The sequence below is a fragment of the Pseudomonas sp. R3-18-08 genome, assembly GCF_003852065.1.
Taxonomy (GTDB): Bacteria; Pseudomonadota; Gammaproteobacteria; order Pseudomonadales; family Pseudomonadaceae; genus Aquipseudomonas.
Window position 1 is genome coordinate 4,342,474 of the sequence record NZ_CP027729.1, and the last position, 922,746, is coordinate 5,265,219.

The following is a 922,746-nucleotide window of genomic DNA, read 5'->3' on the forward strand; positions in this document are numbered from 1 at the left end:
CCCACGCCCCTTGGGCAGCTTGCGCCCCCAGCCGGCGGCCTTGGCGGCGGTTTCCAGTACGCCACGCAGGCGCGCGGTGTCGATCGGGTAACGATCGGGGGATTCGCCGTAGTTCCACTCGTCGCTCAAGGTTTTCGGATCGATCTGACGGTCCGGGCCGAGCAACTTGAGCTGGTACTGCAATGGATCCTGGCCGGCCTTGTGCGCCAGCTCATCGACAAAACTCTGGATGGCAAAACCGTGGGGAATGTTTGACACCGAACGGTACCAACCCACACGGGTATGCGCCGCCGCTTCAGGGTTTTCCAGGCGCACGTTGGGAATGGCGTAAGCCATATTGGTAAAGCCCATGCCCAGTTCGAATGCCGCTTCGTGGTTCATGTCCGGCGCGAACAGCGCGGTAATGCTCGGCGCTACCGTGCGGTGCAGCCAGGCGGCAGGCAGGCCGTCTTTATTCAGGCCGGCTTTAAGGTATTCGGCGGACACGGTATGAAAGTAGGAATTGTGGATATCGTCTTCACGGGTCCACTGTACGCGCACGGCTTTGCCCGGAAACTGCTTGGCCAGCACGGCGGCTTCGATGATGAAGTCCGGCTTGGATTTGCGCCCGAAACCACCGCCCAGCAAGGTCACGTGCACCGTGACGTTATCGAAGGGCACGCCCAGGCGCTCGGCGATGCGCTCGCGAGTGACTTGCGGTGCCTGGCTCGGCGCCCAGGCTTCGCACTGGCCCTTGTCGAAACGGGCGACGGCGACCATCGGTTCCATCGGCGACTGCGCCAGGTGCGGCAGGTAGTAGGCGGCCTCCAAGGTGCTGTCGGCAGCGCCCATGGCCTGGTCGAGGGTGCCGGTGTTGCGCACCACTTTGCCGGGCTGGCGGGCAGCGGCCTCCAGCTCCTTGCGGTAGTCGACGGAGTTGTAGCCGGCGTTGACGCCGTCGTCCCACACGATGTTCAGCGCGTCACGGCCCTTGATCGCCGCCCAGGTATTGCTGGCCACCACGGCCACGCCACCGAGGGGCTGGAATTCGGAGGGGATCGGCCGGCTTTCGATTTCCAGCACCTTGATCACGCCAGGGACTTTCATCGCGGCACTGGCATCGAAGGATTTGACCTTGCCGCCATATACCTTCGGCCGTGCAATGGTGGCGTAGAGCATGCCGTCGAAATGCACGTCGGCACCGTAGACGGCGCTGCCGTTGACGATGTCGACGCCATCAATGGCCTTGACGCCTTCTTTGCCGATATAGCGAAATTCCGTTGGCTGCTTGAGCCGCAGGCTGTCGCGTGCGGGAACGGCCAGCGCAGCGGCCGCAGTGGCCAACTCGCCATAGCCCAGCTCACGACCGCTCGGTTGGTGGATCACCTTGTGCAATTGCGCACGGCACTCGCTGACCGGGACCTTCCACTGCTCGGCAGCGGCCTGCTCCAGCATCGCCCGCACACTGGCGCCGCAACGCCGCATCGGCTCGTACCAATGGCGCATGCTGCGCGAGCCGTCGGTGTCCTGGTTGCCATAACGCACCTCATCGCCCGGCGCTTGCTGGACCTTCACCTTGGCCCAATCGGCCTCCAGCTCGTCGGCCACCACCAGGCTGAGACTGGTGCGCACGCCCTGGCCCATCTCCGAACGGTTGCAGACCACGGTCACCGTGCCGTCGGTGGCGATGCTGACGTAGACCTTGGGGTCGTCGATCAGCCCATTGGGCATTGCATCGCCGCCATATTGCTTGACCGCATCAGCTGCGAAAGCGTCAGGCAGGCCCCAGCTGGCAGCGATCACCAGCGCACCGGTGGCGCCCGCGCCTTTGAGAAAGCCGCGACGACTGAGGTTATTCAGCACGAAATCAGCGGGTAACCGGCTCATGCCTTGGCCCCCAGGTGCGTGGCCGCCTGACGGATCGCGGTCTTGATCCGGTTGTAGGTGCCGCAGCGGCAGATGTTGCCGACCATCGCCTCTTCGATCTGTTCATCACTGGGGTTGGGGTGGGTTTTCAGCAGCGCGGTGGCCGACATGATCTGCCCGCCCTGGCAATAGCCGCATTGGGCGACGGCGGTGTCGAGCCAGGCTTGCTGCACCACCTGGCCGACAGGATCGGTGTGCAGGTTGTCGATGGTGCTGATGGCCTGGCCTTTGACCGCGCCGATCGGGGTGATGCAACTGCGCGCGGGCGCACCGTCGATGTGAATGGTGCAGGCACCGCACAGGCCCATGCCGCAACCGAACTTGGTGCCGTTGTAGCCCGCCACATCGCGAATCGCCCACAACAGCGGCATATCTTCGGTGACGTCCAGTTGATGGTCTTGGCCGTTGAGTTTCAGGGTAATCATGGGCACGCCCGCCTGTTCATTGCATGGTTAGGGGCGAGCAATCTGTTGCATGGGGTCACGCGGTTCGGTGCGCACAGATTGGCTCAGGCTGAGGAGGCTCTCTTGTGAAGACAGGTCTTCACCGGGCCTTTGGTGGAGCATCCACGTAATGTAAACCAAAACGCTCGAAAGTCACCGCGCGCAAACGCAAACGCCCCGAACGGGTCGGGGCGTTTGCGGATAACCGAGCGGCGCAGGTTCACGCCATCAGTGGCTTACTTGATGACAGGTGCAGGGCCTTCGGCCACGCCCAGGTCGTCTTCCTGGCGGGTGTCGGAGATACCAGTACCGCCGGACGCCAGTTCGCTTTGCAGCTTGTCGGTGTCCAGTTCCTTGACCCACTTGGCCACAACGAGGGTGGCAACGGCATTACCTACCAGGTTGGTCAGCGCGCGGGCTTCGGACATGAACCGGTCGATACCCAGGATCAGCGCCAGGCCGGCAACTGGCAAGTGGCCGACGGCCGACAGGGTGGCAGCCAGTACGATGAAACCACTGCCCGTCACACCCGCAGCGCCCTTGGAGGAGAGCAGCAGCACCAGCAGCAGGGTGATCTGGTGAGTGATGTCCATGTGCGTGTCGGTCGCCTGGGCGATGAACACGGCGGCCATGGTCAGGTAGATCGAGGTACCGTCAAGGTTGAACGAGTAGCCGGTTGGGATCACCAGGCCGACCACGGATTTCTTCGCGCCCAGACGCTCCATCTTGATCAGCATGCGTGGCAGTGCGGATTCGGAAGACGACGTGCCCAGCACGATCAGCAGCTCTTCACGGATGTAGCGGATCAGCTTGATCACGCTGAAACCGTGGGCGCGGCAGATAGCGCCGAGCACCACCAGCACGAACAGCAGGCAGGTGATGTAGAAGCAGATCATCAACTGGCCCAACTGCACCAGGGAACCCACACCGTAAGCGCCGATGGTGAATGCCATGGCGCCCAGGGCACCGATTGGCGCGAGCTTCATGATCATGTTGATGATGTTGAACATCACGTGGGCGAAGCGATCGATGAAGTCCAGCACCGGCTTGCCGTAGGCACCCAGGCGGTGCAGGGCGAAACCGAAGATCACCGAGAACATCAGCACTTGCAGGATGTCGCCGTTGGCGAAGGCGCCGACGATGGTGTTAGGGATCACATTGAGGATAAAGCCGACGATGCTCTGGTCTTTACCGGCCGTCACGTAGGCGGCGACTTTGGAAGCGTCCAGGGTTGCCACGTCGATGTGCATGCCGGCGCCCGGTTGCACGACGTTGACCACGATCAGGCCGATCAGCAACGCGATGGTGGAAACCACTTCGAAGTACAGCAGCGCATAGCCGCCGGTCTTGCCGACCGATTTCATGCTTTGCATGCCAGCGATGCCGCTGACCACGGTGCAGAAAATGATCGGGGCGATGACCATTTTGATCAGCTTGATAAAGCCGTCACCCAGTGGCTTGAGGGCCACGCCGGTCTGCGGGTAGAAGTGACCAAGCAAAATACCGATAACGATTGCAACGATCACCTGGAAATACAGGGATTTGTAGATTGGCTGACGAGTCGTCATTGCAAAGTTCCTCAATCGTCCCGTGTGGCAAATATCCGCCATTGCCCACGACACTTGAATTGCGAACCCTCCTGCACTGGAGGGATTTGTTGTTTGCGAGACCTGTAGGAACAAGCCTGCGCTGCCATCCTTACTGCAAACGGCGCGCCACTTTACGCTAAACACCCTGAAGGCCTTTAGGCATCAGGCTCGAAGGCTTACCGGGACCTGCTCTGGACACCAACCAGGTGGCGGATTTCCGCCTAGCTGCCCCATCGCGTCCTACAATTTGGCGGATATCCGCCTTGTCGCCTCGACGGGTGATGACTACCATCGCCACTCCCATGGACGAGGCCCTGTCATGCGTGAACGCACCATCGCCAGTCACTTCGCCCGCGCCGCCCTGGAGGGCGCGCGTCGGGGCGGTTACGACTACTCGGGCCTGTTGCAGCAGGCGGGCATCACCCCCGAACTGCTGAGCGAACCCCGTGCGCGTATCGCTCCGGAGCAATTTACCCGGTTGCTGCAAATGCTCTGGCTGGCGCTGGATGACGAATACCTGGGTTTCGCCGACGGGCCAAGCAAGCGCGGCACCTTTGCCATGATGTGCCATGCGCTGATTCATTGCCGCACGCTGGAGAAGGCGCTGGAACGCGGCTTATTGTTTTATAGCCTATTCCCACACGGCCCGCGCTGGCAGCTGACACGGGAAGGCGACATGGCCCGCTTGAGCCTGGACGACTCGCAACTCTGGGACCCGCACCACTTTCTCAGCGAATGCCTGCTGGTAATCTGGCATCGCCTGGGCAGTTGGCTGATCGGCCAGCGCATCCGGTTGCACCAGACCACGTTCAGCTACCCGATGCCGCCACACGCCAATGAATATGACCTGTTGTTCCCCTGCCCCCTGGTATTCGGTGCACCGAACAGCAGCTTGGTGTTCCCCGCCCGCTACTTGAGCCTGCCGCTGTTGCAGGACGAGCGCACCCTCAAGCACTTTCTTGAGCGCTCCCCCGCCGACCTGTTGTCACGCCCGGATGAAGGCGACAGCTTGAGCAGCCAGTTACGCCGCCTGTTGAGCCGCGACCGCACGCCCTGGCCAGACCTGGAAGCCGTTGCCCAGCACTTGCATATCAGCCCACAGACCCTGCGTCGGCATTTGCGCGAAGAAGGCAGCAGTTTTCAGGCACTCAAGGACGAGCTGCGGCGGGACATCGCCATCTACCACTTGGGGCGAGCGGATTTGTCATTACAGGAGATCGCCGAACAACTGGGCTTCTCCGAGCCGTCGGCGTTTCATCGGGCATTCAAGAAGTGGACGGGGCTCACGCCGGGGGCCTATCGGGCGCATGAGAGTTAGAAGAGTGTTGTGGCAGAGGGCCTCATCGGGGGCAAGCCCCCTCCCACATTTAACTGGGTTCACACAGTTTGATTTGTGAATACATTCAAACTGTGGGAGGGGGCTTGCCCCCGATAGCGCCAGCCCAGTCACTACCGATCACACGGCCGGAAAATGAATCCTGAACGCCGCGCCACCCAGCGCCGAATCACCCAGGGTCAGTCGTGCGTGATAGCTTTCAATGATGTCCTTGACCACCGCCAGCCCGATCCCCTGCCCTGGATGCTGACGGTCGAGCCGCTCGCCCCGCTGCAGAATCCGCGCGCGCTGATCCGGTGGCACGCCGGGGCCGTCGTCTTCGATGCACAACTCAATGCCTTCAAGGTTTTCCACCAGGCTGATGCGCACTTCGCTCAGGCATAGGCGATAGGCGTTTTCCAGCAGGTTGCCGAGCATTTCGAGCAGGGCGCCTTTCTCGATGGGCACGTCGCACTCATCGGGCAGCTCGAGGGAGACGGTGACGCGCTTGTCCCGGTAAACCTTATCCAACGTGTCGCACAGGCTTTGCAGCACCGGTTCCAGGCGGACCTGGTGGCGTACCAGGCCGCTCTTGCGCAGGCTGGCGCGCTGCAATTGATAGCCGATCTGCTGGCTCATGCGCTCGATCTGCGATTGCAGCACCCAGGCCTGGCTGCGTTCTTCGGGGCGCTGGGCCATGTCTTCGCTGACCCCCTGCAGTACGGCCAGCGGGGTTTTCAGGCTATGGGCCAGGTCATCCAGAGAGTCGCGATAGCGCGCACGCTGCTCGCGTTCGCTGTGCAGCAAACGGTTGAGGGAACCGGTGAGGCGCAGCAGTTCCCGAGGATGTTCTTCGCTGAGGCTTTCGCGGGTGCCGCCTTCGATCTGGTCCAGTTCCTGGCTCAGCCGCCGCAAGGCCTGCAGGCCCCAGGTCAGGCCAAGCCACAGCAACGTCAGCAACACCAGCAACGCCGCGCCGAACCCCAGGTAGAGATTCTCGCGCAGGCCTTCGAGGGTCAATTGGTACTCGCGCACCGGTTGCAGGGCGACGATGCTGAAGGCCGCACTTTTGCCGCCCAGCAACCGGACCTCGACGTCGTAGACAAAAAATTCCTGGCCGTTGGCCTCGCGAATGCGCGCAAATTCGTTGCCGCGCCCATCGTAACGCGGCTTGTAGTTGATGTTTTCTTCCTGGGTCGCCCGCGAACGCCACACTAGGTGGCCCTCACGGTCGTAGATATAGCCGAGCAGGCGGCTGTCGGTCAGGTTGAAGCGTTCATCGGGCAACTGCGCCGGCATCAGCAGCCGGTTATTTTCCACGCGTGCCGCAGAGATCAAGGTGGTCACATCCGACGCCAGGCGCTGCTCGATGGAATCCTGCAACGCCAGGCTGAACGCCCCTTGCATGGCGGGCAGCAAGCCCAACATGAACAGCACCGCCAGGGTGGCGGCGGCCAGCATCAGGCGCACGCGTAGCGAGCGAATCAACGGCAGCGCTCATTGAACAGGTAGCCCAGGCCCCGCACGGTGTCGATCGGCTTGAACCCGGCCGGCCCTTCCAGCTTGCGGCGCAGGCGACCGACCAGCACTTCGATGACGTTCGGGTCGCGCTCGTCGTCATCGGGATACAGCTGCTCCATCAAGCGGTCCTTGGCCACCACTTGTTGATGATGGCGCATCAGGTACTCGAGGATCCGGTACTCATAGGCGGTCAGCGCCAGCGGCTGCTCATCCAGCGAGGCTTGCTTGCGATTGAGGTCCAGCAGCAGCGGGCCGGCAACGATGGTGGACTGGGTAAAGCCGCTGGAGCGGCGCAGCAAGGCGTTCATCCGCGCCTCCAGCTCTTCGAACTGGAACGGTTTGACCACGTAGTCGTCGGCACCGGCAGCCAGGCCTTCGACTTTGTCCTGCCAGTTGCCACGGGCGGTAAGAATGAGGATCGGAAAGGTCTTGGCCTGGGTGCGCAGTTGCCGGATCAGGTCCAGGCCGCCCATGCCGGGCAGGCCCAGGTCGATGATCGCCAGGTCATGATTGAATTGGCCGGTCTGGTACAGGGCTTCCTCGGCATTGGCCACAGCCTCGACGACGTGGCCGCTGTCGGTCAGGCGGGTAAACAGGTGATGACGCAACAACGCCTCATCTTCCACCACCAGCAATTTCATAAGGCTCTCCAAGGCAATTCAACAGTCCGAGCGAGGGATATCATAGCGGCCCTGCACGTCTTGCGGGCGCAGTTTAATGCCATTGTAGTGGCCCGACTCAAGCGCGTAGCCGGTGCGGTAGCCCGGTTCTGGGGCGCCAGCGCTCAGCGACTGGCCCCATGGGGCGGCCTGAATGCTCACCTCTTCGAAGCTGACACGCTGGATCAGGTTGCTGGATTTCCTGCTCTTCTCGCGGCCAAAGCCGGCAAAGCTGCTATCGCTGGCTTGCACGCCGGCGGTGGCACTGAGCATGGTCAACGCCAACATCAGCTTCTTGATCGCAGTCATGGTCGTTACCTCTTACGCGTTTAGGCTGTGACGTCCAGACTACGCAAGCGCCCCTGAACTCCCCCTGAACAGGCTCTGAACCTGGCCTTGACCGCAACGGGCTATGCACTGGCGCGCCAACTCGGCAAAATGTCGCGCATGATGCCCCTACCCGCCTGTTGTACCCCACTCGATGCCCATTGGCCGCTGCCTGCGCCTTTGCCCGGCACCGTATTCTTGAGCACGCGTTTCGACCCGGCCTTGTTGAACCCCGGGGATTTCCAGCGCAGCGCCGTGCCGCCACCGGCGAGCATCCAGCGCTCGGTGGCCAAGCGCCAGGCCGAATTCCTCGCCGGCCGCCTGTGCGCCCGCGAAGCGCTGCAACGACTGGATAATCTCGATTGCATCCCGGCCATCGGTGACGACCGCGCGCCGATCTGGCCAGGTCATATCAGTGGCTCCATTACCCACAGCACCGGGCACGCCGCAGCAATTGTCGGGCATAAGGCGCAATGGCGCGGGCTGGGGATGGACCTGGAGAACCTGCTGGCGCTGGAACGGGCGGAACGCCTGGCGGGGGAAATTCTCACCGTGGATGAACTGCAGCGCATGGCGGCCCTGCCCCGTGAGCAAATCGCCTTGCTGGTGACACTTACGTTTTCGGCCAAGGAGAGTCTGTTCAAGGCGCTCTACCCGATCGTGCAGAAGCGCTTCTATTTTGAGCATGCCGAGGTGGTGGAATGGTCACTGGCGGGGCAGGTGCGGCTGCGGTTGCTGACGGACCTGTCCAGTGAGTGGTGCCATGGCAAGGAGCTGGTTGGGCAGTTTGCGGTGCAGGGGGAGCAGTTGTTGAGCCTGGTGGCTGTCGGCGCTTGATAAGCCGCCATCGGGGGCAAGCCCCCTCCCACATTTGGAATGCATGGCAATATCAGGGTTTCTCCTGATCCCTGGGCCAGCTCAGACTGAAACACGCGCCGCCCAGGTTGTTGCTCTTGCTGATCAGCGCCCGCCCGCCATGCCAATGGATAATCCGCCGCACAATCGACAGGCCCAGGCCATGCCCGCCCGAGGCGCGGGTGCGGCTGTCATCCAGGCGCAGGAAGGGTGTGAAGATGCGTTCCCAGGCGCTTTCCGGCACGCCGGGGCCATCGTCTTCCACGTCGATACGGCAACGCACCTGCCCTACCTGATAACTGATCAATACCTGGCCCTTGGCGTGGCGCATGGCGTTACTCACCAGGTTCTGCAGCGCGCGATGCAGGTAGCGGGGTTCGGCATCGACCCAGGCATCCTGCCAATGCGCCGATGACAGGCAGGTACCCCGGCTGACGCTGACCTGCGGGCGCAGTGGCGACAATTCGCCGATCACCTGATCGAGCAATGCATCAAGGTCGACGCGCTGGAAGTTCAACGCCGGCGCGCCCTGCTCCAGGCGCGCATAAGTGAGCATTTCATCCACCAGGCCATCGAGGTCCTGGATATCCCCGTCCATGCCCTCCAGGTATTTGCGCCGCGCCTCGGCCGTGGTGGCATCGCCCAGCATCTCCAGGCCGAAGCGCAGGCGCGCTACCGGCGTGCGCAGTTCGTGGGACACCGCACGCACCAGTTCACGCTGAATCGCCAGCAATTGTTGCAGGTGCTCGGCCATGCCATTGAACGCGGCCGCGAGCCGCCCTACCGAATCGGCGCCACGGGCCGGTACGCGAACTTCCAGATTGCCCTTGGCGATCCGCGTGGCCGCCGCCTCCAGCCCCTTGAGCCGGCGCTCGAGCTGACGCACCAACAGGTAGACGATCAAACCGATCAGGGTCAGGCCGATCAGGGCGATCAGGACCAGCCATTGCGCGGGGTACGGGTTCATTTGATACAGCGGGCCGATCTCCAGCACCCACGGCGTGCCGACCATGCCGGCGAACACGCGGATCGAGTCGCCGCCCTTGCCGAGAGCCATCACCGTATCGCCCTCCGCCACGCGACGGCGCTGGTCGTCGTCCATATCGGCCTGGTCGAGGGCCATCAGGTGCATCTCGAAACCAAAACCCTTGGCCTGCTTGAGATCAGCCAAACGTTGCGGCTGCTCGGCCACCGGGAACCGCACCAGTTCGTCGGCCAGCAGGTAGATCGTGGCGCGGGCCAATTGCTCGCTGATTTGCTGCACCTCGCCGGTGAGCACCAATTGCTCCGGTTCGCTGACCAGGCGCACTACGCGCGCGGCATGGGGCCCGGTCTGTTCCACCAGGACCTGGCCACGTTGCAGGCGCTTGCGCTGGCTCAGGTCCAGCTGTGCGTCGGTGAAGGTGCGCAACTGCAGCGGGATGCCCAGCAATCGTTCCCACACCGCCAATGCACGCTGGCGCTCGAGGGCGCTCATGGGCTGCAGGTTGTCGCCCATCAGCGCAAAGGTGCCGTGCGCCAGGCGCTCGCGGTATTGGTCGCTGCGCACATCGTTGAGCAAGTGCAGCGCCAGTACGCCCAGCAGCGCGACCAGGATCAGCGCGGCGCACATGCCGCCGTAGATGCGCAGGAAGATCGAGTTCACAGGGGCATATCGGCGGCGGCTTCAGGCACGAACAGGTAGCCTTTGCTGCGGATGGTCTTGATCAGGCGCGGGTGGATCGGGTCATCGCCGATCTTCGGGCGAATACGTGAGATGCGCACATCAATCGAGCGATCCTGGCCGTCGTAGCCAACGCCACGCAGGGCAATGAAGATTTCTTCGCGCGAGAGGATGCGCCCGGCATTCGCCACCAACAGCCACAGCAGGTCGAACTCGGCACTGGTCAGTTCGATACCTTTTTGGTGCAACCAGGCCTCGCGCAAGGCGTTGTCCACCACCAGCGGGCCGAATTGCAGGCGGCGCTGGTTTTCCACCACAACCGGTAACGCCGGCTCGCTGCGCCGCAGCAGGGCCTGGATGCGTGCCAGCAACAAGCGCGGGCGCACGGGTTTGCACACGTAGTCGTCGGCGCCCAGGTCCAGGCCGAGCACCTGGTCCATCTCATCGGTACGCGCCGTCAGCATCAGGATCACGCCCTCATAGCGCTCGCGCACCTTGCGGCAGATGCTCAGGCCGTCTTCGCCCGGCAGCATCAGGTCGAGGATCACCAGGTCCGGTTGTTCGGCGATGATGCGCGCCGCGGCCTGGGCGCCGTCGTTCTCCACCGACACCCGCAGGCCGTTGCTCTCCAGGTATTCGCGGGTCAGCTCGGCCAGCCGCTCATCGTCCTCGACAATCAATATCTGCCAGGGTTCTTGCTCCACGCGGTGTCCTCATTGTTATAAAAAATGCTGATGGTCGACACGGTCGAGGCATACCCTGGTTGTCATGTATTGAGGGCATAACGAGGGTCGATTGTAGCCACGGGCCAACCCCTGAACACAAGCCTGGAAATCCATTCGGTCATGGCGTTTTTTTGTGATAGGGTTCGCGCCCTCAAAAATCCAACCGACAGTTTTTGTCTGGAAATATTCGGTGACAGGCGGCGTAATCCAGCAGTACTGCGGCCTACACGGGCGTTCCATGATTCATACACATTTTACCCACAGCGTTATCCACAGGTAGTGCGTTGCTAAGCCCCCAAAAACGCATTATCTTGTACCTCGGCTCTTCCAGAGACCCTACATGTAGGGTTTTGGAAATAAGCGCCCAACCACATAAGCAGCTCGAAATTCAAGCGTTTTATTGCTGGCACAGCGTGGAACCAACCGATTATCAGTAGACCAAACCGCTCACGCGGATGGCAGCTGTTTTTCATCCAAGTCATGGAAAACGGTACGGGTGTTGCAGGAAAGCCTGACACTCGCAATCAAATATAGAACGTGGAGACAACCCCCATGCAAACCGACACAACTCGCGAGAACCCGCAGGGCTCCGTGCCGCAGGCCGCTGATTCGAATATGGATCTGGCCGCCACTGCACCTGGCCAATTGCGCGTGATCAAGCGTAACGGCACTGTCGTTCCTTACACCGATGACAAAATCACCGTCGCCATCACCAAAGCGTTTCTTGCAGTTGAAGGCGGCACCGCTGCCGCCTCGTCGCGCATCCACGACACGGTTGCACGCCTGACCGAACAAGTGACCGCGACCTTCAAGCGTCGCATGCCATCGGGCGGCACTATCCACATCGAAGAAATCCAGGACCAGGTCGAACTGGCCCTGATGCGTGCCGGCGAGCAGAAAGTTGCCCGTGACTACGTGATCTACCGTGATTCCCGGGCCAAGGAACGTGCCGTGCACGCGCCGGCCGCCGAATCCGTCCAGGCGCATCCTTCGATCCGCATCACCCTGGCCGATGGCAGCTTTGCGCCGCTGGACCTGGGCCGCCTCAACACCATCATCACCGAAGCCTGCGAAGGCCTGGAAGAAGTCGATGGTGACCTGATCCAGCGCGAAACCCTGAAGAACCTGTACGACGGCGTGGCCCTGACCGACGTCAACACCGCCCTGGTGATGACTGCCCGTACCCTGGTCGAGCGTGAACCGAACTACTCGTTCGTCACCGCGCGCCTGCTGATGGACACCCTGCGCGCCGAAGGCCTGGGTTTCCTGGGCGTGGCCGACAGCGCCACCCACCACGAGATGGCTGACCTGTACGCCAAGGCGCTGCCCGCCTACATCGCCAAGGGTATCGAATTCGAATTGCTGAACCCGATCCTGGCCACCTTCGACCTGGAAAAACTCGGCAAGGCGATCAACCACGAGCGCGACCAGCAGTTCACCTACCTGGGCCTGCAAACCCTGTACGACCGTTACTTCATCCACAAGGACGGGATCCGTTTCGAACTGCCGCAAGTGTTCTTCATGCGCGTGGCCATGGGCCTGGCGATCGAAGAGAAGCACAAAGAAGACCGTGCGATCGAGTTCTACAACCTGTTGTCGTCCTTCGACTACATGTCGTCCACGCCGACCCTGTTCAACGCCGGTACCCTGCGTCCACAGCTGTCGAGCTGCTACCTGACCACCGTGCCGGATGACCTGTCGGGCATCTACCACGCGATCCACGACAACGCCATGCTGTCCAAATTCGCCGGTGGCCTGGGTAACGACTGGACGCCGGTTCGTGCACTGGGTTCGTACATCAAGGGCACCAATGGTAAATCCCAGGGCGTCGTGCCGTTCCTCAAAGTGGTGAACGATACCGCCGTAGCCGTAAACCAGGGCGGCAAGCGCAAAGGCGCTGTGTGTGCCTACCTGGAAACCTGGCACATGGACATTGAAGAGTTCATCGAGCTGCGCAAGAACACCGGTGATGATCGTCGTCGTACCCACGACATGAACACCGCCAACTGGATCCCTGACCTGTTCATGAAGCGTGTCTTCGATGACGGCAAGTGGACCCTGTTCTCGCCATCCGAAGTGCCGGACCTGCACGACCTGACCGGCAAGGCCTTCGAAGAGCGCTATGAGTACTACGAAGCCCTCACCGAGTACCCAGGCAAGGTCAAGCTGTTCAAGACCATCCAGGCCAAAGACCTGTGGCGCAAAATGCTGTCCATGCTGTTCGAAACCGGCCACCCATGGCTGACCTTCAAAGACCCGTGCAACCTGCGCAGCCCGCAGCAGCACGTCGGCGTGGTCCACAGCTCGAACCTGTGCACCGAGATCACCTTGAACACCAACAAGGACGAGATCGCCGTCTGCAACCTGGGCTCGATCAACTTGCCGAACCACATCGTCAACGGCAAGCTGGACACCGTAAAGCTGGAACGCACCGTCAACACCGCCGTACGCATGCTCGATAACGTGATCGACATCAACTACTACTCGGTGCCACAGGCGCAGAACTCCAACTTCAAGCACCGTCCAGTGGGCCTCGGCATCATGGGTTTCCAGGACGCCTTGTACCTGCAGCACATTCCTTACGGTTCGGATGCTGCCGTCGAGTTCGCCGACAAGTCCATGGAAGCGGTCAGCTACTACGCAATCCAGGCTTCCTGCGACCTGGCCGACGAGCGCGGCGCCTACGAGACGTTCCAGGGTTCGCTGTGGTCCAAGGGCATCTTGCCGCTGGATTCGCAACAGATCCTGATCGAGCAACGTGGCCAGAAGTACATCGATGTTGACCTGGAAGAATCCCTGGACTGGGCGCCGGTACGTGCCCGTGTGCAGAAAGGTATTCGTAACTCCAACATCATGGCCATCGCACCGACCGCGACCATCGCCAACATCACTGGCGTTTCGCAGTCGATCGAACCGACCTACCAGAACCTGTATGTGAAATCGAACCTGTCGGGCGAATTCACCGTGATCAACCCGTACCTGGTCCGCGACCTGAAAGCCCGCGGCCTGTGGGACTCGGTGATGATCAACGACCTGAAGTACTACGACGGTTCGGTGCAGCAGATCGAGCGCATCCCGCAAGAACTCAAAGAGCTCTACGCCACTGCGTTCGAAGTGGACACCAAGTGGATCGTTGACGCCGCCAGCCGTCGTCAGAAGTGGATCGACCAGGCGCAGTCCCTGAACCTCTACATTGCCGGTGCTTCGGGCAAGAAGCTCGACGTGACCTACCGCATGGCTTGGTACCGTGGCCTGAAAACCACCTACTACCTCCGTGCCCTGGCCGCAACCAGCACCGAGAAGTCGACCATCAACACCGGTAAGCTCAACGCTGTTTCCAGCGGCAACCACGGTGACGATTCGGTACTCGCTGCGCCAGCCGGCCCGGCACCAGTGCCGAAGGCTTGTGCGATCGATGAGCCGGATTGTGAGGCTTGCCAATAAGCTGAGGCATTTCCAGGTTTAACTATCTGAAATAGCCAGCCCTCTGTAAGCCCAGGATTTCAACCGGGTTGACAGGGGGCTTTTGTTTGCAAGAAATCTCATTTCTTACTTACGCATATCCCCGCTTGAAGCCCCAGGCAATCAAATTGGGATCAGTGCGTGTATTGCCGAATTTCGTACCCCACCGATCCTCACTACCGCCCATTACCGCCACCGAATGTGTCGAGTTGTCCAAGGTACCGGGCCTGCCACTGGCCAATTGAGAAGGACTGACTCTCTCTACCAAATTTTTATAGCCCAACCGATCAAAAGTCTCCTTAGCCCACTCCCCATTATTGATGCTATTAATGGCCTCGCTGAAACTTGTCCCGGAAATCCCATCGTTATGCTGCTTCATTGCCTGAACATTGTTCACGGCCAACATAAGATTCATAAACCCAAGCAACTTGGGGTCCTGTCCCTGTAGTTGAGCTTTTGCTGCTGACTCACGGTACTGCGCTTGCGTAACTTGGACATGATTGCCGTCTTTGAGCGTTACGTCATAATTGCCCGCCGAATCCCGCTTAACGTCTTTAAACACACCCGCCGGCCCATGCTGCGCAATCATGGCCTTACAAGCCGAGATAGCCCCGCAATTGCCTGTTTGTCCCTGATAGGCACCGGAAAAGAGATTTTTCGGCATTTCGCCAGGTTTGTAGCTACCCGGCTCGAAATTGGTTTGATAAGTTCCCGCCGTGACCGGCAGGTTCCCCACCTTCTCCCCTAACCCTAAGCCCCCACGGTCGATCCCCCCGCCCTCATAGCGACCGCTTCCACCACTGCCACCACCCGAACCACCGACACCTCCTCCTCCCCCGCCGCTTGTCTGCGATTCAGCATCAGTAGATACGTCATCTGCAAACAGCTCAGGAAACAGTGCCCTCATAAACTCAAGCCAACTGTTAGGCGCGTCTTTCTTTAGCTGCTCAATAATCTCCTTGAACTTGTCCTCCCCCAACCTTTTGCGCAAATCATTCAGCTTGTCACGCAAGTCTTGAACAGTTTGATTCTTGGAGGTTTTCTGAGCCTCCTCCAGTTCCTCGAGAAGTTTTAAAACTGCATCCCTATCTGTAGTTGTGCTGTCTTGGGTTTCCTCAGTACGCGGTGCACCCGTTCCACCATGCCAATACACCTGATCCCTGTTACCCGATATCAACGCGTCCCACATAGCTTTCGACCTTTACAATCCTATGGCTCAATGGGTGGAGCAAAAGGTGTAGGCAGTTCCAGCAAAACGGATTTCTTTGAGCAGGCAGCCTTTCAAAAAAATCAATGCAAAAAAAAACCCCTCGGCCGAGGGGTTTTTCTTCTGGGATCAGACCAACAGCATCACGTCATCTGAATGATGGTCTGCATGATGGTGCTCTGGGTGGAAATGGTCTTGGCGTTCGCCTGGTAGTTGCTCTGGGCCTTGATCAGGTCCACCAGTTCGTTGGTCAGGTTGACGTTGGAGTTCTCCAGGGAATTGGCCACGATCGAACCCAGTGTGCCGGCTTGCGGAGTGTCGTACCCAGGCTGGCCCGAAGCGAAGGTCTCTTTCCAGGTGGTGCTGCCGCCGGGTTGCAGGCCTTGTTCGTTATTGAAGCTGGCCAGCGAAATCTGGCCGATGGCCTTGCTCTGCTGATTGCTGAAGGTGGCGAACATTACGCCGTTGCCGTCGATCTTCAGGCCGGTGATCTGGCCGGTGGCATAGCCATCGGTGACCGGAGGGTTACGGTAGGTGGCCGAATTGTATTGGGTAATGTTGGCCATGTTGACGGCAATCCCGCCCGGGTTGGCGTTCGCGCCGTTAGCCTTCCACACACCATTAGTCACTGTGCCCGGCACCCAGCCCGCAACGGTGAGCGTCTTATCGGACACACCACCGGTTACCACGCTGGTGAGTTTGCCCGCGCCATCGAAGGTCAATGTCGACGCCACAGGCGGGGTCGACGGGGTGCCCGTCGGTGCCGAACCATCAGGATTGCGACCGTCGATCAGGGTATAGGCATTCCACTTGTTGCCGTCGGTTTTCACCAGGTACTGCACCATTGGGTGCGCGTTGCCCTGGGAGTCGTACAAAGTGGTGCTGTATTGAGTGGTGAAGGTATCGGTCTTGGTCGGGTCGAACGGCTTGGCCGTTTGGTCGATCACCGGCTCCGAGGAATTCAGGTTACTGGTGGAGTCCACCTTGGTGGACGCCTTGGGCGGCAGGTTAGTCAGGTTCAGTTGCAGGTCGGTGAGCCCGCCCTTGATGATCTTGCCGTCATCATCCGCCGCGTAACCCTGCAGGCGCGAGGTACCCGTGTTGTTGGTGATGAAGCCGTCTTTGTCGGCACGGAAGGCACCGCTGCGGGTGTACTCCAGCGAACCGTCGCTGCCCTTCTGTACGAAGAAGCCACCGCCCTGAATCGCCATGTCCAGGATACCGCCGCTGCCGTTAACGTCACCCTGGGTGAATTGCTGGGAGACCGCCGCCAGGTTCACACCATTGCCGATGCTGTTCTGGCCGGTGCCCAGTTTGGACGCTGCGTAGATATCCGCGAACTCTGCACGAGACGACTTGAAGCCCGTGGTCGCGACGTTGGCGATGTTGTTGCCGGTCACGTCCAGTTGTTTGTTGGCCGCATAGAGGCCGCTAAGGCCGATATTAAAAGACATGTTTCTCTCCCTCTGCCGTATTTAGCCGGCTCTATGTACCGATAGTCTGAATTTGCGACAGCTTGACGCTGCCCATGCCGCCTGCCAGGTTCAGCAGCATCTCGCCGCCGGTCTTGCTCAGCGTCACGCTGGTGACGGTTGCCGGCAGCGAAGTGGCCAGGGCAACCGCGTCGCCCTTGTCATTCTTGGTGGAGGCCGCGAAGGTGTAAGTACCAGCCGGGGCCACCTCACCCGCTTCGTTCTTGCCATCCCAGATAAAGTCCGAAGTCCCTGCGCTCTGGGCGCCCAGATCGAGGGTGCGCACCACGTTGCCGTCTTTATCGGTGATCTTGACCGAGACGTTGCCCGTCGCCGCTGTCACCGCCACCGAACCGGTCATGCTCTTGCTGGTATCGACCAGCGCCTTGTCGGTCTGGGTGATGATCGAACGTCCGACCAGCGACGAAGCCTGCAGCGCCTGGGATGAGCTGAAGTTGCTCGAGATGTTATTCACCGAGTCATTCAGGGTGTTGATGCCTTCCAGGCTGCTGAACTGCGCCAGCTGGGCCACGAACGCACCGTTATCCTGTGGCGACAAGGGGTTCTGGTTTTTCAGCTGGGTCACCAGCAGTTGCAGGAATGCATCCTTGCCGAGGGCCTGGTCGCCGGTGGCGGCCTTGGAAACATTCGCTACATTGTTTGAAGCATCCTTGACCTTGGAATTGAAGAGGTCCTGGACTGCCGTATTGTTCGACGTATCAACGATGGCCATTATTTGGCGCCCCTTATCACTGACCCAGGGTCAGGACCTTCTGCATCATGGTTTTGGCGGTGTTCATCATTTCCGCGTTGGTCTGGAACGAGCGACTGGCGGAAATCATGTCGGCCATTTCCTCGACCACGTTGACGTTGGGGTAATAGACATAACCCTTTTCGTTCGCCGCCGGATGGTTGGGCTCGTAACGCGCTTCGAGGTTGCTCTGGTCTTCGACCACACCCAGTACCTGCACGCCTTGGCCGGCGGCATCCTGGTTCTGGAACAGCGAATCACTGCCGCCGCTCTGGCCACCCTGGAACATGGTGGCGAATACCGGATGCCGGGCACGGTAAGTCTGGTCGATGCTCGAAGACACGGTCTCGGCGTTGGCGATGTTACTGGCGACGGTGTTCAAACGCGTGGTCTGCGCGCTCATGCCACTGCCTGCAATATTGAAAACACTGGACAGGGACATGGCTTATTCTCCACGCAGGGCTGACATCAGCCCTTTGAATTTGCTGTTGAGCAGGGTAAAGCTGGCCTGGAAATTCACCGAGTTTTCGGCGTAGTTCGATTGTTCCAGCTGGGCATCGACGGTGTTCTGGTCGATCGACGGCTGCATTGGCGTGCGATACAGCAGCGACTCGTCACCACTGCTCAGGCCTTGCGCTTCGATATGACGGCTGTTGGTCATGTTCAAGGCGAAGGTGCCGTTCTTGGTCTTGTCCTGCTGCGCGGCGAGCACGGCGGAGAAGTCCAGATCCCGAGCCTTGTAGTTCGGGGTATCGGCGTTGGCAATGTTGTTGGCCAGGACTTCAGCACGCTGGGCGCGGAAGCCCAGGGCTTGTTCGTGGATACCGAGCGCTTTATCGAAGCTGATGCTCATGGCGGAAACCTTTAGGCTGACCTGCTATTCGTTAACAGGGCTATAGCAAGGTGCATGCCAATCTGCGGGGCGCCCGTATATCAAGGGCTGGCGGGGAGGTTGCCGGCGGCAATGCCAGAAAAGCGGCAAGTACTTTCCGCGTGGCGCCAGTAAAGCGGCAATACGATTTGCCGCTTCCGGTCGGATGGTGGCAAAACAAATGTGGGAGGGGGCTTGCTCCCGATGGCGGTGTGTCATGTCATGAATAGCTGACTGACCCACCGCTATCGGGAGCAAGCCCCCTCCCACATTTTTACCGCGTACTTTGTTATTTGGCCTGGTAGATGATTCCCGGGCTGCATTGCACCATCTGGTAGTGATCCGGCAATCCGTTCAAGGCTTCCGAAGCGCCGAGGAACAGATACCCGCCACGCTTGAGCGTGCCATGGATGCGCAACAGGATGTCTTTCTTCACTTCGGCCGAGAAATAAATCAGCACGTTGCGGCAGAACACCATGTCGAACTTGCCCAGGCTGGCGTAGCTGTCGAGCAGGTTGAACGAGCGGAACTCCACGCGATTCTTGATCGGCGCCTTGATCGCCCAGCGTCCTGCCCCTTTCGGATCAAAGTAGCGCTGCAGACGCTCCGGGGACAAACCCCGGCCCAGGGCCAGGCTGTCGTATTCACCCGTCTTGCAGTTGGTGAGCATGGTGCCGGACAAGTCGGTCGCGACGATTTGCGCGCCGGCCTTCAACTGTCCCATGTTGGTCCGTTCGAACTCGTCGATGGACATCGAGATCGAATACGGTTCCTGTCCGGAAGAGCACGCCGCCGACCAGATACGCAGGCGCTGGCCCGGGCTGGCCTTGATGGCCGCCGGCAGCACTTTGTTCTTGAGCACCTCAAACGGGTAGGTATCGCGAAACCATAGGGTTTCGTTAGTGGTCATGGCATCGACCACCATCTCCTTGAGCCCGCTGCGCGGCTGCCCCTGGATCCGCTGGACCAACTCACCCAGGGACTTGATGCCCTGCTGTTCCATCAGTTTGTTGAGACGGCTGGATACCAGGTATTGCTTGTTTTCACCGAGCAATATGCCACAGGCTTTTTCCAGGAAGACCCGGAACTGTTCGAAATCCAAATTACCCGTAGACAATGATACCGCCTCTTAAATCGTGTGACCGCCAGGGGAAATCCCCCTAGCCGTGATCTGCTGCCTTGATCCGGGCGACTACCCGGGATGCGAGGTCATCAGGCCGGAATTTAGCCAGGAAGTCATCTGCCCCGACCTTCTTGACCATTGCCTGATTGAATACCCCCGACAACGAAGTATGCAGGATGATATGTAATTTTTGCATGCGTGGATCGTTGCGTATTTCAGCTGTAAGGGTATAGCCGTCCATTTCCGGCATTTCAATGTCGGAGATCATCATCAGGAATTCTTCTTCCGGCTTCTTGCCCTCATCGACCAACTTGCGCAGGTAATCCAAGGCTTGGCGCCCGTCATTGAGGGCCACCACGTCGACGCCGACGGTTTGCAGGCAACGCGTGACCTGCTTGCGGGCGACAGAGGAGTCGTCCACGGTCAACACGCGCAGGGATACCGCCTTGTGCGCTGTCTCGGCATCCACCACACCGACCGAGATGGTCTCCGACGTGGGCGCCACTTCGGCGAGGATTTTCTCCACGTCGATGATTTCCACCAACTGGTTATCAACCCGCGTCACGGCCGTCAGGTAATGATCGCGCCCGGTGCCCTTGGGTGGCGGATGGATCTCTTCCCAGTTCATATTGACGATACGTTCTACCGAGCGCACCAGGAACCCCTGGGTCTTGGTGTTGTATTCGGTAATGATGACGAACGGGCTCTGACGGTCCTGCAAACCAGCGGAGCCGGTGGCCATTGCCAAATCAAGAATCGGAATGGTCGCGCCACGGATATTGGCTACGCCGCATACCACCGGACTGGATTTAGGCATGATCGTCAGCTTGGGACACTGCAACACTTCCCGCACTTTGAACACGTTAATGCCGTACAGCTGCTTGCCGTCCAGGCGAAATAGCAACAACTCCAGGCGATTCTGCCCTACCAGCTGTGTGCGCTGGTTTACTGAATCCATTACTCCTGCCATGCCCAGACTCCTAAATCCCAGAGGTACGATGCGTACCCAACACTAAACGGCACGAGCTTTGCAATTTGCTTGGCTATGGATATTAAAATGACAGTTTCCCGACGTCCAAGCCGCCCAAAGTACCGCAGACTGCTCTGCGCCGCGATGGCGCTGCTTGTCTGGGGCGTGGGCGTTACGGCTCGTGCCGACAACGTCACCCTGCCTGATCTACTTATCGGCGTCACCCAGGGCTTTCTTGAATTCACTGTAGAAGATTATCTGGCAACCACCCAGACACCGGGGCGCTATGAAATCCAGGTCAACCCTTTGGACCCGCGCCTGCGCCTGCCAATGTGCGACAAGGAATTGACAGCCACCCTGGAAAGTCCCGCCCAGCCCATCGGTCGGGTAACCGTTAAAGTCCGCTGTGAGAGCGCCTCCCCCTGGACGGTGTTTGTGCCGGCCCAGGTCAAATTGTTCCGCGACGTGGTCGTGGTGGCGCGCCCTTTGAAGCGCACCGGCATTATTGGCTATGACGATGTTGTGCTGCGTGAGCGGGATATCAGCCTGATCAATCAGGGTTACTTGACCTCCCTGGACCAGGCTGTCGGGCAGCGACTCACCCGACCAATGGTCACCGATCAGGTGATCACGCTGGTGCATCTGGAGCAGGCGGAAGTGATTCGCAAGGGTGACCAAGTGGTGATTTCCGCCAGCAGCGGCGGGTTGAACGTAAGAATGCCGGGGGAAGCGCTATCCAATGGCGGTATGAGCGAACAGATCCGGGTCAAGAACCTCAACTCCAATCGTGTGATCAAGGCGCGGGTGACGGCCCCCGGCCAAGTCGAGGTGGCGCTATAGATGACTGGAATCAATTGCCCGCTTTTCCTACACTGTGGGTTGGATGCCGCGCCGTACAGGTTTATTGTCACTAAAGCCTAAAGTTTGTTTGGGTATGGCCGAAAACATGGCAAGCGTCCACTACCCAGAGGTTTTTTTATCATGGTCATTGATTTCAATCGTTTGAACAGCACTCAGCCCTTACCAGGCAACACGCGCACCAACGGTACCAAGGACAGCGTAGAAGCCAAGTCCCAGCCCTTGCCCGCCAAGGCAGAGCAAGCAAGCGCGAGCCAGAGTGGGGAATCGGTACACCTGAGCAATGAGGCTCAACAGTTGCAGAAGGTCACTGACTCGCTGCGCGATCAACCGATTGTCAATAAAGCCCGTGTGGCCGAGTTGAAACAGGCAATCGCCGATGGCACTTATGCGGTCGACAGCAACCGTGTAGCCAGCAAGCTGCTTAACTTCGAAGCCGAGCGCTAGGCAAAGGCCTGCGCTGGGCTTCTGGACGCTTAAAACCCAAGGCCAGCCATGCACCACGACGAACATTTGCTTCAACTGATCATTGATGATCTGGCGCCGACGCAGCAATTGCTCGAGCTGCTCAAAGAGGAATCCCTGGCCCTGTATGGCCGGGATATGCCTTTGCTCGAAGAAATACTGGCGCGCAAACAGTCGCTGATTGTGCTGCTCGAACAGCACGGCAAGAAGCGCAGCGAGATCCTCGCCAGCCTGGGCCTGCCCGCCGATCACGACGGCCTGGCACAGCTGGCGAGTCATTCTTCGGTCGGCGATCAATTGCTGGCGCAAAGCAAAGAACTCAATCAGTTGCTCGCCCAGTGCCAGGAAGCCAATCTGCTCAACGGCCAGTCGATCCAGCTTCAGCAAGCCACCACCGCCAACCAGTTACGCATCCTTCACGGCGGCGAGCCACCGGCCCTGTATAACGCCCAAGGTTCCACTTCACGCCTGGTCAAGCCAAGCACCCGCAGCCAAGCCTGACGCCGGTTTATAGCGCGAGCTATCCAAGGTGCGCTACATACTGGCAAAATGCCCGTTCTTGCGTGTAGTCGTATTTTGCCTGGAGATGGAACAACTGTGTTCAACGCCCTTAATGCGGAAGATGCACCGCAGCCACCGAAGGTCCTCACCACGCCTCTGGAAATCGCCAGCACTTTGCGAATGCTCCAGGAAAGCCATGATCCATTGATCATCACTTTCCACGAGCGCAGCCAACGCTTCCAAAGCTATCTGGTGGATATCGATCGGGATAACAAGACGCTGGCACTGGACGAAATGATCCCGCGCGATGGTGAACGTTACCTGGAAAATGGCGAGCCCTTCCGCATCGAGGGTTTTCATGATGGCGTGCGGGTCGCCTGGGAAAGTAACGGCACGCTGAGTGTCAGCGAAAAAGACGGCCACCGCATTTACACTGGCGGCCTGCCCGGCGAGGTGGTCTACCATCAACGTCGTAACGCGTTTCGCGCTGCATTGAAACTGGCCCAATTGGTGAGCATCGAACTGGGCGGCGAGAAGCTCAAGGCACCTTTCAATGGCAAGCTGCTGGATATCTCGGCCACCGGATGCAAATTGCGCTTTGAAGGCGACATTTCCGAGCGCTTGCAGCTGGGCCAAGTCTATGACCGCTTTGTCGTCGCGCTGCCGTTCGGCAACATGACCACCGCTGTCGAGCTGCGTTACCTGCATTTCGAAGACAAGATCAATACCACCTTCGCGGGTGTGCGCTTCCATAACATGAGCGGCCTGGTGCAGCGCCAAGTGGAGCGTTTTGTGTATCAACTGCAGCGCGAAGCTCGACGCTTCGACAAGGATGACGATTTTTAAGCCTTGGACGCAGCTGTAAAAAAACGGGCAGATCCTGATGGGATCTGCCCGTTTTTTCGTTCAGGGGCGTGCCCTGCTCAAATCATGGGGATGATCGTCCGGGTCCGTTGATTCCGGTGGCGTCTGCGCAACCGGCTCGCCCACCGTGGGTTCGGGCTCTGGCTCAGGAACAGTGGCCTGCATCTGCTCCTGTACCACCTGCTCATCTACCCGTGGGTCAAGGGCGGCCACCAACGGCGAACTGGACATGCTGTCAGGCATCGCCACGTGATGCAGCGGCGCATCGTCTACCTGGTGCAGGTTAGTCACCGCCTTCGGCCGAATACGCCATACCAGGATCAACGCACACAAACTGAAGAAGGCGTACAGCATCTGGCTGCCGAACAGCTTCATCAGCACGCCCGCCAGAAGCGGCCCGATACTGGCCCCAATGCCGTAAGTCACCAGCAACATAGCGGTCAGCGACACCCTGCGATCACCTTCCACATGATCGTTGGAAAACGCCACTGCCAACGGGTAAAGACAAAACTGCACGAGTGAACATAGGAAGCCCGCCACGAACAGCATTTCCAGAGGGACCTGGGTCATGATCGCTAAGGGCAGCGCGGCTACCGCCAAGCACAAGGCAAAGCAGCGAATCAGCAGTGCGCGGTCATAGCGGTCCGACAACCAGCCCAGCGGCCACTGCACGAGCAGTCCCGCGAAAATGCAGGAGCCCATGAACAAACCGACCTGTTCGGTCGTCAACCCCTGCTGGGAGGCATAGAGCGGTGCCAAGCCGTAGAACGAGCCGACGATCAGCCCTGCGCCCAGCACTGTGCTGAGCGACTGGGGCACACGCTTGATAAAGAAACGCGGCTCCATCGGCGCCGGGTGCAACGGCGCCGGGTGAATGCGGCGGGTCATGGCCACCGGCACCAGACAGAGGGCGAAGCACAGCGCCACCAGCATCAGCAGTTCAAGACCCAGGTGGGGATGCATGACCAGGATCAGCTGGCCCAGCACCAGACCGAGATAGGAGGCGATCATGTAGCCGCTGAACACTACGCCGCGCTGCTTGGCATCGGCCTGCTCGTTGAGCCAGCTTTCGATGACCATGTACTGGCACATCATTCCCAGGCCCACGATCACCCGCAGCACGATCCAGGCTGGTAGCCAATCGATCAAGCCATGACCCAGCACAGCCGCACCGACGATACCGGCGCAGGTAGCGTAAGCGCGTATATGCCCGACACGCGCAATCAAACGGTGCCCGATCTTGCCGCCCAGCACCAGGCCAAAGTAGTTGGCCGCCATCAGCGCACCGACCCACAGGCTATCGACGTTATCCGCCGCCAAACGCAAGGCCAGATAAGTACTGAGCAGGCCGGAGCCGATCAGCATCATCAGGGAAGCGAAATAGAGGGCTCGAAAAGATTTCCAGATTTGGCGCATCGGCGTTCCGAGCGGCTCCTTGCAGTGAGGGGACAGGGCTATCGGCATGATAGTCCGCAGTGGTCGGGTCCGGACAGGCGGCATGAGCAGTTTCCGGGATTATTTTGCTTAACCGTTCAGACGCTGTTTGCGTGTCTGCGAGGTACATGAAGTGGAGATAAATATACAACGCACCATCTGTGAACCTTGATCATAGCCAAGGTTCGACTGGTCTTTGGGTATCTGCCATAAAAGGCCAGAATAGAGCTTTCTATAGGATATAGAGCCTTACCGGTACATTCGCATTGGCGTCGGCGATCTCGCGAGCAGGCTTGCGTTTGCAAGAGGTGTGAGGGTTTCGACCGCCCAAAACAAAACCCCATCTGCTTTCGCAAATGGGGTTTCGGAATTTAATCTTGACGATGACCTACTCTCACATGGGGAAACCCCACACTACCATCGGCGATGCATCGTTTCACTACTGAGTTCGGGATGGGATCAGGTGGTTCCAATGCTCTATGGTCGTCAAGAAATTCGGGTACTGAGTCGTGGCCAGATGGCCTCGCTTCAGCAAATTAGGTATGGGATAGAAGTCGGTGTTTTGTGAGCCTCGAACTTTCGGTTCATTGCGTCTTCACACACCGCAATCTGATGCTCTTTCGAGTAGTCAAATTGCTTGGGTGTTATATGGTCAAGCCTCACGGGCAATTAGTATTGGTTAGCTCAACGCCTCACAGCGCTTACACACCCAACCTATCAACGTCGTAGTCTTCGACGGCCCTTCAGGGGACTCAAGGTCCCAGTGAGATCTCATCTTGAGGCTAGTTTCCCGCTTAGATGCTTTCAGCGGTTATCTATTCCGAACATAGCTACCCGGCAATGCCACTGGCGTGACAACCGGAACACCAGAGGTTCGTCCACTCCGGTCCTCTCGTACTAGGAGCAGCCCCTCTCAAATCTCAAACGTCCACGGCAGATAGGGACCGAACTGTCTCACGACGTTCTAAACCCAGCTCGCGTACCACTTTAAATGGCGAACAGCCATACCCTTGGGACCGGCTTCAGCCCCAGGATGTGATGAGCCGACATCGAGGTGCCAAACACCGCCGTCGATATGAACTCTTGGGCGGTATCAGCCTGTTATCCCCGGAGTACCTTTTATCCGTTGAGCGATGGCCCTTCCATACAGAACCACCGGATCACTAAGACCTACTTTCGTACCTGCTCGACGTGTCTGTCTCGCAGTCAAGCGCGCTTTTGCCTTTATACTCTACGACCGATTTCCGACCGGTCTGAGCGCACCTTCGTACTCCTCCGTTACTCTTTAGGAGGAGACCGCCCCAGTCAAACTACCCACCATACACTGTCCTCGATCCGGATAACGGACCTGAGTTAGAACCTCAAAGTTGCCAGGGTGGTATTTCAAGGTTGGCTCCACGCGAACTGGCGTCCACGCTTCAAAGCCTCCCACCTATCCTACACAAGCAAATTCAAAGTCCAGTGCAAAGCTATAGTAAAGGTTCACGGGGTCTTTCCGTCTAGCCGCGGATACACTGCATCTTCACAGCGATTTCAATTTCACTGAGTCTCGGGTGGAGACAGCGCCGCCATCGTTACGCCATTCGTGCAGGTCGGAACTTACCCGACAAGGAATTTCGCTACCTTAGGACCGTTATAGTTACGGCCGCCGTTTACCGGGGCTTCGATCAAGAGCTTCGCGTTAGCTAACCCCATCAATTAACCTTCCGGCACCGGGCAGGCGTCACACCCTATACGTCCACTTTCGTGTTTGCAGAGTGCTGTGTTTTTAATAAACAGTCGCAGCGGCCTGGTATCTTCGACCGGCATGAGCTTACGGAGCAAGTCCTTCACCCTCACCGGCGCACCTTCTCCCGAAGTTACGGTGCCATTTTGCCTAGTTCCTTCACCCGAGTTCTCTCAAGCGCCTTGGTATTCTCTACCCAACCACCTGTGTCGGTTTGGGGTACGGTTCCTGGTTACCTGAAGCTTAGAAGCTTTTCTTGGAAGCATGGCATCAACCACTTCGTCGTCTAAAAGACAACTCGTCATCAGCTCTCGGCCTTAGAATCCCGGATTTACCTAAGATTCCAGCCTACCACCTTAAACTTGGACAACCAACGCCAAGCTGGCCTAGCCTTCTCCGTCCCTCCATCGCAATAACCAGAAGTACAGGAATATTAACCTGTTTTCCATCGACTACGCTTTTCAGCCTCGCCTTAGGGACCGACTAACCCTGCGTCGATTAACGTTGCGCAGGAAACCTTGGTCTTTCGGCGTGGGTGTTTTTCACACCCATTGTCGTTACTCATGTCAGCATTCGCACTTCTGATACCTCCAGCAAGCTTCTCAACTCACCTTCACAGGCTTACAGAACGCTCCTCTACCGCATCACTTACGTGATACCCGTAGCTTCGGTGTATGGTTTGAGCCCCGTTACATCTTCCGCGCAGGCCGACTCGACTAGTGAGCTATTACGCTTTCTTTAAAGGGTGGCTGCTTCTAAGCCAACCTCCTAGCTGTCTAAGCCTTCCCACATCGTTTCCCACTTAACCATAACTTTGGGACCTTAGCTGACGGTCTGGGTTGTTTCCCTTTTCACGACGGACGTTAGCACCCGCCGTGTGTCTCCCATGCTCGGCACTTGTAGGTATTCGGAGTTTGCATCGGTTTGGTAAGTCGGGATGACCCCCTAGCCGAAACAGTGCTCTACCCCCTACAGTGATACATGAGGCGCTACCTAAATAGCTTTCGAGGAGAACCAGCTATCTCCGAGCTTGATTAGCCTTTCACTCCGATCCACAGGTCATCCGCTAACTTTTCAACGGTAGTCGGTTCGGTCCTCCAGTTAGTGTTACCCAACCTTCAACCTGCCCATGGATAGATCGCCCGGTTTCGGGTCTATTCCCAGCGACTAGACGCCCTATTAAGACTCGCTTTCGCTACGCCTCCCCTATTCGGTTAAGCTCGCCACTGAAAATAAGTCGCTGACCCATTATACAAAAGGTACGCAGTCACCTAACAAAGTAGGCTCCCACTGCTTGTACGCATACGGTTTCAGGATCTATTTCACTCCCCTCTCCGGGGTTCTTTTCGCCTTTCCCTCACGGTACTAGTTCACTATCGGTCAGTCAGTAGTATTTAGCCTTGGAGGATGGTCCCCCCATATTCAGACAAAGTTTCTCGTGCTCCGTCCTACTCGATTTCATGACTAAGAGATTTTCGCGTACAGGGCTATCACCCACTATGGCCGCACTTTCCAGAGCGTTCCGCTAATCTCAAAGCCACTTAAGGGCTAGTCCCCGTTCGCTCGCCACTACTAAGGGAATCTCGGTTGATTTCTTTTCCTCAGGGTACTTAGATGTTTCAGTTCCCCTGGTTCGCTCCATACACCTATGTATTCAGTGTAAGGTAACCATCTTATGATGGCTGGGTTCCCCCATTCAGACATCTCCGGATCAAAGTCTGTTTGCCGACTCCCCGAAGCTTTTCGCAGGCTACCACGTCTTTCATCGCCTCTGACTGCCAAGGCATCCACCGTATGCGCTTCTTCACTTGACCATATAACCCCAAGCAATCTGGTTATACTGTGAAGACAACATTCGCCGAAAATTCGATCATACTCAATTAAGAGCGACTCACAAATTTTACCTTAGCCTGAGCCGTTACCAGTGAAAGTAACGTCCAGTCTATCTTTCTATCACATACCCAAATTTTTAAAGAACGAACTAGTCAAAGACTAGAAATCAACATTCACCATCACAACGATGGAATGCTCATTTCTAAGCTTTCTACAAACAGAAGCAGTAGTGGTGGAGCCAAACGGGATCGAACCGTTGACCTCCTGCGTGCAAGGCAGGCGCTCTCCCAGCTGAGCTATGGCCCCGTATTTCTACAGGCGTTTCCCACACAAAATTGGTGGGTCTGGGCAGATTCGAACTGCCGACCTCACCCTTATCAGGGGTGCGCTCTAACCAACTGAGCTACAGACCCAATTTCGGGCTGCTTCTTTTCGTCTTCTTCAATGAATCAAGCAATTCGTGTGGGAACTTATGGAGCAGCTGATGTCGTCGATTAAGGAGGTGATCCAGCCGCAGGTTCCCCTACGGCTACCTTGTTACGACTTCACCCCAGTCATGAATCACACCGTGGTAACCGTCCTCCCGAAGGTTAGACTAGCTACTTCTGGTGCAACCCACTCCCATGGTGTGACGGGCGGTGTGTACAAGGCCCGGGAACGTATTCACCGCGACATTCTGATTCGCGATTACTAGCGATTCCGACTTCACGCAGTCGAGTTGCAGACTGCGATCCGGACTACGATCGGTTTTCTGGGATTAGCTCCACCTCGCGGCTTGGCAACCCTCTGTACCGACCATTGTAGCACGTGTGTAGCCCAGGCCGTAAGGGCCATGATGACTTGACGTCATCCCCACCTTCCTCCGGTTTGTCACCGGCAGTCTCCTTAGAGTGCCCACCATAACGTGCTGGTAACTAAGGACAAGGGTTGCGCTCGTTACGGGACTTAACCCAACATCTCACGACACGAGCTGACGACAGCCATGCAGCACCTGTCTCAATGCTCCCGAAGGCACCAATCCATCTCTGGAAAGTTCATTGGATGTCAAGGCCTGGTAAGGTTCTTCGCGTTGCTTCGAATTAAACCACATGCTCCACCGCTTGTGCGGGCCCCCGTCAATTCATTTGAGTTTTAACCTTGCGGCCGTACTCCCCAGGCGGTCAACTTAATGCGTTAGCTGCGCCACTAAGAGCTCAAGGCTCCCAACGGCTAGTTGACATCGTTTACGGCGTGGACTACCAGGGTATCTAATCCTGTTTGCTCCCCACGCTTTCGCACCTCAGTGTCAGTGTTGGTCCAGGTGGTCGCCTTCGCCACTGGTGTTCCTTCCTATATCTACGCATTTCACCGCTACACAGGAAATTCCACCACCCTCTACCACACTCTAGTCAGTCAGTTTTGAATGCAGTTCCCAGGTTGAGCCCGGGGATTTCACATCCAACTTAACAAACCACCTACGCGCGCTTTACGCCCAGTAATTCCGATTAACGCTTGCACCCTCTGTATTACCGCGGCTGCTGGCACAGAGTTAGCCGGTGCTTATTCTGTCGGTAACGTCAAAACAATCACGTATTAGGTAACTGCCCTTCCTCCCAACTTAAAGTGCTTTACAATCCGAAGACCTTCTTCACACACGCGGCATGGCTGGATCAGGCTTTCGCCCATTGTCCAATATTCCCCACTGCTGCCTCCCGTAGGAGTCTGGACCGTGTCTCAGTTCCAGTGTGACTGATCATCCTCTCAGACCAGTTACGGATCGTCGCCTTGGTGAGCCATTACCTCACCAACTAGCTAATCCGACCTAGGCTCATCTGATAGCGCAAGGCCCGAAGGTCCCCTGCTTTCTCCCGTAGGACGTATGCGGTATTAGCGTCCGTTTCCGAACGTTATCCCCCACTACCAGGCAGATTCCTAGGCATTACTCACCCGTCCGCCGCTCTCAAGAGAAGCAAGCTTCTCTCTACCGCTCGACTTGCATGTGTTAGGCCTGCCGCCAGCGTTCAATCTGAGCCATGATCAAACTCTTCAGTTCAAACATCTTTGGGTTTTTAAGAAACCCTAAACTTGGCTCAGCAATCGTTGGTTACATCTTTGATTTCTCGCGGAGTAACTTGTGATGCTGATAATCTTGTTGACTATCAGTCTGACTCCACAAGCACCCACACGAATTGCTTGATTCAGTTGTTAAAGAGCGGTTGGCTAAGAGCTATTCGTCTCAACCGAGGCGCGCATTCTACAGCAGCCTCATTTGCTGTCAAGTGGTTATTTTCAGAAGTTTTCGAAGATTTCTTCAATAACTTCAACCACTTGCGCTTGCGATCTCTCGTAAGCGGGAGGCGAATTCTACAGCTTTACGCAGGGGCGTCAAGCAGTTAAATCGAAAACCCGGGAATTCTTTTCCATCCCACCGCCCTTCTATATAGAGGAAACAAAAGGACGACCCAGGGACCATAGCGATTCGATTGCCCACCGACCAGCAACTGAATACCGCCGCACTTCTCACGGCTACAGTCAGGAAGCTAAGCGATTGATTTGATATTGACGAACGCAACAAGACAACAACTGAGGGATGGTGTCCCAGGGCCGGTTCGAACGGCCAACCTTCCCCTTAGGAGGGGGATGCTCTATCCAATTGAGCTACTGGGACAAATCGCAATCGACAAGCCAAAGGCTCAACGACGGACGGCGTGCATGTTAACGGGCAAGGTAGTTTTTGTCATGTCATCCCTTGGCTTTTTGATCGTAAGCCAATGCTTGCAAGCATGCGGTAGCGCTGCCCAATACAATCCGGGCGGCCGATGCCGTCGTGCAAAATGCACTCCCTCAAAGTGCCATCATTGCAAATTGCACTACACGACACCCCGCAAAACAAGATAACTCATTGATTATATTGAATAAATCAGTTGGCACGCGACCTGCAACACTTCTCCCACGACCCCATTTGGCCAAGGCATACGGAGAAGAAGACTATGAACAGCGCCCTACTACTCGCCCTCAATACAATGGCACTGGCTGCGCTGGTAACTTTTCATTTCTTCCCAGCCAAATTGCAAGACCCAGCCCAAATTACCCAGGCCGTACCGCACCACCTGCAGCAACGACCACAGCTGGCGGTGATGACAGCAGACCCTCAATCCCCTGTTCGTTTAACCCAAGGCACCCAAGCCACCCCAACATCCGAACACTGGGTTTTCTGAGAGCGCTACTCATGTCCAAACCTGCATGGCTTTTTTTGTGCCTGACGCTCGCAACCGCCTTACTGGGCTTAAGTAATGCCATGCAAGACACTCGCACCCTGGCATTCATCGCCAGTGCTGTTTTTGGATGCCTCCTGGTCGTGACGCTCGTCCTCGGGCGGCGGATAAAATTCGACCCCATACTGCGCTAACTCCCCCTCCAGCCCGACCTTATGTCGCTTAGCGCTAGCAAATCAGCAAACTGCCACTACCCTTACAGATGAGGGCAAAAGGCCATGTTGCTTAAGGCGTGCGCTCTTCACCCCGATTTCGGATAAGCCTTGCGCGAAGATCAGGAATACCCGATCCCACGCGAAAACTTTTCCAACCAGTCCGCAAAAATGCAAATCAGTGCTGGCATAAAGCCTTTAGGCGGTTCAATATTTGTCACAGAATTGACGCCAAGGAAATGTCAAATCTGAGGCATGATGCGGCCTCTTTGCAATTCGGGTTGAACTTTGGTCGTGAGCCTTGTCTTAACACTCATCTTGCGGCCAATTCCAAAAACCGCTCCCCTGAACTAACCGGTTAAATATATGCGCCCATTGAAACAGGCAATTTATTCCAGCCGTACGGCTGACAAGTTCGTCGTACGTCTGCCAGACGGAATGCGGGAACGCATTGCCGAGGTGGCTCGCAATCATCATCGCAGCATGAACTCCGAAATCATCGCTCGCCTGGAACAGAGCCTTATTCAGGAAGGTGCCTTGGGTGAAGAGTTGAGCATGCGCCTGGACAGCCCAGAGCTGTCACTGCACGAACGCGAACTGCTGCAGCGTTTTCGCCAGCTTTCCCACCGCCAGCAAAATGCTCTCGTCTCTCTGATCGCACATGACGTAGAGGCGGCCGCAGAAGCCAATTGATTTGCAGCTGAAAGCCGAAGCCAGCCATGTGCTGGCTTTTTTTTGCGTGGGATTTGAGCAAGAAAGCAATGCGAGGGCAGATTTGCCCCCGCAGGAAAGGTCAGAGCAGGAAGATCGTAGCCAAGCCCAGGAAGATGAAAAAGCCACCACTGTCAGTCATGGCCGTGATCATCACGCTGGCCCCCATGGCAGGATCGCGCCCCAGACGCGCCAGGGTCATAGGGATCAAAACCCCCATCAAGGCAGCCAAAAGCAAATTGAGGGTCATGGCAGCGGTCATCACCACACCCAGCGACCAACTGCCATATAGCAAGTAAGCCACCACGCCGATTACGCCTCCCCACACCAGGCCATTGATGAGGCCCACAGCCAGCTCCTTGCGCAGCAGGCGCGAAGAGTTGGCGGTGCTGACCTGATCCAGCGCCATGGCGCGTACGATCATGGTGATGGTCTGGTTACCGGAGTTACCGCCGATGCCGGCCACAATCGGCATCAACGCCGCCAGGGCCACCAACTTTTCGATGGAGCCCTCGAACAGCCCGATCACGCGGGACGCGATAAATGCAGTAATCAGGTTGACGGCCAGCCAAGCCCAACGGTTGTGCAGCGAACGCCAGACTGACGCAAAAATATCTTCCTCTTCACGCAAACCCGCCATGTTGAGGACTTCGGTTTCACTCTCTTCGCGAATAAGGTCGACGATTTCGTCAATCGTCAGGCGGCCGATCAGCTTGCCGTTCTTGTCCACCACCGGGGCGGAGATCAAGTCGTAACGCTCAAATGCCTGGGCTGCGTCGTAGGCATCTTCATCCGGGTGAAAGCTCACGGTATCGCTGGCCATCAGGTCAGCAACTCTCTTCTCCGGATCATTTACAAGCAGGCGCTTGATGGGCAATACGCCCTTGAGAATGCCTTCATAGTCGACCACAAACAGCTTGTCGGTATGCCCCGGTAGCTCTTTGAGACGACGCAGGTAGCGCAGCACCACTTCCAGGCTGACATCTTCGCGGATGGTGACCATCTCGAAGTCCATCAGCGCGCCGACCTGGTCTTCATCATAAGACAGTGCGGAACGCACACGCTCACGCTGCTGGGTGTCCAACGCCTCCATCAGCTCATGAACAACATCGCGCGGCAATTCAGGCGCCAGGTCGGCCAGCTCGTCCGCATCCATCTCCTTGGCCGCAGCCAGGAGCTCATGATCGTCCATGTCGGCGATCAGGGTTTCACGGACCGAATCAGATACTTCGAGGAGAATGTCGCCGTCGCGATCAGCCTTGACCAACTGCCAGAGCGTCAGGCGATCATCCAGCGGCAAGGCTTCAAGAATATAAGCAACGTCGGCGGAGTGCAGGTCATCGAGTTTGCGTTGCAGCTCGACGAGATTTTGCCGGTGAACCAGGTTTTCGACGCGGTCGTGGTGCGGACCTTCCTGGCGGTGCGTGAGGTCTTCGACCACGCGCTGGCGCTGCAGCAGCTCGATAACTTGAGCCAGACGATCCTGCAGGCTTTCTTGTGTTTTCTTTACTTCTACTTCGGTCATAGGCGAACTCCACTCCCAGCAGCGGAGCGCGCCGGAAGGATCAATCAGTCAATTCATGATTGGTAAAGCGGGATACTGAGTAACTACTGGGTAAGTCCATGGAGGCATTCCACAAGCCCCGGCGGGGCTGACCGGCGCATGATACACCGCTCGGCCGCTTTTAACGTCAAAAAAAACTGGAAAGAACAAGCGCTTGCAAGCCAAAGCTGAGTGTTGGCTATATATATGAATTGCGACGACGCAGCGGGAAGGGAAAACACACGGGAAACAGAAAAAGACGCACGTCAGGATAAAACCTACACAAACCCCAGACGGCAAAAAGCCCGCGCTAGGCGGGCTTTTTGTTTGTATGGTGCACTCGACAGGATTCGAACCTGTGACCGCTCGGTTCGTAGCCGAGTACTCTATCCAGCTGAGCTACGAGTGCAGAGTGTGTTTTTTAGACCAGATCACAACTGGTTGAAACCAAGCCATCTGCATTGCTGCAATTGACTCTTAAATGGTGCACTCGACAGGATTCGAACCTGTGACCGCTCGGTTCGTAGCCGAGTACTCTATCCAGCTGAGCTACGAGTGCATTTGTTGCCGCGCATTATAGGCCGTTCAATCTCTATGTAAAGCTATTTTTTCGATCAATTTCAACAACTTACCGAAAAAACCAGATTGCAACGTACTAAGCAAATAATGGCGGAGAACGGGGGATTCGAACCCCCGACACCCTTTTGAGGTGTACTCCCTTAGCAGGGGAGCGCCTTCGGCCACTCGGCCAGCTCTCCGCAACACGGGGCGTATATTAACCACGTTCCTCCCCGTTTGCAAACATAAAAAACGATAAAAATTAAAGGCTTGGTTCTTCGTCCTTCTCTTTCTTGATCCGCAGGTAGATTTCCTCGCGATGGACCGCTACCTCTTTCGGAGCGTTAACCCCGATACGCACTTGATTGCCTTTGACGCCGAGCACGGTCACGGTGATTTCGCCATCACCGATAATCAGGCTTTCTGCGCAACGACGAGTCAGAATCAACATACCTTTCACCTCACGCAATTCATTTCAGGAACAACAGTCTGCAAAAAAAAGGCATTCGACCTACAACCAAAAGGCCGTAGCCCTACCGCCTAAGTATTGTCGAGCCCACGCAAAAGAACATGCGCCCTACAAAAAAATGAAAGGCGCGGTAAGCCGCGCCTTCCTGGCATCGCATCACTCGCCCTGTCGGGCCGGAGCGTCCAGCTCAAAAGCGGTATGCAGCGCGCGCACGGCCAGTTCCAGGTATTTTTCTTCAATCACTACCGAGACTTTGATTTCCGACGTGGAGATCATCTGGATGTTGATGCTTTCCTTGGCCAGCGCTTCGAACATGCGACTGGCAACACCGGCATGGGAGCGCATGCCCACACCCACGATCGACACCTTGGCAATCTTGGTATCGCCGATCACTTCACGGGCGCCGATCTCGCTTGCAGTGTTCTGCAGGATACGCTCGGCCGCATCGTACTCGTTGCGGTGCACGGTGAAGGTGAAATCGGTGGTGTTATCGTGCGAAACGTTCTGCACGATCATGTCGACTTCGATATTCGCGCCGCTGATAGGACCGAGGATCTTGAAGGCCACACCCGGAGTGTCTGGCACGCCACGGATCGTCAGCTTGGCTTCATCGCGGTTGAAAGCGATGCCGGAAATGATCGGCTGTTCCATGGATTCCTCTTCATCAATAGTAATGAGGGTGCCTGGCCCCTCTTTGAAGCTGTGCAATACGCGCAGCGGAACGTTGTACTTGCCGGCGAATTCCACCGCACGGATCTGCAGCACCTTGGAACCGAGGCTGGCCATTTCCAGCATCTCTTCAAAGGTGATCTTGTCCAGGCGCTGGGCCACGGACACGACGCGCGGGTCGGTGGTGTAGACGCCATCCACATCGGTATAGATCTGGCATTCGTCAGCCTTGAGAGCCGCTGCCAGCGCCACGCCCGTGGTGTCCGAACCGCCACGCCCAAGCGTGGTGATATTGCCCTGCTCGTCAACACCCTGGAAACCCGCTACCACGACCACGCGCCCAGCCTTCAGATCAGCACGAATCTTCTGATCGTCGATCTGCAGGATGCGCGCCTTGGTATGTGCGCTGTCGGTAAGGATGCGTACCTGGCTGCCAGTGTAGGACACCGCTGGCACACCACGCTTGTTCAGGGCCATGGCCAGCAGCGCAATGGTTACCTGCTCACCAGTGGACACAATCACGTCCAGCTCACGCGGGAGCGGTTGTTGATCACCGCTGATGGCCTTGGCCAGGTCGATCAGGCGATTGGTCTCGCCGCTCATGGCCGACAGCACCACCACCAGGTCGTCGCCGGCATCACGGAACTTCTTAACCTTGTCGGCCACCTGCTCGATTCTTTCGACAGAACCGACCGAGGTGCCTCCGAATTTCTGTACGATCAAAGCCATTTCTAAGCCGCCTCAGCCCGTAAAGGGGCGCCCAATAAACGAATCTTCCAGCAACCGAGCGAGCCCACGACTTGACCATGGGCTCATTAACAGCGCCTTAAATACCTGCCTCGACAAACGGCACGGTCAAGGCCAGCGCCGCGTCCAGGGCGCCGGCATCTACACCGCCACCTTGCGCCATGTCCGGACGACCACCGCCCTTGCCGCCCACTGCCGCAGCGGCTTGCTTCATCAAATCACCGGCTTTGAGTTGGCCAGTCAGGTCCTTGGTTACACCGGCAACCAGCACGACCTTATCCTCATGGACACTGCCGAGCAGGATCACTGCGCGGCCGAGCTTGTTCTTCAACTGATCGACCAAGGCCAGTAACGCCTTGCCGTCCTGACCGTCCAGGCGCGCCGCCAGGACTTTTACGTCCTTGACGTCAACCGCGGAGGCCGACAGATCGTCGCCCGCAGCACTGGCCGCCTTGGCTTGCAACTGCTCCAGCTGTTTCTCCAGCGCACGGTTGCGCTCAAGCACGGCGGACAGCTTGTCGATCAGATTGTCGCGGCTACCCTTGACCAGGCCGGCCGCTTCCTTGAGTTGTTCTTCGGCTGCATTGAGGTAGGCCAGCGCCGCGGCACCGGTGACTGCCTCGATACGACGTACACCGGAGGCCACACCGCCTTCGCTGATGATTTTCAACAGGCCGATGTCGCCGGTGCGGTTGGCGTGGATACCGCCACACAGCTCCACCGAGAAACTGCCGCCCATGCTCAGTACGCGCACTTCATCGCCATACTTCTCGCCAAACAGCGCCATGGCGCCCTTGTTCCTGGCGGTTTCGATATCCGTTTCCTCGGTTTCAACCGGAGTGTTCTTACGGATTTCGGCGTTGACGATATCTTCCAGCGCCTTGATCTGATCAGGCTTGATCGCTTCGAAGTGGCTGAAGTCGAAACGCAGGCGCTGGCTGTCGACCAACGAGCCCTTCTGCTGCACATGCTCACCCAGCACCTGACGCAACGCAGCGTGCAGCAAGTGAGTGGCCGAGTGATTCAGCGCTGTTGCATGCCTTACGTCGGCATCAACTTGCGTGTCGACTGGCGCGCCGACGACCAGGTTGCCCAGCACCAACACACCATGGTGCAGGAACGCGCCACCGGTCTTGGTGGTGTCACGCACGTCGAAACGACCGGACGTCGAACTGAGGAAACCACAGTCACCGATTTGCCCGCCCGACTCCGCGTAGAACGGCGTCTGGTCCAGGACCACCACCGCTTCATCGCCCTCGTTCAGCACATCGACTGACTTGCCGTCTTTATAAATGGCAACGATTTTGGCCGCGCCGGCGGTAGCCTTGTAGCCGATGAACTCGGTAGGCACATCAACCTTGACCAGGGTGTTGTAGTCCAGGCCAAACGAGCTGGCGGAACGCGCACGTACACGCTGGGCTTCCATCTCACGCTCGAAACCGGCCTCATCGACGGTCAGCTCACGCTCACGGGCGATGTCGGCGGTCAGGTCCATCGGGAAGCCATAGGTGTCGTAGAGCTTGAACACCACATCGCCCGGCACCACAGTGCCTTTGAGTTCAGCCAGGTCCTGCTCGAGAATTTTCAGGCCGTGCTCCAGGGTCTTGGAGAACTGCTCTTCCTCAGCCTTGAGCACCCGTTCGATGTTGGCTTGTTGCTGCTTCAATTCCGGAAAGGCATCGCCCATCTCGGCTACCAGAGCAGCCACGATCTTGTAGAAGAAGCTGCCGGTAGCGCCCAGTTTGTTACCGTGACGGCAGGCGCGACGGATAATGCGGCGCAGCACATAGCCACGGCCTTCGTTGGACGGCAGCACCCCATCGGCAATCAGGAAGCCGCAGGAGCGGATGTGGTCCGATACGACCTTGAGCGAAGACTGGCCTTCATTGGCGCAGCCAATGGCCGCAGCCGATGCACTCAACAGATTGGTGAACAGGTCGATTTCATAGTTGGAATGAACGTGCTGCATGACCGCACTGATCCGTTCCAGCCCCATGCCGGTGTCCACCGACGGTGCCGGCAACGGATGCAACACGCCATCAGCGGTGCGGTTGAACTGCATGAACACGTTGTTCCAGATTTCGATGTAGCGGTCGCCGTCTTCATCCGGCGAACCCGGCGGGCCACCCCAGATGTCGGCGCCGTGATCGTAGAAAATCTCGGTGCAGGGGCCGCAAGGGCCGGTGTCGCCCATGGTCCAGAAGTTATCGGAGGCGTACGGCGCGCCTTTGTTGTCGCCGATGCGGATCATGCGCTCGGCGGGCACGCCGATTTGCTGGGTCCAGATGTCATACGCTTCGTCATCCGTGGCATAGACGGTTACCCAGAGCTTTTCCTTGGGCAGTTTCAGCACGCCGGTCAGGAAGGTCCAGGCGAAGGTGATCGCGTCTTTCTTGAAATAATCGCCGAAGCTGAAGTTACCCAGCATTTCGAAGAAAGTGTGGTGGCGCGCGGTGTAACCCACGTTTTCCAGGTCACTGTTCTTGCCGCCGGCGCGTACGCACTTCTGACTGCTGGTGGCGCGGGTGTAGGCGCGTTTTTCCTGGCCCAGGAAACAGTCCTTGAACTGGTTCATCCCCGCGTTAGTGAACAGCAGGGTGGGGTCATTGCCTGGGATCAAGGAGCTTGAGGCTACACGGGTGTGGCCTTGCTCTTCGAAGAAGCGAAGGAAGGCTTCACGGATTTCTGCGCTTTTCATTAGGTTCTTCCACGGAGGCTGCGGCCAAAGGCCAGTGCGCAACATCATCAGACGAAGCGACGGCAAAGGGCCGCATTATATCGGCCCTTTGCCGGTGGTACAGCGTGTTTATGTGATAGAAGCAGTCAATTAGACGGCCTGCACTGTCATTTCTGCGAAAATGCGACGAATGTCTGCACGACTTGCTCAATCTGCGCCCGGCTGACGTCCAGGTGCGTCACCATGCGCAGGCGCGGAGCGGCGCTCAACTTGATCCCGCGCTCGGCGGCAAACGCTTTCAAGGCCTGGGCCCGGTCACCGATCTGCACATAGACCATGTTGGTCTGTACCGGCTCCACCGTATAACCCGCCTGGCGCAACTCATCCCCCAGCCACTGCGCATTGGCGTGGTCATCGGCCAAACGCTGCACCTGGTGATCCAGGGCATACAGGCCTGCCGCCGCCAGTGAACCGGCCTGGCGCATGCCGCCGCCGACCATCTTGCGCAGACGCCGCGCCTTGGCGATCAATGCCGTGGAACCGCACAGCACCGAGCCGACCGGCGCACCGAGCCCCTTGGACAGGCACACCGACACCGAGTCGAAATGCCCGGCAATCTCCCGCGCGTCCACGCCCAGCTTGACCGCCGCGTTGTAGAGCCGCGCGCCATCCAGATGCAACGCCAGGCCGTGCTCACGGGTAAACGCCCGCGCCTTGGCCAGGTATGCAAATGGCAGCACCTTGCCTTGCATGGTGTTTTCCAGCGCCAGCAAGCGCGTGCGGGCGAAGTGGAAATCATCGGGTTTGATCGCCGCCAACACCTGGTCGAGGTCCAGGGAACCGTCTGGCTGCAACTCCAGCGGCTGCGGCTGGATCGAACCCAGCACGGCCGCCCCGCCCCCTTCGTATTTGTAGGTATGGGCCTGTTGCCCGACGATGTATTCCTCACCGCGCTCACAGTGAGCCATCAACGCCAGCAGGTTACTCATGGTGCCGGTGGGCACGAACAGCGCGGCTGGAAAGCCCAGACGCCTGGCCAACTCAGCCTCCAGTCGGTTGACGCTGGGGTCTTCGCCGTAGACGTCATCACCGCTGACGGCGCTGGCCATCGCATCGAGCATACCGGGGGTGGGTTGGGTCACGGTGTCGCTGCGCAGGTCGATCACGGTCATGAAGGGGGCCTCTAACGGAATGGATAAGTCCTTTTGTGAGTGATTACTGCGGGCAAAGCCACGCAATATCAAGTCCCCGCTGCATTCAATCGAATACCCACCAAACAAACCGATATAGCTTATCGATACGGCAACCGTGCAGTTTTTGAAAAAGCATGTTAAAAACTCTCCGCCGCCAGGGTTCTGGTGGCAACGTTCTCAGGGCGGGGTGCAATTCCCCACCGGCGGTAATTGCGCGCAATGTGCATAGCCCGCGAGCGCTTGGCGCCTCGAACTGCTCAGGCAGGACGGCGACAAGGTCAGCAGACCCGGTGTGATCCCGGGGCCGACGGTCATAGTCCGGATGAAGAGAGAACGGGATTGGCACCTAAGGGCCGCGCGTTGAATTCATGCCTGCATGAAAACAGCGGTGCATACCCTTAAATCCCATTCGATTCATAACGCCCTGTTTTTTTCTTAAACAGGAGTCAGAACATGCAACCCACCGCAATCGACAGCAAAAGCAAAAACCACCACGGCGAGCGCGTCGCATTTATCCAGGCCTGCTGGCACAAGGATATTGTCGACCAGTCGCGTAAAGGTTTCCTCGCCGAAATGATCGCCCAGGGCTACCAGGAATCGGATATCGACTTCTTCGAAGTCGGCGGCGCCTTTGAAATGCCCCTGCACGCCAAACTGCTGGCCAAGACCGGGCGTTACGCCGGTATCGTCGCCGCCGCGCTGGTGGTGGATGGCGGCATCTACCGTCACGAATTCGTCGCCCAATCAGTGGTCAGCGGCCTGATGCAGGTGCAACTCGAAACCGAAGTGCCGGTGTTCTCAGTATCGCTGACACCGCACCACTTCCACGGCGGCAGCGAACACACCACGTTCTTCTACGAGCACTTCGTGCACAAGGGTCAGGAAGCTGCGCGTACGTGTGCCGACACGCTGCACAAAGTGCGGGCGATCCGCCGCAGCGAGCCACGCGCCTTAGCCGTCTAAGCCACCCTGCAAAACCAATGTGGGAGGGGGCTTGCTCCCGATAACAGTGTGTCAGTCAGCTCATCTGTGACTGATACACCGCTATCGGGAGCAAGCCCCCTCCCACATTTTCATCTATGCCAGGTTGGCGTCCGTGGTAGGCACGATCAATATCCCCGCGCGCAAACCATTCTTCACCTTCGGGTTGGGGAAGATGATGCGTGCGCCCTCTTCCTCGATTACCCAGCGGGTCTTGGCTACGTCTTCGGCCAGCAGGTAGCCTTTTTCCAACTCCGAAAAGTTTTCCACATCGGCCGGCAGGTGCAGCAGGAAGGCGTCACTGTGCTTGATCACTTCACGCGCAACGGCGAACAGCTGCATACCGTCGAGGCTGTCCGTAGCAGGCTCGGTGCCCTCGATGATCTGCTTGAGGCGCAGCTCCAGGCGTGAAACATCCACGCCCTCGTTATGCCCGAACGGCCGCGCCTTGCCCAATTCCAGGGTGAAGGCTTCGGCGCCCAGTTGCTCGTAGGTGAACGCAGTGAAGGTGATCGAGGTTTTGTTTTGGAGCAGCGCTGCCTGCATGCCGGCAGCGCAAAGGCGGGCCAGTTCGTGGCGTGAATGCTGGCGCCCTTCCTTCCACGGGTACAGCGCAAACTGCTCGATCTTCGAGCCACGAATCGCGGTGTGCAGGTCGTAATGCAGGCGCGAACGGCCAGGCTGGCTGAAAAAGCTGCGGGCCAGCTGTTCCAGTTCGGCGGCGCGCATGGCTTCGGGGCCGATGTTGCTTTCATGCCGGCCGTTGAACAGCCGGTTGACGTCCAGTTCAAGGTAACGCTCGCCGCGACGCATGGCCTCGGGGTTGCCGAACAGGAACAGAATACGGGTGCGGGGTTTGATTTCCCCCCGGGCGATGCCATGCAACAGACGGTCGAGCAACTCGATCGGCGCGGTTTCGTTGCCATGGATGCCGGACGACAACAGCAGGTCGCTGCCATTGTCCCGTGCTTCAGGAGGACGCACTTCAAGCGCGCCCTCACTGAGCCAGCGCATCTGCACGCCGTCGACAGTCAGTTGAATTTTTTGCGCCGGTTCGCGACCGGCGAGGGTCAGTTCAAGCAGTTTGCCGAGGGCGAGCATAAGCAGCTTCCTTAGTGGTTGCAGCCAGGGCCATGGACGTGATCGTCGTCGCCTTCAACCTCGGCCGGTTCCATTTCCAGTTGCAGGCTCATCAGGTTGGTCGCCAATGGGCGCATCAGCAGGTTGGCGTACTCGGCGTCACCCTCCTCCACATCCACACCGATCAGCAGTTGGCCACGGCCGTCGTGCTGAATCCAGATCTCCTTGCCCTGCCAGACCACGGCAACGCGGGTGCAGGAGGTTTCCAGCTGGGTGCCGTCAGTGTCTTCAAGGATCAGCTTAAGGGTGTCGGTCATAAATAAAATATCTCAGCCGTAGGGCGTTAATGGGTCTGGAAAGGATAAACCGAGCCCAGTTTAAGGATTTGCGTCAGTTCATCCAGTGCCGTCCGGCACTCAAGCAGCAGTTGCGGGTCAGCCAGGTCGGTTTCGCGCAGGCTGTCGCGGTAGTGCTTGTTGACCCACTGGGTCAGCGTGTCGTACAGCGGCGCGGTCATGATAACGCCTGGATTCACCGCCGCCAGTTCGGTTTCGTTCAGTGCCACACGCAAACGCAGGCACGCCGGGCCGCCGCCGTTCTGCATGCTTTGCTTGAGGTCGAATACGTTCACTTCGCGGATCAAGCCGCCGGAGGCCGTGAGCTGTTGCAGGTACTGCCAGACACGCTCGTTGGCGCGGCATTCTTCCGGCACGATCAGCAGCATCGAGCCGTCAGGACGGGTCAGCAACTGGCTGTTGAACAGGTAGGAGCGCACCGCGTCCTCCACACTGACCTGGGCACGCGGCACGCAGACCGACTGGAAATTGCCGCCCAGCTTGCCCAGTTTGCCCTGCAACTCAGCGAGCATCTGTTCGGTATGGAGGAACGCGTCCTCGTGGTAGAACAGCACTTCGCCATTGCCTACCGCGATCACGTCGTTGTGGAACACACCGGCATCGATCACCGCCGGGTTCTGCTGGGCGTAGACCACGCCTTCATCCTTCAGGCCGTGCAGACGCGCAACCGCCTGGGACGCCTCGAGCGTCTGGCGCGCCGGGTATTTCTGCGGCGCCGGGTAACGGGCGTCGAACGCACTGCGGCCGAATACAAAGAACTCTACGCCCGCCTCGCCATAGTCACGGCAAAAACGCGTGTGGTTCGCCGCGCCTTCATCACCGAACTGCGCCACTGCCGGCAACGCGGCGTGGTGCGCAAAGTGCTGCTGATCGGCAAACATCGCCCCCAGCACGCGGCTGGTGGTCGGGTGTTCGATGCTGCGGTGGTATTTGCAGTTGAGGTTGGCAGCGGTGAAGTGCACGCGGCCGTCCGTCGTATCGGCGCTGGGGCTGACCGTGGCCGCGTTGGCCACCCACATGCTCGACGCCGAGCAACTCGCCACCAGCAATGGCATGGCCTGCTTGGCCGCCTGCTGAATGACCTGCGCGTCGGTGCCGCTGAAACCGAGGCTGCGCAAGGCGGCCACGTCCGGACGTTCCTGGGGTGCAAGCACGCCTTGCACAAAGCCCATGTCCATCAGCGCTTTCATTTTCTGCAGCCCCTGCAACGCCGCTTCCTTGGGGTTGGAGTGTTGCTGGCTGTTGCTCTGGGACGCGACGTTGCCGAAGGACAAACCGCCGTAGTTATGGGTCGGCCCCACTAGACCGTCAAAATTGACTTCATAGGATTTCATCGGCGAGGCTCCACGAACATCTGTTTTTATAGGCTTCAATTACTTGAATACACCACTGAACCCCTGTGGGAGGGGGCTTGCCCCGATAGCAATCTGCCTGTTAGTAAATCAGGTGACTGACACACCGCTATCGGGGGCAAGCCCCCTCCCACATTCAGGCCAGCGTAATGCCGGGGGTTAGTGTGGCTGGCACGACCAGGCTCGGAGTTTCCAGCGACGCCACCGGGTACGCGCAATAATCCGCCGCGTAATACGCACTGGCGCGGTGGTTGCCCGAAGCCCCTACCCCGCCGAACGGTGCGGTGCTGGCGGCGCCGGTCAGCTGTTTGTTCCAGTTGACGATGCCGGCGCGGCTTTCCAGCCAGAACTGCTGGTAACGCGCCTCGGAATCCGAGAGCAAACCAGCAGCCAAGCCGTACTGGGTGTTATTGGCCTCAGTAATGGCGGCGGCAAAATCCGCGTAGCGAATCACCTGCAACAGCGGGCCGAACAGTTCTTCGTCTTCGCGCTCGGCCACCGCCGTCACGTCGATGATGCCTGGGGTCAACAAGGCGGCCTGGTCCCGCGGCTGGGTCATTTCCAGCAGTGCCACGGCGCCATTGGCCAACATCAGTTCCTGGGCGTCCATCAAGGCTTTGGCGGCCGCCAGGGAAATCACCGAGCCCATGAACGGCGCCGGTTGCTGGTCGAACGCGCCCACTTCAATGGCCGCGCTGACGGCCACCAGACGCGCCAGCAACGCATCACCCCAGGCGCCTTGCGGCACCAGCAAGCGACGGGCGCAGGTGCAGCGTTGGCCGGCAGAGATAAACGCCGACTGGATGATGGTGTACACCGCCGCATCCATGTCGGCCACTTCGTCCACCACCAGCGGGTTGTTGCCGCCCATCTCCAGGGCCAGGATCTTGTCCGGACGCCCGGAAAACTGCTGGTGCAGATGGTTGCCGGTGCGGCTGGAACCGGTGAAGAACAACCCGTCGATGCCTGGGTTGGCGGCCAACGCGATGCCGGTTTCCCGCGCACCTTGCAGCAGGTTCAACACGCCCGCCGGTAAACCCGCTTCGACCCAACACTGCACGGTCAACTCGGCCACTTTCGGCGTGAGCTCGCTCGGCTTGAACAGTACGGTGTTGCCCGCCAGCAGCGCCGGGACGATATGCCCGTTCGGCAAGTGGCCAGGAAAGTTGTAAGGGCCGAACACCGCCACCACGCCGTGGGGCTTGTGACGCAGCACAGCGGTGGCGTCGCCCAGGGGGCCGCTCTTCTCGCCGGTACGCTCGCGATAACTTTGCACCGAGATCGCGATCTTGTTGGCCATGCTGGTGACTTCGGTGGCCGATTCCCACAGCGGCTTACCGGTTTCCTCACCGATGCAGCGGGCGATTTCATCTGCGCGGCTTTTCAGGGTACTGGCGAAGGTTTCGAGCACACTGATGCGCTCTTCCAACGAACGCCGCGCCCAGCCTGGAAATGCCTGGCGTGCGGCCTGCACGGCGGACTCGACCTGCTCGGCCGTCGCGCCGTTGCCGCTCCACAGCACCTGCTGGGTTACCGGGTTACGCGATTCAAACAGTTCACCCTGGCCGGCCAGCCAGCTACCTGCGATGTACAACGAATTCATTATTTCGACTCCCGGGCTGCGGATAACGGTACGGCACGCACTTGATCACCGACCACCAGCTGCAGACGCTTGGCGGTCAGCGGATCGACCACCAACGTGCCCGCCGCCAAGCGAGCCGGGGCAGCAGTGATGCGGCAGTCTTCGCGTTTGCGGTTATGGATCAGGAACGGCGTGGCATCGTCCCCCGGCGTACCGATGGCCAGCACCAGCGCCTGGCTGTCGCGCACCGCACGGATCTTGCTGGTTTCACACTCAACCGCCGGGCCGGCGTCGAAGATATCCACATAGCCCTGGTAGCTGAAGCCTTCGCTCTTGAGCATGCTCAGCGCCGGCTCGGTATCCGGATGGACCTTGCCGATCACGTTGCGCGCGTCTTCGGAAAGAAAGCAGCTGTACAGCGGAAACTTGGGCATCAGCTCAGCGATAAACGCTTTGTTGCCGACACCGGTGAGGTAGTCGGCCTGGCTGAATTCCATTTTGAAGAAGTGCCGGCCCAGGCTTTCCCAGAACGGCGAGCGCCCCGCTTCGTTGGACACGCCGCGCATTTCGGCGATGATCTTGTTGCCGAACAGTTGCGGGAACTCGGCAATGAACAGCATGCGCGCCTTGGCCAGCATGCGGCCGTTGAGGCCGTTGCGGTAATCGGCGTGCAGGAACAACGAACACAGCTCGGAGTTGCCGGTGAGGTCGTTGGCCAGGAACAGCGTCGGAATTTCGCGGTAGATGTTCAATTCCTGGGAGGCGCTGACCGTCAGGCCGACCCGGAAGTTGTACCACGGCTCGCGCAGGCCGACGGCGCCGGCGATGGCCGAAATGCCCACCACGCGGCCTTCGTCGTTCTCCAGCACGAACAGGTAGTCGGCATCGCCGCGCCCGGCTTCGCCGCGAAAGGTTTTCTCGGCCCAGCCCACGCGGTGGGTCAGGCGCTCTTCGTTGGCCGGCAAGGTGGTGAGGCCGGTGCCGGTGCTGCGCGCCAGATCAATCAGGGCCGGTAAATCGCTGCTGCGTACGGGACGAACGATCATGCTATCTCCTCGAACGGGCCGCTTTGCAGCCACCCGCGAAACTCTGTTTTATACCGGCTCTCACACTGCAACAAGACGCACGCTCGCGCCTTCGCCAACGCCCAGGGCTTCGGCGGCGGCGAGGTCGAGGGTCACCGGTTTGCCGGGCGCGTAGTCCAGCTCCAGCATCACCGCACGGTAATCCTGCAACTGCGCGTTGCTCACCAGGTACTGGCGGCCGACACCCTTGAGCATCTCGCCGATTTTCACCGGCACCACGCGGCTCTGGGCGATCGAGCGGATGCCCGAAACCCGCGCGTGCAGCGTTGGGCCGCCGTCGAAGATGTCGATGTAATGGTCGGTTTCGAAGCCCTCGCGCATGAGGATATCGAAGGTGATCTGCGCACGCGGGTGCACCTGGCCCATGGCTTCCTGGGCTTCGTCCGGCAGCAGCGGCACGTAGATCGGGTAATGCGGCATCAGCTCGGCGAGGAACGTACGGCTTTTCAGCCCGCACAGGCGCTCGGCGGCGGCGTAATTGAGGTCGAAGAAGTTGCGGCCGATGGCGTCCCAGAACGGCGAATCACCGTTCTCGTCGCTGTAGCCGACGATCTCGGTCACCACTGAATCGGCAAAGCGCTCGGGGTGGCTGGCGACGAACAACAGGCGGCCACGGGAGTTGAGCTCCGACCACGGCGAACCGACCAGCTCAGGCACCACGTAGAAACTGGTGAGCAGGCTGTTACCGGTGAGGTCGTGACACTGGGACAACACGTGGATCTTGTTGTGGATCTTCAGCTCGCGGGAGGCGTGCACGAAGGTTTCGTTCCGGAAACTGTAGAAGGGCTCCGAGTAGCCGGCCGACGCGACGATGGCCGAGCAGCCCGCGAGCTTGCCCGTCTCGGTGTCTTCGAGCACGAAGAAATAGCTTTCTTCACCGTTGAAACTCACCTCGGCCGCGAAGGACGCTTCGCTGGCCGCGATCTTGTCGCTCAGGCGTTCCACATCATCCGGCAAGGAGGTGACACCAATCGGGCTGTCCGCAGCCAGACGCTGTACCTCGCCCAGATCAGCCATTTGCGCGGGGCGCATCACCAGCATGGTGTCACTCCTTAACTCGAAAAATCATAGGGAAAAAATACCGCAAGGCCAGGCACACCATAGTTCCCAATGTGGGAGGGGGCTTGCCCCCGATGGGGGTGGGTCAGCTACAGATAAGCTGGCTGATACACCGCAATCGGGGGCAAGCCCCCTCCCACATTTTTGACCCAGTGCAGCCGGCAAAGGGTGTCGCTATCAGGCTTGGGTCAGCGTTTTTACGGCACGTTCGAAGCGATCCAGGCCTTCGTTGATGTCCGCCTCTTCCACCACCAGGCTCGGCGCGAAACGCACCACGTCCGGGCCGGCTTGCAGGATCATCAGGTTTTCTTTCTCGGCGGCGTTGAACACGTCCTTGGCCTTGCCCTTGAACGCATCGCTCAACACGCAACCGATCAGCAGGCCCATGCCACGCACTTGGGTGAAGATGCCGTACTGCTCGCCGATCTGCTCCAGGCGCGCCTTGAACAGGTCGTGCTTGGCATTCACGCCGGCCAGCACCTCGGGAGTGTTGATCACGTCGATCACCGCCTCAGCCACTGCGCACGCCAGCGGGTTGCCGCCGTAGGTGGTGCCGTGGGTGCCGACCACCAGGTGCTTGGCCAGGTCTTCACGGGTGAGCATCGCGGCAATCGGGAAACCGCCACCCAGGCTCTTGGCGCTGGTGAGGATGTCCGGCACCACGCCGTAGTGTTGGTAAGCAAACAGGTGGCCGCTGCGGCCCATGCCGGTTTGCACTTCGTCGAACACCAGCAGCGCGTTGTTCGCGTCGCACAATTCGCGAGCGCCTTGCAGGTAAGCCAGCTCGGCCGGCAGTACACCGCCTTCGCCCTGGATCGGCTCCAGCACCACGGCGCAGGTCTTGTCCGACACGGCGGCTTTCAAAGCCTCCAGGTCGTTATAAGGAACGTGGGTGATGCCGGTGATTTTAGGCCCGAAACCATCGGAGTACTTCGACTGGCCACCGACGTTGACGGTGAACAGGGTCCGGCCATGGAAGCTGTTCAGCGCGGCGATGATCTCGTACTTCTCGCTGCCGAAACGGTCGAACGCAACGCGACGGGCCAGCTTGAAGGCGGCCTCGTTGGCTTCGGCGCCGGAGTTGCAGAAGAACACACGCTCGGCAAACGTGGCGTCGATCAGCTTGTGCGCCAGGCGCAGCGCCGGCTCATTGGTGAACACGTTGGAGACATGCCACAGCTTGTTGGCCTGCTCGGTCAGTGCGCCGACCAGCGCCGGGTGGGCGTGGCCCAATACGTTGACCGCGATACCGCCGGCAAAGTCGATCAGCTCGCGACCCGCCTGGTCCCACACGCGCGAACCTGCGCCACGCACGGGAATGAAGGCGGCAGGCGCATAGTTGGGAACCATGACCTGATCGAAATCGGCACGTTGCACCGGGGCTTGCTCAACGGACATCGGAGTCTCCTGAAGAGGAACGCCTGCCTGGAACTGGCGGGCGATGCAGGGATTGTAAGGACAGTTTTCAGTGCGGCCTTGCCGCCAAGCGACAACTTCTTATAGCGCCAACCCGCGTTTTACGCGGGTTTACGCCAATGCGACAAATAGCGTCGCAATGGCGCAGTTTAAACCGTGCGCCCGCTCCGTGCGCAGGGGATCTTCGCAAATCGGCGCGGGCGTGGCGCACCACGTATTTACCGCCGTCGATCGGGCGTGGACTGGTCTGCTGGATAAATACCTGTACCTCAAGGACCGATCCAATGCGCCAACGCCCCGTCCCCGTCGCACCCGACATCCACCACGCAATCCTCACGCAGGCCATCCCCCACTGGCTGGGGGATGCCGCGCCCGCCAGGCGTTCGGCCCTTGGCGAACACGCGCCGAGTATTCCCGACTGGTACAAGCACGCCTGCGACGCCCAACACGCAGAACTCAAGCGCCTGAACGGCGAAGCCTGGACCCGGCAGAACCAAGTGGACAAGGCCCTGGCCGAGCTCAAGAGCCCGGAGACGTTTGGCGCCGAGTTGCTGCAAGCGGCGCTCAAGCGCCAATATGCGCTGGACCTGGATGTGCGCAGCACCTGGCTGCAACTCTACGTGCCCTTGACCCTCGCCGGGGTTCGCGTCAGGGCCGGGGCTTCGCGCACCTGGAGCGTATCGCTGCTGAAGGCCGCCCTGCACAACTTCGAGCCGGCTGAAGCCGAGCCCGATGCCTACGAGCAGAACTCCGGCTTCAGCACCCAGCCCAATGCCGCCGGGCACTTCCAGAGCCTGCCGGCGATTGCAGCGCGCATCAGCGTCGCGCAATTCGCCACACTGTGCCGCGAACTCGATATAGGCGGGCGCTACCAGCGTTATCTCGAGGATTACCTGGGGCTGGGCAACCCCGTGGCCGAAGCGGTGCTTCAGGCCCGCGTCGAGCAAAGCCAGGCCAGCGCGCTCAAGCTGTCGCTGTACATGGCGCTGCTCAAGGGCGACATCCCGCAGGCCGGGTATGACGCGGTGCACAGCCTGATCAGCCACGCCAGCCAGCGCCCGGCATTGATCGCCCATGAGCTGGTCATCATGTCCAGTCGCCTGGTCGGGATTGTGGTGTTTTCGCCGCACCTGGACTCAAGCCGCGCGGTGGCGCCGGTCATCGCCTATATCCCCGACGACCCGCAGCACCCGATCAAGCAATACCCCAGCGCGCAGGCGTTTATGCAGGCGCTCACGGCACGGCTGCGTTCGACGGACTTTCAACACTTTTTCAGCCGTTTTGTCAGCCATGCCGATATCGGCAGCTTCTTCGCCGACCTCAACCGCCGCTTGAGCGAAGTGACCTGGCACCCCCATACGCCGGGCGACCCGCTGCCGAGCTGGCGCGAGACCGAGGTGGACCGGCCGAAACTGGAGTTTCGTGGCCTGCCCATCAAGCAACCCCTGTTCCAGCACCTGTACCAGATGAAGTTGAGCAAGTTGCGCGATGACGCGAGCAGCCAGGCGGTGTCCACCGCCGCCGTCAACCGCAAGGCCCGTTGGGAGCGCTGGGATCTGGTGCAGAAAATCGGCTCGGCGCTGCTGCAAGTGGCAGCCCTGATTGCCAGCCCTTTTGTTCCACCGCTTGGGCTGCTGATGCTGGGCTACACCGCCTACCAACTGCTGGACGAGGCCTTCGAGGGCGTTATCGACTGGGCTGAAGGCCTGACGCGGGAAGCGTTCGGGCACACCATGGGGTTTGTCGAGCAACTGGTGCAACTGGGCTTGTTTGCCACCGGAATCCCTATCGCCCAAGGCTTGTTGCGCAAGGTACTGCCCGGCGAGTGCCTGGGTTTTCTCAACGGCCTGACACCCGTGACCACACCCGAGGGCGGTCAGCGCCTGTGGAAACCCGACCTTGCGCCCTATCGTGTCAAGTTCACACCGCCCAAGACAGTACGTCCCGACCCACAAGGCCTGTACCGCTATAACGGCAATATCCTGCTGCCCTTGGATGGCGATTACTACAGCCTGCAACAAGACCCCGCCAGCCTGCGCTATTCCCTACGCCACCCCAGCCGCCCAGCCGCCTACGCTCCACGGTTACTGAACAACGGCCAGGGCGCCTGGATCACCGAAATGGAGCGCCCGCTGAACTGGGACAATGCCACCCTGATGCGTCGCCTCGGCTACCGGGCGGACGGGCTCAGCGACGCCCGCCTGCGCCAGGCACATAGCGTCAGCGGCACCCACGCCAATGCCTTGCGCGAGATGCACATGCGCCAGCAAACGCTCCCCCCGCTGCTGGCCGACACCCTCAAGCGCTTCAAGATTGACCAGGCGCTGCAAGACTTCATCACGCAAATGAACAGCGATGACCCCGCAATTTACCGGCAGGCCGATATCCAGACTCAGTTGCAGGTACTGACCAGCGACGGTCTATGGCCGGTATCCAGGACACTGCGTCTTGTCGACTCCAGCGGCAATACCCAGTGGGAGTTCGCCGGGCAATCCGGTGCGCATGTGGTGCAGGTGCGCGAAAGCCAGCTGAAAAACGGTGAATTGCTGCGCATCCTGATCGACAGCCTGGATGAACCCGAGCGCAAGCTGCTGCTGGAGGAACCCGCCGGCCTGCCCGCCCCGCACACTCACCTGCGCGCCGGCGCCCTGCGCAAAAAAATCGCCCGGCTTGCCCACGACAAACGCTTCAACCTGTTCGACTCCCGCTACCGCAGCGAAGAACGCAGCCCCATTGCCTCGCTGCAAAAAATCATTGATGCCGCCCCGGAACGCGGGCTGCCCACCAGCGTGGCCGAGGAACTGCTGGCCAGTGCCAGCGGCGCGGAGTGGCGGGCCATTGACCTCGGCAAGGTGCCCACCCGTATCGTCGAGCAGGCCGCCTCGGCCCAGTTGGAGGTGCGCACCACCCGTGCCTACGAAGGGTTGTACCTGGACGCCGTCGACAACCCGGACACCTATCTGCTGGTCCTGCAGTCCCTTGAACGCCTGCCCGGATGGTCGACCGACCTGCGCCTGGAACTGCGCGAGTACCACGCCAACGGCCCACTGCTGCAAGCCATCGGCGCCGAAGGCGCCACACTCAAGAGGACCCTGGTGCGCACCGAAACGGGCCACTACACCCCGGTCGATGAAACGGGGCCGGTGTTCGCCGACACCGATTTCTACACCGCCATCCTCCAGGCTATCCCGGACAGCCAGCGCGACGCCCTGGACATCCATATCGGCCAGGGCGAACGCCTGCGCCAGGCGGTTGCCGAACATGTACTGGACCGCGAGCAATTGCGCGCCCTGCTCGGCAAGGACACCTATCGCGAACCCACCTATGATCCCGAAGTGATGCGCCTGCGTGGCGGCATGGAAGGCTACCAGGCCGCCGGACCGTCACAGGCGCAGCTCTCCCTCGAGCAGCGCGCCCACCACCTGCTGCCTCGGCTCAACCGCGAGCAGATCAGCGAACTGGTGCAAACCCTGGAAGACCGACCGGGCGGCGCCCTGCCCAGCCTGATCACGCTGCAGGCCGAGTACGACAAAATGGACACCGACCTTGCCGTGTGGGAGCACGCGACGCCGCCGTTCCACCCCATTACCGAGGCACCACTGACGACCCAGGAGTATCAATACGCCCGCCGCGATCGCGGGCTGTGGGCCGAGGAAATCAGGCGTAGCTGGCGTCAGGAAACCCAGATTGATGAGTTTCACCAACAGCCGGCTCTCAACGGCCATAAGCTGCAATTGACGATGCCCATCTACGGCGAACTGCCGGTACTCACCGCTCGTTTCGAGCACATCACCCTGCTGGAGTTGAGCGGTGCGCACACCCCGCTGGAGGTGGACAGGTTTGTGCAAATGTTTCAACGCCTGCGTCACTTGAACATCAGCAAATTTTCCCTCGGCCGCCTTGCGCCGAGCATCGCCCGACTGCCCGACCTCAACACCCTGATCCTGAGCGACTGCAACATTATCTTGAGCGAAGAAAGCCGTGCAGTCCTCGGCGGCATGACCCGCCTGGTGACCCTGGACCTGTACAACAACCCGCTGGGCCTGACCCCCAGCGTCGCCAATATGCCCCGGCTGCAGCACCTGGATTTAAGCTATACCGGCATTCGCGAGCTGCCGCCGGGCATGCTCGACCGCCCGGAGCTGGGACTGGCGGTGCTGTCGAACAACCAGATCAGCGAGCTGCCGGCAGCGCTTTTCGATATGCCGGTGGCCACCAGCCGCAAGTTCGACCTCAGCGCCAACCCGCTTTCGCGGGCGACCCTGCAGCGCGTCAAGGCTTACTATCAAAGGACCACAGGCCGCTGGGATATCGATGCGCCCAGTGCGGACATCGAGCAGGCCAAACGCCTGTTCCCGACCCTGAGCGACGATGACATCAATCAGCTCATTTTTGATTTTCCAGGTGTCCTCGACGCCACCGAGGCCGCGCTGGAGCAGCTTGGCGCCGATTACCGCAGCATTCGCCAGGACCTGAGTCCCTGGGCCGAAAACCCGCTGGCGTCGGTCCAGGCGCGCGCCGCCCGCGCACGGTTGGTGGACACCCTCGAGGCTGTCTGGCGCCGGGAAGCCGAGCAGGATGAACAGGCCCAGGGCGATCAGCCATGCTTCACACTCAGGCTGACGCACCCCGTCAGCGGCGAGCTTCCCGCCCTGAGCCGGCCACTCAAGCAGGTCTCATCCCTGCTGCTGAGCGGCGATGGTTCCGACCTGCTGTTGGGGGCGTTCCTACGCAGTTTTCCCAACCTGGAACGGCTGTCCGTTGAGCACTATGCCCTCAATCACTTTCCCAAGACCTTGCCGCACCTGCTGCGATTGACCCACCTGCGCCTGGACGACTGCGGACTCACCCTCAACCCCGTCAGCACCCAGGTGCTGTCCGGCATGGTTCACCTCAAGCACCTGGATCTGGCGAACAACCGCCTGAGCTGGCTGCCGGACTTCAACCGCCTGAGCAACCTCGCCAGCCTGTCGCTCAGTAACACAGGCCTGCGCGAAATTCCGCCGGCGCTGCTCTCCGGCAGTGTTTATCGAACACGGGTCGACCTGAGCCACAACGTCATCGAGGACATTTCCGATCAGGGGTTTGCATTGCCCGCCGCCTTCAGCGCGTCGTTCGACCTGGCGGGTAACCCGTTGTCGCGGCAAACATTGGCGCGTATCAAGACCTACTGCCAGGCTAGCGGCGAACACTGGAACGTCGAGGCGCCCCCGATGCACGTGCAGCAGCTCCAGGCACTGTACCCAAGCCTGGGCGCCCGCGAAATCAATCGCCTGTATTTTCAGTTGCCCGGCGACCTGGACGCCGCCGCGCTTGAAATCACGCGCCGGGGCGTCGAATACCGCCAGTTGCAACGCCAGTTGCTGGCCTGGGCCGCGGACATCCCGCAACGGGATCCGCTGCTCGACACGGTGCTGGACGAAGACACCCGCGCACGTGAACAACTGCGCCGACTGGCCTTCAAAAGCCTGCTCGAACGTTGCTGGCGCCGGGAAGGCGAACTGGACGACTCCGGCGTGTTTATCCGACGCAGCTTCAAGCTGGTGTTCGAAGGGCAACTGTTGGGGGACATGCCGACGCTGACCGCGCGCTTCGACCACGTCACCCTGCTGGAAATCATCGGCGACGGCACCAATCAACAGGTCGACGGGTTGCTCAGGTGTTTTCCCAACCTGATCAACCTGACTATCGAGAGCCACACGCTGGGCGACCTGCCCGCCTCGTTGGTGCACCTGGGACGCCTGCGCTACCTGAAGCTGGCGCAAAACCACATCCGCTTGACGCCCGCCAGCAATGAGCTGCTGTCGGGCCTGGTCCAGCTGGAATATCTGGACCTGAGCAACAACCCCCTGACCCTGACGCCTGACCTGCGTCATTTCGGGCGGTTGGTATCGGTTTACCTGCACAGCTGTGAGCTGACAAACGTACCGGAAGGGATCTTCAGCCTGCGCCGCCTGCGGGTCGTGGACCTGAGCGACAACCAGATCATGGAGCTGCCCAGCGACCTGCTGGAAATGCCCATGCCGCTGGATGACGACTCTGATTTGAGCGGCAATCCGTTGTCTGCGCAAAGCCTGGAACTGCTGCGCAGTTACTACCGCCAGACGGGCTACGAATTAGGCGTGGAAGACGCGATGTTCGACGGCGCCGGCGTTCCCCTGTCGGCGCCCGGCACGCCCCGGCCGATGGAGGAATAACGGCGCGACTCAACCGCGCTCGGACGGCACCGACGACAGTTCGAACGGGCTGCTGCTGCGCCGCTGGTTGCGGTCTTCACGCGGGGTGGCGCCAAAGAAGTTGCGGTAGGCGCTGGAAAAATGCGGCCCCGAGGAGAAGCCGCACGACAGGCCGATCTGGATGATCGACTTGCTGGTCTGCATGAGCATCTGGCGCGCCTTGTTCAGGCGCAGTTCCAGGTAGTACTGGCTGGGGACGCGATTGAGGTACTGCTTGAAGATCCGCTCCAGTTGTCGTCGCGACACGCACACGTGTTGGGCGATTTCATCGGTGGTCAGCGGCTCCTCGATATTGGCTTCCATCAGCAACACCGCCTGGGTCAGCTTCGGATGGCTGGAGCCCAGGCGGTTTTGCAGCGGAATGCGCTGGCGCTCGCCGCCTTCGCGGATGCGCTCCACCACCAGTTCTTCGGAGACCGCACCGGCCAGTTCAGCGCCGTGGTCACGGGCCAATACCGCCAGCAGCAGGTCGAGCACCGACATGCCACCGCAGGCGGTCAGGCGGTCGCGATCCCAGTCGAACAGATGGCTGGTGGCGATGACCTTGGGGAAACGCTCGGCAAAATCATCCTGCCAGCGCCAGTGCACGGCGGCGCGGTAGCCGTCGAGCAGGCCGAGCTGGGCCAAGGGGTAGACACCGGCCGACAGGCCACCGATCACACACCCTGCCCGCACCAGTTGCTTGAGCGCCGAACTGAGCTGGGAAGCGATGACGGTCGGCGGCTCATCGGCCAGCAGGAACAGTTTCTGGAAGCCTTCCAGCTTACCGGCCCACGGTTCGCCCGGCAGTTGCCAGGCGCCTTCGGTGGCCGGCTCTGCGAGCAAAAACGACAGCTCGTAGACCACGTCCGGATGCACCCGCTGAGCAACGCGCAAGGCCTCCTCAGCCAGCGCAAGCGTGAGGGCTTTTGTGCTGGGCCAAATCAGGAAACCAATTTTGTGGGCGGTCATGGAAGGCTATCCGAAGCGAGTAACGGTAATGAAGACAAAGGCCAATGCTAGCCGGTAAACCAACACAAATCTCAAAAACCATGAAGATCCCATGTGGGAGGGGGCTTGCTCCCGATAGCGGCGGATCAGTCAGCAAATGTGTATCTGATGTACCGCTATCGGGAGCAAGCCCCCTCCCACAGGGTGCAGCGTCTCCAGTGAAGTGGGTTATTTCAAGCTGCCGGAGAGGAACTGCTGAAGACGCACAGACTGCGGATTCACCAGCACTTCACGCGGGTTACCGCGCTCTTCGACGATACCTTTGTGCAAGAACACCAACTGGTTCGACACCTCACGGGCAAAGCCCATTTCGTGGGTCACCACCACCATGGTGCGGCCTTCCAGAGCCAAATCCTGCATCACCTTGAGCACTTCGCCGACCAGCTCCGGGTCGAGGGCCGAGGTGGGTTCGTCGAACAGCATCACCTCGGGCTCCATCGCCAGGGCACGGGCGATCGCCACGCGCTGCTGCTCGCCGCCGGACATGTGGCCGGGGAACGCGTCCTTGCGATGGCCCACGCCGACCTTGGCCAGATAATGCTCGGCCTTTTCACGGGCGTCTTTTTTCGACATGCCAAGCACATGCACCGGCGCTTCCATCACGTTTTCCAGCGCGGTCATGTGCGACCACAAGTTGAAATGCTGGAACACCATGGACAGGCGCGAACGCATGCGTTGCAGTTGTTTAGGGTCGGCGGCCTTCATGGCGCCATCTTTGTTCGCGACCAGTTTCAGCTCTTCGTTATTGAGCAGAATCTTGCCGGCGTGAGGTTGCTCGAGCAGGTTGATACAGCGCAAAAAGGTACTTTTGCCCGAACCGCTGGAGCCAATGATGCTGATCACATCACCGGCAGCGGCGGCCAGGGACACGCCTTTGAGCACTTCATGACTGCCATAGCGTTTATGCAGGTCTTGGACTTCAAGTTTGTACATGCGGTCGGTTCTCACAAAAACAGGTGGTCAGTCGTTGAGCAAGCGCCCGTGACGCAGCGCTTCGCGCCCCGCCACCTTGGCCAGCCAGAAACCCGCTTGGGCATAACGGAGCCGTTCAACGGCGAACAACACCCCGGACGTGCCCGCGCAGACGATGCTGACGCGGTCGGTCAGAGGATCAATCACTTCAAAAATCGGTTCGCCGGTTTCAACCCAGTCACCGGCTTTACGCAGGTAACTGATCACCCCGGCGTGGGGGGCGAACAGCAGCTCGGTGCCTTCGAAGGGCATGCCTTCACACGCCTCGTGCTGCGGTGCGGGCCATTCGCCCTTGATCAAGCCTTGTTCGGCGAGAAACGCCAGGATGCCCTCGGCGTGGAAGATCGCCTCGTCGCGGCCGGTGTCGGCCTGGCCGCCCAACTCCAGGGTCGTCGCCAGACAGGCCAGCGCAATCTGTGCCTCGGGGAACGCCCGGGACAAGCGCAGCCACGGCAGCGAACACGCCTCGTCAAACGAACTGCCACCGGAATCTTCCGCCAGCAGGCCGACCTTCACATTCAAATGCGCCGACAGCGAACGCCACTGCGGCCAGTGCTGGGGCAGCGCATACATGTGCAGCGCGGCTTCGGCGTCGCAATGCAGGTCGAGGACGATGTCGGCGGTGCAGGCATGGCTCAGCAGAATGCGCTGCATGCCTTGCAACTGGCTGCTCGGCGGCGGCAAGGCGCTGAGCACGTCGCTCATGGCCTGGCGGATCAGGCGCACATTGGCGTGGGGGTCATCGCCCAGCTTGCCGTGCAGACGCTCGGCGACGGGCGCGCTCAACTCGACGAAATCGCGGTTGAAATTCTTGCCGCTGCCGACCTCGAAACGCCCCTGGTGGCTGCCTTGCAGCAGCTGGCCCAGGCCCATCGGATTGGCCACGGGCACCAGCTCGATCACGCCATTGAGCGCACCTTGGCGTTCCAGGTCGGTAAGGCGTTTTTTCAGCTCCCAGGCGGCGCGCATGCCGGGCAATTCATCGGCGTGCAGGCTGGCCTGGATGTAGGCCTTGCGCTCGCCACTGCCGAAACGGAACACACTCAGCTGGCGCTCACAACCCAGGTGGCCCCAGGGCAACAGGTGATCGATACGTTCCATATCAATGCTTCCGTGGCGCCAGGTAGCTCAGCCAGCGGCGCTCGGCCAACTTGAACAGGCGCACCAGGATGAACGTCAGGCACAGGTAGAACGCGCCAGCGGTGATATAGGCTTCAAAGGGCAGATAGTACTGGGCATTCACCGTGCGCGCGGCACCGGTGATGTCGATCAAGGTGACGATGGAGGCCAGGCTGGTGGTCTGCAGCATCATGATCACTTCGTTGCTGTACTGCGGCAGCGCGCGGCGCAGGGCCGACGGCAACAGGATGCGACGGTACAGCTTGTAGCGCGACATGCCCATGGCCTTGGCCGCTTCGATCTCGCCATTGGGCGTGGCCTTGAGGCTGCCGGCGATGATCTCGGCGGTGTAGGCGCTGGTGTTGATCGCGAACGCCAGGCACGCGCAAAACGTGGCGCTGGACAGCAACGGCCACAGGAAGCTTTCCCGTACGGCCTCGAACTGGGCCAGGCCGTAGTAGATCAGGAACAGTTGCACCAGCATCGGTGTGCCGCGGATCACATAGGTGTAGAGCCATGCCACGCCGTTGACGATCGGCTGCTTGGACACGCGCATCAAGCCCAGGGGCAAGGCGGCGAGCAAGCCGAAGAACAGCGAAATGGCGAGCAGTTTCAGGGTGGTCAGCAAGCCGCCAAGGTACAGCGGCATGGCCTCCCAGATGACGTTGTAGTCGAAGATCATAGATCAGCCGCCCTTACGCCTACCGAGTAGCGCTTCTCAAGATAGCGCAGGGCCAGCAACGACATGCTGGTGATCACCAGGTACATCGCCGCCACTGCGAGGAAGAAGGTAAAAGGCTCGCGGGTGGCGTCGGCCGCCTGCTTGGCCTTGAACATCATGTCTTGCAGGCCCACCACCGAAATCAGCGCGGTGGCCTTGGTGAGTACCAGCCAGTTATTGGTGAAACCGGGGATTGCCAGCCGGATCATCTGCGGCACCATCACCCGGAAAAACACCTGAAAGCTGCTCATGCCATACGCCAGGCCGGCCTCGGCCTGGCCCTTGGGAATGGCCATGAAGGCGCCGCGGAAGGTTTCCGAGAGGTAGGCGCCAAAGATGAAACCCAGGGTGCCGATACCGGCGGCCAGGGGGTTCAGGTCAATATAGTCGTCAAAGCCGAGCATCGGCGCGACGCGGTTAAGCAAGTCCTGGCCACCGTAGAAAATCAGCAGGATCAGCACCAGGTCGGGGATCCCGCGGATCACCGTGGAGTACAGGTCGCCCAGCCACGCCAGCCAGCGCACCGGCGACAGGCGTAACGCGACCCCGATCAGACCCAGAACAATGGCCAGGGCCATGGACGACAAGGCGAGCTGAAGCGTCAACCATGCGCCATCGAGGATGACGGCCCCGTAGCCTTTCAACATGATTCAGGTCCTCGAAAAAGGGGATGAAAAAATGGCGCAAACTTCAGAGTGTTCTGTTGCTTGCGCCATTTCGGACAGACAGCTGCGACTATTTACTTGGCATCAGCGCCGTAAATATCGAAGTCGAAGTACTTGTCCTGGATCTTCTTGTATTCGCCGTTGGCGCGGATCGCGGCAATAGCGGCGTTGATGCGCTCCAGGTTTTCCTTGTCGCCTTTGCGAACCGCGATGCCTACGCCGTCGCCGAAGTATTTGACGTCGGTGAACGCGGGACCTGTGAACGCGTAGCCTTTGCCGGCGTCGGTTTTCAGGAAACCGTCCTGCAGCAGGGTGGCGTCGGCCACGGTGCCGTCGAGGCGACCGGCTTGCACGTCCAGGTAGATTTCGTTCTGGGTGCCGTAAGGAACGATGGTGGCGCCCTTCGGAGCCAGGACTTCCTTGGCGAAACGGTCATGGATCGAACCACGCTGCACGCCGATCTTCTTGCCTTTCAATTCATCCAGGCTGTCGCTGACGGCAGTGCCTTCCTTCATCACCAGGCGAGCTGGGGTCAGGTAGTAGCGGGTGGTGAAGTCCACGGATTTCTTGCGGTCTTCAGTAATGGACATGGATGACAGGATCGCGTCGATCTTGCGCACTTTCAGCGCCGGGATCAGACCGTCGAATTCCTGCTCGACCCACGTGCACTTCACGTCCATCTGCTTGCACAGGGCGTTACCGATGTCGTAGTCAAAACCGACAATGCTGCCATCCGGCGCCTTCGAGGCAAACGGAGGGTAAGCGGCTTCGATACCAATTTTCAGCGGTTTGCCTTCAGCGAAAGCCTGCATGGACAGCACGGACAGCGCCAGGGCGCCCAACAGCACGAGTTTCTTCATCTTGGGACTCCATCGGTATAGGGCAAAACAGCAGTATGAGCCATGGCCCACGATGCGGCGAAGGTGAAACCGAAAGCGGTGCAGCGTCCTGCGCCAGTGCGTGCCAGCGACGACGAGCGAGTGATCGGCATTCTAACGACAGGCTGGAAGCCGATATTTCCTCAATGCGACAACAATTTACAGAAGCACCGAGAAAGCGGTTCCAACTCATTGACAGTCTCTGAATTTTATGCAGAGACAAAAGATATTAAACCAGCTGATGCTGCAAATTGCGGGCCTATTATTCGCAAACCCTTCTAGCACGGCAAGTGTGGCGTTTAATCTTATTTCAAAGGGTGTCTGAAACGCGGTTTTTAGGGGGACAAGCGTAGCGCTTTGCCTCAGGTTTGGGTGATGGGTTACACATTCCGGAGTATCGGTAACATTCAGAAACGTCCTATGTAATAAACCGATATTTATTGGGCTGGGGCTTATGCAGGTGTGTAAGACCCTGCCCATATCCCCAATAAAATGCAGTCCAAAATGTGGGAGGGGGCTTGCCCCCGATGGCGGTGGATCAGTTGGCATATTTAGCACTGAACCACAGCAATCGGGGGCAAGCCCCCTCCCACATTGGATTTGTAGTGATTTCGAGATCCCACAAAAAAGCCCCACCCGGCTCACACCGAGTGGGGCTCTTTCCCACCAATCCCGCCTTACGCGACGTTCATGGTCTTGTGCGTCTCGATCAAATGCGCCACCACCCCTGGGTCGGCCAGGGTGGAGATATCCCCCAACCCGTCATACTCAGCCGTGGCAATCTTGCGCAGAATCCGTCGCATGATTTTCCCCGAACGCGTCTTCGGCAAACCCGGCGCCCACTGGATCACGTCCGGTGAGGCAATCGGGCCGATTTCCTTGCGCACCCAGTTTTTCAGCTCCAGGCGCAATTGTTCGGTCGGCTCTTCGCCACCGATCAAAGTGACATAGACATAAATGCCCTGCCCCTTGATGTCATGCGGCACGCCGACCACCGCCGCTTCCGCGACTTTCGGGTGCGCGACCATGGCGCTTTCGATCTCGGCCGTGCCCATGCGGTGGCCGGACACGTTCAACACGTCATCCACACGCCCGGTGATCCAGTAGTAGCCATCCTCGTCGCGCCGCGCACCGTCGCCGGTGAAGTACATGCCGCGGAAGGTCTTGAAGTAGGTGTCCACAAAACGGTCATGGTCGCCAAACAGCGTACGCGCCTGGCCCGGCCACGAATCGAGGATCACCAGGTTGCCCTCGGCCGCGCCTTCGATCAGGTTGCCGAGGTTATCCACCAGCGCCGGCACCACACCGAAGAACGGCCGCGCCGCCGAACCCGGCTTGAGCGCATGGGCGCCCGGCAGCGGGCTCATCATGTTGCCGCCGGTTTCGGTCTGCCACCAGGTGTCGACAATCGGGCAACGGGATTGGCCGACATTCTTGTAGTACCAGTCCCAGGCTTCCGGGTTGATCGGCTCGCCTACCGAGCCCAACAGGCGCAGGCTGCTGCCATCGGCGCCTTCGCAGGCGGCGGTGCCCGATGCCATCATCGCGCGGATCGCGGTGGGTGCGGTGTAGAGGACATTGACCTTGTGCTTGTCGACGATCTTCGCCACCCGGGTGATGTCCGGATAGTTCGGCACACCTTCAAACAGCAAGGTGGTCGCGCCATTCGCCAGCGGGCCGTAGACAATATAAGTGTGGCCGGTGACCCAGCCCACGTCCGCAGTGCACCAGTAGATTTCGCCTGGGCGGTAGTCGAACACGCGCTCATGGGTCAGGGCCGCATACAGCAGGTAGCCGCCGGTGGTGTGTTGCACGCCCTTGGGCTTGCCGGTGGAACCGGAGGTGTAGAGGATGAACAGCGCTTCTTCGGCGCCCATCTCTTTGGGCGCACACACGGTGCCCGCCACTTTCATCAGGTCTTCGTACCAGATGTCGCGATGCTGGTTCCACTTGATCGTGCCATTGGTGCGCTTGCACACGATGACCTTCTGGATGCTGCTGGTTTCCGGGTTGGTCAGTGCGTCATCGACGTTGGCCTTCAGCGGAATCTTCTTACCAGCGCGAATACCTTCGTCGGCAGTAATCACCACCTTCGACTTACAGTCGATGATGCGACCGGCCAGGGCTTCCGGCGAGAAACCGCCGAACACCACGGAATGGATCGCACCGATGCGGGTGCAGGCGAGCATGGCGACCACGGCTTCGGGGATCATCGGCATATAGATAGTCACCACGTCGCCGCGATGCACATCCTGGCCGCGCAGGGCGTTGGCGAATTTGCAGACTTGTTCATGCAGCTCGCGGTACGTGATGTTGCGGCTCTCGGCAGGGTCATCGCCCTCCCAGATGATGGCGATCTGGTCGCCACGCTCGGCGAGGTGACGGTCCAGGCAGTTGTAGGAAACGTTCAGGGTGCCATCGGCGAACCACTTGATGTCGACATGGTGATCGTCGAACGACGTCTGCTTCACCGTGGTGAAAGGCTTGATCCAGTCAAGACGCTTGGCTTGCTCGCGCCAGAAACCATCGGGATTGACCACCGATTGCTGGTACATCGCCTTGTAGGTCGCCTCGTCGGTCAGCGTGTTGGCTGCTACTTCGGGGCGAACGGGGTACAGGGAAGCCGCACTCATCTTTCTTACCTCGGTGACATAGTTGTTGTTGTATGGCCCCTGTTGTAGCCGGGGTGGGCCTATAGAACCATTCGACGATGGTAGTAACAAGACCCTACAAATTACCCAGCTATGCCCCGCTGCCGCTCTGGCCCGCGCCCCGTGGCGCTTCGCGGGTTTCTGAAAAAACCTTCATCGGGGGATTGTTACAAAAACTGCCAAAAGTGTTTATCAAAACCACGGGTATATGAATATAAGCCGCAGGCCTAGAATCAACCCCGTCAACACGACACCGAGATTAACACCGCAACAGCCCCCACGAAGGCAACGTTAATCCGAACTTCCCAACTCTCAAGTTACACACGCGGCCTCACATAGGGCCCCGTGACCCCTTTCGCCCTGAAGAAGGTAAATAGAGAAATGAAAGCGTTATTAGTTTTAGCCCTCAGCAGCCTGTGCGCCACCGCCGCCCTGGCCGACGAAGCCCCGACCGAGCTGGCTGGCCAGAACGCCCCGATTGTTGAGGACTATACCTACAGCACCCACTTGGACGTCGCTAAAGTAGTCTCCATGAGCAACATCCCGGAAGTATGCGAAGTTGTACCGGCGAAGATGGAATATGAAGATTCCCAAGGTCAGCGTCATATTCTTAATTATCATGTAATGGGTAATGGTTGCTCTAACGGCTGATTATTGGTTAGTGGATTCTTGTTCGCCGCAAGAAATCGTTCTTGCGGCAAAGAGCCGGTCCTTAATCCACCGCCCTCCCCTCCACAAAAAAACATCCCACCGCCCGTCAAAAACTTCCTACCCCGCCAACCCCCTGCAAACCCTCGCCCTGGCCCAAATAGCAGCCTTTTTGTCCGCTCACCGGGACAATCCGCCACAACACAAACCCGAATTTTTCCCTATAATGCGCGGGTAAATCGGGCCTGCAATATCCCTTTACACAGGGACGAAGAGCCAGACCTGAGGCCTCCGCTGGAGCAAGCCCCCGCCGCTCCGCACCTCAAGCCTCATGCAGAACCCGTAACCCAATTGCGTTTAATGCCTGCGCTAGCTGCTGCAACAAACGATTCCTTAAGATCCACCGCGGCCCGAGGGCCGTGTGAACACCCAACCATCCGGTTTCACACGGGCACCTTTGAGCCCTCACGCAGGAGACGACACGTCATGCTGAGCTGGGACGAATTCGACAAAGAAGAAGAAAGCGAAGTAGCCACCAAAGGCGCCAACGCCGGCCACGCCACCGAAGCCAACATGGACCGCCTCGACGGTGCCGGCGCTGCCGCCGCCATCGAAGCCCGCGCCGTCACCGCCAATGACTCCGCCGCCATCGTGCGCGCCAAGGCCGCCCTGGACAAACTCGACGTCGCCGAAGGCCTCGCCGAACTAGAAGGCGCCTCCGCCCGCGTCGCCGTCGACGAAAAACGCATGATCAACTGCCGCGCCGACCTCAACCAACTCGTGCCCTTCAAGTACGACTGGGCCTGGCAGAAATACCTCGACGGCTGCGCCAACCACTGGATGCCGCAAGAGGTCAACATGACCGCCGACATCGCCCTGTGGAAAGACCCCGAAGGCCTGACCGACGACGAGCGCCGCATCGTCATGCGCAACCTCGGCTTCTTCTCCACCGCCGACTCCCTGGTTGCGAACAACCTGGTGCTGGCCGTGTACCGCCTGATCACCAACCCGGAGTGCCGCCAGTACATCCTGCGCCAGGCCTTCGAAGAAGCGATCCACACCCACGCCTACCAGTACTGCATCGAATCGCTGGCCATGGATGAAGGCGAGATCTTCAACATGTACCACGAGATTCCATCGGTCGCGAAGAAAGCGGCCTGGGGCCTGAAGTACACCCGTTCGATCTCCGATCCGAAGTTCGAAACCGGCACCGTCGACACCGACAAGGAACTGCTGCGCAACCTGGTCGCCTACTACTGCGTGCTGGAAGGCATCTTCTTTTATTGCGGCTTCACCCAGATCCTCTCCATGGGCCGCCGCAACAAAATGACCGGCGTGGCTGAACAGTTCCAGTACATCCTGCGCGATGAGTCGATGCACCTGAACTTCGGTATCGATGTGATCAACCAGATCAAAATCGAAAACCCGCACCTGTGGGATGCCGAGATGAAGGAAGAAGCGACCCAGATGATCCTGCAAGGGACCCAGCTGGAGATCGAATATGCGCGCGATACCATGCCACGCGGCGTGCTCGGCATGAATGCAGCGATGATGGAGGATTACCTCAAGTTCATTGCTAACCGTCGTTTGTCGCAGATTGGGTTGAAGGAAGAGTATCCGGGGACGACGAATCCGTTCCCTTGGATGAGCGAGATTATGGATTTGAAGAAAGAGAAGAATTTCTTTGAGACTCGGGTGATTGAGTATCAGACGGGTGGGGCGTTGAGCTGGGATTGATTCCTAAGTTAAGCAACCTTGAGAAGCCCTGACTTGTTCAGGGCTTTTTTATGCGCTTATGATCTGAATAGGAACTGTCTTACGCAAGGATCATCCACAAAATGATTGATGCGAACTTCGATACTGATAGCCTCGTCCGCCGGTGCCTAAGAAACGCCCAACGTAGACGCTAGCCCTGATCGCACAGCAGAAATCCACCTGATCTTTGGTCATGGGGACGTGATGCTGCATGACGGGCAAGCCTGTTGGAGTTTCTTGAATCCGCTCTCTACGTTGGGCCCTGGCCCTCCTGAAAATCACGTAGAGGTCATAGGAAATGCCTAACCAATATCTGCTCGACTTACCGACGGCCAAGAATGCAGTAATACCTGAGCCTTCTATTGCCGTCGTGTTCACCAGACATCATCTTCCCCTACACGCCCTCCTTTTAGAAAACCAACCGTGGCTCTGTGCGCGCGACCTCGGGCGCTTGATGGGTTACTGCCTGGATGAAAGAACGACTCGTAAGCTCGATGCCGATCAACGGCAATACTTGAAATTGCTGTTCCACGGTCAACCGGAAGAGATGCTGATGGTCAGCGAGTCCGGTGCATATGCACTGCTGGTCTATCACTACGCCCCAGAGAACAGGCTGTTACGGAGTTGGCTCACTCATGAAGTCGTCCCGACGTTGCGTGACGAGCACCAACCCCGAACGGTGGAGCGACCGCTACTGAGCATGCTGGATTGGCCTGAGATGTCGTTGCACCTGCTGCACTGGCAGGATGAAGGCTGGATTCGCCTTCGAGACATGCCGTATCTGTTGGTCAATCGAACCTATCGGAAAGAGTCCGCAAGGACTTCATGGTGGCGCAAGGTCACTCAACCTTTCCGAATGAAGCAGCGAATCTACTAACTCTGACGACCGCCGAATCCTACCAATGCGTAGGAAATTTCGTAGACGCAATAATGGCTACTCAGTATCGTCCGAGGGTTTTCTACCCTCGGCGGCTGTATGGATATTACGAAAGACAAAACGGACTTGAGCGACGCGGAGCTGGCAGCTGCGGTCGAGGCATACCTAAAGATGTTGGCCTGGGAAAAGAATGGCCACCCTTTCAACAAAGCCCTCGAAAACCGCCTTCTACGTGAAGGCCCAGTGGCAGGCCGCGCGAAGGGCTCCATCGAATTTCGCATGCAAAATATCTCAACCGTTCTGGTACGTATGGGCAGGGACCGCATCGAAGGCTATAAGCCTGCGAAGAACGTGGGCACAGGCGTGGAGCAACGCATCCGCCAAGCGCTGGCCGCGCAGGGTGTATTCGAATCCGAAGACGCTGCCCAAACAGCAGACGAGCAAATGCTTATCCGCCGCGCGTCCAAACTGCAGCAACAACCTTTCACTAAGCTACCGGACGGCATTGCCCAGCCGCAGAAGGTCTCGACCATCAGCACCGCTTTTGTTCGCGACCCAAAGGTACGCGCCTGGGTACTGAAAGAGGCCGAGGGCATCTGCGAAGGCTGCAGCTCTAACGCGCCGTTTGAGGTCGACGGTTTGCCATTTCTTGAAGTACATCACGTCAAGCACCTGGCCCAGAAGGGTTCGGATCGCATCACCAATGCTGTAGCCTTGTGCCCCAATTGCCATCAGCGTTGTCACCGGTCGAGTGACCGGGAGGCGTACACCGAAGGGCTTTACGCCAAAATCGGAAGATTGGCACGGGAGTAGACTCCTGCTGTCACACCTGATGCACATTCAAAAAAATATTAGATAGGACCGAGGCCAACCCGTGAACCCAGACATGCTCGAAGCCGGCCCCGTTGACGCCAAAGTACTTTCCGTCTTTGACTTCGACGGCACCCTCACCCACCACGACAGTTTCGTGCCCTTCCTCAAGTTTGCCTTTGGCACCGGCGCGTTTTATGGCCGGATGGTGAAGCTGGCGGTGCCGGGGCTGCGCTTTTTGGTGCGGCAGATCAGCCGGGATGAGTTGAAGGCGCAGTTGATTCGCACCTTTATGACCGGGGTGGAGAAGGCGTGGGTGCAGCGCAAGGCCGAGGAGTATTGCCAGCGCAATTGGGCGCGGTTGATGCGCCCGGCGGGCGTGTTGTCGGTGGAGCAGGAGTTGGGCTCGGGGGCGGTGGTGACGCTGTGTTCGGCGTCGCCGGCGTTGGTGTTGCAGCCGTTTGCCGATCGGCTGGGGATCCGCTTGATCGGCACGGAGCTTGAGGTGGTCGACGGGGTGTTGACCGGTAAGCTCACCGGGAATAATTGCCGCTGTGAGAATAAGGTGCTGCGGCTTGAGGCGGTGTATGGGGATTTGGGCGAGTATCGGCTGCGGGCCTGGGGCGATACGCGCGGGGATCGGGAGTTGCTGGCGGCGGCGCAGGATGCGCATTTTCGGCATTTTCATGCGAAGAAGAAAAGGCGGGCCCGGTTGCAGCGGTGATGCGGGCACAGGGGTGGCTGGGAGGGTGAGGTGATCCCATCGGAGCCTCGCTAAAGCTCGACACCTCCCACATTTGATTGTCATCGGTCCGTTGATTTGCGTGTACCTGCTGATCAACGCCGCGCCGGCCAGCATGTTTTATGCCTTGGCGGCATTGACCGCAGCCGGGGGGAACACTGTGCTTCCTGAGTGGGCGACGGGATGCAAGTTCTTGCTGATATTTGCGCAGGTTCTCGCTATTAATAGCCAAACCTCCCACGGACCCGAGCCCGATGAAATTCGACACGGCCTACAGCCTGAGTCTCGATGACAAACTGTCAATCTATGACGTACGAGACCTGAATTTCGACGAAACCGCCGACTTCGATTCCGAGAAGGAGCGCTTTCTCTGCCCCAACGATGTGTGCCGTGCGGCGTTTGATACGGGCAATACACTGAGCACCTTCAACGCAAAAAACGTCACCTACCAGCGCACGCCGCATTTCAAGAACAAGACCAGCACCCGGCATATCGACGGTTGCCGTTACGCCAGCACCCATAAGAGCGCAACCGGTGAAAGCGATGACGAGCGCGAGGAAAATTTCCCGTCGGAGTTTGTGCTCACACCACGTCAATACACACGTAGGAGCCCCCTGACAGGCGCCGAGAACGTCGCCCTGCAAGACCCGGTGAAAACCCCCGCAGATCGCGTCTCCACATCCCACGCCAACAACGACACCACCCCGGATAAAACCAGCGTATTCGCCCACCCGGTGGAATGCTACGTGTCGAATATCGACGACAAGGACAAGCTCAAATCAATGCCGTTGAAAATCGGCGAGCACACGGCGACGTACTGGACGTTTTTCAAGAAAATCGAATACCTGCAAGACAACCAGGGCCTGATCTATTGGGGCAAGATCAAAGCCATCAAGGACTACACCAACAGTGTTCGCATCGATTTCGAAAAGAAGGTATGGCTCGACAAGAAGCCCTACTCCGTCAACGTCTACCTGAGCAAGAAACTGCTCGATAGCTACCGCAAGCGCACGGCATTCCTGGCGCAGATCAAGGCTGCGGCGGGCAGCGAACGACCGTTGTATTGCTTTTTCTATGGCGTGACGCCGCAGCTCAAGCAGGTACCGAGCCAGAAGAACCCCGAACAGACGTTCGGGGTATTCAGCGCGAATATTGAAAACCTGGATCATCTGATCATCCGGGAGGCGCCGGGGATGGAGTAAACGCACACTGAAAAACACCACCCATTGCCCTGAGTTGATGAGCGGTACAAACAACTGTATAAAAACACAGTATAGTTGTGCCTCCCCTGTCGAACCTGGAGAAATCCCATGTCCTCTCTGGCAATGAGCTCTTACGTAGAACAGCAGATCGTCCTTCATCAATTCACCGCCAAACACTGCGCCCAGGCGCGCATCATGTTGGGCTGGAGCCGCGAAGAGCTGGCCCGCGAGGCCGGCGTGGCGGTGCAAGCCATTCAACAATTGGAAAGCCACGGCGACGTGGATGATGACACTCGATTGGCCCTGGCATTTTGCCTGGAAGCGCAAGGGCTGGTGTTTTTCCCGGGGTTCGCACCGGGGTGGGGGATGAGTAAACGCCGGTTCGACAGCATATCGGCCGAACCGGCGGCGCCAGGCCTCCTCTCTCGGTTGCTGGGCTCACCCGCTGCATCAAATGAGTCACCCACTCCCCAACCGAATGGTGCGTAGAGTCCAGCCTGATCAGCGGCAACGCAATGGATTAACCCGCTTTCATGCTGCTTTCACGCAGAGGCTGAATCACATTCAGACGTTGCCTGCAGGCTCCTCAACCGCCTTATCTGCCATTACGGGTGCTGGCGTAAAGGGGGCGCCAGGGCGGAATGCCGGCTGTTTAATCGCCCGTGTGGCTTGCTCATAAACATAGGCCGCCGACAGCACTGTGGCATCGTTGTTAGCCGACCCGTAAAGGTAAAGCGCCGTTGGCATCCCCTCATCATCCAGCCCGGACGGAACGGACATTCCCGGGTAACCTGCCGCAGCGCTGAAAAAATAGTTGTTTGAGAGGAAGTTCGACACCATCGCATCGAGCCTGTGCTTGTTCATCGGATCATCGATGGTTTTCTGGAAAACCGGAATGACGGCCGCCCACAGCTTATCGCGCTGGTCCTGAGTGCTCACCAGGCCATTGATCAGCTCCAACAGTTTCTGGTCGGGCTCACCGGGCTGCTGGTGACGCTTATTGAAAGCAATAAGCTCCGAAAGCGATTTGACAGGCAAACCCTCGCGCCCGGCGAGATACTCTTCCAGTTGGTGCTTGACGTCTGAAAATAATGCTTCGTTGTAATCGGCGTAGGTTTGCTCAGCGACGCCATCCTCCAGCGTTCCCACGGGCACCAGGATCGCACCTTGAGACTTCAACACCTCAAGCGCATCCGCGTAATGCTTACGGTCCGCCCGCTTCGCGGGGTCTTTGGCCTCCTCTACGGACAATTCAGGCACAGGTGTGTAGCCAATTCGCTTGCCTTTCAAGGCATCGGAGCGCAGTCCCTCGGTGTAAAGCGTGGTCTCGGTCATGGCGTTGAGCGCTTCTGCCGCATCGCAGACATTGCGCGTGAACGTGCCAATCGTATCCATGCGTGAACTGGTCATGACACCCTTGGTGCTCAGCAAGCCCACAGAGGTTTTCAAGCCAAAAACGCCGTTGTAGGCCGCGGGAGTAGTGATCGATCCGTTGGTTTCCACCCCTAACGCCAGCGGCACATGCCCTTGGGCAACCGCTACGGCAGAACCTGAGCTCGAACCCGCTACCGCCCCGCCCAGGCGATGCGGGTTCAGCGTCTGGCCGCCTCGGGAGCTCCAGCCATCCACCGGTAATTCAGAGCGGAAGTTCGACAGCTCGCTCATGTTGGTTTTACCTACAACCACCACGCCGGCCTTCAGCAAGTTGTCCACGACCTTGGCATTTTGAGTGGCGGCCTTGCCCACCAGAGCCTTGGAACCGGCACTTGTCTGCATACGGTCCTTGGTTTCGAATACATCCTTGAGCGCGATCGGAACGCCGTGCAAATACCCGCGCACCTGGCCTTTTTCACGTTCAAGGTCCAGAGCCCTGGCTTGCTGGAGCGCATCCGGGTTGGTTTCTATGAACGCGTTACCGCCCTGTAGCCCATGATCAATATTGGCAATTTGTCGGAACGTGTCTTTCACCAGCGATTCTGAGGTGACCCCGCCGCGGCTGGACATCTCCACAGCCATTTGACAGGCGCCCTTGAAGCCCTGCGGCAGATTTGAAAGCGCTTGCAACAGGCCTGTCGCCCACCCACCTGCCGAAACTGGTCCGATCATGGAAATACCCCTAATTGACTGAAAGCGAGCTATCGGCCGATAACCCAACACGAGTCTAAGAGGCTGTTCCGGCACCGCTATCCAGGCGAATCCTGCTGCCCGGTATGATCATTCCGTACCCGTCGTAGGCGCGACAGGTGATAGTAGCTGGCGGTAAGTTTGCAGCAGGACCTGCACGCGATCAGCCGCCCAACGGGCCCCGTAAAACCAGAGTTGGGTGCCATCCTCCAGTGCCTGACAGGCGCTGGGGTATCCACTTCTGCGCGCCGCATGAAACGCCGCACTCTGAGCGTCTGACACCAGGGCATCCAAACGATGGCTGGCCACGAGCGCATCGATGGCCGTACCGGATTCGAGAGGGTCGTCCGTACGCTGCGCGTCCACTGCGACTAATTGCACACCCGCTTGGCCAAGGATAACGAAGGCACGGTGCAAGGTTGCACGCTGGTCCGTGGGTTCAACATGCCCACCGCGTACGTAGCGGATGGCATAGCCGATGCGCCACCCCGCCAGCACAGGGGAGGCAGTAAAAGCGCTGTTGTTTTGCACCAGGGGCACTTCAACCATCACGGGCCCAGTGGGGTCGACACCACTGAGGGCAACCAGTGATAACGCGGGGTCTCGTGTGGGCTTGATCATTGGAGGCAAGGCGTTATAGCCGGGTATGAGTACCGTCCCCTCAGCGCGTCCGGCACCGAAAACGATAGCACCGGGGCTGGCGTTATCGGTTCGCGTCTGGGTGACGGTTGAAGAACCAGGATCGGCATGCTCGCCTGATACGGCGAGCGACGATGCTGAGAGGCACGGCATGCCCAATCGCCAGAGTTTCTTGCAGTCCTCGTTCATTGCAACGCCCCTCGAAATTAACTTTCCGACGGATCATCGCACTCTCTTCTGACGTTTGTCGCAGAGCCGAAACACCCTGAAAAACACCTTTTTTACAGGCTCTTCAGCTAACCCGCAGCCTGTTCTTTCACATCCTGAGTCTCTACCTCCAACCACCACGCATGCCCTCGTTCGGGCTGGTTGAGCCGGAACGCTTGCCCCATCGCCGGCGTAGTAATCGACACGTTGCGCTCCCAGGCCAGCGCCATGATGCGGTCGAACGGCTCGTGCCAGGCGTGAAACGCCAGGTCGAACGTACCGTTATGAATCGGTAGCAACCAGCGGCCCCTGAGGTCGATATGCGCCTGCAATGTTTGCTCCGGCTGCATATGCACATGAGGCCAGTCGACGTTATAGGCGCCGGTTTCCATCAGGGTCAGGTCAAACGGTCCGTATTGCTCGCCGATCCGCTTGAAGCCGTCGAAATAACCCGTGTCGCCGCTGAAAAAGATCCGCCGCGCGTCATCGATCATCACCCAGGAACACCACAGGGTCTGATTGCCGTCAAACAGGCCACGCCCGGAAAAATGCTGCGCCGGCGTGGCAACAAAACGAATGCCATCGACCTCGGTGCCCTGCCACCAATCCAGTTGCCGCACCTTGGCGGCGTCCACCCCCCATTTGACCAGGGTGTCTCCCACCCCTAAGGGCGCAAGAAAGTACCGCGTCTTGGCGGCCAATTGGATGACCGCCGTGCGGTCGAGGTGGTCGTAGTGATTGTGGGAAAGGATCACCGCTTCCAACGGCGGCAACTCCTCCAGGCTGATCGGGGGTTGGTGAAAGCGCTTGGGGCCGGCCCAACTGAACGGTGAGGCGCGTTCGGCGAACACGGGGTCGGTGATCCAGAATTTACCGCGCATTTTCAACAACACGGTTGAATGGCCCAGGCGGAACACGCTGTGATCAGGGGCTGCCACCAAATGCTCGCGGGTCAGGGGTTGTACCGGGATGTTGCCCACAGGCCTTGTGGTGCGCGGCTTGTTAAACAACATGTTCCAAAAGATACGCAAGGTCTTGCCAAAGCCACCGTGGGGCACCGGCGCGTCGTTGGTGAAATGCCCCTGGTCGCGCTCGGCAGGCCTGGGCGCAGTGGATGTCGGGCCAACACGTGTTGAAATCGTAGCCATTACAGAGTGACTCCTGCGTCCGCTCATAAATTACACTGCACAGTGTAGTTTCTACATTGCAACAAAACCCGAAGCAAGTAAACTGCCGAGTGTAATTTCATTTTTGAGCCGAACGCCTTCCATGACTGCCTCCCAACGCCTCACCGACCGTAAACGCGAAGCCATCGTGGCAGCGGCCATCGCCGAATTTCGCGAGAATGGCTTCGAGGTCACCAGCATGGACAGGATCGCCGCCACGGCCGGGGTTTCCAAGCGCACGGTCTACAACCACTTCCCCAGTAAAGAAGAGCTGTTCGCCGAAATACTCCACCAATTGTGGGCCAGCAGCGCCGCGCAACTGGATGTGGCGTACAGCCGCGACCAACCACTGCGCAATCAACTGCGTGGGTTGCTGGAAGCGAAAATGAAGATGATGGCGGATGCCAACTTCCTCGACCTGGCACGCGTGGCCATCGCGGCCACCATTCATTCGCCGGAACGCGCCCAAGACATGGTCAACCGCTTGAGCGAGCGCGAAGAAGGCTTTACCCAGTGGGTTCGCGCCGCCCAGGAAGATGGCCGCCTCAGTTGCAGAGACCCGGCGTTCGCGGCTCACCAGATACAAAGCCTGCTCAAAGCCTTTGCGTTCTGGCCGCAGATCACCCTTGGCCAGCCTACCCTCGACGCAACGTCCCAGGCTCATGTGATCGAATCGGCGATTGATCTGTTCCTTGCAGGCTATGAGGTCAGTCCGCCGCAGTAGCACAATGCCGCCATTGGTCGCCTCGCTAGAAATGTGCCGCCCCGAAGGCGAACTTCCTGGCAGGCCGATCACTCTGAACCCGTTGTTCCACCCCCCTCTGTCAGCACAAGGAGCTGGCAATGAGCAAGTCAACCGTGAGGCCCAGGTGCCCTACGGGGTCAGGCGCATTTACATGGATCCCTCATACGCATGCCTGCTCGAGCTTCCGATCATGCTATTCAACGCTTACAAAAAAACCATCTCCGCCTTGCAACACACTACTGCGCAACAGGCCAGCCTGCTGGACGCCATCGAGCGCTCGATGGCGGTTATCGAATTCGATGTGCAGGGCACGGTGCTGCGCGCCAATGACAATTTCTTCAAGACCTTGGGCTACCGCGCCGAACAGATCCTGGGCCAGCCCCACCGGATGTTCTGCACACCGGCGTTTGCGCGCAGCGCCGACTACAACCAGCTGTGGACACATCTGCGCAACGGCCAATTCCAGTCCGGCACCTTTGAACGGGTAGGCGCCAACGGCGCATCGGTGTGGCTGGAAGCCAGCTACAACCCGGTACGCGATGAAGCCGGTCGCGTGGTCAAAGTGGTGAAGTACGCCATGGACGTCACCCCCCGCCTGCAAGCCGAAAGTGAAGCGAATGCCAAGCTGCAAGCCATCGACCGCGCCATGGCGATGATCGAATTCAACCTCGATGGCACCATCATCACCGCCAATGCCAACTTCCTGCAGCGCATGGGTTACAGCCTGGCGCAGATCCAGGGCAAGCATCACCGCCTGTTCTGCACCCCGGCGCTGGCCAGCAGTCCAGCTTATAGCGAGTTCTGGAAGCGCCTGAACCAGGGTGAACTGTTCAGCGGCCAGTTCGAGCGGGTGGACAAGCACGGCAATACGCTGTGGCTGGAGGCCAACTACAACCCGGTGTACGACGCCAGCGGGCGCCTGTGCAAAGTGGTGAAGTTCGCTTCGGACGTTACGGCCCGTGTGCAACAGCATGCGGCCGACGCGCAAAGCGCTGCGCAGGCTTATCACCTGTCGCTGAACACCCAGGACATGGCCGAAAAAGGCGCCGAGGTGATTCAGAAAACCGCCACCGGCATGCGCGACATTGCCGTCGATATCGACGCCTCTTCGCAACTGATCGCCAAGCTGGGCGAGCGCTCGCAACAGATCACCACCATCGTCAACACCATTCGCGGCATCGCCGACCAGACCAACCTGCTGGCCCTCAACGCCGCCATCGAAGCGGCCCGCGCGGGCGAGCAAGGCCGTGGCTTTGCGGTGGTGGCCGATGAAGTACGCCAATTGGCGGCGCGTACCAGCGGCTCCACGGCGGAAATTTCCGGCATGATCGCCATGATCCAGGACGAAACCCGCCAGGCCATCGACAGCATGGACGCCACCCGCGACCGTGCGGCCCAGGGCGTGGAACTGGCCAACCAGGCCGGTACGGTAATCCTGCAGATTCGGGAAGGCACCAGCGAGGCGGTACAGGCGGTGAGCGCGTTTGCCAACGAGCGGGGCAACCGCTGACGGCTTCTTCATGTGCGGGCCGAGGGCTGGGTCTATAGTGCGTGATGCCTCACGCCACCGACTCGAGTCCCGCCATGACCGATAAACCTGACCCAACCCCTGTCGACCCCTTGCGCTTCCACCGACATCACGCCCACCTGGCGCCAACCTTCGGCAACGATACCTTTGCCCTCAAGGCCGAAGCCTTTGCGCGGTTCTTTGGCACACCGACCTTCCTCGGCGCGCAAACCGCCATTGTGGTGCTGTGGGTGGTGCTGAACGCGACCGGCATCACCCACTTCGATGTATACCCATTCATCCTGCTCAACCTGGCCTTCAGCCTGCAATCCGCTTACGCCGCGCCGTTGATCCTGCTGGCCCAGACGCGCCAGGCTGCGCGCGACAAAGCCCAGTCCGACGCCGACGCACAACACCGCGAAGCCCTGGCCACCGCCAACACCGCCCGCCAGGCCCAGGCCGCACAAACCACCAAACAGTTGCTGGAGCTACTGGAACAGAACACGCGGCTGACGGAAATGACTAAACAGCTGACCGAACGGATCGAAACCCTGACGTGCGAAATACATGAGCAATTTGTGCGCAAAACCTAATTGCGCAACCCGCTTACATGTCGCCCCAGCTCATCAAACAGGGTCACCACTGAACGCAACGCCCGGCAATCAGGGCGCGTCAACAGCCATAGTGCAGTGTCATGCCCTGCCAGTGCGGGGCCCAGTGGTTGCAAGCCATCGCCTATCAGAAAATCCGGCAGCGCCGCCACCCCCAGCCCGGCGCGCACCAACTCGGTCACCGACTGCATGCTGTTGCAACGATAACCGGGACGCACGCCCGGCAGATGCTCACGGCGCCAGGCCACCGTGGGGTGCTCGGGCAAAAAGTCGTCCGGCGTGATCCAGGCCAGGTCAGCCAGCTCCTGGCCTGCATGCCGACGCGCATAGTCGGCGCTGGCGCACACCTGATACGTCACCGTCCCCAGGCAACGTCCGACAAGATGCTCCGGCGGCTTGCTGGTCAGGCGCAGCGCGATATCGGCATCGCGGCGGCTGAGGTTGGCGAAATCATTGGAGGTGCTCAACTCCAGGATCAACGCCGGATAATTCGCCATGAACCCGGCCAGGGCCGGCAGCAGCAGACCTTGCAGCACAGCGTCGGTGCAGGTCAGGCGCACCGTGCCGCTGATCACTTCCCCGCCCTGCTCCACACCGATGCGCGCGGCCTCCAGGGCAAGTTCTGCGCGCTCGGCCTGTTGCGCCAAGTGGGTGGCCAACTCGGTGGGCAGATAACCAGCACGGTTTTTTTCAAACAACGTCTGGCCAAGGGCAGCTTCCAGGCGCCGCACCGCCCGGAACACGGTGGACACATCCACCCGCAGCAGCCCGGCGGCCCGCGCCAGGGTGCCGCCGCGAACCAGGGCGAGGACCAGCGACAGGTCGTTATAGTCGACTTGATAGTGCACGGCTGCATTGAGCATGTGGGCAAATGCCAATATTGATTGCGTGAGCGCCAATCTATAGTGCCGCTGAGGACACCACAAGCCATGGGATCACACGATGAAAGACGCCCCGCTGCACCTCGCTCTGATCGGCGATTACAACCCTGACGTGATTGCGCACCAGGCCATTCCCGTGGCGCTGCAACAAGCAGCCCAAGTCTTGAAGCTGAGCGTCAAGGTGCAATGGCTCGACACCGACACCATCACCGCCACGGCCTCGCTGCACGGGTTCGACGGTTTCTGGTGCGTGCCCGCCAGCCCGTACCGCGACACCGAAGGCGCACTGCGAGCCATCCGGTTCGCCCGCGAACAGCGGCGACCTTTCCTCGGCACTTGCGGTGGTTTTCAACATGCGATGCTGGAATATGCCCGCAACGTGCTGGGCTGGGCGGATGCCGAACACGGCGAGTTGGTACCGGGCGCTAAACGTGCCGTCATCACGCCGTTGAGTTGTGCGTTGGTGGAGGCCGACGACACCGTGCGCCTGGAGCCCTACACCCGTATCGCGCAAGCCTATGGCAGCCTGGACATCCACGAAGGTTATCGGTGCCGCTACAGCATCAACCCCGCGTTCGCTCATGCACTGCTTGAAGGAGCAATGATTGCCAGCGGTCACGACGCTGCAAACGACCTTCGAGCGGTGGAGCTGCTGAACCACCCCTTTTTCGTCGCCACCCTGTTCCAACCCGAACGCGCCGCCCTCAAAGGCATCACGCCGCCGCTGGCGATTGCCCTGCTCACGGCGTGCCAGGAGGCCTCGGCATGATCGCCAAGACACCGGCGGCGCCCTACTACGCGGTAATCTTTAGCTCACTGCGCACCGCTGGCGACCAGGGCTACAGTCAGGCCGCCGCGCGCATGCTGGAACTGGCGCATGAACAGCCGGGATTTCTGGGCGTGGAATCGGCGCGGGAAGAAGGCCTGGGGATCACCGTGTCTTATTGGAGCAGCGAAGCGGCGATCCTGGCCTGGAAACAGCAGGCCGAACATCAGCAGGTGCGCGAGCAAGGGCGCTCCCTCTGGTACACAGCGTTTCATACCCGCGTGTGCAAGGTGGAGCGGGCTTATAGCTTCCACACTGAATGATTGTGCGTCTGCAAAATGCATAGGTATCTACACAAGTTTGTAGCAGCGGCCCACGGTAACCACGATGCGAAGCGAGTCGCTCTTGATCTGGCTCTTGATCTTAAGCGCCCCGTTAAACCACGCTGGCCGTAATCCGATAGTGATTTGGGGGGTAAACCGGCAGGGATGCCGGTTTAGCCGCCCCGCGCCATGGATGGCGCGTGGCGGCGGCCCCCCAAATCACTGTCGGATTACGGGCACACCGAGCCTAGGCGAGGTGCCGAGTGGTGGGGCAAGAGCCCTTTGGTTACTTTGGGGCTCTTTTCCAAAGTGACCCGCCGTCAGGGCGGAACCCTAAGCCGCCGTTACCGCAGCAACGGATATGTACTCGCTCTGATCCAACATCCTGGTCGGCCCTGAGGCCGCCATCGGGAGCAAGCCCCCTCCCACATTTTGGTCGCGGGGCGTCAGTTAGAAATGCATCGGCCCCGAGCCTCACAGGTTCAGGACCACGCCAAAGTTGTGTAGATACCTACGCTGCAAATGGCCTGCGCTTAACTGACCAAACTACGCACCGCACTGATCTGCGGGATCTCAACCCGGCGCATATACACCCGCAGCGGTTCGCTGATGTTGATGCGATCGTCAATGTTTTGTGCGAGCAGCAACTGAATGCGCGCGCGGGACAGGATCATGCTGTGGTCGGCAGCCGGTTCCCAGACGAACTCGGCTGTGGGGATGATGCCGTCATCGGCCACGTCCATGCCGAAGGCATCTTCGCTGAAACGTACGATGTACTGGCCCGTCTTGCGGTTCAGACCGACAAAACCGTGGAGTTGGTCGGCGGCCTGGCAGATAAGTTCGGAAGTGATGCGCATGGTAAACCTCACTGAAAAGTCCTACTGGGACTGGAAAGATGGTTTACACGCGTGGCAGAAAATACCGTCCTCTAACGGGGCAGCTTCGGCCAAGGGTACTGCAATGCATCACAAAAAAACCGACAAAATTGGCCCGCGCGCACGTTAATGTCGGTTTGGTGATAGCGCCTTTCGCAATCAATTGTTAAAAAGGACACCTTCTCAAAGTTACCTTCACGAAAGGACTTCGCATATGCCTGTCACGTTAACCAACGGCCCGGTACCCGCCACGCTAGGGAGTGCCTTGCTGCTGGCGCTGATGCTCGGCCTTGGCCCTGCACAGGCTGCCGACCCCATCAGCCCGGCTGAATTGGCGACAAACGAAGGCATTCCCTACCCTGCCGTGATCGCCCACCGTGGCGCCTCCTATGACGCTCCCGAGTCCACCGCCGCCGCTTACAAGGTCGCGCGCGACCTGGGCGCCGACTATCTGGAGCTGGACCTGCAGCGCAGCAAGGACGGCGTATTGTTCGCCCTGCACGACAACAACCTGCAACGCACCACCGACGTGGCAACCAAGTTCCCCGAGCGCAAAGACGCGCCGGCCAACGAATTCACCTGGAAAGAGCTGCAAACCCTCGACGCAGGCAGCTGGTTCAACGCCGCCTACCCGGACCGCGCACGCCCTGGTTTCGTCGGCCTGAAAATCCAGAGCCTGGATGACATCATCAAGATCGCCGAAGGCAATCCGCAACACAAACCCGGCTTGTACATCGAGACCAAGGAGCCCAAGCAATTTCCGGGCATCGAGGCCGACCTGAAAAACAAGCTGCTGGACAAGGGCTGGTTGAGTTCCGCCGGCTCCAAGCTGGGCAAGAGCAACACCGGTGTCGGCCAAGGCAAGGGCCGCGTGGTGCTGCAAACCTTCGAGGTGGCCAGCCTGAAAGAACTGCAGAGAGAAATGCCCAGCACGCCGAAGATCCTGCTGTTGTGGGTCGGTGAAGGCAGCATCGAACCGAAGTCCAAAGTGCCCTTCGCCGAATCCGGCGAGCCGACCAAAGCTGCCTATTACGCCAAGCAGGAACCGAAAGACGCGGCCGAGTTCGAAAAATGGGTCGACCAGGCCAAGAGCCTCGGCGCCATCGGCACTGGCCCTTCGGCGGAGCTGACCGACCACGGCGACCAAAGCTACACCGACCTGGTCAAGCCTGAAATGAACCAGCTGACCCACGACAAGGGCCTGCTGGTGCATGTGTACACCGTGGATGAACCGGTGGATTTCGACAAGGTGATGAAGGCCGGCGTCGATGGCATCTTTACCAACCGCGCTGCCGAACTGCTGAAGTTTTACAAGCGCTGGCCGTCGTCCAGCGTGCAGGACCTGCTGAGCGACCATAAGTACTGAGGCGTTTGTGGCAGTCAGCCATTAAGCATGAGTTAAGTTGCGCCGGTTAATCTGGCGCCACTTAAACAGTTCAACCAGAAGGACACACACCATGAAAACCTTGACCACTCTGTTCGCCGCCACTGCCCTGACTCTGACTGCCGGTTTGGCACAGGCTGATGTTCGTCCGGACCAGATTCCAGGCCTGCTCAAATCCGGTGACGTGATGGCGTTTGAAAAACTCAACGATGCCGCCGTCGCCAAGCATGCCGGCGCCACCATCAACGACACCGAACTGGATCACGAAGCCGGCAAGCTGGTCTACGAAGTGGACCTGACCGACACCACCGGCAAGAAGTGGGACGTGAAGCTCGACGCCAAAACAGGCGCCGTACTGGAAGACAAGCAAGACACCTGAGTTAAAACTCAAAAAACGCGCCACCTGCAGGTGGCGCGTTTTTTTATGGGCGCTCGCCAAACCGTCACATAACCGTCATCGCACCTTGCAATGATTCGCGCATGCGAACCTGTGAAACGTCCTACAGGCGCTTTGTCTGCGAGCCTCCATGAACCACAGCATCGATCACGCCCATCAGGATCCCGATCTGTTTGGCCTGCTTTACGGTTTCCGCTTTCTGCCCGGCGAAAAGGGCGAGCAGATTGACTCGGCCACCGCGCTTGCGTACCTGCAACAACCCGGCGATCCGCAAGCATTTCTCTGGCTGCACCTGAACCTGGCCCACGCCGCCTGTGAGCGCTGGATGCAGGCCCACCTGGAATTGCCCGAAGAGTTTTTCGAAGCATTGCACGAAGGCTCGCGCTCCACGCGCATCGAGCACGTCGATTCCGCCCTGTTGGCGGTGGTCAACGACGTGGTATTCAACTTCAGCAGCATGGTGTCGTCGGATATTTCCACGTTGTGGGTGTGCGCGCGCAGTCGCCTGCTGATCAGTGCGCGCCTGCAACCGCTGCATTCGGTGGATAAATTGCGCTCGTCGGTGAAGGCCGGCGAGCGCTTCCGCTCGCCGCTGGAATTGCTGGTGCACCTGCTGCGCGACCAGGGCGAAGTGCTGACGCAAATCGTGCGCAAGACCAGCCTCAGCGTCGACCAGATCGAAGACCAGTTGCTGTCCTCGCGCCTGTCCACCAACCGCGCCGAACTCGGTGCCGCGCGCCGCGTGCTGGTGCGTTTGCAACGCCTATTGGCGCTGGAACCGGGCTCGCTGTTGCGCCTGCTCAACCGGCCGCCGCAATGGCTGCAAAAGGAAGACGTGAAGGAGTTGCGCAAATCCACCGAAGAGTTCGCGCTGATCATCAACGACCTGACGGCCCTGGGCGAGCGCATCAAATTGTTGCAGGAAGAGATCGCCGCCAACCTCAACGAACAGAGCAACCGCACCCTGTTCACCCTCACGGTGGTGACGGTGCTGGCGCTGCCGATCAATATCATCGCCGGTTTTTTTGGCATGAATGTGGGCGGGGTACCGCTGTCCACCGACCCGGAGGGCTTCTGGATCCTGGTAGCGTTGGTGGCGACCTTCACCTTGATTGCCGGGCGCTGGGCATTCAGGAAGCGCAAGGATTACTGAATGACGATCGTTCCCACGCTCCCGCGTGGGAATTCAGCCCGTGACGCTCTGCGTCCCCGTGCGCGGTTTTGGCGGTGCCTAATAGACCAGCGGCACCCGCATATTCCTTAAACACTGACCTGCCGCAGCATCTCTGTAACATTCTGCAATGATCATGGGCGACATCCTCATCACACTGGATGCTCCGGCATGGCCACCCCTTCCCTGACTGCCTCGCCCCACGCCTCACCCACCGCCTCCACCCCCCGCCTGGACACCAAGCCCGGCCTGGTGACGGTGATCATGTTCTTCGCCGTACTCGCCATGGGCCTGTTGTTCACCGCCTATAGCCTTATGCATGACATGCACGAACTGGGCACGGTGGTTACCACCTGGACGCCGTTCCTGCTGCTCGGCGTGGCGCTGTTGATCGCCCTGGGCTTCGAATTCGTCAACGGCTTCCACGACACCGCCAACGCGGTGGCGACGGTGATCTACACCAACTCGCTGCCGCCGCATTTTGCGGTGGTGTGGTCGGGCTTTTTCAACTTTCTCGGCGTGCTGCTTTCCAGCGGTGCGGTGGCGTTCGGCATCATCGCCCTGCTGCCCGTCGAGCTGATCCTGCAGGTGGGTTCATCGGCCGGCTTCGCCATGATCTTCGCCCTGCTGATCGCCGCGATCCTGTGGAACCTCGGCACCTGGTGGCTGGGTTTACCGGCGTCGTCGTCCCACACCCTGATCGGTTCGATCATTGGCGTGGGTGTGGCGAATGCCTTGATGCATGGCCGCGACGGCACCAGCGGTGTCGACTGGAGCCAGGCCACCAAAATCGGCTACGCCTTGCTGTTGTCGCCGCTGATCGGCTTCGCATTTGCCGCCTTGCTGTTGCTGGCCCTGCGCGCCTTCGTGAAAAACCGCTCGCTGTATAAAGCACCCCAAGGCGATACGCCGCCGCCATGGTGGATTCGCGGCATGCTGATCGTCACCTGCACCGGTGTCTCGTTCGCCCACGGCTCCAACGATGGGCAAAAAGGCATGGGCCTGATCATGCTGATCCTGGTGGGCACCCTGCCGATGGCCTACGCGCTGAACCGCACCATGCCCGCCGACCAGTCGCTGCAATTCGCGGCGGTCGCCGAGGTAACCCAGGCCGCATTGGTGAAGGCGGTGCCGCAGCCGGCACCCGCCGACTCCCGCGCAACCTTGTCGACCTATGTGCGCACCAAGGAAGCCACCCCGGAATTGGTGCCCGCCCTCGCCGCAATCACCGGCCATATCGGTGCCGAGGTCAAAGGCTATGGCTCCCTGGCCGCGGTACCGGCTGAAGCGGTGGGCAACGTGCGTAACGACATGTACCTGACCAGCGAAACCATTCGCTTGATGGACAAGGGCAAGGTCGGCGGTTTCGACGCCGACACCCAAGACAAGCTGCAGCTGTTCAAGCAACAGATCGACAGCGCCACGCGCTTCATCCCCCTGTGGGTCAAGATCGCGGTGGCCATTGCCCTGGGGCTTGGCACCATGGTCGGCTGGAAGCGCATTGTGGTGACGGTGGGCGAAAAGATCGGCAAGACCCATCTGACCTACGCCCAAGGCGCCTCGGCCGAAACCGTGGCGATGCTGACCATCGGCGCGGCCGACATGTTCGGTCTGCCGGTGTCGACCACCCACGTATTGTCATCGGGTGTGGCGGGAACCATGGTAGCTAACGGCGGCGGCTTGCAGATGCGCACCATCCGCAACTTGCTGATGGCCTGGGTGCTGACGTTGCCGGCGGCGATTGTGTTGTCGGGCAGCTTGTACTGGCTGTTCACCCAATTGTTCTGACACAGCACGGTAATGTGGGAGCCAGCTCCCACATTGGTGTTGCTGTGTGTCAGAGGCTGAAGAGTCCAGCCATCGCCTTGAGCCGCTTCTTGTAAATCCGCCGCGCCTCCAGGGCTTGCTCCAGGGTGACCGCGACAAAGCCCGCCCGCTGGTTCGGCTGCATCTGCCCGATCAGGTCCAGGTCGGCGCTGATCACCGTGCCGATCATTGCATAGCCGCCGCCCGACACCGCATCGCGATGCAACACGATCGGCTCCAGCCCGGCGGGCACCTGGATTGAGCCGATGGGGTAGCAACTGTCGACGATGTTCGAAGGGTCGGAACCCGCGCCAAACGGCTGTTCCCGTGGCTGGAAGCTCAAGGCGCTGCCGCCTTTGAAGCGATAGCCGATGCGGTCTGCCTCCGAGCCCACGGTCCAGGGTTCAGCGAAGAAGCTGCTTTTGGCCGCTGCCGTCAGCCGCTCGTAATACAGCCCCGGCACCACGCGCAAGGTCACATCGCCGCCGACCGATTGGCGCAAGGCCATCGGCAGGCTGTTGCCCGCCCGGCCCTTGCCGCTGGCTTCGCCGACCGGCAGTTCATCGCCTTCCACCAGGCGCCGCCCATGAAACCCGCCCAGCGCACCGAGGGTGTAAGTGGAGCGACTGCCAAGCACCAGCGGCACATTGATGCCACCAGCCACTGCCAGGTAAGTGCGTGCGCCGGCCTTGGGGAATTCGAACCGCAGCACTTGCCCGGCGCGCACCTGGAATGCGGTGTCCTGGTGCACCACTTCGCCATCCAGGCGCGGCGACATCAGCGCGCCACACAACGCCACCAGCCCATCGCGCTGGAACTGCAACTGCGGGCCGATCAAGGTGCATTCCAGCCCCGCCGCGCCGATCAGGTTGCCCACCAGATGGTTGGCCGCGTTCAATGCGTATTGGTCCAGCGCGCCCGATGGAGGAATGCCCAAGTGGTAATAGCCTTCACGGCCAAGGTCCTGCACCGAAGTGGCAAGACCGGGTTTGAGGATCTTGATCATGCCAGCGCCTCCTGCAGGATTTTCGGATAACCGATAGGGTCGGCGAGAAATGCATCGAGGGAAAATTCCACCGGGCGGATGCGCAGGTCGAAACGTCCTGCATCCACCTCGGCCACCGCCAGGTCATAGGCTTCACGGTCGATGGGCTTGAACTGAACGATATCGCCGGGACGGAAGAACACCATGTGTTCCTTGAGGTACGCCAGTTGCTGCGCCGGGTCGTAGATCGGCGCCGGGGTCACGCCGAACATCTGGTAACCACCGGCGCCGCGTACCGAATAAATGCAACCGAAACAGCCGCCGTGGCCGAGGGTCAGTTTTGGCGTGTCGGTGCGCGGGCGCAGGTATTTGGGTACCTGCAGTTGCCGCTCGCGCTCCACCATCTGGAACATGAACGGCAGGCCGGCGACAAAACCGACCATCGACACAAACCACGGCGCGCCACTGTGGGCCGCGACAAAGGCGTCCACGTCCGCCAGGCCGTTGATCCGTGCGGCGTACTCCAGGTCGGTGCCACTCGGATCTTGGTGACGGTCGCGAAAACGCATCAGGGTTTCATGAGTCCAGGGGTCGTTGTACAGCACCGGAATCTCGATGATCCGCGTGTGCAGGGTGCGCTCGGCCACGGCCAGGCCTTCGGCGCTTTGTACCGCGTCGAGCAGCACCTGGGGCGCGATGCGGTCCGGATCGAACCGGATCTGGAACGACGCATTTGCCAGACACACGTCCAGCACACCCTCCAGCGCCAAGCGCTCTACCGCGCGGGTCACGGCCATGCCCTTGAAAAAGGCTTGCAGGGACATGCTCTCGCTGACCTCGGCAAACAGGTGCTCATCACCGCCAAAGCTGTAGCGGATCGGGGAAGATTCAGCCATGTCTGTTCCTCTTGGAATCATTGTAGAAAGGCAGGCAAAAAATCAGTCAAACCCGGTGTCTGTGCATCGGTGTCATTCAGCGCGGTGTACGCACCTCGATCCCCGCCTGGTCCAGTGCCTCGCGCGTGGCTTCCACCAGTTTCAGCGCGCCGGGGGTATCGCTGTGCAGGCAGATGGAATCGAACTCTATAAACAAGTCTTCCCCTTCGACGGTACGCACCAGCCCGGTCTGACAGGCACGCAGGACACGTGCCGCGACGGTTGCCGGATCGAGCGCGCGCACCTTGCGGGTAAATACGATGGAGCCGGAGAGATCGTACTCACGGTCAGCGTAAAATTCGCGCACCACCGGTTGCCCCAGTTCCCGAGCAACCTGCCAGATCACCGAATTGGGCATGCAGTACAGCAACAAGGTGGGCTCGACAATCTGCAGGTTTTCCACCAGCAGCCGTGCGGTTTCTTCGTCTTTCGCCAGGTGCATGTACAGCGCACCGTGGGGCTTGATGTGTTGCAGCGTCACCCCCTGCGCGCGGGCAATTTCGCGCAAGGCGCCGAGCTGATAGAGGATGTCGTCCACCAGTTCCTGGGCCGCCGCATTGATGTGCCGACGACCGAAACCAACCAGGTCACGAAACCCCGGATGCGCGCCGATGCCAACGCCCAACTGCCTGGCGCGTTCGACGGTGCGGCGCATGGTCCCGGGGTCGCCGGCGTGAAAGCCGGTGGCGATGTTGGCCGAGCTGATGTAGGCCATCAATTCGCTGTCGACGCCATCACCGATGGTCCAGGGACCGAAGCCTTCGCCCATGTCCGAGTTGAAATCCACTGCCTGCATCGAGGTCGCTCCGCAAATGTTCGTGGCGTCGAAATTAGGCTGCGGCTTGACCCCTTGGGAAGATCTATTATCAGATAGGTCATCTTCTGAAAATCAGATACCACCGCATCGTTCCTACGCCCAGATCCGATTATTCCCGCGCTCCGCGTGGGAATGCATCCCGCGACGCTCTGCGTCGCTTTGTCAGAGCGGACGCGGAGCGTCCCAAAGCGGCATTCCCACGCAGAGCATGGGAACGATCACCTTCACTGTGGAGAACCGCATGTCCCTCACCCTGCGCCAGGTTCGCTACTTCGTCGCCACCGCCGAGATCGGCCAGATCTCCCAGGCGGCGATTCACCTGAACATCTCGCAATCGGCGGTGACCACCGCGATCAAGGAACTCGAAGCCATGCTCGGCGCGCAGTTGTTCGTGCGCTCGGCCCAGGGCATGAGCCTGACCGACGCCGGGCGGCACTTTCTCAACCGCGCCTACGTGATCGTGCGCAGCGTCGACGACGCGCTGAACAGCCCATTGCCGGACTACCGCGCCAGCGGTGTGCTGCGCGTGGCGGCCAGCTACACGGTGCTTGGATATTTCCTGCCGCATCATTTGCAGCGTATGGAACACTGGCACCCGGACGTGACCATCGAGGTGTTCGAACAAGAACGTCAAGCCATCGAGCACGGCCTGCTCAACGGCCAGTTCGACATGGCCGTGGTGTTGACCGCCAACCTGACGCACGCGGATATCGTCTCCGAAACCCTGTTCAATTCCGAGCGCCGCCTGTGGCTGCCCAGCCACCACCCACTGTGCAATCAGCCGGCGGTGAGCCTCGCCGATGTGGCGCGGGAACCGTACATTTTTCTCACCGTCGACGAGGCCGAACAAAGCGCCATGCGCTATTGGGAACAAGCCGGACAAACGCCCAGGGTGCGCCTGCGCACCAGCTCGGTGGAAGCAGTGCGCAGCATGGTAGCCAATGGCAGCGGCGTGGCGATTCTGTCAGACCTGGTGCACCGCCCCTGGTCGCTGGAAGGCAAGCGCATCGAAACGGTAAGCGTGACTGACAAGGTCACCCCCATGAATGTCGGCCTGGCCTGGCACCGCGAGCGGGATTTCACCCCGGCGATGCAGGCCTTCCGCGATTACTTCCACGATGCGTTCCTCGCACCGCAACAGTTGTCGGCCCGCCGTTAAAGCTGGGCCTGCAAGGTCACGGCGAGCCAGTCCATGAACACCCGCACCCGCAGTGGCAGATGCCGTTGCCCGGCGTAGAGCAACGACACGTCCAGCGCCGGCGCCGGGTAATCCGGCAGCACCGCTACCAGCTCGCCGCTGCCCAACAATTCGCAGATGCCAAGGCGTGGCACTTGAATGATGCCAAAGCCCCCCAGGCACGCCGCCTGGTACGCATCGGTGCTGTTGACGGTCACGCGCCCGGCCATCGGCAGCCGCTGCACCTTGCCGCCTTGCACGTATTCGAACCCCGCCGAGCGGGCGCCCAGCGGGCGTACGTAATGCACCAGTTGATGGTGCTCAAGGTCAGCCAGGGTTTCGGGCCTGCCGTAGCGCTGCACATACGCCGCGCTCACACAGTTGACCATGGGCAGGCTGCACACCCGCCGCGCCACCACGCTTTGATCGGGCTGGGCGCCCACGCGCACGACACAGTCGAAGCCTTCGGCGATCAGGTCCACCTGGCGGTCCGAGCTGCTGATCTGCATGTCGATCAGCGGATGCCGCTCCATGAACGGGGGCAAGTTGGGCACGATCAAGGTGCGCGCCATCGCGTTGGGCATGTCCACCCGGATGCTGCCGGCCAATTGGGTTTCGTCCTGTCGGAACAGCCCTTCCAGTTCCTCCATATGCGCCAGCAAATCCTTGCTGCGCTCATACAACACCCGGCCGTCCTGGGTGGCCTGCACCCTGCGCGTGGTGCGTTGCAACAGGCGCGCACCGAGCAGTTCCTCCAGGGCCCGCACCTGCTCGGACACGGTGGAGCGCGGCAGACCAAGGCTCTCGCCAGCCTGGGTGAAACTCGACAGTTCGGTGACACGCACGAACGTGCGCAGCAGCTCCAGTTTATTCATGGGATTGTTCGCCTTGCCCGACCAGTGATTCCGATATAGCCATGTTTATCACGTTGCCGGCGTACAAATACACTCAGTCCCACCATCACCTTAGAGGACTGCAGCATGACCACACGTAAAATCGCACTGATCACCGGCGCCAGCCGCGGCTTGGGCAAAAGCGCTGCACTGCACCTGGCCGCCCAGGGCGTCGATATCATCGGTACCTACCACAGCAAGGCCGATGAGGCCCAGGCGTTAGTGGCGCAGATCGAACAACTGGGCGGCCGCGCCGCCATGTTGCAACTGGACGTGAGCCAGAGCGCGACGTTCGCAGGGTTCGTCAATGAAGTTACCGGCGCGCTCAAGGATGTTTTCGCACAGGACCGCTTTGATTTTCTGATCAACAATGCCGGTATCGGCCTGCATGCAAGCTTTGCCGAAACCACCGAAGCCCAGTTCGACCAACTGGTGGCGATTCATTTCAAGGGACCGTTTTTTCTCACACAGAAGCTGTTGCCGTTGATTCGCGACGGTGGGCGCATTCTCAATGTGTCCAGCGGCCTGGCGCGTTTCAGCCTGCCGGGCTACGCCGCCTACGCGGCCATGAAAGGCGCGATGGAAGTGCTGACCCGCTACCAGGCCAAGGAACTGGGCGCGCGTGGCATCAGCGTCAATATCCTAGCCCCCGGCGCGATTGAAACCGACTTCGGCGGTGGTGCGGTGCGCGACAACGCTGACATCAATGCCATGGTCGCCAACAACACCGCCCTGGGCCGCGCCGGTTTACCCGACGACATTGGCGGCGCCATCGCGCTGCTGCTGGCCGATGGCAGTCAATGGATCACCGGCCAGCGCATTGAGGCTTCCGGCGGCATGTTCCTGTAGGCGCCTGGCGCTCACAGGGAAATCGGGGTCTTGCTGGTAATTCTTTCGCGTATCACGTCATAGCCCCAGTGATAGACATAGGTGTACGGCAGGAAAAACAGCAGCACCCCGATGTCGAGGATGAAGGCGTCCAACAGGCTGATCTTCATCAAGGCGGCAATCAAGGGCACCGCCAGCAGGATCAGGCCACCTTCGAACAGCAGCGCGTGCAGCACCCGCGTCCAGCCGCCGCCGGGCAGTTGCAGGCGCACTTTAAGGCGGTCGAAGACGCTGTTGAAAATGACGTTCCAGCTCAGCGCCAGCAAGCTGATACCCAGGGTCACCGCGCCCATTTCCAGGGCCGGTCGGCCGGTCACCCAGACCAGCAAGGGCGTACAGATCAACAACGCCAAACCTTCAAAACCCAGGGCTTGGAGAACGCGTTCAGTAATCGACTTGGTAGGGTTCATGACCCGGCTCCGTGAAGGACGACGGTTGCCATGATTACCCCGTGAGTCGATACTTCATAACTAATAACCATCGATCAAGGCGATACTCATGGCGTCCCATGAAGTGCTCCAGGCGTTTGTCCAGGCAGCGACCCAAGGCTCGTTTTCTGCGGCGGCACGCAAGCTGGGCAAGAGCCAGTCCACCATCAGCGCGGCGGTGGCGAGCCTGGAGATTGACCTGGACGTGGTGCTGTTCGATCGCAGCAGCCGCAAACCCACGCTGACCCCGGCCGGCCAGGTGTTATTGCAACGTGCGGAGCAGGTGCTGGAGGCCAGCAGCCGGCTGGAGTTGGCGGCGAGCCAATTGGCCCAGGGCTTGGAGCCGAAGCTGAGTATCGCCATGTCCGATACTTACCAGTCCGACCACTTCGAGGTTGCCCTCAGCGCCTTTGAACAACGCTACCCGGACCTTGAGTTGGAATGCCTGATCGCTGAATGCGAAGACTTGATCGCGCTGGTGCAAAGTGGCCGCACACACATCGCGTTTATCGAACAGCAGGAGGTTTACCCGCCGGACCTTACGTTTGCCCCCGTTGAAGAACGTACCGAAATCGCGCTGTTCGTCTCGCGTAAACACCCGTTGGCAAGCCTGGCCAAGGTTCACCCGCAGACGCTGCAGCTGCACCGGGAGTTGCGCTTGGCGAGCATCATCAATCCCAATGAAAACCGCGGCACCCAGCGCGTATGGTCGGCCCCCAGTTACCTGATGTTGATGGAGATGGCGCAACTGGGCTTCGGCTGGGCTCCGATCCCGCGCTGGCTGGTGGAGCGTTTTGGCGGTGGGCAATTGGTCGAACTCAAGGTGCGCAGCTGGCCCCGCTCGGTGGCGGTGGATGCGGTGTGGTCGCGACAGAACCCACCGGGGCCGGCGGGCAGTTGGTTGCTGGGCAAGATGCTCGAGTGAGTCACTGTTGATGGGCTTGGAGTTCGGCCAGCCGCTGTTCGAGGAAGTGCTGCTCAGGGGTTTGCCGGGTCAACGTCAGCGCCCGCGCATAGGCGGCGCGCGCTTCATCAACCCGCCCCAACTGTCGGCAGAATTCACCCCGCGCCGAATGCGCCAAGTGATAATCCTGTAACTCACCGCGCTGCAGAATGCCGTCTACCAGCGCCAGGCCCGCTAACGGCCCCTGCCCCATCGCCACTGCCACCGCCCGGTTCAGCTCGATCACCGGCGACGGCACGGCCCGAAGCAAGACATCGTAGAGCCCGACTATCTGCGGCCAGTCGGTTGCCTTTGCATTCGGCGCCTCAGCATGTACGGCGGCAATCGCCGCCTGCAGGCAATACGACCCGAAGCGCGGTGTCGTCAGCGCCCGTTCCACCAGTGCGCAACCTTCAGCAATCAAGGACGCGTCCCACAGCGAGCGGTCCTGTTCATTCAGCAACACCAGTTCACCGCTAGCCGACGTGCGTGCCGACCGACGCGATTCATGCAGCAGCATCAGCGCCAATAAGCCCATGACTTCGGGCTCCGGCAACAGCTCCATCAGCAAACGGCCGAGGCGAATGGCTTCGCGGGTCAAGTCTTCGCGCGTGAGGTCGGCGCCGGTGGAGGCCGAATAGCCCTCGTTGAACACCAGGTAAATCACGCGCAGCACGCTGTCGAGGCGCTCGGGCAGCTCGGCCAGGGACGGCACTTGATAGGGAATTTTCGCGTCACGGATCTTGTGCTTGGCCCGCACGATGCGTTGCGCGATGGTGACCGGCGTGGCGAGAAACGCGCGGGCGATTTCTTCGGTGCTCAGGTCGCAGATTTCACGCAAGGTCAGCGCCGCCTGGGCGTCGGCCGCCAGGGCCGGGTGGCAACAGGTGAAGATCAGGCGCAGGCGGTCGTCTTCCACGTCTTCAGCACTCCAGTCAGCCGCCTCCAGCGCATCCGCCTGCTCCTGCAACAACGGGGTAAAACGCGCCTGGCGACGCAAGCGGTCGATGGCCTTGAAGCGCCCGGTCGACACCAGCCAGGCCCGTGGATTATCCGGTATGCCGTCGTGGGGCCAGCGTTGCACGGCGACGAAAAATGCCTCGTGCAAGGCCTCCTCGGCCAGGTCGAAATCACCGAGCAGGCGAATCAGCGTCGCGAGTACACGGCGTGATTCGCTGCGGTAAATACGTTCGACCTGCAGGTTATGCGTCATCACGCCAGGTTCAATTGACGCACGGGACGCACTTCCACACTGCCGACCCGCGCTGCCGGAATGCCACCGGCCACCTGGATGGCTTCATTCAAATCCTTGGCCTCGATCAGGTAGAACCCGGCGAGCTGTTCCTTGGTTTCGGCGAAGGGTCCGTCGGTGATCGAAAGCTTGCCATTGCGCATGCGCACGGTGGTGGCGGTGCTGACCGACTCCAGCGGCTCGGCGGCGAGCATGCGGCCGCTTTTTTGTATCGCTTCGGCGTAAGCGAAACACTCGGTGTCAGCCGGGCTCTCGGGCGAGGCGTGCAACTCCTGTTCGTTGCTGTAGATCAGGCACAGGTATTTCATGGCGTTCTCCGTGTTCGGATGACTGACTATAGTCCGCAACGCTCAAGGCTTGAGGTCAAACAGAGCAGTGCCGCTTTGCATATCGAAAGGCGCCGACCAGTGTTCATGCACCACCTTCCACTGACCGTCGATACGCTGATAGCCGGCAGTGACGCGCATCCAGCATGCCTTCACCTCGCCATCCGGCCCGGCGCCGCCGCAGTGGGCGAGCCAATGGGCAAACGCGCTCTCTTGCGCCTCCACGATGTGCAACTCATGAAACTCGAAAATACCCGGGCCGGGGCAATGCTCCATGCACGCTTCCCAGTGCGCGCGATAGGCCGCCTTGCCCTTGAATTGCAGTGCGGTCACGGCGTCGAACGAGACGATATCGTCGGCGTAAAAGCTGACAATCTTATCGATATCACGGCTGACGACGGCGTGCTTCCATTGCTCGATCAGACTATTAATTGCAGTGCTCATGGCGATGACTCCTTGGGTTGGAAAATCACGAAAGACACCCTTAGTCGAACGCACTGCAGGCAAATCGACAGTCCGCACAAAAATAATGTCGCCTCCGGCAAAAACGCTAGAATCCGCCCCTCTTTGTAGGATTTCGGATATGCCGCACATGGAAACCCGCCTCGTCCCCTATCAGGCGCTGAATGCTGTACAAAAACAGCTGCTCGACGGCCTGGAAGTCAATCCAGAACAACTGGCATTTTCGGGTGATATCTATTGCGCGCTGAACAGCCTGCTGGTCAACCCCAACCCCGACGCTATCAAAGGCTTCGCCCTGCTCGCCGACGAGCGGCCGGTAGCCTTCCTGCTCCTCAAACGCCCACCTTGCCTACCCCATTGGGCCGACGAACACAGTGCGACGCTGCATGCATTGCAGGTCGATCGGCATCAGCAGGGTCGTGGGTTTGGCAAAGCCTGTTTGCATGCGCTGCCGGAGGTGGCACTACAGGCGTGGCCGCAGATCAAGGCACTGGAATTGTCGGTGGATGCGGACAATGAAGCGGCGATGGGGTTGTATCTGGCAGCCGGTTGGGTGGATAGCGGTGAGGCTTACAGGGGAAGGATTGGGTATGAGCGCAGGTTGAGATGGGTGTTTAGTCAGCCCGGTGTTGACAACGCTAAAATGTAACGTATACATAACTTAACAACAGCAAAGTAATGTATACGCGACATGGACACTTCTGTAATTACTCAACGACTCGGCGTCCAGCTGCGCACCATGCGCTTGAATCGCGGATATAAGCAGGTGGATCTGGCGAAGTTGGCCGGAATTACCCGGCAAAAACTGATCGAAATCGAAAAAGGCAGCCTCTCGGTCTCGATGAATGCCTATGCTCGGGTAGTTGCCGCCTTGGGCAGCGAATTCAAATTGGTGCCTGTGACCTTGCCGACCCTGGAGGAACTGGAGGACTTGTTCAATGAATAGCCCCACGCTACGCGTTCATACGCCTCAAGGGGACAGCGGCAGCGTGCTGGTCGGTGCTCAAGACTATTTGTTCCGGTATAGCGATAACGCAAAAGCCGACAGCGCAATCAGCCTGTCGATGCCCGTCCGCGCGGAAGAATACCGTCGCCGGGACCTGCACCCTATCTTTCAGATGAATTTGCCCGAAGGCTACGTGCTGGAGCAACTGCGCAATCGCCTTGCCAAACACCACCGCTTACATCCCGGAGGACTCACTGGCATTGGACCTGGGCGGAAATAAATCGTTATTCGCCTCGCGCCTGGGCATCCTCGAGTTTGCCAGGACCTGCGAAGTCGAACATCCCGAGGAGCGTATCCAGGCGCTGTTGCAGACCCTTGAAATGGTGCTCAAGCGCGAAGATGACTACTGCCGGTTGGCACCTGAGGTGGCGAGCGCCATACGTCAATCCGCTCAAGGTTATCAAAATAGCTTCGGGGGCTGAGTCGCCCCCGGTTTTGGCTCTCAGGCTTTCTGTCCAACCGGCAGCCAGATTTCCACCGTCCCGGTGCCCTTTTTCCCGTCAAAGTCCGCACTGTAGCGCTCGAAATCCGCGCCCATCACCTTGTAGCCCGAATGCGGCAGCCATTCGAACATGATGCGCTCGTACGTCTGTTCCAGCGCCCGCACCGGCCCGTAATGCGTGAACACGGCGTAATTGAGCGGCGCAATTTCGATGAACTGGAAATTGCTCGGCACATCGCCCTTGGTCGGGACTTCAACACCGGCCATGTAGTCGAATTCGCCGTGCTTGGGGTTATGGCAAACACCATACGTCACGCCGCCGACGCGCTTTTTGATGTCCTTGATGCACGTGTCGAACAACTCCCACAGATTGGGGATATCGCCCACGGTAGCCTTCGAATAGCGCCCCTGAACGCCGGCGATCACCATGGCCTTGCCGGCTTCCATGCGTGGCTCCAGCGGTTGTTTTGTCTGCTGATCCATACGAACAGTCTCCTTCTTATGAGGGAACAAACCCGCATCGAGTATAGGGGCATATCCGTATCGCGCTCCATGTGGAAATTTTTCCTACGCATCTGGACAACTGGCCATCATCGACCGTATTGTCTGCCGCAGGCCACCGCAGTGGCCGACGTCGCTCGGACGGTTCCGGGCGCTTACGTACCTCGAGGCAACAATGGCAGACCAAGGTTCGCCGCGCCGCTTTGCGCGCATAGATCGACTCCCCCCCTACGTGTTCAATATCACTGCCGAGCTGAAGATGGCTGCGCGTCGGCGCGGCGAAGACATCATCGACTTGAGCATGGGTAACCCCGACGGCGCCACGCCCCCGCACATCGTGGAGAAAATGGTCACCGTCGCCCAGCGTGAAGACACCCACGGCTACTCCACGTCCAAAGGCATTCCGCGCCTGCGCCGGGCAATTTCGCGTTGGTACAAAGATCGTTATGAGGTGGACATCGACCCCGAGTCGGAAGCCATCGTCACCATCGGTTCCAAAGAAGGCCTGGCGCACTTGATGCTGGCCACCCTGGACCAGGGCGACACTGTGCTGGTGCCCAACCCCAGCTACCCGATTCACATCTACGGCGCCGTGATTGCCGGCGCCCAAGTGCGCTCGGTGCCGCTGGTGCCGGGCGTGGACTTCTTCGCCGAGCTTGAGCGGGCGATTCGCGGCTCGATCCCCAAGCCGAAAATGATGATCCTCGGCTTCCCGTCCAACCCCACCGCACAGTGCGTGGAGCTGGATTTCTTCGAGCGCGTGATCGCCCTGGCCAAGCAATATGACGTGCTGGTGGTGCATGACCTGGCCTACGCCGACATCGTCTACGACGGCTGGAAAGCCCCGTCGATCATGCAAGTGCCCGGCGCCAAGGACATCGCGGTGGAGTTTTTCACCCTGTCCAAGAGCTACAACATGGCCGGCTGGCGTATCGGCTTCATGGTGGGCAACCCGGAACTGGTCAACGCCCTGGCGCGGATCAAGAGTTACCACGACTACGGTACCTTCACCCCGCTGCAAGTCGCCGCGATTGCGGCGCTGGAAGGTGACCAGCAGTGTGTGAAAGACATTGCCGAGCAGTATCGTCAGCGCCGTAACGTGCTGGTAAAGGGTCTGCATGAGCTGGGCTGGATGGTGGAAAATCCGAAGGCGTCGATGTATGTCTGGGCCAAGATTCCCGAGCAGTATGCCGCCATGGGCTCGCTGGAGTTTGCCAAGAAACTGCTGCTGGAGGCGAAGGTATGTGTATCGCCGGGGATTGGCTTTGGTGAGTATGGTGACGATCACGTGCGCTTCGCGCTGATCGAGAACCAGGACCGGATTCGCCAGGCGGTGCGGGGAATTCGCGGGATGTTCCGGGCGGACGGGCTGGTAGCAAAACCCGGCGTCTGACTCGGTCAAAAAGTGGGAGGGGGCTTGCTCCCGATAGCGGTGAATCAGCCACCACATGCAGTGGCTGACACCCTGCTATCGGGGGCAAGCCCCCTCCCACAATGGATTGGGTTTCCAGCTTTTGGTGCGGGGTGTGGCTTAGACCGCCAACGACAGCAACATGCCGAAGATCAGCGCCCGACTCGGTCAAAATTGTGGGAGGGGGCTTGCTCCCGATGGCGGTGGATCAGTCACCACATGCAGTGACTGACACTCTGCTATCGGGAGCAAGCCCCCTCCCACATTGGATTGGGTTTCCAGCTTTGTTGGGTGGTGTGGCTTACACCACCAACAACAGCAGCATGATGAAGATCAGCGCCTGACTCGGTCAAAAAAATGTGGGAGGGGGCTTGCTCCCGATGGCGGTGAATCAGCCACCACATGCAGTGGCTGAAACCCTGCTATCGGGGCAAGCCCCCTCCCACATTGGGTTGGGTTTCCAGCTTTTGTTGCGGGGTGTGGCTTAGACCGCCAACGACAGCAGCATGACCAAGATCAGCGCCCGACTCGGTCAAAAAGTGGGAGGGGGCTTGCTCCCGATCGCGGTGAATCAGTCACCACATGCAGTGACTGACACCCTGCTATCGGGGGCAAGCCCCCTCCCACATTGGATTGGGTTTCCACATCTGCTGTGGTGGTGTGGCTTACACCACCAACGACAGCAGCATGATGAAGATCAGCGCCACCACCGACAGAATGGTCTCCATCGCCGTCCAGGTCTTGAATGTCTCGGCCACGGTCATGTTGAAGTACTGCTTGACCAGCCAGAACCCCGCGTCGTTGACGTGCGACAGGATCAACGACCCCGCCCCCGTCGCCAACACCAGCAGCTCGCGGTTAACCCCAGGAATCATGCCCACCACCGGCACCACGATGCCTGCGCCGGTAATGGTCGCCACGGTTGCGGAGCCTGTGGCAATCCGAATCACCGCCGCCACCAGCCACGCCAGCAGGATCGGGTTGATCTGTGCATTCACCGCCATGTGGCCGATCACGTCGCCCACGCCGCTGGTCACCAGCATCTGCTTGAAGCCGCCACCGGCACCGATGATCAGGATGATCGCGGCGGTCGGCGCAAGGCTGGCGTCGAGCAGTTTGAGGATCTGCTTGGAATGGATGCCCTGGCGATGGCCGAAGGTGTACAGCGACAGCAGCAACGCCAGCAACAGCGCGGTGATCGGGTGACCGATCATGTCCATCCAGTTGCGCACCACGTTGCCTTCGGCGAACGCGATGTCGGCGAAGGTCTTGAGCAGCATCAAAAACACCGGCAGCAGCACGGTGACCAGGGTGATGCCGAAGCTTGGCAGCGATTTGTTATCGGTCTCGCGGGCCAGTTGATCCACCAGTTCCTGGGACGGATTGCCCGGAATGTACTTGGCGATGAACGTACCGAAGATCGGGCCGGCAATAATGGCGGTGGGCAGTGCGACGATCAGGCCATACAGGATGGTCTTGCCGATATCCGCGCCAAACACGCCGATGGCCAGCAGCGGGCCCGGGTGCGGCGGCACCAGGCCGTGCACTGCCGAGAGGCCGGCGAGCAGCGGAATACCTATCTTGATCAGCGACACACCGGTACGCCGCGCAACGATAAACACCAGCGGGATCAGCAGCACAAAGCCAATCTCGAAGAACAGCGGGATGCCCACCAGGAACGCGGCGAACATCATGGCCCACTGGACCTTGTCCTTGCCGAAGGCGCGGATCAACGTCTGGGCGATCTGATCGGCGCCGCCGGACTCGGCCATCATCTTGCCGAGCATGGTACCCAGCGCGAGGATGATGCCGACAAAGCCGAGCACCCCGCCGAAACCGTCCTGGAACGCCTTGATGATCTTGTCCACGGGCATGCCCGAGGTCAGGCCGAGGAAACCGGCCGCGATGATCAGTGCAATGAACGGGTGCACCTTGAACTTGGTGATCAGAACGATCAACCCGATGATAGTGACTACTGCGTCTAGCAGCAGGTATGACTCGTGGGACATGCCAAACATGGGGGGTCTCTCCTGTTTGTTGTTGTTATTAAAGCGGGTGGTGAACTTCCTGCCGGGGATAGCGCTATCTTTCCGGCAAAAAATTACTGATTAGGTTCAAAGCCGTGCTTGCGCCACCAGGTGTTGGTCTGCTCGGCCAGCTCCTCGACGCTGTCTTCGCTGGCGTTGAGAGCCAGGGTCAGCGGCTCGCCCTTGGGCGATTCAAGGGTGGCGAACTGGCTGTCGATCAGGCTGGCCGGCATGAAATGGCCCGGGCGATGGGACACGCGGTCGGCGGCCACTTCACGGGTCAGCTCCAGGAATACAAAGCCCAGGCCCGGCGCGGCTTCGCGCAGGTGATCGCGGTATTTCTTTTTCAGGGCCGAACAGGTGAGCACCGGATGCTCCCCGGCCTTGAGCGAACGGCGCAGTTCATCGCAGAGGATGTCGAGCCAGCCGGCGCGGTCGTCGTCGTTGAGGGGGTGGCCGGCGCTCATCTTTTCGATGTTCGCGGCGGGGTGAAAGCTGTCGCCTTCAATGGCGGTGGCGCCGTTCAGACGGCACAGGGCCTCGCTGACGCTGGTTTTGCCACAGCCGGCAACACCCATGATGACCAGGGCAGTAACAGGTTGACTCATAAACACCTCAGGACGCAGATAGCGCTACCTTTGCACAGTGTAAGGCTAGTGCAAAAACAGGCTTTTCCCGCGCCGTCTTGTCTTTTTTTATGGAGTGACGCGTGCATCCGCTCCAATCATTTGAACGGGATCAGGCAACCCAACGTTCAAGCATTTGCAGCCGTTTGGAGACAGCGCTACCTTAGTGCCTCGATTTTTGTTTGGCAAGCCGCCTGATGACCTCCAAGAACGATAAAAATACCCGTACCACCGGTCGCCCCACATTGAATGAAGTTGCCCGTCTGGCCGGCGTCAGCCCGATCACCGCCTCCCGCGCCCTGCGCGGTATCAGCACCGTCGCCGCCGAACTGGTGGAAAAAGTCCAGCAAGCCGCCGCCGAACTCAACTACGTGGTCAACCCCGCTGCCCGTGCGCTGGCGTCGGCCCAGAGCCATTCGGTGGTGGTGCTGGTGCCGTCCTTGTCCAACCTGCTGTTTATCGAAACATTGGAAGCCATTCACCAGGTGCTGCGGCCCAAGGGTTTTGAAGTACTGATCGGTAACTTCCACTATTCCCGTGACGAAGAAGAAAACCTGTTGCGCAACTACATGGCCTACCAGCCTCGAGGTTTGCTGCTGACCGGGTTCGACCGCACCGAAAGCGCGCGACGGATGGTCGAGGCCAGCAACGTGCCCTGCGTATATATGATGGACCTGGACCCGAATGCCGGCGTGAACTGCGTGGGTTTCTCGCAGTTGGCGGCGGGTGAGACGGCGGCGGCGCACCTGCTGTCCCGGGGGTACAAACGCTTGGCTTACATCGGCGCGCAACTGGATCAACGCACGTTGCTGCGTGGCGAAGGTTTCCGCCGAGCACTGCAAAAGGCTGGCCTGTATGACCCGGCGCTGGAATTGCTGACCCCGCGCCCTTCGTCGGTCGGCCTGGGTGGCGAACTGTTTTTACAGCTGCTGGCGGCTCATCCCGATGTGGATGCGATCTTCTTCGGCAACGACGACCTGGCCCAGGGCGCCCTGCTCGAAGCCATGCGCCACGGCATCAACGTGCCGCAGCGCGTAGCGGTGCTGGGCTTTAACGATTTGCCCGCATCCTCCTTCATGGTGCCGCGCCTGAGCAGCATCAGCACGCCCCGCGAAGCCATCGGCCGGCGTGCGGCGGAGCATCTGCTGACGATCATGGCGGGTAACAAGATCGCCAAGCCGGTGGTGGATATGGGGTTTGAATTGCAGGTGCGGGAGAGTACGTGAAGGCTCGCGCTTAGTCGGACGGAGCAAGCCTGTAGCCGCCGCCCTCTGCGCCTTCGTGCAACGCTGCCTGGATACGCTCGTATAGCGCGTTGGCCTCCCGCGAACCGATGGATCGCGAGCAATCGCGTAACACGATACGAAGCAGGATGTTCTCTTGCCCAGGCAACAACCCCAGGCGAGCGATTGCTTGCGCTGGCAACTCATCTCGAGACCAGCGCCCCTTGATCTGCATTTCTTCCACCCACGCTGCGTCCTCACCTGCGGCGAGCAGCATCTTCTCAGTGATAACTTCTTCGCTTTGCCCCGGCGTCACCGCAAGAGAAATGTCTCGGGTAATCGAAGGCAATCGAGAAATCGGCTGCCACGGCTTCAAGTCGAACATTTGCGCCCTGACGCGGGGATGGGTATCACGCAGGAGTCGAATATCCGGAATGCCCTTGCGCAGCATGGTCAAACGATCCAGGCCCATCCCCAAAGCCAGGCCGCCGTGGTGGTGCGGATCGATATTCAAGCGTTCAAGTAACGACCGGGCGATGCAGCCGCACTCCAACACCTCGATCGGTTCTCCATCAAGGATCAAGTTCACCTCGATACCACCTTCGGTGTAATGGTGGGGGCTGTCCGAGAACACCCATTCCATGGCGGGCACCGCAATGTCCAGGATGTCTCCCACCAGGCGCAGTAGCTGGTCCCGCTCAGCAAGCTGCGGCTCGCCCAATACCCACAGGTCCATCTGATGCGGTTCCGCGCAATGCCAGCGATCACGGCTATCACGTCGAAATGTCATGCCGGGCGCCGCCAACAGCCTCATCTGCCCAGGCTGGCGGTTTTCACTGGCTCGCTGTAACGCTGCCGGAATCAAACTGGTGGTTTGAGTACGCAGCAGGCTGGTGTCATCGACCCAACGGGTGTGGGCACTGCCCAGGGTAATTTCGCGGGTGTCATAGCCGAGCAGCCCGTAGTTATCGTGGGCCGAAACCACACGCGGCCCTTCCAGCCACTGAGGGTCAGGCCAATGACGCGAGGTCAGACCTTGGAGAATTTGATCAAGCAATAGTCGCACTGCGTGCGGCTCGGGGCTGGGGTCGGTGAGATCCTCTAATGTCAGGGCTCGTTTCAGTTCGGCGGCACTTATAACTTTTCTGCTTGGATACATATCTGCATCTCCTGCACCGTAAAAGCCAGAAGTACAAAAACTACGCCTTGAAACTTTACGAGCGCAACAGCCAGACACTGAGAAACTATATTTTCAGATGCTACGTACAGACGTTACTTACAGACTTCGTAAAAAATCATAAAAACCTCTGACTTAAAATAAATACATATAAAAACCTTCATTCAATACTTTCAATCTGCCCCCTTTGGAGAGCTAATGTCTTCACCCCGCCCAACGGGGTGCTTACAAACAGAACCGGACCAATAAGGTAGGAGGCAAAATGAAAACCTTAGATCAATTGAACGAACAACAGCTCAATCGCAAAACGCCTGATTCAGAAGCGTTTACCTGGCCACCGCTGTCGTGGCCTTAATTGAAGCACTGAAGCGCCAAGGCTTAGGCTTTGGCGTCTTCGCATGTAGGAGCCCACCTATGATAGCGCCCAAAACCACAGTGCTGGACAAGGGAAACCTTGTGATCACTTCCGACTCACCACAGTTTCTTGAGTACTGTAGTCTTCAGCACTTTACGACAAAAAATATTATGCAAGCTCAGTCACTGGATCAAAATAGCCTGGTGTTTTCGTTTAGTGACTGCGCTGCAAAAAAGACATTTGACCTAGCTAGGCTCACCGCTAAAACGCGCTGTGTATTTTTCCCTATACATGTTTTTGAAAACACAATCAACAATGCACTATATAGCTTAGAGTGCTTTCTAAAAAGCGACATTACACAAGCGCTCAAGGAGCAGCGAAAAGCCTTAGAATTGATTAACTGTAAGTCCCCCCTTGCCCTGACAGGACCTTCAACCCAATCCACTGTAAACGTTTTATCCAGCGCGGTGCCCTATGCAATGCTTGACGGAGATTTAAAGGATAACTTCGTTCACTCAGCCGCCGAGTTTTTCGAAGTCCACCTTGCTCATATGCAGCCCCAAACGGCTTGCCCTTTCACTGTCAATGGAGAGTTCCGAGTGAGTGGAATTCTGACCGTTCTGAGAAAAGCGCAAAGCGCGCCTTCTGACATCACAAACTCACTCACTACACTGATTGGTGAAGTTGCTTCAAAACAGGCCAGCCTGAAGGTCGAAGGCAATAAGGTCATGTCATTCACCGTAGACAACCGAGATTATGCCGACCTGATTAAACGCGCGGCGGGAAAAAGAGGAGCACACCTCACCGAATTCGCCATAGGCGTAAATCAGGCAATTACGCCCATTATAGATTTCAGCATTAACTCTCAGATGAACGAGGGCGTCAGTGGCGTTCATGTGGCTGTTGGCGATGGTACTAATGGCTATCACATTGATTTTCTATGCCCGGATGTCGATGTTCGTAAAGCGTTCACATGATCTGTACCAAGCAAGGCGTAGGAACGATCACGGGCACGTAGGAAGGCTGTAGGAAGCGACTGACATCACGCCAAGTGCCTTGCTCCATTACCTACGGTTACGTCAGAATCCGCCGGCTTGTGTGACGGGGTGGCGGTCTTTAAGGTTTGCCGGTCGCTGAATTTCTCGGTGATCGGGTTTAGTAGCCCATTTTTGGACCTCCTAAACCAGGAGCATTGCAATGTTCAAAGAAATCGACACGCCGCCAAACACCCTCTTCACCGTCTTCCCCGATATTTCTACCGAAACCCTGCTGATCAACAGCTACGAAACCGTGTGCTCCGTCAGCACCTTGCTGCTCGACCTGTCCGATCACCTCATTGGCAAGCAACGCGACGTAGCCCTGGCCATCCACCAATTGAGCGAGCTGAGCGTCTTGCTGGTGGGCAAGGCCATGGACCAACACACACCACGCGCTTAAGTCCCTACTCGGTCAAAATGTGGGAGGGGGCTGCCCCCCCCATGCTAAACATGGCTGTTTTTCCTCCCCCTACCTGTCAACTTTGACAGTAGGCAAGCGCCGGTGGGCGCCTTATAAGTACATCGTCAAGGATATCTCCTGACACTTGATTCTCACTGAAAAGGATCTTGCCATGTACTCGCTCACCTCCAAGAAAACGCTGTTCGCCAAAGGTGTGATCGGCTGCAATATATCGATTTCCCCCCACCCATTCACCTCAGAGTCAGTGACTCTTCGAGACACGGGCGGTACCCGAGTTGTAATCGTTGGCCACAACAGAGCAAGGGGTCGAGCTGTATACATCTACCTAGATAAAGATATCTCCTGTGGAACTTTCAACATTGGGGAAGGCGAGAAAGTGTTTGCCTATTATTATCATAGTTACACGGAATTTGGATGGAACTACTATGCGGAGAGTGGAACCTTCACGCTATCCAGTGTTGATTTCGCCAACTCGCTATTGGAGGGGACGTTTAGCTTCAACGCGCCAGGCATGGAAGAAGGTGAACCGGAAATGAAGATAACGAACGGTGTTGTTAATCTGACTGGCCCTTCACGTTGAAGAAGTATTTTTTATTCATTTGACGCGCTAAGGGCCCTTCGCTCGCCAGAGAGCTCTTAACGCCAACGCCTGACAAGAACCTCGCCCCCCTACCCCATGCCTCTGCTAAATTGAACCCCTTGTCATCGCCAAGGAAGCACCATGGGACATTCACTGAAAATCTTGGGCCGCGCCTCCTCCATTAACGTACGAAAAGTACTGTGGACCTGCCAGGAACTGGGTATCGACTACGTGCGTGAAGACTGGGGCATCGGCTTCAAGCCCACCCAATCCCCCGAATTTCTCGCCTTGAACCCCAATGCCCAGGTGCCGGTGCTGATCGACGACCATGGCGTGCTGTGGGAATCCAATACCATCTGCCGCTACCTGGTCGGCCTCTATCAACGCACTGACCTGCTGCCCGTCGAGCCCGCGCCACGGGCGCGCGTCGAACAATGGATCGACTGGCAAGCGGTCGAACTCAACCGTGCCTGGGGCGATGCGTTCACCGCGCTGGTGCGTAACAATCCCGACGGCCTGGACGCAACACAGATTGCCGCCGCCGTGCAACGCTGGAACAGCGTGATGGGCATTCTGGAACAACAGTTGGCCAAGACTGGCGCTTACGTAGCCGGCGATGAATTCACCCTCGCCGATATCCTGATCGGCCTCTCGGTGCACCGCTGGCAGGTGACGCCCATGGAGCGTCCGCCCTACCCCGCCATCGCGGCGTATTATCAACGACTCGGCGGGCAGCATGCAGGCTTCAAGACCTTCGCGCTCGACGGCCATAATTGAACAAGGACACACCATGAACGGACTCAACGTACTGCTGACCGGCGCCTGCGGCAAAATCGGCAAGACCTTTTTCGAGGCGTCGAAAGACCGCTACCGCTTCACCTTGACCGACCGTGTCGAGCCGGACTTCGCGCTCGGCGAACACCGCTTCGTGCACGCTGACCTGAGCGACAAATCCGTCCTCGCCAGCCTGCTCGAAAACATCGAGGTGGTTGTACACCTCTCGGGTATCCCGGACCCCGATGCGTCGTTCGAGGAGCTGCTACCCAATAATATCCTCGCCACCACCTACCTGTTCGAGGCCGCCGTGGCCGCCGGCGTGCAGCGCCTGGTATATGCCAGCAGCGCGCAAGCTGTCGAAGGTTATCCGGTAGACCGTGAGATCACCCCCGACATGCATGTGATGCCGGCCAACCTGTATGGCGTGACCAAATGCTACGGTGAGGCGCTGTGTGGCTATTACGCGGCCAAAACCCCGCTCTCCACCATCGCCGTGCGCATTGGCGCGTTTGAGTTTCCCCAGCACGCAGACCTGAACAACGCCCGCGACCTCAGCGCGTGGCTCAGCCCGCGCGATGCGGTGCAACTGCTGCAGTGCGCGGTGGACACACGCGATGTGAAACACCTGGTCGCCCATGGCATTTCCAATAATCGCTTCAAGCGCCTGGACCTGAGCGAAACCACACGTGTGTTGGGTTACCAACCGGTGGATGATGCGTTTCAGGTCTTTGAAATCCCCATCACTTACTGAGTGTTCTGACCCATGCCTGCACGCTCTACCACTGACGGCATCGACCCGACCCGCGCCGCCCACATCAGCGCACGTATCGACCGCCTGCCCGCCGTCGCCAGCATCTGGCGCCTGGTGGCCTTGTTGTCGATCGGCGGTTTTTTCGAGCTGTATGACCTGTTCCAGACGGCCTATATCAGCCCAGGCCTGATCAGCGACGGGATTTTCCACACGGGCAGCCAAGGCGTGTTCGGCTTTTCCGACCAGGCCGCGTTCGCCTCGGCCACCTTCCTCGGCCTGTTCCTCGGCGCCAGCCTGCTGAGCCCCATCGCCGATCGGTTCGGGCGCCGGGCGATCTTCACCTTTGCGCTGATCTGGTACACCGTCGCCACGGTGCTGATGGGCATCCAGACGTCCGCACTGGGCATTATCTGCATGCGCTTTCTGGTGGGGATCGGACTGGGCATTGAACTGGTGACGATCGACGCCTATCTGTCGGAACTGGTGCCCAAGCGCATGCGCAGTTCGGCGTTTGCCTTTGCATTTTTCATCCAGTTCCTGTCGGTGCCGGCGGTGGCGCTGATGTCATGGTGGCTGGTGCCCCAGGCGCCGTTCGGGATCTCCGGTTGGCGCTGGGTGGTGCTCAGCAGTGCGGTGTTTGCATTGTTTATCTGGCAACTGCGCAAGCGCCTGCCGGAATCACCGCGCTGGCTGGCGCAGAAAGGTCGTTTCGAGGAAGCTGGCACGATCATGGACACCCTTGAAGCGCGCTGCCTGAAGGATCACGGCAAGCCTCTGGATGCGCCGGAACCCGAAGCTGTCAGCGTGCAGGGCAGCGGCCGTTTCGCCGATATCTGGCAACCGCCCTACCGCCGTCGCGCCTTGATGCTGATCGTCTTCCATGTGTTCCAGGCCATCGGTTTCTTCGGCTTTGGCAACTGGCTGCCCGCCTTGCTGTCGGGCCAGGGCGTCAGCGTGACCCACAGTCTGCTCTACGCCTTTATCATCACGCTCGCCTATCCGCTGGGCCCGCTGCTGTTCGTGAAGGTCGCCAACCGTTTTGAGAACAAGTGGCAGATTGTCGGCTCGGCCTTGGGCGCGGTGATCTTCGGCAGCCTGTTCGCCGTGCAAACCACGGCGGTGGGGCTGATCTTCTGTGGGGTGATGATCACCTTCTGCAACGCCTGGCTGAGCTTCAGCTATCACTCGTATCAGAGCGAATTATTCCCCACCAATATCCGTGCGCGGGCGGTAGGGTTCTGCTACTCGTTCAGCCGCTTGTCCACGGTGTTCAGCAGCCTGCTGATCGGTTTTATCCTCGAACACCTGGGCACACCGGGCGTGCTGGCGTTTATCGCAAGCAGCATGTTGATTGTGATGATTACCATCAGTTGGTTCGGGCCGCGAACGCGTAACCTGGCATTGGAGAATATCGCCCACTGACGGCAAGGGTTGGCCGTCGACGGGCCAGTGTTTGCCGCGACGGCGGCCACTACCCCAATAAAAACGGGCACGTCGTGCCCGGCATGCTAATTGCTCCAGCTGTCACACCGAACATTCCCCCAGGTGACCGATCATGCTGGTTAACAACGACACCCAAGCCGCGTCGACCGTCCAACAGCTCAAGCGCTCCGACATGGACCCGGCCAACGCCGCTGCCAGCGCGCTGTACAGCGGCGCCCTGCAAACGGCGCAGCAAAGCGTGACGGTGCCGGCCGCCCAGAAGGACCTGGACAAGGCGAGCGATCGCATCGACGAGGCCTTCGCCAAGACCCGCGTGCAGTTGCAAGCCACAGCGACGACCTCCGGGGCGCGGGCTGAACTCAGCGAATACATGAGCAAATCCCCGGCCGAGCGTATTCGCGAGCAGTTGCTCAAGGAGCAGGGGATGACAGAAGAGCAAGTGCAGGCCCTGCCGCAGCAACAACAGGACGCGATTGCCAGGCAAGTGGCTGAACGTTTAAAGGAGCAGCAACAGCAGCAGGTAGCGGCGAAGGCGGCTGCTCCACAGGCCCAGGCAGTGAAAGACACCCTGGCAGCAATCTAAGCCACACAGCTGAACAAAAAATGTGGGAGGGGGCTTGCCCCCGATAGCAGCGTATCAGCCACCGATTCATTGACTGATCCACCGCCATCGGGAGCAAGCCCCCTCCCACATTTTGAATTTCTTTCACATCAGGTCAGCGGCGTTTTCAGTTATCAGCCAGCATTGCCAGCAACGCATCGGCGGCCGCAGAAGATGAGCGGTTTGGCGAGCCGACCAGGGCGAACTCGCGGTGTATCGGCACGCTCAGGGGCAGCACGCGCAGGCCCTGGCACTGGGTCGGCAGGGTCGTTTCTGGCACCAGGGTCACGCCGATATCCTCGCGTACCAGGCTGAAAGCGCTGCTCCATTCACGCACTTCGGCACGCACATCGCGCAGCACCAGGCCGGCGTCGGCACTCAGGCTGCGGGCGTTTACGCTGCAGCCGCCGGTGGCGAGCACGAAGGGTTGCTCCAGCAACTGCGCAAGGGTCACCGTGACCTGCTGCGCCAGCGCGTGCCGGGCTGGCACCACCGCCAGCCAAGTGTCCCGCCCCAATAGCGTGGGGTTGCGCTCGGGTTCTGGGTTGAGCACCACGCCCAGGTCGACCAAGTCGGCGTCGAGCAAGGCATGCACTTCGTCGTCGGTGACCTCAAGGGTGGTGACCTCAATGCCCGGATACAGCTGCGCAAAACGCTGCAACCTGGGGCTCAGAAACTTCGCCAGTACCTGAGGGAAACACGCGATGCGCAGGTCCCCACGCAGCATGGGTCGGGCTTCCTCCACGCGGCAGCGTATCGCCTGCAAGGCACCGAGCATCACCCGCGCCTGTTCGATCACACTCACCCCCAAGGCAGTGGGCAAGGTCTTGCGCGGCTCGCGGGTGAACAGTTGCACCCCCAACGCGATCTCCATGGATGCCATGGCCTGGCTGGCGGCGGACTGGGTCATGCCCACCCGTTCGGCAGCGGCGGTGATGCTGCCGTGATCGGCCACGGCCACCAGCAGGCGCCAATGCATCAGGTTCATCATGGCAGTAGCTGTCCTTATGGATGGGGTATGAAGGTTTAATTTTACCCACGGTGCCATGCCCGCGAGACTGGCGCAAATCCCACACAGAAACCCTCCATGAAACTGTATTTCTCCCCGAATGCCTGCTCGCTCGCCCCCCATATCGTGCTGCGGGAATTGGCCTTGCCCTTCGACTTGGTGCGCGTGGACAACCAGGCCAAGACCACCGCCGACGGCAGGGATTTCCTGCAGATCAACCCCAAAGGTTACGTAGCAGCACTGCAACTGGACAACGGCCAGGTGCTGACCGAAGCCAGCGCGATCCTGCAATACCTCGCCGACCTGAAGCCCGATGCCCATCTGGCACCGGCCAACGGCAGCTGGGAGCGCGTGCGCTTGCAAGAGTGGTTGAATTTCATCGCCACCGAAGTGCATGGCGGGCTGGCGGTATTTTTCAACACGGCAATCCAGGGCGAGGTGCGGGCGATGTTCCTGGCGACGTTGTTCAAACGCCTTGCGGTGCTGGTGCAAACGTTGGAGCAACAGGATTATTTGCTGGGCGCGCAGTATTCGGTAGCGGATGCGTATCTGTTTGTGGTGCTGCGTTGGGCGGCGGTTCATGGGATTGAGCTGAATGAATGGCCGGCGTTGGCGGCATTTCAACAACGGGTGGGTAAGCGGCCCACTGTGGTTGCGGCCCTGGCAGCGGAAAATCCATGAGCGGTCAGGTAATCAAGCAGTGGCGAGGGAGCCGCTCCCTCGCCACAGGGCTTATGGACCTTTGAACACAACCTGCTGCACATCGACCTTTTTCGGGATCAAGCCATTGGCGAAAAACAAATCGGCGGTGCGTTGCTGATTGGCGATGTCGACCGCCTGCAGCGGCCGGATCGGCTCGGGCGAGCGGTGCTCGAAGTAGCGTTTGACCACCGCCGGTTGCAGGCCCAGGGTCTTGGCCATCAGCGCGATGCTGTCTTCGGGTTGGTCCAGGGACAGACGCTGCGCCTTGCCGAGGGTTTGCAGGATGGTGGCAATGGCCTGGGGATTTTGCCGGGCAAACGCGCTGCTGGTCACGAAGAAGCTGCCGGCCGGATTAAGGCCTTCACCAGTGCCCAACACGCGGGCGGCACCGTCGACCACGGCAGCCGAGTAGTAAGGGTCCCACACCACCCAGGCGTCCACCTTGCCTTGCTCGAATGCGGCGCGCCCGTCGGAGGGCGACAGGTACACCACGTTCACATCTTTCCACTGCAAACCGGCGCGCAGCAGGCTCTTGAGGAACAGGTTGTGCGCACTGGAACCCTTGAGCAGCGCCACGCGCTTGCCTTTGAGTTCGGCCACGCTCTGAATGGGGCTGGCTTGAGGCACCAGCACGGCTTCGGTTTTGCCCTCATTCGGCTCGACGGCGATGTACTGCAATTCAATCCCGGCGGCCTGGGCAAAAATGGGTGGGATGTCGCCGATATTGCCGATGTCCAGGCTGCCGGCGTTCAGCGCCTCGATCAGCGGCGGGCCACCGAGAAACTCAGTCCACTGCACCTGGGTGCCGGGCAGCGCGGCTTCGAACAGCTTGTGTTCACGGGCGAGGACCATGCTTACCGAGCTTTTCTGATAGCCAATGCGCAGCGTGGATGGATCGGCGGCCAGTGCCTTGGCGGCGACCAGAGAAAGAACAGCGACAGCAATCATTTTCAGCATAAGAGCGCTTCCTTGACCTTGACGGCGGGTGCGGTTGGGCACGGTATGTCGGGTGCTTCGAAGCAGCGATCCTAGCAAGCCCTCTTATTCATTAATAATATTAAAAAGTCATCTATTTATAACTTTATATACGGACTCGCAGGCCGATGTCTGCGCCCTGCCGGCAACGGCTACAATGCCCGTCTCGCCCTTTCATTGGTTTGAACATGCACATCGAACGCTTGGCAGCGCCGCTATGGCCGCTGCTGAACAAGTTTTACCGCAGCCACAACTCGTCGATGAAGGCGCTCAAGGACGGGCAGTTGTGGGTGGCGAGGGACACGCAGATCGTTGCCGGGTTATGCCTGACCCCCGTGGTCGGTGGGCAATGGCTGACCGGCGTTTTCGTTGACCCGGCTTATCGCGGTCAGGGGCTGGCGGCGCGTTTGATTCAACAGGCGGTGGCGGGTGTGGACGGCACGGTCTGGCTGTTGTGCCATCCGGACCTTGAAACGCTGTACCAGCGCATGGGTTTTTCCCAGGACACGGTGTTGCCGCAATCGCTCAGTGAGCGGTTGGTGCGCTACAAGCGCAACAAACCGATGATCGCGATGGGCCTTCGATAACCTGGATGGCTTGCGCCCGATAGCGGTGGGTAGGAGCGAGCTTGCTCGCGAAAAACTCACAGGCACCGCGTTCATTCAGCAAGCACGCGTTATCGTTGACGTTTTTCGCGAGCAAGCTCGCTCCTACAGAGGGCAAGCCCCCTTGCTATAGCCTGCTGATCATTCGTCGGCGGTTGGGTCCATTTCCGGGAACAGCACTTCGATAAACCCGAACTTGCTGAAGTCAGTAATCCGCGACGGGTACAACCGCCCGATCAGGTGATCGCACTCATGCTGCACCACCCGTGCATGGAAGCCGTCGGCGAAGCGTACGATCGGCTCGCCCTTGGGGTCGAAGCCTTCGTAGCGGATCTGCTGATAGCGGTCCACGGCGCCGCGCAGGCCGGGGACGGACAGGCAGCCCTCATACCCCTCTTCCAGCACCGGGCTGAGCGGTGTGATCAACGGGTTGATCAGGATGGTCTGCGGTACCGGTGGGGCCTCCGGGTAGCGTTCGCTGGCCTCGAAACCAAAGATCACCAATTGCAGGTCCACACCGATCTGCGGCGCAGCCAGGCCGACGCCGCCCACGTGTTCCATGGTCTGGAACATGTCGTCGATCAGTTGCCACAGCTCGGGGCTGTCGAACATTTCCGGCGGCACTGGCGGGGCGATGCGCAGCAGACGTTCATCGCCCATTTTCAGGATTTCACGGATCATTGATCAGGCTCAACGGTGAGAGGCTTGGAATGGTCCCGGCCCAGGCCTGAGACATGTTGTTTTTCACCGGCATGGCCCGGTTCGTCGATTTCTTTTTCGCCGGGGTCCTTGCCTTCGGCGGACATGTGTTCGATCACGGCGTTCATTTCCGCGCCGAGCAACAGCACAGCGGCGGAAATATAGAAGTACAAGAGCAACACGATGATCGCGCCGATACTGCCGTACATGGCGTTGTAGTCGGCGAAGGTTTTAACGTAGTAGCCAAAGCCGAGGGAAGCGACGATCCACACCACCACCGCCAATACGGAACCGGGGGTGATAAAGCGAAACTCCTGTTCGACATCCGGCATCACGTAATACATGAGGGCCACGGCAAACATCAGCAGGATCACGATCAGCGGCCAGCGCAGGATGGTCCACAGCGTGACGACAAATTCCTGCATACCGATCTGCCCCGCCAGCCATTCCATCACCTGCGGGCCGAGCACCATCAGCGCGGCGGCGGCCAGCAGCATGCCGGCGATGCCGACGGTGTAGAAAATCGACAGCGGGAAACGCTTCCAGATCGGCCGCCCCTCCACCACGTCATAGGCAGCATTCATCGCGCTCATCATCAGGCGTACGCCAGCGGAGGCGGTCCAAAGGGCGATCACGATACCTACCGAGAGCAGCCCGCCCTTGGATTGCTGCAACTGGTCGATCACCGGGTTGACCTGCTCCAGCGCCTGGGGCGGCAATACCAGCTCAGACTGCAAGCGCAGCCAGGTGAAGAAGTCCGGCAGATGCAGGAAACCGATCAGGGCAATCAGGAACAACAGGAAGGGAAACAACGAGAACAGCATCTGGTAGGCCAACGCCGAGGCGTAGGTGGGCATCTCGTCGTCGACGAATTCCGTAACGGTGCGCACCAGCACCTTGTGCAGCTTGAGACCATCGAGTACCGGAAAAATCATAGCGTCTCCTTTCGCCGCAAAGAGGGTGAGGTCGCGGGCGACTCAGGGGCCGTTTTCTACATCAAAGTAGCCCATTTGGCGACTTTGAAACAATTTCTAAACTTTAGTTGCAGCCTTGGATACAAAAACGGCCATCCGTAGATGGCCGTCGGGCTGCTGGGATGGGCCAGCCGGACCGTCTTACTCGGTCGCTTTTTTCACTGCGTCCTTGGTCTTGCCCACTGCCTGCTGAGTTTCGCCTTTCTTTTCCTGGATCACGCCTTCAGCACGCATTTTGTCGTTGTCCGTCGCCTTGCCGACACCTTGCTTGATGTTACCGACGGCTTCATTAGCTACGCCTTTTACCTTATCGGAAGTGCTGCCCATGGTATTACTCCTGATAACTATCAAATGGTTTGAGGTCACTACGTAGCGGTTGACTCGAAGCCAAGCGACAGAGTTTCAATTATTTTTCAGTGCGCATTTCATCGAAAGGGGCAGGTTTGCCTTTATGTTTTGCGGCCAACCCACGAGAATGCCCGGCAGATTCAGGCTCGAACGCTGAATAACAGATCCGTAGGAAGGTTATGAAACTCAATAAAACACAGGCCATCGCCCGCAGAAACCAGGAACTGGGCGGTGCCGTACTCGGCGTCAACAACTGCCATTTCACCGACCTGGACTCCAAACGCAACATCTGGTGGTTCGACTTGCCAGTGGCGCGGATTGGCGTGGGCCAGTACGAGTGGATCCACCTGTTGATGCACAACGCCGAGACTGACCGACTGCTGCACCTGAAAGTGCCAACGGCGTTCCTGCGCGAGAACCTCGAAGGGCTGGTGGTGCGCAATGCCGGCAAGCGCAAGCCGGAAATCACCCTGGAACTGAGCGCCGACAAGGACTCGTTCCTCAAGGACGTGCGCCCTGCCGGTGCGGGGATCAGCTTTGCGCAGTTCGCCCTGTAATAACGCAGTCATAAATGTGGGAGGGGGCTTGCTCCCGATAGCTAAGTGTCAGTCACGTTATCTGCGACTGGCCCACCGCTATCGGGAGCAAGCCCCCTCCCACATTTGAAGTGCGTTACTTTTTGAAACCGAGTTTCTTCAGTTCTTCATCGCGCAATTCACGCCGCAGAATCTTGCCCACATTGGTGGTCGGCAGCGCGTCGCGAAATTCGACGGCCTTGGGCACCTTGTAGCCGGTGACGTTGGCGCGCATGTGTTCCATCACCTGCTCCTTGGTCAGGGTGGCGCCTGGCTTGACCACGATGAACAGCTTGATGTGCTCCCCGGACTTTTCATCCGGCACGCCGATGGCCGCGCACTGCAACACGCCCGGCAGGCCTGTGAGCACGTCTTCCAGCTCGTTGGGGTACACGTTGAAACCCGAGACCAGGATCATGTCTTTCTTGCGGTCGACAATACGCATGTAGCCGTCGGGCTGGATGATCGCGATGTCGCCGGTCTTCAGCCAGCCTTCGCTGTCGAGCATCTCGTCGGTAGCGTCCTGGCGCTGCCAGTAGCCCTTCATGACCTGGGGGCCCTTCACGCACAGCTCGCCGGTTTCGCCCAGCGGCAGCTCGGTGCCGTCGTCGGCGATCACTTTACACACGGTGGATGGCACCGGGATGCCAATGGTGCCGATCTGGATATGCTGGATCGGGTTGACCGTGGCCACCGGGCTGGTCTCGGTCATGCCGTACCCTTCGCAGATGCCACAACCGGTCACGGCCTTCCAGCGTTCGGCCGCCGCCAGCTGCAGCGCCATGCCGCCTGACAGGGTGACCTTCAGCGCGGAGAAATCCAGCTTGCGGAAAGCTTCGTTGTTGCACAGCGCCACGAACAGGGTATTAAGGCCGACAAAGCCGCTGAACTTCCACTTCGAGAGTTCCTTGACCATCGCCGGCAGGTCGCGCGGGTTGCTGATCAGGATATTGTGGTTGCCGATCAGCATCATCGCCATGCAATGAAAGGTAAACGCATAGATGTGATACAGAGGCAGCGGCGTGATCAGTATCTCGCACCCTTCATTGAGGTTGGAGCCCATCAGCGCCTTGCATTGCAGCATGTTGGCGACCAGGTTGCGATGGGTGAGCATCGCGCCCTTGGCCACGCCGGTGGTGCCGCCGGTGTATTGCAGCACCGCCACATCGCCGCTGGCCGGGTTGGCATCGCTGACCGCCTGGCCCTGCCCCTTGGCCAGCACGTCATTGAACTTGATCGCTTGCGGCAAATGATAGGCCGGGACCATTTTTTTCACGTACTTGATCACGCTGTTGATCAACAGGCGCTTGAACGGCGACAGCAGGTCGGCCACTTCGGTCACGATCACGTGTTTGACCGCAGTCTTGGGCACGACTTTTTCAGCCAGGTGCGCCATGTTGGCCAGGCAAACCAGGGCCTTGGCCCCGGAGTCATTGAATTGGTGTTCCATTTCCCGCGCGGTGTACAGCGGGTTGGTGTTGACCACGATCAGCCCGGCACGGATGGCGCCGAATACAGCGACCGGGTATTGCAGGACATTGGGCAGTTGCACGGCGATTCGGTCGCCAGGCTTCAAGTCGGTATGCTGTTGCAGGTAGGCGGCGAATGCGCCGGACAATTCGTACAGTTCACCGTAGGTGATGGTCTTGCCCAGGTTGCTGAAAGCCGGTTTGTTGGCGAAGCGCTGGCAGGACTGCTTCAGTACCGCCTGAATATTCGGATACTCGTCTGGATTGATTTGTGCAGCAATCCCGGCGGGGTACTTATCCTTCCAAAAGTCTTCGTTCATGGAAGCCCACTCCTCAGCGACGCGAATTCATCATCGCATTTGATGCGATTATTATTGGTGTATGTTTTTTTAAGGTGAATCTGGCGCTTCAAGCAGGCCTAGACGTCACAAAGCGCGCCGAGAGTAGCAGCTTTGCCAAGGGCCGACTAGAGCCAAAAGAGGGCCCCACGGTCACTAACACGACTGTCCTACAATAATTGGTCACACTTTTAACGCAGGCAAAATAACCCACTGAAAGGCTCTGGAACAGGGCTTTGCGGGCAATACAAAACAATGTGGGAGGGGGCTTGCTCCCGATAGCGGAGTGTCAGTCACTGCATCTGTGCCTGAACACCGCAATCGGGAGCAAGCCCCCTCCCACATTTTGTAGCTATTCGGTTCAGGCGATGTCGCGCAGCTCCCGCCGCAGGATTTTCCCCACCGGCGTCATCGGCAACGAATCCCTGAGCACAATGTGCTTGGGCACTTTGTACCCCGTGAAGTTGGTCTTGCAGTAGGCCTTCAATTCCTCAAGGCTCACACCTTCGGCACGCGCGACCACAAACAGCTTCACCGCTTCCCCCGTGCGCTCATCCGGCACGCCGATCACCGCGCAGTTGGCCACGGCCGGGTGGGCCATCACCACGTCTTCGATCTCATTGGGGTAAACGTTGAAACCCGAGACGATGATCAGGTCTTTCTTGCGGTCGACGATGCGTATAAAGCCGTCGGTATCGATCACGGCGATATCGCCGGTCTTGAGCCATCCCTCGGCATCCAGCGCCTCGGCCGTGGCCGCCGGTTGCTGCCAATAGCCCTTCATCACCTGCGGGCCCTTGATGCACAGTTCGCCGCGCTCGCCCAACGGCAATTCAGCGCCCTCGTCGTCGACCACCTTCATGGCCGTGGCCGGCACCGGAATGCCTACTGTGCCCAGCCGCGATTGATTGCCATAGGGGTTGGTGCTGGCTACTGGTGAGGTTTCGGTCAGGCCGTAGCCCTCGCCGATTGCACACCCGGTGATCTGCTGCCAACGCTCGGCGGTGGCCTTGATCAGCGCCGTGCCGCCGGAATTGGTCAACTTGAGATGGGAAAAGTCCAGGCTCTTGAAGTCCGGATGCTCCATCAGCGCCACAAACAACGTGTTGAGCCCCAGCAGCCCGGTGAAGCGCCACTTCTTCAGTTCCTTGATGAACCCGCCGATGTCGCGCGGGTTGGTGATCAGCACGTTGTGGTTGCCGGACACCATCATGCACATGCAGTTCGCGGTGAACGCATAGATGTGGTACAGCGGCAGCGGCGCAATCATCACCTCCTGCCCTTCCTTGATCAGCGGATGGCCGTCATCCCCCAGTTGCGACATGCACGCCCGCGCCTGCTGCATATTCGCTACCAGATTGCCGTGGGTGAGCATCGCGCCCTTGGCCTGGCCGGTGGTGCCGCCGGTGTATTGCAGCACGGCGATATCCTCAAGGCTCACCGGATGTCGCGTCACGCCCAGGCCTGCGCCCATGTGCAAGGCGCGCTTGAACGACACCGCACGCGGCAGGTGGTAGGCCGGGACCATCTTCTTGACTTTGTCGACTACCGTGTTGACCAGCCAGCCTTTGGCGGCGGGCATGAAATCGCCCATCCTGGCTTCGATCAGGTAGTCGATTTCGGTGTCGGTACACACCTCCTGTACCCGCGAACCGAACAGGTTGAGGTAGACCAGCGCACGCACGCCGGCGTCCTTGAACTGATGGCGCATTTCACGCGGGGTGTACAACGGGTTGGTATTGACCACAATCAGCCCGGCGCGCAGTGCGCCAAAAACCGCAATCGGGTAATGCAACACGTTGGGCATCTGTACCGCGATGCGCTCGCCGGGCTTGAGGTCGGTGTGCTGCTGCAGGTAACCGGCGAACGCCGCACTCTGGCGCTCAAGCTCGGCGTAGGTCAGGGTAATGCCCATGTTGCTGAACGCCGGACGGTCGGCAAAGGTCTTGCAGGAACGCTCGAAGACTTCGATCACTGACTGATAGGCAGTAAGGTCGATGGCGTTGGGCACACCCGCCGCGCGTTTGTCATTCCAAAAATCAGGTTGCATTATTCTTGTCCTCTTTACCTGAGTGTGTCCGGCCGCTTTTCTATGCAGCTACAAAGAGCGGAGCTTTGAGGACGTTAGCAGTAATGACCAAACAGGCAATACACTGAACTGTGTCATTGATTGTATGAATCTTGTCGCTGAGGCGTAGGCAGATACCTCGCGCCCCACTAGATGAGCTATACACTGCAACGACCCTGCGCAAAGGAACCGCCATGAACCACAGCACTTTCTGGCTGACCGCGAACGACCAAACTCGCCTGTACGTCAATCAATGGATGCCCGCCGAGCCCCCCAGGGCCCTGGTGATGCTGTCCCATGGCATGGCCGAGCACAGTGGCCGCTATGGGCGCCTGGCGCAGGCGTTGTGCGCCGCCGGCTATGGTGTGTATGCGCTGGACCAACGTGGCCATGGCCGTACCGCCGACGAAGGCACCTTGGGGCTGTACGCCGAAGAGGATGGCTGGAACAAAGTGGTGGGCGACCTGGCCAGCCTTAACCAGCACATCGGCCAGCAGCAACCGGGGCTGCCGATTATTTTGCTCGGCCACAGCATGGGCAGCTATATCGCCCAGGCCTATCTGCTGCATCACAGCGCCAGCCTGCATGGGGCGATACTCAGCGGTTCGAATTTCCAGCCGGTGGCGTTGTATCGCGCGGCACGGGCGATTGCCCGTATCGAGCGCGCGCGCCAGGGTAAGCGCGGGCGTAGCGCATTGATTGACTTTCTGTCGTTCGGCTCCTTCAACAAAGCGTTCAAACCCAATCGCACCACCTTCGACTGGCTCAGCCGCGACCCGGTTGAAGTCGACCAATACATTCATGACCCGCTTTGCGGTTTCCGCTGCACCAACCAGCTGTGGGTCGACCTGCTCGGCGGCTTGCAGCAAATCAGCAAAGCGTCCAATCTCGCGCAGATCGATCCGGGCCTGCCAATTCTGATAATCGGCGGCGAATGTGATCCGGTGAGTGAAGGCAAGCGTCTCAAAAGCCTGGCCCATGCCCTGCGCGACGCGGGCTGCCAGCACCTGCAATTGACGCTCTACCCGCAGGCACGTCATGAAGTGTTCAATGAAACCAACCGCGACGACGTCACCGCGGATGTGCTGACGTGGCTCGAGCACGCCCTGACAGTGCGCAGGCCCACCCGCTGCGAATAATTTTTCGTTTAAAATCAGCCAATTAAATTATCGATTAGCCACAGGATGCACGTTTAGATGACCCAGGTAACCAACACCCCCTACGAGGCCCTTGAAGTCGGCCAGACCGCCAGCTTCAGCAAGACTGTCGAAGAACGCGATATCCAGTTGTTCGCCGCCATGTCCGGCGATCACAACCCAGTGCACCTGGATGCCGAGTATGCCAAGGCGACCATGTTCAAGGAGCGTATCGCCCATGGCATGTTCAGCGGTGCGCTGATCAGCGCGGCGGTAGCCTGCGAACTGCCCGGCCCGGGCACGATTTATATCGGCCAGCAGATGAGCTTTCAAAAGCCGGTCAAGATCGGCGACACCCTCACCGTGCGCCTGGAAATCCTGGAGAAGCTGCCCAAGTTCCGTGTACGCATTGCCACGCGCGTGTTCAACCAGCGCGATGAGTTGGTAGTGGATGGCGAAGCGGAGATTCTTGCCCCGCGCAAACAGCAAGTAGTGACCTTGACCGAATTGCCGCCAATCAGCATTGGCTGAAAATGACGCAATACAAATGTGGGAGGGGGCTTGCCCCCTCCCACATTGTTTTTACAGCATGTACAACCTAGGCTTACGACTGAGCGCGAGCCTGGTTACGCAGGGCTTTAACCTGGTCGTGGTTGCGCTGCACGCCGTGGTACTGACGCTCAACCAAGTCACGAATGCCCAGCAGGTTGTGCTTGTTGATCTTCTCGATCGCTTCCTTGTAAGCCTTCAGTGCGTGGTCTTCACCGCGCTCGGCTTCGTTCAGCACCGATTCTTCGTCCTTACCGGTCACCATCGACTTCACGTCAACCCAACCACGGTGCACAGCACCGGCCACGCTGCCGGATTCTTTCGGCTCGCCACCCAGGGCACGCACGGCGGTTTTCAGTTCGGCGGCGGCAGTGGCGCAATCGGCGGAACGCTTGACGAACAGGGCTTTGAGCTCTGGGTGCTTGATGTCTTCAGCGCACTCCTGGAAACCCTTTTGGCCGTCGATGCTGATTTCGATCAGGTCGTTCAGTACGGAGATGGATTCTTTATTGATGTCAGTCATTTTTCAATTCCTTATGTGGGTTGAGAAAGTTGTCTTAATGATTGCAGTGCCCGTGCCAGGTTTTGAAAAATTACTTATTTGTTTTATTTCAATGACTTACGAATTATTGAACCATCTGTATCGACGTTATTTGCATGATCTGTCATTTGGCCTTCATGCAGAATGCCTGTATTTTCCCGGCTATCGAATCAAACGCTGAAGCCCATGAACCCCGAAAAACTCGAATTGCTGATCATCCGCGAAATGCCCTTCGGCAAATACAAAGGACGGATCATCGCCGACTTGCCCGGCCCCTACCTGAACTGGTTCGCTCGTGAAGGTTTTCCCCACGGGGAACTGGGCGGCTTACTGGCACTGATGCAGGAAATCGACCACAACGGCTTGTCCGAATTACTTGAACCGCTGCGCGTTAAACACGGTAAACCCGCCCCTCGCCATTAATTAGGAGCCTCGCCATGCCAAGGAATGCAAACAACGAACGTCACTGGCAGGCCATCGCCCAGCGCTATGAGCTGGAGCCGGGCCCGATCAATCTGGAAAACGGCTACTTCGGGCGCATGAGCCGTGCTGTCCAGGCCCAGTACCTGGAACACGTTGCCTTCATCAACCGCAGCAACTCGGTGTATGTGCGTCAGCGTTTCGAGCAAGGGGAAAATCTGGAGATTCGTCGCCAACTGGCCGCTTTGATCGATGCAGACCCGGACTCGGTGGCCTTCACCCGCAACGCCACTGAAGCCTTGCAGTCGCTGATCCGCAACTACAACCGCCTGCAACCCGGCGACCAGGTGCTGATCAGTGACTTGGAGTACGACACGGTCAAAGGCGCGATGCGCTGGCTGGCCGGCGTGCGCGGTGTCGAAGTGATCGAGATTTCCCACGCTCACCCGGCCAGTTTCGACAGCCTCGTGCAGACCTATCGCGATACCTTCATTCAGTACCCGCGCTTGAAGCTGATGGCGCTGACCCATGTTACGCACCGCACCGGCCTGGTGATGCCGGTGGCGGCGATCGCCAAGGCTGCGCGTGAACACGAGGTCGATGTGATCCTCGACGGCGCCCACGCTCTCGGCCAGATCGATTTCAACCTGGCCGAACTGGGCATTCAGTTCGCCGGCTTCAACTTGCACAAATGGATCGGCGCCCCGCTGACCCTGGGCTTTCTCTACATCGCCCCCGAGCGCCTGGCGGATATCGACCCGGACATGGGTGAATTCCACTACCCTGCCACGGATGTGCGTGCGCGTACGTCCTACAGCACGCCGAACTTTCCGGCACTGATGAGCCTGCCGTTGGTGTTTGAAGAACACCGGCAATTGGGCGGCGCAGCGGCTAAAGGTGCACGGGTCAATTACCTGCGCAATCTATGGGTGAGCCAGGTGCGGGCTTTGCCGGGAATTGAAGTGCTGACGCCGGATGATCCGAGGCTGTATTGCGGAATTACCGCGTTCAAGTTCATTGGGCGCGATCAGCAGGTGATGGTCGACAGGTTGCTCAAGGAGTATGACGTGTTCACCACGACCCGCTCAGGCGCGGCGTTTGGCACCTGTATTCGGGTAACTCCGGGGTTGGTGACCACGGCTACGGACATCAATGTGTTGGTGCATGCAATTACCCAGCTCAACACAGATTAAACTGTGGGAGGGGGCTTGCTCCCGATAGCGGTGTATCAGTCACCACATGTATTGACTGAACCACTGCAATCGGGAGCAAGCCCCCTCCCACATTGGTTTTGTGGAGTTCTTCAGGTTTCTACAGGCAAAAAAAAGCGGTACACCGACCAAGTGCACCGCAAAAATGCCGTTAAGCACAGCAACAACGATTCGATAAATCAGATCAATCCAGCAGCGCCAGCGCCTCGGCGGTGACTTCCTGGATACGCGCCCAATCGCCGTTCTTGACCCACTCAGGATCAAGCATCCAGCTACCGCCCACGCACATCACGTTTTTCAAGGCCATGTAGCTTTTGATGTTGGCCGGGCCGACGCCGCCGGTCGGGCAGAATTTCACTTCGCCGAACGGGCCGCCCAAGGCCTTGATCGCCGCCACGCCGCCGCTGACTTCCGCCGGGAACAGCTTGAAGCGGCGATAGCCCAGGCCGTAGCCTTCCATGATGCCGGAGGCATTGCTGATGCCAGGCAGCAGCGGGATCGGGCTGTGCACCGAGGCTTCCAGCAGGTCGCGGGTGATGCCGGGGGTGACGATGAACTGCGAGCCGGCCACTTCTGCCGCTTCGAGCATATGACGGTCCAGCACAGTGCCGGCACCGGTGCACAGTTCAGGGCGCTGCTCGCGCAACACCTGGATGGCCTTGAGGCCAAACTCGGAACGCAGGGTCACTTCCAGGGCGGTCAGGCCACCGGCAGCCAGGGCATCGGCCAGGGGCAGGATGTCCTGCTCGCGGGCGATGGTGATCACCGGCAGGATCCGCGCCTTGGCGCAGAGGCTGTCGATCAGGGCAACTTTATCCGCCATGGACACGGTCGGTTGAGGGCTTTTCATAGCGGCTGATCCTTGGCTCATGGGCACCAGTAAATCTCTAAAGTAGGTTGCAAAAACGCGCGAATCGGCATGGCGGCGACATCGTCACCGGCCAGCGCGGCGCTCAAGGTAGTCAACTTCGAACTGCCGGAAATCGACAGCACGGTGTAGTGGGCCGTGGCCAGCAATGCACGACTCATGGTCAGGCGCTGGTGCGGCACGGTCGGCGCCAGCATTGGCCAGCAACGGCGGGTGCCGTCGGCCTGCAACGCCTGGGCGAGGTTCGGGCTGTTGGGAAACAGCGATGCGGTGTGGCCGTCATCGCCCATGCCCAGCACCAGCACATCGATCGCCGGCAGTTCGGCCAGCAGGCGATCAGCCTGCTCGGCCGCCTCTTCAAGGTTGGCGGCCGCGCTGTACAGGCTCAAGAATTTCGCCTTGGCTGCCGGGCCCTGCAGCAGGTGCTGCTTTAACAAGCCGGCATTGCTGTCGGCATGCTCCACCGGCACCCAACGCTCGTCGGCCAGGGTGACCGTGACCTTGGACCAGTCCAGGGCTTGCCTGGCCAGGTTCTGGAAGAACGCCACCGGGCTGCGACCACCGGACACCACCAGGGTGGCCGCGCCACGGGCGCTGATGGCCGCTCGCAATTGTTCGGCCACGTCATTGGCCAGGCCGTCCGCCAACAGCACGGGCGTACGATACTCATGGGCAGTGACGCCCTGAGGCAGTTTCAATTCAGATATCGCCATACCACGACCTCCCATCCCGCGTGATCAGTGCAATCGAGCTCATCGGCCCCCAGGACCCCGCCGCGTACGGCTTGGGCGCATCACCGGATTTTTTCCACCCGGCGATCAACTGGTCACACCACTTCCACGCGGCTTCAATTTCATCTTTGCGAACAAACAGGTTCTGATTGCCGCGCATCACTTCCAGCAACAACCGCTCGTAGGCATCGGGAATCCGTGCGCTGCGATAGGTGTCGGAAAAATTCAGTTGCAGCGGCCCGCTGCGCAGTTGCATGCCCTTGTCCAGGCCCTGCTCTTTGGTCATCACGCGCAAGGAAATACCTTCGTCCGGCTGCAGGCGGATGATCAACTTGTTGCTGATCTGCAAGCGCTGCTCGGGGGCGAAGATATAGTGGGACGGTTCCTTGAAGTGGATGACGATCTGCGACAGCTTTTGCGGCATGCGCTTGCCGGTACGCAGGTAGAACGGCACCCCGGCCCAACGCCAGTTACGAATATCGGCCCGCAGGGCGACGAAGGTCTCGGTGTCGCTCTGGGTGTTGGAATTCTCTTCTTCCAGGTACCCCGGCACGGCTTTACCGGCGCTGTAGCCGGCAATGTACTGGCCGCGCACCACTTGGGTGGTCAGGCCTTCCGGGCTGATCGGCGCCAGGGCCTTGAGCACCTTGACCTTCTCGTCGCGAATGCTGTCGGCGGACAGATCAGCCGGCGGGTCCATGGCGATCAGGCACAGCAGCTGCAGCAGGTGGTTCTGGATCATGTCGCGCAGTTGGCCAGCCTTGTCGAAGTAGCCCCAACGGCCCTCGATGCCAACCTGCTCGGCCACGGTGATTTCCACGTGGGAAATGTAGTTCTGGTTCCATTGGGTTTCGAACAGGCTGTTGGCGAAACGCAAGGCGATCAGGTTCTGGACGGTTTCTTTGCCCAGGTAGTGGTCGATGCGGTAGGTGCGGTTTTCCGGGAAAAACTGCGCGACGGCGTCGTTGACCTTGCGCGAGGATTCCAGGTCCGAACCAATCGGCTTTTCCAGCACGACGCGGGTGTTTTCCGCCAGGCCGACCTTGGACAGGTTTTCGCAGATCGCGCCATACACGGCGGCCGGGGTGGCGAAGTAGGCGATCAGGCGCTGTTCGCTACCGACCTTTTCGGCAAGGGCGACGTAGTCGTCGGCCTTCATGAAGTCGACATGCACATACGCCAGGCGCGCCAGGAAACGCTGGGCAACGGCTTCGTCCAGCTCCTTGCCGACGTATTTGCGCAGTTCTGTTTCGATATGGGCCAGGTGCTGCTGCTCGGAACCGGCTTCGCGGGCCAGGGCCAGGATGCGCGTGTCATCGTGCAGCAAGCCGGCGCCATCGAGTTGATAGAGAGCAGGAAATAACTTGCGCAGCGCCAGATCACCCAAGGCGCCAAACAGGGCAAAGGTGCAGGGTTCTACGGTTATCAAAGGCATGATGTTTGTTCTTTTATCAAGTTAAGCTACAAATACCTTTTTTCAAGGCATCACTCAAGGAAAAATGTAGTAATAACCACAACATTTTCCGCAAATACGCATTGCGAGTGGTGGTGTTCGGCTACCCTCAGTAGGATAGGCCACCGCGAAAAGCCACTCATCGATTGGTTACCGCCTTTTTATTTGCATCGTCGCCCGAAGGAAAGACTGAATGGACCGCGTGCGAAATCTTCTGGAACAGATCCGGAACCGCCTCGAAGAATTGAACAAGGCCGAGAAAAAAGTCGCCGAGGTCATCCTGCTCAACCCGCAGCAGGCCACCCGCTTCTCGATCGCTGCCCTCGCCCAAGCCGCCTCGGTCAGTGAACCGACGGTCAACCGCTTCTGCCGTTCGTTCGGCGTCAGTGGTTACCCTGAACTTAAATTGCAGTTGGCGCAAAGCCTGGCCAGTGGCGCGGCGTATGTCAGCCGTGCCGTGGAAGCCGATGATAACCCGGAGGCCTACACCCAGAAGATCTTCGGCAGCGCCATCGCGTCCCTGGACAGTGCCTGCCAGGCCCTCGACCCAGCCCTGATCAGCAAGGCCGTGGATCTGTTGATCCAGGCGCGGCAGATTCACTTCTTCGGCCTGGGCGCCTCGGCCCCGGTGGCCATGGACGCGCTGCACAAGTTCTTCCGTTTCAACCTGGCGGTAACCGCCCACGCCGACGTGCTGATGCAACGCATGATCGCCTCAGTGGCGCATACCGGTGAGTTGTTCGTGATCATTTCCTACACCGGGCGTACCCGTGAGCTGGTGGAAGTGGCGCGTATCGCGCGGGAAAACGGCGCGTCGGTGCTGGGCGTAACGGCCGAGAACTCACCGTTGGCCAAGGCCAGCACGGTGAGCCTGAACATTCCGCTGCCGGAAGACACCGATATCTACATGCCGATGACCTCGCGGATCATTCAGCTGACGGTGCTGGATGTGCTGGCGACCGGGATGACGTTGCGCCGCGGAGTGGATTTCCAGCCGCATTTGCGCAAGATCAAAGAGAGCTTGAATGACAGCCGGTATCCGGTGGGGGATGAGTTCAACTGAGCCAGGATGTGATCGTTCCCACGCTCCGCGTGGGAATGCCTCTTGTGACGCTCCGCGTCACGGCATCAAGAGCAGACGCGGAGCGTCAAGGGCTGCATTCCCACGCGCAGCGTGGGAACGATCACAGCAGCACCACTAAATCCCAGCCCGAGCCTGCAAACTCAGATGCGCCCGCTCCCCCGGCGCCAGGCTCGCCCCGGCCATCGCCGACTCCACGCACACAAACCCCGACGCCTCGTTGAAGCTCACACCCAGCAACGGCCGGCTGCCGGGATGCCACACCACGGTGTCGGCGCTGTCGCCGGTGTCGATACACAGTTCCCGCTGCCACGCATGGTCCTTGAGGTGCAACTCACCCTCATGCTGGAACACCCGCTGACAGCCGCCATCCACCCGCAGTTCGCCTTCCTGCTGGCAAGCCTGGCGGTTGAGCTGGTCGTAACCTTGCGCTCCGTCGAGCCCAGACAGCGCTACCTCGTCAACGTGACCGATACGCCAGTAGGCGTGCAAAGCATGGCTCAACTGGCACGGCAGCTCATCCTGATGCTCGGTGCTCAGGCGCAGTTCCAGGGTTTCACCCAAATGCGCGTGCAGGTCCACCTGCCAGTCGCACAGCTGCAACTGCCAGTGCAGGCGCACGCCATCGTCTTCGGTGCTGCTGTCGAGCAGCTTCCAATCGATCAAGCGCGCCCAACCGTGGGAAGGCCACGCGTTTTCGCTGGGGTGGCGGCCATACCACGGCCAGCACACCGGCACGCCACCCCGGATGGCACCGACTTGCGGCCACTTGGCGGCGCACCACAGCCAGGGTTTCTGGCCGGTGGGCTGAAAGTGCAGCAATTGCGCGCCCTGGCGACTGAACACCGCCTGGCACAGCGGATGGTCGATCACCAACACGTCACGCATCTGGAAGCGCTCCCAGGCGAACACCGGACGCTCGCGCAAGGATTTGAAAAAACGTTGCAGCGGTTGCTCATGCATGTGCCACGGTCCTGAATATCACAGTGCAACCCAAAAAAAAGCGGATAGCCATGGCTATCCGCAAAATGCGCACAGAGAGAAGGAGCTTATCGCAACAGCGTTAGAACGTAGACTGGATTTTCAGGCCCGCTACCAACGCGTTGTCGACTTTGTCCACGCCACCAGGCTGGACAACGTATTGCAGGTTCGGACGCACGGTCAGCCAGTTGGTGACGTGGAAACCGTAGTTGAGTTCGACGTTGTACTCAGTCTCACGAATGGGCGTGTAGAACGGATTGTCATAGTCGCTCACACCATTGGCGGCGTTGAGCAGTTGAGAGTTCTTCTTCACGTCATCGTTGACATGCAGGCGAGCGACGCCAATGCCGACGTCATCTTTTGGACGCGCGTCGAAGGGGCCTTTGTACACCAGCATCAACGACTGGTAGTTGTCGACCAAGTTGGTTTCCTTGTCGTGGAAGGTCGCGTTTGCGGCGATGTTCAGGCCACGGGTAGCGTCGCCGTTATGCGTGGTAAGTTGCTGTTGCGCAACGAACCAGTAGCCTTTCTTGCTGCTGTGGGTACGGTAGGCGGCGCCAGTGGTGGCGGCATCGTTGCCGTTGACGTCTTCGCGCACGTCAGACGCATCGGCAGCGCTTTTGTAGTAACCCACACGGTATTCGCCCGGCAGGTTGTTGACCTTCGGCGACCAGACCAACTCCACCGGAATCACGGTGCCTTTGGTACCGCTGCCGCTGAGTTTGAAGCCGTTGCCGTGCTCCAGTTGCGACGGGTTCTGGTTGTAGGCACCAATCTGCGCATACAGCTCAGGCGTGATGTTGTACTTCACGCGGATAGCGGCCTGGGCGACCGGCCAGTTGTACCAGGTGTTTACGTAGTTACCGACCTGGGAGCCGCAGAACGACAGGTTCTGGAAGTCGCACGGGAAGGTGTTGAAGTCTTCGCCTTCACCGAAGTAGCCGAGCTTCACGTCCAGCTTGTTGTCGAACATCTGGTGCTGAACCCAGAACTGGGTCAGACGCACCATGTGGCCACGGCCATACACTTCCTGAGACGAACTCAAGGTGCCGGCGCGCGGGTCGCCAATACGGTCATTGGAGATGTTCTGGCCATTACGATTGGTGAACTGGATCTTGGCCTGGGTGTTATCCCAGCCCCACAGCTTTTGCAGGTCCAGTGCCACGCCCAGACCGAACTGGTCGGAGTAACGACCGGTCTTGTCGTCGTTGTAGCCGCCGTGGGCGTTGTAGCCCATCTCACCTACGTAGTCGGCCTTGATGTCGATACCCTGCTCGATCAGCTTGGTACGCTCGCCGCCCCAATCGCCGGTCATCCACTTGGAATCGGCGCTGAACGCATCGGCCGCCATCGCATTGGCGGACAATACAAGGGCTGCTGCCGCTGACAGTTGGCAGAACAGCCGAGTGTTGTTGTGTTGCTTTTTCATCCCTACATCCTCGTCTTTATTGTTATTAAACTGTTTTTATCTAACGCGGGTTACATTTTTTAAGTAAAACAACCAGTTATCTCGATTAACGACCTTTGAACTGGGTCACATTGTCGGCATGCCCCTGTGCCGGCAATGCAGCAACGGTGCCCAATCGCTCACCGGTCGCGGCATCGAACAGCAATACCTTGGCCGGGTCGAACTGCAGGGTCAGGGTCTCGCCGACCTGCGGCGCCACGTCCGGCGCCAGACGGCAGCAGACCTTGGTGTCATTGAGCTGCACGAACACCAGGGTGTCCGGGCCGGTAGGCTCGGTTACCTGGACTTCGGCACGAATGCTCGAAGAACCATTGCCCTCGCCCGCCGCCAGCACGATCTGCTCCGGGCGCAGGCCCAGGATCACATCGCGGTCTTCCAACCCAGCGTCATTCATACTCAGCGGCAGCTCGCAACGGGCCTGGCCGCTGTCGAGCAGCGCCACCAGGCGACCGTCCTTACGTTGCAGACGCAAAGGCACGAAGTTCATGGGAGGTGAACCGATAAAGCTTGCCACAAACAAGTTGGCCGGGTCGTTGTAAATTTCTTTCGGCGTACCAAATTGTTGGATGATGCCGTCCTTCATCACCGCCACTTTGTCGCCCAGGGTCATTGCTTCGATCTGGTCGTGGGTCACGTAGACGGTGGTGGTCTTCAGGCGCTGGTGCATCAGCTTCATTTCGGTGCGCATCTCGACGCGCAGCTTGGCGTCAAGGTTCGACAACGGTTCGTCGAACAGGTAGATCTTCGGCCGACGCGCCAAGGCCCGGCCCATCGCCACGCGCTGTTGCTGGCCACCGGACAGCTGGCCCGGCTTGCGGTTGAGCAGGTGTTCGATCTGCAGCAGCTTGGCCACGCGCGCGACTTCGGCGTCGATGTCGGCCTGGGGCATCTTGCGGATCTTCAGGCCGAATTCGATGTTCTCGCGCACGCTCATGGTCGGGTACAGCGCGTAGGACTGGAACACCATGGCGATGTCACGGTCCTTGGGGCTCATGCCGCTCACGTCCTGATCACCGATCATGATCGCGCCGCCGGAGATGGTCTCAAGGCCGGCGATGCAGTTCATCAACGTGGACTTACCGCACCCCGACGGGCCGACCAGGATCAGGAACTCACCTTCCTTGATCGACAGTTCGATGTTCTTCAAGGTGTCGGGCAGGCCGGCGCCATAGGTCTTGTTTACATTGCGAAGTTCAAGCGTAGCCATGATTACCCCTTGACCGCGCCGGCCGTCAGGCCGCGCACGAAATACTTGCCTGCGATCACATAGACCAGCAGGGTCGGCAGCCCGGCGATCATCGCCGCCGCCATATCCACGTTATATTCCTTGGCGCCGGTGCTGGTGTTGACCAGGTTGTTCAGCGCTACCGTGATGGGCTGCGAGTCGCCGCTGGAGAACACCACACCGAACAGGAAATCGTTCCAGATCTGGGTGAACTGCCAGATCAGGCAGACCATGATGATCGGCGTCGACATCGGCAGAATGATCTGACGGAAGATGGTGAAGAAACCGGCACCGTCCAGGCGGGCCGCCTTGATCAACGCATCCGGGATGCTCACGTAGTAGTTACGGAAGAACAGCGTGGTGAACGCCAGGCCGTAGACCACATGCACGAACACCAGGCCGGTGGTGGTGCTGGCCAGGCCCATCTTGCCGAGGGTGAACGACGCCGGCAGCAGCACGGTCTGGAACGGCAGGAAGCAGCCGAACAGCAACAGGCCGAAGAACAGCTGCGAACCGCGAAAGCGCCAGAACGACAGCACGTAGCCGTTCAACGCACCGATGGCCGTGGAGATCAGCACAGCGGGCACGGTGATCTTGATCGAGTTCCAGAAGTAGCCGTCCACGGTGGCCCAGGCCTTGACCCAGCCAATGCCGCTGACCACGGTCGGCCAGCTCAGCAGGTTGCCGGTGCTGATGTCTTCAGGCGTCTTGAAACTGGTGAGCAGCATCACCACCAGCGGCACCAGGTACAGCAGCACCGCAAGGATCAGCACCGCGTAGATCGCGATGCGACTCAGGCTGATGGCAGGTTTAGCGGCGAGACTAGTCATTACGCTTGGTCCTCAGCTCGGAATACAGGTACGGCACGATGATCGCGAGGATCGCACCGAGCATCAGGATTGCACTGGCCGAGCCCATGCCCATCTGGCCGCGACTGAAGGTGAACGAGTACATGAACATGGCCGGCAGGTCGGAGGAATAGCCCGGGCCGCCAGCGGTCATCGCCGCCACCAGGTCGAAGCTCTTGATCGCAATGTGCGCCAGGATCATCACCGCACTGAAGAACACCGGACGCAGGCTTGGCAGCACCACGCTCCAGTAGATGCGTGGCAGGCTCGCGCCGTCGATCTGCGCGGCGCGGATGATCGACTGATCAACGCCCCGCAGGCCCGCCAGGAACATCGCCATGATAAAGCCCGAGGCTTGCCACACGGCGGCGATCACCAGGCAGTAGACCACGCGATCAGGGTCGATCAGCCAGTCGAGACGGAAGCCTTCCCAGCCCCAATCGCGCAATAATTTGTCCAGGCCCATGCCCGGGTTGAGCAGCCATTTCCAGGCGGTACCGGTGACGATCATCGAGAGCGCCATCGGGTACAGGTAAATGGTGCGAATGAAACCTTCGCGACGGATTTTCTGGTCGAGGAAAATCGCCAGCAGCACGCCGATCACCAGGGTGATACCGATGAACATCCCGCCGAACACGGCGAGGTTTTTGCTCGCTACCCACCAACGATCGTTGTCGAACAACCGTTCGTATTGCGCCAGGCCCGCCCACTTGTAGCTGGGCAGGAAGGTGGAGGTGGTGAACGACAGCACGAACGTCCACAGGATGTAGCCATAAAAGCCCACCAGCACGATGAACATGCTCGGCGCCAGCACCAGTTTAGGGAGCCAGCGCTGCAGTGCATCGAACGGCGAGGCCTTGCTGAACACAGCAACAGAACTCATGGGGAAATCCAATACAAGGAAAAGGACTGACAGGTGAAACCATGGCGCTCCCCTGTAGGAGCGAGCTTGCTCGCGAAAGTCTTCAACGATGACGCGGGCATCAGGGATGAACGCGGTGACCTTGAGTTTTTCGCGAGCAAGCTCGCTCCTACAGAAAAGCGCTTTTAGAGCGCGTTACTTGGCTGACTTGATCGCAGCGCCCAATTTCTTGGCGGTGTCGGCCGGGTCGGCTTTCGGATCGTTGATGTAGTTGGTGACCACGTCAAAGAACGCACCTTGTACCGCCAGGGTGGTGGCCATGTTGTGCGCCATGCTTGGCTGCAGGCCACCGGTCTTGGCATCGGTCAGGAAGTCCTTGGCCGCCGTCTGGGCGCAGGAGTCGAAACCGTACGAATCCATTTTGTTCAGCATGTCGTTGCGCACAGGGATCGAACCCTTGTTGATGCTGAACACTTTCTGGAAGTTTTCACCCAGCACGACTTTGGCGATGTCCTGCTGGCCAGCGGCAGTGCCTTTGTCTTTCTGCTTGAACACCGCCAGGGAGTCGATGTTGTAGGTAAAGGCTTTGTCGGTGCCCGGGAAGGCTACGCACTCGTAGTCCTTGCCGGCGACTTTCTTGGCGGCGGTCCATTCGGACTTGGCCCAGTCACCCATGATCTGCATGCCGGCCTTACCGTTGATGACTTTACCGGCTTCGAGGTTCCAGTCCTGGCCTTTGCCGTCGACGTCCATATAGGTCGCGACTTTCTTCAGCTCGGTCAGCGACTTGACCATTTCCGGGCCGGTCAGTGCGCCGTTATCCAGGTCGACCAGGGCTTTCTTGTAGCCATCGGCACCCATCACCGAGAGCACCACCGCCTCGAACACGGTGCTGTCCTGCCAAGGCTGGCCGCCGTGAGCGAGCGCAATGAAGCCCGCCGCTTTCAGCTTGTCGCCGGCGGCATAGAATTCTTCGAGGGTGGTGGGGTTCTTGGTGATGCCGGCTTTCTTGAAGACTTCCGGGTTGATCCACAGCCAGTTCACGCGGTGGATGTTGACCGGTACGGCGACGTAGTCACCGTCGTACTTCACGGTATCGGAGACTTTCTTGTCGAGCAGGGAGTCCCATTTTTCTTCTTTGGCGACGTCTTTGAGCACGTCGGTGTCGAGCAGGCCGGTGGACGCCCATTCCTGGATGTCCGGACCTTTGATCTGGGCAACGCCAGGTGGGTTGCCGGCGACCGCACGGCTTTTCAGCACGGTCATTGCAGTGGCACCGCCGCCACCTGCAACAGCGCCGTCTTTCCAGGTGAAGCCGTCTTTCTCGACTTGGGCCTTCAAGACATCGACAGCCGCTTTTTCACCGCCTGAGGTCCACCAATGCACCACTTCAACCGTCCCTTTCGAGTCGGCGGCAAATGCACTGAGGGGAAACAACGAGGCAACGGAAATAGCTACGGCGAGGCGATTAATCGCGTTCATCTGAATACCTTTTCTTGTTGTTATGCATGCAAGTCTAGAGCTTGCGCTGCACGGAGTTTAAACAGGGATTTTCCGGGCGCAGGTAACAAAGGGACGTACAAATGTCACCACTTGGTGACATAGCGTCCGCTGCCCAATGCACTGGCCAGGCTGGGTTCCAAGGGTAATGCAGGCAGCAACACGGCTTGCCAGGCATGGTACAGGTCCGGTTTGCCCGCCCAGACTTTGCTGCTGGGCTGGTTGTGCGGGCTGAGTTCGTGGTGCCAGCTGCCATGGAGCCGGTCGATGAAATGGGTTTCGCAAAACTCCCAGAACCGCCGGTACCAGATTTCATAATGCAACTCACCGGTACGCTTGAGCAGCGCCTGGGCCGCAGCGCTGGCTTCGGCATGGGTCCAGTGCAGGCGTTCGCGAACGACCGGGCGGTTGTTCCAGTCCAGGGTGTAGACAATGCCCGGCGCACCATCCACGGCCCAGGCATAGTCGCAGGCGCTGGCAAACAGCCCTTGGGCATCGCTCACCAACCAGTCCGGCGTTGGCAGCCCGGCTTGCAGGCGCGCCGCTTCCAGATGCAGTACCAGCCGCGCCCATTCGAAGCCATGGCCGGGGGTGATGCCGTAGGGACGGAAACCGTCGGCGGGGTTGTCTTCGTTGTAAGCGGGCAAAGGCTTCCACTGGGCGTCGAAGTGCTCGATCACCATAAAGTGGCTACCGGCGGCGTGGGTGTGGATAACGCGCTCGACGATACGCAACGCGCGGTCCAGCCAGCGCGTGTCACCGGTGACATCGGCCAGGGCGAGGAACGCTTCGGTGGCGTGCATGTTGCTGTTGGCGCCGCGATAGGCTTCGACGCCGCTCCAATCGCGGGCGAAAGATTCGAGCATCACGCCCTCCTCTTCGCTCCAGAAGAACTGGTCGATGATATGGACCGCATCGTTCAACAGGGTGTGTGCACCGGGTGCACCGGCCACCACCGCAGAGCTGGCGGCCAGGGCGACGAACGCATGCAGGTAAGCGGCCTTGCCGGTATTGCCATCGATGGCATCGGGCGCGGCGAACCAGCCACCGTGTTCGCTATCGTGCAACGGGCCACTGAGGGCCGCGACGCCGTGGGCTACCAGCTCGGCGTAACCGGGCAGCCCCATGGCGTGGGCCATGGCGAAGCTGTGCGTCATACGGGCAGTGTTCATGGTTTCGGCATGGGCATCGGCCGGCAGCTGGCCTCTATCGTCGAGGTTGCCGAAGCCGTGCGGCAGGCGCGACGCCTTGGCAAATGACAGCAGACGCTGGCCTTCTGCCGCGAGCCAGGCGTGATGGGCAGGTGCGTTCAGCCAACTGCTGGCAGGCAGTGGTTGCATGGTCATGGGGGCCCTTAATTGTTTTTTGTGGGGTGACCGGAGTCTAAACAAGGGCGCGGGAGTGGCAAGTAACGAAGGGGACAAGAAATGTCACCGGGCGGTGACAAAAGTGCGAGCGACATCGATTTACCTGATTAATACAGGTTTAAATGTGGGAGGGGGCTTGCCCTAATGCCAGTCAGTTAAGCGTACACCGCCGTCTGTAGGAGCGAGCTTGCTCGCGAAAAACGTTAACGATAACGCGTGCTTTCTGAATGAACGCGGTGCCTGTGAGTTTTTCGCGAGCAAGGGCTAGCCGCCCGCCTGAACTGGTCCAGTAATTTTGGACATTTTTTTCGGTTCTCACGCCGCTAGCTTTTCCGCCGCTATCGGTGAGTGGTAACCGTTGTAACTGTGGCGCCTTACGCTGTTGTAGCGCGCCACATATCGGTTGATGTCTACCTCGGCCTCGTACTCCGAGCTATAGCCCCCTTCGGGCACCCATTCGGACTTCAAACTGCCAAAAAAACGTTCCATCGGGGCGTTATCCCAACACTGGCCTTTTCGACTCATGCTCTGCTTGAGCTCGTGTGACAGCAGTTCAGCCCTGAACTTATGGCTGGTGTAGTGGCAACCCTGGTCGGAGTGAAACAGCACCCCTTTAGGTCGTCCTCTCAACTCCACAGCCATGCGCAGAGACTCACTTGCCAACGGCGCATCGGCGACCAGTGAATACGACCATCCCACCACTCGGCGCGCAAACAGATCCAGAACTACCGAGAAGTAGAGCCAGCGCTTACCGAGCTGGATATAGGTGATGTCCGCGCACCAGACCTTGTTGATGTCAGCTACGTAGAACTCGCGCTCCAGCTCATGCTCAGCCACCAAGGATTCAGCGCCTGACGATTTGTACTTATGGGGCCTGCGTTGGCGGCTGGCAATCCCGGCTTCCTTCATCAAGCTGCGAGCCATGTAACGCCCCACCTGATGGCCTGCGCCTCGTAGGTCTTCAGAGAGGGTTCGCGCTCCAGCCGATCCTCTTGAGGCCTTGTGGTACTTAACTAGAACAACCTTGAGCGCTTCGCGCTCAAGGTTGATTTTTCCCTGGCGCTGACGCCAGGCGTAGTAGCTGCTGCGGTTGACTTCAAAAACGCGGCAGCAATCTGTAATGCCGTACTGTTCGCCTAGCTCGCTGATCAGAGGAAATGATCTTTGGAGTCCAAAAGCAGGAGAACACTGGCCTTTTTTAGGATTTCGATATCCCGATCTTTCTGCCTGAGCAGGGCCTGCAATTCCTGAATTTGCTTCTGGTCGGTAGTAATCGCCTTTGTTCCAGCCATCGTGGATCCAGTGCGCTCTTTACGCACCTGCTCGACCCAGCGGCGCAGAGCCGTGGGGCCGATATCCAAACTGGCGCAAATCTCGGGAACAGGTTGGTTTTGATCAAGCACCATCCTTGCGGCTTTGAGCTTGAACTCGCTGGAATAGGACTTTCGCATCATGTGCATACCTTTGGTTTGGGCGCCATCATAGCGCCCTTATGATGTGTCCAAATTCATTAGGCCAGTTCAGCCTCGCTCCTACAAAAAGCCTTAACTGACTGGCATTAGGGCTTGCCCCCTCCCACAGTTTGGCCTCATTCACAGTCCACAGAACGAGTCATTGACCCAGTGGCGTCGCCGCCGCCGGCGCATTGAGACGTTGATTCAGGTTCTGCACCTGGCTTTGCAAGGTCGTGATATTGCGCGTGGTCTGGATGCGGAACACGTCAAACTCTTTATTGGTCGGTGCATCCGTGGTGGTGGGCTGATTCTCCTGCGCGCTCTTGAGGACCAGCACGTCCTGCTCAAGACGGGCGATGGCCGCCGTCGGATTGCCTTGCTTCTTCAAGGCCGCCACGTCGTTAGCCAGGTCCTTGGTCTCAACCTGTGCCGCCTTGAGGCTGGCGACCGCATCGGTCAGGGCCTGCACCTGGCCCTGCAATTTGGCATTCGCATTCGCAAGCTCAGTGGTGCTGGCGCTCATCTGTGCCAGGCGCTGGTCCAGCGCGGTGGCTTGGCCGGCCACGCCCACTTGTTGCTTGCCCTGCTCGAGCAACTGGGCTTCCAGCTGCTTGATCTGCAATTTCAGGGCTTCGCTGCCGTTGTTCACATTGGCTTCGCTGGCCACGACCTTGCCGGAAATATCCTGCAGGCGCCCCGCCGCTTCTTCGCTGATACGCGCAAAGCTTTCCTGGGTAGCGACCAGTTGCTGGCCCATCAGGGAAATCTGCTGGAAGCTCCACCAGGCAAGGCCGGCAAAGGCGATCAGCAATGCGCCGACCAACGCCCACAACGGGCCGGTGTTGGCCCGTTTAACCTTGACCACAGGCGTCGTCCGCGAGCGCACCGAGGTGGCGGCAGTCGGCACGAAATCATCATCGTCCCCGAGATCAGCCCGCAGGCTGGGAACGTTGTCGAAGTCGTCTTTAGCATCGTTACGCATGAATCTATCCTGAATCAATGAGATGGCCGGCTGGAAAGCCGAGCGGCGCGAGTATAAACCCTGCGCTCGGCGCATGGGTCGACACGCAACCCTCAATACGGTTCCCGATGTGTTGTTGTGAGCTTAAGCGTGGCCCGGGGCCTGGGCCTTCCACCAGGTACAGAACTCGTCGAGGGCGCTCCACAGGCTGACCTTGGGCTCATAGTCGAGATAATGCCGCGCCCGGCTGATGTCGAGGGTGAAATCTTTGTTCATGACCTGCATGCCCAGGCGCGACAACGACGGCTCCGGCCGCCCCGGCCACATTGCGCAGAACGCTTCATTCAAAGCCGCCATGCTGTAGGACAAACCATAGGAGCGATAGCGGGTGACCTGCGGCAGGTCCATTTGTCGCATCACGTAGTTGACCACATCCCACACCGGCACCGGCGTGCCATTGCTGATGTTGTAGGCCTTGCCCAACGCCGAACCAGGCGCCAGCAAACTGCTGAGCAGCGCCTCGTTAAGGTTGTGCACGCTGGTGAAATCGACCTTGTTGAGGCCGTCACCGACGATGGCAAGGCGGTTCTTGCGCTGCATCTTCAACAGGCGCGGGAACAGGCTCATGTCACCGGCACCGGTGACGAAACACGGGCGCAGGGCCAGCACTTCCAGACCGAATTCCTGGGCCCCGAAGACCTTCTGCTCCGCCAGGTATTTGGTCGCCGCATAAGGATGCTTGAAGCGCTTGGGCACTTGCTCTTCGGTCAGCCCCAAGTGGTCGCGCCCATCGAAATAGATGGAGGGCGAGGACAGATGCACCAAGCGCCCGACCCGCTGCTTGAGGCACGCTTCGACAACGTTCTCGGTGACCAGCACATTGCCCTGATGGAAATCCTGATACTTGCCCCACAGCCCGACGGCACCGGCGCAATGCACCACGGCCTCGACGTCACGGCACAGCGCGCGCACCAGGTCGGCATCGTTCAGATCACCCTGGATAAACTCGGCCCCGCGCCGCACCAGATGTTCCACACCCTCGGCACGTCGCCCGTTGACCCGCACGTCCAAGCCCTGCTCCAGGGCGAAACGCGCAAAGCGCCCGCCGATGAAGCCGCTTGCGCCGGTGACCAGAATCTTCATGGTGTCTCCTACGGATACAGCTGCAAGCCTCAAGCTGTCAGCTGTAAGTTAAATACGGTCCGCAAGCTCTTCTCTTGCCGCTTGCAGCTTGACGCTCGTCACTGCTGATAGGGCACCAACCATTGCCCACAGACCTGTGCCAGATGCTCGGTCAACAGGCCCAACAGTTGCCCGCCGCTGCGCCAATGATGCCAGTACAGCGGCACGTCGATGGGCTTATCTGGCAGCAATTCGACCAACAGGCCGTTCTGCAGTTGGTCGCGTACCTGCAGTTCGGGTACCAGGCCCCAGCCCAGGCCGGCTTCCGTCAGGCGGATAAAGCCTTCGGACGACGGGCATAAATGGTGCTCGAAACCACCGTTCACCCCGAGCGAAGCCAGGTAACGGTGTTGCAGGAAATCATCCGGCCCGAACACCAGGGCCGGGGTACTGGCCAGTTGGTCGGCCTGCACGCCAGCGGGGAAGTGCCGCGCGATAAACGCGGGGCTGGCCAATGCGCGATAACGCATGGCGCCAAGCGCCAGGCTGCGGGCGCCGGCCACCGGGCGCTCGCTGGCGCAGATGCAGGCCGCCACTTCACCGGCGCGCATGCGTTTGAGGCCGACAGTCTGGTCCTCTACCACCAGGTCCAGCAGCAAGTGCTGTTCGGCGCAGAAATCACTCACCGCCAGCGCCCACCAGGTGGCGAGGCTGTCGGCGTTCAGCGCGATGCGCAAGCGCTCGGGCATGCCTTCTTCGTCCAACGCAGGCACCTGGCTTTGCAGGTCGCGCTCCAGCAGCCGCACCTGTTGCACATGGTTGAGCAAGCGCCGGCCGATATCGGTGGGGGTCGGCGGCGTAGCCCGTACCAGTACCGGTTGGCCGACGCGCGCTTCCAGTAGCTTGATGCGCTGGGACACGGCCGACTGCGACAGCCCCAGCACCTGCGCGCCGCGCTCGAAGCCCGCCTGTTCCACTACGGCCGCCAACGCGGAAAGCAATTTATAGTCGAACATCAGTTTCTCTAATGAGAGATCAGCAATATTGATTTTTCTTATACAGCCTGTACCCAGAGAATAGCCAGCATCGCTTCTCTCTTTATAAGGAACTCCCATGGTTGGCGAAACTGCCCTGGCAACCCTGTTGCGCAGCATGAGCCCTCAGCTCAATGAAGGTGACTACGTGTTCTGCACCCTGCCCGATCACCGTATCCCGGCCGGTTGCGAGGTGATCGGCAGCTTTCGCGAGCAGGAAGGCCTGACGCTGATCCTGGAGCGCCGGCACGCCGAGCAGGCCGGCCTGGCCTTCGACTATGTGGCGGCATGGATCACCTTGAATGTGCATTCGGCCCTCGAAGCGGTGGGCCTGACCGCCGCGTTCGCCAGCGCGCTGGGCAAGGCCGGTATCAGCTGCAACGTGATCGCCGGTTATTACCACGACCACCTGTTCGTCGGTCGCGCGGATGCCGAGCGCGCCATGCATGTGTTGCACCAATTGGCGGCGGACGCGGAGTAAACCTTATGTGGCAAAGCTATCTGAATGGGCTGTTGGTGTCCCTCGGCCTGATCATGGCGATCGGCAGCCAGAACGCCTTCGTCTTGGCGCAAAGTCTGCGCCGTGAACATCACCTGCCGGTGGCCGCGTTGTGCGTGGTGTGTGATGCATTGCTGGTGGCCGCCGGCGTATTCGGCCTGGCGACGGTTTTGGCGCAAAGCCCGCTGCTGCTGGGCATTGCCCGTTGGGGCGGCGCGGCGTTCCTGCTGTGGTACGGCACCCTGGCGTTGCGTCGAGCGTTTTCGAAACAGAGCCTGGAGCAAGGCGCACACCTCAAGGTGCGCTCATTGCGCGCGGTGTTGCTCAGCGCCCTGGCGGTGACCCTGCTCAACCCCCACGTGTACCTGGACACCGTGCTGTTGATCGGCTCACTGGGCGCGCAGCAAACCGAACCGGGCGCGTATGTAGCGGGCGCCGCCAGCGCTTCGTTGCTGTGGTTCGCAACACTGGCCCTCGGCGCGGCGTGGTTGGCGCCCTGGCTGGCGCGCCCGGCCACCTGGCGCCTGCTGGACCTGCTGGTGGCCGTGATGATGTTCAGCGTGGCCTACCAATTAATCAGTGCGCCATGAACTTATTCCAAAAGGCTCTGGAACCTCTATCCCACACAGTTGTTGCGTGGTTTTGCCGCACCCCCGGTGCTATGATCCCGAACTTGCGCCGCAAAGAGTACAGACTCGCCGGCGCTTGTTTGGCCGCCCGTGATCGGCCTTGCGCTCACCGCAACTGACCTGATTAGGAGAATCATCATGGCTTTCGAATTGCCGCCGCTGCCCTACGCACACGATGCCCTGCAGCCGCACATCTCCAAGGAAACCCTGGAGTATCACCACGACAAGCACCACAACACCTATGTCGTGAACCTGAACAACCTGGTGCCAGGCACCGAGTTCGAAGGCAAGACCCTGGAAGAAATCGTCAAGTCTTCCTCGGGCGGTATCTTCAACAACGCCGCTCAGGTCTGGAACCACACGTTCTACTGGAACTGCCTGGCGCCAAACGCCGGCGGCCAACCTACCGGTGCACTGGCTGAAGCCATCAACGCTGCATTCGGTTCGTTCGACAAGTTCAAGGAAGAGTTCAGCAAGACGTCCATCGGCACCTTCGGTTCCGGTTGGGGCTGGCTGGTGAAGAAGGCTGACGGTTCCCTGGCCCTGGCCAGCACCATCGGCGCAGGCAACCCGCTGACCAACGGCGACACCCCGCTGCTGACCTGCGATGTCTGGGAGCACGCCTACTACATCGACTACCGCAACGTGCGTCCGAAGTATGTAGAAGCGTTCTGGAACCTGGTCAACTGGAAGTTCGTGGCCGAGCAGTTCGAAGGCAAGACCTTCACTGCCTAAGCAACGCTTGCAGTAGAAAGAGCCCGGCGATTGCCGGGCTTTTTCATGGGCGCTGGAAAGTAGCGAGTTGGTTGGAATCGTGGAACTCGCCGAAGGGAATTTGCCACGCACTGAGTGAGAGGAATAACCCTCTCGCGCTCTTCTGGAGAAAAAAAGATGGAAGAAATCGGAAAAGCAGGCGGGCAGATGGCGATGCAACTCATCAGCGGCCTGATGAAAGGTCTTGCCGGTGGTGCAGGTGGCGGCGGCGATGAAGGTGGCGCGAAAGCACCAGAGCGCCCCGGTGAGGACAACATGCCACCGCCACCGCCGAAGATTGATTTTTCAGTCAGTTAATCAATGCGTTTGAAATGCCAAGCTACCGTTGGCATGCAGCGCGTTAGTCAAACAGTCAGACGGCGGAACGAATCCGCCGTTTTTCTGGTTTTTTCCTTTCTGTCAGGTGTGAAGTCGCCTTGCGCGCCAATGTTCCTTTGACTGCCATCGCCCGATTGCCAATACTCATGGCATATTGAAGGCCACCCGCATGAGACAAGGAATGCCCCTTTGAAGCTGGAACTCAAAAACAGCTTGTCGGTGAAGTTGCTACGGGTTGTCTTGCTCTCGGCATTGATCGTGGGCGTAGCGCTGAGCGTGGCGCAGATCGTGTTCGATGCCTACAAGACGCGCCAGGCCGTGGCCGGTGATGCCCAACGTATTCTCGACATGTTTCGCGACCCCTCGACCCAGGCCGTGTATAGCCTGGACCGCGAAATGGGCATGCAGGTGATCGAAGGGCTGTTTCAGGATGACGCCGTGCGCGTCGCGTCCATCGGTCATCCCAACGAAACCATGCTGGCGGAAAAAAGCCGCGCCTTGCAGCACTCTTCCAGCCGCTGGCTGACCGACCTGATTCTCGGGCAGGAGCGCACTTTCACCACCGCACTGGTCGGCAAGGGCCCCTACAGCGAGTACTACGGCGACCTGAGCATTACCCTCGACACCGCGACCTACGGCGAAGGCTTTATTGTCAGCTCAGTGATCATCTTTATTTCCGGCGTGCTGCGCGCCCTGGCCATGGGCCTGGTGCTGTACCTGGTGTATCACTGGCTGCTGACCAAACCGCTGTCGCGGATTATCGAACACCTGACGTCGATCAACCCGGACCGGCCCAGCGAGCACAAGATCCCGCAGCTCAAGGGGCATGAACGTAATGAGCTGGGCCTGTGGATAAACACCGCCAACCAGTTGCTCGAATCCATCGAACGCAACACCCACCTGCGCCACGCGGCCGAGTCCAGCCTGTTGCGCATGGCCCAGTATGACTTTCTCACCGGCCTGCCGAACCGCCAGAAGCTGCAGGAGCAACTGGACAGGATCCTGACCGATGCCGGCCGTCGTCAGCGCCGCGTGGCGGTGTTGTGCGTGGGGCTGGATGACTTCAAGAGCGTCAACGAACAATTTACCTACCAGAACGGCGACAAACTGCTGCTGGCGCTGGCCGATCGTTTGCGCGCCCACAGCGGTCGCCTCGGCGCGCTCGCACGCCTGGGGGGCGACCAGTTCGCCCTGGTGCAAGCCGATATCGACCAGCCCTACGAAGCCGCCGAACTGGCGCAAAGCATTCTGGATGACCTGGAAGCGGAGTTCGCCCTCGATCAGGACCAAATTCGCTTGCGCGCCACCATCGGCATCACCTTGTTCCCGGAAGACGGCGACAGCACGGAGAAATTGCTGCAGAAAGCCGAACAGACCATGACCCTGGCCAAAAGCCGCTCGCGCAACCGTTATCAGTTCTATATCGCCAGCGTCGACAGCGAAATGCGTCGGCGCCGTGAGCTGGAAAAAGACCTGCGCGATGCCTTGAGCCGCGACCAGTTCCACTTGGTGTACCAACCGCAGATCAGCTATCGCGACCTGCGCGTGGTCGGTGTAGAGGCGTTGATTCGCTGGCAGCACCCGGAACACGGCCTGGTTCCGCCGGACTTGTTCATCCCGCTGGCGGAGCAGAATGGCACCATCATTCCCATCGGCGAATGGGTGCTTGACCAGGCGTGCCGCCAACTGCGCGAATGGCATGACCAGGGCTTCACCGAGCTGCGCATGGCGGTCAACCTGTCCACGGTGCAGTTGCACCACACCGAGTTGCCGCGGGTGGTCAACAACCTGATGCAGATTTACCGCCTGCCGCCCCGCAGCCTGGAGCTGGAAGTCACCGAAACGGGCCTGATGGAAGACATCAGCACCGCCGCCCAACACCTGTTGAGCCTGCGTCGTTCGGGGGCGTTGATCGCCATCGATGACTTCGGCACCGGTTATTCATCCCTCAGTTACCTTAAAAGCCTGCCGCTGGACAAAATCAAGATCGACAAGAGCTTCGTCCAGGACCTGCTGGACGTAGACGACGATGCGACCATCGTGCGGGCGATTATCCAATTGGGCAAAAGCCTGGGCATGCAGGTGATTGCCGAAGGTGTGGAGACCGCCGAACAGGAGGCCTACATCATTTCCGAGGGCTGCCATGAAGGCCAGGGTTACTACTACAGCAAACCGCTGCCGGCCCGGGAGTTGGCGGCTTACTTGAAGCAATCGGAACGCAATAACGCGGCGATTCTTTGAGCGGGCCGAACGATTCCAAATATTTCCCGCGTATAAGCCTTTACACAAAATGCAAATCTTTCGCATTATGTCGCAGCTTTTGCGCCCGCGCGCGCGCCCTATCAACAACCGAAGCAGGATGTTCGCCATGATTCGTATGCCCCTGGCCACCGCCAGTCTGCTGGCTATCGCTATTTCTCTCGCCGGTTGCGGCGAAGGTAAAGACAAGGCCGCCGCGCCTCAGGCGCCTGCCGCTGCCAGCACTACCGCCCCAGCGCCAGCCGCGCCTGCGGGCCAGGTCGACGAGGCTGCCGCCAAGGCCGTGGTCGCGCATTACGCAGACATGGTGTTTGCGGTGTACAGCGACGCCGAGTCCACCGCGAAAACCCTGCAGACCGCCATCGACACCTTCCTGGCCAACCCGAACGACGACACGCTCAAAGCGGCCCGTACCGCCTGGATCGCTGCGCGCGTACCTTACCTGCAGAGTGAAGTGTTCCGCTTCGGCAACACCATCATCGACGACTGGGAAGGCCAGGTGAACGCCTGGCCCCTGGACGAGGGGCTGATCGACTATGTCGACAAATCCTACGAACACGCACTGGGCAATCCAGGCGCCAACGCCAACATCATCGCCAACACCGAGGTCCAGGTCGGCGAAGACAAGGTCGACGTCAAGGAGATCACCCCGGAAAAACTCGCCAGTCTCAATGAGCTGGGCGGTTCCGAAGCCAACGTCGCCACCGGCTATCACGCCATCGAATTCCTGCTCTGGGGCCAGGACCTCAACGGTACCGGTCCAGGCGCGGGTAACCGCCCGGCCTCGGATTACATGACCGGTGACGGTGCCACCGGCGGCCACAACGAGCGTCGTCGTACCTACCTGCGCGCCGTGACCCAACTGCTGGTCAGCGACCTGCAGGAAATGGTCGGCAACTGGAAGCCCAACGTCGAAGACAACTACCGCGCCACCCTGGAGTCGGAACCGGCTACCGACGGCCTGCGCAAAATGTTGTTCGGCATGGGCAGCCTGTCCCTCGGCGAGCTGGCTGGCGAACGCATGAAGGTGTCCCTGGAGGCCAACTCGCCGGAAGACGAGCAGGACTGCTTCAGCGACAACACGCATAACTCGCACTTCTATGACGCCAAGGGCATCCGCAACGTCTACCTGGGCGAGTACACCCGCGTCGACGGCAACAAGCTGACCGGCCCGAGCCTGTCGTCCCTGGTCGCCAAAGCCGACCCGGCGGCCGATGCAGCCCTCAAGGCTGACCTGGCGGCGACCGAAGCGAAGATCCAGGTGATGGTTGACCACGCCGCCAAGGGCGAGCACTACGACCAGTTGATCGCAGCCGGTAACGATGCGGGTAACCAGATCGTACGTGACGCTATCGCCGCGCTGGTCAAGCAGACCGGTTCAATCGAAGCCGCTGCGGGCAAACTGGGCATCAGCGACCTGAACCCGGACAGCGCTGATCACGAGTTCTGATCAAGGCGCAGTTGAATGAGGCGACCTTTGGGTCGCCTTTTTTGCGCCATCTTCACCACAAAACCTATGTGGGAGGGAGCTTGCTCCCGATAGCGGTGTGTCAGTGACAAATGTATTTGCTGACCCGCCGCCATCGGGAGCAAGCCCCCTCCCACAATTTGCTCTATGTCGCTTCCAAACCCTCGGTTTACAAGACCGGCACCGCAGGTAGAATGGCGCCACCCCCACACCTGAGCGAACTTCATGGCGTTGCCGACCCTGCGCATCATCGGTTTCATCATCGGCATCTTCCTGATCACGCTGGCGATCGCCATGGTCGTGCCCATGGCCACCCTGGTGATCTTCGAACGCACCGGCGACCTGCCGTCTTTCCTGTGGGCCAGCATGATCACCTTTATCGCCGGCCTGGCCCTGGTCATTCCCGGTCGCCCCGAGCATGTGCACCTGCGCCCGCGGGACATGTACCTGCTGACGGTGACAAGCTGGGTGGTGGTGTGCGTGTTCGCGGCGCTGCCGTTTTTGCTGACCCAGCACATCAGCTACACCGACTCGTTTTTTGAAAGCATGTCCGGCATCACGGCCACCGGGTCCACGGTGTTGAGTGGGCTGGACAGCATGTCGCCGGGCATCCTGATGTGGCGCTCGCTGTTGCACTGGCTCGGCGGCATCGGCTTTATCGGCATGGCAGTGGCGATCCTGCCCCTGCTGCGCATCGGCGGCATGCGCCTGTTCCAGACCGAATCTTCGGACCGCTCGGAAAAGGTCATGCCGCGCTCCCATATGGTGGCGCGGCTGATCGTTGCGGCGTATGTGGGCATCACCATCCTCGGCAGCCTGGCGTTCTGGTGGGCCGGGATGGGGTTGTTCGATGCGATCAACCACGCCATGTCGGCGATTTCCACCGGTGGGTTTTCCACCTCCGATGAATCCCTGGCGCACTGGAAGCAACCGGCGGTGCACTGGGTGGCGGTAGTGGTGATGATCCTCGGCAGCTTGCCGTTCACCCTGTATGTGGCGACATTGCGCGGCAACCGCCAGGCGCTGATCAAGGACCAGCAGGTGCAGGGTTTGCTCGGCCTGTTGCTGGTGACCTGGCTGGTGCTCGGCACCTGGTATTGGTGGACCACCAACCTGCACTGGCTGGACGCCCTGCGCCATGTGGCGTTGAACGTCACCTCGGTGGTAACCACCACCGGTTTCGCGTTGGGGGACTACAGCCTCTGGGGCAATTTCTCACTGATGCTGTTCTTCTACCTGGGCTTTATCGGCGGCTGTTCGGGCTCGACCGCCGGCGGGATCAAGATCTTCCGCTTCCAGGTTGCCTATATCCTGCTCAAGGCCAACCTTAACCAGCTGATTCACCCACGCGCGGTGATCAAACAGAAGTACAACGGCCATCGTCTCGATGAAGAAATCGTACGCTCGATCCTGACCTTTTCGTTTTTCTTCGCCATCACCATCTGCGCCATCGCGCTGGCCCTGTCACTGCTGGGGCTGGACTGGATGACCGCGTTGACCGGCGCGGCCAGCACTGTATCCGGCGTCGGCCCCGGCCTGGGTGAAACCATCGGCCCGGCCGGCAACTTCGCCAGCCTGCCGGATGCGGCCAAATGGATTCTGTCGCTGGGCATGCTGCTGGGGCGGCTGGAAATTATTACGGTGTTTGTGCTTTGTATTCCGGCGTTCTGGCGTCACTGACGCTCGACGCTTGCAGCAACCGCGCCCGGTATTCGCCGGGCGTGGCGTCGAACCAGCGGCGAAACGCGCGAAAGAAGTTGCTCGGGTCGGCGAACCCCAACAGGTAGGCAATTTCCAGCAAGGTCATGCTCGGCTGCGCCAGGTATTGCTCGGCCAGCTCGCGGCGGGTGTCATCGAGCAGGGTCTGGAAGCTGGTGCCCTCCTCCTGCAAACGCCGCTGCAAGGTACGCTGGGACAGGTGCAACGTCTGCGCCACCACTTCGCGCTTGGGTTCGCCCTGGGGCAGCAGGCGGCACAGCACTTGCCGTGCCTTGTGGGTCACGCGGCTTTCGGAAAAGCGCGCCAGGTATTCTCCGGCAAACCGATCATGCAGCAGCGCCATGGCCTCGTTGGCCGTGGGCAACGGGGCATCCATGTCAGCCTGTTCGAAAATCAGCGCGTCATAGGGCGCATTGAATTCCAGCGGCGCATGGAACACCTCTTTATAGGGCGCCAGGTCGACCGGCTGAGCGCCTTGCAACAGTACTTTACGCGGTTGCAGGGTTCGCCCGGTGAGCCAGCCGCACAGCGCCAACGCGCTGGCCAGCGAGGCTTCGGCGCTTTGCCGGGTGGGCGGCAGATGGTCACCGTGCACTGTCAGAATCAGCGCATAACCCTCGGGTAACAAGCGGAAGCTCAAGTCGGCGCTTTCGGCGATGATGCGCTGGTAACGCACCAGGCGCCCGAAGCCTTCGGCCAGGGTGTTGCTGGACATCAAGGCATAACCGGCCACATGAAACGATGCCGGGCGCACCACTTTCCCCATGTTCAGGCCAATTGCCGGGTTGCCCGACACCTCCACCGCGCGCTGCCACAAACGGGTCATGGCGTCTTGCGCAAACCGCGCGTCGGGATCACTGAGGGCGGCGTAGTCCAGCCCCAGTTGTTGGAACAGGGCCCGGCAATCCAGGCCGTCCATTTCCAAGGCCTTGACTATCCCCATCGCCCAGCTTGCAGAAGTTGTTCGTTCGCTCATGGCGTCTTCTTGAATAAAGCGGGCCTGAATGGCAGGCCAGGAAGGCAAGGATACTAAAGTGGCATCTATTGTCACTGGCTGTAACCATCGATCACTCTAGACTCCAATAAGCTCCCCGCCGAACATCTGTTGGGCGGCATAACAATCAAAGGGCCGGCCACAGTGGAAAATCTCAAGCGATTCAACAGCTTCGCCGAGTTTTACCCGTATTACCTGGCAGAGCATGGCAACAGCACCTGCCGGCGCCTGCACTTTATCGGCACCACCCTCGTGATCGGCATTCTGGCGTATGCCGTGGGTCGAGGCTCGCTGGGCCTGCTGCTGGCCGTGCCGATTGCCGGCTACAGCTTTGCCTGGATCGGCCACTTCTTCTTTGAAAAAAACCGCCCGGCGACCTTTCAGCACCCGTTTTACAGCCTGCTGGGTGATTTTGTGATGTACCGCGACATGATCCTGGGCAAGGTGCCGTTCTAGTTTTCGTGGATATAAAAGTCTATTTGTCATTTACAGTGCTGTATCCTGCCAAGGCTTTTTGAGAGCGCGCAATCACCCGCGATTTAAAACAGACCTTGCGAGGAGCGACGACGATGCACGAGATACCTAATCTCCCCTTCCCAAGCCTGCACCCAACAGAGCAGCCAACACCGCAGCAGGCCAGCCCAAAGCAGCCTGAGGCCAAACAAGCCAAACCAGTCGACAGCAAACGCCAGGACTGACGCCGTACCAGACCGTGTGGAAAGCGCCACTTCAAGCGTTTTCCACACTGCCTGAACCCTGGGATACCCGCCATGACCGACACCCTTCCCGATTCCCCGGACACCGACGTCCTCGACGCCGCCCTGCAAATGGTCGAGGTGTGGAACCGCCTCAGCGCGGACAAACAAGCCACCTTGCTCAAGCGCTTCGGTACCCAGGAAAATGCTCTGGCCGCCCTGGTCACCACCCAACTGCTGGCCCCTGCGCAAACTTGAGGTCTTCCCGATCTGAGGTTTTTGCGCTTTAGCGCCCTACGCGAGCCAAACCACCGGTATCATTAGCAGCCTATCTTTACCTGCTGCGACAGTGGACCTCTCCCATGCCAGATACCCAGCGCCCCATGGCGGTCACGCTGCAAGTCGTTTCCATCGTGCTGTTCACCTTTATCGGTTACCTGAATATCGGCATCCCCCTGGCTGTTTTGCCGGGCTATGTGCATAGCGAACTGGGCTATGGCGCGGTGATTGCCGGCCTGGTGATCAGCGTGCAGTACCTGGCCACCCTGCTGAGCCGCCCGTACGCGGGCAAAATCATCGACAACCTGGGCAGCAAGCGCGCGGTGCTGATCGGCCTGGCGGGGTGTGGCTTGAGCGGTGTGTTCATGCTGCTCGCGGCGTGGTTTTCAAGCCTGCCGGCCTTGAGCCTCGCCAGCCTGCTGATCGGCCGCCTGGTGTTGGGCAGTGCTGAAAGCCTGGTGGGCTCGGGCGCCATCGGCTGGGGCATCGGCCGGGTCGGTGCGGCGAACACCGCCAAGGTCATCTCCTGGAATGGCATCGCCAGTTATGGCGCCTTGGCGGTCGGTGCGCCGTTGGGCGTATTACTGGTAAGAAATTTCGGACTGTGGAGCATGGGCGTCAGCATCCTCCTGCTGGCGGCGATCGGCCTGTTGCTGGCCTGGAACAAGGTCGCCGCGCCCATCGTGACCGGCGTGCGCCTGCCGTTCATGAACGTGCTGGGGCGGGTGTTACCGCACGGCTGCGCGCTAGCGTTGGGCTCCATCGGCTTTGGTACCATCGCAACCTTTATCACTTTGTATTACACCACCCAGCATTGGGATAACGCGGTGTGGGCCTTGAGCTTGTTTGGCGCCAGCTTTATCGGTGCGCGCCTGCTGTTCGGCAACCTGATCAACCGTATCGGCGGGTTTCGCGTGGCGATTGCCTGCCTGTCGGTGGAAATCCTTGGGCTGTTGTTGCTGTGGCTGGCACCGGACGCCAACCTGGCCCTGGCGGGCGCGGCGTTGAGCGGGTTTGGCTTTTCCCTGGTATTTCCGGCGCTGGGGGTGGAAGCGGTCAACCTGGTGCCCGCCTCAAGTCGCGGTTCGGCGGTGGGGGCTTATTCGTTGTTCATCGACTTATCGCTGGGTATCACCGGGCCGTTGGCCGGGGCTGTGGCGGCAGGCTTCGGCTTTGCGTCGATCTTCCTGTTCGCCGCCCTCGCCGCCCTGGGTGGCTTGCTGCTGAGTGTGTACCTGTACCGCCAGGCGCCCAAGGCCCGCGAAGCACGCGAGGCCTAGAAGTCGACCTTGCCGCGCCCGGCCTTGATGCTGCCGCGCTTGGTCTTGGATTCGAGGCGACGCTTTTTCGAGCCCAGGGTCGGCTTGGTCGGGCGGCGTTTCTTCTCGACCTTGGTGGCGCTGAGGATCAACTCCACCAGGCGCTCCAGCGCATCGGCGCGGTTCTGTTCCTGGGTGCGATATTGCTGGGCCTTGAGCACCAGCACGCCTTCACTGGTGATGCGGCTGTCACGCAATGCCAACAGCCGCTCCTTGTAGAATTCCGGCAGCGACGATGCCGGAATATCAAAACGCAGGTGCACCGCACTTGATACCTTGTTGACGTTCTGCCCCCCGGCGCCCTGGGCGCGAATGGCGGTCAGCTCGATTTCGGCGTCGGGCAAGTGCACGTTGTTGGAAATTACCAGCATTGGAACAGGTCCGTGATTCAGGCCGACCAGCATACGCCACGCGTCCCGCCAGTCCAAAAAAAACCGGCGATACGCCGGGTTCTTTATTCAGGGTTAACGAGGTTACTCAAGCACCGTCTGTGGCGTGACCAGGGCGGTTTGTGCCTTACGCTTGTTTTTCAACCAATAGCACAGAGCCATAAACGCCACCCACACCGGGATCGCATACACCGACACCTGGATACCCGGAATCATCAGCATGATCACCAGGATAAACACCACGAACGCCAGGCAGACGCAGTTGCCGTAGGGGTACCACAGCGCCTTGAACAGCGGCACCTGGCCGGTGCGGTCCATGTGCTGACGGAATTTGAAGTGGGAGAAGCTGATCATCGCCCAGTTGATCACCAACGTGGCCACTACCAGCGACATCAGCAACTCCAGCGCGTGTTGCGGGATGAAGTAGTTCATCAACACCGCTACCAGCGTAACGGCCGCCGACGCCAGGATCGAACGCACCGGCACCCCACGCTTGTCGATCTTGGCCAGCGCTTTCGGCGCGTCACCCTGCTCGGCCATGCCCAACAGCATGCGGCTGTTGCAGTAGGTCCCGCTGTTGTAAACCGACAGCGCCGCCGTCAATACCACAAAGTTGAGAATATGCGCGGCGGTGTTACTGCCCAGCATCGAGAACACTTGCACGAACGGGCTGCCGCTGTAGGCATCGCCCGACGCATTAAGGGTAGCCAGCAGGCTGTCCCACGGCGTCAGCGACAACAGCACCACCAACGCGCCGATGTAGAAAATCAGGATGCGGTAGATCACCTGATTGATCGCTTTGGGGATCACGGTGCGTGGCTGGTCCGCTTCGGCGGCGGTAAACCCGAGCATTTCCAGGCCACCGAAGGAAAACATGATGATCGCCATGGCCATCACCAATCCGCCCACGCCATGGGGAAAGAAGCCGCCGTGGTCCCACAGGTTGCTCACCGAAGCTTGCGGACCTCCGCTGCCACTGACCAGCAGGTAGCTGCCCAGGGCAATCATGCCGACGATGGCCACTACCTTGATGATCGCGAACCAGAACTCGGCTTCACCGAAGACTTTGACGTTGGCCAGGTTGATCAGGTTGATCAGCACGAAGAACGCCGCCGCCGAGACCCAGGTCGGAATCTCCGGCCACCAGTAGTGCACGTATTTGCCGACTGCGGTCAGCTCCGACATCCCCACCAGGATGTACAGGATCCAGCAGTTCCAGCCCGACAGGAAACCGGCGAAACCGCCCCAATACTTGTGGGCAAAATGGCTGAAGGAACCGGCGACCGGCTCCTCGACGATCATTTCGCCGAGCTGGCGCATGATCATGAAGGCGATAAAGCCGCAGATGGCATAGCCCAGGATCATCGATGGGCCGGCGGACTTGAGTACCCCGGCCGAGCCGAGGAACAGGCCGGTGCCGATGGCGCCACCGAGGGCGATCAACTGGATATGCCGATTTTTCAGGCCGCGTTTCAGCTCGCCTGAAGAGGAATGGGGTCCACTCATGAAAAAGGTCTCACGCAAGGTTTGAAGAGGTTGAATGCAGGTTGCTGCCTTGAATTACCGACTCAAGCAGCGCCGCTCAAACCCCAGCGCAGGCACCAGGAGTACAGCGTCTTTCTAGCGGTCATGCGTCACCTGTTTGTTTTTATCTGTGACGAAATCGAACCCGTCTGGCTCGTGGCCGGACGGAGTGATCAGGGCGGATACACCCTGGGTCTTGGCCTTTGCGTGGATACGCAAGAGGGGGTCACAGTAAAACGCGGCGCATTGTACACCGCTCGACAGCTTCGGCACGCACCACGAACGTGCACCCGACAATCTGTCAGGTATTCCTTACAGGGGATTTCCACCCAAAGCGCGCAGGCCGACAACGTAAACTTAACGTTACGCAGCGGAAAATTGGCTTTACGGTCAGGCTTAAATGACGGTTTACGGAAAATTGTCAGTCAGACTCATCTGAAGAATCGGTTCAGCCAATCCGCTGTTTTACTTGGATAAAAAATAACGTCAAAAAAACGGAAGAAAAAATCCAAATGAAACCGTGTCAATAAATATTTTGCATTTTGAAACACTCTCTCCTAGGTTCTCTTCACTTGCCTGCGAGCCGCTGGCAAGCCGTTCTCAAACAACGTCCTCTAGGAGATACACCATGCAAGCACTGGAAAAAGACCTGGAAACTGAACTGCAACTCGACGATTGGTTTGAAGCGCCGACCCATGAGGCCGCCGTTGAAATGATGCAAGCTGATGCCGTTGTGCCATTTGGCACCGCGATGTGGCCTTTCTAACACCCGGCAGGCATCCGGCAGGTGTCGTGCACGGCACCTGCCCCCTTACCCAAGGCACAGAAGGACACTCGTCATGGACAAGGCCCGCGCTGTCGAACATTTTCTCTACTATCTCGCTCACCACCCGGCCCTTCAGGGCGTGAACCGCCCTACCGTGCTGCTGGGCCATACCGAACGTTACGATGCCATCGCCCAGGCAATCACCCAGGGCAGCGCCGCCCGTTTCAATTTCCAGGTGCAGCGCCTGGACCTGAGCGCCAGCGAAACCCTGGCCCAGGCCATCGAAGCCTGCGACCTGTACCTGTTTCTCTACGATTCCTCGACCCTGCCCAACCCGCGTGCCGAAGGCCCGGATTTTATCCGCGCGTTGCACGGCGTCATGGCCGAACATTGGAAAAAGTCGCTGCTGTTCAAGGACTACGGCGATTATTTCTACGACACCTTCAGCGTCGAACCGCAACGCATCGCCGACCTCAACGCCACGCTGATCCGGCGCATGTCCGAGGCCAGCGTGCTGAGCTTCACCGACAAGCACGGCTCACGCCTTGAAGCACCGATGAGCAGCATCAAGAAGTGGACCAATATCAACGGCGTCGGCAACCACGACCTGGCCCCTGGCGAGATCGCCACCCACAGCGAAGCCATCAACGGGCAAGTGCGGTTTGTCGGCACCTTTCTCAGCACCATCCCCTTTGCGCGCAAATACGGCGTGCTGGAGTCACCCCTGGAACTGTGGATCGAGAACTCCACCATCTGCGGCGTGGCCAGCGACGTGCCGGGGCTGGCGGATGACTTCAACAAGTACCTGAATGCCAACCCGTCCAACCGCCGTGTGGAGGAATTGGGGATTGGCACCAATGAAGGCGTGAAGGATTTGTATGCGCGCAACGCAGGCTTTGAAGAGCGCCATTGCGGCTTGCACCTGGGGTTGGGTGGCGGGCAGAAAGGCAGCCATCACCTGGACTTGATCTTTGCCAGCGGGGTGTTGGCGCTGGATGACAAGCCGGTGTTTGATGGGACGTTTGCGTTCTGAACACTGGTCTCGAAAACACCGGAGACCCAAATGTGGGAGGGGGCTTGCTCCCGATTGCGGTGGTTCAGCCGATGCTTATGCAAGCTGATACGCCGCTATCGGGAGCAAGCCCCCTCCCACAATTGAGCGCATTTCAAATTTGAATCAAAAAAAAAACGCCAACCCGTAGGTTGGCGTTTTTTTGTGCAGCGCTTAAGACATCACTGCGGCTTCTTGCGACCAAACCCAGGACGCTGACCGGAACCGGCCGGCGCGCCACGGCGCTTGCCCGACGGCTCGTCCGCTACCAGTTTCGGGCCAGGGCGCTTGTTAGCCGCTGGCTTGGCTGGACGCTTGGTGCTGGCGTTGTCGGCGGGGCGCTCCGCTTCACCACGGTTGCTGCGACCACCGGTCGGCGCTGGGCGCGGCGTACGTGGCGCGCGGTCACCTTCCTGACGCGATGGCGCGGTTGGACGACGCTCACCTTCGATCTGCGGCTCACGCGAGATGCGACCACCAGTGGCCGGAGCGTTCAACGCCGGGCGCACGGTGCGCGCAACACGTTCGGTACGGGCCACCGGGCGCGACGACTTACGCTGCATACGCTCGAGCTTGTCTTTGCTCTTGGCGTTCATCTGCGGCATGGCCACCGGCGTCAGGCCAACTTCGGCACTGAGGATGTCGACTTCGTACTGGCTCATTTCGCGCCAGCGGCCCATCGGCAGGTCGGAGTTCAGGAACACCGGGCCGAAACGCACGCGCTTCAGGCGGCTGACCACCAGGCCCTGGGATTCCCACAGGCGACGCACTTCGCGGTTACGGCCTTCCATCACCACGCAGTGGTACCAGTGGTTGAACCCTTCGCCACCTGGCGCCTGCTTGATGTCGGTGAACTTGGCCGGGCCGTCTTCCAGCACTACGCCGGCCTTGAGGCGTTCGATCATCTCGTCATCGACTTCACCGCGTACACGCACGGCGTATTCACGGTCCATCTCGTAGGACGGGTGCATCAGGCGGTTGGCCAACTCACCGTCGGTGGTGAACATCAGCAGGCCCGTGGTGTTGATGTCGAGGCGACCGATGTTGATCCAGCGGCCCTCTTTGGGCTTGGGCATCTTGTCGAACACGGTCGGACGGCCTTCCGGGTCGTCACGAGTGCAGATCTCGCCATCGGGCTTGTTGTACATGATCACGCGGCGTACCGATTCGGCCGCCTCTTCACGCTTGATGACCTTGCCATCGATGGTGATTGCATCGTGCAGGTCGACGCGCTGGCCAAGGGTAGCCTCGACGCCGTTGACCTTGATGCGCTTCTGGGTGATCCAGGCTTCGACGTCGCGGCGCGAGCCCACGCCGATACGCGCCAGCACTTTTTGCAGTTTTTCGCCTGCTGGGCCGATTTCCTGGCTGTCGTTCTGGTCTTTGTCGTTCATCTTAAGCACCTCCCGGTGGGTCGATTCAGGCGTGGCCTGAAGAGTGTTGAAAGCGGGGCTTTGGCCGAATAGCTCGGCAAAGGGTCGCGAATCATACGCGCATGCCGCGCGTTGCGCATCAGAGACTAGCCGATCCAGGCACAATCATTTGCTTTTCCGCCGGCCGGTGGCACCCAGGGCCAGCAGGCGCAGCTCGGCTTCGGCCAGCACCGTGCGCTTGTCGACTTTGTCGAGTTTCTTCCAGGCACGGATTTCGCGCTTGCTGCGGCCACAGCCGACGCAGATGTCGTCGTTGAACTTGCAGATGCTGATGCAGGGGTCTTTGGTGGAGCTCATATTTTCTCCCAAGCGATGCAAATCAAATGTGGGAGGGGGCTTGCTCCCGATGGCAGTGGGTCAGTTGATGCATAGGTTGGCCGACACACCGCTATCGGGAGCAAGCCCCCTCCCACATTTTGATCCGCGTCAGTCTTCGAATTGGCGGCGTTCGTTTTCGATGGCCTCGGCCAGCGCCCGGGCTTCGTCTTCCTCATCGCTCAACGGCGGCTGTTCGAGGGCGGCGACGGCGGCCAGCAGTTTTTCCCGGGCATCGGCAACACCGAGGATGTCTTCTTCGACGTCAGGCTCGGGCTCAACGTTCACCTGGGTTTCAGGCTCAACGGCGCCATCGCGCAGCACATCGTCAAAATCGGTCTTGATGCCCTGCTCCATGTCGTCCAGTTCCAACAGCAACGTATGGAAACTGGTTTCGTCTTTCGGCTCTTCCGGCTCGGCGCTGGCGTCGGCCAGTTCCTGCAAGCTGGCCGGTACCGGCGCGTCGTCGAAGTCGAGCACCGGTTCGGCTTCCATCTCGCGCAGTTCGGCCAGCGGCGGCAGGTCGTCGAGGTTCTTCAGGTTGAAGTGGTCGAGGAACACCTTGGTGGTGGCGAACATCGCCGGTTTGCCGGGCACGTCACGGTAGCCGACGATGCGGATCCACTCGCGCTCCAGCAACGTCTTGACGATATGGCTGTTGACCGCCACGCCCCGCACATCTTCGATCTCGCCCCGAGTGATCGGCTGGCGATAGGCGATCAACGCCATGGTCTCCAGCATCGCCCGTGAATAACGCTGCGGGCGTTCTTCCCACAAGCGCCCCACCCAAGGGGAAAATTTCTCGCGGATCTGCAGGCGATAACCCGACGCCACTTCACGCAATTCAAAGGCGCGACCGTCACAGGATTTGCGCAGGATCTCCAATGCCTTCTTGAACACCGGCGGTTCGGGACGTTCGGCCTCTTCAAAGAGTTCGAACAGGCGCTCCAAAGATTGCGGCTTGCCCGAGGCCAGGAGAAAGGCTTCCAGCAAGGGTGCCAGTTCGCGGGGTTCAGTCAGATTCATCGATTCAGCTCGTTATTCGGCTCGCGCCCGCACATGGATAGCCGCAAACGGCTCATTCTGGACCAGCTCGACCAAGGACTCCTTGACCAGCTCCAGGATCGCCATGAAAGTCACCACCACGCCCAGGCGCCCTTCCTCTGCGGTGAACAGCTCGACAAACGGTACAAATCCGCCGCCCTTGAGACGCTCCAGCACATCGCTCATGCGCTCGCGGGTGGACAGGGCTTCGCGGCTGACCTGGTGGCTTTCGAACATATCGCCACGGCGCAGCACCTCGGCCATGGACATCAGCAACTCTTCCAGGCTCACGTCGGGCAACAGTTTGCGCGCGCGGGCTTCCGGGGCATCCAGCTTGGGCACCACCACATCGCGGCCTACGCGGCTCAAACCGTCGATCCCTTCGGCGGCCGCCTTGAAGCGCTCGTATTCCTGCAGGCGGCGGATCAGTTCGGCGCGCGGGTCATCTTCTTCGGCCTCGACCGTCTCCGCACGCGGCAGCAGCATGCGCGACTTGATCTCGGCGAGCATGGCGGCCATCACCAGGTATTCGGCGGCCAGCTCCAGGCGCACCGACTGCATCAATTCGACATAGCCCATGTACTGCCGGGTGATTTCCGCCACGGGAATATCGAGGATGTTGATGTTCTGTTTGCGGATCAGGTACAGCAGCAGGTCCAGCGGGCCTTCGAAGGCTTCAAGGAAGACTTCCAGGGCGTCCGGCGGGATGTACAGGTCCAGGGGCATTTCCAGGACCGCCTGGCCATAGACCATCGCGAAGGGCAGTTCCTGCTGGGCCCCCGCCTGGGAGTCGACGGTTTCCACGACCGACATTCAGGCCTCGACCATGAACGGCGTCGGGTCGCCGCACCCTACACGCACCACTTGCGGCTCGCCATCGGCCAGGTTGATCACGGTGGAGGCCTTGTTGCCGCCGTAGCCGCCGTCGATGATCAAGTCGACGTGTTTTTCCAACAGGCGGCGCATTTCGTAAGGGTCATACAGCGGCTCGGTTTCGCCAGGCAGGATCAGCGACACGCTCATCAGCGGCTCGCCCAGTTCGGCCAGCAGCGCCAGGGCGATCGGGTGCTCCGGCACGCGCAGGCCGATGGTGCGTTTTTTCGGGTGCAGTAACAGGCGCGGCACTTCGCGGGTGGCGTTGAGAATGAAGGTGTACGGCCCAGGCGTATGGGCCTTGAGCAAGCGGAAGGTGCCGGTGTCGACCTTGGCGAACAGCCCAAGCTGGGACAAGTCGCTGCAGATCAGCGCAAAGTTGTGCTTGTCATCCAGTTGGCGCAGACGTCTTACGCGCTCGACCGCACCCTTGTCGCCGATCTGGCAACCAATGGCGTAGGACGAATCAGTTGGATAGATCACCACGCCGCCGGCGCGAATGATTTCCACGGCCTGTTTGATCAGGCGCGCCTGGGGGTTTTCCGGATGAATCTGGAAGAATTGACTCACGAGCTCTACCTGTTCAGACGGTGGCAATAATGGGGTCATGCTTGAATCGCCCCCACAACAGCGGCAGGTCTTGCGGAACCTGGCGATACTCGCCGATCTCGGACCAGCCGCCTGGGCCATGAAAATCACTGCCGGCACTGACCAGCAGACCAAATTCGCGGGCAAGGATCGCCAGGCTGCCGACCTGCTCGGCGGGTTGATGCCCGTTGACCACTTCGATCGCGTGGCCGCCCGCTCCAATATAGTCACTGATCAGCTTGCGGCGCTTGCTGCGGGTGAAATCGTAATGCCAGGGATGCGCCAGGCTGACCCAGGCCCCGGCGGCCCGCAGGGTCTCGACGGTGTCCTCAAGGGTCGGCCAATGTTGCTTCACATCGCCCAACTTGCCCGCGCCCAACCATTTACGGAAGGCTTCGGCGCGGTCCTTGACGAAACCTGCTTGCACCATCCAGTCGGCGAAGTGCGGACGGGCCGGTGCATTACCGCTGTCGCCCAACGCCTGCTGGATAGCCCGAGCGCCGTCGAGGGCGCCAGGCATGCCTTTGAGGCTGAGCTTGCGGCTTATTTCTTCGGACCGCAGCCAGCGGCCATCGTGCAATCGGGCGATGGCAGCCACCAGGGCCGGGGCGTTTTGCTCGAAACCGTAGCCGAGCACATGAATGGTGGCGCCGCCCCAGGTGCAGGACAATTCCACGCCGTTGACCAGCTGCATGCCCAAGGCCTCGGCCGCCGCGCGGGCCTCATCGAGGCCTTCGAGGGTGTCGTGGTCGGTCAACGCGAGGACTCGCACGCCTTTTTCAAACGCACGCGCAACCAGTACCGCAGGCGCCAAGGCGCCGTCGGAGGCCGTGCTGTGGCAGTGCAAATCAACATTCACGGGAGTGTGTAACCTCAAGTCAGCTGGCGCTATCGCAACCAAGGATGTTTGTTATTATGCCGCCACATCCAGCTTCTGGCTCTTACTGTGAAACAATTCATCGACTTCATCCCGCTGTTGCTGTTTTTCATCGTTACCAAACTCGACCCCAGGGTCATCGACATCGCCGGTCACCAGCTGTCGTTCGGCGGCATCTACAGCGCCACCGCCGTGCTGATCATCAGCTCCATCGTGGTGTACGGCGCCATCTTCATCTCCCAGCGCAAGCTGGAAAAAAGCCAATGGCTGACCCTCATCGCCTGCCTGGTGTTCGGCGGCCTGACCCTGGCCTTCCACAGCGAAACCTTCCTCAAATGGAAAGCCCCGGTGGTCAACTGGCTGTTCGCCCTGGTGTTCATCGGCAGCCACTTCATTGGTGATCGCCTGCTGATCAAGCGGATCATGGGCCACGCGCTGACCCTGCCGGACCCGATCTGGGTGCGCCTGAACGTGGCCTGGATCGTGTTTTTCATCTTCTGCGGTGCCGCCAACCTGTTCGTGGCCTTTACCTTTCAGGAATACTGGGTCGACTTCAAGGTGTTCGGCAGCCTGGCCATGACCCTGCTGTTCCTGGTCGGCCAAGGTATCTACCTGTCGCGCCACCTGCATGACTCTGCCGCCACCACGCCGAAAACCGAGGACTGACATGCTCTACGCCATCATTGCCACCGATGTTGCCAACTCGCTGGAAAAACGCCTGAGCGTGCGCCCGGCCCACGTCGAGCGCCTCAAGCAGCTGCAGACCGAAGGCCGCATCGTACTGGCCGGCCCGCACCCGGCCACCGACAGTAACGAGCCGGGCGAAGCGGGTTTCACCGGCAGCCTGATCGTTGCCGAGTTCGCGTCCCTGGCCGATGCCCAGGCATGGGCCAAGGCTGATCCTTATGTAGCGGCGGGCGTCTACGCGGATGTCGTGATCAAGCCGTTCAAGCAAGTCCTGCCTTGAGCCCGGTGGCGCCGGGCCAAAACGCTTCGGCGCCATCCCAATGGCTCATCATTCCCGGCAACCTGCCGACAACGTTCTGAATATCCGTGTGGAATCAGGAGTTCCGATGCGCTTACGTCAGTTGTGTCTGTTGGCAGTGTTTACGATCGGGGCGACGGCCCACGCTGAAGAGTCCTCAAGCAGCGGCAGCTCCACGCCGCTGTCCTTGAGTGCCGGCAGCCAGATCACTGAATTGCAGCAACGCTTGAAAGAAAGCGAAGGGCTACGCGAAGCGCTGAGCAAGCAACTGCAAGGCACGCAGGCTACCCGTGAAAGCGCGCAACTGAGCCGTTTGCGCCAGGAGAACCAACGCCTGGCCCAGCAACTCAAAGAGACACAAGGCGGTGCCTTGACCCGATGGCTGACCGAGCAGCAGCAATGGTTTGTCACCGGCGCGGGCGTCGCCCTGATCGCCTTGCTGTGCGGCATCTTTGCCAGCGGTGGGCACCGTCGTCGTCGACAATGGCTAAATTGAGTGAGTCATGAGCGAGCTGTTACTGATAGATGATGACCAGGAGCTCTGTGAGCTGCTGACCAGTTGGCTGAGCCAGGAAGGTTTCCAGGTACGCGCCTGCCACGACGGCTCCAGTGCCCGCAGGGCCCTGGCCGAAACCGCCCCGGCGGCAGTGGTGCTCGACGTGATGCTGCCCGACGGCAGCGGCCTGGAGTTGCTCAAGCAACTGCGCAACGACCACCCGGAGTTGCCGGTGCTGATGCTCTCGGCCCGGGGCGAACCCCTGGACCGCATCCTCGGCCTGGAGCTGGGCGCCGACGATTACCTGGCCAAGCCTTGCGATCCGCGCGAACTCACCGCTCGCTTGCGTGCCGTGCTGCGCCGCAGTCATCCGGCAGCCGTGTCGACCCAACTGGAACTGGGCGACTTGTGCTTCAGCCCGGTGCGCGGCGTGGTCAGCATCGACGCACAGGAATTTACCCTGACCGTCTCCGAAAGCCGCCTGCTCGAAGCCTTGCTGCGCCAGCCCGGCGAACCGCTGGATAAACAGGAGCTGGCGCAAATCGCCCTGGGCCGCAAGTTGACCCTGTACGATCGCAGCCTGGACATGCACGTCAGCAACCTGCGCAAGAAAATCGGCCCACACCCGGACGGCCGTCCGCGGATCGTGGCGCTGCGCAGCCGTGGTTACTATTACGCCCCTTGAATAATCGTTCCCATGCTCCGCGTGGGAACGCCGCCCGGACGCTCTGCGTCCCGCCTTGCGCTTGGGTGACGCGGAGCGTCACGGGATGCATTCCCACGCAGAGCGTGGGAACGATCGGGGCCGCCGCCTCACCCTTACCAAACCTTTACGCTCCGCTGACGGCCGCTGACCTTGTCCTGGGTAATCTACTCACATCCGGACTCACCGGAATAGAGACAGGAGAATCCCCATGCGCAAGACCCTTATCGCTTTGATGTTCGCCGCTGCACTGCCTACCGTCGCCATGGCCGCCATGCCCGAAGGTCCAGGCCCGATGGGCGGCCCCGAAGGCCATATGATGGGTGGCCCGGGCCACGGTGAACACGGTCCGCGTGGTAAAGGTGGCCCGTTCAGCCAGTTGGATTTGAGCAAGGAACAACGCGAGCAGATTCGCAAGCTGATGGGTGACCAATGGCACGCTCGCAAAGACCTGACCCAAAAGTACCTGGCCAAACTGCCGGCTGCTGATCAGAAAGCCATGCAGGACGAGATCGCCGCCGGCAAGCAGAAAACCCAGGCCGACATCCGCGCCGTGCTCAAACCCGACCAGCAGAAGAAGTTCGACCAGATCGTCAAGCAGCAAGAGCAGCGTCGTGCCGAATGGAAAGAATTCCAGGCCTGGAAAGCGCAACAACCGCAAAAAGCGCAATAATGCCCTCGCGTTAATGCTCCCAGCCCAGTGGCCCCGCCACTGGGCTTTTCCTATTTGAGGGTTTCCCGTGCGTTCATTGTTCTGGCGCATCCTGGCGAGTTTCTGGCTGGCCATCGCCCTGGTTGCCGGATTGTCGATCCTGCTTGGGCATATGCTGAACCAGGACGCCTGGATTCTCAGCCGTCACCCCGGTCTCAACAACCTGGCGCAAGAGTGGACGCAACTCTACGAAGCCCAAGGCGAAGATGCTGCCCAGGAGTTGCTGCAGCAACGCAAGCGCCAGTATCACATTGACGTGCAAGTGCTGAACGAAGGCGGCGAGCCGGTGGTACGCGGCACCTTCCCGCGTCGCGCCGCGGCCTTCGAAGCCCGGCAGAATGACAGCCAGGACGGCCACCTGCCCTGGCGGCGCCTGACCGCCGAGTACACCAGCGAAAAAACCGGCGACACCTACCTGCTGATTTACCGCATTCCGCATCCGGAACTCGACGCCTGGCACCGCAGCAGCCTGCTGTGGCCGTTCAGCGCCCTGGCCATTGCCCTGGTGGTGCTGACCCTGTTCAGCCTGTTGGTGACATTGTCCATCACCCGTCCGCTGAGCCGACTGCGCGGCGCGGTGCATGACCTGGGCCAAGCCACGTACCAGCAGAACAGCCTGGCGCAATTGGCCAACCGCCGCGATGAATTCGGCGTGCTGGCCACCGATTTCAACCGCATGGGCGCACGCCTGCAAAGCCTGATCGCCAGCCAGCGCCAACTGCTGCGCGACGTTTCCCACGAACTGCGTTCGCCCCTGGCCCGCTTGCGTATCGCCCTGGCCCTGGCCGAGCGCGCCAGCCCCGAAGAACGGGAAAAACTGTGGCCGCGCCTGACCCGCGAATGCGACCGTCTGGAAGCCCTGATCAGTGAGATCCTGGTACTGGCCCGGGTGGATGCCGACAACGCCAGCGCCGAAGAGGTCGACCTCAACCTGTTGCTCCAGACGCTGCAAAAGGACGCCCAGCTCAGCGCGCCCGAGCAGGCCGTGCAACTGACGGCTGAACCCGACCTGCGCCTCAAAGGCTGGCCGACCATGATCGAACGCGCCGTGGATAACCTGCTGCGCAATGCCCAGCGTTTCAACCCGGCCGGCCAACCCATCGAGCTGCAGGCACAGCAGCGCGGCGAGCGCATTTTGATCAGCGTGCGCGACCATGGCCCCGGCGTTGAAGCCGAGCACCTGAGCCAACTGGGCGAGCCGTTCTACCGCGCCCCCGGCCAGACAGCGCAAGGTCACGGCCTGGGCCTGGCGATCGCCCGTCGCGCCGCCGAACGCCATGGCGGCAACCTGATCCTGGCCAATCATGCCGACGGCGGCTTTGTCGCCAGTATCGAGCTGCCGTTGGTGCCGGGGGTTGTCACACCGGCCTGACGATCTTCTATAGTGGCCCTTCTCTCACGGAGGGCCTTAGATGACTGACCTGCTGACACCCATCCAAGCGGCACTCGATCTACCGCACACCCCGCTGCCCCTGAACGAGCCCGGCGCCCTGCCCTCGGCCTTCGCCGTGACCGACCTGGCCGCCGCCAGCATCGGCGCCGCCGGCCAGGCCGTCGCCGAACTTATCCGGCAACAGACCGCGCGCTTGCCAAGCGTCAGCGTGGACCGTCGCCTCGCCTCATTCTGGTTTGCCTCATCGATTCGCCCGCTGGATTGGCAGGTGCCCCCGCTGTGGGACCCGATAGCCGGTGACTACGCCAGCGCCGACGGCTGGATTCGCTTGCACACCAATGCGCCCCATCACCGCGCGGCGGCCGAACGGGTGTTGGGCAAGGTCACTGAGCGTGCGCAAATGGCGCGTCACGTGGCCAAATGGAACGCCGCCGAACTGGAACAGGCGATTGTCGACGCGGGCGGTTGTGCGGCGCAGATGCGTTCGTGGCACGCCTGGCAAAGTCACCCTCAAGGCTTGGCGGTGAATGCCGAGCGACTGGTACAGCGTCAGGCCTGCGAAACCACCCGTGACACACCTTGGCTCGGCACAGCGGCCCGCCCACTGGCCGGCATCAAGGTGCTGGACTTGACCCGCGTATTGGCCGGCCCCGTCGCCAGTCGTTTTCTCGCGGGTTTAGGTGCGGATGTATTGCGCATCGACTCGCCGACCTGGGACGAGCCCGGCGTGGTGCCGGAAATGACCCTGGGCAAGCGCTGCGCGCGGCTGGATCTGAAAAGCCCCGAAGGCCGCCAGGTCTTCGAAGCGTTGCTTAAGGACGCCGATATGTTGTTCCACGGTTACCGCGCCGATGCGTTAGAGCAGTTGGGCTATTCGGTCGACGCACTGCAACGCATCGCGCCGGGTCTTATTGACGTCAGCCTCAACGCCTATGGCTGGAGTGGTCCGTGGCGTAACCGTCGCGGCTTCGACAGCCTGGTGCAGATGAGCAGCGGCATTGCCGATGCGGGCATGGCCTGGAAGCACGCGGATAAACCGCTGCCGTTGCCGGTGCAGGCGCTGGATCACGCCACCGGGTACCTGATGGCCGCCAGTGCGATCCGGGTCTTGACCGAGCGCCTGGCCTGCGGCCGGGGTGGGTCGGCGCGCCTGTCGTTGGCACGCACGGCGAAATTGCTGGTGGAGGCATGGCAAGTGCCGGAGCAACCGCCGCTGCGGGCCGAAGATACGCGTGATCAAGGCCTGGTGGTTGAGCAGACAGCGTGGGGCCAGGCCCACCGGTTGTTGGCGCCGCTGAGTATCAGCGGCGCACCACTGCAGTGGGATTTGCCCGCCGGAGAACTGGGGGCGCACCGGCCTCAGTGGTGACTTGAAGCCGCCATCGGGGGCAAGCCCCCTCCCACATTTGAACTGTGAATGCATTCAACGTGTGGGAGGGGGCTTGCCCCCGATGAGGCCCGAACAGCCTGCCCTCACAACGACAACACCCCGCTATACAGCCCATAGGCCGCCAAGCCGGCCCCTGCAACCACGCAGCCGAAAATGCCTTTTTCCACAAAGGTGAACAACGGCTGGCCCTGTTCGCGCTTGGCCTGGGCGAACAGGATCACCCCTGGCGCATACAACAGCGCCGACAGCAGCAGGTATTTCAGGCCGCCCGCATACAGCAGCCATACGGCGTAAACCAGGGCGATCAGGCCCACCAGCAAGTCCTTCAGGCGCCGACGCGGGGCGCCTTCGTAGGTTTCGCCACGCCCGCTCAACAGCACCGCATAGGCCGCCGACCACAGGTAGGGCACCAGAATCATCGACGAGGCGAGGTAAATCAGGGTGGTGTAGGTGCTGGCGGAAAACAGCGTGATCACCAGGAACGCCTGGATCATCAGGTTGGTCAGCCACAGGGCGTTGACCGGCACCTGGTTGGCGTTTTCCTTCTTCAGGAACGCCGGCATGGTCTTGTCGTGGGCGGTGGCGTAGAGGATTTCCGCACACAGCAGCGCCCAGGACAACAGCGCGCCCAGCAGCGACACCGCCAGGCCGAGGCTGATCAATATCGCGCCCCAGCGCCCGACGATATGTTCCAGTACCCCGGCCAGGGAGGGGTTTTGCAATTGCGCCAGTTCCGGCTGGCTCATGATCCCCAGGGACAGCACATTCACCAGCACCAGCAGCGCGAGCACGCCGAGAAAACCGATCACGGTGGCCCGGCCCACGTCCGCGCGCTTCTCGGCCCGCGCCGAGTAAACGCTGGCACCCTCGATGCCGATAAACACAAACACTGTGACCAGCATCATGTGGCGCACCTGGTCCGTCACACTGCCCATTTGCGGATTGCCCAGGCCCCAGATATCGCGGCTGAAGATATCCGCCTTGAACGCCACGGCGGCAATCACGATAAACAGCAGCAGCGGCACAATCTTCGCCACGGTGGTCACCAGGTTGATGAACGCCGCTTCCTTGATCCCGCGCATCACCAGAAAATGCACAGCCCACAGCAACAGCGATGCACAGCCGATGGCCAGCGGCGTATTGCCCTCGCCGAACGCCGGAAAAAAGTAGCCGAGGGTGCTGAACAGCAGCACGAAGTAACCCACATTGCCCATCCACGCACTGATCCAGTAACCCCAGGCCGAGGAGAACCCCATGTAGTCGCCAAACCCGGCCTTGGCGTAGGCATACACGCCAGAGTCCAGCTCGGGCTTGCGGTTGGCCAAAGTCTGGAACACGAAGGCCAGGGTCAGCATGCCGACCGCCGTGATACCCCAGCCGATCAACACCGCGCCCGCGCCAGCGCGTGCAGCCATGTTCTGCGGCAGTGAGAAGATGCCACCGCCAATCATCGAACCCACCACCAGGGCGATCAGGGCACTGAGCCGAAGTTTCTGTGCAGGGTGGGACATGACGATTCCTTGATTTAAATTTTTCAGCTGACAGCGGCTCACTCAACTAATTCAGTTTAATGAACATAGCCTTCATAACATAAGGGCATGTAATAACAGGAACTTTAGGCGTATTTATAATTTAAATAAGTGCGGCATAAACCAGTCGTCAGACCTTATTCAAAAAGTTTGCACATTGGCGAATACCAACTAGCGTCATACATCCATGACCACCAAATGATTAACCAGGAAGGAGGAAGCGCTCTGCAAAGCGCCTCTTCGGGATTTTCATCGCCCGCGAACCTTCCTCCTTAAGTCATTAATTCACAATGAAATGTGCCGATGATGTGATCTAAGTCAGCTGTTTGATTAGCCCACGGAATTATTCTGTGATCTCTCTCTCCTGCATTGGAGTCACGCAATGTCTGATTCACCTGGAAAACTGAGGCTTGGCGCGTTAGTGGCGCTGGTCGTGGGCTCGATGATTGGCGGCGGGATCTTCTCACTGCCGCAAAACATGGCCGCCAGTGCCGATGTGGGCGCGGTGTTGATTGGCTGGGTGATTACCGCTGTCGGCATGCTGACCCTCGCGTTCGTGTTCCAGACCCTCGCCAACCGCAAGCCGGACCTCGACGGCGGTGTCTACGCCTACGCCAAAGCCGGTTTCGGTGACTACATGGGTTTCTCGTCGGCCTGGGGTTACTGGATCAGTGCCTGGCTGGGCAACGTCGGTTACTTCGTGCTGCTGTTCAGCACCCTCGGCTATTTTTTCCCGATCTTCGGCGAGGGCAACACCCCGGCCGCCGTGATTGGCGCCTCGGTGTTGCTGTGGGCCGTGCATTTTCTGGTGCTGCGCGGGATCAAGGAAGCGGCGTTCATCAACCTGGTGACCACCGTGGCCAAAGTGGTGCCACTGGTGCTGTTCGTATTGATCGCGCTGTTCGCGTTCAAGCTGGACATCTTCACCGCTGACATCTGGGGCGTGAAAAACCCGGACCTGGGCAGCGTGATGAACCAGGTGCGCAACATGATGCTGGTCACCGTGTGGGTGTTCATTGGTATCGAAGGCGCGAGCATCTTCTCGTCCCGGGCGGAGAAACGCTCCGATGTGGGCAAGGCCACGGTGATTGGCTTTATCACCGTGCTGCTGTTTTTGATGCTGGTGAACGTACTGTCCCTGGGGATCATGACCCAGCCGGAACTGGCCAAGCTGCAGAACCCGTCGATGGCCGCCGTGCTGGAGCATGTGGTGGGCCACTGGGGCGCGGTGCTGATCAGCGTCGGCTTGATCATTTCGCTGCTGGGGGCACTGCTGTCGTGGGTCCTGCTGTGCGCGGAGATCATGTTCGCCGCCGCCAAGGACCACACCATGCCGGCCTTCCTGCGCAAGGAAAACGCCAACCATGTGCCGGTCAACGCCCTGTGGCTGACCAACGCGATGGTGCAACTGTTCCTGGTGATCACGCTGTTTTCCGCCAGCACCTACCTGTCGCTGATCTACCTCGCCACCTCGATGATCCTGGTGCCGTACCTGTGGTCGGCGGCGTATGCGCTGTTGCTGGCGGTGCGCGGCGAGACTTACGAAAACGCCCTCAAAGAGCGCAAGAAAGACCTGTTCATCGGCGCCGTCGCCCTGATCTACGCGATCTGGCTGCTCTACGCCGGCGGCACCAAATACCTGCTGCTGTCCGCCCTGCTCTACGCTCCCGGCGCGATCCTGTTCGCCAAGGCCAAGCGTGAACTGGGCAAACCGATATTCACCAACGTCGAGAAGCTGATTTTCGCCGCAGTGATCGTTGGCGCCCTGGTGGCTGCCTATGGCCTCTACGACGGCTTCCTGACGCTGTAATTGCATGTCCACTGGAGGATCTGAAATGACCACGGAAAAAGTGAAGTACGGCGTTCATTCCGAAGCCGGCAAACTGCGCAAAGTCATGGTGTGCTCCCCAGGCTTGGCCCACCAGCGGCTGACCCCCAACAACTGCGACGAACTGCTGTTCGATGACGTGCTGTGGGTCGCCCAGGCCAAGCGCGACCATTTCGACTTCGTGACCAAGATGCGCGAGCGGGACATTGATGTGCTGGAAATGCACAACCTGCTGACCGACATCGTCGCCATCCCCGAAGCGCTGGACTGGATTCTGCAGCGCAAGATCACCGCCAATACCGTCGGCCTGGGCCTGGTTGACGAAGTCGGTTCCTGGCTGCGCAGCCTGGAGCCGCGCAAGATCACCGAGTTCCTGATCGGCGGCGTGTCGGCCGATGACTTGCCGAGCAGCTTCGGCGGCCGGACCATCGAGATGTTCCGCGACTTCCTCGGCCACGCCAGTTTCATCCTGCCGCCGTTGCCCAATACCCAGTTCACCCGCGACACCACCTGCTGGATCTACGGCGGCGTGACGCTCAACCCGATGTACTGGCCGGCGCGACGCCAGGAAACCCTGCTGACCAGCGCCATCTACAAATTCCACCCCGAATTCACCAACGCTGAATTCCAGATCTGGTACGGCGACCCCGACCAGGACCATGGCGCCGCCACGCTGGAAGGTGGCGACGTGATGCCGATTGGCAACGGCGTGGTCCTGATCGGCATGGGCGAGCGTTCGTCGCACCAGGCCATCGGCCAACTGGCGCGCAACCTGTTCAAGAACAACGCCGTGGAACGCGTGATCGTGGCCGGCCTGCCCAAGTCCCGCGCGGCGATGCACCTGGACACGGTATTCAGTTTCTGCGACCGCGACCTGGTCACCATATTTCCCGAAGTGGTCAACCAGATTGTGCCCTTCACCCTGCGCCCGGACGACAGCAAACCCCACGGTATCGATATCCAGCGGGAGACCACCAACTTCCTCGACACCGTCGCCGCAGCGCTCAACCTCAAGGCGCTGCGCGTGGTCGAGACCGGCGGCAACAGCTTCGCCGCCGAGCGCGAACAATGGGATGACGGCAACAACGTGGTGGCCGTGGAGCCGGGCGTGGTGATCGGCTACGACCGCAACACCTACACCAATACCCTGCTGCGCAAGGCCGGGGTGGAAGTCATCACCATCAGCGCCGGTGAACTCGGCCGGGGCCGTGGCGGCGGCCACTGCATGACCTGCCCGATTATCCGCGACCCTATCGACTATTAAGGAGATTCCATCATGGCTTTCAATATGCGCAACCGCAGCCTGCTGTCGCTGATGCACCACACCACCCGCGAGCTGCACTACCTGCTGGACCTGTCCCGCGACCTCAAGCGCGCCAAATACACCGGCACCGAGCGTCCGCACCTCAAGGGCAAGAACATCGCGCTGATCTTCGAAAAAACCTCGACCCGCACCCGCTGCGCGTTCGAAGTGGCGGCCCACGACCAGGGCGCGCACGTCACCTACATCGACCCGGTGTCGTCGCAGATCGGCCACAAGGAAAGCATGAAAGACACCGCCCGTGTGCTTGGGCGCATGTTCGACGCCATCGAGTACCGGGGCTTTGAGCAGGAAATCGTCGAAGAGCTGGCCAAGTTTGCCGGCGTGCCGGTGTTCAACGGCCTCACCGCCGAATTCCACCCGACGCAAATGATCGCCGACACCCTGACCATGCGCGAACACAGCGACAAGCCGCTGCATGACATCAGCTACGCCTACCTGGGCGATGCGCGCTACAACATGGGCAACTCGCTGCTGATGATCGGCGCCAAGCTCGGCATGGACGTACGCATCGGCGCGCCGAAAGCCCTGTGGCCTCATGACGATTTCATCAAGCAGTGCCAGGCGTTCGCGCAAGAAAGCGGCGCACGCATCACCATCACCGAAGACCCGGCCGAGGCGGTCAAGGGCGTGGATTTCATTCACACCGATATCTGGGTGTCCATGGGCGAACCCGTGGAAGCGTGGGACGAGCGTATCGAGCAACTGCTGCCGTACCAGGTCAACGCCAAGATGATGAAAGCATCGGGCAACCCGCGCGTGAAGTTCATGCACTGCCTGCCGGCGTTCCACAACAGCGAAACCAAGGTCGGCAAAGACATCGCCGCGCGCTATCCGCACCTGGCCGGTGGCGTGGAGGTCACCGAGGAAGTCTTTGAATCGCCGGCCAACATTGCCTTCGAGCAGGCGGAGAACCGCATGCATACCATCAAGGCGATCCTGGTGTCGGCGTTGGCGGATATCTAACTTTTTAAGGCTGGAACACAGTCAATGTGGGAGGGGGCTTGCTCCCGATAGCGGTGGCTCAGTTACAGATCAGTTGACTGACACACTGCCATCGGGAGCAAGCCCCCTCCCACATTGGGCCGGTGTTCACACATCCAGAGGATTTGCATTATGCGCATCGTCGTAGCCCTGGGCGGCAACGCCCTCCTGCGCCGTGGTGACCCCATGACCGCAGACAACCAACGCGCCAATATCCGTATCGCCACCGAACAAATCGCCAAGATCCACCCCGGCAACGAGCTGGTGATCGCCCACGGCAACGGCCCGCAGGTCGGCCTGCTGTCGTTGCAGGCCGCGGCCTACACCAGCGTTTCGCCGTACCCGCTGGACGTACTCGGGGCCGAGACCGAAGGCATGATCGGCTACATCATCGAACAGGAACTGGGCAATCTGCTGGACTTCGAAGTGCCCTTCGCCACCCTGCTCACGCAAGTGGAAGTCGACGCCAACGACCCAGCGTTCCAGAACCCGACCAAGCCAATCGGCCCGGTGTACGCCAAGGCCGAAGCGGAAAAACTTGCCGCCGAAAAAGGCTGGGCCATCGCCCCCGACGGCGACAAATACCGCCGCGTGGTCGCCAGTCCGCGCCCGAAACGCATCTTCGAAATCCGCCCGATCAAATGGCTGCTGGAGAAGAAAGCCATTGTGATCTGCGCCGGCGGCGGCGGTATCCCCACGATGTATGGCGAAGACGGCACGCTCAAAGGCATTGAAGCGGTGATCGACAAAGACCTCTGCTCATCGCTGCTGGCCGCGCAACTGGACGCCGATTTGCTGGTGATTGCCACCGACGTCAATGCGGTCTTCATTGACTTCGGCAAACCCACCCAGAAAGCCATCGGCCAGGCTCACCCCGACGCCATGGAACAACTCGGCTTCGCCGCCGGTTCCATGGGCCCCAAGGTGCAAGCAGCCTGCGAGTTCGCCCGCCAGACTGGCAAAACCGCGGTGATCGGTTCACTCTCGGACATCGAAGCCATCGTCCAGGGCAGCGCCGGCACCCGCATCAGCACGGCAACCCCTGGCATCAGCTATCTGTGAAGTAGAGGAGATTTGCCTATGGCTACCTTTGAACCGGGACACTTGCACGTCGAACGTCACGCGCTGAACAAAGACGACTACAGCTACAACCTGTGCATCGACTATGAAGTCAGCCAGGACCCCAAGGAAGGCAAGGGTATGCTGTTCAAACTGCACGGTTCGGTGCAGGGCAAGGACCTCAAGGAGGAGTTTTTCCTGCCCAAGGACCAGGCCTTCGACTTTGCGCGGCATGCGATGAATATCGCGCAGAAATACGGCATGCCGAAAGTGGCCGTGTTGAATGGCTCGATGCACAAGCAGTACGACTTGATGTTCGAAGATGTGCGGCATCAGCTGGATGTGAAATCGGGCGACCCGATCAAGCCTGAACACCTGGCATAACGCGCCTGCACTGACACAACACTGTTCAAATGTGGGAGGGGGCTTGCTCCCGATGGCGGTGGATCAGCTGATAAATCTTTGGCTGACACACCGCTATCGGGAGCAAGCCCCTCCCACATTTTGATCTGCATCTGCTCCAAGGCATACTTGCCGTCTCTCGCACGTCAGAACCCAACACCATTCCATGCGTATCCACGTCAGCTTCATCGACCGCGTCGGCATCACCCAGGAAGTCCTGGCCTTGCTCGGTGGGCGCAATCTCAACCTGGATGCGGTGGAGATGGTGCCGCCCAATGTCTATATCGACGCGCCGACCTTGAGCGCCGAGGTGCTCGAGGAACTGCGCGATGCGTTGTTCAGCGTGCAGGGCGTGCAGGCGGTGACCGTGGTCGACATCCTCCCCGGCCAACGCCGCCACCTGCAACTCGACGCGCTGTTGGCGGCCATGACCGACCCGGTGCTGGCCTTGGACAGCGCGGGCAAGATCCTGCTGGCCAACCCGGCGCTGATCGCGCTTTACGGGCGCGAACCGGCCGGGGAAAGCATCGCCGAGCTGTTAAACGATCCAGGGCTGCTCGACACCTTGCTGGAGCATGGCTTTCGCCTGCCATTGCGCGAGATCAGCGTGAACGGCCAGACCCTATTGCTGGACGCTACGCCGATCACCGATGCCGGCGCCCTGCTCACGCTTTACCAGCCGAACCGCATCGGTGAACAACTCTCGGCGCTGCACCACGACCATGCCGAAGGTTTTGATGCGCTGTTGGGCGAATCACCGGCGATCCGCACCCTCAAGGCGCGTGCGCAACGGGTGGCCGCACTGGATGCGCCGCTGTTGATCCAGGGTGAAACGGGCACCGGCAAAGAGTTGGTGGCGCGGGCCTGTCATGCGATCAGCGCGCGTCACAGTGCACCGTTTCTGGCCTTGAACTGTGCCGCGCTGCCGGAAAATCTCGCCGAAAGTGAATTGTTCGGCTACGCCCCCGGTGCTTTTACCGGCGCTCAACGGGGTGGCAAGCCGGGGCTGATGGAGCTGGCCAACCAAGGCACGGTATTTCTCGACGAGATCGGCGAAATGTCGCCGTACCTGCAGGCCAAGTTGCTGCGTTTTTTGAATGACGGCAGCTTTCGCCGGGTGGGCGGCGACCGCGAAGTGAAGGTCAATGTGCGCATCCTCAGCGCCACCCACCGCGACCTGGAAAAGATGGTCAGCGAAGGCACCTTTCGCGAAGACCTGTTCTACCGCCTCAACGTCCTCAACGTTGAAGTGCCGCCGTTGCGCGAGCGCGGCCAGGACATCCTGCTGCTGGCCCGCTATTTCATGCAGCAGGCGTGCGCACAGATCCAGCGCCCGGTGTGCCGCCTGGCGCCGGGTACCTACCCGGCCCTGTTGGGCAACCGCTGGCCAGGCAACGTGCGCCAATTGCAAAACGTGATCTTCCGCGCCGCCGCCATCTGCGAAAGCAGCCTGGTGGATATCGGCGACCTGGACATTGCCGGCACCTCCGTCGCCCGCCAGAGCGATGGCGAAGTCGACAGCCTGGAACAGGCGGTGGAAGACTTCGAACGCGGCCTGCTGGAACAGCTCTACACCAGCTACCCCTCGACGCGCCAACTGGCCAACCGCTTGCAAACTTCCCACACGGCGATTGCCCATCGTCTGCGCAAGTACGGCATCCCAAACAAACCCTGATTCCAGTTGGAATACAAAACCCCTGTGGGAGGGGCTTGCTCCCGATAGCGGTGTATCAGTAACAGATGAGCTGACTGATAAATTGCCATCGGGAGCAAGCCCCCTCCCACATTTGGAATGCATTTCAGATTTTGGTCTGGAAACGACATCCACTGTACTGAAAGCGCTACAGTGGAACGATATCGCTACAACCCTGCTTTTTGCGCGCCATGCAAGGCTTTGATCCACATAGGCTTTTTTTCACGCGCCCGACTGTAGCGAAATCGCTACAGCCTCAGCGCATAAGCTCAGAACCAATTTCACTAAGTGCCTGTTTTGTAATGACTTAATGACATTGGCCGCAATATTGCTAAGCAACTCCCCATTATTCCAATCCCGTCCACCAGACGAATCTGGCCCCCGAGGAGTTTCCATGAGCGAGTTGCGTTTCACTGAAGATCACGAATGGCTGCGCGCCGAAGCCGATGGCAGCGTCACCGTGGGTATCACCGCTTTTGCGCAGAACGCGCTGGGTGATGTGGTTTTCGTGCAACTGCCGGAGTTGCAGGCCTACGACAAGGGCGCTGAAGCCTCCACCGTGGAGTCTGTAAAAGCCGCCAGCGGTGTGTACATGCCGTTGGACGGTGAAGTCCTCGAAGTGAACGACAAACTCGATGGCAGCCCGGAGCTGGTCAACGAAGACCCGATGGGCGAAGGTTGGTTCTTCCGCTTTAAACCGGCCGATGCCGCAGCGGTCGCTAAACTGCTGGATCAGGATGCGTACGACCGCCTGATCAAAGCCAACGCCGAAGCCTGAGGAGCGCGCCATGACGATCAACTTGAGCACCGCCAACGAATTCATCGCCCGTCACATCGGCCCGCGCCAGGAAGATGAGCAGCAGATGCTCGCGAGCCTGGGCTTCGATTCCCTGGAAGCCCTGAGCGCCAGCGTGATTCCGGAAAGCATCAAGGGCACCAGCGTGCTCGGCCTGGAAGATGGCCTGAGCGAAGCCGAGGCCCTGGCCAAAATCAAAGCCATCGCCAGCCAGAACCAACTGTTCAAGACCTACATCGGCCAGGGCTACTACAACTGCCATACGCCGTCGCCGATCCTGCGCAACCTGCTGGAAAACCCGGCCTGGTACACCGCCTACACCCCGTACCAGCCAGAGATTTCCCAGGGCCGCCTGGAAGCGCTGCTGAATTTCCAGACCCTGATCAGCGACCTCACCGGCCTGCCGATCGCCAACGCCTCCCTGCTCGACGAAGCCACCGCCGCCGCCGAAGCCATGACCTTCTGCAAGCGCCTGAGCAAGAACAAGGGCAGCAACGCCTTCTTCGCTTCGGTACACAGCCACCCGCAAACCCTCGACGTGCTGCGCACCCGTGCCGAGCCGTTGGGCATCGACGTGGTAGTGGGCGATGAGCGCGAACTGACCGACGTCAGCCCGTTCTTCGGCGCCCTGCTGCAGTACCCTGCCAGCAACGGCGATGTGTTTGATTACCGCGAACTGACCGAGCGTTTCCACGCCGCCAATGCGCTGGTCGCCGTGGCCGCCGACCTGCTGGCCCTGACCCTGCTGACCCCGCCGGGCGAGTTCGGCGCCGACGTGGCCATCGGCAGCGCGCAACGCTTCGGCGTGCCACTGGGCTTTGGCGGCCCGCATGCGGCGTACTTCTCCACCAAGGACGCGTTCAAGCGCGACATGCCGGGCCGTCTGGTCGGTGTCTCGGTAGACCGCTTCGGCAAACCGGCCCTGCGTCTGGCCATGCAGACCCGCGAGCAACACATCCGTCGCGAGAAAGCCACCAGCAACATCTGCACCGCCCAAGTGCTGCTGGCCAACATCGCCAGCATGTACGCCGTGTACCACGGCCCCAAGGGCCTGACCCAGATCGCCCAGCGCATTCACCAGCTGACCGCGATCCTGGCCAAGGGCCTGACCACTCTGGGCCTGAAGGTCGAGCAGCAACACTTCTTCGACACGCTCACCCTCAATACTGGCGCCAACACTGCCGCCCTGCACGACAAGGCCCGTGCCCAGCGCATCAACCTGCGCGTGGTGGACACCGAGCGTGTCGGCCTGTCGGTCGACGAAACCACGACCCAGGCGGATATCCAAGCCTTGTGGGCGATCTTCGCCGACGGCAAGGCGCTGCCTGCCTTCGCCGCCACTGAAAGCACCTTGCCAAGCGCCTTGCTGCGCCAGTCGCCGATCCTCAGCCACCCGGTGTTCAACCGCTACCATTCGGAAACCGAGCTGATGCGCTACCTGCGCAAGCTGGCCGACAAGGACCTGGCGTTGGATCGCACCATGATCCCGCTGGGCTCGTGCACCATGAAGCTCAACGCCGCCAGCGAAATGATCCCGGTGACCTGGGCCGAATTCGGCGCCCTGCACCCGTTCGCCCCGGCCGAACAAAGCGCCGGCTACCTGCAACTGACCTCGGACCTGGAAGCCATGCTCTGCGCGGCCACCGGCTACGACGCGATCTCCCTGCAGCCGAACGCCGGCTCCCAAGGTGAATACGCCGGCCTGCTGGCCATCCGCGCCTATCACCAGAGCCGTGGCGAAGCGCGTCGCGACATCTGCCTGATCCCCTCGTCGGCCCACGGCACCAACCCGGCGACCGCCAACATGGCCGGCATGCGCGTGGTGGTCACCGCCTGCGACGCGCGTGGCAACGTGGACATCGAGGATCTGCGCGCCAAGGCCATCGAACACCGCGAGCACCTCGCCGCGCTGATGATCACCTACCCGTCCACCCACGGCGTGTTCGAAGAAGGCATCCGCGACATCTGCGCGATCATTCACGACAACGGCGGCCAGGTGTATATCGACGGCGCCAACATGAACGCGATGGTCGGCCTCTGCGCGCCGGGCAAGTTCGGCGGCGATGTGTCCCACCTGAACCTGCACAAAACCTTCTGCATCCCCCACGGCGGTGGCGGCCCGGGCGTTGGCCCGATTGGCGTCAAGTCGCACCTCACGCCGTTCCTGCCTGGCCATGCGGCCATGGAACGCAAGGAAGGCGCCGTGTGCGCAGCGCCTTTCGGCAGTGCAAGCATCCTGCCGATCACCTGGATGTACATCAGCATGATGGGCGGCGCCGGCCTCAAGCGCGCCTCGCAGTTGGCGATCCTGAATGCCAACTACATTTCCCGTCGCCTGGAAGAGCACTATCCCGTGCTGTACACCGGCAGCAATGGCCTGGTGGCGCATGAATGCATCCTCGACCTGCGCCCGTTGAAAGACAGCAGCGGCATCAGCGTGGATGACGTAGCCAAGCGCCTGATCGACTTCGGCTTCCATGCGCCGACCATGTCGTTCCCGGTGGCCGGCACCTTGATGATCGAGCCGACCGAAAGTGAATCCAAGGAAGAACTGGACCGCTTCTGCGATGCCATGATCGCCATCCGCGAAGAAATCCGCGCGGTGGAAAACGGCACGCTGGACAAGGACGACAACCCGCTCAAGAACGCTCCGCACACTGCGGCGGAACTGGTGGGCGAGTGGAGCCACCCGTACAGCCGCGAGCAGGCGGTGTACCCGGTTGCGTCGCTGATCGAAGGCAAGTACTGGCCGCCGGTGGGCCGGGTCGACAATGTGTTCGGCGATCGCAACCTCGTTTGCGCATGTCCATCGATTGAAAGCTACGCGTAACCTGAGGGTGTATTCGGTCTGAATGTGGGAGGGGGCTTGCCCCCGATAGCTGAGCATCAGCTGATAAATCTGTTGGCTGACACACCGCCATCGGGGGCAAGCCCCCTCCCACATTTGACCGCGCATGACCTCAGGAATAATAAGAAACCGGAGAACAACTCATGTCTTTAAGCGTGTTCGACCTGTTCAAGATTGGCATCGGCCCTTCCAGTTCCCACACCGTCGGCCCGATGCGCGCCGCCGCTCGTTTCGTCGAAGGGCTCAAGCGTGACAACCTGCTCAGCGCCACCCACAGCATCAAGGTGGAACTCTATGGCTCGCTCGGCGCCACCGGCAAAGGCCACGGCAGCGACAAGGCCGTGCTGCTCGGCCTGGAAGGCGAACACCCAGACACCGTGAATACCGAAACTGTGGCCGCACGCCTGGCGCAGATGCGCAGTGACGGGCGCCTCAACCTGCTCGGCGAACACAGCATTGCATTCAACGAGAAAGCCCACCTGGCGATGATTCGCAAACCCCTCGCCTACCATCCCAACGGCATGATTTTTCGCGCCTTCGATGCCGCCGGCATCCAGGTGCGCAGCCGTGAGTATTACTCGGTCGGCGGCGGTTTCGTGGTGGATGAAGACGCGGCCGGTGCTGATCGGATTGTCGAGGATGCCACCCCACTGACCTTCCCTTTCAAACATGCCAAGGACTTGCTCGGCCATTGCGCCACCTACGGGCTGTCCATCAGCCAGGTGATGCTGACCAACGAAAGCGCCTGGCGTCCGGAAGCGCAAACCCGAAGTGGCCTGTTGAAGATCTGGCAGGTCATGCAGGATTGCGTGGACGCCGGCTGTCGCAATGAAGGCATCCTGCCCGGTGGGCTGAAGGTCAAGCGCCGAGCCGCCGCGCTGCACCGGCAATTGTGCAAGAACCCCGAGTCGGCCCTGCGCGACCCGTTGTCGGTGCTCGACTGGGTCAACCTCTATGCGCTGGCGGTCAACGAAGAAAACGCCAACGGCGGGCGCGTCGTTACCGCGCCCACCAACGGTGCGGCCGGGATCATCCCCGCCGTGCTGCATTACTACATGCGCTTTATCCCCGGCGCTAACGAAGACGGCGTGGTGCGCTTTCTGCTCACCGCCGCCGCCATCGGCATTTTGTACAAGGAAAACGCCTCGATCTCCGGCGCCGAAGTCGGTTGCCAGGGCGAGGTCGGCGTGGCCTGTTCCATGGCCGCCGGGGCACTCTGCGAAGTGCTGGGCGGCAGCGTGTCACAGGTGGAAAACGCCGCCGAGATCGGCATGGAACACAACCTCGGCCTGACCTGCGACCCGATTGGCGGGCTGGTGCAGGTGCCCTGCATCGAGCGCAATGCCATGGGCTCGGTCAAGGCGATCAACGCCGTGCGCATGGCCTTGCGCGGGGATGGGCAACACTTTGTGTCCCTCGACAAAGTGATCCGCACCATGCGCCAGACCGGCGCCGATATGAAGAGTAAATACAAGGAAACCGCCCGTGGCGGTTTGGCGGTCAACATTATCGAGTGCTGACGCCTGACCGCGCCGGCACGTTTTTCAGGAGCTGAACATGTCCACCGAAACCCTGTTGAAAACCCCATTGCACGCCCTGCACATCGAGCTGGGCGCGCGCATGGTGCCCTTCGCCGGCTACGACATGCCGGTGCAGTACCCGTTGGGCGTAATGAAGGAACACTTGCACACCCGTGAACAGGCCGGGTTGTTCGATGTGTCGCACATGGGCCAGATCCGCCTGACCGGCGCCAACGCCGCCAAGGCCCTGGAAACCCTGGTACCGGTCGACATCATCGACCTGCCGGTGGGCATGCAGCGCTACGCGATGTTCACCAATGACCAGGGCGGCATTCTCGACGACCTGATGGTGGCCAACCTTGGCAACGACGAACTGTTCCTGGTGGTCAACGCCGCCTGCAAGGATCAGGACCTGGCACACCTGCGCGCGCACATCGGCGACCAGTGCAGCATCGAACCGCTGTTCGAAGAGCGCGCGCTGCTGGCCCTGCAAGGCCCGGCGGCGGTGAAAGTGCTGGCGCGCCTGGCACCGCAAGTCACCAAGATGACGTTCATGCAGTTTGCCTCCCTGCGGCTGTTGGGCGTGGACTGCTACGTCAGCCGCTCCGGCTACACCGGGGAAGACGGGTTTGAAATCTCCGTACCGGCTGAAAACGCCGAAAGCCTGGCTCGCAGCCTGCGGGCCGAGGCCGAAGTACAGGCGATCGGCCTGGGCGCTCGTGACTCCCTGCGCCTGGAAGCGGGCTTGTGCCTGTACGGCCATGATATGAACACCGACACCACCCCGATTGAAGCCAGCCTGTTGTGGGCCGTCTCCAAGGCCCGCCGTGCCGATGGCGCGCGTGCCGGCGGCTTCCCGGGCGCAGACCGGATCTTCACCCAGCAGCAAACGGGCGTGACCCGCAAACGCGTAGGCTTGTTGCCCCAGGAACGCACCCCGGTGCGTGAAGGTGCGCAAATCGTTGATGAACAGGGCACGGTGATCGGCAGCGTGTGCAGCGGAGGCTTTGGCCCAAGCTTGGGCGGCCCGCTGGCGATGGGGTACCTGGACAGCGCGTTTGTCACACTGGATACCGAAGTCTCTGCGTTGGTGCGTGGGAAAAAGGTGCCATTGCGTGTAAGTAAAATGCCATTCGTGCCGCAGCGTTACTTCCGCGGCTGAATGTTTGTTTCAATAAGTAACGCGCTTGCGTGCCGTGCACTAAACTGTAACGCAAGCGCCATATAACAGTGCACGCGTGATAGTAATTGTTAGGGGTTCTTCCCTATAACAAGTGATCGAATCTATCGAATAAGACAGCTGTGCAACTTCAACAAAACTGTCATCAGCCCGAGCAATCCCGGGCTGTTTGGCAGGGCTTGTTTTTTTCATATTAGTTGGCGTAGAGTTTCTCCACTGTGTTTGCATGGGTCGCTTGGAACCTGGACCTGGGCAGTAGCTGAAGTAGTAGTGCTACAACCCGTTCGACGTCTCTTACTTTCCTGCAACCCAGCCCAGTACTCTTTCATGTGAAAGGGGCTGTCATTAATTTTTAGCGTCAAAGGAAAGAAGAAAATGTCTGATCGTCAGAGCGGTATCGTCAAGTGGTTTAACGACGAAAAAGGGTTTGGTTTTATCACCCCAGAAAGCGGTCCGGATCTGTTCGTGCATTTCCGCGCTATTCAGGGCAACGGCTTCAAGAGCCTGAAAGAAGGCCAGAAGGTCACCTTCAAGGCCGTGCAAGGCCAGAAAGGCATGCAAGCTGACGAAGTACAAGCAGAAGGCTGATCCATCCTGCGACAAAAAGCCCCTGATATGACATCAGGGGCTTTTTTATGGGCGCCATTGCGTAAACTGCAGTTTTCCCCAGAGAGCCCTGCCATGCCCAAAGCCCTGTTGAGCCCCCAAGGCGAGTTCCCCGCAGTTGGCCTGGGCCGTCGCCTGGCAGCGATGTTCTATGATTTTCTTTTATGCACCGCGCTGCTGATCGTCACCGCGTTTATCTACAAGCTGGTATGGATCGCCTTCGTCGGCGAAGCGAAGATGCGCAGCCTTACCGAATCCGGCGCTCTGGACGGTGACCCGCTGCTATCGACCCTTCTGTTGTTTGTGTTGTTCGGTTTCTTCGCCAAATTCTGGACCCATTCGGGGCAGACCCTGGGCATGCAGGTGTGGGGCGTGCGCGTGCAGAACGCCGATGGCTCGCGCATCAGTCTGTGGCAGGCGCTGTTGCGCTTTGTGGTGTCGATCGCCTCGTGGCTGTGCGTAGGGCTGGGATTTATCTGGTCGCTATTCGATAAGCACAAGCGCAGCTGGCATGACATCTATTCGGACACGCAGCTGGTGCGGATCCCGAAGCAGAAAAAATAATCCCTGCCAAGTGAATATCAAAATGTGGGAGGGGGCTTGCTCCCGATAGCGGTGTGACAGTCACCCGATACATTGACTGATCCACCGCCATCGGGAGCAAGCCCCCTCCCACATTTTTACCAAGTCAGCCTCAGGTCAGGCGTTGCCGGCCAGTTTGAGGCGCGCCGCCTGGGTGAAGTCCAGCATGCGCTTGAGCGGGCGTACCGCATGCGGGATCACTGACGGCTCGACGAATATCTCGTTACTGCCCTCGCGCAGACATTGCAGCGTGCGTTCCAGGGTATTCATCGCCATCCACGGGCAGTGCGCGCAACTGCGGCACGCGGCGCCGTTACCCGCGGTAGGCGCTTCGATGAAGACCTTGTCCGGGCATAGCTGCTGCATCTTGTAGAAGATGCCGCGGTCAGTGGCGACGATGAACGTCTTGTTCGGCAACCGTTGTGCCGCGGCAATCAGCTGGCTGGTGGAACCGACGGCGTCCGCCAATTCGATGACCGCTGTCGGCGACTCCGGGTGCACCAGGATCGCGGCGTCCGGATACAGCGCCTTCATGTCTTCCAGCTGCTTGGACTTGAACTCTTCGTGGACGATGCACGCACCGTCCCACAGCAGCATGTCGGCACCGGTCTGGCGCTGGATGTAGGTGCCCAGGTGTTTGTCCGGGCCCCAGATAATCGTCTCGCCGTTATCCATCAGACTTTCGACGATCTCCAGCGCGCAACTGGAGGTCACCACCCAATCGGCGCGGGCTTTGACCGCCGCCGAGGTGTTGGCGTAGACCACCACCGTGCGCTCGGGGTGTTGATCGCAGAAAGCGGAAAACTCCTCCACCGGGCACCCAAGGTCCAGGGAGCAGGTGGCTTCCAGGGTCGGCATCAGGATACGTTTTTCAGGGGTCAGAATTTTCGCGGTTTCGCCCATGAACCGCACCCCCGCCACCAGCACGGTCTTGGCCGGGTGAGCAGCGCCGAAGCGCGCCATTTCCAGGGAGTCGGAAACGCAGCCACCGGTTTGTTCGGCCAAGGCCTGAATCACCGGGTCACAGTAGAAGTGGGCGACCAGCACCGCGTCCTGCGCTTTAAGCTCGGCGGCGATGGCGGCCCGCAGGCTCGCCTCTTCATCGGCGCTGAGGGCCTTGGGCTGCTTGGCGTCGAGGTGGGCTTGAACCAGTAGGCGTTCGGAAATGTGCGTCATGTTCGCAAGACCTGCAGGCGCAGTAGCGCGAAAGTCGAGTGTACCACCGGCTCAGGAGCCCTTCGGGCGCCGCCGGACGAAGTGTGTAGTCATCAAGCACGGGTAAAGCTGAAGCTGCGCAAGGCTACAGAATATCGAATGGATTCAAAAGCCTAATCTGGCCTTGCACGGGGCATTTTGCGGAGGGGATGACGGCGGGATTGGTGCCCCGCGAATACACAGGTATTCGCGGGGTGGTGCAAGTGGTCAGGCAAACAGCTTCTGGACATTGCTCATCGCATCATCGGCGAACCCTTGCAGGAACGCCTCGAACGCCGGCACGTCCTCCGGGACACCGGTGTAGGGCTCACCGATGATGGTCCAGGTCGCCAGGCTTTGATTCGGGCCTTGGGGCACCACTTCCATGACGGCCCACAGGTTGCCGATATTCAGTGAGGTGTAAATCAGCGACCAGGTCATGGTCATGCCGTCGTCGTCATGACTGTTGAGTTGCTCGATCACCACGTTGCCGTCCTTGAACAGCTTCTTGCGTACCGAGCGCACGCCCTCCCCGGTCATTTCGATGTGGGACAACGCCGGAATGAATTTTGCGAAACCGGAAAAGTCCCCGACGATATTCCACACGCTGCGCGCGTCGCCATTGACGCTGACGCTGGCGACCACAGGGTTGCCTACGGGGTTGCGCACCAGGGTATCGGGTTCAAAATGTTGCATGAGACAGCTCCTTGTTTTTGCTTTAGATGAAATCGATTTGCTTGAGGTAGTCGCAGCCTTTTTGCAGCAGCGCACTGTTCTTGGCTGGGTAGTCTTCACCCATGCTACGGATGCCTGAGAGCGCATTGCGGTATTCGATCATCGAGATATCGCCGATGTCTTCCTCAAACCCATTGAGGTAAAAGCCGACTACACCGAATAACGCGTTGTCACTGTCGATCGCCGACAGGCGCTGCTGCCATTGTGTCACCGGGACCATCTGGAAATCGTGACCAGCGGCGCGAAACGCCTCCAGGTAGTGCGCCCAGCTCAGGGGCAACGGGTTGTGCAAGTTGAAGACCGCCTTGGAGCGGTTATGCCGGCTGGCATGAAACGCAATGAACCGAGCGAGAAAGTCCACCGGCATCAGGTCGAAGTTCAGCGCCAGCTCAGGCACTTCCTTAAGCTGCAATGAGCCTTTGAGCATCAGCATCAACCGGTTCTGATGGGGCTGGCACACACCGGTCCGCGTATTGAAGGCAATGTTGCCGGGACGATAGAGGTTGACCCACACCCCCGACTCACTGGCGTTCCACAAAATGCGCTCAGCCACCCACTTGGAAAGGTTGTAGCCATTGCGAATGTAGATCGGCGGCGTGAACGCCGGCGGTTCTTCCAATACGCGCCCCTGCGCATCCACCGTGCTGGAAGCCGACAAGGTGGAAATGAAATTGAACACCTTCTTGCTGCGCCCTTCACACAGCTGCAGGCATTCCAGCACGGGGGTGACGTTGTCCTTGACCAGCGACTCATAGTCGAGCACATGGTTGACGTTGGCCGCGTTATAGATCAACACGCCGTATTCACGGTCCAGCCACTCATAATCAGCCTGCGACAGCCCCAGTCGAGGCTGGCTGATATCCGCCGCCAGCACCCTTACGCGGCTCAAGTCCAGGTGCTCCAGACGGTTCTGAATCAAGGCCTGCTCGAAACGCTGCTGGGCGCTCATTCCTGCTGATTCGCGCACCAGGCACGCCACTTCGGTGCTGCCCAGTTCCAGCAGCGCTTCGACGATGTGCACCCCAGAAACCCATTGGAACCGGTGACGATGACCTTGTGCAGGTTGCCCAGGCGGCTGATCGGCAACACGTCCAGCTCGGGTCGCAGCATCGCGTCACGCAAGGCCTGAGGGCTGACCGTGGCCGTGGCCTCCACGTCCTGGTCGATGAGCTTGGCGAGGTTGATCAGGGTCGGCTGTTCGATAAAACGGTTGATCGAAACGCCCTTGCCGAACTTCTCGCGAATGCCCATGAGCATTTGCGACAACAGGATCGAGTGGCCGCCGAGGTTGAAGAAGCTGTCATCCACCGAGATGTCGGCACCGGGCATGTCGAGCAGTGTGGCCCACAACCCGAGCAACGTTTCCTGGGTAAGGTTCTGCGGCGCCTGGCGTGGCCCCTGGGTTTTGTAATTGACGGGAAGACTCTTCAAGGCCTTGCGGTCGACTTTGCCGTTGGCCGTGGCCGGCAGGCGGTCCAGCAGGCAGTAGGCGCTGGGGCGCATGTAATCGGGCAAGTGCTTGAGTGCGTAAGCCTGCAACTGTTCGCTGGCCGCGTGTCCGTCACCGCCGTGGGGCTGGGAGAAAAACGCCAGGATGCGCCGCTGCTGATCGATCACCACTGCCAATTGGCGAAACAACTGGCTCGATTGCAGCAAGTGTTCGATTTCTTCCGGCTCGACACGAAAACCGCGAATCTTCACCTGGTTATCCAGGCGCCCGATGATCTGGATGCCGTCTGACGTCCAGCGCGCCAGGTCGCCGGTGCGGTACAAACGCAACAGCTGACCATCGGGCAATTCGTGCAGGCGGTAGCGCTCGGCAGTCATTTGCACGGCGTCCAGATAACCCAGGCCCACCCCTGGCCCGGCGATGTGGATCTCGCCGCTGCCAGTTTGCCCTACCGGCTGCCCCTGCTCATCGAGCAGGTAAATCGCGGTATTGGCGATCGGCACGCCAAGGTTGCGATTGTTGTCGCCGGGCAGGAAAGTGCGGCATGTGGCAAGCACGGTCGTCTCGGTGGGCCCGTAGATGTTATGCAATTGGCACTGCCCCGCCAGTTGCTCGATGACATGGGGCTCGCACACATCGCCGCCCGTCACCAAATGCTGCATGCCGTACAGCGATTCGAGCGCAAGGATGCTGAGCAAGGCCGGTGGCAGGAAGGCATGCGTCACGTGCTCCTGCTGAATCAATTCGGCCAGCGCCACAGGATCACGGCGCTGATCCTCGGTGGGTACGATCAACTCCGCGCCCTGGATCAGCGTGGGGAAAATGTCCAGCAACGAGGCATCGAAATTGATCGTGGAAAACTGCAAGGCGCGGCTGTGGCGATCCAGTTCCACATAACGGGCATACCATGCGCAAAAGTGGCTCAGGTTGTCGACCGTCAGCAATACGCCCTTGGGTTGCCCGGTGGTGCCTGAGGTGTAGATCGCCACACAAGGCGCCGCCCCTGCCAGCGGCACGCGCAGCAGGCTTTGATGCGGAGCCAGGGCCACGCGGCTGTAACCTTTGGCGCCATGATGGAAGAAATCCAGGTGGCTGATGTCCAGGATCGCCAGGCCCGGGAGCGGGTTGCCAGCGTCGGTGTCCTGGATCAGCAAGCTGGCTTTGGCATGCTTGAGGATCGCCCCGCGGCGCTCCTCGGGATGGTTCGGGTCCAGCGGCAGGTACACGGCCCCACAGCCAATCACTGCGAGAATCGCGGCATACAGCGCCGTTCCTTTGGGCAAGGAGATGCCGATCACGGTCAACTCCCCGGCCTGGGATTGAAGCAAAGACTGCAGGCGCTCCTGGATGGCCACGCTGTAGGCGTGCAATTGCGCATACGACATGCCTTGCCCATCGACTTTCAAGGCAGTGCGCTCGGCATTGGCCAGCAGACTGTCGGCCAGCCGCTGTACGAAGGGTTGCCGGGCTTCCTGCAACACCCCGATGGCGGCAGTGGCATTGTGGCGATGCTGCCAGGCCAATTGATCAAGCCGGGTCAGGCTCAGCAGGCGGTCGAGCGCCTTCACTGGTTCGCGCGGCGCCTCAAGGTAGTCGGCACTGCGCGAGTAGCGGCCAATGTGCACGCTGGCCAGTTCCACCATTTGCACGATGGCTTCGTGCGCCTGGTCAGCACCATTGCCGGCCGTATCGGCGCCGACTTCACGACGCCCCAGCGTCATCCAATCGCCCTCCCCCGCACGCCACAAGCATTCGAGGTGCAACGGCGCGGACACATCGCCGGCATCGTCAGACTGCATCCGTAACGATAGACGGTGACACGCCGGATAGTGAGGGACCCCTGTCGTGCTGGCATCATCGATCAGCAAGTCCGGCGACGGTAACCGGCAGTGCTCATTAGCATTATCAGTGGGCAGCAGATGCGTCGTATGGCCCATCTGCTCCAGCTCTTGCGTAAGGCGGGCGAGCGCATGGCTGCGCCCGCACAGAACGATATCAAGGTGTCTCATGGCAGTTCTCCTCTAGCGCAGATAATCGGCGAGCGCTTCCTGCATGCAGGGAGCGTCGAGCATGGCGCTGTGTTTGAAGAATCGGACGATGTTGCCCACCAGCGGATGCGTCGGGGTGATCGGAAAACTCATGCCTTCGACCTCCTCACGCAACGCCGCCTTGACCGAAGGGCTCACCGGCAACTGCTCGATCAAGGCGAAATCGAACCCCTGCTGGATGTCGTTGGTGAGGTACTCGGCGAGGAACACCGGCATGATCGCGGCCAGCGCGCGCTTGTCCTCCTCGCTCGCCGTGCTCCAGTAAATGCGCGTCAACTTGGCCCAGAAGCCGGAGTGCCGCCCCTCGTCCGCCAGATGGTCTGCCATCAGCCCCTTGACCGATGCCTTGACCGAATCGTCCCGGGCAAATGCCGCGACATCATTGGTCAGGGTATTTTCGGCAACCGCAACGCAGATCAGCTCAACCGCTGCCTTGAGGTGCTCGGGCGCCATTGCCAGGGCCTTGGGAATCGACCGGCTGAGTTCGATTTCCGCAGGCAAGGTAATGGGCTCGATCCCGGTCAGTTCGATGGTTTGTTGCATGTAGTCCATCGCCACCAATGCGTGGTAGTCCTCATCGACTACCACCGTCATCGCGTCATACCGACACGCAAACGGAAAGCGGATGGCGAAGTTATCTTTCGCAATGCTTCTGGCCGTTCTGTCGACAATTTCCGTTTCGAAAATCACTACATCGTTAATGAACTTGTACAAGCTTTGAACGAGCACGAAGTGCTGCAAGTGAGCACACTCGCGAATAAACGTTGCCCCCATTACCAGCGGTTGGCGACTGATCGGGAATATTAACTTTTCATCATCTTCCAAACGGCGCCTCGGTCGCGTGCGAATCGTCGCCCGCTCCTCCCACGCCTCGGAAAATGATTGATATTCTTCAGCTCTCATGAAGCGTTCCCTTTGTTCATGATGATCAGTAGTAGTGCACTTCAAACAACAAACAGCCGTCTTCGGAATGGAACGGCCCGTGTTCGGTATGCGCCGCCCTGAAGAAGTAACCGCCATCGCGATAGGTTTTCTCGGGGCGATCTTTACTGGCTGACTCTGTCTGGTCGCCTTCAATCAAATACACTTCTTCGTGATAATCGTGCGTGTAAATCTCACGGGTGCCACCGCCCGGATGAAAGCGCACCAATCGCGTGCGAATACCGGTTTTATTGATAGGGTCCAAGGTGTCCTTGAATACCGTCAGGGTAATACCGCGCTCGGACGTCACCTCGACCCATTGGGCCTGGTCAGCTTCGATGACTGCTACGTTCATGCCACGCACTCACTGACATTTTCACGCATGGCGACACGCAAGTTGTCCCACAAGGCCAGACGGCTTTGCACGGCAGCGATGGCCGACTCATACACTTCTTCCTGGCGTTGCGCATCACCGTTGACCAGGCGCGCGAGCAGGCTTTCCGCCGCCGGGCCGTGGTCTTCGGAGTCGACTTCAATATGGCGTTGCAGGTAGTAGCGGAACGTCGGGGCATCGTCGGCAGTGATGTCCCAGTCATCGAGAATGCGCTGGAACATCTCGGGAATCACGCTCTCGCGACCATGCAGGAACGCGGCGGCGACACTGTGCGTCGACGCATTGATTGCGGTTTCGATGGTATCGGTCACGAACGCGGAAGCCGCCAGGCCTGCTCCACAACGGTCCAACGCGGTCTGCAGATCGACGCCTTCACGCATCAGCTTGACGAAGAATTCGATCTTGTCGGTGCTGGCGCCAACTTCACGCATGGCATGCAGGTAGAGTTCGAAGTGGCTGTAGTGACCGCCCTGCAGGTTCTGGTCGGACTCTTCGCCGAGGATGATTTCGTTGATCAGGTGAGCTGCCGCCGGGTCCAGCGGTGGGAGCCAAGGCAGGCGAGTACACGTCAGGTCCTGTTGCAGGCGCTTGGCCAGGGACATGAAATCCCACACGGCAAAGACATGGGTTTCCATAAAGGCGCGCAGGACCGGCAATGAATTGATTTCAGCAAAAATCCGATGATTGCCCAGTTCCGTTTTCTTTGCGTTCAATAGCGACTTTTTATCGTCCATGGTGCTTTCCTTATCAGGCTTAGTTGCGTTCAGGCCACGCGACATATACCGACCTGCCTTTTTTTCAGGCATGAGCAGGCTTATCTCGCCATTACCGGCCAGCACGGTATATATGTTAATTAAGTTACACGGTGAATCTTAGGCAGACCGAGCGGTCACCCGCCGAAGCAAGACGAAACTTAGAGGAAGTTCATAACGATCGGCAAGTGTTTTCTGGAAAAATAATACTAAATATTTCCAAACTACAAAACACACAACAACAGAAGCCCGAGCAAAGTTTTAAATATCAACTTTGTCGGGCAATAGTTTACCTACTCGCTTTACGCGAGCATTAGCAAACTGCATGTCATTGCTAAGTTAGCAATCCGCTAAACCGTCAACAGGCCTGTCGCCTTTTTTCCATTCAAGTTCCCTCTTGTTCGCTGAGAAGTGCCGCGCATTATTTGCCGGCTATGTGCATTCAATTCTTCGCTTGCTGACGTAATGCCAATGCCGCCACACCACACAGGATCAAGGCGATACAGGACACGTAGAACGCATCGCTGTAGGCCATCAGGTAGGCCTCGCGGCGCACGGTACGCATCAAACCCTCGAGGACTTGCTGCTGGGCGGGCAGCAGTTGGTTGAAGACGAAGGCCTCGCTGTCTGCCATGCCGGCGCGCAGGCGCTCCTGGAATGACGGGGAAAACAAGGTGATCGACTCGCCGACGCGCTCTGAATGAAAGCGCTCGCGCATGGCGACGATCTGCGTCAACCCGGCAGTGCCCACGGCGCCGCCCAGGTTGCGCAGCATGGAAAACAGAGCGGAGGCAGAACCGGCTTCATCCTTGGCCAACCCGGACACGGCCAGCACCGAAAGCGCCACCATGATCAACGGTTGCCCGATGCCCCGTACCACAGTGGACGGGATGATCACGTTGGCGGCGCTGTCCATGTCCAGATGCGCGCCGAGATAGCAGCCCAGGGCCATGATGAAAAAGCCGCTGGCAACCATCAGTTTCGGGTTGAGCCACTTCATCAGGCGCGGCATGAACGGCGCCAGTACCAGTTGCACCATGCCGTAGGCAATCAGGCTGATCCCGATTTCCCGGGCGTTGTAGCCCTGCAGTTGGGACAGGTAATTGGGCACCAGAAAGACCAGGCCGAACGTGGCCCCGCCAAAAATGAACATCGCTGCGCTCGCCACGCCGAAGTTGTAGCTCTTGAGCAGGCGCAGGTTGATGAATGAGCGGCTGCCGTAGAGCTGTGACAGCACGAAATACACCAGGGCGACGCCGGCGGTGAGCGACATCCATACGATGAAATCGGAGCCGAACCAGTCCTTGCGCCCGCCTTCTTCAAGCACGATCTGCAACCCGCCGAGGCCGACAATCATGGCCAGGATGCCGCCCCAGTCGCCGCGCTTGAGCAAGCTCAACTGCATGGGTTTGGCATCGATGGACCACGCCACCGCCAGCAGCAGGAGAATGCCGGGGGCCAGTTGCAGGTAGAAAATCCAGCGCCAGGAATACGCATCGGTCAGCCAGCCGCCGATGGACGGCCCGGCGGCCTGGGCCACGCTGTTGGACAGGGCGAACAGGGCCATGCCCATGGCGATCTTGCTGGGCGGCAGTTCCGTGATGATCAGTTGGAACGACAACGGGATCAGCACCGCGCCGGCGGCGCCCTGGATCACCCGAATGATGATCATCACTTCCAGGTTGGGTGCCCAGGAGCAGGCAATGGAAGCCACTAGAAATACAAACGAGCCCACCAGCATCACCCGGCGCAGAGAGAACACCTGCACCAGCCAGGCGGTCAGCGGGATCATGACGATTTCCGCAACCAGATACGCCGTGGAAATCCACGAGCCTTCTTCAAAGGTCGCCCCCAGCGAGCCTTCGATTTCCGGCAGCGCGGCGCTGGTCACGTGCACGTTCATGCCGGCCATGAAACAGCCGAACAACCCGCCGATCACGGCCACCCAGGCGCGAAAGGAGACGGTTTTCTCGCCAATCTCAGTCATGCGCGGCGCCCTGGGCAGTAGGACGGGTATCCACCGTCGTGATCACCGACATGCCCGGCAGGATGGGGCCGCCGTCATCGTGCTGATCGATCACGATCTTCACCGGAAAACGCTGCACGATCTTGGTGAAGTTGCCGGTGGCGTTGTCCGACGGCAGCAGCGCAAATACCGCACCCGAACCGGGTGAAAAACTCACCACATGGCCCTGGAGCTTGCGCCCTGAATAGCTGTCGACGCTGATATCCACCGTTTGCCCGGCGCGCATGTCACGCAATTGGGTTTCCTTGTAGTTGGCCACCACGTAGGCCTGCTGCAAGGGCACCACGGCCAGCAGCGGCAGGCCCGGCGCGACATATTGGCGGGTGCGCACCTTGCGCTGCCCCACTACCCCGTCGATCGGCGAGCGGATCAGGGTGTCTTCGAGCGCATGGGTCGCCAGTTTCAACTGGGCCTCGGCCTGGTCGCGCCGGGCTATCTGCTGCTGCAGCGAGGCATCGGCCAATTGGCGGCGGGTAGTGGCGACATTCAGCCGGGTTTCCTGCTGGCGCTGCATCGCCCGGGCAATGTCCACCGCGGCGCTGGCCTGGGTGTAACTGGCCGCGGCGCTTTCCAGGCGCTGGGCGCTGGCGGCATGCTCGCGGACCAGGCCTTCATAGCGATGTTGATCCAGACTGGCGCGGCGCAACTCCGCCCCCACGCTGCGGGTATGCGCCTCGGCCTGGGCGACGCCGGCCTTTTGCTGTGCGATCAGGCTGTCGGTAACGTGCAGGTTGGCCTGCTCGGCGGCAATCGAGGCTTGTGCTTGCGCCAACTCCGCACGGGCTTGGGCCAAGCGCGCCTGGTAGTCACGGTCCTCGATGCGCACCAGCACATCCCCGGCCTTGACGGGCTGGTCATCCTCCACCAACACCTGGGCTACGTACCCGGACACCCTTGGGCTGATGGGAATCCAGTCGGCACGCACGTAGGCGTCGTCAGTCTGTTCCAGGTAACGCCCGACGGTCATCCAATACACGCCGAACGCCACCGCTGCGATCAACAAGGCAGCACCACCGAGCAGGATCAGGTTGCGTTTGCGGCGTTGCTTGCGGGCGTGCATGAGCTGCTCGAGCACATGCTCCTGCTCATCCTGCACAGCGGTTTTTTCATCAACAGCGATATTCATGGCTGGGTACCGGAAAAATGGGCGGAAGCGTGGGTAAGTGCAGCGGCCGGAGCCTGGGCGGAAGCGGATTGCCAACCGCCCCCCAGGGCGCGAAACAGGCTGATCTGGCGCTGCAGCAATTGGCCATCGGCATCGGCGCGCGTGGCTTGCAGGCGGATCAGCTCACGCTCGCTGTCGAGCACATCGAGAAAGTCGATGGAGCCGGCGTTGTAGTTGAACTGCGCCAGCTTGTAGGCATGCCGACTGCTATCCAGTGCCTGACTCAAGGCGGCGTGGCGCTGGCGCTCGCCGTCGTACAGCGCCAGGGCCTGGCGTACGTCCTTGAGGGCCCTGAGCACGCTGTTTTCGAATTGCGCGACTTCCACCTGCTCAAGCGCGCGCGCCTGGTTGACCCGCGCACGGTTGGCACGCCAGTTGGGGAACTGCCAGGTAATCAGCGGACCGATGCCAAACATCACCGCGCTGCTGTCCCCCAGTTCATGGGGTTTGCTGGCCGAGGAAGACACGGAGGCGCCAAAAGTCACCTTCGGATACAGGTCGGCCTGGACGATATCCACTTGCAAGGTGGCGGCTCGCAATGCTCGCTCGGCCTGACGGATATCAGGGCGGCGCGCTAGTAATTGCCAGCCATCGCCCACCGGCAGCGCGGCACTGAGTTGCGGTACCACTTCGCACGTCGCCGCGCCTGAACCCTGCTCCAGGTCAGCCACGCCGGTCAGCATCGCCAGTTCATACAACGCCGACTCGCGGCGCGCCTCCAACATCGGCAACAGGGCCAGGGTTTCGCCCTGCAGGGCCTGCATGCGGCTGTATTCAAGGTCTGTCACCACGCCGGCCTGACGCTGGCGATCGGTCAGCGCCAGGCTGCGCCCGACCACTTCCAGTGAATGGCGCTGCACTTTGGCGCGCGCGCCCAGGGCGCAGGCATTCACGTAGGCGCGGGTGGTTTGCGCGGCGACGGTGATGCGCAGCAAGTCTTCGGCGTCCTGAGCCGCCGCCGCTTGCACCTGCGCTCGCTCGATGCTGCGCTGGACCTGGCCCCACACATCCACTTGGTAAGCCAATTCGAAACCAGGATTAAAGGCCCACTGCGACGGTGCGTGGCTGTCGGTGGCCTTGGCCAGGGTCTGATCGTCGGCAGTCTTGCCGTAGACGGCGCCCAGTGACGCCTGGGTGGACGGCCAACGCTCGGCGTCGGCCTGCATGATGCCGGCCAGCATCGACTGCACATGGGCCTGCGCCGCCGCCAGGTCGCGGTTGTGTTCCAGCGCTTGCTGCACCAGCGCGTCGAGCTTGGGATCGTTGTACAACTGCCACCAACGGTCGGGCAAGGCCTGGGCCGACACACCCTGCGGCAGGCGGCTCAAGGCATCGATGCGCGAAGGGTGTGGTTGCGCCGGCACATGAGTGACCCAGGAAGAACATCCTGCCAACCAGACGACAGCCACGCCCAGGAGCGAAAGACGGCAGTGCCGCGTGGAAAATGAAGGCGAACCCATCGCAGAAATCCAGAGTGCTGAGTAGAGACGCAGGTTAAGAGAGCACCGTGCTGCGCATCTCCCGAGTTCCAGACAACCATCGTTTCGATTGGGACAACTTGGCTGCGCAGCCGGATCCAGAGCGCCCGCCTTCCAGGCGCACGCACGCATGGCCCTGCGCAGAGGCGGGCCATGTCCAGTAGGTGGGGGTAGCGCGGGGCCGATCAGACCAAACGGCAGTTGCTGGGTGTGTAGCCCATGGTGCGTTTGAACATTGCCGTGAAAGCGCTGGGGCTTTGGTAGCCATGCTCAAGCGCCACTTCCAGAATGGACACGCCGCAGGCCAGGCGCTGCATGCTCAGCAGCAGTCGCGTGCGCTTGCGCCACTCGCCATAACTCATGCCCAACTCTTTCTGGAACAGCCGAGCCAGGGTGCGCGAACTCATATTGAGTTGCACCGCCCAGCTCTCCAGTTTCGATTCCTGGGACGGGTTGTCGATAAAGTCGGCACACAGCGACTTGAGCCGCGGCTCGTCTGGGATCGGCACATGCGCCAATACTTTCTGTGCCCTGTCGAGTTCAGAGAAGATCAGGTCGACAATCTGCCTGTGACGCACCACCGCCGGCTCGCTGTCAGGTGTTTCGGCGGCGGCGATGATCAACTCACGCAGCAGTGGCGACACACGGATGACGTGGCACTCCTCCGTCAAGGCGCGGTGGGCGCCGGGGCTGATCAGCAACGTGCGCATGCGCACCTCGCCCGTCATGCGGATCTGGTGCTCCTGCCCGGAGGGGACCCACAGCGCGTGCCCGGAAGGCACCACCCAAGTGGTGCCGACGACCGATACCAGCATGACGCCGTTGATGGCGTAGACCAACTGGCCTTCGTCGTGTCGATGCGAGGCAACGATATCGCCGTGACCATAGTTACCGGTAAGCGCCGCCAATGCGGTATGCGCATTCATCTCAGGAAGGCACCGCAGCACTCGCCACGCTGAGCAGGCCCAGACGCGATGCGCGATTGACGGCACTCGTCACCGCCTTGAGGGACGCCAGCAAGATGCTGCCATCGCGGGCGGCACCGAACAGCAACTGGTTGTTCACGCGGATCTCCACATAAGCCAGTGCTTCAGCCTGGGCACCGTCACGGGTGGCATGTTCGTGGTAATCGGCGATGTCGAAGTGGATGCCACGCTGCGCGAATGCGTCGACCAGCGCCGCCAGCGGGCCGTTACCTTCACCACTCAGTTCAAGGGGGCTCGCGCCGCCGATCAGCGTGCCTTCCAGATAAGTCACGTTGCCCTCGCTGACCAGTTTGGGCTGCAACAAAGTGTAAGGCTTGCCTTGGTCGAGGTAGTGCCGGGTAAAGCAGGCCAGGATCATCTCGCCACTGACTTCCTGACCGGAGGCATCGGCTTCCTGCTGCACCAGACTGCTGAATTCCATCTGCAGGCGCCGCGGCATCACGATGCCATGTTGTTCCAGCAGATACGCCACGCCACCTTTGCCCGACTGGCTGTTGACGCGAATCACCGCTTCATAGCTGCGTCCCATATCGGCGGGATCGATCGGCAAGTAAGGCACTTCCCACAGCCCATCGGGATTGGCCTGGCGGGCCGCGAAGCCTTTTTTGATCGCATCCTGGTGCGAGCCCGAAAACGCCGTGAACACCAGCTCCCCGGCGTAGGGATGGCGCGGGTGCGTGGGCAGTTGGTTGCAGAACTCGACTTCACGCTGCACGTGGATGATGTCCGAGAAATCCAGTTGCGGGTCGATGCCGCTGGTGTAGAGGTTCATTGCCAGCGTCAAGATATCCACATTGCCGGTTCGCTCACCGTTGCCGAACAACGTGCCCTCGACCCGCTCGGCTCCGGCCAGGCAAGCCTGTTCGGCGGTAGCGACCCCGGTACCGCGATCATTATGCGGGTGGACACTGATGACTACGCTGTCGCGCCGGCTGAAATGGCGGCAGAACCACTCGATCTGATCGGCGAAGACATTGGCCGTGGAGACCTCCACCGTGGTGGGCAGATTCAGGATCATTTTGTTCGACGGGGTCGGGCCGAAAGCATCAGTCACCGCTTCGCAGACCTCCAACGCAAAGTCCAGTTCGGTGAAGCAGAAGGTTTCAGGGGAATACTGGAACGTCCACTGCGTATCTGGATTGTTGTCCATGTGGCGCTTGATCTCACGCGTTGCCTGGGTGGCAATGTCGATGCAACCGGCCCGGTCCACGCCGAACACCACCTCCCGGAACACCGGCGCGGTGGCGTTGTACACATGCACGATCGCGCGCGGGGCGCCTTTCAAGGCTTCAAACGTGCGCTCGATCAAATGGCTGCGCGCCTGCGTCATCACTTGGATAGTCACATCGTCGGGAATCGCGCCACTGTCGATCAATTCACGCACGTAATCGAAATCGGTCTGGGAAGCGGCAGGAAAGCCTACCTCGATCTCCTTGAACCCCACCTTGACCAGCAGCTCGAAGAAACGGCGCTTGCGCTCGGCATTCATGGGTTCGATCAATGCCTGGTTGCCGTCACGCATGTCGACACTGCACCAGGTTGGCGCTGCAGCCTGCACGACACTTGGCCATTGGCGGTCCGGGAGGTCCACGGTAGTGAAATGGCGGTATTTGCTGGAAGGGTCCTTGAGCATCATGTCGCTTCTCCTTTTTAGAACTGATCGTCGGTAGCGCAGACAGCCTTGCTGAACGCATTCGACATTGGATCCAATACTAAACATAGAGAGCTTGACATGAATTGCGTATTTGGCGCGACAACGTGAAAGAAATTACATAAAAAATCAGAAATTGAAAAAATAGTGGTGATTTCTTTCAACATACGAATTTATAGGGCAATAAACCCTTTAAGAGCAGGGTTTAGACGAGGATCGAAATTGAGCGCGACGGGGCGCGGAAAATGGCAAAAAGGCTACCTAAGGGGGATAGGTGATGGCGGTCGAGCCGCTCGCTAAAGAGGTCGCGACTGATGTTCGTAGCGCATAGAGCGCCTGTTCAGCAAATTTCAGGCAAAAAAAAACCCGGAAATCCTCACTTGCGTGGGCCTTCCGGATTTTCTAAACCGCCAAAAATGGTGGGTCGTGTGGGATTCGAACCTACGACCAATTGGTTAAAAGCCAACTGCTCTACCAACTGAGCTAACGACCCGCTGTGTGGTGGCGCGTATAATACTGATTTCTAAGGATTATTCAACACCTTATTTGAAAATAATTCAAAATTATACGCAGGGGCCATAATTCGGCCGGTTGAACGTCTCGCATTACCGCCCGATCAGGCGTATCAACGCCCCGGTTCGTCGTTCCACAGGTATTTGTGCAACTGCAATTGCAGGCGCACCGGCAGGTTGTCCGCGACCACCCAATCCGCCAGCTCACGGGCGTTCAGGTCGTGATGGCTTGGGGAGAACAGCACCTCGCCTGCACGACGCTCGAGGCCATACTGGATCAGCTTGGACGTCGCCCAGTCATAATCGTCTCGCGAACAGATGACGAACTTGACCTGATCGTTGGCCGTCAGCAAGTCGATGTTCTCGTAGCGGTTGCGGTGAGCTTCCTTGGAGTCGGGGGTCTTGAGGTCGACCACTCGGCTCACACGCGGGTCTACCGCGGAGATGTCCAAGGCGCCGCTGGTTTCCAGCGAAACCTCGTATCCGGCGTCACACAGTTGCTTGAGCAAAGGAATGGCATTGGGCTGCGCCAACGGCTCGCCGCCTGTTACACAGACGTAGCGCGGTCGGTAGCCGGCAACCTGCTGCAGGATGTCGTCCAGGGTGCGCACGGTGCCGCCGCTGAAGGCATAAGCGCTGTCGCAATATTGGCAACGCAAGGGGCAGCCGGTGAGCCGTACGAATACGGTGGGCAGCCCTGCAGTGCGCGTTTCACCCTGTAACGAGTAAAAAACTTCGGTAATACGTAATGTGTCTTGCATAGTCGCCACGGGCGTAACAGCTAAACAGGCTGTCCGCCTCCGTCAGGCACTTCAAGGGATCGCGCCAACGCGTCAACCCCAGGAAGCGTGTGTCATAAAAGGGCGTGGATTCTAACGAAAAAACCCGCGCCAGGCGCGGGTTTCTTCCAAACGGGCTGCATTGCTTACAAGCGCTGCAGATCCCGTTGAGCCAACTGCGCAGCGGAAGTACCCGGATACTGGGCGACGACCTGCTGCAGAATGCCTTTGACCTTGTCGGTGTGGCCTAGGCGGCGTTCCACGTCAGCGAGTTTGTACAGCGAGTCCGGTACCTTGGCGTGCTTGGGGTACAGCTGGCTGACCTTGGCAAACGCCTGGCCTGCCCCCTGCAAATCACCCTTTGCCAGGTTGACTTCACCCAACCAGTACTGGGCATTGCCCGCGTATTGGCTGTTGGGGTACTTGCGCAGGAATGCGGTAAACGCCTGGCTGGCCTTATCGAAGTCCTTGGCCTTGATCAGGTCGAAGGCTGCATCGTAATACAGTTTTTCCTTCGCCGGATCACCCGGTTCACTGCTGGCGGCCGGGGCCTGGCTGGCTGCCGCGGCCCCCGCTGCTGCGCCACCGGCGGCAGCACTGGGCGTGCCACCGGTAGAAGAATTATCAGGAGTAGCGGCAGGTGCAACACCGGCTCCAATACGTCGATCAAGATCCTGGTAACGTTCCAGGCCTTCTTGCTTCAGCTGATTCACTTGATTCTGCAGAACTTCGATGGCGCCTTGTTGCTGGGCCAATTGATCCTGCATGCGTTGCAGCTGGTTGAACAGTTCGCCCTGTGCCGAAGGCGCGGCCGTAGCCGCCCCCCAGCATAGGCGCCGTTCGTGCCATAACCCGCTGGCGGATAACTGCTGCCGCTATTGTTATAGCCAGAGTTGCTATCCGTTACAGGAACCGCAGCCCACACCGCAAGCGGTGCGAGGCTGAAAGCCAATACAGTTAGAGCACGACGGCACGTTCGCATGACGAATTACTTACGCAGTTCGACGCGACGGTTCTGAGCCCACGACTGTTCGTCGTTGCCAGTTGCAACTGGACGCTCTTTACCGTAGGAAACCAGTTCCAGTTGGCCTGGAGCAACACCTTGCAGTACCAGGTAGCGCTGAACGGCTTTCGCACGACGCTCGCCCAGTGCCATGTTGTACTCACGAGTACCACGGGCGTCAGTGTTACCTTCCAGAACAACGCGAGCGCCGTTAGCTTTCAGGTCCTTGGCGTGAACGTCCAGAGCGCGCATGGCTTCTGGCTTCAGGTCCGAACTGTCGTATTCGAAGTAGAAAGTGGTGATCGCGCGCAGAGCAGCTTCTTCGCTCAGGGAGCCGTCGACTGCACCAGTGTTAGCGCCGTAACCAGCGTTTGGATCAACAGCTGCGCCTTCACCGGCATTGTCGCCGCCTTTAGAGGAGCAACCAACGGCTACGGACAGAGCCAGAGCCAGAGCAGCAAACTTACCAAACTTCAGCATTTCCATCGTGAAACTCCTAATGAACCCCAGTGTGTTAAGTACTTCTTTTTGTAGCGCCGCGTCAGTTCAGGTAAGGGGACCAGGATGGTTCTCTGACTTCGCCTTGTGCGGTAGGAAGCGGGAGCCTTACGCGTCCATTAATGGACACGAGCATCAAGACTCCCCGGCCCTGCTGGCGGGTGGCGTAGATTACCATGGTGCCGTTGGGCGCAACAGTGGCTGACTCATCAAGGTTGGTATCTGTAAGGATTTTTACGGTTCCGCGCTGCAAATCCTGGGCCGCAACCCGGAAATTAGTGAAACCATCCTGACGGTGAATCATTACCAACGTCTTTTCATCGGCCGAAAGCTTAGGGTTGGCGTTGTAGTTACCGATAAAGGTCACGCGTTCCGCGCCACCACCACCCACGCTGGCTTTGTAGATTTGAGGCTTGCCGCCACGGTCGGAGGTGAAGTAGATGGTCGAGCCATCCTTACCCCAGAACGGTTCGGTGTTGATGCCCGGGCCGCTGGTCACGCGAGTGAGCTGGCGCGAAGCCATGTTCATCACGTAGATGTCCGGGTTACCGTCCTTGGACAGCACGAATGCCAGGCGCGAACCATCCGGCGACCAGGCTGGCGCACCGTTGAGGCCTTCGAAGTTGGTGATCTGCTCACGACGGCCAGTGTCGATGTGCTGGACGAAGATACGCGGACGCTTCTGTTCGAACGACACATAGGCAATACGCTTGCCGTCCGGCGCAAAACGCGGCGACAGGATTGGCTCGCGCGACTGCAACAGGGTCACGGCGCGTGCACCGTCATAGTCGGAGCGCTGCAGGGTGTAACGCGTGTTGTCTACGGAGAAACGCTCGGCGGTCACGTATAGCATGCGTGTGGAGAACGCACCCTTGATACCGGTGAGCTTTTCAAACGACTGGTCCGAAATATAGTGGGCCATGTCACGCAGTTGCTCGGCGGTGCCCGAAACGTTGCCGGTCAGGACCTGCTGTTCGGTGGCCACGTTGAACAACGTGTACTGGATCTGCAGGCGACCGCCGGCCGGTGTGATGCTGCCGACCATCAGGTACTGCGCGCCTACGGCCTTCCAGTCGCGGAAGATGACTTCGCTGGCCTGAGTCGGCTGGCTGATCATGTTGCCTTTCGGAATCGGTGCGTAGTAGCCGGAGTTGCGCAGGTCGTCGCTGACGATCTGGGCCATGTCGTCCGGCAGCACGCTGCCGCCCTGCCAGCCGAACGGCACTACCGCGATCGGGGTGGCCCGATCGCTGCCGCTGGTAACCAGGATGTTCTTTTCATCCGCCGCCGCTATCCCTGCCATGCAGCAAATAACGACAAGCATTCCTCGAAGAAGGTTTCTCACAAGGCTAGATCCTCAGGTGTGAATGTCATCTTGAATGAACGATAGGGAGCGAAGTCGCTTGGTTTCATTCCCTGCATCTCGGTCAACCGGCCAATATTCTTGACTGCGGCAACCGCCGAACTGTCGAACGAACCGTCACCACTGGACTTGGCCACGCTGACCGAAGTCACCGTACCGTCCGGCAACATGCCGATCTGCAGCACTACTGTCATGCCTTTACGTGCCGAAGGTGGACGTGTCCAGCCTTCCGCTGCCCGAGCCCGGATCAGGTCATCGAAACTGCCCGCGACTTCATCGCCACGTTCATCGGCCAAGGCTTGCTGACGCTGCGGCGTGTCGGAAAGCAAATCTGCCAGGGCCTGGGCCTTTTTCTCTTCGGCGGATTTGCGTGCTGCTTCCTGGGCCTTTTTCTTGGAGGCATCGGCGGCAGCTTTCTTCTTCGCTTCGTCGGCGACTTTCTTTTTCGCCTCGTCTGCTTCAGCTTTTTTCTTGGCGTCTTCGGCGGCTTTCTTCTTCGCGTCTTCGACGATCTTTTTCTTGGCTTCTTCAGCGGCCTTTTTCTTGGCCTCTTCCTCGGCAGCTTTCTTGGCTTCTTCTTCGGATTTCTTCTTGGCTATATCAGCCAATTGTTTCTCTTCGGCCTTTTTGGCTTCGGCAGCTTTCTCGGACTTCTTGGCTTCATCAGCCTTTTTCGCCTCGTCAGCTTTCTTCGCTTCGTCAGCCTTTTTCGATTCCTCGGCCTTTTGAGCCGCCTCTTCTTTCTTTTGTTCCGCAGCAGCCTTCACCGCTTCCTGCTCGACCTTCTTCTGTTCCATCTGCTCGACTTCGGTCTGGCGCGCAGCCGACTTCTGGGCCTCACCCGCAATCTTCTGATTGGTCTGGGTGGTGGCCTGACTTTTCGATTTCAGCTGATACAGGGTCGCCTGCACGATCGGCTTGGCTGGCGGCAGGTCCGGGGTCATGGCAAAGCTGACGAACAGCATGCCGAACACCAGGATGTGCAGGGCAATTGCCCACACGCCAGGCCAGAAGTAGCTTTCCGAGGCGGACGGCTCTCGCTGTTGCTGCATCAGGGCGCCTCGGTAATCAAGCCAACGTTACCGACGCCGGCCTTCTGCAGCCCGCCCATGGCGCCCATGACGGAGCCATAGTCGACCGACTTGTCACCGCGAATGAACACCTGGGTGTGCTTGCCGCCTTCGTTGCCGGAGCGAATGATCTTGGTCACGGCGTCAGTCATTGCCGGCAAGGTCAGGGCCTTGTCCTGCTGCTTCTGCGTGTCGACTTCGCTGCCAAGGTTCCAGTAGTAGGTCTTGTCAGCCTTGATCGAAATGGTCAGGACCTGAGTGTTGTTGTCTTGCGGCAGGGCTTCACTGGAAACCTTGGGCAGATCAACCTTCACGCCCTGGTTGAGCATCGGCGCGGTCACCATGAAGATCACCAGCAGCACCAGCATCACGTCGATGTAGGGCACTACGTTCATCTCGGCGACCGGCTTGCGCTTTTTGCGAGCTCGAGCGATTAAAGCCATTGGGAATTACCTGCTTATTCTTCGCTGGTGTGCACTTTACGGTGCAGGATCGCCTGGAATTCATCGGCGAAGGTGTAGTAACGGCTGATCAACGTTTCGCTGGTGGCGGCAAAACGGTTGTAGGCGATTACTGCGGGGATAGCGGCGAACAGGCCGATCGCGGTGGCGATCAGGGCTTCGGCGATGCCCGGGGCCACGGTGGCCAGGGTCGCTTGCTGGGCCTGGGCCAGGCCACGGAAGGAGTTCATGATGCCCCATACGGTACCGAACAGGCCGATGTACGGGCTGACGGAACCCACGGTCGCCAGGAACGGCAGGCTCTGTTCCAGCTTCTCTTCTTCGCGGGAGATGGCGACGCGCATGGCCCGGGCCACACCTTCCATCACCGCTTCCGGGTCAACGCCCGGTTGCTGGCGCAGGCGCGAGAACTCCTTGAAGCCGGCGCGGAAGATTTGCTCGACGCCCGAATCCGGGTCCGGATTGCTGCCGGCCTGGCGATACAGCTTGGACAGGTCGATACCCGACCAGAAGCGCTCTTCAAAGCTCTCCAGGGCACGTCGACCGGCACGCAGCAAGTTGCTGCGCTGAAAAATCATGACCCAAGAGGTAACCGATGCGGCTACCAGGGTCAGCATGACCAGTTGCACCACGACACTGGCATTGCTGACCAGGCTCCACATGGAGGAATGGTCGACGACGGTAGGTTCCACGCTAAATCTCCTGCTTTGATTGTTTACCCGCGCCGCTCACGGCGGCAAAGGCCGCACGTAGAGTTTCGGGAATGGCCCGAGGTTTCAAACTGTTGGTGCGTACACACGCCACCAGGAACTGCCCCTCACAGAGCAGCGTTGCATCCGTAGCCCGCCTGACCTGCTGTTTGAAGCGCAGGCTGGCACGGTTCAATTCGATGACTTCAGCGCTGACCAGCAGTTCATCGTCCAGTCGCGCCGGTGCGTGGTAACGCGCCTCGCTGGAATGCACGACGAATAACAGGTCCTCCCCTGCCAGCAAGGATTGGGCAAAGCCCAGCTCCCGTAGCCGCTCGGTTCGAGCCCGCTCCATGAATTTCAGGTAATTGACGTAATAAACGATGCCGCCGGCATCAGTGTCCTCGTAATAAACGCGACAGCGATGTGCGAACGACTGATCCCCGTTTTGCGCGCGCATACTCTAGTGCTTACTCCTCAGGTTGCCAATCCGGCTGGACAACTGTTTTTTCAATACCGGAACACATTTCCATTGCCTGAATGACGACGCCAGACACTGGGACAGCACAAACTTCAGATAAATCACCCCACATGACAAATACCCTGCAGGAGCGAGCTTGCTTGCGAAGCCCCTGAGCGCGCCGCGTACAACCAGACACACTGCGTCATCGTCGAGGTTTTTCGCGAGCAAGCTCGCTCCTGCAATTTTTTAATCGTCCACTGCATCGAGAAATTCGTCTACCACGGGCATCTCTCCCAATCGTGACGGAATGTTTAGCCCGAAGTGCAGATAGGCGTGGCGCGTCACCACCCTGCCCCGTGGCGTGCGCATGATGTAGCCCTGCTGGATCAGGTAGGGTTCCAGCACATCCTCGATGGTATGCCGCTCTTCACTGATGGCGGCGGCCAGGCTGTCCACGCCCACCGGGCCACCGTCGAATTTCTCGATCATGGTCAGCAGCAGGCGCCGATCCTGGTGATCGAAGCCATGTTCGTCCACATCCAGCAGGTTCAACGCCAGGTCCGCGACCGCCTTGGTGATATGCCCCTTGGCCCGAACCTCGGCAAAATCGCGTACGCGGCGCAGCAAACGGTTGGCGATCCGTGGCGTACCGCGCGCGCGTCGGGCGATTTCGAACGCGCCCTCCGGGTCCAGCGGCAAGCCGAGGATGCTCGCCGAACGGCTGACGATCGTCGCAAGATCGGCGGTGCTATAGAACTCAAGACGTTGAACGATACCGAAACGGTCTCGCAGCGGGTTGGTCAACATGCCGGCACGGGTGGTCGCGCCGACCAGGGTGAACGGTGGCAGATCGAGTTTGATCGAACGGGCCGCCGGGCCTTCGCCGATCATGATGTCGAGCTGGAAGTCCTCCATCGCCGGGTACAGCACTTCCTCGACGATGGGCGACAGCCGGTGGATCTCGTCGATAAACAGCACGTCGTGAGGCTCGAGATTGGTCAGCAGCGCGGCGAGGTCGCCGGGGCGCTCCAGCACCGGGCCGGACGTGGACTTGATCGACACGCCCATTTCCTGGGCAATGATGTTGGCCAGGGTGGTTTTACCCAGGCCCGGCGGGCCGAAGATCAGTGTGTGATCCAGCGATTCGCTGCGCCCGCGCGCGGCCTGGATGAACAGTTCCATCTGCTCGCGCACGGTGGGCTGGCCGATGTAGTCGGCCAGGCTCAAGGGGCGGATGGCGCGGTCCTGGACTTCTTCACGGTCGCGCGGGCCGGTGGCCGCGATCAGACGATCAGCTTCAATCACTTAAATCATTCCCTTCAAGGCTCGGCGGATCATGTCTTCGCTGCTCAGGTTCTTGTCTTTAATGGCCGACACCGCTTTGCTGGCCTCCTGCGGCTTGTAGCCCAGGGAGATCAACGCACTGACAGCATCGCTTTCGGCACTGGCAACCTGAGTCGCCGGCATATCCGGTTGATTGGGCACCAGGGCGAACATGCTCGGCACCACTTCCCAGGCCTTGAAGCGGTCCTTGAGTTCCACCAGCAGGCGCTCGGCGGTTTTCTTGCCGACACCGGGCACCTTGGTCAGCGCAGAGGTGTCCTGGGCCGAAACGGCACGCACCAGCTCATCCACTTCCAGGCTCGACATCAACGCCAGGGCCAGCTTGGGCCCTACGCCGTTGAGGCGAATCAGTTCGCGAAAGAAGTCACGGTCGCGCTTGCCAATGAAACCATAGAGCAGTTGCGCGTCCTCTCGCACGACTAAATGCGTGTGCAAAGTTATCGGCTCGCCGACCGACGGCAAGCGGTACAAGGTGGTCATGGGCACTTCAAGCTCATACCCCAATCCATTCACATCCAGAATCAGGTGCGGCGGCTGTTTCTCAGCCAAGGTGCCGCGCAAGCGTCCAATCACGGTTCAGATCCTTAAAGCTTGGGGTCAGAACAGGCCTGACCGGAAATAACGATTGCGCTGATGCTATCAGAGACGCAGGCGTCCGCCACGACTGCGTGCCGCGCCCAGGCCATGAGGCAGCAGGCTGGAGCGGGTGTGGGCGTGGCAAATGGCAATGGCCAGGGCGTCGGAGGCGTCGATCTGGGGTTTTGAGGTGAGCTTGAGCATGTGCATGACCATCATCTGCACCTGTTCCTTATTCGCCCCACCCGTACCGACGACGGCCTGCTTGACCTGGGTCGCGGTGTATTCGGCGATCTCCATGCCCTCCTCGGCCCCCGCCACAATGGCCGCACCACGGGCCTGACCGAGCTTCAACGCCGAGTCGGCATTCTTGGCCATGAAGACTTTTTCGATGCCCATGGTCACCGGACCGTAGGTCTGGATGACTTCACGCACGCCGCGATAGACGATCTGCAGGCGCTCGGCCAACTCCCCCGCGCCGGTGCGAATACAGCCCGAGGCTACATAAACGCAGCCACGCGGCGTGTGTTGCACCACGCCAAAACCGGTAATGCGCGAACCGGGGTCGATACCTAGAATTAAAGTCATAACGCCTGCAGGTTGGATAAACACATTTTGTGATACGCCGAAGTTAAAATGTGGAAGGGGGCTTGCCCTGATGCCAGTCAGTTAAGGCTTTTTGTAGGAGCGAGCTTGCTCGCGAAGAACTCAGAGCCCCCGCGTTTATTCAGAATGAACGCGTTGCCTAGACGTTTTTCGCGAGCAAGCTCGCTCCTACAGTGGAGCACTTTCGCTTAACTGAATGGCATTAGGGCTTGCCCCGATGGCCATGAATATCTACACAACTTTGTAGCAGCCTACGGTAACCACGATGCGAAGCGAGTCGCTCTTGCTCTTGCTCTTGCTCTTGCTTTTGATCCCAGTCGCCCCGTTAACCACGCTGGCCGAACGCAGGTTTGAATCCGTGGGTAACCCGGCAGGACGCCGGGTTAGCCGCCCTGCGCCATGGATGGCGCATGGCGGCGGTCCACGGATTCAAGCCTGCGTTCGGGCACACCGAGCCTAAGCGAGGTGCCGAGTGGTGGGGCGAGGACCTTTTGGTTACTTTTGGCTGGGCCGGCATTCCGGTCCTTCCAAAAGTGACCCGCTGTAAGAGCGGAACCACCAGCCGCCGTTACCGCAGCACCGGATATGTACTCGCTCTGACCCAACATCCTGGTCGGCTGTCAGGCCGCCATCGGGGGCAAGCCCCTCCCACATCTGGATCTACATCAACCTTCAGCCTAGCTGTTCGGCCACGGATTCCGGAATGTCGGCATTCGAATACACATTCTGCACATCATCCAGGTCTTCAAGCATATCCAGCAGCTTCAACACCTTCTGCGCACCGTCCAGGTCCAGTTCGGCGCTGGTGGTCGGCAGCATCACGATTTCCGCGTCAGTGCCCTTGAAACCTGTGGCCTCCAGAGCATTGCGCACCGCGTAGAAGCTGGCGAACGAGGTGAACACGTCGATGGAGCCATCTTCGTTTGTGACCACGTCGTCGGCATCTGCCTCCATCGCGGCTTCCATCAGCGCATCTTCATCCGTACCGGCCGCAAAGGTAATCTGCCCCTTGCGCTCGAACAGGTAGGCCACCGAACCGTCGGTACCCAGGTTGCCGCCGCACTTGCTGAACGCATGGCGCACCGCAGCTGCAGTACGGTTACGGTTATCGGTCATGCATTCGACCATCACCGCCACGCCGCCTGGCCCATAGCCTTCGTAGGTCAGCTCGACCATGTCGTCGGTGTCGGCGGCGCCGGCGCCACGGGCCACGGCGCGGTCAATGATGTCACGGCTCATGTTGGCGCCAAGCGCCTTGTCCAGCGCCAGGCGCAGGCGCGGGTTGGAGCCCGGGTCACCGCCACCCTGACGGGCGGCGACGGTCAGCTCGCGGATCCACTTGGTGAAGATCTTGCCTTTCTTGGCATCCTGACGCTCTTTGCGGTGCTTGATGTTCGCCCACTTGGAATGGCCAGCCATAACACAACTCCGAAATTCTCTAAAAACCTTATCAATCCCGCCGGGCAGGATTTCCCTCTTTTAAACGCAAAGGCGCATCCGAAGATGCGCCTTTTTGACTGCGTACCACCTTATCGCGCTTTCACGCAGCAGCCTTACTCAGCCTTCGGCGTCTCGCGCAGACGGATGTGCAATTCGCGCAGTGCCTTGGCATCCACGACGCCCGGCGCCTGGGTCATAACGTCCGCAGCACTCTGGGTTTTCGGGAACGCAATCACTTCACGGATCGACTGGGCACCGGTCATCAGCATCACCAGACGGTCCAGGCCGAAGGCCAGGCCACCGTGCGGCGGCGCACCGTACTTGAGCGCGTCGAGCAGGAAGCCGAACTTCTCTTCCTGTTCCGCTTCGTTGATGCCCAGCAGGCGGAACACCGCTTGCTGCATCTCTTTGCGGTGAATACGGATCGAACCGCCACCCAACTCAGTGCCGTTGAGCACCATGTCGTAGGCACGGGACAACGCGCCGGCCGGGTTGGCTTCCAGCTCGGCCGGGGAGCACTTCGGCGCGGTGAACGGGTGGTGCAAGGCGCTGAAGCTGCCGTCGTCGTTCTCTTCGAACATCGGGAAGTCGACCACCCACATCGGGGCCCATTCACAGGTCAGCAGGTTCAGGTCGTGACCCAGCTTGATCCGCAGTGCGCCCAGGGCTTCGCTGACGATCTTGGCCTTGTCGGCACCGAAGAACACGATATCGCCATCGACCGCACCGACGCGATCGAGGATCGTGTTCAGGTTGGCTTCGGGGATGTTCTTCACGATCGGCGACTGCAGGCCGTCAACGCCATTGGCGCGCTCGTTGACCTTGATGTACGCCAGGCCCTTGGCACCGTAGATGCCGACGAACTTGGTGTAGTCGTCGATCTGCTTGCGCGGCATGCTCGCGCCGCCAGGCACGCGCAGGGCGGCGATGCGGCATTTCGGGTCGTTGGCCGGGCCGCTGAACACCTTGAAGTCGACGTCCTTGAGCTGGTCGGCCACGTCGACCAGTTCCAGCGGGTTACGCAGGTCTGGCTTGTCGGAACCGTAGCGACGCATGGCCTCTTCGAAGGTCATGTGCGGGAATTCGCCGAACTCCAGGTCCAGCACTTCCTTGAACAGGTTGCGGATCATTTGTTCGGTGAGACCCATGATCTCTTTTTCATCGAGGAAGCTGGTCTCGATGTCGATCTGGGTGAATTCCGGCTGGCGGTCGGCGCGCAGGTCTTCGTCACGGAAGCACTTGGCGATCTGGTAGTAACGGTCGAAGCCAGCCACCATCAGCAGCTGCTTGAACAGCTGCGGCGATTGCGGCAAGGCGAAGAAACTGCCCGGGTGGGTACGGCTCGGTACCAGGTAGTCGCGTGCGCCTTCCGGCGTGGCGCGGGTGAGAATCGGCGTTTCCACGTCGAGGAAGCCGTTCTCGTCGAGGAAGCGGCGGATGCTGGTGGTCATGCGCGAACGCAGACGCAGCTTCTCGGCCATTTCCGGACGACGCAGGTCCAGGAAGCGATAACGCAGGCGGGTTTCCTCGCCAACGTCGGAATATTCGTTCAGTGGGAACGGCGGGGTTTCCGACTCGTTCAGCACTTCCAGCTCGTAGCCCAGCACTTCAATGCCGCCGGACGCCATGTTCTTGTTCACGGCACCGGCCGGGCGCAGGCGCACCTTGCCGGTGATCTTCACGACGTATTCGCTGCGCACGCGGTCGGCGGCGGCGAAGCTCTCGGCGCGATCCGGGTCGAACACTACCTGGGCCAGACCATCACGATCACGGATATCGAGGAAGATCACCCCGCCGTGGTCGCGGCGACGGTGAACCCATCCGCAAAGGGTGATTTCCTGACCTTCCAGGGTCTCGTTCAGTTGGCCGCAATAGTGGCTGCGCATCATGGTCGTGGTTTCACTTCTCGTAATTCGAAATTCGGTGGCAGGCGTGCCTCGTCACCGTACATTAAAGCAGGGGACGGATAATGCAGGAGCCTGCGCGTAGAGTTCAACTCAGTCTGCTTTGTCGCCGCCCGCCAGGTTCTTCTTGGCGCCGGTCTTGAAATCGGTCTCGTACCAGCCGCTGCCGCTCAGGCGGAAGCCCGGCATGGACAACATCTTTTTCAACTCAGGTGCCTGGCAGGCTGGGCAATCGACCAGCGGCGCGGCGCTGATCTTCTGAATGGCTTCCAACTGATGACCACAGGAAGCACATTGATAGTCGTACATGGGCATGGAGTTGTCTCGGCGATCAGATCGTTACTGCGCTACGCCCTGCCGATGTGCATAAAGCCCGGCATGCGCAGCAAAGCGCGGGATTATATCTGGTAAATCGAGGCAGCGCAGCCGGCTTTCTGCCGAGGCGCGGCCCGCCGGAAGGAAGGGCCGCGCCCTGCAGCCTCCGATCAAACGGGGCCAGAGGCGCTAAAGCGGTCTTTCAACAGGTGAACGACACACACCACCCGCACCAGCCCGCTGAAGTTCTTCACACCGCCATAGCGCAAATGCACTTCCCGATCGACATAGGACAACAACGCACTGACCGAGCAGGTATTGATCCTGGCCATTTCCGTGAGGATATTCCAGTAGATCTGCTCCAGCCGCAGGCAGGTGGAAAACCCGTTGAGCCGCACCGACCGCGATAATGGCTTGGCGAGCCCCATGTCGAACCCTTTCGCGAAGGGATCGACCTTTATCTTGTGAAAACCACCGGTTTCCACGCCCTTACCACATGACATACACCTGACACTCCCTTGCCAAAACAGCAGTCCATGGGTTTCTCCCATTGGACGGTCAGCCTATAAAACCGCAGGAAGCGACGAGCAGCCAGAAGACGCGGGCGCTGGGCGTCGTAGGACAACGCCAGCAAGCGCAGAGAAACCAGTGAGCGGCGTCCCGAAGACGCCGCGCGGGTTCGACGGTTATTGGTTTTCGAGCAGCGAACGCAGCATCCACGCGGTTTTTTCGTGAACTTGCATCCGTTGGGTCAACAGGTCCGCTGTCGGCTCATCGCTGACCTTGTCGAGCAACGGGAAAATGCCACGCGCGGTACGGGTGACAGCCTCCTGGCCCGCTACCAGTTGCTTGATCATCTCTTCGGCGTTCGGCACACCCTCTTCTTCCTTGATCGAAGACAGGCGGGCGTAGATCGAATAGGCACCCGGTGCCGGGAAGCCGAGGGCACGGATACGCTCGGCGATGGAATCCACCGCCAGCGCCAGCTCGTTGTACTGCTCTTCGAACATCAAGTGCAGCGTACGAAACATGGGGCCCGTGACGTTCCAGTGGAAGTTGTGGGTCTTCAGGTACAGCACATAGGTATCGGACAGCAGCCGTGAAAGTCCGTCGACGATGGATTTACGATCTTCTTCACTGATACCAATATCGATTGCCATGTTTTTCCCCTTCAATTGACGAGCATTCATTGATCAGGTGCAGGATCACTCTAGCAAGAGTGCTGGCCGCGTGCAGCCCGACGCACCCAGGCAATGTGCGGCAAATTGCCCCGCACCGCTTGCGAGGGCAGCGGCCGAAGAGCCGGTCATCCTGTAAGAAAAACGCTCGAAAGGCCGCTCAAATTACCTGCACCTGTCTAGGACAAGCCTTCGACGCAAAAATGCCACCTCGATTGCAACACCCCGAAATGCTTGATTTGAGTAGGCACAGCCTTTGCTGTTAAATAGGCGGCGTGTGGCTGCCGTTCATTTCTGCGGCACGTCACATAGGCTGCTTCCCGCGCACGTGCCCAACGCCTCCCATTGTTCAGAAGCGAACCGTGCCAGTCAGCTCTTCCTTGTGATCCGTCTTAACGTGAGTTAATCAAAATGTTGAAAATCGTCCACCTGCTAACGGGCGTTGCAGCTTTGCTGCTGTCCTTTATCCCGAGCCTGCAGCCTGAAAGCCTGCCCTACCTGCAACAACACGACGCTCTATACCTGGCCTTGTTCGGCCTTCTCAACCTGACCCTGGCACCGGTAATCCCCTACTGGAACAAAGGCACGCGTCATCAACTGCAAAACCTGGTCAGCGCGCTGCTGGTACTGACCGTCGTCGTTCAAACCCTTACCCTGCTGGCACCCATGCCTGAAGTGGGCGGCCACCCGGCCATCCTGCTCAGCCTGGTGATCGCTGTGGTCGCCATCGTTCTTCACCTGGCCATCAGCTTCTACCGTTCGTCCCCAGCGGCCGCGTCGCAAAACTACGACATGACCAACCGGGATACCGGGACCGTCAAGTGGTTCAACACATCCAAAGGCTTCGGCTTTATTTCGCGCGACTCGGGTGACGATATCTTCGTCCACTTCCGAGCTATCCGCGGTGAAGGCCACCGCGTCCTGGTCGAAGGCCAGCGCGTGGAGTTCTCGGTGATGAACCGCGACAAAGGCCTGCAAGCTGAAGATGTCATCGCTGCCCTGCCGCGTCGCTGATTCCAGCCTGCGCTGCAAAAAAAACCGCGATCCGGCGTAGGCTGGATCGCGGTTTTTTATTGCACGCTCATTTAATAGTGCGGCGGCGGGGCTTCTTCTTCCGAGGTTTCGAACTGGCCGCCCATTTCTTCCTGGCGCTTGAGCAAGGCGATCATCTGCAATTGCAGGCGCTCCACCGCTTGCTGCTGGGCGACCAGAATGTCATTGAGGGTTTCGATGGTGTCGTCCTGGAAGGCCAGGCGGCTTTCCAGGTCGGTGACGCGATCTTGCAGGTCCATGGTTCAGTCCTGGGTAAAAATGAAGTCGGCAGGCAGTAGTTCACGCAATCGGCTGCGAATCGCCTTCACCTGCTCTGCGCTGTATGGACGGGCCGGATGCTTGCCCCACACCGGCGCCGGCCATGCCACGTCATCGCGCTTGCGCACGATGACATGCACATGCAGCTGGCTGACCACGTTACCCAGCGCGCCGATGTTCATCTTATCGGCGGCCAGGCCTTCGTTCAGCAACTGTGCGAGTGCAGTCGTTTCCTGCCACAGCGTCTGTTGCTCGGCGACATCCAGTTGAAACACTTCGCTGATACCGTCAATGCGCGGTACCAGGATGAACCAGGGATAATTCGAATCATTGGACAGCAGCAGGCGGCAGAGCGGGAAGTCCCCAATGGCCAATGTGTCTTGTTGCAGGCGTTGATCTAAAGCGAACACGTGGGCACTCCGTTCGGCAGGTCAATTACAGGCGCCCAGCATACCGCCGAATGCGCGAGGCTTCACGGCGAATGCGCGAGCAGCCTGAGGCAAACCCATTCCATGGATGCACCCTTTCGAGGCAGTCGGATGTGTGAACCACGCTAACTCGGGCTTCGAAGGGATGCACCAAAATGACCCACTTGTGCTTCAAAGGGAGTCGGCCGCTACCCACTTTTGAGGGTCAATCGGTAACGTTTTGCTCAGGCGCAGGTTTTGCACGCCACCGCACAACGGTAACACCTGAATGTCGAGCCTGAACCAGACTGCCCGAGAGGCCCGGGTTTATGCGGTTTTTACACTGCCGTAACGTTTTTCACGAAAAAATGACATTCGGTTAGCGCTTTGTGCACGCTTGTTGCATTCACCTCGGTATCGTCGGCAACGACACCTGGGTGGATGCCAGGGTTTCGCGATAAGAAACAATAGCGTTTCAATGTGTGCCAGGGACGATTTCGAACTTTGAAGGTGTTTGAAAAGAACATTGAAGTTGTCAGCCTGGTTACCGTCGGGCTGTGATTTGCGACACGGAGCTAGCAATTTACGACAGCCTCGTAAAGAAGCTGAAAGGATAGTTTGGCAAGTATCGTCAACAGCGCCGGTGTGAGATAACTTTGCGCCGACACACATAAAGAAAGAGCCGCCCAGATAAAAATACAGGTGGGACGGCAGTACTCTTCTAAAACCAAAGGAGCAAATCACGATGCGCGTGATGAAGTGGAGCATGATCGCCCTGGCTGTTTCAGCAGGCACCTCGCAGTTCGCAATGGCGTCCGCCCAAGACGATTCCAAGGGCTTTGTTGAAGACAGCACTTTCAGCATCAACACTCGCGCTTTGTACTTCAGCCGCGATTTCCGCAACGAGCCAGCCAATGGTTACAAAATCATCAACGGCAAGCGTCAAAGCCGTACAGAAGAAACCGGCCTGGGCTTCAACGCCTTGTACGAATCGGGCTTCACCCAAGGCACCATCGGTGTCGGCGTTGACGTGATCGGCTTGATGGGCGTCAAGCTCGACAGCGGCAAGGGCCGTGCCGGCACCGGTCTGTTCCCTACCGGTTCCGACGATCGTTCGCAAGACGAATACTCAAAAGGCGGCGGCGCGGTTAAGTTCCGCATTTCCAATACTGTGCTGAAAGTCGGTGACCAATACACCACAGCGCCTGTATTCGCCTCCGATGACAGCCGTTTGCTCCCAGAACTGCCACAAGGTATCTCGATCACCAGCAACGAGATCAAGGGCCTGAAGCTCGAAGGCGGTCACTTCACTTCCAGCGTCGCGCAGAACCAGACCTACCACGACAGCCTGGGCCTGACGAAGACCGACTTCGTCGGCGGCGTCTATGCCTTCACCCCTGAAGTCACCGGCAGCCTGTACTACGCGAAAACCGAAGACTACTTCCGCAAGTACTACAGCAACCTGAACTGGACCCATGCCCTGAGCGATGACCAGTCCTTCGCGCTGGACTTCAACATCTACGACACCAAGAGCGAAGGCGCCGGCCTGCAGCGCGCAGAGAAAGATGGCGTGACCAAGCTCGACAACCGCGCATTCAGCTTGCAGGGCGCGTACACCGTCGGCGCTCACACCTTCACCCTGGCTGCCCAAAAGGTTACCGGTGACGGCGACTACGGCTACGGCGTAGATGGCGGCGGCACTGTATTCCTGGCCAACTCCATCGCCCGTTCCGACTTCAACGCCGAAGGCGAGAAGTCGTACCAGGCGCGCTACGACATCAACATGGCGACCTTCGGCGTTCCTGGCCTGAGCTTCATGACGCGTTACGTGACCGGTAGCGGCGCCAACACGGGCACCACCAGCAACGGTAAAGAGTGGGAACGCGACATCGAAGCCAAGTACGTGGTTCAGAGCGGCCCGGCTAAAAACCTCAGCCTGCGTCTGCGTCAAGCGACTTATCGTTCCGGTGATGGCGTTTACTACGGTTCGCCTTCGATCGACGAACTGCGTCTGATCGCGAACTACCCGCTGAACATCTTGTAATCACGCGAGTAATTACAACGATGACTTAAGGTTTCGACCTTGAATAAAAAGCCGCTCCCCTGTTTGCAAGGGAGCGGCTTTTTTATTTCAGTTACATTTCAAAAGCAATATAACTAGCAAGCTAAGTAACTATATACAACTGTCGCATTTAACCTGACCTTTCGGCCAACTTGAATGCGACACTGTTTCATGGCTTCGCCGGAGCTTCCTGCATCACGCGAATAACCCGCTGCGGAAACGGAATATCAATCCCCGCCCCTTTCAAACGGTCGCGCGCCAGTTCATTGAGCATGAACACTACATCCCAATAATCCGCGGTATTGGTCCAGCAACGCAGGGACACGGTGATGGAGCTGTCGCCCAACGTCGATACCACTGCGACGGGCGCCGGGTCGGTCAGCACGCGCGGGTCCTTGGCCAGCTCCAGCAACACTTCACGGGCTTTCTGCAGGTCCGCCTCGTAATCCACGCCCACATCAAACACCACCTTGCGGGTCGGCTGGCGGTTGGTATTGGTGATGATGCCATTGGACAGGATGCCGTTCGGTACGATCACCGTCTTGTTGTCGCCGGTACGCAGCACCGTGTGGAAAATCTGGATACTGTCGACGGTACCCGAGGTGCCCTGGGCTTCGATCCAGTCACCGATGCGAAACGGACGGAACAACAGGATCAGCACGCCGCCGGCGAAATTGGCCAGGCTGCCTTGCAAGGCCAGGCCGATCGCCAGGGTAGCGGCACCGATGGCGGCGACGAACGAGGTGGTTGCCACGCCGATCATCGAGGCCACGCTGACGATCAACATGACTTTCAGCGCAATGTTCGCAAGGCTGGTGATGAAGTGCTGCAGCGCCAGGTCGGCGTTACGCACGGCCAGCAAGCGCCCCACTCGGTGGGTAAAGACGTTGATCAGCCACCAACCGATGGCCAGGGTGATAACGGCCAGCAGTACCCGGCTGCCGTATTCCATGATCATCGGGATCCAGGACTGCGAGGTCTTGATCAAGTGATCCACTTCAGCGTTCAAATCCATCTATCTTCTCCTGTTATGCGGATATGCGGCGTCATTGACTGCCTGAAAACGCAAATGAGCCCCGTAGGGCTCAATTGTAGGCATTGTTGCTGCGGCGTGGGACGTCGAAAACGGCCACAGGTTCCGCGAGGTGCCATCAGTCGCGGAAGTTGTTGAACTGCAGCGGCATGTCGAAGGTCTTGGCGCGCAGGGCCGCAATGGCCTCTTGCAGGTCATCACGCTTCTTGCCGGTAACACGCACCTGTTCACCCTGGATAGCCGCCTGGACTTTCAGCTTGGCATCCTTGATGTGCGCGACGATCTTCTTCGCCAGTTCCTTGTCGATGCCTTCCTTGAGCACGGCTTCCTGCTTCATCAGTTTGCCGGAAGCGTAGGCGTCCTTGACTTCAAGGCACTGCACGTCGATCTTGCGCTTGACCAGGGCCAGCTTGAGGATCTCGATCATCGCTTCCAGCTGGAAATCGGCTTCAGCGGTCAGGTTGACGGTCAGTTCCTTTTCCTTGAATTCGAAGCTGCCCTTGCCTTTCAAGTCATAGCGACGGTCCAGTTCCTTGACGGCGTTCTCGACGGCGTTGGTGACTTCGTGTTTGTCCAGTTCGGATACCACGTCGAACGAAGGCATGTCATTTCTCCAATATAAGGGGCGGGCTCAGTAGAGATGGAGCGCGCCCGAGCTAAAATGCCGGGGCATTATAGCGGTTCTTTCGCCGCGTTCACCGCTGGCGACCTTACGGAGCACACACTGATGTCGACCACCTGGCATATTCTCGGCGCCGGTAGCCTGGGCACCCTCTGGGCCACGCGGCTGGCGCGCGCGGGCGTGCCGGTGCGGCTGATCCTGCGCGATCAGGCGCGCCTGGCGAGCTATGCGTCGGGCAACGGCCTGACTCTGGTTGAGCAAGGTATTGCGCACACCTACCCGGTGATAGGCGAAACACCCGACAGCCCGGAGCCGATCCAGCGCCTGTTGGTGGCGTGCAAAGCCTACGATGCCCAAAGTGCTGTCGCACAGTTACAGCATCGCCTGGCGCCGGACGCGGAACTGATCCTGCTGCAAAACGGCCTCGGCAGCCAGGACGCGGTGGCCGCCCAGTTGCCACAGGCGCGTTGCATCTTTGCCTCCAGCACCGAAGGCGCGTTTCTCGAGGGCGAATGGCGTGTGGTGTTTGCCGGCCATGGCTACACCTGGCTGGGGGATGCGGCTCACCCTACCGCGCCGCTGTGGCTGGATGACTTGCAGTCCGCCGCCATCCCCCATGAATGGAGCACCGATATCCTCACGCGCCTTTGGCGCAAGCTGGCGCTCAATTGCGCGATCAACCCGTTGACCGTGCTCTACCAGTGCCGCAACGGCGGCCTGCAGGCCCATCAATGTGAAGTCGCCACCCTGTGCGCAGAATTGAGCGAATTACTGGAATGCTGCGGCCAGCCTGCTGCCGCGCAAGATTTGCACAGTGAAGTGCAACGGGTGATCCAGGCCACTGCGGCCAACTATTCCTCCATGTACCAGGACGTGGCCAACGCACGGCGTACCGAAATCAGCTACCTGCTGGGCTACGCCTGCCAGGCGGCCGCCCGCCATCAACGGGTACTGCCGCATCTGCAGCAGCTGCAAACGCGCTTGGTCGAGCACTTGGTTGCACGCGGATTGCCCAGCGACTGAGGCACGCGCTACCCTGCCGTATGTCTATTGCCTGCGAAAAACCTGATGCCACTGCGCCAGCGTCTTGAAAACCTACCGGTGGGGCAGAAACTGCTGGCCGCCCTGCTGGTACTGCTGACCACCGTGTTGCTGGTGGCCAACCTGACCTTTATCAGCGCCGCCTACTGGATCTCCCAGGAAAGCATGGCGCCCCAGGCCTTGCAGGCCATCGGTCGGCTGGTGTCCAACCCGGCACTCGCGGCCGAAGCCCTGCAATCCCCGGCCAAGGCCAACGCACTGCTCAATGAGCTGACCAGCTATTCACCGCTGCGCGCCGCCGCCCTGTACGACGGCGAAGGCAATCGCCTGGCGCAGATGCAACACGGCGACCGCCTGCACCTGCCCGACAACTACCGGCATATCGAGGCCTGGCGCCTCACCGAGTTTCGCAGCAACCAGGTCATCACCCTGCCCCGCACCGACCAGCCTTCGGGGCATTTGCTGCTGGTGGCCAGCAGCGAGCTGCCGGTGGCGTTCTATACCGGAACCCTCACCGCAAGCCTGGGTATCCTGATTTTCAGTGTGTTGCTGTGGCTGGTCATCGCCCGGCAGATCAAACGCCTGATCACCCGGCCGATCCATGAACTCGAGGAACTGTCGCGCCAGGTGACTCGCGAAGAGAACTACGCCCTGCGCGCAGGCCCCGGCAACCACGATGAAATCGGCAGCCTGGCGGAAGCGTTCAACACCATGCTGTCGCGCATCGAGGCCCGCGAGCAGCAGCTCAAACGCGCGCGGGATGATTCCCAGGCGGCCTACGATCAGGCCCAGGGCCTGGCTGAAGAAACCCGCCACACTAACCGCAAGCTGGAACTGGAAGTGCAGGTGCGCAGCAAGATCGAGAAAAAGCTCACCGGCTTTCAGAACTACCTCAACAGCATTATCGACTCGATGCCTTCGGCGCTGATCGCCCTGGATGAACAGCTCTACGTCACCCAGTGGAACCAGGAAGCCACCGCGCTTTCCGGCACGCGCCTGGATGAAGCCCTCAACCAGCCGATCTTCCTCGCGTTCCAACCGCTCAAGCCGTACCTGCCGCAAATCAAGGCCACCGTGGAACAGCACACGGTGGAGCGGATCGAGCGGGTCACCTGGGTCAAGGACGACGAGCCAAAGCATTATGCCCTGACGTTCTACCCGTTGATGGGCGGTGCCGGGCGCGGCGTGGTGATCCGTATCGATGACATCACCCAGCGCCTGTCCCTGGAAGAAATGATGGTGCAATCGGAAAAAATGCTCTCGGTCGGCGGCCTGGCTGCAGGCATGGCCCACGAAATCAACAACCCGCTGGGGGCGATCCTGCACAACGTGCAGAACATCCGGCGCCGCCTGTCACCCGAGCTGCCCAAGAACCTGGAACACGCCGAGCAGGCGGGCATCGAGCTGGCGCTGGTCAATCAATACCTGCAAGCGCGCGAAGTCCCGCAGTTGCTGGATGGGATTCAACAGGCCGGCGCGCGTGCGGCGAAAATCGTCACGCATATGCTCAGCTTCAGCCGGCGCAGCAACCGGCAAATGGCCCCCTGCGATTTGCCAGCCCTGATCGATCAGGCCGTGGAGATCGCCGGTAACGATTTCGACCTGGCCATCGGTTTCGATTTCAAGGGCCAGGCGATCATCCGCCAGTTCGACCCGCAACTGGGGCCCGTGCCCGGCACGGCCAACGAACTGGAGCAGGTGCTGCTCAACCTGCTGAAAAACGCCGCCCAGGCGATTCACCTGCGTGAAGACGGCAGCGAACCGGGGCGCATCATCCTGCGCACCCGCCTCAACCCGCCCTGGGCCGAGATCCAGGTGGAAGACAATGGCATCGGCATGAGCGAAAACGTGCGCAAACGCACCTTCGAGCCGTTCTTCACCACCAAGGAAATAGGCCAGGGCACCGGGCTTGGGCTGTCGGTGTCGTATTTCATCATCACCAATAACCACAAGGGCCAGATGGAAGTGCATTCCACCCTGGGCCAAGGCACCTGTTTCACTTTGCGCCTGCCCCTGGCCGGCAGCCAATTGTCCCCCGCAGAACTCACCCAACTGGAGCAATGACTATGGGCTTTCGCCTGTCGAAGATCTACACCCGCACCGGTGACCAGGGCGAAACCGGCCTCGGCGACGGTCGCCGCGTGCCCAAGGATCACCCACGGGTGGAGGCCATTGGCGAGGTGGATACGCTGAACAGCCAGTTGGGGTTGTTATTGGCCAACCTGGAGGAGCAGAGCGGCAAGCACCCCGAACTGAACGATGTGGTGGAGGTGCTCACGCCCTGCCAGCATCGCTTGTTCGATCTGGGCGGCGAGCTGGCCATGCCGGTGTACAAGGCGTTGAATGCAGCGGAAGTGGATCGGCTGGAAGCGGCGATCGATCGTTGGAATGAAGAGGTGGGGCCACTGGAAAATTTCATCCTGCCCGGCGGATCAGCGCTGATCGCCCAGGCCCATGTGTGCCGCAGCCTGGCGCGCAGTGCCGAACGTCGCTGTCAGCAGCTGAATGCGCTGGAGCCGTTGGAAGGGGTTGGGTTGGCGTATATCAATCGACTGTCGGATCTGCTGTTTGTAGCGGCCAGGGTGATTGCCAGGCGCCAGGGGGTTGCCGAGGTGTTGTGGCAGGCGGCGGCGAAGCCCCATTGATCGTTTTCAGGTGCCTGTTGATCGTTCCCACGCTCTGCGTGGGAATGCCGCCCGGGACGCTCCGCGTCCGCCTTTAAAGTCATGACGCAGAGCGTCACAGCATGCGTTACCACGCGGAGCGTGGGAACGATCATGCTTCAGGATTGCGGCCAAAATGCCCGAATCCCCGCAACACCTTGCGCTCCAGCCGCCCAAGCCTGCTCCCGCTGCGCAGGCCCAACCCCGCCCAACAGAAACACCGGCTTGCTGAACCCACGGATCAGCTCGGCTGCCTGTTCCCAACCCAACGGCTGAGCCTCGGGATGAGTCTCGGTCGGCCGAACCGGCGACAGCGTGACGAAGTCAACATCCATCAATTGCGCCAGCGCCAGTTCTTCAGCGTTGTGACACGAGGCCGCCAACCAGCGGTCCTTCGGCAGCGGTCGACCTTTGCTCGCGTATTTACGCAATTGCGCCGAGGTCATGTGCCAGCCGGCCGCCGGGAAATCCCCCAGCCATTCGAACGGCCCCTTGAGCATCAACTGCGCCTTGCCCGCACACAACCCCACGGCGTCCACGGCGAGGTCGCGGTATTTAGGGTCGTAACCGTTGGGCGCGCGCAGTTGAACCAGCTTGATGCCGCCGGCGATGGCGGTTTGAAGGCCACGCAACAAGGGCCCGGTTTCCAGCTCACCGGGCGTGATCAGGTAGTCGGCAGGCAGACGCGCTGCCGCGACAATGGGCGCGTTAGCCGCTGGAAACTCATAGTTGATCAGGTCCCGCGGGGCCACCCACTCCAGGGGCTGCCCTTCGACCCCGTGGGGCTCGCCGGTAAAGGCCGAGACTTCCCAGACATCCAGCAACACCTGCTTGTCCGGGTAGTCATGCTGCACCTGGATCAACGGCCGCGCCGTGGTGACCTGGATGCCCAGTTCTTCCTGCAACTCGCGGGACAAGGCCGTGGCGACTGACTCGTCAGCCTCCACCTTGCCGCCGGGAAACTCCCAGAGGCCGCCTTGATGCTGGGTATCGGCGCGGCGTGCCAGCAGGATCCTGCCATCGACACCGCGAATCACCGCTGCTGCTACATGCACTCGTTTCACCGCCACTGTTTCCTCTCGTTATAGCCCTTGTAGGAGCGAGCTTGCTCGCGAAGAACGTCAACGATAACGCGTACATCCTGGATAAACGCGGTGGCATTGAGTTTTTCGCGAGCAAGCTCGCTCCTACCCTCAGGTGCGATATTCCGCGTTGATCTTCACGTATTCGTGGGACAGGTCCGTGGTCCAGATGGTTTCGCTGCAGTCGCCGCGCCCCAACTCGATGCGGATGGTGATTTCTTCCTGCTGCATCACCGCCGAACCCTGGGCTTCGGTGTAGGTGTCGGCGCGGGCGCCACGGCTGGCAATGCACACGTCGCCGAGAAAGACGTCGATCTTGCTCACATCCAGCTCAGGCACGCCGGCACGACCAACGGCTGCGAGGATACGGCCCCAGTTCGGGTCGGAAGCGAACAAGGCGGTCTTGATCAGCGGCGAGTGCGCCACGGTATAACCCACGTCCAGGCACTCCTGGTGGTTGCCGCCGCCGTTGACTTCAACGGTGACAAACTTGGTAGCGCCCTCGCCGTCACGCACGATGGCCTGGGCCACATCCATGCACACTTCGAATACCGCCTGCTTCAATGCGGCGAACAGCGGGCCTTCGGTGGAGGTGATCTCCGGCAGGTTGGCCTGGCCGGTGGCGATCAGCATGCAGCAGTCGTTGGTGGACGTGTCACCGTCGATGGTGATGCGGTTGAACGACTTGTTGGCGCCGTCCAGCATCAGGCGTTGCAATACATCGCGAGAGACTTTGGCGTCGGTGGCGATATAGCCGAGCATGGTGGCCATGTTCGGACGGATCATGCCGGCGCCCTTGCTGATACCGGTCACGGTGACGGTCACGCCATCGTGCACGAACTGCCGGCTTGCGCCTTTGGGCAAGGTGTCGGTGGTCATGATGCCGGTGGCCGCAGCCGCCCAGTTATCCACAGACAGGTCATCCAGCGCGGCTTGCAGGGCGCCTTCGATTTTCTCCACCGGCAGCGGCTCACCGATCACGCCTGTGGAATACGGCAGCACCTGGCTCGCGTCCACGCCGGTCAGTTGGGCCAGCTTGGCGCACGTGCGCGCAGCAGCCACCAGGCCAGGCTCGCCGGTACCGGCGTTGGCGTTGCCGGTGTTGGTCAGCAGGTAACGAATCGGCCCGGCCACACGTTGCTTGGCCAGGATCACCGGCGCGGCGCAAAAAGCGTTGAGGGTGAACACACCGGCGACTGTCGAGCCTTCGGCACAGCGCATCACCACCACATCCTTGCGCCCCGCACGCTTGATGCCGGCCGAAGCGATACCGAGTTCAAAACCGGCGACCGGGTGCAATGTGGGCAAAGGACCAAGACCAACAGCCATGTATGCGCTCCTTGAAGAGATGATGTGTGTGCCGTCGCTGTCGACGGGGGAATTAATGGCAAAACGCCGCGACGGCTGATGCCGGTCGCGGCGTGGGGTGTTGCAGCGTCAGGCGAAAATCTTATTCGATCTGGCCGTGGCAGTGTTTGAATTTCTTACCCGAACCGCAGTAGCACAGCTCGTTGCGGCCCAGCTTCTGATCATTGCGCACCGGGGTTTGAGCCAAGGCCACATCGACCTCTTCGCCCAACACCTCAGGTGCTTCCAGGCCCGGCGCTTCGTCGTGCTGGAACTGCATGCGCGCAGCCAGTGCCTCGGCTTCCTGGCGCAGGCGCGCTTCTTCCTCGATCGGGTCTTCGCGACGCACCTGAACGTGGGACAGCACGCGGATCGAATCGCGCTTGATCGAATCCAGCAGCTCGGAGAACAACGTGAACGACTCGCGTTTGTACTCCTGCTTCGGATTTTTCTGGGCGTAGCCACGCAAATGGATACCGTGGCGCAGGTGGTCCATGGTCGACAGGTGGTCTTTCCACAGGTCGTCCAGCACGCGCAGCACGATTTGTTTCTCGAAGGTGCGCAGCGCTTCGGCACTCGCCTGCTCTTCTTTCTCGTTGTACGCGGCCAGCAATTCGGCCATCAGTTTTTCGCGCAGGGTTTCTTCGTACAGGTGATCGTCTTCGTCCAGCCACTGCTGAACCGGCAAGTCGACGCCAAAATCGCTCTTCAACGCGGCTTCCAGACCGGCAACATCCCACTGCTCAGGCAGCGACTGTGGCGGGATATGCGCGCTGACGGTGGCGTTGAGCACGTCCTGACGGAAGTCAGCAATGGTCTCGCCAATATTGTCGGCGGCCAGCAACGTGTTACGCATGTGATAGATCACTTTACGTTGTTCGTTGTTGACGTCATCGAACTCGAGCAGTTGTTTACGAATGTCGAAGTTACGCCCTTCTACCTTGCGCTGGGCCTTCTCGATCGCGTTGGTCACCATGCGGTGCTCGATCGCTTCACCGGACTGCATGCCCAGGGCCTTCATGAAGTTCTTCACCCGATCCGAGGCGAAGATACGCATCAGGCTGTCTTCCAGGGACAGATAGAAACGGCTGGAACCGGCATCACCCTGGCGACCGGCACGACCGCGCAACTGGTTGTCGATACGGCGCGATTCGTGACGCTCGGACGCGATTACCTGCAAACCGCCGGATTCGAGCACAGCCTGGTGGCGTTTCTGCCAGTCGGCCTTGATCTGGGCGATCTGCTCAGGGGTCGGGTTGTCGAGCGAGGCCACTTCCACTTCCCAGTTGCCGCCCAACAGGATGTCGGTACCACGACCGGCCATGTTGGTGGCAATGGTCAGGGCGCCGGGGCGACCGGCCTGGGCGATGATCTCGGCTTCTTTTTCGTGGAACTTGGCGTTGAGTACCTTGTGCTCGATGCCCTCCTTGTTGAGCAGGTTGGACACGTGCTCGGAGGTCTCGATGGTCGCGGTACCCACCAGGATCGGGCGGCCCTTGGCCAGGCCGTCCTTGATGTCATTGATGATCGCCGCGTATTTCTCTTCGGCGGTCAGGAACACCAGGTCGTTATAGTCTTTGCGCGCCAGTGGCTTGTTCGGCGGGATGACCACCACTGACAGGCCATAGATCTGATGGAATTCGAACGCTTCGGTGTCGGCCGTACCGGTCATGCCGGACAGTTTGTTGTACAGACGGAAGTAGTTCTGGAACGTAGTGGACGCCAACGTCTGGCTTTCGGCCTGGATGTTGAGCATTTCCTTGGCTTCGATGGCCTGGTGCAGGCCTTCGGACAAGCGACGACCGGGCATGGTACGGCCGGTGTGTTCGTCAACCAGGACGACCTGGCCGTCCTGGACGATGTATTCGACGTTGCGATGGAACAGCTTGTGGGCGCGCAGGCCGGCATATACGTGGGTCAGCAGGCCCAGGTTGTGCGCCGAGTACAGGCTTTCTCCCTCGGCCAGCTCACCGATCTGGGTCAGCATTTCTTCAACGAACTGGTGGCCGGCCTCGTTGAGTTCGACCTGGCGGGTCTTCTCGTCGATGGTGAAGTGACCTTCTTTGGTCACCACGCCTTCGACTTCCTCGATGTGCTGCTCAAGGCGCGGGATCAGCTTGTTGATCTCGGTGTACAGGCGCGAGCTGTCCTCGGCCTGGCCGGAGATGATCAGCGGGGTACGGGCTTCGTCGATGAGGATGGAGTCGACTTCGTCGATCACGGCAAAGTTGAGTTCGCGCTGGAATTTTTCATCCATGCTGAACGCCATGTTGTCGCGCAGGTAGTCGAAACCGAATTCGTTGTTGGTACCGTAGGTAATGTCGCAAGCGTAGGCGGCGCGCTTCTCTTCCGGCGGCTGGAACGGCGTCACTACGCCGACGGTCAGGCCGAGGAATTCATACAGCGGGCGCATCCAGTTGGCGTCCCGGCGAGCCAGGTAGTCGTTCACCGTCACCACGTGCACGCCCTTGCCGGACAGTGCGTTGAGGTAAACACCCAGGGTTGCCACCAGGGTCTTGCCTTCACCGGTACGCATTTCGGCAATCATGCCTTCATGCAAGGTCATGCCGCCGATCAACTGGACGTCGAAGTGGCGCATGCCCATGACGCGCTTACCGGCTTCACGGGCGACCGCAAAGGCTTCGGGAAGCAGCTTGTCGAGGGTTTCACCTTTGGCTATGCGGGCCTTGAACTCTTCGGTCTTGGCGCGCAATTGCTCATCCGACAGGGCAACCATCTGCTCTTCGAAGGCATTGACCAGCTGCACCGTCTTGAGCATGCGTTTGACTTCGCGCTCATTCTTGCTTCCAAAAAGTTTCTTTAACAAAGGCGCAAACATATCGGCAGGTTCTTCCACACATAGGGATGGAGGGCGCACCGTGAGTGGCCCGAGCAGCCCTCACGGCCGCATGCGAACGCGCATTCTACCCGGAATCGTGGGTGAGGAAAGTGGCGTTGTTCCCCGATGCGGGCACGGCGCTGTGAGAGGGCTTGTTTAAAATAAGGGCTTTTGGCGGAACTTCAACCCATCAAAGGCAGAAGTTACTTATTGATTTCATGAGAAAAGCCCTGCCCTTGCAGGGGCTCGGGGCTCACCGGCGCTTTCTGTTAAGATGACGGCTCTGTTACTTAAGGTGTCTAGACATGGCATTTCGCCCTCTTACAGCCCGCGCTCCCGGCGTGTTGCTTCGCGAAGCCAAGCCGCTCAAAGCCATCTTTGGGCACGCGCAACGCCTGGCGCATTTGCAACGCCTGCTCGAAAGCCAGCTGCAACCGGCCGCACGTGAACATTGTCATGTGGCGTCCTGGCGTGAAGGCAACTTGCTATTAATTGTCACTGACGGGCATTGGGCCACCCGCTTGCGTTATCAGCAAAAACGCTTGCAGCGCCAATTGATGGTGTTTGATGAGTTTGCCGGCCTGACGCGCATCCAGTTCAAAGTGCAGCCGCCTGCCGTGCTGCGAAGCCCGGCCGTACATACGCTGGACCTGTCGGAACAGGCAGCCGAAACCCTCCAGGCCACCGCCGAAGGGATCAGCGATCCGGGTTTGCGCGCGGCACTGGAGCGGCTGGCCGCCCATGCCAGGCCCAAACCCTGAGCCTTACTTGCGCTTGCTGCCACCCAGCAGCGAGCCCAACAAGCCACGCACCAACTGTCGCCCCATCTGATTGGCGGCCTGCTGCATGGCGGATTTCAGCGCCTTGCCTGCCGTGGTACCCAGGAACGCACCGGCTTTGTCGGTGAAGCTGGGTTCTTCGGTCGCAGGCTTGGCCTCCTCGGTCGGCCCCAAGTCTTTACGCGCCATCAGCACTTCGTAGGCTGACTCGCGGTCAATCGGCTTGTCATAGCGGCCCTGCAACGGCGAACTGGCGACCAATGCCGCACGTTCGGCCTCGGTGAGCGGCCCGATCCGCGACTGTGGCGGTGCGACCAATACGCGCTGGACCACCTCCGGCGTGCCTTTTTCCTGCAAGGTACCCACCAACGCTTCACCGGTGCCCAACTCGGTCAGCACCGCCAAGGCATCGAATTCTGGGTTGGGCCGGAAACCGTCCGCCACCGCCCGCAGGGATTTTTGCTCTTTGGTGGTGAATGCGCGCAGGCCATGCTGGATACGCAGCCCCAGTTGCGCCAGCACCGTGTCAGGCAAATCCCCCGGAGATTGAGTGACGAAGTACACCCCCACCCCTTTGGAGCGAATCAGCCGCACCACCTGCTCCAGACGGTCCTGCAACGCCTTGGGTGTATCGGCGAACAACAGGTGCGCCTCGTCGAAAAACAGCGCCAGCAGCGGCTTTTCGGCATCACCGCGCTCCGGCAACTGCTCGAACAGTTCCGCCAACAACCACAGCAGGAACGTGGCATAGACCTTCGGCGCGTCATGCACCAGGCGGCTGGCATCCAGCAAGTGGATACGGCCGCGCCCGTCGCTGGCGGGCTGCAGAATGTCCTCGAGCTGCAGGGCCGGCTCACCAAACAGGGCTTCGGCGCCCTGCTGCTCCAGCACTGCCAGGCGTCGCAACAACGCCTGGCTGGAACCGGTGGTCATCAACGCCGCATCGTCGCCCAGCAATTCAGGGTGATAACGCAGGTGGTTGAGCAGTGCCTTGAGGTCTTTAAGGTCCAGCAGCAACAGGCCTTCACGGTCGGCCACCTTGAAGGTCGCGTACAGCGCCGACTGCTGGCTGTCGGTGAGTTCCAGCAGGCTGCCGAGCAACAACGGGCCCATTTCGCTGATGGTCGTGCGCAATGGATGACCGGACTGCCCGTGGATATCCCACAACGTAACCGGATAAGCCTTCGGTGCGTAATTAAGGAAGGGCATCCCGGCAATGCGTTCGGCGACTTTGCCCTGGGGATTGGCCGCTGCGCCCAGGCCGCACAGGTCACCCTTGATGTCGGCGGCGAATACCGCCACGCCGGCATCACTGAAGGCTTCCGCCAGGCGCTGCAAGGTGACGGTCTTGCCGGTGCCCGTGGCACCGGCGATCAACCCATGCCGGTTGGCCAGGCGCATGGGCTGGGCGATGGGCTGGCCGTCTGGGCCGGCACCGATAAGCAGTTGTGTGGAGTCAGGCATTTCGTCACCTTTGGTTAATCTTTAATGCAGCCAGGTCGATACAGGCACTGTGAGACCCACAAAATCTAAAAACAGGACAGATATTTCCCACAGAGCCCCCTGGCGCCAGCACCAGAAGTATCACACCTTTTTTTGACGCTGCCATTTTTGCGCATCCCCTAAAGACGCGCATCGGATATCAAGACCTTAGCGGACCCTACAAGCCATGAATAAAAACCTGCGCTTCAGCCATAAAATTTTGCTTGCAGCCTCCCTTATCGTCATCGCCGCCTTCGCGTTGTTTACCCTCTATAACGACTACCTCCAGCGCAACGCGATCCGTGACGACCTCGATAACTACCTGCATGAAATGGGCGACGTCACCGCCGGCAGTATTCAGACCTGGCTCACCGGGCGCATCGCCCTGGTAGAAAATGCCGCGCAGAATATTGCCCTCAACCCCGAACCATCGGTGGTTGCCAGCCTGCTGGAGCAGAAAGCGCTGACATCGTCGTTCATGGCAACCTACGTCGGCGACAGCCAGGGCACCTTCACCATCCGCCCTGACACCAAGATGCCCGACGGTTTCGACCCGCGCGTTCGCCCCTGGTACAAAGGCGCCCAGACCAGCAACGGCTCGACCTTGACCGAACCCTATATCGACGCGGCAACGGGGCAACTGATTATTTCCATCGCCACCCCGAGTGCCAAGGCCGGCCAGAGCATCGGCGTGGTGGGCGGTGACCTGAGCCTGCAAACCCTGGTGGACAACATTGGCGCGCTGGATTTCGGCGGCATGGGTTACGCGTTTTTAGTCAGCGCCGACGGCAAAGTGCTGGTGCACCCGGACAAGGCCCTGGTGATGAAGACCCTGGCTGACGTGTACCCGAAAGACACACCGAAGATCAGCGCTGCCTTCAGCGAAGTGCAGGCCAATGGCAAGACCAATATCGTCACGTTCACCCCGATCAAGGGCCTGCCTTCGGTGAACTGGTACTTGGGTATTTCGGTGGATAAAGCCAAGTCGTTCGCCATGCTCAGTGAATTTCGCACCTCGGCGGTCATCGCTACCATCATCGCCGTGGTGATCATCATCGCCTTGCTGGGCATGTTGATCCGCGTATTGCTGCAACCGCTGCACGTGATGACCCGGGCCATGCAGGACATCGCCGACGGCGAAGGCGACCTGACCCGCCGCCTGACCATCCAGAACAACGACGAGTTCGGCACCCTGGGTACTGCGTTCAACCGTTTCGTGGAGCGCATTCATACCTCCATCCGCGAAGTGTCGTCGGCTACCGAGCAAGTCAATGAAGTGGCACTGCGGGTGGTCAGCGCGTCCAACTCGTCGATGGTCAATTCAGACGAACAGGCCAACCGCACCAACAGCGTCGCCGCTGCCATCAACCAACTGGGCGCCGCTGCCCAGGAAATCGCCCGCAACGCCGCGCAAGCTTCCAATCAGGCCAGTGATGCGCGGCATTTGGCCGAAGACGGCCAGCAAGTGGTAGAGCGCAATATCAAGGCGATGACCCAGCTGTCGACCATGATCAGCGCCTCCAGCACCAATATCGAGGCGTTGAACAGCAAGACGGTGAATATCGGCCAGATTCTTGAAGTGATCACCAGTATTTCCCAGCAAACCAACTTGCTCGCGCTCAACGCTGCCATCGAAGCCGCGCGTGCCGGTGAGGCCGGCCGCGGCTTCGCGGTGGTGGCCGATGAAGTGCGCAACCTGGCGCATCGCACCCAGGAATCGGCGCAACAGGTGCAGAAGATGATCGAGGAGTTGCAAGTCGGCGCCCGGGATTCGGTGAGCACCATGAGTGAAAGCCAGCGCCACAGCCAGGACAGCCTGGAGATCGCCAACCTGGCCGGCGAGCGCTTGAACAGTGTGACTCAGCGCATTGGCGAGATCGACGGCATGAACCAGTCCGTGGCCACCGCCACCGAAGAGCAGACCTCTGTGGTGGAGTCGATCAATATGGACATCACTGAAATCAACACCCTCAACCAGGAAGGCGTGGAAAACCTGCAATCGACCCTGCGCGCCTGCTCGGACCTCGAACGGCAAGCCGCACGCTTGAAGCAAATGGTGGGCAGCTTCCGCATCTGAAGCGAATGTGGGAGGGGGCTTGCACCCTCCCACAGCCAATCTCGATCGAACATCTATCCCTTGCTCAGGTCCACGTAAAGGAGAGCAATGGATCGGAGGGATGTTCATCGTGCATATCGCTGACATAACCATGTTCTACGCCCCGGCCAGCGGTGGCGTACGCACTTATCTGGACGCCAAGCACCGGCGCCTGGCGCTCAAGCCCGGGATTCGCCACAGCCTGTTGGTGCCTGGCGCCCATTTGAGCGAGCGGGACGGGATTTTCGAGGTGCCGGCGCCACCGCTGCCCTTCGGCAAGGGTTATCGCTTCCCCCTGCGCTTGGCTCCTTGGCGAAATGTCCTGCACGATTTACAGCCTGATCTGATCGAAGTCGGCGATCCGTACCTGACCGCCTGGGCCGCCCTCGACGCACGGCGCCAGCTGGATGTGCCAGTCATCGGTTTTTACCACTCCGATCTACCGCTGCTGGTGCGTAACCGCATGGGCGCCTGGTTTACCCCCAACGTCGAAGCCTATGTCAGCAAACTCTATGGGAATTTTGACCGGGTACTGGCTCCCAGCCAGGTGATGGCCGACAAACTCACCGGGCTTGGGGTGAAAAACGTCTTCGTACAACCCCTGGGCGTCGACCTGCAAACCTTCACCCCCGCCGTGCGCGACCCCGGCCTGCGCGCCGAACTGGGGATTGCTGAAGACACCCGGCTGCTGATTTTCGCCGGGCGTGGTTCCAAGGAGAAAAACCTGCCGGTGCTGCTCAATTGCATGAAACGCCTGGGCGAGGGTTACCACTTGTTGCTGGTGGGCTCCGGCATGCCGGCCAACGTGCCGGACAACGTCACCGTGGTCGATGGCTTCGTACCGGCCAATCATGTTGCCCGCCTGATGGCCAGCGCCGACGCGTTGTTGCACGCTGGCGACCAGGAAACCTTCGGCCTGGTGATCCTGGAAGCCATGGCCTGTGGCATCCCGGTGGTCGCTGTTGCGGCGGGCGCCTTCACCGAGATCGTCGACGAGCGCTGTGGCCTGCTTTGCGCGCCCAACAACCCCAAGGCGATGGCCGATGCGGTACGCGAACTGTTCGGCGCCGACAGCCGTCGCCTCGGGGAGCAGGCTCGGCGTCATGTCGAACAGCAGTATGCGTGGGATGCAGTAGTGGACAGCCTGCTGGGGCATTACCACGCCGTGCTGGGCACGCACAAACCGATGCTCGCCCATGGCTGAACGTTCGGTCATGCTGGTGCTGCACGATGTGGCGCCGAACACCTGGGCCGATTACCGGCCTTTTGTCGAGGCCGTCGATGCCATCGGCAATGTGCCTATCACCTGGCTGGTCGTCCCGGACTTCCATCACCATAACGCCCTGGACGCCCACGGTGACTTCCGGCGCCTGCTTGATAGTCGCGTAGCCAGAGGCGATGAACTGACCTTGCACGGTTACTACCACTGCGACGAAAAACCCCGGCCGCGCACGCCAAAAGAATGGTTCATGCGACGCATCTATACCCATGAGGGCGAGTTCTACCAGTTGTCCGAGGCCGAGGCGTTGCAGCGCCTGACTGACGGCATTGAGGTATTCCAGCGCAATGAGTGGCCGCTGCAAGGGTTTGTCGCACCCGCCTGGTTGATGAGCGAAGGCACCCGACGTGCGCTGCGCCAATTACCACTGGGCTATACCAGCGACCCGCAGCATCTGTATCGACTGCCTGACTTCACGCGCATTCATGCTCCGGGCCTGGTGTGGAGCGCGCGCAGTGCGTGGCGCCGGGGCCTGTCCAAAGTGCTCAGCGACCGCCGCGAACAGCGCTGGCAGACGGCCCCGGTGATTCGGCTCGGCTTGCACCCCGTGGACATGCGCCACGAGTTTTCCCGCCATTACTGGCTACAAACCCTGCAGCGCCTGCTCGACGACGGACGCACGCCACAGACCAAGGCCGCCTGGCTGTCGACGCTGCCATGCGCCGACTGATCTGGCTGGTGCTGGCGCTGATGGTCGCGCTGGTGATTCCCGTGTGGCTGGGGGGCGGCGAAACCATTGCGCGCCTGCGGCAGTTCCCCCTGCCCCAGTTACTGGCGATGTTTGCCATGATCATCGGCTGCTGGTTGATCAACAGCCTGCGCCTGCGCTTGTTGCTTGGCGAACAGCGCGGCCGGTTGGGATGGCGTAAAAGCCTGGGCGTGGTGATATCGACCGAGTTCGCGATGTGTGCGACGCCTGGGGGCAGCGGCGGGCCACTGACGTTGATGGGCCTGCTGGCACGCAATGGCATACGACCCGCCCACGGCAGCGCGGTGTTCGCCATGGACCAACTGAGCGACTTGCTGTTTTTTCTCTGCGCACTGGTGGGCATCGTGCTGTATGCGCTGTTCCACAGCCTCAGCCCGCGCCTGGAATGGCTGCTGGGGCTGAGTGCCGTGTCGATGGTGGGTGGCGTCGTCGTTGGCCTGCTGGTGGTGCGCTTTCATCGTCGGCTGATTCGCCTGGCCGGGTTGGCACTCAAGGCCTTGCACGTGCGTGTCAGCACCCGTCGGCGCTGGGCCCGCCGGCTGCTGCGCTTCCTCGCGGCATTCACCCAAACCCTGAAATTGCCCTGGCACACGCTGCTCGGGGTGTTTGCGCTGACCAGCCTGCATTGGCTATTACGCTATAGCGTGTTGTACCTGGCGCTGCGCGGCCTGGGGGGTGATGTGCAGTGGGCCTGGAGTTTCCTGATCCAGATGCTGTCGTTGACCGCAGGGCAATTCAGCCTGTTGCCAGGCGGGGCCGGGGCGGCGGAGTTGACGTCGGCGGCATTGCTGGCGCCCATGGTGGGCAAATCCACGGCGGCGGCGGCGATTCTGATCTGGCGGGCGGTGACCTACTACTTCTATCTGCTGGCCGGTGCGCCAGTGTTTTTGCTGATGGTGGGCAAACCGCTGCTCAAACGTCTTTTTCAGGGGCCTCGGGCGGCTTCTCAGGTGCCTGTAACTGCTCCCACAACTGGGCAGCGCCAGGAAAGTCAGTACCATCATCGGCACCCAGCGCGTCCGGGTCGTAGCGACTCAGACACCCCTCGCCCAGGGTAGCCGGTGGCCTGGAAGTCGCCTTATCGAGTGGGTCGGTCATGGTCGCGTCCTGAAATAAAAAAGGGCCCGGAGAGTTTTACTCCCGGGCCCCCGCTTATTCAATCAACACGCGTCGATCAGAACACCACGGTCTTGTTGCCGTGCACCAACACGCGATCTTCCAGGTGATAACGCAAGCCGCGCGCCAGTACCATCTTCTCGACGTCACGCCCGAAACGCACCATGTCTTCGATGCTGTCGCTGTGGCTGACACGTACCACGTCCTGCTCGATGATCGGACCGGCGTCCAGTTCCTCGGTGACGTAGTGGCAGGTCGCGCCGATCAGTTTCACGCCGCGCAGGGAGGCCTGGTGATAAGGCTTGGCCCCCACGAACGAAGGCAGGAAGCTGTGGTGAATGTTGATCACCTTACCGGCATATTCGCGGCACAGTTCCGGCGGCAGGATCTGCATGTAGCGCGCCAGCACCACCACATCGGCGTCGTGCTGCTTGACCAGGCGTGACACCTCGGCGAACGCCGGTTCCTTGTCCTGCGGGTTGACCGGCACGTGGTAATACGGGATGCCATGCCATTCAACCATGCTGCGCAGGTCATCATGGTTGGAGATCACACAGGCGATCTCGCAATCGAGCTCATCGCTGTGCCAGCGGTGCAGAAGGTCCGCCAGGCAGTGGGATTCACGGCTGGCCATCAGGACGACACGTTTTTTCTGCTCCGTGTCGGTGATGTGCCAGGTCATCGAAAACTCTTCGGCAATCGGCGCAAACGCCTCACGAAAGGCTTCCAGACCAAAAGGCAGTGTATCGGCACGAATTTCGTGACGCATGAAGAACCAACCGCTGAGATCATCCGAGTGATGGCTCGCCTCGGTGATCCAACCGTTATGAGAAGCCAGAAAGTTACTGACCTTGGCAACGATGCCAACCCGGTCCGGGCAAGCAATCACCAGCCGAAAAGTGCGCATTAGGGGGAAACTCCAGAACTTCGCAAAGGCCGCCATTCTAGCGATTGCGCAGAAAAACTGCAGTACTCCTTGCGGCTTATTCTGAGCCCCGGCCGTGGCAACAGCCCTTAATAGCGTAAGGTTTTACCACCGCTATATGTACGTGCACGGCTAAGCTCAGCACTTAGCCGCATTAAGCTGATTATTCTCAGCCACTCACCTGATAATTAACTCGACTGCAGCGCATTGCCACAAACATTCAATGTAATTCACATAAATAGCTGCTTAAATGTTTACTTGGTGAAATTGCCTGACTATTATTAGGCCACTCACCCTGTCAATCAGCGTTCTACATAAGGTAGTCCACATGTCCCTGATCAACGAATACCGCGCCACCGAAGAAGCTATCAAAGAGCTGCAAGCCCGTTTGAAGAACCTGTCGCAAGACGACAAGCTGAAAACCGAGCTGGAATTCGAAGGCAAACTGCGCACCCTGATGGGCGAATACTCCAAATCCCTGCGTGACATCATCGCACTGCTGGATCCGGAATCGAAAGTTAAAGCACCTCGCGGCGCTGTGAAAACTACCGGCACCAAACGTGCTCGCAAGGTCAAGCAATACAAAAACCCGCACAACGGTGAAGTGATTGAAACCAAAGGTGGCAACCACAAGACTCTGAAAGAGTGGAAAGCCAAGTGGGGCGGTGACGTGGTTGAAGGTTGGGCGACCCTGCTGGGCTAAGCCTGGTCGGAGTCACACCCGATACGCGATACATTAAAAACGCCAGCTTGCTGGCGTTTTTTATTGTCTGGATGTTTTGCAGTTATGCCGCTACAGACTCAGGCGAGCCGCTAAAGAGTCGGCATAGTCTTGCCATTCACCCAGAACCTGGCACTGAAACGCTGTCGCATTGTTTTGCAACTCCTGGCGCGCCGCCTTAAATGCCGACAGGGTATTGGGTGCGCCCCACACCGGGTCTGACAAACGTTGCTGACAGAAAAGTCTCCAGCGCTGTTGTTCCTCATTGTTCAAGGTTTCAGGAAAGTTACGCGCGCGGTAGCGAAATAATAATTCCGGCAACCGATGATCATCGAAAGGCCATTGCTGACGCCCTAGTTGCAGCGGCTCTGCCAGGCGAACTTGTTCACATAAGCGTCGGTCACGGTCGCCGATAAAACCCTCGTAGAGCTGCTGCTCCGGATCGACATTCGGCGCAAATTCCTCCTCGGCGTAAACGCTCGCCAACTTGTCACGCCAAACTTCCTGTGCGTCAGTTAGTCGCAGCGCCCGCGCCTGATAAACGTCCATATCCAATTGCAGGCGCTCGCGATCTTCCGCGCGCAGCACCTTCAAGGGCGCGACGACCGGGCAGCGGTTGATGTGCAGCAACTTCAGGGGCACCGGCAGCTCACCTTCCGCCAGATCGTCACGCCGCGTATAGAGGCGCTTGCGCAACGTGTCGGCATCCAGTTCGAGCAGGCCCTGCGGGTCGAGCCCCAAGTCACAGACAATCAATGCATTGCGATTGCGCGGGTGCCAAGCCAGAGGCAACACTACACCGAGGTAATGGCGCTCGGCGCTGAAGCGTCCGGAAATGTGCACCAGCGGCTGCAGCAATCGCACCTCGTCCATCACCCGTTGCTTGCTGCGCAGCTGGAACAGCCATTCATACAGTCTGGGTTGTTTCTCCCGCACCAATCGCGCCAAGGCAATAGTTGCACGCACATCAGACAATGCATCATGGGCCTGGCCGTGGTCGATGCCATTGGCTTGGGTCAAGCGCTCGAGCTTGAGCGTCACGCGCCCGTCCTGCTCGGGCCACACAATCCCTTCCGGGCGCAGGGCATAGGCGGTACGCATCACATCGATCAGATCCCAGCGGCTGTTGCCGCCTTGCCATTCGCGCGCGTAAGGGTCGAAAAAGTTGCGGTACAGGCTATAGCGCGTCATCTCATCGTCAAATCGCAGGGTGTTATAACCCGCGCCGCACGTACCGGGGGCAGACAGTTCGGCATGCACCCGCGTCATGAAATCCGCTTCGGCAAGGCCCTTCTGCGCAAGGACCTGCGGCGTGATACCGGTGATCGCACACGCCGCCGGGTGGGGCAGGATATCGTCGGCAGGCTGGCAATAAAGATTGATCGGCGGACCGACCTCGTTGAGCTCGAGGTCGGTACGAATGCCGGCCACCTGCAGCGGGCGATCGCTGCGTGGGTTGATCCCGGTGGTTTCGTAGTCGTACCAGAAAATGGAGGTCACGGGCTGTTCCTGTGCTGAAGACCGGCAAAGTCTAGGCGCTGCGAGGTGTCAGGGGCCAGCGATACCTTACTGGACAAACATCCAGCAAAAGCTTGAAGGGTTGCTTCCAGCCTCGACACTGCTAGCATCCGTCTCTCTCAGTCGCTTCGCACTGCCAAGGATCGCAATGCCAACAGCTCCTCTGGATACCTGCTACCAGATCGAGACCCCCGAGGGTATCGACCTGCCCTTGCGCCCTGCCGGCCTGCTGCCAAGGGCCGTCGCCTTTGCCTTCGACCTGCTCGTGCGCGGCGTGGTCATGGGCGTCCTGCTGGTGCCCCTGGCGCTGCTTGGCAACCTCGGGCTCGGCTTGGGCTCCCTGCTGCTGTTCCTGGTCAGCTGGTGGTACATGGTGCTGTTCGAAGTTTTCAACCAGGGCTGCTCTCCCGGCAAGCAGGTCATGGGCCTGCGGGTGGTACAGGACGACGGTACCCCCATTGGCTGGTCGGCGTCGCTGATCCGCAACCTGCTGCGCTTTGTCGACATGCTGCCCTTCGGCTACTTCTTCGGCGCCATCAGTTGCCTGCAGCATCCACACTTCAAGCGCCTCGGCGACCTGGCAGCGGGTACGCTGGTGGTCTACCGCGATCAGGCGTCGGCCCGCCCGCGCATCCCTCAGGCAGCCGCCCTGCGCCTGCCCTTCGCACTGGAGCTGAGCGAACAGCGGGCCATACTCGGTTTCGCCGAACGCCAGGCTGAATTGTCTGCCGAGCGGGTCCATGAACTGGCTGCCATCCTCGCCGCGCCCTTGCAGGTGTCTCCGGCTCGCGCCGTGGAGCAACTCAACGGTGTGGCCCACGGTTTGTTGGGGCCGACATGAAGCAGAGTCTTTTTGAAAGCCGCCACCAGCAGCAATGGCAAACCTTCGCCGAACTGCTCAAACAGGTAGAGCAAGGCAAAGCCTGCGAGGCAACCGACTTCCCTTATCAATACCGCCGCCTGTGCCAACACCTGGCCCTGGCCCAGGCGCGCGGCTACAGCAGTTACCTGGTGGACCACCTGCAACAACTGGCGCTGCGTGGTCACCAACAACTGTATCGTCATCGCAGTCAAACGACAGCCAACGTACTGGCGTTCATCCTCGCCGGTTTTCCGCGCCTGGTACGCGAACAATGGCGCTTCGTACTGATTTCCAGTCTGCTGTTCTTCGGCAGCCTGCTGGGCATAGCGTTATTGGTGTACCTGTTCCCCGACCTGATCTACAACATCGTCAGCCCGCAACAAGTGGCCGAGATGCAAAGCATGTACGACCCCGCCGCCAGCCGCCTGGGGCGCGCGGCCGAACGGGCTTCCAGTGAAGACTGGATGATGTTTGGCTATTACGTGATGCACAACATCGGCATCGCCTTCCAGACCTTTGCCGCCGGCCTGCTGTTCGGCCTGGGCAGCGTGTTCTTTCTGGTATTTAACGGTTTGATCATCGGCGCGGTCTGCGGGCACCTCAGTGAAATCGGCTACGGCCAGACGTTCTGGTCTTTCGTGATCGGTCATGGCGCCTTCGAGCTCAGCGCCATCGCACTGGCCGGTGCAGCAGGCCTGCAACTGGGCTGGTCGCTGATCGCTCCAGGGCCCCTGGCACGTAGCGAATCCCTGCGCCTGGCAGCCCGCAAAAGCGTGCAGATGCTGTGCGGGGTCATGCTATTGCTGCTGATCGCAGCATTCATCGAAGCCTACTGGTCATCCAGCACGAGCATTGCGCCCTGGATCAAATACCTCGTGGGCAGCGCACTTTGGCTGTTCGTGGCCGCCTACCTGATCTTCGCCGGCAGGACTCGCCATGCGCCTGACTGACTCCAGCGTGGTCATCCGCCCCCGCACCTCCTGGGAAGCCATGGACCTCGGCGTACTGATGGCCCGGGAACATCGTGTATTGCTGATGAGCAGCTGGGCGCTGGTCAGCCTGCCGGTGTTCGTGCTGCTCAGTGCGCTGCTGTGGCAGTACCCGTCCTACGCCATCTTCTTGTTCTGGTGGCTGAAGCCGGCCTTCGAGCGCTTGCCGCTGTACATTCTTTCCAAGGCGCTGTTTGGTGAAACGCCAAGCCTGAGACAAGCTGTTCGCCAGTGGCCGCGCCTGCTCAAGGGGCAACTGCTCGCCAGCCTCACCTGGCGCCGGCTGAGCCTGAGCCGCAGCTTCGTGATGCCCGTGAGCCAGCTTGAAGGCCTGGAGGGTCAAGCGCGTCAACAGCGCCTGGGCGTACTGCAACAGCGAAACGCGGGTGGCGCGCGCTGGCTGACGATCATCGGGGTGCACCTGGAAATCGGCCTGTGGTTCGGTTGCATGGCGCTGTTCTATCTATTCATCCCGGAGCAGGTCGAACTGGATTGGGACTGGCAGCGGCTGGCATTGGCGACCGGCCCGCAGGCGCTATGGCTGGAGCACCTGAGTAATGCCTTCTATGCGCTGATCCTGGTGTTCTGGGAACCCATCTACGTCGCCTGCGGTTTCAGCCTGTATCTCAACCGTCGCACCGTCCTGGAGGCTTGGGACCTGGAGTTGGTGTTTCGCCGATTGCGCCAACGCCTGAGCAGTGTCGCGCCGCTGTTGCTGCTGGTCGTCGGGCTGACGCTGGCGCAACTGAGCCCAATGGCGATGGCGGATGAACCGGCTGATCCAAAGCCGCTCAGCACCCAGGCGGCCAGCCAATCGATCAAGGCATTACTGGAAAAACCGCCGTTCAAGAATCCGCAAACCGTCACCCGCTATCGTTTTGGCGAAGAAAAACCCGCCACTGCCCCCAAAGCCCAGGGCGGCGACGGTAAGCTACCTGGCTGGCTCCAGCACTTGCTCGACAACCTCAACAGCAACACCTTCAAGCATGTGGCCCAAGGCCTGGAGATTCTGCTATGGGGCTTGCTGGTCGGCGGGCTGGCCTGGGTGGTGTGGCGCTACCGTGAATGGCTGCGCACGTTTGTCAGCCGCAGGCGCCGACCTCGCCCCAACGCCGCAAAACCTGCGCCTGCCCAGTTGTTCGGGTTGGAGCTGGGGGTCGAGACGTTGCCCGACGACATCGCCAGCACCGCCGAACAACTGTGGCCCACCCAACCGAGGGAAGCCCTTGGCCTGCTGTACCGCGGCCTGCTCAGCCGGCTGCTGCATGAGTTCAACCTGCCGCTCAAAAGTGCCGACACCGAGGGCCAGGTACTGGAGCGCGTCCATCAGTTGCAGCAACCGCAGTTGCTGGCATTCAGTCACGAGTTGACCCGGCACTGGCAAAACCTCGCCTATGGCCACCGGCTGCCTCCCGGCGCCGCCCAGCAAAAGCTCTGCAGCGACTGGCGCGCACTCTTCAGTGGGGGGGCCAGCCAATGAAGCGACCCTTACTGTGGATGGCCCTGCTGCTGGCTTGCCTGTTGGGAGTGGGCGGTCTGTATGCCTGGCACAAGGCAATTCCCTATGAGGAGGTTGTGGATCACGGCCCGGCGCCGGACGCGCTGGCTAATCCTTACCTTGCGGCCGAGCATTTCCTGGGCCAGCAAGGTTTGACGGTAGCGCATGCCAACGGCCTTGAGCGGCTTGCCGACCTGCCTGCCCCAGGCCATAGCCTGCTGTTGCTGGGAGAACGCGGCAACATGACCCCACGCCAGGTCGAACAGTTGCTGGGCTGGGCCAAAGCCGGGGGCCACCTGCTACTGGTGGCCGAGGCGTTATGGGATGAAGAAACCGGCAAAAGCGGCGACCTGCTGCTTGATCGTCTTAAGCTTCGCCAGGCCTTGAGTGATGACTTCGACGAGCCGGCGCCACCGCGCAAAAAGAGCGCGCCAGACCTCACCAAACTGTATGTCGACAATGAAACCAAGCCGGCCTATTTCAGTTTCGATACCGACTTCAACCTTATCGACCCCCGGCACCTGGCGCAGTTTTCAGCCAACAGCGCCAAGTCCAGCCACCTGATGCAACTGGACCTGGGGCTGGGCCGCGTCACGGTGATCACCGACAGCGACCTGTGGAAAACCCCGAGCATCGGCAAACACGATAACGCCTGGCTGCTGTGGTACCTGAACCAGGGTACCGACGTCACGCTGCTGTTCAACAGCGACGTGGACAACCTGCTTACCCTGCTGATCCGTTACTTCCCCCAGGCCCTCGTCGCGCTTGCCGCACTGATTGCCCTGGCACTCTGGCACGCCGGTATGCGCCAGGGCCCGATTCGGGCACCCGCGCCCAAGGCGCGTCGGCAGCTGCAGGAGCATCTGCGCGCCAGTGCCGACTTCCTGCTACGCCGCAACGGCCAGGGCGCATTGCTGCAGGCCTTGCAGCACGACCTCCTGCGCACCGCCCGGCGACGCCACCCCGGCTTTGAACACCTCGACACGGCGGAACAATGCCAGGTGCTGGCACTTCTGACGCGACAACCTTCCCCTATCATCAGCCAGGCACTCGGCGCACCTGCGCTGAAACGGCTGTCCAGCGCCGACTTCAGCCGACAGGTGGCGTGCCTGCAAACCCTCAGGAATGCCCTATGAGCGACTCCCCAATGGCCACAGCCCTGAACGCCGAAAGAAACGTTCAATACGCCAGCCAACAGGCCCAGGCCCTGCGCGTTGAATTGCGCAAGGCAGTCATTGGCCAGGACGCGGTGATCGATGACGTACTCACCGCATTGATTGCCGGTGGCCATGTGTTGCTCGAGGGCGTACCCGGCCTCGGCAAAACGTTGCTGGTGCGCGCGTTGGCCCGTTGTTTTGGCGGTGATTTCGCGCGCATCCAGTTCACCCCGGACCTGATGCCCAGCGATGTCACCGGCCACGCGGTGTACGACCTGCAGACCGAACAGTTCAAGCTGCGCAAGGGGCCGTTATTCACTCACCTGCTGCTCGCCGACGAAATCAACCGCGCCCCGGCCAAAACCCAGGCGGCACTGCTCGAAGCCATGCAGGAGCGCCAGGTCACGCTGGAGGGTGAGGCATTGCCCATCGGCGAGCCGTTCATGGTGCTGGCCACCCAGAACCCCATCGAGCAGGAAGGCACCTACCCATTGCCCGAAGCCGAGCTGGACCGCTTCATGCTCAAGGTGCGCATGGACTATCCCGAGGCGCAACAGGAAGTGGATATGGTGCGCGAAGTGACCCGCTCGTCCAGGGCCGACATGCTCGATGTGCAGCCTTTGCGCACCGTGCTGCAAGCCGAAGACGTGGTGCAGATGCAGCAGATTGCCAGCGGCATGCCTCTGGATGAACAGGTCCTCGACTATGCCGTGCGCCTGGCGCGGGCGACGCGCAGTTGGCCAGGCTTGACCATCGGTGCCGGTCCACGAGCGTCTATCGCCCTGGTTCGCGGCGCCCGTGCGCGGGCGCTGTTGCGCGGCGGCGAATTCGTGATCCCGGATGACATCAAGGGTTGCGCCCTGGCGGTACTGCGTCACCGAGTGCGGCTTTCGCCGGAGCTGGATATCGATGGTTTGGAGGTGGACCAGGTGATCAAGCAGTTGCTCGACCAGATCGCGGCCCCCAGGCAGTAGCGCCGGCATGAAACCGACCCGTCTGCTCCTGACCTGGCTGGGTGTTCTGCTGGCCCTCGATATCCTGCTGGGCGCGTCGGCGGCGTTGCAGTTCAAGGTGCCCGATACCTTGCACGCAATCGCCTGGGGCCTGCTGTTGGCCCTGCTGTTGCTGGCGATACTGGATGCCATGCGCTTGCGCCGCCGCCCTTCGGCACGTGTACAGCGGATGTTGCCCGGTAGCCTGGCGCTGGGGCGCTGGGGAGAAGTACGCCTGTCACTGGAACACGATTATCCACAGCCGCTGACCGTGCTGGTGTTCGATCACGTGCCCGAAGGACTGGTAGTGGATAACCTGCCGCAATCCATCTCACTGCGCCCCGGTGAGCGCGGCGAGTTGGGCTATCGCGTGCGCCCCCTGCGACGTGGGCATTTCAGTTTCAGCCGCTGCGAAATCCACTTGCCCAGCCCCTTGGGGCTGTGGTCGGCGCGGCGCTGGATCGAAGCCTCGGATGCCACTCGCGTGTACCCGGATTTCGCGCGGCTATCCGGTGCCCGGTTGCAGGGTGTGGATAACTGGCTGAGCCAACTGGGTGTACGTCAGCACCAGCGGCGCGGACCAGGCCTGGAGTTTCATCAATTACGCGAGTTTCGCGACGGTGACAGCCTGCGTCAGATCGACTGGAAAGCCACGGCACGCCAGCGCACGCCGATTGCCCGCGAATATGAGGATGAGCGCGACCAGCAGATTGTATTCATGCTCGATTGCGGCCGACGCATGCGCAGCCAGGACGACGAGTTGTCCCACTTCGACCACGCGCTGGACGCCTGCCTGTTGCTGAGTTATGTCGCCTTGCGCCAAGGCGATGCAGTCGGGCTCTGTACCTTTGCCAGCGACCAGCCGCGTTACCTGGCGCCGGTCAAGGGCAGCGGCCAATTGAACGTCTTGCTAAATGCAGTCTATGACCTGGAAAGCACACGCCAGACCGCTGACTATGAGGCCGCCGCCAGCCAATTGCTGGCTCGGCAAAAACGCCGCGCCTTGGTGATCGTGGTGACCAACCTGCGCGATGAAGACGATGAAGCACTGATGAGTGCCATCAAGCGGATCGGTCGACACCATCGGGTGCTGGTCGCCAGTCTGCGAGAGGAAGTACTCGACCAACTGCGCCAGGCCCCGGTACAAACCCTACCCGAAGCACTGGCTTACAGCGGCGCGGTTGACTACCTCAACATGCGCAACCAGCTGCATGATCGCCTGGGCGCTCATGGGTTGTCGGTGTTGGATAGCCTGCCGTCAGAGTTGGGCGCCGCGTTGGTGACACGTTACCTGCACTGGAAAAAAGCCGGGGTGTTCTGACGGCAAGCGCACGGCCACGGTAGACACAGGTCCCCATGGCCGACTGCACATGATAGTCAAACGGGGGCCTGTAAAGGATCGAACCTGAAGTAATGCAACAAGGCACTGATCAGCTGCGCGTATTCTTCGCACGCCTGACGCACGCGGAACCCCGAGTCGTAATGCTGCGGGTTGACATCTTCACGGCTCCACAAACAGGTCGCGGTAAGGTCAACAGCCTGGAACTCGCCGTCCGGCCCTGGAATCTTCAGGCGCAGCTCAAAATCTGCGCCGATCATCATTGGCAACTGACTGATCAGCATCAGCCCTTCTTCAGAAACGTCGCCCAGATAGCCGATTGGCTTGTCCGTAAGCCGATTGAACACCTGCAGGAAATAAGGTAGCTGATGCCGTTCGATCCGTCGTTCGATAAACATGGTGAGGTCGCCATCCAATAAAGCCAGTGATTCGGAACAAGCCCATCGCTCGCTCTCCCTGGATATCGGTGTGACAAGAAATCGTTGCCACGAGACAGCTGCCGAATCCGGGCATTACATTCTTTTGAACAGAAAGTTGTACAAACATCTATTCAAAGAATAACCCAAGACTGGAAAGAGGCCAGTTATGAAGCGACGAATGCCATCATAAAGACGCCGGCCGTGGTTGCGCTGCGGTCACGCCAGAGAAATGCCCCAACTGGCGCAGGGTATCGAGCCGGGCTTGGGCTCGGTAAGCGTACTCGCTTGATGGGTATTGGCTGATGATGAATTGGTAGGTTTGCGCAGCATCGACGAACAGTTTCTGGCGCTCCAGGCACTGCCCGCGCAACATCGAAACCTCGGGCTGCACATAGCGGCGGGTGCGGCTTTCACGGTCTACCTGGGACAATTCCAGGGTAACCCGTGCGCAGTCACCCACCCCATAGGCGCGGTAAGCGTTGTTCAAATGATGGTCCATCGACCAGCGGGTGCAGCCGACAACACTGACGGCCAGGGCAGCAACGAGCAAAATTCGCATGGGGGTTCTCCTGTCTTGTGCAGTGTATCGACCTATCGTCCAAAATCTTCAAGGGCGTTCACCTTTGCACCGCAGCAAAAACAAGCCGATCGTCGATAAGTAGTGCAAACGAACAATGACTACAACGAAAGAGCATAGTAGCCTTCCCCAGCGCTTGAACTCAGGAGTCTGTGCATGTCCGTCCGTCGTACCAAAATCGTCGCCACCCTTGGCCCGGCCAGCAACTCGCCGGAAGTCCTCGAACAGCTGATTCTGGCTGGTTTGGACGTTGCCCGTCTGAACTTCTCCCACGGCACCCCGGACGAGCACAAGGCTCGCGCCAAGCTGGTGCGGGACCTGGCCGCCAAACACGGCCGCTTCGTGGCGCTGCTGGGTGACCTGCAAGGCCCGAAGATCCGTATCGCCAAATTCGCCAACAAGCGGATCGAGCTTAAGATCGGTGACAAATTCACCTTCTCCACCAGCCATCCGTTGACCGAAGGCACCCAGGACGTCGTAGGCATCGACTACCCGGATCTGGTCAAGGACTGCGGCGTCGGCGACGAACTGCTGCTGGACGACGGTCGCGTGGTGATGCGCGTCGACACCGCTACCCCGACCGAACTGCATTGCACCGTGATCATCGGCGGCCCGCTGTCCGACCACAAAGGCATCAACCGTCGCGGCGGTGGCCTGACGGCGCCGGCCCTGACTGAAAAAGACAAGGCCGACATCAAGCTCGCCGCCGAAATGGAAGTGGACTACCTCGCCGTGTCCTTCCCGCGCGACGCCGCCGACATGGAATACGCACGTAAACTGCGCGACGAAGCCGGTGGTACCGCCTGGCTGGTGGCCAAGATCGAACGTGCCGAAGCCGTGGCTGATGACGAAACCCTGGATGGCCTGATCAAGGCTTCCGACGCCGTCATGGTTGCCCGTGGCGACCTGGGCGTGGAAATCGGCGATGCCGAGCTGATCGGTATCCAGAAGAAGATCATCCTGCACGCACGCCGCCACAACAAAGCGGTGATCGTTGCGACCCAGATGATGGAGTCAATGATCCAGAACCCGATGCCGACCCGCGCCGAAGTGTCCGACGTGGCCAACGCCGTGCTCGACTACACCGACGCCGTGATGCTTTCGGCCGAAAGTGCCGCTGGCCCGTACCCGCTGGAGGCCGTCCAGGCCATGGCGCGTATCTGCGTCGGTGCTGAAAAGCACCCCACCAGCAAGACCTCCAGCCACCGCATCGGCAAGGTCTTCGAAAGCTGCGACCAGAGCATCGCGTTGGCCGCCATGTACACCGCCAACCACTTCCCGGGCGTTAAGGCGATCATCGCTTTGACCGAAAGTGGCTATACGCCGTTGATCATGTCGCGCATCCGCTCGTCGGTGCCGATCTACGCGTTCACCCCCCACCGCGAAGCCCAGGCCCGTGCGGCGCTGTTCCGTGGCGTGTACACCATTCCGTTCGATCCGGCTTCGCTGGCCCCGAACGAAGTCAGCCAGAAAGCTATCGACGAGTTGGTCAAACGCGGCGTCGTCGAGAAAGGTGACTGGGTCATCCTGACCAAGGGCGACAGCTATCACACCACCGGCGGCACCAATGGCATGAAGATCCTGCACGTGGGCGATCCGCAGTTCTGAGTGACACGCTGAAAAAACAAAAGCCCTGCCATGAGAATGGCGGGGCTTTTTTGCATTTCAAATGCCGGTTGAGGTGTTGAACCATCAGGCCTCATCGGGGCATAGGTATCTACACAACTTTGTAGCAGCCAACAGTAACCACGATGCGAAGCGAGCCGCTCTTGATCTTGCTCTTGATCTTAAGCGCCCCGTTAAGCCACGCTGGCCGGAATTCGACAGTGATTTGGGGGGTAAACCGGCAGGGATGCCGGTTTAGCCGCCCCGCGCCATGGATGGCGCGTGGCGGCGGCCCCCCAAATCGCTGTCGGATTACGGGCACACCGAGCCTAAGCGAGGTGCCGAGTGGTGGGGCAAGAGCGTTTTGCTTACTTTTGCGCTTTTCAAAAGTGAGACGCCGTAAGGGCGGAACCCATAGCAGCCGTTACCGCAGCAACGGATATGTACTCGCCCTGATCCAGCATCCTGGTCGGCTGTCAGGCCGCCATCGGGAGCAAGTCGAATCGTCGCACCGCCCCTCCCACATTTGGATCGCGCGGCATCAGTCAGATAACTATAGGCCGCCAGGTCGCCACGGGAGCAAGCTCCCTCGCCACAGGTTCAGGGCTACGCCAAAGTTGTGTAGATATCTATGCTCATCGGGGGCAAGCCCCCTCCCAAAGTTAATCGCGTACACCCGCAAAGCATGTGCTCGACTGTCAGTCGCTCAACCACGAGGCAGGAACACATCGGCCAGCAGTTGATTGCGCGGCAGTCCCGCCAGAAACAAGCGCTTGGAAAGGGCTTCGACGCTGTCAGGATGCCCGCAGACTAAGGCCAGCGTTTGCCTCGAAATGAGCCGCAGTTGCCCCAATGCCTGGGCCAACTCATCTGCGGTCCACAACTCCACCGTAAGGTTCTGATGCTGCGCGGCCAGCGCCGTCAGGGGTTCGGCCAGGTAGTGAGCCTGGGCATCATGAGCCAGGTGAATGACGCGGATGGCACCTTGGTGATCCTGGCGCAACGCTTCACGCAACACCCCCCACAACGGACCCAGCCCAGTGCCGGAGGCCAGCAGCCACAGCGGCCGGGCTTGCCAGTCGGGATCATACTGCAGCGCCCCGCCCCGTAACTCACCCAGGTTTAAAGCATCACCGATCTTGAAGTGGCGAGCGGCATCGCTGAATGCCCCGGGTTGACGGCAATCAATATGAAACTCCAGGTACGGGTCCTGCTGGGGCAAGCTCGCCAGGGAATACGGACGTGCGACCTGCCCTGCCCACAACACCAGATGCTGCCCGGCGCGGTATCGCAGGCCACGCTCGGGTTGAAGGCGCAGGCGCAGCACCGTCGGACTCAGCCAATCGGCGCCAACCACCTTGGCCGCCGATCCGTCACGCAACGGGTCGAACACTTGCACCTTGAGATCGCCGCTGACCCGACACTGGCACGCCAGGCGCCAGCCGTCCTGGCGTTGCGCCGGGCTCAACGCCTGAGGTTGCTTGTCTTCAACCTCGCCCTGGCAGCGCACCAGGCAGGCATGGCAACTTCCGGCGCGGCAACTGAAGGGCACGGCCACCCCCGCCTGGTTCAAGGCGTCCAGCAGGTTGCTGCCGGTAGTCACCGGCCAATGGCGTTCGCCGACATACAGTTCAGGCATAAACGGACTCAATCACAAGGGGCGCGCACAGGGAATCATGCCTGCGACAGTTTGACCATAGTCGGGTGTATCAGCCACCGTGCCGGGTTATACTGCCGCGCCTTTTTAGCGTCGCGCCTGCACCAGTGGCGTGCCTTGGAAAGGTGGTTTCAGCCGACCGATGCACCCTCACTGAAGCCACCTTATTGAATGTTCCCTTATAGAGGAGCGCGACTCATGACCGTGATCAAGCAAGACGACCTGATTCAGAGCGTTGCCGACGCCCTGCAATTCATTTCCTACTACCACCCCGTTGATTTCATCCAGGCGATGCACGAGGCCTACCTGCGCGAAGAATCGCCGGCCGCCCGTGACTCCATCGCCCAGATCCTGATCAACTCGCGCATGTGCGCCACCGGCCATCGGCCAATCTGCCAGGACACCGGTATCGTGACCGTGTTCGTGCGCGTGGGCATGGATGTACGTTGGGATGGCGCCACCATGGGCCTGGACGACATGATCAACGAAGGCGTGCGTCGCGCCTACAACCTGCCGGAAAACGTCCTGCGCGCTTCCATCCTTGCCGACCCGGCGGGCGCGCGCAAGAACACCAAGGACAACACCCCGGCGGTGATCCACTACTCCATCGTCCCGGGTAACACCGTGGAGGTGGACGTGGCCGCCAAGGGCGGTGGTTCCGAGAACAAGTCGAAAATGGCCATGCTCAACCCGTCCGACTCAATCGTCGACTGGGTGCTCAAGACCGTTCCGACCATGGGCGCCGGCTGGTGCCCACCGGGCATGCTCGGCATCGGCATTGGCGGCACCGCCGAGAAAGCTGCGGTGATGGCCAAGGAAGTGTTGATGGAATCCATCGACATCCACGAGCTGAAGAAGCGCGGCCCGCAGAACCGCATCGAAGAGATGCGCCTGGAGCTGTTCGAAAAGGTCAACCAACTGGGCATCGGCGCCCAGGGTCTGGGTGGCCTGACCACCGTGCTCGACGTGAAGATCATGGACTACCCGACCCACGCCGCGTCCCTGCCGGTGTGCATGATCCCCAACTGCGCCGCCACCCGCCACGCGCACTTCGTGCTCGATGGTTCGGGCCCTGCGTCGCTGGAAGCGCCACCGCTGGACGCCTACCCGGAAATCGTCTGGGAAGCCGGCCCATCGGCCCGTCGCGTCAACCTCGATACCCTGACGCCTGAAGAAGTGCAAAGCTGGAAGCCGGGCGAAACCGTGTTGCTCAACGGCAAGATGCTCACGGGTCGTGACGCGGCGCACAAGCGCATGGTCGAGATGCTGAACAAGGGCGAAACCCTGCCGGTGGACCTCAAGGGCCGTTTCATCTACTACGTCGGCCCGGTTGATCCGGTGCGCGAAGAAGTGGTTGGCCCGGCCGGCCCGACCACCGCGACGCGGATGGACAAGTTCACCCGTCAGATCCTCGAGCAAACCGGCCTGCTGGGCATGATCGGCAAATCCGAGCGCGGCCCGACCGCCATCGAAGCGATCAAGGACCACAAGGCCGTGTACCTGATGGCCGTGGGCGGCGCCGCTTACCTGGTGGCGCAGGCCATCAAGAAATCGCGCGTCGTCGCTTTCGCTGAACTGGGCATGGAAGCGATCTACGAGTTCGACGTGAAAGACATGCCGGTCACCGTTGCGGTGGACAGCAAGGGCGAATCCGTACACATCACCGGTCCTGCGATCTGGCAGAAGAAGATCAGTGAAAGCCTGGCGGTGGAAGTTCAGTAAGTAAAGGTGGGAGGGGGCTTGCTCCCTCCCACACAAGTTTCGGGCAGCCCATGCTATGGTGCTCGCCCCCACTGCGCCTGTTCATCCTCGTATGATCGCAATCCCTCGCCCCCTGCGCCTGACCTTCTATTCCCTGCTGATCGTCGCCGGTGCGGTGCTGGCTGCGGCGCTGGCCACGCGCCATGCCGAGCGCCAGGCCTTGGTGGACGACGCCGCCCGTGCCAATCAACAGCTGGCGCTGTATGCCAACTCGCTGCACACCCTGATCGAACGCTACCGTGCCCTGCCCGCCGTGCTGGCGCTGGACTCGGAGATGATCAACGCCTTGAGAGGCCCGCTGGACGCCACCACCCAGGACCTGCTCAACCGCAAGCTGGAACGCATCAATGGCGCCGCCCAGTCGTCCACCCTCGAATTGATGGACCGCACCGGCCTGGCCGTGGCCGCCAGCAACTGGAACCTGCCCAGCAGTTATGTGGGGCACAACTACGCGTTTCGGCCGTATTTCAGCCAGACCCTGAGCCAGGGCACCGGGCGCTTTTACGCGGTGGGGGTGACCACCGGCATACCGGGTTACTTTCTTTCCAGCGCCGTGGTCGACGAACACGAGCAGTTTCTCGGCGCCATGGTCGTCAAGCTCGAATTCCCCGAGCTGGAGCGTGAATGGGCCCAGGGTAACGACCTGCTGCTGGTCAGCGACGCGCGCGGGATCGTGTTCATCGCCAACCAGCCGGGCTGGCGCTACCGTAACCTGCGAGCGCTGTCGGCCAGCGACCTGGCCGAACTCAAGGCCACCCGCCAATACGACAAAAAGCAATTGCAGCCGCTGGAGACCAACACCTTGCAGCGCTTCGGCGACAACAGCCACCTGATGCGCGTCAACGGCCCCGACGGCAACGCCAACTACATCTGGGAATCGCTGCCGCTCAAAGCCGAAGGCTGGACCCTGCACCTGCTGCGCAAACCCCAGTTCCCGTTTGAAGACCAACGCAACGCCGGCCTGGCCGCCGCCGGGTCCTGGCTGGCATTGGTGTTCCTCGTGCTGTTTTTGAGCCAACGCTGGCGCCTGGCGCGTCTGCGTCAACGCAGCCGTGAAGAGCTTGAGCAATTGGTCGAGGAACGCACCCGGGCCCTGCGCACCGCCCAGGATGGCCTGGTGCAGTCGGCCAAGCTGGCGGCACTGGGGCAGATGTCCGCTGCCCTCGCCCATGAAATCAACCAACCGCTGACCGCCCAGCGCATGCAATTGGCGACCCTGCGGCTGTTGCTCGACCACGGCCGCGTGGACGATGCCTACAAGGCACTCACACCGCTGGATGACATGCTCACCCGCATGGCCGCGCTGACGGGCCATCTCAAGACCTTCGCGCGTAAAAGCCCCAGCGGCCTGCGCGAACGCCTGGACCTGGCCACCGTGGTCGATCAATCCCTGCACCTGCTCGACGCACGTTTGCGCGATGAAGCCATCGGTGTGGTGCTGGACCTGACCCGCCCCGCGTGGGTACGCGGCGACGCGATCCGCCTGGAACAAGTGCTGATCAACCTGCTGCGCAATGCCCTGGATGCCATGGCCGACAAGCCGCGCAAACGCCTGGAAATCCGCCTGCACGCCGACCAGCAGCTCTGGCAGTTGAGCGTCAGCGACAGCGGCGGCGGGATTGCCGAAGAACACTTGAACAATGTCTTCGACCCCTTCTTCACCACCAAGCCGGTGGGTGACGGGCTCGGCTTGGGGCTGGCGGTGTCCTACGCTATCGTGCATGAACTGGGCGGACGCCTGATCGCCGGCAACCGGGGCGACGGCGCGATATTTACCCTGACCTTGCCTGTCGCGCTGGAGACGCCCGACCTATGTTGAACGCGGTGATTGTGGTGGATGACGAAGCCAGCATTCGTACGGCCGTCGAACAATGGTTGAGCCTGTCCGGGTTTGCGGTGCAGTTGTTCAGCCGTGCCGAGGAATGCCTGGCGCAGTTGCCCAGGGATTTCCCCGGCGTAATCCTCAGCGATGTGCGCATGCCTGGCCTCAGCGGCCTGGAACTGCTGGCCGAAGTGCAGCGGCGCGATGCCGACTTGCCGGTCATCCTGCTCACTGGCCATGGCGACGTGCCGATGGCCGTCGAAGCCATGCGCGACGGCGCCTACGACTTCCTGGAAAAGCCCTTCAGCCCGGATGCGCTGCTCAATAGCCTGCGCCGCGCGCTGGATAAACGCGGGCTGATCCTGGAAAACCGCCGCCTGCATCGCCAAGCCGATCATCGCGCCCAGCTGGAATCCAGTCTGCTCGGGGTATCCAAGAGCCTGCAAACCCTGCGACGCCAAGTGCTGGACCTGGCAACGCTGCCGGTCAATGTGTTGATCCGCGGCGAGACCGGCAGCGGCAAAGAGCTGGTTGCGCGCTGCCTGCATGATTTCGGCCCGCGAGCGAAAAAGCCGTTTGTCGCGCTCAACTGCGCCGCGATCCCCGAGCAGCTGTTCGAAGCCGAGCTGTTCGGCCATGAAAGCGGCGCATTCACCGGCGCCCAGGGCAAGCGGATCGGCAAACTGGAATACGCCCACGGCGGCACGCTGTTCCTCGATGAAATCGAAAGCATGCCCTTGGCCCAGCAGGTAAAACTGCTGCGCGTGTTGCAAGAACAGAAGCTGGAGCGCCTGGGTTCCAATCAGAGCATTCATGTGGATTTGCGCATCATCGCGGCCACCAAGCCGGACTTGTTGGAAGAGGCCCGCGCCGGGCGTTTTCGCGAAGACCTGGCGTATCGGCTCAACGTCGCGCAACTGCGCCTGCCGCCGCTGCGCGAGCGCCGCGAAGACATTCCGCTGCTGTATGAGCATTTTGCCCAGGACGCTGCCCAGCGCCTGGGACGCAGCGCCGAGCCGCTAAGCGGCCCCGCGCTGGGACGCCTGCTCAGTCATGACTGGCCAGGCAACGTACGCGAACTGGCCAACGCGGCCGAACGCCAGGTGCTGGGGCTTGGCGAGCCGGAACCGGAGGGCATCGAGGCCGGGCAATCCTTGGCGGCGCAGCAGGAAGCCTTCGAGGCGCATTGCCTGAAAGCTGCCCTGACCCGGCATAAAGGCGATATCAAGGCGGTGCTGGCCGAACTGCAACTGCCGCGCCGGACCCTCAATGAAAAGATGCAGCGACATGGGTTGGCAAGGGAGATGTTTCTCTAGCGGTCTTCCGATCGCCATCGGGGGCAAGCCCCCTCCCACAGTGGACCGCGTTTATTCAGGAACAATGAGGTCAAAATGTGGGAGGGGGCTTGCCCCCGATGGCGCCAGCAGCCATAAGCGGATTTCCGCTCACCACCTGAAAACCATCAGCAACATTCCGCTCAAAAAAATCCTGAAACCCTTCTAAACCGGGCCTTCACCCACCTGGCACAGCTTCTGCTACAGCCCAAGCCAGGCAGTGCTCAGGCACGCTCCATAAAAACAACTAGATGAAGGATCCTTCAATGGATAACTCCAACACCTTGCCTCTGGGGTCGGCGGCTGCGCCGGCAAAAGAACGCACAACCTCCAGCCGGATCAGATCGATCTTCAGCGGCTCCGTCGGCAACATGGTCGAGTGGTACGACTGGTACGTCTACGCCGCTTTCTCGTTGTACTTCGCCAAAGCCTTCTTCCCCAAAGGCGACACCACCGCCCAATTGCTCAATACCGCCGCGATCTTCGCCGTGGGCTTCCTGATGCGCCCGATCGGCGGCTGGCTGATGGGCCTGTATGCCGACAAGGTCGGGCGCAAAAAAGCCCTGATGGCCTCGGTCTACCTGATGTGCTTCGGCTCACTGTTGATTGCCCTGAGCCCAGGCTATGAAATCATCGGTATCGGTGCGCCCATTCTGCTGGTGTTTGCCCGTCTGCTGCAGGGGCTGTCGGTCGGTGGCGAATACGGCACCTCCGCCACTTACCTCAGCGAAATGGCGACCAAGGAGCGTCGTGGTTTCTATTCCAGCTTCCAGTACGTCACTCTGATCTCGGGCCAGCTCATCGCCCTGGCGGTGCTGATCGTGCTGCAGCAAGTGCTGACCACCGAGCAACTGTATGCGTGGGGCTGGCGTATCCCGTTCGCCATCGGCGCGCTGTGCGCAGTGGTTGCGCTGTACCTGCGGCGCGGCATGGAAGAAACCGAGTCGTTCACCAAGAAGGAAAAAGCCAAGGAAAGCGCGATGCGCACCTTGATGCGCCACCCCAAGGAACTGCTCACCGTGGTCGGCCTGACCATGGGCGGCACCCTGGCGTTCTACACCTACACCACCTACATGCAGAAATACCTAGTGAATACCGTCGGCATGAGCATCTCCGACTCCACCACCATCTCGGCGGCGACGCTGTTCCTGTTCATGTGCCTGCAACCCCTGGTGGGCGGTCTGTCGGACAAGATTGGCCGTCGACCGATCCTGATCGCCTTCGGCATCCTCGGCACTCTGTTCACGGTGCCGATCCTCACCACCCTGCACACCATCCAGAGCTGGTGGGGCGCGTTCTTCCTGATCATGGCGGCGCTGATCATCGTCAGCGGCTATACCTCGATCAACGCGGTGGTGAAAGCCGAGCTGTTCCCGACCGAAATCCGCGCCCTGGGCGTAGGCCTGCCGTATGCCCTGACCGTGTCGATCTTCGGCGGCACCGCTGAATACATCGCGCTGTGGTTCAAGAGCATCGGCATGGAAACCGGCTATTACTGGTACGTGACCGCATGCATCGCGGTGTCGTTGGTGGTCTATGTGACCATGAAGGACACACGCAAACACTCGCGCATCACCACCGACTAACTGGATGATGAGATAAAACCTGTGGGAGGGGGCTTGCTCCCGATAGCGGTGGGTCAATCAATATATTACTGACTGACACTCTGCTATCGGGGGCAAGCCCCCTCCCACATTGGGTATGATGTTTGCCCCGAAACCGAGAGCAGAACTGGCCCATGTCCGACGATATCCATTTCTACGAACCCGCCAACGGCCACGGCCTGCCCCATGATCCGTTCAATGCCATCGTCGGCCCACGCCCGATCGGCTGGATCTCTTCCCACGACCGCGAAGGCCGCCTGAACCTGGCGCCCTACAGTTTCTTCAATGCGTTCAACTACATTCCGCCGATCATTGGATTTTCCAGCGTGGGGCGCAAAGACAGCCTGAACAATATCGAGCAGACCGGCGAGTTCGTGTGGAACCTGGCGACCCGCCCACTGGCCGAGCAGATGAACCAGAGTTGCGCGGCCGTTTCGCCAGAGGTGAATGAATTCGAGTTGTCCGGCCTGACGCCGGTGGCGTCGAAAGTCGTCGGCGTACCGCGAGTGGGCGAGAGCCCGGTGTCGTTCGAATGCAAGGTGACGCAGATTATCCAGCTGCAACGCGCCGACCAGCAGTTGGTACCCAGCTGGCTGGTGCTGGGCGAAGTGGTCGCGGTGCACATCGCCAAATGGCTGCTCAAGGACGGGATCTACGACACCGCCGCCGCCGAGCCGATTTTGCGCGGTGGCGGCCCGGCGGACTATTTCCAGTTGGGGCCGGAGGCGCTGTTCAAGATGTACCGCCCAGGCGCCACAAAGCCCTGACTGAAATGCAATAAAAACATGTGGGAGGGGGCTTGCTCCCGATGGCGGTGTATCAGCTACAACTCAGTTGACTGACACATCGCCATCGGGGGCAAGCCCCCTCCCACATTTAGTCCCAAATCAGCTGGCCTTCCACGTCCACATCGACCAGGCATTCAAGCTGCACCGCCGCCGCATCATCGGCATCGGAAGCCGTCTTGAACGTCTGCCCATCGAGAATCTTGTGAAAACGCGGTGCAGCCATGCCGTCCAGTGCCTTGACGGCGACGGCGGCGCTGTAGCCGCCCTCTCCCGGTACTACGGCGGAAACGACTTCGTGGTGGGCAAATTGTTTACGTGCCATGTTTGAACGTCCTGGCCAATGAAAAGTCGGCCATTCTAACGTTCTAGCCGGCCAGTTGCAGGTACTCGCCGTAGGCTTTGACGGCGGATGCATCGGTGAAGGTCTGGAAGTCCATGCTGCGCACGACCATGTCGTTGAGCAACTCGGTGAAGATCATCAGGGCCGGGGAATTGAAGTAGGCGCTCATCGCCTGCTCGCTGCTCCAGAAGCCCGAGATCAGCCATACATCGGGGTCGGTCTGGGAATGCTGCACGGTAAATTGCAGGCAACCCTGAGCCTGTCGGCCCGGTTCGATCAAGCTGCTCAAGCGTGCGCCGAGTTCGGTGCTGTACCCGGTACGGGCACGGACAAAGGCCATATGGCTCGCGGGAATGGGGGTGGACATGTTCGACTCTCCCGTTGAGAAGTGATGCTCGGCAAGCACTGTGAGGGCGTGTTGCCACAGGATCAAAGATAGCGGCGCCGGTGTGGGCACGGTTAGTCAATTCCTGCAGGCTTATTGCACAATCCTGCGAGAAGCGTAGGCAGGACGTTCCGGCGCTGGATTTATTCCAGGCCCGAACGGCATATTTCAGGGAGATGACAGCGGCCTTGCTTGCCTGATTCACGAAAAGCCGCAGGATCAGGCAAGGATTGTGCAGAATCGACGTAACACTTTTTGAATACCCACCACTAAGCTGAGCACCATTCAACCAGTGTGTAGAGGACGCCCCATGTCGTCGCCCGACCTCAAGTCCATGCCCCTCGATGCCGAGATGGAAAAGCAGCGTGCCGAACTGGCCAGCATCGTGCACCGCCATACCTGGGAAGATGGCTCCTACGGCACGGCGATCACTTCGCTGTACCTGAACCGCCACAACACGCCGCGTGACTTCATGCCGGTGCTGGTGGAGCCGGCACTGTGCATCCTCGCCAGTGGCAGCAAGGAAGTGCGCCTGGCCGACGAAATCTTCGCCTACGACCCGCTCAATTATTTGGTGTTCTCGGTGGCCATGCCGGTGTCCGGGCGGATTATCGACGCCACCCCCGAAGACCCCAACCTGTCGGTGCGCATCAATATCGACCCGGCCCAGCTCACCGCACTGATCGCCGAGGCCGGCCCGATGGGCGTGCCGTCGCGTCCGACTTCCCGAGGCATGTACGTCGACCGCATCGACCATCAGTTGCTTGATGCCGTGCTACGCCTGACCCGCCTGCTGGATACGCCCAAAGATATCGCGATGCTCGCCCCGCTGATCAACCGCGAAATTCTCTACCGCTTGTTGCGCGGGCCCCAAGGCTATCGCCTGTATGAAATCGCCGTGGCCAACAGCCAGAGCCATCGAGTGAGCCAGGCGATCAAATGGTTGAACGGCAATTACGAACAGCCGCTGCGCATCGATGACCTGGCTCGGGAAGTGAACCTGAGCGTCTCGACCCTGCACCACCGTTTCAAGGCGATCACCGCCATGAGCCCGCTGCAATACCAGAAACAACTGCGCTTGCAGGAAGCTCGGCGGCTGATGATTGCCGAAGGGCTGGAGGCCTCGGCGGCGGGGTATCGGGTGGGATATGAAAGCCCATCGCAGTTCAGCCGGGAGTACAGCCGGTTGTTTGGTGCACCGCCTTTGCGCGACTTGGCCCGGTTACGCCAAAGCATCTGATGCAATGAGATCAAAATGTGGGAGGGGGCTTGCCCCCGATGGCGGTCTATCAGCTATACATCAGCTGACTGACCCACCGCTATCGGGGGCAAGCCCCCTCCCACATTGGTCCGTATTCAGTCAGTCTAATCCGCGCGGCAACTGCAAGGTCACCCGCAACCCACCCTCGCGCAAATTCTGCAAACTCACCTCACCACCATGGCTATGGGCGATATTGCGTGCAATCCCCAACCCCAGCCCATAGCCCTGCTGCTGCCCGGCCAGGCGAAAGTGCGGTTCGAACACCTGCTCCAACCGCTGTTCCGGCACGCCGGGGCCTTCGTCGTCCACATGCAGGACGAACTCGGCGCCATCGTCTTCAATATGCAAATGCGCGTTCTGTCCGTATTTCAGCGCATTGTCGATCAGGTTGCCGATGCAGCGCTTGAGCGCCAGCGGCTTGCCCGGGTAGGTGGTCAGGGCCTGCCCATGCTGGGTCACCCGCCCATTGCCGTTGGGCGCAAGGTAGGGTTCCACCAGGCATTCGAGTACGTGGTTGAGGTCCACCGGCTGGATGTTCTCGTGGATATCGGTGTCTTTCACGCATTGCAACGCGCCCTTGACCAGCAATTCCAATTCATCCAGGTCGCGGCCGAATTTGGCTTGCAGGTTCTCGTCTTCGAGCAGCTCCACGCGCAGGCGCAGGCGTGTGATGGGTGTGCGCAAGTCATGGGAAATCGCGCTGAACAACTGGCTGCGCTCAGTCAGGTAACGGCTGATGCGCTCACGCATGGCATTGAACGCACGGCCGACTTCCACCACTTCACTGCCGCCGCCTTCGGCCACCGGCTCTACATCCGCTCCCAGGGACATGTCCCGCGCCGCCCGCGCCAGGCGCTTGAGCGGGCGGCTCTGCCAATGCACCAGCAGGCCGATGAACAGCAGCAGGAAACCGCTGGTCAACACGATAAACCACACCTGCTGGGCTGGCAGGCCCTGCTCTTCAAGGCTGGTATAGGGTTCGGGCAACAACGAGGCGATGTACAACCATTCACCGGGAGCGAGCTGGATCTGGGTGACCAGCACCGGCGGGTTGACCGGCTCGAGGGTCAACGCGTAATGAGCCCAGGAGCGCGGCAGTTCGTCGAGCTTGAGCCCGGCATTGAAGATGCGCAGGTCTTCGGCGCTGACGAATTCCACCGAGATATGCACATCGGCGCCGAGGGTCTGGCGCAGCACGTCATCCACGGCCACCAGCACCGCCTGCTTGCGCGGGGTTTCGGGCAAGACCTGCATATCCAGCGGGCGATCGTTGAGGGTCACCACAAAACGCGTGCCGCCCATGCTGCGCAACTGGTCGAGCACCAGCGGGCGATAGGCCACTGGTAATGAACGGAAGTAACTCACGCTGGCGGTCATCGAATGCGCCAGGCTACGGGCAGCCGTTACCAGGCCTTCGAGCTGGGTAGCGCGCAGTTGCGACACCCAGATCACGCTGGATAACGCCTGGGCAAACAGCACCGCCAACAGGGTCAGCAGTAACATCCGCCCCAGCAGCGAACGCGGTACCGGGATCCGCCGGCGTAGTTCACGCAGGCGTTCAGTGGGCATTGCCGGCAACCACGCTGGCTGCCAATTGATAGCCGCTGCCGCGCACGGTGCGGATCAGCCGGGGTGGTTTTTCGGTATCGCGCAGACGTTGGCGCAGGCGGCTGACGGCCATGTCGACGATGCGGTCCAGCGGCATCAGGTCGCGGCCCCGGGTGGCGTTGCCGATGGTGTCGCGGTCGAGGATCTGTTGCGGGTGGTCGAGAAACAACTTGAGCAAGGCAAAGTCGGCGCCGGAGAGGATCACCTCTTCGCCGTCCACATGAAACAGGCGATGGCTGATCATATCCAGGCGCCACTCATCGAACACCAACACCTCGCCGCCACTGCTGCGCTCCTGGCCGAACTGGCAGCGCCGCAGCAGCGCCTTGATCCGCGCCTGCAGTTCGCGGGGGCTGAACGGCTTGCCGATATAGTCATCGGCGCCCAGTTCCAGGCCGATCACGCGGTCGGCTTCGTCGGAACTGGCGGTGAGCATGATGATCGGCACCTGCGCCTGGCGCGGGTGCTGGCGGATCCAACGGCAAAGACTGAAACCGTCTTCATCGGGCAACATCACATCCAGGATGACCAGGTCGCACGGCGCCTCGTTCATCGCCTGGCGGAACCCCGCGCCATCGGCCACGCCACGGACCTGGAAGCCGGCGCGACTGAGGTAGGTTTGCAGCAATTCGCGGATTTCCTGGTCGTCGTCGACGAGGAGAATCGATTTACTGATTACGCTCACGGGGTCCTCCTTGTTGTTATGAGGCCGTCACAGCCTAAGCAAATGCCTGCTCAAGCGCCACACCCGCACCGGTCAACCCGGAATACGGCGCGGTCACCAGCCACACCGGGATGCCTTTGAAGTAATCACTCATGCAGCCTTTGTCGGCAAAGCTCCTGGCGAAACCGCTGCGGATAAAGAAGTCGGCAAACCTCGGTATCACCCCGCCCACGATATACACACCGCCCCGCCCGCCCGTGGTCAGCACATTGTTGCCGGCCACTCGGCCCAGCCAGATGCAGAACTGGTCGAGCACTTCCAGCGCCACTGGGTCGCCCGCCAGGCCCGCCGCCGTGATGGCCTCGGGCGTGTGCAGCACCGGGGTGTGCCCGTCCACCGCACAAATCGCCCGGTACAGGCGCGGCAAACCACCACCGCTCAACGCGGTTTCAGCGCTGACGTGGCCGATCTCGCTGTAGATGTGTTGCCACAACTGGGTTTCACGCGGGCTGCTCAGGGGCAGGTCGACATGGCCGCCCTCCCCCGGCAACGCCGCCCAACGGCCTGCGCCGAGGTCCAGCAAGGTACCGACGCCCAGGCCGGTGCCCGGGCCGATCACCACAGCCGGGCGCAACGGCTCCGGGGTACCTTCGCACACCACGCGAAATTCATCGGGCTGCAAGCGGGTCATGCCCAGGGCCATGGCCGAGAAGTCATTGACCAGCAGCAATTCGTCTACCTGCAACGCCTGGCAGAAAGCCGTCTTGCTCAAGCGCCAGTGATTGTTGGTGAACTTGAATTCATCGCCGCTCACCGGGCCGGCCACCGACAGGCATACCGCGCCAATGTCACCCAGCACCAGGCCTACCTCCCTGAGATAGACCTTGATGGCCTCCTCAGGGCTGGCGTGATCCACCGTGGCCTGCACGCGGATCGAATGCAGTGCCTGATCCCGCCACAACGCAAAACGGGCGTTGGTACCCCCGATGTCACCGACCAGCGCTAACTTCACTTAAGCGTCTCCAAGGCACAGGTAAAGGCGCTGGCGCCTTGCTCTGCGGAGCTTGCGGCCAAGCGCATGAATGCAAACAACTCGCGACCGGCGCCCACGTTATTGCCCAACAGGCCCGTGGCCGGCGTGCGCGCGGCAAATTCTTCGGCGTCCACCTTAAGCTCAAGGGTGCCGGTAACGCCATCGACGCGAATGATATCGCCATCCTGGACCCGCGCCAGCGGCCCGCCGCTCTGGGCTTCGGGGTTGACGTGGATCGCGGCGGGAATCTTACCCGAGGCGCCGGACATACGCCCGTCTGTCACCAGGGCGACTTTGAACCCACGGTCCTGCAACACCCCAAGGAACGGCGTCATTTTGTGCAATTCGGGCATGCCGTTGGAGCGCGGGCCCTGGAAGCGCATCACCGCGACAAAGTCTTTTTCCAGCTGGCCTGCCTTGAAGGCATCGGCCAGGTCCTGTTGATCCTGGAACACCACCGCCGGCGCTTCGACCACTTGGTGCTCGGGCGCTACTGCCGAGACTTTCATCACGCCACGGCCGAGGTTGCCTTCCATCACCCGCAGGCCGCCTTCCGGCGAAAACGCACGGGCCACGGGGCGCAGGATGGTTTCATCGAGGCTTTCGATGGGGCCGTCGCGCCAGATCAGTTCGCCGTCAACCAGGAACGGTTCCTGGGTGTAACGGCTCAAGCCCTTGCCCGCCACGGTGTTGACGTCTTCGTGCAGCAGGCCGGCCTCGAGCAGTTCGCGGATCAGGAACGACATGCCGCCCGCTGCCTGGAAGTGGTTGATGTCAGCCTTGCCGTTCGGGTACACGTGCGACAGGGTCGGCACCACTTCGGAGAGGTCGGCCATGTCCTGCCAGGTCAGGATGATGCCCGCCGACATGGCGATGGCCGGCATGTGCAGGGTGTGGTTGGTGGACCCGCCCGTGGCGTTGAGGGCGACGATGGAGTTGACGAGTGACTTCTCGTCGACGATCTCGCCGATCGGCGTGAAGTTGCCGTTGGCCTTGGTCAGGCGTGTGACCTGGTGCGCGGCCTCGCGGGTGAGCGCATCGCGCAGCGGCGTATACGGGTTGACGAACGAGGCGCCCGGCAGGTGCAGGCCCATCACTTCCATCAACAGTTGGTTGGTGTTGGCGGTGCCATAAAAGGTGCAGGTGCCGGGGCTGTGGTAGGACTTCATTTCCGATTCCAGCAGCTCTTCGCGGGTGGCCTTGCCTTCGGCGTAGCGCTGGCGCACATCGGCTTTCTGCTTGTTGGAGATGCCCGACGGCATCGGCCCGCCGGGCACGAAGATCATCGGCAGGTGGCCGTAGCGCAGCGCGCCCATCATCAGGCCGGGGACGATCTTGTCGCAGATGCCCAGCATCAACGCTGCGTCGAACATGTTATGGGACAGCGCGACCGCCGTGGACATGGCGATCACTTCACGGCTGAGCAGGCTCAGCTCCATACCCGGCTCGCCCTGGGTCACGCCGTCGCACATGGCGGGCGTGCCGCCGGCGAACTGGCCGACCGAGCCGACTTCGCGCAGGGCTTTCTTGATTTGTTCAGGGAAATGTTCGTACGGCTGATGCGCCGAGAGCATGTCGTTATACGAAGAAACAATTGCCACGTTGGCGGCATTCATCATGCGCAGGCTGTTTTTGTCTTCGGTGCCGCAACCGGCCACGCCGTGGGCGAAGTTGGCGCACTGCAGCTTGCCGCGCATCGGACCGTCGCTGGCTGCGCCGCGAATGAGCGCAAGGTAAGCCTCGCGGGTGGCGCGGCTGCGGGCGATAAGCCGTTCGGTGACCTCAAGGACGCGGGGATGCATGTATAGAACTCCAGGCTAACGGATGTGGCGACCTGAGTGTCTATGCTGATCAAACGCCCGCAGCGCATGGATGGCAGGCAGTCGTTTGGATCATCGGACCAGTTGATTCAGGTCACTCGTTGTAGATTGAACAAAATATTGCCACTAAAAAGGCTTGTTTTCTATTTTTATGCGAATAATCTTGTAATTCTTACAACAAATCGACGATAGGCACTTTCCAATGACTCTACGTATCGCAATCAACGGTTTTGGCCGTATCGGCCGTAATGTTCTGCGCGCACTGTATACCCAAGGCTATCGCCAGGATTTGCAGATCGTCGCCATCAATGATCTGGGCGACAGCTCGATCAATGCCCACCTGCTCAAATATGACACCGTGCATGGCACATTCGAAGCAGAGGTCGCCCACGATCAGGAAAGCCTGACCGTCAATGGCGACCGGATCGCCGTGAGTGCCATTCGCAACCCGGCCGACCTGCCGTGGGCCGCGCACAAGATCGACGTGGTGTTCGAATGCACCGGCCTGTTCACCGATCGTGACAAGGCCGCCGCCCATATTAGCGCCGGTGCGCGCAAGGTGATCATCTCTGCCCCGGCCAAGGGCGCGGATGCGACCGTGGTCTACGGTGTAAACCATGACATTTTGCGTCAATCGCACCAGATCATCTCCAACGCGTCGTGCACCACCAACTGCCTGGCGCCGGTGGCCCAAGTGCTGCACCGCGAACTGGGCATCGAAAGCGGCCTGATGACCACGATTCACGCCTATACCAACGACCAGAACCTCACCGACGTCTACCACACCGACCCGTACCGCGCGCGTTCGGCCACCCAGAACATGATCCCGAGCAAGACCGGCGCCGCTGAAGCCGTCGGCCTGGTATTGCCGGAACTGGCGGGCAAGCTGACCGGCATGGCGGTGCGCGTGCCGGTGATCAACGTGTCGCTGGTGGACCTTACCGTGCAGCTGAAAAAAGAAGCCACGGCCGATGAAGTCAACGCGCTGTTGAAACACGCCAGCCAGCACTCGAAAATCCTCGGCTACAACACCCTGCCGCTGGTCTCCAGTGATTTCAACCATAACCCGCTGTCTTCGATCTTCGATGCCAACCACACCAAGGTGAGCGGCAAGTTGCTTAAAGTGCTGGCCTGGTATGACAACGAGTGGGGCTTCTCGAACCGGATGCTGGATAACTGCCTGGCGCTGTGTAACGCCGAATAATTCCCTTTGGAATGCGGCTTGTGTGGGAGGGGGCTTGCTCCCGATGGCGGTGTGTCAGTCAGCCTGTTCATGACTGATATACCGCTATCGGGAGCAAGCCCCCTCCCACATTTGAGCGATGCAAGGCTGCTGAAATAGCCACTTGCCATTTGAGTTGATGATAAGCATTATCATTAACTGCCAATCGGTCTGGTATCACTGTGAGCCAATCTCGCTTCAACCACGTCTTTCTCACCCAACGGGTGATTCTGCTGCGCACGCTGCAACGCATGGTGAATAACCACAGCACCGCCGAGGACCTGTTGCAGGAAACCTACCTGCGCGTGACCCGGGCCCTGAGTGAGCGGCCGATCGACCACCTTGAACCCTTCGTCTACCAGACCGCGCGCAACCTGGCGCTGGATCATTTGCGTTCGCGCAGGATCCAGGCCCGCACCCTGCAGGAAGATGTCCCGCTGGATATCCTGCAAAGCGTTGCCGCCCCGATCAGCACACCCGAAGACGCGACCCAGGCCGAGCAATTGCTCGAGCACCTGAGCGTCAGCCTGGGCCAGTTGAGTGCTCGCCAGCAGCGGATCTTCATCCTCAGCCGCCTGCACGGTTGCAGCTACCAGGAAATCGCCGATCAGCTGCAGGTGTCCTTGAGCACCGTACAAAAGGAACTGAAGTTGATCATGGCCATCTGTGTAGGTGTGGCCGAACGGCTGGATCAGCCTTAAGCTTCACGCCGACAGAAGTGTCGATCCAGGCTGTAGGAAAAATGAATAGAACGTGGCGAAGACCCGAGGAACACCGTGACGGACCCGAATAAACTGCGCCCCCACGAGCTGGCTCACGAGGTGCTGCAAGACACGGCCATGGACCAAGCCCTCGACTGGCTGATCGCCTTGCAGTGCGCGCAACCCGGCCAGCAAGCCGCGTTCCACGCGTGGCTCGCCGAGGACCCGGCGCACGCCCACGCCTTCAGCAAAGCCCAGGCCGCCTGGGGTGGCGCGCCCGTACACAGCGCCGCCGTGGCCCTGGCCGCGCCACGCAAACCAAGCGCCTGGCGCCGGATCAAACCGCATTGGAAACCCCTGGCCACCGCCGCCGTGCTGCTGCTTGGCCTGTTCAGCTTCAGCAACCTGCCGGTACGCCTGCAGGCCGACCACCTCACCGTGGTCGGTGAACGCCAGCGCCTGCAACTGGACGAGGGCGCCAACGTACTGCTGAACACCAATTCGGCGTTTTCCAGCCGCATCAAGGACCACCAGCGCATCGCCCGCCTCTACCAGGGCGAAGCGTTTTTCGACATCGCCCCCAGCCGTGGCCTGCCGCTGGAAATTGACGCCGGCCCGGTGCGCGCCAGCGTGCGCGACACCGCGTTCGCCGTGCGCTATCTCGACGGCGAAGCCCAGGTGCAAGTGCAGCGCGGCGATGTCGACCTGAGCAACACCGTCGACGACGCCCGGGTGCGCCTGAGTGCCGGTGAAAGCATCCGCATCGGCCCCAAGGGCTTTGGTCAGCCGGCCAAGCTGGACGCCGGCAAGGACCTGGCCTGGGTCCAGGGCCGACTGGTGTTCGAAAACTGCCCGATGGGCGAAGTGCTGGCGGAGCTGCGTCGCTATTATCCGGGCTGGATCGTCAACACCAACGACAGGCTCGCCAGTGTCGCCGTCACCGGTAACTATCGGCTCGACCAACCGCTGGACGTGGTGCGTTCCCTGGCCCACATCACCTCGGCCAAGCTGTCGGAATACCCGGCGCTGGTGATCTTGAACTAAATGAGAATTATTTTTACTCGATGCTGACCGGCGATACGTCTCGTTATAGCCAATGCAACTGATTCCTATTTGGTTCAGTTCGCAACTATAAGTTTCGTATCTCCGGAGCGCTCTCGATGTCCTCTCGTTTCAACCGCCGGTCTTGTTCGCCCGTCCTGTCTCTGCTGACCGCCGCCATACTGATGGCCGGCGTGCCGGCAATGGCCGCCACTGCCGCCGAACCCGCACCGCGCAGCCAAGGCACCTACACTTTCAGCATCGAACAGCAGCCCCTGGTGTCGGCGCTGAACGCTTTCACCGGCGTGACCGGCTGGCAAGTCGGGCTGCCGGCTGAGTTGGGCCAGGGTGTGTCGTCTCCTGGGGTGCGCGGTGCGTTGTCGCCGGAGAAAGCGCTGGAGCGGATGTTGGTGGGGACCAACCTGAGCTATCGCAAGCTGGGCAACAACAACATCGTCCTGGAGAAACGTGCCGCCGGCGGCGCCCTCAACCTGCAGCAGGTGACCATCAGCGCCACCCGTACCGAGCAGGATGTGAACAGCGTACCGAGCATGGTCAGCGTGCACGACCGCCAGGAACTGGACCGCCAGAACGTCAACACCACCCGTGAGCTGGTGCGCTACGAACCTGGCGTGTCGGTGGGCGGCGCCGGCACGCGCTCGGGCAATGCTGGCTATAACATTCGCGGTATCGACGGCGACCGCATTCTGACCCAGGTCGACGGCGTGGAAGTGCCCGACAACTTTTTCAATGGCCCCTACGCCAAGACCCGGCGCAACTACGTTGACCCGGAAATCGTCAAGCGCGTAGAGATCCTGCGCGGGCCGGCCTCGGCCCTGTACGGCAGCAGCGCCATTGGCGGCGCGGTGAGCTATTTCACCCTCGACCCGGATGACATCATCCAGCCCGGCCAGGACGTCGGCGCCCGCCTGAAGACCGGCTACAGCTCCGCCGACGAAAGCTGGCTGACCTCCGCCACCGTCGCCGGCCGTGTGCAGGACGTCGACGGTTTGCTGCACCTGAGCCAGCGCAACGGCCACGAAACCGAGTCCTATGATGGCAACAACGCCACCGGCCTGGCCCGTACCGGCGCCAACCCGGAGGACGCACGCACCACCAACGTGCTGGCCAAACTGGGTTGGAATTATGGCGACGATAACCGCCTGGGCCTGACGTACGAGAAGTACAAGGATGATCGCGACATCAACCTGAAGAATGCGGTGGGCGGCCCGTTCATTGGTGGGCGCGGCTTCAACCTTTACCGTGACCGTCGCGGCAACGACACCATTACCCGTGAACGTTTCGGCCTGGAAAACAGCTTCGCCCTCGACTCGCCGATGGCCGACCGCATCAAGACCAGCCTCAACTACCAGATCGCCAAGACCGACCAGACCACCGCTGAAATCTATCAGTCGGGCCGTCGTGTACTGCGCACCCGCGAAACCCTGTACGAAGAAAAGCAGTGGGTCTTCGATGCACAGCTGGACAAGGCCTTCAGCCTTGGCGACACCGAGCACCAGGTGACCTACGGCACCACCCTCAAGCAGCAGAAAGTCACCGGTTCGCGTGAAGGCAGCGCCACTTGCCTGGCGGTCGGCAGCGGCTGCACCGCCATCGGCGCGCCCAGCCCGTCGGCTGGCGACAGCGTGAAGAAATCCAGTGATTTCCCCGACCCGACCATCAACACTTATTCGCTGTTCGCCCAAGACCAGATCAGCTGGAATAAATGGACCTTCCTGCCCGCCGTACGCTACGACTACACCCGGCTCAAGCCCAAGCTGACCGAGGAATTCCTCAGCACCGTAAACCCCACCGGTGAATATGCGGTCGACGGCAAGGACAAAACCTGGCACCGCGTCACGCCCAAGTTCGGCCTGACCTACGCCCTGACCGATCAATACACCTGGTTCGGCCAATACGCCGAAGGTTTCCGCACACCGTCGGCCAAGGCGCTGTACGGCCGCTTCGAAAACCTCAACCTGGGCTACACCGTGGAGCCCAACCCCGACCTCAAGCCGGAAACCAGCAAGGGCATCGAAACCGGACTGCGCGGCAAGTTCGACGAGGGCTCGTTTGAAATCGCGGTGTTCTATAACAAATACCGCGACTTCATCGACGAAGACAACGCGGTGGTCGGCGGCACCGTCGAGCAGTTCCAAGCGGTGAATATCAAACGCGCCACCATCAAGGGCGCCGAAGCCAAGGGCCGCCTGAACCTGGATGCCTTCGGTGCGCCGCAGGGCCTGTACACCCAGGGAGCGGTGTCCTACGCCCATGGCCGCAACGACGACAACGGCCAGCCGCTCAACAGCGTCAACCCGCTCAAGGGCGTCTTCGGCCTGGGCTACGACCAGGACAGCTACGGCGGCCTGCTGAGCTGGACCCTGGTGAAAAAACAGAATCGCGTCGACAGCAGCACCTTCCACGCCCCGGACGGCGATACCAGCGGCCCGTTCAAGACGCCGGGGTTCGGCATTCTCGACCTGAGCGCTTATTACAAGGTCTCCCACGACGTGACCATCAACGGCGGCGTCTACAACCTCACCGACAAGAAGTACTGGAACTGGGACGACGTGCGCAGCTACGACAGCGTCGGCGAAGCCGCGGTGACCGGCCCGGCCAACCTTGATCGCCTGACCCAACCGGGTCGCAACTTCGCGATCAATGTGATCTGGGACATCTGACGCCACCCGCTGCATCTCGCCGCGATGATCGAGCGGCGAGGTGCGGAATTTTTACTGTGCCGCGTCTTCCTGTTCGTCTAGTTGATAACCGCTCTCTTCAGAGCCAGAAAGGCGCTCCCCCTCTCAAGGACTTTTTCATGACCGCTTCTCCTACCGCAGAACGTCCAAGCCTGCGCTCCCAGCGCCTGAACCACATCACCCACGCGCCACACACCAGGCTCGACGCGTTGGTAAAGGCCCACGCCCCGTTTGCAACCCAGGCCAACTTCGCCCGCTTCGTGGTGGCGCAATACCTGTTCCAATCGGAGTTGGTGGCGCTGTACAACGATGCCGAACTGAACCGGATCATCCCCAACCTGGCCGAACGCTGCCGCGCAGACGCCGCCAGACTCGACCTGGGCGACCTCGATACCGAGGTGCCGGCCCCGGTTGCCGGGGCGGTGAACAACCCGGGTGTGGCCGAAGCCCTGGGCTGGCTGTTCGTCTCCGAAGGCTCCAAACTGGGCGCTGCCTTCCTGATCAAACGGGCCGTGGGCCTGGGCCTGAGCGAAACCTTCGGCGCGCGTCACCTGGGCGAGCCGGCGGGCGGCCGTGCCGAAGGCTGGAAGAGCTTCACCCGCACCCTCGATGCAATGCAATTGAGCGCCGCGGAAGAAGCCGCCATGGATAAAGGCGCGATCGATGCGTTTGTGCGCTTCACCGTCTTGCTGGAACAGGCGTACGCTAGCGCCCCTGAACTGGCCTGATTGCGACTTGATCCTGAATTGAAATGCAATCAACTGTGGGAGGGGGCTTGCTCCCGATAGCGGTGTATCAGCCAATGAATCCATAACTGACCCACCGCCATCGGGGGCAAGCCCCCTCCCACAGTTTGACCCTATTTCAAGCTGATTTTTGTTACCTCCTTATTGCACACACCATGACCGGCAAAACCCAATCCACCTCGAAAATCGCGCAGATCCTTTACGGCCTGCTGGCCTACGTCAGCCTGGGGATCGGCTTGGTGGCGATTGTCATACCGGGTTTGCCCACCACTGAATTCATCCTGCTCGCCGCCTGGGCTGCGACCAAAAGCTCACCACGCCTCAGCGCCTGGCTGGAAAACCACCGCCTGTTCGGGCCGATCCTGTTCAACTGGCGCAATGGCAAGATCATCGCGCGCCGGGCCAAAGTCAGCGCCACCGTCAGCATGTTGCTGTGCGCCGCCCTGATGCTGGTGATGCTCGATCATGGCTGGCCGATCTACCTGGCAATCGCCGGCATGAGCCTGGGCAACCTGTGGATCTGGTCGCGCCCCGAACGGCTTGCACGGCCCGTGTAACACTGCGTGTAGGGACTTTCCTACCGCTCATCGCCTGTCACTCATGAATTGATTTGTTACGCCGATGTTTCAGACATGGCGCCGAATGGACTTGGCTCTGCGCATTTCAACAAGTCCATTCGTGAGTGAACCTATGTTCGACACCCTCTCTATCCGCTTGAAAATCGTGCTGCTGTCCGGCCTCTGCCTGTTAGGGGTGATCGCGCTGGTGGTCGGCATCAATATCTACACCACCAACCAGAACGATCAGTTGGTCAGTGACTCAAGCTCACAAATGCTGACTGCCAGTGTGGAACAGCTGCTGCAAGCCAAGGCGGCCGAACAGTCGGTGCAGTTGCAGAAAACCTTCAATGAAAACCTGCTGGTGGTCACCGCCCTTGCTGATCAGATCAAAGGCCTGCGCACCCTGGGCGCCAAGCGCTCGCTGGACGCGGGTGCCCTGCGCGAAGACATCAACCAGAGCGTAAAAACCGCTTTTGAGCGTAACACCAAGGTGCTGGGCATCTGGCTGTCGTTCGAACCCAACGGACTGGATGGCAAGGACAGCGAGTTCATCGACGACAAAGCACGCGTCTCCAACGAAAAAGGCCGCTTCTCCAGCTACTGGAGCCGGGCCGGCGGCGACAGTCTGAACACCATCATGGTTGAAGATGACCTGACGAAAACCAGCCTCAACCTCAGCGGCACGCCCTACAACATTTGGTACACCTGCCCACGGGACACTCGTACCACGTGCCTGCTGGACCCGTACGAAGACACGGTGGCCGGCAAACCCGTGCTGATGACCACCATCTCCCTGCCCTTGATCGTGGATGGCAAGGTTATCGGCGTCGTCGGTGTCGATATCGCCCTCAATGCCCTGCAAGCCGTCACCGATGCGGCGCAGAAAGACCTGTTCAACGGCGCGGCGCACTTGGAGGTGCTGTCCAGCACCGGCCTGATTGCGGCCTACAGCGGTGAACCGGCCAGAGTGGGCAAGAACCTGATCGACACGCTCGGCGCCGAAGGCAAAGAGATCGTGCAGCTGCTCGCCAACGACCGCCCCATGATCCGCGAGCAGGACGAGACCATTCGCGCCGTGTACCCCGTCAAGCCGATACCCGACGCCAAATCCTGGGGCGTGGTGATCAAACTGCCCAAAGCGGTGATGCTGGCCGATAACGTGAAGCTGCAAGGTGTGCTTGATGACGCACAGGCCACAGGCACCCTCAAGGCCTTGCTGGTAGCGGCTGCCGCCGCCCTGGTAGGCCTGCTGCTGATCTGGCTGACCGCCACCGGCGTGACCCGCCCGATCAACAGCGTGGCGGCCATGCTCAAAGACATCGCCAGCGGCGACGGCGACCTCACCCAGCGCCTGGCCTACAGCAAAAAAGACGAACTGGGCGAGCTGGTGAACTGGTTCAACCGCTTCCTCGACAAGCTGCAACCAACCATCGCGCAGATCAAACAAAGCATCACCGAAGCGCGCGGCACTGCCGACCAGTCCTCGGCCATTGCGCGCCAGACCAGCGAAGGCATGCAGGTGCAATTTCGCGAAATCGACCAGGTGGCCACCGCGTCCAATGAGATGAGCGCCACCGCCCATGACGTCGCCAACAGCGCCTCCAATGCCGCCAGCGCGGCACGCGGTGCGGATCAGTCGGCCCGCGAAGGCATGTCGATCATCGAACAAAGCACCCGTGATATCACCAAGCTTGCCGAAGAAGTCAGCAAGGCCGTCGGCGAAGTCGAGGCGTTGGCCGTCAACAGCGAACAGATCGGTTCAGTCCTGGAAGTAATCCGCAGCATCGCCGAACAGACCAACCTGCTGGCGTTGAACGCAGCGATCGAAGCGGCGCGCGCCGGGGAAAGCGGGCGCGGTTTCGCGGTGGTGGCCGACGAGGTGCGTAACCTGGCCAAACGCACCCAGGATTCGGTAGAGGAAATTCGCCTGGTGATCGAACGCATCCAGAGCGGCACCCGTGGCGTGGTGGCGACCATGCATTCGAGCCAGCACCAGGCCCAAAGCAATGCCGGGCAGATCCACCAAGCCGTGCAGGCCCTGGGCAAGATCAGCGACGCCGTGACGGTGATCAGCGACATGAACCTGCAGATTGCCAGCGCCGCCGAACAGCAAAGCGCGGTGGCTGAAGAGGTCAATCGCAACGTCTCCGCGATCCGAACCGTCACCGAAACCCTCACCGGCCAAGCCACCGAATCGGCAGCCATCAGCAGCCAGCTCAATGCTTTGGCCAGCCAGCAAATGAAGTTGATGGATCAGTTCAAGGTCTAAATAACACCACACCTCACTGTGGGAGGGGGCTGGCCCTCGCTCAATCCTTTCCCAGTGTTGGTATCGCAATGCGGCTACTGGACTTGACTTCACGCAAAGCCAGGCTGGACTGGATGGACGCAATCCCCACCTGACGCCTGAGCACCTGCTCGACGAAGTCGCTGTAGCTATCAAGATCCTTCGCCAACACCTGCAACACATAATCGGCATCGCCAGTGATCTTGTGACAAGCCAACACCTGCGGCAATTGCGCAATCACTGCCTCAAAGGCGTCGGGCGCATGGTCGGCGTGGGTCGAAAAACGGATATGCACAAACGCCATGATATCCAACCCCAGCATGCGTCGATCAAGGTTGGCTTGATAGCCCGTTATGACGCCCGCCTCCTCCATTCTCTTACGCCTTCGCCAACAAGGCGTCAGGCTTGAAGACAGTCGCTCACTGAGCTCGGCGTTGGAAATACTCGCATCCTCCTGCAGCAACTCAAGGATAGCGAGGTCGGTTTGGTCGAGGCTGATGCGTTTGGAAATTTTTTTCTGCATAACGCCATTCCTGAGTAAAAACACCCGATAAATCTACTAATCATCGAAAACAAAGCAAAGAAATCGCCTCCTGGCCAGAACAGAATATTTGCACTGGCTCACACTAACGGATGCGCAGAATGTTTACAGTTTTTAGTGATTCCCACCGTTTGCACCACGGCACAGAATTAAAAGACGGCGTACTCAAACCGTCGTTCGAACAGCCCAGTCGAGCCGATACCGTCCATGACCGCGTCAAGCAGGTCGGCCTTGGCCAGATCATCGAACCGCGCGCATTTGACCGATCGTGCTACGTCAACGCGCACAGCGAGCGCTATGTCAGTTTTCTGGAAAGCGCGTGGACACAATGGCGCGCAACCGGACGCACTCACGATGCTTTGCCGCTGGTATGGCCCGTGCGCGACCTGGCCAATGATCAAGTACCGACCTTCATCGACGGCAAGCTGGGTTTCTACGCCATGGATGCCGGCTCCCCGATTACTGCAACCACCTGGCAAGCCGTAAAAACCAGTGCCGATATCGCCCTCACCGGCCTTGCCCTGATCGATGAAGGCCACGACAGCGCTTTCGCACTGTGTCGCCCGCCGGGACATCACGCAGCGCGCGAATACATGGGTGGCTACTGCTACCTCAATAACGCGGCCATTGCCGCACAGCAAGCCATTACCCAAGGCGCCAAACGTGTCGCGGTATTGGATGTCGATTTTCATCATGGCAATGGTACACAGAACATTTTCTACGACCGCAGTGACGTGATGTTCGTCTCGCTGCATGGCGAGCCGGCCGTTTCCTATCCCTACTACTCAGGCTTCAGCACCGAAGTCGGCACCGGCCTCGGCGAGGGATTCAACCACAACTACCCCTTGCCCAAAGGCACCACCTGGGAAAGCTACTGCAACGCCCTGCTCCATGCCTGCAAGAAGCTCCAGCACTTTGCGCCAGAGGTGCTGGTGATTTCACTGGGAGTCGACACATTCAAGGACGATCCCATCAGCCACTTCCTGCTGGAAAGCGAGGATTTCATCGGGATCGGAGAGCTTATTGCCAGCGTTGGCTGCCCCACCCTGTTCGTGATGGAAGGGGGTTACATGGTCGATGAAATCGGCATCAACGCCGTCAACGTGCTGCACGGATTCGAGAGCAAACGCAACTGAGCCATCCCTCGCTCAACGGCCTTCAATTCTGCAACGGAGAATAAAAACATGACGCTGTTTATAGATGTCGATGATGCTGCACGCCTGTTCACACAAGTAGGCATCCGACGCGCTATCCGTGACATGGCGACCTACATCAACGCCGACTACGCACGCTGGTCGCAATTTGATAAATCGCCACGCACCGCCAACCACTCGGCAGCAGGTGTCATCGAACTGATGCCCACCGACGATGGCCAGCAGTATTCATTCAAATACGTGAACGGCCACCCGCACAACGGCCAGCAGAACCTGCTGACGGTCATGGCCTTCGGCGTTCTGGCCGAGGTGCAGAGTGGCTATCCCACCCTGCTCAGCGAACTGACCTTGACCACCGCCGTGCGTACCGCCGCAACGTCCGCGCTGGTGGCGCAATCGCTGGCTCGCTCGAATGCGACCTCGATGGCTCTCATCGGTAACGGTGCCCAGAGTGAATTTCAGGCGCTCGCTTTTCATGAAATGTTGGGCATCAGCGAAATCCGCATCTTCGATATCGATCACGACGCGTCCCTCAAGTTGAAGCACAACCTCGCGATGTTCCCGGACATTGAAGTCATTCTGGCCAGCTCCGTGAAGGAAGCGGTCAAAGGCGCAGATATCGTCACCACGGTCACCGCCGACAAAGCCTATGCAACGATTCTGACCCCCGACATGATCGAGCCCGGCATGCACATCAATGCGGTCGGCGGTGACTGCCCGGGTAAAACCGAACTGCATGCCGATATCCTGCGCAAAGCTCGGGTCATCGTCGAATTCGAGCCGCAAACACGCATTGAGGGCGACATTCAGCAACTGGAAGCCGATTCCCCCGTGATCGAATTTTTCCGGATTGCGCAGGGCGAAGTGGCCGGACGCGAAAACGATATGCAGGTGACTGTCTTCGATTCGGTGGGCTTTGCCCTGGAAGACTTTTCGTCACTGCGCTACCTCAATGATCTGGCTCAGGCACAGCAAATCGGTCAACGCATCCACCTGGTACCGACGCCGGCCAACATCAAAAATCTCTTTCAACTGCTGGATCCGCAACCGGCCAAAGCCTCGCGTCTGCGCACCGTCAACTGATCGGTAATGACCGCCCCCAGCCACTTGGCGAGGGGGCCATTCACCCTCCAGGCATGTCTGTGATTGGCCGCTGCCTTTCTAACAAGAACGCCCGATACCTACTTTCTGCCAAAACTCAAAAACATAAAATCAAGAGGTTTTGCAATGAAATCGAATCCCTCCGGGCTGCTTGAACAGCCCGCGCTGCAGCGCACGCTGAGCAATCGTCACATCCAGTTGATGGCCATGGGCGGTGCCATCGGTACCGGCCTGTTCATGGGCTCCGGGAAGATCATCGCCCTCTCCGGGACGTCGATCATCCTCATCTACATGATCATCGGACTGTTCGTGTTTTTCGTCATGCGTGCCATGGGCGAAATGCTCCTGTCCAACCTCAACTTTAAAACTTTCGCCGACTTCGCCGGTGCCTACCTCGGCCCGCGCGCGGCATTCTTCCTCGGCTGGTCGTACTGGCTGAGCTGGAGCGTGGCGGTGATTGGCGATGCCGTCGTGGTCGGCGGATTTTTCCAGTATTGGTTTCCCGACGTACCGGCGTGGATACCCGCCGTCGGGATGCTGGCGACCCTTTTCGCGCTCAACGTGTTGACGGTCAGGTTGTTCGGTGAGGTGGAGTTCTGGTTCGCAATCATCAAGATTATTGCGGTGGTGACCCTGATCGGAGTCAGCAGCGTGCTGATTGCCAACTCCTTCGTTTCCCCCAGCGGCGTCACCGCGTCCCTGAGTCACCTGGTGGATAAACAGGCGGCGTTCCCTAACGGCTTGTTCGGCTTCTTCGCCGGCTTTCAAATGGCGATTTTCTCCTTCGCTGGCACCGAGTTGATCGGCACAGCCGCCGCCGAAACTCGATCTCCAGAGAAAACCCTGCCCAAGGCAATCAACTCGATTCCGCTGCGGATCATCTTGTTCTACGTGCTGGCCCTGATCTGCATCATTACTGTGACGTCCTGGCAGCAGGTGTCTGCAATCAAGAGCCCCTTTGTCGAACTGTTTCTTGTAGCAGGGTTCCCCGCAGCGGCCGGTATCGTCAACTTTGTGGTACTGACTTCTGCGGCATCATCGGCAAACAGCGGCGTATTTTCATCGAGCCGTATGCTGTTCGGGTTGGCCAACCAAGATAACGCACCACGAGTATTCCGACGGCTATCGAGTAACAGCGTGCCTCTGTTGAGCCTGGCGTTCACGACGTTGCTGATGCTGGTGGGTGTATTGGTGCTGTTCGTCGTTCCGGAAGTCATGACAGCATTTACTATCGTCTCTACCGTGTCGGCGATCCTGGTGATTTTCACTTGGTCGACGATCCTTGCGTCTTATATTGCCTATCGCAAAAAACGCCCTGACCTGCATGAAAAGTCGGCTTACAAGATGCCTGGCGGGGTGCCGATGGCCTGGTTTTCCCTGGCGTTCCTGGGCTTTGTGCTCTGCCTGCTGGCGTTGCGACCTGATACCCGTATCGCCCTGATGGTCATGCCGGGATGGTTCGTGTGGCTGGCAATTGCTTATCAGTTGACTCGCGCCTTGAAGCCAACGTCTGACGCTGTTCCTGGCAGGCAGAACGCGACAGTCGCGCAGCCCTAGTGAAACTCGGACTCACCAAGAGCTGCCTGGTATGTACCCGCGCTATCAGGAGCCAACCCTAATACTTGTAGGAGCGAGCTTGCTCGCGAAAAACGCCCAGACAACGCGTTCATTCTGGATAAACGAGTGGGCCCTGAGTTCTTCGCGAGCAAGCTCGCTCCTACAAAAACCTTAGAGACCGCTCCAGGCTTGGACGAACGGAGTCAGGTCTTCCTTCGGCGCGGTGCGCGGCGGGTTCTGGGGGGTGCCCAGGTAGAGGAAGCCAATCACTTCCTCGCCGGGTACCAGCCCCAGGCCTTTGGCGACGTGGGCCGAGTAGGACAACTCACCCGTGCGCCACACGGCACCAATCCCCTGGGCATACGCCGCCAGCAGAATGCCGTGGGCCGCGCAGGCGGCTGCCAGCAGTTGTTCGGATTTGGGCACCTTGAAGTGCTCCTGCAGACGGGCAATCACCACCACTACCAGCGGCGCGCGCAACGGGCCGTTCTGGGCTTTGTCGATGGCGGCTTGGGGAGCGTCGGCATCCTGCAGGCGCGCAGCTTCGGCCAACAGCGTACCCATCTGCTCACGGGCTGCACCTTCCACGGTGAGGAAGCGCCACGGGCGCAGTTGGCCGTGGTCGGGCGCGCGCATGGCGGCGGCGAACAGCACGTCGCGCTGCTCCTGGGTCGGTGCCGGTTCCAGCAAACGCGGCACGGAAACACGGTTGAGCAAAGCGTCGAGAGCCTGCATTGGCCACCTCCAGAAAAAAATGTGCGCTCATTCTAGCGGAATGAATCGGGATGCCACCAAACGATAATTGCTCTTATTCAAACTGCCCCGCCCTGTTAGACTTTGCCCCCACATTTTCCGCCTTCGTTCAGGAAACTCGATGTTCCGTTCGCTACTTCACCTGTGCGCAGCGTTGATGGCCCTGGGCCTGACCGCCTGCGACGACGCCCCGCAGTTTACCCAGGCCGAGCCGGGTGAAGCGCGCGCTGGCGGTGCCACCACGGTGAACAAGCGCGACCAGAACGCGTTTTCCCTGCCCTCGGCCAACCTGGCGCCCACCCGCCGCCTGGACTTCAGCGTCGGCAACAGTTTCTTTCGCAGCCCCTGGGTGATCGCGCCCTCGACCACCACCGCGCGTGACGGCCTCGGCCCGCTGTTCAATACCAACGCGTGCCAGAACTGCCATATCAAGGACGGCCGGGGCCACCCGCCGCTGGCCGATGCGCCCAATGCCGTGTCGATGCTGGTCCGCCTGTCGATTCCGGATGCGCCACCTTACGCCAAGCTCATCGAACAGCTCGGCGTAGTGCCCGAGCCGGCCTACGGCGGGCAACTGCAAGACATGGCCGTGCCCGGCGTGGCGCCGGAAGGCAAGGTGCGGGTCGATTACACACCGGTCAACGTCCAGTTCAAGGACGGCACGGTGGTCGAGTTGCGCAAGCCTGACCTGCAGATCACCCAGCTCGGCTACGGCCCGATGCACCCCGACACGCGTTTCTCTGCACGCATCGCCCCGCCGATGATCGGCCTGGGCCTGCTCGAAGCCATCAGCGACGTCGATATTCTGCGCAACACCGATCCGAAAACCGCTGACCGTGGGGCCATCGTCGGTCGGGCGAATCGGGTGTGGGATGACGCCGCGCAAAAAACCGTGCTGGGGCGATTTGGCTGGAAAGCCGGGCAACCCAACCTCAATCAACAAAATGTTCACGCGTTTTCTGGTGATATGGGCCTCACCACCTCCCTGAGACCCTTCGATGACTGCACCGACGCCCAAGTCGCCTGCAAACAGGCACCCAACGGCAACGGCCCCGAAGGCGAGCCGGAAGTCAGCGACAACATCCTGCGCCTGGTGCTGTTCTATACGCGCAACCTCGCCGTGCCGGTGCGCCGCGACGTCGATGCGCCGCAGGTGCTGGCCGGTAAAAACCTGTTCTACCAGGCCGGCTGCCAGGGCTGTCATAAGCCGACGTTCACCACGGCCGCCAACGCCGCCGAACCTGAGCTGGCCAACCAAGTGATCCGCCCCTACAGCGACTTGCTGCTGCATGACATGGGCGAAGGGCTTGCCGACAACCGTACCGAATTCCAGGCCGGGGGCCGCGACTGGCGTACCCCGCCGTTGTGGGGCATCGGCCTGACGCAAACCGTGAGTGGTCACACCCAGTTCCTGCATGACGGCCGCGCCCGCAACCTGCTCGAAGCCGTGCTCTGGCATGGCGGGCAAGCGCAAGCGGCGCAGCAGCATGTGTTGTCGTTCAACGCCGAGCAGCGCGCCGCGTTGCTGGCATTTCTGAATTCTCTATAAGCTTTGCCCCAATTACAGAAGGGAGCTCGACATGTTCCGTCCCAAGTTGTTGTTCACCAGCCTGGCCGCCCTTGCCCTCGGCGCCTGCTCGCCCCAGGATCCGCAAGCGGTGACCTCGGCGGCCATCGCCAAGCAAGTCATCCTGCCCACTTACAGCCGCTGGGTTGAAGCCGACCGCCAACTGGCCGTCAGCGCTCTGGCCTACTGCCAGGGCAAGGAAAGCCTGGACACCGCCCGTGCCGACTTCCTCCACGCGCAAAAAGCCTGGGCCGAGTTGCAACCGCTGCTGATCGGTCCGCTGGCTGAAGGCAACCGCGCCTGGCAGGTGCAGTTCTGGCCGGACAAGAAAAACCTGGTGGGTCGCCAGGTCGAACAGCTGGTCGCCAGCCAGCCACAGATCGACGGCGCCGCCCTCGCCAAATCCAGCGTAGTGGTGCAAGGTCTGTCGGCCTACGAATATATCCTCTACGACGCCAAGCCTGACGTCGCCGACGAAGCCCAGAAAGCCCGTTACTGCCCGCTGCTGATGGCCATCGGCGAACGCCAGAAAGCCCTGGCCGAAGAGATCCTGGCCAGTTGGAACAGCACCGACGGCATGCTGGCGCAGATGAGCAAGTTTCCGAACCAGCGCTACGCCGATTCCCACGAAGCGATTGCCGACCTGCTGCGCGTGCAAGTGACCGCCCTGGATACCCTGAAGAAAAAACTCGGCACGCCGATGGGCCGCCAGACCAAGGGCATCCCGCAACCGTTCCAGGCCGATGCATGGCGCAGCCAGTCGTCCCTGCAGAGCCTGGAAGCCAGCCTCGCGGCGGCCCAGACCGTATGGGTAGGCGTCGACAACAAAGGCCTGCGCGGCCTGTTGCCGGCCGATCAGAAAGCCCTGGCCGACAAGATCGACGCCGCGTATGCCGCGTCATTGAAACTGTTCGCCAGCAACCAGCGCTCCCTCAACGAACTGTTGAACGATGACGCCGGGCGCCAGCAGCTCAATGATCTCTACGACAGCCTCAACGTGGTCCATCGCCTGCATGAAGGCGAGTTGGCCAAGGCGCTGGGCATCCAACTGGGCTTCAACGCCAACGACGGTGACTGATGATGCTCAGGCGACAGGCTTTGGCGGTAGGCAGCGTGCTGCTCAGTGCATTGACGTTGGGCGGCTGGACGCTGTTCAAGCAAAAAGACAAGAGCCCCCTGCTGCTGTCGGCGCGGGATGACGCCGACGGCAGGCACTACGCCGTCGGTTATCGCCTGGACGGCACGCAGGTGTTCGCCACCCAGGTCGGCCAGCGCTGCCACGACATCGTCAACCACCCGACGCTGCCGATCGCGCTGTTCGTCGCCCGCCGCCCGGGCACCGAGAGTTACCTGGTCGACCTGCGTGACGGCACACTCCTGCAGACCATCACCTCGAACCCCAATCGCCACTTCTATGGGCACGCGGTGATCCACAAGAGCGGTGACTGGCTGTACGCCACCGAGAACGACACCTCCGATCCCGGCCGTGGCTTGCTCGGCGTGTACCGGTTCGAAGGCGAGCGGCTGGTGCACAGCGCAGAAATCTCCACCCATGGCATCGGCCCGCACCAGGTCTCCTGGATGCCCGACGGCGAAACCCTGGTGGTGGCCAACGGCGGCATTCGCACCGAAGCCGAAAGCCGCGTGGAGATGAACCTCAACGCCATGGAACCGAGCCTGGTGTTGATGCACCGCGACGGCAGCCTGATCAGCAAGGAAACCCTGGGCCAGCAGATGAACAGCGTGCGCCATATGGGAATCGCCAGCGATGGCACCATCCTCACCGGGCAGCAGTTCATGGGGCCGTCCCAGGAGCGCTCCGAGCTGCTCGCGATCAAGCGTCCGGGCCAGCCATTCGTGGCCTTTGCGGTGGCCGATGCGCAGTTGCAGGCGATGGGGCACTACACCGCCAGCGTCGCGGTGCACAGTGAGCTGCGGCTGGTGGCGTTGACGGCGCCGCGTGGTAATCGGTTTTTTATCTGGGACATGGACAGTGGCGAGTTGCGCCTGGACGGCCCGCTGCCCGATTGCGCCGGGGTCGGCGCGGTGGCGGACGGCTTTGTCGTGACCTCGGGCCAGGGGCGCTGCCGCCTATATGATTGCCGTCAGAAACAGCCGGTAGCGACGCCGCTGACCTTGCCTGCAGGGTTATGGGATAACCACCTGCACCTTATGACGTAACCACCCGCCTCGATCTCAAGGCTCCTGCGCCGACGCCCAGGAGCCTATCCGCCGACAACCCCAACGCCTGGCACATCGCCTACGCAGTCTGTGGAATTGCTTCTCATCCGAGAGACTTGTCCCACAACAACTTGCGAAGCTACCCCTTATCCCCTTCCTTGTTCTGACGAAGACTGCGGCGCTCAGCGCAGTGCCGCCTGGTCGTGCGTGCTCGCGCTTCGTTAACCCTGCACACGTCTTCACAAGGACTCCATTATGACCATGCCGGGCCGCCGGATGATTATCATGCTCAGCCTCGTTCTGTCAGTCGTGCTGATGCTCGCCGGCTACAAGACGTACTGGATTTATCAGCAACTGCAGCTTTTGCATGGGCCAACGCCACCCGTCAGTGTGGCGACGTCCAATGCCTTTGAAATCCCCTGGCAGCGCCAAATGCCTGCCGCGGGCACGCTCAAGGCGTTGCAAGGTATCAACCTGAGCACTGAGGTGCCCGGTGTCGTCACACAGTTGCACTTTGAGTCAGGGCAAAGGGTCGAGGCTGGACAGACCCTGCTGCAGCTCGAGCACCAAACCCAACAGGCAGAGTTGGACGTGGCAAAGGCCGACCAGCGCCTGGCCCGTCAGAACTTTGAGCGCGGTCGAAAACTGGTGGACATCAGCGCCATCTCCAAAGGCGAATTCGATCGGCTCGGTGCTGAACTCAACCGCAACACAGCCCTCGTTGCACAGCGCACCGCAGCGCTGGAAAAGAAACACATCACCGCCCCTTTCACCGGCACCATCGGCATCCGCCAGGTCAACGTGGGTGATTACCTGCAAAGTACCCAGGTTATCGCCAGCCTGCAGGACACACGCCACCTTTACGTGGACTTTTATGTGCCCGAGCAAGCCGTTCAACTGATCAGGATCGGGCAGCCGGTTCAGGTTGAAGTCTCGGCACGCCCAGGCACCTTCAGCCTCGCCGAGGTAAGCGCCATCAACCCGATCGTCGATGACAGCACGCGAAATGTGCTGGTGCGCGCGACGCTGCCCAACCCACGCGAAGACCTGCTCCCGGGAATGTTCGCCCATTTACGGGTGCTGCTGGACGAACCGACTGCGCAAACCGTGATCCAGGAAAGTGCGATCGCCTTCAACCCTTATGGTCAGTACGTTTACGTGATAACCCGAGGCAACAACGGCGTGCCGCAGGCCCCCGATACCGGCGATACACCGCAACTGATCGCCGAACAGCGCTTGATCGAAACGGGCGAGCGTCGCAATGGCCTGGTGGTGGTTTCCAAGGGGCTGAGCAAGGGCGAACAGGTGGTCACCGCCGGTCAGCTCAAACTGAAACACGGCACACCCGTGCGTATCAGTATTGACCGAAGCCAGCCGGATGGGCAGCCGATGCCACATCAGGAGGGCGCAGAATGACCTTCACCGACCGGTTCATCCGTCGCCCGGTACTCGCCGTGGTGGTCAGTCTGTTGATCGTGCTGCTGGGCTGGCAGGCCTACGAAAAACTGCAGCTGCGCCAGTTTCCGCAGATGCAGAACGCGCTGATCACTGTCACCACCGTCGCCCCGGGTCTGAGTGCGCACACCATCCAGAGTTACATCACACAACCCTTGCAACAAAGCCTGGCCAGCGCACAGGGCATTGACTATATGACGTCTTCCAGTCGCCAGAATATCTCGATTATCTCTATCTATAGTCGGCTGGACGCCGACAGTGACCGCTTGTTCACCGAGCTGCTGGCCAAGTCCAATGAAGTCAGGAACCAGTTGCCCAGCGGGATTGAGGATCCGGTGCTGAGCAAAGTTGCCGTGGACAGCACCGCGCTGATGTACCTGAGTTTTTCCAGCAAAACCATGAACAATGCTCAGATCACGGACTACCTGCAGCGCGTGGTCCAGCCGCGACTGGTGACACTGCCGGGCATGGCGCAAGCGCAGATCATCGGCAGCCAGAGCTTCGCCATGCGCCTGTGGCTCGACCCGATAAAACTCGCAGGGTTTGGTCTGAGCGCCGCTGACGTGACCCAGGCAATCAGACGCTACAACGTACAATCTGTCGCGGGGGACCTTACCGGCGAATATGTCGTCACCAGTGCGACCACCAACACTGAACTGCAATCGGCCGAGGGGTTCAGTGCGATTCCCGTGAAAACCGACGGCGACAATCAGGTGCGCCTGGGAGACGTCGCACGCGTGGAGCTGGGCTCGCAAAATTACGACAGTTTCAGCACCTTCAATGGCACCCCTGCGGTTTATATCAGTATTCAAGCCACACCCGACGCCAACCCCCTGGAGTTAGGCAAGCGTGTCCGCGAACTGATCCCACACCTGCAATCGCAGCTCCCGCCCGACTTGCATTCGGATATCGCTTACGATTCGACGCTTTACATCAATGCCTCGATCGACCAAGTGCTGTCCAGCCTGGTAGAAGCCGTACTGATTGTAGTGTTGGTGGTGTTTTTGTTCCTGGGCTCCCTGCGCTCGGTGATCATTCCCGTCATCACCATTCCGCTGTCGCTGATTGGCACCTTGTTCCTCATGCAACTGATGGGCTATTCCATCAACGTCCTGACGCTGCTGGCCATGGTTCTGGCGATCGGCCTGGTGGTCGATGACGCCATCGTGATGATGGAAAACATTCACCGCCACATCGAACAGGGTAAATCCCCACTTGAGGCCGCGATCAAGGGGGCAAGAGAGGTTTGCATCCCGGTGGTGTCGATGACCATCACGCTGGCCGCAGTCTATACACCCATCGGTTTCATGCAGGGCCTGACCGGGGCGCTGTTCAAAGAGTTTGCCCTAACCCTGGCCGGCGCTGTGGTGATTTCCGGGATCGTGGCGTTGACGCTGTCACCGATGATGTGTGCCATTTTGCTGCGCCCTGAAACACAGCCACAGGGCCTGACGCGGGTGCTGGACCGATTCTTCAACGCGTTGAAAACGCGCTATCAGCGCCGTCTGCACCAGATCATGCAAGCGCAGTCCGTGGTAGTGGTATTCGCCGCGCTCGTACTCTGCCTGATCCCCGTCATGCTCACATTCACCCTCTCGGAGTTGGCGCCCGACGAGGACAAGGGCCTGATTTTTATCCTGTCCAATGCGCCCCAACCGACCAACCTGACGTACCTGAACCGCTACACCCGGGACTTTATCGAACCGTTCAAAACCTTTCCTGAATACCAGGCATCCTTCCAGATCAACGGCCTGGACGGCGTACATTCAGGCGTTGGCGGCTTCCTGCTCAAACCCTGGGAGGAACGTGAACGTACACAGATGAGCGTCCTGACACCCTTGCGTGAAAAACTCGACAACAACCCCGGCCTGCAAGTCTTCGCGTTCAACCTGCCGTCCTTGCCAGGCACAGGTGAAGGGCTGCCCTTTGGCTTTGTCATCAGCTCCCAGCAGGACCACAACTCGATGATCGGCGTGGCCGAGCGCATCAAACAACGCGCGATCGACTCAGGAAAGTTTGCCTACGTGGATATCGACCTGGCCTTCGACCGACCTGAAGTAACGGTCGAAATTGACCGGACCAAGGCCGCCCAGATGGGCGTGTCCATGGAGGATCTGGACCTGACCTTGAGCACCCTGCTGGCTGAAGCGGAAATCAACCGATTCAGTATTGACGGTCATCTCTACAAAGTGATTGCTCAAGTGGAGCGCAGCTATCGGGACAACCCCGCCTGGCTGAGCCAGTACGCAGTCAAAAACGCCAAGGGCCAATTACTGCCCTTGTCGACGCTGACCACAGTCTCCAGCCCACAGGTTCGGCCACGGCAGTTGAATCAGTTCCAGCAGCTCAATTCAGTCACGGTGTCGGCCTTTCCGATTGTGGGTATGAGCAACGCACTGCAGACCCTGCAAACCATCGCCCAGGAGGAGGCGCCAGCGGGCTATACCTTCGATTACCGCAACGCGACACGTCAGTTCGTGCAGGAGGGAAATGCGCTATGGGGCACGTTTGGCCTGGCGTTGGCGTTCATCGGCCTGGTATTGGCGGCGCAGTTTGAAAGCCTGCGCGATGCCCTGGTGATACTGGTGACGGTGCCGCTGTCGGTATGCGGTGCATTGGTCGCACTGTTTCTGGGTTGGTCGACCCTGAATATCTACACGCAAATCGGGCTGGTCACGTTAATCGGCTTGATCAGCAAGCACGGCATCCTGATCGTCGAGTTCGCCAATCAACTGCGCAAGGAAAAAGGCCTGTGCGCGCGCGCGGCGGTCGAACAAGCGGCTGCGATCCGCCTGCGGCCGATTCTGATGACGACGCTGGCAACGGTGATGGGCGTCGTCCCGCTGATTTTTTCCAGCGGTGCGGGTGCGGTCAGTCGGTTCGATATCGGCATGGTGATCGCCACCGGCATGTCGATTGGTACCCTATTCACCCTGTTCGTCCTGCCGACGGTGTACACGGCGCTGACCAAAGCTGACAACGTGCCCCCTCAATAGCGTGATCGGTGAGTGCGCCTTCAGTTCACTGCAGTGACTTGCGCTCACCCGATTGCCCCCGCTGAGTCCCAAAAAAAAAGGGCCTCGCATCGCGAAGCCCTTCCTGGGGGGTTCAATCGTTTCAACTCTGCGGCCTCATCGCTTGAGACATCCCGAACATGAATAACAGCAATTCATGATCGGGCTTGGCCGCCACACTGACCTTGGCGACACGTGGCTGCAGGCATAGCCCACCGCCTTGCGCCGCACTGAGTACCTGTGTGCGAGGCTGTTCCCATGCAGCCAGGGCGAGGGCTGCAATGCCCAACGCCCCGACCAGGAACACACCTCGTGCTATTTCTAGCTTCATCTGGTTAAACCCTTGATAGCGCTGCCAAACGCCGTCTCATAAAAGTAGCTGAGTTTTTTCCAGTCGGTGTCGTTCCACGACGAATGGCGGCGCAATTGCAGCATGTCATGGGAAGCGGCCCGATAAGCGGTCAGACGCTGGCGACATTTTTCAAAGTCCAGCAACGCCACTTCCACGGTCACCGCATCGCCTTCGCCGGTGACCCGCACGAAGATGTGCTTGATATACAGGCAACCATGCTGCCAGCGCCCTTTGTGCATGCGCGCCAGGGTAGCGGCCAGCTCCTTGAGCAGGCGTTCATGCACCTCCTCGCCGTATTGCTCACGACCACCGGCGGCGTACCAGTTTTCGATCTCGTCGAAACCGTCCAGCGACGCGGTGACCAGCAAGGCTTTCCAGTGATGCTCGGGGTCGCGTCGCGCCTCGCAAAACACCATCTCCGGCACCCGTACATCGAGCAAGCGCAGGCCCCTGAGGGCATCACGTTCACGCAACACGGTCGGACGTCCAAACGGATGCAGCCAACTGCGGTAGATGTGGCCGGTCTGGCGCTTGCAGTAGAGCAAACGGCCATTGGCACTGACCACCCGCTGTACGCCACTTTCACCGCCACGCCGACGATTGGGCTCTTCTACCCATTCGCCCTGCTGGCGCCAGAAAAAATCAAATCGTTCTTCGGGAGCTACATGACTGCCGACTGCGCACTCAACTGCCATCCTGTTACCTCTTACGCAATACATAGACTCGCCACATGGCGTAGAGCGGCATGAAGTCCAGGGATTCCTGGACCCGGAAACCGGCCTGCTCGAATTCTGCCTCGACAGTAGCAGCCGGTAACACAAACCGGTTTTGGTAACCTTCCTGCTCACCTTTCTTACGACGACGCACTTCGGCGCGCTTACGCTTCCAAGCCTTGAAATTGCCATCCACCCACAGCGAGATAATCACGCTGTCACGGGTAACACGTTGAAACTCCCGCAGTATTGTCATCCTGTGCGCTGGGTCACCGATGTGGTGCATCAAGCGCATGCAGAAAATACTGTCGACCGAATTATCTGGCAGATCGATATCAAAGGCAGATGTCTGCAAAGGACGTACCCGTTTCACCACTTCCGGCGGTTGGGCCACCGTGGCGACCTTCAACATCGAGGCCGAATTGTCGGCCCCGATAATTACGCGGTTGGGTTTCTCGGCCAGCAACGGCCAGAATCGCCCTGCACCACACGGCAGGTCTAACACCAGGCCGGGCTCACCGGCCATGGCCAGCGCCGCGCGCGCCAGCTGCTCGTCGCGTTTGTGGGACCACCGGCGGGCCAGGTTGTCCTGATGCTTGAGCAAATAGCGGTGAGCGTGGTTATCGTCGTACTTTTCAGAAAACTCTAACTTGATCGGCGAAGGCATCTTACATCTCCAATTACTGATGCCTACAACCCTAAGCAGCGAACTGTGATCAACAAGTCAACTCGTTGTGAAAAACTTGTCCTGTCCAATTGCATACATTTCAAGACTTTACAGAAACATTCAGTAGCATCGGGCCATCTTCGCTGAAAAACCGGCGTCGTGCAGCAGCAAAGTGACAGACTGAGCGGTCAGGTTTTGACTTGATCCAATTCGACATGAAAACGGCAACCATTGGGCTCCATGGTGCTCAGCGTCACGCTCCAGCCTTGGTTCTCACAGATACGCTGCACCAGCGACAAGCCCAACCCCAGCCCCTCGCCGCGCTTCTCGCTGCCCCGTACAAACGGCTCGAACATCGCCTCACGCTTGTCTTCAGGAATGCCCACACCGGTATCCTCCACCACAAACCCGCTCGGCTCGAGAGTGAGGCGGATAAACCCTTGCTCGGTGTAATGCAGTGCATTGCGCAACAGATTGCCCATCACCGCATGCAGGAAGGTCGTGTTGTAGCGTGTGTCCAGCGGATTGCCTGGGCAGTAGATCAGTTCAAGGCCCTTTTGCTCGATGGGCCCGCGCCAGATCCCGATCAGGTCCTCAGCCACCTGTGTCAGGTTGACCTGCGCCGACATGGCGGCATCGTCATGCTGGGCACGGGCGAGCATCAGGAAGGTCTGCACCAACTCGCGCATTTCTTCACAGGCCCGGGCGATTCGCTGGACCTGGTTACGCCCCCGTTGATCGATTGCCGGATTCTCCAGCAGCAGCTCGCAGGAACTGGCCAGCACCATCAAGGGTGTGCGCAACTCATGGCTCACATCGCTGGTAAACAACTGTTCGCGAGACAGCGCCTGGCGCAAGCGACCCAGGGTGGCATCGAACGCCACCGCTAACTCGCCGACTTCGTCGGCGGCATAATCCGGTGCCAGAGGCGGCGCAAGCCCGAGCAACTGGTCGCGATGGCGCACCTGGCGCGCCAGCCGTACCACCGGCGCCATCACCTTGCGTGCCAGCACCCAGCCGAGAAACACCGCCAACGCCAGGCTGAGCACGAAGCCCACCAACACCACGGCAAACAGGACGCGCTCGCGCTCTTCGAAATCGCTTTGGTCCTGCAGCAGCACATAACGTCGGCCATCGATCACTTCGACCATGGCGTGGTACGACAGCGACTCGCGAAACACTTCATGAAAGCCTGGGTCCAGATGCCGCAGGTCCTTGGGCAGCTCGAAATCGCCGGGGCCGCCGCTGAAATAAAACAACTGGTCAGGCTCCGGCCGGTGTCGCCAGTCTTCCATGCTGTCCATCAACAGCAGCCGTTGCAGATCGCCACCCAGGCCCGCCGAAATCAACTTCTCTTCCACCAGGTGCACCGTCGCGACGATGCCCATGGCGAAAGCCCCCGCCACCAACGCGCTCATCAAGGCAAAGGCGATGATGATCCGCTGGGCAAGGCTTTGCTTAAACTCCATCACGGCCCTCGGCGAGGCGATAACCCACACCGTGCACCGTTTGCAGCAGCGGCTTGGCGAAAGGTTTGTCGATCACTTGGCGCAATTGGTGGACGTGGCTGCGCAGGCTGTCGCTGTCCGGGCAATCATCGCCCCACAAGGCTTCTTCGAGGATTTCCCGACGCAATACATGCGGGCTTTTCTGCATCAACACCGCCAGCAGCTTCAGGCCGACCGGGTTGAGCTTGAGCATGCGCCCTTCGCGCGTGACCTCCAGGGTGTCGAGGTCGTAATGCAGGTCGCCCACTTGCAACACACGTCGCCCGCCACCCTGGGCCCGGCGCAGCACCGCTTCGATGCGCGCGGCCAGTTCGGACAAGGCGAACGGCTTGAGCAGGTAGTCATCGGCCCCGGATTTGAAGCCCTGCAGCCGATCATCCAACTGGTCGCGGGCGGTGAGCATGATCACCGGCGTGTCGCGGCGTGCATCTTCGCGCAGGCGTTTGCACAGGGTGTAGCCATCGATGCCGGGCAGCATGATGTCGAGCACGATCAAGTCGTAATGCTCGGTGGCGGCCAGGTGCAGGCCCGACAAACCGTCCTGCGCACAGTCCACTGTGTAGCCTTTGAGCCCCAGGTAATCGGCCAGGTTGGCCAGAATATCGCGGTTGTCTTCAACCAATAAAATTCGCATGGGCAGTGTCTCCGTACGCGGTAACGGCCGTGTTGGCTCGCGCAGCTTAAGGCCAAGTGCGGCTCAGGGATAGAGCGGCGAGGCCCGTCGATAAAGGTTTTCAACTGATTGGGCAGCCAAACGAGTTTTTCACTATAGCTTCACAAACTGACTACAGTGTCAGCGCAAAGATCGCCGCCATTGATAAAAGGAAATTTGACATGGGGCTCCCCAAAACTGCGCCTGTGCGCTATCTGCTGTTGATAACCGGCGCCTGGCTGGTTGTTTTCCTGTTGACCCGCAGCGTGCTGCTCATCACTCACCTGGATGAAGTCGGCGGTAACCTGCTGCCGGTGTTCGGCGTGGGTCTGCTCTACGACCTCGGCTTCCTGGCCTACGCGGCGTTACCGCTGGGGCTGTACCTGTTGCTGTGCCCGCCGGCGCTGTGGCGCCGCCGCGGTCATCGCTGGTTTTTGCAAGCGCTGCTCACAGTGAGCCTGTTCGCGATGCTGTTCACGTCGGTGGCCGAATGGCTGTTCTGGGATGAATTCGGCGTGCGCTTCAACTTTATCGCCGTTGATTACCTGGTGTATTCCGACGAGGTGTTGAACAACCTGCTGGAGTCCTACCCGATCGGCAAGCTGCTCAGCCTGCTGGCGATGCTCGCGCTGATCCTCAGCGTGGCCCTGCGCAAGCCCTTCAACGCCGCGATGGCCGCGCCCCTGCCGGCGCTGCGTGGCCGGTTGGTGAATGCCGTGGCCTTACTGGTGGTCGCCGGCCTCAGCCTGCAATTGATCAGCCAGGACAGCCCGCGCACCCAAGGTGGCAACGCCTACAACAACGAACTGGCCAGCAATGGCCCCTATCAGTTCTTTGCCGCGTTCCGTAACAACGAGCTGGACTACACGCAGTTCTACAAAAGCCTGCCAACCGATGTCGTCGCCAAGCAATTGCGCGCCGAACTCAGTGAGCCCAACGCCCGTTTCATCGACCAGGACCCCCTGGATATCCGCCGCGCCATCACCAACCCCGGAACGCTGCGCAAACCCAATATCGTGTTGGTCACCATCGAAAGTTTCAGCGCCAAATACATGGGCAGCAACGGCGACGAGCGCCACCTCACGCCTAACCTCGATGCGCTGCGCCAACAGAGCCTGTACTTCAATAACTTCTATGCCACCGGTACGCGTACCGACCGTGGCCTGGAAGCCATCACCCTGGCAGTCCCTCCTACGCCTGGGCGCTCTATCGTCAAGCGCATCGGCCGCGAAAGCGGTTTCGCCAGCCTGGGGCAGCAGCTTTCCGCCATTGGCTACGACAGCGTGTTCGTCTACGGCGGGCGCGGTTACTTCGACAACATGAATGCGTTTTTCAGCGGCAATGGCTATCGCGTCGTCGACCAGAGCAGTGTGCCCGAAGCGCAAATCTCGTTTAAAAACGCCTGGGGCATGGCCGACGAGGACCTGTACAAACAAACCCTGAATCTGGCCGATGCCGACTACGCCAAGCAGCAGCCGTTCTTGCTGCAGTTGATGACCACCTCCAACCACCGTCCCTACACCTACCCGGACGGGCGTATCGATATCAAATCCGGCAAGGGCCGTGACGGCGCGGTGAAATACACCGACTACGCCATCGGCCAGTTCCTCGACGCCGCGCGTCAGAAGCCCTGGTTCGATAACACGATCTTCGTGTTCGTCGCCGACCACACCGCCGGCAGTGCAGGCAAGGAAGACTTGCCCATCACCAACTACCAGATCCCCCTGTTCATCTATGCACCGAAGCTGATCGACGCCCGGGAAACCGCGCAACTGGCCAGCCAGATCGACCTGGCGCCGACGCTGCTGGGCTTGATCAACCTGAGCTACGAATCGACGTTCTTCGGCCGCAACCTGTTGCAAGACAACCCGCTGCCACCGCGCGTGGTGGTCGGCAACTACCAGCACCTGGGCCTGTTTGACGGCACGAACCTGGCGATTCTCAGCCCGCGCAAAGGCCTGCGTCGTCATGACCAGGCGCTGGGGGACAGCCAGGAACTGCGCGTCGGCAGCGACGACCCGTTAATCCAGCGGGCGATCACCTATTACCAAGCCGCCAGCTACGACTACAAGCAACAACTGCTGAGTTGGAGAGCGCCCAAGGAAGAGGCCCCAGCCCTGAGCACACGCTAATCAAAACGTCCCGTGCGGGTGAGTACGGGACGTTTTTTACCAAGGTCCGTCATGAAGCCCCCCGCCTCCCTACCCGTTTCTAAACCGCTTAATTTTTGGCTGTGTCTGGGCCTCCCCGTCGGCGCCGCATTGGTCTTGCTGCTTCTGCAGCTGACCTCGCTGGACATGGACCTGGCCAAACGCTTCTACGATGCCGAGCAAGGCGGCTTCATCGGCCGCTATAGCTTCTTCCTCGAAGACATCCTGCATGATCGCGCCAAGCAACTGGTGATCCTGTTTTCGGTACTGGCGATTCTCGGGCTGGTCGGCAGTTTCATCCTGCGGCGACTCAAGCCCTACCGCCGCGAACTGGTCTGCCTGGTGCTATCCCTGGCAATGGCGACGGCTTTCGTGGCGCCGTTGAAGACCATTACCGCCGTGCAGTGCCCCTGGAGCCTCAAGGAATTCGGTGGCCAGGAAATTTACAGCGAACTGCTTAGCCCTCGCCCGCCTACCGACAAACCCGGTCGCTGCTGGCCCGGCGGGCATGCGGCAACCGGGTTTGCCTTGTTCGCCTGGTTTTTTGCCCTGCGCGATCGCCGGCCACGCATGGCGCGCAACGCGTTTATCTTCGCGGTGGGCTTGGGCAGCATGTTTTCCGTCAGCCGCATGTTGCAAGGGGCGCACTTTTTTTCCCACAACGTGTGGACGGCGATTTTCTGCTGGCTGATCTGCCTGGGCATGTATTGCCTACTGTTGTACCGGCCATCGAAGCCCGCCACGTCCCGTTGACGGCTTGCGCAACACCCATAAAAAAACCCCGCCTGCATCGCTGCAGGCGGGGTTTTTTAACTAGCCGGGTAAGGCTGGCTTACATCATGCCGCCCATACCACCCATGCCGCCCATGTCTGGCATACCGCCGCCGCCAGCGCCTTCAGCCTTAGGCTTGTCGGCGATTGCAGCTTCGGTGGTCAGGATCAGGCCACCGATGGAGGCTGCCGCTTGCAGCGCGGAACGCGTCACCTTGGTTGGGTCCAGGATGCCCATTTCGATCATGTCGCCGTAGACGCCAGTCGCAGCGTTGTAACCGTAGTTACCTTTGCCGTTCTTGACTTCGTTGACCACAACGCTTGGCTCGTCGCCGGAGTTGGCAGCGATCTGACGCAGCGGTGCTTCAACGGCACGACGCAGTACAGCGATACCGACGTTCTGGTCAGCGTTGTCGCCGGTCAGGTTGGTCAGGGCTTCCAGAGCACGGATCAGCGCAACGCCACCGCCAGGTACCACGCCTTCTTCAACGGCTGCACGGGTTGCGTGCAGGGCGTCTTCAACGCGGGCCTTCTTCTCTTTCATTTCGACTTCGGAACCGGCGCCAACCTTGATCACTGCAACGCCGCCGGACAGCTTGGCCAGACGCTCTTGCAGTTTTTCACGGTCGTAGTCCGAGGAAGTTTCGGCTACTTGAGCGCGGATCTGAGCGATACGCGACTCGATGTCACCTTCAACGCCAGCACCGTCAACGATGATGGTGTTTTCCTTGGAGATGGTCACGCGCTTGGCGCTACCCAGGTTTTCCAGGGTGGCGCTTTCCAGGCTCAGGCCGATCTCTTCGGAGATAACGGTACCGCCGGTCAATACGGCGATGTCCTGCAGCATGGCCTTGCGACGGTCGCCGAAGCCTGGAGCCTTGACGGCTGCAACCTTGACGATGCCACGCATGTTGTTCACAACCAGAGTCGCCAGGGCTTCGCCCTCAACATCTTCGGAAACGATCAGCAATGGGCGGCCGGCTTTGGCAACGGCTTCCAGCACTGGCAGCATTTCGCGGATGTTGGAGATCTTTTTGTCGACCAGCAGGATCAGCGGGCTGTCCAGCTCGGCAACCATGGTGTCTGGCTTGTTGACGAAGTATGGGGACAGGTAGCCACGGTCGAACTGCATGCCTTCTACAACCGACAGTTCGTTTTCCAGGCCCGAGCCTTCTTCAACGGTGATCACGCCTTCTTTGCCGACTTTTTCCATGGCTTCGGCAATGATGTCGCCGATGGAGCTGTCGGAGTTGGCGGAGATGGTGCCTACCTGAGCGATTGCCTTGGTGTCAGCGCATGGCTTGGACAGGTTTTTCAGCTCGGCAACGATGGCGATGGTCGCCTTGTCGATACCGCGCTTGAGGTCCATCGGGTTCATGCCGGCAGCGACGGCCTTGTAGCCTTCGTTGACGATGGCCTGAGCCAGTACGGTCGCGGTGGTGGTGCCGTCACCGGCGTCATCGTTGGCACGGGAGGCAACGTCTTTGACCAGCTGCGCGCCCATGTTCTCGAAACGGTCTTCCAGTTCGATTTCTTTGGCGACGGAAACGCCGTCCTTGGTGATGGTCGGAGCGCCGAAGCTCTTCTCGATGATCACGTTACGGCCTTTCGGGCCCAGGGTCGCTTTTACTGCGTCAGCCAGGACGTTGACACCGGTGAGCATTTTCTTGCGGGCGGAGTCGCCGAATTTAACTTCTTTAGCAGCCATGATCGATATTCCTTAAATACTTTGGAGTAAACGGGAAAATGAGCGGGGAAATCAGTCTTCCAGTACGGCGAGAATTTCGTTCTCAGCCATTACCAGCAAGTCTTCGCCGTCGATTTTCACAGTGTTGCTGCCGGAGTAAGGGCCGAAAACAACCTTGTCACCCACTTTCACGGCCAGCGCACGTACTTCACCGTTTTCCAGAGCCTTGCCTGGACCTGCAGCAAGAATCACACCGTGGTTGGCTTTTTCAGCAGCCGAACCTGGCAGGACGATCCCGCCGGCGGTTTTCTTTTCTTCTTCACTGCGACGGATGACGACGCGGTCATGCAGAGGACGAAGCTTCATTGTCGATCTCTCCTAATTGTGTTTTTCATCGGCCGGTATCAATTCCGGCGGGTTAAATTCCGGCGGTGCCGGTCGCGGCTCGCTGGGCGAACCGCGGAAGTCTGTCTAGTGTCACCACCAGAAACCTTGCGGTGACCGTTACATAAGGGCGTCCAGGCTTATTACAAGGGCCAGCGCAGGAAATTTTTTTGGATTGACTCAAGGATGAATGCAACACGGCACCCGAAGGTGCCGTGCCGGTGAAGCAGTTATTTGTTGTCGCGGTGTTCGAATTCGCCTTCGATCACATCGCCTTCACGCCCCAAGGGCTGGCGCGGGGCCGGGCCGCCACGGGGTTGCAGGTCGTCGGCAAAAGCACGCTGGCGCAGGGCCGCTTCTTCGGCACGCTGGCGCATCTTGCCGGCCAGCAATTTGCGTGTGACCGGCAGCAGCATGACCAGGCCCACCACGTCGCTGATGAAACCCGGCAGGATCAACAGGCCACCGGCCAGGGCCATCATCAGGCCTTCGAGCATGGTCTGGGCGGGCAGCTCGCCGCGGTTCAGGCTTTCACGGGCACGCAGTGCCGTCGCCAGCCCGGCGACGCGCAGCACCAGCACGCCGAGCATCGAGCCGAGAATGATCAGCAGCAGAGCCGGGAAGAATCCAATCGCACCGCTGACTTGAACGAATACGAACAGCTCCAGCACCGGGAACAATAGAAAAAGCAACAAAAAAGGGCGCATCAAATGGTTCCTCAACGCAAGAATGCCTTGCTAGTTCACCTTAGATGACGTCGCCTTTTCGTGAATTCAAGCACTAACGTCTGATTTTTTCGGCCAGGATTCGGCGTGAGCCAATGAAACCAAGGCTTCGCGTACTTGTGTCGGCGTGTTGCAAGGTTCGCCAAACGGCAGCCAGTGCAGGGCCTGACCGATACGCAGGTGCATGCCTTCGCTGTCGATGCCGGCCAGTTGCGCAGGCTCGGTCGTCGGTAAACCGGCAAGGTCGACGTAGTGGGCGATAGCCTTGGCGTGATCGCTGTTCATGTGTTCGATCATGCTGCGTTCGGCGTTGCCCGCGAACGGATTGGCCAAGGTCAGGTGGTCGACCCAGTGGATCGCGCCAAACCCGCCGATATATCGGTGGCGCACTGGCTGGAGCACCCAGAAATCGAAATCGTGGGCCTTGTGGTAGTTGGCCGAGTCCGGGAAGTAGCGGTAGTAGCGCTCGGCAGCGGCGTCGATGGCGGCGGCGTCTTCCAGCTTCTCGGCTTGGCCCAGGTAGGTCAGGCGCCCGACGGCCTGCACATCGTCGGCTTCGCGCTCACCCACCAGCAACGAACACTTGGGGTCGTTCTGCAGGTTGTGGGTGTGCTGGGCGATGCGGCTGATCAGGATCAGCGGCCGGCCCTGCTCGTCGAGGCAGTACGGCACGACCGAACCGAAGGGAAAACCGGGCATGGCTTTGGACTGTGTGGCCAAGGCCCCACGGTATTCCTTGAGCAACAGCTCTCGGGCGTTCCTGGCAACGTGCGCGCTCAATGTATGACTCCTGGGTTGTTTCGCCGCCCATGGCATATGGGAATGGATCTCAACACAAGGTAATCAATATCCGCGCAGGTTGCCAGGGTGCTCGATGCCGCGTTACCAGGCCACGCCAAACCCTGCGGTGTAGCGGGTCTTGCTCAAGCTGCTGTCGGAGTCGCCGCTGATGACGTCGCGCTCGGCCTTGAGATTGAGCGAGGCCCATTCGGTGACCTTGTAGCGCAGGCCCATTTCGGCATCCAGGGCATACTCGGCCGGACCGTCGATCGGCTTGCCCAGTTCGCCGTTGGTGAAGAATTCCACGGTCTTGCCCACCAGGTAGCGGTTGTAGTTCCACTTCATGGCCAGGGAATAGAAGTTGTCCTTGCCGCCATCGGCGTATTCGTAATCGGTGCGGTTGATCAGCGAGCCGAGGGAGAACGCGCCCAGTTCATCGTCCCAGAACTGATAGCCCGGGCCGGTACCGACGGTGCGTTGGCGCGCCAGGTCTTCAACCTTGTCGCGCTTGTAGGTCAGGCGGCCCTGCCAGAACCAATGCTCGGTGATGAAGCGGTCCAGATCGTATTCCAGGGCCCAGTTATCGGTGGTGGTGACGTCGTCCTGGAATTCGCGGTTGTATTCGCCCTTGCCGGTATGGCGCCACTGGCCGTGACGGGCCGAGGTCTTGAAGTCGACGTCGTAGTCGTTGGTGTCTTTGTCGGCACGCTTGTAGTCCAGCGCCAGGTCGATGTTGCCCTTCCACACCAGGTCTTCGATCACAGGCTTGGGCTTGAGGATCTGCTGAATACTGGCCAGGTCCACGGTCTTGGGCGCTTCGCCATTGGCCAGCACGACTTTGCCATCCTCCGCCGGTTTGAGGGACTTGGCCTTTTCACCGGCATAGGCGTCCTGCTTGACCAGCAACTCCTGGTCGCTCTCCAGGGTTTTCACCTGCTTCCAATCCACCGGGATGGCGCCCCCGTAGCTGGTTTGGATCAGCAACTTGCCGCCGTCGAAGACTTTGATCTTGCCGGTCAGGCGGTCACCGTTCTTCAACCAGACGGTATCGGCGAGCAAGGGCGTGGAAGCACTGAGGACAGCGAGGCACAGCAGGGTTCTGGACAACATAAGCAGATACGGGGCTCGGGGTTGGCGAAAGGAAGACGCTATCGTGTGAGATAGCCTGAACTGACTCAACTATTTATATTGAGTTCAATACGCGACACCAAGTTTACAGACGTTTCTTACAAAAACACCGACGTTCTCAACGGATAGCCCCACAGTGAATGAACCTGCCGACACCCCGCAAAGCCCCGCCGACATACGCCGCACCGCGCTGTACCTGACCTTGGCGCAAGTGCCGACAGGTTGCGTCGTAAGCTACGGCGAGTTGGCGCACCTGGCCGGGTTGGGGCGCGCCGCACGCTGGGTCGGGCGAACCCTGAGCCAGCTTCCCGCAGACACCCGACTGCCCTGGCATCGGGTGCTGGGTGCCGGTGGTCGGATAAGTCTGCCGGTGGGCAGCGCCTCAGGTGACGAGCAACGTGCGCGTTTACGCAGCGAAGGTGTCAGCATCCTGAACAATCGCGTTGATATTCAGCGCCATGGCTGGCGCCCGGTAGAGCACAGCGGTTAGAGTGCGCGCTTTGTTTCCGCAAATCTGAGGCAGACTCCAGCCCATGCCCCGTAAAACCTGGCGCGCCGCGCTCGCCGCCTATGCCAGCCCCTCGACGTTAGTGCTGTTGTTGCTCGGTTTCGCTGCCGGCATGCCTTATATGTTGGTGTTCTCGACGCTTTCCGTGTGGCTGCGTGAAGCGGGTGTTGCCCGTGAGACCATCGGTTATGCAAGCCTGATCGGGCTGGCCTACGCCTTCAAATGGGTCTGGTCGCCGCTGCTCGACCAATGGCGCCTGCCATTGCTCGGTAAACTCGGGCGCCGGCGTTCCTGGCTGGTGCTCGCCCAGTCGCTGGTGATCCTCGGATTGATCGGCATGGGCTTTTGTGACCCGCAAAAACACTTGTCCTGGTTGATCGCCATTGCCGTCGTCGTGGCCTTCGCCTCGGCCACCCAGGACATCGCCGTCGATGCCTACCGCCTGGAAATCGCCGACGACAGCCGCCAGGCCGCCCTGGCCGCCAGCTATATGTCCGGTTATCGCATCGCCGCCCTGCTGGCCACGGCCGGTGCGCTGTTCTTTGCCGAAGGCTTCGGCTCCACCGGTTTCAACTATAAGCACTCGGCCTGGACCGGCACCTATGTGCTGTTCGGCGTGTTGATGGTTCCGGCCCTGCTCACCACCCTGTTGATGCGCGAACCCAACGTGCCGCTGCGCACCCAGCTGCAGGCCGGGCGCTATAGCTTCGTGCATCAGTTGGCGTCAGTGTTCGTGCTGATCGTGTTGCTGGTGTCGGTGCCTGCCATGTTTACCCAGTTGTACAACACGGATTTCGCCAGCGTGCTGTTCCAGGGCGTGAGCCTGTGGGAACTGCTGATGGAAGACCGTGCCTTCCTGCGGGCCATCCTTTATATCCTGCTCACCGCCCTGTGCCTCTCGGCCATGGGCCGCCGTGGCCTGGCGCCGGTGCTGACGCCGGTCAACGACTTTATCCTGCGCTACCGCTGGCAGGCGTTGCTGCTGCTCGGGTTGATCGCCACCTATCGCATGTCCGATACCGTCATGGGCGTGATGGCCAACGTTTTCTATATCGACCAGGGTTTTACCAAGGACCAGATTGCCGGGGTCAGCAAGATCTTCGGCCTGATCATGACCCTGCTCGGCGCCGGCATGGGCGGCCTGTTGATCGTGCGGTTCGGGATTCTGCCGATCCTGTTCATCGGCGGCGTGGCCTCGGCCGGCACCAACCTGTTGTTCGTGATGCTCGCCGACATGGGCCCCGACCTGCAGATGCTGATCGTCACTATTTCCCTGGATAACTTCAGCTCGGGCCTGGCCACCTCTGCCTTTGTCGCCTACCTGTCGAGCCTGACCAACCTCAAGTTCTCCGCCACCCAATACGCGCTGCTCAGCTCGATCATGCTGTTGCTGCCGCGCCTGATCGGCGGGTATTCGGGGTGATGGTGGAGAAGTTCGGCTATCACAGCTTCTTCATGATCACCTGCCTGCTGGGGGTGCCGACGTTGTTCCTGATTGCCCTGCACTGGTTCCAGGAGAATCGGCGCGCCCAGTTGAATCCCCCGCAGGAAGACTGACGGTCAATGTGGGAGGGGGCTTGCTCCCGATAGCGGTGTGTCAGTGTCAGATGTACTGACTGACACACCGCTATCGGGAGCAAGCCCCCTCCCACATTGGATCTCCCACAGTCAGTCAGAGCCCCCGCAATGTCACGCCTGTACTCCAGCAGCAACCGCCCGTACAATCCCAAGTCATTTCAAGTCCAAGCAACCGACAACGGCCTACCATGCGTACCAGTCAATATTTGCTCGCCACACAGAAAGAAACGCCTTCCGACGCGGTTGTGATCAGCCATCAGCTGATGCTGCGCGCCGGTATGATCCGCAAACTGGCCTCCGGCCTGTACACCTGGCTGCCCATGGGCTTGAAGGTGATGCGCAAGGTCGAAGCCATCGTTCGTGAAGAAATGAACGCCGCCGGCTCTCTGGAAGTGTTGATGCCGAGCACCCAACCGGCTGAACTGTGGCAGGAATCCGGACGCTGGGAAGAGTACGGCCCCGAGCTGCTGCGCTTCAAGGACCGTCATGGCCGCGATTTCTGCGCCGGCCCGACCCATGAAGAAGTCATCACCGACCTGATGCGCAACGAGTTGAGCAGCTATAAACAGCTGCCCCTGAACCTGTATCAGATCCAGACCAAATTCCGTGATGAAATCCGCCCACGCTTCGGCTTGATGCGCGGCCGTGAATTCATCATGAAAGACGCCTATTCGTTCCATGCCGACCAGGCGTCCCTGCAGGCGACCTACGACCGCATGCACCAGGCCTACTGCAACATCTTCACGCGCCTGGGCCTGAAATTCCGCCCGGTTGAAGCGGACAACGGTTCCATCGGCGGTGCCGGCTCCCACGAATTCCACGTGCTGGCCGAATCCGGCGAAGACGACATCGCGTTCAGCAACGGTTCCGACTACGCGGCGAATATCGAGAAAGCCGAAGCCATCCCACGGGAAACCTCGCGCCCAGCGCCAGCCGAAGAACTGCGCCTGGTCGATACCCCGGACACCAAGACCATCGCGGCCCTGGTGGAAAAATTCAATCTGCCGATTGAAAAGACCATCAAGACCCTGATCGTGCGCGCCGAAGAAGAAGGCAAGCTGATCGCCCTGGTGATCCGTGGCGACCACGAGCTCAACGAAATCAAGGCGGCCCAGCAACCTGGCGTGGCCAGCCCGCTGGTCATGGCCACCGATGCCGAACTGCGCGACGCCATTGGCGCCGGCGCCGGCTCCCTCGGCCCGCTGAACCTGCCGCTGCCGATCATCATCGACCGTTCGGTCGAGCTGATGAGCGACTTCGGTATCGGTGCGAACATCGACGACAAGCACTACTTCGGCGTGAACTGGGAGCGTGACCTGCCGGTTCCGACCGTGGCCGACCTGCGCAACGTCGTGGCCGGCGACCCAAGCCCGGATGGCAAGGGCACCCTGGAGATCAAGCGCGGTATCGAAGTCGGGCACATCTTCCAGTTGGGCAACAAGTACAGCAAGGCGATGAAGTGCGAAGTGCTGGGCGAGAACGGCAAGCCGATCACCCTGGACATGGGTTGCTACGGCATTGGCGTGTCCCGTGTGGTCGCCGCTGCCATCGAGCAGAACAACGACGAGAAAGGCATCATCTGGAGCGACGCCCTGGCGCCATTCCAGGTTGCGCTGGTGCCGTTGCGCTATGAAACCGAGCAAGTGCGCGAAGCCACCGACAAACTGTATGCCGAACTGACGGCCGCCGGTTTTGAAGTGCTGCTCGACGACCGGGACAAGAAAACCAGCCCGGGCATCAAGTTCGCCGACATGGAACTGATTGGCATCCCCCACCGGATCGTGGTCAGTGACCGCGGCCTGGCCGATGGCAATCTGGAATACAAGAGCCGGACCGAAGCCGAGGCCCAACCGTTGCCGGTGGCTGACGTGCTGTCTTTCCTTCAGGCGCGTATTCGTCGCTGAAAACCAGATCAAGAGAAGTCATGTTCAAGCGAAACACCAGAGCCCTGGGGGGCGCCGCCTTGTGCGGCGCCCTGCTGGTCAGCGGCTGCGCCAACCAAATGTCGCAACGCAGTGAGCACGAGGAGCGGGTCGAGCGTAAGTTGCTCGACCACAGCCTGCAGATCGATGTAGGTGAGCCCAAAGTGCTGGAGCTGCCGCAACGTCGGGTTCGGATTCACGAGCAAAAGACCTTTGAAGTCACCGAATTCGAAGTCACTCGGCGTTACGACCGCTACACGCCCTATCAGCCCTGGCGCAAACTCTACGAGATGCCCCTGGGTGCCGTGGCGCTGGTGGCTGGCGCGGGGGCCAATGTGGTGAACATCTTCGCCCTCGGCAACCTGCCCGCCAGCATGACCCGCGATTGGCTGAGCTACGGCGTGGACGGCATTAACCCGTTCATGAACGTGCAATCCCACGGCCGTGCCCAGCAGAACCTCGCGGGCATCGATGAAGTCCAGCGTGACAAGCGCCTGGAGTATTCGAGCCTGCCCTGGAGCGAACGCCCGGTACAGGTCACCGCCGGCAAGCAGACCCATGAACTGACCACCGACCGCGACGGCGTCCTGCGCCTGAACCTGCTGGACAGTCCGTTTGCCGAACAGGACCTGAACCGCATCACCACCTTGAAGATCAGCGTGGAAGACGGCCAGGACGACGTGCACACGGATTCGACCCTGGCGATCAGCAGCACCCTGCGCGGAAAATTGCTGGAAGCCCATGGCCTGATCTACGACGACTTGGAAGACGACGAAGTCAACCAGTGGGTACACCGGGTCAAGCGCCTCTCGGAGCTGGGCCTGGAAGAAGAAGCCAGCGAACTGGAGCAAAGCCTGATTGAACTGACGCGCAACGATCCGGAATTGCAGCAGGAGTTTTTGCAGGCACTGGCCAAGGATGCCGGGCGGTTAGTCGCAGACCCTGGCGCACGCTGAAATCTGAAGTCTGCTGGAGATCAAATGTGGGAGGGGGCTTGCCCCCGATTGCAGTGTGTCAGTCAGTACATCTGGCACTGACACACCGTAATCGGGGGCAAGCCCCCTCCCACATTTGAATCTCTTACATTTTTTAATCCCGGTTTCTACCAAGAAAACTCGAGCTGTTCGTTACCGCTGCTCAAATCCAGCAAGCGCACGCCAATCCCCAACAACCGCACCGGCTTCCCACCACGGTTGAACGCCTGGGTCATCAGCTGTTGATAACTCTCCAGGTCCCGCCCTGCCCCGGCCTGCTCCAAAGTGGTCTGGGTAAAGTCATGAAACTTGACCTTCACGAACGGCTTGCCTGCCCGGTAGCTGCTGTCGATACGCGCCATGCGCCCGGCCAGGGTGTCCATGAGTTCGGGCAGCTTTGCCAGGCAGCTTGAAAGATCCGGCAAGTCCACATCGTAGGTATTTTCCACGCTGATCGATTGCCGCCGGCTGTCGTTCTGCACCACGCGGTCATCGATCCCACGGGCGAGGCTCCAGAGGCGCTCACCAAAACTGCCGAATTCGCGCACCAGTGCCAGCTTGTTCCACTCCCGCAATTGCAGGCAATCTTCAATGCCCAGGCGCGCCAGCTTGTCGGCAGTGACCTTGCCGACCCCATGCAACTTACTCACCCGCAACTGGGAGACGAAATCTTCGACCTGATCCGGGGTAATCACAAACAGGCCGTTGGGTTTTTTCCAGTCGCTGGCGATCTTGGCCAGGAACTTGTTGGGCGCCACGCCCGCAGACACGGTGATGTGCAATTGATTGGAGACACGCCGGCGAATGTCCTGGGCGATGCGCGTGGCACTGCCGCCAAAGTGCGGGCTGTCGGAGACGTCGAGGTAGGCCTCATCCAGCGATAACGGCTCGATCAAATCGGTGTAGTCGCGAAAGATCGTCTGGATTTCCTTCGATGCTTCTTTATAGGCATCCATCCGCGGCTTGACGATTGTCAGGTCCGGGCACAACTTCAACGCGTGACGGGATGACATCGCCGAGCGCACCCCGTACGCCCGCGCTTCGTAATTGCACGTAGCGATCACCCCCCGCCGATCTGCCGAACCGCCGACAGCCAAAGGTTTTTGCGCCAGGCTCGGGTCGTCGCGCATCTCGATGGCGGCGTAGAAGCAATCACAGTCGACGTGGATGATTTTGCGCTGCGTCATATAAACGGGGTGTGGACCAACGGATGGCCAGTATCGCATTCACCCCTGTATATAGCACCAGTAGTTTGAATCTTCTGCCTGAGCGGTACGAAATATCGCAGATGAATTTGTTTTCTCAATCGAATTCAGCCCTCCAATAGAGCTGAAAGCCTCGGCCCGACTGGCTCCGCGCCCTCGCAACGCCTGCCTTGGAGAGCTAACCGATTGAACCACAAGCGCTTTTCTCAGGTTTCAGGGTTGACACGCGCGCGTTCCTCTGTAGAATGCCGACACACAGACGCGGGATGGAGCAGTCTGGTAGCTCGTCGGGCTCATAACCCGAAGGTCGTCGGTTCAAATCCGGCTCCCGCAACCAAACATCAAAAAAGGCTACTCGAAAGAGTGGCCTTTTTTGTGCGCGCCTGTTTTTCACCCTTCTGCGACCACGATGGGGCGCAAGGCGTTGATTTATGAATAATTCGTACTTATTTGGCGCATTGCTCCATTAACGGTTGACACCTCGTCGCTGGACTGTAGAATGCCGCCCACAGACGCGGGATGGAGCAGTCTGGTAGCTCGTCGGGCTCATAACCCGAAGGTCGTCGGTTCAAATCCGGCTCCCGCAACCAAACATCAAAAAAGGCTACTCGAAAGAGTGGCCTTTTTTGTATCCGATGAAAAAGTTCTTCTGAAACAATGGCATGGCATCTTTCATGAAACCGTAGACGGTTTGTAGAGTCCATCCCATTGCACGCTATGCTCGATGCTCAAGCGCTACCTTCTACGACCAATGGCCGCAGTCGCCCCACTCGGTGATCCGCGTTAATATTTGTAATTATTTTGTCCATAGGGATTGGTAACTTGGCTGGATACCTCCATCCTGTCGCGCACAATCCACGAGGTGATTGATGCGCGCCAACTCGTCTGAACCACACGACACTGTCACAGCGGAACAACCGATCGCTCCCACCCGTTTGCGTTGGCTGGATCTGTTGAGCAAATACCGTCAGCCCATCGGCCTGGCCGTTACGTTGCTGCTGTTTGCAATTGCCCTGATCGCCTGTCGACACCTGCTGTTGGAACTCGACCTCTACGCGCTCCACGACTCGATCCTGGAGGTGCCTAAACCGGCCTTGCTCGGCGCGTTCGCGGCAGCGGTGGCCGGCTTCATCATTCTGTTGGGCTATGAATTTTCCGGCGCACGTTACGCCGGCGTGAAACTGCCGGCCAAGACCCTGGCCCTGGGCGGCTTCACTGCCTTTGCCATTGGCAACGCCATCGGTCTGTCGATGCTCTCGGGCGGCTCGGTGCGCTACCGTTTATATGCACGCCACGGCATTGGTGCGTCGGAAGTCGCCCACATGACCGTGTTCGCCAGCCTGGCGCTGGGCTGCGCGCTGCCGCCACTGGCCGCGTTGGCCACGCTGAGCAACCTGCCGGCGGCATCGACCTACCTGCATTTACCGCAAAGCCTGTTGGGCGGTGTCGCCGGTGCGGTGCTGCTGTTGTCGGCCATGCTGTGCATCGGTATCTATCGCCGTCGCCTGCCGGAACAACCCTACCCGGATAACCTGCTGGTCAAGGCCGGGCGCCGCACCCTGCGCCTGCCTGGCCGTCGCCTGACGTTCCTGCAACTGGTCATCACCGCGCTGGACGTCGCCGCCGCAGCCGCTGTCCTTTATATGCTGCTGCCCGAAGCACCGCCTTTCGGCCCGTTCCTGTTGGTGTACCTGCTGGCCCTCGCCGCCGGCGTGCTCAGCCATGTACCGGGAGGCGTGGGGGTTTTCGAAGCGATCCTGCTGGCAGCCTTCGCCGACACACTCGGCGCTGCGCCACTGGCTGCTGCCCTGCTCTTATACCGGATGATCTACGTGGTGTTGCCGCTGTTGATCGCCTGTATCTTCCTGTTGATCAACGAGGCCCAGCGCCTGTTCCAGACTCAGCAGAGCCTGCGCGTCGCGTCCGGCCTTGCGGCACCGGTGCTGGCCGTACTGGTTTTTTTGTCCGGCGTGGTCCTGCTGTTTTCCGGCGCCACGCCGGAGATCGATTCACGCCTGGAAAACATCGGCTTCCTGATTCCCCACCGCCTGATTGACGCGTCGCACTTCGGTGCCAGCCTGATCGGCGTGCTGTGCCTACTGCTGGCCCAAGGCCTGCGTCGACGTTTGTCAGCCGCCTGGATGCTGACCATGGTGCTGCTGCTGGTCGGCGCCCTGCTCTCACTGCTCAAGGGCTTCGACTGGGAAGAAGCCAGCCTGATGACCATGACCGCCGTGCTGCTGGCGATTTTCCGGCGCTCGTTCTACCGCGCCAGCCGCCTGACCGAACTGCCCTTCTCGCCGCTGTACCTGGTGGCGAGCGTCTGCGTATTGGGCGCGTCGATCTGGCTGTTGCTGTTTGCCTATCAAGATGTGCCTTACAGCCATCAACTCTGGTGGCAGTTCACCCTCGATGCCAACGCCCCGCGCGGCTTGCGTTCCTTGTTGGGTGCTGCCGTATTGCTGGTGATCGTGTCGCTGACCTGGCTGCTGCGTACCGCGCGCCCGGTGATCCACCTGCCGACCCCGGATGAGCTGGAACGCGCCAGCAAGATCCTGATGGCCTCTTCCCAACCCGACGGCGGCCTGGCGCTGACCGGCGACAAGGCGTTGCTGTTCCACCCCAACGATGAGGCGTTCCTGATGTACGCCCGTCGCGGGCGCAGCCTGGTGGCGTTGTATGATCCAATCGGCCCGACTCAACCGCGCGCCGAGATGATCTGGCAGTTCCGCGACCTGTGCGACATTCACCACGCACGCCCGGTGTTCTATCAGGTACGCGCCGAGAACCTGCCGTACTACATGGATATCGGCCTCACCGCGATCAAGCTGGGCGAAGAAGCCCGCGTCGACCTGAAACGCTTTGACCTGGAAGCCAAGGGCAAAGAGATGAAGGATTTGCGCTACACCTGGAACCGTGGCACCCGGGACGGCCTGTCCCTGGAGATCTGCGAACCGGGTACGGCGCCGATGGATGAATTAAAAGTTATCTCGGACGCCTGGCTTACCGGTAAGAATGTGCGTGAAAAAGGCTTCTCCCTGGGCCGCTTCAGCGACGACTACCTCAAGCACTTTCGGATCGCGATCATTCGCTTCGAAGGGCGCCCGGTGGCCTTCGCCAACCTGCTCGAGACGTACAACCATGACCTGGCCAGTCTCGACCTGATGCGCGCTCACCCGGACGCGCCGAAGCTGACCATGGAATTCATGATGGTCGGCCTGATTCAACATTATAAGAACCACGGCTACGCCCGCTTCAGCCTCGGCATGGTGCCGTTGTCGGGCCTGCAACCACGGCGTGGCGCGCCGCTGACCCAACGCTTGGGCTCGATGGTGTTCCGCCGTGGCGAGCAACTGTATAACTTTCAAGGTTTGCGCCGCTTCAAAGACAAGTTCCAGCCTGACTGGGAACCCCGTTACATGGCCGTGCCCGCAGGACTTGATCCGCTGGTGGCACTGGCCGATACCGCCGCCCTGATCGCGGGCGGCTTGACTGGATTGGTGAAACGCTGATGATTCGACGCTCCTGGCGGTATGTATTGGCCTTTGTTGTGCTGCTCGCGCTGATCCTGGGCGGCGGCTATTGGTACTGGAACCGCCCTGCCCCACAGCCGACCCTGGAGCAATTGCCCCAGGCCGACGGTTCGATGATGACCCGCGTGACCCCGGCGAGCACCGCCAAAGCCCGCGTGGCGGTAGCCGTGATGGCCGACGAAACCCTCACCGACAGCCAATTGGTCGCCCTGAGCCAGGGCGGCTCGGCGCAGATCGTGCAAGTGGTGCTGCCTAAAGATGACTGCGCCCTGCAGGAGAAGGCGCTGCAAAGCGCCCTGGGCCAACTCAAAGGCCCGGCGACCCTGGTCAGCGGCATCGGCTCTGGCGCGGCGCTCGCCTGGCGCTGGCTGGCCACACAGACCGACGACAAGGCCAACGCCATCTCCGTCGGCTTCGCCCTGAAACAGGAAGGCTGCAACGACCCGCTGCCGAAAACCGCCGCCCATGGCAACTGGCTGGTGGCATGGAACGACAACCCTGACGATGAAAGCGCCAGTTTCGTACGCGACACACCGCGCGCCACCACCAGCATCAGTGACTACGACATTCATTACCCGCAAGTGCTGAACAACGAGCTGCGCAAGCAACTGGTGGGTTCGGACAACGGCGGCCTGGCAATTCCGGTGGTGGAAGTGCCGGCAGGCCAGGCCAAGGACACCGTGACCCTGTTCCTCTCCGGTGATGGCGGCTGGCGTGACCTGGACCGCGACGTGGCCGGCGAAATGGCGAAGATCGGCTACCCCGTGGTCGGCATCGACACCCTGCGCTACTACTGGCAGCACAAGACCCCGGAACAAAGCGCCAAGGACCTTACCGAGCTGATGCAGCACTACCGGCAGAAATGGGGCACCAAGCGCTTCGTGCTGACCGGTTATTCGTTTGGCGCCGACGTCCTGCCGGCCATCTACAACCGCATGCCGGCAAACGAACAGCAACGGGTCGACGCAATCATCCTGCTGGCCTTCGCCCGCACCGGCAGCTTTGAGATTGAAGTGGAAGGCTGGCTGGGCAACGCCGGCAAAGAAGCCGCGACCGGCCCGGAAATGGCCAAGCTGCCAGCCGACAAAGTGGTGTGCATTTACGGCGCCGAGGAAGTCGACGAGAGCGGCTGCACCGACAAGACCGCCGTGGGCGAAGCCATCAAGCTGCCCGGCGGGCATCACTTCGATGAGAACTATCCGGCGCTGGCCAAGCGGTTGGTGGATATCATCGTCAAGCATCAGGCCAAAGCCGAGTAATTCCAGGCTGCACACGCAACCAAATGTGGGAGGGGGCTTGCTCCCGATAGCTGACTGTCAGCCAATGATGCTGTGACTGATCCACCGCTATCGGGAGCAAGCCCCCTCCCACATTTATATCCCGGTGTCAGTTGGATCTAACGCGGTTCGATATGCGCAATCATCAACTGCACCGTTTCATTCCCACGATACTCATTCACGTCCAGCTTGTAGGCCAACTCCACCCACCGCACCGTCGGATTCGGCCAGACTTCACGGTCGACCCCAAACGCAATGCCATCGAGCTTCACCGAGCCACATTCGCTCTTGAGCACCACCTTCAAGTGCCGCTCGCCGACCACCCGCTGCTCCACCAACTGAAACACGCCGTGAAACAATGGCTCGGGAAAGTGCTGCCCCCACGGGCCGGCATGGCGCAGTGCGCGGGCCAGTTCCAGGTGAAACTCTTCCACCGCCAGGGTGCCGTCGGAGAGCAGCCGACCGGTGAGGTCTTCTTCGCGCAGTTGCCGACGCACTTCGGCATCGAAGGCTTGGGCAAATAACGGAAAATTCGCTTCGGGCAGGGTCAGGCCAGCCGCCATCGCATGACCGCCATATTTGGCAATCAGGTTGGGATGCTGGCTGGCAACCACCACCAGCGCGTCACGGATATGAAAGCCCTGTACTGAACGCCCAGAGCCCTTGAGCAGGCCATCACCGGCATCGGCAAAGGCGATGGTGGGACGGAAATAGCGCTCTTTCATGCGCGACGCCAGAATGCCGATGACCCCTTGGTGCCACTCCGGGTCGAACAGGCACAAGCCGTACGGCATCGATTCGACCGGCAAATCCTTGAGCTGGGCCAGGGCTTCGCGCTGCATGCCTTGCTCGATGGATTTGCGGTCCTGGTTCATGCCGTCCAGTTGCGCGGCCATTTCCCGTGCGGCGGCAATGTCCGTGGTGAGCAGGCATTCGATGCCCAGGCTCATGTCATCCAGGCGCCCGGCCGCATTCAGGCGCGGGCCAAGGATAAAGCCGAGGTCGGTGGAGGTGATACGGGCATGGTCGCGCTTGGCAACTTCAAGGATTGCCTTGATCCCCGGCCGCGCCCGACCGGCCCGAATACGTTCCAGGCCCTGATGGACGAGGATGCGGTTGTTCGCGTCCAGCGGCACCACGTCGGCAACGCTGCCCAGGGCCACCAGGTCGAGCAGTTCACCGATGTTCGGCTGCGGGCTGTTGTCGTACCAGCCCAGGCTGCGCAAGCGCGCGCGCAGGGCCATCAACACGTAGAAGATCACGCCGACACCGGCCAGCGCCTTGCTGGGGAAGGTACAGCCCGGCTGGTTCGGATTGACGATCGCGTCCGCCGCCGGCAGTTCATCGCCCGGCAAGTGGTGATCCGTCACCAGCACCTTCAGCCCCGCCGCCTTCGCCGCCGCCACGCCCTCGACACTGGAGATGCCGTTATCCACGGTGATCAGCAACTGCGGCTCGCGCTGCAGCGCCACCGCAACGATCTCCGGCGTCAGGCCGTAGCCATATTCGAAACGGTTGGGCACCAGGTAATCGACGTGGGCCGCACCGAGTAAACGCAGGCCCAGTGTGCCGACGGTGCTGGCGGTGGCGCCATCGGCGTCGAAGTCACCGACGATCAGGATGCGCTGGCGCTGCTCCAGCGCCGTGACCAGCAGGTCGACGGCGGCATCGATGCCCTTGAGCTGCTGATAGGGAATCAACCGCGCCAGGCTCTTGTCCAGCTCGGCTTCCGATTGCACCCCGCGCGCGGCGTAGAGACGGGTCAGCAACGGTGGCAATTCACCGAGGAAAGGCAGGACGGCGGGCAAGGGACGGGGTTCGATACGCATACGGTGGGGATAACTTCTCTACTGATACAAGGGTTAAAACGACAATTCAAACGCTATAAAGATTAAATGTGGGAGGGGGCTTGCTCCCGATAGCTGAGTGCCAGTCAATGATGTTGTGACTGATCCACCGCTATCGGGAGCAAGCCCCCTCCCACATGTTCAATCACGTCCGCCAACCAGCCATTCCAGCTGCACTTCATGCTGGCCACGGTCATCGGTGACGAAGATCGTGCCTTCGCTGATCATCACATCCCACTTGATCACGCGCGGCATGTCCTTGGCCAGAACCTCGAGGATTTCCTGGGGCACTGCGGCGATGTGCACGTTTTTCAGGTTTTTCGCCACCGGCACGACCTTGCCTTCCCACACGCGCAGGCTGCCATACGCGAGCAAGCTGGTACGTTCGGTACGGCGCGAGCACCAGGTCAGGCGGTCGGCATCCGGCTGGCCGACTTCGATCCAGTGCAACACCCGGTCATCCAGGCTCTTTTCCCACAGGGCCGGCTCGTCGACGTCCGACAAGCCACGGCCGAACGCCAATTGCTCGTTGTACCAGAGGGCGTAGGCCAGCAGGCGCACGGTCATGCGCTCTTCGGTTTCCGAAGGGTGACGGGCGATGGTCTGTTTGACGCTCTCGTACACCGAACGGTCAAGGTCAGTGAGGTTGAGTTCGAATTTGTAGGTCGTGGACGGCTGGGCCATGAACGGGCTTCTAGGACAAGGAAAGGCGACCAGTCTAACCGATGGCGAGGTCATTCAACGAATACTGCGCGCCAGCCATGACCCGTTTGCGTTCGCAGGGCGCGCCGCGCCAAATCCCAGGCAAAAAGAAACCCCGAGGAGTGGGGAGACAACTCGGGGTTAAACGTGATCTACAAAGACCAGTACAACAAGCCACAAACACCGGAGCACAATGTTTGCTCTTGCTGTTACAAACTCTGACCGGCCGTGTTGTAGGAAGTTTCGAAGGATAAATAATTCTTCATGCGCAGACCGGGTTTCGTGTCATGGCGGCATTTCGCAAGGCTGCGATGACCGAGGGCTCGAGTCGACCTTCAGCGATTTTCAAATCGCGCAACAGACAATCCACCACATCCACCAGCACGCGCTTGTCGGTCAGCTGAGCGCGGTTGACTTCGCGCTCGACCATGATGGCGCCACCGGGGTTCTTCACGGTCACCAGGCATTCGCCCTGCACACCAGAGGTGGTCAGCGTAACCAGATAAGGGCTCAGTGCTTCTTCGAGCAACAGGCTGATACTTTCCATCTCGATCACCACTCAATAGTTCGGGAACAATCGTTTCAACGGGTGCTGCATCTCTCCTAAGTGACCGGTCGTAACGTAGGAAAGTTCGCTTTTTCGTCTTTCAAGGGTTGTGCGGGGATGACGTATCCAGCATGCGCTTGCAACATGACAGGTAAAAAACGGCAGCACATAACTGCTTACGCAATGGGTTGCGGTTTTGGGGTACGCCGAGCGCGCAGGCCAGGAGTGAATCCTATACTCGGTGAGCGCTGATCACCCTGCCGTGCGGGCAGAGTGCATGTCATGAGACCCTTATTGCGAAGGATGAAAATGATGTTGGAACAGAATGAACAGCAAGCATCGATGGAGAGGATGCATGCCGATGTAAGGCGCATCTATGCCGAAATATCACGCATGCAGGCTGAGCAAGATAAGCTCAAATCGGAATCACTGAAGATAAATTGCGAAACTTTCTGGTACCCCATGGGCGTAGCGATGGCCGTGGTCGCAACGATTGCCTCAATCACTGGAGTGGCTATTAAATTGCTCCTGTAAACAGCACGTTGCCGGGCCTGCCAGAAACAAAAAAACGCCGCTGACCCTGGGAAGGGAAAGCGGCGTTTTTGTCTATGCGGTGCGCCTTACAGCGGTTTACCCCGATTGCCATGCTGGCTGACAAACGCCTGCACCGCCTTCAGGTCGTTGGCCAACACCGTGTAACGCTCTTCGCGCTCGAACAGATCAGTCAGGTGCTTGGGCAGCTCCAAGGCCTTGCCGACACCGGCCTGCTCCACCGCTTCCGGGAATTTGACCGGGTGCGCGGTGCCCAGGATCACCATCGGGATATCCAGGCTGCGACGGCACTCGCGGGCGGCTTTCACACCGATGGCGGTGTGCGGGTCGAGCAGCTCGCCGGTCTGGGCGTAGACTTCAGCGATGGTTTCGCACGTCTGCGCGTCGTCCACTGCCAAAGAGTCGAACAGCTTGCGGGTTTCGGTCCAGCGCTCTTGCTCGACGCTGAAACCGCCACCTTGCTTGAAGCTGTTCATCAGCTCGGCCAGCGCTGCGCCATTGCGACCGTGCATGTCGAACAGCAGGCGTTCGAAGTTCGACGAGACCATGATGTCCATCGACGGCGACAGCGTGGCGTGCAGGGTTTCCTTGACGTACTGGTTGCCGCTCATGAAGCGGTGCAGGATGTCGTTGCGGTTGGTCGCGACGATCAACTGATTGATCGGCAGGCCCATGTTGCGTGCCAGGTAGCCGGCGAAGATGTCGCCGAAGTTGCCGGTCGGCACCGAGAACGACACCGAACGCGCCGGGCCGCCCAGCTGCAGGGAGGCGTGGAAGTAGTAGACGATCTGGGCCATGATCCGTGCCCAGTTGATCGAATTTACCGCCACCAGGCGTGTGCCTTTGAGGAAGCTCTGGTCGGCGAAGCTGTTCTTGACCATTTCCTGACAGTCATCGAAGTTGCCGTCGATGGCGATGTTGTGGATGTTCTCACCAAACAGGGTGGTCATCTGGCGACGCTGCACTTCCGACACACGCTTGTGCGGGTGCAGGATGAAGATGTCGACGTTTTCGCAGTGCTTGCACCCTTCGATGGCCGCCGAGCCGGTGTCGCCGGAGGTGGCGCCGATGATCACCACGCGCTCGCCGCGTTTCTCCAGCACGTAGTCCAGCAGGCGACCGAGCAATTGCAGGGCAAAGTCTTTGAACGCCAAGGTGGGGCCGTGGAACAGCTCAAGCACCCATTCGTTGCCGTTCAACTGGCGCAGGGGCGCGATGGCGCTGTGGGAAAATACGCCGTAGGTTTCTTCCAGGATCTTCTTGAAGTCCGCATCCGGAATGCTGCCGGTGACGAACGGGCGCATCACCCGGAACGCCAGTTCGTGGTACGGCAGGCCGGCCCAGGAAGCGATTTCTTCCTGGGTAAAGCGCGGCAGGTTTTCCGGCACGTACAGGCCGCCGTCGGTGGCAAGGCCTGCCAGCAGAACGTCTTCGAAATTCAGGGCCGGTGCCTGGCCGCGGGTGCTGATGTAACGCATGACTGGCTCCTCTAAAACATTCTCGAACAGGGGCCGCCGAACGCTCGGGGCCCCTGGAACAATCGGTTAGTTCAAGTGCTCGACGCGGATACGGACGACCGGGCCCACTACACCTTGCAAGGCTTCCAGTGCGGCGATGGCATCGTTGATATGCTGCTCGAGCACGCGGTGGGTCAGCAGGATCATCGGCACCTGGCCGTTCTGCTCCTCGACTTCCTTCTGCATGATCGATTCGATGTTGATGCCGCGCTCCGACAGGATGCTGGCCACCTGGGCCAACACGCCCGGATGATCCTGGGCCTGGATGCGCAGGTAGTAGGCACTTTCGCAGGCTTCGATCGGCAGGATCGGGTGGGCCGACAGCGAGTCCGGCTGGAAGGCCAGGTGCGGCACGCGGTTTTCGGGGTCGCTGGTCATGGCGCGAACCACGTCCACCAGGTCGGCGATCACCGATGACGCGGTCGGCTCCATCCCGGCGCCGGCGCCGTAGAACAGGGTGGAACCGGCGGCGTCACCGTTGACCATCACTGCGTTCATCACGCCATTGACGTTGGCGATCAGGCGGTCGGCCGGGATCAGTGTCGGGTGCACACGCAATTCGATACCGGCCGGGGTGCTGCGCGCCACACCGAGGTGCTTGATGCGATAGCCCAGGGCTTCGGCGTAGTTCACGTCGGCGGTGGTCAGCTTGGTGATGCCTTCGGTGTAGGCCTTGTCGAACTGCAGCGGGATACCAAAGGCGATGGACGCCAGGATGGTCAGCTTGTGGGCCGCATCGATGCCTTCCACGTCAAAGGTCGGGTCGGCTTCGGCGTAACCCAGGGCCTGGGCTTCGGCCAACACGTCTTCGAAGGTACGGCCCTTCTCGCGCATTTCGGTGAGAATGAAGTTACCAGTGCCGTTGATGATGCCAGCCACCCAGTTGATGCGGTTGGCAGACAGGCCTTCACGGATCGCCTTGATCACCGGAATGCCACCGGCCACCGCCGCTTCGAATGCCACGATCACGCCCTTCTCACGCGCCCTGGCGAAGATCTCGTTGCCGTGCACGGCGATCAGCGCCTTGTTGGCGGTGACCACGTGCTTGCCGTTGTCGATGGCCATGAGCACCAGCTCGCGGGCCACGGTGTAGCCGCCCACCAGCTCGATGACGATATCGATTTCAGGGTTGGTGGCCACGGCGAACACATCGTGGGTAATCGCAATACCGGTCGTTTCGAACTGAGGCTTTGGCGAACGCGTGGCAATCTGCGCCACTTCAATCTCGCGCCCTGCACGGCGGGAAATTTCTTCAGCGTTACGCTGAAGTACGTTGAAGGTGCCGCCACCGACGGTCCCTAACCCACAGATGCCTACTTTGACCGGTTTCACTGAAGAACTCCCCATGAAACGGCCGACTCAAGGCCGGCCGTGGAACACAGCCGCACAACTGCGGCTCTCAATTAATGACCCGCCGACGGTTCGGCGGGCCATGCTCGTCAAAGGCTCGACGATAAATGCTTACTTGGCACCGAGTGCCAGTTTGGCAACTTGTGGTGCCGGCTGGTAGCCCGGAATTACCTGGCCGTCGGCCAAAACGATGGCCGGTGTGCCGTTCACACCGATGGACTGGCCCAGGGCGAACTGCTTGGAAACCGGGTTGGCGCATTTGGCCGCCTTGATTTCCTTGCCGTCGACCATCTTGTCCATGGCCGCCTTCTTGTCGGCCGAGCACCAGACCGCTTGCAACTGCTCATCACCCGGCGAGCCCAGGCCCTGGCGCGGGAACGCGACGTAGCGCACTTCCACCCCCAGCTTGTTCAGCGCAGGCACTTCGGCGTGCAGCTTGTGGCAGTACGGGCAGGTGGTGTCGGTGAACACCGTGATGTGGGTCTTGGTTTCACCGATAGCCGGGTACACTACGGTTTCAGCCACGGGAATACCGTTGATCAGCTTGGACACGCCAAGGCGCTCGGCTTTCTCGGTCAGATTGACCGGCTTGCCGTCCTTGAGCTGGAACAGGTAGCCCTGAACGATGTACTGGCCGTCAGCACTGGCGTACAGCACGCGGCTGCCCTTGAGTTTGACTTCATACAGGCCGGCCATCGGGCTGGCGCTGATGCTTTCGATGGGGGTGTCGAGCTGCAGGTTGACCAGACTCTTGCGAATGGCCTGCTCGGCCGCATCATCGGCGACGGCAAAGGTGGAAACCAACGCAATGGCTGCGGCGGCAATAATCTGGGTCAAGCGCATGGGAACTCCTGAAGGCAGATGCAGGGACGGTGCAGGTACGCCGATTGGAAAATGGGGGTGTGACCGTCGCCTTGGCGAACCGACAAAGCCTACCACAGTTGGGCCGCAGGGCAGCCCGTGGCAGGGTAAATTGGGATTTTTCAGCCGCGCGGATGGTGCTTGGCGTGCATATCCTGCAAGCGCGCCCGCGCGACATGGGTGTAAATCTGCGTGGTGGACAGGTCACTGTGCCCGAGCAGCATCTGCACGACACGCAAATCCGCGCCATGGTTGAGCAAGTGCGTGGCGAATGCATGGCGCAGAGTGTGCGGCGACAGCGTCTTGCCGATCCCGGCGACCTTGGCCTGATGCTTGATGCGGTGCCAGAAGGTCTGACGGGTCATCTGCTCGCCGCGCAGGCTGGGAAACAGCACATCACTGGGGCGGCCACCGAGCAATTCGTTACGCGCATCACGCATGTAACGCTCGACCCACACAATCGCTTCCTCACCCATCGGCACCAGCCGCTCCTTGCTGCCCTTGCCCATCACCCGCAACACACCCTGGCGCAAGTTGACCTGCTCCAGGGTCAGGCTGATCAACTCGGTCACCCGCAGCCCGCAGGCGTAGAGCACTTCCAGCATGGCGCGATCGCGCTGGCCGATGGCCTCACTGAGATCCGGCGCGGCCAACAGAGCCTCCACGTCAGTTTCCGACAAAGATTTAGGAAGAGGCCTACCTAATTGCGGCATATCGACTTGTAGAGTTGGATCGATCGCGATGAGTTTTTCACGCAACAGATAGCGATAAAAGCCACGCACACCGGAGAGAAATCTCGCGGTGGATCGCGGCTTGTAATGTTGCTCGAGGCGCCAGGCCAAGTGATCGAGGATCAGCTCTCGCCCGGCATTGATCAACTCCAGGTTTTTCTCCTGCAACCAACCGTTGAACAGGGCCAGGTCGCTGCGGTAAGCCTGGCGAGTGTTGTCCGAGAGGCCTTTTTCCAACCAAAGGGCGTCAAGGAAGCGGTCGATCAGCGGGTGGTCAATGGCAGGCATGGTTACTCAGGCGACGCGGCAAGGGGCTTGGCGCCATTTTATTTAGTGAACTGTGGCAAGGGCCACCAGTCTTTCATAGCCCGCTACTTCTAGGAACAGGAAGCTTTAATGAACGAACAACAGATCTTGTTGGCTTTCGGCGGTATCGGTGTGGCCGCGCTCGGCTGCCAATGGCTGGCCTGGCGCCTGAAGTTGCCGGCGATTCTGTTTCTGTTATTGAGCGGCATTCTGGCGGGGCCGGTACTCGGCTGGCTCGACCCGCAGGAAATGTTCGGCCCATTGCTGATGCCATTGGTGTCGCTGGCCGTCGCCTTGATCCTGTTTGAGGGCAGCCTGACACTGCATCTGTCGGAATGGAAGGAAATCGGCAGCGTGGTGCACCGACTGGTCACCCTTGGCGCGCTGACGACCTGGGCGGTGATCACCCTGGCAACCCACTGGCTGTTGGGTTTCGACTGGCTGCTGGCGCTGCTGTTCGGCACCCTGACGCTGGTCACAGGCCCGACCGTCATCGTACCGATGTTGCGCGTGGTACGCCCCAAGGCGTCCATTGCCAACATCCTGCGCTGGGAAGGCATCGTCATCGACCCCATCGGTGCGCTACTGGCCGTGGTGGTCTACAGCTTCATCATCGCCAGTGCTTCGGGCGATGGCCTGAGTCACAGCCTGCTGACCTTTGGCGGCGTCATCCTCTGCGGCAGCCTGTTCGGGATTGTCGGGGGCTGGGTGCTGGGCCTGGTCATGCGCCGCCAGTGGTTGCCGGAATACCTGCATAACCTGGCCACCCTGGCGGCGGTGCTGGGGGTGTTCATCGCCTCCAATCAGGTCATGCATGAGTCCGGCCTGCTGGCGGTGACCCTGATGGGCATGTGGATGGCCAACATGAAGGGGGTGGACGTGCGTCACATCCTGCACTTCAAGGAGAACCTCAGCGTACTGTTGATTTCCGGCTTGTTTATTCTGTTGGCGGCGCGCCTGGACCTGAACGCATTGATCGCCCTGGGGCCGTTCGTACTGATTCTGCTGCTGATCATTCAGTTCATTGCGCGCCCGCTGAACGTTGCAGTGTCGACCGTCGGCTCGAAACTGAACTGGCGCGAGCGCGCACTGCTGGCCTGGATCGCCCCGCGCGGGATTGTGGCCGCGGCGGTGTCGGCCATTTTTGCGATTCGCCTGGATGAGGCCGGCCACGAAGGTGCGTTGTTGCTGGTGCCGCTGACATTTGCGGTGATTATCGGCACGGTGGTGCTGCAAAGCGCGACTGCGCGTCCTCTGGCCCGCTTGCTGAAAGTAGCCGAGCCCGCGCCAAGCGGCTTTCTGATCGTCGGTGCGAACGGCCCGGCACGCATCCTCGGCAAAGCCCTGCAACAGCTTGGCAGCCGAGTGCTGCTGACCGATTCGAGCTGGGAAAACATTCGCGCCAGCCGCATGGAAGGGCTGCCGACCTACTTCGGCAACCCGGCATCACAGCATGCCGAGTCGCACCTGGACCTGGTCGGTCTCGGGCATTTGCTCGCGCTTTCCCCTTCCGGCGAGTTGAATACGTTGGCCACCATGCGCTTTCGTCATGACTTCGGGCATCGCCTGTTCGCCTTGGCCAACAGCCAGGAAAGCCGCCGCACCGACAAGCACCGGGCCAGCGGCGAGCATCGCGGGCACTTGCTGGGCAGTCAGCCGCTGAGCTACACCAAGCTCGCCAGCCTGTTGGGGCAAGGCGCCGAACTGTATACCACCCACCTGACCGATGGGTTTGGCTGGAGCGATTATCAGGCACTGCACAGGGAACGGGCGACACTGCTGTTTGCCCGCGATAGCAGCGGCTGGGTGCATGTGGTCACGCCAGAGAGCGATATGAAACCGCTGGCGGGATGGACATTACTGGCAGTCATTCAGCCTGGTCAGGCCTAGCAGGGCGCACTGCACAAATCACAGGCACAAAAAAGCAGCCCGTAGGCTGCTTCTTTCTGCATCGGGAAGCTGGACTTAAGCCAGTTTTTCCTTGATGCGAGCTGCTTTACCGGACAGGTCACGCAGGTAGTACAGCTTGGCTTTGCGTACGTCACCGCGACGTTTCACAGCCATGCTGTCGATCTGCGGGCTGTAGGTCTGGAAAGTACGCTCTACGCCAACACCGTTGGAGATTTTACGAACAGTGAAAGCACTGTTCACACCACGGTTACGCTTGGCGATTACCACGCCTTCGAACGCTTGCAGACGCGAACGGTCGCCTTCCTTCACTTTCACCTGAACGACAATGGTGTCGCCCGGGGCAAAGGTAGGGATCTCTTTGGTCATCTGCTCTGCTTCGAGTGCAAGGATGATTTTGTTAGTCATGCTGTGCTCCTAAGGTAAGTCAATGGACCTACCATCGATACGTTGTTAACTATCGTCCCGCGCGAGGATGTATTCCTCGAGCAGCTTCTTCTCTTCTCCAGAAAGCGAGCGGCTTTCCAGAAGATCGGCGCGTCGTTCATAGGTCCGACCAAGGGACTGCTGTAAACGCCAACGCCGGATGTGTGCGTGATTGCCACTTAGCAATACGTCGGGAACACGCTGATCCGCATACACCTCCGGACGGGTGTAGTGCGGGCAATCCAGCAAACCATCCGTGAAGGAATCTTCCTCCGCAGAGTCCGCATGCCCTAAAGCTCCAGGCAGCAGTCGTGTAACCGCATCTATCAGGACCATCGCCGGCAGCTCACCGCCAGACAGGACATAGTCCCCAATCGACCACTCTTCATCGACATGAGCTTCAATAAACCGCTCGTCAATGCCTTCATAGCGGCCGGCAATCAGGATCAGTGCTTCCTCATTTGCCAGTTCGCGTACCGCAGCCTGTTTCAGCTGACGGCCTTGAGGGGACAGGTAAATTACCTTCGCCTTCTCCCCGGCGGCGGCCTTGGCCTCAACCAACGCGTCTTCCAGGGGCTTGATCTTCATCACCATGCCCGGGCCACCGCCAAATGGGCGATCGTCCACAGTGTGATGCCGATCCGTCGTGTAGTCTCGCGGGTTCCAACAGGTAAGCTGCAACAGCCCCTGCTTCACCGCCCGACTGGTGATGCCGTACTCGCTGATGGCGGAAAACATCTCGGGAAACAAACTGATCACTTCAATGCGCAAAGTAGCCACGCTTAGAAGTCCGCGTCCCATTCCACCTTCATCTCGCCCGCTGCCAGGTCGACGGCCAACACGCACTGCCCGGTATAGGGCAACAGGCGTTCGCGATCATCCAGGCTGCCAGCGCAAGGCTTGACCACCATTACATCATTGGCGCCGGTTTCCAGAAGATGATCGATTTTCCCCAGCAATTGCCCGAGTTGATCAATAACCTTCAGACCTTCCAGCTGGTACCAGTAGTACTCGCCGTCGGTCAATTCAGGGAACAGGTTGCGCGGCACGCAGATCTCATAACCGGCCAGAAGACGGGCTTCTTCACGATCATCAAGACCCTTGAGCTTTGCGACCAGGAACTTGTCGTTCCCGCGTCCACTGACCAGCTCGACCTGTTTCACACTACCTTCGCGCTTGAGCGTCCAGGTTTTGTACTGCAACAGGTTTTCAGTCGGATCAGTAAAGGAATACACCTTCACTTCGCCGCGAACGCCATGAACAGAGTAAATCTTGCCGATAACGATCAAATCATCAGCAACAGCTGGCGTCGCGTTCATATTGCTCAGGCTGCGGCCTTAGCCGAGTCCTTCAACAACTTTGCAACGCGCTCGGATGGCTGTGCACCCACGCTCAGCCAGTAGGCTACGCGCTCTTGGTTCACGGACAGACGAACTTCTTGACCACGAGCAACAGGGTTGAAGAAACCAACCTGTTCCTTGTGCGAACCGTCGCGCGGGTTGCGGCTGTCGGTTACGGTCAAGTGGTAAAACGGGCGCTTTTTGGAGCCGCCAAGGGCAAGACGGATTGTTAGCATGTGAACATCGTTCCTGTAGTCGGTGCTGCAAATCTAAATGCACAGCGGGCATAGGTGCCCGAAAGGCCGCATATTCTAAGGAATATCCGGACTTTTGCAAATGTCTTTTTCCGGCGCCTATCAGCGTGCCATTCAGATCTGCTATAGAGCCGTCGGTTAAAACGGCAAGTCAGCGCCCGCCAACGACGGGTTTGCTGGAGATCCCACATCCCTGTGGGTCGGAGCGCAAGCCAAGGCTTGTGCTCGAATACTTTACATTTTCGGCATACCGCCGCCGGGCAACATACCGCCCATGCCGCGCATCATCTTGGCCATACCGCCCTTGGCGGAGAACTTCTTCATCATCTTCTGCATCTGCTTGTGCTGCTTGATCAAGCGGCCGATGTCCTGCACCTGGGTGCCGGAACCCATGGCGATCCGACGCTTGCGCGAACCGCTGATCAGCTCAGGGTCGCGGCGCTCGGCCGGGGTCATGGAGTTGATGATGGCTTCCATCTGCTTGAACTGCTTCTCTGCCGCGCCCTGGGCGTTGCCCATTTGCGCCAGGTTCACGCCGCCGATGTTCGGCAGCTTGTCCATCAGGCCGCCGAGGCCGCCCATGTTCTTCATTTGCTGCAGCTGGTCGCGGAAGTCTTCGAGATCGAAGCCCTTGCCCTTCTTCAGCTTTTTGGCCAGTTTGTCGGCCTTGTCTTTATCGAGCGTGGCTTCGGCCTGTTCGATCAGGCTGAGCACGTCGCCCATGCCGAGGATACGCGAGGCGATACGCTCCGGGTGGAACGGTTCGAGCGCTTCGCTCTTCTCGCCCATACCGATGAACTTGATCGGCTTGCCGGTAATAGCGCGTACCGACAGCGCGGCACCGCCACGGGCGTCGCCGTCGACCTTGGTCAGGATCACGCCGGTCAGCGGCAGTGCGTCACCGAAGGCCTTGGCGGTGTTGGCGGCATCCTGGCCGGTCATGGCGTCGACCACGAACAGCGTCTCGACCGGGTTGATCGCGGCATGCAGCGCCTTGATCTCGCCCATCATCTCTTCATCGATGTGCAGGCGACCGGCGGTATCGACGATGACCACGTCGATGAATTTCAGCTTGGCTTCTTTAATAGCCGCAGTGGCGATATCAACCGGCTTCTGGCTCAGGTCCGACGGGAAGAAGGTCACGCCCACTTCGCCCGCGAGCATTTCCAGCTGTTTGATCGCGGCCGGACGGTAGACGTCGGCCGATACCACCATCACCGACTTCTTCTTGCGCTCTTTAAGGAAGCGCGCCAGCTTGCCGGCGGTGGTGGTCTTACCCGCGCCTTGCAGGCCGGCCATCAGCACGACGGCCGGTGGCACGGCGCTGAGGTTCAAATCTTCGTTGGCCGCGCCCATCAGGCTTTCGAGTTCGGCCTGGACGATCTTCACGAACGCCTGGCCCGGGGTCAGGCTGCGCGACACTTCAGTACCGACCGCACGCTCCTTGACCGAGTTGACGAAGTCCTTCACCACCGGCAAGGCCACGTCGGCCTCCAGCAACGCCATGCGCACTTCACGCAGGGTGTCTTTAATATTGTCCTCGGTCAGCTTGGCCTTGCCGGTTACGTGGCGCAGCGTCTGCGAGAGACGGTCAGTCAAGTTTTCAAACATGCGCGATCCTTTCAGGCCCTATTCATCGAAATGCATTGGTAGACCGAGGTAATGGCGGCCCAGGCTGTGGTAAATCGCTATTAAAAACAGCGCTCGGCGAGCCTGCGGCGTGGGCAGGTCGCGGATTATAGCGAAGACTGCGTCCATGCACACCCGCTGTCTGGCCCAGGAGTCTTTCGTGCAGCGCAGGTGTGTGCCAAACTCAGCGCCTTTCGGGCTTGCCTATCAGGATTTATGCTCCCCTTGTCACCCAGTTTGCTACCCAGCCTCGCCGCCGCCATCGTGTATGCCGCTGCGACTCTCTATCAGGGCTCTCGTCTGGCCCAAGGCACCAAAGCGGACAAACGTCTGCTGGTCGGCCTTGGCGTGCTGGCCCTGCTGGCCCATGCGGCCAGTCTGTTTACCCACCTGCTGACCCCGGTTGGCCTGGGCCTGGATTTTTTCAGCGCCGCCAGCCTGATCGCCGCCGCCGTGATCGCACTGACGCTGCTGGCGTGCTACCGGATTCCGGTCGAAAACCTGCTCGTTCTTTTATTCCCGCTGGGCATGCTCACGGTGCTGCTGGCGCAATTCGCGCCCACCGGCACCGTCCAGGTGATCGATGAAGAGCCGGGCATCCTCGCGCATATCCTGCTGTCGATCCTGGCCTACGGCATGTTCACCATCGCGGTGTTCCAATCGCTGCTGGTGCTGTTGCAAGACCACCAGCTCAAGCACAAGCACCCGTCCGGGCTGATCAAGAACTTCCCGCCGCTGCAAACCATGGAAAGCCTGCTGTTCGGTTTTCTGTGGGCCGGCTGGACCCTGCTGTCGCTGTCGCTGATTTCCGGCTGGCTGTTCGTCGAAAACCTGTTCGCCCAGCATCTGGTGCACAAAACCTTGCTGGCCTGCCTGGCCTGGGTGGTGTTCAGCGTATTGCTGTGGGGCCGCAACCGCCTCGGCTGGCGCGGGCACAAGGCCATCCGCTGGACCCTGGCCGGTTTCTGCCTGCTGATGCTGGCCTATTTCGGCAGCAAGCTGGTTCGCGAATACATCCTGCATATCTGACGGGCGGCGATCATGGACAACTTGCCCCTTGGGCCGATGCTCGCCGTAATTGCCCTGCTGATTTTATGGGCGGCACTGTTTACCGCCATCGAAGCCGCGCAACAACACCTGCTGGCCCTGCGCCCCGGCACACGCCAGGGCGACAAGGCCGCCGCGCGCCTGAGCTTCCCGCGCCACAGCCTGATCCTGTGCAACAGCCTGTGTCGCGCTGCCGTCGTGATTCTCTGCACGCTGCTGGCGATCTATGCCTGGGCCCAGAACGGGCCATGGCTCGGCTGGCTGATCTCGTGCGCGTTGCTGCTGATCCTCGCCGACTACCTGCCCCGCGCCCTGGCTACCCGTTATCCGCAGGCCATACTGGGCTTCGGTAACGCCCTGCTGGGCGTGCCGCTGAAAATCCTCTATCCCGCCGCCTGGCTGCTCAATGGCATCAGCCTGACGTTGCTGCGCCCGTTCGCGCGCAAGCCGGGCATAGTGAAAAAGAGCGACGAACCTTCGTCCGACCACGACGACGAGCCGCAGCACGACGCCGACCAAGAGCGCATGCCCAGCATGCCGGGCATCCATGCCCTGGACAACATCACCGTCAACGACATCCTGGTGCCGCGCAGCGACGTGGACGGCATCAACCTGGATGACACGATCGAAGACATCATCGAGCAACTGCGCACCTCCCAGCGCACGCGGCTGCCGGTGTTCCACAGCGATATCAACCAAGTCGAAGCGGTGCTCAACACCCGGCAGGTCCAGCATCTGCTGCCCGATGCCAGCCTGACCAAGGAAGCGCTGCTGGCCGCCTGTCACGAACCCTACTTCGTGCCGGAGAGCACGCCTCTGCAGCTGCAACTGCTGAATTTCCACAAGCAGCAGCGGCGCCTGGGCATGGTGGTGGACGAGTACGGCGAAGTGCTGGGCATCGTGACCCTGGAAGATATCCTCGAAGAAATCGTCGGCGAATTCGAAAGTGATCAGGCTGTGGATAACCCTCATGTCGAAGCCCAACCCGATGGCCGCTACATCATCGACGGCGCTGCCTCGATCCGCGAACTGAACAAAAGCCTGGGCTGGCACCTGCCCAGCGACGGCCCCAAGACCCTCAACGGCCTGGTGACCGAAGCGCTGGAGACTATTCCGGACTGCGCGGTGTGCCTGAAGATTGGGCGCTACCGCCTGGAAATCCTCGAGACCGAGGACAACCGGGTGAGCAAGGTGCTGATCTGGCATACCAGCCACGTCCCTGTCGCCGCATAACCGCCTGACACACAGGAATTCAATGTGGGAGGGGGCTTGCTCCCGATTGCAGTGTGCCAGTCACTGCATCAGGTGGCTGATACACCGCCATCGGGAGCAAGCCCCCTCCCACATTTGAATTGCGGCGCTCCAGCTACTTGTTGTATTTCCAAACCCCTTCCTATAATCCCTGCGGCTTACCCAAGCCCCCGCCCGACCGCGTGCTACCCGCACTCAGCGCGTCCGTGCAGCGCTTCACCCTGTCCGAGCGGTGTTTGCTCCCATCCCGAGCCACCCCGCGCACAACCCTGATCCATGGGTGTTCGACCAATAATAATCCGCGTCCAAACGCGCAATGACCAATCCGGGATACTGCCATGAGCACCACGTATAACGAGGCCGCAACCGCCGCCCCGACCAACTCGACGGCCCGCGTGGCCACCGCGAGCATCGTCGGCACCGCCATTGAGTTCTACGACTTCTATATCTACGCCACGGCTGCGGCACTGGTCATCGGCCCGGTGTTCTTCCCGCAGACGTCCGGCACCGCGCAGATGCTCGCGTCGTTCCTCACATTCGGTATCGCGTTCATAGCACGCCCACTGGGTTCGGCGCTGTTCGGCCACTTTGGCGACCGTATCGGCCGCAAGTCGACGTTGGTGGCCTCCCTGCTGCTGATGGGCGTGTGCACCACCCTGATCGGCTTGCTGCCGGGCTACGACAGCATTGGCGCCTGGGCACCGATTCTGTTGTGTGTATTGCGCTTCGGCCAAGGCCTGGGCTTGGGCGGGGAATGGGGCGGCGCGGCATTGCTGGCCACCGAGAATGCCCCCAAGGGCAAGCGCGCCTGGTTCGGCATGTTCCCGCAACTGGGCCCGTCGATCGGGTTCCTGGCGGCCAACGGTTTGTTCCTGATCCTGGCCATGAGCCTGAACGACGAGCAGTTCCGCAGCTGGGGCTGGCGCATTCCGTTCATCCTCAGCGCGGCGTTGGTGATGGTGGGCCTGTACGCACGGCTCAAGCTGCACGAGACGCCGGTGTTCGCCAATGCCGTGGCCAAGGAAAAACCGGTGAAAGTGCCGCTGGTGGAACTGTTCAGCCAGCATTGGCTGCCGGTGCTGCTGGGTGCTGCGTCGATGGTGGTGTGCTATGCGCTGTTCTATATCACCACGGCGTTTTCCCTGAGCTACGGAGTGTCGACCCTCGGCTACAGCCGTGAAACCTTCCTCGGCCTGTTGTGCTTCGCAGTGCTGTTCATGGGCCTGGCGACGCCGCTGGCAGCGCTGGCCAGCGACCGCTACGGGCGCAAGCCGGTGCTGATTGTCGGCGCGGTCCTGGCAATCCTGTCGGGCTTTACCATGGAGCCGCTGCTGACCCACGGTTCAACCTGGGCCGTGGCGCTGTTCCTGGCGCTGGAGTTGTTCCTGATGGGCGTGACCTTCGCGCCGATGGGCGCGCTGCTGCCGGAACTGTTCCCGACCCGCGTGCGTTATACCGGCGCGTCGGCGGCGTATAACCTGGGCGGGATCGTGGGGGCGTCGGCCGCACCGTTCTTCGCGACCAAGCTGGTGGCGATGGGCGGGCTGAGTTATGTCGGTGGGTATGTGTCGGCGGCAGCGTTGCTTAGTCTGATTGCTGTGCTGTGCCTGAAAGAGACGCGGGATAATGATTTGAACAAGGTGGCCTGATAGGCCGCTATCGGGGGCAAGCCCCCTCCCACATTTGATTTGTGAACACATTCAAGTGTGGGAGGGGGCTTGCCCCCGATGCTTTTAAAGCTCTACAACTACAGCCTTGGAAGCCCGGGTCGCCTTGGCCCGAGCCGCTTCAATCGACTCATCCCGCGCCAACGCCACGCCCATGCGGCGCTGACCATTCACCTCAGGCTTGCCAAACAGACGCAACGCCGTATCCGGCTCGCTCAAGGCCGCGCCGAGGTTGGCGAATGCCGTCTGCGTCGACTGCCCTTCCACCAGAATCACCGCCGACGCCGAAGGCCCGAACTGACGGATCAACGGGATCGGCAGGCCCAGGATGGCGCGAGCGTGCAGCGCAAACTGCGACAGGTCCTGCGATATCAGGGTCACAAGGCCGGTGTCATGCGGGCGCGGCGACACTTCGCTGAACCACACCTGGTCACCCTTGATGAACAGCTCCACGCCAAACAAACCACGACCACCCAGGGCTTCGGTCACCGCTTTGGCAACCCGCTCGGACTCGGCCAGGGCAATCGGGCTCATGGCTTGGGGCTGCCAGGATTCCTGGTAGTCGCCCTTCTCCTGCCGGTGGCCGACGGGCGCACAGAACGTGGTGCCACCGATGTGGCGCACGGTCAGCAGGGTGATTTCGTAGTCGAAGTCGATAAAGCCTTCGATGATCACCCGACCTTTACCCGCACGGCCGCCTTCCTGGGCGTAATCCCAGGCTTTCCGTACATCGTCCGCGCTGCGCAGCAGGCTCTGGCCCTTGCCCGAGGAACTCATCACCGGCTTGACCACGCAGGGAAAGCCCAGGTCTTGCACGGCCTTGCTGTAGTCCTCGAAGGTGTCGGCGAAGTGGTACGGCGAGGTCGGCAGGTCCAGCTCTTCGGCGGCCAGGCGACGGATGCCTTCGCGGTTCATGGTCAGCGATGTGGCACGCGCGGTCGGGATCACGGTGAAGCCTTCAGCTTCCAGCTCGACCAGGGTAGCGGTGGCGATAGCTTCGATTTCCGGCACGATGAAGTGCGGCTTCTCCGCCTCGATCACGGCGCGCAATGCGGCGCCATCGAGCATGTTGATCACATGGCTACGGTGCGCAACCTGCATGGCCGGCGCATTGGCGTAGCGATCCACGGCAATCACTTCAACGCCCAGGCGTTGCAGTTCGATCACCACTTCCTTGCCCAGCTCACCGCAGCCACACAGCAAAACGCGGGTCGCGGTTGGCGACAATGGAGTTCCGATTCGGGTCATCTCAGGTCCTCAGGGGAGCGGATCAGGGGGAGAAAGGCCGGCATTTTACATGAACTGCGCACATTGGCCTCAGTTAGCGACGGCGCGCCGGCGGATGCGCCAGGCCATGATCAGCCACACCACGGTGACACCGGCGAATTTCGACACCAGCGCCGTGCCCGCCACGGCCGGCGTCAGCGCACCGATCAAGCCGAAGAAGATAAACGTATCGAGGGGAATGCTCAGCGCCGAGCTTATCCACAGGCGGTCGTGCAGCGGGCGCCGGGTGATGCTGAACACCAGCCAGTCGATGCACTCGGACACCGCAAAGGCCGTGGCGCTGGCCAGGGCGATGGACGGGTCGGAGGTGATATACGACAGCACCAGCGCCGCCAGCATGGCGATGATCGCGCCATGGCCGAAGCGGGTTTGCACCATGTCACGCAGGATAAACACCAGGCCGCCCCAGGCGGACCAGATGACGTCCAGATGCGGCGCGGTGGAAAAGGCGAAGTTGATCAGCACGACGCTGCTGATGTAGGCGATCAGGAAGAGCATGAGGCGATAGAACCTGTAGGAGCGAGGCGGACGGCTAGTTATTGCTCGCGAAAAACGTCAACGATTACGCGGGAAGCCTGACTATACGCGGTGTTCTTGCGTTTTTCGCGAGCAAGCTCGCTCCTACAGAGGCGTCATCCACACCACCCCACTCGCCACCGCCCGCTCATGACACAACCTCAGCACTGCCCGGCGCTCGGCATTGTCCATGCGGCTCCACCGCGTAATCTCATCCACGTTGCGCTGGCAGCCGATGCAAATGTCGTCATCATCCAGCGCGCAAATGCTCACGCACGGCGAGGCGACCGGGCGTTCAACCGCGCTCATTCTGCCTGCTCGACAAGGTCACGCGCATACCGCTGCGCGTTATGCACATAGTGCGCGGCACTGGCTTCAAGCATGCGTTTCTGCGCCTCGGTCAGCTCACGCACCACCTTGCCCGGCGAGCCCATCACCAGCGAGCCATCAGGAATTTCCTTGCCTTCGCCGATCAGCGAATTGGCGCCGATGATGCAATGTTTGCCGATCTTCGCGCCGTTGAGGATCACTGCGTTAATGCCGATCAGGCTGTAGTCGCCCACCGTGCAGCCATGCAGCATGGCGTTATGGCCGATGGTCACGCCGGTGCCGAGGGTCAGTGGGTAGCCCATGTCGGTGTGCATCACGCTGCCGTCCTGCACGTTGCTGTTCTTGCCGATCAGGATCAGTTCGTTGTCGCCGCGCAATACCGCGTTGAACCACACGTTGGCGCCCTCCTCCAGCCTGACCTTGCCCACCAGCGTGGCATTGGGCGCCACCCAGCTCTGTGGATGGGTCTCGACACAGGCATCGCCCAGGCGGTATTTCATGGTTTTCCCTCACGGCTTGCCATTAAAACGACGGCTTAGATATTGATGAAGCTCTTGGGTGGCTGGTGCAGGCTGATCTTGGCATCGTCATAGAGCAGATTGATCAGCTCGACGATCATGATTGCCGTCAGGCCCCAGATCTTGTATTCGCCGAACCGATAGCTCGGCACATACCAACTGCGGCCTTGGTAGTCGATGCGGTGGGTGTGCTCGCGCGGGTCCTGGCGGAAAAAATCCAGGGGCACGCTGAAGACCGCTGCGATCTCGGCGTCGTTGGCCAGGTATTCGACGTAGTCGGGGATGACGCCCACGTACGGCGTTACGCGGATGCCGTGCAGGGAGATCAAAGGGCTCAACGGCCCGATGACTTCAACCAGCCCCGGCGGCAGGCCGATTTCTTCTTCGGCTTCGCGCAGAGCGGTAAAAATCAGGTCCGGGTCTTCGGGGTCGCGACGCCCGCCGGGAAAGGCCACTTCGCCACCGTGGGTCGACAGGCCGCTGGCGCGCAGGGTCAGGATCAGCTCGGGTTCGTCACTGCGGGTAATGGGTACCAGCACCGCGGCCTCGGGGAAACGCCCGTCAGTCTCCAGAGTGTGGGGAGTGTGATTGCTTACCCGGCGAAGTAGCTCGTCCAGCATGAGTCATCTCGGTCTGTTGGCTACCTTGCATCATGCACCAAAGCGGGCGGGCGCCCAACCCCAAAACCAGCGGCATGTCGCTAAACGACAACTTGCAGCGTCCTGCCTGCCAAGCCAAGATAGGCCCACTCTCCAGGAACCCCAGCATGAACTTCTGCAGCCAGTGCGGTAAACCGGTTACCCAACGCATCCCCGAAGGCGACGCACGCCTGCGCTATGTCTGCGATCACTGCGCGACCATTCACTACCAGAACCCCAATATCGTCGCCGGTACCCTGCCGGTATGGGGCGACCAAGTGCTGCTGTGCCGCCGCGCCATCGAGCCGCGCCTGGGTTACTGGACCCTGCCCGCAGGCTTTATGGAAAACGGTGAAACCGTGGCCCAGGCCGCCATGCGCGAGACCCTGGAAGAAGCCTGCGCCCGCGTGCGCAACCTGAGCCTCTATACGCTGATTGACGTGCCGCACATCAGCCAGGTGCATATTTTCTATCGCGCCGAGTTGGTCGACCTGGACTTCGCCGCAGGCCAGGAAAGCCTGGAAGTGAAGCTGTTCGCTGAAGCCGATATCCCTTGGTCCGAGCTGGCTTTCCGCACGGTCGGGCGTACCTTAGAATGCTTCTTCGCTGACCGTCGGCAACAGCTGTTCCCGGTGCGCAGCGAGTCGGTGCCACCCCTGTCCAAGCCCGCCCAATAACAAGCCGGCCACTCATCGCCAAAGGGAAACCGTTTCAATGCGTTGGTTGCTTGCTCTTCTCTGCCTGTCGTTCGCTACCCTGTCCTCGGCCTCCACGGTGGAAACGCTCGGCGGCAAAACCGTCGAAAAAGTCCTGGTGCTTAAATCCGCTCACCAGTTGCAGTTGATCAACGACGGCAAGCCCCTCAAGACCTATCGCATTTCCCTGGGTAAAAACCCCAAGGGCCACAAGCTGTTCGAGGGCGACCGCCGCACGCCCGAGGGCCTGTACTGGATCGACTGGCGCAAGACCAGCGAGCGCTTCAACCTGGCCATGCACATCTCCTACCCCAATATCAGCGACGCCGCCCGCGCCCGCCGCGAAGGGGTCAAACCGGGCAGCATGATCATGATCCACGGCACCCCGGACACCGAGGATTACCCGGAACAGTGGTTCCACACCCTGGACTGGACCGACGGCTGCATCGGCATGCGCAATGTGGATATGCGTGAGGTCTGGAGCCTGGTCAAGGACGGCACCTTGATCGAGATTCGGCCCTGATCTGCGACCGCTCGTAAAATAATTCGAAAATATTTCCTGCCCCGAGCAGCACCTGCCGGTGAATACCAGTTCACCGTGCGGGCTGCGCCGTCGTGCGCGCTATGAAGACCTTTCTAATACCACTTTGTGCCAGGCACCGTTGCGGTGCCTTAATTCATTGAATGCACCGTTGTGGCTGCATTGACATGGTATTTAAGTGGTATTAATTTCCGACCCATACCGGGCGACAACACTCCAATAACCGCATCGGAAACCTGACAGATGAATCCCATTCTGGCCTTGCGCCCCGACGACAAACAATCCACGCCGCTGTACCTGCAATTGGCGCGCAAGCTCGAAGCGGCGATCCATGCCGGCCAGTGGACATCCGAGCAAGCCCTGCCGTCGGAACGCGCGCTCAGCGAGCAGTTGAGCATTTCTCGAGTCACCGCCCGCAAAGCGCTGGAAGTGCTGTTTGAGCAGGGCCTGATCCGTCGCAGCCAGGGCTCCGGCACCTTTATCACGCCACGCCTGGAACAGCCGCTGTCGCGCCTGTCGGGGTTCAGCGAGATGTTGCGCCTCAAGGGCTTTGTACCCGGTTCCCAATGGCTTGAACGCGACATCACCCCGCCGACCCATGAAGAACTGATCCGCCTGTGCCTGTCGACCAACGACAAAGTGGCGCGCCTCAAGCGCCTGCGCAAAGCCGACGACACGGTCATGGCCATTGAAATGACCGCTGTCCCCGCTTCGGTGCTGCCACAGCCGCAGGCCTTGGGCAGCTCGCTGTACGAATACTTCGACAGTATCGGCAAGCCCATCGTCCGTGCCCTGCAGCACGTACAGGCGATCAACGCATCGGATGAATTCGCCAAGCTGGTGGGCATCGCCCCCGGCACCGCCATGCTGCTGATGACCCGGGTCGGCTACACGCTCGATAACACCCCCATAGAAATCACCGACACCTATTGCCGCAACGACTACTACGACTTTGTCGCAGAGCTGCGTAGGTAAGACTTGCCGCCGCGTCGCGGCTTTAGAGAACTGCCCATGTCCGAAGACAACATCCTTACGCCCAGCGGCTGGATCCGCGGCCGCCTTGTGCACGAGCACGGCAAGGTCGTCGCCATCGAAGGCACGCCTTGCAATCCGGCCGACAACGACCTGCCCTACCTGCTGCCGGGCTTTATCGACCTGCATGTGCACGGCGGCGGCGGCAAAGACATCATGGAAGGCGTCGAGGCCTTCGAGACCATCACCCGCACCCATGTGCGATTTGGTACCACCTCGCTGCTGGCCACGACCATGACCGCGCCGGCCGACGAAATCTCCCGCGTGCTCGGCCAGCTCGGCACGTTCTGCGAGCAGCGTCCTACCGGCAGCGCCCGCGTGCTCGGGGTACACCTGGAAGGCCCCTACATCAATCCGGGAAAACTCGGCGCTCAACCTAACTTCGCCCACACCGCCTTGATGGCCGAAGTTGAAGCCTACCTGCGCCTGGCGCCCATCCGTGTGATTACCATTGCGCCGGAAATCGCCGGCCACGACTGCCTGATCCGCGCCCTCAGCCAACGCGGCGTGCGCATGCAGATCGGCCATACCCTGGGCAGTTATGAAGAAGGCGTCGCCGCCCTCGCCGCCGGCGCCACCAGCTTTACCCATTTGTACAACGCCATGAGCCCGCTGCATCACCGCGAGCCGGGCATCGTCGGCGCCGCGCTGGCCCACGCCACCTACGCCGAGTTGATTCCCGACCTGCTGCACGTACACCCCGGCGCCATGCGCGTGGCGCTGCGCTCGATCCCGTGCCTGTATTGCGTCACCGACTCCACCGCCGCCGCCGGCATGCCCGATGGCGAATACAAGCTGGGCAGCCACACCGTGACCAAGTGCCTGGGCGGCGTACGCCTGGCGGACGGCACCCTGGCCGGCAGCACCCTGACCATGGACCAGGCGCTGCGCAACCTGGTGAAGATCGGCCTGCCAATCAGCGAAGCCTCACAACGCCTGTCGCAATTTCCTGCGGACTACCTGGGCCTGGAACAACGCGGTCGCCTGCAACCCGGCAGCTTTGCCGACTGCGTGCGCCTGGACCGCGCCCTGACACTCACCGACGTAATGGTCGAAGGAGAAACCATTGACTTCAAAAATGCTTGAAGAGGCGCTGGCCTCCTGTGACGCCGTCGCGGCGCAACTGCAACGCCTGGAGCCGATACTCGAAGACGTCGCCGGTCGCCTGCGCCGCCAGCCACCGCAAGTGGCGATGACCGTTGCGCGTGGCAGCTCGGATCATGCCGCCAGCTACTTCGCCTATTTGGCCATGCAGCATGTGGGCATTCCGGTGGCGTCGCTGCCGATGTCGGTGGTGACCTTGTTGCAGGCGCCGATGAAAGTCAGCGGCCAGGTGGCATTTGGTTTCTCGCAATCGGGGCAAAGCCCGGACCTGGTCAACAGCCTGCGCCTGCTGCGCAAACGCGGGGCCTTGAGCATCTCGATGGTCAACGCCGAAGACTCGCCGCTGCAAGCCGCCTGTGAATTCCATGTGCCGCTGTGTGCCGGGCCGGAACTCAGCGTGGCCGCCACCAAGAGCTTTATCGCCACGCTCAGCGCCAGCGCGATGCTGGTCGGCCACTGGAACCAGGAAGCCGACCTGCTGCAAGCCTGCAACGCACTGCCCGACGGCCTGCGTGACGCGGCCAAACAGGATTGGCGCGCAGCCATCGAGGCGCTCAAAGGCAGCCAGCGCTTGATGGTGATCGGCCGTGGCGCCGGTTTTGCCGTCGCCCAGGAAGCCGCACTGAAGCTCAAGGAAACCTCGGCGATCCAGGCCGAAGCCTTCAGCAGCGCCGAAGTGCGCCACGGGCCGATGGCCTTGATCGACGCAGACTACCCCTTGCTGGTGTTCGCCCCACGCGGCGCCGAGCAGGCCGGCCTGCTGACCCTGGCCGCCGATATGCGCCAGCGCGGCGCCCGTGTGTTGCTGGCCGCGCCGGACGATGTTGCCGAACGCGACCTGACCCTGAGCCGCGCCGAACACCCGAGCCTGGACCCGATCCTGGCCATCCAGAGTTTCTACGTGATGGCGGCAGGCCTGGCGCAGGCCCGGGGCATGAACCCCGACCAGCCCCGTCACCTGAGCAAAGTCACTCGCACTCACTGAGTCGATTGCCGTGTTTTCCTGATGAGTACCGTGCCCATGTCCAACAACAATAACCGACTGACCCTTAGCGCCCCCTTGAGTGGGCCGGTGCTGGCCCTGGGCAGCGTCCCCGACGAAGTGTTCGCCAGCGGCGCCATGGGCGACGGTATTGCCATCGATCCGTTGAATGACTGCCTGCACGCGCCGTGTGACGGGGTGATTATCCATGTCGCCCGCACCGGGCACGCGCTGACCCTGCGCGCCGACAACGGTGCCGAAGTGCTGATGCATGTGGGCATCGACACCGTGGAACTCAATGGTGAAGGTTTTGCCTTGCTGGTGAAGGAAGGCGCGCGGGTGAGCCAGGGCCAGGCGCTGGTGCAATTTGACCTGGACCGCATTGCGCGCCAGTGCAAGAGCCTGGTGAGCTTGATCATCCTGACCAACAGCGACCGCTTCGAACTGACGCCCTGCCCGCTCAGCACGGTCAAGGTCGGGGAGCCGTTGATGCAGGTGACGCTGCGTTCGGGCGCCCCCGTTCAAGCGGCTGTGGATAACTCGAGCGCCGAAGCCAGCGCCAGCGTTCGCGTCACCCATCGCGGCGGTTTGCATGCGCGCCCCGCTGCGCTGATCCGCAAGACCGCCCAGGGTTTCAGCAGCCAGGCGCACCTGCACTTCGCTGACAAGTCGGCGTCGTGCGACAGCCTGATTGGCTTGATGGGATTGGGCATTGGCGAAGGTGACGAAGTACGCGTGACCTGCCGTGGCAACGATGCCGATGCGGCGCTGCAAGGGTTGATCGCGGCGTTGTCCGTGGCGATCCGCGAAGATCACCACGCTCCTGCAGTGGCGGCCGTACCACGTCGCGCCAGTGTGGAAGCCGATGTGTTGCAAGGCGTGTGCGCAGCCCCCGGCCTGGTGTGCGGCCCGCTGTTTCGCCTGACCGGCATCGAGTTGCCGGAAGACACCGGTAACCATTCGGCCGGCGAACAAAAGCAGCGTCTCGATACGGCACTGGAGCAGGTGCGCGGCGAAATCCGCAGCACCCTGGACCACGCCCGCCAACGCAAGAACGTCGACGAAGAAGAGATCTTCGCCGCCCACCTCGCGCTGCTGGAAGACCCGGCATTGCTGCAAGCCGCTGCCGACGCCATTGCCCAGGGCAGCGCCGCCACCCATGCCTGGCGCGATGCGATCCAGGCCCAGTGCGCGGTATTGCTGGCACTGGGCAAGCCCTTGTTTGCCGAACGCGCCAACGACCTGCGCGACCTGCAACAACGCGTATTGCGTGCGCTGCTGGGTGAAGCCTGGCACTTCGAATTGCCCGCCGGATCGATTGTCGGCGCCCATGAACTCACCCCCTCGGACCTGCTGCAACTGAGCGAGCAGCAAGCCGTGGGGATCTGCATGGCCGAGGGCGGCGCCACGTCCCACGTCGCAATTCTGGCGCGGGGCAAAGGTTTGCCGTGTGTGGTAGCGCTGGGTGCCGAGCTGCTGGAGGTGCCCCAGGGCCAGCGCGTGGTGCTGGACGCCGCCAATGGCCGCCTGGAACTGGCGCCCAGCGATGCTCGCCATGCTGAAGTCCACCAGATTCGTGACGCGCAGAAGGCCCGCCGCCAGCAGCAACAGGCCCAGGCCCGATTGCCGGCGCGCACCCTCGATGGCGTGAGCATTGAAATCGCCGCCAACGTCGCCTCCAGCGCCGAAGCCCGGCTGGCGTTTGAAAACGGCGCCGATGGCGTCGGCCTGCTGCGCACCGAATTCCTCTTCGTCGACCGCCGCACCGCGCCGGATGAACAGGAGCAGCGCCAGGCCTATCAAGCCGTGCTGGATGCCATGGGCGACAAGTCGGTGATCATCCGCACCATCGACGTGGGTGGCGACAAGCAACTCGAATACCTGCCGCTGCCTGTCGAAGCCAACCCGGTGCTGGGCCTGCGCGGTATTCGCCTGGCCCAGGTGCGCCCGGAACTGCTCGACCAGCAACTGCGCGCGCTGCTGCAAGTCAGCCCGCTGCAGCGTTGCCGCATCCTGCTGCCGATGGTCAGCGAAGTGGATGAGCTGCTGCAGATCCGCCAGCGCCTGGATCAATTGTGCGCGGAGCTGGCACTGACCCAGCGCCCCGAACTGGGGGTGATGATCGAAGTGCCCGCCGCTGCGCTGATGGCCGAGCAATTGGCCGAGCATGCGGACTTCTTGTCCATCGGCACCAATGACCTGTCCCAGTACACCCTGGCCATGGACCGCGACCACGCGGGCCTCGCCGCCCGCGTCGATGCGCTGCACCCGGCCTTGCTGCGGCTGATCGCCCAGACCTGCGCCGGTGCGGCGAAACATGGACGCTGGGTCGGCGTGTGTGGCGCCCTCGCCTCCGACCCATTGGCCACGCCGGTGCTGGTCGGCCTGGGCGTCAGCGAGCTGTCGGTGAGCCCACCGCAGATCGGCGAAATCAAGGACCGCGTCCGCCATCTGAACGCGGCGCAATGCCGGCAATTGAGCCAAGGCCTGCTCGACCTGAGCAGCGCCAAAGCCGTTCGCCATGCCTGTCAACACCACTGGCCGCTGAGCTGACAACAACAAGAATAGGGAGACACGCCATGTATCAACATTTCATCGAAGGCCTGCAACGCCTGGGCCGCGCACTGATGCTGCCGATTGCGATCCTGCCGATCGCCGGCCTCTTGCTGCGACTGGGCGACACCGACTTGCTCAACATCGCAGTGATGCACGACGCCGGGCAGGCCATCTTCGCCAACCTGGCATTGATCTTCGCCATCGGCATCGCCGTCGGCTTTGCCCGCGACAATAACGGCACGGCCGGCCTGGCCGGTGCCATCGGCTACCTGGTGATGATCTCCACCCTCAAGGTGATGGATGCCAGCATCAACATGGGCATGCTCGCCGGGATCGCCAGTGGCCTGATGGCCGGTGGGCTGTATAACCGCTTCAAGGACATCAAGCTGCCGGAGTACCTGGCGTTCTTCGGCGGGCGGCGATTTGTGCCGATTGTCACAGGTTTTTCGGCGGTGGGACTGGGCGTGATCTTTGGCCTGATCTGGCCGCCGATCCAGCACGGCATCAACAGCTTCGGCGTGTTGCTGATGGAAAGCGGCAGCCTCGGCGCGTTCGTGTTTGGCGTGTTCAACCGCCTGCTGATCGTCACCGGCCTGCACCACATCCTCAACAACATGGCGTGGTTTGTGTTCGGCAGCTTTACCGACCCGGTGACGGGCGCGGTGGTGACGGGTGATCTGACTCGATATTTTGCCGGCGATCCGAAGGGGGGCCAGTTCATGACCGGCATGTTCCCGGTGATGCTGTTCGGCCTACCTGCCGCCTGCCTGGCGATGTACCGCAACGCCCTGCCGGAGCGCCGCAAGGTGATGGGCGGGATCTTCCTGTCGATGGCCCTGACCTCGTTCCTTACGGGGGTGACCGAGCCGATCGAATTCGCCTTCATGTTCCTCGCACCGTTCCTGTATCTGCTGCATGCGCTGCTGACCGGTCTGTCGATGGCCATTACCAACCTGCTGAACATTCACCTGGGCTTTACCTTCTCCGGTGGCTTCATCGACATGGTCCTCGGCTGGGGCAAGTCCACCAATGGCTGGCTGGTGATACCGGTGGGCCTGGCCTATGCGGTGGTCTACTACACCGTGTTTGATTTCTGTATCCGCCGCTTCAACCTGAAGACGCCCGGCCGTGAAGACATTCAGGTCGTGCAGACTGAAGCCATGACCGACAACCAGCGCGCCGGTGCCTACATTCGCGCCCTGGGCGGTGCCGCCAACCTGCTCAGTGTCGGTGCTTGCACCACGCGCCTGCGCCTGGACATGGTGGACCGTAACAAGGCCGTGGACGCCGAGCTCAAGGCCCTGGGTGCGATGGCGGTGGTTCGCCCCGGTAACGGCGGCAGCTTGCAGGTGGTAGTCGGGCCGATGGCTGACAGCATTGCCGACGAGATCCGCCTGGCGATGCCGACCTCCGGCAATACGCCGGCCCCGGTCGTGGCTATGCAAGCTCAAACCTCGACCGTCGCAACCGCTCAGGCCGAGCAATGGCTGAGCGCCTTGGGTGGCAGCGACAATGTGCTGCAACTGGACTGCGTGGCCATGACCCGTATCCGCTTGCAACTGGCCGATGACCAGGCGCTGTCGGAGCAGCAGCTCAAGGCTCTGGGTTGCCAGGGTGTGAGTCAGCTCGACGGTGGTATCTGGCACCTGTTGGTGGGTGATTCGGCCCAGGGTTTAAGCGCCGCTCTCAAAGCGCTTTCCAGCCGCAGCTCGGTAAGCTCCAGCGTCTGACACCGCTACCTATCTACCGCCCGACCACGGGCACGACTCTCCATGCTGGACTCTTGTCCCAACATGGAGAGCGTTCCTGTGAGCACCACCACCCAGGCCGTTGAAGGCATCAAAGGCAATCTCAACCAGATTGGCAATCACCTGCTCAAGATCGAAAGACCGCTTCTGCCAGAGCAAAAAGCTTCAACCGAACTGGCTTATCTGGAAACACTGAACGGCGTCCTGAAAAGCTATCGGCAGCAGTTTCTGACCAAGAGCCGAGCGTTTTATCAAGCACTGGAGCCGCATGATTTACCGCAAAAACTTGCGCTGCTCAAGACGACGCTGAACGCTCATCTACAAGACCTCGATCTCTCCGAGCAGATCGGCGGTAAGTCACGCAAATCCTTCATGACCTATAACGCAGGCTTCACCGCGCTTGAGCATGAAGCCGCCCTCGGTGTCCAGGATCGCCTGTTACACCCGCAGGAACAGAAAATCCTCGCAAAGGTGTCGCGGGGACCAGCGCTACGTCCCGGCGTTTACGCACTGACTTTCCGCTACCAGGAACAGGTCGTCGAACTGGCCGGTGCCTTTGTACTCACCGAAAAATCCAGCCCGCTGGCGACCGACCTGTCGCCAGGCCAGGCAGTCGGCGCAGTGATGCTGTTCACCCCTGCGCATGGAATCGAATCATTCGACTCGCTGGATAAACTCAACAACCATTTGCTGCAAGGCATGGATGACACGGCTCAGCATCGCGACTTCATGAGTCTGCTGCCTATGCGCTATCACGCCCTGACACCCGCTGGGATCTGGCCGCTGGAACTGTCGCCCATAACCGATGAGCCGCTGTTCGAACACACGTACAACGCCCTGATCGACAAACGCACCCAGGACATCGACCGTGCCTTGAGCCTTGTCGATAACCCGACACAAGACGCGGTGCAGTTGATCGATGCCCTTGATCTCGCCATCACCTGCGCCCTGCCCGACCTCAACGCCCGTCTGGAGTGGCGCGCTCAGCGCTTGCTGGAGCGCCACCTGCGCAACAGCGCCCCGGACTGGTATCGCAGCGCCAGCGAAACCCGGCGAGCCACCCTGGCCGAGCATCTGGCCCGCTATAACGAAGCGCGTCAGGACATGCTCGACCTGCTCAACCCTGTCGCCACGCCTGAAACCCTGGCCCGTTATCAACTGCTCGAACGCCTGAGCGATGACCTGGATATTCACCACCTGAACCCGGAACACCTGCAGGTCATCACCCGTCGCCATGTCGCCCCTATCGGCGAGTATGAACACGACCGCAATCTGATCGACCTGGCCCTGCGCGGCCTGCGCACCGGTGATGAGTTGCCCGGTTCCGACTTCCTGGAAAAAACCACTCTTCTCTATAATGGCGCGCCCCTGCCCGAAGACTACGACGACCTGACACCGGCCTGGCTGGCGCGGCAGCTAAGCACACTGCAACCGCGCATCGCGTTTGGCGATATACAAATACAACTGCACAAGAAGCCCGAACTCAGACACGCCATCGAACAGATGCTCGATCAGCGGATCAACGCACTGGCCTATACCGCAGTGCTCCAGGGCCACCTGCGCGAGGACGACTTCCAACTGGTTCAAAGCCTGCGCCAGGGCAGCGATAGCCAACTGAGCGCCGCGACACTTTCACTTCATGAGGCACAACTTCAAGACTTGTGGGTATTGCGTCAGAGCGATGCCAGCGGCGTGGTCAAGCGCCTGTTGCTGTGTACTCCCGAGGCGCCTCAAGAGCAGCAATTCCAAGCATTTGACAGCGAAATCGCCTGCCAGAACCATATCCTCGGCTGGAGCCTGGACAACGGCCACAGAGAACCGCCAGGCACGCTGACCGACTACCTGATCAAAAGGGTCCCCCTGCGTTTTCGCCCGGCCATGAAACGTGTCTTGAACGGCCTGAGCTTCAAGCCCCACGCCCAGGAATACAACGAGGTGGCGTTCAACAATATCGGCAGTCATGCCGATTGCCTCAAGGCAATGTCAGCCCACGTCTTGGCAACCCGTATCGACGACTACGCACTCGGCACACCGAACTGGTTTCGCTCCACCAGCACCGACAACCGCCGGAAACTATTGCAACTGGCCGAAGATGCCCGACACGCCTTGCGCATCTACAACGATTTGCCGTTGTCCGAAGCGCGCTACCCAAGCTTTTCCGACTACCTGCATGAACAGGCGAAAAAGAAGCTGAACGAGCTGCTGGGGCGCAGGCAAAACGATGTTGATCCCGATACGGTGTGGGCCTACTCACCTGCGGCAGTGCTGGGCAAGTTGACCCCACCACCCCTGACTTACACTGAACTTTATCGCGACGGCTACAGCGACGGCGTGGGTTTTCTCGACCAGAAATTCTCTCGATCAGCCCGCTTCAAAGGCCCGCAAGGCATTGATATCAGCCCACTGACCGCCGAAAAGGTCGCACGCTCGGTCACTGGCGTGTGGATCGGCGCGCGCTACATCAACGAACTCAAAGCGAAATTGCTCGACAGGGCCAGTGCGGGCTACAGCTTTCGGCGTAACGCGACACTGGCCATCACCCAATTGCAATTGCAAACCGCCGCCCTTGAAAGCCGCCTGCAAGGAGATATTGCCGACGTTGACCTGATATGGCTGAACCAAAGTATCGCCAGCATGGGCGAGACTTCGACACAGACACGCGGCAATTATGCGATCCACCGACTTCTGATCGACGGCGAATGGATCATCGATACCTACCTGTTCAGCCACGGCGATAACCCCGTGCTGCTCTACACACCGCAAGCGCCAGATGGCATCAGCTTTCGCGAGGCCCGGCAGTTCAACTACCTGCTGAAAAAGCTACCCGGCATGATCACCTACCTCACCAGCCGCGTCGGTGTGCCGTCCCGTACACGCGTGCGCACATTCCTGGAGGAAGCGCAAAAACAGCTGCCTGAAAACCTGGATAAAACCACCGCCAGCCCAGCGCGTTACGACTCGACCCGCGCCATACCTCCAGTACTTGACCTGCGCCGGCTGCTGTATGACATGAAGCTGCAGCGCAAAATCGATGACGTGCAAGCAACCACCGTCAATCGTACCCAAATGATCGCCGGCATCCTGTGGACCTGCGTGGAGTGGGCGAGCGCCGTTGCCACGGCCCCGTTTCCGGCGCTGAGCCTGAGTTTGGGGATGCTGCTGGCTTTCAAGGACGGCATGCTGGCCTTGCACGCTTACCATCAGGGCGATAACGCAGGTGCCCTGGAACACTTGATAGGCTATCTGCTCAACAGTGCCGGCGCAGCCTTCACCGATCTGCGCCCGGCCCTCGCATCATTGAAGCAGCTAAGCAAACCGGCCTTGCGCCAGGTCGCGAGAAGAGCCCCACAGAACCCGGTCATGAAGCTGATCCAGCAATTGGAACCTGCGCCACTCCCAACCGCTGACATGCAAAGAGTGCTGTTTGACAGTGAATTCCTTTGGGCCAAAAAGACGCCGGATGAGATCGGTCGCTACTTGTTGTATCGCCTCGACCCGATCAGCGGGCAACTGGTCTCTACCACCCGTGTGGCAGCGCCAAACGCACAAGGGGTCTGGACACGTACCGGCGTCACTGGCGGAGCACCCAAGTATGAAAAACTGCCTGAAGCACCTGACACGCTGAAAAACTATGAGATGCCAGCCAGACACTGGCGCGATGTTGAACGCGTACTGGACCCGGACATCGGTGCCGCCATGCGGCAACGCGCAGACGAGTGGTTCAGCGATCCTGGCCTGCTCCCCAGTGTCGCCGCAGCACAGCTGGCACCTGCACTCAACATTTATAAACAACAAGTCGAACGTCTGACGAAGGACGCCCAGAATTTCTTCAAATATCTCGACCCTCTTGCGCCACGAGCCGACGCCCTTGCTGTCGAGGCCAACACTCAGTTCCCACAATTGATTGCCAGCGATGCTTTTGCCGCAAACCAGAACCTGGTCATCGGCGCGGTCCCCGGCTCTATCGCCAGCAAGCAATTGCTGATTGAGCAGATGGATGCGTTGATCGAAAACGGTTTCAAGCGTCTCTATGTGGAATACCTGCCCGGCGATGTGTTTCGACCCAAGCTGGAGAAGCTTAATCGCGGCAAATCATGGAGGCATATTGAGCGGCACTTGAAGAACCTCGACAAAACCGTGGGCTTCGCCGAGAACGCCGAATACTCCTACCTGGCCCTGGTACGCAAGGCGCGCGAGAAGGGCATCAAGATCAAGGCGCTGGACGCCTCGACCTCCTACCACCTGGAGGATGCCCTGCAAATGGGCGATACCTCCCCGACCACGCCGCGGGACAACGCCATCAGAAACTTCTACTCCCACCGCGCCATCGAAGCGGATGCCCTCACCGAGCCCGACGAGCGCTGGGTTGCACTCGTGGATTCATCCCGCCTGCGTACGTTCAATGAAACACCTGGCCTGGCAGACCTGCAAAATGCCGTCGCCCTGCGAGTTGAGGACATCGGCCCGAACCAGCCCGTGGGTATCTGGACAGACACCCCCGGATCGATACCGGGTGACCCGTCAGCCAGGGGAGACTATCGAATGACACTGCAAACCCCCTACAAAGCGCCCGCTCCTATCGAGCCGAAGGCTGGCGGCGTCAGCGCAGGACAAGTCGACCCGGTGGCCGGCACATCATCCTCGGTGCTCAATGCCAACGAGTTTGACATCCCTGTCTCCATGAGAGATGAAATTATTCGCCTGGATTACAGCAGCCGCCGTGGCCTGGATCCCGTTTACCGTCCTCGTGGCGGGGTAAAGGGGGCTGCTTTCGATACTTTTATCGAGGCGCGAACCCGGCTGCACGTCAAGGCTGAAGAGTTCTTTACCGACTACACTCCCCCCTCTCGACCGACGTTGCCCACCATAACGGACAACACCACACCTGAATCCTTTCTGAAACAGATCAGCGACAGTTCCTTGCCAGGGCTTGTGCTGGGTGAACCCCACGGCATGGAGTCGAGCAAAAAACTGCTGATAACACAGATGGAAACCATCAAGAAGTTGGGTTTCAAGACACTCTATGTCGAACATCTGTATACCGACCTTCATCAGGCCGAACTGGAGGTGTTTCTTAAAACCCAACAGCTCCCTGACAACCTCAAGAGATACCTGAAACAACAGGACATAGGCCACATGCACTTCCGTCATGCCGGCCCTCACACCTACACGGAGGTCTACCAAGCCGCCAGCAAATACGGCATCCGTATCAGAGCCCTGGACTGCGTCGCCAGCTATAACCTCAAGGGAATGCCCGACGACGCCCGGACCAAGATGTTCAATTATTTTGCCTCACGGGTCATACAAGCTGACCAGGCGGCGCATGGGCCGCATAAATGGATCGCTTTCGTCGGCAACTCACATGCCAATTACTACGCAGGGATACCTGGGCTGGCAGAGTTACTGGAGACGGTCAGCCTGAACGTCCGTGATGTCGCGCCTGGCCTGGGCAAAAAAATTCACCTCGGTCGCTGGGAAACACTGGATAGCATAAAGGGCCGGAGCGCATTGCGTAACGACTTCAAACTGGAGGAGGTCATTGTCGGACAGCCAGCACGTATCCCCGATGTTCCTGTCGACAGGTCAACGTTGAAAGACCCGCGCCACTACCTGATCGAACGCCTATCGGACCCTGAGACCAATCTGCTGCGCTACTCCGACGCGGAGGGCATCATCTCTACGCCTATTCAGATAGACGATACCGGTCTGTTCTTTATTGATCTGGAGGGTATGGCCCATGAGCGCTTCAAATACCAGAAAGACCTGATCTACAAAGTGACAAGGGACCTGCAACTGACGCCGGCGCCTGTTGTACCTGCAAAAAGGACATGGTTGAAAAAAACCGGGCACTACGTGATCGAACGGCCATCGGAAACCGAGGCTAATTTGATACATCTCTCCCGTAACGATGGCGTTATGGTCACAGCCATTCAGAAAGACGATGCAGGGAAGTATTTTATTACTCGATGGAATATGGAGCAGCGACGCTTCGACTCCGAGGACGCCCTGATCAAGTCACTCCAAATATATCCAGGTCTAAGACCCGCACCAGCACCGTAACCTGCTTTTTCGATTGCTCTCCGCTGTTTGGAGAGCAGTCGTCGGCAACCTCGACCCTACAAATATCCGCCATCTGCGCCTTTGCCGAGTATCTATCTACCGCTCGATGCGCTATCCGCCCGTCTACGTTAGACGCATCAACCGACAGGGAAGATTGGCATGCGCACTACGTTAGAACTCTCTCCAGCGATTCAACAGGCCAGCGCATCACGCGACTATCTATCACCATTATTTGCCGCCCGACCGCGGCTGACGGCGGTGGCTCAGTCATTGCTCCAGGAGTGGATCAAGGACTGGGCGATGGGCAACTCGTTACAAGCGAGCGACCTGTGGGTGGGGGTGCAACGGGAGGGCGCGGGACCAGGCTTCAGTCAGCTTCAAACCTTGAGTGATGCCCTGATTCGGCGCTGCATGATTCGAGAGCCGTTGAATTACACGCCTGGGCACCATCGTTTGCTAGCCAGTTCGACAACCTCGGGACCGGTGTCAACGACGGGGACCGAAGCCGTGTCGATCGATGACATCGAACTCATGCTCAACACCTTGGCACCCGAGTTGGGAAAGGCGTTTACTTCCCATTTGGTTGCGTATTGGAACAGTGCAGTGCCCGCGAATGCCTCACTGACACGCTGGCGGGCCGTAAGCAATCATCTGCACTTGGGCTTACAGCGGGCACGGCAGAATCCGCCGTTAAACGCGTTAGAGCGGGAGATGCTGTTGGGGGACGAGGCGTACGTCACACGTCAGGCAAACCGCACAGGAACTACGTGGGACAATAACGGGCTGCGGTTCTATCAGGTGTATGCCGCCAGTGAAGGACAACCCGGCCAGTGGCCTCCCCTGCTGGTACTGCGCCGACAGGTAAACCAGCAGGAGGTTGTCCTCGTCTACATCCCGCCCATTCAGCTGTTGAGGCTCGATCAGTTGGCGGATGTGGGCGCCTTGTTACCCCGCTATATGAGTGAATACACCCCGGGGCTGTCGATCCAGTGGGTCCTCAAGGAGATTGATAGCAACCCCTTCGATTACCTGGCGCAAAGCCTGTTGGAAAAGCAACTCAGGGACTTGGCCCGCATTGACTGGTCGCAATACGCCGAAATCGCCGACTATGAGCAACTGTTCAAAGACCTCACCGACCCACTGGCCTGGTTCGATCCCGACCGCAACACCCCGTTGATCAATGAGGAGCAACTACCTCTCTGGTTGCAGACCGCCTCGACCGCTGATCGCCTCACCTATGGTCAGTTGCTTTCCCGACTGACTCAGGTGCAACAACGCACAGCCGGGGCCGGATTCATGGATGGGCTTGACCCGATTGATGTGTATGCCCGCAAGGCCCTGCAACGCCAGATGGCGCTGGATTATCCACAGGAAGTACTCATTAACCCGGACGACTACCGGCTGACCTTTACCCGAACCCAGGGTGGGACGGTGGGCTGGACGCAGCAAACTGTCCTGACCCTGACGCAATCTGCGCTGGAAAACCCTTTCGCCACGCCCTATGCCGGTGTAGAGATCAGCAATCAGGCAGAACCCGGTTACGTACCCGATTGGTGGATCAAGCCGACCTACCTCAAGAAACTGATCGAAACCGTCAATGTAGGCCGGCACTATCCGGCACTCCTCAAGGACCGCTTGATTCTGAACGCGGTCGAGTCCGGTCGGCGCCGGCGGTTGTTTATCGACCAAATGACCGTCCAGTTGCCCTTGCAGGCGCTGGAGTATTGCCTCAGCAAGCGGCAAGGCGTCACGTTTTCCGGCTTTCAGGTAGTCCGGGCGCTGCTGGCGGATGAACCGGCACAGCGTCAGGTCGACGGCGAAGCCATCGTCGCGCGCCCCCTGGCATTCCTGACCTACGAGGGAAGTGCTGCACACAGGGCCGGCAATATGTTTGTGATTGGCCCCCGTGACAACAGCACGCTGCCGCATATTCTCTATCGCCCTGGCCACACTGAAGCCCTGCGCCAATTTCCCAGCCGGGAAGCACTGCTCCAGGCAATTGCTCAAGGCGATAGCACATTACAAGGGGCGGTATTGGAGAGCTTCTCCGAGCAAGATCGAGCGTTGTTCCGTAACGGCGGGTTTATGCAGCCCCACACCCAGCGCTTTCTGCAAGGCGATGAACATGAGCCGCTATATACCCCCAGCCCGGTATTGCTCAGTGATACACCCGTGTCGGGGGATTTCCTGGCCAGCGTATTCGATGAAAACGCCAGGAGCCTGTGGCAGCGCGCGGAAAAACAGTCGACCTCCAATGAAGCGTTGCGCTGGACACTCTTCAAGAATGATCTATGGCAGGTGTTCGGCGCCTTTTTACCGCTGATAAGGGGCCCGGTGGCGACGGCTGGATGGCTGTACACATTGCTGAGCAGCCTGCACACGTACGTGAGATTACCGCAAGAGGCTGATCCAACAGCCCGGGCCGATGCACTGGCAGAGCTGCTCTCCAGTATGTCGGCGTTGCTGCTCAATCATGCACTGACGCTGGACGAGCGCCTGGCGGTGAATCCTGCAAAAATGCCCATCAGGCCCAGACTTATAGAAAGCGACTTCAGTCCGCCCGTGCATCAGAAAAAAACTCCATCGACATTTGCGTGGCGGCGTCTGCATGCAGACATAACAGAGATGAATTTGTCCTGGTCCGATCCATCCGGTCAACCGACGGGGAGGCTGAAAACAGCATTGGAAACCTTCAAGTGGCGACCGGCTGCGGGTGAACAGTCACCGGACATTCTCAAAAACGTTGAAAGAACCGGGCCACTGAGAGGTCTGGTCAGCAGACCCGTTACCGGAGCAGAACCGCATCATCTCGCAGTCCTTCAAGGGGCACTGTACGCCGTCAAGAAGTTCGAGGGGTGTTTACGAGTGGTCGACCTCAAACAACCGGGACGCTGGGGCCCTTGGATCAGGCGCAATAACAGGGGGGTGTGGACCATTGATTTGCAGATGCGCTTGCGCGGCGCTGGGCCGAAAAAAACAGTGGCGGCCCGGCGAGCGCAAATCCAGCACTACAATCAAGAGCTGCAAAACAAATACCACGATGTGACAGCCCGGTTGATGACGGCTGAACGGGCCGTGCAGATAGCCTCCACACTCAATGAAAACCCCGCGCTTTCCATGCAGCAACGGCCGGCAATCAGGGCAAGCCTCGTCAGCAAGCTTGAGGAACAGATGCGTTTTCAATTCGAGAAGTTGGATCTGCTGTACGCAAAAAACCACAACCAGCCCCTCCCCGGGTTCGAGCAGGAACTGATACAGCAACAGGAAGCCCTGGTAGACAACCTGCAGCATCAAATGGCTGTAGTCATTCAGGAGCGCCACGACGCTGCTCCGCCGAAAGCGGTTCAGAATCAGTGGCTGGCACAACTCGATGAGACCGACGAGAGCACCGCCCAGGCGGCTCATAAAAACATACAGGACTACCTGGGCAAGGTTGCGGGTTTTAACGACCGACTGATTGAGTTGAGCACGCTGGAAAAAAACAACCTGCAGCAGCTTATGTCCGTCCCCGGGTTTGATCTGTCACGCAGCACGTTGGCACAGGATCCAGTACAGGCAGCACCGCTTGACTGGATGTTCGCACAATTGGACGTGTACAAGAGCCTGGTTTTGAGGCGACCACCGCTGCCCGAAGAGTTTGATGATTTTGTGCACCTCAAGCAGTTATGCGACAGCGTGATGCTGGCCATCGCGTCGCAAAAGTACGTGCAAGCCCCTGGCCTCGTCTCGCCTGAGCTACGGATTAGCGGGCTTGAAAAACTCATTCATGAGTACACGGATACCCAGTCCTGGCTGATTTACTATAAGCAGGCCCAATCGGGACTGATAGACCCTGAGCATTTAATGGGGCTCTGGCGCCAGATCGACAAAGTAAGGCAGATGGCGGAACAGGATCTGGCCTTAGCCATCAGTGAGCAATCGCACATCCCTGAACGGCAACCGACTCCAACTCCGAGCCTGAGCCCAGGCAAGCGAGTGATACGTGACCGTAAACAGCGGGTATGGGTCGGCCAGGAGCGCGAGCGCACCCCGGAGTTGGACGTAGAAATCATGGATGTTATCGGACCTGTCGATAACCAGCCCGTGATCAGTTTTCGCAAGAACGCTACGACGGAGGAGTGGGAGGAGAATATCGAGCCCAAAAAACCGTCCTTCAGACCCGCTCGGTCGCTGAAAAAACTGCTGGCTGACGCAAGAGATTTGCTGTCCAAGGGACCCTCCACGATAAGTCGAGAGCAAAAAGAATCACTGAAGTCCAAAACACCGAACAGTACCGAGGCACACCTGGCTCGCCTGGCCGACGCAATGGATGAGGTGGCAGGGAAAATTCGTGACATCTGGGCGCAAGAACCAGCAAGAAAAAAAGCGGCCGACGAACAGCTGGTCGATAAGCTGACCCAGGGTGCCACCGGCCTGCGGGAGCAAGGTCGATTGCTTCGAGTTGCCATCATCGAGCGCAATCTACCTAACGAAGCGGGGATTGAATACTTGAAGGCTCAAGGGGAAATCGACATTTCCCTTATAGAAGGACGGGTCAAACTCAAGTCAGAAAACGACTACCTGCAAGAGTATGTGATTCATAAAAAAAACCGGCAGGTGCTGGCCTATGCTCACTTCCACTATTCAGCGGCTGATACCGCCAACCCTCAGTTCAACGTCGCCCATCTGAAATTGCCGGAACAGCGCTACCTGAGCTTTGCTAGCCTGGCCGTACAACCGAAGGAGAATATTCTCCCAATCTACTACAGCCGTATCAGCCCCAGGCTGGCCGAACCGCTGTTTCTGAGCGTCACTCGTTCAATCAAGCGCCACGGGAGGAAGGACTATTGGTAAATGACGCCTAATAAAAAGCCACTGGCCAATCAGGCCAGTGGCTTTTTGTTTTTACAGCTACCGGATCAAAAATCCGCCAACTGCCACACCTCATACGCGGGTGTTTCATAGGGATGGTTGAGCTTCAACGCGGCCACTACCGCCACGATCAACTCATCCGCCACTACTAATTCAACTTTCCATTCCTGGACCATTTCAACCTGCCCGACCTGACCGATAAACGGCTGGCTGCCGTCCATTGGCCGGAACTGGCCGCGGCCCAGCACCTGCCAGGCGCAGCTGTCGTAGGTGCCGATGCGCCCGCCGCCGGCGGCGAAGACGGCGGTTTTCACCGTCTCCACATGGCTGTCGGGAACAAAGAAGGCAAGCTTGTACACCGCCTTAGTTCACCCACACGCGGGCGTTGCGGAACATGCGCATCCAGGCGCCGTCTTCGTTCCACTCTTCCGGGCGCCACGAGTTCTGCACGGCGCGGAATACGCGCTCCGGGTGCGGCATCATGATGGTCACGCGGCCGTCGCGGCTGGTGAGGCCGGTGATCCCGCGCGGCGAGCCGTTCGGGTTGGCCGGGTAGGTCTCGGTGACCTTGCCGTGGTTGTCGACGAAACGCAGGGCCACGGTGCCGGACAGGTCGGCTTCGAGCAGGGCTTCTTCGCTGGCGAACTCGGCATGGCCTTCACCGTGGGCGATGGCGATCGGCATGCGCGAACCGGCCATGCCTTGCAGAAAGATCGAGTTGGATTCCTGCACCTGCACCATGGCGACACGGGCTTCGAACTGCTCGGAACGGTTACGCACAAAGTGCGGCCAGAACTCGCTGCCCGGGATCAGTTCGCTGAGGTTGGACATCATCTGGCAACCGTTGCACACGCCCAGGGTGAAGCTGTCGTTGCGCTCGAAGAAACCCTGGAACGCATCGCGGGCACGGCTGTTGAACAGGGCCGACTTGGCCCAGCCCTCACCGGCACCCAACACGTCGCCGTAGGAGAAACCACCGCAGGCCACCAGACCTTTGAACTCATTGAGGTCAACGCGACCGGCGAGGATGTCGCTCATGTGCACGTCGATCGCATTGAAGCCGGCACGGTCGAACGCCGCCGCCATTTCCACCTGGCCGTTGACGCCCTGCTCACGCAGCACGGCAACCTGTGGGCGAATGCCTTTCTTGATGTAGGGCGCAGCGATGTCCTGGTTGACGTCGAAGCTGAGCATGGTGCTCAGGCCCGGGTTGTCTTCTTCCAGGATCACGTCGAATTCCTGCTCGGCGCAGTCGGCGTTGTCGCGCAGGCGCTGGATCTGGTAGCTGGTCTCGGCCCACTGGCGTTGCAGCAGGCGGCGCTGACCGGTAAAGACCGTATCACCGTTGAACGAGATATTCACTTCGCCGTTGTTGATCGGCTGACCGATCACCGCCACGCACTCAGCCAAGCCAGCGGCGCTGAACTGTGCCAGCACGTCTGGAGTCGCGTCCTGACGCACCTGGATCACCGCACCCAGCTCTTCGTTGAACAGGATGCCGTTGATTTCGGCAGCATCCTCGGCAACGCTGTCGAGCACGATGTTCAGGCCGCAGTGACCGGCAAACGCCATCTCGACCACGCTGGTCAGCAAGCCGCCGTCGGAACGGTCGTGGTAAGCCAGCAGGTGGCCGTCGGCGTTGAGGCCCTGGATCACGGCGAAGAAGGCTTTCAGGTCTTCAGCGTCGTCGACGTCCGGCGCGTGCTTGCCGAGCTTGCCGTGGGTCTGCGCCAGGATCGAGGCGCCCATGCGGTTCTGGCCACGGCCCAGGTCGATCAGGATCAGGTCGGTGGTGCCCTTGTCCATACGCAGTTGCGGAGTCAGGGTCTGGCGAATATCGGTGACCGGTGCGAACCCGGTAACGATCAGCGACAGCGGCGAGGTGACGCTCTTGTCGGTGCCGTCTTCGTTCCAGCGAGTGGCCATGGACATGGAGTCCTTGCCCACCGGAATGGTGATCCCCAGCTCAGGGCACAGCTCCATGCCGACGGCCTTGACGGTGTCGTACAGGCGCGCGTCTTCGCCGGGGTGGCCGGCTGCGGACATCCAGTTGGCCGACAGCTTGATGTCGGACAGCTTGCCGATGCGCGAGGCGGCGATGTTGGTGAGGGTTTCGCCAATGGCCATGCGGCCCGACGCCGGCGCGTCCAGCAGGGCCAGCGGCGTACGCTCGCCCATGGCCATGGCTTCACCGGTGTAGACGTCGAAGCTGGTGGCGGTGACGGCAACGTCGGCCACCGGCACCTGCCACGGGCCGACCATTTGGTCACGGGCCACGAGGCCGGTGATGGTGCGGTCGCCGATGGTGATCAGGAAGCTTTTGCTCGCCACGGCCGGGTGGTGCAGCACGCGTTCGATGCTGTCGGCCAGTTCCAGGGTGCTTGGGTCGAAATCATCGCCCAGCTCGGCTTCACGTACCGCCGAACGGTGCATGCGCGGGGCTTTGCCCAGCAGCACTTCCAGCGGCATGTCGACCGGGCTGTTGCCGAAGTGGCTGTCGGTCACCGTCAGCTGCGGCTCGGCAGTGGCTTCGCCGACCACGGCAAACGGGCAGCGCTCGCGCTCGCAGATGGCCTGGAAGCGCGCAAAGTCTTCAGGGCCGACCGCCAGCACGTAACGTTCCTGGGATTCGTTGCTCCAGATTTCGTGCGGGGCCATGCCCGGTTCGTCGTTTGGAATGTTGCGCAGTTCGAAACGGCCACCGCGGTCGCCATCGTTGACCAGTTCCGGGAACGCGTTGGACAAGCCACCGGCACCGACGTCGTGGATGAAACTGATCGGGTTCTTGTCACCCAATTGCCAGCAACGGTCGATGACTTCCTGGCAGCGACGTTCCATCTCCGGGTTTTCGCGCTGCACCGAGGCGAAGTCGAGGTCGGCCGAGCTGGTGCCGGTGGCCATAGAGGAAGCCGCGCCGCCGCCCAGGCCGATCAGCATCGCCGGGCCGCCGAGCACGATCAGCTTGGAGCCAACCAGGATCTCGCCTTTCTGGACGTGTTCTTCACGGATGTTGCCCATGCCGCCGGCCAACATGATCGGCTTGTGGTAGCCGCGCACTTCATCGCCACGCGGGGTGGTGATGGATTGTTCGAAGGTACGGAAGTAGCCGGTCAATGCCGGGCGCCCGAATTCGTTGTTGAACGCGGCGCCGCCGAGCGGGCCTTCGATCATGATGTCCAGCGCGGTGACGATGCGCTCGGGCTTGCCGTACGGCACTTCCCATGGCTGTTCGAAGCCCGGGATCTGCAGGTTGGAAACGGTGAAACCGGTGAGGCCCGCCTTGGGCTTGGCGCCACGGCCGGTAGCGCCTTCGTCACGGATCTCGCCGCCGGAACCGGTAGCTGCGCCGGGGAACGGGGCAATCGCGGTCGGGTGGTTGTGGGTCTCGACCTTCATCAGGATGTGCACCGGTTCCTGCACCGCGCCGTACTGGCGGGTTTCAGGGTCCGGGAAGAAGCGGCCGGCGACGGAGCCGACGATCACCGAGGCGTTGTCCTTATAAGCCGACAGAACCCCTTCGCTGTGCATCACGTAGGTGTTCTTGATCATGCCGAACAGGCTTTTTTCCTGGCTTTCGCCGTCGATGTCCCAACTGGCGTTGAAGATCTTGTGACGGCAATGCTCGGAGTTGGCCTGCGCAAACATCATCAGCTCGATGTCGTGCGGGTTGCGCTTCAAGCCGATGAACGCGTTGACCAGGTAGTCGATCTCGTCTTCGGCCAGGGCCAGGCCCAATTCGGTGTTGGCCTTCTCGAGGGCGGCGCGGCCACCGCCCAGCACGTCAATCGAGGTCAGCGGCTTGGGTTCGGCGTGGCTGAACAGGCCGGCAGCCTGTTCCAGCTGGCTGACGATGATCTGGGTCATGCGGTCGTGCAGGCTGCCGGCGATCAGCTCGGCCTCGGCGTCGCTGAACTGGCCGGCAACGTAGAACGCGATACCACGCTCCAGGCGCTGGATGCTCGAAAGGCCGCAGTTACGGGCGATGTCGCTGGCCTTGCTCGACCAGGGCGAGATGGTGCCGAACCGTGGCAGAACCAGGAACAAGCGGCCGCTCGGCTCTTGAACGGGGACGCTGGGGCCGTACTTCAGAAGGCGTGCGAGCACTTGCTGTTCGTCGGCGGTCAAGACGCCGGCTACGTCGGCGAAGTGAGCAAATTCAGCATACAAGCCTGTAACAGCTGGAACCTTCTGGCTCAGTTGCTTGAGGAGTTTGCTGTGGCGAAAGGCAGAAAGGGCAGGAGCGCCGCGCAGGATCAACATCTTCGGGACAGCCTCGGGAAGGGGTGTGCTTTGAGGCCGTGCATTCTAGCGTAAACCTTCGCCAACGGCACCCGAAACGCTACCGTTGGCCGCTGCCGAACGTCAGTTGGCACGGTTTGCACGGGGCCCTGGGGTGTTCCCCGGCATCGGGCGCAGATATTTTAACCGTCACAATCGGGCGCCAAGCCACGTTTCTGCGGGGTGCAGCACAGTTTCGGCGGCGCTAGCAGACAAGTCCACCGCTGTCGAGATATGGCGCCGTGGGCCGTTTGCGTATACTGCGCAGATGTTCTCCCCAACTGTTTTGCGCCCGCGATGCGCCAAATGGCTCATCGCCACCGGACTCTTCCTGATGCTCAGCGCCTGTGTTGATAAACCCAGCACGCTCGAGCGAATCAAGGAGGATGGCGTATTGCGGGTGGTTACCCGGAACAGCCCGGCGACGTATTTCCAGGACCGCAACGGTGAAACCGGTTTCGAATACGAGCTGGTCAAGCGCTTTGCCGATGACCTGGGCGTTACGCTTAAAATCGAAACCGCCGACAATCTGGATGACCTGTTCGGTCAGTTGGGCAAACCCAACGGCCCGGTGCTGGCCGCCGCCGGCCTGGTCAGCAGCGAACAGCGCCAGCAGCAGGTGCGCTTCTCTCACCCGTACCTCGAAGTCACGCCGCAGATCATCTACCGCAACGGCCAGTCGCGGCCGACCAACGCGGCCGACCTGGTCGGCAAGAAGATCATGGTGCTCAAGGGCAGCACCCACGCCGAGCAGTTGGCGGCGCTGAAAAAGCAGAACCCTGCCATCGAATACGAAGAGTCCGACGCCGTCGAGGTGGTCGACCTGCTGCGCATGGTCGACGAAGGGCAAATCGACCTGACCCTGGTGGACTCCAACGAAGTCGCCATGAACCAGGTGTACTTTCCCAACGTGCGGGTCGCGTTCGACCTGGGCAACGCCAGCAACCAGAGCTGGGCGGTGGCCGCCGGTGAAGACAACAGCCTGCTCAACGAAATCAATAGCTACCTGGACAAGGTCGAGAAGAACGGCACCCTCCAGCGTCTGAAAGATCGCTATTACGGGCACGTCGATGTACTTGGCTACGTCGGCGCCTATACCTTCGCCCAGCATCTGCAGCAGCGCCTGCCCAAGTACGAGAAGCACTTTCGCGCCTACGCCAAGGAAGAAAAGGTCGATTGGCGACTATTGGCGGCCATCGGCTATCAGGAATCGCTGTGGCAACCGGCGGTCACCTCCAAGACCGGCGTGCGCGGCTTGATGATGCTGACCCAGAACACCGCCCAGGCGATGGGCGTGTCCAACCGCCTGGATGCCAGGCAAAGCATCATGGGCGGCGCCAAGTACCTGGCCAAGATCAAGGACGAACTGGACGACAAAATCGCCGAGCCCGACCGCACCTGGTTTGCCCTCGCCGCCTACAACGTCGGCACCGGCCACCTGGACGACGCGCGGCTGCTGGCGAAGAAGGAAGGCCTGAACCCGAACAAGTGGCTGGACGTGAAGAAAATGCTACCGCGCCTGTCGCAGAAGCAGTGGTACAGCAAGACGCGCTACGGTTATGCCAGGGGCGGCGAGCCGGTGCATTTTGTGGCGAACATCCGGCGCTACTACGACATCCTGACCTGGGTGACCCAGCCGCAGCTGGAAGGTAACCAGGTGGTCGAAGGCAATTTGCATGTGCCGGGTGTGGATAAGACCAAGCCGCCGGAAGATAACCCGCAGCTCTGATGATCGTTCCCAGGCAGCGTGTGAGAATGATCAATAAAAATATTGGTTTGGCTTTCTGTAGAAGCGAGCTTGCTCGCGTTAACGATTACGCAGCGATACTGGTTTAACGCGGCGCTCTCAGTTTTTTCGCGAGCAAGCTCGCTCCTACAGAGCCACGACGCCAACGGCCATCGAAGCCGTGCCTCGCAGCAAGGACGACCAGGCACATTTAGACCTCGATGGCCAAAGCCATGTGATCGTGGTGAGTAACCAGACGTTCTTGCAGGACGGGCGGCAGTTCGAGTACACCGAATCACGACACACCCTGGATAAGTTCTACTTCTGCGATATCGCCAGGCGATAATTATCTACCCGCCGCCCTTCTGAAGCGCTTGGCATGCTCGGCTCTCCCCCTCAAGGAAAGCAGCATGCCGCTTACCGACACATCCCCCGCCGCCCAGCAACAACTCAAGGCCCTGGCTCCCGTGGTGCTGGATGCCTACCCGAATATGCAGACGATGGCCATCGAAACCGCCCGTGAGATTCTCGCCAAACATGGCCTGGCGGATCTGGACCCCGATCATGTGTACTGGCACCGCTTCAACGGCGGCTACAGTGACGCGGCGACTTATACCGGTTGGAGCCATAACGAAAAACCGCAGGAGTCGATGACGCTGACGCAGTTGGTCATTCACCGCTTCAATGTGCATGACCAGGACAATGCCGACCTGCTCGACGGCGACGGTGGCTTCTATCTCGACGGGCCCGAGGCGCGGCTGTTCGATCACCACAACGAAGTGCGGCTATCGGCCCGAACAGTGCTCGATGATTTCTGGGCGATCAACTTCTGTGATCGCTACACCACCCGCATGGAGGACTTCTGGAGCGCCCACTTCGACGACTTCCGTACTCTGGCCAAGGTCAACTGCCTGGCCCAGGCGCTGCAAGCCCGCCAGGCCGGGCACCTCACCGAGCCCCAGCTGCAAACGGTCCTCCAGGCCTTGGCCAGCAACTTGCCCTGGCCCCCGACCCTGTCCAATCTGCACGCCGAGTCACCTACGGTGGATGGGCTGCGTGTGGCGGCGCTGGATATCGGTGGGCATATCGCCACGGACATCCTGCGTATCGTCGACCACGCTGGCCGGCAAATCCTCTACGTCCCCGGCGACGCCCAGGCTTTCCATTGTTGCGAGACACCCGCCGACCTGCATTTCTGGCTGCTGAACCAGACCAATCATCCGGACAACCGCGCCCGGTTCATGGCCCACTTCCCGCTGTCAGCCCAAGTCCAGCAGGACGACACCGACGCCGTGACGTGGAAGCAGATGCTGCTCACCCCCGTATTGATCTATCGCACCGCCCAGGCTCTGACGGGTACCCTGCCGCCGGACTGGGTGGACAAGGGCCTGTACCACCAACTCGACCAGCTGTTTATCGACTGGGGGACCTGGAATCACCATCTGATCAACCAGACCGACCAGACGATTGAAGGCGATGCGTTTACCTGGCTGGCACAATCGAGCCAGGCACGCATGCACAACGATGCGGACTTCTCGCTGCGCAGCAACGGCGACCTGCGCAAGAAACTGTGGATCGGTTACCTGAATGCCTTTGGCAAAACCTTCGGCCCGATGGCGGTGGCGGGCTGGCCGGTGGCCTTGGTGGTCGTGGGGGCCAGCGTGGCGAATCTCGGCCTGAATATCGACCAGGCCATCAACGGTAAAACCCTCGCCGAACGCCGCGCCGGAGCGCTGGGCGCGATACTCAGCGCCATCGACACCCTGTTCAACCTGGCGCTGCTGAAAGCCGACGGGGTCATGCCGGATATCGCCGAAGCGACCGAAACCCTGGCGGTTGAAACCCCGCTTCCCGCAGCCCCCCCTGCGCCACCGCCGATACCCGAACCTACGGTACCCGCAGCCTACCAGACCAACCTGATACTGGAAGGCGAAACCCTGGATACCGCCCCCGGAAAGTTTCAGCAGATTTATTCCCTCAGGTCCACAGGCGGCATGCCCCAGCACGCCATCCTGCTGGACGATCAGGCCTATTACGTACGTTATGAAGGCGATCCCAATGGCCGTGGTTATTGGGCTATCGTCGACCCGAACAACCCCCATGGCTTTTCCGGCTCGCTGGCGGTGCGTCTGAATGAGTTCAATGAGTGGGAACGGGTGTCCGGCGGCAAAAGCCTGAAAGGCGGTGGCGGCAACTCCAGCAAAGCCGCAAAGAAAACGCCCCCCTCGCCCACCCCACCACCTTCGCAACCTGTGGCTCAGTCACCCAGCGACGTGCACAGGGTCACCACCCAATTCGATACCCCGCCATCGACGCGCCCGGAAGTAAAACGCTGGGCAATGGGGCTCAATGAAACTCACGTTCAAAGCCGTTTCGGTCGCATCGACCGTTTCACTCACTACTACGGCGCAACCCACCGCAAACTGCTGCAATTGGCGCAAGACTTCTACAACGAACTGCCCTGGACCCGGTTACCGGCTCGCCCGGACATCCCCGCCTTTGAACCCACTGCCACCCTTGATGAAGCCCTCGAACACCTGCCCGACGAGGTACCGGGATACGTCATCGGTGAAACCCTCGACCGTGTCGCCAGCACCCGCCTGGTAATCGAAAAGATGCCGCTCTTTGCACACAAGGGCGTCAAAACCCTATACATGCGCCGCCTGCTCAATGACTTCGCCCAGGATGATTTGAACCTTTACTTCCGCACCGGGGTTATGTCCGAGGACCTGGAAAACCACCTGAGCCAACTGGGCACTGACCCATCCGGGCAATTCAACGAACTGGAACTGGTCAAGGCAGCCAGGGACAACGGCATACGCGTGCAGGCAATCGACTGCGCAGCCCATTACAAATACCCCAACCCTGTCGCCGACCTGTCAGAACAAGTCACGAGCAATTACCTCGCCCACACCCTTATCCAAACCGATAGAGCCCTGAACGGTGGCGGTAAGTGGCTGGTACTGACGGGCGCGAGAAACATCAACACCTTCAATGGATTCGCCGGCCTCAGTGAGCTGGAAGGTGGCATCGGGCTGCGTGTCGAAGAGGTGCTGCCTGGACAAGGTAACGATGTGCGCCTGGACCCCGGCGTCGCCATGGATCGCGACACTGCGCCCCTGCTTGAAAGCACCGGCGATAGCTTCGACACTTTCCATGCCGACCTGCGAGTACAAGTAGAGGCGCCTCTGGTGCGGCGCACTGTGCAGCAAAACCATCGGCTGTTGTTTCGCAAGGGCATGTACCTGATAGATGAAAGCCAGGGCAACTACACCCTGCTGCATCACAGCAGAGACAGGGGCATCGTCAGCACGCCCATCAATCGGCTGGCCGATGGCAGCTTTTATATCGACCGGCCTGGCTGGGCTACGATCCATAATGTGCACTTCCCCACGCTGGAAAAGCTGTCCAGTGCCCTCACTAACATGGGCATGAGTTTGCAAAGCCGGTTGCCCATCTGACAGACAATAAAAAACCTGGCCTCGGCCAGGTTTTTCAGTGACTCAACGCTGGCCATGTCGGCCAATATTTATTCCCACTCAATCGTCGCCGGCGGCTTGCTCGATACGTCGTACGTCACGCGCGAAATACCTTCGATTTCATTGATGATACGGCCGCTGACGGTTTCCAGCAGTTCGTACGGCAGGTGTGCCCAACGGGCGGTCATGAAGTCGATGGTTTCCACCGCACGCAGGGCCACGACCCACGCGTATCGACGGCCATCGCCTACAACGCCTACGGATTTCACCGGTTGGAACACCACGAACGCCTGGCTGACCTTGTGGTACCAGTCGGCCTTGCGCAGTTCTTCGATGAAGATGTGGTCGGCGCGACGCAGCAGGTCGGCGTATTCCTTCTTCACTTCACCTAAGATGCGCACGCCCAGGCCCGGGCCCGGGAATGGGTGGCGGTAGACCATGTCGTACGGCAGGCCGAGTTCCAGGCCCAGACGGCGGACTTCGTCCTTGAACAGTTCGCGCAGCGGTTCTACCAGCTTGAGGTTCATTTCCTCAGGCAGGCCACCGACGTTGTGGTGGGACTTGATCACGTGGGCCTTGCCGCTCTTGGCGCCGGCCGACTCGATCACGTCGGGGTAGATGGTGCCTTGGGCGAGGTACTTGATGTTGTCCAGGTGTTTAGCCTGGGCATCGAAGACGTCGATGAAGGTGCGGCCGATGATCTTGCGCTTCTTCTCCGGGTCGGACTCGCCAGCCAGGTTGTTGAGGAACTGCTCCTCGGCGTTGGCACGGATCACCTTGACGCCCATGTTCTCAGCGAACATGGCCATCACTTGCTCGCCTTCGTGCAAGCGCAACAGGCCGTTGTCGACGAACACGCAGGTCAGTTGGTCGCCGATGGCTTTGTGCAGCAGCGCAGCAACCACGGAGGAGTCAACACCGCCGGACAGGCCGAGCAGCACGTTGTCGGTACCGACCTGGGCGCGCACCTGGGCGATGGCGTCTTCAGCGATTTTCGACGGCGTCCACAGGGCTTCACACTCACAGATGTCGAGGATGAAGCGCGACAGGATGCGCCCGCCTTGCTTGGTGTGGGTCACTTCAGGGTGGAATTGCACGCCGTAGTAGCGACGCTCATCGCTGAACATGCCCGCGATCGGGCAGCTCGGGGTGCTGGCCAGGATGTGGAAGTCTTCCGGCATCTTGGTGACCTTGTCACCGTGGCTCATCCACACGTCGAGGCCGAACAGGCCGTCGGCGTCGATGTGGTCTTCGATACCGTCCAACAGGCGGCTCTTGCCGACCACATCAACCCGCGCATAACCGAATTCACGCAGCTCGGAGCCTTCAACCTTGCCGCCCAGTTGTTCGGCCATGGTCTGCATGCCGTAGCAAATGCCGAAGACCGGTACGCCCAGGTCGAACACCGCCTGCGGGCAGCGCGGGCTGTTGGCTTCGTGCACGGACTCGGGGCCACCGGCGAGGATGACGCCTTTGGGTGCGAATTCGCGGATCGCTGCGTCATCCATGTCGAACGGGTGCAGTTCGCAGTACACGCCGATTTCACGCACGCGGCGGGCGATCAGTTGGGTGTACTGGGAACCGAAGTCGAGGATCAGGATGCGGTGGGCGTGAATGTCGAGGGCCATGAAGTCAGTCTCGTCTAATGAATCAGAAACAACTCGGGGCTGAAAGAACAGCCCCGGTTACTTAACGTTTTGCTGGAAGCCTCAACCTACGCGGTAGTTTGGCGCTTCCTTGGTGATCTGCACGTCGTGGACATGGGATTCAGCCATGCCGGCGCCGGTGATCCGCACGAACTCTGGCTTGGTGCGCATTTCTTCGATGTCGGCGCTGCCGGTGTAGCCCATCGAGGAACGCAGGCCGCCCATCAGTTGATGGATGATCGCGCTCAGGGTGCCTTTGTACGGCACACGGCCTTCGATACCTTCCGGGACGAGCTTCTCGGCGCCTGCAGAGGAATCCTGGAAGTAGCGATCGGACGAACCTTGCGCCTGGGACATGGCGCCCAGGGAACCCATGCCACGGTAAGCCTTGTAGGAACGGCCCTGGAACAGTTCGATCTCGCCCGGCGCTTCTTCGGTACCGGCGAACATCGAGCCCATCATCACGCAGGAAGCACCGGCAACGATGGCCTTGGACAGGTCACCGGAGAAACGGATGCCGCCGTCGGCGATCAACGGCACGCCGGTGCCTTCAAGGGCTGCGGCGACGTTGGCGATGGCGCTGATTTGCGGCACGCCGACACCAGCGACGATACGCGTGGTGCAGATCGAGCCAGGGCCGATACCGACCTTGACCGCGTCAGCACCCGCTTCGGCCAGCGCCTTGGCGGCAGCGCCAGTGGCGATGTTGCCGCCGATCACCTGCACGTCAGGGAAGTTCTGCTTGACCCAGCGCACGCGGTCGATCACGCCTTTGGAGTGACCGTGGGCAGTGTCGACCACCACCACGTCAACGCCGGCGGCGACCAGGGCCGAAACACGATCGCCGGTGTCTTTACCGGTACCAACGGCGGCGCCGACGCGCAGACGACCTTGGTCATCCTTGCTGGCCAGCGGGTAAGCCTTGGCTTTTTCGATGTCGTTGACGGTCATCATGCCCTTGAGGGCGAATTTGTCGTCGACGATCAGCACGCGCTCGATGCGGTGCTTGTGCAGCAGTTCACGCACGTCGTTCTTGTCGGCGCCTTCCTTGACCGTGACCAGACGCTCTTTAGGCGTCATCACTTCGCGGACGGTGACTTCAAGACGGTTCTCGAAACGCACGTCACGGGACGTGACGATGCCGACCAGGTCGCCATCGTGCAGTACCGGAACGCCGGAGATGTTGTGCATGCGGGTCAGTTCGAACAGGTCACGCACGGTGGCGTCGGCTTCGATGGTGATCGGATCTTTCACCACACCGGCTTCGTAACGCTTGACCTTGCGCACTTCGGCAGCTTGCTGCTCGATAGTCATGTTCTTGTGGATGATGCCGATGCCGCCTTCCTGAGCCATGGCGATGGCCAGACGGGCTTCGGTGACGGTGTCCATGGCAGCGGAAACCAGGGGAATATTCAGCTCGATGCCACGGGTTAGGCGGGTCTTGAGACTGACTTCGTTAGGAAGCACCTCGGAATAACCGGGCACTAGGAGAATGTCGTCGAATGTCAGAGCTTCTTGGCTGATACGCAGCATCGCGGGGGCTCCCGAGCGGGAAAATGGAAGCGCGCCATTATACTCAGACACCCCTCAGGTCTCAACGTAAAACTCTGACATATTTGGGAATAGTGATAGATGGAGAAATCTGGCTTCGCCTGATCGTTCCCGCGCTCTGCATGGGAATGCCGCCTTGGACGCTCTGCGTCCCACCGTTGAGGTGACGCGGAGCGTCACAGGATGCATTTCCACGCGGAGCGTGGGAACGATCATCGGGGGCAAACCTACAGCTCGACCTTGACCCAAGCGATCTTCTGGTCCAGCCAATCGGCAAATTCGTCGATAAAGCTTTGCTTGAACCCCGCCTCTGCCCAATTGTTGAAGATAAAGCCCAGGTTGGAAAACCCGCATTCCTGCAGGAACAGGAAGCCGTTGATGTCGTCTTCGTGCCCACACAGCGGGCAGGTGAAGTTGTCGGTGTGGCCGGGCATCCAGTCTTCCAGGCTGTCGAACAGGGCTTCACCGACTTCCTTGCGGCACTCTGGGCAGCCGGCTTCTTCAAGAAAGCCTTTGGCCGGCGTATAGATGCAGCGTTTGTAGATGATTTCCAGGCCATTGACCGGTTCGTTGAACGGCAGCGCCTGCGGGTGCAGCACCACTGCGCGGGCGCCATCGGCCAGGGCGTAGGCCATGCGATTGCCGGTACGGCCGCAGGTGGTCAGTTCTTCCTTGATGATGTTCTTGCGCACCAGCCAGCGCACGATTGCCCGCGCACGGGGCTCGTGGACGGGCAAGGTGGAGATTTTCGGGACAAGGATGCTTTGGGAGTTCATGGGAGTCCTGCGGTGTGGCTGCTGACGCTATCGGGGGCGAGCCCCTCCCACATTTGAATTGTGAACACAGTTAACTGTGGGAGGAGGCTTACCCCCGATGGCGCCCTGAAGGCTGGCAGCTTAATCCCTGCTCCACCCAGGTCAAGTACTCAAATACCGCCCAATCAACGCAATCCCACTGGCCAGCACCAACCACGTCACCACCCGCACAAACGCCTCACGGGACAGACGCATCGTCAACCGGCGCCCGCACCACAGCCCCAGGGCCATCGCCGGCAACAGGCACACCGCCAACATCAGCAGCGGCAAATCGGCATACACGCCAGCGATCAGGAACAGGCTCAGGCGCACCACCGTGCTGCAACTGATCAAGGCGCTTTGCGTGGCCCGCGCCGCGTCCTTGGGCAAACGACTGTTCAGGTAGATCGCATATAAAAAGCCGCCGCTGCCGAACAACGCCCCAAACAAGCCGCCGACCGTCCCCATGGGAATCGACCAGCCCGCCGCCAACTGCGTGGGCCGCGCCTTCACCGCCAGGCTGTAGATCGCGTATGCGCTGATAAACAGGCCCATCAACAGCAGCAACAGGTCCGAATGCAGGTTGAGCAGAAACACCACACCCAAGGTGCAACCGATGGCCATACACGGCAGCAGTCGCAGCAATTCCGGTTTGCTCACGTCCCGACGTGTTTGCAGCAGGCCACCAAAGGCTGCGACAAAATCCAACAAGACCAACAGTGGGATGATCTTCGACAACGGCATGAACAGAATCAGCACAGGCCCTGCCACCAGCGCAGTACCAAATCCGGCGATACCGAAAACGATATAGGCCACGACGATACCGAGGCCGATCACCAGCCACTCAACCGCGCCGAACGACCACTGGCTCATCAGCTCAACCACATACATGGGCAATTCCTTGAAAGAGAATGCCGACACTTTAGTCATCCGTGAGCATTGCGCCAGCACGAAGGGGCGCGCTGGTGGAGCAATTCTGCCAAACCTTGCGTGAATGCCTATAAACTGCGGCCCATGATTAAAGATCCTTTTGCCCGACTGGGCCTGGACCGCGAAGTCCTGACTGTCAGCCAGCTCAACGGCCGCGCGCGGGTGTTGCTGGAAGACGTGTTCACCAATATCTGGGTTGAAGGCGAGATCTCCAACCTCGCCCGCCCGGCCTCCGGCCATGTGTATTTCACCCTCAAGGACAGCGGCGCCCAAGTACGTTGCGCGTTGTTTCGAAACAACGCGGCGCGGGTGCGCCAGGCGCTGAAGGATGGCCTGGCGGTGAAGGTGCGTGGCAAGGTCTCGTTGTTCGAGGGGCGTGGCGACTACCAGTTGATCCTCGACACCGTGGAGCCGGCGGGCGACGGCGCGCTGCGCCTGGCCTTCGATGCCCTGAAGGAAAAGCTCAGCGCAGAAGGCCTGTTCAGTGCCGAGCGCAAGGTGCCATTGCCGGCGCACCCTCGGCGCATCGGCATTATCAGTTCGCCGACCGGCGCGGTGATTCGCGACATCATCAGCGTATTCCGCCGACGCGCGCCGAACATTGAACTGACATTGATTCCGACCGCCGTACAAGGCCGCGAGGCAATCGCGCAGATTGTGCGTGCGCTGAAACTCGCCGACGCCCGCGGCTTCGACGCGCTGATCCTGGCCCGTGGCGGCGGCTCGCTGGAAGACCTCTGGTGCTTCAACGAAGAAGCCGTGGCCCGTGCGATAGACGCCTGCGTCACGCCCATCGTGAGTGCCGTCGGGCATGAAACCGATGTGTCGATCAGCGACTTCGTGGCAGACGTGCGCGCGCCTACCCCGTCCGCCGCCGCTGAACTGCTGGCACCGGACGCCAGCCACCTGGTGCGCCAGGTGGAAAACCTGCATCGCCGCCTGGTGATGTTGATGCGCAACCGCCTGAGCCACAGCCGCCTGCGCCTGGAAGGCATGGCCCGCCGCCTGCGTCACCCGGGCGAACGTCTGCGCCAGCAGGCCCAGCGCCTGGACGACCTGGACATGCGCCTGCGCCGCGCCTTCGAGCGCAGCCTCAATACCCGTCGCGAACGCTTGATCCGCCTGGAAACCCGCCTCGCCGGGCAGCACCCAGGCCGCCAGCTGGCCCTGCTGCGCCAGCGTCTGGACAGCCTCGCCGAACGCCTGCCCCGGGCCATGCGCGAGGGCCTCAAGGCGCGACGCCTGCAGCTGCAAAGCCAGGTGCAGACACTGCAGGTGGTCAGCCCGCTGGCGACCCTCGGCCGTGGCTACAGCATCCTGCTCGACGAGCGCGGCCAGGCGATCCGCAATGCCGCGCAAACCCACACCGGCCAGCGCCTGACCGCGCGTCTCGGTGAGGGCCAACTGCAAGTGCGGGTGGAAGACAACCACCTGACGCCCGTCACCCTTTCGTTACTGGATTGATCGATGCCACGCTTTCTCAGCTTGTTGATGCTCGTTTGCCTGACCTTCAATGCCCACGCCGACAGCTACATCACGCGCCTGCTGAACAAGCCGGTGCCCGGTGGCGTAGCGGTGGTGGACCTGGGGCCTGCGGCAACGGCGCCCAAAGCCACCTACCTGAACAGACCGGTGCTGGTGGTAAAGGAGCAAAACAACTGGCTGGCGATTGTAGGGATCCCACTGACGGTCAAGCCGGGTACCGAACGCATTGTCCACGGCGGGCAGCAACTGCCGTTCGTGGTGGGATTCAAGAAATACCCCGAGCAACGCATCACCTTGAAGAACAAAAGCCAGGTCAACCCGGAACCGGCGCAACTCAAACGCATCGAGGCCGAGCTGGCCGTGCAGCTCAAGGCCTATCGCAGTTTCAGCCCGAATACACCGAGCAACCTGCTGCTGGACAAACCGGTCAACGGGCCGCTGTCGAGCAAGTTCGGGGTAAGACGTTTCTTTAATGGAGAGGAGCGCAATCCGCATTCGGGTCTGGATTTTGCCGTTGGCGCAGGTACGCCGATCAAGACCCCGGCGGCTGGCAAGGTGATCCTGACCGGCAACTACTTCTTCAACGGCAACACCGTGTTCGTCGACCATGGGCAGGGCTTTATCAGCATGTTCTGCCATATGTCGAAGATCGATGTGAAAGTCGGCGACCAACTGACGCGCGGCGCGGTGGTGGGTAAGGTCGGCTCGACCGGTCGAGCAACCGGGCCGCATATGCATTGGAACGTCAGCCTTAACGACGCACGAGTCGACCCGGCGATCTTCATCGGCGCTTTCCAGCCCTGAATGAGCCAATTGCGCGCCCAATAAAGGCTGCGCAATTAAAGTCAGCCGCTGCCTGATTTTTAGCCATAAAATCTCTATTCCTACGCGAATAGGAGAACTTATCTCAATTTTTCGCGACTGCTTGCCATCTTTCACCCCGACGGTTAGGGTTGGGCTTATGAAAACCTCTCACACCCTCATTCAGCTTCGTCAGCACCGCAGCCTGTGCCTGGTCAGCGCACGACTGCCAGGCTGAATCGATCTGCCTCGTCTTTAAGCTTTATCCCCAATAACAGTTCTACGGCAGGCCGCCTTTTCTCGGCCCCTACAACAAAGGATTTCCCGATGAGCATGCTCAAAGACCCGTCTTCGAAATACCGTGCGTTTCCGATCATCGATATCCCGGACCGCACCTGGCCGTCCAAAACCATCACCACTGCGCCGATCTGGTGCAGCTCGGACTTGCGTGATGGCAACCAGTCGCTGATCGAACCGATGGACGCCGCGAAAAAGCTGCGCTTCTGGAAGACCCTCGTGGCCGTCGGCGTAAAGGAAATCGAAGCGTCCTTCCCGGCCGCGTCGCAAACCGATTTCGATTTCGTACGCACCCTGATCGAAGGCAACCACATCCCCGAGGACACCACCATCCAGGTGCTGACCCAGGGCCGTGAAGACTTGATCGAACGGACCTTCGAATCCTTGCGCGGGGCCAAGAAAGCCATCGTGCACTTGTACAACGCCACTTCGCCGTCGTTCCGCCGCATTGTGTTCAATCAAGACAAGGAAGGCGTCAAGGCCATCGCGGTCAACGCCGCCAAGCTGTTCGTCAAATACGCCGCGCAACAGCCGCAAACCCAGTGGACCTTCGAATACTCGCCGGAGACCTTCAGCGCCACTGAGCTGGAGTTCGCCAAGGAAGTCTGTGACGCGGTGATCGAGGTATGGAACCCGACGCCCGAGCACAAGATGATCCTCAACCTGCCGGCCACCGTGGAATGCGCCACGCCGAATATCTATGCCGACCAGATCGAGTGGTTCGGTCGCCATATCAACCGCCGTGACAGCGTGATCATCAGCCTGCACACCCACAACGACCGTGGCACGGGCGTCGCCGCCACCGAGCTGGGCCTGATGGCCGGGGCCGATCGTGTCGAAGGCTGCCTGTTCGGCAACGGCGAGCGCACCGGCAACGTCGACCTGGTTACCGTGGCGCTGAACATGTACACCCAGGGCCTCGACCCGCAGCTGGATTTCTCCGATATCGACGGCGTGCGCAAAGTCGTCGAGGAGTGCAACCAGATCCAGGTGCACCCACGTCACCCGTATGTTGGCGACCTGGTGCACACCGCGTTCTCCGGCTCCCACCAGGACGCAATCCGCAAGGGCTTCGCTCAGCAGAAAGACGATGCGTTGTGGGAGGTGCCGTATTTGCCGATCGATCCGGCAGACATCGGCCGCAGCTACGAGGCGGTGATCCGTGTGAACAGCCAGTCGGGCAAAGGCGGCATCGCCTACCTGCTGGAGCAGGAATACGACATCAGCCTGCCACGCCGCATGCAGATTGAATTCAGCCAGGTGGTACAGGCTGAAACCGACCGCGTCGGCCTTGAAATGACCGCACCTCAGATCTACGCCTTGCTGCAACGCGAATACTTGCAGGCCAACACCCCGTACGCGCTGGTCAGCCATCGCCTGCAGGAAGAAAACGGCAACAGCTACGTGGAAGTGGAAGTCTCCGGCAAGGGCCAAGGCGAAACCAACCTGCACTGGAAAGGCAAAGGCAACGGCGCGTTGGAAGCGCTGGTGGCAGGCTTGCCGATTGGTGTGGAGATCATGGACTACAACGAGCACGCGATTGGTGCGGGTACCAACGCCAAAGCGGCGGCGTACATCGAACTGCGCGTAAATGGCGAGCGTCCGGTGCATGGCGTGGGGATTGATGAAAACATCACCACCGCGAGCTTCAAGGCGCTGTTCAGTGCGCTGAACCGCTCGCTGAGCCAGCAGGAAGCGAAAGCGGCGTAAGCTATCGGCGCAATGCAAAAGGCCCCTGGGTGAGAATCCAGGGGCCTTTTTATTTGAGAGGTGTGCTGATCGGTCTGGCCTCATCGGGAGCAAGCCCCTCCCACATTTTGATCTGTGAACAAATTCCAAATGTGGGAGGGGGCTTGCTCCCGATAGCGATAGTCCCGACAGCAAAAATCCATCAGACAAACTGGAAAGTATCCGCATCCAGGTTCGCCGGAAAGCGCGTGCGATACGCCGCCAACTCAGCCGCATCCAGCTTCACCTGAAACACTCCATCCGCTTCCCCCGCGCTCAGCAATGTCTCACCCTGGAAATCCAGCACCTGGCTATCGCCGGTGTAGGCAAAGCCCTTCCCATCCGTGCCCACGCGGTTCACCGCGGCGACATAGCACAGGTTTTCGATGGCCCGCGCCGGCAACAGTCGGTTCCAATGCTGACGCCGCGCCCCCGGCCAATTGGCGGTGTAAAGCAACAAGTCGGTGTCCTGGGCATCACGACTCCACACCGGGAAGCGCAGGTCGTAGCAAATCAACGGCCGAATACGCCAACCGTTCAATTCGAACTGCACCTGACGTTCGCCGGGGGTGTAGTGGTCGTGCTCGCCGGCCATGCGGAACAGGTGGCGCTTGTCGTAATGCAGCACCTCACCGTCAGGCCGCGCCCAGAGCAGGCGGTTACGGTGGCTGCCATCCGCCGCCTGAATGATCACACTGCCCGTGATCACGGCGTTGTATTTCGCGGCCTGGGCCTGGAGCCAACGGTGCGTCGGGCCGTTTTCCGGTTCGGCCAGGGAAGCCGACTCCATGGAGAAACCGGTGGTGAACATTTCCGGCAATACAATCAGGTCGACGCCGCTGGCCTGCTCCAGCAACAGCTCGAAATGCTCAAGATTGGCCTGGCGGTCGTGCCACGCCAGGGTGGTCTGGATCAGGGCAATGTTCAGGTCTGGCAAGGCGCTCAAATCACGCATAGTTTTTCCGCCGCCTGTTGCAGCGTTTCCTCGCGTTTGGCAAAGCACAGGCGCACCAGGCGCTGGCCTTGGGGTGGGTTGCGGTAGAACACAGAGATGGGAATCGACGCCACGCCGTGTTCGCGCGTCATCCATTCGGACATGGCGACATCATCCAGGTCCGGGCGAATCCGGGAATAATCCACCAGTTGAAAGTAAGTCCCCGCCGATGGGCTGAAGCTGAACCGCGACGGCGCCAGCAACCGGCAGAACAGGTCGCGCTTGGCTTGGTAGAACGCCGGCAGCGCAGCCACGTGCTCCGGGTGCTCGGCCATAAAGTCGGCCAGCGCGTACTGCAACGGCGTCACGCCACAGAAACTGACGTATTGATGCACCTTGCGCAGCTCGGCAGTGAGGGCCGGCGGTGCAACCACATAGCCGGTTTTCCAGCCCGTGACGTGATAGGTCTTGCCGAACGAGCTGACCACGAACGCACGCGGGTACAGCTCCTCGTGGGCGAGCACGCTGACGTGGGGCACGTCGTCGAACACCAGGTGTTCATACACTTCATCGCTGAGCAGATAGATATCGCGGCCGCGAATCAGCTCGGCCAGTTGGTCCAGTTCCTCACGGCTGACAAGGGCGCCGCTGGGATTGTGCGGGGTATTGAGCACAATCATGCGCGTGCGCGGCGACAGCGCGGCCTTGATGCGCTCGAAGTCCAGGCTGAAATCCTGCAGGCCCAGCTGCACATGCACGCAGCGCCCGCCGGCCAGCTCTACCGAGGGCGCGTAGCTGTCGTAGCAAGGGTCGAAGATGATCACTTCGTCACCGTTGCGAATAACCGCCTGGATAGCGCAGAAAATGCCCTGGGTCGCGCCCGGCGTAATGGTTACTTCACGCTCGGCATCGACGCTGACACCGTAGCTGCGGGCAATCTTAGCCACCACCTGCTGGCGCAGCGCGGGCAAACCGCTCATCGGTGCGTATTGGTTATGCCCGTTGGCGACGTGCCGCCCTACAGCGTCGAGCAAGTCTTGAGGGCCATTGAAGTCGGGAAAACCCTGGGACAGGTTGATTGCGCCGGTGTCGGCCGCCAACTGCGACATGCTGGTGAAGATGGTGGTGCCGACATTCGGCAGCTTGCTGATGATCATGGGAGCGCCCCTCGGGTGAGCTGCAAGTTTTAAGCTTCAAGCTACAAGCTGGTCAACCGTCGCGCACAAAAAAGGGCTCGAACGGAGCCCTTTCTTGCAGCTTGTAGCTTACAACTTGGCGCTGCCGCTATTTCTTATCACGGCGCTTTTTATCGGCTTTCTTGTGATGCGTCATCATCCGACGCTTCTTGTTGACCTGGCGGTCGGTAAGGCTGTTCTTGTTGCCTTCGTATGGGTTCTCGCCACCCTTGAACTCGATACGGATCGGCGTACCGACCAGTTTCAAGACACGGCGGTAGGTGTTTTCCAGGTAACGCACATAGGACTTGGGCACCTTCTCGATCTGGTTACCGTGGATCACGATAATCGGCGGGTTGGCACCACCCAAGTGGGCGTAACGCAGTTTGATGCGGCGGTTGTTGACCATCGGCGGCGCGTGCTCGCCCACCGCGTCTTCCAGGATCTGGGTGAGGCGGTTGGTCGGCCAGCGGGTGACCGCGGACTTGAACGAGTTCTGTACGGACGCGTAGAGGTTGCCCACACCAGTGCCGTGCAGTGCCGAGATGAAGTGGATATCGGCGAACTCAACGAAGAACAGGCGACGCTGCAGCTCGATCTTGACGAAATCGCGCTCGCTCGGCGTCATGCCGTCCCACTTGTTGATCGCGATCACCAGCGCACGGCCGGCTTCCAGGGCGAAGCCCAGCAGGTTCAGGTCGTGGTCCACCACGCCTTCGCGGGCGTCCATCACGAAGATCACCACGTTGGCGTCTTTGATCGCCTGCAGGGTTTTCACCACGGAGAATTTTTCAACTTCTTCGTGGATCTTGCCGCGCTTGCGCACACCGGCGGTGTCGATCAGCGTGTACTTCTCGTCGTTGCGCTCGAACGGGATGTAGATGCTGTCGCGGGTGGTGCCGGGTTCGTCATAGACGATTACCCGGTCTTCACCGAGCATACGGTTGACCAGGGTCGACTTGCCGACGTTAGGGCGGCCGATGATGGCGATCTTGATACCGTCTTTTTCGCTCGGGCCAGGAATGCGCTTGGCTTCCTCGCCTTCGGCGACGATCTCCTCCTCACCCTCTTCTTCCTCATCGTCATCCTTGGGAAACGTGCTGAGGGCAATTTCCAGCATCTGCGTGATGCCGCGACCGTGGGCACCGGCAACCGGGATCGCATCGCCCAGGCCCATCGGGCTGAATTCGGCACGGGCCGCCTCAGGATCGATGTTATCGATCTTGTTCGCGACCAGATAGGAACGCTTGTTGCGCTTGCGCAGGTGCTCGCCAATCATCTGGTCGGCAGCGGTGTAGCCCGCACGGGCGTCCACCAGGAACAACACGACATCGGCTTCTTCAATGGCCAGCAGCGACTGCTCGGCCATTTTTTCATCCATGCCATGTTCGTCACCGGAGATACCACCGGTGTCGACAATAATGTAGGAGCGCCCTTGCCACTTTGCCTCACCGTATTGGCGATCACGGGTAAGACCGGACAAGTCGCCGACGATGGCGTCGCGAGTCCTGGTCAGGCGGTTGAACAAGGTGGACTTGCCGACGTTAGGTCGGCCCACCAGGGCAATTACGGGAACCATGCGGCTCTCCACTTCGTTATTTCAGAAAATACAAAAGCCGCTGCAGGGCAGCGGCTGGTGCTCGACTGTAGGAGCGAGCTTGTCGTGGCGAGGGAGCTTGCTCCCGCTGGGCTGCGTAGCAGCCCCAAAACCATTCGACCGAGATGCATCAGATGCACCTGTTTGACCAGTTTGGGAGCGCTTCGCACTCCAGCGGGAGCAAGCTCCCTCGCCACATGACGCTCGCTCCTACAGGTGAAGCTGCCAGAGGGCTAAGCCCCCAAGCATAGTTCTTACTTGATGGTCAGGGCTTCCAGCTTGCCGCTGTTGCCATACACATAAAGCATGTTACCCACCACCAGCGGACGCGCACGCAGGCCGTCGCTGTCGATACGCTCGCGACCTACAAAGCGACCGTCCACCTGGCTCAGCAGGTGCAGGTAGCCTTCGAAGTCACCGACCGCTACGTAGCTGGAAAAGACTTCCGGTGCCGACAGTTGACGGCGCGCCAGGGAGTCGTTGCTCCACAGTGCAGTGGTGGAACGCTCGTCGACACTTTCAACGGTGCCGGACGCCAGGCTCACATAGACGCTGCCAAACCCTTGGGCGACACCGGCGTAGCTGGAAGCATCACGCTGCCAGTTGACCCGACCGCTCTGCAGGTCCAGTGCCGCGACACGGCCCTGATAAGTGGCGACGTAGAGGGTCTCGCCGGACAGCAACAGGCCGCCGTCGATGTCCACCACGCGATCCAGCTCGGAGCGACCTTGCGGGATAGCTACGCGGGTTTCCCAGGCCGGCACGCCATTCTGGGTATTCAGGGCAATCACTTTACCGGTCGACAGGCCCGCAACGGCCAGATTGTTGGTCACAATCGGACCGCTGGTACCGCGCAAGGTCAACACCGCCGGGGTGCTGTCGTACAACCAGCGCTGGTTGCCAGTGGCCGCGTCCAGACCGATTACGCGGTCATCCTGGGTTTGCACTACGACGACATCGCCGTTGGTGGCAGGCGGTGCGAGGACTTCACTGGTCACGCGAGCGCGCCATTTCTCTTCACCGGTGCTGGAATCCAGGGCTACGACCTCACCCTTGAGCGTGCCGAGCATGACCATGCCGTAACCCACGCCTACGGCGCCGGAAACAGGCAACTCAAGGTCTTTCTTCCACTTCACGTCACCGGTCATGCGGTCCATGGAGGTCACGATCCCAGTGACGTCAGCGGCTACAATGTTGTCACCGTCGATTGCCGGTACCAGCATGTTGTAGGTTTCACCCTGACCGTCACCGATGGAGCGGCTCCACTGCTTTTGCAGTACCACTTCTTCCTTGAAGCTGGTCAGCTCCGCAGGCGGCAGTTCTTTTTTACTGTTGCTGCTGCAACCCGCGGCCAGAACGGCCAGAGCCAGCAATGCTGCATGTTTCCAACGGATCACGTCACGCATCCCCTTTGGCCAAGTCGTCCAGCTTGATTTGTAAGCCACCGACCGCCGCTTCATCAGACAGCGCCGCCTTGGCTTTTTGGTACGCAGCATTGGCTTCGTCGGTACGACCCAATTGGACCAACAGGTCGCCCTTGAGCTCTTCGCGAGTGGCTACAAATGCCTTGTCAGCATCGCCGTCGAGCAGTTTGAGTGCTTCGTCAGCCTTGTTCTGTGCCGCCAACACCTGTGCCAGGCGCTGACGTGCGATTTCACCCAGGGTCGGGTTGGTCGGTTTGTCGGCGATCGCCTTGAGCTCAGTGGCTGCATCATCGAGCTTGCCGGTGTCGACCGCGACTTTCGCGACGAACAGGCTGCCGTACTGCGCGTAGGCAGTACCGCCAAATTCGTTCTTCAGCTTGCCGGCCAGGTCTGCCACTTGGGCAGGGTCGGGCTTGCCGTCCGGCGTCAGGGTAGTTTCCAGCAACTGCTGATAAACGATCGAGGCGCCCTGGGACTGGTTGGCCTGATACTTGGTCCAGGCCTGCCAGCCGAACACCACCACTAAAGCCAGCAGACCGCCAGTAACCAGGGGCTTGCCGTTACGCTGCCACCAGTCCTTGAACTCGGCCAGTTGCTCATCATCAGTACTCGACACCCCAATACTCCTTAATCGCTAAATTCGGCTGTTCGACAGCTTCAACCCTGCACGACGCAGGTGGCCAGGTGCGCAGCGAGCGCATCAAAGGCAATGTTCTGTTGTTCGCCCTGACCACGCAGGGGTTTGAAACCTATCACTTGCTGGGCCAATTCGTCATCGCCGAGGATCAGCGCATACAACGCGCCGCTCTTGTCGGCCTTCTTGAACTGGCTCTTGAAGCTACCCGCACCGGCATTGATCTGCAGACGCAGGTTCGGCAGCTGGTCGCGCACTTTTTCGCTCAGGGCCAACGCTGCCAGTTCGGCGGCCTCGCCAAAAGCACAAAGATACACGTCCACCTGACGGGAAATCTCTTCGGGCACTTGCTCCAGGGTCTCCAGCAGCAGGATCAGCCGCTCGATGCCCATGGCGAAACCCACGCCTGCGGTCGGCTTGCCGCCCATTTGCTCGACCAGGCCGTCGTAACGACCACCGGCACACACGGTGCCTTGGGCGCCGAGTTTGTCGGTGACCCATTCGAACACGGTCTTGCTGTAGTAATCGAGGCCGCGCACCAGCTTCGGGTTGATCACATACGGGATACCCGCCGCATCCAGGCGAGCCTTGAGGCCCTCGAAGTGCGTGCGGGATTCTTCGTCCAGGTAATCGGCCATTTTCGGCGCATCGAGCAGCACGGCCTGGGTGTCGGCGTTCTTGGTATCGAGTACGCGCAACGGGTTGGTCTTCAGGCGGCGCTGGCTGTCTTCGTCCAGTTTATCCAGGTGGGCAGACAGGTACTCCACCAGGGCGACCCGGTAGCGGCCACGGGACTCACTGGTGCCCAGGCTGTTGAGTTCGAGCTTGACCGCGTCGCGGATGCCCAACTGGCCCCACAGGCGCCAGGTCAGCACGATCAGTTCGGCGTCAATGTCCGGGCCGTCCAGGTTGAAGACTTCGCAACCGATCTGGTGAAACTGGCGATAACGGCCTTTCTGCGGGCGCTCGTGGCGGAACATTGGGCCGATGTACCACAGTTTCTGGGTCTGGCCGCCACCGGTGATGCCATGCTCCAGCACAGCGCGAACGCACGCGGCGGTGCCTTCCGGACGCAGGGTCAGGGAGTCGCCGTTACGGTCTTCAAAGGTGTACATCTCTTTTTCGACGATGTCGGTCACTTCACCGATGGAGCGCTTGAACAGCTCGGTGAATTCAACGATCGGCATACGAATCTGCTTGTAACCGTAGTTATCCAGCAGGCGCGCGACCGTGCTCTCGAAATAGCGCCACAGTGGCGTCTGCTCCGGCAGGATGTCGTTCATGCCACGAATGGCTTGCAGAGACTTGCTCACATCAAATCCTTAAATTCGTTCAATCAGCCGCGAGCGATCAGCGCTGCATCAGCGGCGACCTTTTCGGCCGCTTTCTGGCGGATCAGCTTTTCCAGCTCATCCACCAGATTGTCATTCGTCAATTTCTGCGACGGTTTGCCGTCGATATAAATCAGGTTCGGCGTACCGCCGGTCAAGCCCACATGTGCCTCTTTGGCTTCGCCCGGTCCGTTGACCACGCAACCGATCACCGCCACATCCAGCGGCACCAGCAGGTCTTCGAGACGCAACTCCAGGTCGTTCATGGTTTTCACCACGTCGAAGTTCTGCCGCGAGCAGCTCGGACAGGCAATGAAGTTGATGCCACGAGAACGCAAACGCAGGGATTTGAGAATGTCGTAACCGACCTTCACTTCCTCTACGGGGTCTGCCGCCAGGGAGATGCGGATAGTATCGCCAATCCCTTCGGCGAGCAGCATACCGAGACCCACCGCAGATTTCACTGTGCCTGAGCGTAAACCGCCCGCTTCAGTGATGCCCAGGTGCAGTGGCTGTACGATTTCCTTGGCCAGCAGGCGGTAGGCTTCTACGGCCATGAACACGTCGGAAGCCTTTACGCTGACCTTGAAGTCCTGGAAATTCAGGCGTTCGAGGTGTTCAACGTGGCGCAGGGCCGACTCGACCAGCGCCGCAGGGGTCGGCTCGCCGTATTTCTTTTGCAGGTCTTTTTCCAGCGACCCGGCGTTAACGCCGATGCGGATGGGGATGCCGCGATCACGGGCCGCATCGACCACGGCGCGCACACGGTCTTCACGACCGATGTTGCCCGGGTTGATGCGCAGGCAGTCCACGCCCAATTCGGCTACGCGCAATGCGATCCTGTAGTCGAAGTGAATGTCGGCAACCAGTGGCACCTTGACCAATTGCTTGATACGGCCGAACGCTTCAGCAGCGTCCATGTCCGGTACGGAAACCCGCACGATGTCCACGCCGGCCGCTTCCAGACGATTGATCTGGGCGACGGTGGCGGCCACGTCATTGGTGTCGCTGTTGGTCATGCTCTGCACCGCGATGGGGGCATCGCCGCCCACCGGCACCGAGCCGACCCAGATCTTGCGCGATACGCGACGTTTGATTGGAGATTCGCCGTGCATGACTATTGTCCCAACTTGAGGCGAGCTGTCTCGCCACTGGTGAACGGCGCTACGTCCACAGGCTGGCCGTTGTAGGCCACTTGCGCGCCACGGGCGAAGCCCAGACGCAGCGTCAGAGGAAGCTTGCCGCCCTGGTCAAGCGTATCTCCCTTACGCTTGAGGCCGCTAAAGAGCACTTTGCCGTTGCCATCGGTGACTTGCGTCCAGCAGTCGGCAACGAAGGTGATCTGTACGCGCCCGTCACCGGCGATCAACGCAGGGGTGGTGGGCGGCGAAATGGCGGGCGCAGCCGGTGCGGCCGGCGCTGGCGCCTGTGCCGGAGCGGCTGCTGCAGGGGCCTGGGCGACAGGCGCTGCCGGGGCCGGAGCGGGTACGGCCGCAGTGGCAGCAGGTGCGCTGGCGGCGTCTGGAGCCGGCTGTTCGACGGGGGCAGGCGCTTCTGGGGCGGCTTGTGATTCGGCAACCGCCTGGTCTTCCGGCTCATCCAGCGGATGAATCTGGGTGGTGCCGTCGGCGCTTTCGACTTCGACGTGTTCCAGAGCGTTGCTGGTCAGGTCTTTATTGCGCTGGGAGGCCTGGTCTTGCCACCAGACGAAACCACCGCCGATCACCGCAATCAACAGCAACAGGCTGACGATGCGCAAAATCGTGTGGGAAACCCGAGTGGGCTCTTCGATACGCCCGAGGCCATGGACATTACTGCCCTGGGAGTCGGTGCCGGTGTACTGGTCGAACGCCTGGACCAACGCGGTCTGATCGATGCCCAGCAATTTGGCATAGGCGCGGATATAGCCGCGGGCAAACGTGTGCCCAGGCAGTTTGTCGAACGCGCCAGCCTCCAGGTTGGCCAGGGAGGTGCTGGTCAAATTGAGCTTGAGGGCCACTTCCGCCAGCGACCAACCATTGCTTTCGCGGGCCTGACGCAAGGTCTCGCCTGGGTTGACGCGATTAGCTGCTACAACTTCCGGGTGCGCGGCTTTCATCATTGCTCCGACAGGTATTGCTGATATTCCGGCGTACCGGGATAGAGTCGTTCGAGTTGCTGGCCAAAACGTGCGGCCGTGTCGCGTTCTTCATGAACCGTCGCCAGGCGCACACCGAGCAACAGACTACGTGCATTGTGCCCGCTGAGCCGGCTGAAACGCTCGTAATAGTCGCGTGCCGGCACATAATGCCTGTCTTCGTAAGACAACTCAGCCATTTCAAGCAAAGCGCGTGGCTGGCGAGCGTTCAGGAGCAGGGCTTTTTCCAGTTGCTGGCGCGCAAGCTCGCGCTGGCCAAGGTGTACCGACGTCACCCCAAGGTTCTCGAACACACGCGAACGCTCAGGATAAAGGGTATCGGTACTGGCCTGCCGGAAATAAACGGCTGCCTGCTCATAACGCTTCTGCTCGAACAGGAAACTGCCGTAGTTGTTCAGCAACCGGGCGTCGCCAGGACGGGAAGCCAGCGCCTTGGTGAAATACTGATCGGCCAACTCGGGCTCGGCCTGAGCCTTGAACACCAGCGCCAGCGCGGCATTGGCATCAGCATCGTCGGCATCCAGCTCAAGGGCCTTTTTCAAGGGCACCTTGGCCTGCTCGTTCATGCCTTGTTGCAGATAGCCCAAGCCCAGTTGCACATAGGCCACTCGCGCCGCGTCACGGCCCTTGCCGGTTTGCAAAGGGCTGTCATGGCCCGATGAAACACAACCGGTCGCGAGACCGGTAACAAGCAACAGCAGCGCAAGGCGCAAGGGCATAGAGGTCCTCTCTCAGTTTCGATTTGCAGCGCTTTGCGGTGCATCGTCGGCAGCGCTCAATTCCCGCACGGCGATGTAGCGCTCACTGCGACGGGTGCGATCCAGCACCTGCCCTACCAATTGGCCACAGGCGGCGTCGATGTCTTCACCGCGAGTCGTGCGAACGGTGACGTTGTAGCCGGCCTGGTGCAGTTGATCCTGGAAACGGCGGATGGCGTTGTTGCTCGGCCGCTCGTAGCCAGAATGGGGAAACGGGTTGAACGGAATCAGGTTGATCTTGCACGGGGTGTTCTTGAGCAGCTCGATCATCTCGACCGCGTGCTCGACCTTGTCGTTGATGTCCTTGAGCATGGTGTACTCAATGGTCAGCACACGCTTCTCGCCCAAAGTCGCCATGTAGCGCTGGCAAGATTCGAGCAGCATCTTAAGCGGATACTTCTTGTTGATCGGCACCAATTGGTTACGCAATGCGTCATTCGGTGCGTGCAGCGACAACGCCAGGGAAACGTCGATGTGCTTGGCCAGCTCATCGATCATCGGTACCACGCCGGAGGTCGACAGGGTCACACGGCGCTTGGAAATGCCGTAGCCCAGGTCGTCCATCATCAGGTGCATGGCCGCAATCACGTTGTCGAAGTTCAGCAGCGGCTCACCCATGCCCATCATCACCACGTTGGTGATTGCACGGTCGACGGTCGCCGGGACGCTGCCAAACGATTTGTTGGCAATCCACACCTGGCCGATGACTTCGGCGGCGGTGAGGTTGCTATTGAAGCCTTGCTTGCCGGTGGAGCAGAAACTGCAGTCCAGGGCACAGCCTGCCTGGGACGAAACGCATAAGGTGCCGCGCTTGCCCTGGGGAATGTATACGGTCTCGACGCAGCTGCCGGACGCCACGCGCACCACCCACTTACGGGTGCCATCGGTGGAGATGTCTTCGCTGACTACTTCAGGACCACGCACCTCAGCAATGTTCTTGAGCTTGTCGCGCAAGGCCTTGCTGACGTTCGTCATGGCGTCGAAATCATCGACGCCAAAGTGGTGAATCCACTTCATTACCTGACCGGCACGGAAACGCTTCTCCCCGATTGAGTCGAAGAATTTCTCCATTTCCGGCTGAGTCAGACCCAGCAGGTTGGTTTTAACAGTCGATGTCGTCATGGATTCACCCTCACTCTTTAAGCCGATGCTTAGCGAGCGGTTACTTCGGTAGCTGCGAAGAAGTACGAGATTTCGCGAGCAGCAGCGGCTTCGGAGTCCGAACCGTGTACAGCGTTGGCGTCGATGGATTCAGCGAAGTCAGCACGGATGGTGCCGGCAGCAGCTTCTTTAGGGTTGGTAGCGCCCATCAGCTCACGGTTCAGAGCGATAGCGTTTTCGCCTTCCAGAACCTGAACAACAACAGGACCGGAGATCATGAAGGCAACCAGGTCGCCGAAGAAGCCACGAGCGCTGTGCTCAGCGTAGAAGCCTTCAGCTTCAGCCTTGGACAGTTGCTTGAGTTTCGAAGCTACAACCTTCAGGCCGGCTTTTTCGAAACGAGTGGTGATCTCGCCGATGACGTTTTTTGCAACAGCGTCAGGCTTGATGATGGAGAAAGTACGTTGAACAGCCATGGTGTAACTCCAGAAACGGTAATTTACGAAAAATTAAACCCGCGAATTATACGCGGGTTATTGGGTATTGCCTAACTGCGTAAAAAGGCGGCTCAGTCGTCTGCTTCTTCGATCCACAGAGCCTGAATCGCCTCCAGAACCTTTTCGCCACCCCGGTCCGGGATGTCGTCGAATTCCGGCAGCGCCATCACGAGGTTGCGCAGCTTGACGAAGTTCACTGTCAGAGGATTGACCTCAGGATGAGCTTCAGCAAGTTGTATAGCGATTTCTTGTACATCAACCCATTTCAGGCTCATGACATTTCCTTGAATCAATGCGGCGCTTCGGCCGCATGGTTGAGCGAATACTTCGGAATTTCGACAGTGATGTCTTCAGTGCCGACCTTGGCCTGACAGCTCAGGCGAGAAGTCGCTTCCAGGCCCCAGGCGCGGTCAAGGAAGTCCTCTTCCAGCTCATCGGCCTCTTCCAGGCTGTTGAAGCCTTCGCGGATGATGCAGTGGCAGGTGGTGCAGGCACACACACCGCCGCAGGCGCTTTCGATCTCAATATGGTTGTCGTGGGCGACTTCAAGGATGGACTTGCCGGTCTCAGCCTCCACGACCATACCATCCGGGCAATGCTCGGCGTGTGGCAGAAAAATGATCTGCGGCATCAGTTAATCCTCAAGTTCATTCAGGTTGCGGCCCGCCAGGGCGGCTTTTACCGACTGGTCCATACGACGGGCGGCAAAGGCATCGGTCACTTGCGACAGACGCTTGGTCTGCTGCTCGATGGCATAACCATCGGTGCCTTTCATGAGTTCGGCCAGTTCCTGCATCTGCAGGTCGATGACCATGCGCTCCTCGCTATCCAACAGGCGCTCGCCGTCAGCCTCAAGGGCGCCCTGCACCGCTTCGAGCAGGCGCTGGGCGTCGACTTGCTGCTCACGCAACACGCGGGCGACCTTGTCGTCGCTGGCATATTGGAACGAATCCTTGAGCATCTTGGCGATTTCGCCGTCAGTCAGCCCGTAGGAAGGCTTGACCTGGATGCTGGCTTCAACGCCTGAGGCCAATTCGCGCGCAGCCACGCTGAGCAGGCCGTCGGCGTCCACCTGGAAGGTCACGCGAATCTTCGCCGCGCCCGCAACCATGGCCGGGATACCGCGCAATTCAAAACGCGCCAGGGAGCGGCAGTCGCTGATCAGCTCGCGCTCGCCTTGCAGCACATGGATCATCATGGCCGTCTGGCCATCTTTGTAGGTGGTGAAGTCCTGGGCGCGGGCGACGGGAATGGTGGTGTTGCGTGGAATCACCTTTTCCATCAGGCCGCCCATGGTTTCCAGGCCCAGGGACAACGGAATCACATCAAGCAGCAGCAGTTCGCCACCATCGCGCTTATTGCCGGCCAGGGTATCGGCCTGGATCGCGGCGCCAATGGCGACGACTTGGTCCGGGTCAATTTCAGTCAACGGCTGGCGGCCAAAGGCTTGGGCGACGGCTTCACGCACGCGCGGAACACGGGTGGAGCCGCCCACCATGACCACGGCACCGACGTCTTCCAGTTCGATACCGGAGTCTCGCACCGCGCGGCGGCAGGCTTTCAGGCTGCGGGCGACCATGGGTTCGATCAACGCATCGAAGGCTTCGCGCGTCAGCTGGGCCGACCAGGTGCCGTAGGAAACTTCAACAGTTGCAGCATCCGTCAGCGCTTCCTTGGCGGCGCAGGCGGTTTGCAGCAGGCTGCGCTGTGCACCCGGGTCCAGGTCGGCAGACAAGCCCGCACTGCTGATGATCCAGCTCGCGATGGCGTGATCAAAGTCGTCACCGCCGAGGGCGCTGTCGCCGCCGGTGGCCAGCACTTCAAAGACGCCGCCGGTCAGGCGCAGGATTGAAATATCAAAGGTGCCGCCGCCCAGGTCGTAAATCGCGACCAGGCCTTCAGCATGCTGATCCAGGCCATAAGCCACGGCAGCCGCAGTCGGCTCATTGAGCAGGCGCAGCACGTTCAGACCGGCGAGTTTCGCCGCGTCCTTGGTGGCTTGGCGCTGCGCGTCATCGAAATACGCCGGGACGGTGATCACCGCACCGACCAGTTCGCCGCCCAAGGTGGTTTCCGCACGCTGGCGCAGCACCTTGAGAATATCGGCAGACACTTCCACCGGGCTTTTCGGGCCTTGGACGGTGTCGATGAACGGCATATGGGATTCGCCGCCGACAAAGCGGTACGGCAGCTGATCGCCCAATTGCTTGACGTCGGACAACCCACGACCCATCAAGCGCTTGACCGACAACACGGTGTTCAAGGGGTCGGTAGACGCTGCCAGCTTGGCCGACTCGCCCACTTCGATGCGGTCGGCGTGATAACGCACGGCGGATGGCAGGATCACCTGGCCATCGGCATCGGGCAGTGGCTCGGACAGGCCGCTGCGCAAGGCAGCGACCAGGGAATTGGTGGTGCCCAGGTCAATCCCGACCGCCAGGCGACGCTGGTGCGGTTGAGGGCTTTGGCCGGGTTCGGCGATTTGCAGTAGAGCCATGGTAATCAGGTCTTATCTGTCTATCAGGCGTGCATCACGGGCAGCACTGGGTTAATCGTCGAGGCGCTCTTCTAGCTGGCGCACTTCGTAGGTGAGCTTGTCGAGGAACTGCATGCGCCGCATCAGGCGCTCGGCCTGCTCGCGTTGCGCCGCATCATCCCAACAGGCTGCGAAGCTTTCGTTGAGCTCATCCTGGGCGGTTTTCAGACGCCGCTTGAAGACCGCGACTCCAGCCACATCGGCTTCGTCCTGCAACTCTTCAAGTTCTTCGCGCCACTGCATCTGCTGCATCAGGAAGTCCGGGTCATGCACGGTGACTTCCATCGGCAACTCACCGCCCTTCATCGCAAGCAAATAACGCGCGCGCTTGGGGGGCTTTTCAGCGTCTGATAGGCTTCGTTGAGGCTGGCCGATTGCTCCAGCGCCAGGCGTTGCTCACGCTCGGAAGCGTCAGCGAAACGGTCCGGATGCACGCCACGCGCCAATTCTCGATAGCGCGTGGCAAGCTGCTCGAGGTCCAGCCGAAAGCTCGGTTGCAACTCGAATAAAGCGAAATGACAAGGAGTACCCACAAGAAGCCTCAGATGTTGAAGCTTTCGCCGCAGCCACATTCACCGCGTACGTTGGGGTTGTTGAACTTGAAGCCTTCGTTCAACCCTTCCTTGACGAAATCGAGCTCGGTGCCGTCCAGGTAGGTCAGGCTCTTTGGGTCGATGATCACTTTCTCGCCGTGACTTTCGAACACCTGATCCTCTTCAACCACCTCGTCGACAAACTCCAGCACGTAGGCAAGGCCGGAACAGCCCGTGGTGCGAACACCCAGACGAATCCCCTCACCTTTACCGCGCCCATTCAGGGAGCGGCGAATGTGCTGCGCAGCCGCTTCTGTCATGCTGATAGCCATCGTTGACTCCTTACTCGTCGCCAAATACTTAGATCAAGCCTTTCTTCTGCTTGTAGTCGCGAACGGCCGCCTTGATGGCGTCTTCGGCGAGTACCGAGCAGTGAATTTTCACCGGCGGCAGGGCCAGTTCTTCGGCCAGCTGGGTGTTGCTGATGGTGACAGCCTCATCCAGGGTCTTGCCTTTCATCCATTCGGTCGCCAGGGAGCTGGAGGCGATGGCCGAACCGCAGCCGTAGGTCTTGAACTTGGCGTCTTCGATAACGCCAGCGTCGTTGACCTTGATCTGCAGGCGCATCACATCGCCGCACGCCGGAGCGCCAACCATGCCAGTGCCGACATCAGGATCTTCCGCGTTCATCTTGCCGACGTTGCGCGGGTTTTCGTAGTGGTCGATGACCTTTTCGCTGTAAGCCATGGTACTGAATCCTCACTCATCAGGGCCGCTCTGGAACCCTGTAGAAACGCCTGCGTTTTCCGCCACGTTCCTACAGAGCTTGGGTGGCGGCTTCTATATTTAGTGTGCCGCCCACTCGATCTTGGAAATGTCGACACCGTCTTTGTACATGTCCCACAGCGGCGACAGAACGCGCAGCTTGTTGACGGCTTCGCAGACTTTCTGCGCGGCGTAGTCGACTTGCTCTTCAGTGGTGAAGCGGCCGAAGGTAAAGCGGATCGAGCTGTGTGCCAGTTCGTCGTTGCGGCCCAGGGCGCGCAATACATACGAAGGCTCAAGGGACGCCGAGGTGCAGGCCGAACCGGACGAAACCGCCAGGTCCTTGAGCGCCATGATCAGCGACTCGCCTTCGACGTAGTTGAAGCTCAAATTCAGGTTGTGCGGTACGCGGGCGGTCATGCTGCCGTTGATGTACAGCTCTTCAAGGTTCTCGACCTGCTTGTAGAAGCGATCGCTCAGGGCCTTGATGCGCACGTTTTCGGCCGCCATGTCTTCCTTGGCGACGCGGAAGGCTTCGCCCATGCCGACGATCTGGTGGGTCGCCAGGGTGCCGGAACGCATGCCGCGCTCGTGACCGCCGCCATGCATGGTCGCTTCGATACGCACCCGTGGCTTGCGGCTCACGTACAGCGCGCCGATGCCTTTAGGGCCGTAGGTCTTGTGGGCCGAGAACGACATCAGGTCGACTTTCAGCTTGGACAGGTCGATGTCGACCTTGCCGGTGGACTGAGCGGCGTCGACGTGCAGCAGAATGCCCTTGGAACGGGTCAGTTCGCCAATCGCTTCGATGTCGTTGATGGTGCCGATTTCGTTGTTCACGTGAATCACCGAAACCAGGATGGTATCTTCACGCAGCGCGGCTTCGATCATGGCCGGGGTGACGATACCGTCGGTGGTCGGCTCGAGGTAGGTGACCTCAAAACCTTCACGCTCCAGTTGGCGCATGGTGTCGAGGACAGCCTTGTGCTCAATCTTGGTGGTGATCAGGTGCTTGCCCTTGGTCGCATAAAAATGCGCCGCGCCCTTGATTGCCAGGTTGTCGGACTCGGTGGCACCGGAGGTCCAGACGATTTCGCGCGGGTCTGCGCCAACCAGGTCGGCGACCTGGCGACGAGCGTTCTCGACCGCTTCCTCGGCTTTCCAGCCGAATACGTGGGAACGGGAGGCCGGGTTGCCGAAGTTTCCGTCAACCAGCAGGCATTCGCTCATTTTTTGCGCGACACGCGGATCAACCGGGGTGGTCGCTGAGTAATCAAGGTAAATCGGCAATTTCATGGACTTTCTCCTAAATCAGGCTGGCTGGCGTGCCGTTAGCTCTGCGGCTGTCACTCGACGGCGGACGCTTCGATCTTGTCCAGACGCGGCGCCTTGGTGTTGCAACGGCGCTGGTCCTGACGCTGGGCTACTTCTTGCACCTCACGGCGAGTCACAAGATCAGCCAAGCTGATACCACTCAAAAACTCATGGATCTGCAGGCTCAAGTCACACCACAAGTGGTGCGTGAGGCAGGTGTCGCCGGCGTGGCAGTCACCCAGGCCCTGGCATTTGGTGGCATCGACGGATTCGTTGACCGCGTCGATCACCTGGGCCACCTGAATGCCCTGCATGTCGCGGGACAACTGATAGCCACCACCTGGCCCCCGCACGCTGGAAACCAAGTTGCTACGGCGCAATTTGGCGAACAGTTGCTCGAGGTAGGACAGGGAAATGCCTTGGCGCTCGGAGATATCGGCCAGGGACACCGGCCCAGTTTGCGCGTGCAAAGCCAGGTCGAGCATGGCAGTCACCGCGTATCGGCCTTTTGTAGTCAGTCTCATGGACAAGTACCAAGGTGTTTCAGAATGGGAGCAAGTATGCGATTCCCGAGTATTTAAGTCAACTATAAGACCTAGTACTTTAGTCAGGATTACCCGTAAAAAGGGCGCGCGAATCATAGCAGGATGGGGTGGGGAGGAACAGCGGGAACAGGGTTTGGCAGAAATTCCCAGACCAATGAGGATCAAATGTGGGAGGGGGCTTGCTCCCGATGGCGGTGGATCAGCCAAAACTCTGGTCGCTGACACTTTGCTATCGGGAGCAAGCCCCCTCCCACAGGGTTATTGCGGCGGGTCTTAGACTTCAGCTGGCCTTGGTGGCCGCTTCGCTCTTGATCTCGGCGAAGTCTTCTTCGCGCAGCTCAGGCAGGTCTTTTGCGCAGTAGCTGCTGCCCAATTCCTTCAGCGCGCCGCACATCCCGTCCAGCTTGCCATCCACCGCTTGCAGGTGGTCAAGCAACTGGCCGATGGCGCGCGCCACCGGGTCGGGCATGTCTTCGCTCACGCCGTAGGCATCGAAGCCGATTTTTTCGGCCATGGCCTTACGCTTGGCCTCCTGCTCGTCGCCCACTTCCGGCTTGACGATGATCCGTCCAGGAATGCCCACCACCGTGGCACCGGGCGGCACTGCCTTGGTCACCACGGCATTGGAGCCCACCTTGGCACCGGCACCGACGGTGAACGGGCCGAGTACCTTGGCACCCGCGCCCACCACCACGCCGTCGCCCAGCGTCGGGTGACGCTTGCCTTTATTCCAAGTGGTACCGCCCAGGGTGACACCCTGATAGAGGGTCACGTCATCGCCAATTTCAGCCGTCTCGCCAATCACGATGCCCATGCCATGGTCGATAAAGAAACGACGACCGACCTTGGCGCCCGGATGAATCTCGATCCCGGTCAACCAGCGCCCGAAGTTCGACACCAACCGCGCCAGCCATTTCCAGCCCATGCCCCACAAGGCGCCGGACAAACGGTGAATCCAGATCGCGTGCATGCCCGGGTAGCAGGTCAGCACTTCAAAGGCGTTGCGCGCCGCCGGGTCACGGTGGAAAACACTCTGGATATCTTCTCGCAAACGCTCGAACATTTTTAATCCTTCCGCTTAAGGAGCTCACCACGGGCCGCTTTCTGGGTCTCCGTGAGGATGCCACGCAATATATTCATTTCCGCCCGACTGACCGAGCTGCGCCCGTAAAGGCGACGCAGGCGCGCCATCAAGTGCCGTGGTTTTTCAGGATCGAGGAACTCGATGGCCACCAGGGTTTGCTCCAGGTGCTCATAGAAGCGCTCAAGCTCGTCCATGGTGGCGAGCTCGCCACTTTTGGTCGATGCAACCTCATCCTTCTCCATCTTGCTGGGCTGACCGGCAGCCGCGAGCCAGGCCATGCGCACTTCATAAGTCAGCACCTGCACCGCCGCGCCGAGGTTCAGCGAACTGAACTCAGGGTCTGATGGAATGTGCACGTGGTAATGACATCGTTGCAGCTCTTCATTGGTCAGGCCGGAGTCTTCACGGCCAAATACCAACGCGATTTCTGCACCGCCCGCCGCCTCTTCCACCACTTTGGTACCGCACTCACGCGGGTCCAGCAGCGGCCAGGGAATGCGACGATCACGGGCGCTGGTGCCGAGCACCAGGTTGCAGCCGACCAGGGCATCTTCCAGGGTGGCGACAACCTGGGCGTTTTCCAGGATGTCATTGGCGCCGGATGCGCGGGCATCGGCCTCGTGGTGCGGAAACACACGTGGCTCGACCAGCACCAGGCGCGTCAGCCCCATGTTTTTCATGGCTCGCGCCACCCCGCCGATGTTGCCGGGATGACTGGTATTGACCAGGACGACACGAATGTTTTGCAGCAAGGGAGGCGCTCTCGGACACGGGAAAGGGGAGCAAATCTTACAGAACCGCCCAAGGTTATGCCATGAAAGCTAACGTCGTCCTTCACCTGAAGAAAGTTTCTGCTAGAATGCCCGGCTTTCTTTAACAACCTTAGGTGACACATCCATGCAGCCCATGCTGAATATCGCGCTGCGCGCCGCCCGCAGCGCCAGTGAATTGATCTTCCGCTCTATCGAGCGCCTGGATACCATCAAGGTCGACGAAAAAGACGCCAAGGATTATGTATCCGAGGTGGATCGCGCCGCCGAACAGAAAATCATCGACGCCCTGCGCAAGGCCTACCCTACCCACGGCATCCTCGGTGAAGAAACCGGCCTGCACAAAGGCAGCGGTGAAGGCGAAGACTACCTGTGGATCATCGACCCACTGGATGGCACCACCAACTTCCTGCGCGGCATCCCACATTTTGCCGTGAGCATTGCCTGCAAATACCGTGGCCGCCTGGAACACGCCGTCGTTCTCGACCCGGTTCGCCAGGAAGAATTCACCGCCAGCCGTGGCCGTGGCGCCCAACTCAATGGCCGTCGCCTGCGCGTGAGCGGGCGCACCAGCCTGGATGGCGCCTTGCTGGGTACTGGCTTCCCGTTCCGTGACGATCAAATGGACAACCTGGAAAACTACCTGGGCATGTTCCGCGCCCTGGTTGGCCAGACCGCGGGTATCCGTCGCGCTGGCGCAGCGAGCCTGGACCTGGCTTACGTCGCCGCCGGTCGTTTTGATGCGTTCTGGGAGTCGGGCCTGTCGGAGTGGGACATGGCGGCGGGCGCCCTGTTGATCCAGGAAGCGGGCGGCTTGGTGAGCGACTTCACCGGCGGTCATGACTTCCTTGAGAAAGGCCATGTGGTTGCCGGCAACACCAAATGCTTCAAGGCAGTGCTGACGGCGATCCAGCCGCACCTGCCGGCTTCGCTGAAGCGCTAAGCGAGCAGGCACAAAAAAGCACCCCTAGGGGTGCTTTTTTTATGCCTGGGATTTGCTGCGCCCTGAAATGTCAGCTACACCATCAACCAAATGTGGGAGGGGGCTTGCTCCCGATTGCGGTGGGCCAGCACCTGATTGGCTGGCTGATCCACCGCTATCGGGAGCAAGCCCCCTCCCACATTTTGAGCTTTATAAGTTTTTAAATCTGTTACTGCTGGTTCTGACCGAGGATCAGGCGACCTTCTTTGTCCACTGGAATCTGACCACCTGGATCACGCTCCATACGCACCGTGCCTTCCTTGCCGTCCAGGTTGTAACGCACGTCGTAGCCAACCACCTTGTCACTGATGTCGTTCACGGTGTTACAACGCGTCTGGGTAGTCGTATAGGTATCGCGGTTCTGCATGCCTTCCTGAACCTTGTTACCGGCATAACCACCACCGACCGCACCCGCTACGGTCGCGAGCTTCTTGCCGTTACCGCCACCGATCTGGTTACCCAGCAGGCCACCGGCAAGGGCGCCGACCACGGTACCGGCGATTTGATGTTGATCCTGCACCGGACGCTGCCGGGTCACTGTGACGTCCTTGCAGACCTCACGCGGGGTTTTAATCTGGGTTTTTACCGGCTGCACCGCCAGCACTTGCGCATACTCAGGGCCGCTTTTTACCAGGCTGTAGGTGGCAACAGCACCCCCGGCAGTCACACCGACAGCACCCAATACCGCACCAACCAGCAACGACTTGTTCACGTTGAACCTCCTGACCATCACAAACGGATCGAAAGATCCGCGCTATACCCAGCCTTGGAGCCAAAAAAAAGGCGCGAGTTCAATCTCGCGCCTTTCTTGTAACCGCTGATCAACAAACGCCCATCAAGGACGGTCGTCGACCTCCTTGCCAGTGCTGGTCGGAGGGATCAGGTCTTCGCTGTTCAGGTTCAGCCAGATCAGCACCACGTTGGCGATGTAGATCGACGAGTAGGTACCGGCCAGAACACCAATGAACAGTGCCAGGGAGAAGCCCCACAGGTTGTCGCCACCGAAGATCATCAGTGCTGCGATCGCCAGCAAGGTGGAGATCGACGTGGCCATGGTCCGCAGCAGCGTCTGGGTGGTGGAGATGTTGATGTTCTCGATCAACGTTGCCTTGCGCAGTACGCGAAAGTTCTCGCGAACCCGGTCGAATACCACGATGGTGTCGTTGAGCGAGTAACCAATGATCGCCAGCACCGCCGCCAACACCGTCAGGTCGAAGGTGATCTGGAAGTAGGCCAGGATACCCACGGTCACGATCACGTCGTGGATCAGCGACACAATGGCGCCGACACCGAACTTCCACTGAAAGCGGAACGCCAGGTAGATCATGATGCCGACCAGCGCCATCAGCATGCCGAGGCCACCCTGGTCGCGCAGTTCTTCACCCACTTGCGGGCCGACGAACTCAACGCGCTTGACCGATGCCGGGTTGTCGCCACCGACCTTCTGCAAGGCCTCGGCTACCTGGTGACCCAGTTGCGGGTCTTCGCCAGGCATGCGCACCAGCAGGTCGGTAGTGGCGCCGAAGCTCTGCACCACCGCCTCGTGATAGCCGGCCTTGACCAGCTCGTTGCGCACCAGGGTGACGTCGGCCGGCTTCTCGTAGGTCAGCTCGATGAGCGTACCGCCGGTGAAGTCCAGGCCGTAGTTCAGGCCCTTATGGAACCAGCTGAACAACGCCAGAACGGTAAGGAGCACGGTGACGCCGAACGCAATGTTGCGAACGCCCATGAAGTTGATTGTACGTAACATGGCAGCCCCTTAAATCCACAACTTCTTGAAGTCACGTCCGCCAAAGATCAGGTTGACCATTGCGCGGGTCACCATGATGGCCGTGAACATCGAGGTAAAGATACCGAGGGACATGGTCACCGCAAAACCTTTGACCGGGCCGGTGCCCATGGCAAAGAGAATCCCGCCGACCAGCAAAGTGGTCAGGTTGGAGTCGAGAATCGCGGTGAATGCCCGGCCGAAGCCTTCGTTGATTGCACGCTGTACGGTCATGCCGGCGGCGATCTCTTCACGAATCCGCGAGAAGATCAGCACGTTGGCGTCAACCGCCATACCCATGGTCAATACGATACCGGCGATACCCGGCAGGGTCAGCGTAGCGCCCAGCAGCGACATCAGCGCCAGCAGCATCACCATGTTGCCCGCCAACGCGACGGTGGCGATCACGCCGAAGAAGCGATAGATGGCGATGATGAACAGCGACACGAACAGCATGCCCCATAGCGCCGCGTCGACACCCTTGGTGATGTTGTCGGCACCCAGGCTCGGGCCGATGGTGCGCTCTTCAGCGAAGTACATCGGCGCGGCCAGGCCACCGGCACGCAGCAGCAGCGCCAGCTCGGAGGACTCGCCCTGGCCGTTCAGGCCAGTGATGCGGAATTGCGCACCCAGCGGCGACTGGATGGTCGCCAGGCTGATGATCTTCTTCTCTTCCTTGAAGGTCTGCACCGGCACGTCTTTCTCGACGCCGTTGACCATCTGCTTGGTGTAGGTGGTGATCGGGCGCTGCTCGATGAAGATCACCGCCATGCTGCGACCGACGTTGCTGCGCGTGGCGCGGCTCATCAGTTCACCGCCGTGACCATCCAGGCGGATGTTCACTTCAGGGGTGCCGTGCTGCGAATCGAAACCAGCCTTGGCGTCAGTGACCTGGTCACCGGTGATGATCAAGCCACGCTCGATCAACGCCGGAGGACGGTTGCCTTCACGGAATTCGAATTCCTCGGACGTCGCGCGCGAAGCACCCGGCTCGGCCGCGAGGCGGAATTCCAGGTTGGCGGTTTTACCCAGGATACGCTTGGCTTCAGCGGTGTCCTGAACGCCCGGCAATTCAACCACGATGCGGTTGGCGCCCTGGCGCTGCACGATCGGCTCGGCCACACCCAGCTCGTTGACGCGGTTACGCACCGTGGTCAAGTTCTGCTTGATGGAGTATTCGCGGATTTCCGCGATCTTGGCCGGGCTCATCGCCAGACGCAGCACAGCCTGACCATTCAAGTCGGCTGGCACGATGTCGAAATCGTTGAAGTTCTTGCGGATCAGCGCACGGGCCTGTTCGCGGGATGCTTCGTCAGCAAAGCCCAGCTGAATGGCGCCATTGAGCTGCGGCAGGCTGCGATAACGCAGCTTCTCTTTGCGCAGCAGGCTCTTCACGTCGCCTTCATAAACTTTCAGGCGTGCATCAAGGGCTTTGTCCATGTCGACTTCCAGCAGGAAGTGCACACCACCGGACAAGTCCAGACCCAGCTTCATCGGGTGCGCGCCAATGCTGCGCAACCATTGTGGCGTGGTCTGTGCCAGGTTGAGTGCGACAACATAGTCATCACCCATGACCTTGCGCACGACGTCTTTGGCCGGCAATTGGTCTTCTTGCTTGGTCAGGCGCAACAAGCCGCCCTTCGCACCAGCCGCCAATGTTGCCGCTTTAACCTGGATGCCCGCGTCGTTGAGCGCTTTGCTCGCGCGTTCCAGATCAGCCTGGTTGACCTGCAGCGAAGTGCTGGCGCCAGAGATTTGGATCGCCGGGTCATCCGGATAGAGATTGGGAGCGGAATAAATAAAACCGACCGCCAGCACCGCCAGGATCAGTACGTATTTCCACAGAGGGTATTTGTTCAGCATCACGCCGCCCGCTTATAACGCGGGGCGCCTTGCGCGCCCCGTCGATTGGTAAAGGTTGTTACTTAGATCGCTTTGAGCGTGCCTTTAGGCAGCGTGGCGGCGATGGCGCCCTTCTGGAACTTCATTTCCACGGTGTCGGAGACTTCCAGTACCACGAAAGCATCGGAAACCTTGGTGATCTTGCCGGCGATACCGCCAGTGGTCACGACTTCGTCGCCTTTCTGCAGGCTGCCCAGCAGGTTTTTCTGCTCTTTGGCGCGCTTGGCCTGTGGACGCCAGATCATCAGGTAGAAGATGACCAGGAAACCGACCAGGAAAATCCACTCGAAACCACCGCCCATCGGGCCGGCAGCGGCAGGCGCAGCGGCGTCAGCCATGGCGTTAGAGATAAAAAAGCTCATTTAGCACTCCAGTTGCAAATAGTGAATCTTAGGGTCGGGAAACTCAGTCCAAGGGCGGCACAGGGAGCCCGCGCTTGGCATAGAAGGCATCGACGAAGGCGGCCAATGTACCCTGTTGAATAGCCTCGCGCAAACCAGCCATCAGGACTTGGTAATGACGCAAATTGTGGATGGTATTCAACATGCTACCCAGCATTTCCCCGCACTTGTCCAGATGGTGCAGATAAGCACGGGAGAAGTTCTGGCAGGTGTAGCAGTCACAGGTGGGATCCAGCGGCGAATCATCATGGCGATGGAACGCGTTACGGATCTTCAGCACGCCTGTATCGATGAACAGATGCCCATTGCGGGCATTACGGGTTGGCATCACGCAATCGAACATGTCCACACCGCGGCGCACACCCTCTACGAGATCTTCCGGTTTGCCAACGCCCATAAGGTAACGAGGTTTGTCAGACGGCATCAGGCCCGGCAGGTAATCCAACACCTTGATCATTTCATGCTTGGGCTCGCCCACCGACAAACCGCCGATGGCCAGGCCGTCAAAGCCGATCTTGTCGAGGCCTTCCAGCGAGCGCTTGCGCAAGCTTTCGTGCATGCCGCCCTGGACGATACCGAACAACGCCGCGGTGTTATCGCCATGGGCATTCTTCGAACGCTGCGCCCAGCGCAACGACAGCTCCATGGAAATACGCGCGACGTCTTCGTCAGCCGGGTACGGCGTGCACTCGTCAAAAATCATCACGATGTCGGAGCCCAGGTCGCGCTGCACCTGCATCGACTCTTCCGGGCCCATGAACACCTTGGAACCGTCCACCGGCGAGGCGAAGGTCACGCCCTCCTCCTTGATCTTGCGCATGGCGCCCAGGCTGAACACCTGGAAACCACCGGAGTCGGTGAGGATCGGGCCTTGCCACTTCATGAAGTCATGCAGGTCGCCATGCTTCTTGATCACTTCCGTGCCGGGGCGCAGCCACAGGTGAAAGGTGTTGCCGAGGATGATCTCGGCGCCAGTGGCGACGATGTCACGCGGCAGCATGCCCTTGACGGTGCCGTAGGTACCTACCGGCATGAACGCCGGGGTCTCCACGGTGCCACGCGGGAAAGTCACACGACCACGACGAGCTTTACCGTCGGTGGCCAATAATTCAAACGACATACGACTCATAAGTTGTCCTCAGGACCGCGCGGCGCCGGGTTGCGGGTGATAAACATCGCATCACCGTAGCTGAAAAAGCGGTACTCGTTGGCGATGGCCGCTTGATAAGCCGCCATGGTTTCCGGGTAACCGGCAAAGGCCGACACCAGCATCAACAGCGTGGATTCCGGCAAATGGAAGTTGGTCACCAGGCAATCGACCACATGGAACGGCCGGCCTGGATAAATGAAGATATCGGTGTCGCCGCTGAACGGCTTGAGCACGCCATCGCGCGCCGCGCTCTCCAGCGAGCGCACGCTGGTGGTGCCCACGGCCACCACACGCCCACCGCGCGCTTTGCACGCATTGACCGCATCCACAACGTCCTGGCTGACTTCCAGCCACTCGCTGTGCATGTGGTGGTCTTCGATGTTCTCCACACGCACCGGCTGAAACGTACCGGCCCCCACGTGCAGGGTCACATAGGCGCTTTCGACGCCCTTGGCGGCGATCGCATCCAGCAGCGGTTGGTCGAAGTGCAACCCCGCCGTCGGCGCCGCCACCGCACCGAGGCGCTGGGAGTACACCGTCTGATAGCGCTCGCGATCCGAGTCTTCATCGGGACGGTCTATATAAGGAGGCAACGGCATATGGCCGACGCGTTCCAGCAGCGGCAACACCTCTTCGGCAAACTTGAGCTCGAACAAGGCGTCATGACGCGCGACCATCTCGGCCTCGCCACCGCCATCGATCAAGATACTCGACCCCGGTTTCGGCGACTTGCTGGAGCGCACATGGGCCAGCACACGATGGCTGTCCAGGACCCGCTCCACCAGAATTTCCAGCTTGCCGCCGGAGGCTTTCTGGCCAAACAGCCGCGCCGGAATCACCCGGGTATTGTTGAACACCATCAAATCGCCCGGGCGCAAATGCTCAAGCAAATCAGTGAATTGACGGTGTTCGAGGGCACCGCTCGGCCCGTCCAGGGTCAGCAGTCGACTGGCGCGACGCTCGGCCAACGGGTGGCGAGCGATCAGCGAATCAGGGAGCTCAAAAGTAAAGTCAGCAACGCGCATGATGGGGTTCGTCTAGCAGGGCCGGGAAGTCTAGCGGAAATAGTCAAAATTGACCATGAAACGTGATTGACCAACGGTAATCTCATCTCTATACTTCGCCGCCATTGAGCCCTGATGGCGGAATTGGTAGACGCGGCGGATTCAAAATCCGTTTTCGAAAGGAGTGGGAGTTCGAGTCTCCCTCGGGGCACCATCTTAAAAAAAGACCTTGAAATTCAAGGTCTTTTTTTTCGCCTGTAGAAAAGTGGGTGGCTGGCTGATTCATCGCTCACCGCCCATTACCGACCTGAAACAAGATCCACTGTAGGAGCTGGCTTGCCTGCGAAGACGCCAGCCCACACACCCTCGAACCACCTGCCTACACACCCACTGAATCCCCCTCCTCTGTCACCCCATTTGGCAACATCCCATTCGCCAAATCATCCACCACCGCCTTCGCCATCTCGCCCAAATAATGTGCGGCCCAGGCGTAGCGATCGGCGCTTTTGTCCATGGCTGCATCCAATGCCAGCATTTTTGAACAGTGGAGAAGCTCGGAGGCATGCTCCAGGGCATCACGGATGGGCACGCCAGAATTGACGCGGAATAGCCGGTGGAGGCTGGGCTGTTTGCCGCAGGTGGAAAAGGTGATGACGCCGAGGGTTTTGTTGAGGGGTGGGTTGATCATTGGGCACCTCCGATCTGAGCGGCGGTGTCGATTGCGGTACTGCCAGGGTACGACCTATCAGAAACGCTCATTGCTTAAGCTCCTAATGTAGTGAGCTGCCACGTTCGTTTCTCATGCGAATGGGTGGCAGCTATGCGCGGGTTGAGAAACCGGGACAATAGGAACCCGGCAGACCCGAAGGCCTCCCACGCATAGCCGCCATTACACAGACATGCGAGCACAAAAAAGCGCCAACAGTCTAATGGATGGTGGCGTCTATGCGCCTATTGTTTCTCGGATTCTCAAGTCCGGTCGCTGGGTTGGAAGCGACGGAGGGAAGGTAGCGCAGGAGTGATTTGGGTTGGAAGCCCGTATCTGTGGCGAAAAGTTTCCGGCAAGTAACCTGGTGTTTGCGAGCGTCGGCAAGGGGAAATCGAAGTCAAGCCGCGATACCCCCCACCAAAACCATCGCACCCACCTTTACACGCCTAATATCGAACTTAAGCGCTGAAGCTTTTTTCACACCACCGCCGCCTAGAATGGTATGTCTTCCTCTTCCTCACCATCAATTCCCATATCACAAAGAATTTCATCGATTGCTGCATTTACACCCATTGCAATTCGCCGAGCCTCAGAGTAAATATTACTCATAACGCCGAACGCACTCGGCATACTATTCTTGATAGTTACATCCGACACACTTTCCACAACATCGCCAATATCATTAATTATGGTCAACCATATATCATCCCCTCCAGCCGCCTCCTTAATACTAATTCTAATAGAATAATTTGGATATGAAACCTGAAAAACCCCTTCGCGATCTGTAGCCTCCCAAGCAACCTTACCTGCTAGAGTCTGCTTGCGAAGCCCTCTAATAAGTTTAACAACTTTTTCATCCGCCATTTAAACCTCCACTCCCAATATCATTTCGAACCCTAACGAAAACCGTCTGGAGCGCATCATAGTCTTTTGAAATTGACCGAGTTAATCTGTCACGCTCTACAGGCACTTTTTTTACGAGATAATCTATAACCGCCTTTTCCATGGAAGATGATCTAGTGATTGCAGACTGAAGAACTATTAAATCATCATTAGTTAAAAAAGGACTACCTGCACGTATAGCTATCAGATGACTCCTCAAACTATTACATCTTTCAGGCAGATAATACATATTATCAGACAAATACATCCTTCTTATTTCATCCATCACAGCCAACGCCGTCGCGAAAGACTCTACTGTTTCGCTGCGCTTTATATCAATATGGATACTTGCAACAGTTGCAGCAGCTAATTCCGATGCGGTTTTGGATTTAGCAGCAGCCCGATAGGTAATGGAAAAACCAACAAAAGAAATTAACAACCCGAGAAGTCCAGCATAATCTCCGATGCGGTAAATTTCGAGAAAGTGGTTGAAGCTGTCAAACATCATGGCCTTCCTATGGCTGACCCGCACCTATTTCACCCATGATGCCACTTTGCCCCATAGGTGCCTAGTGATCTTTGTCCGCTTTCACGCCGCCAATGCGCTAAGTTTTTATAGCTTAAAATTTGTTCAGTCGGTCAAGAGCACGGCCATAGTGGTGGCCCTACGCCCCACCAGCTACCCTAACTATCCAACACCATCAGTCATGGACCCAATTTAAATGCAGCCACCTAAGAAATACTCAGTTGTTTTGGTAGATTTGGATGGTGGGCACACGCTCTATCCGATGAAAGAATGGTGCCGTCAGAACCCAAATGAAGCACCACCTTTCGATCCAAGTACAAACTCTCAGCAACTTCGTCGTGCATTCACTCGCATGGGCTGGGTCACTGAGGAAACTGAAACACAGGTTCTGGTCCTGCATCCCGGCACACCTAAAACCGCTATCCAAGCCATCGAAGACGAAGACCTGGCTCTTGAAGACCAAGACACGCCCGACTCAGACCGAGAGACGGTTTTTGAACTGGAATGGCAGCTACGCGACTTCATATCTCACAACATCGAATCACTGAAACTGGAAGGCAACCCCCTTCGCCTTTACGTCGATTCTCAAGGTCGTGATGGAGTTGAATACCCTACGGGCGTCGGTCCAATCGACATTCTCGCACTGGATTCAGATGATTCGTTCGTGATCTTCGAACTGAAACGCGGACGTGTGGCAGACCGTGCTATCGGTCAGATCAGCCGCTACATGGGCTGGATCAAGAAGAACCTTGCGCAAGGGAAGATAGTGAAGGGCATCATCGTCGCGAAATCCATCAGCTCAAACCTACGTCACGCCATCGTGGCGATGCCTAACGTCTCGCTTTTTGAGTATGAAGTAGCGTTCAGCCTGAACCAAATCTTTGAAGCAGATGGACCAGGGTCGAAGCGTGAGTAGCTTTAACCGCTTTCCCTAGCTCGACGTACGTCATCACAGGCATCTACCAACTATTTTGAACCGCCTCGAAGGCCTACGGGATTCAAGCGAATCGTTGGCAATTGCAGCCCACTACTCACCAGAGCCACCCCATGCTGATTCAACTTCTAACGAGCCTCCTACCCTCTCTCACAATCCCAAACACGAAGGTGCATCTCGCCCAGCACGACGGACTTGAACATCCAATGGACGTGTACTTAGCGGGAGATTTTGACGAGTGGCAATCGTGGCAGTCCCGACGCAATTTTGATTGTGAGTATGTAATTGGTCTGGTCGAGTTGCCGGGCACGAAGAAATGGCTCCTGGCAGGCGTGTACGACTCTTTGAAGCTGAATGACACGAAGGGCGAAAAGGAGAACCGGGACTTCGTTTACGACTACCGCCGTGTGCCTGAGTTTGCCGAACTGGAAGGACGTTTGATCCTCGACTACACAAAGCCCCGAGGCAATTACCTTTGGCTGGAAACCTGCCTCAAAAGCATGGTCGTGTCCTCCCTTCTGGAAAAACCAATGACTGTCGGCAGGTTCCCGGGTTTCAAGGAAGTGGACGTGTCCCACGCTGAGCTGAAAATCATAGTCAACCAAGCCTTGGAATCCTGGCAAACAGCCCTGTCCAGCGTGGCGGGCGTCTACCTGATCTCTGACCGCACGAAGGGTGAAGAACAACTTTATGTTGGCTCGGCGACCGGCACGGGCGGTCTTTGGGATCGATGGTCGAATTACGCCAATAGCGGGCATGGTGGAAACGTTCGAATCAGAGATCTACATACGAAGCGTGGAAAGGATTTCGCGGAAAATTTCAGATTCAGCATCCTTGAAATCGCAGACAAGCACACCGGCAAAGAAGAAATGATGCTGAAGGAGGTCCACTGGAAACGCCGCCTGCTGACTCACGATAGCGGGTTGAACGGAAACTGAAATCTAGGGAAAAATAGTCTTTCCCCTTCCGTTCATACTTTTGTGCAACGCCACACCCCTGCACACCAGCATCGCTACACTGCCCCTCCACACCTCACGAATGGATTCGAAATTGCGCCGGTTTGCCCTTCCATTGCTTGCGTTGCTCCTTGGCTTCCTGGCCTATCTCATAATCACGTTCGCTATCACCGTATGGCGCAGTCCGCAAAGCGTCACGCTGCTGATTGGTGCTTTCTACGACGAAGGCATCGTGGTCAATAAAAACCCGGTCAAGGCTGCAGAGTGGTATTTGCGCGCCGCTGAAAACGGCGAGGCTGTCGCTGAGTATAAAACCGGCATTTTCACTTACTACGGGCGTGGCGTAGCGGTAAATCATTCCAAGGGCCTGGAGTGGATCACTCGGTCGGCTGAGCATGGAAACCCGGATGCGCAGTATTTCCTGGGTATTTCCAATATTGCGGGCGAGGATCAACCCAGGAGTTTTGCCCAGGCAGCCATGTGGTTTCAGAAAGCCGCCGAACAAGGACATGCCAGAGCGCAAGGAGACCTCTCCAGGCTTTATTACCGAGGTGATGGCGTTGAGGTCAGCGATCAGCAGGCGTTCGCATGGGCAAGTAAGGGCAGTGCTCAAGGAGATGCCGAGTCACTCATACAACTGGCAACGCTTTACGCGCATGGCAGAGGCGTACCCGTTGATCTTGAGGGCTCGGTCAAGCTACTTGCCCAAGCAGCCGAGACCGGCAATGCCAAGGCTTACGAAATGATGGGCGCCGCGACGCTCAGTGGCAGCGGCACGCCCAAGGATGTGCCCGCCGCAGTGCAGTGGTTTACCCGTGCTGCCGAGCAAGGCCGGGCCGATGCGCAGTTCATTCTCGGCTTTCTCTATAGCAGGGGTGATGAAATACCGGTCGACTACCCGACAGGTAATCGGTGGCTGCTCAAAGCTGCGGCGCAGGGACACGCATTTGCAACCGCGATCCTCGCTGTGCAGATGGACACCGGCCGAGGTTTTGAACCTAACAAGCTCAAGGCGTGCGGGCTTTTACGCGTAGCGTTGAGACGTAAGCTGCCTAAAAATGAAGATGAAATGCGCAGCCAGCTTGAGCGCGAAGAAAAAGCCCTATCGCCAAGCCAGTTGGACGAGGTTTCGGCGCTGGAAAACCTCTATTCAACTCCGGAAGGGCTTGAAGGACTGATGGCAGATATAACGAGCGGGCAGTAAGCAGGCCAAAGCGAAAATAGCGTTCATAAGAACAAAGGGGACAAATTTATTTCTTAGAAAAATAAATTCGTCCCCTTCTCGGGTTTCGATTGCGTCCAACAGTCTTTCGACGAAGTAACATAGGAAATCATGGCATTCACTTTTACCTGCGTTGTGTCCCTGCTTTTTTGGACTGTTGTTTCATTAATCACAGGAGCTGAGGAGCCTTGGGACCTGGCCAGTTATTGGACCATCATCTATCCCGCCGCGCTTGCGTTGTCAGCGCTTCTTGGAGCCGTGCTAAAAAGCGCCCAGTGGTCCGCAGGCGCCGTCGTAATGCTTGCTCAGATCCCGGTGATTTTGGTTACTTCTGGTGCTTCCCCGTTGCTGGGTGTCGGTATCCCGTATGCGGCTGTTCTCTCAATTCCGGCGATAACGCTATCTTGGCTCGCCGGCAAAGTGCGGCAGGCCTACACCACGCCATAAGGCCCTGGTGGTTCTTTCTTAAAAATTAGACGGTTGGAAAATAGTCGCTGAAGCTATGAACCCAGCGCCCTCACTCAGGCTTGGCGTCAGGCACCCACAATGTGCACGATGTTGCGGCCTGGGCGATCAGCCAGTCATGATCACGTTTGGCGAAGGGCCGTGGCATCCCGGCAGAGACCCGAAGTGCCATTCTGTGGGCACCCGTGACTTCGCTTTCACTCGGGGTCGCCTCCCCCAGTTTTGTATTGTTTTTGAGCCCGCCAATGGCTCCATGCAGTGCGAGCGCCTGTTTGTAGGTGTCGGCACTCTCTTCAACGATAGATACCGCGATAAAAGCGGCATTTGAGCAGCGATCCATCTTTTCCCACTGCTTCAGTTGCGCTTCTGTGCCGAGGGCGGCCGCTGATGACAACAAGACCATAAAGCCAACTAAACAACGCATTGTTTGCCTCCTTTCAAATAACTGACCGCTGTAATACCTCATCAAAAGCTGGCGAGCAATATGGGCAAGACTTACTCCACGTATCCAATAAGCCTCTAACAACTGCCAAACGCTTCACAACAAGGGGTCTTTTTTTTCACGCGCAGAACAGTGATCATCGCCCTCCCCTAAAGCCCCAGGAACAGAGACCATGGAATTGACGCTGGAAGCGGTTGCGCTTTTTGCACTGAAGCTGGTGCATGAGACAGACGGCGGCAGTCCGGTTTTGCGAGATGATCTGGTGATGCAAGCGTATGACCGCGAGGTGTTTGGGTTGTTGGTGCGCCAGGGGGATGTGGGGACAATTCAGCTCAAAATTGATGAGTGCATCAGGCAGGCGCTGACAGCACTGGGTGGAACCGATACGGTAATGGGGCGCGAACTGCAACGACTGGCAACCGCCGTACACAATACGGACCAGCTCGACGCACTGGTCGCACCGCTAACCACCCTCAAGGACTACCTGAAAGACATCCAGTGAATCGGTGATCAGCATTCCGGCGAGATACACCATCAACACCGCCACGCCCGCATCCAGCCAGCGCCACACCACCGGCGTCCGAAACAACCCCGTCAAGCGTTGACAGCCAAGCGCCAACACTACAAACCACAATAGCGACGCGGTCATCGCCCCCGTCGCAAAGAGTGCTTGCTGGCCTGCCGGTTTAGCGGCGCCGATCGAGCCGATCAGCACGACGGTATCAAGCCACGCATATGGGTTGGCAAAACCCAGCACCATTGCCGCACGCAACAGCCCTCGTTGCGAATGGCCGACCTGGGTGTCCGGCATGGACTGGTCACGCAGGCAAGCCAGCAAGCGCTGGCCACCGAACCACAGCAAATAGGCCGCGCCGGAAAGTAGCAATAGCGCTACCAGCTTGGGACGGCTGTCCAATAGCGAACCCAAACCTGTGATGCCCACGGCGATCAACAGCATATCGGAGACTACGCAGACGGCGACCACTCCCCAGATGGGACCACGGCTGACACCTTGGCGGATGACCAAGGTGTCTTTCGGGCCTGGGGCTGCGAACAGGCCGATGCCCAGGAGCAGGCCTTCGAGGTATAACGCGTTGAAGTAAGGAAACATGGAATGTTCGACTCCCGACGGGAAAAGCTCGTCAGTGGCTGTTCCGGCAGATGTAAAGGAATGCAACACACACTAGGTTCGCAAGCCTGTGAGAAACCGCGACACTGGATATAGCCAACCAAAAATAGGGACCTATCCATGTCCTTCACAACGTCGCCAGCTGGGAGTGAGTGTGCATTGCTCATTACACGTAGCGGCGAGCAGGTTGTTCTTTTTGACGAACAAGGTGAGCAGCCTCGCCGAGGACTGGGGATCACAACCGAATATGAGTATCAAGACACGCGACACCCTCCGAGCCCTGGTCGTACGGCGCAGCCGGGAACTGGGTAAGTCCATGACAACCCTGGCCAAAGAGGCCGGCATTTCCCGGACCTACCTATACGGGCTGGCAGGCGGCGCCTCACAAGATCCGTCGGTACGCACATTGATCAAGCTGGCCAAAGTGCTGCAGGTTTCCCCGCTGCTGCTGTTCCGTTACTTCGCCGACTTGGCGGGCGCTCCGCTTGACTCCAACTCAATGGCGACCACCAACCGGGCTGTAGGCCTGCGTGATTCAAGCGACATCGCCGTCTTCAACGCAGACGTCACCACGCCCGACCAGACCGTCGTGCTGCCTGGCGAAATTTTTCAGAAAACATGGGAGATCCAGAACCTCGGCACACGCCCGTGGCGGGGTCGAAAACTGGTACGCGTTGACGGTGAATATGTCATAGCCCGACGCACCGCCACGGGCGCGCCATTGGAAGTCGTGATGGACACGCATCTGCGCAGCCTTAACAACGAAACCTCTATCGCCGATACACTGCCCGGCCAACCGGTGCATATCACCGTAGAGTTCGCCGCCCCCAAGGAGACCTGTACGGTCACTTCCATCTGGCGGATCGAGGATGAACATGGGCAACCGTGCTACGGTCCTGAGTTCATTTTGCATGTGATCGTAAACGTGATGGCGCGCTGATCTACTTGCGCCCTTCCACCGCCATCCGCACCGCCAAGCCCATCAACACCGACCCCATCAACCAGCGCTGCACCACCTGCCACCCCGGCCGTGTAACGAAAAACACCGCGATAGACCCCGCCAGCGTGGCAATCACCGCAGTCACGCTCACGCTGATGAGAATCTGCGTGAAGCCCAACACCAGGGATTGCATCAGCACGCTGCCGTGGCCGTTCGGGTCGATGAACTGCGGCAGCAATGACAGGTACATCACCGCCACCTTGGGGTTCAGCAGGTTGGTTACCAGACCCATGGTGAATAGTTTGCGCGGGCTGTCCTGGGGTAGGCGCTGCACCTGGAACGGCGAGCGGGCACCCGGTTTGATCGCCTGCCAGGCCAGATAAGCCAGGTACAGCGCCCCGCCAAACCGCAGGGCGTCGTACGCAAAGGGCACCGCCATCACCAGCGCCGTAATGCCCAAGGCCGCGCACAGCATATAAACCAAAAAGCCCAACGCAACGCCGCCCAGGGAAATAAACCCGGCGGTGCGCCCCTGGCAAATCGAGCGCGAAATGAGGTAAATCATGTTCGGACCGGGCGTCAGCACCATGCCGAGTGATATCAGCGCATAGGCAAGCCAACTGGACAGTTCAGGCATGGTCGGGCTCCCGAAATATTTGGTCAACGTTGTAGGGTTGGACGCCATGGTAGGGCGTTCAAAATGCGCGCGTTAGATACAGATACGTGATCAAAACGTCATACACCGTCCACACCATTCACCCAGGGGCAGGCACATGATTGACTTCAATAACAAAGGCTTCTTCAAGCTCAAACAAAACAACGAGTACGCCGAACGCGTGGCTTCATTGCTGCTGGATGGCGAAGAGGTAGTGGATGCGTACAAGGCCATGCGCGACGGCGTGGTGTTCACCACCAAGCGCATCATCGCGGTGAACGTGCAGGGGATTACCGGCAGCAAGAAGGATTTCACGTCGCTGCCGTATAAGAACATCGTGGCGTATTCGGTGGAAACCTCGGGGACGTTTGATCTGGATTCGGAGTTGGAGATTTACTTTTCGTCGCTGGGGAAGGTGAAATTCGAGTTCACCGGCAAGACGTCGATCGTGGAAATTTCACGGTTGATTTCCAAGCACTTGCTTATTTGATCAGCGGGCAAAAAAGACCCTGGCGTCCCAAGGTCTTTTTTACTGCCTGCACACGGATTAAACGATGTATCCCGATCAAAATGGGGAGCTGGTTAAGTACAGCAATCGTAGTCTAAAACTACAACATTACCTCATAAGGCCCAAGCAGCTTACTGGTCTGCACTAGCCCCTGCCGCATCAACATCTCGAGATACCCTTCCCCATTCATCGGCGGCCTAACTAGTGCACGCCTCTGCTTCTGCACTGCCGCCAACACGGCTGCTTGATCCAAGTCCCAAAGGTCCGAGATAAAGTCGTCGGGATGCATCGGTTCTATGTCATAAGCCGCGAGTACCCGCACTGGAAAGTCTTTCAAGTTAAAGGTCACGATAACTTCCGCCTTACTCCGAATCGCCGCGGCCAGTACGTGACGATCATCTGGATCAGGCAAATCCAAACTTGAACACAAGTCTTCGTACCCTGTTACCAACGCGTCCGGTATGGCCTTGTCCATCAATGCCGAAATTTTATCTACCTGGTCGGGAGTGAGATCAGGTCGGTTCTTGAGAACGTTACGCTTCCACTCTTCATGAATCTGTCGGGTCCATCGCGCCCGGTACAACCCGGATAAACCAAGCCACATCAACAAATCCCTGAGAGCCGCCGGGTACAGAACACAGGCGTCGTAAACCGCAGTGAAAGGCGAACACCTCATTCGTCATACCCCAATCCCAACTCCCGGGTCTGCCGTACCAGTTCCTCCATCGCCTCTTGACTTTCTTCATCGCGGCGCTGTTTGAACGCCATCAAATCGGAAAATCGAATACGCCGATGACGACCGGTCTTCGTAAAGGGAATGGCGCCTTCTTCCAGCATCTTGACCAGATGCGGGCGTGAAACGTTAAGCAGGTCGGCAGCTTCCTGGGAGGTCAACTCAGCATGGACTGGTACAACTTTGACGGCATTACCCAGCGCCAGCTCACCCAAAATATCAACCAGCAGGCGCAGCGCGGATGTGGGGAGTACAAGGGTGTGGGGCTTGTCTTCTTTGTCGAAGATGTCGATGCGCTGGGTTTCGAATTTAGTCGATAGCAACGAAGCCAGCTCGCGTTGGCCTTGCACAGCGGCTTCGACTTCCTTTTCCAGCGGAGGAATTGTTTTGGGAAGGTGATTGGTGATCATGATGCTGCTCCGTCGTAACTAAACTCAATGGCTCAACCTAAACGAAACAAACGAAAATCGCAATATTCGAAACCCAGTGATATTTTTGTCTACTTTTCCCACGCCCACCGTCGAATACTGCCAATTCCAGCCCCCTGATCCCCCCCCGTAGGCTCATTCCCTCGCACAAGGAAGTGAGCCGGTCATGTCAGAACGTTTTTATCCACCGACTGAAGAACAGCTACGCAGGCAACGAATCCTGACCCCGCAACCGTCACGCGTGCCCTATTCGCCGGCGATTGTTCCATTTGAGCCATTTCCTGCCCCAACTCCCACGCCAACCAAACCTCCCGGCTGCGTCTTCATCAAGCCGTGCCAACTGCCGGACGGCTTCACCCGTTTCGCTGACCCCACTGGTTATTTGCCGCTGAAGTTGTTCAAAGAGTTCGCCCGTTTAAGTCTGTTGGGCGGGCGTGGGCGCGGCTGACCCAAAACGCCGAATTTACCGATAAAGAGGAACATGGAAAATGGTGATGAAAATCAGACTGCGGTGGTACGAAAAACACAGTAATAACTTAAAGGCGGATGAGTATTCAGCGGATATCGAGGACTCAGACAGCATTCTCAAAGCGTTGGGTTTAGGCGAGGAAACCGCGATATATGCCGATATATTCAATATGCTGCCTAACTGGATAACGATTATTCAGCCATATTTCCAGCACATGATCGAACCCGACCACCTCGACTACCAGATTTCCTTCCGTTACCAAGGCGCGTGGCCACCGCCTCCGAATCAACCTAAGAAGAGGTCTTGATGCAATGAGACCTACACTGCAAAAGCCTCTCCTCTATCGCTCAGTCAACACCCGAACCCATGGCGTACGCCATGGGAGTTGCTGTGCTTACAGATATGAACGACACAGCAAAAGCGAAAAGCGAGCGCTATCAACCCGTGGCTCAATGCACAGCCATCAAAGACACGGGTACGATTACACGCCTCTATTCCGTTTTCTCCTGTCCAAAGTCGGCCACCCCTGGAGCAGGGTTTTCAGCGAAGCCAACGCCCGCCTGGATCGTCCGGAGCCGGTGTTCTGGATGGTTGCGCTGCATGAAAGCGACAAGCAGAAATACGTGAGTACGGGCGAAAATAGCTATTACAGCGGCTTGTGGGTGGACGAGGCTGGCCTGCTGCAAAAGGTCAACCCACAGCTGACGCCCGAGCACATGAAATCCTTCTGCGACTGCTGCACCCAAACGTTCAACGGCGTGGTGTTCGCACACGCTTTACCGCGCGAACGGTAGGCAGTCGGGCATGACAACTTCCAAAGGTGTTCCGCCGTGCCTCAGCGATCACTTGGACTGAAACGTCTCCAAATACGCCAATATATTCTCAATCTTCTCCTGATCACTGATCCCCCAAAAAATCATCCGCGTGCCGCTCACCACTTTTTTCGGCGCTTCGATGTAGGCGGCAAGTTTGTCGCGGGTCCAGACCACGCCTGAGTTTTTCATCGCGTCGGAATATTGGTAATCCGTAGTAGTGCCCGCAGGCCGGCCGATGATGCCGTTGAGCTGTGGTCCGAACCCACCGCGTGCGCCTTCGCCCACACTGTGGCAGCCACCGCAAGTCTTGGTGAAGAGCTTGCCGCCCGCCTCGGCATCGCCGGCAGCAAAGGCCCCGTGTGTGTTGAAGATCAGGGCAAGGGTCAACCAGGCGTACTTCATCAGAGGGCTCCGCATCGAGTGTTGCCGACAATTATGCCCGTTTAAATGGCCGTTTCCCCAGCCGCTTTACGATAACCGTGCGGGCCTGTGCTATGAACTGGCGCCCCCCAGCCACGTTCCTGCAGACCACCAAACGACCACCCATCGTTTAAAAAACATCCAATCGAACCTATATGCCCCGCCTCCACTCCACCCTACTGAACCCTGATGGTGGAGTAAGGATCATGGCTCAGCCATCGATTTTAGTATTGGAAGACGACGAGATCATTCGGGCGTTGATGGTGGATGTGCTGGAGGACTTCGGCGCATTGGTAAAGTCGTTCCCTTCGGCGGATGAAGGGATGATCTATCTGGAGCGGGGCGATGACCCCGTAGACCTGATTGTCAGTGATATTCAGATGCCCGGCTTGCTCAATGGTTATGACTTGAGCCGAGTGGTGGCGCATCGTTGGCCTGAGGTTCAGGTGGTGCTGACGTCCGGCAATACCACGATAGCGTCGCAACTGGGTGGCTCTGTGCGGTTTTTGCCCAAACCCTGGAGTACCGACCACTTGCTTGAGTGCGTGCAAAAAGCATTGACCCAGCAAGGTTCGTCTGTGCATTAATAGCGCGGCGATATCATTCAACCCGAACTTTGTGCCAAGACCTGCGGTCGTTTTACCTACAAGGAGTGACTTTTCTGATCTGATGGTCAGCCTTTTCGCTTGTTGCGTAAGCTGACGACAATGAATTGTGTAGAATCGTCGCCCATTTTCATGCGTCATTCATGGCCGAGAGGCCCACAGTTCGAGCTCATTAATGCACTCAGAAGCCCATGACGTTGGTGCGCCATCTTTGTTGGAAACGTTGCGCACAGGCACCGGGCTGTTGCATGTCGCGCTGGAAAAGCGCCTGCCGTTTTTTTCCGAGCGCCTGGATACCGACTGGTACCGGCGCTTGCTCCAGGCCTACTACGGTTTCTATCAGCCGATGGAAGCGGCGCTGTATGACGGCGGCCTGATTCCCCATGGATATGACGCCGCATTGCGTACGAAAACGCCGACGCTGGTCAGTGATCTTCGCGCCCTTGGCCTGAATGAGCACACCATCAGCACCCTGCCCCGTTGCACCCGACTCCCGCCTCTGGACACACCCGCCGCCTGCCTTGGCGCCTTGTATGTGCTGGAAGGCGCGACCCTCGGTGGGCAAGTATTGCGCCGCGAAATGGCCCTACGCCTGGGGATCGATGCCGACAACGGCGGTGCGTTTCTCGATATTTATGGCGCCGAGACCGGCCGACACTGGAAAGACTTTCTCGACTACCTGGGTCGCCTGCCGCTGGACACAACAGCCAGAGCGCGCGCAGTAATGGCTGCCCGCTCCACATTCAGCGGCTTTGAGCAATGGCTCGACAGCCAGGAGGTACTGTTATGAAACCCGACGATTTTGAAGAGCTGCTTGCCAACTGCGCCGACGAGCCCATCCGCTTTCCCGGAGCAGTCCAGCCTCACGGTGTACTGCTGACATTGTCGGAACCCGGCCTGGAGATCATCCAGGTCAGCGCCAACGTCGGCAGCTTGTTCGGCCAGGCGCCCGAAGCGCTGCTCGGCCAGCCGCTGCACAGCTTGATCGGCGCAGAGCACGCCCAGGCGGTGCAGGTTATGGCACAAACCGACACATTCTTCGACATGCCACCGTTGCATGTCACGCTCAATGGCGCGGACTTCGAAGGCTTGCTGCACCGCCACCAGAATGTGCTGGTGCTGGAGTTCGAACCGCGAATCAAGGATTTTCGCCCACGCGCGCTGAACGGTCGCACCAGTAACCTGGGCAAGATGCTGCAACGCTTGCAGGCGGCGAAAACCCTGCAAGCGCTGTACGAAATCAGCGTGAATGAAATCCAGGCCATGACCGGTTACGACCGCGTGCTCATTTACCGCTTCGAAGAGGAAGGCCACGGCCAGGTGATTGCCGAAGCGTCAGCGCCGTCCATGGAGCTGTTCAACGGGTTGTTTTTCCCCGCCTCCGACATCCCGGAGCAGGCCCGCGAGCTGTATCGCACCAACTGGCTGCGCATTATCCCCAACGCGGCCTACGAGCCAGTGCCGTTGCTGCCCAAGCTGCGCCCAGACACCGGCGAGCCGCTGGATTTGAGCTTCGCCACCCTGCGCAGCGTGTCGCCGATTCACTGCCAATACATGAAGAATATGGGCGTACTGTCGTCCATGAGCATCTCGTTGATGAAGGGCGACACGCTATGGGGCCTGATCAGCTGCGGCAACCGCGAGCCGCTGCTGGTGCCGAACGAGTTGCGCACCGCCTGCCAGACCATCGGCCAAGTACTGTCGTTGCAGATCAGCGCCATGGAGACCTTGGAACTGAGCCGTCAACGCGAGGAAAAAGTTCAGGCGCTGGCACTTCTCGATCAAGCGCTGAAGGCCTCGCCGGACAGTGTGTTCGACGGCCTGGCCCAACAAGGTCAGTTGCTGATGGACCTGACAGAAGCAGGCGGCGTGGCGATCATCGAGGACAAGCAATTGCACTGCTACGGTCACTGCCCGGAACCGGCGCAGATCCGCGCACTGCACAAGTGGCTGCAAGAGCGCGACGAACCGGTATTCGCCAGCCACAACCTGGCCTCTGTATACCCGCCGGCCGCCGAATTCCAGCAGTTGGCCAGCGGCGTCCTGGCCATGCATCTGCCCAAGCCTGTGGACAACGGTGTGCTGTGGTTCCGCCCGGAGGTGAAGGAAAACATCCACTGGAGCGGTGACCCGCAAAAACCGCTGGACCTGGAAAACTCCCACGCGGGCCTGCACCTTCGCCCACGTACCTCGTTTGAAGTGTGGAAAGTGGTCATGGCGGGCATTTCCACCAAGTGGAGCCATGGCGACCTGTTCGCCGCCAACGACCTGCGCCGCTCGGCCCTGGAAAACGACCTGGCACGCCAGGTAAAGCGTGAGCAGCAGGCCGTGCGGGCGCGTGATGACCTGGTGGCCGTGGTGTCTCACGATTTGCGTAACCCGATGACCGTCATCTCCATGCTCTGCGGCATGATGCGAAAAGCGTTCAGCTCCGAGGGCCCGCACACTTCGCGACGCATCTCCTCGGCGATCGACACCATGCAACAGGCGGCCGGGCGCATGAATGTACTGCTGGAAGATCTGCTCGACACCTCGAAAATCGAGGCCGGGCGCTATGTCGTCAAACCCGTGCCGCTGGATGTGAGTCATATGTTCGATGAGGCTTATTCGTTGCTCGCACCGTTGGCGCTGGAAAAAGGCATTGATCTGTCGTTCAACGCCGAGCCCGGTCTGCTGATCAATGCCGACCCGGAGCGCTTGTTCCAGGTGTTGTCGAACCTGATTGGCAACGCCATCAAATTCACCCCGCGCCTGGGCAATATCGGGGTCAGCGCCATGAGCAACGGTGCAGAAATCGTGTTCTCGGTGCGCGACTCCGGTGAAGGCATTGCACCGGAGCAGTTGCCTCATGTGTTTGAGCGCTATTGGACCAAAACCGAAAACAACCCCACCGGCAGCGGCTTGGGGCTGTACATCACCCAAGGCATCGTCCAGGCCCATGGCGGCGAAATTGTTGCCGAAAGTGAGCTGGGCCGGGGCAGTGAGTTCCGGTTTACGGTGCCCAGGGTGATTGAAGTCTCGCCTACCTGATGCGTTGTCTGGTGAATGTCATACCGGCAATATCACCACGGCTTCCAACCCACCGCCCTGGCGCTCGGCCAGGGTCAGGGTACCGCCATGTTCCAACACGATCGCTCGTGCGGTAGAGAGCCCAAGCCCTACGCCGCCGGTGCTTTTGTTGCGTGACCCCTCAAGGCGATAGAACGGCAGGAATACCTCCTCCCGATGCGCTGCGGGAATGCCCGGGCCACGGTCCAGCACGCGAATCACCACCGTATCCTGCTTGTGCTGCAACTCGATTTCCGGCGCCGCACCGTAGTGGATGGCATTGTCCATCAGGTTGGTCATCACGCGTTTGAGGCCCAGGGGCCGGCCGAAATACACCAGACGTGGCGGCCCGTTAAACGTGAAGTCGATGGCCTGGTCGCGATAATCGTCGATCAGGGTCTGCAGTAACTCCGCCAGGTCCAATTGGGTGGCCTGTTCCAGGCGCGCGTCATCGCGAAAAAATTCCAGGGCGGTGTTGATCATGGCCTGCATTTCATCCACGTCGCGGAACAGTCGCTGTTGCTGGTCGCTATCCTCGATGAACTCACCGCGCAGGCGCAGGCGGGTCAGCGGCGCGCGCAGGTCGTGGGAGATGGCGGCCAGCATTTGGGTACGGTCCTGGATGAAGTGGCGCAACTGCGCCTGCATGCTGTTGAAGGCAAGAATCGCCTGGCGGATTTCGTGAGGTCCCACCGGCTCGATCGGCGGCGCGCGAAAGTCGCTGCCAAAACGCCGCGCACCTCGGGCGAAGTGTTGCAGCGGGTGGGCCAGGCGTCGGGTCGCGACCAGGGTGACCAAGGCGGTGGAGACCAGCACCAGCAGCGCCACAATCAGGCTGCGCACACCATCGTCCAGGCCCCAGCTGCGAGTACCGGTGCTGAACATCAGCCAGGATCGATCGGTCAGTTGCATCAACAGCACGTACTGGCCGTTGCCGTCGGGCCAGTCGGCAGGTTCATAGGCCTCCATGGGGCGCGTCGGGCCTTCAAGCAGGTGCTTGAACACGCGCTCGCCCGTGTTGAAATCCGGATCAGCCAGCACCGGCAGATTAAACGCCACCCGCTGCGCCGCCCACGTCACCCTGAAGGACCCGTCCCCCATCACCTGGGCAAGATGCGCTCGCTGCGCCGGTTCGGACGCCTCGATCACGCGCACCACCACCGCCACTTTTTCCAGCAGGCCGGTTTCAGCCAACGGCGGCCTGGCCCATACCCCCGCCAGTTGCACGAACAAAGCGTTGAATCCCAGCGCGGTGATCATTGCGACCAGCACGGTCAGCGCGATCCAGCGTGCCACCGTGTCGCGCGGACGCTGGATCATGAACGGGTAACGCTGGCGGTGAATTGATAGCCGCCATTGCGCACGGTACGGATCATCGCCGGGCGCTTGGTATCGAATTCCAGCTTGCGGCGCAGGCGGCTCACCTGCACGTCGATGCTGCGGTCGAAGGCATCATGGCTATGGCCGCGCGCCAGGTTCAACAACTGTTCACGGGTGAGCACGCGTTGCGGGTGTTCGAGAAACACCAGCAGCAGGTCGAACTCGCCGGACGACAGCGGAATCATCACCTGGTCGGGCGAGCGCAGCTCGCGGCGCGTGAGGTCCAGCTGCCAGCCGGCAAAACGGATCAGCGGGCGCGCGGCCTGCCCCATCGGCGGCCGGCTTTCACCCGCCCGGCGCAGTACCGCACGCACCCTGGCGAGCAGTTCGCGAGCATCGAAGGGTTTGCTCAGGTAATCGTCGGCGCCCATTTCCAGGCCCACCACGCGGTCGCTGAGTTCACCCATGGCCGTGAGCATGATCACCGGCGTAGCGTATTGCTGGCGCAGGCGCTGGCACAGCAGCAGGCCGTTGTCGCCGGGGAGCATCAGGTCGAGGATAATCAGGTCGGCGGGCTGGCGCTCCATGGCCGCCCACAGCTCAGCACCACTGGCCGCAGTCTCTACCGAATAGCCATGACGCAGGAAAAATTTCTTCAGCAGGGCGAGGACTTCAAGGTCATCGTCGACGATTAACAGGTTGCTCACCGGCAGGCTTCACTGGACTGGGTCAAGGCGCCATCTAAAACTATTCGACGCGCTCCGTCATATATTTCAATCGTGCAATAAAGCGTCAGCAACGCAATAAAGCAGACATCTTTGCGCAAGGCGGCAATGCCAGCATCGGCCTCCCTTTTGCGGAGACTGTGCCCATGCACGCGTTGACCAACCCACGGCACCTGGCCCGCCACGCCGTGCTGTTACTGACTGTGTCTTACCTGGCGGGCTGTGCGAGCCCTCCACCCTTGACACCCACCACCCGCTGCGCGCAGGTGAACAATCCGGTGTATGACCCTGCCGAACCGGTCAACCGCAAGGTATTTGCGTTCAACCGCGCTGTGGATAACTACGCCCTGGCGCCTGTGGCGCGCGGTTACCGTTACCTGCCGGAATTTTTCCAGGCGGGTGTGCATAACTTCGCGAGCAACTTCAGTGAGCCGGAGGTATTTATCAACGACCTGCTGCAAGGCAACCCGCGGCGCTCGGTCAACACCCTGGGGCGCTTCGCCGTGAACACCACGGTGGGCGTGGTGGGGCTGTTCGATGTGTCGGATCGCCTGGGCATCCCACGCCATACAGCCGACTTCGGCCAGACATTCGGCGTATGGGGCGTGGGCAACGGCCCAATTGTCGAACTGCCACTGCTGGGCACCCACAACAGCCGGGATGCTGCGGGCAAGGTCTTGAGCTTCCTGGTTTCGCCATTGGGCGACAGCGATACGGTGCAGACCCTGGGCACCATCAGCCTGGTCGGAGGTACTGTCGACACCCGCGCGTCGCTGTTGCCGCTCACCGACAGCCTGCAAAAACTGCCGGATTACTACAGCGCGTTGCGTAATGTGGTGGCGGAACATCGCGCGGCTTTTGTGCAGGAAGGCGCGGAAGGCGCGACCTCTGCGGGAATGGACAACTGCGCTAACCGCCCTGCGGATGATTTCTGAAGAGGCTCGTCAGCCACAGTCATATCTTGCAGCAGTGCGTTTATAGCAGCCTCGTTTCTGCCGCTATTAAGGTTGGCCTTACTTCGTCCCGACGGGCGAAGCATCTTCTCCTCATAGAAGGAAACATCCATGGTCAGCGGAATCAACCCCTCACTGGGCAGCTTTCAATACCCACCTCTGCAACAGGATGATGCAGAGCCCCAGCGTAGGAAACGTAGCATCGACACCCCCCACATGCAGCTCAACGCCGCCGAGCCTGATGGCATGGCGACCAATGACCGACGCAAAAACAGAGGGGGTGGGCTCGACAGCCTGGGTCAAGGCAACCTTCTTTAACTAGCCGCGTACGAAGGGCAGTGCACGGCCCTTCGTACATCCCTCCTTAACAAAACCATCACATTCACTCGCTTAAACTCGCCGGTTCAATCCAGCCTGGGGCCACTGTCTGCATGCCGCACTCCGACACACTGCCCGCCGTATTGGCCGGCCCACTGCTGCGACGTCTCGAAGCTCGGCGCCTGGTGTTGTGGCTGGTAGGAAGTCGAGCACTGGCACTGACGCTGAAGCTGCACCTGCCGGCGCAAACACTGGAAATTCCCCTGGACCAGTGCCAGGTGGTACCCGTGGGGCGCCAGGCGTTTATTCATTTGATCGATGTGGCGCTGGACGAAGCGCTGCCTTTGGACGTGGCGATCAGCTACGACCTGCTGTTTGACGACACCGGCATCGCCGACTGGGCACCGCACCTGCTGTACGCGAATGCTCAATACCCCAGTTTCGTGTTGCATAGCCGTATCCATCAGTTGGTGCACGGCTCATGCCGCAAACCCCATCACAGTGCCGACGAAGGATTGCTGTGCGTCGACCGTCTGCTGGCCGAGGCCAAAACCCCGGCCGAACGTCCGGCCTTGTTGATGATGAGCGGCGATCAGGTCTATGCCGACGATGTCGCCGGGCCGATGCTGCGGGCGATTCATGGGTTGATAGCACGGCTGGGCCTGTTCGATGAATACCTCGAAGGCGCTGTAGTCGATGACAGCGCCAGCCTCTATGGGCATCCGGCCAGTTATTATCACCGTGCCGATTTACTGCCGGCCTTGGACAGCAACGAGACCTTGCGCGAGCGCTTCTTTGGCGGCGTGAAAAAGCCGATTTTCACCAGCAGCACCGCCGACAACCACCTGGTGACCTTTGCCGAAGTCATCGCGATGTACCTGCTGGTGTGGTCGCCCACGCCCTGGGCGCTGACCACGCTTCAGGGCCCGCCACTGAGCCTGGAACGACAGCAGCGCTACGCCCGCGAAGAGGTCCAGATCGAGCGATTCCGCGACAGCCTGCCCGGTGTCGCGCGGGTATTTGCCCACCTGTCGACCTTGATGATCTTTGACGACCATGACATCACCGACGACTGGAACCTCAGCGCCCAATGGGAAGAAACCGCCTACGGCCACCCCTTCTCCAAACGCATCATCGGCAACGCCCTGCTGGCCTACCTGTTATGCCAGGGCTGGGGCAACCAGCCGGATGCGTTTGTCGAACTGGTGAGCCAAACCCAAGCGTTGACCACCCAGGCCCAGGCCAACCACCTGGACGCAGCCGCGCAGGACGAATTACTCGAGGCGCTGCGTAAATTCCAACACTGGCATTACGTACTGCCTACCACCCCCGCGTTGGTGGTGCTCGACACCCGCACCCGACGCTGGCGCAGCGAGTTCACTCTCAAGCAACCTTCCGGCCTGCTGGATTGGGAAGCCCTGAGCGAACTGCAGCAGGAGCTGCTCGACCACCCTTCGGCCATCATCGTCTCGCCTGCACCGGTTTTCGGCGTGAAGCTGATCGAGACCGTGCAAAAAGTATTCAGCTGGTGCGGTTACCCGCTGCTGGTAGACGCTGAAAACTGGATGGCCCATCGCGGCGCCGCCCAGGTGATTCTCAACATCTTCCGCCATTCCCGCACACCGGGTAACTACGTGATTCTTTCGGGCGACGTGCATTATTCGTTCGTCTACGAAGTGTTGATCCGCCACCGAAACGGTGGCCCCAGGATCTGGCAAATCACCAGCAGCGGCATCAAGAACGAATTTCCACCACGCCTGCTCGAATGGTTCGACCGTCTCAACCGCTGGCTCTACTCCCCACGCTCGCCGCTTAACTGGTTTACCCGGCGCCGCACCATGCAGGTGGTCCCGCACATTCCGGAACATGCCGAAGCCGGCGAGCGGTTATGGAATTCAGCTGGGATCGGCCAAGTGTTTTTCAACGGGCAGGGCCAGCCTGAGGCGATTTACCAGCACAACGCGGATGGCAAGCCTCGGACGAAAATGATTGCGCCGCGCTCCTGAAACAGTCTGCCTGCCCTATTCAAAGGCCGCCAACCACGTTGTACAGTAGCGTCAGCCACGGAGTATCGGCGTCAACGAAAGCTGGCCTTGAAAGCCCGCTCATGCAGGAAGCGTGTAATGGACGATACACCCGGCACCGAACCGCTGCGTAATGACCTTGCCAATATCAGCACCGACATGTTGCATGCCATCATGGAACTGGTCAGCGACGGGATATGGGATTGGAATGCCAATACCGGGTTCGTCTACCGCAATCCCGGCTGGTACGAAATGCTTGGCTATCCGCGCCACTCCCTGGAAAACAGCGTATTCACCTGGGAGAGCGTGATCCATCCCGAGGATTATCCCCATGTGATGGCCGGATTTGATGACTATGTCTGCCAACGCGCGCCCCTGTACCGAGCCGAATACCGCTGTCGAAAATACGACGGCACGTACCTCTGGATTGAGGACCGTGGCTACATCATTACGCGCAATCCCGACACTTCGGTAGCGCGCATGGTGGGCGCACACCGCGATATCCATGCACGCAAATGCTCGATTGAACGTCTTCAAAAGCGTAACCGCTCCCTTGAGACCTTGGTGCTCGAGCGCACCCTTGAATTGTCGCGCGTCAATCAGCAGTTGCAATTGCAACTGGTCGAAAACCGGTCCCTGGCCGAACGGGATGCCCTGACGCGCATCGCCAACCGTTATCGCCTGGAAAAAGTGATGCTCCAGGAATGCGACCGCTCCGAGCGCTTTCGCTTGCCATTGGCGCTGGTGGCTATGGATATCGATGACTTCAAGCCGATCAATGACCGATATGGCCATGGCGTAGGCGACCAGACGCTGGTCCAGGTAGTGGAAGGCCTGGAAACCTGCGTACGTGCCGGTGATGTGCTGGCCCGCTGGGGCGGCGATGAATTTATGCTGGTCTTGTCCAACTGCACTCTGCAGACGGCGAAGGAACAGGCCGAACGTGTGCGCCACACAATCCAGAACCTGTTCGCCGTCGCTGATCCCAAGATAACCCTGAGCCTGGGCGTGGTGGAACGGCGGGTGGGGGAGTCACCGGCAGCCCTGATGGCGCGCGCCGATCAGGCGTTATATCGATCCAAGGCGGCGGGGAAGAATGGGGTCTCGGAATGAATGATCCCGACTTTTAATAATGACCCGGCGACTTTATTTCGTTTGCGGCAGAGGCGCTCACGCAGCTTAGATAAACCGAGCCCATTACTGCCGAGTCAACGATTCATGAGCCGCGAAACGATCAGCCAATCGATTTCCATCGTCCATCCCATCAACCTCAGCCATGGAAAAAACGCTGAGGTCTGGGACACCGCAGGTAAGCGCTATATCGATTTTATCGGCGGCATCGGCGTACTCAACCTCGGCCATTGTCACCCGGCCGTGGTGGACGCGATTCGTGAGCAGGCGACCAGACTCACCCACTACGCGTTCAACGCCGCGCCGCACATGCCCTACATCGATTTGATGGAGCGCCTGACCGCGTTTATTCCGGTGAGCTATCCGGTCAGCGGCATGCTCACCAACAGCGGCGCTGAGGCCGCGGAAAATGCCTTGAAGATTGTGCGCGGCGCCACTGGCCGCACGGCGGTGATTGCGTTTGACGGAGCGTTTCATGGGCGCACCCTGGCCACCCTCAACCTCAATGGCAAGGTCGCGCCGTACAAGCAAAAAGTCGGCGTACTGCCCGGCCCGGTGTATCACCTGCCCTACCCCAGCGCCGACAACGGCGTGACCTGTGCCGAAGCGCTGAAGGCCATGGACCGCCTGTTCAGTGTGGAAATCGACGTCAACGACGTAGCCTGTTTCATCATTGAACCGGTACAGGGCGAAGGCGGTTTCCTCGCCCTGGATACCGAATTCGCCCAGGCCCTGCGGCGTTTTTGTGACGAGAACAACATCCTGTTGATCGCCGACGAAATCCAATCCGGTTTCGGTCGCACCGGGCAGCGATTCGCCTTCTCGCGCCTGGGCATTGAACCTGACCTGATCCTGCTCGGCAAAAGCATCGCCGGCGGTGTGCCGCTGGGGGCGGTGGTGGGTCGCAAGGCACTGATGGACAACCTGCCCAAGGGCGGTCTGGGAGGCACCTACTCCGGCAATCCCATCGCCTGCGCCGCCGCGCTGGCAACCCTCGATGTGATGACCGATGAACACCTGCAGGTATGGGGTTCCCGGCAGGAGGAGGCGATCGTGCGACGTTACCAAGCATGGCGCGCACAGCACCTGTCGCCGTATCTGGGCCGCCTCACCGGTGTCGGCGCGATGCGCGGCATTGAACTGGCGCATGCCGACGGCACGCCCGCCGCCAAGCAACTGACCCAATTGCTGAGCCTGGCGCGGGCTGCCGGCCTGCTGCTGATGCCCAGCGGCAAGTCACGGCATATCATCCGCTTGCTGGCACCGCTGACCATTGAGCCGGCCGTGCTGGAGGAAGGCCTGGATAAGCTCGAAGCGTGCCTCAAACAGCTGGACTGATTGCATACGTTCGCTGAGCCGTCTGACGCGGGCGCCTTGACCTGACTCCCCGGCCCCCTGAAAATGCCCGACGCTTTTTTGTCTCTCCCCGTTTACTGAAGTAGTGAAATTTCAATGTCCGATGCGTACACCGCTGAATCCGCCGAAGCCTCCGTCGTCGTCTCGCACGCCAAAGCCGAGTATGAAAACGCCATCAATCTTTCACAGCATGTGCCAGCGGCCAAGATCATCAGCGAAATGGTGCTGGACGCGTTTCACACTTCCAAGGAAAGCGACCAGATCCGCGAGTTGCGCGTGGCCATTCGTCAGGCCCATGACGCCTTCGACGATGACAAAGCCTACGACCTCATGGGCCAGCTCAAGCAATTGAAGGACGCCGAAGCCGCCGACAACGCGGCCCTGGAAGACCTGAGCAGCAAGTTCTCCATCAGCCGCCTGCTGTCCAGCTTCAAGGACGACCCTGAATTCCAGGAGCTGGTCTACGGCCTGGCCCTCAAGGTGCTGAACCAGTCGCACCAGGCCATCAGCAACCCGAGCGCCGGCAAGGGCAAGGCCGCACGCGCCAAGAAGGACGCCGAGGTGTTTGTGATCAGCAAGGATGGCATCAGCGTCACCCTGCCGCTGCGCACGCCGCGTTCCAAGCTCAATGTGGACCGCGAAGCGCTGGAGTTCCTCGGCCTTACCTTTGTAGGTGAAGGCAACGAGGCGGAGCTGGAAAGTGACACCTTCGTTGACAACAGCGGCGTGGAGCAGCCGGTCACGCGCAAGAGCATTGTGACCGCACTGCAACAACAAAGCGCTTTTGACGGTTACTCCATCGCCGCCCAGTAAATGCCGAAGCTATAGGCTGCGCAGGATGACCAGCGCCTGCTCGACCTGGGCGAGGGTGATATGCCGGCCCACCGAGGCACGCACGAAGTGGCTGACGCCCAGGTCCTTGAGCAGCAACGGGGTATGGGCGGCAGTGCCTGCCCAGAGGTTGAGCCCCAGCGCGCGGGCTTGATCGACAAATGCCTTGGCCGGCACGTTATGCGGCACGAACGAGACAATCCCGGTCTGTTCGAACTGGTCACACATCAGCGTTAACTGCGGCAGGCGCCGCAACGCCTGCGCCAGCAGCGTATAGGGCTCCGTGCTCACCTGCCCGCCGCCTACTTGCAGGTATTCCTGCACCGCCGTGTGCAAACCCACCAGGGCCGAAAGGCTCTTTTCTGCGATCTCCAGCACCCGAGCGCCGGACGCATCCACCTGGTTGACCTGGCCATCGGTGCTGGCGGCGTGCAGGTCTGCAAAATTCAGCTGCAATTGGCCCAGCAGGCGTGGCGACACATAAGCAATCCCGCTGCCACGGGGCCCGCAGAGAAACTTGCGCCCCGCGCCTGTCAATAAATCACAGTGCATATCCCGCACGTCCAGCGGCAACTGCCCCAGCGATTGGCACGCATCCACCACATACAGTGCGTTCGAACCCTTGAGCAGCGCCCCCAGCGCTTCCACCGGGTTGATCACCCCGCAGCACGACGGCAGGTGCGACACGCTGACGAGAAACACATCGTCGTCCAGATGACGCCGCACCCAATCCAGGTCCAGCGGGCTGGTGGCCGTGGTTGGAATCACTTCAACGCGAATCTCACGCGATTGCTTGAGGTAGTTGAAAAAGATCAGGTTCGCGGCGTATTCCGAGGTCGACACCCACACCCGCTTACCTCGGGGAAATTGCAGCTTGCCGAGAATGCTGGTCCAGGCCTCGGTGGCGCTGCTGAAAAAGCCAATCTGCGCAGGCTCTGCATTCAACAGCTTGGCCACCAGGCGGTACAGGTCGTCGTTGAGCAACGCCTCGTAGGCCAGCTCGGTTTCATAGCTGCCCATTTGCGCTTCTGTGGCGGTAAAACTCTGGATCGCATTCAGCGTGGCCGGTGACATCAGGCCCGCACCGGCGGTGTTTAAATGAATCCTGTTCATTTCATGCTTCCTTGTTCCACAAGACAGCCGAGCCTTTCATCACGCCTACCGCCACCGCGAACAGCAGCAATATCGTGCCCGCCAGCAGCCACGGCGAAGGCAGCGAGGGCTGTGACACCAGCATGAACGCCAGCGAAGGCGTGATCATCACGCCGATATTTACCCCCGCCGAGTAATAGCCGAGGTTGCGGTCCACGGTGTGACGGCTGGAGATACTGCTGACGTAATGGGTGATGCCGGGAAAGACGATCATCTCGCCCAGGCTCCAGAGCACCGTAGCCACCAGCAACAGCGCGCCGACCTGGCTGAAGCCCATCAGGAAGAACCCCACGCCGGCTACGAGAAACCCGGCCACCAGCGAGCGGCTGCTCGACAGGTGCGACATTCGTTGGTTGATCGGCACTTCGAACAGAATCACCAGCAGTGCATTGATGAAAAAGATGATCCCGACGTAGTACGCCGGCAACTCGGTGTAATTGATGATGTAGGCCGACAAAAACGTCGGCGGCAGCGCATAGGCCACGTGCACCGGCAATGCCGCCAGCAAAATCACCAGCAAGCGCGAGCGCTCGTGCACTGCGCTCTCCGGCAAGCCGTTGCCCTTGCTGATGACGGCAGCCCCTTGGGCCACCGGCACCGCACGCCCGAACCGCAGGCAGGCAACGAAGGCCACCAGGGACAACGCCGCGTTGAGGTAGAACACCGCGTCGGCGTTGCTCAAGAAAATCAGGCTGCCCAACAGCGGCCCGATCGCCATGCCGATGTTGATTGCCAAACGGTTGCAGGAGAACGCCACTTTGCGCGATTCGCTGCTGCTGTGGGTGACCGTTTCGGAGAACGTCGCCGGCGTGAATGCCTCGTAACAGGCCCCCCATAGAAACGACAGCACAAACAGCAGCGCCGTGTTATCCACCGAAGGAATGATCAGCAGCAGCAGCGCGTTAAGCAGCAACGAGCCGAGGATCACCCGATTGGCGGAAAACCGCTTGATCACCCCGCCGATGATCAAGTCCACAAACAGTGCGCCCGCGCCATAAACGCCCACCAGCAACCCTGCGGTTGCCGCCGACACGGCGTGCTGATGAATCAGGTAAGCCGCATAGAAAGGGAACGCCATGGTGCCCATGCGGAACACCAGGGTGATCAGGAACAGCAACTGCAAGCGAGCGTTGAGCCCGCGCAATGCGCGATAAGTGCCTATCATCAGCGAATCACATAGACGTTGTCTTTGTACTGGCGGATCTGCTCGTAATCCTGGTCGATAGTGCCCTGGCTATCCGATACCAGAAACACCCGCAACGGGCTGCTGAGCAGGTCCACGGTCTTTTTCATCAGCTTGCCGGCCTTGTATTTGACGCTCAGCTTGTGCACCGACGGCAACGCCTCGATCCGGTGAATGGCCGATTCATTGAAGCCGGTGACCTCGCCTTGCAGCGTGGTGTCGGTGTTGATGACACAGGCCTCCTTGAGCTTGTGGTAGCGCTTGCCGGCGTAGTTGGCCTTGAACGCCTCACCGTCGCAGTACGCCAGGTAGGTGAGCTGCGCCTGGTTGCCGCCCAGGCTGATGTCATGGAACCTTGGTTCCATGTTGCCGTTCAGGCGAGCACCGACTTCCACCAGCGCGGGGCCGGCTTCGGTGAGGATCACTTCCGAATGGGCCGGGCCGTTATCGATACCCAGCGCCTTGAGCGCCTTCACGATGTAGTCCACCAGCACGTTGGCCTCGGCGCTGTCCGGGGCAATCAGCACGTCGCGGTCGTAGATGTTCTTGCCGCCGCTGATTTCACGCTTCACATAGCGCCAGATCCCGCACACGTAAGTCTGCCCATCGCGGCTGACGGTATCGACGATGTACTCCGGGCCCTTGAGGTAAGACTGACAAAGAATTTCCGTGTTGGGCAGGCCGAAGATATCCGGGTTGGACACCACCTCCTCACAGGCGCGCTTGACGTCCTCGAGGTTGTGGCAGATCGAAACCCCGTCGGTAGATGCCGAACTCAGCGGTTTAATCACGCAGGGAAATACCTGACCGGCCTCGACCCAGGCCAGCAGTTCGGCGGGGTCCGAGGATTTGATCTGGCGTGCGGTCAACAGGGCTGCGGCGGCGACTTTGTTGATCATCTCAAACTTGTCGCGGCGAGCACGTGAGCCTGCACTGCCGTTGGAGGTGGACAGTTGCAACTGTTCACTCAAGTAATCGGCGAATGGCACGCCAGGCTCCTGGCCGGCAATGACGGCGACTACGTTGAACTCACGCAAGCGTCGCACTATATCCTCGGCGTTGTCGTTGAGTGCCAGGTTGTGCTCGAACTCAGACAGGTTCGGCCCGAGCATGCTTGGCATCAGCTCGGGTGTACTCTGTACATGGATCAGGCTGAAACCGGCATCCCGGAAATACTGCGGCAGGAAATTACCGCTCGAGTAGACATCCACCAATGCGACGTACTGCTTCATAAGAATGTCCTTTTCAGTAATGAGTGGCGGTTTCAGAGGCCCGTGGCGAAGCCACGTCATCCAGCGCCAGGAAAATGTTCTGCGGAAACTCAGCCACACGGTGCAACAGGTGCAAGTACCAGTTGGTGCCGTAAACCGCCGACACCCGGGCCTTGACCTGGCCCTGGTCTTTTACCGCCTTGATCAGCTCAGGGCGCACGCCGTGGAGCATCTCCAGCTCACCTCGGTCGGCGATGTGGCTGGTGAGGATTTCCTCAACCAGCAGCGGGTCCTGGGTGGCGAAAGCAAACTGCCCGCGGCCACCATTGATCCGGTCCAGCAGCCCCAGGTAACGCTCGTTGAGCGCCTCGCCACGGGGCAAGGCAATGGCGGCAGGCTCAGCATAGACGCCTTTGACCAGGCGCACCTTGCAGCCGGTTTCCAGCACCGCTCCCAGGTCATCCGGGGTTCGGTTCAACTGCGCCTGAAGGGTGATGCCCACGTTGGGAAAACGCCCGCTCAGGTGCAGGAAGATCTCGAGGATCGAATCCGTCCATTGGGAGCGCTCCATGCTGATGATCACGCCGACATCCTTATCGGCTGCATGGGCCAGGATCTTCGAGCAGTTCTCGACTGCCAGCTCGCGGGAAATGATGGTACCGACGTTCGACAAATCGAACCCCAACTGAGGAGGTTCGCCGAGCTTGGGATGCTGGGCGATCAAGTCGATCAGCTGCAGGTATTCATCGGTTGCCGTGGTCACCTCGGCCAGCGTCGTCGCTTCCTCGCCGACGAACTCGACACCGGTGCGATAGCCTTTGGCCAACAGGGCCCCAAGCTTGTCGAGCATCTCCAGGCGATCTTCGGAAATGATGTAGCGAAGCGCCGCAGGTCGCAGGAAATCACGCAGCGTCTCGCTCTCCAGGAACAAGTCGCGATAGGTCTTGTTCGCCGCCAGTTTCTTCAGAGCCAGGGTTGCCAGCAGGCTGTTATCTGTCGTGTTCATGGCATTAAACCCCGTAGGACTGGTTGAGCATGCGACGTGCGAAACTCGAATCGTCGGTGTGGTTGGCGATCTTGTGGGCGCGGAATTTGGCCGCGTAGCTGAGCAGGGTTTCCTTGTGGCGGCTATGCCGGTCACGGGTAAAAATCCCCGCCCACAGGTTGTCCCAGCGTGCGTACTCGGGGTGCGACATCAGCAGCTTATGGGCCTTGCGCATGTTCCAATGGGGAATCGACGGGTGCAGGTGGTGCACAAGGTGGTAGTTATCGTCGTGGCGGCCGAAAAAGAAGTTTTCCAGCGCGTTGCCTTTACGGTTACGGGTTAACAGCAGCTTTTCGCTTTCAACGGCGGGCAACGGATAGTGCTCGGCCAGCTCGATGATCCAGCCCACGGCCACGGCGGTGGTGAACAGCGGCACGAACCAGAACAGCACCAGTTCAACCGCAAGGCCAAACCAGGCAACCACTGCAAAAATCACTGCCCAGTAGGCCCACATCAGCACGCGTTCCTTGCGGATGCGTGCGTCCTGGCCCTGGAGCCGGTCCTTGACGATGTACTTGATGTATTGAAGGGTGCGGTAACCCGATAACGCCATCACCACGTTCTTCAGGAAGAACTCGCGCTCGCTTTGCTGGAGGTCGTACAGGCCGCACTTGAGATGGAAATTGTAGTCCGGGTCTTTTTCCGGGTGCCCCAGGTGCACATGGTGGTTTTTGACGTGCGAGGTGCTGTAGGACTGGTAAAGATGGAAGATCAGGTACCCCGAGAGAAAGGTACCGGCAAACCAGTTGATCGCCCGGTTTTTCGCCAACAGTTTGTGACTTGACTCGTGCAACACGTTCGCCAGGGCACGTTGAGTGGTGCCGATGAGAAACAGCGAAACGGGATAAAACCAATAGCTGACGCCCACGGACAAATAAATGGCAAAGGCGATGATTGAATAATCCTTACCCAGTGCGATGGCCCAATGGTAGTTATCTTTCTTGCACAGGTGCTTGAGCATCCCGAAGGTTTCACGGGAAATACCCGCAGCGTTTTGGCCACCTGGCTCTTTGTTTTTATCGACCAGCATAATCACTCCATAATTAAGCGGCACGCTGCAACACGCCTATCGCCTAGAGCGACGATGATTTTTTGGGATGTTGCGGCTATTGTTTTTTTTGCCTGAGCTAAACTCATTGGCTGCAAAAAAACTAAAGCACCGCTTGGAAGTGAACAAGCTGCCCTTTTAGACAGGTAGCGCCAAATCACACGCGCACGCGCACGCCCGCCGGTAAAAAATCACGGGCGGGCGTGGCAATTAAAGAAGAAGTGCCGGCGAATCAGGCCTGTTCGCGGATATAGCCCAGCTGCAAGGCTTTGCGAATGGCGGACTTGCCGTTGGGCACATTCAGCTTGCTGAAGATATTCTTCATATGGAACTTGACCGTACGCGGGCTCATTGAGACCAGGAGCGCTATTTCGTTATAGGTCTTGCCCTGACTGGTCCAGGACAACACCTGCGTTTCCCGAGGTGTCAGCACGGTTTCCGGTACAACCGGAGGGAGCACGGTGGTGCTTTCCAACGCCTCGTCGTAAACCGAGACCAGCAGCATCTGCAGTTCACTTTTGTTGGCCAGCACTCGCTCGCGAAACTGTTGATGTTCGCCAAAGCTGCACAGGTTGAGGATGGAATAGAAGCCCCGATTACCATGCACGATAAAACTGGCGCCCTCGCCCACGGGGGCACAGGGCCCTGGCACCGGGACCGCGTCTGCAGCGGGCGCAAGGATGTTTTCATCGCTCCAGAAAAACGGTTTTATGCGGCGTTTGGACAAGGACAGCAATTGACCGCGTTGGTAAAAGTCATCTGCAGCGTCACCACGGTCCAGCGCGTCGGGGTAGTTAGTGATGATTTCCGCTTCATCCAGCGTCGGCCCACATTGATAGACCTCGAAATGCCCGAGGCCGCGTCGGCTCAGCTCAACATCGAGCAATTGGCGCACATCGGTGGGCTGCATGAGCGTATTGTTATTGGCTTGACCATCGCTTCGCATGACTATCGTCCCTGATGAGTGACAACGGGTGAGGTTAGCGACCTGACCGGAGTGCTTCAATCCGTAAGCTTCCGATCAAAATCGACCTACACCGTAGGAAAATTCCTCTATACCAGGGAAGAATGAAACATGCCTACCAACCTTGTCCAGTGCTTCCAGCGCTGAACCGACCGCGAGCAGGCGCAGCAGTGTCTGGTCAGGCTATCTGTGTCGCAAACACCTCGCGAAACCGCTGCATTTGCTGCTTATTACCTACCGTCACCCGCACCCACTGCGGCCAATCCTTCCAGACGCGCCCTACCAGCACATTTTGTGCAGCCAGGCGGGCAACCACCTGCTCTGCCGGCTGCTTCACGTCGATCATGAAGCAATTGCTCTGGGACGCCGTGCAGCTATAGCCCCGGCCTTTCAGCCAAGCGATGGTCTCGTCACGCACGCCGGCATTGAGCGCCTTGCGCTGGCCCAGCAGCTTGACGTCTTCCAGGCTGGCATGGGCACCCAGCAGGCTGGCACCGGCCGGCACATTGTCGCCGCCAAACACCGCGAGGCGCTCCAGCAGCGAGGGATGGCCGATCGCCAAACCGAGGCGCGCACCGGCCATGCCGTAAATTTTCGAGAAGGTGCGCAGTACCAGCAGATCGTCATGGTCCTTGATCCAACTCACGCAACTGGGAGCGTCGCAGAAGTCGATATAGGCTTCGTCCACCACCAGCACGCTGCCTTTGGGTTTGTTCTCCAGCGCCTGACGGATAGCCTCGGTCGGCGTCAGGGTGCCGGTCGGGTTATTGGGGTTGCACAGGTACAGCATGCCGGCCTGGGGATCAGCCGCGAGCATCGCCGGTACATCATGGGCATGCTGGGCATCGAGGCTGACTTCGCGTACCGGCGCCTTGTTCGATTCGGCCGCCTGGCGCGGAACTTCATAGGACGGCGTGGCCATCACCAGGCCACGGGTTGGGTGGGTGAATGCCAATACGGCATAGCGCAACGCGGCCATGGAGCCGGCAAACACCGCCACATTGTCTTCGCTGATGCCTTGCTGCTGGGCAAACAGCGCAGCCAGCGCGTACATGTGCGGGTAGGGATAACGCCCGGCTGCCGCACTACCACGCTGCATCGCCTCAAGCGCCGCTTTCGACGGCCCGTAAGGGCTTTCGTTGTAGTTGAGCAATACATCGTCAGAGGCCGCCGGCGCAGGGCTTGCGACGGCCCAATCGAGATGCCCGAGCACAGGCAAGGCCGCGCCCAGGGCGAGAAGGGATCGACGACTGACGCTGACCATGGTGACTACTCCTTGTAGGCGGACGGGGGATTCGTACGGGTCATACAGAAGAGTATGACGAGGAAAATGTCGCCTGATTTAGCACCACCGGGTTAGCCGCCGTTACCGCAGCAACGGATATGTACTCGCTCTGATTCAGCATCCTGGTCGGCTGTCAGGCCGCCATCGGGAGCAAGCCCCCTCCCACATTTGGAACGCGGGGTGTCAGTTAGCGAGGCTTCGACTCCTGAGCCGCCACAGGTTCAGGGCCCTACCGCGAAACTTATGTGGGAGGGGCGGTGCGACGATTCGACTTGCTCCCGATGGCGGTGTGTCAGTTACACAGGCATTCACTGACACTGCCTCATTGGGGCTTGCCCCCTCCCACACTTTGATCGGCCTCTATCAGGTAGACCTCACCTGGCTCTGGATCGAGTTATTTCAACTGCAACTTGTGCTTCAGGCTTTGCATCACATCCGCCTTGTTCTGCAAGTACTCATTCAAGCCCCGCGCGCGCAGGTTGCACGCGTCACACTCGCCACAGCCGGTGCCAATGACGCCGTTGTAGCAGGTCAGGGTCTGCTCGCGCACCAGCTCCAGTTGCCCGTGGTAATCGGCCAGGGCCCAGGTCTCGGCCTTGTTCAGCCACATCAACGGGGTGTCGAGGCGCACGTCGTATTCCATGCCCAGCTTGAGGGCCTGGTTCAGCGCCTTGACGAACTCGTCACGGCAATCCGGGTAACCCGAGAAGTCGGTTTCGCACACGCCGGTGATGACGGTCTCAGCCTTCACTTGATAGGCGTAGATCGCGGCCAGGGTCAGGAACAGGATGTTGCGCCCCGGTACGAAAGTGCTCGGCAGGCTTTCGCCCGAGCTGTTCACGGTCGGCACCGGAATGTTGTCACGGGTGAGGCTGCTGATCGCCAGCTCATTGAGCAGCGACACGTCCATCACTTTGTGCACGGTGGCGCCCAATTGCTTGGCCAACTTCTGGGCGACTTCGATTTCCGCCACATGGCGCTGACCATAATCGAAGGTGATGCAGTGCACTTCGTCATACAGCTTCAGCGCCTGGATCAGGCAGGTGGTCGAATCCTGCCCGCCACTGAACACCATCACGGCTTTTTTACTCATTGCTTTGCTTCCTGCCTTCGAAGAATGGGGAATAGTTTAAAGGCCACTCAATAAAAAACCCCGCGCTCTTTCGAAGGCGGGGTTTTTCACTGCCAGACCACTCAGGGCGCGTACGTCAGCAACAGCTCTTTCGGCACTTGGAAATCCAGGGACATCATCACGCTGAGCGCGGTGATGGTGAAGATCGAGAACACGAACAGCTTGCGCGCCCAGACGGTGTCATCCACCGCCTTGTAGCCGGTCCAGGCCATGTACAACCAGTACATGCCCATGGCCGCGGCGACGGCGAGGTAGCTCATGCCGGCGTAGCCGCTGAAGGTCAACATCAAGGTCGCCACGAGGAAGGCCAGGATGTAGAGCAGGATGTGTTTCTTGGCCACCTGGATGCCACGCTTGACCGGCAGAACCGGAATCGACGCAGCCAGGTAGTCATTGAAGCGGAAAATCGCGATGGCGTAGGAATGCGGCATCTGCCACAGGCTGAACATCACCAGCAGCACCAGCGCGGCCATGTCGAAGCTATTGGTTACAGCCACATAACCAATCACCGGCGGCATCGCCCCCGACAGACTGCCCACCAGCGTGCCGTGTACCGACTTGCGCTTGAGGTAGAGGCTGTAGAGGCCGACGTAGATGACAAAACCGATTACGGCAAACAGCGCCGCCAACGGGTTGGCCACCTTGTACAACAACACCACGCCCGCAACACCCAGGACGGTCGCGAAGATCAGTGCCAGCTTCAGGGAGATAAGGCCCTGGACCAGCACGCGATTCTTGGTGCGCTCCATCTTGACGTCGATGTCACGGTCGATGCAGTTGTTGAACACGCATCCGGAAGCTACCACCAGGGACGTGCCGATCATTGCAGCCAGGAAGATGGCCAGATCAACATGTCCCTTGGAGGCCAGGAAGAAACCGCCCGCCACAGAAAGCACGTTACCGAAAATGATCCCCGGTTTGGTGATTTGGATAAAGTGCTTAAGCGACATCGGGTTTTACCTCACTTCGCCATCATGTAGGTGTGGATGCTGAACATGATCCACAGCGACAGACCAACCAGCAGAACGATCACCAGGCCTGCGAACACGAACGCAATCACGTTCTCGCGCTGCTCTTTGGAACGGTCCAGGTGCAGGAAGTACACCAGGTGAACCAGGACCTGAATCACCGCGAACGCCAACACGATCATCAAGGTGATCGACTTCGGCAGGGTTGGGTACATCACCAGGCCGAACGGGATCAGGGTCAGGATGACCGACAGGATAAAGCCGATGGCGTAAGACTTTACGCTGCCGTGGCTTGAATCGTGGCTGTCATGGGAGTGTGCATTAGCCATTACAGAGTCCCCATCAAGTAAACGACGGTGAATACGCAGATCCAGACCACGTCCAGGAAGTGCCAGAACAGGCTCAGGCAGCTCAGGCGGGTCTTGTTGGTGTTGGTCAGGCCGTGCTTATTAACCTGATACATCATCACCGCCATCCACAGCAGGCCGGCGGATACGTGCAGACCGTGGGTACCGACCAGCGTGAAGAACGCCGACAGGAAACCGGAACGGTGCGGGCCGTAGCCTTCGGAGATCAGCAGGTGGAACTCGTTGATCTCCATGCCGATGAAGCCCAGGCCGAACAGGAAGGTCAGTGCCAACCAGCTCAGTACGCCTTTCTTGTTGCCCTTGTAGAAGGCCAACATGGCGAAGCCGTAGGTGATCGAGCTGAACAACAGCAAGGCGGTTTCGCCGAGCACGTAAGGCAGTTCGAAGATGTCGTGGCCCGACGGGCCACCCGCTACGTTGTTTACCAGTACCGCGTACACCGCGAAGATCGACGCAAACAAGATGCAGTCGGTCATCAGGTAGAGCCAGAAACCGAAGACGGTTATTGGCCCCGAGTCGTGGTGATGGTCATCGTGCCCATGGTCATCGACATGGGCGTGTCCAGCATTGGTCACTAAGTTCGACATGGTTTAAGCCTGTTCCAACGAGGTTTCTACACGGTTGGCCGGGATCTTCTTCTCGGCTACCAGGCGAGCGTGCTGCTCGGCTTCGATGCGTTCGATCGTTTCGACCGGCACCATGTAGCCTTGATCATCACGGGCAGCGTGAATGATGAAGTAACCGATAGTGCCCACCAGGCTCGCGATTGCCAGCCACCAGATGTGCCAGATCATCGCGAAACCGAACACGGTCAACAGCGCACCCATCACCACGCCAGTGGCGGTGTTGTTTGGCATGTGGATCGGCTCGTAGTGCTTGGGTTGCTGGTACGCAGTACCGTCTTCCTTGGCTTCGGTGAACGCATCGATGGTGTTCGCGGTAGGAATCACGGCGAAGTTGTAGAACGGCGGTGGCGACGAGGTCGACCATTCCAGGGTGTGGCCATTCCACGGGTCGCCCGATTCGCACAGGTTCTGCTTGCGATCACGCACGCTGACATACAGCTGGATCAGCTGGCAGGCGATGCCCACAGCGATCATCACCGCACCGAACATGGCGACGTACAGGTACGGCACCCACTCAGGGTTGGTGGTGGCGTTCAGACGACGGGTCATGCCCATGAAGCCCAGTGCATAGAGCGGCATGAACGCGACGAAGAAGCCCGAGATCCAGAACCAGAATGCAGCCTTGCCCCAACCTTCGTGCAGCTTGAAGCCGAACGCTTTCGGGAAGTAGAAGCTGAAACCAGCGATGTAGCCGAATACCGCACCACCGATGATCACGTTGTGGAAGTGAGCGATCACGAACAGGCTGTTGTGCAGCACGAAGTCAGCACCCGGGATGGCCAGCAGTACGCCGGTCATGCCGCCGATGGCGAAGGTCACCATGAAGCCCAGAGTCCACAGGACCTGGCTGGTCATGCGCAGACGACCGTGGTAGATGGTGAACAGCCAGTTGAATAGCTTCACCCCCGTCGGGATGGAAATCAGCATCGTCGCCAGGCCGAAGAAGGCGTTGACGCTGGCCCCCGAACCCATGGTGAAGAAGTGGTGCAGCCACACCATGAAGCCCAGTACCGAGATCGCGCCCGATGCATAAACCATCGAGTGGTGACCGAACAGGCGCTTGCCGGTAAAGGTCGAGATCACTTCGGAGAAGATACCGAACGCTGGCAGGATCAGGATGTACACCTCAGGGTGCCCCCATGCCCAGAACAGGTTCACGTACATCATTGGATTGCCACCAAGTTCATTGGTGAAAATGTGGAAATCCAGGTAACGGTCAAGCGACAGCAGCGCCATGGTAGCGGCCAGGATCGGGAACGAAGCCACGATCAGCACGTTTGCCCAGGTGCAGGTCCAGGTGAAGATCGGCATGTCCATCAGTTTCATGCCAGGGGCGCGCATTTTCAGCACGGTGGCCAGGAAGTTGACCCCCGTCAATGTCGTCCCGAGTCCTGATAACTGTAGCGCCCAGATGTAGTAGTCCACACCCACGCCCGGACTGTATTGCAGGCCCGACAATGGCGGATACGCAACCCAACCGGTCTTGGCGAATTCGCCGACGCCCAGGGACACGTTGATCAGCACAACGCCCGATACCAGCAGCCAGAAGCTCAGGGAGTTCAGGAACGGGTAGGCAACGTCACGCGCACCGATCTGCAGCGGCAAGGCCAGGTTCATCAAGCCGGTGAAGAATGGCATCGCCATGAAGATGATCATGATCACACCGTGGGCGGTGAAGATCTGGTCATAGTGTTCAGGTGGCAGGTAGCCAGGCGAACCCTCGGTGGCCATGGCCAACTGGGTACGCATCATGATGGCGTCGGCAAAACCACGCAGCAGCATGACCATGGCAACGATGACGTACATGACGCCGATTTTCTTGTGGTCGACCGAAGTCAGCCACTCGGTCCACAGGTAGGTCCACTTCTTGAAGTACGTGATACCCGCAAACAGTGCCAGACCACCCAGCGCGATCATGGCGATGGTCACCATCACGATCGGCTCGTGGAATGGGACCGCGTCCCAACTTAATTTACCAAACATCGTTTACTCCTCTGCCCCAGCAGTTGAATGCGCGCCTGTGTCAGAACCTTCAACCACGGCCACTTCTTTCTTCTCGTGCTTGACCGGTTTGCCTGGCTTCATACCTTCGTACTTGTCGACGATTTTCTGAAACAGGTTCGGCTCAAACGCGGAGTACAGGGCGACAGGGTTGTTCTGGCTTGGTTTGGTCAGGGCGTCGTATTCAGCTTGATCAAGCTGTTTAGGTGCGGCCTTGACTTCGGCTACCCAGGCGTCAAATTCTTCCTGGCTCGTCGAGATCGCTTTGAATTTCATGCCGGTGAAGCCAGCACCGCTGTAGTTGGCGGAGATGCCTTCCATTTCAGCTTTCTGGTTGGCGATCAGGTGCAGCTTGGTCTGCATGCCTGCCATCGCATAGATCTGGCCGCCCAGGGCTGGGATGAAGAACGAGTTCATCACGGCGTCGGAGGTGATCTTGAAGTTAAGCGGAGTGTGCTCCGGGAACCGGATCTGGTTCACAGTGGCGATACCCAGGTCCGGGTAGATAAACAGCCACTTCCAGTCCAGCGCGACCACTTCGATGTTGATCGGCTTGACGTCGGATTCCAGCGGACGGTACGGGTCCAGTGCATGGGTGGACTTGTAGGTCACATAACCCAGGGCAATGATGATGAGGATCGGGACCAGCCACACCGCGATTTCGATCTTGGTGGAGTGCGACCACTTCGGCGCGTAGGTAGCGCTGGTGTTGGACGCGCGGTATTTCCAGGCGAAGGCGAAGGTCATGATGATCACAGGGATCACGACCAGCAGCATCAGCAGGGTGGCGGTGATGATCAGGTTTCGTTCATCCAGACCGACCTGTCCTTTTGGGTCGAGCAAGGTCCACTTGCAGCCTCCCAGCATTAACATCATGCCAAGCAGCGGCAAAAAGCCTAGTAATCGGGGGTACCTGTTTTTACTCATCTCACGACCTCTAAAGCAGCTTGCGCAATGCAGTTGGGTTTTGATCGCCAACACTTCACCCTGCCAAGGGTTGGCATTTCTCTTCGATTGAATAAGAGCCTGCCCGTTACGTCATAGCTGTACGTCGCACGGACCTGCGGTGAGTTCTTATTCGATTTCGTGGCTAAAGGCCTTGTTACAGACCAATTCCATTTGGTGCGGAAAGTTGAAAGGCTGCCGGAACCTGGGATCGCACAGAGCCTTCCATCTGCTCCTCGACCGCTCCAATGCTCAAATATTGAACAGCACCGGACATTCAGTGCGGGCGATTGTAGTTAGCTAGCGATGTATAAACCATGTCTGATAAAGAAATAATTTTTATCGATTACAGCAATAATACTTCACCATTCCCGCAAGGGTTCGCGATGTTATCGCGTTCAATTCTCAACAAAAACCACAAAAATTGCGCTGTTATTGGGCAGATTGCCACTCCCCTTACGCTCTGTAAGGGTATGGCAAACGAGGTAAAGTCCCCATAAAACAAGGCATTTGCAGAGCACTCATGGGCTCAAACCTCACGCGCCCGGCGGTGTCTTTCAAACCACGAATTGACAGCACGTTTTGTGCCCCGGATGCAAATTCGGCAGCCGGTTCGGCCATTCAGAAATGCCCTGCGACCGCCTCCGTGTGACAACATGTCGCACGCTGCGCGCACTATTCATTGCCGCTCGTCACGGCTCTTTCACAAATCCCTACACACAAAAACGCCCCGGCCTTCACTCAAGGAGACCGGGGCGTTTTTGTGAACGGGTTCAGGCCTTTGGGGTGACGATTACGATAGATGCACAGGGGCACCAGGATCGCCGTCAGCACGAACGCGACCAACGCCCATTGCGCCAGGGACAGGCCGAGGATCGGCGGATAGGGCGTGCTGCAGAAACCATCGACCTGAAAGCCCAGGGGAAACACTTTGGCCAGGGGCAGGTCATCGACGATCGGCTGCAGCACATCGATGCCGCAGCTGACCTGAGGGAAGAACTGGGTGTACACATGATGACCGGCAGCGGCCACACCGCCCAGGGCGCTGAGGACCACCAGCCCTTCAAAGAACGTTACCGCCCCCTTGCTGCGCATGGCAGCGCCGAGGAACGCGAAGATCGCGATCAACAGCAAGGCATAGCGTTGCAGGATGCACAGTGGGCACGGCGCTTCGCCCAGCACTACTTGCATGTACAGCGCTCCACCGATCAGCGCCAGGCAGATGATGCCCAGCAACACCAGAAAGCGCCGCTCCCTGCCCAAACGCAAATCGTCACTCATCTCTGGTTTCCTTTGTCTGTTTGCCCAATGGCAACAAGTTTACACACAGGCACCCGTTAAAACAGAGAGAGGTTAACAACGGATTAATCAGGAAAAATGAAGAGCTAAATGTGGGAGGGGGCTTGCTCCCGATAGCGGTGGATCAGTCAGCTTGGCTGTCACTGACATACCGCTATCGGGAGCAAGCCCCCTCCCACACTGGTTCACTGTTGCTGTGAAGCAGCTTACTCCAGGGCAGCAGCCGGGCCGAAGAATTCGTAGCGGCTTTGTTTCTCGGGCACACCCAGGGCCTTGAGGTGCCGCTTGATCGCCGCCATGAAGCCTTTAGGCCCCAGGAAGTACGCATCGATGTCGCGCGCCTCGGGCAGCCACGCCGCCAGTTGATCCTGGCTCAGCAGGCCGACCTTGTCCGCCGCCGGGCTTACGCCGTCATCCTCGGCATAGCAGTAGAAGCGCTTGAGCTGCGGGTGCCTCGCCGCCAGCGCGTCTACCCAGTCCCGGAACGCATGCACCGCACCGTTGCGCGCGCAGTGGATAAAGTGCACCGGGCGCTCGGTAGCCAGGGCCGCTTCGAGCATCGCCAGGGTCGGGGTAATGCCTACCCCGCCGCTGATCAGCACCAGCGGCTTGTCGCCGGCGGCCAGGGTGAACTCGCCCGAGGGCGGGAACAGGTCAAGGGTCGCGCCGACGTGCAACTGGTCATGCAAATAGTTGGACACTCGCCCACCGGCTTCGCGCTTGACGCTGATGCGGTACAGGCCGTCATTGCTCAGGGCCGACAGGGAATAGTTGCGACGGACTTCCTCGCCGTCGAGCACCAGCTTCATGCCGATGTATTGGCCGGGCGCAGCGCTGAGGATCGGGCCGTTGTCCACCGGGGCGAAGTAGAACGAGGTGATCTCGTTGCTCTCCTCCACGCGCTTGACCAACCGGAACGGCCGCGCACCGCGCCAGCCGCCGGGCGCCTGGGCTTTTTCGTCGTAGATAGCCGCTTCGGCACCGATCAGGATATCCGCCAACTGCCCATACGCCGCGCCCCAGGCGCTCATCACCTCAGGCGTGGCAATCTCGCTGCCGAGCACTTCGCAGATCGCCCGCAGCAGGCAGGCCCCCACGATCGGGTAGTGTTCCGGCAGGATCTGCAGGGCCACGTGCTTGTTGATGATTTTGGCTACCAGGTCGCCCAACTGGTCCAACTGGTCGATATGCCGCGCGTACATCAGTACGCCATTGGCCAAGGCGCGCGGCTGGTCGCCGCTGGCCTGGTGGGCCTGGTTGAACAGAGGGCGAACTTCGGGGTATTCGGACAGCATCATGCGGTAGAAATGGGTGATCAACGCTTCGCCACCGCTTTCCAGCAGGGGCACAGTGGATTTGACGATGGCACGGTCTTGGGCGCTCAGCATGGGAGACTCCTGGGTCTTTTCATTCGTTGCCCTCAGGTACTCAGTAATCGTGCCAACTAATAAACCCATGTTTTTCAGTAACTTAAATACATCGTAGTCAGAATGACTTCCTACAGCTTATAGTCATAAGGACTACAAGGAGTCATTATGACTGCACAATCGCTGCTCACCACCCTGCTGCCCCTCGTAGCCGACCTGTCACGGGACTTGCCCGAAGGCGAGCGCTATCGACGCTTGCTGCATGCCATGCGCGCCCTGCTGCCATGTGATGCCGCCGCCTTGCTGCGCCTGGAGGGCGAATGGCTGGTGCCGCTGGCCGTGGATGGCTTGAGCGCCGATACCTTGGGTCGGCGCTTCAAGATCAGCGAACATCCACGCTTTGCGCTGCTGCTGAGCAGCCCCGGCCCTACCCGCTTTGACAGCGACAGCGAATTGCCCGACCCCTACGACGGCCTGGTGGAGGGTCTGCACGGGCACCTGGAAGTCCACGACTGCATGGGCTGCCCGTTGTTTATCGACGACCAGCCGTGGGGTCTGCTGACCCTGGACGCCCTCGACACCGAGCGCTTCGAACGGGTCGAACTCGACGCCCTGCAAGCCTTCGCCAGCCTCGCCGCCGCCACGGTCAACGTCGCCGAGCGCATTGAGCGCCTGGCATTGCGCGCCGAAGACGAACACCAGCGCGCCGAGATCTACCGCCAGGCCAGCGGCCAGCAGCACAAGGAAATGATCGGCCAGAGCAAGGCGCACAAGCGCCTGGTCGAGGAAATCAACCTGGTGGGCGGCAGTGACCTGACCGTGCTGATAACCGGTGAAACCGGGGTCGGCAAGGAGTTGGTCGCCCAGGCGATCCACGCCGCGTCGTCGCGTGCGGACAAACCGCTGATCAGCCTCAACTGCGCCGCGCTGCCCGAAACCCTGGTGGAAAGCGAGCTGTTCGGCCATGTGCGCGGCGCCTTCACCGGCGCGCTGAATGAGCGCCGGGGCAAATTCGAACTGGCCAACGGCGGCACGCTGTTTCTGGATGAAGTCGGCGAGCTGTCGCTGAGCGTGCAGGCCAAGCTGCTGCGGGTGCTGCAAAGCGGCCAGTTGCAGCGCCTGGGGTCGGACAAAGAGCATCAGGTGGATGTGCGCTTGATTGCCGCCACCAACCGCGACCTGGCTGAAGAAGTGCGCCATGGCCGCTACCGCGCCGACTTCTACCACCGCTTGAGCGTCTACCCGCTGCAAGTGCCTGCGTTGCGTGAACGCGGGCGCGATGTGTTGCTGCTGGCCGGTTTTTTTCTGGAACACAACCGCTCACGCATGGGCCTGGGCAGCCTGCGCCTGACCAGTGATGCCCAGGCGGCGCTGCTGGCCTACGACTGGCCGGGCAATGTGCGCGAGCTGGAACATTTGATCGGACGCAGTGCGCTCAAAGCCCTGGGGCATTGCCGCGAACGTCCGAAGATTCTCAGCCTGAGTGCGGCGGACCTGGACCTGCCCGATGTCAGCGCAGCCGCCATCGAAGCACCGGCCGCTGTCGCCCGCGACGTCACCGGCGACCTGCGCCAAGCCACCGAGCATTACCAGCGCCAGATCATCAACGCCTGCCTGGAACGCCATCAACACAACTGGGCCGGCGCCGCCCGCGAACTGGGCCTGGACCGCGCCAACCTTGGCCGCATGGCCAAGCGCCTTGGCATAAAATAGCGAGCTCAACTCAGTCAAATGTGGGAGGGGGCTTGCTCCCGATAGCAGTAGATCAGTCACCTTATGTGCAACTGATATACCGCTATCGGGAGCAAGCCCCCTCCCACATTTAGACTGTCTTCACTTTGAAGACCGGGCTCACACCCTTCGGCTTGCGAAACACCAACACATTACCCAACATCACCAGCACCAACCCCGCCAGAGCCGGTGCTGTCCACTGATAACCCTCGGCAAAGGCCGATACGTTCAGCGCCACCACCGGAAACAACACAGTGCAATACGCCGCCCGCTCCGGCCCCATGCGGCCGACCAGCGTCAGGTAGGCGGTAAAACCAATCACCGAGCCTGGAATCACCAGGTACCACAAGGCGCCGATGTAACGCGTGCTCCAGTCCATCTCGAACGGAATACCGCGTACTGCGCAATACGCCGCCAGCATCGCCGCACCATAGGCCATGCCCCAGGCATTGGTGGTCAAGGGCCGCAGCCCGGCCTTCTGTTGCAGGCTCGAGAGCATATTGCCCGCCGAAAAACACAGCGTGCCCAGCAAGGCCAGGCCCAGGCCGAGCAAGGTCTGTGGGCTGGTGGCGTGCCCTGCCAATTCGGGCCAGAACAAACAGCCCAGGCCAAGCAAGCCAAGGCCGCCACCCATCAATACATTGCGCGCGACCCGCTGGCCGAAAAACACCCGGGCATTCAGCGCGTTCCACAAGGTCGCGGTGGAAAACACCACCGCCACCAGGCCGCTGGGAATCCATTGGCTGGCGGTCAGAAAACACATGAAGTTGACGCAGAACAGGCACAGGCCCTGAGCCAGGCAAATCAGGTGCCCGCGGCGGTTCATCACCTGCAGCCGGCGGCTGAGCAGCAACAGCACGAACAGCACCAGGGCCGCCAAGCCGAAGCGGTAAACGATCGACACGGGAATCGCCACCACGCCCAACTGCCATTTGAGCGCGATCCAGGTCGTGCCCCAGATCAGCACAGTGAGTACATACAGGAAAAGGTTCATAGCGGGCTCCGGTGAGTGAGCCACAGTGTCGCGTTTTCCCTGTGCGACGCTCTTGCACATTCTTGCGCTTTTTCAGGGGGCGGGGATCACAGCGCCATGACGGCGGAGTAGGATGCAAAACGTCGGAGAACACACCATGCCAGAGCTGCAATCGCTGCACGTCTTTCAAGCCCTTAACCGCTCGCCCAACGCACGCCTGGAAGCCTGCGCCGAGCTCGGTGACGGTTTGTCTGCGGCGTTGTGGAGCAACCACCACGATGCCCAGGATTACCAGGCGCCCAGCCATCACACCTTGTCGTGCTACGTCGGCGGCGGTACCGGCACCTTTCGCCGTGACCAGCCGGGCACCAAGGGCGGCCCCGACAAACTGTGCATCCTGCCGGCCGAGCATCAATCGGCCTGGGTGATCAATGGCGAGATCCGCCTCGCCCATGTCTATTTCAGCCCCGAACAATTCGCCCTCGGCTGCGTCACTCTGCTCGACCGCGAACCCCGTGAACTGCAACTGCGCGAAAGCACCTTCCTCGAGGACGCCAGCCTGGCCGCACGCTTTCACCAGTTGATTGCCCTCAACTGGCAGGAGCCCGGTGAGCGCCTGCTGACCAGCAGCCTGGCCCATGAAATGCTCAGTCACACCCTGCTCAGCCAGGTCGGCGCCCGCGAAGGCCTGCGCGTCAAAGGCGGGCTGGCCGCGCACCAGCGACGGCGCTTGGTGGAGTACATCGACCATCACCTGCAGGACGCCATCAGCCTCGGCCAACTGGCCGGCCTGTGCGCGTTGTCGGAATACCATTTCGCGCGCATGTTCCGACAAAGCTTCGGCTTGCCGCCTCACCAGTACCTGCTGGCGCGGCGGCTGGCGCGTGCGCAGGGGCTGTTGCGCAACAGCGCCCTGGCCGTGGGTGAGATTGCCTGGCGGTGCGGGTTTTCCAGCGCCAGTCATTTCAACCAGCGCTTCCGCCAAGCCATGGGGGCGGCGCCTGGGAACTATCGCCAGGCCTTTCGCACTTAGCCCATCAAGCCCAGCGTCTTGGCCTTGGCCACTGCCTGGGTGCGCCGCTCTACCCCGAGTTTGCTGTGGATACGCCGTGCATGGGTCTTGACGGTGTGCAGGGAGATATACAGGCGCTCGGCGATTTCCAGATTGGAGTTGCCCAGCGCGATCAACTGCAGCACTTCCAGTTCGCGCAGGCTCAGCGGATTTTGCGTGGCGCCGACCGGCGCGGCTTGCGGTTCCAGCCCCAACTCACTGAGCAACCCCGGCGCACGCAAACGCAACTCGCGCACCGCCTGCTGCACCTGGCAACGCGCCGCCAGTTCCAGGCCGGCTTGCAGGGCCAGTCGCGCGCGCGCCGGCTCGCCCAGCCGCCAGGCCACCTCCCCCAACACCAGCTGCAGTTCGGTTTCCAGGCAAAGCATGCCGCGTTGGCGGGTGCTGTCGAGCAAGGCGCCAAGCCGCTCGAGCGGGTGTTCGGCGCAGCCCAGCCTGACCTCGGCCAGCACCAACAGGTACTCAAGACGCGGGATCAATTCCAGCGTGGCCGGCGGCGCCTGCTTGGCGCAGGGCCCATGGAAGTGACGCAACACGCGGCGCATCGCTTGCACCGTCAACTCCGCGCGCCCTTGCTGCAACCAGAAATGCGCGCTGACCAACAACAGGACCGCGCGGTACACCAGGTCGGGGACGTGACGCTGCTGCATCAGCCGCTCGGCATCGCGCAACTGGATAAACGCCTGGGCGTAATCACCGCGATTCGCCGCCAGCAGCGCCAGCCCGAGAAACCCGTAGAGCACCCGCTTGTCCTGGCTGTGCAGGCAGATGTTCAAACCGGCCTCGAAACACTCATGCGCCAAAGCGTCCTGCCCTTGGCGCAAGGCGAGATGCCCACGTCGCAGGGCGATACGCCCCATCAGCGGCCCAGCCTGCAAGCGTTGCTCGACCAGCATCGCCTGCACGCTTTCCAACAGGCTCTGCGCCCGGTACGGCGCGCCGCGTTGTTCCAGCAATTGGGCGTGATCCAACTCAAGCAAGGCCTCCAGCACCAGCGAGCCGTGGGCGCGGGCCAGGCACAGCGCTTCGCGATTCAGCGCTTGGGCCACGTCCAGCTCACCGCGCAGCATGGCTTGCTGGGTCAGGCCCGACAGGCACATCAAGCGTGACGTCCAGGCACTCTCGGGCAAGGCTTGCAGGGCCTCGAGGAAATGCTCGCGGGAACCCTCGGCATCGCCGCTCAGGTGCAGTAACCAGCCGACTTGCGCCTGCCAGCGCGCCACCAGATGACGCTGCGCCGCCGCCGTCGGTCGCGGCGCGAATCGAGCCAACTGGTCGATGCACACCGCCGCCTGCTCGAACCGCCCGGCAAACAGCAATGCCGCCGTGACCAGACCCACCAGCGGCGCCGAGCCGAGCATCAGCTCATCGCCATGCTGCTCATGCAGGCGCAACAGCAGCAGAGCATTTTGCCCGCGGAACAAGTCTTCGAAACTGAAGTGCTGCAACAGGCTCACCGCGCCCTCATATTCCTGCGCCAGCAGCGCCTGCTCGAAGGCTGCCTGCCAGTCCTGCTCGGCGCTGAACCACTGGCACGCGCGCCGGTGCCAGGCGCGCTTGGCCGGCCAGGGTTCTTCGCGCAGCAAACGCGCCAGGGGAGGAAAAATGTGCAGCCAATCGGTGGTGCCTTCCCAGGGTTGGATAAACGCACCGAGCGCTTGCAGCTCGCGCAGGTACTGAGCGCCGTCACCCGAGCCGAACAGGTGTTCACATAGGCCGGTATTGAAGCGCGGCAGGTTGGCCAGCACCCGCCAGGCTTCGGCCAATTCCGCCGGCAAGCTGCTGAACACTTCGTGTTGCAGATAATCGAGCAGGGTTTTATCGGGATGGCCATCACCGAGCAGCGCAATGCGCACCCCGGCGCACCATCCGGCGCTGAATTGCATGATGTGGTCGACGCTCTGCCCTGGGCCGAGCAACGCCTGGATTTCCGTCGCGCTGAACGAAAGTTCGGTACTGCCGCACTCCAACAATTCGTCATCGAGCAACAGGCGCGGCCAATTGCACGCCGGCCGCCGCCGCGCGCCCAGCCACCAGGTCAGCGTCGGGCTGCTGGCGGTGAGCAACCGGTCCAGCAAGGCGTCCAGTGCAGGCGCGGGCAACCGGCAAAAATCGTCGAGGAACAGCCACGCCGTGTGTTGCCAGCGCCCCAGGTCCAGCAATAACGTCGCTTCATCGGTGTAAGCCAGCCCAAGGCTGTGGGCCAGGCGCCGGGAAAAATCCACAGGGCATGCCACCACACCATTGAGCGCCAACCAGTGAACCTGGCACCCGGGCGGCGCCTGCAACGCGCACTCGGCAAGCAGCGCGCTCTTGCCGCTGCCGCCCGGCGCGCACAACAACTTGACCCGCGCCGGTGCCGCGAGCAAAGGCGCGGCCAGGCGCGGGCGCAGCAGATGGTGAGCGGACAGCCGGGGCATGAATCCAGGACGGTCCAGGCAGCGTGTCATGGCGGTCATTGCTGCATCCTGCTTTTTTATTGTGATGCAACCCTAGTCCTGTGGTGGGCGGTTGTTGAAGAAGTATTCAGCACAATGATTGAAAGACATGCACGAAACCCAATGTGGGAGGGGGCTTGCTCCCGATGGCGGTGTATCAGTCAACCATCCATTGACTGACACCCCCTCATCGGGAGCAAGCCCCCTCCCACAGGTTGATTGCATTTCACATCCGAAATCAGCGCACGCCTTCGGACCTGAGCGCTGCCGGGGTGTAATCCGCTGCCTTGGCCGCGAAGCCGAAGACGAAGCTGCTTTTCTCTTCGTTCTTCATGCCCAGCGCGAGGTAACGCCCGGCGATCAGGTCGTACAGGGTTTCCACGGTGTAGGCCGGTACCTGGTGGTCGTAATAGAACTGCGCGTGGCCTTCGGCGACGCGCCACAGTTGGCCGCGACCGTCGTAGTGGTCCACCAGGGCGACCTGCCAGCTGTCTTCGTCAATGTACATGTGGCGCTTGGCGTAGATGTGGCGTTCGCTCGGCTTGACGGTGCCGACCACTTCCCAGACGCGATGCAGTTCATAGCGGGTCAGGTCCTGGTTGATATGCCCGGCCTTGATGATGTCGTCGTATTTGAGGGTCGGCGAATCGAGTTTGTAGCTGTTGTAAGGGATGTACAGTTCCTTCTTGCCCACCAGTTTCCAGTCATAGCGGTCGGGCGCGCCGGAGAACATGTCGAAGTTGTCGGTGGTGCGCAGGCCGTCGGAGGCGGTGCCCGGCCCGTCATACGAGACCTGCGGCGCCCGCCGCACACGGCGCTGGCCGGCGTTGTAGATCCAGGCCAGGCGTGGCTCCTTCACCTGGTCGAGGGTTTCGTGTACCAGCAGCACGTTGCCGGCCAGCCGCGCCGGCGCCGTGACCGATTGCTTGAAATAGCTCAGCACGTTGGCCGCCTTGGCCTGGTCGATATCGGGGATGGCCTGCGGCACCGCCACTTCCTCTTCGAAGCGGATCGGCGTGTAGCTGCCGTTGGTCTGTGGCGTGGCCTGGGTGATGATGCGGCGCAGGTTGCCGCCGTGGTAACGGGTGATGTGATTCCACAACACCTCCACGCCGTTTTTGGGAATCGGGAACGCGTAGTAACGGTTACCGGTGAAGTTCTCCAGGCCGTTGCCGTCGTTGATCGCCTTGACGTTAAGCGCGCTGCGCTTGATCGACTCGTAGATATCCGCCGGCAGGTTGACCGTACGGTGGCTCGGGTACACCGGGATCTTGTAGGTCTCGGGGTAGCGCTTGAACATCGCCACCTGGCCGTCGGAGAGTTTGTCTTTGTACTTGTCGACGGTGGCGGCGGTGATCACGAACAGCGGTTTTTCACTGGCGAACGGGTCGGCGAGAAAGCCCTTGCTGTCCACCGCGCCGGCGTTTTTCGGAATACCGCCGGTCCAGGCCGGGATCGAGCCATCGGCGTTGCCGGCTTTTTCGGCGCCCACCGGGGTCAGGCTGGTGCCGAGCTTGGCGGCTTCTTCCGGCGATACCGCGGCCATCACGTGGGCGGCCAGCAGACTCAGGGCCAACGCTGCAATTGTCTTACGCATAGTTCTTGTCCTTCTTTAAACCAAGTCAGAAGTTCACGCCGAAGCTGAGGGCGAGGAAGTCGCGGTCGGTCAGGGTGTTGTAGTCGCCGCCAAAGAAGTCGGTGTAGCTGAGGCTGGCGGTGTAGGTGCTGCGGTAATCCGCATCCACACCGACGCTGATCGCCTTGGCGCCTTTGTTGAACAAACCGTTGGGGCCGTAGCCGGCCACGTCATGGGACCAGGACAGGTTGGGCTTGAGGTTCACCCCGGCAATCGCGTTGTTGTAGTCAAGGATCGCCCGCGCGCGGTAGCCCCAGGAGGTGGAGGTGACGAACCCGTCGGTGTCACCCTGGAAACCATAGGCGCCGTACACCGAGTCACGGCCGTAGCGCAGTCGGGTTTTGTCTTCCAGGCCGGCGACGTGCACCACGGCCGCTTCGCCCACCAGGGTCAGGCGCTCGGCGCCCAGCACTTGGTCGAAGAACTGGGTCATGGTGCTCTGGATCTGGGTGATTTCCTTGCGGCGGTAGCCTTTGTTGTCGGCGCCAAACGAACTGCGGATCGGCGATGCGGTGTTGCCGGCAATCGGGTTGACCAGCGCCAGGGTCAGGTCGGTGGTGTTGAGTTGCACGGGCGCATTGGGCCGATAGCTGATTTCGCCGGTCCACGCCGTGCCGGTGGGCAAGGTGGTGGAGAAGCTGGCGCCGAACAGACGGATATCTTCCGGATAATCCAGGTAGTACTGGCCACGCCCGAGCATGGTGCTCTGGGCCAGGGCCCCACCCAAGCCCGGCGGGGCGGCGGCACCGATGGCGCCGATGGTCGCCAGGTTGGTATTGGCGGTAATCGTGCCCACGGTCGGGGTGCGGCTGTGGTAGTTCATGAAGTACAGACCGTATTCGGTGTCGTCACCCAGCCAGCGCAACGCGGCGCCGAACTGGCCGGAGTCACGCGCATCACGGTCCGCCGCGCGCTGCACCACCACACCCTCGCGGGTGACCACAAAGCCTTGGCCGCGTGCCGCTGCAATCGGTTGCAGCGGTGCAATCCCCGGGCTGCCCACCGTGTAGTTACCGGTGCAGCCATCCGCCGCTACGTCACCGCCGAAGAAGGTGCCGCAGTTGTCCAGTACGGTCTGGTCCCATTCCAGTTGGTAGAAACCTTCTACGGTGAGCTGATTGGTCAGGCTCTGGGAGGCGAACAGCATGTTCACCGGGATCAACCCTTCCTTGATCTCGGCCCCCGGACGACGGAACGCCGACACGTCGATCGGGTTGATGCTGTTGATGGAGTTACCGATGAAGGTACTTTCACCCCAACTGACCACTTGCTTACCGGCGCGCACGGTGCCGGGCAGGTCGCCCAGGGAATAGTTGTGGTAGACGAAGGCATCGAGAATCTGCGCACCGCTGGATTTGGCGCCTTCCTTGCGGTTGTGGTCGCTGATCTGCTTGAACTCGCGGTCTTCGTCCTTGAGCTCGAAGTCGTACCAGTACTTGCCGCGCACGAACACACCGGTGTCGCCGTATTTCAGTTCAAGATCATGCAGGCCCTTGAAGATTTTCGAGAAGGTCTCGCCCTTCTTGAAGTTCAAGCGCCCGTCATCCCCGGTAGACGCCTGGCCCGTGCCGCCGTTGACAGTGCCGACCAGGCTTTTGTCGGCGTCCCGCGTGCCCCAACTCGCACCGACCGATAGCGAGGAATCGAATTGCCCTTCGATCTCGCCGATGTTGAACGAAACAGCGTGGGCCTGGGCACAGCAACCCAGAGCAACCGCAGCGGCCAGCGCCTGTGGCGTGAAGATGGCGCGCATTGTTGTTTTTGTCATGCGTCTTCCCCGGTGAGTGACAGAAGGCCCCACCCTACTGCCGCCCAGGAGGAGCGATAAGCGCACCAAGGAGGTATTCGTGTTGTCGCTCGAAAGGATGACGGGCCGCGCGGGCCATGGGTGCGGCGCGCGTCATGGATTGGATGGATGGTGGCCTATCAGAAGCATCGATGGCATGCGCCCAATTATTGTCGTTTTGGTAACAGTCCTTGTCCTGAACCGCTATTACTCATTCTGTTACAACCGACTATGCTTATTTCGCTTTCAGGGCAAACAGCCCGCTCCGAGGCTCTGGAGAAAAGCTTGAATTCAACGGATTGCCAAGACATTCAATCTGTTACCAGTGTTCACTGACGTTGATTTATCGCTCCTTGATCCAACGTCTTACTTCGGCCGCTGCCTGTGCAGCGGCCTTTTTTATGCCTGGAATAAAAACGGGGCGCCATTGACGCCCCGTGGGATTCAGTATTTTTACGGCAACGATCAGAGGCTGAACTTCTGCAGGTTGGCCATCATCTCCTTCAATGCCTCGATCGTGTCTTTGGGGTGCGCCGCCCCTTCGAAGTCGCAGATCTGCTGCCAGTGCGCCGCCACGTCATCCGGCGAAAAGCCCGCTTCGGGGTCAAAGCCTACGCCCAGGCTGCGCTCCCAGCGGGTTTTGCCGATCCAGCCGCCGCCCACTTCGAACAAACCTGAGGTTTCCTGGCAGGCTTCGCTGCCCAGGTACACCACCAACGGGCTGACCAGTTCCGGCTTGAGACGCTCGAACACCTGCGGCGGGATCAGCCCTTCGGTCATGCGTGTGGCGCCGGTGGGCGCAATCGCGTTGACCAGGATGTTGTTCTTGCGCCCTTCCAGCGCCAGGGTTCGGGTCAAGCCATACAGGCCAAGCTTGGCCATGCCGTAGTTGGACTGGCCAAAGTTGCCGTAGATGCCCGAGGTGGACGCGGTGAAGATCACCCGGCCATAGCCCTGCTCGCGCAGATGCGGCCAGGCGGCGCGGGTGACTTTGTAGGCGCCTTCGACATGCACCCGGTAAACCAGGTCCCAGTCGCTGTCGTCCATCTTGTGGAAGGTCTTGTCGCGCAGGATACCGGCGTTGTTCACCACCACGTCGATGCGGCCGAAGGCATCCAGTGCGTTCTGTACGATTTTATCGCCATCGGTGACGGAGTCATGGTTGGCGTGCGCAATGCCACCCGCTGCGCGGATTTCGGCCACCACGCGGTCGGCCGCCGAGGCATTGGCGCCTTCGCCCTGGGTCGAGCCACCGAGATCATTGACCAGCACCTTGGCCCCGTGCCGGGCGAACAGCAGCGCATGGGCGCGGCCCAAACCGCCGCCGGCGCCGGTGACGATTACGACCTTATCCTGCAACTGCACTGACTGACTCATACCGAACTCCTTGGGCGACAATGGCAATGGGCAGAGTGTCCGGCACCGGGCCTTGGGTCACAATAAATACGGCCGACGCTGAATGGTGCTCGATAAGGCAGCGGGATGATGCCTTCCGTGGGCCAAAGGCTCAGGAATAGGCTGCGCGTGCTGACCGCTGGCCAATACGCTCGCGAAACGCCTGATAATGCCTGAGCACCTGGACCGGCGCCTCGATCTGTGGGTAATGGCCGATATCGGCCAGCAAGATCGCATCGGCATTCGGCACCAGCTGTTGATAGCGCTCCACCATATGCGCGCCGGAAATGGGGTCGACCTCACCGTCGATGACCCGCAACGGCACGTCGCCGCGCTGCATTGCCGCCACCCAGCGGTCACGCAGGCGACGACGCTGGGGAATGTAGTTGATCAGCTTGTGCAGGATGCGCGGGCCGTCGTTGTGTTCAATCAAACTCCAGAAATCATCCAGGGCGCTTTCGCTAGGTAGCGTCCGGGGACCAAAAATCTGGTTAAAACTGTTGGCCAGGCTACTGCGTCCAGAGGCTCGGCCGATCATCCAGCCCAAGGGGCTGAGCAATAACTTCTGCACCAAGGTTGCGCGGTGGGTTTCGGGGAACAGCCCACCGTTGAGAAACGCACAACTGGCCATCTGGAACCGCCCTTCGTAATGCCGGGCCAGGAGTTCCTGGGCAACGCTGTCGCCATAGTCATGGGCCAATATGTGCACCGGCTCTGCCACCCCCAGGTGTTCAAGCAACGCCTGTTGCAGGTCGGCTTGCTCCAGCAGGCAGTACTCGTGATCCAGCGGTTTGGCCGATTCGCCGAAACCGAGCATGTCGCAGGCGATCACCAGATTGCGCTGGGCCAGGGGCTGCCACAGGTAATGCCAGTCCCAACTGGCCGTGGGAAAGCCATGGATCAGCAGCAGCGGCTCGCCCTGCCCGGCCACCCAATAACGAATGGAGCGGCCGCGAAAGACGAAATCCTGGCCGCGTTTGCGCCAGGCGCTGAGCGGTATTTCGGCAAGTGGCATCAGCTTTTATACCCGGGGTCCTGGTTATCCAATGTGCGCAGCAGCGCCGGCCAGGCCAGCGCACCGCCCATACCTTGGGCGCTTTTTGTGACAGCCGCCACCATCGCCTTGGCACCGGCCAGAATCTGCGGCTCGATGGCAATCAACTCGGCAGCGCCGTTCTGCGCCAGTACCTGGATGTCACAGGCGCGCTGGAACGTGAACATCATCAAAAAGGTGTCGGCGATGGTCGCGCCGCACGTCAGCAGGCCATGGTTGTGCAGCATCAGGAAGTTGTGTTCGCCCAGGTCCGCCTGCAAGCGCGCCTTTTCATCGTGATTCAGTGCGACGCCTTCATAGGCGTGATAGGCCAGGCTCGACAGCACAAACAGCGACTGCTGGCTGATCGGCAACACGCCCTGCTTTTGCGCAGATACGGCGACCCCGGCGGCAGTATGGGTGTGCAGCACACAGGTCACGTCGTGGCGCACTTCGTGGATGGCGCTGTGGATGGTGTAGCCGGCGGGGTTGATCTCGTAGGGGCTGTCCATGCGCTTGTTGCCGGCCTGGTCCACCTTGACCAGGCTTGAGGCGGTGATTTCGTGGAACATCAGCCCATAGGGGTTGATCAGGAAATCATCGGTGCCCGGCACCTTGGCGGAAATGTGCGTGAAGATCAGATCATCCCAACCGTGCATCGCCACCAGGCGATAGCAGGCCGCCAGGTCGACACGGGCTTGCCATTCGGCCGCGCTGACCTGATCTTTGACATTCTGTGACGATAGAACGGGGGCTAGGCTCACAATAATGACCTCCTTGGCGCATTTATTATTATTTTTTAAGTGATGAGCCAGTCTAGTCAGACGTCCTGGCTTGCGGAGTTGCCTTCGCAGCCAGCTTGATGACTGAGCGAGTCAGCCTGGAGAATAGTACAAACGGTGTCAGAGAAGCGCCGTCAATAAAAACACGCGGACAGCGCCTCAGGGGGTCGGTCAGCGCTGCAGTGCAGTAATCAACTCGGCCAGCCACGGCTCGGCGTCGGTCTCCGGGGTCACGCTTTCGCTGGCGTCCAGGCGCAGCATCGGCAGCACTTCGCGCAGGCCCAACTCACTGAATACTTCGCGCATTTGCTCGCCGCCGCCGCAGAAGGTATCGCCGTAGCTGGCGTCGCCCAGGCCAATGACCGCACCGGGCAGGCCGCGCCAGGCGGCGGGCAACTGGTCGCGAATGCTTGAGTACAGCGGTTGCAGATTGTCGGGCAGCTCGCCCATGCCGGTGGTCGATGTGACCGCCAGGAACGCCTCGGGCGCGAAGGCCTGCACGTCGGCCAGCGTGGCACGCGGGTTGTGCCAGGCTTCAAAACCCGCTGCTTTGAGGATTTTTTCGGCGTGGCGAGCGACTTCTTCAGCTGTGCCGTAAACCGAGCCGGAAAGGATGGCGACTTTCATCAATCTGATCCTGTAATTGAGCGAAAGCGTAGGATATTAGCAGCTGACGCAGTTTTCTCAGCGCGCGCCGTGCAACATTCAAGACGTGTCATAAACTTCAGACCTCAACAACAAGCCATGGACCGCTCAATGATCAACGCCAAGCTGATGCAAATGGTCATCAACGCCTCCAACGACGGGATTGTCGTCGCCGAACGAGAAGGCGAAGACAAGCCACTGATCTACGTCAACCCGGCCTTCGAACGCCTGACCGGCTACACTCTGGACGACATCCTTTATCAGGATTGCCGTTTTCTGCAGGCGGGCGACCGTGACCAGCCAGGCCTGATGGCGATCCGCGAGGCGCTCGACAGCGGTGGCGCGTGCCGGGAAATCCTGCGCAACTACCGCAAGGACGGCACACATTTCTGGAACGAGTTATCACTGTCAACGGTGTACAACGCGGCCGACCAGCAGACGTATTTCGTCGGCGTGCAAAAAGACGTCACCGTCCAGGTAAAAGCGCAGCAACGCGTCGCCCAGCTGGAAGCCCAGGTAGCCGAGCTTAAAACTGAGCTGGCGGCGCTCAAGGTGACGAGTGGAATTAACAAGCTGTAAAAATGGCGGTCTTTAGAGCGATAATGGCCTTTTAATGCCCAACTTTGAGCTATATCCATGCACCGCGATGCTCTTTTGACCCAGGACGAACTGGCGTTTATCCAGGACATGCAGCACAACCCGCAGCTCAACCTGCGGGATGCATGGTCGAGCCTGACGGTGAATGGCGGTGCGCAGATTCGCGATTTGCTCACGCGGTTGGCCGCTCACGACCAGGTCACCATCCAGGCGCAGTTCGATAACCAGCAACTGACCTTTCCCCTGCACCTGGTGGAAGATGAGTTTCATGCGGTGCATCTGCGCCTGGGCGTGCCGAGTATTTTTGAAGACGGGCCGATGATCCGCCCGTGGCGCCTGGCCCTTGAAACACCGGTGGCCCTGGAGAACATCAAGGGCTACGCCAGTGCGCTGTGGGTGCACGAAGTGTCATTCAAGGGTGTGCTGGTGGAAGGGCGTGGCCGAGCCAGACCGCCGAAAACCTTTTCTTTGTGGTTCAGCCCGTCCGGTTACGAACGCATTGCGCTGCGTGGCACGCTGGAGCGGGAAACCGCCCGGGGCCTGTTTGCCTACCGCCTGAATCAGAGTGACGCAGGTGAAATCGAGCGCCTGCGCCAATTCATCCTGCACCAGCATCGTCTGGTGCATCCCCATGTACATGCCTGAGATCAGGTATCCAGACCGCCACTGAGAAACTGCTGCAAACGGCGCTGCATCTGGCGCCCTTCGCTGCCGAGGCAGCCGATGGACGTGCCGGCCAGATCGGCCTGCAACAGGTCCGATGCAGCGCCTGCGAGAAACAGCGGGCAGTCCAGGGTCAACGCCAAGCGGTTCAGCCGTGCAGCCAGGTCATGCTTATGCGAGTGATTGGAGAACATGACCAGCGCTTGGGGGCGGATCTTTTCACAGACCAGGGTCAACTCATCGACCGGCTGGTCCAAGCCCAGCACCTTCACGGAAAAATCCTCCCGGCTCATCAACAGCCCCGCCACCAGTAGCTCCAATTTGCGGCACTCGTCCGGCACGGCGCTCAGCAATACCTGGGGGCGGGCGATGCGCTTGCCACCTGCAGGCGCAGCAACGTCTGCATGCACAGAAAAGAATCGAAAAACAGCCATTCACTGGCCTGGCCGAAACGGCCCTGGTGGCGCAGCAAGTCGCGCCACAACGGCATCAGAATGTCCTGAAACGCAACGTTCAGTGGATAGGTCGAGAACACCTGGCCGTACACGCTCTCCAACTGACGTTCGTCGAACGCACTGATGGCATGCATCAGCCGGGCCCGCCACTGCGGCCATTCGCTGTCTTCGGCCGCGTCGCGCTCGGCACGAATCGCTTCGATCTGTTGATCGTCACGCGCCAGAATCTTGCCAACCTTGCTCACCGCTACGCCGCGTTCAGTCCAATCAAGGATACGCTGGACCGTCTCAATATCGGCCGTGGAGTAGAGACGGTGCCCGCTTTCGGTGCGCATGGGCTGGATCAGCCCGTAGCGCCGCTCCCACGCTCGCAGGGTGACCGGGTTTACGCCTGTCAATCTCGAGACTTCCCGAATGGGAAACAGCTGATCTGTATCTGTCGAAATCAGACGCGAAATGCTATCAATCGGAGCAGTAATCAAGGGCATTGGTGACCAAATGTGGCAATGCTGGCTGAAGGGTATTTAACGCTTATCGACCTGTCTTTTTCAAGGCCGCACTTATCGGACCAATGTCTCTGGTGTATTTCGGCAAAAGAGGAATAATCCTTGCCTGTTTTTTAAGAGAGCGGCCTCACCCGGCCGCTCTTTGCGCGTCACCTACCCGGTTCAGCGCACCCGTACATTTGGAGATATACCATGTCTACCTCACCCGTCACCTTGATGGTCGCGCGCCGCGTGGCCAAAGGACGCTATGAAGAGCTGATGGCCTGGCTGCGCGAAGGCGAACAACTGGCCACCGACTTCCCCGGTTACCTGGGTTCCGGCGTGCTGGCCCCGCCGCCCAATGACGATGAATTCCAGATCATCTTCCGCTTCGCCGACGAAAAAACCCTGCATGCCTGGGAGTTTTCCGCTTCGCGCAGTGCCTGGCTGAGCCGTGGCAGCGAGCTGTTTGCAGACCCGTCCGAACACCGCGTGAGCGGCATCGATGGCTGGTTTGGCGCCGTGGGAGCCCGCCCACCCCGCTGGAAACAGGCGGTGGCGATCTGGCTGGCGTTTTTCCCGGTGTCGCTGCTGTTCAATTTTGGCCTGGCACCCTTGCTCGGCGAACTGGACCTGTTCAGCCGGGTGCTGGTCAGCACCTTGGCGCTGACACCGCTGATGGTGTACTTCTTTATTCCGTTGTCGACGCACCTGCTGGCGAACTGGCTGCATCCCACGCCACCACGCAAGGCCAGCGAAGCCGCTGCCTGAGTACAGGGGAGACGGGTCGCTGGTATAGTTTCCACCTGCCAGCGACTAGAGCTCCCCATGACTGCAACCAACGCCCCGATCCTGATCACCGGTGCCGGCCAGCGCGTCGGCCTGTATTGCGCCGAGCGCCTGTTGGACGCAGGGCAATCGGTCATCTTCAGCTACCGCAGCGAACGCCCAGGGGTGCAGCTGCTGCGCGAACGCGGTGCGGTCGGCCTGTTTGCCGATTTTTCCAGCGAAGCGGGGATTGTGGCGTTCATCAGTGAGTTGAAGGCACATACCGACTCGCTGCGCGCGATCATCCACAACGCCTCGGCCTGGATCGCGGAAACGCCTGACGACGAAAGCCACGCCTTTACCGACATGTTCAGCGTGCACATGCTTGCGCCGTACCTGATCAACCGGCATTGTTCACCCCTGCTGCAACGTTCGACACCGGCCGATATCGTGCATATCAGCGATGACGTGGTACGCAAGGGCAGCCGCCAGCACATCGCGTATTGCGCCACCAAGGCCGGGCTCGACAGCCTTACCTTGTCGTTCGCCGCAGAGTTCGCGCCGCTGATCAAGGTCAACGGCATTGCGCCGGCCATGGTGATGTTCAATGAAGGCGACGACGCGGCCTACCGTGCCAAGGTCCTGGCCAAGTCGGCGCTGGGCATCGAACCCGGGCCCGAGGTGATCTACCAGAGCGTGCGTTACCTGCTGGACAACCCCTATGTCACCGGGACCACCCTGACCGTCAACGGCGGGCGGCATATCAAGTAAGCCGTTTTGAGGATGTTGTATGACCTTGTCCCTGCCCCATCATTACCGCGAAATCCTCAAAGGCCTGGGCGAAGACCCGGAACGCGAAGGTTTGCTCGACACCCCCAAGCGCGCCGCCAAGGCGATGCAATACCTGTGTCATGGCTACGAGCAGAACCTGGAAGAAATCGTCAACGGCGCGCTCTTCGCCTCCGATAACGACGAGATGGTGATCCTCCAGGACATCGAGTTGTACTCGCTGTGTGAACACCACCTGCTGCCCTTTATCGGCAAGGCCCATGTGGCCTACATTCCGACCGGCAAGGTGCTGGGCCTGTCGAAACTGGCGCGCATCGTCGACATGTATGCCAGGCGCCTGCAGATCCAGGAAAATCTCACGCGGCAAATTGCCGACGCCATCCAGGACGTAACCCAGGCCGCCGGCGTGGCGGTAGTGATCGAAGCCAGGCACATGTGCATGATGATGCGCGGCGTGGAAAAACAGAATTCAACCATGAACACCTCGGTGATGCTCGGCGCGTTCCGCGAGTCGAACACCACGCGCATGGAGTTCCTGCAACTGATTGGACGGAGCAAGTAGCAATGCCACAACTTCAACCAGGCATGGCGCGCATCCGGGTCAAGGACCTGTGCCTGCGCACCTTTATCGGCATCAACGAGGACGAAATCCTCAACAAGCAGGATGTGCTGATCAACCTGACCATCCTGTATGCCGCCCAGGAAGCCGTGCGCGATAATGACATCGACCACGCGCTGAACTACCGCACCATCACCAAGGCCATCATTGCCCACGTCGAAGGCAACCGCTTCGCCTTGCTCGAACGCCTGACCCAGGAGCTGCTCGACCTGGTGATGAGCAACGAGTCGGTGCTGTACGCCGAAGTCGAAGTCGACAAACCCCATGCGCTGCGCTTTGCCGAGTCGGTTTCGATCACTCTGGCGGCCAGCCGCTGATAGTCAAGTGAGCCCTATGAACGACCAACAACGCCTTGAGCTTGAAGCCGCCGCCTTTCGCCGGCTGGTGTCACACCTGGACAGCCGCAAGGATGTACAGAACATCGACCTGATGAACCTGGCCGGCTTCTGCCGTAACTGCCTGTCCAAGTGGTACAAGGCCGAGGCCGATGCGCGCCAGATCGAGCTGAGCCTCGATGACGCCCGTGAAGTGGTGTACGGCATGCCGTACGCCGAGTGGAAAGCCCAATACCAGAAAGAAGCCAGCGCCGACCAACACGCGGCGTTTGCCAAAGGAAAAGCCCATGACTGACCTGAACACCCTGCGCGCCAGCCTTAACAGCGGCGAACACGCGTTTGCCGACACCCTGGCCTTTGTTGCCGCAGGTTACGACTACCAGCCGCAAGCCTTCACCAACGGTAAGGTGGAAAATGCCGCCGGCCAGAACGAAGGTTCGTGCAAGACACTTGGATTGGCGTTGCTGGAAGGGTTGAGCGATCAGGAAGCGTTGCTGGCGTTTGGCGAGCATTACCGTTCAGTGGTGGCTACGCGTGACGGCAGTGACCATGGCAATATCCGTGCGTTGATCAAACACGGCCTGGCCGGAGTGAAATTTGCGGCACAGCCCTTGACCCGCAAATCCTGAGTCAAACACAGATCAAAATGTGGGAGGGGGCTTGCCCCCGATTGCGGTGGTCCAGTACCCAATGTACTGACTGACACACCGCTATCGGGAGCAAGCCCCCTCCCACATTTGTTTTGCAGTGCTGCTTAGAACGAGGCGTCTTTCAGACCGTCAAGGTAACGTTCGGCATCCAGGGCCGCCATGCAACCGGCGCCGGCCGAGGTGATGGCTTGGCGGTAGACGTGGTCAGCCACGTCGCCGGCCGCAAAGATGCCTTCGATGTTGGTGGCGGTGGCATTGCCTTCACGGCCGCCCTGCACCACCAGGTAACCGTCTTTGGCTTCCAGCACACCTTCGAACAACGAGGTGTTCGGGGTGTGGCCGATGGCGATGAATACGCCGTCGACTTTCAGCTCGTCGAAGCTGCCGTCATTGTTCTTCAGGCGCGCACCGGTCACGCCCATGTTGTCACCCAGGACTTCGTCCAGCGTGGCGTTGAGCTTGAGGATGATCTTGCCTTCAGCGACACGGGCGTGCAGCTTGTCGATCAGGATCTTCTCGGCGCGGAAGGTTTCGCGGCGGTGCACCAGGGTCACGGTGCTGGCGATGTTGGCCAGGTACAGCGCCTCTTCCACTGCGGTGTTGCCGCCACCGACCACAGCCACTGGCTTGTTGCGATAGAAGAAACCGTCGCAGGTCGCGCAGGCGGAAACACCCTTGCCCATGAACGCTTCTTCCGATGGCAGGCCCAGGTAACGGGCGCTGGCGCCGGTGGCGATGATCAACGCGTCACAGGTGTACACGCCGCTGTCGCCTGTCAGGCTGTAAGGCTTCTTGGAAAAGTCGACCTTGTTGATGTGGTCGAACACGATCTCGGTTTCAAAGCGCTCGGCGTGTTCTTTCATACGCTCCATCAGCACCGGACCGGTCAGGCCGTGGACGTCGCCCGGCCAGTTGTCGACTTCGGTGGTGGTGGTCAGCTGACCGCCCGCCTGCATGCCGGTGATCAGCAGCGGCTTGAGGTTGGCCCGGGCAGCGTAGACCGCAGCGCTGTAACCGGCAGGGCCGGAACCGAGAATAATCACTCGCGAATGACGGGTATCAGACATGACTCACTCCTATCGACCGCCCGGACAACAAGACGGCTGGAATAAAAAAGGACCGCGAAGCACTTGGGGAAGGCTTGAACTCGCAGATCCTGAAAATAATGGGTGCAGCGTATAGAGGGGGGCAAGATTAAGGAAATACGGAATAACAATCCAGCTCATAGGTGGTCTCTATGCAGTCGACCGGTTTGATCGACCTTCTTGTCCACTCAGGTGTAACCGCTGATGTCGCCACTTTCACCGCCACGGCAAAGCCGGTAAGGTCGGCGCGTTCGCCCTTCTGCTCGGAGTCTTCCATGCCCGCCCCCGCTCTTTCCGGCCCGCAATACCTGCGCGAAGGCCTCAAACTGGTGTTGAGCCCCGGCCTGCGCCTGTTCGTACTACTGCCGCTGGCGATCAACCTGGTGCTGTTCGTCGGCCTGATCTACTTTGCCGGCCACCAATTCAGCCTGTGGGTCGACCACCTGATGCCCACGCTGCCCGGCTGGCTGAGCTTTTTGAATTACCTGCTGTGGCCGCTGTTCGTGGTGCTGGTGGTGTTGATGGTGTTTTTCACCTTTACCATGCTCGCCAATATCATCGCCGCGCCGTTCAATGGTTTTCTCGCGGAGAAAGTCGAGATCGTGGTGCGTGGCACCGACGACTTCCCACCGTTCAGCTGGGCCGAGCTGATCGCGATGATCCCGCGCACCCTGGCCCGGGAAATGCGCAAGCTGGGCTACTTCCTGCCACGGGCCATCGGCCTGTTCATCCTGTCGTTCATTCCCGTGGTCAACCTGATCGCCGCGCCATTGTGGCTGCTGTTCGGCGTGTGGATGATGGCGATCCAATACATCGACTACCCGGCCGACAACCACAAGCTGGGCTGGAACGAAATGCTCGCCTGGCTGCGCCAGAAGCGCTGGCAGAGCATGAGTTTTGGCGGGATCGTCTACCTGGTGCTGCTGGTGCCGGTGGTCAACTTGCTGATGATGCCGGCGGCGGTCGCCGGGGCCACATTGTTCTGGGTGCGCGAGCAAGGTGCCGAAGCGATGGCCGGGCAACAGGTGGCTCGGTCATAAATCCATCATCCCAGTGACACAATGAAGACATGGCCCGCAGCGACACTGTGGGTCATGACGACAGCTTCGCTCCACATCACCCTGATCACCGAAACCTTCCCGCCGGAAATCAACGGGGTGGCCAATACCCTTGGCCGCCTGTGCGACGGTTTGCGCGCGCGCGGCCATCAAATCGAACTGGTGCGTCCCCGCCAAGGCGTCGACCAGAGCCGGCCGAGTGACGACGAGTTGCTGCTGTGCCGCGGCTGGCCGTTGCCAGGGTATCCAGGGCTGCAGTGGGGCCAATCGTCGATGCACAAACTCCTGCGCCGCTGGACCCGCCAGCGTCCGGATGTGTTGTACATCGCCACCGAGGGGCCGTTGGGCTTGTCGGCGTTACGCGCGGCGCGGCGCTTGGGCATCAGCGTGGTCAGCGGCTTTCACACCAACTTCCAGCAGTATTCGAACCAGTACGGCTTGAGCCTGTTGAGTCGCCTGGTCACCCATTACCTGCGCTGGTTTCATAACCGGTCGACGTTGACTTTGGTTCCCAGCGCGAGTCAGCGCCTGGAGCTGGAGCGCCGGCACTTCGAGCGTCTTGGGATGCTGTCGCGGGGGGTCGATAGCCAACTATTCCATCCGGCCAAACGCGACGATGCTTTGCGCGCGAGCTGGGGTTTGGAGAACGACGACATTGTGGTGCTGCACGTAGGACGCCTCGCCCAAGAGAAAAACCTCGGGCTGCTCAAACGCTGTTTCGATACGTTGCAGACAACTTACCCGTCGCGGCGGCTCAAGCTGGTGATTGTCGGCGATGGCCCGCAGCGCAGCCTGTTGCAGCGCGATTTGCCCGACGCGGTGTTCTGCGGCGCCCAGCGCGGTGAAGCACTGGCGCGGCATTACGCTTCGGGCGATCTGTTTCTGTTTCCCAGCCTGACCGAAACATTCGGCAATGTGGTGCTGGAAGCCATGGCTTCCGGGCTGGGCGTGGTGGCCTACGACCAAGCAGCCGCGACCCAGCATATTCGCCACGGCTACAACGGTGTGCTGGCGATGCCGGGGGATGAGAACGCGTTTTGCGATGCGGCCGTGTGGCTGCTGGAGGAGCGCGAGACGCTGCGCCGAGCGCGGCTCAATGCCCGGCAACACGCCAGTCGCCAAGGGTGGCCGGCGATCATCGAGCAATTCGAGCGTCAGCTGCGCGATGTATGCAAGGACGGGCCTCCGCTGCCCGCCCTGGCGTCGCTTACACCAGGCTCGTCAACGCCTCACGACTGAACGGCAGAATGTCGGCCTCGCGACCTTCGCGCACCTTCACGGCCCAATCCGGATCCACCAGCAGCGCACGACCCACGGCGACCAGATCGAATTCGTCGTTATTCAAACGCTCCAGCAGGTTCTCCAGGCTGGCCGGCTGCGCGACCTTGTCAGTGTTGACCATGAACTGCAGGAACTCACCATCCAGGCCGACACTGCCCACGGTGATCGTCGGCTTGCCCGTCAGCTGGCGGGTCCAGCCGGCCAGGTTGAGGTCGGAACCTTCGAATTCCGGCTCCCAGAACCGGCGCGTGGAACAGTGGAAAATATCCACGCCAGCGTCAGACAACGGCTTGAGGAATTCGCCCAACGCCTCGGGAGTTTGCACCAGGCGCGCGGTGTAGTCCTGCTGCTTCCACTGGGAAAAACGCAGGATGATCGGAAAATCCGGGCCGACCGCAGCGCGGGTGGCCTGGATCAGTTCGATAGCGAAACGTGAACGGTTGGCCAGGCTGCCGCCGTACTCATCGGTACGCTGGTTGCTGCCTTCCCAGAAGAACTGGTCGACCAGGTAGCCGTGGGCGCCGTGGATTTCCACACCGTCCATGCCGATGCGTTGAGCATCTTTGGCCGCCTGGGCGAACGCATTAATCACGTCCTTGATGTCCTGGCTGGTCATGCCATGGACGACTACCTTGCCATCCTTGAGTTTTTCCATCGGGCCGTAGGCTGGCACGCTAGCGTCAGGTTCGGTACCGATACGGCGCACGGCGCCCACATGCCACAACTGCGGAACAATCTTGCCGCCTTCGGCGTGGACCGCATCGACCACTTTCTTCCAGCCGGCCAACGCCGCTTCGCCGTAAAAGTGCGGAACGTCGGGGTAGCCGTTGGAGGCTTGATGGCCGACCACGGTGCCTTCGGTAATGATCAGCCCTACACCGGCGGCGGCGCGACGGCGGTAGTACTCAATCACTTGGGCATTGGGCACGCCACCGGGGGAGAATGAGCGGGTCATTGGCGCCATGACCACGCGGGTCGACAGTTGCAGTGCACCGAGCTGGAAGGGTTTGAACAAAGCTTGGACGGGCATGGAGCACTCCACATAAGACGGGTTTATGATGTGGATAATATGGGCGCCGCAACTTGCTGGATAGCACTATTGATCTGGGTGATTAAGGCGATAAAAGCAACCGAATACCAGTAGGAGCGAGGCGGGCGGCTAGCCCTTGCTCGCGAAAGACCCGAGGACGCCGCGCATATCCAGAGCACACGCGTTATCGTTGGCGATTTTCGCGAGCAAGCTCGCTCCTACAGGGGCAGGGTTAGCTCAGGGCTTTTTCGATGGCCTGGATGATCGATGGATCGTCCGGTGGCGTACGTGGCGAAAAACGCGCCAGCACCCGGCCATCTTTGCCGAGCAGGAATTTCTCGAAGTTCCAGGTGATATCCCCAGGAAATTCAGCGCCCTCGCCCGCCAGCAGGCGGTAGAGCTGGTGACGCTCCGGCCCGTTCACCTCGAGTTTGCTGCCCAGGGGAAAGGTCACCCCATAGTTGAGGCTGCAGAATTGCTGGATCTCTTCCTCGGTGCCCGGTTCCTGGCCCGCAAACTGGTTGCACGGCAGGCCGAGCACGGTGAAACCCCGGTCCTTGTACTGCTGATAGAGGTTTTCCAACGCCGCATATTGCGGGGTCAGGCCGCATTTGGAGGCCACATTGACCACCAGCACAACTTGCCCCTTGAAAGGCGCCAGCGGCAGCTCTTGCCCATCCAACGCTTTGAGTTTCAGGTCGTGGAAAGCACTCATGACGAACTCCAGATATCCTATTTTTCTACGCCTCGCGACGCCTTGAGCTTACAACCCGCAAGCCCGCAATTATAGACGCCCGTAACAAAACCCGCCTGCAGGTTACTGAGCGGTCGGCCACGGCAGGATCGGGATCGCCGTCACCGCGTTCTGCGGGCTGCCTTCGATCAGGCGGTCGCTGTAGACCAGGTACACCAACGTGTTGCGCTTCTTGTCGAGGAAACGCACCACCTGCATGGTCTTGAACACCAGCGAGGTGCGTTCCTTGAACACTTCGTCACCGTCCTTGAGCTCACCCTTGAAGTGGATCGGGCCGACCTGGCGGCAGGCAATCGAGGCTTCGGCGCGGTCTTCGGCCAGGCCCAGGCCGCCTTTGACGCCACCGGTCTTGGCACGGGACAGATAGCAAGTCACACCATCGACCTTGGGGTCGTCAAACGCTTCGACCACAATCCGGTCGTTGGGGCCGACAAACTTGAATACCGTCGACACCTGGGCAATCTCTTCGGCCGAGGCCAGCAGTGGCATGGCGAGCAACAGGCCAAGCAATCCCTTCATTACGCGCATCGGGTATTCCTTCGTTTAAACCAGAATGAGGTTATCGCGGTGCACCAGTTCCGGTTCCGCCATGTAGCCCAAGAGTCCGACAATCGCTTCAGACGATTGTCCAATAATCTTCTGCGCCTCAAGGGCGCTGTAGTTGGCCAGGCCGCGGGCGATCTCACGACCATCCGGCGCCACGCACACCACCATCTCGCCGCGGCGGAAGCTGCCTTGCACCAACTTGACACCCACCGGCAGCAGGCTCTTGTTGCCCTGGGACAACGCCGACACCGCTCCCGCGTCGAGCACCAGGGTGCCACGGGTTTGCAGGTGCCCGGCCAGCCACTGCTTGCGCGCCGCCAGCATGCCGCGCTCGGGCGACAGCAGCGTACCGATGCGCTCCCCGGCCTTGAGACGGTCGAGCACGCGCTCCAGGCGCCCGCCGACGATGATGGTATGGGCACCGGAGCGCGCGGCCAGGCGGGCGGCGCGCAGCTTGGTCTGCATGCCGCCACGGCCCAAGGCGCCGCCGACACTGCCGGCCACGGCGTCCAGCGCCGGGTCATCAGCGCGCGCTTCATGGATAAGCTGGGCATCAGGGTTGTTGCGCGGGTCGGCGTCGAACATGCCGTCGCGGTCGGTGAGAATCACCAGCAGGTCGGCTTCCACCAGGTTGGCCACCAGGGCAGCCAGGGTGTCGTTGTCGCCGAAGCGGATTTCGTCGGTGACCACCGTGTCGTTCTCGTTGATCACCGGGATAACCTTGAGCTCCACCAGCGCACGCAAGGTGCTGCGGGCGTTGAGGTAGCGCTTGCGGTCGGACAGGTCGTCGTGGGTCAGCAGGATCTGCGCCGTGTGGCGGCCGTGCTCGGCAAAGCTCGATTCCCAGGCTTGCACCAGGCCCATCTGGCCGATGGCGGCGGCGGCTTGCAGTTCGTGCATCGCGCTGGGTCGCGCGGTCCAGCCGAGGCGGCTCATCCCGGCGGCAACTGCCCCGGACGAGACCAGCACCAACTCGACACCGGCCTCATGCAAGGCCACCATCTGCTCGACCCAGACGCTCATGGCTGCGCGATCGAGTCCCTTGCCATCGGCCGTCAGCAACGCGCTGCCGATCTTTACGACCCAACGCTGCGCACCTGTCACTTTGCTCCGCATCATCTTCAACCTTAGAGTGAGGGCCGCGCGACCCAGCGCCGCCCATAACGTTATACCCGGATACCAAAACGCCGCTCCAAAGGAGCGGCGTTCAAGTTTATCGCAACGAATCAGTCGCGCACGTAAATGATTTCCGGACCGTCTTCATCATCCACGTCTTCCTCGTCCCAATCATCGTCGCCGATGTCATGCACCGACTTCACGCCGCTGCGGCGCAGGGCGCGCTGGTCGTCCAGCGCTTGCAGCTGGGCACGGGCTTCGTCTTCGATCTGCTGGTCGAGCTCGGCGAGTTCGGCCTTGAACACCGGGTCGGCCGCCAGGCGGTCAGCGCGGTCTTCCAGATAACGCATGATGTCGCGGCAAAGGCGCTCGGTGCCTTCTTTGGCGATGGCCGAGATCACGTAGACCGGACCTTCCCACTCCAGGCGGTCGACGATTTCCTTGACGCGTTCTTCGTGCTCTTCTTCAAGGATCTGGTCGCACTTGTTCAGCACCAGCCAACGATCACGCTCGGCCAGGGCCGGGCTGAACTTGGTCAGTTCGCTGACGATCACTTCGGCGGCATCGGCAGCATTGGTTTCGTCCAGCGGCGCCATGTCGACGAGGTGCAGCAGCAAACGGGTGCGCGACAAGTGCTTGAGGAAGCGAATCCCCAGGCCCGCGCCATCGGAAGCGCCTTCGATCAGGCCAGGAATGTCGGCGACCACGAAGCTTTTCCAACGGTCGACGCTGACCACGCCCAGGTTTGGCACCAGGGTGGTGAACGGGTAGTCGGCGACTTTCGGCTTGGCGGCCGAAACCGAGCGGATGAAGGTACTTTTGCCGGCGTTCGGCAGGCCCAGCAGGCCTACGTCGGCGAGTACTTTCATTTCCAGCTTGAGGTCGCGCTGCTCGCCCGGTTTGCCCGGCGTGGTCTGGCGCGGTGCACGGTTGGTACTGGACTTGAACCGGGTGTTACCCAGCCCGTGCCAGCCGCCCTGCACAACCATCAACTTCTGGCCGGCCTTGGTCAGGTCGCCGATCACTTCCTGGGTGGCCGAGTCGATGATCGTGGTGCCGACCGGTACGCGCAGTACCAGGTCTTCACCTTTTTTACCGGTGCAGTCGGTGCTGCCGCCGTTGGAGCCACGCTCGGCATCGAAGTGCCGGGTGTAACGGTAGTCGACCAGGGTGTTGAGGTTCTCGTCGGCCATCATGTAGATGGAACCGCCGTCGCCGCCGTCACCGCCGTTTGGGCCACCGTTTTCAATGAACTTTTCGCGACGGAAACTCATGCAACCGTTACCGCCGTCGCCTGCTTTTACTCGGATGGAAACTTCATCAACGAACTTCATAACAAAACGCCTCTCGCCGCACGGACGAGCTTAAGAAACCAAGACATAAGACTCTTGCAAAAATGAGCGCAGCGACCTCAAGCAACGACTGCAAAACCTGCTGCCCTCGCCATTACAAACAGCTTTGCAAGAGACTCACTCCACAAACGAAAAAGCCCCGTCGCAAGACAGGGCTTTTCCAGCGATCTCGCAATTAAGCTGCGACAACGCTCACGTAACGGCGGTTGAACGCGCCCTTTACTTCGAACTTGATCACGCCTTCGATTTTCGCGAAGAGGGTGTGATCTTTACCCATGCCAACACCGTAACCGGCGTGGAATTGGGTGCCGCGCTGACGCACGATGATGTTGCCCGGAATGATTTTCTGGCCGCCATACATCTTCACGCCAAGGCGTTTGGCTTCTGAGTCGCGACCGTTACGGGTACTACCACCAGCTTTTTTGTGTGCCATGAGTCAATTCTCCTAGTGAGGAATTAGGCTGAAATTAAGCCTGAATACCGGTGATTTTGATCTCGGTGTACCACTGGCGGTGGCCCATACGCTTCATGTGGTGCTTACGACGACGGAACTTGATGATGCGGACTTTATCGTGACGACCTTGGGAGATCACTTCAGCCACAACGGTAGCGCCAGCAACAACTGGAGCGCCGATGTTCACGTCATCGCCATTGGCGACCAACAGAACGCGATCAAAAGTCACGGATTCGCCAGTAGCGATTTCCAGTTTTTCGATCTTCAGGTATTCACCTGGGGCGACCTTGTATTGCTTGCCACCAGTAACAATTACTGCGTACGACATGGTATTTCTCCGATAATCCTGCTCACCCAGCGCTTTATAAGAAGAGGTATTGGCTGGCATGGCTGCATGGGATGGACGTCCCGAATGCAATTGCGTAAGGCAGGTGCTGCCCAGGAAGTTCAGGGTGCGCGATTGTACGCAAGCAATAGACGCGTTGCAAGAGGCCGTCCATCGCGCCTTGACACCCAGGGGCATGGGTCCTAGCATGCCGCGCAACCCTTCTGGAGCGACTGTCGCTGATGCAACCCCAAGCTTTCTACCGCGCGGTCGCGGACGATTTTAGCGCCGTCGACGGCATCATCAAGCAGCAGCTGACGTCTAAAGTGCCGCTGGTCGCCAAAATTGGCGACTACATTACGTCGGCGGGCGGTAAGCGCCTGCGTCCTTTATTAGTGTTGCTGTGCGGCAAGGCCCTGGGCCGCGAAGGCGATGACCTGCGCCTGCTGGCGGCCACCATCGAATTCCTGCACACCGCCACCCTGCTGCACGACGACGTGGTCGACATGTCCGGCATGCGCCGTGGGCGCGAGACCGCCAACGCCATGTGGGGCAACGCCCCGAGCGTGCTGGTGGGCGACTTCCTGTACTCGCGCTCGTTCGAAATGATGGTCGAACTGGGCTCGATGCCAGTGATGAAAATTCTTTCACAGGCCACGCGCATCATCGCCGAAGGCGAAGTGTTGCAACTGTCGAAGGTACGCGACGCCAGCACCACCGAAGAAACCTACATGGAAGTGATTCGCGGCAAGACCGCGATGCTCTTCGAAGCCTCCACCCACAGCGCCGCCGCGCTGTGTGGCGCGACCGCCGAACAGGCCGAAGCGTTGCGTACCTTTGGCGATCACCTGGGCGTGGCGTTCCAACTGGTGGACGACCTGCTCGACTACCGTGGCGACGCCGAGACCCTGGGCAAGAACGTCGGTGACGACCTGGCCGAAGGCAAACCGACCCTGCCGCTGATCTACACCATGCGCGAAGGTACGCCGGAACAGGCCGCCCTGGTGCGCAAGGCGATCCAGAAAGGCGGGATCGAAGACTTGGAAGCCATCCGTGCCGCCGTCGAAGCGTCCGGCTCGCTGGAGTACACCGCGCAACTGGCGCGTGACTACGTGGCCCGTGCGATCCAGTGCCTGCAAGCCCTGCCCGCCAGCGAATACCGGGATGCATTGGTTGAGCTGAGCGAATTTGCGGTGGCGCGTACGCACTAAAATACACACGGGCCAATGTGGGAGGGGGCTTGCTCCCGATAGCAGTGTGTCAGCCAATGGATAAGTTGGCTGTTACACCGCCATCGGGAGCAAGCCCCCTCCCACATTTGGATTTCATACAACCTGCAAGACCACAATCCCCTATATAATGTGCGACTTTTAGCCATCCTGACTCTCAAGGAGCTTTAGTGAGCACGTTGCCACCCTGCCCGAAATGCAATTCCGAATACACCTACGAAGACGGCGCCCAGCTGATCTGCCCGGAATGCGCCCATGAGTGGTCCGCCAATGGCGAGGCCGAAGCAGCCGGCGATGAAACCGTGAAGAAGGACTCTGTGGGCAATGTCCTGCAGGACGGCGACACCATCACCGTGATCAAGGACCTCAAGGTCAAGGGCACTTCCCTGGTGGTGAAAGTTGGCACCAAGGTCAAGAACATCCGCCTGTGCGACGGCGACCATGACATCGATTGCAAGATTGACGGTATCGGCCCGATGAAACTCAAGTCCGAGTTCGTGCGTAAAGTCTGATCGTACTGCAACCATCCCACGCCCGCCGTGGGATGGCGTTTCGCCCTGTTGCTTGACCCGCCTCAATCTCCACACAGAAAAAAGCGCAAACCGCCAATAGGCACTTGCTATTCTACGAATAAGAATTATTCTCATTGAAACCCATCAAGGAGAACGACCATGACTTATTTGATAGACGCCTGGCTGGACCGCCCACACCCCTACCTGCGGATCCTGCATCGGGAAACCGGCGAAGTCTGTGCTGTGCTGGAAGAAGAAGCGCTGAATGAGCTGCAGGACCAGGGCGACCTGGACGTGAATGGCCTGAGCTCCAGTGAGCCTGGGGTACTGAAGGAAGTGGTGAGGAACCTGTTTCTGTTCTGCTATGCCCGAGCGTTGCGCCCGGCGACGGAGCTCAATGGCAAGTTCCACCCATGAACCACCCTGCAAAACGCTGTAGGAGCGAGCTTGCTCGCGAAGACCGCATAAACAACGCGTTCATCCAGGATGCCCGCGTCATCGTTGACGTTTTTCGCGAGCAAGCTCGCTCCTACAGGTGATCAACAGCAGGTCTTACAGAACGTCGAGCAGCTCGACGTCGAACACCAGAACGCTGTGCGGCGGGATGCTGCCAACGCCTTGAGCGCCGTAAGCCAGTTCGCTCGGCACGTACAGGCGCCATTTGCTGCCGGCATTCATCAACTGCAGGGCTTCGGTCCAGCCGGCAATCACGCCGCCTACCGGGAATTCTGCAGGCTGACCACGCTCGTAGGAGCTGTCGAATACAGTGCCGTCGATCAGGGTGCCGTGGTAGTGAGTACGCACCTGGTCTTCACGGGTCGGCTTGGCGCCATCACCGGCAGTCAGCACTTCAAATTGCAGGCCCGAAGCCAGGGTGGTAATGCCGTCACGCTTGGCGTTTTCAGCCAGGAATGCCAGGCCGGCGCCTGCAGCGGCTTCAGCTTTGGCCGCGGCTTCAGCTTGCATGATTTCGCGGATCACCTTGAAGCTGGCCGCCATTTGCTCCTGGTCAACACGGCTTGGCTTGCCGCCGAACGCGTCGGTCAGGCCGGCCAGGATTGCATCGAGGTTGACGCCTGGTGGTGGGTTGTCGCGCAGTTGGTCGCCCAACTGACGGCCGATACCGTAGCTGACGCGGGTTTCGTCGGTGGACAGATTAACTTCGGACATGAAGAGGCTCCGCTGTAGGACAACACGGTTTCCCGTGCCATCCAAAACTAAAAGGGCCCGCAGACTAGCACACAAGACCGGCCCATGATCAGCCCCCCTCCCCGGCTGCCGGAGCGCCGGGGCGTAGCTCTGGTATCCGATCATCGTCCCCGTCCTGGCATGGATCGAGCGCCCTTTCGACGGCCAGCGAGAAAAGTATTTCAGAATTGCCCTTTGCCGCCGATACAGCCCTACACATCTTGGCTGGCTCAAACAACAACACCCCGTCCAGCAGACAGACATCACTCTCAAGGAGCTTTCGATGAACAGCTGGTTCGGTAACATCAGCGTCAACCTCAAACTCGGCCTGGGCTTTGGCCTGGTACTGGTCCTCACCTCGATCCTGGCACTCACCGGCTGGACCAGCCTGGGCGGCTTGATCGACCGCAGCAACTGGATGAGCGACATCACCCAGCTCAATGCCTCGCTGACCAAGCTGCGCATCGTGCGCCTGCAATACATGCTGGCCAACGGTGACGAAGCCGTGGCGCAGAACGTACAGACCAGCCTCGACGCCTTCGTCGGCCAGCAACAAAAACTGCTGGACAGCTTCAAGAGCCCGGAAAACCTCAAGCTGCTCAATGAACAGAAAGCCGTCATCACGGCCTATCAGCAGTCCTTGAACAAAATGCGCGAGGCCTATCGCAACGGTAACGCTGCGCGCCAGGTCATGGGCGACAAAGCCGACATCGCCAACGCACAAATCAACGCCCTGGACACCAGCGTGCAGCAGATGCCCGACAGCCCGGAGCGTTTCGCACAGTTCCAGGCCGTGACCGACGCCAAGGAAGAGTTCATGCTGGCGCGCTACGAAGTGCGGGGTTACACCAACACCGTCAACGCAGAAAACGAAGCCCGCGCCGCTGCACAAATCGACAAAGCCATCGCGAGTTTGAAAAGCCTCAACGCCGTCTTCGGCACCAGCCAGCAAACAGCGCTGGCCGCGCTGGACACCGCACTCGGTGCCTATCGCAGCGCCGTGCAGAGCTACAAGGCGGCCAACGCCAACATCGTTACTGCCCGTGCCGAAATGACCACCCAAGGCACCGATATCGTCACGATCAGCGACAAGCTGTACGACATCCAGCTGGAACGTCGCGACGCCGAAAGCGCCCAGGCCCGTAGTCTGCAATTGATCAGCACCTTGCTGGCCCTGCTGGTGGGCATCATCGCGGCGCTGGTGATCACTCGCCAGATCACCCGTCCGCTGCAAGACACCCTGGCGGTGGTCGAACGCATCGCCTCCGGCGACTTGAGCCACACCATCCAGGTGACTCGCCGTGACGAACTGGGCGTGCTGCAACAAGGCATCCAGCGCATGGGCACCACCTTGCGCGAATTGATCAGCGGGATTCGTGATGGCGTGACCCAGATCGCCAGCGCCGCCGAAGAGTTGTCGGCCGTGACCGAGCAGACCAGCGCTGGCGTTAACAGCCAGAAGATCGAGACCGACCAGGTCGCTACGGCGATGCATGAAATGACCGCCACCGTGCAGGAAGTGGCACGCAACGCCGAACAGGCCTCACTGGCCGCCGCCGATGCCGACGGCCAAGCGCGCGCGGGCGATAAAGTTGTGGCCGAGGCCATCGCCCAGATCGAACGCCTGGCGGCTGAAGTGGCCCGCTCCACCGACGCCATGGCCCACCTGCAACAAGAGAGCAACAAGATCGGCAGCGTGATGGATGTGATCAAGGCCGTGGCCGAACAGACCAACCTGCTGGCACTCAACGCGGCGATTGAAGCAGCGCGCGCCGGTGAAGCCGGTCGTGGGTTCGCCGTGGTCGCCGACGAAGTACGTGGCCTGGCCCAGCGTACGCAGAAATCCACCGAGGAAATCGAAGGCCTGGTGGCCGGCTTGCAGAACGGTACCCAACAAGTGGCCAACGTGATGAACAACAGCCGCAGCCTCACCGACAGCAGCGTCGAGCTGACGCGCAAGGCTGGCGTATCGCTGGAAAACATCACCCGTACCGTGTCGAATATCCAGTCGATGAACCAGCAGATCGCCGCCGCCGCCGAAGAGCAGAGCGCCGTGGCCGAAGAGATCAGCCGCAGCATTGTGAACGTGCGCGACGTGTCGGAGCAGACCGCAACGGCGAGCGACGAGACGGCCAAGTCGAGCGTGGAATTAGCGCGTTTGGGCAGCCAGTTGCAGCAGATGGTCAGTCATTTCAGGGTGTAAGAAATCAAAAAAAGCCGCCTCGGGATTAACCGAGGCGGCTCCACTTCCCAATCTTGCGTGATGATAAGACCAAGGTTAATATCCGCCTGCAGGTCAATGCATCTTTGAGATCGCGATCCAGCCACTCACTGGATTGCAAAAAAAACCGCCCTACTAAGGCGGTTTTTTATTGCCTGCAATTTACCTCTCAGCTCTGCCCCTCCTCGACAAACACCAGCCGATTCCCAAACGGATCCTTGATACTCATCTCCCGCGAGCCCCAAGGTGTTTCCTCCACGCCAGGCTTGGCATAACGGTAGCCCTTGGCCTGCAATTGCTGCTGGTACGCATCGACCCCCTGCGCCTGGATACGCACCGCTGCGCCCGGCGACGCATCGCCATGATGCTCGGACAAATGCAGCACGCACTCGCCCAGCGACACCTGCAGGTACAACGGAAAGTCCGCCTCGAAACGATGCTGCCAATCGACCTTGAACCCGAGGAAGTCGACATAGAATTCCAGCGCCTTGGCCTCGTCGAAAATTCGCAGGATGGGGGTGACTTTTCCTAAGTGCATCGCGATGGCTCCCTGTTTGAAAGCACTCACTATAGAGGCGAAAAACCCCGACGCAAATCCCCGTTGCGCTCCAGGAATCGACCCGAGCGCTGCCCCGTCGCCTGCCCTTCGCTGTAGCTCAACACACCGTTGACCCACACGCCATCAATGCCCTCGGCTGCCCGCTGTGGTTCTTTGAAGTCCGCTACATCCCGCACGCGTAACGGGTCGAACAACACCAGGTCAGCCCAGTGCCCTTCACGAATTTCGCCGCGCTCAGCCAGGCCAAAACGCGCCGCCGACAGCCCGGTCATTTTGTGCACGGCGGTGTGCAACGGGAACAATCCGACATCCCGGCTGAAATGTCCCAGCACCCGGGGAAACGCGCCCCACAAGCGCGGATGGGGAAACGGGTCTTCAGGCAACCCATCCGACCCGACCATCGACAAAGGGTGCGCCAAAATGCGCCGCACATCCGCCTCGTCCATCCCGTAGTACACCGCTCCCGCCGGTTGCAGGCGGCGGGCTGCGTCCATCAACGAAATATCCCACTCGGCGGCAATGTCCTGCAGGTCACGCCCGCCCATTTCGGGATGCGGTGTGGACCAGGTGATGGTGATGCGGAACGCATCGGTGACTTGCTTGAGGTCCAGGGTCGAAGAGCTGGCCGCATAGGGGTAACAATCACACCCCACTGGATGGGTTTTCGCCGCCGCTTCAAGCGCCGCCAGCAGTTGCGGGCTACGTCCCCAGTTTCCCGCACCGGCACACTTGAGGTGGGAAATAATCACCGGGGCCCTGGCGTGCCGGCCGATCAGGAACGCTTCGTCCATTGCCTCCAGTACCGGCTCGAATTCACTGCGTAAGTGAGTGGTGTACACCGCGCCATAAGCCGTCAGCTCTTCACTCAGTTGCAGCACCTCGTCGGTGTCTGCATTGAAGGCGCTGGCGTAGGCAAGGCCAGTGGATAAACCCAGGGCTCCGGCCTCCAGACTCGCCTGCAACTGCATGCGCATACCCGTGATTTCGTGGGCCGTGGCCGTGCGGTGCAGGTCATCCATATGATTGCTGCGCAATGCCGTGTGGCCGATCAGGGCGGCGACGTTGACCGCTGGGTGGGCTAGTTCCACCGCCGCGCGATAATCGACAAAGCGCGGGTAGGCAAAAGCGTCGGCATTGCCCAGCAGGTTCATCGGGTCGGGCGGATTGCCGCGCAGGCTGACCGGTGAGGCGCTGATGCCGCAATTACCGACAATCACCGTGGTCACGCCCTGGCTGAGTTTGGGCAGCATCTGCGGATGGCGGATAACCACCGTGTCATCGTGGGTGTGTACGTCGATAAACCCTGGTGCCAATACGCGGCCTGTCGCGTTGATTTCATGCTCGGCCATCGCTGTCGACAAGTCGCCGATCGCCTCGATGCGCCCATCACGTACGCCCACGTCAGCGACATAACCTGCACTGTTGCTGCCATCAATGATCTGCGCCTGGCGAATCAGCGTGTCGTACTTCATATCAGTCTCCAAGCGGCAGGCTGTCGGGGCCGCCGCGATAGTCGTCCAGGGCCAGCTTGATCCGGCGCAGGCGCTCTTGGTTGGCGTCAGGCATGGCCAGCGCCAGTTCGGTGGCAAGCAGGTCGATAGCCAGCAGCATGCCGTAGCGCGCAGCCGTGGGTTTGTAGATAAAACTGGTTTCAGCCGGTTGCAGCGGCAACAGCACATCCGCCAACTCGGCCAGTGGGGAATCAGCCAGGGTGATGGCGACAATGCGCGCGTCGTAGTCGCGCGCCAGCGTCACCACATCCAACAGCTCAGGCGTAAGGCCGGTCAGCGAGCAGACAATCAACGCGTGTTCCGGCCCCAGGGTCGCGGCGGTCACGCGCATCATCACCGGGTCATGGCAGGCTGCAATCGGATAGCCCAGGCGTACCAGACGCACCTGTAGCTCATCGCTGCACAGGCTCGATGGGCCGCCCATGCCGAACGCGTGGATCATCCGCGCCTTGCCCAGCAGGCTCACCGCATCGACAAAGCTGTCTTGATTGAACCCCGACAGGTGCTGGCGCAGCGTCGCTTCGATATCCCCGAGAATCTGTCGATGAAACGCCGACTGTTCCGGCAACCCCGCCGGGTCGAGAAAGCGGCTGCCCACGCCGCTGGCCTGGGCCAGTTGCAGGCGCAGGTCACGCAAGTCGCGGCAACCGACACTGCGGGCAAAGCGCGACAAGGTCGCCGTACTGACCTCGGCCCGTTGTGACAACGCTTCCAGGCTGGCCGACGCGGCAAAGCCCACGTCATCGAGCAGCAGCCTGGCGATACGCCCTTCGCCGGCGCTGAAGGAAGCCTGGCGGGCGCGGATCTGGTAGAGGATGTCCATGTGGCTCCGGATTACAGGATGCGGCTCATAAAACCAGAGACAGGCCGTAGGTGAGAGCGAAGGCAACCACCGAAATCAACGTCTCCAGCACGGTCCAGGTCTTGAAGGTCTGGATCACCGTCATATTGAAGTATTCCTTGATCAGCCAGAAGCCGCCGTCGTTGACGTGGGAAAAGATCACCGAACCCGCACCGGTCGCCAGTACCAGCAACTCAGGGTGTGGATAACCCAGGCCCAAGGCGACCGGCGCGACCACGCCGGACGCCGTGGTCATCGCCACCGTGGCCGAGCCCGTGGCGATCCGCATCAGCGCGGCGAACAACCAGCCCATCACCAGCGGCGAGAGCTGGAACGCATTGGCCAGGCCAAGGATCTCGTGGGTGACACCGGCGTCCACCAGGATGCGATTCAAACCACCGCCCGCGCCCACCAGCAGGGTGATACTCGCCGTCGGCGCCAGGCATTCATTGGTGAATTTAAGGATCGACTCACGGTTGAAGCCCTGGGCCAGCCCCAGGGTCCAGAAACTCACCAGGGTCGCCACCAGCAGCGCGATCACCGAGTTGCCGATGAATAAAAGGAATTGGTTGAAGCCGGTGCCCGGCGTGGAAATCACATTGGCCCAGCCGCCAATCATCATCAGTACCACCGGCAACAGGACAGTGCTCATGGTCAGCGCGAAGCTCGGCAGACGGGTGCGCGGTTCACGCTCGATGAACTGGCGTTCCAGCGGGTTTTCCGCCGGCAGGTGAATGCGCGGCACGATGAACTTGGCATACACCGGACCGGCGATGATCGCCGTAGGAACACCGACCAGAATCGCATACAGCACGGTCTGCCCAACCGAGGCGTTATACGCCAGCACCGCCATCATCGCCGCCGGGTGCGGCGGCACCAGCGCATGCACCACCGACAGCCCGGCGACCATCGGCAGGCCGACCATCAGGATCGACACGCCCACGCGTCGCGCCACGGTAAAGGCGATCGGCACCAGCAACACAAAGCCCACCTCGAAAAACAGCGGCAGCCCCACCAGAAACGCGATGCAGACCATGGCCCAGTGAGCATTGCGTTCGCCGAAACGGTTGATCAACGTGCGCGCCACCTGCTCCGCGCCACCGGACTCGGCCATCATCTTGCCGAGCATGGTGCCCAGCGCCACCACCAAAGCGATATGCCCCAGGGTCTTGCCGACCCCCGCTTCGTACGAGCCCATGATGGTGTCCGCCGGCATCCCGGCCATCAGCGCCAGGCCAATGGACACCAGTGTGATAACGATAAACGGGTTGAGTCGGTAACGTGCAATCAGCACGATCAAAGCAATAATGGCGATGGCAGCGTATGCCAATAGCCCGAAGCCCGGTGATGCGGCCATGCGGTACTCCTCGGAAAGGGTCACGTCGAATAGGTTGTGAAACTCATAAATCATTACCGAGGATGATTTTCAAATTATATGAAAGTAATTTTCGCCCAGAGATAAGCGCTGTCGCGGTGGGATATGCCCGACACTGTCGTATGAAAATTCGAGGAGTGTTCTTACATGAGGACCAGAAAAAGCTGGAAACTCAACCCACGCGGTTGAGTCATAGAATGCACATCCACTGCTGCCAGGAACCGAACATGATGCGTTTCACACTTGCCGCCCTGCTGATTACCCTGTGCGGCAGCGCCGCCGCCGCGGATAACCCGACACTGAAAAAATGCATGGACGGCGCCAACACCACCGCCGAGATGGTCGGTTGCAACGTCAAGGAGGCCAAGGTGCAGGATGCCCGGCTGAACAAGGCTTACAAGACTGCGCTGGCTGCTCAGGAAGGCAACCGCAAGGACCAGTTGCAGGACCTGCAGCGCCTGTGGATCAAATACCGTGACGCCAATTGCGCCTTTGCCGGCAGTGCCACCGGCGGCACCATCGACCAGGTCAACGGCTCCGGCTGCGTGCTGGACATGACCCAGACCCGCGCCCAGGAGCTGGAAGACCTGGTTGGGCCGTAACCCTAGTCGTGATGAACCTTCGCCCGCTTGAGCAGCTTCTTGCAGCGCTCCGACAAATGCAGCACGCGCACATGCTTGCCCGCTTTGCGGTAGCGCTCGCGCAAGGTCATCAGCGCGGCAATCGCTGAATAATCGACGAAGCTCAGGTGCCGGCAATCGAGCGTCACCTGGGCCGGGTCGTTGGCCGGGTCGAATTGATTCAGGAACGGCGTGGTCGAGGCAAAGAACAACGTGCCGTGCAGACGGTAAAGTTTGCTGCCGTCGGCTTCCAGGTGTTCATCGGCATACAGCTCACGGGCCTGTTGCCAGGCGAAGTTCAGCGCCGCGATCACGATACCGCACAGCACCGCAGTCGCCAGGTCAGTGAACACGGTGATGACCGTCACCGCCATGATCACCAGCACGTCATTGAGCGGCACCTTGTTGATCACCCGCAACGACGCCCAGGCAAAGGTCTGCTGGGACACCACGAACATCACCCCCACCAGCGCCGCCAGCGGAATCCGCTCGATCAGCGGCGACAGAAACAGAATGAACAGCAGGATCATCACCCCGGCGAACACCCCGGAGAAACGTCCACGCCCGCCGGAACTGAGGTTGATCACGGTTTGCCCGATCATCGCGCAACCGCCCATGCCGCCGAACAGGCCCGAGACCATATTCGCCGCGCCCAGGGCCACGCTTTCGCGGTCGGGGTAGCCACGGGTTTCGGTAATCTCGTCGGTGAGGTTGAGGGTCAGCAGGGTTTCCAGCAGACCGACCATGGCCATCAGGAACGCATACGGCGCGATGATGCCGAGGGTTTCGAAGGTCCAGGGGATCTGCGGCAGCGCGAAGGTCGGCAGGCCACCCGCGATGTGCGCCATATCGCCCAGGGTGCGGGTGGGCAGGCCGAGCAGGTACACCGCCAGGCCCACGCCGAGGATCGCGACCAGGGCCGGTGGCACGGCGCGGGTCAGGCGTGGCAGCAGGTAGACGATGGCCATGGTCACCACGACCAGCCCGGCCATCACATACAACGGCGTACCGCTGAGCCAGGTTTCACCGTTCTTGAAGTGCTCCAACTGCGCCAGCGCAATGATAATCGCCAGGCCGTTGACGAACCCCAGCATCACCGGGTGCGGCACCATGCGCACCAATTTGCCCAGGCGCAACAGGCCGAAAGCGACCATGATCAACCCGCCCAGCAGCACGGTTGCCAGCAAATATTCCACGCCGTGTTGCACCACCAGCGCCACGATCACCACCGCCATCGAACCGGCTGCCCCCGACACCATACCGGGGCGACCACCGAACAATGCGGTGAGGGTACAAATGATGAAAGCGCCGTAAAGCCCCATCAACGGGTTGAGATGGGCCACCAAGGCAAAGGCGATGCATTCGGGCAGCAAGGCAAATGACGTGGTGAGGCCGGCCAGGGCATCGGCGCGCAGACGGGTGAGCTTCATGGAATACCAGGGAGTTGCGGGGGATAAGGCGAGGAATGGTACGAAATTGAGCGGCGCTGGGCTAGCCTTCGGGACCGAGGCGCGGCCAATCGGGAGCAAGCCCCCTCCCACACTAGACCGCGTCGCACCGGCTGTACTCGGTCAAATGTGGGAGGGGGCTTGCCCCCGATAGCCTCACCTCGGTATCACCTGAACATCACACCATCTCGTGGCGAATCCACTCCACCACCGAGGTACGCTTCGGCGCCCAGCCCAGCAGCTCACGGGCATGCTTGCCGCGCACCCGGCTGTTGGAGCCCAGGCCGTAGTTGGCCATTTCATAACCCCACTCGGCCTCAGCCTCGGCCAGCGGCCAATCCTGCGGTTCGCCCAGTTCAAGCGCTTGCGCGATGGCCGTGGTCATGTCGATAAACGAGGCTTCGCCGCTTTCGACGAAGTAGAAAGTGCCCGGCACATTCTTCGTCAATGCCAGCAGGTACAGCGCAACCACGTCTTCGATATGCACGTTGGACCAGATGTTCTGCCCTGGTCCCACGTGGCGCACGACTCCACTCTTGCGGGCCTGCTTGAGCAAGCGTGGCAATTGCACGCTGTCACGCTTCACGCCCAGGCTGTGACCATAGATCAGGGTGTTACAGATCACCGCCGAATTCACACCTTCCTGGGCAGCGGCCAGGATCAGGTTATCGATCGCCACGCGAGCGGCCTTGTCGACGGTCGGCTCCGGCAGGTTGTCCTCAACGTAAATGACCTCACTGGCCTTGCCGCCCGACGCATCGCCAACGATGCTCGAACCACTGGTGTGCAGGAACACCTTGTTGGAGCCTTTCAAGGCAGCCAGCAGGGTTTCGACAGCCGCACGGTGGTCGCTGCTGGCGGCATTGATCACCGCATCGGCGTGCTGCGCCTGCTCGGTCAATACAGCGGCGTCATCCAGGGTGCCAATCACCGGAGTGATGCCCAGTGCCGTCATTTGCGCGGCTTGCTCGGCGCTGCGCACCAGGCCGGTGACGGCGTGGCCGGCCTTGACCAGGCCGGTGGCGATGGAGCCGCCGATAAAACCGGCTGCGCCGGTAACGAATACATTCATGGAGAGTGCTCCTGACTGGGTAAGTGATGAACCCAGTATCAAGCACGCCCTGGCGTCGAATAACCCCGTACAGGCCAATTCACTCTTGCGCGCCAGTCACGAATCACACCGCATAACGCGCCAGCTTGGCCTGGATGAAATCCAGGAAACACTGGATACGCAACGCCAGTTGCGAATTGCGGTAATACACCGCATGGATCGGCTGGCGATAGCCACTGTTGAATGCTTCCAGCAGCGGTACCAGGCGCCCGGCCTCGATGTCTTCGTGGGTCATGAAGTTGGACAGGCAACAAATGCCCTGCCCCTGCAAAGCCAGGTGGCGCACGGTTTCACCGCTGGACGCGGCAATGCCCGGCTGGATCAGCCAGCGGTCACCCTCGCCATGGCGCAGCGGCCAATGGTTGAGGGTGTCGGTCTGGGTGAAGCCCAGCAAGGTATGCTCGGCCAATTCGGCGACGGTGCTCGGTGTGCCGTGTTGCTTGAGGTAGTCGGCGCTGGCCAGGATGTGCAGCGGCGTGCTGCCCAGGGCGCGGGCATGCAGGGTGGAGTCGGCCAGGGTGCCGATACGAATGGCGATGTCGGTGCTTTGCTCCAGCAGGTCGATGATCACGTCGTCGCTGTTGAGCTCCAACTGGATGTCCGGGTACAGGTCACGAAACTCGCCGATGTACGGCAGGATCCCGTGCAGCATGAACGGCACCGCCGCATTGATGCGCAGCCGCCCGGCCGGTTTTTTCTGGCGTGACGACAGGCGTTCTTCCAGCGCCTGCATCTGCGCCAGGATCACCTTGGCTTGCTCGAAGAAATACCGGCCCTCCTCGGTCAGGTCCATGCGCCGCGTGGTGCGGTTGATCAGGGTGGTATCGAGCTTGGCTTCCAGGCGCGACAAGGTGCGACTGACCGCCGACGGCGTCTGCCCGACCTGCTCGGCGGCGGCGGAAATCGAGCCGCACTCGATCACGCTGACAAAGATCTGTAGTTCATCGGATCGGGCTTTCACGGGCTGTCCTGGTTATCGGCTCGGGCTCATTATTGACCACTCAGCAACAAATGACCGCCCAACAGCGCCATGCCGGTGAAAAAAACCCGCTTGAACCACAGCGCACTGATGCGCTGGCGTAGCGCCTGGCCCAACCACATTCCCAGCAAGGCCGGCACCAGCGCCAACAACGATGCACCGACTTCACCGCCGCCGAGTGCACCGCGCCAGGCCAGCCCGGCGGCCAACGCCAGGGTCGACACGCTGAACGACAGCCCCAGCGCCTGCACCAACTGATCACGGCCCAAACCTAATGCTTGCAGATACGGCACCGCAGGAATCACAAACACGCCGGTGACCGAGGTAATGAAGCCCGTGATCAGCCCACACAACGGGCCCAACCAGCGCTCGGTTCGCGGCCCGACCTGGAAAGTAGGCAGGCATAATCCACTCACCGCATACAGCAGCAACGCCCCGCCCAACGCGCGCACCATCCACGCCCCAGCGTCCATGCCCAGCCACAGCGTGCCCAGGCCGGCACCGAGAAAAATCAGCAACAGCATCGGCCACAGGCGCTTGAGCAAGGTGCCCAGGTGACCGCCCAACGCCAGTTGCCAGAGGTTGGTGACCGTCGAAGGGATGATCAGTAACGCCGCAGCCTGTGTCGGCAACATAGCCAGGCCGAGCATGCCCATGGCCACGGTGGGCAGGCCCAGGCCGATCACGCCCTTCACCGTGCCGGCCAGCAGGAAAGTGCCGATCACCAGCAGTGTCAGGGCCGGGCCGAGGGTTTGGTAGAAAGCCAGTAAAGTCGTCATGACGTAAGTGTGCGGTGTGGATGAACCGTTGGAAATTCGCCATATACTGAGGCAGCCTCTTGTTTTGTGTGAGGCAGAGGAAATCTTGAGCATGCACTTTGACCTGATCGACCTGCGCCTCTACCTGCACATACTGGACGCCGGCAACATCACCGCCGGCGCCGCCCGCAGCCATTTATCCCTGGCCGCCGCCAGCGCACGCATTCGGGCGATGGAGGCTTCACTGGGCGTCGAATGCCTGGAGCGTGGCCGCCGTGGCGTCACCCCGACACCCGCCGGCAAAGCCCTGGGCCGCCACGCCCGCCTGCTGCTGCAACAGGCCGAGCATCTGCAACAAGACCTGGCTGAATACGCCAACGGCGTCAAAGGCCAGGTGCGCCTGCTGTGCAATACCACGGCCCTGAGCGAATACCTGCCGGAGCGATTGGCAGACTTTCTGTGCGCGCATCCCAACCTCGATATCGACCTGCAGGAGCTGCCCAGCCTGCGGATCACCCAAGCCCTGCGCCAAGGCACGGCCGACCTGGGGATCATCTCCGATGCGGTCGACACCTCCGGCCTGCAGACCCTGCCCTTCCATGACGATCCGCTGGTGCTGATCATGCCCGTGGAGCATCCGCTGGCAGCCGGCACGGTGAGTTTCATCGACAGCCTGCAACACGACTACGTCGGCCTCGCCGCCAGCAGTGCGTTAGCGGTGTACCTGGAGGAACAGGCGCTGCATGCGGGGTTTCGCCTGCAAACGCGGATCCGCGCCGAGGGTTTCGATGGGGTGATTCGCATGGTCGCCCGGGGCGCGGGCCTGGGCATTGTGCCCAAGGCCGCCCTGGACCGCTGGCCGCCGGACGTTCGCATCAAGGCCCAGCCGCTCAAGGAGGATTGGGCCTGTCGCCACTTGCTGCTCTGCGCACGCTCGTTCGACCACCTGCCGGGTTATGCCAGGGCCTTATTCGATGCCTTGGCCCTGCCCTTGCGGAAAAACCCGTAGTACACCGCGCTCAGGATCAGCAGGAACGGCACGCCAAACACCAGGGTCATCTTGAATGCCTCAGTAAAATACGTGGTGATCATCACCGCGCCCATCAGCACCAGGCCCAACAGTGTGCTGTAAGGAAACAGGCGCAGCTCGAAGGACAACTTCGCCCCGCCGTGGCGCTTGCGGTAGCGCCGAAAAAACAGGTGCGTGAGGAAGATCATGAACCAGGTGAAGATCGCGCCGAACATCGAGATCGCCATCATCAGCGTGAACGAGCTTTCCGGGTACACCAGGTTGAGCAAGGTCGCCAAGGCGATACCGGAGCTGGACAGCAGCAAGGCATTGAGCGGGATGCCGCTCTTGCTCAACGCGCCCATGGACTTGGGCGCAAAGCCTGCGCGGGACAGGCTGAACATCATGCGCGTGGTGATGTAGAGCTGGCTGTTCATCGCCGACAACGCCGCGATCAGGATCACGAAATTCATCACTCCGGTGGCGCCGGGAATGCCGATGGTCTGCATCACCGTGACGAACGGGCTCTGGGCTTGGCCGGCCTGGTTCCACGGCACGATGGCGAGCATCAGCGCCAGGGTCAGCAGGTAGAACACCACCAGGCGCACGATGGTCGCGCGAAAGGCTTTCTTCACCGCCCGCTCCGGGTCGGCGGCTTCGCCGGCCGCCACCGCGATCATTTCCACGCTCAAATAGCTGAAGATCGACACGATCACCGCCACCCACATACCGCTTAACCCATGGGGGAAAAACCCGCCGTGGGCCGTGTAGTTGTGCACGCCGTAATCCGGATTGCCGGAGCCGAACACCACGTACACCGCCAAGATGATGAAGCCAACAATGGCGCCGATCTTGATGGTGGAAAACCAGTATTCGAAGGTGCCGAAGGTCTTCACGCTGATCGCATTGAGCAGGATCAGCACGCTGGAAAACGACACGATCCACACCCACTCCGGCACGTTGGCGAACCAGTACTTCATGTACATCGCCACCGCCGTGACCTCGGCGCCCACCGCCAACACAATCGCCGCCCAGTAGGCGTAACGCACCAGGAACCCGGCCAGCGGGCTGATGTAGAACTCGGCGTAGGCACCAAAGGAGCCGGAGGTGGAATGGGCCACCGTCATCTCCGCCAGGCACCCCATCAATATCAAGGTAATCAACGCCCCGATGGCGTAGCTCAGCAACACGCTGGGCCCGGCATAGCCGATGGCGTAGGCGCTGCCCATGAACAGTCCGGTCCCGATAGCGCCGCCGATGGCGATCATGCTCATCTGGCCCGAAGTGAGCTGGCGCCTCAGGCCCAGTTCGCGGTGGGTAATGTCTGCAAAGCCGTTGTCTGGCGTGGTCACGTGATGTGCCCCTTTTATTATTGTGATTGCTGCTGTTGCCACAGATCCCCTGTGGGAGGGGGCTTGCTCCCGATAGCAGTGTGTCAGTCACTGATATGCCTACTGACACACTGCTATCGGGAGCAAGCCCCCTCCCACATTTGATCGGCGTTATCTTTAAGTGACGCTATGGCGAACCTTGAATTGCGGCTGGTCCCAGGTGGCGTTGTCGAGAATGTCAGCGAGGATTTCCACGGCGTCCCATACGTCGGTAAAGCGTGTGTACAGCGGGGTAAAACCGAAGCGCATGATGCGTGGTTCGCGGTAGTCGCCGATCACACCGCGGGCGATCAGGGCCTGGATCACTGCATAGCCTTGCGGGTGTTCGAAGCTGACATGGCTGCCGCGCCGGGAATGTTCACGGGGTGTGATCAGCACCAGGTCATGGGCCGCACAGCGTGCTTCGACCAGGGCGATAAACAGGTCGGTCAAGGCCAGGGATTTGCTGCGCAGGCTGCTCATATCGGTACGCTCGAAAATCTCCAGGCCGCACTCGACCATGGCCAGCGAGGTGATCGGCTGGGTGCCGCACAGGTAGCGGGCGATGCCGGCGCTCGGCGCATAGTTGGATTCCATGGCGAATTGGCGGGTATGCCCGAACCAGCCCGACAGCGGCTGGCGCACCAGGTCCACCAACGCCGGGTTGACCCACACGAACGCCTGGGAGCCGGGGCCGCCATTGAGGTATTTGTAGGTGCAGCCAATCGCATAATCGGCGCCGGCCGCGTGCAGGTCGATGGGCACCGCGCCCGCCGAATGCGCCAGGTCCCAGATGCTCAGCGCGCCGCATTCATGGCTCAAGGCAGTGAGCGCACGCATGTCGTACATGTAACCGGTCTTGTAGTTGACGTGGGTAAGCATCACCACCGCCACGTCCTCATCGACGGCCTGGGGCAGTTCGTCCGGGCTGTTGACCAGGCGCAACGAGTAACCCTGCTGCAGCAACTCGGCGAGACCCTCGGCGATGTACAGGTCGGTGGGAAAGTTGCTCGCTTCGCTGACGATCACCTTGCGCGCCGGCTGGCGCTGGCGCTGCACGGTCAGCGCGGCGCTGAGGACTTTGAACAGGTTGATGGAGGTGGTATCGGTGATCACCACTTCGCCCTCCCGCGCACCGATCAGTGGCGCCAGGCGATTGCCCAGGCGCTGGGACAGATCCGCCCAGCCCGCGCTGTTCCAGCTGCGAATCAAGCCATCGCCCCACTCCTGCGCGATCACCTGTTGCGCCCGTGCCAACGCCGCCACCGGGCGCGCGCCCAGGGAGTTGCCGTCGAGGTAGATCACGTCCTCGGGCAAGGCAAATTCGCGGCGCAATGGCGCCAGCGCGTCCTGAGTATCAAGGGCCTGGCAATGGCTTCGAGTGGTCATGGGTGGTCCTGGTTTTTATCGGGAATATGCAGCAAATAATGAACGAACTTTTAGAGAATTTTCGTGCAAAGTGGTGGGCGAAGGGCTATTTAAGCTGTAGGAAATTCGAATTTAACCTGCAAACACGCGGATTTATGCCAACCATGATTCTTGACGCCACCGACCTGCGCCTCCTGCATTTCCTGCAACAGGATGGCCGTATCAGCAACCAGGAGCTGGCGGAAAAAGTCGCGCTGTCGCCCTCCGCCTGCCTGCGCCGTTTGCGCCTGCTGGAGAGCGAAGGCGTCATCAGTGGATATCGCGCGGTGCTCAATACCGAGCAGTTGGGCATTGAGCTGGAAGCCATCGTGCACCTGTCGTTGCGCCAGGATGTGGAAGACTGGCATGAGACGTTCATCCAGAAAGTGCAGGGCTGGCCGGAGGTGGCCAGTGCCTATGTGATCACTGGCGCCAGCAACTATGTGCTGCGGGTACAGGCGCGCAACCTCAAGCACTTTTCGGACTTTATCGTGAACCACCTGAACCGCACGGCGGGGGTGATGGATATCCGTTCGGAGATTGTGCTGCAGAAGATCAAGGATCGGGATGAGGTGCTGGATCTGGTTATTCGCAAATAGCACCTGCAACAAAGTTCAAATGTGGGAGGGGGCTTGCTCCCGATAGCGGTGTGTCAGTTACTAATAGGTCAACTGACACGCCGCCATCGGGAGCAAGCCCCCTCCCACATTTTTTTGACCGCGTTCAGTCCTCGAGGGCTCGGACTCGCTGCATGCGCTGCTGCTCTATCGGCGCCGTGGCTGGCTGCAATTCAAAGTCAAAATCAATCTGCGCAAACCGCCCCTCCACGCCAAACTCCCGCGCCAGTTGCGGGTCGTCACTGAAGCGAATTTCGGCGATCAATTCATCGCGCGTGGCGTAGGCAAAGTCATCATGCAGGTACGGGTCGTCCGACAGGTTGATCTGGGTGGTCAGGTGCCGATGACCCGGCGCCGAGATGAAGAAGTGAATGTGCGCCGGACGCTGCCCGTGACGCCCCAATTGGTCGAGCAGCTGCTGGGTCGGCCCGGTCGGCGGGCAGCCGTAGCCGGACGGCACGATGCTGCGAAAACGGTAGTTGCCCTGGGCGTCGGTCTCGATGCGTCGGCGCAGGTTGAACTCCGATTGCGTCGGGTCGAACCACGAATACGTGCCGCCGGTATTGGCCTGCCACACATCGACAATCGCCCCCGCCAACGGCTTGCCGTCGGTGTCGCGCACCTGCCCGCGCATGAACAGCGGCACGGCATCGTCCGTGCCATCATCCAGGCGCGCTTCGTACTTGGACAACGGCGCACCGGCCACGTACAGCGGGCCTTCGATGGTGCGCGGCGTGCCACCGGATTTGCCGGCTTCGATGTCGGCGGCGTCCATCAACAGGTCCAGGTAATGCTCCAGGCCCAGCCCGGCGGCGAGCAAGCCGGCTTCCTGGTGTTTGCCCAGTTCGTTGAGGTAGTTGACCGCCTTCCAGAACTCTTGCGGGGTCACTTCCAGGTCTTCGATGATGTTCACGGTGTCGCGCAGGATCCGGTAGATCAGCGCCTTGGTGCGCGGGTTGCCGCCATCATTGAGATTGCCGCTGGCTTGTTCGAGAAACTGCTGGGCGTGGGCCGTCTGGGACAGTCGGATGGACATGGTGCAATCCTCATCTTGTAATTATCGGGTGCAAAAAAGGCTCAGCGGTCGTCGTCATGGATCGACGACGGGTGCCGACACAGCGCATTCACTTCAATGGTCATATAGGGAAACAACGGCAGTTGCATCAGCGTGTCATGCAGGTCTTGCACGCTCTCGACATCGAACACGCTGTAGTTGGCGTAGTGCCCGGCGATGCGCCACAGGTGGCGCCATTTGCCCTCTTGTTGCAGGTGCCGGGCCAGGGCTTTTTCTTCGGCCTTGAGGCTGGCGGCGCGCTCGGGGGGCATGTCGAGCGGCAGGTTCACGGTCATTTTTACGTGGAACAACATGGCAGGCGCCTCTTAGTGTTTATCCCGACGGAAGAACGCCAGGCGCTCTTCATCGATCGCCAGGCCCAGGCCCGGCGCGGTGGAGACATGCAGCTCGAAGTCGCGATACAGCAGCGGCTCGGTGAGGATGTCTTCGGTGAGCAGCAACGGGCCGAACAGTTCGGTGCCCCACGCCAGCTTGTTCAGCGTTAGGAACGCGTGTGCCGAGGCCAGCGTGCCGATGCCGCCTTCGAGCATGGTGCCGCCGTAGAGGCCGATGCCCGCCGCTTCGGCAATCGCTGCCGTGCGCAATACCGCACGCGGGCCGCCGTTCTTGGCGATCTTTAGGGCGAACACCGAGGCCGCGCCTTCGCGGGCCAGGTTGAAGGCATCCTCGACGCATTCAATGGATTCATCGGCCATGATCGGCGCCGGGCTCGACAGGTTCAGCCGCGCCATGCCGCCTCGGTTGTTGCGCGAGATCGGCTGTTCGATCAGGTCGATACCGCTGTCTCCCAGCACCTGGCAGGCGCGCAGGGCCACGGCCTCGTCCCAGGCCTGGTTGACATCGACGCGCACACTGGCGCGCTCACCCAGCGCGCGCTTGATCGCGAGTACGTGGGCCAGGTCACGCTCGACTGCACCGGCGCCGATCTTCAATTTGAAGACGCGATGGCGGCGCAGGTCGAGCATCTTCTCGGCCTCGGCAATGTCCTGAGCGGTGTTGCCGCTGGCCAGGGTCCAGGCCACCGGCAAGGCATCGCGCACGCGCCCGCCGAGCAGTGCGCTGACCGGCAGGTTCAGGCGCTTGCCGAGGGCATCGAGCAACGCGCTTTCGATCCCCGACTTGGCGAAGGTGTTGCCGCGGATGCTGCGCTCCAGGCGCAACATGGCGGCGTTGATATTGCTCGCGTCCTGGCCGATCAGCAGCGGCGCGAAGTGCCGGTCGATATTGACCTTGATGCTCTCGGGGCTCTCGTTGCCATAGCTCAGGCCGCCGATGGTGGTGGACTCACCGATACCCTCGATGCCATCGGCGCAACGCAGGCGGATGATCACCAGAGTCTGGTTTTGCATGGTGTGCATCGCCAGCGTGTGCGGGCGGATAGTAGGCAGATCGACGATGATCGTTTCGATCGACTCGATGGGGCAAATCGGCATGGCAATACCCGTTGGGTTCTTTATAGGTTTGCGTCGATTCTGTGCTGCGTGGTTAGAGGGTTCCAATATAGAATTGGTCTGGTTCAATACCTTGAAGGTATTAAAGGAGCCAACATGGAACTGCGTCACCTGCGCTATTTCCAGATGCTGGGGCAGACCCTCAACTTCACCCGTGCCGCCGAACGCCTGCACATCGCCCAGCCGCCGTTGAGTCGGCAGATCCAGCAATTGGAAGACGAATTGGGCGTGGTGCTGCTCGAACGCGGCCGGCCGCTGCGGCTGACCGAGGCCGGGCGGTTTTTCTATGAGCACGCCAATGTGCTGCTCGAGCAATTGGGCACGGTGTGCGACAACACCCGGCGCATCGGCCTGGGCGAGAAGACCTGGCTGGGCATCGGCTTTGCGCCGTCGACCTTGTACGGCGTGCTGCCGGAACTGATTCGGCGGCTGCGCACCCATGAGTCGCTGGCGTTGGAACTGGGCTTGTCGGAGATGACCACCGTGCAGCAGGTCGAAGCCCTCAAGGCGGGGCGCATCGATGTGGGCTTCGGGCGGATCCGCATCGACGACCCGGCCATCGTCCAGCGCGTATTGGTGCAAGACCGACTGGTGGCGGTGTTGCCCAGCGGTCACCCATTGCTCGGTGCGCCCGCGAGCCTTGCGCAATTGGCCGCCGAACCCTTTGTGCTCTACCCCGGCAACCCGCGACCCAGCTACGCCGACCACGTGATCGCATTGTTCGACGCCCATGGCCTGAGCCTTGACGTGGCGCAGTGGACCAACGAGCTGCAGACCGCTATCGGCCTGGTGGGCGCCGGCATGGGTGTGACGCTGGTACCGGCGTCGGTGCAGGTGCTGCACCGGGCGGATATCGGCTATACGCCGATTGTGGAAGCCACCGCGACCTCGCCGATCATTCTCAGCCGACGGGTGAATGATCAATCGCCGGGGCTCAGTCATTGCCTGCAACTGGTTGAAGAGCTGCTGTGAAACCTTGCAAACACCACAATTCCAATGTGGGAGGGGGCTTGCTCCCGATGGCGGTGGGTCAGGCAGCACATCTGTCACTGATACACCGCAATCGGGGGCAAGCCCCCTCCCACATTGAATCTTCATTGCCCTAGAGACTGCGCAGGCGCTTGCGTTGCAGGGTTTGGCTGGGAGACTCATCGAACAGTTTGCGGTACTCCGCCGAAAACCGTCCCAAGTGGGTAAAGCCCCAGCCCAGGGCGATTTCGGAGATGGTACGCGTGGCACCCTGTTCGAGGATTTCCTGACGCACCGCCACCAGCCGGTGCTTCTTCAAATACGCCATGGGCGACAGCGCGAAGTATTTGCGAAACGCATCGAACAGCTTGAAGCGCGACACGCCGGCCACCGCCTCCAGGTCTTCCAGGTGCACCGCCTCGCGCGCATTCTCGTGCAGGTACTGGCGCGCCCGGATCAGGTAGTGCGGCAACTTCACGCCCAACACGTCGCGCAGTTCTTCGGAGTAGTTGTTCGGCTGGGCCAGGATCAAGCCCTTGATCAGCGAGCTTTCCAGATCCCGGGTAAACGCCGCTTGCTCGTACAACTCGCTACGGTGCTCAAACTCGGCAATGAAGTAGCGCGCCATGCGCCACCACGAGGCCGGGGCGCCGTCCACCGCGTCCATCACCGGTTCGAAGCGCAGCGGCGCCTCGATCGGCCGTTGCAGCAAACCTTCCAGCGACTCGCTCATGGCCGCGCGTGTGATCACCACCTGCAACTTGCGGCAGTCACCGGAAATTGCCAGCACCTGATGCTCGTTGGGCGCAATGATCACCCCCTGGTCGCGGTTGGAGCTCAGGCGCTCACCGTTCTTGCTCAGCTCCTGTTCGCCGATCAACGGCAGGCTCAGGCTGTAGCTGCTGAAGTGCTCGGCGTCTTCGATGTCGATGGTCACGTCGGTGCCGTATTCGATCACGCCCAGGGTGGTGGCGCGGGACTTGAACACATTGGCGCTGTGGTGAAAACGCAGGCGTTCCGGCGTGGCCGTCGCCAAACGATGGGGCCCGCAGATGCCGCACATCCAGCTGCAGGCACCCTCCAGGTCGAAGCGTTGAATACGGATATCGCGTGTCTGGCTATTCATCAGGTGCACCCACGGCGGTCAGGCGTTTGCGCGCTCTGGCGGCGCGTCGTCAGGGTTCGACAGCAAATTCCACGCCACGCCAGCGCAGTGCTCACTGGGTGGATAGCAAAGGTCGACTAAGTGGATAACGCCCGGCTGTTTTCGGCCCTTACCCGCAATGACAGTAGCGCATCACGTCACCGCTGCGCACCGGGTTGGGTATTTGCCGCCCAACTTTGCGGCCCATCTTCCCCGATTAAGCGGATAGCCCGCACCCTGCACCGCTGCCTCTAATGAACCACCGATTAGCCCTGATCAAACAAGGTGCCTCCCATGAGTGGTGCAAGAAACGTCGAGCAGTGGAAAACCTTTATCGAAAGTTGCCTGGACTTTCGCCCGGCCGATGAAGTGTTCCGCATTGCCCGCGACATGTTCACCGAGCCCGAACTGTTCGACCTGGAAATGGAACTGATCTTCGAGAAGAACTGGATCTACGCCTGCCACGAAAGCGAACTGGCCAATAACCACGATTTCGTGACAATGCGCGCCGGGCGCCAGCCGATGATCATCACCCGCGACGGCGAAGGCCGGCTTAACGCGCTGATCAATGCCTGCCAGCATCGCGGCACCACCCTCACCCGCGTGGGCAAGGGCAACCAGTCCACGTTCACCTGCCCGTTCCACGCCTGGTGCTACAAAAGCGATGGCCGCTTGGTGAAGGTCAAGGCGCCGGGGGAATATCCTGAGGGTTTCGACAAAGCCACCCGCGGCCTGAAAAAGGCGCGCATCGACAGCTACAAGGGCTTTGTATTTATCAGCCTCGACGTGAACGGAACCGACAGCCTGGAAGACTTCCTTGGCGATGCCAAAGTGTTCTTCGACATGATGGTGGCGCAATCTGCAACGGGTGAATTGGAGGTGCTGCCGGGCAAGTCCGCCTACACCTACGACGGCAACTGGAAGCTGCAGAACGAAAACGGCCTGGACGGTTATCACGTCAGCACCGTGCACTATAACTACGTGGCCACGGTGCAGCATCGCCAGCAGGTGAACAGCGAAAACGGCGCCAGTGCCGGCACCACCCTGGACTACAGCAAGCTCGGCGCCGGCGACGCCAATACCGACGACGGCTGGTTTGCGTTCAATAACGGCCACAGCCTGTTGTTCAGCGACATGCCCAACCCCAGCGTGCGTTCCGGCTACGCCACCATCATGCCGCGCCTGGTGGCCGAACACGGCCAGCAGAAGGCCGAATGGATGATGCACCGCCTGCGCAACCTGAATATCTACCCGAGCCTGTTCTTTCTCGACCAGATCAGCTCCCAACTGCGCATCATCCGCCCGCTGGCGTGGAACAAGACCGAGATCATCAGCCAGTGCCTGGGGGTGAAGCACGAGTCCGACACCGACCGCGAAAACCGTATTCGCCAGTTCGAGGACTTTTTCAATGTGTCTGGCATGGGCACGCCGGATGACCTGGTGGAGTTTCGCGAAGCCCAGCGCGGTTTCCAGGGCCGCCTGGAGCGCTGGAGCGATATTTCGCGCGGCAGCCATCGCTGGCAGACCGGGCCGACACCCAACAGCGAAGCCATCGGTATCCAGCCGGCCATGACCGGCACCGAATTCACCCACGAAGGCCTGTACGTCAACCAGCACCGCAACTGGCAGCAATTCCTGCTCAACGGCCTGGACCAGCAAGCGCTGAAACTGCGGGAGGTGAAGTGATGAATGCGCAGTTGCAGTACCAGATCGAGCAATTCTTCTACCGCAAATCCGCACTGTGCGACGCCCAGGACTGGGATGCCTATGTGCAACTGTTTGACCCACAGAGCGAATTCCACCTGCCGCAATGGGACTCCGAACATGTCTACACCCAGGACCCCAAGCGCGAGATGTCGTTGATCTATTACGCCAACCGCTCAGGGCTGGAGGACCGGGTATTCCGCCTGCGTACCGGCAAGGCCGCCTCGGCCACGCCGATGCCGCGCACCCTGCACCTGATCAACAACGTGCGCATTGCCGAGTTGGCGGGCGGCGAGCTGGACGTGAAGTTGAATTGGCACACGCTGTTCTACCGGTTGGCGACCTCGGAGCAGTTCTACGGGCAGGCCACTTACCGCCTCAAGCCACACGGCGACAGCTGGCTGATCACCCGCAAGCACGCGTTATTGCTGAACGACACCATCAACTCGGTGCTGGATTTCTATCACCTTTGACGTTGGCGCATTCCCCTGTAGGAGCGAGCTTGCTCGCGAAGAACTTCAACGATGACGCCGGACAGCCTGGATGCACGCGGTGTACTTGAGTTTTTCGCGAGCAAGCTCGCTCCTACAGAAGATCACACTTAACCCACGGAGTACTGTGGATGAATCACAAAGTGGCCTTCAGTTTCGCCGACGGCAAGACCTTGTTCTTCCCGGTGGGCGCCCATGAAATCCTGCTGGACGCGGCCTTGCGCAACGGCATCAAGATCCCGCTGGACTGCCGCGAAGGCGTGTGCGGCACCTGTCAGGGGCGCTGCGAATCCGGCGATTACACCCAGGATTATGTCGACGAAGAAGCGCTGTCGAGCCTCGACGTGCAACAGCGCAAAATGCTCAGTTGCCAGACGCGGGTGCAGTCCGACGCCACCTTTTACTTCGACTTCGATTCGAGCCTGTGCAACGCGCCGGGGCCTGTGCAGGTGCGCGGCACGGTGAGCGAGGTGCAGTTGGTGTCGGCCGGTACGGCAATCCTGCGCCTGCAGGTGGACGCTGCGCTGGATTTTCTACCGGGCCAATACGCGCGGCTGGCGGTGCCCGATACCGACAGCTGGCGTTCCTATTCCTTCGCCAACCTACCGGGCAATCAAGTGCAGTTCCTGGTGCGCCTGTTGCCCGATGGAGTGATGAGCAACTACCTGCGCGAACGGTGCCAGGTGGGCGATGAGATGTTGATGGAAGCGCCGCTGGGGGCGTTCTACCTGCGGCACGTCACCCAACCGCTGGTGCTGGTCGCTGGCGGCACCGGGTTGTCGGCGTTGCTGGGTATGCTCGATGAGCTGGTGGCCCGCGGCTGCGATCAACCGGTGCACCTTTACTATGGCGTGCGCACTGAGCAGGACCTGTGCGAAGCCGCGCGCATCAATGGCTATGCGTCGAAGATCGCGAATTTTCGCTACACCGAAGTGCTCAGCGACGCCTCAGCGCAATGGACCGGCAAGCGCGGCTACCTCACCGAACATTTCGACCTGGCCGAATTACGGGACAGATCGGCGGATATGTATGTGTGTGGCCCGCCGCCAATGGTCGAATCGATCCAACAATGGCTGGCGGATCAGGCACTTGATGGCGTTCAGCTGTATTACGAAAAGTTTACGCAGAGTAATATCTGACCCTCAGCACTTCTGAGGGGCTGATGCGGCCTGCGCTCACCCTTAAGAAAAACAAGTAGAAGGGAACGTTAATGGCGGATGACATGGTTAACCCGGTGGGCCTCAAGCGCGGCCTGAAAAACCGGCACATTCAACTGATCGCCTTGGGAGGGGCGATCGGTACGGGGTTGTTCCTCGGCTCGGCCGGGGTGCTCAAGTCGGCGGGGCCGTCGATGATCCTGGGTTACGCGATTGCCGGTTTTATCGCCTTCCTGATCATGCGCCAGCTCGGCGAGATGATCGTCGAAGAGCCGGTGGCCGGTTCCTTCAGCCACTTTGCGCATAAATACTGGGGCGGCTACGCGGGCTTTCTGGCGGGCTGGAACTACTGGGTGCTCTACGTGCTGGTGGGCATGGCCGAACTGACGGCCGTGGGCAAATACATCCAGTTCTGGTGGCCGGAAATCCCGACCTGGGTCAGCGCGCTGGTGTTCTTCGTTGCGGTGAACCTGATCAACACCCTGAACGTGAAGTTCTTCGGCGAAGCCGAGTTCTGGTTCGCGATCATCAAGGTGGTGGCGATTGTCGGCATGATCGTGCTCGGCTGCTACCTGCTGTTCAGCGGTACCGGCGGCCCGCAGGCGTCGGTCAGCAACCTGTGGAGCCACGGTGGGTTCTTCCCGAACGGCGGCATGGGGCTGTTGATGTCCATGGCGTTCATCATGTTCTCGTTCGGTGGCCTGGAGCTGGTGGGCATCACCGCCGCCGAGGCCAGCGAGCCACGCAAGGTGATCCCGAAGGCGATCAACCAGGTGGTGTATCGGATCCTGATTTTCTATGTCGGCGCCCTCACCGTGCTGCTGTCGCTGTACCCGTGGGACCAACTGCTGCAAACCCTCGGCGCCTCAGGCGATGCCTACAGCGGCAGCCCGTTCGTGCAGATCTTCTCGCTGATCGGCAATGACACCGCGGCGCACATCCTCAACTTCGTGGTGCTGACCGCGGCGCTGTCGGTGTACAACAGCGGCGTGTACTGCAACAGCCGCATGCTGTTCGGCCTGGCCGAGCAAGGCGACGCGCCCAAGGCGCTGATGAAGCTCAACAAACAAGGCGTGCCGTTGCGCGCGCTGGCAATTTCGGCGGCGGTGACCCTGCTGTGCGTGGTGGTCAACTACGTCGCGCCGCAAAGTGCCCTGGAGCTGCTGTTCGCGCTGGTGGTTGCCTCGCTGATGATCAACTGGGCGCTGATCAGCATCACCCACATCAAGTTCCGCAAGGCCATGGGTGAGCAAGGCGTGACGCCGTCGTTCAAGACCTTCTGGTTCCCGTTCAGCAATTACCTGTGCCTGGCGTTCATGCTGATGATCATCAGCGTAATGCTGGCCATTCCAGGGATACGTGAGTCGGTGTATGCGATGCCTGTGTGGGTGGGGATTATCTATGTGGCCTACCGCTTGCGGGTCCGAAACACGAAACTCGTGACAGCGCAGTAACCCATGTGGGAGGGGGCTTGCCCCCTCCCACATTTGGATTGTGTTTAGAGCGTAGAGCGCACTCGCCACAGTTCGGGAAACAGCACCGTGTCGAGCATCTTGCGCAGATACCCCACACCTTCGGTGCCACCAGTGCCCGGCTGGAAGCCGATAATCCGCTCGACCGTGGTCACGTGCCGGAAGCGCCACTGGCGGAACGAATCCTCCAGGTCGATAAACTTCTCGGCCAATTGATACAAATCCCAGTACCGACTCGGGTCGCGGTACACCTCACGCCACGCGGCTTCCACGGAGTCATCGTGCACGGTAGCGGCCGTCGGGTCGCGTTCGGCGCGCTTAGGGTCAATCGCCAGGCCCGCCTTGAGCATCAGGTTGATCGCCTCGTCATACAGCGACGGCGTGGCGATCGCCACCTGCAATTGCAGCAATAACTCCGGGCGATGGGCATGGGGCCGCAACAGCGCCGGGCTTTTGTTGCCGAGGATGAATTCGATCTCACGGTACTGGAACGACTGGAACCCCGACGACTGCCCGAGGAACGGGCGGATCGCCTTGTATTCCGACGGAGTCATAGTCGCCAGCACCGCCCAGGCGTGCACCAGTTGGTCGAAGATCCGCGAGACCCGCGCTAGCATCTTGAACGCCGGCGGCAGCTCGCCCAGGCGCACGTGTTCGCGGGCCGCCTTGAGCTCATGCAGCATCAGCTTCATCCACAGCTCCGAGGTCTGGTGCTGGATGATGAACAGCATTTCGTTGTGATCCGGCGACAGCGGGTGTTGGGCGCTGAGGACTTTGCCCAGGTCCAGGTAGTCGCCGTAGCTCATGGACTCGGAAAAATTCAGCTCAGCGTTGTGCCAATCCTGCGGGGGTTGGTCGCCGGCAGGCTTATATTCTGGCGAGAAGGGACATTGGCTCATCGCGTGGGCTCCAAAAGCGGGCGCAGGATTGCGCGGACCGGGCTGGCATCCAGATTGGCAAAGCGCAGCGGCAGCGCGATCAGTTCATAGTCGCCTTCCGGCACGTCATCGAGCACGATGCCTTCGAGAATCGCCATGCCATGGCGCGCCACGGCGTTGTGCGAATCCATGGTCTTGGACTGTTGCGGGTCCAGGGACGGGGTGTCGATACCGATCAGGCGCACGCCAAGGCTGGCGAGCAGCTCGATGGTCTGCGGGGCGATGGCGGTGAAATTTGAATCCCAGTGCGTCAGTGGCGCTTGTGGATAAGTGCGCAGCAGGACCCGTTCCGGCAGGTTATCCACACGCCCTTGCAGTTGATGGGGCTGCACCAAGGCACCGCTGCCGAGGCAGTGCAACACCCGGCACGGGCCCATGTACACATCCAGCGACACCTCGCCGATCGGCGCGCCGTCGGCGCTGTAGTGCAGCGGCGCATCCACGTGGGCGCCGGTGTGCGGCGAGAAGGTCACGCGCCCAACATTCACCGGGCACTCCGGACCGAACTGCCACACGCGCTCTTCCTGGAACGGCGTATCGCCCGGCCAGGTCGGGGTCGCCGCGCTCAAGGGCGGGCTGATATCCCACCACGTTTTTATTGGGTTCATTTCAAGGCTCTCGGCTGTCACTGAGGTGAATGATACGAGGGCCAGCTGTGAATTTTCTTGCGAATTCTGGCGCAAAGCGGGAAATCTTTCGCACTTACTGCGAAGAAATGGTCAATTCAGGCTCGGAAATTCGCAAGATGACCTATGTGGGAGGGGGCTTGCTCCCGATGGCGGTGGTTCAGGTAATAAATCACTGACTGACACACCGCTATCGGGAGCAAGCCCCCTCCCACAGTTGACTGCAGTGTGTCTGCGGGATCGCCTTGTGCTGCGGTTCTGGGCATCCCGATGTCGAGTTCAGACCACTGGCAAACAGCTCGGCGCTATAGGGTTCAACTTCTGTTTCCTTGCCTCGGAGTCATCATGCCCCAGCCGATCACTGTTCTGCGCGACACCCATCCCCTGCCGGTCCTGGATGCCTGCAAATGGGAAAAACTCGAAGGCGACCCGCATACCGTCAACCTCAACGCCTACACCAGCGAAGACGGCAGCAAGATCATGGGCACCTGGATCTGCACGCCGGGCAAGTGGTACGTGGAATACGTGAAGTGGGAGTACTGCCATTTCCAGGAAGGCTACTGCGTGATTACCCCTGAAGGCATGGCGCCGATTCATCTGCGGGCTGGGGATATCTTTGTGGTGGAGCCGGGAATGAAGGGCACGTGGGAGGTGGTCGAGACGGTGCGTAAGTATTTTGTGTTTGCTTGAGCCACCGCCCTCACTGTAGGAGCGAGCTTGCTCGCGAAGATCGTCAACGAAAACGCGCTCATCCAGGATGAACGCGTTGCTCTCGCATTTTTCGCGAGCAAGGATTAGGCGTCCCCCCCGCGCCTACGGTTTGCGATAGCTGTTGATAATCGCCGAGAAGTCCTTGCCCCCTTCCCCACGCTGGCTCATCGACTGGTACAACTGCTGGGCCACGGCTCCCAGGATCACGGGTTGCTTGGCCTGCCGCGCCGCTTCAGTGGCCAGGCCCAGGTCCTTGAGCATCAGGTCGGCGCCAAAACCGCCGGTATAGCCGCGCGACGACGGCGCCGTTTCAATCACGCCCGGCCACGGGTTGTAGGTGTCCGAACTCCAGCAGCGCCCGGTGGAGCTGTTGATGATGCCGGCCAGCACCTGGGTATCGATGCCGAGCGCGTCGCCCAGGGCCATGGCTTCACTGACGCCGATCATGCTGATGCCCAGCAGCAGGTTGTTGCAGATCTTGGCGATTTGCCCGGTGCCGACTTCGCCGCAGTGCACGATGTTGCGGCCCATTTGCGCCAGTACCGGTTGCAGGGTGGCGAACAGGTCGGGGGTGGCGCCAACCATGAAGGTCAGCGTGCCGGCTTGCGCCCCGCCGGTGCCGCCGGAGACCGGGGCGTCGGCCATCACCACACCTTGCCTGGCGGCGGCGGCAGCCACATCGCGGGCGGTTTGCGGGTCGATGGTGCTGCAGTCCACTGCGGGAATGCCTTCGCCGATGCCGGCGAGCACACCGTCTTCATTCAGCCACACGCTGCGTACATGCGCGGCGGCCGGCAGCATGGTGATCACCAGTTCAGCGCCCTGGGCCGCGTCGCGCGGTGAGTCGCTGATGCGACCGCCCAACTCGGCCAGCTCCTTGAGCACGGTCTGGTTCAGGTCGAACAGGTTCAGCGCGTGCCCGGCCTTGATCAGGTTGCGGGCCATGGGTGCGCCCATGTTGCCCAGGCCGATAAATGCAATGTTCATGGTCGTCTCCCGGAGTCAGCGCAGGTTGATGGTGGTGTTGACGCCGTCGTTGACCGTGTCGTCGTCGAACCAGCGGCTGGTGACGGTTTTGGTCTGGGTGTAGAACTGCACCACTTGCTTGCCGTACGGGCCGAGGTCACCGAGCTTGGAGCCGCGGGAACCGGTGAAGCTGAAGAACGGCACCGGCACCGGGATCGGAATGTTGATGCCCACCTGGCCCACATCGATTTCGCTCTGGAACTTACGCGCCGCCGCGCCGCTCTGGGTGAACAGGCCGGTGCCGTTGCCGAACGGGTTGGCGTTGACCAGCGCAATGGCTTCATCGAGGGTATCGACCTCCAGCACCACCAACACCGGGCCGAAGATTTCCTCGGTGTAGATGCGCATGTCGGTGGTCACGCCCGAGAACAGCGTCGGGCCGACAAAATTGCCGTGCTCGAAACCTGGCACCTTGATGTCACGGCCGTCCAGCTCCAGCTTCGCGCCTTGTTTCACACCACTTTCGATCAGCTCCAGGATGCGCGCCTTGGCGCGCTTGGAAATCACCGGGCCGACATCGGTGCCCGCTTCGCTGCCCGCGTTGACCTTGAGTTTCTGCGCCAGCGCCTTGAGATCCGGCAACCATTGCCTGGCCGCGCCTACCAGCACCACCACCGAGGTGGCCATGCAACGCTGGCCCGCAGCGCCGAAACCGGCGCCGACCAGGGCATTGAGGGTGTGCTCGCGATTGGCATCCGGCAGCACCACCGCGTGGTTCTTGGCGCCCATCATCGACTGCACACGCTTGCCATGTTTACCAGCCAGGTCGTAGACATGCGTGCCCACGGCGGTGGAGCCAACGAAGGACACGGCCTTGATATCCTTGTGGGTGCACAGCGCATCCACCACGTCCTTGCCGCCGTGTACCACATTAAGCACGCCGGCCGGCACACCGGCTTCCAACGCCAGCTCCACCAGTAGCATGGTCGACAACGGGTCCTGCTCGGACGGCTTGAGCACGAAGGTGTTACCGCAGGCGATGGCCATCGGGAACATCCACAGCGGAATCATCGCCGGGAAGTTGAACGGCGTGATGCCGGCGCAGACGCCAATCGGCTGGCGCAGGGTGTAGGTGTCGACACCGCCGGCGACGTTCTCGGCGAACTCACCCATCTGCAGGGTGCCGATGGAACAGGCGTGTTCCACCACTTCAAGCCCACGGAAAATATCGCCCTCGGCGTCGGCAATGGTCTTGCCCTGCTCTGCGCTGAGCACCACGGCGATGCGCTTGGAGTGTTCGCGGATCAAGGCTTGCAGCTTGAGCATGATGCGCATGCGCGCGCCGATCGGGGTCAGCTTCCAGGTCTGGAAGGCGCGATGAGCGGCGTCGATGGCAGCGTTGACCTCATCGGCCGTGGCGAACGGGACTTTGGCCAGCACCTGCTGGGTAGCGGGGTTGACGATGTCTTGCCACTCGGTGGTCTTGGACTCGACCCACTCGCCATTGATCAGCAACTTGACCTGTTGTACGGAAATATCGGCAGATGCGTTCATGAGGGTCTCCGGAATCTTGTTGTTATGCAGAGAGTGAATCGCCTTGAAGAAGGAGGCGTTCGGACTGTTTTTGGAGTATAGATGTGCAAATCTCTAATAAGAACGCACATAAAAGCCGGTCCAACATGCAAAAAAACATCACATCATTGGGCTCCCTGAACTGGGATGACCTGAAGTTTTTCCTCGAAGTGGCCCGCACCCGCAAGGCCAGCGTGGCCGCCAAGCGCCTGGCGGTGGACTACACCACCGTGTCGCGGCGCATCAGTTCATTGGAAGTGTCACTCGGCACCCTGCTGTTCGAAAAATCCCGGACCAACGGTTTTGTGCTCACCGCCGAAGGCCAGCGCTTGCTGGGCTACGCCGAATCCATCGAAAGCACCCTGCACATGGCCTGCGAGCAGGTCTCCGGCTCCGGCGTGGCGCTGTCCGGGCATGTGCGCATGGGCTGCACTGAGGGCTTCGGCAGTTTTTTCATCACCCCGCAGTTGAGTCATTTCGTCGATACCTACCCGGCGATCTCGGTCGACATCCTGCCGCTGCCGCACTTCATCAGCCTGTCCAAGCGCGAAGCCGACATCGTCATCGCCCTGGAGCGTCCGGAACACGGCCCGTACGTGTGCTGCAAACTGTGCGATTACAAACTGCAGCTGTACGCCACACAGGATTACCTCGACCAACACCCGCCGATCCAACGCCCGGCGGATCTGGCCGAGCATCCGTTTATCAGCTATGTGGATGATTTAGCGTTCAGCTCGGAGCTGCTGTACCTGGCGAACGTGGTGCCCGGGGCAAGCGCCAGCCTGCGCAGCACCAGTGTGATTGCCCAGTACGTAGCGGCGCAGCAGGGACGATCGATGGCGATATTGCCGTGCTTTCTGGCAGCGCAGGACCCGCGATTGCTGCCGGTGCTGGGGGAGCAGATCGCGATTACGCGGCAGTTCTGGATGTATTGCCGGGAGGATCTGCGCAAGTTGAAGCGGATTACGTTGTTGTGGGACTACATCCGAGAAGTGACGGAGCAGAATCGGGGGTTGTTGATGGGGGAAACGCGGGAGATGCGGTTTGCCAGTCAATAAGCATGCTGGATTTCTGGATAAGCCAGCGCGGATCAAGTCTCCGAATTCCCGCTTGGCCAGATTTCTAGAGGGTTGCCAAACCAAATGTTCCAAGCAGCAATCCGTGGAGGAGTTTCCGGATTACTTTAACTGCGCGCGCCGTGACTTTTCATTTTAAGAGTAGATCTAACAGCTTGTCTCCCATGCATTCCTCAGTTGGAACGTTACATGGAGCGCCCAAAAACCGCCTATGAAAATTTTAAGCGTAAGTCTATTGTTTGCATCAAGGACATTGCGGCTTGCAGATTTGAAGCCAAAGTCAGAACGGGATTAGATGCTTGCTGTAGCCGAATTTAATACCTGATGCAAAAAAGCCCCCGCACTCCCGCTGTTTTGTGCAGCTCTGGCACTCATGCGCGTACTCATTCTTCCAGTCGCTGATTGACTTCCGGTAGTAGGGCTGAATGTCCGGATTCACCAGGCAAAGCTGATGATTATAGACCGAGATGTTCATACCGTATTTGGCCAGAATACCAACCGATTTGCTGAGCGTGTCCTTGTACTCGACCGGGTCGATCCACAGCTCATCAAGATTGGCCCTGGTGAACCCCATCATCTCGAGGCCCATCAGCGCAACATGGTCAACAAACAGCAGATTGCGTGCAATGAACTCACACAGTTCAGGCAGGCGCTGCACTGATAGTTTGTGAATGACAACTCGGATCTCAACCTTCTGACCCAAGCGCTTCAGATTGAGGATACCCTGAATGGTTTCATCGAACGCACCTTGGGCCTGGACGATGTAGTCATGCAGCGTCGGATCGTCTGAATAGACAGGGATTCCGATCATCGCGTCGGGCAATTCAATCCGCGCATATTTTTCAGCAAACGCTGGGTCTTTGAAGCTGCGCCCGTTCGAGAGGATATGGATTGCGGTTCTCGGCAGGTAACTTTTTGTCAGGCTGATAATTTTAAGGAAGCGCTCCCGATTGGTCGTCGGCTCGCCCCCAGTAAACCCCAGCTCGCGAGTATCTTTGGGAATAAGCGGAATCAGACTCTCGATTTCGTCAAGTATCCACGAGTCATCAGCTGCTTTAGGCGGTTGTGAACACATAAGACAGTAATGATTGCATTGCTCGGTGACCAGGATGCTGTTGTGCGGCGACGATGCTCGAAACAGTACGCTAATGCTCTGACGATCAGCTGAAAGCCGGATAATGTCACCTTCACCGATGTAGCTGTAGTCATTCGGTAGGAGCGAGTAATCGGAGTCGGACGGCAGTACCTCAACCAACTGTCGATGGTTCTCAAGCAAAAGGTAGTGCGCGAATCCTCGGGGGATCTCCTGATCGGAAACCAAGTAGGCTATTTCCCGTCGCAAGACTTCTGGCAAATTCCGGCTGGTCGACACCTTGAGCAGAGTAAGTTCCCTACGAACATCAACCGCATGGATGCGGATAATCTTTCCGCCGAGTTTCAGCATCGGTTGGCCCAACCCATAAAAATCCGTTTTGTTTGCTCATCACTTTCCATTAGTCCAATGAGATGCTTGAAAATCGCCATATTTCGCTTACAGAAAGAGGACTCAGGTTTTCTTGCTACAACGTCCTTGTGAATGGAGTGATGGTAGACAGGCTCCGCTCCACAGTAAGGTTCAAATGCACAGTCAGAGCACATTGGAGCGCTTAAGGTGAAAGAATTTTCCAGTGCATCCAGAAGCTGATCAGAGAGGATGATCTCCTCATATGAGTGTTCAAGAATGCTGCCCAGACGGAACGTATGATCGCCCATTTCAGCAAGCATGCGGCTTTCATCTGAGGCGTAGACCGATCCGTCGTAGTTGAACACGATGGCTGCGATACCAGCGCCGGCAGGGTTCATCAAATCAACGAAACCAGGGTCCCCTGATGTCAGCATTTTTGTCAGCACGAGCGAAGAATATTGCTCTACAAATCGTATGCCGAACTTGTTTAGTTCAATGATGTACTCAAGGCCCTCCTTGTAAAATTCAAGCCAGCGCTCCGTATCATACGACATGAATTTTTTGGTCTTTATCGCAAAGCCGTAAGGGGAGAGCGCGCGGAGGAAGATGCCATCAAAGCCTAGGCGCAAGTATTCATCAATGATGTCGCGTGCTCGTATCAGGCTCTTATCTGTGGTTGTCATCAGGGCTGACACTTGGTCATAGCCGAGGGCTGCACGGGCTTTCTTCAAGCCTTCTTCGAAACGCTGATGACTATCTCTGCCCGGGCGTGGACGATTTGCATTATGCAGATCCATTGGTCCGTCGAGCGAAGATGAAAGAACTATGTTGTGCTGCTTACAGAAGTCGAGCACATCATCGGTCAGTAGCGACAGCGTGGTTGCAACGACGAACTGTAGGTCGCGCCCTTCCTTGACGTTACGTTTTTTGGCCTCAAGAACAACGTACCTCACCATCTCGAAGTTCAGCAGCGGCTCTCCACCCTGAAATTCAATTTTGATGGCAGGATTAGGAGACATAAAGACGAAATCCAACGACTTGTCTGCCATCTCTTTGGTCATGTCGAATTCGCCTTTGCTCTCGGACTGCCTTGAAACTTGGCAATACGGGCAGCTATGGTCACACCGAAGAGTCACTACAAAGATATGCAGATTGGTGAACTCGGCCAGTCTGGACAATCGCGTACGAATTTTGAGAGCCAAAAGCTGAAGTGGCGCTTGCTCATTGGTGAAGCGAATGAACTGCTTGGATCGAAGCGTAGGGATTAGCTCTGATGTGAGCGGAAGCGTCTTGCTAATGATCGGTTCAAGCATTGGCACAGGTATGACATGAAACTCGCCTGCCATGTTGGTAATGACGTACTCGGCGTCATTCAGACGGTCGAACTTAAAGGGCAGCAACTCGTACGGACGTTGCTGCGCGTAGAACTCCAGCTTTTGGAATTTACTCACTAATCAGTCCGGTTTTTGAAAAGGCCAGTCCGAGTATCAGGTTCTTGATCGGTTGCGTCTCAACTGCCAGTCGGTGGCGAAGCTGATAATCGAGAGCGTCCTTCTTGAACTCTTGGACCGCAGACAGAAAGGACTGCTCGTCCACGCCGATATTCGATGACAAAGCGCAGACGAACTGCCCCCCATCGGGGGTGATATCAACCGTCAGGGCATTGATCGATCGATATGCAGCTTTCTGCAAAACCTGTGCGTCATAAAGCCGCTCATCAAAAAGGAGCTTATGAGAGAAATCCATTATCGACCCGAATAGTGGGAGCTGTGGGAACTGTGCGAAGAGTGGGAGCTATGGGAGCTGTGATAAGCCATCATCTGCCCCTGGTCGCCGCGTTTGAGAACAAAGGCAAATAAATCGTTACCACCACGGACCGAAAGGTTCTCGCTTCGGGCTTCAGCTTGAAATGTGTTCTTGGCTTCAAGACTTGGCTCGACAATCTCATACATATTTAGAGCGGAAGCTTGTTCTGTAGCAACGGCTGCAGCCAAAGTGGCTAAAGGAACCAGAAAGGAGCGTTTTTTCATGGCAGATATCCTTATGAACATGATGGTTATTCGCTTCAGTGTCGGTGACTCGCGATGATGATGTCAATGTAGTATCGACTAATGGCCTTTTACTCATCCACAACGCGACAATCGGCACCCTTCTGATTCCGGACTTCTTACCGCTGGCTATAAGTTGAGAAAATGCTCGAGGCGAAAATGATACTGATCCCAACACCTTACAAGCTCTCCATAAACGCCACAGTTTCCGAACGCCTTTTTTTCAGCGACACAGCACCTGCTCGCGCCCCTTGGACATTACAAGCTTACGCAAGACGTTGTTGGGGATTACGTTAGGGAGGTGGCGGAGCAGAATCAGGGGTTGTTGATGGGGGAAACGCGGGAGATCACGTTCGCGGATTAAAGGGCCATCAACGACGACTCCCTTTAAATTGCAGGACGTTTCCTAGAGAATCCCTGGCCTATTGCGCTATAACATTTGGATCACTAGCCTTCCTGGGTCGCTGCATATCAGCGATCGGGTTTAGCGATCCGGGTTCCAAGCGTGGCACTGCCCCCAACAGTATTAGCTGGCGTCCGTCAGCTTTTAGCGTTTTATGGCGGCTGTGTGCGGGAGACTTTCGAGTCTACCCGGGATGCGCTCTGGCCCGGATCGCTAACCTGCACACAGCTTCCACCCTCTTCATGTTTAGCGATGTGATGTGGCGGCTCTAATTCAGCAGAGAGCAATCACCATGAGCAAAATCATCCCCGACCCACCGCTTTCCTCGATCATCACCCTCGGTGTCGTCACCTTCGGCGACTACGGTGAAAACCAAAAACCGTTGTTCCGCGTTAATTCCGGCATGCCGATAGAGGAAGCCCTGGAACACGCCTCCACCCTGCTTTTTTACTCCAAGAAACTCGCAATGGAAGCCGCCATGGATGTGCGCGGCGAGCAGTACGCTTGGGCCGCGCATTATCTGTGTGAGATGGGCAAGGCAGTGGTGGATGACTTGACGCAGGCGATGACGCCGAGCCGTTAAGCGAACACTGTCTTATGCACACTCAAGCGCAAATGTGAGAGGGGGCTTGCTCCCGATAGCCGAGTGTCAGTTACCCGATGTATTGGCTGACACACTGCTATCGGGAGCAAGCCCCCTCCCACATTTGGAGTGCATTTCAGGTTGAGATGGGGGAAATGCTTTAGTCCGCGATGACTACGATCGACACGCGACGATTCTCGGTGCGCCCCGCCGTGGTTGTATTTTCCGCCACCGGCTCGCTGCTGCCCAGGCCGCGCAGTTGGATGTTTTGTTCTTTCATGCCCACCCGGGTCAACACCTCGCCCACGCTTTTGGCGCGGCGCAGGGACAAGGTCTGGTTGTAGGTTTCTTTGCCCGAGGCGTCGGTGTGACCTTCGACGCGTACGCGTTCGATGCCTGCGCCCACCAGGGCCTTGCCGATGCGCTCAACGATGTCGGTGCTGGGCTTGTTGAGGCTTTCGACGTCGCTGCCAAACAGCACTTTGCCAGACAGGCCGAAGGCCCAGCCTTCGTCAGTCAGCTCAAAACCCTGCTGTTTGAGCACGCTGACTTGCGCCGGGGTCAGGCCTTTGGCCGGTGGGGTCTGGCAGCCGCCGAGGGCCAGGCAGGCGACGAGCAAGGTGATGAATAGAACGCGTAGGTTAGAAAACAAGGGATCAGCTCCTGTGTTGGACATTGACGGCGGAATGCTCCGACTCCGCCGTTTGCTGGCTGCCCGAGGACAGCCGTTTGGCCTGGTACATCGCCGCGTCGGCGGCATTGAGCAGGGTGCCGGGTGTGGCGCCATGCTCGGGATAAATGGCGATGCCGATACTGAGGGAGGTCACCACCTGAGTGTTGCCGGGCAGTGGAATCGGCGCGTCCATGCTGGCAATGATCTTGTCGGCGATGCGCTGTGCATCTTCGGCTTTGTGCAGCGGCGCGAGCAGCACGGCGAACTCATCGCCGCCCAGCCGGGCCACCAAGTCGTCTTCGCGCAGTTGTGCACGCACGCGCTCGGCGACGGCCATCAGTACCGCATCGCCGGCGGCGTGGCCGAAGTTATCGTTGATGTCTTTGAAACGATCGCTGTCGAGAAACAGCACCGCCACCCGCTCATTGGTCTTGGCGGCGCTGCGCAAGGCACGAATCAACCGACCTTCGAAGAACGCACGGTTGGGCAGGCCGGTGAGGCTGTCGTGGCTGGCCTGGTGGGCAAGGGTTTCGTTTTCGCTTTGCAGGTGGTTCTGCCAGGCTTCCATCTCGCCAAGCAGGGCGTTGAAGTCGCTGCCCAGACTGTCGAGTTCAGCGATCTGCGCCGGCGGCACGCGGCGGTCGAAGTCACGTTCACTGCGCGCAGCGTGGGCCACGGCGGCGAGGCTTTGCAGCGGCCCGGTGATACCGTTCAACAGGCGCCGCGCCAAGTGCAACGCGACCCAGGCGCTGAGCGCCGTACAGATCACAATGCCCGCCAGGCCGCTGAGCAGGAAGCGCAGCAGGCTGCCGCCATGCCCGGTCAGGTGGATGCTGCCAACCGTTTGCCCTTGATGGAGGATCGGCTGGCTGATGGGCTGCTCGAGCAAGGCATGCGCCAGTTCAAGCTCAACCCGAGACAACATGCCGGTGTTCGGCCGGACCCACTGCGCCAGTAGCTTGCCATTTGCATCGAAGACTTCGGCCTGGGCCACTTCTTCGGCCTGGGCAATCAGGCTGAGGGCTTCGGTGGCTGCCGCACTATCGTCGAACACCACCGCCGCTTCCACGGTGTAATTGATCGAGCGGGCGATCAAATGCAGGTTATGTTCGGCGTACACCCTCAATGCCAGCACGCCGAGCAGGGTCAGGGACACACTGGCCAGGGTCACCGCCACCAGGGCCAGAATCAGGTGCCCCCGGCCGATGACCGAACCCAGGGTCGGCCGCGCCTTAGCAGGCTTCATGGCGCCGGCGCTCGACGGCGCGACAGTTGCAGCACGCTGGGGTGAATGCGTACGCCGCTGCGGGCGACGGAGTCCAGGTTCACCTCGAACGACACTTGCGCATCGCTCACCCGCAGGCAGAACAGGCTACCCACAGTGCATTGGTCACCGCCTTCGCTGATGCTGAGCACCGGGTGGCCCATCAATGAGGTAAACAATGCGCTGCGTTCGTCAGCGCTGAGTTTGCCGATGTAAACAGCGTCGCAGGCACTGACGATATCGGGATGGCTCGCCAGCAGGCGGCGCACCGTCACCGGACGGCCGGTCGCCTGGGTGGTGCCTTTGATCAGGTCGTCGGTGTATTGGGTCGGCCCGACGATGCACAAGCGCAGTTGCGCGGGCTCCACCGGCCAGCGGGCGTAACTGAGGATACCGAGCACGACCTGGGTCACCGCCTGGGCGCGCTGTTCAGCCAGGCTGGACGTTTGAGCCCATGCCTGCGGGGCGAGCAGGCATAGCACCGCCACCCGCAGCAGGCGTCTCCAGCTCAAACTACGCTCGGTGAGCGAGACAGCCACGTTCATGCAGCAATTCTCTCAAGAAATTTCAAGGTGATGCCGCAACGATAGCACAGCGGCGAAAAATCCCACGACGCAGGGTTTTCGCGGGGCTGATATTTTTTCAGAAAAATCAGTCATCTGAATCAGAAATCTTACATGACCACTCAGTCAACTTCTGCAGGCGTGGCGTCCAACTCCAGCATCAGCCCGCTCAAACGTCTGACCCTGCGCCGTACGGCTTCCTCAAAGACGCCGGCACGGGGCTCGATCAGGCTGAACCAGCGCTTGGCACGCGTAATACCGGTGTAGATGAGTTCTTTGGTCAGCACCGGGTTCAGCGCGTCCGGCAGGATCAGCGCGGTGTGAGTGAACTCTGACCCCTGGGATTTGTGCACGGTCATGGCATACACGGTTTCCACGTCGTTGAGCCGGCTGGGCAGCACGAAGCGCACGCCCCCCTGGCCGTCATTTCGCGGGAAGGCCACGCGCAGCACCTGGGGCCCGCCGTCGCTTTCGGGCAACTTCAAGGCGATGCCGATATCTCCGTTCATCAGGCCCAGGCCGTAGTCGTTACGGGTCATCAACACCGGGCGGCCTTCATACCACTGCTCGTCGCCTTCGATCAGCCGCACCTTGCGCAAGGCGGCGGTGATGCGCAGGTTCAGGCCTTCGACGCCCCACGGGCCTTTACGCACGGCGCAGAGCAGCTGGAACGCGTCGAAGGCTTGCAGCAGTTGTTGCGCCCAGTGGGTCCAGGCGTGATCGTCACGCGGGGTGTCCAGTGCAGGCCGCGCCGACTGCAGCAGGTTCAGGTAATAGCGATAGCCCTGGGCGCCGGCGCCCTGCCCGTCCAGTACCAGGCGCTCAAGGGCATGATCATGCTCGCCCTTGAGGCTGAGGCAGAACAGGTCGTCATGACTGCGCGCGGCCAGCAGCTGGCGCGCTTGCTCAGCGTTCTGCTGGTTCACCCAACGCGCCAGCTGGCCGATGCCGCTGCCCTCGCCGAAACGCCGCGAGTAGCGCAGCATCACCACCTGCTGCGCCAGGGGATGAGTGCCGTCGAGGTCCTCCTGCAAACCGCTGTCGGCGAGATTTTCAGCGCTGACCGCTTGCAGCCATTGGCGCGTGGCCGGGCTGTACCAACCGGCCTCGGCATCGCGGCACAAATCGCCGAGCACCGCGCCCGCCTCTACCGAAGCGAGCTGGTCTTTGTCACCCAGCAGCACCAGGCGAGCATGGGGGGGCAAGGCGTCGAGCAGGTTGGCCATCATTTCCAGGTCGATCATCGACGCTTCGTCCACCACCAGCACATCCAGCGGCAATGGGTTGCCGACGTGATGACGAAAATGCCGAGTACCCGGGCGACTGCCCAGCAAGCGGTGAACCGTGGTGACCTGGGTCGGGATTTTTTCACGCACAGTGTCGGGCACTTTCAGCGACAGCACTTGCTGGCTGATGGACTCGGTGAGACGGGCAGCGGCTTTACCGGTGGGCGCGGCCAGGCGGATACGCAAGGGATTGCCGCTTTCCACGGCCGGCGCCTGCAACAGCGCGAGCAGGCGCACCACGGTGGTGGTCTTGCCGGTGCCGGGGCCGCCCGTGACGATGCTGAACGCGCCACGGGTGGCCAGGGCACAGGCCAGTTTTTGCCAGTCGATCACGCCATCGGGCGCCGGTTGATCGAACAAACCATTGAGCCGCTGCGGCAAATCGGTGGCGACGCTTTCGTGGCTGGCCAGCCGCAGGCGCAAGGCGCTGTCGATGCGCCGTTCATACGCCCAATAGCGGCGCAGATAGAGGCGCTTTCCGGACAGCACCAACGGACGGCTTTTGGCCGACTCACTGCCATCGACGGCCAGCGCGACCAAGGGGCTGGCGGCCAGGGCATGACACCAGTGGGCGCCGTCCAAACCCTCGAGCAATTGCGACGGCAACAGCATCGCGCCGGTTTGCAGGTCGCCTTCGGGCGGCAGTGACAAGGCAAAGTCCGGCGTCTTGAGGGTTTCGAACAGGTCGAGGCACACATGGCCGTGACCCAATTGGTGGCTGGTCAACGCCGCCGCCAGCAACACCAAGGGATCGGCTTCTGGGTCAAGCTCATGCAGGAAGCCGACGAAGGCTTTGTCCAAGGCCCGTAGCCAACCACGCTCGACCCAACGCTCGAGCAATTGCACCAGGTCGGCGGCGCGACTGAGAGGTGTCAGCTCGTCCGGCAGTAACGGCGACAGGCTCATAGCAGCACTCCTTGTTCCCAGGCGGGCTCGGCTTTGGGCGGGATCGGCTTGCCTTGGAACAACAGGTCCAGCCCTTCGATCAGTTCTCGCGGTGGCCGGGTGAAATACGCGCCCTGGCTCACCGATTGCGTACCGCGCAGGAACAGGTACAGGGCGCCGCCGATGTGGCGTTCGTAGTCGTAATCGGGCAGGCGCGCCTTGAGTTGGCGATGCAGGGCCAGCAGGTAAAGTACGTATTGCAGGTCGTACCGATGCTCGAGGATCGACTGTTCCATGGCTTCCAGGGTGTAGGCCGAATCGTCAGGGCCGAGCCAGTTGGATTTGTAGTCAGCCACGTAATAACGACCGTCGTGCTCGAAGGTCAGGTCGATAAAGCCCTTGAACATACCGTTGAGCAACACCGGTTCGGCCGCCACGCGGGAGACGCCGTGGTGGGTGTACTGGCACACCAGCTTGTCGAGGGCGAGCACGTCGACTTTATGGCTGGCGAACCAGAACTCCATTTCGATCTGGTACTGCTGCAGGGCGCTGAGGCTGACGCGGGCGTCGTACACAGGCAGCGGTGTTTGCAACAAGTGGCCAAGCCAGGCGCTGAGGGTGACGATCCAGCCTTCCCAATGGCGGCGGTTACAGCGCGCGCCGACGGCCTTTTCGATGGCCTCGTGGCTCAGGTTGAAGCCTTCTTCACCGGCCCATTCCAACAAGCCATGAAGGAAGGTGCCTGGATTGGGACCGCGTGGGAAACGATGAATATCGCCGCCGGACGCCGCCACTTCCCGTGGTGCATCGGGATCAAGACGTTCGTCATCGAACAGTTTTTGGGCCTGTGGGCTTTCAGGCGCTTCGATATTCGCGGCGCTCATGCTGTCGCCAATGCGCAAGGCGCTGTAGGAGGCAATCCACCAGTTTTCTGCGGCCTTGCGTTTAGGCAGCAGCGGGGCCAGCAAGGTGGCTTCGTTGCGCGGTGGATGAAACACAGTGTCTTGGGCTTGCGGCACATGGGCATAGCTGATGGTCGGGCAGCCTTCCTGCAGCGCCATCAACCAGCGCGCCAGTTCGGCGGACGCTCCCAGCGGTGCACCGGCGCCGAGCAAATAGCCCAGCGCCGAAAGGTGCAGCACGGAGCTGCTGCTGTTACCGCGCTTGAGGTCGGCGATGCCCAGCCAGCAGGCGTGTTTGGCGCGGGTCAGGGCGACATACAGCAAGCGCAGGTCTTCGGCCAGGCGCTCATCGTCGGCCTGGGCAATCAACTCTGCGGTGGGCCGCAGACTGACGTGGGATTTACCCTGCTCGTCGTGGTAATGCAGCGGCAAACGCGTGCCGTCCACCGGCTTGGCCGAACAGATGAAGGGCAGGAACACCAGGTCGTATTCGAGCCCCTTGGATTTGTGGATCGTCACCACCTTGACCAGTTGCTCATCGCTTTCCAGGCGCAGGATCTGCTCTTCACCGGCCTGACCCGACAGCGCCAGGTGTTCGGCAAGATGACGAATCAACGCCTGCTCGCCGTCCAGTTCCGACGCGGCCTGTTGCAGCAGTTCGCTGAGATGCAACAGGTTGGTCAGCACTCGCTCGCCATCGCTGCGGGCGATCAGGGTTTGCGGCAGCTTGAAGTCATGCAGCAGGCGGCGCAGCATCGGCAGCACGCCTTGGGTACGCCAGATCGTGCGGTAGCCACGGAACTGCATCACGCGGCTTTCCCACGCCAGTTCGTCCTGGTTCAGACGCTCCAGCTCCGCCAATGACAAGTTCAAGGTGACACAGGCCAAAGCCGCGCGCAGCGGGCGTTCGACGTCCGGTTCGGCGCAGGCCTTGAGCCAGGCCAGCAGATCGTGGGCTTCCTGGGCGGCGAAGACCGAGTCTTTATCCGACAGGTACACGCTGCGCACGCCCCGCGCCGCCAACTCGGCGCGCACGGCCTGGGCTTCCTTGCCGTCTCGCACGAGGATGGCGATGTCTGACGGCAGCACGCCGTTGAAGGTGTTGTCTTTGACAAACCCCGCGCTGCCTTGCTGGCCGCCATTGAGCAACGCGACGATGTGCGTGGCGCAGGCGGCGGCCAGTTGCTGGCGATACAGCACATTGGAAATCGGCTGGTCGGTGGGCAAGTGCCAAAGGTTCATCGCCGGCAGCGTTTGGCCGTCGACCTGCAGCTGTTCTTTGCGGCCCTGGGACAGCACCGGGTGAAACGGCACCGGGTTATGGCCGTCGGGTTCACGAAACAGGAAGGCGCCCCGGCCGGTTTCTGCACGCTGGAACACATGGTTCACCGCCTCGACCATCGCATGGCTGGAGCGGAAGTTGGTGCCCAGGGTGTGGTGGCGCCCGGTGGTGGACTGCCGGGCGCGCAGGTAGGTGTAAATATCCGCGCCGCGGAAGGCGTAGATCGCCTGTTTGGGGTCGCCGATCAGGAACAGGCCGCTGTCCAGGTGGTTTTCTTCGATGCGGTAAATGCTGTCGAAGATGCTGTATTGCACGGGGTCGGTGTCTTGGAATTCATCGATCAAGGCCACCGGAAATTGCTCGCGGATCACACTGGCGAGGCGCTCGCCACCGTCGGCCTGGAGCGCGGCGTTGAGGCGGATCAGCATGTCGTCGAAGCCCATTTCGGCGCGGCGCCGCTTCTCTTCTTCGAAGCGCTTGCCCACCCAGGCCGCGGCGTGTTGCAACACAGCGGCGTCCGGGGTTGGCAGTGCGTCGAGGGCGGCTTTAAGGCCGGCCATGGCGTCGATGCCGGGATGCCGTGGCGGCTCGCCTTTCCAGGCTTCGGCCATGCCGTCGGGGGTCAGCCGGGTAAAGCCGGTGCCGATATCCAGTTGTTCCAGGGTTTCGTCGGCGGCCCAGGCGCTGATTTTTTCGAACCAGGGCTCGAAGTAACGCGCCTGCATTTTGCGCCCATCGACCGCCTTGGCAGCAACCGCTTGCAGGCACAGTTCGCGCAGCTCGGCGGCCCATTGCAGCCAAGGCGCCTTGATGCGGGTCAACGCCTCGCGGCGCTCCTGCAGGCAGGCGGTGATCATGTCGGCCGGCTCGCGGCTGTCCTCGGCGGGTCGTTCACTGCCGAACAGCGCACGCACCCGTGGCATCAATGCGGCCGGGCCGCCCCAGTTGTTGCGCACCCAGTTGAGTGCGTCGTCGTGCATCGGGTAGCAGAACAAGCGCCAGTAGTCGCGCAGCACTTCACCGAGCAGGTCGCTGTGATCGGTTTCCAGGGTCTGGGTAAACAGGCTGCCGCTGTCGAAGGCGTGCTCGCGCAGCATACGCTGGCACCAACTGTGGATCGTCGAGACGGCCGCTTCGTCCATCCATTGCGCAGCGATGTCCAACCGATTGGCGCAGGCGGGCCACTGCTCCTCGGGGTATTGATTACGCAGGTCGGCGATCAAGGCGTCAGGCGGCTCGATTTCGCTACGGAAGAACCGCGCCGCTTCGGCCAGGCGGATACGGATACGTTCACGCAACTCCTTGGTGGCGGCGTCGGTGAAGGTCACCACCAGAATCTGCGGCGGCAGCAGTTCGCGGCCGAAGCCGGACTCCTCACCACCGTTGCCGAGGACCAGGCGCAGGTACAAGGCCGAAATCGTGAAAGTTTTGCCGGTGCCGGCGCTGGCTTCGATCAGTTGGCTGCCTTTGAGCGGGAAGGCCAGGGCCAAGGGCTTGTTACTCATGCGCCGGCCTCCGCGCTGGAGAGTGAACGCCAGGGGGCGCTGATCAGGGGGCGGTACAGGGTTTCACACCAACCTTCGAATTCTTCGCTGGCGACCAGCGTGGCGTAGTCGGGGAACTGACGAGTGAGCGCGGGCGTTTCACGGCGCTCACCGTCGGTGGTGATGCCGTCGCCCTCGTAGGCTTTGCTGGCAGCAGCGTGGGCCTTGGCGGGGTCGGTCTGGCCGAGCCAGGCAAAGGCGGTTTTTACCGCGACGGGCAGCGGTTTGCTCATGCCGGTGTGCCAGGCGAGCAGCAGGTCGGCGAGGATATGCTGCGCGGTGGCGGTGTCCAGTGGGGCCAGGAGCAAGGTGTCGTCACTGGCCACCAGCCCGGTGCTCAACGGCACGCCACACGCACAGGCGACCACGTGATTGACCCAGGGGCGAATCAGCCGGTGCCACTTGCGCGTCTTGATCGAGCCGATGCTGTTGGGGATGGTGGTCACGCTCAACAATCCGCCATCACTGCGTCGATGCAGGCCGCTGATCCAGCCTTCGAGCTGGATGCCCTGGTAATCGAAACTGATCGGTTCCGCGCCAGCGTGCGGGGTTGGCCAGAGCGCCAGGAGTTGTTGATAGCGCTGCAACAGGTCCGGCAACGGCTCGATCAGCTCGTTGCGCAGGCATTCGCCGAAACCGACCATAGGCAGCAGGCCACTGCCTTGCAGGCGCAAGGCTTGGGCGTTGAGGGCCTGATCAAGCTGGTCGGGCCGGGCCAGTGCGGCGTTCAGCAGACTGTCGCTGAGGCTGTAGCGTTGCAGTGCGTCGAGGACGAAGGGTTCTTCGTCGGCCAGCGGTACTTCGGCAGCCTCGAAGAACACTTTCAGGCGCTGGCTGAAGAAATGCTTTACCGGATTGCGCAGGAAATCCTGCAACTGGCCGAGGCTCAGGGGCTCTTCCTGATGGTGCGGTGCCAGCGCGTGGTCGTGGGCCATTGCGGCCGGCGCTTCGTGCAGCAGCTGCCATTCGCGGGCGTAACTGAACAGCGGGTCGCCTTCATGGAAGTAGCGGGCGCTGAACGGCTGGAGCGGGTGTTCCTGGGTCATCGCTTCGATCAGGGGTTCTTGGCTATCGGCGTTATGCCAGCCGCTGGCGAGATGGTCACGCAATTGGCCGATCAGCACCGAGGCCGGGCGCTCACTGTTGTCGCGGATGCTGCGGCCGACCCAGCTGATATAGAGCTGGTCGCGCGCGGAAAGCAGGGCTTCGAGCAGCAGGTAGCGGTCGTCCTCACGGCGGGACCGATCGCCGGGCCGGTAGTCGCTGCCCATCAGGTCAAAGTCCAGTGGGGGCTGGGCACGCGGATAGTCGCCGTCGTTCATGCCGAGCAGGCAGACCAGCTTGAACGGGATTGCGCGCATGGGCATCAGGGTACAAAAATTGACCGCGCCTGCGAGGAAGCGCTGGGACAGGCGGCCTTGGTCAAGCCCGGCCAACCACGCCTCGCGGACTACAGTGAGCGGTAATTCGTCCTGCAGGCCGACGGATTCGCAGGTTTCCAGCCAAGTTTCTCTTAATTGTTCGAGTTGGCCCAACAGGTAGTCATCGTGCTCGCTGCTGGGCAGGAAAAACTGCTGCATCAAGCGTTGCAGACGCTCGCCCCATTCGTGGGGAGGGGCTGGTTGTGACAGCGCTTGATGGGCGTCGTTTAATGCGTCGAGCAAGGCGACCAGTGGGCCGATCAGCGCTGCATCAAGCCCGCCGATCTCATCGTAGGGCTCAATGCCGTCGCACGCGACACCGGTGCCGACGGCGTAACCCAGCAGCATCCGCCGCAGGCCGAATCGCCAACTGTTCTGCTCCAGCGCCTCGGGCAGCCCCAGGCCGGCACGCTGCTCAGCGTTGAGACCCCAGCGGATACCCGCGCCTTCAATCCAGCGGTGTAGGGTCGGCAGGTCGCGTTCATTGATGGCGAAACGTTCGCGCAGGGCGGGAACATCCAACAGGTCGAGAATCTCGCTGACGGGGAAGCGGCTGTCGGGGAGCTTGAGCAGGTGCTCGACGGCAATCAGCAGCGGGTCACGACCGCGTTGGCCTTGGTCTGTCAGGGTGAACGGAATGAAGCGTGGGTCGTTTCTTTCCAGTTGGCCGAAAACCGCGCGAATGTGCGGCGCATAGCTGTCGACATCGGGGACCATGACGATGATGTCCCGAGGGCGCAAGGTGGGATCGGCGCTGAAGCGTTGCAGCAATTGGTCGTGGAGAATTTCCACTTCGCGTTGGGCGCTGTGGGCAATGTGAAAGCGAATGGATGAGTCGCGCTTCAGGTCGACTGCAGGCCAGCATTCACGGGTTTCGTCGAGTGGGCGCAGTTCAAGGATATCGTCCTGAAGCTGGTTGAGCAGTGTGGTGGGCTCGCTGTCGCTGAACAGGTCGATACGCCCATCACGGAAGGCGGCGCGGTAGCTGTTGGGGTCGTCGTAACTGTCCAACAGGCTGATGTAGTCACGGCCCTGCTTGCCCCAGGCGGCGAGTAGCGGATGGGCATGTTGGTGCAGGGTTTGTGGATCGATGGTGACTGGCATGCCCGCTTTACGCGCTTGGCGCTTGTATTCGTTACGCAGCAGGTCCTTGTCGGCCACGATGTCTGACCAATGATGGCGGCAAGGGTTGTGCACGCACAGCAGCACTTGGCTGAAACGGGCCAGGCCCGCCAGGGCTTCAAGCGCTTGGGCGGGCAGTGATGAAATGCCAAAGACGATCACGCGGGAAGGCAGGCCAGGAGGCGCTTGCTCGAGCGTGTTGATGCGCTCGATAAAACGCTGGTGAACGCCGGCACGACTCTCGGCCATGCCCTGCGCGCCTACGTCGAGCAGCAACGCGCGCCATAACTCGGCTTGCCAACAGTTCGCAGCATTAAGGAGTTTGGATTCGCCGCGTCCATTGCGTAACTGATGGCGCCCTGCGGCCCAGTCTTCCAGCCAATCGGCGCGATACACCTGGTATTGGTCGAACAGGTCGGCCAGGCGCTCGGCGAGCTGGTAGCGCTTGCGCAGGTCGGTGTCGTGAGTCAGGAAGCGTTGCAGCGGCTCGAAATGGGGTTGGTCGATAAGCTGCGGGAGCAGGCGCATGAGTCGCCAGGTCAGCGGGGCCTTATCAAGCAAAGACTTAGGGGGGATTTCGTCACGCCCCAGGACTATGCGATAGAGCTGCCACATGAAGCTGCCGGGCAGTTGCACATCGATTGCCGCTGCAATGCCACAGCCGCCCATATCGTCTTCCTGCGGATCTTCGGCCAGGGCAAGCTTGAGCCATTGGGCGATGCCGTTGCTTTGGACCAGAGCGATTTCGTTTTCCAAAGGCGCCAGGGGATAACGACGCATCCAACTGACTACCAGGCTGCGCAACTCGTCCAGGCGGTTACCGTGAACCACCATGAATCCAGCGCTGAGGGACGTCGCACCCGGCATAACGGTTTCCTTGGGAAAGCAAGAATCGAGGCGTGGACTTTAGCACTGAAGGCCACTGCAATGAGCGTCTTGGCACTTTTCGACCGCCCAAAACAAAACCCCACCTGCTTTCGCAAATGGGGTTTCGGAATTTAATCTTGACGATGACCTACTCTCACATGGGGAAACCCCACACTACCATCGGCGATGCATCGTTTCACTACTGAGTTCGGGATGGGATCAGGTGGTTCCAATGCTCTATGGTCGTCAAGAAATTCGGGTACTGAGTCGTGACCATGTGGCCTCGCTTCAGCAAATTGGGTATGCGATAGAATTCGGTGTTTTGTGAGCATCGAACTTTCGGTTCATTGCGTCTTCACACACCGCAATCTGATGCTCTTTCGAGTAGTCAAATTGCTTGGGTGTTATATGGTCAAGCCTCACGGGCAATTAGTATTGGTTAGCTCAACGCCTCACAGCGCTTACACACCCAACCTATCAACGTCGTAGTCTTCGACGGCCCTTCAGGGGACTCAAGGTCCCAGTGAGATCTCATCTTGAGGCTAGTTTCCCGCTTAGATGCTTTCAGCGGTTATCTATTCCGAACATAGCTACCCGGCAATGCCACTGGCGTGACAACCGGAACACCAGAGGTTCGTCCACTCCGGTCCTCTCGTACTAGGAGCAGCCCCTCTCAAATCTCAAACGTCCACGGCAGATAGGGACCGAACTGTCTCACGACGTTCTAAACCCAGCTCGCGTACCACTTTAAATGGCGAACAGCCATACCCTTGGGACCGGCTTCAGCCCCAGGATGTGATGAGCCGACATCGAGGTGCCAAACACCGCCGTCGATATGAACTCTTGGGCGGTATCAGCCTGTTATCCCCGGAGTACCTTTTATCCGTTGAGCGATGGCCCTTCCATACAGAACCACCGGATCACTAAGACCTACTTTCGTACCTGCTCGACGTGTCTGTCTCGCAGTCAAGCGCGCTTTTGCCTTTATACTCTACGACCGATTTCCGACCGGTCTGAGCGCACCTTCGTACTCCTCCGTTACTCTTTAGGAGGAGACCGCCCCAGTCAAACTACCCACCATACACTGTCCTCGATCCGGATAACGGACCTGAGTTAGAACCTCAAAGTTGCCAGGGTGGTATTTCAAGGTTGGCTCCACGCGAACTGGCGTCCACGCTTCAAAGCCTCCCACCTATCCTACACAAGCAAATTCAAAGTCCAGTGCAAAGCTATAGTAAAGGTTCACGGGGTCTTTCCGTCTAGCCGCGGATACACTGCATCTTCACAGCGATTTCAATTTCACTGAGTCTCGGGTGGAGACAGCGCCGCCATCGTTACGCCATTCGTGCAGGTCGGAACTTACCCGACAAGGAATTTCGCTACCTTAGGACCGTTATAGTTACGGCCGCCGTTTACCGGGGCTTCGATCAAGAGCTTCGCGTTAGCTAACCCCATCAATTAACCTTCCGGCACCGGGCAGGCGTCACACCCTATACGTCCACTTTCGTGTTTGCAGAGTGCTGTGTTTTTAATAAACAGTCGCAGCGGCCTGGTATCTTCGACCGGCATGAGCTTACGGAGCAAGTCCTTCACCCTCACCGGCGCACCTTCTCCCGAAGTTACGGTGCCATTTTGCCTAGTTCCTTCACCCGAGTTCTCTCAAGCGCCTTGGTATTCTCTACCCAACCACCTGTGTCGGTTTGGGGTACGGTTCCTGGTTACCTGAAGCTTAGAAGCTTTTCTTGGAAGCATGGCATCAACCACTTCGTCGTCTAAAAGACAACTCGTCATCAGCTCTCGGCCTTAGAATCCCGGATTTACCTAAGATTCCAGCCTACCACCTTAAACTTGGACAACCAACGCCAAGCTGGCCTAGCCTTCTCCGTCCCTCCATCGCAATAACCAGAAGTACAGGAATATTAACCTGTTTTCCATCGACTACGCTTTTCAGCCTCGCCTTAGGGACCGACTAACCCTGCGTCGATTAACGTTGCGCAGGAAACCTTGGTCTTTCGGCGTGGGTGTTTTTCACACCCATTGTCGTTACTCATGTCAGCATTCGCACTTCTGATACCTCCAGCAAGCTTCTCAACTCACCTTCACAGGCTTACAGAACGCTCCTCTACCGCATCACTTACGTGATACCCGTAGCTTCGGTGTATGGTTTGAGCCCCGTTACATCTTCCGCGCAGGCCGACTCGACTAGTGAGCTATTACGCTTTCTTTAAAGGGTGGCTGCTTCTAAGCCAACCTCCTAGCTGTCTAAGCCTTCCCACATCGTTTCCCACTTAACCATAACTTTGGGACCTTAGCTGACGGTCTGGGTTGTTTCCCTTTTCACGACGGACGTTAGCACCCGCCGTGTGTCTCCCATGCTCGGCACTTGTAGGTATTCGGAGTTTGCATCGGTTTGGTAAGTCGGGATGACCCCCTAGCCGAAACAGTGCTCTACCCCCTACAGTGATACATGAGGCGCTACCTAAATAGCTTTCGAGGAGAACCAGCTATCTCCGAGCTTGATTAGCCTTTCACTCCGATCCACAGGTCATCCGCTAACTTTTCAACGGTAGTCGGTTCGGTCCTCCAGTTAGTGTTACCCAACCTTCAACCTGCCCATGGATAGATCGCCCGGTTTCGGGTCTATTCCCAGCGACTAGACGCCCTATTAAGACTCGCTTTCGCTACGCCTCCCCTATTCGGTTAAGCTCGCCACTGAAAATAAGTCGCTGACCCATTATACAAAAGGTACGCAGTCACCTAACAAAGTAGGCTCCCACTGCTTGTACGCATACGGTTTCAGGATCTATTTCACTCCCCTCTCCGGGGTTCTTTTCGCCTTTCCCTCACGGTACTAGTTCACTATCGGTCAGTCAGTAGTATTTAGCCTTGGAGGATGGTCCCCCCATATTCAGACAAAGTTTCTCGTGCTCCGTCCTACTCGATTTCATGACTAAGAGATTTTCGCGTACAGGGCTATCACCCACTATGGCCGCACTTTCCAGAGCGTTCCGCTAATCTCAAAGCCACTTAAGGGCTAGTCCCCGTTCGCTCGCCACTACTAAGGGAATCTCGGTTGATTTCTTTTCCTCAGGGTACTTAGATGTTTCAGTTCCCCTGGTTCGCTCCATACACCTATGTATTCAGTGTAAGGTAACCATCTTATGATGGCTGGGTTCCCCCATTCAGACATCTCCGGATCAAAGTCTGTTTGCCGACTCCCCGAAGCTTTTCGCAGGCTACCACGTCTTTCATCGCCTCTGACTGCCAAGGCATCCACCGTATGCGCTTCTTCACTTGACCATATAACCCCAAGCAATCTGGTTATACTGTGAAGACAACATTCGCCGAAAATTCGATCATACTCAATTAAGAGCGACTCACAAATTTTACCTTAGCCTGAGCCGTTACCAGTGAAAGTAACGTCCAGTCTATCTTTCTATCACATACCCAAATTTTTAAAGAACGAACTAGTCAAAGACTAGAAATCAACATTCACCATCACAACGATGGAATGCTCATTTCTAAGCTTTCTACAAACAGAAGCAGTAGTGGTGGAGCCAAACGGGATCGAACCGTTGACCTCCTGCGTGCAAGGCAGGCGCTCTCCCAGCTGAGCTATGGCCCCGTATTTCTACAGGCGTTTCCCACACAAAATTGGTGGGTCTGGGCAGATTCGAACTGCCGACCTCACCCTTATCAGGGGTGCGCTCTAACCAACTGAGCTACAGACCCAATTTCGGGCTGCTTCTTTTCGTCTTCTTCAATGAATCAAGCAATTCGTGTGGGAACTTATGGAGCAGCTGATGTCGTCGATTAAGGAGGTGATCCAGCCGCAGGTTCCCCTACGGCTACCTTGTTACGACTTCACCCCAGTCATGAATCACACCGTGGTAACCGTCCTCCCGAAGGTTAGACTAGCTACTTCTGGTGCAACCCACTCCCATGGTGTGACGGGCGGTGTGTACAAGGCCCGGGAACGTATTCACCGCGACATTCTGATTCGCGATTACTAGCGATTCCGACTTCACGCAGTCGAGTTGCAGACTGCGATCCGGACTACGATCGGTTTTCTGGGATTAGCTCCACCTCGCGGCTTGGCAACCCTCTGTACCGACCATTGTAGCACGTGTGTAGCCCAGGCCGTAAGGGCCATGATGACTTGACGTCATCCCCACCTTCCTCCGGTTTGTCACCGGCAGTCTCCTTAGAGTGCCCACCATAACGTGCTGGTAACTAAGGACAAGGGTTGCGCTCGTTACGGGACTTAACCCAACATCTCACGACACGAGCTGACGACAGCCATGCAGCACCTGTCTCAATGTTCCCGAAGGCACCAATCCATCTCTGGAAAGTTCATTGGATGTCAAGGCCTGGTAAGGTTCTTCGCGTTGCTTCGAATTAAACCACATGCTCCACCGCTTGTGCGGGCCCCCGTCAATTCATTTGAGTTTTAACCTTGCGGCCGTACTCCCCAGGCGGTCAACTTAATGCGTTAGCTGCGCCACTAAGAGCTCAAGGCTCCCAACGGCTAGTTGACATCGTTTACGGCGTGGACTACCAGGGTATCTAATCCTGTTTGCTCCCCACGCTTTCGCACCTCAGTGTCAGTGTTGGTCCAGGTGGTCGCCTTCGCCACTGGTGTTCCTTCCTATATCTACGCATTTCACCGCTACACAGGAAATTCCACCACCCTCTACCACACTCTAGTCAGTCAGTTTTGAATGCAGTTCCCAGGTTGAGCCCGGGGATTTCACATCCAACTTAACAAACCACCTACGCGCGCTTTACGCCCAGTAATTCCGATTAACGCTTGCACCCTCTGTATTACCGCGGCTGCTGGCACAGAGTTAGCCGGTGCTTATTCTGTCGGTAACGTCAAAACAATCACGTATTAGGTAACTGCCCTTCCTCCCAACTTAAAGTGCTTTACAATCCGAAGACCTTCTTCACACACGCGGCATGGCTGGATCAGGCTTTCGCCCATTGTCCAATATTCCCCACTGCTGCCTCCCGTAGGAGTCTGGACCGTGTCTCAGTTCCAGTGTGACTGATCATCCTCTCAGACCAGTTACGGATCGTCGCCTTGGTGAGCCATTACCTCACCAACTAGCTAATCCGACCTAGGCTCATCTGATAGCGCAAGGCCCGAAGGTCCCCTGCTTTCTCCCGTAGGACGTATGCGGTATTAGCGTCCGTTTCCGAACGTTATCCCCCACTACCAGGCAGATTCCTAGGCATTACTCACCCGTCCGCCGCTCTCAAGAGAAGCAAGCTTCTCTCTACCGCTCGACTTGCATGTGTTAGGCCTGCCGCCAGCGTTCAATCTGAGCCATGATCAAACTCTTCAGTTCAAACATCTTTGGGTTTTTAAGAAACCCTAAACTTGGCTCAGCAATCGTTGGTTACATCTTTGATTTCTCGCGGAGTAACTTGTGATGCTGATAATCTTGTTGACTATCAGGCTGACTCCACAAGCACCCACACGAATTGCTTGATTCAGTTGTTAAAGAGCGGTTGGTTAAGAGCTATTCGTCTCAACCGAGGCGCGCATTCTACAGCAGCCTCATTTGCTGTCAAGCGGTTATTTTCAGAAGTTTTCGAAGAATTCTTCAACAACTTCAACCACTTGCGCTTGCGATCTCTCGTAAGCGGGAGGCGAATTCTACAGCGTTACGCGCTGCTGTCAACACCTCTTTTGCAACTTCCTTTTGGCTTCGATGGACTGAAGCAACCTGCTGCCGAAAACTACTTAACTCATTGTTTACCAAGGAGTTTTCCGTTTCGACTGCGCCGGAAGTGGGGCGAATTATAGGCGCACAGAATCTGCCGTCAAGGGTTAATTACGCTTTTGTTGCTGCCGGTGCTTTTTTAGTAATAAGACGCGGGATCCGACGCATCACTGGCGGTAAGCGCAGCAACAGAAGCAGTGCACCTATGGACGCATAGATAGCCCACTCCTTGAGGTCAGCCCGCACTATCCACAGCATGTGCAGCAAACCGAGCCCTAGAATCACGTACACCAGGCGGTGCAATTTCTTCCAGCGACTCCCCAGCCGGCGCTGACTGTAACGATTGGAGGTCAGAGCCAAAACCAATAGAGACAAAAACCCCAAGGCGCCGACAATTATGTATGGACGCTTACGCAACTCCACGCCCAGCTGTGACCAGTCTAGCCCAAGGACAAATACGCAATAAGCCGCCAAGTGCAGCACCACATAAGCAAAGCACCACAAACCCAGCTGCCGGCGCACTGCGATCCACCCCGCCCAACCGCTCAGCTTCTGCAGCGGTGTCATGGCGAGCGTGATCAGCAACAGAACCAAGGTGCCCAGACCCAGGCGATCCACCAGCACCTTGCCCGGGTCGGGCCCCAGGGCAAAACTCCAGGCTTCATAGAGCCAGAACAACGGCCAGACAGCGGCGGCTATAAAGACGCCGATGCGCCAGATCGGATAGCGCATCAGTAATTCTTCTTCAGGTCGAGACCTGTATAGAGAGCAGCGACCTCATCCGCGTAGCCATTGAACATCTGCGTCTCACGCACGTTCGGACTGAAAAGGCCGCTCGGTAGACGACGCTCCCGTGCCTGGGTCCAGCGCGGATGGTCAACCGTAGGGTTCACATTCGCATAAAACCCATACTCATCGGCAGCAATACTCTGCCAGGTCGTTTTAGGTTGCTCGCTGACAAGACTGATCCGCACAATCGACTTCACGCTCTTGAAGCCATACTTCCAAGGCACGACCAAACGCAGGGGCGCCCCGTTCTGGTTAGGCAGCTCCCGCCCGTACATACCCACGGCAAGGATCGCCAACGGATTCATCGCCTCATCCAGACGCAGCCCTTCTATATAAGGCCAGTCGATCAAGCCGAAACTGGAACGCTGACCCGGCATGCTCTTCGGGTCCTGCAGCGTTTCGAAGCGGATGAATTTCGCCTTTGAAGTAGGTTCAACCTGCTTGAGCAAGGCGGAAACAGGAAAGCCGATCCAGGGAATCACCATCGACCACGCTTCGACGCAACGCAGCCGGTAGATGCGCTCTTCCAATTCGTAAGGTTTCATAAAGTCTTCCAAGGCGTAGCGCCCCGGCTTCGCAACTTCACCATCAATCACCACACTCCAGGGCTCAGTCTTGAGCGAACCCGCATTTGCCGCCGGATCGCCCTTGTCTGTGCCGAACTCGTAGAAGTTGTTGTAGTGGGTTGCATCCTTGAACGGCGTGATGGCCTCGTCCTTGACCGTCACAGCCTGCCACTTGGTGCCTGGAAGCTTTTGCGTAAACCAGTCAGGCGCCCTGCCCGGCTCGATATCGGCATAACGTGCCGCCTCTTCGGCACTGGCCCAACGTGGCAAGCTGCTCGCGGCAATACCGGCAAGCGCACCACCGAGCAAGCTGCGGCGAGAGAGGTAGAACGATTCAGGCGTGACATCCGATTCGTGGCAATCGGACGCTTTGGGGATCTTGATTAACATGGCAACTCCGCAGCATTGGAGGACAGGTGCACCAATAGACTGCGGAGTATGGGGGAAATTACATTAAGACAATGTTTTGTCCCGGCGAAGATGCAGCAGGTACTGCACCGGCCCGGAAGCGGCGTAGACCAGGAAAGCTAACAATAGAATTCTCGGCGGGTCGCTGAACACCACCGCAAACACCAGCACCACCACAAGAATAGCCACGAAAGGCACACGCCCCTTGAGGTCGAACTCCTTGAAGCTGTTGTACTTGATGTTGCTGACCATCAGCATGCCGGCCGCCGCAACCATCAAGGCGACCAGGAACGACATCTTCGAACCCTGGATGCCGTAGTCACTGAACGCCCAGACGATACCCGCCACTACGCCCGCAGCAGCCGGGCTGGCCAGGCCAATGAAGTAGCGCTTGTCGGCAGTACCGACCTGAGTGTTGAAGCGCGCCAGACGCAACGCCGCACCAGCCACATAGATGAAGGCCACCATCCAGCCGACCTTACCCATGTCACCCAGCGCCCAGGCAAACGCCAGCAAAGCCGGGGCGACACCAAAGGCAACCATGTCCGACAACGAGTCGTACTCGGCACCGAAGGCGCTTTGGGTGTTGGTCATGCGCGCCACACGACCATCCAGGCCATCAAGCACCATGGCGACGAAGATGGCGATGGCAGCAAAACCGAAGTACTTGCTGGCACTTACGGCATCACCCGCCGCCAATGCGCTCTGGGCACTCATCGAGTTGATGATGGAATAGAAGCCGGCAAACAGGTTCGCCGTGGTGAACAGGTTGGGCAGCAGATAGATGCCACGATGCCGGACCTTGCGGCCTTCCGCGTCATGCCCTTCTTCGACATGTTCATCGATTGGCAGCAGGCTTTCGGCGTCAGAAGCCTGGCTTGGCTCTTCGGGACGTTCGCTCATGGACTTTACCTTGCAACGGTGTGAAAAAAATTCGACAGATACTTGCGGCGAGTGTTCGCCCGCAAACGATGCAGCTTTATACCAGAACCCGCTTACCCAAACGAAAAAACGCGGCCGAAGCCGCGTTTTCCCTTGATACGTGCGACTTAGTTCTTGGCTTTGTCGACGATCTTGTTGGCACCGATCCACGGCATCATGGAACGCAGTTGCTCGCCGATGATTTCGATACCGTGGGCGGCGTTGTTACGACGCTTGGCGGTCATCGAAGGGTAGCCGGTCGCGCCTTCGCTGATGAACATCTTGGCGTATTCGCCGTCCTGAATACGTTTCAGGGCGTTGCGCATTGCCTGACGGGACTCGGCGTTGATCACTTCCGGGCCGGTGACGTACTCACCGTATTCGGCGTTGTTGGAGATCGAGTAGTTCATGTTGGCGATACCGCCTTCGTACATGAGGTCAACGATCAGCTTCAGTTCGTGCAGGCATTCGAAGTAGGCCATTTCCGGCGCGTAGCCAGCTTCAACCAGGGTTTCGAAACCGGCTTTCACCAGCTCAACGGTACCGCCGCACAATACGGCTTGTTCGCCGAACAGGTCGGTTTCAGTCTCGTCCTTGAAGGTGGTTTCGATGATGCCGGTACGACCACCGCCGACACCGGCAGCGTAGGACAGTGCAACGTTCTTGGCGTTGCCCGAAGCGTCCTGGTAGATCGCGATCAGGTCAGGGATACCGCCGCCCTTGACGAACTCGGAGCGTACGGTGTGGCCCGGAGCCTTCGGCGCGATCATGATCACGTCGAGGTCAGCGCGCGGCACAACTTGGTTGTAGTGGATCGCGAAGCCGTGGGAGAAGGCCAGGGTGGCGCCCTTCTTGATGTTCGGCTCGATTTCGTTCTTGTACAGCGCGGATTGGAATTCGTCCGGGGTCAGGATCATGACCAGGTCGGCAGCCGCCACAGCGGAAGCAACGTCGGTCACTTTCAGGCCGTGGGCTTCAGCCTTGGCAACGGTCGCCGAGCCTTTGCGCAGGCCAACGGTGACGTCAACGCCGGAATCTTTCAGGTTGCACGCTTGAGCGTGGCCCTGGGAGCCGTAACCGATGATGGCGACTTTCTTGCCCTGGATGATCGACAGGTCACAATCTTTATCGTAATAAACTTTCATGAGGTTCCTCTATATATCCAGGCCGTAAGGCCATTCGCTAATTGGGTTAGATGCTGAGTACTTTGTCGCCACGGGCAATCCCGGTGACACCACTGCGTACGGTTTCCAGAATCGAGGCCGTCCCGATCGACTGGATGAAGCTGTCCAGCTTGTCGCTCGTACCGGTCAGTTGAACGGTATAAACGCTGGCGCTCACATCGACGATCTGCCCGCGATAAATATCGGTAGTGCGCTTGATCTCGGCACGCTGGGCACCCGTGGCCTTGACCTTGACCAGCATCAGCTCGCGCTCGATGTGGGCGCTTTCCGACAGGTCGACCAGCTTGACCACTTCGATCAGCTTGTTGAGGTTCTTGGTGATCTGCTCGATCACCTCATCGTGGCCCACGGTGGTCAACGTCAGGCGCGACAGGGTCGGGTCTTCGGTCGGGGCCACGGTCAGGCTTTCGATGTTGTAGTTGCGTTGCGAAAACAGGCCGACAACACGAGACAGAGCGCCGGGTTCGTTCTCCAGAAGCAGGGAGATAATGTGCCGCATGATTAGGTACGCTCCGTCTTGTTCAGCCACATGTCGCGCATCGAGCCGTCTTTGATCTGCATCGGGTAGACGTGCTCGCTGGTATCCACCTGAATATCGATGAACACCAGGCGGTCCTTCATGGCGAACGCTTCTTCCATCTTCGGCTTCAGATCTTTCAGATCGGTGATGCGCATGCCGACGTGGCCGTAGGCTTCAACCAATTTGACGAAATCCGGCAACGATTCCATGTAGGAATGGGAGTGACGGCTACCGTAGCTCATGTCCTGCCACTGGCGAACCATGCCCAGCACGCCATTGTTCAGGCAGACGATCTTCACCGGAAGGCCGTACTGCAGGCACGTTGACAGTTCCTGGATGTTCATCTGGATGCTGCCTTCACCGGTGACACAGGCAACGTCGGCATCCGGAAAGCTCAGCTTTACGCCCATGGCCGCCGGAAAACCAAAGCCCATCGTGCCCAGGCCACCGGAGTTGATCCAGCGGTTAGGCTTGTCGAATTTGTAGTACTGCGCGGCGAACATCTGGTGCTGGCCCACGTCGGAGGTCACAAAGGCGTCGCCCTTGGTCACTTCGCACAGGGTTTCGATCACGGTTTGTGGCTTGATGATGCTGCCGTCGCCCTTGTCGTACGGGAACAGGCCGCGGTCACCGCGCCATTCGTCGATCTGCTTCCACCAGCTGGCAACGGATTCCTTGTTCGGCGTTTCGCCGATGTCCTTGAGCGCGGCGACCATTTCGGTCAGCACGCTTTCCACCGGGCCCACGATTGGCACGTCGGCCTTGATGGTCTTGGAAATGGACGCCGGGTCGATGTCGATATGGATGATCTTGGCATTCGGGCAGAACTTGCTCGCGCCGTTGATCACGCGGTCATCGAACCGTGCGCCGACCGCCAGAATCACATCGGCGTGGTGCATGGCGAGGTTGGCGGTATAGCTGCCGTGCATACCGAGCATGCCGACGAATTGACGGTCCGAACCCGGGAATGCGCCAAGCCCCATCAAGGTATTGGTGACCGGCAGGTTGAGCAGCTTGGCCAATTCTGTGAGCGGTGCGGAGCCGCCCCCCAGAATCACGCCGCCGCCGGAGTACAGCACCGGGCGCTTGGCCGCGAGAAGCATTTCCGCCGCCTTGCGGATTTGTCCGGAGTGCCCACGCACGGCCGGGCTGTAGGAGCGCAGCTTGGCTTTCTTCGGGAAAATGTATTCGAATTTCTCGGCCGGGTTGGTCATGTCCTTGGGAATATCCACCACGACAGGGCCCGGGCGACCGGATTGTGCGAGGTAGAACGCCTTTTTCATGATTTCCGGAATTTCCGACGCGTGCTTGATCATGAAGCTGTGTTTCACGATCGGGCGGGAGATACCGATCATGTCGGTTTCCTGGAACGCGTCGGTACCGACCATGGTGCTGGCGACCTGGCCGGAAATGATCACCATGGGAATGGAGTCCATATAAGCAGTCGCGATGCCAGTGATGGCATTGGTTGCGCCTGGGCCGGACGTTACCAGTACCACGCCGGCTTTACCGGTGGCACGGGCATAACCGTCAGCCATATGGGTTGCGGCCTGTTCGTGGCGAACCAGGATGTGGGTAACAGCCGGTTCCTTGAACAGTGCGTCGTAGACATGCAGCAGAGCACCGCCTGGGTACCCGTAGATATAGTCGACGCCTTCGTCACGCAAAAAGCGGACGAGCATCTCACCGCCAGATAAAAGCTCCACGTTGTTCACCTCTAAAACGCCAGAATACCGTCCGTTAAAAACCGACGGGTCTTAATAGGTTTACTTCTCAACAGAGCATGAGCGACGGTGGTCGCCGACTACGTCAGCACTGACTGAGCAAGTATTGGGATCGTCCCAAGTGTTGCGGGCTTTTCCCACCCAGCGCGAGGTAACGCGTTGCGGGTGTTACAGGTCGGCGCGGGTGTGCGCCTCATGATCTGCCGAGCGGGCCTGCTTCTGGCAGTCCCGATACAGCGGACTTTGGATTCTTCTGTTTCAGGCCCTTCAAGTCAAGCAATAATTGCGCTTTTTTCCAACTAAGCGCATGAGAACGTAGAAGAAAGGCCTGTGAGGAGGGATAAAACTCGCCTGAATGTCGTCAAGCGGTAGAAATATGCGCAAGACTGCCGGAAAAACCGACAGTCAGGCAATTAACCAGCGTCAGCGATCAGTTGGTCGAACTTTTTCAGCGCATTACGCAAGCCAAGGCTCTCTCGCGGACGGTCGGCGTAGACCATCTCGGCCATTTCCAGAATGCCGGACGCATTGGGCAGAGGCAGGTCCTGTTCGAGGATCTGCTTCATGCGTACCAGGAATATCCATTGCAGCCATTGGTGAAAATCCAATGTGTCGACCGAAAAAGGCTCGACGCTGCTGAGCGCCTCGGCACTGGGGGGCACTTCATCCCACCAGCCCTGCACGCGCAATTCTCGCTCGATCAATAACAACTGCTCGGCAATCGCCGGGAACCGCCCATCCATCAGAGGCTGACCTTGGCTTTTGCCCGAGCCTGGGCAGCGCCGGCAGCGTCGCCTTGGGCGGCACGCGCGTCACCGATCAATCCCCACAGGCTGGCTTGCAGGTCGGGGCGACCGTTGGCCAGGGTCAAACCACGGCGAGCGAACTGCTCGGCTTGCGGCGCATCACCCTGGGCCAGGCGCACCTGGGCCAGGCGATACAACACTTGTGGTTCGCGAGGAGCAACGCGTTGAGCACGCTCAAGGCTCGACGACGCGCCATTGAGATCACCACCGGCCTGCTGTTGCTGGGCGGTGGTGAGCAGCGCCAGTACCGGGCCATCCAGTTGTTCGTCAGCCGACAGGCCGCCGGCACTGGACGACGAAGGAATACCGCTCGGCGTCGATGGCATGGTGTAAGTGCCCTGGTTGACCGGCGCCGTCTGAATCGGCGTGGAATCGATCGGCGCCGAAGTGCCTGGGCCTGGTGTCCAGGGTTCGGCGCTGATCGGGGCCGCGGTTGCAGCGCCACTGCCAGGCACCATCACCACCACGCCCGAATCCTGTGGCATTGCCTGAGGCTTGGCCTGTGCCGGGCGGTTGGTCACGGTTTGACGAAACCCGCCATTGGCCGAAATCCGGTCATTATTGGAGACGTTGGTACTCGAATCCACCACCGGAATCGAGCCGCGTTGCACGCTGGAGCAACCGCCGAGCAAAGCCAGAACGGTAATCGCTGGAATCCACAACTTGTTCACTTGAAACCCTCTTTGCTTAATTCATCCAGCCCTTGACCCAATCCATCACCGAGTCCGCGTCAGCAGGGGCGCTGCCCCCGCATGCGGCACCGGCTGGTGGCTCGCTGCCGCGAATATACGGCATCTGCACCGCTCCCGGGCAGTTGGCATCCGAACCTTGGCCGGTGTGCGGATCAATCCAGGCCTGCACGATATTGTCCGGCTGCGGCATGTTGAGTGGCAACGGGTCTGCCTTGCGCATGAAGCTGGTCCAGACCTGCAGCGCGCCGGTCGCACCGGTGAACGGCGTCTTGCCATTGTCGTCACGGCCCAGCCACACCACGGCCAATACGTCCTGGCCAAAACCTGCGAACCAACTGTCGCGCGAATCGTTACTGGTGCCGGTCTTGCCCGCCAGCGTCAGGTTCGACGGCAGCACGCTGTAGACCGAGCGCCCGGTACCTTCACGCATCACGCGCTGCATGGCGTTCTGGATCAGGTAGATGGAGCCCGCGTCGAAACGTTGCTGGATCTGGAACGGGTAGCGCTTGAGCGGTTCGCCCTCGGCGGTCAGCACGCTGCGAATACCGCGCATCGGCGTATTGAAGCCACCGTTGGCCAAGGTCTGGTACATGGTGGCCACTTCCATCGGGCTCATGGCCGCCGCACCCAGCAACATCGAGGGGAACGCCGGGAACTCGCGCTCGATACCCAGTCGCGCCAGGGTTTTCAGCACATTCGGCACACCCACTTCCAGCCCCAGGCGCGATGTCGAGATGTTGTAGGAATGCGCCAGCCCCTGATACAGGAACACGGTGCCGTGCGAGCGGCGGTCGAAGTTCTTTGGCGTCCACACCTGGCCATCGGCGCCTTTGATCGACAGCGGGTCATCCGACAGCCAGCTGGTCAGTGTGTACTTGCTCGGTTTTTCCAGGGCGGTCAGGTACACCGCCGGCTTGACCAGCGAGCCGATCGGGCGCACGGCATCCAGCGCGCGGTTGAACCCGGCGAAGCTGGCCTGACGGCTACCGATCATGGCCTGGACCTCGCCGGTTTCCGGGTTGGTCACCACCATCGCGGCTTCTACTTCATCGGAGCCTTTGCGGCCTGTCAGGCGCTTGAAGGTGTCATTGACCGACGCTTCGGCTTTCATCTGCAGGATGGGGTCGAAGCTGGTGAAGATTCGCAGGCCTTCCTCGGTCAAGTCTTCGTCGCGATAGTCTTCGCGCAGTTGGCGTTTGACCAGGTCGATAAAGCCGGGGAATGAGCTATCTGCCAGCTTGCCGCGGGTGGTGACACCCAGCGGCATTTTCTTCGCGGCCGCGACCTGCTCGGCCGTGGCGACGCCCTGCTGCTCCAATACATCGAGTACCAGGTTGCGGCGCTCGAGCGCACGCTCAGGGTTGCGACGCGGGTTGTAATAGGACGGTCCCTTGACCATCCCCACCAGCAACGCAACCTGATGCAGTTTCAATTCCGACAATGGCTGCCCGAAGAAGAACTGGCTGGCCAGGCCGAAACCGTGCACCGCGCGCTGACCATCCTGGCCGACGAAGACTTCGTTGAGATACGCCTCAAGGATTTCCTGCTTGCTGTAATGCAATTCCAGCAGCATTGCCATCATGGCTTCGGTGAGCTTGCGGGTGAGGCTGCGCTCATTGGTCAGGTAGAAATTCTTCACCAATTGCTGGGTGAGCGTGCTGCCGCCCTGGGTCATCTTGCCGCCGGAAGTATTGACCCACACCGCGCGGGCAATCGATTTGGGCGAGACGCCCCAGTGGCTGTAGAAGTCGCGGTCTTCTACTGCTACCAGGGTTTCCAACAGGTACGGCGGCGCCTGATCGAGCTTGATCAGGATCCGGTCTTCAAGATTCTTCGGGTAGATACCGCCGATCATCAGCGGCTCAAGGCGTACCACTGGCAGCTTGGCGCCGTTGAGCGACGACAACTCAGCCACGTAATCGCCGGAAAAACGCACGCGTACCGGCTGGGCTTTTTCCAGGCCTTCGTAGAACTGGAAGCCGCGGGTGTTCAGGTCGACGGTATTGCCGCTGACGGCCGCCGCGCCCGGGCCGTTGCTCACGGGTTCGCGGCGATAGCCCAGCGCATCGAGTTCGGTGAGGAAGTCCTCCTTGCTCAACTTCTGGCCGGCGAACAATTCCAGCGGGCGTGCGTACACCTTGGCCGGGATGGTCCAGCGCTTGCCGGAGAATTTCTCCTGGACCACGGCGTCGAGATACACCGCCACGCCGGCGAGCGCCACAAGGCCAACCAGGCCGAGCTTGAGCGCCCAGCCCAGCCACGGGCGCAGGCTGCGCGAAGGAGGTTTTTTACGGGAACGGGGAGATCGGGTTCGAGTCATGGCGGCGGATTATACGCACTTTATTGATGATCAACATGAGCCGGACAGCGGTTTGCACCACCGCCCGTAGCGGCCATAATGCTTGCCATGATTTCTCCCAGACTTTGAAGGATCGCCCGTGAGCCAGTCCCTGATTGCCGCCCTGCAAAACCCGGCTTTGTATCCGCATCCAGTGGAAGCGTTTCAAGTCATTGAAACCCATATTTCCTGGGTGATCCTGACCGGTCCCTATGCTTATAAACTGAAGAAACCGATGAACTTCGGCTTCCTCGATTTCACCGACCTGGAAAAGCGCGGCCATTTCTGCAAAGAAGAACTGCGCCTCAACCAGCGCCTGACCGAAGATTTGTATCTTGAAGTGTTGCCAATTACCGGCACCGCCGACGCACCGCAATTGGCGGGCGACGGCCCGGTGATCGAGTACGCGCTGAAAATGCGTCAGTTCCCGCAAAGCCAGATGCTGAGCACCTTGCAAGCCAACGGCGAACTCACCAGCGCGCACATAGACGAAATGGCCAGGCAGATTGCGCACTTCCACCTCAACGCGCCCAAAGTCGCGCAAGAGCACCCGGCCGGCACTCCGGAAGAAGTGATGGCACCGGTCCGCCAGAACTTCGAACAGATCCGCCCTTTCCTGAGTGACAAGGCCGACCTCATTCAACTGGAAGCCCTGCAAGCCTGGGCGCAAAGCAGCTTCGAACGCCTCAAGCCATTGCTGGAGCAGCGCAAGCTCAACGGTTTCACCCGTGAATGCCATGGTGATATCCACCTGGGTAATGCGACGCTGATCGATGGCCATGTAGTGATCTTCGACTGCATCGAATTCAACGAGCCGTTCCGCTTCACCGACGTGTACGCCGACACCGCATTCCTGGCGATGGACCTGGAAGACCGTGGCCTCAAATGCCTGGCACGCCGGTTTATCAGCCAGTACCTGGAACTGACCGGCGATTATCAGGGCCTTGAGCTGCTGAATTTCTACAAGGCTTATCGCGCACTGGTGCGGGCGAAAGTTGCGCTGTTCAGCATGCCGAGCGAAGCCGACCCGGTGCAACGCGCCACTACCCTGCGCCAGTACCGCAACTATGCCAATCTGGCGGAAAGCTACAGCACGATTCCGTCGCGCTTCCTGGCCATCACCCACGGGGTTTCAGCTGTGGGCAAAAGCCATGTGGCCATGCGCCTGGTCGAGGCCTTAGGCGCTGTCCGCCTGCGTTCGGATGTGGAACGCAAGCGCCTGTTTGGCGAGCAGCAGGTGGAAAACACCCCGCAAGCCGGCATCTATAGCGATGACGCCAGTGCTGCGACGTACACGCGCCTGAATGAAATCGCCGACACCGTGCTGCGCGCCGGTTTCCCGGTGGTGCTGGATGCCACCTTCCTCAAACGCGCACAACGTGACGCGGCGGCCCGGGTTGCCGAAGCCACCGGCGCCCCGTTCCTGATTCTGGATTGCAACGCGCCCCAGGCCGTCATCGCCAGTTGGCTGGCACAACGTCAGGCAGATAAAAACGATCCATCCGACGCAACGTTACTGGTTATTGAAGAACAAAACGCCAGTCGTGACCCGCTGACCGCTCAAGAGCTGCTGTTGAGTAAACGCGTCGAGACCAATGAAAGCGGGACTCTCGATGCGTTGGTGGCGCATATTCGTCAACGCCTGCCCGGCCTGTAAGAAATATTTCTTGGTCGTGTCGTCTACGGTTGGCGCACGACCCTGTAATAGTGGCACTATAATGGCGCCATAATACCAACAGGAGTCGCCGTCATGAGTCAGCCCAAGCTTCTTGATACCCCGCTCTACGCGCTCCTGCACAAGGACGACATCCGGGGCTTTAATCAGGAGCGCCCCGAAAGCGGGGTTATCGACATGCGCGGCGGCGACTTCCGAGGGTTGGACCTGCGCGAGCTGAACGCTGCGGGTATCGACTTTACCGATGCCTATTTCCGCTCCGCCGACCTGCGCGGGCTGGATTTACGCGAATGCTCATTGGAAGGTGCCAGCCTGGCCCATGCGCAGATTTCCGGTACTTACTTCTCACCCGACCTGACGGCTGACGAAATCCTGATGTCAGTAAATTTCGGTACCCGCCTGCGTTACCGCACCAAATAACCTCAAGGCTCCGGCTCCCGGCTGCGCTTCAAGCTTGCCGGGCGCTTTCCCGTGCCTGACATGCAGCGTCATTCTTATAAGCTTTTCAGCCGTTCTCGACCAAAGAATCACGCTTTTCCTACTGAGCGCTACACTCATTTTCAGGCTTGCCTGGTCACGATACCCACCGAACCATTCGGCCGTCGCAAGGAGGCTTGATGAACGATGAGCTGCAACACCTGAAGAATCTTGGCAAGACGTCGGCGCAGTGGCTGCATGCGGCGGGCATCCACAGCGCGTCCGACCTGCGCCGCCTGGGCGCGGTCGATGCTTATCGAGCCGTGCGAACTCGCGGGTTCCGGGCATCAAAAGTGTTGCTGTATGCGATTGAAGGCGCGTTGATGGACGTGCATTGGAACGACATTCCCACAGAGCGCAAAGAGGCGTTGAACCGTCAGTTGGAGGCGCTCTCAACGCGCCAGAAGATGTAAGTCCGCCGCTTTGCAGGCTTTTTGAGAAAAGTAGAGGAATGTTGTTGACTCTCAAATGAGAATCGTTATGATTATCACAACTGGTCGCGAGATCAGCCGATAACTGAAAGACCATTGGTTCGGACTCTCAGATTATCTCCTCATCAGGCTAATCACGGTTATTTGACCCGGCTCTTGCCGGGTCTTTTTTTGCCTGCAAGAACCCGGGTCAACGCGCGATGATCAACGGATGACCACGCTCCGGATGCAACTGCACCAGCACATCCAGACCAAACACCGCCTTGAGCGGATCGGGGCGCAGCACCTGTGCGGGCGTGTCCAGGGCGCGCGGGCATCCGTTCTCCAGCAACAGAATTCGATCACAGTAACGCGCGGCCAGGTTCAGGTCATGCAGGATCACCAATACCGCTGCGCCACGATCGGCAAAGCGACGGATCGCCTGCAAGGTCGTGTGCTGATGCAACGGATCGAGCATCGATGTCGGCTCATCCAGCAATAGCGTCTGGCCCGCTTCCCCCGGCCACAATTGCGCCAATACACGGGCCAGGTGTACCCGTTGGCGCTCCCCGCCCGACAAGGCCAGGTAACTGCGACCACTCAAGTGCCCTACATCCGCCGCCTGCAGTGCCGCGCTGATGATTTCCTCATCGCGTACTCGCCCGGTCTGATGCGGCAAACGCCCCAGTCCTACAACCTCTTCGACGCGGAACGCGAAGTCCAGGGTCGAGCTCTGGGGCAGTACCGCCAGACGCTGGGCCCGTTGTGCGCCGCTCCACTGCTTCAACTCTTGCTGATCCAGCCAGACCTTGCCCTGATCAGGTGTCAACTCGCCGCACAGCGCACTGAGCAAGGTACTTTTGCCTGCACCATTGGGCCCCAATACACCGAGCACTTCGCCCGGCAGCAGCTCCAGGGTGACATCCGCCAATACGGTTTTACGCCCGCGGCGGACCTGCAACGCTTCTACCCGCAGCATCAGGCGCGCCCTCGCAGCAATAAATAGAGAAACAATGGCGCGCCAATAAACGCAGTGACGATACCGATCGGCAGTTCCGCCGGCGCCAATGCCAAGCGCGCCACCAGATCCGCCAACAGCAACAAACTCGCGCCTGCCAGCACGGAAGCCGGCAATAACACCCGATGGTCAGGCCCCGCCAGCAACCGCACCAGATGCGGCACCACCAACCCGACAAAACCGATCATGCCCGCCGCTGCCACCGCCGCGCCAACGCCCAGCGCCGTACAGAACACCAGCTCACGCTTGAGCTTTTCCACATCGATGCCCAGGTGGCTGGCTTCGGACTCACCCAGCAACAGCGCATTCAAGGCCTTCGCCCGGCGCGGCAACCACAGCGCCACGCCCGCGCTCACCAGCAGCAACGGCCATAGACGTGAATAGCTGGCACCATTGAGGCTGCCCAGGTTCCAGAATGTCAGGGTACGCAAGGTGGCGTCGTCCGCCAGGTAGGTAAACAGACCTACAGCAGAACCGGCCAGTGCAGTCAGCGCGATGCCGGCGAGCAACATTGTTGCAACGTTGGTCTGGCCATTGCGTCGGCCCAGTCGATACACCAGCGCCGTGACGCCCAGGCCGCCCAGAAACGCGCAAATCGACAAAAGATACGGCCCGAGCGCCTCCGGCAGCCCGCCAAAAAAAGATCCGCCGACAATTGCCACCGCAGCCCCCAACGCCGCGCCACTGGACACGCCCACCAAGCCAGGATCGGCCAGCGGGTTGCGAAACAAGCCCTGCATCGCCACCCCCGACAAGGCGAGCACACCGCCCACGGCCAGGCCCAGTAACGTGCGCGGCAAGCGAATCTGCCCCAGGATCAACTCTGCCTGTTCGAGCCCCTGGGCCTCAATCGGCACTCCGATCATTCGCAACGCAGCCCTGAGCGTGTCGAACAACGGCAGGCTGACCGGTCCCAGGGCCAATGAAAGCCAGATCGCCAGCAGACATAACAGCGCCAGCCCGATAAACAGCGTTTTCGGTTTGACCAACCGGGTCATGGGGCGGGTTCAACCTGGGACGGGTAAAACCCAGCGGACAACTGCACCAGGCTTTGCGGCAAGCGCGGCCCGAGCCCGCCCACCAGCAGCGTCGGGTCCAACTCCAGCACCCGGCCATTCCTGGCCGCTGGCGTAGAAGCGAGGATGGGGTTTTCCTTGAACAACGCCACTCGGGCCGCTTCACCACTGAGCGCCCGATCAGCAACTACCAGCACATCCGGGCTCAACCCGGCCAGCGACTCCGCCGAGAACGGCTTGTAACCACTGTGAGTCGCCAGATTATGGCCGCCGGCCTGCTCCAGCAGCCAGTCAGCGGCGGTGTCTTTACCGGCGATCAACGGCTTGCCGCCGGCATGCCCGAGCAACAGCAGCACACCGGGCGCTTTTTGCGTCAGCTGTGCCTTGGTCACCCAGGCTTTCTGTTGATCCAGCGCCTGCTCATATCCGGTAATCAATTCGCTGGCCTTGGCCTCACGACCCAGCAGCTTGCCCAAGTGCCCCAGGTTGGCTTTCAGGCTGGGTAAATCCGGTTGTGCCGAGAACATCTCTACCTGTACGCCCGCGTTGCGGATCTGCGCCAGCACCGGTGGTGGCCCCATCTCTTCGGTCCCCACCAGCACCTGCGGGCGCAGGCTGAGAATGCCCTCGGCCGACAATTGACGCTGATAACCAATACTGGGCAATGCCTTGAGCGACGCTGGATGCTGGCTGGTGGTGTCCACGCCGACCAGCTTTGGCTCACCTCCCAATGCCGTCACCCATTCCGATAACGCGCCACCGGCGCTGACCCAGCGTTGCGGCAGGTCCAAGGCTTGGGCCGCGTGGCTGACCAGCAGTCCGGCAACTAGCGCAATAACGCTGGCACTCAGGCGCATAACAGGGTTTCCTTCCAAGGCGGGGCCGCTCAAGCACTCATTGATGTGACAGATAAACCCTACCCGGCATCGTAGTGAGCACCCGATCAGCTGGCGGGCGAAGCGGGCATTTGATAATTGTTTGCATTTGAACGTCAAGGCACTTAAGGATTGAAATGAAGTTTCTCTGCCCCTCCGAGGCCTTGGCGCCCGACAGCAGCCTCGGTTTTGATATCGACGGTTGCAAACTGTTGGCCGTGCGGCGCGCTGGCGTTGCCTACTTCTATGTCAACCGCTGTCCCCATCGCGGCATCCCACTGGAATGGCAACCGGACAGCTTCCTCGACTCCAGCGCCAGCCTGATTCAATGCGCCACCCATGGCGCGCTGTTCCTGATCGAAAGCGGCGAATGCATCGCCGGCCCGTGCGCAGGCCAAAGCCTCACCGCCCTGCCAGGCCGCGAAGACGCACAAGGCCTGTGGGTGCAACTCTAGTTGCCCAGCAGCACCTTCAACGGCCGTTCGATACAAATTTCTTCAGGCGTGACCCGCACGCCGTACGCCAGCACCTCCACACCCGCTGCCTTGGCCTCACGCAACGCGGCGGCGTAGCCCGCGTCAATTTCCACCGCTGGGCGCACCGCATCGATCCCCGACAAATTAACGCAGTACAACTGCACCGCCCGCACACCTTCACGCGCCAGGTGGGCCAGCTCCCGCAAGTGCTTGGCACCGCGCTGAGTCACCGCATCGGGGAACGCCGCCACGGAGGTGCCATCAAAGCCCAAGGTGACACTTTTGACTTCGACAAACGCCGCCCCGTGCGGGTATTCCAGGCGAAAATCGATCCGGCTTCGTTCCTGACCGTAAGGCACTTCTCGTTTCAACGCGGTAAAGCCATTGAGTTCAGTGATCAGCCCGGCCCTCAATGCCTCCTCGACCAACTGATTGGCGCGTGCCGTGTTGACACAGGCCAGCCGGCCCTGGGGTGTTTCAGCGATTTCCCAGGTGCCTGGCAATTTGCGCTTGGGGTCGGCGGAACGGCTGAACCAGACCTGGCCACCTTCGACCATGCAGTTGAGCATCGAACCGGTGTTGGGGCAGTGAATGGTGAGCAACTCGCCGGTAACGGTTTCGATATCGGTGAGAAAACGCTTGTAGCGGCGGATCAGCCGCCCTTCTTCGAGGGGAGGATGAAAATGCATCAGCCTTGCCAACTCCGCAGGCCACAGGCAATCCGCTCCACCGCCTCTTGTAGCCGGTCGAGGTTTTGCGTGTAGGCAAAACGCACATGATGACCCGCCTGATAGCGACCGAAATCCAGCCCGGGGGTAAAGGCTACATGTTCGGTTTCCAGGAAATGGCGACAGAACGCGAAGGCATCTCCGCCAAACGCGCTGATATCGGCATAGAGATAGAACGCGCCTTCGGGCTCTACGGCGATACCGAATCCCAACTCGCGCAGGGCCGGCAGCAGGAAGTCGCGGCGCCGGCCAAACTCGGCGCGGCGCTCCTCCAGAATGCCCAGGGTGTGTGGGGTGAAACAGGCCAGGGCCGCATGCTGGGCCATGCTTGGCGCACTGATGTAGAGATTTTGCGCCAACTTCTCTAATTCACCGACCGCCGCCGGTGGCGCCACCAGCCAGCCCAGGCGCCAGCCGGTCATGCCGAAATACTTGGAAAAACTATTCAGAACGAAGGCATCGTCGTCGACTTCCAGCACGCTCGCGGCGTCAGTGCCGTAGGTGAGCCCGTGATAGATCTCATCCACCACCAGATGGCCGTCGCGCGCCTTGATGGCACTCGACAGCCCGGCCAATTCGTCTCGCGTGAGAATCGTCCCGGTGGGGTTGGCCGGGGAGGCCACCAGTGCGCCGACGCTGTCCTGGTTCCAGTGTTGAGCCACCAGGTCGGCGGTCAACTGGTAGCGCACTTGCGGGCCGACCGGCACCAACTGCGCCGCGCCCTCGATCAAGCGCAGGAAATGCCGGTTGCAGGGGTAGCCCGGATCCGCCAGCAGCCAGTGCTTGCCCGGATCCACCAGCAGACTGGTGGCCAATAACAACGCGCCGGAGCCGCCGGGCGTGATCAGAATGCGCTGCGGATCGATGTTCAACCCGTAGCGTTGCTGGTAGAAACCGCTGATCGCCTCGCGCAATTCGGGCAGCCCACGGGCGGCGGTGTAACGGGTCTTGCCGTTGGCCAACGCGGCCTGGCCTGCCTGGATAATCGGTTCGGCGGTGGTGAAATCCGGCTCGCCGATTTCCAGATGGATCACGTCGTGGCCGGCTGACTGCAGCTCATTGGCGCGCGCCAGCAATGCCATGACATGAAAAGGTTCGATGGCGCGACTGCGCGCACTGTAGGGCTGAGCCATTAGCCTTCCTAGACGGTGAGGACAAAATCAGGATTCTACCGAACCCTCGCGATAAAACATGTTCTATTGCCTGCCCGGCCGACTTCACGGCAAGGCAAGCGCCGGCAAAACGACTAAAATCAACATTCGAGACGAGACATACCCAGCCACGACGGGCCGCTGCAGTTTGCAACCCCCGACGCGACAGGCTCGACAACCGGGAGTGGCGCACCCCGAATCTATCTGGTAAGTTCGCCCGCTTGCAGCCGCAGGGCCGGCAGGTGTCGGTGACGTTGCAATCCTGCGCAATGGATTAGAAGAGTGAGAGGCGGTCTATTCATGTCCACCCAAGCAAAGCAACAGCAGACTCAAGGCCTCGGCGGCTTCGAACCCTATGTGGAAAAAAAGGGCGAGGAGTACATGGGCGAGCCCATGCGCGAGCACTTCACCAAGATCCTGAACAAGTGGAAACAGGATTTGATGCAGGAAGTCGACCGCACGGTTGACCATATGAAGGACGAAGCAGCCAACTTCCCTGACCCGGCCGACCGTGCCAGCCAGGAAGAAGAGTTCGCCCTCGAACTGCGCGCCCGCGACCGCGAGCGCAAGTTGATCAAGAAGATCGACAAGACCCTGCAACTGATCAAAGACGAAGAATACGGCTGGTGCGAATCCTGCGGCGTCGAGATCGGTATTCGTCGCCTGGAAGCCCGCCCGACCGCGGACCTCTGTGTAGACTGCAAGACCTTGGCCGAAATCAAGGAAAAACAGGTCGGCAAGTAATGCTTGTCGAGCTGAACGAATGGGGCGTGCGAACGCCCCATTTTTGTTGCTGGCGTTTACCGATTTTCCAGTAGTATCCGGCCCATGACTGCCTCTACCTATATCGGGCGCTTCGCCCCCACGCCCAGCGGCCATCTGCACTTCGGCTCCCTGGTCGCCGCCCTCGCCTCCTACCTCGATGCCCGCGCCAATCAAGGCCGCTGGCTGATGCGCATGGAAGACCTCGACCCACCCCGTGAAGAACCCGGCGCCCAGACGGCAATCCTGCACGCCCTGGAAAGCTACGGCTTTGAGTGGGATGGTGAACTGATCCGGCAAAGCGAGCGGCACGACGCCTACGCCAAGGTGCTGAACGACCTGTTCAACCACGGCCTGGCCTACGCCTGCACCTGCTCGCGCAAACAGCTGGAACCCTACAACGGGATTTACCCCGGGCTTTGCCGCAATGCCGGCCACGATCAGCAAGATGCGGCTATCCGTCTGCGCGGGCCCGAGCTTGAATATCATTTTACCGACCGCGTACAGGGCGAATTCCGACAGCACTTGGGACGCGATGTAGGCGATTTCATCATCCGCCGCCGCGATGGCCTGTACGCCTATCAACTGGCCGTGGTCCTGGATGACGCCTGGCAAGGCGTTACCGACATCGTGCGCGGTGCCGACCTGCTCGATTCCACGCCACGCCAGCTTTACCTGCAGGAATTGCTTGGCCTGCGCCAGCCGCGTTATCTGCATGTGCCGCTGATCGTCCAGCCGGACGGTCACAAACTGGGCAAGTCGTACCGTTCGCCACCGCTGACCGCAGACCAGGCCACGCCATTGTTACTCAGAGCGCTACGCGCCCTTGGCCAGCCGGCCGGTGACGAGCTGCTTTACGCCAGCCCCAGGGAACTGCTGGATTGGGGCATTCGGCAGTGGGATGCCACACGGATCCCACGCACACTCACCCTGGCCGAAGCGCAATTGAACTGAAGGCGCTTGCAGCTTGCCAGCCATCCGTTACCATCGCCGCAATTCTTCAATCAGAGGCCAACATGTACATCTATCGATTGGTCCTGCTGCTGGTCGTCGGGATCTACCTGTTTTCCCCCGCCATCATGGACTGGTGGATCGATGCCACGGGCGCCTGGTACCGTCCTTATCTGCTCTGGCTGATCCTGATCGTCGTGACCTTCATCCTGCAGAGCCAAAAAGATGCCGATGAGCTTTAGCCTCACCCAGATGCTGCTGATCAGCGCCGCCTACCTGGCGGCGTTGTTCGGCGTCGCCTGGATCAGTGAGCGTGGAATGATTCCGCGGGCGATCATTCGCCATCCCTTGACCTACACCTTGTCCCTGGGCGTATACGCCAGCGCCTGGGCGTTCTACGGTACGGTGGGCCTGGCCTATCAATACGGCTACGGTTTCCTCTCCAGCTACCTGGGGGTGTCCGGTGCGTTCCTGCTGGCGCCGGTGCTGCTGTACCCGATTTTGAAAATCACCCGCACCTATCAGTTGTCCTCCCTGGCGGACCTGTTTGCCTTTCGTTTTCGCAGCACCTGGGCCGGCGCACTCACCACGATTTTCATGCTGATCGGCGTGCTGCCGTTGCTGGCCCTGCAGATCCAGGCAGTGGCCGACTCGATCAGCATCCTCACCCGCGAGCCGGTGCAACATCGCGTTGCCCTGGCCTTCTGCGCCTTGATCAGCCTGTTCACCATTTTCTTTGGCTCACGCCATATCGCCACCCGCGAAAAACACCAGGGCCTGGTGTTTGCGATTGCCTTTGAGTCGGTGATCAAGCTGGTCGCCATCGGCGGCGTCGGCCTTTATGCGCTCTACGGCGTGTTCGACGGCCCGCAACAGCTGGAATTGTGGCTGCTGCAAAACCAGACCGCCCTCGCCGCCTTGCACACGCCCCTGCAGGAAGGCCCCTGGCGCACGCTGCTGCTGGTATTCTTCGCCTCGGCGATCGTGATGCCGCACATGTACCACATGACCTTCACCGAAAACCTCAACCCACGCTCATTGGTCAGCGCCAGTTGGGGTTTGCCACTGTTCCTGCTGTTGATGAGCCTGGCGGTGCCGCTGATTCTGTGGGCCGGCCTGAAACTGGGGGCCACCACCAACCCTGAGTATTTCACCCTCGGCATCGGCATTGCCGCCAACAGCCCGGCCCTGGCGCTGTTGGCGTATGTCGGCGGTTTGTCGGCGGCCAGTGGCTTGATCATTGTCACCACGCTGGCACTTTCCGGGATGGCGCTCAACCACTTGGTGCTGCCGCTGTACCAACCACCGGCCGAAGGCAACATCTACCGCTGGTTGAAATGGACGCGCCGCGCGCTGATCGTCGCGATCATCATGGCCGGCTATGCCTTTTATCTGCTGCTGGGCGCCGGGCAGGACCTGGCCAACCTCGGCATCGTGGCCTTTGTCGCCACCTTGCAGTTCCTGCCGGGCGTGCTCTCGGTGCTGTACTGGCCGACCGCCAATCGCCGTGGCTTTATCGCCGGGTTGCTGGCGGGCATCCTGGTGTGGCTGGTGACTATGCTGCTACCGCTGGTCGGCAACCTGCAGGGTTTCTACATACCGTTGCTGAATATGATTTACGTGCTGGATGACACCAGCTGGCACATGGCAGCAATCGCCTCGCTGGCCGCCAACGTCCTGATGTTCACCCTGATCTCGCTGTTCACCAACGCCAGCCCCGAAGAAACCAGCGCCGCCGAGGCCTGCGCGGTGGACAACGTGCGCCGTCCGCAACGCCGCGAACTGCATGCGGCCTCGCCCCAGGAATTCGCCACGCAACTGGCCAAGCCGCTCGGCGCCAAGGCCGCGCAAAAGGAAGTCGAACAAGCCTTGCGCGATCTGTACCTGCCGTTCGACGAGCGCCGTCCCTATGCGCTGCGGCGCTTGCGCGACCGTATCGAAGCCAACTTGTCCGGGCTGATGGGCCCCAGCGTGTCCCAGGACATGGTGGAAACCTTCCTGCCCTACAAGGCTGGCGGCGAAAACTATGTGACCGAAGACATCCATTTCATCGAAAGCCGGTTGGAGGACTATCACTCACGCCTCACCGGCCTCGCCGCCGAACTCGATGCCCTGCGCCGTTACCACCGCCAGACCCTGCAGGAACTGCCGATGGGCGTGTGTTCCCTGGCCAAGGACCAGGAAATCCTGATGTGGAACAAGGCCATGGAAGAGCTTACCGGCATCGCCGCGCAGCGCGTGGTCGGCTCTCGCCTCAATACCCTCGGTGACCCCTGGAAAGAATTGTTGCAAGGTTTTATCAACCTGCCCGATGAGCATTTGCACAAGCAGCACTTGGCCCTCGACGGCCAGACCCGTTGGCTCAACCTGCACAAGGCCGCCATTGACGAGCCCCTGGCCCCGGGCAACAGCGGCCTGGTGTTGCTGGTGGAAGACCTCACCGACACCCAGATGCTCGAAGACAAGCTGGTGCACTCCGAGCGCCTGGCCAGTATTGGTCGCCTGGCCGCCGGTGTGGCGCATGAGATCGGCAACCCGATCACCGGTATCGCCTGCCTGGCGCAGAACCTGCGGGAAGAGCGCGAGGAGGACGGTGAAATCACCGAGATCAGCGGGCAGATCCTCGAGCAGACCAAGCGCGTGTCGCGCATCGTGCAGTCGCTGATGAGCTTCGCCCACTCCGGCGCCCATCAGAATCAAGACGAAGCGGTGTGCCTGGCCAAGGTGGCGCAGGATGCCATTGGGCTGCTGGCCTTGAACCGGCGCAATTTCGAAGTACAGTTCTTTAACCTGTGCGATCCGGACCACTGGGTCGATGGCGACTCACAACGCCTGGCCCAGGTCCTGATCAACTTGCTGTCCAACGCCCGCGATGCGTCCCCGCCGCACAGTGCGGTGCGCGTCAAGAGCGAGGCTTTCGAGCACACGGTCGACCTGATCGTGGAAGATGAAGGCAGCGGCATTCCACAGAACATCATGGACCGATTGTTCGAACCCTTCTTCACCACCAAGGATCCAGGTGAAGGTACCGGTCTGGGCCTTGCACTGGTCTATTCCATCGTTGAAGAGCATTATGGACAAATCACCATCGACAGCCCGGCTGACACCGAAAGCCAACGCGGCACCCGTATCCGGGTGACCTTGCCGCGTCATGTCGAAGCGACGTCCGCTGTGAACTGAGACCGTCGAGAGAATTGAATCAATGCCGCACATTTTGATCGTCGAAGACGAAACCATTATCCGCTCTGCCTTGCGTCGCCTGCTTGAACGTAATCAGTACCAGGTCAGCGAAGCCGGCTCGGTGCAGGAAGCCCAGGAGCGGTTCAGCATTCCCACGTTCGACCTGATCGTCAGCGACCTGCGCTTGCCGGGCGCTCCGGGTACCGAATTGATCAAGCTGGGCCAGGGCACTCCGGTGCTGATCATGACCAGCTACGCCAGCCTGCGCTCGGCGGTGGACTCGATGAAGATGGGCGCGGTGGACTACATCGCCAAGCCTTTCGACCATGACGAGATGCTGCAGGCTGTGGCGCGCATCCTGCGTGACCGCCAGTCGGCCAGCAGTGCGCCATCTGAACCGCGTCCGGCAGGAAAAGCAGCCGACAAACCGGGCGTCGATAACAGTAACGGCGAAATCGGCATCATTGGCTCCTGCCCGCCGATGCAGGACCTGTACAGCAAGATCCGCAAAGTGGCGCCGACCGACTCCAATGTATTGATCCAGGGTGAGTCGGGCACCGGCAAGGAACTGGTGGCCCGCGCGCTGCATAACCTGTCCAGGCGCGCCAAGGCCCCGATGATCTCGGTGAACTGCGCGGCGATCCCCGAATCCCTGATCGAGTCGGAATTGTTTGGCCACGAAAAAGGCGCGTTCACCGGTGCCAGCGCCGGGCGCGCCGGCTTGGTCGAAGCCGCCGACGGCGGCACGCTATTCCTCGACGAAATCGGCGAGTTGCCCCTGGAGGCCCAGGCGCGCTTGTTGCGGGTGCTGCAGGAAGGCGAGATTCGCCGGGTCGGTTCAGTGCAATCGCAGAAGGTCGATGTACGCCTGATCGCAGCGACGCACCGTGACCTCAAGAGCCTGGCCAAGATCGGCCAGTTCCGTGAAGACCTGTATTACCGCCTGCATGTGATTGCGCTCAAGCTGCCGCCACTGCGCGAGCGTGGCGCCGATGTCAACGAGATCGCCAGCGCGTTCCTGCTGCGCCAGAGCGCGCGCATCAACCGTACCGATCTGAAATTTGCGCCGGACGCGGAGCAGGCGATCCGGCATTATGCATGGCCGGGCAACGTGCGCGAACTGGAGAACGCCGTCGAGCGCGCGGTCATCCTGTCGGAAAGCCCGGAAATATCCGCCGAGCTGTTGGGCATCGATATCGAGCTCAGCGATCTGGACGACGACGACTTCATCGGCCTGGCGCCACAACAGGGCGCAGGTAGCGCGACCAGCCATGAGCCGACGGAAGATTTGTCCCTGGAAGACTACTTCCAGCATTTCGTCCTCGAGCACCAGGACCACATGACCGAAACCGAACTGGCCCGCAAGCTGGGCGTAAGCCGCAAGTGCCTGTGGGAACGTCGCCAACGCCTGGGCATTCCGCGGCGCAAGACCGGTGTTCCCAGCGAGAGCTGAGGTAACACCTGCTAATGTGAAAAAACTGTTACCGCAGATATGTCGCGTAACAAAAGCCGGGGCTTACGGTAACGAAGCCCCGGCTTTTTTTCGCCCGTCAAAACCCTGAAACCGCCTCAACCCCATGATTTTGCTGGGCTTCGCAAAAGTTGGCACGCACCCTGCTATATGCTTAGTACAAAAACAATAACAAGCTTTGTACCAGACAATAAAAATAAGACGAATCGACTCACGCATAACAAAAACAACACGGCGGAGGCGCAGCTAACTGATTCTTTTGGAGAGGCGTTGCATTGGGGCTTGCCCCGCAACCAGGCCGAGAACAACAAAAACTGCCCTAAGGCAGAGCCTGAACTGGTTGGATCGTAGATCAGCAACACAGCGACCAAAGCAATCCGTTTGCTCTTGGCTCCCGATTGGGAGTGCCATGAAGGTGAAGCTTCATGGCGAGGGCGATCAACAAAAACAAGAAGCCCGACACCATAATAAAAATAGAGTACGCAACTACTTCTGGGGGAGCTTCGGCTCCCCTTGTAGTTTCCGTCAGTTAGCCCCTGGATTTGCCTTTTAAACGCTTATGGCGCAACGCCTGCAGCTTGTTCCTACACCATCCCCTGACTAAATGCTAGAATCCCGGCCCATCATGCGGTCATTCTTCGTTATGGCCGAACATTCCTTCAAACAGTGCATCCCATGCTGAAGAAGTTGTTCCAGTCATTCCGTTCTCCCTTGCGTCGTACGCAACACATTCGCAGCACGCCTGAAGTGCTTAACAGCAATCAGCATTCATTGCAGCGCGCTCAATTCAGCCGTTATGCGGTGAACATCGTCGAACGTTTGCAGAACGCCGGTTACCAGGCCTACCTGGTGGGCGGCTGCGTACGTGACATGCTGCTCAATATCACGCCGAAAGATTTCGACGTCGCCACCAGCGCCACGCCTGAACAGGTGCGTGCCGAATTCCGCAATGCGCGGATCATCGGGCGCCGCTTCAAGCTGGTGCATATCCACTTCGGTCGCGAAATCATCGAGGTCGCGACGTTCCGCGCCGGCCACCCGCAAAACGATGAAGAGGAAGATACCAATCAGTCTTCTCGCAACGAGAGCGGGCGCATCCTGCGCGACAACGTCTACGGCACCCTGGAAGAAGACGCGCAACGCCGCGACTTCACCATCAATGCCCTGTATTACGATCCAGTCAGCGAGCGGATCCTCGATTACGCCAATGGCGTACACGATATCCGCAACAACCTGATCCGATTGATCGGCGACCCGACGCAGCGCTACCAGGAAGACCCGGTGCGCATGCTGCGCGCCGTGCGGTTCGCCGCCAAGCTCAACTTCGGTATCGAGAAACACACGGCCGCACCGATTCGCGAACTGGCACCGATGCTGCGGGAAATCCCGTCGGCACGCCTGTTTGAAGAAGTGCTCAAGCTGTTCCTTTCGGGTTACGCGGCCGACACCTTTGAAATGCTCGTCGACCTGCAGTTGTTCGATCCACTGTTCCCGGCCAGCGCCGAGGCGTTGGAACACAACCCGACGTACACCCACACACTGATCAGCGAAGCGTTGATCAACACTGACCTGCGCATCAAGCAGAACAAGCCGGTGACCCCGGCGTTCCTGTTTGCCGCCCTGTTGTGGCCGGCCCTGCCCAAACGCGTACTGCGCTTGCAGGACCGTGGCATGCCGCCGATCCCTGCCATGCAGGAAGCCGCCCACGAGCTGATCACCGAACAGTGCCAGCGCATCGCCATTCCGAAACGCTTCACCCTGCCGATCCGCGAAATCTGGGACATGCAGGAGCGCCTGCCGCGCCGCAGTGGCAAACGCGCCGACCTGTTGCTGGACAACCCGCGCTTTCGCGCAGGCTACGACTTCCTGTTGCTGCGCGAAAGCGCCGGCGAGCAGACCGACGGCCTGGGCGAATGGTGGACCGACTATCAGGATGCCAATGACAGCCAGCGGCGCGAGATGATTCGTGAGCTTGGCAGCAAAGGCGACAGCGTCGGCGAAGGGCCGAAAAAGCGCCGCCGCAGCTCCAGCAAGCGCAAACGCAGCGCCGCCGATGCCTCGGGCGCAACGGGCGAATAAACGTGGAACGTATCTACATCGGCATGGGCAGCAACCTGGCTGCCCCACAGCAGCAACTGCGCAACGCTATCGAAGCTCTGGCGCACTTGCCTGGCACGGCCCTCGTCGATGTATCCGCCTTCTATCAAAGCGACTCCCTGCTGCCAGGCCAACCGCGCTACACCAACGCGGTGGCGGCCGTGGACAGCAACCTCACCCCGCTGCGCCTGCTCGACGCGCTGCACACCATCGAAAACGACCAGGGCCGCGAGCGCACTGAGCGTTGGGGCCCACGCACCCTGGACCTGGATATCCTGTTATTCGGTGATCGCCTGATTGATGAGCCGCGCCTCAAGGTGCCGCATTACCAGATGCACCTGCGGGCGTTCGTGCTTTATCCATTGGCTGAGCTGGTGCCTGCCCACATGCGATTACCTGACGGACAAAGCCTCAGCGACCTGCTTGAGGCCTGCCCATTCGTCGGCCTGGAACGCTTGCCTCTGTAGGAGCGAGCTTGCTCGCGAAAATCGTCAACGATCACGCGCTCAGCCTGATTGAACGCGGTGCCCTTGGATTCTTCGCGAGCAAGCTCCCTCCTACAATCGCGTCCGTAACAGCGGTAACACCGCCATCGTAACAAGGCGGTAACACATCCAATTGACTTCCCGTGTCCTCCTCACGACTATAGGCGTCCCGCCGCCGCCAACCCGGCGCTGAAGGGCGCAATCCAGGCCATATAAGCACTGCTATCAAGACGGTGCGCCTGTATAAACGAAGACTCACGCGCGTTACTCGCTGTTTCCAAGCGCCTGAACGAGGACCCTTTTCATGCCAGACATTACCCTGACCACCTTGCAGAGCCTCAAGCTCAAGGGTGAAAAAATCACCATGCTGACCTGCTACGACGCGACCTTCGCCCACGCCTGTTGCCAGGCCGGGGTCGAGGTGTTGCTGGTAGGCGACTCCCTGGGCATGGTTCTGCAAGGGAATGACAGCACGCTCCCCGTCACCACTGATGAACTCGCGTACCACACCGCCAGCGTCAAGCGTGGCAATGACGGTGCGTTCATCATCGCCGACCTGCCATTCATGGGGTATGCCACGCTCGAACAGACCTTCCAGAACGCCGGCAAACTGATGCAGGCGGGTGCGCACATGATCAAGGTCGAAGGTGCCGTATGGCTCGCCGAGTCGATCCGGCTGCTGGCTGAGCGCGGCGTACCGGTCTGCGCGCACATGGGCCTGACGCCGCAGTCGGTCAACCTCCTGGGTGGCTATAAGGTCCAGGGCCGCAATGAAGCCCAGGCACGCCAGATGCGCGCCGATGCCATCGCCCTGGAACAAGCCGGCGTCGCGATGATTTTGCTGGAGTGCGTACCCAGCGAACTGGCCGCCGAAATCACCCAGGCTGTCAAAGTACCGGTGATCGGCATTGGGGCTGGCTCCGCCACCGATGGCCAGGTGCTGGTGCTGCACGACATGCTCGGCCTGTCGATCAGCGGCCACGTGCCCAAGTTCGTGAAAAACTTCATGGCCGGCCAGCCCAGCATTCACGCCGCACTGAGCGCTTATGTCAGCGAAGTCAAGGCCGTGACCTTCCCTGGCGCCGAACACGGATTCTCTGCATGAACACCGTTAAAACCCTGCGCGAACTGCGCGCCGCCGTGACCCACGCGCGCAACGCCGGCAAGCGCATCGGCTTCGTGCCGACCATGGGCAACCTGCACAGTGGCCATGCGACCCTGGTGAGCAAGGCTGCGCAGCAATCGGATTTCGTGGTGACGAGCATTTTCGTCAACCCGCTGCAATTCGGCGCCGGCGAAGACCTGGACAAATACCCGCGCACCCTCGCCGCCGATCAGGAACGGCTGCTGCAAGCCGGTTGTAACCTGCTGTTCGCGCCAACGGTGGAGGAAATGTACCCCGGCGGCATGACCGGCCAGACCCGCGTCAGCGTTCCGCTGCTGTCCGAAGGCCTGTGCGGCGCCAGCCGTCCAGGCCATTTCGAAGGTGTCGCCACGGTGGTCAGCAAGCTGTTCAACATGGTCCAGCCGGACATGGCCGTATTTGGCCAGAAGGACTATCAGCAACTGGCGGTGATTCGCGCCATGGTGCATGACCTGAACATGCCGATCCAGATCATCGGCGAGCCGACCGTCCGCGCAGCCGATGGCCTGGCGCTGTCATCGCGCAATGGCTACCTCACCGAAGAGCAGCGCGCGATTGCACCGGTGCTGTACCGCAGCCTCAGCCAGATTGCCGCCGCCATCAAAAGCGGTGAGCGTGATTTCGCCAGGCTGCGCGCCGAGCACATCCAGCAGATCGAAGCCGCTGGTTTGCGCATGGACTACCTGGAAGTGCGCCAAGGCGTACACCTGAGGCCAGCCACGCCTGAGGATCGGGACATTGTGATTCTGGTGGCGGCCTATCTGGGCGCGACTCGCCTGATCGACAACCTGCATCTGACCCTCGACTGACCCCTGCCAACAGCCCGCCGATTGCCCTAAACGCTGCGCCGGTATAAAAAAGTACCGGCTACAGCGCAGACAAAGCCAAGACATATCGACACGCTAGGTTTAATGTAATCGCCCTGCGCGTATGGTTAGCGCTGTCCGGAACCCGTGGCCAGTTAAAAGACTGGATGTTCCGGATTTTGAAGTGTCCTAAAAGGCAGTCCCTGTAATAAAAAGGAAACCCGCAGCGATGGCGTACTACCGCACCCCTCATGACGTTACCGCGCTGCCCGCCTGGCAAGCGCTCAATCAACATCGCCAAGCCATGCAGGATTTCAGCATGCGCGAGGCCTTCAATGCCGACCCCCAGCGTTTTTCAGAATTCACCCTGAGCAGCTGCGGGCTTTTCCTCGATTACTCGAAAAACCTGATCACCGGCGAAACCCGCGACCTGCTGGTGGGCCTGGCCAACGAAGTCGGCCTTAAAGACGCGATCAACTCGCTGTATGCCGGCGAGCCGGTCAACTCCTCCGAAGGCCGCCCAGCGTTGCATACCGCCCTGCGCCGCCCGGTAGGCGACAAGTTGTCGGTCAACGGCGTGAACATCATGCCGGACGTGCACAAAGTGCTGAACCAGATCACTGACCTGGTCGGCCGCATCCACGACGGCCTGTGGCGTGGCTACACCGAGAAGCCGATCACCGACGTGGTGAATATCGGCATCGGTGGTTCGTTCCTCGGCCCGGAGCTGGTCTCCGAAGCGCTGCTGTCCTACGCCCATAAAGGCGTGCGCTGCCATTACCTGGCGAACATCGACGGCAGCGAGTTCCACGAGCTGACCATGAAGCTGCGCGCCGAGACCACGCTGTTTATCGTCTCGTCCAAATCCTTCAACACCCTCGAAACCCTGAAGAATGCCCAGGCTGCCCGCGCCTGGTACTTGGCGCAGGGCGGCTCGGAAGCCGAGCTGTACCGCCACTTCATCGCCGTGTCGAGCAACAACGCAGCGGCCGTGGCGTTCGGTATCCGCGAAGAAAACATCTTCCCGATGTGGGACTGGGTCGGCGGTCGTTACTCGCTGTGGTCCGCGATCGGCCTGCCCATTGCCCTGGCGATCGGCATGTCCAACTTCAAGGAACTGCTGTCCGGTGCCTACACCATGGACCAGCATTTCCAGAACGCGCCGTTCGAAGACAACATGCCGGTACTGCTGGGCTTGCTGGGCGTGTGGTACGGCAATTTCTGGGGTTCGCAGAGCCATGCGATCCTGCCGTACGACCATTACCTGCGTAACATCACCAAGCATTTGCAGCAGTTGGACATGGAATCCAACGGCAAGAGCGTGCGCCAGGACGGCACGCCGGTCGCCACCGATACCGGCCCGGTCATCTGGGGCGGCGTGGGCTGCAACGGGCAGCATGCTTATCACCAGTTGCTGCACCAAGGCACCCAAATGATCCCGGCCGACTTCATCGTGCCGATCGTGAGTTTCAACCCGGTCTCCGATCACCACCAGTGGCTGTACGCCAACTGCCTGTCCCAGAGCCAGGCATTGATGCTCGGCAAGACCCGCACCGAAGCCGAAGCCGAGCTGCGCGAAAAAGGCATCCCCGAGGCCGATGTGCAGAAACTCGCGCCGCACAAGGTGATCCCGGGTAACCGCCCGAGCAACACCATCGTGGTTGAACGCATCAGCCCCCGTCGCCTCGGCGCGCTGGTTGCGATGTACGAGCACAAGGTGTTCGTCCAGAGCGTGATCTGGGGCATCAACGCGTTCGACCAATGGGGTGTCGAGCTGGGTAAAGAGTTGGGCAAAGGCGTCTACAACCGCCTGACCGGCGCCGAAGAAACCTCGGCCGAGGATGCTTCGACCCAGGGCCTGATCAACTACTTCCGCGGCCGTCACCGCGGCTGATCCGGCGACTTCAGGGCCAATGTCCGTTTGGACGTTGGCCTTGAACCCTCTCTCCTCAGGGTGCATCTTTATGACTTGTCGCAAAACAAGAATAAGGAGCGCTCATGTTCGATATCAGCCAATTCCCTGTCGCCGATGCCGTCCGTCGGGCTGCGCAACTCAGCCAAGAGGACTATCAGCGCCTCTATCGCCAATCCATCGAACAGCCGGACGCCTTCTGGGCTGACCAGGCCAAGAGCTTTCTCGATTGGATAACGCCATGGCACACCGTCCATAGCGCCGACATCAACACCGGCGCTGCGCAATGGTTTGCCGGCGGCCAACTGAACGTCAGCTACAACTGCATCGACCGTCACTTGCCCCAGCGTGCCGATCAGCCGGCCTTCATCTGGGAAGGCGATGATCCGACAAAATCTTCCACCATCACTTACCGCCAACTTCATCAACACGTCAGCCGCCTGGCCAACGTGCTGAAGAGCCGTGGCGTAAGCAAAGGCGACCGGGTGTGCATTTATATGCCAATGATCCCGGAAGCGGCCTACGCCATGTTGGCCTGCACACGCATTGGCGCGGTGCACTCGGTGGTGTTTGGCGGGTTCTCACCGGACGCCCTGCGCGACCGCATACTGGATGCCGACTGCCGCACGGTTATCACCGCCGATGAAGGCGTACGCGGCGGCAAACCGGTCGCGCTGAAACACAACGTAGATAAAGCACTGGCCAGTTGCCCGAACGTCAGCACCGTCCTGGTGGTCCAGCACACCGGCGCAAACGTGAACTGGAACGAAGGCCGCGACCTCAAGTACCAACAGGCCGTGGCGGCCGCGAGCTACGATTGCCCGCCCGAGCCGATGGACGCCGAGGCCCCGCTGTTCATTCTTTATACCTCCGGCAGCACGGGCAAACCCAAGGGCGTCTTGCACAGCACCGGCGGCTATCTACTGCACGTGGCGATGACCTTCAAGTACGTACTGGACTACCGCGAGGGCGAAGTGTTCTGGTGCACCGCCGACGTGGGCTGGGTTACCGGCCACAGCTACATCGTCTATGGCCCACTGGCCAATGGCGCTACGTCGTTGATGTTCGAAGGTGTGCCAAGCTACCCGGACAGCTCGCGCTTCTGGCAGGTCATCGACAAACACCAGGTGAATATTTTTTACACCGCGCCAACCGCATTGCGCGCCCTGATGCGTGAAGGTCACGGCCCGCTGCAAAGCACTTCCCGCGCCAGCTTGCGCCTGCTGGGCAGCGTCGGTGAGCCGATCAACCCGGAAGCCTGGGACTGGTACTTCAACGCCGTCGGCGAACAGCGCTGCCCAATTGTCGATACCTGGTGGCAGACCGAAACCGGCGGCATCATGCTCAGCCCGCTGGCCAGCGCCCAGCTTATCAAGCCAGGGTGTGCCACCCAGCCGATGTTCGGCGTACAGCCGGTGTTGCTGGATGAGCAAGGCAAGGAAATCAGCGGTGCCGGCAGCGGCGTGCTCGCGATCAAAGCCAGCTGGCCGGGGCAGATTCGCAGCGTCTATGGCGATCCGCAACGCATGCTCGACACCTACTTCAAACCCTACCCCGGTTACTACTTCACCGGCGACGGCGCGCGGCGCGATGAGCAGGGCGATTACTGGATCACCGGGAGAATCGACGATGTTATCAACGTATCCGGCCATCGCATCGGGACTGCCGAAGTCGAAAGCGCCCTGGTGCTGCATGACCTGGTCGCCGAGGCCGCGGTGGTCGGCTACCCCCACGACGTCAAAGGCCAGGGCATTTATGCCTTCGTCACGCCTATGAACGGTGTCGAACCCAGCGATGCGCTGAAAAAGCACCTGCTGGAGTTGGTCAGCAAGGAAATCGGCAGCTTCGCCAAGCCGGAATTGATCCAATGGGCGCCCGCCCTGCCAAAAACCCGCTCCGGCAAGATCATGCGCAGGATTTTGCGCAAGATTGCCTGCAACGAGCTGGACAGCCTGGGCGATACCTCGACGCTGGCCGACCCGAGCGTGGTGGATGGCCTGATCGACGCACGCCTGAACCGATAGCAACGCCTGAACGGATAGCAACACCTGAACCGATAGCAACACCTGAACCGATAGCCTCGAAATAACCCCCGGCCTGTTCAGGCCGGGGCTGTTAAACTGCGCGCCCCCTTTGTACTCATTTACCCGCAAGCAAGGCGCGCTCCATGACTCCCTTGAACCAGGCGCTGCGCGCCGCTCTCGATCATCGCCAAGACCTGATCAGTGAACTGCATGCCCAAGGTACCGATTGCTACCGTTTGTTCCACGGCAGCCAGGAAGGCGCCGGCGGCCTGACAATCGACCGCTACGGACCGCAATTGTTGGTGCAAAGCTTCCACCAATCCCTGCAAAGCGCTGAGCTGTTGGACCTGCACCAACTGATCAACCACTACATGGGCCTGGAGTTGCTGCTGGTATACAACGACCGCTCCCGTGGCAATTCGCGTATCGACCGTGAAGACGCGGTATACCGCGCCGAACCTGCCGCACTGGAAGACCTGGTCGGTCACGAATGGGGCCTTAACTACCGTGTGCGTGGACGGCATGCCGGGCAGGACCCGCTGCTGTTTCTCGACCTGCGCAACACCCGTGGCTGGGTCAAGGACCACAGCGCCGGTAAAAGCGTGCTCAACCTGTTCGCCTACACCTGTGGCGTCGGCTTGAGCGCCGCTGCCGGTGGCGCACGCGAGGTCTGCAACCTGGACTTTGCCGAGGGCAACCTGGCCGTAGGGCGCGAGAACGGCCTGCTTAACCCGCACGTGCCGACGATGGAATTCGTGCAGTCCGATTATTTCCCGGCCATTCGCCAACTGGCCGGCCTTGCGATCACCCAGCGCCGTGGCCAGAAACTGCCGAGCTATCCGCGCCTGGAACAGCGTCAATATGACTTGGTGCTACTCGATCCCCCCGCCTGGGCCAAAAGCGCGTTCGGCACCGTCGACCTGTTGCGCGACTACCAAAGCCTGCTCAAGCCGGCATTGTTGGCCACCGCCGATAATGGTGTGCTCATTTGCTGCAATAACCTGGCGAAAGTGAGCATGGAGGACTGGCGCGAACAGGTGCTGCGTTGCGCGGAAAAAGCCGGCCGCCCTGTACGCGATTGGCAGGCCATGGCGCCGGGAGCGGACTTTCCGTCGAAAGATCAGCAACCTCCGCTGAAGACCCTGATCCTGCAATTGTAGGAAGTTTCCCAAGCCCCGCGGTTCTTCGGAACCGAAATCCCGTGCCATACTCCAAGGCACTCTCGTTCGACATAGATGGCGTCACCCATGCCCAAAGGATTGATCCGCGCCCTAGGCGCCTTGTTGACCGCCCTTGCGTTGTACAGCTTGCTGGGCTTCCTGATTCTGCCCGGCATTGCCCTTCGCATTGCCAACCAACAGTTGGCCGATTACGCGACGGTACCGGCGCGTATCGAGCGTATCGAGCTCAACCCGTTCAGCCTGGAGCTGACGCTATGGGGCCTGAAGATTGGTGAACCGGGCAAGGAACAGTTGGGTTTCGAGCGCCTCTACGCCAACCTGCAGATCGACAGTCTCTGGACCCGCGCCCTGCACCTGGCCGATGTGCAACTCGAGCAGCCCAAGACCGAACTGCTCTTCGACAAGTCCGGCCAACTGAACCTGGCGCAGTTGTTCAAGTTGCCGCCGAGCGAACCAACCCCCGCAGACCCCGATGCCAAGCCTTTCCCGCTGCGTATCGACAGCATCAAGCTGGCGCGCGGTTATGTGCACTTCCAGGATCTGCGCCCCAGCGAACCCATCGAATTTCTCTACGACACACTCGACTTCGAGCTGAAAAACCTCAGCACCTTGCCGGAAGATAACGCCGACATGACCCTGGTGGCCGCCGGCCCCGAGGGTGGGCAGATCGACTGGAAAGGCAACTTCAGCCTGGTACCGATCACCTCCGAAGGCTCGCTGAAAGTCACCGACGGCAAGATGAAAGCCTGGTGGCCGTACGTGCGCGATGCGTTGCCGCTGGTGCTCGAGGACGGTGTGCTCAATTTCAGCACCGACTATAAATTCAGCCTGGCCAAAGAGACCGAACTGAACCTGACCAACACCGTCGCCAGCATCGCGCCCTTTGCGATCAAGGCGCCGGATGGCCGGCCCTTGGCACGCCTGGAACGCCTGGACGTCAGCGAGACCACGGTGGACCTGGCCAAACAGAAGGTGGTGATCGGCAAGATCCGCAGCAACAAGCTGGAAACCTGGGCTGCCCGCGAAGCCGATGGGCAACTGGATTGGCAAAAGCTGTTCGCCAGCCAACCCGGCAAACCGGCCAAGCCCCCTGAGCCCGCCTCCGCGCCAGCCACGGCCGATTCGCCTGAAGCGCCACCGGCGGCGCCGAACAAACCCTGGCAAGTGCTGCTCAAGGATGTGCAACTGCGCAATTACCAGGTGCACTTGGCTGACCGTCAGGCCAGCCCTGCGGTAGCACTGGAGCTGGGCCCGTTGAACGTCGACGTGCAGAACTTCGACAGCCTCAACCAGAGCCCTTTTAGCTTGAAGGTCGACACCGGCCTGGGCAAGCAAGGCAAGATCCAGGCAACCGGCGAGGTCAACCTGAACCCGGTCAGCGCCAAGCTGAAGGTGAACACCCAGGACATCGACCTGCGCGTCGCCCAAGCCTACATCAGCCCGTTCATCCGCCTGGAGCTGCGCAGCGGCATGCTCGGCAGCAATCTGGACGTGAACCTGAAAAGCACCGAGCCGCTGGCCCTCCAGGTCACTGGCCGGGCACAGATAGATCAGCTGCACACCCTCGACACCCTCAAGTCCCGCGACTTCCTCAAATGGCAGCGGCTGGTGCTGGAAGGCGTCAATTACCAGCATGGCGACAGCCTGACGATCGACAAGGTCAACCTGCTGCAGCCCTATGCGCGCTTCATGATCAACGATGACCGCACCACCAACATTGACGACCTGCTGATTCCACAGCCGGCCGACAGCGGTACCAAGCCGGCGGCCAAGTCGGCATCAAGCAAAGACAAGCCGCTGGGCATCCGCATCGGCCAGATTGCGATCAACGACGGCTCGGCCAATTTCGCCGACTTCAGCCTCACGCCCAACTTCGCCACCGCGATTCAACAACTCAACGGCCAGATCGGCACCATTGACAGTCGCCAGGCCAAGCCGGCCAGCGTCGACATCAAGGGCAAGGTAGACCGTTATGCGCCAGTGACCATCAAAGGCAGCGTAAACCCGTTTGACCCCATGGCAGCGCTGGACATCGCGACCAGCTTCAAACGCGTCGAGTTGACCACCCTGACCCCGTACTCGGGCAAATTCGCGGGCTTTCGAATCCGCAAGGGTCGCCTGAACCTGGACTTGCATTACATGATCACCAAGGGCCAGTTGAAGGCCGAGAACAAGGTGGTGGTCGAGCAGCTGCAACTGGGTGAGAAGGTCGACAGCGCCGATGCCGTGGACTTGCCGATTCGCCTGGCAATTGCCCTGCTCAAGGACAGCGACGGCAAGATCTCCATCGAATTGCCGGTCACCGGTGACTTGAACAACCCACAATTCAGCGTGATGCCGATTGTGTGGCAAACCCTGCGTAACCTCGTGGTACGCGCAGCGACGGCACCCTTCAAGTTCATTGGCGGGCTGGTTACCGGCGGGGGCTCGGAAGACCTGGGTAATGTGTCGTTCGCCGCGGGCTCCAGTGAATTGAATAAAGACGCCGAAGGCGCCCTCAACACGCTGGCCAAGGCACTCAAGGAACGCCCTGCCCTGCGCCTGGAAATCGAAGGGACCGCAGCGGCCAGCAGTGACGGCCCGTTGCTGGCCGCACAACGGCTGGAGCGTGAGTACCAGTACAACTACTACAAAATCCTGCAGCGTCGCGGCGATAAAGTCCCGGCCCAGGCGTCATTGCTTGTGGTGCCGGAGAAGGAAAAGGCGCCTTTGCTGGAGGGCATCTACCGTACCCGTCTGAAACAGCAACCACCGGCCGAATGGAAAGACCTTGGCACTGACGAGCGCACAGCCAGGCTCAAGGACGGCGTGATCAAGTTCTGGAGTGGCAGCGACGTGCTGCTGCGCCAGCTGGGCCAGGACCGCGCCAGTACCATCAAGGACTATCTGGTGGATAAGGCGAAGTTGGAAGACGACCGCGTGTACTTCATTGATGCGCAGTTGGGGCAGGCCGAGAAGGATGGCCGGGTCGTGACGCCGATGCATCTGGATGCTGAGTAACTAATGTGGGAGGGGGCTTGCTCCCGATAGCGGTGCCGCAGTCAATGATATGTTGACTGCTGCACCGCTATCGGGAGCAAGCCCCCTCTCACATTTTTTTTGCCTCGCCTGCGCCAAATAGAACAGGCCCCGACACAAGTGCCGGGGCCTGTAATGACCACATCCGTGTGGTCGGTCGCATGAACTCCAGAGGTGCATGGGATGGATAACTAACTCACCCCACGCCGCCGCCATTCAGTTCAGACGAAACCTGCAGCGTTACTCTGCTTTCAGGCCATCGGCCGATACAGCTTTAACGCCTTTGATTTTCTTGGCGATCGCAACAGCCGTTTCTTTCTGCGAAGCGGTTACAGCGGTAGGGGACGACAGGGACACAACGCCTTTGTTGGTTTCAACCTTGATGTCGGTGCCAGGAATACCTTTCTCGGTAACCAGATCAGCCTTCACCTTGGTGGTGATCCAAGTATCGCTAGTCGCCTCTCCAGCGTTATGGGCTGCGCCTTTGGTTTTGTCGATACCGTCAGCCTTGGTAGCGCCGCCAGCCAGCAGGCCGTCTGCCGAAACAGCAGTCACGCCTTTGATTTTCTTGGTGATCGCTACAGCGGTCGCTTTCTGCGAGTCCGAGATAGCTACGTCGGAAGACAGGGAAACCACACCTTTGTTGGTTTCAACCTTGATGTCCGAACCTGGGATGCCTTTTTCAGTCAGCAGGTCAGCTTTGACTTTGGTGGTGATCCAAGTATCCGAAACGCTTTCCTTAGCCTGGGTCGCTTCACCAGCCGCCAGGGTCATAGGGGCTTGGGAAGTCTGAGCAAAGGCTACGTTAGCACCCATGGCCAGAGTCAGAGCGGTAGCAGTAGCGAGAGCGAACTTCTTCATACGAGTAACTCCTGTTTTATTAAAAGACTGCAGTACGTAAATCTTGGTGCTGCAGCGCTACCAGGGATATTGCAGGCAGTGTGCCAAGTCACCAACCAGCTAAAACTCCTTATAAAACAACTAGTTAAGAAATCGCGTGATTTTCGGAATCGTGCAACTTGCATGAAGGCCATCGTGCCTGCATGCAAGTTGCGGCTTTTGGGAGGGGCTAAATAGCTGATTCCGCTTCACTTTCTCGCACGCATAAAAAAAGGACTCCGTAGAGTCCTTTATTTCAGCGTGAAGCTTGCGGGTAATTAAACGCCCGAAGCCTTGGCTGCTGCTACGTCCTTGATGGACAGTTTGATACGGCCGCGGTTGTCCACGTCCAGTACCAACACTTCCACTTCCTGGCCTTCTTTGAGAATGTCGGTCACTTTCTCAACGCGAGCGTCGCTCAGCATGGAGATGTGAACCAGACCGTCTTTGCCCGGCAGGATGTTGACGAAGGCACCGAAGTCGACGATGCGCTCAACCTTACCGACGTAGATCTTGCCGATCTCGGCTTCAGCGGTGATACCCAGGACGCGCTGACGTGCAGCTTCAGCCGCTTCCTTGGTTTCGCCGAAGATCTTGATAGAACCGTCGTCTTCGATATCGATCGAGGCCTTGGTCTCTTCACAGATCGCACGGATCGTCGCGCCGCCTTTACCGATGACATCACGGATTTTGTCGGTGTCGATTTTCATCGCGATCATGGTCGGAGCATTTTCCGACAGCTCGGTACGCGACTGACCAATGATCTGGTTCATCTGGCCGAGGATGTTCAGGCGCGCTTCCAGGGCTTGGCCCAGAGCGATTTCCATGATCTCTTCGGTGATGCCCTTGATCTTGATGTCCATCTGCAGTGCGGTCACGCCTTTGGCGGTACCGGCTACCTTGAAGTCCATGTCGCCCAGGTGGTCTTCGTCGCCCAGGATGTCGGTCAGGATGGCGAACTTCTCGCCTTCTTTAACCAGGCCCATGGCGATACCGGCAACTGGCGCCTTCATCGGCACACCAGCGTCCATCAATGCCAGCGAAGCACCGCAAACGGAAGCCATGGAGCTGGAACCGTTGGACTCGGTGATTTCCGATACAACACGAATGGTGTACGGGAACACGTCAGCGGCCGGCAGCATGGCCTGGACCGAACGACGGGCCAGACGGCCGTGACCGATTTCGCGACGGCCAGCGCCACCCATGCGACCACACTCGCCCACCGAGAACGGAGGAAAGTTGTAGTGCAGCATGAACGGGTCTTTTTTCTCGCCTTCCAGGGTGTCCAGCAGCTGTGCGTCACGGGCGGTGCCCAGCGTCGCGACTACCAGGGCCTGGGTTTCACCACGGGTGAACAGGGCCGAACCGTGAGTCTTCGGCAAAACGCCGACTTCAATGTTCAGCGGGCGTACGGTGCGGGTGTCGCGACCGTCGATACGCGGCTTGCCGTTCACGATGTTTTCGCGAACGGTGCGGTATTCGATTTCGCCGAAGGCTGCTTTGACTTCGCTGGCGGAAGGCTGGCCGTCTTCACCGGACAGCTTGGCCACGACCTGGTCCTTCAACTCGCCCAGGCGAGCATAACGGTCGGCCTTGACGGTGATGGTGTAGGCATCGGAGATGGCAGCGCCGAACTCTGCGCGGATAGCGCCCAGCAGTACGGTGGCTTCAGGCGCAGGAGCCCAGGCCCAGGTTGGCTTGGCGGCTTCGGCAGCCAGTTCTTTAACCGCATTGATCACAACCTGGAACTCGTCGTGAGCAAACAATACGGCGCCCAGCATCTGGTCTTCGGTCAGCTCTTTGGCTTCCGATTCAACCATCAATACCGCTTCCGAGGTACCGGCAACGACCATGTCCAGGCTCGAGGCTTTTTGTTGCTCGTAAGTCGGGTTCAGCAGGTAGCCGGTGCTTTCGTGGAACGCAACGCGAGCTGCGCCGATCGGACCATCGAAGGGAATGCCGGAGATGGCCAGTGCAGCCGAGGTACCGATCATCGCAGCGATGTCCGGATCGGTCTTCTTGCTGGTGGAAACGACGGTGCAGACAACCTGCACTTCGTTCATGAAGCCTTCTGGGAACAGCGGACGGATCGGACGGTCGATCAGTCGGGAAGTCAGGGTTTCTTTCTCGGAAGGACGGCCTTCGCGCTTGAAGAAACCGCCAGGGATCTTACCGGCAGCGTAAGTCTTTTCCTGGTAGTGAACGGACAGAGGGAAAAAGCCTTTGCTCGGGTCAGCGGTCTTGGCGCCAACCACGGTCACCAATACGGTAACGTCGTCGTCAACGGTAACCAGCACTGCGCCGGAGGCTTGACGGGCGATACGGCCTGTCTCGAGGGTAACGGTCGACTGACCGAACTGGAATTTTTTGATAACCGGGTTCACGGTGTCCTACCTTCTTTGTGGCTCTTGGGGAACTTGTTTTCTTGCGAAATTCTTGGGCAATGCCGGGAATCGGCCCGACCCTTGTCCAGGGGTAAAACGTGTATCCAGATAAAACTTGAGGCTGGGAGCCTGCAATGGGCCAGCGGGAATCCCACTGACACACGGCAGACAACCAACCTCTAGCGCAATCGCTGATTAGCGACGCAGACCCAGGCGACCGATCAGAGCCTGATAACGACCCAGATCCTTGCCTTTCAGGTAGTCCAGCAGCTTACGGCGCTGGTTTACCATGCGGATCAGACCACGACGGGAGTGGTGATCTTTACCGTTGGCCTTGAAGTGACCTTGCAGTTTGTTGATGTTGTGGGTCAGCAGTGCAACTTGCACTTCTGGCGAACCAGTGTCACCAACAGCTTGCTGATAGTCAGCTACGATTTGTGCTTTTTCTTGAACGTCGAGAGCCATGAGGCAATCCTTTTTTCAGGAAACCACCCAGGGGTAGTTTCAACAGGCCAGGGACAAATCCCTGTATCTAAAAATGAGTGTTGACCATGCCTGTTAACAGCCACACTCGTTCGGTCATTCTGACCGAATCAGTCGACGCGGCGCGATGCGCCCGTCTTCGCTCACTTCACCGATACCGATAAAGCGACCGTTATGATCCTGTACTCGCACCATGCCGAACTTCGGGGCATCCGGGGCGCGTACCGGTTGGCCGTTGAGCCAGTAGAACGCGCTGTGTTCCGAGAAGTGCAGCAATGGCCAATCCAGCAAACCGCTGTCCGAGGGCATCAGGAAGCGATCTACCGCTTCGTTGCCGCCTTCGGCGTGTACCGCTTCGAGCTCTTCCAGCGTGACCGTCTGGGCCAGGGTGAAAGGGCCGGCCTGTGTACGTCGCAGTTCGGCAACGTATGCGCCACAGCCCAGTTGCTCACCAATATCTTCCACCAGAGTACGGATATAGGTGCCTTTGCTGCAGTCCACGGCCAATCGGGCGGTGTCACCTTCACAGGCGAGCAATTCCAGCCGGGCAATAGTAACAGAACGCGGTTCACGCTCCACCACTTCGCCCGCACGTGCCAGCTTGTAAAGAGGTTGCCCGTCACGCTTGAGAGCCGAGTACATCGGCGGTATCTGGCTGATTTGCCCACGGAAAGCGGGTAAGGCGGCTTCAATATCGGCACGACCAACGGTCACATCGCGAACCTGCAACACATCACCTTCGGCGTCGGCCGTGGTGGTGGTCTTGCCCAGTTGCATCAGGGTTTCATAACCCTTGTCGGAATCGAGCAGGTATTGCGAGAACTTGGTCGCCTCGCCAAAGCACAAAGGCAGAACGCCGGTGGCCAGCGGGTCGAGGCTACCGGTGTGCCCGGCCTTTTCGGCGTTGAGCAGCCAGCGAACCTTCTGCAACGCCGCATTGGAGGTAAAGCCAATGGGCTTGTCGAGCAGAATGATGCCACTGACGTTACGGCGGATACGTTTGACCTGAGCCACCGCTTACTCCTTGGCGTCTTCAGGTGTGGACGGATGCTGGCTGTCTTCAGCCACGGCGCGCTCGATCAGTGCCGACAGGTGTGCGCCACGTACGACGCTTTCGTCGTAGTGGAAGTGCAACTGCGGAACGCTGCGCAATTTCATTTCACGGGCCAACTGCATGCGCAGGAAACCTGCAGCCGAGTTGAGCACCTTGATGCTTTGCGCGATTTCTTCGCTGTTGTCCTGGCCCATCACGGTAATGAAGATTTTGGCGTGACCCACGTCACGGCTCACTTCAACGGCGGTGATGGTGACCAGGCCAACGCGCGGGTCTTTGACTTCGCGACGGATCAGTTGAGCCAGCTCACGCTGCATCTGATCGCCGATACGTTGGGTACGGCTGTATTCTTTTGCCATTTCTTGTTACCTGTTGCTGCCACACGGTGAAACCCGTGGGGTCTGAAAGCGGCAAACGCCCGGCCTGACAAAAGCCAGACCGGGCGTTGCGTTTAGAGTCCGTACGCTGCGCGGGGCATTTGCATGCCCACACGCGGCGTGGCTCCGGAAGTGCGCGAGTTAGAGGCTGCGAGCAACCTGGACCTTCTCGTAAACTTCGATCTTGTCGCCAGGCTTGACGTCGTTGTAGCTCTTGACGCCGATACCGCATTCCATGCCGGCACGCACTTCGGAAGCGTCATCCTTGAAGCGGCGCAGGGATTCCAGCTCGCCTTCGAAGATAACGATGTCTTCACGCAGTACACGGATTGGACGGTTACGGTGCACAACACCTTCAATAACCATGCAACCGGCGATCGCGCCGAATTTCGGCGAGCGGAACACGTCACGCACCTCGGCAACACCCAGGATATTCTCCCGAACGTCGCTGCCAAGCATGCCGGTAAGGGCTTTCTTGACGTCTTCGATGATGTCGTAGATGACGTTGTAGTAACGCATGTCCAGGCCTTCCTGCTCGACGATCTTGCGAGCGCCAGCATCGGCACGCACGTTGAAGCCGAACAGTACAGCGTTGGAAGCCAGTGCCAGGTTGGCGTCGGATTCGGTGATACCACCGACACCGCCACCGACAACGCGCACTTGCACTTCGTCGTTACCCAGGCCGTTCAAGGCGCCGTTCAACGCTTCGAGGGAACCGCGTACGTCAGATTTGAGGACGATGTTAAGCGTCTTCTTCTCTGCCTGGCCCATGTTCTCGAAGATGTTTTCCAGCTTGCCGGCGTGAGCACGAGCCAGTTTGACTTCGCGGAACTTGCCTTGACGGAACAGAGCCACTTCACGGGCTTTCTTCTCGTCGGCAACCACGCTCATCTCGTCGCCAGCGTCCGGGGTACCGTCCAGGCCGAGGATCTCGACAGGGATGGAAGGACCGGCTTCCTTGATTGGCTTGCCGTTCTCGTCGAGCATGGCACGCACGCGGCCATAGTTCGAACCGACCAGCACCATGTCGCCTTGGCGCAGAGTACCGTCTTGAACCAGTACGGTTGCAACCGGGCCGCGACCTTTGTCGAGACGCGATTCAACCACAACACCACGGCCTGGAGCCGATGGAGTTGCTTTCAGTTCGAGTACTTCAGCCTGCAGCAGGACTGCTTCGAGCAGTTCGTCCACGCCAGTACCGACCTTGGCCGATACCGAAACGAACGGCGTATCACCGCCCCACTCTTCGGACGTCACGCCGTGAACCGACAGTTCGCTACGGATGCGATCGAGATCGGCGCCCGGCTTGTCGATCTTGTTCACTGCAACAACCAGTGGAACGCCAGCGGCCTTGGCATGCTGGACAGCTTCAATGGTCTGCGGCATCACGCCGTCGTCCGCTGCAACGACCAGGATCACGATGTCAGTCGCCTTGGCACCACGGGCACGCATTGCGGTAAACGCGGCGTGACCTGGGGTGTCGAGGAAGGTGACCATGCCGCGCTCGGTTTCAACGTGGTACGCACCGATGTGCTGGGTGATACCACCGGCTTCGCCAGCAGCTACCTTGGCACGACGGATGTAGTCGAGCAGGGATGTCTTACCGTGGTCAACGTGGCCCATTACGGTCACAACTGGCGCACGGGAGAACGTCTCACCTTCAAACTTCAGGGACTCGGCCAGGGAATCTTCCAAGGCGGTGTCGCTGACCAGGGTCACTTTGTGGCCCAGTTCTTCGGCTACCAGCTGAGCAGTTTCCTGATCAAGCACCTGGTTGATGGTCGCTGGAGTACCCAGTTTGAACATGAACTTGATGATTTCAGCAGCCTTGACCGACATCTGATTGGCGAGATCGCCAACGGTGATGGTCTCGCCGATCTGCACATCACGCACGACAGGGCCGGTTGGGCTCTGGAAACCGTGGGCGTTGCGTTTTTTCAGCTTGGCCTTGCCGCGACCACCGCGACGGAAGCTATCGCTCTCTTCGTCAGTAGTACGTGGGGCAACGCGTGGAGCAGGCGCTTTCTCTTTGACCGAGGCACGATGTGGAGCGTTTTTACGCTCGCCATCGCCACCACCACCGCGACGATTGTTATCGTCGGCACGCGGTTTGTCCGGACGACGAGGTTCGTCGCGCTTGCGGGCATCTGCTGCAGGAGCAGGTGCGGCAGCCACCGGAGCGGCCTCACGCACAGCTTCAACAGGAGCGGCAACCGCGTCAGTGTTAGCAGGTTGCGCAGCAGTAGGCTGGCGACGCGCTTCTTCTTCGGCGCGACGCTTGGCTTCTTCTTCAGCCTTCTGACGAGCAGCATTTTCTACTGCGCGACGCTCTTCAAGTTCGCGTTTGCGCTCGGCTTCGATTTCTTCCGGGCTGCGCTGTACGAAGACTTTCTTCTTGCGTACTTCAACGCTGATGCTCTTGCTACCCGCTACACGCAGGGTGCTGGTGGTTTTGCGCTGCAATGTAATCTTGCGCGGTTCTTCCACTTTCGCCTTGTGGCTGCTCTTCAAGTGAGTCAGCAAAGACTGCTTCTCACTATCGCTCACACCTTCATCGGCGGCGGTGTGCGGCAGACCTGCCTCACGCATCTGCTGCAACAGGCGCTCTACCGGTGTTTTGACCTCATCGGCCAGTTGTTTCACCGTGACTTGCGTCATGCACTTCTCTCCTCAGGCCGCGCCTAATTACTCGAACCAATGGGCTCGGGCGGCCATGATCAACTTGCCGGCACGATCTTCGTCAATGCCGTCGATGTCGAGCAGATCGTCAATAGACTGCTCGGCCAGGTCTTCGCGGGTAATTACGCCGCGCACCGCCAGTTCCATCGCCAAATCCTTGTCCATACCCTCAAGCGAGAGCAGGTCTTCGGCCGGATGGGCGTCTGCCAGCTTTTCCTCAGTAGCGATGGCTTTAGTCAACAAACGATCCTTGGCCCGAGCGCGAAGCTCGTTGACGGTGTCTTCGTCAAAGCCGTCGATGTTGAGCATTTCTTCCAACGGTACGTAGGCAATCTCTTCCAGGCTGGTGAAGCCTTCATCTACCAGCACCTGAGCCAGGTCTTCATCGACTTCCAACTCTTCGATAAAGTTGCGCAGGATGTCGCCGGTTTCAGCTTGCTGCTTAGCCTGGATGTCCGATTCGGTCATCACGTTCAGGGTCCAACCGGTCAGTTGGCTGGCCAGACGCACGTTCTGACCACCACGACCAATGGCCTGAGCCAGATTGTCTGCGCCAACGGCGATGTCCATTGCATGGGCATCTTCGTCAACGATAATTGCCGCCACTTCAGCTGGCGACATGGCGTTGATCACGAACTGCGCCGGGTTATCGTCCCACAGGACGATGTCCACACGCTCACCGCCCAACTCACCCGACACTGCCTGGACGCGCGAACCGCGCATACCAATGCAAGCGCCCTGCGGGTCAATGCGTTTGTCCTTGGAGCGGACCGCGATCTTGGCGCGCGAACCCGGGTCGCGGGACGCAGCCATGACTTCGATCAGGCCTTCGGCAATTTCCGGCACTTCGATACGGAACAGCTCGATCAGCATTTCCGGCGCGGTACGCGACAGGATCAACTGAGGGCCGCGGTTCTCGGTGCGGATTTCCTTGAGCAGCGCACGCAAGCGCACGCCGACACGGAAGGTTTCGCGAGAAATGATATCTTCACGGGCCAGCAACGCTTCAGCGTTGTTGCCCAGGTCGACGATCACGTTGTCGCGGGTGACTTTCTTCACGGTGCCGGAGATGATTTCACCCAGGCGCTCGCGATAGGCGTCGACGACCTGAGCACGCTCGGCTTCGCGAACCTTCTGCACGATGACCTGCTTGGCGGTCTGTGCAGCGATACGGCCGAACTCGATCGATTCGATCTTCTCTTCGACGACATCACCGACGTTGGCGCCAGGGTGCGTTTGCGCAACCTTGCTCGGCCAGGTTTCAATCGCCGGATCATCAAGATCGGCTTCTTCGACGACCGTCCAGCGACGGAAAGTCTCATAGGCACCGGTGTGGCGGTTGATTTCCACACGCAGATCAACTTCATCTTCGAAACGCTTTTTGGTCGCAGTGGCCAGAGCCAGCTCCAGCGCTTCAAAAATCACGTTTGCCGGTACGCCCTTTTCATTGGATACCGACTCAACAACCAGCAGTACTTCTTTGCTCATCGTACGCCTCGCCTTTCGCAAGCCATTGGATCCGCGGGATCCGCGTCTCAGCCAAAACTGGGAATAATGTTGGCCTTGTCGATCATATCGATCGGCAACAGGAACTCATGGTCTTCTACCTGCACCACGACATCCTGCTCTTCTACACCGCGCAGAAGGCCCTGAAAGTTGCGTCGCCCTTCGAACGGGGAGCGCAGCTTGATCTTCACTTGTTCACCGGCAAATTTTGCAAACTGCTCAATAGTGAACAGTGGGCGTTCCATGCCTGGCGAGGAAACTTCAAGGGTGTATTCAACGGCGATTGGATCTTCAACATCCAGGACACCGCTGATCTGACGGCTGACAATGGCACAATCGTCCACCAGCACGCCGCCCTCTTTATCGATATAAACGCGCAACATTGAGTGGCGACCTTGAGCCGAAAACTCAATACCCCAGCATTCATAGCCTAGGGCCACGACCACCGGGGCCAGCAAGGCCTGCAACTCTTCTAGCTTGCTCGACACCTGAACCCCCTCGTGCATGTATGTGCATGCTGTGCAAAATAAAAAAATGGGCGAAACGCCCATCCTTGAAACGCCGTCGAACAGCGGCGTTGAAAGTGTCCAGCTAACAAAAAGCCCCTTAAAAGGGGCTCCGCTAAAACTGGTTGCGGGGGCCGGATTTGAACCGACGACCTTCGGGTTATGAGCCCGACGAGCTACCAGACTGCTCCACCCCGCGACAAAGCTGGGGCGGAAGTATACGACCGATCCCTTACAGGGTCAATGTAACCTTCCACCTACAAGAAAGCCCGCAACAGCGGGCTCTCCTGATAATTGGTACCGAGAAGGGGACTCGAACCCCTACACCCTATGGGCACAACCACCTCAAGGTTGCGTGTCTACCAATTCCACCACCTCGGCAATACAGCGTTTACAACCTTCTTACTTCTGCTCTTGAGCTGGAGGCACGTCAGTCGCTGGAGTAGCCGACTTTTGCTCTTGAAGCACCGGGACATCATCAGAAGCCGGTTTTGCTTTTGGTACTTCCAACACTGCTGGGTTTGGCAAACCTACTTGAGTCAGCACATGAGCTTTCTCTTTAGCAAAGTAACCTAACCCTAAGCTGGTTATGAAGAAACCGGCGGCAAGTATAGCAGTAAACTTACTAAGAAAGGTAGAGGAACCTTGGCTTCCGAATACAGTATTTGAAGCACCTGCACCGAAAGACGCACCAGCATCCGCACCTTTGCCCTGTTGCAACAAAACCAGGGCAACTACGCCCAGGGCAGCCAACAGATGAAAAACGACTACGACTGTTTCCAGCATTTTTTCAGTTTCCCGCGGCGCGACAGATCGCACCGAACTCATCTGCATTCAGGGAAGCTCCACCAATGAGCCCCCCATCGATATCCGGCATGCCGAACAGTTCGACCGCATTGGCCGCCTTCACGCTGCCGCCGTATAGAAGACGCACACCTTGTGCGACTTCAGAATTCTCTGCCGCCAACTGCGCGCGGATGGCTGCGTGCACATCCTGCGCCTGTTGCGGTGTAGCAGTCAGCCCGGTGCCAATGGCCCAGACCGGCTCGTAAGCAATGACCGCTTTTGCAAACGCACCGACACCCAGCTCTTCGATGATGCTGCCCAGCTGACGCGAGACAACTTCAAGCGTCTTGCCCGACTCACGCTGCTCAAGGGTTTCCCCGATGCACAACACCGGAATCAAGCCACAAGCCTGTGCCGCTGCGAACTTGCGGTTGAGGGTTCCATCTCGCTCGCCCATCATCTGACGACGCTCGGAGTGCCCGACAAGCACATAGGAACAACCCGCATCAACCAGCTGACTCGGCGAAATCTCACCGGTCAACGCACCTTGCATGGGCTCCACCGCAGAGTTCTGCGCGCCGACCTGAATCGACTTACCCTTCAAGCCATCAACCACTTGGTTGATATGCAAGCAAGGCGGGAACACCGCGACATCAACACCGCCAGGCAAGGCCAAGTGACGAAGGCCATTGATCAGCTCAGCGACACTGGCGCGGGTACCGTGCATCTTCCAGTTACCAGCTACCATAGTGCGACGCATGCTGTACCCCGTCGGTCAAAGTGGGCGCAGATGTTACCCAACCACACCATCACTGGCAAGCCGAATTCAGGCGCAAACTTCAGTTACCAGTTTTGCCAGGTCTTCGGCATGGCCGCGAACCTGTGTTTCGTCCTCGCCTTCGACCATCACCCGCACCAGAGGCTCCGTGCCAGACTTGCGCAATAACACACGCCCACGCCCTGCCATCGCCTGGGTCACGCGCTCGCACGCTTCTTTGACAGAAGGGTGCTCGATCGGGTTTGCGCCACCGGCGAAACGCACGTTGAGCAGTACCTGCGGACACTTGCGCAGCGCCTGCCGCGCCTGGGCCAGGCTTTCCTGACGGCGACGCAAGGCCAGCAGCACTTGCAGCGCAGCGATGATAGCGTCGCCCGTTGTGGTGTGCTGGAAGCACACCACGTGCCCCGAATTCTCACCGCCCACCAGCCAGTTGCGCTCCAGCAGCTCGGCGATCACATAACGATCACCGACATTGGCCCGAATAAACGGAATGCCCAGCTCCGCCAACGCCAACTCAAGCCCGAGATTACTCATCAGGGTGCCAACGACACCGCCCTGCAGCTTGTTACGCTCATGCAAGTCTCGGGCAATGATGAACAGCAGATCATCGCCATCCACGATCATGCCGGTGTGATCCACCATGAGTACGCGGTCGCCATCGCCATCGAATGCGATGCCCAGGTCCGCGTGCTCAGCCAGAACGGCCGCCTGCAACTGCTCCATGTGCGTGGAGCCACAGTTGTCGTTGATGTTCAACCCGTTAGGCTGGGCCGACAGCACGGTGACCTGCGCACCAAGCTCCTTGAATACGCTCGGCGCCACTTTGTAGGTCGCACCATGGGCGCAATCGACGACGATCTTCAGCCCGGCAAAACTGGTGCTGCTCGGAACGCTGCTCTTACAGAACTCGATGTAGCGGCCGGAGGCATCATTGATGCGCGACACTTTGCCCAGCTTGCTGGACTCCACCACCGTCATCGGCGCATCCAGCAGCTCTTCGATCATCAGTTCGATCTCGTCCGGCAGTTTGGTGCCCTGTCCCGAGAAAAACTTGATGCCATTGTCATCATGGGGGTTGTGCGAAGCACTGATCACGATACCGGCTTCAGCGTGAAAGGTACGCGTCAGGTAGGCGATCGCCGGCGTCGGCATGGGGCCCAGCAGCATTACATCGGCGCCGGCAGCGGACAACCCGGCCTCCAGCGCGGACTCAAACATGTAGCCCGAAATACGCGTGTCCTTGCCAACCAGGATGCGGCACGCGCCCATGCTGCGGAACGCCATACCTGCCGCCCAACCCAGCTTGAGCATGAAATCCGGCGTAATCGGGTATTCACCGACCCGACCACGGATACCGTCGGTGCCAAAATATTTTTTAGTCATGAGTGCTCCATCATTCTTATTCGGCTGATTCTACAGCGGCAATCATGCGCACCACGTCCACCGTCTCGGCAACGTCATGCACACGCAAAATACGAGCGCCCTTGGTCACGGCAAGCGCAGCCAGCGCGAGGCCGCCAAACAAGCGCTCACCAACCGGGCGATTCAAGGCCTGCCCTATCATGCTCTTGCGCGAAACACCGACCAACAGGGGCCGACCAAGGGCGTGCAGGGCGTCCATATGCTTGAACAGGCTTAAATTATGTTGCAGGGTCTTGGCGAAGCCAAACCCCGGATCAAGGATGATCTTTTCTGGACCAATGCCCACGCGGGCGCACTGAGCGACCCTGTCGGCAAGAAAACCACTGACTTCGCCCACCAGATCGTCGTAGTGCGGATTATCCTGCATATTGCCGGGCTCGCCCAGCATATGCATCAGACACACCGGCAGGCCAGTCGCCGCAGCGGCATCGAGAGCACCGTCACGCCGCAACGCACGCACATCATTGATGAGCCCCGCCCCCAGGCGCGCGGTTTCACGCATCACTGCCGGCGTCGAGGTATCCACAGAGATGATCACATCCAGCTCACGGGCAATTCGCTCGACAATCGGCGCCACCCGCTCCAGTTCCTCCACAGGAGAAACAGCGCGAGCCCCAGGCCGAGTCGACTCGCCCCCGACATCGATCAACGTCGCACCGGCAGCCACCATCGCCTCTGCATGACGCAACGCGGCATCCTGCTGGCTGAAGCGACCACCATCGGAAAACGAGTCTGGAGTGACGTTAAGAATGCCCATGACATGTGTATGGGCCAAATCAAGAACCCGGTTGCCGCAAGGCAACCGGGTGGAGGACGACGCGAAAATCATTTCAAACCTTAGTGGTCAGCTGCAGGGCCGCCGATCGGGGCTTCAGGACGCTCATTCTGCACCACTGGCGGAGTGCCCGAGGTACCCGAACCACCTTCCCAATCGCGCGGCTCCCGAGGTGTACGACCGGCCATGATGTCGTCGATCTGATCGGCATCAATGGTCTCGTACTTCATCAGCGCATCTGCCATCGCGTCCAGCTTGTCGCGATTGTCGGTGAGGATCTGCCTGGCCGTGCCGTAGCACTGGTCAATGATGCTGCGCACCTCGGAGTCGATCAGCTTGGCTGTCTCACCCGAGAAACTGGCGCTTTGACCGCCACCGCCACGGCCCAGGAATACCTCGCCTTCTTCCTCGGCATACATCAATGGACCGAGTTTTTCCGACAAGCCCCACTTGGTCACCATATTTCGTGCGATCTGGCTGGCACGCATGATGTCGTTGGAAGCGCCGGTAGTCACCCCGTCGAAGCCCAGGGTCATTTCTTCTGCGATTCGACCGCCGTACAGCGAGCAGATCTGGCTGATCAGCGCACGCTTGGAGAGGCTGTAGCGATCCTCTTCCGGCAAGAACATCGTCACACCCAACGCACGACCGCGTGGAATGATCGACACCTTGTAGACCGGGTCATGCTCAGGCACAACGCGGCCAACAATGGCGTGACCGGCCTCGTGATAGGCGGTGTTCTGTTTTTCTTTCTCGGACATGACCATGGATTTGCGCTCAGCGCCCATCATGATCTTGTCCTTGGCCAACTCGAACTCTTTCATTTCAACGATGCGCTTGCCGGTACGGGCCGCGAACAACGAAGCCTCGTTCACCAGGTTGGCAAGGTCGGCACCCGAGAAGCCTGGCGTACCACGGGCAATCACGCCCGGAGCCACGTCGTCGCCCATCGGCACTTTGCGCATGTGGACTTTAAGGATCTGCTCGCGACCACGGATGTCCGGCAAGCCCACTACCACCTGACGGTCGAAACGGCCTGGACGCAGCAGCGCAGGGTCCAATACGTCCGGACGGTTGGTTGCGGCAATGACGATAATGCCGTCATTCATCTCGAAACCATCCATCTCCACCAGCAACTGGTTGAGGGTCTGCTCACGCTCGTCATGACCGCCGCCCATGCCGGCGCCACGGTGGCGACCAACAGCGTCGATTTCGTCAATGAAGATGATGCATGGCGCGTGCTTCTTGGCCTGTTCGAACATATCGCGAACACGGCTGGCACCGACGCCGACGAACATCTCGACAAAGTCAGAACCGGAAATGGTGAAGAACGGCACCTTGGCTTCGCCGGCAATTGCCTTGGCCAGCAAGGTTTTACCGGTACCCGGCGGGCCGACCATCAGCACGCCGCGAGGAATACGCCCGCCCAGGCGCTGGAACTTGCCCGGATCGCGCAGGAACTCGACCAGTTCACCCACTTCTTCCTTGGCTTCGTCGCAACCGGCGACATCCGCCAGGGTCGTTTTCACCTGGTCCTCCGAGAGCAGCCGTGCCTTGCTCTTGCCGAAGCTCATCGGCCCGCCCTTGCCTCCCGCACCACCTTGCATCTGGCGCATGAAGAACATGAACACGGCGATAATCACCAGGATCGGGAAGCTGGCTACCAGGAGCTGGGTCCAGATGCTCTGCTGCTCAGGCTGCTTGCCTTCCACGACGACCTTGTTGTCTACCAGGTCGCCGATCAGACCGTTGTCCTGAATGGCCGGACGAATGGTCTTGAAGCTGTCGCCATCGACACGCTTGCCGGTAATCACATAGCCATCAACCGCTACGCGCTCGACCTTGCCATCCTTAACTTGCTGGATGAAGTCGGAATAGTTGAGGGTCTGCGGCTCGTTAGGGCTGGAGAAGTTGTTCATCACCGTCACCAGGACAGCCGCGATGATCAACCACAGGATCAGATTCTTTGCCATATCGTTCAATTAACTACCCTCTGAAGCAAGCTCCGCTACTGGCGCGCGCTTCGCATGATATTCACCGGCCTAACTTACTACATTACCTACACCACTGGCAGGCGCCGTCTGTAACCCTTTGTGAAACTTTAACTACACAATATTCGTAAAGCTTCGTGACGAAAGCGATATAAAAAAACCTATCGCCCTCCTCCAATTCCTCAAAAACGCTCTTCGCTCGCCGCGCCTTCCACACCGCGAAAGCCGCGGCAGAGCAGGTATTGCTCACGGGACCTGTCCCGGGAAGAGTCAGGTTTACGCGTTTGAACCTTGTCAAACAGCTTGCGGATGTTCTTGTGGTACTCGTCAAACCCTTCGCCCTGGAAGACCTTGACCAGGAAGTCACCACCCGGACGCAACACCCGTCCGGCCAGATCCAATGCCAACTCGCACAGGAACATGGCGCGCGGCATATCAACAGCCGGTAATCCACTCATATTGGGGGCCATGTCGGAAATCACAAGGTCTACCTGCGAATTTCCGACGGCCTCGAGGATCTGCGCGAGAACGGCGTCCTGAGTGAAGTCCCCGTGAACAAAGGTCACATCCGGGATGCTGTCCATTTCCAGGATGTCGGAAGCGATCAAGCGGCCCTGCCCACCAATCAGACGACTGGTCACCTGGGACCAGCCACCGGGAGCAGCACCCAGGTCGATAACGCTCATGCCAGGCCGGATCAGTTTGTCCTTGTCCTGGATCTCCAGCAGCTTGTAACTGGCCCGGGAACGGTAGCCGTCCTTCTGCGCCTTTTTGACGTAAGGATCGTTGAAATGTTCTTGTAGCCACTTAAGGCTGGTTTTGGAACGGGCCACGGGCCACCTCGAAAATAAAACGGGTCGTGATTAACTGGGCGGTCCCGGACTCGCTCGGGTAAACTGGCCGCCGCTTTTTACAAGATCAGACGCAGGGGTCAGATTATGCCGCTCACTCAAGAGCAGAAGAAACAGTACAAATCCATTGGCCACCATTTGAAACCAGTTCTGATTGTGGCAGACAACGGTTTGACTGAAGGTGTGTTAGCCGAGTTCGAACGCGCACTCAATGATCATGAACTGATCAAGATCAAGGTCAATATCCTTGATCGCGAAGCGCGCCTGGCCGCCATTGCAGAACTGTGCAAGGTTGGCAAAGCGGACCTGGTTCAGGTTATCGGCAAGATGGCGCTGCTGCATCGCAAGAACGTCAACGTCAACAAGCAATTGTCGAACGTTCATCGCTTCAAATGATGACAAGGGTCAAGGGCGTGCTTCGCGCGCCCCGCCACTCCATCCCGGCGCAGGCTGTATCGCCAGCACCAAGCCAGAAAACCCTAGCACAAGATAGCTGAACAACTGCCAGCGCAGCGCTTGCGGCAGCCACACATGCACAATGCAATACATTACGCACGCATACAGCGCCATCAACAGCAGTTGGCCGCGAATATCCCGCCACAAACTCCCCAAGCCTTCAGCCTTGACCAGCACCAACGCCTGGAGCGTCACGCATGCTGCGGCAAAACTCACCAGCAACGTAGTCAGCAAGCCGTCGATCTCATCGATCAGCAAGGGTGCCAGGCCTATTAAACCCAGCGCCGGCAACACGCCAATATGCAACAACCATAGGCCACCCACCCAAAGCATCTGGGAAAGTTGCCACAGCATGGCGCCCGCACGAAGCGGGCGCCGTCTTTCAGATGTGACGAACTTCGACAATCTCGTACTCGATCACGCCGCTCGGCGTTTTTACGGCAACCACGTCGCCTTCTTCCTTGGCGATCAGGGCACGGGCCAGCGGCGAACCAACCGAGATCTTGCCGAGTTTGAAGTCAGCCTCGTCTTCGCCCACGATTTGGTAGACAACGCGCTCATCCGTCTCGACGTTGGCGATTTCCACCGTGGTGCCGAAAATCACCTTGCCGGTGTGCGGGATGGTCGTGACGTCGATGATCACCGCATTCTGCATACGGCCTTCGATGTCACGGATCCGCGCCTCGACCATACCCTGCTGCTCGCGAGCAGCGTGGTATTCGGCGTTTTCCTTCAAGTCACCCAGCTCGCGGGCCGTACCGATGTCCTGGCTCAGCTTTGGACGTACGACCTTGGTCAGATGGGCGTGCTCCTCTTCCAGGGCCTTGGCGCCCTGGACGGTCATTGGATATTTGATCATGCCTTCAATCCTGCGTGTAGATCCTGCAAGCGACGCACGGTCTTTTCCGGACCGAACTTGAGCGCTTCGCAGATGGCTTCGCCTGCAGCAATGGTGGTGGTGCAGTAGATCTTGTGCTGCAAGGCATTACGGCGAATGGAGTAGGAGTCCGCGATCGACTGGCGACCTTCGGTGGTGTTGATGATCAGCGTGACTTCGTCGTTCTTGATCATGTCGACCACGTGCGGACGGCCTTCGGTCACCTTGTTCACGCGGCGCACTTTCAGGCCGGCAGCTTCGATCAGCTTGGCGGTCCCGGCGGTAGCCACGACTTCAAAGCCCAAGTTGATCAGATCACGGGCTACACCCGCAACCAGTGGCTTGTCGTCATCACGCACGCTGATAAACGCAGTACCGCCGGTCGGCAGCACTTCGCTGGCGCCCATCTGAGCCTTGGCGAACGCTTCGCCGAAGGTGTCACCCACGCCCATCACTTCACCGGTGGACTTCATCTCTGGGCCGAGGATCGGGTCCACGCCAGGGAACTTGGCGAATGGGAACACCGCCTCTTTCACGCTGTAGAAGTTCGGAATGATCTCCTTAGTGAAGCCGATTTCCTTCAATGTCTTACCGGCCATCACGCGGGCAGCGATCATGGCCAGGGACACACCGATGCACTTGGACACGAACGGCACGGTACGCGAAGCGCGCGGGTTGACTTCGATGACGTAGATGTCTTCGCCTTGCAGCGCCAACTGTACGTTCATCAGGCCGACCACACCCAGTTCCAGGGCCATTTTCTTGACCTGTTCGCGCATCTCGTCCTGGATATGCGCAGGCAACGAGTACGGCGGCAGCGAGCAGGCGGAGTCACCGGAGTGAACGCCAGCCTGTTCAATGTGCTGCATGATCGCGCCGATCACGACGTCAGTACCGTCACACACCGCGTCCACGTCCATTTCGATGGCGCAGTTGAGGAAGTGGTCGAGCAACACAGGGCTGTCGTTGGACACTTTCACCGCGTCACGCAGGTAGCGCTTGAGCTCGTCTTCTTCGTAGACGATCTCCATCGCACGGCCGCCCAGTACGTAGGACGGACGCACCACCAGCGGGTAGCCGATCTTGCTGGCTGCGCGGATGGCTTCGTCTTCGCTGCGCACGGTGGCGTTCGGCGGCTGGCGCAGGTTCAGGCGCTCGACCATTTGCTGGAAGCGCTCGCGATCTTCAGCGCGGTCGATGGCGTCCGGGCTGGTACCGATGATCGGCACGCCAGCCGCTTCCAGGGCACGCGCCAGTTTCAACGGGGTTTGCCCGCCGTACTGGACGATTACGCCTTTTGGCTTCTCGACGCGGCAGATTTCCAATACGTCTTCCAGCGTTACCGGCTCGAAATACAGGCGGTCGGAAGTGTCGTAGTCAGTGGAAACAGTTTCCGGGTTGCAGTTGACCATGATGGTCTCGTACCCGTCTTCGCGCAGTGCAAGGGCGGCGTGTACGCAGCAGTAGTCGAACTCGATGCCCTGGCCGATACGGTTCGGACCACCGCCCAGGATGATGATCTTGTCGCGGTCCGACGGCGCAGCTTCGCACTCTTCCTCATAGGTGGAGTACATGTACGCGGTGTCGGTGGCGAACTCGGCGGCGCAGGTGTCAACGCGCTTGTAGACCGGGAAGATATCCAGCTTGTGACGATGGGTACGCAGGTTCTTCTCGGTCACACCCAGCAGCTTGGCCAGGCGTTGGTCGGAGAAGCCTTTGCGCTTGAGGCGGAACATCAAGTCGCGGTCGATCGAAGAAAGACCGAGGGTCTTGACCTTCTCTTCTTCCTTGATCAGGTCTTCGATCTGCACCAGGAACCACGGGTCGATCATGTTCATGCCGAAGATATCTTCGACGCTCAGGCCGGCGCGGAAGGCGTCCGCCACGTACCAGATACGTTCGGCGCCCGGCACGGTCAGCTCGCGCTTGAGGATGCTCATGCTTTCCGGGTTGCTCAGGTCGAGCTTTTCGTCCAGGCCGCAAACACCGACTTCCAGGCCGCGCAGGGCTTTCTGCAGGGATTCCTGGAACGTGCGGCCGATTGCCATGACTTCACCGACAGACTTCATCTGGGTGGTCAGGCGCGCATCAGCCTTGGGGAATTTTTCGAAGGCAAAGCGCGGCAGCTTGGTCACAACGTAGTCGATGGACGGCTCGAAAGAGGCCGGCATGGCGCCGCCCGTGATTTCGTTTTGCAGCTCGTCCAGGGTGTAACCGATCGCCAGCTTGGCAGCGATACGCGCAATCGGGAAACCGGTCGCTTTCGAGGCCAGCGCCGAAGAACGCGATACACGCGGGTTCATCTCGATCACGACCATGCGGCCTGTGTCCGGGCAGATGCCGAACTGAACGTTGGAGCCACCGGTTTCAACGCCGATCTCACGCAATACCGCCAACGAGGCGTTACGCATGATCTGGTATTCCTTGTCCGTCAGGGTCTGCGCTGGAGCAACGGTGATCGAGTCACCGGTGTGCACGCCCATCGGGTCGAAGTTTTCGATGGAGCAGACGATGATGCAGTTGTCCTTCTTATCGCGGACAACCTCCATCTCGTATTCTTTCCAGCCGATCAGGGATTCGTCGATCAGCAACTCTTTGGTCGGCGACAGATCCAGGCCACGGGCGCAGATTTCTTCGAATTCTTCACGGTTGTAGGCAATGCCGCCACCGGTGCCGCCCATGGTGAAGGACGGACGGATAATGCACGGGAAGCCGAGCTTTTCGAGAACGGCGTTGGCCTCTTCCATGCTGTGGGCGATACCGGAGCGCGGGCAATCAAGGCCGATGGACTTCATCGCCTTGTCGAAACGCGAACGGTCTTCAGCCTTGTCGATGGTGTCGGCGTTGGCACCGATCATCTCTACGCCGAACTTTTCCAGGACGCCTTCGCGCTCCAGGTCCAGGGCGCAGTTCAGTGCGGTCTGGCCGCCCATGGTCGGCAACAGCGCGTCCGGACGCTCTTTCTCGATGATCTTGGCAACGGTCTGCCATTTGATCGGTTCGATGTAGGTGGCGTCGGCCATGGCCGGGTCGGTCATGATGGTGGCCGGGTTGGAGTTCACCAGGATGACGCGGTAGCCCTCCTCGCGCAGGGCTTTACAGGCCTGGGCGCCGGAGTAGTCGAATTCGCAGGCCTGGCCGATCACGATCGGGCCAGCGCCGAGAATCAGGATGCTTTTTATGTCTGTACGTTTTGGCATGGGTTTGTCACTCAAATCCGCAGGTCAGTCGGCAAGCCGTCTTGAACAATCCTTGAAGAGCCTGCGGGGGCCACCGAAGTCAGGGGCCGCCCGCACGCCGCTCAGTCAGCGTCGCTTGGCCATCTCATTGATGAAACGGTCGAACAGCGGCGCTACGTCGTTCGGGCCCGGGCTGGCTTCAGGGTGGCCCTGGAAGCTGAACGCGCTCTTGTCGGTGCGCTCGATGCCTTGCAGGGAGCCGTCGAACAGCGACTTGTGAATGGCGCGCACGTTAGCCGGCAAGGTCGCTTCATCCACCGCAAAACCGTGGTTCTGGCTGGTGATCATTACAACGCCGGTATCCAGATCCTGCACAGGATGGTTGGCGCCGTGGTGGCCGTGCCCCATTTTCAGGGTCTTGGCGCCGGAAGCCAGGGCCAGCAACTGGTGGCCCAGGCAGATGCCGAATACCGGAATCTCGGTTTCCAGCACTTCCTTGATCGCCTGGATGGCGTAGTCGCATGGCTCGGGGTCGCCCGGGCCGTTGGACAGGAACACACCGTCCGGCTGCAGGGCGAGCACGTCGCTGGCTGGGGTTTGTGCAGGCACCACGGTTACGCGGCAGCCCCGTGCAACCAGCATGCGCAGAATGTTGTATTTGACGCCGTAATCGTAGGCCACCACATGGTATGGAAGCTCGGCCGCGTCGATGGTCGCGTGACTGTCGGTCTTCAGGTCCCAGACAGTGGAGCGCCATTCGTACTGCTCTTTGACGCTGACGACTTTCGCCAGGTCCATGCCCTTCAGGCCAGGGAACCCTTGCGCAGCGGCAATCGCCGCCTCTTCGGAAATATTGTCACCGACCATGATGCAGCCATTCTGCGAGCCTTTTTCACGCAGGATGCGCGTGAGGCGGCGCGTATCGATACCGGCGATCGCCACCACGTTGTTGGCTTTCAGGTAATCGGACAGCGACATCGTGTTACGCCAGTTGCTCGCCACCAGAGGCAGGTCACGAATCACCAGACCTGCCGACCAGACACGATCAGACTCGACGTCTTCCGGTGTAGTACCGGTGTTGCCGATGTGCGGATAGGTCAGGGTGACGATCTGTTGGGCGTAGGAAGGATCGGTAAGGATTTCCTGATAGCCGGTCATGGCAGTGTTAAACACCACCTCTCCAACGGTTTGACCGTCGGCTCCAATGGCTTCGCCGCGAAAAATGCTGCCATCAGCAAGGGCGAGTATGGCTGGCTTAGTCAAGAAGACCTCCCGTAAATAAAGCCTGAAAGGGCGATCGCAGGTTGTAAAAAAGCGGAGTGACGTATGGACACGTCACCCCGCTTCTTCACCGAATAATTCTGCGCGCTTTTAGTGGACACACTAAAGCTGTAGCTTACAGAAAAAGGCTTTTTGGGTCCACCGCTAATGAGCCTTAAAGGCAGGAGAATGCGACAGGGCGTCGCCTAGCGGGTAAAAACGGGGCCTAAGCATAAGCTTGAGGCCCTGTTTAAGCTACTGATTAGTGCAGGTCGAGCACGTCGCGCATGTCGTACAGCCCAGGCTCGCGCCCCTCCAGCCAGAGCGCAGCACGTACCGCACCCTTGGCGAACGTCATGCGGCTGGAAGCCTTGTGCGTGATCTCAAGGCGCTCGCCTTCAGTGGCGAACAGCACGGTGTGATCACCCACCACATCCCCACCGCGCACCGTCGCAAACCCGATGGTGTCGCGCGCACGCGCACCGGTATGCCCCTCGCGGCCATACACCGCCACTTTCGACAGGTCACGCCCCAACGCATCGGCGATAGCCTCGCCCATGCGCAAAGCGGTTCCGGACGGGGCATCGATCTTGTGACGATGGTGGGTTTCGATAATCTCGATATCCGCCTCATCACCCAAGACGCGAGCGGCCATGTCCAGCAACTTGAGGGAAAGGTTCACCCCCACGCTGAAGTTCGCAGCGAAGACCACTGGGATATCCTTGCCCGCTTCCACCAGCAACTGCTTCTGCTCAGCCGTCAAACCGGTGGTACCGATGACCATCGCCTTTCCCGCCTTACGGCAGAACGCCAGGTTCTTCAGCATCACCTCCGGCAGCGTGAAATCGATCAATACGTCGAACTCGTCAGCCACCTGCTTCAGGTTGCCGGACAACGAAACGCCGATACGGCCCAGCGAGGCCAACTCACCGGCATCCGCACCGATCAGCGTGCTGCCCGGGCGAACGATCGCCGCAGTCAGCCCGGACGCCGGCGAGCGCAGCTGCACCGCTTCGACCAGCGTCTTGCCCATGCGCCCGGCAGCGCCCATTACGGCTATACGTCGCATACTCAATTCCTTACAGGTCGCCGAAGAAGCGCTTCACGCCATCGAAAAAGCCCGTGGTTTTTGGCGAGTGGGAGTCATCACCCGCCAACGAACTGCGGAACTCTTCAAGCAGCTCGCGCTGACGGCGATTCAGATTGACGGGCGTTTCTACCGCCACACGACACATCAGGTCGCCGGCCCCACCACCGCGCACTGGCGCAACGCCTTTGCCACGGATGCGGAACTGCTTGCCGGTTTGCGTGCCTTCAGGGATCTTGAGCTTGACCCGCCCGTCGAGGGTCGGAATCTCCAGCTCGCCGCCCAATGCCGCATCGACAAAGCTGATCGGCACTTCACAGAACAGATGCTTGCCATCGCGCTGGAAGATCGAGTGCTCGCGCACATTGATGACCACGTACAGGTCGCCCGTGGGCCCACCCTGGGCACCCGCCTCCCCCTCGCCCGACAAACGAATGCGGTCGCCGGTATCCACGCCCGCCGGTACTTTCACCGACAGCGTCTTGTACTCTTCGACACGGCCTTCGCCATGGCAGGAGTCGCACGGATCGGAGATGATCTTGCCCTGGCCATGGCAGCGCGGGCAGGTTTGCTGCACCGAGAAGAAGCCCTGCTGCATACGAACCTGACCGATACCACCGCAGGTCGGGCAGGTGATGGGCGAAGAGCCTTTCTTTGCACCCGAACCGTCGCACGGCTTGCAGTTGACCAGCGTCGGTACACGGATATTGACGCTGGTGCCGCGCACGGCTTCTTCCAGGTTCAGCTCCAAGGTGTAGCGCAAGTCGCTGCCACGCTGGGCACCGCCACGCTGGCCGCCACGGCCACCGCCGAAGAAATCACTGAACACATCGCCGAAAATATCGGAGAAGTTCTGCCCACCAAAACCGGCACCGCCGCCGCCCATGCTTGGGTCGACACCGGCATGCCCATACTGGTCGTAGGCTGCACGCTTGTTCGGATCAGACAGACATTCGTAGGCCTCATTGGCCTCTTTGAACATTTCTTCGGATTCTTTGCTATCCGGATTACGGTCCGGGTGGTGCTTCATTGCCAGCCGGCGGTAAGCCTTTTTCAGGTCCGCGTCGGCGCAGCCACGCTCCACACCCAATACTTCGTAATAGTCACGCTTTGCCATAAGTCTTTGCACTCTTAAGGACGTTCAGCCAGACCCTCCTGAGCCTCGCCAAACTCGTTGAGCCCCAATGCAGGCCCGGACCCAACTCACGTCAATTCAACGATCCTGGTCATTACTACTCTTTAGCCGGCCACCCGACTAAAAACGCGGCATTTACTGCTCGGAAAGCAGGAGCATTCCCGATCACACCGCCAGCATCCGAACGTTGTCGCATACTGTAAAAATTCGCATACCCCAGACACGCCAACGCGGGAGCAAGCTCCCGCGCGGCGACATCCTACCAGTCACCGCTTGTGAGCGGTCAACCGGACGACCAAGTTACTTCTGGTCTTTGACTTCTTCGAACTCGGCATCGACCACATCGTCGTGCTTGGCTTCAGGCTCTGCTTGTTGCGCAGCACCTTCGGCCGGCTGGCCTTGCTCGGCGTACATTTTCTGAGCCACTGGCGCGGAAACCTTCGACAGCTCCTCAACCTTGGCTTCAATAGCGGCCTTGTCGTCGCCTTTGATAGCGGCTTCCAGGGCAACCACGGCAGCTTCGATTGCAGCTTTCTCTTCGGCAGTCACTTTGTCGCCAGCGTCAGCGACCATTTTGCGCGTCGAGTGAACCAGCGCATCCCCCTGGTTACGGGCACCAGCCAGCTCAGCAAACTTGGCATCCGCATCAGCGTTGGCTTCAGCATCACGAATCATCTGTTGAATTTCTTCATCAGACAGGCCGGAGTTGGCCTTGATGGTGATCTTCTGCTCTTTGCCGGTAGCCTTGTCTTTCGCACCAACGTGCAGGATACCGTTGGCGTCGATGTCGAAGGTCACTTCGATCTGCGGCACACCACGTGGAGCTGGTGGAATCTCGGCCAGGTCGAATTTACCCAGGGACTTGTTCTGGGCAGCTTGCTTACGCTCGCCCTGCAGCACGTGAATGGTCACCGCGCCCTGGTTGTCATCGGCAGTCGAGAACACTTGGGATTTCTTGGTAGGAATCGTGGTGTTTTTCTCGATCAGCGCAGTCATTACGCCACCCATGGTTTCGATACCCAGGGTCAGCGGGCTGACGTCCAGCAGCAGCACGTCTTTCACGTCACCGGCCAATACCGCGCCCTGGATGGCAGCACCCATGGCAACCGCTTCGTCCGGGTTCACGTCTTTACGTGCTTCTTTACCGAAGAACTCGGTTACTTTCTGCTGTACCAGCGGCATACGCGTCTGGCCACCGACCAGGATCACGTCGTTGATGGAACCAACGTCGATGCCGGCGTCTTTCAGCGCAATGCGGCAAGGTTCGATGGTGCGCTGAACCAGGTCTTCAACCAGTGCTTCCAACTTGGCGCGAGAGATCTTCACGTTCAAGTGTTTAGGACCGGTAGCGTCTGCAGTGATGTACGGCAGGTTCACGTCGGTGGACATGCTCGACGACAGTTCGATCTTGGCTTTCTCAGCAGCTTCTTTCAGGCGCTGCATCGCCAGCGGGTCACCCTTGAGGTTCATGCCGCTTTCTTTCTTGAATTCGTCAACGAGGTAGTCGATCAGACGGATGTCGAAGTCTTCACCACCCAGGAAAGTGTCGCCGTTGGTGGCCAACACTTCGAACTGGTGCTCGCCGTCAACTTCAGCGATTTCGATAACCGAAACGTCGAACGTACCGCCACCCAGGTCATAAACGATCACAGTGTGGTCGCCTTTGGCCTTGTCCATACCGTAAGCCAGGGCCGCTGCGGTAGGTTCGTTGATGATACGTTTTACGTCCAGGCCCGCGATGCGGCCGGCGTCTTTGGTCGCCTGGCGCTGGCTGTCGTTGAAGTAGGCCGGAACGGTGATCACCGCTTCGGTCACGGTTTCGCCCAGGTAGTCTTCGGCAGTTTTCTTCATCTTTTTCAAGACTTCAGCCGAGATCTGCGGCGCAGACATCTTGTTGCCATTTACTTCAACCCAGGCGTCACCGTTGTCAGCCTTGGCGATTTTGTAAGGCACCATCTTGATATCTTTCTGTACGACTTCTTCGTCGAACTTACGACCGATCAGACGTTTTACCGCGTACAGAGTGTTGTGCGGGTTGGTAACAGCCTGACGCTTGGCCGACTGACCGACCAGAATCTCGCCGTCGTTGGCGTAAGCGATGATCGACGGCGTGGTACGCGCGCCTTCAGCGTTTTCGATAACCTTGGCTTTGCCGTTTTCCATGACCGAGACGCACGAGTTGGTGGTCCCCAGGTCGATACCGATAATTTTGCCCATGATTCACTCTCCCGAAACTTGAATTTGGATGCCGCAGCAGTTGTGGCTAACTGCGGTAGCACTTAAACGCTTGACTTATAAATGGGGGCCTTGCGGCGGATTTCAAGCCTGCTCGTCAATAGAAGGCGAAACGGGTGCAGGCGCCTTGCTCACCACGACCATCGCCGGGCGCAACAAGCGGCCATTGAGCAGGTAGCCCTTCTGGAACACCTTCAATACGCTGTTGGGCTCGAGGTCATGGCTTTCCTGCATCGCCATCGCCTGGTGGTGCTCCGCGTTGAACGGCTCACCGCCTTGCGGATCGATAGCTTCCAACTGATAACGCTTCAGGGTGTCCTGGAACATTTTCAGGGTCAGTTCGATCCCTTCGCGCATAGGGCGGATGTTTTCGTCGTCCGGGTTGGACAATTCAAGGCCACGCTCCAGGCTGTCAATAATCGGCAGCAGGTCGTTGGCGAATTTTTCCAACGCGAATTTGTGAGCCTTTTCTACGTCCTGCTCGGCACGACGGCGGACGTTCTGCAGATCGGCGGCAACACGCAACGACTGATCCTGCGCTGCGGCCAGCTGCTCTTCGAGCACTTGCACACGAGTTCCCAGTTCATCACCGGCAGCCGAATTGGCGTCTGGCGTTTGCGTATCCTGCGTCTGTTCGTCAGCCATAGATTTCTCCTTTCAAAATCATGCGCGAACTCAACTCGCGCTTCTGTTCCGGTATATGGGGCCACAATTTTCAGGTTCAAGGGCGCAGGCGTTACCAAAAGTCTTTCGCATGCCTTGGATCATTTCCTGCCTCTACATTCCTAATCGCGCTAAAAAAACACATCGATCAAGCAAATCGAGCTAAGCGCCAGGATTGTCAGCTCAGAACAAAACACTGTATAAATAACCAGACCTAAAGCCTGGGAGCGACCTTCATGCTCGTGCACCTGTCCGTACATAACTACGCCATCGTTGAACATCTGGATCTCGAACTGGATCGCGGCATGAGCGTAATCACAGGCGAGACCGGCGCCGGCAAGTCGATCATGCTCGACGCCCTGGGCCTGACACTCGGCGACCGCGCCGACAGCGGCGTGGTGCGCCCCGGCGCCGATAAGGCCGATATCCTGGCCACCTTCGACCTGGTGGACATTCCCGAAGCCGAGGCCTGGCTGGCCGAGCGCGACCTCAATAATGAAGGGCCGTGCATTCTGCGCCGGGTGATAACCGCCGAAGGACGCTCACGCGGCTACATCAATGGCACGCCCTGCCCCCTTGGCGACCTCAAAGCCCTGGGCGAATTGCTGATCGATATTCACAGCCAGCATGAACACCAATCCTTGCTTAAAACCGACACCCATCGCCGCTTGCTCGATGAGTACGCCGGCGCCACCGAACTTGCCCGCCAGGTTCACCTGGCCGCTCAACGCTGGCGGCAGACGCGCCAGGAACTGGAGCGCCTTTCCAATTCCGGCGACGAGCAACGCGCTCGCCACCAATTGCTCAGCTATCAACTCGAAGAGCTGGAAAGCCTGGGGCTGGGCGAGACCGAACTGGAGCAGCTTGAGCAGGAACACAAGAACCTGACCAACGCCGAAACACTGCTGGGTATCTGTCGCCAGGTGGTCGAGCAATGCAGCGAAAGCGATTCCGGCAATGTGCTTACCGCACTGACGGCGAGCCTCAATCGGCTGTCCAGCGTGAATAACGCATCCGGCTCACTGAGTGAAGCCACCACGTTGTTGACCAGTGCGCAGATCCAAGTGGAGGAAGCGGTCGGCGAGCTGAATCGCTTTCTGGATCATTTCGACGCCGACCCGGCGCGCCTGCAGGAAATAGAAGAGCGCCTGGACACCATCTACACCCTGGCGCGCAAGCATCGAATCCAGCCAACCGAAGTGGCGGCGATGCAGCAAAAACTGCTGGATGAAATCGAAACCCTGAACGCGAACGACGAGTCCATTGAACGCCTCGGCGAAGAACTCGCCTCCTTCGCTCGGCATTATCAGGAAAAGGCTCGCGAGCTGAGCGAGCTTCGCCAGCAAGCCGCTACCCGCCTGGCAGGCGCCGTGGAACAGGAAATCCAGCGCCTGGGCATGCCCGGTGGTCGCTTCACCATCCAGTTGAACGCCAACACCAGCAATGAGCTGCAACCCCATGGCCTGGAACAGGTGGAGCTGCTGGTCAGCGCCAACCCGGGGCAACCGCTCAAAGCCCTGGCAAAGGTCGCCTCCGGCGGCGAGCTTTCACGGATCAGCCTGGCCATCCAGGTCATCACCGCGCAAACCTCGCGCGTACCGACACTGGTGTTCGATGAAGTGGACGTAGGCATTGGCGGGCCAACTGCAGAGATTGTTGGCCAGTTGTTGCGACGCCTGGGGGATCGAGGCCAGGTGCTTACGGTGACCCACTTACCGCAAGTGGCAGCCCAAGGGCATCAGCATTTGTTCGTGCACAAGGTGCGAGGCAGCGACGCGACGCGCACGGCCGTGTCCAAGCTGAACAAGTCGGAGCGCGTGGAAGAAGTGGCGCGGATGCTCGGCGGTATTGATTTGACCAAGGAGTCTCTGGCTCATGCGAAGAAAATGGTCGTCGCCGCGAAGGCTTGAGGCGAGCATTTTGCTTCTTATATAAAGCACGAAGGCGACCCTAGGGTCGCCTTCAATCGTTTCGCAGAGCAACTCTGCGTCGATTTTTACTTTTTCTTACGGATGTACAGCACCAGATTATGGTCGACCAAATCGAAGCCATGCTCCTCAGCGATCTTATGCTGCAGCGCTTCGATCTCAGGGCTGGTGAACTCGACAACCTCATTGGTATCCAGGTCAACCATGTGGTCATGGTGCTCGCCATCGGCCAGCTCAAACACTGCATGACCGCCGTCGAAATTATGACGAACCACCAGCCCTGCGGCTTCAAACTGGGTCAGGACACGGTAAACCGTGGCCAGACCGACGTCTTCATTAGACTCCATCAGCGCCTTGTAAACGTCCTCGGCACTCATGTGGCGCTGCTCAGCAGAATCGAGCATTTGTAGAATCTTGACTCGGGGCAGAGTCACTTTGAGACCGGCTTTGCGTAGTTCGCTATTTTCAACCATGGTTAGCTTTCTCGCGGATGCTGCTTCGCAGCTTCTCTTAATACGGGTATGATCGGCGTTTACGTTGTCCCAGCCAAGATAGTGGAAGTCGCCCACCGATGCAAAACACCAAGCTCTTGCTAACCAGTTTCACCTTTGTGGGACTGCTCGCACTCGCCGGTTGTTCATTCCCCGGGGTTTACAAAATCGACATCCAGCAGGGCAATGTCGTCACGCAGGACATGATAGACCAGTTACGCCCCGGAATGACCCGACGGCAAGTAAGGTTTATCATGGGCAATCCCCTGCTGACCGACACTTTCCATGCCGATCGCTGGGATTATCTCTACAGCATCCAGCCTGGCGGCGGTGAGCGCCAGCAGGAGCGCGTCAGTGTCATCTTCAATGGCAGTGACCAGCTTGTCAGCCTGTCCGGTGACTTCATGCCCGGCGTAAGCCGCGATGAAGCGCTGATGGGCAAGGACAGCGGTACCAGCGTGACCGCCCCCGCACAGGAAGCCGAGAAGCCGAAATCCGAGGTGCCGGCCAAGCCAGGCTCCTTGCTGGACCAGATCCAGAAAGACGTCGATGGCGTGGAAACCGTGCCAGTCCCGACGCCACAGCCTCTGGACACCAGCCCGCAGTAACAAGGCACACTCAACAAAAAGCCCGGCATGCCGGGCTTTTTGTTGTTTGCTGATTTATGCGCCTTGCTGCCTGGCTTTCGCCGCTTTGGCCGCACGCTGCCTGCGCACTTCCTTGGGATCTGCCAGCAACGGCCGGTAGATTTCAATTCGATCACCTGGCTGCACGGCACGTATATCAGCGTCGGCAACCACCTTACCAAAGATTCCCAATGGGCATTCAGCCAGCACCAGCTGCGGAAATTGCTCAGCAATCCCCGACATGTGCACCGCCGCCCTCAGGCTTGTGCCCTCCGGCACCGCAACCGCCAGTAACACCTGGCGCTCAATGGCGGCGTGCACCACTTCAATTTCAACCATGCAGCTGCTTGGCTCGCTGGCAGAACGCATCCACCAGCGTATTCGCCGCCTGGTTGAACAAGGGTCCCAGTGTTGCCCGGACAATAGGCCCGGCGTAATCGAACGACAGATCCAGGCTGATCTTGCAGGCCTTCTCCGTCAGCGCCTTGAATACCCATACGCCATGCAACTGAGTGAACGGCCCCTCCTGCAGATTCATCTCGATGGATTTTCCAGGTACCAGCACATTGCGCGTAACAAAATGCTGACTAAGCCCACCCTTGGCTACGCCGACGCTGGCCACCATGTACTCATCACCGCCCTCCAAAACCTCGGCAGTCGAGCACCACGGCAGGAATTCCGGGTAACGCGCCACGTCGTTGACCAGGTCATAGAGCGCCTGCGCGGGATAGGGCAACAGGGCCGAACGTTGAATATGCGTCGTCATGTGAGCGTTATTTCCACAGCTGAGCGGGCAAACATCGCGAAAGAACAGCCAGATCCGCGAGAGAAAAAAACCAAAGAACTGCCGGCATTGTCCGGGATTCGTCGAACACGCTCAAGCACGCAGGTTGACCGTAGCCGACTCGCTCGCAACTCCCTATAATGCCGCCCCTATGGCTAAACAAAAGAAACACCCCACAGGGACCATCGCGCAAAATAAAAAAGCGCGACACGATTACTTCATCGAACATCGGTTCGAGGCTGGTCTGGTCCTGGCCGGCTGGGAAGTAAAGAGTCTGCGTGCCAGCAAGCTGCAGCTGGTCGACAGCTATGTGCTGCTCAAGGATGGCGAGGCATGGCTGCTTGGCAGCCATATCACCCCGCTGACCACCGCGAGCACCCACGTGATTGCCGACCCGGTGCGCACGCGCAAGCTGCTGCTCAACGCCCGCGAGCTGGAAAAACTCGCTGCGGCAGTGCAACAGAAAGGCTACGCGTGCATCTGCTTGTCCTGGTACTGGAGCAAGCACCTGGTCAAGTGCGAGATTGCGCTGGGCAAGGGCAAGAAGGAATACGACAAACGCGACACCGAACGCGAGCGCGACTCCAATCGCGAATTGCATCGCGCGGTGCGCAACAAGGGCAAGGAAGAATAACCTTGTGACCCTGTAGTCTCGGGCAACTCGCCCGAGACTACATGCCTTTACGTCGCTCCGCCCGGGCTACGCGCTGAACTTCCTGACGCACCTCCTCCAGCACTTCCTGCACATACAGCAGGTGACGTGTTGAAATTTCGCGCGCCTGCTCGGCTCGCCCTTCGATAATTGCCAAATACAGGTCGCGATGCTGACTGATCAGCATGTCGCGGGTCTCGGTGCGCTGCTGATACATGCCGCCAATGTTGGTCACCACGTTACGCTTGAGCAGATCGAACAGCCCGCGAATGGTATGCAGCAATACGGCATTATGGCTCGCTTCCGCAATGGCCAGGTGAAACCGCGCATCTGCGGCGCCCTCCTCCACTCGACTCACCTCATCGGCCCGCGCATAACAATCCTGCAACGCTTCGAAAGCCGCCGTCAGCCGCTCACGGTCAACTTCCGTTGCTCGTAATGCCGCGTAATACGCGCAAGAAGCTTCCAGTGTCTGGCGAAACTCCAACAGGTCCCGTTGAGCTTCAGGATTGTTTTCCAACAGATTCAACAGAGGATCGCTGAAGGTCGACCCCAGGGATTCCACAACATAGTTGCCACCGCCTTGACGACTGACCAACAACCCTTTGGCCGCCAGCTTCTGGATCGCTTCTCGCAGCGATGGCCGTGACACGCCAAATTGCTCAGCCAAAGCACGTTCGGCCGGCAAGCGCTCGCCCGACTTCAACGTGCCCTCAAGGATCATGCCCTCAAGTTGCTCGACGATATCGTCAGACAAACGGCGCTGACGCACCTGATCAAACCCCATAACCCACTCTCCACCATCCCGACCACTCGCCGGGGCTTCTATTCTGGCCTATCGCCGCGCTCGCGGCACCTATCAGAACGCCTTCGATTCACCCCATCAGAACAGTCACTCCCGGCTGTACGACCAAAGTTTCGCGGGCGGCAAATTGACACACCCCTAACAAGCCTCTTAATCTAGCCCACAGCGACTGTAAATTGGTATTACCAATTATCCAAGCCATACAAACAACAACAATCAGGGGCCACCCCATATGCAAACCTGGCAACAGCTCTACAGCCCTCTCGGCAGTCTCGGTGTATCCGCACTGGCCGCCGTTATTCCTATCGTGTTTTTCTTCCTGGCCCTGGCCGTGTTCCGCCTCAAGGGGCACGTGGCCGGCAGCATCACCCTCGCGCTGTCGATCCTGGTCGCCATCTTCGCCTTCCAGATGCCGGTAGACATGGCCCTGGCCGCCGCCGGCTACGGCTTTGCCTATGGTTTGTGGCCGATTGCGTGGATCATCGTGGCCGCGGTATTTCTCTACAAGTTGACGGTCAAGAGCGGTCAGTTCGAGGTTATCCGCAGCTCGGTCCTGTCGATTACCGACGATCAACGTTTGCAGGTACTGCTGATCGGCTTCTGCTTCGGCGCGTTCCTCGAAGGTGCGGCCGGTTTCGGTGCGCCCGTGGCGATTACCGCCGCGCTGCTGGTCGGCCTGGGTTTCAACCCGCTCTACGCCGCCGGCCTATGCCTGATTGCCAACACCGCCCCAGTCGCCTTTGGCGCGCTGGGCATCCCGATCATCGTTGCAGGACAAGTCACCGGCATCGACGCCTTCAAGATCGGTGCCATGACCGGCCGCCAACTGCCGCTGCTGTCGCTGTTCGTACCCTTCTGGCTGGTGTTCATGATGGACGGCCTGCGCGGCGTTCGCGAAACCTGGCCCGCAGCCTTGGTGGCGGGCCTGAGCTTCGCCGTCACCCAATATTTCACATCCAACTTCATCGGCCCGGAACTGCCGGACATCACCTCGGCACTGGCCAGCCTGATCGCCCTGACCCTATTCCTGAAAGTCTGGCAGCCCAAGCGTAGCGCCGGCGCGCAGATTGCCGGTGCCACCTCGAGCACAGCGGTTACCGCCAGCGCTGGTGGCTTCGGCTTGCCACGCAACACCGTTGTTTCTCCATATAGCCTGGGGCAGATTTTCAAGGCATGGTCGCCGTTCCTGATCCTCACCGTGCTGGTCACCATCTGGACGCTCAAACCCTTCAAAGCGATGTTCGCCGCAGGCGGCTCGATGTACGGCTGGGTCTTCAACGTTGCGATCCCGCACCTGGACCAACTGGTGATCAAAGTCGCACCGATCGTAACGAACCCCACCGCCATCCCGGCCGTATTCAAGCTGGACCCGATCTCAGCAACCGGTACCGCGATTTTCTTTTCTGCGCTGATCTCGATGGCAGTCCTGAAAATAGACTTCAAAACTGGTCTTACCACTTTAAAAGAAACCTTCTACGAGCTGCGCTGGCCAATCCTGTCCATCGGCATGGTGCTGGCCTTCGCCTTTGTCACCAACTACTCAGGCATGTCCTCTACCATGGCCTTGGTCCTGGCCGGCACCGGCGCTGCCTTCCCGTTCTTCTCACCTTTCCTCGGCTGGCTTGGGGTTTTCCTGACAGGCTCGGACACCTCGTCCAACGCACTGTTCAGCTCGTTGCAAGCCACCACCGCGCACCAGATCGGCGTTAACGACACCTTGCTGGTAGCGGCCAATACCAGTGGTGGCGTGACCGGCAAAATGATTTCGCCGCAATCGATCGCCGTGGCCTGTGCGGCGACCGGCCTGGTGGGCAAGGAATCCGACCTGTTCCGCTTCACCCTCAAGCACAGCCTGTTTTTTGCCACCCTCGTCGGGTTGATCACCCTGGCGCAGGCATATTGGTTCACCGGTATGCTGGTGCACTGAGACCTGCACGCAATAGGGTAAAAACCGACGCCGGACAACGGTTCCGGCGTCAGCTATTTCTGGAGGACCGATGAGCCTGCCTGCAGCATTCCTGAGCGACGTCGCACAGCTGATTCCGAAGGATCGGCGATTCGACGATCCACTTTCCACCCTCGCCTTCGGCACCGATGCGAGCTTTTACCGATTGATCCCACAGCTGGTGATTCGGGTTGAGTCGGAAGACGAAGTCGTCACGCTGCTGCAACTGGCCCAGCGCGACCGCGTCCCCGTGACCTTCCGCGCGGCGGGCACCAGCTTGTCCGGCCAGGCCATCAGCGACTCGGTGCTGATCGTGCTGGGGGATCAGTGGAATGGCCGCGAAATTCGCGGGCAAGGCACGCAGATCCGCCTGCAACCGGGCGTCATCGGCGCTCAGGCCAACGCCTGGCTCGCGCCATTCGGGCGCAAGATCGGCCCGGACCCGGCGTCGAGCAATGCCTGCAAAATTGGCGGCATCGTCGCTAACAACGCCAGTGGCATGTGCTGCGGTACGGCACAAAATACCTACCACACCCTGGCCGGTATGCGTCTGGTGCTGGCCGACGGCAGCCGCCTGGACACCGAAGAACCCGCCAGCGTCCAAGCCTTTCGCCAAACCCACGGCGCGCTGCTCGAGCGCCTGGCAACACTGGGCCGCGAAACGCGGGCAAATGCCGAACTGGCCGCAAAGATCCGCCACAAATACCGTCTGAAAAATACCACTGGCCTGTCGCTCAATGCCCTGGTGGATTTCGATGACCCGTTGGACATCCTCAGCCATCTGCTGGTGGGCTCAGAGGGCACGCTGGGGTTCATCAGCGCGGTGACCTACGACACGGTGATCGATCACCCGAACAAAGCCTCGGCGCTGATCGTGTTCCCGGATGTCGAGACCTGCTGCAACGCGGTAACCGTGCTGAAAACCCAACCGGTCTCGGCGGTTGAGCTGCTGGACCGGCGCAGCCTGCGCTCGGTCCAGGACAAACCGGGTATGCCGGCGTTCGTACAGCACCTGTCGGAAAATGCCTGCGCGCTGTTGATCGAATCCCGCGCAGCCTCCCCTTCATTACTGCATGAACAGATGGCGCTGATCATGGCCTCCCTGGCAGCGTTTCCAGTGGAGAAGCAGGTCGACTTCACCGAGGACCCGCTGGAAAACGCCCGGCTCTGGGCGATCCGCAAAGACACTTTTCCCGCCGTGGGCGCCGTACGCAAAACCGGCACGACAGTCATCATCGAAGACGTCACCTTCCCGGTTGAACAACTGGCGATTGGCGTTAACCGTTTGATCGAACTGTTCGACAAGCATCACTACGACGAAGCCATCCTTTTCGGACACGCGCTGGAAGGCAATCTGCATTTCGTCTTCACTCAAGGCTTCAACAGCGCGGAAGAAATCGCACGCTATCAGGCGTTCATGGACGACGTTGCACAGTTGGTGGCGGTTGAATTCGGCGGCTCGCTGAAAGCCGAACACGGCACTGGCCGCAACATGGCGCCGTTTGTCGAGCTGGAATGGGGCAGCGATGCCTATCAACTGATGTGGCAGCTCAAGCGCCTGCTCGACCCCAACGGCATCCTCAACCCGGATGTGGTGCTCAGCGATGACCCGCAGATTCACCTCAAGCACCTCAAGCCCCTGCCCGCCGCCGACGAGCTTGTGGATAAGTGCATCGAATGCGGCTTCTGCGAGCCTGTGTGCCCGTCCAAAGGCCTGACCTTGAGCCCGCGCCAACGCATTGTGATCTGGCGCGATATCCAGGCCAAACAACGCGCCGGCGTCGACACTACCGAATTGGAAGCCGCCTACCACTACCAAGGCATCGACACCTGCGCCGCCACCGGGCTGTGCGCCCAACGCTGCCCTGTGGGCATCAATACCGGCGACCTGGTGAAAAAGCTGCGCAGCCGCGACGCCGACCGTACGAAAACCGCCGAATGGCTCGCCACCCATTTCGCCACTGCGCTGCAAGGTGCGCGCTTTACCCTGCATGTGGCCAACGGCGCGCGCATGCTGCTGGGAGCGCCGCGCCTGGCGAAGTTATCGGCCACCGTCACCCGGCTGTCCAAGGGCCAGGTCCCACAATGGACCAACGCCATGCCGCAACCGGAAAAAGCCATTCGCTTCAGCCCGGCCGTCACCGACGAGCGACCACGGGTGGTCTACCTGGCCGCATGCGTCTCACGCGCCATGGGCCCGGCGGCGGGGGATAAAGAGCAAATGTCGCTGTACGACAAAACCCGTGGTCTGCTGGAAAAAGCCGGTTACCAGGTAGTCTTTCCCGACCATCAAGACAACCTGTGCTGCGGCCAACCCTTCGCCTCCAAAGGCTATGCCGAACAGGCAGAACACAAGCGCCAGGAACTGCTCGGCGCCCTGCTCCACGCCAGCCGTGGCGGCCTCGACCCGATCTATTGCGACACCAGCCCGTGCACCCTGCGCCTGATGCAAGACCTGGGCGAGACACGCCTGGACCTCTACGACCCGGTACGCTTTATCCGCACCCACCTGATGGACCGCCTCGACTTCACGCCGCAGGAAGCACCGATTGCCGTCCATGTGACCTGCAGCACCCAACACCTGGGTGAAAGCCAAGCGCTGATCGACCTCGCCCGGCGCTGCGCCAAAACCGTCGTCATCCCCGAAGGCATCCACTGCTGCGGCTTTGCCGGCGACAAAGGCTTTACCACGCCAGAACTCAACGCCCACGCACTGCGCACCCTCAAGGACGCGGTGCAACAGTGCAGCGAAGGCATCTCCACCAGCCGCACCTGCGAGATCGGCCTGAGCCAGCACGGCGGCATCGATTATCACGGGCTGGTGTACCTCGTAGACCGCGTGACCCAGGCCCGCGCCCATTAAGCCTGCAAAAAAACCGAACCCCTGCGCGCCGGCGTAGTCATCTGCATAGGCCTCGACAAACGAGGCTCATCCGTGATGTCGCTGGCAGGCCCCCAACGCCAGCAGCGTCGAGCCCAATTGTGCAAGGAGATACCCTATGAAGCGTTCCGCTCTTGCTGGCTTGTTCATTACCGCTGCGATGCTGGCATCCCCTGTTTTTGCGGCCGGTGAGCCTGACCTGTGCAAAATCAACCTGGACAAAATCAACAACGGTAAAGCGCTGCTCGCCACCGACACCAGTGGCAAAAGCGGCGAGATAGACACTGCGGTCTCCCAAGCCAAAGCGGCGCACGCTGCTGGCGATGACAAGAAGTGCATCGAAATCACCTCCAAGGCCCTGCAAGACCTGCAGAACGGCGACAAAGGCGGTCAGTAAGCGATAGGGCCGACCTTCGGGTTGGCCTTTCGTGAAGGTTTGGCGTACACTACACAAGCTTGTCACTCACTAGAAACAACGAGTTACAAGCACGGGGCCGTTTAGGATTCGACGCCGGTCGCGAAACTTTAGGTGCATGCCGAGTTGGTAACAGAACTCGTAAATCCACTGTTGCAACTTCTTATAGTTGCCAATGACGAAAACTACGGCCAGGAATTCGCTCTCGCTGCGTAAGCAGCCTTAGCCCTGAGCTTCTGGTACCTTCGGGTCCAGCAATCACCAGGGGATGTCTGTAAACCCAAAGTGATTGTCATATAGAACAGAATCGCCGTGCAGTACGTTGTGGACGAAGCGGCTAAAACTTACACAACTCGCCCAAAGCACCCTGCCCTTCGGGTCGCTGAGGGTTAACTTAATAGAAACGGCTACGCATGTAGTACCGACAGCGGAGTACTGGCGGACGGGGGTTCAAATCCCCCCGGCTCCACCATTTGATCATCTAAAGACGTCCACGGACGTCTTTTTTTGTGCCTGAAATCCAGTAAATACGGGGGTTTCAGGGCCACGGCAGGCTTTCCAGGCTTTGTGAGTTCCAGGCAGTTTGGTATTCCCAATGGTATTCCCGGCTACCCGGCGCTAATCTTGGGAATACCAAAAGGTGTCATGGAGTACTTCTCATGTGCGCTCAAACCATCCGCCTCTCCGACCGCCAGCTCAAGGCGGTCAAACCGAAAGACAAGGATTACGTCCTCACGGATGGCGACGGGCTCCAACTGCGAGTCAGGGTCAATCGCTCGATGCAGTGGAATTTCAACTACCGGCATCCCGCAACCAAGAACCGAATCAACATGGCGCGCTCGGCTCCTATCCCGAGGTTTCTCTTGCGCAAGCCAGGAAGAAAACCGTTGAGGCCAGAGAGCTGCTTGCACAGGGTATTGACCCCAAAGCTCAGCGTAATGAATTGCAGGAAGCCAAACGAGCGGAAACGGAACATACGTTCGAGAACGTAGCCACCGCATGGTTCGAATTGAAGAAGGATTCTGTCACCCCAGCGTATGCCGAAGACATCTGGCGCTCACTCACGCTGCATGTATTTCCGAGCATGAAATCAACGCCGTTATCAGAAGTGAATGCCCCGATGGTCATCAAGCTCCTCCGGCCGATTGAGGCCAAAGGTAGCCTCGAGACCGTGAAGCGAGTAAGCCAGCGCCTTAACGAGATCATGACCTACGGAGTCAATTCCGGAATGATCTTTGCCAACCTCTCAGCGGCATCCGAGCGGTCGTCATGAAACCCAAGAAAGAGAACATGGCCGCACTACCAGCTGATGAGCTTCCCGAAGAACGCCAGCATCAAGCGGACGACCCGCTGCCTGATCGAATGGCAGCTGCACACCATGACCCGCCCCTCCGAAGCGGCGACCACACGATGGGCAGATATCGACTTCGACAAACGCCTCTGGACCATCCCTCCGGAGCGAATGAAAAAGCGTCGTCCGCACACAATCCCGCTGACCGAACATGCACTCTCGCTATTGGAAACACTTAAGCCCCATAGCGCCACAGGGAATATGTGTTCCCGTCAGATAGAAACCCGCGCACCCACGCGAATAGCCAAACAGCCAACATGGCGTTGAAACGAATGGGTTTTCAGGACCGCTTGGTCAGCCACGGAATGCGCTCCATGGCCAGCACAATCCTGAACGAGCATGGACGGGATCCGGAGCTGATCGAAGTCGCGCTGGCACATGTCGATAAAGACGAAGTTCGAAGCGCCTACAACCGGGCGGATTACATCGAACGCCGGCGCCGATGATGGCCTGGTGGGAGTGAACATATCCAGAAGGCAGCCACCGGCAGTCTGTCGGCATCCGCCATCAATCAAACCAGGGACCGCAACGTCGTGCCGATACGCTGAGCATCCAAAGGTTGGCGACGCCGGCGACAATCCGTGTCGTGCTGCAGGGCGACAGAAGTGACGAGCCTCGTTAAATCTATCGCATGCTTGCGCTTCTTCGCCAAGCTGCTGAGTATGGGAAGGCTCCGCATTCCATACTCAGGGGCTCCCGCTTAAAAACGCCTATCAGACAACTACGAGTTTCGCCTTTCTGCGGCGGATCAACCCTGCTGTTAACTCATAGTAATAAACCGTCGCTGGTGCTGAACTACGCAGATAGTGCTCTAAAAACCATCTGGTGTGCTTTTCCTTCCAGGACCAGGGGGTCGTACAACCCCAGCGCTCACGAATCGCATCGCGCATCCTTTCTACCTGCCTGATATGTCGCTGCCGCGTGGCATGCGCACCTTTGAGCACGGGGCTCAGAAACAACGCTATATCGAACTCGGACTTCATCGCCGACCTCCGATGTAGGCACTCACCACATCGCTGCGGTTATGTCCCAATTCGTGGCTGATCTGTTGTCGTGCACGCTGATCAAGCTCTCGATCTTCTCGATGAACACGACCGCCATTGACGGGTGTATCGAAGCCAGTCAGTTGCTCATAACGCTCACAGGCATAAGCCGCCCTCAGCTCATCCTGTCAGGCCAGGCGCGCAACATGATGCAGTTCGCTCTCTGGACTGGCCTGCGCACCAGCGCGCTCGTGGCCCTGGATTGGGACGATGTTGACTGGCTGCGCGAGGAAGTGATGGTGAGCGAGCTATGACTCAAGCCGGCAAGGGGAAGGCAGAGACTACAAAGACCGCCGCTGGGCGCCGCAGCGTGAAGCTGCTCCGACCCGCGCTGGAGCCATTGAAAGCACAAAAGGCTCACACGTTCTTGGCTGACGTCGAGGTCTTCCAGAATCCACGCACGCTTGAACGATGGACCGGTGACGGACCGATCCGGAAAACCATGTGGGTGCCAGCGATGAAGAAAGCCGGCGTCAGGTCCCGCAGGCCGTACCAAACGAGGCATACCTACGCATCGATGATGCTGTCTGCCGGTGAGCATCCAATGTGGGTTGCCAAGCAGATGGGACATACGGATTGGACTATGATTGCCAGGGTATATGGGCGATGGATGCCAGCCGCGGATGAAAATGCGGGTGGTAAAGCAGAGTTACTTTGGTCAAGCAAAGAGCGCAGGGATGAGCAAAACAATGATCAGCAAAAAGCTAACCAAGCAAATCATCAACAAAAGCAAAGGAGAGTTTGACTCTTCCGCATGGATAAAAGAAGGTAAAAATTTACTTCTTTCATCCAAAGTATTGAGAGATTCGTGGCAAGAAAACCATGAAAAACTAATAGATCAATTAAAAGGTGGTGTGCGAAATCAAATCACGCCACTAATCCCAATTGACGAGGCATTACCCAGAGCATCAATGCTCCTCATAGGGTATGCGATTGAGCTTTTCCTAAAAGCAGCACTTGCTCAAGTATTCATTGGGTGTAGCGAACAACTTTTCCAAACTACGGCAAGAAGAAAATTCTCTCACAACCTTCTCGCACTTGCGCAATTTGTCCGGTTCCCCCTTAGTAAGCAAACTGAGGAGGACCTGAAAACATTGGAAACGAGCATACTGGAGGATGGGCGATATCCACTCACTATTAACAATTCCGACGATTATCACGAAAAATGGAATGCTCGCACCAAGAAATCAACAGACCCGGCCAATTACCAACGATACAGAGATCTAGCGGATAAACTGGAGTCATACGCAAGATTCATTTCAGGCACGTCTGAAGATCCTGTGTCGCATGAAACGTGGACTATATTCAACGACGGCTATATTAGCTTGCGCCATGGAGGGGGAATACCCGGCCGAGTAACTTTCAGGTTGAGTCGAGAGATGGAAGGCGAACTTAATCCTCTTCAAGAGCTTGGGTCTATGATAAGAGCAGTATCCCCGCGCCTGGCCGCGGCTTGGGATGAGTTTGAGATTTACGAGGAGGTGGTAGAAGTGACTGTAAGCCTCAAAAAGCACTCCATAAAGAAATAAAAATGGCAGCTTGAGCGCTGAGAGCCCCACCACACAAGGATTGGTCGCGGGCCCAACCTCCCCATTTTCGAACCGTGTGCCATGGTTTTTATTTGCGGATCAAGGTTAGGAGTGGCAGCTAACGCTGTCCGCGCAGTGCCGCGCACGTGGGAAGCCAGGGACCGCTAAGACTCGTATACATTTACATATGCAATAAAGCAGTGTCGTAAACTCGCGACTCTAAATTATCGCGCAGCCGTGCACCCCGCAGCGCTATTTATATTTTCACAAAAAAATACTGAACTAAGTAGCGGTGGCCTCGGGAGATATAAATACGAACGACTGCCGAATCTATATATTAAGACCACCAACCATTTTTTCACTAGTTCTGCGCTGGTGAAAAATCGACACTACGACATTAAAAATCTAAAACCAGCACAGGAAAAACCAATATTACCACTTTGAGTTATTTTTTATCTTCAGGCGCTATTATGACATAAGAGGAAGCAAACCAAATGGAGTCCTTACCATTTATTTTACTACCTCCAGCTATATTTTTTTTTGTATTAAAACTACAATCTCCATTATTAATATCAGGCGCAGCATCCTTTGAAGACAATGCAGAGAAAGTAATATAATAAACCCCCAACTCTTTAACTGCGGCAAAAAAACTCAAATCCCTGTCTGATGATATCGGAACTCGCAGGTCATACAGCGGATTATTTTTTACTTGTGGATTGTCGGAAATTCTCTCATAAAACAAAGGATAAATAGTTTTATCGGCTCTAGCCTGACCTTCAAAACTATAGGAAATCTTGCTTACTGACAAAGAGTCTGGGCAAAGCTTGAAATATATAGCCTCATTACTACTATTTTTGATAGTTACCACCGGAGTTAGATAATAACCATCAGGGGCTTTAGACACAGAAACTTTTACAGAAAGAAACGTGGACTCAGTATCTCTGATTCGCTTTTGAATATCCGCTAGTTCTGCTACTGCTCGGTCTTTTTGCTGGAGTGCGTCAAAGGTATACGCCCCCCACACGAAAGTTGCGAGGGCACATGAGGCAATTACGAAGTTATTGTAGGCCTGATGGTGTTTTAAGAAGTCGGAAACATGCGCATACAACGCATCCCTAAAGTATAAGATCGCTGCCAGCAGGGCTAATAAAGCCCCCGAAAATGTTAGCCACATCAACATGGTAGACATTGTATTTACCTGGTTGAGTATCGCGGAGCACCATCTTCTGGGAATAGCTCTTGTGAAGGCTCTTGGTCTACAAAAGATCTATTTTGTCCAGCTGGTTTAACCCAGAGTGATTTTTTTACCCCTTCAAGATCTACGTTATCTTTGACTGCGGGGAGATTCTGCATAACTATAGGAGTTACGTCTCTTTTAATGCTTTCCAGTTCTTCATCTGCGAAAGCAATGGTTTGGTTGAAAAGCATAGCCAATCCGACAAGAAACGCCACTCCAGAGCGAGTAGAGTTTGCCTTGAACCCATACCAAAGATCTCCAGGGGACATGACTACCTGTTGAGATGTTAGGACGAGTAAGCTTTCTTGATCGAAGCGCCCCATGAATTCGAGGAGTGTATCTAGGGATACTGGTCCATCCTTAAGGTAAGACGCGCTCTCTCCTCCTATCATTAAGGATAGAACTTGAAGCCTATCCATAACCTCAGAAAGATTTTTCAGGGAATGGTGACTGAGATCGCCAGCCTGGTTAACGCGCAGACTACTATAATATGTCCCTTCACTTACAAAAAACGCACTAAGCCAGTGATGAATTTCCTTAGAATTATCACCTAAAGAAAAAACAGCTTGGTACGCATGAAAACTTTTAGCTAGCGTGACTGGAATCTTACTCCGCTCAATAGGGTCGCCCCATGTTACGGAGCGTCTCACAATGAATCTCTCTGTGCCAGAGAAGGCTTCGTTGGCCACATAAGGATCACTAGTGATTATACCGGGGTAAATGTTAGCCCCGGACAATGTAAACACCACATCACCGACTGCCATCTCCCTGATAAAAGATAGTACTTGACCTCGAACATTGATCGTCAATCCAGGCTCTAGTTTATTACAGAGGGTAAATACTTCCTCCCCCTGAGCACTTCGAAGATCTTTAAAAATTTCTTCTTCAGGACTAGAGTCATCGAGGTGCGCCATTGCAACGCAGCCAAGCTCCAAAAAACTATTAATAAATCTATATCTAGCTCCAGGCCGCACGACCCAGCACTTAGATTTTAGGTTGGCGCTCCTAACGATAATATTGGAATCTTGAAGGTCGTCCATGGCTGCACTCAAACTCATTTTTCTACACATGGTTTATGATGATGGCAAAGCTATATCATGACGAAGAAAATGTCAATAACGCATCAATCTAAGGCCCTAATGAGGCTTCAAATTTTAGCGATGAAATACATACAATGCCAGGTTCGTATGGTTACATACTCATCATCCTAAAACGTAGACGGATGCTAATAATTAATGAAACCATGAGAACCATTAAGCACTTATACAATTGAAATCATTAGAAATGCACCGTTAATTTTTAGTGTCTATGCGTTTGGGAGGAGTTGACTCCGCCTTCTGATTCAAGTGCTTGTGAAGCTTGTTCATCCTGCATCAAGCTCATCCTCAGTTGTGTCCGCCAGTAATGTACATAACACCCACCCCATATTGCCGTTTGAACCAGGCTGCTCGTCAGTATCCTCAAAGGCCGCTGCTTCAGTGGATTGAAAACGAGTGACGTCGCAAAAGGTCGACGAATTGCAGCTATCTTCTTAACCATGCTCAAAAGACTTTTCATGGAGGGACGCTGGAAGTGCCTATTTGCCATTACTCTTTAGCGGGGACATCTGGTATTCGCGAAAGGCTGTTTTTACACAGAACAAATCATTCCCCCCCAAACGGCACCAGCTGAGGCAGAACCAGTAGAGCTTGCCAGCCAATGTTCGTTACACCGATCAGCCTTGTTACACAACGTGCGAGCATAGGATCACGTAAGATGTAAAACTGTAATTATCTATCTATATCAATAAGTTAGCCAAATTAATTACACGATTACAATTGTTACATCTGCTTCTAAAGGCTCATGCCCCCTGCTCCCCTTCTTTAGGCCCCCAGCGATTGGTGATCTATTTTGGAGTATCTACGAGGCCATCTGGGGCGACGAATTGCGAAAGCCATGACCTGATCAGGACTAATGATTGTTGATAAATTGATCGGGCCTAACGATCGTCTGCGTGCGTAATCAACTACACAAAGGTGCTTCTTTACCGACACCGCAACGATACTTTTTTTCAAGATCCTTTCAATTTCACCGTTGAAATTTCAGTTAGCTAGGGACTCTGCCGCTACCACGCTGTCGCGGGTTTCCGACCGCGTGCCAGTTCGATTTCCTCAGGAGCCCCCTCGTTTTTTGGGATGCTAGCCAGGCGTGTTAGCTTTCACTTCTGACTAAGGACCCTGGAGGCGACATGGAATCAGCACGCGATAAGTACACGAGAGAGATGGTGGAGGGGGAAGACCTATGGATGCTTCCTCAGGTGGACAAGTATGGTTATGAATGTGGCGGCTGTGGCATCCAGGTATTTCCAGCCTCTTATGAACAGTCCAACCTTCAAAGGCCTCATTTCCGGAAACCCCAAAAAACTTCGCACAAAGAAAATTGCGATATCGATGGCGATGAAAAAACGGTTGCGAGAGGGAAGAAAGGAAGTGTGCGCAATGAGCTTGAAACGAGTCCCGACCTGTCGCCGTCGAGACTCACATTAAGAGATGAGCGCCCTATAGTTGATCCTGAACGCCCGCCAGCCTCAGAGCAGACCTCAAGCGCGAGAGCTACAGCGCGCCTTGGCGATGATGGAAGAGCGAGGGCTAAAGGCCGGCGCGCGGCCAATAGCATACGTCCAATATGCAGAGCATTCGTGAGGTTCCCCTTTGACCGGCAAATGTCACTTGACGTCCCAGGAGTAGAGGAAAAAACCTATCTACAAGCATTCAAAAAACTTCGCGGTGAGGGAATAGAAACGTTTTCCCGTGCACGGATTTTCTACGCAGAGCTAGCTTGGGCAAAACCTCAAGAAGAAGGTGAGTTTTTGGTCATTCCACTTTCTGCTGGTGAGTGGAGCAAGGACAAAAAGTTGGTTCGGCCTTACAAAGTCCGCGTTGCCTGGTCGCAGTGGTCGAGATACAAAAAAACAATGGTGTCGAATGAGCTCGAAGTCGTTCGACTGGAGGGCATAGCGGCTAAGAAAAAGGATGAGAAGCATCGCCCGTATGTATTCTTCGTTGCTGAGCAAGATAGTAATGAGCCTGCGTTTTTCAACGTCAGTGATCATCGACTGATTTGTGGAGTGCTTGGCACAATTTCATACCCAAAACTTTGAATCCCTAGTGGCTGTAGACGCATTCTGCAGTACTGGTTAGCATCACTATGCCGAAACGTACCGAGCAGGTGCGTCTCTCAGAGGTGGCCTCCTGAGACTGATGATGGCGGGCTCTGTTCTATGGGTTATAGGTCCTACGAGTTTCATTGCAGGTTTTGTAATTTCAGAAATCATCTCTCATCTATCAACTCTCAATATGGAGGATTTGCATATGGTCAAGAAGGCGAAAAACGAGGTTATGGCATACGTTAAAAGCTTACCGAGTCGCTTCATCGCGTCTTTGGGGGCCCACCTCCCTTCCAGGCTAAGCCTGCTGAAGAGCTTGTGAAACTCAAGCGAAAAGGAGTCTGAGAAATTGCTTTATCGATTGAGAGTGCCAAACGACATTTGAACGGCAGGTCGGGATGAAAAAGTGGATTAACAGACAGCAGCGTGTATCCCCTGTTGTATCCCCACTAAAAACAGAACATCTCAACACCAATGGATTCAGGACATTTACCATTGAGTTCGAATGCCCCCGGCCCACCAATTGAAACACCAGCGAAGCCCGCCCAGTGCGGGCTTCGCTGTATCTGGAGTACCGAATATTGCTGAAAATCGCTGTAGATGAATGCCGATATTGGCGAGTCTCAGCAGCTTTTCATCAACACCTCCCCCGGCGCCCTGCCGACCGAACACCAATGGGACAGCGTCAGCCCCCTCTGAAAAGTGCTGCTGCTCTATCTGCAAACAAACGAACAGGGTGAAGAAAAGGACGCTGGTCGGTGGGCATGAGGGTCGCCGCGTCCAACTGAGCTACGCCCGCCGACAAGCACTGGAAGACCTGTTTGTAGCCGGCGCACTTTGCCACGCTTAAAGGATATAGCGAACGCTGGCAAGCAATTTTGCCAGCACACAGCATATGAGAGAAAACACAAAAAACCCCGCGCAAACAACAAAAACTCCTACAATCCAAGGTCGGTTTTCCTACACATTTTTTGCCTCCACTGATACCCAGGAGATAGCCCCGTGAGTGACTCAGACAGCTCATCCGCGCCACTGGTTGACGTAGTGAAGCTTGCCGCATCCCTTCAGCGTTTCGCAGATGATCGCGACTGGCAGCAGTTCCACTCCCCAAAAAATCTCATCTTGGCGCTCACTGGCGAGGTAGGAGAGCTGTGCGAGATTTTCCAATGGATGAGCGATGCCGATTCGCTCTCCGTAGCTAAAGATCCCGAAATCGGCCTAGCCGTAAAAGACGAATTGGCGGACGTACTGATGTACTTAGTTCGCCTGAGCAGCGTACTCGGCGTTGATCTCAACGAAGCGGTGACACGGAAACTCGCCTCGAACGGCCAGAAGTACCCCGTGGATAAAGCCAAAAGCAGCAGCAAAAAGTACGACCGACTCTGAACAACTCGAATCTAAGGACAGCCCGTGATCGTCTACGCTGCGACCAAACAGCAATTTCTTAAAGACAACGATAACGATGACATTGAGGAGGTGATCCTCAGGCATTTCAAGGAAGCCACCGGCAAGACCGTTGGCAGGTCGGAAATCAGATCGTGGCAAGGATCTCTAACGTATATGGCCAAGGTCCTTAGGGATGAAGGCCTGCCGAGCGACGCGGGCCTGGCCATTGAGCTGCACATTCCGCAGTCGTCGAAGCGCATCGATTTTCTGCTCACCGGTCGCGACGAAAATCAGGCAAAAAAAGCCGTCTTGATCGAATTAAAGCAATGGAGCAAGGCCAGCGCCACTACCAAGGATGCCATCGTCAAAACGGCATTGGGTGGTGGCCTCGTTGAGACAATTCACCCGTCCTATCAAGTATGGTCATACGCCGCGCTGCTGGAGGGCTTCAACGAGGCGGTGTATGACAAAAGCATCGAGATCCGTCCGTGTGCCTACCTTCATAACTACGTCAGCGACGGCATCATCGACTCAGCTCACTACGAGCCCCACATCAGCAAAGCCCCACTGTTCCTGAAAGGGCCGGAGGAGCTCACCAAACTCAGAAGCTTCCTGAAAAAGCATATTGCTCACGGCGACAACAAAGAGGTTCTCTACGAACTGTCCGATGGGAAAATCCGTCCGTCCAAAGCGCTAGCCGAGGCCCTCGAAGGGCTGATGACAGGCAAGCCAGAGTTCGTATTGATTGACGATCAAAAAGCAATTTTTGAATCAGCGCTTGCGGCAGCAAGCGAAGCCTCGGACCAGGCACCAAAGGTGCTGATCATTGAGGGGGGCCGGGCACCGGGAAAACTGTTCTGGCTATCAATTTACTGGTGAGGCTCACAGAATTGAGGTTGTTAAGCAAATATGTCTCGAAGAATGCCGCCCCACGCAAGGTCTACGAAAGCAAACTGGTTGGCACCATCAAACGCAGCCATTTCTCGAATTTCTTTTCAGGCTCTGGGGCATTCATCGACACTGAGCCCAACACATTCGATGCGCTTATCGTGGACGAAGCCCACCGGCTGAATGAGAAAAGCGGGCTTTATGGGAACCTTGGCGAAAACCAGATCAAGGAGCTGATTGAATCAGCGAAATGCTCAATTTTCTTCATCGATGAAGATCAGCGTGTGACCCTGAGCGACATAGGCAGCAAGCAGGCAATACGCGCCTTTGCCAAAGCCAAGGGTGCTGTGGTCGAGGAATATGTGCTGTCTTCACAGTTTCGCTGCAGTGGTTCTGACGGTTACATGGCATGGCTGGATGACGTCCTTGGCATTCGCTCGACAGCAAATCCGACGCTCGACACTTCGGAGTACGAGTTCAAGGTATTCGACTCGCCTCAGGCGCTGCATGACGCCATCGACGAGAAAAACCATAGAAATAAGGCTCGCGTAGTTGCGGGCTACTGTTGGCCTTGGTTGAGCAAGAAAGACCCCAACGCTGCCGATATCGTCATCGGTGACTACTCGCGACAATGGAACCTGGATCAGGATGGCAGCCTGTGGATCATCGCTGAGAACTCCATCGAGCAGGTTGGCTGCATTCATACCTGCCAAGGCCTGGAAGTCGACTATATCGGAGTCATTATCGGGCCAGACATGGTCGTACGTGATGGCAACGTTGTGACATCCCCGAATGAGCGCGACAAACACGATAAATCGATTCGCGGCTGGAAAAAAATGATGAAGGAGCAAGCTGCTCTGGCGAAAAAAGAAACTGACCTGATCATCAAAAATACGTACCGAACCTTGATGACTCGCGGGATGAAGGGTTGCTACCTGTACTGCACCGACAAAGAGACTGCGCAATTCTTCAAGAGCCGACTTAGCCAACACAGCAGTCACTGACGGAATCGTTTGCTAGGAGCCTCTGTACCTACGAGTGGAGCATCGTACGCGCAGGGGCCATGATCATCAGCAGTTGGTCACCAGCCATAGCCAATGTTTACACGGCCATTTGCTTGATAGATTCGATGCCAACTCATTAATGGCGTGGATCTTAAAAAGCACCGTCCATCGGAATCCAAACCACGCAGCGTTCCAACTAGTATTCCAAGCAAATTGACCAATAAATTATTAACCAAAAAAACAGATAGATACCGACTTGTTTCAGATTACCCCGGCAATTCAAATCATCGACAAAACCCGCCTTGAGCGGGTTTTGTTATTTCTGAGGGTTCAAAAAGCCCAGCAGACGGGCCTTCGGAATTTTCCTTCAACATGCCACGCCCTCGATGAACTGGCACACCCTCCTCAACAACGCTACCTTTCCCACGTCGCTGCTCATCAGCGACCGGCTTTGACAGGCCGAAAAGTGTAACCTTTCACACCCCTTGGTAAGACGGCATGCTCTACGCATTCCGCCTCGTTCATGGTGGCTGTGCGTGGGGCATCTTCGGGTGCGCCGGGTTCCTACACTTCCGGTCTGTCAACCCGCGTACAGCTGCCACCCAATCCTGTTTGACAGCAGGGGGGCGGTAGCTCCTTAAACAGTGTGGGAGCTTCATCATGAAAAAAATCACCCCCAATCCCCCAACAACCCTCTTCACCCTCGCCCCAGACATCCCCGCCGAAACCCTCCTTATCCAAGCCAGTGAAACCCTCGCCTCGCTGAACGCCATGACCACCGATCTGGCCTTTGAACTGGAAGGCTCGCATCGCCAAAAGCTGCTGGGGGCTCAGCAACTGATCGTGCTGGGTGAGTTGCTGCTGGAGCGGATGCTGGACACTCAGGTATTCACTATGCAACCCCCTGGCGCAAATCCATAAAACATCTCTGTCAGTTAAACAACCAACCCGTACCTATGGCGAGCAAGCTCCCTCGCCACAGGTACGCTATTGAACCCGCCGCTCCGCCGCCTCCTGTGCCCCGTCAACTAAACGCTCATAGACCCCATCGATCAACCAGTCGCTAAGAGTGATTAGACGCCCGCAGAAAACCCCGTTAGCCTCGCCTGAATCACCCGCCTATATAAGCGCCAGGGTATATACCCAACGTCGCCGCCGAGGTTTTTAGTGACCGATCAAATCCTGATGGATAGTTTTTCGCGCCGGGTCGACTACCTCAGGATGTCGGTGACCGACCGTTGCGATTTCCGTTGTGTGTATTGCATGGCCGAAGACATGGAGTTCCTGCCGCGCCAGCAGATTCTGTCGCTGGAAGAGCTGTACCAACTGGCGCAGAGTTTTGTTGCGCTGGGCACGCGCAAGATCCGTCTGACCGGCGGTGAGCCCTTGGTTCGGCAGGGCGTGGTGGACCTGTGCAAGCGCATCGCCGCGCTCCCCGGTCTGCGCGAGTTGTGCATGACCACCAATGGCTCGCAACTGGGCAAGCTGGCCGCTCCGTTGTTCGATGCAGGGCTCAAGCGCTTGAACATCAGCCTCGACAGCCTGGACCCCAAGCGCTTTCGTGAACTGACGCGCACCGGTGACTTGGCCAAGGTCATCGCGGGTATCGATGCAGCGAATGCTGCGGGCTTTCAGCGCACCAAGCTCAATTGCGTGGTGATGAAAGGTCGCAACGATCACGAGATCAACGACCTCGTGGCCTTCGCCATCGATCGCGGCCTGGATATTTCGTTTATCGAAGAAATGCCATTGGGCGTGATCAGCGAGCACAGTCGTGCCGAGGCGTTTTATTCCAGTGCGCAGGTACGCGAGCGTATTGCCGAACGCTACACGCTGATCGACTCCGCAGAATCCACCCAGGGGCCTTCGCGCTATTGGCGCCTGGCCGAAGCGCCGCATATTCGCCTGGGCTTTATTTCACCCCACAGCCACAACTTTTGCGGCACCTGCAACCGTGTGCGCCTAACCGTCGAAGGCCGGCTGTTGCTGTGCCTGGGCAACGAGCATTCGGTCGACCTCAAGGCGGTACTGCGGCGCTATCCGGGCGAACCGCAACGTTTGGAGCGCGCGATTGTGGAGTCGATGAAACTCAAGCCCTATCGGCACAATTTCACCCTCGACGATGAGGTGCAGGTGGTGCGCTTCATGAACATGACGGGCGGCTGATCGGCCCGGTTTCAACCCATTGCACTAGGCTATTTCCATGATCGTCAGAGCCAAACCCAACCTGATCGGTGTATTGACGTCGCTCAAGGGCTCCGTGGCCCGGCGCATTGCACTGCGCAGCCTGCTGGTGACACTGCTGGCCTCGGTGATTGTGCTGGTAGAAACCCTTCATCCAGCCTACTTCTCCAAGGTCAACGCCACGCCGTTCACGCTGTTGGGCTTGTCACTTTCGATCTTCATGAGTTTTCGCAACAACGCCTGCTATGACCGCTGGTACGAAGGGCGCAAAGCGCTCGGCGCCATGCTGATGGATGTGCGCGCCATGATCCGGGAAACCCAGGTGATCCAGGACGCTCGCCAGCGCAGCGAGATCCTGCGCAACCTGTGCGGGTTCGCCCATGCCTTGAACGCCCGGCTGCGCCATGAAGACGAGCCCGGCGCGGCAGCCCCCTGGCTCGACACGCCGCCGCCGGCCAACACGCCGAATATCCCGGAAAGCATTGTCGGCCGCGTCACCCAACAATGTTCGGCGCTGGTCGAATCCGGGGGCATCAGTGAATGGCGCTATCAGTTGATGGCCGGCCACTTGAGCAGCCTGACTCGCACGCAGACCATTTGCGAGCGCATCAAAAGCACCCCGCTTCCCTTCCCCTACACGCTGCTGTTGCACCGCACCAGCTACATGTTCTGCATCCTGTTGCCCTTCGCCATGGCCGAACCCTTGGGTTGGCTGACGCCGGTATTTACTGCCATCGTGAGCTACACGTTTTTTGGCCTGGACGCGATTGGCGACGAGTTGGAAGACCCCTTCGGCTACGACGAAAACGACCTGCCGACCAACGCCATCGTGCGCACCATCGAACGCGAAGTGCTGCACGCCAACGGCGCGACAGAACTGCCGCCTGTCCTTGAACCCGTCGACTGTGTACTCAATTGAAGCCGTACACACAACGCATCCGACGTTACGCTCATGTCTTTCTCCGGCAGGCCGCCATCAATCGATTGCCATGAGGCTAAAGCGCCTAAACAATGGCTGCCTAATTGTTACGGCTGACTGGCAGGTGTGTTGATGGACATAAAGCAACTCAAATTCCTGATCGCGCTGGAGCAGACCCGTCACTTCGGCCAGGCGGCTGCGCGCTGCCATATCACCCAGCCGACGCTGTCGATGCGCCTGCGCAATCTGGAGGATGAGCTGGGCCTGGAGTTGGTCACCCGGGGCCAGCGCTTCGAAGGGTTCACCGAGGCCGGTGAGCGTGTACTGGCCTGGGCCAGAACCCTGCTCGCCGCCCATGACGGGCTGTTCGCCGAAGCGGCGGCGTGTCGCGGCCAGTTGGTGGGTAACTTGCGCCTGGGCCTGGTGCCGCTCAGCGGTTTCAACCCGATCAGCTACATCCAGGGCCTGTCCCACACCTTTCCGGAACTCAAGTTCAGCCTCACGTCCATGAGCTCGGACAAGATCATCGAAGCGCTGGGCACCAATCAGCTGGACCTGGGGGTGTGTTACCTGGACCACGTAAACTCCAGCTACCTGGATTTTTTCGAACTGGGCGAAACCCGCGTCGGCCTGCTGTACGACACGCGCCACTTCCACTTCGAAGGCACCGAAATGAGCTGGGAAGACGCCGCCCAATTGCCCCTGGGGATGATCAGCACGGGCATGCACTATCGAAAGTCCATTGACCTGAGCTTCCGCAGCCGCGGCCTCGCCCCCCAGCCCATGCTCGAAAGCGATTCAACCTATCAGTTGTTCCAGGCAATCCATGAAGGCTTTTGCTGCGCAATCATGCCGCTGGACAGCGCCCTGGAAAGCCCGATCGAAAACCTCGCGTTTATCAATCTGCCGGACGCCAGCGTGCTCGCGCCACTGGGCATGGTGATGCGCAAGACCGAACCGCGCTCGGCGATCGCTGAGAAGTGTTTTGCTGAGGCTAAGAGATTGTTTGCTGCCAAAGACGCGGTTTAACGTGTCGGAGCACAGTACCCAATAAGGCGATATACCTTTAAGTAAATCACCGGAAAGCTCCTACAAGTTGGCGTGCATCAGGTGAACTGGCGTGGAATGAATTGTACGGATACGCTTTGGACTACAGCTCGTCTCCCCAAGGTTGAACGAGATCACATAAGCCACCAGACTTCATCGCCCGGCTCAACGACAAGGAGGCCATCCATGCAAACGACGTCGCCCAGCCCTCTTGTCGGGGTGGGTCTCTATACCCCTGGCGAGGCATCGTTATATACCGGCATCCCCACCGCAGACATACGCCGTTGGCTATTCGGCTACAGTGCCAATGGCGTTCAGCATGCCGGACTCTGGCAGTCGGAACTGACAGGCATCAATGATTGCATTCTAGGTTTTCATGACCTGCTCGAAATTCGCTTCGTGCATGCATTTCGCCAGCACGGGCTGAGCTTGCAGGCCATACGCAACGCTTCACGCCAGGCTAGTGAACTGTTCGGCCAGCCCTATCCGTTCACCTGCAAGCGCTTCCAAACAGATGGCCGTAGCATTTTTGCCACTGTGCTGGATGAGACGGGTGACGAGACACTGCTGGACCTGATCAAAAAACAATATGCGTTCAAACAAGTCATCAAGCCCTCGTTGTATGAAGGGATCGATTACACCGGCAAGGGGTCGGCGCAACGCTGGTACCCGGTCAAACGTAGCAAAGCGGTAGTGCTGGACCCTGCCAGAAATTTTGGTAAGCCCGTGCTGACCGGAGCCGGCATTGATACCGCCGCCATTTTTAATGCGTATGAAGCAGAAGGACGTGACGCCAGGCGCGTAGCCATGCTCTACGAGGTTCCAGCGGCTGCAGTAAAAGCAGCTGTCGAGTTCGAGCAAAGGCATGCTGCTTGAACTGTGCACTCGTGGCCAGCCATCTTGAAACAAGCTGAGTTGATACGTGGAGGTGCGGCTTTCAGTGTTCCCTGGCGTTTCTCTGCTCCGGGTAAATTCGATCAGATCAAACTGTAAGCCTCGCACCCGACCGCACAAAAACCCCACACTCGTTCACGAATCGTTAAGAAACCCATCCCTATACTGGCGGGCAGCCACGGTCGCTCTCCCGAGCGGTCTCCTGCCCGGTAGCCACCCCATGACGCGTCCCGTTCCCCTGCTGCTCCTGCTCGCTGCGCTGTTGTTCTTCTTCGCCCTGGGCAACCATGAACTGCAAGGCTCCACCGAAGCCCGTGTTTCCGGGATCGCCATGGCCATGCACCTGGACAATGACTGGGTGGTGCCGCGCCTGTTTCGCGAGCCTTTCCTGGAAAAACCGCCGCTGAGCCTGTGGCTGGATGCCGGGGCGATTCGCTTGTTTGGCGTGAGCACTGGGGCTGTGCGCCTGGCGTCAGCCTTTGCCGGGTTGTTCAGCGTGATGCTGCTCTACGGCATGCTGCGCCGGTTCGGGCGGCCAACCACGCTGGCGTTCAGCGCTGCGTTGATCCTGGCGACCATGGCCAGCTATTGGGGCAATGTGCGCGGGGTGGGTGAGGATTCGTTGCTCAGCCTGGGCGTGACCGCTGCATTGCTCGGGTTCTACCAGGCGATGCGCCCCGCGTCCGAACGCCACGGCTCCGCTGCCTGGGCATGGGCATTGTTTACGGCGGGGATGGTCATCGCGACGTTGAGCAAGGGCGTGCTGGGCCTGGCCATGCCGGGGAGTGTGATATTCGTTTACCTGGCCTGCACCAGCCTGATGGATAAACGCCTGCGCCTTGGCGACTGGCTCAAGCCCGCGCTGTTCACGCTGCTGGCCTTGGTGCCGTTGTTGATTTGGTTGGCTTTTTTGTTTCAACGCGGCGGCATGCAGGCCGTCGGTGAGGTGCTGTGGACCAACAGCGTCGGGCGCTTCAGCGGCTCGTTTGTCGAAGCCGGGCATTACGAGCCGTTCTACTATTACCTCGCCAAACTGCCCGAGGCCTTCCTGCCGTGGAACATCCTGGTGTACCTGGGCCTGTGGCACTTTCGTAAAAGCCTGGTGCGCAACCGCTACCGCCTGTTTTTCAGCGTATGGCTGGTGGCGCAGTTCACCCTGCTGACACTGGCCTCGAGCAAACGCACCGTCTATTTGATGGCACTGACCCCGGCCGCCGCCGTGCTGGCCGCAGAATATGCGCGGGTGCTGCTGGAGTGGGTGAAAGCACACAGACCGTCGCTGTACAGCTACCACCGGCGCATCATCGGCGCGGTGTTCACCCTGGCCATCGCCTGCTACCTCAGCGCAGCCTTCTGGTTCGCGCCCAAAGCCGATGTGCGTCAGTCATTCGTGCCCGTGATCAGTCAAGTCCGGGCACTGCAAGACGAAGGTAGGGAGGTGGCGCTGTTCCAACCCAATGAGCGGATCGCCGGCGCCAGCGTGTTCTATCTGCAGGCCTATTTGCCGATTCTGCAGACCGAGCCCCAATTGCGTGCATTTCTCGACGCCAAACCCGGCAACGTTGCGCTGCTGGACCACACGGACCGACTGAATGAGAAAGTGACAGTGATCAAGGAAATGGCGATCAATCGCCAGCCTTACTACTTCGTCGAGCAGTAAGGCGAGCGCGCGCCATCAGTGCTTGGTCAGCTTGTCCAGGTAACCCATGGCAAACGCCGAGACCACGAAGGTCATATGGATGATCACGTACCACATCAGGTGTTGCGGATCGACGTTCTTGGCGTCCATGAAGATACGCAGCAGGTGGATGGAGGAAATCGCCACGATGGAGGCCGCCACTTTCATCTTCAGCGACGAAGAGTCCATGGTGCCCAGCCAGTTGAGCTTTTCCTTGTTTTCATCGATATCCAACTGCGAGACGAAGTTCTCGTAGCCGGAAATCATCACCATCACCAGCAGGCCACCGACCAGGGCCATGTCGATCAACGACAGCAACAGCAGGATCACCTCCGACTCCAGCAAGGTGAAAATATTGGGGATCACATGAATGATTTCCTGGAAAAACTTGATCGCCAGGATCAGCAACCCCAGGGATAAACCCAGATAGATCGGCGCCAGCAGCCAGCGCGCGGCATACATCGTGTTTTCGATAAAGCGTTCCATTGAATCTCACACAGCTTGGCTAAAAATGGAGCCGAGTATACCAGCCGCTACCGGGCACCTGTCACCGCGAGAAAACTGACTTGAAGTGGCATCTGTAAGGGCGTTTTTCTGCTAGTGTCGAGCCCCTCAACTCGGCTCGATGATGTCGGACAGGAAGACTCTGATGATGGATGTGCGATCCCCTTTGGCCACTCTCGGCCTGTGCGCGGCGTTGCTGATGACCAGCGGCTGCTCCCCCAAAGAAGAGCAGAAGCAGGCCACCCTCGAAGAGAAAACCAGCCAGTTCGAACAGTCCCTGGACAGCATTCAGGACCCCAAGCTGCGCGACGCCATCGCCGACCTCGGCGGCTCGCTGCTGTTGCTCGAACGTGCACGCCTCAAGCTCGCCGCCAAGCCCATCGAAGCCGAATACGGCGAAGACACGCTGGCCCTGCTCAAGCATTACCCCACACCCCAGGCCTTGGTGGACACCTATATCAACGGCCTGTTCGTACTGCGCAGAGCCTCCCATTCCGACTACCTGACGGATCTGCAGCCGGTCTTCCCGTTCACCTTCAACGCCCCTGACCAGTTCCCCTTTCCCCATGGCCTGGAATGGCAGTCGGTGACCTTGAGCAACAACAAAGTCATTCCCTTCCAGCCCGAATGGTCGGAAACCGACCCCGGCATCCAGCTCAGCCCGAGCAGCTCCAACCTGACCAACCCCGACGACCTGACGGTGACCTACCCGTTCATCGAGGGCATCGAGACGGAAAACAAGAGCCAGCCGCAGCCTGTCAGCCTCAAAGGTGCGATTGAGGTTGCTGCGCCAGGCAAGGTGCTGACCTTCGACCTGTCGAAAAAAGACCTCGGCCACCCGCGCACCGAGGGCAATATCACCCTCAATCTGGTGTCGCTGGACAAGAATTACGCCGAGCTTGAACTGACCAACAGCGCGCCCCTGGCCGCAGAGCTGGGCGACGACTCGCCCAACCCGCTGCTGGTACAGGCCCGGGACGGTACCGGCCAATTTCTCACGCGCTCAGGCTCGATCAACGAAAATGCCGCGCAAGTGGCGTTCTATGAAAAGCAGCTGGCCGAGATGCAAAAACAGAAGGCCTGGTCCGAGGCGTTCGAAAAACAACTCACCGACGCGCAAAAAGCCTTCGAACACACACAGAAGAGCCACTACGCCAAGGTGTACTTCAACGGATTGATCGACACCCTGCAGGTCAATGTGCTGGATTTTTCCAAGACCACGGTAACCCGCAAGGAGCTGGACCTGCCCGTGATGCGCTTCGACAAAAACAGTCTGCAACAAACCGTGCAGCCCTTGCCGATGCCGGTCACAGTGTATGACGACGCTGCCGCCAGTTGGCTCAAAGATGCCTCGCTGACCGAAGAACAATTGAAAAGCAGCGTCACCATCAGCCAGTCCACCGACGACGCCAGTGCCGCGAAAATCGTGTTCGACCACCCTTTCACCTTCAATGACGACCTGGTCGGCGCCGAGCGCAACAACAGCGACGCGCCGATCACGTTTTTCACGGCCGACGATAAAGGCGAGCGCGGCGAACCCATCGAGTTGCCCACCGAGGCGTTCGAGATGAATGCGGCAAGTGGCACGCTGACCTACGACCTCAACCTGTTCCCGGAAACCCCGGCGTTTGTGGTCGGCTCGGTGCCCTTGTTCCTCGCCACCATCGAGAAAGCCTCGATTGACACCAGCGAACTGCCCAAAGGCCTGGTGCTCAAGGACAACGCATTGATCGTCGACCAGCGCGTGTTTCCCGCCGACAGCTGGCGCTTCTACGCCAAGGACGGCAGCGGCAACTACCTCAAGGAAATTCTCGGCGTGAGCCACCGCGCCGAGGAGTACGGCACGGCGCTGTTTGACGTGCATTATTTCTACGGCCAGCCGACCACCCTGGAAAGCTACCAGCGCACCGACCTCGACACCGTGCAATATGGTTTCGAGGTCAAGCTGGACAAACCGGAAAGCAAATAGCCCGATTACAGGGCCAGTTGCTCCTGGCCGCCGTTGAGTTGGCGCAGATGGGCCTGCAGGTGCAGGCACCAGATCTGCGGCTCGTCCAATTGCTCGTAGCCATGCAGGGTCAGGTTGTCGACGATGGAGCCCAACATGGTTTCTGCCATGAATGGCCCGTGAAACGGGCCTTGGGACTTGACCGTGGAAGGCTGTTCGCCCGACATGCCGGCGGCGAACAATAATGTCCACAACCCGTTTTCCCCGGCGAGCGGGCGAATGGAGCATTCGATACGGGTTTCCAGGCCCAGGCACTGGCGGGTAAGGCAAAGGTTGCGCGGCATGGCGGCGACCCTCGGTAGATCGGCGTTCAGCCCCAACGCAAAGGCAAGGCTGTTTCTATCCTGCGACTCCTGTGGATATCCCTGATCCTCAGAATAGAATAAAAACGCGACAGACCAAGGTGGTAGGGACCAACGGCATTGGATTGCGGACGGTCGTCAATTTAATGGCACCCACAAAACTAAATGTGGGAAGGGGCTTGCTCCCGATGGCGGCGGATCAGTTGATCGTTCCCACGCTCTGCGTGGAAATGCCTCTTGGGACGCTCCGCGTCCCGCCACCGCTGCAAGTTTCGGTAATTGCGCACAAGTGACGCAGAGCGTCACGGGGTACATTCCCACGCGGGAGCGTGGGAATGATCGTATCGTATCTAAATGTGGGAGGCGGCAAGCCCCCTCCCACATTTTTGATCCCATCAAGCTTCAGGGATCAGCTGGGCTTGGCCTCAGCCAGTGCCTGCTGCGCCAGCTCCTTTTCCGCCTCCTTCAGGTCTTCCTCGCTGATCATTTCCGCAATTGCGCGCAAACGCTCCACCACGCGGGCGTTGACCGTACCTTCCGGGAACTGCCCCTCGGCGTCCGGTTCACCGGCATCCTCGCCCACCAGCAGGCTCAACGCTTCATCCGCCTGGCGTACCGCGTAGATATGGAATTGCCCGTCGCGTACGGCCTGCAAGACCTTTTCGTCGAGCATCAGCGTGGCCACGTTGGCCTTGGGAATGATCGCGCCCTGTTCACCGGTCAAACCGCGCGCTTCGCACAGGCGGAAGAAGCCTTCGATCTTCTCGTTAACCCCACCCACGGCCTGCACTTCACCAAACTGGTTGATCGAGCCGGTGATGGCAAAGCACTGCTTGAGCGGCGTTTTCGACAAGGCCGAGATCAGGGTGCAGGCTTCGCCCAGGGACGCGCTGTCGCCGTCCACGTAACCGTAGGACTGTTCCAGCGCGATGCTCGCCGAGATCGCCAGCGGGAATTCCTGCGCATAACGGCTGCCCAGGTAACCGGTGAGGATCATCACGCCCTTGGAGTGAATCGGCTGGCCGAGGTTGACCTCACGTTCGATGTCGACGATACCGCTGCCGCCGGGGTATACCGTGGCGGAAATCCGCGCCGGTACGCCAAACGCCGAATCACCGACTTCCAGCACCGTCAGCCCGTTGCACTTGCCTACGGCGGCGCCGGCGGTGTCGATCAGGATCACCCCGGCGAGCATGTCGTCGAGAATCCGCGCCGACACGCGCCCGGTGCGCGTGGCCTTGGCCTTGAGCGCGCGCTCGATATGCCCGGCATCGGTCATTTCATCGCCGGCCAGGTGGCGAATGAAGTCCGCCTCGCTGACCAATTGGAACAAATCGCCAATGCGCGCCGACAAACGGCCCTGATGTTCCGCCAGGCGTGCGCTGTAGGTCGCCAGCCGCGCCACCGCATCCGACGTCAGCGGCGCCATGCCTTCTTCCGAGGTGCGGGTTTTGAGCAACTGGGCGAACTGCTCCAGGCTTTCATCGACCATCGGGATGTCTTCGTCGAAGTCCACCAGCACCCGGAACATTTCCTGGAAGTCCGGATCGGCATCCTGCAATGCGTAGTACAGCTGGCGCGAGCCGATGATGATCACCTTGACCTGCAACGGGATCATTTGCGGGTTGAGCGTGACGGTGGCCAGGCGACCGAGTTCGCCAAGCGGCGACTCCATCTTCAATTTGCGCGATTGCAAGGAACGCTTGAGCGCATCCCACACAAACGGCTCGCTGAGCATTTTTTCCGCTTCCAGGATCAGGAAGCCACCGTTGGCACGGTGCAATGCGCCTGGGCGCAGTTGGCGATAAGTGGTGTAAAGCGCGCCCTGGTCGGTGCTGTATTCGATACGGCCGAACAGGTTGTCGTAGGTCGGGTGCGGCTCGAAGACCACCGGCGCGCCGCCGTTGACCGGATGGCCCACCACTAGGCTTGGGCAGTACTGCTCTTCCAGCAGCTTGCGGGCCTGGGCGTCGGTCTTGGCGTCGTCGACCAATTGCTCGACCACGGTTTTGAGCAGATACACCTGCATGGCCTGCAGATAACCGCAGACGGCGGCGTTTTCCGCGTACTTTTCCGACAACGGTGCGAGCAAAGGCTGCAGGGCCAGGGTGATGGTTTCTTCGTTGAACTGGCGCAGTTGATTGTTCGACTCACGCTTCCATTGCGGCAGGCTCGCCAACTCTTCGTTGAGGCGCTCTTCCAGCTCGGAAATATCCGTGTGGAAACGCTCGCGGTCGATTTCCGGCAGCTGCGAGAACTCGGCCTCGTCCAAGGCCTTGCCATCGAGCATCGGGGTAAAGGCAATGTTGGAGCTGTCGCGGTACAGCGCCACGTCTTTTTCCAGGGCCAGACGCTCGATCACGTCCAGGGCCTTGTCGTAACGCTGGTTGAATGCCCGGTCGATGGCACTTTTGCGCTGTTGATACGTCGGGTGTTCGAAGACGGCCGGGAAGGTCGCCACCAGGTTGTCGACCAACCCGTTGATATCGGCGATGAACGCCGCCGCAGCGCCGCCCGGTAATTCCAGGGCGCGCGGTTCGCGCGGCTCATCGAAATTATTCACGTACACCCAGTCCGACGGGGTTTGCAGGCGCTTGCCTTCGGCCCTCAGGTAACGTTTGACGAATGAAAAGCGACCGGTACCGGGTTCGCCCATGACAAACACGTTGTAACCGGGACGTGGCATTGCCACGCCGAACTGCAATGCTTCAACTGCACGTTCCTGGCCAAGCACACCGCGAAAGGGCTCCAGATCATTGGTGGTCGAGAAGCTGAACTGTTCAGCGGAAAAAGGGCGAGTCAGCGCTTCGGGCGCTAGACGCAAGCTGGCAGCAACAGGATCAGGCATCGGGCTTCCTTACATCAGGCGGGGCAGATGGGGGCATTCTGGCTCTCGGTTGCGCGCTCTGGCAAGGCGCGCTTTCGGGAAAGCATAGACAGCATGCGCGGCGTACAAAAAAATCGTTCGAGACTGAATGTTTTATAAAAAATCACGGAACCCCGGGAACGTGCCTAAACTCCAAACTGCGCGGGTTGGACTAATAACTGGCCCCTAGGGTGCTGCGAAGCGCCTGAACCCTTGTCCATTGGTTTGCACACAAAGAGAACAAAGCTATGAAACGGATCCTTCTTGGTACTCTCTTCACCGTCGTCTCCCTCAATGCAATGGCAGAAGCACCAGGTGGCCCGAACTGCGGTTGGGGCAACATGTTGTTCGAAGGCCAGCGCGGTACTCCGGCCCACTTCCTGGCCTCCACCACCAACGGTACTTCGGGTAACGCCACCTTCGGCATGACCTCGGGCACCAACGGTTGCAGCACCAACAGCTCCCTGACCTACGGCGGCAAGTCCTGGATTGCCATGAATGGCATGATGAACGAGCTGTCCGAAGACATGGCCAAGGGTAACGGCGAAGCGCTGACTACCTACGCCGTGGTTCTGGGCGTGGCGCCGGAAGATCGCGAGCACTTCGCGGCTGTGACCCACGAGCACTTCCAGCAGATCTTCAGCAAGGCTGACGTGACCGCTGACGACGTGCACAACAACACCATTGCCGTACTGAAAAGTGATGCCCGTCTGGCGAAATACGCTACCCAGGCTTAAGCTCGACCCACCCGCGCCTTTCGAGGCGCGGGTTTTGTTTTTTCGACCTGCCCCCCTTGGGTCTTTTTTTCAGTCCGACTTAAGTAGCCCCCATGCTCAAACGCCTCGCTTGCCTGGCTTTCTTCGCCTGCGCCCCGCTGCATGCGGCACCGCACCTCGACGATCAACGTTTGCAGCAACTGGCCAATGACCCGTTCTGGCTGTCACTGGGCCATTACGAAGCCGGCAAGATCAGTGGCTGGCGCAGCTATGTCAGCGACAAGAAATTCTTTCTCGCCGCCGACGGGGCGCATCATCCGGACGCCGAACTCAAGGCCACTGTGGATGCGTTGTATGCACCGGCCAGCCTGGGTGAAAAGCACGCCCAATGCGTTTATCCCGCACGCACCCGCTGGCTCAAGGACCAGTTGCAACTGACCGACCTGCCCGCCGTGGACTGCAAGGAATTCAAACAATGGTTCACGGACGTCGCGCCCCACAGCGCGGTGATGATTTTCCCGGCGGCGTACCTCAACAGCCCGTCGTCGATGTTCGGTCACACCCTGCTGCGCATCGACCAGGCGGACGTGCAAAGCAACAACACCGCCCTGCTCAGCTACGCGATCAACTTCGGCGCCTATATCGAAGGCTCGGACAACAGCATTCTGTATGCCTGGAAAGGCCTGATGGGCGGCTACCCCGGCCTGTTCGCCCTGGTGCCCTACCAGGAAAAACTCTCCGAATACCGCAGCCTGGAAAACCGTGACCTGTGGGAATACCGCCTGAACCTCACCGAAGTCGAGACCAAGCGCATGGTCGAGCACGTGTGGGAACTCAAGCAGATCCAGTTCGACTACTTCTTCTTCGATGAAAACTGCTCCTATCGCCTGCTGGAACTGCTGCAAGTGGCGCGCCCCGGCCTGCGCCTGACCGAGCAGTTCCCGCTGACGGCGATCCCCACCGACACCGTCAAGGCAGTCAAGGAAGCGGGCCTGGTGGAAAAGATCGACTATCGCCCCTCCCGTGAACGCGAACTGCTGGAACGTGCCAAACCGCTTGACGGCGATGAGCAACAGTGGGCGCTCAACATCAGCGATGACCAGCAGCAATTGCAGGCGCCGGCCTTCAAAGCCCTGCCCCGCGAGCGCCAGGCACTGATCATCGATGCTGCCTATCGCCTCGGCCGCTACCGCGCCAACGGCCTGGAGCGCGACACTGCACGCTCTCAGCGCAGCTTCGAACTGCTGCGTGCGATCAACCAGAACCCTGCGCCCGACCTGAAGATCACCCCGCCCGGCCTGCCCGAGAACGGCCACGAATCGCGCACCTGGCAGGCCGGCATTGGCACCCGTGGCGACAAAGCCTTCGGCGAATACGGCCTGCGCATGGCCTATCACGACCTCAACGACAACGCCGAAGGCTTCCCCTTGGGCGCACAAATCGAAATCCTGCAGATGAAACTGCGCCAGTACGAAGGCAATCACTGGCAATTGCAGCAACTGGACCTGGCCACCATCCGCTCCCTGACCCCACGCAACGCCTTGCTGCAACCCTGGTCATGGCAAGTCACCGGTGGCCTGGAGCGCGTACCGGGTAAACACGACGACGAAACCCTGGTCGCCCACGTCAACGGCGGCGCGGGCGGCACCTGGCAGTTGAGCGACGACATGCTCGGCTTCGCCCTCGGCACGGTGCGCGTGGAACACAACAATGACTTCAGCGAAGCCATCTCCCCCGCCGCCGGCTTCAACACCGGCCTATTGTGGAAGAACCCGCTGGGCAACCTGAGCCTGGAAGCCAAGGGTGATTTCTTCACCAATGGCGAAGTGCGGCGCAGCATCAGCCTGAACCAGCAATGGGAATTGTCACGCAACCTGGGCCTGCGCCTGAGCGCCCAGCGCGAGTACAGCCACTTGTCGACACCGGTGAATGAAGTGATGCTCGAAGTGAAGTGGTACCACTACTGATTCAAGCCGAATGAAAATCAAAATGTGGGAGGGGGCTTGCTCCCGATAGCGGTGGGTCAGCTAGAAATCAGCTGACTGACACGCCGCTATCGGGAGCAAGCCCCCTCCCACATTTGGTTTGTGCCTAGCCAGAAATAATTTTGCACAGCCAACATCCCGCCGACTGCCCTTTCACACACATCTGACAAATCCCTGACTAGACTTCCCCCTATCAGCCGTAAATCGGCCAGGGAGTACGCCATGTGGCGGTCTGCGCTAATGCTGTGTGTGGTGGTGGGGTTGTCAGGCTGCCAATCGACCCACCAAGACTTATTGGCCAAAGGTTATCCGCCCGCCTTTGCCGATGGCTTCGACGACGGTTGCAGCAGTGGTCGCCAGGCCGCTGGGGTGATTACCGGGGAGTTTCGCAAGAACGTGCCCCGCTATCTGAAAGACCGGCAGTACGCCGAAGGCTGGGAAGACGGTTTCCGCCAGTGCAAGGCCATGCGCGAGAACGAGGAGCTGCGGGACTACCAGGACAACCGCAGGGATGACCGCGAGCACGAATGGCAGCAGGAGAAGGATCGCGATGCGGCCAAGGCTTATCGCTCGCAATAGCGCGCCGCGTTAGAAGCGAACGCGGAGCGTCCCGGGCGGCATTCCCGCGCAGAGCGTGGGAACGATCGCGCGGTGAACATGGCCCAAGCTCCATTGAGGGAGAACGTCATGAGCCGAGCTTTTGTTAATGAAGATAACGCCGCCGCCCAGGCTGATCAGCCGGTGGAGCGTCAAGTCAGCGAGCAACCCAATCGCTTGACCGCGCAGGGATTGGAGCAGTTGCAGGCCAAGGTTGCGCAGTTGCAGCAGGAATACAGCACCGAATCCGCCAAGGGCGAAAAGGCTGACAAGCAACGCCAGGCCGACCTTGAGCGGGATTTGCGCTACTTCAACCAGCGGGTACAAAGCGCCCAGGTTGTGGCGCCGGCCACCTCTACCGATAAAGTACAGATCGGCAGCTGGGTGACCTTCGCCAACGAGCAGGACGAGCAGCAGCGCATTCAGTTGGTCGGCGAAGATCAGGCCGATGCCAACGCAGGCTTGATCAACTGGGGTTCGCCCCTCGGGCGCGCGCTGCTCGGCGCCCAGGTGGGGGACGAGGTGCTGTGGCAGCGCCCCGTCGGCGATCAGTTGATCGAAGTGTTGCGTATCGAGCCCGGGGTCTAGACGATGCCCTGGGCCAGCATCGCTTCGGCAACTTTGACGAAGCCTGCGATGTTCGCGCCCTTCACATAATTGACCCGGCCATTTTCTTCGCCGTAATGCACGCAGGCATGGTGGATCGACTGCATGATGCTGTGCAGTTTGCTGTCCACCTCGCCGGCGGTCCACAGCAGGCGCATGGCATTCTGCGACATCTCCAGGCCACTGACGGCCACGCCGCCGGCATTCGACGCCTTGCCCGGCGCGAACAGAATGCCTGCCTCGATAAAGATATCCACAGCTTCAAGGGTGGTCGGCATGTTGGCGCCTTCGGCGACGCAGATGCAGCCGTTGCGCAGCAGCGTGCGGGCAGCGTCGGCGTCGAGTTCGTTCTGGGTGGCGCAGGGCAGCGCGATATCGCACGCCAGCGTCCATGGGGTTTGGCCTTGGCGAAATTCCAGGCCGAAACGCTCAGCCAGTTCGCTGATGCGACCGCGCTGCACGTTTTTCAGCGCCAGCAGGGCTGACCATTGTTCCTCGGTCAACCCACTTTCGGCGTACAGCGTGCCTTCGGAGTCCGACAGGGAAATCACCTTGCCTCCCAGGTCCATCACTTTGCGCGCCGCGTATTGCGCCACATTGCCCGAACCGGAGATTGCCACGCGCTTGCCTTCGACCCGCAGGCCGTCGCGCTTGAGCATTTCTTCAGCGAAGTACACACAGCCAAAACCCGTGGCTTCCGGGCGGATCAGGCTGCCGCCGTAGGTCATGCCCTTGCCGGTCAACACCGAGGTGAACTGGTTGCTCAGGCGCTTGTACTGACCGAACAGGAAGCCGATTTCACGGGCGCCCACGCCGATATCACCGGCCGGTACGTCCACGTCGGCCCCGATATGGCGGTACAGCTCGCTCATGAACGCCTGGCAGAAACGCATCACTTCAGCGTCGCTCTTGCCCTTGGGGTCGAAGTCCGAGCCGCCTTTGCCACCGCCCATGGGCAGTGAGGTCAGGGAATTCTTGAAGGTTTGCTCGAAGGCGAGGAATTTCAGCACGCCCAGGTTCACCGAAGGATGAAAGCGCAAACCGCCTTTGTAAGGGCCGATGGCACTGTTCATCTGGATACGGAAACCGCGATTGACCTGGACCTTGCCCTGATCGTCCACCCACGAAACCCGAAAGCTAATCGCACGTTCCGGCTCGCAGATGCGCTCCAGAATGCCCGAGGTCAGGTAGTGGGGGTTGGCTTCAAGAAACGGCCACAGACTGCGCAGGACTTCTTCTACGGCCTGATGGAATTCCGGTTGGTCGGGGTCGCGTTTCTTGAGGCGGGCAAGGAAGGATTCGACGGATTCGTGCATGAAAAGTCTCGGCAAATTGATTGTTGTTAAACAGAGATTGAGCCGGACTTTATCAATTCATTTCGCACCGTGACAGGGCAAAATGTCGCTTTTATGAATTTAAATGGTGCATTTCTATAAATAACTGGCGTATTTCGCCCTGAAACAGGGATTCCAACCCGCCACATGCACCAATGAGTGAACGGTTGGACGACAGCCCCGCGTGTCGCATTACCGCGTCCCGGGCACCAGATCGAGTATCTCGTTGATGCCCAGACAGCGCGGCTCCAGCTCTAGCGTCCTGCCATGGGCGAGTATGCCCAAAGCGGTATCGCGCATGGCCAGGTAGGCACTGCGCAACATATGGTTGGCATAAATCACCGCGTTGAAACCAGCCTGCTCCAGCACCTCGAATTTCAGGTGAACATAACTGGTCGGCACGCAAATCAGCGGAACCTTGGGCCGTTGCAGACGAAACTGCCTGGCGAACTCAAGGATTTCCAGGCCATCCTGCCTGCGACTGTGGATCATGATGCCATCCGCCCCCGCCTCCACATACGCCAGGCACCGCGCCATCGCTTCCTCCATGCCGCGATCCAGGATCAGGCTTTCACACCGCGCAATCAGCATCAGCCCTGCGCCAGTGCGACTGGCGCAGCCGGCCTGGAGCTTGGCGCAAAATACCTCGATGGACTCCTGCGCCTGGTCGACCTCGGTGCCGAACAATGAGTTTTTCTTCAAGCCGCACTTGTCTTCGATCACCACCGCCGAGACGCCCGCGCGCTCCAGCATCTTGATATGAATCGCGAGATGCTCGGCCTTGCCGCCGGTATCGGCATCGAATATCAGCGGCAGCGAACACACATCAAATATTTCGCGGATCCCGGGCAAGCGGTTGCTGGGCGAAAGAATCTCGATATCGGGTAACCCCCGCTGGGTCGAGTCGGTCAGCGAACTCGACCAGATGGCGTCATACCCCACCGTATGCCCTGGGCTGATTTCCAGCCGGGCGCGCTGCGCGAGCAATGCCGATATCGGGCTATGGGCTTCGAGTACGCGCAGGCAACGATTGCTATCCAGTAGCGCCGACAGAGGGCGTCGGCGCGCGTCGGTATCCATCATAGGTTCAGGCTCCATGTCAGCGGCACAACGGGAGTTATCGGACAGCTCAATCCCAGGCGGGCTGTTCACACTTGAGTACCGATGCCATTTTCTGCAGATGTTCACAGGCCCTGGCCACGTACTCCCTGGATAGCTGCGCGATACGGCTGTAATCCACAGCCTGCCCGGTGGCGCTGGCGTAAAGCCGTAACGCCTCTGCCGCATGCCTGAAATGGCGCGCTTCCACGTTGCCGCAGTGCACGCTGAGAAAGCTCGCCACGCGGCTGGCCTCACCGGCGCTGTACCCGCGCACATCGCGCAACCATTGTTTCCATAACGGCGTCATCAGGTTGTACTCGCCGGTGTTGAACAACTCCGTCATGGCCATCATTTCCAGCGCTTCGATGAGCTGCGGCGCCAACGGGCGTTTTTCCCCGACCCAACCGGAAAACTCCTTGGTGATCGGGTCCAGGAACTTGTCCTGCAGGCGCCATTCATCCGAGCCGCAGATCGCCGAAGCCATGCTGTAATACAGCTTGGAGTGGTGCGGATGCCCGTGCATTTCGCCCAGTCCGATGTCCTCGACGATGATCTCCCCACAGTGGGCCGCCGCTTCGAGCATCTTCAGCCGAGCGTCATCGGCCAGGGATGCCGACTCCTGAAGGATACGCACGATGATGCTCGAGACGGCATGGGCGGCGCCGTCCGGGCTGCGCCAGCCACAGAAGAACGTACACAGCGACGACTCGCTCCAGTTACTGGAGGTCATGTCGACATAGGTCTCGCAGTACCTGTCCAGCTCGGCGGGCTGGCTGTTGAAACCGCTGAGCAGGGCCTGGGCCAAATGTCGGTCCTCGACATCCACCAGTGCCTGGTTCACGTACCCGATAAATTGGCGGCTCAGATTTTCCACGGCTCATATCCTTTTGGGTGGGGTTAATGCGCAACGACTTCTGACATGAAGCGGGCAAAGCGCGTAAGGCCTTCGATCAACGCTTCATGCTCAACGGCGTAGGAAATGCGGATGCTGTTGCGGTCGCCACAGCCGGAGCCGGGCACCACCGCGATATGGGCCTCGGTCAATAACAGATCGGCCAGGTGGTCGACGTCACGGATAACGGTGCCCAGGTAGCGGCCACCCAATTTGCGTGACACATCGATAAACAGATAGAACGCGCCCTCCGGCGGGGCGCAGGTAATGTCATCCACATGCCCCAGGCAAGTGCAGGCTGCGAGCAACTGCTGGTCGAGGAAGGCATTGACCTGCTGGGTAAAGTGCGGCGCGTCAGCCATCAGGCTGCCGAGTGCGGCGTATTGGGACAGGCTGCTGGGGTTGGACGTCGTGTGCCCTTGCAGGTTGTGCATGGCGGCAATGACCGGGGCGGGTGCGCACGCATACCCTACCCGCCAGCCAGTGACCGCGTGGCTCTTGGAAAACGAATCGACCAGCACCGTCTGGTGCTTGAGCGGCGCAAACAGCGACACGATGTTGTGATGTTCATGGGGCGTGCGCACCAGCTTGCGGTAGCACTCGTCGAACACCACCCAGAGCCGGTGTTCGAACGCGAGCCGGGCAATCCCCAACAGTTGTTCACGCTGATAAACCGTGCCCGTCGGATTGTTCGGGGTGTTGATCACAATCATGCGGGTGCGTGGGGTCAGGGCGTTTTCCACCGCCGCGCAGGTGAGGCGGTAGTCATCCGCAGCGGTATCGACATAGACCGGAACGCCACCGGCCAGCTGGATCTGGGTGGGGAAGGTTTCCCAGTACGGCACCGCAACGATGACTTCATCCCCCGGATCGAGCAGCACCATCGCGGCGTTATACAGCGCCTGCTTGGCACCGGCGGTCACCGCCACTTCATCGGCGGCGTAATTCACCCCGCAGCGCTGAGTGACCTGCTGCGCCAGCGCCTGGCGCAGTTGGGGCAGGCCGATGGGCGGCGTATAGCGGTTGCGTGCATTGGCCAGCGCATCGCTCACCGCGGCTTTCATGGCCGGGCAGGCATCGAAGGACAATTCCCCGGCGGCAAAATTGATCACATTGACGCCGGCTTCTTTCAAGGCATTGGCTTTGCTGCGCATGCTGGACGTGCCCGGTGCGCGCAGACGTTGCGCACGCCGGGACAACGGCAATGACACGGCAGACGGTTCACTGTTGTTCATTGTTATACCTGCCAGAACACGCTGAAAAATTCGTTCGCCCTACCGGGCCTGAGCCTCCAGCCCTCGTTGAACCCGCCAGGACAGCGGCAGGGTGAGCAACAAGGTGGCGGCCAGCAGCAAAACGGCCAGGGGCACGCCGGTGGCATCCCCCAGGCTGCCGAACAGCACCGGCGCCAAGGCGCCGCCGCCGATGGTGCCGGTGTAGAACACTGCAAAAGCCTGGTCGCGCCTGCCCGGCCCCGCCAGGTCCGGCACCGCGCCGTAGAGCACCGACGACGTGCCATTGAGCACCAGCCCCAGCAGCGGCAACATCACCATCAAACCGGCGTAGGGCAGGTATACCGCCATGACAATCAGCAGCGCCGTGGTGAACTCCGTGACCCACACCGTCTTCATCATGCCGATGCGCGCCCCCAGGTAACCGCACAACAGTTTGCCGAAGGCGCCTCCCACGAACAGCATCGTCAGCGCCAGACCCATCCCCGCAGGCCCGGCCCCCTTGGCCTTGAGCAAAAACGGCAGGAACGTGAGAAATCCCATGCGCACCGCGCTGTCCAGCGTGCCGGTCAGGATCAGCGCACGCAGGCCGCTCACGGAGCCGGTGCCGCCGCCCGCACGGGTGGCTTTGGGCGGCGCCGCCAAACCCTCGGTGCGCGCCGGAATCAGCCACCACAACAAGCCTGCCGCCAGCAGCCCGAGTACACCCAGCAGGGTGACACTGGCGCGCCAACTGATGACTGCCAGCAACAGGCCGATCAACCCGGGGATCAGGGTTTTGCCGATATCTCCACTGAAGTTGTACTGCGACAGCGCTTGCTTGACGCCCCCGCCCGCCTCCCCGCCCGCCTCGTAGGCATCGGTGATCAACGACGAGGCCAGCGGGTGCTGCGTACTTGCGCCCAGCCCGCCCAGCAGCAGCGCCACCAGCAGCACCGCCAGCCCACCGGCCTGGCCCGCCAGCAGATAGGCCAAGCCCGCCAGCGCAGTGCCGCCCACCAGCAAGCGCTGGCGCCCCCAGCGTGCCGCAGCGCGACTGGCCAGTAACTGGAAGCCGGCCATCATGCCCGCATAGGCGCCGCGCAACAGGCCGACCTGGGCGTAGCTGAGGCCGAACTGCGCCTGCCAGATCGGCAACAGCACATAAATCACATCGGTCAGGCCGTCGTGCACGGCATGCGCGCCACAACCGGCAACCAGGGAGCGGCGGCGCACAGTTGCCTGGTCAGGCGGTGACAACGACGGGGCTGCGGTTTGCTTCAGGGTGTTCATCCGGGTCAGTGGCTCTCAGGCAAAACGCCGGGTCAACCCAGCAATTGCGCGCAATCGTTCATCACGCTGGCTTTACGCTGCAGGTATTCGGCAAAAATACCGCGCGCCGTGGCGGGGTCCGCTTCAATCTGCAGGGCGGCGGTGAACTCGTTCACCGCCGCCACCGCATGGGCGAAATGGTCGCTCTCGGTGCCGCCGGTGTGCACGGTGACCCAGGCCACCGTCGCACGCGATCTCTCCGGCGGCACGCCCATATCCCGCACGAACCACTGCGAGTACAACGGATGGATGAACTCCACTTCGCCGTGGGTGTACACCTCGTGGATCAGCGTGGTCAGCAACCCCTGCAGCAGGTCGCGATCACGCAGGCGACGGCTGTCGGTCCAATCCTTGAACGCCTGCGCCGAGGGCAGGCAATTGTCCTTCAACATCCACTGGTCATCGCCGCACAGCGCGGTCGCCATGGTGTAGAAAAGGTCCGCGTGCACGGTGTTGCCCAACGCGCCCAAGTCTTCATCGGTAATGCGCTGCAGGCTGCCGCAGGCACGGTACAGCTGCGCCGCGGCGGTGGAGCCGGCGTCGGAACGCGCCAGCAAGGTAATCCGGTTGGCCAGGCCGGACACACTGGCCGCCGAATTATTGGTCTTGGACCAGCTGGCGAAGAACTTGCGCAGCACCGCCGGCGAATGCCGACGCGAGGTGAGTCGCGCAAAAGCCTCTTCGATATCCATCAGCGCCTCTTCCTGAGCCCAAAAGGCTTCGAACAGGGCATGCCGCAAGGTACTGGCCGGCATGTCATTCAATACCGGTTCGACGATCTTCAGCAACTGGCTGCGCTTGATCACGGTGTCAGTCATATTCACCTCTCATAGTCCATTATTGGATGAAACATCAGGCCGGTTTGCCGCGTTGGCCGGCGATCAGCGCCTGGGTGTCTACCGGTTTCCAGCCCAGCAGGGCGATTGCCAGCGACAACAGTTGAAAGCCTGCGATCAATGCCACGCAGCCCGGCCAGCCCCACTGCTCCCAGAGCAGCGCCGGGGCCACTGCACCGGCGCTGCCGCCCAGGTAATAGCCGGTCAGGTACAGGCCCACGGCGCCGGACTTGTCCTGCCCGGCCGTGGTGGCGATGTACGCATTGGCACAGGCCTGGGCCAGGAATACGCCGGTCGAGCTCAGTGCCAGGCCCAGCACGATCAGCCACAGGGACGGCAACAAGGTCAGGGCCGAACCGCAGAGGCCGAGCGCCACGGCGCCGCTCAGTAGCTGCGATTGCGGTCGCGATTTGCTCAAGCGACCCGCAATGGGAATGACCACCAGCGCCAGCAGGAACACGGCATACAGTGTCCCCAAGGCTGCTGCGCCCAGGTTGAACGGTGCCTGGCTGAGATACAGCCCGGCATAGGTAAAGGTAGCGACTTGTGAGAACAGCACACAGAAACCGACGCCATAGGCCGCCAGCAAGGGTTTGCGCAGCAGCCAGCGTACCCCGCGCGCGCCCACGCCCCCGACGCCGGTACGCGCCACTGGATTGGCCGGCAGCAGCAACAGGATCAGCAGGCCGACCGCCAGGCTGATCGCCGCCAGCAGCTCGAAGGCTTCCCGCCAACCGACATACTGGGTCATGACCCCCGAGACAAAGCGCCCGGCAAACCCGCCGAGTACCGTACCTGCGACGTAGAGGCTGGTGATCTCGGTGACGGTCGCTGCGCGCCAGCGGTCGCCGATATAGGCCACGCTGGTGGCGAATACCACCGGGATCAACATACCCTCGATAAACCGCCACACCAGCAGTTCGGCAAAACTGTCCACATAGGCCGTCAGCAGCGCCGGCAGCGCCAACAGCAACGCGGCCACGACAATCACGTTGCGTTGCTCGAAACGCCCGGTCAGGCGCCCGACAAAAGGCGCAGCCAAAGCCACTGCCAGGGTGGTCACCGTAATGCTCCACCCGGCCTGCCGGGCGCTCACCTGGAAGCTTTCGGCAAACACAGGCAGGATGCTCTGGGTCGCGTAGAGATTGAGAAACGCCGCACAGCCACACAGAAACACGGCAAAACGGGCGTGATGCAGGCGCGGGTTCATGGGACCTCTCGTCTTATTGTCGAGGATCTTTATAGAATGCGCAGCGTGGCGAATACCAATACCGAATTCGGACCGATCAATACCCAGGAAACAGAATGCTTGATCTACGCAAGTTACGTTACTTCCTGACGGTCGCCGAAGAGCTGCACTTCGGTCGCGCTGCCCAGCGCCTGCACCTTGCCCAGCCGCCCCTGACCCGGCAGATCTCGGCCCTGGAAACCGAGCTCGGCTTTCGCCTGTTTGACCGCACCAGCCGCACCGTCACGCTGACCGCCCAAGGCCGGCACTTTCTACCCTATGCCCGCGCGGCGCTGGAGCACGCCCGGCTTGCGCAGGACATTGCCGCCAAGCTGGCCGCCGGCTCGACCGGCCAACTGGTCGTGGGGTATGCCAGCTCGATCGCGCTGTCGGAGCTGTTCAGCCAAACCCTGCAAGCCTTCGCCCAGCGTTTTCCCGAGGTGCAACTGACCCTGGTGGAAAGCGCTTCCGGCAGCCTGCACGCGCATGTGCTGGACGGCCGCATCGACATCGGCATGAGCCGCCTGCTGCCGGAGCCCGGGCAAACCGACGTCGAGGTGTTGTCGTTGGGGCAAGAACCCCTGGTGGCGGCGCTTTGCAGCGACAACCCATTGGCTGGCCAGGACGAAGTCACCCTCGCCCAGCTCAGCGAGTTCCCGTTGATTCTGTTCCCCAGCGATTACGGTTCAGGCCTCAACGGCTCCATCGAGCACCTGTATCAACGCCACGGCCTGGCGCTGCGCCCGGGCCCTGCGGGGCGCCAGATCACCTCGATCATCGCCCTGGTGGCGGCAGGCCAGGGTGTCTCGCTGGTGCCCCAGTGCACCCGCACCCTGGCCAGGCAAGGCGTGGTCTACCGACCGTTGGCAGACCCCGAAGCCTGGGTCCACCTGCTGATCCTCACGCGCTCACAGTCACGCTCGCTGTTGGTCGAGGCGTTCATGGGGGTGGTCGGTGAATTGCTGCAAGGCCGGCCGGCGCTGGCGCCGCTGGCATAATCCGGGCAAAAAAATACCCCTGCGCGAGGGGTATTTTTCTACAGGCTGCTCCGTACAGGCGCTGCCGAGGCGGCGCCTGTTGCCGAATCAGGCCAGTTTCTTGTGGCGTACGCGGTGCGGCTGGGCCGCCGCGTCGCCCAAACGCTTCTTGCGATCGGCTTCATACTCGGTGTAGTTGCCTTCGAAGAACACCGCTTGCGAATCATCCTCGTAAGCCAGGATGTGGGTCGCGACACGGTCAAGGAACCACCGATCGTGAGAGATCACAATGGCGGCGCCCGGGAAGTCCAGCAGGGCTTCTTCCAGGGAGCGCAGGGTTTCAACGTCGAGGTCGTTGGACGGTTCGTCGAGCAGTAACACGTTGCCACCTTCTTTCAAGGTCAGGGCCAGGTGCAAGCGGCCACGCTCACCACCGGACAGGTCCTTGACGAACTTCTGCTGGTCGCCGCCCTTGAAGTTGAAGCGCCCGACATAGGTGCGCGACGGGATTTCGTAGTTGCCGATACGGATCTGGTCGGAACCGTCGGAAATCTGCTGGAACACCGTCTTGCTGCCGTCGAGGTCGTCGCGGCTCTGGTCCACACAGGCCAGTTGCACGGTTTCGCCGATCTCGATGCTGCCGGAGTCCGGGGTTTCCTTGCCCATCAGCATGCGGAACAGCGTGGATTTACCCGCACCGTTACCGCCGATAACGCCGACGATCGCGCCTTTTGGCATGGAGAACGACAGGTTGTCGATCAACACACGGTCGCCGTAGCCTTTGCTCACGTTCTTGAATTCGATGACCTTGTCACCCAGGCGCGGGCCGGCCGGGATGTAGATCTCGTTGGTTTCGCTGCGCTTCTGGAATTCCTGCGACTGCATTTCTTCAAAGCGCTGCAGACGGGCCTTGGATTTGGACTGGCGGGCCTTGGCGCCTTTGCGCACCCACTCCAGTTCTTCCTTCATGGCTTTTTCATGGGCCGACTGCTGCTTGGATTCGGCGGCCAGACGGTCGGACTTGGCTTCCAGCCAACCGGAGTAGTTACCCTCGTAAGGGATACCGGCGCCACGGTCGAGCTCGAGGATCCAGCCGGCGACGTTGTCCAGGAAGTAGCGGTCGTGCGTGATCGCAACCACGGTGCCTGGGAAGTCGTGAAGGAAATGTTCCAGCCAGGCGACAGAATCGGCGTCCAAGTGGTTGGTCGGTTCGTCGAGCAGCAACATGTCGGGGGCCGACAGCAGCAGGCGGCACAGGGCCACACGGCGTTTTTCACCGCCGGACAGGAATTCGACCTTGGCGTCCCACGCCGGCAGGCGCAGCGCGTCGGCGGCGACTTCCAGCTGGCGCTCCAGGTTGTGACCGTCGCTGGCCTGCAGGATCGCCTCAAGCTTGGCCTGTTCAGCGGCCAGCTTGTCGAAGTCGGCATCTTCCTCGGCGTAAGCGGCGTAGACTTCGTCCAGGCGGGCCTGGGCGTTCTTGATCACAGCGACCGCTTCCTCGACCACTTCACGTACGGTCTTGGTCGGGTCCAGGATCGGCTCCTGGGGCAGGTAACCGATGTTCAGTTCGGGCATCGGGCGGGCTTCGCCTTCGAACTCGGTGTCGACGCCGGCCATGATTTTCAGCAGCGTGGACTTACCCGAACCGTTAAGGCCGAGCACGCCGATCTTGGCGCCCGGAAAAAAGGACAGTGAAATGTTTTTCAGGATTTCCCGCTTCGGCGGAACAACTTTTCCCAGCCGATGCATGGTGAAGACGTATTGAGCCATGGTGAACCTAGCGTCAGTGACTGATGAATTAAGCGGGCGAAGCCCGTGCCAGGCCATGCGCTGCGCGGGCCGTTGACTATCATCAATGCCGGCGAGCGGAAAAAGCCTGAATGTCTGGGGCTGGAACGCCCCCGCGTAACCGGCAAAGCTACCTGAATGCGCTGAGGCAGTCCAGCCAGGCGGGACTGGCACTTTGCCACAACTCAAGGCATGCTAGCCGCCCTCCGGGCGTCCGGCTTATAGTGCACGTCGCGCGCCAGTCCAGCCAAACCGCAGGATTACAGCTTGTCCAAAGTCACGTCGCCTACTCCCTTGCGCGCCGCTCATATAGCGCCGGGAGCGCCCCTGCACGGCACCCTCAAGGGCGCATTGGCGACGCTTGTGCTGATGTTGCTCGCGTTATTGTTCTGGCAACTGCTCGATCAATTGCAGCAAAACCAGAAAAACCAGCAGCAATACACCATCGACTACAGCGCCGACTTGGCCGAGCAGATCAGCCAGAACATGGCCCTGAGCGCACAGATTGCCCTGAATCTGCTGCCGATCGTCGAGCCGCCGCGCAACGCCGAACAACACCAGGCCCTGATCCTCACATTGCAGCGCTCATTGCCCGAACTGCGCAGCGTCGCCCTGCTCGCCCCCAGCGGTGCCCTGATCAGCGACACCGCCAACGACAGCCAGGACAGCGCTCTGCTCCAGGAACTGGTCAAGCGCAGCCACGCCCAATCCTATTACCTGAGCAACGACAACGACGGCAACGTGATTTATCTGTTGCTGCACCAGCCCAGCGGCGGCTCGAAGATGTACTGGGCGCTGCGCCTGGCACCCACCTACCTGGCCAACCTGACTCGCCAGGATGCCCAGGGCCAGCGCCCGATGTGGGCGATCGAGAACCGCCTGAACCAGCGCGTGGTCAGCCGTGACAACGGCATGCCGGCACCGTGGGCCGGTGCGTTGACCCCGGACGAATTGAATAAAAGCGTGCTGGTCACGCCGTTGAGCAAGAGCGACTGGCAACTGCGCGGGCTGTTCGACCGCAGCGCGGTGCTCGAACAACTGCTGCCGGCGTTTATCGGCAAATGCCTGCTGGGGCTGGCTTTTTCGCTGGTCCCGGTAATCGTGTTGCTGAACATGCGCCGCCGTCAGCGCCAGGTGCACGAAGGCCGGCGGCGTTATCAGGATATTTTCGAAGGCACCGGCGTGGCCCTGTGCGTACTCGACCTTTCGGGGTTGAAGGCGTTCTGCGACAAGACCCAGGTGCAGGGCCGCGAGCAATTGCACGCCTGGCTGCGGGCCAACCCCGCTGAGCGGCGCAAACTGCTCAAAGAGCTGCGCGTGACCGAGGTCAACCAGATGGCGGTGCGCCTGTTGAACGTGGCCTCCTGCGAGCAAGCCTGGGAGCGCCTGATTGACGATTGCCCGAGCAATGCCACGTCTATCGGCCACCAAGTGCTGGAAGCCGTACTGACCCGGCAAAAACAGCTGGAGCTGGAAATCCAGCTCAACGATGTGGCGGGCAATGACCAGTACCTGTGGCTCGTGATGCGTTTGCCGGAACAGCAGGATGACGTCAAGGCGGTGATCCTCAGCATCAGCGATATCACCAGTCGCAAGCTGATCGAGCTGTCGCTGGTCGAGCGCGAGAGTTTCTGGTCGGATGTGGTACGCACCGTGCCCGACCACCTGTATGTGCAGGACGTGATCAGCCAGCGCATGATTTTCAGCAACCATCACCTGGGCCATACCCTCGGCTACGACAAGGCCGAACTGCAGAAAATGGGCGAGTACTTCTGGGAAATCCTGCTGCATCCCGAAGACGCCGAGCATTACCACGACTTGCGTCAACAGCAACGCCAGGTGGCTTACACCACCCAACTGCACTGCCAGCTGCGCTTTCGTCACCGTAATAACCAGTGGCGACGCTTCGACATCCGCGAACAGGCCCTGGCCAGGGACACGTCGGCGGTGGTCACACGGATCATCGGCGTGGCCAAGGACATCACCGACCAGATCGAAGCCAGCGAATCCCTGCGCGACAGCGAACAGCGCTACCGCATGCTGGCCGAAAGCATCAGTGACGTGATCTGTTCCACCGACAGCCAACTGGCCCTCAACTACGTCAGCCCCTCGGTCAATGCCGTACTGGGGTATGACGTGGACTGGGTGTTCAAGAATGGCTGGCAGTCGATCATCGCCAACCCGCAACAGCTCAGCGGTATTTATGGGCTGATGGAACAGGTCAGCCGCGCGGTGGGCAACCCCGAAGCGCTGAACAGCCTGCGCGACGAGGTGCAGACCCAACTGTTCCTGTTCGACTGCCTGCGCGCCGATGGGCGCAAAGTGCCCATCGAGCTGCGCGTAGTGCTGGTGTGGGACGAACATGGCGCGTTTGAAGGCATCCTCGGCGTGGGCCGCGATATCAGCCAGCAGCGCCGCGCCGAAAAAGACCTGCGCATGGCGGCCACGGTGTTCGAACACTCCACCTCGGCCATCCTGATCACCGACCCGGCCGGCTACATCGTGCAGGCCAACGAGGCCTTCAGCCGGGTCAGCGGTTACGCCGTGAGCGATGTACTCGACCAACTGCCGAACATGCTCACCGTCGACGAACAGCAAGAAGCCCACCTGCGTTACGTGCTCAAGCAACTGCACCAGCACAGCACCTGGGAAGGCGAAGTGTGGCTCAAGCGCCGCAATGGCGAGCACTACCCGGCCTGGGTCGGCATCACGGCGGTGTTCGACGATGAAGGCGACCTGGCCAGCTACGTGTGTTTCTTCAGTGATATCAGCGAGCGCAAGGCCAGTGAACAGCGCATCCACCGCCTGGCCTATTACGACGCCCTGACCCACCTGCCCAACCGCACCTTGTTCCAGGACCGCCTGCACACCGCGTTGCAGTCGGCGGAGCGGCAAAAGTCGTGGGTGGTGTTGATGTTCCTTGACCTCGACCGCTTCAAGCCGATCAACGACTCCCTGGGCCACGCCGCCGGCGATCGTATGCTCAAGGAAATGGCCACGCGCCTGCTCGGTTGCGTGGCCGAAGACGACACCGTGGCGCGCATGGGAGGCGACGAGTTCACCTTGCTGTTGCAACCGCGCGTCAGCCGTGAACTGGCGCTGAACCGCGCGATCACGGTGGCCGAGCAGATTCTGGCCAGCCTGGTGAAGCCGTTCGTGCTGGAGGGCCGCGAGTTCTTTGTGACCGCCAGCATCGGCATCGCCCTCAGCCCCCAGGACGGCAACGAGCTGAGCCAGTTGATGAAAAACGCCGATACGGCGATGTATCACGCCAAGGAGCGCGGCAAGAACAACTTCCAGTTCTACCAGGCCGACATGAACGCCAGCGCCCTGGAACGCCTGGAGCTGGAAAGCGACCTGCGTCACGCCCTGGAACAGAACGAATTCGTGCTCTATTACCAACCGCAGTTCAGCGGCGACGGCAAACGCCTGACCGGCGCCGAAGCCCTGCTGCGCTGGCGCCACCCGCGCCGGGGCCTGGTGCCGCCGGGGGATTTCATTCCGGTGCTGGAGGAACTGGGGCTGGTGGTGGACGTGGGCGACTGGGTGATCAGCGAAGCCTGTCGTCAGCTCAAGACCTGGCACCAGAACAAAGTGCGGGTGCCGAAAGTCTCGGTCAACATCTCGGCGCGGCAGTTCTCCGACGGGCAACTGGGCACGCGCATCGCCACCATCCTCAAGGACACCGGCCTGCCGCCGGCGTGCCTGGAGCTGGAGCTGACCGAAAGTATCCTGATGCGCGAAGTCAACGAAGCCCTGCAGATCCTCGCCAGCTTGAAAAACCTGGGGCTGAGCATTGCAGTCGATGACTTCGGCACCGGTTATTCGTCGCTCAACTACCTCAAGCAATTCCCTATCGACGTGCTGAAGATCGACCGCACGTTCGTCGATGGCCTGCCCTCCGGCGAGCAGGATGCGCAGATCGCCCGCGCCATCATCGCCATGGCCCACAGCCTGAACCTGGCGGTCATCGCCGAGGGTGTGGAGACCCATGAGCAGCTGGACTTCCTGCGCGAGCATGGCTGCGATGAGGTGCAGGGTTACCTGTTCGGCCGGCCGATGCCGGCGAACCGGTTCGAGGCGCAGTTCAGCAATGATGCGTTGTTCATGTTCGACTGAGATTTTGTGTGGGGCTGATGGCCTCATCGGGGGCAAGCCCCCTCCCACCTTTTGACTTGTGAATACCCTCAAATGTGGGAGGGGGCTTGCCCCCGATGAAGCCGGCACAGTCAACACCTAATCCCAGATGAGCCCCGCTTGTCCGCGACATGATGTCCTTTCATATGCCATCTAAAACCCATTGGGTTAGAATGCCCTCCTTTTCTGCCCCGATCCTTGAGGACCGCCATGTTCAGCCGTGATTTGACTATTGCCAAGTACGACGCCGATCTCTTCGCCGCCATGGAGCAAGAAGCCGTGCGCCAGGAAGAGCACATTGAGCTGATCGCTTCGGAAAACTACACCAGCCCTGCGGTGATGGAGGCTCAAGGTTCGGTTCTGACCAACAAGTACGCCGAAGGCTACCCAGGCAAGCGCTACTACGGTGGTTGCGAGTACGTCGACGTGGTTGAGCAACTGGCCATTGACCGTGCAAAAGAGCTGTTCGGCGCCGATTACGCCAACGTCCAGCCGCACGCCGGTTCCCAAGCCAACAGCGCGGTGTACCTGGCCCTGCTGCAAGGTGGCGACACCATCCTGGGCATGAGCCTGGCCCACGGCGGTCACCTGACCCACGGCGCCAGCGTTTCTTCCTCGGGCAAGCTGTACAACGCCGTTCAATACGGCATCAATGCCAACGGCCTGATCGACTACGACGAAGTCGAGCGCCTGGCGGTCGAGCACAAGCCAAAAATGATCGTGGCCGGTTTCTCTGCCTACTCGCAGATCCTGGATTTCCCACGCTTCCGTGAAATCGCGGACAAGGTCGGCGCCTACCTGTTCGTCGACATGGCCCACGTCGCCGGCCTGGTCGCGGCTGGTGTTTACCCGAACCCGGTGCCTTACGCTGACGTGGTCACCACTACGACCCACAAGACCCTGCGCGGTCCACGTGGCGGCCTGATCCTGGCGCGCGCCAACGCCGAGATCGAGAAGAAGCTGAACTCTGCGGTATTCCCGGGCGCCCAGGGCGGCCCGCTGGAGCACGTGATCGCCGCCAAGGCGATCTGCTTCAAGGAAGCGCTGCAGCCTGAGTTCAAGACCTACCAGGAACAAGTGGTCAAGAACGCCAAGGCCATGGCCGGCGTGTTCATCGAACGCGGTTATGACGTGGTGTCCGGCGGGACTGAAAACCACCTGTTCCTGCTATCGCTGATCAAGCAGGACATTTCCGGTAAAGATGCTGACGCTGCCCTGGGCAAAGCCTTCATCACCGTGAACAAGAACTCCGTGCCGAACGACCCACGCTCGCCATTCGTCACCTCCGGCCTGCGCTTCGGCACCCCGGCTGTGACCACTCGCGGCTTCAAGGAAGCAGAGTGCAAGGAACTGGCCGGCTGGATCTGCGACATCCTGGCGGACCTGAACAACGAAGCCGTGATCGACGCGGTACGTGAGAAGGTCAAGGCTATCTGCAAGAAGCTGCCGGTGTACGGCGCTTGATAGCAGTGGTTTGAATGAAAAGCCCGGCTCCTGAGCCGGGCTTTTTTATACCAATTTCAATTTGAAATGCATTCAATGTATGGGTGGGCTACAGGCTCAGGTCATTCCGACTCGGCCGTTTCAGCGACCTGATCAGCTTTTTCATGCCCCTATCAACTCGCTCACGGCGTTCCATGCGCGTCCTTGGCTGCCAAGTTTACGGCTGCGTCATTCACTCTTTATTATAGCGCGGGGTACATACCGGTAAATCAAGTAACCTACCAGAACAATAACGTAGTAGAGGAACATCTGTGCAACCGCGTAGAACGCATACAGTATTTTGTATTGTGCTAAAATTGCGAGCTTTCGAGCATTTGCGAGATTGGTAGAATCGAAGTAGGTAACGTATAGAAAGATAGCGATCACAAGGGTGGCCCCAAGAAAATAAAAAAAAGCTTTCAACTGGGACAAATCGTCAAACGATCTCTTTTCCATAACCGATTTTCTTAAAGTCAAATAACAAAAAATAATTGAAAAAAACGGAGCGAACAGACATATGTAGTTAATAGTTAACTTTGAAACAACAGGAAAATGAGGAGACCATGATCCCGCATCAGAAAAAAGATAAGCATCTATAAATCTCTCAACTTCCGACAATAAAAATTTATCTACGTGGTCGGGCACCGCGAAAGCAATTAAAAATAGCGGAATCCAAGTAGCAATCATAAAAAAATACGGCACTACCATTTTTCTAAATTTTAAGCCTTGTCGACTCATTTGATTCTCCAGTTAATTTAAGGGCGTCATACACACCCTTAAATCAAAAGCTATAAATATCAACCAGCAAACAAATTATTTAACTTGTCTGCGGCCTCTGCGTCAACAAGAGCTGAGACAATGGCTATCAGCACAGCCACCGCCGGTACTGCGAACGTCGCGGGCGCACTCACCAGCGCTAAAATTGAAGCGAGTACCGCACCGGCCGCTACTGCTGCTAGCTTGCCAACAGCCATTGCTTCAAGCTCCAACATAAGTGGTTTCCAGTCCCCCGTTTGATAGCCTGAAATCGCTTTCTCTCGAACAGTATCGACTTGTACAATCGTACCAGTGACACCAAACGCCCTCCCCAAGCGCTTAATATTATCGGCAAGAGTCGCCTTGTCCAACGCATTCAGAGCATTGACCACTGCTTGCCTGTCTTGGGTATTCAGTTTCAACCCAGGACTAGCATTTACCTTCTCGAAAGTCGCCAATGCCTGCGCATAGCTACGCACCCTTTTCCCAGAGATACCTGATTGGATATCTCGAGAAACTTGGTCCACGTGCGCTCCATACTTTTTAAGAATATCTGCGTTGACAGAGGATACGAAAGCAGTCGCGTCTTTGTAGGCATCGACTTCACTTTTTAGCCAAACGTTTTGCTTGTTTAAATAGTCTATTTCACTATTGATGTATTTTGCCGAATAGGCCCCCTCAAGAGAGTCAAACCATTTTTTATAATGCACATCAGGGCTCATATTAACCATGCCATTGCTGATAGCATTTGTAATGAGCTGATTGGGGTGATAGCTGAAAAAGTCTCGCCCATAATAATATTTGTCGGCGATAGTTTTTTGCTGATTGTAAGCTTGCGCTTTCTGTGCAACAAGAATATTGCTCATGGCAATATAGCTTTCGATCTGAGCGGCATTATCTGCATCTGGGCCACCAAGGTTCTGCGTCAACATAGACGAAACGCTTGCATCGAGAGTTTCCGGCATTGCTTTAATCTTAGCCAGTAACATGTTCTCTTGACTCTTAACATCTTGTTGAATTCTGGCCGGAAAAGTGTTGAGGATATGCGTACGAGTTGCCGCGCTAATTAAAGCCCCTAGGCGACTGTTACCAATACTTCCATCAGCGCCAAATTCCGGGGGTTTGAAATCATTGACCGCATTAATTTCGATAGGGGGAAGATAGATTGTATCTCCAATTTTTGGCATAAAATGTTCTCCATTCCTTAGAGTATCTTGGTTTTTTTCGGATCAATTCCCGTTGCTCATAGGGCGAATGCCGTAAGCCCTACGCGCAACAACTGTATAAACGCACAGCACTCTAAGTCAATGGAATCTATGCATAAATGCATGACTTGTTACAAACGAAAGAATAAACCATTCGCATTTGGTTATATCGAGCCCATCTTTGCACACTTGGTTTTTAAAAAATGTCTGCCTGCGATCAACCCTAATGGCTGTTGAGCAAGTGGGGCGCCGTCACGCCCTTCGAAGTGCTTTCCACCTTTTATTGGAAGCGTTCAGGCCTGTGCCGTAATCGCCAAACGCCATACTTATGGAGTCGGCTTGCCCCAACAGCAGCGTATCAGAGGCATATAAGCGCCTGACCCTGTACCGGGGCGAGCCGCCTCCCACATTGGCAAGCATTCCAAGTCAGGATTGGTAGACGCGCTCGAAGCCTTCGCGAATCTTGTCCTCCGGCAACTCGTCGGCAATAAACACAATCACACTCTCCCGTGCCTCGCCTTCGGCCCATTCGGTGTCCCAGTCGAAGCCATAGAGCTTCAGCACGCCCTGAAACACCATGCGCCGCTCTTCCCCGGCAATGTTCAGCACCCCTTTGTAACGCAGCAATTGTTTGCCGTGGTCTTCCAGCAACTCGTTCATGAACTCACTGAGGCGATCGATATCCAGCGGCTGGTCGGTGCGCAGCACCAGGCTGGATATGCGGTCGATGGACGGCGCCGCGCTGACCGGACGCAGGCTCATGCCGGCGTTGAGGTTGAAGCCTCGCACATCGAGCAGTTCAGCCAGGTCGATGGCGCCATGGTCCACCACCCGGATCGGTGCGCGGCGGTTGATGCGGGTCAGGCGTTCGCTGAGGGCGTCGAAGGTGGCATCGTCCACCAGGTCGCGCTTGCTCACCAGCAGGCGGTCGGCAAAGCCGATCTGTGCCTGGGCGATGGTTTGGGCCAGATGTTGCTCGGCGTGGGCGGCGTCCACCAGCGTAATGATGCCGTCGAGGATGTAGCGGTCGCGCAGTTCCTCGTCAATGAAAAACGTCTGCGCCACCGGCGCAGGGTCCGCCAGGCCGGTGCATTCGATCACCAGGCGGTCGAAAGCGATCTCGCCGCTGTCCAGGCGCTCAAGCAGCAGGTAGAGGGCTTTGGTCAGGTCGGTGTGGATGGTGCAGCACACGCAGCCGTTGGACAGGGTCATGACTTGCACCGGCTCGGCGCCCAGCAGTTGGGTATCGATGCCGGCGTCACTGAATTCGTTTTCGATCACGGCGATCTTCAAGCCATGTTCGGCCTTGAGCAGGTGGCGTAGCAAGGTGGTCTTGCCAGCGCCGAGGAAGCCGCTGAGCACGGTGACGGGAATGGGAGAGGACACAGACAGTTCTCCTTATATCTGAAGGAACACAAAACAAATGTGGGAGGGGGCTTGCCCCCGATGGCGGTGTGTCAGGCACTGATGTGTCGCTGATACACCGCTATCGGGGGCAAGCCCCCTCCCACATGGGATCACTGCCAGCCCGAACTAACGGGTCAGCAGCACTTGGGCCCACCCTTGCCGCCGTAACGGGCTTCCTGGCGTTCCCGGAAGAACGCCTTGTAGTCCATCATCGGCTTGTCCGGGTGTTTGGTTTGCATATGCTCGACGTACGTGTCGTAGTCCGGCATGCCGACCATCAGGCGCGCGGCCTGACCGAGGTATTTACCGAGGCGACTGATGTCATTGAACATGGGTGCAATCCTCGATTATGCGTCCGGTACAGCCTGGAACGGGGCTTCTTTATCCGTACGCTCTTTGTTACCCCAGGCGGCAATGCCGACCTTGAGCGCATAGAACAGGATGCTGAACACCACGAACAGGAACAGCGCCGTCAGCGTTGCGTTGGTATAGGCGTTATAGATCACATGCTGCATCTGATCGATGCTCTTGGCCGGGGCCAGGATCTGGCCGTTGGCCAAGGCATCGCTGTATTTCTTGGCCAGCGACAGGAAGCCGATCGCCGGGTTGGCGTCGAACAGCTTGATGAAGCCCGCCGTGGTGGTGCAGATCAGCAGCCAGACCGCCGGCAGCAAGGTCACCCAAATGTAGCGCTGGCGCTTCATTTTGATCAGCACAACCGTGGCCAGCATCAACGCGATACCCGCCAGCATCTGGTTGGAGATACCGAACAGCGGCCACAAGGTGTTGATGCCACCCAGTGGGTCGATCACACCCTGATACAGCAGGTAACCCCACATCGCCACACAACCGGCGGTGGCGATCAGGTTGGCGGTCCAGGATTCGGTGCGTTTGAGCGACGGCACGAAGGAGCCGAGCAGGTCCTGCAGCATGAAGCGACCGGCACGGGTACCGGCGTCAACCGCCGTCAGGATGAACAGCGCTTCGAACAGGATCGCAAAGTGGTACCAGAACGCCATGGTGTTTTCACCCGGCAGCACACTGTGCAGGATCTGCGCGATACCGACCGCCAGCGTCGGTGCACCGCCGGCACGCGCCAGAATGGTGGTTTCACCGATGTCGTGGGCCACGGCCGACAGCGCCTCGGGGGTGATTGCAAAGCCCCAGCTGCTGACGGTCTGCGCCACGGTAACAACGTCGCTGCCGACGATCGCCGCCGGGCTGTTCATGGCGAAGTACACGCCAGGCTCAATCACCGACGCGGCAACCATCGCCATGATGGCCACGAATGACTCCATCAGCATGCCGCCGTAACCGATGTAACGGGCGTGACCTTCATTGGCCAGCAGCTTGGGCGTGGTGCCCGAGGAGATCAGCGCATGGAAGCCGGAGACCGCGCCACAGGCGATGGTGATGAACAGGAACGGGAACAGGCCGCCCTTCCACACCGGCCCCGTGCCGTCGATGAACTGGGTGAGCGCCGGCATTTTCAGGTCAGGCATGGTGACCAGGATGCCAATCGCCAGGGCGATGATGGTGCCGATCTTCAGGAAGGTCGACAGGTAGTCACGCGGTGCCAGGATCAGCCACACCGGCAACACTGCCGCGACGAAACCATAGCCGATCAGCATCCAGGTGATCTGGATCCCGGTAAAGGTGAAGGCCTTGGCCCAGACCGGGTCAGCGGCAATCTGCCCGCCCAGCCAGATCGAACCGAGCAGCAACAGCACGCCGATGATCGAGATTTCACCGATACGCCCCGGGCGGATGTAGCGCATGTAGATGCCCATGAACATCGCGATCGGGATGGTCGCCATCACCGTGAAGATGCCCCACGGGCTCTCGGCCAGGGCCTTGACCACAATCAGCGCCAGCACCGCGAGGATGATGATCATGATCAGGAAGCAGCCAAACAGCGCAATGGTCCCCGGCACGCGGCCCATTTCTTCGCGGACCATGTCGCCCAGGGAACGGCCGTTACGCCGGGTGGACAGGAACAGGATCATGAAATCCTGCACCGCACCGGCCAGCACCACGCCGGCGATCAGCCACAGGGTGCCGGGCAGGTAACCCATTTGCGCCGCCAATACCGGACCGACCAGAGGGCCTGCGCCGGCAATCGCCGCAAAGTGGTGACCGAAAAGGATGTGTTTGTTGGTCGGCACATAGTCCAGACCATCGTTGTTGATCACTGCGGGGGTGGCCCGCCGTGGGTCCAGTTGCATCACGTTATTGGCGATGAACAGACTGTAGTAACGGTACGCAACCAAGTAGATGGCCACTGCAGCGACCACAATCCACAAGGCGTTGATCGCCTCGCCGCGGCGCAAGGCCACTACGCCAAGGGCGCACGCTCCTACGATTGCCAGCACCAGCCAGGGTAGATGGCGTAGCAGGCTATTATTATTTTTCATTTTTATATTCCAGCCAGGGTGGACAGAAAGGACAGCCAGCCCGAGTTTAGCGCTGTTGGCCTTAAAGGCCACCCCCCTACGTTGGTCTAGAGCCTTGCCGGCGCAAAAAAAGCAGAAATAACTGCCGAATGATGGCGTAGGGCTACAATTTGGCTATTCGGCATTGCTGGAAAGCTAGAAGCCAACCCAGATCGAAATGTGGGAGGGGGCTTGCTCCCGATGGCGGTGTATCAGTGGCCTATAAGTGCCTGACACACCGCTATCGGGGGCAAGCCCCCTCCCACATTGGTTTTGTGGTGTTGGCGCTATTCGAACAAGGCATCCAGCGCTTGTTCCAGGCGTGTGACCCCAATCACCTGCAACCCCGGCGGCATTTCCTTTGGCGCATTGCCCTTGGGCACGATCGCGCGTTTGAAGCCGTGCTTGGCCGCTTCCTTCAAGCGCTCCTGGCCGCTGGGCACCGGGCGCACTTCGCCCGACAGGCCCACTTCACCGAACACCAGCAGGTCGTGGGGCAATGGCCGGTTACGCAGGCTGGACATCACTGCCGCCATCAGCGCCAGGTCAGACGCGGTCTCCAACACCTTGACCCCGCCGACCACGTTAAGGAACACGTCCTGGTCATGAGTCGGAATACCCCCATGGCGGTGCAACACTGCCAGCAGCATCGCCAGGCGGTTTTGATCCAGCCCAAGGGTGACCCGGCGCGGGTTGGCCAGATGGCTGTCATCCACCAGCGCCTGGACCTCCACCAGCATCGGCCGGGTGCCTTCCCAAGTCGCCATCACCACGCTGCCTGGGACTTCTTCCTGGGCGCGGGTAAGAAAAATCGCCGACGGATTGGAGACTTCTTTCAGCCCCCGGTCAGTCATGGCGAACACACCCAACTCGTTCACCGCGCCAAAGCGGTTTTTCACCGCCCGCAGCAATCTAAGGCGGCCATCGGATTCCCCTTCGAAATACAGCACGGTATCCACCATGTGTTCCAGCACGCGCGGCCCGGCCAGCGCGCCTTCCTTGGTCACGTGGCCAACCAGGAAGATCGCCGTACCGCTCTGCTTGGCGTAGCGCACCAACAGCGCCGCACTTTCACGCACCTGGGAGACGCCGCCAGGGGCAGATTGCAGTTGCTCGGTGAAAATCGTCTGGATCGAGTCGATCACCATGACCTTTGGCTTCTCGATCCGCGCCGTGGCGATGATGGTTTCGATGCAGGTTTCGGTCATGACCCGCAGTTGGTCCTGGGGCAAGCCCAGGCGACGAGCACGCATCGCCACTTGTTGCTGGGATTCCTCGCCGGTGACGTACAGCGCCGGCATGCGGCTGGCGATGCTGCACAGGGTTTGCAGCAGGATTGTGGACTTACCGATGCCGGGGTCGCCGCCGATCAACACGACGGAGCCGTCCACCAGGCCACCGCCCAATACCCGGTCCAGCTCACCGGAGGCCGTGGAGAAGCGCGGCACCTCTTCGACGCTGACTTCGGCCAAGGTCTTGATCTGCGCTTGTTGCCCGGTCCAGCCGGTGCGCCCGGCAGGGGCCGCAGCGCCGCCGCTTTCAATCATGGTTTCAGTCAGGGTGTTCCACGCACCGCACTCGCCGCACTGGCCCGCCCATTTGGGAAAGGTCGCGCCGCACTCCGTGCAGCCGTACATGCGCTTGGCCTTGGCCATTCGAGAACCTCCAACCGAAAAACCGCGATGATAGCTCAGCGCGGCGCCGGGGTCCGGATTTCGCCGTTGGCCAAGCGTGAAGCCGTGTTACCGATGGGGTCTTCGGCGTTGAGATCGGCGCCTTTGGCCTTCAATTCGCCCAGCAATTCGACCCGCTTGAACAGCCCTGCGTACATGGCGGCGGTCTGCCCCGCGCCATTGCGTTGGTCAGGGTTACAGTCGGTTGCCAGCAAGCGCTGGGCGATGCTCAGCTCGCCTTTGAAGATGGCTCCCATGAGCGCAGTGTTGCCGCGTTTGTCCTGCACGCAGGCATCGGCGCCGGCGGCGAGCAAACGCTCCACGTAGGCACCTTCGCCGTGATAAGCGGCCAGGATCAGGGCAGTGTAGCCCTTGTCGTCCTGAGTATTCAGGGCGTAGCCCGATTCAATGAAAGTGTTGAGCATGTCGAGATCGCCACGACGGGCGGCGTCGAAATAGTAGTCCTGAAGCTGCGCCTTGAGCGCACCAGGGTCATTGGATGGGGGTTGTTCGGCCAGCACACTGAACGAACAGCAGGCCAGCAGTGCCCATATGAACGTACGCATGATCAAAATCCTTGAGAAATATCCCCTTGTAGGAGCGAGCTTGCTCGCGAAAAACGTCAACGATAACGCGTGCATCCTGGATAAATGCGTTGCCTTTGAGTTCTTCGCGAGCAAGCTCGCTCCTACAGGAGGGCGCGGTTAGTCGCTCAGTTTTTCAGCCAGTGCTTTCACACGAGCCAGGTCGCCCTTGGCCACCTTGGCCACGCCGGTGCCGTATTCCGGATCGGCCTTGTAGAGGAACGAGAGAATGATGTGCTTGCTCTCATCATCCGTGGTCGCCAGGGAGCCGCCGAAGTTGTCGATCAGGTCCTGACGCTCTTTCTTGCTGTAGGAACGATACAAATCACCGGCCTGCTTGAAGTTCTGCTCACGCTGGATCTTCGCCTGCTGGGTGCTGCCCGACAGCGGCGACTGGCTGTAGCGTGCAGTTTGCGGCTCATCCCTTGGCAACAGGCGGCTTGGCTGGTAGTTCACGCCGGTGGTGGTTTTGCCGAAATTCAGCGCACCGTCCTGGTTACCGTTGTTGACGGTCACCCGCGGCGCGTTGATCGGCAGTTGCAGCGCGTTGGCGCCCAGGCGGTACATTTGCGTGTCGGCGTAGGAGAACACCCGCCCTTGCAACAGGCGGTCTTCCGACGGTTCGATACCCGGCACCAGGTTGGCCGGGGCCATCGCCACTTGTTCGGTCTCCTGGAACACATTGGCCGGGTTGCGGTTGAGCACCATTTGCCCGACTTTGCGCTCCGGCACATTCGGCCAGATCTTGGTGGCGTCCAACGGGTCGAAATCGAACTTGGCCAAGTCTTCAGGTTTCAACACCTGCACGTACAAGTCCCACTTGGGGAAGTCGCCCTTGTTGATGTGGGTGACCAAGTCGTTGGTCATGTGGCTGTAGTCACGCCCTTGCACTTCGGTGACTTGCTTGGGATCAAGATTCTTGATGCCTTGCAGGCTCTTCCAGTGGAACTTGACGTAGTGCACTTCGCCCTTGGCGTTGATCAACTTGTAGGCATGTACGCCATTGCCGTCCATTTCCCGATAACTGGCCGGTGTGCCGAAGTCCGAGTACAGCTCGGTCAGTGTACGAGTGGACTCTGGAACATGGGAGAAGAAGTCGAAACGACGCGAGTCGTCGTCCAGGTTAGTGCGCGGGTCCGGTTTGAACGCGTGGACCATGTCCGGGAACTTGATGGCATCGCGAATGAAGAAGGTCGGGAAGTTATTGCCGACCAGGTCCCAGTTGCCTTCTGCCGTGTAGAACTTGGTGGCGAAGCCCCGTGGGTCGCGCAGGGTCTCGGGGGAATGGTTACCGTGGACCACGGCCGAGAAGCGCACGAATACCGGCGTGGCTTCACCGGCGGCGAACACCTTGGCCTTGGTCAGGTCGCTGAGGTTGTCGGTGACGGTGAACGTGCCATGGGCGCCCGTACCACGAGCGTGAACCACGCGCTCGGGGATGCGTTCGCGGTCGAAGCGCTGCAGCTTCTGAATCAGTTGGACATCCTGGAGCAGCACAGGGCCATTGGCGCCGGCAGTCTGCGAATTCTGGTTATCCCCAACGTTGGCGCCGTTATCGCGGGTCAGGTTGGCTGCTTGTACGGAGAGGGTCAGCAGGCTGGCGGTCACCAACGCCAGCGCATGGCGCGCGGACACGGGCCTGCGGTTGATTGAAATGTTCATCAAGGTTTCCTCTGGTTTTTTTAGTGCACATTCAGTTGTGCTTGCCAGAGGCTAGTGACCTGCGGGTCAGAAGATAAATAGAAAAACACCACAGGGCCGATTGAGAAAAAAATATGGTAACCCGCTGAAATACGGCGTATTTCGCGCGCGATTGGTGGCACTTTGCAAACTAATTGCGATTTAATGTGTCGATAAAAACCAACAGTGTTAACGGTTGTGTCGCGCGAGCCCGCTACGACTGACTTACACTGACCTCCACCCTTCTCATCTGTAACAAGGAATAACTTATGGGCGTGATCAGTGAGTTCAAGGCCTTTGCGGTCAAAGGTAATGTGGTCGACATGGCCGTCGGTATCATCATCGGCGCCGCGTTCGGCAAAATTGTTTCCTCATTTGTAGGGGACGTGGTGATGCCGCCGCTCGGCCTGTTGATCGGTGGCGTGGACTTCGGCGACCTGGCAATCACGCTTAAGGCCGCGCAAGGCGATGTACCCGCTGTGGTGCTGGCGTACGGCAAGTTCATCCAGAGCGTGGTCGACTTTTTGATCGTCGCCTTCGCCATCTTCATGGGTGTAAAGGCCATCAACCGCCTCAAGCGCGAAGAGGCCGTAGCCCCGAGCTTGCCGCCGACGCCGACCAAGGAAGAGGTGCTGCTGGGCGAGATCCGCGATTTGCTCAAGGCACAGCATGACAAACCGCTCTGACCTGCGGCTCAAAGCAAAAGGCGCCTCGTGAGGCGCCTTTTTTTTACCAGTAGTTTTCCACCGCCACCTGGCCCGGGCGTCGGCTCAGGCTCAATTGCATATCGCGCTGCTTGAGCAACTGCCGAGTGTCGTCGACCATCTGCGGGTTGCCGCAAATCAGCACCCGGGAGTGCTCCGGGGTCAGCTCGACGCCGGCCGCGCGCTCCAGTTCGCCGTTCTCGATCAACGTGGTGATGCGCCCATTCAACGCGCCCGGATGCCGTTCACGGGTGACGATAGGGATGTAGGTGAGCTTGTGGGCATAGTCGGCCAGGTATTCACGCGCGCCCAGTTCAGTGATCAGCGATTGGTACGCCAGCTCCTTGGCCTCTCGGGCGCTGTACACCAGGACGATACGCTCGAATTTCTCCCATACCTCGAAATCCTGCAGGATCGACAGGAACGGCGCCACACCGGTACCGGTGCCCAACAGCCACAGATCACGCCCGTCTACAAAGCGGTTCAAGGTCAGGAAGCCGGTGGCCTGGCGCTCCACCAGCAAGGTATCGCCCACCTTAAGACGGCTTAACTCACTGGTGAACTCGCCCCCCGGAACGACAATGGAAAAGAAATCGAGGTGTTCGTCAAACGGCGAAGACACGATGGAGTAAGCGCGCCATACGGTACTGCCATCCGCCCTGGTGACGCCCAGGCGCACGAACTGGCCGGCGGTAAACCGAAAACCGGCGTCGCGCGTGGTACGCAGGGTGAAGAGGCTGGGGGTCAGCGATTGCACGTCGAGCAAGGTCTGGCGGGTAAATTTCTCAGCACTGGCCGTCATGGGAGGCTCCGTTTTGCACAGGGCCTTAGTGTCCCTCAAAGCAGGCCGCGCAAACACCGTTGATTTGTACTGGCATTACCGCCATCCCGAAGGCGACGCTGTTTCAGCGTTATAAAAAAGTGGCAAATCAGCGCCGCGCTGCATCGAACTAAATATTTTGCTATTAACGCACTAGGAGTACACCACAAGTTGAAGCCGAGCCTGCAAGAGATGTCATTTTGATAGCATTTACAAGCTCTTGAAAAAACTAGTCCTCCCCCACTAACGCCTTACAAAAGCTGACTCCGTGTTCAGTGTTGAAGGCCTAAAACAAGCCAACAAATAAAAATATTTTAAGGCTCATTTGTAGGACCTCTCCTACACTTGGTTTCGAGCAGCACTGGGATCTGGGCGTACCCAAGGCACATGGAAACCTGTGGAGAGTTACCGATGGTCAGATGGCGCAATACACGGCTGCCCAAGCTGGAAGGCGAGAGCGAAATCACCAGCGTGTTTGAAATGGTGGTCAATCACACCTATGAGTTGGGGTTCCAATATTGCTCATTTACGATGAGTACCCAAGCCCATAGCAATCAAACAGAGCCTGTTTATCTTAGTAATCATCCAAATGAATGGAGGAGTCTTTACCAACAAGCGCACTTCTTCGATATAGATCCCGTTGTATCCCATTGTAAAAATAGTGTGCTGCCCGTTGTCTGGGACAAGAAGACCTTTAAGAACGCCCCTCATTTGTGGGACTTGGCCCGGTCGTTTGGCGTTCACTTAGGCTGGACCCAAGCGGTCCATGACTTTCAGGGCGTGTTCAGCATGCTGACCCTGGCGCGTGGCAAAGGCGAGGTCAGCCCTGAAGAGCTTTACGAAAAAGCCGGGCAGGTGTTGTGGCTCTGCCATGCGATGCATGCGGTCGTGGCAAAAAAATACGCCGACGAAACCCATGTCAACGCGCCCAGCAAGTTAACCGCACGCGAAACGGAAGTGCTCAAATGGTCCGCCATGGGCAAGACCGCTTCCGAGATTGCCGCGATTCTCTGCCTGTCCGAGCGCACGGTAGGCTTTCACATCAGCAGTACCTTCAAGAAATTGGGGGTTCACAATAAGATCCAGGCCGTGCTCAGCGCCTCTAAAGCAGGACTGTTTTAGCCCTGACCAGAAACACCGCATGTCATCGCGGTCAAAAAAAAGTAACATTTACGGCCAATTCTGAGTGTTGATGCTGCCCTTTCAGAGGTTGCTTCGCTGTTCACTCAGACGGTTCCGTCGATTACCCAGAGCCTCCCCCGCCATGCCCCTGCTTGACAGCCCCTTCGCTCAACTCGATTTGATTCGTCAGCCCGAGCAATCCAATGACCCGCTGCAAGCCTTCGATGCCGCCGACGAGTACCTGCTCAGCCACCTCGCCAGCCAGCAACCCAACGCGGCGACCCGTGTGCTGGTGCTCAATGACAGCTTCGGCGCGCTTGCGGCCAGCCTTGAAGGCCGGGTGCAGGTGACCTCCAGCGGGGACTCGTTCCTCGCCGCCCAGGGCCTTGAGAAAAACCTGGTGCGCAACGGCAAAGCGTTTGATGCGGTGACGTTCATGCCGGCCAGCCAGGTGCCGGTCGGGCCTTTCGATCGGGTGTTGCTGCGTGTGCCAAAAACCCTGGCGCTGCTGGAAGAACAGTTGATTCGGCTACAGGGGCAGCTGGCGCCGGGCGCCGAGGTGATCGCCGGGGCCATGCTCAAACACCTGCCACGCGCCGCCGGTGAATTGCTGGAACGTTATATCGGGCCGATGCACGCCACGCTTGCGGTCAAAAAGGCACGGCTGCTGATCGCCACGGTTGCCGATCGCCCTGCGGCAGTATCCCCCTACCCTACCCGCTACACGCTGGATACGCCGGCCATCGAACTGCTCAACCACGCCAACGTGTTCTGCCGCGAAGGCCTGGACATCGGCACGCGCGCCTTCCTGCCGCACCTGCCGAACAATCTGGGCAGCGCCCGCGTGGCGGACCTGGGCTGCGGCAACGGCGTGTTGGCGATTGCCAGCGCGCTGCACAACCCCGACGCGCAGTACACCCTGGTGGATGAGTCGTTCATGGCGGTGCAGTCCGCCACCGAAAATTGGCAGGCCGCCCTGGGTGAACGCAACGTGATCGTGCGTGCCGACGACGGCCTGGCCGGCCAGCAAGCGCAGTCGTTGGACGTGGTGCTGTGCAACCCGCCGTTCCACCAGCAGCAGGTGGTGGGCGATTTCCTCGCCTGGCGCATGTTCCAGCAGGCACGGGAAGCCCTGGTGGTGGGCGGCGCGTTGTATATCGTGGGTAACCGTCACCTGGGTTATCACAGCAAATTGGCGCGCCTGTTCCGCGGTGTCGAACAGGTGGCGGCCACGCCCAAGTTCGTCATTCTCAAGGCGCGCAAATAAAAAAAGCCCTGTCTTCTATAGAAGAACAGGGCCGAAAGAGCCGGGCCGCACGGCCCGGATCGGGATGTCAGTGCGTGGTAAGGCCCGCCGCATTCATGAACATGCGCATCAGGCTGGCGACGATGAACAGGGCCAGCACACTGCCGGTCCAGATCATCGCCAACCACCCAAGACGCCGCCACAGCGGCTGTTTCTCGGCCTGTTCGATGTCGTGCAACGAAGGTTTGCCCGCCATGTCGCGACCCTCCTAGTGATAACCGTCTTCGTGGGTGACCTTGCCCCGGAACACGTAGTAGCTCCAGAAGGTGTAGCCCAGGATGAACGGGATGATGAACAGGGTGCCTACCAGCATGAAGCCCTGGCTTTGCGGCGGTGCGGCGGCGTCCCAGATCGATACCGACGGTGGAATGATGTTCGGCCACAGGCTGATCCCCAGGCCGCTATAACCCAGGAAAATCAATACCAGCGTCAGCAGGAACGGCGTGTAGTGCGCATTGCGTGCCACGGCGCGGATCAGCCCGTACATGGTCACCAGTACCAGCACCGGCACCGGCAGGAACCAGAACAGGTTCGGCAGGCTGAACCAGCGCGAGGCGATTTCCGGGTGGGTCAGCGGTGTCCAGATACTGACGATACCGATCACGGCCAGCACCACGAAGGCCAGCGGCCGCGCCAGGTTGTGCATCTGTTCCTGCAACTTGCCTTCGGTCTTCATGATCAGCCAGGTGCAACCGAGCAGCGCATACGCCACGATCAATGCCACGCCACAGAACATCGTGAACGGCGTGAGCCAGTCCAGCGAGCCTCCGGCGAACTGGCGGTTGACCACCGGAATCCCATCGATAAACGCCCCCAGCGCCACGCCCTGGAAGAACGTGGCCGTCAGCGAACCGCCGATAAACGCCTTGTCCCACAGGTGACGCTTGTGATCCTTGGCCTTGAAGCGGAACTCGAAGGCCACACCACGAAAGATCAGCCCGATCAGCATCAGGATCAGCGGCAGGTACAATGCCGACAACACCACCGAATAGGCCAGCGGGAACGCGCCAAACAGTCCCGCGCCGCCCAATACCAGCCAGGTTTCATTGCCGTCCCACACCGGTGCCACGGTGTTCATCATGACGTCGCGGTCGGTCTTGCCCGGTACGAACGGAAACAGGATGCCGATCCCCAGGTCGAAACCGTCCATGACCACGTACATCATGATCCCGAAAATGATGATCACAGCCCAGATCAGCGGCAGATCAATGCCCATCTCAATTCCCCTTGTGCTGGATGTCGTCGTGGTCGTTGTCGGTGCCATCATCGGCAGCGGACAGCGGACGGGCCGGTGTACGTTTCTGGCCAGGACCACCATGGGTCGGCTCGGTGACTTCTTCTTGAATCACAGGCCCTTTGCGCACCAGACGCATCATGTAACCCAGGCCCGCGCCGAACAGCGCGAAGTACACCACCACGAACAGCACCAGGGTAATGGTCATCTGCGCCAAGCTATGCCCGGAGGACGCATCCGCCGTGCGCATCAGCCCGTAGACCACCCACGGTTGGCGACCGATTTCGGTGGTGAACCAGCCGGCGAGAATCGCGATCAGGCCGGACGGGCCCATCCACAAGGCCAGGTACAGGAACGGCTTGGACGTATACATCTTGTCGCCCCGGCGCAGCCACAGGCTGAACAATCCGGTGAAGATCATCAGGAAGCCCAGGCCGACCATGACCCGGAACGACCAGAACACCACGGTCGAATTAGGACGGTCTTCAGGCGGGAAGTCCTTGAGCGCCGGCACCTGTTTATCCAGCGAGTGGGTCAGGATCAGGCTGCCCAAGTAGGGAATTTCCACCGCGTATTTGGTTTTTTCGGCCTTCATGTCCGGCCAGCCGAACAGGATCAGCGGCGTGGGTTCATTGCCGATGTTTTCCCAGTGGCCTTCAATTGCGGCAATTTTTGCCGGCTGGTGCTTCAAGGTGTTGAGGCCGTGGAAGTCGCCGATCACCGCCTGGATAGGCGCAACGATCAGGGCCATCCACATCGCCATCGAGAGCATCTTGCGGATCGCCGGGTTGTCCTTGCCGCGCAGCAGGTGCCAGGCCGCCGACGAGCCGACGAAGAACGCCGTGGCCACGAAGGCCGCAGTAGCCATGTGCGCCAGGCGGTAGGGGAACGATGGGTTGAAGACCACGGCGAACCAATCGGTGGGGATCACGCGGCCATCAACGATTTCAAAGCCTTGTGGCGTTTGCATCCAGCTGTTGGACGAGAGGATCCAGAAGGTCGAGATCAGCGTACCGATAGCCACCATCACGGTGGAGAAGAAGTGCAGGTTGCGCCCCACCTTGTTCCAGCCGAACAGCATCACGCCGAGGAAACCCGCCTCGAGGAAGAAGGCGGTGAGCACTTCGTACGTCAGCAGCGGCCCGGTGACGGCGCCGGCGAAGTCGGAGAAGCGGCTCCAGTTGGTGCCGAACTGATACGCCATGACCAGGCCGGAGACCACGCCCATGCCGAAGTTGACGGCAAAGATCTTCGACCAGAAATGGTAGAGGTCGCGGTAAGTGTCGTTACGGGTCTTGAGCCACAAACCCTCCAGCACCGCAAGGTAACTGGCCAGGCCGATGGTGATCGCCGGGAACAGGATGTGGAACGAGATGGTGAACGCAAATTGAATTCGGGCGAGATCTAGCGCCTCCAAACCGAACATAAGTCTTCCTCTGTCAGGTAATACCGGCTGCGGGCTCGGAGCCTGCACCCACTGCCCCCACGGATATGGAGTGTGACGAATTTCAATTCGTTTCTTTTTTTACCCGTCACGTAGGGAATCTGGCCTTTCGGCCGCCAGAACAATCCCGGTGCGGGTGTTGATCTGGATCAAGCATCGTTGAAAGAGTAGTCCCATTTGCGCTGCCCGGTTGTGTGGTCTTTTGCCGCGTGACAGCTTGCCTCACCAGGGTTATTGCAACTATTTGTTACAACACAATGCTAATCTCGCCATTCCTTTCGGTCTCGACCTTTACTCCCAATGCCTAGTGAACCTGCGTTGCTGTTACGTCACCACCGCCCCTTCATCGCGTTCTGGCTGGCGCGGATCTTTACCGCCAGCGGCTTCCAGATGCTGACCGTGGCCATCGGCTGGAACCTCTACCAACTGACTGGCAATGTGCTGGACCTGGGGCTGGTCGGCCTGGTGGAGTTCGTGCCGCGCGTGCTGTTCATGCTGCACACCGGGCATGTGGCCGATCGCTATGAGCGACGCAAAGTCGCCGCCATCTGCCAGACCGTACAGGCGCTGATTGCCCTGTCCCTGGCCATCGGCGGCCTGACCGGCAACGTGACCCGCGAGATGATCTTCATCCTCGCTTTCCTGCTGGGCGCCGCGCGTTCATTCGAAATGCCCACCACCCAGGCATTGCTGCCGAGCATCGTGCCCAGCGCGCTGTTCCCCCGGGCCGTGGCCTCGTCGCAATCGGCCCAGCAATTGGCGACGATCGTCGCCCCGGCCCTCGGTGGTTTGCTCTATGCGTTCGGCAGCGTTTGGGTGTACGGCCCGACGGTGGTGCTGTACCTGATCGCCTGCGGCTTGACCCTGAACCTGCCTGCGCGCCAGACGCCGCTGAACAAAGGCAAGGCCACCCTGGATTCGCTGCTGGCCGGGATTCGCTTTATCCGCAGCCGGCCGGACATCCTCGGCGCCATCTCGCTGGACCTGTTTGCCGTGCTGCTGGGCGGCGCCACCGCGTTGTTGCCGGTGTTCGCCAAGGACATCCTGCTGACCGGCCCCTGGGGCCTGGGCCTGTTGCGCTCGGCCCCGGCGGTGGGGGCGCTGTTGATGTCGTTGTGGCTGGCGCGTTTCTCGGTGGACCGCAAGGTCGGCCGCGTGATGTTCACCGCAGTCGGGGTGTTCGGCGTGGCGACCATCGCGTTCGGGCTGTCGACCTCGTTCTGGTTTTCCCTGGGGGTGCTGGTGGTGCTGGGCGCGGCGGATATGATCAGCATGGTGATCCGGGCTTCGTTCGTGCAGTTGGAAACGCCGGATGAGATGCGCGGCCGGGTGAGCGCAGTCAACGGCCTGTTTATCGGTGCATCCAATCAATTGGGTGAGTTCGAATCAGGGATCACCGCCCATTGGTTCGGCACCGTGCCCGCCGTCGTCATGGGCGGGATTGGTACGCTGGTGGTGACCGGGGTGTGGATCAAGCTGTTCCCGACCCTGGCCAATCGGGACCGGATGCATGTGCCGGTGGAAGAAAACACCAAGCCCGCTGCATGATTCAATGAGGCAATAAAGGACAATGTGGGAGGGGGCTTGCCCCCGATAGCGGTGGTTCAGTCTGCTTATGCTTCGACTGAAACTCAGCCATCGGGGGCAAGCCCCCTCCCACATTTAGATCTCCATCGGTTTGAAAGGATTGCGTCAGAGCACTTTGCCCAGGGTGATCGGAAACTCCCGAACCCGCTTGCCAGTGGCGTGGTAGATCGCATTCGCCACCGCCGCCGCCACCCCGACAATGCCGATTTCGCCCACGCCCTTGGACCCGAGCGCATTGACGATCTCGTCGTGCTCTTCGACAAACACCACGTCAATCTCGCCGATATCGGCATTCACCGGGATGTGGTACTCGGCCAGGCTGTGGTTCATGTAGCGACCCAGCTGATGGTCGACCTGGGTCTCTTCGTGCAGCGCCATGCCGATCCCCCACACCACCCCGCCGAGGATCTGGCTGCGCGCCATTTTCGGGTTGACCACGCGCCCAGCCGCAATCGCGCTGACTACGCGACTGACCTTGATGGTGCCCAAGTCTTCATCTACCCGTACTTCGACGAACACCGCCGAGTGGGTCGCCGTGGCATAGCCCTCGCGCTTCTTGTCGGGTTCGCTGTCGACCTGCACCTCCAGCGCGTCCTCGCCGCTGTCCTTGACCAGTTGGGCCAACGACACACTCACGTCGCCGGTGTGCAGTTGGCCGTCTTCAAAGCGCACGAACTCGGCATCCTGGAACACCGGGTAAGTCTGCCGGGCAACGGCCAGCAGTTTGGCGGTCAAGGCCTCGCAGGCTTGCTGCACGGCGGTGCCGACGGACGACACGGTAAACGAACCGCCTTGCAGCGGCGCGGTAGGCAGTGAGGAATCACCGAGCAGAAACACCACGTCCTCCACCGCCACACCGCTGGCCTGCGCCGCGATCTGGGTCATCACGGTGTAGGTGCCCGTGCCGATATCGGTGGTGGCGCTGCTGACGGTGAGTTTGCCGCTCGTATCGAGGCGCGCCTTGGCGCTGGCTTTCATCTGCATGGCTTCCCACACACCACCGGCCATGCCCCAGCCGATCAACTGGCGGCCGTCACGCATGCTACGCGGTTCTGGGTTGCGCTGGCTCCAGCCAAAACGCTCGGCACCTTCGCTGTAACACTCGCGCAGGGCCTTGCTCGACCAGGGCTTGTCTTCATTCTGGTTACGTTCGGCGTAGTTGATCAGGCGCAGCTGCACCGGGTCGATGGCCAGGGCGCAGGCCAGTTCGTCCATGGCGCATTCCAGGCCGATCACGCCCAGGGCGGCGCCGGGAGCGCGCATGTCCAGTGGGGTGAAGACGTCCAGCGGCACCAGCTTGTAGGTCAATTGCACGTTATCGCAGTGGTAGAGCATGCCGCTCCATTCCACCACGTGTTCGCTGAAATCCTCGAAGCGCGAAGTCTGCCCAATCGCGGTATGCCCCAGGGCCAGCAAGCGCCCGTTGGCGGCGGCGCCCATCTGCAAGCGCTGCAAGGTGCGCGGGCGGTAGCCGAAGGTGAACATCTGTTGACGGGTCAGGGTCACGCGCACCGAGCGCTTGAGCGCCAGCGATGCCATCACCGCCAGCGGCAATTGGTACTGCGGGCGCAGGCCCGAACCAAAGGCGCCACCGACGAACGCGGCGAAGATGCGTACCTGGCTCTTGTCCAGGCCAAAGACTTTTTGCACATACGCCTGGCAGTTCTGCGGGCCCTGGGTTTTGTCGTGGATATGCAGGGTGCCGTCGGGCTGGTACAGCACGGTGCTGGCGTGGGGCTCCATCGGGTTATGGTGTTCGATGGGCGTGCTGTAGTGCAGATCGAGGCTGATGGCGGCACCCGCCCATTCGGCCTGGAAGTTGCCACGCGGCCCGGGCGGCGTCTGAGGTGAAGGGTGAGCCGATTGCTGCTGGGCGATCAGGTCGGTTTCGAAGCCTTCCGCCGCGTATTCGATGTCGACCAGCGAGCCGGCATGCCGCGCCAGCTCCAGGTTATCGGCGATCACCAGGGCCAGGGGCTGGCCGCTGTAGAGCACGCGGTCGTTATACAGCGGGCGAAATGGCGAGCCGTCGGCAGCATCCGCATCGGCGAACGCATCGTCGTAGCTGGCAATTTTCGGACGATTGAGGTGATGGATGACCTCCACCACACCCGGCAGCGCCAGGGCCCTGGAGGCATCGATGCGCAGGACACGGCCTTTGGCGATCGTGCTCGACACCACGCTGCCATGCAGCAGGCCGTCCTCGGGAAATTCACCGGCATAACGCGCTTTGCCGGTGACCTTGAGCAGACCGTCGACACGGTCCAGGGGTTTGCCGATGGCGCTCATGGCTGTTCTCCCGCGACCGCAGCGTCGCTCAGTGCACGAATGATTGCGCGGCGCGCCAGCTTGATCTTGAAGCCGTTGTGTTGCAGCGGCTCGGCATCCTGCAGCAGGGCATCGGCAGCATTACTGAAGGTTTCGCGGCTGACGCGGCGGCCTATCAGCGACGCCTCTACCGCGCGGTCGCGCCAGGGTTTGTGCGCCACACCGCCAAGGGCCAGGCGGGCGTCGATGATCTCGTCGCCGTTCAATTCCAAGGCGGCGGCAACCGACACCAGCGCGAATGCGTAGGACGCACGGTCGCGAATTTTCAGGTAGTGGCTGTGGCGGGCCAGGTTATCGGCAGGCAATTCAATGGCGGTGATCAGTTCGTCGTCGGCCAATTGGTTGTCGCGTTGCGGTGCATCGCCGGGCAGGCGGTGGAAGTCGGCGAACTCGATGACCCGCGCCCCGCCGCGCCCTTCGACATGCACCCGCGCCTCCAGCGCCGCCAGGGCCACGCACATGTCCGAAGGGTGGGTGGCGACGCACTGCTCGCTGGCGCCGAGGATCGCATGGATGCGGTTCAAGCCGGTGCGCGCCGGGCAGCCGCTGCCGGGCTCACGCTTGTTGCAAGGCACCGTGGCGTCATAGAAATAGTAGCAACGGGTGCGTTGCAGCAGGTTGCCACCGGTACTGGCCATGTTGCGCAATTGCGGCGAAGCCCCGGCAAGAATGGCTTGGGACAGCAATGGGTAACGCTGCTCAATCAGCGGGTGCCAGGCCAGGTCGGCATTACTGACCAGCGCGCCGATACGCAGGCCGCCCTCGGCGGTTTCTTCGATGGCATTGAGCGGCAGCCCGGTGATATCGATCAGGTGTTCGGGGCGGCTGATGTTCTCTTTCATCAGGTCCAGCAGATTGGTGCCCCCGGCAATGAAGCGCGATGCCGCGCTGCTCAGGTGCACCGCCTCGTGCACGTCGGCGGGCTTGCTGTAATGGAAGGGGTTCATTGCTCACCTCCCCGGTTGCCGCACGCCGGCAGCGCCTCTTCGATGGCCGCGCGGATATTGCTGTAGGCACCGCAGCGGCACAGGTTGCCGCTCATCAATTCCTGCACCTGGGCACTGTCGTGGGCGCGGCCTTCGTTGGCCAGGCCGACCGCCGAGCAAATCTGGCCGGGGGTGCAGTAGCCGCATTGGAAGGCATCGTGCTTGATGAAGGCTTGCTGCATCGGGTGCAACTGGTCGCCGTCGGCCAGGCCTTCGATGGTGGTCAGCTCGGCGCCGTCGCACATCACGGCCAGGGTCAGGCAGGCGTTTACGCGCTTGCCGTCACGCAAGACGGTGCACGCGCCGCACTGGCCGTGGTCGCAGCCCTTTTTGCTGCCGACCAGGTCCAATTGTTCGCGCAGCAGGTCCAGCAAGGTGGTCCAGGGCAACACACTCAATTGGCGATCCTGGCCATTCAGGGTCAAGCGTATCGGGTGGGCGACGAACGGCTGGGCCGCCGCGCCATTGGGGGTCGCGCTCATAAACACCTCACGGGTTGATGTACATCCGCGGCGTTCAGGGAAATCGCCGTCTCAGGGGTACGACTTCCCAGGGTTTTGAGCGTTCAAGCCAATTGATCAGCGGATATTGAGCTGGGCTTTCAGGGTGTTTTGCGGAGGATTGATCGAGGTATTGGTGAATTCGAACCAACCCTGGGCCTGCACGTTGAGGTCAAACACATAGATGTAGCCCATCAGCGTGCCCACGCCGTTACAGGCCTCACTGATGTTGCCCACCTGGCACACCGCCGTGCGCTGCCCGTTCAACTCGGCGCCATTGAAGCGGCCCATCGGGCTGTTGCCCAGGCCGACTTCCATTACCGAGACCTTCGTCGGCCCACGGTGCTCGCACATCTGGGTGGTCTGCACACGGTCCGGGATGGTCTCGCTGCACTTCGCCGATTCGACCTTGAACACCCGCACCTCGCTCAAGGCCGGTGCAGCCGCGCCCCACACCGGTGCCGCGCCGAGCCACAGGCCCAGACAAGGGATCAGAGCTAGACTCCACGGGTTGGCTTTTTTCATGCTGTCGATGACCTGCTGTTGAACGTCGGCGCAGTATGCCTCAAGGCCATGCGCCACACAGCCTCGGCTGCTGGTATGATGCGCCGCTTTTTCCGATCCTCTCTGAAGCCACAAGCGCTTGGCGCAGTTTGTGCTTTGACTTAGAGGTCAACAAATCACGACGCAAGATAGCGTCACAGGGAGCCGGCATGCTGGAAAAGCTGTTTCAACTCAAAGCCCACAACACCAACGTGCGCACCGAGATTCTCGCGGGTATCACGACATTCCTGGCCATGGCCTACATCCTGTTCGTGAACCCGAGCATCCTCGGCGAAACCGGCATGGACAAAGGCGCGGTGTTTGTCGCGACCTGCCTGGCGGCGGCCATCGGTTCGACCGTGATGGGCCTGATCGCCAACTACCCGATCGCCCTCGCGCCGGGCATGGGCCTCAATGCTTTCTTCACCTACACCGTGGTCCTGCACATGGGCCACACCTGGCAGGTGGCATTGGGCGCGGTGTTCATTTCGGCGGTGCTGTTCTTCCTGCTGTCGATCTTCCGTATCCGTGAGTGGATCATCAACAGCATTCCCCTGCCCCTGCGCTCGGCGATTGCCGCCGGTATCGGCCTGTTCCTGGCGCTGATCGCCTTGCACAACGCCGGTATCGTGGTCGCCAATCCGGCCACGCTGGTGGGCCTGGGCGACCTGAAACAACCGGCGCCGATCCTGGCCACCCTCGGTTTTGTGCTGATCGTGGCCCTGGAGGCCCTGGCCGTGCGTGGTGCGGTGCTGATCGGCATCCTGGCGGTGACCATCGTGTCCATTGTGATGGGCTTCACCCCGTTCGGCGGCGTGACCTCGATGCCACCGTCCCTGGCCCCGACCTTCCTGCAACTGGACATCAAGGGCGCGCTGGACATCGGCCTGGTCAGCGTCATCTTCGCGTTCCTGTTCGTCGACCTGTTCGACAACTCCGGCACCCTGATCGGCGTCGCCAAGCGCGCCGGCCTGATGGGCAAGGACGGCCACATGCCGAAAATGGGCCGTGCGCTGATCGCCGACAGTACGGCGGCCATGGCCGGTTCGCTGCTGGGTACCTCGACCACCACCAGCTACATCGAGTCTGCCGCTGGCGTGAGCGCCGGTGGCCGTACCGGCTTGACCGCCATCGTGGTCGCGATTCTGTTCCTGCTGGCGCTGTTCTTCTCACCGCTGGCGGCCAGCGTACCGGCTTTCGCCACCGCGCCGGCGCTGCTGTTCGTGGCCGTCTTGATGACGTCCGGCCTGGCCGAAATCGACTGGGATGACATTACTGTGGCCGCGCCGGTGGTAATCACCGCCCTGGCGATGCCCTTCACTTACTCCATCGCCAACGGCATCGCCTTCGGTTTCATCGCCTGGACCGCCATCAAGCTGCTTTCGGGCCGCTACCGTGAGCTGAACCCGGCCCTGGTGATTCTGTCGATTCTGTTCGTGATCAAGCTGGGCTGGTTCAACGCATGACTTTCGACGCCGCACACTACACCGCTCAACTGCAAGACAAGGTCACGCGCCTGCGTGACCTGCTGGCACCGTTCGACGCCCCCGAGCCGCAGGTCTTCGACTCGCCGCTGCAGCACTTCCGCCTGCGCGCGGAGTTTCGCCTGTGGCGCGAAGGCGGCGAGCGCCACTACGCGATGTTCGCCCAGGACGACAAGCGCACGCCGATCCTGATCGAAGCGTTTCCCATCGCCAGCCAGCGCATCAACCAGTTGATGCCGCAGCTCAAGGCCGCCTGGCAAGCCAGCGCCGCCCTGAGCCACAAACTGTTCCAGGTGGAATTCCTCACCACCCTGGCCGGCGACGCGATGATCACCCTGTGCTATCACCGCCCGCTGGATGAACACTGGCACACCGCAGCGAACAAGCTGGCGGCTGAGCTGAACGTGAGCATCATTGGCCGCTCCAAGGGCAAGCGCGATGTGATCGGCCGCGACTACGTGGTGGAAAAACTCGAAGTCGGTGGCCGCACCTTCAGCTACCACCAACCCGAAGGCGCCTTCACCCAGCCCAACGGCACGGTGAACCAGAAGATGCTCAACTGGGCGTACGACGCCCTGGGTGATCGCCCGGACGACTTGCTGGAGCTGTACTGCGGCAACGGCAATTTCACCCTGCCGCTGGCGACCCGCGTGCGTAACGTGCTGGCCACCGAAATCAGCAAGACCTCGGTGAATGCGGCCCTGAGTAACCTCGATGAAAATGCCGTGGATAACGTCACCTTGGTGCGCCTCTCCGCCGAAGAACTCACCGCGGCCCTGAATGAAGTTCGCCCGTTCCGCCGCCTGCACGGCATCGACCTGAAAAGCTACGAATTCGGCAGCGTCTTCGTCGACCCGCCCCGCGCCGGCATGGACCCGGACACCTGCGAACTGACCCGGCGCTTCGACAACATCCTGTATATCTCCTGCAACCCGGAGACGTTGGCGGCGAACATCGCGCAGCTGCATGACACGCACCGCATTACTCAATGCGCGATGTTTGACCAGTTCCCGTGGACGCACCATATGGAATCGGGTGTGTTGCTGACCCGTCGATAATCTGCCGCGCGCTGTTACCGGTGTGGGGCGGCTCTCGCCGCCTCCCACACGCGATCCTACCTGCGCAATCAACTAAAAGTTCGATAATCGAACACAACCGCCGTCGTTCATTGACCAAACTAACCATCCAGTACATTTTATCTCCACAACCAATAAAAACTGTGGAGACCCTCTATGCCGCCTATCGTGCTGGTGCTCAATGGCCCCAATCTCAACCTGCTCGGTACCCGCGAGCCTGCCACCTATGGCCACGAAACCCTGGCTGATATCGCCGCCCTGTGCGGGCGCAGCGCCGAAAAGCTCGGGCTGACCATCGAGTTTCGCCAGACCAACCACGAGGGTGAACTGCTCGACTGGATCCACGCCGCCCGCGCACGTTGCGCCGGGATCGTGATCAACCCGGCGGCCTGGACTCATACCTCGGTGGCGATTCGCGATGCGCTGGTGGCCAGCGAAGTGCCGGTGATCGAGGTGCATCTGTCCAACGTGCACGCCCGTGAGGCGTTTCGTCATCACTCCTTTGTCTCGCCCATCGCCAAGGCGGTGCTGGCCGGGTTTGGCAGCCATGGCTACCACTTGGCCCTGGAACATTTCAGCCACTCGTTGAAAGGATGCGCCTGATGAAACCGCGCGTTCTCGCCGGCCTGATCGGCGCCGGCATCCAGGCTTCCCGCACGCCCGCCCTGCATGAACAGGAAGGTGACGCCCAGGGCCTGCGCTACCTGTATCGCCTGATCGACCTGGAAGCGCTGCGCCTGGACAGCCACGCCCTGCCCGAACTGCTGCGTGCCGCCGAGCAGATGCACTTCACCGGCTTGAACATTACCTACCCGTGCAAGCAAGCGATCCTGCCGTTGCTCGATGAATTGTCCGACGAGGCTAAGGGCATTGGTGCGGTCAACACCGTGGTGTTCAAGGATGGCAAGCGCATCGGTCATAACACCGATTGCCTGGGGTTTGCTGAGGGTTTCCGACGCAACTTGAGTGATGTGCCACGCCAGCGCGTGGTGCAGATGGGCGCCGGCGGCGCAGGCGCGGCAGTGGCGCATGCGCTGCTGGCCGAGGGCGTTGAACAGCTGAGCATTTTTGACTTGGACAGCCTCCGCGCCCGCGAGCTTGTGGATAACCTCGCCCGGCGTTTTGGCAACGGTCGTGCCCAGGTCGGCGGCGACTTGACCAACGCCATGGCGCAGGCGAACGGCCTGGTCAACACCACACCAATGGGCATGGCCAAGCTGCCCGGCACACCGGTGCCCGCCGCGTTATTACATGCAGGGTTGTGGGTGGCGGAAATCGTGTATTTCCCATTGGAAACCGAGTTGCTGCGCGACGCACGCACCTTGGGTTGCCGCACGTTGGATGGCGGCAATATGGCGGTGTTTCAGGCGGTGAAGGCGTTTGAGTTGTTCAGTGGCGAGGCGGCGGATGCAGACCGGATGCTGACGCACTTCCAGAGTATGAATACGCCACTGTAGAAACCGAAATCCAAATGTGGGAGGGGGCTTGCTCCCGATAGCGATGTGTCAGCCACCCCATGTTGCACTGACAGACCGCTATCGGGAGCAAGCCCCCTCCCACAATGGTTAATCGGTGAATTCAGGCTTGCAGGTACCGCAACACCGACTCGCAGATCATCTCCCGATGCCGCTGCTTGATCGCATCGTCCGACAGTTCAATCTGAAAGATCTCACTGAAGGTATGCCGGTTGGAGACACGGTAAAAACTGAACGAGTTGATCAACAGGTGCACATCCAGCGGCTCCAACCCTTCACGAAACAGCCCCATTTCAGCACCGCGACGCAGGGTCTCACCGAGCCCCTCGAGAATCTTGCTGTTCATGTCCTTGATCGTACTGGTGCGCTTTACGTATTCGGCGTTGTGGATATTTTCGATGCTGACAATGCGCACGAAATCCACGTTCTGGTCATGGTGGTCGAAGGTGAACTCCACCAGCCGGCGGATCGCTTCGCGCGGTTCCAGGGCCGTGAGGTTCATGCGCGTTTCGGTGTTGCGAATATCGCCGTAGAGCTTCTCCAGCACCTCGACGTAGAGCTGCTCCTTGCTGCCGAAGTAGTAATAGATCATGCGCTTGGAGGTGTGGATGCGCTCGGCGATGGCGTCCACGCGGGCGCCGGACAGGCCCTGCTGAACGAACTCGACAATGGCTTCCTGGAGAATATTCTCGCGGGTCTTTTCCGGATTGTTCTTGCGACTCTTGCGCGGTGCGTCTGACACGGCAGGGAGGTCGGGAGTCAGGGTCATGGTGCGCTCACGGCGTTTTTATGCAGGCCCGATTATGGGCCGAGGCGCTCCCCGAAGGAAGCACCTCCCCACCGTTATAAACGCGCCTGACGCACCGCACCGCTGCGCGACTTGGCCATCGCCGCCAAACGCACCGCCACGTTGGCCGCGCCATAACCGGCATAGCCGTTCTTGCGCTGGATGATCTCGAAGAAAAACCGCCCCTCGAAGGCTTCGGTGTAGACATGAAACAGCTCACCGCCCTGGGCGTCGCGGTCGTACAGCACGTTGTAGTACGCCAGTTCGCTGAGGAACTCATCGTCGAAATCAAAGCGTGCGGCCAAATCGTCGTAGTAGTTGAGCGGGATATCCAACAGCGGCACCCCGGCCTCCTTGGCCCGGCGCACCTCGGCAAAAATATCCGCGCAATCGAAGGCAATGTGGTGCACGCCCGAGCCGCGATAGCTCGAAAGCGCGTGGGAAATGGCGGTATTGCGGTTCTCGGAAATATTCAGCGGCAGGCGAATCGAACTGCAGCGGCTGCGCAGCGCACGGCTTTTTACCAGCCCGTAAGGGTCGGGCAGCACCACTTCGTCATCGGCTTCAAAATCCAGCAAGCTTTTGTAGAACAGCACCCAGCTGTCGAGGCTGTCCGCCGGCAGGGCCATTGCCATATGGTCGATGCGCAGCAAGCCGCCGCTGGCGGTGACGGGTTGCAGGTTGAAATCGGTGTCGTATAGCCCGCCTTCGCTTTGGTCCACCAGGTAAATCAAGCTGCCATCCGGCGCCCGTACGGCCGCCAACTCCAGCTCATTGGGCCCGACCAGGCCGCGATAGGGCTGGCCCTTGTAGGCCACCGCCCGCTCCAACGCCTTGGCGCTGTCCTTGACCCGAATCGCCGTGGCGCACAACGACGGCCCATGGGCCTCGAAAAAGTTGTGGGCAAAGGAATAGGGTTCGCAATTGAGGATCAGGTTGATATCGCCCTGGCGCAACAGGCTCACGTTCTTGGAACGATGCTGGCCGGCCTTGGCGAAGCCCAGGCGTTCCAACCAATGGGTCAGCTTGGCGCCGAGGCTTTCATCCACCGCAAATTCGAGGAACTCGATGCCGTCGTACTCGCTGGCCGCCGGGGTCTCGAACAGGATATCCACGGGCGCGGCGGGTTGCTCCGCCGCCAGGCGCTGGCGGGTTTTCTCTTCCAGATACAGCAACGAGCGCAAACCATCCGCCGCGTTGGCCCGGGTCGGTGCGGCGCGAAAGCCGTCGTTGAAAATCTCCAGGGACAAGGGCCCGGTGTAGCCACTCTTGATGATCGGCGCGAGAAACCCAGCCAGGTCGAACTCACCCTGGCCGGGGAAGCAGCGAAAATGCCGGCTCCACTCCAGCACATCCATGGCCAGGATCGGCGCGTCGGCCATTTGCACGAAGAAGATTTTGTCGCCGGGGATCTCGGCGATGCCACTCGGGTCGCCCTTGAGCGACAAGGTGTGGAAGCTGTCGAGCAGCACGCCCAGGCTGGGATGATCCACCTGGCGCACCAGGCTCCATACCTGCTGCCAGGTGTTCACATGCTTGCCCCAGGCCAGCGCTTCATAGCCGATTCGCAAGCCACGGCGGCCCGCGTGTTCGGCCAGCAGGCTGAGGTCGTCCAGCAGGATGCGTTCATCGCCCACGCAATCGGCCGAGGCATTACTGCACACCAGCACCAGGTCGGTGCCCAGCTCCTTCATCAGATCGAATTTGCGCTCGGCGCGCTCGAGATTGCGCGCCAGACGATCACGGCGGCAGCCCTCGAAGTCTCGAAACGGCTGGAACAGGGTGATGGCAATGCCCAAGTCGGCGCACATCTGCCTGACTTCACGGGGGCTGCCGTCGTAGTACAGCAGGTCGTTTTCAAAAATTTCAACGCCATCAAACCCGGCGGCGGCAATGGCTTCGAGCTTTTCCGGCAGGGTGCCGCTCAACGACACGGTAGCGATGGAACGTTGCATGGGTCACTCCCGGCAATTGTTGTTTATGGCAAATTATTCGCCCACAGCCTACACGCGGCAATTAAAATGTACGAACCGGTTAGTTTTTGGTGCGATTATCGAACACTATGCCCCTTTGGCGAATTGACGACTTTTTAACCACTGCGCACCATCGACCTTGCACCAAGACCCAGATCACACCATAAAAATTTCAAAAACGGGTACGACCTCATGCCTCTGCAAAACTCCGCCCTGGCCGCGCGCCCCGGCACCCCGCACGCCGGCATCGGCGACAAGATCCGCGGCGCCCTGGCCGTGGGTAAAACCCGCTGGGGCATGTTGGCCCTGGTGTTCTTCGCCACCACCCTCAACTACATTGACCGCGCCGCCCTGGGCGTGATGCAACCGATTCTGGCCAAGGAAATGAGCTGGACGGCGATGGACTACGCCAACATCAACTTCTGGTTCCAGGTCGGCTACGCCATCGGCTTTGTGCTGCAGGGCCGCTTGATCGACCGGGTAGGCGTCAAGCGCGTGTTTTTCTGCGCAGTGTTGCTGTGGAGCCTGGCCACCGGCGCCCACGGCCTGGCCACCTCGGCAGTTGGCTTCATGGTCTGTCGGTTTATCCTCGGGCTGACCGAGGCCGCCAACTACCCGGCATGCGTGAAAACCACGCGCCTGTGGTTCCCGGCCGGCGAGCGCGCGGTGGCAACCGGCATCTTCAACGCCGGCACCAACGTCGGCGCGATGATGACGCCCATGCTGCTGCCGTTGATCCTGCACGTGTGGGGCTGGCAGGCGGCGTTCCTGTGCATGTCGGCGCTCGGGGGTATCTGGCTGGTGTTGTGGGGCCTGAAGTACTACAACCCGGAAGAGCATCCCACCGTTAAACAATCCGAATTGGACTACGTGCAACAGGAAGTCGAGCCGGAACAACCCCGCGTACCGTTCAGCCGCATCCTGCGCATGCGCGGCACCTGGGCCTTTGCCCTTGCGTACTCGCTGACCGCGCCGGTGTTCTGGTTCTACCTGTACTGGCTGCCGCCGTTTTTGAACCAGCAATACAACCTGGGCATCAACGTGACGCAGATGGGCATCCCGCTGATCATCATCTACCTCACCGCCGACTTCGGCAGCGTGGGCGGCGGCATTCTGTCCTCGTTCCTGATCGGTCGCGGCATGAACTCGATCAAGGCGCGGCTGTTGTCGATGCTCCTGTTCGCTTGCTGCATCGTCGGCGTGATCATGGCGGCCGGCTCCAGCCAGCTATGGGTCGCGGTGTTCGCCATCTCCCTGGCCATCGGCGCGCACCAGGCCTGGACCGCCAACATCTGGAGCCTGGTGATGGACTACACGCCCAAGCACATGATGAGCACGGTGTTCGGCTTCGGCGGCATGTGTGCGGCCATCGGCGGCATGTTCATGACCCAGATCGTCGGCCATATCCTGACCGTGACCAACAACAACTACACGCTGTTGTTCACCCTGATTCCGGCGATGTATTTCATCGCGCTGGTGTGGATGTACTTCATGGCGCCGCGCAAGATTCCTACGGTAGACGTGTAATCAACGCCGCCGCTGCTGCCAGGCAGCGGCCAAGCCGCTCATGCAGATCACCCCGATACCGACCACCGTGGTCATGTCGGGGGTATGGCTGAACACCAGCCAACCCAACAACCCTGCAAACACGATCTGGCAATAGCCGAACGGCGCCAGCAAGGCCGGCGCTGCGAAGCGGAACGCCTGGGTGAGCATCAAGTGCGCGGTCATCCCGCAGGTACCCAGCGCCAGCATCATCACCCCATGCCACAGGGTTGGCACCTGCCAGAAGAACGGCACCATTGCACTCATCACCAGGGTGTTGCACAGGCCGGCGAAGAAGTTGCTGGTGGTAGGGCTGTCGTATTGGCTGAGGATGCGCGTGAGCAGTTGGTAGAAGCAGAAGAACAGCGCCGAGCACAGTGGCAGCAGCACCGCCGGGGTGAACAGCTCACCGCCCGGATGGATGATGATCACCACGCCGACAAACCCGCAGATCACCGCCAGCCATTGGCCACGCGTGACGTGCTCGCCGAGCAGGGGCACCGAGAGCGCCGTCACCAGGATCGGCGCGAGGAAGTTTACCGCCGTGGCTTCCGCCAACGGGATGTAATGCAGCGCCGTGGTGAAGAACAGGCTGGTGCCCAACAGGCACAACGCCCGCACCACCTGCATCCCCGGCCGCTTGCTGCGCAGCACGCGCAGGCCCGATTGCGGGAGGAAGATCCCGGCCATCAGCAAGGTGTGCACCATGTACCGCGCCCACACCACCATCACGATCGGGTAGAACCCGGCCAGGTATTTGGACAGGGCGTCGTGACTGGAGAACAGGAACGTCGCCAGCACAATCAGCAGGATGCCTTTGAAGGGATGGTTGACGCCGGAAAGCGGGGTACTGACAGTCATTGAATTCTCTTGTGTGGCGAGCTGAACACGGTGGCACTCAACCGAAGTAATCTAGCAGCCGGGCATGCGTCTGCCCCAAGAGCATAACCAAACACCGGGCGAACAGCGCACTAAATCAGTGGATTTGAGTCCAACCCTGCACGCGCGCGCCGGCGTTGCACACTTTTTAATCAAGGCCCTGCCCCTATGAAAAAAATCCTGTTTGCCCTGTCTGCCCTCGCCCTGCTCTCTGCCTGCGATAAAACGCCGAAAGAAGCGCCCAAGCCCGCCCCCGCATCCGTGCAGGCGACCCTGGTACCGCAAACGCCACCCACTGATAAATGGGTGGGCAAGTGGATCGGCGTCGAAGGCCTGAACCTCACCATCGCCAAGGACGACAGCATCGGCCGCGGCCACTACCTTCTGACCATGCAGTATGGCCTTGATGCCGACGCTTCCGGCACCTTCAAAGGCCAGGCAACCGATGACGGCATCGCCTTCACCCGCCCGGACGGCCCGCAGGTGCTGCGCGCCGGGGATGGCGCAGCCACTGGTTTGAAATGGCTGGCCGATAAGAAAGACTGCCTGATTGTCGCCAGCGGCGAAGGCTATTGCCGCTGATTACGACCATACTCCATCCATATTTTTGCCGGACCGTTTAACGAGAGGATTGCCCCATGCTATGGAAAAAAGGCCGACGCAGCGACAACGTGGTGGATGCCCGCGATGACAGCGTCGGCGGTGGCGGGATGCGCTTCGGCGGCGGCAAGGGCCTGAGCCTGACCGCTATCGTGCTGATCGTCGGCATCGGCTGGCTCACCGGCCAGGACCCGATGCAGATCCTCGGCCAATTGACCGGCCAGATGGAGCAGGCGCCGTCGGTCAGCACGCAATCGCGTCAGGCGCCGCCGGCCAACGACGAGCAGGCCGACTTCGTGCGCGCGGTGCTGGGCGATACCGAAGACACCTGGGGCCAGGTGTTCCAGGAGAACGGCCTGGCTTACAAGAACCCGAAACTGATCCTGTTCCGTGGCCGGGTGAACTCCGCCTGCGGTGGCGCCACCTCGGCCAGCGGCCCGTTCTACTGCCCGGCTGACCAGCAGGTGTACCTGGACCTGGATTTCTTCCGTGAAATGTCGCAACGCTTCCAGGCCGCCGGCGATTTCGCCCAGGCGTATGTGATCGCCCACGAAGTCGGACATCACGTGCAAACCCTGCTTGGCATCTCGTCCAAGATCCAGGCCGCGCGCCAGCAGGGCCGGCCGATGCAAGGCGACGGTGGCCTGCTGGTCCGCCAGGAGCTGCAGGCCGACTGCTTTGCCGGCGTCTGGGCCAACCGCGCGCAAAAACGCCTGAACTGGCTGGAACCCGGCGATATCGAAGAAGCACTGAATGCCGCCAACGCCATCGGCGATGACCGCCTGCAGCAACAGGGCCAAGGGCGCGTGGTGCCGGACTCGTTTACCCACGGCACATCGGCTCAGCGCGTGCGCTGGTTCAAGACCGGCTTCGCCCAGGGCCAGATTTCCCAATGCGATACCTTTACGGCCAGGAGCCTTTGAGTGAATAAACGGTGGGGCTTATTGCTGGGGTTCTGGGTGTCCTGCTCAACCCTGGCAGCCGACCATGATGCCAAGGTGGCCGGCCTCGATCGCTTTCATCTCGACGCCGGCGACCTCAGCCTGGGCTTGAGCCAGGACTGGCGCCGGCCGCTGCCAGATGTCACTCGTGCACTGATCATCGTGCATGGCCGCCTGCGCAATGCCCCGACCTACCTGCACAGCGGAGAAAAGGCCGCTGAGCAAGCCGGAGCAACAGGCAGCACGTTGGTGATCGCACCGCAGTTTCTGGATGAGTCGGATATGAAGAACGGCCGTCTGGATCAGCAGTTGCTGCGCTGGAGAGCCGATGACTGGATGGCTGGCGCCGCGTCAACCGGCCCGGGCCAGGTCAGCTCCTATAGCGCCCTTGATCAGATCATCAAGCACCTTGGCAACCGCACCCTGTTCCCGGCGCTCAAGGAAATCGTCGTCGCTGGGCATTCCGGTGGCGGCCAGGTGGTGCAGCGCTTCGCTGTCACCGGCCACGCTCACCCGATGCTGCAGACCGAAGGCATCCGCCTGCGGTATGTGGTGGCCAACCCATCGTCCTACGCCTACTTCAGCCCACAGCGGCCGGTGCCGTTCGAGACGGCGAGTTGCCCGGGCTTCAACGAGTGGAAGTACGGCATGCAAGGCCTGCCGGACTACGCCAAGGGCCAGGGCGCCGAGCAACTGGAGCAGGCTTATGTTTCACGCGATGTAACTTACCTGCTGGGCCAACAAGACACCGACCCCAACCACCCGGCGCTGGATAAAAGCTGCGAAGCCGAAACCCAGGGTGCGTATCGGCTGATTCGCGGGCACAACTATTTTGACGCCCTCAAGCAGCGGCATCCGCAGTTGGGTCACAGGCTGGTAGAAGTACCGGGAGTGGGGCATGACGGGGATAAAATGTTTACCTCGCCGCAGGGTCAGAACGTGCTGTTCCCGCACTGACTGAAGAAACCGGCTCAAAATGTGGGAGGGGGCTTGCCCCCGATGGCGGTCTGTCAGCCAGCACATATTTAGCTGACAGACCGCTATCGGGGGCAAGTCGAATCGTCGCACCGCCCCTCCCACAGTTGATTTTCATTGCCTGGGCTAGATCATCCGGCGCAGTGCCGCACAATCCTCGGCATGCCAATCCGCCAACTCGGGCCACGGGTTATCCGGCAGGTTCACCAGCACCGTCCGCGTCCCGGCCGCCCGGCCGCAATCCAGGTCGAAGCGGTAATCGCCAACCATCACCATCTCGCTCGGTGCCACATCCCAGGCCGCCGCCAGCTTCAACAGGCCGCCCGGATCCGGCTTGGGCGGCGCGTCCTCACGCCCCAGCACGTCCTCAATGGCAAAGCAGTCCGCCAGGCCAATCGCTTGCAGGGTGACATGCGCCAGTTCCTGCGCATTACGCGTCAAAATGCCCAGGCGATAACCGCGTCCGGCCAGCTCGCGCACCAGTTCCACCGCGCCCGCAGCGGCGACTGAACCCAGCGCCAGTTCGCGCTCGTGTTCCAGCAACCAGGCATGTTTGGCCGCCGCGATACCCGCCGGCAATGCGGCAAGGTGCGTGAGAATATCGTCTTCGGCGGGAATCTCCAGCGCCACGCGGATGGCCGCAAAATCATGCACGGCCACCGTGAGGGTGCCGTCCATGTCAAACACCCAATGCCGAACGTCGGCCAGGCTCATGCCCAGTCCTTGCGATGGCGAATCAAGCCTTCCTGGGTCACCGACGCCACCAGTTGCCCGGCGCGGTTGTACACACTGCCCCGGGAAAAACCTCGGGAATTACCGGCCCATGGGCTGTCCATGGCATACAGCAACCAATCATCGGCGCGCAGGTCGGCGTGGAACCACAGCGCGTGATCCAGGCTGGCGACCTGCATGTCTTTGTGCCACACGGTCTTGCCATGGGGCAGCAGTGAGGTGGTCAACAGGCCGAAGTCCGAGGCGTAGGCCAGCAGGTATTTATGCAACGCCGGCGCATCGGCCAGGGCGCCATCGGCACGAAACCACACGTACTTGACCGGGTCGGACGGCTGCGGGTTGAACGGGTCTTTTTCGGTAACAGGCCGCACTTCGATGGGCTTGGGACACAGCAGCTTGTCACGCATGTGCTCGGGGATCAGGTGCGCACGCTGCTGAGTCAGCTCCAGCTCCGACGGCAGGTTCTCCGGGCCGACTACCACGGGCATGGTGGTCTGGTGTTCGAAACCTGCTTCGTCGTACTGGAACGAGGTGGTGCAGGTGAAAATCGGGTGGCCCTTCTGGATCGCCGTGACGCGGCGCGTGCTGAAACTGCCGCCGTCGCGCACGCGGTCCACCGAATACACCACCGGCAATGCCGCGTCGCCTGGACGCAGGAAATAACCGTGCAGCGAATGTACGTGGCGCGCTTCTTCTACAGTCTGGCTGGCCGCCGACAGCGACTGGCCGAGCACCTGGCCACCGAACAATTGGCGAAAACCCAGGTCCTGGCTGCGGCCGCGAAAGAGGTTTTCCTCGATCGGCTCCAGGGTCAGCAAGTCCACCAGATCTTCCAATACTTGGCTCATAGAGCAACTCCTAAACTCGATAGGGCATTCCGGGCTGCTTATCCGTGCAGCGTGTCCAACCATTGGGCGCGGGTGATGCGGTATAAAACATGCGGACGCAGCGGGTCATCGGCTGCGACTTTGGGGTGTTCGAAATCTGCCTGCGGATCGTAATGCATACCGATGGCCTGCATGACTTTTTGTGATGGCAGATTGGCCTCGGTGGTGAAGGCGACGACTTCATCCAGGCTCAAGCGATCGAAACCACAACGCAACGCGGTCCAGGCCGCCTCGCTGGCGTAACCCAGGCCCCAGTGCTCGCGGGCCAGGCGCCAGCCGATTTCCACCGCCGGGGTGAAATTCGCTTCAAAGCTGACGTTCTGCAGCCCGGTGAGGCCGATGAATTCACCGGTGTCCTTGCGCTGCAAAGCCCAAAAGCCAAAACCATATTCGGCGAAGTGGCCGCGTATCCGGCCAATCAGTGCAGCGCTTTCCAGGTGGCTCAATTTAGCCGGGAAATAACGCATCACCTGCGGGTCGGCGCACATCTGCGCAAAGGCCAGCAGGTCGCTGTCACGCCATTGGCGCATGATCAGCCGTGCACTTTCCAATTCCAGTATCGGCTCCATAGGGCCCCCTTCCTTGCCATGTGCGTGAGTGTACAGCGCTGGTAAGATCCGACGCAGATTCCCGTCAGAAAATCCCATGCCCTTGCCATTGATCTACCACGATGACTACAGCCCCGAGTTCCCGGCGGACCACCGCTTCCCCATGGACAAGTTTCGCCTGTTGCGCGATCACCTGGTGGACAGCGGCCTGACCGAGGACAGCCGTTTGCTGCGCCCGCAGCTGTGCCCGGCAGAGATTCTGGGCCTGGCCCATGAACCTGGGTATATCGAACGCTATATGAGCGGCGAGTTGTCTCGCGAGGACCAACGGCGCCTCGGCCTGCCGTGGAGCGAAGCCCTGGCGCGACGCACCGTGCGTGCGGTGGGTGGCTCGATCCTCGCGGCGGAGCAGGCGCTGGAGCACGGCCTGGCCTGTCACCTCGCCGGGGGCACCCATCACGCCCACTACGATTACCCGGCGGGCTTTTGCATCTTCAATGACCTGGCCGTGATCAGCCATTACCTGCTGGCCAGCGGCCGGGTCAACCGTGTGCTGATCTTCGACTGCGACGTACACCAGGGCGACGGCACCGCGCGCATCCTGCACGACACACCGGACGCCATCACCGTATCGCTGCACTGCGAAAAAAACTTTCCGGCGCGCAAGGCGCAGAGCGACTGGGACATTCCATTGCCGATGGGCATGGGCGATGCCGACTACCTCAAGGTGGTCGATGACGCGCTCAACTACCTGCTGCCGCTCTACCAGCCGGACCTGGTGCTGTACGACGCCGGCGTGGATGTACACAAGGACGACGCACTCGGTTACCTCAAGCTGACCGATGCTGGCGTCGCTGCCCGCGATGAAAGCGTGATGCGTCACTGCCTGGGCCGCGACATTCCGCTGATGGGCGTGATCGGTGGCGGCTACAGCAAGGACCGCCCTGCCCTGGCCCGCCGCCACGGCATCCTGCACCACAGCGCGCAGCGCGTGTGGACGTCATCAGGTTGTCATTGAACTGTGGACGTTACCCACAATGCCTGTGGAACCACCTGTGGATAACTTGAGCGTAACGGTCTGAAAGCGTTTAGCCGTATGGCTTGTAGGAATGTGTACGTTTTTTGATCAGGCAGCTGCGCCTTCGTCGGGTAGAATGCTCGACCTATTCCCAGCACCGTAGTCCTGCCCATGCCTCAGACTTCTCCTCACTCTGTCTCCATCATCGGCGGCGGCCCTGCCGGGTTGATGGCCGCCGAAGTCCTGAGCCGGGCGGGCGTGCGCGTGGCGCTGTACGACGGCATGCCTTCAGTGGGGCGCAAGTTCCTGCTGGCCGGCGTGGGCGGCATGAATATCACCCACTCCGAAGCCTACCCGGCGTTCCTCTCGCGCTATGCCGAACGCGCGCCGCACATGGCGCCGTTATTGCGCAGCTTCGGTGCCGAAGCATTGTGCGAGTGGATTCACGGCCTGGGCATCGAAACCTTTATCGGCACCTCCGGCCGCGTATTTCCTACTGATATGAAAGCCGCGCCGCTGCTGCGGGCCTGGCTCAAGCGCCTGCGTGAACAAGGTGTGGTTATCCACACCCGGCATCGTTGGCAGGGGTGGAATGCTGAAGGTGAGTTACTTATCCACAGCCCGGAGGGCGAGAAAACCGTGCGCAGCGCTGCGGTGCTCCTGGCCTTGGGCGGCGGCAGCTGGTCGCGCCTGGGCTCCGATGGCGCTTGGCTCAACGTATTCGAAGAGCGTGGCGTGCCCTATGTGCGCCTGCAGCCGAGCAACTGCGGTTTCGAAGTGTCGGCGTGGAGCGATTTGATGGTCAGCAAATTCGCCGGGGCGCCGTTGAAAAACGTCGCCATTGGGCTGGGCGACGATAAACCTCGCCTGGGCGAATGCGTAGTGACCGCCACGGGTATCGAAGGCAGCCTGATCTATGCGCTGTCGGCGCCGATTCGGGAAACGATCAACCGCGACGGCGCCGCCACCGTGCATATCGATCTGCTGCCGAGCAAGCCGTTGCACAAGGTGCAGGCGGCACTGGCCAAGCCGCGGGGGTCGCGGTCGATGAGCAAGCATTTGCACAGTCAATTGGGCCTGGATGGGGTCAAGGCGGCGCTGTTGCGTGAGCTGGCCCCTGCTGAGCACTTCAATGACCCGGCGCAGTTGGCGGTGGATATCAAGGCGTTGCCGCTGACATTGGTCAAGACTCGGCCACTGGACGAAGCCATCAGCACGGCCGGCGGTGTGCCGTTCGAAGCGTTGGATGAGCGGCTGATGCTCAAGCAAATGCCCGGCGTGTTTTGTGCCGGGGAGATGCTGGACTGGGAGGCGCCGACCGGGGGTATTTGCTGACGGGGTGTTTTGCCAGTGGCCGGGCGGCTGGGCTTGGGCTGTTGGAATGGCTTAACCGATGAGAGGGGCGGTGGATTCGAAGCCGCCATCGGGAGCAAGCCCCCTCCCACATTTTGATCTGTGAATACATTCAAAATGTGGGAGGGGGCTTGCTCCCGATGAGGCCATCAGCCACACCGCAAAATCACTTCTTTTTACGCGGCCCCGTGTTAAAGACCGGCACCTTGCGCACCGGCTTGATCGAAGGCTCCGCCGGCGCAACGTCGCCGCTGTCCACCCATTTGCCCAAATTGCGCTTACCACCGCCACCCGACGTTTTGGGCTTCTTCGGCTTTTTCGGCTTCTTTACCACCTGCCCGCTGGCATCGGTATCCGGCACGCGGTGTTCCGGCTCGAAGTCCGGTTCCATCTTGCGGGTCAGGGTCTGGCGGGTCAGCATTTCGATCGCCGAGAGCATGTTCACTTCATCGGCGCACACCAGCGAAATCGCCTCGCCGGTGTTGCCCGCGCGACCGGTGCGGCCGATGCGGTGGATGTAGTCTTCCGCGACGATCGGCAGGTCGAAATTGACCACCAGCGGCAAGTCTTCGATGTCCAGGCCACGGGCCGCCACGTCGGTGGCGACCAGGATCTGCACGTCGCTGGCCTTGAAGCGGTCCAGCGCACGCTGGCGGGTGGCCTGGGGTTTGTCGCCATGGATGCCGTCGGCGTTGATGCCCAGCCCCTGCAACTTGTCCACCAGCGCATCCACGCCGTTGCGGGTTTTGGCAAACACCAGCACCTGCTTCCAGCGGCCCTTGCGCATCAGGTGCACGAACAACTCCGCCTTGCGCTTTTTATCCACCGGCACCACCCACTGTTTCACCGTGTTGGCGGCGACGTTGCGCGGGCTGACTTCGATGCTCAGCGGGTCATTGAGCATCTGCCCGGCCAGCAGGCGGATGTCATCGGAGAAGGTGGCGGAGAACAGCAGGGTCTGGCGCTTTTTCGGCAGCATGCGGTAGATATTCGCAAGCTCTTCGGAGAAGCCCAGGTCGAGCATGCGGTCGGCTTCATCCAGTACCAGGGTTTGCAGCTGATTGAGTTTCAGCGCGTTCTGGCGAAACAGGTCGATCAGGCGACCGGGCGTGGCAACCAGAATGTCCACGCCCTTGCGCAGCTTCATCATCTGCGGGTTGATGCTCACGCCGCCGTACACCGCGTAAGTGGTCAGTGGCAGGTGTTGGGCGTACTCGGCGACGCTGGCGTGAACCTGCTCGGCCAGTTCGCGGGTGGGGCACAGGATCAGCGCACGCGCCGAATTGGCGGCGACTTTCGGCCCTTCCATCGTCAGCAGCTGCAGCAGCGGCAAGGCAAAGCCGGCGGTCTTGCCGGTGCCGGTCTGGGCCGCAGCCATCAGGTCACGACCGGCCAGCACCGCCGGAATGGCTTGCGCCTGCACCGGCGTCGGGGTCTGGTAGCCAAGCGTCTCAAGGGCGCGCAGCAAGGGTTCGATCAGGCCAAGGGAGGCGAAAGTCATGTGTTTACCGTAGGAAAAATTCAGCGCAAGGGCGTAATGCGCGGCAGTTTACCTTATTTCCGCCTTCGGCTTGCGCCACTGCGGCAGGCTGATCAGCAATACGGCACTGATGATCACCAGCATCGCCAGGGCTTCTTCCAGGCCGATGGACTCGCCGACGAACACAATCCCCAGCAGCACCGCCACGGCGGGGTTCACATACGCATAGCTGGTGGCCGCCGCCGGGCGCACATGCTTGAGCAGGTACATGTAGGCGTTGAAGGCGATGATCGAGCCAAACACCGTCAGATAGGCCAGGGCCAGCCAGCCTTCCAATGGCGGCATCGCCTGCAAGTGCTCACCCGACACGCCGCTGACGATCAACAATGCCACGCCAGCCACCAGCATTTCAGCGGCGCTCGCCATCGCGCCCTGGGGCAGCGGCAAGTGGCGGCTCCACACCGAACCGAACGCCCAGGAAGCCGCCGCCATCAACAGCAACACCGCGCCCATCGGGCTTGATTGCAGGGTGCTGCCCATATTCAGCATGGCGATGCCGATAATCCCCAGAATCACCCCGGCCCATTCCAGCCGCGTATTACGCGCGCCCCAGAAAAAACCGAACAACAGGGTAAACAACGGCACCGTCGCCACCGCCAGCGCGGCCACGCCGGACGACACGCCCATATGTTCCGCTACGCTGACGCCGCCATTGCCCACGGTGAGCAGCAGAATGCCGATCATCCCGGCAGCCTTCCACTGCGCCCACGTCGGCGCGGGCGCGCCACGCCACCTGAGGTAGCCATACATCAACGCGCCCGCCGTGCAAAACCGAATCCCCGCCAGCAACAACGGTGGCCAGTACTCCACGCCGATGCGAATCACCAGGTAAGTGGAACCCCAGATCACATACAACGCAAAAAAGGCGGCGATCAACGGTAAGGGAAAGCGACGTGGGCCAGGCATTGGGCGGCTCTATGGCAGGAGGTGGGAGGCTTATTCTAGAAAGGCAGAGGGATAAACATAAGTTACAAAACCTGTTTAAACCGCCCGTACACTTGGTCGTTGAGCTGATCGCAACGCGGAGCGTCGCAAGAGGCATTCCCACGCAGAGCGTGGGAACGAGCTGAAAACACCGGTATTTCAGTGGCCAGCAAGACCTATCCCTTTCATTTGCGGGACGTTTCCGAGAGAATCCCACGGCCTTGTTTCCGTCGGATTCGGTAGCTAGTCTCGCCCTGTCATCGAATGTTCGGTGACCGGACGTGCAAGTCCGACTAAACAAAAGCTTTTCAGATGCCTCACACGATCAACGCCCAGTTATTGCGACATGGCGCGGATTTGTTATGGCAGCTGTGCGCGGGAGATCTTCGGATCTGCTGGGTTTGCCTTTTGTCCCGGTCTTGCACACTCGCGTACCGCTGCCACCCTATTTGCGTGCAAGCGAATAGACGCAGCTCCTGCTTAACAAGAGGAGTTTCACCATGGTCAAAGTCACCCCCGATCCACCCAAGTCCAAACCCGACTTCCTCAGCGAAGACGCCCTGCTCCACCGTCGCGCCATCGACTACTACCTCAAAGCGTCCGCCCCGGATGCGCCCACTTTTATCCTGAATGACAACCTGAGCTTCGAAGAGGCCCTGGCGCATGCGGCGGATCTGTTGCATTGCGCGGTGGAGACGGCACATGCCTCGGGAGAGGTGATGAAGGCGCCGCACCGGGCGGTGATGCATTTGGTGGAGATGGCGAAGGGGGTGGTGGACCAAGCGTTGGCGTGCACACAGCCTCGATGAACAACACATAACTAATGTGGGAGGGGGCTTGCTCCCGATGGCAGTGGGTCAGCCAGTACATCTGGCGACTGACACTCAGCTATCGGGAGCAAGCCCCCTCCCACATTTGGAATTGCGGGGTTTTCAGAACCCGCGATGTTTCTTCAGGTGCTCATTGATCTTCGCCGCCGGGACTTTCTGCAAGGTGCACAGCAAATCGTGGGACAGCTCACGCAGGCCATGGGTCTGGCGCAGTTCCTGGGCCAGGTGCGCGGTGAGGTTGGCGGCCATTTCCGCGTCCGCCAGCGCCCGGTGAGCCTTGCCGGTGTGGGGCAGTTGGGCGTAGGTGTTGAGGGTGCCGAGCTTATGGTTTGGCGCCGAAGGCATCAACCGACGAGCCAGCAATAAAGAACAGGCGAATTTCTGCAGGCGGGTGCGGCGGATCAGGCTCAGCTCAAAGTCCCAGAACTTTTGGTCGAACGCGGCGTTGTGCGCCATCAACGGCGTGGTGCCGACGAATTCGTTGACCTCGTTCATCACCCGCTCGGCCGGCGGCGCGCTGCGCAGCATGGCGTTGCTGATGCCGGTGAGTTGTTCGATAAAGCCCGGCACGCGTACGCCGGCATTCATCAGGCTCTGGTAGCGGTCGACGATTTGCCCGCGCTCAAGGATGACCACGCCAATTTCCGTGGCCCGGCAGTGGCTGCTCGGGGTGATGCCGGTGGTTTCAAAGTCGATGACCGCTATACGTTCCAAACCTGTTCCAACTCCGTCTGACAATTGAGTGAGCCACAGCGCTTATTTAAGCAGCAACGCGCCTTCGATCGGCACGTAGCGGCTGGCGGCGCGTATCAGTGAGTTGGCCGTCAGCCCCGGCACGCCGTAGGCCACGGCCTGCACGCCATGCTTGTGGATGATGCGGTCGAGCAGCATGTCGAAATCGCCATCGCCGGAGGCCAACACCACTTCGTCGACGTTCGCGGCGGCGTCCATGATGTCGATGGTGATACCGACGTCCCAGTCGCCCTTGGCCGAGCCGTCACTGCGCTGGATGTAAGGCTTGAGCTTCACAGTAAAACCGAGGTTGCGCAGGATCTGCTGGAACTGCTGCTGTTTGCTGTCGCCACGGTCGATGGCGTAGGCGTACGCCTCCACGATCTGCCCATGGGCACTGATATCCGCCCACAGCGCCGCGTAGTTGAAGTGGCAGCCATAGGCCTGGCGAACGGTGTAATAGAGGTTTTGCACATCGGCGAACACTGCAATTTTCTTCACCGCACTTCCTCAATGACAGCCAGGCGCCAGCGCCCGGAAAGGGTGCCATTATGCCAGCCAAGGGAAGGTTTCCGGGAAAAAATCAGACCGGAGCGCCGTAGCGCTCCGGCCGGGCGTGTCAGACGAAGGAATCGTCATCGCCAAAAGCAGAGGAATCGTCGGAATAATCGCTGTCGGCGAAGCTGTCCGCGTTGTTGCTGCCCCAGCTGTCATTGCCTGCGAATTTCTGATCATCGTTGCCCCAACCATCCTGGTCACTGGCGGGCGCCGGTTGTTCGATGATCTCTTCCACCACCTGCGGCTGCTGGTTGTGGTGGAACAGGCTGCTGATGCCTTCGGCGAGCAACACACCACCGGCCACGCCGGCGGCGGTTTTCATCGCGCCACCCAGAAACCCGCTGCCCGCAGGCGCGGCGGCGGCCGGTGGTTGCGGCTGTTGATAATTCTGTTGCGGGGCCGGCTGGTTGAAGGCTGGCCGCGCCGGTTCACGCCAACCGCCGCCCGCGTTGCTCGGCGCAGGCTGCGCATCCCGCGAACCGCCGCCAAAGATGCTCGAGAGAAACCCGCCGCCGCTCGCCGGGGCCGCTGGCGCGGACTTGGCGCGCTGCAGCTCTTCCTGCAATTGCTGGATCTGCTGGGCCTGCTGCTTGTTTTGCGCATCGAGGCTCTGCAGCGCGTGTTCCTGCACCAGCAGCGACTGGGTCATGTAGTAGCCGGCGGCCGGTTGGCGAGTCATGTGTTCCTTGATCCGCGCTTCGGCCTGGGCGTCGCGGGGGGCTGAGTCCGTTTCGGCTTGCTGCAACCGTGAAAACAGTCCGTCGATCAGGGTTTGTTCTTCGCTGTTCATGGCGACCTCGTTAGATTGCCGGTAAAAATCAGGGTCCCGCCTGGCGTCAGGCAAGGTACGCCCTAGTTATGGGGCTGTTACCAATTGTTTCAATGGTCTTTACGCAAGGTTTACGTTTGCTTGCCCAGGCCCGCTATCGGTTAAAGTGTGCCCCTGCTTTTTCGGCCTGTGATGACTCTGATGAATCCGTTAGACGTGCTGCGCGACTCCTTCCGCTTCACCCAACGCAACCTGGGCGCCATCGTCCAGCTGTGCCTGCCGCTGGTAATCCTCGAAGCCCTGCTGCAACAAGTGCTCGACCACACGCTGGGCCCGGATGCCTTCAGTGGTTACAGCGTGGTAGTGGGACTGCTGGTGTACCCGCTGTACACCGGCGCGCTGATCCTGTTTCTCGACGCGCGCACCCGTGGCGAGTCGCCACGCACCAAGGACGTGTGGGCCATGGCGCTGGCGATGTGGCCGCGCTTCGCCCTGCTGACGGCCATGAGCACGCTGCTGATTCTGCTCGGGCTGTCGCTGTATTTACTGCCGGGCCTGTGGCTGATGGTGGTGCTGGCGTTTGCCGAGTACCTGCTGGTTTTGCGCGGCATGTCGGCGCTTGAAGCGATGAAGGAAAGCCTGCGCCTGACGCGTGGGCACTTCTGGCGAATCCTGGTGTGCCTGCTGTGCGTGATGACCCCGCTGTGGCTGCTCAAGGGCGCGAGCGTGGCGGCCTATCCCGAACCCGCGCCATTGCTGGGGCTGTTGATGGACAGCGCCCACAGTTTCCTGCAACTGTTCACCAGTGTGGTGCTGTTCCGTTTATTCATGTTGATCGGTGGCGACGCCGACGTGCGGTGATATGCTCCGTGCCCATCCTGAAACGCACATAAGCCGAGCCGATGACCCGTTTATTGCGCATCACCCTGTTGAGCCTGCTGCTGATTGCGGGCCTGCTGACGGCCTTGGTCTACAGCCTGACCTGGCGCCCCGTCGCCAAGGAAACCCTGCCCGTCAGCTGCGTCGCGCCGCGTGCGCCGACCCTGCTGCCGGGGCAGGCACTCAAGGTGATGACCTGGAACGTGCAATACCTGGCCGGCAAGAACTACGTGTTCTGGTACGACACCGCCGACGGCAGCGGCCCGGACGAGCGCCCCACGGTTGAAGACATGGCTTTCAGCCTTGACGAAGTGGCACGGGTGATCCGCGACGAACAGCCCGACATCCTGCTGTTGCAGGAAATCGACGAAGGCGCCAAGCCCTCCCATTATCAGGACCAGCTGGCCCTGTTGCAGGAGCGTCTGGTCGACCTCTACCCCTGCAGCGCCCAGGCCTTCGACTGGAAAGCTGACTTTGTGCCCAACCTGCATATCTTCGGCAGCGTCGGCCGCAAATTGGCGACCCTGAGCCGCTACCAGATCGAACACGCCGAGCGCCTGCAATTGCCGACCCCGCAGGCCAACTTCATCAGCCGCCAGTTCCAGCCCAAGCCTGCCCTGCTGTTGACTTACCTGCCCCTGAGCGACGGCGGCCAACTGGCGGTGCTCAACACGCGGCTGGACGGCGGCATGCCTGGACGCAGTGCCGTGCAGGAGCAAGTACAGGCGACCGTAAAGCTGCTGGACAAACTGGAAGGCCGTGGCACGCCCTGGGTGATTGGCGGGGATTTCAATACGCTGCCGCTGGGCCAGTTCCTGCGCCTGGATGCGCAAAAACGCGGCCAGTACTCGCCGGACAGTGAGCTGCATCTGCTGTGGGACAAATACCCGATGATCCCGAGCAACAGTGAATCCAGCGGGATCGACCGAGAGAAATGGCTGACGCACTTCCCCAACGACCCAAGCCTCGACGGGCCGGATCGTACGTTGGATTACCTGTTCTACAGCTCGCGGATCAAGCGGGTGGCGGCCAAGGTAAGGCAGGAAGATACGTTGCGTATTTCCAACCATTTACCGGTGATCGGCCGGTTTCTGCTGCCTGCCGCGCAATAACCAACACTCTAAAACCCTGTGGGAGGGGGCTTGCTCCCTCCCACATGGGATTCTCATCGTTGCTACTTTCGGGGTTTGATCCGCGCCGTCGCTTCGGCCACCAGCGGATCATCCGGCCAGTAATGCTTGGGGTATCGCCCCTTCAAATCCTTTTTCACCTCGGCATAGGTACTGCGCCAGAAGTTCGCCAGGTCCTGCGTCACTTGCACCGGCCGCCGCGCAGGCGACAACAGGTGCAACTTCACCACCTGGCGCCCGCCGGCAATCCGTGGCGTATCCGCCAGCCCGAACAGCTCCTGCAGGCGCACCGCGAGGATCGGCGGGTGTTCGCTGTAGTCCAGGCGCACCGATGAGCCAGACGGCACTTTCACATGCTGCGGCGCCAGTTCGTCGAGGCGCTGGGGCAGTGGCCAGGGCAGCAGGTTGTGCAGGTAGCTGGAAATATCCAGGTGGGCGAAATGGCTCAAGCGCGAGACTTTGCCCAGGTAGGGCATCAGCCAGTGTTCCAGGCCCGCGAGCAAAGCGCTGTCGCTGACGTCGGGCCATTCGCTGGTTTTGCCGGCATCGAGCTGGCGCAGCAGCAGGACGCGTGCCTGCCATTGGCGCAGCTCCGGTGTCCAGGGCAACAGCTCCAGGCCCTTGCGCCGGACCAGATCAACCAAGGCCTGGCTGCGTGTAGCCTCGTCGAGGCCGGTGAGCGCTTCACGACTGAGGACCAGCTCACCGACCTTGCGCTGGCGCTCGGCACGCAAGACGCCTTCACGTTCGTCCCATTCGAGCTGGTCGACGTTGCGCACTTGCTCGGCCAGCACCGTGTCGAACAGCGCCGGGTCGAAGGCCGCCGCCAGGTAGATGCGTTCTTCACGCTGGCCCTGGCGGCTGCCCAGGTCGGCGATCACCAGCCAGGCGTGTTTCATCAAACTGTCGGCTTCGGCAAACAGAGCGGCGCGTCCATTGGTCAAACGGTATTCGGCGCCACCGGGGCGACGCTGTTGGGCGACGCAGTCCGGGTAAGCCAACGCCAGCAAGGCGCCAAGCCAACGCGGATGATCGGGATCGGCCACCGGTTGGGTGGCCTTGCCTCTTAAATAGCCGCGATATTGGCGGGCCAACTGCTTGGCCCGTTGCACACCACCCTGGGTACCACGGGCGCGCTCTTCGCCGGACAACAGCGCCAGGCGGCTGTGCAAGTCGGCACCGGCGCCGCGCAGGATATCGCGCTCACCCAACAACGCGGCGACATCACAGGCCATCGCGGCGAGGCCCAGGTCCTGTCCGCGCAGCAGCAAGTGGGCGATACGCGGATGGGCCGGCAACTCGGCCATTTTCTGGCCATGGGCGGTGAGTGTGTCGTCATTCAAGGCGCCGAGGCGCACGAGTAAATCCTGGGCCTGGGCGTAGGCGGCGGTCGGTGGCCGGTCCAGCCACACCAAGTGCGCGGGCGTGACGCCCCAGCGCGCCAGTTGCAAGGCCAGGCCGGCGAGGTCGGCGGCGAGAATTTCCGCGCTGCCATAGGCGGCCAGCCCTTCATGCTGGTCCTCGGACCACAAGCGATAACACACCCCCGGTTCCAACCGCCCTGCCCGGCCGGCACGCTGGGTGGCGCTGGCGCGGGAGATGCGCTGGGTATCGAGGCGCGTCATGCCGCTGCCGGGGTCGAAGCGCGGCACCCGCGCCAGCCCGGCGTCGATCACCACGCGCACGCCGTTGATGGTCAGGCTGGTCTCGGCAATGTTGGTGGCCAGTACCACTTTGCGTTGACCGGCGGGTGCGGGGTCGATGGCAGCGCGTTGGGCGTTGAGGTCCAGCTCACCGTGCAACGGGCATAACAGCACATCAGGGCGATCACCCAAGGCCTCGGCCAGTTGCTGGTTGACCCGGCGAATCTCCGCCTGCCCCGGCAGAAACACCAGCACGCTGCCGGTCTCGTCATGCAGGGCTTCAAGGATTGTCTGCACCACGCGCGGCTCGATAAATTCCCCCGCCTGATACGGCCGCCCCCAGCGCATTTGCACCGGGAACATGCGCCCTTCGCTGCGCAGGATCGGCGCATTATCCAGCAGCTGGGCCAGGCGCTCGCCTTCAAGGGTGGCGGACATCAGCAGGATTTTCAGCGGTTGGTCGTCGCGAAACAGCTCGCGGCCGTTGAGGCTCAGGGCCAGCGCCAGGTCGGCGTCGAGACTGCGCTCGTGGAATTCGTCAAAGATCAGCAGGCCCACGCCGTCCAGCGCCGGGTCGTCCTGCAGGCGCCGGGTGAGGATGCCTTCGGTGACCACTTCTATGCGGGTAGTGGGGCCGACCTTGCTGTCGAGGCGAATGCGGTAGCCGACCGTTTCACCGACCTTCTCGCCCAACTCGCTGGCCAGGCGCTCGGCAGCGGCCCGCGCGGCGAGGCGCCGGGGTTCGAGCATCAGGATGGTTTGCCCGGCGAGCCACGGCTCATTCAACAAGGCCAGGGGCACGCGGGTGGTTTTACCGGCGCCGGGGGGCGCTTCCAGCACGGCTTCATGGCGAATCGCCAAGGCGTCACGCAGGGCGGGTAAAACATCATCAATCGGCAACGAATTCATACTGGCTCCAAAGCAGAGCGGCGAGTATAACGGCGAACTGCCGGATGCTTGCGCGGGTCTGAATAACATCGTTCCCATACTGAGATCGTTCCCACGCTCTGCGTGGGAATACCGCCCGGAACGCTCCGCGTTCCAATACCTGCGCAAGTTGACGCAAAGCGTCACGGCATGCATTCCCACGCAGAGCGTGGGAACGATCAGGCAGTGCGATATAGTCATTTATCAATTGTGTTCAGGAGACTTTTTCATGCGTATCGCTTCCCGTGTCATTGGCGGCGTCTTGGCCGTCACCCTGCTGAGCCAACTCACCGCCTGCGGTTCGATTTTCTACCCGGATCGCCGTGGCCAGATCGACGGCAAGATAGACCCGGCGATTGCCGTGCTCGATGCGGTTGGCTTGCTGTTCTATGTGATCCCCGGCCTGATCGCGTTCGGCGTCGACTTCGCCACGGGGGCGATCTACTTCGAACCGGGCAAGACCGCCCAGGTCGCGCCGGAAAAACTGCACGAAGCCATCGGCGCCGACGGCACGGTCGACAACGCCAAGCTGCAAGGCATCATCCAGAAGGAAACCGGGCACACCCTGCCGCTGGACGATCCACGCCTGATCCAATTCAAGGGCAGCGTGCAACAACTGGCGTCCCTGGGCCTGCAGCCTGCGGCATAAGGACAGCGCCATGACCAGCAGTCCCGAACACGCCAGGCTCCTGCGCCTGGCTACCCGCGCCTCGGTGGGCGTGGCCAGTGCGTTGATCATCACCAAGGCCATCGCCTGGTGGTTCAGTGGCTCGGTGGCCATGCTCGCCGGGTTGACCGACTCGCTGCTCGACGGCGTGACCTCGCTGCTCAATCTGCTGGCGGTGCACTACGCCCTGCGCCCCGCCGATGACGATCACCGTTACGGTCACGGCAAGGCGGAGTCGCTGTCGGGCATGGCCCAGGCGCTGTTTATCGGCGGCAGTGCGGTGTTGATCGCCTTCCAGGCCTACCAACGCTTGCAGCACCCGGAGCCTGTAGGCGCGCCCTGGTTGAGCATCGGCGTAATCGTGTTTTCACTGGCGCTGACCGTGGCGTTGTTGATGCTGCAACACCGGGTGATCCGCGAAACCGGCTCCAACGCGGTGCGCGCCGATTCGTTGCATTACCGCTCCGACCTGATGCTCAACGGCAGCATCCTGGTGGCGCTGGTGCTCGCGGGGTTTGGCTTCCATCAGGTGGACGCCTGGTTCGGCCTGGGTATCGCCGCCTACATATTGTGGAGCGCCATCCAGATCGCCCGGGAAAGCTTTGCCGTATTGATGGACGAAGAACTGCCGGCGGATATCAGCCAGCACATGCTCGACCTGGCCCGTAGCGTACCGGGCGTGCTGGGCGCCCATGACTTGCGCACGCGGGTTTCCGGCAACCACTGGTTCGTGCAGTTGCATCTTGAATTGCCGGGAGAACTGACGCTGTCGGTGGCCCACGGCATCAGCGACCAAGCCGCCGATGCCATTCATCAGGCCTACCCAAAGGCCGAGGTGCTGGTGCACGCCGACCCGCAGGAAGTGGTCACCGGCGCCAGCGCTTAATACTGGACCTGATAGCCGCGACTGCTCAGGCAGTTGCCCTGGGCCTGCCGGTAGGTTTGCACCACCGCCGGGTCAGGGGCGTAGGTGGCGGTCTGCGGGTCAAAGCCGCTTTGCTGCGCAGCCCAGCGATAACAATCGTAACCGTCCTGCTGCACCTGAGCCGGGGATTGCCCGTTGGCCGGGTAGGCCACCACGTTATAGCCATTGCCTTGCGGCGCTGGCTGAGGCGCCGGCACCTGCGCCGGCGGTTCCACAACCACGTATTGCTGGGTGTTCTGTTCGTAGGAGTAGTAGGCGCCCGCCGCCAGGAACAATAGCGAACCGCCCACCCACACTTCACGCGCGTAGTCCGGCAGATACTGCACCCGGATGCCATACGGTGGCCTCACCACCACATAGCGCGGGCCTTGCGGGCGATACCAGTAGCCGCCGGAGTAGAAGTAGTCCTGGCCACGGTAGGGCACGCGGTAATTGCGGTCGGGGAACCGGTCGACGATATAGCCTGGACGATATTGCGGGCCCGCCCCCCAACCGTTGCCGTGCCCATCGGGACGCCCCGGCCAGCGATTGTCGCCGGGACGGCCATGGTCACCAGGCCGCGAACCTGGACCGCCCGCCTCCCAATGTCGGTTGTCGTCGTTACGCCGTGGGATATCGCGGTAATAGCCCTGGCGCGGCTCCTGGGTCTGGCGCACGGTATCGGGACGCCCCTGGATTGGCAGGTTGTTCGACGGCTGTGGCTGCGGCTGCGGTTGCGGCCGCCCCTGTTCATTCGCCTGCGGGCGCCCCTGCCATTGACCGCCGCCATTCTGGCCGCCGCGATCAATATGCGGATTCTGCGGGCGTGGCGGGTTGTTCTCCGGGCGCCCGCCGCCTTCCGGCCCGCGCTCATGCTGACCGCCGCCGCCCTGTGGGCGCTGCCCCTGGCCCGGTGAGTTATCGCGTTCGTCGGCCACCGCCTGGGCGCCAACGCTGGCCACCAGCAAACCAACACCTGCCATACGCCAGATGCGCTTCATGCTTTTCCTCACTGCGGGTTAGGGCTCGATCATGAGACTGGAAAAGCCTCGGCCGGTTCTGAGACAGGTTATCAGTCACGAGAACTATTTTCTTGAACGCAAAGAAAAGGGGTGACCCGTCGGCCACCCCTTGAGAATTTCGTCCTGGCTCAACGCTTTTGACGTTGGCTCACCTCACGCCGTCTTGTGGACAATGTGCAGCCTGGAGGCCGGCTCAACCCTGCTCGGGTGGCGGCCGCAACGGGCCTGATTGGGCTCGCTGTGAGTGGACTGTTGTCCAGGCGGTGATTCTGTTGATAAAGATACAGGCCCGCGCCTGATGGATGATTGCGAAGATTGCGTCAATAAACAGTGCTTGCGCAATTTTTAACCCTTCATGGATAATTCACCGCAATAGTTACGACAAAGGCCAACCCAATGAGCAAGCTTGATCGATACGACCTGAGTATTTTGGCGGAATTGCAGCGTGACGCACGGATCTCCAACCAGGAGTTGGCCGAGCGCATCGGCCTGTCGCCTTCGCCCTGCTCGCGCCGGGTCAAGCAATTGGAAGACGACGGCTACATCGCCCGTCAGGTCGCATTGCTCGACCGCAAGATGCTCGGCCTGAGCCTGACCGCCTACGTGTTGATCGGCATGGACCGGCATACCCCGGAACGTTTCGAAAATTTCGAAGCGGCCATCCGCACCTTGCCCCAGGTGCTGGAATGCAGCCTGGTGACCGGGATGGACGCCGACTATCAGCTGAAAGTGGTGGTGCCGGATATGGACCACTACCAGAAACTGCTGCTGGGGCATCTGACCCGGATTGAAGGCGTGACCAGTGTGCGCTCGAGCTTTGTGCTGAACCAGGTGCTCAATAGCACCGAACTGCCCCTGACTCACCTGCGCACCTGAGAATACTGAGATCCAAATGTGGGAGGGGGCTTGCTCCCGATAGCGGTGGATCAGTTGATAAATATACTGACTGACACTCTGCTATCGGGAGCAAGCCCCCTCCCACAGTTGGATTGCACTTCGATCCAGGTCAATGTTGCGTCTGTAGCACTGCCTTATACTTGCCGCCTGCCCTCGTCGGAAGATCCCATGAACAACATCGACCCCGCCCTGTTCGAAGAATGGATGATGACCGGTCTGGTCACGATCCTGATTATCTTCATGGGCTTTATCGTCTGGGACCTGGCGAAAAAATCCAAGGCCGGGCGCTTTGGCTCGTTCATTCTGTTTTTCGTGCTGGGCCTGGGCGTGGCCGCGTTCATCATCAAGAGCGTAGTGATCGGCCTGATCGAGTCCGGTGCCTTATAAACGTGGCGGTACCGCCTTCCACTGGCCCTGATCGAGGCCTTCGATAGACCAGTCGCCAATGCGCACACGCACCAGGCGCAACGTTGGCAAGCCCACCGCGGCGGTCATGCGCCGTACCTGGCGGTTACGCCCTTCACGAATCACCAGCTCCAGCCAATGGGTGGGTACGCTTTTGCGAAAGCGCACGGGCGGGTTGCGTGGCCATAAATCAGGCTCCTCCAACCGGCGGGCCTCAGCGGGCAGGGTCATGCCATCGTTAAGCTCCACACCGTCGCGCAGGCATTGCAGCTGTGCTTCGGTGGGTTCGCCTTCGACCTGCACCCAGTAGGTTTTCGCCAGCTTGTGCCGGGGGTCGGCAATACGCGCTTGTAGCTGGCCGTCGTTAGTCAGCAGCAACAGGCCTTCGCTGTCACGGTCCAGGCGGCCTGCCGGGTAGATGCCGGGAATATCGATAAAGTCCTTGAGGGTCGCGCGCCCGCCTTCGTCACTGAACTGGGTCAGGACATCGAACGGCTTGTTGAACAGGATCAGCTTCGGCTCGGCCGGCGGTGCCTTGGCGACACGGCGCGGGCCCGCATGCGGGGGTTTCACACCAGGGCGGCGCGAATCGGGACGGGTAGGACGGGACATGGCGAAGGAACATCTAACGGTCAGGACCGACAATGCTAGTGGCCTGACCGCTAAATGACCATCCCCACCGCTTAGCGGAACGGCGGCTCGTCGAAGCTGCGCAGTTTGCGCGAGTGCAGCGCATTGAGTTCGGTGCGCAGCAGGTCGACCGCTTCGATGCCGATCTTCAAGTGCTGGCTTACGGCCCGCTCATAGAACGCGTTGGCCGAACCCGGCAACTTGATCTCACTGTGCAGCGGTTTGTCCGACACACACAACAGCGTGCCGTACGGCACGCGCAGGCGGTAACCCTGGGCGGCGATGGTGCCGCTTTCCATGTCCACCGCCACGGCGCGGGACAGGTTGATCAGCGGCCGCTCCTGGGCCCAGCGCAGCTCCCAGTTGCGGTCGTCGTAGGTCAACACGGTGCCGGTGCGCAGGCGTTTTTTCAGCTCTTCGCCTTTTTCGCCGGTGACGTTGGCCGCGGCTTGCTGAAGCGCCAGCTGCACCTCGGCCAGGGCCGGGATCGGGATGTTCGGCGGGACCACACGGTCGAGAATCCCATCGCGACGCATATAGGCGTGGGCCAATACATAGTCGCCGATGGTCTGGGATTGGCGCAGGCCGCCGCAGTGCCCGATCATCAGCCAGCAATGCGGGCGCAGCACGGCCAGGTGGTCGGTAATGTTCTTGGCGTTGGAGGGGCCCACGCCGATATTCACCAGGGTCACGCCGTGGCCGTCAGTGGCCTGCAGGTGATAGGCCGGCATCTGGTAGCGGTGCCAGACCACGCCTGCGGCAATCGCCGACGCTTCGCCGTGGTCCATGCTCTTGTCGATCACCACGTTGCCCGGCAGCACCATGCGGATAAAACGCGGGTCGCTGCGCAGTTGCTCCAGGCCATGCACGATGAACTGGTCAACGTAGCGATGGTAGTTGGTCAGCAGAATCCACGGCTGCACATGGCGCCAGTCGCTGCCGGTGTAGTGCACCAGGCGGCGCAGGGAAAAGTCCACACGGGCCGCGTCGAACAGGGCCAGGGGCAGCGGGTCGGTGTTTTCCCAGTCATAGAGGCCGTCGGCGATGCCATCGGTGGCGGCCGACAAGTCGGTGCTGGGAAACACGCGGGCCAGGGTCGCGGCGGTCACGCCGGAACCGGCCAGCTCGTCGCCCTGCTCCACCACGTACGGGTACGGAATGTTCTGCTGGCTGACGCCCACTTCCACCGTAACGGTGAAGTCGTGCATCAGCGGCACCAGTTGCTCCAGCAGGTACTTACGGAAGGCCGCCGGATGGGTGACGGTTACGCTGTAGGTACCCGGCAACTGCACCTTGGCATACGCCCGGGTGGTCTGTGGGACTTCGCCGTGGCAGTGGTAAGTCAGGCGCAGTTCCGGATAGCGAAACAGCGCACGTTGTGCGGCGTCGGGTTCGACGCGGTCCTTGAGGTATTGCTTGAGGGCTTGATTGAGCGCGCCAGTCGCACGCTCATGCAGGGCCGCCAGCCGATCCACGGCCTCTTCAGCGGTTTGAACGACAACAAAAGCTTCGGTCACGGTAAGCATCCTGTGTTCTGGACTTGCAGGCCTTTATCTTGCCTGTATCCAGGCTCCACTGAAACAGTCGGATTGGAATGCTGTTAATAATGTGGGAGGGGGCTTGCCCCCGATAGCGGAGTATCAGCCACCAGATGTATTGGCTGACACACCGCTATCGGGGGCAAGCCCCCTCCCACATTTTGACCGTGTAGTGTCAGAGAGACTGCGGTGTTGAGCGGGCGACGATGGTTTCCACATCCACCCCGCGCGGCAAGGCGCCGTAGACCCGCCCCGACGACTCACCCAACCGACTGGCCACAAACCCATCGCTGACCGCCCCATTCCCCGCCTCCAGCAACAACTTGGCCTGCAACGCCAGGGCGATATCCTCGGTGAGCTGACGTGCGCGGTACTGGATATCCTGAGTGTCCATGAACGCTGACTTCAACCCCTCGATATGCCGCGCCAGCCGGGGGTCGCCATGCCCATCGCCCAGTTCGACAAACAACGCCTCCAGCACACCCGGCTCCTTGGACAATGCCCGCAGCACGTCCAGGCATTGCACGTTGCCGGAACCTTCCCAAGTTGAATTCACCGGCGCCTCACGGTACAGACGCGGCAGGATGCTGTCCTCGACATACCCGGCGCCGCCCATGCATTCGGCGGCTTCGTTGATCATGGCCGGCGCCCGTTTGCAGATCCAATACTTGCCCACCGCCGTCACCAGCCGGGCGAATTTGGCTTCTTGTTCATCCGCCAGGTGATCCAGCGCCCGCCCCATGCGCAGGCTCAAGGCCAAGGCCGCTTCGCTTTCCAGGGCCAGGTCGGCGAGCACGTTCTGCATCAGCGGTTGTTCGCTCAGCACGCGGCCGCCGACCGCGCGATGGGCGCAGTGATGGCTTGCCTGGGTCAAGGCCTGGCGCATCAGCGCGCTGGAACCGACCATGCAATCGAAGCGGGTCATGGCGACCATCTCGATGATGGTCGGCACGCCGCGCCCCTCTTCACCGATCATCCACGCCAGGGCGCCACGGAACTCCACCTCGCTGGAGGCGTTGGAGCAGTTGCCGAGTTTGTTCTTCAACCGCTGGATGTAGAACTCGTTGCGCGTGTCATCCGGGCGATGCCGGGGCAGCAGGAAACAGGTCAGGCCCTTGTCAGTCTGGGCCAAGGTGAGGAAGGCGTCGCACATCGGCGCGGAGCAGAACCATTTGTGCCCGACCAGTTCGTAGGCCTGGCCCGGCCCACCCGCGCCCACCGCGTAGGCGCGGGTGGTGTTGGCGCGCACGTCGGTGCCACCCTGTTTTTCGGTCATGGCCATGCCGATTGTCGCACCGGCCTTGTGGGCGATGCCGACGTTGCGCGGGTCGTATTGGGTACTGAGGATCTTCGGCAGCCAGAGGTCCGCCAGCTCCGGTTGCAAGCGCAGGGCCGGGACGCAGGCGAAGGTCATGGTCAGCGGGCAACCGGTGCCCGCTTCGGCCTGGCTGTGCAGGTAAGTCATCGCCGCGCGCGCGACGTGAGCGCCGGATTGCGGATGGGCCCACGGCAGCGACGGCAGGCCGTGCTCGACGGCGGTGCGCATCAGTTCGTGGTAGGCGGGGTGAAACTCCACCAAGTCAATTCGATGACCATAACGGTCATGGCTGCTGAACACCGGCTTGTGCTGGTTGGCCAGGAACCCGGCCTCCATCAACGGCCCGCCGGCCAGGGCACCATAGGCATCGATGCGCGACTCGGCCCAGCCGGCGCCAAAGCGACGCGCCCACTCTTGCAGGGGCAGGTCGATGCGGTACAGGTTGGTACCGTCCAAAGACGGTGGCTGGTTGGTGACGTCGTGGGTTTCGGCAAACCGGTGCAGGTTCATGACGGGCCTCTTGGAAACAGGCCACGTGACATCGAGGCCTTGATTTCAGTTAAGCACCGACCCAGGCCTTAAAAAAGTGGCATACGCGCCGAATGTTCGGCGCTTTCGCCCTCTGGTGGACACAGCACGAGCCGCTCCAGCGTCGCCTGCAAAGCCTCGAAACGTACTGGCTTGGCCAAGTGATCGCTCATGCCGATGCCATGGCAGCGCTCACGGTCCGCGACATTGAGCGCGCTGCTCAGGCCGATCACCGGTAACTCACCGCCGCCCGGCAAGGCACGGATCTGACAGCACAATGAGAAGCCGCCCTCAGGCACATCCAGCACCACCGCGTCGAACCTGTGCTCCTGCAACGCCGCCAATGCCGCTGGGCCGCCATCCACGGCCTTGACCCGATAACCCAGCTTGAGCAGCATGCCGCGCACCGCCAATTGCGCCACGCTGTTGTCGTCCACCAACAACACCGTGCAATCCTGCGGCGCTCGTTGCGCAGGCCGCAACTGTGCGCTGGGCTTGGGCTCGGGCGGCACCGGCTTGACGTCCATTTCCAGCTGGAAGCGACTGCCCCTGCGCGGCTCCGAATGATGGGTGAGGCGACCGCCCATCAGCTCGATCAACTGCCGGCAAATTGCCAGGCCAATGCCCAGGCCGCCGTATTCGCGAGTCATAGAGCCATCGAGCTGGAAGAAGCGCTGGTACAGCGTGGCCTCGTCGAGAAAGGCGAAGCCGATACCGGTGTCGGTCACGATAAAGCTCAGGCGCAATCCACCATCCGCCTGGGGGACGCCCACCACGCGTATGCGCACCGCGCCGTCGTGGGTGAATTTGAATGCGTTGTCCAGCAGGCAATCCAGGCACTGGATCAGTTTGTCGGCGTCACCGATCACGCGGTCCGGCACGGCATCGGCGACGTCAATGGAAAACGCCAGGCCCTTGGCCTGGGCGCTGGCCGCGAACTGTTGACGCACGGTTTCCAGCACGCCGCGCAGGCCGAACACCTGCGGGCGGGCAGCCAGGCGGCCAGCCTGCAACTCGGTCAGCGTGAGAATGCCGTTGACCATGCGCATCATGTCCCGCGCCGAACCTGCGGCGGTTTGCTGGTACTGCGCCAGGTCATCGTCCAGGGACACGGTTTGCATCAGTTCCAAGGAGCCGATCACGCCGTTCATCGGCGTGCGTAATTCATGGGTCAAGGTGGCGAGGAATTCATCCTTGAGCCGATTGCTGCGGGCCAATTGCTGGTTGAGCACTTCGAGTTTCTGGCTGGCGTCGAACAGGATCTGCGCCTGCTGTTCGCGCATGCCGTTGATGCGGTCGGCCAGGGCCAGGGACAGCAGCGCAACTTCAATGGCCGAGCCGATCTGGCTGGCATACATCGTGAGAAATACGTTGGGCAAGTAGCCCAGCACCATCAACGTGTTGACTACCCCGCCGAGTAAAAACGCCGACCAGGCAATGATGAAATAGCGCGCCATGCGCTGGCCGCAATACCAGGCCTTGATCGCAGCAATGAAGATGGTCACTGTAAACACCAGGGCCAGGCCGGTGGCCAGGCGCAGCGCCACCGCGTAGCTGGTCAACAGCGCCAGCGCCATGACCACCCCGCCACAGGCCGCCAGTGCCAGCAGGACGCGGTCGAGCCAGCGGCTGTGCTGTGCGGTGTGCAGGAAGCTGCGCGCGAACAGGCTGCCGAACAAGGCGGCCGAGCCGATCAGAAACGGCACCGCCGCGTTCGCCCACCACGGGTTGTTCGGCCAGAAGTACTCCACGGCCACGCCATTGACCGACAGCTGGTACAGGCCGAACGAGGCGATGTAGAGGATGTAATAGAGGTAGCTGGTGTCGCGGACGCTCAAATAAATGAACAGGTTGTAGACCAGCATACCCAGCAACACGCCGTAGATAGCGCCCAGCACATACAAGCGCAGCGGCTGTTCTTCCATATAGGCCGTGCCAGCCCAGAGGGTCAACGGCGCCTGGACCGAGCCTTGGCTCTGCAGGCGCAGGTAGATCGTCTGCTGCTGGCCGGGCAGGAAATTGAGCTTGAACAGGTAGTTGGCCTGGCGCACTTCACGGCTGGAAAACGGTAACGCGCTGCCGGTGCGAGTGGTGAGCCGATAAGTACCGGTGCCGTCGTTCTGGTACAGCTCGAGGCGATTGAGTGGCGGGTAAGCCAGCTCCACAAACCAGGTCCGCGGGGAGCGGGGGTCAACGGCCGTGTAATGCAGGTTGACCTTCAACCAGAACACCGAGTGCGAATAACCGGCATTGAGGGTGGGTGTGTCATGGGGTTTGAATTGAGCGGCGTAGGCAGGGGAACTGACGTCAGCGATGGTGAGGGTGCCGGTTGGGTCCTCGAGCACTTGCATGACCCGGCCCAATGGCAGGCTTCGGGTGCTCTGATTGAACTCGGCGGCGCCGGCCAGCAGCGGCAGCCCGCACAATAATAAAATCAGCAAATAGCGCATAGAGCCCCAGCGTGGCCTGTCCGGTTATGGCAAAAAGCTCCCCCATTCCTTTTGAGAAGACGTACACCGGCGATACAGTAAGTTGTTTGGATCCACTTTAGCATAGCCGGTAAAGGCCATTGGACACCATGGCAACTATTTTTAAGATGGCCCTAGGACGAGGCTTTCAGCGTATTTGCAGAGAATTTTCAGCCACACAGAAGCCTCATCCCAGGGCAACATTCCCTCATCGCCGGACGGCCACGCAAAAAGCGTTTGGTGGTAAGCTCGCGCACCATGAATATCTACAGCTCTCGCCCCGTTGTTCTCTGTCTCTCCGGCCATGATCCCAGTGGTGGCGCCGGCTTGCAGGCCGATATCGAAGCCCTGCTCGCCCAGGGCTGCCACGCCGCTGCGGCCGTCACCGCGCTGACCGTGCAAAACACTGTCAACGTCAGTGACTTTCGCGTGCTCGACCGCGAGTGGGTGCTGGCCCAGGCCAATGCGGTGCTCAGCGATTCAGAAGTCGCGGCGGTCAAGCTGGGCATGCTCGGTTCTACCGCGATGGTCGACACGGTGGTCGAACTGCTGCAGGCGCACCCGCACCTGCCGGTAGTGTGCGACCCGGTACTGCGCGCCGGCGGCGGTGGCAGCCTGGGCAAGGATGAAGTCGGTTATGCGATGCGCGAGCGGCTGCTGCCCCTGGCGCTGATCGCCACACCCAACCTGCCCGAAGCCCGCATCCTGGCCGAATTGCCTGACGGCAGCGCCGACGAATGCGCCGAGAAGCTGCTGCCCTACATCAAGCATCTGCTGATCACCGGCGGCCACGGCGACGAGCACGAAGTGCACAATCGCCTGTACAGCCGCGATGGCAGCCGCCATACCTACACGTGCCAGCGTTTACCCGGCAGTTATCACGGCTCGGGGTGCACGCTGGCCAGTGCGCTGACGGGGCGACTCGCCCAGGGCGAAGGCCTGGCCAGCGCCGTGCAGTCGGCGCTCAACTACACCTGGCGCACCCTGCGCGATGCCGAACGACTCGGCCAGGGCCAGTTCGTACCGCGTCGGTTGCCACTGGATTTCTGCTCGTAGTTCACCTTTCATCACCACTTACCGCTCGTCACAGCAAGGGGCTTGCCCGATGAAACTACGTGGCCTTTACGCCATTACCGACAGCCAACTGTTGGCCGGCAAATTCCTCGCCTACGTCGAAGCGGCGCTGGACGGCGGCGTGACATTGCTGCAGTACCGCGACAAAAGCAGTGACGAAGCGCGCCGCCTGCGTGAAGCCGAGAAACTGCGGGAGCTTTGCTCGCGCTACAAGACCCATTTGATCATCAACGATGATGCCGAACTGGCCGCGCGCCTGGGCGTGGGCGTGCACCTGGGCCAGACCGACGGCCCGCTGACCCCGGCGCGGGCACTGCTCGGCTCCAAGGCGATCATCGGCGCCACGTGCCACAGCCAGATCGAGCTGGCCGAACAGGCCGCTCGGGAGGGCGCCAGTTATGTCGCCTTTGGCCGCTTCTTCAATTCCACCACCAAGCCCGGCGCACCGGCCGCCAGCCTTGAAATGCTGGCCGAGGCGCGCCAACGCCTGCACCTGCCGATCTGCGTGATCGGCGGCGTCACCCTGGAAAACGCCGAGCCGCTGGTAGCCCACGGCGCCGACCTGCTCGCCGTGGTGCACGGCCTGTTCGGCGCCGACAGCACCCAGGAAGTCACGCGCCGCGCCCGTGCGTTCAACGATCTTCTTAAATCTTCAGTGTAGAGAGCCCGATCATGTCCCGTTCCGAAACCCTGTTTGCCAATGCCCAGAAACACATCCCCGGCGGTGTGAACTCCCCCGTGCGTGCGTTCAAGAGCGTGGGCGGCACGCCGTTGTTCTTCAAGCATGCCGAAGGCGCCTATGTCACCGACGAAGATGACAAGCGCTACGTCGATTACGTCGGCTCCTGGGGCCCGATGATCCTCGGTCACAGCCACCCGGACGTGCTGGACGCCGTACGCCAGCAGTTGCAGCATGGTTTGTCCTACGGTGCTCCGACCGCGATGGAAACCGAGATGGCCGACCTGGTCTGCTCGATCGTGCCGTCGATGGAAATGGTGCGCATGGTCAGCTCCGGCACCGAGGCCACCATGAGCGCCATCCGCCTGGCCCGTGGCTTTACCGGTCGCGACAGCATCATCAAATTCGAAGGTTGCTACCACGGCCATTCCGACAGCCTGCTGGTAAAAGCCGGTTCCGGCGCGCTGACCCAGGGCGTACCGAGTTCGGCCGGCGTACCGGCGGCGTTCGCCAAACACACCCTGACCCTGCCGTTCAACGACATCGCCGCCGTTGAGCAGATGCTCGGTGAAGTCGGCCAGGACGTGGCGTGCATCATCGTCGAGCCGGTCGCCGGCAACATGAACTGCGTACCACCGGCCCCAGGCTTCCTCGAAGGCCTGCGCGAACAGTGCGACAAACACGGCGTGGTGCTGATTTTTGACGAAGTGATGACCGGCTTCCGTGTCGCCCTCGGTGGCGCCCAGGCGCATTATGGCGTTACACCGGACCTGAGCACCTTCGGCAAGATCATCGGTGGCGGCATGCCAGTAGGCTGCTTCGGCGGCAAGCGCGAGATCATGCAGCACATCGCGCCGCTGGGCCCGGTCTACCAGGCCGGCACGCTGTCCGGTAACCCGCTGGCGATGGCCGCCGGCCTGACCACCCTGCGCCTGATCAGCCGCCCAGGCTTCCACGCCGAGCTGACCGACTACACCACCCGCCTGCTGGACGGCCTGCAAGTGCGGGCCGACGCTGCCGGTATCCCGTTTGTCACCACCCAGGCCGGCGGCATGTTTGGCCTGTACTTCAGCGGCGCCGACGACATCGTCACCTTCGAAGACGTGATGGGCAGCGACGCCGACTTGTTCAAGCGCTTCTTCCACCTGATGCTCGAAGGCGGTGTGTACCTGGCGCCCAGTGCCTTTGAAGCCGGCTTCACCTCGATCGCCCACGGCGATGCCGAGTTGAAGCTGACCCTGGACGCTGCCGAGCGCGCCTTTGCGGCCCTGAAATAAGTGACGGCATCCTCTGACGTTTGCCCGTGCCAACGTCAGATTTGCTACCTTGCTTACAGACATTTCTCGCTTTTTTCGAGAATTGCCCTGCAATCCGGCAGATAACTTGCCCAAGCAGCAGAAAAACGAGTAAAGACTTTGTAAGCAGAGGCCTGCTTATTTCATAATGCGCGCTTATTGGACCCCGCGAGGGTCCGCGCGCCCCGTCAGAGGTAAGTCGATTCCCATGAAACGCACCGGCCGCACCCTGGTTCTGGGCTGCCTGTTGCTCCTTCAGCCGCTGCTGGCACATGCACAAGCAGGCGGCAACTCGTTGTTAATCCCAGCGATGGGTCGTTGCACCCTCAATACCCAGCCCGACACCCAGGCCGAAGCCCTGAGCGCGTGCCAGAAACAGGCTGATGAAGGGGATGCGCAAGCGCAATACGAGTTGGGCGAGTACTACCACGACAGCAAGAACCCGGCCGTCGACCTCAACAAAGCGTTGAGCTATTTCGAGAAGGCTTCGCTGCAGGGCCACGCCCAGGCGCAATTCCAGCTGGGCAATATGTTCTTTCGCGGCGAAGGCGTACCGGCCAATAACGTCCAGGCTTACATCGTGCTGAAAATGGCGGCGGTCAACGGCGCCGAAGACGCGCTGGACACGGCCGACGAAGTCGCCGAGCACATGCAGCGCGATGAACTGGAAGTGGCAACCCAGGTGCTGGGGCAGATTTTCCGCAATTACCTGCAGGAATTGCAGAGCGCCGATGGGCGTTCGCCCTTTTCACCCCTTCCCTGATTCAGCGCTGCCTTACTTCTCAGGCATTGGCATTGGAAATGGCATCACATTGCTGGTGCCCCGCGCCTCGCTGATCTTCGGTGTGCCCAAACGCTCGACTTCATCGATGCGCACAATCGAATGCATCGGCACGAAGCTGCGCACCACGCCTTCGAACTGCGCCTTGAGTTTTTCTTCGCCCGGGTCGACGACCAATTGGGTACGCTCGCCAAAGACGAACTCTTCCACTTCCAGGAAGCCCCACAGATCACTTTGATAGATCTGCTTGGCGTACATTTCGAACACCTGGCCCTGGTTAAGGAAAATCACCTTGTAGATTGGAGCTTCACGTTTGGTCATGGGGGGCGGGTAGCACATCGGCGGATATAAATGAGGGCGCGAACTATAGCATGGCACCCGATGCACAGTGCTAGGAACCAATGGACATGCCCCCTATAATGCGCGGTTCTTTACCACCAGTTGACGATTCCCATGGCCAAGAAGCTTTACATCGAAACCCACGGTTGCCAGATGAACGAGTACGACAGCTCGCGCATGGTCGATCTGCTGGGTGAACATCAGGCCCTGGAAGTCACGGCTCGCGCCGAAGATGCCGACGTGATCCTGCTCAATACCTGCTCGATCCGCGAACGGGCCCAAGACCGGGTCTACTCGCAGCTGGGCCGCTGGCGCGAATTGAAACTGGCCAACCCGGACATGGTGATCGCCGTCGGCGGTTGCGTGGCCAGCCAGGAAGGCGCGGCCATTCGTGACCGCGCGCCCTATGTCGACGTGGTCTTCGGCCCGCAGACCCTGCACCGCCTGCCGGAAATGATCGATGCCGCACGCGCCACCAAGCTGCCGCAAGTGGACGTGTCGTTCCCCGAAATCGAAAAATTCGACCATCTGCCCGAGCCGCGCATCGACGGGCCAAGTGCCTATGTGTCGGTAATGGAAGGCTGCAGCAAATACTGCACCTTCTGTGTAGTGCCCTACACCCGTGGCGAAGAAGTCAGCCGGCCGTTTGACGACGTGCTGGCGGAAATCATCCACCTGGCCGAAAACGGCGTGCGCGAAGTGACCCTGCTGGGCCAGAACGTCAACGGCTACCGCGGCCAGACCCACGACGGACGCCTGGCCGACCTGGCGGAGCTGATTCGCGTGGTCGCCGCCGTCGATGGCATCGAGCGCATCCGCTACACCACCTCGCACCCGCTGGAGTTCTCCGACAGCCTGATCCAGGCCCACGCCGATGTGCCGGAGCTGGTCAAACACCTGCATTTGCCGGTGCAGTCGGGCTCAGACCGCATCCTCTCGGCGATGAAGCGCAATCACACGGCCCTGGAATACAAATCCAAGCTGCGCAAACTGCGCGCCGCCGTGCCGGGCATCTGCATCAGTTCGGACTTTATCGTCGGCTTCCCTGGCGAGACCGAGAAAGACTTCCAGCAGACCATGAAGCTGATCGAGGACGTGGGTTTCGACTTCTCCTACTCGTTCGTCTACAGCCAGCGCCCCGGCACCCCAGCGGCCGACCTGCTGGACGAAACCCCGGAAGCGTTGAAAAAGGAACGCTTGAATGCGCTGCAACATCGCCTGAATCAGCAAGGTTTCGAGATCAGCCGACAAATGGTCGGTTCGATCCAGCGCATCCTGGTGACCGATTACTCGAAGAAAGACCCCGGCGAATTGCAGGGCCGCACCGAGAACAATCGCATCGTCAACTTCCGCTGCGACAACCCGACCCTGATCGGCCAGTTTGCCGATGTGCACATTGATGCGGCGCAACCGCACTCGTTGCGTGGCTCGTTGATCCAGTAATTCCCAGGTCAACACATATCCAATGTGGGAGGGGGCTTGCTCCCGATAGCGGAGTGTCAGCCACCGCATATACTGGCTGATACACCGCTATCGGGGGCAAGCCCCCTCCCACACTGGAATTACGCTGGATAAGTGCTTTCGCACACCGGCGCGTGGCGTTATTCTCTCTTTCACCTCAACAGCCAAAGGGCGGCTAAAAGCGACCTTGAACGCACCTACAGTAGAACCCCATCGTTTTCTCCTCGAGCCGTTTGAGGCTCGCCGTTTCGCCAACCTGTGCGGACAGTTCGACGAGCACCTGCGCCTGATCGAACAACGCCTGAGCATCGAGATCCGCAACCGCGGCAATCAATTCGAGCTCATTGGTGAACCTCAACACACCACGTCTGCGGAAAACCTGCTGCGCCGTCTCTACCGCGAAACCAAGGGCAGTGAGCTGTCGCCGGAAACGGTGCACCTGTACCTGCAGGAATCCGCCGTGGAAGACCTGGCCAACAATCCGGTGGCCGAAGCCAGCGTGGCCCTGCGTACCAAAAAAGGCATGATTCGCCCACGCGGCTTGAATCAGCAGAAGTACGTCAAGGAAATCCTCGGTAACGATATCAACTTCGGCATCGGCCCGGCCGGTACCGGCAAGACCTACCTGGCCGTGGCCTGTGCGGTGGATGCCCTGGAGCGCGAACAGGTTCGCCGCATTCTGCTGGTGCGCCCGGCCGTCGAGGCGGGCGAAAAGCTCGGCTTCCTGCCCGGCGACCTGGCCCAGAAGATCGACCCGTACCTGCGCCCGCTCTACGACGCGCTCTACGAAATGCTTGGCTTTGAATACGTGGCCAAGCTGATCGAACGCCAGGTGATCGAAATCGCGCCGCTGGCCTACATGCGTGGTCGCACCTTGAACAACAGCTTCATCATTCTCGACGAGAGCCAGAACACCACGGTCGAGCAGATGAAGATGTTCCTCACCCGTATCGGTTTCGGCTCCACGGCCGTGATCACCGGTGATATCACCCAGGTCGACCTGCCCAAGGGCACCAAGTCGGGCCTGGGCCAGGTGATCGAAGTGCTCAAGGATGTGCCAGGTATCAGCTTTACGCATTTCATGCCCAAGGACGTGGTGCGCCACCCTCTGGTGCAGCGCATTGTCGAGGCCTACGAGCGCTTCGAACACCGCGACGACGGCCTGTCCAAGGACGTGCGCCGCGATGCTTGAGCTTGACCTGCAACTGGCCACCGAAGCGGCCGCGCCCAGCGAAGCACAGTTCCGTCAGTGGTGTGAGCTGGCCCTGCGCCAGCGCACCGCCGATTCGGAGCTGACCATTCGTCTGGTGGACGAGCCCGAAGGCCGTGAGCTGAATCACACCTGGCGTCAGAAAGACTACGCGACCAACGTGCTGTCTTTCCCCGCCGACGTGCCCGACGAGTTCCTGGATATCCCGCTGCTGGGCGACCTGGTGATTTGTGTCGCGGTGGTCGAGCGCGAGGCGCGGGAGCAAGAAAAGGAACTTGAGGCCCACTGGGCCCATCTAGTCATCCACGGCTGCCTGCATCTCTTGGGTTACGACCATATAGACGATGACGAAGCCCTGGAAATGGAAGCACTGGAACGAACGTTGCTTGCAGAACTGGGTCATCGCGACCCGTATGCCGACGACGAAAACCAATCGACACTCAACTGAAACAATCAAGGATTTAGAGTAATCGCTATGAGCGAAGACCGATCGAGCAACGGGCAAAAGTCATGGCTGGGTAAACTGACCCAGGCTTTTGCCCACGAGCCGAAAAACCGCCAGGAGCTGCTGGAGCTGCTGCGCGAGGCCCACCAGAACAAGTTGCTGGACAGCGAAGCGCTGGCCATCGTCGAAGGCGCCATCCAGGTGGCTGACCTGCAAGTACGCGACATCATGGTGCCGCGCTCGCAGATGATCAGCATCAGGGCGACCCAGACCCCGCGCGAATTCCTCCCGGCCGTGATCGACTCGGCGCACTCGCGCTACCCGGTGATCGGTGAAAGCCATGACGACGTCATGGGCGTCCTGTTGGCCAAGGACCTGTTGCCGCTGATCCTCAAGGAGAACGGCGACAACTTCAACATCAAGGACCTGCTGCGCCCGGCCACCTTCGTGCCTGAGTCCAAGCGCCTGAATGTGCTGCTGCGCGAATTTCGCGCCAACCACAATCACATGGCGATCGTGATCGACGAATACGGTGGCGTGGCGGGCCTTGTGACCATCGAGGACGTGCTGGAGCAGATCGTCGGCGACATCGAAGACGAGCACGACGTTGAAGAAGACAGCTACATCAAGCCACTGCCCAGCGGTGACTTCCTGATCAAGGCATTGACGCCCATCGAGAACTTCAACGAGTTCTTCGACAGCGAATTCTCCGACGACGAGTTCGACACCGTCGGCGGCCTGGTGATGAGTGCGTTCGGGCACCTGCCCAAGCGTAACGAAACCACCGAGATCGGCGCCTATCGCTTCCGCATCCTGAATGCCGACAGCCGCCGCATCCACTTGATCCGTTTGACTCCTATTGCCCGTTAAGGACTGAAATGCGCCGTCTGATCGCACCCGGCTGGCCCGGTAATCTGCTGGCCGTGGTGGCCGGTGCCATCACCACCCTGGCGCTGGCGCCGTTCGATATCTGGCCGCTGGCGCTGGTGGCGGCCGGTGTGTTCTATATCGGCCTGCGCGAGCTGACACCCCGCCAGGCCCTGGGGCGCGGCTGGTGTTTCGGGTTCGGCCTGTTTGGCGCCGGCACCAGCTGGATCTACTACAGCATCCACCACTTCGGCGGCGCTTCGGTGCTGCTGGCGGGTTTCCTGATGCTGCTGTTCACCGCCGCCATCGCCTGGTTCTTCGCCCTGCCCGCCTGGCTGTGGGCACGCTGGCTGCGCCGCAATGAAGCGCCCCTGGCCGATGCGCTGACCTTCGCGGCGTTGTGGGTCGGCCAGGAAGCCTTTCGTGGCTGGTTCCTCACCGGTTTTCCGTGGTTGTACTCCGGCTACAGTCAACTCGACGGCCCGCTGACCGGCCTCGCGCCCTTGGGCGGGATGTGGCTGATTTCGTTCGCCCTGGCGCTGACGGCAGCCCTTTTGTGCAACCTGCCGCGCCTGTTGGCGAGCAAGCGCAACAGCTTCATCGCCGCCGGCCTGGTGCTGCTCGTTGCACCCTGGGCCATTGGCCTGGCGCTCAAGCACCATGCCTGGACCTCGCCCTCCGGCCCGCCACTGAGCGTGGCCGCCATCCAGGGCAACGTCGAACAAAGCATGAAGTGGGACCCCGAGCAGCTCAACGCGCAGCTGGCGCTGTACCGCGATATGAGTTTGAGCTCCAGGCGCGTCGACCTGCTGGTATGGCCGGAAACCGCCGTTCCGGTGCTCAAGGAGTCGGTCGAAGGCTACCTGGGCATGATGGGCAAGTTCGCCGCCGAGCGTAATACCGCGCTGATCACCGGGGTACCGATTCGCCAGGAAGTACGCCATGAGAAGCGCTACTTCAATGGCATCACCGTGGTCGGCGAAGGTGATGGCACCTACCTCAAGCAAAAGCTGGTGCCCTTTGGTGAATACGTGCCGTTGCAGGACATGTTGCGCGGGCTGATCGCCTTCTTCGACCTGCCCATGTCGGATTTCGCCCGCGGCCCCGCGGACCAGGCGATGCTTCAGGCCAAGGGTTATCAGATCGCACCGTTCATTTGCTATGAAGTGGTGTACCCGGAGTTCGCCGCCGGCCTGTCGGCCCAGAGCGACCTGCTGCTGACCATCAGCAATGACACCTGGTTCGGCCGCTCCATCGGCCCGCTGCAGCACCTGCAGATGGCGCAGATGCGCGCGCTGGAAGCCGGCCGCTGGATGATCCGCGCCACCAACAACGGCGTGACCGGCCTGATCAACCCGTTTGGGCAGATCACCGCACAGATTCCGCAATTCGAGCGCGGCATTCTCTATGGCGACGTGGTGCCAATGCACAACCTCACGCCTTACCTGCAATGGCGGTCGTGGCCGCTGATCATTGTGTGCGTGCTGTTGTTCGGTTGGGCGCTGCTGGCGGGTCGAATGGCCAAGACGGTCTGACAGACACCATAAAACCAATGTGGGAGGGGGCTTGCTCCCGATAGCAGTGTGTCAGTCAGTACATTTGATACTGATACACCGCAATCGGGAGCAAGCCCCCTCCCACACTTGGCCTGCGGTGCTACTTGTAGAACAACCGATACCCCACCTGCCCCACCGCCTCATTGATCAACTGCCCGCTCTGCCATACCGCCTTGACCTCCGGCATCCAGCCGCCCAGTGGACGCGCGTTGTCCACGCCCAGGAACCCCACTGGCGCGGGCACCACGGTAAAGCCGGCCTTCTCGAAGCTCCACACCGAACGCGGCATGTGCCAGGCTTGGGTTACTACCACCACGCGCTTGATGCCTTGCGGCAACAGGATCTCGGCGCTCATCTGGGCGTTTTCCCAGGTGGTGCGGCTACGCTCTTCTTTCCAACGCACCGTCACGCCGAAGTCATCCTGCATTGACACCGCCATCAACTGCGCCTCGCTGGGCGGCGTGCCGTAATGCAGGCCACCGGTGGTCAGCACCGGCAACCCGGACGCCTTGGCCAGCCGCGCCGCATAACGCTCACGCTCCAGACCGATGCCGGTGGGTTGGTCGGTGCCCCAGGCAATGTCGCCGCGCTCGCGCCCGGAACCCAGCACCACAATCGCATCGGCACGCTGGGCCAGGCTTGCCCAGTCTTCGCGGGCCAAAGGCGGCGCTGTCTCCAAGGCGTGCGCGCCCCACTGCACCATTACCGGCAGGCTGATCAGCCACATCCCGCCCAATCCCAAGGCAAAGCAACACCCCGCCAGGCGCGGTCGACTGCGGCGAAACCACCAGGCAAGCGCCAGCAACAGCAAGAAAATACCGGGCGGCAGCAACAATTGTTTGATGAAATAACGAAAAGGCATCGGGCATCTCCAAAGATGCCCGAAGCCTAGATGCAACGGGGTTCGGCAACAATCCTTACCAGCATATTTTGCAAAGTGGCGGATAACGCGGGTTACTTACACCGTACGGATCGGAAACGTTCCGGGCCGCGGCCGGCCGGCAAGTCCTTCAGCCAAATCACCTTGGCCGAACGGGAAGGCGCCTGGACTGGCGGGGAGGCCTGCCCATCGGAGGCGCGTTGGTGGTGCAACGCCAGATAGTTCTCGATCAAGTCAAGCTCTGCCTGGCTCAAGCCTTGCAACTCCAGCTCCAGAGGCCGTTCACCACGCAATCGGCCTGCGGTTCTTGCGGCATCCAATGCCCGACCCAAACGGTCGATCAATCCTTCATATAATTGCGGTTTCGTTAAAGTTCGCTGCGATTCAGCCATCCCCTCACCTCATTGAAGAAATACATGCTCCCCAATAAACAGCGTAGCCCCCGTGGCTGCGCCTGCCCGATGCCGCGACAGACGGCCCTGCCTGCGCAATCAGGGTTTCCCTCGATAGAGTGGGGTCATGTATGCTACGGCGCTTCCTGTAACTCCACTTCCCGCAGGGTTTGGGCACGCACGCGCCGCTTTCTGGTGTCGAACAACCCCGACCATGCACCGAAGAGGAATAGGCCACCCTTATTCAGTTCAAAAGTAGCCATGCACGAACAATATCAGCCCCGTGAAATAGAAAATGCCGCACAAACCTTCTGGGACGAGCAAAAGTCCTTTGAAGTCAGCGAACAGCCAGGCAAGGAGACTTTCTATTGCCTATCGATGTTCCCTTACCCCAGCGGCAAGCTACACATGGGGCACGTGCGTAACTACACCATCGGCGACGTGATTTCCCGCTACCAGCGCATGCTCGGCAAGAACGTCCTGCAACCCATGGGTTGGGACGCTTTCGGCATGCCGGCGGAAAACGCCGCGATGAAAAACAACGTAGCTCCCGCCAAGTGGACCTACGAAAACATCGCCTACATGAAGACCCAGCTGCGCAGCCTGGGCCTGGCGGTAGACTGGTCCCGCGAAGTGACCACCTGCAAGCCGGACTACTATCGCTGGGAACAATGGCTGTTCACGCGCCTGTTCGAAAAAGGCGTGATCTACAAAAAGAGCGGCACCGTGAACTGGGACCCGGTCGACCAGACCGTGCTGGCCAACGAACAGGTGATCGACGGCCGCGGCTGGCGTTCCGGCGCGCTGATCGAAAAGCGCGAAATCCCGATGTACTACTTCAAGATCACCGCCTATGCGGATGAACTCCTGTCGAGCCTCGACGACTTGCCGGGCTGGCCCGAGCAGGTCAAGACCATGCAGCGCAACTGGATCGGCAAATCCAAGGGCATGGAAGTGCAGTTCCCGTACAACGTCGACTCGATCGGCGAAGCCGGCGCACTCAAGGTATTCACCACCCGCCCCGACACCCTGATGGGCGCGACTTACGTCGCCGTGGCCGCCGAACACCCACTGGCCACCCAGGCCGCACAGAACAATCCTGAGCTGCAGGCGTTCATCGCCGAATGCAAAGGTGGCAGCGTGGCTGAAGCCGATGTCGCCACCCAGGAGAAGAAAGGCCTGCCGACCGGGCTGTTCGTCGAGCACCCGCTGACTGGCGAGAAGCTGCCGGTCTGGGTCGCCAACTACGTGCTGATGCACTACGGCGACGGCGCGGTCATGGCGGTGCCGGCTCACGACGAGCGCGATTTCGAATTCGCCACCAAATACAACCTGCCGATCAAATCCGTGGTGCGCACCAGCGCAGGCGAGACCAACCCGGCCCCGTGGCAAGACGCCTACGGCGAGCACGGCACCCTGATCAATTCCGGCGAATTTGACGGCCTGGACTTCCAGGGCGCGTTCGACGCGATCGAAGTCGCGCTGATCAAGAAAAACCTCGGCGCCTCGCGCACCCAGTTCCGCCTGCGCGACTGGGGCATCAGCCGCCAGCGCTACTGGGGCTGCCCGATCCCGATCATCCACTGCGAAAGCTGCGGTGACGTGCCGGTGCCGGAAGACCAGTTGCCGGTGGTACTGCCCGAAGACGTCGTCCCGGACGGCGCCGGTTCGCCTCTGGCGCGCATGCCCGAGTTCTACGAATGCAGCTGCCCTAAATGCGGCGCGCCGGCCAAGCGTGAAACCGACACCATGGACACCTTCGTCGAGTCCTCGTGGTATTACGCCCGGTACGCCTCGCCGCACTATGAAGGTGGCCTGGTCGAGAAATCCGCAGCCGATCATTGGCTGCCGGTGGACCAGTACATCGGTGGCATCGAACACGCCATCCTGCACCTGCTGTACGCGCGCTTCTTCCACAAGCTGATGCGTGACGAAGGCCTGGTCAGCTCCGACGAGCCGTTCAAGAACCTGCTGACCCAGGGCATGGTAATCGCCGAGACCTACTATCGCCGCGAAGCCAATGGCGCCTACACCTGGTTCAACCCGGCGGACGTCGAACTCGAGCGTGACAGCAAAGCCAAGGTCATCAGCGCCAAGCTCAAATCCGACGGCCTGCCGGTGGAAATCGGCGGCACCGAGAAGATGGCCAAGTCGAAGAACAACGGCGTCGACCCACAATCGATGATCGATCAGTTCGGCGCCGACACCTGCCGCCTGTTCATGATGTTCGCCTCGCCGCCCGACATGAGCGCCGAATGGTCCGACTCCGGCGTCGAAGGCTCGCACCGCTTCCTCAAGCGCGTCTGGCGCCTGGCCCATGCCCACGTCAGCCAGGGCTTGCCGGGCAAGCTGGACGTCGCCGCCCTGAACGATGAGCAGAAGGCCATTCGCCGCAGCACCCACCTGGCTATCCGCCAGGCCAGCCAGGACGTAGGGCAGAACCACAAGTTCAACACCGCCATCGCCCAGGTGATGACGCTGATGAACGTGCTGGAAAAAGCCCCGCAGGCCACGGAACAGGATCGTGCACTGATCCACGAGGGCCTGGAAACGGTTACCCTGCTGCTGGCGCCGATTACGCCGCACATCAGCCACGAGTTGTGGAACCGCCTGGGCCACAGCGGTGCCGTCATCGACGCCCGCTGGCCGGTGCAGGATGACAGCGCGCTGGTACAGGACACGCTGCAACTGGTGATTCAGGTCAACGGCAAACTGCGCGGCCAGATCGACATGCCGGCCAGCGCCAGTCGTGAAGAAGTCGAAGCGGCTGCACGCTGCAACGAGAACGTGCTGCGCTTTACCGAAGGCCTGACGATCCGCAAAGTGATCGTAGTGCCCGGAAAACTGGTCAATATCGTCGCCAGCTAAATCGGATCGGGCGCAGGGCTTGAGCCCTGCGCCGAACTAAACCTTCAGGGCCTCGATACGGCCCGCCTGGTTTCAAGGGGAGCAACAAACATGATCAAACGCAATCTGCTGGTAATGGGCCTGGCCGTTCTGTTGAGCGCGTGCGGCTTCCAGCTGCGCGGCACCGGCACCAACGAATTGTCGCTCAAGGAACTCGACGTCAGCGCACGCAATGCCTACGGCGAGACCGTGATTCAGCTGCGCCAGGCCCTGGAAAACAGCGGTGTGCGCGTCTATACCGGGGCCACCTACAAACTGGACCTGGTCGATGAGCGCGAAACCCAGCGCAACATCAGCTACGCCAGTGCGGGCCGCGCGTCGGATGTCGAGTTGACCACAACCGTCAACTTCGAAGTACAAGGCCGCGATCACTTGCCACTGATGGGTGACAAGATCCAGGTGCAGAAAGTCGTGAGCCACGACGGCAACAACCTGGTGGGCTCAGACTCCGAGACCATTCAGGTGCGCAAGGAAATGCGTCGTGAGCTGGTCCAGCGCATGATGACTCGCCTGCAACTGCTGACCCCGGAAAAACTCGCGGAGCTGCAGCAAATCGCCGACAACAAGGCCAAGGCTGACGCCGATGCCCTGAAAGCCGCGCAAGAGTATGAAGACAACACGCCGAAACAGTCGCCTGTTGAAGTACCTGTCGAGTAAGCCAAACGGGGCGCTCCTGGCGCCCCGTTCGCCCTGCCTATGAAACTCGCCCCAGCCCAACTCGCCAAACACCTGCAAGGTAGCCTCGCGCCTGTCTATATTGTCAGCGGCGATGACCCGTTGCTGTGCCAGGAAGCGGCCGACGCCATTCGCACGGCGGCGCGCCAGCAAGGTTTCGATGAACGCCAGGTGTTCAGTGCCGATGCCAGTTTCGACTGGGGCACCCTGCTGCAGGCAGGCGCGAGCATGTCGCTGTTTGCCGAAAAACGCCTGCTTGAGCTGCGCCTGCCCTCGGGCAAGCCGGGCGATAAGGGCGCGGCGGCGTTGATGGAATATTGCGCGCGCCCTGCTGAAGACACGGTGTTGCTGGTCAGCCTGCCCAAGCTCGACGGCAGTGCGCAGAAAACCAAATGGGGCAAGGCGCTGGTGGAAGGCCCACAGACCCAGTTCATCCAGATCTGGCCGGTGGACAGCAGCCAGCTGCCGCAATGGATCCGCCAACGCCTGTCACAGTCCGGGCTGTCGGCCACGCAAGAGGCCGTCGAGCTGATCGCCGCCAGGGTCGAGGGCAACCTGCTGGCCGCCGCCCAGGAGATCGAAAAGCTCAAACTGATGGCGGAAGATGGGCAGATTACCGTCGAAACCGTGCAAGGCGCGGTGGCTGACAGTGCGCGGTTCGATGTCTTCGGGCTGGTGGACGCGATCCTCAACGGTGAACCGGCCCACGCCCTGCGCATGCTCGAAGGGCTGCGCGGCGAGGGTGTGGAACCGCCGGTGATTCTCTGGGCCCTGGCCCGGGAACTGCGGGTGCTGGCTAACATCGCTTTGCAATACAGCCAGGGCATCCCGCTGGACAAGTGCTTCAGCCAAGCCCGACCGCCGGTGTGGGACAAGCGCAAACCCCTGATGAGCAAAGCCCTGCAACGGCACTCGGCGCAACGCTGGGCGCAACTGTTGCTGGAAGCGCAGCGCATCGATGCACAGATCAAAGGCCAGGCGGCCGGTTCACCGTGGATGAGCCTGAGCCGTTTGTCACTGTTGATGGCCGGCCAGCGCTTGGCGTTGCCTGCCGAATAGCTCACCCAAGAACACCACAGACCCAATGTGGGAGGGGGCTTGCTCCCGATAGCGGTGTAACAGTCAAAAAATCCAGTGACTGACACTCCGTCATCGGGAGCAAGCCCCCTCCCACATTTTGTTTGTGTTTACAATTCTCAGGCTTTACAGCGCCGCAATATAGGCAGATTATTTTCGCCGCTCCACCCACCCGAACGAGAGAAAGATCATGAGTAAAAAGCCATCCAAGCATGGCCCGAACAAGGCCAAATCCATCATCGCCCAGCCACTGTTCCGCAGCCGTCAAGAACGCGCCGGCAAGGGCAAAGGCAGCTACCGCCGCGAAGCCTTCCAGCCTAATAGCTGGGAGGCTTCTTACTTTCTGGCTGCCTGAAGGCAAGCGCCCCTCTGGCATGATAAGGTCTGCACTGGATTTGTAACCCCCTGGACCTGTGCATGCCCTCTAGTCTTTCCCGTCGTTGGCACCTCCGCCAATTGATCGCTGCCTCCAGCCTCATTCTGCTTGTCGCCTGCGCGGAAAAACCCACCGCCGCGGATGCTCAACCCCTGCCCACGCTGAAGACCTTACCGGCCGTCGCGCCTGCCGTCGTTGCGCCGTTGGCGGTAGACAACCTGAACATCCAACCGACCCAGACCTTCGCTGAATGGCAGGCCGGTTTCCGTGCGCAGGCCCTGCAAGCCGGAATCACCGCCGACGTCTTCGATAATGCTTTCGCCGGGGTCAGCCCGGACATGGCGGTGATTCGCGCCGACCGCAGCCAGCCGGAGTTTTCCCGACCGGTGTGGGAATACCTCGACGGCGCGCTGTCGCCGCTGCGCGTGCGTAATGGCCAGGCCTTGCTGGTCAAGTACGCCGATATCCTGCAGCGCATCGAAGAGCGGTATGGCGTCGATCGCCAGGCACTGGTCTCGGTGTGGGGCATGGAAAGCAACTTCGGCCAGTTCCAGGGCAATAACTCGGTGATTCGCTCCCTCGCTACCCTGGCTTATGAGGGTCGCCGCCCGGCATTCGCACAGGCGCAACTGCTGGCGGCGCTGCAGATCATCCAGCACGGCGATATTGCGGCCGACCAGATGAAAGGTTCCTGGGCCGGCGCAATGGGCCAGACCCAATTCATCCCCACCACCTACAACACCCATGCCGTGGATTTCGACGGCGACGGCCGCCGCGATATCTGGAACAGCCCCGGTGACGCCCTCGCGTCCACTGCCCATTACCTGCAAAGCTCCGGCTGGCAGAAAGGCCAGCCGTGGGGCGTCGAGGTGCAGCCACTGCCAACGGGCTTCGACTACTCCTTAGCCGATGGTGGCATCCGCAAGACCGTCGCCGAATGGCTGCAACTGGGCATCCAACTGCCGCCTGGCGCAAGCCTGCCAGCCAATGTCGACCAACTGTCCGCCGCCCTGCTGTTGCCGGCCGGCTACCGTGGCCCGGCGTTCCTGGTTTTGGATAACTTCCGTGCGATCCTGAAGTACAACAACTCGTCGTCCTATGCACTGGCCGTTGGCCTGCTGTCGGAGCGATTTGGTGGCGGTGGTGTGATTCGCGGGAGCTGGCCGAAGGATGAGCTACCGCTGAGCCGCTCGCAACGCATCGACCTGCAGACGGCGCTCAGCGCCAAGGGCTACGACGCGGGCAATGCCGACGGGATCATTGGCGCCAACACACGCAAGGCGATTCGAGCGGCGCAGCAAGCGCTGGGCTGGCCGGCGGATGGGTATCCGACGGTGAAGCTGCTGGAGTCACTGCAAGATCGCTAAATCTGCTTAAGGCAACTACCGCAATCGGGGGCAAGCCCCCTCCCACATTTGGAATGCGGTCAAATGTGGGAGGGGGCTTGCCCCCGATGCGGTTTAGCAGACACCAAAAATTTAGCGGCTGAACACTACATCCTGCTCCAACACCACCCGCTGCTCCCCCGCATCCAAACGCACCAAAGCCCCCATCGGCAACGTCAGATTCGGATCACAATGCCCGCTGCGCCAGCCGGACAGCACCGGAATGCACAGCGGTTCGAAGGTCTGTTTCAACAGTCTTTCCAGCCCCACCTGATCCACACCAGCCACATCCCCCACCAATACCCCCGCAACCTGGTCGAGTTTGCCCGCCAGGCGCAGGTGCGTCAGCAGACGGTCGATGCGATAGAGCGGCTCGTTGATGTCCTCGATAAACAGAACGATGCCTTCAGCGTCAATGTCGTAAGCGGTACCCATCACCGCCGCGATCATCGAGAGGTTGCCGCCCAACAAACGCCCGCAGGCGATGCCAGGCTCAATGGTGGTCAAGGGGTAGGCCACCGGGTGCGTCAGCAGGCTGCCGGCGCCAAGCTGGCCGCGCAGCAGGCTGAACAGCGATGATTCGGTGGGGGATTGCTTGCCACCGAGCAAGTCGGCATTGAGCATTGGCCCGTGGAAGGTGACGAAGCCCGCGTAGCGGTTGATCGCCAGGTGCAAGGCGGTGATGTCGCTGTAGCCGACGAAAGGCTTGGGGTGCGCGCGCAACAGGTCGAAGTCCAGCGCATCGAGCAAGCGTGGCGTGCCGTAGCCGCCGCGCAGGCAGAAAATGGCGTCGATTTCGGGGTCGGCGAAGGCAGCATGCAGGTCGTTGAGACGCACTTGATCACTGCCGGCCAGGTAGCCGTCGCGCTCATACACACCCGGGAAAATGCGCAGTTCGTAGCCACGGGCGCGCATCCATTGCCCGGCTTTTTCAACGTCCAGCGCGGCAGGGCCGGCGGGAGCGATCAGGCCGATGGTGCCTTCGAGGCGCAATGCAGGTACGGCGCTAGTCATGCACAATTCTCCTTAATATGACGCATAACGAAATGTGGGAGGCCCCACTACCTCTTCGACGTAGCGCTGTCGCGCAGCAAACTGGGGGCGCCTACAAATATTCTTGGCGCTGAGGTGATCGTTCCCGCGCTCTGCGTGGGAATGCCTCCTGGGACGCTCCGCGTCCCGCCAAGCGCTGCAAGTTTCGGCGATTGCGCACAGGTGACGCGGAGCGTCACGGGCTGCAATCCCACGCAGGAGCGTGGGAACGATCTTTGAATGTGAAATTTCAGTTTTTAACTGAAAAATTAATCCTTTAAAATCAGCGAGTTATTTTAAGTTTGATAAGAGGGGGCTTGCTCCCGATGGCGATGTATCAGTCACTCGTGTATTGACTGTCACACCGCAATCGGGAGCAAGCCCCCTCCCACATTGGACCTGCGGCGTTACATAGCTCGGTGTTACGACACCAGGCTCGCCTTGACCAGCTTGGCCTGCTCGTCGGCGTGGTACGAAGAGCGCACCAATGGGCCGGAGGCCACGTTCTTGAAGCCCATCTTGTAGCCTTCCTCGGCGAACCAGGCGAAGGTATCCGGGTGCACGAAACGCTGCACCGGCAAGTGGCTACGGGACGGTTGCAGGTACTGGCCCAGGGTCAGCATATCGATGTCGTGCTCGCGCATGCGCTTCATGACTTCGATGACTTCTTCGTCGGTTTCGCCCAGGCCCAGCATCAAGCCGGATTTGGTCGGAATGTGCGGCATCATCTGCTTGAACTTCTGCAGCAGGGTCAGCGACCACTGGTAATCCGAACCCGGACGCGCGGCCTTGTACAGGCGCGGAACGGTTTCCAGGTTGTGGTTGAACACATCCGGCGGCTCGGCGGCGGTGATTTGCAGCGCCACATCCATGCGGCCACGGTAGTCGGGCACCAGGGTTTCAAGCATGACGTTTGGCGACAGTTTGCGGATTTCGCGGATGCAATCGGCAAAGTGCTGGGCACCGCCGTCGCGCAAGTCGTCACGGTCGACCGAGGTGATCACCACATATTTGAGTTTCAGGTCGGCGATGGCGATAGCCAGGCTTTCCGGCTCGTTGACGTCCAGGGGTTTCGGACGGCCGTGGCCCACATCGCAGAACGGGCAACGACGGGTGCAGATGTCGCCCATGATCATGAAGGTGGCGGTGCCGCCGGAGAAGCATTCGCCCAGGTTCGGGCAAGAGGCCTCTTCGCACACGCTGTGCAACTTGTGTTTGCGCAGCAGGGCCTTGATACGGTCGACTTCCGGCGAGACCGGGATGCGCACGCGAATCCAGTCAGGCTTTTTCGGCAGTTCGGTGGTCGGGATGATCTTGACCGGGATGCGTGCAACCTTCTCGGCGCCGCGCAGCTTGACGCCGGCTTCCACCTTGGCACGCGGGGCCGGGGCTGGACGCTCGGTAACGTCCAGCGTCGGGATCATGGTTTGCACAACATCAGTAGTCATATCAATCGATTCCGCCCGTCAGGGTCGTCTGCTCAGCATAGTCGAGGTGTTTGACGAGCTGCGCGCGCAGCCGGGCACTTACCTCGGCAAATTCTATGGGTGTTGCATGGTCGCTCAACTGGGTCATCGCAAGCCCCGCGTAGCCGCACGGGTTGATGCGCCGGAACGGGGCCAGGTCCATGTCCACATTCAGGGCCAGGCCATGAAAGGAACACCCGTGACGAATGCGCAAACCCAGGGAAGCGATTTTCGCGCCATCCACATACACACCCGGTGCATCAGGCTTGGCCGCAGCGGTCACGCCGTAACTGGCCAACAGCTCGATCAGGCAAGCTTCCATGCGGCTTACCAGGTCACGCACGCCAAACCCCAGCTTGCGCACATCCAGCAACAGATAAGCGACCAGTTGGCCAGGCCCATGGTAAGTCACTTGACCCCCTCGGTCGACCTGCACCACCGGAATATCCCCCGGAAGCAGCAGGTGCTCAGCCTTGCCGGCCTGGCCCTGGGTGAACACCGGTGGGTGTTCGACCAGCCAGATTTCATCCGCTGCCGAGCTGCCGCGCTCATTGGTGAAGCGTTGCATGGCGTGCCAGACCGGCTCGTAGGCCATCCGGCCAAGCTCGCGAAAGCCCAGGACCTGTGGCATCACAACACCATGTGCACGAAGCCGGTGGCCCGCAGTTCGCTATTGATGTCGTAGAGCTGGTCTTGACCGATTGCAACGATGTGCAATTGGATCGTGGTGTATTTGCCTGTGGAGCTGGATCGCTCGTCCACACGCTGATCATTGATCGTCGCGTGCTTGCGCACAATCTCGAGGATCAAGTCTTTGCGGCCTACGCCGGTATCGCTGATTATCTTGATGGGGTAGTCCACCACCGGGAATTCGATCTTTGGCGCCTTTACTTCGGTATCGGTCATGGCGTAACGGCCTCGTAAGCGGTAAGCCGTGGCGACGGCAAAGCCCCGCGTCGGATCAACGCGGGGCTTTGCAGGTGCACACAATCAGTTGAACAAGCCGTAGAAGAATAGACGGATGCTATCCCACACGCGGCGGAAGATACCACCTTCGTCGACGGCATCCAGTGCGATCAGGTCGGCGCTGTGCACCACCTTGTCGTCCAGTTTGACTTCGACTTTACCGATCACGTCGCCCTTGGCGATTGGGGCAACCAATTGCGGGTTCATGGTCATGCTGGCAGCGAGCTTTTTCAGCTGGCCTTTAGGCATGGTCAGGGTCAGGTCATCAGCCAGGCCGGCCTTGACCTGGGAGGTTGCGCCCTTCCATACCGGCGCGGTCGCCAGCTCCGTACCCTTCTGGTAGAAGGTCTGGGTTTCGAAGAAGCGGAAGCCGTAAGTCAGCAGCTTTTGCGTCTCGGCCGCACGGGCCTGCTCGCTGTTGGTGCCGAATACCACGGCGATCAGGCGCTGGCCATCACGTACGGCGGACGACACCATGCAGTAGCCGGCTTCGTCGGTGTGGCCGGTTTTCAGGCCATCGACGGTCTTGTCGCGCCACAGCAACAGGTTGCGGTTAGGCTGCTTGATGTTGTTCCAGAAGAACTCTTTCTGGGAGTAGATGGCGTAGTGCACCGGGTCAACACGGATGATCGCACGGGCCAGGATCGCCATATCGTGAGCCGACGAATAATGCTCTGGATTCGGCAGGCCGGTCGGGTTCATGAAGTGGCTGTTGGTCATGCCCAGGTCGCCGGCCGTCTTGTTCATCATGTCGGCGAACGCGTCTTCGCTGCCGGCGATGTGCTCGGCCAAGGCGACGCTGGCGTCGTTACCGGACTGGATGATGATGCCGTGCAGCAGGTCGCTGACGGTGACTTGCGAGCCGACCTTGATGAACATCCGCGAACCACCGGTACGCCAGGCGTTTTCGCTGACGGTCACCGGGTCGTTTTCGCCGATCTGGCCGCGACGGATTTCCAGGGTCGCGATGTAGGCGGTCATCAGCTTGGTCAGGCTGGCTGGCGGCAGGCGCACGTCACCGCCGTTTTCGACCAGCACGTTGCCACTGGCGGCATCCATGAGGACCCAGGACTTGGCGGCCAGTTGCGGGGAAGCCGGCACCATCTCAACCGCCCAGGCGGCCGGGGTAATGATCAGCGAGATAAGCAGGCACGTACGTTTGGCTAAGGTGGTGATGTTCATCCGTCTCTCGAAATTGCTTATGGAAACTTGCCCTCGCGGGCAAAACTATTCAGACAGCCCGCTTCCAGACTGTCACGTGTTCGGTTGCCCGCTCACCCCTTGCCCCTGGGTTTTATTGTTCAACGAGCCAACAACCAGGGCCCAGGCATGCGCCTGAACCTGCAGTCCTTTATTGCCTTATTCTGCGGTCACTACGCTGGGTTGCCCCAGGTTCGCCAGGCGTACGCTGTTCTGCACTTGCGCCACCTCGCTCGGCGAGCCGATCGGCCCCATGCGCACACGGTGCAGGGTTTGCTGGTTACGCACGATGGAGCTGATGAACACTGGCGCGCTGACCATGCCGCTGAGCTTGGACCTTAACAGTTCTGCCGCATCCGGGTTGGCGAAAGCGCCCACCTGCAGGTACTGCCCACCCACGGTGGAGGCACCGGGCGCGGCACGGGGTACGACGACCGTATCCGGCGCATGCTGCGCGGGCGGCGGCGTCCATTGTTCGATCTTGCCGGTCGATGCGGTCACTTGTGGTTGCGGGGTTTGCGGTTCGTTGAGCATCAACGGCGCCGGCTTGCCACGCTGGGCCCAGTACTGCGCCGGGTCGATGCCTTCGACCTTGACCCGTGCGGTACCGATTTCGGCGTAACCGAGTTTCTTTGCGGCGGCGTAGGACAAGTCGATGATCCGGTCCGAATAGAACGGCCCACGGTCATTGACCCGCAGGATCACCGTGCGGTTGTTGTCCAGGTTGGTCACGCGCACGTAGCTGGGCAGCGGCAGGGTCTTGTGGGCCGCGCTCATGCCGTACAGGTCATACACTTCGCCGTTGGCGGTGTTCTGGCCATGGAACTTGGTGCCGTACCAGGACGCCGTGCCGGACTGCACGTAGGTCTTGGAGTCCTGCAGCGGGAAGTAATTCTTGCCCAGCACGGTATACGGGTTGGCCTTGTAGGGGCCGGAGTGCAAGGTGGGCGTGGCATCGGGGATCTTCGACACATCCACATCCCACCACGGCGCACCGTCTTTGTGCGCACGGTTGATGTCCAGGCCCGGCTGGGCGCGAACCACAGCACCACCGGCCTTCTTGGCCGGCGCTCGGTTCGGCGTCGTGGAGCAACTGGCGATCAGCAGGGACAATGCGGCGAGCGCCACCAGCTTGAGCGGTTTTTTGAACGGCGATACCCGCATTACTTGTTGCCCCGTGCTTGAACCAGCTCGTCTGACAGCTGATGCACGGCCATGGCGTACATCACACTGCGGTTATAACGCGTGATTGCGTAGAAATTCTTCAGGCCCATCCAGTATTCCGGGCCGTTTTCACCTTCAAGGCGGAACGCCGTCACCGGCATGTCATCGCGTGGCGCATTCTGACTCGACCAGCCCAGCGCTCGCAACTCCCCGACGGTCTTCACCGGGTCGATACCCTGGGTCAGGCCTTCGTCGGCACGCTCGCCCGTCACATCGGCGCGGACGACCACCGGCTCACCGCCGACCCAGCCGTGACGCTTGAAATAGCTGGCCACGCTACCGATGGCATCGTCGGGGTTGCTCCAGATATTGATATGCCCGTCGCCGTCAAAGTCCACGGCGTAGGCGCGAAAGCTGCTCGGCATGAACTGCGGCAAGCCCATCGCCCCGGCGTACGAGCCCTTGAGCGTCATCGGGTCGACCTGTTCTTCGCGGGCCAGCAGCAGGAATTCGCGCAGCTCCTTGCGGAAGAACTCGGCGCGGGGCGGGTAATCGAAGCCCAGGGTCGACAACGCGTCGATCACCCGGTAACTGCCGGTATTGCGCCCGTAGAAGGTTTCAATACCGATGATCGCGACGATGACCTGGGCCGGCACGCCGTATTCCTGCTCGGCGCGGGCCAATACCGCCTCATGCTGGCGCCAGAAGTCCACGCCCCTGGCCACGCGGGCGTCGGTGAGGAACATCGGGCGATATTCCTTCCACTGCTTCACGCGTTCGGCGGGGCGCGAGATGGCGTCGAGGATCGCCTGCTTTTTCTGGGCCTCGCGAAACACGCCCATCAGTTGTTCACCGGCGAAACCGTAGTCGCGGGTCATCTCACCGACGAATTCGGCGACCTGAGGTGAGCCATCGTAGTCACCGGCCTGCACCTCCTGCGTTGCGCCCAGCAGCCCAATCAGGCCCATCCAGGACGCATGCCGAGTTGCCCAGCCGCGCATTACTTGCATTGACATCTTCACCTTATTCAAACCTGTGCGATCCATTTGCGATGCGTATGAATCGACATCAAAACCCCAAACGCTGACAGCAATGTCACCAGCGAAGTTCCGCCGTAGCTAATGAATGGCAACGGCACACCTACCACCGGCAGCAGGCCACTGACCATACCGATGTTGACGAAAACATAAACAAAAAAAGTCATGGTCAGGCTGCCGGCCAGCAACTTGCCGAACAGCGTCTGCGCCTGCGCGGTAATCACCAGCCCGCGCCCGATCAGCAGCAAATAGATCAGCAGCAGCGCGCAAATGCCAACCAGGCCGAACTCTTCGCCCATCACCGCAATAATGAAGTCGGTGTGGCTTTCAGGCAAAAAGTCCAGGTGCGATTGGGTACCCAGCAACCAGCCCTTGCCGAACACGCCGCCGGAACCGATCGCTGCCTTAGACTGGATGATGTTCCAGCCGGTACCCAGCGGGTCGCTCTCCGGGTCGAGGAACGTCAGGATCCGTTGCTTCTGGTAGTCGTGCATAAAGAAGAACCACATGGCCACGGCCACGGGCACGGCGGCGGCCAGCACGCTGAGAATCCAGCGCCAGCGCAAGCCACCCATGAACAGCACGAACGCGCCGCCCGCCAGGATCAGCAACGAGGTGCCGAGGTCCGGCTGGCGCACGATAAGAATGAAAGGCACGCCGATCAGCACCAGGCTGATCCCCACGTGCTTAAGCTGTGGCGGCAACGTGCGCTTGGACAGGTACCAAGCGATGGTGGCCGGCATGAGGATCTTCATGAATTCCGACGGCTGGAAGCGAATCACCCCAGGGATGTTGATCCAGCGGGTCGCGCCCATGGCGTTGTGACCCATCACGTCCACCACCACCAGCAGCAAAACCCCGGCGACATAACCGAGGGGCACCCAGCGCGCCATGAAGCGCGGCTCGAGCTGGGCGATCACCACCATCGACAACAGGCCCAGGCCGAACGAAGACGCTTGCTTGATCAGCAGGTCCCAGTTCTTGCCGCTGGCCGAATACAGCACGAACAGGCTGCCGGCCGCCAAGATCAGCAGCAGCACCAGCAGCGGGCCATCGATGTGCATGCGTTGCAGCAACGTCGCACGGCGACGCATCACATCCTCACTGGAGAGGATGCGGTCAAAATTACTCTTCACGGGCCGTAACCTCGGGGCTTGAAGGGGGGCCGCCATATTCGGGCTTGAGCTTGCCGTCGGCGGTCAGCAGCCAGGCGTCCATCACTTGACGCACCACCGGGGCCGCGACGCCGGAGCCGGATTCACCGTTCTCCACCATCACCGCCACCACGATTTTCGGGTCATCTGCTGGGGCAAAACCAACAAACAAGGCGTGGTCGCGGTGGCGTTCCTGAACCTTGGAGCGGTCGTACTTTTCACCCTGCTTGATCGCGACCACCTGGGCGGTACCACTCTTGCCGGCGATGCGGTACTGCGCACCGATCGCCGCCTTGCGTGCGGTACCACGGGCGCCGTGCATGACCTGCTGCATACCGTGATTGACCTTGTTCCAGTCGGAAGGGTCGCGCAGCACGATGTCGGGGATCGGATTCTCATCCTGCGGTTTCTCGCCCTCGATGGTCCTGGCCAGGTGCGGACGGTTCCAGATGCCCTTGTTCGCCACCAGCGCCGTCGCCTGGGCCAGTTGCAGCGGGGTGGCCTGCATATAACCCTGGCCAATGCCGAGGATCAGGGTTTCGCCGGGGAACCACGCCTGGCGCCGCGTCGCCCGCTTCCACTCCCGCGACGGCATCAGGCCTGGGGACTCTTCGAACATGTCCAGGGAGACTTTCTGACCGAGGCCGAACTTGCCCATGTAGGCCGACAGGCGATCGATACCCAACTTGTGGGCCAGGTCATAAAAATAGGTGTCGTTGGAGCGCATGATCGCGGTATCCAGGTCGACATAGCCGTCACCGGTGCGGTTCCAGTTACGGTATTTGTGATCGTAGTTGGGCAGCATGTAGTAGCCGGGGTCATAGACCCGACTCGACGCCGTGACCACACCCGAATCCAGGCCGGCAATCGCCACCGCCGGCTTGATGGTCGAACCCGGCGGGTACAGGCCGCGCAACACGCGGTTGAACAGCGGCCGGTCGATGGAATCGCGCAGCTCGGCATAGGCCCTGAAGCTGATGCCGGTCACGAACAGGTTGGGGTCGAAACTCGGCTGGCTGACCATAGCCAGCACTTCGCCGGTCTTCGGGTCCAGCGCCACCACCGCACCACGACGACCGCCCAGCGCCATTTCGGCGGCTTCCTGCAGCTTGATGTCCAGGCTCAGCACGATGTCTTTGCCCGGCAACGGATCAGTGCGCTTGAGCACGCGCAACACGCGGCCGCGAGCGTTGGTCTCGACCTCTTCGTAACCCACCTGGCCGTGCAGCTCGGGCTCGTAGAAACGCTCGATGCCGGTTTTGCCAATGTGATGGGTGCCGCTGTAATTGACCGGATCGAGGGTTTTCAGCTCTTTCTCGTTGATTCGCCCCATATAGCCGACCGAGTGCGCAAAGTGCGGCCCCTGCGGGTAATGCCGCACCAACTGCGCCACCACCTCCACGCCCGGCAAGCGGAACTGGTTCACCGCGATCCGTGCGATCTGCTCTTCGTTCAGCTCGAACAGAATCGGCACCGGCTCGAAAGGCCGGCGCCCCTGCTTCATGCGCTTCTCGAAGATGACTCGGTCTTCCGGCGTCAGCTGCAGCACCTCGACGATCACATCGAGCACCTGTTGCCAGTCGCCGGAACGCTCGCGGGTCATGCTCAGGCTGAAGCTGGGCCGGTTATCCGCCACTACCACGCCATTGCGGTCGAAAATCAGCCCACGGGTCGGCGGGATCGGCTGCACATGCACCCGATTGTTTTCCGACAAGGTGGAGTGATATTCGTACTGGATGACCTGCAGGTAATACAGGCGCGCGATCAGCACCCCGATCAGCGCCACCACCATGATCGCGCCAAATACCACGCGCGCACGTACCAGACGTGCGTCTTTCTCGTGGTCCTTGATGCGGATCGGCTGGGTCATCGGGAATGGCGCAGATTATTTGTGATAAGGATGCCCGGACAGAACTGTCCAGGCGCGATACAGCTGTTCACCGATCAGAATCCTTACCAACGGGTGCGGCAGCGTGAGCGCCGACAGCGACCAGCGCTGATCGGCCCGCGCACAGACTTCCGGCGCCAGCCCTTCGGGGCCGCCGACCATGAAGTTGACGGTGCGCGAATCCAGGCGCCAGCGGTCCAGCTCCACCGCCAACTGCTCGGTGCTCCAGGGCTTGCCGTGCACTTCGAGCGTAACGATGCGCTCGTTGGGCCCGACCTTGGCCAACATGGCTTCGCCTTCCTGACGGATAAAGCGCGCCACGTCGGCATTCTTGCCCCGGGTATTGAGCGGTATTTCCACCAGCTCCAGCGACAGCTCGGCAGGCAGACGCTTGGCGTACTCGTGCCAGCCCTCTTCCACCCACTTGGGCATGCGTGAACCGACAGCGATCAGACGCAGGCGCACAGCCGTTCCTTATTCCTGGTCTTTGTTGAGCTTGTCGAAGTGCGCGTGGCCCACTTCCGGGCTGTGGTGCTTGCCATCGGCGGCACGGCTCTGCTCGGCGCCTTTCCACAGACGCTCCAAGTCATAGAACTGGCGCGCGTTGGAGGTCATCATGTGAACGATCACGTCGTCCATGTCCAGCAGCACCCAATCGCTGTCGCCCTTGCCTTCTTCACCCAGTGGCTTCACGCCCTGGGCTTTGACCGCTTCGCGAACCTTGTCCAGCATCGCGCCGATCTGGCGGTTGGAGGTACCGGTGGCGATGATCATGAAGTCGGTGATGCTCTGCTTGTCGCGCACGTCGAGCACCTGGATGTCCTGGGCTTTCACGTCTTCCAGGGCAGCCACGGCAACTTTTACCAGTTCTTCGCCAGCCAGTTCCGGGCCAACGTGGGCTTCTACCGGCAGCGGCGCGCTCTTGAAGGTGCCTTTGCGCTTAACTTTGCTTACGTCTTTGTTCGTCATATAAAACTCGTTTTGCTCGTATGTTCGGGCGCTCGCTGCACGACGGTGCGTAGCGACAAGCGCGCCTTTTCAGTTCGACGCACGGTAAAGCCCGTGCGCATCGATGTAGGCCAGGACCGCGTCAGGCACCAGGAAACGTACCGACTTACCGCTGGCCAGCAGTTGACGGATCTGGGTGGCGGACACCGCAAGCGGGGTCTGCCAGACGAATGCAATATTCCCGTTCGGCCCGGTCAGGGCCAAGGGGTCACTTACCGACCGCGCAGCCAGCAGGTTGCGCAAGGCATCCGGCGGTTCGCTGTCGGCATCCGGGCGTTGCAGAACCAGGATGTGGCAATGCTGGAGGAGTTCCTCCCAGCGGTGCCAAGAGGGCAGGCCGCAAAATGCGTCCCAGCCCAAAAGCAGAAACAACTGGTCATCGGCGGCCAACTCGGCGCGCATCAGTTCCAGGGTGTCGACAGTGTAGGACGGTTTATCGCGCTTGAGCTCGCGATCGTCCACCACCAGCGGCGATATACCCTCCACAGCAACGCGCACCATTTCCAGGCGCTGTTGCGCTGACACCTGCGGCGTATCGCGATGGGGCGGCCGGAAATTGGGCATCAGGCGCAATTCATCCAGCGCCAGGGCATCCGCGACTTCCAGGGCACTGCGTAAATGGCCGATGTGCACGGGGTCGAAAGTACCGCCGAGCAGCCCGATGCGTTTAGCCATCAAGTGCGCACGTGACCGTCGCCGAACACCACGTACTTTTCGCTGGTCAGGCCTTCCAGGCCAACCGGGCCACGGGCATGGAGCTTGTCGGTGGAGATGCCGATTTCCGCCCCCAGGCCGTACTCGAAGCCATCGGCAAAGCGCGTCGAGGCGTTGACCATCACCGAAGCGGAGTCCACTTCATTGAGGAAACGCCGGGCATCGCTGAAATGCTCGGAGACAATGGCGTCGGTGTGCTTGGAACCGTATTTATTGATGTGCTCGATGGCCTGGTCCAGGTCGTCGACAATGCGGATCGACAGGATCGGCGCCGTGTACTCGGTGTACCAGTCCTGCTCGATCGCCTCGATCACATCCGCGCCCAGCAACGCGCGGGTACGCTCGCAACCACGCAGTTCCACGCCCTTGTCGCGATAAATGGCGGCCAGCGGCGGCAGCACGCGCTCGGCGATGCCGGCGTGCACCAACAGGGTTTCCATGGTGTTGCACGGCGCGTAGCGGTGGGTCTTGGCGTTGTCGGCGATGCGGATCGCCTTGTCGAGGTCGGCGGCGATGTCGATGTAGACGTGGCACACGCCGTCCAGGTGCTTGATCACCGGCACCTTGGCGTCGCGGCTGACGCGCTCGATCAGGCTCTTGCCACCGCGCGGCACGATCACGTCGACGAATTCCGGCATGGTAATCAACGCGCCAACCGCCGCGCGGTCGGTGGTTTCCACCACTTGCACCACCTCGGCGGGCAACTCGGCCACGGCCAGGCCCTGCTGAATGCAGGCAGCGATGGCACGGTTGGAGTTGATGGCCTCGGAACCGCCGCGCAGGATGGTGGCATTGCCCGACTTGAGGCACAGGCTCGCGGCGTCGATGGTCACGTTCGGCCGCGACTCATAGATGATGCCGATCACGCCCAGGGGCACGCGCATCTTGCCGACCTGGATGCCGGACGGCAGGTAACGCATATCGCGGATTTCACCGATGGGGTCAGGCAGCTTGGCTACCTGACGCAAGCCTTCGATCATGTCGTCGATACGCGCCGGGGTCAGCGCCAGGCGATCCAGCAGGGCCGGTTCCAGGCCATTGGCGCGGCCGTTGGCCAGGTCCTGTTCGTTGGCGGCGGTGAGCGCTGGGCGCGAAGCATCCAGAGCGTCGGCGGCGGCCAACAACGCGCGATTCTTCTGCGCAGTGCTCGCACGGGCGATCAACCGCGAGGCCTGACGGGCAGCGCGACCCAGGCGGGTCATGTAGTCAAGAACGGACTCAGTCATGGGTCAGGTAGTCTTGGCAAAGAGGAAAGCGGCAGATTATAGCTGTGACGCCGCCCGACTGACAGCGGTGAGGGGCGGATGGTCGAAATGAACTGTAAAAACCTGGGGTTCAGCGGTAATTAAGGTGGGAGTTGTTATGATTCCGTCACATTTAGCCGTAATTACCTTGAACGCTATGTCCAGAATGACGCCCGAACTCCCTGCCAGCGCCCTCCCCGACAGCTTCTTCGACCGCGATGCACAGTTGCTCGCGCAAGAACTGCTCGGAAAAGTCATCCGTCATCGTGTCGGCGGAATTTGGCTTTCAGCCCGAATTATTGAAACCGAAGCCTATTACGTGGCCGAAAAAGGCAGCCACGCCTCACTCGGCTACACAGAAAAGCGTAAGGCTTTGTTTCTGGATGGCGGGCATATCTACATGTACTACGCCCGTGGCGGTGATTCGCTGAATTTCAGCGCCCATGGCCCGGGCAATGCCGTGCTGATCAAATCGGCGTATCCCTGGGTCGATGAAATTTCCGGCCCGGCGAGCCTGGCGCAAATGCTGTTGAACAACCCGAACCCCGACGGCAGCCCGCGCGCCGCGCAGAAACTCTGTGCAGGCCAGACGCTGCTGTGCAAGGCGCTGGGCCTGAAGGTGCCGATGTGGGATGCCAAGCGCTTCGATCAGGAACTGTTGTATGTGGAAGACGTAGGCCAGGTGCCCACGCAGATCATCCAGACCACACGACTGGGCATCCCCAGTGGGCGCGATGAACATTTGATGTACCGTTTCGTCGATGCTGGCTATGCGCCTTATTGCACACGGAACCCGCTGCGGCGGGGACAGGTCGAAGGCCGCGATTATTTTTTGATTTGATGCTCCATATGGGAGGGGGCTTGCTCCCGATAGCGGTGTGTCAGTCAAACCATCTGACACTGACCCACCGCCATCGGGAGCAAGCCCCCCTCCCACAGTTTGATCATCAGCGTTTCAGATTATGTATGGAGTGGAGTGTATGGGCCATTGGCTCGATAGCATTACCGGCTGGCTGACCCTGAACCCACAATGGCTGGCGGCGGCGGTGTTTATCGTTGCGTGCGTGGAATGCCTGGCCATCGCCGGACTGATCGTGCCGGGTACGGTGCTGCTGTTCGCGATTGCCGCACTGGCCGGCAGCGGCGCGCTGTCGTTGAGCGAAACCCTGCTGCTGGGATTCCTCGGCGGCTTATTGGGCGATGGGGTTTCCTACTACCTGGGCCGGCATTTCCACCAGAACATCCGACGCCTGCCCGGCCTTCGTCAGCACCCCGAATGGATGAATAGCGCTGAAACCTACTTCCATAAGTACGGCATTGCCAGCCTGCTGGTCGGGCGCTTCATCGGCCCGCTGCGCCCCATGCTGCCGATGGTGGCCGGCATGTGCGACATGCCGTTCCCGCGCTTCGCGGTCGTGAGCGTTATCGCGGCAGCGGGTTGGTCGGTGGCTTATCTGCTGCCGGGCTGGGCCGCTGGCGCTGCGTTCCGCCTGCCATTGCCGGAAGGTTTCTGGCCGGAAGCGGCCATTGTCGCGGCCTGCCTGGCGGTGTTGCTGGGGCTGAGCTTGAACAGCAGCCTGCGCGGTCATCGTCGCGCGACCCTGTGGATTGGTTGCGCCAGCCTGACCTTGCTGGTCGCGCTGTTCATCGGCTACCCGCACCTCAACCATTTCGACCAGGGCCTGAGCGCCCTTGTGCAGGAACATCGCAGCCCGTGGCTTGACGAAGTGATGGTACGGATCACCCAGCTGGGTGAGTTCAAGAAAATGTTCGTGGCCAGCGCGGTGTTCACCGGCCTGCTGTTACTGGCGCGACAGTGGCGTCATGCCCTATTCGTTGGCGTCACACTGGCGGGAGCCGCCGTGATCAACACCGGCACCAAGCTCTTCTTCGCCCGTGGCCGCCCGGAAATCCTCACCGACCCGCTCACCAGCTTCAGCATGCCCAGCGGCCATGCCTCCGGCGCGTTTGCGTTCTTCCTGGCCCTGGCGGTACTGGCCGGCCGGGGCCAACCCACGCGGTTACGCCTGACCTGGCTGCTACTGGGCTGCATACCCGCCGCGTTCATTGCAGTGTCGCGGGTGTACCTCGGTGCTCATTGGCCCTCGGACATCCTGGCCGGCACGCTGTTGGCAATGACCGTATGCGCATTCAGCCTCACCCTCAGCCAATACCGCAGCCCCTTGCCGCCAATGACGCAAAAAGCCTGGTGGCTGGTGTTGCCCGCCGTGGTGGCCGTGCTCGGGTTTATTGCTTTTACCGGCACGTCCCATGCTTTGCTCAGGTACGCTTACTGATCCTTGGCCGGGCCGATCCACTCCACCGATGCCGAGCGGCGCTCAACGCAACGCTCGCGTCGCTCCAGCAGCATTTCATCAGCGATTTCAGCGGCGCGTTCGGCGATGTATTCCGGGCCCCGCGTGGCATCCTGCTGGAGTAATTGCGTGGTCACGCTGACAAGGTACGCGTCCCAGGCTTCTTGTTCCGAGGGTGTCAGCCGAATCATGGTCATCTCCGATCATTAGGGTGTGATCGGAAAATAGTGCAAGCCACGCTGCTGGAAGCAGCGAAACAAAGTCTGAAAACCACGTCAGGGAAATCCGAATCTTAGGTGAATAATTCACCTTGCAACTCATCCAGCAGCATCTGGATCGCATCCAGCCGCTGCTGCGGATCGTCGAGTTGCAGCAGGTCGAGCTTGTCGGCCTCGGTGAACGGCAGCAGATACGCCAGCTGATTAGCCAGGGCCTGCTGGCCCTCGGCACGAGCGTCCATATCCAGCGAAGCGACCATCGGGTGCTCCGCCAATGCCTGCAGCAGCGCCAGCAGGTCGGCATCCTCTTCTTCCAGCGGCTGCTCCGGCAGCTCTTCCAACCATTGCACCTCGGCCACCAGCAACTGGTCCTTGTGCACCTCAACGTCATATACGCGGAAACGCCGCCCGCCTTCGACACGAATGCCCAGCAGGCCGTTGTCCTGTTGCTTGAAGTCGCGAATCAGCGCCTCACAGCCGATCAGCGCATAGCCGTCCGGGGCCAGGCCGACTTCCTTGCCGTCAAGGATGCACACCACGCCGAAGCTTTCGCCCTTTTTCATGCAGCGGCTGATCATGTCCAGGTAGCGCGCCTCGAACAGTTGCAAATCGAGGGTGCAGCCAGGGAACAGCACAGTGTTGAGCGGAAACAGCGCCAGACTCATAAAGGTTTCCTTAAACCCGGTTCAAACGATCACCGACACGGCCAGCGGCAGGAATACCGCCGTGGCCACGCCCATCAGACTCATCGCCAGCGCCGCGAAGGCGCCGCATTCTTCACTTTCCTGCAGGGCCACCGAGGTGCCGACGGCATGGGCCGTCATGCCCAGGGCCATGCCGCGTGCTTCGGGGCTGTGTACGCCCAGGCGCGACAGGAGCGCCGGGCCGATCATCGCGCCGACCACCCCGGTGATCAACACGAACACCGCGGCCAATGCCGCCACGCCACCGATCTGCTCGGCCACCAGCATGGCAATCGGCGACGTCACCGACTTGGGCGCCATGGTCATCAGCACTCTGTGTTCAGCGCCGAACCACCAGCCCAACACCACGCACAGGCCGGTGGCCAACACCCCACCTATCACCAGCGTAGTAAAAATCGGCCAGAACAATTGGCGAATCCTTCGCAGGTTCAGATACAGCGGCACCGCCAGGGCTACCGTCGCCGGCCCCAGCAGAATGCCCATGATCTCGGTGCTTTCGCGGTATTCGACGTAGCTCAGGCCGCAAGTGAGCAACACACCAATCACCAGCAACATGGAGACCAGCACCGGCTGCAGGAAGATCCAGCGGGTTTTCTCGAAAGCCGCCAGTACCAGTTGATAAGCACCCAGGGTGATGCCGATCCCGAACAGCGGGTGATGAATGACGGCCGTCCAGGCGCCCTGCCAATCGAACATCATTGGCCCTTCTCCTTGCGCTTGACCATCTGTTGCATCAGCACGCCGACGACGCCCATGGCGATGACCAGCGACAGCACCAGCGCGCCGACGATGGCCCAGAAGTCTGCAACGATGTCCTTGGCATACACCATCACGCCCACGGCCGGCGGCACCAGCAGCAACGGCAGATACCGCAGCAGGCTGCCGGCCGCCAGGCTCAGCGGCTCGCTGACTTCGCCGCGCCAGATCAGAAAGCCAAGCATCAGCAGCAGGCCGATGATCGGTCCCGGCAATACCGGCAACAGCAGATGATTGATCGCTGTGCCGATCAGTTGAAACAACACCAGCCAGGTCAGGCCACGTAACAGCATCCGCTTTCTCCCCCTTAAAGCCCGCGCGCATTATAAGCACGCCCGCCCTATGCTCCGGCATTCGCCAAAAGCATGTCGTTGACCGGGCCGATTGCCCATGATGATCTACATTGGTTCTCTGTATCCCATAAAAAACCCCCTCATCAGCGGGGGATAAAAATGATGAAACCAGGAGAGACGCAATGCCCCAGGTACCCGTAGCGCAGCTCAAAGACTATGTCGGCAAGGAGCTCGGACGTTCCGAGTGGCTCACCATCGACCAGGCGCGCATCAACCTGTTCGCAGAGGCCACCGGCGATCATCAATTCATCCACGTCGACCCGGTCAAGGCGGCACAAACCCCGTTCGGCAGCACCATTGCCCATGGGTTCCTGTCGCTGTCGCTGATGCCCAAGCTGATGGAAGACATCCTGATCATGCCCGAAGGCCTGAAGATGGCGGTCAATTACGGCCTCGACAGCGTGCGCTTTATCCAGCCGGTAAAGGTCGACTCCAAGGTGCGCCTGAACGTCACGCTCACCGATGTCCACGAGAAAAAACCCGGCCAATGGCTGTTCAAGGCCACCGCCACCCTGGAAATCGAAGGCCAGGAGAAACCGGCTTACATCGCCGAGTCGCTGTCACTCTGCTTCGTGTAGGACGCTGCCTGTGGTGAGGCAACAAACCTTGCCACAGTGTATGTAAATTTATGTATGAACCTCTCGGCTGCGGCATACTCGGCGCTCAATTATCCGGATCCCGCTATGCGCCCACTCGCTCCCCTTGCCCTTGCCCTGTTGCTCACCGCGTGCGGAGACGGCGAATCGCTGTTGCCGCCCGACGCGCGCCTGCCCGATGGCGGCCGCTACCGTGGTGATGTGGTCAACGGCTTGCTGCAAGGCCAGGGCCGTGTCGACTACCCCAACGGCAGTTGGTACGCCGGCGAGTTCGATAAGGGCCAGTGGCATGGTCAGGGCGAATGGCATGGCAGTAACGGCGAAGTCTACCAAGGCCAATTCAAGCAGGGCCTGTTTGACGGCCAGGGCCGCCTGACCACAGCGGGCAGCAGCTACGTCGGCGGCTTCAAGAACGGTCGACGCAACGGCGAAGGCACCCTCAAAGAGGGGCAGATGACCTACCGCGGCGAATTCAAGGACGACCAGTACTCCGGCCTCGGACGCCTGGAGCTGGCCGACGGCAGCCAATACCAGGGCCAATTCGCTCACGGCAAGCCCAATGGCGAAGGCCAGCGCAACGACGACAGCGGCAATCAGTTCAGCGGCCACTTCGTCGATGGTCAGTTGGAAGGCAACGGCACCTTCAACAGCGCGGATGGCGATATCTACGTCGGCCAGTTCAAACAGAACCAGCTCAACGGCAAGGGTCGCTATGAAAATGCCGACGGCGACGTGTGGATCGGCCAGTTCAAGGAAGGCGCGCTCAGCGGCAAGGGCGAATTGATCGGCGTCGATGGCAGCCACTACGTCGGCCAGTTCATCGATTGGCGCTTCAGCGGCGAAGGTCGCCTGAACCTTACCGATGGCAGCTTCTACATCGGCGGCTTCGACAGCGACAGCTACCAGGGCCGCGGCACGCTGGTGCTCACCGATGGCACGGTTCAGGCCGGCACCTGGGTCAACGGCATGCGCGTGCGCGATGCCGAGGGCAAGCTGTTGCCCGACCCACTGGAAATCGGCGTACTGGCCCAGGGCCGCTTGCTGGCTGACGCCCTCGCCGCCGTGCCTGCGTCTACGCCTGCCGTCGAGCTGTACACCCTGGCAGTGGCTGGTGACGGCAAGCAAAGCGTATTCCTGCGCGAAGCCGATTACGTCAGCAATATGCTCGCCACCCGCTTCGGTGCACATGGGCAGATTCGCCTGGTCAACCACCGCGACCATATCGCCGACCGCCCCATGGCCACCCGCGAAAATCTGCGCCGTGCCGTGCAAACCCTGGCCGAACGCAGCGGGCCGGAAGACCTGGTGTTCATCTATATGACCAGCCACGGCACTCATGAACACGAATTGGTGCTGGACCAGCCGCGCATGGAGCTGGCCGACCTGCCGGCCGACGAGCTGGCCGCCGTGCTCGCGCCGCTGAAAAACCGTGACAAGATCATCGTGATTTCCGCCTGTTACTCCGGCGGATTCATCCCGACATTGAAGGATGAACGCACGCTGATCATGACCGCCTCGCGCGCGGATCGCGTGTCGTTCGGTTGTTCAGAAGAAGCAGACTTCACCTACTTTGGTGATGCCCTTTTCGCACAAGCTTTCAGCCAAACGGACGATTTGCAACAGGCGTTCAAACTGGCACAACTGCACGTGGCCGAACGCGAACAGGCGGACAATTTCGAAGCCTCCGAACCGCAGATCTGGGCCCCCAAGGGCGTGATCGCCCATTGGCAATTATTACGCAAACAGCAGGCACGAAAGGCGCTCGAAAGCGTCTCAATGAATAGCAAGGAAGCCAAAGGCAACTAAGCTGTAACGTGTAACAAGGGGGGAAACACCATGTACCTGACACCGCAGCATATCCTGCTGGCCGGCGCCTCTGGCCTCACCGGCGAACACTTGCTGGACCGCCTGCTCAACGAACCTACCGTGACCCGCGTACTGGCACCCAGCCGCAAACCACTGGCTGAACATCCGCGCCTGGAAAACCCGGTGGGCGACCCGGCAGTGGTCCTGCCACAGCTGGGCGGCCAAGTGGATATCGCTTTCTGCTGCCTGGGCACCACGATCAAGAAAGCAGGTTCGGAAGCGGCGTTCCGTGCGGTCGACCTGGATCTGGTGGTGACCTTCGCCAAGCGCGCACGGGAAATGGGCGCGCGGCACCTGATCGTGATCAGTGCGATTGGCGCCGACCCGAAATCCTCGGTGTTCTACAACCGGGTCAAAGGGGAAATGGAGCAGGCGTTGAGAGCACAGGATTGGCCGCAACTGACGATCGTGCGGCCATCGTTGTTGTTGGGCGAAAGACTCGAGCCGCGCCTGGCCGAACAACTGGCCGGGCCGCTGTCACGCCTGATTCCGGGCAAGTACCACGGCATTGAAGTCTGCGAACTGGCCCGCGCCATGTGGCGCCTGGCGCTGGAAGAGCAGGACGGGGTGCGTGTGGTGGAGTCGGATGAGCTGCGCAAGCTCGGTAAATAACTAAAGGCAAACACTGAACCCAATGTGGGAGGGGGCTTGCCCCCGATTACGGTATATCAGTCACTGATGAGTTGACTGTGCTACCGCAATCGGGGGCAAGCCCCCTCCCACATGGGTTTTTTGGTGTTGTTGAGGTTTGCGTTATAGCCCGCCCGTGGCGTTGAAGCCCACACCCAACACCGTCAACGCCGACAGTGGCAACAACAGGGTGTCGAGCAGCGCACTGGCCGGCAGGTCGATATGCGGATAACTCGGCGCCTCAGCGCCAAATCTGTCCTTGGCACAACAGCCTCCATTGATCGCATACAGGTCCAACCGCGTGCCGGCATACACCACCGGCGCGCCAGGTTGGGCGGCATCCAGCGTGCGAGCGGTGGCGCAGCCCGCCAATAGCAGCGCCAGCACGACCAGCAGCGCCTTATTCATCGCCGCTCAAGTGATGCTCGCCCCAGCGTGGCAGCATGTCCTGGGGAATATTCAGCAGATTGAGAATGCGCGCCACCACAAAGTCCACCAGGTCGTCGATGGTCTGCGGCTGATGATAGAAGCCGGGCGATGCGGGCAATATGGTAACGCCCATGTTCGACAACTTGAGCATGTGCTCCAGATGGATGCTCGAATAGGGCGCTTCACGCGGCACCAGGATCAACTGCCGGCGTTCCTTCAAGGTCACGTCCGCCGCGCGCTCGATCAAATTATTACAGGCGCCCGTGGCAATCGCCGACAGCGTGCCGGTGGAACAGGGCACCACCACCATCGCCGCCGGCGCACCGGAGCCGGAAGCGACCGGCGACATCCAGTCCTCTTTGCCATAGACCTTGATCTGCCCCGCCGCCGCGCCGGTGTATTCGGTGAGGAACGCCTGCATCATCTGCACCTTGGCCGGTAATGCGACATCGGTTTCAGTCGCCATCACCAACTGCGCCGCCTTGGAGATCAGGAAATGCACCTCACGGTCTTCACGCACCAGGCAATCAAGCAAACGCAGGCCGTAAGGCGCACCGGAGGCGCCGGTCATCGCCAGGGTGACGCGTTCCGGGCCGCTCACTTGAGCGCCTCGGCCAGCTTGCCGTGCAGGCCGCCGAAGCCGCCGTTGCTCATGATCACCACATGGGTGCCTGGCTTGGCCAGGTACTTGACGTGCTCGATGATGCCCTCCAACGAGTCACAGACGGTCGAAGGCACACTGCACCGCGCGGCGATCGCCGGCAGGTCCCAGCCCAGGTTGGCCGGTGCATACCAGACCGCCTGGTCGGCGTCATTGACGCTTTCCGGCAGGCCATCACGGTGCGCCCCCAGCTTCATGGAGTTGGAGCGCGGCTCGACGACGGCAATGATCTGCGCATCACCGACGCGTTTGCGCAGGCCGTCCAACGTCGTAGCAATCGCCGTGGGGTGGTGGGCAAAGTCATCGTAGATGGTAATCCCATTCACATCGGCGACCTTTTCCATGCGCCGCTTCACGCTCTTGAATGCGTTCAATGCCGCGATACCCATGGAAGGCACCACCCCCACATGCCGCGCAGCGGCCAGGGTGACCAAGGCGTTGGCGACGTTATGCTGGCCGGTCATGTCCCACTCGACCGTGCCTTGGGCTTGGCCTTCGAACAGCACTTCAAACCTGGAACCGTCGTCACTGAGCAATCTGACCTGCCACTGCCCGCCCGCGCCGGTGGTTTGCACCGGAGTCCAGCAGCCCATCTCGATCACGCGCTGCAACGCCGGTTCGGTGGTCGGGTGAATCACCAGCCCTTCACTTGGAATGGTACGCACCAGGTGGTGGAACTGCCGCTCGATGGCCGGCAGATCCGGGAAGATGTCGGCATGATCGAATTCAAGGTTGTTCAGGATCGCCGTGCGCGGACGGTAGTGGACGAACTTGGAACGCTTGTCGAAGAACGCGCTGTCGTACTCGTCGGCCTCGATCACGAAGAACGGCGTCTCCCCCAGGCGCGCCGACACCGAGAAGTTCTGCGGCACACCGCCAATCAGGAAACCCGGGCTCATGCCCGCATGCTCCAGCACCCAGGCCAACATACTGCTGGTGGTGGTTTTGCCGTGGGTGCCGGCAACCGCGAGCACCCAGCGCCCTTGCAGCACATGGTCGGCCAGCCACTGGGGGCCGGAGACATACGGCAAGCCTTTATTAAGCACATACTCGACCGCAGGGTTACCGCGGGACATGGCGTTGCCGATCACCACCAGATCGGGGACCGGGTCGAACTGCGCCGGGTCGTAGCCTTGAGTCAGCTCAATGCCCTGAGCTTGTAGCTGAGTGCTCATGGGCGGATAAACATTGGCATCGGAGCCGGTAACGTGATGGCCCAGCTCTTTGGCAAGTACCGCCATCGAGCCCATGAACGTGCCGCAGATACCCAGAATATGAATGTGCATAGTTGACCTCGTAAATCATCGAGGCAGGTTAGCGCAGGGAGTAGGAAATGGCACTCTTTAGGTCACTCTGCCAAGTGCGCTGGCAGTAGGCAGGCCAGTGGAGCCACCCATGGGCTTGAGGTGAACTGCATTTTTCACGGCTAAACGACCAAACTGCGTGAAATTTCATACTTTCGCAACTTTCGGTAAAGCGTATTACGGCTCACCCCTAACTGCTGCGCCGTATGGCTCATGTGCCAGCGTTGCTGCTCCAGCGTTGCCAGCAAAGCCGCCCGCTCGGCGTCGTCCAGGGGCGAACGTGCAGGGCTCTGTTCACTCGATTGCGCGCGAGCCTGGCGGATGTTTGCAGGTAAATCCTCAAGCCCGATCAGGCTTGTGTCGCACAGCGCGACCAGCGTGCGCAACACCGTACGCAGCTGTCGGATATTGCCCGGCCACGCGTACGCCAACAGCACTTCACGCGCTGCAGGCGTCAGGCCAACAGCCTGCTTACTCGCCTCCTGCGCCAGCAGGAAGTCCAGCAGTTGCGACTTGTCACTGCGCTCACGCAACGCCGGAAGGGCAACTTCCAGGCCGTTCAAGCGGTAATACAAATCCTCGCGAAAGCTGCCGTCCTGCACACGTTCAAGCAGATTTCGGTGGGTGGCGCTGATAATTCGTACGTTCACCGCCTGGGGCTCACCGCCTATAGGTACCACCAGGCGGTCCTCCAGCACTCTCAACAAACGGGTTTGCAGCGCCACGGGCATATCGCCGATTTCATCCAGAAACAGCGTACCGCCATCGGCTTGTTGCAGCTTGCCGCGCATGCCTTCCTTCAGCGCTCCGGTGAAACTGCCACCGCGATAGCCAAACAACTCGCTTTCGATCAGGTTTTCCGGGATGGCCGCACAGTTGAGCGCGACAAAGGCCTTATCGGAACGCTGGCTGGCCTGGTGCACCGCCTTGGCGAACGCTTCTTTCCCGCATCCGGTTTCACCGTTGATCAGCAGTGGCACATCGCGCTCGAACACCCGCAGCGCCTTGCGCATTTCGTCCTGCAGCGCCGGGTCGCCCAGGCAAATTCCTGATGGCCGTGGCGATGCTGGCCGGGTAACCGGCGTGGGCACACGGCGCGGCTGGCCTCTCAATGCCGCAAACAGGCTGCGCCCCTCACGGGTACGCAATGGCCAACTGGCGGTCGCACTGGCGCTGGCGCGGCTCAGCAGTTGATCCAGCGAACAATCGAAAAATGCCTCCACCGGCTGCCCCAGCAAACCGCTACGCGTGCATGCGAGCAGGTTGAGCGCGCTCTGGTTGGCCGCGCAAATACGCCCCTCACCGTCGAACGCCAGCAGCCCTTCACTGAACAGGCCCACGGACTCTGCCTGCAGGTGAAAACGCAGTAGCCAATGGTGCTCGAAGTGGCGCAGGAAATAGCAACTCTCGATCATCTTCGCCGAGAGATTGACCAGCGCCATGGTGTGGAATTGGCTCTGGCGCGACACCGCTTCCCGAGCCGACGACACGTCCAGCACCGCCAGCAGTTCACCGTGAGGATCGAACACCGGGCTCGCCGAGCAGGTCAGCCCCGTGTGACGGCCGCGAAAGTGTTCGTCGCGATGAATCGTCACGGACTGGCGCTCAACCAGGCACGTCCCGATGCCATTGGTGCCCTCGCGGGCCTCACTCCAATCAGCGCCCAGCCACAACCCGGCGCGCTCGAAAATCTTGCGCTCGGACGGCGCGGTGACGCAGTTGAGGATCACGCCGCGCGCGTCGGTGAGCAGCACCGCGTGGCCAGCGCCGGAGAGCTGTTGATGCAGGCTGTTCATCTCGTTGCCGGCGATGTGCAGCACCTGCTGCAGGCGTTCGCGACTTTCCAGCAGGCGCCCCTGTTCGAGCACGGTAGGGGCGATGGTTTGCGCGGGATCAAGGTGGTAATCCTCCAGGCAGCGCAGCCAGGAGCGGGCAATGGACGGATCGCTGCCGGGGCCTTGGGAGCATTCATGCCCGCGTGTGACGGTCAAGACTTGCCGGGCGTGGCGACTGAACTGATCGTTGTGCATGTTCTTATTATTCTCCCTGCGTGAGAACGCCCAGCATCCTCCAGGCACCCAGCCATTGCAATCCCGACCCGACCCGCCGGTCACGGGATGTATCGTTTATGGCACACACTGTCACCGCGCCTGTATCGAATAGGTGACAGCAACGCCCGGTAAAACTATTAACCCCTTGATTTACCTGGCCTGCAACGCAGTGGCCCAACCTTTGCTCTACGCTTTATCACGCGCTTGCCGCGCTGTACTCCAATAAACATAAAAGCAGGAGATGCCCACCATGCGTTATGCACACCCCGGTACTGAAGGCGCTATCGTTTCGTTCAAGGCCAAGTACGGCAACTACATCGGTGGAGAATTCGTTGCCCCGGTCGATGGCAATTACTTCACCAATACGTCGCCGGTCAACGGCAAGCCCATCGCCGAATTCCCGCGCTCCACTGCCAAAGACATCGACAACGCCCTGGACGCCGCCCACGCCGCCGCTGACGCCTGGGGCAAGACTTCGGCCCAGGACCGCTCGCTGGTCTTGCTGAAAATCGCCGACCGTATCGAACAGAACCTCGAACTGCTGGCCGTCACCGAAACCTGGGACAACGGCAAGGCCGTGCGCGAAACCCTCAACGCCGACATCCCGCTGGCCGCCGACCACTTCCGCTACTTCGCCGGCTGCATCCGCGCCCAGGAAGGCAGCAGCGCCGAAATCAACGAACTCACCGCCGCCTATCATTTCCATGAGCCGCTGGGCGTGGTCGGCCAGATCATCCCGTGGAACTTCCCCCTGCTGATGGCCGCCTGGAAGCTCGCCCCGGCCCTGGCCGCCGGTAACTGCGTGGTGCTCAAGCCCGCCGAGCAGACGCCGCTGGGCATCAACGTACTGATGGAGCTGATCGGCGACCTGCTGCCGCCCGGCGTACTCAACGTGGTGCACGGTTTCGGTAAAGAAGCCGGCGAAGCCCTGGCCACCAGCAAGCGCATCGCCAAGATCGCCTTCACCGGCTCCACCCCGGTGGGTTCGCACATCATGCATGCGGCGGCCGAGAACATCATTCCGTCCACCGTCGAACTGGGTGGCAAGTCGCCGAACATCTTCTTCGCCGACATCATGAAAGCCGAACCGCAATTCATCGAAAAGGCCGCCGAAGGCCTGGTGCTGGCGTTCTTCAACCAGGGCGAAGTGTGCACCTGCCCATCGCGCGCGCTGGTGGAAGAGTCGATCTATGAAGACTTCATGAAAGTGGTGATGAAAAAGGTCGAGTCGATCAAGCGCGGCGATCCGCTGGACACCGACACCATGGTTGGCGCCCAAGCGTCGGAGCAGCAGTTCGACAAGATCCTGTCCTACCTGGAAATCGCCAAGGGCGAAGGGGCGCAGCTGCTCACCGGCGGCAAGGTGGAGAAGCTCAGCGGCGACCTGGCCACCGGCTATTACATCCAGCCGACCCTGCTCAAGGGCACCAACGAAATGCGCGTGTTCCAGGAAGAAATCTTCGGCCCAGTGGTAAGCATCACCACCTTCAAGGACGAAGCCGAAGCCCTGGCCATTGCCAACGACACCGAATTCGGCCTGGGCGCCGGTCTGTGGACCCGCGACATCAACCGCGCCTACCGCATGGGCCGGGCGATCAAGGCCGGCCGCGTGTGGACCAACTGCTACCACCTGTACCCGGCACATGCCGCGTTTGGCGGTTACAAGAAGTCCGGTGTGGGCCGTGAGACGCACAAGATGATGTTGGACCATTACCAGCAGACCAAGAACTTGCTGGTGAGCTACGACATTAACCCGTTGGGCTTCTTCTAACCCACAACACCCTCCCACCCTTGCAATGCAATCAAAGGTGGGAGGGGGCTTGCTCCCGATAGCGGTGGATCAGCCAACAACTCAGTAGCTGACACACCGCCATCGGGAGCAAGCCCTCTCCCACACTTAGAACTTCACAAGTACTTGCGAACTGCATTCGGCTCAAAGAGGCCGAGTTAAAACAATAACAACGAAAGGTACTTCCCCATGCCTAGCGAACCCACTGGATCGTCTGTCGATTTCGAAAAAGTCGGCACCGATTACTTTCAACAACGCGAACTCAAAAAAGGCGCCGCCGGCTGGGTGCTGCTGGTCGGCCTCGGCGTCGCCTACGTCATCTCCGGCGATTACGCCGGCTGGAACTTCGGCCTGGCCCAAGGCGGTTGGGGCGGCATGTTCCTCGCCACACTGCTGATGGCCACCATGTACCTGTGCATGTGCTTTTCACTTGCCGAACTGTCTTCGATGATTCCTACCGCAGGCGGCGGCTACGGCTTTGCCCGCAGCGCATTTGGCCCTTGGGGCGGGTTTCTCACGGGCACGGCGATCCTGATCGAATACGCCATCGCGCCCGCCGCCATCGCGGTATTTATTGGCGCGTATTGCGAGTCGCTGTTCGGCATTGGCGGCTGGATGATCTATTTAGCGTTCTACATCATCTTTATCGGCATCCACATCTTTGGGGTGGGTGAAGCGCTGAAGCTGATGTTCGTGATCACCGCCATCGCGGCCATCGCCCTGGGCGTGTTTCTGGTAGCGATGGTGCCGCACTTCAATGTCGCCAACCTGCTGGATATCCCGGTGACCGAAGCCAAGGGTGCCAGCCCTTTCCTGCCGTTCGGCTACGTCGGCGTGTGGGCGGCGATCCCCTATGCGATCTGGTTTTTCCTCGCGGTAGAAGGCGTGCCCCTGGCCGCAGAAGAAACCAAGAACCCCAAACGCGACCTGCCACGCGGGCTGATCGGCGCGATTGTGGTGCTGACCAGCTTTGCCCTGTTGATCCTGGTGATTGCACCGGGCGGCGCGGGCACTTACGCCTTGATCAAATCCGGCAACCCACTGGTGGAAGCGTTGGCATTGTCCTACGGCGGCTCGACCTGGATGGGCAGCTTCGTCAACCTGGTGGGCCTGGCAGGCTTGATCGCCAGCTTTTTCTCGATCATCTACGCCTATTCGCGGCAGATCTTTGCCTTGTCCCGCGCTGGCTATCTGCCACGCAAACTGTCCGAGACCAACAAGAGCAAGGCGCCGGTGTTGGCGCTGGTGATCCCCGGCATCATCGGTTTTGGCCTGTCGTTGACCGGCCAGGGTGATCTGCTGATTCTGGTGGCCGTGTTCGGCGCCACCATCTCCTATGTGCTGATGATGGCCGCCCACATCACCCTGCGCATCCGTCGCCCCAAAATGGAACGCCCCTACCGCACGCCGGGCGGCATCTTCACCTCGGGCGTGGCGCTGGTACTGGCCTGCGTGGCCGTGGTGGCGGGCTTTCTGGTGGATCCGCGCGTGGTCATTGGCGCCGCGATCATCTATGGAGTATTAATTGCTTACTTTGCTTTCTACAGCCGGCATCACTTGGTAGCGGGCACGCCGGAAGAAGAATTCGCGGCGATCCAGGCCGCAGAGGCCGCCCTGCACTAACTGCCGTAAACCTCGACGCGGGCGCCTTGCCCGCGTCGTCAAGGAGACACTGTATGGCAAGCTTTTCCCACGCGGTGGGTGCACAGACCTACCGCTTCGACAGCCTCAAGGACCTGATGGCCAAGGCCAGCCCGGCGCGCTCCGGCGACTTCCTGGCGGGTGTGGCGGCGCACAATGATGGCGAACGGGTCGCGGCCCAAATGGCGCTGGCGAACACCCCGCTCAAGCACTTCCTGGAAGAAGTGTTGATTCCCTATGAAACCGACGAAGTCACCCGGCTGATCGTCGACACCCACGACAAACTGGCCTTCGCCACGGTCAGCCACCTGACCGTCGGCGGCCTGCGCGACTGGCTGCTCAGCGACGCCGCCGATGAACAATCCCTACGCGCACTGGCGCCGGGGCTGACACCGGAAATGGCCGCCGCCGTGTCCAAGATCATGCGCGTGCAGGACCTGGTACTGGTGGCACAGAAGATCCGCGTGGTCACCCAATTTCGCGGCACCATGGGCCTGCGCGGGCGCCTGTCCACACGCCTGCAACCCAACCATCCCACCGACGAACCGGCCGGCATCGCCGCCAGCATTCTCGACGGCCTGCTCTACGGCAACGGCGACGCGATGATCGGCATCAACCCGGCCACTGACAGCATCGCCTCGATCTGCGCCATGCTGGAGATGCTCGACGCAATCATCCAGCGCTACGACATCCCCACCCAGGCCTGCGTGCTGACCCACGTCACCACCTCCATCGAAGCCATCAACCGTGGCGTGCCGCTGGACCTGGTGTTCCAGTCGATCGCCGGCACCGAAGCGGCCAACGCCAGTTTCGGCATCAGCCTGAGCCTGCTGCAGGAAGGCTACGACGCGGGCTTGAGCCTCAACCGCGGCACCCTGGGGCAGAACCTGATGTATTTCGAAACCGGCCAGGGCAGCGCCTTGTCGGCCAACGCGCATTTTGGCGTGGACCAGCAAACCTGTGAAACCCGCGCCTATGCCGTGGCCCGGCACTTCAAACCGTTTCTGGTGAACACCGTGGTCGGCTTTATCGGCCCCGAATACCTCTACAACGGCAAACAGATCATCCGCGCCGGGCTCGAAGACCACTTCTGCGGCAAGCTGCTCGGTGTGCCGATGGGTTGCGACATCTGCTACACCAACCACGCCGAAGCCGACCAGGACGACATGGACACCCTGCTGACCCTGCTCGGCGTGGCCGGGATCAATTTCATCATGGGCATCCCCGGCTCCGACGACATCATGCTCAATTACCAGACCACCTCGTTCCACGACGCGCTGTACGCGCGCCAGACACTGGGGTTGAAACCGGCGCCGGAGTTCGAGCAATGGCTGGCGAAAATGGGCATCTTTACGCAAGCCGACGGCAAGGTGCGCTTCGGCAACAGCCTGCCACCGGCGTTCCGCCACGCGTTGGCGCAACTGGGATGAAGGAGCCGCCTGTGCAACTCGACCTGCCTGACAACCCCTGGCTGCAATTGCGCCGCCTGACCCCGGCGCGCATTGCCCTGGGCCGCACCGGCACCAGCATTCCCACCAACGCGCAGCTGGATTTCCAGTTGGCCCACGCCCAGGCGCGGGATGCGGTGCATCTGCCCTTCGACCATGAAGCGCTGAGCCGCCAGTTCGCCGAACGCGGCCGCGACAGCCTGTTGCTGCACAGCGCCGCCACCGACCGGCATATGTACCTGCAACGGCCGGATCTGGGACGCCGCCTCAGCGATGAATCGGCGCATACCTTGCGCGATTACGCGTCGGCGCATCCCGATGGCGTGGACCTGGCGATCGTGGTGGCCGATGGCCTGTCGGCGCTGGCCGTGCATAAACACACCGCGCCTTTTCTTGCACGCCTGGAAGAACAGACCCACGCCGAAGGTTGGTCCCTGTCACCGGTGATCCTGGTGGAACAGGGCCGCGTCGCCGTGGCCGATGAGATCGGGCAGCTACTCGGCGCCAAAATGGCGGTGATCCTGATCGGCGAACGGCCGGGGCTGAGTTCGCCGGACAGCCTGGGCCTGTATTTCACCTACAACCCCAAGGTCGGCCTCACCGATGCCTATCGCAACTGCATCTCCAATGTGCGCCTGGAAGGCCTGAGTTACGGCATGGCGGCCCACCGCCTGCTGTACCTGATGCGCGAGGCCTGTCGCCGGCAACTGTCGGGGGTCCATCTCAAGGATGAAGCGCAACTGCAGACGATCGAATCAGATGACCCGGACCTGATGAAAGGCAACTTCCTGCTTAGCCCCCCTGCGGATTGATCGCCGCACGATTGCGCTTTTTCGCGGCATTAGGCAGCATCAGGCCACGGCCGCGCGTGTGGTCATACCCATTTGGATGTTGAGGCCTGGCATGCGGATTACTCAAGCGACCCTGGAACACCTGGACCTGCTGACCCCGTTGTTCGTCAAATACCGCGAATTCTATGGTGCCCTGCCGTTCCCGGACTCGTCGCGGGCCTTTCTGGAAAAGCGCCTGCGGCGCAAGGAATCGGTGATCTACCTGGCGCTGGCCGATGATGATGACAAACGGCTGCTGGGGTTCTGCCAGCTGTATCCGAGCTTTTCGTCGTTGTCGTTAAAACGCGTGTGGATCCTCAATGACATCTATGTGGCCGAGGACGCACGTCGACAATTGGTCGCCGACAACCTGATGCGCACGGCGAAGAAAATGGCCAAGGAAACCCACGCGGTGCGGTTGCGGGTGTCTACCAGCAGCGACAACGACGTGGCGCAAAAGACCTATGAGTCGATAGGGTTTCGCGAAGACACCGAATTCAAAAACTACGTGCTGTCGATCAACGAAGAATAGCCCGCAAACACCACAGATCCCTTGTGGGAGGGGGCTTGCTCCCGATAGCGGTGTGTCAGCCAATATTCATGTCACTGACCCACCGCCATCGGGAGCAAGCCCCCTCCCACATTAAACCGGCACCCAACCGCTTCACACTTTCACGACACTCCCCGCTACAAAAGCCACACGCTTTTCACCATTCAATCCGTATAATGCCGACCTTTCAGGGTTGTAAGAATCTCGACATACACGTGTAGCCTTATTCCCCGTCGTCCCCGCACTGGCCTGCTGAGCCGGGCCATTCACACAGGTGCCATCCATGGATTTCAACCCGCTTGACCTTATCCTGCATCTCGACGTTTACCTCGACATGCTGGTAACCAACTATGGTCCGTGGATCTACGCCATTCTGTTCCTGGTGATTTTTTGCGAGACCGGCCTGGTGGTCATGCCGTTCCTGCCGGGTGATTCGTTGCTGTTCATCGCCGGCGCTGTCGCCGCAGGTGGCGGCATGGACCCGGTGTTGCTGGCCGGCCTGCTGATGCTGGCAGCCATCCTCGGCGACAGCACCAACTATGTAATAGGACGAACCGTGGGCGAGCGCTTGTTCAGCAACCCGAACTCGAAAATTTTCCGCCGCGACTACCTGCGAAAAACCCACGACTTCTACGACAAGCACGGCGGCAAGACTGTAACCCTGGCGCGCTTCCTGCCGATCCTGCGCACCTTCGCGCCGTTCGTCGCCGGCATTGCCAAAATGCCCTACCCGCGTTTCTTCGGTTTCAGCGTGCTGGGCACCATTCTCTGGGTCGGTGGCCTGGTGACCCTGGGCTACTTCTTCGGCAATGTGCCATTTATCAAGAAGAACCTGTCGTTGCTGGTGGTGTTCATCATCTTGCTATCCCTTGTGCCGATGATCATCGGCGTGGTGCGCAGCCGCTTTGGCCGCACCTCCTCCGAAGCCAACCCGCACTGATCGCCCATGTGGTCCCTCAGCGCCTGGCGTCGCCGGCGCCTGCTGGCCAAGCACCCGATTGCCGATGACACCTGGCAACGGGTGCGTCACCACCTGACCTTCCTCGACGGCATCACCGCCGAGCAAGACCAGTGGCTGCGCGAAGCCTGTGTGCTGTTCCTCGCCGAAAAACACCTCACCGCCCTGCCCGGCGTCGAACTGCATCAGGAACAACGCCTGCTACTCGCCGCCCAGGCGCAACTGCCGCTGATGAACCTGGGTGACCTCGACTGGTATCAGGGCTTTCATGAAATCGTGCTGTACCCTGACGACTTTCTCAGCCCGCAACGTCATCGCGATGCCAGCGGCGTGGAACATGAGTGGGACGGCGAGCACAGCGGCGAAGCCTGGCAACAAGGCCCGGTGATCCTCGCCTGGCCCGGCGTACTGGCCAGCGGCCAATGGGAAGGCTACAACCTGGTCATCCATGAGCTGGCGCACAAACTCGACATGCTCAACGGCGACGCCAACGGCCTGCCCCCGCTGCATAACGACATGCGCGTGCAGGAATGGGCCAGCGTGATGCAAAGCGCCTTCGACGACCTCAATCGCCAACTCGACGCCAACCCGGACGCCGACACCGAGATCGACCCGTACGCAGCGGAAAACCCGGCGGAATTCTTTGCCGTCACCAGCGAGTATTTTTTCAGCGCCCCGGATTTACTGGTCAGCCATTACCCACAGGTGTACGCCCAACTCAGCCGCTTTTACCGCCAGGACCCGCTGACCCGCCTGACCCAACTGCAAGCCCACGACCCGCGCTACCAGCCGCAGGTCGAATGACCGTACGACGCTTGGCGCATGGCATCGGCGTCAGAATATGCCTATAATCGCCGCCACTTTTAGGCCAATCCGGCCATGTCATATGGCCAACTACGGGGGCAACGCCCAATGAGCTACAGCAAGATTCCGGCTGGCAAAGACCTGCCGAACGACATCTACGTCGCCATCGAAATTCCGGCCAACCACGCGCCGATCAAATACGAAATCGACAAAGACAGCGACTGCCTGTTCGTTGACCGTTTCATGGCCACCCCGATGTTCTACCCGGCCAACTACGGTTTCATCCCCAACACCCTGGCTGACGACGGTGATCCCCTCGACGTGCTGGTCGTGACCCCTTACCCGGTCACCCCAGGCTCGGTCATCCGCGCACGCCCGGTCGGCATCCTGAACATGACCGACGACGGCGGCGGCGATGCTAAAGTCATCGCAGTGCCACACGACAAGCTGTCCCAGCTGTACGTCGACGTTAAGGAATACACCGACCTGCCGCCACTGCTGCTGGAACAGATCAAGCACTTCTTCGAGAACTACAAAGACCTCGAAAAAGGCAAATGGGTGAAGATCGACGGTTGGGGCAACGCAGACGCTGCCCGCGCCGAGATCATGAAGTCGGTAGCCGCCTACAAAGGCTGATACTTGCGCCTCATTGCCACGGCAATTAAAAAGCCCCGATTATTCGGGGCTTTTTTATGAACATTAAACGCCGAGTTCAACTCTTAACTTTCGGTGTTTAACTAACACTAATAAATGAAGAATAAAGCTACAACTAAGGAAAAGCCTACACGCGCAACTCAACGCATAGTTTATTTGAATAGTTTTCCTGGCCGGTAAACTCTGCGTTTATGAATACATCAGGTGATCGTTTAAAAGCGCTATTACGGGAAGTTCATCTTTCCGCCTCCGACTTCGCCAAGAATCGCGGCGTCACGCCTCAGCACGTGAACAACTGGTTCAAACGCGGCGTCCCCATGGGCCGACTCAACGAGTTCGCAGAACTGCTGTGCGTTTCCAGTCGCTGGTTAAGCGACGGTCGCGGCCCCAAACACCCACCGGTCAACTACCTGTTGGACGGCCCCACCGCAAGGATTGCACCGACCCGCGAAGACATCGGCAAATACCTCACAGGCCCTGCCTGCCGCCCGGATAATACCGACGTGGAGATCCCCCTCCACCCCACATTCACCTCAACCGAACGCATCCGCATCACCCAGCACACCCTCGAAACACTCAACGTAAATCCCGACCGCGCGGTAGGCGCCTACATGGTCGACAACAGCATGATCGACATCATCCAACAAGGCGCCACCCTCGCCATCGATAAAGGCCGCACCCAAATCATCGACGGCGAAATCTATGCCGTCGAACACGACGGCATGCTGCGCATCAAATACCTCTACAACCGACCTGGCGGTGGCCTGCGCATGCGCAGCCACAACGCCAGCGAACACCCGGACGAATACCTCACCTACGACGAACGCTTCGAGCAGAACTTCCAAATAGTCGGCTGGGTATTCTGGTGGTCCACCCTCAACAACCGCCGCCCACCGGTGCCGCTGGACGAACACCTGCTGGGCTGGGAAGGCTCTGAATCGGAGGTGGGCAACTGAGGTGAATGTGGGTATCATGCGCCGCACATTTGGCAGGGGTGGCTTTAAGCTATTTACCCTGCCAGGCGATGCGGAGGAGTTCCCGCAGATGCCCCTACTATTCAGCCCGACGCAATGTGGGTTGAGCGATTTGAAGGCTGATGAGGTTTGTCAAAAACAAGCTGAGGCAGTCCCCGAGAAGCCGGCCACAAGCCGGCTTTTTAATATCTACTGAACGCGCAATATCAATCCGTCAGGGATCGCTACAACATACTCGCAACCACCTTATCAAAACCAACAAACTTCTCCTTCAACTGTTCAATCGTCCACCGCCATTTCTGCGTTCTGGGCCGACAAATCGTATTCTGATTCCCAAACATCCCCGTCTCCCGCACACCCTGGCTCACCGGCACGGTATCCAGCCATTCAATCGACACAAAGTAATCACACCGCTCTGGGTCATCTACAAATTCAGCGTGATAATTTGCCCGCTTAGCAACCTCAAGCACAGGGCGCTCCTCGCCGTTTACAGTGACGGTAAATTCGTTCGCGGGTGTGGATTTCCCGCGCACTCTTCCGACACCGACGTATCCCTGTTGCGGAATGTTGACCCAAACACGATCCCCCGGTGAAAGCAGTTGCAGAGTCCTGCTATACCAGGCGCCACCACCGCCCGAGATAAAACCAAACTCCCTTGCATCTTCCCATGAGCGTGAAGTCGAGTCGCCGAACGAGCAATAGAACTCGCCATTCCAGGGCTCGGTATGCCCCTCGCTCGCTGACACCGCATTCACTTGGGTCTGAACGGGATCGAGCAACCAAGACCGACTCAGTAGTTGCTGATCACCCATTTGGAAAATCTGAAAACACAGCACGTTGATCGGAATATCTCGTTTGCTGAGGTATTCAACAATCCGCTCACTGCTCGCGTCCAATTCCGTTGCGACAATGACCAGTTGATGGCTTTGGTTCAGCTCATCATCGTTCAAGACTCGTCCAAAACGCGCTAAAAAGTCAGCATAGAGGGTATTCCCAGGCTTGAACCGCTCATAGATGGCGCCAATCTCATTTGGCTGTAAACCCTGAACCCAAGCGGCGTAATCGAGGGTCTGGGCGACTACGTCCCGAGGGGTACGGTCGCGCTTGAGTTCAACCAGGACCAAGTATCCATCGGGATCGATCGCCAGCAGGTCAATGCGCCCACCTGAGCTGGTTTTTTCTTGCTTGCCTATCAGCATCCATTCATCGGAGAGAATGCCTGGCGAGTTGAGGATCATATTTTCAAGCAACTGCTCACTGACCAATTGGCTCAAAGGGAGCTTGCTCGGTGCAACACCGACGGTCCAAACATCCGTTTTTATAGGCAATTACTACATCCTTGATGAGGTGGTTTTTAGCGACTCTAACACCCTCGCGCGCCGTGCTGGCGACAAGCTAAAATGAGCAGCAGACCGCTGCCCAAATGACAAAGGGATGGTTTGATATGTCGCCAAAACGCCAGATGGCGACATGAACGCTGTAAGAGCAGGCGGGCCTGTAAGGCAGTGAGTTAGCACATTGCTGCCCCACTGCAAATGTCAAATTACCTCGGCTGCAAACACTCCACCGCCCGATCCGCGACCATCTTCGCCATCTCCACCAAATGCAACACCGCCCTCTGCGGCGCAGCCATTGGCTCGCCGAGCACCTGCGACGTGGCCACCGCACAATGCAGCAGCTCAGCCACCTGCACCCAGGCGTCCTCGAAGCTCAGTTCTTCATTGACGGTAAAAGGGTTGGTCACTTCTGATGACGGTGAATGCGAACAAACGTTATCCATAGCAAAACTCCTAGCAGTAAGTAAATACCACCGTCCTTTCGCGACTAAACGAGCAGAGGTGGCGGCTGTACGCAGGTTAGTCGACCGGTCGCTAGGCACCGGTGCACCCGAAGGTGCCCTGCGCACAGCCACCATTAAGTGCAGGTGAGAAGACACCTGTCTTTGAGATGGCGCATGCGCCTAGCGAAGTCCGGGCGACTAAACCCGGTCACTGAATTGCAGTGACGGTCGACAGCCTAGTCACCCAATTTCGCTGGCGCAAGCGGTTGGGATTCTCTAGGAAACGTCCTGCAAATGAAAGGGATCGGACCTGCCGGCGCGACGAATATGAGAACGTCAGAAAATTGCTGACTCATATAATTTTTAGCAATCCTCCTAAAAAGCACGGCCATTGCTAGCCAAACTGATATCACAATAGAATCACCTATCCCATCCCGCCAACGGATGGGCGAGCAGGATGGAACAACTTCAGCTCACACGTAGGTCAAGGAGACCGATATGCCGGATATCAAGGAACAAAAACTTCTCTATCACCTAACTTCTCTAGAAAACCTGAGCGGTATTTTTCAGCACGGGCTAAAACCGCGAGCTCAGCTCAGGGCATTCGAAGACGTGGCTGATGCCGACATTCTGAAAAAACGACAAGGTCTCGCACTAGATCAGTACGTACCTTTCCACTGGTTTGCCGCAAATCCATTCGATGGAAGCGTTCAACGCAGAAGGCCTGACACCCAATTTGTTGTGATTACCGTGCATCGAAACGTGGCAATTAGAAAGCAATGGAAGGTCATTCCCCGCCACCCATTGGCTAACGATGCCATTCAGTTGCTGGATTATGCCGATGGCTTCGAGACCATCAATTGGGAGGTTATGAATGCCAGGGACTACCACGATCCCCAATGCAAAAGCATCTGTATGGCTGAGTGCCTTTCGCCCGACGTAGTTTCCCCTAACGATTTCTTCAAGGTTTTTGTTTCTAATGCTGAAGTAGAAACCCTCTGTGGGTCTAAAATGCGCGAGGCCGGCGTTAATGTACAAATCGGAGTGAATCGGGGAATGTTTCTTAGATGATTTATAACAACCTGAATCCTGAAAAAGCTCTGATCTGGCGAATCGTTCATCGCGACAATTTGCCCTGGATTCTGGACAACGGCCTGCACTGCGCCAGCTCAGAGGTGCATGCTGCGCAATATGTGAACATAGGCAATGTTGATTTAATCGACAAACGCCGCACGCGCTGTGTCCCCATTGCTCCTTCAGGCTTTTTGTCAGACTACGTTCCCTTCTATTTCACACCCTTCTCTGTGATGATGAAAAATATTCATTCCGGCTGGAGCGTTCAGCAACGCAGCAATGACGAGATCGTGATTCTGGTCTCCAGCCTCCACCGCGTCGCCGAGCTTGGCCTACCGTTCGTCTTCACAAATGCACATGCGTACCCGGATTGGACAGACTATTACAGCGACCTGGCGAATCTCCACGAGATCGATTGGTCTATCCTTCAACGGCGTGACTTCAAACGTGACCCCGATGACCCTCGCAAAATGGAGCGTTATCAGGCTGAAGCGCTGATTCACCACCACTTACCGATTACAGGACTCCTTGGCATCATGTGTTACGCCGATGCGATGAAAGAACGCATAGAGCAGGACGTCGCCGCAAGAGGCCTGACGTTGCCTGTACATGCTCGTCCGGGATGGTATTTCCCATGATCAGATTCACCCAGGGTAACCTTCTGGAAGCCAACACCGAAGTCCTCGTCAACACGGTGAATACCGTGGGCGTGATGGGCAAGGGCATCGCGCTGATGTTCAAGGAGCGTTTTGCAGAAAACTATCGCTTGTACGCTGCTGCCTGTAAAGCTGGCGAAGTAAAGACCGGAGAAGTGCACGTAACTGCGGTCAACGAACTGGACGGTCCTCGCTGGATCGTTAACTTCCCGACCAAACGTCACTGGCGATCACCATCGCAGATGGCATGGATAATCGAAGGCCTGCACGACCTCCGTCGTTTTCTGATTGAAAACCATGTGAAGTCGGTTGCGGTTCCTCCGTTAGGGGCCGGTAACGGTGGTCTGAAATGGCCGGACGTTCGCGAACAGATTGAGGATGTCTTGAGCGATCTGGATGTCGATGTGTTGGTTTTTGAGCCATCCAATCAGTATCTGAATGTCGCCAAACGCAACGGTGTAGAAAAGCTTACGCCTGCGCGAGCGCTCATTGCGGAACTGGTTCGACGCTACTGGGTGTTAGGCATGGAATGCAGCCTGCTTGAGATTCAGAAACTGGCTTGGTTCCTGGAACGCGCAATTGAGAAGCGGCCAGGCCTCAAAAACCCACTGGATCTTAAATTTGTTGCTCATAAGTACGGGCCGTATGCCAATCGGCTGGAACACCTGCTTAACAATCTGGACGGTAGTTATCTGCATTGCGATAAGCGAATCAGCGATGCGGAAAACAGTGATGTGATCTGGTTTGACCAAGACCGCAGAGCCTTTCTACAAACCTATCTCAGAACAGAAGCCAAGGAATATTCCCAGGCCTTGGAGCTTACCGCGGAGTTGATTGATGGCTTTGAGTCACCCTTCGGCATGGAGCTATTGGCAACAGTCGACTGGCTGCTGACCCAGGAAGATGTAGCCCCGACGGTTCCGGCTTTACGTGAGGCACTGAAACAATGGGATGGCGGTGTCGCTGCAGCCGCTCGCAAAAACAAGCTGTTTGACGATCAAGCACTTGATATTGCGCTTAAACGGCTCACTTCCAGCAGCTTCAGCCATCAAATGGCTTCCTGTCATATATGAGGATCTTGAGTACAGGCTGTAAATAGCCTGTACGAAAGATTCTGATGCTTAACTAGAACCTGATAAAAATAAAATGACCCAGGCCGGTGCGCAGTTGATGAACTGGTTCTCGGTGGCGTGTGAGTTGCACCGCGACTGGCGCAACGATATCGAAGGCCTGGGGAGTCTGTTGTCCCAGCGCATTCTTAACTATCGAAATTTGATGAATTGATATGCGGCGCTGACGGCGCAGCAGAGGTAAGCAAACCCAGCGTTAAGACAAGCCTGCTATGAAAAGCAGGCTTTTTCACGTCATGCCTACCCTGCCAACAACCGCTCAACCACCGTCTCCAGCTTTGCCACTGCCTCCATCCGTTTTGCAGCAGGTATCTGCCTGACGTTGTGCAGTTTCCATTGCACGGCAGGCAAACGATCTATTCCCGGCAGGTTCAGCGTCTTCCAGTCAGACTCTCCCTGTTCGATCGAGATCAGGAAGGCAGCATCCTGCTCATTGAATTGTTGGCGGATCGCAGTCAACAACGACTCTCTGGTCGCTTCTAACTGGCCAAGTGTGACGGGCTCTCGCGTCATGCCGGCGAATTCAGCCTGAAACGCGCCCGCCAATGGTTTCCAGCGGGGCGCAAGCAACTCAGCCATGGGACGGCTGTGGCTGATCAGGTACACCAGAAAGCCCACGAAGATTTCACGCGCCTGCCCTTCCTCTCGAAGCATCAACATCACGTCGGGTCTCGGGGGGATGTTGCCGTTCCAGCGCAGCGCAGCTTTTGCCGCCGTATAGGTCGGGCAAGGACACCACTGCCATGGAGGCGAACCCGAATTCATCCTCGACCCGTGGCACTACGTCTTGCGTCGTCGGTGGATGCACGGTGCCGCGTAGCACCGGCGAAACTTCAATCTTGATTTGGTCCTGAACGTTCCGCCCTTCAGTGCAAAACATCGTTGCGCCGCTACGTAAGGAATGACCTGCACCAACAGACGAACCTGAGCGGCATAACGTGGATCAAGTGGCATTGGCAAAACGCTCCGGAACGGTAATAAGGAACTCGTTATCGAGTCGACCGCCCCGGATGATTTGCCGCTTGCCCTTGCCTAGATCGATGCTGGAACGATCTATTCGCGCGTACCAGGCATGGCCCGCCTTACGCGCCAGCACAAAGAACACACGTTTGACGCGGATGGAGTTGCACGCTTCAAGCAGAGTCTGCAGGCGCTTTGGGCTCAGTGTGGCAAGCCCGTTGAGGATATCGGCCACGCCGCTGAACAGCATCTCGTCGGCGCTTTGGTGAATAAGCTCGAGCACCGCACGTTCCGGGGTGGAGATTTTTAGCGCGAATTGACGGTAAGGCATTTGGAAAAGTTGTAACGCCATATCTTCCAATTCCGTAAAGAGCACGCCCGGATAGAAGTTCACCTGCGCTTCCCATGCATGCTTGCGAAACCAACCGGGAAGAACGGCCCCTGACAGGCCGAATAGATCTACAGACTCTTTTCCAAACGTCAGGTAATGGCTGTAACCGGCCAAGCTCAAGGCCGTCGCGCCGCCCGGCCAGACCTGCACTGTTGCGCCCTGTTGCAACGCGAACACACCGCCGTGCCAGTCGATACTCTCGCCGCTGCGTTTCCAGGCACCGTGACCCACGCGTTCGACCCAGCCTGTTTGCTGATATTTCTGAATGAGATTCGGGCCAACGCCCTGTTCGCTCAGCCACGCTTGGGTGGCGATGACGCTCGATGGCCAATTCGCTAGAAGATAGTTTATTTTCATTTAAAATATCACCCTATAAGGGTCTTTATATAATGAATATTAAACCATGGTAGCGCTACTTGGAGTCATTCTTTTCCACCTTTTGATTGTCTCCTTCTTGTTGACGGTAAGACACGCGCCAGCCGATTTATCACTCTCAGACCAACCATTAATCTGTGCCCATGTTGAACACAACGCCCAACCAACCTAAACAAAAAAGGATTCAACCATGAGCACTCCAACCTACAGCCGCTTGAACAAAGACGACGCCATTGTCCTGCTGGTCGACCACCAGACCGGCCTGATCTCCCTGGTGCAGGACTTCTCCCCCAACGAGTTCAAGAACAACGTGCTGGCCTTGGCCGACCTGGCCAAGTTCTTCAATCTGCCGACCATTCTCACCACCAGTTTCGAGCAAGGCCCCAACGGCCCGCTAGTGCCGGAGTTGAAGGAAATGTTCCCGGACGCGCCGTATATCGCTCGCCCTGGTCAGATCAATGCGTGGGACAACGAAGACTTCGTCAAGGCGATCAAGGCCACCGGGCGTAAGCAGATCATCATCGCCGGTGTCGTGACGGATGTGTGCGTGGCGTTCCCGACCTTGTCGGCGCTGGCGGAAGGGTTTGAGGTGTTCGTGGTAACGGATGCGTCGGGCACGTTCAATACCACTGTGCAGCAGGCGGCATGGAGCCGGATGACCCAGGCCGGTGCGCAATTGATGAACTGGTTTTCGGTGGCGTGTGAGTTGCACCGCGACTGGCGCAACGATATCGAAGGCTTGGGCAACCTGTTGTCCCAGCGCATTCCTAACTATCGCAATTTGATGAATGGGTATGCGGCGCTGACAGCTCAGCAGAAATAAGTCAGCCCAGTGTGACGATAAGCCTGCCCTGAAAAGGCAGGCTTTCGGTGTTTGAACCGGCTTACCCCGCCAGCTCTCTCTCTATCTGCTCAATGCTGGGCAAACTGGTCTGCAGTTCTGCCGACAAAGACTCTACCCACTGATATTCCGCCACACCGATAGGCCGGTTGTTATCGCGCAGAGCATATTCAGCCACCACCTCATTTTTACCCTTGCACAGCAACAGGCCAATGGTCGGGCCATCCTGTGGGTGCTTCAGTTCGGCATCTACAGCCGCGAGATAGAAGCTCAACTTGCCCAGATGCTCGGGCTTGAATTTACCCGCCTTGAGTTCGATCACTACGTAGCAGCGCAGTTTCAAATGGTAAAACAACAGGTCAACGAAGAACTCATCACCGCCAACATTCAGCAGTACTTGCCGGCCAACGTAGGCAAAGCCCGCGCCCAACTCTAATAAGAACTCAGTGACATGTTTGATCAAAGCATTTTCGATATCACGCTCTTTCGCATCCAGGCCCAGGCTTAGGAAGTCAAAGCGATAAGGGTCCTTGAGAGATTCTCGTGCCAGATCGGATTGTGCCTTGGGCAAATGGCTTTCGAAGTTGCTGACTGCCTTGCCACTGCGCTCCAGCAAGCAATTTTCGATGTGCAGTAACAGCGTGTTCCGCGACCAGCTGTGTTTAACTGCCTGGGTGATGTACCAGCGACGTGTTTCCGGGCCGGGAAGCTTTTCGAGCAACACCACGTTGTGACCCCAGGGCAATTGTGCAGCAGCCTGTTGCACAAATTCCGAATCCGGCCACGCCTCGGCAAAAGCACGCATGTACTTGAGGTTGCGCGGCGAAAAACCCTTAATGTCGGGAAACGCTGCACGCAGATCCTGCGCAAGGCGGTCGATCACTTTGCTCCCCCAGCCTTGATCGCTCTGACGGGCCAAAATTTCGCGTCCAATCTGCCAGTAGAGCATCACCAATTCACGATTGACCGCGATTGACGCGCGCTGCTGTGCGTTATGGATACGGCTCTTGAGGCCTGTCAGCCAATCGGTGTAGCCATCAGGCGGCGCGTTTAAACCGATAGAGGCCTCGTTCATACTTTTTCACTCTTGTGTTTTCGGCAGGCTAGTCAAGCCGCCGGGCCGTCACAAGAGCTCTTAAATAGTCTAGGAAGGGTCCTGCTTACCTTACGGAACGGTCCTGCTGTTCGGGCCCGCGCGGGGCTCTTCGCTGACGCAGAGGGCCAACCGGCTGAAATAGGCCGGCGCACTATCTGAAAAAGAACTTTTCATGCATATCGGCAAAGCCGCGCAGGTGTCCGGCACGACCATCAAGGCGTTTCGTCATTATGAGGTCATCAGGTTGATGCCCGAGCCCCAGCGCCAGGGCGGTCATCGCGTCTATACGGCGCAAAGTTTCGAATCGCAACGGATGGGGGTCTGGTTGAATGCATTTGAGTCCTGCTGAAAGGCGCTCATTGGGCACTATTCGTCAATCAGCAGCATCGCAATCTGAAGTGCTCCGTGGGCATCAGTCGCCATCGACTATTGCCCGCCCTTTGTAAGTGCAATCTGATTTTTCAAACCACTCATCCAGCTGCCTTTCGCTGGGGCAGACTCCGACGCCTTGCCTTCTGCCGAGACGTCATGGATGACCCACGCTGCCCACATCACCTCGATCGAATATGAGCTGGATACTTTCCATCAGAGCCTGATGATTTATCGCCAGCAAATGGGTGCCTGGTATTCCCGGACACTGGATTCGGTGAGCCATGCCACGGATATGCCGTCGTTGCTGGGAATGGACCGGGTGTTACGGGCCGGGGATTCGCAGCAGTCGGTGAGCCTTACCGACGCGGATTTCTCTACCGTGGCTCTTTGCCCTGCGGGTGGCGTGCTTAAGATCCAGAGCAGGTTCGAGTCGCTGTATGACGTGCCGATTGGCGACATCCCCGTTGAGGTGACCCGCCTGGATGACGGTAGCTCAGCAGTGATCATGCTCGATGAACACGGCGAGGGTTCGCACTACTGCGCCGCTGGCGGGCGCTATCAAGTTCGGGTTCAAGGCGGAGTTTCAGCGCAGCAAGTGGATGCCTTGTTTGACTCTTATGCCGGGCTGACAGCAGACCTGGAGCAATGGCTGCGCGATCAGTGGAAGGACTTCAAGCCGCATTGGCAGCAATCCACGGCCAGTGCAATTGGCAGCGGCGTACTGGCGGGCAGTTGGGCGGCGATCCGTGATGTGTGGGACAGCATAAAGCTGGTGCAGTCGATCCTTGAAGATCCGTTGCAATATGTAGAACAACTGGGAGCCCAGGCAGCCAAGTTGGCGCAAATCGCCACCGATGCCCCCAAGATCATGGAACAGGCGATGTTGCTCGCCAGCGATGAGGCTGCACTGTACCTGCTGATACGTACGGCGATGATATGGCTGGACGCGTTGCCGCCGAGCCAGGTCGCGGAAGTGGCTGCAGGGTTAATAGTATCGCTGCTGATTGATCTGGTGATTGACGCGGTGCTGACCATCGCCTTACCGGCGGCGGGTGTGGCGTATTTAAGCTTGCGGCTGGTCAAGTATGGCGCTCGGATTGTTGAGGCCGCGGCTGGCTTCGTACAGAGTATGTTGGCGATTCTGACCAAGTTTATGCAGGCGGTGGATCGCTATAAAGCGGTGGCGGTTCGAGGGGTGGTCGGTGGGCTGAAACAGGGCACCCTGCAGATGCGCTGGAAGGCTCGGCAGAACGCGGTGCTGCGGCACAAAGAGCATGTGGATGATGTGCCTGCCGTGGCGTCAAACCCGAAGGGGGATGCGGCGGCTCCGGCGGAAAAGACCGTCACCCACGGCTGCCCGGTGTCGATGGTCACCGGCGAGGAACTGCTGACACTTACCGATGGCGCGCTGGATGGGGTCTTGCCATTCGAGTGGACGCGTTTGTATCGCACCAGTGCGGTGGAAGTGGACTGTGGCTTGGGGTTTGGTTGGAGTCATGCGCTGGCGCAGCGGCTTGTGGTGTCAGGCGATTCGGCGGTGTGGACCGACCATGAGAATCGCTCGACCACCCTGCCCTTGCCGACGGCTGCTCGACCGGCGATTACCAACAGCCTGGCGGAAGCGGCGATTTACTTAGGGTCGTTGCCTGATGAGTTGGTGCTGGCCCAGGCGTCGCGCTTCTACCACTTTCGCGACGGTGTGCTAACGGCGATCAGCGATGCGTATGACAACCGGTTGTTGGTTGTCCGGGATCGGTTGGGGCGGATTGAGCGACTGGATAACGGCGTGGGCCGCTCTTTGCTCTTGCGCTATGAGCTGGATCGCATTGTCGCGGTGGACTACCAGGTTCATCGCGCCACAGGGCATGAACCCTTCGTCTGGGTGACCGAGCAGAACGTCGTTTCCTACACCTATGACGACAGTGGACGACTGGTTTCAGCGACCAACGCTGTCGGTGAGTGTGAGCGTTATCGGTACGACGAGCAGCACGTCATTCTTGAGCGCCAACTGGCCGGTGGGGCGAGTTTCTTTTGGGAATGGGAACGCGCTGGCAAGGCAGCGCGCTGTATTCGGCACTGGGCCAGTTTTTCGCAGATGGACACGCGGTATGTCTGGGGCGATGACGGTCGCGTCACCGTGCACAACGCCGACGGCAGCCAGGAAGTTTACGTACATGACCAGCGGGCGCGGCTGGTACAGCGCATCGATCCGGATGGCGCTCAGCATTTCAAATCCTACGATGACAAGGGCCGCCTGACCGTCGAGCAGGACCCGCTGGGTGCGGTGACGGCCTATCAATACGACGACGCCGGACGCTTGATCGCGCTGTTTCCGGGGGATGATGAGCCGACGTCCTACGAGCATGACAACGGTTTCGTACGGGTTATGCGCCGTGGCCAAGCGGTCTGGAAATACGAGCGCAATGACCAGGGCGATGTCATTCGCCAGATCGATCCCGATGGCAACGCGACCGACTACAGCTACGACAAACAGGGACAACTGACCGGGGTTTGGTATCCGGATCACAGCTGCCATCGCTTGGTGTGGAATGAACGCGGGCAGCTCGTTGAAGAGCAATTGCCCAATGGCGGGATCAAGCGCTACCGCTATGACGAGCTGGGCCGGCAGATTGCGCGTGAGGATGAACAGGGCGCGCTGACCCAGTATCAATGGGACGGCGTGGGTCGGTTAACTCGCTTGGTACTGCCGGACGGTGCCATACGAGAATTCAGCTACAACCCCTACGGAAAAATCATCGCCGAGCACGATGAATTGGGCCACGTCACCCGCTACGAATACGCCGACGGCCTGCACCTGATCAGCCGCCGCATCAATGCCGACGGCACCCAGCTCAAGTACCGCTACGACAACGCCCGCTTGCTGCTGACCGCCATCGAAAACGAAGTCGGCGAAACCTACCAGCTCGACTACCACCCCAACGGCCTGATCCAACAGGAAACCGGCTTCGACGGCCAACGCACCGCGTACACCTACGACCTCAACGGCAACCTGCTGGAAAAAACCGAATACGGCGACGATTGCAGTCAGCTCGTCACTCAATACCAGCGCGACTATGCCGGTCGCCTTGTAAGAAAAACCCTCCCCGACGGCAGCGCTGTCGACTATGCCTACGACCGCCAAGGCAACCTCCTCAGCGTCGACGACGGCCACTGGTTCCTGGCCTACGAGTACGACCGCCAAAACCGCCTCACTGCCGAACACCAAGGCTGGGGCACTTTGCGCTACGGCTACGACGCCTGCGGTCAGTTAAAAAACCTGCGCCTGCCAGACAACAACCGCCTCACCTTCAACCACGACAAAGGCGGGCATCTCGCCACCGTCGAGCTGAACGGTGCGCTGCTGACTTCCCACCTGTTCAAAGCCGGCCGCGAACACCAACGCCAACAAGGCCAACTCCTCAGCCACTACCACTACGACGACCAAAACCGCCTGCACGCCCACGCCGTCACGCAACAGCAAAACCACCTCTACCAACGCCATTACGACTACGACAAAACCGGCAACCTCACCCGCCTGCACGACACCCGCAAAGGCGAACACCTTTACCGCTACGACCCACTCCACCGCCTGACCCGCGCCGATCACTCGCAAGACATACAAGAACGTTTCGGCCACAACCCTGCCGGCAACCTGCTCATGCAGGACAGGCCGGGCCCGGACATCGTCGCGGGTAATCGATTGATGATCCAAGGCGATCACCATTACGACTATGACGCCTTCGGCAACCTCATCCACGAGCGACGTGGCAAGGGCCATCAGCTCGTCACCGAATACCGCTACGACTGCCAGCATCGGCTAATCGGCATCACCAAGCCCAACGGCCAAAGCGCGAGTTATCGCTATGATCCGTTTGGGCGGCGTATCAGCAAAACCGTGGATGGGAAAACCACCGAGTTCTTCTGGCAAGGCGACAAAGTAGTCGCTGAGCATCACGCGGATCGTCATCGCAGCTACCTCTACGAACCCGACAGCTTCCGCCCATTGGCACTGCTGGAAGGCTTCGGTCCAGCAGAAACAAAGCCCTACCACTACCAACTCGACCACCTCGGCACACCGCAAGAACTCACCACGCCTGAAGGCGAAATCGTCTGGTCCGCCCATTACCGCGCCTACGGCGAAATCAGCCGCCTCGACGTAGGCAAAATTGACAACCCGCTACGTTTCCAAGGCCAATACTTCGACCAGGAAAGCGGCCTGCACTACAACCGCCATCGCTACTACAATCCGGATATTGGTCGTTACTTGACGCCCGACCCGGTGAAGCTGGCGGGTGGGATCAATGCATACCGATATGCGCCCAACCCAACGGGGTGGGTGGATCCGCTGGGGCTGAGTAGATGTCCAGGCATTGATGGATATAAGCCGGCACATCGCTCTGAAGATCCTGCGGAAAACGTCAAGGCCAATGAAGGGGATGTAGAGCTTCCGAAAGGTTTCGATAGCAAACTGTCAAGAAACGGCGCATTTAGAAGAGCCAAAGAGATTGGAGGCATACCAAGAAATACTCAACCGATAGGCATCTACCGAGAAACCATTCGCGATCAGGATTGCCATACTGTAGGACGAGTGTACGTTTTCAGCTTAGCAAAGAACCATCTAACTAAAATATATGAGCATTCGCTAGGTCACAAAAAAGGCAATCATGGACCTCACTTCAACACCAAAACTACGGTAAATGAAATCAAAGCCCCATTAAAAACCGGTGACAATTCACACACCTACTTCAAGAGATAAAAATGAAAACCGCATACATAAGCGAATTCGGCATAAGACCATGGGAAAGCGCACGCCCTACAAATGATGTGAAATTCGTTACTACGACATTAATAAACCACAGCTTTAGCAACCTATGGCGATCATGGTGCGAGATTATGGAGCCATTAGTAGAGTGGCGTATAAAAAGAGAATGGCGCGCCGCCACTGGCGCCGCATTCAACTCACGAACTGAAGAATATTTATACAAAAAAAACAAAATCAGCACATTGAACTCTGGCGACCTGTTCAAAAAAAATGAAATAAGTAATATTTATAGCACCATTAGAAACCTTCCGAGCAGCCCAAAAAATATAGACAATCTAGCTCTGGAGGGCTCTCACGGCACACTAATTATTATGGAAAAAAACGGAACTGATATAGAACAACTCTGGGACAAAATGAAAATTTTTGAAGATCGCATCACGCCAGAGAAAATAAGTATTTTTTTGGAATCACAACTTGACACCATGCTATGCAGATTTTATGACTCAGAAACCCATGCAGCAGCTCAATTTTTTTACGCAACTAACGGCGAAAGCCGCACACTCTTAAATCTTATTGAGCACAATTTCAACCAATTACGAGAAAGCGAAATTTGCAACTATATAAACAACACCCATACAAATCGCTCAGACTAATCAGAAACCTTGTCGAAAATAATACCCAACCAACAAGACTCAGATTAATAAGAGCGGGGCAAAAAAAGTAGCACATAGGGATAAGCAATGAAAATAATGTGCACGCCGCTGACTGACAAGGCCATGTCTTTGCTAGATATCAACGCCTGCCCAGACGACCAAATGGCAAGACTCATCCTCACAAACGCAGAACACCTACAGCTTCAAAACTCAGGAATATTCGAAGAAATCAACAATTCCTTGAGAAAACTTATCGATGACTACGAGGATGAACATATTAAAAATCACGAAGATCTTTCCGAAATACTGAGAATACTGGAAAAAAAATCATTACCTGAAAACCCCGAATTACTAAAAAATTAATCCATCTAAATAAATTAGCTATCGATAAAAAAACTGGCGTCTTTTTCTATTTTTAAACAATGAATATAAATTTAAAAACAGCAGAAGTTATAGCGCTCAACAAACATGTTGAAGAAGACGTTACACTGCTCATTGAGGGTACGTTCATAAACTGCTTTATCAGCTACTGCCCCTACGAGCTAGAAGTAGGAAAAACGTATGCCGTGGAGCTGACATTAAACCTTTCCGACGATTACGAAATTGAGCGCACAGTGGTCAGCCGAACTTTGGTAAAACGGATAGGTCGAGGTTACGCCTATGTTCTCTACGGATATTTGAGTAATAACATGTTCGTCACTTTCACATCACTTCATGATGAGGACATACATTACGTTCATCCCGAATGCAATGAGCACTTTATCAAACTAGAGATTGAAAGAATCGACGCCAGTTTCCACTGAGGTGTTAATAACCGTCCCTCATCACCATCACGGCGCCACTCACAGATCAAGTCTAGACGGTGAGCCGAATAACCAGCACAATCGGCTCACAATATGAGCCGAATAACCTCTCCATTCGACTCACTCCCAGGCCCCCGCCCATGGATTATTCACGCTGGATCTGGCAACACATCGACTGGCCCCATTTCCACTGGCAGCCCGGACGCTTGGCTGCTTTGCTGCGCGACTGCGGTCACTCCCAAGGCAAACTCCTAGGCATGCTCGGCTCCGCTGGTCAGGCAGCCAGCGCGCAGAACGAACTGGACGCGCTGCTGCAAAACATTCTGACCTCCTCCGCTATTGAAGGTGAGCAACTGAATGTCGGCTCGGTGCGGTCCTCCCTGGCGCGACGGTTAGGCCTGGAGGCCACGAAAGCCGGCCAGGTAAGCCGCAGAAGTGAAGGTCTCGCTGATCTGATGATGGATGCCACCGAGCAATACGCTCAGCCGTTCACGTACGCGCGTTTAATGCATTGGCACCATTTGCTGTTCCCAACTTCGGAAGCGGGCCTTACCGCGCGAAGCATGAATGTCGGGGGGTTGCGAGGGGATGAGCCTATGCAGGTGGTATCGGGGCGTCTTGACCGGCCGACCGTGCACTTTGAGGCGCCGCCACGCCAGGGGTTGGAGCAGGCGCTGGATGACTTCCTTGAATGGTTCGAACTGAGCCGCCATCAACCAGAACTGGACCCGTTCATACGCGCTGGCATTGCGCATTTCTGGTTTGTCACACTTCACCCGTTCGATGACGGTAATGGTCGCCTGACACGCGCCATCACTGACTTGGCCTTGGCCCAGGGCGACCATCACGCGATACGCTTTTATGCGATGTCAGCCAGTATCCTTGACGACCGATCGGGTTACTACAAAGCGCTGGAGTCCAGCCAAAAGGCCACACTTGATATTACAGATTGGCTGGAGTGGTTCCTGAGAACATTGTTACGCAGCCTGCAGCAGGCGATGGCGCGGATAGACCGTGTGTTGAGCAAGACCCGGTTCTGGGACCAACACCGCGGCGCTGCGTTATCTGCCGAGCAGGTCAAAGTACTCAATCGTCTGCTCGACGGTGGTGATAAAGGCTTTGAGCATGGGATCAGCGCCGCGCAGTACCAGGCAGTCGCCAAAGTGTCCAAGGCGACAGCCACCCGCCATCTGTCTGATTTGCTGGAAAAAAAGTGCCTGATCCGTCTCCCCGGAAGCGGTCGCAGCACGCGTTACCAGGTCAATACCCAAGGCGAATGACACCCCCCACTCATTTGCCCCAATCCCCCATGTCTGCTAGTGTCGCGCCGGTTTACCGTCTACCGGAATTGCCGCCATGGCCCGCAAAAAAGTTGCACTCGATTTCGAACAATCCCTCGCCGACCTGCAAACCCTGGTCGAGCGTCTGGAGAACGGCGAGTTGTCGCTGGAAGACTCGTTGACGGCGTTTGAGCAAGGCATCGGCCTGACCCGTGACTGCCAGAGCGCGTTGGCGCAGGCTGAGCAGAAAGTGCAGGTATTGCTTGAGCGTGATGGGGAGTTGGCCGAAGAACCTTTCGATGCGGAACAACCCGAATGATCGATGCGTATCAGGCCAGTAGCCAAGCCCGGGTGAATGCGGCGCTGGAGCCCTTGTTTGTTGCGCCAAGCCCGGAAATGAAGCGCCTTTACGACGCCATGCGCTATAGCGTGATGAATGGCGGCAAGCGCGTGCGCCCGTTGCTGGCGTATGCGGCGTGTGAAGCGCTGGGTGCGCCAGCCGAGGACGCGAATGGCGCGGCCTGTGCGGTAGAACTGATTCACGCCTACTCCCTGGTACACGACGATCTGCCGGCGATGGACGACGACGATCTGCGTCGCGGCCAGCCGACCACCCATAAAGCCTTCGATGAAGCCTATGCGATCCTGGCCGGTGATGGCCTGCAGAGCCTGGCGTTCAGCGCGTTGCTCGACCCGCGTTTGAGCCGCGTGAATGCCGAGATCCGCCTGCGCATGGTCACCGCCCTGGCACTGGCGGCAGGTCCGGCCGGCATGGTCGGCGGGCAGGCGATCGACATGGGTTCGGTCAGCCTCAAGCTGGATCAAACGGCCCTGGAACACATGCATCGCCACAAGACCGGCGCGTTGATCGAGGCTGCGGTGCAGCTCGGTGCCCTGGCCAGTGGCCGGGCCGAAGCCGCGCAATTGGCGGCGCTGCACACCTATTCACGAGCTGTTGGCCTGGCGTTCCAGGTGCAGGACGACATTCTCGACGTGGAAAGTGACACCGCGACCCTCGGCAAACGCCAGGGCGCCGATATCGCTCGGGACAAACCGACCTATCCTGCGCTGCTCGGGCTGGAAGCCGCCAAGGCGTATGCCCTGGAACTGCGCGACCAGGCCCTGGACGCCCTGCGACCTTTCGACGCGGCGGCTGAGCCGTTGCGTGACTTGGCGCGGTATATCGTCGAACGTCGCCACTGATAACCGTGGCGATCAGCGCCGCATATCGGCCAAGTTGGCGCCCCTGCGTGGGCAGTTTGCAACGCTTGAGGTAAACTGCCGCCTCTTCTATACCTATAACGATTCGCCTGATGCCCACGACGTTCCAAGAGATTCCCCGCAAGCGCCCGTCCACGCCCCTGCTCGACCGCGCTGCCACGCCGGACGGCCTGCGTCGACTGGGTGAAGCCGAGCTGGAAACCCTGGCCGATGAACTGCGCCTGGAATTGCTCTACACGGTCGGCCAGACCGGTGGGCATTTCGGCGCCGGGCTGGGCGTGATCGAGCTGACCATCGCCTTGCACTACGTATTCGACACCCCGGACGACCGGCTGGTGTGGGACGTGGGCCATCAGGCGTATCCGCATAAAATCCTCACCGGCCGGCGCGAGCGTATGGCCAGCCTGCGCCAGAAGGACGGTATCGCCGCTTTTCCGCGTCGTTCCGAGAGCGAGTACGACACCTTTGGCGTCGGCCACTCCAGCACCTCGATCAGCGCAGCGCTGGGCATGGCGATTGCCGCTCGCCTGCAAAACAGCGATCGCAAGGCAATTGCGGTGATCGGTGATGGCGCGCTGACTGCGGGCATGGCCTTCGAAGCGTTGAACCATGCGCCGGAAGTGGACGCCAACATGTTGGTGATCCTCAACGACAACGACATGTCGATTTCGCGCAACGTCGGTGGCCTGTCCAATTACCTGGCGAAAATCCTCTCCAGCCGTACCTACGCCAGCATGCGTGAAGGCAGCAAGAAAGTGCTGTCGCGTCTGCCCGGTGCGTGGGAAATCGCCCGTCGTACTGAAGAATATGCCAAGGGCATGCTGGTGCCCGGCACGCTGTTCGAAGAATTGGGCTGGAACTACATCGGCCCTATCGACGGCCATGACCTGCCGACCCTGATCGCCACGCTGCGCAATATGCGTGACCTCAAGGGCCCGCAGTTCCTGCATATCGTCACCAAAAAAGGCAAAGGCTTCGCGCCGGCGGAAGTCGACCCGATCGGTTACCACGCGATTACCAAGCTGGAACCGCTGGACGCTCCCGCCGCTGCGCCGAAAAAGGCCAGCGGGCCGAAGTATTCCGGTGTGTTTGGCGAATGGCTGTGCGACATGGCCGCCGCCGACCCGCGCCTGGTGGGGATTACGCCGGCGATGAAGGAAGGCTCCGACCTGGTGGCCTTCAGCGAGCGTTTCCCGTTGCGTTACTTCGATGTGGCGATTGCCGAGCAGCACGCAGTGACTTTCGCCGCCGGCATGGCCTGCGAAGGCGCCAAGCCGGTGGTAGCGATTTACTCCACCTTTCTGCAACGCGGTTATGACCAGTTGGTGCATGACGTGGCGGTACAGAACCTCGACGTCTTGTTCGCTATCGACCGCGCCGGCCTGGTGGGCGAGGACGGCCCGACCCACGCCGGCAGTTTCGACCTGTCCTACCTGCGCTGCATCCCCGGCATGCTGGTGATGACGCCGAGCGACGAGAACGAACTGCGCAAGATGCTCAGCACCGGCCACCTGTACAACGGCCCGGCGGCCGTCCGCTATCCGCGCGGGAATGGCCCGAATGCGCTCATCGAGAAAGACCTGGAGCCTATCGAGATCGGCAAGGGCATCGTGCGCCGCCAGGGCAGCAAGACGGCCTTCCTGGTGTTCGGGGTGCAACTGGCCGAAGCCCTGAAAGTCGCCGAGAAGATCGACGCCACCGTGGTCGACATGCGGTTCGTCAAACCGCTGGATGAAGCGTTGGTGCGCGAGATTGCCGGTAGCCATGAGTTGCTGGTGACGGTCGAAGAAAACGCCATCATGGGCGGTGCCGGCGCGGCGGTCAGCGAGTTCCTGGCGCGGGCGAATATCCTCAAATCGGTGCTGCACCTGGGCCTGCCGGATATGTACGTCGAACACGCCAAACCGGCGCAGATGCTGGCTGAATGCGGGTTGGATGAAGCCGGTATCGAAGCCTCGGTGCGCGAGCGCTTGGCGCTCCTGAATCCGTAACCGGATCCAAATGTGGGAGGGGGCTTGCTCCCGATAGCGGTGGATCAGCCAACTTATATATGACTGAACCACCGCCATCGGGAGCAAGCCCCCTCCCACATTTGATTTGTGTCACCTTCAAACGCCATGGGTAGCCCATGAAACATCTTCGTCTCGCCCTGCCCCTGCTGCTTCTGCCAGCCTCACACCTGCTCGCCGACACCCGCGACCAGGCCCTGAAGCTCTCCGACGTGGTCATCAGCGCCAACCGCCAGGTGCAGGCGCGCAATGACAGCAGCGCCGCCAACACCGTGTTCACCCGCGCCGACATCGACCGCCTGCAGCCTTCCAGCCTGACCGATCTGCTCAGCCGCGTGCCCGGCGTACAAGTTGCGCCCACCGGCGGCCGTGGCAGCTTGCCGGGCATTTACATTCGCGGCACGAAGTCTGCGCAAAGCCTGGTGCTGGTGGACGGCCAGCGCATTGCCAACACCACGTCCGGTGACAGCGGCCTGCAATACCTGAACGTCGACCAGATCGAGCGCGTGGAAGTGCTGCGCGGTTCACGTTCGGTGATCTACGGCAGCGATGCGATTGGCGGGGTGATCCAGGTGTTTACCCGGCGCAACGCCGCGCAAGGCCTGCAACCGCGCCTGAAGCTGGGCGTTGGCAGCAACAAGACGTGGCAGCGCAGCCTTGGCCTGTCGGGCGGCGATGAACAGACGCGCTTCAACCTGGGCGCAAGCCTGGATGAAACCGCCGGCATCAATTCAACCCATCAGTCGTTTCCCAGCGATGGCGACCACGATGCCTACCGCAACCGGTCCCTGAGCCTGAACCTCAGCCATTCGTTCAGCGACGAGTTGGAGGTGGGCTTCAATCTATTGGATAACCGCGGCAAGTCGGAGTACGACAACAGCTTCGGGCGCTATGACTTCGCCACCGGGCAAAGCCTCGGTCAGAAACCCTACACCGACTACACCGTCAGCAGTGCCAGCGGCTATGTCGACGCCACCCTCAGCGAAGGCTGGCAGTCGCGCCTGGAACTGGGCCACAGCGAAAACCGCGACACCAAGCGCGATACCCTCAGCGACGATTTCAGCGTGTTCAACACCTACCGCGACTCGGTCAACTGGCAGAACGACCTGACGCTGGACGACCGCAACAGCCTGATCGTCGGTGGCGACTGGTACGAAGACCGCTTCCACGGCTCCACCACCTTTACCGAAGACAGCCGCTGGAACCGCGCCGCCTTTGTGCAGCACCGTTTCCAGGGTGAGTGGTTTTCCACCGAGCTGGGCCTGCGCCGCGACCAGAACCAGCAGTTCGGCGGCCAGAACAGCTGGAGTGGCACGCTGACGGTGCCGATCAACCCGGACAACGATGTGTTGCTCAGCTACAGCGAAGGCTTCCGTGCGCCCACCTTCAACGACCTGTATTACCCCGACACGCAATACAGCAACCCCAACCTGCAACCTGAGCGCTCAAAGAGTTACGAGCTGCAATGGCGCAGTCAGTTAACCGACAGCACCCGCCTCGAGGCCTCGTTGTACCGCACCGACCTGAGCGACGCGATCATCCTCGACGGCGGCAAGCCGCAGAACGTGGCGTCGGCGCGGATCAATGGTTTTGAAGCGGCGCTCAAGCAGGAGCTGTTTGGCTGGCAGGGCAACCTCGGCGTGTCGCTGATCGACCCGAGCGACCGCGACAGCGGCCATACGTTGGCACGTCGTGCACGGCGCACGGTGAACCTGGACCTGGACCGGCAGTTCGATAAGTTCGGCGTAGGCGCAAGCTGGCAGGCGATCAGCAGCAGCTACGATGACGAAGCCAACCGTAATCGCCTGGGCGGTTACGCCTTGCTGGGCCTGCGCAGCAGTTGGGCACTGAGCCACGCGGTGTCGCTGTCGTTGAAGGTCGATAATCTGTTGGACAAGGCCTATTCCCGTGCGCGCTACAGCTATAACGATCCGGCGTTCCTGAACAATCAGGACTACCGGGAAGAAGGCCGGGTCTGGATGTTCGGCGTAACGTGGACGCCGCAGATGTGAGGCGCCACAAAATGTGGGAGGGGGCTTGCCCCCGATAGCGGCCTCACAAGTTCGGCGCAATCACCTGACACAACCGCGCCAGCGCTTCCAACATCTGTCCGCTGGGCCGTTCCAGGCCCTTGTCCGGGACCAAGCGCACGCGCGCCGTCATCGTTGGCCACACCTTCCAAGCCTCCAGTTGCGCCTGATCACCCACCAAAATCAGCTCGGGATCACGCTGCAACGCTGATTCGACACTGACCTGCGGCGCCGGCAGCGTGAGGTCGTCGAATACGTTACGCGCCCCGCACACCGTCAACGCATCACTGATGATCTGGCCACCGCCCACGGTGTACAGCGGCTGGTTCCATACCTGGTAAAACACCCGCACCGGCTCGGCGCGCTGATAGCGCTGGCGCAGGTAGGCGAGGCGTTGGCGCAGTTTGTCGGCAAGTACTCGGCCGGCCTCCCCGCGCCCCAATTGCTCGGCAATGGCTTGGACCTGAGCGGTCAGTTGTACAAGGCTATGGGGTTCGGCGATGTACACCGGTAGGTTCAAGCGCTGCAACTGCTCGCGCTGGGCCGCGCCGACGCTGCCGGGCCAGAGCAGGATCAGATCGGGCTTGAGGCTGAGCAGGCGTTCCATGTCCAACTGGCCGTAGCGGCCGACCGATGGCACGTTTGCCAATTGCGCCGGACGATCGCCGCCATCGAGCACGCCGACCAATAAATCAGCGGCACCCAGTTCGACCACGATTTCGGAAAGCGACGGCGCCAGGCTCACCACCCGCTCGACCGCCACCACCTGGGCGCTGAATACCAGCAGCAACGCCAACCCGTAGCGCTTCATCCCAACTGACGCGGTATGCGATAGAGGTAAAACAGCACCATTGTCGACAGCGCCAGCAAGAACAACGGCACCGCTTCCAGGCCGACGAACACCGCCAGCGCGCCGATCCAGGCCGGCAATGCTGCCACCAGCAAGGCCGTGCGCCGACGCGCCGCGAGGGCGATCCAGGCGGCGGGTTCTTCCGGGGTGTCGAGGGCTTTGGAGGTGGCGATCAGCGCGTGTTTATAGGCGTGAAAATAACGCAGGCTGAGAAACATCGAGGCCACGCCGGCGATAAACAACGGCATGGCCAGTACGGGAAGCAGGGACTCGGCACGGCCGAACACCAGGTTGATCACAAACAATGGCAGCAATGCCAGGGCCAGGTACTGCCACCAGTTGAAGGACAGTCGCCGTTTCACCTGGCCGCGGGTCACGCGCGGTCGACCTCGCCTTGATGCTCATTGCCCATCATGTGGTCGAGCTTGCTGGCTTTGGTGGCCAAGTAGAGTTTGTTGTGCGGGTTGTGCCCGGTGTGCAGCGGGACGCGCTCGGCCACGGTGATGCCCATTTCGGTCAAGGCTTTGACCTTGCGCGGGTTGTTGGTCATCAGGCGCAGGGATTTCACGCCCAGGTGCTCGAGCATCGGCAGGCAGATGGCGTAGTCACGCTGGTCGGCGGCAAAGCCCAGGCGCTCGTTGGCTTCCACGGTGTCGGCGCCGCCATCTTGCAATTCATAGGCGCGGATCTTGTTCAGCAGGCCGATGCCACGGCCCTCCTGTCGCAAGTACAGCAGAACGCCACGACCTTCACGGGCGATGGCCTGCAACGCGGCTTCCAATTGCGAACCGCAGTCACAGCGCTGGCTGAACAGCGCGTCGCCGGTCAGGCATTCGGAATGCACGCGGCCCAGCACCGGCGCACCATCAGCGATATCGCCCAGGCTGAGCACAACGTGCTCGCGCCCGGTGGCTTCTTCGAGAAAGCCATGCATGGTGAACGTGGCAAAGGGGGTAGGCAGCTTGGAAGCGGCGACGAAAACGACGGGCACCGTGTGCTCCTGATTTCAGATTTCACAGAGGCGGGCATTGTAACAGCCTGTTCCTACAGACGCTTAAGCTGAATGATCGCTGATAAAGATCAATAGGTTCGATTGGCCTTCGGCTTGGTTCTATGCAGGTCAGAAAGGATACGGCTGTTTCCAGCGTTCGAAAATCGGCTTCAACTCGCCGCTTTTCACCAGGGCAGTCATGCGCCGGTCGTAGACTTTCATCAATGCCCGCCCGCGTTCGTTATCGGCAAAGGCTATATAGAGCGGCAGTTCCATGATGTGGGTGAGGGTGAACCGGGACGGGTCGTCGGCCTGACTGAGCACGTACTTGGCTTCGGTGAGCGCCTCAATGTAGAAGTCTGCATGGCCGTATTGCAGCATTGCTAAAATGCCGCTGCGGCGCTGGATCTGGTTGAACCGGCGCACATTCGGCACATATTTCTCGTATTTATAGCCACGCACCCAAGCCAGGCGGTAATCACCGAGCGTCGCCAGGTTCGGCGTGGGCAACGTGGCCAGCCCGAGGGCATAGATAGGGTCGGAGTCGAACGGCCAGTGCGGGTACAGCACCTGGTCTGCTTCGTCGCGATAGACACCGACGCAGCCATCCACCTCGCCACGCTGGGCCAGGCCAATCGAGCGGGTATAGGGCGCGCTGTGGATTTGCAGGGTGACGCCTGCCGGTTCAAACACCCGGCGCAACACGTCCCAGGCCAGGCCGCTGCCATCTTTGCCGGTGTAGTCGTTCCACTCCTCGCTGGCCAGCATGATCTTGCCAGGCACCGGGGCTTCATCCGCCTGGAGCACAACGGTAAAGGCGCACAGCATGATCAGCAACCAGCGGCGCACACTCATAGTGACGGCTTCCTACGTGGAGATATTCATATGAAGGGTAGCCCAGCGCGCCGGCTACGGCAGCTCGCGGAAATGCTGATAGCCGTGCACTGCCGGGGTAATGTCCTGGCCGTGGCTGTCGAGCAGCGTCACGCCCTGCCCCGCTTCGGCCCGACCGATCACATGGATCGGCCAGCCATTGGCCCGCAACGGTGCCAGTTCGGCCTGGGGTAGCGTGAACACCAGCACATAGTCGTCGCCCCCACTCAACGCGGCCACACGGGCCTCGTCGTTGCCGACAAACGCCAGCAATGCCGCCGACAACGGCACCGCATCGCGCTCGATCAACAGGCCGACAGCCGATGCCCTGGCGATATGCCCGCAATCGGCCAATAACCCGTCGGAGATATCCATGGCCGAGGTTGCTTTACCGCGCAGGGCCAGGCCCAACGCCAGTTGCGGCTGCGGCGACCAATAGTGGGCGAGCAGCGGTTCGGCGATGGCGGCTGCCGCGCTGCGCTGACCCAATACCAGCGGCAAGGCCCCGGCCGCATTGCCCAACTCCCCACCGACGCACAGCAGGTCCCCCGGCCGCGCACCGCTGCGCGTCAAGGCAAGCCCGGCCGGCACGCGGCCAAACACGGTCAAGGTCAGGCTCAGCGGCCCGCGCGTGGTATCGCCGCCCACCAGGCCCACGTCGCAGCGTTGCGCCATGGCGTTCAAACCCTGGGCATAGCGTTGCAACCAGTCGGCATCGACGGTCGGCGTGGTCAGGGCAAGAGTAAACGCGAGGGGGTGGGCGCCCATGGCGGCCAAATCGCTCACCGCCACGGCCAGCGAGCGCTGGCCGAGCAGGAACGGGTCACACGGGTCGGCAAAGTGCACGCCGGCCACTAAGGTGTCTGTAGAAACTGCCAGCTGCTCTCCGGCAGGGAGCGCGAGCAAGGCGCAGTCGTCGCCGATCCCCAGGGCAATGCCTTCGCCGCCTTGCGCACAGGGCGCGGCGGCGAAGTAGTTGCGGATCAGCTCGAACTCGCCCACGGGACTCAAGCGCAAATCAGCGCTTGTGTTCCTTCACTTCGGCTTCACGCAGGCGCGGAGCCAGCTTGTCGAGCACGCCGTTGACAAACTTGTGGCCGTCGGTCGAACCGTAGACTTTCGCCAGTTCGATGCCTTCGTTGATCACCACGCGGTACGGTACGTCGACGCGCTTGAGCAGTTCCCAGGTGGACAGGCGCAATACGGCCAGTTCAACCGGGTCCAACTCTTCGAGGGTCAGGTCCAGGCATGGCGACAGCGCGGCGTCGATCTCGGTCAGGTTGGCCGGAACACCGTGCAGGATGTCGTGGAAGTAGCTCTGGTCGGCGAAGGTGAAATCGTTATCGACGCGAAATTGCGCTTCGATTTCGTTCAGCGAGGTACCGGCCATGTGGCGCTGGTACAGAGCCTGGGTCGCGAGCTGGCGGGCCGCGCGACGCTTTTCGCTTTTCGACGGTTTGCCGGCGTCGGCTGGACGCTCGTCGCGGGGGTTGAAACGATCGCTCTCGTCGGAAATCACTTGGCCTCCAACTGCGACAGCAGGCTGACCATTTCCAGGGCGGACAGGGCAGCTTCAGCGCCTTTGTTACCGGCCTTGGTGCCGGAACGCTCGATGGCTTGCTCGATGGAATCCACGGTCAGCACGCCGAACGCGACCGGCACGCCGAACTCCATGGACACCTGGGCCAGGCCCTTGGTGCATTCGCCCGCCACGTATTCGAAGTGCGGGGTACCGCCACGAATGACCGCGCCCAGGGCAATGATCGCCGCGTATTCACCCTGCTGGGCAACCTTTTGCGCAACCAGTGGAATTTCGAAGGCGCCAGGGGCACGGATAATGGTGATGTCGCTCTCGCTCACACCGTGGCGAACCAGGGCGTCAACGGCACCGCTTACCAGGCTTTCAACCACGAAGCTGTTGAAGCGGCCAACCACCAGGGCATAGCGGCCTTGGGGGGCGATGAAGGTACCTTCGATGGTCTTCAGGGTCATTCGACAAATCTCTTAAAGAGCCGGGACGCGAAAAGTGCGTCCCTCAGTGATGATTTAACCGCGAACAAGGGGCAAAAAATCGCCAGCCTTTATTCGGAGGGCACGTATTCTACAACTTCCAGATCGAAACCGGATATCGCATTAAATTTCATCGGTGCGCTCATCAGGCGCATTTTGCGCACACCGAGGTCGCGCAGGATCTGCGAACCGGCACCGACGATGCTGTAGGTGGTCGGTTTTTTCACCGGCGCGTGCTCCGCCGTTTCGCGGATATGCGCCAGCAACACGTCGCCATCCAGCGGGTGACCAAGCAACAGCACCACGCCACTGCCCGCCTGGGAAACCGCGGCCATGGCGGCGCGCAGGCTCCAGCGGCCGGGCTGCTTGACCATCAGCAAGTCGCGCAGCGGGTCCATGTTGTGCACGCGCACCAAGGTTGGCTCGTCGGCGCAGATATTGCCCAGGGTCAGGGCCATGTGCACGTCGCCTTCCACTGAATCACGGTAGGTCACCAAATTGAATTGGCCCAGTTCACTGTCCAGCGGCTGCTCGGCAATCCGCTGAACGGTACGTTCGTGGATCATGCGGTAGTGGATCAGGTCGGCAATGGTGCCGATCTTGAGGTTGTGTTCGGCGGCAAACGCTTCGAGTTCGCTGCGACGGGCCATGGTGCCGTCGTCGTTCATCACTTCACAGATGACGCCGCTCGGCTCGAACCCCGCCATGCGCGCCAGGTCGCAGGCCGCTTCGGTATGGCCGGCGCGGGCCAGGGTGCCGCCGGGTTGGGCCATCAGCGGAAAGATGTGGCCCGGGCTGACGATGTCTTCGGCCTTGGCATCCTTGGCGGCGGCGGCCTGCACGGTGCGGGCGCGGTCAGCGGCGGAGATGCCGGTGGTGACGCCGGTAGTGGCTTCAATCGATACGGTGAACTTGGTGCCGAACCCCGAGCCATTGCGCGGCGCCATCAATGGCAGCTTGAGCAATTCACAGCGTTCGCGGCTCATGGGCATGCAGATCAACCCACGGGCGTGCTTGGCCATGAAGTTGATGTGCTCAGGCAGGCAGGCCTCGGCGGCCATGATGATGTCGCCTTCGTTCTCGCGATCTTCGTCATCCATCAGGATGACCATCTTGCCTTGGCGGATGTCTTCAACCAGTTCTTCGATGCTATTGAGCGCCACGCGGCACCCCCTTGGTCAGGATTTCAGGTAGCCGTTAGCGGCCAGAAAACTTTCGGTGATGTTACCCGATGCAGGCTCTGCGGCCTTTTCGCCGAGCAACAGGCGCTCCAGGTAACGGGCAAGCAAGTCCACTTCCAGGTTCACCCGGCGACCTGGCTGGTAGGCGGCCATGATGGTTTCGCTGAGCGTGTGGGGAATGATGGTCAGTTCGAATTCGGCGCCATTGACGGCGTTCACGGTCAGGCTGGTGCCGTCGACGGTGATCGAGCCTTTGTGGGCGATGTACTTGGCCAGCTCCTTCGGCGCGCGGATACGAAATTCCACGGCGCGCGCGCTTTCGCTGCGCGCCACGACTTCGCCGACGCCATCGACATGGCCGCTGACCAGGTGGCCGCCCAGGCGCGTGGTCGGCGTCAGGGCTTTTTCCAGGTTGACCGGGCTGCCGGCCGCCAGATCGCTCATCGCGGTGCAGTCCAGGGTCTCGCGGCTGACATCGGCGGCAAAGCCATTGCCCGGCAGATCGACGACGGTCAGGCACACACCGCTGACGGCGATGCTGTCGCCCAGCTTGACGTCGCCTAAATCGAGCTTGCCGGTTTCAACCAGCAGGCGGATGTCGCCGCCCTTGGGGGTCATGGCGCGGATGCTGCCGATGGCTTCGATAATGCCGGTGAACATGTCGTGCTCCTGAAAACGGGGGGCTGACGCTTGCGCGCAGGCCGGGAATTATACGCTCGCTGCCGGCAGCGGGACGGCGGTGATTCGCCAGTCATCGCCAACCGCGCGCATGTCAGTGATCTTGAGGTGGGGGGCGTCGACGAGTTTCTCAAGCGGCCAGTCCAGCAAGGGCCGGGCAGCGGAGCCGAGGAACTTGCCGGCGACGAAAATCACGTATTCGTCGACCAGGCCCTGCTGGGCAAACGCGCCCGCCAGGCTTGGGCCCGCCTCCACCAGCACGTCGTTGACGCCACGGGCGGCCAGTGCCACCAACGCTGAACGCAGGTCGACCTGGCCCTCCACGCCCGGCACCACCAGGCACTCGGGTCCACGGGGGAACTGGTTTTCCGCGGTCACGCACGTGATGACCAACGCCGGGCCCGCCTTAAAGAAAGGTGCATTGAGCGGCACACGCAGGCGACCGTCGATCAATACGCGCAGCGGCGGACGCGACATGGCCAGGGCGGTGGTGTGTGCATCCAGGCCCAGCTCGGCGGCGCGCACGGTCAGGCGCGCGCCGTCGGCCAGCACCGTATCGGCGCCGGTCAGCACAACACTCGCTTCGGCGCGCAGGCGCTGGACGGCGGCGCGGGCGGCGGGGCCGGTGATCCATTGGCTTTCGCCGCTGGCCATTGCGGTGCGCCCGTCCAGGCTCATCGCCAGTTTGACCCGCACAAACGGCAGGCCCTGTTCCATGCGCTTGAGAAAGCCAGGGTTCAGCGCGCGCGCTTCAGATTCCAGCACGCCGCTACGAATCTCGATCCCGGCCTGGGCCAGGCGCTGCATGCCGCGCCCCGCCACTTCCGGGTTGGGGTCCTGCATGCCGGCTACTACCCGTGCCACACCGGCGCTCACCAGCGCATCGGCGCAGGGCGGCGTGCGGCCGTGGTGGCTGCACGGCTCGAGGGTCACGTACACCGTAGCGCCACGCGCCTTGTCACCGGCGGCGCGCAAGGCGTTAGGTTCGGCGTGGGGCTCGCCGGTGCGCTCATGCCAGCCTTCGCCGACAATCTGCCCATCGCGCACGATCACGCAGCCCACCCGTGGGTTGGGATGGGTGGTGTACAGGCCCTTGCGCGCCAATTCGAGGGCGCGGGCCATGTAATGGGCGTCGAGCACAGCCTGTTCAGCGGTCATTGTTTGGAAGGCTCACGGGCCAGGCGGTCGATTTCTTCGCGGAACTCATTGAGGTCCTGAAAGCGTCGATACACCGAGGCGAAACGGATATAGGCGACTTCATCGAGCTTTTGCAGCTCGCCCATCACCAGCTCGCCCACCACCAGGCTCTTGACCTCGCGCTCGCCGGTCGCGCGCAACTTGTGCTTGATATGCGCCAGCGCCGCTTCCAGCCGCTCGACACTCACCGGGCGTTTTTCCAGGGCGCGCTGCATACCGGCGCGCAGTTTTTCTTCGTCAAAAGGCTGGCGGCTGCCGTCGGACTTGATCAGACGTGGCAATACCAGTTCGGCGGTTTCGAAGGTGGTGAAACGCTCACCGCAGGCCAGGCATTCGCGCCGGCGACGCACTTGGTCGCCCTCGGCGACCAGACGCGAGTCGATGACCTTGGTGTCGTTGGCACCGCAGAAGGGACAGTGCATGGTTGGCAGGCAACAAAAAATGGGAGGGCCATGGTAGCGCATCCCCGTAGCAAGACAAGCCATAGCCTTTACGGTATATAGGCAGGCTTATATGTTTCATATTTTTAAGCCACGGATTTTGTCCTTTCTGGAGCCGTACATGCAGTTACGACCACTTGTTTTGATCACCCTGTTCAGTTTTCTGGTCGCCTGCAGCAGCGAAGCCCCCAAGCCTGCCGCGCCGCAGCCAACCCCTGCACAAGAGAAAAAAGTCCCCGGCATTGAAGACCTTGGCCCCCTGCCCGCCTACCAGCGTGAAATCAGCGGCAACCTGACCAACGTGCCGGCCGGCGCCGAAGTCGAAATGGCGCTGCTGGTGATCGACGACCGCTCGCGTCCGCAACAACTGCTTGCCAGCAGCGTGTTGACCGGCAACGGCAAGCCCCTGGCCTTTCGCCTGCGCTTCAACCCCGAAGCGTTCCCGGCCGGTGCGCGGGTGGAATTGCGCGCTCGCGCCAGCCAGTCCGGCCAGTTGATCCTGCACCTGCCCGCCGTGCGCATCACCCAGGCGATTACCCAGACCACCGGCCCCCTGCAGCTCGTCAAGGCACCATGACACCACCGCTGCACCTGCAGCGCGCCCTGAGCGAGTTGATCGGCGACGCACAGCTGGTGCCCTGCACGCTGCCGGGCACCGAACTGTCGTTGTGGCTGCTCGACGCCGGCAACATGGACCGCGCCTTCAGCCAGGAAGAAACCCGGCGCATCCTGCACGAGCCGCCCTACTGGAGCTTCTGCTGGGCCAGCGGGCTGGCGCTGGCGCGCTATCTGGCGGCGCATCCCGAGTGGGTCGCGGGCAAGCGCGTGCTGGATTTCGGCGCCGGTTCCGGCGTGGCCGCGATTGCAGCGGTCAAAGCCGGTGCACTGGAGGTGGTGGCCTGCGACCTTGATCCGCTGGCGCTGGCCGCTTGCCGGGCGAATGCCGAACTCAACGGGGTGGAACTGAGTTATTCGGCGGACTTCTTCACCGAAGCCGATCGCTTCGACCTGATCCTGGTGGCCGACGTGCTTTACGACCGCGCCAACCTGCCGCTGCTGGACCAGTTCCTGACCCGTGGCCGCGAAGCCCTGGTGGCCGATTCGCGGGTGCGCAACTTCCAGCACGCAAGTTATCAGCGCCTGGAAGTGCTGGACGCATTGACCCTGCCCGACCTGGCCGAGCCTTGGGAGTTTCGCAAGGTGAGCTTGTACCATTCGCGGCGCACTTGAGATCATCGCGGGCAAGCCCCCTGCCACATTTGACCGCGCTCGCTTTCAGCCAACCGCGCCAGCCCTTATAGTTGCCCCCATTCCCGCTTTATTCGAGACGCCTCATGAGTGAGCCCACGCCGTACATCTTCGACGTCACCACCGCCAACTTCGACCAGGCGGTGATTCAGAACTCTTTTGAAAAACCTGTGTTGGTGGATTTCTGGGCCGAGTGGTGCGCGCCGTGCAAGGCGCTGATGCCGATGCTGGCGCAGATTGCCGAGAGTTATCGCGGCGAATTGCTGTTGGCCAAGGTCGATTGCGAGGCCGAGCAGGACATCGTTGCGCGTTTTGGTATTCAAAGCCTGCCGACCGTGGTGCTGTTCAAGGACGGTCAGCCGGTGGATGGGTTTGCCGGGGCGCAGCCGGAGTCGGCGGTGCGGGCGATGCTCGAGCCCCATGTGCAGATGCCACCACCGGCTGCGGCGGATCCGTTGGAACAGGCACAAGCGTTGTTCGCCGAAGGCCGCATCAGCGATGCCGAAGCCGTGCTGGTGGCGCTGCTGGGCGAAGACAACACCAACGCCGCCGCGCTGATCCTGTACGCGCGCTGCCTGGCCGAGCGCGGCGAACTGGATGAAGCACAAACCGTGCTGGACGCCGTAAAAGGCGATGACCACAAAGCTGCCCTCGCCGGGGCCAAGGCGCAAATCACCTTCCTGCGCCAGGCGGCCGACCTGCCGGACGCCGCCGACCTGAAAAGCCGCCTGGCGCAGAACCCGCAGGATGACGAAGCGGCCTATCAGTTGAGCATTCACCAACTGGCGCGCCAGCAATACGACGCCGCGCTGGAAGGCCTGCTCAAACTGTTTATCCGCAATCGCAGCTACAGCGAAGGCCTGCCGCACAAGACCTTGCTGCAGGTGTTCGAGCTGCTGGGCAACGATCACCCGCTGGTCACGGCGTACCGCCGCAAATTGTTCGCTGCGCTCTACTAACCTCACCCTGTAGGAGCGAGCTTGCTCGCGAAAATCGTCAACGATGACGCGAACATCCTGGATCAACGCGGCGCCTATGCGTTTTTCGCGAGCAAGCTCGCTCCTACAAAGCGTCGATCCAGCTGTACAGCGGCGTATCCCCGCCGCTGGTCACCTTCACCTTGGCGCTGTGGCGCAGGCGCACCAGCAGGCGCTTGCCCGCCGCCGCATCGCCGGCCAGGCCTTCCAGTTGATCCAGTAACTCCAAGCCGCTGAGCTGCCCGGCGTTGCGCAACACGTCTTGGGCGCCTTGCCACAGATCGTCGTTCTGCCTGGCCGGCACCACGCTGGGCGCGCTCTGCGCCGGGGCTGCCTGCAACTGCGCGCCCAACCGCGCCCAATCGCCGTCGTCCAGCTCCAGGGTCAAGTCCACCGGCAGGTCGCCGACGGTTCCACGAATTCGCAACATCGTCCTTACTCCTGCATTTTTTCTGACGGGCATGCTCCCATGCAGCTTGCGCAACGCCAAGCGGGCGGTCAAACTCTCGGCACCAGTGTTATAAGATCACATAACAAAACTTTCATCTTTGGAGTCCTGTCATGCGCCGTCTGCTGCTCGCTTTGCCGTTTGCCCTGCTGCCACTGGCGGTCGCTCATGCTCATGAAGACCACGACCATGAGCACGCCAGCCTCGGTGCCCATGAACATGGCGTGGGCCGTCTCAATGCGGTGCTCGACGGCCAGTCCCTGGAGCTTGAACTGGACAGCCCGGCCATGAACCTGGTGGGTTTCGAACACGTCGCGACCAGTGCCGCCGACAAGGCCAAAGTCGCCGCTGCGCGCAAACAGCTGGAAAGCCCGCTGGTGTTGTTCAAGCTGCCCAAGGCCGCCGGTTGCGTCGTCAGCTCCCAGGAACTCAACAGCCCGCTGTTCGGCGACAAACCAGAAGCCGATCACGATGACGACGATGGCGATGACAATGACCACGCCACCGACGGCAAAGGCGTCGCCGCCCACGAACACCATCACGACCACAGCGAAATCCACGCCCACTACCAGTTCACCTGCGCCACGCCAGAGGCACTGAGTAACCTGGACCTGAGCCAAGTGTTCAAGACCTTTCCCGCCACCCAGAAGATTCAGGTACAACTGATCGGCCCGAGCGGCCAGCAAGGTATTGACGCGACCGCCACTGCAGCCACCCTGAAGTTCTGAGTTCACATGACCCATGCATTGATCCAACTGTCCGACCTGGGTTTCAACTGGCCCGGTCACCCGCAGTTGCTGGACATCCCCGCGTTCCGCCTGGAGCCGGGGGAAACCCTGTTCCTCAAGGGCCCCAGCGGCAGTGGCAAAACCACCTTGCTCGGACTGCTCGGCGGTGTGCAGACGCCCAGCCGGGGCAGTATCCGCCTGCTCGGCCAGGAGCTGACCGAACTCTCGGCTGGCGCCCGTGACCGGTTCCGGGTGGACCACACCGGCTATATCTTCCAGCAGTTCAACCTGCTGCCGTTTTTGTCGGTGCGCGAGAACGTTGAGCTGCCGTGCCACTTTTCCAAATTGCGCGCACAGCGGGCGATCCAGCGCCACGGCAGTGTCGACCAGGCCGCGGCGACCTTGCTGGCACACCTGGGCCTGAAAGACCCGGACCTGCTCGAGCGCCGCGCCGACTCGCTGTCCATCGGCCAGCAACAACGGGTGGCCGCCGCCCGTGCGCTGATCGGCCAACCGGAACTGGTGATCGCCGACGAACCCACCTCGGCCCTCGACTACGACGCGCGCGAAGCATTCATTCAGTTGCTGTTCGCCGAATGCCGCGACGCCGGGGCCAGCCTGTTGTTTGTCAGCCACGACCAAAGCCTGGCGCCGCTGTTCGACCGCAACCTGTCGCTGGCCGAACTCAATCGCGCCGCCACGCCCGCAGAGGTTTGAGATGTATCTGTTTCGTCTAGCCATGGCCAGCCTGGCTAACCGCCGCTTTACCGCGATCCTCACCGCCTTCGCCATCGCGCTTTCCGTGTGCTTGTTGCTCGCGGTGGAACGCGTGCGCGTGGAAGCGCGCAACAGCTTCGCCAGCACCATCAGCGGCACCGACCTGATCGTCGGTGCTCGCTCGGGCTCGGTGAACCTGCTGCTGTACTCGGTGTTCCGCATCGGCAACGCCACCAATAACATCCGCTGGGACAGCTACGAGCACTTCGCCGCCAGCCCCCAGGTGAAGTGGGCGATCCCGATTTCCCTCGGCGATTCCCATCGCGGTTACCGGGTGATGGGCACCAACGAATCGTACTTCGAGCATTACCAGTACGGACGCAAACAAAACCTCGAGCTGGCCAGCGGCCGCGCCTTTGCCACCGACCCGTTCGAGGTGGTGCTCGGTGCCGAAGTGGCCGATGCACTGCGCTACAAACTTGGCGACAAGCTGGTGCTGGCCCATGGCGTGGCGGTGGTCAGCCTGGTCAAGCACGATGACAAGCCTTTCACCGTGGTCGGCATCCTCAAGCGCACCGGCACGCCGGTAGACCGCACGCTGCATATCAGCCTCGGTGGCATGGAGGCGATCCACATCGACTGGCACAACGGCGTGCCGGCCCAGGGCAAAGGCCGTATCAGTGCCGACCAGGCGCGCAATATGGACCTCACGCCGCAAGCCATCACCGCCTTCATGCTCGGCTTGAACAACAAGATTTCCACCTTCGCCCTGCAGCGGGAAATCAATGAATTCCGTGGCGAGCCGATGCTGGCGATTCTGCCGGGCGTGGCGCTGCAAGAGCTGTGGAGCATGATGGGCACGGCCGAAAAAGCCTTGTTCGTGATTTCGCTGTTCGTGGTGCTGACCGGTTTGATCGGCATGCTCACGGCGATCCTCACCAGCCTCAACGAACGCCGCCGCGAAATGGCGATCCTGCGCTCGGTGGGCGCACGGCCGTGGCATATCGCAACGCTGCTGATCTTCGAGGCTTTCGCTTTGGCCCTGGCCGGCGTGGTGGCAGGTCTGGGTTTGCTGTACCTGTGCATTGCCGCATCGCGGGGCTATTTGCAGGCCAACTACGGCCTGGACCTGCCGATGGCGTGGCCGGGCGAATATGAGTGGACGTTGCTCGCCGGTATCCTGGCGGCGGCGTTATTGATGGGCAGCGTGCCCGCATGGCGTGCCTATCGCCAGTCGTTGGCCGATGGCCTGTCCATCCGTTTATGAGGAAGCTGTCGATGCGTCGTGCCCTGTTTGCCTTGCTACTGCTGGTGGCCGTGCCTGCCTGGGCCGAGGAGCAGCCCAGGGATTTGTCGTGGCAGGAAATGATCCCGCCGGATGCGCCACCGGAAGTGCCCAACATGAAACCGCTGCATGACCTCTCGAACATGGCCGATGCTTTGTCCGTCGAGGCCGCGCCGGCTGCCAGGCAGGACTTGCCCAACGCGCCGGTGGTACAGAGCCTGGACGGCCAGCACATTCGCCTGCCGGGCTACATCGTGCCGCTGGAGGTGAGCGAAGAAGGCCGCACCACCGAGTTCCTGTTGGTGCCGTATTTCGGCGCGTGCATCCATGTTCCGCCGCCGCCGTCGAACCAGATCGTGCATGTGAAAAGCGAAGTCGGCGTGAAACTCGATGAGCTGTACCAGCCGTACTGGATCGAAGGCGCGATGCAGGTCAAGCCGTCGTCCAGTGAGTTGGCCGACGCCGGTTACCAGATGGATGCCGAGAAGATTTATATGTACGAACTGGAGGAATAGCCCCTACCTGCAAGCACACCGCAGATCAAAATGTGGGAGGGGGCTTGCTCCCGATAGCAGAGTGCCAGTCAACAGAGTTATTGGCTGACCCACCGCCATCGGGAGCAAGCCCCCTCCCACAGTTTTTACCGCGTGGTTGCCCTTTCATTGAGCTGAGTCAACAGATCGAGCGGAACGATCTTTACCATTGGACGTACAACTTTTAACGTCCTTTTGGAGCTCCCATGAACAAGTCCCTGCTCGGCGCGTCCCTGTTCGCGCTCGCCCTCGTCGCCCCTGTCGCTCACGCTCACCAAGCGGGCGACATCCTGATTCGCGCCGGTGCAATCACGGTGAATCCGAAGGCCGACAGCAGCAGCGTCAAGGTTGACCAGGGCCCATTGGCGGGCACCAACCTGGGCGGCAAGGCGACCATGAGCAGCGACACCCAACTGGGCTTGAACTTCGCCTACATGCTCACCGATCACGTCGGTATCGAACTGCTGGCCGCCACGCCGTTCGAGCATGACGTAAAAATCAAGAACACCGCCCTCGGCGCCGCCAACGGCAAGCTCGGCACGCTGAAACATCTGCCGCCGACCTTGAGCGTTGTGTACTACCCGCTGGATCACCAGTCGGCGTTCCAACCGTATGTGGGCGCCGGTATCAACTACACCTGGATCTACGACGAGCACGTCGGCAGCCGCGCCGAGCAAGCCGGCTTCAGCAACTTCAAGGCCGAGAATTCCTGGGGCTGGGCCGCGCAGATCGGCGCCGATTACATGATCAACGACAAATGGATGATCAACGCCCAGGCGCGCTATATCGATATCAGCACCAAGGCGACGGTGGATAACAACGCGTTGGGCCAGGGCACTCGGGCCAAGGTCAACGTGGACGTCGACCCGATGGTCTACATGGTGGGTATCGGCTACAAGTTCTAAGCAACACGCATAACCAAAATGTGGGAGGGGGCTTGCCCCCGATGGCGGTGGATCAGTCAATGAATCTGTTGACTGACACTCTGCTATCGGGGGCAAGCCCCCTCCACATTGGGTTCTGTGTTGTTTTCAGGTGTGGCGGTAGAAGCGGTCAAGCAGCGCCGGCAAGCCCGCACGCCACGCCCGTGGCTTGATGCCAAAGGTGTGCAGGATTTTCTTGCAGGCCAGCACCGCGTGTTGCGGTTCTTCGGCCGCATCCGGCCGCGCCGCGTGGGCCTGGGCGGTCGGCGACTCGATGGCCAGCGGGTGGAAGTTGCGCGCTTCGGTGAGGATCGCCTGGCCCAGCGCCAGCGGTGTGGTCGCCTCGTGGCCGGCGTAGTGGTAGGTGCCCCATAGCGGCGCCGCGCAATCGAGTTGCTTGAGCACGGAAATGATCACCCGCGCCGCATCGTCCACCGGCGTCGGGTTGCCGCGACGGTCGTCCGCCATCAGTAATTCATCCGGCTGTTCGGCCCGGGCCAGGAAGCGCCCGAGGGTGCCGTCGACGCTGTCATCGAGCAGCCAGCCAAACCGCAACAGCACATGTTGCGGGCAGGTGGCGCGTACGCTCTGCTCGATACGCCACAACGCCTGGCCGCGCAGGCCCAGGGGCACCGGCTCGTCTTTTTCGCTGTAGGCGGTGGCGCGGGAACCGTCGAACACGCGGTAGCTGGACGGTTGCAGCAGGGTAATGCTGTGGTGCTGGCACAACTCGGCCAGGCGTTCGATGGCGAATTCCTGGGAAGCCAGGCGGGTTTCGCTGACCGCTTCGGCCTGGAACCAGTCGAAATAGTAGGCGAGGTTGATCAACGCATCGGGACGGGTGTCGTCGAGCAACTGGGTGAGGCTTGCGGCATCCCAGCCGTCTTGGGGCGGTTTGGGGGCGAGGAAACCGATGTCTTCCTCTGCACCGAGGCGAATCAGCGCCTGCCCGAGGGCATTCCCGCCGCCCAGTAACATAAGGCGCATTCGCATAGATTGAGCAGGCCCGGTCTGTTTGGAACGATGGTTGTGTCGGCAGGCGCGCGGGCCTTGCCGTAGGTTTATTCCAGAATCGTTGCATTTTGCGGGTTTGTAGCGCAACCGTCACGGACAAAGTAGGTGTTTGCAACTTGTTGGAGCAGGTGGCATCAATCACTACATGAACTTTCCCGAATCAACGGACAAGGCATTGGACGGCTTCCACCCCGCCGTGAGTACCTGGTTCCGCAGTACCTTCCCCTCGGTGACCGGCGCGCAGGCCCAGGCGTGGCCGCTGATCCGGCAGCGCCGCTCGACGCTGATCGCCGCGCCGACCGGTTCGGGCAAGACCCTGACCGCCTTTCTCGCGGTGCTGGACGACCTGGTCCACCAGGGTCTGGCCAATGGCGGCCAATTGCCCGATGAAACCCTGGTGGTCTACGTTTCGCCGCTCAAGGCACTCTCCAACGATATCCAGATCAATCTGCAAAACCCACTGGCAGGCATCACCGAGCACCTCGAGAAACAAGGCCTGCCGCCGTTGGTGATCCGCACCGCCGTGCGCACCGGCGACACCCCGCAAAAAGATCGCGCCCAGATGCGCAAGCGCGCGCCGCATATCCTGGTCACCACCCCGGAATCGCTGTATGTGCTGCTCGGTTCGGACTCGGGCCGACAGATGCTCGCCAGCACGCGCACGGTGATCGTCGATGAAATCCACGCGATTGCCGCCGGCAAGCGTGGCAGTCACTTGGCGCTGAGCCTGGAGCGCCTGCAAGCCTTGTGCGCCGAGCCGCTGACACGCATCGGCCTGTCGGCCACGCAAAAGCCCATCGAAGCGGTCTCGCGGTTTTTGGTCGGCACCGGGCGCGAATGCGCCATCGTCGACATTGGTCACGCCCGCCCGCGCGACCTGGATATCGAAGTGCCACCGGTGCCGCTCTCGGCAGTGATGGCCAATGATGTGTGGGAATTGGTCTATAACCGCCTCGCCGAACTGGCCCGTGACCACCGCACCACCCTGATATTCGTCAACACGCGGCGCCTGGCCGAACGCCTGGCGCGGCACCTGAGCGAGCGCCTGGGCAAGACGGCCGTGGCCGCCCACCATGGCAGCCTGGCCAAGGAAATGCGCCTGGACGCCGAGCAACGCCTCAAGGCCGGTGAGCTGCAAGTGCTGATCGCAACCGCGTCCCTGGAGCTGGGGATTGATATCGGCGATGTGGACCTGGTCTGCCAGATCGGCTCGCCCGGCTCGATCAACGGTTTTCTGCAACGGGTCGGCCGGTCCGGGCATCAGGTCGGCGGCACGCCCAAGGGCCGCCTGTTTGCCACCACCCGCGACGACCTGATCGAATGCGCCGCCCTCCTCGATTGCGTACGCCGTGGCGAACTCGACACCTTGCACATTCCCGTGGCGCCGTTGGACGTGCTGGCCCAGCAGATCATCGCCGAGGTCAGTGCCCGCGAATGGTCGCAAGCGCTCCTGCTGACGCTTATTCGCCGCGCCGCGCCCTATGCAGAGCTGGATGAGCGCCACTACCAGGCGCTGTTGCACATGCTCGCCGATGGCTACAACGGGCGCCAGGGTATCCGCAGCGCTTATCTGCACCGTGACGCCGTGACCCATACCCTGCGCGGCCGCCGTGGTGCCCGGCTCACGGCGGTGACCAGCGGCGGCACCATTCCCGACAACGCCGACTACAGCGTGCTGCTGGAGCCCCAGAGCCTGAACATCGGCAGCGTCAACGAAGACTTCGCGGTGGAAAGCATCGCGGGCGATATCTTCCAGCTGGGCAATACGTCGTACCGCATCCTGCGGGTAGAAGCCGGCAAGGTGCGGGTCGAGGACGCCCACGGCCAGCCGCCGACCATTCCGTTCTGGCTGGGTGAAGCGCCGGGGCGCAGCAATGAGTTGTCGGCGGCGGTGGCCCGTTTGCAGGGGCAGCTGGATCAGCTGCTCAGCGCCAGCCCCGGCGACCTGCTCCCGGCGCAGGCCTGGCTCACCGGCACGCTGGGTTTGAACCGCGCCAGCGCCGAACAAATACTGGATTACCTGGCCCGCGCACGCCTTGCCCTCAGCGCGTTGCCGTCCCAGGATACGTTGATCATGGAGCGGTTTTTCGACGAGTCCGGCGGCACCCAGTTGATCATCCACACGCCCTTTGGCAGCCGCATCAACCGCGCCTGGGGCCTGGCCCTGCGCAAGCGCTTTTGCCGCACCTTCAACTTCGAGTTGCAAGCGGCGGCCAGCGAAAATGCGATCGTGCTGTCGCTGTCCACCAGCCACAGCTTCGCCCTCGATGAAGTGTGGCGTTACCTCAACAGCAATAGCGCTGAGCACCTGCTGATCCAGGCGGTGCTGGATGCACCGCTGTTCGGTGTGCGCTGGCGCTGGAATGCCGGCGTGGCGCTGGCGTTGCCGCGTTATACCGGCGGGCGCAAGGTGGCGCCGCAGATCCAACGCATGAAAAGCGAAGACCTGATCGCCAGTGTGTTTCCCGACCAGATTGCCTGCCTGGAAAACCTCGCCGGCGAACGCGAAGTGCCCGACCATCCGCTGGTGGAACAAACCCTCGACGACTGCCTGCACGAAGCCATGGACAGCGAGGGCTGGCTGGCCCTGCTGCGGCGCATGGAAGCGGGCGACATTCGCATGGTCAGCCGCGACCTGCCCGCGCCCTCGCCGATGGCCGCCGAAATTCTCAGCGCGCGCCCCTACACCTTTCTCGACGACGCGCCGCTGGAAGAACGCCGCACCCAGGCCGTGCTCAACCGCCGCTGGAGCGACCCGCAAAGCACCGACGACCTCGGCGCACTGGATGCCGAGGCCATCGCCGGCGTACGCGAAGAGGCCTGGCCGGCGCCCCAGGGGCCGGATGAAATGCACGAAGCGCTGATGAGCCTGGCCTGCATTGCGAGCCAGGAGGTCACGCCGCAATGGGCCGAGTGGTTGCACACCTTGACCGAGGCCGGACGCGCTTACCCGCTGCCCAACGGCCTGTGGGTGGCCGTGGAACGCTTGAGCTGTTTGCAGGCGATTTACCCGCACACCCTGGCGCTGCTGCCCGGTTTCGATGAGCCGTGGACATTCGATGAGGCGTTGGTGGAAGTGCTGCGCGCCCGCCTGGGCGGTTTCGGCCCGTTGACGCTTGCCGAGATTGCCGCGCCGCTGGCATTGCCCGCCGCCACCGTGGCCCAGGCATTGGCGCGGCTGGAGCAGGAAGGCTATGTGCTGCGCGGGCGCTTCAGCCCCGGCGCCGTTGAGGAGCAATGGTGCGAACGGCACCTGCTGGCGCGTATTCATCGCTACACGGTCAAGCGCCTGCGCCGGGAAATCGAACCGGTGGCGCTGCAGGATTTCATGCGTTTTCTGTTCGACTGGCAGCACCTGTCCGACCACGCGCGTGGCCAAGGCAGCGCGGTGTTGCCGCAAATCGTCGGCCAGTTCGAAGGCTATGCCGCCGCCACCTCGGCGTGGGACAGCGACCTACTCAGCGCGCGGATCAAGGACTACTCGTCAACCTGGCTCGACGACTTGTGCCGCAGCGGTAAACTGGTGTGGACGCGCCTGAGCCACAAGGCCGGCGCCATGGCCTTGCGCAGCACGCCGATCGTGCTGTTGCCGCGCAGCCAGGTGCCGCTGTGGAGCGGGCTGACCGAACAGACGGACAGCACGACGTTGTCGCCCAAGGCGCAAAAAGTCCATTTGGCCCTGCGCGAACAGGGCGCATTGTTTTTCGATGAACTGGTGCACGAAGCCCACCTGCTGCGCAGCGAACTGGAAACCGCGTTGCAGGAGCTGGTCGGTGCGGGCTTGGTCAATGCCGACAGCTTCGCCGGGCTGCGCGCCCTGACCACACCCGCCAGCAAACGCCAGGCGCGCAGCAGCCGGCGTGGGCGCGGCGCGTTTATCGGCGGCATGGACGACGCCGGGCGCTGGGCCTTGATCCGCCGCGCGCCGAGCGACGCCGGTGCGCATTCGGCCGAGACGCTGGAGCATGTGGCGATGACCCTGCTGCGCCGCTATGGCGTGGTGTTCTGGCGCGTGCTGGAGCGCGAGGCGGACTGGCTGCCGAGCTGGCGGGAATTGCTGCGCACTTTCCATCGGCTGGAGGCCCGAGGCGAAATTCGCGGCGGGCGGTTTGTCAGCGGGTTGGCGGGTGAGCAGTTTGCATTGCCGGAGGCTATCCCGTTGCTGCGCGAAGTAAGGCGGCGCCCTCACGACGGTAGCTTGATTGCCGTGTGCGGGGCGGATCCTTTGAATCTGGTGGGTACGCTGTTACCAGGCAATAAAGTGCCGGCGGTGAGTGGCAATCGGATTGTGTATCGGGATGGGGTGCCGGCGGCGGTGATGGTGGGCGGTAAGCAGCAGATTTTAGCGGAGGTGGATCAGCTGGCGGTGCAGGAGAAGTTGGTCAGGCATTGAGTTTGAGGGCCTCATCGGGGGCAAGCCCCCTCCCACAATGGATCGGGTTCACAGATCAAAATGTGGGAGGGGGCTTGCCCCCGATGGCGTCAGCTCAGCCACACCCTCATTGTGAGCGAGGCTGCTCGGTCAGCATCACCGTCTCCGGCTCGTCCACCTGGGCAGTGCGCTTGGGCAACAACACCTGCTGTGGATAAGTCTGCGCGAAATGCACCTCATCGCAGTTATCCACAAGCTTTTTCAGACGCTGGTTGAACGCACGGCTCACCGCATATTGCCCACCCGACACGGTACGGAACTGCGCCGTCAGCACCACGCCGTTGAGGTCCATCTTGTCGACGCCAAACACCTCCAGCGGCCCTTGCAGGTTGTACTTGAGGAACACATCGTCGCGGATCGACTGCCCGGCCTCGCGGATCAGTTCCACGGCTTTGTCCACGTCGGTGTCGTAGGTGAACTGCACTGAGAAGAACGCATAAGCGAACTGCCGCGACTGGTTGGTGACGGCCTTGATCTGCCCGAACGGCACCGAATGCACGAAGCCCTTGCCGTCGCGCAGGCGCAGGGTGCGGATGGTCAGGCCCTCGACGGTGCCGGCATGGCCGGAGTCGAGCACCACCCAGTCGCCGATCGACAAGGTGTCTTCGATGATAATGAACAGGCCGGTGATCACGTCCTGCACCAATTGCTGCGAACCGAAACCGATGGCCAGGCCGACCACACCGGCACCCGCCAGCAGCGGCGCGACGTTGATGCCCAAGTTGGCCATGGTGGTGATCGCACAAATCACCACGAGGATAATCTTCACCGCGTTACGCAGCAGCGGCAGGATGGTTTTCACGCGGGTGCTGGGCTGGCGGCTGGAGCGCTTGTTCACCGGGGGTTTGAGCGCTTCCTGAATCGCGGTATCGAGCACCACCCAAAACAGCCAGGTCATGAGCAGGATCAGGCCGATGCTGCTGAGGGAATCGCTGATCGCTCGGCCCACCGAGTTGCGCTGGGCAAACTCGAACAACGACACGCCCCAGATCCGCCCGAGGATTTCGATAAAGGCGATGGCCATGACGATGCGCAATATCGCGTGCAACAGGCTGAGGAAGCGCTCCTTGTACGCGCTGCTGCGCTGGATCGCCACTTGGCTGCGCGACTTGAACAGGTGTTGCAGCACGGTACTGAGGAACACGGTGCCGATCAGCAGGATCGTGGTGAACAAGGCACAGCGCAGGGCCTTTTGGTTGTCGTCGCCGGCACCGATCAGGTTGATCGCCGAGACCAGCACCATCAACAGAATCGGCCAGTACCAAAGTCCGGAAAATACCCGCAATGACTGTTGCAACGCCGGGTGTTTGAGGCGCTGGGCCAGCGGCCGATTACGAATCAGATGCGCCACCGGACGCCGCAGGCGCACCACCAGCACGCCGAAGATCAGCGTGGCGAACAGGCCGGTAAATACCGCGATGCTGCTGGTGATATTGCCGCCGAACTGGCGGGCGATCTGCGGGCTGGTCAGTGCATCGCTGAGGGCGGCGAGGAAGCCGATCAGAAACAGCGGTTTGGGGCAGTAGTCGCGAATGATCTGCACCGCCGGGCGCTTGTGGCCGAGGTTGAACATGACAATGACGCACAGCAGCATTGAGGTGGAAAAGATGCCGCTACTGGTGGCATAGGCAAAACACAGCGCCAGCGCCCGGCCCACGGAGTTGACTAGAAAGTGGCTGACAGACAGCGTCAACGGCAGGCAGATAACCGCCGGGATGGTGTAAGGCACCACGTACCCCAGCACCGCCAGCAGGCGCGCCCGGCGCTGGAAAAACACCCGCTGGCTCAAGCGCCGGACGATCAGGCGCCCCAGCAGGGTCAGCAGCGCAAAAGCGCCGATCCACACCGCCGAAAGCAACAGAAAATCCCCGGCCACGCTCCACGGCGAGCGCGCGGCCGTCTGGTTGACCAGCCGGCCTACTTCGTTGGCGGCGCGGTCGGCGCGCAGGCGCCATTCGTCGATGAAATTCTGGTTGAGGTCCAGCTTCTGCTGCACATCATCGATGCTGGAGCTGATGGCCCCCAGCAGGCCGCCTTCCACCAGCAATTCCGGCTTGGCCGGGGCTTCGGGCTCAGGCGCGGTGGCCGCGGCATACAGTGCGCCATTGCCGCAGAACAGCAGCGCGCCGAGCAGTAATGCAGTCTTGAAATTCAGCAAAACACCGGGCTCCTTCAGAGGGTCTGTTAGGAACTGACGGGTTTGAGCCGTGATCGTTCCCCTGATTCAACCACCTGCTTCCTACCTTCGCACGCTCGACCGTTTGTAGGAATGTGGAAACTTTCGGTCAAAATTCACAGTCATCCCAAAACGCAGGGCAATCGACCCTACCTCAATGGGAGTAAGCATGGCGGCGATTCATATCGGCATTTCCGGCTGGCGCTACACGCCCTGGCGGGGCGATTTCTACCCCGAAGGCTTGACCCAGAAACGCGAGTTGCAGTTTGCGTCACGCGCCGTCAACGGCATCGAAATCAATGGTTCGTTCTATGCGCTGCAAACGCCCAAGCGCTATGCCGAATGGTATGCCGACACGCCTGAAGGCTTCCTGTTCAGCGTCAAGGCCCCACGCTATATCACGCACATCCTGCGCCTGCGGGATGTGCACAAGCCCATGGCGAATTTCTTCGCCTCCGGGGTACTGGAGTTGAAAGAAAAGCTTGGGCCGATCCTTTGGCAGTTCCCGCCCAGCTTCAAGTTCGACCCGCCCCTGTTCGAAGCCTTCCTCGCCGAACTGCCCACCGACACCCAGCAGGCGGCCGCCCTCGCCCATCAGCATGAGCCACGCCTGAATGGCAAGGCGAGCATGAAGGCCTACGGCAAGCGCCCCATGCGCCATGCCGTGGAAATTCGTCACGCAAGTTTTGCGGTGCCTGAGTTCGTGCAGCTATTGGATAAGTACGGCGTGGCCCTGGTGGTGGCGGACACCGCCGGCAAGTGGCCGTATGCCGAAGACGTTACCGCCAACTTCATGTACCTGCGTTTGCATGGCGACAAACAGTTGTACGCCAGCGGCTATACCGACGAAGCCCTCAAGCGCTGGGGCGACCGCATCGAGCGCTGGCGTCACGGTAAACAGCCCACGGATGCGCACCTGATCGACCCGAAACACAAGCCACGCGCCCGCAAACAGCGCGACGTATTCTGCTTTTTCGACAACGACATCAAGGTGCGCGCACCGTACGATGCCCGCCAATTGCTGCAGCGCTTCGGGCTGGATAAACAGCTGCTGACCGAGCCCGGACGACTGCCCGAGCCGGGGGTGCTGGCATGACCCAGCCTGAGTTGATCCCCACCACGCCCACCACTGCCATCACGCGCTTTACCGTGCTGACGGTCAATATTCACAAGGGCTTCACCGCCTTGAATCGACGCTTCATCCTGCCCGAACTGCGCGAAGCGGTGCGCAGCGTCGGCGCCGACATGGTGTTCCTCCAGGAAATCCACGGCACCCACGAACGCCATCCCCAGCGCTACAGCGACTGGCCGAAGATGCCGCAGTACGAGTTTCTCGCCGACAGCATCTGGCCGCAGTTCGCCTACGGGCGCAACGCGGTCTACCCCCACGGCGACCACGGCAACGCGTTGCTGTCGAAATTCCAGATCATCCGTCACGACAACCTCGACATCTCCCAAAGCGGCCATGAAAACCGTGGCCTGCTGCATTGCGTCCTGCGCCTGCCGGGCAGCGGGCAACAAGTGCATGCGATCTGCATCCACCTGGGCTTGCGTGAGGTGCATCGCCAGCAGCAATTGCGCTTGCTGGAACAGCGCATCAGCGAGATTCCGGCTGACGCGCCGCTGGTGGTCGCCGGCGATTTCAACGACTGGCGCCAGCGCGCCGACCTCAGCCAAAGCGGCCTCAAAGAGGTCTTCGCCGAAACCCTGGGCAAACCTGCGCGCACGTTTCCGGCGCGCCTGCCGCTGTTGCCGCTGGACCGCATTTACGTGCGCAATCTGACTGTGCATAACCCCCGCGTGCTGACCACGCGGCCCTGGTCGCACCTCTCGGACCATGTGCCGCTGTCGGTGGAGATTGAGCTATGAACATTGCTGTAGAACATATCGCCACCGATCAGCCGCCGGATGACGCCAAGGCCCGTGACCTCGATTACGGCTGGCAGAGTGGCAATCAAATCGAACTGCTGGAGAATGGCGAGGCCTACTTCCCCAAGGTGTTCGAGGCCATGCGCGCGGCACAGCGCGAGATTCTGCTGGAGACGTTTATCCTCTTCGAAGACAAGGTCGGCTTTGAGCTCAAAGACATCTTGATCGAGGCGGCGCAGCGCGGGGTAAAGGTGGTTGCCAGCCTTGATGGCTTTGGTTGCGGCGAATTGAGTGTTTCGTTTTTGCGCGAGCTGGCCGAGGCCGGGGTGGCGGTGCAGATGTTCGATCCGGCCTCGAAAACGCTGGGCATTCGCACCAACTGGTTTCGTCGCCTGCACCGCAAAATCGTGGTGGTGGATGCCGCTGTAGCCTTCATCGGCGGCATCAACTTTTCCGCCGACCACCTGGGCGACTTCGGCCCGGAAGCCAAGCAGGATTATGCGGTGCAAATCGTCGGCCCGGCGGTAGCCGACCTGCACCACTTCGCCCTGGCGCAAAGTGGTCGTCAGGTGCGCACCCGGCGTGGCTGGCGGCGGCGCCCGCAACGCCCTGCGCCGTGGGCCACGTCTGAGGAAGACGGCCTGGTGCGCCTGATTTATCGCGACAACGTGCAGCATCGCGATGACATCGAAGAAGCCTATATCCACGCCCTGAGCAAAGCCCGTACACGCGCCGTGATCGCCAACGCGTATTTCTTCCCCGGCTACCGCCTGCTGCGCGAAATCCGCAACGCCGCGCGCCGTGGCGTACACGTCCAACTGATCATGCAGGGCCAGCCGGATGTGCTGCTCGCCAAGCTGGCGGCGCGCATGCTCTATGACTATCTGCTCAAGGATGGCGTGGTGATTCATGAATACTGCCAGCGCCCGCTGCACGGCAAGGTCGCCTTGGTGGACGATGACTGGAGCACCGTGGGCTCAAGCAACCTGGACCCGTTGAGCCTGGCACTGAACCTGGAAGCCAATGTGCTGATTCGTGATCGGGCCTTCAATCAGCAGTTGTACGAGAGCCTGGAAGCACTCGCCAGAAACCACTGCCAGACCATGCCGGAGAAGCGCAAACCTCGCCTGTGGTTGTGGCGCCTGACCGTGGGTTTCCTGGTGTTTCATGTAATGCGTCATTTCCCGGTCCTGACCGGCTGGCTGCCGGCGCACAAACCGCGTTTGAAACCCATTGAGAGTCCGGCCCATGACGTCTGAAAAAAAAGGCTCACGGTTCCAGCGCTGGAAGAAACCCCTGACCATTGCGTTCTTCCTGCTGCTGATCGTGCTGTTCACCCTGCTTGCCCGGCGCATCGACTGGAGCGAAGTGCTGCAGACCCTGAGCGAATTCAAAGTGCGCACCTTGCTGATCGCCAGCGCGCTCACCGTGTGCAGCTTTATCGTCTACGCCTGCTTTGACTTGATTGGCCGCACCTACATTCGCCAGCCGTTGCGCTGGAAGCAGATCCTGCCGGTGGGGATCATCAGCTACGCGTTCAACCTCAACCTGAGCGCGTGGGTGGGCGGCATCGCGATGCGTTATCGCCTGTACTCGCGCCTGGGGGTGAGCACCAGCAACATCGCCAAGATCCTGGGACTGAGCTTGGCGACTAACTGGTTCGGCTATATGGCGATCTCGGGGGTGATTTTCAGCAGCGGCCTGGTCACCATGCCGCCGGGCTGGAAGGTCAGCACCACGGCCTTGCAAGGCATCGGCGCACTGCTGGTGCTGGCCAGCCTGGGCTACCTGGCCGCCTGCCGGTTTTCGAAAAAACGCGCATGGACGATTCGCGGCATGGAAATCAACCTGCCGTCGCTGCGCATGGCGTGTTTGCAATTGATGTTGGGCGCGTTGAACTGGGCGCTGATGGCGGCGGTGATTTTCACACTGTTGCCGTCGAAACTGGACTATCCGCTGGTGCTGGGAGTGCTGCTGATCAGCGCGATTGCCGGGGTGCTCACGCATATTCCGGCGGGGCTTGGCGTGCTCGAAGCGGTATTCATTGGGCTGTTGCAGCATGAGGCGTCACGCGGGAGTTTGCTGGCCGGGTTGATTGCTTATCGGGCGATCTATTTTATTTGCCCGCTGCTGATCGCACTGGTGATGTATTTGGGTGTGGAAGCGAAGGCCAAGGCGTTGCGGGTCAAGAAGACAGCCTGATACGAAGTTGAAACAGACAGACTGATCGTCCCCACGCCGCGTGGGCATGCAGGCCGGGACGCTCTGCGTCACCCGTGCGCATTAGCTTGGCTGGACGCGGAGCGTCCCGGGAGGCATTCCCACGCAGAGCGTGGGAACGATCTACGTCACTGGCTTATTGCGACTGAATGATGCTCAACCGCTCGCCCACCACCATCTCGGTGATCCAGTCCACCAGGATCGAGGTGTAGGCCTGCTGCGACACCGGATCGCTCAATGAATGGTCGGCGCCGTCGATGATGCGGTGGGTCAGGGAATGGGTTTGCTGGCACGCTGCGCGGTAACTCATGATGGTGGCGTGGGGCACGTGGTCGTCGGTTTCCGATTCGACGATCAGCACATCGCCGGTAAATTGCGCGCAGGCGTGCAAGGCACGGTTGGTTTCGGCACGCACCAGGGTGCTGCGGTAATCCATCAGGTCGGCTTTATCCAGGTCACGCTTGGGCTTGAGCCATTCCTGGTCGCGGTACAGCGCCGGCACACGCAACGCCAGCCAGCGCACCGGGCGCAATGAGGTGAGGATGGCGGCCAGGTAGCCACCGTAGCTGGTGCCCACCACCGCCACCGCCGAAGTGTCGATCGCCGGGTGGGACAGCAGGCGGTCATAGGCGGCCAGCAGGTCGCGCAGGTTATCTTCACGGGTCACGCGGGACAGCGGGATCCCGGTGCCGGCGTGGCCGCGCAGGTCGAAGGTCAGGCACACGCAACCGAGCCCCGCGATGCCTTTGGCCCGTTCCAGGTCGCGCTCCTGGCTCCCGCCCCAACCGTGCACGAACAAAACGCCCGGCACTTTGGATTTGGGGCTCAGGAAGGTCCCGCTCATCTGTTCGTCGTCTATATCGATCGCAATGCTCTCGCTTCTAGCCGTCATAAGCCTCAACCGTCACGTATTTGAGTAAAAAATCGCTGTTTTCAGCCGGGCCTCGGTACACCTCAATGGCATCCGCCGGCAGCGCCTGGTCCACGTAGGTTTCCACCGAGGCCACACGGATCGCCGTAAGGCTCGGGTTGTTGATAAAGCTCTGCAGCGCCGCGACTTCCGCGCTGCTGGCCCCGCCCATGCGCCAGGATTGCTCGAGCACGCCACTGCGGCGCTGGCCGTCGCTGTCCAGGCCCTGGGCGATGTCGTAGTTGCGCCGCGAGGCGTAGAAGCCCGGGTAGGCTTCGCCGGCAGCACTGTCGAAGACCTGCGCTTGCCTGACGGCTTCACGTACATCGTCGGGCAGGTCCAGCCTGAGCAGGTCGTCGTAGCCACCGGGCACCACCAGCAATCTGGAGCCGCCGTAGACGTCTTCCCCCTGCCCGTCCTGGGTCAGGTATTGCTCGCCGCAGTAGCTCAGCACCTGATCGCCAATAAAGCTCTGGCCCACACTGTGAGTGACCACGTCGTGCAGGTCTTGTTCCAGCACCACGCCGGCGTCGAACATCCCCGCCGCTTCGGGACGCGCTAATAAGGCGTCGAATTCGTCGAAGCTGCGAATGACTTGCTGGCCGCGCCCAGCGCAGGCGTTCACCGGTTTCAAGCGAATCGGCCCGCTGTAGAGCAAGCGCGTGGCGGCCGGCCGTGCATCCTCCACAGCGAAGACACTCAAGCCATCGAGTACCACATCGCGCACCCGCTCACTGAACAAAGGCGACCAGCCCTCCGGCGCCTTGGCTTCAGGGCCCAGCAGGCCATGACTGATCGCTTTGGTGCAAATGAACCCGTGATCGACATAACCGCCCCACAGGTCTTGCGGGCCTTTGATATTGAGCGCGCGGGCTTGGGCCGCCCCCACCAGGGTTTGTGTGGGAAGCAGGTACAGGTCGCGGCCGGCATGCTTCTGTGGATCGTAGCTGCCGCCGAACTTGAGCCCCAGTATCTGCGCCAGCCAGCGCGCCAGGGCGCGGTTGGTATCGACTTCGTGTTGGGGTGCGCCAGCGCGTGTCGAGTGAGCGACTACCCATTTTTTCGGTGAAATTGGGGTCATGCGTCCCCCTTGGCATTCGGCCATGTGTGTAGGGGAAGCGTAGCAGGGATCAGGCCAATATCTGGCGGAGGAGGATCGTTTGAAAATCAATCAGTTGGGGTAAACGCAATAGCAGTTAGCCTGCGCCATTCTGCACGACGCGGCTGCGGGCACGCGGCGTTCTGCACGATTCACATGAATCGCACCCGATATCCGGCGACGGCGCCAGCTAAGATACTGGGCCTATCAACCCATCACGAGGCAATCTACATGGCCAAGCAAGCACTCATCCTGATCGATATCCAGAACGACTACTTCCCCCAGGGCAAGTGGCCGCTTGATGGTGTGGAGGCCGCCGCGGACAACGCTGCGCGAGTGCTGCAGGCCTTTCGTCAGGCCGGGGAGGCCGTGATTCACGTTCGTCACGAGTTCGAAGGCGATGACGCGCCGTTCTTCACGCCGGGCTCAGAAGGTGCTCATCTGCATGCCAAAGTGCTGAACCAGGGCAATGAGCCGGTGGTGCTCAAGCATTTTGTGAATGCTTTTCGCCAGACCAACCTGCGCGAGTTGCTGGAACAGCGCAGCATCACCGACGTGGTTGTGGCCGGCAGCATGAGCCATATGTGCATCGATGCGGTGGTGCGGGCAGCAGCGGACTTGGGCTACAAGGTCACGGTGATCCACGATGCGTGCGCGACCCGCGACCAGGAATTCAATGGGCAGGTGATTCCCGCCGCCCAGGTGCATGGTGCATACATGGCGTCGCTGGCCTTCGGGTATGCGGGCGTGGTGTCGACAAATGACTATCTGAAGGCCCAAGCGGCGGTGGCTTGACCGCCGCTGAGTAACCTTAGCGCGTGGCGATGATGAACAGGCGCGGGAATGGCAGCAACACGGTGCCGTCGCTCAGGGCTGGGTAAGCCTGGCTAATCCGCGCCTGGTACTCCTGCAGGAACGCAGCTTGTTCGCCATCGTTCAGGGGGGCCAGGAAGGGTCGTAGCGCTGAAGCCTTGAACCACTCCACCACGGCCGCGTGGTCTGCCAGCGGGTGTTGGTAGGTGGTGCGCCATACATCGACGGTAGTGCAGTACCGACTCAGCAGCTCGTAGTAATAGCTCGGCGAATGCCGCTCGTTATGCCTGACCGCGCCTATCTTTGCTGCCCATGGCCCCTGCGCCGCGACTTCGCGGGCGAGCCGGTGGGCAGGCTCGTCGAGGTTGTCCGGCGTCTGTATCGCCAGCGTGCCGCCGGGTGTCAGTTGGTGCACCAAGTGTGGGTAGAGCGTGGCGTGGTCAGGCAACCATTGCAGGGACGCGTTGGCGAGAATCACGTCGAACTGCTGCGCCGGGGTCCAGGCGCCGATATCCGCCAATTCGAAGCTGAGCGTCGGCAAGCGTTTGCGCGCGTCGATCAACATGTCGTCGGAGCTGTCCATGCCGGTGATGTGCGCATGGGGAAAGCGCTCGGCCAGCACCTGGGTAGAATTGCCGGGGCCACAGCCCAAATCGACGGCTGTGCCCACGTTGGTATTGGGAATCGCCGCCACCAGGTCGCGGACGGGGCGCGTGCGTTGCTGCTCGAACATCGTGTATTGCTTGGCGGACCAGGTCATCACAGTTCTCCTTCGTTGGCGGTCAAGCATGCCCCATAAAAAACCCCCGATGCCAGGGGCTATCGGGGGTTTTGGGGGTTCTGGGTCTCAGACCTCAGAACGGGATATCGTCATCAAAGCTGTCGAAATCCGGAGCCGGCTGCGGCGCGGCCTGTTGTGGCGCTGGACGCGACTCACGCTGAGGCTGCTGGCTTGGCTGCGGACGCGACTGCTGCGGACGCGGTGCGGAGTTGGACATGCCGCCCTGGCCCTGTTGGTCGCCCTGTGGACGGCCGCCCAGCAGTTGCATGGTGCCTTGCATATCGACCACGATTTCGGTGGTGTAACGCTTGATGCCGTCTTTTTCCCACTCGCGGGTCTGCAATTTGCCTTCGATGTACACCTGCGAACCTTTGCGCAGATACTCACCGGCGATCTCGGCAACCTTGCCGAACATCGACACACGGTGCCATTCGGTTTTCTCGACCTTCTGGCCAGTTTGCTTGTCGGTCCACTGTTCGCTGGTCGCCAGACTCAGGTTGGTCACGGCGTTACCGTTCGGCAGGTAGCGAACTTCGGGATCCTGGCCGCATGTACCGACCAATATGACTTTGTTAACCCCACGGGCCATAACGTTCTCCTAGGCTGGGCGCGCTGTCGGCACTGGGTTGACCAGTTGCTCGAGCGTCGCGCGATCCAATAATTCGGTGTCCAATTTGATGTAAATCGCAGCTTCTTCCGCGATCACTACTGCATCCGTTACTCCAACGACGGCCTTGAGGCGCTCGGCCAGGCCAGCTTCGCGCATCGCTTCAGGCGATAACGGCAGGCGCAGGCTCGTCACATACGGAGGTTCGCGCATGGTAACAGCAAAGGCCAGCCAAAGTGCAGCCAGCCCGGCGCATCCGAGGAACACAACCGACAAACCGCCATGCTGGAACATCCAGCCGCCCATGATCCCACCCAGCGCCGAACCGAGGAACTGGCTGGTGGAATACACGCCCATCGCCGTGCCCTTGCCGCCGGCCGGTGAAACCTTGCTGATCAGCGAAGGCAATGACGCCTCCAGCAGGTTGAACGCGGTGAAGAACACCACCGTACCGATCACCAGCGCCCGCAGGCTGTCGCCGAACTGCCAGAAGAATAGTTCAGTGAGCATCAATGTCGCGACGGCGCCGAGTAAAACTCGTTTCATTTTGCGTTTCTTCTCGCCGTAGATGATGAACGGGATCATGGCGAAGAACGAAACCAAAAGCGCGGTCAGGTAGACCCACCAGTGCTGCTCCTTGGGCAACCCGGCTTTTTGCACCAGGGCCAGGGGCAAGGCGACGAAGCTGCACATCAGCATTGCGTGCAACACGAAGATACCTAAATCCAGGCGCAACAGGTCCGGATGCTTGAGGGTCGGCAACAGCGCCTGGCGCGCGACCCCGGATTCACGGTGCTGCAGCGTGCCGGTAGAGCGCGGCACCATAAAGGCCACGATCACGATACCGAACAACGCCATGCCGCCGGTGGCAAGAAACAACCCATGCAGGCCGAACGCGCGCGTCAGCAGCGGGCCGACCACCATTGCCACGGCAAACGACAAACCGATGGTCATGCCGATCATGGCCATGGCCTTGGTGCGATGCTGTTCGCGGGTCAGGTCCGACAGCAGCGCCATTACCGCGGCGGAAATCGCCCCTGCGCCCTGCAGGATACGTCCGGCGATCACGCCCCAGATCGAATCGGACTGCGCCGCGAGCACACTGCCGAGGGCGAACACGATCAGCCCCAGGTAAATCACCGGGCGCCGGCCGATACGGTCGGAAATGATGCCGAACGGAATCTGGAAGATCGCCTGGGTCAGGCCATAGGCGCCGATCGCCAGGCCGATCAATGCGGGGGTCGCGCCGGCGAGATCCATTCCATAGGTCGCCAGCACCGGCAACACCATGAACATGCCCAGCATACGGAAGGCGAACACCAGGGCCAGACCGCTTGCCGCTCGGGTCTCGCCGCTACTCATGCGTTCGCTATGGGGATCGTGCATGGAAAAACCTCGTGTGAACCGGCGGCGATTCTACCAGTCCCATCGATTGAGGGGGTATATGCGGCGCTTTGCCGCGCAGCTTTCATGTAAGGCTGCAAGCGGCCTTTTGACAGTGTATATTCATCCAGTCTTTAGCCGTATACTCCGGCATTATTTACGCCCGCCGTGCGAGGCCATCTTGGACAAGATCCTGATTCGTGGGGCTAGAACCCACAACCTGAAGAACATCGACCTGACCCTGCCCCGGGACAAATTGATCGTTATCACCGGCCTGTCCGGCTCGGGCAAATCGTCCCTGGCGTTCGACACGCTGTACGCCGAAGGCCAGCGGCGCTATGTGGAGTCGCTGTCGGCCTATGCCCGGCAGTTCCTGTCAATGATGGAAAAGCCCGACGTCGACACCATCGAAGGGTTGTCGCCGGCCATTTCCATCGAGCAGAAGTCGACGTCCCATAACCCGCGCTCCACCGTGGGCACCATTACCGAAATCTACGATTACCTGCGTCTGCTGTATGCACGGGTGGGTATTCCCCGCTGTCCGGACCACGATATTCCGCTGGAAGCCCAGACCGTCAGCCAGATGGTCGACCTGGTACTGACCCAGCCGGAAGGTGCCAAGTTGATGCTGCTGGCGCCCGTCATCCGCGAGCGCAAGGGTGAGCACCTGTCGGTCTTTGAAGAGCTGCGGGCGCAAGGTTTCGTGCGCGCCCGCATCAACGGCAAGCTTTATGAGCTGGATGAAGCGCCGAAGCTCGACAAGCAGAAGAAGCACTCCATTGACGTGGTAGTCGACCGCTTCAAGGTGCGTGCCGATCTGCAGCAGCGCCTGGCGGAATCGTTCGAGACCGCGCTGAAGCTGGCAGACGGTATTGCCCTGGTGGCGCCGATGGACGATGAGCCGGGCGAAGAGGTCATTTTCTCTGCGCGCTTTGCCTGCCCGATCTGCGGCCACGCTATCAGCGAGCTGGAACCCAAGCTGTTTTCCTTCAACAACCCAGCCGGCGCATGCCCGACCTGCGATGGCCTGGGCGTTAAGCAGTTCTTCGACATCAAGCGCCTGGTCAATGGCGAACTGACCTTGGCCGAGGGGGCGATACGCGGCTGGGACAGGCGCAACGTCTATTACTTCCAGATGCTGGGGTCGTTGGCGTCCCACTATAAGTTCAGCCTGGAGGTGCCGTTCAACCAATTGCCGGCGGATCAGCAGAAGGTCATCCTCAATGGCAGTGGTTCGCAGAATGTCGACTTCAAATACCTGAACGACCGGGGCGATATCGTCAAGCGTTCGCACCCGTTCGAAGGCATCGTGCCAAACCTGGAACGTCGCTATCGCGAGACCGAGTCGGCGAGCGTACGTGAAGAACTGGCCAAATTCCTCAGCACCCAACCTTGCCCTGATTGCCGCGGCACTCGCCTGCGCCGTGAAGCGCGGCATGTGTGGGTTGGCGAGAAGACGTTGCCGGCGGTGACCAACCTGCCAATCGGCGATGCCTGTGAATACTTTGGCGTGCTCAAGCTGACCGGCCGCCGTGGGGAGATTGCCGACAAGATCCTCAAGGAAATTCGCGAGCGTCTGCAGTTCCTGGTCAATGTCGGCCTGGACTATCTGTCGCTGGATCGCAGTGCCGATACCTTGTCGGGTGGCGAGGCCCAGCGGATTCGCCTGGCCAGCCAGATCGGCGCAGGGCTGGTGGGCGTGTTGTACATCCTCGACGAGCCGTCGATTGGCTTGCACCAACGTGACAATGATCGCCTGCTGGGTACGCTGAAGCACCTGCGGGATATCGGCAACACGGTGATTGTGGTCGAGCACGATGAGGACGCTATTCGCCTGGCGGATTACGTCGTCGATATCGGCCCGGGGGCTGGCATACATGGCGGGCATATTGTCGCCGAAGGCACACCTGCCGAAGTGATGGCTCACCCGGACTCCCTGACCGGTAAATACCTGTCTGGCCGGGTCAAAATCCAAGTGCCGGCCAAACGTACCCCGCGCAACAAGAAGATGGCCTTGCACCTCAAGGGTGCCCGTGGCAACAACTTGCGCAATGTGGACCTGGAAATACCCCTGGGCCTGCTGACCTGTGTGACCGGTGTTTCCGGTTCGGGCAAGTCGACGCTGATCAACAACACGCTGTTCCCATTGAGTGCCACCGCCCTGAACGGCGCCACTACCCTGGAAGCGGCGGCCCATGACAGCATCAAGGGCCTGGAGCATCTGGACAAAGTGGTCGATATCGACCAGAGCCCGATTGGTCGTACGCCGCGTTCCAACCCAGCGACGTATACCGGGCTGTTCACGCCGATTCGCGAGCTGTTTGCCGGCGTACCGGAATCCCGCTCGCGGGGTTATGGGCCCGGCCGCTTCTCGTTCAACGTCAAGGGCGGTCGCTGTGAAGCCTGCCAAGGCGACGGCTTGATCAAGGTAGAGATGCACTTCCTGCCGGATATCTACGTGCCGTGCGACGTGTGCAAGAGCAAACGCTATAACCGCGAAACCCTGGAAATCAAATACAAGGGCAAGAACATCCATGAAACCCTGGAGATGACCATCGAGGAAGCCCGGGTGTTCTTCGATGCGGTTCCAGCGCTGGCGCGCAAGCTGCAGACGTTGATGGATGTGGGCCTGTCTTATATCAAGCTGGGGCAGTCGGCGACCACGCTATCGGGTGGTGAAGCGCAGCGGGTGAAGTTGTCCCGTGAGTTGTCCAAACGAGATACGGGCAAAACCCTGTACATCCTTGATGAACCCACCACGGGCCTGCACTTTGCCGATATCCAGCAACTGCTGGACGTGCTGCACCGCTTGCGCGATCACGGCAACACAGTGGTAGTGATCGAGCACAACCTGGACGTGATCAAGACGGCCGACTGGCTGGTAGACCTTGGACCGGAGGGCGGTTCCAAGGGCGGCCAGATCATTGCGGTCGGTACACCGGAGCAAGTCGCCGAAATGTCACAGTCCCATACTGGCTACTACCTGAAGCCGCTGCTGGAGCGTGACCGGGCCTGATTTATCGGGCCCAATAAAAAGCCCCTGTCACCTCATCGGTGGCAGGGGCTTTTTGCAGCCGGAATCAGAACTGCGATTGCAGGTAATTTTCCAGGCCGATCAGCTTGATCAGACCCAACTGCTTTTCCAGCCAGTAGGTGTGATCTTCTTCGGTGTCATTCAACTGCACTCGCAGGATTTCACGAGTGACATAGTCGTTGTGCTGCTCGCAGAGCTCAATGCCCTTGCAGAGCGCGGCCCTGACCTTGTATTCCAGGCGAAGGTCAGCAGCGAGCATATCCGGCACCGTGGTGCCCACGTCCAAGTCGTCGGGGCGCATACGTGGCGTACCTTCGAGCATCAAGATACGGCGCATCAGTGCGTCAGCGTGCTGCGCCTCTTCTTCCATCTCGTGATTGATACGTTCGTAGAGCTCGGTAAAGCCCCAGTCTTCGTACATGCGCGAATGGATGAAATATTGGTCACGAGCTGCCAGTTCGCCCGTCAGCAACGTGTTGAGGTAATCGATTACGTCGGGGTGACCTTGCATCGCCCTACATCTCCCTGCTTGAAAGTCTGTAGTTTGAACCATGATGACTTGAAGGTCACGGGATCAACGGCAGAAAAGCGAAGATTTCCGGAGAAAAGTAGCTGAAATAACGCAAAAACCGCCCAAATGAGGGCGGTTCTGCTTATCGTTTAGAGTCAGTTAAGCGATACACCCAGTGCCTTTGCGATTGCTTCTCCATAAGCGGGGTCCGCCTTATAGAAATGCTGCAGCTGGCGCTGGACCACATCACTTGAAACGCCGCCCATCGCACCGGCGATGTTGCTGGTAAGCAGCGCTTTCTGCTCGTCGCTCATCAAGCGGAACAGCGCGCCGGCGTGGCTGTAGTAATCGGTATCTTCGCGATGATCGTAACGATCTGCTGCGCCGCTCAAGGCCAGTGCAGGCTCCGCGTAGTGTGGCGCCTGCTTTGGCGCATCGGCGTAGCTGTTTGGCTCGTAGTTGGGCGCTGCGCCACCGTTGCTGCCAAAGGCCATCGAACCGTCACGCTGATAGCTATTGACGGGGTTACGCGGGGCGTTCACCGGCAGCTGCTGGTGATTGGTGCCAACGCGGTACCGATGAGCATCTGCGTAGGCAAAGACGCGACCTTGCAGCATACGGTCTGGCGACAGGCCAACGCCCGGAACCATATTGCTTGGGCCGAACGCGGCTTGTTCCACTTCAGCGAAATAGTTCTGCGGGTTGCGGTTGAGTTCCAGCTCACCCACCTCGATCAGGGGGAACTCCTTCTGCGACCAGGTCTTGGTTACATCGAAAGGGTTTTCGTAATGAGCATTGGCCTGGGCCTCGGTCATGACCTGGATGCAGACGCGCCATTTCGGGAAGTCACCGCGCTCGATTGCGCCGAACAGATCGCGCTGGGCGTAGTCTGGGTCGGTACCCGCCAGGCGCGCAGCTTCAGCCGGTGCCAGGTTCTTGATGCCTTGCTTGGTCTTGTAGTGCCATTTCACCCAGTGGCGCTCGCCCTTGGCGTTAATCAGGCTATAGGTGTGACTGCCGAAGCCGTGCATGTGGCGGTAGCCGTCCGGGATGCCACGGTCCGAAAACAAGATGGTGACCTGGTGCAGCGCCTCTGGGGAGTGCGACCAGAAATCCCACATCATCTGCGCGCTTTTCAGGTTGCTTTGCGGCAAGCGCTTTTGGGTATGGATGAAATCGGGGAATTTCAGCGGGTCGCGGATGAAGAACACAGGCGTGTTGTTGCCAACGATGTCCCAGTTGCCTTCCTCGGTGTAGAACTTCAAGGCGAAACCGCGTGGGTCGCGTTCAGTGTCAGCCGAACCGCGCTCGCCACCCACAGTGGAGAACCGCAGGAAGGTCGGCGTTTGCTTACCTACTGACTCGAACAGCTTGGCGCTGGTGTATTGAGTGATGTCTTGGGTAACGGTGAACGTACCGTAGGCGCCCGAACCTTTGGCGTGTACACGGCGCTCCGGAATATTTTCACGGTTGAAGTGAGCGAGCTTCTCGATCAGGTGAAAGTCGTCGAGCAGCAGTGGGCCACGGGGGCCAGCGGAACGGGAATTCTGATTATCCGCAACGGGAGCGCCGCTGGCGGTGGTAAGGATTTTATTCTGGCTCATGCGCAATCTTCCTCAGGTCGGAATTGAAACTGCCGGCTAATCGGCTTGGAGGGAGTATTGATCAACGGCATGACACCCACAAATTTATTAAATTGCGGACTTCAATAGAAAATTACTACCAACCAAGGCAATACGCATAGTGCCCCTTGCTCCATAGGGAAACTTGTACATATCGCGCTTTTGTTACGCGCACAAAAAACCGGGCGCTAGGCCCGGTTCTTCGTTACAGACTCGTCTTACTCGGCGCTTACAGCTTCGCCGGCAGTAGCACGATCAACCAACTCGACGTACGCCATAGGCGCGTTGTCGCCAGTGCGGAAACCGCACTTGAGGATGCGCAGGTAGCCACCCTCACGGGTAGCGTAACGCTTGCCCAGGTCGTTGAAGAGCTTACCAACGATAGCTTTCGAACGAGTACGGTCGAAAGCCAGACGGCGGTTAGCCAGGCTATCTGTCTTGGCCAAAGTGATCAGCGGCTCAGCAACGCGACGCAGTTCTTTAGCTTTCGGCAGTGTAGTTTTGATCAGCTCGTGCTCGAACAGCGACACCGCCATGTTTTGGAACATGGCCTTGCGGTGCGAGCTGGTACGGCTCAGGTGACGACCACTTTTACGATGACGCATGGTTCATTCCTTACCAAACTCACGTTCGGTGATTACGACGATCAGGCAGTCGCCTTGTCGTCCTTCTTAAGACTTGCAGGCGGCCAGTTGTCGAGGCGCATGCCGAGGGACAGACCGCGGGAGGCCAGAACGTCCTTGATTTCAGTCAAGGATTTCTTGCCCAGGTTCGGAGTCTTCAACAGTTCTACTTCGGTACGCTGAATCAGATCACCGATGTAGTAAATGTTTTCCGCCTTAAGGCAGTTAGCCGAACGTACAGTCAGTTCCAGATCGTCAACCGGGCGAAGCAGGATCGGATCGATCTCGTCTTCCTGCTCGATTACCACTGGTTCGCTGTCACCTTTGAGGTCGACGAACGCAGCCAACTGCTGTTGCAGAATGGTTGCAGCGCGGCGGATAGCCTCTTCAGGATCCAGGGTACCGTTGGTTTCCAGATCAATAACCAGCTTGTCCAGGTTAGTACGCTGCTCGACACGGGCGTTTTCCACCACGTATGCGATACGGCGAACCGGGCTGAACGAAGAGTCAAGCTGCAAGCGACCAATGCTGCGGCTTTCGTCTTCATCGCTCTGACGCGAGTCGGCCGGTTCATAACCACGACCACGAGCTACGGTGAGCTTCATGTTCAGGGCGCCGTTAGACGCCAGGTTAGCGATTACGTGATCGGGGTTAACGATCTCGACATCATGATCCAGCTGAATATCGGCAGCGGTAACCACCCCCGAACCCTTCTTCGACAAGGTCAGCGTAACTTCGTCACGGCCGTGCAGCTTGATAGCCAGACCTTTAAGGTTCAACAGGATTTCAATTACGTCTTCCTGTACACCTTCGATGGCGCTGTACTCGTGGAGCACACCGTCAATCTCGGCCTCGACTACTGCACAGCCGGGCATTGAGGACAACAGGATGCGGCGCAGCGCGTTGCCCAGGGTGTGGCCAAAACCACGCTCGAGAGGCTCGAGCGTAATTTTAGCGCGGGTTGGACTGACAACCTGCACATCAATGTGGCGGGGTGTCAGGAACTCATTTACCGAAATCTGCATGGATGCACCTATTTTCTAGCCCTTACTTGGAGTAGAGCTCGACAATCAGGCTTTCGTTGATGTCGGCGGACAGATCACTGCGAGCAGGAACGTTCTTAAAAACGCCCGACTTCTTCTCAGTGTCTACTTCTACCCATTCTACGCGGCCACGTTGGGCACACAGATCGAGAGCTTGGACAATGCGAAGTTGGTTTTTTGCTTTCTCGCGAACTGCGACCACGTCACCAGCACGAACCTGGTAGGACGGAACGTTTACGGTCTGACCGTTAACGCTGATCGACTTGTGCGATACCAGCTGACGGGATTCGGCACGAGTCGAACCAAAGCCCATACGGTATACAACGTTGTCCAGACGGCATTCGAGCAGTTGCAGCAGGTTTTCACCGGTTGCACCTTTTTTGCCAGCAGCTTCTTTGTAGTAGCCGCTGAACTGACGCTCGAGAACGCCGTAAATACGACGGACCTTCTGCTTTTCACGCAGTTGGGTGCCGTAATCGGACTGGCGACCGCGGCGTTGGCCGTGGATACCAGGTGCTGCTTCAATGTTGCACTTCGATTCGATCGCGCGCACGCCGCTCTTCAAGAAGAGATCGGTGCCTTCGCGACGAGCGAGTTTGCATTTTGGACCAATGTAACGAGCCATTCTTTACAATCTCCTGGATTACACGCGGCGCTTCTTCGGCGGACGGCACCCGTTGTGCGGGATTGGCGTCACGTCGGTGATGCTGGCGATCTTATAGCCACAGCCGTTCAAAGCACGGACAGCAGACTCACGACCTGGACCTGGACCTTTGACGTTAACGTCGAGGTTTTTCAGGCCGTATTCCAGCGCAGCTTGGCCAGCACGTTCAGCAGCTACTTGAGCAGCGAACGGGGTGGACTTGCGGGAACCGCGGAAACCCGAACCACCGGAGGTAGCCCAAGAAAGCGCGTTACCTTGACGGTCGGTGATGGTCACGATTGTGTTGTTAAAAGATGCATGGATGTGGGCGATGCCATCAACCACTGTCTTTTTAACTTTTTTACGAGGACGAGCAGCAGGTTTTGCCATGATAATTTTCCTGTCGATTCGCGTGGGCGATTACTTGCGGATCGGCTTACGCGGACCTTTACGGGTACGCGCGTTAGTCTTGGTACGCTGACCGCGCACTGGAAGACCACGACGATGACGCAGACCACGGTAGCAACCGAGGTCCATCAAACGCTTGATTTTCATGTTGATTTCGCGACGCAGGTCACCTTCAGTGGTGAACTTCGCCACTTCGCCACGCAACAGCTCAATCTGCTCGTCGCTCAGATCTTTGATCTTTGCGGCTGGGTTTACCCCAGTATCTGCGCAAATTTTCTGCGCAGTAGTGCGACCAACACCATAGATGTAGGTCAGCGAGATAACAGTGTGCTTGTTATCTGGAATGTTAACGCCTGCAATACGGGCCATTCAGTGGGACTCCAATTGACAGCTACCTACGCCCCGGAAGCCAAGAAATAGGGCGCGAGATAATATCGCTGTAATAACAAATAATCAACCCGGCAGCGCACTAGCTGCCGGGCTTCAAGCGGATCACACTCAGCCTTGGCGCTGTTTGTGACGCGGTTCCGCGCTGCAAATTACTCGAACAACACCTTCGCGGCGAATAATCTTGCAGTTACGGCACAGCTTTTTCACCGATGCACGAACTTTCATCACCAACTCCTCGAACCTTATGGGGTACTCAGCGCAACATGCCGCTGCCGTAGCCCTTCAGGTTGGCTTTCTTCATCAGGGATTCGTACTGGTGCGAAACGAGGTGCGATTGTACTTGGGACATGAAGTCCATCACAACCACGACCACGATCAGCAACGAGGTCCCGCCAAGGTAGAACGGAACGTTTGCTGCAACCACCAGGAACTGGGGAAGCAGACACACGGCCGTCATATATAGAGCACCGAACAGGGTCAAACGAGTCAGAACGCCATCAATGTAGCGCGCAGACTGCTCACCTGGACGAATACCCGGAATAAAGGCACCGGACTTCTTCAGGTTTTCCGCTACGTCTTTCGGATTGAACATCAACGCCGTATAGAAGAAGCAGAAGAAAATAATCCCTGCACTAAACAGCAGAATATTCAACGGCTGACCAGGAGCGATCGACTGAGAGAGGTCCTGCAGCCAGCCCATATTTTCGGACTGACCAAACCAGGTACCCAACGAAGCCGGAAACAGCAAGATGCTGCTCGCGAAAATTGCCGGAATAACGCCGGCCATATTCACCTTCAGCGGCAAGTGGCTGGTCTGCGCAGCAAAGACCTTACGGCCCTGCTGACGCTTGGCGTAGTGAACAGCAATACGACGCTGGCCACGCTCAATGAACACCACAAAACCGATAATCGCTACTGCCAGCAAACCGATGGCAACCAAGGCGAAGATATTGATATCACCCTGACGCGCAGACTCGAAAGACTGCCCGATTGCTCTCGGAAGACCGGCGACGATACCTGCGAAAATCAACATCGAGATACCGTTGCCAACACCACGCTCAGTAATCTGCTCACCCAGCCACATCATGAACATCGCACCAGCCACAAAAGTGGATACCGCGACGAAATGGAAGCCAAAGTCACCAGTGAACGCAACGCCCTGCCCAGCCAGGCCAACGGACATGCCGATAGCTTGAACCAGGGCGAGGACGACAGTGCCGTAGCGGGTGTACTGGCTAATCTTGCGACGGCCAGCTTCACCTTCCTTCTTCAACTGCTCCAACTGCGGGCTGACGGCGGTCATCAGTTGCATGATGATCGATGCCGAAATGTACGGCATGATCCCCAGTGCAAAGATGCTCATCCGTTCCAGCGCGCCGCCGGAAAACATGTTGAACAAGCTAAGAATGGTCCCCTCATTCTGTCGAAACAGGTCTGCGAGTCGGTCCGGGTTGATACCTGGAACCGGGATGTGTGCGCCTATTCGGTAGACGATAATCGCCAGGAACAGAAAACGCAGACGAGCCCAAAGTTCAGACATACCGCCTTTGCCGAGCGCTGAGAGAGCACCTTGCTTAGCCATTTATTCCTCGAACTTGCCGCCAGCTGCTTCGATAGCCGAACGCGCACCTTTGGTGGCGCCGATTCCCTTGCCGATAGTGACAGCGCGAGTCACTTCACCGGACAGCATGATTTTCACACGCTGTACGTTGACGTTGATCACGTTGGCATCTTTCAGGGTCTGCACAGTAACGATGTCGCCTTCCACTTTAGCCAGCTCGGACAGACGCACTTCTGCGCGGTCCATGGCTTTCAGGGATACGAAACCGAACTTAGGCAGGCGACGATGCAGCGGCTGTTGACCGCCTTCAAAGCCTGGAGCAATGGTGCCACCGGAGCGGGAGGTTTGACCTTTGTGGCCACGGCCACCAGTCTTACCCAAACCGCTACCGATACCACGGCCCGGACGATGCTTTTCGCGACGGGAACCCGGCGCTGGACTCAGATCATTGAGTTTCATCGATTAACCCTCTACACGCAGCATGTAGTAAGCCTTGTTGATCATCCCGCGATTCTCGGGAGTATCCTGGACTTCTACAGTGTGACCGATGCGACGCAGACCCAGACCTTTAACGCACAATTTGTGGTTAGGGATGCGGCCGGTCATGCTTTTGATCAGCGTTACTTTAACGGTAGCCATGATCAGAAGATCTCCTTGACAGTCAAGCCGCGCTTGGCAGCAATGGACTCAGGAGATTGCATAGCTTTCAAACCTTTGAAAGTGGCGTGAACCACGTTTACCGGGTTAGTCGAGCCGTAGCACTTGGCCAGAACGTTCTGAACGCCAGCAACTTCGAGGACAGCACGCATAGCGCCGCCAGCGATGATACCGGTACCTTCAGAAGCAGGCTGCATGTACACCTTCGAAGCGCCATGGGCGGACTTCATTGCGTACTGCAGAGTGGTGCCGTTCAGATCAACTTGGATCATGTTGCGACGAGCAGCTTCCATTGCCTTCTGGATCGCGGCAGGCACTTCACGTGACTTGCCACGGCCGAAGCCAACACGCCCTTTACCATCACCAACCACGGTCAACGCGGTGAAAGTGAAGATACGGCCGCCTTTAACGGTTTTGGCTACGCGGTTAACTTGAACCAGCTTCTCAATGTAGCCTTCGTCGCGCTTTTGGTCGTTATTTGACATAACTTAGAACTCCAGCCCAGCTTCACGAGCAGCATCAGCCAGCGCTTTAACGCGGCCGTGGTACTTGAAGCCAGAGCGGTCGAAAGCCACTTGCGAGACGCCCACGGCCTTAGCACGTGTAGCGACCAGCTGGCCAACCTTTGTGGCCGCGTCGATGTTGCCGGTGGCACCATCACGCAGTTCTTTATCCAAAGTCGAGGCGCTTGCCAGGACTTTGTTGCCGTCGGCCGAGATGACCTGGGCGTAGATATGCTGCGACGAGCGGTACACGCAGAGACGCACGACTTCGAGTTCGTGCATTTTCAGGCGTGCTTTGCGAGCGCGACGCAGTCGAGTAACTTTTTTGTCGGTCATTTGCTATGCCCTACTTCTTCTTGGCTTCTTTACGACGGACGACTTCGTCCGCGTAGCGCACACCTTTGCCTTTGTACGGCTCTGGTGGACGGAAGTCGCGGATCTCAGCGGCCACCTGACCTACCAGCTGCTTATCGATGCCCTTGATCAGGATATCGGTTTGGCTAGGGGTCTCAGCGGTGATGCCTTCCGGCAGTTCGTAATCCACTGGGTGCGAGAAGCCAAGGGCAAGGTTCAGAACCGTGCCTTTTGCTTGCGCTTTGTAACCAACACCGACCAGTTGGAGCTTACGCTCGAAGCCTTGGCTTACGCCTTGGACCATATTGTTTACCAACGCACGCGTGGTACCGGCCATTGCGCGAGTTTGTTGATCGCCATTGCGAGCAGCGAAACGCAGCTCACCAGCCTCTTCAACGATCTCAACGGACGAATGGATGTTCAGTTCAAGAGTGCCCTTGGCACCCTTCACCGAAAGCTGTTGGCCTGCGAATTTGACTTCGACACCGGCTGGCAGCTTAACGGGGTTCTTAGCGACGCGAGACATGCTTATCCCCCCTTAGAACACAGTGCAAAGAACTTCGCCGCCGACACCGGCAGCGCGCGCAGCACGATCCGTCATCACACCTTTGTTGGTGGAGACGATAGACACGCCCAGACCGCCACGAACTTTCGGCAGATCTTCAGCGGACTTGTACTGACGCAGGCCTGGACGGCTAACGCGCTTCACTTCCTCGATGACCGAACGGCCTTCGAAGTACTTCAGCTCGATGGACAGCAACGGCTTGATTTCGCTGCTGATCTGATAACCCGCAATGTAACCTTCGTCTTTCAGGACTTTGGCAACAGCTACCTTCAACTTGGAAGATGGCATGCTTACGACGGACTTTTCAGCCATCTGGGCATTACGGATACGAGTTAGCATGTCCGCTAACGGGTCCTGCATACTCATGGGCTAGACGCTCCTAATACACAAAAAATTAGCCTTGCGGCTACATATGTCGCCGAGAATCTCCGAGCGTAAAAAACACGGGCTCAGGCGAGCCGCGTATTTTAGACACAGTCCGGAAATGAAACAAGCCCCAAAAGGGGCTTGTTCCAGATTCAAGGTCACCGGCGGTCAGTATCTTGCGATACCAACCACCTTGACGCTGAAAGTACTTACCAGCTGGCTTTAACCAGACCTGGTACGTCACCACGCATTGCCGCTTCACGCAGTTTGTTACGGCCGAGGCCGAACTTGCGGTAAACGCCGTGTGGACGACCGGTCAGGCGGCAGCGGTTACGCATGCGCGAGGCGCTTGCGTCACGTGGCTGCTTCTGCAGAGCAACTGTAGCTTCCCAACGCGCTTCTGGACTTGCGTTCAGATCAACGATGATTGCTTTCAGTGCTGCACGCTTCTTGGCGTACTTGGCAACCGTGAGCTGACGTTTCAGCTCGCGGTTTTTCATGCTCATCTTGGCCATGGTCCTACTCCAATCAGTTGCGGAACGGGAATTTGAAAGCACGCAACAGGGCGCGACCTTCATCATCGTTCTTGGCAGTGGTGGTCAGGGTGATGTCCAGACCGCGGAGAGCATCGATCTTGTCGTAGTCGATTTCCGGGAAAATGATCTGCTCTTTCACGCCCATGCTGTAGTTACCACGACCATCGAAGGACTTGGCATTCAGGCCGCGGAAGTCGCGAACCCGAGGCAGGGAGATCGACAGCAGGCGATCCAGGAATTCGTACATACGCTCACGGCGCAGAGTCACTTTGACGCCGATCGGCCAGCCTTCGCGGACTTTAAAGCCAGCGATGGATTTCCGAGCGTAAGTCACAACGACTTTTTGACCGGTGATCTTTTCCAGGTCAGCAACAGCGTGCTCGATGACTTTTTTGTCACCGACCGCTTCGCCCAAACCCATGTTCAGGGTGATTTTGGTAACGCGTGGAACTTCCATCACGTTCGAAAGCTTAAGTTCTTCCTTAAGTTTCGGTGCGATTTCTTTCCAGTAAATCTCTTTTAGTCGTGCCATGGTCTTCTACCTAGCAGTGTTCAAGCATCAACCGCTTTTTGGGTCGACTTGAAGACACGAATTTTCTTGCCATCTTCTACTTTGAAACCAACGCGGTCAGCCTTGTTGGTTTCGCCGTTGAAAATGGCGACGTTAGAAGCGTCCAGCGGAGCTTCTTTTTCGACGATACCGCCCTGCACGCCCGACATCGGGTTAGGCTTGGTATGACGCTTGACCAGGTTCAGACCGCCGATAACCAGACGGTTATTAGCGAGAACCTTAAGCACCTTACCGCGCTTACCTTTGTCTTTGCCGGCGATCACGATGATCTCGTCGTCACGACGAATCTTTTGCATGTCGGATCTCCTTACAGCACTTCTGGGGCGAGCGAGACGATCTTCATGAACTTCTCAGTACGAAGTTCACGGGTCACTGGCCCAAAGATACGGGTGCCGATAGGCTCTTGCTTGTTGTTCAGAAGAACAGCAGCGTTGCCATCAAAGCGGATAATGGAGCCATCAGCACGACGTACGCCGTGACGAGTGCGGACTACAACAGCAGTCATCACTTGGCCTTTTTTCACTTTACCGCGAGGAATTGCTTCCTTGACGGTAACTTTGATGATGTCACCGATACCAGCGTAACGACGATGGGAGCCACCCAGCACCTTGATGCACATAACGCGGCGAGCGCCGCTGTTATCGGCCACATCGAGCATGGATTGAGTCTGAATCATATAATTTCTCCGACCCCTAGTCCTTAGACTTCCACAGCGCGTTCGAGAACATCAACCAATGCCCAAGACTTGGTCTTGGCCAGCGGACGAGTTTCACGAATAGTGACTTTGTCGCCGATGTGGCACTGATTGGTTTCGTCGTGCGCGTGCAGCTTAGTCGAACGCTTAACATATTTACCGTAGATCGGGTGCTTAACGCGACGCTCGATCAAAACGGTGATGGTTTTGTCCATCTTGTCGCTGACAACACGGCCAGTCAGCGTACGGACAGTCTTTTCGGCTTCAGCCATGATCACTTACCTGCCTGCTGGTTGAGCACAGTCTTCACGCGAGCGATGTCGCGCTTAACTTGCGAGAGCAGATGAGACTGCCCCAACTGGCCAGTTGCTTTCTGCATGCGCAGATTGAACTGGTCGCGCAGCAGGCCGAGCAGTTGCTCGTTCAGCTGCTGTGCGGATTTTTCACGAAGTTCATTCGCTTTCATCACATCACCGTCCGTTTAACAAAGGCGGTGGCGAGCGGCAGCTTTGCAGCAGCCAGGGCAAAAGCCTCACGCGCCAGCTCTTCAGTTACACCCTCGATTTCATACAGGACTTTGCCTGGCTGAATCTGGGCTACCCAGTATTCCACGTTACCCTTACCTTTACCCATCCGAACCTCGAGAGGTTTTTTGGAGATCGGCTTGTCCGGGAATACACGGATCCAGATCTTGCCGCCACGTTTTACGTGACGGGTCAGAGCACGACGCGCTGACTCGATCTGACGAGCGGTGAGACGACCACGAGCTACAGACTTCAGCGCGAACTCGCCGAAGCTGACTTTGCTACCGCGCTGAGCCAGACCACGGTTGTGGCCTGTCATCTGCTTGCGGAACTTCGTACGCTTTGGTTGCAACATTTGGCGTACCCCTTACTTAGCAGCTTTTTTACGAGGCGCTGGTGCTTGTGGTTTCAGTTCTTCTTGGCGACCACCAATTACTTCGCCTTTGAAGATCCAAACCTTTACACCGATCACACCGTAAGTGGTGTGAGCTTCGTAGTTGGCATAGTCGATGTCGGCACGCAGGGTGTGCAATGGCACACGACCTTCGCGATACCATTCAGTACGTGCGATTTCAGCACCGCCGAGACGACCGCTCACTTGGATTTTGATGCCTTTGGCACCAATGCGCATGGCGTTCTGTACAGCGCGCTTCATAGCGCGACGGAACATGACACGACGCTCCAGCTGCTGAGCTACGCTCTGCGCAACCAGCATACCGTCGAGCTCCGGCTTGCGGATCTCTTCGATATTGATGTGCACAGGCACACCCATTTGCTTGGTCAGGTCCTGACGCAGTTTCTCAACATCTTCACCTTTCTTCCCGATAACGATACCTGGACGAGCGGTGTGGATGGTGATACGTGCGGTTTGCGCCGGGCGATGGATATCGATACGGCTTACGGACGCGCTTTTTAGTTTGTCTTGGAGATACTCACGCACCTTCAGATCAGCGAACAAATAGTCCGCATAAGTCCGGCCGTCTGCATACCAGACGGAGGTGTGTTCCTTGACGATTCCCAGGCGAATGCCAATGGGATGTACTTTCTGACCCATCTCTTCGACTCCGTTACTTGTCAGCAACCTTGACAGTGATATGGCAAGACCGCTTGACGATGCGATCAGCACGGCCTTTGGCACGTGGCATGATGCGCTTCAGCGAACGCCCTTCGTTGACGAAAACGGTGCTGACCTTCAGGTCATCAACGTCTGCGCCTTCGTTATGCTCGGCGTTGGCTACGGCCGACTCCAGCACTTTCTTCATGATCTCGGCGGCTTTCTTACTGCTGAAAGCCAACAGGTTGAGCGCTTCGCCCACCTTCTTCCCGCGGATCTGGTCGGCGACCAAGCGGGCTTTCTGGGCGGAGATTCGAGCGCCCGACAACTTAGCGGCTACTTCCATTTCCTAACCCCTTAACGCTTGGCTTTCTTGTCTGCCACGTGCCCACGATAAGTGCGGGTACCGGCAAACTCGCCCAGTTTGTGGCCGACCATGTCTTCGTTAACGAGAACTGGGACGTGTTGACGACCGTTGTGTACTGCGATGGTCAAACCGACCATTTGTGGCAGGATCATCGAACGACGCGACCAGGTTTTAACTGGTTTGCGATCGTTCTTTTCCGCCGCCACTTCGATCTTCTTCAGTAGGTGAAGATCAATAAAAGGACCTTTTTTCAGAGAACGTGGCACTGTCGTATCCCTCTATTTACTTGCGACGACGGACGATCATTTTGTCGGTACGCTTATTACCACGAGTCTTCGCGCCCTTAGTCGGGAAGCCCCATGGCGATACCGGATGACGACCACCAGAGGTACGACCTTCACCACCACCGTGTGGGTGGTCAACCGGGTTCATGGCAACACCACGAACGGTTGGGCGAACGCCACGCCAGCGTTTGGCACCAGCTTTACCCAGCGAACGCAGGCTGTGCTCGGAGTTCGAGACTTCACCCAGGGTCGCACGGCATTCAGCCAGTACTTTACGCATCTCACCAGAACGCAGACGCAGGGTCACGTAGACACCTTCACGAGCGATCAGCTGAGCCGAAGCACCAGCGGAACGAGCGATTTGCGCGCCTTTACCTGGCTTCAATTCGATGCCGTGTACGGTGCTACCAACTGGAATGTTGCGCAGTTGCAGAGCGTTGCCCGGCTTGATCGGTGCCAAGGCACCTGCGATCAGCTGGTCACCAGCACTCACGCCTTTAGGGGCGATGATGTAGCGACGCTCGCCATCTGCGTACAGCAGCAGAGCGATGTGAGCAGTACGGTTTGGATCGTATTCAATACGCTCGACAGTGGCGGAGATGCCATCTTTGTCGTTGCGACGGAAATCGACCAGACGATAATGCTGCTTATGGCCACCACCGATGTGACGAGTGGTAATACGACCATTGTTGTTACGACCACCAGTCTTCGATTTCTTCTCGAGCAGCGGTGCGTGAGGAGCGCCTTTATGCAGCTCCTGGTTGACCACCTTGACCACAAAACGGCGGCCAGGGGAAGTCGGTTTGCATTTAACGATTGCCATGATGCACCCCTTCCTTACTCAGCACTGCTGCTGAAATCGAGATCTTGGCCTGGCTGAAGGGAGATAACCGCCTTCTTCCAGTCATTACGCTTGCCCAGACCGCGAGCAGTGCGCTTGCTCTTACCCAGAACATTCAGGGTAGTAACACGCTCTACTTTCACGCTGAACAGGCTTTCGACGGCCTTCTTGATTTCCAGCTTGGTTGCGTCAGTTGCAACCTTGAAAACGAACTGGCCTTTCTTGTCAGCCAGAACCGTAGCCTTTTCGGAAACGTGCGGGCCAAGCAGAACTTTAAATACGCGTTCCTGGTTCATCCCAGCAGCTCCTCGAATTTCTTCACGGCCGACACGGTGATCAACACCTTGTCGTATGCGATCAGACTAACTGGATCGGAACCTTGCACGTCACGTACATCAACGTGAGGCAGGTTGCGAGCAGCCAGGTACAGGTTCTGATCAACAGCTTCAGACACGATCAAAACATCGGTCAGGCTCATGTTGGTCAGTTTGCCCAGCAGTTCTTTGGTTTTTGGACTTTCAACAGCGAAGTCCTGAACCACGACCAGACGATCAGTACGCACGAGTTCAGCAAGGATGGAGCGCAGTGCTGCGCGGTACATCTTCTTGTTGAGCTTCTGAGAGTGATCCTGTGGACGAGCTGCGAAAGTGGTACCACCGCCACGCCAGATTGGGCTACGGATAGTACCGGCACGAGCACGGCCAGTGCCTTTCTGACGCCAAGGGCGCTTACCGCCACCACGTACGTCGGAACGGGTCTTTTGCTGCTTGCTACCTTGACGGCCGCCGGCCATGTAGGCCACGACTGCTTGGTGAACCAGCGTCTCGTTGAATTCGCCGCCAAATGTCAGTTCGGAAACTTCGATCGCTTGAGCGTCATTTACATTTAATTGCATGTCAGCTTCCCCTTAACCGCGAGCCTTGGCCGCTGGACGTACAACCAGGTTGCCGCCAGTAGCGCCAGGAACAGCACCCTTGACCAACAACAGATTGCGTTCAGCGTCGACGCGCACTACTTCGAGGGACTGCACGGTCACGCGCTCAGCGCCCATATGACCGGACATTTTTTTGCCCTTGAATACACGACCAGGAGTCTGGCACTGGCCAATAGAGCCCGGGACGCGGTGGGAAACGGAGTTACCGTGAGTGTTGTCTTGACCACGGAAATTCCAACGCTTGATCGTACCCTGGAAGCCTTTACCCTTGGACTGACCGGTTACATCAACCAGTTGACCAGCGGCGAAGATTTCAGCGTTGATCAGATCGCCAGCCTTGTAGTCGCCGTCTTCAAGACGGAACTCCATGACGGTGCGACCAGCTGCAACGTTTGCTTTAGCGAAGTGACCTGCTTGAGCAGCAGTCACGCGCGAAGCACGACGCTCGCCGACAGTGACTTGCACTGCACGATAGCCATCGGTTTCTTCAGTTTTGAACTGGGTGACGCGATTCGGCTCGATCTCAATGACCGTGACCGGAATGGAGACACCTTCTTCGGTGAAAATACGGGTCATACCGCATTTACGACCGACTACACCAATAGTCATGTTGTAAACCTCATGAGTGTACGGGGCTTTCACCCGCTATGGCCGCCCATTTCAGAGCGTTACACGACTAAGACCCAAGTCTTAGCCGAGGCTGATCTGTACTTCCACACCGGCCGCCAGATCAAGCTTCATAAGTGCGTCAACGGTTTTATCCGTTGGCTGGACGATGTCCAGTACGCGCTTATGAGTGCGGATCTCGTACTGGTCACGCGCGTCTTTGTTGACGTGCGGGGAGACCAGAACGGTGAACCGCTCTTTACGGGTAGGCAGTGGAATTGGACCACGCACTTGAGCACCAGTACGTTTCGCGGTTTCCACGATTTCCTGGGTGGATTGGTCGATCAGGCGATGGTCAAAAGCCTTCAACCTGATACGGATTTGCTGATTTTGCATTGGATTTCAGACTCCGGCTGCTATTCCCAGCGAGCGCAATACGCCCGTTAAAAGGAGGCGCAATTCTATAGACGGCCCTGATAGGTGTCAACCCAATAAAAAAGGCCCCCGCTGAGCGGGGGCCTTTTCAAAACATCAGAACTATCTCAGAAGAGATAATTACTCGATGATTTTAGCTACAACGCCAGCACCAACGGTACGGCCGCCTTCACGGATTGCGAAACGCAGACCGTCTTCCATAGCGATGGTTTTGATCAGGGTGACAACCATTTTGATGTTGTCGCCTGGCATTACCATTTCTACGCCTTCCGGCAGTTCGCAGTTACCAGTCACGTCAGTAGTACGGAAGTAGAACTGTGGACGGTAGCCTTTGAAGAACGGAGTGTGACGGCCGCCTTCTTCTTTGCTCAGCACGTACACTTCAGCTTCGAACTTGGTGTGCGGCTTAACCGAACCTGGCTTGACCAGAACCTGGCCACGCTCAACGTCGTCACGCTTGGTACCACGCAGCAGAACGCCGCAGTTCTCGCCAGCACGACCTTCGTCGAGCAGTTTACGGAACATTTCAACACCGGTGCAGGTGGTGACGGTAGTGTCACGCAGACCAACGATTTCCAGTGGATCTTGAACCTTGACGATACCGCGCTCGATACGGCCAGTTACAACAGTACCGCGACCGGAGATCGAGAATACGTCTTCGATTGGCATCAGGAACGGCTTGTCGATAACACGGACTGGATCTGGGATGTAGCTGTCCAGAGTCTCAACCAGTTTACGAACGGACGTGGTGCCCATTTCGTTGTCGTCTTTGCCTTCCAGAGCCATACGAGCAGAACCGATGATGATCGGAGTGTCGTCACCTGGGAAGTCGTAAGTGCTCAGCAGATCGCGCACTTCCATCTCAACCAGTTCCAGCAGCTCAGCGTCGTCTACCAGGTCAGCCTTGTTCAGGTAAACCACGATGTACGGAACGCCAACCTGACGGGACAGCAGGATGTGCTCACGGGTTTGTGGCATCGGACCATCAGCGGCCGAGCAAACCAGGATTGCGCCGTCCATCTGGGCAGCACCGGTGATCATGTTCTTCACATAGTCAGCGTGACCTGGGCAGTCAACGTGAGCGTAGTGACGGATCAGCGAGTTGTATTCAACGTGCGCGGTGTTGATGGTGATACCACGAGCTTTTTCTTCTGGTGCGCTGTCGATTTTATCGAAATCAACGATTGCGGAACCGAATACTTCGGAGCAAACGCGAGTCAGAGCAGCAGTCAGAGTGGTTTTACCGTGGTCAACGTGACCGATAGTGCCAACGTTGACGTGCGGTAGGGAACGATCAAATTTTTCTTTAGCCACGACAATTAACTCCTTGCCTAAAGGACTGAATCAGCCTTGTTTTTTGGATACAGTTTCAGCGATGTGCGCCGGAGCTGTGTTGTATTTTTTGAATTCCATAGAGTAGCTTGCGCGACCCTGAGACATGGAGCGAACGTCGGTCGCATAACCGAACATCTCACCCAACGGAACCTCGGCGCGAATCACTTTGCCGGAAACCGTGTCTTCCATACCCAAGATCATGCCGCGACGACGGTTAAGGTCGCCCATGACATCACCCATATAGTCTTCAGGTGTAACAACTTCTACCGCCATGATTGGCTCAAGCAACTCACCACCGCCCTTCTGGGCCAGTTGCTTGGTTGCCATGGAGGCAGCCACCTTAAACGCCATCTCGTTGGAGTCGACGTCGTGGTAAGAACCGTCAAAAACGGTTGCTTTCAGGCCGATCAGCGGATAGCCGGCAACAACACCGTTCTTCATCTGCTCTTCGATACCCTTCTGGATAGCAGGGATGTATTCCTTAGGAACAACACCACCTACTACTTCGTTCACGAATTGCAGACCTTCCTGACCTTCGTCAGCAGGAGCAAAACGGATCCAGCAGTGACCGAACTGACCACGACCGCCGGACTGACGAACGAACTTGCCTTCGATTTCACAGCTCTTCGTGATGCGCTCACGATAGGAAACCTGAGGCTTACCGATGTTGGCTTCGACGTTGAACTCACGGCGCATCCGGTCAACCAGGATGTCCAGGTGAAGCTCGCCCATGCCCGAGATGATCGTTTGACCAGTCTCTTCATCAGTCTTGACGCGGAAAGATGGATCTTCCTGAGCAAGCTTGCCCAGAGCGATACCCATTTTTTCCTGGTCATCCTTGGTCTTAGGCTCAACGGCAACCGAAATAACCGGCTCCGGGAAGTCCATGCGAACCAGGATGATTGGCTTGTCAGCGTTGCACAAGGTTTCACCGGTGGTGACGTCCTTCATGCCGATCAAGGCCGCGATGTCACCAGCGCGTACTTCCTTGATCTCTTCGCGGGCGTTTGCATGCATTTGCACCATACGACCCACGCGCTCTTTCTTGCCTTTAACCGAGTTGATTACGCCGTCGCCGGAGTTCAACACGCCCGAGTAAACGCGGACGAAGGTCAAGGTACCCACGAATGGGTCAGTGGCAATTTTAAATGCCAGAGCGGAAAACGGTTCTGCGTCGTCTGCATGACGCTCCAGCTCGATAGTCTCGTCATCCGGGTCGGTACCCTTGATGGCAGGAATATCAACCGGTGCCGGCAGGTAGTCGATCACAGCATCGAGAACCAGGGGAACGCCCTTGTTCTTGAACGAGGAGCCACAAACAGCCAGGACGATCTCACCAGCGATAGTACGCTGACGCAGAGCAGCCTTGATTTCCACGTTGGTGAGTTCTTCACCTTCGAGGTACTTGTTCATCAGCTCTTCGTTGGCTTCGGCCGCAGCTTCAACCATGTTGTTGCGCCATTCGTCAGCCAGTTCCTGCAGTTCAGCAGGGATAGGCTTGCGAACAGGAACCATACCTTTGTCGGCATCGTTCCAATAGACAGCTTCCATGGTCAGCAGATCGATCTGGCCCTGGAAATTATCTTCGGAACCGATAGCCAACTGGATCGGCACCGGAGTGTGACCCAGACGTTGCTTGATCTGACCGATCACGCGCAGGAAGTTGGCACCAGCACGGTCCATCTTGTTTACGTAAACAAGACGTGGAACGCCGTATTTGTTGGCTTGACGCCATACGGTTTCCGACTGTGGCTCAACACCCGAGGTACCGCAGAACACAACGACAGCGCCGTCGAGTACGCGCAGGGAACGTTCAACTTCAATGGTGAAGTCTACGTGGCCCGGGGTATCGATTACGTTGAAGCGGTGCTCGTCTTTGTATTGCTTCTCGGAACCTTTCCAGAAGGCGGTAATAGCAGCAGAAGTAATGGTAATACCACGCTCCTGCTCCTGAACCATCCAGTCTGTGGTCGCGGCGCCGTCATGCACCTCGCCCATCTTGTGACTTTTGCCGGTGTAAAACAGTACGCGCTCGGTGGTGGTGGTTTTACCAGCATCCACGTGAGCGACGATACCGATATTACGGTAGCGGCTAATCGGAGTAGTACGAGCCATAAAGCCCTCGCAAAATTAGTGAAGCTAAAATTAGAAGCGGTAGTGCGAGAAAGCTTTGTTAGCTTCAGCCATACGGTGCACGTCTTCACGCTTCTTAACAGCAGCACCTTTACCTTCAGCAGCGTCCAACAGTTCGCCGGCCAAACGCAGGGCCATAGACTTCTCGCCGCGCTTACGGGCGAAGTCTACCAACCAGCGCATTGCCAGAGCGTTACGACGGGACGGACGAACTTCAACCGGAACCTGGTAAGTAGCACCGCCTACACGGCGCGACTTCACTTCGACCAGCGGAGCGATGGCGTCGAGAGCTTTCTCGAAGATTTCCAGGGGGTCGCTGTTCTTGCGTTCTTTAACCTTTTCCAGCGCGCCATAAACGATACGCTCGGCAACGGCTTTCTTGCCGCTTTCCATTACGTGGTTCATGAACTTGGCCAGAATTTGGCTTCCGTATTTTGGATCGTCAAGCACTTCGCGCTTGGCTGCTACGCGTCTTCTTGGCATGGATAAGCCCTCAAACGGTCTTCAGGTTCGCTCGGAATCGGTGCCCTTTCGGGACGCCTCCGACCTTACTCTTATCGACTCAGAAAATAAGATGATTCAGGTTTACAAAAAGCCGTTACTACTTAGGCTTCTTGGTACCGTACTTCGAACGACCCTGGTTACGACCTTTAACGCCGGAAGTATCCAAGGAGCCGCGTACGGTGTGATAACGAACACCTGGCAAGTCTTTTACACGACCGCCGCGGATCAGTACCACGCTGTGCTCTTGCAGGTTGTGGCCTTCACCGCCGATGTACGAGGAAACCTCGAAACCGTTGGTCAGGCGCACACGGCATACTTTACGCAGTGCCGAGTTAGGTTTTTTCGGCGTGGTGGTATACACACGGGTGCATACGCCACGACGTTGCGGGCAGTTCTGCAGCGCAGGCACGTCGGATTTCTCGACGATACGCTTACGCGGCTGACGTACCAGCTGGTTGATAGTTGCCATCTACTAGCTCCACTGTTGTCTTGCGACGCTATTGTCTTGCAAGAAAAGCAAAATGGCAGGAACGAATTCCCGCCAAATTTAGGGGTACAAGAGTCTAAAGAGGATCTTGCCCCCAGTCAAGGCAAGGCCCCGACCTCCCCGCCCGTCGAACCGGGGCAAAAATGCCTCGATCCGACGAATGGGGCTGCCAGGGCCCGGACTTATTTATCGCAGAACTCAGTTACCGCTTGAGTTCAGCGCTTCGGTCAGTGCAGCTTCCACTTCACTGGCGCTTACGCGCAACGGCTTGTCAGCGTCACGGCGGCGCTTGCGCTCGCTGTGGTAAGCCAAACCGGTACCAGCCGGGATCAGACGACCCACGACCACGTTTTCTTTCAGGCCGCGCAGGTAATCGCGCTTGCCGGTTACCGCTGCTTCGGTCAGTACGCGAGTGGTCTCCTGGAAGGAGGCCGCCGAGATGAACGACTCAGTGGACAACGACGCCTTGGTGATACCCAGCAGCACGCGAGTGAACTTGGAAACGAATTTCTCGTCGCCAGCCAGACGCTCGTTCTCTACGAGTACGTGAGTCAATTCCATCTGGTCGCCCTTGATGAAACTGGAATCGCCGGATTCAGCGATTTCAACTTTACGCAACATCTGACGCAGGATGGTCTCGATGTGCTTATCGTTGATCTTCACGCCTTGCAGACGATAAACGTCCTGGATCTCGTTAACGATGTACTTGGCCAGCGCACTCACACCCAGCAGACGCAGGATATCGTGTGGGTCGCTCGGGCCGTCGGAGATAACTTCGCCGCGGTTTACCTGTTCGCCTTCAAAGACGTTCAGGTGACGCCACTTCGGAATCAGCTCTTCGTACGGATCGCTACCGTCGTTCGGAGTAATGACCAGACGACGCTTGCCCTTGGTCTCTTTACCGAACGCGATGGTGCCGCTGACTTCAGCCAGAATCGACGCTTCTTTCGGACGACGAGCTTCGAACAAGTCGGCAACACGCGGCAGACCACCGGTGATGTCTCGAGTCTTCGAAGTTTCTTGCGGGATACGCGCGATAACATCACCGATCGCGATCTTCGCACCATCCGCTACACCGACCAGGGCGTTGGCTGGCAGGAAGTACTGAGCGATTACGTCAGTGCCTGGCAGCAACAAGTCCTTGCCGTTGTCATCGACCATCTTCACGGCAGGACGGATGTCTTTACCGGCAGCTGGACGATCTTTCGCGTCGAGTACTTCAATGTTGGTCATACCGGTCAATTCGTCAGTCTGACGCTTGATCGTGATGCCTTCTTCCATGCCCACGTAGGTCACGGTACCTTTCATTTCGGTAACGATTGGGTGAGTGTGCGGATCCCACTTGGCCACGATTGCGCCAGCGTCGACCTTGTCACCTTCTTTAACCGAAATCACAGCACCGTACGGCAGCTTGTAACGCTCACGCTCACGACCGTAGTCATCAGCGATTGCCAGCTCACCGGAACGGGACACAGCAACCAGGTGGCCATCCACTCGCTCAACGTGTTTCAGGTTGTGCAGACGGACAGTACCGCCATTCTTCACCTGAACGCTGTCGGCTGCGGAGGTCCGGCTTGCCGCACCACCGATGTGGAACGTACGCATGGTCAGCTGGGTACCCGGCTCACCGATGGACTGGGCAGCGATAACGCCGACCGCTTCACCGATGTTCACCTGGTGACCACGAGCCAGGTCACGGCCGTAGCACTTGGCGCAGATGCCATAGCGGGTTTCACAGCTGATCGGCGAACGAACGATCACTTCGTCGATGCTGTTGAGTTCGATGAACTCGACCCACTTCTCGTCTACCAGAGTGCCGGCAGGAACGATAACTTCCTCGGTACCCGGCTTGAAGACGTCACGGGCAATAACACGACCCAATACGCGCTCACCCAGTGGCTCTACAACGTCACCGCCTTCAATGTGCGGAGTCATCACCAGGCCATGCTCGGTGCCGCAATCGATCTCGGTTACAACCAGATCCTGGGCAACGTCTACCAGACGACGCGTCAGGTAACCGGAGTTAGCGGTTTTCAACGCGGTATCCGCCAGACCTTTACGAGCACCGTGAGTGGAGATGAAGTACTGGAGTACGCTCAACCCTTCACGGAAGTTCGCTGTAATCGGCGTCTCGATGATAGAACCGTCCGGCTTGGCCATCAGGCCACGCATACCGGCGAGCTGACGGATCTGCGCAGCAGAACCCCGTGCGCCCGAGTCGGCCATCATGTACATCGAGTTGAAGGATTCCTGGTCAACTTCGTCGCCGTGACGGTCGATGACTTTCTCTTTCGAGAGGTTGGCCATCATCGCCTTGGAAACTTCGTCGTTGGCCTTGGACCAAAGGTCGATCACCTTGTTGTACTTCTCGCCCTGGGTTACCAGGCCGGAGGCGTACTGGCTCTCGATCTCTTTCACTTCATCGGTTGCAGCCGCGATGATGCGAGCTTTTTCATCTGGGATAACAAAGTCGTTAACACCGATGGAAACGCCGGAAATGGTCGAATAAGCAAAACCGGTGTACATCAACTGGTCAGCGAAGATCACGGTCTCTTTCAAACCAACCACGCGGTAGCACTGGTTGATCAGCCTGGAGATCGCCTTTTTCTTCATTGGCAGGTTGACGACGTCGTACGACAAACCTTTTGGTACAACCTGATACAACAGCGCACGGCCGACAGTCGTGTCGACGATACGAACATTGCTCACGCTGCCGCCGTCACGGTCGTTGACGGTTTCGTGAATCCGCACTTTGACCTTGGCGTGCAGTGCGGCTTCGCCGGCACGGAACACACGGTCAACTTCCTGCAGGTCAGCGAACACACGACCTTCACCCTTGGCGTTGATCGCTTCACGGGTCATGTAGTACAGACCCAATACAACGTCCTGCGACGGAACGATGATTGGCTCACCGTTGGCTGGCGACAGGATGTTGTTGGTCGACATCATCAACGCACGCGCTTCCAACTGGGCTTCCAGTGTCAGCGGAACGTGCACGGCCATTTGGTCGCCGTCGAAGTCGGCGTTGTACGCAGCACAGACCAGAGGGTGCAGCTGGATAGCCTTGCCTTCGATCAGTACCGGTTCAAACGCCTGGATACCCAGACGGTGAAGGGTCGGTGCACGGTTGAGGAGAACCGGGTGTTCGCGAATCACTTCAGCGAGAACGTCCCAAACCTCTGGCAGCTCGCGCTCGACCATTTTCTTGGCCGCTTTGATGGTGGTCGCAAGACCGCGCATTTCCAGCTTGCCGAAGATGAACGGCTTGAACAGCTCGAGCGCCATCTTCTTAGGCAGACCGCACTGGTGCAGACGCAGGGTCGGGCCTACGGTAATTACCGAACGACCGGAGTAGTCAACACGCTTACCGAGCAAGTTCTGACGGAAACGACCTTGCTTACCCTTGATCATGTCAGCCAGGGATTTCAGAGGACGCTTGTTGGAACCGGTGATAGCGCGGCCACGACGACCGTTGTCGAGCAAGGCGTCGACCGCTTCTTGCAACATACGCTTTTCGTTGCGCACGATGATGTCCGGAGCGGACAGATCGAGCAGGCGCTTCAAGCGGTTGTTACGGTTGATCACGCGGCGGTACAGGTCGTTGAGGTCGGACGTCGCGAAACGACCACCGTCCAACGGTACCAGCGGACGCAGATCTGGCGGCAGAACCGGCAGAACGGTCAGCACCATCCACTCTGGCAAGTTGCCGGAACCCTGGAAGGCTTCCATCAACTTCAGACGCTTGGACAGCTTCTTGATCTTGGTTTCGGAGTTGGTTTGCGGAATTTCTTCGCGCAGACGGCCAATCTCGTGTTCCAGGTCGATAGCGTGCAGCAGTTCGCGGACAGCTTCGGCACCCATGCGGGCATCGAAATCATCACCGAACTCTTCCAGCGCTTCGAAGTACTGCTCGTCATTGAGCAGCTGACCTTTTTCAAGGGTGGTCATGCCTGGGTCGATAACGACATAGCTCTCGAAGTAGAGAACGCGTTCGATATCACGCAGGGTCATGTCCATCAGCAAGCCGATACGGGACGGCAGCGATTTCAGGAACCAGATGTGGGCAACCGGCGAAGCCAGTTCGATGTGCGCCATGCGCTCACGACGAACCTTGGCCAGCGCAACTTCAACGCCGCACTTCTCGCAGATCACACCACGGTGCTTCAAGCGCTTGTACTTACCGCACAGGCACTCGTAATCCTTTACCGGGCCAAAGATCTTGGCGCAGAACAGGCCGTCACGCTCAGGTTTGAACGTACGGTAGTTGATGGTTTCCGGCTTTTTAACTTCACCGAACGACCACGAACGGATCATCTCAGGCGATGCCAGTCCAATACGGATGGCGTCGAACTCTTCGACTTGACCCTGGTTTTTCAGCAAATTCAGTAGGTCTTTCAAGGCCTTTCCTCCTGGCGGAGCAGAGAGCGGGCATCACTGCCCCGCTCTCGATTCGCGTCACGTGTTATTCGGTTTCCAGATCGATATCGATGCCGAGGGAACGAATTTCTTTGATCAACACGTTGAAAGACTCGGGCATGCCCGGCTCCATACGGTGATCGCCGTCCACGATGTTTTTGTACATCTTGGTACGACCGTTCACATCGTCCGACTTCACTGTGAGCATTTCTTGCAGAGTGTATGCAGCACCGTATGCTTCCAGTGCCCAGACCTCCATCTCCCCGAAACGCTGACCACCGAACTGAGCCTTACCACCCAGCGGCTGCTGGGTAACCAGGCTGTACGAACCGGTAGAACGAGCGTGCATCTTGTCGTCTACCAAGTGGTTCAGCTTCAGCATGTACATGTAGCCAACAGTAACCGGGCGCTCGAACTTGTTGCCGGTACGGCCATCGAACAGTTGCATCTGGCCGCTTTCCGGCAGGTCTGCCAGTTTCAGCATGGCCTTGATTTCGCTTTCCTTGGCACCGTCGAACACCGGGGTAGCCATTGGAACGCCGCCGCGCAGGTTCTTCGCCAGATCCAGGATTTCCTGGTCGGTGAAGGTGTCCAGTTCTTCGTTGCGACCGCCGATCTCGTTGTAGATCTCGTGCAAGAACTTGCGCAGGTCTGCGACCTTGCGCTGCTCTTCGATCATACGGTTGATCTTCTCGCCCAGACCTTTGGCCGCGAGGCCCAGGTGGGTTTCGAGGATCTGACCAACGTTCATACGCGAAGGTACGCCCAATGGGTTGAGGACGACGTCGACCGGGGTGCCATTGGCATCGTGCGGCATGTCTTCAACCGGCATGATCACGGAGACCACACCCTTGTTACCGTGACGACCGGCCATCTTGTCGCCCGGCTGGATGCGACGACGGATTGCCAGGTAAACCTTGACGATTTTCAGCACACCCGGAGCCAGGTCATCGCCCTGCTGCAGTTTGCGCTTCTTGTCTTCGAACTTGTCGTCCAGCAGACGGCGGCGATCAACGATGTAGGCCTGGGCCTTCTCGAGCTGCTCGTTCAGAGCATCTTCAGCCATGCGCAGTTTGAACCACTGGCCGTGCTCAAGACCGTCGAGGATTTCATCGGTGATGTCCTGACCTTTCTTCAGACCTGCGCCGCCTTCAGCCTTGTGGCCTACCAGAGCGGAGCGCAGACGTTCGAAGGTCGCGCCTTCAACGATACGGAACTCTTCGTTGAGGTCCTTGCGGATCTCGTCGAGTTGAGTCTTCTCGATGGACAGTGCACGAGCATCACGCTCAACACCGTCGCGGGTGAAGACCTGTACGTCGATGACAGTACCCTTGGTACCGGTAGGTACACGCAGGGAGGTGTCTTTAACATCGCTGGCTTTTTCACCGAAGATGGCACGCAGCAGCTTCTCTTCCGGAGTCAGCTGGGTCTCGCCTTTCGGGGTGACCTTACCGACCAGGATGTCGCCAGCGCCAACTTCAGCACCTACATAAACGATACCGGCTTCGTCCAGCTTGTTCAGTGCAGCTTCACCCACGTTCGGGATGTCTGCAGTGATTTCCTCTGGCCCAAGCTTGGTGTCACGCGCCACACAGGTCAGTTCCTGGATGTGGATCGTGGTAAAGCGATCTTCTTGAACAACTCGTTCCGACAGGCAGATGGAGTCTTCGAAGTTGTAACCGTTCCAGGCCATGAACGCGATGCGCATGTTCTGACCCAGTGCCAGCTCACCCATGTCGGTGGACGGGCCGTCAGCCATGATGTCGCTACGCTGAACGCGATCACCCTTACGCACCAGCGGACGCTGGTTAATGCAGGTGTTCTGGTTCGAACGGGTGTATTTGGTCAGGTTGTAGATGTCGACGCCGGCTTCACCGGTTTCAACTTCGTCATCTGCAACACGAACCACGATACGGCTGGCATCAACGGAGTCGATCACGCCGCCACGACGAGCCACGACGCAAACGCCGGAGTCACGGGCTACGTTACGTTCCATGCCGGTACCTACCAGCGGCTTGTCGGCTCGCAGGGTCGGTACAGCTTGACGCTGCATGTTGGAACCCATCAACGCACGGTTGGCGTCATCGTGCTCCAGGAAAGGGATCAGCGACGCTGCAACCGAAACTACCTGCTTGGGCGATACGTCCATCAAGGTGACGTCTTCCGGCGCCTTGACGGTGAACTCGTTCAAGTGACGAACGGCTACCAGCTCGTCGATCAGGACTTTCTTGTCGTTCATCGTGGCCGAAGCCTGAGCGATCACGTGATCAGCTTCTTCGATGGCGGACAGGAACACGATCTCGTCGGTGACCAGACCTTCCTTCACCACACGGTACGGGCTCTCAAGGAAGCCATACTGGTTGGTGCGCGCATAAGCGGCCAGGGAGTTGATCAGACCGATGTTCGGACCTTCCGGCGTTTCGATCGGGCATACACGACCGTAATGCGTCGGGTGTACGTCACGGACTTCAAAGCCAGCGCGCTCACGGGTCAGACCGCCCGGGCCAAGTGCGGAGACACGGCGCTTGTGGGTGATCTCGGAGAGCGGGTTGTTCTGGTCCATGAACTGCGAGAGCTGGCTGGAACCGAAGAACTCTTTCACCGCTGCAGCCACTGGCTTGGCGTTGATCAGGTCTTGCGGCATCAGGCCTTCGCTTTCAGCCATCGACAGACGCTCTTTGACCGCACGCTCAACACGTACCAGGCCAACGCGGAACTGGTTCTCGGCCATTTCGCCTACGCAGCGAACACGACGGTTACCCAGGTGGTCGATGTCATCGACAATGCCTTTGCCGTTACGGATGTCGACCAGGGTCTTCAGTACCGCGACGATGTCTTCCTTGCACAGCACGCCCGAACCTTCGATTTCGGTACGACCGATACGACGGTTGAACTTCATCCGGCCGACCGCAGACAGGTCATAGCGCTCAGGGCTGAAGAACAGGTTGTTGAACAGGGTCTCGGCAGCGTCTTTGGTTGGCGGCTCACCAGGACGCATCATGCGATAGATCTCGACCAGCGCTTCCAATTGGTTGCTGGTGGAGTCGATCTTCAGCGTGTCGGAGATGAACGGACCGCAGTCGATGTCGTTGGTGTACAGGGTCTCGATGCGAACGACCTGGGCCTTGGCAATTTTGGCCAGGATCTCGGTGTTCAGCTCGGTGTTGCACTCAGCCAGGATTTCGCCTGTAGCCGGGTGAACGATGACCTTGGCGGTAGTGCGGCCCAGGACGTAGTCCAGCGGCACTTCCAACTCTTTGAGACCGGCTTTTTCGATCTGGTTGATGTGGCGCGCGGTAATACGACGGCCAGCTTCAACAATGACCTTGCCTTTTTCATCCTGGATGTCCAGGACGGCAATTTCACCACGCAGACGCGAAGCGATCAGCTCCAGCTTGAGGGTTTCATCCTTCAGGCTGAATACGTTGGTGGTGTAGAAGGCGTCCAGCACTTGCTCAGTGGTATAGCCGAGCGCGCGCAGCAGTACCGAGGCCGGCAGCTTGCGACGACGGTCGATACGCACGAACACGCAGTCTTTCGGGTCGAACTCGAAGTCCAACCACGAACCGCGGTACGGAATGATCCGCGCGGAGTACAGGAGCTTACCGGAGCTGTGCGTCTTGCCGCGGTCGTGGTCGAAGAACACGCCCGGGGAACGGTGCAGCTGGGAAACGATTACGCGCTCGGTACCGTTGATAACGAAGGTACCGTTTTCAGTCATCAGTGGGATTTCGCCCATGTAGACTTCTTGCTCTTTGATGTCCTTGATCGCTTTGTTCGACGATTCTTTGTCGAAAATGATCAAACGGACTTTTACCCGCAAAGGTACGGCGTACGTAACACCGCGCAACACGCATTCTTTGACATCAAATGCCGGTTCGCCCAGGCGATAACCGACGTACTCCAGCGCAGCATTGCCGGAGTAGCTGATGATCGGGAAAACGGATTTGAAGGCCGCATGCAGGCCCACGTCGCGGAACTGATCTTTGGTCGCTCCCGCCTGCAAGAATTCACGATACGAATCCAGCTGGATAGCCAGAAGGTACGGGACATCCATGACGTCCGGCAACTTGCTAAAGTCCTTGCGGATACGTTTTTTCTCAGTATATGAGTAAGCCATCAGCGTTCCCCAGCTTGGTCACCTGCTTGTTTGGCCCTCCCGACGGGAGCAGCCAGAAAATCTTGCAAACCCCATGGTTTGCACCACCGCATCGGGTGGCTACAGCGCGTTAATGGCGGCGACCGAGTCGTCAGCCAAGAACGGAAAAAGGCCGGTGGCAAGAGCCACCAGCCATCAGCCTTCAGCTTAAAGCGTGGGCTGGAGACGCAAGGTCGATGCTTACTTCAGCTCGACTTTAGCGCCTGCTTCTTCCAGAGTAGCTTTGGCTTTGTCAGCAGCGTCTTTCGACACAGCTTCCAGAACCTGGGCAGGAGCGCCGTCAACTACAGCCTTGGCTTCTTTCAGGCCCAGACCGGTCAGTTCACGTACTGCCTTGATCACGTTTACTTTCTTCTCGCCAGCTTCCAGCAGCATGACGTTGAATTCGGTTTGCTCTTCAGCAGCGACAGCAGCAACAGCTGGGCCAGCGGAAGCAGCGGCAGCGGAAACGCCGAATTTTTCTTCGAAAGCTTTGATCAGCTCAACAACCTGCAGAACCGACATTTCAGCTACGGCGTTGAGGATATCGTCTTGGGAGATAGACATTGCTGTATTTCCTGAATTGGGGGACGGCCTACGCGGCCATCGAAATAAACAAAAATACGCGAGAGAAGTTGCTCAGCCTTAGGCTGCGGCAGCTTCTTTTTGCTCGCGAACTGCAGCCAGAGTACGAGCCAGCTTGCTGGTAGCGCCTTGAATCACGCTCATCAGCTGCGAAATGGCTTCGTCGCGGGTCGGCAGTGTTGCCAGTACGTCGATTTGGTTAGCTGCGAGGAACTTGCCCTCGAACGCAGCTGCCTTGATCTCGAACTTGTCCTGACTCTTGGCGAATTCCTTGAACAAACGGGCAGCAGCGCCTGGATGATCTTTGGAGAACGCGATCAGAGTCGGGCCGGTGAACACGTCGTTGAGCACACTGTATTCAGTGTCAGCAACGGCGCGTTTGAGCAAGGTGTTACGTACAACACGTACGTACACGCCAGCTTCACGAGCCTCTTTACGGAGTCCGGTCATAGCGCCTACTGTCACACCACGGGCATCAGCCACGACAGCGGACAGAGCAGCTTTGGCAGCCTCGTTGACTTCAGCGACGATGGCCTTCTTGTCTTCGAGATTAATTGCCACGGGTTTAACTCCTGCTTGTTACCGTTTCATCCGGCCTAGGCCTGATGTCGTTTTGGTGTCTGATTCGGTAAGGAACCGGGAGCACCATCTGCGTAGGCTTGTTGGTTTAAGACTTGCGTCGCCTACGGTCTTGGATAGCCCCCGCCAGGCAGGGACCCCAATCTTTCAATCGGCGCAATCACTTGCGCCAACCTGTGTCTTATACGTCCAGCGAGCCTTGGTCGATGACCAGACCTGGGCCCATAGTGGTGCTCAGGGTAACGCGCTTGACGTAGATACCTTTCGAGGAAGCAGGCTTGATACGCTTCAGATCAGCGATCAGGGCTTCAACGTTTTCCTTCAGCTTGACGGCATCGAAGCCGACTTTGCCAACGGAGGTGTGAATGATGCCGTTTTTGTCGGTGCGATAACGAACCTGACCAGCCTTGGCGTTTTTAACCGCGGTAGCTACGTCTGGGGTTACGGTACCGACTTTAGGGTTAGGCATCAGGCCACGTGGACCCAGGATCTGACCCAACTGACCTACAACGCGCATTGCATCCGGGGAGGCAATAACGACGTCATAGTTCAGGTCGCCGCCTTTCATTTCGGCAGCCAGGTCGTCCATGCCAACGCGATCGGCGCCGGCGGCCAGAGCAGCTTCAGCAGCCGGGCCTTGGGTGAAAACGGCAACACGTACGGTCTTGCCAGTACCGTGTGGCAGCACAGTAGCGCTACGAACGACCTGGTCGGATTTACGTGGGTCAACACCCAGGTTCACAGCAACGTCAACGGACTCGCTGAACTTGACAGTCGACAGCTCGGTCAGCAGAGCAGCAGCGTCTACAAAATTGTAGGCCTTGCCCGCTTCGATTTTGCCAGCGATAGCCTTTTGGCGCTTGGTCAGCTTAGCCATTACACACCCTCCACGTTAAGGCCCATGCTACGAGCAGAACCGGCGATGGTACGCACGGCTGCATCCATATCAGCTGCAGTCAGATCCGCGTTTTTGGTTTTCGCGATTTCTTCCAGCTGAGCACGAGTTACGGTGCCAACCTTAACGGTGTTCGGACGAGCGGAACCGCTAGTCAGACCGGCAGCTTTCTTCAGAAGAACCGAAGCCGGAGTCGACTTGGTTTCGAAAGTGAAGCTACGGTCGCTGTATACAGTGATGATCACTGGAGTCGGCAGACCTGGCTCAAGACCCTGAGTACGGGCGTTGAAAGCCTTGCAGAATTCCATGATGTTCACGCCGTGCTGACCCAGAGCTGGACCGACGGGTGGGCTAGGGTTGGCCTGAGCGGCCTTCACTTGCAGCTTGATGTAAGCGGTAATCTTCTTGGCCATGAGGCACTCCAATTACGGGTTCGAACGCCTCGAAAGGCTCCCCGGTTACTTGCGCGTTTATCCCAGTGACGACAAAACCCCACAGCCTAGGCTGCGGGGTTGGGATGCTTGCTCAGCTAGACCTTCTCGACCTGACTGAACTCCAACTCTACCGGAGTAGAGCGACCGAAAATGAGCACTGCCACTTGGATCCGGCTCTTTTCGTAGTTAACCTCTTCGACAGTGCCGTTGAAATCAGCGAACGGACCGTCTGTAACACGAACAACCTCACCTGGCTCGAACAACGTCTTCGGCTTAGGTTTGTCGCTACCGTCAGCAACGCGACGCAGAATTGCTTCCGCCTCTTTGTCAGTGATCGGCGCAGGCTTATCAGCGGTACCGCCAATGAAACCCATGACACGAGGAGTGTCCTTGACCAAGTGCCAAGTACCTTCGTTCATGTCCATCTGTACCAGCACGTAGCCAGGGAAGAACTTGCGTTCACTCTTGCGCTTCTGACCATTCCGCATTTCAACCACTTCTTCAGTGGGAACCAGAATTTCGCCGAAGCCATCTTCCATGCCTGCCAGCTTTACGCGCTCCAGCAAAGAGCGCATAACATGCTTCTCGTAACCCGAGTAAGCATGCACAACGTACCAACGCTTAGCCACGGGACACCCTTAGCCAACAATCAAGGAAACAAGCCAGCCGAGCAGGGAATCAAGCCCCCACAACAGCAACGCCATAACCAGAACGACAGCCACGACAATCAATGTGGTCTGTGTGGTTTCTTGGCGAGTCGGCCAAACGACTTTACGAATTTCGGTGCGAGCTTCCTTTACCAGGACCGCGAAAGACTTGCCTTTAGCGGTCTGCAGACCTACAAAGGCAGCTACAGCAGCAAGGGCAAGCAAAGCGAGAACGCGGTACAGGATCGGCGAAGCAGAATAGTACTGATTGCCAACAACGCCTACGACCACCAAGGCGACTACGGCGAGCCACTTGAACAGATCGAAACGAGAGCTTTGAGCTTCAGCCTTAGGAGTCATCTATGAAGATCCTGTGAAAAGAAAGCCAGACACACCACGTGAATCTGGCAGGTCAGGAGGGAATCGAACCCCCAACCTACGGTTTTGGAGACCGTCGCTCTGCCAATTGAGCTACTGACCTAAAACAAAATCAGGCCGACCATTATGCAGGCCCGAAAAAGACTTTACAACAACCAACCCCAACAGACTTGAAATCAACTGACAACCAACGCCAGAAACAACATGACACAAGCCGAGGCAGCCGTTAAAACAAAGGCAGATATTTTCATATCTGCCTTGTTATATGGAGCTCTTGAGCGGATTTGAACCGCTGACCTCACCCTTACCAAGGGTGTGCTCTACCAACTGAGCTACAAGAGCAAAACACCGTGCACAACCTGCAAACTTGGAGCGGGTAGCGGGAATCGAACCCGCATCATCAGCTTGGAAGGCTGAGGTTCTACCACTAAACTATACCCGCGGAGCTTGCAGCTCACGCTAAAATGGTGGAGGGGGAAGGATTCGAACCTTCGAAGTCGTAGACGTCAGATTTACAGTCTGATCCCTTTGGCCGCTCGGGAACCCCTCCTAAGCGAGCCGGCATTTTACATCACGCCGACCTTCTGTCAAGCATTTTCTCATTTAAATTATGAGGTTAGCTGCATTGACGTCGCTTCCCACCAAAGCCTCTGAAGGTCTTCACTGCGAAGCGGGCGCCATTCTATGCAAACTATTCGAGAGTTGCAATGCCTTCGCACAGCATTATTTTGTGTTTTAACTCATTGAATTCCTTAGCAAGGTTTTCAAAGGGCAGATCATCCGCCAAGCGCCTGCTTTCAGGGGCCACTCGAAGCCAGTAACCGCTGGCCTCAGGCATGTTCAGCAATTGGACCTTGACCTTTATATCCAGGCTGGTGAGGCGCTGCTCGACAGCTTGCGCCTGACGCTGATCGGTAAATCCTCCGATGTACAGGCAGGAATTTTGCGTGTCGGGCGTTTTTGCACGATCTCTGCGAGCCATCGTTTCGGAAGATTCACTCAGCAATCGTATGTCCTGCTGGGAGCCACGATGAAGGCTCAGTGGGGTGACGTCCTTGGCGCGCAATGGCGCCTCTTGCTGATGCCATATGTAATAAAAGACGTTGAGGATCAGTAGAAGCAGGAACAGCCAACGCATAAACACCTCATAACAACGGACATGCCATTGCCAGACCAATAAATACCAGATCAGGAACAAGCCGCGCCTGCGGCACAGCGTCGAACACCAGGTCAGCATCTCCACCGGTCAGGAACACCGTGAAGTCATCCCCCCAATAACTTCTGGCAAGCTCGATCTGTGTCAACACAAACCCCCTTAGCATCAGTGTACAGCCACGCTCGACCGCCTCGGCGGTTGTACGTCCAGGCGTTAGACGTTCCAGAGCACGCTCAGCAGCAGCATCGTCGTAGCGTATCTTGCGGGTATGCGTGCGCAGCTGGTTGCGCATAAGAGGCAGACCTGGGCAAATGAAACCTCCCAAGTGTTCGCCATCGGCATCGATAAAATCGGCAGTCGCCGCAGTGCCAAAATCCAGCACCAGGCAAGCGCCTGACGCCAACTTGTACCCACCAAGGATCGCCAGCCAACGATCAAGACCAAGCCGTTCGAAATCGTCATAGCCATTGCGAACGCCCGCCATCTGCGCAGCCGATGTCGCGCACGAAACAGTGATGCCAAAGGCCTGGACCAATGTCTCGACCAGCTTGTTTGTTTCCTCCAGCGCACGAACGCTCACCAGCCGGCAACGGGTGAGCGACATATCTGGCACCGCATTCAGGCTTTCAATCAATGCGAGATTCGAACCGACAACGCCCTCCGCCACGGCGGCCACCCTGTCGGCACCCAGCACTCGCCATTTGATAAAGCTATTCCCACAGTCGAGTTCAAGAATCATCACGCAACCTCAGGCTTAGCTCACCGCCGCTGTAAGTTTTCTCAACACCGTCAACGCTCAAGCGCAACGCACCTTGACGGTCAACACCGAGTACCACTCCATCAATACGACTCACACCGGCGATAAGCGATACCGCCCGCCCTTGCCATGCATGATTGCTCTCCCATTCCTCCTGAAGAGCTGAAAAGCCAGACTCCCTGTGCCGATCCAGGTAGCGCTGGAGCTGCAAGCTGACTTGGGCCACCAAGGCATTACGATCAGCAGCAGAACCCGTCTCAAGCTGTACCGACGTCCATTGCTGGTCAACCTCGGCCTTCTGCATATTCACGTTGATGCCGATGCCGACAACCACGTGACAGATGTCTGCCGGATCCCCCACCAACTCCAGCAATATTCCAGCAATCTTCTTCTGCCCGACCAATACGTCGTTTGGCCATTTCAAGACTGGGCCCTGCACACCCGACTCTCGCAAAGCCTGGATGACTGCCAAGCCAACCACAAGACTCAAGCCCTCCAATTGCCGGAGACCATCCTCAATACGCAGCACGAGACTGTAATAGATGTTTTGGGCGAATGGACTGACCCACTTTCGACCACGTCTGCCCCGGCCGGCTGTTTGCTGCTCAGCCAATACCAGAACCGGCGCGGCTTGCGCGGCACCCACCAAGCGCAACGCCTCAGCGTTGGTGGAATCAATCGAGTCATGAATGTGGATAGGCCACGGCAACGAAGGCACAGTTCGCGTAATTTCTTCTGCATTCAAAAATACCAGCGGCGATGCTAGCTGGTATCCCTTACCACGCACCTTATGAATAGGCAGATTCAATTCAGCCTCGAGAAGCTGAAGCTGCTTCCACACGGCACTGCGGCTAACGCCCAGGGCGGCACCCAGCGCCTCTCCGGAATGGAATCGGCCATCTTTCAGAAGTTCTAACAGCGTAAGCATGCAGGTATCGCCTCACAATGAGGCACGCATAATAGCCATGCGAAGAGGCATTGCATAGAAAGGCCGCACATCCCCAGCCGGAGATATATACCCCTGGCCCTTTTCGACCGCCCAAAACAAAACCCCACCTGCTTTCGCAAATGGGGTTTCGGAATTTAATCTTGACGATGACCTACTCTCACATGGGGAAACCCCACACTACCATCGGCGATGCATCGTTTCACTACTGAGTTCGGGATGGGATCAGGTGGTTCCAATGCTCTATGGTCGTCAAGAAATTCGGGTACTGAGTCGTGACCATGTGGCCTCGCTTCAGCAAATTGGGTATGGGATAGGTTTCGGTGTTTTGTGAGCCTCGAACTTTCGGTTCATTGCGTCTTCACACACCGCAATCTGATGCTCTTTCGAGTAGTCAAATTGCTTGGGTGTTATATGGTCAAGCCTCACGGGCAATTAGTATTGGTTAGCTCAACGCCTCACAGCGCTTACACACCCAACCTATCAACGTCGTAGTCTTCGACGGCCCTTCAGGGGACTCAAGGTCCCAGTGAGATCTCATCTTGAGGCTAGTTTCCCGCTTAGATGCTTTCAGCGGTTATCTATTCCGAACATAGCTACCCGGCAATGCCACTGGCGTGACAACCGGAACACCAGAGGTTCGTCCACTCCGGTCCTCTCGTACTAGGAGCAGCCCCTCTCAAATCTCAAACGTCCACGGCAGATAGGGACCGAACTGTCTCACGACGTTCTAAACCCAGCTCGCGTACCACTTTAAATGGCGAACAGCCATACCCTTGGGACCGGCTTCAGCCCCAGGATGTGATGAGCCGACATCGAGGTGCCAAACACCGCCGTCGATATGAACTCTTGGGCGGTATCAGCCTGTTATCCCCGGAGTACCTTTTATCCGTTGAGCGATGGCCCTTCCATACAGAACCACCGGATCACTAAGACCTACTTTCGTACCTGCTCGACGTGTCTGTCTCGCAGTCAAGCGCGCTTTTGCCTTTATACTCTACGACCGATTTCCGACCGGTCTGAGCGCACCTTCGTACTCCTCCGTTACTCTTTAGGAGGAGACCGCCCCAGTCAAACTACCCACCATACACTGTCCTCGATCCGGATAACGGACCTGAGTTAGAACCTCAAAGTTGCCAGGGTGGTATTTCAAGGTTGGCTCCACGCGAACTGGCGTCCACGCTTCAAAGCCTCCCACCTATCCTACACAAGCAAATTCAAAGTCCAGTGCAAAGCTATAGTAAAGGTTCACGGGGTCTTTCCGTCTAGCCGCGGATACACTGCATCTTCACAGCGATTTCAATTTCACTGAGTCTCGGGTGGAGACAGCGCCGCCATCGTTACGCCATTCGTGCAGGTCGGAACTTACCCGACAAGGAATTTCGCTACCTTAGGACCGTTATAGTTACGGCCGCCGTTTACCGGGGCTTCGATCAAGAGCTTCGCGTTAGCTAACCCCATCAATTAACCTTCCGGCACCGGGCAGGCGTCACACCCTATACGTCCACTTTCGTGTTTGCAGAGTGCTGTGTTTTTAATAAACAGTCGCAGCGGCCTGGTATCTTCGACCGGCATGAGCTTACGGAGCAAGTCCTTCACCCTCACCGGCGCACCTTCTCCCGAAGTTACGGTGCCATTTTGCCTAGTTCCTTCACCCGAGTTCTCTCAAGCGCCTTGGTATTCTCTACCCAACCACCTGTGTCGGTTTGGGGTACGGTTCCTGGTTACCTGAAGCTTAGAAGCTTTTCTTGGAAGCATGGCATCAACCACTTCGTCGTCTAAAAGACAACTCGTCATCAGCTCTCGGCCTTAGAATCCCGGATTTACCTAAGATTCCAGCCTACCACCTTAAACTTGGACAACCAACGCCAAGCTGGCCTAGCCTTCTCCGTCCCTCCATCGCAATAACCAGAAGTACAGGAATATTAACCTGTTTTCCATCGACTACGCTTTTCAGCCTCGCCTTAGGGACCGACTAACCCTGCGTCGATTAACGTTGCGCAGGAAACCTTGGTCTTTCGGCGTGGGTGTTTTTCACACCCATTGTCGTTACTCATGTCAGCATTCGCACTTCTGATACCTCCAGCAAGCTTCTCAACTCACCTTCACAGGCTTACAGAACGCTCCTCTACCGCATCACTTACGTGATACCCGTAGCTTCGGTGTATGGTTTGAGCCCCGTTACATCTTCCGCGCAGGCCGACTCGACTAGTGAGCTATTACGCTTTCTTTAAAGGGTGGCTGCTTCTAAGCCAACCTCCTAGCTGTCTAAGCCTTCCCACATCGTTTCCCACTTAACCATAACTTTGGGACCTTAGCTGACGGTCTGGGTTGTTTCCCTTTTCACGACGGACGTTAGCACCCGCCGTGTGTCTCCCATGCTCGGCACTTGTAGGTATTCGGAGTTTGCATCGGTTTGGTAAGTCGGGATGACCCCCTAGCCGAAACAGTGCTCTACCCCCTACAGTGATACATGAGGCGCTACCTAAATAGCTTTCGAGGAGAACCAGCTATCTCCGAGCTTGATTAGCCTTTCACTCCGATCCACAGGTCATCCGCTAACTTTTCAACGGTAGTCGGTTCGGTCCTCCAGTTAGTGTTACCCAACCTTCAACCTGCCCATGGATAGATCGCCCGGTTTCGGGTCTATTCCCAGCGACTAGACGCCCTATTAAGACTCGCTTTCGCTACGCCTCCCCTATTCGGTTAAGCTCGCCACTGAAAATAAGTCGCTGACCCATTATACAAAAGGTACGCAGTCACCCAACAAAGTGGGCTCCCACTGCTTGTACGCATACGGTTTCAGGATCTATTTCACTCCCCTCTCCGGGGTTCTTTTCGCCTTTCCCTCACGGTACTAGTTCACTATCGGTCAGTCAGTAGTATTTAGCCTTGGAGGATGGTCCCCCCATATTCAGACAAAGTTTCTCGTGCTCCGTCCTACTCGATTTCATGACTAAGAGATTTTCGCGTACAGGGCTATCACCCACTATGGCCGCACTTTCCAGAGCGTTCCGCTAATCTCAAAGCCACTTAAGGGCTAGTCCCCGTTCGCTCGCCACTACTAAGGGAATCTCGGTTGATTTCTTTTCCTCAGGGTACTTAGATGTTTCAGTTCCCCTGGTTCGCTCCATACACCTATGTATTCAGTGTAAGGTAACCATCTTATGATGGCTGGGTTCCCCCATTCAGACATCTCCGGATCAAAGTCTGTTTGCCGACTCCCCGAAGCTTTTCGCAGGCTACCACGTCTTTCATCGCCTCTGACTGCCAAGGCATCCACCGTATGCGCTTCTTCACTTGACCATATAACCCCAAGCAATCTGGTTATACTGTGAAGACAACATTCGCCGAAAATTCGATCATACTCAATTAAGAGCGACTCACAAATTTTACCTTAGCCTGAGCCGTTACCAGTGAAAGTAACGTCCAGTCTATCTTTCTATCACATACCCAAATTTTTAAAGAACGAACTAGTCAAAGACTAGAAATCAACATTCACCATCACAACAATGGAATGCTCATTTCTAAGCTTTCTACAAACAGAAGCAGTAGTGGTGGAGCCAAACGGGATCGAACCGTTGACCTCCTGCGTGCAAGGCAGGCGCTCTCCCAGCTGAGCTATGGCCCCGTATTTCTACAGGCGTTTCCCACACAAAATTGGTGGGTCTGGGCAGATTCGAACTGCCGACCTCACCCTTATCAGGGGTGCGCTCTAACCAACTGAGCTACAGACCCAATTTCGAGCTGCTAAGGCCGACCTCACCCTGCTCTTTACCACAAAGCATGGGGTGCGCTCTAACCAACTAAGCTACAACCCTTTGGGCTGCTTCTTTTCGTCTTCTTCAATGAATCAAGCAATTCGTGTGGGAACTTATGGAGCAGCTGATGTCGTCGATTAAGGAGGTGATCCAGCCGCAGGTTCCCCTACGGCTACCTTGTTACGACTTCACCCCAGTCATGAATCACACCGTGGTAACCGTCCTCCCGAAGGTTAGACTAGCTACTTCTGGTGCAACCCACTCCCATGGTGTGACGGGCGGTGTGTACAAGGCCCGGGAACGTATTCACCGCGACATTCTGATTCGCGATTACTAGCGATTCCGACTTCACGCAGTCGAGTTGCAGACTGCGATCCGGACTACGATCGGTTTTCTGGGATTAGCTCCACCTCGCGGCTTGGCAACCCTCTGTACCGACCATTGTAGCACGTGTGTAGCCCAGGCCGTAAGGGCCATGATGACTTGACGTCATCCCCACCTTCCTCCGGTTTGTCACCGGCAGTCTCCTTAGAGTGCCCACCATAACGTGCTGGTAACTAAGGACAAGGGTTGCGCTCGTTACGGGACTTAACCCAACATCTCACGACACGAGCTGACGACAGCCATGCAGCACCTGTCTCAATGTTCCCGAAGGCACCAATCCATCTCTGGAAAGTTCATTGGATGTCAAGGCCTGGTAAGGTTCTTCGCGTTGCTTCGAATTAAACCACATGCTCCACCGCTTGTGCGGGCCCCCGTCAATTCATTTGAGTTTTAACCTTGCGGCCGTACTCCCCAGGCGGTCAACTTAATGCGTTAGCTGCGCCACTAAGAGCTCAAGGCTCCCAACGGCTAGTTGACATCGTTTACGGCGTGGACTACCAGGGTATCTAATCCTGTTTGCTCCCCACGCTTTCGCACCTCAGTGTCAGTGTTGGTCCAGGTGGTCGCCTTCGCCACCGGTGTTCCTTCCTATATCTACGCATTTCACCGCTACACAGGAAATTCCACCACCCTCTACCACACTCTAGTCAGTCAGTTTTGAATGCAGTTCCCAGGTTGAGCCCGGGGATTTCACATCCAACTTAACAAACCACCTACGCGCGCTTTACGCCCAGTAATTCCGATTAACGCTTGCACCCTCTGTATTACCGCGGCTGCTGGCACAGAGTTAGCCGGTGCTTATTCTGTCGGTAACGTCAAAACAATCACGTATTAGGTAACTGCCCTTCCTCCCAACTTAAAGTGCTTTACAATCCGAAGACCTTCTTCACACACGCGGCATGGCTGGATCAGGCTTTCGCCCATTGTCCAATATTCCCCACTGCTGCCTCCCGTAGGAGTCTGGACCGTGTCTCAGTTCCAGTGTGACTGATCATCCTCTCAGACCAGTTACGGATCGTCGCCTTGGTGAGCCATTACCTCACCAACTAGCTAATCCGACCTAGGCTCATCTGATAGCGCAAGGCCCGAAGGTCCCCTGCTTTCTCCCGTAGGACGTATGCGGTATTAGCGTCCGTTTCCGAACGTTATCCCCCACTACCAGGCAGATTCCTAGGCATTACTCACCCGTCCGCCGCTCTCAAGAGAAGCAAGCTTCTCTCTACCGCTCGACTTGCATGTGTTAGGCCTGCCGCCAGCGTTCAATCTGAGCCATGATCAAACTCTTCAGTTCAAACATCTTTGGGTTTTTAAGAAACCCTAAACTTGGCTCAGCAATCGTTGGTTACATCTTTGATTTCTCGCGGAGTAACTTGTGATGCTGATAATCTTGTTGACTATCAGTCTGACTCCACAAGCACCCACACGAATTGCTTGATTCAGTTGTTAAAGAGCGGTTGGTTAAGAGCTATTCGTCTCAACCGAGGCGCGCATTCTACAGCAGCCTCATTTGCTGTCAAGCGGTTATTTTCATAAGTTTTCGAAGATTTCTTCAACAACTTCAACCACTTGCGCTTGCGATCTCTCGTAAGCGGGAGGCGAATTCTACAGCGTTACACGCTGCTGTCAACACCTCTTTTTCAACTTCCTTTTGGCTTCGATGGACTGAAGCAACTTGCTATCGAAACCTACTTAACTCATTGTTTAGCAAGGAGTTTTCCGTTTCGGCTGCGCCGGAAGTGGGGCGAATTATAGAGTGATATAATTCGCCGTCAAGCCCTAATTAACGACTTATTCGGATTTGAGCGTGATACGCGCAAATGCCTTCTTTCCCGCCTGGCAAACATGAGTCGCGCCCAGCTCGTATATAAAGGTGCGATCAACCACCTCGCCATCTATACGCACGCCACCCGAGCCGAGAAGATCACGGGCAACCGCTGAGTTCTTCACCAAGCCCGCCTTATTAAGGACAGCCGCGATCGGCATTGCTTCTGCCGCCGTCAACTCGATCTCCGGCAGATCGTCCGGCAACTCGCCATCCTTCATACGATTACCGGCCGCACGGTGAGCGTTGGCCGCAGCCTCTTCACCATGAAAGCGCGCCACGATCTCTTCGGCCAACTTGATCTTCACATCACGCGGATTGGCACCTGCCTCCACATCAGCACGCAACGCGTTGATCTCATCCATCGAGCGGAAGCTCAGCAACTCGAAGTAACGCCACATCAACGAGTCCGGAATGGAAACCAGCTTGCCGTACATCACGCCCGGCGCTTCCTGGATGCCGACATAGTTGCCCAGCGACTTGGACATCTTCTTGACGCCGTCCAACCCCTCCAGCAACGGCATGGTCAAAATGCACTGAGCTTCCTGCCCATAGGCACGCTGCAGCTCACGCCCCATCAACAGGTTGAACTTCTGATCCGTCCCACCCAGCTCGACGTCTGCACGCAAAGCCACCGAGTCGTAACCCTGGACCAACGGGTAAAGAAACTCATGGATAGCGATCGGCTGGTTGGTGGAGTAGCGTTTGTCGAAGTCATCACGCTCAAGCATGCGCGCGACGGTATATTGCGACGTCAGGCGAATGAAATCCGCCGGCCCCATCTGGTCCATCCAAGTGGAGTTGAATGCCACCTCGGTTTTGGCCGGATCAAGGATTTTGAATACCTGGGTCTTGTAGGTCTCGGCATTGTCGAGCACTTGCTCGCGAGTCAGCGGCGGACGCGTTGCGCTCTTGCCGCTCGGGTCGCCGATCATCCCGGTGAAGTCACCTATAAGGAAGATGACTTGATGACCCAGCTCCTGGAACTGACGCAGCTTATTAATAAGCACGGTATGGCCAAGGTGCAGATCCGGCGCGGTTGGGTCAAAGCCGGCCTTAATACGCAGGGGCTGGCCACGCTTGAGCTTTTCGACCAGCTCAGCTTCGACCAACAGTTCTTCCGCACCACGTTTTATCAGCGCTAGCTGCTCTTCAACCGACTTCATAACAGACCCGCAAGGCTCAGATTCAAAAGGGAACCAACCATACAAGATCAGGGACTAATTACAAGTTTTGCCCTGCGCACGGACACCATTGCGCAAGCCCAGCGTTCGCGAGCTTGCGCCACAGATGATTTGGTTATATTTTATACAGTTATTTCATCTTCATCATGTCATTCATCTTTTCCATTTCATCTTTAAAGTCAAAATACCTATGACCACTGAACCGTCTAAAGCGCCGCCGCTTTACCCGAAGACCCACCTGCTCGCCGCAAGTGGTATCGCCGCCCTTCTCAGCCTGGCACTCCTGGTATTCCCTTCCAGTGACGTAGAAGCCAAACGAACATCCCTAAGCCTCGACCTGGAAAGCCCTGTTGAGCAACTGACACAAGATCAAGACGCTTCCGACGAGCAACAAGCCACAAATACCCCTGCTGAGTCTCCGTTCGCACAGATTGAGAACACGCCTGAGGAGACTCAGGAAGCCGCCCAGGAAAAGCCCGCAGCAGTTGCAGCCAAGAGTCCTCAGCACCGCGAAGTGATCGTGAGTAAAGGCGACACACTGTCAACGCTGTTCGAAAAGGTTGGATTGCCTGCCGCCACCGTCAATGACGTCCTGGCCACCGATAAGCAAGCCAAGCAATTCACCCAGCTCAAACATGGGCAGAAGCTTGAGTTCGAACTGACGCCCGACGGCCAGTTGAACAACCTGCACACCAATATCAATGACCTGGAAAGCATCAGCCTGAGCAAAGGCGCAAAGGGTTTTGCCTTCAATCGCATCACCACCAAACCGGTTATGCGGTCTGCCTACGTACACGGCGTGATCAATAGCTCGCTGTCGCAATCCGCCGCCCGCGCGGGCCTTTCCCACAGCATGACCATGGATATGGCCAGCGTATTTGGCTACGACATCGACTTCGCCCAAGACATTCGCCAGGGTGACGAATTCGATGTGATCTACGAGCAGAAAGTTGCCAACGGCAAAGTGGTCGGCACTGGCAACATCCTTTCTGCGCGCTTCACCAACCGCGGCAAAACCTACACCGCAGTGCGCTACACCAACAAACAGGGCAACAGCAGTTACTACACCGCTGATGGCAACAGCATGCGCAAGGCGTTCATCCGCACACCGGTGGACTTCGCTCGTATTAGCTCGCGTTTCTCCATGGGTCGCAAGCATCCAATTCTGAACAAAATCCGCGCTCACAAAGGTGTCGACTATGCCGCTCCCCGTGGCACGCCAATCAAGGCAGCTGGCGACGGTAAGGTTCTGTTGGCCGGGCGTCGCGGTGGTTACGGCAACACGGTGATCATCCAGCACGGCAACACCTACCGTACGCTGTATGGCCACATGCAAGGGTTTGCCAAGGGCGTCAAAACCGGTGGCAACGTGAAGCAGGGGCAAGTGATCGGTTACATCGGCACGACTGGCCTGTCCACCGGGCCGCACTTGCATTATGAATTCCAGGTCAACGGGGTACACGTAGATCCATTGGGCCAAAAACTGCCAATGGCCGACCCGATCGCCAAGGCAGAACGCGCGCGCTTCATGCAACAAAGCCAGCCACTGATGGCCCGTATGGATCAGGAGCGCTCCACCCTGCTGGCTTCGGCGAAGCGTTAAGGCATGCCGCGTTATATCGGTGTGATGTCCGGGACCAGCCTCGATGGCCTGGATATCGCCCTTATCGAACAAGATTCGGCGATCAGTCTGATCGCCACCCATTACATCCCCATGCCTGCCCCTCTGCGCGCCGAGCTGCTAAGCCTGTGCGCCAGCGGCCCGGATGAGATCGCCCGTTCGGCAATCGCCCAGCAATCCTGGGTAACACTCGCCGCTCAAGGCATCCACACCTTGCTGGCCCAGCAAAACCTCACCGCTCAGGACATCCGTGCGATTGGCAGCCACGGGCAGACCATCCGCCATGAACCTGCCCGAGGTTTTACGGTACAGATCGGCAATCCTGCGTTGCTCACCGAGCTGACCGGCATCACGGTGGTCAGTGACTTCCGCAGCCGCGACGTCGCCGCAGGCGGTCAGGGCGCGCCCTTGGTGCCTGCCTTCCACGAGGCGCTGTTCGGTGAAAGTACCGGCAACCGTGCGGTGTTGAATGTCGGCGGTTTCAGCAACCTGAGCCTGATAGAAACCGGCAAGCCGGTATCGGGCTTCGACTGCGGCCCGGGTAATGTCTTGCTGGACGCGTGGATTCATCATCAACGTGGCGAACACTTTGATCGTGACGGGCAATGGGCAGCCAGCGGCAAGGTTCAGCCGCAGTTACTCAACACGCTGCTCAGCGACCCTTTTTTCGCGACCAAAGGCCCGAAAAGTACCGGCCGGGAAGTTTTCAATCTGCGTTGGCTGCAGCAACATCTCGACGGGCTGCCAGCGTTTCTTCCCGAGGACGTGCAAGCCACCTTGCTGGAGCTGACCAGCCTGACCATCGTCGAATCTCTGCAAAGCGCCCAACCTCAGACAGAAACCCTGTTGATATGCGGCGGCGGCGCCCACAACGGAACGCTGATGAAGCGATTGGCCGCGCTGCTACCGTCCACACAGGTCAGTAGCACCGCGCTCTATGGCGTAGACCCGGACTGGGTGGAAGCCATGGCCTTCGCCTGGCTGGCCCACTGCTGCCTGGAAGGCATCGCCGCGAACCGCCCCAGCGTCACGGGTGCTCGCGGGCTGCGCGTGCTGGGCGCGATCTACCCGGCCTGATCTCCAGGCAGCAAAACGCCGCTTGGCCGATCAAAGCCAAGCGGCGTTTTTTTATGCGTGCAGATCAGGCTTCGATCAGATCGAAAACGAAGACCCACAACCACAGGTCGTCGTAGCGTTAGGGTTCTTGATCACGAAACGCGACCCCTCGAGCCCTTCCTGGTAATCCACTTCAGCACCCGCCAGGTACTGGAAGCTCATCGGATCAACGACCAGGCTCACGCCCTCGCGCTCAACGATGGTGTCGTCATCGGCCACATCTTCATCGAAGGTAAAACCGTACTGAAACCCTGAACAACCGCCGCCCGTAACGAATACGCGCAGCTTCAAGCGATCATTACCCTCTTCATCGACCAGGCTCTTCACCTTGTGCGCAGCACCGTGGGTGAATTGCAAAGCCGTGGGGGTGAAGGATTCAACGCTCATGCTGATAATCTCCCGGCGTAGCGCCGCCATATGCGTAATGGCCGGTATTATCCGCTTCTCCTAGAAAAGCGGTCAACTATTATGGGAGCAGCGGCAAGCCTCAAGCCATTGAGGTCCAAGCTTGCCGCTGACAACTTGAAGCTTGCAGCTGCCTTTAAGGCAACATACCCGCATGGGACAAGCCCAACTTCTCATCCAGACCAAACAGGATGTTCATGTTCTGCACCGCCTGGCCCGATGCGCCCTTGACCAGGTTATCGATCACCGACAACACCACCACCAGGTCGCCATCCTGCGGACGATGCACCGCAATCCGGCACACGTTGGCGCCCCGCACGCTACGGGTTTCCGGATGGCTGCCCGCCGGCATCACATCGACGAACGGTTCGTTGGCATAACGCTTTTCGAACAATGCCTGCAGGTCTACCGAGCGATCGACAACGGTCGCGTACAACGTGGAGTGGATCCCACGGATCATCGGCGTCAGGTGCGGTACGAAGGTCAGGCCCACGTCCTTACCCGCAGCACGGCGCAACCCCTGGCGAATTTCAGGCAGGTGACGATGCCCTTTGACTGCATAGGCTTTCATGCTTTCCGACGTCTCGGAGTACAGCGAGCCCACTGCGGCCCCACGACCGGCGCCGCTGACGCCCGACTTGCAGTCCGCGATCAGACGCGAAGCATCCGCCAAGCCGGCTTCCAGCAGCGGCAGGAAACCCAGCTGGGTCGCAGTCGGATAGCAACCCGGCACCGCGATCAGGCGGGCCTGCTTGATCTGCTCACGATTGACTTCCGGCAAGCCGTACACCGCCGCCTCCAGTAACTCTGGCGCGCCGTGGGGCTGGCCGTACCACTTGGCCCACTCATCGGCATCTTGCAGGCGGAAGTCCGCCGACAGATCGATAACCTTGGTGCCCGCCGCCAACAGCTCGCCGGCCAACGCGTGCGCAACCCCGTGAGGCGTGGCGAAGAACACCACATCGCAGGCGCCCAACGTCTTGATGTCCGGCACGCTGAAGGCCAGGCCGTCGTAGTGGCCTCGTAGGTTGGGGTACATATCGGCCACGGCCAGGCCAGCCTCGGAGCGTGAAGTGATGACCACCACCTCAGCCTGCGGATGCTGAGCCAACAGACGCAGCAATTCGACACCGGTGTAACCCGTGCCGCCGACGATACCGACCTTGACCATAAACCTGCCCTCAACGAACCCACTGGAAAGCCGTCGATAATAGGGGCCGTATCGCCCTGCGACAACCGCCAACGTGACGTACGGGCGCATGAGCTACTACTATCTTCGCTACCGTGAACCTGGGAATTACTAAAAATGCTCTATCTATGGGTCAAAGCCTTCCATATCGTCAGCATCGTCTGCTGGTTTGCCGGGCTGTTCTACCTGCCACGCCTGTTTGTCTACCACGCCCAAAGCGAAGACACCGTCAGCAAGGAGCGCTTCAGCGTCATGGAGCGCAAGCTGTACCGGGGCATCATGGGCCCGGCGATGGTTGCCACGCTGGTTTTCGGCATCTGGTTGCTGGTGCTCAACCCCGGTATCTTCCAATCGGGCGCGTGGATCCACGCCAAACTCACCCTGGTCGTCCTGCTGATCGGCTACCACCACATGTGTGGCGCGCAGGTAAAACGCTTCGCTCGTGGCGAAAACACCCGCAGCCATGTCTTTTATCGCTGGTTCAATGAAGTGCCCGTTCTGATATTGCTGGCGGTCGTAATTCTGGTCGTGGTCAAACCGTTTTAACGTCATTATCCGGGGAACCTCCAATGTCGCTGCCCGCCCTGCTTGAACAACGTCTGCGCCTGCCTGTGGTGGCCGCGCCGATGTTCCTGATTTCCAACCCGCAACTGGTGCTGGCCTGCTGCCGCAACGGGGTCGTCGGCAGTTTCCCGGCGCTCAATCAACGCGAAAGCAGCGGCTTCAGGGCCTGGCTGGAGGAAATCGAAGCCGGCCTGGCGCTGTTGGATAACCCAGCGCCCTATGCCGTCAACCTGATCGTGCACAACAGTAACCCACGACTGGCGGCGGACCTGGCGATCTGCGTCGAGCACAAAGTGCCCATCGTCATCACCAGCCTCGGTGCGGTGAAGGAACTGGTCGATGCCGTGCACAGCTACGGCGGCCTGGTGTTTCATGACGTAACTACTCGTCGCCATGCCGAAAAGGCCGCTGAAGCGGGCGTCGACGGCCTGATCGCGGTCGCCGCCGGCGCGGGCGGTCACGCCGGCACTTGGAGCCCGTTCGCGCTGATTGCCGAAATACGCCAGTTCTTCGACAAAACCCTGTTGCTGGCCGGCTGTCTCAACCACGGTCGGGAGATTCTCGCCGCCCAAGTGCTTGGCGCAGACCTGGCGTATTTCGGCACGCGCTTTATCGGCACCACCGAAAGCCACGCCCCGGATGCGTATAAAGAGATGCTGCTCACAGCGCGCGCCGCCGACATCGTGCACACTCCGGCTGTTTCCGGCGTACCTGCAAGCTTTATGCGCCAGAGCCTGGAAAACGCCGGTTTTGATCTCGCTGCCCTTCAGGGCAAAGGTGAGGTCAACCTCGGCTCCAAGCTCAAACCGTTGAGCGATGAGGCCAAAGCATGGAAGACTGTATGGTCTGCCGGCCAAGGCGTCGGTGAGATCAATGATTTGCCGAGCGTGGATGAACTCGTCGTGCGACTCGATGCGCAATACCGCCAGGCACGCGAAAACGCAGCACAATTGCGCTGGCCACGTTGAACCAAATACCAGGCCTGCCAATTGGGCAGCCTGCATACCCTCCCCTGATCAAGTGACAAGGATGCCCGCATGAGCGACAGCCGTTTCAAGATTGTGTTCGACGGAGCCTTGCGCCCGGGTGTCGAAAGCACCACCGCCAAACTGAACCTCGCCGAGCTGTTCAAGAGCGATGTCGAAGCGATCGAAAAGCTTTTCACCGGCCGCCCGGTCGCGCTCAAGCGCGATCTGTCCCGCGCCGATGCCGACACCTACCTCACCGCCTTGCAAAACGCCGGCGTCGAGGCACGTATCGAAGCCGAACAACCCGTGGCTTTCAGCCTTGCCGAAACCCACGAAACAGGCGCATCGGCCTCGGACTTCTCGCACACCGCTGCATCGCCTTACGCACCGCCACGCGCTGCGGTCGGTGATAACTTGCCCGAGTACGCCACGCTCAAGGTCTTCACTATCCACGGGCGTATCGGTCGCCTGCGCTATCTCGCCTGGACGCTGGCACTGACCGTCGCGATGCTTGTGGCTGCAGGCATCATCAGCACCGTGGGTTTCGCGGTGGCCACTGCCTCGCCAACGATCGCGATCATTCTCGGCTCGCTGCTGGGCTTTGCACTGTTCGTTGCGCTCGTCGTGGTAAGCGTGCAAATCGGCGTGCAGCGCCTGCACGACCTGGGTTGGTCTGGCTGGCTGTACTTGCTGAACCTGGTTCCGCTGGTGAACAGCGTGTTCCCCCTGCTGCTGCTGGTACTGCCGGGTAACACTGGCGCCAACCAGTACGGTGCGCCCCCACCGCGCAACTCCACAGCGGTTAAAATCCTGGCTTCGTTGTGGCTGGCGTTTATCCCATTGATGCTCATCGTCGTGGTCACCCTGGGCATGAACGGCTATCTGGATCAACTCGAAGCCAACATGGGCAGCAGCTATGAAAGCAGCTCCCTGAGCACCGATGAAGATGCCGACCAAAGCGTCATCGGTGATGAAGACGCCGCGCAAAGTGCTGACGACGCGGCCGAACCTGTAGACTCTCCAGAACAGTGAAAAAACGCCCGCCGCCTGTGATGCCTCTGTCACAGGCCGGCGGCGTTGCGATGGAGAAAGGCATGACCCGTTACGCTCTGATCACCGGTGCCTCCAGTGGTATCGGCCTGGCTTTGGCCGAAGCCCTGGCCCGACGTGGCCGCAGCTTGATTCTGGTGGCCCGCCAGCGTGATCAGTTGGAAAGCATTGCGATCGAATTGACTCAGCGTTTCGGCGTCGAGGTGCTGTTTCGCGCCTGTGACCTTGGCGAGCCGCTGCGGTTGTCGGGTTTTTTGCTGGAACTCGAAGAAGGTGAGCGGCAGATCGACCTGCTGGTCAACTGCGCCGGTATCGGCACCAGCGGGCCGTTCCTGGCCCAGGACTGGATGACCGAGCAGGACCTGATCGAAGTCAACATCCTCGCCCTGACCCGCATGTGCCATGCGTTGGGCAATGCCATGGCATTGCACGGCGGCGGGCAGATTCTCAACGTGGCCTCGGTCGCCGCCTTCCAGCCAGGCCCGTGGATGAGCAGCTACTACGCAAGCAAAGCCTATGTGCTGCACTTTTCCGAAGGCTTGCGCGAGGAACTGAAGACCTGTGGCATCAAGGTCTCGGTGCTGTGCCCAGGCCCTACGCGCACCGCCTTCTTCGGTACCGCGCAAATGGACACCGCAAAGCTCGACCGCAGCCAACAGTTGATGAGTCCCGAAGAAGTCGCGCTCTATACCGTGCGTGCGCTGGAAAAGAACAAGGCCATTATCATCCCCGGACGGCGCAACCGCTGGCTGGCATTCAGCCCACGTCTGAGCCCGCGCTGGCTGACCCGCAAAATTGCCGGCGCCATCAACAAGGCCTATTGCCCGCGTTGACCGCTTGAGTACACTCACCTTCACTTTCACCCTGGAGAAACAGCTGTGGATACTCTGTTCACCAAGATCATCAACCGGGAAATACCCGCGAACATCATCTATGAAGATGACCAGGTACTGGCTTTCCACGATATCGCCCCACAGGCGCCGGTCCATTTCCTGGTCATCCCGAAAAAGCCCATTCGCACCCTCAATGACCTGACCGAAGACGACAAAGCCCTGGCTGGCCATATCCTGTTCACCGCCCAGCGCCTGGCGGTGGAACTAGGCTGCGAAAAAGGCTTCCGCGTGGTGATGAACTGCAACGAAGACGGCGGGCAGACCGTTTACCACATTCATATGCATGTGCTGGGTCAGCGCCAGATGAACTGGCCACCGGGCTGAGTGCGCAGGGCAAATTGACTCAGCGCAAACGCGCCGCCCTCTCTTGCGGTAAACTGGCCGCCGAGATTCTTCCCGGAGGTCAGCATGACTACCCAACGTCACTACTCGCCGATTGACCGTCTGTTGCTGCAAGCCGACACGGCCATGCGTACGCTGCTGCCGTTCAGCGGCCAACCGTACCGCCCGTCACCGGCCATCGTGCAGCCGGACGCACAGATGAGCGAGACCGAGACCCGCCATGTGGCCGGCCTGATGCGCATCAACCACACCGGTGAAGTCTGTGCCCAGGCGTTGTACCAGGGCCAGGCTCTGACCGCCAAGTTACCGCAGGTACGTGCAGCGATGGAGCACGCCGCCGAGGAAGAGATCGACCACCTGGCGTGGTGCGAACAACGCATTCGCCAGCTGGGCAGTCATCCCAGCGTGCTGAACCCGCTGTTCTACGGTTTGTCGTTCGGTATCGGCGCCGCTGCCGGCCTGATCAGTGACAAGGTCAGCCTCGGTTTTGTCGCAGCCACCGAACGCCAGGTCTGCAAGCACCTGGACGAACACCTTGAACAATTGCCGGCCGAGGACGAAAAGTCCCGGGCCATTCTTGAGCAGATGCGCATCGATGAAGAGCACCACGCTGAAAGCGCGCTGGACGCTGGCGGCTTCCGCTTTCCTGCGCCGGTGAGATTCGGCATGAGCATGCTGGCCAAGGTCATGACCAAGAGCACCTACAGAATCTGAAGCATGAAGATCATTCCCACGCTCCGCGTGGGAATGCCACCCAGGACGCCCCGCGTCCCGCTTTCAGCGCAAAATCCGGCACCTGCGCAAGGGTGACGCGGAGCGTCACGAGATGCATTCCCACGCTCCGCGTGGGAACGATCAACCCAACTCGACGATTTCGTAGCCATGGGTAATGGCCACACCGGCCGCGCCCAGCATGATCGACGCCGAGCAGTACTTCTCTGCCGACAGCTCGATGGCACGCTTGACCTGCGCTTCCTTCAGCGCGCGCCCCTTGACCACAAAATGCATATGGATCTTGGTAAACACCTTGGGATCTTCGGTTGCGCGTTCGGCTTCCAGAAAGGCTTCGCAGCTTTCCACGGCCTGACGGGATTTTTTCAGGATACTGACCACGTCGAAATTGCTGCAACCACCGACACCCAGCAGCAACATTTCCATCGGGCGTACACCCAGGTTGCGACCACCGGCTTCCGGCGGGCCGTCCATGACCACCACATGGCCACTGCCCGATTCACCGAGGAACATGGCTTCGCCCGCCCATTGGATGCGTGCCTTCATCGCCCAGACTCCACTGCTAAAAAAGGGTCGCCAGCTTAGCACAGGGCCTCGCAGCGGCAGCGCCCTGCAGGAAAACGATCAATAACAGCGTTTGCCGGTGAAATACGCTAATCGAGTCAGAATGTGTCTGGTAAGCTGGCGCCAAATCAATGGCGCATTGCCATCGTTTGTACAGCGTGTATCAATGCCGGTCGCGCTGATAAAAACAAATCCAACCACATCGTGCAGTTTTTCGGGATACAACCATGGTTGCTCTTACTCCCACACCCAAGATCAAGAACCTCGACAAGCTGCTGATGCATTGCCAACGCCGGCGTCATCCGGCCAAGCACAACATCATCTGCGCGGGCGAGCGCTCCGAAACGCTGTTCTTCATTATCAAGGGCTCGGTCACCATCCTGATCGAAGACGAAGACGGTCGCGAAATGATCATCGCCTACCTCAACACCGGGGATTTCTTCGGCGAGCTGGGGCTGTTCGAACAGGCCGGCAAGGAGCAACAGCGCAGCGCTTGGGTGCGCACCAAGGTGGAGTGCGAAGTAGCCGAGATCAGCTATACGAAATTTCGCGAACTGGCCCAACATGATCCCGACATTCTGTATGCCCTGAGTGGGCAGATCGCCCAACGTCTGCGGGACACCACGCGCAAGGTCGGCGACCTGGCGTTCTTCGACGTGACCGGGCGTGTCGCTCGCTGCCTGCTGGAGCTGTGCAAGCAGCCAGACGCCATGACCCACCCCGACGGGATGCAGATCAAGGTCACGCGCCAGGAAATCGGGCGCATTGTGGGCTGTTCGCGGGAAATGGTGGGGCGCGTGCTCAAGGATCTGGAAGAGCGCAACCTGGTGCACGTCAAAGGCAAGACGATGGTGGTGTTCGGAACCCGTTAACCTGGCAGCAAGCCTGCCAACATCTGACGGTACAAGGTGTCGAGCCGGCTGAGTACGTCCGGCACGGCAAACACTTCGTGCAGTGCGATATGGCTCTCGGCACGCACCCGCTGTTCCAGGCCACAGGCTTGATTGAAACGATTGACCGCCGCAACCAACTCATCGCGATCGTTATCCAGCAATAAAGCACCGTGTACCAACCCCACTGGGCGACCACCGCTCTGCCGCCAGCGTTGGGCCGTGCCGACCATTTTTCGACCTTTGAGATTGACGTTGTAACGACCGTCGCAGAACGCGCCGTCAATTTCGCCAATAGACGCCTCGCCGCCCAATTCAAGCAGCACATCGCAGATCGGCTGGCACAGACGCTGGTAGCCGGTTTCGATGCGCCCTTGATCCCCCTCACTGCGCGGCGGCGCGTAGACCAAGGCGATATTGACCGTTGCGGCCGACTGCGGCACCGGCTCACCGCCGGTTTCGCGCAACAACACAGGCCAACCGGCCTCCGCCGAGACTTGACCGGCCGCTTCAAAGGCTGGCAATCGGCTCAAACGGCGCGGCATGACCAAGGCTTGATCGTTGGGTTGCCAGAACAACAGCCCGTATTCCTGCTCACCTGCGCAGACGGCGGCCAGCAAATCCTGCTCGGCGGCAAGGCCTGCTTCGACGGTCAACGACACGGGCTGGATCACTGCTCACCTCCCTATCTGAACAAACACAGACCCAATGTGGGAGGGGGCTTGCCCCCGATAGCGGAGTGTCGGTCAGTACATCGATAACTGATACACCGCAATCGGGGGCAAGCCCCCTCCCACATTTTGATCACATTCAAATCAATTCAATCGAGCGTGGAACCGCTGACCACCACACCCCGCTCCGGGAAGAACAGACGCTGCAGTTCCGCCCCTGGGTTCTCGGCGCGCATGAACGTTTCGCCGACCAGGAACGAATACACCTCGCTGATCTCCATCAGCTCCACATCGGCGCGGTTGACGATGCCGCTCTCGGTGATCACCAAGCGGTCACGGGGAATACGCGGCAGCAGGTCGAGGGTGGTTTCCAGGCTGACGTCGAAGGTGTGCAGGTTACGGTTGTTGACCCCCACCAGCGGTGTGTCGAGGGTCTTCAGTGCACGCTCCAACTCGTCGCCGTCGTGCACTTCGACCAATACATCCAGGCCTACGCTCTTGGCTACAGCGGCCAGCTCGGCCATCTTCACGTCATCCAGGGCGGAAACGATCAGCAGCACACAATCGGCGCCCAGGGCGCGCGCTTCGACGATCTGGTAGGGATCAACCATGAAATCCTTGCGGATCACCGGCAACGTGCACGCCGCGCGTGCCTGCTGCAGGAACAGATCGGAGCCTTGGAAAAAATCGACATCGGTCAGCACGGACAGGCACGTCGCCCCGCCCTTTTCATAGCTGACGGCGATTTCCTGTGGCACGAAGTGCTCGCGGATCACGCCTTTGCTCGGTGAGGCCTTCTTGATCTCGGCGATCACCGCCGGCTGCTTCTTCTTGGCCTGTTCGAGCAAGGCCTTGGCAAACCCTCGTGGTGCATTAGCAGCTTTTGCCAGGGCTTCCAGCTCGGCCAGGCTCACACGGGCACGGCGCTCGGCGACTTCTTCAGCCTTGCGCGCCAGGATTTTTTCCAGAACGGTCGGAACACTCATGCTTCATTCTCCATCTTGAATACGGCGGTGAATGCTCCGAGTTCTTCAAGTTTCTCGCGAGCCAGACCGGTGTGCAGCGCATCGTGGGCCAAGGCGACACCTTCCTTAAGACTATAGGCATGGTCGGCTGCGTAAAGTGCCGCGCCAGCATTGAGCACAATCATTTCCGCGGCTTTTTGACCGTTTTCGGTCTTGCGTCGCCCCAACGCATCGCGAATCAATTCCAGCGACGCCGCCGGGCTTTCCACCGCCAGGCCGTGCAGGCTTTGGCTCTTCATGCCCAAGTCCTCAGGCTCGACCCAATATTCTGTAACCTGGTCGTTCTTCAACTCCGCCACGAAGGTCGGCGCCGCCAGGCTGAATTCGTCCAGGCCATCTTTGGAATGCACCACCAGCACATGCTTGCTGCCCAGGCGCTGCAGCACTTCGGCCAATGGCCGGCACAGCGCCTGGCTGAATACACCGACGACTTGATGCTTCACACCGGCCGGATTCGTAAGCGGGCCGAGCATATTGAACAGGGTACGCAGGCCGAGGTCCTTGCGCGGGCCGGCCGCGTGTTTCATCGCGCCGTGGTGAGACTGGGCAAACATGAAGCCGATGCCGACGCTGTCGATGCAGCGTGCCACCTGTACCGGCGTCAGGTTCAGGTAGATGCCGGCCGCTTCCAGCAGGTCCGCGCTGCCACTTTTGCCGGACACCGCGCGGTTGCCGTGCTTGGCCACGGTGCAACCCGCTGCCGCGACCACGAACGAGGACGCCGTCGATACGTTGAAGATGTTCGCACCGTCGCCGCCGGTGCCGACCACATCGACCACGCCGTCGAGGGTCTTGAGTTCGACCTTGTCCGCCAGTTCACGCATCACCGATACGGCGCCGACGATTTCGTCGATGCTTTCGCTCTTCATGCGCATGGCCATCATAAATGCGCCGATCTGTGCGTCGGAGCATTGGCCGGTCATGATCTCGCGCATCACATCGCTCATTTCAGCGGTGCTCAGGTCCAGGTGGCCGACGATACGGCCCAGGGCAGTCTTGATATCCATGGAAAGTCCTTAGCGCGTGCCGCCGCTCTGCTTGAGAAAATTGGCGAACAGCTCGTAGCCCTGCTCGGTCAGGATCGATTCAGGGTGAAACTGCACCCCTTCGATATTCAGTGTCTTGTGGCGCAGGCCCATGATCTCGTCGACCGAGCCGTCCTCCAGCTGGGTCCAGGCCGTCAGCTCCAGGCACTCGGGCAGGGTGTCGCGCTTGACCACCAACGAGTGATAACGGGTCACGGTCACGGGCAGGTTCAAGCCGTGGAACACGCCCAGGTCCTTGTGGAATACCGGGCTGGTCTTGCCGTGCATCACCTGGCGCGCGCGCACCACGTCGCCGCCAAACGCCTGGCCAATGGACTGATGGCCCAGGCACACGCCCAGAATTGGCAGCTTGCCGGCAAAATACTGAATGGCTTCCAGGGAGATGCCCGCTTCATTCGGTGTGCACGGGCCAGGCGAAACCACGATGCGTTCCGGATTCAGCGCGGCGATCTCGGCGACGGTCAGTTCGTCGTTGCGCACGACCTTGACCTCGGCACCCAGCTCGCCCAGGTACTGCACAACGTTGTAGGTAAAGGAATCGTAGTTATCAATCATCAGCAACATGTGGGTTCAAACCTCTTGAATTCACTGATTTCAAATGACCGCCTTCCAAGCGTGTGGCCCGCTGCCGGACGCACGTTCCGGTTGCCGGGGTGAACGGCAAGGGGCGTCAGACAAAAGGTAAAAGAAGGCAAATCGGTGCAGATCCGGCCAGGCCGGCAGGGAAAAATGTCAGGCGCGCCAACGCCAACGGGCGTGTGCCTTGACTACTCGCATCAAGAGTTTGCTGATGATCAACACGGGGAGGGTCTCATTCATACGTTCAGGCACAGTAACGTAGCCTCGCCAGCGGTGCAATATGGAGCAGCAAATACGGGCTTATGCTCGTTGGGATGCGCGTAGGAAAATTCGGTTTTGCGCTATAGAAAACGCTCAATACTTTGCTAGTGTTTCGATTCCGACATAAAAACAACTCAATGGAATTTTCCATGCCCAGAGCTCCGTTCTTCGCCCCCCTGGCTGCCGGCCTGCTTTCCCTGGCTTGCGCGCAGGCCTATGCGGCACCGTCACCTTACTCAACCATGGTGGTGTTCGGCGACAGCCTGGCTGATGCCGGTCAGTTCCCCGACGGCAGCGCCGGATCGACGTTGCGCTTTACCAACCGCACCGGGCCGACGTTCCAAGGCGATTACGGTCTCGTCTCTTCGACCTTGCTCGGCGCAAAGCTGGGTGTGGCACCAAACGACCTGAACGCCTCCACCTCACCGGTGCGCGCGGCCCAGGGCTTGCCGGACGGCAACAACTGGGCGGTCGGCGGCTACCGTACCGACAATATCCTCGACTCCATTACCTCGGTCTCCAACGCTGCGATCCCACCCGGCAATGCCGGGGGCGGCACGGTGCTGCGCAGTCGACAGGGTTACCTGCCGGCCAACGGCGGGCTGGCCGATCCAAATGCGTTGTACTTTCTGTCCGGTGGCGGCAATGACTTCCTCCAGGGTCGCGTACTCAGCCCCGCCCAGGCGGTCGCCGCCGGCGGGCGCCTGGCGGACAGCGCCCAGGCCCTGCAACAAGCCGGCGCGCGTTACATCATGGTATGGATGCTGCCCGACCTCGGACTGACGCCGGCCATCAATGGCACCCCGCAGCAGGCAGCAACGTCGGCCCTGAGCACTATTTTCAACCAGTCCCTTGTACAGCGCCTGTCGCAGATCGATGCACAGGTGATCCCGCTGAACATTCCGTTGTTGTTGAACGAAGCCTTCGCCGATCCGGCCCGCTTCGGCCTCGCCACCGGGCAAAACTTGACCGGTACCTGTTTCAGTGGAAACAGTTGCACCGCCAACCCGGTCTACGGCATCGGCGGCACCAATCCGGACCCGACCAAGCTGATCTACAACGACTCGGTCCACCCCACGGTGGCGGGGCAACAGCTGATTGCCGACTACGCCTATTCCCTGCTCGCGGCGCCCTGGGAGCTGACCCTGCTGCCGGAAATGGCCCAAGGCACATTGCGCGCCCATCAAGATGAATTGCGCAATCAATGGCAGGCAGACACCGGCCACTGGCAAGCCGTGGGCCAATGGCGAGCGATCGTGGCGGGCGGTGGTCAGCGTCTGGACTTCGATGACCAGAGCAGCTCGGCCAGCGGCGATGGCAGTGGCTATAACCTCAACATCGGTGGCAGCTACCGACTCAACGAGGCCTGGCGCGTGGGCGTAGCCGCAGGCCTGTACCGCCAGACGCTGGAAGCCGGCGCCAGCGACTCGGATTACAAGCTCAACAGCTACATGGGTACGGCGTTCGCCCAGTATCAACAGAATCACTGGTGGGCCGACGCCGCCTTGACCGGCGGCAAGCTGGACTTCGACAGCCTCAAGCGCAAGTTCGCCCTGGGCGTCAGCGAGGGGTCGGAAAAGGGTGACACCGATGGCTGGCTGTGGGCCCTGAGCGGTCGCGTGGGTTATGACATCGCCACGCCGGGCAGTGACTGGCACCTGTCGCCCTTTATCAGCGCCGATTACGCGCGGGTCGAAGTGAACGGCTACTCGGAAAAAGACAGCCGCTCCACCGCCCTGACCTTCGATGACCAGCAGCGCGACTCCAAGCGCCTGGGCGTCGGGCTGCAGGGCAGCTACCGCATTACCCCGCACACCCAGGTGTTTGGCGAAGTGGCCCACGAGCACGAGTTCGAAAATGACACCCAGAAGGTGAATATTTCGCTCAACAGCGTGCAGGGGATCGACTTCAAGCTGGACGGGTATACACCACGCAGCAATTCGGATCGCTTGAGCCTGGGGGTCAGCCACAAGCTGACGCAGGAATTGGCGTTACGGGCGGCGTATAACGTGAGGAAGGATGACAATTTGACCCAGCAAGGGGTCAGTGTCGGGGTGAGTCTGGATTTCTAACAGCAGGACAATGAAGGCTTAATGTGGGAGGGGGCTTGCCCCCGATAGCGGCCTGTCAGTCCATGATGTGCTGGCTGACACACTGCTATCGGGGGCAAGCCCCCTCCCACATTTTGATCTACATTTGGCTTCAGCCCTGCGGCGTTTGCTCAGCCAACGCCACCGCACGGAACATCGCCCTGCGCTTGTTCAGGGTTTCTTCCCATTCCAGCGCGGGCACCGAGTCAGCCACGATGCCGCCACCGGCCTGCACATGCAGCTCGCCGTCCTTGATCACTGCCGTGCGGATCGCAATCGCCGTGTCCATGTTGCCGTTCCAGGCGAAATACCCCACGGCGCCGCCGTAGACGCCACGCTTGACCGGCTCCAGCTCGTCGATGATTTCCATGGCGCGAATCTTTGGTGCGCCCGACAAAGTACCGGCCGGCAGAATCGCGCGCAGTGCGTCCATCGCGGTCAGGCCGGCCTTCAGCTCACCGGTGACGTTGGACACGATATGCATCACATTGGAATACCGCTCGATGACCATCTTCTCGGTCAGCTTCACCGAGCCGATTTCCGAGACCCGCCCGGTGTCATTACGCCCCAGGTCGATCAGCATCAGGTGCTCGGCGATTTCCTTGTCGTCGCTCAACAGGTCTTCTTCCAGCGCCAGATCCGCTTCTTCGGTGGCGCCACGCGGGCGCGTGCCGGCGATCGGGCGCACGGTGATCAGGTTGTCTTCGACGCGCACCAGCACTTCCGGCGAGCTGCCCACCACGTGGAAGTCACCGAAATTGAAGAAATACATATACGGCGTCGGGTTGAAGCAACGCAGCGCTCGATACAGGTCGATCGGCGCGGCCTTGAAGTCGATGGACATCCGTTGCGAGGGCACCACCTGCATGCAGTCACCGGCGAGGATGTATTCCTTGATGGTATCGACTGCCCGCTCGTAGTCCGCCTGGGTAAAGCTGGAGCGAAATACCGGGTCGGCGGCGGGTGGACGGCTGAGGTCCAGGCCACGGCGCGGGGTGATCGGCTGGCGCAGTTTTTCCAGCAGCGCTTCGAGGCTGGCCTGGCCTTGCTCGAAGGCATCCGCCTGGGCAGGGTCGGCCAGCACTATCGCGTGCATCTTGCCGGCAAGGTTGTCGAACACCACCACCGCGTCGGAGACCATCAGCAAGATGTCCGGCACGCCGAGCGGGTCCGGGTTCGGGCATTTACCCAAACGCTGCTCCACGTAGCGCACGCAGTCATAACCGAAATACCCCACCAGACCACCGTTGAAACGCGGCAGGCCGGGAATGGTCGGCACGTTGTAGCGCGCCTTGAAGGCTTCGACGAAGGCCAGCGGGTCTTCTACGTCATGGCTTTCGATCTCGAGGCCATCATGGGTGATGCTCACATGATGGTCATGCACTCGCAGTACCGTGCGGCACGGCAGGCCGATGATCGAATAACGGCCCCACTTCTCACCGCCCTGTACCGACTCCAGCAGGTAAGAGTTCGGCTCGTCGGCCAGTTTCAGGTAGATCGACAGCGGTGTGTCGAAGTCGGCCAGGGTTTCACGGGCCATGGGGATACGGTTATAGCCGGCAGCGGCCAAACGCAGGAATTCTTCGCGGATCATCAGGTGCCTCGTGGTGTGAGGGTCAATCGGTCAGGTAGGCAAACGGGCCGCAGCGCGGCGGGGATCAGTCAGGCGCGCCAACGCCAGCGGGCCAGGGCCTTGATGACTTTCATCCAGAGTTTGCGAGTGACCACCACGATGGCATTTCCAGTAGGGGACGGGTCGATGTCGGGCAACGTTATCTCAGCGCCCGCGCCCAAGCAACCGGGGATTAACAGGCGCAGGTCATCGATGACCAGCGCTGGCGATTCTTCTGCAATCGGCCGGCCATGGTTGTAGCCGTAACTCAGGGCCACGCACTGCACACCCGCAGCTTTTGCGGCCAAGACATCACTGCGCGAGTCGCCGACGAACAACGATTGGGACGCCGGAATATTCGCCATTTTCATCACGAAAAACAGTGCCGCCGGGTCAGGCTTTTTCTGCGGCAGGGTATCGCCGCCGATGATCCAGCGAAAATATCGGCCGATCTTCATCTGATCCAACAGCGGAGCGACGAAGCGCTCCGGCTTGTTGGTGATCAGGGCCATTTCCACGCCCTGCTTGCTCAACCACTTGAGGGCGTCACGCACGCCGGGATACACCACCGTCCGCTCGTGGCTGCTTTCATAGGCGGCGTTGAACAATTGCAGGGCCTGTTCGGCTTCCATCTCGTCCACACCGGTGGCGTCGATATGGCCTGCCAGCGCCCGTCGCACCAGCATCGGCGCGCCGTTGCCGACCCATTCACGCACCGCCTCGATCCCCACAGGCTTGCGCCCCAGCTTGAGCAGCATCTGGTCCACCGCCGCCGCCAGGTCAGGCACCGAGTCGATCAAGGTACCGTCCAGGTCGAACATCACCAGCCGTGGCAATTTGCCGGGGAACAGCTGCTCAAAGCCGCTCATGGACGCGCCAGCGCCAGTTCGGCATGCATCTTGGCGATCACTTCCTGGTAATCAGGTGCATTGAAGATCGCCGAGCCGGCCACAAAGGTGTCGGCGCCCGCCGCAGCGATTTCACGGATATTGTTCACATTGACCCCGCCGTCGATCTCCAGGCGGATATCCCGGCCCGACGCATCGATCAGCGCCCGCGCTTCGCGCAGCTTGTTCAGGGTGCCGGAGATGAACTTCTGCCCGCCGAAGCCCGGGTTGACGCTCATCAGCAGGACCATGTCGACCTTGTCCATCACGTACTCCAGCACACTCAGCGGCGTGGCCGGGTTGAACACCAGGCCGGCCTTGCAGCCGCCTTCGCGGATCAATTGCAGAGTCCGATCGACGTGCAGCGTGGCTTCCGGGTGGAAGGCGATGTAGGTCGCGCCGGCGTCGATGAAGTCACCGACGATGCGGTCCACCGGGCTGACCATCAGGTGCGCGTCGATCGGCGCGGTAATCCCGTATTTGCGCAGTGCCGCGCACACCATCGGGCCGATGGTCAGGTTGGGCACGTAATGGTTGTCCATGACGTCGAAGTGCACGAAGTCGGCACCGGCGGCCAACACCTTGTCCACTTCTTCGCCCAGGCGGGCGAAGTCGGCGGAGAGAATCGATGGAGCAATGACGAAGGGCTGCATGACGCACCTTTTTTGAGCTAAATCACGATGGCGCGCATTGTATACCTCATGCTTTGCCCTGCGCACCGTGACCTAACTCAACGGCTAGTACGCAGCCCGGTAGATTTTCTCGATATCGGCGGCACTGAGCTGGCGTGGATTGTTGCGCATCAGGCGTTCAATACCCGCCGCTTCAGTGGCCATCGCCGGGATAGCCTCCTCCGGCACGCCGAAACTGCGCAGGCCCGACGGGATCTCGACGGCGGCACACAGTCGCGTCATCGCCTCGACGGCCTGGTCGGCGGCATCATTCACGCTCAACCCGCTGACATTTACCCCCATGGCCTGGGCGATGTCGCGCATCCGCTCGACACAGGCCAGCTTGTTCCAGTGCATCACATAGGGCAGCAACAGTGCGTTGCTCACGCCGTGGGCGATATTGAAACGGCCGCCCAACGGATACGCCAGCGCATGCACCGCGCCGACGCCCGCGTTGCCAAAGGCCATGCCGGCCATCAGGCTGGCGGTGGCCATATCGTCACGGGCCTGCAGGTTGGCCGGGTTGGCATAAACCTTGGGCAAGGCGCCAGCAATCAGCTTGATTGCGCCGATCGCCAGGGCATCGGTGATCGGCGAGGCGTTCAGCGACAGGTAGGATTCAATGGCATGCACCAACGCGTCGACGCCACTGGCGGCCGTGACGCTGCGTGGGCAGGTCAGGGTCATTTGCGGGCTGATCAGCGCGACATCCGGCAGCAGGTAGTCGCTGACGATGCCTTTTTTCAGCTGGGCGACCTTGTCGGAAAGAATCGCCACATTGGTCACCTCGGAGCCGGTGCCGGCGGTAGTGGGAATCGCGATCAGCGGCGGGCCCTTGCGCGGCACCTGGTCGACGCCGAACAAATCCGCCAGGGCTCCGTGGTAACCGGCGTATGCGGCCACGCTCTTGGCGATGTCGATGGCACTGCCGCCGCCCACGCCGATCAGGCCGTCGTGCCCGCCGTCGCGGTAGGCCTGCATGCAATCTTCGACAATGGCGATTTCCGGGTCGGGCAGCACGCGGTCGAAAATTTCATAAGTCCGCCCGCCCAGATGCTCGAGTGCCAGCGCGACGGTGCCGGACTTGACCAGCGCGGCATCGGTGACAATCAGCGGGTTATCCACATCCAGGCGCGTCAACTCGGCGCCGAGTTGCTCAATGGCGCCAGCGCCGGTCAGCAGTTTGTGGGCGATCTTGAATGAGGAAGTACTCATGTGCGCGGCCTCTTGTCGGTGATGGGCTGGCACAAGAATAGCTGACCGAAACGGGTTGTCTGCTATTCAGGATCTAAATAGTGATTTCCGAGCCAATACAAATCCAATGTGGGAGGGGGCTTGCTCCCGATAGCATTTTGTCAGTCGACTTATTCATCAACTGAAAGAATGCTATCGGGAGCAAGCCCCCTCCCCCATTTTGATCTCCTACAGGCTTTAGACCTGGGCGGTGCGCAGCTTCTCGCTACGGCCGCGCAGCCATTCCAGGGTCAGCAACAGCACCACCGAGAACCCGATCAGCAGGGTCGCCGCTGCGGCAATGGTGGGGCTGAGGTTTTCACGGATGCCGCTGAACATCTGCCTGGGCAATGTGGCTTGCTCCGGCCCGGCGAGGAACAGCGTCACCACCACCTCATCGAACGAGGTGGCGAAGGCAAACAACGCCCCGGAAATCACCCCCGGCGCGATCAGCGGCAAGGTCACCCGGCGAAACGCGGTCAATGGTGATGCGCCCAGACTGGCCGCCGCCCGCACCAGATTGTGGTTGAACCCTTGCAAGGTCGCCGACACGGTGATGATGACAAACGGCACGCCCAGTACCGCATGCACCACGATCAGCGAGAAAAAGCTGTTGCCCAGGCCCAGCGGGGCGAAGAACAGGTAACTGGCCACGCCAATGATCACCACCGGCACCACCATCGGCGAAATCACCAGGGCCATCACCAAGGCTTTGCCAGGGAAATTGCCACGGGTCAGGCCAATCGCCGCCAGCGTGCCGAACACCATCGCCAGCACCGTGGCCGCCGGGGCGACGATGATGCTGTTCTTCAGGGCGCGCATCCATTCGGCCGACGCAAAGAAGTCCTGATACCACTGCAGCGAAAAGCCCTGCAACGGGTACACCAGGAAACTGCCGCTGTTGAACGACAGCGGGATGATCACCAGCACCGGCAGAATCAGGAACAGCAGGATCAGGCCACACAGAATCCGCAGGCTGTAGAACCACAGCCGCTCCACCGGTGACATATAAGGGCTCAGCATCGCAAGGTCTCCTCAGCTCAGGCGCAGGCGACTGGCGCCCACCAGCCGGTTGTAGATCAGGTACAGCAAAACCGTCGCCAGCAGCAGCAAGCCGCCCAACGCCGTGGCCATGCCCCAGTTGATGCTGGTGTTGGTGTAGAAGGCCACGAAGTAGCTGACCATCTGGTCGTTCGGGCTGCCCAGCAACGCCGGGGTGATGTAGTAACCAATCGCCAGGATGAACACCAACAGGCAACCGGCGCCGACACCGGCGTAGGTTTGCGGGAAGTACACGCGCCAGAAGCTGGCGAACGGGTGGCAGCCCAGGGAAATCGCCGCACGCATGTACGTCGGCGAGATACCTTTCATCACGCTGTAGATCGGCAGAATCATGAACGGCAGCAGGATATGCACCATGGAGATGTACACGCCGGTACGGTTGAACACCAATTCCAGCGGCGCATCGATCAGGCCCAGGCCCATCAGGGCGCTGTTGATCAGACCGCCGGATTGCAGCAGTACGATCCACGCCGCCACCCGCACCAGGATCGAGGTCCAGAATGGCAGCAGTACCAGAATCATCAGCAGGTTGCTTTTGCGCGCCGGCAGGTTGGCCAGCAGGTAAGCCAGGGGATAGGCCAGCAGCAGGCAGATGACCGTGATCACCAGGCCCATCCAGAACGTTCGAGCGAAGATATCCAGGTAGATGGCCTGGTCGGGGGTGGCCGGAGCGATTTCGCCCAAGTCGTCAATACGATGATCGACGGCCGCCAGCAGGTAGTAAGGCGTCAGGCTGCTGGTATTGCGCCGGATCGCCTGCCAGTACGCCGGGTCGCCCCAACGTTCGTCGAGGGTTTCCAGCGCGGCTTTATAAGAGGCCGGCGCTTCGGTAAACGGCAGCGCCCGCGCGGTTTTGGTCAGCAGGCTGCGATAGCCGGCCAGTTCCATGTTCAAGCGTTTGGACAGATCGCCAAGGGTCTGGTTTTTGCGCGCTTGAGCCAGGTCTTCACTGAGCGCCTGGTACACCGGCTCGCCGGGCAAGCCACGGCCGTCCCAAGCCGTTACCGCCACCACCGTACGCGGCAAGCCGCCCACCACTTCCGGGTTGCCGACGCTCTTGTAGAGCAGCGCAACAATGGGCACCAGGAACACCAGCAGCAAAAACAGCACCAATGGCGCAATCAAGGCCTGGGCTTTCCAGCGATTGAGCCGCTCGGCACGGGCCAGGCGCTGCTTGAGGGTGGGAATGGCGAGGGCCATGGCTGAACTCCGAATCTTGAAGATAAATGCAAATCCCTTGTGGGAGGGGGCTTGCTCCCGATGGCAGTGGTTCAGTCAGTACATGTGTCAGCTGACAGACCGTCATCGGGAGCAAGCCCCCTCCCACAGGGTGATGCGGTGTTACTTGGCCGCCCAGGAATTGAAGCGTTGCTCGAGTTGCTCGCCGTTATCGGCCCAGAAACTCACATCGATCTGCACCTGGTTGGCAATGTTTTCCGGGGTGGTCGGCATGTCCTTGAGCACGTCCTTGGCCAGCAACGGGACGGCCTGGGTGTTGGCCGGGCCGTAGGCGATGTTTTCGGAGTAGGTCTTCTGCTGCTGCGGCTGTACCGAGAAGGCGATGAATTTCTTCGCCGCTTCGGCGCGGTCCTTGGCCAGGCCCTTTGGAATGGCCCAGGCATCGAAGTCATAGATGCCGCCGTTCCACACCACTTTCAGATTGCTTTCTTTCTGCACGGCGGCGATGCGGCCGTTATAGGCCGAGCTCATCACCACGTCGCCCGAAGCGAGGTACTGCGGCGGTTGCGCACCGGCCTCCCACCATTGGATCGAGGCTTTGAGTTCGTCGAGTTTCTTGAACGCACGGTCCTGGCCATCTTTGCCGGCCAGCACTTTGTAGACGTCCTTAGGCGCGACGCCGTCGGCCATCAAGGCGAATTCCAGGGTGTACTTGGCGCCTTTGCGCAGGCCACGCTTGCCCGGGAATTTCTTGGTGTCCCAGAAATCCGCCCAGCCGGCGGGTGCGGACGCCAGTTTGTCGGCGTTATAGGCCAGCACCGTCGACCATACGAAGAAACCTACGCCGCAAGGCTGGATCGCGCCTTTGACGTAGTCCGCCGTGTTGCCGAACAGTTTCGGGTCCAGGGGCTCGAACATGTCTTCGTCGCAACCACGGGAAAGCTCTGGCGACTCCACTTCCACCAGGTCCCAGGACACGCTCTTGGTGTCGACCATGGCTTTGACCTTGGCCATCTCACCGTTGTATTCACCGGCGATGATCTTGCCGTTGCCCGCGCTTTCCCACGGTGCATAGAAGGCCTTGACCTGGGCCGCCTTGTTGGCGCCGCCAAACGATACGACGGTCAGGTCCGGGCCTGCCATGGCCTGTGTCGCGCCCATCAGGCCGATAGCCAGGACGGAAAACTTAAGGGATCTCAACATTGTTGTGCTCTCCACGTGCAGGGTTGGTGAAGCCAGGGGGCGATCAGTTCGCCTCTAGAAGTGGGTCGAGTGCGCGAACGTGCTCGACTTGCCAGCCAATCGGTACTACGTCGCCGACCGCCAGGGCAGGGTCCAGCTCGGCGATCGGTTGTTTCACGAAAAAATCGGTCTTGCCGCAGACTTCCAGGCGCAAACGCACGTGGTCGCCCAGGTAGATGAACTCCGCCACCCGCCCGGAAAAACGGTTGATGCAATTGTCACTGGCCCCATTGAGGCTGACGCGCTCCGGGCGCACCGACAGGGTCACCGGGCCGCCGATCTGGCCGACATTCACCGCCAGCGCCTCCACCTTCTCGCCGCGCGCCAGTTCCACCACGCAGCGCTCGCCGGTGTGGCTGTGCAGACGGCCATTGAGGCGGTTGTTTTCGCCGATGAAATTGGCCACAAAGGTATTTTTCGGTTCTTCGTAGAGGGTGCGCGGCGCGGCGATCTGCTGGATTTCGCCCTGGTGGAACACCGCCACGCGGTCGGACATGGTCAAGGCTTCGCCCTGGTCGTGGGTCACATACACCACGGTGACGCCGAGCCGCTGATGCAGGTGCTTGATTTCCATCTGCATGTGTTCGCGCAGTTGCTTGTCGAGGGCGCCGAGGGGTTCGTCCATCAGCACCAGTTGCGGCTCGAACACCAAGGCGCGGGCGAGGGCCACCCGCTGTTGCTGGCCCCCGGACAGTTGCGCCGGGTAGCGCTGGGCAAAGGCGTCGAGCTGCACCATGCTCAGCACGCGCTTGACCCGCTCGCTGATGTCGGTCTTGCTCAAGCCACGTACGGACAAGGGAAACGCCAGGTTCTCGGCCACGGTCATGTGCGGAAACAAGGCGTAGTTCTGGAACACCATGCCGATGTCGCGCTTGTGCGGCGGCACGTTATTGATCGAGCGGCCAGCCAGCTGGATTTCACCGGCGGTGGGCGTTTCAAAACCGGCCAGCATCATCAGGCTGGTGGTCTTGCCCGAACCGGACGGCCCGAGCAAGGTGAGGAACTCGCCCTTGCGAATCTCCAGGTTGAGGTCTTTGACGATCAGGTTTTCGCCATCGTAGCTTTTCTGCACGCCACGAAAGCTGACCAGCACATCATTTGAATCCACCTCGCTCATACCCGCACCTTTGTGTTTTGGACTGCTGTGGCACAAGCGTAGTCCAGGCGCGAGGCCCCGGAAATCGGGGGCCAGGAGAGAATCGCATCAGCCGGATGGAAGGTTCGGGGTAGGGATCGCCCTACACACATGGCGGGCATGGGACAGTGCAGCGACAAGCCTTCGCTGGGCGGCGCTTGCGCGGTGTCGTTAATGGATACGCCGCTACAGCAGCTTGTGTTCCATGGCGTATTTCACCAGCTCGGCCAGGGAGGTGATATGCAGCTTTTGCATCAAGCGCGCCTTGTGGGTGCTGATGGTTTTGCTGCTCAGGGCCAGTTGCACGGCGATGTCATTCACGTTGGCGCCCTGGGCCAGGCGTTCGAACACCGAGAACTCGCGCTCCGATAACAGCGAATGCAAGGGGCGTGAGTCCGTCAGGCCGACTTCGAAAACCATGCGGTCGGCCAAGTCCGGGTCGATATAACGCCCGCCCGCCGCGACCTTGCGAATCGCCATCAGCAGCAGCGCCGGGTCGCTGTCCTTGGTGGCATAACCGGCCGCGCCAACCTTGAGGGCACGGGCGGCCATTTGCGCTTCATCGTGCATGGACAGCACCAGGATTGCCGGCGGGTTATTCAGCGCACGAATGCGCGCGATGGCTTCCAGGCCATTCACACCGGGCATGGAGATATCCAGCAATACCACCTCGCAGGGCACATGACGCAGCGTCTCCAGCAACTGCTCGCCATTGCTCGCTTCACCCACCACCAGCAGGTCTTTGGCCAGGCCGATCAATTGCTTGATGCCTTCACGAACAATGGTGTGGTCTTCGGCTACCAGTACGCGGATCACGGGAATTTCCTTTTAGTGTCATGCATTCAACGGCACCGTGACGCTCAGGGTGGTGCCCTCCCCCAACTCACTGACCAGGGACAACTGCCCGCCCATGATCAGCACCCGCTCGCGCATGCCGACCAGGCCGAACGATACCGGCCGCCCTTGGGCCTGCACGAAGCCGATACCGTCATCGCTGATGGTCAGCCGCAGGTGCGGGCCGTCCACCTCCAGTGTGAGTTCTACAGTATGCGCCTGGGCATGGCGCATCACATTGGTCAGGGCCTCCTGCAGAATGCGAAACAGGCCGATGGCCTTGGCATCGCTCAGCACCGGCACGTTTTCCGGGACTTTGACCAGGCAGGGAATCTGCGTGCGCGCTTCGAAACGTCGCGCCTGCCATTCGATGGCCGAAGCAATGCCGGCGTCGAGAATCGGCGGGCGCAGCGCGGTTGCCACATCCCGCACCAGTTGGAAGAGCTGGGCGATCAGGCGCTTCATACTGTTCAAGCGCTCGTTGAGGCCCGGATCGAGCTGTGCATAGGCCAATTCACACATCGAGGTTTCCAGCTTGAGCACGGTGAGCATCTGCCCGAGTTCGTCGTGAACCTCGCGGGCGATACGCGCCTTTTCTTCTTCGCGCACCGTTTCCAGGTGGGCTGACAATTCGCGCAACTGCGCCTCGCTTTGCAGCAAGGCGGCCACATAGCGGCGGCGCTCGGTGACGTCCGTCAGGTACACCACCAGGTACTCGCCGTCGGCAAAGCGCAGAAAGCTCAAGGACACATCGGCGGGCAGGATGCTGCCGTCAGCGCGCAGGCAATCGGTGGCGAAGGTCTGGGCGCCGTCCTCGCTGGCACGCGCGCGTTTCCACAGGTTGAGCCAGCGGTCCATGCTCAAGGCCGGGTCAAGATCGATCAGCGGCCGTTCGATCAACGCGCCAGAGCCATAGCCGAGCATGCTTTCGGCGGCGCGGTTGGCATACCGCACATGGCTGTCCCAATTGACCCACAGGATGCCGACCGTACTTTGATCGATGGAAAACTGCGTCAGCCGCAAGGCTTCAGCACCGGCGGCACGCGCTGCGCTTTCCTCCCGCGCCGCCAGCAGCGCGTGCTCCAGGCTGCGCTGCTGGCGGCGCTGCCAGAGTACTGCCGCGAGGCTGGCGAGCAGCAACAGGCCCAGCAACACGCTGAGGTTTTTCCACAAGCCCATTGATTCGGAAAAACGCGGGTACTGGGGTTGCAGCCAGCGGTTGTGCAACTGGTCGAGGTCGCGGGCGGGTATCGCCCGCAAGGCACTTTGCATGATGCCCGCCAGTTCCGGCCATTCATGCCGCGTGGCCACCCGCAGCAACTGCGGCAGGCCGATATCGCCGACCACCGCCAGCCCGGCAAACTCCGCCTCGCCGGCCAACCGGCTCAGTTGCGCCTCATCCACCACCGCATAGCGCGCCTGCTGGCTCACCAGTAACTGCAGGGCCTGGCGTTCCATGGGCACGCCTTGCAGGTTGAGGTTGGGATACGTACTGCGCAGGTAGTCGGCCACCGCGCTGGGCATGCGCACAGCGATGCGCGCGTGTGCGTCGAGTTTTTCCAGCTCCACCGCGCCGCCGCCTTCGCGAATGCCGACGATATGCTGAGGCACCCGCATATAAGGGTCGCTGAACAACCACAGGCGCAAACCGGCCGGGGTTTGCTGCAGGCCGGGAGCGATATCCACCTCGCCGTCACGCACGGCAGCTTCCAACTGTTCCTGATCGGGAAAGTTACGCCAGGTCAGCTCGATGCCCAGCGCCTTGGCCAGCCACTGCATCAACTCGACATTGGCCCCGGACAAGCGCTGCAGCCGTCGGTCGTATTGTGCATAAGGCGCCTGCAGTACCAAGCCCACGCGCAATTGCGGGTGCAGCGCCAGCCATGCGCGCTGCTGCGCATTCAGTTGCGCCTGGGGTGTGGCGGGTGCCGGCGCGGCGTTCGCCATCAAGGCAACCCACAGACAGCCGATAACCAGCAGGAAGCGAAAACCCATGATCCACGTCTCACATCACTGACAAATACTGATCAACCCATTAGGCTGCTGGAATCATTTCTGGCCGGGATTTAACGATGCCACCTCGAAACCGTTCGGCACTGCCAGCATTGTGCCTGTCGCTGCTATTTACCAGCGCCTTTTCTGTCCAGGCCGCCGACGCGCCAGCGCCCGCCGCCGAAACCCCTGTCGAGCGCCAGCCCTTGGCCGAGCGCAGCCAGGCAGAAGCCAGCGCGCTCGAACGCCAGGTCGCGCAACAGGAACAACAACAATTGCAGGCCGGCAGCGATACGTTCCTGGCCCTGTGGAAGCCCGCCAACAGCGCCGAACCCCAGGGCGTGGTGATTATCGTGCCAGGCGCCGGCGAAAATGCTGACTGGCCGCAAGCAATCGGCCCGCTGCGCAGTAAATTGCCGAACGCTGCCTGGGGCACCCTCAGCCTGTCATTGCCGGACGTCAATCTGGACACCCTGCCGCCACGCGTCATCGAACCGCCCAAAGCGGCGGTCGACACCAGCAGCAAAGACGGCAGCACGGTCGCCAAGCCGGTCGAACAGGCCGCCAGCGCAGAAGCCGAAGGCACTGACCCGGCGGTGGTACCGGGCGCGGATGAACAGGACAAGACCGATGCCAAACGCATCTTCGACCGGATCGACGCCGCCGTCGCGTTCGCCCAGACCCAGGGCGCCCGCAGTGTGGTATTGCTCGGTCATGGCACCGGCGCATGGTGGGCCGCGCGTTATCTGAGCGAGAAACAGCCTGCCCAGGTACAGAAGCTGGTGATGGTGGCCGGAAAGACACCCGCCGCGCGTCAACCGGACCTGCAGCAATTGGCGCCGGCGTTGAAAGTACCTACGGCGGATGTGTTCTATCAAGACGGCGCCCAGGACGGCAAAAACGCATTGGCACGAATCCAGGCGGCCAAACGCGGCAAGAATGACGGCTACAAGCAGGTGCAACTCAAGGCCTTGCCCGGCAACGACGCCGCCGAGCAAGAACAGTTGTACCGGCGCGTTCGCGGCTGGTTGAGCCCGCAGGCCGACAAAGGCTGAACACAGATTTAGCGAATGTCACCAAACCAATGTGGGAGGGGGCTTGCCCCCGATGGCGGCGTGCCAGTTAGCACATTTTTAACTGACAGACCGCTATCGGGAGCAAGCCCCCTCCCACATTTGACCGCAGTCAGGGCAATCGCCTCAGCGAAAGTCCCGCCGCTCGCGAATCAACGCATAGGCGTTATGCAGCTCACGGGTTCGCTCGGTCGCCTCGCGCACCTGCGCGGGGCTGGCGCCACTGCCGGCGATCTTGTCCGGGTGGTGGCGGCTGAGCAGGCGGCGATAGGCCCGCTTGATCACCGAAGGCTCGGCGGTGGCCGTCACCCCCAGAAGCCGCAACGCGTCCTGATAAGCCCCGCTACGATTGACCAATGGCTTGCGCGCCGGCGTGTAATCGGACGCCAGGGCCCGGACCTGTTGCGGCGTCCAGCCCAGCCATTTACCCCACAGCTCGATCAAGTCGCGCTCGGCATCATCCGCCCGGCCGTCCGCCCAGGCCATGCGCCAGCAGGCACGTAAAACGCCCTCGGCGGCATGGGGTTGCGCCTTGAGCACGCGCAGATAACTGCGCACCCGGTCGCTGCCGGACTTGCCACGATTAAACGCCAGGATGGCTCGGCGCTGGGCCGACTCGGTCATCTCCAGTGTGCGCATTTCCTGGCGCGCCTGCTGGATATGCCCGTCCACTATCCGGCCGTTACTTTTGGCCAGGCGCCCCAACAGCACGAACAACAATTCGTCGTTGCGCAACGCGGGGCGCCCGCCAAGGCGTTCGCGCAACTGCGCCCAGCTGCGCAACTGCAGGCGCCGGTCCAGCGCCTGTCCCAGCAATGCACCCAACAAAGCCCCCGGAATACTGGCAATCGCAAAGCCAGCCCCGGCGCCGATCAGCGTCCCTGGCCACAACATCCCTACGGCCCCGCTGTCAGCAAGGTTTCGACCTGCGCCAGACGCTCAAGCGTTCCGACATCAACCCAGCGTCCCTTCATGTGTTCACCCGTTACCAGACCTTTGTCCATCGCCGCCCGCAACAGCGGCGCCAGCTTGAAGGCACCCGCACTGCAGCCCGCGAACAACTGGGGGTCGAGCACGGAAATGCCACTGAAGGTCAGGTTATCGGCACCGGGCGCCGCATCATGAAGCAACCCGTCGTTCAAGTAGAAGTCGCCACCGGACGGATGATGTGCCGGGTTGTCGACCATCACCAGGTGGGCCAGGCCCTGGAGCGGTCGCTTCAACTGGCTGAAGTCGTAGTCGGTCCAGATATCACCGTTGACCACCAGAAACGGCGCATCCCCCAGCAACGGCAACGCCTTGAAGATCCCGCCGCCGGTTTCCAGCGGCTCGCCTTCGGCCGAATAGCGGATACGCAGGCCGAATTGGGCACCGTCGCCCAGGTAGCTTTCGATCTGTTCGCCGAGCCAGGCATGGTTGATCACGATCTCGGTGAAGCCGGCCTTGGCCAGCGCTTCAAGGTGATACTCGATCAGCCGCTTGCCGCCCGCCTGCACCAGCGGCTTGGGCGTATGCAGCGTCAGCGGGCGCATGCGCTCACCCTTGCCGGCCGCCAGGATCATCGCTTTCATACGCAGGCCTCGGCCGGTTGGCGCAGGCTGGCGAGCAGCTCGCCGAGGTCACTCAACTCCGGTCGGTCGGCGAGCACCGCTTCTATATAGGCAAAGAAGCGCGGCACATCCGCCAGGTAGCGTGGCTTGCCATCACGGTGGCAAATCCGCGAGAAGATACCGATGACCTTGAGGTGACGCTGCACGCCCATCAGGTCGCTGGCGCGCAGGAATTCTTCAAACTCGGCCTGCACGGGGATCCCCAACTTTCCGGCGCGCTCCCAATAGCCACGCTGCCACTCCCGCACGCGAGCCTGGGGCCAACTGAGGAAGGCGTCCTTGAACAGGCAGGTAATGTCGTAGGTCACCGGGCCGTAGACCGCGTCCTGGAAATCCAGCACGCCGGGGCTGGGCTCGCTGATCATCAGGTTGCGCGGCATATAGTCGCGGTGCACCAGCACTTTGGGCTGCGCCAGGGCGCTGTCGATCAGCCGTTCGCTGGCGCGCTGCCAGAGGGATTGCTGCTGGGTATCCAGCTCGATACCCAAGTGCCGGCGTATGTACCATTCAGGAAACAATTCGAGCTCGCGGCGCAGCAACGCCACGTCATAGCTGGGCAACGGCGCGTCCATGGGCAACTGCTGGAATGCCAGCAACGCGTCGATGGCGTCGGCGAACAATTGATCGGCGTTTTGTTCGTCAATCACGTCCAGGTAGGTGTTTCGGCCCAGGTCATTGAGCAAAAGAAAGCCACGCGGCAAATCTTCCGCATAAATTTTTGGCACATTAATTCCCGATTTCGCGAGCAAATGCGCGATATCGACGAAAGGTTTGCAGTTTTCCTGGGGCGGTGGCGCATCCATCACGACGAATGTATGCGCCCCACCCTCCCAGCGGAAGTAACGCCTGAAACTCGCGTCGCTGCTGGCCGCAGTCAATGTGGCCGGGGGTACGGCACCCCAGTCCTGGGCGTTGAAGAGGATCGGCAACTGCTCATCCAGCCAGACTTCCAGCTGTTGTAAACGTAGATCGTGCTCGGGCATTACAAGGGTCTCCGACGGCGCTAGCCGTCAAGCGGGGCATGCTTTATTATCACGCATCTTTTTCAGACCATCGAGAGGCGTGCGGCCCAAACCGCGGGCAGATGGCACGCAGGAAGCCCGGACTAATAAGATGGCATTGAAATCCCCCGCGTTTCGTAGAAAATTTCCGTTGCTGGTAACCGGCAGTCTGCTGGCCTTGCAACCCTTCGCCACCTCATTCGTGGTCGCCGCGGAACAGTATGACTGCTCAGTCTCTGCTTCGGGTGCCTGGGATTGCGCGCCGAAAACCGCCGCCGCCCCATTGCCACCGCGCCCGGTGCATGACGGCTCTGCCGTCAGCTCGGCCAACAGCACGCCGCAAGGCGAGGCTGGCGGCAGCGTCGACGCCGAGCCCAAGACCATGCTGGTCACCGAAGCCAAGGGCCGTGGGCTGCGTTCGCGCAGCAAAGACTACAGCCACCTGGACTGGGTGCCTCGCGAGAAGCTGACCGCAGCGCAGCTGGCCGAAACCGGCCCTTACTGCGGCGGTGCCTACATCGAGCCGACTCGTCCTGGCATGAACGACAAGACGGACAAGGGCGATGCGCCGACCTTCATCGGTGCCAAAGCCTCTCGTTACGAGCAGGAACAGCAGGTCGCGACACTGGCCGGTGACGTCGTCATGCGCCAGGGCAGCATGCAGCTGGAATCCGAGGAAGCCAGCCTGTATCAGGCCGAGAACCGTGGCGAGCTGAACGGCAACGTGCGCCTGCGCGACAACGGCGCGCTGATCGTGGGCGACCATGCCCAGGTCCAGCTCGATACTGGCGCGGCCCAGATCGACAACGCCGAATACGTGATGCACAAGTCGCGTATCCGCGGTAACGCGCTCTATGCCAAGCGTGCCGAGAACGCGATCATCCGTCTCAAGGACGGTACGTACACCACCTGCGAGCCGGACAGCAACGCCTGGCAGCTCAAGGGCAACAACATCACGTTGAACCCGGCCACCGGTTTCGGTACGGCCACCAACGCGACGTTGCGGGTCAAGAACATCCCGATCCTGTACACCCCTTACATCTATTTCCCGATTGACGACCGTCGTCAGTCCGGCTTCCTGCCGCCGAGCTTCAGCACCGGCAGTGAAACTGGCTTTACGCTGGTGACGCCGTACTACTTCAACCTGGCACCGAACTACGACGCCACGTTGTACCCGCAATACATGACCAAGCGCGGCATGTTGATGGAAGGCGAATTCCGCTACCTCACCAAGTCCAGCGAAGGGCAGTTTGGTGGGGCGTACCTCAACGACGACAACGATGAGCGCAAGAACCAGACCGACTCCGAAAAAACCCGCTATATGCTCAATTGGCAGCATAAAGGTGGCTTGGATTCGCGGCTGACGTCACTGGTTGATTACACCAAAATCAGCGATCCTTACTACTTCCAGGACCTGAAGTCCTACGAAGAAGGCGTAGAGAGTCGCGACTTCGTCAACCAGCAGGGTTCCCTGACTTACCGCGGTGATACGTACCAGGCTCGCTTGAACGTTCAGGCGTACCAACTGGCGACGGTATCGGAGTTCACCCCATACGACCGCTTGCCACAGATCACTTTCAACGGTGCGCTGCCTTACCATCCTGGCGGGCTGGACCTCGCTTACGAAACAGAAGCGGTGCGGTTCGACCGAGATCTTCAGAACGGCTCTTACACTGACAAGGACGGAGCAATTTCCTCTCGTCTGGACAACAACGTCCTCGGGTTGAGCCGTGCCAACGGTACTCGCCTGAGTGCAGCACCGAGCGTCTCCCTGCCGCTGAATTGGACCTACGGTTTCATTACACCGAAGCTCAAGTATGTCTATACCAAATACGACCTTGACCTGGATAACACCGGCAAGAATGACCTGGTAGTCAATAGACTAGGCGCGTCGGCTCTGGGCGAGACGTTCAATAGTTCTCAAAATCGCTCCGTCCCCATTGCCAGTATCGATAGCGGCCTCTTCTTTGACCGTAATACCCAATGGTTTGGTCGTAATTACCAGCAAACCCTGGAACCACGTTTGTTCTATCTCTATGTACCAGAGAAAGATCAGAAAAATATCCCGGTGTTTGACACTAGCGAAACTCCATTCAGTTTCGACTCGTTGTTCCGTGACAACCGCTTCACCGGCGGCGACCGTATCGGCGACGAAAACAAACTGTCGCTGGGCCTGACCAGCCGCTGGATTCAAGACGACGGCCTTGAGCGTCAACGTATCAGTATCGGCCAGGCTGTGTACTTCAAAGACCGCGAAGTACAATTGCCAGGTGTAGACGCGACAACCCGTGATGATGCACATGAAGACGTGTCGCCGATCGCCTTGGATTACTCTTTCCGCTTCAACCGAGATTGGCGTGCGACGGCCGACTACAACTGGGACCCTACCAGCCACAGCCCACGCTCCGGCAGCGCGATGTTCCACTACCAGCCGGAAGACAACCCGAATAAGGTAATCAACGTCGGCTATCGCTACCGTAATGACCAGGTCGTCTACAACCAGTTGACCGGCAAATGGCAATTTGGTGGTGACTATGGCAGCGAAGGCAACCCGAACTTCATCAAGGACTACTACAAAATCCAGCAACACGACTTCTCGATGATGTGGCCGATCATTCCGCAGTGGAACCTGATCACCCGCTGGCAGTATGACTACGCCCGCAACCGTACCTTGGAAGCCTTCGGCGGTTTCGAGTACGACAACTGCTGCTGGAAACTGCGCGTCATCAACCGCTACTGGGTTTCCAACGACGAATACAGCCAGATCGCCCCTCTCAACGAAAAGGGTGACCACGGGCTCTTCTTCCAAATTGTCCTCAAAGGACTCGGCGGCCTGACCGGCGCCAAGGTAGAGAGCTTCCTCGACAAAGGCATTGAAGGTTATCGTGAACGTGAAGACAAAGCTTTCTGAGTGCTTGCGCCCGCTCGTGCTGGGCGCGCTGTTCCTGGGTGCCGCCTCGGCGCATGCCGCGGTGCAACAGCTGGATAAGGTCGCAGCCATCGTCGATAACGACGTGATCATGCAGAGCCAACTGGACCAACGGGTCAAGGAAGTTCAGCAAACCATCGCCAAGCGTGGCGGTGGTGTACCGCCGACCAGCGTCCTGGAACCCCAGGTGCTGGAACGCCTGATCGTGGAAAACCTGCAACTGCAGATCGGCGAGCGCTCCGGCATTCGTATTTCCGACGAAGAGCTGAATCAGGCCGTCGGCACCATCGCCCAGCGCAACAACATGAGCATCGATCAGTTCCGCGCGGCCCTGGCCCACGACGGCCTGTCCTATGAGGACGCGCGTGACCAGATCAAGCGTGAAATGATCATCAGCCGTGTACGCCAGCGTCGCGTAGCCGAACGGGTGCAGGTGTCGGAGCAGGAAGTGAAAAACTTCCTGGCCTCGGACCTGGGCAAGATGCAGCTCTCCGAAGAGCTGCACCTGGCCAATATCCTCATCCCAACGCCCGACAGCGCCAACGCCGAGCAGCTCAATGCGGCTGCAGCCAAAACCCAGGCTATCTATGATCGCCTCAAGGCCGGCGCTGATTTCGCCCAGATGGCGATTGCCCAGTCCGGCAGCGACAATGCGCTCGACGGTGGTGACATGGGCTGGCGTAAAGCCGCTCAACTACCACCGCCGTTCGACCGCGAGCTGAGTGCGATGAACGTGGGTGACATTACCCAACCGGCACGTACTCCGGGCGGCTTCATCATCCTCAAGCTGCTGGCCAAGCGCGGCGGCGAGACCTCGCTGAAAGACGAAGTGCACGTTCGTCACATTCTGGTCAAACCAAGCGAAATCCGTACCGAGGCACAAACCAAGGAACTGGCCCAGAAGATCTATGACCGCATCGAAAGCGGTGAAGACTTCGCCACCCTGGCCAAGAGCTTTTCGGAAGACCCGGGTTCTGCCCTCAACGGCGGCGACCTGAACTGGATCGACCCGAAAGCCCTGGTGCCCGAGTTCCAGCAGGTGATGGCCGATACTCCGCAAGGCGTACTGTCCAAGCCGTTCAAGACCCAATACGGCTGGCATGTGCTGGAAGTCCTTGGCCGTCGCGCCACCGACAACACCAACCAGGCCCGCGAACAGCAAGCCCTGACCGTACTGCGTAACCGCAAGTACGACGAAGAGCTGCAAACCTGGTTGCGTCAGATCCGTGACGAAGCCTACGTAGAAAACAAGCTGCCAGGCGCCGAGCAAACAGGCACCGACCAGGCAACCCAGTGAAACCCCAGCGTTTCGCGGTAACACCCGGCGAGCCGGCCGGCATTGGTCCAGACCTGTGCCTGCTGCTCGCCTCGCAACCCCAGCCACACCCCCTGATTGCCATCACCAGCCGCGACCTGCTCCTTGAGCGGGCCGCGCAACTGGGTGTGGCTGTCAACCTGCTGAGCGTCGCACCGGGCAACTGGCCCGACCTGCCGGCGCCGGCGGGCAGCCTGTATGTGTGGGACACGCCCCTGCAAGCCAAGGTAATCGCCGGGCAACTGGACAAGGCCAATGCGGCCTTCGTACTGGAAACCCTGACCCGCGCCGGCCAAGGCTGCATCGACGGCGACTTCGCCGGCATGATCACCGCGCCCGTCCATAAAGGCGTGATCAACGAATCCGGTATCGCCTTTTCCGGCCATACCGAATTCCTGGCCGAACTCACACACACCGAACAAGTCGTGATGATGCTGGCCACCCGGGGCCTTCGCGTCGCGCTGGTCACCACGCACCTGCCGCTGCGCGACATCGCCGACGCCATCACCGCCGAGCGCATAGAACGCGTCACACGCATCCTGCACGCCGACCTTCAACACAAATTCGGCATTGCCCAACCGCGTATCCTGGTCTGTGGGCTCAACCCCCACGCCGGTGAAGGCGGGCATTTGGGCCGTGAAGAAATCGACATCATTGAACCGACATTAGAGCGTCTGCGCCAAGAAGGCATGGACCTGCGCGGCCCATTGCCTGCCGACACTCTGTTTACCCCCAAATATCTGGAGCACTGCGACGCAGTGCTGGCGATGTACCATGACCAGGGGCTGCCCGTGCTGAAATACAAAGGCTTCGGCGCCGCAGTCAACGTGACACTGGGCCTGCCGATCATCCGCACCTCCGTCGACCATGGCACTGCCCTGGACCTGGCAGGCAGCGGCAAGATCGATACCGGCAGCCTGCACGTGGCCCTGGAAACCGCCTATCAGATGGCCGAGACCCGTATATGACTGAGCATTACCAACACCGGGCGCGCAAGCGCTTCGGGCAAAACTTCCTGCACGACGCTGGCGTAATTGACCGCATCCTGCGCTCCATCCACGCCAAATCTTGCGACCGCCTGCTGGAAATCGGCCCAGGCCAGGGCGCATTGACCCAGGGCCTGCTGGCCAGTGGCGGCCAACTGGACGTGGTAGAGCTGGACAAGGACCTGATCCCGATTCTCAACCAGCAGTTTGCCGACAAGCCCAACTTCAATCTGCATCAGGGCGATGCGCTGAAGTTCGACTTCAATACGCTCAACGCTGCGCCCAACAGCCTGCGTGTGGTCGGTAACCTGCCGTACAACATCTCCACCCCGCTGATTTTCCACCTGCTAAACAACGCCGGAATCATCCGCGACATGCACTTCATGCTGCAAAAAGAAGTGGTGGAGCGCCTGGCCGCCGGGCCGGGTGGTGGTGATTGGGGCCGGCTGTCGATCATGGTCCAGTACCATTGCCGTGTCGAACATCTGTTCAACGTTGGCCCGGGCGCATTCAACCCGCCGCCGAAGGTCGACTCGGCCATCGTGCGCCTGGTGCCGCATGCCGTGCTGCCGCACCCGGCCAAGGACCACAAATTGCTTGAGCGCGTCGTGCGTGAAGCGTTCAACCAACGCCGCAAGACCCTGCGCAACACGCTCAAGGCGCTGTTGAGCAACGCCGAAATCGAAGCGGCCGGCGTCGACGGCAGCCTGCGTCCAGAGCAACTGGACCTGGCCGCGTTCGTGCGCCTGGCCGACCAGCTGGCGATTCAGCCTGCTCCGACAGAAGGGTAAGGTTCAACGCGATCCAATGTGGGAGGGGGCTTGCTCCCGATAGGGGAGTATCAGTGGATAAATTTCAACTGACACACCGCTATCGGGAGCAAGCCCCCTCCCACATTTGGATCACATATCTGGCCTAGTGCCCACCTCTTGGCCTAGACTGGCCCGCATCAGCTGTCCTGCGCATCTGCTTTTAAGGCCTCTTGCATGTCCGATCCTCGCTACCAGATCGACGTCAGCGTCGTTACCCGCTTCCTGGCGGACCAATCGCAACCTGAACACAACCGCTTTGCCTTTGCCTACACCATCACGGTGAAAAACAACGGGCTGGTGCCGGCCAAGCTGCTGTCGCGCCATTGGGTGATCACCGACGGTGATGGTCAGGTCGAAGAAGTACGCGGCGCGGGTGTTGTCGGCCAACAACCGTTGATCGACATCGGCGCCAGCCATACCTACAGCAGCGGCACGGTGATGACCTCCAAAGTCGGCACCATGCAAGGCACCTATCAAATGAAAGCGACCGACGGCAAGCTGTTCGACGCGATCATCAAGCCGTTCCGCCTCGCCGTACCCGGAGCCCTGCACTGATGGCAACGTATGCGGTCGGTGACCTGCAAGGCTGCCTGGAGCCCCTCAAGTGCCTGCTCGAACGCGTCACGTTCGACCCCGCAACCGATCGCCTGTGGCTGGTCGGCGATCTGGTCAACCGTGGTCCGCAGTCCCTGGAAACCTTGCGCTACCTCTATAACCTGCGTGATTCGCTGGTCTGCGTGCTGGGCAACCATGACCTGCACCTGCTCGCGGCCGGCCACAACATCGAGCGCCTGAAAAAAGGCGACACCCTGCGGGAAATCCTCGAAGCGCCGGACCGGGCCGAGTTGCTGGAGTGGGTGCGCCGACAAAAGCTCATGCATTACGACGAGGCTCGCAACATCGCCATGGTCCATGCTGGCATCCCACCGCAATGGACGTTGAAAAAAGCCCTCAAGTGCGCAGCCGAAGTCGAAAGCGCCCTGGGCGATGACAACCTCTACACCGCCTACCTCGACGGCATGTATGGCAACGAGCCGATGAAGTGGGACAGCGACCTCAGCGGCGTTGCCCGCCTGAGGGTGATCACCAACTACTTCACACGCATGCGCTTCTGCACGGCCGAGGGCCGACTGGACCTCAAGAGCAAGGAAGGCGCCGATACCGCGCTGCCTGGCTATAAACCCTGGTTTGCGCACAAGGAACGCAAAACCCGTGACACGAAAATCATCTTCGGTCATTGGGCCGCCCTAGAAGGCAAATGCGAAGAACCCGGCGTGTTCGCCCTCGACACCGGCTGCGTGTGGGGTGGTGCCATGACCCTGATGAACATCGACACCGGCGAGCGCATCAGTTGCCAGTGTGAATCCCCCGTATCCAATACACAGACGGCCGCCGCCAAGCCCTAGGAGCCCGCCATGACAGAATTCAAACGTATTCCCCCGAACAAGCCCAGGCCCTGCGCGAGCAAGGCGCGGTGGTCGTCGATATCCGTGACCAGCCTACGTATGCCGCTGCGCACATTGCCGGCGCCCGGCATCTGGACAACGTCAACATCGCCGACTTCATCCGCGCCGCTGACCTCGACGCGCCGCTGATCGTGGCGTGCTACCACGGCAACTCCAGCCAGAGCGCGGCGGCCTATCTGGTCAGCCAAGGCTTCTCTGACGTCTATAGCCTGGACGGCGGCTTTGAGCTGTGGCGTGCGACCTATCCTGCGGAAATATCTTCAGGCGATTCGCAATAATTTTTTTCACACCCCGCTACCCCGCGTGACGCTTGGGCTTGCGCCGTTTCTGACGAACGGCGCGGCCAAACTAATTACGCATCGCGCCTTGACCTCCCCGATTCCGAACTATCCTTAAGCGCAGGCCATCCAAATCAGGGGAGAGCCGGTACACCGGCGTGCGGGTCATCGGTAGCGTTTCAGGGTGTTCTGGGGGGAAAACAGCTATTGGCGAACGTCAATGACTGCCAGCATCGACTGATTGATCCGGCGTCGGCTCCACGTATCGAGCGAGGTGACGACGTCATGAGTATCTTTAGCCACTTCCAACAACGTTTCGCGTCCACACAGGAGGAGGAACTCACGCTTCAAGAGTACCTCGAACTGTGCAAACAGGACCGCAGTACCTATGCGTCTGCCGCCGAACGCCTGCTGCTGGCAATCGGCGAGCCGCAGCTGGTGGAAACCGCCAACAACTCGCGGCTGTCGCGAATATTCTCCAACAAGGTGATCCGCCGCTATCCGGCCTTTGAAGACTTCCACGGCATGGAAGAATGCATCGACCAGATCGTCTCCTACTTCCGCCATGCTGCCCAAGGCCTGGAGGAGAAGAAACAGATCCTCTACCTGCTCGGCCCCGTCGGCGGCGGCAAGTCGTCCCTGGCCGAAAAACTCAAGCAACTGATCGAAAAGGTGCCCTTCTACGCGATCAAGGGCTCGCCGGTGTTCGAGTCGCCCCTGGGCCTGTTCAACGCCACTGAAGATGGCGCGATCCTCGAAGAAGACTTCGGCATCCCTCGGCGCTACCTCAATACCATCATGTCGCCCTGGGCCACCAAGCGCCTGTCCGAGTTCGGCGGTGATATCAGCCAGTTCCGCGTGGTCAAGCTCTACCCGTCGATCCTCAACCAGATCGGCGTCGCCAAGACTGAACCGGGCGACGAAAACAACCAGGACATCTCCGCACTGGTGGGTAAGGTCGATATCCGCAAACTGGAAGAATTCCCACAGAACGACGCCGACGCCTACAGCTACTCGGGCGCGCTGTGCCGGGCCAACCAGGGCCTGATGGAATTCGTGGAGATGTTCAAGGCGCCGATCAAGGTGCTGCACCCACTGCTCACGGCCACCCAGGAAGGTAACTACAACAGTACCGAAGGCCTGGGCGCGATTCCGTTCACCGGGATCCTGCTGGCTCACTCCAACGAATCGGAGTGGCACACCTTCCGCAACAACAAGAACAACGAAGCCTTCATCGACCGTATCTACATCGTCAAGGTGCCTTACTGCCTGCGGGTCAGCGATGAAATCAAGATCTACGACAAACTGCTGTTCAACAGTTCCCTGGCCAAGGCGCATTGCGCACCCGACACCCTGAAAATGCTTGCCCAGTTCACCGTGCTGTCGCGCCTCAAGGAGCCGGAGAACTCGAATATCTACTCGAAAATGCGCGTGTACGATGGGGAAAACCTCAAGGATACCGATCCCAAGGCCAAATCGATCCAGGAATACCGCGACACGGCGGGCGTCGATGAAGGCATGAACGGCCTGTCGACGCGTTTCGCGTTCAAGATCCTGTCCAAAGTGTTCAACTTCGACCCTCACGAGATCGCCGCCAACCCGGTGCATTTGCTGTACGTGCTGGAGCAGCAGATCGAACAGGAACAATTCCAGGCCGAAACCCGCGAGCGCTATCTGCGCTTCCTCAAGGAATACCTGGCGCCGCGCTACATCGAATTCATCGGCAAGGAAATCCAGACCGCCTACCTGGAGTCCTACAGCGAGTACGGCCAGAACATTTTCGACCGCTACGTGCTGTACGCCGACTTCTGGATTCAGGACCAGGAATACCGCGACCCTGAAACCGGCGAAATCCTCAACCGCGTGGCACTCAACGAGGAGCTGGAGAAAATCGAGAAACCCGCCGGCATCAGCAATCCGAAGGATTTCCGCAACGAAATCGTCAACTTCGTGCTGCGCGCCCGCGCCAACAACAACGGCAAGAACCCAACCTGGCTCAGCTACGAGAAGCTGCGGGTGGTGATCGAGAAGAAAATGTTCTCCAACACCGAGGATCTGCTGCCGGTTATCAGCTTCAACGCCAAGGCGAGCAAGGAGGACCAGCAGAAACACAACGACTTCGTCACACGAATGGTCGAGCGCGGCTACACCGACAAACAGGTACGACTGCTCTCCGAGTGGTACCTGCGGGTGCGCAAATCGCAGTAAGGCAGCGACAGGCGGCCACTGCCAGGCATCCGGCCTGGCAGTCGACCGCTTGTCCCTAAGCTTCCAGCTCGCGGCTTGAAGCTTGTAACGTGAAGCTGCCCGGAGGGCTCCCCATGAGCTATGTGATCGACCGACGCCTCAATGGCAAGAACAAGAGCACGGTAAACCGCCAGCGTTTCCTGCGGCGTTACCGTGACCATATCAAAAAGGCCGTTGAAGAGGCCGTCAGCCGCCGCTCCATCACCGACATGGAACATGGCGAACAAATCAGCATTCCCGGACGGGACATCGACGAACCCGTGCTGCACCACGGCCGGGGCGGTAAGCAAACCGTGGTGCATCCGGGCAACAAGGAGTTCACCACGGGTGACCACATCCAGCGCCCGCAGGGTGGCGGTGGGGGCAAGGGCGCGGGCAAGGCCGGTAACTCCGGCGAGGGCATGGACGAGTTCGTGTTCCAGATCACCCAGGAAGAATTTCTCGAATTCATGTTCGAGGACCTGGAACTGCCCAACCTGGTCAAACGCAACCTGACCGGCACCGACACGTACAAAACCGTGCGTGCGGGTATCAGCAACGAAGGCAACCCGTCCCGTATCAACATCATCCGCACCCTGCGCTCAGCCCATGCCCGGCGTATCGCCCTGTCGGGGAGCAGCCGTGCAAAATTGAAGCAGGCCAAGGAAGAGCTGGAGCGCCTGAGGCGCGAAGAACCGGACAACTTCGGCGATATCCAGGAAATAGAGGCAGAAATCGAGAAGCTCAGCGCGCGCATTCATCGTGTGCCGTTCCTCGATACCTTTGACTTGAAATACAACCTGCTGGTCAAGCAGCCTAACCCGAGTTCCAAGGCCGTGATGTTCTGCCTGATGGACGTTTCCGGCTCCATGACCCAGGCCACCAAGGACATTGCCAAGCGCTTTTTTATCTTGCTATACCTGTTCCTGAAGCGGAACTACGACAAGATTGAGGTGGTGTTCATCCGCCATCACACCAGCGCTCGGGAAGTGGACGAAGAGGAATTCTTCTATTCCCGCGAAACCGGCGGCACCATCGTCTCCAGCGCCCTGAAGCTGATGCAGGAAATCATGGCCGAGCGCTACCCGGTCAATGAGTGGAATATCTACGCGGCCCAGGCGTCCGACGGGGACAACTGGAACGATGACTCGCCGATCTGCCGCGACATCCTGATCAACCAGATCATGCCTTTCGTGCAGTACTACACCTACGTCGAAATTACTCCCCGTGAGCACCAGGCGCTATGGTTCGAATACGAGCGCATCGGCGAAGCCTTTGCCGATACGTTCGCCCAACAGCAACTGGTCTCGGCCGGCGATATCTATCCGGTCTTCCGTGAACTCTTCCAGCGCAGGTTAGTGTCATGACCGCCAAAAAAGAGCATAAGCGCCAACCTATTTCCACCGGGTCCGAGTGGACCTTTGAACTGATCCAGGCCTATGACCGGGAAATCAGCCGCATCGCGGCGGGTTATGCCCTGGACACTTACCCCAATCAGATCGAAGTGATCACCGCCGAACAGATGATGGACGCCTACGCCTCCGTCGGTATGCCGCTGGGCTATCACCATTGGTCCTACGGCAAACACTTTCTCAGCACCGAAAAATCCTACACCCGCGGCCAGATGGGCCTGGCCTACGAGATCGTGATCAACTCCGACCCGTGCATCGCTTACCTGATGGAAGAAAACACCATCTGCATGCAGGCGTTGGTGGTGGCCCACGCATGCTACGGGCATAACAGCTTTTTCAAGGGCAACTACCTGTTCCGCACCTGGACCGATGCCAGTTCGATCATCGATTACCTGGTGTTCGCCAAGCAGTACATCATGCAATGCGAGGAGCGCCACGGCATCGACGCGGTGGAAGACCTGCTCGACTCCTGCCACGCGTTGATGAACTACGGCGTTGACCGTTACAAACGCCCCTATCCGATTTCGGCCGAAGAAGAACGCCTGCGTCAGAAGGAACGTGAGGAACACTTGCAGAAACAGATCAACGATCTGTGGCGCACCATTCCCAAGCGCGCCGGCAAGAACAACGACAAGGACAATGCGCGCTTCCCCGCCGAACCTCAGGAAAACATCCTGTATTTTCTGGAAAAACATGCGCCACTGCTGGAGCCCTGGCAACGCGAAATCGTGCGCATCGTGCGCAAGATCGCCCAGTACTTTTATCCCCAGCGCCAGACCCAGGTGATGAACGAGGGCTGGGCGACGTTCTGGCACTACACGCTGATGAACGACCTGTACGACGAAGGCCTGGTCACCGACGGGTTCATGATGGAATTCCTCACCTCCCACACCAGTGTGGTGTTCCAGCCCGGTTTCGATAGCCCGTACTACAACGGCATCAATCCCTATGCGCTGGGCTTTGCGATGTATCGGGACATCCGGCGCATGTGCGAACACCCCACCGAGGAGGACCGTCGCTGGTTCCCGGAAATCGCCGGCAGCGACTGGCTCTCCACCATCAAATTCGCCATGAGCAGCTTCAAGGACGAGAGCTTCATCCTGCAGTACCTGTCTCCCCAGGTGATTCGCGACCTCAAGCTGTTCAGCATCATGGATGACGACCTCAAGGACGACCTGGTAGTGCCCGCTATCCATGACGAACCCGGCTACCGGACTATCCGCGAGACCTTGGCGGCGCAATACAACTTGGGCAACCGCGAGCCCAACGTACAGATCTACAGCATCGACGTGCGGGGTGACCGCTCGCTGACCTTGCGCCACCAGCAGCACGACCGCAAACCCTTGGGCGAATCCACCGAGGAGGTGCTCAAGCACTTGCACCGGCTGTGGGGCTTCGATATTCATTTGGAAACCCTGCAAGGCGACCAGGTGGTGAAAACCCACCATGTTCCCCCGCGCAGCGATCATAACGACACCGACTACGGCCGTCTGGACCTGGCCGTCGTGCATCTCTGAAACGGCAAAGCCTCCATTGGCCCGGCACAGACGGTATCCTGTGCCGCTAATGGAGGCTTTTTCATGAAAATCTACAAAGTCGGCGGTGCCGTGCGTGATCGCCTGCTGGGCATCGAGGTCACCGATATCGACCGCGTCGTCGTTGGCGCCACCATCGAAGAGATGCAGGCCAAAGGCTTCAAGCCGGTCGGCGCTGACTTCCCCGTGTTCCTGGACCCGAAAAACGGCGATGAATACGCCCTCGCCCGCACCGAGCGCAAAAGTGGCAGGGGCTACGGTGGCTTCGTGTTTCACGCCAGCCCCGACGTCACGCTGGAAGAAGACCTGGTTCGTCGCGACCTGACCATCAATGCCATGGCTGAAGACGATGAGGGCAATCTGACCGATCCCTACCACGGTCAACGCGACCTGGACGCACGTGTTTTACGTCACGTTTCGCCCGCGTTCGCCGAAGATCCCCTGCGAGTGCTACGGGTTGCGCGGTTTGCCGCGCGTTATGCGCACCTCGGATTCAGCGTGGCTCCCGAAACCCTGGCACTGATGCGTCAGCTCAGCGAATCCGGCGAACTGGAAGCGTTGACGCCGGAGCGCAGTTGGAAGGAGATTTCCCGGGCATTGATGGAAGACCAGCCCCAGGTGTTTATTCAGGTGCTGCGCGACTGCCATGCGCTGAAAACCCTGATGCCGGAAGTGGATGCGCTGTTCGGCGTACCGCAGCCCGAAGCCCATCATCCCGAGATCGACACCGGCGTGCACACCCTGAGCGTGCTGGAACAGGCTGCAGTGCACAAACAACCGCTGACCGTGCGTTGGGCCTGCTTGCTGCACGACCTGGGCAAAGGGCTGACACCTGTGGATAAGTTGCCGCAGCACATTGCCCACGAACACCGGGGCTTGAAGCTGATCAAGGCAGTTAATGAACGTTTCAAAGTGCCAAAGGATTGCCAGGAACTGGCGCTGCTGGTGGGCCAATATCACACCCACGGGCATCGCGCCCTGGAGCTGAAGGCGTCGACGCTATTGGAGTTGCTGCAAAGTTTTGACGTCTACCGTCGACCGCAACGCTTCGAGGAATTCGTGGTCGCCTGCGAGATGGATGCGCGGGGCCGCAAGGGTCTTGAACAGCGCAGTTATCCACAGGCGGATTATTTGCGGGGGCGGCGAAGGCTGCGCGCGAGGTGGCAGTGGCGCCACTGCTGGAAAAAGGCTTCAAAGGCCCGGAGCTGGGCGAGGCGCTCAAGCGTGAACGGCTTAACGCCCTAAAAGCCTACAAGGAACGCCAAAGTTCACTGTAGGGGCGAGCTTGCTCGCGAAAAACCTGAGAGCGCGGCGTTATCGTTCACGTTCTTCGCGAGCAAGCTCGGCTCCTACAGAAGCACATCTGCCGTGAGTTGCTCGCCCTGCCACTCAAACGCCACAGGCGCGAGCACCTGATTGATCTGCGCATCACGCCACAGCGCAGCCATGGTCTTGCCCGCTTCAGGATGCACCCGGTCCGGCGCCATCATCGACAGCGGCCACAACACGAAGGCGTTTTTCAGGATCTCTGCCCGTGGCAGGATCAAACCGTCGAAATTACCCACCAGATCGCCATACAGCAGCACGTCGATATCCAGGGGCAGCCCCTTACGATCTGGCGCATAGCGGCCGTTGTCGGCCTCGATGGATTTCAGCCGACGGTCCAGCTCCATCAATGACAGGTCGGTCCACGCCGACACCACCAGATTGAAGAACGGCCCGCTCTTGATACCCACCGGCTGGCTTTCGAACACCGCCGAACAGCGCATGTCCGTCAAAAAGCTCGCCAGCGCATCGAGTCCCGCACGTAAATTGAGCTCGCGCTCGATATTACTGCCCAGGCCAAGGTAAACCTGAGTCAGCGACATCCGCGCTCGATCTCCACGCCCACGCCTTTGGCCGCTGGGACGGCACCTGGCTTGGTCAATTTGAGGTGCAGCCAGGGAATCTGGAATTCACTCATCAACACTTCGGCCAGGCGTTCGGCGAAGGTTTCCACCAGTTGGTAGTGGGACTGCTCAGCAAAGGCCTGGATACGCGCGGACACGCTGGCATAATCCAGCGCCAGGGTCAGGTCGTCGCCGGCGGCGGCCGGACGGTTATCCCAGGCAAAGCTCAGGTCCAGGCGCAGGCATTGACGGATTCCGCGCTCCCAGTCGTAGGCGCCGATCACGGTGTCGACTTCCAGGCCTTCGATAAACACTCTGTCCAAGCACTCTTCTCCGCAGCACGACAAGGGCGCGATGCCCCGTTAGAATCAGGGCGTCCTCGCCCGGAATAGTTAGCATGTTTTGGTCACTGGCGATTCTCGCCTACCTGCTCGGCTCGCTGTCCTTTGCCATTTTGCTCAGCCGCCTGACGGGAAATCCCGATCCGCGAATGAGTGGCTCAGGCAATGCCGGTGCCACCAATATGTTGCGCCTGGCCGGCAAGAAACTCGCCGTGCTGACGCTGCTGGGCGACCTCTGCAAGGGCCTGCTGCCCGTACTGCTCGCCAGCCTCGTCGGCCTTACCCTGCAACAGCAGGCCTGGGTGGGCGTATGCGCCGTCCTGGGCCATCTGTTCCCCCTGTACTTCCGCTTTCGCGGCGGCAAAGGCGTCGCCACGGCGGCCGGCATGCTGCTGGGGATCTACCCGCCGGCAGCCTTGCTGGCGGTGCTCGCCTGGCTGTTGACGTTCTACCTGACCCGCACCAGCTCGTTGGCTGCGCTGATCGCTACACCGCTCACCCTGCCCTTGCTGGCCTGGCAAGCACCGGCGGCGCTGCTGCCGATGAGCGTGCTGACACTGCTGATCGTCTGGCGCCACCGCGGCAATCTACGCGACCTGTTTGCCGGGCGCGAACGGCATTTCTAACGGGCGTCCAGGTTAACCCTTACAACGGCGGCAACTGCTCCATCGGCCAACGTGCCTGCACGCTGATCGCCAGGCTCTCATGCTGCCCGGCCTGCAGGCGTTGACAGCCGGCGTAGGCGATCATGGCGCCATTGTCGGTGCAGAACTCAGGCCGCGCATAGAACACGTCGCCGTTCATCTCACCGAGCATTTTCTCCAGCGCGCTGCGCAAAGCCTTGTTGGCACTGACGCCGCCAGCAATCACCAGGCGCTTCATGCCTGCCTGCTTCAGGGCGCGCTTGCACTTGATGGTCAAAGTCTCCACCACGGCCTGCTGGAACGCCAGCGCGATGTCGCAACGGGCTTGCTCGCCGTCGTCTCCGGCGCTGACGCTCTGCTGCCAGGTATTCAACGCCGAGGTTTTCAAGCCGCTGAAGCTGAACATCAGCCCCGGGCGATCGCACATCGGTCGCGGGAACGTGTAACGACCGGCCACGCCTTTTTCGGCAAGACGGGCAATTTCCGGACCGCCGGGGTAATTGAGCCCCATCATCTTCGCGGTCTTGTCGAATGCTTCGCCTGCGGCATCGTCCAGCGACTCGCCCAACAACGTGTATTGGCCGATGCCGTCGACCTGAACCAGCTGCGTATGCCCCCCCGAAACCAACAAAGCGACGAACGGGAACGCTGGCGGTGTTTTTTCCAGCATCGGTGCCAGCAAATGCCCTTCCATGTGGTGCACACCGAGGGCCGGAATCCCCCAGGCAAACGCCAGCGCCTGGGCACAGGAAGCCCCAACCAGCAGGGCTCCGACCAATCCCGGGCCTGCGGTATAGGCAATCGCGTCGATCTCGGTCGGCACGCAGCCAGCCTCATCCAGCACCTGGCGAATCAACGGCAGCATGCGTTTGACGTGATCACGACTGGCAAGCTCCGGCACCACGCCGCCATAGGCACGGTGCAGGTCGATCTGACTGAACAGCGCATCGGCCAAAAGCCCGCGTTCACTGTCGTAAAGTGCGACACCGGTTTCGTCGCAGGAGGTTTCAAGTCCCAGTACTAGCATGGGTTTGCGCCTTGTAGAGGCTGAATTCGAAGGCGCGCATAATAGTCGCCACTCCCCCTCCCGACTAGCGGTTTTCGATCAGAGGCTTTGCATTCCTGCCAATGAGGGGTTAACATCCGCAACCCTTAAAAACCGACGACCTCAGCCGCGAATTTTTTGCGACGAGAACGTTGATCCCGGTAATGAAAGAAGGTAGCTCTGGATGCCAGCCGTCAAAGTAAAAGAGAACGAACCCTTCGACGTAGCTCTGCGTCGTTTCAAGCGCTCCTGCGAAAAAGCCGGTGTTCTGGCTGAAGTTCGTAGCCGCGAATTTTATGAGAAGCCAACTTCTGAGCGTAAGCGTAAAGCAGCAGCCGCTGTTAAGCGTCACGCCAAGAAAGTTCAGCGCGAACAGCGCCGCGCCGTTCGTCTGTACTAATACACAGACGTTCGTAGCAAGCTTCTGCCAAGCCCGGCCCTCAGCCGGGCTGTTGGCATTTGCGGATATCGCTTGATGCTTCATCGTCGACGCCGCACACGCGACCGAGACACTGCTTCACACGTCAGGACTGGCTCTTTTGCCAGCGGTGCACGTCTCTTCTGACGAGCCTAACAAGGCTACTGACGAGCACACCTATTCTTCAAGCAGGCGATCAACTGTGTCGACTGTGCCCATCGGTGAGCTTCCGAGACCGCTCGCAGGTCAAGACCGGACTCACGGGCAACTTTTATTCGTCGGACACTGATAGAGACTAACGTCAGCGAATGTTCGGCAGATACACTCCCTGACACCCCATGCAGACGATAATGATCGAGCGCCCAACGTGCGCTTGAACATTTCACGGGCCCTCATTTACACGCAGTGATGACGAGAACGCCATGGCCGGGCTGATTCCCCAGAGCTTTATTGACGACCTTCTGAACCGCACCGACATCGTCGATGTTGTCAGCTCACGCGTGCAACTGAAGAAAGCCGGCAAGAACTACACCGCCTGCTGCCCGTTCCATAAAGAAAAAACCCCGTCGTTCAGTGTCAGCCCGGACAAGCAGTTCTATTACTGCTTCGGTTGCGGCGCCGGCGGCAACGCCCTCGGCTTCCTGATGGACCACGACAACCTGGATTTCCCCCAGGCCGTCGAGGACCTGGCGAAAGCCGCCGGCATGGAAATCCCCCGCGAAGAAAGTGGCCGTGCGCACAAACCGCGCCAACCCACCGACTCGCCGCTGTATCCGCTACTGACCGCCGCCGCCGATTTCTATCGGCAGGCGCTTAAAAGCCATCCGCAGCGCAAAGCCGCTGTCGACTACCTCAAGGGCCGCGGCCTCACCGGGGAAATCGCCCGGGACTTCGGACTCGGTTTCGCCCCGCCAGGCTGGGACAACCTGTACAAGCACCTGAGCAGCGACACGCTCCAGCAAAAAGCCATGATTGACGCCGGCCTGCTGATTGAAAACGCCGAGACCGGCAAACGCTATGACCGCTTCCGTGACCGCGTGATGTTTCCGATCCGCGACAGCCGCGGCCGCATCATCGCGTTCGGTGGCCGAGTGCTGGGGGACGACAAGCCCAAGTACTTGAACTCCCCGGAAACCCCGGTTTTCCATAAAGGCCAGGAACTCTACGGCCTGTTCGAAGCGCGCAAGAACAACCGCAACCTCGACGAGATCATCGTGGTTGAAGGCTATATGGACGTCATCGCCCTGGCCCAGCAGGGCCTGCGCAATGCGGTGGCGACCCTCGGCACAGCCACCAGCGAAGAACACATGAAGCGCCTGTTCCGCGTGGTGCCCAGCGTGCTGTTCTGCTTCGACGGCGACCAGGCCGGCCGCAATGCCGCATGGCGCGCGCTTGAGGCCACGCTGTCGAGCCTGCAGGACGGGCGCCGTGCACGCTTTTTGTTCCTGCCCGAAGGCGAAGACCCGGACACCCTGGTGCGCTCCGAAGGCACCGACGCGTTCCGGGCGCGTATCAATCAACATGCGCAACCGCTGGCGGATTATTTTTTCCAGCAATTGACCGAAGAAGCCGACCCGCGCTCGCTTGAAGGCAAGGCCCACATGGCCACCCTCGCAGCGCCGTTGATCGACAAGGTCCCAGGCGCCAATTTGCGCACCCTGATGCGCCAGCGCCTGCTGGAAATCACCGGATTGAGCGGCGAAGCCGTGAGCCAGCTGGTGCACAGCGCCCCTCAGCACGCGCCGCCCGCCTACGACCCAGGCATGGATTACGACGCCATGCCGGACTATGCCGACTTCCACCAACCGCAGGAGGCGTTTACGCCCCAGCAGGAGTGGACGCCGAAGAAGCCCGGGGCCGGCGGCAAGAAGTGGGACAAGAAGCCCTGGAGCAAGAATGGCAAGCGCGGCGATCGCGATGAGGCCTATGCCCCGCGTACGCCGGTTGCCGTAGAGGCGCCGACGCTGATTGCGTTGCGCACGCTTATCCACCACCCGCAATTGGCGGGCAAGGTTGAAAGCGCCGATCATTTTGCCAACGAGAGCAACACCTACGCTCAGGTGCTTATCGCCTTGATCGAGGCCGTGCAGAAAAATCCTAAGCTAAACTCAATTCAGCTGATGGCTCGCTGGCATGGCACGGAACAGGGCCGCCTGTTGAAGGCACTCGCGGAAAAGGAGTGGCTAATTGACGGCGATAACCTTGAACAACAGTTTTTAGACACCATTAACAGGTTATCCGCGGGTCAACATACACAGACCCTCGATGAGCTCATCAAGAGAGCAAGACAGCCGGGATTGTCGGCTGAAGAGCAGATTCAGATAGCAAAACAGATGCGCGACCTCTTAAAACAGAACGTTTGCACATCAAACCCGACCTCAGCTGGCGTGTGAGGTCATAGCTCGGGTATAATCCTCGGCTTGTTTTTTGCCCGCCAAGACCTTCAGTGGATAGGGTGTTATGTCCGGAAAAGCGCAACAGCAGTCTCGTATCAAAGAGTTGATCACCCTTGGTCGTGAGCAGAAGTATCTGACTTACGCAGAGGTCAACGACCACCTGCCTGAGGATATTTCAGATCCAGAGCAGGTGGAAGACATCATCCGCATGATTAATGACATGGGGATCCCCGTACACGAGAGTGCTCCGGATGCGGACGCCCTTATGTTGGCCGACGCCGATACCGACGAGGCAGCCGCTGAAGAAGCCGCTGCCGCGTTGGCCGCGGTGGAGACCGACATCGGTCGCACGACTGACCCTGTGCGCATGTATATGCGTGAAATGGGTACCGTCGAGTTGCTGACACGCGAAGGCGAAATCGAAATCGCCAAGCGTATCGAAGAGGGCATCCGTGAAGTGATGGGCGCAATCGCGCACTTTCCTGGCACGGTTGACCACATTCTCTCCGAGTACACTCGCGTCACCACCGAAGGTGGCCGCCTGTCTGACGTCCTCAGCGGTTATATCGACCCGGACGACGGCATTGCGCCGCCTGCCGCCGAAATACCGCCGCCTGTCGATCCGAAGGCGCCGAAAGCGGACGACGACGCCGACGAAGACGAGGCTGAAGCCAGCACCGACGACGAAGAAGAAGTCGAAAGCGGTCCGGACCCAGTCATCGCTGCCCAGCGTTTCGGTGCGGTTTCCGATCAAATGGAAATCACCCGCAAGGCCCTGAAAAAGCATGGCCGTGCCAACAAGCAGGCAATTGCCGAGCTGCTGGCCCTGGCTGAGCTGTTCATGCCGATCAAGCTGGTACCGAAGCAATTCGAAGGCCTGGTTGAACGCGTTCGTAGCGCCCTTGAGCGTCTGCGTGCACAAGAGCGTGCGATCATGCAGCTCTGTGTCCGTGATGCGCGCATGCCGCGTACCGATTTCCTGCGCCAGTTCCCCGGCCACGAAGTTGACGAAAGTTGGAGCGACGCCCTGGCCAAAGGCAAGGCGAAATACGCCGAAGCCATTGGTCGCCTGCAGCCGGACATCCTCCGTTGCCAGCAGAAACTGAGCGCACTGGAGGCTGAAACCGGCCTGACGATTGCCGAGATCAAGGACATCAACCGTCGCATGTCGATCGGTGAGGCCAAGGCCCGCCGCGCGAAGAAAGAGATGGTTGAAGCCAACTTGCGTCTGGTGATCTCCATCGCCAAGAAGTACACCAACCGTGGCCTGCAATTCCTCGACTTGATCCAGGAAGGCAACATCGGCTTGATGAAAGCGGTGGACAAGTTCGAATACCGTCGCGGCTACAAGTTCTCGACTTATGCCACCTGGTGGATCCGTCAGGCGATCACTCGCTCGATCGCCGACCAGGCCCGCACCATCCGTATTCCGGTGCACATGATCGAGACCATCAACAAGCTCAACCGTATTTCCCGGCAGATGTTGCAGGAAATGGGTCGCGAACCGACCCCGGAAGAGCTGGGCGAACGCATGGAAATGCCTGAGGATAAAATCCGCAAGGTATTGAAGATCGCTAAAGAACCGATCTCCATGGAAACCCCGATCGGTGATGACGAAGACTCCCATCTGGGTGACTTCATCGAAGACTCGACCATGCAGTCGCCAATCGATGTCGCCACCGTTGAGAGCCTTAAGGAAGCGACGCGCGACGTACTCTCCGGCCTCACTGCCCGTGAAGCCAAGGTACTGCGCATGCGTTTCGGCATCGACATGAATACCGACCACACCCTTGAGGAAGTCGGTAAGCAGTTTGACGTGACCCGCGAGCGGATCCGTCAGATCGAAGCCAAGGCGCTGCGCAAGTTGCGCCACCCGACGCGAAGCGAGCATCTGCGCTCCTTCCTCGACGAGTGATACCAGAACCCCCGGCCCAGGCCGGGGGTTTTGCTTTCTAACAATTACTTCCACAGATAACTGCCCCGCAACTCCCCTCCCCCGCAATGCCCGTCTACACTCGAGAAATTCCCCGTGCCATAACGAGACCGTTATGCCCAGATTGCCGACCGTGATACTGCTGTCGCTGCTGACCTGGACCGCAACGGCTGGCGCGTTGACTCTCACGGATGATGAGCGTAGCTGGCTGACGGACCATCAGGAGCTGCGCCTTGGGGTGGATGCGTCCTGGCCGCCCTTTGAATACCGCGATGAAGAGAGCCGCTACCAGGGCCTGTCCGCCGATTATGTGCGCCTGATCCAGGATCGCCTGGGCATCCGGGTCAAGCTGATCGAGCCAACAAACTGGACCGCTGTGCTTGAGCAAGCACGCAACAGTCAGCTCGACCTGCTACCTGGCGTCATGTCTACCCCGGAACGCCAGAGCTTCCTGGCTTTCACGCGCCCCTATCTCGACTTTCCCATCGTGATATTGGCCCATGAAGGCGGCGCCAAGCCGCGCAATCTCAACGACTTGTACGGACTGAAAATCGCCGTGGTGGAAAACTATGCGCCTCATGAATTACTGCGCACCCACCATCCGGACCTCAATCTCGTCGCGATGCCGAACGCCAGCTCTATGCTGCAGGCCCTGGCCACCGATGAAGTCGATGCGGTCGTCAGCGACCTGGCTTCCAGCGTGTGGAGCCTGCGCCAACTGAAACTCGACGGTTTGTACGTGAGCGGCGAAACGCCCTACCGCTATCAGTTGGCTATGGGCGTCCCGCAGGATGAGAAAATACTGGTGGGCATTCTGGACAAGGTCCTCGCCGATCTCAGCCCAGCCGAAACCGATGCGATCCAGCAGCGTTGGGTCGGCAGCTTCAGCGATCACCGCACGCTCTGGGCGGATTTGCTGATGTACGGTCTGCCTGCGGTATTGCTGCTGAGCACCGTGCTGGCCGTTGTGATTCGAATCAATCGTCGGCTCAGCTCGGAAATTTCCCGCCGGGTCGCCCTTGAGCAAGAACTGCGCAGCAGCGAGTACCACTATCGCGGCCTGGTGGAGAGCCTGTCCGCTATCGCCTGGGAAGCCAACATCAGCGATTTCACCTACAGCTACGTGTCGCCCCATGCTGAAGAATTGCTCGGCTACCCCCGCGCCCATTGGCTGATCCCCGGTTTCTGGCGCAACATCATTCATCCTGCCGACCTGACCCGCGCCGAAACGTATTGCTACCGTGAAACCCGCGCCAACCGTGACCACAGCATCGACTATCGCGTTATCACCGCCGATGGCCGCTGCCTGTGGGTACGCGACATTGTCAGCCTGATCGAATACGGCCATGAACCGGTGCTGCGCGGCTTGATGATCGACATCAGCGAAGCCAAGCGTACGGAGGAGGCACTGCAGCTGTCCGAGCAGAAGTTTGCCTCAGTGTTCCAGCAATGCCCGGACATCCTGGTGATCGCCCGCCTGTCCGACGGATGCCTGCTTGAAGTCAACAAGGCCTTTGAAGACCAGATCGGCCTGAGCGCCCAGGAGGTGGTGGGCAAAACCGCCACCGAGCTGAATATCTGGGGTGTTGAAGGCGTCGGTCCGGATTTGCTGCAACGCGTGCAGACCACCAGCATCCGCAACCTAGAGATGATTTTCTGGCGCAGCAATGGCCAGGCGTTTACCGGGCTTATTTCGACCGAGCCGTTCCAACTCGATACCACCGAGGCCCTGGTGGTCGTGGTGCGAGATATCACCCAGCTCAAGGAAACCCAACAGCAGCTGCAAACTTCCGAGGAGAAGTTTGCCAAGGCGTTTCATGCCTCGCCCGATGGCTTGTTGCTGAGCCGGCAAAGCGATGGGCTGCTGATCGAAGTGAACGAAGGCTTCAGCCACCTGACCGGCTACACCAGCGCCACGTCGCTCGACCAGTCGGCCCTGGACCTTGGGATATGGGTCGACCTTAATGAGCGCAAGCACCTGCTCGAGTTGATGCAGCGCGACGGCTTTGTCCGCGACTTCATCTGCCATATCCGCCGCGTCGACGGCCAGATTCGCCTCTGCGAACTGTCCAGCCGCCCGCTGCCCATCGGCGACGAAAATTGCATGCTGACCATCGCCCGCGACATCACCGAGCGCCAGCTGATGCAGGAAAAACTGCAACAAGCCGCCACGGTGTTCGAAAGCACCGCCGAAGGCGTGTTGATCACCGACACGCGGCAGAACATCAGTGCGGTCAATCGCGCCTTCAGCGAAATCACCGGCTACAGCGAGGCCGAAGCGCTGGGCCATACCCCGCGCCTGCTCGCCTCCGGCATGCACGACAGCGCTTTCTATGCCGCGATGTGGCACCAACTGACGACCCAGGGTCACTGGCAGGGCGAAATTTCCAACCGGCGCAAGAACGGTGAGCTGTACCCGAGCTGGCTGACCATCAGCGCCGTGCGCAATCGCGAGCAGGTGGTCACGCATTTTGTCGCCGTATTTGCCGACATCTCCAGCCTCAAGCTCGCCCAGGCGCGCCTCGACTACCAGGCCCATCACGACCCGTTGACCGGCCTGCCCAACCGCACGCTGTTTGAAAGCCGACTGCTGGCCGCCCTCAACGGCCAGCAGGAAAGCGGCAATCAAGGCGCGGTGTTGTTTCTTGACCTGGACCGCTTCAAACACATCAACGACAGCCTGGGCCACCCGGTCGGTGACCTGCTGCTCAAAGACATCGCCGTACGCCTCAAGGAACAATTGCGCGATATCGACACCGTCGCTCGCCTGGGCGGCGATGAATTCATCATCCTGCTGCCCGGCCTGCACCAGGCCAGCGATGCGCAATACCTGGCGAACAAATTGCTCGATTGCTTCACACCGCCCTTCCAGGCCGGCGAGCACGAGTTCTTTATCAGCGCAAGTATCGGCACCAGCCTGTATCCGCAGGACGGCACCGATGTCGCCACCCTGGTCAAAAATGCCGACGCCGCGATGTACCGCTCCAAAGCCAAGGGCCGCAACCGCGTTGAAAGCTACACCCGCGACCTGACGGCCCAGGCCAACGAACGCGTGGCGCTGGAGCATGAGCTGCGCCGCGCCATCGAACGCGATGAGATGAGCCTGTATTACCAACCCAAACGCAGCCTGCTCACCCAGCAACTGATCGGCGCCGAAGCCTTGATACGCTGGCACCACCCGACCTTTGGCGACGTACCGCCCGAACACTTCATCGCCCTGGCCGAAGAGAACGGCACGATCCTGCAAATTGGCGATTGGGTACTGGAACAGGCCTGCCGACAAATGCACGCCTGGCAAGACGCTTTCGATGATTTCGGGCCACTGTCCGTCAACCTCGCCGGCGCGCAACTGCGTCACCCCAACCTGCTGTCACGCATCGAACAACTGCTGCGCGACTACCGCCTGGAGCCCGGCTGCCTGCAACTGGAGATCACCGAAAACTTCATTATGAGCCAGGCCGAAGAAGCGCTGGACGTGCTGCACCAACTCAAAGGCCTGGGCGTGCAGTTGGCAATCGATGATTTCGGTACCGGCTATTCCTCCCTCAGCTACCTCAAGCGCCTGCCGCTGGACTTCCTCAAGATTGACCAATCCTTCGTCCGCGGCCTGCCCGACGACCCACACGACGCCGCCATCGTCCGCGCCATCATCGCCCTCGGCCACAGCATGCAATTCACCATCATCGCCGAAGGCGTGGAGAACCCCGCCCAGCAAGCCTTCCTAGCCGCAGAAGGCTGTGAACAGATGCAAGGCTACATCGTCAGCCTGCCCCTGCCACCGGAGCAATTTGCCGCAACCTTCCTTCGTACGAGGCAGGAGGATTTTTCGGATGGCACAGTGAACAAACCATCGTTATAATCCGCGACCTACTGAGGGCCTATAGCTCAGTTGGTTAGAGCAGGGGACTCATAATCCCTTGGTCGTAGGTTCTTATGTAGGGTTCATTTACCCGCACATTTGTCCCTAAATCATGGGTAGGTTAAGCTACTGAAATAGAAAGACTTTGGGCCTCTAGCTCATGTTGGTTAGAGCAGCGGACTTAAGGTGAGATACCTAACCCCTTCATTGGGCATGGTTGATCGCGAATGGGTTGCCTTGGGGTAAGTTAACTCTGTCCCTTGGTAGAATCGCTCAAATTCGGGGAAGCCTCTGCTCAAGCGTGGTAATCCCGAGCCAAGCCTCTCACGAGGAAGGTGTAGAGACTGTACGGGCGAGCCGAAAGGTAAGAGACAGTCCAGACCACGAACCCGAAAGGGGCGGTGAAAACCGAAGTGGTAAGCATAATCCGTTGGTGCCCGGTTCGACTCCGGGGAGGCCCACCAATAATGGAAAACCAGACCGTGTGTCTGGTTTTTTTTTGCCTAATTTCTTCAGCGCTGTGTGCCAAGGCCTCAAAGCTTGCCGACATAGCCACCAAGCTCAATGTGCAGTGCTCTCAAAGCCACCCCAGATTGCCACAGCCATGCATCGCGTCATGGTCAATATCTCAACGGCACTAGCTAAGATCCTGCCGTGAAATCAATGGCACTGCCCTAACACGTCAGATAATCACTTAAAGAAAGTGAATATTTTTGCTCCTCAAATCGGGTCTCGGGACGTGAAATAATGGTTGGGGAATCCGCCAATCTTGTCGGGACATTTGATCATGAAAACAGCTACCATGAAGATTGGCGGGATGCCATCTTGCGCCGACTGCAACCCTGCGATACAGAGCAAGCGCGTTGCTAAGGAGATCATGGCCATCCTCTGAAAAGTAGATGAACGTCAGAGAGTTTTGCCCTTTTGAAACAGATGCAGTCATTCCGATTTATAGACCTTTTCGCTGGTTTGGGCGGCTTTCACCTTGCTCTGGAGCGACTTGGAGGGGTTTGCGTCTTTGCAGCAGAGTGGAAAGAACATCTCCGTGATCTCTATGAGATGAATTTTGATGTTCGTCCCGCTGGTGATATTACCAAAGTAAAGCCAGAGGACATTCCTGACCACGATGTTTTAACTGCCGGTTTTCCGTGCCAACCATTTTCAAAAGCAGGCGAACAACTCGGATTTGAATGCACCGAGCAAGGAAACTTATTTTTCAATGTTGCTGCAATCTTAGCTACAAAAAAACCAAAATACTTCATTTTAGAAAACGTTCCTAACCTACTTAAGCACGACGAAGGTCGAACCTGGAAGGAAATTCAAACCATTCTCGGAACCGGAGAAGGTGGTGTCGGCTATCATATTTCAGCAGAGAAGCTTTCCCCGCATAATTTTGGTATCCCGCAAATTCGGGAACGAGTTTATATAGTTGGCTCATTAGATCCTTTAAGTGAATTCTCCTGGCCTGAAACCACGGAAACACCAACTTGCATTGACTCAGTGCTCGACGATTACCCAAATGATGCAAAAGCGCTTTCACCCCAAGTAAATGAATGTTTGGAAGTATGGGATGAGTTTCTAAAACTTTGTCCTGAACATGTAGAACCACCTTGGTTTCCTCTATGGTCCATGGAATGGGGAGCAACTTACCCCTTTGAAGACACCACACCATACGCGTGCAGACAACTAAAAGGCCTCGACGGCCTGAAAGGATTCAAAGGAAGTCACGGAGTTAAAATTGGGTACTTAAAAACCATCGAGGAAAGATGGTCAGCGTTGCCTAGCCATGCGCGTACTAATACAGTGACATTTCCAAAATGGAAGAAAGATTTTATAAGGATGAACAGACAATTTTATACGGATAATAAAGTTTGGATAGATCCGTGGCTACCGAAAATCTTAAAGTTCCCATCTAGCCTGCAAAAACTAGAATGGAACGTCAAAGGTGGCGAGAGAAACATATGGAACTATGTGTTGCAATTCCGCGCATCTGGAGTAAGGATAAAGCGGCGAACGACCGCGCCAAGTTTAATAGCAATGACTGATACGCAAGTACCCATTATTGCATGGCAAAAGCGTTACATGACACCACGTGAATGTGCAAAGCTTCAAAGCATGGATACCTTAAAGCACTTGCCCACAAGCCACACGCTAGCGTTCAAAGCTTTAGGAAACGCAGTAAATTCAAACGTGGTCGAATCAGTTGCTAAGGCGCTAATCTTTACAGATGACCAAAATTATAAATCGAAAGCATCAAGTTCAACCAAATTGACGGCAGATACTTTGTGATCATGGAAGAAGAGCCTAAAAAGGCAGCACCTGTTTCAGTCGAAATTCGACCCGAAGTAACCATGCTTTCCGTGCTTAAGCATCTGAACTACAAAGCATGGTTTGCAATGGCGGAGTTTATAGACAACTCAATCCAAAGCTTTGCAGCTAACCGGACCAAACTAAAAGAGCTGAATGGATCAAACTTTAAACTTATAATAAATATCAGCATCGACACTGCGGGCCCGGGTAGAATTACAATAACAGATAACGCAGCTGGGATATCCGAGCATGACTTCCCGAGGGCCTTTAGAGCAGCCCATGTGCCAACAGATCGAACGGGCCTGTCCGAGTTCGGAATTGGGATGAAGAGCGCGGCTTGCTGGTTTGCTGAGAATTGGTCTGTTAGAACTAAAGCTTTGGGAGAAACGGTTGAGAGAACTATTTCTTTTGACATACGCGAGATTGTCGAAAAACAGATCGAAAACTTAATAACAGAGGAACGCGCGGAAAAGACGAAAAAACATTACACTGTCGTCACTCTTCGCGGCCTACATCACATTCCTCTAGGAAGAACTGTAGGTAAAATCAAAGCTCATCTCGCAAGTATTTATAGGGTTTTTCTCCGACAAGGAGAACTTGTTCTTACTGTTAATAAAGAACAACTTGAGTATAACTCACCAAAGATACTTAAAGCGCTACCATTTTCCGGATCAGGAATTCCAGTACAAGATCAAAATGCTAAAGCCGTAGAATGGCGAAAAGATATTAATTTAGATTTTGGTAATGGCCAGCGAGTGAATGGGTTTGCCGCTCTTCGAGAAATTGGATCGACTCCGTTTGCGGGATTCGCTCTATTCCGGAGAAATAGGTTAATTGAGGGCAGTTACGACGAGACATATCGACCTAGTTTTATTTTTAAGCAAACCAATAGTTATCCGTATCAAAGGTTGTTTGGTGAGTTACACCTAGAAGGTTTCGATGTCAGCCACACAAAAGATGGTTTCCGCTGGGAACAGTATGAAGATATATTCTTAGAATATCTTAAAAATGAATTAGAGGCGCCACCTTTAAATCTACTGGCTCAAGCTGAATCTTATCGTGCGACGCCAAGCAGAAAATCGATTCAAGCTCTAGCAGTGACAGCTACCAAATCTGTTGCACAATATATTGAAGAGCAGGTTGCGCCTTTCATTATCGAATCCAGGCTTAACCCCAGTGCGCCGCCCATACTTCCAGAACATTTAGAACCTAACCTATTAGAAGCATCGGAAAAAACGGTTGAGGTCGATGACGGTAGGAATCTGTGGATCATCACAATCAAAACATCAATTGACCCTGCTTGCGAAGATTGGCTTGCAGTCGCGAAACATGAGCAAGAACAGGATACGCTAGAGCGTATTAGGAGACTTACTCTTGATATCTCTTTGGCACATCCTTTCTCGACACAGTTCCTTGGCACCCACAATGAAAATGTTGAACTTTTCTTAAGAATAGCAACTGCAATTTGCGTAGGCCTCGTTTTATCAGAAGATATGACAGGCATCTCTCCTGAAATATTTCTGTTCAACTTTAACTACTTAATGCGGGGCGCCTTGGTGCGTACGTCAAAAATATGAATACATCAATCAAGATACTCTCTACCGTTAGACCACCTCTTCGCTGGGTACCAGAACTTAAAGAGTTCACACATGCTTTTTTAAAAAGCAAGTCAAGTGACCCAAATGGACCTAACTTCCAGGATCTGACGGAAGGACCCGACTCGGTTCTACAAGAAGCCCAGCGCATTCTAGGTCGATGTTTGCCGCCGTTAGACCCCGCCGGACATGAAACTGGTCTGGTCGTAGGCTACGTCCAGAGTGGCAAAACGATGTCATTTGAGACCGTAATAGCGCTTGCAAGAGACAATGGGTATGGTTTAGTCATCGTTTTAGCTGGAACAAAAAACAACTTGCGGGATCAGTCTGAGTACCGACTCAGAAAGGACTTGGGTATAGAAAATGGTGGTGATCAGTGGTTCCACTTGTCCAACCCTACCAAGAAAGATCAGGATCAGGTAGAGGCAAAAATAAATGCCTGGCGGAAAAAATCTTCAAAAAAATCACTTTTGATTACAGTTCTGAAGCACGGCGGCCATCTTGAGAAACTTGCTGAGGTATTGAGCAAAGTAAAACTAAATGACATACCCGCACTAATTATTGATGATGAAAGTGACCAAGCCAGCCTGAATACGAAAGCGGCAAAAAATCGCCGTGAGCTACCCATCGATGAAGAAAGAAGCGCAACGTACGAAAGAATTTTGAATTTGAGGGATGTGATACCGCACCATTCATACTTGCAGTATACAGCTACCCCCCAAGCCAACCTATTGATAGCTCAATCTGATTTGTTAAATGCTTCATTTGCAGAACTTGTAACTCCTGGCCAGTCATATACTGGAGGAAAGGCTTTCTTTTTAGAAAATCCAAGTTTGATATGTGACATTCCTGCTATCGAAGTACCGACACCAGATAACATCTTGAGCGGGCCGCCAAAAAGCTTACTGAAAGCTTTGCGATTTTTCTTTCTAGTTCTGGCGCAGCATTCTTTAACAAGAGAAAAAGGGTTGAGTGGAAAAGATCAAAATCGCTCAATGATGGTTCATCCGGCAATCAAAACATCCTCTCATAAAGAATACAAAACGTGGGTAGATAATGCGAAAACCAGCATTTCGCTCATTGTCGAAAGCGAGTACATAAAAAACCCATCTCTTGTCGCTAAAATGTTTGACGAAGAATATAAATCGCTCAAACTGACAGAGCCCAAAATAAAGCCTCTGAATGAGCTAGTTGCAGCGCTGGTTGATGATGTGTTCGACGAGCTACGCGTTGTGCAAGTCAATGGTACGCCAGATGCAGAAAAAAACATAAGCTGGAAGCAAACTCGATACTGGATTCTTGTTGGCGGTGCTAAATTAGATCGCGGGTACACCGTTGAAGGTCTGTGCATTACTTATATGCCTCGTCCATTGGGAGGCGCAGCTACCGCTGATACCCTACAACAGCGGGCTCGGTTCTTCGGATATAAAAAAGGCTATTTCGGGTTATGCCGGGTATTTATACAGCAAAGTGTAAAAGACGCTTTTACTGAATATGTTGAACACGAAGAGTTTGTTCGTTCGGCTCTCGTTGCCCACAGAGGTAAGCCGCTCCTAGAATGGCGTCGTGACTTTATTCTGACTGAGCTTTTAAAACCTACGAGGCCGAACATTATAGGGATAGGGACTCGTCGCATCCCGGTTGACGGCTGGCTAGTTCCGGACGTTTTACAACGTGATGACACCGCCGCGGCGGATAACAGAATTTTACTTTCGAATGTGGTCACTAAATGGCAGTCCGAATACGGACCAGCGATCAATGCTTCAAACTTATCCAAGTTTTCTACAGCAACGAATGGTACACCTCATGAAGTCTTCGACGGAATCCCCTTAAGAGTCGTTCTCGAAGATTTTTTATTGAAGGTTGCTGTAAAGGATCCAAGAGATGCGGAAGAACACAGCGCGATGCTGGTAGTCTTAGCGTTGCTTTTAAGTAACGACGCCAACATTGTGACAGATGTTTTTATGATGAATAAATTACAGACTGGATATCGTATGAGGAATCAAGGTCGAGGAGTGAGTGCATCCCATCGCTTCGCACCAATCAATCAATACTTCAGTCAAAGTGCGGATGCCTTTAACGACAAAAGTTTTTCCTCTACTGAACGCGTTACTTTACAACTCAGAAGATTCGACCTTGGCACGGTACAGCGAGATCAAAGCAGTGCGGACATTCGGGACGTCACTTGGTTTGCCCTTAATGTACCAAAAAAGCTGAAGAAGACATTAATTATTGAGGAGCGAGTTTAGAAATGGTATTCACAGACTTTAAGAGCTTACCGCGCGCCGAGTCGGGAGAAAAGTTTATTGCGTTATCATTATCTGATCGGCGACAAGACTTCCTCGCCAAAGATGTGGATGGTGCGCCTATCTTCCTTCTTCATGACGCTAGCATACCCCGTTATGTCCCCAGCATCCAATTCCTCTATTTAAATGCACAGTTTCACACTACTTGTAGTGTTCATGTAGCAGGAGTTGTAATTCAAGATCAATTCGCCGTTATATCCTGTGATCCAAGCGCACCCGACTTATACGAGCTTTTTATAAAATGTTTCAGTGCGGCTATCGATGAGCTTCCACTTAATTCTGGTACTCGTGAGCTTGAGGAAAGCATTCAAGGGCTTTTAGATTTATTTAGAGTAATGGCGACCCCAAGTGGTCGAGAGGTCGCAGGACTATGGGCAGAGCTATTTATTATAGACCGCAGCTCTGATCCACTGCTGCTCCTCGATTACTGGCACAGCGACATCTATGAAAAATTCGATTTTTCGTGGCGTGGTGGATGTTTGGAGGTTAAATCCACCATTCGTGAAACCCGAGCCCACGAATTCGCAATGGCACAACTGCAACCGCCACTAAACGGTGAGGGATACGTCGGGTCTATAATGATGCAAAGCCTCTCTGGCGGAGTCAGCATTATGGAACTGGCAAACTCTATAGATGAAGTTGCCTCAAAATATCCCGCATTAAGAAAAAAATTGTGGAGTAATATTGCATCAGCTCTTGGCAATGATTTCTCTGAAAAAATTGACCGGCGCTTCGATATTTCTTTTTCGGAAAGAAATTTTCTAGCCTTTAACATGAATGACATTCCTGGTTTACGTCAACCAATTGATCCTCGTATAACTGGTATCAGATACAATGTAAGCCTTAACGACGTCAAGTCTTCGTTAGCAGAGACCTCTTTACATCATCTCTCAGATTTAATAGCGGCCTCGTCGGAAAAGCACCTTCACGGCGTATGGTCGGATTCATCATCGTAATAAACTACAGATGCATCTCTAGCGTGCCGTTGACCGAGAACTAACCGAGTAGAGGCTGTTCTGCCGCCTGAAAACTGACTCAGGTGTTCAACTGCTTCTGCTCACTTTTCGAGCGGGAGAGCGGGTGATCAGCGCGGAAGTGCTGGGAAAATCCGGCGGATATACTTCCGCGATAAGCTCGCTGCTTGATTAAACCGCCTATGCCGACCCAATGAAAAAAATCACCCACCCTACAACAATAAGAATGGCACTGAGTGATTACTTTTATCGTTATACCAGAAAGAATTGTTCAACGAGAACGGGCTCGGTGACACATCTATTTTGGTTCATAGTAAATGCTATCGAGCAGCGCTGATCGATTATCCCAAATTCGTCCGGCAAGTTTGGCCTTAGGTCGAGGTGATAACCACCAAGGGCTATTTTGCATAGGCACTACGATGCGCTCCCAATAATTTCCTAGAGTCAATGTGCTGTGGGCTGCACCAAATGCACCGCATACGCCACGTTTGTTAGCATCGTTGACGCCGATAAAAAAATCCGGGCGTTTCATTACTAGAAGTCGTGAGGCGGTTGCTATCCCGCCCTTATGAGTTTTTTTACGAAAAGCTCGGTCGAAATCTTGGCTGAACGCGTTGAAATCCCCTTCAGAAATATCACCGTCGGCCGGAATATTGTCTATTGCTTTGGAAAGCAATTGTGGAAACTCATTGACCAAGTTTTTGAAGTCTCCCTGGCCAGACATCCTACCAAACCAAGCCCAATCAATATTATCGAATGTCGGCTCATTAGCCCCATAGGTCCCTGCGATAGCTTTACGCTCAAGTCTAGACATCGCATCAAAAGAGCCATGTTCTGAAAACAAAGACGCTGCGCGTTCTAAAATAGTAAGGCGACCCTCTAGGTTATGATAGCCATCGTTCTTTACACCATTTACAAAATTTTCCCAGGTGAGGGCCAAAGGCGAGGGCTTGGCACCAATTGGTTTTTTTAAACGATAGAATTTATTTAAATCTTTAAGCTTAGCTTTATTTGCAAGGTATTGAGCCTCATAAGCAAATAAAAAACTATCCTCAAGAATATCTTCGGCCGCACTCCAACTCGACTTGATAAAATCTTCAAGATTTCGAAATAATATGTCTTTTTTATCACCTTGAAGTAATACGCTAAGCTCAATATTTTTGCCGCCAAAGGCTCCTCCTGTCAGATTATGGCTTCCGACGACTGCCGCATAGCCATCAGGCATCCTGAAATAATAAAGTTTGGGATGAAAAAGGCGTCCATTAGGAGGGAGGCAGCGAACACCTTTGCATTTGCTAAAACGCCGCAGCACTGCTGGATCCGTCTGGTACATATGTGTACCTATCACGAGCATTCCTAGTTTAATTTCAGCATCCAACATTGCATCGACAATTTCGTTTGCACCGGCCCATGCCACAGCGACAGCATATTGATTGCAGTTTTTAATTAGCTGTTTAATTGCACGATTTGCTTCCCACTCAGCGAGCATACTAACATTCATTTAGAGCACCTTACTTCTATGTTTTTCAGCGGTAATGCTATACCCCAGCGTCAAAATCTAGCGCAATCCAATATGAGCTACTAACTTACTGGCTAGCAGCCAGATTCTATCTAAACACTAGTATTTTCGGTGTACGAAAGCCGCTTACGCACTTGGATACTGATCATTTCCGTTGGTTAATAGCTGGACCCGTGGACCTGTATAGTTCGGCGCCGAATTGACTTATTGTCGCTACCTGAATTGAATTTTTGCATATCAATCCAGCACGATGTATCGGCCCAGATCGGCCCGTCGAAAAGCATAGGCGATAATCACTCCCGCTTTTCGTGGCACGGTCTGCAGCAAGCGGCAGTGTTGCGTGGGATCGGATTCGGACGACTGAAGACTTTGCTGCAATGGACACATTTGTAAACATTTGCCCCTTGCATGATCTTGTCCGCATTTTGTTCCAAATAGAAAGGAGGTATTAAATAGTTGAAATCAGCTAACGCATAGGATGTTTGCCGGGAATCAACCTTCAACTGATCAGGGTGAGTTGTTGCAACGAGTACGTTATCAGAGTACTCCGGGTATGCCACTTTAATTGCAGGAAGTACGTCAGAATCCCCGGTGATGATGACGTGAACATCCTCAGGGCACGTAATCGCGTATTTCACGAGCAAAGCTACGACTGTAGCGTCCACTTGCTTTTCTTGAAATCGGTGCTCGCGCAACTTTCCGAGCATCCAGCCCTTTAATTTTGGTCGGAATATGGCATCTTTTGAGTATCCTGCCTGGACGGCGTTCTCAGCAAATTTTTCCCTGGCCGCAGTGCTTCTCTTGACCGACTCCACATCTGCGGCAGTCACGTCGTCGCGCTCATTCGGCCACTCAGCCAAATCCACTGGCAGCTCAAACACGCTAGTAGCAAAATACATACTGCCAATTGAATCGCATTTTGGGATATGCCGCTGTGCGTGTGCCAGGATTTCATTTACGAGCTTTGCATGATCGAGTTGAAATCTGCGATCAGGATATTCTAAACGTGTCGCAAGAGCTCTATCCGCACCGCAAGCGTTATAAAGCCAAGTACCATCAACGAACACATTGAGCTTCGCCATATCTTTCTCCTGAGCGCCAAGGCGCATATAGCTGTCCAATTGCAAGGGCTTGCACTCAGGGCATATTGCCATCATTTTGTTGAAAGACTCAATCTTTGCTACCGCTTCGGGTAGAAACTCATCGCACCGTCTACGGCAGCATAGAAAACGATGTGTTCTGCTCAAGGGCTGATCGATCACCTCAGAGTAAATTCAGTGGTTCGCAGGCTGCTCTTGCCTGAAAGCGGTCACTACAAAGATCGAAACAGGGCTGGCTTTCGACCGGATATTGTTGAACAGCCTGAGTATTAGTAGCTCCGAGACGTGAAGCATCACAGCGAATCGGACAATTCTTAGGCCTACATACCGAAAGCGAGCTCACAGTAGATTCAGTACAACTACGGTACGATGCTTAGCTTGAGTAAATTTCTCAAAATTACGCTCAACAGCAATTACTACGGGCCCTCCAGCTATGCCAACCTACGTTCACCGACGAACGATTTCTCTAGGCATACCAGTTCGCCCAGCAACTCATAATCCTTTGGCCCAGGGTTCAAGTCTGTGTGGGCCCACCAAGACGCAAAAGCCGCGCATTGCGCGGCTTTCGCATGTCTGGCGCCGCAGTTCTGTAAGCCCGACCAAGCCTGTAACATGCACACCCACTGCCCCCCGCACTGGAGCTCCATCCTTGCCCGCCCTAGACGAAATCGACCGCCAACTGATCGCCGCGCTGCAGCTCAACGCCCGCGAAAGCGTGGCCATGCTTGCCCGGCAACTCGGCATTGCGCGGACCACGGTGACTTCGCGCTTGGCGCGTCTTGAGAAGACCCAGGTGATTACCGGTTATGGCGTGCGCCTGGGCCAGCGCGTGGCGGATGGCGGGTTGCAGGCGTATGTGGGCATTACCGTGCAACCGCGTTCGGGCAAGGAAGTGCTGCGCCGGCTGAGCGCGATGGCTCAGGTGCAGCAGTTGTGCGCGGTGAGCGGTGAATTTGATTACGTGGCGTGGCTGCGTACCGAGTCGCCGGAGCAGCTTGATCAATTGCTGGACCAGATAGGCAGTGTCGAAGGCGTGGAAAAAACCACTACTTCAATCATTCTCAGTAACAAATTGGACCGTGGACAACCTATCTGACCAGTCACTTCGTCAGATTGACTAAAACCAGTACAATCCGACGACACATTGCGTCTTATTAACGAGCGCAACGCTCCCTAAACTGGCTGCCATCTTTTCCTATACTCAACGGGCCCTGTTCCGTTGAGTCGTCAGTAAGGTCAGCCATGAGCATTCCGTCCAGCACCATCAGCAAGACCAACCGACACCCCGCCAATGGTAAAAAGCCCATCACCATCTTCGGCCCGGATTTTCCGTTTGCCTTTGATGACTGGATCGAGCACCCGGCCGGCCTGGGCAGTATTCCCACCGCCAACCATGGTGCTGAAGTGGCGATTGTCGGCGCCGGTATTGCAGGGCTGGTGGCGGCCTACGAACTAATGAAGCTGGGCTTGAAGCCGGTGGTGTACGAAGCGTCGAAGATGGGCGGTCGCCTTCGCTCCCAAGCGTTTGAAGGCGCCGAAGGCATTATCGCCGAGCTGGGTGGGATGCGCTTTCCGGTGTCGTCCACGGCCTTCTATCACTATGTGGACAAGCTGGGCCTGGAAACCAAACCCTTTCCCAACCCGCTGACGCCGGCGTCTGGCAGTACCGTCATCGATCTGGAAGGCCAGACGCACTACGCGCAAAAACTCTCCGACCTGCCGGTGCTGTTCCAGGAGGTCGCCGACGCCTGGGCCGACGCGCTGGAAGCCGGTTCGCAGTTCGGCGATATCCAGCAGGCGATCCGTGACCGCGACGTGCCGCGCCTCAAAGCGCTGTGGAATAAACTGGTGCCGCTGTGGGACGACCGCACCTTCTACGACTTCGTCGCCACCTCAAAAGCCTTTGCCAAGCTGTCGTTCCATCATCGCGAAGTATTTGGCCAGGTCGGTTTCGGCACCGGCGGCTGGGACTCGGATTTCCCCAATTCCATGCTGGAAATCTTCCGTGTGGTGATGACCAACTGCGACGACCATCAGCACCTGGTCGTTGGCGGCGTGGCTCAAGTGCCCATGGGCATTTGGCGTCACGTACCGGAGCGCTGTGCCCACTGGCCTGCCGGTACCAGCCTCAGCTCATTGCACAGGGGCGCGCCACGGGCCGGCGTGAAGCGCATTGCTCACGCCGCCGACGGCCGTTTCGCCGTTACCGACATCTACGGTGACACCCGCGAATACGCCGCCGTGTTGACCACCTGCCAAAGCTGGCTGCTGACCACCCAGATCGAATGCGACGAAACCCTGTTCTCGCAAAAAATGTGGATGGCCCTGGACCGCACGCGCTACATGCAGTCATCGAAAACTTTTGTCATGGTCGACCGCCCGTTCTGGAAAGACAAAGACCCGGAAACCGGCCGCGACCTGATGAGCATGACCCTCACCGACCGCCTGACGCGCGGCACTTATCTTTTCGACAACGGCGACGACAAGCCTGGGGTGATCTGCCTGTCCTACTCGTGGATGAGCGACGCGCTGAAAATGCTGCCCCAACCCATCGATAAGCGGGTCAAACTGGCACTCGATGCGCTGACGAAGATCTACCCGAAAGTCGACATCAAGGCGCGCATCATCGGTGACCCGATCACCGTGTCCTGGGAAGCCGACCCGCATTTCCTCGGGGCCTTCAAAGGTGCATTGCCCGGCCACTATCGGTATAACCAGCGCATGTATGCGCACTTCATGCAGAAGGACATGCCCGCCGAACAACGTGGGATTTTTATCGCCGGAGACGACGTTTCCTGGACCCCAGCCTGGGTGGAGGGCGCGGTACAAACCTCGCTGAACGCGGTGTGGGGCATCATGACCCACTTCGGCGGCAGCACCCATCCGGAAAACCCAGGGCCCGGCGATGTGTTTGACGAGATAGGGCCAATCGCCCTGCCCGAATAAGGAGCCTGACATGCGTGTCGCCCTGTACCAATGCCCGCCACTGCCGCTGGACGTGGCCGGTAATCTCAAGCGCCTGCAGCAACTGGCGCATGAAGCGTCGGGTGCCGATGTGCTGGTGCTGCCGGAAATGTTCCTGACGGGCTACAACATTGGCGCCGAAGCCACAGGCGCCTTGGCCGAGGCCCGGGATGGCGAGTCGGCACACATCATTGCTGAAATCGCGCAAAGTGCCGGGCTGGCGATTCTGTATGGTTATCCGGAGCGGGCCGAAGACGGCCAGATCTACAACGCCGTGCAGTTGATCGACGCCCACGGCAAACGCCTGTGCAACTACCGCAAGACTCACCTGTTTGGCGACCTCGACCACGCGATGTTCAGTGCTGGTGAGGATGACTTCCCGCTGGTGGAAGTGAACGGCTGGAAGCTGGGGTTGCTGATTTGCTACGACCTGGAGTTTCCGGAAAACACGCGGCGCCTGGCCCTGGCCGGTGCCGAACTGATTCTGGTACCCACTGCCAATATGGTGCCGTTCGACTTTGTCGCCGACGTCACCGTGCGGGCCCGAGCGTTCGAGAACCAATGTTTCGTGGCCTATGCCAATTACTGCGGGCACGAAGGCGATATTCACTATTGCGGCCAAAGCAGCATTGCCGGGCCCGATGGCCAACGCATCGCCCAGGCGGGCCTGGATGAAGCGTTGATCGTCGGCACGCTGGACCGGCAATCGATCCTCGACGCCCGCGCCGCCAATCATTACCTGCACGACCGTCGCCCCGAGCTTTACGGCGCGCTGCTCAAGCCCTGATCCACCGGGTTTGCTAGCATAGGCGCTTCCCCCGCTTCGGAAGTGCCCATGCCTGCGTCGGTTCACGCTCAACCCCTGCACCTCACCCTGGCTAATGGCCTGCGCATTTGTCTGCGCCATGCACCGCGCTTGAAGCGCTGCGCGGCTGTTTTGCGCGTGGCTGCCGGCAGCCATGACGCGCCATTGGCATGGCCGGGGCTGGCGCATTTCCTTGAGCATTTGTTGTTTTTGGCAACCGAGCGTTTTCCGGCAGACGAAGGGTTGATGGCCTACGTGCAGCGTCATGGCGGGCAAGTGAATGCCAGCACCCGCGAGCGCACTACCGAATTCTTTTTTGAGCTGCCGGTTCCGACCTTCGACGATGGGCTCGTGCGGTTAGCCGACATGCTGACGCACCCTCGCCTGGCCCTCGATGACCAACTGCGCGAGCGCGAAGTGCTGCACGCCGAGTTCGTCGCCTGGTCGCAAGATGCCAAGGCGCAGCAACAGGTGGCCTTGCTGGAGGGCCTGGCCGCTGATCACCCGCTGCGCGGCTTTCATGCGGGCAATCGCGACAGCCTGCCAGTGGAACATGAGGCTTTTCAGCAGGCGTTGCGCGAATTTCATCAGCGCTTCTATCAAAGCGGCCAGATGACGTTGAGCCTTGCCGGCCCACAATCGCAGCAAGACCTGGAAGCGCTGGCGCAGCACTTCGGTGCGCAGCTGAAATGCGGCCCGCTGCATCCCCAGGCCGCGCCGCCAGTGTTGATGGCCAAGCCAGCCAGGGGCTATCAACATGTTGCCGATCATCATCTGCATCAGGTCATCACCTGTGACGCACCGCGCGAAGCGCTGGCGTTTCTCTGTACCTGGCTCAACAGCCCGGCGCCGGGGGGCTTGCTCGCTGAACTCAAAGCGCGACACCTGGCGACTGCCTTGCACGCCTCGGTGCTGTACCACTTTGCCGGACAGGCTGTGCTGGACATCGACATACAAGGCGATGCGACTACACAGATCGAGGCGCTGCTGCACGACTGGCTGAGTTTTTTCGCACACAGCGACTGGACGCCCCTACGCGAAGAGTTCGCCTTGATCACTGCTCGCCAACAGCAGGTCCAAAGCGCCCTGGCGCTGGCACGCAACGACCTTGAAGACGTATCGGACCAAAGTCTCGCAGCGCTCAAGGCCATGCTCGACGCACTGCATCTGCCGCCCGCCAGGCATGAATGGCAGCTCCCACCGGCTAACCCTTTCCTTCGTCCCGCCGCTCAAGAAGAACGTGCCGGCTTGATTCGCGGCCAGACCAGCGCCCACCGGGGCTTGCGCACGTTCGCCCAGGACCGCTCACGGGGCCGACGGGAAACATCGGCGCTGACATTCAGCCAGGCATTGGCCAATGACACCGGTGAAGGCGCCCTGTACCTGCGCTGGCGATTTGAGGGCGCCGCGCCTGCTGGCCTGGACAGCCTGTTACAACCACTGCGCGACAGTGCCGGTCAAGCGGGCGTCGAGTTGGCTTTCGAAACCATCGCCAATGACTGGCAGGTAAAAATGCTCGGTGTCCATGAGCCCATGCCGGCCGTGCTTGAAGCGCTGACGCGCTGCTTGAGCACTGCCGCTGAACACTTGGCGCCTCCACCCCCGGCACCGATGATTGCCATCCGCGAATTGCTCAAGGCATTGCCCGCCTGCTGTACCGGCGTTCAGCCGACGCCCCAAGCGACGCCAGCACCGTGGGCCACCGCCCGCTGGCACGGGCTGGGCTCAGGGTTACCGGCAGCCTGTGAAGCGGCGATCAAGACCGCAGCAGCCCGCTTGCCTGGGCAGCCTGCGCCTTTCCAGTGCGAGCCTCAACCGCTCAAAGGCCAGCGCCGCTGGCACGAGGTCAACACCGCGTCCAGCGAAGCGGCGATGCTGCTGTTTTGCCCGACACCCACTCAAGCCCTGTCCGATGAAGCCGCCTGGCGCTTGCTCGGTCATCTGCTTCAGGGGCCGTTCTACCAGCGCCTGCGGGTCGAACTACAAATCGGCTACGCCGTTTTCAGCGGCATCCGACAGGTCAATGGGCAAACCGGCTTGCTGTTCGGCGTGCAGTCCCCCAGCGCGTCCTTGGGTGAGATCGCCGAACAGGTGCAGACTTTCCTGGCACAACTGCCGTCGTTGATCGAGCGCAGCGCAGCCATGGGCAACGAGGCCTTGGCGCAGCAATTCACTGCCCAATCCCTGCCGATGGCCCAAGCCGCCGACTTGCTGTGGCAGGCGCAGTTGGCGGGCCACTCATCGGGTTATCTGGAACAATTACAAGAATTGATACAAAGCTGCTCGCGGGACGATATGCAGCGCGCCGCGCAACAACTGAACGACGCCACAGGCGGCTGGCGCTGCATTGCCAATGGCCCGTGCATCGGGGGGCGCTGGCAGCCAGCAGGGTGATCATTGCCAACCGTGCAACAGGCTTTTTCTTTCGAGACAGCGCTAACTCGAAAAGAATTGCGTAATATTCACACGCAATATCTGAACATCTCCCATGGGAGGTGGACTATATGTACTACTTGGTAGTGAACATCCCGTCCCTTGATAGGAGTATGAATATGACTTGGTCCAAACCTGCTTACACTGATTTGCGCATCGGTTTCGAAGTCACCATGTACTTCGCCAGCCGTTAATCCGCTGGGTAATACAACGCCTCGGTTCGCCCGGGGCGTTTTTGTTTTGAGCTGTGCTTGATGGAGCGATCATGTTTGTCCAGATTCTAGGTTCCGCCGCCGGCGGCGGCTTCCCGCAGTGGAACTGCAACTGCGTGAATTGCGCAGGTTTTCGTGATGGTAGCCTGCGGGCCCAGGCGCGGACCCAGTCGTCCATTGCGATTTCCGATGATGGTGTGAATTGGGTACTGTGCAACGCATCGCCGGATATCCGCGCACAACTGCAAGGGTTTGCGCCGATGCAACCGGGCCGCGCCCTGCGTGACACCGGCATCAGCGCGATCATCTTGATGGACAGCCAGATCGACCACACCACCGGCCTGCTGAGCCTGCGCGAGGGCTGCCCGCACCAAGTGTGGTGCACCGATATGGTCCATGAAGACCTGAGTACCGGTTTCCCGCTGTTCACCATGCTTACTCACTGGAACGGCGGCCTGGCCTGGAACCGTATTGAGCTGGACGCCAGCTTCACTATCCCGGCCTGCCCCAACCTGCGCTTCACGCCACTGCCGCTGCGCAGCGCCGCCCCGCCGTATTCGCCGCACCGCTTCGACCCGCACCCAGGCGACAACATCGGCCTGATCGTCGAAGACCTGCGCACTGGTGGCAAACTGTTCTACGCCCCAGGCCTGGGCAAGGTCGACGCGCCGCTGCTGGACATCATGGCCGGCAGCGACTGCCTGCTGGTGGACGGCACGATGTGGGATGACGACGAAATGCAGCGCCGTGGCGTCGGCACCCGCACCGGCCGCGAAATGGGCCACCTGGCGCAAAACGGTCCTGGCGGCATGCTCGAAGTGCTGGAACAGTTGCCCGAGCAGCGCAAAGTCCTTATCCACATCAACAACACCAACCCGATCCTCGATGAAGATTCCCCCGAGCGAGCCGAGCTGGTGCGGCGTAATGTCGAAGTAGCCTACGACGGCATGAGCATCGAGTTGTAGGAGACTCATATGACTGATACACCGATGACCCCCGAAGCATTCGAACACGCCTTGCGCGCCAAAGGCGCCTTCTACCACATTCATCACCCGTATCACGTGGCGATGTACGAAGGCCGCGCCACCCGCGAGCAGATCCAGGGCTGGGTCGCCAACCGTTTCTATTATCAGGTGAACATTCCCCTCAAGGACGCGGCGATCCTGGCCAACTGCCCGGACCGTGAAATCCGTCGCGAATGGATCCAGCGCCTGCTCGACCACGATGGCGCGCCCGGAGAAGACGGCGGCATCGAAGCCTGGCTGCGCCTGGGCCAAGCCGTCGGTCTCGACCCGGACCAACTGCGCTCCCAGGAACTGGTGCTGCCCGGCGTACGCTTTGCGGTAGACGCCTACGTTAACTTTGCCCGCCGCGCCAGTTGGCAAGAAGCCGCCAGCAGCTCCTTGACCGAACTGTTTGCGCCGCAGATCCACCAGTCGCGCCTCGACAGTTGGCCGCAGCATTACCCGTGGATCGACCCGGCCGGCTACGAATACTTCCGCACCCGCCTGGGCCAGGCCCGTCGCGACGTGGAACACGGGTTAGCGATCACCCTGCAGCACTACACCACCCGTGAAGGCCAGGAGCGCATGCTGGAAATTCTCCAGTTCAAACTGGACATCCTGTGGAGCATGCTTGACGCCATGAGCATGGCCTACGAATTGAACCGCCCGCCGTATCACAGCGTGACCGCGCAGCGGGTCTGGCATAAAGGGATCACCCTATGAGCTTTGATCGCAGCAGAAAACCGGCCTGGCGCCAAGGCTATCGCTACCAGTACGAACCCGCGCAAAAAGGCCATGTGTTGCTCTACCCCGAAGGCATGATCAAGCTCAACGACAGCGCCGCGCTGATTGGAGGCTTGATCGACGGTGAACGCGACGTGGCGGCCATCATCGCCGAGCTGGACCGGCAATTTCCCGGCGTGCCGGAACTCGGTGATGACATCGAGCAATTCATGGAGGTCGCCCGTGCCGAGCACTGGATCACCCTTGCCTGAAAAACCCGCCATCGGCCTGCCGCTGTGGCTGCTCGCCGAGCTGACTTACCGCTGCCCGCTGCAGTGCCCGTACTGCTCCAACCCGCTGGATTTTGCCGAGCAGGGCAAGGAGCTGAGCACCGAGCAATGGATCAAGGTCTTTCGCGAGGCCCGCGAGATGGGCGCCGCCCAGCTCGGGTTTTCCGGCGGCGAACCGCTGGTGCGCCAGGACCTCGCTGAGCTGATCTTTGAAGCGCGCAAGCTGGGGTTCTACACCAACCTGATCACCTCAGGCATTGGCCTGACCGAACAGAAGATCAGCGATTTCAAAAAGGCCGGCCTGGACCATATCCAGATCAGCTTCCAGGCCAGCGACGAACAGGTCAACAACCTGCTGGCCGGCTCGAAAAAAGCCTTCGCGCAAAAGCTCGAAATGGCTCGGGCGGTGAAAGCCCACGGTTACCCGATGGTGCTGAACTTCGTCACCCATCGGCATAACATCGACAAGATCGACCGCATTATCGAGCTGTGCATCGCCCTCGAAGCGGACTTTGTCGAGCTTGCCACCTGCCAGTTCTACGGCTGGGCGCAGCTAAATCGTGTGGGGTTATTGCCGACCAGGGAACAACTGGTACGCGCCGAACGCATTACCAACGAATACCGCGCCAAGCTCGAAGCCGAAGGCCACCCGTGCAAGCTGATTTTCGTTACGCCGGATTACTACGAAGAACGCCCGAAAGCCTGCATGAATGGCTGGGGCAGTATTTTTCTGACAGTGACACCGGACGGTACTGCGCTGCCCTGTCATGGCGCCCGACAGATGCCGGTGCAGTTTCCCAATGTGCGCGACCACAGCATGCAACACATCTGGTACGACTCGTTCGGCTTCAACCGTTTTCGCGGCTACGACTGGATGCCCGAGCCGTGCCGTTCATGCGATGAGAAGGAAAAGGACTTCGGCGGCTGCCGTTGCCAGGCCTTCATGCTCACGGGGGATGCGAGCAACGCCGACCCGGTGTGCAGCAAGTCCGAGCAGCACGGCATCATCCTTCAAGCGCGGGAAGAAGCCGAACACGCCACCCAGACCATCGAGCAACTGGCGTTTCGCAATGAGCGCAATTCACGTCTCATCGCCAAAGGCTGAGGGCCTCAGCGCTTGGCGATGATGTACACCGCGTGAATGATGCCGGGGAAGTAACCGCACAGGGTCAGCAGAATGTTCAGCCAGAACGCGCCGCCGAAGCCTACTTGCAGGAACACACCCAGTGGCGGCAGCAGAATGGCGATGATGATACGAATGATGTCCATGGGTCAGCTCCAGAAAATCGGCTCGTGTGAGCCGTGTAGCTAATCGACCTTGGCGCTTCGTGAGGGTTCAGTGGGTTCTGGCATTGGGCCAGCTCACGCCAGAATCTGCAGGCCATGCTTTTGAACGATGCTCAACAACTTGAGCGCCATGCCGCTGGGTTGTTTTTCGCCGGATTCCCACTGCTTTACTGTCGAGGCGCTGGTGTTCAGGTAGCGAGCGAACACCGGTTGGCTAACGTGGCTGCTTTCACGCAAGTGTTTGATTTGCTCGGCTTGCATTTGTGCAGGAACCGTTGCCAGACACGATTCGTCGAACTCACGAAGCGTGGTTTTGCCAATGGCACCAATTGTAAAAAGCGCTTCGGCAGATTGGTGAATGGACTCAAGCGCCTCACTTTTATATTTTCTGGTCATGATATATCTCCACAAACTCTGTTAGATCCAGCAATAGCTGAATCTGAGCATCGTTTAAATTTTCATAGATCTTCGCCAGCGACCGAAACCCATCCAGTTCACTCTGACTGATATTGCTCTGACTCTGCTTGGCGAACAGGAATTGATACACCCAGTAGTGCCTGCCTTTAGCCAAGACAATGGATCGATGACGATTTTGGTTCAGCCGCTTCTTCCATACGCCGCCTCCCAAATTGTCCGCCTGTCCATTGAGCAAATCGCTGAATGCTTCTTTTAACTCCGAATCGCTTATCCAAGCCTTGCTGGCCGCCTTCGCAAAATTCCGGGTTTTGAACAACCTGAGCTTCATGGAGATCCGTTCCGAGAAACATACCACCCAGTGGTATAGATTAGAAGAGGAGCACTGAGTGCCCCCATCGACAATCCTTGCCGAAGCCCGCTAAAAAGCCACTATTTCCAATGACGCACAAGCAACCTTTCCAGTCTAAAAATTACCCACGCAAAAAAACGCCCCCAGCCAAAAGAATCAGGCTGGAGGCGCCGCGTATCCCGCGAGACGGTTCAGGAAGTCGAGGTCAGACAGCGATGCCCTTGCGGCATTGCAGTTGGGCGGTACGTACCCGAGAGAAGGCGCGGGCAAGGCGCAGAAGCATTTCGTCGATATGGTTTTTGCTGACATTCAGGGCGGGGGTAAAACGCAGACAATCGGGCTGCGCAGCGGTGAGGATGAGGCCTTCGTGCAGCGCGGCCTTTACCACCGCAGCCGCAGAATCGTCCGACAGCGTGAGGCCCCATAGCAGACCGTTGCCGCGCAATTGTCCATGCTCATAACGGTGGGCCAGGCGCGCGAGGCCTTCTGCCAGGTAGTGGCCGGATTCGCGTACCTGTTCGAGAAAGCCGCTGGCCAACACGGCATTGAGTACC

At 59.7% G+C, this 922,746-nt stretch carries 821 protein-coding genes, 20 tRNA genes, 9 rRNA genes, 2 other RNA genes, 22 pseudogenes and 1 riboswitch (2 of these 875 cut by a window edge); of the genes and pseudogenes, 369 read left to right on the forward strand and 505 right to left on the reverse strand.

The features are described 5' to 3' along the window. From C4J92_RS19865 to C4J92_RS19875, 3 genes are all read right to left on the reverse strand, one after another. Positions 1 to 1,866 carry the 5' portion of a xanthine dehydrogenase family protein molybdopterin-binding subunit gene (locus C4J92_RS19865; RefSeq protein WP_124405027.1) on the reverse strand. The gene continues 456 nt to the left of window position 1, outside the view, so 1,866 of the gene's 2,322 nt are visible here — the first part of the coding sequence; its start codon is at positions 1,864 to 1,866; its stop codon lies beyond the left edge, outside the window. Beyond that, positions 1,863 to 2,330: a (2Fe-2S)-binding protein gene (locus C4J92_RS19870; RefSeq protein WP_124405028.1), complete on the reverse strand. Its 468-nt coding sequence runs from the start codon at positions 2,328 to 2,330 to the stop codon at positions 1,863 to 1,865. Before C4J92_RS19870 ends, C4J92_RS19865 begins: the two co-directional genes overlap by 4 nt. Positions 2,331 to 2,584: 254 nt before the next feature. Further along, positions 2,585 to 3,916 carry a dicarboxylate/amino acid:cation symporter gene (locus tag C4J92_RS19875; RefSeq protein ID WP_124364023.1) on the reverse strand — a complete coding sequence of 444 codons (1,332 nt, stop codon included), beginning with the start codon at positions 3,914 to 3,916 and terminating at the stop codon, positions 2,585 to 2,587. Positions 3,917 to 4,256: 340 nt separating this feature from the next. Between C4J92_RS19875 and C4J92_RS19880 the strand changes: the two genes are divergently transcribed. After that, positions 4,257 to 5,255, forward strand: a complete 999-nt coding sequence (locus C4J92_RS19880) for an AraC family transcriptional regulator (RefSeq protein ID WP_124405029.1) — start codon at positions 4,257 to 4,259, stop codon at positions 5,253 to 5,255. Positions 5,256 to 5,393: 138 nt separating this feature from the next. On the opposite strand, the gene C4J92_RS19885 is transcribed toward C4J92_RS19880, so the two are convergent. From C4J92_RS19885 to C4J92_RS19895, 3 genes are read right to left on the reverse strand one after another with little or no spacing between them, the layout of a single operon-like run. Further along, the gene (locus C4J92_RS19885; protein ID WP_124368038.1) at positions 5,394 to 6,740 is read right to left on the reverse strand and encodes an ATP-binding protein; all 1,347 of its coding nucleotides are present in this window, start codon (positions 6,738 to 6,740) and stop codon (positions 5,394 to 5,396) included. Next, positions 6,737 to 7,414 (reverse strand): response regulator, encoded by a 678-nt coding sequence (locus C4J92_RS19890; protein WP_010208358.1) that lies wholly within the window; start codon positions 7,412 to 7,414, stop codon positions 6,737 to 6,739. The genes C4J92_RS19885 and C4J92_RS19890 overlap by 4 nt, the downstream gene beginning before the upstream one ends. Before the next feature lie 18 nt (positions 7,415 to 7,432). After that, the gene (locus C4J92_RS19895; RefSeq protein WP_124405030.1) at positions 7,433 to 7,741 is read right to left on the reverse strand and encodes a hypothetical protein; all 309 of its coding nucleotides are present in this window, start codon (positions 7,739 to 7,741) and stop codon (positions 7,433 to 7,435) included. Between the two features lie 138 nt (positions 7,742 to 7,879). Between C4J92_RS19895 and C4J92_RS19900 the strand changes: the two genes are divergently transcribed. Continuing rightward, on the forward strand, positions 7,880 to 8,596 hold the full coding sequence (locus C4J92_RS19900; RefSeq protein WP_124405835.1) for a 4'-phosphopantetheinyl transferase: 717 nt from the start codon (positions 7,880 to 7,882) through the stop codon (positions 8,594 to 8,596). 52 nt (positions 8,597 to 8,648) lie between these two features. On the opposite strand, the gene C4J92_RS19905 is transcribed toward C4J92_RS19900, so the two are convergent. Together C4J92_RS19905 and C4J92_RS19910 are read right to left on the reverse strand one after the other, a co-directional pair. Then, entirely contained in the window at positions 8,649 to 10,259 is a 1,611-nt protein-coding gene (locus C4J92_RS19905) for an ATP-binding protein (protein WP_124405031.1), read from the reverse strand. Next, a complete protein-coding gene (locus C4J92_RS19910) occupies positions 10,256 to 10,981 on the reverse strand; it encodes a response regulator (RefSeq protein WP_124405032.1) in 726 nt (241 codons plus the stop codon). Before C4J92_RS19910 ends, C4J92_RS19905 begins: the two co-directional genes overlap by 4 nt. 573 nt (positions 10,982 to 11,554) lie before the next feature. On the opposite strand from C4J92_RS19910, the gene C4J92_RS19915 reads away from it, so the two are divergent. Continuing rightward, a complete protein-coding gene (locus tag C4J92_RS19915; RefSeq protein WP_124405033.1) occupies positions 11,555 to 14,446 on the forward strand; it encodes a ribonucleoside-diphosphate reductase subunit alpha in 2,892 nt (963 codons plus the stop codon). Positions 14,447 to 14,555: 109 nt separating this feature from the next. On the opposite strand, the gene C4J92_RS27015 is transcribed toward C4J92_RS19915, so the two are convergent. The 7 genes from C4J92_RS27015 to C4J92_RS19955 form a co-directional block, all read right to left on the reverse strand. After that, on the reverse strand, positions 14,556 to 15,653 hold the full coding sequence (locus C4J92_RS27015) for a hypothetical protein (RefSeq protein ID WP_164487546.1): 1,098 nt from the start codon (positions 15,651 to 15,653) through the stop codon (positions 14,556 to 14,558). 161 nt (positions 15,654 to 15,814) lie between these two features. Next, complete coding sequence (gene flgE / locus C4J92_RS19930) at positions 15,815 to 17,125, reverse strand: flagellar hook protein FlgE (protein ID WP_124364032.1); 1,311 nt, start codon at positions 17,123 to 17,125, stop codon at positions 15,815 to 15,817. A gap of 31 nt (positions 17,126 to 17,156) precedes the next feature. Beyond that, on the reverse strand, positions 17,157 to 17,876 hold the full coding sequence (gene flgD / locus C4J92_RS19935) for a flagellar hook assembly protein FlgD (RefSeq protein WP_124368045.1): 720 nt from the start codon (positions 17,874 to 17,876) through the stop codon (positions 17,157 to 17,159). Positions 17,877 to 17,892: 16 nt separating this feature from the next. Further along, complete coding sequence (gene flgC / locus C4J92_RS19940; RefSeq protein ID WP_024076985.1) at positions 17,893 to 18,336, reverse strand: flagellar basal body rod protein FlgC; 444 nt, start codon at positions 18,334 to 18,336, stop codon at positions 17,893 to 17,895. Positions 18,337 to 18,339: 3 nt separating this feature from the next. Continuing rightward, the gene (flgB, locus tag C4J92_RS19945) at positions 18,340 to 18,747 is read right to left on the reverse strand and encodes a flagellar basal body rod protein FlgB (protein WP_057726450.1); all 408 of its coding nucleotides are present in this window, start codon (positions 18,745 to 18,747) and stop codon (positions 18,340 to 18,342) included. A gap of 307 nt (positions 18,748 to 19,054) precedes the next feature. Further along, positions 19,055 to 19,882 carry a protein-glutamate O-methyltransferase CheR gene (cheR, locus tag C4J92_RS19950; RefSeq protein WP_124364034.1) on the reverse strand — a complete coding sequence of 276 codons (828 nt, stop codon included), beginning with the start codon at positions 19,880 to 19,882 and terminating at the stop codon, positions 19,055 to 19,057. Positions 19,883 to 19,925: 43 nt separating this feature from the next. Continuing rightward, positions 19,926 to 20,858 carry a chemotaxis protein CheV gene (locus C4J92_RS19955; protein ID WP_124405035.1) on the reverse strand — a complete coding sequence of 311 codons (933 nt, stop codon included), beginning with the start codon at positions 20,856 to 20,858 and terminating at the stop codon, positions 19,926 to 19,928. A gap of 75 nt (positions 20,859 to 20,933) precedes the next feature. On the opposite strand from C4J92_RS19955, the gene flgA reads away from it, so the two are divergent. From flgA to C4J92_RS19975, 4 genes are all read left to right on the forward strand, one after another. Beyond that, the gene (gene flgA / locus C4J92_RS19960) at positions 20,934 to 21,698 is read left to right on the forward strand and encodes a flagellar basal body P-ring formation chaperone FlgA (RefSeq protein ID WP_124405036.1); all 765 of its coding nucleotides are present in this window, start codon (positions 20,934 to 20,936) and stop codon (positions 21,696 to 21,698) included. 141 nt (positions 21,699 to 21,839) lie between these two features. Continuing rightward, on the forward strand, positions 21,840 to 22,163 hold the full coding sequence (gene flgM / locus C4J92_RS19965; RefSeq protein ID WP_124405037.1) for a flagellar biosynthesis anti-sigma factor FlgM: 324 nt from the start codon (positions 21,840 to 21,842) through the stop codon (positions 22,161 to 22,163). A 48-nt stretch (positions 22,164 to 22,211) separates the two neighbouring features. Then, positions 22,212 to 22,682, forward strand: coding sequence for a flagella synthesis protein FlgN (locus C4J92_RS19970; protein WP_124405038.1), 471 nt, complete (start codon positions 22,212 to 22,214; stop codon positions 22,680 to 22,682). Positions 22,683 to 22,778: 96 nt separating this feature from the next. Further along, positions 22,779 to 23,528 carry a flagellar brake protein gene (locus tag C4J92_RS19975; RefSeq protein ID WP_124405039.1) on the forward strand — a complete coding sequence of 250 codons (750 nt, stop codon included), beginning with the start codon at positions 22,779 to 22,781 and terminating at the stop codon, positions 23,526 to 23,528. A gap of 60 nt (positions 23,529 to 23,588) precedes the next feature. Here the strand turns inward: C4J92_RS19975 and C4J92_RS19980 are convergent, their stop codons facing one another. The 7 genes from C4J92_RS19980 to C4J92_RS20015 form a co-directional block, all read right to left on the reverse strand. Continuing rightward, positions 23,589 to 24,962, reverse strand: coding sequence for an MFS transporter (locus C4J92_RS19980; protein ID WP_124405040.1), 1,374 nt, complete (start codon positions 24,960 to 24,962; stop codon positions 23,589 to 23,591). Between the two features lie 393 nt (positions 24,963 to 25,355). Beyond that, positions 25,356 to 25,471 (reverse strand): 5S ribosomal RNA (rrf, locus tag C4J92_RS19985). A gap of 157 nt (positions 25,472 to 25,628) precedes the next feature. Continuing rightward, a 23S ribosomal RNA gene (locus tag C4J92_RS19990) occupies positions 25,629 to 28,520 on the reverse strand. Positions 28,521 to 28,769: 249 nt separating this feature from the next. Further along, positions 28,770 to 28,845 (reverse strand) — tRNA-Ala (locus C4J92_RS19995). 30 nt (positions 28,846 to 28,875) lie between these two features. After that, positions 28,876 to 28,952: transfer RNA gene (locus tag C4J92_RS20000), tRNA-Ile, on the reverse strand. Positions 28,953 to 29,034: 82 nt separating this feature from the next. Beyond that, positions 29,035 to 30,571, reverse strand: a 16S ribosomal RNA gene (locus C4J92_RS20005). Together the 16S, 23S and 5S rRNA genes with 2 tRNA genes alongside form the textbook arrangement of a ribosomal RNA operon. Positions 30,572 to 31,109: 538 nt before the next feature. Next, positions 31,110 to 31,186 (reverse strand) — tRNA-Arg (locus tag C4J92_RS20015). Between the two features lie 322 nt (positions 31,187 to 31,508). On the opposite strand from C4J92_RS20015, the gene C4J92_RS20020 reads away from it, so the two are divergent. From C4J92_RS20020 to C4J92_RS20030, 3 genes are all read left to right on the forward strand, one after another. Beyond that, on the forward strand, positions 31,509 to 31,736 hold the full coding sequence (locus C4J92_RS20020; RefSeq protein ID WP_124371599.1) for a hypothetical protein: 228 nt from the start codon (positions 31,509 to 31,511) through the stop codon (positions 31,734 to 31,736). Positions 31,737 to 31,747: 11 nt separating this feature from the next. Then, entirely contained in the window at positions 31,748 to 31,927 is a 180-nt protein-coding gene (locus C4J92_RS27265; RefSeq protein WP_124371600.1) for a PA3371 family protein, read from the forward strand. Positions 31,928 to 32,311: 384 nt separating this feature from the next. Next, positions 32,312 to 32,638, forward strand: a complete 327-nt coding sequence (locus C4J92_RS20030) for an Arc family DNA-binding protein (protein WP_003193592.1) — start codon at positions 32,312 to 32,314, stop codon at positions 32,636 to 32,638. Positions 32,639 to 32,738: 100 nt separating this feature from the next. Here C4J92_RS20030 and mgtE read toward each other — a convergent pair whose 3' ends face one another. From mgtE to ltaE, 8 genes are all read right to left on the reverse strand, one after another. Then, positions 32,739 to 34,181: a magnesium transporter gene (mgtE, locus tag C4J92_RS20035; protein ID WP_065892684.1), complete on the reverse strand. Its 1,443-nt coding sequence runs from the start codon at positions 34,179 to 34,181 to the stop codon at positions 32,739 to 32,741. Positions 34,182 to 34,531: 350 nt separating this feature from the next. Further along, positions 34,532 to 34,608, reverse strand: a tRNA-Arg gene (locus tag C4J92_RS20040). Positions 34,609 to 34,681: 73 nt separating this feature from the next. Further along, a tRNA-Arg gene (locus C4J92_RS20045) sits at positions 34,682 to 34,758 on the reverse strand. Between the two features lie 108 nt (positions 34,759 to 34,866). Then, positions 34,867 to 34,957, reverse strand: a tRNA-Ser gene (locus tag C4J92_RS20050). A gap of 62 nt (positions 34,958 to 35,019) precedes the next feature. Next, positions 35,020 to 35,208 (reverse strand): carbon storage regulator CsrA, encoded by a 189-nt coding sequence (gene csrA, locus C4J92_RS20055; protein ID WP_003175645.1) that lies wholly within the window; start codon positions 35,206 to 35,208, stop codon positions 35,020 to 35,022. Positions 35,209 to 35,382: 174 nt separating this feature from the next. Further along, positions 35,383 to 36,624, reverse strand: coding sequence for an aspartate kinase (locus C4J92_RS20060; RefSeq protein ID WP_124368054.1), 1,242 nt, complete (start codon positions 36,622 to 36,624; stop codon positions 35,383 to 35,385). A gap of 97 nt (positions 36,625 to 36,721) precedes the next feature. Next, positions 36,722 to 39,340 (reverse strand): alanine--tRNA ligase, encoded by a 2,619-nt coding sequence (alaS, locus tag C4J92_RS20065; protein WP_124371602.1) that lies wholly within the window; start codon positions 39,338 to 39,340, stop codon positions 36,722 to 36,724. Between the two features lie 146 nt (positions 39,341 to 39,486). Further along, positions 39,487 to 40,491, reverse strand: a complete 1,005-nt coding sequence (ltaE, locus tag C4J92_RS20070) for a low-specificity L-threonine aldolase (protein ID WP_124405041.1) — start codon at positions 40,489 to 40,491, stop codon at positions 39,487 to 39,489. 190 nt (positions 40,492 to 40,681) lie between these two features. Beyond that, positions 40,682 to 40,851: riboswitch (FMN riboswitch) on the forward strand. A 114-nt stretch (positions 40,852 to 40,965) separates the two neighbouring features. On the opposite strand from ltaE, the gene C4J92_RS20075 reads away from it, so the two are divergent. Further along, positions 40,966 to 41,475, forward strand: coding sequence for a 6,7-dimethyl-8-ribityllumazine synthase (locus C4J92_RS20075; protein ID WP_124405042.1), 510 nt, complete (start codon positions 40,966 to 40,968; stop codon positions 41,473 to 41,475). Between the two features lie 114 nt (positions 41,476 to 41,589). On the opposite strand, the gene astE is transcribed toward C4J92_RS20075, so the two are convergent. The 7 genes from astE to C4J92_RS20110 all read right to left on the reverse strand — a co-directional run bounded on the left by astE (position 41,590) and on the right by C4J92_RS20110 (position 49,405). After that, positions 41,590 to 42,594, reverse strand: a complete 1,005-nt coding sequence (gene astE, locus C4J92_RS20080) for a succinylglutamate desuccinylase (RefSeq protein ID WP_124405043.1) — start codon at positions 42,592 to 42,594, stop codon at positions 41,590 to 41,592. Positions 42,595 to 42,605: 11 nt separating this feature from the next. After that, a complete protein-coding gene (locus C4J92_RS20085) occupies positions 42,606 to 42,890 on the reverse strand; it encodes a topoisomerase II (RefSeq protein WP_124364046.1) in 285 nt (94 codons plus the stop codon). 26 nt (positions 42,891 to 42,916) lie between these two features. Next, positions 42,917 to 44,263 carry an N-succinylarginine dihydrolase gene (gene astB, locus C4J92_RS20090; protein ID WP_124405044.1) on the reverse strand — a complete coding sequence of 449 codons (1,347 nt, stop codon included), beginning with the start codon at positions 44,261 to 44,263 and terminating at the stop codon, positions 42,917 to 42,919. A 154-nt stretch (positions 44,264 to 44,417) separates the two neighbouring features. Continuing rightward, the gene (gene astD, locus C4J92_RS20095) at positions 44,418 to 45,887 is read right to left on the reverse strand and encodes a succinylglutamate-semialdehyde dehydrogenase (RefSeq protein WP_164487569.1); all 1,470 of its coding nucleotides are present in this window, start codon (positions 45,885 to 45,887) and stop codon (positions 44,418 to 44,420) included. Continuing rightward, positions 45,884 to 46,909, reverse strand: a complete 1,026-nt coding sequence (astA, locus tag C4J92_RS20100) for an arginine N-succinyltransferase (protein ID WP_124368060.1) — start codon at positions 46,907 to 46,909, stop codon at positions 45,884 to 45,886. The genes astD and astA overlap by 4 nt, the downstream gene beginning before the upstream one ends. A 60-nt stretch (positions 46,910 to 46,969) precedes the next feature. Beyond that, positions 46,970 to 47,989, reverse strand: coding sequence for an arginine/ornithine succinyltransferase subunit alpha (gene aruF / locus C4J92_RS20105; protein ID WP_124364050.1), 1,020 nt, complete (start codon positions 47,987 to 47,989; stop codon positions 46,970 to 46,972). Between the two features lie 195 nt (positions 47,990 to 48,184). Next, the gene (locus C4J92_RS20110) at positions 48,185 to 49,405 is read right to left on the reverse strand and encodes an aspartate aminotransferase family protein (protein WP_124364051.1); all 1,221 of its coding nucleotides are present in this window, start codon (positions 49,403 to 49,405) and stop codon (positions 48,185 to 48,187) included. Between the two features lie 302 nt (positions 49,406 to 49,707). Here C4J92_RS20110 and C4J92_RS20115 point away from each other — a divergent pair, with 302 nt between their 5' ends. Beyond that, positions 49,708 to 55,620 carry a leucine-rich repeat domain-containing protein gene (locus tag C4J92_RS20115; protein WP_124405046.1) on the forward strand — a complete coding sequence of 1,971 codons (5,913 nt, stop codon included), beginning with the start codon at positions 49,708 to 49,710 and terminating at the stop codon, positions 55,618 to 55,620. Between the two features lie 9 nt (positions 55,621 to 55,629). Here C4J92_RS20115 and argR read toward each other — a convergent pair whose 3' ends face one another. The 6 genes from argR to C4J92_RS20145 form a co-directional block, all read right to left on the reverse strand. Next, a complete protein-coding gene (argR, locus tag C4J92_RS20120) occupies positions 55,630 to 56,610 on the reverse strand; it encodes a transcriptional regulator ArgR (protein WP_124371611.1) in 981 nt (326 codons plus the stop codon). 207 nt (positions 56,611 to 56,817) lie between these two features. After that, complete coding sequence (locus tag C4J92_RS20125; protein WP_124371612.1) at positions 56,818 to 57,582, reverse strand: ABC transporter ATP-binding protein; 765 nt, start codon at positions 57,580 to 57,582, stop codon at positions 56,818 to 56,820. Between the two features lie 27 nt (positions 57,583 to 57,609). Further along, positions 57,610 to 58,722, reverse strand: a complete 1,113-nt coding sequence (locus C4J92_RS20130; RefSeq protein ID WP_124405047.1) for a succinylglutamate desuccinylase/aspartoacylase family protein — start codon at positions 58,720 to 58,722, stop codon at positions 57,610 to 57,612. Between the two features lies 1 nt (position 58,723). After that, positions 58,724 to 59,422 carry an ABC transporter permease gene (locus C4J92_RS20135; RefSeq protein ID WP_124371614.1) on the reverse strand — a complete coding sequence of 233 codons (699 nt, stop codon included), beginning with the start codon at positions 59,420 to 59,422 and terminating at the stop codon, positions 58,724 to 58,726. Further along, on the reverse strand, positions 59,419 to 60,108 hold the full coding sequence (locus C4J92_RS20140) for an ABC transporter permease (RefSeq protein WP_124405048.1): 690 nt from the start codon (positions 60,106 to 60,108) through the stop codon (positions 59,419 to 59,421). The genes C4J92_RS20135 and C4J92_RS20140 overlap by 4 nt, the downstream gene beginning before the upstream one ends. Positions 60,109 to 60,200: 92 nt before the next feature. After that, the gene (locus C4J92_RS20145) at positions 60,201 to 60,986 is read right to left on the reverse strand and encodes an ABC transporter substrate-binding protein (protein ID WP_124405049.1); all 786 of its coding nucleotides are present in this window, start codon (positions 60,984 to 60,986) and stop codon (positions 60,201 to 60,203) included. Between the two features lie 42 nt (positions 60,987 to 61,028). Between C4J92_RS20145 and C4J92_RS20150 the strand changes: the two genes are divergently transcribed. Then, positions 61,029 to 61,286 (forward strand): hypothetical protein, encoded by a 258-nt coding sequence (locus C4J92_RS20150; RefSeq protein ID WP_124405050.1) that lies wholly within the window; start codon positions 61,029 to 61,031, stop codon positions 61,284 to 61,286. Between the two features lie 395 nt (positions 61,287 to 61,681). Here C4J92_RS20150 and acs (C4J92_RS20155) read toward each other — a convergent pair whose 3' ends face one another. Continuing rightward, on the reverse strand, positions 61,682 to 63,637 hold the full coding sequence (gene acs, locus C4J92_RS20155) for an acetate--CoA ligase (protein ID WP_124405051.1): 1,956 nt from the start codon (positions 63,635 to 63,637) through the stop codon (positions 61,682 to 61,684). Positions 63,638 to 64,036: 399 nt separating this feature from the next. Between acs (C4J92_RS20155) and C4J92_RS20160 the strand changes: the two genes are divergently transcribed. The 8 genes and pseudogenes from C4J92_RS20160 (at position 64,037) to C4J92_RS20195 (ending at position 70,178) form a co-directional block, all read left to right on the forward strand. Beyond that, positions 64,037 to 64,306 carry a DUF2790 domain-containing protein gene (locus C4J92_RS20160; protein WP_124364059.1) on the forward strand — a complete coding sequence of 90 codons (270 nt, stop codon included), beginning with the start codon at positions 64,037 to 64,039 and terminating at the stop codon, positions 64,304 to 64,306. A 483-nt stretch (positions 64,307 to 64,789) separates the two neighbouring features. Next, on the forward strand, positions 64,790 to 66,040 hold the full coding sequence (locus C4J92_RS20165) for a ribonucleotide-diphosphate reductase subunit beta (RefSeq protein WP_124405052.1): 1,251 nt from the start codon (positions 64,790 to 64,792) through the stop codon (positions 66,038 to 66,040). A gap of 316 nt (positions 66,041 to 66,356) precedes the next feature. Continuing rightward, positions 66,357 to 66,935, forward strand: coding sequence for a Bro-N domain-containing protein (locus C4J92_RS20170; RefSeq protein WP_124405053.1), 579 nt, complete (start codon positions 66,357 to 66,359; stop codon positions 66,933 to 66,935). Positions 66,936 to 67,034: 99 nt separating this feature from the next. Beyond that, positions 67,035 to 67,748 (forward strand): HNH endonuclease signature motif containing protein, encoded by a 714-nt coding sequence (locus tag C4J92_RS20175; RefSeq protein WP_124405054.1) that lies wholly within the window; start codon positions 67,035 to 67,037, stop codon positions 67,746 to 67,748. 73 nt (positions 67,749 to 67,821) lie between these two features. Further along, positions 67,822 to 68,469 (forward strand): HAD-IB family hydrolase, encoded by a 648-nt coding sequence (locus tag C4J92_RS20180; protein WP_124365199.1) that lies wholly within the window; start codon positions 67,822 to 67,824, stop codon positions 68,467 to 68,469. Positions 68,470 to 68,551: 82 nt separating this feature from the next. Next, positions 68,552 to 68,687 (forward strand): annotated as a pseudogene (locus tag C4J92_RS27360) (MFS transporter); the annotation flags it as partial. Positions 68,688 to 68,741: 54 nt separating this feature from the next. Then, positions 68,742 to 69,689, forward strand: a complete 948-nt coding sequence (locus tag C4J92_RS20190; RefSeq protein ID WP_124405055.1) for a hypothetical protein — start codon at positions 68,742 to 68,744, stop codon at positions 69,687 to 69,689. A 108-nt stretch (positions 69,690 to 69,797) separates the two neighbouring features. After that, entirely contained in the window at positions 69,798 to 70,178 is a 381-nt protein-coding gene (locus C4J92_RS20195; protein WP_124405056.1) for a helix-turn-helix transcriptional regulator, read from the forward strand. 75 nt (positions 70,179 to 70,253) lie between these two features. Here C4J92_RS20195 and C4J92_RS20200 read toward each other — a convergent pair whose 3' ends face one another. The 3 genes from C4J92_RS20200 to C4J92_RS20210 all read right to left on the reverse strand — a co-directional run bounded on the left by C4J92_RS20200 (position 70,254) and on the right by C4J92_RS20210 (position 73,807). Beyond that, positions 70,254 to 71,705 carry an amidase family protein gene (locus tag C4J92_RS20200; RefSeq protein WP_124405836.1) on the reverse strand — a complete coding sequence of 484 codons (1,452 nt, stop codon included), beginning with the start codon at positions 71,703 to 71,705 and terminating at the stop codon, positions 70,254 to 70,256. 198 nt (positions 71,706 to 71,903) lie between these two features. Beyond that, positions 71,904 to 72,641, reverse strand: coding sequence for a hypothetical protein (locus tag C4J92_RS20205; RefSeq protein ID WP_177413189.1), 738 nt, complete (start codon positions 72,639 to 72,641; stop codon positions 71,904 to 71,906). A 107-nt stretch (positions 72,642 to 72,748) separates the two neighbouring features. Next, positions 72,749 to 73,807 carry an MBL fold metallo-hydrolase gene (locus tag C4J92_RS20210; RefSeq protein WP_124368072.1) on the reverse strand — a complete coding sequence of 353 codons (1,059 nt, stop codon included), beginning with the start codon at positions 73,805 to 73,807 and terminating at the stop codon, positions 72,749 to 72,751. 121 nt (positions 73,808 to 73,928) lie between these two features. On the opposite strand from C4J92_RS20210, the gene C4J92_RS20215 reads away from it, so the two are divergent. From C4J92_RS20215 to C4J92_RS20225, 3 genes are all read left to right on the forward strand, one after another. Continuing rightward, positions 73,929 to 74,549 carry a TetR/AcrR family transcriptional regulator gene (locus C4J92_RS20215; RefSeq protein ID WP_124405057.1) on the forward strand — a complete coding sequence of 207 codons (621 nt, stop codon included), beginning with the start codon at positions 73,929 to 73,931 and terminating at the stop codon, positions 74,547 to 74,549. 211 nt (positions 74,550 to 74,760) lie between these two features. Continuing rightward, the gene (locus tag C4J92_RS20220; protein WP_124405838.1) at positions 74,761 to 76,080 is read left to right on the forward strand and encodes a PAS domain-containing methyl-accepting chemotaxis protein; all 1,320 of its coding nucleotides are present in this window, start codon (positions 74,761 to 74,763) and stop codon (positions 76,078 to 76,080) included. 74 nt (positions 76,081 to 76,154) lie between these two features. Further along, positions 76,155 to 76,670 carry a DUF1003 domain-containing protein gene (locus C4J92_RS20225; RefSeq protein WP_124371623.1) on the forward strand — a complete coding sequence of 172 codons (516 nt, stop codon included), beginning with the start codon at positions 76,155 to 76,157 and terminating at the stop codon, positions 76,668 to 76,670. Here C4J92_RS20225 and C4J92_RS20230 read toward each other — a convergent pair. Then, positions 76,667 to 77,551: a LysR family transcriptional regulator gene (locus C4J92_RS20230; RefSeq protein ID WP_124405058.1), complete on the reverse strand. Its 885-nt coding sequence runs from the start codon at positions 77,549 to 77,551 to the stop codon at positions 76,667 to 76,669. The two genes, C4J92_RS20225 and C4J92_RS20230, sit on opposite strands and share 4 nt — an antisense overlap. Positions 77,552 to 77,630: 79 nt before the next feature. Here C4J92_RS20230 and C4J92_RS20235 point away from each other — a divergent pair, with 79 nt between their 5' ends. Both C4J92_RS20235 and C4J92_RS20240 read left to right on the forward strand, forming a co-directional pair. Next, the gene (locus C4J92_RS20235) at positions 77,631 to 78,338 is read left to right on the forward strand and encodes a CTP synthase (RefSeq protein ID WP_124405059.1); all 708 of its coding nucleotides are present in this window, start codon (positions 77,631 to 77,633) and stop codon (positions 78,336 to 78,338) included. Next, positions 78,335 to 78,658, forward strand: a complete 324-nt coding sequence (locus C4J92_RS20240; RefSeq protein WP_124405060.1) for an antibiotic biosynthesis monooxygenase — start codon at positions 78,335 to 78,337, stop codon at positions 78,656 to 78,658. Before C4J92_RS20235 ends, C4J92_RS20240 begins: the two co-directional genes overlap by 4 nt. 533 nt (positions 78,659 to 79,191) lie before the next feature. Here the strand turns inward: C4J92_RS20240 and C4J92_RS20250 are convergent. Then, positions 79,192 to 79,515, reverse strand: coding sequence for a DUF2025 family protein (locus C4J92_RS20250; RefSeq protein ID WP_124364078.1), 324 nt, complete (start codon positions 79,513 to 79,515; stop codon positions 79,192 to 79,194). Positions 79,516 to 79,747: 232 nt separating this feature from the next. Between C4J92_RS20250 and C4J92_RS20255 the strand changes: the two genes are divergently transcribed. The 4 genes from C4J92_RS20255 to C4J92_RS20270 all read left to right on the forward strand — a co-directional run bounded on the left by C4J92_RS20255 (position 79,748) and on the right by C4J92_RS20270 (position 84,273). After that, positions 79,748 to 80,899, forward strand: coding sequence for a glycerophosphodiester phosphodiesterase family protein (locus C4J92_RS20255; protein ID WP_124405061.1), 1,152 nt, complete (start codon positions 79,748 to 79,750; stop codon positions 80,897 to 80,899). 91 nt (positions 80,900 to 80,990) lie between these two features. Beyond that, the gene (locus C4J92_RS20260) at positions 80,991 to 81,296 is read left to right on the forward strand and encodes a PepSY domain-containing protein (RefSeq protein WP_124405062.1); all 306 of its coding nucleotides are present in this window, start codon (positions 80,991 to 80,993) and stop codon (positions 81,294 to 81,296) included. A 148-nt stretch (positions 81,297 to 81,444) separates the two neighbouring features. Then, positions 81,445 to 82,467 carry a transporter gene (locus tag C4J92_RS20265; RefSeq protein ID WP_124364081.1) on the forward strand — a complete coding sequence of 341 codons (1,023 nt, stop codon included), beginning with the start codon at positions 81,445 to 81,447 and terminating at the stop codon, positions 82,465 to 82,467. A gap of 189 nt (positions 82,468 to 82,656) precedes the next feature. After that, a complete protein-coding gene (locus C4J92_RS20270; protein ID WP_124368081.1) occupies positions 82,657 to 84,273 on the forward strand; it encodes an inorganic phosphate transporter in 1,617 nt (538 codons plus the stop codon). 49 nt (positions 84,274 to 84,322) lie between these two features. Here the strand turns inward: C4J92_RS20270 and C4J92_RS20275 are convergent, their stop codons facing one another. From C4J92_RS20275 to C4J92_RS20285, 3 genes are all read right to left on the reverse strand, one after another. Then, complete coding sequence (locus tag C4J92_RS20275) at positions 84,323 to 85,297, reverse strand: biotin-dependent carboxyltransferase family protein (protein WP_124405063.1); 975 nt, start codon at positions 85,295 to 85,297, stop codon at positions 84,323 to 84,325. Beyond that, entirely contained in the window at positions 85,294 to 86,172 is an 879-nt protein-coding gene (locus tag C4J92_RS20280) for an allophanate hydrolase subunit 1 (protein WP_124405064.1), read from the reverse strand. Before C4J92_RS20280 ends, C4J92_RS20275 begins: the two co-directional genes overlap by 4 nt. A 76-nt stretch (positions 86,173 to 86,248) precedes the next feature. Then, a complete protein-coding gene (locus tag C4J92_RS20285) occupies positions 86,249 to 87,007 on the reverse strand; it encodes a 5-oxoprolinase subunit PxpA (RefSeq protein WP_124405065.1) in 759 nt (252 codons plus the stop codon). A gap of 262 nt (positions 87,008 to 87,269) precedes the next feature. On the opposite strand from C4J92_RS20285, the gene C4J92_RS20290 reads away from it, so the two are divergent. Beyond that, positions 87,270 to 88,187 carry a LysR family transcriptional regulator gene (locus tag C4J92_RS20290; protein WP_124405066.1) on the forward strand — a complete coding sequence of 306 codons (918 nt, stop codon included), beginning with the start codon at positions 87,270 to 87,272 and terminating at the stop codon, positions 88,185 to 88,187. On the opposite strand, the gene C4J92_RS20295 is transcribed toward C4J92_RS20290, so the two are convergent. After that, entirely contained in the window at positions 88,184 to 89,080 is an 897-nt protein-coding gene (locus C4J92_RS20295; protein ID WP_124405067.1) for a LysR family transcriptional regulator, read from the reverse strand. The genes C4J92_RS20290 and C4J92_RS20295 overlap by 4 nt on opposite strands. Before the next feature lie 105 nt (positions 89,081 to 89,185). On the opposite strand from C4J92_RS20295, the gene C4J92_RS20300 reads away from it, so the two are divergent. After that, positions 89,186 to 89,947 (forward strand): SDR family NAD(P)-dependent oxidoreductase, encoded by a 762-nt coding sequence (locus C4J92_RS20300; protein WP_124405068.1) that lies wholly within the window; start codon positions 89,186 to 89,188, stop codon positions 89,945 to 89,947. Positions 89,948 to 89,958: 11 nt separating this feature from the next. Here C4J92_RS20300 and C4J92_RS20305 read toward each other — a convergent pair whose 3' ends face one another. After that, the gene (locus tag C4J92_RS20305) at positions 89,959 to 90,396 is read right to left on the reverse strand and encodes a multidrug/biocide efflux PACE transporter (RefSeq protein ID WP_124405069.1); all 438 of its coding nucleotides are present in this window, start codon (positions 90,394 to 90,396) and stop codon (positions 89,959 to 89,961) included. A gap of 88 nt (positions 90,397 to 90,484) precedes the next feature. On the opposite strand from C4J92_RS20305, the gene C4J92_RS20310 reads away from it, so the two are divergent. After that, positions 90,485 to 91,339 carry a LysR family transcriptional regulator gene (locus tag C4J92_RS20310; RefSeq protein WP_124405070.1) on the forward strand — a complete coding sequence of 285 codons (855 nt, stop codon included), beginning with the start codon at positions 90,485 to 90,487 and terminating at the stop codon, positions 91,337 to 91,339. 1 nt (position 91,340) lies between these two features. On the opposite strand, the gene C4J92_RS20315 is transcribed toward C4J92_RS20310, so the two are convergent. From C4J92_RS20315 to C4J92_RS20325, 3 genes are read right to left on the reverse strand one after another with little or no spacing between them, the layout of a single operon-like run. Beyond that, positions 91,341 to 92,570 carry an RNA polymerase sigma factor gene (locus C4J92_RS20315; protein WP_124405071.1) on the reverse strand — a complete coding sequence of 410 codons (1,230 nt, stop codon included), beginning with the start codon at positions 92,568 to 92,570 and terminating at the stop codon, positions 91,341 to 91,343. Continuing rightward, positions 92,570 to 92,917, reverse strand: a complete 348-nt coding sequence (locus tag C4J92_RS20320; protein ID WP_124405072.1) for a YciI family protein — start codon at positions 92,915 to 92,917, stop codon at positions 92,570 to 92,572. The genes C4J92_RS20315 and C4J92_RS20320 overlap by 1 nt, the downstream gene beginning before the upstream one ends. A gap of 42 nt (positions 92,918 to 92,959) precedes the next feature. After that, positions 92,960 to 93,379, reverse strand: a complete 420-nt coding sequence (locus C4J92_RS20325; RefSeq protein WP_124405073.1) for a nuclear transport factor 2 family protein — start codon at positions 93,377 to 93,379, stop codon at positions 92,960 to 92,962. A gap of 148 nt (positions 93,380 to 93,527) precedes the next feature. Here C4J92_RS20325 and C4J92_RS20330 point away from each other — a divergent pair, with 148 nt between their 5' ends. The 4 genes and pseudogenes from C4J92_RS20330 (at position 93,528) to C4J92_RS27550 (ending at position 94,825) form a co-directional block, all read left to right on the forward strand. Next, on the forward strand, positions 93,528 to 94,046 hold the full coding sequence (locus tag C4J92_RS20330) for an N-acetyltransferase (RefSeq protein ID WP_124405074.1): 519 nt from the start codon (positions 93,528 to 93,530) through the stop codon (positions 94,044 to 94,046). A gap of 42 nt (positions 94,047 to 94,088) precedes the next feature. Further along, positions 94,089 to 94,343: a helix-turn-helix domain-containing protein gene (locus C4J92_RS20335; protein ID WP_124364088.1), complete on the forward strand. Its 255-nt coding sequence runs from the start codon at positions 94,089 to 94,091 to the stop codon at positions 94,341 to 94,343. Beyond that, positions 94,336 to 94,587: pseudogene (locus tag C4J92_RS27545) on the forward strand (HipA N-terminal domain-containing protein); the annotation flags it as partial. The gene C4J92_RS20335 and the pseudogene C4J92_RS27545, both read left to right, overlap by 8 nt. Positions 94,588 to 94,603: 16 nt before the next feature. Next, entirely contained in the window at positions 94,604 to 94,825 is a 222-nt protein-coding gene (locus C4J92_RS27550) for a hypothetical protein (protein ID WP_124405076.1), read from the forward strand. A 20-nt stretch (positions 94,826 to 94,845) separates the two neighbouring features. Here the strand turns inward: C4J92_RS27550 and C4J92_RS20350 are convergent, their stop codons facing one another. Further along, on the reverse strand, positions 94,846 to 95,328 hold the full coding sequence (locus C4J92_RS20350; RefSeq protein WP_124364090.1) for a GyrI-like domain-containing protein: 483 nt from the start codon (positions 95,326 to 95,328) through the stop codon (positions 94,846 to 94,848). A 193-nt stretch (positions 95,329 to 95,521) separates the two neighbouring features. Here C4J92_RS20350 and alaC point away from each other — a divergent pair, with 193 nt between their 5' ends. Then, on the forward strand, positions 95,522 to 96,739 hold the full coding sequence (alaC, locus tag C4J92_RS20355) for an alanine transaminase (RefSeq protein ID WP_124364091.1): 1,218 nt from the start codon (positions 95,522 to 95,524) through the stop codon (positions 96,737 to 96,739). Between the two features lie 683 nt (positions 96,740 to 97,422). Here alaC and C4J92_RS20360 read toward each other — a convergent pair. Then, positions 97,423 to 98,775 carry a GntP family permease gene (locus C4J92_RS20360; protein ID WP_124405077.1) on the reverse strand — a complete coding sequence of 451 codons (1,353 nt, stop codon included), beginning with the start codon at positions 98,773 to 98,775 and terminating at the stop codon, positions 97,423 to 97,425. Positions 98,776 to 98,858: 83 nt separating this feature from the next. Continuing rightward, the gene (locus C4J92_RS20365; RefSeq protein WP_124405078.1) at positions 98,859 to 99,392 is read right to left on the reverse strand and encodes a gluconokinase; all 534 of its coding nucleotides are present in this window, start codon (positions 99,390 to 99,392) and stop codon (positions 98,859 to 98,861) included. Between the two features lie 212 nt (positions 99,393 to 99,604). Here C4J92_RS20365 and C4J92_RS20370 point away from each other — a divergent pair, with 212 nt between their 5' ends. Continuing rightward, positions 99,605 to 100,636 (forward strand): LacI family DNA-binding transcriptional regulator, encoded by a 1,032-nt coding sequence (locus C4J92_RS20370; RefSeq protein ID WP_164487570.1) that lies wholly within the window; start codon positions 99,605 to 99,607, stop codon positions 100,634 to 100,636. A 10-nt stretch (positions 100,637 to 100,646) separates the two neighbouring features. On the opposite strand, the gene C4J92_RS20375 is transcribed toward C4J92_RS20370, so the two are convergent. Continuing rightward, positions 100,647 to 101,792, reverse strand: a complete 1,146-nt coding sequence (locus tag C4J92_RS20375; protein WP_124405080.1) for a hypothetical protein — start codon at positions 101,790 to 101,792, stop codon at positions 100,647 to 100,649. A gap of 432 nt (positions 101,793 to 102,224) precedes the next feature. Here C4J92_RS20375 and C4J92_RS20380 point away from each other — a divergent pair, with 432 nt between their 5' ends. The 7 genes from C4J92_RS20380 to C4J92_RS20410 all read left to right on the forward strand — a co-directional run bounded on the left by C4J92_RS20380 (position 102,225) and on the right by C4J92_RS20410 (position 107,757). Beyond that, a complete protein-coding gene (locus C4J92_RS20380) occupies positions 102,225 to 103,142 on the forward strand; it encodes a hypothetical protein (protein ID WP_124405081.1) in 918 nt (305 codons plus the stop codon). A 220-nt stretch (positions 103,143 to 103,362) separates the two neighbouring features. After that, a complete protein-coding gene (locus C4J92_RS20385; RefSeq protein ID WP_124405082.1) occupies positions 103,363 to 103,602 on the forward strand; it encodes a DUF6124 family protein in 240 nt (79 codons plus the stop codon). 172 nt (positions 103,603 to 103,774) lie between these two features. Next, the gene (locus C4J92_RS20390) at positions 103,775 to 104,203 is read left to right on the forward strand and encodes a DUF6252 family protein (RefSeq protein WP_124405083.1); all 429 of its coding nucleotides are present in this window, start codon (positions 103,775 to 103,777) and stop codon (positions 104,201 to 104,203) included. Positions 104,204 to 104,344: 141 nt separating this feature from the next. Next, the gene (locus tag C4J92_RS20395; protein WP_124364099.1) at positions 104,345 to 104,980 is read left to right on the forward strand and encodes a glutathione S-transferase family protein; all 636 of its coding nucleotides are present in this window, start codon (positions 104,345 to 104,347) and stop codon (positions 104,978 to 104,980) included. Between the two features lie 13 nt (positions 104,981 to 104,993). After that, positions 104,994 to 105,731 carry an NAD(P)-dependent oxidoreductase gene (locus tag C4J92_RS20400; protein ID WP_124405084.1) on the forward strand — a complete coding sequence of 246 codons (738 nt, stop codon included), beginning with the start codon at positions 104,994 to 104,996 and terminating at the stop codon, positions 105,729 to 105,731. 12 nt (positions 105,732 to 105,743) lie between these two features. After that, on the forward strand, positions 105,744 to 107,153 hold the full coding sequence (locus C4J92_RS20405; RefSeq protein ID WP_124405085.1) for an MFS transporter: 1,410 nt from the start codon (positions 105,744 to 105,746) through the stop codon (positions 107,151 to 107,153). A 133-nt stretch (positions 107,154 to 107,286) separates the two neighbouring features. Further along, positions 107,287 to 107,757, forward strand: a complete 471-nt coding sequence (locus C4J92_RS20410; RefSeq protein WP_124405086.1) for a hypothetical protein — start codon at positions 107,287 to 107,289, stop codon at positions 107,755 to 107,757. Between the two features lie 145 nt (positions 107,758 to 107,902). On the opposite strand, the gene C4J92_RS20415 is transcribed toward C4J92_RS20410, so the two are convergent. Further along, positions 107,903 to 108,766 carry a LysR family transcriptional regulator gene (locus C4J92_RS20415; protein WP_124405087.1) on the reverse strand — a complete coding sequence of 288 codons (864 nt, stop codon included), beginning with the start codon at positions 108,764 to 108,766 and terminating at the stop codon, positions 107,903 to 107,905. Between the two features lie 96 nt (positions 108,767 to 108,862). On the opposite strand from C4J92_RS20415, the gene gstA reads away from it, so the two are divergent. Continuing rightward, entirely contained in the window at positions 108,863 to 109,465 is a 603-nt protein-coding gene (gene gstA, locus C4J92_RS20420; RefSeq protein WP_124405088.1) for a glutathione transferase GstA, read from the forward strand. Between the two features lie 51 nt (positions 109,466 to 109,516). On the opposite strand, the gene C4J92_RS20425 is transcribed toward gstA, so the two are convergent. Then, positions 109,517 to 110,443 carry an aliphatic sulfonate ABC transporter substrate-binding protein gene (locus C4J92_RS20425; protein WP_124405089.1) on the reverse strand — a complete coding sequence of 309 codons (927 nt, stop codon included), beginning with the start codon at positions 110,441 to 110,443 and terminating at the stop codon, positions 109,517 to 109,519. 206 nt (positions 110,444 to 110,649) lie between these two features. Here C4J92_RS20425 and C4J92_RS20430 point away from each other — a divergent pair, with 206 nt between their 5' ends. Continuing rightward, positions 110,650 to 111,048: a GNAT family N-acetyltransferase gene (locus C4J92_RS20430; protein ID WP_124405090.1), complete on the forward strand. Its 399-nt coding sequence runs from the start codon at positions 110,650 to 110,652 to the stop codon at positions 111,046 to 111,048. Positions 111,049 to 111,207: 159 nt separating this feature from the next. Here C4J92_RS20430 and def read toward each other — a convergent pair whose 3' ends face one another. The 3 genes from def to C4J92_RS20445 all read right to left on the reverse strand — a co-directional run bounded on the left by def (position 111,208) and on the right by C4J92_RS20445 (position 113,066). After that, positions 111,208 to 111,747, reverse strand: coding sequence for a peptide deformylase (def, locus tag C4J92_RS20435; protein WP_124371649.1), 540 nt, complete (start codon positions 111,745 to 111,747; stop codon positions 111,208 to 111,210). Beyond that, positions 111,744 to 112,700, reverse strand: coding sequence for a YihY/virulence factor BrkB family protein (locus tag C4J92_RS20440; RefSeq protein WP_124405091.1), 957 nt, complete (start codon positions 112,698 to 112,700; stop codon positions 111,744 to 111,746). Before C4J92_RS20440 ends, def begins: the two co-directional genes overlap by 4 nt. Before the next feature lie 180 nt (positions 112,701 to 112,880). Next, positions 112,881 to 113,066 (reverse strand): CsbD family protein, encoded by a 186-nt coding sequence (locus C4J92_RS20445; RefSeq protein WP_124405092.1) that lies wholly within the window; start codon positions 113,064 to 113,066, stop codon positions 112,881 to 112,883. A 200-nt stretch (positions 113,067 to 113,266) separates the two neighbouring features. Between C4J92_RS20445 and C4J92_RS20450 the strand changes: the two genes are divergently transcribed. Continuing rightward, positions 113,267 to 113,644, forward strand: a complete 378-nt coding sequence (locus C4J92_RS20450) for a hypothetical protein (protein ID WP_124405093.1) — start codon at positions 113,267 to 113,269, stop codon at positions 113,642 to 113,644. Positions 113,645 to 113,759: 115 nt separating this feature from the next. Here the strand turns inward: C4J92_RS20450 and fadD1 are convergent, their stop codons facing one another. Both fadD1 and fadD2 read right to left on the reverse strand, forming a co-directional pair. After that, entirely contained in the window at positions 113,760 to 115,451 is a 1,692-nt protein-coding gene (gene fadD1, locus C4J92_RS20455; RefSeq protein ID WP_124405094.1) for a long-chain-fatty-acid--CoA ligase FadD1, read from the reverse strand. 379 nt (positions 115,452 to 115,830) lie between these two features. Further along, on the reverse strand, positions 115,831 to 117,519 hold the full coding sequence (gene fadD2, locus C4J92_RS20460; protein ID WP_124405095.1) for a long-chain-fatty-acid--CoA ligase FadD2: 1,689 nt from the start codon (positions 117,517 to 117,519) through the stop codon (positions 115,831 to 115,833). A gap of 212 nt (positions 117,520 to 117,731) precedes the next feature. Here fadD2 and C4J92_RS20465 point away from each other — a divergent pair, with 212 nt between their 5' ends. Both C4J92_RS20465 and C4J92_RS20470 read left to right on the forward strand, forming a co-directional pair. Next, entirely contained in the window at positions 117,732 to 118,676 is a 945-nt protein-coding gene (locus tag C4J92_RS20465; protein ID WP_124405096.1) for an alpha/beta hydrolase, read from the forward strand. 57 nt (positions 118,677 to 118,733) lie between these two features. Beyond that, on the forward strand, positions 118,734 to 119,204 hold the full coding sequence (locus C4J92_RS20470; RefSeq protein ID WP_034115694.1) for a MaoC family dehydratase: 471 nt from the start codon (positions 118,734 to 118,736) through the stop codon (positions 119,202 to 119,204). A 73-nt stretch (positions 119,205 to 119,277) separates the two neighbouring features. On the opposite strand, the gene C4J92_RS20475 is transcribed toward C4J92_RS20470, so the two are convergent. Further along, a complete protein-coding gene (locus C4J92_RS20475) occupies positions 119,278 to 119,745 on the reverse strand; it encodes a PA2169 family four-helix-bundle protein (RefSeq protein WP_124405097.1) in 468 nt (155 codons plus the stop codon). 204 nt (positions 119,746 to 119,949) lie between these two features. Between C4J92_RS20475 and C4J92_RS20480 the strand changes: the two genes are divergently transcribed. Beyond that, positions 119,950 to 120,186: a DUF3820 family protein gene (locus C4J92_RS20480; protein WP_124405098.1), complete on the forward strand. Its 237-nt coding sequence runs from the start codon at positions 119,950 to 119,952 to the stop codon at positions 120,184 to 120,186. Between the two features lie 14 nt (positions 120,187 to 120,200). Next, a complete protein-coding gene (locus C4J92_RS20485) occupies positions 120,201 to 121,376 on the forward strand; it encodes an aminotransferase class V-fold PLP-dependent enzyme (RefSeq protein ID WP_124405099.1) in 1,176 nt (391 codons plus the stop codon). Positions 121,377 to 121,578: 202 nt separating this feature from the next. On the opposite strand, the gene C4J92_RS20490 is transcribed toward C4J92_RS20485, so the two are convergent. Genes C4J92_RS20490 through zwf form a run of 3 tightly spaced genes read right to left on the reverse strand, consistent with a single transcriptional unit; the run spans position 121,579 to position 124,428 of the window. Then, complete coding sequence (locus tag C4J92_RS20490) at positions 121,579 to 122,244, reverse strand: bifunctional 4-hydroxy-2-oxoglutarate aldolase/2-dehydro-3-deoxy-phosphogluconate aldolase (protein WP_069076884.1); 666 nt, start codon at positions 122,242 to 122,244, stop codon at positions 121,579 to 121,581. Between the two features lie 17 nt (positions 122,245 to 122,261). Further along, a complete protein-coding gene (gene pgl, locus C4J92_RS20495; protein ID WP_124405100.1) occupies positions 122,262 to 122,975 on the reverse strand; it encodes a 6-phosphogluconolactonase in 714 nt (237 codons plus the stop codon). After that, positions 122,962 to 124,428 carry a glucose-6-phosphate dehydrogenase gene (gene zwf / locus C4J92_RS20500; protein ID WP_124364119.1) on the reverse strand — a complete coding sequence of 489 codons (1,467 nt, stop codon included), beginning with the start codon at positions 124,426 to 124,428 and terminating at the stop codon, positions 122,962 to 122,964. The genes pgl and zwf overlap by 14 nt, the downstream gene beginning before the upstream one ends. A gap of 220 nt (positions 124,429 to 124,648) precedes the next feature. On the opposite strand from zwf, the gene C4J92_RS20505 reads away from it, so the two are divergent. Next, positions 124,649 to 125,509 (forward strand): MurR/RpiR family transcriptional regulator, encoded by an 861-nt coding sequence (locus tag C4J92_RS20505; RefSeq protein ID WP_170039859.1) that lies wholly within the window; start codon positions 124,649 to 124,651, stop codon positions 125,507 to 125,509. Positions 125,510 to 125,644: 135 nt separating this feature from the next. Here C4J92_RS20505 and C4J92_RS20510 read toward each other — a convergent pair whose 3' ends face one another. The 12 genes from C4J92_RS20510 to C4J92_RS20560 all read right to left on the reverse strand — a co-directional run bounded on the left by C4J92_RS20510 (position 125,645) and on the right by C4J92_RS20560 (position 138,331). Next, a complete protein-coding gene (locus tag C4J92_RS20510; protein WP_124368116.1) occupies positions 125,645 to 126,490 on the reverse strand; it encodes a D-hexose-6-phosphate mutarotase in 846 nt (281 codons plus the stop codon). A gap of 100 nt (positions 126,491 to 126,590) precedes the next feature. Further along, complete coding sequence (locus C4J92_RS20515) at positions 126,591 to 127,937, reverse strand: carbohydrate porin (protein WP_124364121.1); 1,347 nt, start codon at positions 127,935 to 127,937, stop codon at positions 126,591 to 126,593. Between the two features lie 85 nt (positions 127,938 to 128,022). After that, positions 128,023 to 129,183 (reverse strand): ABC transporter ATP-binding protein, encoded by a 1,161-nt coding sequence (locus C4J92_RS20520; protein WP_124371660.1) that lies wholly within the window; start codon positions 129,181 to 129,183, stop codon positions 128,023 to 128,025. 2 nt (positions 129,184 to 129,185) lie between these two features. After that, positions 129,186 to 130,031 (reverse strand): carbohydrate ABC transporter permease, encoded by an 846-nt coding sequence (locus tag C4J92_RS20525; RefSeq protein WP_034115702.1) that lies wholly within the window; start codon positions 130,029 to 130,031, stop codon positions 129,186 to 129,188. Beyond that, positions 130,024 to 130,932: a carbohydrate ABC transporter permease gene (locus tag C4J92_RS20530; RefSeq protein WP_124364123.1), complete on the reverse strand. Its 909-nt coding sequence runs from the start codon at positions 130,930 to 130,932 to the stop codon at positions 130,024 to 130,026. The genes C4J92_RS20525 and C4J92_RS20530 overlap by 8 nt, the downstream gene beginning before the upstream one ends. A gap of 174 nt (positions 130,933 to 131,106) precedes the next feature. Further along, entirely contained in the window at positions 131,107 to 132,393 is a 1,287-nt protein-coding gene (locus C4J92_RS20535; protein WP_124368119.1) for an ABC transporter substrate-binding protein, read from the reverse strand. A gap of 104 nt (positions 132,394 to 132,497) precedes the next feature. Beyond that, a complete protein-coding gene (locus C4J92_RS20540) occupies positions 132,498 to 133,757 on the reverse strand; it encodes an AGE family epimerase/isomerase (protein ID WP_124405101.1) in 1,260 nt (419 codons plus the stop codon). A 336-nt stretch (positions 133,758 to 134,093) separates the two neighbouring features. Beyond that, a complete protein-coding gene (locus C4J92_RS20545; protein WP_305955743.1) occupies positions 134,094 to 135,023 on the reverse strand; it encodes an IS3 family transposase in 930 nt (309 codons plus the stop codon). After that, the gene (locus tag C4J92_RS27270) at positions 134,927 to 135,232 is read right to left on the reverse strand and encodes a transposase (protein WP_256657424.1); all 306 of its coding nucleotides are present in this window, start codon (positions 135,230 to 135,232) and stop codon (positions 134,927 to 134,929) included. Before C4J92_RS27270 ends, C4J92_RS20545 begins: the two co-directional genes overlap by 97 nt. 157 nt (positions 135,233 to 135,389) lie before the next feature. Further along, positions 135,390 to 136,214 carry an ATPase gene (locus C4J92_RS20550; RefSeq protein WP_124405102.1) on the reverse strand — a complete coding sequence of 275 codons (825 nt, stop codon included), beginning with the start codon at positions 136,212 to 136,214 and terminating at the stop codon, positions 135,390 to 135,392. Between the two features lie 123 nt (positions 136,215 to 136,337). Then, positions 136,338 to 137,336 (reverse strand): NAD(P)-dependent oxidoreductase, encoded by a 999-nt coding sequence (locus tag C4J92_RS20555; protein ID WP_124405103.1) that lies wholly within the window; start codon positions 137,334 to 137,336, stop codon positions 136,338 to 136,340. Positions 137,337 to 137,434: 98 nt separating this feature from the next. Continuing rightward, positions 137,435 to 138,331 carry a LysR family transcriptional regulator ArgP gene (locus C4J92_RS20560; RefSeq protein ID WP_124405104.1) on the reverse strand — a complete coding sequence of 299 codons (897 nt, stop codon included), beginning with the start codon at positions 138,329 to 138,331 and terminating at the stop codon, positions 137,435 to 137,437. 97 nt (positions 138,332 to 138,428) lie between these two features. On the opposite strand from C4J92_RS20560, the gene C4J92_RS20565 reads away from it, so the two are divergent. The 7 genes from C4J92_RS20565 to C4J92_RS20595 all read left to right on the forward strand — a co-directional run bounded on the left by C4J92_RS20565 (position 138,429) and on the right by C4J92_RS20595 (position 145,976). After that, a complete protein-coding gene (locus tag C4J92_RS20565; RefSeq protein ID WP_124405105.1) occupies positions 138,429 to 138,830 on the forward strand; it encodes an ACT domain-containing protein in 402 nt (133 codons plus the stop codon). A gap of 5 nt (positions 138,831 to 138,835) precedes the next feature. After that, a complete protein-coding gene (locus C4J92_RS20570; protein ID WP_124364130.1) occupies positions 138,836 to 139,438 on the forward strand; it encodes a LysE/ArgO family amino acid transporter in 603 nt (200 codons plus the stop codon). 177 nt (positions 139,439 to 139,615) lie between these two features. Then, entirely contained in the window at positions 139,616 to 140,212 is a 597-nt protein-coding gene (locus tag C4J92_RS20575) for a superoxide dismutase (RefSeq protein WP_065949384.1), read from the forward strand. A gap of 156 nt (positions 140,213 to 140,368) precedes the next feature. Further along, complete coding sequence (locus C4J92_RS20580; RefSeq protein ID WP_104504514.1) at positions 140,369 to 140,548, forward strand: hypothetical protein; 180 nt, start codon at positions 140,369 to 140,371, stop codon at positions 140,546 to 140,548. A gap of 210 nt (positions 140,549 to 140,758) precedes the next feature. Then, positions 140,759 to 142,810 carry a bifunctional diguanylate cyclase/phosphodiesterase gene (locus C4J92_RS20585; RefSeq protein WP_124364131.1) on the forward strand — a complete coding sequence of 684 codons (2,052 nt, stop codon included), beginning with the start codon at positions 140,759 to 140,761 and terminating at the stop codon, positions 142,808 to 142,810. 127 nt (positions 142,811 to 142,937) lie between these two features. Beyond that, a complete protein-coding gene (locus tag C4J92_RS20590) occupies positions 142,938 to 144,278 on the forward strand; it encodes an imelysin family protein (protein ID WP_124364132.1) in 1,341 nt (446 codons plus the stop codon). 243 nt (positions 144,279 to 144,521) lie between these two features. Then, complete coding sequence (locus C4J92_RS20595; protein WP_124364134.1) at positions 144,522 to 145,976, forward strand: TrkH family potassium uptake protein; 1,455 nt, start codon at positions 144,522 to 144,524, stop codon at positions 145,974 to 145,976. On the opposite strand, the gene C4J92_RS20600 is transcribed toward C4J92_RS20595, so the two are convergent. Next, the gene (locus C4J92_RS20600) at positions 145,933 to 146,991 is read right to left on the reverse strand and encodes an AraC family transcriptional regulator (protein ID WP_124405106.1); all 1,059 of its coding nucleotides are present in this window, start codon (positions 146,989 to 146,991) and stop codon (positions 145,933 to 145,935) included. The genes C4J92_RS20595 and C4J92_RS20600 overlap by 44 nt on opposite strands. Positions 146,992 to 147,153: 162 nt before the next feature. Between C4J92_RS20600 and C4J92_RS20605 the strand changes: the two genes are divergently transcribed. The 3 genes from C4J92_RS20605 (at position 147,154) to C4J92_RS20615 (ending at position 149,263) form a co-directional block, all read left to right on the forward strand. Beyond that, positions 147,154 to 147,465 carry a DUF962 domain-containing protein gene (locus tag C4J92_RS20605; protein WP_124368130.1) on the forward strand — a complete coding sequence of 104 codons (312 nt, stop codon included), beginning with the start codon at positions 147,154 to 147,156 and terminating at the stop codon, positions 147,463 to 147,465. A 314-nt stretch (positions 147,466 to 147,779) separates the two neighbouring features. Next, complete coding sequence (locus C4J92_RS20610) at positions 147,780 to 147,962, forward strand: hypothetical protein (protein WP_124405107.1); 183 nt, start codon at positions 147,780 to 147,782, stop codon at positions 147,960 to 147,962. Positions 147,963 to 148,066: 104 nt separating this feature from the next. After that, the gene (locus C4J92_RS20615; RefSeq protein ID WP_124364138.1) at positions 148,067 to 149,263 is read left to right on the forward strand and encodes an MFS transporter; all 1,197 of its coding nucleotides are present in this window, start codon (positions 148,067 to 148,069) and stop codon (positions 149,261 to 149,263) included. Here the strand turns inward: C4J92_RS20615 and arfB are convergent. Further along, positions 149,260 to 149,673 (reverse strand): alternative ribosome rescue aminoacyl-tRNA hydrolase ArfB, encoded by a 414-nt coding sequence (arfB, locus tag C4J92_RS20620; protein ID WP_016975416.1) that lies wholly within the window; start codon positions 149,671 to 149,673, stop codon positions 149,260 to 149,262. The genes C4J92_RS20615 and arfB overlap by 4 nt on opposite strands. A 102-nt stretch (positions 149,674 to 149,775) precedes the next feature. Continuing rightward, a complete protein-coding gene (locus tag C4J92_RS20625; protein ID WP_124405108.1) occupies positions 149,776 to 151,197 on the reverse strand; it encodes an amino acid permease in 1,422 nt (473 codons plus the stop codon). Between the two features lie 646 nt (positions 151,198 to 151,843). Here C4J92_RS20625 and C4J92_RS27020 point away from each other — a divergent pair. Next, positions 151,844 to 151,981 (forward strand): hypothetical protein, encoded by a 138-nt coding sequence (locus C4J92_RS27020; protein ID WP_003237751.1) that lies wholly within the window; start codon positions 151,844 to 151,846, stop codon positions 151,979 to 151,981. A gap of 73 nt (positions 151,982 to 152,054) precedes the next feature. Then, entirely contained in the window at positions 152,055 to 153,014 is a 960-nt protein-coding gene (locus tag C4J92_RS20630) for a leucyl aminopeptidase (protein WP_124405109.1), read from the forward strand. Positions 153,015 to 153,214: 200 nt separating this feature from the next. Here C4J92_RS20630 and rluB read toward each other — a convergent pair whose 3' ends face one another. From rluB to C4J92_RS20660, 6 genes are all read right to left on the reverse strand, one after another. Further along, on the reverse strand, positions 153,215 to 154,426 hold the full coding sequence (gene rluB, locus C4J92_RS20635) for a 23S rRNA pseudouridine(2605) synthase RluB (protein ID WP_124368135.1): 1,212 nt from the start codon (positions 154,424 to 154,426) through the stop codon (positions 153,215 to 153,217). A 144-nt stretch (positions 154,427 to 154,570) separates the two neighbouring features. Then, positions 154,571 to 154,762, reverse strand: a complete 192-nt coding sequence (locus C4J92_RS20640) for a DUF1289 domain-containing protein (RefSeq protein ID WP_124405110.1) — start codon at positions 154,760 to 154,762, stop codon at positions 154,571 to 154,573. A 129-nt stretch (positions 154,763 to 154,891) separates the two neighbouring features. Beyond that, positions 154,892 to 155,806, reverse strand: coding sequence for an SMC-Scp complex subunit ScpB (gene scpB, locus C4J92_RS20645; RefSeq protein WP_124405111.1), 915 nt, complete (start codon positions 155,804 to 155,806; stop codon positions 154,892 to 154,894). A 12-nt stretch (positions 155,807 to 155,818) separates the two neighbouring features. Further along, positions 155,819 to 156,517: a ScpA family protein gene (locus C4J92_RS20650; protein ID WP_177412781.1), complete on the reverse strand. Its 699-nt coding sequence runs from the start codon at positions 156,515 to 156,517 to the stop codon at positions 155,819 to 155,821. A gap of 120 nt (positions 156,518 to 156,637) precedes the next feature. Next, positions 156,638 to 157,267: an L-threonylcarbamoyladenylate synthase gene (locus tag C4J92_RS20655; protein ID WP_124364147.1), complete on the reverse strand. Its 630-nt coding sequence runs from the start codon at positions 157,265 to 157,267 to the stop codon at positions 156,638 to 156,640. A gap of 13 nt (positions 157,268 to 157,280) precedes the next feature. Next, positions 157,281 to 158,144, reverse strand: coding sequence for a PHP domain-containing protein (locus C4J92_RS20660; protein WP_124405112.1), 864 nt, complete (start codon positions 158,142 to 158,144; stop codon positions 157,281 to 157,283). 87 nt (positions 158,145 to 158,231) lie between these two features. On the opposite strand from C4J92_RS20660, the gene C4J92_RS20665 reads away from it, so the two are divergent. The 7 genes from C4J92_RS20665 to C4J92_RS20695 all read left to right on the forward strand — a co-directional run bounded on the left by C4J92_RS20665 (position 158,232) and on the right by C4J92_RS20695 (position 163,820). Then, entirely contained in the window at positions 158,232 to 158,828 is a 597-nt protein-coding gene (locus C4J92_RS20665; protein WP_124405113.1) for a septation protein A, read from the forward strand. Position 158,829: 1 nt separating this feature from the next. Continuing rightward, entirely contained in the window at positions 158,830 to 159,129 is a 300-nt protein-coding gene (locus C4J92_RS20670) for a YciI family protein (RefSeq protein ID WP_124364150.1), read from the forward strand. A 106-nt stretch (positions 159,130 to 159,235) separates the two neighbouring features. After that, positions 159,236 to 159,643 (forward strand): translation initiation factor 2, encoded by a 408-nt coding sequence (locus C4J92_RS20675; RefSeq protein WP_124405114.1) that lies wholly within the window; start codon positions 159,236 to 159,238, stop codon positions 159,641 to 159,643. Positions 159,644 to 159,650: 7 nt separating this feature from the next. Beyond that, positions 159,651 to 160,328, forward strand: a complete 678-nt coding sequence (locus C4J92_RS20680) for a response regulator transcription factor (RefSeq protein WP_124405115.1) — start codon at positions 159,651 to 159,653, stop codon at positions 160,326 to 160,328. A 229-nt stretch (positions 160,329 to 160,557) separates the two neighbouring features. After that, complete coding sequence (locus C4J92_RS20685; RefSeq protein ID WP_124405116.1) at positions 160,558 to 161,019, forward strand: LTXXQ domain protein; 462 nt, start codon at positions 160,558 to 160,560, stop codon at positions 161,017 to 161,019. Positions 161,020 to 161,086: 67 nt separating this feature from the next. After that, positions 161,087 to 162,430: a cell wall metabolism sensor histidine kinase WalK gene (locus C4J92_RS20690; RefSeq protein ID WP_124405117.1), complete on the forward strand. Its 1,344-nt coding sequence runs from the start codon at positions 161,087 to 161,089 to the stop codon at positions 162,428 to 162,430. Between the two features lie 40 nt (positions 162,431 to 162,470). After that, positions 162,471 to 163,820 carry a CoA transferase gene (locus tag C4J92_RS20695; RefSeq protein ID WP_124405118.1) on the forward strand — a complete coding sequence of 450 codons (1,350 nt, stop codon included), beginning with the start codon at positions 162,471 to 162,473 and terminating at the stop codon, positions 163,818 to 163,820. 104 nt (positions 163,821 to 163,924) lie between these two features. Here the strand turns inward: C4J92_RS20695 and arcD (C4J92_RS20700) are convergent, their stop codons facing one another. Next, positions 163,925 to 165,352 carry an arginine-ornithine antiporter gene (gene arcD, locus C4J92_RS20700; protein WP_124405119.1) on the reverse strand — a complete coding sequence of 476 codons (1,428 nt, stop codon included), beginning with the start codon at positions 165,350 to 165,352 and terminating at the stop codon, positions 163,925 to 163,927. Positions 165,353 to 165,752: 400 nt separating this feature from the next. Between arcD (C4J92_RS20700) and arcD (C4J92_RS20705) the strand changes: the two genes are divergently transcribed. The 12 genes from arcD (C4J92_RS20705) to C4J92_RS20760 all read left to right on the forward strand — a co-directional run bounded on the left by arcD (C4J92_RS20705) (position 165,753) and on the right by C4J92_RS20760 (position 180,171). Beyond that, the gene (gene arcD / locus C4J92_RS20705; RefSeq protein WP_124405120.1) at positions 165,753 to 167,180 is read left to right on the forward strand and encodes an arginine-ornithine antiporter; all 1,428 of its coding nucleotides are present in this window, start codon (positions 165,753 to 165,755) and stop codon (positions 167,178 to 167,180) included. A gap of 25 nt (positions 167,181 to 167,205) precedes the next feature. After that, positions 167,206 to 168,462, forward strand: a complete 1,257-nt coding sequence (gene arcA, locus C4J92_RS20710) for an arginine deiminase (protein ID WP_124405121.1) — start codon at positions 167,206 to 167,208, stop codon at positions 168,460 to 168,462. Positions 168,463 to 168,474: 12 nt separating this feature from the next. After that, entirely contained in the window at positions 168,475 to 169,485 is a 1,011-nt protein-coding gene (locus tag C4J92_RS20715) for an ornithine carbamoyltransferase (protein ID WP_124405122.1), read from the forward strand. Between the two features lie 150 nt (positions 169,486 to 169,635). Then, the gene (gene arcC / locus C4J92_RS20720; RefSeq protein WP_124405123.1) at positions 169,636 to 170,565 is read left to right on the forward strand and encodes a carbamate kinase; all 930 of its coding nucleotides are present in this window, start codon (positions 169,636 to 169,638) and stop codon (positions 170,563 to 170,565) included. Between the two features lie 18 nt (positions 170,566 to 170,583). Then, complete coding sequence (locus C4J92_RS20725; protein WP_124364161.1) at positions 170,584 to 170,946, forward strand: DUF5064 family protein; 363 nt, start codon at positions 170,584 to 170,586, stop codon at positions 170,944 to 170,946. Between the two features lie 184 nt (positions 170,947 to 171,130). Next, positions 171,131 to 172,639 (forward strand): sigma-54-dependent transcriptional regulator, encoded by a 1,509-nt coding sequence (locus tag C4J92_RS20730; RefSeq protein ID WP_124405124.1) that lies wholly within the window; start codon positions 171,131 to 171,133, stop codon positions 172,637 to 172,639. Between the two features lie 412 nt (positions 172,640 to 173,051). Further along, entirely contained in the window at positions 173,052 to 173,435 is a 384-nt protein-coding gene (gcvH, locus tag C4J92_RS20735) for a glycine cleavage system protein GcvH (protein ID WP_124405125.1), read from the forward strand. Positions 173,436 to 173,445: 10 nt separating this feature from the next. After that, on the forward strand, positions 173,446 to 176,283 hold the full coding sequence (gene gcvP / locus C4J92_RS20740) for an aminomethyl-transferring glycine dehydrogenase (protein WP_124405126.1): 2,838 nt from the start codon (positions 173,446 to 173,448) through the stop codon (positions 176,281 to 176,283). 161 nt (positions 176,284 to 176,444) lie between these two features. Next, positions 176,445 to 177,821 (forward strand): L-serine ammonia-lyase, encoded by a 1,377-nt coding sequence (locus tag C4J92_RS20745; RefSeq protein WP_124405127.1) that lies wholly within the window; start codon positions 176,445 to 176,447, stop codon positions 177,819 to 177,821. Positions 177,822 to 177,858: 37 nt separating this feature from the next. Beyond that, the gene (gene gcvT / locus C4J92_RS20750) at positions 177,859 to 178,983 is read left to right on the forward strand and encodes a glycine cleavage system aminomethyltransferase GcvT (protein WP_124405128.1); all 1,125 of its coding nucleotides are present in this window, start codon (positions 177,859 to 177,861) and stop codon (positions 178,981 to 178,983) included. A gap of 393 nt (positions 178,984 to 179,376) precedes the next feature. Beyond that, complete coding sequence (locus tag C4J92_RS20755; protein ID WP_124371687.1) at positions 179,377 to 179,589, forward strand: cold-shock protein; 213 nt, start codon at positions 179,377 to 179,379, stop codon at positions 179,587 to 179,589. Positions 179,590 to 179,682: 93 nt separating this feature from the next. Continuing rightward, a complete protein-coding gene (locus C4J92_RS20760) occupies positions 179,683 to 180,171 on the forward strand; it encodes an RDD family protein (protein ID WP_124405129.1) in 489 nt (162 codons plus the stop codon). A 135-nt stretch (positions 180,172 to 180,306) separates the two neighbouring features. On the opposite strand, the gene nadA is transcribed toward C4J92_RS20760, so the two are convergent. From nadA to C4J92_RS20910, 28 genes and pseudogenes are all read right to left on the reverse strand, one after another. After that, entirely contained in the window at positions 180,307 to 181,365 is a 1,059-nt protein-coding gene (gene nadA / locus C4J92_RS20765; RefSeq protein ID WP_124405130.1) for a quinolinate synthase NadA, read from the reverse strand. Positions 181,366 to 181,611: 246 nt separating this feature from the next. Beyond that, entirely contained in the window at positions 181,612 to 182,079 is a 468-nt protein-coding gene (locus tag C4J92_RS20770) for an SRPBCC family protein (protein ID WP_124405131.1), read from the reverse strand. Between the two features lie 22 nt (positions 182,080 to 182,101). Next, positions 182,102 to 185,577, reverse strand: a pseudogene (locus C4J92_RS20775) (amino acid adenylation domain-containing protein). 12 nt (positions 185,578 to 185,589) lie between these two features. Further along, positions 185,590 to 186,519, reverse strand: coding sequence for a diiron oxygenase (locus C4J92_RS20780; RefSeq protein ID WP_124405132.1), 930 nt, complete (start codon positions 186,517 to 186,519; stop codon positions 185,590 to 185,592). A 25-nt stretch (positions 186,520 to 186,544) separates the two neighbouring features. Next, a complete protein-coding gene (locus tag C4J92_RS20785; RefSeq protein WP_124405133.1) occupies positions 186,545 to 186,892 on the reverse strand; it encodes a DUF4437 domain-containing protein in 348 nt (115 codons plus the stop codon). Next, entirely contained in the window at positions 186,889 to 187,665 is a 777-nt protein-coding gene (locus tag C4J92_RS20790) for a DUF3050 domain-containing protein (RefSeq protein ID WP_124405134.1), read from the reverse strand. The genes C4J92_RS20785 and C4J92_RS20790 overlap by 4 nt, the downstream gene beginning before the upstream one ends. Positions 187,666 to 188,125: 460 nt before the next feature. Then, positions 188,126 to 189,670 (reverse strand): DHA2 family efflux MFS transporter permease subunit, encoded by a 1,545-nt coding sequence (locus C4J92_RS20795; protein ID WP_124371694.1) that lies wholly within the window; start codon positions 189,668 to 189,670, stop codon positions 188,126 to 188,128. Further along, positions 189,663 to 190,835 carry an HlyD family secretion protein gene (locus C4J92_RS20800; RefSeq protein WP_124405135.1) on the reverse strand — a complete coding sequence of 391 codons (1,173 nt, stop codon included), beginning with the start codon at positions 190,833 to 190,835 and terminating at the stop codon, positions 189,663 to 189,665. Before C4J92_RS20800 ends, C4J92_RS20795 begins: the two co-directional genes overlap by 8 nt. Next, on the reverse strand, positions 190,832 to 192,334 hold the full coding sequence (locus tag C4J92_RS20805; RefSeq protein WP_124405136.1) for a TolC family protein: 1,503 nt from the start codon (positions 192,332 to 192,334) through the stop codon (positions 190,832 to 190,834). The genes C4J92_RS20800 and C4J92_RS20805 overlap by 4 nt, the downstream gene beginning before the upstream one ends. Positions 192,335 to 192,537: 203 nt before the next feature. Then, positions 192,538 to 193,278, reverse strand: coding sequence for a helix-turn-helix domain-containing protein (locus C4J92_RS20810; RefSeq protein ID WP_124364177.1), 741 nt, complete (start codon positions 193,276 to 193,278; stop codon positions 192,538 to 192,540). Position 193,279: 1 nt separating this feature from the next. Continuing rightward, the gene (gene leuA, locus C4J92_RS20815; protein ID WP_124364178.1) at positions 193,280 to 194,974 is read right to left on the reverse strand and encodes a 2-isopropylmalate synthase; all 1,695 of its coding nucleotides are present in this window, start codon (positions 194,972 to 194,974) and stop codon (positions 193,280 to 193,282) included. Between the two features lie 432 nt (positions 194,975 to 195,406). Beyond that, positions 195,407 to 195,482, reverse strand: a tRNA-Lys gene (locus C4J92_RS20820). A 132-nt stretch (positions 195,483 to 195,614) separates the two neighbouring features. Beyond that, entirely contained in the window at positions 195,615 to 196,262 is a 648-nt protein-coding gene (gene queE / locus C4J92_RS20825; protein WP_124405137.1) for a 7-carboxy-7-deazaguanine synthase QueE, read from the reverse strand. A 164-nt stretch (positions 196,263 to 196,426) separates the two neighbouring features. Further along, positions 196,427 to 197,262, reverse strand: a pseudogene (gene ybgF, locus C4J92_RS20830) (tol-pal system protein YbgF). Between the two features lie 6 nt (positions 197,263 to 197,268). Beyond that, entirely contained in the window at positions 197,269 to 197,769 is a 501-nt protein-coding gene (gene pal / locus C4J92_RS20835; RefSeq protein ID WP_003193861.1) for a peptidoglycan-associated lipoprotein Pal, read from the reverse strand. A 55-nt stretch (positions 197,770 to 197,824) separates the two neighbouring features. Continuing rightward, positions 197,825 to 199,105 carry a Tol-Pal system beta propeller repeat protein TolB gene (gene tolB / locus C4J92_RS20840; RefSeq protein ID WP_177412755.1) on the reverse strand — a complete coding sequence of 427 codons (1,281 nt, stop codon included), beginning with the start codon at positions 199,103 to 199,105 and terminating at the stop codon, positions 197,825 to 197,827. A 17-nt stretch (positions 199,106 to 199,122) separates the two neighbouring features. Then, entirely contained in the window at positions 199,123 to 200,196 is a 1,074-nt protein-coding gene (gene tolA / locus C4J92_RS20845) for a cell envelope integrity protein TolA (RefSeq protein WP_124364182.1), read from the reverse strand. Continuing rightward, a complete protein-coding gene (tolR, locus tag C4J92_RS20850) occupies positions 200,196 to 200,648 on the reverse strand; it encodes a protein TolR (protein ID WP_161793227.1) in 453 nt (150 codons plus the stop codon). The genes tolA and tolR overlap by 1 nt, the downstream gene beginning before the upstream one ends. A gap of 23 nt (positions 200,649 to 200,671) precedes the next feature. Next, positions 200,672 to 201,367 carry a protein TolQ gene (tolQ, locus tag C4J92_RS20855; RefSeq protein WP_053135845.1) on the reverse strand — a complete coding sequence of 232 codons (696 nt, stop codon included), beginning with the start codon at positions 201,365 to 201,367 and terminating at the stop codon, positions 200,672 to 200,674. Between the two features lies 1 nt (position 201,368). Next, entirely contained in the window at positions 201,369 to 201,824 is a 456-nt protein-coding gene (ybgC, locus tag C4J92_RS20860) for a tol-pal system-associated acyl-CoA thioesterase (RefSeq protein ID WP_124364183.1), read from the reverse strand. Between the two features lie 249 nt (positions 201,825 to 202,073). Then, positions 202,074 to 203,132, reverse strand: coding sequence for a Holliday junction branch migration DNA helicase RuvB (ruvB, locus tag C4J92_RS20870; protein ID WP_003175801.1), 1,059 nt, complete (start codon positions 203,130 to 203,132; stop codon positions 202,074 to 202,076). Further along, on the reverse strand, positions 203,133 to 203,744 hold the full coding sequence (ruvA, locus tag C4J92_RS20875; RefSeq protein WP_124364184.1) for a Holliday junction branch migration protein RuvA: 612 nt from the start codon (positions 203,742 to 203,744) through the stop codon (positions 203,133 to 203,135). 66 nt (positions 203,745 to 203,810) lie between these two features. Continuing rightward, complete coding sequence (gene ruvC / locus C4J92_RS20880; protein WP_057723842.1) at positions 203,811 to 204,335, reverse strand: crossover junction endodeoxyribonuclease RuvC; 525 nt, start codon at positions 204,333 to 204,335, stop codon at positions 203,811 to 203,813. Positions 204,336 to 205,025: 690 nt separating this feature from the next. Next, entirely contained in the window at positions 205,026 to 205,772 is a 747-nt protein-coding gene (locus C4J92_RS20890; RefSeq protein ID WP_124405139.1) for a YebC/PmpR family DNA-binding transcriptional regulator, read from the reverse strand. Between the two features lie 134 nt (positions 205,773 to 205,906). After that, positions 205,907 to 207,682 (reverse strand): aspartate--tRNA ligase, encoded by a 1,776-nt coding sequence (aspS, locus tag C4J92_RS20895; protein WP_057013724.1) that lies wholly within the window; start codon positions 207,680 to 207,682, stop codon positions 205,907 to 205,909. A gap of 108 nt (positions 207,683 to 207,790) precedes the next feature. Then, a complete protein-coding gene (locus C4J92_RS20900; RefSeq protein WP_003193872.1) occupies positions 207,791 to 208,012 on the reverse strand; it encodes an FmdB family zinc ribbon protein in 222 nt (73 codons plus the stop codon). A 170-nt stretch (positions 208,013 to 208,182) separates the two neighbouring features. Further along, positions 208,183 to 208,515, reverse strand: coding sequence for a ribbon-helix-helix domain-containing protein (locus tag C4J92_RS20905; protein WP_124405140.1), 333 nt, complete (start codon positions 208,513 to 208,515; stop codon positions 208,183 to 208,185). Positions 208,516 to 208,698: 183 nt separating this feature from the next. After that, positions 208,699 to 209,172 carry a Dps family protein gene (locus C4J92_RS20910; RefSeq protein WP_099585507.1) on the reverse strand — a complete coding sequence of 158 codons (474 nt, stop codon included), beginning with the start codon at positions 209,170 to 209,172 and terminating at the stop codon, positions 208,699 to 208,701. A 429-nt stretch (positions 209,173 to 209,601) separates the two neighbouring features. On the opposite strand from C4J92_RS20910, the gene C4J92_RS27365 reads away from it, so the two are divergent. After that, on the forward strand, positions 209,602 to 210,204 hold the full coding sequence (locus C4J92_RS27365; protein ID WP_005790922.1) for a cold-shock protein: 603 nt from the start codon (positions 209,602 to 209,604) through the stop codon (positions 210,202 to 210,204). 71 nt (positions 210,205 to 210,275) lie between these two features. Here the strand turns inward: C4J92_RS27365 and C4J92_RS20920 are convergent, their stop codons facing one another. Beyond that, entirely contained in the window at positions 210,276 to 210,482 is a 207-nt protein-coding gene (locus C4J92_RS20920) for a SlyX family protein (RefSeq protein ID WP_124364187.1), read from the reverse strand. A gap of 3 nt (positions 210,483 to 210,485) precedes the next feature. Further along, positions 210,486 to 210,911 (reverse strand): HIT domain-containing protein, encoded by a 426-nt coding sequence (locus tag C4J92_RS20925; protein ID WP_124405141.1) that lies wholly within the window; start codon positions 210,909 to 210,911, stop codon positions 210,486 to 210,488. A gap of 742 nt (positions 210,912 to 211,653) precedes the next feature. Between C4J92_RS20925 and C4J92_RS20930 the strand changes: the two genes are divergently transcribed. Next, the gene (locus C4J92_RS20930) at positions 211,654 to 212,952 is read left to right on the forward strand and encodes an OprD family porin (RefSeq protein WP_124405142.1); all 1,299 of its coding nucleotides are present in this window, start codon (positions 211,654 to 211,656) and stop codon (positions 212,950 to 212,952) included. 187 nt (positions 212,953 to 213,139) lie between these two features. Here the strand turns inward: C4J92_RS20930 and C4J92_RS20935 are convergent, their stop codons facing one another. Both C4J92_RS20935 and C4J92_RS20940 read right to left on the reverse strand, forming a co-directional pair. Beyond that, positions 213,140 to 213,985 (reverse strand): mechanosensitive ion channel family protein, encoded by an 846-nt coding sequence (locus C4J92_RS20935; RefSeq protein ID WP_124405143.1) that lies wholly within the window; start codon positions 213,983 to 213,985, stop codon positions 213,140 to 213,142. A 136-nt stretch (positions 213,986 to 214,121) separates the two neighbouring features. Continuing rightward, positions 214,122 to 214,607: a YajQ family cyclic di-GMP-binding protein gene (locus C4J92_RS20940; protein ID WP_003193880.1), complete on the reverse strand. Its 486-nt coding sequence runs from the start codon at positions 214,605 to 214,607 to the stop codon at positions 214,122 to 214,124. A gap of 123 nt (positions 214,608 to 214,730) precedes the next feature. On the opposite strand from C4J92_RS20940, the gene C4J92_RS20945 reads away from it, so the two are divergent. Genes C4J92_RS20945 through C4J92_RS20955 form a run of 3 tightly spaced genes read left to right on the forward strand, consistent with a single transcriptional unit; the run spans position 214,731 to position 218,311 of the window. Further along, a complete protein-coding gene (locus tag C4J92_RS20945) occupies positions 214,731 to 215,648 on the forward strand; it encodes a putative 2-dehydropantoate 2-reductase (protein ID WP_124405144.1) in 918 nt (305 codons plus the stop codon). Between the two features lie 45 nt (positions 215,649 to 215,693). Further along, positions 215,694 to 217,730: an ATP-binding protein gene (locus C4J92_RS20950; RefSeq protein WP_124368172.1), complete on the forward strand. Its 2,037-nt coding sequence runs from the start codon at positions 215,694 to 215,696 to the stop codon at positions 217,728 to 217,730. A 2-nt stretch (positions 217,731 to 217,732) separates the two neighbouring features. After that, positions 217,733 to 218,311 (forward strand): cob(I)yrinic acid a,c-diamide adenosyltransferase, encoded by a 579-nt coding sequence (locus C4J92_RS20955; protein ID WP_124405145.1) that lies wholly within the window; start codon positions 217,733 to 217,735, stop codon positions 218,309 to 218,311. 137 nt (positions 218,312 to 218,448) lie between these two features. Here the strand turns inward: C4J92_RS20955 and C4J92_RS20965 are convergent, their stop codons facing one another. The 3 genes from C4J92_RS20965 to secA form a co-directional block, all read right to left on the reverse strand. Beyond that, entirely contained in the window at positions 218,449 to 219,393 is a 945-nt protein-coding gene (locus C4J92_RS20965; protein WP_124405146.1) for a Nudix family hydrolase, read from the reverse strand. Positions 219,394 to 219,522: 129 nt separating this feature from the next. Then, complete coding sequence (argJ, locus tag C4J92_RS20970; protein WP_124405147.1) at positions 219,523 to 220,740, reverse strand: bifunctional glutamate N-acetyltransferase/amino-acid acetyltransferase ArgJ; 1,218 nt, start codon at positions 220,738 to 220,740, stop codon at positions 219,523 to 219,525. A gap of 121 nt (positions 220,741 to 220,861) precedes the next feature. After that, positions 220,862 to 223,597: a preprotein translocase subunit SecA gene (secA, locus tag C4J92_RS20975; protein ID WP_124405148.1), complete on the reverse strand. Its 2,736-nt coding sequence runs from the start codon at positions 223,595 to 223,597 to the stop codon at positions 220,862 to 220,864. 305 nt (positions 223,598 to 223,902) lie between these two features. Between secA and C4J92_RS20980 the strand changes: the two genes are divergently transcribed. Beyond that, on the forward strand, positions 223,903 to 224,358 hold the full coding sequence (locus C4J92_RS20980) for a DUF721 domain-containing protein (protein WP_124405149.1): 456 nt from the start codon (positions 223,903 to 223,905) through the stop codon (positions 224,356 to 224,358). 3 nt (positions 224,359 to 224,361) lie between these two features. On the opposite strand, the gene C4J92_RS20985 is transcribed toward C4J92_RS20980, so the two are convergent. Further along, positions 224,362 to 225,840 (reverse strand): helicase HerA-like domain-containing protein, encoded by a 1,479-nt coding sequence (locus C4J92_RS20985; RefSeq protein ID WP_124405150.1) that lies wholly within the window; start codon positions 225,838 to 225,840, stop codon positions 224,362 to 224,364. A 205-nt stretch (positions 225,841 to 226,045) separates the two neighbouring features. Between C4J92_RS20985 and C4J92_RS27555 the strand changes: the two are divergent. From C4J92_RS27555 to C4J92_RS21005, 5 genes and pseudogenes are all read left to right on the forward strand, one after another. Next, positions 226,046 to 227,077 (forward strand): annotated as a pseudogene (locus C4J92_RS27555) (cache domain-containing protein); the annotation flags it as partial. Positions 227,078 to 227,170: 93 nt separating this feature from the next. Then, complete coding sequence (locus C4J92_RS27560; RefSeq protein ID WP_372237509.1) at positions 227,171 to 227,935, forward strand: methyl-accepting chemotaxis protein; 765 nt, start codon at positions 227,171 to 227,173, stop codon at positions 227,933 to 227,935. 109 nt (positions 227,936 to 228,044) lie between these two features. Further along, the gene (locus C4J92_RS20995) at positions 228,045 to 229,157 is read left to right on the forward strand and encodes a glycosyltransferase family 1 protein (RefSeq protein ID WP_164487571.1); all 1,113 of its coding nucleotides are present in this window, start codon (positions 228,045 to 228,047) and stop codon (positions 229,155 to 229,157) included. Further along, on the forward strand, positions 229,150 to 229,902 hold the full coding sequence (locus tag C4J92_RS21000) for a DUF2334 domain-containing protein (RefSeq protein WP_124405152.1): 753 nt from the start codon (positions 229,150 to 229,152) through the stop codon (positions 229,900 to 229,902). Before C4J92_RS20995 ends, C4J92_RS21000 begins: the two co-directional genes overlap by 8 nt. After that, positions 229,890 to 230,999, forward strand: coding sequence for a lysylphosphatidylglycerol synthase transmembrane domain-containing protein (locus C4J92_RS21005; protein WP_124405153.1), 1,110 nt, complete (start codon positions 229,890 to 229,892; stop codon positions 230,997 to 230,999). Before C4J92_RS21000 ends, C4J92_RS21005 begins: the two co-directional genes overlap by 13 nt. A 116-nt stretch (positions 231,000 to 231,115) precedes the next feature. Here the strand turns inward: C4J92_RS21005 and purU are convergent, their stop codons facing one another. Next, positions 231,116 to 231,964: a formyltetrahydrofolate deformylase gene (gene purU, locus C4J92_RS21010; RefSeq protein WP_019821236.1), complete on the reverse strand. Its 849-nt coding sequence runs from the start codon at positions 231,962 to 231,964 to the stop codon at positions 231,116 to 231,118. A 346-nt stretch (positions 231,965 to 232,310) separates the two neighbouring features. Here purU and mvaT point away from each other — a divergent pair, with 346 nt between their 5' ends. Next, entirely contained in the window at positions 232,311 to 232,685 is a 375-nt protein-coding gene (gene mvaT / locus C4J92_RS21015) for a histone-like nucleoid-structuring protein MvaT (RefSeq protein WP_003175830.1), read from the forward strand. A gap of 90 nt (positions 232,686 to 232,775) precedes the next feature. On the opposite strand, the gene sbcB is transcribed toward mvaT, so the two are convergent. Beyond that, positions 232,776 to 234,203 carry an exodeoxyribonuclease I gene (gene sbcB / locus C4J92_RS21020; RefSeq protein ID WP_124405154.1) on the reverse strand — a complete coding sequence of 476 codons (1,428 nt, stop codon included), beginning with the start codon at positions 234,201 to 234,203 and terminating at the stop codon, positions 232,776 to 232,778. A 166-nt stretch (positions 234,204 to 234,369) separates the two neighbouring features. On the opposite strand from sbcB, the gene C4J92_RS21025 reads away from it, so the two are divergent. From C4J92_RS21025 to C4J92_RS21050, 6 genes are read left to right on the forward strand one after another with little or no spacing between them, the layout of a single operon-like run. Next, entirely contained in the window at positions 234,370 to 235,062 is a 693-nt protein-coding gene (locus C4J92_RS21025) for an RDD family protein (protein WP_124405155.1), read from the forward strand. After that, on the forward strand, positions 235,059 to 236,033 hold the full coding sequence (locus C4J92_RS21030) for a stage II sporulation protein M (protein WP_124405156.1): 975 nt from the start codon (positions 235,059 to 235,061) through the stop codon (positions 236,031 to 236,033). Before C4J92_RS21025 ends, C4J92_RS21030 begins: the two co-directional genes overlap by 4 nt. Further along, positions 236,020 to 237,552, forward strand: a complete 1,533-nt coding sequence (locus tag C4J92_RS21035) for a DUF4129 domain-containing protein (RefSeq protein ID WP_124405157.1) — start codon at positions 236,020 to 236,022, stop codon at positions 237,550 to 237,552. Before C4J92_RS21030 ends, C4J92_RS21035 begins: the two co-directional genes overlap by 14 nt. Continuing rightward, positions 237,549 to 238,706 carry a DUF4350 domain-containing protein gene (locus tag C4J92_RS21040; protein ID WP_124405158.1) on the forward strand — a complete coding sequence of 386 codons (1,158 nt, stop codon included), beginning with the start codon at positions 237,549 to 237,551 and terminating at the stop codon, positions 238,704 to 238,706. The genes C4J92_RS21035 and C4J92_RS21040 overlap by 4 nt, the downstream gene beginning before the upstream one ends. Further along, complete coding sequence (locus C4J92_RS21045) at positions 238,703 to 239,701, forward strand: MoxR family ATPase (RefSeq protein WP_124405159.1); 999 nt, start codon at positions 238,703 to 238,705, stop codon at positions 239,699 to 239,701. The genes C4J92_RS21040 and C4J92_RS21045 overlap by 4 nt, the downstream gene beginning before the upstream one ends. Positions 239,702 to 239,708: 7 nt before the next feature. Next, positions 239,709 to 241,040: a DUF58 domain-containing protein gene (locus C4J92_RS21050; RefSeq protein WP_124405160.1), complete on the forward strand. Its 1,332-nt coding sequence runs from the start codon at positions 239,709 to 239,711 to the stop codon at positions 241,038 to 241,040. Positions 241,041 to 241,096: 56 nt separating this feature from the next. On the opposite strand, the gene C4J92_RS21055 is transcribed toward C4J92_RS21050, so the two are convergent. Together C4J92_RS21055 and C4J92_RS21060 are read right to left on the reverse strand one after the other, a co-directional pair. After that, the gene (locus C4J92_RS21055) at positions 241,097 to 241,456 is read right to left on the reverse strand and encodes a PilZ domain-containing protein (RefSeq protein ID WP_124405161.1); all 360 of its coding nucleotides are present in this window, start codon (positions 241,454 to 241,456) and stop codon (positions 241,097 to 241,099) included. A gap of 205 nt (positions 241,457 to 241,661) precedes the next feature. Beyond that, positions 241,662 to 242,036 carry a tol-pal system YbgF family protein gene (locus C4J92_RS21060; protein WP_124364211.1) on the reverse strand — a complete coding sequence of 125 codons (375 nt, stop codon included), beginning with the start codon at positions 242,034 to 242,036 and terminating at the stop codon, positions 241,662 to 241,664. A gap of 174 nt (positions 242,037 to 242,210) precedes the next feature. Between C4J92_RS21060 and pyk the strand changes: the two genes are divergently transcribed. After that, a complete protein-coding gene (gene pyk, locus C4J92_RS21065) occupies positions 242,211 to 243,662 on the forward strand; it encodes a pyruvate kinase (RefSeq protein ID WP_124371716.1) in 1,452 nt (483 codons plus the stop codon). A gap of 703 nt (positions 243,663 to 244,365) precedes the next feature. Here the strand turns inward: pyk and C4J92_RS21070 are convergent. Next, complete coding sequence (locus C4J92_RS21070; RefSeq protein WP_124405162.1) at positions 244,366 to 245,298, reverse strand: iron-sulfur-binding ferredoxin reductase; 933 nt, start codon at positions 245,296 to 245,298, stop codon at positions 244,366 to 244,368. A gap of 216 nt (positions 245,299 to 245,514) precedes the next feature. On the opposite strand from C4J92_RS21070, the gene C4J92_RS21075 reads away from it, so the two are divergent. From C4J92_RS21075 to C4J92_RS21095, 5 genes are all read left to right on the forward strand, one after another. Beyond that, positions 245,515 to 247,038 (forward strand): fumarate hydratase, encoded by a 1,524-nt coding sequence (locus C4J92_RS21075; RefSeq protein ID WP_010208051.1) that lies wholly within the window; start codon positions 245,515 to 245,517, stop codon positions 247,036 to 247,038. 91 nt (positions 247,039 to 247,129) lie between these two features. Continuing rightward, complete coding sequence (locus tag C4J92_RS21080) at positions 247,130 to 248,896, forward strand: ATP-binding protein (protein WP_124405163.1); 1,767 nt, start codon at positions 247,130 to 247,132, stop codon at positions 248,894 to 248,896. Next, positions 248,890 to 250,215, forward strand: coding sequence for a sigma-54 dependent transcriptional regulator (locus C4J92_RS21085; RefSeq protein ID WP_124405164.1), 1,326 nt, complete (start codon positions 248,890 to 248,892; stop codon positions 250,213 to 250,215). The genes C4J92_RS21080 and C4J92_RS21085 overlap by 7 nt, the downstream gene beginning before the upstream one ends. 284 nt (positions 250,216 to 250,499) lie before the next feature. Beyond that, a complete protein-coding gene (locus tag C4J92_RS21090; RefSeq protein ID WP_124368195.1) occupies positions 250,500 to 251,819 on the forward strand; it encodes an MFS transporter in 1,320 nt (439 codons plus the stop codon). Positions 251,820 to 251,971: 152 nt separating this feature from the next. Beyond that, positions 251,972 to 252,604: a flavin reductase family protein gene (locus tag C4J92_RS21095; RefSeq protein WP_124364216.1), complete on the forward strand. Its 633-nt coding sequence runs from the start codon at positions 251,972 to 251,974 to the stop codon at positions 252,602 to 252,604. Positions 252,605 to 252,713: 109 nt separating this feature from the next. Here the strand turns inward: C4J92_RS21095 and C4J92_RS21100 are convergent, their stop codons facing one another. Then, positions 252,714 to 252,947, reverse strand: coding sequence for a hypothetical protein (locus C4J92_RS21100; RefSeq protein ID WP_124405165.1), 234 nt, complete (start codon positions 252,945 to 252,947; stop codon positions 252,714 to 252,716). Positions 252,948 to 252,990: 43 nt separating this feature from the next. Beyond that, positions 252,991 to 253,332, reverse strand: a complete 342-nt coding sequence (locus C4J92_RS21105; RefSeq protein ID WP_124368198.1) for an antibiotic biosynthesis monooxygenase family protein — start codon at positions 253,330 to 253,332, stop codon at positions 252,991 to 252,993. A 328-nt stretch (positions 253,333 to 253,660) separates the two neighbouring features. Between C4J92_RS21105 and C4J92_RS21110 the strand changes: the two genes are divergently transcribed. Then, on the forward strand, positions 253,661 to 254,590 hold the full coding sequence (locus C4J92_RS21110) for an AraC family transcriptional regulator (protein WP_124368199.1): 930 nt from the start codon (positions 253,661 to 253,663) through the stop codon (positions 254,588 to 254,590). A 120-nt stretch (positions 254,591 to 254,710) separates the two neighbouring features. Here C4J92_RS21110 and C4J92_RS21115 read toward each other — a convergent pair whose 3' ends face one another. The 4 genes from C4J92_RS21115 to edd are packed head-to-tail and all read right to left on the reverse strand — an operon-like array spanning position 254,711 to position 259,718. Further along, on the reverse strand, positions 254,711 to 256,180 hold the full coding sequence (locus tag C4J92_RS21115; protein WP_124368200.1) for an ATP-binding protein: 1,470 nt from the start codon (positions 256,178 to 256,180) through the stop codon (positions 254,711 to 254,713). Continuing rightward, positions 256,170 to 256,904 (reverse strand): response regulator, encoded by a 735-nt coding sequence (locus tag C4J92_RS21120; protein ID WP_124364221.1) that lies wholly within the window; start codon positions 256,902 to 256,904, stop codon positions 256,170 to 256,172. The genes C4J92_RS21115 and C4J92_RS21120 overlap by 11 nt, the downstream gene beginning before the upstream one ends. Positions 256,905 to 256,938: 34 nt before the next feature. Further along, on the reverse strand, positions 256,939 to 257,895 hold the full coding sequence (locus C4J92_RS21125) for a glucokinase (RefSeq protein ID WP_124405166.1): 957 nt from the start codon (positions 257,893 to 257,895) through the stop codon (positions 256,939 to 256,941). After that, positions 257,892 to 259,718, reverse strand: a complete 1,827-nt coding sequence (gene edd, locus C4J92_RS21130; protein WP_124364223.1) for a phosphogluconate dehydratase — start codon at positions 259,716 to 259,718, stop codon at positions 257,892 to 257,894. The genes C4J92_RS21125 and edd overlap by 4 nt, the downstream gene beginning before the upstream one ends. A gap of 220 nt (positions 259,719 to 259,938) precedes the next feature. On the opposite strand from edd, the gene gap reads away from it, so the two are divergent. The 8 genes and pseudogenes from gap to C4J92_RS27570 all read left to right on the forward strand — a co-directional run. Continuing rightward, a complete protein-coding gene (gene gap, locus C4J92_RS21135) occupies positions 259,939 to 260,940 on the forward strand; it encodes a type I glyceraldehyde-3-phosphate dehydrogenase (RefSeq protein WP_124364224.1) in 1,002 nt (333 codons plus the stop codon). A 200-nt stretch (positions 260,941 to 261,140) separates the two neighbouring features. Then, positions 261,141 to 261,659 carry an RNA polymerase sigma factor gene (locus C4J92_RS21140; RefSeq protein ID WP_124368204.1) on the forward strand — a complete coding sequence of 173 codons (519 nt, stop codon included), beginning with the start codon at positions 261,141 to 261,143 and terminating at the stop codon, positions 261,657 to 261,659. Positions 261,660 to 261,734: 75 nt separating this feature from the next. Then, positions 261,735 to 262,703 carry a FecR domain-containing protein gene (locus C4J92_RS21145; protein WP_124405167.1) on the forward strand — a complete coding sequence of 323 codons (969 nt, stop codon included), beginning with the start codon at positions 261,735 to 261,737 and terminating at the stop codon, positions 262,701 to 262,703. A 116-nt stretch (positions 262,704 to 262,819) separates the two neighbouring features. Beyond that, positions 262,820 to 265,384: a TonB-dependent receptor gene (locus C4J92_RS21150; protein ID WP_124405168.1), complete on the forward strand. Its 2,565-nt coding sequence runs from the start codon at positions 262,820 to 262,822 to the stop codon at positions 265,382 to 265,384. 137 nt (positions 265,385 to 265,521) lie between these two features. Further along, positions 265,522 to 266,130 (forward strand): biliverdin-producing heme oxygenase, encoded by a 609-nt coding sequence (locus tag C4J92_RS21155; protein WP_124405169.1) that lies wholly within the window; start codon positions 265,522 to 265,524, stop codon positions 266,128 to 266,130. Positions 266,131 to 266,303: 173 nt separating this feature from the next. After that, positions 266,304 to 266,705, forward strand: a complete 402-nt coding sequence (locus C4J92_RS21160; protein ID WP_124405170.1) for a YbaN family protein — start codon at positions 266,304 to 266,306, stop codon at positions 266,703 to 266,705. A gap of 274 nt (positions 266,706 to 266,979) precedes the next feature. After that, positions 266,980 to 268,071 (forward strand): annotated as a pseudogene (locus C4J92_RS27565) (cache domain-containing protein); the annotation flags it as partial. A 363-nt stretch (positions 268,072 to 268,434) separates the two neighbouring features. Beyond that, positions 268,435 to 268,977, forward strand: a pseudogene (locus C4J92_RS27570) (methyl-accepting chemotaxis protein); the annotation flags it as partial. A 40-nt stretch (positions 268,978 to 269,017) separates the two neighbouring features. On the opposite strand, the gene C4J92_RS21170 reads toward C4J92_RS27570, so the two are convergent. After that, positions 269,018 to 269,518, reverse strand: coding sequence for an Lrp/AsnC family transcriptional regulator (locus C4J92_RS21170; RefSeq protein ID WP_124405171.1), 501 nt, complete (start codon positions 269,516 to 269,518; stop codon positions 269,018 to 269,020). Between the two features lie 119 nt (positions 269,519 to 269,637). On the opposite strand from C4J92_RS21170, the gene C4J92_RS21175 reads away from it, so the two are divergent. The 3 genes from C4J92_RS21175 to C4J92_RS21185 all read left to right on the forward strand — a co-directional run bounded on the left by C4J92_RS21175 (position 269,638) and on the right by C4J92_RS21185 (position 273,348). After that, positions 269,638 to 270,672: a histone deacetylase family protein gene (locus tag C4J92_RS21175; RefSeq protein WP_124405172.1), complete on the forward strand. Its 1,035-nt coding sequence runs from the start codon at positions 269,638 to 269,640 to the stop codon at positions 270,670 to 270,672. Between the two features lie 48 nt (positions 270,673 to 270,720). Continuing rightward, complete coding sequence (locus tag C4J92_RS21180; RefSeq protein WP_124405173.1) at positions 270,721 to 271,773, forward strand: ornithine cyclodeaminase; 1,053 nt, start codon at positions 270,721 to 270,723, stop codon at positions 271,771 to 271,773. 144 nt (positions 271,774 to 271,917) lie between these two features. Continuing rightward, positions 271,918 to 273,348, forward strand: a complete 1,431-nt coding sequence (locus tag C4J92_RS21185; RefSeq protein WP_124405841.1) for an amino acid permease — start codon at positions 271,918 to 271,920, stop codon at positions 273,346 to 273,348. 171 nt (positions 273,349 to 273,519) lie between these two features. On the opposite strand, the gene C4J92_RS21190 is transcribed toward C4J92_RS21185, so the two are convergent. Then, positions 273,520 to 274,083 (reverse strand): NAD(P)H nitroreductase, encoded by a 564-nt coding sequence (locus tag C4J92_RS21190; RefSeq protein WP_124405174.1) that lies wholly within the window; start codon positions 274,081 to 274,083, stop codon positions 273,520 to 273,522. A gap of 139 nt (positions 274,084 to 274,222) precedes the next feature. On the opposite strand from C4J92_RS21190, the gene C4J92_RS21195 reads away from it, so the two are divergent. From C4J92_RS21195 to C4J92_RS21215, 5 genes are all read left to right on the forward strand, one after another. Then, positions 274,223 to 275,650 (forward strand): di-heme oxidoredictase family protein, encoded by a 1,428-nt coding sequence (locus C4J92_RS21195; RefSeq protein ID WP_124405175.1) that lies wholly within the window; start codon positions 274,223 to 274,225, stop codon positions 275,648 to 275,650. 31 nt (positions 275,651 to 275,681) lie between these two features. After that, on the forward strand, positions 275,682 to 276,746 hold the full coding sequence (locus C4J92_RS21200) for an imelysin family protein (RefSeq protein ID WP_124364232.1): 1,065 nt from the start codon (positions 275,682 to 275,684) through the stop codon (positions 276,744 to 276,746). A 2-nt stretch (positions 276,747 to 276,748) separates the two neighbouring features. Next, the gene (locus C4J92_RS21205; protein ID WP_124405842.1) at positions 276,749 to 277,849 is read left to right on the forward strand and encodes a DUF1513 domain-containing protein; all 1,101 of its coding nucleotides are present in this window, start codon (positions 276,749 to 276,751) and stop codon (positions 277,847 to 277,849) included. 261 nt (positions 277,850 to 278,110) lie between these two features. After that, positions 278,111 to 279,265 carry an efflux RND transporter periplasmic adaptor subunit gene (locus tag C4J92_RS21210; protein WP_124405843.1) on the forward strand — a complete coding sequence of 385 codons (1,155 nt, stop codon included), beginning with the start codon at positions 278,111 to 278,113 and terminating at the stop codon, positions 279,263 to 279,265. After that, entirely contained in the window at positions 279,262 to 282,300 is a 3,039-nt protein-coding gene (locus C4J92_RS21215; RefSeq protein WP_124405176.1) for a multidrug efflux RND transporter permease subunit, read from the forward strand. Before C4J92_RS21210 ends, C4J92_RS21215 begins: the two co-directional genes overlap by 4 nt. Before the next feature lie 121 nt (positions 282,301 to 282,421). On the opposite strand, the gene C4J92_RS21220 is transcribed toward C4J92_RS21215, so the two are convergent. The 5 genes from C4J92_RS21220 to colR all read right to left on the reverse strand — a co-directional run bounded on the left by C4J92_RS21220 (position 282,422) and on the right by colR (position 286,192). Continuing rightward, entirely contained in the window at positions 282,422 to 282,649 is a 228-nt protein-coding gene (locus tag C4J92_RS21220) for a hypothetical protein (protein ID WP_124364233.1), read from the reverse strand. Beyond that, a complete protein-coding gene (locus C4J92_RS21225) occupies positions 282,646 to 283,365 on the reverse strand; it encodes a lipopolysaccharide kinase InaA family protein (RefSeq protein WP_124405177.1) in 720 nt (239 codons plus the stop codon). Before C4J92_RS21225 ends, C4J92_RS21220 begins: the two co-directional genes overlap by 4 nt. A gap of 4 nt (positions 283,366 to 283,369) precedes the next feature. Beyond that, positions 283,370 to 284,050, reverse strand: a complete 681-nt coding sequence (locus tag C4J92_RS21230; RefSeq protein ID WP_124368215.1) for a class I SAM-dependent methyltransferase — start codon at positions 284,048 to 284,050, stop codon at positions 283,370 to 283,372. 188 nt (positions 284,051 to 284,238) lie between these two features. Further along, on the reverse strand, positions 284,239 to 285,519 hold the full coding sequence (locus C4J92_RS21235) for a HAMP domain-containing sensor histidine kinase (protein ID WP_124364236.1): 1,281 nt from the start codon (positions 285,517 to 285,519) through the stop codon (positions 284,239 to 284,241). Then, complete coding sequence (gene colR, locus C4J92_RS21240; protein WP_124364237.1) at positions 285,509 to 286,192, reverse strand: two-component system response regulator ColR; 684 nt, start codon at positions 286,190 to 286,192, stop codon at positions 285,509 to 285,511. Before colR ends, C4J92_RS21235 begins: the two co-directional genes overlap by 11 nt. Before the next feature lie 200 nt (positions 286,193 to 286,392). Here colR and C4J92_RS21245 point away from each other — a divergent pair, with 200 nt between their 5' ends. Together C4J92_RS21245 and C4J92_RS21250 are read left to right on the forward strand one after the other, a co-directional pair. After that, complete coding sequence (locus C4J92_RS21245) at positions 286,393 to 288,342, forward strand: LTA synthase family protein (protein ID WP_124371735.1); 1,950 nt, start codon at positions 286,393 to 286,395, stop codon at positions 288,340 to 288,342. Positions 288,343 to 288,393: 51 nt separating this feature from the next. After that, on the forward strand, positions 288,394 to 289,113 hold the full coding sequence (locus C4J92_RS21250) for a phosphatase PAP2 family protein (RefSeq protein WP_124405178.1): 720 nt from the start codon (positions 288,394 to 288,396) through the stop codon (positions 289,111 to 289,113). A gap of 79 nt (positions 289,114 to 289,192) precedes the next feature. Here the strand turns inward: C4J92_RS21250 and groL are convergent, their stop codons facing one another. The 5 genes from groL to C4J92_RS21275 all read right to left on the reverse strand — a co-directional run bounded on the left by groL (position 289,193) and on the right by C4J92_RS21275 (position 293,817). Next, positions 289,193 to 290,839, reverse strand: coding sequence for a chaperonin GroEL (gene groL / locus C4J92_RS21255; protein ID WP_065887544.1), 1,647 nt, complete (start codon positions 290,837 to 290,839; stop codon positions 289,193 to 289,195). Between the two features lie 51 nt (positions 290,840 to 290,890). Continuing rightward, entirely contained in the window at positions 290,891 to 291,184 is a 294-nt protein-coding gene (locus C4J92_RS21260) for a co-chaperone GroES (RefSeq protein ID WP_124364240.1), read from the reverse strand. A gap of 248 nt (positions 291,185 to 291,432) precedes the next feature. Further along, the gene (locus C4J92_RS21265; protein ID WP_124364241.1) at positions 291,433 to 291,909 is read right to left on the reverse strand and encodes an FxsA family protein; all 477 of its coding nucleotides are present in this window, start codon (positions 291,907 to 291,909) and stop codon (positions 291,433 to 291,435) included. Positions 291,910 to 291,975: 66 nt separating this feature from the next. Then, positions 291,976 to 292,707: a HugZ family protein gene (locus tag C4J92_RS21270; protein WP_124405179.1), complete on the reverse strand. Its 732-nt coding sequence runs from the start codon at positions 292,705 to 292,707 to the stop codon at positions 291,976 to 291,978. A 102-nt stretch (positions 292,708 to 292,809) separates the two neighbouring features. After that, positions 292,810 to 293,817 carry a DUF481 domain-containing protein gene (locus tag C4J92_RS21275; protein ID WP_124368221.1) on the reverse strand — a complete coding sequence of 336 codons (1,008 nt, stop codon included), beginning with the start codon at positions 293,815 to 293,817 and terminating at the stop codon, positions 292,810 to 292,812. Between the two features lie 154 nt (positions 293,818 to 293,971). Here C4J92_RS21275 and C4J92_RS21280 point away from each other — a divergent pair, with 154 nt between their 5' ends. From C4J92_RS21280 to C4J92_RS21295, 4 genes and pseudogenes are all read left to right on the forward strand, one after another. Further along, complete coding sequence (locus tag C4J92_RS21280; protein WP_124405180.1) at positions 293,972 to 294,325, forward strand: MGMT family protein; 354 nt, start codon at positions 293,972 to 293,974, stop codon at positions 294,323 to 294,325. A gap of 43 nt (positions 294,326 to 294,368) precedes the next feature. After that, a pseudogene (locus C4J92_RS21285) lies at positions 294,369 to 295,900 on the forward strand (AmpG family muropeptide MFS transporter). A 209-nt stretch (positions 295,901 to 296,109) separates the two neighbouring features. Then, positions 296,110 to 297,825, forward strand: coding sequence for a proline--tRNA ligase (locus C4J92_RS21290; RefSeq protein ID WP_124364246.1), 1,716 nt, complete (start codon positions 296,110 to 296,112; stop codon positions 297,823 to 297,825). A 20-nt stretch (positions 297,826 to 297,845) separates the two neighbouring features. Beyond that, entirely contained in the window at positions 297,846 to 298,799 is a 954-nt protein-coding gene (locus tag C4J92_RS21295) for a hypothetical protein (protein WP_124364247.1), read from the forward strand. 146 nt (positions 298,800 to 298,945) lie between these two features. On the opposite strand, the gene dinB is transcribed toward C4J92_RS21295, so the two are convergent. Then, positions 298,946 to 300,004, reverse strand: coding sequence for a DNA polymerase IV (gene dinB, locus C4J92_RS21300; protein ID WP_124371739.1), 1,059 nt, complete (start codon positions 300,002 to 300,004; stop codon positions 298,946 to 298,948). A 278-nt stretch (positions 300,005 to 300,282) separates the two neighbouring features. Between dinB and C4J92_RS21305 the strand changes: the two genes are divergently transcribed. From C4J92_RS21305 to C4J92_RS21320, 4 genes are all read left to right on the forward strand, one after another. Then, a tRNA-Met gene (locus C4J92_RS21305) sits at positions 300,283 to 300,359 on the forward strand. 176 nt (positions 300,360 to 300,535) lie between these two features. Beyond that, positions 300,536 to 300,612: transfer RNA gene (locus tag C4J92_RS21310), tRNA-Met, on the forward strand. Positions 300,613 to 300,891: 279 nt separating this feature from the next. Beyond that, entirely contained in the window at positions 300,892 to 303,534 is a 2,643-nt protein-coding gene (mprF, locus tag C4J92_RS21315) for a bifunctional lysylphosphatidylglycerol flippase/synthetase MprF (protein ID WP_124371741.1), read from the forward strand. Next, positions 303,534 to 304,814, forward strand: a complete 1,281-nt coding sequence (locus C4J92_RS21320) for a virulence factor family protein (protein ID WP_124405181.1) — start codon at positions 303,534 to 303,536, stop codon at positions 304,812 to 304,814. The genes mprF and C4J92_RS21320 overlap by 1 nt, the downstream gene beginning before the upstream one ends. Positions 304,815 to 304,951: 137 nt before the next feature. Here the strand turns inward: C4J92_RS21320 and recJ are convergent, their stop codons facing one another. The 3 genes from recJ to C4J92_RS21335 all read right to left on the reverse strand — a co-directional run bounded on the left by recJ (position 304,952) and on the right by C4J92_RS21335 (position 307,928). Next, positions 304,952 to 306,661 carry a single-stranded-DNA-specific exonuclease RecJ gene (gene recJ / locus C4J92_RS21325; protein WP_124405182.1) on the reverse strand — a complete coding sequence of 570 codons (1,710 nt, stop codon included), beginning with the start codon at positions 306,659 to 306,661 and terminating at the stop codon, positions 304,952 to 304,954. A 159-nt stretch (positions 306,662 to 306,820) separates the two neighbouring features. After that, positions 306,821 to 307,363 (reverse strand): YaeQ family protein, encoded by a 543-nt coding sequence (locus C4J92_RS21330; RefSeq protein ID WP_124368227.1) that lies wholly within the window; start codon positions 307,361 to 307,363, stop codon positions 306,821 to 306,823. Positions 307,364 to 307,643: 280 nt separating this feature from the next. Further along, the gene (locus tag C4J92_RS21335; protein ID WP_124405183.1) at positions 307,644 to 307,928 is read right to left on the reverse strand and encodes a DUF3509 domain-containing protein; all 285 of its coding nucleotides are present in this window, start codon (positions 307,926 to 307,928) and stop codon (positions 307,644 to 307,646) included. Positions 307,929 to 308,240: 312 nt separating this feature from the next. On the opposite strand from C4J92_RS21335, the gene C4J92_RS21340 reads away from it, so the two are divergent. Then, a complete protein-coding gene (locus C4J92_RS21340) occupies positions 308,241 to 308,462 on the forward strand; it encodes a hypothetical protein (protein WP_065895132.1) in 222 nt (73 codons plus the stop codon). A gap of 86 nt (positions 308,463 to 308,548) precedes the next feature. Here C4J92_RS21340 and thrC read toward each other — a convergent pair whose 3' ends face one another. The 4 genes from thrC to xerD form a co-directional block, all read right to left on the reverse strand. Next, entirely contained in the window at positions 308,549 to 309,958 is a 1,410-nt protein-coding gene (thrC, locus tag C4J92_RS21345) for a threonine synthase (RefSeq protein WP_124368229.1), read from the reverse strand. A gap of 66 nt (positions 309,959 to 310,024) precedes the next feature. After that, positions 310,025 to 311,329: a homoserine dehydrogenase gene (locus C4J92_RS21350; protein WP_124368230.1), complete on the reverse strand. Its 1,305-nt coding sequence runs from the start codon at positions 311,327 to 311,329 to the stop codon at positions 310,025 to 310,027. Positions 311,330 to 311,458: 129 nt separating this feature from the next. Next, positions 311,459 to 312,190, reverse strand: a complete 732-nt coding sequence (locus tag C4J92_RS21355; protein WP_057723916.1) for a thioredoxin fold domain-containing protein — start codon at positions 312,188 to 312,190, stop codon at positions 311,459 to 311,461. A gap of 140 nt (positions 312,191 to 312,330) precedes the next feature. Continuing rightward, entirely contained in the window at positions 312,331 to 313,227 is an 897-nt protein-coding gene (gene xerD / locus C4J92_RS21360; RefSeq protein WP_124368231.1) for a site-specific tyrosine recombinase XerD, read from the reverse strand. A gap of 108 nt (positions 313,228 to 313,335) precedes the next feature. Here xerD and C4J92_RS21365 point away from each other — a divergent pair, with 108 nt between their 5' ends. Continuing rightward, positions 313,336 to 315,135 carry a sodium:proton antiporter gene (locus C4J92_RS21365; RefSeq protein ID WP_124405184.1) on the forward strand — a complete coding sequence of 600 codons (1,800 nt, stop codon included), beginning with the start codon at positions 313,336 to 313,338 and terminating at the stop codon, positions 315,133 to 315,135. Between the two features lie 75 nt (positions 315,136 to 315,210). Here C4J92_RS21365 and rplS read toward each other — a convergent pair whose 3' ends face one another. The 5 genes from rplS to ffh form a co-directional block, all read right to left on the reverse strand. Continuing rightward, complete coding sequence (gene rplS / locus C4J92_RS21370) at positions 315,211 to 315,561, reverse strand: 50S ribosomal protein L19 (protein WP_003175895.1); 351 nt, start codon at positions 315,559 to 315,561, stop codon at positions 315,211 to 315,213. 45 nt (positions 315,562 to 315,606) lie between these two features. Next, positions 315,607 to 316,380, reverse strand: a complete 774-nt coding sequence (trmD, locus tag C4J92_RS21375) for a tRNA (guanosine(37)-N1)-methyltransferase TrmD (protein ID WP_177412756.1) — start codon at positions 316,378 to 316,380, stop codon at positions 315,607 to 315,609. Beyond that, complete coding sequence (gene rimM / locus C4J92_RS21380) at positions 316,362 to 316,898, reverse strand: ribosome maturation factor RimM (RefSeq protein WP_124364258.1); 537 nt, start codon at positions 316,896 to 316,898, stop codon at positions 316,362 to 316,364. The genes trmD and rimM overlap by 19 nt, the downstream gene beginning before the upstream one ends. Positions 316,899 to 316,903: 5 nt before the next feature. Further along, positions 316,904 to 317,155: a 30S ribosomal protein S16 gene (gene rpsP, locus C4J92_RS21385; protein ID WP_003175899.1), complete on the reverse strand. Its 252-nt coding sequence runs from the start codon at positions 317,153 to 317,155 to the stop codon at positions 316,904 to 316,906. Between the two features lie 252 nt (positions 317,156 to 317,407). Then, complete coding sequence (gene ffh, locus C4J92_RS21390) at positions 317,408 to 318,784, reverse strand: signal recognition particle protein (protein ID WP_124364259.1); 1,377 nt, start codon at positions 318,782 to 318,784, stop codon at positions 317,408 to 317,410. Positions 318,785 to 319,018: 234 nt separating this feature from the next. Here ffh and C4J92_RS21395 point away from each other — a divergent pair, with 234 nt between their 5' ends. From C4J92_RS21395 to C4J92_RS21405, 3 genes are all read left to right on the forward strand, one after another. After that, on the forward strand, positions 319,019 to 319,831 hold the full coding sequence (locus C4J92_RS21395; RefSeq protein ID WP_124364260.1) for an inner membrane protein YpjD: 813 nt from the start codon (positions 319,019 to 319,021) through the stop codon (positions 319,829 to 319,831). Between the two features lie 12 nt (positions 319,832 to 319,843). Further along, on the forward strand, positions 319,844 to 321,082 hold the full coding sequence (locus C4J92_RS21400) for a transporter associated domain-containing protein (protein WP_124405185.1): 1,239 nt from the start codon (positions 319,844 to 319,846) through the stop codon (positions 321,080 to 321,082). A gap of 356 nt (positions 321,083 to 321,438) precedes the next feature. Continuing rightward, on the forward strand, positions 321,439 to 322,749 hold the full coding sequence (locus C4J92_RS21405) for an MFS transporter (protein ID WP_032890781.1): 1,311 nt from the start codon (positions 321,439 to 321,441) through the stop codon (positions 322,747 to 322,749). A gap of 84 nt (positions 322,750 to 322,833) precedes the next feature. Here C4J92_RS21405 and purT read toward each other — a convergent pair whose 3' ends face one another. The 5 genes from purT to C4J92_RS21430 all read right to left on the reverse strand — a co-directional run bounded on the left by purT (position 322,834) and on the right by C4J92_RS21430 (position 326,038). Beyond that, positions 322,834 to 324,015: a formate-dependent phosphoribosylglycinamide formyltransferase gene (purT, locus tag C4J92_RS21410; RefSeq protein ID WP_094951941.1), complete on the reverse strand. Its 1,182-nt coding sequence runs from the start codon at positions 324,013 to 324,015 to the stop codon at positions 322,834 to 322,836. Positions 324,016 to 324,084: 69 nt separating this feature from the next. Beyond that, a complete protein-coding gene (locus C4J92_RS21415) occupies positions 324,085 to 324,552 on the reverse strand; it encodes a VUT family protein (protein ID WP_124368235.1) in 468 nt (155 codons plus the stop codon). 123 nt (positions 324,553 to 324,675) lie between these two features. Beyond that, the gene (locus tag C4J92_RS21420) at positions 324,676 to 324,879 is read right to left on the reverse strand and encodes a DUF1289 domain-containing protein (protein ID WP_124405186.1); all 204 of its coding nucleotides are present in this window, start codon (positions 324,877 to 324,879) and stop codon (positions 324,676 to 324,678) included. Continuing rightward, positions 324,876 to 325,400, reverse strand: coding sequence for a gamma carbonic anhydrase family protein (locus tag C4J92_RS21425; protein ID WP_124405187.1), 525 nt, complete (start codon positions 325,398 to 325,400; stop codon positions 324,876 to 324,878). The genes C4J92_RS21420 and C4J92_RS21425 overlap by 4 nt, the downstream gene beginning before the upstream one ends. Positions 325,401 to 325,435: 35 nt before the next feature. Next, a complete protein-coding gene (locus C4J92_RS21430) occupies positions 325,436 to 326,038 on the reverse strand; it encodes a CoA pyrophosphatase (protein ID WP_016971944.1) in 603 nt (200 codons plus the stop codon). A 146-nt stretch (positions 326,039 to 326,184) separates the two neighbouring features. Between C4J92_RS21430 and C4J92_RS21435 the strand changes: the two genes are divergently transcribed. The 9 genes from C4J92_RS21435 (at position 326,185) to C4J92_RS21475 (ending at position 345,607) form a co-directional block, all read left to right on the forward strand. Further along, positions 326,185 to 326,733: an NUDIX hydrolase gene (locus C4J92_RS21435; RefSeq protein WP_124371750.1), complete on the forward strand. Its 549-nt coding sequence runs from the start codon at positions 326,185 to 326,187 to the stop codon at positions 326,731 to 326,733. Positions 326,734 to 326,770: 37 nt separating this feature from the next. Beyond that, complete coding sequence (locus tag C4J92_RS21440; protein ID WP_124371751.1) at positions 326,771 to 327,274, forward strand: murein L,D-transpeptidase family protein; 504 nt, start codon at positions 326,771 to 326,773, stop codon at positions 327,272 to 327,274. A 261-nt stretch (positions 327,275 to 327,535) separates the two neighbouring features. Further along, the gene (locus C4J92_RS21445) at positions 327,536 to 328,267 is read left to right on the forward strand and encodes a GntR family transcriptional regulator (RefSeq protein ID WP_124364270.1); all 732 of its coding nucleotides are present in this window, start codon (positions 327,536 to 327,538) and stop codon (positions 328,265 to 328,267) included. 36 nt (positions 328,268 to 328,303) lie between these two features. Continuing rightward, positions 328,304 to 329,410: an N-acetylglucosamine-6-phosphate deacetylase gene (nagA, locus tag C4J92_RS21450; RefSeq protein WP_124405188.1), complete on the forward strand. Its 1,107-nt coding sequence runs from the start codon at positions 328,304 to 328,306 to the stop codon at positions 329,408 to 329,410. Next, positions 329,403 to 330,413, forward strand: a complete 1,011-nt coding sequence (locus tag C4J92_RS21455; protein WP_124405844.1) for an SIS domain-containing protein — start codon at positions 329,403 to 329,405, stop codon at positions 330,411 to 330,413. The genes nagA and C4J92_RS21455 overlap by 8 nt, the downstream gene beginning before the upstream one ends. A 36-nt stretch (positions 330,414 to 330,449) precedes the next feature. Then, positions 330,450 to 332,963, forward strand: a complete 2,514-nt coding sequence (gene ptsP / locus C4J92_RS21460; protein WP_124405189.1) for a phosphoenolpyruvate--protein phosphotransferase — start codon at positions 330,450 to 330,452, stop codon at positions 332,961 to 332,963. 26 nt (positions 332,964 to 332,989) lie between these two features. Beyond that, on the forward strand, positions 332,990 to 334,696 hold the full coding sequence (gene nagE / locus C4J92_RS21465; RefSeq protein WP_124405190.1) for an N-acetylglucosamine-specific PTS transporter subunit IIBC: 1,707 nt from the start codon (positions 332,990 to 332,992) through the stop codon (positions 334,694 to 334,696). Positions 334,697 to 334,774: 78 nt separating this feature from the next. After that, positions 334,775 to 340,774, forward strand: coding sequence for a membrane-targeted effector domain-containing toxin (locus C4J92_RS21470; protein WP_177413190.1), 6,000 nt, complete (start codon positions 334,775 to 334,777; stop codon positions 340,772 to 340,774). Positions 340,775 to 340,933: 159 nt separating this feature from the next. Further along, complete coding sequence (locus C4J92_RS21475; RefSeq protein WP_124405191.1) at positions 340,934 to 345,607, forward strand: dermonecrotic toxin domain-containing protein; 4,674 nt, start codon at positions 340,934 to 340,936, stop codon at positions 345,605 to 345,607. A 65-nt stretch (positions 345,608 to 345,672) separates the two neighbouring features. Here the strand turns inward: C4J92_RS21475 and C4J92_RS21480 are convergent, their stop codons facing one another. Continuing rightward, a complete protein-coding gene (locus C4J92_RS21480; RefSeq protein ID WP_124405192.1) occupies positions 345,673 to 345,984 on the reverse strand; it encodes a YqfO family protein in 312 nt (103 codons plus the stop codon). Between the two features lie 4 nt (positions 345,985 to 345,988). Continuing rightward, on the reverse strand, positions 345,989 to 349,885 hold the full coding sequence (purL, locus tag C4J92_RS21485; protein WP_124405193.1) for a phosphoribosylformylglycinamidine synthase: 3,897 nt from the start codon (positions 349,883 to 349,885) through the stop codon (positions 345,989 to 345,991). Between the two features lie 286 nt (positions 349,886 to 350,171). Here purL and mltF point away from each other — a divergent pair, with 286 nt between their 5' ends. From mltF to C4J92_RS21500, 3 genes and pseudogenes are all read left to right on the forward strand, one after another. Beyond that, positions 350,172 to 351,632 carry a membrane-bound lytic murein transglycosylase MltF gene (mltF, locus tag C4J92_RS21490; protein ID WP_124364278.1) on the forward strand — a complete coding sequence of 487 codons (1,461 nt, stop codon included), beginning with the start codon at positions 350,172 to 350,174 and terminating at the stop codon, positions 351,630 to 351,632. Positions 351,633 to 351,801: 169 nt separating this feature from the next. Continuing rightward, positions 351,802 to 351,975: pseudogene (locus tag C4J92_RS21495) on the forward strand (UTRA domain-containing protein); the annotation flags it as partial. Between the two features lie 64 nt (positions 351,976 to 352,039). Further along, positions 352,040 to 355,090, forward strand: a complete 3,051-nt coding sequence (locus tag C4J92_RS21500) for a membrane-targeted effector domain-containing toxin (RefSeq protein ID WP_124405194.1) — start codon at positions 352,040 to 352,042, stop codon at positions 355,088 to 355,090. 68 nt (positions 355,091 to 355,158) lie between these two features. Here C4J92_RS21500 and guaA read toward each other — a convergent pair whose 3' ends face one another. The 4 genes from guaA to C4J92_RS21520 all read right to left on the reverse strand — a co-directional run bounded on the left by guaA (position 355,159) and on the right by C4J92_RS21520 (position 359,990). Further along, on the reverse strand, positions 355,159 to 356,736 hold the full coding sequence (guaA, locus tag C4J92_RS21505; RefSeq protein ID WP_124368247.1) for a glutamine-hydrolyzing GMP synthase: 1,578 nt from the start codon (positions 356,734 to 356,736) through the stop codon (positions 355,159 to 355,161). A gap of 81 nt (positions 356,737 to 356,817) precedes the next feature. Beyond that, a complete protein-coding gene (gene guaB / locus C4J92_RS21510) occupies positions 356,818 to 358,287 on the reverse strand; it encodes an IMP dehydrogenase (RefSeq protein WP_014719807.1) in 1,470 nt (489 codons plus the stop codon). Between the two features lie 245 nt (positions 358,288 to 358,532). Then, entirely contained in the window at positions 358,533 to 359,081 is a 549-nt protein-coding gene (locus C4J92_RS21515) for a sugar ABC transporter ATPase (protein WP_124364282.1), read from the reverse strand. 141 nt (positions 359,082 to 359,222) lie between these two features. Beyond that, positions 359,223 to 359,990, reverse strand: coding sequence for a sulfite exporter TauE/SafE family protein (locus tag C4J92_RS21520; protein WP_124405845.1), 768 nt, complete (start codon positions 359,988 to 359,990; stop codon positions 359,223 to 359,225). Between the two features lie 123 nt (positions 359,991 to 360,113). On the opposite strand from C4J92_RS21520, the gene xseA reads away from it, so the two are divergent. The 3 genes from xseA to leuA (C4J92_RS21540) all read left to right on the forward strand — a co-directional run bounded on the left by xseA (position 360,114) and on the right by leuA (C4J92_RS21540) (position 364,322). After that, the gene (gene xseA, locus C4J92_RS21525) at positions 360,114 to 361,493 is read left to right on the forward strand and encodes an exodeoxyribonuclease VII large subunit (protein WP_124364284.1); all 1,380 of its coding nucleotides are present in this window, start codon (positions 360,114 to 360,116) and stop codon (positions 361,491 to 361,493) included. Positions 361,494 to 361,496: 3 nt separating this feature from the next. Then, positions 361,497 to 362,318 carry a peptidoglycan DD-metalloendopeptidase family protein gene (locus C4J92_RS21530; RefSeq protein ID WP_124405195.1) on the forward strand — a complete coding sequence of 274 codons (822 nt, stop codon included), beginning with the start codon at positions 361,497 to 361,499 and terminating at the stop codon, positions 362,316 to 362,318. A gap of 324 nt (positions 362,319 to 362,642) precedes the next feature. Beyond that, a complete protein-coding gene (gene leuA / locus C4J92_RS21540; protein WP_124405196.1) occupies positions 362,643 to 364,322 on the forward strand; it encodes a 2-isopropylmalate synthase in 1,680 nt (559 codons plus the stop codon). 181 nt (positions 364,323 to 364,503) lie between these two features. Here leuA (C4J92_RS21540) and C4J92_RS21545 read toward each other — a convergent pair whose 3' ends face one another. The 21 genes and pseudogenes from C4J92_RS21545 to trmJ form a co-directional block, all read right to left on the reverse strand. Continuing rightward, positions 364,504 to 365,295, reverse strand: coding sequence for an amidohydrolase (locus tag C4J92_RS21545; RefSeq protein WP_124405197.1), 792 nt, complete (start codon positions 365,293 to 365,295; stop codon positions 364,504 to 364,506). Continuing rightward, positions 365,283 to 366,431, reverse strand: coding sequence for a pyridoxal phosphate-dependent aminotransferase (locus C4J92_RS21550; protein WP_124405198.1), 1,149 nt, complete (start codon positions 366,429 to 366,431; stop codon positions 365,283 to 365,285). The genes C4J92_RS21545 and C4J92_RS21550 overlap by 13 nt, the downstream gene beginning before the upstream one ends. Before the next feature lie 127 nt (positions 366,432 to 366,558). Further along, a complete protein-coding gene (gene der / locus C4J92_RS21555; RefSeq protein WP_124364290.1) occupies positions 366,559 to 368,028 on the reverse strand; it encodes a ribosome biogenesis GTPase Der in 1,470 nt (489 codons plus the stop codon). 272 nt (positions 368,029 to 368,300) lie between these two features. Further along, positions 368,301 to 369,452, reverse strand: a complete 1,152-nt coding sequence (gene bamB / locus C4J92_RS21560) for an outer membrane protein assembly factor BamB (RefSeq protein ID WP_124405199.1) — start codon at positions 369,450 to 369,452, stop codon at positions 368,301 to 368,303. After that, a complete protein-coding gene (locus tag C4J92_RS21565) occupies positions 369,445 to 370,086 on the reverse strand; it encodes a YfgM family protein (protein WP_124364292.1) in 642 nt (213 codons plus the stop codon). The genes bamB and C4J92_RS21565 overlap by 8 nt, the downstream gene beginning before the upstream one ends. 41 nt (positions 370,087 to 370,127) lie before the next feature. Beyond that, positions 370,128 to 371,417: a histidine--tRNA ligase gene (hisS, locus tag C4J92_RS21570; protein WP_124368255.1), complete on the reverse strand. Its 1,290-nt coding sequence runs from the start codon at positions 371,415 to 371,417 to the stop codon at positions 370,128 to 370,130. A 23-nt stretch (positions 371,418 to 371,440) separates the two neighbouring features. Further along, on the reverse strand, positions 371,441 to 372,550 hold the full coding sequence (ispG, locus tag C4J92_RS21575; RefSeq protein WP_124368256.1) for a flavodoxin-dependent (E)-4-hydroxy-3-methylbut-2-enyl-diphosphate synthase: 1,110 nt from the start codon (positions 372,548 to 372,550) through the stop codon (positions 371,441 to 371,443). A 2-nt stretch (positions 372,551 to 372,552) separates the two neighbouring features. Continuing rightward, positions 372,553 to 373,533 (reverse strand): RodZ family helix-turn-helix domain-containing protein, encoded by a 981-nt coding sequence (locus tag C4J92_RS21580; protein ID WP_124405200.1) that lies wholly within the window; start codon positions 373,531 to 373,533, stop codon positions 372,553 to 372,555. Next, positions 373,533 to 374,291, reverse strand: coding sequence for a type IV pilus biogenesis/stability protein PilW (pilW, locus tag C4J92_RS21585; RefSeq protein ID WP_124405201.1), 759 nt, complete (start codon positions 374,289 to 374,291; stop codon positions 373,533 to 373,535). Before pilW ends, C4J92_RS21580 begins: the two co-directional genes overlap by 1 nt. A 12-nt stretch (positions 374,292 to 374,303) precedes the next feature. Beyond that, positions 374,304 to 375,452 carry a 23S rRNA (adenine(2503)-C(2))-methyltransferase RlmN gene (rlmN, locus tag C4J92_RS21590; protein WP_124405202.1) on the reverse strand — a complete coding sequence of 383 codons (1,149 nt, stop codon included), beginning with the start codon at positions 375,450 to 375,452 and terminating at the stop codon, positions 374,304 to 374,306. Between the two features lie 29 nt (positions 375,453 to 375,481). Then, entirely contained in the window at positions 375,482 to 375,907 is a 426-nt protein-coding gene (gene ndk, locus C4J92_RS21595) for a nucleoside-diphosphate kinase (protein WP_003175956.1), read from the reverse strand. Positions 375,908 to 375,999: 92 nt separating this feature from the next. Next, a complete protein-coding gene (iscX, locus tag C4J92_RS21600) occupies positions 376,000 to 376,203 on the reverse strand; it encodes a Fe-S cluster assembly protein IscX (RefSeq protein WP_124405203.1) in 204 nt (67 codons plus the stop codon). Between the two features lie 14 nt (positions 376,204 to 376,217). Next, positions 376,218 to 376,559, reverse strand: coding sequence for an ISC system 2Fe-2S type ferredoxin (gene fdx / locus C4J92_RS21605; protein WP_057723961.1), 342 nt, complete (start codon positions 376,557 to 376,559; stop codon positions 376,218 to 376,220). A gap of 3 nt (positions 376,560 to 376,562) precedes the next feature. Next, positions 376,563 to 378,425 (reverse strand): Fe-S protein assembly chaperone HscA, encoded by a 1,863-nt coding sequence (hscA, locus tag C4J92_RS21610; protein ID WP_124405204.1) that lies wholly within the window; start codon positions 378,423 to 378,425, stop codon positions 376,563 to 376,565. A gap of 51 nt (positions 378,426 to 378,476) precedes the next feature. Beyond that, positions 378,477 to 378,997, reverse strand: a pseudogene (gene hscB, locus C4J92_RS21615) (co-chaperone HscB). Between the two features lie 8 nt (positions 378,998 to 379,005). Beyond that, complete coding sequence (iscA, locus tag C4J92_RS21620; protein WP_003209680.1) at positions 379,006 to 379,329, reverse strand: iron-sulfur cluster assembly protein IscA; 324 nt, start codon at positions 379,327 to 379,329, stop codon at positions 379,006 to 379,008. Between the two features lie 28 nt (positions 379,330 to 379,357). Further along, positions 379,358 to 379,744 carry a Fe-S cluster assembly scaffold IscU gene (gene iscU / locus C4J92_RS21625; RefSeq protein ID WP_003175965.1) on the reverse strand — a complete coding sequence of 129 codons (387 nt, stop codon included), beginning with the start codon at positions 379,742 to 379,744 and terminating at the stop codon, positions 379,358 to 379,360. 99 nt (positions 379,745 to 379,843) lie between these two features. After that, complete coding sequence (locus C4J92_RS21630; protein ID WP_057723964.1) at positions 379,844 to 381,058, reverse strand: IscS subfamily cysteine desulfurase; 1,215 nt, start codon at positions 381,056 to 381,058, stop codon at positions 379,844 to 379,846. 50 nt (positions 381,059 to 381,108) lie between these two features. Further along, on the reverse strand, positions 381,109 to 381,600 hold the full coding sequence (gene iscR / locus C4J92_RS21635; protein ID WP_003194020.1) for a Fe-S cluster assembly transcriptional regulator IscR: 492 nt from the start codon (positions 381,598 to 381,600) through the stop codon (positions 381,109 to 381,111). A gap of 301 nt (positions 381,601 to 381,901) precedes the next feature. Next, complete coding sequence (cysE, locus tag C4J92_RS21640; RefSeq protein ID WP_124371767.1) at positions 381,902 to 382,684, reverse strand: serine O-acetyltransferase; 783 nt, start codon at positions 382,682 to 382,684, stop codon at positions 381,902 to 381,904. A 2-nt stretch (positions 382,685 to 382,686) separates the two neighbouring features. Beyond that, the gene (trmJ, locus tag C4J92_RS21645; protein ID WP_124364301.1) at positions 382,687 to 383,457 is read right to left on the reverse strand and encodes a tRNA (cytosine(32)/uridine(32)-2'-O)-methyltransferase TrmJ; all 771 of its coding nucleotides are present in this window, start codon (positions 383,455 to 383,457) and stop codon (positions 382,687 to 382,689) included. 145 nt (positions 383,458 to 383,602) lie between these two features. Between trmJ and suhB the strand changes: the two genes are divergently transcribed. Next, positions 383,603 to 384,418, forward strand: a complete 816-nt coding sequence (gene suhB, locus C4J92_RS21650; RefSeq protein ID WP_003175971.1) for an inositol-phosphate phosphatase — start codon at positions 383,603 to 383,605, stop codon at positions 384,416 to 384,418. Between the two features lie 208 nt (positions 384,419 to 384,626). On the opposite strand, the gene C4J92_RS21655 is transcribed toward suhB, so the two are convergent. The 6 genes from C4J92_RS21655 to queA form a co-directional block, all read right to left on the reverse strand. Further along, a complete protein-coding gene (locus C4J92_RS21655) occupies positions 384,627 to 385,169 on the reverse strand; it encodes a glycine zipper 2TM domain-containing protein (RefSeq protein WP_005791197.1) in 543 nt (180 codons plus the stop codon). A gap of 123 nt (positions 385,170 to 385,292) precedes the next feature. Then, complete coding sequence (gene secF, locus C4J92_RS21660) at positions 385,293 to 386,207, reverse strand: protein translocase subunit SecF (protein WP_124405205.1); 915 nt, start codon at positions 386,205 to 386,207, stop codon at positions 385,293 to 385,295. Between the two features lie 9 nt (positions 386,208 to 386,216). Beyond that, positions 386,217 to 388,088 carry a protein translocase subunit SecD gene (gene secD, locus C4J92_RS21665; protein WP_124405206.1) on the reverse strand — a complete coding sequence of 624 codons (1,872 nt, stop codon included), beginning with the start codon at positions 388,086 to 388,088 and terminating at the stop codon, positions 386,217 to 386,219. A 62-nt stretch (positions 388,089 to 388,150) separates the two neighbouring features. Beyond that, positions 388,151 to 388,489, reverse strand: coding sequence for a preprotein translocase subunit YajC (gene yajC, locus C4J92_RS21670; RefSeq protein WP_003175975.1), 339 nt, complete (start codon positions 388,487 to 388,489; stop codon positions 388,151 to 388,153). 43 nt (positions 388,490 to 388,532) lie between these two features. Continuing rightward, positions 388,533 to 389,648, reverse strand: a complete 1,116-nt coding sequence (gene tgt, locus C4J92_RS21675; RefSeq protein WP_164485297.1) for a tRNA guanosine(34) transglycosylase Tgt — start codon at positions 389,646 to 389,648, stop codon at positions 388,533 to 388,535. Positions 389,649 to 389,653: 5 nt separating this feature from the next. Beyond that, positions 389,654 to 390,703, reverse strand: a complete 1,050-nt coding sequence (gene queA / locus C4J92_RS21680) for a tRNA preQ1(34) S-adenosylmethionine ribosyltransferase-isomerase QueA (RefSeq protein WP_124405207.1) — start codon at positions 390,701 to 390,703, stop codon at positions 389,654 to 389,656. A 108-nt stretch (positions 390,704 to 390,811) separates the two neighbouring features. On the opposite strand from queA, the gene C4J92_RS21685 reads away from it, so the two are divergent. Further along, positions 390,812 to 390,896: transfer RNA gene (locus C4J92_RS21685), tRNA-Leu, on the forward strand. A 165-nt stretch (positions 390,897 to 391,061) separates the two neighbouring features. On the opposite strand, the gene C4J92_RS21690 is transcribed toward C4J92_RS21685, so the two are convergent. The 3 genes from C4J92_RS21690 to C4J92_RS21700 form a co-directional block, all read right to left on the reverse strand. After that, complete coding sequence (locus tag C4J92_RS21690) at positions 391,062 to 391,370, reverse strand: DUF3077 domain-containing protein (RefSeq protein WP_124405208.1); 309 nt, start codon at positions 391,368 to 391,370, stop codon at positions 391,062 to 391,064. A 513-nt stretch (positions 391,371 to 391,883) separates the two neighbouring features. Continuing rightward, positions 391,884 to 392,255, reverse strand: a complete 372-nt coding sequence (locus C4J92_RS21695; RefSeq protein WP_124405209.1) for a hypothetical protein — start codon at positions 392,253 to 392,255, stop codon at positions 391,884 to 391,886. Next, positions 392,245 to 392,778: a hypothetical protein gene (locus tag C4J92_RS21700; RefSeq protein ID WP_124405210.1), complete on the reverse strand. Its 534-nt coding sequence runs from the start codon at positions 392,776 to 392,778 to the stop codon at positions 392,245 to 392,247. Before C4J92_RS21700 ends, C4J92_RS21695 begins: the two co-directional genes overlap by 11 nt. Positions 392,779 to 392,995: 217 nt before the next feature. Between C4J92_RS21700 and C4J92_RS21705 the strand changes: the two genes are divergently transcribed. From C4J92_RS21705 to C4J92_RS21720, 4 genes are all read left to right on the forward strand, one after another. Then, a complete protein-coding gene (locus C4J92_RS21705; RefSeq protein WP_124405211.1) occupies positions 392,996 to 393,715 on the forward strand; it encodes an endonuclease NucS domain-containing protein in 720 nt (239 codons plus the stop codon). 131 nt (positions 393,716 to 393,846) lie between these two features. Then, positions 393,847 to 394,671, forward strand: a complete 825-nt coding sequence (locus tag C4J92_RS21710) for a GIY-YIG nuclease family protein (RefSeq protein ID WP_124405212.1) — start codon at positions 393,847 to 393,849, stop codon at positions 394,669 to 394,671. Positions 394,672 to 394,783: 112 nt separating this feature from the next. Next, positions 394,784 to 395,893: an SEL1-like repeat protein gene (locus C4J92_RS21715; RefSeq protein ID WP_124405213.1), complete on the forward strand. Its 1,110-nt coding sequence runs from the start codon at positions 394,784 to 394,786 to the stop codon at positions 395,891 to 395,893. 129 nt (positions 395,894 to 396,022) lie between these two features. After that, positions 396,023 to 396,358, forward strand: a complete 336-nt coding sequence (locus C4J92_RS21720; protein WP_124405214.1) for a hypothetical protein — start codon at positions 396,023 to 396,025, stop codon at positions 396,356 to 396,358. Between the two features lie 70 nt (positions 396,359 to 396,428). On the opposite strand, the gene C4J92_RS21725 is transcribed toward C4J92_RS21720, so the two are convergent. Next, positions 396,429 to 396,800, reverse strand: coding sequence for a hypothetical protein (locus C4J92_RS21725; protein ID WP_256657425.1), 372 nt, complete (start codon positions 396,798 to 396,800; stop codon positions 396,429 to 396,431). A 190-nt stretch (positions 396,801 to 396,990) separates the two neighbouring features. On the opposite strand from C4J92_RS21725, the gene C4J92_RS21730 reads away from it, so the two are divergent. Beyond that, positions 396,991 to 397,320: a hypothetical protein gene (locus tag C4J92_RS21730; RefSeq protein WP_124405215.1), complete on the forward strand. Its 330-nt coding sequence runs from the start codon at positions 396,991 to 396,993 to the stop codon at positions 397,318 to 397,320. Here C4J92_RS21730 and C4J92_RS21735 read toward each other — a convergent pair. After that, on the reverse strand, positions 397,282 to 397,929 hold the full coding sequence (locus tag C4J92_RS21735; RefSeq protein ID WP_124405216.1) for a LysE/ArgO family amino acid transporter: 648 nt from the start codon (positions 397,927 to 397,929) through the stop codon (positions 397,282 to 397,284). The two genes, C4J92_RS21730 and C4J92_RS21735, sit on opposite strands and share 39 nt — an antisense overlap. 214 nt (positions 397,930 to 398,143) lie before the next feature. Here C4J92_RS21735 and C4J92_RS21740 point away from each other — a divergent pair, with 214 nt between their 5' ends. Beyond that, on the forward strand, positions 398,144 to 398,887 hold the full coding sequence (locus C4J92_RS21740; RefSeq protein WP_256657426.1) for an NBR1-Ig-like domain-containing protein: 744 nt from the start codon (positions 398,144 to 398,146) through the stop codon (positions 398,885 to 398,887). 1 nt (position 398,888) lies between these two features. Here C4J92_RS21740 and C4J92_RS21745 read toward each other — a convergent pair whose 3' ends face one another. Further along, positions 398,889 to 399,524 (reverse strand): LysE family translocator, encoded by a 636-nt coding sequence (locus tag C4J92_RS21745; RefSeq protein ID WP_124405217.1) that lies wholly within the window; start codon positions 399,522 to 399,524, stop codon positions 398,889 to 398,891. Between the two features lie 136 nt (positions 399,525 to 399,660). Between C4J92_RS21745 and C4J92_RS21750 the strand changes: the two genes are divergently transcribed. Then, positions 399,661 to 400,032 (forward strand): PH domain-containing protein, encoded by a 372-nt coding sequence (locus C4J92_RS21750; RefSeq protein ID WP_124405218.1) that lies wholly within the window; start codon positions 399,661 to 399,663, stop codon positions 400,030 to 400,032. 118 nt (positions 400,033 to 400,150) lie between these two features. Here C4J92_RS21750 and C4J92_RS21755 read toward each other — a convergent pair whose 3' ends face one another. Both C4J92_RS21755 and C4J92_RS21760 read right to left on the reverse strand, forming a co-directional pair. Continuing rightward, on the reverse strand, positions 400,151 to 400,726 hold the full coding sequence (locus C4J92_RS21755) for a PIN domain-containing protein (RefSeq protein ID WP_124371779.1): 576 nt from the start codon (positions 400,724 to 400,726) through the stop codon (positions 400,151 to 400,153). After that, positions 400,723 to 401,193: a helix-turn-helix domain-containing protein gene (locus C4J92_RS21760; protein ID WP_124405219.1), complete on the reverse strand. Its 471-nt coding sequence runs from the start codon at positions 401,191 to 401,193 to the stop codon at positions 400,723 to 400,725. The genes C4J92_RS21755 and C4J92_RS21760 overlap by 4 nt, the downstream gene beginning before the upstream one ends. Before the next feature lie 184 nt (positions 401,194 to 401,377). On the opposite strand from C4J92_RS21760, the pseudogene C4J92_RS21765 reads away from it, so the two are divergent. The 3 genes and pseudogenes from C4J92_RS21765 to C4J92_RS21775 all read left to right on the forward strand — a co-directional run. Continuing rightward, a pseudogene (locus C4J92_RS21765) lies at positions 401,378 to 401,647 on the forward strand (detoxification); the annotation flags it as partial. Between the two features lie 52 nt (positions 401,648 to 401,699). Further along, positions 401,700 to 401,987: a colicin E3-like toxin immunity protein gene (locus tag C4J92_RS21770; RefSeq protein WP_124405220.1), complete on the forward strand. Its 288-nt coding sequence runs from the start codon at positions 401,700 to 401,702 to the stop codon at positions 401,985 to 401,987. Between the two features lie 145 nt (positions 401,988 to 402,132). Further along, positions 402,133 to 402,474, forward strand: coding sequence for a hypothetical protein (locus C4J92_RS21775; protein ID WP_305955728.1), 342 nt, complete (start codon positions 402,133 to 402,135; stop codon positions 402,472 to 402,474). A gap of 48 nt (positions 402,475 to 402,522) precedes the next feature. Here the strand turns inward: C4J92_RS21775 and C4J92_RS21780 are convergent, their stop codons facing one another. Then, positions 402,523 to 402,897, reverse strand: a complete 375-nt coding sequence (locus C4J92_RS21780) for a cytochrome c family protein (RefSeq protein WP_124364321.1) — start codon at positions 402,895 to 402,897, stop codon at positions 402,523 to 402,525. A gap of 224 nt (positions 402,898 to 403,121) precedes the next feature. Between C4J92_RS21780 and C4J92_RS21785 the strand changes: the two genes are divergently transcribed. The 3 genes from C4J92_RS21785 to C4J92_RS21795 all read left to right on the forward strand — a co-directional run bounded on the left by C4J92_RS21785 (position 403,122) and on the right by C4J92_RS21795 (position 406,550). Next, on the forward strand, positions 403,122 to 403,502 hold the full coding sequence (locus tag C4J92_RS21785) for a response regulator (protein WP_124364322.1): 381 nt from the start codon (positions 403,122 to 403,124) through the stop codon (positions 403,500 to 403,502). A 193-nt stretch (positions 403,503 to 403,695) separates the two neighbouring features. Beyond that, positions 403,696 to 404,310: a biliverdin-producing heme oxygenase gene (locus C4J92_RS21790; RefSeq protein WP_124405221.1), complete on the forward strand. Its 615-nt coding sequence runs from the start codon at positions 403,696 to 403,698 to the stop codon at positions 404,308 to 404,310. After that, on the forward strand, positions 404,307 to 406,550 hold the full coding sequence (locus C4J92_RS21795) for an ATP-binding protein (protein ID WP_124405222.1): 2,244 nt from the start codon (positions 404,307 to 404,309) through the stop codon (positions 406,548 to 406,550). The genes C4J92_RS21790 and C4J92_RS21795 overlap by 4 nt, the downstream gene beginning before the upstream one ends. 18 nt (positions 406,551 to 406,568) lie before the next feature. Here the strand turns inward: C4J92_RS21795 and C4J92_RS21800 are convergent, their stop codons facing one another. Continuing rightward, positions 406,569 to 407,888, reverse strand: coding sequence for a cell wall metabolism sensor histidine kinase WalK (locus C4J92_RS21800; protein WP_124405223.1), 1,320 nt, complete (start codon positions 407,886 to 407,888; stop codon positions 406,569 to 406,571). Then, positions 407,885 to 408,595 carry a response regulator gene (locus C4J92_RS21805; protein WP_124405224.1) on the reverse strand — a complete coding sequence of 237 codons (711 nt, stop codon included), beginning with the start codon at positions 408,593 to 408,595 and terminating at the stop codon, positions 407,885 to 407,887. The genes C4J92_RS21800 and C4J92_RS21805 overlap by 4 nt, the downstream gene beginning before the upstream one ends. A 164-nt stretch (positions 408,596 to 408,759) precedes the next feature. Here C4J92_RS21805 and C4J92_RS21810 point away from each other — a divergent pair, with 164 nt between their 5' ends. From C4J92_RS21810 to C4J92_RS21835, 6 genes are all read left to right on the forward strand, one after another. Further along, the gene (locus C4J92_RS21810; RefSeq protein WP_124405225.1) at positions 408,760 to 409,548 is read left to right on the forward strand and encodes a VacJ family lipoprotein; all 789 of its coding nucleotides are present in this window, start codon (positions 408,760 to 408,762) and stop codon (positions 409,546 to 409,548) included. A 129-nt stretch (positions 409,549 to 409,677) separates the two neighbouring features. Continuing rightward, positions 409,678 to 409,884, forward strand: a complete 207-nt coding sequence (locus tag C4J92_RS21815) for a hypothetical protein (protein ID WP_124405226.1) — start codon at positions 409,678 to 409,680, stop codon at positions 409,882 to 409,884. A 113-nt stretch (positions 409,885 to 409,997) separates the two neighbouring features. Next, entirely contained in the window at positions 409,998 to 411,890 is a 1,893-nt protein-coding gene (locus C4J92_RS21820) for an alkaline phosphatase D family protein (protein WP_124405227.1), read from the forward strand. A 117-nt stretch (positions 411,891 to 412,007) separates the two neighbouring features. After that, a complete protein-coding gene (locus C4J92_RS21825; protein ID WP_124405228.1) occupies positions 412,008 to 413,021 on the forward strand; it encodes a diguanylate cyclase domain-containing protein in 1,014 nt (337 codons plus the stop codon). A 105-nt stretch (positions 413,022 to 413,126) separates the two neighbouring features. Continuing rightward, positions 413,127 to 414,377 carry an aspartate aminotransferase family protein gene (locus C4J92_RS21830; RefSeq protein ID WP_124405229.1) on the forward strand — a complete coding sequence of 417 codons (1,251 nt, stop codon included), beginning with the start codon at positions 413,127 to 413,129 and terminating at the stop codon, positions 414,375 to 414,377. Between the two features lie 114 nt (positions 414,378 to 414,491). Further along, on the forward strand, positions 414,492 to 415,208 hold the full coding sequence (locus C4J92_RS21835; protein WP_124364332.1) for a hypothetical protein: 717 nt from the start codon (positions 414,492 to 414,494) through the stop codon (positions 415,206 to 415,208). A gap of 9 nt (positions 415,209 to 415,217) precedes the next feature. Here C4J92_RS21835 and C4J92_RS21840 read toward each other — a convergent pair whose 3' ends face one another. From C4J92_RS21840 to hmpA, 15 genes are all read right to left on the reverse strand, one after another. Further along, positions 415,218 to 416,339: an aminotransferase class V-fold PLP-dependent enzyme gene (locus C4J92_RS21840; RefSeq protein WP_124405230.1), complete on the reverse strand. Its 1,122-nt coding sequence runs from the start codon at positions 416,337 to 416,339 to the stop codon at positions 415,218 to 415,220. A 1-nt stretch (position 416,340) separates the two neighbouring features. Next, positions 416,341 to 417,543: an MFS transporter gene (locus C4J92_RS21845; protein WP_124405231.1), complete on the reverse strand. Its 1,203-nt coding sequence runs from the start codon at positions 417,541 to 417,543 to the stop codon at positions 416,341 to 416,343. Beyond that, entirely contained in the window at positions 417,543 to 418,793 is a 1,251-nt protein-coding gene (locus tag C4J92_RS21850) for an ATP-grasp domain-containing protein (protein WP_124405232.1), read from the reverse strand. The genes C4J92_RS21845 and C4J92_RS21850 overlap by 1 nt, the downstream gene beginning before the upstream one ends. A gap of 13 nt (positions 418,794 to 418,806) precedes the next feature. Continuing rightward, on the reverse strand, positions 418,807 to 419,778 hold the full coding sequence (locus C4J92_RS21855) for a proline dehydrogenase family protein (RefSeq protein ID WP_124405233.1): 972 nt from the start codon (positions 419,776 to 419,778) through the stop codon (positions 418,807 to 418,809). A 4-nt stretch (positions 419,779 to 419,782) separates the two neighbouring features. Continuing rightward, on the reverse strand, positions 419,783 to 420,847 hold the full coding sequence (locus C4J92_RS21860; RefSeq protein ID WP_124371797.1) for a fatty acid desaturase family protein: 1,065 nt from the start codon (positions 420,845 to 420,847) through the stop codon (positions 419,783 to 419,785). 250 nt (positions 420,848 to 421,097) lie between these two features. Then, the gene (locus tag C4J92_RS21865; RefSeq protein WP_124368297.1) at positions 421,098 to 421,811 is read right to left on the reverse strand and encodes a helix-turn-helix transcriptional regulator; all 714 of its coding nucleotides are present in this window, start codon (positions 421,809 to 421,811) and stop codon (positions 421,098 to 421,100) included. Between the two features lie 196 nt (positions 421,812 to 422,007). Next, on the reverse strand, positions 422,008 to 423,093 hold the full coding sequence (locus C4J92_RS21870) for a pyridoxal phosphate-dependent aminotransferase (protein ID WP_124405234.1): 1,086 nt from the start codon (positions 423,091 to 423,093) through the stop codon (positions 422,008 to 422,010). Between the two features lie 415 nt (positions 423,094 to 423,508). After that, positions 423,509 to 424,207, reverse strand: coding sequence for a 7-cyano-7-deazaguanine synthase QueC (gene queC / locus C4J92_RS21875; RefSeq protein ID WP_124405235.1), 699 nt, complete (start codon positions 424,205 to 424,207; stop codon positions 423,509 to 423,511). Positions 424,208 to 424,308: 101 nt separating this feature from the next. Further along, entirely contained in the window at positions 424,309 to 425,196 is an 888-nt protein-coding gene (gene cyoE / locus C4J92_RS21880) for a heme o synthase (protein WP_124364341.1), read from the reverse strand. 11 nt (positions 425,197 to 425,207) lie between these two features. Beyond that, a complete protein-coding gene (gene cyoD, locus C4J92_RS21885; protein ID WP_003194051.1) occupies positions 425,208 to 425,543 on the reverse strand; it encodes a cytochrome o ubiquinol oxidase subunit IV in 336 nt (111 codons plus the stop codon). Continuing rightward, positions 425,543 to 426,169: a cytochrome o ubiquinol oxidase subunit III gene (locus C4J92_RS21890; protein WP_057723999.1), complete on the reverse strand. Its 627-nt coding sequence runs from the start codon at positions 426,167 to 426,169 to the stop codon at positions 425,543 to 425,545. Before C4J92_RS21890 ends, cyoD begins: the two co-directional genes overlap by 1 nt. A gap of 3 nt (positions 426,170 to 426,172) precedes the next feature. Continuing rightward, on the reverse strand, positions 426,173 to 428,191 hold the full coding sequence (gene cyoB, locus C4J92_RS21895) for a cytochrome o ubiquinol oxidase subunit I (RefSeq protein ID WP_124405236.1): 2,019 nt from the start codon (positions 428,189 to 428,191) through the stop codon (positions 426,173 to 426,175). A 3-nt stretch (positions 428,192 to 428,194) separates the two neighbouring features. Then, on the reverse strand, positions 428,195 to 429,136 hold the full coding sequence (gene cyoA, locus C4J92_RS21900) for a ubiquinol oxidase subunit II (protein WP_124359764.1): 942 nt from the start codon (positions 429,134 to 429,136) through the stop codon (positions 428,195 to 428,197). A gap of 759 nt (positions 429,137 to 429,895) precedes the next feature. Then, complete coding sequence (locus tag C4J92_RS21910; protein WP_124405237.1) at positions 429,896 to 430,435, reverse strand: disulfide bond formation protein B; 540 nt, start codon at positions 430,433 to 430,435, stop codon at positions 429,896 to 429,898. A 224-nt stretch (positions 430,436 to 430,659) separates the two neighbouring features. Next, positions 430,660 to 431,841, reverse strand: coding sequence for an NO-inducible flavohemoprotein (hmpA, locus tag C4J92_RS21915; protein WP_124405238.1), 1,182 nt, complete (start codon positions 431,839 to 431,841; stop codon positions 430,660 to 430,662). 147 nt (positions 431,842 to 431,988) lie between these two features. Between hmpA and norR the strand changes: the two genes are divergently transcribed. Further along, positions 431,989 to 433,533, forward strand: coding sequence for a nitric oxide reductase transcriptional regulator NorR (norR, locus tag C4J92_RS21920; RefSeq protein WP_124405239.1), 1,545 nt, complete (start codon positions 431,989 to 431,991; stop codon positions 433,531 to 433,533). A gap of 109 nt (positions 433,534 to 433,642) precedes the next feature. Here norR and C4J92_RS21925 read toward each other — a convergent pair whose 3' ends face one another. Beyond that, on the reverse strand, positions 433,643 to 434,545 hold the full coding sequence (locus C4J92_RS21925; RefSeq protein WP_124405240.1) for a DMT family transporter: 903 nt from the start codon (positions 434,543 to 434,545) through the stop codon (positions 433,643 to 433,645). Between the two features lie 136 nt (positions 434,546 to 434,681). Here C4J92_RS21925 and C4J92_RS21930 point away from each other — a divergent pair, with 136 nt between their 5' ends. Beyond that, entirely contained in the window at positions 434,682 to 435,557 is an 876-nt protein-coding gene (locus C4J92_RS21930; protein ID WP_124405849.1) for a helix-turn-helix domain-containing protein, read from the forward strand. Here the strand turns inward: C4J92_RS21930 and C4J92_RS21935 are convergent. The 7 genes from C4J92_RS21935 to C4J92_RS21965 all read right to left on the reverse strand — a co-directional run bounded on the left by C4J92_RS21935 (position 435,554) and on the right by C4J92_RS21965 (position 445,293). Continuing rightward, complete coding sequence (locus tag C4J92_RS21935; protein WP_124405241.1) at positions 435,554 to 438,055, reverse strand: LuxR C-terminal-related transcriptional regulator; 2,502 nt, start codon at positions 438,053 to 438,055, stop codon at positions 435,554 to 435,556. The two genes, C4J92_RS21930 and C4J92_RS21935, sit on opposite strands and share 4 nt — an antisense overlap. A gap of 217 nt (positions 438,056 to 438,272) precedes the next feature. Next, a complete protein-coding gene (locus C4J92_RS21940; RefSeq protein ID WP_124364348.1) occupies positions 438,273 to 439,631 on the reverse strand; it encodes a DUF1329 domain-containing protein in 1,359 nt (452 codons plus the stop codon). A gap of 25 nt (positions 439,632 to 439,656) precedes the next feature. Then, positions 439,657 to 441,438, reverse strand: a complete 1,782-nt coding sequence (locus C4J92_RS21945; protein WP_124405242.1) for a DUF1302 domain-containing protein — start codon at positions 441,436 to 441,438, stop codon at positions 439,657 to 439,659. 483 nt (positions 441,439 to 441,921) lie between these two features. Next, the gene (locus tag C4J92_RS21950) at positions 441,922 to 442,833 is read right to left on the reverse strand and encodes an SDR family oxidoreductase (RefSeq protein ID WP_124371805.1); all 912 of its coding nucleotides are present in this window, start codon (positions 442,831 to 442,833) and stop codon (positions 441,922 to 441,924) included. 130 nt (positions 442,834 to 442,963) lie between these two features. After that, a complete protein-coding gene (locus C4J92_RS21955; protein ID WP_124405243.1) occupies positions 442,964 to 443,866 on the reverse strand; it encodes an alpha/beta fold hydrolase in 903 nt (300 codons plus the stop codon). Further along, on the reverse strand, positions 443,866 to 444,648 hold the full coding sequence (locus C4J92_RS21960) for a class II aldolase/adducin family protein (protein ID WP_124405244.1): 783 nt from the start codon (positions 444,646 to 444,648) through the stop codon (positions 443,866 to 443,868). The genes C4J92_RS21955 and C4J92_RS21960 overlap by 1 nt, the downstream gene beginning before the upstream one ends. A gap of 189 nt (positions 444,649 to 444,837) precedes the next feature. Further along, entirely contained in the window at positions 444,838 to 445,293 is a 456-nt protein-coding gene (locus C4J92_RS21965; RefSeq protein WP_124371808.1) for a flavodoxin, read from the reverse strand. Positions 445,294 to 445,422: 129 nt separating this feature from the next. Between C4J92_RS21965 and C4J92_RS21970 the strand changes: the two genes are divergently transcribed. Both C4J92_RS21970 and C4J92_RS21975 read left to right on the forward strand, forming a co-directional pair. After that, positions 445,423 to 445,890 carry a PAS domain-containing protein gene (locus C4J92_RS21970; protein ID WP_124405245.1) on the forward strand — a complete coding sequence of 156 codons (468 nt, stop codon included), beginning with the start codon at positions 445,423 to 445,425 and terminating at the stop codon, positions 445,888 to 445,890. A gap of 57 nt (positions 445,891 to 445,947) precedes the next feature. Next, a complete protein-coding gene (locus C4J92_RS21975; RefSeq protein ID WP_124368309.1) occupies positions 445,948 to 446,553 on the forward strand; it encodes a hypothetical protein in 606 nt (201 codons plus the stop codon). Positions 446,554 to 446,555: 2 nt separating this feature from the next. Here C4J92_RS21975 and C4J92_RS21980 read toward each other — a convergent pair. Then, a pseudogene (locus C4J92_RS21980) lies at positions 446,556 to 447,514 on the reverse strand (MerR family transcriptional regulator). Between the two features lie 210 nt (positions 447,515 to 447,724). On the opposite strand from C4J92_RS21980, the gene C4J92_RS21985 reads away from it, so the two are divergent. Genes C4J92_RS21985 through C4J92_RS22010 form a run of 6 tightly spaced genes read left to right on the forward strand, consistent with a single transcriptional unit; the run spans position 447,725 to position 450,651 of the window. Continuing rightward, positions 447,725 to 448,282, forward strand: coding sequence for an antibiotic biosynthesis monooxygenase (locus tag C4J92_RS21985; protein ID WP_124371811.1), 558 nt, complete (start codon positions 447,725 to 447,727; stop codon positions 448,280 to 448,282). 57 nt (positions 448,283 to 448,339) lie between these two features. After that, a complete protein-coding gene (gene folM, locus C4J92_RS21990; protein WP_124405246.1) occupies positions 448,340 to 449,050 on the forward strand; it encodes a dihydromonapterin reductase in 711 nt (236 codons plus the stop codon). Positions 449,051 to 449,069: 19 nt separating this feature from the next. Further along, positions 449,070 to 449,630 (forward strand): GTP cyclohydrolase I FolE, encoded by a 561-nt coding sequence (gene folE, locus C4J92_RS21995; RefSeq protein WP_124364359.1) that lies wholly within the window; start codon positions 449,070 to 449,072, stop codon positions 449,628 to 449,630. A 2-nt stretch (positions 449,631 to 449,632) separates the two neighbouring features. Then, the gene (gene folX / locus C4J92_RS22000) at positions 449,633 to 450,004 is read left to right on the forward strand and encodes a dihydroneopterin triphosphate 2'-epimerase (RefSeq protein WP_003194073.1); all 372 of its coding nucleotides are present in this window, start codon (positions 449,633 to 449,635) and stop codon (positions 450,002 to 450,004) included. A 16-nt stretch (positions 450,005 to 450,020) separates the two neighbouring features. Further along, the gene (locus C4J92_RS22005; RefSeq protein WP_124405247.1) at positions 450,021 to 450,317 is read left to right on the forward strand and encodes a DUF1244 domain-containing protein; all 297 of its coding nucleotides are present in this window, start codon (positions 450,021 to 450,023) and stop codon (positions 450,315 to 450,317) included. Further along, positions 450,310 to 450,651: a HopJ type III effector protein gene (locus C4J92_RS22010; RefSeq protein ID WP_124405248.1), complete on the forward strand. Its 342-nt coding sequence runs from the start codon at positions 450,310 to 450,312 to the stop codon at positions 450,649 to 450,651. The genes C4J92_RS22005 and C4J92_RS22010 overlap by 8 nt, the downstream gene beginning before the upstream one ends. Before the next feature lie 125 nt (positions 450,652 to 450,776). Here the strand turns inward: C4J92_RS22010 and trxB are convergent, their stop codons facing one another. Then, complete coding sequence (gene trxB, locus C4J92_RS22015; protein WP_003194076.1) at positions 450,777 to 451,739, reverse strand: thioredoxin-disulfide reductase; 963 nt, start codon at positions 451,737 to 451,739, stop codon at positions 450,777 to 450,779. A 127-nt stretch (positions 451,740 to 451,866) separates the two neighbouring features. Next, positions 451,867 to 452,034 carry a hypothetical protein gene (locus tag C4J92_RS27025; RefSeq protein WP_164485271.1) on the reverse strand — a complete coding sequence of 56 codons (168 nt, stop codon included), beginning with the start codon at positions 452,032 to 452,034 and terminating at the stop codon, positions 451,867 to 451,869. Here C4J92_RS27025 and cysZ point away from each other — a divergent pair. Together cysZ and C4J92_RS22030 are read left to right on the forward strand one after the other, a co-directional pair. Then, complete coding sequence (cysZ, locus tag C4J92_RS22025) at positions 452,033 to 452,797, forward strand: sulfate transporter CysZ (RefSeq protein ID WP_124368314.1); 765 nt, start codon at positions 452,033 to 452,035, stop codon at positions 452,795 to 452,797. The genes C4J92_RS27025 and cysZ overlap by 2 nt on opposite strands. A gap of 54 nt (positions 452,798 to 452,851) precedes the next feature. After that, a complete protein-coding gene (locus C4J92_RS22030) occupies positions 452,852 to 454,054 on the forward strand; it encodes a glycosyltransferase family 1 protein (protein WP_124405249.1) in 1,203 nt (400 codons plus the stop codon). Here the strand turns inward: C4J92_RS22030 and C4J92_RS22035 are convergent. The 7 genes from C4J92_RS22035 to rplU all read right to left on the reverse strand — a co-directional run bounded on the left by C4J92_RS22035 (position 454,023) and on the right by rplU (position 459,676). Next, positions 454,023 to 455,126, reverse strand: a complete 1,104-nt coding sequence (locus C4J92_RS22035; RefSeq protein WP_124405250.1) for an NADH:flavin oxidoreductase — start codon at positions 455,124 to 455,126, stop codon at positions 454,023 to 454,025. The two genes, C4J92_RS22030 and C4J92_RS22035, sit on opposite strands and share 32 nt — an antisense overlap. A gap of 232 nt (positions 455,127 to 455,358) precedes the next feature. Next, positions 455,359 to 455,841 (reverse strand): glutathione peroxidase, encoded by a 483-nt coding sequence (locus tag C4J92_RS22040; RefSeq protein ID WP_124405251.1) that lies wholly within the window; start codon positions 455,839 to 455,841, stop codon positions 455,359 to 455,361. Between the two features lie 102 nt (positions 455,842 to 455,943). After that, complete coding sequence (locus C4J92_RS22045; RefSeq protein ID WP_124364367.1) at positions 455,944 to 456,408, reverse strand: CreA family protein; 465 nt, start codon at positions 456,406 to 456,408, stop codon at positions 455,944 to 455,946. A gap of 15 nt (positions 456,409 to 456,423) precedes the next feature. Next, entirely contained in the window at positions 456,424 to 457,542 is a 1,119-nt protein-coding gene (proB, locus tag C4J92_RS22050; protein ID WP_124365208.1) for a glutamate 5-kinase, read from the reverse strand. Positions 457,543 to 457,652: 110 nt separating this feature from the next. Continuing rightward, entirely contained in the window at positions 457,653 to 458,876 is a 1,224-nt protein-coding gene (gene cgtA / locus C4J92_RS22055) for an Obg family GTPase CgtA (protein ID WP_124364368.1), read from the reverse strand. 193 nt (positions 458,877 to 459,069) lie between these two features. Then, positions 459,070 to 459,327, reverse strand: a complete 258-nt coding sequence (rpmA, locus tag C4J92_RS22060; protein WP_003176049.1) for a 50S ribosomal protein L27 — start codon at positions 459,325 to 459,327, stop codon at positions 459,070 to 459,072. A 34-nt stretch (positions 459,328 to 459,361) separates the two neighbouring features. Continuing rightward, positions 459,362 to 459,676: a 50S ribosomal protein L21 gene (rplU, locus tag C4J92_RS22065; RefSeq protein WP_003176051.1), complete on the reverse strand. Its 315-nt coding sequence runs from the start codon at positions 459,674 to 459,676 to the stop codon at positions 459,362 to 459,364. 239 nt (positions 459,677 to 459,915) lie between these two features. Here rplU and C4J92_RS22070 point away from each other — a divergent pair, with 239 nt between their 5' ends. The 3 genes from C4J92_RS22070 (at position 459,916) to C4J92_RS22080 (ending at position 461,831) form a co-directional block, all read left to right on the forward strand. Beyond that, positions 459,916 to 460,884 carry a polyprenyl synthetase family protein gene (locus tag C4J92_RS22070; protein ID WP_124364369.1) on the forward strand — a complete coding sequence of 323 codons (969 nt, stop codon included), beginning with the start codon at positions 459,916 to 459,918 and terminating at the stop codon, positions 460,882 to 460,884. A 188-nt stretch (positions 460,885 to 461,072) separates the two neighbouring features. After that, entirely contained in the window at positions 461,073 to 461,414 is a 342-nt protein-coding gene (locus tag C4J92_RS22075) for a zinc ribbon domain-containing protein YjdM (protein ID WP_017254008.1), read from the forward strand. Positions 461,415 to 461,573: 159 nt separating this feature from the next. Continuing rightward, positions 461,574 to 461,831, forward strand: a complete 258-nt coding sequence (locus tag C4J92_RS22080; RefSeq protein ID WP_003194088.1) for a hypothetical protein — start codon at positions 461,574 to 461,576, stop codon at positions 461,829 to 461,831. 135 nt (positions 461,832 to 461,966) lie between these two features. Here C4J92_RS22080 and C4J92_RS22085 read toward each other — a convergent pair whose 3' ends face one another. Then, a complete protein-coding gene (locus C4J92_RS22085; RefSeq protein ID WP_124364370.1) occupies positions 461,967 to 462,584 on the reverse strand; it encodes an FKBP-type peptidyl-prolyl cis-trans isomerase in 618 nt (205 codons plus the stop codon). A gap of 436 nt (positions 462,585 to 463,020) precedes the next feature. On the opposite strand from C4J92_RS22085, the pseudogene C4J92_RS27575 reads away from it, so the two are divergent. Continuing rightward, positions 463,021 to 463,902, forward strand: a pseudogene (locus C4J92_RS27575) (methyl-accepting chemotaxis protein); the annotation flags it as partial. 198 nt (positions 463,903 to 464,100) lie between these two features. After that, complete coding sequence (locus C4J92_RS27580; RefSeq protein WP_372237510.1) at positions 464,101 to 464,805, forward strand: methyl-accepting chemotaxis protein; 705 nt, start codon at positions 464,101 to 464,103, stop codon at positions 464,803 to 464,805. A gap of 187 nt (positions 464,806 to 464,992) precedes the next feature. On the opposite strand, the gene C4J92_RS22095 is transcribed toward C4J92_RS27580, so the two are convergent. The 4 genes from C4J92_RS22095 to C4J92_RS22110 are packed head-to-tail and all read right to left on the reverse strand — an operon-like array spanning position 464,993 to position 469,091. Continuing rightward, a complete protein-coding gene (locus C4J92_RS22095) occupies positions 464,993 to 465,361 on the reverse strand; it encodes a glyoxalase superfamily protein (protein ID WP_124405253.1) in 369 nt (122 codons plus the stop codon). 29 nt (positions 465,362 to 465,390) lie between these two features. Continuing rightward, positions 465,391 to 466,854 (reverse strand): amidohydrolase family protein, encoded by a 1,464-nt coding sequence (locus C4J92_RS22100; RefSeq protein WP_124405254.1) that lies wholly within the window; start codon positions 466,852 to 466,854, stop codon positions 465,391 to 465,393. Between the two features lies 1 nt (position 466,855). Continuing rightward, positions 466,856 to 467,716 (reverse strand): MurR/RpiR family transcriptional regulator, encoded by an 861-nt coding sequence (locus C4J92_RS22105; protein ID WP_124405255.1) that lies wholly within the window; start codon positions 467,714 to 467,716, stop codon positions 466,856 to 466,858. Between the two features lie 25 nt (positions 467,717 to 467,741). After that, on the reverse strand, positions 467,742 to 469,091 hold the full coding sequence (locus C4J92_RS22110; protein WP_256657427.1) for a gluconate:H+ symporter: 1,350 nt from the start codon (positions 469,089 to 469,091) through the stop codon (positions 467,742 to 467,744). A gap of 245 nt (positions 469,092 to 469,336) precedes the next feature. On the opposite strand from C4J92_RS22110, the gene C4J92_RS22115 reads away from it, so the two are divergent. Then, complete coding sequence (locus tag C4J92_RS22115; RefSeq protein ID WP_124405257.1) at positions 469,337 to 469,711, forward strand: lysozyme inhibitor LprI family protein; 375 nt, start codon at positions 469,337 to 469,339, stop codon at positions 469,709 to 469,711. A 2-nt stretch (positions 469,712 to 469,713) separates the two neighbouring features. On the opposite strand, the gene C4J92_RS22120 is transcribed toward C4J92_RS22115, so the two are convergent. The 4 genes from C4J92_RS22120 to C4J92_RS22135 form a co-directional block, all read right to left on the reverse strand. Beyond that, positions 469,714 to 471,159 (reverse strand): SulP family inorganic anion transporter, encoded by a 1,446-nt coding sequence (locus tag C4J92_RS22120; RefSeq protein ID WP_124405258.1) that lies wholly within the window; start codon positions 471,157 to 471,159, stop codon positions 469,714 to 469,716. 196 nt (positions 471,160 to 471,355) lie between these two features. Beyond that, positions 471,356 to 472,249 (reverse strand): NAD-dependent epimerase/dehydratase family protein, encoded by an 894-nt coding sequence (locus tag C4J92_RS22125; RefSeq protein ID WP_124405259.1) that lies wholly within the window; start codon positions 472,247 to 472,249, stop codon positions 471,356 to 471,358. Positions 472,250 to 472,352: 103 nt separating this feature from the next. Then, positions 472,353 to 473,249 (reverse strand): LysR family transcriptional regulator, encoded by an 897-nt coding sequence (locus C4J92_RS22130; RefSeq protein WP_124405260.1) that lies wholly within the window; start codon positions 473,247 to 473,249, stop codon positions 472,353 to 472,355. A 29-nt stretch (positions 473,250 to 473,278) separates the two neighbouring features. Then, complete coding sequence (locus C4J92_RS22135) at positions 473,279 to 474,046, reverse strand: sulfite exporter TauE/SafE family protein (RefSeq protein WP_124405261.1); 768 nt, start codon at positions 474,044 to 474,046, stop codon at positions 473,279 to 473,281. Positions 474,047 to 474,137: 91 nt separating this feature from the next. On the opposite strand from C4J92_RS22135, the gene C4J92_RS22140 reads away from it, so the two are divergent. Beyond that, positions 474,138 to 475,034, forward strand: a complete 897-nt coding sequence (locus tag C4J92_RS22140; protein WP_124405262.1) for a LysR substrate-binding domain-containing protein — start codon at positions 474,138 to 474,140, stop codon at positions 475,032 to 475,034. Here C4J92_RS22140 and C4J92_RS22145 read toward each other — a convergent pair. Together C4J92_RS22145 and kynU are read right to left on the reverse strand one after the other, a co-directional pair. Then, positions 474,980 to 476,386: an amino acid permease gene (locus tag C4J92_RS22145; RefSeq protein ID WP_124405263.1), complete on the reverse strand. Its 1,407-nt coding sequence runs from the start codon at positions 476,384 to 476,386 to the stop codon at positions 474,980 to 474,982. The two genes, C4J92_RS22140 and C4J92_RS22145, sit on opposite strands and share 55 nt — an antisense overlap. 156 nt (positions 476,387 to 476,542) lie before the next feature. After that, a complete protein-coding gene (kynU, locus tag C4J92_RS22150; RefSeq protein WP_124405264.1) occupies positions 476,543 to 477,793 on the reverse strand; it encodes a kynureninase in 1,251 nt (416 codons plus the stop codon). Positions 477,794 to 477,936: 143 nt separating this feature from the next. Between kynU and C4J92_RS22155 the strand changes: the two genes are divergently transcribed. Further along, positions 477,937 to 478,410, forward strand: coding sequence for an Lrp/AsnC family transcriptional regulator (locus C4J92_RS22155; protein ID WP_124405265.1), 474 nt, complete (start codon positions 477,937 to 477,939; stop codon positions 478,408 to 478,410). A gap of 124 nt (positions 478,411 to 478,534) precedes the next feature. On the opposite strand, the gene catA is transcribed toward C4J92_RS22155, so the two are convergent. The 3 genes from catA to C4J92_RS22170 are packed head-to-tail and all read right to left on the reverse strand — an operon-like array spanning position 478,535 to position 480,936. Beyond that, positions 478,535 to 479,464: a catechol 1,2-dioxygenase gene (catA, locus tag C4J92_RS22160; protein ID WP_124405266.1), complete on the reverse strand. Its 930-nt coding sequence runs from the start codon at positions 479,462 to 479,464 to the stop codon at positions 478,535 to 478,537. A 41-nt stretch (positions 479,465 to 479,505) separates the two neighbouring features. Further along, positions 479,506 to 479,796 carry a muconolactone Delta-isomerase gene (gene catC / locus C4J92_RS22165; protein ID WP_124405267.1) on the reverse strand — a complete coding sequence of 97 codons (291 nt, stop codon included), beginning with the start codon at positions 479,794 to 479,796 and terminating at the stop codon, positions 479,506 to 479,508. Positions 479,797 to 479,808: 12 nt separating this feature from the next. Then, positions 479,809 to 480,936, reverse strand: coding sequence for a muconate cycloisomerase family protein (locus C4J92_RS22170; RefSeq protein WP_124405268.1), 1,128 nt, complete (start codon positions 480,934 to 480,936; stop codon positions 479,809 to 479,811). Positions 480,937 to 481,050: 114 nt separating this feature from the next. On the opposite strand from C4J92_RS22170, the gene C4J92_RS22175 reads away from it, so the two are divergent. Further along, entirely contained in the window at positions 481,051 to 481,926 is an 876-nt protein-coding gene (locus C4J92_RS22175; RefSeq protein ID WP_124405269.1) for a LysR family transcriptional regulator, read from the forward strand. A gap of 130 nt (positions 481,927 to 482,056) precedes the next feature. Here the strand turns inward: C4J92_RS22175 and C4J92_RS22180 are convergent, their stop codons facing one another. Beyond that, positions 482,057 to 483,049, reverse strand: coding sequence for a helix-turn-helix domain-containing protein (locus C4J92_RS22180; RefSeq protein ID WP_124405270.1), 993 nt, complete (start codon positions 483,047 to 483,049; stop codon positions 482,057 to 482,059). A gap of 312 nt (positions 483,050 to 483,361) precedes the next feature. Here C4J92_RS22180 and antA point away from each other — a divergent pair, with 312 nt between their 5' ends. From antA to C4J92_RS22200, 4 genes are all read left to right on the forward strand, one after another. After that, the gene (gene antA / locus C4J92_RS22185) at positions 483,362 to 484,753 is read left to right on the forward strand and encodes an anthranilate 1,2-dioxygenase large subunit (RefSeq protein ID WP_124405271.1); all 1,392 of its coding nucleotides are present in this window, start codon (positions 483,362 to 483,364) and stop codon (positions 484,751 to 484,753) included. Then, positions 484,753 to 485,244 (forward strand): anthranilate 1,2-dioxygenase small subunit, encoded by a 492-nt coding sequence (antB, locus tag C4J92_RS22190; RefSeq protein ID WP_124405272.1) that lies wholly within the window; start codon positions 484,753 to 484,755, stop codon positions 485,242 to 485,244. Before antA ends, antB begins: the two co-directional genes overlap by 1 nt. A 149-nt stretch (positions 485,245 to 485,393) precedes the next feature. Then, entirely contained in the window at positions 485,394 to 486,401 is a 1,008-nt protein-coding gene (gene antC / locus C4J92_RS22195) for an anthranilate 1,2-dioxygenase electron transfer component AntC (RefSeq protein ID WP_124405273.1), read from the forward strand. Between the two features lie 71 nt (positions 486,402 to 486,472). Then, a complete protein-coding gene (locus C4J92_RS22200) occupies positions 486,473 to 487,873 on the forward strand; it encodes an amino acid permease (protein ID WP_124405274.1) in 1,401 nt (466 codons plus the stop codon). 44 nt (positions 487,874 to 487,917) lie between these two features. Here C4J92_RS22200 and kynA read toward each other — a convergent pair whose 3' ends face one another. Next, complete coding sequence (gene kynA, locus C4J92_RS22205) at positions 487,918 to 488,790, reverse strand: tryptophan 2,3-dioxygenase (protein WP_124405275.1); 873 nt, start codon at positions 488,788 to 488,790, stop codon at positions 487,918 to 487,920. Then, positions 488,787 to 489,437 (reverse strand): arylformamidase, encoded by a 651-nt coding sequence (gene kynB, locus C4J92_RS22210; protein ID WP_124405276.1) that lies wholly within the window; start codon positions 489,435 to 489,437, stop codon positions 488,787 to 488,789. The genes kynA and kynB overlap by 4 nt, the downstream gene beginning before the upstream one ends. A gap of 363 nt (positions 489,438 to 489,800) precedes the next feature. On the opposite strand from kynB, the gene C4J92_RS22215 reads away from it, so the two are divergent. Next, a complete protein-coding gene (locus C4J92_RS22215; protein ID WP_124364396.1) occupies positions 489,801 to 490,145 on the forward strand; it encodes a cupin domain-containing protein in 345 nt (114 codons plus the stop codon). A gap of 123 nt (positions 490,146 to 490,268) precedes the next feature. Here C4J92_RS22215 and mmsB read toward each other — a convergent pair whose 3' ends face one another. Both mmsB and C4J92_RS22225 read right to left on the reverse strand, forming a co-directional pair. Beyond that, on the reverse strand, positions 490,269 to 491,153 hold the full coding sequence (gene mmsB / locus C4J92_RS22220) for a 3-hydroxyisobutyrate dehydrogenase (RefSeq protein ID WP_124405277.1): 885 nt from the start codon (positions 491,151 to 491,153) through the stop codon (positions 490,269 to 490,271). A 15-nt stretch (positions 491,154 to 491,168) separates the two neighbouring features. Beyond that, positions 491,169 to 492,686 (reverse strand): CoA-acylating methylmalonate-semialdehyde dehydrogenase, encoded by a 1,518-nt coding sequence (locus tag C4J92_RS22225; RefSeq protein WP_124405278.1) that lies wholly within the window; start codon positions 492,684 to 492,686, stop codon positions 491,169 to 491,171. A gap of 125 nt (positions 492,687 to 492,811) precedes the next feature. On the opposite strand from C4J92_RS22225, the gene C4J92_RS22230 reads away from it, so the two are divergent. Then, on the forward strand, positions 492,812 to 493,762 hold the full coding sequence (locus tag C4J92_RS22230; RefSeq protein ID WP_124405279.1) for a LysR family transcriptional regulator: 951 nt from the start codon (positions 492,812 to 492,814) through the stop codon (positions 493,760 to 493,762). A 298-nt stretch (positions 493,763 to 494,060) separates the two neighbouring features. Here C4J92_RS22230 and hxsC read toward each other — a convergent pair whose 3' ends face one another. Genes hxsC through hxsA2 form a run of 4 tightly spaced genes read right to left on the reverse strand, consistent with a single transcriptional unit; the run spans position 494,061 to position 497,254 of the window. Continuing rightward, on the reverse strand, positions 494,061 to 495,224 hold the full coding sequence (gene hxsC / locus C4J92_RS22235; protein ID WP_124405280.1) for a His-Xaa-Ser system radical SAM maturase HxsC: 1,164 nt from the start codon (positions 495,222 to 495,224) through the stop codon (positions 494,061 to 494,063). Then, positions 495,218 to 496,675, reverse strand: coding sequence for a His-Xaa-Ser system radical SAM maturase HxsB (hxsB, locus tag C4J92_RS22240; protein WP_124405281.1), 1,458 nt, complete (start codon positions 496,673 to 496,675; stop codon positions 495,218 to 495,220). The genes hxsC and hxsB overlap by 7 nt, the downstream gene beginning before the upstream one ends. Further along, positions 496,668 to 496,970 (reverse strand): His-Xaa-Ser system protein HxsD, encoded by a 303-nt coding sequence (gene hxsD / locus C4J92_RS22245; protein WP_124368346.1) that lies wholly within the window; start codon positions 496,968 to 496,970, stop codon positions 496,668 to 496,670. The genes hxsB and hxsD overlap by 8 nt, the downstream gene beginning before the upstream one ends. Continuing rightward, positions 496,970 to 497,254: a His-Xaa-Ser repeat protein HxsA2 gene (hxsA2, locus tag C4J92_RS22250; RefSeq protein WP_124405282.1), complete on the reverse strand. Its 285-nt coding sequence runs from the start codon at positions 497,252 to 497,254 to the stop codon at positions 496,970 to 496,972. The genes hxsD and hxsA2 overlap by 1 nt, the downstream gene beginning before the upstream one ends. 713 nt (positions 497,255 to 497,967) lie before the next feature. Here hxsA2 and C4J92_RS22255 point away from each other — a divergent pair. Then, entirely contained in the window at positions 497,968 to 498,258 is a 291-nt protein-coding gene (locus C4J92_RS22255) for a DUF3077 domain-containing protein (protein WP_124405283.1), read from the forward strand. A 160-nt stretch (positions 498,259 to 498,418) separates the two neighbouring features. On the opposite strand, the gene C4J92_RS22260 is transcribed toward C4J92_RS22255, so the two are convergent. The 20 genes from C4J92_RS22260 to mrcB form a co-directional block, all read right to left on the reverse strand. Further along, positions 498,419 to 498,910 carry an OmpA family protein gene (locus C4J92_RS22260; RefSeq protein WP_124405284.1) on the reverse strand — a complete coding sequence of 164 codons (492 nt, stop codon included), beginning with the start codon at positions 498,908 to 498,910 and terminating at the stop codon, positions 498,419 to 498,421. A gap of 4 nt (positions 498,911 to 498,914) precedes the next feature. Further along, the gene (locus tag C4J92_RS22265) at positions 498,915 to 500,177 is read right to left on the reverse strand and encodes a diguanylate cyclase domain-containing protein (protein WP_124405285.1); all 1,263 of its coding nucleotides are present in this window, start codon (positions 500,175 to 500,177) and stop codon (positions 498,915 to 498,917) included. Continuing rightward, on the reverse strand, positions 500,174 to 500,740 hold the full coding sequence (locus C4J92_RS22270; protein WP_124405286.1) for a YfiR family protein: 567 nt from the start codon (positions 500,738 to 500,740) through the stop codon (positions 500,174 to 500,176). Before C4J92_RS22270 ends, C4J92_RS22265 begins: the two co-directional genes overlap by 4 nt. 140 nt (positions 500,741 to 500,880) lie before the next feature. Next, entirely contained in the window at positions 500,881 to 502,950 is a 2,070-nt protein-coding gene (gene recD, locus C4J92_RS22275; protein ID WP_124405287.1) for an exodeoxyribonuclease V subunit alpha, read from the reverse strand. Beyond that, positions 502,947 to 506,618 (reverse strand): exodeoxyribonuclease V subunit beta, encoded by a 3,672-nt coding sequence (gene recB / locus C4J92_RS22280; RefSeq protein WP_124405288.1) that lies wholly within the window; start codon positions 506,616 to 506,618, stop codon positions 502,947 to 502,949. The genes recD and recB overlap by 4 nt, the downstream gene beginning before the upstream one ends. After that, positions 506,615 to 510,067 carry an exodeoxyribonuclease V subunit gamma gene (gene recC / locus C4J92_RS22285; protein WP_124405289.1) on the reverse strand — a complete coding sequence of 1,151 codons (3,453 nt, stop codon included), beginning with the start codon at positions 510,065 to 510,067 and terminating at the stop codon, positions 506,615 to 506,617. The genes recB and recC overlap by 4 nt, the downstream gene beginning before the upstream one ends. Before the next feature lie 135 nt (positions 510,068 to 510,202). After that, positions 510,203 to 510,318, reverse strand: a 5S ribosomal RNA gene (gene rrf, locus C4J92_RS22290). Between the two features lie 157 nt (positions 510,319 to 510,475). Further along, positions 510,476 to 513,367, reverse strand: a 23S ribosomal RNA gene (locus tag C4J92_RS22295). 249 nt (positions 513,368 to 513,616) lie between these two features. Then, positions 513,617 to 513,692, reverse strand: a tRNA-Ala gene (locus tag C4J92_RS22300). A gap of 30 nt (positions 513,693 to 513,722) precedes the next feature. Further along, positions 513,723 to 513,799 (reverse strand) — tRNA-Ile (locus C4J92_RS22305). Between the two features lie 82 nt (positions 513,800 to 513,881). Beyond that, positions 513,882 to 515,418 (reverse strand): 16S ribosomal RNA (locus C4J92_RS22310). A gap of 489 nt (positions 515,419 to 515,907) precedes the next feature. Further along, the gene (gene msrQ / locus C4J92_RS22320) at positions 515,908 to 516,528 is read right to left on the reverse strand and encodes a protein-methionine-sulfoxide reductase heme-binding subunit MsrQ (protein WP_124405290.1); all 621 of its coding nucleotides are present in this window, start codon (positions 516,526 to 516,528) and stop codon (positions 515,908 to 515,910) included. Then, complete coding sequence (gene msrP / locus C4J92_RS22325; RefSeq protein ID WP_124405291.1) at positions 516,528 to 517,541, reverse strand: protein-methionine-sulfoxide reductase catalytic subunit MsrP; 1,014 nt, start codon at positions 517,539 to 517,541, stop codon at positions 516,528 to 516,530. The genes msrQ and msrP overlap by 1 nt, the downstream gene beginning before the upstream one ends. Positions 517,542 to 517,604: 63 nt before the next feature. Next, entirely contained in the window at positions 517,605 to 518,462 is an 858-nt protein-coding gene (gene pssA / locus C4J92_RS22330) for a CDP-diacylglycerol--serine O-phosphatidyltransferase (RefSeq protein ID WP_124405292.1), read from the reverse strand. 146 nt (positions 518,463 to 518,608) lie between these two features. Beyond that, positions 518,609 to 519,625, reverse strand: a complete 1,017-nt coding sequence (gene ilvC, locus C4J92_RS22335; protein ID WP_003212125.1) for a ketol-acid reductoisomerase — start codon at positions 519,623 to 519,625, stop codon at positions 518,609 to 518,611. Positions 519,626 to 519,671: 46 nt separating this feature from the next. Continuing rightward, on the reverse strand, positions 519,672 to 520,163 hold the full coding sequence (ilvN, locus tag C4J92_RS22340; protein WP_003176102.1) for an acetolactate synthase small subunit: 492 nt from the start codon (positions 520,161 to 520,163) through the stop codon (positions 519,672 to 519,674). A gap of 2 nt (positions 520,164 to 520,165) precedes the next feature. Next, a complete protein-coding gene (locus C4J92_RS22345; protein WP_124364410.1) occupies positions 520,166 to 521,890 on the reverse strand; it encodes an acetolactate synthase 3 large subunit in 1,725 nt (574 codons plus the stop codon). Positions 521,891 to 522,321: 431 nt separating this feature from the next. Further along, positions 522,322 to 522,651 (reverse strand): YqcC family protein, encoded by a 330-nt coding sequence (locus C4J92_RS22350; protein WP_124364411.1) that lies wholly within the window; start codon positions 522,649 to 522,651, stop codon positions 522,322 to 522,324. Continuing rightward, positions 522,651 to 523,385 carry a M48 family metallopeptidase gene (locus tag C4J92_RS22355; RefSeq protein ID WP_124364412.1) on the reverse strand — a complete coding sequence of 245 codons (735 nt, stop codon included), beginning with the start codon at positions 523,383 to 523,385 and terminating at the stop codon, positions 522,651 to 522,653. Before C4J92_RS22355 ends, C4J92_RS22350 begins: the two co-directional genes overlap by 1 nt. Positions 523,386 to 523,401: 16 nt before the next feature. After that, on the reverse strand, positions 523,402 to 525,726 hold the full coding sequence (gene mrcB / locus C4J92_RS22360) for a penicillin-binding protein 1B (protein WP_124368359.1): 2,325 nt from the start codon (positions 525,724 to 525,726) through the stop codon (positions 523,402 to 523,404). 118 nt (positions 525,727 to 525,844) lie between these two features. Between mrcB and C4J92_RS22365 the strand changes: the two genes are divergently transcribed. From C4J92_RS22365 to C4J92_RS22375, 3 genes are all read left to right on the forward strand, one after another. Then, complete coding sequence (locus C4J92_RS22365) at positions 525,845 to 527,401, forward strand: bifunctional aminoglycoside phosphotransferase/ATP-binding protein (protein WP_124405293.1); 1,557 nt, start codon at positions 525,845 to 525,847, stop codon at positions 527,399 to 527,401. Positions 527,402 to 527,494: 93 nt separating this feature from the next. Further along, positions 527,495 to 527,839 (forward strand): pentapeptide repeat-containing protein, encoded by a 345-nt coding sequence (locus tag C4J92_RS22370; protein WP_124371878.1) that lies wholly within the window; start codon positions 527,495 to 527,497, stop codon positions 527,837 to 527,839. A 197-nt stretch (positions 527,840 to 528,036) separates the two neighbouring features. Next, on the forward strand, positions 528,037 to 528,309 hold the full coding sequence (locus C4J92_RS22375; protein ID WP_124364416.1) for a TfoX/Sxy family protein: 273 nt from the start codon (positions 528,037 to 528,039) through the stop codon (positions 528,307 to 528,309). Positions 528,310 to 528,517: 208 nt separating this feature from the next. Here the strand turns inward: C4J92_RS22375 and C4J92_RS22380 are convergent, their stop codons facing one another. From C4J92_RS22380 to C4J92_RS22390, 3 genes are read right to left on the reverse strand one after another with little or no spacing between them, the layout of a single operon-like run. Beyond that, entirely contained in the window at positions 528,518 to 529,285 is a 768-nt protein-coding gene (locus C4J92_RS22380; RefSeq protein ID WP_124405294.1) for a heme ABC transporter ATP-binding protein, read from the reverse strand. Next, entirely contained in the window at positions 529,285 to 530,268 is a 984-nt protein-coding gene (locus tag C4J92_RS22385; protein ID WP_164487573.1) for an iron ABC transporter permease, read from the reverse strand. The genes C4J92_RS22380 and C4J92_RS22385 overlap by 1 nt, the downstream gene beginning before the upstream one ends. A gap of 50 nt (positions 530,269 to 530,318) precedes the next feature. Beyond that, entirely contained in the window at positions 530,319 to 531,197 is an 879-nt protein-coding gene (locus C4J92_RS22390) for a hemin ABC transporter substrate-binding protein (protein ID WP_124405296.1), read from the reverse strand. A gap of 155 nt (positions 531,198 to 531,352) precedes the next feature. On the opposite strand from C4J92_RS22390, the gene C4J92_RS22395 reads away from it, so the two are divergent. Continuing rightward, on the forward strand, positions 531,353 to 531,670 hold the full coding sequence (locus C4J92_RS22395) for a Rieske 2Fe-2S domain-containing protein (RefSeq protein WP_124364420.1): 318 nt from the start codon (positions 531,353 to 531,355) through the stop codon (positions 531,668 to 531,670). Here the strand turns inward: C4J92_RS22395 and sfsA are convergent. Together sfsA and C4J92_RS22405 are read right to left on the reverse strand one after the other, a co-directional pair. After that, a complete protein-coding gene (gene sfsA / locus C4J92_RS22400; protein WP_124405297.1) occupies positions 531,667 to 532,380 on the reverse strand; it encodes a DNA/RNA nuclease SfsA in 714 nt (237 codons plus the stop codon). The two genes, C4J92_RS22395 and sfsA, sit on opposite strands and share 4 nt — an antisense overlap. After that, positions 532,380 to 533,552, reverse strand: coding sequence for a pyridoxal phosphate-dependent aminotransferase (locus C4J92_RS22405; RefSeq protein WP_124405298.1), 1,173 nt, complete (start codon positions 533,550 to 533,552; stop codon positions 532,380 to 532,382). The genes sfsA and C4J92_RS22405 overlap by 1 nt, the downstream gene beginning before the upstream one ends. A 318-nt stretch (positions 533,553 to 533,870) precedes the next feature. Here C4J92_RS22405 and dksA point away from each other — a divergent pair, with 318 nt between their 5' ends. From dksA to C4J92_RS22470, 13 genes are all read left to right on the forward strand, one after another. Then, positions 533,871 to 534,314, forward strand: coding sequence for an RNA polymerase-binding protein DksA (dksA, locus tag C4J92_RS22410; RefSeq protein ID WP_003194150.1), 444 nt, complete (start codon positions 533,871 to 533,873; stop codon positions 534,312 to 534,314). 84 nt (positions 534,315 to 534,398) lie between these two features. After that, a complete protein-coding gene (gene gluQRS, locus C4J92_RS22415; protein WP_124405299.1) occupies positions 534,399 to 535,286 on the forward strand; it encodes a tRNA glutamyl-Q(34) synthetase GluQRS in 888 nt (295 codons plus the stop codon). 62 nt (positions 535,287 to 535,348) lie between these two features. After that, complete coding sequence (locus C4J92_RS22420; RefSeq protein WP_003176118.1) at positions 535,349 to 535,525, forward strand: hypothetical protein; 177 nt, start codon at positions 535,349 to 535,351, stop codon at positions 535,523 to 535,525. Then, positions 535,509 to 538,463 carry a sensor histidine kinase gene (locus tag C4J92_RS22425; protein WP_164484567.1) on the forward strand — a complete coding sequence of 985 codons (2,955 nt, stop codon included), beginning with the start codon at positions 535,509 to 535,511 and terminating at the stop codon, positions 538,461 to 538,463. The genes C4J92_RS22420 and C4J92_RS22425 overlap by 17 nt, the downstream gene beginning before the upstream one ends. Positions 538,464 to 538,485: 22 nt before the next feature. Beyond that, positions 538,486 to 539,916, forward strand: a complete 1,431-nt coding sequence (locus tag C4J92_RS22430) for a sigma-54 dependent transcriptional regulator (RefSeq protein WP_124405300.1) — start codon at positions 538,486 to 538,488, stop codon at positions 539,914 to 539,916. 693 nt (positions 539,917 to 540,609) lie between these two features. Continuing rightward, entirely contained in the window at positions 540,610 to 542,013 is a 1,404-nt protein-coding gene (locus C4J92_RS22435; RefSeq protein ID WP_124368369.1) for a polynucleotide adenylyltransferase PcnB, read from the forward strand. A 2-nt stretch (positions 542,014 to 542,015) separates the two neighbouring features. Next, positions 542,016 to 542,498, forward strand: coding sequence for a 2-amino-4-hydroxy-6-hydroxymethyldihydropteridine diphosphokinase (gene folK, locus C4J92_RS22440; protein ID WP_124405301.1), 483 nt, complete (start codon positions 542,016 to 542,018; stop codon positions 542,496 to 542,498). A 322-nt stretch (positions 542,499 to 542,820) separates the two neighbouring features. Further along, a complete protein-coding gene (gene panB / locus C4J92_RS22445; RefSeq protein ID WP_124368371.1) occupies positions 542,821 to 543,621 on the forward strand; it encodes a 3-methyl-2-oxobutanoate hydroxymethyltransferase in 801 nt (266 codons plus the stop codon). After that, on the forward strand, positions 543,618 to 544,469 hold the full coding sequence (gene panC / locus C4J92_RS22450) for a pantoate--beta-alanine ligase (RefSeq protein WP_124364429.1): 852 nt from the start codon (positions 543,618 to 543,620) through the stop codon (positions 544,467 to 544,469). The genes panB and panC overlap by 4 nt, the downstream gene beginning before the upstream one ends. A gap of 226 nt (positions 544,470 to 544,695) precedes the next feature. Next, a complete protein-coding gene (gene pgi / locus C4J92_RS22455; RefSeq protein WP_124405302.1) occupies positions 544,696 to 546,360 on the forward strand; it encodes a glucose-6-phosphate isomerase in 1,665 nt (554 codons plus the stop codon). 104 nt (positions 546,361 to 546,464) lie between these two features. Next, positions 546,465 to 548,402, forward strand: a complete 1,938-nt coding sequence (gene acs, locus C4J92_RS22460) for an acetate--CoA ligase (RefSeq protein ID WP_124405303.1) — start codon at positions 546,465 to 546,467, stop codon at positions 548,400 to 548,402. A 143-nt stretch (positions 548,403 to 548,545) separates the two neighbouring features. Continuing rightward, a complete protein-coding gene (locus C4J92_RS22465; protein ID WP_124405304.1) occupies positions 548,546 to 549,562 on the forward strand; it encodes a class I SAM-dependent rRNA methyltransferase in 1,017 nt (338 codons plus the stop codon). A gap of 87 nt (positions 549,563 to 549,649) precedes the next feature. Then, positions 549,650 to 552,583, forward strand: a complete 2,934-nt coding sequence (locus tag C4J92_RS22470) for a DUF748 domain-containing protein (RefSeq protein ID WP_124405305.1) — start codon at positions 549,650 to 549,652, stop codon at positions 552,581 to 552,583. A 258-nt stretch (positions 552,584 to 552,841) separates the two neighbouring features. On the opposite strand, the gene C4J92_RS22475 is transcribed toward C4J92_RS22470, so the two are convergent. From C4J92_RS22475 to rlmE, 16 genes are all read right to left on the reverse strand, one after another. Beyond that, positions 552,842 to 553,462 carry a BON domain-containing protein gene (locus tag C4J92_RS22475; RefSeq protein ID WP_124371891.1) on the reverse strand — a complete coding sequence of 207 codons (621 nt, stop codon included), beginning with the start codon at positions 553,460 to 553,462 and terminating at the stop codon, positions 552,842 to 552,844. Between the two features lie 296 nt (positions 553,463 to 553,758). Then, on the reverse strand, positions 553,759 to 555,864 hold the full coding sequence (gene pnp / locus C4J92_RS22480) for a polyribonucleotide nucleotidyltransferase (RefSeq protein WP_124405306.1): 2,106 nt from the start codon (positions 555,862 to 555,864) through the stop codon (positions 553,759 to 553,761). Between the two features lie 195 nt (positions 555,865 to 556,059). Continuing rightward, a complete protein-coding gene (gene rpsO, locus C4J92_RS22485; protein ID WP_003176135.1) occupies positions 556,060 to 556,329 on the reverse strand; it encodes a 30S ribosomal protein S15 in 270 nt (89 codons plus the stop codon). Between the two features lie 114 nt (positions 556,330 to 556,443). Next, positions 556,444 to 557,361: a tRNA pseudouridine(55) synthase TruB gene (gene truB / locus C4J92_RS22490; protein ID WP_003176136.1), complete on the reverse strand. Its 918-nt coding sequence runs from the start codon at positions 557,359 to 557,361 to the stop codon at positions 556,444 to 556,446. A gap of 3 nt (positions 557,362 to 557,364) precedes the next feature. Next, positions 557,365 to 557,760, reverse strand: coding sequence for a 30S ribosome-binding factor RbfA (gene rbfA, locus C4J92_RS22495; protein ID WP_003176137.1), 396 nt, complete (start codon positions 557,758 to 557,760; stop codon positions 557,365 to 557,367). A gap of 159 nt (positions 557,761 to 557,919) precedes the next feature. Then, positions 557,920 to 560,436: a translation initiation factor IF-2 gene (infB, locus tag C4J92_RS22500; protein ID WP_124364436.1), complete on the reverse strand. Its 2,517-nt coding sequence runs from the start codon at positions 560,434 to 560,436 to the stop codon at positions 557,920 to 557,922. Positions 560,437 to 560,463: 27 nt separating this feature from the next. After that, positions 560,464 to 561,945, reverse strand: a complete 1,482-nt coding sequence (gene nusA, locus C4J92_RS22505; protein ID WP_057725019.1) for a transcription termination factor NusA — start codon at positions 561,943 to 561,945, stop codon at positions 560,464 to 560,466. 47 nt (positions 561,946 to 561,992) lie between these two features. After that, entirely contained in the window at positions 561,993 to 562,451 is a 459-nt protein-coding gene (gene rimP / locus C4J92_RS22510; RefSeq protein WP_164484568.1) for a ribosome maturation factor RimP, read from the reverse strand. Between the two features lie 140 nt (positions 562,452 to 562,591). Then, a tRNA-Met gene (locus tag C4J92_RS22515) sits at positions 562,592 to 562,668 on the reverse strand. A 96-nt stretch (positions 562,669 to 562,764) separates the two neighbouring features. After that, positions 562,765 to 562,850 (reverse strand) — tRNA-Leu (locus C4J92_RS22520). Positions 562,851 to 562,871: 21 nt separating this feature from the next. Then, complete coding sequence (gene secG / locus C4J92_RS22525) at positions 562,872 to 563,255, reverse strand: preprotein translocase subunit SecG (RefSeq protein WP_010206600.1); 384 nt, start codon at positions 563,253 to 563,255, stop codon at positions 562,872 to 562,874. A gap of 4 nt (positions 563,256 to 563,259) precedes the next feature. Continuing rightward, positions 563,260 to 564,015 (reverse strand): triose-phosphate isomerase, encoded by a 756-nt coding sequence (gene tpiA, locus C4J92_RS22530; RefSeq protein ID WP_043051841.1) that lies wholly within the window; start codon positions 564,013 to 564,015, stop codon positions 563,260 to 563,262. Between the two features lie 66 nt (positions 564,016 to 564,081). Then, positions 564,082 to 565,419, reverse strand: coding sequence for a phosphoglucosamine mutase (gene glmM / locus C4J92_RS22535; RefSeq protein ID WP_124368380.1), 1,338 nt, complete (start codon positions 565,417 to 565,419; stop codon positions 564,082 to 564,084). Between the two features lie 16 nt (positions 565,420 to 565,435). Beyond that, positions 565,436 to 566,287 (reverse strand): dihydropteroate synthase, encoded by an 852-nt coding sequence (folP, locus tag C4J92_RS22540; protein WP_124405307.1) that lies wholly within the window; start codon positions 566,285 to 566,287, stop codon positions 565,436 to 565,438. An 8-nt stretch (positions 566,288 to 566,295) separates the two neighbouring features. Continuing rightward, entirely contained in the window at positions 566,296 to 568,206 is a 1,911-nt protein-coding gene (gene ftsH, locus C4J92_RS22545) for an ATP-dependent zinc metalloprotease FtsH (RefSeq protein WP_124364440.1), read from the reverse strand. Positions 568,207 to 568,406: 200 nt separating this feature from the next. Further along, a complete protein-coding gene (gene rlmE / locus C4J92_RS22550; protein ID WP_032862906.1) occupies positions 568,407 to 569,057 on the reverse strand; it encodes a 23S rRNA (uridine(2552)-2'-O)-methyltransferase RlmE in 651 nt (216 codons plus the stop codon). 105 nt (positions 569,058 to 569,162) lie between these two features. Here rlmE and C4J92_RS22555 point away from each other — a divergent pair, with 105 nt between their 5' ends. Continuing rightward, positions 569,163 to 569,471 (forward strand): YhbY family RNA-binding protein, encoded by a 309-nt coding sequence (locus C4J92_RS22555; RefSeq protein ID WP_124405308.1) that lies wholly within the window; start codon positions 569,163 to 569,165, stop codon positions 569,469 to 569,471. A gap of 9 nt (positions 569,472 to 569,480) precedes the next feature. Here the strand turns inward: C4J92_RS22555 and C4J92_RS22560 are convergent, their stop codons facing one another. The 8 genes from C4J92_RS22560 to grpE all read right to left on the reverse strand — a co-directional run bounded on the left by C4J92_RS22560 (position 569,481) and on the right by grpE (position 579,949). Next, the gene (locus tag C4J92_RS22560; protein WP_124405309.1) at positions 569,481 to 569,885 is read right to left on the reverse strand and encodes an MFS transporter; all 405 of its coding nucleotides are present in this window, start codon (positions 569,883 to 569,885) and stop codon (positions 569,481 to 569,483) included. Positions 569,886 to 569,913: 28 nt separating this feature from the next. Next, positions 569,914 to 570,390 (reverse strand): transcription elongation factor GreA, encoded by a 477-nt coding sequence (greA, locus tag C4J92_RS22565; RefSeq protein ID WP_124364443.1) that lies wholly within the window; start codon positions 570,388 to 570,390, stop codon positions 569,914 to 569,916. After that, positions 570,387 to 573,608 (reverse strand): carbamoyl-phosphate synthase large subunit, encoded by a 3,222-nt coding sequence (gene carB / locus C4J92_RS22570; protein WP_124364444.1) that lies wholly within the window; start codon positions 573,606 to 573,608, stop codon positions 570,387 to 570,389. Before carB ends, greA begins: the two co-directional genes overlap by 4 nt. Before the next feature lie 105 nt (positions 573,609 to 573,713). Then, on the reverse strand, positions 573,714 to 574,850 hold the full coding sequence (gene carA / locus C4J92_RS22575) for a glutamine-hydrolyzing carbamoyl-phosphate synthase small subunit (RefSeq protein WP_124364445.1): 1,137 nt from the start codon (positions 574,848 to 574,850) through the stop codon (positions 573,714 to 573,716). A gap of 259 nt (positions 574,851 to 575,109) precedes the next feature. Further along, the gene (gene dapB / locus C4J92_RS22580) at positions 575,110 to 575,916 is read right to left on the reverse strand and encodes a 4-hydroxy-tetrahydrodipicolinate reductase (RefSeq protein WP_124405310.1); all 807 of its coding nucleotides are present in this window, start codon (positions 575,914 to 575,916) and stop codon (positions 575,110 to 575,112) included. A gap of 10 nt (positions 575,917 to 575,926) precedes the next feature. Continuing rightward, a complete protein-coding gene (gene dnaJ, locus C4J92_RS22585) occupies positions 575,927 to 577,051 on the reverse strand; it encodes a molecular chaperone DnaJ (protein WP_124364447.1) in 1,125 nt (374 codons plus the stop codon). Positions 577,052 to 577,369: 318 nt separating this feature from the next. Continuing rightward, positions 577,370 to 579,286, reverse strand: a complete 1,917-nt coding sequence (gene dnaK, locus C4J92_RS22590; protein WP_124388247.1) for a molecular chaperone DnaK — start codon at positions 579,284 to 579,286, stop codon at positions 577,370 to 577,372. Between the two features lie 102 nt (positions 579,287 to 579,388). Then, positions 579,389 to 579,949 (reverse strand): nucleotide exchange factor GrpE, encoded by a 561-nt coding sequence (gene grpE / locus C4J92_RS22595; RefSeq protein ID WP_057725007.1) that lies wholly within the window; start codon positions 579,947 to 579,949, stop codon positions 579,389 to 579,391. A gap of 254 nt (positions 579,950 to 580,203) precedes the next feature. Between grpE and recN the strand changes: the two genes are divergently transcribed. Beyond that, on the forward strand, positions 580,204 to 581,877 hold the full coding sequence (gene recN, locus C4J92_RS22600; RefSeq protein ID WP_124405311.1) for a DNA repair protein RecN: 1,674 nt from the start codon (positions 580,204 to 580,206) through the stop codon (positions 581,875 to 581,877). An 86-nt stretch (positions 581,878 to 581,963) separates the two neighbouring features. Here recN and fur read toward each other — a convergent pair whose 3' ends face one another. Beyond that, entirely contained in the window at positions 581,964 to 582,368 is a 405-nt protein-coding gene (gene fur / locus C4J92_RS22605; RefSeq protein WP_124405850.1) for a ferric iron uptake transcriptional regulator, read from the reverse strand. 98 nt (positions 582,369 to 582,466) lie between these two features. Here fur and C4J92_RS22610 point away from each other — a divergent pair, with 98 nt between their 5' ends. Then, positions 582,467 to 582,994 (forward strand): outer membrane protein assembly factor BamE, encoded by a 528-nt coding sequence (locus C4J92_RS22610; RefSeq protein WP_124368386.1) that lies wholly within the window; start codon positions 582,467 to 582,469, stop codon positions 582,992 to 582,994. A gap of 54 nt (positions 582,995 to 583,048) precedes the next feature. Here the strand turns inward: C4J92_RS22610 and C4J92_RS22615 are convergent, their stop codons facing one another. Continuing rightward, the gene (locus tag C4J92_RS22615) at positions 583,049 to 583,351 is read right to left on the reverse strand and encodes an RnfH family protein (protein WP_124405312.1); all 303 of its coding nucleotides are present in this window, start codon (positions 583,349 to 583,351) and stop codon (positions 583,049 to 583,051) included. Then, on the reverse strand, positions 583,344 to 583,778 hold the full coding sequence (locus tag C4J92_RS22620) for a type II toxin-antitoxin system RatA family toxin (RefSeq protein WP_124405313.1): 435 nt from the start codon (positions 583,776 to 583,778) through the stop codon (positions 583,344 to 583,346). Before C4J92_RS22620 ends, C4J92_RS22615 begins: the two co-directional genes overlap by 8 nt. A 169-nt stretch (positions 583,779 to 583,947) precedes the next feature. Between C4J92_RS22620 and smpB the strand changes: the two genes are divergently transcribed. Continuing rightward, on the forward strand, positions 583,948 to 584,430 hold the full coding sequence (smpB, locus tag C4J92_RS22625) for an SsrA-binding protein SmpB (RefSeq protein ID WP_003176160.1): 483 nt from the start codon (positions 583,948 to 583,950) through the stop codon (positions 584,428 to 584,430). 37 nt (positions 584,431 to 584,467) lie between these two features. On the opposite strand, the gene C4J92_RS22630 is transcribed toward smpB, so the two are convergent. Then, positions 584,468 to 585,235, reverse strand: a complete 768-nt coding sequence (locus C4J92_RS22630; protein WP_124364453.1) for a GntR family transcriptional regulator — start codon at positions 585,233 to 585,235, stop codon at positions 584,468 to 584,470. Between the two features lie 250 nt (positions 585,236 to 585,485). On the opposite strand from C4J92_RS22630, the gene C4J92_RS22635 reads away from it, so the two are divergent. From C4J92_RS22635 to C4J92_RS27065, 5 genes and pseudogenes are all read left to right on the forward strand, one after another. Further along, entirely contained in the window at positions 585,486 to 587,180 is a 1,695-nt protein-coding gene (locus C4J92_RS22635) for a lactate permease LctP family transporter (protein ID WP_124368389.1), read from the forward strand. Between the two features lie 70 nt (positions 587,181 to 587,250). After that, complete coding sequence (locus C4J92_RS22640) at positions 587,251 to 590,061, forward strand: FAD-binding and (Fe-S)-binding domain-containing protein (protein WP_124405314.1); 2,811 nt, start codon at positions 587,251 to 587,253, stop codon at positions 590,059 to 590,061. A gap of 136 nt (positions 590,062 to 590,197) precedes the next feature. Further along, complete coding sequence (locus C4J92_RS22645; protein WP_124364456.1) at positions 590,198 to 590,476, forward strand: hypothetical protein; 279 nt, start codon at positions 590,198 to 590,200, stop codon at positions 590,474 to 590,476. A 93-nt stretch (positions 590,477 to 590,569) separates the two neighbouring features. After that, positions 590,570 to 590,966, forward strand: a transfer-messenger RNA (tmRNA) gene (ssrA, locus tag C4J92_RS22650). Between the two features lie 187 nt (positions 590,967 to 591,153). Continuing rightward, a pseudogene (locus tag C4J92_RS27065) lies at positions 591,154 to 592,393 on the forward strand (integrase domain-containing protein). Between the two features lie 165 nt (positions 592,394 to 592,558). Here the strand turns inward: C4J92_RS27065 and C4J92_RS22660 are convergent. Together C4J92_RS22660 and C4J92_RS27285 are read right to left on the reverse strand one after the other, a co-directional pair. Continuing rightward, complete coding sequence (locus C4J92_RS22660) at positions 592,559 to 592,828, reverse strand: hypothetical protein (protein ID WP_124405315.1); 270 nt, start codon at positions 592,826 to 592,828, stop codon at positions 592,559 to 592,561. After that, positions 592,825 to 593,010: pseudogene (locus C4J92_RS27285) on the reverse strand (integrase); the annotation flags it as partial. The gene C4J92_RS22660 and the pseudogene C4J92_RS27285, both read right to left, overlap by 4 nt. 3 nt (positions 593,011 to 593,013) lie before the next feature. On the opposite strand from C4J92_RS27285, the pseudogene C4J92_RS22670 reads away from it, so the two are divergent. Both C4J92_RS22670 and C4J92_RS22675 read left to right on the forward strand, forming a co-directional pair. Then, positions 593,014 to 593,633: pseudogene (locus C4J92_RS22670) on the forward strand (site-specific integrase); the annotation flags it as partial. Next, positions 593,566 to 594,417, forward strand: coding sequence for a hypothetical protein (locus C4J92_RS22675; RefSeq protein WP_124405316.1), 852 nt, complete (start codon positions 593,566 to 593,568; stop codon positions 594,415 to 594,417). The pseudogene C4J92_RS22670 and the gene C4J92_RS22675, both read left to right, overlap by 68 nt. Positions 594,418 to 594,862: 445 nt before the next feature. On the opposite strand, the gene C4J92_RS22680 is transcribed toward C4J92_RS22675, so the two are convergent. Next, a complete protein-coding gene (locus C4J92_RS22680) occupies positions 594,863 to 595,606 on the reverse strand; it encodes a hypothetical protein (protein ID WP_124405317.1) in 744 nt (247 codons plus the stop codon). Positions 595,607 to 595,611: 5 nt separating this feature from the next. Then, entirely contained in the window at positions 595,612 to 596,694 is a 1,083-nt protein-coding gene (locus tag C4J92_RS22685) for a hypothetical protein (protein ID WP_124405318.1), read from the reverse strand. A 1,187-nt stretch (positions 596,695 to 597,881) separates the two neighbouring features. Between C4J92_RS22685 and C4J92_RS22690 the strand changes: the two genes are divergently transcribed. From C4J92_RS22690 to C4J92_RS22735, 10 genes and pseudogenes are all read left to right on the forward strand, one after another. After that, positions 597,882 to 598,793 carry a hypothetical protein gene (locus C4J92_RS22690; RefSeq protein WP_124405319.1) on the forward strand — a complete coding sequence of 304 codons (912 nt, stop codon included), beginning with the start codon at positions 597,882 to 597,884 and terminating at the stop codon, positions 598,791 to 598,793. A gap of 48 nt (positions 598,794 to 598,841) precedes the next feature. Next, positions 598,842 to 598,909: hammerhead ribozyme type II (locus C4J92_RS22695), an RNA gene on the forward strand. An 892-nt stretch (positions 598,910 to 599,801) separates the two neighbouring features. Next, positions 599,802 to 600,185 carry a nucleotide pyrophosphohydrolase gene (locus tag C4J92_RS22700; RefSeq protein ID WP_095013580.1) on the forward strand — a complete coding sequence of 128 codons (384 nt, stop codon included), beginning with the start codon at positions 599,802 to 599,804 and terminating at the stop codon, positions 600,183 to 600,185. 24 nt (positions 600,186 to 600,209) lie between these two features. Beyond that, positions 600,210 to 602,077 (forward strand): annotated as a pseudogene (locus tag C4J92_RS22705) (DNA/RNA helicase domain-containing protein). A 660-nt stretch (positions 602,078 to 602,737) separates the two neighbouring features. Then, on the forward strand, positions 602,738 to 602,998 hold the full coding sequence (locus C4J92_RS22710) for a DUF6124 family protein (RefSeq protein ID WP_124368401.1): 261 nt from the start codon (positions 602,738 to 602,740) through the stop codon (positions 602,996 to 602,998). A gap of 264 nt (positions 602,999 to 603,262) precedes the next feature. After that, positions 603,263 to 604,243 (forward strand): GTP 3',8-cyclase MoaA, encoded by a 981-nt coding sequence (gene moaA, locus C4J92_RS22715; RefSeq protein WP_372238400.1) that lies wholly within the window; start codon positions 603,263 to 603,265, stop codon positions 604,241 to 604,243. Between the two features lie 37 nt (positions 604,244 to 604,280). Then, positions 604,281 to 605,180, forward strand: a complete 900-nt coding sequence (locus C4J92_RS22720) for a bestrophin family protein (protein ID WP_124405321.1) — start codon at positions 604,281 to 604,283, stop codon at positions 605,178 to 605,180. Positions 605,181 to 605,312: 132 nt separating this feature from the next. Further along, positions 605,313 to 606,209, forward strand: coding sequence for a LysR family transcriptional regulator (locus C4J92_RS22725; RefSeq protein WP_124364466.1), 897 nt, complete (start codon positions 605,313 to 605,315; stop codon positions 606,207 to 606,209). A gap of 204 nt (positions 606,210 to 606,413) precedes the next feature. Further along, the gene (locus tag C4J92_RS22730) at positions 606,414 to 607,103 is read left to right on the forward strand and encodes a helix-turn-helix domain-containing protein (RefSeq protein ID WP_124405322.1); all 690 of its coding nucleotides are present in this window, start codon (positions 606,414 to 606,416) and stop codon (positions 607,101 to 607,103) included. 238 nt (positions 607,104 to 607,341) lie between these two features. Continuing rightward, positions 607,342 to 608,781, forward strand: coding sequence for a glycosyltransferase family 39 protein (locus C4J92_RS22735; protein ID WP_124405323.1), 1,440 nt, complete (start codon positions 607,342 to 607,344; stop codon positions 608,779 to 608,781). 15 nt (positions 608,782 to 608,796) lie between these two features. Here the strand turns inward: C4J92_RS22735 and C4J92_RS22740 are convergent, their stop codons facing one another. Then, positions 608,797 to 609,285: a TIGR00645 family protein gene (locus tag C4J92_RS22740; RefSeq protein ID WP_124364470.1), complete on the reverse strand. Its 489-nt coding sequence runs from the start codon at positions 609,283 to 609,285 to the stop codon at positions 608,797 to 608,799. A 163-nt stretch (positions 609,286 to 609,448) separates the two neighbouring features. On the opposite strand from C4J92_RS22740, the gene C4J92_RS22745 reads away from it, so the two are divergent. Continuing rightward, the gene (locus C4J92_RS22745) at positions 609,449 to 611,272 is read left to right on the forward strand and encodes a hypothetical protein (protein ID WP_124405324.1); all 1,824 of its coding nucleotides are present in this window, start codon (positions 609,449 to 609,451) and stop codon (positions 611,270 to 611,272) included. 5 nt (positions 611,273 to 611,277) lie between these two features. On the opposite strand, the gene C4J92_RS22750 is transcribed toward C4J92_RS22745, so the two are convergent. Together C4J92_RS22750 and C4J92_RS22755 are read right to left on the reverse strand one after the other, a co-directional pair. Then, the gene (locus C4J92_RS22750; RefSeq protein ID WP_124405325.1) at positions 611,278 to 611,595 is read right to left on the reverse strand and encodes a hypothetical protein; all 318 of its coding nucleotides are present in this window, start codon (positions 611,593 to 611,595) and stop codon (positions 611,278 to 611,280) included. A gap of 427 nt (positions 611,596 to 612,022) precedes the next feature. Further along, the gene (locus tag C4J92_RS22755; protein WP_124368409.1) at positions 612,023 to 614,461 is read right to left on the reverse strand and encodes a Lon protease family protein; all 2,439 of its coding nucleotides are present in this window, start codon (positions 614,459 to 614,461) and stop codon (positions 612,023 to 612,025) included. A gap of 266 nt (positions 614,462 to 614,727) precedes the next feature. Here C4J92_RS22755 and C4J92_RS22760 point away from each other — a divergent pair, with 266 nt between their 5' ends. The 4 genes from C4J92_RS22760 (at position 614,728) to C4J92_RS22775 (ending at position 618,365) form a co-directional block, all read left to right on the forward strand. Beyond that, the gene (locus C4J92_RS22760; protein WP_124364474.1) at positions 614,728 to 615,216 is read left to right on the forward strand and encodes a DUF3015 domain-containing protein; all 489 of its coding nucleotides are present in this window, start codon (positions 614,728 to 614,730) and stop codon (positions 615,214 to 615,216) included. Positions 615,217 to 615,308: 92 nt separating this feature from the next. After that, positions 615,309 to 617,162: a DUF4105 domain-containing protein gene (locus C4J92_RS22765; RefSeq protein WP_124405326.1), complete on the forward strand. Its 1,854-nt coding sequence runs from the start codon at positions 615,309 to 615,311 to the stop codon at positions 617,160 to 617,162. A gap of 240 nt (positions 617,163 to 617,402) precedes the next feature. Further along, positions 617,403 to 617,759, forward strand: a complete 357-nt coding sequence (locus C4J92_RS22770; RefSeq protein ID WP_124405327.1) for a hypothetical protein — start codon at positions 617,403 to 617,405, stop codon at positions 617,757 to 617,759. A 108-nt stretch (positions 617,760 to 617,867) separates the two neighbouring features. After that, positions 617,868 to 618,365: a GreA/GreB family elongation factor gene (locus C4J92_RS22775; protein ID WP_124405328.1), complete on the forward strand. Its 498-nt coding sequence runs from the start codon at positions 617,868 to 617,870 to the stop codon at positions 618,363 to 618,365. On the opposite strand, the gene gdhA is transcribed toward C4J92_RS22775, so the two are convergent. The 7 genes from gdhA to C4J92_RS22810 all read right to left on the reverse strand — a co-directional run bounded on the left by gdhA (position 618,362) and on the right by C4J92_RS22810 (position 626,299). Continuing rightward, positions 618,362 to 619,699, reverse strand: a complete 1,338-nt coding sequence (gene gdhA, locus C4J92_RS22780; RefSeq protein WP_124405329.1) for an NADP-specific glutamate dehydrogenase — start codon at positions 619,697 to 619,699, stop codon at positions 618,362 to 618,364. The two genes, C4J92_RS22775 and gdhA, sit on opposite strands and share 4 nt — an antisense overlap. Positions 619,700 to 619,909: 210 nt before the next feature. Further along, a complete protein-coding gene (aepX, locus tag C4J92_RS22785; protein ID WP_124405330.1) occupies positions 619,910 to 620,800 on the reverse strand; it encodes a phosphoenolpyruvate mutase in 891 nt (296 codons plus the stop codon). Between the two features lie 46 nt (positions 620,801 to 620,846). Next, entirely contained in the window at positions 620,847 to 621,692 is an 846-nt protein-coding gene (locus C4J92_RS22790; RefSeq protein WP_124405331.1) for a hypothetical protein, read from the reverse strand. A 23-nt stretch (positions 621,693 to 621,715) separates the two neighbouring features. Further along, positions 621,716 to 622,945, reverse strand: coding sequence for a pyridoxal phosphate-dependent aminotransferase (locus tag C4J92_RS22795; RefSeq protein ID WP_124405332.1), 1,230 nt, complete (start codon positions 622,943 to 622,945; stop codon positions 621,716 to 621,718). Positions 622,946 to 622,984: 39 nt separating this feature from the next. Next, positions 622,985 to 624,214 carry an MFS transporter gene (locus tag C4J92_RS22800; protein WP_124405333.1) on the reverse strand — a complete coding sequence of 410 codons (1,230 nt, stop codon included), beginning with the start codon at positions 624,212 to 624,214 and terminating at the stop codon, positions 622,985 to 622,987. A gap of 32 nt (positions 624,215 to 624,246) precedes the next feature. Next, a complete protein-coding gene (locus C4J92_RS22805; RefSeq protein ID WP_124368417.1) occupies positions 624,247 to 625,071 on the reverse strand; it encodes a hypothetical protein in 825 nt (274 codons plus the stop codon). Positions 625,072 to 625,105: 34 nt separating this feature from the next. Continuing rightward, a complete protein-coding gene (locus tag C4J92_RS22810; protein WP_124405334.1) occupies positions 625,106 to 626,299 on the reverse strand; it encodes an MFS transporter in 1,194 nt (397 codons plus the stop codon). 95 nt (positions 626,300 to 626,394) lie between these two features. Between C4J92_RS22810 and C4J92_RS22815 the strand changes: the two genes are divergently transcribed. Continuing rightward, positions 626,395 to 627,315 carry a LysR family transcriptional regulator gene (locus tag C4J92_RS22815; protein WP_124405335.1) on the forward strand — a complete coding sequence of 307 codons (921 nt, stop codon included), beginning with the start codon at positions 626,395 to 626,397 and terminating at the stop codon, positions 627,313 to 627,315. An 87-nt stretch (positions 627,316 to 627,402) separates the two neighbouring features. Here the strand turns inward: C4J92_RS22815 and ettA are convergent, their stop codons facing one another. Further along, positions 627,403 to 629,067 (reverse strand): energy-dependent translational throttle protein EttA, encoded by a 1,665-nt coding sequence (gene ettA / locus C4J92_RS22820; protein WP_124368420.1) that lies wholly within the window; start codon positions 629,065 to 629,067, stop codon positions 627,403 to 627,405. A 285-nt stretch (positions 629,068 to 629,352) separates the two neighbouring features. On the opposite strand from ettA, the gene C4J92_RS22825 reads away from it, so the two are divergent. Then, on the forward strand, positions 629,353 to 633,204 hold the full coding sequence (locus C4J92_RS22825) for a bifunctional diguanylate cyclase/phosphodiesterase (protein WP_124405336.1): 3,852 nt from the start codon (positions 629,353 to 629,355) through the stop codon (positions 633,202 to 633,204). A gap of 228 nt (positions 633,205 to 633,432) precedes the next feature. Then, the gene (gene glyA / locus C4J92_RS22830; protein ID WP_124405337.1) at positions 633,433 to 634,686 is read left to right on the forward strand and encodes a serine hydroxymethyltransferase; all 1,254 of its coding nucleotides are present in this window, start codon (positions 633,433 to 633,435) and stop codon (positions 634,684 to 634,686) included. A gap of 207 nt (positions 634,687 to 634,893) precedes the next feature. Here glyA and C4J92_RS22835 read toward each other — a convergent pair whose 3' ends face one another. The 8 genes from C4J92_RS22835 to katB form a co-directional block, all read right to left on the reverse strand. Next, positions 634,894 to 635,442: a hypothetical protein gene (locus C4J92_RS22835; RefSeq protein ID WP_124405338.1), complete on the reverse strand. Its 549-nt coding sequence runs from the start codon at positions 635,440 to 635,442 to the stop codon at positions 634,894 to 634,896. 59 nt (positions 635,443 to 635,501) lie between these two features. After that, positions 635,502 to 636,647 carry a colicin-like pore-forming protein gene (locus C4J92_RS22840; RefSeq protein ID WP_124405339.1) on the reverse strand — a complete coding sequence of 382 codons (1,146 nt, stop codon included), beginning with the start codon at positions 636,645 to 636,647 and terminating at the stop codon, positions 635,502 to 635,504. Between the two features lie 444 nt (positions 636,648 to 637,091). Beyond that, complete coding sequence (gene yjiA, locus C4J92_RS22845; protein WP_124405340.1) at positions 637,092 to 638,051, reverse strand: GTPase; 960 nt, start codon at positions 638,049 to 638,051, stop codon at positions 637,092 to 637,094. A gap of 155 nt (positions 638,052 to 638,206) precedes the next feature. Beyond that, complete coding sequence (locus C4J92_RS22850; RefSeq protein WP_003176208.1) at positions 638,207 to 638,404, reverse strand: YbdD/YjiX family protein; 198 nt, start codon at positions 638,402 to 638,404, stop codon at positions 638,207 to 638,209. A gap of 15 nt (positions 638,405 to 638,419) precedes the next feature. Continuing rightward, complete coding sequence (locus C4J92_RS22855; RefSeq protein WP_124364489.1) at positions 638,420 to 640,486, reverse strand: carbon starvation CstA family protein; 2,067 nt, start codon at positions 640,484 to 640,486, stop codon at positions 638,420 to 638,422. A gap of 305 nt (positions 640,487 to 640,791) precedes the next feature. Beyond that, positions 640,792 to 642,159, reverse strand: coding sequence for a DNA repair protein RadA (gene radA / locus C4J92_RS22860; protein WP_124368425.1), 1,368 nt, complete (start codon positions 642,157 to 642,159; stop codon positions 640,792 to 640,794). Positions 642,160 to 642,194: 35 nt separating this feature from the next. Next, on the reverse strand, positions 642,195 to 642,743 hold the full coding sequence (locus C4J92_RS22865) for an ankyrin repeat domain-containing protein (protein WP_124364491.1): 549 nt from the start codon (positions 642,741 to 642,743) through the stop codon (positions 642,195 to 642,197). Between the two features lie 138 nt (positions 642,744 to 642,881). Then, positions 642,882 to 644,423 carry a catalase KatB gene (gene katB / locus C4J92_RS22870; RefSeq protein ID WP_124405341.1) on the reverse strand — a complete coding sequence of 514 codons (1,542 nt, stop codon included), beginning with the start codon at positions 644,421 to 644,423 and terminating at the stop codon, positions 642,882 to 642,884. Between the two features lie 287 nt (positions 644,424 to 644,710). On the opposite strand from katB, the gene mscL reads away from it, so the two are divergent. Further along, a complete protein-coding gene (gene mscL, locus C4J92_RS22875) occupies positions 644,711 to 645,127 on the forward strand; it encodes a large-conductance mechanosensitive channel protein MscL (protein WP_124368428.1) in 417 nt (138 codons plus the stop codon). A gap of 43 nt (positions 645,128 to 645,170) precedes the next feature. On the opposite strand, the gene C4J92_RS22880 is transcribed toward mscL, so the two are convergent. Continuing rightward, positions 645,171 to 645,947 carry a ferredoxin--NADP reductase gene (locus C4J92_RS22880; protein ID WP_124405342.1) on the reverse strand — a complete coding sequence of 259 codons (777 nt, stop codon included), beginning with the start codon at positions 645,945 to 645,947 and terminating at the stop codon, positions 645,171 to 645,173. Positions 645,948 to 646,376: 429 nt separating this feature from the next. Here C4J92_RS22880 and C4J92_RS22885 point away from each other — a divergent pair, with 429 nt between their 5' ends. Both C4J92_RS22885 and C4J92_RS22890 read left to right on the forward strand, forming a co-directional pair. Further along, positions 646,377 to 647,087: a LuxR family transcriptional regulator gene (locus C4J92_RS22885; RefSeq protein WP_124405343.1), complete on the forward strand. Its 711-nt coding sequence runs from the start codon at positions 646,377 to 646,379 to the stop codon at positions 647,085 to 647,087. 142 nt (positions 647,088 to 647,229) lie between these two features. Beyond that, positions 647,230 to 648,354: a class I SAM-dependent methyltransferase gene (locus C4J92_RS22890; RefSeq protein ID WP_124405344.1), complete on the forward strand. Its 1,125-nt coding sequence runs from the start codon at positions 647,230 to 647,232 to the stop codon at positions 648,352 to 648,354. Between the two features lie 67 nt (positions 648,355 to 648,421). Here C4J92_RS22890 and C4J92_RS22895 read toward each other — a convergent pair whose 3' ends face one another. The 3 genes from C4J92_RS22895 to C4J92_RS22905 are packed head-to-tail and all read right to left on the reverse strand — an operon-like array spanning position 648,422 to position 651,053. Then, positions 648,422 to 648,589 carry a DUF2474 domain-containing protein gene (locus C4J92_RS22895; RefSeq protein WP_065886906.1) on the reverse strand — a complete coding sequence of 56 codons (168 nt, stop codon included), beginning with the start codon at positions 648,587 to 648,589 and terminating at the stop codon, positions 648,422 to 648,424. A gap of 12 nt (positions 648,590 to 648,601) precedes the next feature. After that, positions 648,602 to 649,609 (reverse strand): cytochrome d ubiquinol oxidase subunit II, encoded by a 1,008-nt coding sequence (gene cydB / locus C4J92_RS22900; protein WP_124405345.1) that lies wholly within the window; start codon positions 649,607 to 649,609, stop codon positions 648,602 to 648,604. Between the two features lies 1 nt (position 649,610). Continuing rightward, positions 649,611 to 651,053: a cytochrome ubiquinol oxidase subunit I gene (locus C4J92_RS22905; protein ID WP_124405346.1), complete on the reverse strand. Its 1,443-nt coding sequence runs from the start codon at positions 651,051 to 651,053 to the stop codon at positions 649,611 to 649,613. Positions 651,054 to 651,371: 318 nt separating this feature from the next. On the opposite strand from C4J92_RS22905, the gene C4J92_RS22910 reads away from it, so the two are divergent. Next, complete coding sequence (locus C4J92_RS22910; RefSeq protein WP_124405347.1) at positions 651,372 to 652,619, forward strand: MFS transporter; 1,248 nt, start codon at positions 651,372 to 651,374, stop codon at positions 652,617 to 652,619. 144 nt (positions 652,620 to 652,763) lie between these two features. On the opposite strand, the gene C4J92_RS22915 is transcribed toward C4J92_RS22910, so the two are convergent. The 4 genes from C4J92_RS22915 to C4J92_RS22930 all read right to left on the reverse strand — a co-directional run bounded on the left by C4J92_RS22915 (position 652,764) and on the right by C4J92_RS22930 (position 656,997). Next, entirely contained in the window at positions 652,764 to 654,947 is a 2,184-nt protein-coding gene (locus tag C4J92_RS22915) for a xanthine dehydrogenase family protein molybdopterin-binding subunit (protein ID WP_124405348.1), read from the reverse strand. Continuing rightward, on the reverse strand, positions 654,944 to 655,933 hold the full coding sequence (locus C4J92_RS22920) for a xanthine dehydrogenase family protein subunit M (protein ID WP_124405349.1): 990 nt from the start codon (positions 655,931 to 655,933) through the stop codon (positions 654,944 to 654,946). Before C4J92_RS22920 ends, C4J92_RS22915 begins: the two co-directional genes overlap by 4 nt. Then, a complete protein-coding gene (locus tag C4J92_RS22925; protein ID WP_124368435.1) occupies positions 655,930 to 656,454 on the reverse strand; it encodes a (2Fe-2S)-binding protein in 525 nt (174 codons plus the stop codon). Before C4J92_RS22925 ends, C4J92_RS22920 begins: the two co-directional genes overlap by 4 nt. 96 nt (positions 656,455 to 656,550) lie before the next feature. After that, positions 656,551 to 656,997: a DUF4879 domain-containing protein gene (locus tag C4J92_RS22930; protein WP_124405350.1), complete on the reverse strand. Its 447-nt coding sequence runs from the start codon at positions 656,995 to 656,997 to the stop codon at positions 656,551 to 656,553. Between the two features lie 188 nt (positions 656,998 to 657,185). Between C4J92_RS22930 and C4J92_RS22935 the strand changes: the two genes are divergently transcribed. From C4J92_RS22935 to C4J92_RS22950, 4 genes are all read left to right on the forward strand, one after another. Continuing rightward, positions 657,186 to 658,481, forward strand: a complete 1,296-nt coding sequence (locus tag C4J92_RS22935; protein ID WP_124364502.1) for an NCS2 family permease — start codon at positions 657,186 to 657,188, stop codon at positions 658,479 to 658,481. Then, on the forward strand, positions 658,478 to 659,557 hold the full coding sequence (trmA, locus tag C4J92_RS22940; RefSeq protein ID WP_124405351.1) for a tRNA (uridine(54)-C5)-methyltransferase TrmA: 1,080 nt from the start codon (positions 658,478 to 658,480) through the stop codon (positions 659,555 to 659,557). Before C4J92_RS22935 ends, trmA begins: the two co-directional genes overlap by 4 nt. Positions 659,558 to 659,731: 174 nt before the next feature. Next, the gene (aroQ, locus tag C4J92_RS22945; protein ID WP_124364504.1) at positions 659,732 to 660,178 is read left to right on the forward strand and encodes a type II 3-dehydroquinate dehydratase; all 447 of its coding nucleotides are present in this window, start codon (positions 659,732 to 659,734) and stop codon (positions 660,176 to 660,178) included. Then, a complete protein-coding gene (locus C4J92_RS22950; RefSeq protein WP_124405352.1) occupies positions 660,178 to 661,032 on the forward strand; it encodes a shikimate dehydrogenase in 855 nt (284 codons plus the stop codon). The genes aroQ and C4J92_RS22950 overlap by 1 nt, the downstream gene beginning before the upstream one ends. A 121-nt stretch (positions 661,033 to 661,153) precedes the next feature. Here C4J92_RS22950 and C4J92_RS22955 read toward each other — a convergent pair whose 3' ends face one another. Then, complete coding sequence (locus C4J92_RS22955) at positions 661,154 to 661,819, reverse strand: TetR/AcrR family transcriptional regulator (protein WP_124405353.1); 666 nt, start codon at positions 661,817 to 661,819, stop codon at positions 661,154 to 661,156. A gap of 74 nt (positions 661,820 to 661,893) precedes the next feature. After that, entirely contained in the window at positions 661,894 to 663,792 is a 1,899-nt protein-coding gene (gene quiC / locus C4J92_RS22960) for a 3-dehydroshikimate dehydratase QuiC (protein ID WP_124405354.1), read from the reverse strand. A gap of 210 nt (positions 663,793 to 664,002) precedes the next feature. Between quiC and C4J92_RS22965 the strand changes: the two genes are divergently transcribed. Beyond that, on the forward strand, positions 664,003 to 665,337 hold the full coding sequence (locus C4J92_RS22965) for an MFS transporter (RefSeq protein WP_124405355.1): 1,335 nt from the start codon (positions 664,003 to 664,005) through the stop codon (positions 665,335 to 665,337). On the opposite strand, the gene C4J92_RS22970 is transcribed toward C4J92_RS22965, so the two are convergent. After that, positions 665,338 to 666,216 (reverse strand): DMT family transporter, encoded by an 879-nt coding sequence (locus C4J92_RS22970; RefSeq protein ID WP_065935812.1) that lies wholly within the window; start codon positions 666,214 to 666,216, stop codon positions 665,338 to 665,340. Positions 666,217 to 666,402: 186 nt separating this feature from the next. Between C4J92_RS22970 and C4J92_RS22975 the strand changes: the two genes are divergently transcribed. Genes C4J92_RS22975 through C4J92_RS22985 form a run of 3 tightly spaced genes read left to right on the forward strand, consistent with a single transcriptional unit; the run spans position 666,403 to position 668,732 of the window. After that, positions 666,403 to 666,816, forward strand: coding sequence for a lipoprotein (locus C4J92_RS22975; protein WP_124405356.1), 414 nt, complete (start codon positions 666,403 to 666,405; stop codon positions 666,814 to 666,816). Between the two features lie 56 nt (positions 666,817 to 666,872). Next, positions 666,873 to 667,757 (forward strand): neutral zinc metallopeptidase, encoded by an 885-nt coding sequence (locus C4J92_RS22980; protein WP_124405357.1) that lies wholly within the window; start codon positions 666,873 to 666,875, stop codon positions 667,755 to 667,757. Then, on the forward strand, positions 667,758 to 668,732 hold the full coding sequence (locus C4J92_RS22985) for an alpha/beta hydrolase (RefSeq protein ID WP_124405358.1): 975 nt from the start codon (positions 667,758 to 667,760) through the stop codon (positions 668,730 to 668,732). A gap of 144 nt (positions 668,733 to 668,876) precedes the next feature. On the opposite strand, the gene C4J92_RS22990 is transcribed toward C4J92_RS22985, so the two are convergent. The 3 genes from C4J92_RS22990 to C4J92_RS23000 are packed head-to-tail and all read right to left on the reverse strand — an operon-like array spanning position 668,877 to position 670,938. Then, positions 668,877 to 669,464: an HAD family hydrolase gene (locus C4J92_RS22990; protein ID WP_124405359.1), complete on the reverse strand. Its 588-nt coding sequence runs from the start codon at positions 669,462 to 669,464 to the stop codon at positions 668,877 to 668,879. Beyond that, a complete protein-coding gene (gene tesB, locus C4J92_RS22995) occupies positions 669,461 to 670,330 on the reverse strand; it encodes an acyl-CoA thioesterase II (protein ID WP_124364513.1) in 870 nt (289 codons plus the stop codon). Before tesB ends, C4J92_RS22990 begins: the two co-directional genes overlap by 4 nt. 38 nt (positions 670,331 to 670,368) lie before the next feature. Further along, on the reverse strand, positions 670,369 to 670,938 hold the full coding sequence (locus tag C4J92_RS23000; RefSeq protein WP_124405360.1) for a GNAT family N-acetyltransferase: 570 nt from the start codon (positions 670,936 to 670,938) through the stop codon (positions 670,369 to 670,371). A gap of 76 nt (positions 670,939 to 671,014) precedes the next feature. On the opposite strand from C4J92_RS23000, the gene C4J92_RS23005 reads away from it, so the two are divergent. Beyond that, positions 671,015 to 671,935 (forward strand): histone deacetylase, encoded by a 921-nt coding sequence (locus tag C4J92_RS23005; protein WP_124371945.1) that lies wholly within the window; start codon positions 671,015 to 671,017, stop codon positions 671,933 to 671,935. 171 nt (positions 671,936 to 672,106) lie between these two features. Further along, a pseudogene (locus tag C4J92_RS23010) lies at positions 672,107 to 673,332 on the forward strand (TIGR03862 family flavoprotein). Between the two features lie 122 nt (positions 673,333 to 673,454). Here the strand turns inward: C4J92_RS23010 and C4J92_RS23015 are convergent. Next, positions 673,455 to 674,789: a DEAD/DEAH box helicase gene (locus C4J92_RS23015; RefSeq protein ID WP_124405361.1), complete on the reverse strand. Its 1,335-nt coding sequence runs from the start codon at positions 674,787 to 674,789 to the stop codon at positions 673,455 to 673,457. A gap of 48 nt (positions 674,790 to 674,837) precedes the next feature. Beyond that, positions 674,838 to 675,734 (reverse strand): drug/metabolite exporter YedA, encoded by an 897-nt coding sequence (gene yedA / locus C4J92_RS23020; protein WP_124405362.1) that lies wholly within the window; start codon positions 675,732 to 675,734, stop codon positions 674,838 to 674,840. A 518-nt stretch (positions 675,735 to 676,252) separates the two neighbouring features. Between yedA and C4J92_RS23025 the strand changes: the two genes are divergently transcribed. Continuing rightward, positions 676,253 to 676,561 carry a DUF3077 domain-containing protein gene (locus C4J92_RS23025; RefSeq protein ID WP_124405363.1) on the forward strand — a complete coding sequence of 103 codons (309 nt, stop codon included), beginning with the start codon at positions 676,253 to 676,255 and terminating at the stop codon, positions 676,559 to 676,561. A gap of 123 nt (positions 676,562 to 676,684) precedes the next feature. Here C4J92_RS23025 and C4J92_RS23030 read toward each other — a convergent pair whose 3' ends face one another. The 3 genes from C4J92_RS23030 to C4J92_RS23040 form a co-directional block, all read right to left on the reverse strand. After that, positions 676,685 to 677,296 (reverse strand): PolC-type DNA polymerase III, encoded by a 612-nt coding sequence (locus tag C4J92_RS23030; protein WP_124364521.1) that lies wholly within the window; start codon positions 677,294 to 677,296, stop codon positions 676,685 to 676,687. Positions 677,297 to 677,338: 42 nt separating this feature from the next. Beyond that, positions 677,339 to 677,815, reverse strand: a complete 477-nt coding sequence (locus C4J92_RS23035) for an NYN domain-containing protein (RefSeq protein WP_124364522.1) — start codon at positions 677,813 to 677,815, stop codon at positions 677,339 to 677,341. A gap of 118 nt (positions 677,816 to 677,933) precedes the next feature. Next, positions 677,934 to 678,662, reverse strand: a complete 729-nt coding sequence (locus C4J92_RS23040; RefSeq protein WP_124405364.1) for a DUF2076 domain-containing protein — start codon at positions 678,660 to 678,662, stop codon at positions 677,934 to 677,936. 180 nt (positions 678,663 to 678,842) lie between these two features. On the opposite strand from C4J92_RS23040, the gene C4J92_RS23045 reads away from it, so the two are divergent. Both C4J92_RS23045 and C4J92_RS23050 read left to right on the forward strand, forming a co-directional pair. After that, positions 678,843 to 679,502: a YciC family protein gene (locus C4J92_RS23045; protein WP_124371951.1), complete on the forward strand. Its 660-nt coding sequence runs from the start codon at positions 678,843 to 678,845 to the stop codon at positions 679,500 to 679,502. 41 nt (positions 679,503 to 679,543) lie between these two features. Beyond that, positions 679,544 to 680,632, forward strand: coding sequence for an endonuclease/exonuclease/phosphatase family protein (locus C4J92_RS23050; protein ID WP_124405365.1), 1,089 nt, complete (start codon positions 679,544 to 679,546; stop codon positions 680,630 to 680,632). A gap of 62 nt (positions 680,633 to 680,694) precedes the next feature. On the opposite strand, the gene hrpB is transcribed toward C4J92_RS23050, so the two are convergent. Then, positions 680,695 to 683,202, reverse strand: a complete 2,508-nt coding sequence (gene hrpB, locus C4J92_RS23055) for an ATP-dependent helicase HrpB (RefSeq protein ID WP_124405366.1) — start codon at positions 683,200 to 683,202, stop codon at positions 680,695 to 680,697. Positions 683,203 to 683,449: 247 nt separating this feature from the next. Here hrpB and C4J92_RS23065 point away from each other — a divergent pair, with 247 nt between their 5' ends. Together C4J92_RS23065 and C4J92_RS23070 are read left to right on the forward strand one after the other, a co-directional pair. Continuing rightward, a complete protein-coding gene (locus tag C4J92_RS23065; RefSeq protein ID WP_124368458.1) occupies positions 683,450 to 683,869 on the forward strand; it encodes a polyribonucleotide nucleotidyltransferase in 420 nt (139 codons plus the stop codon). Positions 683,870 to 683,879: 10 nt separating this feature from the next. Then, positions 683,880 to 684,773, forward strand: a complete 894-nt coding sequence (locus C4J92_RS23070) for a cation diffusion facilitator family transporter (RefSeq protein WP_124405367.1) — start codon at positions 683,880 to 683,882, stop codon at positions 684,771 to 684,773. Here C4J92_RS23070 and C4J92_RS23075 read toward each other — a convergent pair. Beyond that, positions 684,770 to 685,792 carry a DUF6515 family protein gene (locus C4J92_RS23075; RefSeq protein WP_124405368.1) on the reverse strand — a complete coding sequence of 341 codons (1,023 nt, stop codon included), beginning with the start codon at positions 685,790 to 685,792 and terminating at the stop codon, positions 684,770 to 684,772. The genes C4J92_RS23070 and C4J92_RS23075 overlap by 4 nt on opposite strands. Before the next feature lie 417 nt (positions 685,793 to 686,209). Here C4J92_RS23075 and C4J92_RS23080 point away from each other — a divergent pair, with 417 nt between their 5' ends. Beyond that, on the forward strand, positions 686,210 to 686,689 hold the full coding sequence (locus C4J92_RS23080) for an Lrp/AsnC family transcriptional regulator (protein ID WP_003194418.1): 480 nt from the start codon (positions 686,210 to 686,212) through the stop codon (positions 686,687 to 686,689). Positions 686,690 to 686,887: 198 nt separating this feature from the next. Further along, complete coding sequence (locus tag C4J92_RS23085) at positions 686,888 to 687,097, forward strand: DUF2788 domain-containing protein (RefSeq protein WP_025999909.1); 210 nt, start codon at positions 686,888 to 686,890, stop codon at positions 687,095 to 687,097. Here the strand turns inward: C4J92_RS23085 and C4J92_RS23090 are convergent. The 4 genes from C4J92_RS23090 to C4J92_RS23105 form a co-directional block, all read right to left on the reverse strand. Beyond that, a complete protein-coding gene (locus tag C4J92_RS23090) occupies positions 687,092 to 687,727 on the reverse strand; it encodes a pseudouridine synthase (protein ID WP_124405369.1) in 636 nt (211 codons plus the stop codon). The genes C4J92_RS23085 and C4J92_RS23090 overlap by 6 nt on opposite strands. 71 nt (positions 687,728 to 687,798) lie before the next feature. After that, positions 687,799 to 689,271 (reverse strand): AMP nucleosidase, encoded by a 1,473-nt coding sequence (gene amn / locus C4J92_RS23095; RefSeq protein ID WP_164484569.1) that lies wholly within the window; start codon positions 689,269 to 689,271, stop codon positions 687,799 to 687,801. Between the two features lie 187 nt (positions 689,272 to 689,458). Next, positions 689,459 to 691,111: an acyl-CoA dehydrogenase family protein gene (locus C4J92_RS23100; RefSeq protein WP_124405370.1), complete on the reverse strand. Its 1,653-nt coding sequence runs from the start codon at positions 691,109 to 691,111 to the stop codon at positions 689,459 to 689,461. Between the two features lie 68 nt (positions 691,112 to 691,179). Next, positions 691,180 to 693,579 carry a 7TM diverse intracellular signaling domain-containing protein gene (locus C4J92_RS23105; RefSeq protein ID WP_124405371.1) on the reverse strand — a complete coding sequence of 800 codons (2,400 nt, stop codon included), beginning with the start codon at positions 693,577 to 693,579 and terminating at the stop codon, positions 691,180 to 691,182. A gap of 276 nt (positions 693,580 to 693,855) precedes the next feature. Between C4J92_RS23105 and C4J92_RS23110 the strand changes: the two genes are divergently transcribed. The 4 genes from C4J92_RS23110 (at position 693,856) to C4J92_RS23125 (ending at position 697,408) form a co-directional block, all read left to right on the forward strand. Continuing rightward, a complete protein-coding gene (locus C4J92_RS23110) occupies positions 693,856 to 694,653 on the forward strand; it encodes a hydroxymethylpyrimidine/phosphomethylpyrimidine kinase (protein WP_124405372.1) in 798 nt (265 codons plus the stop codon). 49 nt (positions 694,654 to 694,702) lie between these two features. After that, positions 694,703 to 695,332, forward strand: coding sequence for a thiamine phosphate synthase (gene thiE / locus C4J92_RS23115; protein ID WP_124364538.1), 630 nt, complete (start codon positions 694,703 to 694,705; stop codon positions 695,330 to 695,332). Between the two features lie 11 nt (positions 695,333 to 695,343). Further along, entirely contained in the window at positions 695,344 to 696,627 is a 1,284-nt protein-coding gene (gene hemL / locus C4J92_RS23120) for a glutamate-1-semialdehyde 2,1-aminomutase (RefSeq protein ID WP_124405373.1), read from the forward strand. Between the two features lie 226 nt (positions 696,628 to 696,853). Further along, complete coding sequence (locus tag C4J92_RS23125) at positions 696,854 to 697,408, forward strand: tetratricopeptide repeat protein (protein ID WP_057724919.1); 555 nt, start codon at positions 696,854 to 696,856, stop codon at positions 697,406 to 697,408. Positions 697,409 to 697,420: 12 nt separating this feature from the next. Here the strand turns inward: C4J92_RS23125 and C4J92_RS23130 are convergent, their stop codons facing one another. Further along, positions 697,421 to 697,747, reverse strand: a complete 327-nt coding sequence (locus C4J92_RS23130) for a DUF1820 family protein (protein ID WP_003194436.1) — start codon at positions 697,745 to 697,747, stop codon at positions 697,421 to 697,423. Between the two features lie 132 nt (positions 697,748 to 697,879). Here C4J92_RS23130 and miaB point away from each other — a divergent pair, with 132 nt between their 5' ends. From miaB to lnt, 5 genes are all read left to right on the forward strand, one after another. Continuing rightward, positions 697,880 to 699,208, forward strand: coding sequence for a tRNA (N6-isopentenyl adenosine(37)-C2)-methylthiotransferase MiaB (gene miaB, locus C4J92_RS23135; RefSeq protein ID WP_124371962.1), 1,329 nt, complete (start codon positions 697,880 to 697,882; stop codon positions 699,206 to 699,208). Between the two features lie 205 nt (positions 699,209 to 699,413). Beyond that, on the forward strand, positions 699,414 to 700,418 hold the full coding sequence (locus C4J92_RS23140; protein WP_124364541.1) for a PhoH family protein: 1,005 nt from the start codon (positions 699,414 to 699,416) through the stop codon (positions 700,416 to 700,418). Beyond that, a complete protein-coding gene (gene ybeY / locus C4J92_RS23145) occupies positions 700,411 to 700,884 on the forward strand; it encodes an rRNA maturation RNase YbeY (protein ID WP_124364542.1) in 474 nt (157 codons plus the stop codon). The genes C4J92_RS23140 and ybeY overlap by 8 nt, the downstream gene beginning before the upstream one ends. 27 nt (positions 700,885 to 700,911) lie before the next feature. Then, positions 700,912 to 701,751, forward strand: coding sequence for an HlyC/CorC family transporter (locus C4J92_RS23150; RefSeq protein WP_122483878.1), 840 nt, complete (start codon positions 700,912 to 700,914; stop codon positions 701,749 to 701,751). A gap of 8 nt (positions 701,752 to 701,759) precedes the next feature. Further along, on the forward strand, positions 701,760 to 703,283 hold the full coding sequence (gene lnt, locus C4J92_RS23155) for an apolipoprotein N-acyltransferase (protein WP_124405374.1): 1,524 nt from the start codon (positions 701,760 to 701,762) through the stop codon (positions 703,281 to 703,283). A 121-nt stretch (positions 703,284 to 703,404) separates the two neighbouring features. Here the strand turns inward: lnt and C4J92_RS23160 are convergent, their stop codons facing one another. Next, entirely contained in the window at positions 703,405 to 704,166 is a 762-nt protein-coding gene (locus C4J92_RS23160; RefSeq protein ID WP_124405375.1) for a YdcF family protein, read from the reverse strand. 92 nt (positions 704,167 to 704,258) lie between these two features. Beyond that, a complete protein-coding gene (locus C4J92_RS23165) occupies positions 704,259 to 704,576 on the reverse strand; it encodes a hypothetical protein (RefSeq protein ID WP_124405376.1) in 318 nt (105 codons plus the stop codon). Between the two features lie 261 nt (positions 704,577 to 704,837). Between C4J92_RS23165 and leuS the strand changes: the two genes are divergently transcribed. The 5 genes from leuS (at position 704,838) to C4J92_RS23190 (ending at position 710,978) form a co-directional block, all read left to right on the forward strand. Continuing rightward, positions 704,838 to 707,444, forward strand: coding sequence for a leucine--tRNA ligase (leuS, locus tag C4J92_RS23170; RefSeq protein ID WP_124371967.1), 2,607 nt, complete (start codon positions 704,838 to 704,840; stop codon positions 707,442 to 707,444). 90 nt (positions 707,445 to 707,534) lie between these two features. Then, positions 707,535 to 708,140: an LPS assembly lipoprotein LptE gene (gene lptE, locus C4J92_RS23175; RefSeq protein ID WP_124405377.1), complete on the forward strand. Its 606-nt coding sequence runs from the start codon at positions 707,535 to 707,537 to the stop codon at positions 708,138 to 708,140. A gap of 39 nt (positions 708,141 to 708,179) precedes the next feature. Then, positions 708,180 to 709,217 carry a DNA polymerase III subunit delta gene (holA, locus tag C4J92_RS23180; protein ID WP_124405378.1) on the forward strand — a complete coding sequence of 346 codons (1,038 nt, stop codon included), beginning with the start codon at positions 708,180 to 708,182 and terminating at the stop codon, positions 709,215 to 709,217. Positions 709,218 to 709,425: 208 nt separating this feature from the next. Then, on the forward strand, positions 709,426 to 709,590 hold the full coding sequence (gene arfA / locus C4J92_RS23185; RefSeq protein ID WP_078827381.1) for an alternative ribosome rescue factor ArfA: 165 nt from the start codon (positions 709,426 to 709,428) through the stop codon (positions 709,588 to 709,590). A gap of 62 nt (positions 709,591 to 709,652) precedes the next feature. Beyond that, a complete protein-coding gene (locus C4J92_RS23190) occupies positions 709,653 to 710,978 on the forward strand; it encodes a lytic murein transglycosylase (RefSeq protein WP_124405379.1) in 1,326 nt (441 codons plus the stop codon). A 111-nt stretch (positions 710,979 to 711,089) separates the two neighbouring features. Here the strand turns inward: C4J92_RS23190 and C4J92_RS23195 are convergent, their stop codons facing one another. The 13 genes from C4J92_RS23195 to C4J92_RS23255 form a co-directional block, all read right to left on the reverse strand. Then, complete coding sequence (locus C4J92_RS23195; RefSeq protein WP_124405380.1) at positions 711,090 to 712,010, reverse strand: LD-carboxypeptidase; 921 nt, start codon at positions 712,008 to 712,010, stop codon at positions 711,090 to 711,092. A gap of 440 nt (positions 712,011 to 712,450) precedes the next feature. Beyond that, positions 712,451 to 713,452, reverse strand: coding sequence for a lipoyl synthase (gene lipA, locus C4J92_RS23200; protein WP_164484599.1), 1,002 nt, complete (start codon positions 713,450 to 713,452; stop codon positions 712,451 to 712,453). A gap of 25 nt (positions 713,453 to 713,477) precedes the next feature. Continuing rightward, positions 713,478 to 714,125: a lipoyl(octanoyl) transferase LipB gene (gene lipB, locus C4J92_RS23205; protein WP_124368475.1), complete on the reverse strand. Its 648-nt coding sequence runs from the start codon at positions 714,123 to 714,125 to the stop codon at positions 713,478 to 713,480. Next, on the reverse strand, positions 714,125 to 714,400 hold the full coding sequence (locus C4J92_RS23210; RefSeq protein ID WP_048724650.1) for a DUF493 domain-containing protein: 276 nt from the start codon (positions 714,398 to 714,400) through the stop codon (positions 714,125 to 714,127). Before C4J92_RS23210 ends, lipB begins: the two co-directional genes overlap by 1 nt. 84 nt (positions 714,401 to 714,484) lie before the next feature. After that, complete coding sequence (locus C4J92_RS23215) at positions 714,485 to 715,642, reverse strand: D-alanyl-D-alanine carboxypeptidase family protein (protein WP_124371973.1); 1,158 nt, start codon at positions 715,640 to 715,642, stop codon at positions 714,485 to 714,487. Positions 715,643 to 715,819: 177 nt separating this feature from the next. Beyond that, on the reverse strand, positions 715,820 to 716,824 hold the full coding sequence (locus C4J92_RS23220; RefSeq protein WP_124368477.1) for a septal ring lytic transglycosylase RlpA family protein: 1,005 nt from the start codon (positions 716,822 to 716,824) through the stop codon (positions 715,820 to 715,822). Further along, entirely contained in the window at positions 716,824 to 717,834 is a 1,011-nt protein-coding gene (gene mltB, locus C4J92_RS23225; protein ID WP_124364555.1) for a lytic murein transglycosylase B, read from the reverse strand. Before mltB ends, C4J92_RS23220 begins: the two co-directional genes overlap by 1 nt. A gap of 17 nt (positions 717,835 to 717,851) precedes the next feature. Further along, positions 717,852 to 718,955: a rod shape-determining protein RodA gene (gene rodA, locus C4J92_RS23230; RefSeq protein ID WP_065952056.1), complete on the reverse strand. Its 1,104-nt coding sequence runs from the start codon at positions 718,953 to 718,955 to the stop codon at positions 717,852 to 717,854. Between the two features lie 31 nt (positions 718,956 to 718,986). After that, positions 718,987 to 720,885, reverse strand: coding sequence for a penicillin-binding protein 2 (mrdA, locus tag C4J92_RS23235; RefSeq protein ID WP_124405381.1), 1,899 nt, complete (start codon positions 720,883 to 720,885; stop codon positions 718,987 to 718,989). A gap of 15 nt (positions 720,886 to 720,900) precedes the next feature. Beyond that, a complete protein-coding gene (rlmH, locus tag C4J92_RS23240) occupies positions 720,901 to 721,368 on the reverse strand; it encodes a 23S rRNA (pseudouridine(1915)-N(3))-methyltransferase RlmH (RefSeq protein ID WP_003176297.1) in 468 nt (155 codons plus the stop codon). Between the two features lie 9 nt (positions 721,369 to 721,377). Next, positions 721,378 to 721,872 carry a ribosome silencing factor gene (rsfS, locus tag C4J92_RS23245; protein ID WP_003176298.1) on the reverse strand — a complete coding sequence of 165 codons (495 nt, stop codon included), beginning with the start codon at positions 721,870 to 721,872 and terminating at the stop codon, positions 721,378 to 721,380. A gap of 69 nt (positions 721,873 to 721,941) precedes the next feature. Further along, positions 721,942 to 722,586, reverse strand: coding sequence for a nicotinate-nucleotide adenylyltransferase (gene nadD / locus C4J92_RS23250; RefSeq protein WP_124368480.1), 645 nt, complete (start codon positions 722,584 to 722,586; stop codon positions 721,942 to 721,944). After that, positions 722,586 to 723,851: a glutamate-5-semialdehyde dehydrogenase gene (locus C4J92_RS23255; RefSeq protein WP_124405382.1), complete on the reverse strand. Its 1,266-nt coding sequence runs from the start codon at positions 723,849 to 723,851 to the stop codon at positions 722,586 to 722,588. Before C4J92_RS23255 ends, nadD begins: the two co-directional genes overlap by 1 nt. Positions 723,852 to 724,026: 175 nt before the next feature. On the opposite strand from C4J92_RS23255, the gene C4J92_RS23260 reads away from it, so the two are divergent. Both C4J92_RS23260 and C4J92_RS23265 read left to right on the forward strand, forming a co-directional pair. Beyond that, positions 724,027 to 724,710 carry a DNA-3-methyladenine glycosylase gene (locus C4J92_RS23260; protein WP_124405383.1) on the forward strand — a complete coding sequence of 228 codons (684 nt, stop codon included), beginning with the start codon at positions 724,027 to 724,029 and terminating at the stop codon, positions 724,708 to 724,710. A 139-nt stretch (positions 724,711 to 724,849) separates the two neighbouring features. Beyond that, positions 724,850 to 726,166: a bifunctional DedA family/phosphatase PAP2 family protein gene (locus C4J92_RS23265; protein WP_124405384.1), complete on the forward strand. Its 1,317-nt coding sequence runs from the start codon at positions 724,850 to 724,852 to the stop codon at positions 726,164 to 726,166. Here the strand turns inward: C4J92_RS23265 and C4J92_RS23270 are convergent. From C4J92_RS23270 to C4J92_RS23285, 4 genes are all read right to left on the reverse strand, one after another. Beyond that, on the reverse strand, positions 726,160 to 726,375 hold the full coding sequence (locus tag C4J92_RS23270; protein ID WP_124368484.1) for a hypothetical protein: 216 nt from the start codon (positions 726,373 to 726,375) through the stop codon (positions 726,160 to 726,162). The genes C4J92_RS23265 and C4J92_RS23270 overlap by 7 nt on opposite strands. Before the next feature lie 101 nt (positions 726,376 to 726,476). Beyond that, positions 726,477 to 727,067: an LON peptidase substrate-binding domain-containing protein gene (locus C4J92_RS23275; RefSeq protein WP_124405385.1), complete on the reverse strand. Its 591-nt coding sequence runs from the start codon at positions 727,065 to 727,067 to the stop codon at positions 726,477 to 726,479. Between the two features lie 21 nt (positions 727,068 to 727,088). Continuing rightward, positions 727,089 to 727,805, reverse strand: coding sequence for an LrgB family protein (locus tag C4J92_RS23280; RefSeq protein WP_124368486.1), 717 nt, complete (start codon positions 727,803 to 727,805; stop codon positions 727,089 to 727,091). Continuing rightward, positions 727,802 to 728,155: a CidA/LrgA family protein gene (locus tag C4J92_RS23285; protein ID WP_124368487.1), complete on the reverse strand. Its 354-nt coding sequence runs from the start codon at positions 728,153 to 728,155 to the stop codon at positions 727,802 to 727,804. The genes C4J92_RS23280 and C4J92_RS23285 overlap by 4 nt, the downstream gene beginning before the upstream one ends. A gap of 182 nt (positions 728,156 to 728,337) precedes the next feature. Here C4J92_RS23285 and C4J92_RS23290 point away from each other — a divergent pair, with 182 nt between their 5' ends. From C4J92_RS23290 to C4J92_RS23300, 3 genes are all read left to right on the forward strand, one after another. Further along, positions 728,338 to 728,793 (forward strand): MaoC family dehydratase, encoded by a 456-nt coding sequence (locus C4J92_RS23290; RefSeq protein WP_124405386.1) that lies wholly within the window; start codon positions 728,338 to 728,340, stop codon positions 728,791 to 728,793. A gap of 105 nt (positions 728,794 to 728,898) precedes the next feature. Then, entirely contained in the window at positions 728,899 to 730,617 is a 1,719-nt protein-coding gene (locus C4J92_RS23295; RefSeq protein ID WP_124405387.1) for a C13 family peptidase, read from the forward strand. 30 nt (positions 730,618 to 730,647) lie between these two features. Next, positions 730,648 to 731,289, forward strand: a complete 642-nt coding sequence (locus tag C4J92_RS23300) for an oxidoreductase (RefSeq protein ID WP_124405388.1) — start codon at positions 730,648 to 730,650, stop codon at positions 731,287 to 731,289. A 141-nt stretch (positions 731,290 to 731,430) separates the two neighbouring features. Here the strand turns inward: C4J92_RS23300 and C4J92_RS23305 are convergent, their stop codons facing one another. The 4 genes from C4J92_RS23305 to C4J92_RS23320 all read right to left on the reverse strand — a co-directional run bounded on the left by C4J92_RS23305 (position 731,431) and on the right by C4J92_RS23320 (position 735,731). Continuing rightward, the gene (locus C4J92_RS23305) at positions 731,431 to 731,715 is read right to left on the reverse strand and encodes a YceK/YidQ family lipoprotein (protein WP_124368490.1); all 285 of its coding nucleotides are present in this window, start codon (positions 731,713 to 731,715) and stop codon (positions 731,431 to 731,433) included. Next, positions 731,708 to 732,337 (reverse strand): flavin prenyltransferase UbiX, encoded by a 630-nt coding sequence (gene ubiX, locus C4J92_RS23310; RefSeq protein WP_124364568.1) that lies wholly within the window; start codon positions 732,335 to 732,337, stop codon positions 731,708 to 731,710. The genes C4J92_RS23305 and ubiX overlap by 8 nt, the downstream gene beginning before the upstream one ends. Continuing rightward, a complete protein-coding gene (mpl, locus tag C4J92_RS23315) occupies positions 732,334 to 733,683 on the reverse strand; it encodes a UDP-N-acetylmuramate:L-alanyl-gamma-D-glutamyl-meso-diaminopimelate ligase (RefSeq protein ID WP_124405389.1) in 1,350 nt (449 codons plus the stop codon). Before mpl ends, ubiX begins: the two co-directional genes overlap by 4 nt. Positions 733,684 to 733,823: 140 nt before the next feature. Then, positions 733,824 to 735,731: a sigma-54-dependent Fis family transcriptional regulator gene (locus C4J92_RS23320; protein WP_124405390.1), complete on the reverse strand. Its 1,908-nt coding sequence runs from the start codon at positions 735,729 to 735,731 to the stop codon at positions 733,824 to 733,826. Between the two features lie 271 nt (positions 735,732 to 736,002). Between C4J92_RS23320 and C4J92_RS23325 the strand changes: the two genes are divergently transcribed. From C4J92_RS23325 to C4J92_RS23365, 9 genes are all read left to right on the forward strand, one after another. After that, positions 736,003 to 737,523, forward strand: a complete 1,521-nt coding sequence (locus C4J92_RS23325; RefSeq protein ID WP_124368494.1) for an aldehyde dehydrogenase family protein — start codon at positions 736,003 to 736,005, stop codon at positions 737,521 to 737,523. A 207-nt stretch (positions 737,524 to 737,730) separates the two neighbouring features. Further along, entirely contained in the window at positions 737,731 to 739,164 is a 1,434-nt protein-coding gene (gene eat, locus C4J92_RS23330) for an ethanolamine permease (protein WP_124405391.1), read from the forward strand. A gap of 53 nt (positions 739,165 to 739,217) precedes the next feature. Beyond that, complete coding sequence (locus C4J92_RS23335; RefSeq protein ID WP_124405392.1) at positions 739,218 to 740,612, forward strand: ethanolamine ammonia-lyase subunit EutB; 1,395 nt, start codon at positions 739,218 to 739,220, stop codon at positions 740,610 to 740,612. Further along, positions 740,609 to 741,442: an ethanolamine ammonia-lyase subunit EutC gene (eutC, locus tag C4J92_RS23340; RefSeq protein WP_124405393.1), complete on the forward strand. Its 834-nt coding sequence runs from the start codon at positions 740,609 to 740,611 to the stop codon at positions 741,440 to 741,442. The genes C4J92_RS23335 and eutC overlap by 4 nt, the downstream gene beginning before the upstream one ends. A gap of 91 nt (positions 741,443 to 741,533) precedes the next feature. Further along, complete coding sequence (locus C4J92_RS23345; protein WP_124364575.1) at positions 741,534 to 741,992, forward strand: N-acetyltransferase; 459 nt, start codon at positions 741,534 to 741,536, stop codon at positions 741,990 to 741,992. Positions 741,993 to 742,293: 301 nt separating this feature from the next. Further along, positions 742,294 to 742,950: a DedA family protein gene (locus C4J92_RS23350; protein ID WP_124405394.1), complete on the forward strand. Its 657-nt coding sequence runs from the start codon at positions 742,294 to 742,296 to the stop codon at positions 742,948 to 742,950. A gap of 6 nt (positions 742,951 to 742,956) precedes the next feature. Then, a complete protein-coding gene (locus C4J92_RS23355) occupies positions 742,957 to 743,772 on the forward strand; it encodes a zinc-dependent peptidase (RefSeq protein WP_124405395.1) in 816 nt (271 codons plus the stop codon). A 108-nt stretch (positions 743,773 to 743,880) separates the two neighbouring features. Then, complete coding sequence (gene ppa, locus C4J92_RS23360; protein WP_003176323.1) at positions 743,881 to 744,408, forward strand: inorganic diphosphatase; 528 nt, start codon at positions 743,881 to 743,883, stop codon at positions 744,406 to 744,408. A 209-nt stretch (positions 744,409 to 744,617) separates the two neighbouring features. Then, a complete protein-coding gene (locus C4J92_RS23365) occupies positions 744,618 to 745,382 on the forward strand; it encodes a S24 family peptidase (protein WP_124405396.1) in 765 nt (254 codons plus the stop codon). A gap of 242 nt (positions 745,383 to 745,624) precedes the next feature. On the opposite strand, the gene C4J92_RS23375 is transcribed toward C4J92_RS23365, so the two are convergent. Together C4J92_RS23375 and C4J92_RS23380 are read right to left on the reverse strand one after the other, a co-directional pair. Next, complete coding sequence (locus tag C4J92_RS23375; protein WP_124371994.1) at positions 745,625 to 746,728, reverse strand: endonuclease NucS domain-containing protein; 1,104 nt, start codon at positions 746,726 to 746,728, stop codon at positions 745,625 to 745,627. Positions 746,729 to 746,943: 215 nt separating this feature from the next. Next, positions 746,944 to 747,180, reverse strand: a complete 237-nt coding sequence (locus tag C4J92_RS23380; protein ID WP_124405397.1) for a hypothetical protein — start codon at positions 747,178 to 747,180, stop codon at positions 746,944 to 746,946. A 498-nt stretch (positions 747,181 to 747,678) separates the two neighbouring features. On the opposite strand from C4J92_RS23380, the gene C4J92_RS23385 reads away from it, so the two are divergent. The 4 genes and pseudogenes from C4J92_RS23385 to C4J92_RS23400 form a co-directional block, all read left to right on the forward strand. Next, a complete protein-coding gene (locus C4J92_RS23385; RefSeq protein WP_124371995.1) occupies positions 747,679 to 748,251 on the forward strand; it encodes a DarT ssDNA thymidine ADP-ribosyltransferase family protein in 573 nt (190 codons plus the stop codon). After that, positions 748,248 to 748,892, forward strand: coding sequence for a DUF4433 domain-containing protein (locus tag C4J92_RS23390; protein WP_124405398.1), 645 nt, complete (start codon positions 748,248 to 748,250; stop codon positions 748,890 to 748,892). Before C4J92_RS23385 ends, C4J92_RS23390 begins: the two co-directional genes overlap by 4 nt. Further along, on the forward strand, positions 748,889 to 749,983 hold the full coding sequence (locus C4J92_RS23395; protein ID WP_124371997.1) for a macro domain-containing protein: 1,095 nt from the start codon (positions 748,889 to 748,891) through the stop codon (positions 749,981 to 749,983). The genes C4J92_RS23390 and C4J92_RS23395 overlap by 4 nt, the downstream gene beginning before the upstream one ends. 67 nt (positions 749,984 to 750,050) lie before the next feature. After that, positions 750,051 to 750,194, forward strand: a pseudogene (locus C4J92_RS23400) (hydrolase); the annotation flags it as partial. 86 nt (positions 750,195 to 750,280) lie between these two features. On the opposite strand, the gene C4J92_RS23405 reads toward C4J92_RS23400, so the two are convergent. From C4J92_RS23405 to C4J92_RS23410, 3 genes are all read right to left on the reverse strand, one after another. After that, positions 750,281 to 750,703, reverse strand: a complete 423-nt coding sequence (locus tag C4J92_RS23405) for a hypothetical protein (protein ID WP_256657428.1) — start codon at positions 750,701 to 750,703, stop codon at positions 750,281 to 750,283. Continuing rightward, entirely contained in the window at positions 750,666 to 750,920 is a 255-nt protein-coding gene (locus C4J92_RS27290) for a nucleotidyl transferase AbiEii/AbiGii toxin family protein (RefSeq protein WP_256657429.1), read from the reverse strand. The genes C4J92_RS23405 and C4J92_RS27290 overlap by 38 nt, the downstream gene beginning before the upstream one ends. A 63-nt stretch (positions 750,921 to 750,983) precedes the next feature. Then, positions 750,984 to 751,748: a type IV toxin-antitoxin system AbiEi family antitoxin gene (locus C4J92_RS23410; protein WP_124405399.1), complete on the reverse strand. Its 765-nt coding sequence runs from the start codon at positions 751,746 to 751,748 to the stop codon at positions 750,984 to 750,986. A gap of 208 nt (positions 751,749 to 751,956) precedes the next feature. On the opposite strand from C4J92_RS23410, the gene ycaC reads away from it, so the two are divergent. Beyond that, a complete protein-coding gene (ycaC, locus tag C4J92_RS23415) occupies positions 751,957 to 752,589 on the forward strand; it encodes an isochorismate family cysteine hydrolase YcaC (RefSeq protein ID WP_003239464.1) in 633 nt (210 codons plus the stop codon). A 61-nt stretch (positions 752,590 to 752,650) separates the two neighbouring features. Here the strand turns inward: ycaC and C4J92_RS23420 are convergent, their stop codons facing one another. Continuing rightward, positions 752,651 to 753,682 carry a YhcG family protein gene (locus C4J92_RS23420; RefSeq protein WP_124405400.1) on the reverse strand — a complete coding sequence of 344 codons (1,032 nt, stop codon included), beginning with the start codon at positions 753,680 to 753,682 and terminating at the stop codon, positions 752,651 to 752,653. Positions 753,683 to 753,875: 193 nt separating this feature from the next. Here C4J92_RS23420 and C4J92_RS23430 point away from each other — a divergent pair. The 9 genes and pseudogenes from C4J92_RS23430 to C4J92_RS23470 all read left to right on the forward strand — a co-directional run. Beyond that, a pseudogene (locus C4J92_RS23430) lies at positions 753,876 to 754,007 on the forward strand (MerR family DNA-binding transcriptional regulator); the annotation flags it as partial. A 228-nt stretch (positions 754,008 to 754,235) separates the two neighbouring features. Continuing rightward, positions 754,236 to 758,831, forward strand: a complete 4,596-nt coding sequence (locus C4J92_RS23435) for an RHS repeat-associated core domain-containing protein (protein ID WP_124405401.1) — start codon at positions 754,236 to 754,238, stop codon at positions 758,829 to 758,831. 2 nt (positions 758,832 to 758,833) lie between these two features. Next, positions 758,834 to 759,490 (forward strand): hypothetical protein, encoded by a 657-nt coding sequence (locus tag C4J92_RS23440; RefSeq protein ID WP_124405402.1) that lies wholly within the window; start codon positions 758,834 to 758,836, stop codon positions 759,488 to 759,490. 123 nt (positions 759,491 to 759,613) lie between these two features. Then, positions 759,614 to 759,853 carry a hypothetical protein gene (locus C4J92_RS23445; RefSeq protein WP_256657431.1) on the forward strand — a complete coding sequence of 80 codons (240 nt, stop codon included), beginning with the start codon at positions 759,614 to 759,616 and terminating at the stop codon, positions 759,851 to 759,853. Between the two features lie 580 nt (positions 759,854 to 760,433). Next, positions 760,434 to 761,573, forward strand: a complete 1,140-nt coding sequence (locus C4J92_RS23450) for a Fic family protein (protein ID WP_124405403.1) — start codon at positions 760,434 to 760,436, stop codon at positions 761,571 to 761,573. Between the two features lie 76 nt (positions 761,574 to 761,649). Continuing rightward, entirely contained in the window at positions 761,650 to 761,892 is a 243-nt protein-coding gene (locus C4J92_RS23455; RefSeq protein WP_003176346.1) for an exodeoxyribonuclease VII small subunit, read from the forward strand. Continuing rightward, positions 761,889 to 762,776 carry a (2E,6E)-farnesyl diphosphate synthase gene (gene ispA, locus C4J92_RS23460; protein WP_124405404.1) on the forward strand — a complete coding sequence of 296 codons (888 nt, stop codon included), beginning with the start codon at positions 761,889 to 761,891 and terminating at the stop codon, positions 762,774 to 762,776. The genes C4J92_RS23455 and ispA overlap by 4 nt, the downstream gene beginning before the upstream one ends. Before the next feature lie 110 nt (positions 762,777 to 762,886). Then, positions 762,887 to 764,785 (forward strand): 1-deoxy-D-xylulose-5-phosphate synthase, encoded by a 1,899-nt coding sequence (gene dxs, locus C4J92_RS23465; RefSeq protein WP_124364581.1) that lies wholly within the window; start codon positions 762,887 to 762,889, stop codon positions 764,783 to 764,785. A gap of 137 nt (positions 764,786 to 764,922) precedes the next feature. Continuing rightward, positions 764,923 to 766,815: a TonB-dependent receptor domain-containing protein gene (locus C4J92_RS23470; RefSeq protein WP_124405405.1), complete on the forward strand. Its 1,893-nt coding sequence runs from the start codon at positions 764,923 to 764,925 to the stop codon at positions 766,813 to 766,815. A gap of 43 nt (positions 766,816 to 766,858) precedes the next feature. Here the strand turns inward: C4J92_RS23470 and C4J92_RS23475 are convergent, their stop codons facing one another. The 11 genes from C4J92_RS23475 to nrdR form a co-directional block, all read right to left on the reverse strand. After that, positions 766,859 to 767,644, reverse strand: coding sequence for a cobalamin-binding protein (locus C4J92_RS23475; protein ID WP_124405406.1), 786 nt, complete (start codon positions 767,642 to 767,644; stop codon positions 766,859 to 766,861). After that, positions 767,641 to 768,060: a nuclear FMR1 interacting 1 family protein gene (locus tag C4J92_RS23480; protein ID WP_124364584.1), complete on the reverse strand. Its 420-nt coding sequence runs from the start codon at positions 768,058 to 768,060 to the stop codon at positions 767,641 to 767,643. The genes C4J92_RS23475 and C4J92_RS23480 overlap by 4 nt, the downstream gene beginning before the upstream one ends. Then, positions 768,057 to 768,674, reverse strand: coding sequence for a GTP cyclohydrolase II (gene ribA / locus C4J92_RS23485; protein ID WP_057724861.1), 618 nt, complete (start codon positions 768,672 to 768,674; stop codon positions 768,057 to 768,059). The genes C4J92_RS23480 and ribA overlap by 4 nt, the downstream gene beginning before the upstream one ends. 129 nt (positions 768,675 to 768,803) lie before the next feature. After that, positions 768,804 to 769,529, reverse strand: a complete 726-nt coding sequence (locus C4J92_RS23490; RefSeq protein WP_124405407.1) for an ABC transporter substrate-binding protein — start codon at positions 769,527 to 769,529, stop codon at positions 768,804 to 768,806. Positions 769,530 to 769,583: 54 nt separating this feature from the next. Beyond that, positions 769,584 to 770,549 carry a thiamine-phosphate kinase gene (gene thiL, locus C4J92_RS23495; RefSeq protein ID WP_124405851.1) on the reverse strand — a complete coding sequence of 322 codons (966 nt, stop codon included), beginning with the start codon at positions 770,547 to 770,549 and terminating at the stop codon, positions 769,584 to 769,586. Between the two features lie 16 nt (positions 770,550 to 770,565). Then, on the reverse strand, positions 770,566 to 771,066 hold the full coding sequence (nusB, locus tag C4J92_RS23500) for a transcription antitermination factor NusB (RefSeq protein ID WP_101273191.1): 501 nt from the start codon (positions 771,064 to 771,066) through the stop codon (positions 770,566 to 770,568). Further along, positions 771,063 to 771,539, reverse strand: a complete 477-nt coding sequence (ribE, locus tag C4J92_RS23505; RefSeq protein WP_122539990.1) for a 6,7-dimethyl-8-ribityllumazine synthase — start codon at positions 771,537 to 771,539, stop codon at positions 771,063 to 771,065. Before ribE ends, nusB begins: the two co-directional genes overlap by 4 nt. A gap of 89 nt (positions 771,540 to 771,628) precedes the next feature. After that, complete coding sequence (gene ribBA, locus C4J92_RS23510) at positions 771,629 to 772,720, reverse strand: bifunctional 3,4-dihydroxy-2-butanone-4-phosphate synthase/GTP cyclohydrolase II (protein ID WP_124372009.1); 1,092 nt, start codon at positions 772,718 to 772,720, stop codon at positions 771,629 to 771,631. A gap of 15 nt (positions 772,721 to 772,735) precedes the next feature. Then, positions 772,736 to 773,398, reverse strand: a complete 663-nt coding sequence (locus C4J92_RS23515; protein ID WP_124405408.1) for a riboflavin synthase — start codon at positions 773,396 to 773,398, stop codon at positions 772,736 to 772,738. A gap of 48 nt (positions 773,399 to 773,446) precedes the next feature. Next, positions 773,447 to 774,574, reverse strand: coding sequence for a bifunctional diaminohydroxyphosphoribosylaminopyrimidine deaminase/5-amino-6-(5-phosphoribosylamino)uracil reductase RibD (gene ribD, locus C4J92_RS23520; RefSeq protein WP_124405409.1), 1,128 nt, complete (start codon positions 774,572 to 774,574; stop codon positions 773,447 to 773,449). After that, a complete protein-coding gene (gene nrdR / locus C4J92_RS23525) occupies positions 774,571 to 775,035 on the reverse strand; it encodes a transcriptional regulator NrdR (RefSeq protein WP_124364590.1) in 465 nt (154 codons plus the stop codon). The genes ribD and nrdR overlap by 4 nt, the downstream gene beginning before the upstream one ends. Before the next feature lie 139 nt (positions 775,036 to 775,174). Between nrdR and C4J92_RS23530 the strand changes: the two genes are divergently transcribed. The 3 genes from C4J92_RS23530 (at position 775,175) to trxA (ending at position 777,260) form a co-directional block, all read left to right on the forward strand. Further along, positions 775,175 to 775,630, forward strand: a complete 456-nt coding sequence (locus C4J92_RS23530; protein WP_124364591.1) for a YbaY family lipoprotein — start codon at positions 775,175 to 775,177, stop codon at positions 775,628 to 775,630. Further along, the gene (locus tag C4J92_RS23535; protein ID WP_124405410.1) at positions 775,627 to 776,283 is read left to right on the forward strand and encodes a methyltransferase; all 657 of its coding nucleotides are present in this window, start codon (positions 775,627 to 775,629) and stop codon (positions 776,281 to 776,283) included. The genes C4J92_RS23530 and C4J92_RS23535 overlap by 4 nt, the downstream gene beginning before the upstream one ends. A 104-nt stretch (positions 776,284 to 776,387) precedes the next feature. After that, the gene (gene trxA, locus C4J92_RS23540) at positions 776,388 to 777,260 is read left to right on the forward strand and encodes a thioredoxin (protein WP_124364593.1); all 873 of its coding nucleotides are present in this window, start codon (positions 776,388 to 776,390) and stop codon (positions 777,258 to 777,260) included. A gap of 103 nt (positions 777,261 to 777,363) precedes the next feature. On the opposite strand, the gene C4J92_RS23545 is transcribed toward trxA, so the two are convergent. After that, positions 777,364 to 777,708, reverse strand: a complete 345-nt coding sequence (locus tag C4J92_RS23545) for a hypothetical protein (protein WP_124405411.1) — start codon at positions 777,706 to 777,708, stop codon at positions 777,364 to 777,366. Positions 777,709 to 777,839: 131 nt separating this feature from the next. On the opposite strand from C4J92_RS23545, the gene C4J92_RS23550 reads away from it, so the two are divergent. The 5 genes from C4J92_RS23550 (at position 777,840) to C4J92_RS23570 (ending at position 781,894) form a co-directional block, all read left to right on the forward strand. Next, complete coding sequence (locus C4J92_RS23550; protein ID WP_124364595.1) at positions 777,840 to 778,454, forward strand: DUF2796 domain-containing protein; 615 nt, start codon at positions 777,840 to 777,842, stop codon at positions 778,452 to 778,454. A gap of 6 nt (positions 778,455 to 778,460) precedes the next feature. Beyond that, positions 778,461 to 779,171: an ABC transporter ATP-binding protein gene (locus tag C4J92_RS23555; protein ID WP_124368516.1), complete on the forward strand. Its 711-nt coding sequence runs from the start codon at positions 778,461 to 778,463 to the stop codon at positions 779,169 to 779,171. Position 779,172: 1 nt separating this feature from the next. Further along, a complete protein-coding gene (locus C4J92_RS23560; protein WP_124405412.1) occupies positions 779,173 to 780,438 on the forward strand; it encodes an ABC transporter permease in 1,266 nt (421 codons plus the stop codon). 11 nt (positions 780,439 to 780,449) lie between these two features. After that, on the forward strand, positions 780,450 to 780,971 hold the full coding sequence (locus C4J92_RS23565) for a DUF3299 domain-containing protein (protein WP_124364598.1): 522 nt from the start codon (positions 780,450 to 780,452) through the stop codon (positions 780,969 to 780,971). Between the two features lie 224 nt (positions 780,972 to 781,195). Further along, complete coding sequence (locus C4J92_RS23570) at positions 781,196 to 781,894, forward strand: OmpW family protein (protein ID WP_124368519.1); 699 nt, start codon at positions 781,196 to 781,198, stop codon at positions 781,892 to 781,894. Positions 781,895 to 782,020: 126 nt separating this feature from the next. Here the strand turns inward: C4J92_RS23570 and C4J92_RS23575 are convergent, their stop codons facing one another. Beyond that, positions 782,021 to 782,905 carry a sugar nucleotide-binding protein gene (locus C4J92_RS23575; protein WP_124364600.1) on the reverse strand — a complete coding sequence of 295 codons (885 nt, stop codon included), beginning with the start codon at positions 782,903 to 782,905 and terminating at the stop codon, positions 782,021 to 782,023. Positions 782,906 to 783,071: 166 nt separating this feature from the next. Here C4J92_RS23575 and C4J92_RS23580 point away from each other — a divergent pair, with 166 nt between their 5' ends. Next, on the forward strand, positions 783,072 to 787,319 hold the full coding sequence (locus C4J92_RS23580; RefSeq protein WP_124405413.1) for a DEAD/DEAH box helicase: 4,248 nt from the start codon (positions 783,072 to 783,074) through the stop codon (positions 787,317 to 787,319). Between the two features lie 106 nt (positions 787,320 to 787,425). Here C4J92_RS23580 and C4J92_RS23585 read toward each other — a convergent pair whose 3' ends face one another. After that, the gene (locus C4J92_RS23585; RefSeq protein ID WP_124405414.1) at positions 787,426 to 789,516 is read right to left on the reverse strand and encodes a mechanosensitive ion channel family protein; all 2,091 of its coding nucleotides are present in this window, start codon (positions 789,514 to 789,516) and stop codon (positions 787,426 to 787,428) included. A 187-nt stretch (positions 789,517 to 789,703) separates the two neighbouring features. Here C4J92_RS23585 and C4J92_RS23590 point away from each other — a divergent pair, with 187 nt between their 5' ends. The 4 genes from C4J92_RS23590 to C4J92_RS23605 are packed head-to-tail and all read left to right on the forward strand — an operon-like array spanning position 789,704 to position 793,605. Then, positions 789,704 to 790,630, forward strand: a complete 927-nt coding sequence (locus C4J92_RS23590; protein WP_124405415.1) for a DUF72 domain-containing protein — start codon at positions 789,704 to 789,706, stop codon at positions 790,628 to 790,630. Beyond that, complete coding sequence (locus C4J92_RS23595; RefSeq protein WP_124368523.1) at positions 790,627 to 791,403, forward strand: endonuclease/exonuclease/phosphatase family protein; 777 nt, start codon at positions 790,627 to 790,629, stop codon at positions 791,401 to 791,403. Before C4J92_RS23590 ends, C4J92_RS23595 begins: the two co-directional genes overlap by 4 nt. Beyond that, positions 791,400 to 792,662 (forward strand): cardiolipin synthase ClsB, encoded by a 1,263-nt coding sequence (gene clsB / locus C4J92_RS23600; protein WP_124405416.1) that lies wholly within the window; start codon positions 791,400 to 791,402, stop codon positions 792,660 to 792,662. Before C4J92_RS23595 ends, clsB begins: the two co-directional genes overlap by 4 nt. Then, positions 792,652 to 793,605, forward strand: coding sequence for a lysylphosphatidylglycerol synthase domain-containing protein (locus C4J92_RS23605; RefSeq protein WP_124364606.1), 954 nt, complete (start codon positions 792,652 to 792,654; stop codon positions 793,603 to 793,605). Before clsB ends, C4J92_RS23605 begins: the two co-directional genes overlap by 11 nt. Before the next feature lie 154 nt (positions 793,606 to 793,759). Here C4J92_RS23605 and C4J92_RS23610 read toward each other — a convergent pair whose 3' ends face one another. Both C4J92_RS23610 and C4J92_RS23615 read right to left on the reverse strand, forming a co-directional pair. Beyond that, complete coding sequence (locus C4J92_RS23610; RefSeq protein ID WP_124364607.1) at positions 793,760 to 794,515, reverse strand: S9 family peptidase; 756 nt, start codon at positions 794,513 to 794,515, stop codon at positions 793,760 to 793,762. After that, on the reverse strand, positions 794,505 to 795,614 hold the full coding sequence (locus tag C4J92_RS23615) for a DUF3182 family protein (protein ID WP_124405417.1): 1,110 nt from the start codon (positions 795,612 to 795,614) through the stop codon (positions 794,505 to 794,507). Before C4J92_RS23615 ends, C4J92_RS23610 begins: the two co-directional genes overlap by 11 nt. 249 nt (positions 795,615 to 795,863) lie before the next feature. On the opposite strand from C4J92_RS23615, the gene C4J92_RS23620 reads away from it, so the two are divergent. Further along, positions 795,864 to 796,427 carry a cysteine hydrolase family protein gene (locus tag C4J92_RS23620; RefSeq protein WP_124405418.1) on the forward strand — a complete coding sequence of 188 codons (564 nt, stop codon included), beginning with the start codon at positions 795,864 to 795,866 and terminating at the stop codon, positions 796,425 to 796,427. Between the two features lie 16 nt (positions 796,428 to 796,443). Here the strand turns inward: C4J92_RS23620 and tam are convergent, their stop codons facing one another. The 3 genes from tam to C4J92_RS23635 form a co-directional block, all read right to left on the reverse strand. Continuing rightward, a complete protein-coding gene (gene tam, locus C4J92_RS23625; protein WP_124405419.1) occupies positions 796,444 to 797,205 on the reverse strand; it encodes a trans-aconitate 2-methyltransferase in 762 nt (253 codons plus the stop codon). 94 nt (positions 797,206 to 797,299) lie between these two features. After that, positions 797,300 to 797,815: a single-stranded DNA-binding protein gene (locus C4J92_RS23630; RefSeq protein WP_003232445.1), complete on the reverse strand. Its 516-nt coding sequence runs from the start codon at positions 797,813 to 797,815 to the stop codon at positions 797,300 to 797,302. A gap of 9 nt (positions 797,816 to 797,824) precedes the next feature. Beyond that, entirely contained in the window at positions 797,825 to 799,219 is a 1,395-nt protein-coding gene (locus C4J92_RS23635; protein WP_124364611.1) for an MFS transporter, read from the reverse strand. A gap of 178 nt (positions 799,220 to 799,397) precedes the next feature. Between C4J92_RS23635 and uvrA the strand changes: the two genes are divergently transcribed. After that, on the forward strand, positions 799,398 to 802,232 hold the full coding sequence (uvrA, locus tag C4J92_RS23640) for an excinuclease ABC subunit UvrA (protein WP_124405420.1): 2,835 nt from the start codon (positions 799,398 to 799,400) through the stop codon (positions 802,230 to 802,232). Between the two features lie 64 nt (positions 802,233 to 802,296). Here the strand turns inward: uvrA and bfr are convergent, their stop codons facing one another. The 55 genes from bfr to tyrS all read right to left on the reverse strand — a co-directional run bounded on the left by bfr (position 802,297) and on the right by tyrS (position 844,865). Then, positions 802,297 to 802,761, reverse strand: a complete 465-nt coding sequence (gene bfr, locus C4J92_RS23645; protein WP_003176400.1) for a bacterioferritin — start codon at positions 802,759 to 802,761, stop codon at positions 802,297 to 802,299. 155 nt (positions 802,762 to 802,916) lie between these two features. Further along, positions 802,917 to 804,365, reverse strand: coding sequence for a catalase (locus tag C4J92_RS23650; RefSeq protein WP_124405421.1), 1,449 nt, complete (start codon positions 804,363 to 804,365; stop codon positions 802,917 to 802,919). Between the two features lie 236 nt (positions 804,366 to 804,601). After that, a complete protein-coding gene (rplQ, locus tag C4J92_RS23655; protein WP_007918448.1) occupies positions 804,602 to 804,988 on the reverse strand; it encodes a 50S ribosomal protein L17 in 387 nt (128 codons plus the stop codon). Between the two features lie 41 nt (positions 804,989 to 805,029). Continuing rightward, positions 805,030 to 806,031 (reverse strand): DNA-directed RNA polymerase subunit alpha, encoded by a 1,002-nt coding sequence (gene rpoA, locus C4J92_RS23660; RefSeq protein WP_003176403.1) that lies wholly within the window; start codon positions 806,029 to 806,031, stop codon positions 805,030 to 805,032. Between the two features lie 22 nt (positions 806,032 to 806,053). Continuing rightward, positions 806,054 to 806,674 carry a 30S ribosomal protein S4 gene (gene rpsD, locus C4J92_RS23665; RefSeq protein ID WP_003176404.1) on the reverse strand — a complete coding sequence of 207 codons (621 nt, stop codon included), beginning with the start codon at positions 806,672 to 806,674 and terminating at the stop codon, positions 806,054 to 806,056. 18 nt (positions 806,675 to 806,692) lie between these two features. Beyond that, on the reverse strand, positions 806,693 to 807,082 hold the full coding sequence (rpsK, locus tag C4J92_RS23670) for a 30S ribosomal protein S11 (RefSeq protein WP_002555466.1): 390 nt from the start codon (positions 807,080 to 807,082) through the stop codon (positions 806,693 to 806,695). Positions 807,083 to 807,112: 30 nt separating this feature from the next. Then, positions 807,113 to 807,469, reverse strand: a complete 357-nt coding sequence (gene rpsM / locus C4J92_RS23675) for a 30S ribosomal protein S13 (protein ID WP_003210063.1) — start codon at positions 807,467 to 807,469, stop codon at positions 807,113 to 807,115. A 129-nt stretch (positions 807,470 to 807,598) separates the two neighbouring features. Then, entirely contained in the window at positions 807,599 to 807,715 is a 117-nt protein-coding gene (gene rpmJ, locus C4J92_RS23680) for a 50S ribosomal protein L36 (RefSeq protein WP_002555468.1), read from the reverse strand. A 28-nt stretch (positions 807,716 to 807,743) separates the two neighbouring features. Next, complete coding sequence (secY, locus tag C4J92_RS23685) at positions 807,744 to 809,072, reverse strand: preprotein translocase subunit SecY (RefSeq protein WP_003194637.1); 1,329 nt, start codon at positions 809,070 to 809,072, stop codon at positions 807,744 to 807,746. Further along, positions 809,073 to 809,510 (reverse strand): 50S ribosomal protein L15, encoded by a 438-nt coding sequence (gene rplO / locus C4J92_RS23690; protein ID WP_003176407.1) that lies wholly within the window; start codon positions 809,508 to 809,510, stop codon positions 809,073 to 809,075. A gap of 3 nt (positions 809,511 to 809,513) precedes the next feature. Beyond that, a complete protein-coding gene (gene rpmD / locus C4J92_RS23695; protein ID WP_003176408.1) occupies positions 809,514 to 809,690 on the reverse strand; it encodes a 50S ribosomal protein L30 in 177 nt (58 codons plus the stop codon). A gap of 2 nt (positions 809,691 to 809,692) precedes the next feature. Beyond that, entirely contained in the window at positions 809,693 to 810,193 is a 501-nt protein-coding gene (gene rpsE / locus C4J92_RS23700) for a 30S ribosomal protein S5 (protein ID WP_003176409.1), read from the reverse strand. 3 nt (positions 810,194 to 810,196) lie between these two features. Beyond that, the gene (rplR, locus tag C4J92_RS23705; protein WP_017135964.1) at positions 810,197 to 810,547 is read right to left on the reverse strand and encodes a 50S ribosomal protein L18; all 351 of its coding nucleotides are present in this window, start codon (positions 810,545 to 810,547) and stop codon (positions 810,197 to 810,199) included. A gap of 10 nt (positions 810,548 to 810,557) precedes the next feature. Further along, the gene (rplF, locus tag C4J92_RS23710) at positions 810,558 to 811,091 is read right to left on the reverse strand and encodes a 50S ribosomal protein L6 (RefSeq protein WP_003176412.1); all 534 of its coding nucleotides are present in this window, start codon (positions 811,089 to 811,091) and stop codon (positions 810,558 to 810,560) included. Between the two features lie 12 nt (positions 811,092 to 811,103). Continuing rightward, complete coding sequence (gene rpsH, locus C4J92_RS23715) at positions 811,104 to 811,496, reverse strand: 30S ribosomal protein S8 (protein WP_003176413.1); 393 nt, start codon at positions 811,494 to 811,496, stop codon at positions 811,104 to 811,106. A 209-nt stretch (positions 811,497 to 811,705) separates the two neighbouring features. Then, positions 811,706 to 812,011, reverse strand: coding sequence for a 30S ribosomal protein S14 (gene rpsN / locus C4J92_RS23720; protein ID WP_003176414.1), 306 nt, complete (start codon positions 812,009 to 812,011; stop codon positions 811,706 to 811,708). Between the two features lie 13 nt (positions 812,012 to 812,024). Next, positions 812,025 to 812,564: a 50S ribosomal protein L5 gene (gene rplE, locus C4J92_RS23725; RefSeq protein WP_003176415.1), complete on the reverse strand. Its 540-nt coding sequence runs from the start codon at positions 812,562 to 812,564 to the stop codon at positions 812,025 to 812,027. 20 nt (positions 812,565 to 812,584) lie between these two features. Next, entirely contained in the window at positions 812,585 to 812,899 is a 315-nt protein-coding gene (gene rplX, locus C4J92_RS23730) for a 50S ribosomal protein L24 (protein WP_003176416.1), read from the reverse strand. Between the two features lie 11 nt (positions 812,900 to 812,910). Then, positions 812,911 to 813,279 carry a 50S ribosomal protein L14 gene (gene rplN / locus C4J92_RS23735; protein ID WP_002555479.1) on the reverse strand — a complete coding sequence of 123 codons (369 nt, stop codon included), beginning with the start codon at positions 813,277 to 813,279 and terminating at the stop codon, positions 812,911 to 812,913. 23 nt (positions 813,280 to 813,302) lie between these two features. Then, the gene (gene rpsQ, locus C4J92_RS23740; RefSeq protein ID WP_003176419.1) at positions 813,303 to 813,569 is read right to left on the reverse strand and encodes a 30S ribosomal protein S17; all 267 of its coding nucleotides are present in this window, start codon (positions 813,567 to 813,569) and stop codon (positions 813,303 to 813,305) included. A 2-nt stretch (positions 813,570 to 813,571) separates the two neighbouring features. Further along, positions 813,572 to 813,763, reverse strand: a complete 192-nt coding sequence (gene rpmC / locus C4J92_RS23745) for a 50S ribosomal protein L29 (RefSeq protein WP_002555481.1) — start codon at positions 813,761 to 813,763, stop codon at positions 813,572 to 813,574. Further along, on the reverse strand, positions 813,763 to 814,176 hold the full coding sequence (rplP, locus tag C4J92_RS23750) for a 50S ribosomal protein L16 (RefSeq protein ID WP_003232424.1): 414 nt from the start codon (positions 814,174 to 814,176) through the stop codon (positions 813,763 to 813,765). Before rplP ends, rpmC begins: the two co-directional genes overlap by 1 nt. Positions 814,177 to 814,188: 12 nt before the next feature. Then, positions 814,189 to 814,875 (reverse strand): 30S ribosomal protein S3, encoded by a 687-nt coding sequence (gene rpsC, locus C4J92_RS23755; RefSeq protein WP_003176422.1) that lies wholly within the window; start codon positions 814,873 to 814,875, stop codon positions 814,189 to 814,191. Between the two features lie 13 nt (positions 814,876 to 814,888). After that, a complete protein-coding gene (gene rplV / locus C4J92_RS23760; RefSeq protein ID WP_003103908.1) occupies positions 814,889 to 815,221 on the reverse strand; it encodes a 50S ribosomal protein L22 in 333 nt (110 codons plus the stop codon). An 11-nt stretch (positions 815,222 to 815,232) separates the two neighbouring features. Then, positions 815,233 to 815,508 (reverse strand): 30S ribosomal protein S19, encoded by a 276-nt coding sequence (gene rpsS, locus C4J92_RS23765; RefSeq protein WP_002555486.1) that lies wholly within the window; start codon positions 815,506 to 815,508, stop codon positions 815,233 to 815,235. A gap of 16 nt (positions 815,509 to 815,524) precedes the next feature. Continuing rightward, positions 815,525 to 816,349 (reverse strand): 50S ribosomal protein L2, encoded by an 825-nt coding sequence (gene rplB, locus C4J92_RS23770; protein ID WP_003176423.1) that lies wholly within the window; start codon positions 816,347 to 816,349, stop codon positions 815,525 to 815,527. 14 nt (positions 816,350 to 816,363) lie between these two features. Further along, positions 816,364 to 816,663, reverse strand: coding sequence for a 50S ribosomal protein L23 (rplW, locus tag C4J92_RS23775; protein ID WP_002555488.1), 300 nt, complete (start codon positions 816,661 to 816,663; stop codon positions 816,364 to 816,366). Then, positions 816,660 to 817,262 (reverse strand): 50S ribosomal protein L4, encoded by a 603-nt coding sequence (gene rplD, locus C4J92_RS23780; protein WP_057014518.1) that lies wholly within the window; start codon positions 817,260 to 817,262, stop codon positions 816,660 to 816,662. The genes rplW and rplD overlap by 4 nt, the downstream gene beginning before the upstream one ends. Positions 817,263 to 817,274: 12 nt before the next feature. Further along, positions 817,275 to 817,910, reverse strand: a complete 636-nt coding sequence (gene rplC / locus C4J92_RS23785) for a 50S ribosomal protein L3 (protein ID WP_003176425.1) — start codon at positions 817,908 to 817,910, stop codon at positions 817,275 to 817,277. 81 nt (positions 817,911 to 817,991) lie between these two features. After that, a complete protein-coding gene (gene rpsJ, locus C4J92_RS23790) occupies positions 817,992 to 818,303 on the reverse strand; it encodes a 30S ribosomal protein S10 (RefSeq protein WP_003186070.1) in 312 nt (103 codons plus the stop codon). A gap of 159 nt (positions 818,304 to 818,462) precedes the next feature. After that, complete coding sequence (gene tuf, locus C4J92_RS23795) at positions 818,463 to 819,656, reverse strand: elongation factor Tu (protein WP_003176426.1); 1,194 nt, start codon at positions 819,654 to 819,656, stop codon at positions 818,463 to 818,465. Between the two features lie 30 nt (positions 819,657 to 819,686). Then, a complete protein-coding gene (gene fusA / locus C4J92_RS23800; protein ID WP_124364614.1) occupies positions 819,687 to 821,792 on the reverse strand; it encodes an elongation factor G in 2,106 nt (701 codons plus the stop codon). A 30-nt stretch (positions 821,793 to 821,822) separates the two neighbouring features. Further along, positions 821,823 to 822,293, reverse strand: a complete 471-nt coding sequence (gene rpsG, locus C4J92_RS23805) for a 30S ribosomal protein S7 (RefSeq protein ID WP_002555493.1) — start codon at positions 822,291 to 822,293, stop codon at positions 821,823 to 821,825. Positions 822,294 to 822,411: 118 nt separating this feature from the next. Continuing rightward, positions 822,412 to 822,783: a 30S ribosomal protein S12 gene (rpsL, locus tag C4J92_RS23810; RefSeq protein WP_002555494.1), complete on the reverse strand. Its 372-nt coding sequence runs from the start codon at positions 822,781 to 822,783 to the stop codon at positions 822,412 to 822,414. 216 nt (positions 822,784 to 822,999) lie between these two features. After that, entirely contained in the window at positions 823,000 to 827,199 is a 4,200-nt protein-coding gene (gene rpoC / locus C4J92_RS23815) for a DNA-directed RNA polymerase subunit beta' (RefSeq protein WP_124364615.1), read from the reverse strand. 64 nt (positions 827,200 to 827,263) lie between these two features. Next, positions 827,264 to 831,337, reverse strand: a complete 4,074-nt coding sequence (gene rpoB, locus C4J92_RS23820) for a DNA-directed RNA polymerase subunit beta (RefSeq protein WP_057724824.1) — start codon at positions 831,335 to 831,337, stop codon at positions 827,264 to 827,266. Positions 831,338 to 831,556: 219 nt separating this feature from the next. Beyond that, positions 831,557 to 831,922, reverse strand: coding sequence for a 50S ribosomal protein L7/L12 (gene rplL, locus C4J92_RS23825; protein ID WP_003176432.1), 366 nt, complete (start codon positions 831,920 to 831,922; stop codon positions 831,557 to 831,559). 78 nt (positions 831,923 to 832,000) lie between these two features. After that, complete coding sequence (gene rplJ / locus C4J92_RS23830; protein WP_003232405.1) at positions 832,001 to 832,501, reverse strand: 50S ribosomal protein L10; 501 nt, start codon at positions 832,499 to 832,501, stop codon at positions 832,001 to 832,003. A gap of 199 nt (positions 832,502 to 832,700) precedes the next feature. Continuing rightward, positions 832,701 to 833,396 carry a 50S ribosomal protein L1 gene (gene rplA / locus C4J92_RS23835; RefSeq protein ID WP_003232403.1) on the reverse strand — a complete coding sequence of 232 codons (696 nt, stop codon included), beginning with the start codon at positions 833,394 to 833,396 and terminating at the stop codon, positions 832,701 to 832,703. Then, on the reverse strand, positions 833,396 to 833,827 hold the full coding sequence (gene rplK / locus C4J92_RS23840; protein ID WP_003176435.1) for a 50S ribosomal protein L11: 432 nt from the start codon (positions 833,825 to 833,827) through the stop codon (positions 833,396 to 833,398). The genes rplA and rplK overlap by 1 nt, the downstream gene beginning before the upstream one ends. A 116-nt stretch (positions 833,828 to 833,943) precedes the next feature. After that, the gene (gene nusG / locus C4J92_RS23845) at positions 833,944 to 834,477 is read right to left on the reverse strand and encodes a transcription termination/antitermination protein NusG (RefSeq protein WP_003176436.1); all 534 of its coding nucleotides are present in this window, start codon (positions 834,475 to 834,477) and stop codon (positions 833,944 to 833,946) included. Between the two features lie 9 nt (positions 834,478 to 834,486). After that, positions 834,487 to 834,855: a preprotein translocase subunit SecE gene (secE, locus tag C4J92_RS23850; protein ID WP_005791990.1), complete on the reverse strand. Its 369-nt coding sequence runs from the start codon at positions 834,853 to 834,855 to the stop codon at positions 834,487 to 834,489. A 45-nt stretch (positions 834,856 to 834,900) separates the two neighbouring features. Next, positions 834,901 to 834,976 (reverse strand) — tRNA-Trp (locus C4J92_RS23855). A gap of 163 nt (positions 834,977 to 835,139) precedes the next feature. Beyond that, positions 835,140 to 835,215 (reverse strand) — tRNA-Thr (locus C4J92_RS23860). 26 nt (positions 835,216 to 835,241) lie between these two features. Next, positions 835,242 to 835,315 (reverse strand) — tRNA-Gly (locus tag C4J92_RS23865). A gap of 23 nt (positions 835,316 to 835,338) precedes the next feature. After that, positions 835,339 to 835,423: transfer RNA gene (locus C4J92_RS23870), tRNA-Tyr, on the reverse strand. Between the two features lie 141 nt (positions 835,424 to 835,564). Then, positions 835,565 to 836,011, reverse strand: coding sequence for a hypothetical protein (locus tag C4J92_RS23875; RefSeq protein ID WP_124405422.1), 447 nt, complete (start codon positions 836,009 to 836,011; stop codon positions 835,565 to 835,567). Positions 836,012 to 836,018: 7 nt separating this feature from the next. Next, the gene (locus tag C4J92_RS23880) at positions 836,019 to 836,768 is read right to left on the reverse strand and encodes a pantothenate kinase (protein ID WP_124405423.1); all 750 of its coding nucleotides are present in this window, start codon (positions 836,766 to 836,768) and stop codon (positions 836,019 to 836,021) included. Then, positions 836,758 to 837,714, reverse strand: a complete 957-nt coding sequence (birA, locus tag C4J92_RS23885) for a bifunctional biotin--[acetyl-CoA-carboxylase] ligase/biotin operon repressor BirA (RefSeq protein ID WP_124405424.1) — start codon at positions 837,712 to 837,714, stop codon at positions 836,758 to 836,760. Before birA ends, C4J92_RS23880 begins: the two co-directional genes overlap by 11 nt. Before the next feature lie 159 nt (positions 837,715 to 837,873). Then, positions 837,874 to 837,989, reverse strand: a 5S ribosomal RNA gene (gene rrf / locus C4J92_RS23890). A gap of 157 nt (positions 837,990 to 838,146) precedes the next feature. Then, a 23S ribosomal RNA gene (locus C4J92_RS23895) occupies positions 838,147 to 841,038 on the reverse strand. A gap of 249 nt (positions 841,039 to 841,287) precedes the next feature. Beyond that, positions 841,288 to 841,363, reverse strand: a tRNA-Ala gene (locus tag C4J92_RS23900). Positions 841,364 to 841,393: 30 nt separating this feature from the next. Then, positions 841,394 to 841,470: transfer RNA gene (locus tag C4J92_RS23905), tRNA-Ile, on the reverse strand. 161 nt (positions 841,471 to 841,631) lie between these two features. Next, a 16S ribosomal RNA gene (locus C4J92_RS23910) occupies positions 841,632 to 843,168 on the reverse strand. A 497-nt stretch (positions 843,169 to 843,665) separates the two neighbouring features. Continuing rightward, positions 843,666 to 844,865, reverse strand: a complete 1,200-nt coding sequence (tyrS, locus tag C4J92_RS23920) for a tyrosine--tRNA ligase (RefSeq protein ID WP_124364620.1) — start codon at positions 844,863 to 844,865, stop codon at positions 843,666 to 843,668. A 208-nt stretch (positions 844,866 to 845,073) separates the two neighbouring features. Here tyrS and C4J92_RS23930 point away from each other — a divergent pair, with 208 nt between their 5' ends. Continuing rightward, positions 845,074 to 846,486: a peptidoglycan DD-metalloendopeptidase family protein gene (locus tag C4J92_RS23930; protein ID WP_124405852.1), complete on the forward strand. Its 1,413-nt coding sequence runs from the start codon at positions 845,074 to 845,076 to the stop codon at positions 846,484 to 846,486. A gap of 3 nt (positions 846,487 to 846,489) precedes the next feature. Further along, positions 846,490 to 847,581, forward strand: a complete 1,092-nt coding sequence (locus C4J92_RS23935) for an anhydro-N-acetylmuramic acid kinase (protein WP_124405425.1) — start codon at positions 846,490 to 846,492, stop codon at positions 847,579 to 847,581. 75 nt (positions 847,582 to 847,656) lie between these two features. On the opposite strand, the gene erpA is transcribed toward C4J92_RS23935, so the two are convergent. Together erpA and argC are read right to left on the reverse strand one after the other, a co-directional pair. Further along, the gene (gene erpA / locus C4J92_RS23940; RefSeq protein WP_003176443.1) at positions 847,657 to 848,007 is read right to left on the reverse strand and encodes an iron-sulfur cluster insertion protein ErpA; all 351 of its coding nucleotides are present in this window, start codon (positions 848,005 to 848,007) and stop codon (positions 847,657 to 847,659) included. Positions 848,008 to 848,161: 154 nt separating this feature from the next. Beyond that, positions 848,162 to 849,196 carry an N-acetyl-gamma-glutamyl-phosphate reductase gene (gene argC / locus C4J92_RS23945; RefSeq protein WP_124405426.1) on the reverse strand — a complete coding sequence of 345 codons (1,035 nt, stop codon included), beginning with the start codon at positions 849,194 to 849,196 and terminating at the stop codon, positions 848,162 to 848,164. 135 nt (positions 849,197 to 849,331) lie between these two features. Here argC and hemJ point away from each other — a divergent pair, with 135 nt between their 5' ends. The 6 genes from hemJ (at position 849,332) to coq7 (ending at position 853,745) form a co-directional block, all read left to right on the forward strand. Next, positions 849,332 to 849,760: a protoporphyrinogen oxidase HemJ gene (hemJ, locus tag C4J92_RS23950; RefSeq protein WP_124368536.1), complete on the forward strand. Its 429-nt coding sequence runs from the start codon at positions 849,332 to 849,334 to the stop codon at positions 849,758 to 849,760. Between the two features lie 23 nt (positions 849,761 to 849,783). Further along, entirely contained in the window at positions 849,784 to 850,746 is a 963-nt protein-coding gene (locus C4J92_RS23955; protein WP_124405427.1) for a nitronate monooxygenase family protein, read from the forward strand. Positions 850,747 to 850,815: 69 nt separating this feature from the next. Then, the gene (locus C4J92_RS23960) at positions 850,816 to 851,778 is read left to right on the forward strand and encodes a DUF805 domain-containing protein (RefSeq protein WP_124368538.1); all 963 of its coding nucleotides are present in this window, start codon (positions 850,816 to 850,818) and stop codon (positions 851,776 to 851,778) included. A gap of 62 nt (positions 851,779 to 851,840) precedes the next feature. Next, complete coding sequence (locus tag C4J92_RS23965; RefSeq protein ID WP_124368539.1) at positions 851,841 to 852,629, forward strand: SDR family oxidoreductase; 789 nt, start codon at positions 851,841 to 851,843, stop codon at positions 852,627 to 852,629. Between the two features lie 45 nt (positions 852,630 to 852,674). Beyond that, the gene (locus C4J92_RS23970) at positions 852,675 to 853,013 is read left to right on the forward strand and encodes a histidine triad nucleotide-binding protein (protein ID WP_124364626.1); all 339 of its coding nucleotides are present in this window, start codon (positions 852,675 to 852,677) and stop codon (positions 853,011 to 853,013) included. Positions 853,014 to 853,097: 84 nt separating this feature from the next. Next, complete coding sequence (gene coq7 / locus C4J92_RS23975; RefSeq protein WP_124364627.1) at positions 853,098 to 853,745, forward strand: 2-polyprenyl-3-methyl-6-methoxy-1,4-benzoquinone monooxygenase; 648 nt, start codon at positions 853,098 to 853,100, stop codon at positions 853,743 to 853,745. Between the two features lie 141 nt (positions 853,746 to 853,886). Here the strand turns inward: coq7 and C4J92_RS23980 are convergent, their stop codons facing one another. Beyond that, entirely contained in the window at positions 853,887 to 854,309 is a 423-nt protein-coding gene (locus C4J92_RS23980) for an OsmC family protein (protein ID WP_124405428.1), read from the reverse strand. Between the two features lie 245 nt (positions 854,310 to 854,554). On the opposite strand from C4J92_RS23980, the gene crp reads away from it, so the two are divergent. Then, complete coding sequence (gene crp, locus C4J92_RS23985; protein ID WP_124364629.1) at positions 854,555 to 855,199, forward strand: cAMP-activated global transcriptional regulator CRP; 645 nt, start codon at positions 854,555 to 854,557, stop codon at positions 855,197 to 855,199. On the opposite strand, the gene C4J92_RS23990 is transcribed toward crp, so the two are convergent. The 4 genes from C4J92_RS23990 to C4J92_RS24005 form a co-directional block, all read right to left on the reverse strand. After that, positions 855,196 to 855,891, reverse strand: coding sequence for a lipoate--protein ligase family protein (locus C4J92_RS23990; protein ID WP_124405429.1), 696 nt, complete (start codon positions 855,889 to 855,891; stop codon positions 855,196 to 855,198). The two genes, crp and C4J92_RS23990, sit on opposite strands and share 4 nt — an antisense overlap. Before the next feature lie 146 nt (positions 855,892 to 856,037). Then, positions 856,038 to 856,874, reverse strand: coding sequence for an indole-3-glycerol phosphate synthase TrpC (gene trpC, locus C4J92_RS23995; protein WP_124405430.1), 837 nt, complete (start codon positions 856,872 to 856,874; stop codon positions 856,038 to 856,040). Next, positions 856,871 to 857,920: an anthranilate phosphoribosyltransferase gene (trpD, locus tag C4J92_RS24000; protein WP_057723690.1), complete on the reverse strand. Its 1,050-nt coding sequence runs from the start codon at positions 857,918 to 857,920 to the stop codon at positions 856,871 to 856,873. The genes trpC and trpD overlap by 4 nt, the downstream gene beginning before the upstream one ends. Before the next feature lie 9 nt (positions 857,921 to 857,929). After that, the gene (locus C4J92_RS24005) at positions 857,930 to 858,523 is read right to left on the reverse strand and encodes an aminodeoxychorismate/anthranilate synthase component II (protein WP_124364632.1); all 594 of its coding nucleotides are present in this window, start codon (positions 858,521 to 858,523) and stop codon (positions 857,930 to 857,932) included. Between the two features lie 425 nt (positions 858,524 to 858,948). Here C4J92_RS24005 and estP point away from each other — a divergent pair, with 425 nt between their 5' ends. Further along, positions 858,949 to 860,871, forward strand: coding sequence for an esterase EstP (estP, locus tag C4J92_RS24010; protein WP_124405431.1), 1,923 nt, complete (start codon positions 858,949 to 858,951; stop codon positions 860,869 to 860,871). Positions 860,872 to 861,001: 130 nt separating this feature from the next. On the opposite strand, the gene trpE is transcribed toward estP, so the two are convergent. From trpE to C4J92_RS24060, 10 genes are all read right to left on the reverse strand, one after another. After that, on the reverse strand, positions 861,002 to 862,483 hold the full coding sequence (trpE, locus tag C4J92_RS24015) for an anthranilate synthase component I (RefSeq protein WP_124368544.1): 1,482 nt from the start codon (positions 862,481 to 862,483) through the stop codon (positions 861,002 to 861,004). 68 nt (positions 862,484 to 862,551) lie between these two features. After that, a complete protein-coding gene (locus C4J92_RS24020; RefSeq protein ID WP_124405432.1) occupies positions 862,552 to 863,370 on the reverse strand; it encodes a phosphoglycolate phosphatase in 819 nt (272 codons plus the stop codon). After that, positions 863,367 to 864,041, reverse strand: a complete 675-nt coding sequence (gene rpe, locus C4J92_RS24025; protein WP_124405433.1) for a ribulose-phosphate 3-epimerase — start codon at positions 864,039 to 864,041, stop codon at positions 863,367 to 863,369. Before rpe ends, C4J92_RS24020 begins: the two co-directional genes overlap by 4 nt. Positions 864,042 to 864,125: 84 nt before the next feature. Then, positions 864,126 to 865,274 (reverse strand): iron-containing alcohol dehydrogenase, encoded by a 1,149-nt coding sequence (locus C4J92_RS24030; RefSeq protein WP_124368546.1) that lies wholly within the window; start codon positions 865,272 to 865,274, stop codon positions 864,126 to 864,128. Positions 865,275 to 865,490: 216 nt separating this feature from the next. After that, positions 865,491 to 866,315 carry an ABC transporter permease gene (locus C4J92_RS24035; RefSeq protein WP_124364637.1) on the reverse strand — a complete coding sequence of 275 codons (825 nt, stop codon included), beginning with the start codon at positions 866,313 to 866,315 and terminating at the stop codon, positions 865,491 to 865,493. 12 nt (positions 866,316 to 866,327) lie between these two features. After that, complete coding sequence (locus C4J92_RS24040; RefSeq protein WP_124372035.1) at positions 866,328 to 867,554, reverse strand: ABC transporter permease; 1,227 nt, start codon at positions 867,552 to 867,554, stop codon at positions 866,328 to 866,330. A 141-nt stretch (positions 867,555 to 867,695) separates the two neighbouring features. Beyond that, the gene (locus C4J92_RS24045; protein ID WP_124368548.1) at positions 867,696 to 868,736 is read right to left on the reverse strand and encodes an ABC transporter substrate-binding protein; all 1,041 of its coding nucleotides are present in this window, start codon (positions 868,734 to 868,736) and stop codon (positions 867,696 to 867,698) included. A gap of 43 nt (positions 868,737 to 868,779) precedes the next feature. Continuing rightward, complete coding sequence (locus C4J92_RS24050) at positions 868,780 to 869,892, reverse strand: ABC transporter ATP-binding protein (RefSeq protein WP_124372037.1); 1,113 nt, start codon at positions 869,890 to 869,892, stop codon at positions 868,780 to 868,782. 204 nt (positions 869,893 to 870,096) lie between these two features. Then, positions 870,097 to 870,726: a response regulator transcription factor gene (locus C4J92_RS24055; RefSeq protein ID WP_124368550.1), complete on the reverse strand. Its 630-nt coding sequence runs from the start codon at positions 870,724 to 870,726 to the stop codon at positions 870,097 to 870,099. An 18-nt stretch (positions 870,727 to 870,744) separates the two neighbouring features. Then, positions 870,745 to 872,739, reverse strand: a complete 1,995-nt coding sequence (locus C4J92_RS24060) for a histidine kinase (RefSeq protein ID WP_124405434.1) — start codon at positions 872,737 to 872,739, stop codon at positions 870,745 to 870,747. 77 nt (positions 872,740 to 872,816) lie between these two features. Here C4J92_RS24060 and C4J92_RS24065 point away from each other — a divergent pair, with 77 nt between their 5' ends. Then, positions 872,817 to 873,791, forward strand: coding sequence for an alpha/beta hydrolase family protein (locus tag C4J92_RS24065; protein WP_124405435.1), 975 nt, complete (start codon positions 872,817 to 872,819; stop codon positions 873,789 to 873,791). Between the two features lie 144 nt (positions 873,792 to 873,935). Here C4J92_RS24065 and C4J92_RS24070 read toward each other — a convergent pair whose 3' ends face one another. The 3 genes from C4J92_RS24070 to C4J92_RS24080 are packed head-to-tail and all read right to left on the reverse strand — an operon-like array spanning position 873,936 to position 876,402. Next, on the reverse strand, positions 873,936 to 874,703 hold the full coding sequence (locus C4J92_RS24070; RefSeq protein ID WP_124405436.1) for a TerB family tellurite resistance protein: 768 nt from the start codon (positions 874,701 to 874,703) through the stop codon (positions 873,936 to 873,938). 2 nt (positions 874,704 to 874,705) lie between these two features. After that, complete coding sequence (gene murU / locus C4J92_RS24075; RefSeq protein WP_124372042.1) at positions 874,706 to 875,380, reverse strand: N-acetylmuramate alpha-1-phosphate uridylyltransferase MurU; 675 nt, start codon at positions 875,378 to 875,380, stop codon at positions 874,706 to 874,708. Next, entirely contained in the window at positions 875,377 to 876,402 is a 1,026-nt protein-coding gene (locus tag C4J92_RS24080; protein WP_124405437.1) for an aminoglycoside phosphotransferase family protein, read from the reverse strand. Before C4J92_RS24080 ends, murU begins: the two co-directional genes overlap by 4 nt. A 130-nt stretch (positions 876,403 to 876,532) precedes the next feature. Between C4J92_RS24080 and C4J92_RS24085 the strand changes: the two genes are divergently transcribed. From C4J92_RS24085 to C4J92_RS24135, 11 genes and pseudogenes are all read left to right on the forward strand, one after another. Next, the gene (locus C4J92_RS24085; protein ID WP_124405438.1) at positions 876,533 to 879,331 is read left to right on the forward strand and encodes an LPS-assembly protein LptD; all 2,799 of its coding nucleotides are present in this window, start codon (positions 876,533 to 876,535) and stop codon (positions 879,329 to 879,331) included. Next, complete coding sequence (locus C4J92_RS24090) at positions 879,312 to 880,646, forward strand: peptidylprolyl isomerase (RefSeq protein WP_124365212.1); 1,335 nt, start codon at positions 879,312 to 879,314, stop codon at positions 880,644 to 880,646. The genes C4J92_RS24085 and C4J92_RS24090 overlap by 20 nt, the downstream gene beginning before the upstream one ends. After that, positions 880,643 to 881,632, forward strand: a complete 990-nt coding sequence (gene pdxA, locus C4J92_RS24095; RefSeq protein WP_124405439.1) for a 4-hydroxythreonine-4-phosphate dehydrogenase PdxA — start codon at positions 880,643 to 880,645, stop codon at positions 881,630 to 881,632. The genes C4J92_RS24090 and pdxA overlap by 4 nt, the downstream gene beginning before the upstream one ends. Next, positions 881,629 to 882,441 carry a 16S rRNA (adenine(1518)-N(6)/adenine(1519)-N(6))-dimethyltransferase RsmA gene (gene rsmA / locus C4J92_RS24100; protein WP_124405440.1) on the forward strand — a complete coding sequence of 271 codons (813 nt, stop codon included), beginning with the start codon at positions 881,629 to 881,631 and terminating at the stop codon, positions 882,439 to 882,441. Before pdxA ends, rsmA begins: the two co-directional genes overlap by 4 nt. A 195-nt stretch (positions 882,442 to 882,636) precedes the next feature. Beyond that, complete coding sequence (apaG, locus tag C4J92_RS24105) at positions 882,637 to 883,017, forward strand: Co2+/Mg2+ efflux protein ApaG (protein ID WP_124364650.1); 381 nt, start codon at positions 882,637 to 882,639, stop codon at positions 883,015 to 883,017. Next, positions 883,017 to 883,868, forward strand: a complete 852-nt coding sequence (locus C4J92_RS24110; RefSeq protein ID WP_124405441.1) for a symmetrical bis(5'-nucleosyl)-tetraphosphatase — start codon at positions 883,017 to 883,019, stop codon at positions 883,866 to 883,868. The genes apaG and C4J92_RS24110 overlap by 1 nt, the downstream gene beginning before the upstream one ends. Positions 883,869 to 883,877: 9 nt before the next feature. Further along, a pseudogene (gene glpE / locus C4J92_RS24115) lies at positions 883,878 to 884,206 on the forward strand (thiosulfate sulfurtransferase GlpE). 285 nt (positions 884,207 to 884,491) lie between these two features. Then, positions 884,492 to 886,414, forward strand: coding sequence for a PrkA family serine protein kinase (locus C4J92_RS24120; RefSeq protein ID WP_124368560.1), 1,923 nt, complete (start codon positions 884,492 to 884,494; stop codon positions 886,412 to 886,414). Positions 886,415 to 886,527: 113 nt separating this feature from the next. Next, positions 886,528 to 887,799, forward strand: coding sequence for a YeaH/YhbH family protein (locus tag C4J92_RS24125; protein ID WP_124405442.1), 1,272 nt, complete (start codon positions 886,528 to 886,530; stop codon positions 887,797 to 887,799). Beyond that, on the forward strand, positions 887,796 to 889,361 hold the full coding sequence (locus C4J92_RS24130) for a SpoVR family protein (protein ID WP_124405443.1): 1,566 nt from the start codon (positions 887,796 to 887,798) through the stop codon (positions 889,359 to 889,361). The genes C4J92_RS24125 and C4J92_RS24130 overlap by 4 nt, the downstream gene beginning before the upstream one ends. 63 nt (positions 889,362 to 889,424) lie before the next feature. Further along, positions 889,425 to 890,656: pseudogene (locus tag C4J92_RS24135) on the forward strand (multifunctional CCA addition/repair protein). A gap of 72 nt (positions 890,657 to 890,728) precedes the next feature. On the opposite strand, the gene folK (C4J92_RS24140) reads toward C4J92_RS24135, so the two are convergent. Together folK (C4J92_RS24140) and folB are read right to left on the reverse strand one after the other, a co-directional pair. Further along, positions 890,729 to 891,247 carry a 2-amino-4-hydroxy-6-hydroxymethyldihydropteridine diphosphokinase gene (gene folK, locus C4J92_RS24140; RefSeq protein WP_124405444.1) on the reverse strand — a complete coding sequence of 173 codons (519 nt, stop codon included), beginning with the start codon at positions 891,245 to 891,247 and terminating at the stop codon, positions 890,729 to 890,731. After that, positions 891,238 to 891,591 carry a dihydroneopterin aldolase gene (gene folB, locus C4J92_RS24145; protein ID WP_124405445.1) on the reverse strand — a complete coding sequence of 118 codons (354 nt, stop codon included), beginning with the start codon at positions 891,589 to 891,591 and terminating at the stop codon, positions 891,238 to 891,240. Before folB ends, folK (C4J92_RS24140) begins: the two co-directional genes overlap by 10 nt. A gap of 74 nt (positions 891,592 to 891,665) precedes the next feature. Between folB and plsY the strand changes: the two genes are divergently transcribed. Continuing rightward, positions 891,666 to 892,235, forward strand: coding sequence for a glycerol-3-phosphate 1-O-acyltransferase PlsY (gene plsY / locus C4J92_RS24150; RefSeq protein WP_124405446.1), 570 nt, complete (start codon positions 891,666 to 891,668; stop codon positions 892,233 to 892,235). Positions 892,236 to 892,254: 19 nt separating this feature from the next. On the opposite strand, the gene tsaD is transcribed toward plsY, so the two are convergent. Further along, positions 892,255 to 893,280: a tRNA (adenosine(37)-N6)-threonylcarbamoyltransferase complex transferase subunit TsaD gene (tsaD, locus tag C4J92_RS24155; RefSeq protein WP_124405447.1), complete on the reverse strand. Its 1,026-nt coding sequence runs from the start codon at positions 893,278 to 893,280 to the stop codon at positions 892,255 to 892,257. Positions 893,281 to 893,482: 202 nt separating this feature from the next. On the opposite strand from tsaD, the gene rpsU reads away from it, so the two are divergent. The 8 genes from rpsU to C4J92_RS24200 all read left to right on the forward strand — a co-directional run bounded on the left by rpsU (position 893,483) and on the right by C4J92_RS24200 (position 909,071). After that, a complete protein-coding gene (rpsU, locus tag C4J92_RS24160) occupies positions 893,483 to 893,698 on the forward strand; it encodes a 30S ribosomal protein S21 (protein WP_002551877.1) in 216 nt (71 codons plus the stop codon). A 440-nt stretch (positions 893,699 to 894,138) separates the two neighbouring features. After that, a complete protein-coding gene (gene dnaG / locus C4J92_RS24165; RefSeq protein WP_124364660.1) occupies positions 894,139 to 896,109 on the forward strand; it encodes a DNA primase in 1,971 nt (656 codons plus the stop codon). Between the two features lie 67 nt (positions 896,110 to 896,176). Further along, positions 896,177 to 898,027 (forward strand): RNA polymerase sigma factor RpoD, encoded by a 1,851-nt coding sequence (rpoD, locus tag C4J92_RS24170; RefSeq protein WP_124364661.1) that lies wholly within the window; start codon positions 896,177 to 896,179, stop codon positions 898,025 to 898,027. Positions 898,028 to 898,160: 133 nt separating this feature from the next. Beyond that, positions 898,161 to 901,904 carry a bifunctional diguanylate cyclase/phosphodiesterase gene (locus tag C4J92_RS24175; RefSeq protein WP_124405448.1) on the forward strand — a complete coding sequence of 1,248 codons (3,744 nt, stop codon included), beginning with the start codon at positions 898,161 to 898,163 and terminating at the stop codon, positions 901,902 to 901,904. A 933-nt stretch (positions 901,905 to 902,837) separates the two neighbouring features. Then, positions 902,838 to 904,193 carry a DNA cytosine methyltransferase gene (locus tag C4J92_RS24185; protein ID WP_124405854.1) on the forward strand — a complete coding sequence of 452 codons (1,356 nt, stop codon included), beginning with the start codon at positions 902,838 to 902,840 and terminating at the stop codon, positions 904,191 to 904,193. Positions 904,194 to 904,195: 2 nt separating this feature from the next. Then, a complete protein-coding gene (locus C4J92_RS24190; RefSeq protein ID WP_256657510.1) occupies positions 904,196 to 905,791 on the forward strand; it encodes an ATP-binding protein in 1,596 nt (531 codons plus the stop codon). Beyond that, complete coding sequence (locus C4J92_RS24195; protein WP_124405449.1) at positions 905,788 to 908,058, forward strand: Z1 domain-containing protein; 2,271 nt, start codon at positions 905,788 to 905,790, stop codon at positions 908,056 to 908,058. The genes C4J92_RS24190 and C4J92_RS24195 overlap by 4 nt, the downstream gene beginning before the upstream one ends. Positions 908,059 to 908,060: 2 nt before the next feature. After that, entirely contained in the window at positions 908,061 to 909,071 is a 1,011-nt protein-coding gene (locus tag C4J92_RS24200) for a PD-(D/E)XK motif protein (protein WP_124405450.1), read from the forward strand. A gap of 316 nt (positions 909,072 to 909,387) precedes the next feature. On the opposite strand, the gene C4J92_RS24205 is transcribed toward C4J92_RS24200, so the two are convergent. Together C4J92_RS24205 and C4J92_RS24210 are read right to left on the reverse strand one after the other, a co-directional pair. Continuing rightward, positions 909,388 to 910,590, reverse strand: coding sequence for a phospholipase D family protein (locus C4J92_RS24205; protein WP_124405451.1), 1,203 nt, complete (start codon positions 910,588 to 910,590; stop codon positions 909,388 to 909,390). A gap of 311 nt (positions 910,591 to 910,901) precedes the next feature. Then, positions 910,902 to 911,690 carry an NYN domain-containing protein gene (locus C4J92_RS24210; protein ID WP_124405452.1) on the reverse strand — a complete coding sequence of 263 codons (789 nt, stop codon included), beginning with the start codon at positions 911,688 to 911,690 and terminating at the stop codon, positions 910,902 to 910,904. Positions 911,691 to 912,357: 667 nt separating this feature from the next. Here C4J92_RS24210 and C4J92_RS24215 point away from each other — a divergent pair. From C4J92_RS24215 to pqqE, 9 genes are all read left to right on the forward strand, one after another. Then, entirely contained in the window at positions 912,358 to 912,804 is a 447-nt protein-coding gene (locus C4J92_RS24215) for an Lrp/AsnC family transcriptional regulator (RefSeq protein WP_124364663.1), read from the forward strand. Positions 912,805 to 912,971: 167 nt separating this feature from the next. After that, positions 912,972 to 914,654, forward strand: a complete 1,683-nt coding sequence (locus C4J92_RS24220) for an NAD(P)/FAD-dependent oxidoreductase (RefSeq protein WP_124405856.1) — start codon at positions 912,972 to 912,974, stop codon at positions 914,652 to 914,654. A gap of 10 nt (positions 914,655 to 914,664) precedes the next feature. Next, entirely contained in the window at positions 914,665 to 915,459 is a 795-nt protein-coding gene (locus C4J92_RS24225) for a carbon-nitrogen hydrolase family protein (protein ID WP_124405453.1), read from the forward strand. A 48-nt stretch (positions 915,460 to 915,507) separates the two neighbouring features. Then, on the forward strand, positions 915,508 to 917,871 hold the full coding sequence (gene pqqF / locus C4J92_RS24230; RefSeq protein WP_124405454.1) for a pyrroloquinoline quinone biosynthesis protein PqqF: 2,364 nt from the start codon (positions 915,508 to 915,510) through the stop codon (positions 917,869 to 917,871). Between the two features lie 158 nt (positions 917,872 to 918,029). Beyond that, positions 918,030 to 918,104 (forward strand): pyrroloquinoline quinone precursor peptide PqqA, encoded by a 75-nt coding sequence (gene pqqA / locus C4J92_RS24235; RefSeq protein ID WP_003194766.1) that lies wholly within the window; start codon positions 918,030 to 918,032, stop codon positions 918,102 to 918,104. A 71-nt stretch (positions 918,105 to 918,175) separates the two neighbouring features. Next, the gene (gene pqqB, locus C4J92_RS24240; protein WP_078739427.1) at positions 918,176 to 919,087 is read left to right on the forward strand and encodes a pyrroloquinoline quinone biosynthesis protein PqqB; all 912 of its coding nucleotides are present in this window, start codon (positions 918,176 to 918,178) and stop codon (positions 919,085 to 919,087) included. 9 nt (positions 919,088 to 919,096) lie between these two features. Continuing rightward, positions 919,097 to 919,849, forward strand: a complete 753-nt coding sequence (pqqC, locus tag C4J92_RS24245) for a pyrroloquinoline-quinone synthase PqqC (RefSeq protein WP_124368575.1) — start codon at positions 919,097 to 919,099, stop codon at positions 919,847 to 919,849. Further along, positions 919,846 to 920,121 (forward strand): pyrroloquinoline quinone biosynthesis peptide chaperone PqqD, encoded by a 276-nt coding sequence (gene pqqD, locus C4J92_RS24250; protein WP_124368576.1) that lies wholly within the window; start codon positions 919,846 to 919,848, stop codon positions 920,119 to 920,121. Before pqqC ends, pqqD begins: the two co-directional genes overlap by 4 nt. After that, positions 920,063 to 921,244: a pyrroloquinoline quinone biosynthesis protein PqqE gene (gene pqqE / locus C4J92_RS24255; RefSeq protein ID WP_124364668.1), complete on the forward strand. Its 1,182-nt coding sequence runs from the start codon at positions 920,063 to 920,065 to the stop codon at positions 921,242 to 921,244. The genes pqqD and pqqE overlap by 59 nt, the downstream gene beginning before the upstream one ends. Positions 921,245 to 921,249: 5 nt before the next feature. Here pqqE and C4J92_RS24260 read toward each other — a convergent pair whose 3' ends face one another. The 4 genes from C4J92_RS24260 to C4J92_RS24275 form a co-directional block, all read right to left on the reverse strand. Continuing rightward, positions 921,250 to 921,408 (reverse strand): YqaE/Pmp3 family membrane protein, encoded by a 159-nt coding sequence (locus tag C4J92_RS24260; RefSeq protein ID WP_003194776.1) that lies wholly within the window; start codon positions 921,406 to 921,408, stop codon positions 921,250 to 921,252. A 93-nt stretch (positions 921,409 to 921,501) separates the two neighbouring features. Next, a complete protein-coding gene (locus C4J92_RS24265) occupies positions 921,502 to 921,822 on the reverse strand; it encodes a DNA-binding transcriptional regulator (protein ID WP_124405455.1) in 321 nt (106 codons plus the stop codon). Continuing rightward, complete coding sequence (locus tag C4J92_RS24270) at positions 921,806 to 922,171, reverse strand: type II toxin-antitoxin system RelE/ParE family toxin (protein WP_124405456.1); 366 nt, start codon at positions 922,169 to 922,171, stop codon at positions 921,806 to 921,808. The genes C4J92_RS24265 and C4J92_RS24270 overlap by 17 nt, the downstream gene beginning before the upstream one ends. Positions 922,172 to 922,397: 226 nt before the next feature. Next, a protein-coding gene (locus tag C4J92_RS24275; protein ID WP_124405457.1) for an aspartate aminotransferase family protein crosses the window boundary here: on the reverse strand, positions 922,398 to 922,746 show its 3' portion. The gene runs 914 nt beyond the window's last position; 349 of the gene's 1,263 nt are visible here — the last part of the coding sequence; its start codon lies beyond the right edge, outside the window; it ends in the stop codon at positions 922,398 to 922,400.

Excerpts from the sequence above, each read along its gene's own strand:
- rpsL (WP_002555494.1), bottom strand. The coding sequence starts at position 822,783 with ATGGCAACTATCAACCAGCTGGTACGTCAGCCGCGTAAGCGTATCGTC.
- lipA (WP_164484599.1), bottom strand. The coding sequence starts at position 713,452 with ATGATCCCGACGCTGGACGTTACCGAGCGTCCAGCCCCGGCCCCGCGT.
- nadD (WP_124368480.1), bottom strand. The coding sequence starts at position 722,586 with ATGGCTAAACGCATCGGGCTGCTCGGCGGTACTTTCGACCCCGTGCAC.
- rplN (WP_002555479.1), bottom strand. The coding sequence starts at position 813,279 with ATGATTCAGACTCAATCCATGCTCGATGTGGCCGATAACAGCGGCGCT.
- msrQ (WP_124405290.1), bottom strand. The coding sequence starts at position 516,528 with ATGCGCTATCCGATCTGGCGCATCGGCGTCTTTATAGCCGCCGCTGTC.
- C4J92_RS24175 (WP_124405448.1), top strand. The coding sequence starts at position 898,161 with ATGCCCAGATTGCCGACCGTGATACTGCTGTCGCTGCTGACCTGGACC.
- antC (WP_124405273.1), top strand. The coding sequence starts at position 485,394 with ATGAATCACAAAGTGGCCTTCAGTTTCGCCGACGGCAAGACCTTGTTC.
- C4J92_RS23280 (WP_124368486.1), bottom strand. The coding sequence starts at position 727,805 with ATGATGTTCGATTGGCAGGGCGCCTGGACGGCCGTCATTCATCACCCG.
- C4J92_RS22555 (WP_124405308.1), top strand. The coding sequence starts at position 569,163 with ATGCCGCTCACTCAAGAGCAGAAGAAACAGTACAAATCCATTGGCCAC.
- iscU (WP_003175965.1), bottom strand. The coding sequence starts at position 379,744 with ATGGCTTACAGCGAAAAGGTCATCGACCACTACGAAAACCCGCGCAAC.
- guaB (WP_014719807.1), bottom strand. The coding sequence starts at position 358,287 with ATGCTGCGTATCAGCCAAGAAGCTCTGACATTCGACGACATTCTCCTA.
- C4J92_RS21910 (WP_124405237.1), bottom strand. The coding sequence starts at position 430,435 with ATGAGTGACGATTTGCGTTTGGGCAGGGAGCGGCGCTTTCTGGTGTTG.
- C4J92_RS23215 (WP_124371973.1), bottom strand. The coding sequence starts at position 715,642 with ATGAACATCACCACCTTAGCCAAACGTACGTGCCTGCTTATCTCGCTG.
- ruvC (WP_057723842.1), bottom strand. The coding sequence starts at position 204,335 with ATGACTTTAATTCTAGGTATCGACCCCGGTTCGCGCATTACCGGTTTT.
- C4J92_RS20275 (WP_124405063.1), bottom strand. The coding sequence starts at position 85,297 with ATGATCAAGATCCTCAAACCCGGTCTTGCCACTTCGGTGCAGGACCTT.
- C4J92_RS23110 (WP_124405372.1), top strand. The coding sequence starts at position 693,856 with ATGAATATCTACAGCTCTCGCCCCGTTGTTCTCTGTCTCTCCGGCCAT.
- C4J92_RS23965 (WP_124368539.1), top strand. The coding sequence starts at position 851,841 with ATGACCCGTTACGCTCTGATCACCGGTGCCTCCAGTGGTATCGGCCTG.
- C4J92_RS20510 (WP_124368116.1), bottom strand. The coding sequence starts at position 126,490 with ATGCATGAGCAACCGCTGCAACGTTTTTTCAAATCCTTGCGCGAGCGT.
- C4J92_RS23345 (WP_124364575.1), top strand. The coding sequence starts at position 741,534 with ATGCGGATTACTCAAGCGACCCTGGAACACCTGGACCTGCTGACCCCG.
- C4J92_RS23515 (WP_124405408.1), bottom strand. The coding sequence starts at position 773,398 with ATGTTCACCGGCATTATCGAAGCCATCGGCAGCATCCGCGCCATGACC.
- C4J92_RS20200 (WP_124405836.1), bottom strand. The coding sequence starts at position 71,705 with ATGGCTGTGGAGATGTCCAGCCGCGGCGGGGTCACCTCAGAATCGCTG.
- rpsQ (WP_003176419.1), bottom strand. The coding sequence starts at position 813,569 with ATGGCTGAAGCCGAAAAGACTGTCCGTACGCTGACTGGCCGTGTTGTC.
- nrdR (WP_124364590.1), bottom strand. The coding sequence starts at position 775,035 with ATGCACTGTCCCTTCTGCGGTGCCAACGACACCAAGGTCATCGACTCG.
- gap (WP_124364224.1), top strand. The coding sequence starts at position 259,939 with ATGACTCTACGTATCGCAATCAACGGTTTTGGCCGTATCGGCCGTAAT.
- C4J92_RS21700 (WP_124405210.1), bottom strand. The coding sequence starts at position 392,778 with ATGTTTGACAGCTTCAACCACTTTCTCGAAATTTACCGCATCGGAGAT.
- C4J92_RS20685 (WP_124405116.1), top strand. The coding sequence starts at position 160,558 with ATGCGCAAGACCCTTATCGCTTTGATGTTCGCCGCTGCACTGCCTACC.
- pal (WP_003193861.1), bottom strand. The coding sequence starts at position 197,769 with ATGGAAATGCTGAAGTTTGGTAAGTTTGCTGCTCTGGCTCTGGCTCTG.
- rplX (WP_003176416.1), bottom strand. The coding sequence starts at position 812,899 with ATGCAAAAGATTCGTCGTGACGACGAGATCATCGTGATCGCCGGCAAA.
- C4J92_RS24045 (WP_124368548.1), bottom strand. The coding sequence starts at position 868,736 with ATGTTGAGATCCCTTAAGTTTTCCGTCCTGGCTATCGGCCTGATGGGC.
- crp (WP_124364629.1), top strand. The coding sequence starts at position 854,555 with ATGGTTGCTCTTACTCCCACACCCAAGATCAAGAACCTCGACAAGCTG.
- gluQRS (WP_124405299.1), top strand. The coding sequence starts at position 534,399 with ATGACTGCCTCTACCTATATCGGGCGCTTCGCCCCCACGCCCAGCGGC.
- C4J92_RS22080 (WP_003194088.1), top strand. The coding sequence starts at position 461,574 with ATGACTTATTTGATAGACGCCTGGCTGGACCGCCCACACCCCTACCTG.
- C4J92_RS24205 (WP_124405451.1), bottom strand. The coding sequence starts at position 910,590 with ATGAATGTTAGTATGCTCGCTGAGTGGGAAGCAAATCGTGCAATTAAA.
- tgt (WP_164485297.1), bottom strand. The coding sequence starts at position 389,648 with ATGTCGTTTGAATTATTGGCCACCGACGGTAAAGCTCGTCGTGGTCGT.
- rpsD (WP_003176404.1), bottom strand. The coding sequence starts at position 806,674 with ATGGCTCGTTACATTGGTCCAAAATGCAAACTCGCTCGTCGCGAAGGC.
- C4J92_RS22370 (WP_124371878.1), top strand. The coding sequence starts at position 527,495 with ATGAGTCAGCCCAAGCTTCTTGATACCCCGCTCTACGCGCTCCTGCAC.
- rpsP (WP_003175899.1), bottom strand. The coding sequence starts at position 317,155 with ATGCTAACAATCCGTCTTGCCCTTGGCGGCTCCAAAAAGCGCCCGTTT.
- C4J92_RS27560 (WP_372237509.1), top strand. The coding sequence starts at position 227,171 with ATGGTCAATTCAGACGAACAGGCCAACCGCACCAACAGCGTCGCCGCT.
- C4J92_RS23615 (WP_124405417.1), bottom strand. The coding sequence starts at position 795,614 with ATGACCCCAATTTCACCGAAAAAATGGGTAGTCGCTCACTCGACACGC.
- C4J92_RS21475 (WP_124405191.1), top strand. The coding sequence starts at position 340,934 with ATGCGCACTACGTTAGAACTCTCTCCAGCGATTCAACAGGCCAGCGCA.
- C4J92_RS23610 (WP_124364607.1), bottom strand. The coding sequence starts at position 794,515 with ATGACGGCTAGAAGCGAGAGCATTGCGATCGATATAGACGACGAACAG.
- C4J92_RS21105 (WP_124368198.1), bottom strand. The coding sequence starts at position 253,332 with ATGTCCACCCCCATTCCCGCGAGCCATATGGCCTTTGTCCGTGCCCGT.
- antB (WP_124405272.1), top strand. The coding sequence starts at position 484,753 with ATGAATGCGCAGTTGCAGTACCAGATCGAGCAATTCTTCTACCGCAAA.
- C4J92_RS21970 (WP_124405245.1), top strand. The coding sequence starts at position 445,423 with ATGATCAACGCCAAGCTGATGCAAATGGTCATCAACGCCTCCAACGAC.
- C4J92_RS21705 (WP_124405211.1), top strand. The coding sequence starts at position 392,996 with ATGCAGCCACCTAAGAAATACTCAGTTGTTTTGGTAGATTTGGATGGT.
- gcvP (WP_124405126.1), top strand. The coding sequence starts at position 173,446 with ATGACGATCAACTTGAGCACCGCCAACGAATTCATCGCCCGTCACATC.
- C4J92_RS23570 (WP_124368519.1), top strand. The coding sequence starts at position 781,196 with ATGAACAAGTCCCTGCTCGGCGCGTCCCTGTTCGCGCTCGCCCTCGTC.
- trmA (WP_124405351.1), top strand. The coding sequence starts at position 658,478 with ATGACTTTCGACGCCGCACACTACACCGCTCAACTGCAAGACAAGGTC.
- fadD2 (WP_124405095.1), bottom strand. The coding sequence starts at position 117,519 with ATGCAACCTGATTTTTGGAATGACAAACGCGCGGCGGGTGTGCCCAAC.
- trmD (WP_177412756.1), bottom strand. The coding sequence starts at position 316,380 with ATGGGACGCGGACTTCTAAGCGTGGCTACTTTGCGCATTGAAGTGATC.
- mvaT (WP_003175830.1), top strand. The coding sequence starts at position 232,311 with ATGTCCCTGATCAACGAATACCGCGCCACCGAAGAAGCTATCAAAGAG.
- ybgC (WP_124364183.1), bottom strand. The coding sequence starts at position 201,824 with ATGCGCGCGCAAAACGGGGATCAGTCGTTCGCACATCGCTGTCGCGTT.
- C4J92_RS22685 (WP_124405318.1), bottom strand. The coding sequence starts at position 596,694 with ATGGACGACCTTCAAGATTCCAATATTATCGTTAGGAGCGCCAACCTA.
- iscR (WP_003194020.1), bottom strand. The coding sequence starts at position 381,600 with ATGAGACTGACTACAAAAGGCCGATACGCGGTGACTGCCATGCTCGAC.
- C4J92_RS22100 (WP_124405254.1), bottom strand. The coding sequence starts at position 466,854 with ATGAAGTACGACACGCTGATTCGCCAGGCGCAGATCATTGATGGCAGC.
- C4J92_RS21745 (WP_124405217.1), bottom strand. The coding sequence starts at position 399,524 with ATGCCTGAACTGTCCAGTTGGCTTGCCTATGCGCTGATATCACTCGGC.
- C4J92_RS22070 (WP_124364369.1), top strand. The coding sequence starts at position 459,916 with ATGCAACCCCAAGCTTTCTACCGCGCGGTCGCGGACGATTTTAGCGCC.
- ycaC (WP_003239464.1), top strand. The coding sequence starts at position 751,957 with ATGAGCACTCCAACCTACAGCCGCTTGAACAAAGACGACGCCATTGTC.
- guaA (WP_124368247.1), bottom strand. The coding sequence starts at position 356,736 with ATGGCCCTCGACATTCACGCCCACCGCATCCTGATCCTCGACTTCGGT.
- rpsC (WP_003176422.1), bottom strand. The coding sequence starts at position 814,875 with ATGGGTCAGAAAGTACATCCCATTGGCATTCGCCTGGGAATCGTCAAG.
- mrdA (WP_124405381.1), bottom strand. The coding sequence starts at position 720,885 with ATGACCCAGCCGATCCGCATCAAGGACCACGAGAAAGACGCACGTCTG.
- C4J92_RS24035 (WP_124364637.1), bottom strand. The coding sequence starts at position 866,315 with ATGCTGAGCCCTTATATGTCACCGGTGGAGCGGCTGTGGTTCTACAGC.
- C4J92_RS20380 (WP_124405081.1), top strand. The coding sequence starts at position 102,225 with ATGATAGCGCCCAAAACCACAGTGCTGGACAAGGGAAACCTTGTGATC.
- C4J92_RS21190 (WP_124405174.1), bottom strand. The coding sequence starts at position 274,083 with ATGCAGGCTCTCGACGCTTTGCTCAACCGTGTTTCCGTGCCGCGTTTG.
- C4J92_RS20330 (WP_124405074.1), top strand. The coding sequence starts at position 93,528 with ATGGAAACCCGCCTCGTCCCCTATCAGGCGCTGAATGCTGTACAAAAA.
- C4J92_RS24120 (WP_124368560.1), top strand. The coding sequence starts at position 884,492 with ATGAGTATCTTTAGCCACTTCCAACAACGTTTCGCGTCCACACAGGAG.
- C4J92_RS21815 (WP_124405226.1), top strand. The coding sequence starts at position 409,678 with ATGGTCAGCGGAATCAACCCCTCACTGGGCAGCTTTCAATACCCACCT.
- rplQ (WP_007918448.1), bottom strand. The coding sequence starts at position 804,988 with ATGCGTCATCGTAAAAGTGGTCGTCACCTGAGCCGTACCAGCTCGCAC.
- C4J92_RS22930 (WP_124405350.1), bottom strand. The coding sequence starts at position 656,997 with ATGAAAAAAGCCAACCCGTGGAGTCTAGCTCTGATCCCTTGTCTGGGC.
- C4J92_RS23605 (WP_124364606.1), top strand. The coding sequence starts at position 792,652 with ATGACGTCTGAAAAAAAAGGCTCACGGTTCCAGCGCTGGAAGAAACCC.
- arcC (WP_124405123.1), top strand. The coding sequence starts at position 169,636 with ATGCGCATCGTCGTAGCCCTGGGCGGCAACGCCCTCCTGCGCCGTGGT.
- leuA (WP_124364178.1), bottom strand. The coding sequence starts at position 194,974 with ATGATGCTCAAGGACCCTTCCAGCAAATACCGCCATTTCACTACCGTG.
- hrpB (WP_124405366.1), bottom strand. The coding sequence starts at position 683,202 with ATGAATTCGTTGCCGATTGATGATGTTTTACCCGCCCTGCGTGACGCC.
- C4J92_RS21005 (WP_124405153.1), top strand. The coding sequence starts at position 229,890 with ATGCGCCGACTGATCTGGCTGGTGCTGGCGCTGATGGTCGCGCTGGTG.
- C4J92_RS21965 (WP_124371808.1), bottom strand. The coding sequence starts at position 445,293 with ATGAAAGTCGCCATCCTTTCCGGCTCGGTTTACGGCACAGCTGAAGAA.
- C4J92_RS22885 (WP_124405343.1), top strand. The coding sequence starts at position 646,377 with ATGGTCAGATGGCGCAATACACGGCTGCCCAAGCTGGAAGGCGAGAGC.
- glmM (WP_124368380.1), bottom strand. The coding sequence starts at position 565,419 with ATGACTAAAAAATATTTTGGCACCGACGGTATCCGTGGTCGGGTCGGT.
- C4J92_RS23320 (WP_124405390.1), bottom strand. The coding sequence starts at position 735,731 with ATGCACAACGATCAGTTCAGTCGCCACGCCCGGCAAGTCTTGACCGTC.
- dnaK (WP_124388247.1), bottom strand. The coding sequence starts at position 579,286 with ATGGGCAAAATTATCGGTATCGACCTGGGGACCACCAACTCGTGCGTC.
- C4J92_RS20480 (WP_124405098.1), top strand. The coding sequence starts at position 119,950 with ATGAACCCCGAAAAACTCGAATTGCTGATCATCCGCGAAATGCCCTTC.
- mscL (WP_124368428.1), top strand. The coding sequence starts at position 644,711 with ATGGGCGTGATCAGTGAGTTCAAGGCCTTTGCGGTCAAAGGTAATGTG.
- C4J92_RS21945 (WP_124405242.1), bottom strand. The coding sequence starts at position 441,438 with ATGACAAAAACAACAATGCGCGCCATCTTCACGCCACAGGCGCTGGCC.
- pqqF (WP_124405454.1), top strand. The coding sequence starts at position 915,508 with ATGCCTGCGTCGGTTCACGCTCAACCCCTGCACCTCACCCTGGCTAAT.
- C4J92_RS22560 (WP_124405309.1), bottom strand. The coding sequence starts at position 569,885 with ATGCTGTGGCAACTTTCCCAGATGCTTTGGGTGGGTGGCCTATGGTTG.
- secE (WP_005791990.1), bottom strand. The coding sequence starts at position 834,855 with ATGACTCCTAAGGCTGAAGCTCAAAGCTCTCGTTTCGATCTGTTCAAG.
- C4J92_RS20795 (WP_124371694.1), bottom strand. The coding sequence starts at position 189,670 with ATGACTGAGATTGGCGAGAAAACCGTCTCCTTTCGCGCCTGGGTGGCC.
- C4J92_RS20930 (WP_124405142.1), top strand. The coding sequence starts at position 211,654 with ATGCGCGTGATGAAGTGGAGCATGATCGCCCTGGCTGTTTCAGCAGGC.
- dinB (WP_124371739.1), bottom strand. The coding sequence starts at position 300,004 with ATGACGCAGCGCAAAATCATCCACGTCGACTGTGATTGCTTCTACGCC.
- arfA (WP_078827381.1), top strand. The coding sequence starts at position 709,426 with ATGAGTAAAAAGCCATCCAAGCATGGCCCGAACAAGGCCAAATCCATC.
- C4J92_RS23935 (WP_124405425.1), top strand. The coding sequence starts at position 846,490 with ATGCCGCGTTATATCGGTGTGATGTCCGGGACCAGCCTCGATGGCCTG.
- gdhA (WP_124405329.1), bottom strand. The coding sequence starts at position 619,699 with ATGCACGAATCCGTCGAATCCTTCCTTGCCCGCCTCAAGAAACGCGAC.
- C4J92_RS20900 (WP_003193872.1), bottom strand. The coding sequence starts at position 208,012 with ATGCCCATGTACGACTATCAATGTGCTTCCTGTGGTCATCAGTTGGAA.
- C4J92_RS21750 (WP_124405218.1), top strand. The coding sequence starts at position 399,661 with ATGATTGACTTCAATAACAAAGGCTTCTTCAAGCTCAAACAAAACAAC.
- C4J92_RS21870 (WP_124405234.1), bottom strand. The coding sequence starts at position 423,093 with ATGGTCAGCGTCAGTCGTCGATCCCTTCTCGCCCTGGGCGCGGCCTTG.
- C4J92_RS21175 (WP_124405172.1), top strand. The coding sequence starts at position 269,638 with ATGTTTACAGTTTTTAGTGATTCCCACCGTTTGCACCACGGCACAGAA.
- thrC (WP_124368229.1), bottom strand. The coding sequence starts at position 309,958 with ATGCGTTACATCAGCACCCGCGGCCAGGCACCGGCCCTGAATTTCGAA.
- C4J92_RS21950 (WP_124371805.1), bottom strand. The coding sequence starts at position 442,833 with ATGAGTCAGTCAGTGCAGTTGCAGGATAAGGTCGTAATCGTCACCGGC.
- C4J92_RS21930 (WP_124405849.1), top strand. The coding sequence starts at position 434,682 with ATGCCAGAGCTGCAATCGCTGCACGTCTTTCAAGCCCTTAACCGCTCG.
- rpoD (WP_124364661.1), top strand. The coding sequence starts at position 896,177 with ATGTCCGGAAAAGCGCAACAGCAGTCTCGTATCAAAGAGTTGATCACC.
- C4J92_RS20440 (WP_124405091.1), bottom strand. The coding sequence starts at position 112,700 with ATGATTTTTCCGGTACTCGATGGTCTCAAGCTGCACAAGGTGCTGGTG.
- grpE (WP_057725007.1), bottom strand. The coding sequence starts at position 579,949 with ATGGCTGACGAACAGACGCAGGATACGCAAACGCCAGACGCCAATTCG.
- C4J92_RS23440 (WP_124405402.1), top strand. The coding sequence starts at position 758,834 with ATGAAAACCGCATACATAAGCGAATTCGGCATAAGACCATGGGAAAGC.
- C4J92_RS21210 (WP_124405843.1), top strand. The coding sequence starts at position 278,111 with ATGCCGGGCCGCCGGATGATTATCATGCTCAGCCTCGTTCTGTCAGTC.
- C4J92_RS22175 (WP_124405269.1), top strand. The coding sequence starts at position 481,051 with ATGGAACTGCGTCACCTGCGCTATTTCCAGATGCTGGGGCAGACCCTC.
- C4J92_RS22135 (WP_124405261.1), bottom strand. The coding sequence starts at position 474,046 with ATGACGACTTTACTGGCTTTCTACCAAACCCTCGGCCCGGCCCTGACA.
- glyA (WP_124405337.1), top strand. The coding sequence starts at position 633,433 with ATGTTCAGCCGTGATTTGACTATTGCCAAGTACGACGCCGATCTCTTC.
- C4J92_RS22640 (WP_124405314.1), top strand. The coding sequence starts at position 587,251 with ATGAGCCTGCCTGCAGCATTCCTGAGCGACGTCGCACAGCTGATTCCG.
- C4J92_RS20360 (WP_124405077.1), bottom strand. The coding sequence starts at position 98,775 with ATGTTTGGCATGTCCCACGAGTCATACCTGCTGCTAGACGCAGTAGTC.
- C4J92_RS24260 (WP_003194776.1), bottom strand. The coding sequence starts at position 921,408 with ATGGACATCATTCGTATCATCATCGCCATTCTGCTGCCGCCACTGGGT.
- C4J92_RS21865 (WP_124368297.1), bottom strand. The coding sequence starts at position 421,811 with ATGCGAAGCGATGGTCAAGCCAATAACAATACGCTCATGCAGCCCACC.
- C4J92_RS20335 (WP_124364088.1), top strand. The coding sequence starts at position 94,089 with ATGGACACTTCTGTAATTACTCAACGACTCGGCGTCCAGCTGCGCACC.
- C4J92_RS21720 (WP_124405214.1), top strand. The coding sequence starts at position 396,023 with ATGGCATTCACTTTTACCTGCGTTGTGTCCCTGCTTTTTTGGACTGTT.
- trpC (WP_124405430.1), bottom strand. The coding sequence starts at position 856,874 with ATGAGTGTTCCGACCGTTCTGGAAAAAATCCTGGCGCGCAAGGCTGAA.
- hxsD (WP_124368346.1), bottom strand. The coding sequence starts at position 496,970 with ATGGATTTCTCTCATAAGCTCCTTTTTGATGAGCGGCTTTATGACGCA.
- clsB (WP_124405416.1), top strand. The coding sequence starts at position 791,400 with ATGAACATTGCTGTAGAACATATCGCCACCGATCAGCCGCCGGATGAC.
- rpmD (WP_003176408.1), bottom strand. The coding sequence starts at position 809,690 with ATGGCTACCGTTAAAGTAACGCTGATCAAAAGCATGACCGGCCGCATC.
- C4J92_RS21935 (WP_124405241.1), bottom strand. The coding sequence starts at position 438,055 with ATGACCGCCATGACACGCTGCCTGGACCGTCCTGGATTCATGCCCCGG.
- C4J92_RS21085 (WP_124405164.1), top strand. The coding sequence starts at position 248,890 with ATGTTGAACGCGGTGATTGTGGTGGATGACGAAGCCAGCATTCGTACG.
- C4J92_RS22040 (WP_124405251.1), bottom strand. The coding sequence starts at position 455,841 with ATGAGTGCTTTCCACGACCTGAAACTCAAAGCGTTGGATGGGCAAGAG.
- C4J92_RS20490 (WP_069076884.1), bottom strand. The coding sequence starts at position 122,244 with ATGAAAAGCCCTCAACCGACCGTGTCCATGGCGGATAAAGTTGCCCTG.
- C4J92_RS22915 (WP_124405348.1), bottom strand. The coding sequence starts at position 654,947 with ATGAGCGCCATCGGCAAACCCCTGGACCGTGTCGACGGTCTGCTCAAG.
- rpsE (WP_003176409.1), bottom strand. The coding sequence starts at position 810,193 with ATGTCAAATAACGACCAAAAGCGCGACGAAGGCTACATTGAGAAGCTG.
- C4J92_RS27025 (WP_164485271.1), bottom strand. The coding sequence starts at position 452,034 with ATGGAAGACTCCGAGCAGAAGGGCGAACGCGCCGACCTTACCGGCTTT.
- C4J92_RS24040 (WP_124372035.1), bottom strand. The coding sequence starts at position 867,554 with ATGGCCCTCGCCATTCCCACCCTCAAGCAGCGCCTGGCCCGTGCCGAG.
- C4J92_RS23530 (WP_124364591.1), top strand. The coding sequence starts at position 775,175 with ATGCAGTTACGACCACTTGTTTTGATCACCCTGTTCAGTTTTCTGGTC.
- queC (WP_124405235.1), bottom strand. The coding sequence starts at position 424,207 with ATGAGTAAAAAAGCCGTGATGGTGTTCAGTGGCGGGCAGGATTCGACC.
- aspS (WP_057013724.1), bottom strand. The coding sequence starts at position 207,682 with ATGATGCGCAGCCACTATTGCGGCCAACTGAACGAGACCCTGGAAGGT.
- C4J92_RS20730 (WP_124405124.1), top strand. The coding sequence starts at position 171,131 with ATGCGTATCCACGTCAGCTTCATCGACCGCGTCGGCATCACCCAGGAA.
- fdx (WP_057723961.1), bottom strand. The coding sequence starts at position 376,559 with ATGCCGCAGATCATTTTTCTGCCACACGCCGAGCATTGCCCGGATGGT.
- C4J92_RS23380 (WP_124405397.1), bottom strand. The coding sequence starts at position 747,180 with ATGGATAACGTTTGTTCGCATTCACCGTCATCAGAAGTGACCAACCCT.
- C4J92_RS20675 (WP_124405114.1), top strand. The coding sequence starts at position 159,236 with ATGCGCTTACGTCAGTTGTGTCTGTTGGCAGTGTTTACGATCGGGGCG.
- pssA (WP_124405292.1), bottom strand. The coding sequence starts at position 518,462 with ATGAGCGAACGTCCCGAAGAGCCAAGCCAGGCTTCTGACGCCGAAAGC.
- C4J92_RS22465 (WP_124405304.1), top strand. The coding sequence starts at position 548,546 with ATGACTCCCTTGAACCAGGCGCTGCGCGCCGCTCTCGATCATCGCCAA.
- flgA (WP_124405036.1), top strand. The coding sequence starts at position 20,934 with ATGGATATTAAAATGACAGTTTCCCGACGTCCAAGCCGCCCAAAGTAC.
- C4J92_RS22865 (WP_124364491.1), bottom strand. The coding sequence starts at position 642,743 with ATGCGTACGTTCATATGGGCACTGCTGGCCTGCTGTTCGTTCAGTGTG.
- fur (WP_124405850.1), bottom strand. The coding sequence starts at position 582,368 with ATGGTTGAAAATAGCGAACTACGCAAAGCCGGTCTCAAAGTGACTCTG.
- C4J92_RS23265 (WP_124405384.1), top strand. The coding sequence starts at position 724,850 with ATGGGCCATTGGCTCGATAGCATTACCGGCTGGCTGACCCTGAACCCA.
- C4J92_RS20390 (WP_124405083.1), top strand. The coding sequence starts at position 103,775 with ATGTACTCGCTCACCTCCAAGAAAACGCTGTTCGCCAAAGGTGTGATC.
- C4J92_RS20300 (WP_124405068.1), top strand. The coding sequence starts at position 89,186 with ATGACCACACGTAAAATCGCACTGATCACCGGCGCCAGCCGCGGCTTG.
- leuA (WP_124405196.1), top strand. The coding sequence starts at position 362,643 with ATGAGCATGCTCAAAGACCCGTCTTCGAAATACCGTGCGTTTCCGATC.
- C4J92_RS20755 (WP_124371687.1), top strand. The coding sequence starts at position 179,377 with ATGTCTGATCGTCAGAGCGGTATCGTCAAGTGGTTTAACGACGAAAAA.
- tolA (WP_124364182.1), bottom strand. The coding sequence starts at position 200,196 with ATGCAGCAACAGCGAGAGCCGTCCGCCTCGGAAAGCTACTTCTGGCCT.
- astB (WP_124405044.1), bottom strand. The coding sequence starts at position 44,263 with ATGAAATCCTATGAAGTCAATTTTGACGGTCTAGTGGGGCCGACCCAT.
- C4J92_RS23270 (WP_124368484.1), bottom strand. The coding sequence starts at position 726,375 with ATGATTCGGCTGACACCCTCGGAACAAGAAGCCTGGGACGCGTACCTT.
- C4J92_RS20520 (WP_124371660.1), bottom strand. The coding sequence starts at position 129,183 with ATGGCTACGCTTGAACTTCGCAATGTAAACAAGACCTATGGCGCCGGC.
- C4J92_RS20450 (WP_124405093.1), top strand. The coding sequence starts at position 113,267 with ATGAAACTCAATAAAACACAGGCCATCGCCCGCAGAAACCAGGAACTG.
- C4J92_RS20060 (WP_124368054.1), bottom strand. The coding sequence starts at position 36,624 with ATGGCTTTGATCGTACAGAAATTCGGAGGCACCTCGGTCGGTTCTGTC.
- C4J92_RS22815 (WP_124405335.1), top strand. The coding sequence starts at position 626,395 with ATGCTTGATCTACGCAAGTTACGTTACTTCCTGACGGTCGCCGAAGAG.
- catA (WP_124405266.1), bottom strand. The coding sequence starts at position 479,464 with ATGTCCATCCGACTGTCCCAGACGGCCCACGCCCAGCAGTTTCTCGAA.
- catC (WP_124405267.1), bottom strand. The coding sequence starts at position 479,796 with ATGTTGTTCCACGTAAAAATGACCGTGAACCTGCCGCTCGACATGCCC.
- C4J92_RS23390 (WP_124405398.1), top strand. The coding sequence starts at position 748,248 with ATGATTTATAACAACCTGAATCCTGAAAAAGCTCTGATCTGGCGAATC.
- ilvN (WP_003176102.1), bottom strand. The coding sequence starts at position 520,163 with ATGCGGCACATTATCTCCCTGCTTCTGGAGAACGAACCCGGCGCTCTG.
- ftsH (WP_124364440.1), bottom strand. The coding sequence starts at position 568,206 with ATGGCAAAGAATCTGATCCTGTGGTTGATCATCGCGGCTGTCCTGGTG.
- C4J92_RS23620 (WP_124405418.1), top strand. The coding sequence starts at position 795,864 with ATGGCCAAGCAAGCACTCATCCTGATCGATATCCAGAACGACTACTTC.
- C4J92_RS23065 (WP_124368458.1), top strand. The coding sequence starts at position 683,450 with ATGCGTATCGCTTCCCGTGTCATTGGCGGCGTCTTGGCCGTCACCCTG.
- C4J92_RS23980 (WP_124405428.1), bottom strand. The coding sequence starts at position 854,309 with ATGAAGGCACGCATCCAATGGGCGGGCGAAGCCATGTTCCTCGGTGAA.
- C4J92_RS21250 (WP_124405178.1), top strand. The coding sequence starts at position 288,394 with ATGAAGCCCCCCGCCTCCCTACCCGTTTCTAAACCGCTTAATTTTTGG.
- C4J92_RS21365 (WP_124405184.1), top strand. The coding sequence starts at position 313,336 with ATGAACGAACAACAGATCTTGTTGGCTTTCGGCGGTATCGGTGTGGCC.
- xseA (WP_124364284.1), top strand. The coding sequence starts at position 360,114 with ATGATTAAAGATCCTTTTGCCCGACTGGGCCTGGACCGCGAAGTCCTG.
- C4J92_RS20910 (WP_099585507.1), bottom strand. The coding sequence starts at position 209,172 with ATGGCAATCGATATTGGTATCAGTGAAGAAGATCGTAAATCCATCGTC.
- C4J92_RS21545 (WP_124405197.1), bottom strand. The coding sequence starts at position 365,295 with ATGCGTGATTTGAGCGCCTTGCCAGACCTGAACATTGCCCTGATCCAG.
- argC (WP_124405426.1), bottom strand. The coding sequence starts at position 849,196 with ATGGTCAAGGTCGGTATCGTCGGCGGCACGGGTTACACCGGTGTCGAA.
- C4J92_RS21840 (WP_124405230.1), bottom strand. The coding sequence starts at position 416,339 with ATGAACAGGATTCATTTAAACACCGCCGGTGCGGGCCTGATGTCACCG.
- rplD (WP_057014518.1), bottom strand. The coding sequence starts at position 817,262 with ATGCAATTAAATGTAAATGACGCTCAAGCGATCGAAGTTTCCGAACTG.
- rimM (WP_124364258.1), bottom strand. The coding sequence starts at position 316,898 with ATGAACGCGACGCCAGCTGTTGCTGATGATTTGATCGTTATCGGCAAG.
- rpsK (WP_002555466.1), bottom strand. The coding sequence starts at position 807,082 with ATGGCAAAACCTGCTGCTCGTCCTCGTAAAAAAGTTAAAAAGACAGTG.
- C4J92_RS23555 (WP_124368516.1), top strand. The coding sequence starts at position 778,461 with ATGACCCATGCATTGATCCAACTGTCCGACCTGGGTTTCAACTGGCCC.
- rlmN (WP_124405202.1), bottom strand. The coding sequence starts at position 375,452 with ATGACGACATCGACTGTTAAAACCAACCTGCTGGGTCTGACTCAGCCG.
- argR (WP_124371611.1), bottom strand. The coding sequence starts at position 56,610 with ATGACCGCCCACAAAATTGGTTTCCTGATTTGGCCCAGCACAAAAGCC.
- zwf (WP_124364119.1), bottom strand. The coding sequence starts at position 124,428 with ATGCCTTTGATAACCGTAGAACCCTGCACCTTTGCCCTGTTTGGCGCC.
- C4J92_RS21155 (WP_124405169.1), top strand. The coding sequence starts at position 265,522 with ATGACCGCTTCTCCTACCGCAGAACGTCCAAGCCTGCGCTCCCAGCGC.
- C4J92_RS20560 (WP_124405104.1), bottom strand. The coding sequence starts at position 138,331 with ATGTTCGACTATAAATTGCTTTCCGCGTTGGCGGCCGTAGTGGAACAG.
- csrA (WP_003175645.1), bottom strand. The coding sequence starts at position 35,208 with ATGTTGATTCTGACTCGTCGTTGCGCAGAAAGCCTGATTATCGGTGAT.
- kynA (WP_124405275.1), bottom strand. The coding sequence starts at position 488,790 with ATGAGCCAATGTCCCTTCTCGCCAGAATATAAGCCTGCCGGCGACCAA.
- argJ (WP_124405147.1), bottom strand. The coding sequence starts at position 220,740 with ATGGCTGTTGGTCTTGGTCCTTTGCCCACATTGCACCCGGTCGCCGGT.
- smpB (WP_003176160.1), top strand. The coding sequence starts at position 583,948 with ATGGCTAAACAAAAGAAACACCCCACAGGGACCATCGCGCAAAATAAA.
- C4J92_RS21265 (WP_124364241.1), bottom strand. The coding sequence starts at position 291,909 with ATGCGCCCTTTTTTGTTGCTTTTTCTATTGTTCCCGGTGCTGGAGCTG.
- secY (WP_003194637.1), bottom strand. The coding sequence starts at position 809,072 with ATGGCTAAGCAAGGTGCTCTCTCAGCGCTCGGCAAAGGCGGTATGTCT.
- C4J92_RS22690 (WP_124405319.1), top strand. The coding sequence starts at position 597,882 with ATGGAATCAGCACGCGATAAGTACACGAGAGAGATGGTGGAGGGGGAA.
- C4J92_RS23105 (WP_124405371.1), bottom strand. The coding sequence starts at position 693,579 with ATGCGCTATTTGCTGATTTTATTATTGTGCGGGCTGCCGCTGCTGGCC.
- folE (WP_124364359.1), top strand. The coding sequence starts at position 449,070 with ATGACCTTGTCCCTGCCCCATCATTACCGCGAAATCCTCAAAGGCCTG.
- trpE (WP_124368544.1), bottom strand. The coding sequence starts at position 862,483 with ATGATCCGCGAAGAATTCCTGCGTTTGGCCGCTGCCGGCTATAACCGT.
- C4J92_RS23130 (WP_003194436.1), bottom strand. The coding sequence starts at position 697,747 with ATGACCAAACGTGAAGCTCCAATCTACAAGGTGATTTTCCTTAACCAG.
- C4J92_RS23550 (WP_124364595.1), top strand. The coding sequence starts at position 777,840 with ATGCGCCGTCTGCTGCTCGCTTTGCCGTTTGCCCTGCTGCCACTGGCG.
- ribD (WP_124405409.1), bottom strand. The coding sequence starts at position 774,574 with ATGACCGCTGAACAGGCTGTGCTCGACGCCCATTACATGGCCCGCGCC.
- C4J92_RS21185 (WP_124405841.1), top strand. The coding sequence starts at position 271,918 with ATGAAATCGAATCCCTCCGGGCTGCTTGAACAGCCCGCGCTGCAGCGC.
- C4J92_RS22905 (WP_124405346.1), bottom strand. The coding sequence starts at position 651,053 with ATGTTCGGTTTGGAGGCGCTAGATCTCGCCCGAATTCAATTTGCGTTC.
- C4J92_RS23335 (WP_124405392.1), top strand. The coding sequence starts at position 739,218 with ATGGCAAGCTTTTCCCACGCGGTGGGTGCACAGACCTACCGCTTCGAC.
- C4J92_RS20230 (WP_124405058.1), bottom strand. The coding sequence starts at position 77,551 with ATGCTCAATGCAGCCGTGCACTATCAAGTCGACTATAACGACCTGTCG.
- C4J92_RS23385 (WP_124371995.1), top strand. The coding sequence starts at position 747,679 with ATGCCGGATATCAAGGAACAAAAACTTCTCTATCACCTAACTTCTCTA.
- C4J92_RS20285 (WP_124405065.1), bottom strand. The coding sequence starts at position 87,007 with ATGCAGGCAGTGGATTTCAACTCGGACATGGGCGAAGGCTTCGGTCCC.
- C4J92_RS20770 (WP_124405131.1), bottom strand. The coding sequence starts at position 182,079 with ATGCAACATTTTGAACCCGATACCCTGGTGCGCAACCCCGTAGGCAAC.
- def (WP_124371649.1), bottom strand. The coding sequence starts at position 111,747 with ATGATCCGTGAAATCCTGAAAATGGGCGATGAACGTCTGCTGCGCATC.
- C4J92_RS20075 (WP_124405042.1), top strand. The coding sequence starts at position 40,966 with ATGCAACCCACCGCAATCGACAGCAAAAGCAAAAACCACCACGGCGAG.
- rplO (WP_003176407.1), bottom strand. The coding sequence starts at position 809,510 with ATGAAACTCAATGATCTGAGTCCAGCGCCGGGTTCCCGTCGCGAAAAG.
- nadA (WP_124405130.1), bottom strand. The coding sequence starts at position 181,365 with ATGACGCACATTTCCGAACGCCTACTGGTTCAAGCCCACCTCGACGCC.
- arcD (WP_124405120.1), top strand. The coding sequence starts at position 165,753 with ATGTCTGATTCACCTGGAAAACTGAGGCTTGGCGCGTTAGTGGCGCTG.
- C4J92_RS19880 (WP_124405029.1), top strand. The coding sequence starts at position 4,257 with ATGCGTGAACGCACCATCGCCAGTCACTTCGCCCGCGCCGCCCTGGAG.
- C4J92_RS22970 (WP_065935812.1), bottom strand. The coding sequence starts at position 666,216 with ATGACTGTCAGTACCCCGCTTTCCGGCGTCAACCATCCCTTCAAAGGC.
- C4J92_RS21225 (WP_124405177.1), bottom strand. The coding sequence starts at position 283,365 with ATGGCAGTTGAGTGCGCAGTCGGCAGTCATGTAGCTCCCGAAGAACGA.
- C4J92_RS23295 (WP_124405387.1), top strand. The coding sequence starts at position 728,899 with ATGCGCCCACTCGCTCCCCTTGCCCTTGCCCTGTTGCTCACCGCGTGC.
- C4J92_RS22390 (WP_124405296.1), bottom strand. The coding sequence starts at position 531,197 with ATGCGCCTGAGTGCCAGCGTTATTGCGCTAGTTGCCGGACTGCTGGTC.
- C4J92_RS22375 (WP_124364416.1), top strand. The coding sequence starts at position 528,037 with ATGAACGATGAGCTGCAACACCTGAAGAATCTTGGCAAGACGTCGGCG.
- rplA (WP_003232403.1), bottom strand. The coding sequence starts at position 833,396 with ATGGCTAAGCTGACCAAGCGCCAAAAGGCTATCGCTGGCAAAATCGAA.
- C4J92_RS21890 (WP_057723999.1), bottom strand. The coding sequence starts at position 426,169 with ATGTCGAACTTAGTGACCAATGCTGGACACGCCCATGTCGATGACCAT.
- C4J92_RS22610 (WP_124368386.1), top strand. The coding sequence starts at position 582,467 with ATGCAAAACACCAAGCTCTTGCTAACCAGTTTCACCTTTGTGGGACTG.
- C4J92_RS21075 (WP_010208051.1), top strand. The coding sequence starts at position 245,515 with ATGACCGTGATCAAGCAAGACGACCTGATTCAGAGCGTTGCCGACGCC.
- C4J92_RS21775 (WP_305955728.1), top strand. The coding sequence starts at position 402,133 with ATGCACAGCCATCAAAGACACGGGTACGATTACACGCCTCTATTCCGT.
- ilvC (WP_003212125.1), bottom strand. The coding sequence starts at position 519,625 with ATGAAAGTTTATTACGATAAAGATTGTGACCTGTCGATCATCCAGGGC.
- rplE (WP_003176415.1), bottom strand. The coding sequence starts at position 812,564 with ATGGCACGACTAAAAGAGATTTACTGGAAAGAAATCGCACCGAAACTT.
- C4J92_RS20485 (WP_124405099.1), top strand. The coding sequence starts at position 120,201 with ATGCCAAGGAATGCAAACAACGAACGTCACTGGCAGGCCATCGCCCAG.
- C4J92_RS22635 (WP_124368389.1), top strand. The coding sequence starts at position 585,486 with ATGCAAACCTGGCAACAGCTCTACAGCCCTCTCGGCAGTCTCGGTGTA.
- C4J92_RS27015 (WP_164487546.1), bottom strand. The coding sequence starts at position 15,653 with ATGTGGGACGCGTTGATATCGGGTAACAGGGATCAGGTGTATTGGCAT.
- C4J92_RS23190 (WP_124405379.1), top strand. The coding sequence starts at position 709,653 with ATGCCCTCTAGTCTTTCCCGTCGTTGGCACCTCCGCCAATTGATCGCT.
- kynB (WP_124405276.1), bottom strand. The coding sequence starts at position 489,437 with ATGAACCCAATAAAAACGTGGTGGGATATCAGCCCGCCCTTGAGCGCG.
- C4J92_RS20610 (WP_124405107.1), top strand. The coding sequence starts at position 147,780 with ATGACCGACACCCTTCCCGATTCCCCGGACACCGACGTCCTCGACGCC.
- C4J92_RS22895 (WP_065886906.1), bottom strand. The coding sequence starts at position 648,589 with ATGGCGGGCAAACCTTCGTTGCACGACATCGAACAGGCCGAGAAACAG.
- C4J92_RS24185 (WP_124405854.1), top strand. The coding sequence starts at position 902,838 with ATGCAGTCATTCCGATTTATAGACCTTTTCGCTGGTTTGGGCGGCTTT.
- rpoB (WP_057724824.1), bottom strand. The coding sequence starts at position 831,337 with ATGGCTTACTCATATACTGAGAAAAAACGTATCCGCAAGGACTTTAGC.
- edd (WP_124364223.1), bottom strand. The coding sequence starts at position 259,718 with ATGCATCCCCGCGTCCTTGAGGTCACCGAACGGCTTATCGCCCGCAGC.
- C4J92_RS24080 (WP_124405437.1), bottom strand. The coding sequence starts at position 876,402 with ATGCCCGAGCACGATCTACGTTTACAACAGCTGGAAGTCTGGCTGGAT.
- C4J92_RS21195 (WP_124405175.1), top strand. The coding sequence starts at position 274,223 with ATGTTCCGTTCGCTACTTCACCTGTGCGCAGCGTTGATGGCCCTGGGC.
- C4J92_RS22730 (WP_124405322.1), top strand. The coding sequence starts at position 606,414 with ATGCAAACGACGTCGCCCAGCCCTCTTGTCGGGGTGGGTCTCTATACC.
- rpmA (WP_003176049.1), bottom strand. The coding sequence starts at position 459,327 with ATGGCACACAAAAAAGCTGGTGGTAGTACCCGTAACGGTCGCGACTCA.
- C4J92_RS23560 (WP_124405412.1), top strand. The coding sequence starts at position 779,173 with ATGTATCTGTTTCGTCTAGCCATGGCCAGCCTGGCTAACCGCCGCTTT.
- C4J92_RS21825 (WP_124405228.1), top strand. The coding sequence starts at position 412,008 with ATGGACGATACACCCGGCACCGAACCGCTGCGTAATGACCTTGCCAAT.
- eat (WP_124405391.1), top strand. The coding sequence starts at position 737,731 with ATGCCTAGCGAACCCACTGGATCGTCTGTCGATTTCGAAAAAGTCGGC.
- C4J92_RS24190 (WP_256657510.1), top strand. The coding sequence starts at position 904,196 with ATGGAAGAAGAGCCTAAAAAGGCAGCACCTGTTTCAGTCGAAATTCGA.
- rpe (WP_124405433.1), bottom strand. The coding sequence starts at position 864,041 with ATGCAGCCCTTCGTCATTGCTCCATCGATTCTCTCCGCCGACTTCGCC.
- C4J92_RS23070 (WP_124405367.1), top strand. The coding sequence starts at position 683,880 with ATGACCAGCAGTCCCGAACACGCCAGGCTCCTGCGCCTGGCTACCCGC.
- ispG (WP_124368256.1), bottom strand. The coding sequence starts at position 372,550 with ATGCACGGCGAATCTCCAATCAAACGTCGCGTATCGCGCAAGATCTGG.
- C4J92_RS24210 (WP_124405452.1), bottom strand. The coding sequence starts at position 911,690 with ATGGCGAAGCTCAATGTGTTCGTTGATGGTACTTGGCTTTATAACGCT.
- dnaG (WP_124364660.1), top strand. The coding sequence starts at position 894,139 with ATGGCCGGGCTGATTCCCCAGAGCTTTATTGACGACCTTCTGAACCGC.
- C4J92_RS20400 (WP_124405084.1), top strand. The coding sequence starts at position 104,994 with ATGAACGGACTCAACGTACTGCTGACCGGCGCCTGCGGCAAAATCGGC.
- mprF (WP_124371741.1), top strand. The coding sequence starts at position 300,892 with ATGCGCGCCAACTCGTCTGAACCACACGACACTGTCACAGCGGAACAA.
- C4J92_RS22265 (WP_124405285.1), bottom strand. The coding sequence starts at position 500,177 with ATGAAGCCTGCTAAGGCGCGGCCGACCCTGGGTTCGGTCATCGGCCGG.
- C4J92_RS21095 (WP_124364216.1), top strand. The coding sequence starts at position 251,972 with ATGTCCGACGATATCCATTTCTACGAACCCGCCAACGGCCACGGCCTG.
- C4J92_RS21530 (WP_124405195.1), top strand. The coding sequence starts at position 361,497 with ATGCCACGCTTTCTCAGCTTGTTGATGCTCGTTTGCCTGACCTTCAAT.
- C4J92_RS21200 (WP_124364232.1), top strand. The coding sequence starts at position 275,682 with ATGTTCCGTCCCAAGTTGTTGTTCACCAGCCTGGCCGCCCTTGCCCTC.
- rplF (WP_003176412.1), bottom strand. The coding sequence starts at position 811,091 with ATGTCTCGCGTCGCTAAGAACCCCGTTAAGCTGCCAGCCGGTGTCGAA.
- C4J92_RS23635 (WP_124364611.1), bottom strand. The coding sequence starts at position 799,219 with ATGCACGATCCCCATAGCGAACGCATGAGTAGCGGCGAGACCCGAGCG.
- cyoD (WP_003194051.1), bottom strand. The coding sequence starts at position 425,543 with ATGGCTAATGCACACTCCCATGACAGCCACGATTCAAGCCACGGCAGC.
- C4J92_RS21045 (WP_124405159.1), top strand. The coding sequence starts at position 238,703 with ATGAGCGACTCCCCAATGGCCACAGCCCTGAACGCCGAAAGAAACGTT.
- pqqB (WP_078739427.1), top strand. The coding sequence starts at position 918,176 with ATGTTTGTCCAGATTCTAGGTTCCGCCGCCGGCGGCGGCTTCCCGCAG.
- hmpA (WP_124405238.1), bottom strand. The coding sequence starts at position 431,841 with ATGCTGAGCGCCCAAGACCGTGCCATCGTCAAATCCACTGTGCCCCTG.
- C4J92_RS22720 (WP_124405321.1), top strand. The coding sequence starts at position 604,281 with ATGATCGTCAGAGCCAAACCCAACCTGATCGGTGTATTGACGTCGCTC.
- greA (WP_124364443.1), bottom strand. The coding sequence starts at position 570,390 with ATGATCAAATATCCAATGACCGTCCAGGGCGCCAAGGCCCTGGAAGAG.
- rodA (WP_065952056.1), bottom strand. The coding sequence starts at position 718,955 with ATGCGTCGCCGTGCGACGTTGCTGCAACGCATGCACATCGATGGCCCG.
- C4J92_RS23545 (WP_124405411.1), bottom strand. The coding sequence starts at position 777,708 with ATGTTGCGAATTCGTGGAACCGTCGGCGACCTGCCGGTGGACTTGACC.
- cysZ (WP_124368314.1), top strand. The coding sequence starts at position 452,033 with ATGCCCGCCCCCGCTCTTTCCGGCCCGCAATACCTGCGCGAAGGCCTC.
- C4J92_RS23875 (WP_124405422.1), bottom strand. The coding sequence starts at position 836,011 with ATGCGTTGGCTGTTCCTGCTTCTACTGATCCTCAACGTCTTTTATTAC.
- C4J92_RS20980 (WP_124405149.1), top strand. The coding sequence starts at position 223,903 with ATGGCATTTCGCCCTCTTACAGCCCGCGCTCCCGGCGTGTTGCTTCGC.
- C4J92_RS20805 (WP_124405136.1), bottom strand. The coding sequence starts at position 192,334 with ATGGGTTCGCCTTCATTTTCCACGCGGCACTGCCGTCTTTCGCTCCTG.
- secF (WP_124405205.1), bottom strand. The coding sequence starts at position 386,207 with ATGTTACGTACAATCAACTTCATGGGCGTTCGCAACATTGCGTTCGGC.
- C4J92_RS24005 (WP_124364632.1), bottom strand. The coding sequence starts at position 858,523 with ATGTTGCTGATGATTGATAACTACGATTCCTTTACCTACAACGTTGTG.
- leuS (WP_124371967.1), top strand. The coding sequence starts at position 704,838 with ATGCACGAACAATATCAGCCCCGTGAAATAGAAAATGCCGCACAAACC.
- rplV (WP_003103908.1), bottom strand. The coding sequence starts at position 815,221 with ATGGAAGTAGCCGCTAAGTTGTCGGGCGCTCGAATCTCCGCCCAGAAA.
- C4J92_RS23445 (WP_256657431.1), top strand. The coding sequence starts at position 759,614 with ATGTCTTTGCTAGATATCAACGCCTGCCCAGACGACCAAATGGCAAGA.
- flgD (WP_124368045.1), bottom strand. The coding sequence starts at position 17,876 with ATGGCCATCGTTGATACGTCGAACAATACGGCAGTCCAGGACCTCTTC.
- C4J92_RS19890 (WP_010208358.1), bottom strand. The coding sequence starts at position 7,414 with ATGAAATTGCTGGTGGTGGAAGATGAGGCGTTGTTGCGTCATCACCTG.
- C4J92_RS20170 (WP_124405053.1), top strand. The coding sequence starts at position 66,357 with ATGCCTAACCAATATCTGCTCGACTTACCGACGGCCAAGAATGCAGTA.
- C4J92_RS21245 (WP_124371735.1), top strand. The coding sequence starts at position 286,393 with ATGGGGCTCCCCAAAACTGCGCCTGTGCGCTATCTGCTGTTGATAACC.
- C4J92_RS20525 (WP_034115702.1), bottom strand. The coding sequence starts at position 130,031 with ATGACTAGTCTCGCCGCTAAACCTGCCATCAGCCTGAGTCGCATCGCG.
- C4J92_RS21035 (WP_124405157.1), top strand. The coding sequence starts at position 236,020 with ATGCGCCTGACTGACTCCAGCGTGGTCATCCGCCCCCGCACCTCCTGG.
- C4J92_RS22775 (WP_124405328.1), top strand. The coding sequence starts at position 617,868 with ATGAGCCGAGCTTTTGTTAATGAAGATAACGCCGCCGCCCAGGCTGAT.
- folX (WP_003194073.1), top strand. The coding sequence starts at position 449,633 with ATGCCACAACTTCAACCAGGCATGGCGCGCATCCGGGTCAAGGACCTG.
- ispA (WP_124405404.1), top strand. The coding sequence starts at position 761,889 with ATGATCGATGCGTATCAGGCCAGTAGCCAAGCCCGGGTGAATGCGGCG.
- C4J92_RS22140 (WP_124405262.1), top strand. The coding sequence starts at position 474,138 with ATGCACTTTGACCTGATCGACCTGCGCCTCTACCTGCACATACTGGAC.
- C4J92_RS23045 (WP_124371951.1), top strand. The coding sequence starts at position 678,843 with ATGAATCCGTTAGACGTGCTGCGCGACTCCTTCCGCTTCACCCAACGC.
- C4J92_RS21060 (WP_124364211.1), bottom strand. The coding sequence starts at position 242,036 with ATGCGAATTTTGCTCGTTGCTGCCCTGGCCGTCAGTGTTGTCGGCTGC.
- C4J92_RS23580 (WP_124405413.1), top strand. The coding sequence starts at position 783,072 with ATGAACTTTCCCGAATCAACGGACAAGGCATTGGACGGCTTCCACCCC.
- C4J92_RS22795 (WP_124405332.1), bottom strand. The coding sequence starts at position 622,945 with ATGAACAACAGTGAACCGTCTGCCGTGTCATTGCCGTTGTCCCGGCGT.
- recN (WP_124405311.1), top strand. The coding sequence starts at position 580,204 with ATGCTCGTGCACCTGTCCGTACATAACTACGCCATCGTTGAACATCTG.
- dapB (WP_124405310.1), bottom strand. The coding sequence starts at position 575,916 with ATGCGACGTATAGCCGTAATGGGCGCTGCCGGGCGCATGGGCAAGACG.
- C4J92_RS23160 (WP_124405375.1), bottom strand. The coding sequence starts at position 704,166 with ATGCCTTTTCGTTATTTCATCAAACAATTGTTGCTGCCGCCCGGTATT.
- hxsC (WP_124405280.1), bottom strand. The coding sequence starts at position 495,224 with ATGCTGAAACTCGGCGGAAAGATTATCCGCATCCATGCGGTTGATGTT.
- C4J92_RS23955 (WP_124405427.1), top strand. The coding sequence starts at position 849,784 with ATGTCGCTGCCCGCCCTGCTTGAACAACGTCTGCGCCTGCCTGTGGTG.
- C4J92_RS22110 (WP_256657427.1), bottom strand. The coding sequence starts at position 469,091 with ATGGCCGCATCACCGGGCTTCGGGCTATTGGCATACGCTGCCATCGCC.
- C4J92_RS21090 (WP_124368195.1), top strand. The coding sequence starts at position 250,500 with ATGGATAACTCCAACACCTTGCCTCTGGGGTCGGCGGCTGCGCCGGCA.
- C4J92_RS21235 (WP_124364236.1), bottom strand. The coding sequence starts at position 285,519 with ATGGAGTTTAAGCAAAGCCTTGCCCAGCGGATCATCATCGCCTTTGCC.
- C4J92_RS21425 (WP_124405187.1), bottom strand. The coding sequence starts at position 325,400 with ATGAAATACCGCCTGGGCGATGCCTGTGTCGAGACCCATCCACAGAGC.
- C4J92_RS20375 (WP_124405080.1), bottom strand. The coding sequence starts at position 101,792 with ATGTATCCAAGCAGAAAAGTTATAAGTGCCGCCGAACTGAAACGAGCC.
- C4J92_RS21735 (WP_124405216.1), bottom strand. The coding sequence starts at position 397,929 with ATGTTTCCTTACTTCAACGCGTTATACCTCGAAGGCCTGCTCCTGGGC.
- recD (WP_124405287.1), bottom strand. The coding sequence starts at position 502,950 with ATGAGCCTGTCGCCGTTACTGCCGGACGAGCTGACACCTCTCAGTCGC.
- C4J92_RS24225 (WP_124405453.1), top strand. The coding sequence starts at position 914,665 with ATGCGTGTCGCCCTGTACCAATGCCCGCCACTGCCGCTGGACGTGGCC.
- C4J92_RS21725 (WP_256657425.1), bottom strand. The coding sequence starts at position 396,800 with ATGCGTTGTTTAGTTGGCTTTATGGTCTTGTTGTCATCAGCGGCCGCC.
- C4J92_RS20615 (WP_124364138.1), top strand. The coding sequence starts at position 148,067 with ATGCCAGATACCCAGCGCCCCATGGCGGTCACGCTGCAAGTCGTTTCC.
- flgE (WP_124364032.1), bottom strand. The coding sequence starts at position 17,125 with ATGTCTTTTAATATCGGCCTTAGCGGCCTCTATGCGGCCAACAAACAA.
- C4J92_RS24265 (WP_124405455.1), bottom strand. The coding sequence starts at position 921,822 with ATGACCAGAAAATATAAAAGTGAGGCGCTTGAGTCCATTCACCAATCT.
- rplL (WP_003176432.1), bottom strand. The coding sequence starts at position 831,922 with ATGTCTATCTCCCAAGACGATATCCTCAACGCCGTAGCTGAAATGTCG.
- tesB (WP_124364513.1), bottom strand. The coding sequence starts at position 670,330 with ATGAGCCAAGTATTGGAAGATCTGGTGGACTTGCTGACCCTGGAGCCG.
- C4J92_RS20920 (WP_124364187.1), bottom strand. The coding sequence starts at position 210,482 with ATGGACCTGCAAGATCGCGTCACCGACCTGGAAAGCCGCCTGGCCTTC.
- colR (WP_124364237.1), bottom strand. The coding sequence starts at position 286,192 with ATGCGAATTTTATTGGTTGAAGACAACCGCGATATTCTGGCCAACCTG.
- pqqD (WP_124368576.1), top strand. The coding sequence starts at position 919,846 with ATGAGCTTTGATCGCAGCAGAAAACCGGCCTGGCGCCAAGGCTATCGC.
- C4J92_RS22855 (WP_124364489.1), bottom strand. The coding sequence starts at position 640,486 with ATGAAAAATAATAATAGCCTGCTACGCCATCTACCCTGGCTGGTGCTG.
- C4J92_RS23325 (WP_124368494.1), top strand. The coding sequence starts at position 736,003 with ATGCGTTATGCACACCCCGGTACTGAAGGCGCTATCGTTTCGTTCAAG.
- ettA (WP_124368420.1), bottom strand. The coding sequence starts at position 629,067 with ATGGCTCAATACGTCTTCACCATGCATCGGCTGGGAAAAGTTGTTCCG.
- alaS (WP_124371602.1), bottom strand. The coding sequence starts at position 39,340 with ATGAAAAGCGCAGAAATCCGTGAAGCCTTCCTTCGCTTCTTCGAAGAG.
- C4J92_RS23930 (WP_124405852.1), top strand. The coding sequence starts at position 845,074 with ATGACCACTGAACCGTCTAAAGCGCCGCCGCTTTACCCGAAGACCCAC.
- cysE (WP_124371767.1), bottom strand. The coding sequence starts at position 382,684 with ATGTTCGAGCGTTTGCGAGAAGATATCCAGAGTGTTTTCCACCGTGAC.
- C4J92_RS21405 (WP_032890781.1), top strand. The coding sequence starts at position 321,439 with ATGAGCACCACGTATAACGAGGCCGCAACCGCCGCCCCGACCAACTCG.
- C4J92_RS23285 (WP_124368487.1), bottom strand. The coding sequence starts at position 728,155 with ATGCTGTTACGTGGCCTGACCTGGCTGGTGTTGTTTCAACTGATCGGC.
- hemJ (WP_124368536.1), top strand. The coding sequence starts at position 849,332 with ATGCTCTATCTATGGGTCAAAGCCTTCCATATCGTCAGCATCGTCTGC.
- C4J92_RS22170 (WP_124405268.1), bottom strand. The coding sequence starts at position 480,936 with ATGCCGATTTGCCCCATCGAGTCGATCGAAACGATCATCGTCGATCTG.
- C4J92_RS21860 (WP_124371797.1), bottom strand. The coding sequence starts at position 420,847 with ATGCTGGTCGATAAAAACAAAGAGCCAGGTGGCCAAAACGCTGCGGGT.
- C4J92_RS21110 (WP_124368199.1), top strand. The coding sequence starts at position 253,661 with ATGTCGTCGCCCGACCTCAAGTCCATGCCCCTCGATGCCGAGATGGAA.
- C4J92_RS20810 (WP_124364177.1), bottom strand. The coding sequence starts at position 193,278 with ATGAATGCGCATACCGCATTGGCGGCGCTTACCGGTAACTATGGTCAC.
- C4J92_RS20130 (WP_124405047.1), bottom strand. The coding sequence starts at position 58,722 with ATGGAACGTATCGATCACCTGTTGCCCTGGGGCCACCTGGGTTGTGAG.
- C4J92_RS22800 (WP_124405333.1), bottom strand. The coding sequence starts at position 624,214 with ATGAACACCCTGAAGCAAACCGCAGCCCCGTCGTTGTCACCGCCTGAC.
- C4J92_RS22630 (WP_124364453.1), bottom strand. The coding sequence starts at position 585,235 with ATGGGGTTTGATCAGGTGCGTCAGCGCCGTTTGTCTGACGATATCGTC.
- scpB (WP_124405111.1), bottom strand. The coding sequence starts at position 155,806 with ATGAATCTGACTGAACCCCGCGAACTGGCACCCTTGCTGGAAGCCTTT.
- panC (WP_124364429.1), top strand. The coding sequence starts at position 543,618 with ATGAACACCGTTAAAACCCTGCGCGAACTGCGCGCCGCCGTGACCCAC.
- C4J92_RS20935 (WP_124405143.1), bottom strand. The coding sequence starts at position 213,985 with ATGGATTTGAACGCTGAAGTGGATCACTTGATCAAGACCTCGCAGTCC.
- yajC (WP_003175975.1), bottom strand. The coding sequence starts at position 388,489 with ATGAGCTTTTTTATCTCTAACGCCATGGCTGACGCCGCTGCGCCTGCC.
- C4J92_RS21220 (WP_124364233.1), bottom strand. The coding sequence starts at position 282,649 with ATGAAGCTAGAAATAGCACGAGGTGTGTTCCTGGTCGGGGCGTTGGGC.
- tsaD (WP_124405447.1), bottom strand. The coding sequence starts at position 893,280 with ATGCTAGTACTGGGACTTGAAACCTCCTGCGACGAAACCGGTGTCGCA.
- C4J92_RS23455 (WP_003176346.1), top strand. The coding sequence starts at position 761,650 with ATGGCCCGCAAAAAAGTTGCACTCGATTTCGAACAATCCCTCGCCGAC.
- C4J92_RS20280 (WP_124405064.1), bottom strand. The coding sequence starts at position 86,172 with ATGGCTGAATCTTCCCCGATCCGCTACAGCTTTGGCGGTGATGAGCAC.
- C4J92_RS20365 (WP_124405078.1), bottom strand. The coding sequence starts at position 99,392 with ATGAGTCAACCTGTTACTGCCCTGGTCATCATGGGTGTTGCCGGCTGT.
- C4J92_RS20715 (WP_124405122.1), top strand. The coding sequence starts at position 168,475 with ATGGCTTTCAATATGCGCAACCGCAGCCTGCTGTCGCTGATGCACCAC.
- rluB (WP_124368135.1), bottom strand. The coding sequence starts at position 154,426 with ATGAACGACAAAGACCAGAACGACAGCCAGGAAATCGGCCCAGCAGGC.
- C4J92_RS23050 (WP_124405365.1), top strand. The coding sequence starts at position 679,544 with ATGACCCGTTTATTGCGCATCACCCTGTTGAGCCTGCTGCTGATTGCG.
- C4J92_RS23535 (WP_124405410.1), top strand. The coding sequence starts at position 775,627 with ATGACACCACCGCTGCACCTGCAGCGCGCCCTGAGCGAGTTGATCGGC.
- C4J92_RS24070 (WP_124405436.1), bottom strand. The coding sequence starts at position 874,703 with ATGTTGTGGCCAGGGACGCTGATCGGCGCCGGGGCTGGCTTTGCGATT.
- folM (WP_124405246.1), top strand. The coding sequence starts at position 448,340 with ATGACTGCAACCAACGCCCCGATCCTGATCACCGGTGCCGGCCAGCGC.
- C4J92_RS20430 (WP_124405090.1), top strand. The coding sequence starts at position 110,650 with ATGCACATCGAACGCTTGGCAGCGCCGCTATGGCCGCTGCTGAACAAG.
- quiC (WP_124405354.1), bottom strand. The coding sequence starts at position 663,792 with ATGCAACGTTCCATCGCTACCGTGTCGTTGAGCGGCACCCTGCCGGAA.
- C4J92_RS22470 (WP_124405305.1), top strand. The coding sequence starts at position 549,650 with ATGCCCAAAGGATTGATCCGCGCCCTAGGCGCCTTGTTGACCGCCCTT.
- C4J92_RS20205 (WP_177413189.1), bottom strand. The coding sequence starts at position 72,641 with ATGAACGAGGACTGCAAGAAACTCTGGCGATTGGGCATGCCGTGCCTC.
- C4J92_RS21985 (WP_124371811.1), top strand. The coding sequence starts at position 447,725 with ATGTCTACCTCACCCGTCACCTTGATGGTCGCGCGCCGCGTGGCCAAA.
- ribE (WP_122539990.1), bottom strand. The coding sequence starts at position 771,539 with ATGACCCTGAAGACCATCGAAGGTACCTTCATCGCCCCCCAAGGCCGC.
- C4J92_RS20725 (WP_124364161.1), top strand. The coding sequence starts at position 170,584 with ATGGCTACCTTTGAACCGGGACACTTGCACGTCGAACGTCACGCGCTG.
- C4J92_RS21205 (WP_124405842.1), top strand. The coding sequence starts at position 276,749 with ATGCTCAGGCGACAGGCTTTGGCGGTAGGCAGCGTGCTGCTCAGTGCA.
- C4J92_RS24065 (WP_124405435.1), top strand. The coding sequence starts at position 872,817 with ATGCCACCTCGAAACCGTTCGGCACTGCCAGCATTGTGCCTGTCGCTG.
- dnaJ (WP_124364447.1), bottom strand. The coding sequence starts at position 577,051 with ATGGCAAAGCGTGACTATTACGAAGTATTGGGTGTGGAGCGTGGCTGC.
- C4J92_RS19915 (WP_124405033.1), top strand. The coding sequence starts at position 11,555 with ATGCAAACCGACACAACTCGCGAGAACCCGCAGGGCTCCGTGCCGCAG.
- C4J92_RS21445 (WP_124364270.1), top strand. The coding sequence starts at position 327,536 with ATGAATCCCATTCTGGCCTTGCGCCCCGACGACAAACAATCCACGCCG.
- recC (WP_124405289.1), bottom strand. The coding sequence starts at position 510,067 with ATGCCGGGTGCGACGTCCCTCAGCGCTGGATTCATGGTGGTTCACGGT.
- C4J92_RS23125 (WP_057724919.1), top strand. The coding sequence starts at position 696,854 with ATGAAACGCACCGGCCGCACCCTGGTTCTGGGCTGCCTGTTGCTCCTT.
- C4J92_RS19970 (WP_124405038.1), top strand. The coding sequence starts at position 22,212 with ATGCACCACGACGAACATTTGCTTCAACTGATCATTGATGATCTGGCG.
- C4J92_RS22950 (WP_124405352.1), top strand. The coding sequence starts at position 660,178 with ATGAAACCGCGCGTTCTCGCCGGCCTGATCGGCGCCGGCATCCAGGCT.
- C4J92_RS20165 (WP_124405052.1), top strand. The coding sequence starts at position 64,790 with ATGCTGAGCTGGGACGAATTCGACAAAGAAGAAGAAAGCGAAGTAGCC.
- lipB (WP_124368475.1), bottom strand. The coding sequence starts at position 714,125 with ATGCCACAGGTCCTGGGCTTTCGCGAGCTTGGCCGGATGGCCTACGAG.
- arfB (WP_016975416.1), bottom strand. The coding sequence starts at position 149,673 with ATGCTGGTAATTTCCAACAACGTGCACTTGCCCGACGCCGAAATCGAG.
- C4J92_RS21455 (WP_124405844.1), top strand. The coding sequence starts at position 329,403 with ATGCTTGAAGAGGCGCTGGCCTCCTGTGACGCCGTCGCGGCGCAACTG.
- astA (WP_124368060.1), bottom strand. The coding sequence starts at position 46,909 with ATGATCGTTCGTCCCGTACGCAGCAGCGATTTACCGGCCCTGATTGAT.
- C4J92_RS22680 (WP_124405317.1), bottom strand. The coding sequence starts at position 595,606 with ATGTCTACCATGTTGATGTGGCTAACATTTTCGGGGGCTTTATTAGCC.
- rsmA (WP_124405440.1), top strand. The coding sequence starts at position 881,629 with ATGACTGAGCATTACCAACACCGGGCGCGCAAGCGCTTCGGGCAAAAC.
- infB (WP_124364436.1), bottom strand. The coding sequence starts at position 560,436 with ATGACGCAAGTCACGGTGAAACAACTGGCCGATGAGGTCAAAACACCG.
- suhB (WP_003175971.1), top strand. The coding sequence starts at position 383,603 with ATGCAGCCCATGCTGAATATCGCGCTGCGCGCCGCCCGCAGCGCCAGT.
- C4J92_RS23595 (WP_124368523.1), top strand. The coding sequence starts at position 790,627 with ATGACCCAGCCTGAGTTGATCCCCACCACGCCCACCACTGCCATCACG.
- cyoA (WP_124359764.1), bottom strand. The coding sequence starts at position 429,136 with ATGAGTAAAAACAGGTACCCCCGATTACTAGGCTTTTTGCCGCTGCTT.
- C4J92_RS22765 (WP_124405326.1), top strand. The coding sequence starts at position 615,309 with ATGCTCAAACGCCTCGCTTGCCTGGCTTTCTTCGCCTGCGCCCCGCTG.
- bamB (WP_124405199.1), bottom strand. The coding sequence starts at position 369,452 with ATGCGTGACGTGATCCGTTGGAAACATGCAGCATTGCTGGCTCTGGCC.
- C4J92_RS24085 (WP_124405438.1), top strand. The coding sequence starts at position 876,533 with ATGGCATTGAAATCCCCCGCGTTTCGTAGAAAATTTCCGTTGCTGGTA.
- C4J92_RS20125 (WP_124371612.1), bottom strand. The coding sequence starts at position 57,582 with ATGTACAAACTTGAAGTCCAAGACCTGCATAAACGCTATGGCAGTCAT.
- C4J92_RS22890 (WP_124405344.1), top strand. The coding sequence starts at position 647,230 with ATGCCCCTGCTTGACAGCCCCTTCGCTCAACTCGATTTGATTCGTCAG.
- C4J92_RS20250 (WP_124364078.1), bottom strand. The coding sequence starts at position 79,515 with ATGCGCATCACTTCCGAACTTATCTGCCAGGCCGCCGACCAACTCCAC.
- trpD (WP_057723690.1), bottom strand. The coding sequence starts at position 857,920 with ATGGATATCAAGACTGCCCTGGGCCGTATCGTCGGCCACCTGGACCTG.
- C4J92_RS22770 (WP_124405327.1), top strand. The coding sequence starts at position 617,403 with ATGTGGCGGTCTGCGCTAATGCTGTGTGTGGTGGTGGGGTTGTCAGGC.
- C4J92_RS23100 (WP_124405370.1), bottom strand. The coding sequence starts at position 691,111 with ATGAACCTGCACCGGTTTGCCGAAACCCACGACGTCACCAACCAGCCA.
- C4J92_RS22850 (WP_003176208.1), bottom strand. The coding sequence starts at position 638,404 with ATGTTCAATGACATCAGTCGCCTCGGTAAATACCTCGGTCAGGCCGCG.
- C4J92_RS24020 (WP_124405432.1), bottom strand. The coding sequence starts at position 863,370 with ATGAGCGGCTTTGAGCAGCTGTTCCCCGGCAAATTGCCACGGCTGGTG.
- rplK (WP_003176435.1), bottom strand. The coding sequence starts at position 833,827 with ATGGCCAAGAAGATTACCGCTTACATCAAGCTGCAAGTGAAGGCCGCT.
- C4J92_RS21025 (WP_124405155.1), top strand. The coding sequence starts at position 234,370 with ATGCCAACAGCTCCTCTGGATACCTGCTACCAGATCGAGACCCCCGAG.
- C4J92_RS22710 (WP_124368401.1), top strand. The coding sequence starts at position 602,738 with ATGAAAAAAATCACCCCCAATCCCCCAACAACCCTCTTCACCCTCGCC.
- C4J92_RS21355 (WP_057723916.1), bottom strand. The coding sequence starts at position 312,190 with ATGCGCTTGACCCAGATTATTGCCGCCGCAGCCATTGCGTTGGTTTCC.
- C4J92_RS20570 (WP_124364130.1), top strand. The coding sequence starts at position 138,836 with ATGTGGCAAAGCTATCTGAATGGGCTGTTGGTGTCCCTCGGCCTGATC.
- C4J92_RS20785 (WP_124405133.1), bottom strand. The coding sequence starts at position 186,892 with ATGAACGTAGCAGTCATCGAAGCTGACCAGGCCCAATGGGTCGAGGTG.
- C4J92_RS20315 (WP_124405071.1), bottom strand. The coding sequence starts at position 92,570 with ATGACGCATAACCTGCAGGTCGAACGTATTTACCGCAGCGAATCACGC.
- amn (WP_164484569.1), bottom strand. The coding sequence starts at position 689,271 with ATGCTTACCGTGACCGAAGCTTTTGTTGTCGTTCAAACCGCTGAAGAG.
- C4J92_RS27020 (WP_003237751.1), top strand. The coding sequence starts at position 151,844 with ATGCAAGCACTGGAAAAAGACCTGGAAACTGAACTGCAACTCGACGAT.
- C4J92_RS20555 (WP_124405103.1), bottom strand. The coding sequence starts at position 137,336 with ATGAAGATTCTGGTCACCGGCGCAAGCGGCTTCATCGGCGGGCGCTTT.
- tyrS (WP_124364620.1), bottom strand. The coding sequence starts at position 844,865 with ATGAAGTCGGTTGAAGAGCAGCTAGCGCTGATAAAACGTGGTGCGGAA.
- C4J92_RS20175 (WP_124405054.1), top strand. The coding sequence starts at position 67,035 with ATGGATATTACGAAAGACAAAACGGACTTGAGCGACGCGGAGCTGGCA.
- C4J92_RS21810 (WP_124405225.1), top strand. The coding sequence starts at position 408,760 with ATGCACGCGTTGACCAACCCACGGCACCTGGCCCGCCACGCCGTGCTG.
- panB (WP_124368371.1), top strand. The coding sequence starts at position 542,821 with ATGCCAGACATTACCCTGACCACCTTGCAGAGCCTCAAGCTCAAGGGT.
- hxsA2 (WP_124405282.1), bottom strand. The coding sequence starts at position 497,254 with ATGAAAAAACGCTCCTTTCTGGTTCCTTTAGCCACTTTGGCTGCAGCC.
- C4J92_RS27365 (WP_005790922.1), top strand. The coding sequence starts at position 209,602 with ATGTTGAAAATCGTCCACCTGCTAACGGGCGTTGCAGCTTTGCTGCTG.
- C4J92_RS21000 (WP_124405152.1), top strand. The coding sequence starts at position 229,150 with ATGGCTGAACGTTCGGTCATGCTGGTGCTGCACGATGTGGCGCCGAAC.
- C4J92_RS19875 (WP_124364023.1), bottom strand. The coding sequence starts at position 3,916 with ATGACGACTCGTCAGCCAATCTACAAATCCCTGTATTTCCAGGTGATC.
- C4J92_RS21975 (WP_124368309.1), top strand. The coding sequence starts at position 445,948 with ATGCACCGCGATGCTCTTTTGACCCAGGACGAACTGGCGTTTATCCAG.
- yedA (WP_124405362.1), bottom strand. The coding sequence starts at position 675,734 with ATGCCTGGCCCACGTCGCTTTCCCTTACCGTTGATCGCCGCCTTTTTT.
- C4J92_RS21760 (WP_124405219.1), bottom strand. The coding sequence starts at position 401,193 with ATGATCACCAATCACCTTCCCAAAACAATTCCTCCGCTGGAAAAGGAA.
- C4J92_RS21415 (WP_124368235.1), bottom strand. The coding sequence starts at position 324,552 with ATGCTCTTCCTGATCGCCTACATCAGCAGCGTCGTGCTGATCAACTTC.
- der (WP_124364290.1), bottom strand. The coding sequence starts at position 368,028 with ATGGTTCCCGTAATTGCCCTGGTGGGCCGACCTAACGTCGGCAAGTCC.
- iscA (WP_003209680.1), bottom strand. The coding sequence starts at position 379,329 with ATGGCTATCAGCATGACAGAAGCGGCTGCGCAGCACATTCGCCGCTCC.
- katB (WP_124405341.1), bottom strand. The coding sequence starts at position 644,423 with ATGAACATTTCAATCAACCGCAGGCCCGTGTCCGCGCGCCATGCGCTG.
- rpsH (WP_003176413.1), bottom strand. The coding sequence starts at position 811,496 with ATGAGTATGCAGGACCCGTTAGCGGACATGCTAACTCGTATCCGTAAT.
- C4J92_RS22990 (WP_124405359.1), bottom strand. The coding sequence starts at position 669,464 with ATGAGCCTGGCCGACGTTCGGCATTGGGTGTTTGACATGGACGGCACC.
- groL (WP_065887544.1), bottom strand. The coding sequence starts at position 290,839 with ATGGCTGCTAAAGAAGTTAAATTCGGCGACTCCGCCCGCAAGAAAATG.
- pqqE (WP_124364668.1), top strand. The coding sequence starts at position 920,063 with ATGACATCGAGCAATTCATGGAGGTCGCCCGTGCCGAGCACTGGATCA.
- C4J92_RS24110 (WP_124405441.1), top strand. The coding sequence starts at position 883,017 with ATGGCAACGTATGCGGTCGGTGACCTGCAAGGCTGCCTGGAGCCCCTC.
- nusA (WP_057725019.1), bottom strand. The coding sequence starts at position 561,945 with ATGAGCAAAGAAGTACTGCTGGTTGTTGAGTCGGTATCCAATGAAAAG.
- C4J92_RS23590 (WP_124405415.1), top strand. The coding sequence starts at position 789,704 with ATGGCGGCGATTCATATCGGCATTTCCGGCTGGCGCTACACGCCCTGG.
- C4J92_RS22085 (WP_124364370.1), bottom strand. The coding sequence starts at position 462,584 with ATGTCCGAAGTTAATCTGTCCACCGACGAAACCCGCGTCAGCTACGGT.
- tolB (WP_177412755.1), bottom strand. The coding sequence starts at position 199,105 with ATGCTTGTCGTTATTTGCTGCATGGCAGGGATAGCGGCGGCGGATGAA.
- C4J92_RS22215 (WP_124364396.1), top strand. The coding sequence starts at position 489,801 with ATGCCCCAGCCGATCACTGTTCTGCGCGACACCCATCCCCTGCCGGTC.
- alaC (WP_124364091.1), top strand. The coding sequence starts at position 95,522 with ATGGCAGACCAAGGTTCGCCGCGCCGCTTTGCGCGCATAGATCGACTC.
- ppa (WP_003176323.1), top strand. The coding sequence starts at position 743,881 with ATGAGCTACAGCAAGATTCCGGCTGGCAAAGACCTGCCGAACGACATC.
- C4J92_RS21440 (WP_124371751.1), top strand. The coding sequence starts at position 326,771 with ATGCGTTGGTTGCTTGCTCTTCTCTGCCTGTCGTTCGCTACCCTGTCC.
- C4J92_RS23260 (WP_124405383.1), top strand. The coding sequence starts at position 724,027 with ATGTCCAGAATGACGCCCGAACTCCCTGCCAGCGCCCTCCCCGACAGC.
- nagE (WP_124405190.1), top strand. The coding sequence starts at position 332,990 with ATGTATCAACATTTCATCGAAGGCCTGCAACGCCTGGGCCGCGCACTG.
- C4J92_RS24195 (WP_124405449.1), top strand. The coding sequence starts at position 905,788 with ATGAATACATCAATCAAGATACTCTCTACCGTTAGACCACCTCTTCGC.
- C4J92_RS20955 (WP_124405145.1), top strand. The coding sequence starts at position 217,733 with ATGGGCTTTCGCCTGTCGAAGATCTACACCCGCACCGGTGACCAGGGC.
- lptE (WP_124405377.1), top strand. The coding sequence starts at position 707,535 with ATGATCAAACGCAATCTGCTGGTAATGGGCCTGGCCGTTCTGTTGAGC.
- cyoB (WP_124405236.1), bottom strand. The coding sequence starts at position 428,191 with ATGTTTGGTAAATTAAGTTGGGACGCGGTCCCATTCCACGAGCCGATC.
- C4J92_RS20590 (WP_124364132.1), top strand. The coding sequence starts at position 142,938 with ATGATTCGTATGCCCCTGGCCACCGCCAGTCTGCTGGCTATCGCTATT.
- purT (WP_094951941.1), bottom strand. The coding sequence starts at position 324,015 with ATGACCCGAATCGGAACTCCATTGTCGCCAACCGCGACCCGCGTTTTG.
- C4J92_RS20625 (WP_124405108.1), bottom strand. The coding sequence starts at position 151,197 with ATGAGTGGACCCCATTCCTCTTCAGGCGAGCTGAAACGCGGCCTGAAA.
- rpsG (WP_002555493.1), bottom strand. The coding sequence starts at position 822,293 with ATGCCAAGAAGACGCGTAGCAGCCAAGCGCGAAGTGCTTGACGATCCA.
- nagA (WP_124405188.1), top strand. The coding sequence starts at position 328,304 with ATGTCCGAAGACAACATCCTTACGCCCAGCGGCTGGATCCGCGGCCGC.
- C4J92_RS20265 (WP_124364081.1), top strand. The coding sequence starts at position 81,445 with ATGAACCACAGCATCGATCACGCCCATCAGGATCCCGATCTGTTTGGC.
- arcD (WP_124405119.1), bottom strand. The coding sequence starts at position 165,352 with ATGTCCCACCCTGCACAGAAACTTCGGCTCAGTGCCCTGATCGCCCTG.
- C4J92_RS20905 (WP_124405140.1), bottom strand. The coding sequence starts at position 208,515 with ATGTCATGTGGTAAGGGCGTGGAAACCGGTGGTTTTCACAAGATAAAG.
- C4J92_RS21295 (WP_124364247.1), top strand. The coding sequence starts at position 297,846 with ATGTTCAAGCGAAACACCAGAGCCCTGGGGGGCGCCGCCTTGTGCGGC.
- C4J92_RS21160 (WP_124405170.1), top strand. The coding sequence starts at position 266,304 with ATGACCGGCAAAACCCAATCCACCTCGAAAATCGCGCAGATCCTTTAC.
- C4J92_RS27580 (WP_372237510.1), top strand. The coding sequence starts at position 464,101 with ATGACCGCCACCGTGCAGGAAGTGGCACGCAACGCCGAACAGGCCTCA.
- rpsU (WP_002551877.1), top strand. The coding sequence starts at position 893,483 with ATGCCAGCCGTCAAAGTAAAAGAGAACGAACCCTTCGACGTAGCTCTG.
- tpiA (WP_043051841.1), bottom strand. The coding sequence starts at position 564,015 with ATGCGTCGCACTATGGTAGCTGGTAACTGGAAGATGCACGGTACCCGC.
- C4J92_RS22200 (WP_124405274.1), top strand. The coding sequence starts at position 486,473 with ATGGCGGATGACATGGTTAACCCGGTGGGCCTCAAGCGCGGCCTGAAA.
- mpl (WP_124405389.1), bottom strand. The coding sequence starts at position 733,683 with ATGCACATTCATATTCTGGGTATCTGCGGCACGTTCATGGGCTCGATG.
- C4J92_RS20260 (WP_124405062.1), top strand. The coding sequence starts at position 80,991 with ATGAAAACCTTGACCACTCTGTTCGCCGCCACTGCCCTGACTCTGACT.
- rbfA (WP_003176137.1), bottom strand. The coding sequence starts at position 557,760 with ATGGCAAAAGAATACAGCCGTACCCAACGTATCGGCGATCAGATGCAG.
- C4J92_RS22475 (WP_124371891.1), bottom strand. The coding sequence starts at position 553,462 with ATGAAGAAGTTCGCTCTCGCTACTGCTACCGCTCTGACTCTGGCCATG.
- C4J92_RS24060 (WP_124405434.1), bottom strand. The coding sequence starts at position 872,739 with ATGGGTTTTCGCTTCCTGCTGGTTATCGGCTGTCTGTGGGTTGCCTTG.
- mltB (WP_124364555.1), bottom strand. The coding sequence starts at position 717,834 with ATGCAAGTAATGCGCGGCTGGGCAACTCGGCATGCGTCCTGGATGGGC.
- C4J92_RS20385 (WP_124405082.1), top strand. The coding sequence starts at position 103,363 with ATGTTCAAAGAAATCGACACGCCGCCAAACACCCTCTTCACCGTCTTC.
- C4J92_RS20890 (WP_124405139.1), bottom strand. The coding sequence starts at position 205,772 with ATGGCTGGCCATTCCAAGTGGGCGAACATCAAGCACCGCAAAGAGCGT.
- C4J92_RS21730 (WP_124405215.1), top strand. The coding sequence starts at position 396,991 with ATGGAATTGACGCTGGAAGCGGTTGCGCTTTTTGCACTGAAGCTGGTG.
- C4J92_RS24200 (WP_124405450.1), top strand. The coding sequence starts at position 908,061 with ATGGTATTCACAGACTTTAAGAGCTTACCGCGCGCCGAGTCGGGAGAA.
- radA (WP_124368425.1), bottom strand. The coding sequence starts at position 642,159 with ATGGCCAAGGCCAAGCGCATGTACGGCTGCACGGAGTGCGGCGCGACC.
- C4J92_RS23025 (WP_124405363.1), top strand. The coding sequence starts at position 676,253 with ATGGTCAAAGTCACCCCCGATCCACCCAAGTCCAAACCCGACTTCCTC.
- sfsA (WP_124405297.1), bottom strand. The coding sequence starts at position 532,380 with ATGCATTTTCATCCTCCCCTCGAAGAAGGGCGGCTGATCCGCCGCTAC.
- C4J92_RS22435 (WP_124368369.1), top strand. The coding sequence starts at position 540,610 with ATGCTGAAGAAGTTGTTCCAGTCATTCCGTTCTCCCTTGCGTCGTACG.
- C4J92_RS21040 (WP_124405158.1), top strand. The coding sequence starts at position 237,549 with ATGAAGCGACCCTTACTGTGGATGGCCCTGCTGCTGGCTTGCCTGTTG.
- C4J92_RS23040 (WP_124405364.1), bottom strand. The coding sequence starts at position 678,662 with ATGAACAGCGAAGAACAAACCCTGATCGACGGACTGTTTTCACGGTTG.
- C4J92_RS20115 (WP_124405046.1), top strand. The coding sequence starts at position 49,708 with ATGCGCCAACGCCCCGTCCCCGTCGCACCCGACATCCACCACGCAATC.
- C4J92_RS20945 (WP_124405144.1), top strand. The coding sequence starts at position 214,731 with ATGTCGACCACCTGGCATATTCTCGGCGCCGGTAGCCTGGGCACCCTC.
- C4J92_RS23080 (WP_003194418.1), top strand. The coding sequence starts at position 686,210 with ATGAGCAAGCTTGATCGATACGACCTGAGTATTTTGGCGGAATTGCAG.
- holA (WP_124405378.1), top strand. The coding sequence starts at position 708,180 with ATGAAACTCGCCCCAGCCCAACTCGCCAAACACCTGCAAGGTAGCCTC.
- fusA (WP_124364614.1), bottom strand. The coding sequence starts at position 821,792 with ATGGCTCGTACTACTCCGATTAGCCGCTACCGTAATATCGGTATCGTC.
- C4J92_RS21435 (WP_124371750.1), top strand. The coding sequence starts at position 326,185 with ATGAACTTCTGCAGCCAGTGCGGTAAACCGGTTACCCAACGCATCCCC.
- C4J92_RS21215 (WP_124405176.1), top strand. The coding sequence starts at position 279,262 with ATGACCTTCACCGACCGGTTCATCCGTCGCCCGGTACTCGCCGTGGTG.
- folP (WP_124405307.1), bottom strand. The coding sequence starts at position 566,287 with ATGATTTTCGCGTCGTCCTCCACCCGGTTGCCTTGCGGCAACCGGGTT.
- C4J92_RS20150 (WP_124405050.1), top strand. The coding sequence starts at position 61,029 with ATGGCCCACGATGCGGCGAAGGTGAAACCGAAAGCGGTGCAGCGTCCT.
- C4J92_RS21925 (WP_124405240.1), bottom strand. The coding sequence starts at position 434,545 with ATGAACCTTTTCCTGTATGTACTCACTGTGCTGATCTGGGGCACGACC.
- C4J92_RS23195 (WP_124405380.1), bottom strand. The coding sequence starts at position 712,010 with ATGACTAGCGCCGTACCTGCATTGCGCCTCGAAGGCACCATCGGCCTG.
- rplS (WP_003175895.1), bottom strand. The coding sequence starts at position 315,561 with ATGACTAACAAAATCATCCTTGCACTCGAAGCAGAGCAGATGACCAAA.
- C4J92_RS20305 (WP_124405069.1), bottom strand. The coding sequence starts at position 90,396 with ATGAACCCTACCAAGTCGATTACTGAACGCGTTCTCCAAGCCCTGGGT.
- C4J92_RS22880 (WP_124405342.1), bottom strand. The coding sequence starts at position 645,947 with ATGACGGCCAGTGCTGAGAAATTTACCCGCCAGACCTTGCTCGACGTG.
- C4J92_RS23395 (WP_124371997.1), top strand. The coding sequence starts at position 748,889 with ATGATCAGATTCACCCAGGGTAACCTTCTGGAAGCCAACACCGAAGTC.
- C4J92_RS20530 (WP_124364123.1), bottom strand. The coding sequence starts at position 130,932 with ATGAGTTCTGTTGCTGTGTTCAGCAAGGCCTCGCCGTTCGATGCACTG.
- C4J92_RS20565 (WP_124405105.1), top strand. The coding sequence starts at position 138,429 with ATGGTTGGCGAAACTGCCCTGGCAACCCTGTTGCGCAGCATGAGCCCT.
- astE (WP_124405043.1), bottom strand. The coding sequence starts at position 42,594 with ATGCTCGCCCTCGGCAAACTGCTTGAACTGACCCTCGCCGGTCGCGAA.
- C4J92_RS19980 (WP_124405040.1), bottom strand. The coding sequence starts at position 24,962 with ATGCGCCAAATCTGGAAATCTTTTCGAGCCCTCTATTTCGCTTCCCTG.
- C4J92_RS20350 (WP_124364090.1), bottom strand. The coding sequence starts at position 95,328 with ATGGATCAGCAGACAAAACAACCGCTGGAGCCACGCATGGAAGCCGGC.
- C4J92_RS23255 (WP_124405382.1), bottom strand. The coding sequence starts at position 723,851 with ATGACTGAGTCCGTTCTTGACTACATGACCCGCCTGGGTCGCGCTGCC.
- C4J92_RS21690 (WP_124405208.1), bottom strand. The coding sequence starts at position 391,370 with ATGATCAACCCACCCCTCAACAAAACCCTCGGCGTCATCACCTTTTCC.
- C4J92_RS21430 (WP_016971944.1), bottom strand. The coding sequence starts at position 326,038 with ATGCTGGACGAGCTACTTCGCCGGGTAAGCAATCACACTCCCCACACT.
- C4J92_RS22010 (WP_124405248.1), top strand. The coding sequence starts at position 450,310 with ATGACTGACCTGAACACCCTGCGCGCCAGCCTTAACAGCGGCGAACAC.
- C4J92_RS22735 (WP_124405323.1), top strand. The coding sequence starts at position 607,342 with ATGACGCGTCCCGTTCCCCTGCTGCTCCTGCTCGCTGCGCTGTTGTTC.
- recJ (WP_124405182.1), bottom strand. The coding sequence starts at position 306,661 with ATGCGTATCGAACCCCGTCCCTTGCCCGCCGTCCTGCCTTTCCTCGGT.
- C4J92_RS22030 (WP_124405249.1), top strand. The coding sequence starts at position 452,852 with ATGACGACAGCTTCGCTCCACATCACCCTGATCACCGAAACCTTCCCG.
- C4J92_RS27270 (WP_256657424.1), bottom strand. The coding sequence starts at position 135,232 with ATGATGCGAAAGTCCTATTCCAGCGAGTTCAAGCTCAAAGCCGCAAGG.
- rsfS (WP_003176298.1), bottom strand. The coding sequence starts at position 721,872 with ATGACGAACAAAGACGTAAGCAAAGTTAAGCGCAAAGGCACCTTCAAG.
- C4J92_RS22955 (WP_124405353.1), bottom strand. The coding sequence starts at position 661,819 with ATGACCCTGACTCCCGACCTCCCTGCCGTGTCAGACGCACCGCGCAAG.
- C4J92_RS20195 (WP_124405056.1), top strand. The coding sequence starts at position 69,798 with ATGTCCTCTCTGGCAATGAGCTCTTACGTAGAACAGCAGATCGTCCTT.
- C4J92_RS22005 (WP_124405247.1), top strand. The coding sequence starts at position 450,021 with ATGAACGACCAACAACGCCTTGAGCTTGAAGCCGCCGCCTTTCGCCGG.
- C4J92_RS22180 (WP_124405270.1), bottom strand. The coding sequence starts at position 483,049 with ATGAATAGCCAGACACGCGATATCCGTATTCAACGCTTCGACCTGGAG.
- C4J92_RS21550 (WP_124405198.1), bottom strand. The coding sequence starts at position 366,431 with ATGATCATCAGCAAGCTGCCGAATGTCGGCACCACCATCTTCACCAGC.
- C4J92_RS22740 (WP_124364470.1), bottom strand. The coding sequence starts at position 609,285 with ATGGAACGCTTTATCGAAAACACGATGTATGCCGCGCGCTGGCTGCTG.
- flgM (WP_124405037.1), top strand. The coding sequence starts at position 21,840 with ATGGTCATTGATTTCAATCGTTTGAACAGCACTCAGCCCTTACCAGGC.
- C4J92_RS22925 (WP_124368435.1), bottom strand. The coding sequence starts at position 656,454 with ATGAGCGCGACCCCCAATGGCGCGGCGGCCCAGCCGTTCGTCGCCCAC.
- C4J92_RS21180 (WP_124405173.1), top strand. The coding sequence starts at position 270,721 with ATGACGCTGTTTATAGATGTCGATGATGCTGCACGCCTGTTCACACAA.
- C4J92_RS21940 (WP_124364348.1), bottom strand. The coding sequence starts at position 439,631 with ATGCGTAAGACAATTGCAGCGTTGGCCCTGAGTCTGCTGGCCGCCCAC.
- rpsN (WP_003176414.1), bottom strand. The coding sequence starts at position 812,011 with ATGGCCAAGATGAGCATGAAAAACCGCGAGCTGAAACGTCAGCTCACG.
- C4J92_RS22095 (WP_124405253.1), bottom strand. The coding sequence starts at position 465,361 with ATGCACTTAGGAAAAGTCACCCCCATCCTGCGAATTTTCGACGAGGCC.
- aroQ (WP_124364504.1), top strand. The coding sequence starts at position 659,732 with ATGCCGCCTATCGTGCTGGTGCTCAATGGCCCCAATCTCAACCTGCTC.
- C4J92_RS21520 (WP_124405845.1), bottom strand. The coding sequence starts at position 359,990 with ATGTATGTGGTTGAGCTGATGAGCCAGTGGTCGTTCGGCGCGGTTGAG.
- C4J92_RS21820 (WP_124405227.1), top strand. The coding sequence starts at position 409,998 with ATGCCGCACTCCGACACACTGCCCGCCGTATTGGCCGGCCCACTGCTG.
- C4J92_RS23960 (WP_124368538.1), top strand. The coding sequence starts at position 850,816 with ATGAGCGACAGCCGTTTCAAGATTGTGTTCGACGGAGCCTTGCGCCCG.
- C4J92_RS20215 (WP_124405057.1), top strand. The coding sequence starts at position 73,929 with ATGACTGCCTCCCAACGCCTCACCGACCGTAAACGCGAAGCCATCGTG.
- C4J92_RS22660 (WP_124405315.1), bottom strand. The coding sequence starts at position 592,828 with ATGAAGTCCGAGTTCGATATAGCGTTGTTTCTGAGCCCCGTGCTCAAA.
- C4J92_RS22835 (WP_124405338.1), bottom strand. The coding sequence starts at position 635,442 with ATGAGTCGACAAGGCTTAAAATTTAGAAAAATGGTAGTGCCGTATTTT.
- C4J92_RS20270 (WP_124368081.1), top strand. The coding sequence starts at position 82,657 with ATGGCCACCCCTTCCCTGACTGCCTCGCCCCACGCCTCACCCACCGCC.
- C4J92_RS21800 (WP_124405223.1), bottom strand. The coding sequence starts at position 407,888 with ATGATCCAGCGTCCGCGCGACACGGTGGCACGCTGGATCGCGCTGACC.
- C4J92_RS20465 (WP_124405096.1), top strand. The coding sequence starts at position 117,732 with ATGAACCACAGCACTTTCTGGCTGACCGCGAACGACCAAACTCGCCTG.
- C4J92_RS24030 (WP_124368546.1), bottom strand. The coding sequence starts at position 865,274 with ATGAGTACTTCCTCATTCAAGATCGCCCACAAACTGCTGACCGGCGCT.
- cydB (WP_124405345.1), bottom strand. The coding sequence starts at position 649,609 with ATGGGCATTGATCTGCCGCTGATCTGGGCTGTGATCATCATTTTCGGG.
- rplB (WP_003176423.1), bottom strand. The coding sequence starts at position 816,349 with ATGGCAATCGTTAAATGCAAACCGACTTCCCCTGGCCGCCGTTTTGTG.
- C4J92_RS21710 (WP_124405212.1), top strand. The coding sequence starts at position 393,847 with ATGCTGATTCAACTTCTAACGAGCCTCCTACCCTCTCTCACAATCCCA.
- rplW (WP_002555488.1), bottom strand. The coding sequence starts at position 816,663 with ATGAACCAGGAACGCGTATTTAAAGTTCTGCTTGGCCCGCACGTTTCC.
- C4J92_RS20790 (WP_124405134.1), bottom strand. The coding sequence starts at position 187,665 with ATGGACGATAAAAAGTCGCTATTGAACGCAAAGAAAACGGAACTGGGC.
- C4J92_RS22910 (WP_124405347.1), top strand. The coding sequence starts at position 651,372 with ATGCCTAGTGAACCTGCGTTGCTGTTACGTCACCACCGCCCCTTCATC.
- tam (WP_124405419.1), bottom strand. The coding sequence starts at position 797,205 with ATGACCTGGTCCGCCAAGCAATACACGATGTTCGAGCAGCAACGCACG.
- C4J92_RS20030 (WP_003193592.1), top strand. The coding sequence starts at position 32,312 with ATGCGCCCATTGAAACAGGCAATTTATTCCAGCCGTACGGCTGACAAG.
- C4J92_RS23005 (WP_124371945.1), top strand. The coding sequence starts at position 671,015 with ATGCCCTTGCCATTGATCTACCACGATGACTACAGCCCCGAGTTCCCG.
- C4J92_RS21845 (WP_124405231.1), bottom strand. The coding sequence starts at position 417,543 with ATGATAGGCACTTATCGCGCATTGCGCGGGCTCAACGCTCGCTTGCAG.
- C4J92_RS22115 (WP_124405257.1), top strand. The coding sequence starts at position 469,337 with ATGATGCGTTTCACACTTGCCGCCCTGCTGATTACCCTGTGCGGCAGC.
- C4J92_RS20020 (WP_124371599.1), top strand. The coding sequence starts at position 31,509 with ATGAACAGCGCCCTACTACTCGCCCTCAATACAATGGCACTGGCTGCG.
- C4J92_RS22725 (WP_124364466.1), top strand. The coding sequence starts at position 605,313 with ATGGACATAAAGCAACTCAAATTCCTGATCGCGCTGGAGCAGACCCGT.
- rplC (WP_003176425.1), bottom strand. The coding sequence starts at position 817,910 with ATGACTATTGGTGTAGTCGGTCGTAAATGCGGTATGACCCGTATTTTC.
- C4J92_RS21100 (WP_124405165.1), bottom strand. The coding sequence starts at position 252,947 with ATGGCACGTAAACAATTTGCCCACCACGAAGTCGTTTCCGCCGTAGTA.
- C4J92_RS20140 (WP_124405048.1), bottom strand. The coding sequence starts at position 60,108 with ATGTTGAAAGGCTACGGGGCCGTCATCCTCGATGGCGCATGGTTGACG.
- C4J92_RS22965 (WP_124405355.1), top strand. The coding sequence starts at position 664,003 with ATGCCTCTGCAAAACTCCGCCCTGGCCGCGCGCCCCGGCACCCCGCAC.
- C4J92_RS20310 (WP_124405070.1), top strand. The coding sequence starts at position 90,485 with ATGGCGTCCCATGAAGTGCTCCAGGCGTTTGTCCAGGCAGCGACCCAA.
- acs (WP_124405051.1), bottom strand. The coding sequence starts at position 63,637 with ATGAGTGCGGCTTCCCTGTACCCCGTTCGCCCCGAAGTAGCAGCCAAC.
- C4J92_RS20535 (WP_124368119.1), bottom strand. The coding sequence starts at position 132,393 with ATGAACGCGATTAATCGCCTCGCCGTAGCTATTTCCGTTGCCTCGTTG.
- norR (WP_124405239.1), top strand. The coding sequence starts at position 431,989 with ATGACTGCACAATCGCTGCTCACCACCCTGCTGCCCCTCGTAGCCGAC.
- apaG (WP_124364650.1), top strand. The coding sequence starts at position 882,637 with ATGTCCGATCCTCGCTACCAGATCGACGTCAGCGTCGTTACCCGCTTC.
- queA (WP_124405207.1), bottom strand. The coding sequence starts at position 390,703 with ATGCGCGTTGCTGACTTTACTTTTGAGCTCCCTGATTCGCTGATCGCT.
- C4J92_RS20445 (WP_124405092.1), bottom strand. The coding sequence starts at position 113,066 with ATGGGCAGCACTTCCGATAAGGTAAAAGGCGTAGCTAATGAAGCCGTC.
- rplU (WP_003176051.1), bottom strand. The coding sequence starts at position 459,676 with ATGTCGTACGCAGTAATTGTTACTGGTGGCAAGCAATACAAGGTCGCC.
- ybeY (WP_124364542.1), top strand. The coding sequence starts at position 700,411 with ATGCTTGAGCTTGACCTGCAACTGGCCACCGAAGCGGCCGCGCCCAGC.
- fadD1 (WP_124405094.1), bottom strand. The coding sequence starts at position 115,451 with ATGAACGAAGACTTTTGGAAGGATAAGTACCCCGCCGGGATTGCTGCA.
- C4J92_RS23565 (WP_124364598.1), top strand. The coding sequence starts at position 780,450 with ATGCGTCGTGCCCTGTTTGCCTTGCTACTGCTGGTGGCCGTGCCTGCC.
- gcvT (WP_124405128.1), top strand. The coding sequence starts at position 177,859 with ATGTCCACCGAAACCCTGTTGAAAACCCCATTGCACGCCCTGCACATC.
- trxB (WP_003194076.1), bottom strand. The coding sequence starts at position 451,739 with ATGTCTGATACCCGTCATTCGCGAGTGATTATTCTCGGTTCCGGCCCT.
- C4J92_RS22225 (WP_124405278.1), bottom strand. The coding sequence starts at position 492,686 with ATGAACGCATCTGCCGATATTTCCGTACAACAGGTCAAGTTGCTGATC.
- hscA (WP_124405204.1), bottom strand. The coding sequence starts at position 378,425 with ATGGCTCTACTGCAAATCGCCGAACCCGGCCAAAGCCCTCAACCGCAC.
- ffh (WP_124364259.1), bottom strand. The coding sequence starts at position 318,784 with ATGTTTGAAAACTTGACTGACCGTCTCTCGCAGACGCTGCGCCACGTA.
- C4J92_RS21340 (WP_065895132.1), top strand. The coding sequence starts at position 308,241 with ATGTTGGAACAGAATGAACAGCAAGCATCGATGGAGAGGATGCATGCC.
- C4J92_RS22395 (WP_124364420.1), top strand. The coding sequence starts at position 531,353 with ATGAAGTTTCTCTGCCCCTCCGAGGCCTTGGCGCCCGACAGCAGCCTC.
- C4J92_RS22975 (WP_124405356.1), top strand. The coding sequence starts at position 666,403 with ATGAAAAAAATCCTGTTTGCCCTGTCTGCCCTCGCCCTGCTCTCTGCC.
- C4J92_RS23090 (WP_124405369.1), bottom strand. The coding sequence starts at position 687,727 with ATGTCCCGTCCTACCCGTCCCGATTCGCGCCGCCCTGGTGTGAAACCC.
- C4J92_RS22155 (WP_124405265.1), top strand. The coding sequence starts at position 477,937 with ATGATTCTTGACGCCACCGACCTGCGCCTCCTGCATTTCCTGCAACAG.
- C4J92_RS22675 (WP_124405316.1), top strand. The coding sequence starts at position 593,566 with ATGAGCAAAACAATGATCAGCAAAAAGCTAACCAAGCAAATCATCAAC.
- plsY (WP_124405446.1), top strand. The coding sequence starts at position 891,666 with ATGTTTTGGTCACTGGCGATTCTCGCCTACCTGCTCGGCTCGCTGTCC.
- rpsO (WP_003176135.1), bottom strand. The coding sequence starts at position 556,329 with ATGGCTCTCGACGTTCAAGAAAAAGCACAAATCGTAGCTGACTATCAG.
- C4J92_RS23435 (WP_124405401.1), top strand. The coding sequence starts at position 754,236 with ATGACCCACGCTGCCCACATCACCTCGATCGAATATGAGCTGGATACT.
- mrcB (WP_124368359.1), bottom strand. The coding sequence starts at position 525,726 with ATGACTCGAACCCGATCTCCCCGTTCCCGTAAAAAACCTCCTTCGCGC.
- C4J92_RS20580 (WP_104504514.1), top strand. The coding sequence starts at position 140,369 with ATGGAAGAAATCGGAAAAGCAGGCGGGCAGATGGCGATGCAACTCATC.
- trxA (WP_124364593.1), top strand. The coding sequence starts at position 776,388 with ATGAGTGAGCCCACGCCGTACATCTTCGACGTCACCACCGCCAACTTC.
- eutC (WP_124405393.1), top strand. The coding sequence starts at position 740,609 with ATGAAGGAGCCGCCTGTGCAACTCGACCTGCCTGACAACCCCTGGCTG.
- msrP (WP_124405291.1), bottom strand. The coding sequence starts at position 517,541 with ATGTTAATCAAGATCCCCAAAGCGTCCGATTGCCACGAATCGGATGTC.
- C4J92_RS22810 (WP_124405334.1), bottom strand. The coding sequence starts at position 626,299 with ATGAACCCGCGCCTGCATCACGCCCGTTTTGCCGTGTTTCTGTGTGGC.
- C4J92_RS22620 (WP_124405313.1), bottom strand. The coding sequence starts at position 583,778 with ATGACGACGCATATTCAACGTTCGGCCCTGTTGCCCTATCCCGCGCAG.
- C4J92_RS20940 (WP_003193880.1), bottom strand. The coding sequence starts at position 214,607 with ATGCCTTCGTTCGACGTGGTATCCGAACTGGACAAACACGAAGTCACC.
- C4J92_RS21290 (WP_124364246.1), top strand. The coding sequence starts at position 296,110 with ATGCGTACCAGTCAATATTTGCTCGCCACACAGAAAGAAACGCCTTCC.
- C4J92_RS22380 (WP_124405294.1), bottom strand. The coding sequence starts at position 529,285 with ATGCTGCGGGTAGAAGCGTTGCAGGTCCGCCGCGGGCGTAAAACCGTA.
- C4J92_RS21795 (WP_124405222.1), top strand. The coding sequence starts at position 404,307 with ATGAAACCCGACGATTTTGAAGAGCTGCTTGCCAACTGCGCCGACGAG.
- C4J92_RS21400 (WP_124405185.1), top strand. The coding sequence starts at position 319,844 with ATGGACAACTTGCCCCTTGGGCCGATGCTCGCCGTAATTGCCCTGCTG.
- C4J92_RS23015 (WP_124405361.1), bottom strand. The coding sequence starts at position 674,789 with ATGACTTTCGCCTCCCTTGGCCTGATCGAACCCTTGCTGCGCGCCCTT.
- C4J92_RS20235 (WP_124405059.1), top strand. The coding sequence starts at position 77,631 with ATGAAAGACGCCCCGCTGCACCTCGCTCTGATCGGCGATTACAACCCT.
- rpsM (WP_003210063.1), bottom strand. The coding sequence starts at position 807,469 with ATGGCCCGTATTGCAGGCGTTAACATTCCAGATAACAAGCACACTGTT.
- C4J92_RS27265 (WP_124371600.1), top strand. The coding sequence starts at position 31,748 with ATGTCCAAACCTGCATGGCTTTTTTTGTGCCTGACGCTCGCAACCGCC.
- cyoE (WP_124364341.1), bottom strand. The coding sequence starts at position 425,196 with ATGTCGCTTAAGCACTTTATCCAAATCACCAAACCGGGGATCATTTTC.
- C4J92_RS20760 (WP_124405129.1), top strand. The coding sequence starts at position 179,683 with ATGCCCAAAGCCCTGTTGAGCCCCCAAGGCGAGTTCCCCGCAGTTGGC.
- C4J92_RS20550 (WP_124405102.1), bottom strand. The coding sequence starts at position 136,214 with ATGCGTAACGATGCTAAAGACGACTTCGACAACGTTCCCAGCCTGCGG.
- lnt (WP_124405374.1), top strand. The coding sequence starts at position 701,760 with ATGCGCCGTCTGATCGCACCCGGCTGGCCCGGTAATCTGCTGGCCGTG.
- C4J92_RS23350 (WP_124405394.1), top strand. The coding sequence starts at position 742,294 with ATGGATTTCAACCCGCTTGACCTTATCCTGCATCTCGACGTTTACCTC.
- C4J92_RS23475 (WP_124405406.1), bottom strand. The coding sequence starts at position 767,644 with ATGAAGCGCTACGGGTTGGCGTTGCTGCTGGTATTCAGCGCCCAGGTG.
- C4J92_RS22750 (WP_124405325.1), bottom strand. The coding sequence starts at position 611,595 with ATGCCGCGCAACCTTTGCCTTACCCGCCAGTGCCTGGGCCTGGAAACC.
- rpmJ (WP_002555468.1), bottom strand. The coding sequence starts at position 807,715 with ATGAAAGTTCGTGCATCGGTGAAAAAGCTGTGCCGTAACTGCAAGATT.
- C4J92_RS23305 (WP_124368490.1), bottom strand. The coding sequence starts at position 731,715 with ATGAATAAGGCGCTGCTGGTCGTGCTGGCGCTGCTATTGGCGGGCTGC.
- pqqC (WP_124368575.1), top strand. The coding sequence starts at position 919,097 with ATGACTGATACACCGATGACCCCCGAAGCATTCGAACACGCCTTGCGC.
- C4J92_RS21230 (WP_124368215.1), bottom strand. The coding sequence starts at position 284,050 with ATGCCTTCGCCGATCAAGTTAGAGTTTTCTGAAAAGTACGACGATAAC.
- C4J92_RS20800 (WP_124405135.1), bottom strand. The coding sequence starts at position 190,835 with ATGAATATCGCTGTTGATGAAAAAACCGCTGTGCAGGATGAGCAGGAG.
- C4J92_RS19900 (WP_124405835.1), top strand. The coding sequence starts at position 7,880 with ATGATGCCCCTACCCGCCTGTTGTACCCCACTCGATGCCCATTGGCCG.
- estP (WP_124405431.1), top strand. The coding sequence starts at position 858,949 with ATGCCCAGAGCTCCGTTCTTCGCCCCCCTGGCTGCCGGCCTGCTTTCC.
- C4J92_RS21830 (WP_124405229.1), top strand. The coding sequence starts at position 413,127 with ATGAGCCGCGAAACGATCAGCCAATCGATTTCCATCGTCCATCCCATC.
- C4J92_RS20145 (WP_124405049.1), bottom strand. The coding sequence starts at position 60,986 with ATGAAGAAACTCGTGCTGTTGGGCGCCCTGGCGCTGTCCGTGCTGTCC.
- pilW (WP_124405201.1), bottom strand. The coding sequence starts at position 374,291 with ATGCCCTTGCGCCTTGCGCTGCTGTTGCTTGTTACCGGTCTCGCGACC.
- aruF (WP_124364050.1), bottom strand. The coding sequence starts at position 47,989 with ATGCTGGTGATGCGCCCCGCGCAAATGGCTGATCTGGGCGAGGTACAG.
- C4J92_RS21850 (WP_124405232.1), bottom strand. The coding sequence starts at position 418,793 with ATGAAGCAGTACGTCGCATTGGTGGATGTCTACTCGAGCGGTAATTTC.
- C4J92_RS23650 (WP_124405421.1), bottom strand. The coding sequence starts at position 804,365 with ATGAGCCAGAATAAAATCCTTACCACCGCCAGCGGCGCTCCCGTTGCG.
- xerD (WP_124368231.1), bottom strand. The coding sequence starts at position 313,227 with ATGCCTGCCATTGACCACCCGCTGATCGACCGCTTCCTTGACGCCCTT.
- C4J92_RS22760 (WP_124364474.1), top strand. The coding sequence starts at position 614,728 with ATGAAACGGATCCTTCTTGGTACTCTCTTCACCGTCGTCTCCCTCAAT.
- flgB (WP_057726450.1), bottom strand. The coding sequence starts at position 18,747 with ATGAGCATCAGCTTCGATAAAGCGCTCGGTATCCACGAACAAGCCCTG.
- ptsP (WP_124405189.1), top strand. The coding sequence starts at position 330,450 with ATGTCCAACAACAATAACCGACTGACCCTTAGCGCCCCCTTGAGTGGG.
- thiE (WP_124364538.1), top strand. The coding sequence starts at position 694,703 with ATGAAACTACGTGGCCTTTACGCCATTACCGACAGCCAACTGTTGGCC.
- secA (WP_124405148.1), bottom strand. The coding sequence starts at position 223,597 with ATGTTTGCGCCTTTGTTAAAGAAACTTTTTGGAAGCAAGAATGAGCGC.
- C4J92_RS20325 (WP_124405073.1), bottom strand. The coding sequence starts at position 93,379 with ATGAGCACTGCAATTAATAGTCTGATCGAGCAATGGAAGCACGCCGTC.
- C4J92_RS21835 (WP_124364332.1), top strand. The coding sequence starts at position 414,492 with ATGTCCGATGCGTACACCGCTGAATCCGCCGAAGCCTCCGTCGTCGTC.
- recB (WP_124405288.1), bottom strand. The coding sequence starts at position 506,618 with ATGAGTAACAAGCCCTTGGCCCTGGCCTTCCCGCTCAAAGGCAGCCAA.
- rplR (WP_017135964.1), bottom strand. The coding sequence starts at position 810,547 with ATGACCGACAAAAAAGTTACTCGACTGCGTCGCGCTCGCAAAGCACGC.
- C4J92_RS21420 (WP_124405186.1), bottom strand. The coding sequence starts at position 324,879 with ATGAGCGCGGTTGAACGCCCGGTCGCCTCGCCGTGCGTGAGCATTTGC.
- C4J92_RS21050 (WP_124405160.1), top strand. The coding sequence starts at position 239,709 with ATGAAACCGACCCGTCTGCTCCTGACCTGGCTGGGTGTTCTGCTGGCC.
- C4J92_RS22255 (WP_124405283.1), top strand. The coding sequence starts at position 497,968 with ATGAGCAAAATCATCCCCGACCCACCGCTTTCCTCGATCATCACCCTC.
- C4J92_RS20600 (WP_124405106.1), bottom strand. The coding sequence starts at position 146,991 with ATGAGCGAACGAACAACTTCTGCAAGCTGGGCGATGGGGATAGTCAAG.
- C4J92_RS23275 (WP_124405385.1), bottom strand. The coding sequence starts at position 727,067 with ATGAGTCTGGCGCTGTTTCCGCTCAACACTGTGCTGTTCCCTGGCTGC.
- C4J92_RS23420 (WP_124405400.1), bottom strand. The coding sequence starts at position 753,682 with ATGAACGAGGCCTCTATCGGTTTAAACGCGCCGCCTGATGGCTACACC.
- C4J92_RS23220 (WP_124368477.1), bottom strand. The coding sequence starts at position 716,824 with ATGCGGGTATCGCCGTTCAAAAAACCGCTCAAGCTGGTGGCGCTCGCC.
- rpsJ (WP_003186070.1), bottom strand. The coding sequence starts at position 818,303 with ATGCAAAATCAGCAAATCCGTATCAGGTTGAAGGCTTTTGACCATCGC.
- erpA (WP_003176443.1), bottom strand. The coding sequence starts at position 848,007 with ATGAGCGTTGAATCCTTCACCCCCACGGCTTTGCAATTCACCCACGGT.
- C4J92_RS20240 (WP_124405060.1), top strand. The coding sequence starts at position 78,335 with ATGATCGCCAAGACACCGGCGGCGCCCTACTACGCGGTAATCTTTAGC.
- C4J92_RS20190 (WP_124405055.1), top strand. The coding sequence starts at position 68,742 with ATGAAATTCGACACGGCCTACAGCCTGAGTCTCGATGACAAACTGTCA.
- C4J92_RS21855 (WP_124405233.1), bottom strand. The coding sequence starts at position 419,778 with ATGAACACGACAGATAACAGCCTGCTGGCAACCCTGGCTCTGAAGAAA.
- proB (WP_124365208.1), bottom strand. The coding sequence starts at position 457,542 with ATGCGGAGCAAAGTGACAGGTGCGCAGCGTTGGGTCGTAAAGATCGGC.
- C4J92_RS20780 (WP_124405132.1), bottom strand. The coding sequence starts at position 186,519 with ATGAGAGCTGAAGAATATCAATCATTTTCCGAGGCGTGGGAGGAGCGG.
- C4J92_RS22405 (WP_124405298.1), bottom strand. The coding sequence starts at position 533,552 with ATGGCTCAGCCCTACAGTGCGCGCAGTCGCGCCATCGAACCTTTTCAT.
- C4J92_RS20540 (WP_124405101.1), bottom strand. The coding sequence starts at position 133,757 with ATGACCATGCAACCACTGCCTGCCAGCAGTTGGCTGAACGCACCTGCC.
- C4J92_RS23000 (WP_124405360.1), bottom strand. The coding sequence starts at position 670,938 with ATGGAGCCGATACTGGAATTGGAAAGTGCACGGCTGATCATGCGCCAA.
- C4J92_RS20225 (WP_124371623.1), top strand. The coding sequence starts at position 76,155 with ATGACCGATAAACCTGACCCAACCCCTGTCGACCCCTTGCGCTTCCAC.
- C4J92_RS23470 (WP_124405405.1), top strand. The coding sequence starts at position 764,923 with ATGAAACATCTTCGTCTCGCCCTGCCCCTGCTGCTTCTGCCAGCCTCA.
- kynU (WP_124405264.1), bottom strand. The coding sequence starts at position 477,793 with ATGACCACTCGAAGCCATTGCCAGGCCCTTGATACTCAGGACGCGCTG.
- C4J92_RS23355 (WP_124405395.1), top strand. The coding sequence starts at position 742,957 with ATGTGGTCCCTCAGCGCCTGGCGTCGCCGGCGCCTGCTGGCCAAGCAC.
- flgC (WP_024076985.1), bottom strand. The coding sequence starts at position 18,336 with ATGTCCCTGTCCAGTGTTTTCAATATTGCAGGCAGTGGCATGAGCGCG.
- C4J92_RS20405 (WP_124405085.1), top strand. The coding sequence starts at position 105,744 with ATGCCTGCACGCTCTACCACTGACGGCATCGACCCGACCCGCGCCGCC.
- C4J92_RS22980 (WP_124405357.1), top strand. The coding sequence starts at position 666,873 with ATGCTATGGAAAAAAGGCCGACGCAGCGACAACGTGGTGGATGCCCGC.
- bfr (WP_003176400.1), bottom strand. The coding sequence starts at position 802,761 with ATGCAAGGTCACCCCGACGTAATCGATTACCTCAACACGTTGCTGACG.
- C4J92_RS21150 (WP_124405168.1), top strand. The coding sequence starts at position 262,820 with ATGTCCTCTCGTTTCAACCGCCGGTCTTGTTCGCCCGTCCTGTCTCTG.
- secD (WP_124405206.1), bottom strand. The coding sequence starts at position 388,088 with ATGCTGAACAAATACCCTCTGTGGAAATACGTACTGATCCTGGCGGTG.
- C4J92_RS21275 (WP_124368221.1), bottom strand. The coding sequence starts at position 293,817 with ATGTTGTCCAGAACCCTGCTGTGCCTCGCTGTCCTCAGTGCTTCCACG.
- C4J92_RS20595 (WP_124364134.1), top strand. The coding sequence starts at position 144,522 with ATGGCGTTGCCGACCCTGCGCATCATCGGTTTCATCATCGGCATCTTC.
- C4J92_RS20415 (WP_124405087.1), bottom strand. The coding sequence starts at position 108,766 with ATGATGAACCTGATGCATTGGCGCCTGCTGGTGGCCGTGGCCGATCAC.
- C4J92_RS22645 (WP_124364456.1), top strand. The coding sequence starts at position 590,198 with ATGAAGCGTTCCGCTCTTGCTGGCTTGTTCATTACCGCTGCGATGCTG.
- C4J92_RS22270 (WP_124405286.1), bottom strand. The coding sequence starts at position 500,740 with ATGAACGTGGCTGTCTCGCTCACCGAGCGTAGTTTGAGCTGGAGACGC.
- C4J92_RS22105 (WP_124405255.1), bottom strand. The coding sequence starts at position 467,716 with ATGGACATCCTCTACCAGATCCGCGCCCGCCAGGCTTCCTTCAGCGCC.
- C4J92_RS22350 (WP_124364411.1), bottom strand. The coding sequence starts at position 522,651 with ATGGATGGGCGGTTCCCGGCGATTGCCGAGCAGTTGTTATTGATCGAG.
- pgi (WP_124405302.1), top strand. The coding sequence starts at position 544,696 with ATGGCGTACTACCGCACCCCTCATGACGTTACCGCGCTGCCCGCCTGG.
- C4J92_RS20085 (WP_124364046.1), bottom strand. The coding sequence starts at position 42,890 with ATGACCGACACCCTTAAGCTGATCCTTGAAGACACTGACGGCACCCAG.
- C4J92_RS20575 (WP_065949384.1), top strand. The coding sequence starts at position 139,616 with ATGGCTTTCGAATTGCCGCCGCTGCCCTACGCACACGATGCCCTGCAG.
- C4J92_RS23365 (WP_124405396.1), top strand. The coding sequence starts at position 744,618 with ATGAATACATCAGGTGATCGTTTAAAAGCGCTATTACGGGAAGTTCAT.
- C4J92_RS22935 (WP_124364502.1), top strand. The coding sequence starts at position 657,186 with ATGCTGGAAAAGCTGTTTCAACTCAAAGCCCACAACACCAACGTGCGC.
- C4J92_RS20745 (WP_124405127.1), top strand. The coding sequence starts at position 176,445 with ATGTCTTTAAGCGTGTTCGACCTGTTCAAGATTGGCATCGGCCCTTCC.
- C4J92_RS21260 (WP_124364240.1), bottom strand. The coding sequence starts at position 291,184 with ATGAAGCTTCGTCCTCTGCATGACCGCGTCGTCATCCGTCGCAGTGAA.
- C4J92_RS23075 (WP_124405368.1), bottom strand. The coding sequence starts at position 685,792 with ATGAAGCGCATCTGGCGTATGGCAGGTGTTGGTTTGCTGGTGGCCAGC.
- C4J92_RS20210 (WP_124368072.1), bottom strand. The coding sequence starts at position 73,807 with ATGGCTACGATTTCAACACGTGTTGGCCCGACATCCACTGCGCCCAGG.
- dxs (WP_124364581.1), top strand. The coding sequence starts at position 762,887 with ATGCCCACGACGTTCCAAGAGATTCCCCGCAAGCGCCCGTCCACGCCC.
- carB (WP_124364444.1), bottom strand. The coding sequence starts at position 573,608 with ATGCCAAAACGTACAGACATAAAAAGCATCCTGATTCTCGGCGCTGGC.
- C4J92_RS20470 (WP_034115694.1), top strand. The coding sequence starts at position 118,734 with ATGACCCAGGTAACCAACACCCCCTACGAGGCCCTTGAAGTCGGCCAG.
- C4J92_RS21055 (WP_124405161.1), bottom strand. The coding sequence starts at position 241,456 with ATGTTTATCGAACGACGGATCGAACGGCATCAGCTACCTTATTTCCTG.
- C4J92_RS20320 (WP_124405072.1), bottom strand. The coding sequence starts at position 92,917 with ATGAAATACCTGTGCCTGATCTACAGCAACGAACAGGAGTTGCACGCC.
- C4J92_RS27290 (WP_256657429.1), bottom strand. The coding sequence starts at position 750,920 with ATGTTTTGCACTGAAGGGCGGAACGTTCAGGACCAAATCAAGATTGAA.
- C4J92_RS22430 (WP_124405300.1), top strand. The coding sequence starts at position 538,486 with ATGCCGCACATTTTGATCGTCGAAGACGAAACCATTATCCGCTCTGCC.
- C4J92_RS20135 (WP_124371614.1), bottom strand. The coding sequence starts at position 59,422 with ATGATCTTCGACTACAACGTCATCTGGGAGGCCATGCCGCTGTACCTT.
- C4J92_RS23165 (WP_124405376.1), bottom strand. The coding sequence starts at position 704,576 with ATGGCTGAATCGCAGCGAACTTTAACGAAACCGCAATTATATGAAGGA.
- ndk (WP_003175956.1), bottom strand. The coding sequence starts at position 375,907 with ATGGCTGTTCAACGTACTTTCTCCATCATCAAGCCTGACGCTGTTGCA.
- C4J92_RS21755 (WP_124371779.1), bottom strand. The coding sequence starts at position 400,726 with ATGAGGTGTTCGCCTTTCACTGCGGTTTACGACGCCTGTGTTCTGTAC.
- C4J92_RS20475 (WP_124405097.1), bottom strand. The coding sequence starts at position 119,745 with ATGACTGACATCAATAAAGAATCCATCTCCGTACTGAACGACCTGATC.
- C4J92_RS21115 (WP_124368200.1), bottom strand. The coding sequence starts at position 256,180 with ATGCCCACTGAACGCCTGCGTGAACTACGCCGGCGGATCCCGGTACCG.
- gcvH (WP_124405125.1), top strand. The coding sequence starts at position 173,052 with ATGAGCGAGTTGCGTTTCACTGAAGATCACGAATGGCTGCGCGCCGAA.
- C4J92_RS21695 (WP_124405209.1), bottom strand. The coding sequence starts at position 392,255 with ATGGCGGATGAAAAAGTTGTTAAACTTATTAGAGGGCTTCGCAAGCAG.
- C4J92_RS21790 (WP_124405221.1), top strand. The coding sequence starts at position 403,696 with ATGCACTCAGAAGCCCATGACGTTGGTGCGCCATCTTTGTTGGAAACG.
- pgl (WP_124405100.1), bottom strand. The coding sequence starts at position 122,975 with ATGGCGATATCTGAATTGAAACTGCCTCAGGGCGTCACTGCCCATGAG.
- C4J92_RS22230 (WP_124405279.1), top strand. The coding sequence starts at position 492,812 with ATGCAAAAAAACATCACATCATTGGGCTCCCTGAACTGGGATGACCTG.
- C4J92_RS23490 (WP_124405407.1), bottom strand. The coding sequence starts at position 769,529 with ATGAGTGTGCGCCGCTGGTTGCTGATCATGCTGTGCGCCTTTACCGTT.
- purU (WP_019821236.1), bottom strand. The coding sequence starts at position 231,964 with ATGCGCACTTTTCGGCTGGTGATTGCTTGCCCGGACCGGGTTGGCATC.
- C4J92_RS20425 (WP_124405089.1), bottom strand. The coding sequence starts at position 110,443 with ATGCTGAAAATGATTGCTGTCGCTGTTCTTTCTCTGGTCGCCGCCAAG.
- C4J92_RS21500 (WP_124405194.1), top strand. The coding sequence starts at position 352,040 with ATGCCGCTTACCGACACATCCCCCGCCGCCCAGCAACAACTCAAGGCC.
- birA (WP_124405424.1), bottom strand. The coding sequence starts at position 837,714 with ATGCTTACGCTGTTAGAACTTCTGAAAGATGGCCGATTCCATTCCGGA.
- arcA (WP_124405121.1), top strand. The coding sequence starts at position 167,206 with ATGACCACGGAAAAAGTGAAGTACGGCGTTCATTCCGAAGCCGGCAAA.
- C4J92_RS20220 (WP_124405838.1), top strand. The coding sequence starts at position 74,761 with ATGCTATTCAACGCTTACAAAAAAACCATCTCCGCCTTGCAACACACT.
- C4J92_RS21580 (WP_124405200.1), bottom strand. The coding sequence starts at position 373,533 with ATGAAAGCCGCGCACCCGGAAGTTGTAGCAGCTAATCGCGTCAACCCA.
- C4J92_RS20395 (WP_124364099.1), top strand. The coding sequence starts at position 104,345 with ATGGGACATTCACTGAAAATCTTGGGCCGCGCCTCCTCCATTAACGTA.
- secG (WP_010206600.1), bottom strand. The coding sequence starts at position 563,255 with ATGCTGGAAACAGTCGTAGTCGTTTTTCATCTGTTGGCTGCCCTGGGC.
- C4J92_RS21320 (WP_124405181.1), top strand. The coding sequence starts at position 303,534 with ATGATTCGACGCTCCTGGCGGTATGTATTGGCCTTTGTTGTGCTGCTC.
- C4J92_RS20290 (WP_124405066.1), top strand. The coding sequence starts at position 87,270 with ATGTCCCTCACCCTGCGCCAGGTTCGCTACTTCGTCGCCACCGCCGAG.
- iscX (WP_124405203.1), bottom strand. The coding sequence starts at position 376,203 with ATGAGCCTGAAATGGGTTGATGTACAAGAAATCGCTATACAACTTGCT.
- C4J92_RS22920 (WP_124405349.1), bottom strand. The coding sequence starts at position 655,933 with ATGAACCCCTTCCATTACAGCAAGCCCGCCGACGTGCACGAGGCGGTG.
- mmsB (WP_124405277.1), bottom strand. The coding sequence starts at position 491,153 with ATGAACATTGCATTTATCGGCCTGGGCAACATGGGCGCACCCATGGCC.
- rplP (WP_003232424.1), bottom strand. The coding sequence starts at position 814,176 with ATGTTGCAACCAAAGCGTACGAAGTTCCGCAAGCAGATGACAGGCCAC.
- aepX (WP_124405330.1), bottom strand. The coding sequence starts at position 620,800 with ATGATGGATACCGACGCGCGCCGACGCCCTCTGTCGGCGCTACTGGAT.
- C4J92_RS19955 (WP_124405035.1), bottom strand. The coding sequence starts at position 20,858 with ATGGCAGGAGTAATGGATTCAGTAAACCAGCGCACACAGCTGGTAGGG.
- C4J92_RS22755 (WP_124368409.1), bottom strand. The coding sequence starts at position 614,461 with ATGCCTGATCCTGTTGCTGCCAGCTTGCGTCTAGCGCCCGAAGCGCTG.
- dksA (WP_003194150.1), top strand. The coding sequence starts at position 533,871 with ATGTCCACCCAAGCAAAGCAACAGCAGACTCAAGGCCTCGGCGGCTTC.
- C4J92_RS21330 (WP_124368227.1), bottom strand. The coding sequence starts at position 307,363 with ATGGCCCAGCCGTCCACGACCTACAAATTCGAACTCAACCTCACTGAC.
- rpoA (WP_003176403.1), bottom strand. The coding sequence starts at position 806,031 with ATGCAGATTTCGGTAAATGAGTTCCTGACACCCCGCCACATTGATGTG.
- C4J92_RS21395 (WP_124364260.1), top strand. The coding sequence starts at position 319,019 with ATGCTCCCCTTGTCACCCAGTTTGCTACCCAGCCTCGCCGCCGCCATC.
- C4J92_RS23575 (WP_124364600.1), bottom strand. The coding sequence starts at position 782,905 with ATGCGAATGCGCCTTATGTTACTGGGCGGCGGGAATGCCCTCGGGCAG.
- mgtE (WP_065892684.1), bottom strand. The coding sequence starts at position 34,181 with ATGACCGAAGTAGAAGTAAAGAAAACACAAGAAAGCCTGCAGGATCGT.
- purL (WP_124405193.1), bottom strand. The coding sequence starts at position 349,885 with ATGTTGATCCTGCGCGGCGCTCCTGCCCTTTCTGCCTTTCGCCACAGC.
- ltaE (WP_124405041.1), bottom strand. The coding sequence starts at position 40,491 with ATGACCGTGATCGACCTGCGCAGCGACACCGTGACCCAACCCACCCCC.
- murU (WP_124372042.1), bottom strand. The coding sequence starts at position 875,380 with ATGAAAGCGATGATCCTGGCGGCCGGCAAGGGTGAGCGCATGCGCCCG.
- C4J92_RS20640 (WP_124405110.1), bottom strand. The coding sequence starts at position 154,762 with ATGAGCTCCACCAAAGACCCCTGCATCAGCATCTGCAAGTTCAACGAC.
- C4J92_RS21780 (WP_124364321.1), bottom strand. The coding sequence starts at position 402,897 with ATGAAGTACGCCTGGTTGACCCTTGCCCTGATCTTCAACACACACGGG.
- C4J92_RS21070 (WP_124405162.1), bottom strand. The coding sequence starts at position 245,298 with ATGCCTGAACTGTATGTCGGCGAACGCCATTGGCCGGTGACTACCGGC.
- C4J92_RS22035 (WP_124405250.1), bottom strand. The coding sequence starts at position 455,126 with ATGCCCGTCCAAGCTTTGTTCAAACCCTTCCAGCTCGGTGCACTGCAA.
- C4J92_RS23450 (WP_124405403.1), top strand. The coding sequence starts at position 760,434 with ATGGATTATTCACGCTGGATCTGGCAACACATCGACTGGCCCCATTTC.
- gstA (WP_124405088.1), top strand. The coding sequence starts at position 108,863 with ATGAAACTGTATTTCTCCCCGAATGCCTGCTCGCTCGCCCCCCATATC.
- C4J92_RS22615 (WP_124405312.1), bottom strand. The coding sequence starts at position 583,351 with ATGGTTGAAATTGAAGTGGTGCACGCCGCCATTGAGCGCCAGGTGTTA.
- C4J92_RS20410 (WP_124405086.1), top strand. The coding sequence starts at position 107,287 with ATGCTGGTTAACAACGACACCCAAGCCGCGTCGACCGTCCAACAGCTC.
- C4J92_RS21515 (WP_124364282.1), bottom strand. The coding sequence starts at position 359,081 with ATGAACTCCCAAAGCATCCTTGTCCCGAAAATCTCCACCTTGCCCGTC.
- C4J92_RS20630 (WP_124405109.1), top strand. The coding sequence starts at position 152,055 with ATGGACAAGGCCCGCGCTGTCGAACATTTTCTCTACTATCTCGCTCAC.
- C4J92_RS20670 (WP_124364150.1), top strand. The coding sequence starts at position 158,830 with ATGCTCTACGCCATCATTGCCACCGATGTTGCCAACTCGCTGGAAAAA.
- C4J92_RS21785 (WP_124364322.1), top strand. The coding sequence starts at position 403,122 with ATGGCTCAGCCATCGATTTTAGTATTGGAAGACGACGAGATCATTCGG.
- C4J92_RS22125 (WP_124405259.1), bottom strand. The coding sequence starts at position 472,249 with ATGAATGTATTCGTTACCGGCGCAGCCGGTTTTATCGGCGGCTCCATC.
- acs (WP_124405303.1), top strand. The coding sequence starts at position 546,465 with ATGTTCGATATCAGCCAATTCCCTGTCGCCGATGCCGTCCGTCGGGCT.
- C4J92_RS20515 (WP_124364121.1), bottom strand. The coding sequence starts at position 127,937 with ATGAAAAAGCAACACAACAACACTCGGCTGTTCTGCCAACTGTCAGCG.
- C4J92_RS21955 (WP_124405243.1), bottom strand. The coding sequence starts at position 443,866 with ATGCCACTTGCCGAAATACCGCTCAGCGCCTGGCGCAAACGCGGCCAG.
- C4J92_RS20985 (WP_124405150.1), bottom strand. The coding sequence starts at position 225,840 with ATGCCTGACTCCACACAACTGCTTATCGGTGCCGGCCCAGACGGCCAG.
- C4J92_RS24125 (WP_124405442.1), top strand. The coding sequence starts at position 886,528 with ATGAGCTATGTGATCGACCGACGCCTCAATGGCAAGAACAAGAGCACG.
- C4J92_RS21770 (WP_124405220.1), top strand. The coding sequence starts at position 401,700 with ATGGTGATGAAAATCAGACTGCGGTGGTACGAAAAACACAGTAATAAC.
- C4J92_RS20160 (WP_124364059.1), top strand. The coding sequence starts at position 64,037 with ATGAAAGCGTTATTAGTTTTAGCCCTCAGCAGCCTGTGCGCCACCGCC.
- rpmC (WP_002555481.1), bottom strand. The coding sequence starts at position 813,763 with ATGAAAGCGAATGAACTTCGTGAAAAATCCGCACAGCAGCTGAACGAG.
- C4J92_RS19895 (WP_124405030.1), bottom strand. The coding sequence starts at position 7,741 with ATGACTGCGATCAAGAAGCTGATGTTGGCGTTGACCATGCTCAGTGCC.
- C4J92_RS22745 (WP_124405324.1), top strand. The coding sequence starts at position 609,449 with ATGATGGATGTGCGATCCCCTTTGGCCACTCTCGGCCTGTGCGCGGCG.
- hemL (WP_124405373.1), top strand. The coding sequence starts at position 695,344 with ATGTCCCGTTCCGAAACCCTGTTTGCCAATGCCCAGAAACACATCCCC.
- C4J92_RS20295 (WP_124405067.1), bottom strand. The coding sequence starts at position 89,080 with ATGAATAAACTGGAGCTGCTGCGCACGTTCGTGCGTGTCACCGAACTG.
- C4J92_RS20695 (WP_124405118.1), top strand. The coding sequence starts at position 162,471 with ATGACTGACCTGCTGACACCCATCCAAGCGGCACTCGATCTACCGCAC.
- C4J92_RS22805 (WP_124368417.1), bottom strand. The coding sequence starts at position 625,071 with ATGACTGACACCGTGATCAAGCGCAGCCAGTTGCTGAAGATCGTCGAA.
- C4J92_RS20950 (WP_124368172.1), top strand. The coding sequence starts at position 215,694 with ATGCCACTGCGCCAGCGTCTTGAAAACCTACCGGTGGGGCAGAAACTG.
- C4J92_RS23880 (WP_124405423.1), bottom strand. The coding sequence starts at position 836,768 with ATGATTCTTGAACTCGACTGTGGGAATAGCTTTATCAAATGGCGAGTG.
- C4J92_RS24050 (WP_124372037.1), bottom strand. The coding sequence starts at position 869,892 with ATGAGCGAGGTGGATTCAAATGATGTGCTGGTCAGCTTTCGTGGCGTG.
- pyk (WP_124371716.1), top strand. The coding sequence starts at position 242,211 with ATGTCCGTCCGTCGTACCAAAATCGTCGCCACCCTTGGCCCGGCCAGC.
- C4J92_RS19870 (WP_124405028.1), bottom strand. The coding sequence starts at position 2,330 with ATGATTACCCTGAAACTCAACGGCCAAGACCATCAACTGGACGTCACC.
- C4J92_RS20180 (WP_124365199.1), top strand. The coding sequence starts at position 67,822 with ATGCTCGAAGCCGGCCCCGTTGACGCCAAAGTACTTTCCGTCTTTGAC.
- folK (WP_124405444.1), bottom strand. The coding sequence starts at position 891,247 with ATGTCGCTGACTCAGGTTTACCTTGGCCTGGGCAGTAATATCGAGCGC.
- C4J92_RS21030 (WP_124405156.1), top strand. The coding sequence starts at position 235,059 with ATGAAGCAGAGTCTTTTTGAAAGCCGCCACCAGCAGCAATGGCAAACC.
- C4J92_RS20680 (WP_124405115.1), top strand. The coding sequence starts at position 159,651 with ATGAGCGAGCTGTTACTGATAGATGATGACCAGGAGCTCTGTGAGCTG.
- miaB (WP_124371962.1), top strand. The coding sequence starts at position 697,880 with ATGGCCAAGAAGCTTTACATCGAAACCCACGGTTGCCAGATGAACGAG.
- C4J92_RS20255 (WP_124405061.1), top strand. The coding sequence starts at position 79,748 with ATGCCTGTCACGTTAACCAACGGCCCGGTACCCGCCACGCTAGGGAGT.
- C4J92_RS23150 (WP_122483878.1), top strand. The coding sequence starts at position 700,912 with ATGAGCGAAGACCGATCGAGCAACGGGCAAAAGTCATGGCTGGGTAAA.
- antA (WP_124405271.1), top strand. The coding sequence starts at position 483,362 with ATGAGTGGTGCAAGAAACGTCGAGCAGTGGAAAACCTTTATCGAAAGT.
- C4J92_RS23210 (WP_048724650.1), bottom strand. The coding sequence starts at position 714,400 with ATGACCGATACCGAAGTAAAGGCGCCAAAGATCGAATTCCCGGTGGTG.
- C4J92_RS24130 (WP_124405443.1), top strand. The coding sequence starts at position 887,796 with ATGACCGCCAAAAAAGAGCATAAGCGCCAACCTATTTCCACCGGGTCC.
- C4J92_RS22425 (WP_164484567.1), top strand. The coding sequence starts at position 535,509 with ATGCCGATGAGCTTTAGCCTCACCCAGATGCTGCTGATCAGCGCCGCC.
- C4J92_RS24270 (WP_124405456.1), bottom strand. The coding sequence starts at position 922,171 with ATGAAGCTCAGGTTGTTCAAAACCCGGAATTTTGCGAAGGCGGCCAGC.
- C4J92_RS23630 (WP_003232445.1), bottom strand. The coding sequence starts at position 797,815 with ATGGCCCGTGGGGTTAACAAAGTCATATTGGTCGGTACATGCGGCCAG.
- cgtA (WP_124364368.1), bottom strand. The coding sequence starts at position 458,876 with ATGAAGTTCGTTGATGAAGTTTCCATCCGAGTAAAAGCAGGCGACGGC.
- C4J92_RS22840 (WP_124405339.1), bottom strand. The coding sequence starts at position 636,647 with ATGCCAAAAATTGGAGATACAATCTATCTTCCCCCTATCGAAATTAAT.
- C4J92_RS22420 (WP_003176118.1), top strand. The coding sequence starts at position 535,349 with ATGTACATCTATCGATTGGTCCTGCTGCTGGTCGTCGGGATCTACCTG.
- C4J92_RS21170 (WP_124405171.1), bottom strand. The coding sequence starts at position 269,518 with ATGCAGAAAAAAATTTCCAAACGCATCAGCCTCGACCAAACCGACCTC.
- mltF (WP_124364278.1), top strand. The coding sequence starts at position 350,172 with ATGTTCTCCCCAACTGTTTTGCGCCCGCGATGCGCCAAATGGCTCATC.
- C4J92_RS22045 (WP_124364367.1), bottom strand. The coding sequence starts at position 456,408 with ATGCGCGTAATGAAGGGATTGCTTGGCCTGTTGCTCGCCATGCCACTG.
- C4J92_RS23300 (WP_124405388.1), top strand. The coding sequence starts at position 730,648 with ATGTACCTGACACCGCAGCATATCCTGCTGGCCGGCGCCTCTGGCCTC.
- coq7 (WP_124364627.1), top strand. The coding sequence starts at position 853,098 with ATGACTACCCAACGTCACTACTCGCCGATTGACCGTCTGTTGCTGCAA.
- C4J92_RS21630 (WP_057723964.1), bottom strand. The coding sequence starts at position 381,058 with ATGAAATTGCCGATTTACCTTGATTACTCAGCGACCACCCCGGTTGAT.
- C4J92_RS22120 (WP_124405258.1), bottom strand. The coding sequence starts at position 471,159 with ATGAAGCTCACCCGTCTGCGCGCCGATGCCCTGGCCGGCCTCACCACG.
- queE (WP_124405137.1), bottom strand. The coding sequence starts at position 196,262 with ATGCAAGACACATTACGTATTACCGAAGTTTTTTACTCGTTACAGGGT.
- C4J92_RS21080 (WP_124405163.1), top strand. The coding sequence starts at position 247,130 with ATGATCGCAATCCCTCGCCCCCTGCGCCTGACCTTCTATTCCCTGCTG.
- C4J92_RS20110 (WP_124364051.1), bottom strand. The coding sequence starts at position 49,405 with ATGTCCGTTGAGCAAGCCCCGGTGCAACGTGCCGATTTCGATCAGGTC.
- C4J92_RS21335 (WP_124405183.1), bottom strand. The coding sequence starts at position 307,928 with ATGGAAAGTATCAGCCTGTTGCTCGAAGAAGCACTGAGCCCTTATCTG.
- C4J92_RS23290 (WP_124405386.1), top strand. The coding sequence starts at position 728,338 with ATGCCCCAGGTACCCGTAGCGCAGCTCAAAGACTATGTCGGCAAGGAG.
- C4J92_RS23410 (WP_124405399.1), bottom strand. The coding sequence starts at position 751,748 with ATGAAAATAAACTATCTTCTAGCGAATTGGCCATCGAGCGTCATCGCC.
- moaA (WP_372238400.1), top strand. The coding sequence starts at position 603,263 with ATGGATAGTTTTTCGCGCCGGGTCGACTACCTCAGGATGTCGGTGACC.